This is a genomic window from Thermoanaerobacter sp. RKWS2, from assembly GCF_026240795.1.
Lineage (GTDB): Bacteria > Bacillota > Thermoanaerobacteria > Thermoanaerobacterales > Thermoanaerobacteraceae > Thermoanaerobacter > Thermoanaerobacter ethanolicus.
On the sequence record NZ_CP110888.1, the window covers coordinates 97501 to 1020246 of the forward strand.

The following is a 922746-nucleotide window of genomic DNA, read 5'->3' on the forward strand; positions in this document are numbered from 1 at the left end:
AAGCCACCGAAGCAGCTGCCGAGAAAAGCCGCTATCGAGGTCCAAGGTGCCCGTACTGCAAACCGACACAGGTAGGCGAGGAGAGGATCCACAGGCGAGCGGGAGAACCCTCATTAAGGAACTCGGCAAAATGACTCCGTAACTTCGGGAGAAGGAGTGCCGAAAGGCCGCAGAGAAGAGGCCCAAGCGACTGTTTACCAAAAACACAGGTCTCTGCTAAGTCGGAAGACGAAGTATAGGGGCTGACGCCTGCCCGGTGCTGGAAGGTTAAGGGGAAGTGTGAGAGCACTGAACCGAAGCCCCAGTGAACGGCGGCCGTAACTATAACGGTCCTAAGGTAGCGAAATTCCTTGTCGGGTAAGTTCCGACCCGCACGAAAGGCGTAACGACTTGGGCGCTGTCTTGATGAGGGGCCCGGTGAAATTGTAGTACTCGTGAAGATGCGAGTTACCCGCGATTGGACAGAAAGACCCCGTGGAGCTTTACTGTAGCCTGTCACTGGATTTTGGTAATTCTTGTACAGGATAGGTGGGAGACGGAGAAGGTAGGGCGCCAGCCTTACTGGAGTCGGCGTTGGGATACCACCCTGGGATTACCGGAATTCTAACCTATAGCCGTGGAACCGGCGTAGGGACAATGGCAGGTGGGCAGTTTGACTGGGGCGGTCGCCTCCTAAAGGGTAACGGAGGCGCCCAAAGGTTACCTCAGCGCGGACGGGAATCGCGCGAGAGAGTGCAAAGGCAGAAGGTAGCCTGACTGCGAGAGAGACATCTCGAGCAGGGACGAAAGTCGGGCTTAGTGATCCGGCGGCAGTGAGTGGGAACGCCGTCGCTCAACGGATAAAAGCTACCCCGGGGATAACAGGCTGATCTCCCCCAAGAGTCCACATCGACGGGGAGGTTTGGCACCTCGATGTCGGCTCATCGCATCCTGGGGCTGAAGTAGGTCCCAAGGGTTGGGCTGTTCGCCCATTAAAGCGGTACGCGAGCTGGGTTCAGAACGTCGTGAGACAGTTCGGTCCCTATCCGTCGCGGGCGAAGGAAACTTGAGAGGCACTGCCCCTAGTACGAGAGGACCGGGGTGGACGAACCGATGGTGTACCAGTTGCACCGCCAGGTGCACAGCTGGGTAGCCAAGTTCGGAGGGGATAAACGCTGAAAGCATCTAAGCGTGAAGCCCGCCTCAAGATTAGGTTTCCCACCCGGCACTCAACTATACTTACTGGAGGAAGGCAAGATGTATTATGTGTATGTCCTGACAAATGAAAAAGGAAAGATATATATAGGCTATACGTCTAATATAAAGGAAAGGTATTTAGCGCATCAACGAAAAGAAGTAAAGAGTACAAGAGAAGGAAAATGGAGATTAGTATACTATGAAGCATATAGAGATAAAAAAGATGCGTTAATAAGGGAGAAACATTTAAAAAAGTCAGGACAAGGGCGTAGATGGCTAAAAGAGAGGATAAAGAATAGTCTTTCCACTAGTGAGTAGAGTTGAGTGCCGGGGTAAGACACCTCGAAGACCACGAGGTAGATAGGCCGGGGGTGTAAGAGTGGAAACACTCTTAGCTGACCGGTACTAATCAGTCGAGGACTTGACCGAGAAGGCTTTGTGCAGTTTTGAGGGTCTAGATTTCCGGTGGCGATAGCGGAGGGGAAACACCCGTTCCCATTCCGAACACGGAAGTTAAGCCCTCCAGCGCCGATGGTACTGCTTTCGCGGGAGAGTAGGTCGCTGCCGGTAAAATTTTATAAAGCCCCCTTTATGAAACTCCTGTAAAGGAGTTTATTTTTTTATATATACTTCCCAGACGCCAGTTAACACTTCCTCTATTTTTAAAGTGCAACCTATTTTAGAAAAGTATGTTTCTATATTGTCCAAACTACAGCGATGGTCTACAACTACTTTTAATACATCCCCTTCTTTCATTTCTTCATATTTTTTTCTGGTTTTTAAAAGAGGCAAAGGACAGATTTCCCCCATACACATGATTTCATGAACCATTTGCATCACCTTTAGCAGAAAAATTTTTTACCGCTGTTTTTTATAAAGTCGATGAAATCAGACTTGGATTTTTTGTAAATCTTTTTATTGTATATGATTGAATAAGTGTAATTAAATTCTATGTCTTCAACCTGAACTATGGACAAGGTCTTAGTATATAATTCTTTCTTTATGGCTATATAAGGTAAAATAGACAGACCGTGTCCTGCTGCTACAGAGGACTTTATCGACTCAATAGAGGGAGATTCAATTTCAATTTTTAGTTTTTTGATGTCAATTCCATTGGCTAGAAGTGTTTCTTCAATTACTTTTCTTAGAGCGCACTTTTTGTGTATTATAAAAAAATTATAACGTAATAATTTGTTTTTTAACAAGCTTTTTTCTTCCCAATTACCGCTTGCAACAAAATGCATTTTGAATTCTCCCAAAGGTATACAGGAAATATTTTCATCGACATAACAGCCTTCTATAAACCCAATATCTATTCCTCCTTCTTTGATGTTATAGATTACTTCTGGTGTGAAATTGTGTTCTACATGAACTGTCACATTCTTATACCTTCTCTTAAATTCGTGAAGAGTGCAAGGGAGAGCATATTGGCCAATAGTGGGGCAAGAAGAAATTGTAAGCCTATTTATGCAGTCGTTTTCGCAGCACTCTAAGTCCTTAATCATATTATCGCATAGATTTAATATCCTCTCTGCATACTGATACACCAATTCCCCAGCTGGGGTAGGAATGACTCCTCTGTTACTGCGCTTTAAAAGAGTAACTTTTAAGTCTTTCTCTAACGCTTTTATTTGTTGACTTATAGCAGGTTGTGAGAGATACAATTCTTTTGCTGCGGAAGAAATGCTCTTGTAGTATACGGTTTTATAAAATGCTCTTAAATTTTCAATATTCACAATACCCCCCTGTTTGTTAAAAAGCTATCGCAATACAACGTTTCGTTTCGTTAAGTTTTATTATACTACAAAGTTTGTTATAAGTAAAACTAATATTACATAAGAATTTCAAATGATATGAGAAGAAAATTTTATAGTATAATGAAACTAGAATGTTAAAATGATAACAAAGTGAGGAGGAATGTAAAATGGGTAATGATGTTAAACCTACCTATACTTTAGACGAAAGAGGTGAAGTGTGTCCAGTTCCAGATGTAGACACGAGAAGGAAGCTTAAGGAGATGAAATCAGGGGAAATTCTTGAAGTGCTTATTGACTATGCGCTTTCCAAAGAAAGAATCCCAGCTGGAGTTAAAGAAGTAGGAGGGGAAGTCATCTCTATTGAGGAAATTGGACCCAGTGAGTGGAGAATTCTCATTAAAAAGCTTTGATAAGTTGAGGGGGAGATTTTATGGATCCGAGGTTACAGGGGCTTTTAGTTGGGATTCTTTTTGGAATTGTTTTGCAAAGAGGTAGGATGTGTTTTAACTCTGCTATTAGGGATGTCAAAATGACAAAAGATAATTATCTCATGAAAATGGCTCTGGTTGCAATACTTGTAGAGACGATTGGCTTTCATCTGGCGGCGCAACTGGGTTGGATTAAATTAAATCCAAAACCTTTGATTCCTCTCGCTCAGATCATAGGCGGTTTCTTATTTGGTATGGGCATGGTTCTAGCAGGTGGTTGTGCCAGCGGTGTTACTTATAGGATAGGCGAGGGATATATAACAGCATTTATTGCAGCAGTCTTCTACGGAATCACTGCAGCAGCTGTAAAAGGTGGTCCTCTATCATTTGTAAACAATTGGCTGGGGAAGCCTATCACTACCACTAACAATCCCGGTGGATTGTATGGGGCAAAAGATGGAGCTGTAAATCTAACTATTGCAAATCTGCTTAATATTAATCCATGGATTGTTGCAATCATTTTTGCAGTAATACTTTTGATCATAGTTATTGTGTGGAAAACAACAGAGAGAAAAGTGTCAGGACTTGATTGGATTACAGGTGGCATTGCTCTTGGTCTTGTAGGAACTATAGGATATATTTCACAAAAAACTTATGCTCTTGGAATTACTGGGGGTTGGGTAAATCTTTTTAGAACTACAACTGCAAATATTAATCCAACAGAACCAATTCCGTACAACTGGGAAGGAATGGAAGTATTAGGGATTATAATTGGTGCATTTATAGCGGCTCTTCTTACAAAAGAATTTAGATTAAGAGCTCCAAAAGACCCAAAAACTTTTGTACAAGTTGCAATAGGTGGCGTTCTAATGGGACTTGGTGCAGGAAGTGCAGGAGGATGCAATATAGGGCACATTCTTTCTGGACTTCCCCATCTAGCTATAAGCTCAATTGTTTTTGCGGTATTTGCAGTGCTCGGAAACTGGTTTATGGTGTGGTATCTTTTTGAAAGAAGATAAATTGTGGAAGGGCTTTGCCCTTCCCACGAAATTTTAAGAGGAGGGGATAAATATGCATATAACAATACAGGTAAATGTACCACCTTATACAAATGAGGATATGGATACAGCCATTAATTTAGCGCAAACCCTTGTGAATAGGGGGCATAAAGTTTCAATATTTTTGTTTGCTGATTCTGTTCTTGCAACAAATAAACTGGTAAAGCCCATGAAAATTGATAGGAATATTCCGTTAAAACTTCAAGAACTTTCCGTTAAAGGGATAGAGGTTCACATTTGCGGCCTTTGTGCGCAGTATAGGGGAATTACAGAAGATATGAAAATTGAAGGTGCAGATTTTTCCGGAGTGCCGGAGATGGCAGCACTTATTTACAATTCCGATAGATACATCAATTTACTGCCATAGGAGGTGTAAAGAATGAAAAAAGTTTTATTTGCAGTGTACAATTCGCCTGTTGGGAGCATCTGGATAAATGAGGCTTTCAGAAGTGCTTTTGGCATGTATGGAGAAGACCTTGAACCGGTTGTACTTTTTGTAAACGAAGCAGTTCTTGCAGTTCGTAAACAATGCAAACCAGAAATAATTGGATGTTTACCGCTCTCTATTACATTTAAATATTTGGAGAAATACAATACTCAAGTATATGCAGTAAAAGAAGACCTTGAAAAATATAGCATAAAAGAAAATGAGATTGAACCTCATTGGAATTTAAAGACGATAATAAAAGAAGAACTTCCAGAGTTTGTACATTCTTTCGATAAGGTAGTATTCTTTTAGGAGGGAAAAGATATGGCGTTAATAATTGTTAAGAAAAGTCCAGCTGATAAACTTTCAGAATTTTTGTTGAAACTTGCACTGCCTCAGGATAAAGTTATTTTCATACAGGATGGGGTCATTTTTGCAATTGAAAAAAATCTAAAGGGCCTTGTAAAAGAAGGGGTTGAGCTCTTCGCGCTTAAGGAAGATTTTATTGCAAGAGGATTTGAAGAGAGTGAAAGCCAAATTCCTTTGATAGATTATGAGGGATGGGCTGATCTTATAGAAAGGGATGAGAAAATAATTTCTTAGAGGTATGATTGGCTATCACGCTGGAGGTATGTCAAATGAATGGAGAGATAAAAGTGGCTGAATTCTCAGATGTCAAGGAATATGATTTAGCTGTAATAGGGGCAGGTCCTGGAGGATATGTTGCTGCTATTAAAGCTGCTAAAAAAGGTGCAAAAGTAGCTTTATTTGAAAAAGATAAATTAGGTGGTACCTGTTTAAACAGAGGATGTATACCGACAAAAGCTTATGCAAGAATTGCCGAAGTGTATGACATTTTAAAACGAGCTGGAGAATTTGGATTTGATGTAAAAGTGAACTCTTTTGATTATACTCAAGTTGTAAAGAGAAAAGATGATATTGTAGGGGAGCTTGTTGAAGGCATTAATGCTTTGCTGAAGGCTAATGGAGTAGATGTTTTTAATGCTGAAGCAAAAGTTGACAAAGAAAAGAATGTACTATTTGGAGAAAATAAAATTAAAGCGAAAAACATTATTATTGCAACTGGGTCATCACCTGCTGAACTTCCTATTGAAGGCATTAATTCTAAAAATGTCATGAATAGTGATACTATTCTTGAAATGACCTCTTTACCTCAAAGTTTATGCATTATAGGTGGCGGAGTAATAGGCATGGAATTTGCTTTTATAATGAATCAATTTGGAGTAAAAGTGTCAGTTGTTGAAATGATGCCTAATATTCTTCCTACACTTGATAAAAAGATAAGTTCCTCTATTAAATTCGTTGCACAAAAAAGAGGAATCAAGATATATACTTCTTCAACGGTTGAGAGAATAGATGAAGAAGAAAACGGTGGGAGTATAGTAACAGTTAAAAATGGTGAAAATATAAAGCGCATATACGCAGACAAGGTATTTGTGTCTATAGGGAGGAAGTTAAATACGGATATTGGTCCAATTGTAGAACTATTAGAATTTGAAGGAAAAGCTATTAAAGTTGATGAGCACATGAAGACAAATGTAGAAGGAGCTTATGCAGTAGGTGATGTCACAGGCAAAATGATGCTGGCTCATGTTGCTTCAGCACAAGCAGAAGTTGCGGTAGATAATATTTTTGGCGAATCATCTACTTTAGATTATATGAAAATACCTGCTGCAGTATTTACAGAGCCAGAGATTGGATATTTTGGTTATACCGAAGAAGAAGCGAGAAAGAAATTTAAAGAAATAAAAGTAGGAAGATTTGATTTCAAACACAATGGAAGAGCTAAAACTTATGGAGAAACAGAGGGCTTTGCAAAGATAATTTCAAATGAAAATGGAGAAGTAGTTGGTGCATGGGTAGTAGGTAGTGGAGCTTCTGAACTTATTCACATACTTTCAACGGCTTGTCAAGAAGGTGTGGATGCAGAAGCTTTGAAGAAAGCGGTTTATGCCCATCCTACCCGAAGTGAAACTATTATGGAAGCTGCTAAGGACATCTTTGGGGAGTCTATACACAAAGTGTAATTTTCTTAAATACAACTATTATTAAAAACTAAAGTTTGGTAGTTTTTTAAATGGACAAAATATTTCATGAAATAGGAGGTTTTCCAAAGTGGAAGTTTTGGAAGGATTGTACTATTCGAAAGACCATGTATGGCTCAAAATAGAGGGAGATAAAGCATATATAGGAATAACTGACTATGCACAGGATTCTGTAGGAGATATAGAATACATTGAATTGCCAGAAGTAGGGACGGAATTCACTGCTGGCGATGTACTTGGAGTTCTAGAATCAGCAAAAGCAGCCTCTGACGTTTATATACCAGTGGATGGAAAAGTGGTTGAGGTAAACAACAATATTGTTGATGACCCTTCTCTAGTAAACAGTGATCCTTATGGTAGTTGGCTTGTATTAGTAGAACTTAAAAACAAATCACAACTTGAGGATTTAATGACAGCCGAAAAATATAAGAAATTATTGGAAAAAGGATAAAAGAGAATGCCTGAAAGGGCATTCTCTTTTTGTGTGCTGACTTTATTAATAATTTTAGTAATGCTATAATTATTTAAAGGTTTTTTATCCAGAATGGTATATATAATTCTTTAAAGGTAAGAATATGGCAATGGAGGGATAAAAATGGTGAAAATCCTATGCGGTGTGGACTTAGGGGGGACAAAGATAAGTACAGGGCTTGTAGATGAGAAGGGCAATATCATAAAGAGCATCAAAATACCTACTATGGCAGAAAAAGGGCCAGAAGAAGTAATTAAGCGAATCGAACAAAGTGTTTATGACGTTTTAAAAGAAGCAGGATTAAAAATATCTGATTTAAAAGGAGTTGGGATTGGATCTCCAGGGCCCCTTGATGCCAAAAGGGGGGTAGTTATAAGCCCACCTAATCTTCCAGGTTGGGACAATGTTCCCATTGTGGATATTTTATCTCATAAGCTGGGAGTTGAAGTAAAATTAGAGAATGATGCAAATGCTGCAGCTATTGGAGAACATTTATTTGGCGCAGGAAGAGGTATAGACAATTTTGTTTATATAACTGTAAGTACTGGGATTGGTGGTGGCGTGATAATTCAAGGAAAACTTTATAGCGGAGAAAATTCTAATGCAGCTGAGATTGGGCACCATACTATAAATTTTAATGGGCCTCGATGTAATTGCGGAAATTATGGGTGCTTTGAGGCTTTTGCTTCTGGTACGGCTATTGCGAGATTTGCTCAAGAAGGAATTCAAAATGGGAAAGATACAATGATAAGGGATTTAGCCAAAGATGGAGTAGTAAAATCGGAACATGTATTTGAAGCGGCAAAATTGGGAGATGAGTTTGCGGAAGAATTGGTTGACAATGAAGCTTTTTATCTTGGAGTGGGAATTTCAAATATCATGGCTTTTTATAATCCAAAAAGAATTGCCATAGGTGGTGGCGTATCCACTCAATGGGAGATGCTTTATGATAAAATGATGGAAACAATAAAGAAAAAAGCTTTAAAGCCTAATGCCGAAGTATGTGAAGTAGTAAAAGCAGAGCTTGGAGAAAACGTGGGTGTTTTAGGAGCGGCAGCATTACTTTTATAAGAGGTGAAATATGAATAGGTGTCCTTGGTGTCTTAGTGACGACATTTACATAAAATATCATGATGAAGAATGGGGAGTGCCTGTTCATGAGGATAAAAAACATTTTGAGTTTTTGGTTTTAGAATCGGCACAAGCAGGTCTTAGTTGGATTACTATTTTAAGAAAAAGAGAAAATTACAGAAAGGCCTATGCTGACTTTGACCCTATAAAAGTGTCACAATATGACGAAAAGAAAGTAGAAGAACTCATAAAAAATAGTGGAATTATAAAAAACAGAAAGAAAATAGAGGCTTCAATACACAATGCAAAAAGGTTTATAGAAATACAAAAGGAATTTGGAAGTTTTGATCAATATATTTGGGGTTTTGTAAATTATAAACCTATAATAAATGCGTGGGAAAAAATTGAAGATATACCTTCTAAAACTGAATTATCAGATAAAATCAGCCAAGACCTTAAAAAGAGAGGATTTATTTTTATAGGTTCTACTATTATATATTCCTATATGCAGGCGGTTGGAATAGTAAATGATCATTTAATAAGTTGCTTTAGATATAAGGAGTTAGTTGAGACTTTTAAATAATACAGGCAGGGCTTGGTGCAATTTGCATTGAGACTTGCTTTTTTCTTTTACGAAAAAATATAATGAAATTAGGAAATACAAAAAAGGGTGAATATATTTTTGCACAAAAGGGAATAATTACATTAGAAAATTTTGAAAGATGGTGTTGCATATGGAAAGCATAGCAACGAAAAGGAAATGCTTTATATGCGAACAGGAATCACAAGATGGAATAGAAGTGTTAGGAAAATTTCTTTGTACAAATTGCCAAGAAAAATTGATAAACTTATCTCCTTTTGATGAAGGTTATGATTTTTACAGGCAAAAAATGATAGACATATGGGAAGGCTATATGAAAGACATAAAATATGAAAACCGGATATGAATCCGGTTTTCATATTTTTATGGTATAATCAAAATAACGAAAAATTATGATTATACGGAGGTATTGTATGACAGCTCCATTATATGAAGCACTTATGGATTATGCAAAAAACCAAATTATACCTTTTCACATGCCAGGTCATAAACAAGGAAGGACTTTTCCAGGAGAATATCTTGTTAATTTGGCAAAGATTGATCTAACAGAGGTACCAGGACTTGACAATCTTCACAACCCTGAAGGTCCCATACTTGAGGCACAAAAACTTGCAGCAAAAGCTTTTGGGGCAAGAGAGTCTTTTTTTCTTGTAAATGGGACGACATCCGGCATATATGCAGCGATGTATGCAGTGTTAAATCCTGACGATAAAATACTTATAATGAGAAATTCTCACAAATCTGTGTACAATGGCCTTGTATTGACAGGAACAGTGCCTGTCTATATAAACCCGGAAATTGATTATGAAGACGGTATTCCAATGGGAATTGACATAAACAAATTGGAAGAATATTTAAAAAAAGATGAGGCTATAAAAGCAGTTGTGATGACTTATCCCAATTATTACGGGTTCTGTAGCGATATCACAGGAATTTCTGACATTGTTCATAAATACAATAAAATTTTAATTGTAGATGAAGCCCATGGAGCTCACTTTCCTTTTTCTAATAATTTGCCTCTTTCTTCTATACAGGCAGGAGCAGATATTGTGGTACAGAGTGTACACAAAACCTTGTCTTCTTTTACTCAAAGCTCTATACTTCATTTGAATTCTGATAGAGTAGATACAAATCGACTAAAATATTCTTTAAGCCTTTTTCAATCAACATCTCCTTCTTATATTCTCATGTCCTCCCTTGACATTGCAAGAGATTACATGGAGAAAGAAGGTAAAAATAGATTAGAAAAAGCGATTATTCTTGCTGATTATGCAAGATATGAGATAAACACCATTGAGGGAATAAGATGTTTAGGTAAAGAAATAGTAGGCAAATACGCCATTGTTGACTTTGACAAAACCAAACTTACTATAAGTGTAAAGAACTTAGGTATAAAAGGGCCTGAAGCAGAAAAGTTTTTGAGAGAGAATTTTAATATACAGGTAGAGATGGCCGATACTTTTAATATACTTGCTATGGTTACATTAGCGGATGATAAAGAAAAGGTTGACCTTTTAATAAAGGGGATAAAAGGGCTTGCAAATGTAAAAAAAGATAAAAAAACAGCTGAAGAAGTAGCAGCTTATCCTGATACTCCAGAAATGGTTTTAAAACCTTCTGAAGCAGTAAGGCAAAAGACTAAATTAATATCTTTAGAAGAAGCAGAAGGCCGTGTTTCTGCAGACTTTATTATCCCTTATCCTCCAGGTGTTCCACTTATTTGTCCGGGAGAGCGCATAAAAAAAGATATGGTAAAATATATAAATGTATTATATAATAAAGGTATTAAGATATTAGGTCTTAAAAATAACAGCCTATTGGTGTGTGAAATATGAGAGGAAAATTTATAAGCTTTGAAGGAATAGATGGATGCGGTAAGACTACTCAGATAAAATTTCTGGAGGAGTATCTTTTAAAACAGGGTTATAATATTTTGGTATTAAGGGAGCCTGGAGGCACAAAAGTTGGAGAAAAAGTTAGAGATATTTTATTAGATAAAAATAATTTTATTTCTCCAGTTACAGAAATGCTTTTATACGCTTCTTCTAGGGCTCAGCTAGTGGAGGAGAAAATTTTGCCCGCCCTTGAAAAAGGCCAAATTGTAATTTTAGACCGCTTTGTAGACAGTTCATATGTGTATCAGGGATATGCAAGAGGTTTAGGGATAGAAAAAGTTAAGTTAGTTAATGAAATAGCTACAATGGGGATTTTGCCTGATGTAACAATTTATATAGACATTACTCCTGAAGAAGCAATGAAAAGGCGAGGAAAAAGAGAAGCAGACAGATTAGAAAAAGAAAGTTGGGGGTTTCACAAAAAAGTGAGAGAGGGGTATATTAAATTAGTTAAAGAATTTCCTAAAAGGTTTGTATTTATAGATGGAATGCAAGAGCTTATGAAAGTGCACCAAGACATAATTGATGTAGTAAAAAAATATTTATAAGGAGGGCAATAACATGAAATTAGTGTTAGCTATTGTGCAGGACGAGGATGTAAGAAGACTTATGGATGGCCTGACTGAAGGGGGATTTAGCTTTACGAGAATAGCATCTACTGGTGGATTTTTAAGGTCTGGCAATACAACTTTGATAATAGGTGTAGAAGACGAAAAATTAAATGATGTTATCAGCATAATAGAGAAAAAATGTAAAACTCGCGATAGAATAATTACTTCTCCTACACCTATGGGTGGTGCTACAGACATTTTCCTGCCACAAGCCGTTGAAGTTACAATTGGTGGAGCTACAGTTTTTGTATTAAATGTAGAAAAATTCCTTAGGATTTAGGGTGTTTGACATGAGAATTGAAGAGGTAAAATCTCCAAAGATTTCATCTGATATAAAAAGTGAGTACAATAAGTCTTATAGAGTTTCTAAAAAATTTATTGATACCTTTGACGAAGAATTAGAGCAATTTCATCAAGATAAATTGAATGGGATTTTATCAGAGATAGACAGTGCAGCACAAAAATTAAAAGAAAATTTAACTTTGCAGGACTTAATTAATTACAAAAAACTTGTAAAGAAGTTTTTACAGGAAGCGACAAATGGCATGTTAAAATACACCAAAAAAGAATACGTCGACTTAAGAGGTAGGAAGAAAATTTATTCTCTAGTGGAAAAAGTAAATGACAAACTAGAAAAGCTTACAGAGGAGTTTTTAAAAGATTCCAAGCACTTGGAACTTTTGAAAATGATAGATGATATAAGAGGATTATTAATAGACATATATTCATAGGTGATAGCGTGTATAGGATTTATGGGCATGAAGCCGTATTAAATATTTTTAAAAATGTAATATCTCAAAATAAAATTTCAAATGCTTATTTGTTTGTAGGAGAAGAAGGATTAGGGAAAAGATTTATGGCAGAGTATTTTGCCATGATGATAAATTGCAAAGGGGAAACTGCAAAGCCTTGCTTTAGGTGTAGTTCTTGCCTAAAGATAATGGATAAAAATCATCCAGATGTGTTTTTTATAGAGCCGGAGGAGAATTCTATAAAAGTAGATACTATAAGATATATAACTAATGAAATCAATATAAGACCCTATGAAGCTAACAAAAAGATTTTTATTATAGACCAAGCTGATAAAATGACTGTAGCAGCTCAAAATGCCTTTCTCAAAACTTTAGAAGAACCTCCCTTATATGGCCTTTTTATATTGATTGCACCACAACAAGAAGAGCTTTTGCCTACGATTGTCTCTCGCTGTAATATAATTCGTTTTAATAAGGAAAATAAAAATACGATAAAGAACTATTTAATGTTTGAACACAATATTCCTGAAAAAGAAGCGGAAGTGTTAGCTCATATTGCTGATGGTAATTTTGCTCAAGCTAACAAATTAGCTAATAAGGAATATTTAAATTTTAGAAGAGAGGCAATACAAGAAATAGAAAAAATTCTTGCTACGAAGGGATTTGAAGTGATAGAGGAGTTTGAGTTTTTTGATAAGAATAAAGACAATATAGAAGAAATTTTAAAAATTCTACTTTCCTATATGAGAGATTTGTTAGTTTTTAAGGCTACAAAAGATGCCTCTTTCATAAAAAATATAGATTTTTTAAATAGAATACAGAAAATGGAATCTCGATTGACTATCAATAAGCTTAATAATATAATTAATAGAATAGAGCAGTTTAATTCACAGATTAATTCAAATATAAACTATCAATTAGCAGTAGAGAATCTACTTTTAGATATAGCGGGAGGTTTATAATTTTGGTTACTGTTGTGGGTGTGAGATTTAAAAAAGCAGGGAAGATATACTATTTTGACCCAGGGGATTTGCCAATAAAAGTAGGAGATAAAGTTATAGTTGAAACAATAAGAGGGATAGAATTTGGCGAAGTAGTTGTCGGTATAAAAGAGGTGCCAGAAGAAGAGATTGTGGCTCCTTTAAAAAAAGTAATAAGGATTGCGACACCAGAAGATGTAGAACATTATTATGAAAACAAGAAAAAAGAAGCTGAGGCTTTTGAAATATGTCTTCAGAAGATACAACAGCATGGTTTGGAAATGAATTTAATTGATGTAGAGTACACTTTTGATAACACCAAAGTCATATTTTATTTTACTGCAGAAGGCAGAGTAGACTTTAGAGAATTAGTGAAAGATTTGGCTGCAGTTTTTAGGATGAGAATAGAACTAAGGCAAATAGGAGTAAGGGATGAGGCAAAAATCATAGGAGGTTTAGGACCTTGTGGAAGGCCTCTATGTTGTACCGCCTTTTTAGGGGAATTTGAGCCTGTTTCTATCAAAATGGCTAAAGACCAAAATTTATCTTTAAATCCCACCAAAATATCGGGTATTTGCGGGCGATTGATGTGCTGCTTAAAGTATGAACAGGAGATGTATGAAAAAATTAGAGCAGAGCTTCCTAAGGTTGGCAGCATAATAAGAGTTGGAGATAAAGAAATGAAGATTGCAGAAGTAGATGTGATTAGACGAAAACTCAAAGTAAAAATGAAAAATGTAGAAGGAATAGAGATAATAAAAGAGTACGATCCTGAAGAAGTGGAAGTTATAGAAGAAAGAGAAGAAATTGAAGGAACCTACGAGGATGAACTATTTGAGGAGGACTTAGAAAAAATAGAGGAATAAATTTCCTCTATTTTTATTCTACTTTTCCAAGTATGAAGCTTATTATTAAAATTATAAAAACGAGTGTAGTGATACCCGCATACAAATAATCTTTTTCGTACAAAAAAGTAATTATAGATACGGCCACCCGAAATACAGGCGTTAATATAAGTAATAAAAGTCCTGTAAGGATGATAGCATAAGGCTTTAAAGAGATGAAACCTTTTAAAATTTCACCTGGTGAAGTGGGATAATAACCAATAGGATATCCACTTTTCCCTGTTATTATAAGCATTAAAAGGCCTATAAGAATGACAATTGCGCTGGTGGTAACCCCTATATTTAAAGCCTTGCTTATTATAAGTTCCATAGCCATTATTTTTTCATTTTCTTTATTTTCTTTTTTTAACATTAAATCTTTATTACTTTCTCTTTCCATGGTTTTACACCCCCAAGCCTTTTATAAGCATTTGAATAGAAATATAGGCGAGCACTGGTATAAATATTTTCCTTATAGTAGTATTTTTAAGTTTTTCCATTATTCTTGTTCCCAACATTGCTCCTAATAGAACTCCTAAAGCTACTGGACCGGCTATTTTTGGGTCTATATAACCTCTCATTAAATACACACCTGCACTGGCTGCAGCAGTCACTCCAATCATGAAATTGCTTGTAGCGGTAGAGACCTTCATAGGCAATTTCATAAATAAATCCATTGCCATAACTTTAAAAATACCACTTCCTATTCCTAGAAGTCCTGATAAAACGCCAGCTACATACATTGTTCCAAAACCGCTGTAAACTCCCGCTACTTTGTATTTTACTTCTTTATTTAACACTTTGTCAAAATAGGACCCTTCTAATTTCAATTTTTTAGCTAAAGGGTGAGATACGACATTTTGAGGCAATTCTTCATGCCTTTTTCTAAGCATAGCCAAAGCCGAATACAAAAGCACAATGCCAAAAATTATATAAAGATATTTTGGGCTTATCAATCCTGCAATGTAAGCTCCTGTTATAGCTCCTGTAGTTGTAGCGATTTCCAAAAACATCCCTATTCTCAAATTTGTAATTTTGTCTCTCACATATGCAACTGCTGCCCCACTGGAAGTTGCGATGACTGAAACTATACTTGCACCTATAGCGTATTTGATATCTACACCTAATAACAAAGTAAGAGCTGGAATTACAATTATTCCTCCTCCTAATCCTAAAAGGGCTCCAAAAATTCCTGCTATAAAAGAAAAGGCGAGAATTTCTAGAGAGGTTAAAACCACATTATCATCTCCTTGTTTTTGTTGGGTCAATTGCTACAATAACAATTATAACATACCCTTTAAAAGGAGCCAAATATAAAGGCTACAGTGATTATTTATTATACCTTCCTTTGAAGGAGTAGTAAAATAGGAGGTATTGCGTATATACAGGTAGTGGCTGCTGCTACAATGCCAGCATCGTTGAAGGCAAGAGCAAAAAGCATACCTACGATACTACCAAAAAATCCGTAATACACATATTTATAATTTTTGAAGATGTTTTTAAGTACTCCCGTTGGTCTATAAGATAGTATAAATAGTACTAAAATAGATATTATAAGTACCCATGACCATATAGTGTATCTTATAAGGTTAAGCTCCATTTGAAGCTTTCTTGTAAAAATTTGGAACAAAGAATTTATACCTTCACTTTTTACAATAATAGCTGTTTGGGCCATATGGGTAGTAGTTCCAAAAAACATTGAAGCTATAAACATCAAAAATAGTAATATTACCATAGAGATAAACATTATTAAAAAGGTCTTTTTATTTATTTTTACTCCAAAGAGCATCAAAATTGTGGAACCAAAAGCCATAAAACCAGTTATAAATCCGCCGACTTTTGCTCCAAATTGTGGTAGAACCATTAACCAAAATGCAACAGTAAAAAGGATAAAGCCTAAAATTTTTACGCTCTTGGTTTTATATTTTTCAGTTAATGCCATAGTTCCCATAATTGAAGAACCTATCAAGACTCCCATGTATTCATTTCCTATTCCATAGAACCTAGCTCCGCTTATGACGTCATATCCTAATATAGAGTTTTTCATCAAAGGAGAATTAAGTAACAAATCTATTATTATTGTGATTGTGGTTACCAAACTTATTACCATTAGTCTATCTAAATCATTTTTTACAAAATACATGATTAACCCGTCAATTAATCCAGTTAAAACAACAACAGCCACAATGTTTAAGTAAAGAGATAAGGGGCCTAATAAAGGCAGAATTAAAAATGTCAGAGGAACAGTCATTACTCCTAAAATTATAGGTGTCAAATACTTTAAATATTCTTTTTCAAGAACAATAGGCCTATATAAAGTATTAGCACAATGACTAAAAACAAAACGTAACTTTTCAATACCAATGGTCTAGCATTGTGGACAGAAACTATCATTTTATCTGCGTTGATAAGATAACCAAGGGCGTTTTGGTATTTGATGCTTTCAATTGGATGTCCCAACATTTCTACAGGGGGTTCTATGTTAAAGTATGATAATATTGTTGGTGCTATGTCTAAATTTGTAATAATTCCTTGGCGCTTTGTAGTATTAGAAGTCGCAAAGCCTTGTGAATAAGAAGGACCTGCTATTATTACAGGGGTAATTAAATTGTTAATTTGTATATCTTGATTAGAAGGATAAGGAGTCACGACAATAAATAAATCTTTAGACAAATCCAAATCAGATAATATTTTACCTATAAGTTTATCAGATTCATATAATGCCTTTTCTCTGTAACGCTGAGCCAAGGAAGGGGAAGTATATTTAGAAAATACATCTGCCCTTAAAATATCTCCAGGGTCTATAATAATGAGGCCACCATTTTTACTGTATTCTACAAATTTATTGTAAAGTTTTTCATAATCGGCTTTTACCATGTAAGGACTATTATCATCTTTTACTAATAAATCTTCGCTAATATCTCCCTCAGATATCCCGTTTTTGTCCATGCCAATTAAAGGGGCATATCTTTTATAGGATATTCCAGAGGGAGTCTTTATGTCAGAGTTCCCTAATACGTACACGTTAATTTCATTAAAAGTTCACCTAACAATCCCGGCGTAACAGTATAATTTAAAGTAGAAGCTTGATTTATTAAATCTTGTATTCCTAAGTTAACTATATTACCTTCTTGTGGAAGTTTCCCAGTGTAAAGGTGATATAATTTTTCTGCAGAAGTATAGCCATAAACTTCATCATTGTTAAAACATAAGCTACCCATTTCACCAGCCGAAGCTCGGGTACCTGTTCCTATGGTGAGATAAGAAGAAGGTTCTGAATAACTTCCGGCTGCTCTTGTATTCATAAGTGCTAAGGAACCTATGTCTAATAACTTTTTTATATTTGGAAGATTGTATTTAGCAAGGTCATTAATACTTGTCCTATCTAAAATAAAGAGCACTGCTATTTTATTCTTTGTTGGAGATGCAAAAGAAATTGAAGGGGAAACTGCAAAGAAAATAAACACAAGACATAAAAAAATTGCAAAAAACTTTTTCATAGATTATCCTTCCTTTTCAATTAGTAAATTGACACCCAAACATTATACCATTAAATTATTAAAAATTTATTAACAACAGAAAGGTTAAATCTGTTAATTTGTTAATAACTTTTCAATGCAAATTAAAAAATCCCCTTTTTTATGCTTTAAATTTGTGCATAAAAAGGGGACTGTGATTTAATTTATTCTCTTAAAAGGGGCATAGTCATACAACGAGGGCCGCCTCTTCCTCTTGAAAGTTCCGACCCTTCAATAGGGATTACCTTTATTCCTTCTTTTTCCATTATTTTATTAGATATTTCATTTCTAGAATAGGTTACAATAACTCCCGGAGCGATAGCTAAAGTGTTTGTACTGTCATTCCATTGCTCTCTTGCAGAAGTTATTGCATTTAACCCGCCAGTTGGTATTATATCTATTGTGTAGAGATTTAGCGCATTTTTTAATGCTGTTTGCAAATCTTTTTCCTGATGTATAGAGAAACCTTTTTCCTCTTTTATGATGCTAAATACTCTCAACTCGTTTTTTATTCCTGGATAAAAAACAAATCTGTTTGTGTCAACCATGGTGAAAACTGTATCTAAATGCATATAAGAACGGTTTATAGGGATTTGCACTACCAATATTCTTTCGACAGAGGAACCTTTTTCAAATAAATTATGGGCTAATTGTTCTATTGCCTGAGGAGTTGTTCTTTCACTACATCCTACTGCAATTACTTTTTCGCTTAATACCAGCACATCTCCGCCCTCTATGGAATGAGGATAGCTATCATCATACCACCAAGGAATATTATTTTTTCTAAAAATTTCATGATATTTATAAATGTATTTTAATATTAGAGTTTCTGGTTTTCGCGCTGCTGTTTTCATAGAACTTATCATTAAGCCGCCATCTATCATTGCTCCGGGGTCTCTTGTAAAATAAAGGTTTGGTAAGGGCTTTATATAAAAATAATTATCTTGGTATATGTATTCTGCTAAACCCATCATAGATTTTTTTATCTTTATTTCATTTAGAGCCAAACCTGCAATTGCTATTTCGGCAACCTCGTTTGAAGATTTTTCTTTAAGGAATTCTTTTAAATAGTTATTGATTTTTGGAGAGGTAACTCCATTTACTTGAAGTAATTCCTCAATAAATTTTTCTTTTACATCTTCTTCTTTTAATATTTCTTCTAAGAGATTTTGTAAATACAGTACTTGGACTTCATTTTGCTGCAATACTTTTGCAAAGTTGTCGTGTTCTTCTTGGATCCTTCTAACCCAAGGGATATCGTCGAAAAGAAGCTCGGATAAATTTTGAGGGGTCAATCTTTCCAATTCTTTCCCTGGCCTGTGCAAAATCGTTGTTTTTAATTTATTTATTTCTGAATTTACGCGGGGAGCAGTAACTACTTTTGTCAACTTTTCATCCTCCTAATGTTTAAATTCTTTATATAGTATACTGTGCACTACTTCAATTTTCAATACGTATTTAAAAAGTTAATAAAAACTTTTGGCAATTGTGATAAAATAAATCAAGAATATTATAGAGGTGATAAAATGTTAAGAGATGGGGAAAGATTAGATGAATTAAACTTGAAAGATTTAGTTATAATTCAACACAAGGATAAATTTAAATTCGGAATGGATGCGGTATTGCTTGCTAATTTTGTTACTGCTAAAAAAGGAGATAAAATTGTAGATTTAGGATGTGGGTCTGGCATAATACCTATTTTAATTGCTGCTAAAACTCAAGATACCTTTATTTACGGTGTTGAGATACAAGAAGATATGGCGGATATGGCTACAAGAAGTGTAGTTATTAATAAAATGGAAGAAAGAATAAAAATAATAAAAGGCGATGTAAGAGGATTAGAAAAGATATTAGGATATGAAAAATTTGATATAGTGACTTCAAATCCTCCCTATATGCCAGTAAAAACGGGATTTGATAAAAAACAAAAGTCAGAAAATATCGCGAGATACGAAATATATGGAGGACTTGAGGAATTTATAAAGGCTGCTTCGAAACTTTTAAAATTTGGAGGAAAATTTTTTATGATTCATAGAACAGAAAGATTAGTTGACATTTTGTATTTTTTGAGAAAATACAATTTAGAACCTAAAAAATTGAGATTTGTGCATCCTTATGTAGATAGTAAACCCAATCTTTTGCTAATAGAATCAAAAAAAGGTTCTCAGCCAGGTTTAAACATATTGGCTCCCCTTTATGTGTATGAAAAAAGTGGGGAGTATACAAAAGAAATTATAGAAATATACTCTAAAATGCAATTAGAGGAGGAATAAAGATGGAAAATTATGGGGTATTATATTTATGTCCCACTCCTATTGGTAATTTAGAAGATATAACTTTAAGAGTTTTAAAAACTTTAAAAGAAGTTGATATTATAGCTGCCGAAGATACGAGGCAAACTCTTAAACTTTTAAATCATTTTGACATAAAAAAACCTCTTACCAGTTACCATGAACATAACAAAAGGACAAAAGGGGTAAAACTTATAGAGGAATTAAAAAAAGGGAAGTCAATTGCCTTAGTTACAGATGCAGGTACACCTGCAATCTCAGACCCTGGGGAAGACCTTGTGAAACTTTGCATAGAAGAAGACATAAAAGTTGTGTCATTGCCTGGTCCAACTGCTGCAATTACTGCTTTAGTTGCTTCAGGATTAAATACTTCTTCCTTTGTTTTTGAAGGTTTTTTGCCGACAAAAAATAAAGAAAGAGAAGAAAGGCTAAACCGTATTTCAAAAGAAGAGAGAACTGTCATACTTTATGAGGCACCTCATCGTTTAAAAGAAACTCTCCACGAATTGAAATCTTATGTAGCTGAAAGAAAGATTGTCATAGCAAGAGAACTTACTAAAATTCATGAAGAATTTATAAGAGGGACAATAGATGAGGTTTTAACGAAACTGGGGGATGAAATAAAAGGTGAAATTGTACTAATTATTGAAGGAGCACAAAAACAACAAGTTGAAGAAAAACCAGAGATATTAATTCAAAAATACCTTGCAGAGGGAATGGATAAAAAAGAGGTTATTAAAAAAGTTGCTAAGGAATTGGGAATACCCAAAAGTCAAGTGTATAAACTTACTATAGGAAAAAAGTAAAGAAGTTGGAAATAATAGTTATTATCAATTGAATTTGATTTTCAATATCCCAAATTAAAAATATTTGCATATTTTTCACCAATAAACTATAATATATATCAACAGTGAAATTTCAATTGAGAATATGGAGGATGTTATGAATAAACAAAACGCAGCTTTGCTATCTGTGGTTTCTAACAGTGTATTGATAGCTATAAAATTGTTGGCGGGAATACTAATGCATTCAGTAGGGGTAATTTCTGAAGCCATACATTCTTCAATTGATTTAATTGCTAGTCTAATTGCCTTTTTCTCCATACGAGTAGCAGTAAAACCCGCAGATGAGGACCACCCTTTTGGACACAGCAAATATGAGAACGTTTCTGGCTTTGTGGAAGCTATTTTAATTTTTTTTGCAGCTATACTTATCATATATGAGGCAGTGCGAAGAATAATTACTGGTACTTATGTAGAAAATTTAGGAATGGGCATTATTGTCATGATTTTTGCATCTTTTGTAAATGGAGTAGTATCATATTTTTTGTTTAAAGTATCTAAAGAAGAAAATTCTATTGCCTTAAAAGCAGATGCAATGCACCTTTTAACTGATGTATTTACGTCTTTGGGAGTTACACTAGGACTTGTTGCCATAAAAGTCACTAAATTGGATATTTTGGATCCAATCATAGCTATTTTTGTTGCATTGCTTATTATAAAAGCATCAATTGAGTTGACAAAGGAAGCTTTAAAAGATTTGACAGACACTAGTCTTCCAGAAGAGGAAGTTAAAGAAATAGAGAATATAATAAAATCAAATTCTGAAATTACAAGTTTTCACAAATTGAGAACGAGAAAATCGGGGCCTCGAAGAGAAATAGACGTTCATTTGAGAGTGGACAGAAATTACAACATAGTAGATGCCCATGAATTGTCCCATAAGGTTTCAAAACAAATAACTGATAAATTCCCTGATTCCCATGTGATAATCCATGTAGAACCGGAAAGAAAAAAAGAAGAGGATAAATAATAGGAGGACACACCCTCCTATTATTTATCCTGCTATTAGTCTACAGATTTCTTTAACTCTTCAAGGCAATTTTTACATATATTTTTGCCTTTGTAGTTTATTACATTCTCAGCGTTGCCGCAGAAAATGCAAGCAGGCTCATACTTTTTGAGGACTATTTGTTCCCCATCAACATAGATTTCAAGAGCATCTCTCTCTGCTATGTTAAGTGTCCTCCTGAGCTCGATTGGTATTACTACCCTTCCCAATTCGTCTACTTTTCTTACAATACCTGTGGATTTCAACATTTTTCTCCCCTCCTGAGTTACAAAATTCGACAACTAAACTTCACTTATAATAATACCAAGTTTTGAAAAATAAGTCAACACCTTTTTTGGAATTTTTTAAGGTAAATAACATAAATTTTATTACATAAGAAGAAAAGCATAAACGAAGTTTTTTTGGTAATTTGGGAGGGCTATACCATGATAAATTACATATGGTTTTTTATGATAGCGATAGGAGTTTTAGTAGGAATAATAAATGGCAGAATGGCAGAAGTATCCAAAGCTATAATTGATTCAGCACAGACTGCTGTTGCTATTTCGATAGGGTTAGTTGGTGTAATGTCTTTATGGCTTGGAATAATGAAAATTGCAGATAAGTCAGGCCTTACAGATATTATCGCAAAATTGCTAAAACCTACAATTATAAGGCTTTTTCCTGATGTGCCAAAAGACCACCCAGCTATTTCAGCGATGATAATGAATATATCAGCTAATATGTTGGGATTAGGTAATGCAGCAACACCTTTTGGGATTAAGGCTATGGAATACCTTCAAGAGCTTAATAAAAAAGACAGTGCTTCAAATGCAATGGGCCGTTTTTTAGTGATAAATACAGCTTCAATACAGCTTATACCTGCAGTAATGATTGGAATAAGGGCTTCTTTGGGAGCTAAAAATCCTGCGGATTTTGTGATTGTCAGCGTACTTTCAACTAGCACTGCACTTGTAGCTGGCCTTATTTTGAATAAATACCTTGAAAAAATGCCTATATTTAAGGAGTGAAAATAATGATGAAAATTATATCTGAATGGATTATTCCTATACTTGTTCTTCTTATTCCTTTTTATGGAATCATAAAAAATGTCAAAGTGTATGAAGTGTTCGTCGATGGGGCAAAAGAAGGAATTTCTGTAGTTATAAAAATTTTTCCAGCTCTTGTAGCAATGCTTGTGGCAATAGGTGTATTAAGAGCGTCAGGCGCCCTTGACTTATTGGGGGAATTTTTAATGCCTTTTACAAATAAAATAGGCATGCCACAGGAGCTTGTGCCTCTTGCTTTAATAAGGCCTCTTTCGGGAAGCGGTGCTTTGGGGATTGCGACTGAGATTATAAAAACTCATGGTGCTGATTCTCTAATCGGAAAAATGGCTTCTGCTATGTATGGATCTACTGAGACCACTTTTTATGTTCTTGCTGTTTACTATGGGGCAGTGGGAATAAAAAAGATGAGACATTCTGTTATCTCTGGAATTTTTGCAGATATTATCGCAATACTTTCTTGTGTATTTTATAGCAGATTATTTTTTTAATACTTGTACACTTTTTCACTTTTGTTATACTATATATTGTAATGTTGTTTTTGCCTTTTAAAAGGAAAGGAATGATTTTTTGTGGCAACAATACCAAAATTAATAAGAAAATTAGGAAAAGAAGCATATAATTTGTATATTGTTGGGGGATACATAAGGGACAGGATTTTAAATAGAGAAGCTAAAGATTATGATTTTGTAGTTCAGGAAGATGCAGAGAAAATCGCCAAATTAGCGGCAGAAAAATTAGGGGGTACTTTTGTGCCTTTTATGGAGGAAAAAGGCACATATAGGGTTGTTGTAGGAGATGAAATATTGGATTTTACTAATTTAAGAGGAGAAGACATATACATAGATTTAGCTCATAGAGACTTTACAATGAATGCTATGGCTATAAAACTGACGGATTATTTTGAATTTGAATATATTATTGACCCTTTTGGTGGCATGATGGACATAAAAAACAGGAAAATAAAGCATGTTGGTGTGATGACCTTTAAAGAAGACCCTTTAAGAGCTTTGAGGGCCGTAAGATTTGCTGCGACTTACAAATTTGATATTGATGAGGGTACAAAGGCTAAAATAAGAGAAGAAGCGGCCTTAATAAAACAAGTAGCGCCAGAGAGAATAATGAATGAAATTTTTATAATATTAAAAGAAAAGAATTCTCACAAATATTTAAGAATGATGGAAGATTTAAAACTTATGGAAAATATATTTGAAGAAGTTGCTAAAATGAAAGAAGTAGGAAAGTGCTATTATCACCTTACGAATGCTTGGATACATTCACTAAAAACCGTAGAAGAATACGAAAATATCATAAATTCTATGAGATTTCCCAAAGACGTATATGATATAGTTTCGGAGTATTTAGATAGAAAGCTTTCTTCTGACAACAAAGTAAAGGACATAATAAAACTTGGAGCTCTTTTTCACGATATAGGCAAACCAGAATCCATATACATTGATACTGAAAATAGAGTACATTTTTACAACCACGAGACAAAAGGAGCAGAAATCGTAAAAAAGATAGCATCAAGGATGAAAATGCCCAAAAAAGAGTCTTCTTTGCTAAAGAAGCTTGTCCTTTATCACATGAAGCCTTTAATGTACTATGTAAATGGCGGACCAACGAATAAATCTCTTTTTAGATTTTTTTCCGAACTTAAGGATGATTCAATAGCGATTCTACTTTTATCTCAGGCTGATTTTACTGCTACAAGGCTTAATTTAGGTAAAGAGGAAGAGATACCAAAGTTTACAGATTATATTACCAAGCTTTTAAAAAGATATGTAGAATTTAAAGAAACAGAAAAACCATTACTTTCGCCGCTGGATATAATTATAAATTTTGATGTAAAAGATGGGAAAAAATTAGGACAGATTTTATATGAAATAAGGAAAAATAGATTTTACGGAGAAATTCAAGATAAAGAAGATGCTGTAGAGTTTGTAAAAGAAAGAATGAAAATAGAGAAAATATAATTTAAAAAGAGATGCAAAAATTTTCGCTGCATCTCTTTTTTATAAGAGTTATTTTTTATGTAGTTCAGAGAGAGGGGTTCCTCCTACGCCTATATTGTCTGGATTATTTTCTTTTATAATCACTGAGAATGCATTTATAGGAATATTGAGTACTTGTGAAGCTGCTTTTGTAAGTTCAGAAATAAGTTTTGCTTTTGTTTCCTTACTTAAATTGTCAGGTCCTTCAATTGTTATAAAAGGCATTGCAATCCTTCCTTTCTATATTTTTTTGATGTTCTCGATATTTATTTTAACACTTTTTTGTGTAAGAAACCAAATTATAAGAAAAATTTATGATGACAATTACTAAAAATCAATTATATAATATTGTTAGCATTTTTGGGATAGAGAGGAAAATGAAAAAGCTTTTATTTTTGTATAATTGCTTTTTTCTTTTGGATTTTTTTGACCCTTACCTATTTCGATTAAAACATCAAAAGAATAGTTTTTACTTTTTTTAAAATATTTTACATCTGAAGCGGCTTCTATATCAAAAAGTTGTTCATTTTTTTGAGGTTTGATTTCATAAATGTGATATATTGCGACGAGTGTAATTGTAAAAGCTATACTAATGCAGAAAATATACTAAAAAGGTAGTTGACAATACTTTTTATAAAGGGTATATTAAAGAATAAATAGATATAGTAAAAGGCGATGAAGGAAAGAGTAAAAAGCTTGAACTTTCACAGAGAGTCGGGCGAGGTGCGAACCGATAAAGTTTGGGCTTTTGAAGATGGCTCCGGAGCCGTACTGCCGAAGGCTAGTAGGTTTTACCGGGAACTCCCGTTACAGGGTAGGAGTGTGTTAGCACTCTGTGAGGCATGCGTCGTGAGGCGCATGTGAAGAAGGGTGGTACCGCGACAATCTCGCCCCTTATGTGGAGGCGAGTTTTTTATTTACAAAAAAAGAGGAGGATGGATATGAAAAAGACTTTTTACATTACGACACCTATCTATTATCCCAGTGATAAATTACATATTGGTCATTCATATACTACAGTTGCTGCAGATGCGATGGCAAGGTTTAAAAGGCTTACCGGATATGATGTCAAGTTTTTGACCGGTACTGATGAACATGGGCAAAAAATTCAAAGAATAGCAAGAGAAAAAGGGATGTCTCCTAAAGAATATGTAGACGGGATAGTTGAATGGATAAAAGATTTATGGAAGACAATGGATATAAGTAATGACCAATTTATTCGCACAACCGATAAATATCATGAGGAAATAGTACAAAAAATATTCACGAAATTGTATGAAAAAGGAGATATATACAAAAGCGAATATGAGGGATGGTACTGTACTCCTTGTGAATCTTTCTGGACAGAAAGCCAGCTTGTAGATGGGAAATGCCCAGACTGTGGTAGACCAGTAGAAAGGGTAAAAGAAGAAGGGTATTTTTTTAAATTGTCTAAATATGGGGATAGGCTGTTACAATATTATGATGAACATCCTGATTTTATACAGCCTGAGTCAAGGCGCAATGAGATGATAAACTTTATAAAATCAGGTTTGGAGGATTTGTTTGTCTCAAGGAGTTCGTTTGACTGGGGTATAAAGGTACCTTTTGACCCAAGACATGTGATTTATGTTTGGATAGATGCTTTGTCAAATTACATAACTGCTTTAGGATATTCTACAGACCATGACGACGACTTTAAAAAATACTGGCCAGCAGATGTTCATTTGGTTGGAAAAGAGATAATGAGGTTTCACACAATAATATGGCCAGCAATGCTTATGGCTCTTGACTTGCCCCTTCCTAAAAAAGTGTTTGGACACGGTTGGCTTATACTGGAAGGAGGCAAGATGTCAAAATCTAAAGGCAATGTAGTAGACCCTAAAGAGCTGGTTAGGAAATATGGCGTGGATGCTGTAAGATATTTTCTTTTGAGAGAAGTGCCTTTTGGGGCGGATGGAGTGTTTTCTAATGAAGCTTTGATAAACAGAATAAATTCAGACCTTGCTAATGACCTTGGAAACTTGCTGAGTAGGACTGTTACAATGATTGAAAAATACTTTGAGGGCATTCTGCCAAAGCCTTCACAAAAAGAAGAAGTAGATGATGACCTTATAAATACTGCACAGAATCTACCTAAAACTGTTGAAGAGTACATGGATAAACTTCAGTTTTCCAACGCTTTAATTGAAATATGGAAATTAGTAAGACGAGCTAATAAGTACATTGATGAAACAATGCCTTGGATTTTAGCGAAAGATGAAAGCAAAAAGGAAAGATTGGGTACTGTTTTGTATAATTTAGCGGAAGCTTTGAGATTTATTGCAATACTTATATCTCCTTTTATGCCAAATACCCCGCAAAAAATGTTTGAACAATTAGGAATAGAAAAAGATTTGACGACTTGGGAGAGCTTAAAGTTTGGCTTGTTAAAAGAAGGTACAAAAGTAAAAAGAGGAGAAATTATTTTCCCGAGAATAGATGTAAATAAGGAGCTGAGTGCTATAGAAGAAAAAGCAGAGGAGGAAGAGAAAAAGATAGATTATATCACTATTGAGGATTTTGCAAAAATTCAGCTTAGGGTTGCAGAGATTTTGGAAGCCGAAAAAGTGGAAGGCTCTGACAAGCTTATAAAGATGAAGCTTAAAGTGGGAGAGGAGACAAGGCAAATTGTAGGAGGAATTGCTCGTTATTACACTCCTGAAGAGCTTATAGGAAAGAAAATAATTATTGTATATAATCTGGAGCCAAAGAAACTAAAGGGTATTGAGTCTCAAGGAATGCTTTTAGCAGCATCTACCGAAGGAAAAATGTCCCTTCTTACAGTGGACAGGGATATAGAAAGTGGGGCAAAGATAAGCTAAGGAGTGATAAAATTGTTGGTAGATTCTCACGCTCATCTTGAAGATGAGAAATACGATAGAGATAGAGAAAAAGTTATTGAAGAATGTAAAAAAGACCTCACATTTTTAATAAATGTGGGGTCTAACCTCTTAACTTCTAAACAGTCTATTGAGCTAGCTCATAACTATGACTTTATATATGCTTCTGTTGGAATTCATCCCCATGATGCACAAAGGGAATTTGACAAAGTGGAAGAAATAGAGAGATTAGCTTTACAGGAAAAGGTTGTAGCAATAGGAGAAATAGGGTTAGATTATTATTACGACGACCCTCCCAAAGAGTTTCAAAAAGAGATTTTTATAAAACAAATAAGGCTTGCGAAAAAGCTAAATCTTCCAATAATAATACACGATAGGGATGCTCATGGAGATATACTAGATATATTAAAACAGGAATGGACAAAAGATTTAAGAGGGGTTTTTCACAGTTATTCGGGAAGTGTTGAAATGGCTTTTCAAGTAATTGAAATGAATTTTTACATTTCTTTAGGGGGGCCTGTGACATTTAAAAATGCAAAAAAACCTAAAGAAGTAGCAAAAGCTGTTCCTATTGAAAAACTTTTAATTGAGACAGATAGCCCTTATCTTACTCCTGAGCCTTATAGAGGAAAAAGGAATACACCGGTGTATGTGAAATTTGTAGCGAAAAAAATTGCAGAATTAAGAGAGATGCCTTATGAGGAGGTTTGTAGGATTACTGCTGAAAATGCTATAAAACTTTTTAACATCCCTCTCAAATAAAAGTTTTAAAAAACAAACCTCCTGTTTTGAGGGGAGGTATCAAAAGTCAAAAAAATGCGTATAATATCATTGAGTTTGGTTTCCCCATAAATGAAAAATTGTGTATAAAAATTTGACAAATCAATTTAATTGGATTAAAATTACTTACGACTCCCCTAAATTAAATTTTTAACAGGAGGTTATGGGATGGATACAGACAAGTTTAGAAAGCGACTTGGTGAAATAGTTAAAAAACCAGTTGCTCTTCTAACGTTGGCTGCAGTATTCCTATTGATTGTCGGAGCTATAACATACGCAAGCTTAAAAAAGGAAATAACCCTTCAGGATGAAGATAAAAAAATGGTTGTTACAACATTTAAATCAACAGTTAAGGATTTGTTAGAAGAGAAAGGAATTAAGCTAAGAAAAGAAGATGTAGTAACGCCTTCTTTAGACACTGGTTTAAAAAATGGCATGAAGGTGACTATCAAAAGAGCAGTTCCTATCACTATCTGTGTGGGTGGAAAAGCAAAAGATATTTACACTGCTGCATCTAATGTAAAAGAAGTATTTCAACAAAATAGTATAACTTTAGGACCACAAGACAAAGTAAATATGAGTTTAGATACGCCTGTGTTTAGGTACATGTACATCGACGTTACAAAAGTAACAGAAAAAATTGTTACTCAAGAAGTAGATATACCATATCAAACAGAGACAGTAAAGAATGACAATATGGAAAGAGGACAAGTAAGAGTAGTTCAACAAGGAGAAGTTGGGAAAAAACAAATTGTGATGAAAGTTACTTATGAAAACGGCAAAGAGGTAGCAAAAAATATAATAGAGGAAAAGATAATAAAAAATCCGATAAACCAAATTGTGCATGTTGGAACACTAGGAGTTTTTACTACTTCAAGAGGAGAGACTTTTAGGTATAGGGAAATTAGAACTATGGTTGCTACTGCTTATACTAATAGCGTAACAGATACCGGTAAAAAACCAGGAGATCCCAATTATGGGATAACTGCTACTGGTACGAAAGCTACAAGGGGAGTAATAGCTGTAGATCCAAGGGTTATACCTTTGGGCACACGACTTTACGTAGAAGGATATGGATTTGGAATTGCTGCAGATACAGGTGGAGCTATTAAAGGGGATAAAATTGATGTTTTTTTCCCGACTCTTGAGGAAACAATTAAATGGGGAAGAAGATACGTGAAAGTTTATATTTTAAAATAGACAGGGTTTCCCTGTCTTATTTTTTGAGGTGGAGCTATGAAAGTAAAAGGGGTTAATGTAAAGAAAAAATGGGGACAAAATTTCATATTTGACAAAAATATTTTAGCAAAAATTGTGACTGCTTCGGGAGTTGCTTCTGAAGATTTTGTACTAGAAATTGGAACAGGATTAGGGACTTTGACAGAAGAACTAGCTAAAATGGTTAAAAAGGTAATTTCTTTTGAAATTGACAGAGAGCTTTATGAAGCAACAAAAGAAAAACTTAACATTTATAACAATGTGATTATCATAAATGAAGATATAATGAAGGTGGATTTAAATAAAATAGCTAATGAATATTTTGAAGGGAAGCCTTTTAAAGTAGTTGCTAATCTTCCTTATTACATAACTTCTCCTATAATAATGATGCTTTTAGAGTGTAAATTTGTAAAAGAGATAACTGTGCTAGTGCAAAAAGAAGTTGCTGAAAGAATTTGTGCTCTGCCGGGTACTAAGGACTATGGGATACTTACAGTTTTTATAAATTTTAAAGCAAAGCCTAAGATACTTTTTAATCTACCACCAAGTGTTTTTGTTCCTCCACCTAAGGTAGATTCTTCTCTGGTTAAATTAGAGATACTTGATAAATCTTTAGTTGGGGTAAAAGATGAAAGGTTATTTTCTAACGTGGTAAAAGCTGCTTTTGGACAAAGGAGAAAAGTATTGTCCAATGCTTTAAAAACTTTAGGACTTCCAAAAGAAATTATAGATAAAGCTTTTACTCTTTCAAACTTATCACCTCAAAGGAGAGGAGAAACTCTTAGTATAGAGGAGTTTGCTGCTTTGGCAAATGTTATTTATGATTTGACAAAGCAGTAATAATAATCCCCCTCTTTTCATAATATATATTGCAAAGTTATATTTAAGATAAATGAGGGGGAAGAATAAATGCCAATAAATATATATAAAAGGTTTTATATTGTCTTTAATCAAGAAGACAAGGGATGTTCTATTGAAGGAAAAGAAGTGACAGGTTATTTAAAAGTGGAGTTTAGAGGAAGCAGAGGAAGAATAACAGCGGCTTTGCAAAATCTTAATCCCACGTATTCCTATAATGTGAAATTGCTAAAAGGCGAGGGAGAAGTTACTGTTGTAGATTTTGGAGCAATAAAAGTAGATGATAAAGGACGCGGTGGAGGAGAATGGACTTTTAATGTAGAGAATGTAAAAGATTCGGGAATTAGTTGGGAGGAATTTTCTGTAGCATTTATAGAAGCCCATGATGGCATAAAAACTTTAGTACCTTTGGCATCTGTTATAAACAAGAAAACTACAAACTGGAAGGCTGCTTATAAAAAATATCTGTTAAAGGTAAAACAAGAAGAAACATTAACAGAGAAGAGTGATAAGAATGATAGGGAAATTAAGCAGGAGGAAACTGAAACTGCGATACCCCAAGACTATGAAAGTGCGGAAGATGAAAATATTAAAAATGAATTTACTAAAAAAGATGAAACTTTACAAAATGTTTCGGAAGAGACTCAATTTGAAACCAATTTTTATATTTCTGCCCCTGAAGAAACTCCTAAGCCATTGATGCATTCTTCTGATACTCAACAACAGAAAACTTCTTTTAAGTTTGAGGAGGAAGTAGAGGAAGGATATATAAAATATTTAAGAGAGTATGTTAACAATATAGTGAGTTTTTTGGAGGAAGTTCAGCCTTTTGAAAAAAATTTTGAAGGTTATAGGTGGTGGAAAGTTAAAACGGGTTACAGGGAGAGAAGCTTTGACCATTATCTTGTGGGATTTGTAAATGATGAGAAGGGTGAATTAAAATACATTGTGTATGGAATGCCAGGATTTTTTACTCTTGCAGACCAGCCTTTTGGTGGTATGACAGGGTTTGTAGTTTGGAAGCCAGTTAAAGAAAATTTAAGAGGCGCGAGGGATGAGGGATATTGGATTTTGCATATTGATGCAAAGACAGGACAAATTGCTGTGCCTATAGAACCAACTCCACCGCCTTTGATATAAAAATAAAAGCGTAGTCTCTACGCTTTTATTTTTATACTATTATACTATGAATTCTTTTAAATCTTCTTCTAATTTTTTCAAGCTTTCTTCATCAGTTGTGTGAGGTATTACTGTAAGGACATTTTCTAAATTAAGGCTAAAAAGGCCCATTATTGATTTTGCGTCTATTACATAGCGACCAGAAGTCACGTCTATGTCAAAAGGATATTTTGAAGTTTTTTCTACAAAATTTTTGACACTTTCAATTGTAGTTAATTTTACTTTTATTTCTTTCACGGATAATTCCCCCTTTTATGGATTTAACTTTATCGTATATGATTTGTGGACTTTTATCAATTAGCTTTTTTCACAAAAATTTTATGCTTATTTTAGTAATTGTTTTCAAAAGTAAAATCCCTCCAATGAGGGATTTTACTTAACATCTGAGGCTAAATCAATATCAACAGAAACATTTATATTTTTATCTGTTTTAACACTTATTTGTGTAATTTTACCATCGTAAGTAAAACTTTTTATGTCATATGGATAAGTTATAACTTGTGTCACAATTGCATCGGGAGAAGGGTCTATATATTTTACTTCAACTTCTAATATGGTATCTTTTGACGTTTTTATTATTTGAGCCTTTTGTATATTTACGATATATCCACCTGTTCGCATCATACCGCGAGTTGCGATTACATAATATATTCCATTTTCTTCTACTAGTTTAACAGCAGGCTTATTTTTAATAGCTTCCACAGCTGATGATACTTTTTCAGGAGGATTTTTAACATCTTTAAGTTCTATAGGAATCACTTCCTCACTTTTATTATTTAACACTTCCACAAATATTATATTATTTTTGGAATCTAATATTAATCTTATTTGATAGCCGGCCTTTAGATAATCTATTCCGACATACTCATTTTCGTTGTAAACTGGCACATTTTTTAATACATTAAAAGTCTTTAGTCCACCATTGACTTTTACAGTTATAATATTGTTATCTATAGCATAAACAGTAGCAACGACATCACGGCCATTGAGGTTATTTTGTACCTTTTCGTCAAGCCTTTCCAATAAAACAGCCATTTCTACTCTTCTGACTGGATCGTTTGGCTTGAGCTTTTCTCCATCTCCTTTGATGAGGTTCTTTTCTACAGCTACGTACATATAACCTATAGCATCTTTAGGGATCTTATCCCAGTCTTTGTAGTTCAAAACTTTATTCATATTTTGCTGAGCTTGGTTTTCCAAGCCTAAAGCGCGAACTAAATATTTTACTATTTCGTATCTTTTTGCCTTTTCATTGGGATTAAACTTTTTTAACTCGTCGTAAGTTAATATGCCCTTTTGATATGCAAGTGTAATAAAGCCTTTTTCCCAACTAAGTTTTGGCCCTTTATACTCTTTGGGAAGGTCAGTTATTTTATTAGCTTGTTCTTCATAACCCATCGCCCGTAAAATCATTACTAATGCCTCTAAATGAGTAACAGGCTTTGAAGGGTTAAATTTTTTATCTCCAACTCCTTTTATAAAACCTTTTGCATACATTTTTTCAATTGCTTTTACTGCCCATGTGAATTGTTGAATGTCGTCAAAAGAGTATTTTGGCTGCGGTTTTGCATATACTGTCGTGGAAAACAATAGTAAAAAGATTAAAACTACTGAAATAAAAAAACGCGATTTTTTTAGCATTTAATCTTTCACCTCACTCATTTTTTCATTATATTTTTCGGTATTTTTGTCTTCTTTTTGGGGGTAGTTTTCAATTTCTTTTACATTTTTGTAAGGATTTTTATCAAAGCTTTTATCAAGACTTTTATCAGAATTATTCAATTCTTTATTATCAGAATTGGTTTTTACTTTATTTTCTTCTTTTTGATCAAAAACATTATTGGTGTTGCTTTTTTTGATTCTGTATTTTCTGTGGCTCCGCTATCTTTCTGTGTAGGTTTATTATCAATATTCTCATCTTTTTTAGTTGATTTGTTTTGATTTTTTGCTTCTTCTTTTTTTACATTTTTTATAGTTTGAGTAGGTTCTTCTTTATAAAGGTCTTTTGTATTTATTTTAGCAGGTTTATCAGTGGTAATTTTAACTTTAGGAATACCTTTATCTTTAGAATCTTGAGAGGTAGTATTCATCTTTTTTTCATCCTGTTTTTCTTTTATTTTTGTATAAGCTTGTTTTAGTTCTTTAAAAAATTCGGGACTATTTAATTTATCTTTTGGTATGTTTATTCCTTCATTTTTAGCTTTTTCCCAGAGGATAAGCCTGCCAGGTGATGTTTTTTCTTTTTTAGCCTCTTCTCTTTGTACTTCATTGGATTTCAAAGTTTCTATTTGAATTTTAGCATTTGTTTTTTTTATGTCATTGATGGCTTTTTGTATATCTTCATTTATAACATGTGAATTTTTTATATTAACGGTAGTTATTACTATGGTATCTTCTTCTTTCAAAAAGCCAAGTTTTTGTGATTCTTTTACTGTTTGATTTATAAACGTTGTAATGTCAAGGCCTTTATAAGAGAGATTTTTTAAGATTTTTTTTCCATCTTCATTTAAAGGATTGGCACTTATTATTTTGGCGTTTTTATCTATTAAAACTTCAATACTTGGATTTATATCTATATACACATAGGCGTAAACTTCTGGTGATTTAAAATTAATAATAGTAAATATTAATGCGAGAAGAAGAGAAGCAGCTATTAAAATTTTAGCAGTATGCCTTAAAGCTAAAAAGTTTCCATTAAGTTCGATAGTTTCACCTATATCTACATTTTGCAAATTTTTCAAACACTTAAATTCCCCTTTTTCAGTCATTACATAAGTTTTATTTTTTTCTTTTTGAACTACAACGGCCTTCATATTTTTGACACCTCACTTTCGGGGCTTATGTATTGTTTTAAAAGAGGCAAGTCTTCAGAAATGATTATTACTAGCGCTATTATGTATTTTCTGTGTTTTTCTATAGTCTTGCGGCTTACTTTTAAAATATTTACTAAATCTTTTATAGGAAGATTCTTTTTGCTTTTTAAATATTCCAGTAAGCCCCTATTTTCACAAATTGTATAAGCAATTTTTGTAGCTATTTTTCTTGTGTCTGCGTGCTTGGGAGATTGTTTGACTAAATCATCTAAAGTTATGTTGTAAAGACTTAGCAAGTTTACAAAAGAAATCATTTCTAGTTTTCTATTTTCCGCTTCATAATCAGTGCTTTTTTCTATATATAGTTCTAAAGGAATAGTATTTTGCTGATTTTGCCGTAAAAAATCTATAAGTCGCCTTTTAATAAGCAAACTTGAAAAGCTTAAGAATGAGCCTTTTGTATCATCAAAGCTGTCTATGGCTTCGTTAAAAGCTATAAGTCCTATGCTTAATTCATCACTATTTTTTTCATCTATGTATTTGTTTGTAAATAAAGACAATTGCTTTATGATAAAGGGGGTATATTCCTCAATTAATTTTTCTCTCTCGGAGGGGTCTTTTTTAGCTACGTATACTCTGTCGTTTATATCCAACTTAACCACCCCATTATATTATTCGAATGGGTTAATTTTTTTGAGGGTATTCTATTAATAATGATTATATATTATAATATAAATGTCAACAAAAAAATACCAATGGGAGGTATAGAGTTGCTTACACAAGAACAAGTATTAAACGCTCTAAGAAAGGTTTATGACCCAGAAATAGGAAGAAGTATAGTTGACCTTGATATGGTGAGAAATATTCAAATAGAAGGGGATAAAGTTACAATTGACATAAACCTTACTGTGAAAGGTTGCCCTCTTCAAGATACTATTAAAAAAGATGCTATCGAAGAAGTATCCAAACTTGAAGGAGTTTCAGAAGTAATAGTAAATTTAGGTAGCATGACAGAAGAAGAAAGACAAAATTTAGCAAGAAAGCTTAGCGGTGGCAGAAAACCTATATTTGAAAATACGAGAGTAATAGTAGTAGGTAGTGGAAAAGGTGGAGTAGGCAAGTCCACTGTTGCAGTTAATTTAGCTGTAGCTCTTGCCAGATTAGGCTTTAAAGTAGGGCTTTTGGATGCGGATGTGTTGGGATTTAGTGTTCCAAGGCTTTTGGGGATTGTGGATGAAAGACCTTACGCATTGGATGAGCACACTATTTTGCCATTAGAAAGATTCGGGATAAAAGTGATTTCAATGGGTAATTTTACTGACGAAGATACACCTTTAATATGGAGAGGTCCACTTTTGTCAGGAGTTCTTGATCAGTTTTTCAATGATGTATATTGGGGAGAATTAGATTATTTAGTATTGGATTTACCACCAGGAACAGGAGATATACCTCTTACAGTGATGCAAAAATTGCCTGAGTCAAAATTTGTGCTTGTGACAACTCCACAAGCTTCAGCATCTCACGTAGCGGGAAGAATTGGCTATATGGCTAAAAAAGTTAATTTAGAAGTTATAGGTATTGTGGAAAACATGTCATATTTTGAATGTCCTAACTGCCACCAAAGATATAATATTTTTGGTGAAGGGGAAACAGAAAAATTGGCGCAAGATTTAGGAACGGAAATACTTGTAAAGATTCCAATGACGGTTAAAGTCAGAGAATTAAGCGATGTAGGTATACCACCTGCTCTTGATGATGGACCTGAGGGACTTCCTTATATTGAGCTGGCGGAAAAAGTTGTGGAGAAAGTAAGGCCTATCAAATAAAAAAGCCTCTTTGTAAGGCGCCAGACTGTAGACAAAACTTTTTTATAAAGGAGGCATTTTGCATAGGCTAAGCGACTTGTTACAAAGCGGCAACTAAACTTAGCGAGACCGAGGAACGGAGGCAGGGCCGAAGCCATGGAGGGCGGAGGCTGGCACCTGAGGCAAGGACGCCGAATGTGCCCGGAACCCTGCCGGAGTCCGAGGGGAAGCTTATGTTTAGTCGCTTTGTAACTCTGGAGCGAACAATGCAAAATGCCTCCTTCAAAGAAAATAACTTTGTCTACAGTCTGAAGCCTCTTTGTGAGGGTTTTTTATTTTGCAAGTTCGTCTTCAGGAATTGTATCAGTTAAATTTTCAACATATTTTGAGAGGTTTTGTATAACTTCTTCATAAGGCAAACTTTTCTCAAGACGTATAAATTTTAGCCCTTTTTGCTTTGCCTTTCCATAAGAAAGACTGCAAAAAGCTTCAGGCACAGTTATTACTACATCGGTTTTTTGATCAAGGAGAAAATCTACAATAGCACTTCTTCTTCCTTCTTTTAGAAAGTATCCCGGATTATCGTACTTTTCAGTATTTTCTTTTTGTGTATCAAAAATAATTATATATGGCCCGTCGGGAAGTTTTTCAATATAGCCCTCCTCTGTTATTGTAGCAGCTATTCTCATACAAATTTGCCTCCTTAATTTTTTACGTATTTTCTATAAATTAATTATACTCCTTATAAGAGAGAAAACAAAATTTTTAATATTGTACTTGGTATATATTCTATGATATAATACAGTATATCATAAACGAGGAGTGAGAGTTTTGCTCAAGGGAATAAAATGGCAGATTGTTTTGATAACTTTTGTAGTAGTTTTTGGATTTTTATTTGCCAGCTTTCAATTATATCAAAATAAAATTTTGCCCGATAAGATTTCAAAAGATGTAAGTACAGTTAGATTTGTTAAAATGGTAACAATTTCAACTGATACCAATGGATATACTATAAAAGTTAGATTAGGAGAAGTAGAAAATTTAATGGAAACTTACAAAGAAATAGAAAACAAGGTAAATAAATACCCTGTTAAAATAAATATTTTACTTATTGACAATCCTAATGAAAAGTTAAATAATGTTTATTATAACTCTCAGTTTTCGATTTACGAAGGCATACAAAAAGGCGATTATATGAAGATGTATGATACAATAAAAGAGATTTCAAGTAAAAATAATGTAATATCTTATGTATATATTGATAAGCAAAACATCTATTTAGATTTAAGAGATGGTTCTCATTATTTATATAAAATAATACCGCGTGAGGCTTACAAGGGGGAAAGCTAGATGGTCAAAGAAATTTTACTGGGAATAACTATCGCGTTTGCTATATTTGCAGCTTTTCTTGGTATAAATGTTACTCCTTTACTCTTTCTGGCAGGTGCTTTTTTGCTTTTTAATTATATTATGGAAAATAAAGGGTTAATACCAGGGAGCAAAAATATTATAAAACCCGAATCGGAAATATCCTTTGAAGATATTGGAGGACAAAATACTGCTATTTCTGAGTTAAAAGAAGCCTTGGATTTTGTAATAAATAGGGAGAAAATATCTAAAATGGGTATACGGCCTATCAAGGGCATATTACTGACAGGACCTCCTGGAACTGGTAAAACTTTATTAGCTAAAGCAGCTGCAAAATATACAAATTCGAGTTTTATAGCTACTTCAGGTAGTGAATTTATAGAAATGTATGCAGGAGTAGGTGCTCAAAGAGTTAGAAATCTTTTTGAAACAGCAAAAAATCTTGCTAGAAAAGAAGGCAAAAACAGTGCAATAATATTTATTGATGAAATTGATATATTAGGTGCTAAAAGAGGAACTAATGAAAGCCATCATGAATACGACCAAACCCTTAATCAATTGTTAGTGGAAATGGATGGGATTAAAAGTGATGGAGAAATAAATATTTTACTAATTGCTGCAACAAACAGGCCAGATTTATTAGATCCTGCTCTTTTGCGACCTGGCAGATTTGACAGGCAAGTAGTTGTGGACTTGCCTGATAAAAGTGGAAGGCTGCAGATTTTAAAAATTCATACAAAGAATAAGCCTTTGGGGGAAGATGTTAATCTTGAAGAAATAGCTGAAGATACTTTTGGTTTTTCTGGAGCTCATTTAGAGAGCCTTTGCAATGAGGCAGCAATTCTTGCTATGCGAGATAATTCAGAAGTTATTTTACAAAAGCATTTTAAAGAGGCTGTAGATAAAGTTATATTGGGAGAAAAAAGTGATAGAAAACCTACAGAAGAAGAAATATTTAGAGTTTCTGTTCATGAATCGGGACATGCTATAATAAGCGAAACAGTAAATCCAGGTTCTGTTGCGACTGTGACAATTGTACCAAGAGGTAAAGCACTTGGATTTGTGAGGCAGACAGACAAAGAAGACATGCTCATTTATACAAAAGAACAGTTGGAAAAAGATATAATGGTGGCTTTAGGCGGTACAGTAGCTGAGCTTTTGGTTTTGGGCAATAGAAGTACTGGTTCTGCTAATGACTTTGAACAGGCGGTTGATATTGCAAAGAAGATGGTATACACTGGATTGTCCGATTTAGGGATAGTAAGTAAGGAAGATGTTCCTAAGGAAAAGGTCAATGAGGAAGTAAATAAAATTATTCAGGTCCAAGAAGGAAAAGTAAAAGAAATTTTAGAGGGAAAACTGGAAGTATTAAAAGCGATTGCAGATATTTTAAGAAAAGAAGAAACTATATCAGGAGAGAAACTAAGAGAACTGATAGGTGAAAAGGAAGTTGCTATAGCTTGATTTGTATAAAAGAAGCGTCTGATAAAAGGCGCTTCTTTTATATGATAAAAATAAAACGAATTATAAGAAAAAAATAAGAGTATTATGAATTCTAATAAGTGGAGATTTAAAGGACAGTTAAGAAAGGAAGAAGCCTAATTTGTTAAAATAATAACAGAAAAAATTATCATTATTTCATGATAAATATTATCTATTGTTATTGACTTTATACACATGAAACCGTATAATCATTGTAGAAGGTTTATCAATTAATTAGGATTCTGTATACAATATGTAAGTTGCAGTTAGTTAAATTTTTAAGAGAGGTGTTTTTATGCAGTCAAATTTATTACTGCTAAGCATTATATTTCCTATTATAGCGGGTATTATTGTTCTTTTTTTGAGGCAATCTTCTATTAGAAAGGCTTTTATTGCTGCATCTTTAGGTGTAATCGTTTTACTATCTTTAATTATGTTGGCGACCTTAAAAGTACCTGATATTTTTAATTCCCCGGCTTATTACAATGGTATGGATGTGGCCATCAAGATAGGGGACTTTGCTCTTTTGCTTTATGTTCTTTATATTTCTTTTAAAATTAAAGAATGGAGAGCGACTTTTTTTGCAGTATTACAACTTGTTCCTTTAATATACTTTGAGTTTTTTATGTTAAAGGAACACGAAGTTGCAATGTTTTTAGTAGATGAACTGTCTATTATAATGAACTTGATTATATCAATTGTTGGTTCTCTAATAGCTCTTTATGCCTTTGGATACATGGACCATCATGAAGAAGAGAAACATGTATCACCTACAAGACAGCCGAGATTTTTTGCTATTATACTTATATTCCTAGGGGCAATGAATGGAGTAGTATTTTCTAATAATTTGATGTGGATGTATTTCTTCTGGGAAGTAACTACATTAAGTTCCTTCATGCTGATAAGCCATGACCAAACAGAAGAAGCTATTAGAAATGCAGCAAGAGCTTTATGGATTAACATGATGGGGGGTTTTGCACTTTTACTGGGGATAATATTTATTTACACTAACTACAACACTATATCTTTAGTTGATGTATTAAGCATAAAAGATACTGCGTATATACTTTTGCCAATGTTCTTTATAGCATTTGCAGCTTTTACAAAATCTGCGCAACTGCCCTTCCAGAGTTGGCTTCTTGGGGCAATGGTGGCTCCCACGCCGGTTTCTGCGCTTTTGCACTCCAGTACAATGGTTAAAGCAGGTATATACGTTTTATTGAGATTTTCACCGCTTTTTAGGAGTACATTGTTAAGCGACTTTATAGCGATATACGGTGCGTTTACTTTTCTAGCTACAGCTTTCCTTGCTATAAGTCAAAGCAATGCCAAGAGGATACTGGCATATTCTACTGTATCAAATTTAGGGCTTATGATAGCAAGCATTGGAATTAATACTTCAAGTGCTATTGCTGCAGCTATATTGCTTTTGATATTCCATGCAGTGTCTAAAGCTTTGTTGTTCTTGTGCGTTGGAACGATAGAGCAACATATTGGAAGTAGAGATATTGAAGATATGAAGGGTTTGGTAAATAGGATGCCTGTAACAGCGGCAATAACTTTTATAGGAATTTTAACTCTTATGGCAGCACCCTTTGGAATGCTTGTATCTAAATGGCTTATAATAGAAGTAGCAGCTAATCAAATATGGATCTCTGTCATATTAGCGATAGGAAGTGCTTTGACAGTACTTTATTACACCAGATGGATAGGAAATCTTTTATCGGGAACGTATTTTAGTAAGCGCTCAGAGGAGCATATGAATACCACAATTGGTATTTCTATCTACAGCTTAACAGCAATAGCTATTGTATTAAGTTTTGCAATTTCAACTTTATATAATATGTTAGTAATGCCTCAAATATTGAATATGAAAATGGATGTGGCTCTCAAAGCTGTTAAAGGCTATTTATATACTTCAAACGGAGGATTTACCATTTATCCTATTTTCATAACAATTGGTATAGCGATAGTGTTATCACTAATTTCCATAAGAAAATCTACACGAGTTGCTGTAAAAACTACTCCTTATACAGCAGGACTTACTTATGTAGAAGAGGATGGGTATGATGTAAAAAACTACTATCTCACGACTTTTGCAACTGAAGGGATATTGACAAAATATTTTAATTATATTTCTGTTGCTTTAATTGCTGTGATTCTGGGAGGTGCTATCCTATGATAAAAGAAATTGGGATATTTGTTGTTGCAGTGATTTTAGCTCCTTTAATCGGCGGTTTTTTATCAGGGATTGACAGAAAACTAACAGCATTTATACAAGGAAGATATGGGCCTCCCATCTGGCAGCCTTTTTACGATGTAATAAAACTTTTATACAAGCAAAGACTATTAGTAAATGACTTTCAAGTGTTTTCTGCCTATATGTATCTTTTATCAGCGATTCTTTCTGTGGGGCTTTTTGCTATAAAAGCAGACCTTTTGATGATTTTGTTTATAATGTCTGTAGGACTTGTGTTCTATATAGCGGGAGCTCTTTCAACAAAATCTCCTTACAGCCAAGTTGGGGCTCAAAGAGAGCTTATGCAGATGTTAGCATATGAACCGATGTTGATATTTTTTGCTATAGCAGTCTACAATGTGACCGGAAGCTTTAATTTAGCTCAAATAATGACCCATGGCAAATTGCTTTTAGATTTGCCTTTGATGTTTATACTTTTGGGCTTGGTTTTGACAATCAAGTTAAAGAAATCACCTTTTGACTTATCAGCTTCAGAACACGCTCATCAAGAGTTGGTACGAGGCATTTTGACGGACTATTCAGGTCCTTACCTTGCTTTGATTCATATTGCTGATTGGTATGAGTTGGTTTTGATATTAGCTATGATTGCTATATTATGGTCTCAAAATCTTGTAATAGGTGCTCTTATTGCTTTGGCGACATTCTTTGTGGATATAGTCATAGATAATATAACAGCAAGAATGACAGTAAAATGGATGTTAACTTTTAGCTGGAGTATAAGTATTCTATTTACAATTGTGAATATAGCTTATATATATTTTAGGAGATGATTGGTATGGGTTTAAAAGAATTTGTAGAAAAATCTTTTAAAAAGTCACCGTGGGTTTTGCATTACAACTGCAGTAGTTGTAATGGTTGTGATATTGAAATCTTAGCTTGTATGACTCCTCTCTATGACATGGAGAGGTTTGGAATGGTAAATGTAGGAAATCCAAAACATGCGGATATTTTAGTAGTTACAGGCACTGTGAACCACAAAAATAAAGAGGTCTTGAAAAATATATATGACCAAATGCCTGAACCTAAAGTGGTAGTAGCTGTTGGAGTTTGTGCTGCTACAGGAGGCATTTTCAGAGAGGCTTATAATGTGCTAGGCGGTATTGATAAGGTGATTCCCGTAGATGTCTATGTGCCAGGCTGTCCTGCAAAACCGGAGGCAATAATAGATGGATTGTATAAAGCTGCGGAAATTTTAAAAGAAAAATATGAGAAAATGGGAAAAGCTGAAGAGGTGTTAAAATGATTAACAGTAGAGAAGTAAAAGTTGATGAGATTGAAAAAGAAGCAAAATACTATTATGACAATGGTTATAGATTTGTTACAGAAACATGCCTTGAAGAAGATGGTAAATTCAAAATAATTTATACTTTTGAAAGAGAATATGAATTGGAGAATTTCCACGTATATGTAAATCCTGCAGAAGAAGTGCCTAGCATTTCAAAAATATACTTTGCTGCACTATTAGTAGAAAATGAGATACAAGAGTTGTTTGGCGTCAAGTTTAAAAACTTGGCTATAGATTTTGAAGGATTATTATTTTTAGGAGAATACGCTCCTATATCTCCGCAAGCGAGTATAGAAATTATGAGAAGGGATAAAGGTGATAAGAATGAGTGACAAAAGTACTATACCGTTTGGGCCACAACACCCAGTTTTGCCAGAACCTATACATCTAAAACTTGTTGTTGAAGATGAAAAAGTGGTAGAAGCATATCCTTCTTTTGGATTTGTTCACAGAGGACTTGAAATGTTAGTTCAGAAAAAAGATTTTAATCAAATGGTCTATGTTGTTGATCATATTTGCGGTATTTGCAGTGCAATGCATGGTCAGGCGTACTGCCAAGCAGTAGAAGAATTGATTGGCATTGATGTACCAGAGAGAGCAAAATATTTGAGAGTTGTTTGGGCTGAACTTCACAGAATCCACAGCCATTTACTTTGGTTTGGTCTTTTAGCAGATGCTTTTGGCTTTGAAAATCTCTTTATGTTGTCTTGGAGAATAAGAGAGAAAATTATGGATATACTTGAGGCTACTGCAGGGAACAGGGTTATTATCTCTGTAAACATCGTTGGTGGTGTGAGAAGAGATATAGACACTGAACAAGCAAAATGGCTCTTAAATGAACTTAAGGAAGTTGAAGAAGGGTTAAAGGAATTAGAAAAAATAGTAAAAAACAATTATACAATTAAGCAAAGGACAGTAGGAATTGGTGTACTTTCTAAAGAAGATGCTTATATGTTTGGAGCAGTAGGGCCTACATTACGAGGAAGTGGTGTTCCTATAGATATAAGAACGACAGGATATGCAGCTTATGGAAATTTAGACTTTGAGCCAGTTGTAGAGACTGACGGAGATACCTATGCGAGGACGATTGTTAGAGTTAGAGAGATGTTCCAGTCCATAGACCTTGTGAGACAGGCTCTAAATAAAATGCCAGAAGGTGAAATAAATGTAAAAGTAAAACCAAATCTACCTGCTGGAGAAGTTATAACAAGGGTAGAACAGCCAAGAGGAGAGGTGTTTTATTACATTAAATCTAGTGGAGGCAAGAACTTAGATAGACTTAGAATAAGAACTCCTACCTTTGCGAATTTGGCATCCCTTTTGCACATGCTGCCAGGCAGTACTCTTGCAGATGTGCCAGTGTTAGTGTTAACTATTGACCCTTGTATAAGTTGTACTGAAAGGTAGGTGGTATAGGTGTTAGATATGCTCAAAAATGTTGTCAGCAATCTTACCCACAAACCTGTTACAAGGAAGTATCCTTTTGAAAAGCGAGAGCCCTTTGAAAAAGCAAGAGGACATATAGAGAATGATATAGACAAATGCATTTTATGTGGTATATGCCAAAGAGTTTGTCCTTCCAATTGCATACAGGTTAACAGAAAAGAGGGTACGTGGGCTTTTCAACCCTTTGAGTGCATAATTTGTGGTGTATGTGTTGAAAGTTGTCCTACAAAGTCTTTGACTATGGCAAAAGAATATAGACCTATTTCTAATGAAAAGTATGAAATAGTGCAGAAAAAAGAGGTACAAAACCCTCCTAATAAGGATAAAAAGGAAGGGGCATAAAAGTGCATGAATTATCTGTAACTCAAAGTTTGGTAGACATCTTGCTAGAAGAAGCACAAAAAAGAAATGTAAAAAAAGTTACAAAAGTCACTGTTGTGATAGGAGAGCTTACAGGACTTGAAAGTGAAAGCATACGGTTTTACTTTGATGTACTTTCTGAAAACACAGTGGCAGAGGGAGCTGAATTAGTATTTAAAATGATAAAGGCACAATTTAAATGCAGACAGTGTGGCAATATTTTTGAACGTACAAATTTTACTTTTAATTGCCCTGTATGCGGTGCAACAGGGGTATTAGTGGACAAGGGAAAAGAATTTTATATAGAAAGTATAGAGGTGGAGTAGTATGGAGGAAATTGTAATTATTAGAGATGTTCTCGAGGCAAACAACAATGTTGCCAGTGAGAACAAAGCTATAAAAGATGAGCGAAATATTTTGATGGTGAACATAATAGGTTCACCAGGAGCAGGGAAAACCAGCTTTATCTTAAGAGCAATAGAACATCTCAAAGTACCTTGTGGTGTTATTGAAGGAGATGTCACTTCAGACATTGACGCTAAAAAGATGGCGGAGAAAAAATTCCTGTCGTTCAAATAAATACAGGAGGCTCTTGTCATTTAAATGCTGGCTCAGTAAACAGAGCGCTTCAGAGTTTATCTTTTGACAATGGCATAGTGTTTATTGAGAATGTGGGTAACCTTATATGTCCGTCAGAATTTGAATTAGGCGAAGACTTCAAATTGGCAATGGCTAACGTTCCAGAAGGTGATGATAAACCTTATAAATATCCAGCACTTTTTACTAAAGCGAAAGCTGTAGTTTTGAATAAAATTGACATGCTTCCTTATTTTGAATTTGATAAGAAATTCTTCTATGATGGGATAAGGGCTTTAAATCCGGATGCACCAATTTTTGAAATTTCTGCAAGGACTGGAGAAGGATTTGGTGAGTTTGCAAAATGGTTAGAAGAAGAGTATCAAAAATTCAGGCAAAACAAATAGATATATTTGGTATTGTACAGGGCGTAGGTTTTCGCCCTTTTGTATTTACAACTGCACAAAAATATAATTTAAGGGGTATAGTCTATAATACCTCTTCGGGAGTTTATATAGAAGTGGAGGGGGAAGAGGGGGATATAAATAGTTTTATAAAGGAACTGAAAGATAATCCTCCTCCACTTGCCGTCATAGATGAAATAAAAGTGAAAGATTTAGAAATTAAGAATTATGAGGATTTCAAAATTATATCCAGTCAAGAAAATGATGGATTTGTACCTGTATCTCCTGACATGGGAGTTTGCGAGGACTGCTTGAGAGAAATGAATGACCCAAATGACAGGAGGTACAAATATCCTTTTATAAATTGCACTAATTGTGGCCCTAGATTTTCTATAATAGAGGATATTCCCTATGACAGGCCTAAGACTTCTATGAAGGTATTTCCTATGTGTGAAAAATGTGAAAAAGAGTACAACGACCCTCATGACAGAAGATTTCATGCACAGCCAGTTGCTTGTTTTGACTGTGGACCCAAACTGGAATTTGTAGGAGGAAATTGCGAAGAGGATGAAATAAAGTGTGTTGCTGATGCTCTCAAAAGAGGTAAAATTGTAGCTATTAAGGGAATCGGAGGCTTTCATTTAGCAGTAAATGCCTTAAGTGATGAGGCTGTTTTTACTTTGAGAAGCCGAAAAAAGATATGGAAAGCCTTTTGCTGTTATGATGAAAGACATAAATCAAGTAGAAAAGTATTGTTTTGTAAGTGATGAAGAAAAAAGCTTCTTCTAAGCCAGAGAAGGCCGATTGTGCTTTTGAAGAAAAAAGGAGAAAAACTTGCGAAAGGCGTTGCTGATGGCTTAGATACTTTAGGAGTAATGCTTCCATACGCTCCAATTCATTATCTTTTAATGGATCAAATTGATTTTCCTATTGTGATGACAAGTGGAAATGTTAGTGAAGAGCCTATTTGCAAAGACAATGAAGAGGCTTTAGAAAAATTAAAGGATATAGCTGATGCTTTTCTTTTAAATAATAGAGACATAGTCAATAGAATAGATGATTCAGTTACTTCTTTTAATGGAGGTGCTGAGAGGATTATAAGAAGGGCGAGGGGATATGCTCCTCAGCCAATTTTATTGAAAAAAGATGCCAAAGTAAATGTACTGGCAGTTGGTGGCTTTTACAAAAACACTTTTTGCATGACTCACGGACATTATGCTTTTATAAGCCACCACATTGGAGATTTGGATAATGAACAAGCTTTTGAATATTATAAAGAGCAAATAGAAAGGTATAAGAGGCTTTTTAGAGTAAATCCTGAGGTAATAGCTCATGACATGCATAAAGGTTATCTTTCTACTCAGTACGCCTTGTCATGTGACTTGCCCCGAGTTGAGGTCCAACACCATCATGCCCATATTGTCAGCTGTATGGCTGAGTACAATCTTGAGGAAAAAGTTATAGGAATAGCTTATGATGGGACTGGATATGGCACAGACGGCAACATATGGGGTGCCGAATTTTTGATATGCGATTTAAAGGATTTTTTAAGAGTAGGGCATTTAGAATATAAACCGCTTCCCGGCGGTGAACTGGCAATAAAAAAGATATACAGAACAGCTTTGGGGTTTATTTCAAAGGATATAAATTTTTATAAAGATTTTGTAGAAAAATTTGATTCTAAAGAGATTGATATAATTTTAAAGCAAATTGAGAGAAAGATTAATACACCTTATGTGTCTAGTATGGGAAGGTTTTTTGATGCGGCAGCTTCTTTACTTGGCCTGAGAGACCAAGTACTTTTTGAAGGACAGGGTGCAATGGAATTAGAAAGCTTAATAGTTGAGAATGATGATTTTTATGATTTTGAAGTTTATCGAGATAGGGAATATATAATAAATCCAGAAGTAATATTGCACCAACTCTATGAAGATTATAAAAAGGGAATTGACAGAAAAATAATTGCGACAAAATTTCACAATTCTATTGTAGAGTTTTCACACTATTTGGCATTGGAGTTGAGAAAGGAATTTGGTATAAATAAAGTAGTATTAAGCGGTGGAAGTTTCCAAAACAGGTATTTATTAAAAAAACTACTGGCTAAGCTTACTGCTTCAGGGTTTGAAGCCTTTTCTAATAGTAAAGTTCCCTGCAATGATGGAGGGATTTCCTTAGGTCAGGCTGTTATTGCGAATAAAAAGTTGGAGGGATAAAAATGTGCATTGCAGTTCCATCAAAAGTGATAAAAATTGAAGGTAAAGTTGCAGAGACAGAGTTAGGCGGTGTCATCAGAAAGGTATCAATAGAGATGGTGCCAGAGGTCAAAGTGGGAGATTATGTAATGGTTCATGCAGGTCTTGCTATAAGCATTGTGGATAAAGAAGAAGCGGAGATGGAAAGGGAGCTTTGGGAAGAGCTTATGGAGGTTTTAAATGATGCAGCAGACAGAAATGATTGAAAAGGCAAAAAGAGCAATTGAAGCTTTAAATCCGGGTGGTCCTTTTAATATCATGGAGGTATGTGGTTCCCATACAATGGCTATCTCAAAATTTGGATTAAGACAGCTTTTGCCTAAAAATATAAGGCTTATTTCAGGCCCGGGATGTCCTGTGTGTGTTACTGCTCAGAACGAAATAGACAGTGTAATAGAACTTGCCAATAAAAATGTTGTAATTGCCACTTTTGGAGACCTTATAAGGGTGCCAGGCAATAGGTCTTCACTTCAGGCAGAAAGAGCAGCTGGTAAAGAGGTAAAAGTATTTTATTCTCCTTTAGATGCTTTGAAATACGCTGAAGAAAATCCAAGTAAAGAGGTAGTTTTTATAGGCATTGGCTTTGAAACCACTGTTCCAACAGTTGCTGTGACTATAAAAGAGGCAAGGGAGAAAAATATAAAAAATTACAGTGTATACTGCCTTCATAAGACAATGCCTGAAGCTTTAAGAGCACTTCTTGAAGGGGGTTCAAATGTTCAAGGATTTTTGCTTCCAGGACATGTGAGTGCAATAACGGGCAGTAAAATATATGAATTTTTGCCTAAAGAATTTGGCGTTGGTGGTGTAATTTCTGGCTTTGAAGCAATGGATATTCTGATGAGCATTATAATGCTTCTTAAAAATTATAAAAATCCTGCTATTGAAATTCAGTATAAAAGAGTGGTAAGAAAAGAAGGAAATCTTGAAGCACAAAAAATAATTGAGGAGATTTTTGAACCTTGTGACAGCACTTGGAGAGGTCTTGGAGAGATTAAAGGTTCAGGACTTAAGATAAGAGATAAGTATAAGGACTTTGATGCAGCGTTAAAATTTGATATAAGACCGATTGGAGAAGAAATCGAGATAAAAGGTTGCAGATGTGGCGATGTTTTAAAAGGGAATATATATCCTAATGAATGTCCTCTTTTTGGAAGAGTATGTACTCCAGAAAATCCTGCGGGACCATGTATGGTTTCTTCAGAAGGCTCTTGTGCGGCTTTCTATAAGTACGGTGCTTAATGAAAGGATGATAAAAGGATGGACAAAGTTTTGCTATCCCATGGCGGCGGCGGAACAATGATGGAAAGATTAATTGAAGAAGTTTTTGCCAAAGCCTTTGACAATGAGCATATAAATGCAATGGAAGATGCAGCATTGCTCTTTGGAAACATTGCCATTACTACTGATAGCTTTACAGTAAAACCTATTTTCTTTCCCGGCGGAGACATAGGGCGGCTTGCAGTGTGTGGTACAGTGAATGATGCCTCTATGAGAGGAGCAAAGCCTTTATATTTGACTTCAGCTTTTATAATAGAGGAAGGTTATCCTATAGAGGATTTGAAGAGAATAGTAAAATCTATGGCTGAAGCAGCAGAAGAAGCAGGTGTGAAAATAGTTGCAGGGGATACAAAGGTAGTAGAAAATGGTGGAATTGACGGGGTATTTATAAACACTTCTGGTATAGGTGTAGTGTATGAAAATGTAGATGTGTCAATTAAAAATGCCAGACCTGGAGATGTAGTGTTAATTTCTGGAACAATAGGAGACCACGGGATGGCTATTATGAGTGCGAGAGAGGAATTGCAATTTGACCCTCCTATTTTGTCGGACGTTTCACCTCTTAACAAGTTGATAGAAAAGCTCATGACTTTGGGGAAAGCCGTTAAGGTATTGCGGGACCCTACAAGAGGTGGCGTTGCGGAAGTTCTTTATGAGATATCAAAAATGAGTGGTGTTGGTATTAAAATATACGAAGATAAGTTGCCTGTAAAAGAAAGTGTAAAATCTGCTTGTGATTTGATGGGATTTGACTTTTTGCACTTAGCAAATGAAGGAAAGTTAATTGCGGTTGTTGACAGGAAATATGCGGAGGAAGCTCTAGAAATCATGAAATCAGACAAATATGGAAAAGATGCAGCGATAATAGGTGAAGTGAATGATTCAAAACTTGTCACAATCAATACAGTTTATGGAACTTCGAGAATTATAGATAGACCTATAGGGGAACTGCTTCCTAGGATATGCTAAACTGCTTGTAGGACAGGAGATATAATTTCCTGTCCTATTTTTTAAGTATTCTAAGTATTGAATGTATTATACATATATGTTAAGATAACGTTAATATAGATTGTTTGTCACGGCTAACAATTAATAACTTTTAAAACTTTTATTGAGAAGGGATGGTGGATAGCTTGTTTACAGGAGAGAAGGTAAGACTCAGGGCTTATAGGAAGGAGGACGTGGAACTGGCTTTGAAATATATAAATGACCCGGAAGTAAAAAGATATTTGAAGCCGGGAATTCCATATCCTTTAACGCTAGAGGATGAATACAGATGGTTTGAAAGTTTATCTTCTTCAAAGGACACATATAGTTTTGCAATTGAAACCCTTGAGGATGGAAAGTACATAGGAGGCTGTGGAATAAATGGAGTTGACTGGAAAAATAAAGTGGCAGTTGTGGGAATTTTTATCGGTGACAAGGAATATTGGGGAAAGGGATACGGCACGGATGCAATGAAAGTACTGATAAGATTTATATTTGAACAGATGAACATGAACAGAGTGGAATTATACGTGTATTCCTTTAACACTCGTGCTATAAAATCTTATGAAAAATGTGGATTTGTTAAAGAAGGTGTATTAAGAAAGAGGTTGTTTAGAGATGGCAGATACTATGATGAGTATGTAATGAGCATATTAAAAGAAGAATTTGATGAGAAATATAGTGTAAAATAATTTATAGTAGAGTCAATTGTACAGGAATTTTTGGGGGTTAAGGATGTTTGATAATTTTGATAGGTGGGATTGGTTTGTTGCTGCTCATTCAATTTTTATTGCATTAATCTTTTTAATAATTTTTGTAGTAATCTTATACACTATTATAAGAAGTATCAGTGAGTGGAGATATAATTCATCACAGCCTAGATTAACAGCCATAGCAAAAGTTGTTTCAAAAAGAACAGAGTTTTCTAATCACTTGCACGAAAATACGTACCATGGTTATACGGAGTATTTTGTCACTTTTGAGTTTGAAACAGGTGACAGGCAAGAATTTAAGGTGGATGGAGAAATTTACGGTTATTTGGCAGAAGGAGACAAAGGAAAACTTACTTTTCAAGGAAGAAAATTTTTGGGATTTGAAAGAAATTGAAAATTTATGACGACAAAATTGTAGATAAAGCAATAGAAATGCTAATTCATAAATTTTTTAATAAATTTTTAATTTAAAAAGAGGAATATTTATTTTTTTGTAGAATATTAATTATTGTGTGTGCTAAAGAAAGATTTATGGGTGTAAAAGGTGGCATAAAATGAGTAGAATTTTAGTTTTAGATGATAATAAGGGAATCTGTAATTTAATAGAAGAAATTTTCACGATGGATGGACATGAAGTGAGAACTTACAGTGATATTAGCCATTTTGACAAAGAGATAGAAAAATTTAGACCTGATATAGGCTTGTTTGATTTACACATGGCAAGCGATATGTTAAAAATTATCAGAAAGATTAAAAAAATTTATCCCAATATGAAGAGTATTATAATGTCAGCGGAAGAGCCACAAGAGCCTTTTACGGAATTTCCTTTTATATCTAAACCTTTTGACATAACAGCGCTAAAAAATTTAGTTTATGATAATCTAAGGCAAGAAATGGCTGTGTAAAAAGGTACGTTTGTACCTTTTTTTATAATTTCCTTGAGCTAACTTTAAACAAATGTTATAATAAAAAAGAAAAGTTACATAATATAGGTAGTATTTTGAAAATCAGTTATAATAAAGGAGTTGTTGGCAATGTTAGTGACAGGTATAGAGATATTAGAAAAAGCCCACAAAGAAGGATATGCAGTTGGAGCTTTTAACACCAGTAATTTAGAGATTACCCAAGCCATTGTGGAAGCGGCAGAAGAAACTAAATCACCAGTCATAATACAAGTTAGTGAGGGAGGATTGAAATACGCTGGTATTGAGACGATTTCTGCGATCGTCAGGACAATGGCTGAAAAGGCGTCAGTTCCAATTGCTCTTCACCTTGACCATGGTACAGATTTCAATACAGTCATGAAATGCTTGAGAAATGGTTGGACTTCTGTAATGATGGATGCCTCTAAATTGCCTCTCGAAGAAAATATAAAAGTGACGAAAACTGTGATGCAAATTGCTCACGGAATGGGAGTTTCTGTTGAAGCTGAAATCGGAAAAATCGGTGGTACGGAGGATAATATCACAGTAGATGAAAGAGAAGCGGCCATGACAGATCCAGAAGAAGCTTTAAAATTCGCAAAAGAAACAGGAGTAGATTATTTAGCTATAGCTATCGGGACGGCTCATGGACCTTACAAAGGGGAACCTAAGCTGGACTTTGATAGACTTAAAAAGATAAAAGAAATGCTCAATATTCCTTTAGTTTTACATGGAGCTTCAGGAGTTCCTGAAGAGGCTATAAAAAAAGCTGTAAGCCTTGGCATAAATAAGATAAACATAGATACAGATATAAGACAAGCTTTTGCACGAAGGCTAAGAGATTTGTTAGAAAAAAATAGAGAAGTATACGACCCAAGAAAAATTTTAGGTCCTTGCAAAGATGCGATGAAAGAAGTAATTAAACAAAAGATGATTTTATTTGGAGCAGCAGGAAAAGCATAAGTTAAAGCGGGGTTTCACCCGCTTTTTATATTTTATGTATAAATTTTCTATAAATTGTCAATTATAAATTTTGGGACTGAAAATAACTACTTGACATTCCAAAAAAATATAAATAAAATAGAGTAAGATTATACGTATTCATTTCTTTTAGCATTTTCTTTTTGTGCTTTTTAATAGTATCCTTTGCGAGAAGTGTGTTGTGCAGAAATTCTCATTTTTATCCTCCAGGTAAGTTCCCTCTATACTTTTTTAAAAATGAGGTAATGAGGACTTAGTTTGTTAAAATTCTACTTTTGGGAGGTGTACCTTTGCGTTTTGATATTAATACTTTGGAAAATTTGAGTTTGATGGAACTAAGAGAAATTGCAAAAGAGCTAGGCATTAAAAGTATTACGAAATACAGAAAACAAGAACTGAGAGAAAAAATTTTGGAAAAAGCTAGTCAATTAAATGGAGAAAATTTAATTCAAGAGGATAACAAAAAAGAGGAAGGTTTAAATGAAGGGCAAACAGAAGGATTACAAGAAAGTACGATAGAGAAAAGTACAGATGATACTTCAAATACTAATTCTAACATATCGAAAAATGGTTATGCAAAGTCTATTGTTACTGAAAATAGCGCAAATGGTTTACAAGCTCAATCAACTTCTTCAAAAAGGAACTTGCCAATTGCTAAAGAACTTTCCGATCCGTTGAAAGAACTTATACAGACACAAGGAGATGTAGTGGCAGAAGGCATTCTTGATATTTTGCCAGATGGTTACGGATTTTTAAGAGTGGAAAACTTTGTCCAAGGGCCCAAAGATATATATATTTCTCAATCGCAAATAAGGCGCTTTGGCTTAAAAGTTGGCGACAAAGTAAGAGGTATTACAAGGATTCCTAGAGAAGGGGAAAAATATTCTGCAATTCTTTATGTGGAATCTATAAATGGTGAAGATCCCGAAAATGCCAAAAAAAGGATTCCCTTTGATGAATTAACTCCTATTTTCCCAAATGAAAAATTGAGATTAGAGACTTCACCTACAGAATTTTCCATGAGATTGGTAGATATCATTGCTCCTATAGGTAAAGGGCAAAGGGGTATGATTGTTGCACCGCCAAAAGCAGGAAAAACCACTTTACTTAAGCAAATTGCCAATAGCATTTCACAAAACCATCCAGAAGTTATTCTCATTGTGCTTTTAATTGATGAACGCCCTGAAGAAGTAACTGACATGAAACGTTCTATAAAAGGAGAAGTAGTATATTCTACTTTTGATGAACTCCCAGAACACCATACTAAAGTGGCTGAAATGGTATTAGAGCACGCTAAAAGACTTGTGGAGTATAAAAAGGATGTGGTAATTCTTTTAGATAGTATTACCAGGCTGGCAAGAGCTTATAACCTTATTACACCTCCTTCAGGAAGAACTCTTTCTGGTGGCATTGACCCTTCTGCATTACATCCTCCGAAAAGATTTTTTGGAGCAGCTAGGAATATAGAAGAGGTGGAAGTTTAACTATCCTTGCTACTGCTTTGATTGAAACGGGAAGCCGTATGGATGAAGTTATATTTGAAGAATTTAAAGGAACAGGCAATATGGAACTTCATCTTGACAGAAAATTACAAGAAAGAAGGATATTCCCTGCTATTGATATATACAAATCGGGTACAAGAAAAGAAGAATTGCTGCTTACAAAAGAAGAATTGGAGGCCATGTGGATATTAAGGAAAGCTATGTCAAATTTACCGCCTACAGAGGTTACAGAGATGTTAATTGAAAAATTAATACGAACTAAATCTAATGCGGAGTTTATAAATATGATAAGGGCACAATTATATAAATCTTGATATTGTGTATAACTTGTGTTATAATTTCTCCGTATGAGTTTTGGTTGAAAGAGGTGAAAGCTGTGAAACCGAATATACATCCTACCTATTATCATGATGCGGTTGTAAGGTGTGCATGTGGAAATACTTTTATAACAGGTTCTACAAAGAAAGAAATTAGAGTAGAAATATGTTCCAAATGCCATCCCTTCTTTACAGGCCAGCAGAAGATTGTAGATACAGGTGGAAGAGTCGAGAGATTTAGAAAGAGATTTAATTTAGAAGAAAAATAATTTGGGGGTTAGAGTGGTGAAGACTCTAACCTTTTGTTTTTAATTTGACATTAAGAAAGGTGGTTTTTATGATATACGGTTCTTTGGATCATGGTTTTATAGAGGCTATAGTTGGTCCTATGTTTAGTGGTAAAAGTGAAGAACTCATAAGAAGGATTAAAAGAGCCCAAATTGCCAAACAAAAAGTACAAGTCTTTAAACCGGCTATTGACGATAGATATTCTATTGACAAGGTGGTATCTCACAATGGCACTAATATAAATGCTATTAGTGTAGTAAAGGCTTCTGAAATAATTGAGCTTTTAGAAGAAGACACAGAGGTTATCGCAATTGATGAAATTCAGTTTTTTGACCATTCGATTGTGGATGTTGTAAGAGAAATTGCAGATCTAGGCAAAAGAGTCATTTGTGCTGGCTTAGATATGGACTTTAGGGGGAACCTTTTGGCCCTACTCCTGATATAATGGCAATTGCGGAGTCTGTAGATAAACTGACGGCTATATGTGTGAAATGTGGCAATCCTGCTACTCGCACTCAAAGGCTTATCAATGGGAAACCTGCAAAATACGATGACCCAATCATTTTAGTAGGGGCCCATGAAACCTATGAAGCAAGGTGTCGAAAATGCCATGAAGTTCCTCGTACATAGAAAAGAGGTGTAGAGATGAAGAAAACCGATATAGGTGGTCAAGCAGTAATTGAAGGAGTTATGATGAGAGGACACAATAGCGTAGCGACAGCTGTACGAAAAGGAGATGAAATAATTATAAATAAAGAGTATGTAAAACCCTTGACTAAAAGGAATAAATTTTTTTCATTGCCTTTTATAAGAGGTACTTTTGCTCTTTTTGATTCTCTTATCATAGGTATAAAAAGCCTTACTTATTCTGCAGAACTTTTTGAAGAAGAAGATGAAGAAAATATTTCAAAATTTGATTCATTTTTACAAAAAGTTTTTGGAGATAAGTTAGATGATGCTTTGATGTATTTTTCTGTCGCAATATCTTTAATTTTATCAATTATCATATTTTTTATTGGGCCGACATATGTAGCCGATTATATCAAATTATTTACAAAAAATACTGTAGTTATAAATTTTGTCGAAGGATTGTTAAGAGTTGCTATTTTTATTTTGTATCTTGTATTAATATCACAGATGAAAGATATAAGAAGAATATTCGAATATCATGGGGCAGAGCATAAAGCTATTCATTGCCTTGAGCATGAAGAGGAATTGACAGTGGAAAATGCTCGCAAATATACTACTTTACACCCTCGATGTGGGACAAATTTCCTCTTCATAGTCATGATAGTCTCTATAATAGTTTTTTCTTTTTTAAAATGGCCTACTCTTTATATAAGGATACTTAGTAGAATTCTTTTGCTTCCTGTAGTTGCTGGTATATCTTATGAAATAATAAAATTAGCAGGGCGAAGTGACAATAAAATAATAACGGCTTTTGTATATCCTGGCTTGCTATTACAAAAGCTTACCACAAGGGAGCCTGATGACAGTCAATTAGAAATTGCTATTGCATCACTAAAAAGTGTTTTAGAAGATGAGGGAGGACGTGAATTTGAAAATATATGAGGCAATAAATTTGGGGGCAAAAGAACTTCAAAATATTTGCGAAAATCCTAAACTTGAAGCGGAACTGCTCCTTGCTTACTGTTTGGGGATGGATAGGATAAATCTAATAATTAAAAGAGAAGATGAAGTGGAGGAAGGGGAGTTAGCAAAGTTTTTAGGACTTTTAAATATGAGAAAATCTCACATTCCTTATCAGTACATTGTAAAAAAGCAGCATTTTATGGGATTAGAGTTTTTTGTAGATGAGAACGTGTTAATTCCTAGGCCAGAGACAGAGATTCTTGTAGAAGAAGTGTTAAAAAGGTTGGAAAGAGGAAATGTAATTTTGGATATAGGTACTGGTAGCGGCGCTATAGCTGTAAGCATATCTAAATATTTTGCAGATTGTACTGTGTACGCAGTTGACATCAGCAAAAAAGCTATTGAAGTTGCAAAGTACAATGCTGAAAAGCAAGGAGTTTTAGATAGGATATTCTTTATAGAAAGTGACCTCTTTCGTAATCTTCCGCCAAATTTAAAGTTTGACTTTATTGTGTCAAATCCTCCCTACATTAAAAGAAATGAAATTGAGCTACTGCAGGAAGAAGTAAAAAAAGAGCCTATTGTCGCGTTAGATGGAGGAGAAGACGGACTTTTCTTCTACAAAAAAATTATAAAAGAAGCTCCTTTTTATATGAAATCAGGCGGAAAAATTGGCTTTGAAATAGGATATGGCCAAAAAGAAGAAATAACTAATTTTTTAGAAAAAGATGGATTTAAGGATATTGAAATAATTAAAGATTTGGCGGGTATTGACAGAGTGATAATAGCGAAGTATAAGTTATAGTTTTCACAACAGATAATATGTGGTATAATCAATCTTTGAGGTGAGATAATGATTGATAAATTGCAAGCAATAGAAGATAGATATGTAGAATTAAGTCAAAAAATAAGTGACCCTAATATTATTTCAAATGTAAATGAATGGAGAAAGTATGTAAAAGAGCATGCGGCTATTGAAGATATTGTGTTAAAATACAGAGAATACAAAAAAGTTTTGGAAGATATAGAGGCTACAAAAGAGTTGTTGTCTTCAAATGATGAAGAACTTAAAGAGATGGCAGAGGAAGAACTTTCTCAATTAGAAGAAAAAAAGAAAAATTATTAGAGGAGATAAAAATTCTTTTAATACCAAAAGACCCAAATGATGAGAAAAACGTCATAATGGAGATTAGGGCAGGAGCAGGAGGAGAAGAGGCAGCTCTTTTTGCACATGACCTTTTTAGGATGTATTCCATGTATGCAGAGAAAAAAGGTTGGAAAGTAGAAATAATGAGCTCCAATGAAACAGATATCGGAGGATTTAAAGAAGTAATTTTGAATATTTCTGGAAAAGGGGCTTACAGCAGGTTAAAATACGAAAGTGGTGTTCATAGGGTTCAAAGGGTTCCAACCACTGAAGCCGGGGGAAGGATTCACACTTCTACCGCTACAGTGGCAGTTTTGCCTGAAGTCGAGGAAGTTGATGTAGAGATAAATCCAAATGATATAAAGGTAGATGTATTTAGGTCAGGCGGTCATGGAGGGCAGAGTGTAAATACGACTGATTCCGCAGTCAGAGTTACCCATATTCCAACAGGAATTGTCGTAACTTGCCAAGATGAAAGGTCACAGATTCAAAATAGAGAAAGAGCTCTTAAAATTTTGCGAGCAAAGCTTTATGAAATGGCTCTACAAGAACAACAAAGAGAAATTGCTGAGACACGGAAATCCCAAGTAGGTACTGGGGAAAGGAGCGAGAGGATAAGAACTTACAATTTTCCACAAGGCAGAGTCACTGACCACAGAATAGGTTTAACTTTATATAGATTACAGGAAGTTCTTGATGGGGACTTGGATGAAATTATAGATGCTTTAATTTTAAATGACCAGGCAGAAAAACTTAAGAATATGAATCTAAATTAAAGGAACAGGGAAACCTGTTCTTTTTTATTCCTTAAAAGGATATGAAGTGTGTATTATCAAAAAATATAGGTATAATTTAAATTTTTGTGCTTGACTAAATAATCGTTATAAATTATAATTATAAAAAAACACTTTATTAAGTTAAACTAAGAAATAGCAGTATGTGACAAAATACATACAATTTAACATTGCCCCCCAGCTGTCCTCTATAGAGGACGCTTTATTCGCTCGATGGTCCTCCTACCTTCGAGCGAATTTTTTTGTGCTAAGCATAAGTTCAATAACGATTTAATACATTTGAAGTAGATTTAAAAATTAAGGGGATGTTTTTATGTCTACCTTCAATGCTATGATAATAGGCTCTTTGGTTGGAGTGATTGGCACAGGGCTGGGGGGAGCAGCTACATATTTTTTCAAAAACCCTTCTGCTAGATTTTTTAGTGGAATTATGGGGATTACTGCGGGCTTGATGCTCTCTATTGTAGTTTTTGACCTGTTGCCTCATGCTTTTGATATAGCAGGTCTTGCATTGGGGACAATTGGGATATTAATAGGAGCTATTTTGATTTCTTTTTTTGACATGATAATAGAAAATATGGATATCGCTGGAGGCTTCATAAAAGAAGGTGTATTATTAGGAATTGCAATTGCTTTACATAATTTTCCTGAGGGACTTGCAGTGGGCTCTGGTTTTATGGTATCTCAGTCATTAGGTATTAACATCGCATTGGTTATTGCTTTGCACGATTTTCCTGAGGGTTTAGCAATGGCAACGCCATTTTCTGCAGGCGGCATACCTCCTTATAAAAATGTAATATACACCGTATTAGCTGGGATTCCTACAGGAATAGGGGCTTTAATTGGAGTTTTGACGGGTGGTATATCCCCTTATTTTATTGGACTTAATTTAGGTATAGCAGGAGGGGCTATGTTGTATGTGACCTGTGGTGATATAATTCCTGAAGCCAGAAATATTTATAAAGGAGAAATTTCTATTTTGGGGATGATATTAGGTATTATAGGTGGTATAATAATAACAAAGCATTTGTAAGTTTTAATTCTACAAGGAGTGCCTTAAATGACAAAAATAGTACGCATTAATAAAAATGATCCAGAAATTGAGCTTATTGATTTTGCAGCAAATGTGATAAGAGAAGGGGGACTTGTGGCTTTTCCTACAGAGACAGTTTATGGAATTGGAGCTAATTCTTTTAATGAAGAGGCTGTAAAAAAAATATTTATAGCAAAGGGAAGGCCTCAAGATAACCCTCTTATTGTTCATATCGCAGAACTAGAGCAGATTTATGACCTTGTCGAAGATGTACCTCAAAAAGCTAAAACTCTTATGAAGAAATTTTGGCCAGGCCCTTTAACACTTATTTTTAAAAAATCAGAAAAAGTACCCTATGTTAATACGGCTGGCATGGATACTGTAGCTATAAGGATGCCTTCAAATCCGATTGCTCATCTTTTAATCAAAAGGGCAGAAGTACCTATATCTGCTCCCAGCGCTAATGTTTCAGGTAAGCCTAGTCCTACTGATGCTTCTCACGTTATTGAAGATTTGTATGGAAAAGTAGATGTAATAATAGATGGAGGAAAATGTGATGTTGGCGTAGAATCTACTGTTTTGGATTTGACAGAAAAGGTGCCGGTCATTTTAAGACCGGGAGCAGTTACTTTGGAAATGCTTAAAGAAGTGATAGGAAATGTTGAAGTGGATCCTTCACTTTTAAAAAAGCCAAAGGAAGATTTAAAGCCTAAGTCCCCTGGCATGAAGTACAAGCATTATTCTCCTAACGCGGAGGTCTATATAGTGACAGGAGACCTTGAGAAAGTTGTAAAAAAATTCAAGAATTGACAGAAGAACAATTGAAATATGGTAAAAAAGTTGGTATAATGGCAACGGTACAAACTTCGACACAATATGAAAAAGGAGAAATTATTGTCGTAGGGGATAGAAATAGACCAGAGACGATAGCGAAGAATCTTTTTGCAGTTTTACGACAATTTGACAAAAAGGGAGTAGATGTCATTTTTGCTGAAAGTTTTGAATATGACAAAATTGGACTTGCTATTATGAATAGATTAGAAAAAGCTGCCGGTTATAAAGAAATAAGTGCTGAAGGAGAATTGCCATGAAAGTATTATTTGTGTGCACTGGGAATACCTGTAGAAGCCCTATGGCAGAGGGACTTTTTAATGACAAAGCGAAAGCTTTCGGTAAGGACTTTGAAGCAAAATCTGCTGGAGTATTTGCTCCAGAAGGTTTTCCAGCTTCACAAGAAGCAATAGAAGTATTAAAACAGGATTATAATATAGATATTTCAAACCACAGGTCAAAAAGTTTAAGACGTCAAGATTTAGAAGAGGCTGATTTAATTTTAGCTATGTCGAATTCTCATAAACAGAGCATACTTTCTAAGCACCCAGAATATTCCAATAAAGTTTTTACTATAAAAGAATTTGTAGGGCTAGAGGGAGAGGTTGAGGACCCTTACGGCATGCCTATAGAGGTGTATAGAGAGACAGCTCGAGAGTTAGAGGATTTAATTTCAAAGATCATAACAAAAATTTCACAAGAAAGGAAGGGTAAAATGGTGATTGCATTAGGAGCTGACCATGGTGGCTATGAACTTAAAGAAGCTATAAAAAAGTATTTAGATGAAAAAGGAATAGCCTATAAAGATTTTGGAACTTTTAGTACAGAATCTGTCGATTATCCAGATTATGCCCTCAAAGTAGCAGAGGCTGTTGCATCCCATGAGTGCAGCGAAGGAATTTTAGTCTGTGGGACAGGCATTGGTATGTCAATAGCGGCAAATAAAGTACCAGGAATTAGAGCTGCTCATGCAGAAGATGTTTTTTCAGCAAAAGCCGCTAAGGAACACAACAATGCTAATATTTTGTGCTTGGGAGGACGCATTACAGGACCAGGACTTGCTGTGATGATGGTGGAAGAATGGTTAAATGCAACTTTCCAAGGAGGACGTCATCAGAGAAGGATTGACAAAATAGCGGAAATTGAGAAAAAGTATAGCAAATGATATTAATTTGTGATTAGAAAAGAAATTTTAAACTTACAGGAGGTAAAAAATGTATAAAAATGTATTTGTCATTGACCATCCACTTATTCAACATAAAATAAGCCTTATAAGAGATGAAAATACAGGTTCTAAAGAATTTAGAGAATTAGTAGAAGAAATTGCTATGCTTATGGCATATGAGGTAACAAGGGATTTGCCTCTTGAAGAGATAGAGGTAAAAACTCCAGTGGCAGTGGCAAAGACAAAAGTGATTGCAGGGAAAAAATTAGGAATAATCCCTATATTAAGGGCAGGATTAGGAATGGTGGATGGAATGTTAAAACTCATTCCAGCTGCTAAAGTAGGACATATAGGAATTTACAGGGACCCTGAAACTTTAAAACCTGTAGAATATTACTGTAAACTGCCTTCCGACATAGCAGAAAGAGACCTCATTGTGGTAGACCCTATGCTTGCGACAGGAGGTTCTGCTTGTGCTGCTATACATTTTCTCAAAGAAAGAGGCGCACAAAATATAAAATTGGTGAATTTAATAGCTGCTCCAGAAGGGATTGAGGCAGTTCACAGAGACCATCCAGAGGTTCCAATTTACGTAGCCAGCATAGACCAAGGTTTAAATGAACATGGTTATATTGTACCGGGTTTAGGAGATGCAGGAGATAGGCTTTTCGGCACAAAGTGATAGCGAGGGATGTACAAATGAGACCCTCATGGGATGAATATTTTATGCAAATTGTAGATGTTGTAAAAACTCGCTCTACTTGTCTTAGAAGACAAGTAGGGGCTATTTTGGTGGTGGACAAACACATAATTTCAACAGGATATAATGGTCCTCCTACAGGGCTTGCCCATTGTGAAGAGACAGGCTGTTTGAGGGAGCAATTAGGAATACCGTCGGGAGAAAGGCCAGAACTTTGCAGAGGAGTACATGCAGAGCAAAATGCGATTATACAAGCAGCATTGCATGGAGTAAGTACCAAGGGGGCTACTTTATATGTAAGCGCTAGCCCCTGTGTTATATGCGCTAAAATGCTAATCAATGCAGGAGTTAAGCGGATTGTATATGAAGAGGAGTACCCCGATGAGTTAGCTTTTAAGCTTCTAAAAGAAGCAAATGTTGACTTAGTAAAAATTGAGAGATAAAATAATAGTGGTGTATATTAAATCAAATGAATAAGATAGAGTGAAAAACTCTCAAGGAGTGTTAAAAAATGAAGGTATACCTCCTATCTTTTATTGTGGCATTTATAGTGTCACTTATTGCTACTCCCATAGCGAAAAAATTGGCTTTTGCGATTGGAGCCATTGATATACCTGATGAAGAAAGACGCATCCATACAAAACCTATACCCAGATTAGGTGGATTAGCTATATTTTCTGGTACGATAATAAGCATATTACTCTTTTTGCCCAAAACTTCTGAAACCATTGGTATAGTCTTAGGAGCCACAATAATTGCAGTCTTGGGATTGTTTGACGATAAGTACAGTCTTAGTGCAAAAATTAAACTTTTAGGACAAGTTGTAGCAGCCGTAGTACTAATAATAAGTGGTGTGAGAATAGATTGGCTTTCTAATCCTTTGGGAGATGGAATGATATATCTGAAAAGCTGGGTAGCCATTCCTCTTACGCTTTTTTGGGTAGTAGGGATTACAAATACTATGAATCTCATCGATGGCCTTGATGGACTGGCAGCAGGAATAGCAGTCATATCATCGGGTTCTCTTTTTATAGTCTCTCTTTTAAATGGCAGATTTGCAACCGCTGTTATTTCAATCGCTATTGCTGGTGCTGCTTTAGGTTTTTTGCCTTACAATTTTAATCCTGCAAAAATTTTTATGGGAGATACAGGGTCTATGTTTTTAGGATTTGTGCTGGCAGCTATATCCATACAAGGAGCAGTAAAATCAGCAGCGGCAATCGCCATTGCAGTGCCAATTCTTGCCTTAGGAGTTCCGATATTTGACACAGCCTTTGCAATTATTAGAAGATTAATAAACGGCAAACCAATTATGGAAGCAGATAAAGGACATTTGCACCACAGGCTTTTAGAAAAAGGCCTTACACAAAAACAGGCTGTGCTTATAATGTACGGCGTAAGTCTGTTGCTAGGAATAAGTGCTATATTGATATCTTTCAGTAGCGAATTAAAAGGACTGATAATCCTTTTAATTTCAATTTTGCTTGTAATGTGGGGTGCAGATAAACTTGAGCTTTTAGAAAGGCAAAAAAAGGTACACAAGCTCGTTGATAATTGCAACATATTAAGGAGTGTAAAATTATGACATTAAAAATTATATCTGTTTTTGGGACAAGACCTGAAGCTATTAAAATGGCACCTCTTATTAAAGCTTTGGAAAGAGAAAAAGATTTTGAATCAAAAGTTTGCGTTACAGCCCAGCACCGGGAGATGCTCGATCAGGTGCTGAGGCTTTTTAATATTACTCCGCATTATGATTTGAACATCATGAAAGAAAAACAGACATTATCTGAAATTACTACTTCTGCCCTTATAGGGCTGGAAAGAGTCTTTAATAGCGAAAAGCCGGACCTTGTACTTGTACACGGAGATACTACAACAACTTTTGCTGCTGCATTAGCAGCTTTTTATCACAAAATTAAGGTGGGACATGTAGAAGCAGGGCTGAGGTCTTTTAACAAATGGTTTCCATATCCCGAAGAGATAAACAGAAAGCTTACAGGAGTTTTGACAGATTTACACTTTGCTCCTACAAGCAGGGCAAAATTGAATCTTTTAAAAGAAGGAGTAAGTGAAGAAAGTATTTTTGTTACAGGCAATACTGTCATAGATGCAATGGCATATACTGTAAAGGAAGATTATGTTTTTAGGGATGAACGCCTCAACCAAATTGATTACAATGATAAAAAAGTTATTGTAGTTACAGCTCATAGAAGAGAAAATTGGGGTAAACCTCTTGAAAATATATGCAATGCCCTCAAAAGGATTGCTCAAAATTACAAGGATGTTTATATAGTATATCCTGTCCATAAAAACCCTGTAGTGAGAGAAACTGTATTTAGCATGTTGGGGGAACTTGGCAATGTGCTTCTTTTGGACCCTCTTGATACAGACGAAATGCACAATCTCATGGCAAAATGCCATATGGTGATGACTGATTCGGGGGGCTTACAGGAAGAAGTACCTTCTCTGGGCAAACCCGTGCTTGTTTTGAGAGATGTTACAGAAAGACCGGAGGCTGTTGAAGCAGGGACAGTAAAAGTAATTGGAACAGAACAGGAAGTTGTATACAATGAAGGAACATTGCTTCTTGAAAACAAGGAAGAATATGATAAAATGGCTAATGCGGTAAATCCCTATGGTGATGGTAAAGCCTCTTTGAGAATAATTCAGGCGATAAAATATGCGTTTAACTTGAGTGACACAAAGCCAGAGGAATATAAAAGCGGGGAGTAAACCCCGCTTTTATGAATTTATTTTATTTATTAGCTTCTGCTTTTGTTTGACTTTTAGCGATTAGGTACCACAAAAAACCAATTACTATTGCTCCAATGAATCCACCTATTACGTTGTAATCAGCGACTATCCAGCCCCATTTGCCAAGATAAGCGCCGCCAAGCCATGCTCCTATTAGATGTGCAACTAGTGCTGCCCAGTATGTTCCGTAGATTTTATTTAGCTTTTCGCCGTAAGATTCTCCAGCTTTGGAATTGAACAAAGGATGAAATACAAGACTAGATATAAGTCCTACTACAATAAGTGTTACCCAGAACATATACTACACCTCCTTTTTGAGAGATTTTTCCTTCCACTTATAATTTTACTTTATAAAAATTATAAAACAAATTTGATTTTTGACCTTATTTGACTAAAAAAGTTCACCAGGAAAATTTATCTACACATATCTGACCTTTTCTGACTTATTCTCTTTTTATCTAATTATTTCTAATAGATGTCCGTTTTTCCTATTATGTAAATAATGAAATTTTTTAGATTGATGAATAAATCTTGTTATTTCCGTTAATAATTAAAAATAGAAGGGCGGTAAAAATCGGCGGATCCATTCTCCCCCTTGTGGATTCGCTGATATTTTACCGCCTGTTCTTTTTAAAAAAGTATATGCGGAGGTATGAGGTATGGTTAAAAAGATAACTATAGGAATAATAATTTTTACGGTTTTATTTTCATTGAGTGTCCAAAGACAAGCTTTTCTTTCTTTTGATGATAATGTAGAACTTGTAAAGAGGACTTTCTTAAATACGGGTGCAAAATATGAATATGCAAATATAAACGCATGGGCAAAGATTAACAATGATTTTACATCTTTTTACAAAATAAATGAATATGTCGAAATAGCGATAAAAAACATGAATATCAATAAGCAAAAAACCAAAATATCTCGCATTGAAGAAAACAATTTTAGACAAGTGGAAGTGGAATATACGGAAAACACTAGACATATAAACATAGCAGTTCAAAGTTTAAAAAATGGTTCAAAGAGCGAAACTTATATGTTAATAGACGAATATCTTATTAACGGTTATGACAATGCTTTAAAAGAGAAGGCACTTATAAATAATACTTTTAAAATATTCAAGCTAAAACCTAAGGTAACAGTATGTTTTGTCGGAACTTTTAAAGGTAAGTTGAATAAAGAAAAAAATAGTAGTATAGTTAAATTAGTACTTGACAAATTACATGCACAAAAAGTAGAAGGAATGGAAGATGAAAACATAATAAGTGTTTCTGCTTATTCGAGCAAATTAAAAGAATATATTAAATTAGGAAGTGAAAAAATAAATTTAAACGTAGCAATAAGATATAGTTCTTTTGATGATAAGACTTATTTGTGGGTTGCAACACCTATTATAGCTATAGAATATTAAAAGAGGTGATAAAAACGAAATTTATTGTTGAAAAAAGTCCACCCCTTAAAGGAAGTGTAAAAATAAGTGGAGCTAAAAATTCTGTATTACCTATAATTGCCGCTTCTTTATTATCATCAGGAGAAATAGTGCTAGACGACATACCTACTTTAGAAGATGTTAATGTCATGATAGAGTTAATTAAGCATTTTGGTGCTATATGTGACTTTGAGAATGAGAAATTAAAAGTAAAAGTAGATATTAAAGATATAGAAGCCCCCTATGATTTAGTAAAAAAAATGAGAGCATCGTTTTTGGTGATGGGACCTATACTTGCTAGGCTTGGGCATGCTAAAATTTCTATGCCAGGTGGGTGTGCTATTGGTTCTCGCCCAATAGATTTGCATTTGAAAGGATTTCAAACTTTGGGAGCAGATATTACTATAGGACATGGTTATGTAGAAGCACGAGCTAAAAAATTGACAGGCAAAAAAATTTATTTAGATTTTCCAAGTGTTGGGGCTACAGAAAACATCATGATGGCGGCAGTTTTTGCAGAAGGAGTTACTATAATAGAAAATGCTGCGGAAGAGCCGGAAATTGTTGACCTTGCCAATTTTCTCAACAAGATGGGAGCGAATATTAAGGGTGCTGGTACAGATACAATAAGAATTGAAGGAGTAAAAGAGCTAAAAGGGGCTGAGCATACTGTCATACCAGATAGAATTGAAGCGGGGACCTTTATGGTAGCAGCTGCAATGACTGGAGGAAATGTTCTTATAGAAAATGTCATAGTGGATCACGTCAGGTCTATAATTGCGAAATTAACAGAATGCGGAATTAAGATAACAGAAGAACCTAAAGGACTGCGAGTCAAAGGAATTAAAAATTATAAAGCGGTGGACATAAAAACTCTTCCTTATCCAGGCTTTCCTACAGATATGCAAGCTCAAATGATGGCTATGATGACAGTGGCAAAAGGGACAAGCGTTATAATAGAAACAGTTTTTGAAAATAGATTTATGCATGTGGATGAGCTAAAGCGTATGGGGGCAAATATAAAGATAGAAGGAAGAAGTGCTGTTGTTACAGGAGTAGATCATTTGACAGGTGCAGAAGTTAAAGCAACGGATTTAAGAGCGGGAGCAGCCTTAGTATTGGCTGGACTTATTGCAGAAGGTAAAACTGAAATAAATGATATTTATCATATTGACAGAGGTTATGTAAAAATGGAAGAAAAGTTAAAAAATCTTGGAGCAATAATATATAGGAAATAGAGGCGTCATATTGACGCATTCAGACTGTAGACAAACTTTCGAAAATAGGATATTTTGCAATCGGTGCGACTTGTGACAAAGCGGCAACAAAACTTAACAAGACCAAGGGTGGAGGCAGGGCCGAAGCCAAGGAAGGCGGAGGCGGGCACTAAGACAAGGATGTCGAATGTGCCCGGTACCCTGCCGGAACCCGAAGGTCGAGTTTAGTTTTGTCGCTTTGGAACATCGGAGTGACGATGCAAAATATCCTATTTTAAAAATTTTTGACTTTGTCAACAAACTGGAAGCGTCATATTGGCGTCTTTTTTGTATACAAAAAATTTTTAAGAAATAGAAGGATTTTTTTATATTTTGAAGAATAATATAGTGTAGTATAAATTGTGTATAGTTTTTAAATGTAAATGTTTAATTAAACACAAATAGAGGGGGATGACATAAAAGGACAAAATTTGTTAAATTTTGTTCAAAATCATTTTGAATAGGAGGATTAAAATGGCCAAAGCACAAGGTTCAGAAAAGAGAAAATTGTCTCATGATGCTTACGGTGGAGTGCATGGTAGTGAATATATTCCCTTTATACCGGCAGATAAAGCACTTCCAGAACTTACAGCTGTGGCAGTCATAGTTGGCAGCTTATTTGCTATACTTTTTGCTGCTGCAAATGCCTACTTAGGTTTAAAAGCTGGTATGACAATTAGTGCTGCTATCCCGGCTGCAGTATTAGCAACGGCTTTATTAAAAGGTGTTTTTAAGCGAGATAGCATATTAGAGTCAAACTTGGTGATGGCTATTGCTGCAACAGGTGAAAGCCTGGCGGGTGGCATCATATTTACTCTTCCTGCTATTATTTTGTGGGGATTCGAGGACCAATTTACTTTAATTAGAATTGTTTTTGTCGTTTTAGTAGGTGGACTTTTAGGTGCTTTATTTGTAATTCCTTTAAGAAGATATTTGACAGTTGAAGAACATGGCAAACTTATCTATCCTGAAGGAATGGCTGCTGCTGAAGTACTTGTGACCAGCAATCAGGTGGAACAGGCTTTATGACAGTTTTATCAGGCATGTTAGTAGGTGGAATTTACAAGCTTTTATCTGGTGGCTTTGGAATATGGTCAGAAAACCCTTCTTGGGTTATAAAGAGGTTTGAAAGTACGGAAGTAGGTGTAAATGTACTTGCTTCTTTAATGGGTGTTGGCTTTATTGTTGGTTTGGATGTAGCACTTTACATGTTGGCTGGTAGTGTTCTTGCTTGGTTAGGGTTAATACCTCTTATAAAATTCTTTGGGGCAGGACTTACCACCCCAGTATACCCTGCTACGGACCTTATTAAAGATATGTCTGCGGGTGCCATATGGAGTAAATATATTAGGTATATAGGTGCAGGTGGCGTTTTAGCAGGAGGTTTCATAAGTTTAATAAAAGCTCTTCCTACGATAGTAAAAGCTTTTAGAGAATCAATGGTAGGGTTAGGAATGAAAGGCAAAGATGTTAAAAGGACAGATATTGATGTTTCCTTAACGTGGGTAATATTTGGAGCGGCCTTTGTATTTTTTGTAGCATGGTTAGCACCTTCTCTTGGTGTTACTGCCTTAGGAAGTTTGTTAGCAATATTGTTTGCCTTCTTCTTTGCAGTTGTATCCGCAAGAATTACAGGACTGGTAGGAGTTTCTAACAATCCTGTGTCTGGTATGACAATAGCTACATTGCTCATTGTAACATCTGCTTTGAAACTTATTGGGGTTGTTGGAAACGAAGGGATGGTAATAGCTATTACCATTGGGGGTATAGTATGTGTTGCTACTGCTATAGCTGGAGCAAATGCACAATCTCTGAAGACTACTTTTATTATAGGTGGAACTCCCAAATATGTTGAGATATTTACCTATGTTGGTATAATAGCCGCCTCAGTATTTGCTGGATTAATTTTAATACTTTTAAATAATGCCTACGGTTTCGGCTCAAAAGATATTCCAGCACCTCAAGCTACCATCATGTCAATGGTTGTAAAAGGCATTATGACAGGTGACTTGCCTTGGACCTTTATAATAGCAGGTGTTTTTATGGGGATAATGGCGGAGATGATGCACGTTCCTGTACTGCCATTTGCATTAGGACTTTATTTGCCTTTTGAATTAAGTGCCGCTATTGCAGTTGGTGGTATAATAAGATGGATAGTTGATCAACGTTACAGGAAAAACGAAAAATTGCAAAAAGAAAAAGTGGAAAAAGGTATTCTCATTGCCTCAGGACTTGTTGCTGGAGATGCCTTAATGGGACTTATTATTGCTGCTTTTGTGGCTTTAAAGATAAATATAGATTTTGCTTCTAATTGGATTACAAATACCTCATCGTTTGCACCGTGGTTTTCATTAATAATGTTCTTGTTAGTTGGATTGTTCCTATATTTATACACTTGTAAGAATGATAAAGAAGAGGCTTAAAAAATCAACACTCCCATCTAAAGTGGGAGTGTTGATTGTAAGGGTGGAAGAGATGAAAAGCAAAGGAAAAAAGAGCGACAATTTCTTGCTTTATGTACCTCATCGTAGTGATAAGGTAGAATGGGAAAATAGGAAAGGAAAAGTAGTGTTTATATTTCATCATAACAAATTGATTGAAAAAACAGTGAGGCTTTTTGTTAAAAGGCCAAAGACCACTACTTTAGAGTTAGATGAAATAGGAAGTGCTGTATGGAATTTAATAGATGGTGAGAGGAATGTTTATGAAATAGGGCAAAAACTAAAAGAAAAATTTGGAGATGAAGTTGAGCCTCTTTATGAAAGGTTGATAATGTTTATAAGATATCTTAACAGAAGAGGATGGATATATTTTTCAAGGAGTGGACATTCTAAATAAAAAGATAGTATGTTGTTTGCTTAAAAATTTTTATGATTTCTATTTTTTGTTGAAGGATTTTTAGTATTTTTGTAGAATTAATATATTGAAAAGGTTTTGGCAAAAGATTGATAAAGGGGAGATAGAATATGAAAATTGGTGTTCCCAAAGAGATAAAAACTGCAGAAGCTCGTGTGGCTATTACTCCTGCGGGAGTGGAAGCTTTTATAAAAAATGGACATGAAGTATATATTGAAAAAAGTGCAGGAATGGGAAGTGGCATAACTGATGAAGAATATGCAAAGGCTGGCGCTAAAATACTTTCTACTGCAAAAGAAGTATTTGATGTAGCAGATATGATAATGAAAGTAAAAGAACCGCAGCCAAGCGAATATGACTATTTCAAAGAAGAACAGGTTCTTTTTACTTATCTTCATTTAGCTCCTGATAAACAACAAACAGAAGCTCTATTGAGGAAAAAAGTGGTAGGTATTGCTTATGAGACAGTACAACTAGATAATGGAGCTCTTCCTCTCTTAACTCCCATGAGCGAAGTAGCTGGAAGGATGTCGGTGACAATAGGAGCTTATCTTCTCACCAACATAAATGAAGGAAGAGGAATTGTAATGGGGGGAGTCCCAGGAGTAGAGCCAGCAGAAGTGGTAATAATAGGTGGGGGAACAGTAGGTACAAATGCAGCCAAGGTAGCTGTGGGGATGGGAGCAAGAGTTACAATATTGGATGTAAATCCTGCAAGACTTGCATATCTTGATGACATATTTGGAGGACGAGTTACAACTTTGATGTCAAATAGTTTTAATATTGCTCAGAGTGTGAAAAAAGCTGACTTGTTGATAGGAGCAGTTTTGATACCTGGAGCAAAAGCACCAAAGCTTGTGACAGAAGAAATGGTAAAGACGATGAAGAAAGGTGCAGTAATAGTGGATGTTGCAATAGACCAAGGTGGTTGTATAGAGACCTGTGATAGAACGACTTCTCACAAAGACCCGTACTTTATAAAACATGGAGTAGTACATTATTCTGTGCCTAACATTCCAGGAGCTGTTCCGAGAACCTCTACTTTTGCTTTAACTAACGTAACATTGCCTTATGCTTTAGAAATAGCAAATAAAGGATATAAGAAGGCTCTACTTGAGAATAAAGCTTTATTAAAAGGATTAAATGTTTATAAAGGAATGGTAACATACAAACCTGTTGCAGATGCTCAAGGTTTAGAGTATGTCGATCCTGTTGAAGCTTTAGATAAAGAGTAAGATTTTCTGAATGAAAATATCTACCTCTCACAAAGAAATTTTGTGGGAGGTTTTTTGTTGTTTACTAAAAAATCTCATGTTATAATTTGTGTAAAGTTAAAATGTCAATAGGCGGTGAAAAAATGGCTGGGACTTTATTATATAAAGATTATGATCCTCGCTTGAATAAAAAAAATAATGAGAGAATTTTTGGAGAAGGGCATATTGGAGGGAAAGCTTCGGGACTTTGTTTTGCAGAAGAAGTATTAGAAAAATATAACGATGTTTTTAAGCAAAGTGTAAAAATACCTGAAAGCTTTTTTATAGCTACTGATTATTATCAAATGTTTTTAGATTATAATAATTTGAATGATATAACGGAAGATACTCCTTATGAGGAAGTAGAAATGAGATTTAGAGAAGCTAAATTTCCTCCAGAATATAAAAAAATGCTGACAGAGATTTTAAATAAAATGTATTATCCTTTAGCTGTGAGGTCTTCTTCTTTATTAGAAGATAATGTAAAATATTCTTTCGCTGGCAAGTATTATACCACTTTTATTCCTAACAAAGGTACAGATAGAGAAAGGCTTAAACAATTAGAAAAAGCTATTAAAGAGATTTATGTAAGCGTATATGGCCCAGATGCTGTCGCATATAGGAGAAAACATGCTCCTGATCAAAAAGAATTAATGGGGGTAATTGTGCAACAACTGATAGGCTCACAAAAAGGCATGTACTTTTATCCAGAGGTTTCTGGAGTAGGCTTCTCTCGAAACTACAGACGGTGGACTGACAGAATTAAAATAGAAGATGGAGTTGTGAGATTAGTTTTTGGCTTAGGGACAAAGTGTACAGGTAGAGGATATGCGAGAATTTTTTCTCTAACTAATTTGCGCTTACGACCCGAAGGCAATAATCCTAAAGAAATTGCCAAAAATTCACAAGAAGCTTTTGATGTATTAAATTTAATCACAGGAGAAGTAGATACTTATAACATCAATGAAACACCTCAATTTTTAGCTTATCATGAAAAAATAGGTGATATTGCTCAAATATATTCAAAAAGAGAAAATGCGATTTTTGACATAAATATGCTAAATAGCAGTGATGCCTCTAATAAATATATCTTTACATTTGAAAATTTTTCCAGAAGGCATAAAGGATTTTTTAATATAATTTCTAAACTATTTAAGTATCTCGAAGAAGAGATGGAAATGGCGGTTGATATTGAATTCACTTATGACTTAAAAAAAGGCGAATTTTATCTTCTTCAAACACGACCATTGAGTTCTTACGAAAGTTTCAGAAAAGTCCACATTCCTAAGGATATTGAAAAAAATGTGTCTTGTTGAAAGGGGATAGGATGCTTACAAATGGCATCTTGAAAAACATAAGATATATAGTATACGTAGACCATGAAGTTTATAGCCAATATAAAGATAAACATGAAATTGCGAGAATAATAGGTAGACTCAATAAAAGTATAGGAGACAAATACATTCTTGTAGGTCCGGGAAGATGGGGGTCCTCCAATCCCTATTTAGGGGTACCTGTTATATACAACGAGATATCTAATGCCGCTATGATTGTAGAACTTGGAATAAAAAATGGCGATTTTATGCCGGAACTTTCTTATGGTACACACTTTTTTGCTGATTTAGATGTAGACAATATTTTGTATATGCCAGTTTTTGATGGATATGAAAATAACATTTTTAACGAAGAATGGTTTAAAAAAGGGGCATATATCGACACAGGAGTAAAAATTTTTGAAGGACGGTTCGACGCCTATTTAGATGGAGATAAAATGATAGGATATGTGATAGCACAAGAAAAATAAAAAAGTCGATTTATGTATAAAAAGATATAAAAATAACAAAAAATGAGACTTAAGTCCTATTTAAAGTACCAAAATAATGTAATATAATTTAAACTGTAAGAATGATTCCCCTTTTCCCCATAAAATTTAATATATTCTGCACCCCCAACCCAATATAGGCTGCTTTAAAGCAGCTATTTTTTTGTTTTTGCTAAAGTTTAGCCTTTAAAATGCCGATAAATAAGGTTAGAGGAGTGTTTTGAGAATTGTTTCACATAGAACATTTTACCATTTATTCATAAATCTGAGAGGAGCATGTCGAATGAAGAGATTTTTGTCATTGGTTATTGCTGTAAGCATGATATTGTCACTTTTCCCGGGAAATATGTCGAAAGCATATGGAGCATATTCTCCAAATATAACATCGGTAGCTTCTTTGAGATTAGATGGGACAATGGCATCTCCTGCTAAAGGTCCTGTTGACCAATACACTGACATAAAAATTACAGGAAGCGGTTTTGTTACATACGACACAAATGGCAATGTAGTCTCTTCTGTCAGTGCAGTTTACATTGATTCACCCATAGATTCCAATAAGCTCACAATACTAAGTGCAAATGAAAATACAATTTATGCAAAAGTTCCCCCAGCGTCTAAAATTGGTCTTAGCCCAGATACTCCTTATACTATAATAGTTCAGCGAAGTGATGGACAGAGTGCAGCTATATTTAATGGCTTTACATATATAAATAACCCATATATTTCAAAAGTAGCTCTTGATAACTTTATTACACTTGTCAAAGATTCCAATGGCAATATTATAAGCAGAACTACAAAGTCATATATAAGAATGGAAGGAAGTTATTTAAATGACATAGGATTAGCTCAGATCAACGGAGAAACAGCTTCAGTTGTTTCGCAAAGCGGTTCTGTGCTTATTACGACTATTCCTCAAAACATTAACATAGACCCTACAACTTTATACACTGTAAATGTCACAAATATATACCGTGGGCGTTCTAATACAGTGCAAACGAATATTTATGCTGTAAATCAAGACATAACAGGATTATCTCAGTATACTGTCATTGTAGGAGATACAATTACTATATATGGTCATGGTTTTTCCACTCTTGGTAGCGGATTTAAAGTGTATGTAGGAGCGAATCTTGTAAATTCTTCAGATGTAAATATAGTAAGCGATACTGAAATGACTGTAAAGGTTCCTGCTCCTAAAGATACGACACTTGAGTATCAAAATATTGATATTGTCGCGACTGACGGTTCTACTGCTACTTTAGTTGATGCTTTAAAAATAATACCTACACCTGCTGTAATTACCATAGATAATATTACTCCAAATGCAGGTTCTGTATCAGGAGGAACAAAAGTTATAATTGTAGGACAAAATTTGAGAGAAGATTTAATAGTAAAATTCGGTGGGGTTGTAGCAAAAAGTGTACAAAGCATCACTTTGCCTGGTCTTACAGCAAATCAGCGTGCTATACAAGTTACTACGCCTCCTTACAGTAAGTCCGGTCCTGTGGATGTGAGTTTAGTTGACCCTATTACAGGGTATACTGTAACCAAACAAAATGGATTTTTCTACCTTGCTGTTGAAGATACTATGGTAGTTGTTGATATGAATCCCGACCACGGATATGAAAACGGAAACACAGATGTAACACTATGGGGATTTAATTTTCAAAGAAGCGATGACCCGTCCATTTACACTGCTAATTCTGACAACACAGAGATAACTTATACCAATACAAATTACACTTACAAAGACCCTGCAACAGGAAATTTAGTAGAAGGTTCCAGAGAAAGAAAACTTTATGTCACTTTTGGCGGTAACAAAGCCCAGATAAAAAGCATATTCAATCCTGGAACAGGACAACAAACTTTGAATGTGTTGTCTCCTAGTGTGACACTTAATCCCCCTGGACAAGATATGCCAGTAGATGTGGTTGTTACAGTGGAAACGACTATAAAAGATGCTAATGGAAATGTAGTCATGCGCTACTCTGAACAGAGTTCTCCACCTACAAAATTTACTTACAATCCATTGCCTTCAAATCCCCAAATTTTAAGCATATCACCCAGTTCGGGAAGCCATGCCGGTGGAGATACAGTGATTATTCAGGGATTTGATATAAGGCCAGGTGTAAAAGTGTACTTTGGGGATAAATTAGCTACTGTTAAAGATTTAACAACTGGTGGAGACAATAAGTCAGTGCTTACAGTTATTTCGCCACCATCTACTGCTTTGGGTTATGTAGACGTGAAAGTTGTAAATAAGGATGCGGATGCCAATAGAGGCTTTGCAATTTACTCAAAAGGCTATTATTACTATACTGCTCCTTCTATAAGCAATATTTTTACAAATTTTGGTTCAAAATATGGTGGTAACTTTATTACAATAACAGGTAGTGATTTTTATGTAGGGCAGACAGTCATAGATGGGGTGTATATGCCTAAATATCCTGATGTAAGAATTGGAAATATTCAATTAAAAGTAATTTCTGTTGAAGACAAAGATGGCAATATAATAGATGGAAAAAAACTTAACATTGGTACAAAGATTAAAGCTATAGTACCTGAAACACAAGTGCCTTATACAGTTGGATGGCAAGATATGACAATTCAAAATTACGATGGCATAAGTGGTACTGTAGGCGGAAGTGTGACTTTGCAAAATGCTTTTGAGATAAAAGATACTCAAAAGAATCCGACTATTACCTCCGTTGACCCTAATAAAGGGCCCACAAAAGGTGGCACACCTATCAAAATTTTGGGAAGCAATTTTGAAAAGGGAAGCATAGTTACAATAGATGGAGTGCAGGCAACCGTCACAAAAGTCTTAAGTGGCAATACTGAAATAGATGCGACTACTCCACCGGGGACATTGGGCAAAAAAATAGTTCAAGTTGTAAATCCTTCTGATGGCGGTACAGCGACATTAGTAGATGGATTTGAGTATCTTTTGATTGAGACAAAGCCCCAGATAACTAAAGTTGTTCCTAATTACGGCGGCAAAGGGACGCTTATATACATTTTTGGAAGCGACTTTTCACTGAAAGCTGGGGATAGCGAAGGAGCAAAAGCTTATATAGGAGATACTGTTCTTGAAAATGTGTATGTAATAAATGACACGACAATTACAGGAATAATACCTGACATGAGGTACTCTGGCCTTTACGATATAAAAGTTGTAAATCCTGATACTGCTCAAGCTGTGGCTCCCGAAAAGTTTCATTTCCTTGTACCAGAAAGTAGCCCAATAATAACTTCTGTATATCCGAACTTTGGTACAGTAAAGGGTGGTACTTCTATCTTGATTGAAGGAAGTGATTTTAGAAGGGGTGCAGAAGTATTTATAGGAGGCAACAAAGCCACAAACGTAACTGTAAGTTCTGATGGAAAGACGATAACTGCTACTACTCCTCCAGGAGTTCCAGGTAAAACTTATGTAACTGTTGTAAACTATGATGGTGGCAATTACACTTATGGACTTCATGAGGGGGAAAGCGGGTTTACATATGTTGTGCCCAACAGCCAGCCTGTCATTACAAAGATAGAACCTAATAGCGGCTCTACTTATGGAGGACAAGAAGTGACCATATATGGTCAAGACTTTAGAATTTCTAAAGACGAAAATGGAAATATACTAAAAGATGAAAACGGCAATCCAATAGGCCCCGAAGTATATTTTGGAAATGTCAAAGCGGAGAAGGTCACTTATATTGATTATGGAACTTTAAAAGTTATTACACCTCCTAACGCCTGGAAAAGTCAGAGTAACTGTTGTAAACTATGATGCAGGGCTTGGGTACATTGACAATGGATATACTTATATTCAATCGAAACCTCAGATTAAAGAAGTTATACCTCCAAAGTTTGATAAGGCTGGAGGAACTTATAGTATTATCATAGGAAGTGATTTTGCAGTTCCTGTATATGATAACGACAAATTAGTAGTACCGGGTTCTTCTGTTTATATTGATGGAGCTTTAGTGCAGGATGTAAAAGTTGTAGACAGTACAATGATAAAATTTACTGCTCCTCCAGTGGACAAAGTAGGCATGAAGGAATTAAAGGTGGTAAATCCAGATGGAGGGACTGCTGTATTTAAAATAGAGTATGTATCTCCAAACTCACATCCTTTAATAACTTCTATAACTCCAAATAAAGGCAGTATTAATGGGGGCACTTATGTAACTATCAAGGGACAAGACTTTAGAGAAAAAGTTAAAGTATATTTTGATGCTTATGAAGCGAAAGTAGTTGCGAATACCTCTGATACTATTACTGTAATCACTCCTGCCGCAGACCCGCAGAAAGACTTAGACCGTCTTGTGGATGTGACAGTGTTTAATATTGATGACGGAGGAAGTTATACTTTAAAGGAAGCATTTATGTATATCGCTACAGAGTCCAACCCGAAGATAACTTCTATTACTCCTAATACAGGGTCTACAAAAGGAGGAGAAACAGTAACCATAACAGGTAATGACTTTAGACAAGGAGCAAGGGTGTTTTTTGGAGATGTAGAAGCTTATAATGTAATTGTGAAAAGTTATAACACGATTGTCGTGACAACCCCAGGGCATGCAGAGGGAAAAGTAGATGTAATTGTGAGAAATCCCGATTATGCAAATGCTGTTTTGCCTCAAGGTTTTACCTATGTGCAAACAGTACCGGATAATCCAGTAGGCTTTTGGGCCGAATCAATAGCCGGTAACGACCATACATTATATTTACATTGGTCAGAGGCAAAAGGAGCAAAATACTATGAAATCTATGGTAAGACAGCTAATTCGGCAGATTACAAATTCATCGCTGCAACAGATAAATTGGAGTATTACGTGACAAATCTTTTGCCAAATACTACTTACTCCTTTGCCATGAGAGCTGTAAATGATTTGGGCCCCAGTGATTTTGTATACACTTATGCTACTACTGATACTTCTTCTAACAGCAAATATGACACTTCTGTTACAGGAGTAAAAAATGACACTACTTATGCAACAGCAAACGGCTCGCTGGTCATTACATTAGGAGATGATATTTTAAATACGACTACTTATAAAATTGATTTGACAGGCAACCAATATAAAAATATAAGCAAATGGGTTATAAGCATACCATCTAAATATAAAAATAAGACTTTTACCACTATATGGGTTATAATGCCTGGATTTAATATAAAATTTACCCTTAACAGCCTCTACCTATCAGGAGATTATGACAGAATAACAATAAATAAGCTATCGGATAAGACTTATGACGAAATATCAAGAAATATGCCAAAAGGGTATAAGATATTATCTGACATTTATGACATGAGTTATGAAAAAATTGACGGAAGCAAAACAAGTAATTATGCAGCTTTTTACAATAAAGTAAATGTAAATATAAATGTTGACAAAAATAGGCTTGGCAACAAAAATATAAGCTTTTCAAAGCTCATGTATATAACGGCTTACATGAGTAGTGTACCAGCTACGGGGCTGTCAATAAACAATAATGGTATATCAAATATGATAGTAGATAGCGCATCGAATAATGTATTAGGTGATATATCTTATCCAGGCAGGTTAGCTGTTATTTATTGAGGAGTGAGAAAGTTGAAAAAGATATTTACAATTTTACTTACAATAATTCTATTTGTTTTAAATAGTGTTTATACTTATGCTTCGGACAATCCTGTATATTACGGTACGGACAATGTGCAAAGCATCTATTACAATATGTCCTTCAAAGATATAAAAGATAGTTTTGCTAAAAATTACATAATGAAAATGACTGCTCTTTCAGTTATTAGAGGTGGAGGAAGTCAAAAATTTTATCCTAAAAGCTATTTAAAAAGAGAAGAGGCAATAGCATATATTGTAAGACTAATGGGACTGGAAGAACAAGTACAAAAAACACCTATATCCTCCTCTACTGCAGTAGGGGGAGTAACCCTCCTACTGCTAATTCTAATCAGACTGGGCAAAATAATGCTTCTTCTCAATCAGGTCCCAAAGTAGATTCGTGGGCACAAGGAATAATTGATGTGGCAGCGAAAAATAATCTTTTGAGGAAAGAGGATATGGCTTTGGATTTTACAGCAAATGCAACAAGAGAGGAAGTTGCTTATTGGATAGCAAAAGGATTGAATCTTGCGCCGATTTACGGAAAAGATTTACAAAAAGTTTATGCTTTTTCGGATGCTAAAAGTTTTAATACTGATTATATGCCATATATTGAAGCAGTTTTAAAAAGTGGAATAATGACAGGTTACAATGATAGTAAATTTGGACCTAAAGACAACATAACCAGAGAGCAGATGGCGTCAGTTTTGAGTAGAGCTTTTAACTTAGGGTATAATTTAATGGGCTATTCAATAATAAATGCTACAGTGCAGGATATACTTTACGAAGAGGTTGCTGGGAAAAATAGTATAAAGAAAACTTTTGTTCTTCTCAATAATAAAGGGCAAAATGAGTATATTGTGGTTCAACGAACATATTCTTCAAAAGGAATAGTTCATAATTCAGATTTTTTGACTATTAGCAATGGAGTTCCTTCTTTTTCTGATTCTATTGAAAAAGGGGATAATGTGAATTTTTATATAAGCGGTCAAAATGTGATATTTGCTGAAAAAAACCCTGTATTTCAGAGCACTTTGTACGGAGAGATAAAAGACATATCAGCTTCTAACATAACACTTACGTCTGAATCAGGATTTGAATATGTATTTTCTTATAACCCTAATACAAAAGTCTATATAAATGATTATCCTGCTTCTATAAAAGATTTGCGATATGGCCAAACTGTCACAGTATACCTTAATGGTAACACGGCTTATGCAATAAATGTTGATTATGAAGATTTGGGAAGTGGGAAAATCGATACAGGCTCAAGACAAGTAACAGGAAGCATAATGGCTATAGATAAACAAGATAATGGCATAAATATTAAATTAGACAATGGGCAATTTTATTCTATTGCTTATGATGTGCCTGTTATAAAAAATGGAAATACTGTGTCTTTGTCTTCAATAAAAGAGGGAGACTATGTAAATTTGTATTTTGATGACCCTTATACAAATGCACCCATCAAGGTATTAGTAGAAAATGGATATCACAAAGTCTACTATATCATAAGAGGAAATCTCGGAAGTTTATTGGCTTCCAACAATTCTATTTCAATAAACAATGTGGAAAAGTATTATCAAGGTACATGGCAAAGTGCAAATAATTTTGCTTATTATCCTTTAGATGAAGCTAAAATATATTACAATGGCTTTGAGGTCAGCAAAGAAGACCTTAAAAATTACAAAGGAAATCAAATATATGCTACAGTTGAGAAGCACTTTGGAACAGATTCGATTACGTTTATAAACATAACCCCAAGTTTTACAATGAGTTACAGTGGCATCGCAAGTTTTGATACTCAATCGATGATTCTTACATTAAATGATGGCAGAAAAGTAACTGTAAACGACGGCACAATTATTTTAAAAGATGGAATGAAGATACCCTATACTTCACTTATAGGAAATAAACAAGTATATGTATCTTTTTCCCAGACGGATAGAAGCTTATATGCTAATTTCATCTCAGTAATTGATAGTGTATATCCAGAGTATTACTATGCGAAAGGTTTTATAACCAGTGCAACATCAAATTCTATCACTATTGGTAACTTATATACAAGTTGGTGGTATCAAGCATATGGGTATTATGCTATACAAAACAATCAATGGAATATTGTAGGAGGCACAAAAACTTTCTATGTGGGAGATAAAACTTATATAGTTGACAATAGAGATAAAGATTCAAAAGTTATTCCCTACACAGAGCTTTTGGATGTAAAATATGGAAAATCTAAATACACCTCTGCCCATGTGTATGTGGTATCACAAGGAGACAATGCTATTGCAATAAACATTATGAATTCAACGGGGCAAGAAAGAGTGTCTACTGCTGATGTTGTATCTATTGATGGTACCAAGTTAACTCTAAATAATGTAAATGATTGGAATGAATTAAATGGGGTTTGGAATCTGAATACTTCTCTTGATACAGTAGATGTATCAAAAACGGTAATAATTAAAAATGGACAGGCAGTCAATATAAGTTCTATAAATCCGGGAGATTCACTCTATATTATAAGAAATGGGTCATCTGCTGTTATTGTAACGGTGAAGTAAGAAAAACATTGGGGGAATTGCAATGAAAAAAATTATAGGGTTAGTTATAATATTCACCCTTTTGATTCCTTTTCCTGTTCAGGTTTTTGCCAATGATGCAGGTTTTGAAGGTGGTATTGCCAATGAGCAAGAATACAAAGAAGTTGTATTTATAACGGGACAACCTATTATATTTAGTGGTGTTCTTAAAATTAATCAATCTGTAAGAGGTGATACTACTACAACAACATATAGGTATGACCTTGCTTCCGATTCAGGAGACAAACTCACACGTTCCCTTACTTTTGTTACCCAAGAAACAAAAAAACCTGAATACAACCAAATGATTAGTCAGACTACTCTTAAGACATATACTGAAAACATAAAAATAGGGGGAAATACTTACACTTTAGACAGAAATAATGGATATATATACTCAGGCTCTGAAGTAAAAAGCATAAACCCAGGTGTAACTTACTATGCTGGTAACTATTCAGGCGTAAAATTATATAGGGTCAATGGCAATAAAGGGACTGTAAAAGTGACTATAGATGACAAAACAGTAGGATTTATTCATAAATACGGAAGTGCTGATACACATCAAATAAATTATTTAATCGAAAGCACAATGGGGTCAAATGGAGAAGTAAAAAAATGGGTTGGAGAGGCTCATGTAAATGTATCTTTTACTGATAAATCCAGTATTGAATATGTGGAAAATGACCCTCAATATATAAGTTTTAGGGGTGGATATCTTTTAAGGCGAAATAGCGGTGACATGATGAATTACACTTATAATCTCCCAAAACTAGATGATAACGGCAACGAAATAGGAAGAAACATAGGAAATGGAAGTTTGAAACTTGATGGTGTGTCATTCGAAGATAGATTGGTGGTCCCACAGGCTAAAGACATAAATGGAACATGGGGAAAAGAGGATATTAAAAAATTGATGAGCATGGAAGTATTTCCTAATGACTCAGAATACTTTGGTCCTAAACTTCCCATATTGCGCTCAGACTTTACCGTTGCAGTTGCAAAAGCAATTGGATTAAAACCGTATGAACCGCCCAAGAGTACGCTTTATTCAGCAAGAAACAAAAGCGCTATAGAAATTTCACCTTTTATTGATATATCTACTACTGATCCGAATTATGGATATATAAAAGCAGCCAGTGATGCAGGGCTTATCTCAGGTACTGCTCCAAATCAGTTCAGTCCCTCAAGGTCTCTTACTCGTGCTCAAGCGGCAGTGATATTTATAAGAGCTTTGGGGCTTGAGAACCTCGCTCCTTCAGGAAATTTTGATACCGGTTTTTTAGATGACTACGCTATACCATTGTGGGCAAAAAGGAGTATTTATGTGGCACGGGAGATAGGACTTATATCAGGCGATGAATATGGAAGGTTTAACCCTGATGGCTATGTTACGCGAGAAGAAGCTGCTTCAATGATTTCGAGGATGATAAATTTTATGATGAACGACCTTACTTTTGATTATGTAATGAGGATATTAAATTATCATAATTAAGACAAGGGATAAGTCTATTGTTCAGACTGTAGACAAACTATTTTGTAAGATTGGCATTTTGTAAAGTAATGCAACTCGCGACAAAGCAGTAACTAAACTTAGCAAGTGTGATGACGGAGGCGGGGCTGGAGCCACGGATGGCGGAAGCGGCCACCTGAGACAAGGGAGAAATCCCTTGTTTTTTTGTAGACAGAGGTAGGGGTGACAAGAGGGCTTTTAATTAGATAGAATAAATGCGTATATAAAAGCATATATTTTATTGAGTATGTTAAATTTCGGAGGTAGAAGATGAAATATGCCTTTTATGGAATTTTCTTTATATTTTTTAGTTTAATAATTTTACCTTCTGTAATAGTTTTTGGTTTTAATCCTCACAAAACTTCCTCAACGCCTACGAGTGAGGTCAAGCTTATTGATGGAGGGAAGCTAGTAAAATTAGACAATTTAGATAATACAGATTTGTACCATACCGTGAATGTCTTTATAACAAATCAAAACAAAATCCAGAAAATGGATTTAGAGGAATACGTAAAAGGAGTAGTTGCTGCAGAAATGCCTGCAGAATTTGAAATGGAAGCTTTAAAGGCACAAGCTGTTGCAGCGAGGACTTATGTGCTCTCAAAAGAAATAGCTTTGGGAGGAAAGGGCTGTGATTTACATCTGGGGGCTGATGTGTGCACTGATTCGGAACATTGCCAAGCATGGCAATCTGAGGGGGAGCTGAAGGAAAAATGGGGAAAAAATTTTGATAAATACTATGCAAAAATATCTCAAGCAGTAGAAGATACAAAAGGGCTTGTATTAGTTTACGATGATGCTTTAATTGTGCCAGCTTATCATGCTATAAGCGGAGGGAAAACAGAGAATTCTGAGGACATATGGCAGAGCAAAATTCCCTATTTAAGAAGTGTGGTTTCTCCTGGAGAAGAGGCAGCATCAAAATATAAAACTACTGTTATAGTGTCAAAAGAAGAATTTATAAATAAATTAAAGCAAAAAGAGCCTTCTTTGAAATTGGATAATAGCAATATTTTAAATCAAATAAAAGATGTAGAAAGAACACAAGTTGGGCACGTTAAAACTTTAAAAATAGGGAATATAACTTTTAATGGTAAAGATATAAAAGAAATTTTTAATTTAAATTCTACAAATTTTAGCTTTGAGGCACAAGGAAATAACATTGTAATAACCGTCATAGGTTATGGTCACGGAGTGGGAATGAGTCAATATGGAGCAAATGCAATGGCGAAACAAGGGAAAAAGTTTGACGAAATATTGAAATATTATTATACAGGGATAGAAATAGTAAAAATTGAAAATTTATTGAAAATACAGCACTGATAAAGTGCTGTACAGACTGTAGACAAACTTTCGTAAAGGAGATATTTTGCATAAGGAGCGACTTGTTACAAAGCGGTAACAAAACTTAGCAAGACCGAGGGTGGAGGCAGGGCCGAAGCCATGGATGGCGAAGGCGGGCACCTGAGGCAAGGAGGCCGATTGTGCCCGGTACCCTGCCGGAGCCCGAAGGTCGAGCTTTAGTTTTGTCGCTTTGGAACATCGGAGCGACGATGCAAAATATCTCCTTTGAATATTTTTTAACTTTGTCAACAAACTGTACAGCACTGATAAAGTGCTGTATTTTTTGTATAAATAATTAAGTTGATGGTTAAAATACCATTTGGAGGTGAAAAATATGAGAATAAACAGGGAAAATTTAATAAGATTTTTTGATAGAAAGGGTTTTTACATAGTATTATTTTTATCCGTAGTAGTGATAGCCGCTACATCAGTTTATGTTACTAATAATAATTTAAAAAAATTAGAAGAACTCAGAAAAGCACAGCAAGAAGAAATTAATTCAGCTATTGAAAGTGATTGGGGTTATGAAGAAGAACTAGCGCAAGCTCAGGAAGAAAAAGAACAGCAAAATAATTCTACAGCTGTTATCAGCCAACAACAAGAAAATAACGTATCTGACAAAAAAGAAAATCCTCAACCGGTAACAAAAAATAGTGACGAGGTTAAAAGTTCAGGGAAAAATGATAGTTTAACAAACAGCAAAGTAGCAACTGTTATGGCAAGTACTACATCCACAATAAAAAAAGATAGTAATTTATCTTCTACGATGTTAGTTTTATTGAAGCCTGTAAATGGAGACATAATATTAGAATTTGCTAAAGATAAGCTTGTATTTTCAAAAACCCTTCAAGAATGGACAACTCATAAAGGTGTAGATATTGGATCAAACTTAGGAGAACCTGTATTGTCAGCTATGGATGGAATTGTGACAAAGGTATATAAAGATCCAAAATTAGGGAATACTGTTGTTATAAAAAATGGAAAATGGGAAACACGGTATGCAAATTTAGGCGATGAGATTTTAGCAAAGGAACAAGAAAAAATAGTAAGAGGACAGCAAATAGGGAAAATAGGAGAATCAGCAAAGTTTGAAGTTGGGGAAGGACCCCACTTACATTTTGAACTTTTAGAAAATGGAATACCTGTTGATCCAATAGCATATTTTAAATAAGAACACCTGCTTAAAAAGACTTGGATACTTCCCGTATTCAAGTCTTTTTTGTTTTTATAAATATTCTAATGGCTTTGTTTTGGCATATACATATTAATGAGATTTGAAAAATTTAAAGGGGGTTTTGGGTTTGAAAGATTACATAGAAGAGAGAACACTAGAAATATCAAAATATATAGTAGAACACAAAGCAACTGTAAGAGAAGCTGCGAAGGTTTTTGGAGTTAGCAAAAGCACAGTTCACAAAGATGTGACAGAAAGGCTTCCAGATATAAACTTTGAATTATATAAAGAAGTGAGAGAGATTCTAAGCAAAAATAAAGCGGAAAGGCATATAAGAGGAGGAAAAGCAACTAAAATAAAATATCAAAAAACGAACAATAAATTTTAAGAAAATAAAAGAGGATTTTGTAAATTTGTAGCGAATTAATAAATTGATAATAAATTAAACATTTCGGCATCAATGTCGATAATTTAAGTGGATGCCATTTTTGTCGAAATACATAAGAAAGGTGTGTTTGGATGTTTGCGATCTCTAAGGATATCGGAATTGACCTTGGCACGGCATCTGTCCTGGTCTACATCAAAGGGGAAGGAATTGTTTTAAAAGAACCATCAGTTGTAGCAATTGATAGAAATACTAATAAAATTCTTGCAGTTGGCGAAGAAGCACAAAGAATGGTAGGCAGGACGCCAGGGAATATATTAGCCATGAAGCCTATGAGGGCGGGAGTAATTTCTGACTACGACGTTACAGAGAAAATGCTTAGGTATTTTATAAACAAAGCCTGCGGGGGAAGGTTTTTATTAAGACCCAAAATAATGATTTGTATTCCAAGTGGCGTAACACAGGTAGAAAAAAGAGCTGTCATTGATGCAGCATTACAAGCAGGAGCGCGAAAAGCTTATCTCATCGAAGAACCTATTGCGGCAGCCATAGGAGCAGGATTAGATATATCACAGCCTAGTGGAAATATGATTGTAGATATTGGGGGAGGCACCACTGACATAGCCGTAATTTCTTTGGGGAGTTCAGTGGTGTCTAAAAATATTAAAGTAGCGGGGGACAATTTTGATGAGGCAATTATAAGGCATATGAGAAAAAAACATCATATAATAATAGGAGAAAGAATGGCAGAAGAAATAAAGATAAATATAGGTACTGCCTATTTTGACGGTAAAGAAGAGAAAATGCTAGTAAAAGGGAGAAGTTTAATGTCAGGTTTGCCTCAGAATGTAGAAGTGACTTCCAGTGAAATATGTGAAGCATTAAAAGAGCCTCTTGAAGAAATTGTTGAAGCTGTCCACAGTGTATTAGAAAGAACACCTCCTGAATTAGCGGCGGATATAAGTGACAAAGGGATAGTACTCACGGGGGGCGGAGCATTGCTAAAAGGAATGGACAGGCTTTTAAGGGAAAGGATGAATACACCTGTATATCTTGCAAATGACCCTATAAGTTGTGTGGCTTTAGGTGCAGGGAAAGCATTGGATTCTCTTGAATTATTAGAAAAATCAGAAACTGTAATAGACGTATACAAAATCAATAAGTAAGAAGGTGATTTTATGTTAAGAGGGCTTTACACTGCCTCTTCGGGGATGATTACCCAAACTAAGATAATGGATGTTTTGGCGAATAATCTTGCAAATGTTAATACAGCAGGATATAAAAGAGATGTGGTAGTTACTTCCTCTTTCCCAAATTTTGAAGTAACAAGACATGGTGGCGATAACACACCGCCTAACGGGAAAATTGGAAGAATGGATTACGGCGTGTTAGTTGACACTTTTCATACAAATTTTGAAGAAGGTGTTTTTTCCCAAACAAATGGTAAGTTAGACTTTGCGATAGATGGCAATGGGTTTTTTGTGGTAAATACCCCTAATGGTCAAAGGTATACAAGGGATGGCTCTTTTACTTTATCCAAAGATGGGTATTTAGTCACACAAGAGGGATATATTGTAGAAGGGGAAAATGGGCCTATACAGTTGTCACAAGGAGACATTTCTGTTGATGAGATGGGCAATATTATAAACAATGGTCAATTGGTGGACAGGCTTAGAATTGTGGATTTTGATAATTATGATGGTTTAAGAAAAGAGGGCAATAATTTATTTTTTATAGATAACAGTGCCAATGTACAAGTTATTCCTGCAACAGGGAAAATAAAGCAAGGCTTTTTAGAACAGTCAAATGTGAATTCCGTTAAAGAAATGGTAAATATGATAAGCGTGATGAGAAATTATGAATCAAATCAGAAGGTTGTAATTGCTTTTGATGAGACTCTTGGAAAAGCTGTCAACGAAGTTGGAAAAGTATAAGGAGGATGAAAATTATGATGAGGGCATTGTGGTCTGCAGCAACTGGCATGACTGCTCAGCAACTTAACGTAGATGTTATCGCGAATAATCTTGCGAATGTAAATACTACTGCTTTTAAAAGAGATAGGGCCGAATTTAAAGATTTAATATATCAAACTTTACAAAGAGAAAACGTATATGGTGGACAAGGTAAACCTGTCAATATGCAAGTAGGGCTAGGCGTGAGACCTTCAGCAATTGTAAAAGATTTTACGGAAGGAAGCCTCCAGCAGACAGAGAATCCTTTGGATTTGGCATTGGATGGAGAAGGCTTTTTTGCTGTGTTAGGACCGGATGACAAAGTTTATTACACGAGGGATGGAAGTTTTAAATTAAGTGCTGACGGTAACACTTTAATGCTTGTAACTGCTGACGGCTATCCTGTATTAGATGACAGCGGTAATCCCATAGTTTTTGACAGCACTGAAAAAGATATATCAGTATCGCCAATGGGTGTAATAAGCGTAAAAAATCCTGATGGAACTACTCAAGAAGTAGCTACTTTAGGAATCTATAATTTTGTTAATCCTCAGGGACTTTTAAGTGTGGGTAGTAATCTCTATGAGCCAACAGAAGCGTCAGGACAGCCTGGTACGAGAGATGACTTTCAAGGAAGAATGGGCAAAGTCATGCAAGGATTTTTAGAAACCTCAAATGTCCAAGTTGTAAAGGAAATGGTGGACATGATTGCCGCACAAAGAGCTTATGAGATAAATTCAAAAGCTATACAAGCAGCTGATGAAATGTTGGGAATTGCAAATAATCTGAGAAGATAATTTATTGAAAGGAATGACCTTGCATGAAAATAAATCCTATAAATAACAGTGACATAAATAAATTTCAAATTGATTTGCAAAAAGATGGAAGTGATTTTGAACGAATAATACAACAGGCGATAAAAGACAAAGACAGTAAAAAGCTTAAAGAAGCATGTCAGCAATTAGAGGCAACTTTTATAGGGCTTATGTTAAATGAGATGATAAAGACAATTCCAGAAGACCCATTGACGGGAGATAGCCTAGCAAATGATGTTTTTACTTCTATGTTATATGATAAATATGCTGAAATATTGGCGCAAAATGGTTCTTTTGGACTGGCTGACCAAATATATAATCAACTTTCTAAGAAAGTGTGAAAGGGCGCTTGCCCTTTTTATTTTTCATTTTTTTGTGATATAATCAATGATAAGCCACTGTTTTGTCATATCTTCTAATTCCGCTAAAAAGAGGTGAAACATAGGGTGGAAAATAAAGACATAAGAAAAATTCTTCCTCATAGATATCCTTTTTTATTAGTGGATAGAATAATAGAAATTGAAGAAGGTAAAAAAGCTGTTGGAATAAAAAATGTGACCGCTAATGAACCTTTTTTTCAAGGGCATTTTCCAGACAATCCTATAATGCCAGGAGTTCTTATTGTTGAGGCATTGGCACAAGTAGCCGGGATTGCTGTTATGAATATAGAAGAGTTTAAAGGTAAATTAGGGCTTTTTACAGGTATTGATAAATGTCGCTTCAAAAAAGTGGTAAGGCCTGGTGACCAACTTGTTTTAGAAGTTTTAATAGATTCTATAAAGATGGGGCTCGTAAAAGCTAAAGGTGCTGCAAAAGTTGGAGATGAAGTTGTAGCTACTGCAGAGCTTATGTTTATAATGACTGAAGAAAATTAAGGAGTTGTATGTATGTCGACGGCTAAAAAAACTGTAAAAGCGGCTAGCGTCATAATGATAATAACTCTACTGAGTAAAGTATTTGGATTTTTGAGAGATATGGCTTTAGCTTCCCAATTTGGTACATCTGTTTCCATGGATGCATATAATATGGCGACTGTCATACCTATGATACTTTTTGCAGCAGTAACTGCTTCAATAGCTACTACTGTTGTGCCAATATTTACCGAATATTTACAAAAAGAGGGGAAACAAAAGGCTTTTGATTTTATAAATAACCTTTTAGGTGTGGTATTAATTTCGACTGTAATTTTAACTTTCTTAGGTTTCGTATTTGCACCTTATCTTGTAAAATTTGTAGCGCCAGCTTTTACAGGGGAAAAATTTGAGTTGACAGTAAAACTTACGACTATATTATTACCTACAATGGTGTTAATAGCTGCATCTAATATTTTCACTGGTGCTCTTCAGGCGATGGAACATTTTACTGTTCCTGCTATGATAGGTATACCTTACAATATTATCGTAATAACAGTAGCAATTTTATATGGGAGCAAATTTGGGATTACGATAGTAGCTTATTCTATAATTATTGCTACTTTCATACAAGCATTAATGCAGTTGCCTGTTTTATACAAATTAGGTTACAGAATCAAGTTAAGAGTGAATTTTAAAGATGAAGGAGTAAAAAGAGTCGTTTTATTGGCAATGCCTGTACTTATGGGGACAGGGATACAGACTATAAATGTTTATGTGGATAGAGTGATAGCTTCTTTTTTGCCTGATGGGAGTATTGCAGCATTGAATTATGCCAATAGGCTTAACATGTTTGCATTGGGGATTTTTTCAACAGCAATTGCAACTGTTATATACCCTGTTTTATCGAAACATTCAGTAGCTGACGACAAAGAAGGCTTTCTAAAGAGTTTAAATTTTGCGGTAAGTGGTATTTTATACGTATTAATACCTGTATCAGTTGGTGCAATGGTACTCCGAGTGCCTATAATAAAAGTATTATTCGAGAGAGGAGCTTTTGATGAGAGGTCGACATATCTTACCTCAATCGCCCTTTTTTATTTTGCCATAGGAATGACTGCGTATGGTCTTAGAGATGTTTTAAGTAGAAGTTTTTACTCTATGAAAGATACAAAAACTCCTATGATAAATGGTGCTATGGCTGTATTACTAAATATTGCACTTAATTTAATTTTAGTTAGATATTTAAAATTAGGTGGACTTGCACTTTCTACTTCTATTGCAGCCATATTTACTACTTTTCTTTTATTTACTTCTTTAAAAAGAAAACTTGGGAAAATAGGCGGGAAATACATGTTTATGAGTTTTATAAAGGCAATGTTTGCAGCAATTGTAATGGGGGTGATAGTGCATTTTATGTATAATAATTTAATTGTTAAGATGCCGTCAGATAAAAGAATTTATGAGGTTATAGTCCTGTTTATAACTATATTAGTGGGGGCTATAATTTACTCTACTATTGTATTGGTTACTGATAAGTCTGCTTTTTCTTATCTCAAAAAAGGCATAAAATTTCTAAATTCTAAACTTGTACGAAATTAATTTTGTAAATGAGGTGGTATTATGAAATCAAAAGTATATTTTTACAATCTGAGGGCAAACAAAGCTAGCAGCAGTTTGTCCTCTAAAGTAGCGAGAATTTTTGATGTAGCGGGTTTTAAAAACATTATTGATAAAAATGATTTGGTAGCTATAAAAATTCACTTTGGAGAAAAGGGAAACAACGCCTACATAAACCCTATATATGTAAGAAAAGTGGTTGACAAAATTAAAAGTTATGGGGGAAAGCCTTTTTTAACAGATACAAATACTCTTTACAAAGGCAGTCGTTCAAATGCAGTTGACCATTTGGTGACAGCGATTGAAAATGGTTTCGCATATGCTGTTGTGAACGCACCAATAATAATTGCTGACGGTATTTTAAGCAAAGATTCTGTAGAAGTGAAAATTGATAAAAAGCATTTTGACACTGTAAAGATTGCTTCAAATATTTTCTTTGCAAACTCAATGATTGTGATGTCACACTTTAAAGGTCATGAATTGGCTGGCTTTGGAGGAGCTATCAAAAACTTAGCTATGGGGTGTGCACCTGCAGCAGGAAAACAACAGCAGCATTCAACAGTGCAGCCTGTCGTAGGAAAGGGATGTACCGCATGTCAAATGTGTATCAGGAATTGCCCCGTAAATGCGATATCTTTGGTCAATGGTTCAGCTTATATTGACCCTTCTATATGTATAGGGTGTGGAGAATGCGTGTCCATTTGTCAATATGGCGTGATAAAGCCTCAATGGGGAACTGATATGGATGCTTTTGTAGAGAGAATGACGGAATACGCATATGGCGCTTATTCTACAAAAAAAGGCAAAATTGCGTTTATAAATTTTGTCATGAATGTTACACCACTTTGCGATTGTACGCCTTGGAGCGATGCGCCGATTGTCCCTGACATAGGAATATTGGCTTCCTTTGACCCTGTTGCCATAGATCAGGCAAGCTATGACCTTGTGAATCAGCAATTTGGCCACAAAGGCACAGCTTTAGAAGAAGCGGGATATGGCATGAATCCTGGAGAAGACAAATTTAAAGCTTTGCACCCTGAAACAAAAGGAGAACTACAATTAAAATACGGCGAAGAAATTGGCTTGGGTACAAGAGATTATGAACTTATTGAACTAAAATAGCAGGTTAATCCTGCTATTTTTTTTAAAATTTTTAATGATTTTTGACAACGTTTATAGTATTATATTATTAGAGAAATCAACGGGAGATAAAGGAGAGAAATTTAATGGAAAAGTATTTTGTTATAATTTCCATAATTTCGGTGGTAACACTAATATTGCTTTTATTAGTTCTGATAGCTTTTGTTAAATGGACGGATAGAATTTTTGGAATTGAAAATGAGAAAAAAGGGAAAAATGACAAAGATAAAAAAGAAAAAAATAATTAATATGGCATAAAAAGGAGCTGATACTTTGGAAATAGGTTTTAAAAGGAATGAGGTAAAAGGAGTAGTTTTTTACACAATACCTTCTTTTGAAAGGACGGGGCTTGTCAAACACCTTTTTACTACTCGGATTGGCGGTGTAAGTAAAGGCAAATACGCTTCCTTGAATTTAAGCTTAAAAAGATATGACACTAAAGAGGAAGTCTATGAAAATTTTAAAATAATATGTGATATTGGCGGTTTTTCATATGAAGATATGGTTTTTTCAGACCAGGTTCATAGTGATGTTATAAAAAAGGTGACTTACGAAGATAAAGGCAAAAACTTTGGAGGAAGCGATATTTCTGGTGTAGATGCCCTTATGACTAATGAAAGAGGTATTCCTCTGGTTACATTTTATGCCGACTGCGTGCCTTTGTTTTTCTTAGACCCTGTAAAAAAAGTTATTGCCCTTGCACACGCAGGATGGAGAGGTACAGTGCTTTCCATTGGGCCCAAAACGGTTAATGCCATGGATGAAGAATATGGTTCAAATCCTAAAGATATACTTGTAGGGATAGGCCCTTCTATATACAAATGCTGCTATGAAGTAGGTGATGACGTCGCGAATAAGATTAAAGGTGTTATTGATGAATGGGAAAAAGTTCTTGTGAAAAAGGCGGGGGGCAAATGGATGCTGGATTTACAGCTTACCAACTACATTGAACTTATAAATACTGGCATACCAGATGAAAACATTACAGTAAGCCAAATGTGCACCCATTGCAATAGTGAATTTTATTCCTATAGAAGAGACAAAGGCATGACAGGCAGTATGGCAGCTTTTATGGAACTTAAGTAGTTTTTCTTTTACGATATTTGTTCTAATATATAAGTTAAAGAAATGGTTATTTATGTTTTTTGCATATTGACTATTTCTATATTGGATAATATAATCAAATTGAATAATATGATAATATAGTAAATAAAAATAGTGAAAGAGGTGGTAAGAATGAGAGTAAATGCTACAGAATTCAAAATAAGAGTTGGTAAATATTTAGAATTAGTTGATAAAGAAGAAATTATTATAACGAAAAATGGACGTGAAGTTGCAAAACTTATTCCAGCAAAAAAAGAAGGTACTCCAAATGCAGATTTTTTGTATGGAATTTTATCTGACTATCCTAACAAAAATATATCTGCTGAGCAAATACGGGAAGAAAGAATAAGAAATAAATACAATTAAAGGGGAGGGAAGATTACCCGTTAAATAACAATATGGGTATAATAGGTTAAATGATGAAAGTGTTAATTGATACTAACGTTATTCTTGATGTTTTATTAAAAAGAACTCCCTTTGATGTAGATGCTTATAACATATTAAAATTAGCGGAAGAAAAAAGATAAATGCTTATTTAGCTGCTTTTTCAATTACGGATATATATTATTTCATAAATAAAAACCTTTCTCACAATGAAAGCATAAAAGCATTAGAAGCTTTGTTAAGTATAGTAGAAGTAGTGAGTATAACAAAACATGATATAAAGAAAGCAATGAATTTTAAGGAGTTTAGAGATTTAGAAGATGCTTTACAAATGCAATGCTTGAAAAAATTAAAAGGTGATTTGATTATTACAAGAGATGAGAAATTTCAAAAAGTAACTAACAAAGCAATATCACCAAAAGATTTTTTATCCAATAAGGGCTTAACTTAAAGACTAATTAATACAAATGCTACCATACTTTTTATGCCAGAAGACCTATTAAGGTCTTTTTTATTTTATCCAAAAAGTTTTTATTCAAACTTATGCAATTTACTAAATATTCCGCTACAATTCCTGCCATATTTATGGTATATTTTTTGCATAATCTACATTGAAGGGAGGCTTGTGACCATGATTGATAGAATTTTTGAAATTATACAAAAAGAAGATAGAAGAAATCCTTTAACAGATGAACAAATAGCGGCAATTCTCAATATTAAAAGAGAAGATGTGACACAATTTAGACTAAAAAATAATATTCCTGACTCAAGAGAAAGAAGAAAACCTTACCTTTTAGAAGATGCAAAAAAAATAATTTCAAAGGACCCAAATATTTCAGATAGAAATTTGACAAAAGAGTTAAATAATTTAGGATACAACATTTCTCGCTTTGTGGTAGCACAAATAAAAAAAGAAATTTTAAAAAGCGAAAGTAGTAAAACTCTAGTTAAATCAGAAATTTTCCAAAACACTGAAAAACAGAAGGTTGATAAAGACCATAATTCCAATAAAGATACATTGTCTTTTAAAGATATCATTGGCAGTGAAGGAAGTCTTAGGGTTCAGATAAGCCTTGCAAAAGCTGCTGTTTTATATCCTCCTCATGGGCTTCACACTTTAATAGTTGGGCCTTCAGGATCTGGTAAAAGCCAGCTTGCAGAAGCAATGTATAGTTTCGCCATAGAGTCTGGACGATTTAATAAAAATGCGCCTTTTGTGGTTTTTAACTGTGCTGATTATGCGGACAATCCTCAGCTTCTCATGTCCCAGCTTTTTGGCTATGTTAAAGGGGCTTTTACAGGTGCGGATGCTCCTAAAGCAGGATTGGTAGAAAAAGCTAATAGCGGTATATTGTTTTTAGATGAAGTTCACAGGCTTCCCAGTGAAGGGCAAGAGATACTTTTTTCTATTCTTGATAAAGGAAAATTTAGAAGATTGGGAGAGACAGAAAGCACTCGTGAGGCTCAAATCATGCTAATTGCTGCAACCACAGAAAATCCAGAGTCTTCTTTGTTGCTTACTTTTAGACGAAGAATTCCTGTCTTGATAGAACTACCTTCTTTAGCTGATAGACCTCCGCAAGAAAGGTACGAAATCATATATAACTTTTTCTCCAAAGAGTCTTTTAGGATTAACAAACCAATTATCATAAAAAAAGAGGCAGTAAGAGCGCTTATGCTTTATGACTGTCCCGGTAATATTGGGCAATTAAGAAGCGACATCCAGGTTGCTTGTGCCAGAGCATTTTTGAACTCCATGGGAAGTAAAGATTCTTCATTGACAATAAACCTTTCAGACTTACCAAACCATGTAAAGATGGGAATAATCAGAGTAAGCAAGAGAAGCCCTGAAATTGAAAAGTACTCAAATGAAGATGTTTGGGTACATCCTGACAAGGAAAATAAGTTGTATCCAAAAGAAGACAGATACATGCTTCCGGATGAAATATATCAATTTATAGAAGAAAGGTTTATTGATTTAAAAAATCAAGGTTTTAGCAAAGAAGAGATAGATAAAATTGTGGGGAAAGAAATAGAAGAAGAGTTAAAAAGGTTTGCTATAAATGTCAAATCCAACGTCGCAATTTCAAAAAAGGATTTAAAAGGGATAGTAGGAGAAAAAATTGTGGAGGCGGTTGAAAAAGCCTATGAAATCGCCAAAAAAAGCTTTAACAGGTTGGAGGAAAACTTATTTTATTCACTTGCTATACATTTAAGTGCAACTTATGAAAGAATATTAAGCGGCAAGCCTATAATCAACCCACAATTGGAAAATATTATAAGAGAATACCCGGCGGAATATTCTACTGCTAAAATAATGGCAAAACAAATAAACAAAGAATTAGGCATTGAGTTGCCAGAGGAAGAAATAGGCTTTATTGCAATGTATTTAAAGACGTTTTCAGGCGAAAAAGAGATACAAAAAGGAAGAGTAGGTGTTGTTGTACTTACCCATGGTCATGTTGCAAGTGGCATGGCGGAAGTGGTTAACAAACTTTTAGGTGAATCATGCGGTTGGAATAGATATGGCGTTGGATGAAAGTCCTGAATCTGCTCTTGAAAGGACGATTGAAGTCGTTGAAAAAATAAATGAAGGCAAAGGTTGCATTATTTTAGTTGACATGGGCTCGCTTATCACTTTTGGTGAAATTATAACCAAAAGGACAGGGATACCTACAAGAGTGGTAGGAAGAGTAGATACGGTTATGGTGTTGGAAGCTGTCAGAAGAGCTATTATACCGGATACTAATTTAGATGAAATAGCAGATGCGTTAGACGTAGATAAAACGTATATAGGAAGAGTTGAAGGTATAAAGAGTAAAGATAAGCTTCCAAAAGCAATTGTAACTGTATGTATTACAGGAGAGGGAACAGCATTAAAAATAAAGAAATATATTGAAGATATCTTACCACAACTAAAAGATAATTACAAAATAATACCTGTTGGAATGCTCAGACAAGAAGATATTGAAAAAGAAATTGAAAAAATAAGAGAAGAAAATGAAGTGGTAGCTTTTGTTGGTACAATAAATCCCGGCATAAAAAGTATACCTTTTATATCTGTTGAAGATATTTTACATGGCACAGGGATTGAAAAATTCAAAAAAATTGTCAATTTAGAGAAAGAAAATCCTTTAAAAGAAGTAATACAGGAAGACCTTATTTTTCATGATTTAGATACTTCTATGAAAAGTGATGTTATAGATAAATTGGTGGAGATATTGCAAGATAAAGGCTATGTAGATGAAAGGTTTTTACTAAGTGTATACAAAAGAGAATCAATGGGGGCGACTTTTTTAAAAGGAGGAATCGCGATACCCCACGGTTATCCAGAACATGTCACAAAACCTGCCATCGCAATTGCAAAATTGAAAGAACCTATTTATTGGGAAGGAGAGTTTAAGGCAGATTTGGTGTTTATGATAGCGCTGAAGGAAGATTCAAAGGATTACTTTATGCATTTGTATCAAATTTTAACGGAAGAACAAAGCATCAATGCCATAAGAAAAGCTAAAAGTGCTCAAGAAATAAAAAATATCATTACAAAATAGCACAAAACATGTCAGATAGTTGGCACGGCTCTTGCAATATTTTAATGGTGAACCAGCAAGGAGGTTATATACAATGAAAATTTCAGAGCTTTTTCACAAGGAAATAATTGTTACAAATTTGGAGGCAGAAAATAGAGAGGAAGTATTTAGAGTTTTGTATAAAAAATTGCTCGATAATGGATATGTTAAAGAGAGTTTTTTAGAAGGAATTATTAAAAGAGAAAATACTTTTCCAACAGGATTACTTCTCAATAATTATAATGTAGCGATACCTCATACTGACGCAGAACATGTTTTAAAGCCGGCTATTGCAGTTGCTACTTTGTCAAAACCCGTTATATTCAAAAATATGGCTAATCCACAAGAAGACGTAAACGTAAATATAGTGTTTATGATAGCTTTAAATGAAAGTCATAGTCAAGTTGAAATGTTGCAACAGTTAGTAGAACTTATTCAAAATGAAAGTTTCTTAAATAGTATTCTAAATGCGAAGGGTGGTGATGAGGTAATTGAAACTATAAAAAATTATGTTGTGTTTGGCAAAATTGATTAATTTTTAAAGAAAGAAGGAGGACGAACATGGAGAAAGACAAGAATGGAAGAAAAATTGTTTTAGTGGCTTGTGGCACAGGAATTGCTACTTCAACTGTCGTAGCAGAGAGGGTAAAGAAATTAATAGAAGAAAATGGGCTAAATGCGGAGGTTATCCAATGTAAAATGGCGGAAGTTGCTTCAAAAGAGAATGAAGCTCATCTACTTGTTACAACATCCATATTACCAAAAACTTATTCGATCCCAGTAGTTAATGCAATGGGATATTTGACAGGAATGGGTTCTGAAAATATTGACAAAGAAGTTATAAAATATTTAAAAGAGTAAAGGGGGAAGTAAGGTGGATAATTTGCTTCATGTTGTTCAATATATTTTAAATTTAGGACCAAGTGTAATGTTACCATTAGCATTAACAATAATCGGATTAGCATTTGGGCAAGGATTTAGTAAAGCTTTTAGATCTGGAATTACCATAGGTGTTGGCTTTGTAGGTATAAATCTTGTGATTGGTCTTCTTGTAAATAATTTAGGACCAGCAGCTCAGGCAATGGTGGACAGATTCGGTTTACATTTACAGGTAATAGATGTAGGATGGCCAGCAGCTGCTGCGATAAGTTGGGCTTCTCCGGTAGCAGCTTTTATAATACCTCTGGCATTAATAGTAAATTTAATCATGTTAGTGACACGTACAACAAAGACGATGGATATAGATATTTGGAATTACTGGCATTTTGCTGCAACAGCAGCTTTTGTATATGTAGTAACAGGCGGAAATGTACTTCTTGCTCTTGTAGCAGCAATTCTTCGTGAAATAATAGTTTTAAAAATAGCTGATTGGACAGCACCAATGGTTCAAGGATTTTTTAAATTGGAAGGTATTTCTCTGCCTACAGGTTCTACTGTAGCTTATGCTGTGCTAGGTATACCACTTGGTAAGCTCGTGGGTAAAATACCTGGACTTAAAAATATAAAAGCAGATCCTGATACAATTCAAAAAAGATTTGGTATATTTGGCGAACCAATGATGATGGGTTTAATATTAGGGTTATTATTAGGAATTCTTGCAGGGTATGATTTTGCTAAAATTACACAAATAGGTATGTCAATGGCTGCTGTAATGCTTCTTATGCCAAGAATGGTCAGAATTTTAATGGAAGGCCTTATACCAATTTCCGAGTCTGTAAGGGAATTTCTACAGAAAAGGTTTAAAAATGCAGGTGAGCTGTATATAGGATTAGATGCTGCTGTGGTGGTAGGACATCCTTCAGTAATAGCAACAGCTTTAATCTTGATTCCTATAACAATTTTCTTAGCAGTAATTTTGCCAGGAAATAAAGTATTACCTTTTGGGGATCTCGCTACGATAGTGTTTTATATAGCATTTATAGTTGGTTCTACAAATGGAAATATAGTTCATTCTGTTATTACAGGTATAGTATTAATGGCTTCAGCTTTATATATGGCCACTAATTTGGCACCCCTCCATACAATGATGGCACAACAAGCACACTTTGCTATACCAAAAGGTACATCCTTAATATCGAGTTTAGACGAGGTGGTAATTTGTTAAATTGGCTTATTATCAAGATATTCCAAGTGTCATGGGGATGGGTAATATTAGCTACAGCAATTGTTGCAGGTTTAATATACTATTTTATTACTAGAAATAAAAAAGCAATAGAACAATAATATAAGTTTCAAATTTATTGAAGAAAATATGTTATTATAACATTTTAAATAGCAGTCTAATATTAAAGATACATTCTTGTCAGTAATTAATATCTAAACCATGTTTTTGATGAAGGCTTCAATGAAATTAAAATGTACTTTGAAAAAGGTACCTCCTGATAGAGTGCAGAGAGTAAATTGCAGAATTTATTTCGGCTTAAACCTAAATTACAGGAGGTACCTATACATTTAATTTAAAGAATTAGAATTATCGGATAAAAGTATTGGCCATAAGGATTAATAGAGGGGAGAGATATAGGTATTATGAAAGCAGCAGTATTATATAAAGTAAATGATATTAGATATGCTGATTTTCCTGACCCAATTTGTGGTGAAAATGATGTAATTGTTAAGGTAAAGGCTGCTGGAATTTGTGGTTCGGATCCACCGAGAATATTAAAAAATTGGAGATATAGTTTACCGGCAATACCAGGTCATGAATTTTCAGGTATAATAGCGGAAAAAGGAAAGAATGTAAATAATGTTGGCTTAGGAGATCCAGTTGTGGCTATACCTTTTATACCTTGTTATAAATGTGAAAACTGTTTAAAAGGAAATTATTCTTTGTGTGATAATTACGATATGCTGGGTTCTAAGTCTTATGGTGGATTTGCAGAATATGTTAAAGTACCTTCAACTAATGTGTTAAAAATTGATAGCATAGATTTTGAGAGTGCTGCAATGATAGAACCACTGGCAGTGGCATTACATGGTGTTTTAGGTATCAGACCCATAATAGGTGATACAGTAGCTATAATAGGAGCTGGAACTCTTGGACAGCTTGTAATCCAATGGCTTAAAGTTGGAGGAATTAACGATATTATTGCAGTCGATATTTCGGAAAAGAAACTAAAAGAGGCAGAGAAATTAGGAGCTACTATATGTATTAATGCAAAAGAAAAGGACCCTATTGAGGAAATAATGAAAATAACTGATAACCAAGGTGTAGATATCGCTTTTGAATGTGCCGGTTCGCCGATAACTCAAGAACAATGTTTGTTAATCACGAAGAAAAAAGGTAAAGTAGCGTACCTTGGTATTGCATATTCAGATATTCATTTCTCAGAAAAATCTTTTGAGAATATTTTTAGAAAAGAACTTACAGTAAAGGGGTTTTGGAATTCCTATTCAGCACCTTTTCCGGGACAAGAATGGTATAAAAGTATTCAATATGTAAGAAATAAAAGTATTAAATTGAATGAAATGATTTCGCATAGATTCAAATTAAGTGAAATTAGAGAGGTGTTCGATATGATTGCTCAGAAAAAAGAAGAATATAACAAGATAATAATTATTCCATAAAAATCTGTTTTTCAAGAGAAATGAAGCTTAAATTTTTGAGGAAAGGTGATCTAAATGAAAGCACTTTTAAAAAGGAAAATGGATATGGAAATATGGAGCTAGTAGATATTGATGAACCTATTATAAACAGTGATCAAGTTAAAATAAAAGTTGCTTATTCTGGTATTTGCGGTTCTGACATTCATTCATATAAGGGTGAATATAAGAATATAAGACCACCTATTGTTTTGGGCCATGAATTTTCTGGAGTAGTTGTTGAAGTAGGGAGTAATGTAGAAGGAATTAAAGTTGGTGATAGAGTAACAAGTGAGACGACATTTTATGTTTGTGGAGTATGTGATTATTGCAAAAGTGGGGATTATAATTTGTGCCCTTATAGAAAGGGGATAGGTACCCAAGTAAATGGAAGTTTTGCTGAATATGTTGCTGTTAGAAAAGAAAGTGTACATGTTCTTCCACATAGTATAGATTTACTTTCAGCTTCTCTTACAGAGCCACTTGCTTGTGCTGCACATGCTACATTAGAAAAAACTAATATTGAATTGGGCGATATTGTTCTAATATTTGGACCAGGACCTATTGGCCTATTGACTGCTCAAATAGTCAAAGCAAGAGGTGCATATGTAATTCTTGCTGGACTTACTAAAGACAAGGATAGATTTAAAGTAGCCCTTGAATTGGGTATTGATAAAACTGTTGATATACAGCAGGAAAATTTAGAAGATATAGTTAAAGAATTAACAAATGGTTATGGGGTAGACAAGGTGTTTGAATGTTCTGGTTCAATAAGAGCTGTAAATTCTGGACTCTCGCTATTAAGAAAAAAGGTACGATAATACAAGTTGGGTTATTTGCAAAGTCGTTTAATGAGCTTGACCTTGAAAAGATAATACAAAAAGAAATCTGTTATATTGGTTCTAGGAGTCAAAAACCAAGTTCATGGAAATTAGCTTTATACTTATTAGAAACTGGTAAAGTAAATACTAAGGCAATTATTAGTGATATTTATAGTTTAGATGACTGGGCTAAAGGGTTTGAAAAAGTAATGAATGGCGAAGGTCTCAAAATTGTTTTGAAACCTTAACTGTTTAGGAGGAATGGTAAATGAATACTGTATTATTAAAACAAAAAGCGAAAGAAATCAGAAAAGACATAATAACTATGATAGCAGAAGCAGAGTCCGGCCATCCAGGAGGATCTTTATCCTGTACTGATATTCTTACTATTTTGTATTTTGATAAAATGAACATAGATCCTGAAAATCCAAAATGGGAAGAAAGAGATAGGCTAGTATTATCGAAAGGCCATGCAGCCCCAGCATTGTATGCGGTACTAAGCGAAAGAGGATATTTTCCAAAAGAAGAATTAAAAACGTTAAGACAACTTCATTCGATATTGCAGGGACATCCAGACATGAAATCCACACCAGGAGTTGATATGACGACAGGTTCTCTTGGTCAAGGTTTGTCAGCGGCAAATGGTATGGCGCTTGCAGGTAAACTTGATCACAAGAACTATAGAGTATATGTAATACTAGGTGATGGAGAAATACAAGAAGGACAGATATGGGAAGCTGCAATGACTGCCGCTCACTATAAATTAGACAACTTAACCGCAATATTAGATTACAATGGGTTACAAATTGATGGCAAGAACGAAGATGTAATGAATATAGCACCAGTAAAAGAAAAATTTAAAGCATTTGGATGGAATGTAATTGAAGTAGATGGCCATAACTTTGAAGAACTTGATAGAGCAATAGAAGAAGCAAAAGCCACAAAGGGGAAACCTACAATAATAATAGCAAAAACTATAAAAGGAAAAGGAGTATCATTTATGGAGAACAGGGTTGAATGGCATGGAGTTGCACCTAAAAAAGAAGAAGCAGAAAAAGCACTAGCTGAATTGGAGAGGAGTGAAGCATAATGAACAAAGCAACGAGAGAAGCGTATGGTGAAGCACTAGTAGAACTAAGCAAAAGAAATAACAATGTAGTTGTACTTGACGCAGATTTATCAAAATCAACAAAAACAGCAGAATTTCAGAAGGTATGTCCCGAAAGGTTCTTTAATATAGGAATAGCAGAAGCAGATATGATAGCAACAGCAGCAGGACTTGCTACATGCGGCAAAATACCATTTGTAAGTACATTTGCAATATTTGCGGCAGGAAGGGCATATGAACAAATTAGAAACTCAGTAGCGTACCCAAAACTAAATGTAAAAATTGCAGCTACACACGGGGATAACAGTAGGAGAGGATGGCGCAACACATCAATCAATAGAAGACATTTCTCTGATGAGGTCAATACCCAATATGGTTGTAATAAATCCATCTGACGATGTGGAAACCAAATACGCAATATTACAAGCAGCTGAGTACGAAGGTCCGGTTTATATCAGATTAGGGAGGATGACTGTACCCACAATACACGATGAACATTACAAATTTCAGATTGGAAAAGGCGAAATATTAAAAAGCGGGAATGATGTAACAATAATAGCTACAGGGATAATGGTTGCTATGGCATTAGAAGCAGCGGAAGAATTAAAAAAATATGGAATAGATGCAGAAGTAATCAACATTCATACAATAAAGCCAATAGACAAGGAATTAATAATTAGCTCTGCAAAAAAGACCGGCAAAATTGTGACAGCAGAAGAACACAGCATAATAGGCGGATTAGGGTCGGCAGTATGTGAAGTCTTATCGCAAGAATATCCTACAAAAGTAAAGATGATAGGAATAAATGACAGATTTGGGCAATCAGGAAAACCAAAAGATTTATTAAAAGAATATGGACTAACAACCCAAAACATCATAGAGACCGTAAAATCCTTCAAATAAAATATTAAGAATAGATGGGAGGAGAGAGACATGAAATTTTTTATTGATACTGCAAATGTTAATGAAATTAGGGAAGCAAATGAATTAGGAGTAATAGCAGGGGTTACAACAAATCCATCATTAATAGCAAAGGAAGGAAGAGATTTCATTGAAATTGTTAAAGAAATAACAACAATAGTAGATGGTCCGATTAGTGTTGAAGTAATAAGCACAGAGCATGAAGGAATGATAAAAGAGGCAAAGGAACTTGCGAACATTCATAAAAACATAGTAATCAAGATACCAATGACTGTAGAAGGCCTAAAAGCTGTTAAAGTATTATCAAAAGAAGGCATAAAAACAAATGTGACACTGATATTTTCAGCAACACAGGCATTACTTGCAGCTCGTGCAGGTGCAACATATGTAAGCCCTTTTGTAGGAAGACTGGATGATATAAGCACAGATGGAATGTCACTAATATCCCAGATTGTACAAATATTTAAGAACTATGGAATAAAAACAGAAATAATAGTAGCAAGCGTAAGGAACCCGGTGCACGTACTAGAAGCAGCAAAACTTGGAGCGGACATAGCGACTGTACCATATAAAGTAATAATGCAAATGGTAAAACATCCGTTAACAGATATAGGGATAGAAAAATTTATGAAAGACTGGGAAAGCGCAAAAATGAAAATATGAATAAGGGCACAAATTTGTGCAAAAAGGCTCATATTAGAAAATTTAAGCAAATTATAGACTGAAGGGATGATAATATGAGAATAGCATTAGGATGTGACCATGGAGGATTCGAGCTAAAGGAAGTAATAAAAAAGCATCTTGAAGAGAGGAACATAGAATATATGGACTATGGAACGTATTCTAAAGAATCAGTAGATTATCCTGAATATGCATTAAAAGTGGCGGAAAGCATTATAAATGGAGAAAGTGACTGCGGAATACTGTGCTGTGGAACAGGGATAGGCATATCCATAGCTGCAAACAAAGTTCCGGGTATAAGGGCTGCTGTAGTTGGAGATGTATTTTCGGCAAGATTATGTAAACAACATAATAATGCAAATATAATATGCCTTGGAGGAAGGGTAATAGGACCTGGTCTTGCGACAATGATTGTAGATGAATGGCTTGATGCCGAATTTCAAGGAGGAAGACATCAGAAAAGAATAGATAAGGTGATAAAAATAGAAAAGAAATATAGTAAAAAATAAAACCAGGAGGTACCAAAAATTGAAAATAGCTCCTTCAATATTATCAGCTAATTTTGCGAATTTATTAGAAGACATAAAAAGAGTAGAAAAAGGTGCTGACCTTTTACATATTGACGTAATGGATGGACATTTTGTTCCAAATATAACTATAGGACCAGCTGTTGTAAAATCTTTAAGAAAATTTTCATCTCTTCCTTTTGATGTGCATTTGATGATTGAAAACCCTGATTTGTACATAGAAGATTTTGTGAGTTCTGGTGCAGATAATATAACGGTCCATCAAGAAGCTTGTCTTCACCTCCACAGGACGATACAAAAAATAAAGGGGTATGGAATAAAGGCTGGTGTTTCTCTAAATCCTGCTACTCCTCTAGAGACTATAAGGTATGTTTTGCAAGACGTAGATGTTGTTTTGATAATGACAGTAGATCCAGGTTTTGGAGGACAAAAGTTTGTAGATATTATGCTTAAAAAAATTGAGGATTTACACTTATTGAGAGAAAATTTGGGATTAAAATTTGAAATTGAAGTGGACGGGGGTATTAATTTATCTAATGTAGCGGAGGTTGTAAAGGTAGGGGCTGACATTATAGTCGCTGGTTCTGCAATTTTTGAGTCACAAAATCCAATGGAAACCATAGAGATATTTAAAAAAGCAGGTAAAAGATGAAAGTTTTAATTATTCCGAATGGGGGGTTATAAAGTGGAATTATATTTAGATACTGCTGACATAGATGAGATAAAATCAGCTTTCAATATAGGAATAGTAAAAGGGGTAACAACAAATCCAACAATACTTTTGAAAACAAGAAAATCAAGAGAGAATTCGATAAGAGATATTTTAAAATATAGTAAGGGAATGGTATATGTACAAACAGTTTCTGAAAAATATGAAGATATTATGTCAGAGGTACAAAGTTTATTAGAATTCGATAATAAGAGGATAGGAATAAAAATACCTGTAACGCCAGATGGTATTAAAGCAATAAAAGAGCTTAGCGATAAATCAATAAAAACAATAGCTACTGCGGTATTTACTACAAGTCAGGCAGTTGTTTCAGCTCTTGCAGGAGCTGATTATATTGCTCCATATATAAATAGAATGGAACAGAATGAGATTGATGCAATTAATATAATAAAAGAAATAAGAAATATATACGAAATGAATAATATTGAAACAAAAATTTTAGCCGCAAGCTTTAGAAATATGGAACAAATAATGCGTGTAATAAAAGCGGGCGCACATGCCGTTACTATTTCATATGAACTTTTTGTGAAATGTTTAATAATTATTTGACAGAGAAAAGTATTAATAAGTTTAAGAAAGATTGGGACGAACTTAATGATAAGCTGAAGAATAGTTTTTAAGGGGATGGGCGTTATGGTTAAGTTTGCCGCGTCAATAATTTGTGCTAATCAGTTAGAACTTAAGCAAGAGTTACAAAAATTAGAAAATGCTCATATTGATATGCTTCACTGCGATATAATGGATGGGGTTTTTGTAAATAATCTAGGTATGGGGCCATATGTAATTGAGCAGATTAAAGAATACACAAAAATTCCCCTTGATTTACATTTCGCGACTGTTGATCCTGAAAAATTTATTAAATTATTTCTTTACATTAAGCCAGAATACATTTCATTTCATGCAGAAACTACAGAAGATTATTGTAAAATTATAAATTTAATTAAGGGTTCAGGAATTAAAGCATCAATTGCAATAAGTCCCGAAACTTCAGTCAATGTTATAAAAGATGTATTAAAGGATATAGATATGATTTTGATGATGACAGTTAATCCCGGGTTTGCAGGTCAAGTTTTTAGAAAAGATGTTCTTGGCAAAATCAGACAGGTTAAGGAGATATGTAAAAAAAATAATAATAATAATCCACTAATAGAAGTTGATGGCAACATTAATGAGAAAACAATTCCTGATGTTATAAATGCTGGTGCAGACGTCTTAGTCTTAGGTACTTCTTCGATTTTTAATAACAAGATTAATGATTATTCTCATTATGTTAAAAAAATAAAGGATAGTATCAATCAAATACTGCAAACCCAGGCAGCTGACAAATAGAAGCAGAATTTTATTAAAGGATCAAAAAAAGACAAACTTCCATTTAGTTTGGCTTAAATTCACATGTAGCAAGTATATATTGATTTCTAAGACATCGACTGAATTAAAGTATCCACCTGATTTTATTCTAATTTTTAGATGGGTCTGTTGCAGTAAAATTTTCAAATAGAATAAAAGAAATATTAGAAGATCCGCTACAATTTGTGCTATAATTATGAAAAAATTAGGAAGTGATAAATATGTATACTTATATGAAAGCAATACTTTATTGTCTTCACTGCAAAGAAGAGACAGAACAAACTATAACGTATGAAGATGGTATGATAAAGAGTATAACATGTGAGAAGTGCAGCACTGAAATAGAGATAAATAAAGTAAACCTTAAAAAGAACTATGCAGAGGATTTTATAGAAAGGATATTGACAAAACCACAAAGAATGACAAAAGAATTAGAAGAAGATATTGGCTCCTTCCTATTTTCGCTGCCTGTAAGAATAATTACAAAACCTTATAGGATCTTAGAAGAAGTAAAAGATGATATAAAAAAATCTAAGACAAAAGACCGTGATACCAAGTAAAATTTGTTTTTCCTCCCTTGTTTCCTGTATAATTATTATACATATTAAAAACAAGGGAGGTATTTTATTGACTAAAAATACATATACAATCGTCATTATTTACCTTTTAATGATGCTCATAGGAATAATAGAAAATGTCAAGGGACCCCTTATACTAAGCATTAAAACCTTTTATAGTGTCGACTATACAATGATGGGTTTGTTTTTATCTGTAGGAAGTTTAGGGTTTATTTTGTCAACTTTTTTTGGAGGCTTTTTAGCAGACAAAATAGGTAGAAAATTAGTTCTTTTAAGTGGTTTGCTGCTTATAATACTGGGTATAATTGGAATTTCAATGGCACCCAATTTTGTTTTATTCCTTCTTTTTGCTTTTATTATGAACATGGGGATGGGTTCTGTGGAAATAGGTATAAATGCCGTTGCTGCGGTGGTATTTATAATGAATCAGGCAATAATGATGAACTTGCTTCATTTTTTTTATGGAGTGGGAGCTATTATATCCCCTAATATGACTGTGAAGTTACTTCATTTTAACTTTTCATGGCAGCTGGTGTATTTGACTGTAGCGGCTTTAGCTTTTATACTTATGCTGGCTACTTTGGGTATTAAAATACAAGAGGGACAAAATATAATAAAAGAAAAAATAAATTATGGCGAAATATTAGGAAATAAAAGAATGTGGCTTTTTGCAATTATGTTAGGTTTTTATGTTGCTTCTGAACTTGGTGTAGGGAATTGGGCTGTTACATTTTTAAGGACATGGTACAAAATAGATAACACCATAAGCTCTCTATACCTCTCTATCTTTTTTGCTACTTTTACATTAGGGAGATTATTTGGCGGTTTTATTGTCGAAAAAGTTGGATATCTTAGAAGCCTTTCAACTTTTTCCCTTTGTGCTGCAGTATTTATTGCAATAGGTATGTTGTCAAAAAGCTTAGCCTTTTTAATTTCTATTTCAGGCTTTTTTTATTCAATAATTTTTCCAACCGCTATTGCCACAATTATGAAAAAATTTAAAAAACACGTCAGTGCTATAATTGGTATTACTGTAACCATAGCCTCAACCATAAATATGTTTGCAAATTTTTTAATTGGCAAACTAAACGACCTCTTTGGCGTTTTTGTAGGTTTTTCTGCAATATTGTTATTTATGATTGTAGTAGTTTTTATGTCTTCGATTTTATCTCAAACAATTAAAAAAGAAGTTAGTGAGTAATTACCTCTAAAAATTTTCATTTTTATGTGATATACTTTTAATAAGATTAATTAGTGTGATAATTACAAAAGTTTTAAAGATCTTAAAGGGGAGAGCTTTTTTGACAAACAAAGAGAGGGTTTTTAATTTAATAAAAGAGCTGTCAAAAGATATAAATATTAAAGAAAAGAAGGGATTGACTGCTCAAGAAATTGCAAAAAAGTTGAATTTGAGAAGGAATGTAGCAAGCCATTTATTAAATGAACTTTATAAAGAAGGCAAAATAATAAAAATAAACACAAGGCCTGTCTATTTTTTAGACAAAGAAGTTTATGAAAAGAAGGCAAAAGAATTCAAAGAAACGGCTAAAACCTTTGATTCAACTGTAAAGGTTTCAAACGATGACCCTTTTACAAAGCTTATAGGATATAACGGCAGTCTTAAAACACAAGTGAAATTATGCAAATCTGCTGCTTCTTATCCTCCCAATGGACTACCTATTTTGCTTATTGGAAATACAGGAGTAGGTAAAAGCTTCATTGCTCAACTTATTTACGAATATGCAAAATCGATCAATGCCATAGATGAAAATGCTCCATATGTGATATTTAATTGCGCTGAGTATGCTAACAACCCTGAACTACTTTCCGCAAACCTTTTTGGCTATGTAAAAGGAGCATTTACAGGTGCTGATAAAGACAAACCCGGCCTTTTAGAAGAAGCGGATGGAGGATATTTGTTTTTGGATGAAGTTCACAGATTGTCGCCAGAAGGGCAGGAAAAACTGTTTCTATTTTTGGACAAGGGAATATTTAGAAGACTTGGTGAGACGGGCAACTGGAGAACGGCGAAAGTGAGGTTTATTTTTGCTACAACAGAAGACCCTGAACAAACTCTGACAAAGACTTTTTAAGAAGAATCCCATTAGTTGTAAATATTCCTTCCCTTTATGACAGACCTTTACATGAAAGGTTACAACTTATCTATAACTTTTACAAAAATGAGGCCAAAAATCTGGGAATGGATATTTTAATAAGCAAGCAAGTATTGAATGTTCTCCTTAAGACCAAAATATCCGGCAACATTGGCCAGCTTATGAATGTTATAAAATACAGCTGTGCTCAAGCCTATAACCATGTCATAAGAGAGAAGACTAATATATTGCGAATCCATCTATATGACTTGCCGAGAGAAATGCAGGCTGATTTAGATATAATAAAAAGTAATTTTCACTTTAACGGCATGTTAATTTCTCACAGCAGAAAAGATGAAGATTTAACATGGGATAAAGAAGACGATAAAGAGGTTTATGATATAGTAAACAAGCTATTTGAACTATTTGAGAGATATAGCTGCAAAGAAATAAGTGAGGATACTTTTAAAAAAGACGCTTTAATTTATTTGAATGAATTTACAGATAAAATAATTTTTAAAAATGACAATACTTATATAGATTCGATAGTTTTCAATGCTATCAAAAGTGTAGTGGAAAATGTGTTAAATATAATACAAAATATGTATGGTATTAAATATTATGGTAATTCGGTTTTAGTATTGACGCATTTTATTAATTATTTATTAAGCGATGTAACTTACGAGAAGTATTCTGAGAATATAAAAGTGGTATTAGGAGTTTTGAAAAATGTTTTTCCCAAAGAGTTTATAATAGCTAATAAAATGGTAGAACTTATTGAAGTAAATCTCGATGTAAAATTTAACCAAATAGTTATAATTTATTTTACACTTTATATTAAAAGCTTAAATAAAAGTGACAATACAAATCTCATAAATTCTATAATAATAGCCCATGGTTATTCAACTGCCAGTAGCATAGCTAGTGTCGCCAATAGGCTTTTAGGACAGTTTGTTTTTGAAGCTTTTGATATGCCAATTGAGATGTCAACACAAGAAATTATGCTAAAAGTTCAAGATTATTTAAAGAATATAGATACCTCCAAAGGAATCATTATATTGGTTGATATGGGTTCTTTAGAGGAAATATACAAGTCTTTGACTGACATTGTCGAAGGAGACATAGCAATTATTAATAATATTACTACTCAATTGGCTTTAGACGTTGGGAATAGAATATTGCAAAATCAGCCACTAGAGCAAATTGTAACAGAGGCAATACAGAAAAACAGCAGCAGTTATAGATTCATTAAATCTCAAAAAAATAGAGAAAATGCTATTCTAACAACTTGTGTAACAGGAATCGGCACAGCAGTGAAAATAAAAGACCTTTTAAAAGAATGTTTTACAAATGAAAATATTGAGATTATTCCATATGATTACAGTAGGTTAAAAGGGAATGGAATAAAAGATGAGATATTCAAAAATTACAACGTTAAGTTGATTATTGGGACAGCAGACCCTGGAATAAAAGAGATACCCTATTTGTCTTTGGAAGATTTGATCGCTGGCAAAGGGGATGTGTTGTTAAGTAAAATATTAAAAGGTATTGTCGACGATGAAACTATACAGCAAATCAATCAAACGATAGTCCGGCTTTTCTCCTTGCAAAATGTATTACAGCACTTGACTATATTAAACCCTGATAAAATAATTGCCCAGGTTGAAAAAGCCATATCGGATCTAGAAAGGTTTATCGGAGTTAGATTTTCTAATGATTTAAAAATAAGTTTGTATATACACGTCAGTGTAATGATTGAAAGATTAGTTATGAAAGAACCCATAACATCTTACAGTAATTTGGAGGAATTTGAACAGTGTCATAGACAGTTCATAGATTTTGTTAAATCATCTTTTAGTGTCATAGAAGAAACTTATAAAGTGGATATACCGACGACGGAAATAGGGTTTATATATGACTTGATAGTTACAAAAATAAAAGATTTACCAGTATAAAATAACCTTGCAATAACTTTTAAAATAAACGAAATTATATTTGATTTCTAGGCATTCCTTCGATAGGAATGCTTTTTTGTATATCAATGCTGTTAAAATTAATTACACTCTTTGGCATGCTTTTTGCTAAAGAAATATAGTGAAAACAAATTCAAACTGAAAGGAGGGGAGTTATTGTCAGTTCCTAATATTTTATTAACACGTATAGATAATCGTTTAGTTCATGGGCAAGTAGGAGTTACTTGGGTAAAATCTTTAGGAGCAAATTTGATCGTTGTTGTAGATGATGAAGTAGCTAATGATCCTTTACAGCAGCAGCTGATGAAGATGACAGCAGAAATGGCAGGTGTAGGGATTCGGTTTTTTACCATAGAACACACTATAAATATAATTCATAAAGCTTCTCCATCTCAGAAAATTTTTATAGTATGTAAAACTCCGCAAGTTGTTAGAAAATTAGTAGATGGGGGAGTACCTATAAAAGAAGTGAATGTTGGTAACATGCATTTTTCACCAGGTAAAAAACAGCTAAGTAAAAAAGTATATGTAGATGACAATGATTTAGAAGATTTGCACTACATTATTTCGAAAGGGGTGGAAGTGTATATACAAGATACTCCTGACGATAAAAAAGAATATTTACAATGAGGAGGTTTGATTGAATGCATAGCATTACATTGACGCAAGCTTTGCTTTTAACTTTAATGGCGATAATAGTAGGTGTGGATTTTTGGCTTGAAGCATTTTTCCTTTTTAGACCGATAATTGTTGGAACTTTAACAGGATTGATACTTGGTGACGTACACACAGGCTTAATTGCTGGTGGGTTAACCGAATTGGCATTTGCAGGATTAACACCCGCTGGAGGAACGCAACCACCCAATCCAATTTTAGCAGGATTAATGACAACAGTTATTGCTTTTACAACAGGTGCAGATCCTAAGACAGCAATAGGATTAGCATTACCTTTTAGTTTTCTAATGCAGTATATTATTTTGTTCTATTACTCTAGCTTTTCGTTTTTCATGGCAAAAGCTGATAAGTATGCAGAAGAAGCAAACGTAAAAGGACTTGCCAAAATAAATATTTTAACTACTTCTATTGTTGCGCTAAGCTATGGAATAATCGTCTTTTTAAGTGTATATGTTGCACAGGATTTGATGAAAACAGTTGTGCAATCAATGCCAGCTTGGTTGGCTCATGGATTCCAAATAGCAGGCGGAATATTACCAGCGGTAGGATTTGGTATGTTGCTTAGAGTTATGATGAAAGCAGAATACACGCCATATTTTATAATAGGGTTTTTTGTAGCTTCTTTCCTACCTTTTTCAAATTTATTACCTGTTGCGGTAATAGGCGCAGCTTTAGCACTTTATGAGTATTTCCATACAAAAGATCAGCCTGTTTTAAATAATGTAGTAGCAACGAAGGGAGATGATTATAGTGACGGAATCTAATAAAAAAGTGTTGACAAAAAAAGATATAACAAAACTAGCAATTTTTTCTTCACTTTTACAAGCCAGTTTTAACTATGAAAGAATGCAGGCAGGAGGGTTCACTTTAGCACAATTACCATTTTTAAGAAAGATATATAAAGATGATAAAAAAGGCCTTTCAGAGGCTATGAAGGACAACTTAGAATTTATAAACACTCATCCTAATTTAGTAGGATTTTTAATGGGACTGTTGCTTTCTTTGGAAGAAAATCATGAAGATAGAGGAGTAATTAGAGGATTAAAAGTAGCCTTGTTTGGTCCTTTAGCGGGTATTGGCGATGCTATTTTTTGGTTTACTTTACTTCCGATAATGGTAGGCATTAGTGCTTCTTTTGCTATGCAAGGAAGCTTAATTGGACCAATTTTGTTTTTTGCAGTGTATCTAAGCATCTGGTTATTACGTATTCCTTTAACTCATCTTGGCTATACTTTAGGTGTAAACGCTATAGACCTCATTAAAGAGCAATCAAAAATATTTTCTAAAGCAGCTTCTATACTTGGTGTTACTGTTATTGGAGGATTAATAGCCACATATGTGCATATTGAAGTGTTAACTAAAATCCCAATTAATAAAGAACATGTGATATCACTGCAAACAGAATTTTTTGACAAAATTTTTCCTAATATTTTGCCTTTAGGATATACTCTACTAATGTTTTATCTCTTAAAAAAGAAAAAAGTAAGCCCAGTTATTTTAATATTAATAACATTCGTAATGGCAATATTCTTCTCATATTTAGGGGTTTTGTGATATGCACAGATCTGTAATTATTATTACAGGACATGGGAGTTATGCAACTGGGCTAAAAAGTTCGATCGAGCTTATAGCTGGAGTCAATAATGAATTATATGCAGTAGATTTTAGAGAAAATGATTCGGATTTAAGTTTAAAATACAAGATAAAGAAAATTCTTGAAAAGCATACTGATTTACCAATTTTAATAGTGTGCGATATTGTAGGAGGTACACCGTTTAAAGTAGCTGCCGAATTTGTAGTTTCGGGAGAGAAAAAAATAGAATTGGTGGCGGGCTGTAATTTAAATGCTCTATTAGAAGTTGTTTTGCAAAAGGATAAATTGCCAGTTGATGAGTTGGCTAAGCTTGCTGTGAAAACTACTAAAAATAGTGTATTAAATTTTACGCAGTATAATGAACATTATAAAGATGATGAAGAAACAGAAAAAATGAGAGAGGGTATTTAAGAGAGATTATTTAAGAGAGATTATTATTCTGCACTGGGGGCTTTAAATGCCTGGTGCAGAATAGTTTTTAAAACAGTTTAAATAAGGTTCAATATTTAAAATATATTAAGTGGTTTTATACTGAGTTTGAATAGGTGGTGAACAAAGTGTCATTAGTCAATACAAAAAAGATGCTTGAAGATGCAAAGGAAAACAAATATGCAGTAGGAGCCTTTAACATACACAACCTTGAAACATTAAAAGCGGTTGTAAAAGCTGCATATGAAATGAGGTCACCTTTAATTTTACAGACAACACCGGGTACAATAAAACATGCGGGAGAAGACTATATAGCTGCAATGGCAAAAGTCGCATCAGAAAAATATGACATACCAATAGCACTACATTTAGACCACGGCAATTCCTTTGACCTCGTTGTAAAATGCATAAGAGCAGGTTACACTTCAGTAATGATTGACGGCTCTGCCCTTCCCTACGAAAAAAATATCGAACTGACAAAAAAAGTTGTCGAAGTAGCTCATGCAGCAGGTGTGACTGTAGAAGCAGAGCTTGGGAGTATAGTAGGTGTAGAAGATGATATGTACGTGAAAGAAGATAAAAGTGCATTTACAGATCCCAAAATGGCAGCAGATTTTGTAGAGAAGACAGGAGTTGACTCATTAGCTATAGCAATTGGCACGGCCCATGGGATGTACAAAGGAGAAGTAAAACTTGACTTTGAAAGGTTAAAAGAAATAGCGAACTTAGTAGACATTCCATTGGTACTTCATGGTGCATCAGGAGTTCCTGATGAGTTGGTAAAAAAAGCTATAGCGCTGGGTATATGCAAATTAAACATTGCTACAGAATTAAAAATTCCTTTTGCAAATGCAATAAAAGAAGTATTTAAAAATAACCCAGATGAGAGCGATCCAAGAAAATTCCTTGCACCTGGAGAAAGAGCGATAGAAGAAGTCGTAAAAGAAAAAATAAAACTTTTTGGCTGTGGTGAAAGAGCATGATATTGACAGTCACTTTAAATCCCTCAGTTGACAGAAGTTACAGAGTAGACAATTTTCAAGTGGGCAAAATTTTCAGAGCCCAGGAAGAAAACAGTGTGGCAGGTGGCAAGGGAATCAATGTAACAAAGGTTATAAAAACATTAGGAGAAGAGGTAACAGCAACAGGATTTTTAGGCGGTAAATCGGGAGAATTCATAGAAGAAGAGCTTAACAAAATAGGTGTCAAATGTAGCTTTATCAAAATAGAAGGAGAGACTCGTACCTGTATAGCAATTTTAGATCCTGTATCAAAAACTCAGACGGAAATCTTGGAAAAGGGACCTTATGTGTCTCAGGAGCATGTAGAAAAATTTTTAGACAATTTTAATGAACTATCAAAGAGCTGCAATATCATAACAGCCTCTGGAAGTGCACCTTCTGGTGTTCCTGAAGATATCTATGTAGAACTAATAAATATCTCAAAGCAAAACGGTGCCAAACTAATTTTAGATACGAGCGGTGCATACTTATCAAAAGCCATTAGAGCAAAACCATTTATGATTAAACCTAACAAAGAAGAAGTAGAAAAACTGCTTAATAAAGAATTGGGGGATATTGAAGAAATCAAAAAAGCAGCTTTAGAGCTCAATCAATTAGGAATACCAATTGTGTCAATATCTTTAGGCAGTGAAGGTTCTATTGTTGCATGTGAGGAGGGAGTATTTAGACTTATACCACCTCAAATAAAAGTAGCAAGTCCTGTGGGCTCAGGGGACTCATATGTTGCAGGTATGGCAGTAGGCATAAAAAGAGGATTTGATATTGTTGATGCTGCGATATTAGCAACTGCATGTGGTGCGGTAAATGCCATGTATTACAAGACAGGATATGTGACGATTGAAGACGTAGAATATCTAAAAAATAATGTCAAAGTACAAAAACTTTAAAATAAAAACAGGGGGTATGGACATGTTATTAGGTTACAGCGAAGAACAATTAAAAGAAAGGAAAGGCTATGCTACAGCGAAAGAAATAAATCAGCAGCCGCGATTATGGAGAGAACTTTTTAATATTCTTTTAAATCAAAAAAGAGAAATTGCCGAATTTTTAAACCCAATATTACAATTAAAAGATTTAAAAATCATACTAACTGGTGCAGGAACATCTGCATATGTTGGCTATAGCAGTGAAGGCTATCTAAGGAGAATGCTTGGCTTAGACGTAGAAGCAATTGATACTACAGATATTGTTGCATCACCTCAAAACTTCTTCTTTAAAGACAAACCTACTCTTTTAATTTCCCATGGAAGGTCTGGCGACAGTCCAGAAAGTATGGCTACAATAGAGTTAGCAGAAAAAATTATAAAAGATGTTTACTTTCTAAACATCACCTGCAATAAAGATGGCAAAATGGCAAAAAGCACAATTGACAAGAAAAATTGTTTAAACATATTTATGCCTGAAGAAGCAAATGATGAAGGTTTTGCAATGACAAGTAGTTTCACATGTATGCTTTTAACAGATTTAATGCTGCCACACATAGAACAAATTGAGAGCAAAAAAGACCTCTTTGAAAAATTAGCAAAAGAAGCAGAGAGAATAATAGAAGAAGAGACGAGGATAATAGAAGAAATATCAAAAAATGACTATGACAGATTGATATACTTGGGCAGTGGCAACTTAAAAGGATGTGCTGCAGAAGCTGCATTAAAATCTTTAGAATTATCACGAGGAGAAGTCAATACTAATTTTAACACCCCTTTAGGATTTAGACATGGCCCTAAATCTGTGATAAATGATAAAACACTTTTAGGATTTTTTGTATCAAACAATCCTTATACACAAAAATACGATTTAGACCTCATAAAAGAGATAGCAAACGAAGCAGGACAAAGAAAATTAATGGCTTTTCTGCCGGAAGATTTACAAATAGATGGAATAGATTATATATTCAAATTGGGACAAGATTTTACCAATGTAGAAGAAGCTTTTTTAACGCCTTTGTACATTATTTATGCACAAATGCTAGCTTTTTATAAATCTTTGAATTTAGGAATAACACCTGACAATCCAAACCCTGAAGGAAGAGTAAATAGAGTTGTTAAAGGTGTAATAATTTATGAATATGTTTAATATAAAATTTTATTAAAGCCATGGAGCAACTTATCCATGGCTTTATAACTAAAAGGAATACTATCTCAAGGGAAGTAGAATGATTGACTCGATGACAGTAATTTGTTATAATTTAGACGTTAAAAATTTTTTGTTTTAGGCATTTTATCAGTGAAACCGATTATAAAGACCTCAATGGTTTTTTTCTCTATAGGAAGGTGATTTTTTATAATAAAAATAAAACTGACACCTACTCAAGTACTTGCTTTAGGATTTGCAGCTATTATATTAATTGGAACTTTATTACTAATGTTACCTGTGGCAACTAAAAGTGGAGAAGGGGCAGATTTTTTAACTGCGCTTTTTACGGCTACCTCAGCTACATGTGTTACTGGCCTTACCGTTGTTGACACGAAAACTTATTGGTCTACTTTTGGGCAGATAGTGATAATGCTGCTGATACAAGTTGGCGGTTTAGGTATTATGACCATGTCAACGCTTTTCGCATTGATCCTTGGTAGGAGAATTACCTTTAAAGAGAGATTGGTGATGCAAGAAGCTTTCAATACAAATAGTCTTGGAGGCATTGTGAAATTTGCCAAGTATATACTAATGGTTTCTTTTTTATTTGAAAGCATTGGCGCAATTATATTGACTTTGAGATTTTTACCGCAGATGGGATTAAAAAAAGCAGTGTATTACGGCTTGTTCCATTCTATTTCTGCATTTAATAATGCTGGCTTTGATCTTATGGGTAATTTTAGGAGTCTAACGGGTTATGTTTCTGACTGGGTGGTAAACCTGGTCATAATGGGTTTGATAATATTTGGCGGGTTAGGATTTTACGTTTTGCTTGATATATACGAACATAGACATTTTAACAAATTTACACTGCATTCAAAAATTGTTATAACTATGACATTGTTTTTAATTGCTATCGGCACACTGCTTATATTTTTATTTGAATACAATAATCCAAAAACATTAAAACCATTAGATTTTCCTACAAAGATACTTGCATCATTATTTCAAGCTGTGACACCCAGAACAGCTGGTTTTAATACGTTATCGCTTTCTGACATGACTATAGCGTCTAAATTTTTGACAATAATACTTATGTTTATTGGAGCTTCTCCAGCTGGAACAGGTGGAGGTATCAAGACAACTACTTTTGCGGTTATACTATATACTGTGTTATCAGTTATAAAAGGTGAAGAAGAGACAGTACTTTATAAGCGCACTATTAGCAGAAACATAGTCTATAAAGCTGTAGCTATATCTTTTATAAGCGTTTTTATTATTTTCTCCGTGACTATGGTTTTATCTATTACTGAAACATCCGACTTTTTGACTATATTGTACGAGACAATCTCAGCTTTTGGAACTGTAGGACTATCACTCGGGCTTACCCCTGAATTGACTACAGTTGGCAGAATTATTATAATATTTACAATGTATACTGGCAGAGTTGGTCCTTTAACATTGGCGTTGGCATTGGCAAAAAGGCAGAGAAGGCCTAAACCTATAATAAAATATGCTGAAGAAAAAATTATGGTAGGCTAAAACAGAGGTGAGAATGTGAAACAGTTTATTGTTATCGGATTAGGAAGCTTTGGCATAAGTTTGGCTAAGACTTTATATGAAATGGGCAATGACGTACTGGTTATAGATGAAGATGAAGAATTGGTGCAATCTATGAATGGCTTGGTAACACATGCAGTGCGTGCTGATGCTACTGATGAAAATGTACTTAAGTCTCTAGGTGTGAAAAATTTTGATGTGGCCATAGTCGCTATAGGAAAGAATATGGAATCAAGTATTATGGTAACAATGCTTGTGAAAGAATTGGGGGTAAAATACGTAATAGCAAAAGCTCACAATGAATTACACGCGAGGGTTCTTTACAAGGTTGGAGCAGACAGGGTTGTTATGCCCGAAAAAGATATGGGTATAAGGGTCGCCAGAAATGTTTTTTCAAGCAATTTATTAGATCTTATTGAGTTTTCTAAGGAATACAGCATAGCAGAAATTCTTCCAATTGAAGAGTGGTTTCATAAAACATTAAGGGATATAAACATGAGAGAAAAATATGGATTAAATGTCATAGCGGCAAAAAAGTTGAATGATGAGATTATACTATCACCAGGACCGGACTATGTGGTTGATGAAGGTGATGTATTGGCTGTTTGCGGCAAAAATACAGACATTAAGAAATTCGAGATAAAAATGTAGATTCTAAGAAAGTGAGATGAATAAAGCCATTGGAGATTTATATAACACTCCATGGCTTTATTTTTTACAATAGCTCAATAAATTACCAATTATTTTTTTAAAATTTTTTGGTCAAAAAAGAAGGATTTTTTGAATCAGTGTAGAATATATATAATATAAGTTTGTTGAGTCAATAAACTATTGGAGTGGTTATATAAATGAAAAGAAAATTAAAAAACAGTGTTGGAATATGGGCATTTGGCCCTGCTGCTACAAGATTCGTTCCTGCAGGATACCACAAGGAGCTTTCAAATGAGACAATGGAAGCAAGGACAGAAAGAGTTCTCAAGGGATTAGGGGATTTTATTGACGGATATGAATACCATTACCCAAATGAGATAAATGAGGATAATGTAGACAGTATAAAAGAAATATTAGCCAGCGAAGGAAAGGACATATATTGCATAGCACTTGGTCATCATACAAATCCTAAATATTCTTTAGGTTCTTTAGTAAATCCTTTTCCTGAAATACGCAAGGAAGCTATAAACATTGCTAAAGATGGTATAGACTTAGCGTCTTCAGCTGGTGCCAATTTTATAATTTGGCCTGGTGGTGAAGGATATAATTATCCTTTTCAGGCAGATTATGAAAAGATGTGGAATGACTTCATAGATGCAATTGCCATTCTTACAGAACATGCAAATAAAAAAGGAGTTACTATATTTCTTGAGCATAAAAACAGTGAACCTGCCATGAAAGTGGCTATGAGAAGCATAGGTATGACACTATATGTTATCAATAAAGTTAAAGAAAGGGGAGTAGATACCAGCAATTTAAAAGTCAACATGGATTGGCAACATCTTATCATGAATGGCGAAAATTTAGCCGAATATGCAAGGCTGCTTGCAATGGAAAATAAATTAGGCCATCATCATGCAAACAGTGGATGGGGAACATTTGACGACGATAATATGGTTGGTGCCTTACGATTTATGGAGACATTAGAACTTGCTAAAGAATTACAACTTATTGGTTATGGCAAAAATGGCGAGAGAATAGGTTTTGACCTTTTACCCTATACAGAAGATGCGATAGAAGCTGTTAAAGAAAGTGTGATACACTGGGAATTTATATATGATTTAGCTTCCAAAATAAATACAGAGCGTCTATATGAAGCGAAAAAAACTAAAGATGCTGTAAAAGCTTATAAAGAAGTATATAAAGCACTTGGAGCAAAGTTTTAAATAATTATATTTTCAAAAAGGAGGAAAATGACATGGAATACTTCAAAAATGTACCACAAATAAAATACGAAGGACCAAAGTCAAACAACCCATATGCATTTAAATTTTACAATCCTGATGAAATAATAGATGGAAAACCTTTAAAAGAACACTTGCGTTTTTCAGTAGCGTACTGGCATACATTTACAGCCAATGGGACAGATCCATTTGGAGCACCTACAATGCAAAGACCATGGAATCATCTAAGTGATCCTATGGATATTGCTAAGGCGAGGGTAGAGGCAGCTTTTGAATTTTTTGAAAAGCTTGACGTACCGTTTTTCTGTTTTCATGACAGAGATATAGCTCCAGAAGGGGAGAATTTAAGAGAGACGAACAAAAATTTAGATACAATAGTTGCAATGATTAAAGATTATTTAAAGACGAGCAAAACAAAAGTATTATGGGGTACAGCAAATCTTTTTTCAAATCCGAGATTTGTACATGGAGCAGCAACTTCCTGTAATGCAGATGTATTTGCATATGCAGCAGCCCAAGTAAAAAAAGCACTTGAAATAACAAAAGAACTTGGAGGACAGAACTATGTATTTTGGGGCGGAAGAGAAGGATATGAAACACTACTCAATACAGATATGGAATTGGAACTTGATAACCTCGCAAGATTTTTGCACATGGCAGTAGAATATGCAAAAGAGATAGGATTTGAAGGGCAGCTTTTAATTGAGCCAAAACCAAAGGAACCGACAAAACACCAATATGATTTTGACGCAGCGAACGTATATGCATTTTTGAAGAAATATGACCTTGATAAATACTTCAAATTAAACATAGAAGCAAACCATGCCACACTTGCAGGACATGACTTTCAACATGAATTAAGATATGCAAGAATTAACAATATGTTAGGCTCTATAGATGCAAATATGGGAGATATGCTTTTAGGATGGGATACAGACCAATTTCCGACAGACATACGAATGACAACCCTTGCAATGTATGAAGTCATTAAGATGGGTGGTTTTGACAAAGGTGGGCTTAATTTTGATGCGAAAGTAAGACGTGCTTCATTTGAACCAGAAGACCTATTTTTAGGGCATATTGCAGGAATGGATGCTTTTGCAAAAGGATTTAAAGTAGCGTATAAGCTTGTTAAAGATGGTGTATTTGATAGCTTTATAGAAGAAAGATACAAAAGTTATCGAGAAGGCATAGGAGCAGAGATAGTAAGTGGAAAAGCGAACTTTAAAACTCTTGAAGAATATGCATTAAACAATCCAAAGATTGAGAACAAATCAGGCAAGCAAGAGTTGTTAGAGGCAGTATTAAATCAGTATTTATTTAGTGAATGACGGAGGGCTAAAATATGTATTTTCTTGGGATAGATTTGGGTACATCAGCTGTAAAGATAATTTTAATAGAGGAGAATGGAAATGTCATAGGGAGCATATCCAAAGAATACCCAGCATATTATCCCCAAGCTGGGTGGTCAGAACAAAATCCTGAAGACTGGTGGAATGCCACAAAAGATGGCATACGTGAGTTAATAATTAAAACTGGTGTAAAAAATGATGATATAAAAGGCATAGGTTTAAGTGGTCAAATGCATGGGCTTGTACTTTTAGATGAGAACAACAATGTACTAATGCCTGCTATACTTTGGAATGACCAAAGGACGCAAGAGGAATGTGATTATATTACCCAAACATTAGGCAAAGAAAGATTGACAAAATACACAGGGAACAAAGCATTAACCGGATTTACAGCCCCAAAGATATTATGGGTAAGAAAACATCGCCCTGATGTATATAAAAAGATTCATCATATACTTTTGCCTAAAGATTACATCAGATTTAAATTGACAAATGAATATGCAACAGATGTATCAGATGCATCAGGTACATTGTTATTTGATGTAGAAAATAGAAAATGGTCAAAAGAGATGCTAGATGCATTAGACATACCTTATAATTGGATGCCAAAATGTTATGAATCTACGGAGGTAACTGGATATGTCACAAAAGACGTAGCTGATTTAACAGGATTAAAAGAAGGAACAATAGTTGTAGGCGGAGGAGGAGACCAAGCCAGTGGAGCAGTAGGGACAGGAACAGTAAAAAGTGGCATAGTATCAGTTGCACTTGGCACTTCAGGAGTTGTATTTGCGAGTCAAGATAAATATGTGGTAGATGGAGAAAATAGGTTACACTCTTTCTGTCACGCCAATGGCAAATGGCATGTAATGGGAGTAATGCTTTCAGCAGCTGCTTGTTTAAAGTGGTGGGTGGACAACATAAACAATTTCAATGGTTCTTCTATAACATATGAAAAACTTATAGAAGAAGCAGAGAAAGTAGCACCAGGTAGCGGCGGACTAATATTTTTACCCTATCTAATGGGGGAAAGAACTCCATACAGTGACCCCTACGCAAGAGGAAGTTTTATAGGATTAAACATGACACACAATAGAGGGCATATGACAAGATCAATACTTGAAGGTGTAGCATTTGGGGTTAGAGATTCACTTGAGATAATAAAAGAACTCAATATACCGGTAAATGAAGTCAGAGTAAGCGGTGGCGGTGCAAAAAGTGTGCTGTGGAGACAAATACTTGCAGACATTTTTGGTGTCAGAGTAGACATGGTAAATGCGACTGAAGGACCAGCTTTTGGCGCAGCAATAATGGCGGCTGTAGGATATGAGGTATTTAAAGATGTTGAAGAGGCGTGTAGCAAACTCATCAAAGTGACTGACAGTGTTTACCCAATAGGAGAAAATGTAAGTAAATATAATGAAATATATCAGATTTATAGAGGTTTGTATAAGGCCCTTAAAGATAGGTTTAGGGAAATAGCCAGTATAAATTAATTTCGAAAAATAAACTTGTAAAATTAAAAACACAATATTAAAGGGAAATGTTAAAGGGAGGTGAGATAAAATCAAAAAAATTGTTAAATTAAAAATAATAATAAAATTTTCATAGTACAAATTCAGGAGGGTGAAAAGAATGAGGAAAATCATTGCTTTAATTACAATTGTGATTATGGTGGTTGGGCTGTTATCGGGATGCGGACAAAATAGTCAAACGGGACAATCTGGGTCAGTTCAGTCAAAAGAAAAAGTATTAAAAATTTGGTCTTTTACTAATGAAGCAAAGGTTTTCGCAACAGCTTTTAAAGAGAAACATCCAGATGTGAAAATAGAGTTTACTATGATTCCAATGACAGAGGGGGAATATCAATTAAAACTTAAATCTGCATTACAGTCGGGAGATGTTCCAGATGTTGTTGCTCTGGAAGCAAGCTTTGTGAGAAGTTTTGTGGAAAGTAATTATTTGGCTGACATATCTGATTTACTTCCTGAAGCAAAAAAGTTAGAGACTTATCAATTTACTATAGATATGGGTACGGATCAAAATGGTGTGATAAAAGCTTATTCTTATCAGGCTACTCCTGGCGTTATGTATTATCGTAGAAGTCTTGCAAAATTATACTTTGGAACGGATGATCCTGCAAAGATTCAAGAACTAATGTCTAACATTGACAAATTTGCAGAAGCAGCAAAAATCGTAAAAGAAAAGTCTAATGGCAATACTTACATGGTAGCTTCTACAGCTGACTTTGGAAATTTATTCTTTGCAAATAGGTCACAGCCATGGATAGTAAATAATAAATTGGTTATAGATCCACAAATTGATAAATTATTTGATATTGCCAAATTGTTTAGACAAAACGGATATGAAGCGCAAACGCAACAATGGTCGGAAAGCTGGTTTGCTGGCATGAACGATTCGTTAGTGGATGCAAAAGGTAATCCAAAACAAGTTTTTGCATATTTTCTGCCAACATGGGGATTGTCATACGTATTGCAACCTAATGCTGTAGCAAAACAAAACAAGGAAGGTAAAACAGTAGGGCATGATACTTCAGGCGATTGGGCTCTTATCCCAGGGCCTTTACCATATCAATGGGGAGGCACTTGGTTTGGAGTACCTAAGGACAGCAAGAATATAGAATTAGCAAAGGAATTTATAAAATTTGCTACTTTGAATGAGGAAACATTGAAAAATTGGGCACTAGGTGTTTACACGAATGAATACCTAAAGAAGATAGATCCAAGCGTTGGCAACGATTTAAAACAGCCAGCTGGAGACTTTGTGTCTAGCAAAAAAGTAGTAGAAGAATTAATACCTCAAATGAAAGATGCTCCTGCAAGTAAATTTGTTGGTGGACAAAATCCTTATGAAGTATTTGCAGAAGCAGCAAAACGCATTGATCTTGCTAATACTCTCAAAAATATTCAAGGCACGGATGATGTGATTCAACGTGCATTATGGGATCCGTTGGATGCTTACGCTTCTGGTAAAGTAAGTAAAGAGGAAGCGGTAAAGCAATTTAAAGACAATGTTAAAAATGCTCTTCCCAATGTTCAAGTTAATTGATATATTAGCTAGAGAAAATGCTAACGTTTTGTTGGCATTTTCTCTAGGTTTCTTAGTAAATTTTATAAAAGTGAGGGAATACAAATATGGAAGCTGTTAATTTAAAGTCGAAAAGTAAGATTAATAAAAACTATTATGGTTATATTTTTACTTTACCATTTATAGTTATCTTTTTAGCTTTTAATCTCTATCCACTTCTTTATACTTTCTATTTAAGTTTAACAGATATGACTCTAATGAATTCGTCATATCACTTTGTTGGATTTGCAAATTTTAAACAATTATTTTCTGATAGCTATTTTTTAAAATCGGCAATAAATACTTGGAAAATTTGGCTTATAAATTTTATTCCCCAATTAGGTATTGCTATGCTTTTGGCTATCTGGTTTGTTAATAATAGGTTAAAAATTAAATTTATTGGTTTATGGAGAACAATTTATTACTTGCCAAATATACTTATGCCAGTTGCTGTAGCTGCACTTTTTTATAATTTTTTCTCTCTATATGGACCTGTAAATCAGATAGCAGTTCGTACAGGAATTTTAAAAGAAGCTTTTGACTTTTTTAGAAGTACTACTTGGACCCAGCTTATTGTAGCGTTTATTCAATGGTGGATGTGGTATGGAGTAACAATAATCTTTCTAATGGCAGGGTTATCTTCGATTTCACCTTCATATTACGAATCAGCTCTAGTGGATGGTGCCAATTCATGGCAAATGTTTACTAAAATTACTCTTCCTCTTTTAAAACCGGTTCTAATATATGTACTTGTAACTTCGTTATCAGGTGGAATGCAGATGTTTGATATACCTTATTTATTAACTGACGGTACAGGAGCGCCTGATGGAGCTATAAGAACAATGAGCGTCTTGATGTATATGAAATTTTCAAGTGGCGATGGCTATATTGGAGCTGCTGCATCTGTTGGAGTTATGATTTTTCTTATAACTGCTGCTGCAGCGTTTATTATAATAAGGCTGCTAAAAGAGAAAGAATAAAGATAAAAAAGAAAGGATGGGACTATGAGTTATAAACTTCGAATGAAATTTATAAAAATAGGAGTGTATATCTTTTTAATTATACTTTTCTTACTTGCTATTTTACCTATATGGCTTTTGCTTGTTAATGCTACGCGTTCCACACCTGAAATACAACAAGGAGTTAGTTTGCTGCCAAGTAATAATCTAGTAATAAATTGGAATCATCTTACGGGTATGGGAGTAAACATATGGCGAGGCTTCTTAAACAGCCTTATTATATCTGTTCCTGTCACTTTTTTAACCGTTTATTTTTCAATGATGACGGCTTATGCAATTCATGTATATGATTTTAAATGGAAAAAAATATTATATAATATTGTTGTACTTTTGACAATTGTTCCAACTCAATTAGTGCCAATAATTGGATTTTATAAATATATGGCATCTTTAAAACTATTAAATAGTTATATTCCATTAATTATTCCAGCTATTGCCTCACCTCCAATGGTGTTTTTTGCACTACAATATTTAGAATCTACGATAGTAAAGGATTTAATAGAAGCTGCACGTATCGAAGGAAGTGGAGAACTGGGGATTTTTCATAGAATTATTTTACCTATAGCAAAGCCTGGTGCTTTTACGATGGGAATTTTATCTTTTGTTGCCTCCTGGAATAACTTTTTTACCCCATTTATGTTAATTTCAAAAGTTGAAAAGTACACTCTTCCCATGGTTGTTAAATTATTAAGAGGAGACATGTACAGGACAGAATATGGAGCAATATACCTTGGTCTTGCAATCACGATGATTCCTATTATAATAGTTTATGCTATATTTTCAAAATATATTGTAAGCGGAATTGCAATGGGAGCTATAAAAGAGTAAAAAAATAAAAGCAAAAGGGGGATTTTTAAATGAAGCCATTATATTTAGATTCCACTCAATCAGTAGAAAAAAGAGTAGAAGATTTATTACATCAAATGACTATAGAAGAAAAAGTAGAACAATTAAATAGTATTTGGGTATATGAAATATTAGATGATATGAAATTTTCTTTTGATAAAGCTAAAAAATTGATGTCATATGGAATAGGCCAGATTACCCGCCTTGGTGGAGCAAGTAATTTATCACCACGTGAGACAGTGAGGATAGCAAATCAGATTCAGAAATTTTTAATTGAAAATACAAGACTTGGTATACCCGCTTTGATTCATGAAGAGTCTTGTAGTGGCTATATGGCTAAAGGGGCTACTATTTTCCCTCAAACTATAGGTGTGGCAAGTACTTGGAATCCCAAACTTGTTGAAAAAATGGCTTCTGTGATTAGAGAACAGATGAAAGCTGTTGGAGCTCGGCAGGCTCTTGCACCTTTATTGGATGTTACAAGAGATCCAAGATGGGGAAGAACAGAAGAAACATTTGGGGAAGATCCTTATTTAGTAATGAGCATGGGTGTTTCATATATTCGTGGGCTTCAAGCTGAAAGTTTAAAGGAAGGCATTGTAGCTACAGGAAAACATTTTGTGGGATATGGAAATTCAGAAGGAGGTATGAATTGGGCTCCTGCTCATATTCCAGAAAGGGAGCTTAGAGAAGTTTTTCTTTATCCTTTTGAGGCGGCGGTAAAAGAGGCGAAATTAAGTTCGATTATGCCGGGATACCACGAACTTGATGGGGTACCGTGTCACAAATCAAAAAAATTGTTAAACGATATTTTACGTAAAGATTGGGGTTTCGAGGGAATTATAGTATCTGATTACTTTGCTATAAACCAGCTTTACGAGTACCATCATGTGGCATCAGATAAAAAGGGAGCTGCAAAATTGGCTTTAGAGGCTGGTGTTGATGTGGAATTACCAAGCACTGACTGTTATGGCTTGCCGCTTAGAGAGTTAATTGAAAGTGGTGAGATTGATATAGATTTTGTAAATGAAGCTGTAAAGAGAGTTTTAAAAATAAAATTTGAATTAGGGTTATTTGAGAATCCTTATGTAAACGAAGAAAAGGCTGTTGAGATTTTTGATACAAATGAACAACGAGAACTAGCTTATAAAATAGCGCAGGAGTCTATAGTATTGTTGAAAAATGAAAATAATTTGCTGCCTTTAAAGAAAGATTTGAAATCTATTGCAGTTATTGGCCCCAATGCTGATAGTATTCGCAATATGATTGGTGATTATGCATATCCTTGTCATATTGAATCATTACTTGAAATGAGAGAGACAGACAATGTTTTTAATACACCTTTGCCAGAAAGCTTAGAAGCAAAAGATATTTATGTACCTATTGTAACTGTGCTACAGGGAATTAAGGCAAAAGTTTCTTCTAATACAGAAGTTTTATATGCAAAAGGCTGCGATGTTCTTAACAATAGTAAGGATGGTTTTAAAGAAGCGGTTGAGATTGCAAAACAGGCTGATGTTGCTGTTGTAGTAGTAGGAGATAAATCAGGGCTAACAGATGGATGTACTTCTGGTGAATCAAGAGATCGGGCAGACCTTAATTTGCCGGGTGTACAAAAAGAGCTGATAAAAGCAGTTTATGAAACTGGTACACCAGTAATAGTGGTACTTATAAATGGAAGACCAATGTCTATTTCTTGGATAGCCGAAAAAATTCCAGCAATTATTGAAGCTTGGTTACCTGGTGAAGAGGGGGAAGAGCTATTGCAGATGTGATTTTTGGTGACTATAATCCTGGAGGTAAATTACCAATTTCTATTCCTCGATCTGTAGGGCAGTTACCAGTGTATTATTATCATAAACCTTCTGGAGGACGCACTCATTGGAAAGGAGACTATGTAGAATTAAGCACAAAGCCTTTATATCCATTTGGTTATGGCCTTAGTTATACAAAGTTTTCATACACTAATCTTAACATTTCTAATAAAAAAGTTTCTTTAGAGGACAGAATGGTTGAAATCTCTGTTGATATAAAAAATACAGGTCCGTTAAAGGGAGATGAGGTTGCTCAACTTTATATACATCAAGAAGCTTTAAGTGTTACAAGGCCTGTTAAAGAGCTTAAAGGGTTTAAACGCATTACTTTAGATGCTGGTGAAGAAAAGACAGTTATTTTCAAACTTTCTATTGAACAACTGGGTTTTTATGATGAGAATATGGAGTATGTGGTAGAACCAGGACGTGTAGATGTAATGATAGGGAGCTCTTCTGAAGATATAAGGCTAAGGGATTATTTTGAAATTGTAGGAGAAAAAGAGAAAGTAGCCAAAAAATTTATTACGGAAGTAAGGGTAGAGAATAAATAGAAAGTCAAATAATAGAGATAGGAGTGATAATATTGATAAAATTTCCAAAAGATTTTCTTTGGGGAACTGCTACATCATCATACCAAATTGAAGGAGCTGTAAATGAAGATGGGAGGACCCCTTCCATATGGGACACATTTTCAAAGACAGAAGGAAAAACATATAATGGTCACACAGGAGATGTAGCCTGTGACCATTACCACCGCTATAAAGAAGATGTAGAGATACTAAAAGAAATAGGAGTAAAAGCTTACAGATTTTCAATTGCATGGCCAAGAATTTTCCCTGAGGAAGGGAAATACAATCCAAAAGGGATGGACTTTTACAAGAAGTTAATAGATGAATTACAGAAAAGAGATATAGTACCAGCTGCAACAATTTATCACTGGGATTTACCCCAATGGGCTTATGACAAAGGAGGAGGCTGGCTAAATAAGGAAAGTATAAAATGGTATGTAGAATACGCCACGAAACTATTTGAAGAATTAGGCGATGCGATACCCCTATGGATAACTCATAATGAGCCATGGTGTGCATCAATATTAAGCTATGGGATAGGAGAACATGCGCCAGGGCACAAAAATTACAGAGAAGCACTAATAGCAGCTCATCATATACTACTTTCCCATGGAGAAGCAGTAAAAGCCTTCAGAGAAATGAATATAAAAGGGAGTAAAATTGGTATAACACTAAACTTAACCCCTGCATATCCTGCAAGTGAAAAAGAAGAAGACAAATTAGCAGCCCAATATGCTGACGGATTTTCTAACAGATGGTTTTTAGATCCAATATTCAAAGGCAATTATCCAGAGGATATAATGGAATTATATAGTAAAATAATTGGAGAATTTGACTTTATAAAAGAAGGAGATTTAGAGACTATAAGTGTTCCGATAGATTTTCTTGGAGTCAATTATTATACAAGAAGTATTGTAAAATACAACGAAGATTCCATGCTAAAGGCAGAGAATGTACCGGGTCCAGGTAAGAGGACGGAGATGGGATGGGAGATAAGCCCAGAGTCTTTTTATGACCTTTTAAAGAGATTAGATAGAGAATATACAAAACTGCCTATGTATATCACAGAGAATGGAGCAGCATTTAAAGATGAAGTGACAGAGGATGGACGAGTACACGACGATAAAAGAATAGAATACATAAAAGAGCATTTAAAAGCGGCAGCAAAGTTCATAGAAGAAGGAGGCAATTTAAAAGGATACTTTGTGTGGTCATTAATGGACAATTTTGAATGGGCCCATGGATATTCAAAAAGATTTGGGATAGTTTATGTGGATTATGAGACGCAAAAGAGAATATTAAAAGACAGTGCATTGTGGTACAAAGAGGTAATATTGGATGATGGTATCGAAGATTGAAACTAATCCCTCTGATAAGGGATGGGATAAAGCATTTTTCATAGTAATGTTGAAATGTTCTCTCTTTATATCTAACTTAGCTGTATAATTAAAAGGTAACTACAAAATAAAAAATTATTTCAATTTTCTTTTAAGATTTAATATGTTATAATTCACACTAGAAACAACAATATAAATAGAAGGGTGAACAAATGATAACAGCGGATCAATTATTAGTTAAGCAAATAAATAAATCAATAGTGCTCAATACCATAAGAAAAAAGGGGAATGTTTCAAGAGCGGATATTGCACACATTACAGGTTTAAACAAGTCAACTGTATCTTTCCTTGTTGATGAACTTATAAACGAAGGGTTTGTGAAAGAAGAGGGGCCAGGAGAATCAAAAGGTGGCAGGAAGCCAATCATATTAAGCATAAATAACAAAGCTGGGTGCATAATAGGCATTGATTTAGATGTAAATTATATACTAATTGTCTTGACTGATTTGATGGCAAATGTTATTTGGGAAAAGAAAATAGATATAAAAATTGGCGAGAACCAGCAAACGATTATTGAACGTTTGATAGAATTGATTGATGAAGCAATCTCAAATGCTCCTGAAACAATAAGAGGAATTTTAGGAATTGGGATTGGTGTTCCTGGCATTGTGGATTACAAGAAAGGCAGTATATTATTAGCGCCAAATTTAAAATGGGAAAATGTACCTCTTAAACAAATTATAGAAGATAAATTCAAAATTAAGGTACACATAGATAATGAAGCAAATGTAGGAGCTATAGGAGAAAAGTGGTTTGGAGCAGGGATTAAATATAACAATCTTGTTTATGTGAGTGCTGGAATTGGTATTGGTACAGGAATAATAATTAATGGAGAGTTATACAGAGGCACAGTAGGTCTTGCTGGAGAAATGGGACATATGACAATTGATATTCATGACCATCAGTGTAGGTGTGGCAATACAGGATGTTGGGAAAATTATGCTTCAGAAAAAGCATTGCTTGAATACATAAATACACAATTGCTGATGGGAAAGTCTGATGAGTATATAAACAAAAATAACTTTTATACACTGAGTGCTATTGATATTATCGATTATGCGCGAAAAGGGAGCAAAATAGCGGTAGAAGCTTTAAAAGAAATAGGAAGAAAATTAGGAGTAGGTGTAGTCAATATTATAAATACTTTTAATCCTGAACTTATAATTATTGGAAATACTTTGTCTTTAGCTGATGACTTAATTTTAAATGAAGTTTTAAAAGAAGTAGAGGAAAAAAGTCTTGTTTATAGATATTATAAAGTAAAAATAAAAACTTCCAAACTTCAATTCCATGCGGGGGCAATTGGAGCAGTATCTCTTGTTATTTCTGAATTGTTTGCATATCCTGGACTTTAATTATATGAGGTGTTGACATGGGAAAATTAAAAGCAATTATTATAGGGCCAGGGAATATTTTTAATAAAGCCTATTTGCCTTTCATATTTAATTTAGATGAACTAAATATATTAGGTATTGTTGGAAGAAACAAAGAAAAGCTCCAAAAATATAAAGAAAGATATGGTTGTGATGTTTACACAGAAATAGACGTTGTGATAAAACAAAAGCCAGATTGTGCTTTTGTACATGCATCCACAGATAGCCATTATGAAATAGTAAAAGAACTACTAAAAAGCGGTATTCACGTATATGTTGATAAGCCTATAACTGAAGAGATAGATAAGACAAAAGAACTTATAGATTTGGCTATGGACAAATCTCTTATTTTGAAGGTAGGTTTTAACAGAAGATATGCGCCTATGTATCAAAAAGCCTTAGCTTTGTTTGAAGGCTTAAAACCTGAATTGTGCATTATGGTGAAAAATAGGAATAATGACATCAAAAATAGTGTTAAGTTTACACTTTATGACGATTTCATTCATATAATAGACACTTTATGCTATATAGTTAAAGATGTTGATGACATAGATGTAAATATTTCAAAAGAAAGAGATTCATTAAAATCCATAGAAGTAGTATTAAAATCTAATAGTTCTACAGCGATAGGAGTCATGCATAGAAATGGTGGAAAAGATTATGAAAGGTTAGAGATACACGGGCATGGCAAAAGTGCAGTTGTGGAAGACATGGAAAGTATAAGAATAATGGAAAATGGCAAAATATATGTGCATAATTTTGAAAGCTGGGATACTATATCTTATAGAAGAGGTTTTGAGACTGCTGTAAAAAGCTTTTTAAAGGACGTATTAGAAGGGAATTATGCAAATGACGAATTAAAATGTACGTTAAAATCTCACGAGATTATAGAGGAAATATTAAAAAGGACAGTATAAAATCAGGGCACAAAAAGCCCTGATTTTATAATAATGCTTCTATAATAATGCGGGTGTTTTAATAAGCAAATACATCTTTCAAATCTATTTCTAGATCTTCAAAGATAGAAACTTTAATTTTATTTCCTACAGTATATACATTAGGCCTTCCATATCTGGAATTTTCCTGCAAAATAAACACACTTACAACTTTACTATCTGGCTCTACTATCCAATATTCCTTTACTCCATGCTTTTCGTATAAATTAAACTTTTCTATTTTATCTCTACTTGCAGTTGAAGGTGATGTAATTTCAACAATTAAATCAGGAGCTCCTTTACATCCTTCGTCATCTAGCTTTGACTTATCGCATACTACCACGATATCGGGTTCTACAACAGTTTTTATTTCTTTATCACTTTTCTCATTTCCAGAAGGAAACCTTACTCCAAAAGGTGCACTAAATACTTCACATTGCTTACCTCTAAGATATACAGCGAAGCTTGTAAATATTTCTCTTGATATTCTTTGATGAATTGTCGATGGAGGAGTCATTAAATAAACCTGCCCATTTATTAATTCTATTCTTTGATTATTTGGCCAGTTTAAATAATCCTCATAAGTATAAATATCCTCTCTTTTTGGTAAAGGCATAATTAAACACCCCTTTAAAAATCTTCTTATACTAAGTTTAACATTTTATATTCCTAATATCCAGAGCAAAAATATCTCCCTTTTTATTTGTTGCATTTAATTATACAACTAACCTTTTATGAAACCAAATTACAAAACCATAAAAAATACTTGAAATATTATTTCATAAGTAGTATAATATAAACTAGAAAGGAGTGTAAACATTAACATGCCAGGAGATATAGAGAAAATTAGAGCAGTTATTAATAATTTAAAACCATCAGAAAGAAAAATTGCTGAGTATATAATTGAAAATGCTGATAAGATTTCAGATTTATCTGTAGCTGAACTTGCAAAAAACAGCAATACCAGTGAAGCAAGTGTTGTGAGATTTTGCAAAAGTCTCGGATACAAAGGATATCAAGATTTAAAAATAAAAATTGCTGCAGACTACACATATAAGACAAAAAGTATTCAAGGTTTTGTTAATATAGATGATGATATTAATACCATAATTGTGAAAATATCTAAAAATAATATGGACTCAATAGAAAAAACAATGGATATGTTAGATAGAAACGAAGTAGAAAGAGCTGTTATTGCTATTTTAAATGCCAATAAAATAGACATTTATGGAGTTGGAGCATCTGCTATTGTTGCACAAGATATGTTGCAAAAATTTATGAGGATAAATAAATCTTGTACGGCATACAGTGATTCTCACATGCAACTTGCATCTGCGGCTAATCTTCGCCAAGGAGATGTGGCAATTGGTATTTCGTATTCAGGTCAAACAGCAGATACTGTTGACGCTTTAAGGATAGCTAAAAATTCGGGTGCTACAACAATTTGTATAACAAGGTTTGGTAATTCACCTATAACAGAAGTTTCAGATATAAAACTTTTTGTATATTCTACTGAAGCAATCTTTAGAAGTGGTGCAATGGCATCAAGGATGGCACAACTTAATGTAGTAGATATATTGTTTTCTATAATAGCCTGCAGGAAATACGATGAGGTAATAAAATATTTAGAAAATACAAGTGAAGCGGTCTCATCAAGAAAATACTGAAGGAGAGGTTTGTATGTTTAATATATTTAAAAAAGACTGATAAACTATTAATTAAAGCACCTGTTGATGGAGATGTGGTAGAAATAGTAGATGTTCCAGATGAAGTGTTTGCTCAAAAACTTATAGGAGATGGTGTTGCTGTGATACCTGAAGCCGATATATTTGTTTCTCCTGTTGATGGTATTGTAACAGCTGTTTTCCCTACAAAACATGCAATAGGTATTAGGACAAAAGAAGGAATTGAGGTAATGATTCATGTAGGAATTGATACTGTAAAACTAAATGGTGAAGGATTTGTTACGTTTGTAACTGAAGGTGATAAAGTAAAAGTTGGCGATAAACTATTAAAGGTAGAAAGAACTTTAATAAAATCAAAAGCTAAATCACTCGTTTCCCCTATAGTAGTAACTAATATGGATAGGATAAAAGAATTTAAAAAAATGACAGGTAAAGCGACTGCTGGGCAGACCGTTGTAATTGAGGCGGTTATTTAATTTATTTCAATATGAAACAAATTTTCATAAATACTTCATATTTATGAAACAATACAACATATAAGGAGGTGGGAGGTAAGTATATAGATTCATATGTTTAATTATCATTACCATTTAAATACTAAATTGAAGATAGGGGGATTAAGAATGTCAAGAGAAAAAGAAATAGCTCAAGGAATTATTAAAGAGTTGGGCGGAAAAGAAAATGTCATATCAATCACGAATTGCATGACAAGATTAAGAGTGCTTGTCAAAGATTATGACAAGGTTAACAGGGAAGCTTTGGGGAAAATTGACGGTGTTATTAAAGTCAATGAAGAGGGTGGAGAGTTACAAGTTATTGTAGGACCTGGTCTTGCTAACAAGGTAGAAAGTGAGGCATCAAAAATACTAGGTGGTACTAAAGTTGGAAAAGCAGAAGAAGTTAAAGCAGCAATTAGTGCCAAAAACCAAACACCTTTTAAACTTCTATTGAGAAGGATTGCTAGTATATTTATTCCTTTGATTCCAGGTTTAATTGGTGGTGGTTTAATACTTGGCATTACCAATGTTGCGACAAAATTTAATTGGATTGCAGACAAAAATTTATTGGCTATGTTAAGTTTGTTAGGCAGTACTATTTTTACGTATATGGGTATTATGGTAGGTATGAATACTGCTAAAGAATTTGGAGGTTCTCCTACAATTGGAGGTATTCTTGCTGGTATTATTTATAACCCTGCATTAGCTAATATTACAATTGGAGGGAAAGCTTTAGTCGTAGGTAGAGGCGGAATTATTTCTGTTTTAATTGCAGCAGCATTTGCAAGTTGGCTTGAGAAAAACATTAGGAAAAGAATGCCTAACAGTATAGAATTGCTTGCAACTCCGTTGCTTACAATTTTGATAGCAGGTTTTGCGACTTTGTATGTATTACAACCTTTAGGCGGATATATAGCTGATGGTATTGGCAAAGCAGTAACTGTTGCAATTGCAGGAAAAGCTGGTGTATTTACAGGATTTATACTTGCTGGTACATTTTTACCATTAGTTATGACAGGTTTGCATCAGGGTTTGACACCTATCCATGTGCAATTAATTGAGTCGACAGGAGTTACTATATTACTTCCTATTTTAGCGATGGCGGGAGCAGGTCAAGTTGGAGCTGCATTAGCAGTATATGTGAAGACCAAGAGCAAACAACTTAAAAAAATTATAGAAGGTTCAATACTTGTTGGTATTCTCGGCATTGGAGAACCATTGATTTACGGTGTTACATTACCACTTGGTAGACCTTTTATAGGGGCATGTATAGGAGGTGCTTTTGGAGGAGCCTTTGAGGCCTTTAAAGTAGTTGGTGCAAGAGGATTGGGTATATCCGGTATACCTTTGGCTGCTCTTATTGAGCCAAATAAAATTATTTATTATGTTTTAGGATTATTGATATCGTATACTGCAGGATTTATAGCTACCTACCTGTTAGGATTTGAAGATCCAGTTGATGAAGAAATAGAAAATTCACAACCATTTACTTTTAATGTTTGATACAATTAAAAAGGGGCGCTTTGCCCCTTTTTAGGAGGAGATAATGAGGTGGCTGTTGGTATTTCGGTTTATACTACAGAAGACTTTCCACATCAAAAGAACAAAGAATATATAAAAATGGCAAAAGACAATGGGATAAATATGGTTTTTACGTCGATGCATATGCCTGAGGTTGAATATGATAAAAAATTAAATGAATTTGAAGATTTAATTAAATATATTAAATTACTAGATATGAAATTAACTATTGATATTTCACCTGTAACAATGAATATATTAAATTCCTCAATAACAGATTTAAAACCTTTTTATGATTTGGGAGTAGATTGTTTAAGACTTGATTATGGTTTTACTGAAGAGGAAATAGCTGAAATGACAAACAACAAATACGGAATTAAAATAGAGTTAAATGCCAGCACAATAACAAAAGAAGAAATAGAAAATTTGATAAGGTTAAAGGCTAACATAGGTAATTTGACAACTTGCCACAATTATTATCCTAAACCGTATACAGGTCTTTCCTATAAGTTTTTTAAAGAAAAGACAATGATGATAAAAAATTACGGACTTAAGGTATCGGCATTTATTCCTTCTTTGGAAGGTAGGAGAGGGCCAATATATGAGGGATTGCCGACGCTTGAAATGCATAGAAACATAAAACCTTACACAGCAGCGAGACATTTAATTTATTCTGGGTTGATAGATGACATATATTTTGGGGATGCATATGCATCTATAAATGAAATAAGAGATGTTATCTCAATAAATAAAGATGTGATTGAATTAAATATCAATCTTATTATGGATATAACAGATTATGAGAAAGACATAATTTTTGCTGGTATTCATACAAATAGGTCTGATGCTTCTGAATACATTATAAGATCAGAGGAGTCAAGGGGTTATGCAAAGATAGGGAAAGCAATAAAGCCGTATAATTGCATTGAAAGAAAGAAATACAGTGTTACAATTGATAATTACGGTTTTAAAAGATATTCGGGAGAGCTTAATATTTGTTTGATTGATATGCCTCAAGATGAAAGAGTAAATGTGGTAGGACATATACCTGAAGAAGAACATATATTGGTAGATTTAATTAGACCGGGGACAAAATTTAAATTTAGAAAGGGTTGATACAATGGATTTAGATAAACTTATAACGGAAGGAAGAAACCCTGATACACTTGATATTGATAGATTAAGTACAGAGGATATGTTAAAAAAAATAAATAATGAAGATAAAAAAGTTCCAATAGCTGTTGAAAAAGAAATACCTAATATAGCAAAAGCTGTTGATATTATAGCAGAAAAATTAAAACAAGGAGGAAGGCTTATATACATTGGTGCTGGTACAAGTGGAAGGCTTGGAATTCTCGATGCATCCGAATGTCCACCAACTTTTGGAGTAGATCCAGAAATGGTGCAAGGGATTATTGCAGGTGGAGATGTTGCAATAAGAAGGTCAGTAGAAGATGCGGAGGATAAAGAAGACCTTGGTAAAGAAGATTTAAAGAAAAAGAATTTGTCAGGTAAGGATGTTGTAGTAGGTATTGCAGCTAGTGGCCGAACGCCTTATGTTTTAGGAGCGCTTAGATATGCTAAAGAGGTTGGCGCACATACAATAGGGATATCCTGCAATCCGGATAGTGAGATGAAAAAAATAGTTGATATAATGATAGCGCCTGTTGTAGGGCCAGAAGTAATTATGGGTTCTACCAGAATGAAAGCAGGAACTGCACAAAAATTGGTATTAAATATGCTATCTACAGGTGCTATGATAAAACTTGGTAAAGTTTACAGCAATTTAATGGTGGATGTAAAAGCTACAAATGAAAAATTAATTAACAGAGCAAAACGCATTGTAAAATTAGCAACGGATGCAGATGAAAAAGTAATTGAAAAAATACTTAATGAAACTAATTATAATGTTAAATTAACCATTTTAATGATATTAACAGGACTTAATCAAAATAAAGCAAAAGAATTTTTAGATAGGTCTAATGGTTATATTGCAAAGGCATTAATGCTTAATGAAAATAAGTCTTAAGAATAAATTTGAAGAGAAATTGAATTTATTAGGAAGTTTTATCTAAACTGAAAGGCGGATTAGTTTCCGCCTTTTATAAAAAAATTTTTCGAAATCATATTGACACCGATGAATAAAAATGCTATATTATAAATGTACAAAATATTGTATATTGTCCGGGTGATTGAATGATTAAGGATCTATTAACTAAAAATGGAATTGCCGTTACGATGTTGGCACGAGAAATGCTTTCTTTAAAATGTGGAGATAGAATTGAAACGATAGGAGAATACGCCAAAAAATTTGACCTCGGGCGTGGGACAATACAAACTGCTTTAAAGTATTTAGAAGATAATGAAGCAATTGAATTAGAGCCACGAGGGCATTTAGGTACGTATATAAACAATATTGACTACAAAAAATTATGGGAATATGCGGGACTTACTATTGTTTCAGGGGTAATGCCTCTTCCGTATTCAAAAAGATACGAAGGGTTAGCTACAGGTTTATATAAAGTATTTGAAAAGGGGAAAATACCTTTTAATATGGCATACATGAGAGGAAGCGAAAGAAGGTTAGAGGCATTGTTGAATGGAAAATATGATTTTGCCATAATGTCGATGTTGGCAGCAAAATTGTATATTGAATCTGGTAAAAATTTAAAAATAGTAGTCGATTTTGGACCAAATACGAACGTAAGTACTCATCGTATAATATTTTCAAATAATGCGAAAAATGCGATTGAAGATGGAATGAAGATTGCCATAGATCCAACTTCGCTGGACCAATTTATATTGACTTACTATGAATGTGAGGGAAAGAATGTAGAGTTTATAGAATTACCGTATAATCAAATTATACCTCATATAATGGAAGGAAAAATAGATGCAGCTGTATGGAACTATGATGAAATAGTTGACAGAGGACTGTCTATTAAAAATGAACCGCTTAAAAGCGAAAAATCGAAAAAAATTAGTGAAGATAATACACGTGCTGTTTTAGTAGTTAAAAGAGATAATTGGGGTGTTGATAAAATAATAAATAGAATTGTTGATAAAGAAGAAGTTATAAAGATTCAGGAACAAGTGTTGTTGAATAAAATATTTCCAGAATATTGATTTATAATTATTCATATATTATTTTTGGAAGGAGTCAAAAAATAACTTTATATTATGGTACAAAATACTGTATAATGTTTGGAGGGTCTTAAGTGAAGAATAATATTATAAATAGAATAGATTTGTTAGTACAAGGTAGTGTGATCGATTTTGATACTGGAGAAGCTATCAAAAAAATTGATGAGGAATTAAGAGTAAATTATGAAATTTGTACTGAGGATGAACACTATGAGATGTTTATAACTCATTTAGCAATGTCTATAAAAAGATTAAAAGAAGAAGAAAAATTGGAGTCTACAATAGATGACGAACTTTTTAACGAAGTTAAAAATTGTCCTAATTACTATAGAGCACTTGGTATTTTACAAAATATAGAAGATAGGATAGAAATAAAATTACCCGAATCCGAAAAAAGATTTGTGTTATTACATTTGTGTAATCTTTTAGAAAGGGGTAAAAGTACATGATAAGATTTGTTGTAGGTGGAGCTGTTGATAAGCAAAAAGTTGCTCAAATGATAAAGGAGATAGGAGGTGATAAAGTAAGTGTTGAAATAAAATCAGATATTGAAGCTGCAATGGCTGTGAAAAATGGAAAGGCAGATTACTATGTTGGTGCTTGTGCAACAGGAGGTGGTGGTGCTTTAGCTATGGCAATGGCTATATTAACAGCTCAAAAATGTGTAACTATCTCTATGCCTGGTAAGCCCCCACAGGAAGCCGACGTAAAAAAAGCAGTAGCTGAAGGGAAAGTAGCGTTTGGTTTTACTAATGACCATATTGAAAAAGCTGTACCTTACATTGTAAACGCAATTTTAGAAAAATAGGGATTGGAGGAAGAAAAAATGTTTAAGTATATTTTAGTATTTTTAACTAGTGCATGGGCTGCTATATTAGCAAATAGAGGAATAGCTATTTTTAATGATGCAGTGAGACCGATATTTCCTGAATTTAGGGAAAATAGAATGACGAGATTTGAATTGGCAGCTACAACATTTGGTTTGAGTTTTGGATTAGTTATAGGTTTCGGGATACCGTTTTCAATAATGTCACCAATTATTTTAATACATTCAATATTTTTAGGCACAGACATAATTGGAACATTTTTCCCTGGAAAACCGATTAAAGAGTGGTATAAAGATAAGGAAAGTTTAATAGGTGTAATATTATCAGGATTGATAGGTGGAATATATGGGCTATTTATATTAATGGGTCTTGGTGGTTTTGTAAAACTCATGAAGATGCTACCTGTAAATATATTTGATCCCTTAGGAAATTTAGGGGATCCAGTAATTTATGCTTTTGCTGCATTTCCTGCGTTAGCAATAGCTTTTGAATATGGTTTTAAAAACGGATTACTTTCATTAGCGATAATTACATTAGTACGAGAAATAGCAGCGAAACTTAAATTAGCTTCTCCCGATGGAATAGCATTATTGATAGGAATGTTGATTTTATTGATTTATGCTATTAGGCAAAAATCGGATGAAAATTCTGGTGCCGTTAGTGTTTTGTCTCTTTTTGGAAATCGTGTTCAGAATATAAAAAATAATATAATTTATATAGGTATAATGGGAGCATTATATGGAATGGGTGTTAATTTGTATTTATTAGCAGAAGGACCTCAGTCTTTATTAGCAATGAGCAAAGGGCTTAAAACTGAAGCTCTAGGTATTACTATTTCGAGAGCGTTATCATTTATTCCATTAAAAGGGACAACCTCATTAGCAAGTGGAACATTTGTTACAGATGGTTTTGGTTTTGTTGCAACAGCAGGTTTGTTAGCTCCTAATATGATAATAGCAGCAGTTCTAGGGGCAATAGTAATTATATTAGAAGCATTAAGTCTAGTTGTTTTTGCAAAAATTTTTGATAAATATCCGGGTATTCGTAATGCAGCAGATAATATTAGAGATGCTATGACTAAACTACTTGAAGTAGCGATTATTGTAGGTTCTATGATGGCTGCAAATAAAATGGCACCTGGAATGGGATATTTAGTTGTTGCTGGATTGTATTTGTTAAATGAAACGGCAAAAAGACCGTTAGTAAGGATGGCTGTAGGACCAATAGGAGCGATAATTGTTGGAGTAATAGTGAATTTGCTAGCTATTATTAAATGATTTTGTTTTAAGTTAAGGTTGGTAATAAGATGTCAGCTAAATGACATTTTATTACCAACCATAAGTTAGGAGGATAAAGAATGATTACGTATCCTATTAAACAGATTAGTTTAGAGGAAGCAATCAATTTGCAGTTTAAATTGGTAGACATTATTCAATCAGTTTTTCGGGGACGTGAATTACTTGAAGCTGGTGATTATGGTGTATCATTAGAGCTTGGACGACCTAAAACCACCGCGAAAGTTGAGAGAGTTCTTGCTAAATTTTTTGATGCAGAAGACTCTGCTTTAGTGAGAGGTGCTGGGACGGGGGCTATGAGACTCGTTTTTAATAGCTTATTAAAACCTCTTAATACATTACTTGTGCATGACGCACCCGTATATCCTACAACACAAAATCTTATGGCTATGATGGGCCTTAAGCTTTTAAAAGTAAACATGAATGATTTAGATTCATTTGAGATATTAAAAAATACAAAAGTTAATGCTGTGTTAATACAACATTCAAGACAAAAACCTGATGACAGTTATGAACTTGAAAAAGTAATAAAAGTTATTAAATCTATAACTAATGTTCCTATTATTACTGATGAAAATTATGTAGTTATGAAAACTCCATATATAGGTGTTCAGTTGGGAGCAGATGTTTCAGTATTTTCCATGTTTAAATTGTTGGGCCCGGAAGGAATTGGATGTGTAGTAGGCAAAAAATATATTATAGACGAAATTCGCAAAATAACTTATTCAGGTGGGAGCCAAGTGCAAGGACCTGAGGCAATGGAAACTTTAAGGGCACTTGTATACACACCGGTTTCATTAGCAATACAAGCAATGCAGGTTGATGAAATAGCAAAGAGGCTTAATAATGGAGAAATAAAAGGGGTAAAAAAGGCATATGTAGCAAATGCACAGTCAAGAGTTGTATTAGTAGAATTTGAAGAACCAATTGCGGAAAAAGTATTAAAATACGCTGAAGAGATGGGAGCAGTACCTTATCCTGTAGGTTCTGAATCAAGATATGAAATTGGCGCTATGTTTTACAGGGTTTCAGGAACTTTTATTGAAAATAATCCGGATATGAAAAATTATGTAATTCGCATTAATCCAATGAGGGCAGGTGCTGATACTGTTATTAGAATTTTAAAAGAAGCTGTAAAGAAAAGTCTGGCTTAGGAGATGATGCAATGTTTCTTAATATGGTTATTGAAAGAAATCCACAACTTATTATAGAAGCTGCCAAATTACACAGAAACGGTGTTATTGAACCAAATACTTATGTGTTGGATGTTGATAGTATTTATGAGAATGCAAAATTAATAAATGATACTGCTTTAAAATATAATGTTAATTTATATTATATGACAAAACAGTTTGGAAGAAATCCTATTATTTCAAAAATCATTGAAAAGGCAGGAATTGATAAAGCCGTAGCTGTAGACTTTGATGAGGCAAAGGTGTTGTACGACAACGGCCTTAATATAGGTCATATAGGACATTTAGTGCAAGTTCCAAAAAACAATATTAAGTTATCTTTGCTTATGAAACCAGAGGTTATAACATGTTTTTCATATGAAAAAGCAAAAGAAATATCAGATAGCGCAAAAGAGCTTGGAATTACACAAGATATATTATTAAGAGTAATAGATGAAAATGATGTAATATATCCCGGTCAAGAAGGTGGTATATATCTTGGAAAATTAAAAGAAACAGTTCATCATATATTAAAATTAGAGAATATAAAAATTGCTGGTATTACATCATTTCCATGTTTTCTTTATGACTACGAAAAGAAAGAAATTACACCAACGCACAATGTATATACCCTCTTAAAAGCAAAAGAAATATTGCATGAAATGGATATTGAAATCTGGCAGGTAAATGGGCCCAGTGCTACATGCTGTAGTTCAATACCGCTTTTAAATAAGTATGGTATTACTCATGGAGAGCCGGGGCATGCTTTATTGGGGACGACTCCTTTACATGCATATACAAAACAGCCTGAAAAACCATCAATTGTGTATGTATCTGAGATATCTCATATTAACAATGAAAAAGCTTATTGCTATGGAGGCGGGTTTTACCCGAGGTCGAATGTTAAATATGCGTTAGTATCAAATAATCCTGAAGATATTTTAGATAGAATATTTGATGTTGAAGAATTATCACCGGAATCAATAGACTATTATGGAACTATACTTTTAAACAATAGAAAGGTTAACGTCGGGGACACTGTAATATATTCATTTAGAACACAAATATTTGTAACAAGAGCAAAAATAGCTCTTATTGAAGGGTTATCTTCAGGGAAACCAAAATTAACGTATATATTTGATTCAAAAGGTAATCTTTTAAAGGATTTAAGAAAGAAGGATAATAAATGAGAGCAATAATTCTTGTAATAGATAGTCTTGGGGTTGGTGAAATGGCTGATGTCCCTGAGGTACGTCCGCAAGATATAGGAGCAAATACTTTAAAACATGTTTCTGAATATAATGATAATTACAGATTAAATAATTTAGAATTAATGGGAGCAGGTCTTATAGTTGAGAGTAAGAATATAAAAAAGGTTAGTAATCCCATTGCAAGCTATGGATGTTCAAACTTAGAGCATGAAGGAGCAGATACTTTTCAAGGGCATCAAGAGATTGTTGGTTCAAAGCCTAGAAAAGCTTTGGTACAGCCTTTTAAAGAGTGTATGGACAAAGTAAAAACTGAGTTAGAGAAAGCAGGCTTTGATGTTACTATACCAGATTCTAAACACCCATTTTTATTGGTAAATGGTGTTGTAACAATAGCAGACAATATTGAAGCGGATATAGGTTTAAACTACAATGTTACTGCTCCTTTGGATTATATTTCATTTGAAGAAGAATTGAAAATCGGACAAATAGTAAGAGATAACGTTAAAGTTGGAAGAGTTATTGCATTGGGAGGAAAAGGGATCACAATAAATGATATATTAAATGCGGTAGAAGAAAAATCGGATAATATCGTTGGAATAAACTGTACAAAAGCTGGTGTGTATAATAAAGGTTATATGGTGAGACATCTTGGATATGGAATAGGCCCAAATGTCCAAGTGACAACTATTTTGAAGAAGCATGGTTTTGATGTATCTCTTATTGGAAAGGCGGCAGATGTTATAAACTGTGATGGTGCAGATTATAATCCATGTGTTGATACAGAAACTGTATTAAGTATATTATTGAATAAGTTAGACAACATATCTGATGGTTTAATAATGGCAAATGTACAAGAAACAGACCTTGCAGGCCATTCACAGGACGTAGAGAAATACGCCGAAAAATTGAAACTTGTAGATGATTATCTACCCCAAATTATTGATAAAATGAAGGGGGATGATATTTTATTTATAACTGGTGATCACGGTAATGACCCCACAATAGGGCATAATCATCACACAAGAGAAAAAGCGCTTCTATTGGTTTACGGTAAAAAATTAAGACCGGTAAAGTTAGGGGAAAGAAAGACTTTATCAGATATAGGAGCTACTATAGCAGATTATTTTGGTGTTGAAAAACCGGAAAATGGAGAGAGTTTTTTAAATATGATGAAATGAGGAGATGTTCTATCTCCTTTTTCTATATTATTTATTCCACTTGAAGGGAGAAGTCTATATGAAAATAATAGTTCCAATAAAGCAAGTTCCTGAAACAAATAATGTGAAAATGGACCCTGTAACAGGGACAATGATGAGAGCAATCAAAAAAGCACTTGATCCAAATCTAATACTTAATCCGGGGAAAATTATATAGAGATAACATACGTGATAAATTTAAGAAAACCATAGTTTTTGTGATATAATCAAATATAGAAGATTATATGAAATTACTAAAAGGAGTTGTTTTCAAATGAAAAGTATTCTATTAAAGCATGGTGAGATATATACAGAGAAGGAAATAATATACAATGGAGATATATTAATATCAGAAGGTAAAATTGTAGAGATTGGTAAGGGTTTATATAATGTTGATGCAGAAGTAATTGATTTAAAAGGAAAAAAGGTGGTGCCTGGATTTATTGATATACACATACATGGTGGAGTAGGGCATGACACAATGGAAGGTACTTATGAAGCTTTAAATGCTATTTCAGTTCACCTTGCAAGGCATGGGGTTACATCTTTTTGTGCTACTACCATGACAATGGATATACCCTATATTTTAGATGCTCTTAAAAATATTAATGAGACAATGAAAAAGGGTACAGAAGGTGCGCAAGTTTTAGGTGCATATGTGGAAGGACCCTTTATAAGCAAAGAACACAAAGGGGCACAGGATGAGAGATACATCTTAGAACCAAACATAGACATAATGGACAAGTTTATTGAAGCTTCAAATGGGAATATAAAAGTAATAGCACTGGCGCCAGAGAAGGACAAGAATGGGGAGTTTGTAGAATATGTAACTAAAAAATATAAGAGTATCATTAGGGCATACAAATGCTACTTATGAAGAGATGAAAAATGGAGTTGACCGTGGAGCGACAATAGCAGTTCATACATATAATGGCATGAAAGGGCTTCACCACAGGGAGCCAGGTGCTTTAGGAGAAGTTTTTTTGGATGACAGATTATACAGCGAGTTGATATGCGACTTTATACATTCACATCCTGCGGCAGTAAAAATACTTTTAAAAATAAAAGGGACAGATAGAGTAGTATTAATTTCTGATGCTATGGCAGCTTGTGGTTTAGGAGATGGAGAATACAGTCTTGGAGGGCAAAAAGTTTATGTGAAAAATGGAGAGGCTAGATTAGAAAATGGCACTTTGGCAGGAAGTACTTTGACATTGGATAAAGCTGTAGCAAATATAACGTCTCTTGGAATACCACTTTTTGAAGCTTGCAAGATGGTTTCTTTAAACCCTGCAAAAGTAATTGGCATAGCTGACAGAAAAGGCAGTATAGCTATAGGAAAAGATGCTGATATAACCATTCTAAACAGTGATTTAACTGTAGATATGACAATGGTTAATGGGAAAATTGTGTATAAAGTAGTATAACAAGATAAAAGAAAATAGAAAAAATTAAAAAGAACAAGAATTTATATTAAGTTTATTAATTGTTAGCTTGATGTATATTTTTGTGAGAGGGGGTTTTTTAATGAAATTTGACGAGTTAGATTTTGAGATAATGCGAATTCTGCAGACGGATGGTAGAAAATCATTTAGAGATATAGCAGCTTTACTAAAAAAACCAGAGAGCACTGTAAGATTAAGATATAATCAATTGGTTGCAAATAATATTTTACGTGTTGTTGCTATTCCAGATCCCAAACAAGTTGGGTTTGAGGTAATGGCTATTCTTTGTCTAAAAGTAGATTTAGTTTATTTACAAGAAGTTGCGGAAGCACTTGCAAAAGTAAAAGAAGTGAGATTTATTGCTTATACAGCTGGAAGATACGATTTAATTGTAGAAATATATATGAAATCAAATGATGATTTGATAAAGTTTATGACTGAGGATTTGGCAAAAATGAAAGGAATTAAAGAATGTGACTTATCTATAGAACTTAAACTTTTCAAGGATACATACAATTGGATGAATGAAGTTTAGACAAAGAAGAAAAATATTTTGTCTAAAAGCATGGCGGAAATTTATAGTGCCATGTTTTTATTTTTATTATCTTTTGTTACGAGGAATTTAATTTCTCAAGAAGTTATAAATAAACTAAGGAAAACAAGTAATTTTCTCCAGATTAAAATCAAACATACTGTACGTCAAATGATTAAGAAAATACTTCTTATATTAACTTTCATTAATTTACTGCCAAAAATAAAACATTAAATATTTTTAGATGATTATTGACAGTTATCTATAAATATGCTATATTAGCAATAAATAATAGATATTATTGCTAATATAGCATAAAATCATCAATATCTATTATTTTTTATCAAAAAATTTAATAAAGTAAAATAATAAAGGGGGAAAGTTGGGATGAAAAATGATGTATTAAAAAAGGATAATAGTTTTAAACCGTATGTACCAGCAGATGTTTATTTACCAGAAATTACACCTACTTCTGTAATTTTAGGGATAATACTTGTTATTATTTTTGGAGCAGCAAATGCTTATCTTGGCCTTAAGGTTGGTATGACTGTAAGTGCATCTATTCCAGCTGCTGTAGTGTCTATGTCGATATTAAAAGGAGTCTTAAGAAGAGGTACTATCTTAGAAAACAATATAGTTCAGACATTAGCTTCTGCTGGTGAAGCTGCCGCGGCAGGTGTGGTATTTAGTATACCAGCACTATATTTTCTTGATTATATTCCTTCCATGTTATTAATCTCATTAATAACTTTATTTGGAGGAATTTTAGGCGTAATTGGAATGGTTATCTACAGAAGATACTTAATTGTAGAGCAGCATGGAATCCTACCTTATCCTGAAGGTACGGCTTGCGCAGAAATTCTTATCGCAGGTGATAAGGGCGGCGTATCTGCTAAGATGGTGTTTAAAGGTGGAATAATTGCTGCAATATACAGATTAATACAATCGGGTCTTGGCTTTTTCCCAGATGTTATTGAAACATCAATACCAAAACTTCCTGGAGGAGTTATTGGTGCTAATATTCTTCCCTCTCTTGTAGGTGTAGGTTATTTAATAGGCTATAAAGTTTCAGCAATAATACTAGCTGGTGGTTTGCTAGCTTGGGTAGTTATTATTCCTCTTTTAACTTTTATTGGAGCTAATGTAAATACACCAATTTTCCCTTCGTTAACTCCCATTTCTCAATTGGATGCATGGGGAATGTGGACAGATTACATTCAATATATCGGAGCAGGAGCATTAACTGTTGGAGGACTAGTGGAGTTTTTCAGAGCGCTTCCTGTTGTAAAAGATGCTATTTTAAGTTCTTTTTCTAAAATAAGAACATCTACTTCAAATAATACTTTGCGTACAGAAAGAGATATACCATTTCCTTATATTGTATCGATATTTTTAGCAATAGTTATTTTGATTACTTTAATACCTCAAATGGAAATGAATATATTAGGTGCATTTCTTACAGCAATTTTTGGATTTCTATTTGTATCTATTTCTTCGAGAATAGTTGGGGTTGTTGGAAGTTCATCTAATCCTGTCTCCGGAATGACGATTGCAACCATATTCATTAGTGCTATTATTATGAAATCAATAGGCTATACAGGCATTAAGGGGATGGTTACAACTGTTGTTATTGGTGCTATTGTAACAGTTGCCGCTGCAATTGCTGGTGACACTTCTCAAGATTTAAAAACAGGTTTTATAGTAGGTGCCACTCCAAAGGCCCAGCAGATTATAATGATACCTGGTATTCTTATCTTTGCTGGTATGTCAGGTTTTGTGCTAACTTTGTTAAATAACGCATATCATATTGGAAGTAGTGAATTGCCTTCCCCTGCTACAGCTGTAATTGCAGTGTTAGTTAAAGGAGTATTTTCTGGCAACTTGCCGTGGGGACTATTAATTATTGGTGCAGCTATAGGAGTAATTGTGGAACTAATGGGTATAGCTTCTTTACCATTTGCGATAGGATTATATTTACCAGTACATTTATCAGTTCCAATATTTGTTGGAGGTTTTGTAAGAACGCTTGTAGAAAAATATAGGAACAATGGAATCGAAAGTGGTACATTATATGCATCAGGACTTGTTGCAGGAGATGCTTTGGTAGGTGTTTTACTTGCTTTATTAACCACGGCAGGGGTAGCCGAAAAAATTGCAATAGGAAGTGGAATTTTAAGTAATGGAATAGCATCAATAGTAGGATTGGTTCTCATAGCAATAATTGCTTATACGCTTTATAGCAATTCTAAAGTTGAAGAGAATTGAAAATAAAGGAGGAAATTGTTTATGAGAAGAATTTCAACATTTTCTATTGTCGCGTGATCCTCAAACTGGTGAATTAGGTGTAGCGGTTCAATCAAAATTTTTGGCGGTAGGTTCTGCAGTAGGTTGGGCAAAAGCTGGAGCAGGCGCGATAGCTACACAGGCATTGGCTAATCTTGATTTTGGAGAAATAGGCATCAAACTTCTTGAGAAGGGATATTCTGCACAACAAGTTCTTGATGCATTGCTTGCATTAGATCCAGATAGAGAAGATAGACAGGTAGGTATAGTAGATACAAAAGGAAATGCTGCTGCTTTTACTGGCAAAAGATGCTTTGATTGGGCAGGTCATATTGTGGGAGAAAATTTCTCTTGTCAAGGTAACATATTAGTAAGTGAGGATACTGTAAAAGCCCTTGCTGAGACTTTTGTAAATACGAAAGGGACTCTTGCGCGAAGATTAGTTGCGGCTTTAGCTGCAGCTCAAAATGCAGGAGGAGATAGAAGAGGTAGACAATCGGCATCTTTGCTTATTGTTAAAGAAAAAGGAAGCTATGGAGGATATAATGATAGATATATTGACCTTAGGGTTGATGATGACCCTGATCCAATCGCTAAATTATCTCATTTATTAGATTTGCATGAATTATATTTTAGTAAAACGAAGCCTGAAGAAATGGTAAAAGTAGATGAGAAATTGGCTGCTGAAATACAGGAATCTCTTAAAAAATTAGGCTATTATAAGGGAGAAATAACAGGAAAATATGATGAATATACAAAAGAAGCGTATAAAGATTTTTGTGGATGGGAAAATTTCGAAGAAAGAATTTGTGAAGGTGATGTCGTTGATATAAATGTATTGAATTATTTAAGAAAAAAGTAAAGGAACAGTAAGAAATTAATTTTAGTATTACAAAACTAAAAGGAATCCTTTCTTTTTTGAAATGAAGGGGGATTCCTTTTAGTTTTGATAGGACTACAATATTCTTTCAGCGAAGTGTTTTATTCTTTCAAGTGCTCTTGCTATTTTATCTATAGAATATGCGTATGATACACGAATAAATCCTTCACCGCTTGGGCCAAATGCGTCTCCTGGTACTACAGCTACTTTTTCTTCTTTTAAGAGTTTTTCACAAAATTCCTGTGAAGTCATACCCGTCTTTTTTATTGACGGGAAAATATAGAAAGCTCCTTTTGGCTCAAAGCAGTCAAAACCTATTTCGCGAAATCCGTTTACAATAAATTTCCTTCTCTTATCATATGTTTCTCTCATTTTTACTATGTCTTCTTCACATTGATATATACCCTTTATAGCTGCATATTGTGCTGTTATTGGAGCGCATATAGTTGTGTACTGATGGATTTTATTCATCGCTTCAATGAATCCGTGTTCTGCTGCAATATATCCAAGTCTCCAACCTGTCATGGCAAAAGCTTTAGAAAAACCGTTTATAAGTATTGTCCTTTCTTTCATGCCCGGAAGTGAGGCTATGCTTACGTGCTTTCCTTCATAAGTTAATTCACTGTATATTTCATCAGAAATGACTAGTAAATCATGTTCAATTATTATGTCTATAATTTCTTCTAATTCTTCTTTTTTCATGATAGCACCTGTAGGGTTATTGGGGTAAGGAAGAATTAATACCTTTGTTTTTGGGGTTATTTTTGATTTTAGGTCATCAGGGGTTAGTATAAAATTGTTTTTTTCATCAGTAGGAACAAATACAGGGATGCCTCTTGTCAAAGTTACACATGGTGCGTATGATACGTAACTTGGTTCAGGTACTAAAACCTCGTCACCGTCATTTAAAAGAGCTCTGAGTGCCAAGTCGATAGCTTCACTGGCACCGATAGTTACCATAATTTCTTTTTCTGGGTCATAAGCTAAATTATAATGGGTCTTTAAAAAATAGGATATGGCGATTCTAAGTTCGGGCAAGCCTAAGTTTGAGGTGTATGTTGTGCTACCTCTATCTAGTGCGTCTATGCCTTCTTTTCTTATTTCCCATGGAGTTACAAAATCTGGTTCGCCAACTCCCAGTGATATTATGTCTTTTGAATTTGTCACAAGGTCAAAAAATTTTCTAATTCCGGACGGTGGTATGCTTTTTACTGCATTAGATATATATTTGTCTGTGTTCATGGTGTTACCACCAGTCTTTTGTCATTTTGTCCTTCTTCGTAAAAAACGCCGTCCTTTTTATATCTTTTTAATACAAAATGGGTTGTAGTGCTTAAGACTCCTTCAATAGGTGCAAGTCTTTCAGCTACAAATAATGCTATTTCTTTCATGTTTTTGCCTTCTACTTCCACAGAAAGGTCATAAGTTCCGGAAATTAAGGAAACTGATTTTACTTCTTCGTACTGGCATATTCTGTGGGCTACTCTGTTAAATCCATGTCCTTGCTGGGGTGCTACTCTCACATCTATGAGGGCAGTTATGACTTCCCGGTCAGTCTTTTCCCAATCCACTAAAGTAGTGTATTTTAACAACACTTTTTTGTCCTCAAGATTTTTTATTGTGTTTTTGACTTCTTCTTCACTAAGCCCTGTAATTGTTGCAATTTGTTTTTCTGTAAGACGACTGTTTTCGCACAAAAGGTCAATGATTTCCATAGATTTATCCATATTTCATCCACCCTCCTAAAAAGATATTTTATGCACATTATAATACAAAGATAGGCGTAATTCAATAATTTAATAAATTGAAGTATAAAATTTTAAATAAAAACGTTTGAAATTGAAGTAATACAAGATTGTTGGGTTGACAGATACATGTAAAGAATGTTACAATTTTTATAGGGATATTGATAATTATTTTCAATTATGGAGGCTGCATATAAATGGGAGAAAATACTATTATAAATCTTATAGAATTAAAGGAAAATCATGAAGGAGAGATTGTATTAATAAAAGCAGGAAGAGCAGCTACGCAAAGGTTAAATGAAATGGGACTTGTCCCGGGGACAAAAGTTAAGCTGGTTAGAAAAGGTCCTTTAAGGGGTCCTGTGGAATTGGAGGTCAGGAATTCTCACCTTGTGATTGGATATGGTCTTGCTTCAAAAATATATGTAAAAATCGTCTGACAGAAAGGGCGATATGCGATGAAAAAAGAAATAATTATAGCCTTAGCAGGAAATGCTAATGTGGGTAAAAGTGTCATATTTAATCAATTAACAGGATTGACACAGATAATTGGCAACTGGCCGGGAAAAACAGTCGAAAGGGCAGAAGGTGTACTACGGTTTAAAGGACGAACTATAAAAATTGTTGACCTTCCTGGTATTTATTCACTTTCTGCTTATTCTCAAGAGGAAATTGTTTCCCGTGAGTTTATAGCTTTTGAAAAACCGGATGTTGTAATAAACGTAGTGGATGCCTCTAATCTTGAGAGAAATTTGTTTTTTACAGTGCAACTTTTAGAGCTTCATGTGCCTATGGTTATGGCTTTAAACCAAGTGGATTATGCCATTAAAAAGGGTATAGATATAGATGTGAAGAAGTTAGAAGAGCTTTTAGATATTCCAGTTGTAGAAACTGTTGCTACAAAAGGCAAAGGGCTTCAGGAATTAATAAATAAAGCTTTAGAAGTTGTGGATTCGCATAAAGAAGTGGATGTAAAAAGGTATGATATAAAAGAGGAAAAAATTCTCAAATACAGAAATGAAGTAAGTGAATATGTAATGAAAATTTACAACATCCTTTTGAAACACAATGTAGACCTTATAAATTTGTTTCATCCTCTGTGGATTTCTCTAAAACTGATAGAAGATGATAGCGATATAGTAGAAAAGTTAAAAAAAGAGCCTAATGGAGAAAAAGCTTATGAAGAAATTCAAAAAGAATTAGAAGGTTTAAAAGCGAAGACAGATAGTCCTCTTGCAACTTTAGTTACAGCAGACAGATATGATATTGCTTCTTTTATCGCAAGCCAAACTGTATCAGAGATTCACCATAGAATTACTTGGACTGATTTAATTGACAATGTAACTCTTCATAAAATATGGGGCTATATATCAATGCTCATTATTGTATTTATATCTTTTTATGGAATATTTAAATTTGGAGAGTATTTCTCAGGTGTGCTGGAGGACTTTTTTGACGGTTTTAAGCCTTTAGTGTACAATTTGAATATTCCAAATATGTATAAAGATTTTCTCTGGAATGGGCTTGCTGAAGGGATTATTTCTGCTATAACTATAGTGCTTCCCTATATATTTCCTTTTTATGTGCTTTTATCAATACTTGAAAACACTGGTTATCTTGCAAGAATTGCATTTTTAATGGATGAGGTTATGCACAAAGTTGGGCTTCACGGTAAAGCCCTTATTCCAGTATTGATGGGGTTTGGGTGCAATGTCCCTGCAGTATTAGGCACCAAAATTTTAGAAACGGATAGAGAAATATTTATTGCGTCTTTTATGTCCACTCTTGTGCCTTGTTCTGCAAGAATTGTAATAATTTTGGGAACAATAGGGGTCTTCATGGGGCCACAATACGCACTCGCTGTTTTTGCCTTAGACGTTTTGGTAGTTTATATAGCGGCGTATTTTGCAAATAAAATAGCACCTGGAAAGCCTTATGATTTGATAATGGAACTTCCTGGCTACAGGATGCCTGCTTTAAAGCCTACATTGAAGCAGATATGGTTTAGAATAAAAGACTTTTTGTATGTAGCTCTTCCAATAATTGTAGTTGGCAGCTTGGTTCTGGAAATATTGAAGTACTCTGGCATATTTAAATATGTGACTTATATAATGGATCCTATTGTTGTAAAATGGTTGGGATTGCCGTCAATAGTTGGGATAGTATTGATTTTTGGGATACTCAGAAAAGAATTGACACTTATAATGCTTTTAACACTGTCTGGGACAAGTCACATAACACAGATTTTGACGCCGCGGCAGATGATTGTCTTTGGTGTTGTTACAATGCTTTATATTCCTTGTATTGCTACAATTGCGGCATTAAAAAGGACAATTGGCTGGAGAAAGACATGGTGGGTAGTTTTTGCTAATATTTTTATTGCGATACTAATAGGAGGAATATTAAATCGAATTCTTACTTTTGTATAATTGTGCTATAATGTTAATGGGTGAAAAACAATAGAATTTATAGAAAAAAATAAATTGAAAATAGAGTAGGACACTAGACCTACTCTATTTTTTTTATCAAATCAGATTGGTTTTTAGCAAAAGCTCCTCATTATTAAGAATTTCCTCAGGTTTACCTATAGCTTCTATTCTATGGTCTTCGTTTAGCACTATTATCCTGTCTGAAAGTGTTGCTGCCATGTCAAGGTCGTGAGTTGCAATGACTATCGTGGTGCCTTTTTTGTTTAATTCTTGTAGTTTTCCTAAAAGCCACTTTTTTGACCGTGGATCAAGGCCATTTGTAGGTTCGTCAAGAAGCAAAACTTCAGGATTTATTACCATGACTGACGCTAATGCGACTTTTTTCTTTTCTCCGCCGCTTAATCTGTGAGGGGGTCTATCTTTTAATTTTTCGAGTCCAAAAGAAATAAGAGATTCTTCCACTATTTTTTGGACTTCATTGCCTTTTAAGCTCATTTGAAGTGGTGCAAAGGCTACTTCATCAAAAACAGTAGTGTTAAAAAGTTGTACATCAGAATCCTGAAATACAAAGCCTACTTTTTTTCTAAATTCGTATTCATCAAAAGTTTTTTTATCCCCCAGCAATTTGCCAAATGCCCATATTTCACCTTTGTCCGGATAAATTAAATTGTCCATCAATTTTAAAAGAGTAGATTTTCCACTGCCATTTGCACCTAGAAGAATTAACTTTTCTTCTTTTTTTACTTCAAAACTTATGTCAATTAAAGCAGGAACTGATTTATTGTAAGAGTAATAAACATTTTTTAATTCAAATACTGTGCTCATTTGGACCTCCTTATGGGTGGATATACCACAAGATGGATAAAAAAGTTATATTAAAACCTATCCATATATAATCATAAAAAGTTATTTTAAAAGTAGTTATTGTTTTGTATTCTCTTTTGTAACCCCGCGAAACCATAGCATTGTAAACATCATCACTCAGTTGTTGAGACCTTATCAAAACATTTGCCATAGCAGAAGCGACAAATTTTCTTCCTTCACTACTATCACTTTTCCCGACATTTCTGCTTTTTCTTGCGAGAAACATGTTTATAGCAATTTCTAAAAGCAAAAAGATGTAACGTAAGGCCATTTCAAGTGTAGCAGTAAAAATGTGGGGAAGCTTAAAAACTCTCAATGCTTTTAATATTTCTACCCATTTTGTTGATAGAGCTAATATATACACAAAAGATAAAGATATAAATGACCTCATCATAAAAACAATAGCACTTTCTAATCCCTCTTTTGTTATATAAAAATTTTTTGTGAAATATACTAAAGGCTGTCCTTCTTTTACTACATTAAAAAGTGAAGGTATCAGGACAATACCTGTAAAAAATATTGAGACTGCTGATACCCTCACAACATATGCTTTTAAAGGTATTTTAGAAAAATAAGCCAACAAAAGTGCATAAATAAGAAATATGGCCATAAAAGGTATTGTCTTTCCAAAATTGACTATAATGATTAATATAAAAACAGAGACAAGTTTTATTCTCGTATCAAGAGACTGCATAATACCTTTCTTAGCAGAAATTGTGTCAGAATAAAACATATCTTCAAATGCATTTTGTATACTTAAGATTGTCTTTTCTAAAAAGTTATCCATTTTTCTTCTGGGGTTTTCCCATAATCCTCCCTAATATTGCAAATATCAATACAATAGCTGCAATTCCTACAACTGCTGAAAAAATATAACCTAAAGCTTGTTGAAAGAAATTGGCATCAAATCCTGGTATACTGTAATCGGGTAATATTGCTTTTATAACTTCTGAGAATCGGCTCATTCCCTCTGGTACGTATCCTATCATGTTCTTAATTTCATCTAAGCCCCATTCTCCCCATGCCGAACCAGGAGCTAAAAGCCCGAGAGGAGTGAGAAGTATTATAACTATAGCTGCAATGTAGAATTTTTTCATCTATTATCACCTCTAAGCCTATATGAGAATTTATATAATATATTTTCTTCGTCTACTTTTTGTAAATAATATACTACAAGGCCTGTTATAACAGCTTCTACAATACCAGCTACAGCAAGATGAGCAAACATCATTGCAGGTATTGCTACGTTTAATCCATAGGGAAAGTATAGTGGTGTTCCATTTGCTGTATGAAAAAGCAATGGTTGAAGTCCAAGTTCTATTGCTGTGGCAAGAGCTGCAGCATTTATTCCTACATATCCCCCTATAGCAGATGATATGACTTTATTTAACTTAAGTGACAACATAAGTTTATAAATTCCGTATCCCACAAAAGGAGCTATAAATGCTATGTTAAAGCTATTTGCTCCGAGAGCCAAAATTCCTCCATCTCCAAAAAGCAATGCTTGAATAAATAAGGCTATTGTAAGAGATATACTTGCCGCCCAAGGTCCTAAAGTTATTGCAAGCAGTGTGGCGCCAATTGCGTGGGCAGTTGTACCTCCTGGTATTGGCACGTTAAACATCATTATTGTAAAGGCAAAAGCTGACCCTATTGCCATAGCAGGAACGTCCTTTTTGTCAAAACTTTTGTTGACTTTTTTTGCTGCAACTGTCAACACTGGTACCATAGCAGCACCCATAACGGCGCAGGTTTGAGGACTTAAATATCCTTCTGGTATGTGCATAAAAATTCCCCCTTACAAATTTTCCCCTGTTGTTGTCATTACCAGTTTTCCATGCTTTACTCCTTTTGTGCTTATTATTTCATCTGCAATTTTTGTAATTTCCTTTGCAGTGCCTTTTACTACCATTACTTCGAGGCAATTATGCTTATCCAAGTGTACGTGCATTGTTGAGATTATGTTTTGATAATGTTTGTGTTGCATATCTGTCAGTTTGTCACTTATTTCTCTCACTTCATGATTAAAAACATATGTAATTGTTCCAATGGTCTCTGCATCTTCTGCTTCCCACTGATTTTCCACTATAAAATCTCTTATTAAATCTCTTATGGCTTCGGACCTGTTGTTGTAGTTTTTTTCTTTATAAGCTCGTCAAATTGATAAAGAAGTTTTGATTCCATTGAAACTCCAAAACGTATTATTTCTTCCAGACTTATCACTCCCCTAAAATGGTGTCATCTTCTTAAAAATAATAGCACTATTTTATGGCGGAGTCAATTTAAAAATTAATTTTAGTTTAATTTTCAATTAATATTGCTTTAATGTTGAGGTTATAAAATGAACTTGAAAGTTGATTGTGATAACGATTTAATATATAATAAAATAAATAAAGGGGAGTAGCTCGCCACAATGTGTGGTTTAACCTGTCGTCATCACGAGAAATTTTCTCCGGCAGGTTAGAAACTCCGGACGGAGTTTTGAGCAAGACCTTTATAGTGTTCATCACTATAGAGGTTTTGCTTTTTTATGTATATTTACAAAAGAAGGGAGTATAGATAATGAACGCTTTTATAGAAGGTATATTAAATCTTACACCAGGCCATATTATAATGTTTATCATTGGAGGTATCCTTATATATCTTGCGATAAAAAAAGAATACGAGCCAATGTTACTTTTGCCTATAGGGTTTGGCATAATACTAGCCAATATTCCGCTTTCATCTGCTATAGGTGAAAATGGTTTTCTTACAATTCTATACAACGCTGGAATAAGTACAGAACTTTTTCCTATTCTCATTTTTATTGCAGTTGGTGCAATGGTAGATTTTTCACCACTTCTTAAGCAACCGTTAATGATATTTTTTGGCGCAGCAGCGCAGTTAGGAATATTTTTAACTATAATTTTTGCGCATATGCTGGGCTTTAATTTAAAAGAAGCAGCTGCTATAGGCATAATTGGCGCTGCAGATGGCCCTACATCTATTTATGTAGCTAATTTGTTTGCACCAAAGCTTTTGGGTCCTATATCAGTTGCAGCTTATTCGTATATGGCATTAGTTCCAATAATCCAGCCCTTTGTGATAAAAATGCTTACCAGTGAAGAAGAACGAAAAATTAGAATGGATTTGCGCATGAATGAAGTTTCAAAAACAGCTAAAATACTTTTTCCAATAGCAGTGACATTTGTTGCAGGAATTTTAGTACCAACTAGTGTTCCTCTTGTAGGTTCTTTGATGTTTGGCAACCTCATAAGAGAAAGTGGGGTAGTAGAACGGCTTTCAAAAGCTGCACAAAATGAACTTGCCAATCTTGTGACACTTTTACTTGGGATAACAATAGGTTCTACTATGACTGCCGACAAATTTTTGACACCTACAACTCTTTTGATATTTGGAATGGGACTTATAGCATTTATATTTGATACAGCAGGAGGAGTATTGTTTGCAAAGTTTTTAAATTTGTTTTTAAAAAATAAAGTCAATCCAATGGTAGGAGCTGCTGGAATATCAGCTTTTCCAATGTCGTCTCGTGTGATACAGAAAATGGCCCAAAAAGAAGACCCTACAAATTTTATTTTAATGCAGGCTGTAGGAGCAAATGTTGCAGGTCAGTTAGGTTCTATCATAGCAGGAGGTATTGTAATAGCACTTGTAAGTTCTATTATGTAATTTTAAAGAGGTGAACAAAATGAACTTGTTTAATTTAATTAAAATTGCCACTGTTGGGTTTGGCGTGACTTTTTTGATGTTAGTCATATTTTTTGTGTTGATTAAAGTTTTAGTGAAAATATTTAATGAGTAGATAAGCAATAAAAATTTTGTTCGTGTAAAATTTAAGTAGGGAATGCTGCTGACATTTTGCACAAGAGAAGCGACTTGACAGCCCGGCACTCAACCGAAAATGTTAAAAAGGGAGAATAAGAGAAAGGACCAGCCCGTTCAGTTGAGTGCCGGGAAACTTAGCGAGACCGAAAGACGGAAGCGGGGCCGAAGCCAAGAATGGCGGAGGCGGGACATGAGGCAAGGATGCCACCTGACGTAGGAACCCCGCTGGAGTCTGAGGTCGAGCGTTAGTTTAGCCTGCGATATCACTGGAGCGAACTGTGCAAAATGTCAGCATATTATTCACCTACTAATTTTTTACACACACAAAACTTTTGCTAATTTTTTAATTATATACTCCTTGTGATATAATAAAATTGTAAAGTTGTTACTGCATGGAGGTTTTGGTGATGCCACTTAATGTAGTACTTGTTGAACCTGAAATACCACAAAACACAGGGAATATTGCAAGAACTTGTGTGCTTACAGGCAGCAGGCTTCATCTTGTAAAACCTTTAGGTTTCAGTATAGACGAAAAATACGTAAAAAGAGCTGGCTTAGATTACTGGCCTCTTTTAGACCTTACTGTTTACGATAATCTCGAACAATTTCTTGAACAAAACAAAGGGAAAAAGTTTTATCTTGCTACCACAAAGGCTAAAAAGTATTATCATGAAGTAAAATATGAAGACAATTCTTATATACTTTTTGGGAAAGAAACTGCAGGACTTCCTAAGTGGTTGATTGAAAAATACTACGAAGACTGTATACGGATACCAATGCATGAAGTGATATCTACAAGGTCTCTAAATTTGTCCAACTCTGTAGCTATAGTACTATATGAGGCCTTGAGACAACTGGGTTTTCCTAATATGAAATAAAAAAATTGAGGGATGATTATGAAGAGGAAGATTATCCATGTTGATATGGATGCTTTTTTTGCATCTGTAGAACAACATGATAATCCAGAATACAAAGGAAAACCTGTTATTATAGGCGGCTTGTCGGAACGAGGAGTAGTTTCAACTTGCTCCTATGAGGCAAGAAAGTACGGAATACATTCTGCAATGCCGATGTACATGGCGAGGAAGCTATGTCCACACGGTATTTTTCTTTCTGTAAGGAGAAAAAGATATGAAGAGGTTTCAGCTCAAATTTTTAATATCCTGTACAGTATAACTCCTCTAGTGGAACCTGTTTCTATAGATGAAGCCTATCTTGATGTTACATATATTGACAAAAATCCAGAGATTATTGCCCTGGAAATAAAAAAGAAAGTGAAGGAAACGACAGGACTTACTATTTCTGCAGGAGTTTCCTATAATAAATTTCTTGCAAAACTTGCCTCAGATTGGAATAAACCAGATGGGTTTATGGTCATAACAGAAGATATGATTCCCGACATTTTAAAACCACTTCCCGTTTCCAAAGTTTATGGGATAGGAGAAAAGTCTGAGCAAAAACTTAAAGCTATGGGAATAAATACAATAGATGACCTCTTGAAACTATCACAGGAAAGTCTTATTGAGATTTTTGGGAAATTGGGTTTAGAGATATATAATAGAATTAGGGGCATTGATGAGAGGCCTGTAGAAACTATGAGAGAGATTAAGTCTATAGGAAAGGAAAAAACACTGGAAAAGGATACAAAGGACAAAAAGCTTTTACTTCATTATGTGAAATTATTTTCCGACATAATATCGGAAGAATTAGTTAGAGAGAGACTTTATGCCAGAACGGTTACTGTTAAGATAAAGACACCAGATTTTGCAGTTCACACCAAAAGCAAGACATTAAATAAATATATACGATTAGGTGAGGACATATACGATGTAGCCTACGAAATTATTGAAAGTCTAAAATTAGACCAATATATAAGGCTTATTGGTCTATCTGTTTCTAACTTGAGTGCAGTAAAATATGAGCAATTGTCCTTTTTGGATAAAAGGGTTATTAAATTTATTAAGGCAGAAAATGTAGTTAGAGAAATAAATAAAAAGATGGGGCAGGAAGTAGTGAAAAAAGCAAGTGAACTTTTAAATGAGGAAACGAAGCAACGGAGGGATTAAATTGGAAGCAAAAGAGAGGCATAAGCGCAATGTTGCTAAAGAAATTATAGAATTGGCTTGGCCTTCTATAACAGAACAAATGCTTATAATGACAGTTGGAATGGTGTCAACTATATTTGTAGGTCGAATAAGTGCCAGTGCAATTGCGGCTGTTGGGATGATTAATTCCCTTATTTTTTTCTTTCAAGCAATTTTTTCAGGGCTTGCCACTGGTTCCACAGTAATTGTAGCGAGGCTTATTGGTGAAGAAGACGAAGAAGGGGCTCGCCTTGCAGTTATGCAGTCACTTATTATGAGTATTGCTATTTTTATAGGACTCACTACTTTGGGCTATATTTTTGCAGTACCTATTGTTAAAACCTTCTTTGGAAGTGTATCCACTGATGTTTTTAAATTGGCTTTAATGTACTATAGAATAGTGCTTTTTGGGCTACCTTTTGTGATAATTGATATCATCATAGGCGGGGCTTTAAGAGGTGCAGGGGATACCAAAACCCCAATGTACATAACTGCTACAGTAAATGTGATAAATCTTTTGTTAAATAGCACACTTGTATTTGGAGTGACTTATCACGGTAGATATTTAATACCTCCTTTAGGAGTAAAAGGTTCTGCACTTTCTGCTACAATTTCAAGAATAATAGGAGGTTTTTTGCAATTATATGTTTTATATTTTGGCAAAAGGCGAATTAATCTTGATATAAAAGAAAAGATTCGACTTGACTTTAACATGATGATGAGGATTATACGAGTAGGAATACCAGCTTCTTTAGAGCAGGTAATAATGCAAGGTGGTTTCCTTGTAATGCAAGTTATCGTTTCCACAATGGGGACTATTGCAATTGCTGTATATCAAATAGGTATGAATGCTAATAGTCTTGCTTTTATGCCTATATTTGGATTTTCAATAGCGGCAACCAGTTTAGTGGGACGGAGTCTTGGTGCAAAACATTTTATGTTAGCGGAAATATACGCAAAAGTTTCAAGAAACATTGCTGTTATTGTAATTTCTGTTATAGGTGTTTTTATGTTTATATTTTCAAAGCAGCTTGCAGCGCTTTATACTACTGATCCTATTGTAATAAAAATAGCTTCTGATATTATAAAGATTTTTGCTGTTGTGGAACCTTTGCTTGCTATATTAAATGTCATGGCAGGAGTATTAAGGGCTGCAGGCGATATTCCTTATATTGTTCTCACGGCTTTTATTGGATTATGGCTCTTTAGAGTGACTATTGGATATATTCTTGGTAAAGTGTTTGGTATGGGAGTATATGGAATATGGATTGGTATATGTATCGACTTTGTTGTAAGGTCAGTAATGTATAGCTATAGATTTAAAGCGGGCAGGTGGAAATATATTAAAGTGTAAACTACATAAATTCATCACATATTTTTAATTTTTACATAACATTTTTCTGCTATTTTAATTATAACATCAATTTTTAGAAGAGGTGGATTTATGAAGAGGAAATATTTATATGTGATTGTTGCAGTATTAATCATTGGAATTGTCACTTTTTACTTTGTAAACAGGGCAAAATCATCACAACCCCAGCAGCTTTCGTATGTTACAGTTACTCGCGGTAATATTTCTATGAAAGTCACTGGGACAGGAAACTTAAGTGGTGATGTAAGAGCAATTACGCTAAAAGGCAGTGGAACAGTAAAGAAAGTGTATTTTAAGGTAGGAGACACTGTAAAGAAAGGAGACCTATTATACGAAATTGAAGATGACGATTTAAACAATCAGCTGGAACAAGCAAAAATAAACCTTAACTTAGCTGAGCAGCAATTAAATCAAGACACACAGAACTACAATAGTAGCATTGCAAATTTAAACATAACTTCTCCTTCTGGCGGAATTATAGACAGTATACTTGTAAAAGAAGGACAGAATGTCACACCTGGGACACCTGTTGCAATCATTGCGGATTACTCCCATGTTACTGTAAAAGTTCCTTTCAATGGTGTTCAAATAAAGAATATAAAAGTTGGGCAAAAGGCGGATATTTTTTTATACGACTCATTTACAACTGTAACAGGTACTGTTGAATACGTTTCAGAGCAGCCGGTTCCTAATAATACAGTGCAATACTACTATGTGACAGTAGGACTTGACAATCCGGGGGCATTAAGCGATGGAATGAGGGTACAAGTATCAATACACACAGATAACGGAATAGAAACAGCATTAGAAGATGGCACGTTAACTGCCAAAAACACAGTCAATGTCACAGCGCAAACATCAGGTACGGTAGATAAAATATATATTTCTCAAGGGCAAAGTGTAAAGAAAGGACAGCTTTTAATAAAACTTTCATCAGACAACATAAGCAATCTGCAGATGCAGATAGAAAATGACAAATTAAAAGTTATGGAAGCACAAAACAACTACAATCAGATTTTACAGCAAATCAACGACTTAAAAATTTATTCTCCTATAGATGGGAAGATCATTAGCCAGAACATAAACGAAGGAGATATATTAGGTACTTCTGTAGCGAGCACTAACATAAGCAATACAAATAGCCAATCACAGCAATCGAGTTTTGTGCCCGTTTTAGATATAACGCAATTATCTACTTATGAGAGTCAACCAGAAACTGCGGTAATAGCAAACAACAACAAATACATCATTAACCTTTCAGTGGACGAAACAGACATAAAGCACATAAAAGTAGGGCAACAAGCACAAATTACAACAGATGACTTACCAGACAAAACATTTACAGGTACTGTTTCAGAAGTGTCACAACTTCCAACAATACAAAATGGAGTTTCTTCTTACAACGTAATTATTGAAGTCGATCCAAGCGAAGGATTAATGTTAGGCATGTCAATGAATGTTTCAATAATTGTTGCAGAAAAACAAAATGCTTTAATACTTCCAATACAAGCCGTTCAGACAAACGGAAATAGAAAATACGTAATACTCTATACAGACGATTTAAAAAATCAAAATATCAATAGCACTAACAATAGCACTAATAACGGGAACTTTTTCAGGAACAACATAAGATTTGTGGAAACAGGTATTTACAACGACAACTTTATAGAAATTGTGAGCGGTTTACAGGAGGGAGACAAAGTATTAATTCCAACACTTAATTCCTCAACAAACGCAAATAACCGTAATCCAAGTGCTTTTGGTATAATGGGTGGCTTTAGGCCAGAAGGCAATTTCAACAGGAATATGACTAATCAAGGTGGTAGTTACCAAGGCAGAAGCTTTAATGGGACAGGGCAAAATAACACTTCCACAGGGAGGTAAATGATGGATAACATTTTAATAAAAATAAGGAATTTAACAAAGATTTACAAAATGGGAGAAAATGAAGTAAGAGCGTTAGATGGTATAAACCTTGACATTGAAAAAGGAGAATTTGTATCAATTGTCGGTCAATCAGGTTCAGGTAAAACTACTTTAATGAATATAATAGGGTGCTTAGATGTAAAAACTTCTGGAGAATACTTTTTAAATGGCATAGACACAAGCAAACTTTCTGACAATCAATTAGCAGATTTAAGATGTAGCGAAATAGGGTTTGTTTTTCAAAATTTCAATTTGCTTCAAAAAATGACGGCTTTAGAAAACGTGGAATTGCCTATGATATACAAAGGTGTACCTACGAAAGAAAGGCGGCAAAGAGCAGAGATGCTTTTAGAGATGGTAGGACTTAAGGAAAGGATGCACCATAGACCTAATGAATTATCAGGAGGTCAGCAGCAAAGAGTAGCAATAGCAAGGGCGCTAGCAAACAATCCCCATCTAATATTAGCAGATGAGCCGACGGGAAACTTAGACTCAAAAAGTGGTAGTGAGATAATGAAAATAATAAAAGAGTTAAACGAGAGAGGGAATACAGTAGTACTCATAACTCATGACCCTAATATAGCTGCACAAGCCAAAAGAATAGTAAGAATAAAAGATGGGCGTATTTTAGAAAACGAGGTGGTAACACCGTGAGATATGTAGAAGCTTTGAAAATAGCTATACGCAGTATTTTAAGCAATAAAATGAGGTCTTTTCTCACCATGTTGGGGATTATAATAGGTGTCACAGCTGTTATAGCCTTAGTAAGTATAGGCCAGGGCTCTACAAGAAGTGTTACTTCTCAGATACAGAGTATGGGTTCAAACCTCATAATGGTAAACGTAATGGGGAGAGGGGGAGAAAGCTCTTTAACTTATGACCAAGCCATTGTTTTAAAAGACTCAAACTTTATAGCTGCTATCTCTCCGGTCATATCTACCAGTGTAACGGCTATGTACGGAAATAATTCAGTGGACAACACAACGGTAAATGGAGTAAATGGAGATTATCAATCAATACGCGATATACAAGTAGCAGCTGGCAGATTCATTTTGCCAATGGATGATGAAGGAAGGAACAGGGTAGCAGTTCTTGGCAGCAATGTAGCGAGAGAGCTTTTTGGCTTTACTGATCCTATTGGCAAGACTATAAAATTAAATGGCCAAAACTTCACGGTAGTAGGTATTTTGTCACAAAAAGGTTCTTCAATTGCAGGTTCTGATGATGATTCAATATTTATACCCCTTAAAACAATGTTCTACTTTGCGAAAAATAGAGGCATAAGACAAATATATATAGAAGCTACAAGCCCAGATACCGTGGAACTCGCTAAAAACGAAATAAACAGCAAACTGCTAACTATATTTAAAGGCGATACAAATGCCTTTAGAATAATTGATCAATCACAAATTTTATCTACAGTAAATAGTGTTACTGCTACATTGAGCTTGCTCCTTGGAGGAATTGCAGGAATATCCCTTTTAGTCGGTGGAATAGGGATAATGAACATAATGCTTGTATCTGTTACTGAAAGGACGAGAGAGATAGGGATAAGAAAAGCATTAGGAGCCAAAAAGAAAGATGTATTACTTCAGTTTATAATTGAATCATTAACTTTAAGCGGATTAGGAGGAATAGTGGGAATTATAGTAGGATACGTATTGTCGATGGTACTAGGCTCAGCTATGAATATAAATGCTAAGCCTTCTCTCTCTACAGTATTAATATCCTTTTCCTTCTCAGTAATTGTAGGATTGTTCTTTGGCGTATATCCTGCAAATAAAGCTGCCAATTTAAATCCAATTGAAGCTCTAAGGTACGAGTAAAATACAAAAAAGGACAAATTTCTTAGTTTTACTTAAGAGTTTGTCCTTTTTAATATTGCTTTTTTGTCGATAAAAGTTTACAATGTAGTTAATGATAAAATCGGGAGGAGAGAGTAATTGAAGTGGACTGAATCTTTATCAGTTGAAAATGAACTCATTGACAGCCAACATAAAGAGTTAATAAAAAAAGTAAATGATGTTTTGGAGGCTTGCAACCAGAAAAAAGGTAAAGAAAAGATTGAAGAAGTGATGAAATTTTTAAAAGACTACACAGTTAAACATTTTAACGATGAAGAAGCCCTCATGAAAAAATACCAATATCCTTCCTATGAAGAACATAAAAAAATACATGAGGATTTTGTTAAAAAAGTGGACGAGTTAGACAAAAAAATAAAGAAAGAAGGCATAAACTTATCAATCATAATGCTTGTCAATAAAACGCTGGTGGATTGGCTTATAAATCACATAAGCAAAGTAGATAAAAAGGTGGGCGAACATATAAGAAAAGCAAAGGGGGATTTTTAAAATGAAATGGACAGAGTCTTTGTCTGTAGGAAATGATTATATTGATGAGCAGCACAAAGAGTGGATAAGGAGAATTAATGACCTTTTAGAGTCATACAATCAAAAAAGAGGCAAGGAAAAAGTTGAGGAAGCAATGGAATTTGTAAAAAAGTATACTGTAACACATTTTAGCGCCGAACAAGAGCTGATGAAAAAGTATAAATATCCTGAGTATGAAATACATAAACAAATTCATGACAATTTTATTAAAGAAGTTAATGAACTGGATGAAAAAATAAAAAAGAAGGTCCTACGCTCACTAATTTGATGACTGTTAATAGGACTTTAGTAGATTGGGTGCTAAATCATATAAGCAAAGTAGATAAAAAATTAGGAGAGTACATAAAAAGCCAAATGTAATTGAGCCTGTAAATGCAGGCTACAGACTGTAGACAAACTTTCGAAAATAGGATATTTTGCATAAGGAACGACTTGTGACAAAGCGGCAACAAAACTTAGCAAGACCGAGGGTGAAGGCAGGGCCGTAGCCTTGTGATGGCGGAGGCGGGCACTAAGACAAGGATGTCGAATGTGCCCGGTACCCTGCCGGAGCCCGAAGGTCGAGTTTAGTTTTGTCGCTTTGGAACATCGGAGTGACGATGCAAAATATCCTATTTAAAAATTTTTGACTTTGTCAACAAGCTGGAGCCTGTAAATACAGGCTATTTTTTAATCATAGGTTATGTGGTAAAATATTTTTAAATCTAAAAATTTGAGGGGGTTTTATTGTGAGGCTTGTGAGAATAGATAAACTGATACACGGTTATGGAATAATTGAAGGGGATAAAGTTATTGCATTTGGAAGTGAAGGCTTTTATTCTTACAACTTGGAGGAAGTAAAGCTTTTGCCTCCTTGCCTGCCTACAAAAGCTATATGTGTAGGGTTAAATTATAGGGATCATATAGAGGAAATGGGGGACAAAGAGCCGGAGGAACCGACATTATTCATAAAACCTTCAACAGCAGTTATTGGCCCTGATGATTTTATAGTTATTCCTAAGATGTCAGAGAGGGTTGACTATGAGGGGGAATTGGCTGTTGTAATAGGCAAAAGAGCGAAAAATGTGTCTTTAAAAGATGCGTTAGATTATGTCCTTGGCTATACGATAGCTAACGATGTAACTGCGCGGGATTTGCAGGCAAAAGATGGTCAATGGACAAGAGCGAAGTCTTTTGATACCTTTTTGCCCATAGGCCCTTGGATTGTGACAGACTTAGACCCATCTTCTTTGGACATAATTACATATGTAAATGATGAAGTAAAGCAAAAAAGTAACACCAGACATCTCATATTTGGCGTTCCAAAACTTGTGAGTTTTATATCTCACATAATGACGCTAAACCCTGGCGATGTCATATTGACGGGAACACCCTCTGGCGTTGGCCCTTTAAAACCTGGAGACGTTGTAACTATTGAAATAGAGGGAATAGGTAAATTAACAAATAGAGTAAAATAAAATCAGACTACAAAATGAATGATAAAATATATAACTAAACCAATTAAAGATAGAGGAATTCCTACCAAAGCCCATTCACGACTTTTTATATTCAGCTTTCCAGCTGATATGATATTAGGTATGTTTCCTGGAATCAACATGCCGCCACTTATTAGAAGCCCCATCAATATTGCTTGGATTTGTTCTGTTGTCATAGCAGGGCTTATTTCAGCTGCTGCCAGTGTTGCGTTGTCAAGAACTGCTGAGGTCATGTTTATCCAGTATAAAAGTCGGCTATCAAGATGAATTATATAATTATCAATAATAGGTTTGAATCCTGCACCTAAAAGTTCCAATGCCAGAATAAAAACAAAAATTTTAAATGCTTGAATAAAGATAAATTGAAATCTTTCAATTTTTTTAATTTCTTCTGCTTCTTCCACATAATTTTCTTCTATAATGAGACTACTTTTCTCTAATTTATTAATATAAAGTAAACCCAAAAAGCCCAAAGCCAGTACAGCTGGTATGATGTAAATGCCTAAGGTAGTAAAAAGGTAAAGGAAGCTTTCATTTAATTTTGAGGTTACTATTGTGGCTAAGGGCTCGCCAATTGGTGTTAGTGCAGCACCCATGCCTATTGAAAGAGAGGCAATGACAGTAATCACCACTTTGTCTTTGTGTTTTAAGGGCAACAAGTGAATTATTTCTACTAATATTATTGAGGCTATTATGGCTGTAATTATACTGGCTGTCAAGCCAAGGATAATAATTACTAAAAATACAAATATTTTAAGCGGAATATGAGTTACTACTGTTCCTATAAATTTTTTAAATTTATCTTTAAATATCTCAAATAAAAGTCCTGATAAAAATACGGCTGCTGTTATTAAATACAAAAGATGATTTTTAAATATGTGAGCTATCAGGTCATAAGAAAATACTCCTGATACAAATGCTGCAGCAACTCCCATTGCAAAAAGAAAATATTCGATGTTGTGTTCTATATGCCTATTTACAAGAGGCAAAATTAGGATCATTAATAATATTACTAAGAGTGCAACAATGACCACAATCCATCCTCCTTTTACATTATTATTTGTATTATTTTGTAAAATAAAAGGTGGAAAAACTCACCTTTAAGATGAGCTTCCCACCCAAGAAGCCGAAAGTTCTTGAACAAGTCATAAGACTTGCCAACCGTAAAAACTTTATTTACTTTATTAAAATTATAACATACAGGTATTTATATAAGCAACAGAGATGAAGATATAAATTAATGGAGTACAGTGATTAAAAATATTCCGTATAATACTCCTCCAAACATCAACACAAAAGGATTAACTGACTTTCTAATATTTATCCACATTAAATTTAAAATAGCTGAAGTTAAAGCTAACATGGCACTTAAAAAAGCTATTCCTGTGATGTTCCATGGCGTAAACAGTATACCAATAGTAACTGGTATGGAAGACTGAAACACCATCGCCCCCGTTATATTTCCAAGTGCAAGAGTATCCTTTTTTTGTCCTACCCACACAATAGAATTGAGCTTTTCAGGCAGTTCTGTTGCAATAGGCGTTATGACAATTGAGAGTATTAAAGGTGAAATTCCCATCATGTGAGACAAATCTTTTACATATCCTACAAACAAGTGAGCGCCAAAAATTATTCCTAAAAGAGATAGAATTAATTGACTGGTTATCCAGAGTAAATTAGTTTTTACTCCTAAAAACTTTGAAAAGTATAGAGTTCCTATATTTTCATCCAATTGCTGTTCATCTGAAAAAGTACGTTTTACATAAAAAGCGTATGCTAAAAGTACCAATATAACTGCAGATATTCTAATTTCGTTAACTTGATTAAAGACAGAAGCGAAAATTGCTATTGCGTATACTAAGATAAAATATGTCAAATCTCTTTGAAACACTTTTTTATTTGCATTCATTTTCAACGTTCTTTTTCCAAAAAGGGAATAAATTATGATGGCAGCACCTGTTATCAAAAATCCTAAGGTAGAAAGCATAAAGGGAGCTCCTAAAATAGCACCTGTGGCTATTTGACTTGCCTCTCTTCCTCCATAAAAAAGTATAGCGATAATTGGTATAATTGTTTCAGGAAGTGCGGTGCCTACAGCAGCTAAAATACTTCCCACTACTCCCTGACTTAAGTTTAACTTTTTTCCAAACCATTCTACTGAGTTTGTAAATAAGATACAGGAAAGAAGTATAAAGGCGAGACTAAAAAGCAACATCACTATATCTTGTGTCAACTTCTACAACTCCTTTGTGGGTAGTGTTTTAGGTCATTTACAGTAATGTATTGTACCACAAAACGAGAAAATAATTCAATAGTTTGAGTCTCTTCACCAAACATCAATAATGTGGTAACATTTATATTAGATGTCCTTTCGCTTAAAGGAGTGGACGATATGAGCATAAGATTTATATATGGAAGAGCAGGTACAGGCAAGACTGCCTTTTGCCTTAATGATATAAAGAGAAAATTGAATGATGGAAAATCCCACCCTCTTATACTACTTGTCCCCGAACAATTTACCTTTGAGGCAGAAAAATATCTTTTAAATACAATTGAAAAAGATGAAAAGATAAGGGCACAAGTTTTGAGTTTTAAGACTTTGGCAAATAGGGTATTTACAGAAGTTGGAGGCCTTACCCGTCAGCACATGAAATCCTGCGGGAGGTCAATGCTTATTTATAAAATAATAGAAGACATACAAAAAGACCTTAAGGTTTATTCTAAAGCCTCCAGGCAGCAGGGTTTTATCAAAAAAGTTTCAGAAGTTATAACAGAGCTTAAAAGATTTGAAGTGACTCCTGAAAAGTTATTAGAGATAACTGAAACAATAGATAATTTAGGATTAAGAGAAAAACTAAAAGACATAAGTTTAATATATTCTAAATTTGAAGAGAGTTTACACCAAAATTATATAGACCAAGAGGATGAGTTGACTCTTTTGGCAGAGAAACTGGAATATTCTTCTCAATTTGAAGGAGCGGAATTTTGGATAGACGGCTTTACGGGTTTTACGCCAAAGCAGTACAGGGTAATAGAAAAGCTTTTAAAGAAAGCTTCAAGAGTAAATGTCACCCTCTGTATGGATACATCACACAACTCTTATGAAATTGATACTACAGACCTTTTTTACACTACTAAAAAGACAGAAGACAAACTTTTAGAAATATGCCAAAGAAATAATATATCCTATGAAAAACCAGTAAATTTGAATATAGGGATTCCACAGAGATTTAAAGAAAGTGAAGAACTAAGTTTTATAGAAAAACATCTCTTTTCCTATCCTTACAAAGTATATCTAAAAGAAACAGAGGATATAAGCATATTTAAGGCTGCCAATGTCTATAGCGAGGTTGAAGAAACTGCGAGAGATATCATAAGGCTCGTGAGAGATGAGGGGTTTAGGTATTCTGACATTGTGGTAGCTACTCGCGATTTAAATAGATATCATAAACTCGTAAAAGCTATATTTTCTCAATATGGAATTCCCTATTTTATAGACCTAAAGATAGAAATAAAAAATAATCCTATCATCGTTTTTATAACCTCTCTTTTTGACATTCATTTAAAAAGATGGTCTTATGAGTCTGTTTTTAGATACCTAAAGACAGGTTTTACAGATTTAGAAAAAGAGGACATAAACCTTATTGAGAATTATGTTTTAGCTAACGGTATAAAGGGAGATAAATGGAAAGAGGAAGTTTGGAATTACAGGTTAAATTACAGATTTGATAGACTTTCAATAGAGGAAGATGAAAAAGAGATAATAGAGAGAGTGAATGAAATAAAAAGAAAAATCGCAACTCCCTTACAGGATTTTTATAAAAAATTTTCTAAATCGAAGAATATTAAAGAAGCTTGTGGCACTTTGTATGACTTTTTAGTTGAAATGAAATTGCCTCAAAAGATTGAAAAATTAATTGAAAAATTCAAAGAAGAAAAGGAATATGACACAGCAAATCAATACGCACAGGTTTGGGATATTGTTGTAGATGTTTTAGATCAATTGGTAGAAGTGATGGGGGAGGAAAAAGTTACAGCAGAGCAGTTTGCAAAGATATTAAGCATAGGTTTTGATGAATATCAAATTGGAAGTATTCCTCCTGCACTTGATGAAGTGTTAGTTACCAGTGTCGATAGGATGAAAAGTCACAATGCAAAAGCCCTTTACATAATCGGCGTAAATGATGGTATATTTCCTGCTTCTTTTTTGAGGAAGGAATTTTGACAGATGGGGATAGGGAAATTTTAGCTTCCCACAATGTGGAGTTAGACAGAGATACAAAGACTAAAATATTTGAAGAGCAATTTTTAGTCTACACTGCTCTGACTTCCACAAGTAAATTTTTAAAGATAAGCTATCCCATTGCTGACCATGAAGGGAAAAGCTTAAGACCCTCTATAATAATTTCCCGCTTGAAAAAGATTTTTCCTAAAATAAAGCAGTTTAGCAACGTGGTAGAGATGGATACAGCAGAGGAAAATTTAAATCGCGTATCAACACCTTCACCTACTTTTAATGAAATGGTAAGTGCAGTTAAAAAATGGGATATTACAAATAAAATGCATCCTCTGTGGTTGGATGTGTATAAATGGTATGCTAAAAGTGAATCATGGAAGCCGAAATTGACAAGGGCTTTAGAAGGACTTTATTACACTAATCAGGTTGAAAAAGTACCTGCCCACAAGGTAAAAAAGTTGTATGGGGATGAAATGTATTTTAGCGTATCCAGACTTGAAAAATACGCAGCTTGTCCTTTTGCTTATTTTGTCCAATACGGGCTTAAAGCGAAAGAAAGGAAAATATTTAGTTTCGAGCCTCCTGATTTAGGGACCTTTATGCACAATGTCCTTGACAGATTTTCAAAGGCATTGGAGGAAGAAGGACTTACTTGGCAGGATATTGACAGAGAGTGGTGCGATGAGGCTGTGGCTATTATTGTGGATGACATGATACAAAAAATACCAGGATATATTTTAAACAGCAGTCCCAGATACAAATATCTTGCTGAAAGGTTAAAAAGAGTGCTTTCTAATGCGGTATGGGTGGTATCTGAGCATATAAAGAGAAGTTCTTTTGTGCCTTTAGACCATGAGGTTGCTTTTGGCGATAACCAAAAGTATCCTCCTATAAAGATTGTGCTGTCAAACGGTGAGGAGATAAATCTCATAGGGAGGATAGACAGGGTTGATATATTTGAAAAAGAGGATGAAGCCTATATAAGGATAATAGATTACAAGTCTGGCAACAAAACTTTAGACCTTTCAGATGTGTTTTATGGTTTAGAACTTCAGCTTTTGATATATTTAGATGCTATATTAGAAAGTGCAATAAAGGGAAACACAAATTTAAATCCGGCTGGCATATTCTACTTTAAAATAGATGACCCGATTATAAAGGCAGATAAAGATATATCAGATGAAGAGTTGCAAATGCAAATTTTTAAAAAGTTGAGATTGGAAGGGCTTGTTTTAAATGATGCTCAAATCATAGAAGAGATGGACAAATCAATTGAAGGTACTTCTTATATAATTCCAGCAACAATCAATAAAGACGGGAGTGTAGGCAAAAACACCAAAGGAGCCACAAAAGAGCAGTTTGAATTGTTGAGAAGGCACGTCAAAAAGACCATACAACGTCTCAGCGAACAGATGTTAGAGGGAAACATTTCAATTTCTCCATATAAAAAAGATAAAGAAACTCCTTGTAAATATTGCCCTTACTCTTCTGTCTGCCAATTTGAAACGAATTTTAAAGGGAATGAGTACAGGGTTATAAAGAGTAAAGATGTTGAGGAGATATGGAGTATATTGGAACAGGAAGTGAAGTCAGATGGAAACCAAATGGACTTATGAACAACAGCTGGCTATAAATACAAGGGGCAGTAATCTCTTGGTGGCAGCAGGTGCAGGCTCTGGCAAAACGGCTGTCTTAGTTGAAAGAATCATAAAACTTGTCACGGATGACAAAAATCCTGTAGATATTGATAAACTTTTAGTTGTTACTTTTACAAATGCTGCCGCTTCTGAGATGAGAGAAAGGATAGCAGAAGCGTTGATTTCTAAGTTAGACCAAAATCCGGAAGACAGGCGGCTTAGCAATCAGCTAACATTACTTAACAAAGCTACAATCACCACAATTCACTCCTTCTGCTTGGAAGTAGTGAGAAATAACTTTTTTCTCATAGATTTAGACCCTAACTTTAGAATAGGGGATGATACAGAAACTTTACTTTTAAAATTAGAGGCGGTAGAGGAGCTTTTTGAGGAATTATATCAAAAAGAGGATAATGAAGATTTTTTGACATTGGTTGAAAGTTATGGAGGCACAAAGGACGATAAACCCCTTGTAGATATTCTTTTAAAATTGTACGACTTTGTAAAATCACTTCCCTGGCCTGAAAAATGGCTAAGAGATGTGTTATTAAGCTTTGAAGTTAAAGAGGATTTTCATTTTGAGAATTCACAATGGGCGGCAGTAATATTAGACAGTTTAAAAGTAGAAATGTCAGGGCTTTTAAATGGAATGTATGTGGCAATTGATAAACTTCATGGTGAAAATGGTTTACAAAGTTATCTTGATAATTTTGAAATAGAGGCGGAAAGCTTGGAAAAACTTCTAGATTGTGAAAATTGGGAGGAATTTAGAAAACAGATAAATGCCATAGAGTTTGATAGACTTCCCAGAGCAGGTAAAGAGATAGACCCTAAAGTAAAAGATGAAGTGACAAAAATAAGAAATGAGGTTAAAGCTAAAATTAAGGAGATAAGAAATAAGTTTTTTTCAGATGACATAGAAAAGATTGAAAAAGAAATTAAAGCTTTGTACCCTATCATGAAGGCTTTAGTGGATTTGATTTTACTTTTTGATAAAAAATATACTGATAAAAAAAGGGAAAAAGGTATTATAGACTTTAATGACATTGAACATTTTGCACTGCAAATTTTGACAGAAGTCGATGAAAACGGGAATGTGAAGCCTTCAGAGGCAGCTTTGATGTATAGAGAAAAATTCCAAGAAATTTTTGTGGATGAATATCAAGATTCTAATCTGATACAGGAAGTTATACTAAGCACTATAGCCCGAGAAGACACTCCTAACAGGTTTATGGTAGGGGATGTAAAACAGAGCATATACAGGTTTAGGCAAGCAAATCCGTATATATTTTTTGAAAAGTACAATACCTATTCTACAGAAAAGGAAGATAAAAATAAAAAAATATTGCTTTATAAAAATTTTAGGAGTAGGCCTCAAATTATAGATGCGGTAAATTTCATTTTCAAAAAAATAATGTCTAAGAATGTAGGGGAGATAGATTATACAGAGGAAGAGAAGTTAAATTGTGGAGCAGATTTTGGAACACCTCCTCTTGATGCCATTGTAGGTGGACCTGTGGAAATACATTTGATAGAGAAAAATGATGAAACTCCTGAAGAGGAAGAATTAGAGGCTTATGGGGAAGAAGAGGAAGAGATTATTGACAACATACAAGTAGAAGCAAGGGTGGTAGCTCAAAGGATAAAGGAATTAGTTACACAAAATGAGAAAAATACCTTTATGGTTTATGATAAAAACCTCAAAAATTATAGGCCTGTTGAGTATAGGGATATAGTAATACTTTTGAGGGCTACAGAAAGATGGGCACCTGTATTTTTAGAAGAATTTATAAATGTCGGTATTCCTGCTTTTGCGGACACAGGAACGGGATACTTTGAAACAACGGAGATAAAGACTATAATATCCCTCCTTCAGGTGATAGACAACCCAATGCAAGATATTCCGTTGTTGGCAGTTTTGAGGTCTCCTATTTTTTCCTTTATCCCAGAAGAATTAATTGACATAAGGTTAGAAGAGCCTAATAGAGCTATATATGAAGCACTTAAAAAGGTATCACAAAGGGAGGATGAATTAGGGCAAAAAGCTAAAAGTTTCTTAGAATCATTGAAAAAGTGGCAAGAGAAAGCCATTTATATGCCGGTGGATGAGTTTTTGTGGTATTTATATCAAGACACTGGTTATTATGCCTATGTGGGGGCAATGCCTCAAGGAGTGCAGAGGCAGGCAAACTTGAGGATTTTGTTTGAAAGGGCAAAGCAGTACGAGGAAACAAGTTTTAAAGGGCTGTTTAACTTTATCAATTTTATAAACCGCCTCAAAGTCAGCAGTGGCGATATGGGAAGTGCTAAAATAGTAGGAGAAAATGAAAATGTAGTCAGGATAATGAGTATACACAAAAGTAAAGGTCTTGAATTCCCGGTAGTTATAGTTGCAGGCTTAGGTAAACAGTTTAATTTAAAGGATTTAAGTCAAAGCGTATTGTACCATCATTTATTAGGATTAGGCCCTGAGTTTGTGGACTTCAAAAGAAGAATTTCTTATCCCAGCATTGTGAAAGAGGCAATAAAAAACAAAATAAAGTTAGAAAGCCTTTCTGAAGAGATGAGAGTTTTGTACGTTGCTTTGACAAGGGCAAAAGAAAAGTTAATATTAGTTGGAAGTGTTAAAGACATAAAGGAAAAAGTGAAAAAATGGTGCAATATTGCTATGTTGGAGAGTAAGGTGCCTGAGTATGAAATTTTAAAAGGTAAAAGTTATATAGATTGGATAGGTCCTGCTGTTATAAAGCATGCGGATTTAAAACCTTTAAGGGATTTTGCACAGGTACAATATGTGGCTGTGGAAGAGGATAGCTCACAGTGGCAGGTAAGGATTTGGAATAAAAAAGATGTGATTTTTGATAAAAAACAGGTTGAGGAAGAGACAAACTTATTGCAAAGGCTTGAAAACTTAGATTTAGATAGCCCTAGCAGTGAATTTTATGATGAAGTGACAAGGCGTTTAAATTATGTATATCTTTATGAAAAAGCCTGCCATTTGCCTGCGAAACTTTCTGTTACAGAAATTAAAAGAATTTTAAACGAAGAAGTAATAGATGAGGACACTACTTCAATATTTGAAAAAACAGTCCTTAAAATCCCTGCCTTTTTAGAAAAGAAAAAAGGACTTACTGCAGCCGAAAAAGGTATAGCTATGCACCTTGTCATGCAAAAATTAGATTTAAATGGGGATTTGAGTGTAGAAGGCATAAAGAAGCAAATTAAGAATATGGTGGATAGAGAAATTTTGACAGAAGCACAGTCTAAAGAGATAGACATAAGAAGAATTGAAGAATTTTTTAGAGCTTCTCTTGGAAGGAGAATGTTAAGTTCTCAAAATGTAAAAAGGGAAGTGCCTTTCCATATAAAAATTAAAAGTACAGAAGTTTACAAAGATTTGCCTGAAGAATACGAAAATGAATTTATAGCTGTGCAAGGCATTATTGACTGCTTTTTTGAAGAAGAGGGAGAAATAATCCTTATTGATTACAAGACGGATTATGTGACAGAGGAAATGATGGAGGAAATAAAAGAAAAATATAAAGTGCAGATAGATCTTTATGCAAAGGCTTTAGAAAAGATTACTGGCAAAAGAGTCAAAGAAAAATATATTTACCTCTTCTTTAATGGAATGATTCTGGAATATTAAGGGTGATAAAATGAGGATTTTACATACTTCAGACTGGCATTTGGGAAAAAGCCTTGAAAATTTTTCAAGGATTGAAGAGCAGGAGAAATTTTTAGAGGATTTTGTGCAGATGGTTGAGGAAAATAATGCAGATCTGGTCATAATTGCCGGGGATATATACGATTCTTCAAACCCTCCTGCAAGGGCGGAAATGCTTTTTTACACAACTTTAAAAAAACTTTCCAACGGGGAAAGAGTGATTTTGGTCATAGCAGGAAATCATGACAATCCTGAAAGGCTTTCAGCTGCAAGCCCCCTTGCATATGAACATGGAGTGATACTTTTAGGTACTCCTAAAAGTATTGCTCCTAAAGGAGATTTTGGAAAGTTTAAAATTTTAGATTCGGGAGAAGGTTTTTTAGAAATTGAGATAAAAGGTGAAAAAGCTGTAATTATAGCTCTTCCTTATCCCAGTGAAAAAAGGCTAAATGAAATTTTTACATCAGAATTGGAGGAAGAGAAAAGGCAGAAAAGTTACTCTGAAAGAGTTGGTGAAATTTTTAATGACCTTTCGAAAAAATACAGAAATGACACTATAAACATTGCGGTATCTCATATTTTTGTTGCAGGAGGAGAGGAGTCAGGTTCAGAAAGGCCCATTCAGTTAGGAGGAAGTTTTACAGTAGAAATAAGGCACCTGCCACAAAAGGCGCAGTACATAGCTCTCGGACACCTTCACAAACCTCAGAGAATTTCTTCTACTCTTCCTGCTTATTATTCTGGTTCCCCTCTTCAGTACAGCAAAAGTGAGATGAACCATTCTAAATGTGCTTATTTAGTAGATTTAAAGGTAGGAGAACCTGCACTTGTGAAGGAAATATATTTTAAAAATTACAAGCCTATTGAAGTGTTTAGGTGTAATGGTATAGAGGAAGCTTTAGAGATTTGCAATGAATACAGGGATAAAGATATATGGGCATATTTCGAGATTAAAACTGAGTCTCCACTGCCTTCTTCAAAGATAAAAGAAATGAAGAGCATATTACCGGATATAGTTGAAATAAAGCCAATTTTGCCAGAGGATGAGATGGAAATTGAGGACTATGAAATAGATGATAAAAGTGTAAAGGAACTTTTTGAAGAATTTTATTTAAAGGAAAACAAAGTTCCTCCAACAGAGGAGGTTTTAGAACTTTTTATGAGTATAGTAAAGGAAGAGGATGAGGAAGATGAGACCTCTGAAGCTTAAAATTGCTGGGCTTAATAGTTTTGTAGAAGAACAAATTATTGATTTTGAAGTCCTAACAGAAAAAGGACTTTTTGGCATATTTGGTCCCACAGGAAGTGGAAAATCCACTATTATAGATGCGATTACTCTTTCAATGTACGGGAAAATCCCCAGAAATAGCAAGGATTTTATAAATACTCAATCTACATCTATGTCTTTGACATACCAGTTTGAAATAGGTGTTGATGGGGCAAGAAAAAGGTATATAGTTGAGAGAAATGTAAAAAGGGACGCAAAAAGTGGCGGTTATAAAACTACATTAGCAAGACTGCGGGAAATAGGGGAAAGTGGAGAAAGAGTTTTGGCAGAAAAAGATAGGGAAGTTCAGCAAAAAATAGTGGATTTAATTGGACTTACAGCAGAGGATTTTACTCGTTCTGTAGTGCTGCCACAAGGGAAATTTAGTGAATTTTTAAAGCTAACAGGCAAAGAAAGAAGGGACATGTTAGAGAGGATTTTTGGCTTAGAAAAGTATGGAAGCAAATTACTTGTTAGAATAAGAGATGTAAAGAGAGAAAAAAGTAATTTATTGAATGAGGTAAATGCGAAGTTAAGTCAGCACGAAGGTGTTACTAAAGAAGCATTGGAAGATTTAAAGAAAAAGTTTGAGATTTTAAAAGAAGAAGAAAAAACTTTAAAAGAACAAAAGGATAAATTAGATAAAGAAAGGGAAAAACTTAAAGGGATATGGGAAAAACAGCAGGAGTTAAATCAATTTTTGCATAAGAAAGAAGTCTTAGACCGTAAGTTAAAAGAAATAGAAGATAAAAAGGAAAAGTTAAAAAAAGCGGAAAAGGCATTATCAGTAAAACCGTATATAGACTCTTTAGTGGAGACAGAGAAAAAACTCATTTTAAATCAAAAGGATGTGGAAAAGTATTCTAAAGAGTTGGAGGAGGCTGAAAAATTACTTGAGAAGGTAGAAAAAGAATATGAGGCTTCATTAAAAGAAAAGGAAGAAAAAATTCCTCTCATAATTGAAAAGGAAGAAAGGCTTAAAAGGGCTTTTAAACTGAGAGATGAGATAAAAAAGATTAATAGTGAAAGGGAGAAACTTGTAAAGGAGTATAAAGATTTAAAAAAGCAGATAGATGGGATAGAAAGAGAAATAAAAGCCCTGTCCGATTCTATAGATATAGCAAAAAAAAGCTTAAGTGAGAAGGAAAAAAGAATTAATGAAATTAAAGTTGATTCGAATAAAAGGGAAAAAATTTTTGCTGCTTTTGAGATTCAGAAAGAGTTTGAAAGGGCAGACAAAGAGAAAAAAGAAAAGGAGAAAAGAATTTTAGAATTAAAAGAGCTAATAGGTAAGCAGCAGAAAGATATTGAAAAAATAGACAATTTATTGAAACGAAAAGAAAAAGAAATACAAGAGGTTGACAATAATATAAAAAAACTTGAAATGCAAAAGCCTCCCACAAATGAAGACCTTTTGGACCTGCAAAAAAGTTTAGAAAGAAAAAGAGTAGAAATTTTAGAATTGAAAGAAAAAGAAAAGTTAAAAAATGAGGCGGAAAATAATTTAAAAGAAATTTTAAAAATAAAAGAAGAAATAAATGATGAGATAAAAGAAATTGAAGAGAAATTAAAAAATAAAACTAATAGTTTGGAAGAAGTAAAAAAAGATATAGAGGAATTTGTAAAAAACAACATGGCAGGTGAACTGGCAGAGGGATTAAAAGAAGGTGTTCCCTGTCCTGTCTGTGGTTCGATTCATCATGTAAGATTGGCACAAAAGGTAGAGGAAGACTTAATAAAAGAAAAGCAGGAAATAAAGGCAAACTTAGAAAAGGATATAATGGACTATCAAAGTAAGCTTTTTAAGTTAAAAGGTGAATTATCAGGAATAGAAGTCAAAGAAGAGATGTATAAAAAAGAATATGATAAACTGTGGGATATATTAAAAGACATTAACCTTTTAAAGTTAGAAGAAGAATTAAATAAGATGGAGTCTGATTTTATACAGTGGAAAGAAAAATTAGAAAAATGGAATAAGAGTAAGGAAGAATTAGAGACCTTAATTAAAAAATTAAAGGAGGAAAAAGCAAGTTTAGATTTAGAACATACAAGATTAAAAGAAGGTATAAATAAAGATATTAGCCTTTTGAAAGAGTTTGAGTCTTCTCTTGAGGCTATTAGTATAACTTACAGTGAATTAGAAGGTCAGTTAAGAATATCAAGGGAAGAATTGGGGATTTCAGATTTTAAAGAAAAAGTGGAGGAAATAAATCAAAAAGAGAGGGAAATAGAAGGGCTGAGGAATGAAATAGAGAATTTTAAAAATACGATTGAAGAATTGACAAATAAAAAGGAAACCCTTTCAAACAATCTCAATGCTCTTTCAATAAGGAAAGGACAGATAGAGGAAATAGGTAAGGAAAAAAGTAAAAACCTTCGGGAGAGGCAGCAGGAGTTTGATTCTTTATCAGAAGGTAGAGACATAGAAGAATATTTAAAAGAGATTCAGTATAATAAAGAAAAAATTACAAAAATGGAGAGTGCTTTAAAAGAAACTCTAGAAAAGGCAAGAAAGGATAAACAAAATATAGAGAGTAAAAAGATATCTGCCCTTGAGAGTCGGGACCTTTTAAATAATATGTTTAGGGAACAAAGTGAAAAATTAGAAAATGCTCTATTAGAAAATGGATTTAAGGATAAAAAAGAGGCTTTGGAGTATTTATTAGACAGTGAAAATATTAAAAAAATTGAGGAAGAAATTAAGAATTTTGAAAATGAATATGTATCTGTAAACAAAAGTATAGACAGACTGATGGAGATATTACAAGGGCAGAAAATTAATGAAGAAGAATGGAATCAATTAGAAGAAAGCATTAAAGGGTTGGAACAGGTCTTAAACGAAAAAAGGAAGGAAATAGGCGCTACAGAAAAGGCTATTTCAGATATGCAAGAGAATTTGCAAAAAGTAGAAGAATTTACAAAGCAGAAAAAGGAATTAGAGCGTGTAGTGGATATATTAAATGAATTGGACAATCTTTTTCAGGGAAATAAATTTGTAGATTTTATTGCCGCAAGACAGCTTAAATATATAACCTTTTTTGCATCAAAAAGGCTTAAGGAAATAAGTAGGGGAAGGTATGCCCTTGAGATTGATTCAGACAACAATTTTGTAATGAGAGATGACTTCAATGGCGGAGTAAGAAGGTCTGTAGATACTTTATCTGGCGGTGAAACTTTTTTGACATCCCTTTCTTTAGCTTTGGCTCTTTCTTCTCATATACAATTAAAGGGAAGAGCACCTTTAGAGTTCTTTTTCTTAGATGAAGGTTTTGGAAGTCTTGACGCGGAACTTTTGGATATAGTGATGACCTCTTTAGAAAGGCTTAAGAAAGACAAAATGGTAGTGGGCATAATAAGCCATGTAGAAGAATTAAAAAACAGAGTACCTGTAAAACTAATTGTTACACCACCTGCCGTCTCTGGCGAAGGGAGTAAGGTGAGAATAGAATATACATAGAGAGAAGGGGATACCTTCTCTCTAAAACTGTCTTACAATTTTCTCAATTGCATCGAGAGTTTTTTCAATGTCTTTTTTACTTATGTAATAATGAGTTACAAATCTTACTGCAAAATCATTTCCGCCATTTATTAAAATTCCCTGCTCTTTTAATTTTAGAGCAAATTCTTTGCCAGTCATTCCTGTTTTTGATATGTCGGTCATTACTATATTTGTTTGTACCGTTTCCAGGTCGAGGTTTATTCCCGGTATATTTTTTAATCCTTCTGCTAAAAATCTTGCATTGTCATGGTCTTCCTGTAGCCTTTTTGTCATTTTTTCAAGTGCTACAATGCCAGCAGCTGCAATAAAACCTGCTTGTCTCATTCCACCACCTAACATTTTGCGGTATTTTCTTGCTTTTTCAATGAAATCTTTTGTGCCGACGACTACCGACCCAATAGGGGCGCATAAGCCTTTGGAGAGGCAAAACATTACACTATCTGCATATTTGGCTATTTCTCTTACATCTACTTTAAGATAAGTAGCGGCATTGAATATTCTCGCACCATCTAAATGAACAGGGATATTGTGTTTTTGAGCTATTTCATATATTTCTTTCATAGTTTCAATTGGAGTTACAGTGCCGCCAGCCCTGTTATGAGTATTTTCAAGGCAGATAAGACTTGTGACAGGATAATGTATGTCCTTTGGCCTTATGGCTTTTTCTACATCGGCGGGGTTTAGGACACCTTTGTTACTTTTCAAAGCTTTTGTCTGTACGCCTGCAAGGTATCCCACTCCTCCAACTTCATAAGTTATAATATGGCAGTTTTCTTCTACAATAATTTCTTCTCCTGGATGAGTGTGAGTCATTATTGAGACTTGGTTACCTTGTGTACCGCTTGTTACTAGCATTGCTGCTTCTTTTCCCAACATTTCTGCTGCCATTTCTTCAAGTTTTCTCACTGTAGGGTCTTCGCCGTAGACGTCATCACCTACTTCAGCCTTGTACATGGCTTCCCTCATTTCTTCAGTGGGCACTGTTACAGTGTCACTTCTTAAATCAATATATTGCATTTGTAATCCCCTCTCGCCAATATGATTCATAAAAATTTCTTTTGTTCTCATTATACCATATAATACCTGAAATTTTTAATAATTTATTCTCATTTATAGTATGGTATCAAAATATTTTAAACAAAGAAATTTAGTATAGAAATAAAACGTTTAACATGATAAAATATATGTGTGTGGTAGACATTAAGTTAAAAGGTAGGAGAGTTGATATGAAATACAATTTTGATGAAATAGTAGATAGGAGAAATACAGATTCAATTAAATGGGGAAATTTAAAAGAGACTTTTGGTGAGGAAGACATTTTGCCAATGTGGGTTGCGGATATGGATTTTAAAGCCCCTACTGAAGTTATAGAAGCATTTAAGGAAAGAGTCCAACATGGAGTATTTGGATATACATGGATACAAGATTCTTTTTACGATGCGATTATAAATTGGGTCAAAAGAAGGTTTAATTGGGATATAAAAAAAGAATGGATTTTATTTATTCCTGGAGTGATTCCAGGGCTTAGTATTGGAGTTAGAGAATTGACAAATGAAGGAGAAAAAGTTTTAATACAGCCGCCAGTATATCCACCATTTTATGAAGTTATCAACAATAATAACAGAGTTATAAATAAAAATCCTTTAAAACATAATGGGAAAAAGTTTGTTATGGATTATGAAGATTTGGAAAAAAAAATAGATGAAGAAACAAAATTAATGATACTTTGCAATCCTCATAATCCTGTCGGAAGGGTGTGGACAAAAGAAGAACTTGAAATATTAGGATATATATGTGTCAAAAATGATTTAACAATTATATGCGATGAGATACACAGTGATTTTATTCTAAAAGGTTATAAACATACACCTCTTGCGACAATTTCCAAAGAATTAGAACAAAGGACTATAACTCTTATGGCCCCCAGCAAAACTTTTAATATTCCGGGACTTGCTACAGCATTTGCCATCATTCCAAATCCAGATTTAAGAAATAAATATCAAAAGGCTATTAAAGCCTTGAGAATAGATAATATAACTATTTTTGGAGCTTTGGGATTAGAGACGGCATACAATAAAGGGGAAGAATGGTTGGAAGAGTTGCTAAGATATATTGAATATAATATAGATTTTGCTATAGATTATATCCATAAGAATATACCTGAGGTGGAAGTAGATAGACCAGAAGGCACGTACTTACTTTGGCTTAATTTTAAAAAATTAAATAAAACTTCTGATGAGATATACAAAGCTTTAATAGAAGTAGGTAAAGTAGCATTAAATGATGGAAGGCAATACGGAGAAGAAGGAGATGGATTTTTTAGGCTTAATGCAGGTTGTCCAAGAGCCATATTAGAAGAAGGTTTAAAAAGAATAGAAAAAGCAGTAAAAAGCTTATAAATTTAAGCGGGTCTATTAAAAGACCCGCTTTGTCGAAAAGAAGGGATATTTTATGAGTGACCTTATTTCAAAGGCTTGTGTACAAACCACCAGTCAAAAGCTTCAATTTCTTTTGATTTAATTTTTTCTTTTCTTTCATTTGCAGAAGCTTCATCAGTGGATGGTGGGACTATTACATGGTCTTTAATTAAGTAGTTGTTTGGCCATTTCTCAGGGAGTGCCACCCCGTATTGGTCTGCTGTTTGCAATGCTTTTAATGCTCTTAATATTTCATCTACATTTCTTCCAACTTCTTGTGGATAATACATTATAAGTCTTATTGTTCCTTTGTCGTCTACTATAAATACTGCTCTTACAGTATTGGTGCCTTTGCCTGGATGAATCATTCCTAACTGGTTAGAAACTTTTCCTAAGTCATCAGCAATGACTGGGAAAGGAATAGCTATGTTTGTGTTGTCCTTTATCCATTCTACCCATTTTATGTGTGAGAAAACCTGGTCAACTGATAGACCTATTAATTCAGTGTTTAATTCTTTAAAGTCATTAGCTTTCCTTGCAAATTCTACAAATTCTGTTGTGCAAACTGGTGTAAAGTCTGCTGGGTGGCTGAAAAGCACAAACCATTTTCCCGCATAATCCTCAGGCAGCCTCTTTACTCCTTGAGTTGTCACTACCTCCATAGATGGGAATTTTTCTCCTAACAATTTCATTCTAATTTCCTCCATTTCTTAAACCTCCTTAATTTTTTCATTACATTTTTTGCATATGCCATAAACATTTATGTCAACACTTTTAATTGCAAACCCTTTTAATTCTTCTACATTTATAATTTCCTCTGATACAGGAAAATCATATACGTTGCCACATATCTCACATTTAAAGTGTCCGTGAAAGTAAGTGTTTATATCATATCGCAATTCTTTTTCTTTCAAAGATAAAGCATTTACAACTCCATTTTCCATAAACAATTCTAATGTGTTGTAAACACTGGTTTTTGAAAGGGTTGGTATTTCGCTTATCAAGTATTGATAAATGTCATCAGCTGTTGGGTGTATTCTATTGTTTAAAAGGTATTCTAATACTTTTATCCTTATGGTAGAAGGCTTTATATCATGTCTCTTTAAATAATCTTTTAATTGCTCTATTGTATAAGTCATTTTCATTACTTCTTTCTCACGATTATTTTGCTGCGTAGTAGCATCTTTTGGGAGACATTATCAGATCCTCTTTTTTAAGTTCTTTTATAGCTTTATCTACTTCTTTTTTGTCTAAATTAGCTTTTTGTGCAATATCTCCTGGTCTTAAAGGTTCAGATGACTCTTTCAAAGTTTTTAGTACCAGTTCTTTTACCTCCATTTACCTCACCTCATTTGTATCAAATTTAATTTTGTATTAATTTCAATTTTATTATAATATTAATTTTTAGTTTTGTCAACAGTTTTTTGTTTTATTTTTTCCTTCATGAGGAGAAATTATTTAGAAATGAATTAGTAATCTTCAAAAAAACATTGACAATTTTAAAGGAAAAGTATATTATAGTAATAGAATGCATTCGGTTGCATAAAAGTTCTTGACATTTCTCCCCGATTTGATTAATTTTCAAAATTAATCAAATTCTTTTTAATGTGGGATGCATTCGATTGCATTTACTAAAAAATAGGAGAGGTTTTACAAATGTCCGAAATAAGATATGACCTTATAACTGGTAAAAGGGTGATTATAGCTACAGAGCGAGGTAAAAGACCTCATGATTTCAATGTAAACTATGAGGAAAAGAAAAATAATGCTTGTCCTTTTTGCCCAGGAAACGAAGAGATGACTCCTCCTACTTTAGTTGAAATTAAGGATAAAAAAGGGAACTGGTTAGTTAGAGGATTTGAAAATAAATTTGCAGCAGTGAATACAGATTTAAAGAGTTTTGAGGTACCATCCCTTTATAAAGCGGAATATGGCTATGGTGTAGCGGAAGTGATAGTAGAGTCACCAGAACACGATGTAACTTTTGGAAGTTTATCTTTAGGGCAAATGCAAAAAGTTTTTATGGCAATAATTGAGCGTTATAAAAAAATTGCTCAAGACGATAAAATAAAATACATTCAGGTGTTCAAAAATTTTGGAGCAAGAGGAGGAGCTTCCTTAGAACACGGGCATTGGCAGATTATAGCTACTTCTTTTATTCCAGATGTAGTAGAAAAAGAGGTAACAGGTATACAAGAATATATTAAGAAGAAGGGCAAATGTCCTTATTGTGAAATTGTCAAATGTGAAAAAGAAGAAGGTAAAAGGATAATAGGTGAAAATGAGAATTTCATTGTTATCGCTCCTTATGCATCTCAATATCCTTATGAGTCATGGATAATACCCAAAGAGCATCAAGAGCGATTTGAAGAGTTAAAAGAAGAAAATATTGCAAATTTGACCGAAATTTTGAAGCCTCTTATAGAAAAGTACGAGAGAGAATTTAACTTTCCGCCATATAATATTGTGGTTCATACAGTACCAATTTCTGATATAAGAAATTATCATTGGCATATTGAAATTATTCCAAGGCTTACTGTGGCAGCTGGTTTCGAGTTAGGGACAGGAGTTTATATAAATCCTGTGCCACCAGAATTGGCAGCATCAGTTTTAAGAATAGAATGAAATTCTATTGAAAGAAGTGGTCAAATGTATATTGGTAAAACCTTCAACTTTGAAGAAATACCTACAAAACTGAAAGATATAATTAAAAATATAGATAAAGACAATTTTAAAAAGTTTAGGTGGTTTCAGGAGAAGGCTTATAATATTTTAGATATATTTTTATTTGATTATGCAATATTGTCTAAAAAGGAAGCTGAGATTATAATTGCAGCTATTATAGCTTTTGTGGTGAAAGCTCCAACGAGTAAGAAAGAGATTACTTTGCTTTATTATGTGCCTTTAATTATAACTCCTTATTTTAGGAATAATGATTTAATAGATATTATTGAGAGTCCAAATTTAAAAGCTTTTATATACGATGGAATTGACGATATAAATTATGTTAAGTTTTTAAATAAAGCGTTAAGTGAAGAAACAGTTATAAAATTTGAGTCTGGTGCCCAATTAATTCCTTATAATCTTAAAAAAGACGATATATACAGTTCACGAAGGCTGAGCAATAAGTCCAGTAATAGTTTAACATTTTTACAAAAAGATGAAATAATAAAGACTTATAGAAAATTTGTAAAAGGAGTTAATCCTGACCTTGAAATGACTTTTGAACTTAAAAATGCAGGTTTTGGAAATGTTCAAGATATAAGAGGTTATTTTTTATATGAAGACAGTAGCGGAGATAGGTATACTGTTGCTATAATAGTGGAACACATTAAAAACATGGGAGACATGTGGCAATATACGCAAGAGTATCTGTCTTCTGTAATTTCTACTTTATCCGATTATGAGGAAATTGAAGAAAGTTACGTAGAAGGATACTTGAGCAATTACTTTGAAGAGGTAAGAGAGATAGCAAGGATAATTGCCGATATGCATATTAAATTGTCTTATATTGATAAAGAAGATTTTGCTAAAAGAAATGTGGAAATATCAGATGTTGAAGAAATAGTAAAAAATGTAAAAAATAATTTTACTAAACTCTTAAATTTTGTAAAATTGTCAACTTTTGATGAACAAATAACTTCAATGATAGAAGAGATTGTAAGGCAACAAGAGTTTTTAATGAGCAAATTAGAAGAATTTAAAAATACTGCTGTTTTTGGCAAATATATAAGATGTCATGGAGACCTGCACTTAGAGCAAATTTTAAAGACAGAAGAGGGATATGTGATAATAGATTTTGAAGGGGAACCGATAAAACCAATTGAGGTGAGGCGAAAAAATATCGCCATTAAAAGATGTGGCAGGCATGATACGCTCTTTTAGTTATGCTGCTTATGCTGCTTATTTTAATTATCTTAATGAAAAAAGTAAATTCCGGGATGAAAAAATAGAAAAAGCACTATTATGGTGGGAAAAAGCTGTCACAGAGACCTTTGTGGAAAACTATTTGGAATTGGTGACAAGGGAAGCACCAGACATTATACCAGAAGGTGAAAATTTCGATAAAGCTTTAGCTATTTTTAAATTAGATAAAGCTCTTTTTGAAGGAATTTATGAGGTAAATAATAGACCTTCTTGGTTTAGAATACCTTTAAAAGGTATTTTAGAGTGTATTGAAGATTTGAAATTAGAAAAACACGGATCGGAGGTAAACTATGGATAAGTTAAAAGTTACAATGTTTACAAATGAATACCCTCCTAATATTTACGGTGGAGCTGGTGTTCACGTAGATTATCTTGTTAGGGAACTGTCTAAACTGATGGAAGTAGACGTGAGATGCTTTGGTGACCAAGATTATACGGCTGATAATCTAAAAGTCCGTGGATATAAACAGTGGGATAAGTTAAAGGAAAATTCAGATCCAAGATATCAGAAAGTTTTGGGGCCTTTTTCCATTGATTTGGCAATGGTGAAGGATGAGATAGACTCAGATATTTTACACTGCCATACCTGGTATACTTTCATGGCGGGCTTTTTAGCTAAAAAATTGTATGATAAACCCCTTGTAGTTACAGTTCACAGCCTTGAGCCTTTAAGGCCATGGAAAGAGGAACAGTTAGGTAATGGATATAAATTAAGTTCTTGGATGGAAAGAACAGGGATTGAAGCCGCCGATAGGGTTATAGCAGTATCACAAGGTTCGAAAGAAGATATATTGAAGTATTACAATATTCCAGAAGAAAAAGTTGAAGTTATATATAACGGCATAGATTTGAACCAATACCAGAAAACAGATAGAAATATTGCTCGCCAAAAATATGGAATTGAGGGTAAATACATTCTCTTTGTAGGAAGAATATCAAGGCAAAAGGGCATTACTCATTTAATAGATGCAGTAAAGTATCTACCTAAGGATATAAAGGTTGTACTATGTGCTAGTTCTCCGGATACACAAGAGGTTTTAGAAGAAGTAGAGCAAAAAGTTAAACTTTACGACAATATTATTTGGATAAATAAAATGGTGGAAAAAGAAGAAATTATAGAGTTATACAGCAATGCGGAAGTTTTTGCATGCCCTTCTGTTTATGAGCCTTTTGGCATAATAAACTTAGAAGCAATGGCTTGTAAAACTCCTGTTGTGGCAAGTGCTACAGGAGGAATTAAAGAGGTTGTAGTTCATGAAGAGACAGGATTCCTTGTAGAACCAGGCAATCCTGAAGAATTAGCAAAATATATAAACATACTTTTAAATAACAAAGATTTAGCTATAAAATTTGGAGAAAATGGGAGAAAACGTGTTGAAGAGATGTTTAGTTGGGAAAGCATTGCTAAAAAAACTTATGAGATGTACAAGGATGTAATAGAAAAATATAAAAAATAAATGCGCTAAGGCAGGGGTGACAATTGCCCTGCTTTGTTTATTTGTGCTATAATAAATTTAAAAATAATGGATGGTGTGGCCATGGAAGGACAATCTTTTCTTTATAATGCAATAATAAATTATGGATATATAGCGCTTTTTATAGGGCTTATGATTGAAGGAACGGGAATGCCAGGCCCTGTAGAAATATTATTTTTTGCGGCAGCGTATTTAGTCACAAAAGGGGATATGAACCTTTTTTATGTTATAGTCATCGCTGCTTTAGGAAATGTGACAGGAAATGTGATAGCTTATTTGGTAGGCTATTATAAAGGTAGGCCTGTTGTTGAAAAATACGGTAAATATTTAAAAATAACAGTAAAAGACCTTGAAGCTATGGATAAATGGTTTGCTAAATATGGAGGATTTACGGTTTTATTAGGTAGGCTTGTAGGTCTTCCAAGGACGCCGGCTATTTGGGCTTCAGGTATAACCCGTATGAATTTTACTGTGTATGTGATATTTTCTGCTATTGCTGATTTTATATGGTCTACTTTTTGGGCAGTAGTGTCTTATCTTGCTGCAAAACAATTGATTAACATAAACTTTTTCGGAAAGAGTCAACCGACTTGGGTATATTTTGTTTCTACAGTAGGTTTCATGATATTTTTATATGTAGTTTGGAGGGTAGTCCTTTGGATGAAAGAAAGGTATCTAACGTAACTATTGAGAAGATAACAAGTGTTTCTGACCTTTTAGATATAGAGGATATATGGCATGAATTAGAGAATGTGGCGGAAATTTATCCTTTTAATACTTTTGAATGGGTGTTAAACTGGTGGAAACATTTTGGATATGGTAAAAAAATGTTGGTATTACTGGTTTATGAAGAAAATATGCCCATTGGAATTGCGCCTTTTATGATAACATATTTTGAAAAAGGACTTTTGGCAAGAAGGATAAAGTTTATAGGTTCTAATAACAGTGACTATCTTGATTTTATTGTGAGAAAAGGCTATGAAAACCAATTTTATATAAGTTTGGTAAATTTTTTGGAAAGATATATAGATGCTTTTACAGTTTTGGATTTGGAACATATTCCTGAAAAGAGTGAGTTTTTCCCCTATATAATGGGTAGTAACCTTTATTACGATTATGATGTGCAAGATGTATGTCCTTATGTGGAATTACCTCAAAGCTGGGAAGAATATTTAAATAGTTTAGATGGAAAATTTAGACGAAATCTCAATTATGAAATCAGAAGGTTTTTTAAGGAATATGACGGAAGTTTTTCAATGGTGAAGGATATAGAATCGATAGATAGAGCAATGGATAATTTAATAGTTCTTCATCAAAGGCGATGGAGACAAAGGCACATGCCTGGAGCTTTTTATTCTAAGAGGATAAGGGAGTTCCACAAGGATGTGGCGAAAGACATGTTATCAAAAGGAGAATTGAGTCTTTTTGAATTAAAAGACGGGGGAAAAACAGTTGCTAGTCTTTTAAGTTATCATGTAGGGGGTAAAAGGTATTATTATATAAGCGGTTATGACTTGGATTATAGCAAAAGAAGTGTTGGCACTATAACTTTAGGTCTTGCTATAAAGCAGTCTATTGAAGAAGGAGATAGAATATTTGACTTTTTAAGAGGAGATGAAGAGTACAAAAAAACTGGACTTCTTCAAAAAAGCGAAATATGCGATTTGTGGCGGCAAGGCCCACAATGGCAGGTAAATTTTTCTGCTACTACATAATTGCGGAAAACAAAATTATCAAAAAAATTAAAGACAGGTTTAGTGAATAGAACCTGTCTTTCCTATATTAAGAAGGTAAGAGGGTTTAGGGAGTCACAGGCTTAGCGTAAAAGAATTTAATAGGGTCACTGTATTTAGGCACTACTATTTTATCAGAAGTTTGTATATCTACTTTGATACCATAAAATCTTAAAGTATCTACTATTCCGCCTTTTAAATTAAGGGCTGCTTGTAATGTGTCAGGGTCTCCTATTGCTTTTATTACGTAAGGAGGAGCGTACCTTGTAGAGTTTATGTTTATTGTGGGGCCTACACATCGTATCTCAGACATTGCAATTATTCTTTGGTCATTTATAGCTATTGCTTCAGCACCACCCGCTTTCAATTCATTTACAATATTTAATAAATCTTCATCGTGGACTAAGTACAAATTAGGGTCTTCGCCGTCTCGAGGCTGTAAGTCGCTGTCATTTACCGTTACTATAACTCCTGGGCCTACCATATCTGTAAGTCCTGCTAAAATTTTATATTTTTCAACATCCTGCTGTAGATTTTTTAAAGCGGCATCATCTTTTGATGCAGCATCTTCGTACTCTTTAAATCTTTTAGTGAGTTCTTCTAATTGCTGTTCTAAATTTGCCTTTTCTTCTTGAGCTTTTTTGAGCTGCTGAGTAAGTTCTTCTAATCTTGCATAATTTGTAGCTGAAATAGAGGTAGGAGGTCTATTGCCGCCTTGTACAGTTTTAAATTGCATAGAAATCATGAGACCCATTGCAATAAATACAAGCATCAAGGATAAAGTTTGTAATGTCTTTCCTTTCAATTTCTCCACATCCTTTCTCTATATAAAAAGACGCATTCATCTTGCTTTTGGTTTCAGCTTATATACATTTCTATAAATAACTGTAACACTCTATAAATACTATAACACGGAAAATATTAAAATTTATTAAGAAATTATTAAGTTTTTATTACAAAAAGGTTACAAAAAACTCTGATACTTTTCATATCAGAGTTTCAGGAGAGTCTTCTTTTATTGCGTTTTCTATGGAGTTTTTAAGGGATAATATTTCCTCTAATTCTTTATTGTATTTATCTATTTTAAACATGGTACTTTTGTATATGCGTATATCTTCTTCGTTTTTTTGTATACATTTTTTAAGAGAGTTTTTTACGGTTTCAAAAAGCGCATCATAAGTGATGTAATTATGTATTTCAAGGTCGGAGATTGGAACTGCGATTAATTCCTCACTTTCTATTTTATAGTGATAAAAAATGTTGTCAGGTTTTAAAACTATTTTTTCATCTATGCTTTTATCGTAGATTATTATACCTTCTCCTATTTCAAAGGTTTTTCCGCTATAACTTCTAAGTTTTATATTTTCGACTCCTATGTATTTTTTTATTGCCAAAAGTATACTTTTTATTTCTGATATAGACTTTTCAAGCACTTCTTGCATTTTTTTACTTGCCATTTCTTTATCTTTTTCGCTTTTTATGAGTTCTTCCATCAAAGACTTTATTTCTTGTATATCTCCCATAAAATATCACCTCTTTCTTAATATTCCACAGAGAACTTATTTTAAACGTTGAATACATTAAATTATTAGAGGGAAAAATAGACTTGACTATTTTTTAAAGTTTGGTAGACTTTTATTAACGGAAAATTAATGTTGAAAAGGAGAAGATATTATGAGCAAAATATCTGTAATAGGATCTGGATTTGTCGGTGCTACTACTGCATACACACTGGCTTTGAGTGGTATTGCCAAAACTATTGTATTAATAGATATTAATAAAGACAAAGCGGAAGGTGATGCTCTTGATATAAGCCACGGTGTACCGTTTATTAGTCCAGTTGAAGTGTACGCGGGAGATTATGGTGATGCTGCAGGTTCTGACATAATAATTATTACAGCGGGAGCAGCACAAAAACCGGGGGAAACCAGACTTGACTTAGTGAAGAAAAACACAATGATTTTTAAAGACATAGTGGCAAAACTTATTAAAGTAAATGACACAGCAATATACCTTATAGTTACAAATCCTGTAGATATTCTTACATACGTTACCTATAAAATATCTGGTTTGCCATACGGAAGAGTGCTGGGGTCTGGCACAGTTCTTGACAGTGCGAGATTCAGATATCTTTTAAGCAAACATTGTAACATAGATCCGAGGAATATACACGGATATATAATTGGGGAGCATGGCGATTCTGAGCTTGCAGCTTGGAGCATTACAAACATAGCAGGCATACCAATTGATAATTATTGCAATTTATGTGGAAGAGTATGTGAAAAAGATTTTAGAGAGGAGATTTTTAATAATGTTGTAAGAGCCGCTTATACGATAATAGAAAAAAAGGGTGCGACATATTATGCGGTTGCTCTCGCAGTAAGAAGAATTGTGGAAGCTATTTTCAGAGATGAAAATTCCATTTTGACTGTGTCATCTCCGCTAACCGGCCAATATGGTGTTACAGATGTGGCTTTGAGCCTTCCCTCCGTTGTTGGACGAAATGGAATCGTGAATATACTTGAATTACCACTTTCACAGGAAGAAATTGCTGCTTTTAGAAGGTCAGCCGAAATTATAAAAAGTGTAATACAAGAGCTTGATATATAAGAGGGGAAACCCTCTTTTTTGCATATAAAAAGTCACAGTGTGAAAATATAATAATTAAAACAATGATTTTTTAGGATGTGATGGCTGTGCAAAAGATAACACAACAAGAGATTATACTAAGTTCTTTTGTTGAAGCTCAAAATTTGGAAAAAATATTATTGGACAAAGTGAGAGAATATGGGAAAGAAGTGATGGACAATCAAACAAAAGCATTGCTAAAACAAATTGAAATAATGGTCAAAAACCACAAAGAGGATATAAAGAAAGCAGAAAAAACTATGCATATTGGCTCGCTTTCCAAAAAGAACATGTCTCAAGAGCCTTTAGACATGCTTCAAGATTTACTAAAAAATTTAGTCAATATTCAGGCTTTTTACAACGAAAGTGTCGTAAATATAACTAATCCATATGTAAGGCAATTGTTTACTCAAATGAGGGATGATGTTATGAGATTTATTTCTATTCTTCAAATGGAGATTGAAAGTCTGGAATCGAAACCTTCTATTCCAAATAACACAGTTTTAAATACACCGGAGATGAGTTAACATGAAAGTGGCTATTATTGGCGCTGGTGTTTCAGGGCTGGCTGCGGCGATTACTTTTCAAAGATATGGTATTACACCAGATATTTTCGAAAAAAGTGCAAAATAGGTGAATTATTTAACCATGTTGCGGGGTTATTAAAAGTGATAAATAGGCCTATAAAGGATCCGCTTCATCATCTTAAAAATGTTTATGGAATAGAGGTTAAGCCAATTAACACAATTGACAAAATAGTTATGAAGGGGCCAACTGTAACGGCTTCTGTTACTGGGAGTAATCTTGGGTATATGATTTTAAGAGGGCAGGACGCAAACTCTCTTGAAAATCAATTGTATAATAAGTTAGAAATACCAGTTAATTTCAATATAGAAGCTGATTATAAAAAGTTAAAAAATAATTACGATTATGTCATTATTGCTACGGGAAGTTCGCAAATTCCAAAAGAATTGGGGTGTTGGCAAGAACTGGTGACGACCTGGGTGAGAGTTGCAAATGTATTAGGAAATTTTGATACAAAAACTCTTATAATGTTGATAAATACTTTATACACTAAGAGCGGCTATGTGTATTTGATTCCTTACAATGAAAAAAGAGCTGTTTTAGCTATGGTTATACCTTACATTTCAAAAGAAGAGCTGCAGTATTATTGGGATACCTTTCTAAAGGTAGAGAAAATGAATGTAGATATTGTCAATATGGTGGATTTGCAGCATACTTCGGGTAATTGTTTTCCACATCAATATGAAAACTTGCTTTTTGTTGGGAATGCAGGAGGGGCGATAGAGCCTTTTTTAGGATTTGGAACTTTTAACTCTATTATGAGTGGGGCAATAGCTGCTAAAAGCATAGCAGAGGGAATTGACTTTGAAAAAGAAATTAGTTTTTTGTCAAATGCTAATATAAAAATGTTGGAGTTTAGAAAAGCTTTAGACCTTATGGACAATGATAAATTGGACAAGTTTATAAAAATTCTTACTTTTCCTCCAGTGAAAAAACTTGTTTACAATACTAATTTCAATGCGATAAAATACGGTTCACTTTTTATGGAATATACAGTAAACAAGCTACACAATAAACCTTATGAACAAAGAAAGAAGGTATAAAAATGAGAGTGGCAATAATTGGAGCAGGAGTAGCAGGCCTATGTTGTGCATATACTCTCGAGAAATTAGGTATACCTTGTGACATTTACGAAAGAAAACATACAATTGGAAGTCTGTATTCTTATGGAGAATTGTTATTGCAGATTGTGCATAGACCTTATAAGGATCCTTTTAAGTTTATAGCTAAAGAGTTTGGAATTTTAATTGAGCCTTTGACTGAAGTAAAAAAGATAGTTATCAAATCTCCAAAGAGGAAAGCTTTCATTGAAGGTAAAAAACTTGGATATATTGTAAAAAAGGGGCAAGAGCAAGAAAGTGTAGAAAACCAATTGGCAAAAAAAATAAATGCAAAGATAAATTTTAATACTAATGCGGATTACAAGGAATTAGCCAAATCTTATGATTATGTGGTAGTTGCTACAGGAAATAGTATGATAGCAAAACAACTTACAGAAGTTGAAAATATAGTTTCTTCAAGGATCAAAGGAGGAATTGCTTTAGGAGATTTTGAGCCTCATACTGTGTACTTATGGCTTAACACAATGTACGCGAGGTCAGGGTTTGGATATCTTGTACCTCTTAGTCAAAATAAAGCGTCAATAATTCTTGTGGCTACTTATACGCAAAAAGAAGAGATTGAAAATATGTGGCACACCTTTTTGTATCAAGAAAAACTAAATTATGAGATGATAGAAACTTTTGAGACGGAATTAGACATAAGTATAACAGATAGACACCAAATAGACAATATATATCTAATAGGAAATGCAGGAGGTTTTTTAGATCCTTTTTTAGGATTTGGACTTTTAAACGCTGTAGAAAGTGCGGTTTATTCAGCTGAATCAATAAAACATGGCGAAGATTATGAGAAAAAAGTAAAGAAAATAACAGATAAAGTTGATAAACTTGTAGATTTTAGGAAGATGATGGATAGTATAAAAAATGAAGACTATGATAGAATAGTAAAAGTGATTGGAAATCCTATAGTTAAAAGAGTGATGTACAAAACTAATTTAGATATCATAAAATATTTACATTTTCTTATGAAAATAACAAACAGGACCCAGTAATTAAACTGGGCCTTAAATATTCCACAATTGAAGTCCTGTTGTTTCATCGTAGAATCTTTCCAAATTATTGTCCCCGTAATCTGTTATTACGAATTCTGCAGCAAATATTATTGTCCCTTCCATTAAATGACCGCCAAAAGCGTTTCCGTTTTTATCTGCTAATGTTATGTGGACATGAGCAAAGGGCTTGCCATCTTTTACGGAGATATTTCCTATGGCATTTAGTATTTCCATGTGTTCGTCTTTTGATATGTAGATGTAGTTTTTGCTTTGTGCATCATAGTAGCCAAATACTGCTTTTGATACAGCACCTATTATGCGTATTTCACCAGAACGTATATTTTCACTGGTGATGACTTTATTAATTTCTTCTAAAAGGTCTTTACCGTATGGAAATCTTCCCATGAACCTTCTTTCAATTAATACACTTTTATACCCCATAAAACCACATCCTTCTAATTTTTATTTTGTACACTATAATTATATCACAAAAAACTTGTTTCAGCATGGCATTTGCATAGTACAAAATTTTGACCCATGACCGGTTGTTACAAAAAGTTGTAATATGAACTTAAGAATAGTATAATTAATTATTAAGAAGGAAAGATTGGTAAGGTAAGTTAAGGCATAGAAATTAAAACTTGTAAGGAGAAAGATGTATGAGACCTTATGAAAAAGAAATACAAAGCATAAAAAATCAGATAATTCAAAAATATAAGCCAGAGGATATATACCTTTTTGGTTCATGTGCGAGAGGTATAATAACTAAAAGAAGTGACATAGATATATGTGTGATTATTGCTACGGATAATAAAAGAAAACTCATTCAGCAAATGCTCATAGAACTTGATTACACCGTTGACATAGATATAATAGTTTACACTCCGGAAGAATGGAAAAAGTACAAAAATGACCCTTCAACTTTCGCTTATTTAATTAAATCAAAAGGAGTGAGTTTGCTTGGTTGATTCTAAAAAAATTGAAGACTGGTTTAATATGGCTAAGAAAGATTTTAATGGTGCAAAAATTTTGTATGAACATGGTGGCGATTATTATCTTATATGCTTTCACTGTCAACAAGCTATAGAAAAATATTTAAAGGGTTATTTAATATCAAAAACGGGTGTAATTAATGAAGGACATAGTTTGGTAAAACTTTGTAAAGAAGCACAAAAATATAATGAGAATTTCAAAAATTTTCTTAAGGATTGTGCATTAGTAAACTCATATTACATTGAAACAAGATATCCTGCTGAAGAACCTCTTTATGTGGAGGAAGAAGAGGTTTTGGAATGCATGAGAATAACAGAAGAAATTATGAATTTTATAGATAAATTAGTACAAGAAAAGAACTAAAAAGGCGGTTTTCCCGCCTTTTTTATCATCTAAATAGAGCCACAAAGACAAGGGTTATTGTGCTTATGAGCTTTATGAGAACGTGCAGTGAAGGACCGGCTGTATCTTTAAATGGATCACCTACAGTGTCTCCTACAACTCCAGCTTTATGAGCTTCAGACTTTTTACCACCGTAATTGCCAAGTTCTATAAATTTCTTTGCGTTATCCCACGCACCGCCGCCGTTGTTTAAGAATAAAGCCAGTATTACACCTGAAATAGTACCTATCATTAAGAAAGCTGCTGCGGCTTCCTTACCGAGGATTACACCTACTAATATTGGTGTTACTACTACGATAAGTCCCGGAATCACCATTTCTTTTAAAGCGCCTTTAGTTACAATATCTACTGTTTTAGCATAGTCCGGCTTTGCAGTACCTTCCATTATGCCGGGAATTTCTCTAAATTGCCTTCTTACCTCCAGAATTACATATTGTGCCGCTTTACCAACAGCTCTTATTGCAGTTGAACTAAAGAGATATACAATCATTGCTCCTATAAATGCTCCTATGAAAACTTCGGGTTTTCCTATATCTACAGCAAACCAAGAATCAATGGGTTTACCTAATATCTTTTTGACTTCATCCAGATATGCTGAGAAAAGCAGGAAAGTTGCAAGAGCGGCTGAACCTACTGCGTATCCTTTTGTCAAAGCTTTTGTAGTGTTTCCACAAGCGTCTAACCTGTCTGTCACATGTCTTACTGACTCTGGTGCCCCTGACATTTCAGTAATTCCACCAGCATTGTCAGTAATAGGTCCAAATGTATCCATTGCAAGTATATAGGCGGTTGTTGATAGCATGCCCATTGTTGCAATAGCTGTGCCGTAAAGTCCAGAAGTCCCTATATGAGGAAGTGCTAATTCACCAAGTTTATAAGCTATAAATATTGCTGCAGATATAAATATAACTGGAAGGGCAGTAGATTCCATACCCACAGAAATACCTGTAATTATGTTTGTAGCAGCTCCCGTTGTGGAAGCTTTGGCAATTTCCTGTACAGGACGTTTATTTACAGAAGTATAATAGTCTGTCAAGAATACAAAGATGTAACTTAGTACAACACCTGTTACTACTGCACCATACAGTAACCAATAATTAACTTCACTGCCATCAGGCAAATGTCCAGAAAGCATTATTTTTACTGCAAAGAAAAGAGCAATTAAATTTACAATTGTAGTGACAAAGTAACCTTTATTTAAAGCTATCATTGGGTCTTTTGATTCATCTTTTGCATTGACGAAAAAGATGCCTATGATAGAGGCAATTATACCTATTGCACGAGCTACTAATGGGAAAAGTATTCCTTTCCACCCGAATACAGGATAAAGACCTACTCCTAATATCATAGCGCCAATATTTTCAGCAGCGGTTGATTCAAAGAGGTCAGCTCCTCTTCCTGCACAGTCTCCTACATTATCTCCAACAAGGTCAGCTATAACTGCAGGATTTCTAGGGTCATCTTCTGGAATTCCAGCTTCTACTTTACCCACAAGGTCAGCTCCTACATCGGCAGCTTTGGTATATATACCACCGCCTAGCTGGGCAAATAATGCTACGAAAGAAGCACCAAAACCAAAACCGACGATGAGAGAAGGAGCTTCTTTTATAAGCTCATCTTGTCCAGATAAACCACCATATGCCAAAAATAACGTAGCGACTCCAAAAAGAGACAATGCTGTTACTGCAAGACCTGTTACAGCTCCTCCTTTTAAAGCAATTTGGAGAGCCCTGTTAAGACCAGATTTTGCACCAGCAGCAGCCCTTACATTCGAATTTACCGCCATATACATTCCAATGTAACCCGACAGAGCTGAACAAAAAGCACCTGTAATAAAAGCGAGTCCTACATGCCATGCAAAACTTAACGCAGTACTTGTTCCTTCAGATAGATGTCCATAATAATTAGCTACAATAATTATTACAGCTACAATTAAGGCTAAAAACGCAATTGTTTTATATTGTCTGTTTAAAAAAGCCATAGCTCCTTCTTTTATAGCGTCTGAAATTTGCTGCATTTTTTCATCGCCTTTATCTTGTGCAAAGATAAATTTAATTAAACCAATTATAACGAGGGCTGCAATAATTATAACCCCGTAAATTAGAGCAAGATAGGAACCCAATTTATATCATCCCTTTCTTTATAATTTTGTCACTACTCATTAGTATTTCGACAAACTTTTAAAAATTCCTTCAATTATTTTTGAAATGTTTCTAATTTAAACGATATAAGTGAAATTAAGTGAAAGCACAAGAATCGCAAATAAATAGGACATACTATTGAAAAAATAGACATAATAATTTAAAATATAAGTATAAATAGTATAGCATTATTAATAAAATATAACATACTAATATAAAAAGGAGGAAAATTCTATGTCCAAAATAACTTTAACTGTGATTAAAGCAGATGTTGGTGGCTTTGTAGGGCATACAGACGTACATCCTGAACTTCTTGAAATCGCTAAGAAACATTTAAAAGAAAAAGGGAAAATGCTCATTGACTTTCATGTGACTAGAGTAGGAGATGACATTGAACTTATAATGACTCATAGAGAAGGAATAGATAACGAAGAAGTTCATAAACTTGCATGGGATGCACTTTGGTCTTGTGGTGAGAAAGCTAAAGAACTTAAATTGTACGGTGCAGGACAAGATTTGTTGAAAGATTCATTTTCAGGCAATATAAAGGGGCTAGGACCGGGAGTTGCAGAGATGGAAATTGAAGAAAGAAAAAGTGAGCCTGTCATAATTTTTATGGCTGATAAAACAGAGCCAGGAGCATGGAATTTACCACTTTACAAGATGTTTGCAGATCCTTTTAATACAGTAGGACTTGTAATTGACCCTAATATGCATCAAGGATTTAAATTTGAAGTTTATGATACGATTGGGCATAAAAAAATAATATTTGAAACTCCAGAAGATATTTATGATATGCTGGTCTTTATTGGAGCGACAGGACGATATTGCATACGAAGAGTGTATACAAAAAACAATGAAATTGCAGCAGTGTCTTCTACTCAAAGAATGAATTTTATGGCGGGGAAGTATATAGGAAAGGATGACCCTGTACTTATTGTGAGATGCCAAAATGGTCTTCCAGCAGTAGGCGAAGCGCTGGAACCTTTTGCTAATCCCTATCTTGTTGCTGGTTGGATGAGGGGGTCTCATAATGGACCTATTATACCTGTTTCATTGGAAGATGCTGTGCCTACCAGATTTGATGGGCCTCCAAGAGTATGCGCACTTGGTTTTCAATTAGCAGAGGGTAAGCTTATTGGCCCGCAGGACTTCTTTAAAGATGTTGCTTTTGACAATGCAAGGGAAAAAGCGTTAGAAATAGCCGATTACATAAGAAAGATGGGACCCTTTGAGCCTCACAGGTTGCCTTTAGAGGAATTGGAATACACTACCCTACCTCATGTTGTTGAAAAACTTCAAGGGAGATGGGAGGAATAATGAGGTGCAAATTGCGCCTCATTTTTACATTTTTTCAAGAAAGGATTTTTGAAAAGTTTATCGAATAAATATAATAAATATAAAAGATTGGACAATTTTATGTGACAACTATTTAATAATTTTGAATTGATATGTATTTGTTAGTGCTTTATTATTATTGTAAAGGATACGTAGGGAGGAAATAGTGATTTTTATGAAAACGTTAAATGAGAAGTTTTTTAAGTTAATGGACAAGGTCATTTTAATTTTGGTCATTTTGATAGCAGCATTGAGCATTTTTTTATATAAGCTTCAAAAGGTAGAAGAACCCATTTTTGCAAAAACGCCTCAATATCACTTTTACATGGTAGCCCAAAATTCTGTAGATCCTTTTTGGAAAGAAGTAAAAATTGGTGCCATGGATGCTGCAAAACGTTACAATGTTGCAATTGAATTTAATGCGCCAAAATTTAATAACATCCAAGAGGAACTTCAATATTTGGATATTGCTATACTGTCTAAAGTTGATGGTATAATAACTCATGTTTCAAACAGTAAAGAATTTGTAGACTTGATTGAAGAAGCCTATAAAGAAAGTATACCAGTAATTACAATAGAAAATGACGCGAAAGATAGCAAAAGACAGGCTTTTATAGGTACTAACAGTTTTCAATTAGGAGAAGAAGCAGGAAAACTTATGATTCAAGCTACTAAAGGGAAAGCCAACATTGCTATAATTGTCAGTAATGATTATCAATTGGACACTGTAAATCAAAATTTGAAAATCAATGGTTTTTTAGATGCCATAAAGGATTATCCTCAAATGAAAGTAGTAAAAGTTTACACTTCAAAATTAGGTACTTTAAGCGCAGAAGAGATTACTCAGTCAATTATAAGCAGTAAACAAAACATAAATGCCATTTACACTACAGATTCTGTGGATACCATTGGTACTGCACAAGTAATAGTTGATTTTAACAAGGTGGGAGACATAGCGATTGTAGGGTATGGAGATACAGCGGATATTTTAAGGTATATCGACAAGGGAATAATATACGGTACAGTTATGAGTGACCCTTACAGAATAGGATATGAAAGTGTAAAATCTATGGTGGAAATTAAAGAAAAAAATAATGTTTCTACATTTGTTGATATAGGAGTAAATGTTATTACCAAGGACAATGTCAAAGAATATTTCAAAAGAATACAATCAATAGAATAAGGTGATGGCATGAAAAAAGATATGTGGAGATTTACGGGCATAAGGCGAAAATTGATAGTTTATTACCTCATAATCACTATTTTAATGGGTATCACAAGTTTTTATTCGTATTATAATGCAAAGTCAGTTATAAATCGTTTAAAATCAATTTTTGTGGATTATATATACCTTAACAATTTAAATGCGGATGTAAACATGTTGGAAACAGAAGTGGAGAAGTATTTATCTACCAAATCTTCGGACGCCCTTTTAAATTATTATACCCTCTATAACAAACTTCAAGAACAAGCCTCCGCTATTTTAAATGAAAAAAACTATGACCAGGATGGTTTAATGTTAAAGGATATAGGGAATATGATTGAAAGCCTTTTGAATGAAACTGACGCAGCAATAAATGCTAAAAGAGGCAGGATAAGCAGCGAGTACATTGCACATTTTACGAGGTCCAATAAAATAAGTGAATATATAAAACTTTACATTAATAATCTTCTCAACAGTAAATTGCAAGAGGGCTCTTTAAAATATGCATCTATAACAAAAAACATGGAGTTTATAAGCTATTTGAATGTGTTTTTGATAATAGGTTCTATTCTTTTTAACATATTTCTTGCAATATTTTTTACCTATCGAATTACAAAACCTCTTATAGACCTTTCCCATTTGGCAGTGAGAGTTTCAAAAGGAGATTTTGATGTAAGACCGCTTTCTATAAAGACAAACGATGAGATAAATATACTTGCAGAAGCTTTTAATAAAATGGTAGTAAGCATAAAAAATTATATAGGGGAAATCAAAAATCAGGCAGAAGTAGAGAAAAAATTAAAAGAACAAGAGATGCAAAATCTCAAAATGAGAAATATTTTAAAAGAGGCAGAACTTAAGGCTTTGCAGTCTCAAATAAATCCACATTTTCTCTTTAATACCTTAAATGCAGCTGCACAATTAGCGATGATGGAAGGGGCAGATAAATCTTCGGAGTTTATAGAAAACGTTGCAAACCTATTTAGATATAATCTAAAAAAATTGGATACTACAGTTACTTTGCAAGACGAGATAAACAATGTAAAGACATATATGTACATTTTGAAAACGAGATTTGGCGACAGAGTAGATTTTAAAGTAGATGTAGACGAAGGGGTTTTAGATGTAGAAATGCCTTGTACAATAATTCAGCCTGTAGTTGAAAATGCTTTTATTCACGGATTAGAAGATACAGAAAAAGGAGGTTTTATTAAACTTACGGTAAAGAAGGATAATGATAAAGTTTTAATAGAGGTTATTGACAATGGGATAGGAATGAGTGAAGAAAAAGTAAGGGCAATATTATCAGCAGACAATGAGGATTTATCTAAAAGGCATGTTACGGGTATTGGCATGCACAATATCATAAACAGACTAAGACTTTTTTATAACACTTCTGCTATAGAAGATGTAATTGAGATAGATAGCAAAATAGGAGAAGGAACAAAAGTTACTTTAAAAATTCCTTTAATGAAGGGTGATAAAGAAAATGATTAAATTGTTTATTGCGGACGATGAGCAAATAGTTATAGATTCAATTAAATTTATCATAGAAAAGAATGATGTAAAAGCTGATATAATTGGTTTTGCTAAATCTGGAAGAGAAGCCATTGAAAAAGTGGAAATTTTAAAACCTGATGTAGTTTTTATGGATATAAAGATGCCAGGAATAGATGGAATTGAAGCCATAAAGCAAATTAAAGAAAGGCATAAGGACATAATTTTTGTTATTATTACCGCTTACGAGTATTTTAATTATGCAAAAGAGGCAATAGACCTTGGAGTGCTAGATTATCTATTAAAACCTCTTAATAGAAATAAAGTCGTAGAAACTATAAAGAAAGCTTCAGAAGTAATTGAAAAAAGAAGAGAGGCAATGTTAAAAGAGTTAGAGCTAAAGGAGAAACTCAATAAGATTATTCCTTATTTGGAAGGGCAATTTTTGCATACTATTCTTTTTAGTGGTATAACCTATGAGGACGTGTCCTTTTATGAAGATATATTTGGAATTAAATTGAAACGTGGTTATGCTATGGTAGTAACAGTGGAAGATGTTGACAACAATTTCAAAGATCAAAATCTAAAATTGAGCATAGAAAAACAAAATTTTTATGATTATTTTAAAACAATTGTAAAAAATATTAAAAAATGTTTGATAGGGCCATACTTTATTGACAAGTTATTTGTGTACTTTCCTGTGGAGGAGGGAGATTCATTTGAGATTAAAAATAATTCTATAGAAACAGCGCAGAAAATAATAGAAGCTATAAACCAAAAAGTGAAAATTCCTTACAGGATTGGAATGGGTAGAGTTTACAGTTTCGAGAATATTTTGAAGTCTTATTATGAAGCAGAAATGGCATTAAAAATGGCAAAAAATGAACTGATTGTACATTTTGATGATATTGCAATGCCACAAAATAGATTTAAGCCTTATCCTATTAATAAAGAAAGACTTTTTATTGATAGACTTATGACTGGGGACCTTCAAGGATCTTTCAGTATATTTAATGAAATTTACGAATGGATGGTTTTAGAATACCAAGAGGATGTAGATAAAATAAAGTCCAAACTTATAGAAATAATCGGTGTTATTAAAAGGAATCTTTCCTATTATGCTGAGGAGGAAAACTTTATTGAAAACCGAGAGCTGGAAGAAATTTTAAAAATAAACGATGTTGACAAAATAAAGTTTATATTTATCAATACTCTGAAAAATCTATTCGACAGCATAAAAACTATCAACAAAGAAAAAACGGATACCTTTATGGCCAAAATAACTAGATTTATAGAGGACAATTTCAATAAAGACATTACACTGGATGACGTTGCAAAAGAAGTCAATATGAGTTACCACTATTTTAGTAAATTTTTCAAAGTTCAAACTGGAAAAAATTTTATCGATTACTTGACAAATTTGAGAGTAACTAAAGCCAAAGAACTATTAGAGGATGAAACTGTAAGCATAAAAGAAGTGTGCTACAAGGTTGGCTACAGCGACCCAAATTATTTTAGCAAGATATTTAAAAAAGCTACAGGGATGACGCCTACAGAGTACAGATTGGCTATTTACAAAAAAGGGGTGTAGTTGGTGGAGAGTAAAAATGTAATCAAAGTGATAGTAGCAATTGTCCTGATGATTATTTTTGGTATTTTAGTTTTTTTGACTGTTAAGCATGTAGTAGCGTATAGAGAGGTAAAGAATGTAAACTCTAACTTAGATAAAAAAGGGCACAAAATTAAAATTGGTTTTTCTCTTGGTACCTTAAAAGAAGAAAGATGGATAAAAGATAGAGATATAGTAATGGCAAAATTACGGGAATTAGGGGCAGAGGTTTTAGTGCAAAATGCTAATAATGATGACCAAGACCAATTAAAACAGGTGAGATACCTTTTGGACCAAAAAATTGACGTACTTATCATTGTTCCAAATGACCTTGAAAAAGCCTCTTATGCGGTATCATTGGCACAAAAAGAAGGAGTAAAAGTGATATCCTATGACAGGCTTGTTACAAAATCAAATGTAGACCTTTATATATCCTTTGACAACGTAAAAGTTGGAAAATTGATGGCGGAATATTTAGTGAAAAGAGTGCCAAGAGGAAATTATCTCATAATAAACGGTGCTACGACGGATAACAACACAAAAATGATAAAGGAAGGATATGACAGTGTTCTAAAGCCCAGAATTGAAAGTGGAGACATAAAAATTGTAAAAGAAGACTGGGCACCTAATTGGATGACAGAATATGCTTTTAATTCTACTGATGAACTGCTGCAAAAGGGCGTGAAAATTGATGCCGTAATAGCAGGGGATGATGCTTTAGCGGGAGGAATTATAGAGGCTTTATCAGAGCACAGAATGGCGGGAAAAGTATTGGTTGCAGCTCAGGATGCTGACCTTGCTGCATGTCAAAGGATAGTGGAAGGAACTCAGGCTATGACAGTGTACAAACCAATTGACAAATTGGCAGAAGCCACCGCAAAAATGGCTATGAAACTTGCAAGAGGAGAAAAATTAAACGTTAAAAATACCATATATGACGGGAAATATTACGTCCCTTATTATGTTCTTGAACCAATTGCTGTTGATAAAACTAATATAGATGATACTGTAATAAAAGACGGTTTTCACAATCGCGATGAAGTATACAGAAATGTATCTAAATGATTATTCAGGCTTTAAGCCTGTATTTTTTTGTCTTAAAAAAATACAGATTGATAAGTTAAAAAATTTAAATCGCCAAAAAAGTAAAGGATAACAAAAAAAGTTCCAGAGGCATTTTGAGGGGGGAAGTAGAATTAATTATTAAAATAAAATTTTAGAAAGGAGAGGTAATGTACAATGAGTAACAAGCGTAGACTTGTAGTGGTAGTGATAGCAGTCCTGTTGTTAGTATCTGCTTTTCTTGGTGGTTGTTCTTCTTCCTCAAAACAAACTTCTAATTCGTCTTCTAATTCATCTTCTTCAAACCAGGCTTCTAATAACAAAATAGCTGTTGGTATTGTATTACCAACAAAAGATGAGCCAAGATGGATTCAAGACGAGACTCGCTTCCAGGATGCATTAAAAAATACCCCTTATTCTGCTGAAGTTCTTTTCAGCCAAGGCGATCCTGCTAAAGAGAAAGCCAATGTAGAAACTTTGATAAGTAAAGGTATAAAGGTACTTATCCTATGTCCTCAAGATGCAAATGCAGCAGCAGCTTCTGCAGAGGAGGCTAAAAAAGCAGGTGTAAAGGTTATATCTTATGACAGATTAATACTTAACACAGATGCAGTAGATTATTATGTCACTTTTGATAGTGTACAGGTAGGTAAAGAACAAGGACAATATTTAGTTGATCATGCAACGGGTAAAGGCAATCCTTTATATCTCTATGCTGGTGCTTTATCTGATAACAACTCTTTCTTATTCTTCCAAGGAGCATGGGAAGTTTTACAGCCAAAGATCGCTGATGGCACTTTTATAATTGCAAATTCTGACAAAGCAGTTGCATTAAAAGATAAAAAAGACTTAACTCGTGATGAAATGGCAAGTATTATAGGACAAATTACTACAAATTGGGATTTTAATACTGCTAAAAACCTTGCTCAGGCAAACCTTGCTAAGGCGCCAAAAAATTTAAAGGGTAATGTATTTATACTTGCTCCTAATGACGGTACCGCAAGGTCAATAGCAGATACTTTTAAAGCAGATCCGGACATTAAAAGTTATGTAATTACTGGGCAAGATGCTGAAAAACCATCTATTCAATACATTATTGATGGCAAACAATCTATGACTGTCTTCAAAGATGTTAGGATTCTTGTTAAGGATGCAATAAATGCTGCTTTGACATATTTAGACGGAAAAACACCAGAATCTACAAAAACTTATAATAATGGTGTAAAAGATGTTCCTTCTAAACCATCTCCTGTACAAGTAGTAGATAAGAATAATGTAAAACAAGCCTTAATAGATTCGGGATATTACAAAGAAAGCGATTTTACTTGGCCTAAATAATGTTGGAGGTGTAAAGAATGGGTACCCCGCTTATAGAGCTTGTAAACGTAAGTAAAAGTTTTTCAGGTGTACAAGTATTATTTGGTGTAAATTTTAAAGTTCAACCAGGGGAGATACATTGTTTAGTTGGAGAAAATGGAGCCGGCAAAAGTACTTTAATGAAAATCTTAAGCGGGGTATACCCTTATGGTGAATACGAAGGAGAGATAAGACTTGAGGGATACCCTGTAAGATTTTTTAGCATAAAAGACAGTGAAAAAGCCGGAATTTCCATTATCCATCAAGAACTTTCTTTAGTTCCAGAGATGACAGTATATGAGAATATCTTTTTGGGAAATGAAATTAAAAAGGGAAGTATAGTAGATACTTTTGAGGAAATAGAAAGAGCACGACAACTTTTATTAAAAGTCAAAGGTGAAAATATTAATCCTACTGTAAAAGCTAAGGACCTTAGTGTAAGTATGCAGCAGCTTGTTGAAATAGCGAAAGCACTTTCAAAAAATCCCAAAGTGTTAATTCTGGATGAGCCAACTTCTGCTTTAAGCGAAACTGAAAGTGAAAATCTCCTTATTCTTCTGAAAGAACTTAAAGAACAAGGAGTTACCATTATTCTTATAAGTCATAGATTAAAAGAAGTTTTGAAAGTGGCGGATTCTATAACTGTTTTACGAGATGGGCAAACAGTAGCCTATTTTAATTGCAAAACTGAAGAAATAGATGAAAAAAGATAATAAAGCATATGGTTGGAAGAGAGATTACAAATCTTTATCCAATGCCTATAGCTAAACCTTTAGATGAACCCATAATGGAAACTAAAAATTGGAATGTAGTTGAACCCAATACAGGCCGCCATTTAGTAAAAGATGCAAACATTGTATTAAAAAAGGAGAAATAGTAGGGTTATTTGGATTAGTTGGTGCTGGACGTACAGAATTTGGACTTAGCCTCTTTGGGAATCCATATGGCTACATTATTTCTGGAGATATAATATTAAAAGGCAGAAAAGTAAAGTTTAAAACTCCGGAAGATGCAATTAAGCAGGGAGTGCTTTATTTAACGGAGGATCGAAAAGAGAAAGGGCTGATTTTGATAAACAGCATAAAGGAAAATATAAGTTTGGCGAATTTAAAAGCTTTGAAGAAAGGAATTACAGTTGATGAAGCCAAAGAGATAGAAATAGCCCAAGGTTTTCAGAAAAAACTTAATATAAAAGCTCGTAATGTTGAAGTTAATGTTTCTACTTTGAGCGGAGGGACTCAGCAAAAAGTTTTGGTAGCTAAAGGCCTTTTTGCTGAACCAGATGTCATTATTTTGGATGAACCTACAAGAGGTATAGATGTTGGCGCAAAATATGAAATATACACATTAATAAGAGAATTAGCAAGTGAAGGCAAAGCCATTCTCCTTATATCCTCTGAATTACCGGAAATATTGGGAATGAGTGATAGAATATATATAATGAGCAAAGGTAAAATTACAGGGGAATTGAAATCAGAAGAAGCCAATCAAGAAATCGTAATGGCTTATGCCGTGAGCTAAAGGAGGGTTTAAGATTGAGGGAATTTATTCGCCATTTAAAAGAATTTTTGAAAGATCATGTAAGAGATTATGCTATGTTTATAGCACTTTTTGCAATAATGGCTGTTTTTGCGGCCCTCTCTGGCGGCGATTTTTTATCACCTGTAAATATTAGTAATCTTGTGGACCAGACGGGATATATAGCTGTTCTTGCAATTGGAGAAACTTTAATTATTGTTATACGTCATATTGACCTTTCTGTGGGATTTTTGTCTGGATTTTTAGGAGCAATTGCAGCTATATTGATGCAATTTTATCACTTTTCTGCTTTATCAGCCATTATAATAGTGCTAGGATTAGGAACATTAGCTGGATTACTAAACGGTTCGCTAGTAACCTACTTAAGAATCCCATCTTTTGTTGCTACTTTAGCAGGTTGGTTAGCTTATCGTGGCGCTCTTTTGTTAGCTACAAAAGGATCTGGAACTATTATAATTACCAATAAAACTTTTAATGCTATAGGCAATGGTTTTATTCCAGACTTACCTTTTATAAATAATATTTTACCTAATTATCATAAGCTTACATTGCTAGTAGGTATTGTAGCAGCAGTGTTAATTGTTTATTTTTCTCTTAAGAATAGAGACCAACAAATTAAAAGAGGATTTGATGTACTTCCACTAGACATTTTCCTTATCGAATTGCTTTTTATTGATGCTTTATTGTTATATATAACTTTTATTTTAGCAGCTCATCGAGGGATTTCATGGACCCTTGTAATTATGATAATTACCACAGTTATTTATAGTTTTATTACTAATAGAACCGTTTTGGGAAGACATATTTATGCAGTAGGTGGTAATCCAGAAGCGGCTGCTTTAAGTGGAATTAATGTGAAAAAAATTACCCTTATTGTCTTTGCTTCGATGGGTTTTCTTTCAGGTTTATCAGGAATATTGTTTGCTTCCAGACTTCAATCAGCTACAACTACTGCTGGTACTCTTTTTGAACTTTATGCTATTGCTGGAGCTTATATAGGAGGAGTATCTGCAGCAGGCGGAGTGGGAAAAGTAATCAACTCATTGATTGGAGCATTTGTTATGTCAACTTTGACTAATGGAATGAATCTTCTAGGAGTGGATATTTCGCTTCAATATATAATTCTTGGAATAGTTTTGGCTGCCGCTGTCATATTTGATGTAGCAACTCGCAGCAAGGAAAGATAAAAAAGACGGGTATGTCCCGTCTTTTTTATCCCCCGCTTTTTCAATGGTCCCCCTCTATTTGCTCCACTTTAAAACAGGATTTCTTGCAGCCAGTACCTCATCAACCCTTCTTACAGGCGTGTTGTGTGGAGCTTCTTTTAAAAGTTGCGGATTTTCTTTTGCTTCCTCTGCTATTTTAATCATTGCTTCAATGAAAGCGTCTAATGTTTCTTTACTTTCTGTTTCAGTAGGCTCTACCATTATGGCGCTGTCAACAATTAATGGGAAATATATTGTGGGTGGATGGAAACCGTAATCTATAAGTCTTTTAGCTACATCTAATGTTGTGATATCATTGACTTTTTCTAAAAGACCAGCTAAAACAAATTCATGCATGCATACTTTGTCAATAGCGACTTTGTAGTGATTTTTGAGTTTTTCTTTAAGATAATTAGCATTTAAAACTGCCATTTCGCTGGCTCTCTTAAGTCCTTCAGCTCCCATAGTTAAAATGTAGGAATAAGCCTTTATAAGCACATTGAAGTTGCCATAAAAGCTTCTCACTTTTCCAATAGAAAGCGGCCTATCATAGTTTAAGCTATATATGCCGTCTTTAAATTCTATTACAGGCACTGGCAAAAAGTCGGCAAGCTCTTTTTTGACACCTACAGGTCCAGAACCCGGGCCACCACCGCCATGAGGTGTAGAGAAGGTCTTGTGAAGATTTAGATGTACAACGTCAAATCCCATGTCTCCAGGACGCGTAATTCCCATTATAGCATTTAGATTTGCACCATCGTAGTATAGAAGACCTCCTGCTTCGTGTATTAATCTTGCGATTTCTACTATGTTCTCTTCAAAAAGCCCCAAAGTACTTGGGTTTGTCAGCATAAGTCCTGCTACTTCATCATTTAAAACAGCCTTTAAGGCTTCTAAATCTATAGCCCCTTCTTTGTTGGATTTAATTTCAATTACGTCAAAACCTGCAACTGCTGCACTAGCGGGGTTAGTACCATGAGCAGAGTCTGGCACGATTATTTTTTTACGTTTTTTGTCATTTCTGTGTTCGTGATAGGCCTTAATTATCATGAGTCCTGTCAATTCACCATGGGCACCTGCAGCAGGCTGTAATGAAAATTTGTCCATTCCAGTTATTTCAGAGAGCATGTTTTCTAATTCATACATGAGTTTCAAAGCGCCTTGCACAGTTTCTACTGGTTGATAGGGATGTAGAGCTGTAAAACCGATAAGGGATGCCATGTCTTCATTTATTTTAGGATTGTACTTCATAGTACAAGAACCTAATGGATAAAAACCCGTATCGACGCCGTAGTTTTTATTTGACAAAAGGGTGTAATGTCTTATTATGTCTACTTCACTTATTTCGGGAAGCTCTATTTCTTCTTTTCTCATCATTTGTTGCGGAAGTATGTCTTCTAAAGGTTTTTCTTCTATATCCAACTTAGGGAGAGTGTAGGCTTTTCTTCCTTCCTTTGACAATTCAAATATCAATTTATTGTACTCTTTCATTCTATCACCTCCAACAGAGCTTTTAACTCATCAATTTCTTCTTTTGTCCTTTTTTCTGTAAAGGCTAGTAACATTGTATTTTTGTATTTGTCGTAATCTCTGTGGAGGTTGTATCCGCCTAATATGCCCTTTTCTAAAAGTTTTTTATTAATTAAGTCTACATCTACATCAGTCTTTAATGCAAATTCCATAAAGAAGGGTTTGTTAAAAGCAGGTTTATATTTTCCTGATGCGGTAAGCATTGAAAAAGCGTAATGAGCCTTTTGAGTGCACTGATAAGCCACTTCTTTTATACCTTTTTTGCCCATAGTTGCTAGATACACTGCAGCTGTTAAGGCATTTAATGAGTGGTTTGAGCATATATTCGAAGTGGCTTTTTCCCTTCTTATGTGTTGCTCTCTTGCTTGCAAAGTAAGCACAAAAGCACGTCTACCATCTACGTCTTTTGTCTGGCCTACTATTCTTCCTGGCATTTTCCGCACAAGCTTTTGTGTTGTAGCTAAAAAACCAAGATAAGGGCCACCAAAATTTAATCCATTGCCAAGAGACTGACCGTCTCCTACAGCTATATCTGCGCCAATTTCTCCTGGCGATTTAAGTATGCCGAGAGGTATTGGATGTACGTAAGTTATCAACATTGCTTTATTTTCATGGGTTATTTTCTCAATTTCTTGCAGGTCTTCGATGATTCCCATGAAATTAGGATACTGTACAATTACTGCCGCAGTGTTAGTCCCAATTTCCGCTTTTAATTTTTCTAAATCTGTTACTCCTTCATTATCGTCTATTTCAATTACTTGGATATCTCTAAAATGCATATAAGTCTTTAAAACTTTTCGCGTTTCTGGATTTACGGTTTTTGAAACTATTATAGACTTCCTTTTGGTGTTTTCACAAGCCATAATTGCAGCTTCTGCGCAGGCTGTTGCTCCGTCGTACATTGAAGCGTTTGTGACTTCCATTCCTGTAAGGTTTGTAATCATTGTCTGGTACTCAAAGATAGCTTGTAGTGTTCCTTGGCTTATTTCTGGCTGGTAAGGAGTGTAGGCCGTGTAGAATTCAGAACGAGATATTATGTGCTTTACCACAGAAGGAATGTAATGGTCATATACTCCAGCGCCTAAAAAACTTGTCAGCTCTTCAAGGCTTTTATTTTCTTCAGCGTATTTCTTTATGTGAGCTGTAAGCTCTATTTCTGACATGGGTTTACCTAAATTTAAAGGCCTTTTTAAGCGAACTTCTTGAGGTATGTTTTCAAACAGTTCTTCTATAGAATTTTTTCCTATTGTTTTTAGCATTTCTTTTTCGTCATTGGAGGAGGCAGGAAGGTAAGGAAACATGCTCTCACTCCTCATCTAAAAATTTTTTATATTCTTCAGCTGTCATCAAATTATCAAGCTGTGACTTGTCTTTGAGTTCTACTAATGCCATCCAACTGCCATAGGGGTCATTGTTTACTAAAGAGGGGTCGTCAACGATAGCATTGTTTACTTCAAGTACTTTTCCATCTACAGGTGTGTAAACATCAGATGCAGCTTTTACAGATTCTACGACTCCAAGTACATTGCCAGCCGAGAGTTCTGCACCTACTTCTGGAAGCTCAATGTACACTATGTTTCCTAAGGAATGCTGTGCATAGTCAGTTATTCCTATGTATGCTTTATCTCCTTCTACTTTGACCCATTCGTGGTCTTTTGAGTAATACAAGCCTTCTAAAACTTCCATACCAAAAACCTCCTATTTTTTATAATTTTTCTTGTAAAAGTTTTTGCTTATGATTAAAGCCTTAAGTGGCTTATTTCTTATCACAATTTCAATTTGATTTCCTAATTGGGCATATTTTGAATCAATCAATGCAAGACCTATATTTTTCTTTAGTGTAGGAGAGAAATACCCTGTTGTTACATAGCCGATTTTTTGATTGTGAGCACGCACTTCATAACCATGTCTTGGAATTCCATTGTCTATCATTTCAAATCCCACGATTTTACGCTTAAGCCCTTCTTCTTTTTGCTTTAGTAGAGCATCTTTTCCGATAAAATTGCCCTTGTCAAATTTGACGAAAAACTCAAAACCTGCTTCTAAAGGAGTTATTTCTTCTGAAAGTTCATTTCCGTATAGAGGTAAACCTGCTTCAAATCTCAAAGTATCTCTTGCCCCTAATCCTGCCGGTTTAAGTCCATATTCTTTTCCAACTTCCACTATTTTTTCCCACAATTCTACTGCGTATTTATTAGGAATGTAAATTTCAAAGCCATCTTCACCCGTATATCCTGTTCTTGATACCAGGCATTCAATTCCAGCTATTTTTACATTGTCTTTAAAGCAGAAAAATTTAATTTCTGAAAGATCAGTATCTGTAAGTTTTTGAAGTATTTCTTCTGCTTTTGGGCCTTGTATGGCAAGTTCTGCTACTTCATCTGAAATGTTTTCTATTTCTACCTCATATACGCCTTTATTGTCTTTCATCCATTTGTAATCCTTTTCTATATTAGCCGCATTTACAACCAAGTAGAAGTGTTCATCAGAATATTTGTAGACTAATAAGTCATCTACAACGCCGCCATTGTAATTGCACATAAAAGTATAAAGGACTTGATTGCCTTTTAGTTTTGACAAATCATTTGTTATGAGATTTTGCAAAAAGTTAAAAGCTTCTCTTCCTTTTACAGTTATTTCTCCCATGTGAGAAACATCAAAGAGTCCTGCAGCATTTCTCACTGCTTCGTGTTCAGAGATTATACTTTCAAACTGAACAGGGAGAGCCCATCCTGCAAAGTCAATAATTTTTCCATTATATTTTTTGTAAAGTTCAAAAAGAGGTGTTTTTTTGAGGTTATCCAAACATACCACACCCTTTCATAAAATTTAAAAGAGGAGTTATGATGAGCACAACAAGAGAATATGCCATCACAACTCCTCTGTTTTTTGACCTGAGAGCTTCTACTTATGTATTGCTCCTTCGGTGCTCTTGCGAGACTTTCCAGAGGTCTATCCGATAGCGATACTTTTGCCTGAGAGCTTCTATAAAGGCTTGGCGGGCCTTTATATTTCCCCTTCGGCTATCTTTTTACAAAGATATCTCTCGCTATCTTCATCTAGAACAGTATTAAATTTTTTTAAAATATGCTATACTTTTATTATATTATATTCCCTGTAATAGTCAATAATCAAAACGAGGAGAGGTGGATATGTTATATATTTACAATAGGAACACAAATCCCTATTTTAATTTAGCTGCTGAAGAGTACGTTTTAAAAGAATTCCAAGAAGAATGTTTCATGTTATGGAGAAATGAACCTAGCATTATAGTAGGCAAAAATCAAAACACATTAGCGGAAATAAATTTGGATTATGTGCGACAACATAAAATTCCAGTTGTCAGAAGATTATCGGGTGGAGGAGCGGTTTTTCACGACCTCGGCAATTTAAATTTTACTTTTATAGTAAATGAGGATGTCAGCAGTTTCAGTGATTTTAAAAGATTTACACAGCCAATTATAGATGTGCTTAGAAAACTTTCTGTTAATGCTGAGTTTTCAGGGAGAAATGACATAACAATTGACGGCAAAAAAATTTCAGGAAATGCGCAGTATTATTACAAAAATAGAATATTACACCATGGAACACTTTTGTTTTCTTCCAGCATTACAGATTTGTCAGCAGCACTGAAAGTGCGACCTGTAAAATTTGAAGATAAAGGTGTAAAATCTGTGTCTAAAAGAGTTACAAACATAAGTGAGCATCTAAAAGAGCCTATTACAATAGAACAGTTTATAGACCTCATTATGAATCACATTAGAGAACAAACCGGTGGAAGTGAAATGTATGAATTTACGCAGGAAGACATAAAAAAAATAGAGAAATTGGTTAAAGAAAAATATAGCACATGGGAATGGAATTTTGGAACATCGCCAGATTACAGTTTTAAAAATGAGAAAAAATTTACTGGTGGCACTGTAGAAGTAAATTTAAATGTAGAAAAGGGAATAATAAAAGATATAAAAATTTATGGAGACTTTTTTGGAAAATACGATGTTTCAGAGGTAGAAAACCTTTTAAAAGGAGTAAAGCATTCAGAAGAAGAGATAAGAAAAGTGCTTTCAAATATTGACATGAATGATTATTTTGCCAACATAACTGTTGACAATTTAATAGAAGTGATGTTCTGAGAGGTTAAAAATATTTTTAGGTTGTTGAACTTTTAACGGAAAAGTGGTAAAATATATACAAACGAAATTGTTAAATAATTATCGTTTTTATTTTATCAAATTTAATCCCCTCCCACCAGGGTACAGTTCGCCAAATGAGATATTGTTAGTGGTCAAAATTACTAAGAAAGACGGAAGTGGAGGTATATTGATGGATATAGAAATAAAGATGCCTGCTTTGTCAGATACCATGAAAAGCGGGCGAATTACAAAATGGTATGTTGAAGAAGGGCAATATGTAGAAAAAGGAGCTTGTTTGTGTGATGTAGCAGTAAATAAAATGAGTTTTGAAGTGTACAGTGATTATGAAGGCATTATTTCAAAAATTGTTTGTCCTGCTGGAACTACAGTCGAGCCAGGGAATACTATTGCAATTATTACACAGTCTGAAGAAGTTAAGCCTTCCGAGACGCAAAAAGAAATTAAGTATGAATACAAAGAATATGATTTAGCTGTCATAGGGGCAGGTCCTGGAGGATATGTTGCTGCTATTAAAGCTGCTAAAAAAGGTGCAAAAGTAGCTTTATTTGAAAAAGATAAATTAGGTGGTACCTGTCTAAATAGAGGATGTATACCAACAAAAGCTTATGCAAGAATTGCCGAGGTGTATGACATTTTAAAACGGGCTGGAGAATTTGGATTTGATGTAAAAGTAAACTCTTTTGATTATACTCAAGTTGTAAAGAGAAAAGATGGTATTGTAGGAGAGCTTGTTGAAGGCATTAATGCTTTGCTGAAGGCTAATGGAGTGGACTTGTTTTACGCTGAAGCAAAAGTTGACAAGGAAAAGAATGTACTATTTGGAGAAAACAAAATTAAAGCGAAAAACATTATTATTGCAACTGGGTCATCACCTGCTGAACTTCCTATTGAAGGCATTAATTCTAAAAATGTCATGAATAGCGATACTATTCTTGAAATGACTTCTTTGCCACAAAGTTTATGCATTATAGGTGGCGGAGTAATAGGCATGGAATTTGCTTTTATAATGAATCAATTTGGAGTAAAAGTGTCAGTTGTTGAAATGATGCCTAATATTCTTCCTACACTTGATAAAAAGATAAGTTCCTCTATTAAATTCGTTGCACAAAAAAGAGGAATCAAGATATATACTTCTTCAACGGTTGAGAGAATAGATGAAGAAGAAAACGGAGGGAGTATAGTAACAGTTAAAAATGGTGAAAATATAAAGCGCATATACGCAGACAAGGTATTTGTGTCTATAGGGAGGAAGTTAAATACGGATATTGGTCCAATTGTAGAACTATTAGAATTTGAAGGAAAAGCTATTAAAGTTGATGAGCACATGAAGACAAATGTAGAAGGAGTTTATGCAGTAGGTGATGTCACAGGCAAGATGATGTTAGCTCATGTTGCTTCAGCACAAGGGGAAGTAGCAGTTGACAACATTTTTGGTGAATCATCTACCATAGATTATATGAAAATACCTGCTGCAGTATTTACAGAACCAGAGATTGGATATTTTGGGTATACAGAAGAAGAGGCAAAAAGAAGTTTGGGGAAATAAAAGTAGGGAGATTTGATTTCAAGCACAACGGAAGAGCTAAAACCTATGGAGAAACAGAAGGATTTGCAAAGATAATTTCAAATGAAATTGGAGAAATAGTTGGTGCATGGGTAGTAGGCAGTGGAGCTTCTGAACTTATTCACATACTTTCAACAGCCTGCCAAGAAGGTGTGGATGCGGAAGCTTTGAAGAAAGTGGTTTATGCCCATCCTACCAGGAGCGAAACGATTATGGAAGCTGTTAAGGACATCTTTGGGGAGTCTATACACAAAGTGTAATTTACGTTTTCGAAGCTCTTAAAGAGCTTTCGAAATAAATTAAAATAAAAGGAGGCAGGTTAAAATGGCAAGCGAAGGCATGAAAGAATTAGAGAGAGGTATGGGAAAACTGGGACAAGAGATACCTTCAGTTATGAAAGCTTTCAATGAACTCCATCATGCTGCTACCACTAGTGGGGCTCTTTCTACTAAGGAAAAGGAGCTTATCGCTTTAGGTATTGCTGTAGCTATTCGCTGTTCTCATTGTATCCTTGCCCACGTAAATTCAGCTTTGCAAGCGGGAGCTACGCGTCAAGAGATTATGGAGACATTGGGAGTAGCTGTGCTTATGAGTGGAGGGCCTGGGGTTGCTTATGCTACTGAGGCTCTAAAAATTTTAGAAGAAGCTGGGAAGTAATTAGAATTGAAAATTAATATACTGATGAGGAGGAGTTTGAAATGGCAATTGAAACCTTTAAAGCGGTTTCAAGAAAATTACCAGAAGGTTTAGCAGTTGAAAGCGAGGTAAGAGGCTTTAAAATAATCTTAGATGAGCCTAAAGAATTAGGCGGTACGAATAAAGGAATGAATCCTGTAGAGGCTTTGCTTTGCGCTTTAGGTTCTTGCCAGACGATTGTTGCAGCTGCTTTTGCAAAGGCAAAAGGTATAGACCTACAAGGCTTTTGGGTTGAATTAGAAGGGGATCTTGATGTAGACGGATTCATGGGAAAAGCTGGTGTAAGGCCAGGTTTTCAAGAGATAAGATTTAAAATGCACATAAAGACAGATGCACCGAAAGAAAAAGTAGAAGAGTTTGCAAAGTTTATAGAAAAGACTTGCCCAGTAGGAGATTCTTTAGCAAATCCAGTAAAATTAGTTTTGTCAGATGTGGTCGTTGAATAATAATCAAAAGCACTCCACCTTTTTGCGGTGGAGTGCTTTTGATTATAGAGGATTTTTAAGATTTTTGTAGAACTATAATAATAAAACTATTGTTTTAGGGGGATTAGAGATGAACTTTGAAGACAGAGTGGCAAAAAGAGCAAAGTCCATAGAAATATCTACCATAAGATATTTCTTTAACATGGCTAGAGAGGTACCGGGAGCAATATCCCTTGCTATCGGAGAGCCAGATTTTGTAACGCCTCAGCACATAAGGGAAGCAGCGAAAAAAGCCCTCGATGAAGGTAAAACAGGATATACTGTAAATCCAGGGCTTATTGAACTAAGGCAGGAAATTTCAAATTATCTCAAAAGAAGGTATAACCTTTCTTACAATTCGGAAACTGAAATTTTAGTCACAATTGGTGCTACAGAAGCAATATACGTCGCTTTAAATACTTTGGTAGAGGAAGGAGACGAAGTATTAATTCCAGAGCCTTCATTTGTGGCATACCATCCTTGTACAATACTCGCAGGTGCCAAATCTGTTTTTGTGCCAACATATGAAGAAGATGACTTTGTACTAAGGGCAGATGTTTTAGAAAAATACATTACAGACAAATCAAAAGTATTAATTTTACCATATCCTAACAATCCAACTGGGGCAGTAATGCCAAAAGAGGCGATGGAAAAGATAGCTGAAGTGGTCAAAAAGTATGACCTCATTGTAGTTACTGATGAAATTTATTCTGAGCTAGTATACAGTGGTTTTGAACATGTAAGTTTTGCATTTTTGCCAGACATGTGGGAAAGGACGGTTACTATAAACGGTTTTTCTAAATCCTATGCGATGACAGGTTGGCGTCTCGGATATATAGCGGCACCAGAATATTTTATAAAACATATGACAAAAATACACCAATACGGCGTAACAGCAGCAGCAACGATGTGTCAGTATGCGGGCATAGAGGCTATAAAAAATGGGGACGGAGATATTTTAATGATGAGAGAAGAGTACGACAAAAGAAGAAAGTATTTGCTTCAAAGTGTGAGAGAAATGGGACTCGATTGTTTTGAGCCAAAGGGTGCTTTTTACATATTCCCTTCAATAAAAAAGACAGGCCTTACCTCAATGGAATTTGCTAAGAGACTCCTTTACGAAGCAAAAGTTGCAGTTGTGCCGGGAAATGCTTTTGGAGAAAATGGTGAAGGGTATGTTCGCATGGCTTATGCAACATCTATGGAAAACTTAGAAGAAGCAGTGAAAAGAATGAAAGAATTTATGTCAAAATTTTAAAAATAAACTGCGGAAGGCGAATAGCTTACCTTCCGCAGTTTATTTTTTTGTTATTTTATTTAGTTTATTTTTGCCACATTTATATTGCAAAATGTTAAGCTTTTCATTATCATATAAATAGAATATAATTTAAGCTGAAAGAGGTGATAATTATCACACTCAATGAAAGAAGTAAACAAATTCTTATGAAACTTATTAATTCTAATGAGCCTGTAAAAATCTCTGACCTTGCGAAAATATTCAATGTAAGCAGCAGAACCATAAGGTACGACCTTGATGCAATTGATGAATTTTTAAAGTACAACAGTTTGCCACAATTGATGCGCAAACCGAATGTAGGTGTGAAATTTTCTGAACTATTGGAATACAGAAATAAAGTTTTATCTTTACTTGATAGTCTTTCACCTTACTATTACAATTTATCGCAACAAGAAAGGGTAAATATAATACTCAGTGAACTTATACAACAAAGAGATTATATAACTATAAATGACCTGGCGGATAAACTAATGGTTTCAAGAAGTACAGTTATAAATGACCTAAAAAACGTAAGAAAGTGGCTTATAGAACATGGACTTCAGTTGAAGTCTGCACCGAAATATGGAATCAAAGTTGTGGGGGATGAAAAACAATTACGAAGAGCTGCTATAGAACTTTTAACAGAGGTAATTGATATTGATAAGGCATTGGATATTGTAAAATCTCCGATTTATACTCGTTCTAGTGTAGGAATTGATAAACAAATCACCAAGCTGTTTGAGGATATAGACATGCCTTATATCGAAGAATGTATACAAATAGCAGAAAGAGAACTGGAAACTGTTTTTTCTGATGCTGCATTTTCTGGCCTTGTAATTCACATAGCAATAGCAATTAAAAGGATACAACTTGGGAAAGACATAATTATGCCAAAAGAAGAATTAAAAGCTTTAGAAATTACAAAGGAGTTTGCTGTAGCATCAAATATTGCAAAAATGCTGGAGGACCATTTTAAGGTTTCTATTCCACATGATGAAATTGGATATATTACAGTTCATCTTCTAGGAAGCAATGTAACAAAAACGCGACCTTATGCTAATGAAAATTGGGTTGGTTATCAGCTATTAACAGAAAAAATTATTAGAAATGTCAGCACCAAAATACATCAAGATTTGTCAGGAGATAGACAGCTTTTTGAAGGGCTTTTGGACCATTTGAGACCGACAGTATACCGGTTAAGGCACGGCCTTAAATTAAAAAATCCTATTTTGGATGAGATTAAAGCGAATTATAAAGAATTGTTTGAAATAGTCAAAGAAAGTTTAAAACCTTTGGAAGATTATACAGGCAAAGCATTAAACGACGAAGAAATAGCTTATTTTACAATACATTTTGGTGCTGCAATTGAAAGGTTAAAAGTTACTAAAGCAGCTAAGCCCAATATCCTCGTTGTATGTGGTACAGGAATAGGTACGGCGAAACTTCTTTCTTCGAGATTACAATTAGTTTTTGATGTAAATATAGTAGATACTGTTGCATACCATCAGGTAAAAGATATATTAAAAGAAAAAAATGTAGATTTAATAGTGTCTACTGTTCCAATCCAATATGAAGGGATTAAAACTATTGAAGTAAATCCTCTTCTTACAGAAAAAGACATAGAATTATTAAAAAATCTCGTTATTAAACCTAAAGTACAACATACAGTTATTGACGATTTAATAAAAATAATAGAAAAGCATTGTGTCATAGGCAATCGTAAAAAATTGATGGAAGATTTATCAAAATTTTTAAATACAGCATCATATGAAAATACGAGAGGAGTTGTTCAACCGGTGTTGAAAGACATCTTAACAGAGAATACCATAAAGCTTAATGTCGAAGCAAAAGATTGGGAAGAAGCAATAAGAATAGGAGGTGAGCTACTTGTTAAAAATGGTTTTGCAGAACCAAGTTATATTGATGCAATGATAAATACAGTAAAAGAGATAGGCCCATATATTGTCATTGCACCAGGGATAGCAATGCCCCACGCAAGACCAGAAGCAGGTGCAAAAAAAATAGGCATGAGCTTAATTACACTAAAAAATCCTGTTAACTTTGGAAACAAAGAAAACGATCCAGTAAAAATTGTAGTTTCCCTCTGTGCAATAGACCACTCATCACATCTTAAAGCCCTCTCGGAATTGGTAGAGCTTTTGGGGGATGAAAAATTTGTATTTATTTTAACAAACGCTTCAGGTAAAGAGATGGTTTTGGAGTATATTATGGGAAATAAGAAAGGAGGAGATGATGAATAAACTAAATGGAATAATAAGAATGACATAGCAAACAAAATAATTGAATTTTTCTATTTAGGAGTGGTGAGCTATGAAAATTGTTACTATATGTGGCATGGGATTAGGAACAAGTTTAATGCTAAAAATGAATATTGAGAATATATTAAAAAGTATAGGTAAATCAGCTCAGATTGATAATGTAGATCTTGGCTCAATAAAAGGAATTAATGCTGATTTAGTAATTGCTCCAAAAGATATGGAATCAAGATTGAAGGACGTACCCCTACCTAAAATTTTCATAAATAATCTTATTGATAAATTAGAACTTGAACAAAAATTAAAAGAATATTTTCAGTAACTATAATAATTTAAGAAAAGGGGGATAACATGCAAATTATTAATTTTATAAGTATGGTTTTGTCTCAGCCTGCTGTTATATTAGGACTAGTTGCAGCCTTGGGATTGGTAGCTATGCGCAAATCTTTTAGTGATATAGTAATTGGGACAACTAAAACTATGTTAGGTTTCTTAATTTTAACTGGTGGTGCTGGTATTATTGTAAATGCCTTAATACCATTCAGCACAATGTTTCAAGAAGCATTTCACTTAACCGGTATTGTAGCAGAAGATAATTCACTTGTTGCTGCTGTTTCAAAATTTTTGGGAACAGAAACGGCAATAATAATGGTTTTAGCATTTGTTATAAACTTAATATTAGCAAGATTAACTCCGTACAAGTATGTCTTTTTAACGGGTCATATGATCTGGAGTTTTGCTGGTACAATGGCTATTTTATTTGACCAGATGGGATTTAGTGGTTGGAAATTAATATTACTTGGTTCAATTGTTGAGGGATTGTGTATGGTAATATTTCCTGCCATATCACAACCAACAGTAAAAAAAGTTACAGGTTCAGATGAAGTTGCCTTTGGATTTTGGGGAAGTTCATGGATTACGCTGGCTGGCTGGATTGGTAAACCTTTTGGTAATCCAAAGGACTCTGCAGAAGACATAAAGGTGCCTCAAAGTCTTGATTTCTTCAGGGATATGTCGATCTTTATGTCAATTGTTATGGTTATCATATATATAATTACAGCTATAGTTGCTGGACCATCCGTTGTAGGTAAACTAAGTGGTGCACAGAATTATATAATATATGCAATAATTCAAGCACTTACATTTGTAGCTGGTGTGTTAGTTCTTTTGCAGGGTGTAAGAATGTTTTTAGGAGAAATTATTCCTGCATTTAAAGGAATAAGTGAACACATAGTACCTGGTGCAAAGCCAGCATTGGATGTTCCTATTTTCTATCCATACTCTCCCACTGCCGTAGTTCTAGGGTTTATTGCGGCATTAGTTGGCTCGTTGATAGCGACATTTTTGACAAGATTTATTGCTCCAGTGGTTGTGCTACCAAGTGTTATTGGAATGTTTTTTATGGGAGCTGCTGCGGGGGTATTTGGAAATGTTTTAGGAGGAAAAAAAGCTTCTTTAGTCGCGGGTTTCTTTTTAGGATTTACGTGGCCATTGATGGTTGCTTTTGCATATCCTCTAGTTGATGTGACGAAATATGGTGTACAAGGTCTATGGTTTGCATCGCCAGATGCAATAATTGTTGTTGTGATAATAAGACTAATAGGTAAATTGTTTGGTATATAAGAGCAAAATACTAATTTTTTAAGTATTTCGGTAATATGTCAAGAGGGTGATAAAAAAATTCAAAAAAATTTAATAAAATAACCTAAAAAAGGGCATAGCAAAGCTAACCATCACGCAATAAGCTGATGGAAATTAATGTAAAATATGGTCATGGGATAATATGTTAACTTATACAATCATCTCCTTTCATTATTGGGGATTTATAAAGTTTTTCTTCGCGCAGCAGAGCGAAGACTAACCTTACAGTTTTACGTGCAGTCAATACAAGAGCACGTTTATGCTTGTGAGTTTTGCTTTCTTTAAATTTGCGGGCATAGTATTGTGAGAACTCAGGTAAATACTTCCTGAGCTGGTCAGCTGCTTGAATAAAATAATATCTGAGATACTCATTACCAGTACGCTTGAGATATGTGTCCTCCGCTTTAAAATCAGCAGACTGGTACTCTGACCAATAAAGGCCGGAAAACTTTGCAAGGGCATTATCATTATCAAACCTTGAAATTCCGCCTATCTCAGATATTAAGCCGGCTGCGATGGTTGGGCCAATACCTTTTACTGATGTAAGACAAAGAAATTCATTATTAAATCCTTTTACCTCATTAATAATGGCTTTTTCTACAGCTTTCTTCTGTTTTTCAAGGGACTGTAGATTATCAAAGCAAGACTTGATAACAAAGTTTAAAGAATCATCTACAGTAGCATTAATTCTATAAGACTTGTGAACAGCCTCTTGAAGCAATTTAGCTGTAGCTTCTGGATCATCAAAGCGATCTTTACTCTTGTCAACCAAAAAGCCGGCAAGCTCATCAAGCGGTCGAGCCGCAATATCATCAAGGGTGAAAAACTCATTAAATATTTCAGTAGCAGTTGCTCCAAAATTATTACTAAAGACTTTATTTTGGCACAAACCACTAAACTTAAGGAACAAATTGCTGAGGAAATAATTTTTTTCTCTAACAATACTATTAACAATGTGGAAGCGATGGCGAGTAAGCCTCTGGAGAGCAAGATATCTAAAATCTACAGAACAAGATTTAGGGAGTCTACCGAATCTCAGTTTTTCAGCAATAGCAAAGGCATCAATCCAGTCATTTTTAGGTAAATTGCCGAGAGACTTTTTAAAAGCATTAATAATATTAGCATTAAAAGTAGTAATAGAAGGTTGATAAGGCTTAAGAGCAGAATGATCAGCCAAATAATACTGGAGGTGCCAGCCATAGACTGAAGTAGATTCCAAACCAATAAAGACCTTTTGGATATTGTATTTATTACAACACTCCAAGATACGGGAAACTATAACATCACAACCATGAGGGTTATTTTCTACAGAAAAACGAGAGGAAGCATCATTACCCTCCTGGTCGAGAATATGAACCTTGACATCATTCAGGCTTACATCCATACCAACAAAAAGCTTATTCAAGATTGTTACACCTCCTTTCAAAATTGATAAAGTAAGTATAAGTAAAAGTTAATTTGAGATAACCCTAGCAACCAGATTATGTAGCAACCTCGCAATTAGCTCTTAATATATAAGCCTGAATCCTCTGCTGCCAGGGGCTTATATATGACAAAGCAGATTTCGCGTAAGAAAAGGCAAATCTGGTGTAGGGACCACACTTAAAAGAGCGGTCAAGCCGCATGGAGGACGAAAGCCTGTCCCACATTAACTTTACAGTATAATAATGCTACAAGTTATCTCAAAAGTAAATAATAAGGCCGAAAAAAGATGAGACGGCCGCGCCATGAATCCTGCATATTGCGCAATATTACGGATTCATGGCAATAGATAAGATTTTAGACAAGATGAGAATATTAAAGATTTCCAGTTATAAATGCGCTTTATTAAATTTTTAAGAAGTGAGACAATTTATTGTCTTTAAAATTAATTATACGAGGAGGAAGTTTAAATGGCTCACATTAATACTGTTTTAGGGGAAATTAAAGCAGAAGATTTAGGTTTTACTTACAGCCATGAGCATTTGATTGCACATCCACCGGATTGGAAAAAAGGGAAGATCCAGATCTTGAATTACCAAGCATTGAATGTGCAATAATTGAATTAAAAAAATTTTATTATGCAGGTGGAAGAACGTTAGTTGAAGGCAGTACTATAGATTATGGCAGAGATCCAGAAGCCTTAAAATATATTGCGACTAAAGTTCCGGTAAATATAATTTGTACTACTGGTTTCAATAAAGGAGCATATTATCCTGAATGGGTTAAAGAAATAGCATTTAATGACCTTGTCGATTTATTTGTTGAGGAGGTTGAAAATGGAATAGGTAATACTGGAATTAAGGCTGGACAGATAAAAATAGGTACTTCATATAACGTTATAACCAAATTAGAGGAAAAAGTGATAAGGGCAGCTGCAAAAGCACAAATTATAACAAAAGCTCCTATTTGGTGTCACACTGAAAGTGGCACGATGGGTCTTGAAATATTGGATATTCTTGAGGAAGAAGGAGCAGATATTTCGAAGGTAGCTGTAGGTCATTCTGACAGAAATGCGGATCCAAAGTATCATATAGATATATTAAAAAGAGGTGCATACTTACAATTTGATGGACCAGGCAAAATCAAATATTATCCTGATAGCGTAAGGATAGAACTTATAAAAAATGTTATAAATAATGGCTTTGAAGATAAATTACTAATTTCGGGTGATATGGGAAGAAAATCTTACTTATCTGCATATGGGGGAGGTCCTGGTTTTGAATTTATAATTAAAAAATTCACCAAGCGGATGTTAGAAGAAGGAATAACTAAAGATATAATTAACAAGATATTTATTAAAAATCCAGCAAAATGGCTAACAATAGATGATTAATGAAGAAGGAGTGCGAAATTATATGGCCTACGATTTAGAACAACTTACAAGAATTGAAGTGGAAAAAATATTCAAGACAAACCCCATTGTAATTTTGCCTGTTGGAGCAACAGAACAGCACGGCCCACATTTACCATATGGAACAGATTCATTCTATGCAGAATATGTGGCACGGAAAGTGGCTGATAGGTTAGATGCAGTTGTTTTACCGGTAATTCCTTACGGATATTCATACGTATGGGAAGGGATTCCCGGTGTTATTTCACTAAGTGATGATACGTTTAAAAATATCATATATGATGTAGCAAATAGTTTAAAAAAACATGGATGCAAAATATTGGTTATTATAACAGGACACGAAGCAAATATAAGACCGCTGAAATTTGCTGTTAGAAAACTCCATAATTATATTTATTTTCCCATAATATATTTCCATTATCCTAACTTGGATCAATTTTCAAAAGGGATAATTAAATCACAAAAATGGTATGGAATGATACATGCTTGTGAAATAGAAACATCTGTCATGTTAGCTATTAATGAGAGCCTAGTACGATTAGATAGGGCAATAAAAGAGTATCCGGACATACCAGCAGACTACGGCTATTCTGATGACTATCTTGGAAATATTAGTAAATCCGGGGTATTTGGGGACGCAACATTAGCTACTAAAGAGAAGGGCGAATATTTACTGGATTCAATGGTAGATTTTATAGTAGATAAAATAACGAAAATTATTGATGAAATAGATAGGAAAATTGAATGATTCATTTGCAATAGAAGAGGCTTCATATCCTCTTCTATTGTAATGAAATAACAATCTAGGGGGTAGAAAATTATATGTATAAATATGAAATTTTAAATAAGCTTAATGCGAATGGTATAGTAGCTATAATAAGAAAGATAGATAAAGGCAAACTTGATGGTATATTAAATGCCTTAATTGAAGGTGGTATTAGATGCGTCGAGGTAACGGCAGACACTGATGGGGCTTTTGAGTTTATTAGGAATATGACAGCAAAATATGGAGAGAAGCTTTGCATAGGTGCTGGGACAATATTAGACCCTGAGACATGCAGGATGGCCATAATAGCTGGGGCCCAGTATATTGTAACTCCTACGTTAAATATTGATGTAATCAAGACTGCCAACAGGTATGGTAAACACGCCATACCCGGAGCTATGACGCCGACAGAGATATTGACTGCATATGAAAATGGTGCAGAGATAGTAAAGGTATTCCCTGCTGGCTCATTAGGTCCGTCGTATTTTAAAGAGGTGCTAGGACCATTATCTCATATACCACTGATGGCCACAGGAGGGATAACAATAAATAATGTCTTTGAGTTTAAAAAAGTAGGCATTAAATTGTTTGGCATCGGTTCTGCACTTCTAGATAGGGAAGCCATTAAGGCTAGTGATTTTAATAAAATAAAGGATATAGCAAGAAAATTTGTAATTGCTCTAGCGAATGATATTTCCAGTTGATTGATTAGTTAATGTTAATAGTAAAGATAAAATTGAGTGAGGCCGTTTTCGGCCTCTTTTTATAGTGTAATTGTGGAAATTTCTAGTTCTTGGTGAAGAAGTCGTGATGGTTATCTTTCTGAATACCTGCTATAAAAACTAATTTTTTCTTTTTATCACATTTCATTATTTTCTACCTTTGTGTTATAATTTCTAAAGGACATTTTTATTAATGTATTTTGACGTCTTGGTAAGCTTCCAAGGGATAAAATGATAAAAAACTTTTGGGGGAGAGTGATTTTATGGAAAACTTTGTTTTTTCAAGCCCTACAAAAATTATTTTTGGTAAGGGAACAGAACATCAAGTGGGTGAAGAGGTAAAAAAGTATAGCAACAAAGTGCTGTTCTGTTATGGTGGAGGAAGTATAAAAAAGTCTGGCCTATATGATAAAGTTGTAAATTCTTTAAAAGAAGCTGGAGTTGAGTTTATAGAGCTATCAGGTGTAAAGCCTAATCCAAGGCTTAGCCTTGTGCAGGAAGGAATAAAATTATGCCGAGAAAATAATATCGATTTTATTTTAGCTGTTGGCGGAGGAAGCGTTATTGACACTGCAAAGGCTATTGCAATGGGTGTGCCTTATGAGGGAAATGTGTGGGACTTTTTTGCAGGAAAAGCGCAGCTTGAAGAGGCTTTACCTGTAGGTGTCATCTTAACTATCCCTGCAACAGGAAGTGAGGCAAGCGATGCTACAGTTATTACAAATGAAGACGGATGGTTTAAAAAAGGGTTTCATCATGACTTGATAAGGCCTAAGTTTGCAATTATGAATCCAGAGCTTACATATACATTACCCAATTATCAAACGGCCTGTGGTGTTGCAGATATTATGGCCCACGTCATGGAAAGATATTTTACAAATGTCAAAAATGTTGATTTGACTGATAGGCTTTGTGAAGCTACTTTAAAAACTGTTATAAACAATGTGCGTATTGTGCTAAAAGACCCAGCAAATTACAATGCAAGGGCAGAAATTATGTGGGCGGGTACCATCGCACACAATGATTTATTAAGCACAGGAAGGATAGGAGATTGGGCTTCCCATAGAATTGAACATGAACTAAGCGCTATTTACGATATTGCTCATGGAGCAGGACTTGCAATTATCTTTCCAGCCTGGATGAAATATGTATACAAGCATGATATAAATCGCTTTGTACAATTTGCTGTAAGAGTATGGGATGTGGACCTACCTTATGAAAACCTCGAAGACATAGCATTAGAGGGTATAAGACGAATGACAGAATTTTTTAAAGAGATTGGTCTTCCTGTTACCCTTAAAGAAGCAGGCATTTCTGATGACAGATTTGAAGAGATGGCCAATAAATGTACAGACAATGGCAACAAAAAACTCGGCAATTTCGTAAAGTTAGGAAAGGAAGATGTCATTAATATCTATAAATTAGCAAAGTAGAATTTCTAAAAGTCAGTCATTATTGGCTGACTTTTTTGCTGTGATTTTATATTTTTTTAATAATTAATTAATAATTTGTTACAAATTGGACATAAAAACTGATATAATTTATGATATAATCTATATTGACAAAATGTGACGTGTGAACCGAGTATTTTTAATATGGGGGATCGATATGGAAAATAATGCAAATTTAAAGCGAAGTGAAAGGAGAAAGCATAAAAGAAAAAATGAAAACAACAGTACCATTAGAAATATATTAAAATTTTTAGGATATGCAATATTGATTTTGATTTTTATAGGAGTTGGGGTAATAGGAGGCAAAGTTTGGGCAATAATTAAAAATACTCCACCGATTTCGCAGGAGGCTTTGACAGCACAAAGCCAATCCTCCATTGTATATGCAAAAGACAGCAATGGTCAGTGGCAAAGAGTAGCAATACTTCATGGGGCTGACAATAGGCTGTGGGTTCCTATAGAAAAAATACCCAAAGATTTGCAAAATGCTTTTGTTGCTATAGAAGACCAAAGGTTTTATAAAAATAATTTAGGGATTGACCCCAAAAGAATCATTGGAGCTCTTATTGCAGATATTAAAGCAGGAGGTAAACCCGTTCAGGGTGCAAGTACTATAACGCAACAGCTTGTAAAAAATACCATGATTTCCAATGAAAAAACACTTACCAGAAAAATACAAGAGGCTGTACTTGCGTGGAGATTAGAACAAAAGTATACAAAAGAGCAAATACTTGAAGCATACCTTAATACAATATATCTTGGAGGACCTAATGTAAATGCTTATGGAGTCCAGGCGGCAGCTTTGGCTTACTTTGGCAAAGACGTAAGCCAGTTAGACTTAGCCGAATCTGCTATGATTGCTGGTATTACTAATAATCCGTCTGTATATTCACCTTATGCCAATTTAGAAGCTGCTACACAAAGACAACACCTTGTTTTAAAAAAAATGCTCGAACAAGGGTATATTACTAAAGAGCAGTACGATAAAGCAATAGCAGAGAAATTGGTATTTAAAAAGACGAATTTTACCACATATGACCATAAATATTTTATAGACCAAGTCATAAATGATGTAGCAGATGAATTGTCTAAAAAACTCAATATCTCTCATGACGAAGCAATAAACAAAATATATAATGGCGGACTCAGAATTTATTCGACAATGGATTTGAAAATACAAAGTTATGTTGAAGAGGCTTTCAAAAACCCAGAACTTTTTCCTATGAATTCAAAGATTAAAGACGAAGTTCAGGGTGCAATGGTTGTAATGGATTGGAGAACAGGAGAAGTTAAGGGACTTGTTGGGGGACGTGATACTTCTAATATAGTTAGAGGATTCAATAGGGCAACTCAAGCTTATAGACAACCGGGCTCTTCAATAAAACCTCTTACGGTTTATGGACCGGCTTTAGAAAGCGGGCTCACAGCAGCGACAGTTGTTGATGATGTTCCAACAACTTTTGGCAATTGGACTCCTCACAATTACGAAAGTTCTACTTATAGGGGACTTGTAACGTTGAGAGAAGCTTTGACTCATTCATTAAACATCCCTGCTGTCAAAGTTGTTGATAGGATAGGGGTAGCTACTTCTGCAAATTATGGCAAAAAATTTGGACTTGATATAACCAAGAATGATATGTATTTACCTGCTCTTGCTCTTGGGGGACTTTACAAGGGGGTTACGCCTCTTCAAGAAGCTGCTGCTTATGGAGCAATTGCAAATGGAGGAGTTTATACAACACCTATTACTTTTACTAAAGTCACAGATTCTGAAGGGAATTTGATTTTAGAAAATAAACCGTTAAGACATGTAGTTTTAAGCGAGCAAAATGCTTATATATTAATGAACATGATGCAAGACGTTGTAAAATACGGCACAGGTACTCGTGCGAGGATTCCTAATATGCCTGTTGCTGGTAAAACTGGAACTACTGATAATTACAGTAATGCATGGTTTTCAGGTTTTACTCCTTATTATGTTGCTACTGTGTGGATGGGCTATGATAATAATTCTATTTCATTATACGATACCAGAACAGGTATTAAGGTAGTAGGTGGCAGTTACCCTGCTCAGTTGTGGAAGACAGTGATGCTTCAGATACACAAAGATTTACCATATAAAGATTTTGTAAGACCGCCGGGAATTATTTCTGTCACAGTATGCAAGGATTCAGGGGAACTTCCTACAGATTTGTGTCACTTAGATCCTCGGGGTGACAGAACCTATACTGAAATTTTTGCACAAGGTACCCAACCCACAACTTATTGTACTGTTCACGTAATGGTTAAAATAAATTCTCAAAATGGTAAACTAGCAACGGATTTAACTCCTCCTGATTTGGTAAAAGAAGCTGTGTTTATAGATCCACCGGGTAGAACACCAGCGCAGAATGCAGTTGCACTAGATGGAAAATATGTGGTTCCAAAAGAATACGACGATATTGTTCCGCCACCACAGAATTCTACTGATGGTAATGCTCCAGGGGATAATACTCAACCACCGCCCGCTAATAACGGTGGTACAGAGCAACCTCCTGGAGGAGAAACGACCAATCCGCCTCCTAACAATGGTAATTCTCAAACTACTCCGCCTAGTAATAACTCTCCTTCCACAACAAATCCAACACCATGAGAAAAAAGCATACTTGAAAGCATAGCTTTCAAGTATGCTTTTTTGTGCGCCCGGCATGGGCGATAACTAGGCGGTGAAAGTCCGCTGTGGGCTTGGTAGTGGGAACCACTAGCCGAACCGCAAGGGTGTCCATCGTGAGGTGGAATCTGAAGGAAGCGGCAGGCAAAATCTCGGTCTGATGAATAAAAACCAGATAGGAGGCTGAATTGGGGCGGATGAGTTTGCATTACAAAACGAAGTCCAACACTACCCGAACCCCATACAGTAAATCTGGCAGATAGATGAGATGAAGGTTATCGTTCTTACCCGGGGAGGTCTGAATGATATGCTCAAGTGGAGAATAAATTTTCTTCATGAGTAACCTATATTGTGAGATATAGCTGAACATTCAGAAGTCAGTTCAAGTCATAGTACTGTTTGAACCTACCGAAAGGATAGGTAAGGGAAGGACTTGACGGTAGTAATTAAGCAGATATTAGGATGGACTATTCATGTTTGAAAGCTGTCAACCCTGATAGGGACTGCCTAACAGAAAATAGAGTGGAACTCGAAGATAAAGGTTAGGAGTGCTTAGTGAAATCTACGCCTAATATATGGAGGTAATCTCACTTATTTACTTACCGAACCGCCGTATACCGAACGGTACGTACGGTGGTGTGAGAGGACGGTGGTTAGTCACCGCCTCCTACTCGATTATAAAATGTGCTATTATTAACTTAAGGTACAGTTGGAGGGGTTAAATTTGAAAAAGATTGTTTTATTAATGATGGTTTTAGTGTTATTTTTATCAGGGTGTGACAATTTAAAAACCCCAGGGGAAGCTATAAAACCTCCGAAAAATATTGCAAATGCCGCCTTGCAAGACGGCAATGTGCCTTTGTGGACAATTCAAAGTAATGGAGAAAGATTTTTTGATACGACATTTATATCAGAAGATGAAATCGTTACTTTAGTGTATAAAGATGGCAACATATATTTGAGAAGTTATGACAAAGATAAAATGATTGAAGAAAAACTTTTGGGGACAAAAGCAGATTATAGAATATTAAATACCTCTTTAAATAAATTTGTGGTTAAAAAAGGAGAAACGGAAATAGCACTTTATGATGATAAGTTAACTGAAATTTTAAATTATAATGTGGAGGCTAAAAAGATTGATTATCAAAAGAATGTGTTAGATGCTATGGTGTCTCCTGATGGAGAAGCTGTTGTTATTTCCAATGTATACTATAAGGATAATTATCCAGCTGATGGCGAATTAATATTGTTCAATCAAAATAAAATTGTCAAAAAGATAAATCATGTAATACCGAAGCTTGAAAATTTTAGCGATAATAGCGAAAAATTTTTGTTTATTGATTTAAGCAATAGAAATAACAACAATAATTTGATGAAAGAGAAAGAAAATGACGTTCTTTATCTTTCCTCTAGTGATTTGCTACAATATAACATTTATGTGTATAATAGAAATGGGAAAATGATAAAAAGAATAAAGATGCCGCTCAGCCCATCAAAGGTAGAAGGAACTTCTGGCATGACAAAAATTTCGGCTTTATTATCTGCTGATGGCAATACAATTTTATTTTCCAGTTATTTTGACAAAAAACTTTATATAGAAAAATTAAATGGCGACAAAACAGAGATCCCAACGATAGCAGAGAGGTTTTACACTAATAAAGATGCTACTAAGTTTGTTATAGGCAATTATGGAGTTTCTAAAATTTATGATAGTTGTGGAAAGCTTGTAGACTATATTGTAGTAAATTACGGACTTATAAATGATGTGCGTTTTGAAGGGAATAATACTTATTTTGCTATAAATGGCACTACAATTCCTAACGAAAACTAAAGATTACATAGGGGTCATGGATGAAAGTGGAAATATGATTTGGACTGCCAAAGTCTATGATACTATAGCAATGCTTAAATTTTCTCCAGATGGCAAAAGAATTATGGCACAGTCTTCTAAATCTATATCAGTATATGACTATCACAATGGGAAAATGGACATTATACCTCGCCCTATAAACGGAAAATATCCTGAGTTTGTCTGGAAAAGGTTATTAAATGAAGACATTGAAGGAGAAAATGCTTTTATATTTACAGATGAATTAGAAAATATTTATATAGCTAAAAATACTAATTTGATAAAGGCTACAAAAAATGGCAATCAGTTTTGGATGGTAGGTACAAGTAAACCTATCAAATTTTTGGATTTATCTCGCAATGGAGAGTTAATTGCTTTAGTCATAGAAGATGAAAAAGGCAGTGAAGTGATAGTTTATGATAAGTCAGGCATGGTGATTTCCCACAAATACATAATAAAAGGGCACGAAGTAACTTCCGTTTCTGTATCTCCTGATGGAGAATATTTTTCCTATGCAGTATCAACGCCTGAAAATGAGGAATATGGCTCTTTTATTAATTTTTTTAATGATAAAGGGTATATGATATGGGAGCAAAAAATTAAATCTACTTTTGTTTATGACTTATCTATAAATAAAGATATAGTAACTGCCTCTTTTGACGATGGTAATTCTTCTGGAATTTTAGCGATGGATTTTAGCGGCAAAGTTTTTTATAATAAAGACATGAAAAGCAATGAACCTTTTATAACAGCTTCAGAGGATGGAAAAGCGTTTTTACTCTTAGGTTTTGACGGTAGTATTGGATTTTATAATAGAGAAAAGGCACTTTTAAGTGAAAACTATACAAAAAAAGGAGTTATACAACAAGCTTTAATGTCTAAAGATGGGAAAGCAGCGGTTCTAATATCTTTCAGCAAAGATTATAAAGAATATTATATTACATTTTTTAACAATTTTAATATGACAAAAACTATAACTTCTAGTTGGAAAGTTAAAAAAGCAGTTATGACACCTGATGGAAATTATATAGTAATTTTATCTCAAGAATATGACAATACCATAAACAATGCTAATAAAATAACTATGTACGACAAACAAGGAAATACTTTATATAGTTATTATCATAAAAGCGGTATTTATGATATTGCTATTACGGAGGATGGTTCGAACTTGTACATATATTCCGCAGATGGTTACGTATATAAGTATCGCAATAAATAGTTTTACTGAGAGGGGGCTTTTAATTTGAAGAGCATTGACTATTTAAAGGAATTGACTAAGTTTGAACACAGGGGCTCTGCGACAAAAAATGAAAGGCAAGCCGCGGAGTATATTTTGCAGGAATTGAAGAGGATGGGGTATAAAGCTGAGAAACGGACTTTTAAAACTACAAGAGACAATCTATATATGCTTCCTTTACAAGTGGGTGTTTTGCTGTTTATTTGCGGCTTTTTCTCATTGATGTACGGCGGACCTTTAGAAATAGCAGCATTTTTACTCAGTTTATTTGCGATAAGTCTTTTGTTATTAGAAGTAAGTGGTAAGCCAGTTGAAACAAGTATAATGCCTAGGCATTTATCCCAAAATGTTTTTACAAGTTTTGATGAAAGCCGCAGTAAAAGAATAATTGTATCAGCTCATTATGACACGCAAAAAGGCAGCATAATGTTTCATCCTAAAATTGTCGACAAACTAAGTGCAATTTACAACATTTCATATATAGGATTTGGACTTATTCCAATTGGAATTTTGTTTAATATTTTCAATTTAGTTATAGCTCCTGCAATATTGCGTATTGGACTTATTATTGTTTTTGCAAATATAATTTTTATGGCTATATGTGAAGTAACGGGTAGGTATACACAAGGGGCAAATGACAATGGCACAGGGGTAGCTTTAACTTTAGCATTGGCAAATTACTATATAAACCATAAAGACAAGTTTCCTGATAATGTTGACATGGTATTTTTATTTACTGGCAGTGAAGAGACGGGGGAAAGAGGAATGAAAAATTTCATAAGGGAATACCGTAAAAAACTTTCTAAAGAGACCAAATTCATCATACTTGATAATCTTGGAACTGGTAAAGTTACATACCTTGAGGGGGAAGGAATGATATTTTATAAAAGAGCCGGGAAAATGTTACTTGATATAGCAGAGGAGATGGCAAAAGGTCGTGACGGAAAAGTTCAAAAAATGAAAAATTTGCTCCTTCCTACAGATGCTCTTCCAGCAATGGCTGCTGGATTTGATGCAATAGCGTTTCTTGCAAAAGATGAAAAAGGAAGACTAGGTAACTACCACTGGCATACGGATACTATAGAAAACGTCGATACCCAACTTTTAAGTTATGAAGAAGAGTTTTTTAAAGAGTATTTAGTTAAAGTAGCAGAAAGATTAAATTGACAAAAAATTAACTTGACTATATTTGAAAAATCGAATATAATTTATATGAAAGGGTGAAAAGAAGTGGAAGCTGACGTATATAATAAAGCTGCCGAATACTTTAAAGCATTATCACATCCTACAAGAATAAAAATAATAGAGCTTTTAAGCAAAAAAGAAATGTGCGTATGTCAAATGATGGCAGCACTAAATTTAGACCAATCCCATGTATCAAGGCATTTAATGGTGTTAAGAGCAAATAAAATGGTAAAAACCAGAAGAGAAGGGACTATAATTTATTATTCTTTAACAGATGAAAATATCATAAACATTATCGAGAAAGTGAAAAATATCTTTCTTGTTACAAAATAAATTTTTTTATTTTTTATATTCGAATATTCGAATATAAAAATATATAAGGAGGTTAATATAAATGATAATTGCTTTTTTAAATGCTGGAGAGGAGGTGAAATATGTGGCAAAGAATTGGTATCCTATAATAGATAAGGATAAATGCATTCAGTGCTATCAATGTGTGAACTTTTGTCCACACGACGTTTATACCATCGGTGACGATGGGTATCCGGATGTTGTAAATCCAGACAACTGCGTGGAATTTTGCCGTGGATGCTCAAAAGTTTGTGATAATGAAGCTATAACATATTTTGGAGATAGGAGGTAATTTTTATGAGTAAAAAAGGATTACTTTTATGTGTCTGCCAAGGCACATGTCCATCATTTCAAGAGATGGATACATTTGAAGTTTTGAACACTTTAAGAAGAGAGGGCATTTTTGAATGGGTAGGATTACATCCTCAACTTTGTGCAGATGATGGAGACAGGTATTTAAGGGAATTATTAAGAGGAGCACAAATAGATGAACTTTATGTTGCTGCCTGTGATCCTACAATGCAGAGGAAAATGTACAGAGATGCTTTTGATGATGTAGTCTTTCCTAGAGATAAGCATATTGGAATCGAAATAAGAAACATGAATACACAGCAGGTTATTGAGGAAATAAAGAAAGCTGTACACTTAACGGGAAATTGTTAGTTCCACCTGTGAAAGTTAAATAAAGTAACTATCTGGCCGTATGGCCAATTTTTTTAATAAAAATCTTTGCTTTTTAAAAGAGCAATTTTGCTTTTTGTTTTATGACAAAGATATGTTATAATATGTATGCAAGCAATTACTTGCATACATATTGTGAGGTGTTTTAATGGGCGATTCGGTGAAGGAAAAGATAGTTATGTCTACTTTAAAACTAATTTCTGAAAAAGGATATAAGTCTACAACTACAAGAAATATTGCAGAAGAGGCAGGAGTAAATGAAGTTACAATTTTTAGATGTTTTGGAAGCAAAAAAGATATAGTGCTTTATGCATTAAAAGAGCTGGAATTATTAAAGCCTGTAAATGAAAGAATATTAGACAAATGTACATGGGATTTAAAAGAAGACCTATTCATGTTGGCTCATGAATATCATAAAAATTTTACAGAAGAAAAAGCGAAAATCATGATAGGTTTGAGAAGTCCAGAGATTTTTGAAGAGGTAAAAGAATATCTGATCAGGATTCCAAAAGGCTTTAAAGAAGTTTTGATAAAGTATTTTGAAAAAATGTATGAGAAGGGATTATTAAATACTGATGATTTTGAACTTTTAGCCTTTGCTTTTATATCATTGAATTTCGGTTTTGTTTTAATGAATGCCTCCTATGGTAACAAGCTAATTGGCTTTAGCGATAGAGAATTTGTTAAAAAAAGCATAGAAATTTTTGTAAAAGCAATAGAAAAAAGTGATTGAAGTAGTGTAAAATATGATATATGATGTACTTGGAGGAGAGGAGAGCAAATAATGAAAATAGGTATTCCAAAAGCTTTAATGTATTATTTTTATTATCCATTCTGGAAAACTCTTTTCGAAAGCCTTGGTTTTGAAGTGGTCACCTCTGACGATACTTCAAAAAGTATTTTAGACATAGGGGTAAAAGAAGCAGTTGCGGAAATATGTGTACCTATGAAGGTATATACAGGACATGTTTTAAATTTGCTGGATAAGAGTGTCGATTACATATATATTCCTAGGTTTGTAAGCTTAAGGAAAGGTATATTTATGTGCCCTAAATTTATGGGGTTGCCTGACATGATAAAAGGCCTTTTTGATGGCATTGAGAATAAAATTTTGACTCATAACATAGTGTCAAAAAGTACTGACATATCAGAGTTTCACAATTATACAGTTTTTATCGATAAATTGGGTGTGAGTAGAAAAGATTTAAAAAATGCTTTAAAGAAAGCCCGAGACAAATGGCTTGAGTTTAGAGCTTTGAATAAGCAAGGATATGATATAAATGAGCTTTTGACGAGTGATAAACCAAAAAAATATGATGGCGATATTACAATAGGTCTAATTGGTTATGTATATAATGTTTATGATAGATTTGTCAATATGGACTTGCTTAATGTTTTTCGCAAGCTCAACATAAAAGTTGTGACTTTTGATATGATGGAAGAAAGGATAATACAACGTCAATTGAAAAAATTTAAAAAAAATATGTTTTGGGAATTTACTAATATGCTCTTAGGTACAGCTTATGAGTTTATGGAAAGAGATGACATTGATGGTATTATTCATATTACTGCCTTTGGATGCGGTCCTGATTCAATTCTTGAGCCTTTTTTAACTATAGATTCTGAAAAACACAAAAAACCTTTTATGACTTTAAGAATTGATGAGCAAACTGGCGAAAGCCACGTAATTACACGAGTTGAGGCATTTACGGACCTCATAAGGATTAAAAAATATAAAGCTGAAAAATCTGTGGAAGGCGTGATTTAAGTGAAGATAACATTTCCTTATATGGGTTCTCCTTATATGTATGAAAAACTTTTTACATTATTAGGGCATGAAGTGATAACTCCCCCGAAGCCTTCACAAAAAACTGTAGATTATGGGGTAAAATATAGTCCTGAATTTGCTTGTTTTCCTTTAAAGGTTATTTTAGGAACTTATCTTGAGGCTTTAGAATTAGGAGCGGATACTATAGTGACTTCTGGTGGGAATGGCCCCTGCAGGGCTGGGTATTATGGAGAGGCTCAGAAAAAAATACTTAAAAACATGGGTTACGATGTAGAATTTATAATATTTGATGAGCCGAAAAGAGATTGGAAAACTTTTTTGGAAAATGTAAAAAAGATAAAAGGGAATAATTCATGGCAGCAGGTTATTAAAACTGTAAAAACTGTATATGACATGGCAAAATCGATGGATAAAGTAGAGAAAATCGTAGAGACCAAGAGAGCTTATGAGTGTAATAAGGGAGAGTTTACTAAGGCATGGCATGAAATTACAGAAGAGTATAGAAGAATAGAGTCCTCTGAAGATGTAAAGAAGATTGAAAGAAAGGCAATTGAGAGGTTGAATAGTATAAAAATTTGTGAAGTACCGGAAGAAGAAAAAATAAGGATTGGAATAGTAGGAGAAATATATGTTGTAATGGAGCCTTCAATAAATGGTAATATAGAAGAAGTTTTAAATGCTTATGGTGCAGAAGTGGAAAGGTCTCATTACATTTCCGAATGGATTGACTTTAATCTAATACCTTTGCCTTCTTACAAAGAGAAAGAACATCAAATATTGAAAAAAGGCGAGAAATACATAGAGATAATAATTGGTGGGCATGCGAAACAGTCTGTAGGTGCAATAATTGATTTTATGGAAAGAGGATTTGATGGAGTTGTTCATTTAAAACCCTTTGGATGTTTACCGGAACTTGTTTCTCAAAGTGTGATAGATAAAATAATGAGAGAATATGACTATCCAATTTTGTCACTTTCTGTAGATGAACAAATGGCTATTGCCAATGTATTAACGAGAATAGAAGCTTTTTTAGATGTTATAAAACTAAAAAAACACAGAAAAAGGATAGCGAGGTAGACAAAAGTGGAGAAAATATATATTGGTGTTGATGTAGGGTCAGTAAGTATAAAGGTTGTAGCCATTGATGAAAATAATGAGGTATTATTCAATTCGTACGTAAGAAATGTTGGGCAACCAATTGATACTGTAAAGGATGAACTAGCCAAATTACACAATGAGTTAGCAACTAAAGAAATAGGTGGTGTTGGAGTAACGGGAAGTGGCAGACAGCTTCTTGGATACGTTCTTGGTGCAGATGTAATAAAAAATGAGATTACAGCCCACGCTACTGCTACATTACACTTTCATCCAGATGTTAGTACTATTTTTGAAATTGGCGGACAGGACTCAAAACTTATTATTATAAATGATGGTACGATAGCTGACTTTGCTATGAATACGGTTTGTGCTGCTGGGACAGGGTCATTTCTTGACCATCAGGCACAAAGACTGGGTATAAAGATTGAAGAATTTGGTGAAATTGCACTGACTGCAAAGCGTGATGTGAGAATTGCAGGTAGATGTACAGTTTTTGCTGAATCTGACATGATATCAAAACAACAATACGGCTTTAGTAAAGCTGAAATATTAAAAGGTCTTTCTAAGGCCTTAGTGAGAAATTATATGAACAATCTTGTAAGAGGAAGAAAATTGAAGCCAGTTTTTGTATTCCAAGGCGGTGTTGCGGCAAATATTGCGATAAAAAAAGCGTTTGAAGAAGAAGTAGGACATGAGGTAATTGTGCCAAAGTATTACGATATTATGGGAGCGATAGGTATTGCTATGTTAGCAAAAGATGAAATGAAGCGGACAGGCAATCCTACTAAGTTTAAAGGGTTTGAGGTTTCAGAGGAGAAGTTTGAAACGACGAGTTTTATTTGCAAAGCTTGTCCTAACGAATGTGAAATAATACAAATTAAAGCAAACGGCAAAGTAATAGCGATGACAAGAGATAGATGTGGAAGGTATTCAAATTCTGTCATATAAGCATAAGGAGGCTTAGATATGGCCCATCATCATGATCATGGGGAGATAAGCAAAAATAACTTAGTTATTGCGATGATACTAAATTTTGTGATAACAATAGGCGAAATAATAGGAGGTATATTGTCAGGCAGTTTATCTCTTATATCAGATGCACTTCACAATTTTAGTGATGGAATCTCAATAATTGTAAGTTACATTGCAATAAAAATATCTAAAAAAGAGAACAATGAAAAAATGACATTTGGCTATAAAAGGGCAGAGATACTTGCGGCGCTGTTTAATTCGGTGGTTTTGGTAGTTATATCTTTATATCTTTTTAAAGAAGCATATATAAAATTTTTTAAACCGGAACCGATCGATGGCGTTTTAATGATAGTAGTTGCTATTATAGGACTTGCGGCAAATACGTTATCAGTGTTTTTACTGAAGGAAAATGCTCAAAAAAATTTAAATATAAAATCAACATATATACATCTGCTTTCTGATGCTTTGTCATCGCTTGGGGTAGTTATTGGAGGTATATTTATCTATGCATACAATATTTACTGGATTGATCCGCTGCTAACAGTTTTAATAGGAGCTTATATAATAAAAGAAAGCTTTGAAATAATAGATGAAACGATAGGAATATTGATGCAAAAAACACCCGAGAATATAAATCTTGACATCATAAAAAAGGAAATTGAGAAACTTCCAGACGTAAAAAATATACACCATGTACACGTATGGCAAACTAATGATAAAGATATACATTTTGAGTGTCATGTCAACACAAGAGATGACATTAAATTAAGTCAAGCAAAATTATTAATGGATCAGATTGAAACTATTCTTGATGAAACTTTTGGCATACATCATGTTACTTTGCAGATGGAATATGAATGTTGTGAGAATGTTGGGCTGATAAATAGAAAAGGTTAGTAATATAAAAAGCCTCCGGCTTAGTTCACCAAACAAGGGGAGAATAAAACCTTCTCCCCTTGTTTTTATTATTGTTCTTTCGCTTTTTTGAAGTAATTTTCAAGCAATGCAATTACTATAATTCCCAGTATACCTCCTATGAGTGCTGTTATAAGCTGAGGTGTTGTAAAAGCCTGTACAATTTTTAATGGAACTTTTACATTGAACAGGTGCATTATATATTTTACTGATAAAGCAAGCCATATAAACTTAACTACAGCACCTACTATCATTCCTATTACTTTGTTTTTTTGCGTTGAAAAAAGCATTACATATAACCCATTACCCACCATTATGAAAGGAATCATTAAAGGAAATCCCATTATGCCTACTAAAAATGCAATTACCGGTGTTAAAAGTCCTATTATAATTCCTGACCACATTCCTACAGTTCCAGCTGCGATTAAAAGCATTGCATTAACGATAGAACCTGTTATAAGTTGTGGCATTTTTAAAAACTGAAATATTAAAGTAATAGCTAATAGGATAGCTGTTCTCGTTATAAATTTTGTATTCACACAAATCGCCTCCTTTCCTCTTATTGTCAATTATATTTTATTACTTTAGCAGAAGAATGTCAAATAAATATCAAAGTTGAAAAGAAATTTTTAGCTTTGTTGACTTTCGCACAAAGAAAGGATACAATTTAAATATAAATGTAACAGTTGTTACAATAGAGGTGATTTATGTGAATGAAATAGAATTTAAAGAGGTAAGTTACAGTAGTTTTGGAAAAGAGATATTAAAAAACATTTCTGTAAAGTTTGAAGGTGGAGCAATACATACTATTGTCGGCCCTTCTGGAGCTGGAAAATCGACGCTGATTAAACTGATAAACCGATTGATAGATCCAACCCATGGCAGTATTTTAATAGACGACGTGGATATTAAAACAATAGATGTGATAGACTTAAGAAGAAGAATTGGAATGGTTTTTCAGCAGCCTCATCTTTTTGAAGGAACAGTAAAAGAGAATATTGAGTATGGTCCAATGCTTAAAGGCGAAAAAAATGTAAACGTGGAGTATTATTTGAGCATTGTAGGATTGAATAATGAGTATGCTACAAGAGATGTGAAAAATTTATCAGGAGGGGAACAGCAAAGAGTTTCTATAGCGAGAACTCTTGCAAATAATCCTGAAGCTCTTTTACTTGATGAACCTACTTCAGCTCTTGACCCTACTTCTACAGAAATAGTAGAGAAATTAATATTTAACCTAAAAGAAAAAATGAATTTGACGATTATTTGGATAACTCACAACATGGAACAGGCTAAGCGCATTGGAGATTACACAGCACTGCTTAACAAAGGGCAATTAATAGAATATGCTAAAACTTATGATTTTTTTACAAATCCCCAAAATGAAATTACAAAATTGTTTATACAAGGCAAGTTAAAGGAGGAAGTTAAATGAGTGTATTGTCTTTGACATTGGCGTCAAGTCTTGTGCTAATATCAATTTTTGTTTCTTATTACCAAAAGCTGGGGATTGAAAAGGAAATAGTTATAGGTACTATAAGAGCGGTTGTGCAGCTTACAATAGTAGGATACATTTTACACTACATATTTGCTGCCGATAATGCTTTATTTACCTTGGCAATGGTAAGCTTAATGATAGTAGTTGCTGGAAATAATGCTTCAAAGAGAGGGAAGGGAATACCGAATGTTTTTTATTTTATCACTTTTTCAATTGCCTTAAGTGCCGCGATTACAATTTCTCTGCTTATTTTATTTGGGAATATACATTTTAGCCCCCAGGAAGTTATACCTGTATCAGGGATGATAATAGGAAATTCAATGGTAGCCTCAGGACTTGCTGTTTCAAGACTAAAAGACGAAATAAAAAATAAGTCAGAGGAAATAGAGGCGTATTTGTCACTTGGTGCAACTTCAAGGCAAGCAGCTCAAAAAGTGATAAAGACAGCGATAAAGACAGGGATGATTCCAACAGTTGACAGCATGAAAACTCTAGGCATCGTCCAGCTTCCAGGAATGATGACAGGGCTAATATTGGGTGGAGTAGACCCTATTGATGCAGTTAAGTACCAGATAATGGTTACTTTTATGTTGGCTTCTACAGTAGCGATTTCATGTTTTAGTGTTACTTTTCTCACCTATAGAAACTTTTTTACAAAATATCATCAATTAGTGATTGATTTACAATAATATTGTTTAAAATGATATTGCATTTATCCCTATTTTGTAATAAAATAATGTACAAATCAATTTTTTAAATGCGATGAAGTGGAGCAGTAGGCATTGTAAGCTTTAAGAGAGCCGTTGGTGGGTGCAAAACGGTAGCCTAAGATGCCGAAACTCGCCATGGAGCAGGCATACTGAAGTGTAGTAGGTATGCACGGTTACTGCCGTTACAGGTTTAAGTGGGCTTATGCCAAGAAGAGTGGTACCACGGAAGTGCAAGTCTTTCGTCTCTTAAAGATGAAAGACTTTTTTTAATAAAATCGAGTTTGCTAAAAAATCATAGATAGGAGTGGAGGTTTATGGCTTACTCAGTGGATGTTGATAGAAAATGGCAAAAAAGATGGGAAGAGACAAAACTTTACAAGTTTAATCCTGAAAATGTAGATAAAAAGCTTTATTGCCTTGAGATGTTTTCTTATCCTTCGGGTGCAAAGCTCCACGTAGGGCATTGGTACAATTACGGACCTACTGATTCTTGGGCGAGAATGAAAAGAATGCAAGGCTATGAGGTTTTTCATCCAATGGGATTTGATGCCTTTGGACTTCCTGCAGAAAATTACGCGATAAAAACAGGAATACATCCTTATGATTCCACTATGGAAAACATAAGAACAATGGAAAAGCAGTTAAGAGAAATGGGGGCAACTTTTGATTGGGACTATGAAGTAATAACTTGCTTACCGGAATACTATAAATGGACACAGTGGATTTTCCTTAAGCTTTTTGAGGCAGGCCTTGCCTATAGAAAAAAAGCTCCAGTGAATTGGTGCCCAAGCTGTCAAACTGTTCTTGCAAACGAGCAAGTTATAGATGGAAAATGTGAAAGGTGTGGCACTGAAGTTACAAAGAAAGATTTGACTCAGTGGTTTTTCAAGATAACTGCTTATGCAGAAGAACTCCTTGAAAAACTGGATGAACTTGATTGGCCTGAGAAGACAAAAATAATGCAGAGAAATTGGATTGGAAAGTCGGATGGGGCAGAGATAGAATTTAAAGTTGACGGCAAAGACCTGACATTTAAGGTGTTTACAACAAGAGCTGACACGTTATATGGAGCGACGTATGTAGTTATTGCGCCAGAACATGAGATTGTGGATTTAATCACTACAGATGAATATAAACAAGCTGTTGAAGAGTATAAAGAATACGCGAGAAAACAAAGTGAAATTGAAAGGTTGTCTACTGAAAAGGAAAAGACAGGGGTATTTACAGGAGCATACGCAATTCATCCTCTGACGGGAGAGAAACTCCCTATTTGGATAGCAGACTATGTCCTTGCAACATATGGAACAGGATGTGTCATGGCTGTTCCTGCCCATGATGAAAGAGATTATGAATTTGCAACAAAATACAACCTTCCTATAAAAAGAGTGATAAAAGGAATTGGAGATGTGGAGGACAGTCTACCCTTTGTTGAGTATGGAGTGCTTATAGACAGTGGAGAATTTACAGGTATAAAATCAGAAGAAGCGAGGATAAAAATTGTAGAAAAATTAAAACAAGAAGGTAGAGCAGAGTTTAAAGTAAATTACAGATTGAGGGATTGGCTTGTTTCAAGGCAGAGATACTGGGGTGCTCCAATACCTGTTATTCACTGTGAACGCTGTGGCATAGTCCCTGTCCCAGAAGAAGATTTACCAGTATTACTCCCTTATGATGTGGAATTTGCTCCAACAGGTGAGTCTCCACTTAAAAAGCATGAGGGCTTTATGAATGTAACTTGTCCTAAATGTGGTGGTAAGGCCTTAAGAGACCCCGATACCTTGGACACTTTTGTGGATTCTTCCTGGTACTTTTTAAGATATCCCGACAACAAAAACGACAAAGAGCCTTTCAATAAAGAATGGATAAATAAAATGTTGCCTGTTGACAAGTACGTAGGTGGAGCAGAGCATGCGACAATGCATCTTTTGTACGCAAGGTTTGTTACAAAGGCTTTGAGAGACTTAGGATATCTTGACTTTGATGAGCCGTTTAAATCTTTGGTGCATCAAGGCACAATATTGGGACCTGATGGAAGCAGAATGAGTAAATCTAAAGGAAATGTCATTTCGCCTGACGAATACATTAAAGAATACGGTTCTGATGTATTCAGGCTTTACCTTATGTTTGGATTTGCTTATTCTGAAGGTGGGCCATGGAATGATGATGGTATTAAGGCAATTTCCAGATTTGTCAATAGAGTGGAGAGGTTTATAGATAAATTTATTGAGACAAGAAACAATCCTGGCAAGACCAAAGACGAAATGGGAAAAGATGAAAATGAATTAAACTATGTGAGACATTATGCTATAAAAGGTGTGACAGAAGATGCAGAGAGATTTCAGTTTAATACTGCAATAGCGAGGATAATGGAACTGGTAAATGCCCTTTATAAATACGAGGCAGATGTGGAAGTTAAAAATATCGAATTTTATGAAGATGTGGTGGCAGATTTAATAAGGCTTTTGGCGCCATTTGCTCCTCACTTTTCCGAAGAAATGTGGGAAAAACTTGGATATGAATATTCTGTTTTCAATCAAAAATGGCCAAAGTGGGATGAAAAAGCTCTACAAAGAGATGTTGTAGAAATAGCTGTGCAGGTAAACGGCAAGGTAAGAGGAAGACTTGAAGTTCCTTCAAATGCTACTGACGAAGAAATAGAAAAGCTCGCTCTTTCTGATAAAAATGTAAAAGCATATGTGGATGGAAAAGAGATAAAGAAGGTTATAGTCGTCAAAAACAGGCTTGTAAATATTGTTGTGAAATAAACTAAAGCAGGAGGTATGCTCCTGCTTTTAAATAAATATTTTTAGTGATGGTGAGGGAGTAAATTATGATAGTAGATAGTGATGCTAAAAAGAGTATAAATGGAGTTAAAAGTGCACTACCTATTGTGTTAGGATATTTGCCAATAGGTTTTGCTTATGGACTAGTTGGCGTGAAAAGCGGCTTTACTGTTTCACAAGTGATGGCATTGTCTCTTTTTGTATATGCGGGTTCAGCACAATTTATTGCTATAAGTTTGCTTAGTGCAGGAACAAGTATCGTTACACTGGTGTCTACAATATTTATAGTAAATTTGAGGCACTTTTTATATAGTACATCGCTGTCGCAGTATATGAAACATATATCGAGGAAACATATACCAATATTATCTTTTTTTATTACTGATGAGACATATGCTGTTGCGATTACAGATTTGCAAAATGACTCTAAATACACTGAAGGTTATTTCTACCAACTATTTTTAACCTCTTATACTGCCTGGGTATTTTCTTCATTTTTAGGTGCTGTATCAGCAACTTTGATAGGAGGTTCTATAAACATAGGGCTTGATTTTGCACTTCCCGCAATGTATATTGCATTGCTACTTATGCAAATATCAGGGTATAAAAAAGTTTTTATAAGTATATTTTCGGGTTTGATGTCTATAACTTTGATTTTTATATTACCAGGAAATACAAATGTCATTGTAGCTGCATTAATAGGTGCAGGAATGGGGGTATTGCTTGACAAATGGGTACGAAATTTATAATAAGTGTTATTGGAATGTTTTTAGTGACATATATTCCGCGATTTATGCCTGTTTATGGCTTAACTAAAATAGAACTTCCTCAAGCTGTAAAGTCGTTTCTTGAGTATGTGCCTGTAGCAGTTCTTTCAGCTCTTTTATTTCCAGTAATTTTTATCAAAGATGGAAAATTATTTTTAGATTTGTCAAATATATATTTACTCTCAGCAATACCGACATTTATAGCTGCATATTTTACGAGGAAGCTATTTACACCTGTTGTTGTTGGTATTGTCAGCTATGTGATTTTATCATTTTTTATTAAGTAGATTGGTATGCTTTCTGGATAACAATGTTTTTACTGCTTTTTAAAATAAGCAGTTTTTTTATTTGCGTTTTTGTGATATAATATACTTGCAAATGTTTAATAAACAAATAATTGTTTGGGAGTGTATTGATGTGGCATTGACACAGAGGGAAAAAGAAATATTGAGATTTATAAAGAAAAATCCAATGATTTCTCAAGAAGAATTAGCCCAGCTTATGGGTATTAGCAGGTCAGCTGTTGCAGGGCACATAGCAAACCTCATGAAAAAGGGCTTTATATTAGGAAGAGGCTATGTGGTGAGGGACTTTAAAGGTATTACTGTAATTGGAGGAGCAAATATAGATATAAAAGGTAAACCCTATTCAGAGCTTAAGCAGCATACTTCAAATCCGGGACACATAAACATAGCACCTGGCGGTGTAGGAAGAAATATTGCTCACAACCTTGCACAGCTTAGCTTACCTGTTACACTTTTGAGCGTTGTGGGTAATGATGATGAAGGAAGAAGGCTTCTTGAGGAGACAAGGCAAGCAGGGGTAAATGTTGAACAGATTGTAATTTCAAATACAAGGCGTACAGGTATATATCTTGCCATTCTTAATGCAATTGGTGATATGGATGTGGCTCTTTCGGGAATGGACATTTTAGAAGAGTTAAATATACAATATCTTGAGTCCAAGATGGAAGTTATAAAAAATAGTGAGATTGTAGTTTTTGATACAAATATTCCCAAAGACAGCATCAAATATATTGTGGAACTTTGCTACAATAATAATATTCCTATAGTGGCAGAGCCCGTTTCCATCGACAAAGCAAAAAAATTAATAGGTGTACTTGACAAAATCGATTATGTAACTCCAAATAAAGAAGAACTTGAATCGATATCTGGAGTTAAAATAGCAAATGATGAGGATATGAAAAAAGCAGTTAAATATTTAAGACAAAAAGGAGTCAAAAATGTCATAGTAACTTTAGGAGAAAGAGGGGTATATATTTCTTCAGAAGAAGTTGAAAAATTTATAGAACCATATCAAGCCGAAATTGTTGATGCTACAGGTGCAGGAGATGCTTTGACGGCTGGCTTGGTCTATGGTATTTTTAATGGCTATACTCTGGATGTATCGGCAAAACTTGGTCTTGCTGCGGCATCTCTTACAATATCCTCACCTTATACAGTAAATCCATTTTTAAATGAAAATCAATTAAAAAATATAGTAAAGGAGATTGTAAAATGAATAAGTTTATTGATTTGTCAAAAGAAGTTAAAGAAGCAATGGAAGAAAGGAAGCCTGTTGTTGCACTTGAATCCACTATAATATCTCACGGAATGCCTTATCCGGAAAATATTGAGACGGCTAAAACTTTGGAGAATATTATAAGAGAACATGGAGCTATACCTGGTACAATTGCCATTATAAAAGGAAGAATAAAAATTGGTTTAAGCGAAGAAGAACTCGAATTTATGGGAACTTCAAAAGAAATATTAAAAGCTAGCAGAAGGGATTTACCCGTAGTTTTAGCAAAAGGACTTAGTGCAGCCACTACAGTTTCTGCAACAATGATTTGTGCAAATCTTGCTGGAATAAAAGTGTTTGTTACAGGAGGTATAGGAGGTGTCCACAGAGGTGCCGAACAAACATTTGATATATCAGCTGATTTACAAGAACTTGCAAATACAGACGTAGCAGTTGTATGCGCAGGTGCAAAGGCAATACTTGACCTCCCACGTACTATTGAATACCTTGAAACTTTTGGAGTTCCTGTGGTAGGGTTTAAAACTTGGGAATTTCCAGCTTTTTATACAAGAGAAAGCGGACTTAAAGTTGATTATAAAGTTGATGACGAAATAGAGGCTGCAAAAATTATAAAGACAAAATGGGATTTAGGCCTCAAAGGTGGGATTTTAATTGCAAATCCTATTCCAGAAGAATATGCCTTGGATAAAGCTTATATAGATAAAGCAATAGAAGATGCTCTTTATGAGGCAGAAAAACGCAATATAAAAGGTAAAGAAATAACACCTTTTTTGTTGGATAAAATAAAAGATTTGACACAGGGTGAAAGTTTAAAAGCTAATATTGAACTTGTTAAAAACAATGCCCATGTAGGCGCAAAAATTGCTATTGAATTAAATAAATTGTATAAAGAGGCGTAATCCGCCTCTTATACCTACTTTTTGTCGTTGTCATGTACTTCATCTATTATTTCTTCTCTCATGTTCTGTATACTTGTCAGCCTATTTTTGTTCTTCTGCTTAATCCTTTCTATTTCTTCAGGAGAAAGTTCTTCTGCGTGTAATTTTAGGTAATCTTCTGCTTCTCTATAATTTTCTATAGTATCGTGTATCATTTGTTGTAATTTTTCTACATTGTCTGAGCGGTCATCCGGCTTTGGAGGTTTTGTGTATTTATCATTTTCCTTTGCCATAACATCACCCCAATTTTAAAATTTCTTATATTTATTTTGTTCATAAAAAATATTTATATGTATTGTAGGAAAAGATGTTGTTAAGTGCAGAAAATTGAAGCTATTATTTTAGCGTAAACCCTCTCTTTTCTTACTATCGTGTGGTATAATAATAACAGTAGCCATGAAAGGAAGGAAATATTATGTCACAAAAATACGACATTACCATTAAAGATATTTTTTCTAATATGGCAGACGACATAACGGCTTATTTTTTAGGTCTTACATATACTAAAACAGATGAACTCTATATGCTCTTTTGCCTATAATGGACAGAGAAAGAAGAAAAACAGAAGGAGAGAAATATCTTAAAGAGTGCGTAGAAGCAATAAAAAATATACCCATAGATATAAACAAGAAAAAAGACATAACTTTTAAGGCAGAGATATTATCAGGCTTAGTCTACAGCGGGGAAGTTATAGAGAGAGTTTTTACGGAGGTGATGGAAATGTTGCGGATTGAGGAATCTGAAGCATACAAAATGATATTAGAAAAAGGCGCTAAAGAAAAAAGCCTAAGAATTGCAAAAGAATTATTAAAAGAAGGCATGGATATTAGTAAGATTGCGAAAATCACAGAGCTTTCAATAGAAGAAATTAAAAAACTTATGAACTGAAAGCGCTCATTGGGGCGCTTTTATTTTTATTCATCTTTTTTTAAGGTGGTTGTAAATTTAAGTAGATACTCTAAGTAAAGATAAAAATTAAGTGTTTTAAAGTGTATTATTTTTTTGCCTTTTATGATAAAATGTACTGTAAAGGGGGCGAGGTATATGAAAAGGATTGATAAAGTTTATAATTGTGTAAAAGAATTATGTAGCAAGCAATTTGCTGAAAGAGGAGAAATAATTGGAGTTTCAGCTATGGAAATTGCATATGCTCTTAATATACAAAGAACAAATGCTTCTAGCGATTTAAATGCACTTTATAAAGAAGGAAAAGTTATAAAAGTTGAAGGCAAACCGGTTTTGTATAAGGTTAAAGAACTTGATATGGTTTCTGATGAAAGTGATATGTTAGTGAAAGATGTATTTGACAGCATAATAGGAGCTAATTTAAGTCTTAAAAATGCCGTACAGCAAGCAAAAGCTGCTATAATTTATCCTCCTAATGGCCTTCATACACTTTTGCTTGGGGAGACGGGTACTGGCAAATCCATGTTTGCAGAAGTCATGTATAGTTTCGCAAAAGAAATTGGAAGAATAAAAAGAAACGCTCCTTTTGTGACTTTTAACTGTGCTGACTATGCTAATAATCCGCAACTTTTAATGTCACAACTGTTTGGAGTGAAAAAAGGAGCGTATACAGGTGCCGATAAGGATAGAATGGGCCTTGTTGAGAAAGCGGATGGTGGCATACTTTTTCTTGATGAAGTCCATAGACTTCCACCAGAAGGACAAGAGATGCTTTTTTATCTGATTGATAAAGGACTTTATAGGCGACTTGGAGAATCTGAAACACATCATAAAGCGAATGTTTTAATAATATGCGCTACAACAGAGAACATTGAGTCTACTCTTCTTAGGACTTTTATAAGGCGGATACCAATGGTGATTAAATTGCCGGCTTTAGCAGATAGAACATATGAGGAAAGATTTGAACTTATTAAAAGTTTTTTTAGAGAAGAAGCAGCAATTATTAACACTGATATTATGATCACTTCAAATGCTCTAAAAGCTCTTTTGCTTTATGAGTGTCCTAATAATATAGGTCAACTGAAAAGTGATATAAAACTTTCAATTGCGAAAGCTTATCTTGGATACATGATGAAAAGAGATAAAGGAGTATGCGTGCATACTGAAGATTTACCTGAGTATGTTAGAAGAGGATTGTTTAGGTATAAAGAGTCAAAAGATGAGATTGATAAATTTATGACAGGAGATATAATAAAGTTTTCAGCCGATAATGCTACTCCTGTTATCCAACAGAATAATCAGATATTCAATTTTTATGAGGCGCTAGAAGAAAAAAGGAAAGCTTTGGAGCAAAAAGGACTTAACGAAAGTGATATAAAACTCATCATGAGTATTGATATAGAAACATATTTGAAAAAGTATCTCTTAAATCTGGATAAAAATAATTTGGAGGAATTATATAAAGTAGTAGATAAAAAGATTGTCAATATAGTAAACGATTTTTTGAATTATGCCAGCAAAAAGTTGCACAAGCAATTCGCTGATAAAACTTTATACGGCCTTTCTATGCATGTAGCCAGTTCTGTTGAAAGAATACTAAGCGGCAAAGACATTGTGAACCATCAGCTGGAAAATATAAAAAAGGTGTACGAAAAAGAATTTGAAGTGGCAAATATTTTGAGAGAAAGGCTCCAAAAAGAGTTTAACATAAAAGTACCTGATGATGAAGTGGGTTTTGTTACAATGTTTTTATGTCTTGAGGAGGAAACAACGGAAAAAGATGAAAGGGTAGGCATTATTGTTGCTATGCATGGAGAGACTGCTGCTACTTCCATTGCGGAGGTTTCCAACAGGCTTTTAGGTGAAAATTACGTAATTGGTTACAATATGCCACTTGATCAAAAACCAGAAGTTGCGTTAAATAATTTAACTAATATTGTAAAGAGAGCTGACAAAGGAAGAGGCGTATTACTCCTTGTTGACATGGGCTCACTAGTATTATTTGGTGACATGATATACGAAAGGACAGGAATACCCGTCAAAACAATCGAAATGGTCTCTACTCCGATGGTTTTAGAAGCGGCAAGAAAGGCTTTACTCAATGCATCTTTAGAGGAAGTGTATGATGCGGTCGTCAATTTAAGTCCTTATGTGGGAAAAATCTATAAAGACAGTGTTAAATTTGAAGATTCTCTTAAAAAGAATGTTATTATAACTGCTTGTATAACCGGCGAAGGTACAGCGGTTAAACTTAAATCAATACTTGAAAAAAACCTTGACTTAAAAGAGAAAGATATTGATGTTATTCCTATTGAAGTTGAAAGCAAAAGAGAATTTAGAAGAAAACTACTCAACATCAAAGAAGAAAAAAATATTTTAGCTGTTGTAAGTGCTATAAATCCACAGGATGATTCTATATTGTATATTTCTACATCAGATGTGTTTGATAATGATAAATTATCTGTATTGAAAAATAAAATTGAAGCTCTTTCGCAAATTGAGGTAATTGATAACATGAAAGAGGTTATAAGAGAAAATATAAAGATAGATTCAGAAAAGTATATATCTTCTTTTAAAAGATTTTACGCAGCTTTAATAAGAGAAGGAGTAAATTTAAATGAAGATATTACAATAGGATTAATACTTCATCTTGCCTGTGTAATTGAGCGTATATTACAAGGAAAAGAGTTAATACACATGAAAGATACACAAAAATACGTTAAGAATTATCCAAAAGAGTTTGATATTATAAAAAAAGCTATAAGGATTATCGAAGAAGGATGTAGTGTAAAGATTTCAGACGAAGAATGCGTAAATATGATGAAAATAATCTATTCACTTTAATACACATATGTGTATTGAATACGTTTTTAAATGATACACATTGAAACGGTAGGAATACTAATACATTGAATTTTGGCATTTTGATACGAAAGAAGTTAATTGGCATAGTTTTTGCTAAAAATTATTGATGAAAGATTTATAGGAAAGGAGTGATAGCTGCTTGTATAGGTACGATAAAAATTAATATTTTGGAAGGGGATGGAATATGAAAATATTGTTAGTCTGTGCTGCTGGAATGAGTACAAGTCTTCTTGTAGAAAAAATGAAAAAGGCTATTAAACCAGAACATGGAGAGATAATAATAAATGCACTTCCTACTGATCAATTTGAAGAAAGTGTAAAAGATTATGACGTGGTATTATTAGCTCCACAGGTAAGACATAAAAGAGGTGATTTCGAAAAAATTACAAAAGAATTGGGTATTCCTATGGAGGTAATTAACCCTGCAGATTATGGAATGGTAAGAGGAGAGAAAGTTTTAAACTTAGCATTAAAATTGTATAAAGAAAAACAATAAATCAACTAATAAAGAAAGGAGGAAAAAGAAATTGGCTTTTTTCGAAAGATTAAATTCAACTTTGGAAAAATATTTAATGCCTATAGCAGATGTTTTGGCGAATCAAAGGCATGTTAAGGCTATGCGTGATGGAATTGTTTACAGTATTCCTCTTACAATTGTGGGCGGATTAACTTTGATTGTAGCTAATCCACCAGTGTCGAAAGATGTGGTGGCAACAAACATATTTTTAAAATTTATGGTAGCATGGAGAGATTGGGCATCGGCGAATGCAGATGCAATTCGCTTGCCATATAATATGACTATGGGATTATTGGCTTTATTTGTAGCAATAGGAGTAGCGTATCATCTTGCAAGAAGTTATAAAATGGACCCATTGTCATCATCAATTATTTCAGGTGCGACTTTTCTTATAATTGCTGCGCCTTTAAAAGAGGGTTCTTTGCCAGTAACTTATTTAGATGCTAAGGGATTATTTACGGCAATAATTGTAGGACTTTTAAGCGTAGAAATTACGAGATTTTTAAAATCAAAAGGTGTTACTATCAAGATGCCAGAAGGTGTACCACCTGCCGTTTCCTCATCTTTCGATGCCTTAATACCGCTAATAATCAATGTATTGTTGTTTCACTTTATAAATTTAATTATACTAAGCATTTCTAAAATGATAATACCACAAGCTATTTTAGCTAGTTTAGCACCTGCTTTAAATACTCTCGATTCTCCTTTACTAATTGTGGTGCTTGCACTTGTAGCACAATTATTATGGTTTGTAGGAATACATGGTGCTGCAGTAGTTAAGACAATAAGAGATCCCATTGCGCTTACTTATCTTGCTGCCAATGCAGAAGCATATTTAGCAGGTCAACCTCTACCTCACATTTTTACAGATACTTTTTGGGCTTATTATATGGTTTTAGGTGGTTCGGGGGCTACGTTGGGGCTTACTCTATTGTATTTAAAAAGTAAATCCAAACAATTAAATGCTGTAGGTAAGGTTGCATTACTACCTGCATTATTTAATATAAATGAGCCGGTAATATTTGGTACACCAATGGTTTTAAACCCAATTATGTTTATTCCATTTGTATTTGTTGAGGCTATAAATGGAGTTATAGCTTACTACATAATCAAATGGGGACTTGTAAGGGCAGCTTTTGCGACTGTGCCATGGACTACTCCCGCACCTATAGGAGCATTCTTAGCAACTTTAGATTGGAGAGCTGTTGTGTTGGTGCTTGCCTTACTTGTATTGGATGCTATGTTATATTATCCATTTTTTAAGGCTTATGAAAAGCAATTGATAAAAGAAGAAAGTGAAAAAGAGAATAGTGAAGCAGAACTAAAAGCATGAGCTAGATATAAAAACATCGAAAATAACCCCACTACTACGTGGTAGTAGTGGGGTTGCATAAAGACACATAATGATTTTCAAATTAGTAATTTGGGTATATATAACAAATAACAAGTAACGGGTATATAATTAGGAGGTATTGAAATGGACCTTGAACAAATTGTATTTACTATTATATCCCATGCAGGAAATGCTAAAAGTAATTCTTTTGAGGCATTAAAGCATGCAAAAGAGGGAAATTTTAAAGAGGCTGAAGATTGTCTAAAAAAGGCAGGTGAAGAGCTTTTACAAGCACATCATGTCCAAACAGACATGATACACAAAGAAGCACGAGGTGAGAAACAAGAAGTAACACTTCTTTTAGTACATGCTGAAGACCATCTTATGAATGCAATTCTTGCGAAAGAATTGATAACAGAGATTATTGAACTGTATAAAATTATTTACCAACCAAAGGGGGGCAACTTTTGATGTTTAAAAAAAATTTAAAAATTGCTGTAATTGGAGGGGGTTCTAGTTATACACCCGAACTTATTGAGGGCTTTATCAAGAGGTATAATGAACTACCAGTTAAAGACTTATATTTAGTAGATATAGAAGAAGGCAAAGAAAAACTTGAGATTGTTGGCGGTCTTGCAAAAAGAATGGTAGAAAAAGCTGGTGTAGGTATAAACATTCATTTGACTTTGGATAGGCGTGAAGCCATAAAAGATGCAGACTTTGTTGTTACGCAGTTTAGAGTAGGGGGAATGGATGCGAGAATTAGAGACGAAAAAATTCCTCTGAAGTATGATGTGATAGGGCAAGAAACAACTGGACCCGGTGGTTTTGCAAAAGCGCAGAGGACAATACCTGTTATTTTAGATATATGCAAAGACGTAGAGGAACTTGCTCCAAATGCATGGCTTATTAACTTTACAAATCCTTCAGGAGTGATAACAGAAACAATTTTAAAATATACAAATGTAAAAGCGATCGGATTATGTAATGTACCTATAGGTATGGTATACGGTGTTGCAGAAGTACTTGGTGTTGATCCAAAAAGAGTGTATATAGATTTTGCAGGGCTTAATCATTTAGTATGGGGTATACATATTTACTTAGATGGCGAAGATATAACAGAAAATTTAATAGACAGTTTTGTAGGTGGTAAGTCTTTATCAATGAAAAATATACCTGAGTTGCCGTGGGATCCTGATTTTATAAAATCTCTTGGCATGTATCCTTGTCCATACCACAGATATTATTATTTAACAGATAAAATGCTTGAAAAACAGAAAGAAGAAGCTGCTACAGTAGGCACAAGAGGAGAAGTTGTCAAAAAGTTAGAGCAAGAATTATTTGAATTATATAAAGATCCAAATTTGAATATAAAACCGCCGCAATTAGAAAAAAGGGGAGGAGCTCATTATTCTGATGCTGCTTGCTCCATGATAAGTTCAATATATAATGATAAAAAAGACATACATGTGGTCAATGTGAGAAACAATGGTACAATCGCAGATTTGCCAGATGATGTGGTGATAGAAACAAATGCAATAATAGATAGAAATGGGGCTCATCCGATAAACATTGGACATGTGCCAGCGAAAATAAGGGGTTTAATGCAAACAGTAAAAGCTTATGAAGAACTTACTATAGAAGCAGGGGTAAAGGGAGACTATTACACAGCTTTACAGGCGTTGACAATTCATCCATTAATACCTTCTGCGACTATTGCTAAAAAAATTCTTGATGACATACTTGAGCAAAATAAAGAGTATTTGCAACAGTATAAATAAAAATATTAAATTTGCTGATTTTAAGTAATCTTTTCCGTTAAATTACTTTTTCTTTTTTAAATAATATTTTGATTTATCTTGCGTAAGGAGGAAAACAATTATGGCTAAGGAATACAAATTTCCTGCAGGATTCTGGTGGGGGTCTGCAACGTCAGCAGTACAAATAGAGGGAGCTGCAAATGAAGATGGGAAGGGAATGAATGTATGGGATTATTGGTATAAAAAAGAGCCAAATCGCTTTTTCGATAGAGTAGGTCCTCAAGTAACATCTGATTTTTACCACAGATATAAAGACGATATAAAACTGATGAAAGAACTTGGACATAATTCATTTAGATTTTCTATTTCCTGGTCGCGGTTGATACCGGGTGGTGTTGGCGAAGTCAATAAAAAAGCTGTAGAGTTTTATAACAATGTTATTGATGAGCTTATAAAAAATGGTATAGAACCGTTTGTTACACTATTTCATTTTGACATGCCTATAGAAATGCAAAATATTGGGGGGTTTGAAAATAGAAAAGTAGTAGAATATTTTGCTGAATATGCTAAAACATGTTTTGAATTGTTTGGTGATAGAGTCAAAAGGTGGATTACATTTAATGAACCAATAGTTCCTGTATTGAATGGATATTTATATAATTTGCATTATCCAGATATAGTAGACTTCAAAAGAGCAATACAATTCGCATATGGTACAGCCTTGGCGAGTGCGAGAGCAATAGAGGAATTTAAAAAATTGCAAATAAAAGGAGCTAAAATAGGTATTGTTTTAAACTTAAAGCCTGTCTATTCGAGGAGCAATCATCCGGCAGATTTAAAAGCCGCAGAGATTGCAGATTTGTTCCACAACAGAAGTTTTTTAGATTCATCTATCAGAGGAGAATATTGTAAAGAACTTGTTGAACTTTTAAAATCATACAATCATCTGCCAGAATATTCAGATAGCGAGTTGGAATTAATTAAAAATAACACTGTGGAATATATGGGCGTAAATTATTATCGGCCATTTAGGGTTAAGGCTAAAGAAAATATGCCAAATCCATATGGGGTATTTACACCTGATTGGTTTTATGATGAGTATATTATGCCAGGCAGAAGAATGAATCCTTATAGAGGATGGGAAATATACGAGAAAGGGATATACGACATATTGATAAATTTAAGAGATAATTATGGAAATATAGAATGCTTTATTTCGGAAAATGGAATAGGGGTAGAGGGAGAAGAACGCTTTATAAAAGATGGAATAATCCAGGATGATTATAGAATCGAGTTTATAAAAGAGCATTTGAAATGGCTTCATAAAGCAATTGAAGAGGGATGTAATGTAAAGGGATATCATTTATGGACTTTTATGGATAACTGGTCTTTCTTAAATGCATATAAAAACCGATATGGTCTTGTATCTGTCGATTTAGAAACGCAAAAGAGAACTGTAAAGAAAAGTGGATATTGGTTTAAACAGGTAACTCAAAATAATGGATTCGTTGATTAATTATAATTGGGGTGGCTTACAACTAACATCCTGAATTGCGAGAATTTATTTTGTGTGAATAGTTAGAATATTTAAATTTCAGACTTGAGAAAGTTCGGGATAGCTCAGAGCTTAAACTAGCATTTTTGATAGTAACTATTGTAAAATTCGAATCATATATATGAGAATAGCTCCGCATATATAAAAAATCTTTTACCCAGTTTAAAGATTGGAAAGTTTGTGCAGGTATATCATATTTTTATAAATTGTTCAAACTGAAAACTAATTTCTAACTTATTACAAAACAATGGTATACTAAAGTATACCATTGTCATTTCTAAGAATAGCCATTTAACAATCGGCAGGACAGAAAGAATAAGGTAGAAAGAAAATATATACAGGATAACGCATGCGCTTAAAGTCAGTTTTATAAACAAGTTTAGACATATTTTATTTAAGTTTACAAAACGAATCTTAAGGATAGGAGGGAAAAACAATGAAAAGATTTAAGAAAAACTTTTTATGGGGTGCCGCTACATCTGCATATCAAGTAGAAGGTGCTTGGAATGAAGATGGTAAGGGTTTATCTGTCCAAGATGTTCTAGCACCGCCAAATGACACTATTTGTGACTTTAAAGTAGCTAGCGATCATTATCATCGATGGAAAGAAGACGTAGCTTTGATGGCCGAAATGGGGTTGAAAGCCTATCGTTTTTCTATTAGTTGGAGTCGAATTTTTCCGAATGGTGACGATAAAAAGCCAAATGAAAAAGGATTACAGTTTTATGATCAATTGATCAACGAGCTACTCAAATATAAGATTGAACCAATTGTGACATTGTACCATTTTGATTTACCTTTTGCTCTGCAAGAAAGGGGGTTGGTTGAACAGGGATATGATCGATATTTTTGATCGTTATGCTCGTACTTGTTATGCTGCATATGGGGACAGGGTGAAATATTGGATTACCATAAATGAACAAAATAATTTGATAATGCACGCAATCCGATTCGGAACGCTTAAAAAAGAAGAAGCCAGTTACAAAAATCGTTATGAAATGAACCATATTATGTGTTTGGCCCAGGCAAAAGCGGCCAAGTCATGTAGAGAGATGATTCCAAATGCAAAAGTAGGCCTTGCACTCAGTTATAGGACTGCATATCCAGCTTCCTGTAAACCCGAAGATGTTCTGGCAGCTGAAAATTATCGAGCAATGCGAAACTGGTTATATTTAGATCTGGCCTATAGAGGAGAGTACAATCCTATCGCTTGGGCTTATTTAGAAGCCCATGATGCTACACCGACCATTCTAGAAGGCGATATGGATATATTAAAAAGTGCTAAACCAAATTTTATTGGAATTAATTATTATCGAAGTACTACTTGGACAGCTTGCCACGAAAACGAAAAATTTGTCGAAGGAACGATTAATTTAAAAGGGCGTAAAGGAGAAAGCATATATCAAGCAGATCCTGGTTGGTTTAAAGAAACTCGAAATCCTTACTTAGATGTTACAGATTGGGATTGGGCTGTTGATCCAATAGGTTTCCGTTTGGCGTTGCGGGAAGTATATGACCGTTATCGACTTCCGATTATGATTACGGAAAACGGCTTTGGAGCATATGACTCACTTGTCAATGGCAAGGTGGAAGACGATTATCGGATTGAGTATTTGCGAAAACACATTCATGCTTGTTTACAAGCTGTTAATGATGGTGTCGATTTAATTGGATATTGTGTATGGTCTGCTATAGATCTTGTTAGTGTCAACAATGGAATCAGCAAACGCTATGGCCTTATTTATGTAAACCGAGATGAACATGACCTAAAAGATTTAAAACGAATCCCCAAAAAGAGTTTTTATTGGTACCGTAATGTTATTCAATCAAACGGATCAAATTTGTAAATTAAGGTATTCCCTTCTTTGAGACTTTGGCAGTATTTTTCGACGACTATTATCTTCAACACTGGAGGGAATCCTTCTTTTTTCTTAAATCTTTTTGTATCAACTATTGTAAAGACTATAATCATTAAAATTGGGCGTTTATCTGGACATATTTATTTACGGCTTTGTAAAGTAAACATGAAAAAATAGCTTAATATTTCTTAGGATAGCTTCAAAATTCATCAAAAATCACCAAAAAGTAATCACAAGCAGGCTAAATAAGATGAGCAAATTGATTTACAGATTATTACAGAAGCAAAGAGGGTATAAGAAAGTACACCCTTGTCATTTCCAAGGATGACCAATTAGGAGATAAAGATTAGTTTAATTTTAAGCAACAAGAAGGTACTTTTTCTTCTCTTTTGGAGAAAGACATAATCCAGCAACTTGAGCTGGTGTCAAGTCATTAAGAGAAGAATGGGGCCTTACAAAATTATAGAAAAACACAAACATGTAAATTAAATTATTTGCGGACTCAAAAGAGGCAAAACCCTGTTTAGTATTATACCAGGCTTTAAATTGATGGTGGAAAGATTCTATCAAATTATTGATGATGTCATCCTTAAAGCTTTCAACTCTAATGTGTTTAACACTGTCACCGAACAAAGACTTAACAGGTACTTTGTAAGCACTATAGCGATCAGTTACGATAGCGTAAGGGGTTCCTAGGTTTCTAACAGAATTAAGCAAAACAAGAGCTTGCCTGGAATCTCTGTAAGGGGAGAGGTGAAAGCCCAAGATAAAACGGGCTTCAGAATCTGTGACAAACCAAAGATAATATTTCTTACCAGCGATTTTAACAACAGTTTCATCGACATGCCATTCATCAGAATTAAAATTTAACATAGGAATAAGTTCTAAGGAAATATTATGGAACAAAGGAGCAAACTTTTTACACCAGTTACTAATGGTTGTATGAGAGACTTTTACATTAAAAACAGTTTTCAAAATTAGAGCAATATTTCTGAAAGAATTTTTACCAAGGAAGAACATAGACAAAGCAGATAGAATTATATGTACAGGATAGCGGATACGTTTAAAATTGGTTTTACCAGAAAGTTTAGAGATAGAAGTTGAAGGTATAGCAGTAACTTTGGGGACAAAAAAGGAATGATTGCACTTTTTATCAGAACAACGATAGTTAGAGTAATACTCATAATCATGATGAAGGAAAGAAGACTTACCGCAAACGGGGCAGCGAGGGTACTTGGGAGTTTTTCTAGAAGAAGGCTTATCAGGAGCAAACTGATTGTAGCATTTACGGCAGAGATATTTTTGGTAACCATCTTTAGTTTTGCCATATTTGTAAAACAGAGAAGTATTATTGCATTTTGGACAGGTTAATGGTACAATGTTTTGCATGAGGACTTCATCCTTTCTGGGAGGTATTTGTTGTTTCTGCAAAACATTGTACCAGAAAGGATTGAAGTCCTCAACTTTCATTTAAGTTTACAAATCGTTTATTTACATTAAGGAGGCAGTTTAATGCAAACTTTTTTATCTTCAGTTCAAGGTGTACTTACAATTGTAGTTATATTAGCCCTTGGCTATTATTTATCAAAAATAGGATGGTTTGAAAAAACAACATCAGATTTATTCGCAAAGCTTGTTGTTAATATTTCCTTGCCACTTAATATGATTGTAAACATAATGTCGACTTTCTCAAAAAAGCAATTAGAGCATTCAGGAAGAGGACTTTTAATAGCTTTTTTGTCAATATTGATATCTTACTTAATTGCATATATACTGACTGAAATTTTTAAAGTCAAAAGAGGAAGAAGAGGAGTGTTTGTAGCCATATTTTCACTTTCAAATTCTATATTTGTAGGACTTCCAATGTCCCAAGCCCTCTTTGGAGAAGTTGCAACCCCGTATACTCTATTATATTACATGGCAAATACTACAATTTGGTGGACCTTAGGGGTTTATGGCATTGTCCGTGACACAAATGGTAAAGATCAAAAAATACTAAATTCAGATACAATATTTAATCCTCCTCTTCTTGGTTTTATCATAGGTGTAATTTTTGTTTTTGCTAATATTCAACTTCCAAAATTTATTTTTGACAGTTTCAAAATGATTGGAGGACTTACAACACCTCTTTCAATATTTTACATTGGAATAGTTATTTATGAAATGGGACTTGATAAATTTAAGCTTGATAAAGATGCTTTTATGGTTTTTATTGGAAGGTTTTTAGTAACCCCTGCCCTTGTGTTGATATTAAATTTATTTATACCCCTTCCTCAGCTCATGAGAGATGTCTTTATAATAATGTCAGCAATGCCTGTAATGGTAAATTCAGCAATTATAGCAAGAGTTTATGGCGCAGATTATGAATTTGCAACAAGCATGATTACATATACAACAATCTTTAGTGTCATTATCATGCCATTTTTAATGGTTTTAATAAAGATTGTATAAGATGTAAAGCTATTTTTATGAAGTTTTAGGTTGACAACATTCCATCGAAAAGTCATAAAAAAGACGCATTGACAATTGCAAGACTAAAAAAGAAGGGAAATTTTCAAACTGCATTTTACCCTCAGAACATTGAATGAAGCAAATAAAGAAATTAGTAGCCAAACCGATTTAAAGCAAATAAGGTTAGGGAAACTGCATTATCCTTTATAAGGGCGAGAACTGAAAGACATAATAGATAACCGAGAGCAGAATTAAAAGACTAAAAGTATGCTAATAGAGGAGAACTTTAAATCAAAAGTTGATTTCTTCAATAAACTTAAATGTAGAGCTTATTCCTTTGCGAATATGGCTATGGCTTTTTTTAATATTTCGTTTTCCCCTTCTAGCCTTGCCATTTTCTTTAACATAGCCTTATATTCAGCTACTGTAATCGTTGTGCTTGTTGTCCATATTTATTGGGCTTTGCTTTTTTAACCAGCCTGATATTGTGGGCCATATTCGCTCGAAAGCTCTGACAGACTTTTACCAAAATTATACAACTCTACTATAGTGTTTTTGAATTCTTCACTATATTATCTTTGACCTCTTGGCATTTTGTAGATATTTCCTCTTTTTAATACTTTTATTTTAACTTGTTCGAGTTAAAGTGTCTACAATAATATACTAACACCATGAGTTAATGAAAAAAATATTGGGTAGGGTGAGAATTAAATGGGTGAATACTATTTGGGAGTAGATATAGGAACTACAGGTGTAAGATCAATAGTTTTTGATAGTGAAGGTAAGTTGATAGCTTCTGATTATAAAGAATATCCTATGATTTGTTTAGAGAAAGGGATGGCTGAACTTGATCCAAATATTGTATTTCAATCATTTACAGAAGTAGTTAGAAATTCAATTTTAAAATCTAAAATATCAAATAAAGAAATTAGAGCTATTGGATTAAGTGCACAAATGCATAGTATACTTGCCTTAGATAAAGAAGGCAATAATCTTACAAATGTAATAACATGGGCTGATACAAGAGCAATGGAAGAATCTCAATATATAGCAGAAAATTATGATTTTTATGATTTGTACAGAAAAACTGGTTGTATAGTGAAACATCCAATGTATCCATTAAGTAAAATAATATGGCTTAAAAATAACAGACCTGAAATATATAAAAAAACTTATAAATTTATTACGATTAAAGAGTATATAGTTTACAGATTATCTGATGAATTTTTTATCGATATTGCAGATGCTTCAGCAACAGGTTGTTTGAATATTCACAGTTTAACATGGGATCAAGAAATTTTAGCAGACATATTAAAAGCGAATTCTGATATATTATTTGGAGATATCGTAGATCCTGGATTTATATTACCATCTATCGAAAATAAATTTATAGAAGAACTCGGGATAAGTAAAAATACGTCATTAATAATTGGGGCTAGCGACGGAATAACAGCGCATATAGGTTGCGGATGTTTTGATAATGAAAAAGTATCATGTACTGTTGGAACTAGTGGTGCTTTGCGAGTAATTACAGATAAACCTATTTTAGATAAAGATGCACAGACATGGTGTTATTGCTTTAACAATAGTAAATGGATAATAGGGGGTGCAATAAGTAATGGTGGTATAGTTCTTAAGTATTTAAGAGATCAATTTAGAGAACAATTTGAATATGAACTTTCAAAAACTAAGTATGAAAATATATATAAATTATTTGATGAATATGCAACTCAGATAAATCCGGGTAGTGATGGGCTGATTTTTTTACCATTTTTAGCCGGTGAAAGAGCGCCAGGCTGGAATCCAAAAGCTAGTGCAGCACTATTTGGAATGAAACTTATGCATACTAAAAAGCATATTATAAGGGCTATGATGGAAGGCGTTATGTATAATATGTATTCAGTTTATAAGATAATAGAAAAGATTAATGGTGGTGCTAAAAAAATAATTGCTAATGGAGGATATGTTAATTCAGATGAATGGCTCCAGATTCAGGCAGATATTTTTAATAAGGAGATAGCAGTAATGAAAATTAATGAAGCAACGGCATTGGGTGCAGCATATATAGCAATGTCTTCAGTAGGAGATATAGAACTTTTTAAAGATTATTTACCAGTAATGAATTATAGTAGAATAGTGAAGCCTAACAATGAAAATGTTAATAAATACAATAAGATCTATAAAGTTTATAAGGAATATTACGAATTTGTAGAAAAAAATTTTAATTAAATGGAGGAACAAAGTGAATAAAAAAATAATTTCTAAAATTTACAAATTATAAAAATCTACTATTGCACAACTTTATAGGTTTTGAGAATACGTCCTTTAGTATTTCCTGCGGTGATAACTAAAAAATATTCAATGATATAATTGAACAGTAAAGGACTATTTGCCACAGTATAAGTAAAATCCCGTGCTTTAATCGAAATTATCACAAACCAATGGATTTATTAATTGAAATAACCGGCTTTTCGCCGGTTACAGACTGTTTACAAAATATCGGGAACCCGTTATGATGAGAAGGGTTCTTTGTTTTTTTAACGGTACAAAGCAAAAGAGGAGAGGAGAAGAAAGATGTTATCAAAGAAACAGGATGCCAGACATCAAATAGAATTTGTAAGCATAGATCAGTTAGTTCCAAAAGATCACCTTTTAAGGAAGATAGAAAGAGTCATAGACTTCAGTTTCATATATGATTTAGTAAAAGACAAATATTCCGAAGATCACGGCAGACCAAGCATAGATCCAGTAGTATTAATAAAAATCCTGTTTATTCAGTATCTTTTTGGCATACCATCGATGAGGAGGACAATAGCAGAAATAAAAACAAATGTGGTATATAGATGGTTTTTAGGGTATGGGCTGACAGAAGAAATACCTCATTTTTCAACATTTAGCCAGAACTACATAAGAAGATTCAAAGGGACAGACATATTTGAGAAAATATTTACGAAGATTTTAGAAGAAGCAATAAGGCATGGGCTAGTAAATGCGGAGGAAGTACTCATAGATTCAACCCATGTAAAAGCAAGTGCCAACAAGAAGAAATACACCAAAGAAATAGTAGAACAAGAAGCCAGGACTTATCAAGAAAAACTAGAAGAAGAAATAAACAAAGATAGAGAAGCTCATGGCAAAAAGCCATTAAAGAAAATCAAGAAAATAAAGACGAAAGAAGTGAAAGTAAGCAAAACAGACCCAGATAGCGGAATGTTAAACAAAAACGGAAAAGAAAAATGTTTTGCATATTCTTTTCATACAGCCTGCGATAAAAACGGATTTGTATTAGGAGTAAAAGTAACAGCTGCAAATGTCCACGACAGTGTAATGTTTCAAGAAGTATTAGAAGAAGTTGAAAAGAGAGTAGGAAAACCGAAAGCAATAGCAGTAGACGCAGGATACAAAAATCCGTACATATTAAAGACAATATTTGATAGAGAAATAATACCAGCAGTGCCATACACAAGACCAAAAACAAAAGACGGTTTTATGAAGAAACATGAGTTTGTGTATGATGAATATTATGACTGTTACATATGCCCGCAGAATGAAATACTAACATATGTTACAACCAATAGAGAAGGATATAGAGAATACAAATCAAACCCAGAAAAATGTAAAAACTGTCCTTTAAGAGAAAAGTGTACCCAAAGTAAAGACTACACAAAGAGGATATTCAGGCACATATGGGAAGGATATGTAGAAGAAGCAGAGCATTTAAGGCATACACCTTATTGTAAGGAAGTATATGAAAGAAGGAAAGAGACAATAGAGAGAGTATTTGCTGATATGAAAGAGAAGCATGGTTTGCGATGGACAACATTAAGAGGGAAAGAAAAATTGTCCATGCAAGCGATGCTTGTTTTTGCTGCCATGAATTTAAAGAAAATGGCAACATGGTTATGGAGGAGGGGCAAGAGCCCTTTGGGTACTTTGAATTTTTATCCATTATTTGGAGTTTTAAAGAAAATTTTATCCAGATACATACAGCCCCTGTTTTCGGAAGTAGGAAAACAGGGGCTTAAATTTTGCTTTGTCAACAAACTGAATAACCGGCTTTTCGCCGGTTATTATTTATGTGCGCCCGGCATGGGCGATAACTAGGCGGTGAAAGTCCACTGTGGGCTTGGTAGTGGGAACCACTAGCCAAGAGCAAGGGTGTCCATCGTGAGGTGGAATCTGAAGGAAGCTTAAGGCAAAATCTCGGTCTGATGAACAAGAACCAGATAAGAGGCTGAATTGGGATGGATGAGTTTGCGTAACAAAACGAAGTCCAACACTACCCGAATCCCATACAGTAAATCTGGCAGATATATGAGATGAAAGTTATCGTTCTTACCCGGGGAGGTCTCAAGGATAAGTCATGGAAGTAAAATCTGAAGTGACAACCCATGCAGTGATGTATGGCTGAACCTTGAGAAGTCAGCAGAGGTCATAGTACTTATCTAGACATGAATAGATAAGGAAGGACCGAACGTTAGGAGGTTTTGGAAATCTTATGGACTCGAAAGATATGCAGAGACTGCAGACAACTCAACAAAGAGGCTATCCGTTGAATAGAGAAATGGAATTTCAAAAGACAACGGAAGTGCATAGTATATCATCGGCGTCGGAAGATGGAAGAAACGATGTACAAAGATATACCGGCAAGATGCTTGAAATGATAGTAGAACGAGGGAACATGAAAGCAGCATACAAGCGTTGTTGCAAATAAAGGAAGCCATGGAGTCGATGGGATGGGAGTAGATGAACTTCTACCGTATCTCAAAGAAAACTGGGCAACCATAAAACAACAACTGCTGGAGGGGAAATACAAACCACAACCAGTGCGAAGAGTAGAAATTCCCAAACCAGATGGAGGAGTAAGACTACTAGGAATACCTACAGTACTAGACAGACTAATACAACAAGCAATAGCCCAAATACTAAATAAAGTCTACAACCATACATTTTCTGATAGCAGTTATGGATTCAGACCAGGACGCAGTGCAAAAGACGCAATAAAAGCCGCAGAAGCATACATAAAAGAAGGATACACATGGGTTGTAGATATGGACTTAGAAAAGTTCTTTGACAGAGTAAACCACGACATAATAATGTCCAAACTAGAAAAGCGGATAGGGGACAAAAGAGTACTAAAGTTAATACGAAGATACCTAGAATCAGGAGTAATGATAAACGGAATCAAAATATCAACAGAAGAAGGGACACCCCAAGGAGGGCCATTAAGTCCCCTATTAGCAAACATAATGTTGGACGAACTAGACAAAGAACTTGAGAAACGAGGGCATAAATTCTGCCGATATGCAGATGACTGCAACATATATGTAAAAAGCAGGTCTGCAGGAGACAGAGTAATGAAGAGCATAAAGAAATTCATAGAAAGCAAATTAAAACTAAAAGTCAACGAAGCAAAAAGTGCTGTAGATAGACCATGGAGAAGAAAATTTCTTGGATTTTCATTCTATACAAAAGAAAACGAAGTAAGAATAAGAATCCATGAAAAATCCATCAAAAGGTTTAAGGAAAAAGTAAGAGAAATAACCAATCGGAACAAGGGAATAAGCATGGAAAACAGAATAAAAAGACTAAATCAAATAACAACAGGATGGGTCAACTATTTTGGATTAGCAGACGCGAAAAGCATAATGAAAACCCTTGACGAATGGATAAGGCGAAGACTAAGGGCATGTATATGGAAACAATGGAAGAAGATAAAAACGAAGCATGATAACTTAGTAAAACTAGGAGTAGAAGAACAAAAAGCCTGGGAATACGCCAATACAAGGAAAGGTGACTTAAGAATATCCAATAGCCCAATCCTAAATAAGACTCTTACAAATAAATACTTTGAAAGCATAGGTTATAAGAATTTATCCCAAAGATATCTAATTGTACACAATTCCTAATGAACCGCCGTATACCGAACGGTACGTACGGTGGTGTGAGAGGACGCTGAATAAAATAATTATTCAGCTCCTACTCGATCTTCAATTTTGTCAAAGAAAACGAATGACAAAACTGATTTTCTTTAAATTGCATAAATACATATTGAGGTTTACAATAATTATAGAAGAATGAATTCAAGAAGGAGGTAAAATTTATGCAAAACACTAATGCTCTCATAACTGGCGGCGGAAGTGTAAAAGCGAAGTTGCAAAGGCTTGGTGGCTTCTTGGCTGGCATGGTAATACCTAACATTGGTGCTTTCATAGCATGGGGACTTATTACTGCTTTCTTTATTCCAACAGGGTGGATTCCAAATGAACATTTGGCTAAACTTGTTGGACCTATGATAACGTATCTTTTGCCAATTTTAATTGGTTATACAGGTGGTAAACTTGTATACGATGTAAGAGGTGGAGTAGTAGGAGCCATTGCAACAGCAGGTATTATAATCGGTTCATCTATACCGATGTTTCTTGGTGCTATGCTGATGGGGCCTTTGGGGGGCTATGTCATTAAAAAATTTGACGAGCTTGTAGAAGGAAAAATCCCAGCAGGTTTTGAAATGCTTGTCAACAATTTCTCAGCAGGTATTTTAGGTGGTTTATTAGCAATTTTAGCATTTCTTTTCGTTGAACCAGTGGTAAATGGCATATCAGTAGGATTAGGTGCAGCAGCTCAATGGGTGACAAACAAAGGCTTATTACCTTTAATAGCAATTTTTATAGAACCAGGGAAGATATTGTTTTTAAATAACGCTATTAACCACGGTATATTGGCTCCTCTTGGAGTAGCACAGGTTAAAGAGCTTGGAAAGTCAATATTCTTCTTACTGGAAACTAATCCAGGTCCAGGTTTGGGGGTTTTACTGGCATATTGGCTTTTTGGAAAAGGCGATGCAAAACAATCAGCTCCAGGTGCTATCATAATACACTTCTTTGGCGGAATACATGAAATATATTTTCCCTATGTTTTGATGAATCCATCACTACTCTTGGCAGTTATAGGCGGTGGAATGGCTGCAGATGCGACATTTGTTTTGACAAAAGCGGGTTTGGTAGCTACACCTTCACCTGGTAGTATATTTGCAGAGATAGCTATGGCACCAAAAGGCGGTTTGTTGCCTGTACTTGCAGGTATTACAGTTGGAGCAGTTGTATCTTTCCTTATAGCATCAGTGATTGTTAAGAGAGCTAGTGAAGAGAGTATGTCTGCCGAAAGTATGACCTTTGCACGTTCAGTAGTCAGTGGACTCAAAGCGCAAAGCAAAGGACAAAAAGTTGAAGAAATAAAGCCTAGTGTACAAAAAATAGAAGGTATGCCTAAAATGATTGTTTTTGCTTGCGATGCTGGTATGGGTTCGTCAGCGATGGGAGAAACTATTTTAAAGAAAAAATTAAAAGAAGCAGGATTGGATATTGTAGTTAAGCATTCTGCTGTAAATCAAATACCAAAAGAGGCCGATGTTGTATTTACACAGGAAAACCTTGCAGAAAGAGCTTCTCAAGTTGTGCCAAATGCTAAAATTGTAACGGTCAAAAACTTTTTAGACAATACAGTCTATGATGAATTTGTAAAGAACCTTAAAAAATAAAATAAAAATTTATGGTGAAGGGTATGGAAGATCTAACTGTAAGACAAAAATTTATATTAAAAACTTTGATAGAGAAAGGTCCTTCTAATATAGAGGACCTTTCCAAGCTTATGGATGTAAGTGGAAGAACTATTATGAGAGAAATAGCCTCTATAAACAATAATTTAAAAAAATATAAAGCTGTTATTATAGAGGACAATGGACAAATCATTTTAAAAGGAGAGGAAGAAGCGTTAGATAAAATCCATGCTTCTTTAGGCGCCATTCCTCTCCAATGGCTTTTAACTCCAGAGCAAAGACAAATATTGATGACAATACAATTGTTACTTTCAAAGGAACCCATAAAAGCTGCTTATTTTAGTTATCAATTTAATGTTGTAGAAGGAACTATAAGTCTCTATCTAGACAAAATAGAAGAATGGCTGAAAATGAGAAATTTATCTCTTATCAGAAGAAGAGGTTATGGGATTAAAGTAGAAGGAAGTGAATTAGATAAAAGAAATGCAATTGTGGAGCTGTTTTATAACTATAAACCCATAGAAGAACTTTTAGCTTTTGTCTATAATGATGAAAAAGACAAATATGTATACACATTTTTTAGTACAGTTTTTGACAATGAGTTAGTTCAATTAGTGAAAAGAATTGCACAACAAATTAAGAATGTTATACATGGTCACTTATCCGACTTAAATTACTTTGGGATGTTTGTACATTTACTTGTTTCTATTTACAGAACAAAAATAGACAAGCCAATACAGCTTAACGATGAATTTGTAAAGGACATTTTGCTTTCTAATGAATTTATTTTCATGAAAGATGTAGAAAAAATATTGAAAGAAAATGAAGTATATTTGCCAGATGCTGAATTGGCATATTTGGCTATTCATTTAAGTCCCAAAAAATACGTCTATAAACAAAATAGATTTGAAGAACTTGGCATTTCTTTACAAGATTTATCAAAAGAGGTTGTGGAAGAAGTTTCTCGGCTTTTAAATATAAAGATAAATTGCGACGAACAACTTATTGTAGGACTGTCACAGCATTTTGAACCTGCCCTTTATAGATTGACAATGGGACTTCAGACTACCAATCCATTAGTAGAAGAAATTAAAAATTACTATGGTGATTTGTTTAAAGCAGTAAATAAAGCTTGCAAGTTAATTTTTTCTAAATATAATCTCATGATACCTGAAGAAGAGATTGGATATATTACAATGCATATTGGAGCTGCAATTGAAAGACAGCAAGCTTTATCAAAAAAATTGAGAGTTTTTGTTATATGTCCGAATGGGATTGGCACGGCGAGAATATTATCAGCTAAATTAAAAACTCTTTTTAGAGAAATTGATGCTATTGACATTGGGGCAATATGGGAGTATAAGAAAAAGAGTGATGACTATGACCTAATAATTTCTACAGTAAAGCTTGAAGATTTAAAAGATAATGTAATTGTAGTATCGCCTTTTTTGCCAGAAGAAGATATTAAAAAGGTAGAAGAGTTTATAGAGAAATATGTAGTCAAGAAAGAAAGAGAATTGACAGGGAATTTGCCGATGGTGGAAAGGAGACGAAATTTTGAAATAGCAGATGAAATACTTCGAAATTTGCAATTAAAATACGTGGAAGCAAAAACTATTGCAGATTTAATAAAATTCATAGCAAAAGATTTATATGATTTAATGCTTACTGAAGATGCAAAAGAAATAGAAGAGCTAATCTTTAAAAGGGAAGCCATGGGCAATGTTGTCATACCAAACACCCACATTGCTTTAATTCATACAAGAAGTGACAAAATGGTAATGCCTTTTGTCGGCGTCTATAAACTAAAAACTCCATTAAAGATGAAAAGTGCTGGTTTTTCTTATGAAGAAGTAGACACTTTTCTTGTGATGTTAGCAAGGAAAGCAGAAAGCAGTGAAATATTAGAGATGTTAGGTAAAATAAGTATTTCGCTTATAGAGGATAAAGCTTTTAATGAAATATTGAGGCTTGGCGATATCAAAGATATTAGAAATAGCTTAGTTACAATACTAAATGATACACAGGAGGCTTTGGAAGATGAATAAAGAAATACTAAACGAAAATAATATCGTATTAAATGTACCATCAGAATCTAAAATACAAGCTATTGAAAGAGTAGGGAATTTGCTTTTTAAAAATGGCTATGTCGAAAAAGAATATATAGAAGGTATGAAAAAAAGAGAAGAAGATGTAACAACTTATATAGGTAATGGTATTGCTATTCCTCACGGTGTTTCTGAGTATGTAAAATATATAAAAAAATCTGGAATAGTTATAGCGCAATATCCTAGAGGAGTAGATTTTGGAGATGGAAATATTGCCTATATTGTCATAGGAATTGCAGGCAAGGGAGATGAACATTTAGAGATATTATCAAAAATAGCTCTTACCTGCCAGTATGAAGAAAATGTCGAGAAATTGAAAAAGGCAAGGACAAAACAAGAAATAATAGAAATACTTCAAAAAGGTGATGAATAATATGTTAAAAGCGGTTCATTTTGGAGCAGGGAATATAGGCAGAGGATTTATAGGATATTTGTTGTATAAGTCTGGATATGAAATAACTTTTGTTGATATATCAAAAGAATTAGTAGAAAGCATAAATAATTATAAAAGATATAATGTGATTATTTTAAAAGATAATGTGGAAAAGGAAGAAGTAAAAAACATCAAAGCTATTCATATCGAAGATGAAGAAAATCTATCCAAGGTTATTGTAGATGCAGATATAATTACGACTTCAGTAGGAGCTAATAATCTTAAGAGCATAGGGGAAAAATTAAGAAATTATTTAAAGATAAGAAAAGCTAACATTGATAAACCTTTGAATATAATGGCATGTGAAAATGCACTGTTTGCAACAAATATACTAAAAAATAGTATATTGGAAAAAGGGGATAAAGATTTTATTGATTACGTAAATCAAAAAATTGGTTTTCCTAATACGGCTGTGGACAGGATAGTACCGAATGTAGATATAAAGAAAGAACTGCCAATAGATGTAGCAGTTGAAGATTTTTATGAATGGGATATTGACAAAAAAGCAATTATTGGGGATTTAAATATCAAAGGGGTGGAACTTGTCGCTGACCTTGAACCTTATATAGAGAGAAAATTATTTTTATTAAATGGAGCCCATGCTACCACTGCATATTTAGGATATTTAAAAGGGTATAAATATATACATGAAGCGATTGAAGATGGTTTTATAAGAAATATAGTCTATAAAATGCAAGAGGAAGCTTCTAGCGCGCTTTCTAAGAAACATAATATAAAAATTGATAATTTAAGAGAATATTCAAATAAAGTAATAAAAAGGTTCAAAAACTCCTATTTAAAAGACGAAGTTGTAAGAGTGGGAAGAGAGCCTACAAGGAAATTGTCTGGAAATGACCGGTTAATGATGCCTGCCAAACTTTGTTATGAAATTGGAATTACGCCTGAATTTATACTATATGGTATAGCTGCAGGGTTTTTGTTTGATTATAAGGAAGACCCTCAAGCTTGTAAAATTCAAGATGACATTAAAAATTTCGGCTTAGAAAAAACAATAAGCAAAATTACAGGTTTAGAAGAAAATAGTGGTTTATTGCAGGAAATTGTAAAAAAATATAAAGAATTGAAAGAAGCTTTTGGAAAAAGATGATATAGATTGGATTCTATATTATCTCAGACTGTAGACAAACTTTCGGAAAGGAGATATTTTGCAATCGGTGCGACTTGTGACAAAGCGTTAACAAAACTTAGCAAGACCGAGGGTGGAGGCAGGGCCGAAGCCAAGGAGGGCGGAGGCGGGCACCTGAGACAGGATGTCGAATGTGCCCGGAACCCTGCCGGAACCCGAAGGTCGAGCTTAGTTTTGTCGCTTTGGAACACTGGAGCTACGATGCAAAATATCTCCTTTAAAAAATTTTTGACTTTAGATGATATAGATTGAATTCTATATCATCTTTTTCTAATGTAAGATTATTATAATAAATTTAAAAATGTTTACAATACTAAGTAAACGTATAAAAGAAAAAGCAAATGGGAGTAAAATTGGAAATAAACATGTGATATTGCCCTAAATCGCTGTTGAAGGTCAAAAAAGTCTTTTATATAATTATATTAAGACTTGTCTGACATCTGATGTATGATGTACTTTACACAAAATTAATAATAGTTTAACTTATATTTAACACTCCGCTGGTATACTTAAAATGTCTAAAATTTTTCCTGTAATTTTTATGGAGGTGATCGTTGAAAATCTATTTGTTTTCTAAGAAAAATACGAGTAAAAGGAGGATGTAAATGTTTAGGTCAAGGTCAAGGATACTTGCAATATTTGTTGCAGCAATAATGGTATTTAGTATGTTTTTCTCTGCGGTACCGCAGATAGCCTTTGCTGCAACGTCAAAAACATTTGACTTTATAGAAGTCACCGATTTTCACGGTTATTTACAAAACGATGGTAAATTAAGTGATGGGACAATTTATAAGCAGCAAATAGCAGGTGTTTTGGCAAAACAAATTAAAGACATAAAAGCTCAAAATCCTGACAGAACTGTAATTTTATCTGGCGGAGATATGTTCCAAGGAACGCCGCTTTCCAACGTCTTAAAAGGACAGCCAGTTATTGACATGATGAAAAACATTGGCTTTGACGCAATAACTCTTGGGAATCACGAATATGACTGGGGTATTAATTCAGTAATTGATACGCAAAATGCTACACTTAAAGATTCAGCAATTCCCGTTCTTGCAGCAAATGTGTATGATAAAACAACTGGGAAGCCTGTGAGTTATGTAAAGCCCTATGTAATTATTGAAAGAGATGGAGTAAAAATCGGCATAATTGGCATCGTAGACAATAAAGAATTCCCAAATATAATAATGCCTGCATATATACAAAATGTTGAATTTAAAGATCCTGTTCCAATTGTAAATGACTTAGCGCAGCAGTTAAGACAACAAGGTGTGCAAATTGTTGTTGTACTGGCACATATGGGTGCATATCAAGATAAGTCAGGTAATGCAACAGGCAATCTTATAGACTTTGCAAAACAAGTTAAAGGTGTAGATGCTATATTTGGTGGACATACACATTCAATTGTCACTACAAGAGTAAATGGAATTCCTGTAGGGGTTGCTTACTATTATGGCAGAGGATTCATCGATTTAAAGATAACATTAAATGATGATGGCACAGTTACAACAGGCGATATGCAATACATTGATATTACAGGTTTGTATTCTACACAAAATCCTGTAGTGGATCCTGAAGTACAAGCCATTGTCGATAAAGCTGTTCAAGATGTAGGACCAATATTTAACGAAGTGATAGGTCAAGCTGCAATAGATTTGACAAGGACTCAAAGTGCTGAGCCTTATGGAGATTCTCTCTTAGGCAATTGGGCAGCACAAGTGACAAAGTATGCAGTTGGAGCAGATTTTGGATTTGCCAATAATGGTGGGCTTAGGATAGATATTCCAAAAGGCGATATAACTGTTGGAATGATGTATCAGCTGATGCCTTTTGACAACACAATAGTTACAATGAAAATGACAGGTGCGCAAGTAAAAACTATCCTTGAACAGGCTGTTCAAGATGGAGGAAAAGGCATACAAGTTGCAGGACTTTCCTTTAAATATGATCCAAGTAAACCTACCATGAATAGAGTATTTGACATGAGAAAGTCCGACGGAACTCCAATACTCATGGATAAAACTTATCTTGTTGCGACAAACAACTTTATGGGCACTGGCGGAGATGGCTTTAAAGGTTTTACAGACCCTGATGTTGCAAAAACTTATGTTGATACATATAAGCTTGTAAGAGATGCATTCATAGATGCAGTTAAAGCTCAAAAGACAGTTACTTCGAAAATAGATAATAGAATTGCACCGGCTAAAATGAGCGATGCGACAATAACAGTAGTTGCTACGTCAGATATACATGGCAATATATACCCATGGGACTACAATACTGCAAAATCAGCTAACCAAGGTCTTGCAAAGGTATCTACTTATGTAAAACAGGTAAGAGCGCAATATCCTTATGTGGTATTAGTAGACAATGGAGACACAATACAAGGAACACCACTTTCTTACTATTATGACAAGATAGATACCACTACAGAACATCCATTAGCAAAAGTAATGGGAGCAATGAAATATGACACCTGGACATTGGGCAACCATGAATACAATTATGGGCTTGACGTTTTAAACAGGATTATAAATGATATGAGAAATGAAGGCATACATGTACTTTCAGCAAATACTTACAAAGGTGACGGAACAAACTTTGTTGACCCTTACTATATTAAGACATTTGATACGCCACAAGGACCTGTAAAAGTGGGTATATTAGGCCTTACGACTAAAACTATACCATCATGGGAAGACAAAGACCACTATGCAGGATTACACTTCAATGACCTTGTAGAGGAAGCAAATAAGTGGGTACCCAAATTAAGAGAAGCAGGAGCAGATATAATAGTTGCTACAATTCACTCTGGTGAAGAATCACCGACAGATGTAATACCTGAAAATCAAGTTAAAGCCGTTGCAACTCAAGTAAATGGTATTGATGCAATAGTTGCAGGACATACACATGCTATTATATCACAGCACACATATAAGAACCCGGCAGGCGAAACAGTTATAGTGACAGAACCTGGTAAATGGGGACAATATGTATCACAGATAAACTTTAATATAAGCAAAAATGCTGATGGAAAATGGGTAATAGATAGCAAATGGAGTGCAACTATAAAAATGGATGATTCTGTACAAGCAGATTCAGATATTTTAAACCTTGCACAACCATATCAAGATGCAACACTTAAATATATAGGAACAAAAATCGGTGTTGCAACAGGTGACTTCTTAGGTACTGAACAGACAGTAAAAGAGACAGCTATAATGGACCTCATCAATAAAGTTCAAAAATATTATGCAAAAACTGATCTATCAATTGCTGCACCACTTAGCAGTTCAGCGAAGATATTGAAAGGCGATATAACAATTCAAGACATCATGGGTGTATATGTATATGAAAATTACTTGTATGGAATAAAGATGACTGGGAAACAGTTAAAAGACTGGTTGGAATGGTCAGCAAGGTATTACAAACAAGTCTCCTCGCCAAATGATCCTATAACAAAAGATCCTACTTTGAATATACCTGATTACAATCTTGACCAATTGTACGGTGCAAGCTATGTAATAGATTTAACACAACCTGCAGGACATAGAATTAAGAATCTCAAAGTCAATGGCAAACTTGTAAAAGATGACGATGTATTCACAGTAGCAATAAACAACTACAGATTCAACGGCGGCGGTGGATTTATGCAAGCTGCTGGAATAACAAATCCAGAAATTGTATTTGATTCCGCAAAAGCTTATGGCGACGACGGACAGGTAAGGAATTTGATGATCAGATATATTCAAGAGCATGGTACAATTACACCAACCGTCGAGAATTACTGGTATGTATCAACTACTCCTGTGGCAGAAGAAACACCATCACCAGTAACACAACTAACACCTGCTCCAACTCCGCAACCACAACCTGCACCACAACCTGTATACAACTATGGCATTGTAACTGCATCAGCGCTTAATGTGAGGGCAGGCGCAAGCACTTCAAGCAAAATTATAGGAGTACTTCCTGCCGGAAAAGTTGTGACATTGCTTGAAGAAGTCAACGGCTGGTACAAGATTGACTACAATGGCGAGACAGGATACATCTACGGCAAATACGTTGCTGCAACGCCAAATCCGTCAAATGTAACTGTTTTGAAAGCTGTAAAAGTCACTGCTAAGAGCGGATTAAATGTAAGAGTAGGGAATTCTATAAATGCAAAGAAGATAGGAGCAGTACCATATGGTACAGAACTAAAAGTAGTTGGAGAATATAATGGATGGTATCAGATACAGTATAATGGCGGATTTGGATATGTATACGCAAAATATACAAAATAAGAGGTAAAGAAGAGAAAAGCTGTGGGAAACCGCAGCTTTTCTCTTTTGCAAAAACTGTTGGAGAGAAGAAAATATGTGATAAAATATATAGGTAAGTGGATTATATACAGGAGATTTACAGCGAAAGGATGAAATAAGTTTGAAAATAGGCGATGTAGTTTTAAAAAATAACGTATTTTTATCTCCTATGGCAGGGGTTACAGATAAGCCTTTTAGATTGATTTGCCAAGAAATGGGTTGTGGCCTTGCATACACAGAAATGGTTAGTGCCAAAGGCCTTTATTATGGCAGTGAAAATACAAAAGTGTTGACAGATATTGATGAGGAAGAGAAGGTGGCTCTTCAAATATTTGGTTCTGATCCAGATATTATGGGGGAGATAGCAAGAAGGCTAAATGATAGCAAAGCTTTAATTCTCGATATAAACATGGGATGTCCTACCCCTAAAATAGTTAAAAATGGTGATGGAGCGGCACTTATGCTGAAACCAGAATTAGCAGAAAAAGTAATGGAATCTGTTGTGAAAGCATCAAATAAACCTGTGACAGTTAAAATAAGAAAAGGGTGGGATGATAATCACGTAAATGCTGTGGAAATAGCACAAATTGCTGAAAAGGTTGGCGTTAAAGCAGTAGCAGTACATGGAAGGACGAGAGAACAATTTTATTCTGGAAAAGCTGACTGGAGTATAATAAAAAAAGTCAAAGAAAGTGTAAAAATACCTGTTATAGGTAATGGCGATATATTTACACCAGAAGATGCAAAAAGAATGTTGGAGGAAACGGGATGCGATGCAATTTTAATAGGACGAGGGGCGCAGGGTAATCCCTGGATATTTAAAAGAACTGTACATTTTTTAAATACCGGAGAATTACTTCCCGAGCCGACAATACAAGAAAAAATAGAAGTGATTATCAGGCATTTGGAAATGATGATAGAATACAAAGGTGAACGTACAGGTATTCTTGAAATGAGAAAACATATTGCTTGGTATTTAAAGGGATTATATGGCAGCGCCAAACTCAGGGAAGCAGTATTTAAAATGGAAAAATATGAGCAAATAAAAGAGTTTTTATTAAATATAGCAAAGACCTATGCAGATTGAAGACTAACTTTTTATTGTATTAAAAGTCTCCTGCTTATATCCTTAAGTGCATTTTAAGTATCTAAGTATGCCTAAGGCTTGTTTTGAGCAGAGGGGACACACTAAGATACTTCGAAATGCACTTTGCGCAAAAAAGAGGAAGCTTATTAAAAAACTTGTCTACAGCCTGAGTCCTGCAGCGATTTTAGCAGGACTTTTAAAAGATAAGTGACAAAATGTAAAAGAGATGCTATTATAAATTGAGGAGTATTTTATTTACATTGAGGTGGTAACGTTGTCAATTGAATATATTGTAGCACTTTGCGGTATAGGATTTGCAGCTGCTTTTATTGATTCTATAGCGGGTGGAGGCGGTATAATAAGCCTTCCAGGGCTTTTAGTACTTGGAGTACCTCCAGCTTTTGCGCTTGGAACTAACAAATTTGCTGCTTCTTGTGCTTCTTTTACTAGTTCTTTAACTTTTATAAAGTATAGAGTGTATGATGGAGATTTGTTAAAATACTTAGTATTTGGGACTTTATTAGGTGCAATTCTTGGAGTCAAAACTGTACTTTTGTTAGATAGCTCGCAATTAAGGATAATTATAATTATTCTAATGATGTTTGTTGCAATATATACCTTGTTTGTTAAAAATATAGGCAATGAAAACAAATTTGAAGGCGTTAATAAAAAGACTATTGCAATAGGCCTTATAATTTCTATAATTCTTGGCTTTTATGATGGCTTTTTTGGACCGGGAACAGGTTCATTTTACATTTTTTTATTCTTAACACTTTTGAATTATGATTTTAAAATAAGTGCAGGAAATGGGAAAATACTGAATTTTGTAAGCAATATAACTTCACTAATTATGTTTGCGTTACATGGTAAGATATTGTATTCTATTGCAATTCCCATGGCGTTAGCAATGATACTGGGGGCAAGATTGGGGACAAAGCTGGCTATAAAAAATGGAGCTCGGCTTATAAGGCCTATATTGATTTCTGTCACTTTGTTGTATGCAGTGAAAATGATTTTTGATATAACAAATCATTAAAGTAAGACATGCACAAATAAAAGGGATTAACCACATATATGTATCATGGAGATGATGCATATATGTGGGAGGAAAATAGAACAAAAAAATATAAAGGAATTGACATTATAGAATTCTATCAAAAAGAGGCAATTAAAAGGAAAAACACAATACCCAAAAAAACTTTTTATAATAGATTTTTGAAAATTGGAGACCACATAATGATATCAAAACCCTATGAGGAAAAGTTTGAAGAGAAAAGATATAAAATCAGCCTTTATGAACTGTTAAAAAACGTATATTATGAAGAAGCATTTGGGATAAACATCTCTTCCAAAAGAAAAAAGAAGTCTATCGCAACAATATCTCTTTTGAAAATTTTACTATAGGCGATATTGTTTTAGCCACAAGCCCGGGATTTCACATACAAGGTGCTATTAGACATGCTGCTATATTCGATAGCAGAAGATATCATGGGAGCGTTGATGATGAATGCTTACTCACTGCAGAACCAAATAAAGGAGTAATATACGAGTCTATTCGATTTTATCATGAAAACTTTGGAGAAGCATGGGGACTTTATGTGCCCAATACCACTTTACAACAAAGAATTGCAGTTGTCGATGAAATAGCAAAACATATAGGAGAGAGATATTATTGGAGTGCTCATAAAAGCAACTCAAAAGTTTGGTATTGTTCATTGATTCCTTGGAGAGGATATTATAAAATTACAGGTATTGATATTGACTATAATGACGGATATTGGGTTTTACCTATTGACATTTTTATGAGTGAATATACTGAAGTTTTTGAGTATTCAAGGGGATAGTATGTACTATCCCTCAGTTTGTTGACAAAGTTAAAAAATTTTCAAAGGAGATATTTTGCATCGTCGCTCCGATGTTCCAAAGCGACAAAACTAAAGCTCGACCTTCAGGCTGTTGTAAGATGTCTGATAATTTGAAAACAAAAGAAAATCAAAAGTCATATTGACTTTTGTAAATGTTATATTATATAATAATTCCGTAAACACGTGTTTATAAGATTGTGTTATAAAGATTCTTAATAACATATTGCTTTTAAAAATAATAGCATAATATAGTGTTAAAAAATATGGCACTTCTTTGCATGGTAAGATTTAAAAAAGTACAGGCGTAATACCGAGATATGACTTGAAAAATAGAGAACAGAATAAAATAATTTTTTGTAGCAGGTGAGGGCTTCTTTTGTTGAAATATAAGGAAATTTGTATTATAATTAGAGAAACACGAATTTATAATTATCTCTTAATAAGGAGTAAGGTGCATGAATAGCAAGGATATTGCAAGGATTGCAGGTGTTTCACGTAGTACAGTTTCAAGAGTAATAAATAATTATCCGAATGTTCCGCCTGAGACTAAAGAAAAGGTCTTAAAAGTTATCAGGGAATATAATTATGTTCCTCACGCTTCAGCAAGGATGCTTAGAGGAAAAAGTTCAAAAACTATTGGATTGGTGATAGTTGATTTAAAGAAAAATAGTGATATTCATAAGGTGTATGATAATGTTTACTTTGGGCCTTTTACGACGGCGGTTATTGATTTTGCGAATCAATTAGGCTATAACGTGCTTGTGATAACTGTTTACAAAACAAGAGATTACAAGAAAGTAAGAGAAGTCTTTTATAACAAGACTATAAACGGTGCGATTTTTATTGGAGTAAAAAATGATGATCCAGATATAAAAAATTTAATTGAGGCTGGATTGAAGACTGCTGTAATCGACCAGGAAATTAGGGAAGATGAAGATGACGCTTTTAACAAAAGCATTATAGTGAACATGGATAATGTAAATGGTGCGTATGAAGCGACAAAATATCTAATCAATTTAGGGCATACGGAAATTGCTCATATAACAGGTGATATGGAAAAACTTTCTGGATTTGCAAGATTAGAAGGATATAAAAAAGCATTGAAAGAAGCGGGTATTCCTTTTAAAAGCAGCTTAGTTGTAAAAGGCGATTTTGTTGAAGAAAGTGGTTATAAAGCTGCATATAAATTATTTAAAAAGGCAAAGCCCACAGCGATTTTTGCTTCAAACGACCAGATGGCTATAGGAGCTATGCAGGCTTTAGAAGAGATGGGATATAAAGTGCCTGAAGATGTTTCTATAATCGGATTTGATGATATTACAATATCTCGTTATTTAAAACCTGCTTTGACGACCATGAGTGCATCTTTATTGCAAATGGCGGAATTGGCGGTAGAAAATTTGATTAAGTCTATTGAAGAAGAAATAGCTATTACAGCTAAATTTGTTGTTCCTGTAAAACTTGTAGAAAGAGAATCCTGTAAAAGAATTGAAATGCAAAGAGAAAAAATAAATGATAAATATGCACTAACTATGAAATAAAGGCGTTACGCCTTTATTTATGAATATTTGTGAACACGTGTTAAGTAATAATAAGAAAAATTATTTTAAAGTCTAAAAGTTTATTACTTTTTCGTTTGTGATAATGTTTGCTTTTGGTGATTTAATTAGTTTTACCATTTCACAAAAAATGGTAATCAATGGTGGATTCAAAACAAGATTTAATTTAAGGTACTTAATAAGTTTGTAACTCAAATATAATCTAAAAATAATCTAATATTAACTTAAAAATAAACATTAATTGGTCTTAGTATACGTTTTATTAGGAATAATAAATTCGAGAAACGAAAAATTTCAAGTTTCTATTGACATTACATGACGATTACATTATAATTACAAATAAAGTTATAAAAATGTTTAAAATAAACAGAGTAACTGTGTAATAAAATATTTAACAAAGTAACAAATCTCTATGATAGTATGGTGATAGTAAAATGGGAAAGGTAACTTTACAAGACATAGCTGAAGTAGTAGGTGTGTCAAAAAATACTGTATCTAAGGCTTTAAGAGGTTTGGATGGAGTAAGTGACGAAGTGAGGAAGAAGATTTTAAGTACAGCAACAAAAATGGGTTATCAGATTAAAAATTCTCACAAGATGCTGAATGTTGCTGTATTATGCAGAGAAGATTTTCTTGTTGAGTCAACATTTTGGGCGAATGTATTATTAGGTATTCAAAATGCTGCAAGAAGCAATAATATAGCTTTAAGTGTTACAGCTGTGGATATCGAAGGTGAAGAAAACCTGGATATTCCTTCAACTATAAATAAGGATTTAACGAATGGTATAGTTATAGTTGGAACTTTAAATAATAAATTTATTAAAAAGATCAAGGATTTAGAAATTCCGCTTGTTATAGTCGACCATTATAGTGAAGAAATAAACAGTGACTATATCAATTCGGCGAATGAAAAAGGGATTTATGATGCAATAAATTACTTAATTCAAAATGGGCATAAAAAAATAGGATTTATTGGTAATAACGAATGGTCATATAGTTTTAAAAAACGTTATCAAGCGTATATTATGTATATGGAAGAATTTAAGATACAAATCGACGACAAATTTGTGTGGCTTGATATAAATTTAAAAGGGCCAAATTTTTTAGAAGACATGGATTATTTTAAAAAGAAAATAAATGTAAATGATACTAATTTTCCAACCGCTTGGATATGTGCCAATGATAAAATTGCATTGGCATTTATGAGGTCTTTGTCTGAATTAAATATAAAAGTTCCTGAAGACGTTTCTATGATTGGTTTTGATAATATTGAGATGGGAGCGATTTCTTATCCTCCTTTAACTACTATAAATGTTCCTAAACAACAATTAGGCGTAAAAGCTATTCAACAACTTGTATATCGAATAAATAATCCAGAGAAAATATATGAGGATATTAGGTTAAACACAAATCTAATTGTTCGTGGTTCGGTAAAAAAAATTACGTAAAAAATTTTTAAAGTGAATAATAACGTGTTCATTAAAAACTTTATTTCTTTTGAAAATATTAGAACATAGTTTTTGTAGTGTTAAATAGTGATATGCGTGATATTAGAATGTAAAATATTAAAGAATCCATCAAATAATAAACACGTTTTTATAAATTTAATACAAAACCAATTTTACGATAGCCTAAAACAAGAGGCTGAGAGGCCTTTTGTTTTAAAAAATTCAAAGAAAGGGGGAATATGAGGAGTAAAATAAAATTTTTTAAAATAAAAGGAAACAACAAACCAAAAAGGGGGATTTTTAGGATGAGAAGGCTGTTAAGTCTATTATTAGTGTTAATGCTAATAATGGGCGCGTTAGCAGGCTGTGGACAAAAGAGTCAAGAAACAAGCGATAAATCGAACCAGCAAAATGCAAATACACAGCAAGTTGCACAGGAGACGACATATCAAAGAAATGAAACAGTATATTTTGGAGGCGGATTGTGGGGGCCACCCAGCAACTGGAATCCGCTAACACCATGGAACGCTGTAACGGGTACAGTGGGATTGATTTATGAAACATTATTCAACTATGACCCACTTAAAAACGAATTCATACCATGGTTAGCAGAGAAAGGTGAATGGACCTCTGATAATACTTATCAAATCACTTTAAGAGATGGGCTCACATGGCAAGATGGAAAACCTTTAACATCAGAGGACGTAAAATTTACATTTGAAATAGCAAAGCAATATTCAGAGATTTATTATAGCCCGATGTGGCAATGGTTGCAATCTATAGAGACACCGGACAACAAAACAGTAATATTTAAGTTCTCAACTGTAAACTATCATGAATGGGCATATAACTTGTATCAGATACCAATAATTCCAAAGCACATTTGGGCAGACAAATCTAAGGATGATATATTAAATGGTGCAAACGAGAAGGCCATAGGTTCAGGACCCTATTTATTTGACACTTATAGCAATGATCGTATGGTCTACAAGAGGAATGACAACTGGTGGGGCATAAAAGCAATGAATATGACACCAGCGCCTAAGAGGATAGTTTATTTAATGGTACAGAGTAACAACGTTGCATTGGGAATGTTAATGAAAGGTGAATTAGATTTAAGTAACTTTTTCCTTCCAGGTATACCAACTTTGAAAACTAACTATGGTGTAACGACTTTTTATGACAATCCACCATATATGATTCCAGATAATACTGTGTTTATGTTTATCAATACCACTAAATCTCCATTAAACAATGTTGAATTAAGGCGAGCAATGGCATATGCAATCAATCCTAAGGTAATAGCAGAAAAAGTATATGAAAACCAAGTAGAACCAGCAAATCCATTAGGATTTGTACCGGCTAAGGCTTGGGAAGAATATTATGATAAAAATGTAGTTGATCAATATGGATATACCTATGATCCAGAAAAAGCGAAATCTATTTTGGATGCAGCAGGATTTAAATTAGGAAGTGATGGAGTAAGGACATCACCTGATGGAAAAAAATTTAAGTTAGAGATTAGTGTACCATATGGTTGGACAGATTGGATGGAAGCAGCTAAGATAGTTGCAGATCAATTAAAGGCAGTAGGAATTGATGCGGAAGCTAAATTTCCAGATTATAGTAAATATTATGAGGATTTAACGAAAGGAACATTTGATTTATCATTTAATAACTTTGGCAGCCAAGTCACGTCAACTCCATGGACTTTGTATAATTGGCTATTTAACAAAGTTCAAGAAAACGGTCCTCAGAATAACGGAAACTTTGGACGTTTTGATGTGCCAGGATTACAAGATTTAATAGCAAAATTCAACCAAACGAAGTTAGGAAGTCCAGAAGCTAAGCAAGCAGCTGCACAACTTGAAGAGATTTTCTTAAAGAATATGCCAGCTATACCACTTTGGTACAATGGACTTTGGTTCCAAGCATCAAATGCAGCATGGGAGAATTGGCCAACAGAACATGACCCATATGCGTATCCAGTTACTTGGGGTGGCAGATGGCAGACAGGTGGTACGATGATGTTGATGAAGATAAAACCGAAAGCTTCGCAATAATAAATGGGGGTATATAAATGTTACGTTATCTAATAAAGAAGTTGTACATTTACATTTTGACTTTCTTTTTTGCAGTAACAATTGACTGGTTAATCCCCAGGTTTATGCCTGGGGACCCCATTCTTGTATTAGTTTCAAGATTTTCGGGGTTACCAGAGTCAGCAAAAGTAATGTATGGGTATCTAATCAAAGCTTTTGGCTTAGATCTACCTTTATGGAAGCAATACCTTAACTTTTGGATAGCATTGTTTAAAGGTGATTTAGGAATTAGCATTTATATGTATCCTAAACCGGTTCTAGATGTTATAGCACAAGCTATACCTTACACATTAGTAGTGTTATTGCCATCAATTTTACTAAGTTGGATAGTAGGGAACTATATAGGAGCAGTAGCAGCGAGACACAGAAGCTTAGATTCCAGAATGTTGCCAATTTTTTATATCCTTACATCTATACCATACATGTGGTTAGGAATACTATTAGCATGGGCATTAGGTGTTGTTCTTGGGATTTTCCCTATTGCAGGAGCTTATAGTTTTAGTATGAGACCCAATTGGTCATGGCAATTTGTAGTAGACTTTTTAAGACATTGGATATTACCTTTCTTATCTCTATTTATAGTACAAATTGGTGGTTGGGCAATAGGCATGAGAAATCTAATTATATATGAACTTGAAGCCAATTATTCAAGGTATTTAGAAGCGTTAGGAGCATCAGAAGGGCTTATTAGGAGATATGCTTTTAAAAATGCTATACTTCCACAGATTACAGGTTTAGCCTTGCAATTAGGTACAATCGTAGCGGGATCTATAGCAACAGAAGTAGTATTTTCTTATCCAGGAATGGGATATATGTTATTGCAAGGTATATTAAATCAGGATTATTTTTTGGTACAAGGAGTCTTCTTGTTTATAATCATAGGGGTATTACTTGCGAATTTCTTAGTTGATATACTATACATGATTGTTGATCCAAGAATTAGACTAGGACTTGGAGGAGAAAATGTATGAAAGAGTTTATATATTTTGCGTTTAAAAACACGAAATTTAAGATAGGCTTGACAATATTACTATTTTTTCTGATATTGGCTATAATTGGACCTTATATTTCTCCTTATAAAGACCCATTAGAATATGTAAGCATGAGCAATCTTCCTCCAAGCAGAGAAAACTGGTTAGGGACAACAACCTTTGGGCAAGATGTCTTTACCCAGTTTGTGTACGGACTAAGGTCGACATTTTTTATTGGATTATTTGGAGGAGGACTTGCCACAATAATAGGGCTTTTAATTGGTTTTATAGCAGGATACAAAGGCGGATTATTAGATGACATTTTAATGATGTTGACGAACATATTAATAGTAATACCTACATTAGCTTTACTCATAATCATAGCAGCCTATTTACCCTATAGAGGAATAGGGATACAAAGCGTGATAATAGGTTTGACGGCATGGCCATGGACAGCAAGAGCTGTACGTGCCCAAACTCTTTCGTTAAAATCAAGAGAATTTGTAAATTTAGCCAAAATAACAGCATTGAGACCATTAAAAATAGTTTTAGAAGAAATAGCGCCAAACATGATGTCCTACGTAGTAATGGTATTCATATTGCAGTTTGCAGGAGCAATATTAGCAGCAGTAGGATTGGATTTTATAGGATTGGGACCAACAAGGGGAATTTCATTAGGCTTAATGATGCAGTACTCAGTATTATGGAACGCAATTCAATTGGGAATGTGGTGGTGGTTTGTTCCTCCAGGGTTGGCAATCACAATGATAGTAAGTTCCTTGTATTTTCTCAATATAGGCCTTGATGAGATATTTAACCCAAGGCTGAGGGAGGAGTGACCAATTTGATACAAATAGAAAGATTACGAATTTATTACAAAACATTGCATGGTGATGCCAAAGCATTAGATGATGTAACTTTTACAATAAATGACAAAGAAATATTGGGTATAGCTGGAGAATCAGGCTGTGGCAAATCAACCCTGGGTAATTCATTGATACTTTTAAAGCCGCCAATGAAATATGTATCAGGAGAGGTAAAGATTAACGGAGAAAAATTGCCAATAGACAATAATACTGAAATGAGGAGGTATCGCTATAAAAAAATTTCTCTTATTCCCCAATATGCTATGGATGCTTTAAATCCCACCCGCAAAATAGGGGGGATAATAAGGGACTTAGTGGGACAACACAAAATAAAATATGAGGAAATAGAAAAAAGGCTACATGAGCGTTTAAACATGGTAAAACTTTCAAAAGACGTTCTTAATATGTATCCCTTTGAACTATCAGGTGGGATGAAACAGAGACTAGTATTAGTAATATCAACTTTATTAAATCCAGACCTTTTAATAGCAGACGAAGTCACATCAGCCCTTGATGTATCTTCTCAGAAAGCAGTCTCACTGATGTTTAAAGAGTTTAGAGATAGGGAGATAGTAAACTCAATAATATTTATTACCCATGATATAGCAGTCTTATATCAAATAGCGGATAGGATAGTTATAATGTATGCAGGGAAAGTGGCGGAAATTGGTCCGACAGAAGAAATAATAGCGAATCCTTTGCATCCCTATACAAAAGCTCTGATTAAATCATTGCCTAATGCAGGAATACGTCATACAAAAGAAAAATTAGAGGGTATCCCTGGTCATCCTCCTAATCTCATAAATCCTCCAGCAGGATGCCGATTTAAAGATAGATGCCCATTTGCAGATGAAAGTTGTTTAGAAGAGCCACCACTTAAAGAAATCAATAAAGGCCGCTTTGTGGCTTGTTGGAAGGTGAAAGACTTATGATCAAAGCCAAAAATCTTACAAAGATTTTCAATTCGGGGTTTTTATTTAGCAAAAATACAATAACAGCAGTAGATGATGTAAACTTTGAAATAGGCAAAGGAGAGATTTTAGCTTTAGTAGGTGAAAGTGGCAGTGGAAAGTCTACAATAGGTAAAATGATGTTAAAATTGCTAAAACCAAGTGGTGGCCAAATTTTACTTGAGGATAAGGATATTTGGAACTTATCAAACAATAAAGAGTTTTACTCACGAGTACAAGGAATTTTTCAAGACCCTTTTTCCTCTTTTAACCCAATATTTAAAGTAAATAGAGTATTTAAATTAGTAAGACAATCCTTTAAAAAGAAGTGCCTGCATCAGAATGGAATGATAGAGTAGAAAATGTATTAAAGAAAGTGGGACTGAATGCTGGAGATGTGTTAAACAAGTATATACACCAATTGAGTGGAGGACAGCTTCAAAGATTATTAATAGCAAGAGCGTTACTGATGGATGTAGAGGTATTAGTAGCAGATGAAATTACCAGTATGTTAGATGCTTCAACTCGTGTAGATGTTTTAGAAGCATTGCTTAGTTTAAAAGAAATAGGAGCTGCTATAATGTTTATTACCCATGACCTTTCGCAGGCGTATTATATAAGCGATAAGATAGTGGTTTTATATAGAGGGTCAGTTGTAGAGATGGGCTCAATAGAAAAAGTTTTTTCTAATCCCAGACATCCTTATACACAGATGCTATTAGACTCAATACCACAATTAGATAGAAAATGGGAAACTGACAGAATTGATATTGAAGATTCGGACAAAAAGCAGGCTATATGGAAAGAGGGACTATGTAAGTATATAGATAGATGCCCTATAGCAGATACAAGTTGCTTTAAACCTACACTTAAATTAGTAGAGGAAGACCATTATGTTGCTTGTGTAAAACTTTGATTAAAAATAGAAATTAAATTACAGTAAAAATGGTAAGGCAAGAAAATTTAAAAAAGGTGATTTAATTATGGAAAAACGTATTTCTTTAAATGGAGTATGGCATTTTAGAGAGTCAAATGCTAGCGAGTGGTATGAAGGAGAAGTTCCAGGATGTGTTCAGCTAGATTTAATAAGACTAGGGAAAATAGAAGATCCTTATTATCGAATGAATGAGATAAAATTTCACAAATTAGAAGAAAAAGAATGGGTATACAAAAAAGAATTTGATTTTAATGCAAAAGACAAAAATGAATATGACGCAATAAAATTAGTTTTTGAAGGAATAGATACTTTTGCTGATATATACTTAAATGGGATACATTTAGGAAAAGTACAAAATATGTTTATACCTTATGAATTTGATATTAAAGACATAGTAAAAGATGGAAATAATGTATTGGAAGTGCACTTTGATTCCATAACAAAAACTATAAAAGCTATGGAACAAACAAGTCCTGTGAAACTTGAATGGTCAGGAGAAAGTGGTAGGCCTTATGTAAGGAAAGCTCAATATTCTTATGGTTGGGATTGGGGACCAAGGATAGTTCAAGTTGGTTTATGGAGAGGTGCATACTTGTCTTTAGTAAAATATGCAGAGATTAAAAATCCATATTTCTATACAGAAAAAATTGAGCAAAACAAAGCTTATGTAGTAATAAGTGCAGAGATAGAAGGGTATATAGTGCAAGATTTTGAAGCTGAAATAGAGATAATACATAACGACATTTCATATGGGAAAAAGCGAGTAAAAGTTCAAAAGAACAGAATAAAAACCACAATGCTTATAGAAAATCCTAAATTGTGGTATCCAAATGGAATTGGAGAACAGCCACTTTACGATATAAGAATAAGACTTTTAGCGGGTGAAGAAATAATAGATGAAAAAAGCTTTAGAAGCGGAATAAGAACTGTGAAGTTGGTAAGAGAAAAGGATGAGGAAGGAGAAACTTTTATCTTTGAAATTAATGGAATAAAAGTTTTTGCAAAGGGAGCCAATTGGATACCAGCTGACAACCTATTACCTAGATTAACCAAGGAAGATTATTATGAATATATAAGACTTGCAAAAGATGCAAATATGAACATGTTACGAATATGGGGAGGAGGGATATATGAAGATCCAGCATTTTATGATGCCTGTGATGAAATGGGTATAATGGTATGGCAGGATTTTACGTACGCCTGTGCGGAGTACCCTGACCAATTTGAATGGTTTCAAAAATTAGCAAAAGAAGAAGCCGAGAAAGTCATATTAAGTCTTAGAAATCATCCTTCCATTGTATTGTGGTGTGGGAATAATGAAAACAATTGGGGATTTCATTCATGGTGGGATAATGGAGATCCAAAATATTTGGGCAATTACATTTATAAAGAAATATTACCTAAAGTGTGTGCAAAATTAGATCCGTCAAGGCCTTATTGGGTATCAAGTCCTTATGGAGGAGAAGATCCGAATAGTGAAACTGAAGGCGATAGGCATCAGTGGAATGTGTGGAGTGGATGGGTAGACTATGAAGAGTACACAAAAGATAAGGGCAGATTTCTTAGTGAATTTGGATTCCAATCAATGCCAGATTGGAAAACAGTACTTTCTTACACATCTCCTGAAGATAGGACAATACTGAGTCCAGTTATGATTTCTCACAACAAAATGGTTGAAGGAATGGAAAGATTAGTAAGGTTTATGGTAGGACACTTAGGATTTCCTAAAGACCTTAAAAGCTTTGTTTACTTAAGTCAATTTAACCAAGCAGAGGCTATAAAAACAGGAGTAGAACATTGGAGGTCAAGAAAATTTAAGACAGCAGGGACACTGTACTGGCAGCTTAACGACTGTTGGCCTGTAGCGAGTTGGTCTTCATTAGATTATTACAAGAGGAAAAAAGCATTGTATTACTATTCAAAGAGATTTTATGCAGAAATTTTACCGCATATAAAGGAAGAAGGCGACGGTATAACAATTTATGGAATAAGCGATTTGTTAGAGGATAAAGAGGCAAAAGTAGTTATAAAAGTTTTCAAATTAGATGGTAAGAAAATTGCAGAAAAACAATTAGAGACTAGATTGATAGCAAATGATGTCACAAAAATAGCCCATTACAAATTTGACGAATTAAATATTGGATACAGTGTAAAAGAAATGCCTATAGCAATACCTGGTTGTACACTGCCAGTAGAGCAAAATAAAGAATTACTCGAGAGTGTAGTATACGTAGAAATAATTGCTGATGATAAGACTTATGAAAACTATAAAGTGTTTGATAAGTTCAGGGATTTAGATGTAGTAAAGCCAAAGATTAATTATGAAATAAAAGAAGATAAAATAATCTTGACAACAGATGTTCCAGCTTTTGGAGTGTTCATAGAAACTGAGAATGATATAGATTTATCTGACAATTGTTTAAATATGATGCCAGGGAAAGAATATGAAGTAAGTTTTTCAAATAAGCCAAAAGGGATTAAGGCTTTTGATATTACTCAATTGATAGCAGATATATAAAATAAAGCTACAACAAATATCATCAAAGAATAGGAGTGGTTTCATTGATAAAATTTCCAAAAGACTTTGTTTGGGGTGTAGCTACCTCATCATACCAAATAGAAGGAGCGGTAAATGAAGACGGAAGGACCCCTTCCATATGGGACACATTTTCAAAAACAGAAGGGAAGACCTATAAAGGCCATACAGGAGATGTAGCCTGTGACCATTACCACCGCTATAAAGAAGATGTAGAGATATTAAAAGAAATAGGAGTAAAAGCTTACAGATTTTCAATTGCATGGCCAAGAATTTTCCCTGAGGAAGGGAAATACAATCCAAAAGGGATGGACTTTTACAAGAAGTTAATAGATGAATTACAGAAAAGAGATATAGTACCAGCTGCAACAATTTATCACTGGGATTTACCCCAATGGGCTTATGACAAAGGAGGAGGCTGGCTAAATAGGGAAAGTATAAAATGGTATGTAGAATACGCCACAAAGCTATTTGAAGAATTAGGCGATGCGATACCCCTATGGATAACTCATAATGAGCCATGGTGTTCCTCAATATTAAGCTATGGCATAGGAGAACATGCGCCTGGGCACAAAAACTACAGAGAGGCGCTAATAGCAGCTCATCATATACTACTTTCCCATGGAGAAGCAGTAAAAGCCTTCAGAGAAATGAATATAAAAGGGAGTAAAATTGGTATAACACTAAACTTAACCCCTGCATATCCTGCCAGTGAAAAAGAAGAAGACAAATTAGCAGCCCAATATGCTGACGGATTTTCTAACAGATGGTTTTTAGATCCAATATTCAAAGGCAATTATCCAGAGGATATGGTGGAATTATATAGTAAAATAATTGGAGAATTTGACTTTATAAAAGAAGGAGATTTAGAGACTATAAGTGTTCCGATAGATTTTCTTGGAGTCAATTATTATACAAGAAGTATTGTAAAATATGATGAAGATTCCATGCTAAAGGCAGAGAATGTGCCGGGGCCAGGTAAGAGGACGGAGATGGGATGGGAGATAAGCCCAGAGTCTTTGTATGACCTTTTAAAAAGGCTAGATAGAGAATATACAAAACTGCCTATGTATATCACAGAGAATGGAGCAGCATTTAAAGATGAAGTGACAGAGGATGGACGAGTACACGACGATGAAAGAATAGAATACATTAAAGAGCACTTAAAAGCAGCAGCAAAATTTATAGGAGAAGGAGGTAACTTAAAAGGATATTTCGTATGGTCGCTGATGGACAATTTTGAATGGGCCCATGGATATTCAAAAAGATTTGGGATAGTTTATGTGGATTATGAGACGCAAAAGAGAATATTAAAAGACAGTGCATTGTGGTATAAAGAGGTAATACAGAAAAATTCTATTGAGTAGTAAATGATAAAAAGCAAGAAGAGGCTGTTAAAAATTTGATTGTCAAACAGCCTCTTCTTCTTTATTTACCTCTTCTTTAATGAAACGAGTCCCATTATTAAAAGCGAGACGAGAACTATACTTCCACCGGGGGATAAGTTTAAGTAAAAGGATAGAAATATTCCTGAAAAAACTGATATAAAGGAAAAGAGTATTGCATAAAATATTGTCTGTTTAAAGCTTTTGGCGATTCTTAAACTTGCGGCAGCCGGTATTACCATTAGGGCTGAGACTAAAAGCGCACCTACAATTCTCATGGCGAGGGCAACAGTTAAAGCTACTAGTATTGTAAAGAAGAAATTGATATAGCTTACGGGTATCCCTGAAATTTTTGCGGCTTCTTCATCGAAGGTGATGTACAATAACTCTTTGTACAGCAACATAATTGACGCCACTACAACGATACCGAGAGTTGAAATCAAAAGGACGTCAGTGTTTGTTACAGACACAATACTTCCAAACAGATAATTCATTATGTTGGCTGCGCCGCCACGAGATAAGCTCAAAAGAATTATGGCAATTGCCATTCCTGCAGACATTACTATGGCTATTGATATTTCTGAATACCTGAAATATGCCTTCCTCAGTCTTTCTATTCCAAAAGAAGCTAAAAGTACTACAATTATGGAACCTAATGTAGGATTTATTCCAAGTAAAATACCTGCTGCCACTCCTGCTAAAGCAACGTGAGAAAGGGTGTCTCCTATTTGTGAAAGCCGTCTTAGGACAAGAAAACTACCTGTTAAAGGTGCAATTATTGAAATAATGCTTCCGGCTATAAATGCTCTTCTCATAAATTCATAGGAAAAAATATCAATCATTTTTAACACTCCCATTGTGATGATGTTTTGTTATTTTTACTGGATATCCATATACTTCAGCTAATTCTCCTGCTGTAAGGTCGACGGCTTCACATTTTTCATTTATTTTACCTTCACTCATGCATATTATCCTTGATACTTTATCAGTAATTGCCCAAACGTCATGGGTTACCATTACTATAGTTATACCTTTTTCTTTATTTAATTTTTCAAGGATAGCGTATAAAGCTTTTTCAGACTTCGCATCAATTCCCGTTGTAGGCTCATCCAAAAAAAGTATTTCTGGTTTTACAACTAAAGAGCGAGCTATGAAGACCCTTTGTAGTTGTCCCCCTGATAGCCTTCCTATTAAACTATGCTTATAATCGAACATGTTTACAATTCTTAAAGCTTCATATACTTCTTCCCAATCTTTTTTAGAAAGTCTTTTAAATATTCCTTTCTTTGCGTATAATCCCATTGATACTACTTCTTCTACACTGGCAGGAAAAGAGGCATTAAAGGAATAAGACTTTTGGGGTACATAACTTATAAAAGACCTATTTTTTATATTTTGCAGCTTTACTCCATCGTACAAAACTTCACCAGAAGTGGGAATGAGATTTCCTACCATAATGTTGACTAAAGTGCTTTTTCCGGACCCATTAGGTCCGATGATTGCAACAAATTCTCCTTTATTTATTTTTAAAGAAATATTATTTAATATTTTTTTAGTATCATAAGCAAAGCTGACATTCTTAAGTTCAACCAAGTTCATTTTCACCTACTCCAATCCTTTTTTTAAGTTTTCAAGGTTTTGTTTCATTAAAGAGATGTAATCTTCTTTTTTCTTTATATCTTCTTTAGTAAGCCCTTCGATTGTGCTAAGAGGCAAAACTTGTACTCCTGTCTCTTTTGCTATAGTCTGTATAGGCTTTGGAGAAGTCAAGGGTTCTGTGAAAATGTATTTTATATTTTTACTTTTTATAAGATTTATAATTTCTGTCATTCTAGCAGGGCTTACCTCTGCTTCTTCATCTGAACCTACTAATGCTTCTTGCTTTAAGCCATAGTCTCTTGCTAAATAATCAAAAGCGCGGTGGTATACAATAAAGGTTTTGTGCTTTGTCTGTGAAAGAGTCTCAGTGTACTCTTTATCAAGAGTTTCTAATGTAGTTTTTAAATTTTGATAGTTTTTTTCAAAATAATCTTTATCATTCGGAAAGGTCTTTTGCAAGGCTTCATTTATGTTTTTAGCCATTATCAAGGTCTCTTTAGGAGAAAGCCATATGTGGGGATTTGTCTCGTTGCCTTCGACAATTGGAGTTATGCCTTTTGATACTTCATAAAATGTTACATTTGGAGCATTGGTTTTTATTTTGTCAATCCAAGAGTCCATTCCCAAACCTAAGTAAAGGATAGTTTTTGCCTTTGTCATTTCTGCCACGTCTTTTGTGGCAGGTTCCCAATCGTGGGGTTCGATTCCTGGCGGTATTATAGTTCTTACTGTTATTTTGTCACCACCAATTTTTGATGCAAGGTCATAAATTGGGTAAAAAGATGCATATACTACAGGTTTTGAAGATTCTACTGTTTTTGTGCCACAAGAGGTTATACCTAAAATTAAAGTCATGATAAGCAGTATAGCGATTAATGTTTTTTTCATAAATATTACCTCCTATAGTTAGTTTTTATTGCTCCTGCAATCTTTGCAATAACCAACGATTTCTATTTTGTGGTCTACAATTTCAAAGTCTTTTATCTGGTTTATCCAAAGTTCGAGAGGGCATATGTCTAGTTCAAAGATTTTGCCGCATTTTAAACATCTCATGCTATGACTGTGTATTTCTTTTCGCATTACATACATAATATTATTGCCAATTGTCGTTTCATTTAAAATATTTATATCTTTCAAAAGGCTCAAATTGCGATAAACTGTGTCAATACTTACTTGAGGAAAGACTTCTTTTACTTTTTCATAGATTTGTCTCACAGAAAGATACCCCTGCTGATTTAACATGATATCCAGTATTAATTCCCTTTGAGGAGTTAATTTGTAATTGTGCTCTTTTAATTTTTTTATTGCCTCTTGCTTATGCATTTTAATCACAACCCTTTATTAAATAAGAAATATTTCTTAATTAAGATGATATTACAATTTAGCAAAAAAGTCAATAGGAAATTTGCATAAATTTAAATTAAATGTTAACTTTTACATATACTATTGAAATTTCAGAAAATGTTTTCTATAATAAAAAGATAAGGTAAAATTTATTTGGAAAAAGGTGATAGGATGGAATATGCAAAAATATTAGAAGACATAAGGAATAACATTGAAAAAGTGATAGTAGGGAAAAGAGAAGTAATTGATTTAATGCTTACAGCTTTAATATCTTCAGGGCATATTCTTTTAGAGGATGTGCCAGGAGTTGGTAAAACTACTATTGCCAAAGCATTAGCTAAATCTATTAGTTGTGAGTTTAAGAGGGTGCAATTTACTCCCGATTTACTTCCTAGCGATTTGACAGGGATAAATGTTTACAATCAAAAACTCAATGAATTTGAGTTTAAAAAAGGCCCTTTGTTTACCAATATATTGTTAGCTGATGAGATAAATAGAGCGACACCCAGGACTCAGTCTAGCCTTCTTGAATGTATGGAAGAAAGGCAGGTAACTGTAGACGGTGTCACTTATCTTTTAGACAAACCCTTTTTTGTTATTGCTACGCAAAATCCTATAGAAAGTTACGGCACTTTTCCTCTTCCCGAGGCTCAAATAGATAGGTTTTTGATGAAAATAAAAATGGGATATCCTAAAAGAGAGGAAGAGCAGAGAATAATAGACCTTTTTGATAAAGGTAGTCCCTTAGAGAATATTCAGCCAGTTTGCAGCAAAGGGGATATAATAAAAATGCAAAAAGAGTATACCAATGTGTATGTGGAAAAAGATGTTGCCAATTATATTTTAGATATAATTGAAAGGACAAGAGAAGATAGGGAGATAGAATTGGGAGCAAGCCCAAGGGCTACATTGGCTTTTTATAAATCTTCTCAAGCTTATGCTTATATAAAAGGAAGAGACTTTGTGACACCAGACGATGTAAGGTATATTGCACCATTTGTGCTTTCTCACAGAATTATTTTAAAAGGGGTAGGTAAACTTAAAAATTTAAAGGCGGAAGATGTAGTGAAAAGAATCTTAGAAGAAGTTCCAATCCCTCTTGAAAAATAGAAATTAGGTGGTTTTGAAAATGAATGCTTTGTGGTTTATTCTTGTTGTGGCTTTTGTATTAGCCATGCAAGCTAATCTTTATAAAAAATACATTTTTAAGGATTTGAAAATAGAACGGAAATTTGAAAATCCAGCTATTTTTCCTGGAGAAAAGACAACGCTTAAGGTTACACTTGTAAATAAAAAAATTTTCCCTATTACTTATTTGAAGTTACAGCAAAAGATTCCTGTGGAACTTCAAATGGTAAAATCATCTATGGTGGAAAATAATGATAAAGTTAAGTATTTTCACACTACAGTGCTTTCTATGATGCCTTTTCAGAGGATTACAAGGAAATTTGAAATTGTAGGTATAAAAAGGGGAGTATACAATCTTTTTGACCCCGTTAAAGTTTTTTCTACCGATTTATTTGGCAGTGAGGAATATGAAAGTGAAATATTGGCTCATGCGAGACTGGTGGTTTATCCTAATCTAATAGATTTGAATAGTTCTTTTGTTGTGGCTGATTCTCTTCAAGGAGACGTGTTTGTAAGAAGATGGATAATAGAAGACCCTATTATGATAAGTGGAATCAGAGATTATACTCCTTCTGACAATTATAAAGACATAAATTGGAAAGCCACTGCCAAAAATCAGACATTAAAAGTGAATAAATATGATTATACAGCAGATAAAAAAATAATGATATTGTTTAACATTGATTTTCACAGGTATCTGTTTAAGACTATTGACCTACAAGAGTTTGAAAAGGCAGTGGAAGTAGCAGCTTCTTTATCAGTGGATTTATTAAAAAAAGGCATTCCTGTTGGATTTTCTACAAATGCTATCTGCCTTTTTGAGGGGGATTACAGTATTATAGAGCCTTCTGCAGGAGAATCTCAGATTTCAAAGCTTCTTGAGGTTTTTGCAGGTTTGTCTTTTTTTAAGAGATATGACCTTGAAGAAATTTTAAGGATTATGACAAATCATTTGTCATGGGGCACAGATTTAGTGGTTGTAACGCCTTTTGTAGATGATAAAGTTGCAAATGCTCTTTCTGACATAGGAAATACAAAAATTTCAATTGTTTCAATAAAGCCTAATGAAATTGGTCATTTGCCAACAAATATTAAGTTATTCTTTTATAATGAAGAGGGGAAGCAACTTGAAACTGTGGGATAGAGAAAAGTTTGTGAGGACGTTTTTGACAGTTTTAGACGGCATGATGGTATTTTTAATTTACACCTATTAAATGGGCTTTTTATTAGAGAAAAAGGTATTTCCTTTGGAATAATCCTTTTAGCTTCTTTAATAAGCGGGGTTTTTAACAATGCAGAAATTGAGATGAACGAAAAATCTTATAAACAATTGAATTTAACTATAGGTGTTGTAATTAGCGTTTTATTGAGTACAATAATTAGTGAAAATTATTATCAACTTGTGGCCATATTCATTGTGTTTTTGTATATTTGGTCAAGAGGAGTAAAAAACAGAGGAATATTCGTTAATGAGATGTTAAATGTAGAACAATTTTATAAGCAGTTAATAGGTCTATTTGTCATAAATATTGCGAACTATTTTATGCCTCTTGAGGGGATATTGATAATTCCTAAATATAGCATTATTTATATTCTGTTGAGCATTTTTTTGCTTTTGGAAGTTAAAAATCTTAGATACGCCGATAATAGCTCAAATAAAAGAGTTTCGGCTTTTGAGTGGGCAGCAGTAAGCCTTATAATTTTAACTATGATTTTACTTTCTTCTCCTGCTGTGAGAGGATTTATCTATCATTATTTGTATGAAGGCATTGTAAAAATTTTTGTTTATGGCGCTTCTTATTTAGCTTATGGTTTGTTTTTAATGTTGTCAAGGCTTTTTAGCCTGCTGCATATAGACGAAGAGTATTTTAAAAAGGCGATGGAGGAAGCCTTAAAACAAGATAATAGTAAGGAAAATATGTTTGAGGAGCAGATTCCTCAGGATTATGCTTGGCTTGTCCACATGATAAATGGAATAGCTACTTTATTAGCTGTTGTCATAATAATTGCTTTGATGGTGTATATTGTAAAAGCAATAACAAAGCTACAAAAAGAAAAGCATGAAAGGGATTTTACAGAAGAAAAAGAGATTGATATAAAAATTGGGGATTTGCAAACATATAAAAAATTAAAAGGCATAAGCCAGAAAATAGCTGAAAATGTTCGAGAGCGAGTAAAAATTTATAGGGATTCGAGGGAAAGGGTAAGGTATTATTATAAAAGATTTTTAAAACACTTATACGAAAACAAAATTCTTGTAAAAGGCAACCATTCTAGTGAAGATGTTTATAAAAAAGTGGTGGAAGTTTTTCCTTTTGTGCATTCTGCAATGGAGGAAATTACAGCTCTTTACGAAAAAGTAAGATATGGAAATTATTATCCTCAATATGAGGAAGTAAAGGAATTTGAAATAAAGTTAAGAGAAATTATAAAAAATTTGAAACAAATTTAGATTTACTTTGTTGGAATAAATCGTATATAATAGTACTATAGAAAGTATTTAGAAAATAGTGAGAGGGGAATGGCAGTGAAAAATCCGCTAATTATTACATTGATTGTTTTGGCTGTAATAGCTGTATTAGTATTTGGGACAATTTATGGAACTTATAACCAATTAGTGGCGTTAGATGAAAATGTAAATAGTAAATGGAGTCAGATTGATAATCAGCTTCAAAGAAGGGCTGATTTAATTCCTAATTTAGTAGAGACTGTTAAAGGATATGCAGCACATGAAAAAGAGATTTTTGATAGTGTAAATAAAGCGAGAGAAAAACTTTTAAGTGCCAACACTGTTGCTGAAAAAGCAGCTTCAAATGATGAATTAAATACAGCATTGGGAAGGCTTCTTGCTATTGCAGAAAATTATCCTAATTTAAAAGCTGATGCAAATTTCAGGCAGTTAAGCGATGAACTAGCAGGAACTGAAAACAGAATAGCTGTAGCGAGAATGGATTATAACAATGCTGTTCAAGCTTATAACACCAAGATAAGGTCTTTTCCAACCTCTATCATCGCCAATATGTTTGGGTTTAAGGAAAGAGAATATTTTAAAGCAGATGAAGCAGCAAAGACTGTGCCTAAAGTAGATTTTTCCAAATAAGCATTCCTGCAATAAATTAAAATAGCCTTTGCAAAAATGGTTAATATTTTACTTTATCTCTGTTTTTTGCGGAGGTCCTCTTGTCAAAATGTTGAAGCTGATGGGTGCATTTTAACTGGTGTGGCTGCAGGCTGTGCTTTGCGGTACTACCTTATGCTGTAATTATAAAGGTGTTTTATAAACTCTTCGAACAGATTCGACTTGAACTTATCTTTATGATAAATGATGCTAAACTTCCTTTCAAACCTTATATTTTCAATGTCAACTTTTACGAGCCTACCGCCTCTTATCTCCTTTTTCACGGCCAGCCTGGATATGACCGAAACGCCTATATTAGCTTCGACGGCCTTTTTTATGGCCTCCGTATTGTTAAGAACGTATTTTATTCTGTACCTCACGTTATTTCTCGCCATGGTCTCCTCAAAGATCTCCCTCGTCCCACTTCCCTTTTCTCGCATGATTATATCCTCATTTTCAATCTCTGCGGGGCTGATGCTTTTTTCTCTGCCCACCTGTGGCTTTTTGAGCATACAAGATATAGCTCATCATCTATATAGGGTGTTACAACAATGTCCCTTGAATGGACCGGACCTTCGACAATGCCAAGGTCTATAGAATTGTTAAATATCAGCTTTTCTATCTCTGCCGTGTTGCCAATCGTAAAGTAGACGTCGATACTGAACTTTTTCCTGAACTCGCCGATTATCTCCGGTAGCAGGTAAATTCCCACCGTTGTACTGGTTCCCACTCTCAGCCTTCCCATCCTCATGTTCTTCACATCATCAAGAGTACTCTCTGCTTCCTTGACAAGATTGAGTATCCGCTTTCCGTAACTATACAGGATTTCCCCAGCATACGTGAGACTGAGATTCCTACCTATCCTGTCAAAGAGTCTAACTTGGAGTTCTCCCTCCATCTGCGATATGGCCTGGCTGATAGCAGGTTGGGACATATAAAGTTTTTTGCGGCAGCAGACATGCTCTTTAACTCGCAAACGGTTACGAAAATCTCTATATCCCTGAGGGTCACAACGATCACCTCATATAACCATAAAATTATCATTTTCATAATATCATAATACTTTACTAATGAAAAGATAAAAAACTCGGCATTCTTAAACTTTCTCAAGTCTTGTGTGTTGTTGGCCTTGTATAAATTATTATTATCATTGATATAACTATTTATTATTAGACTAAAATTTTTATGGGTGTTATACTTATATCAAAGTTAATTATTTAACGTTAATTATTTAACATAAAAATTTAAAAAAGAAAATTCTGAACATTCTGTTTGGACTTGAGGTACTGTTCCAGTTATTCAATCTGCCTTTTATATTTGTCGAGTTCTAAGATTGATGGTTTTTGTCAATCTTTTTGTATCTGGATTATAAAGAATATCAAATGATGTATATTGAGGAGGAAGAAGATGAGTTATTGTGTAAACATTAAAAGGATGAATGAAATCTTAAAAGAATTGCAAAAAGAGTATAAGGTATATGCTCCTGTCCGCTTTGAAAAGCGTGGTCGTTATTCAGACACTGATTTGATTCGATATGCAGAAATTAACTCAATTGAGGATGTAGTCTACGATGAGAAATCAGATTTTTCACCAAAAGAAGTGATTTATCCGATTACCCAGGCGCTATTCTACTTTACCGAATATGAATATATGGAAAGCAAGGTAGATGACAAAAAGATTCTGATATTTGTCCGCCCCTGTGATATAAATGGCTTTAGACGACTTGATACTATCTTTCTCAAAAACGGAGGAACAGAAGATATTTACTACAAGCGTTTACGGGAAAAAGTAAAGTTTATTTTAATGGAATGCAAAGAAGGAGGTTGGGATAGTTGTTTCTGCGTCTCAATGGGCTCCAATAAAACCGACGACTACAGTTTAGCAGTTAGATTTGGCGATGATAAGATATTGGTAGAAATAAAAGACGATGAATTTACCAATTTATTTGCCGATGAAAGAGAAGTAGAATTTACCCCTGAATTCGTTACCTCTAACCCGACAAAAGTTAACATCCCTGAAATTGATAGCCATGAATTATTAGAAAAAATTTATGATCTCGATATGTGGAAAAGTTATAATTCAAGATGTATAAGCTGTGGAGCCTGTACCGCTGTGTGCATAACCTGCAGCTGTTTTAACACATTAGACGTAATATACACAGAAAACGGAAAAGTTGGTGAGAGGAGAAGGGTTCAGGCTAGCTGTATGCACGAAGATTTCACGACAATGGCAGGTGGACTGAGTTTCAGGAAAACCGCGGGAGAGCGGATGAGGTTCAGAACTCTGCATAAAATTTATGACTATAAACTTCGTTTCAAAGACGAGTACATGTGTGTAGGATGCGGGCGATGTGATGAAAGATGTCCTGAACTAATATCTTTTCCGGCTACCATTAATCGCCTGTATGATGAAGTGGAAAAACTCAAAAAAGCGGAGACAACAAATAAAGATATAAGGTAAACAGCATCAATTGAGGAGGTAAAGTAAATGAGTGAAAATATAATGCTTCCAGTTCCCCATAAAATAATCGATATTATACACGAAACAGAAAATGAATATACTTTCAGAATAGAAACCAATGCAAAGGTAAAACATGGACAATTCTTTCAGGTGTCTTTACCTAAAATCGGAGAAGGCCCTATATCGGTAAGTTCGATGGGAGATAATTGGGTAGAACTCACCATACGGAAGGTAGGAAAACTTACCAATGAAATATTTAATTTAAAACCCGGTGATAAGATATTTATGCGAGGCCCTTATGGTAATTCATTCCCTGTAGATGATTTTAAGGGTAAGGATCTAGTTGTCATTGCCGGTGGAACTGGGGTTTCTCCTGTTAGAAGCCTTTTAAAGTATTTTTATGAACATCCAGATGAAATACACTCTCTGTATTTCATTGCGGGATTTAAGGACGAAAAGAGTATACTGTTCAAAGAGGATTTAAATAATTTTAGAAGCAGGTTTAACACAATTTATACTCTTGATAAAGATAAGATAGAAGGCTTTGAGGTTGGCCTTGTTACAGAACACATTAAGAAAATACCATTTGACAGCTTTGAAAATTACAATGTAGTAATTGTAGGTCCTCCTGTTATGATGCACTTTGCCGCTTTAGAATGTTTAAAGAACGGTGTAGCAGAAGATAAAATCTGGTTATCTTTTGAAAGGAAAATGTCTTGTGGCGTCGGCAAGTGTGGCCATTGCAAGATAAATGAGACATATGTTTGTCTGGAAGGGCCTGTCTTTAATTATACTAAAGCAAAAAATCTGTTGGATTAATCGGAGGGATAATTATATGAGTTACGATATAGATGTAAAAAAGGTTCGAAGAAATTGTTATCGTCAGTCAAAAGTGCGGGGGGAGTTCATGCTCCAGATACGCGTTCCCGGCGGTGTTATAGATGCTAAATATCTGTCATTTTTTCAGCATATTGCGGAAACTTGGGGAAACGGAGAATTTCACCTGGGAGTCAGACAGACAATTTCAATACCAGGGATCAAATATGAATATATAGATGAGGTTAACAAATATATAAGACCATATATCGAAGAAATTGAAGTAAATTTATGCGGCGTTGATATGGCAGTTGATGACAACGGGTATCCGACCATAGGAGCTCGTAATATAATGGCTTGCATAGGTAATCGTCATTGCATATATGCTAACATTGATACAACCGACCTGGCCAGAAAAATAGAAAAGATTATATTCCCCAGCGATTATCATATAAAATTAAATATATCAGGATGTCCTAACGACTGTGCTAAAGCTCACGTTAGTGATATCGGTATAATTGGTATTACAAAGCCGGAATACGATTATGAGCGCTGTATAGGGTGTAAAAAGTGTGTAGAAGCGTGTGCTCATCATGCAACGCGTGTTTTATCTGTAGAAAAAGGAAAAATCGTGAAAGATACCTGCTGCTGCGTCGGCTGTGGCGAATGCGTCCTAGTGTGTCCAACTGGTGCTTGGACCAGGAACCCTAAAAAATTCTACAGAGTATTGATCGGCGGCAGAACAGGAAAGCAAACACCTCGTATGGGAAAAATCTTTTTAAACTGGGTTACAGAAGATGTGGTTTTAGGTGTACTTAAAAACTGGGAGACATTTTCTGCTTATGTTATGAACAACAAACCTGAATACATCCATGGTGGACACCTTATTGACAGAGTGGGATATAACAAATTTAAAGAAATGATATTAAAAGATGTTAAACTAAACCCAGAAGCTATGGTAGCTGAAAGGGTATTATGGACAGAAACCGAATACAGGTCTAATTTTAATGTAAAACCCGTAACCCAACGTTAAGGTGGCATGGAATAGTGAGGAATCAAGACGTGCATAGGTGCACGAAAAGATCTAGAATAAGGCAGGCGAATAGGATTGATGAAAGAAATTGTAGATTCTCATGTACATGTTTCATTACTTCCATTCGAAGGATGGAAGAGTATGGCGCTGGCCGGAGTAAGGAAAATTATTGGCTGTTCCCTATTTTTTGGGGCAAAACATGCAGAAACACTCTTTGATCATTTCCATCAGATGTTAACTCTTTCTATAAGTAATGCCGCTAAAAATGATATTAAGCTTTACGTGGCCATTGGCATTCACCCCATGGGAATACCGGACGACTGGCCCAGGGTGATCGACGCTCTTCCATCCTACCTTAAAATGAGTGGTGTCATTGGACTTGGTGAGATCGGGCTACATGAGGGAAACAAGCGGGAACAGGAGGTTCTCCATGAGCAATTGAAGATTGCCAAGGAATACAGGGTTCCAGCAATCATTCATACTCCGCCACAGAATAGAGTTGAAATTACCGAAAAAATAATTGAGATTGCTGCTACTGTGGGGATGGAACCCGGAAAAATGATTATAGACCATGCTAATTTAGATATTATTGACTTAATCGAAGACTTTGGGGCCGTTCCCGGGCTTACTATTCGCCAAGAGGGGTTCACTTCTCAACTATTGATGAATCATCTGGAACGCTTCCAACGAGGTGTACTAAATAGCGATTACAGCAATCTAAAACCCAATGATCTGCTGAGCGTACCCAAGACCGTGTGGTACTTAGAATTGAACGGAGCTTCTCCTGAAGTCATTGCTCGAATTGCGAGATACAATGCTGAAGAAGTTTTTGGTATTTAAACGCTCAGCAATATGATTTATTACTAAGTCATAGTATTTAAAAACCAAACTACTTAGTGGTAAATCCATAATAAAGGAGAGAAGAGTATGCCACTCAACAATGACCAAGATGAATTTCTTGATTTAACAATCCTCACCTACCTCAAAAAGCTTGGGCCGGAATATGCGAAACTTTTGGCGAGGCGCCTAGGTTTATCATTAGAAGAAAGCAGAAAGCGACTTCAAAGTTTGGAGGAGAGAGGACTAATCAAGCGAGTGGAAAGAAGAATAGTTAAATATTACCATCGACGACGAAAAAGTGTTAAGCATCGCAATCACACATATTATGAGCTCACTAGGGAAGGGGAACTTTTTCTAAGACAGGCGAGGAAGGAAATTGATATTAATTTTGACATCGAATACCCTAACAGATAAAATGACTTATTTGTGTTTGTTAAAGCTTGTTGGCCCTCAAGCGAAGTGGACTAAAATGCACAATATGATAAAATTTCTCTAGGTTATTGTGAAACCTCAAAAGGCTCTAAAAATAATTGGTTTCACAATAAATTAACCTGAAAGGGTCATATATGGAGGAGGATTTTAAAGTGAAATATGTTGATGTAGAAAAGATTAAAAAAGACTTTCCTATATTGAATGTTAAACCTCATGGTAAAAAGCTTATTTACCTTGACAATGCTGCCACAACTCAAAAGCCAATTGAAGTCATAAAAGCTATGGATAAATATTATGAAGAATTAAACGCCAATGTATACAGAAGCCCACACTATTTAAGTGCTCTTTCCACACAGGCTTATGAAGAGGCAAGAGAAAGAGTAAAAAAATTTATTAACGCAAAAAAAGAAGAATCCATAATATTTACGAGAAATACTACAGAATCAATAAACTTTATAGCATATACGTGGGGAATGAAATATATAAACGAAGGGGACGAAATAATACTGACAATAGCCGAGCACCACAGCAATATGCTTCCATGGCAAATGGTAGTGGAAGCTAAAAAGGCGAGACTCAAATATGTCCACCTTGATGAGAATTTTAGGCTTTCTATGAAAGACTTTAAAGAAAAAATGTCTGACAAAGTAAAATTAGTTGCTGTGCAACACATGTCAAATGTTTTAGGTATAATAAATCCTGTGGAGGAGATTACACATATTGCCCACAAATACGGCGCAAAAGTGTTAATAGATGGAGCACAAAGTGTACCTCATATGCCGATTGATGTACAAAGAATAGGCTGTGACTTTTTTGCTTTTTCTGGTCACAAGATGCTCGGACCTATGGGAATTGGGGTTTTATATATAAAAGAAGATTTGCTTTCTGATGTTCCTCCTTTTTTAAGAGGTGGAGAGATGATAGACGAAGTCTTTGAAGACCGTGCAACTTTTGCTCCCCCACCTCTTAAATTTGAAGCAGGTACTCCCAACGTAAAAGGGGCTTGTGTGCTTGTTTCTGCAATAGATTATATAGAAAAAATTGGGCTTTCCAATATTCATAATCACGAAGGCGAGCTTTTGGAGTATGGCCTTCAGAAAATGAAAGAATTAGACTTTGTAAAATTGTATGGCCCCAACGATGCGAAGGAAAGGGGAGGCTTAATTTCCTTCAATGTAGAAGGTGTCCATCCTCACGACGTTGCTACAATACTAGACGAAGAAGGAATTGCTGTAAGAAGTGGGCACCACTGTTGTCTGCCTTTAATGAGGTACTTAGGTGTTCCTGCAACTGTAAGAGCAAGCTTTTACCTCTACAACGACTTTGACGATATTGACGCACTTGTTGAAGGACTTAAAAAAGTTAGGAAGTGGTTTAAATGAGCGATTTGAATCAGCTTTATTCTGAGGTTATAATGGAACATTACGAAAACTCTCCCCATGAAAAAGAACTTAAAGATGCTACCCACAAAGAAAGAGGTTACAATCCTCTTTGCGGCGACAATATTACTCTTTATTTAAAAATGAATGGTGACATTATAGAAGATGCTTCTTTCACGGGCCATGGGTGTGCCATAAGCCAAGCCTCAACCTCTATGATGATAGACCTTATAAAAGGGAAAGACAAAAAAGAAGCTTTAAGGCTTGTGCAACAATTTATAGACATGATGCACAAAAAAGATGTAAATCTTGATGAATTAGGTGATGCTCAAGTACTGCAGGGAGTATCTGACTTTCCTGCCCGCGTAAAATGTGCTTTACTTGCGTGGAAAACGCTTCAGGAAATTTTGTAAAAAAGAGATAAAAGTTTGATAATGTTCTTTATGACATGAATGCGAATATTTTTAAAATCTGCCTCTTCCTATTTGAGGTCTAACGATTCTCAGGATAATAGTATAACTTTTTTTAAAAAGCCAGCATATTTTATAAATTTGTGTTGATACTTATTATTATCTATGCTAATATACTAGACATGAACAGTAATACATTAAAATAATTTAAATTTAACGAAAAAAATGATATTTTTAAAACTTAATTAAGTTACTCACAAAATATTGAGATAGGGAGAGGCAAAATGAAAAGGAAAATTTTTTTAATTGCAATTGCCTTTTTATTATTATTTTTTAATTCTATAGCTTTTTGTGCTCTTGATGTTCCACCTAAACCTATTCAATTTAAATATGTATATGATTATGCGGGGCTTATGTCTCAAAATGATATAGAAGAGATCGAAAAAGTAGGGAAAGCTTTAGATGATGCAACAAAGGCACAAATAATAGTTGTTACAGTTGACAGCATTGGAGATTACCCAATTGAGGAATATTCTCTTAGCCTTTTTAGAAAATGGGGAATAGGAGACAAGGAGAAAAACAACGGTGTTCTCCTTTTAGTGGTAAAAGACAGACTTTTAAAAGGTCAGGCTGGAAAAGTGAGAATTGATGTAGGTTATGGCTTGGAAGGGGCAATACCGGATTCTGTTGCAGGAAGGATTTTAGACGATTTTGTTTTAACTTCTTGGGCAAAAGGCGAGTACTCTAAAGGCATATACGCTGGTTATATGGCTATAGCCTCAAGGGTTGCAAAAGAGTACAATATAGACCTTCAGGGATTGGATGCTTCCAAATACAGTGTCAATACAAGTAGCAATGATAGTGGTATATCGTGGGAAGATATTGCTGTAGTGATTATACTTATTTTAATATTTATTATCTTTGGAAGAGGAGGAAGAAATATAAGAAGGGACTGGTGGGGTCCAGGAAGCTTTGGCTCAGGAGGATTTGGAGGCTTTAGAGGTGGTGGCTTCGGCGGTGGAGGTTTTGGCGGCGGGGGAGGCTTCGGCGGAGGTTCTGCCGGAGGCGGAGGAGCTAGCCGCTAAACTAGATATCTTAGTTTTTATCAAACTGAGGGAACTTTAGAAACACCCTCAGTTTGTTTTTTAAATTCTCTCAAATACAGGTTTTAACTCAATTACAAGGTTATCAAATATACTAACTTTTACTTTATCCTCTTCAGAATACATTTGAGGCCTTCCATAACGTCCTTCTTCAAGTGTGAATACCATAACCACCTTTTCATCGGGTTCTACAATCCAATATTCTTTTACCCCTGCTTTTTCGTATAAATTAAACTTTTCTATTTTATCTTTTTGACCAGTTGAAGGAGAAACTACTTCTATAATCAATTCTGGAACTCCATAATAACCTGTCTTTTTAAGTCTTGAATTATCACATATAATGATTATATCAGGCTGTACTACATTGATAGTTTCTTCATCTTTTTCATTTGCTTCTGGTATTCGCAAATCGAAAGGAGCAGTAAATACTCTGCAAGATTTATCCTGCAGATAGTTTGCAAATTGCCTTGCTAGTTCTAACAATACTGCTTGATGTTGCCATGTTGGAGCTGCTTGTAGATAGGGAACACCATTAATAATTTCCCATCTTTCTTCTTCAGACCAGGTTAAATAGTCGGCATAAGTATATTTTTTATTTTTTTCGGGCAATGGCATAAAATACCCTCCATCATCTATCATTAACTTATTATTATTTTAATTATATCATAATAAAAACAAGATAAAAGGGAAAAAATGATATATATTTATAGATGCAAGTGATATAATAAGGTTGAATTAGTTAAACTTAGAGGCAAAAGGAGATAAAATATGTCAAAAATAGAATTTATAGCATCTACTCTTTTTGGTGTTGAAGCAATAACTGCAAGAGAGGTAAAAGAGTTAGGGTATAAAGATGTCACTGTAGAGAATGGAAAAGTCACTTTTGTAGGCGATGAGATGGCTTTATGCCGTTCTAATCTTTGGATTAGAACGGCAGAGAGAATATACGTAAAAATAGGGGAATTTACTGCCACAACTTTTGAAGAACTTTTTGAAGGTACAAAGGCTCTTCACTGGGAAGATTGGATACCTGAAGATGGCAGGTTTCCTGTGGAGGGTTATTCAATAAAATCCAAGCTTTTCAGCGTGTCTGACTGTCAGGCAATAGTTAAAAAAGCTGTTGTGGAAAGGCTTAAGAAGAAATACAAAAAAGAATGGTTTGAAGAAAACGGCGCAACTTATAAAATAAAATTTTCATTAATGAAAGACAAGGTAACACTTATGATTGACACGAGTGGTGACGGTTTACACAAAAGAGGCTATAGAGTCATATCCAATGAAGCACCTTTGAGAGAAACTTTGGCTGCCGCTATGATAATGCTGAGCTTTTGGAAACCAGATAGACCTTTGATAGATCCTTTTTGTGGCTCTGGAACGATTCCAATTGAAGCAGCTATGATTGGAATAAATCTCGCACCAGGTTTAAAACGACAATTTGTTTCCGAAAAATGGTGGAGAATATCAAATAAATTATGGAAAGAAGCAAGAGAAGAAGCAGTTGGTGCTATTAAAAAAGATATAACTTTAAACATAAAAGGATATGACATTGACGAAAACGCCATCAAATTGTCAAAAGACAATGCGCGTAAAGCTGGTGTAGAGAAATACATAACTTTTGAAAATATCTCATTAAAAGATTTAAAAACAGATGATAAATATGGTGTTATAATATGCAATCCTCCTTATGGTGAAAGGATGGGGAAATTAAAGGAAGTAGAAAAACTTTATAAAGAGATGGGAAAAGTTTTTAAAAAGCTTGACACATGGTCTTTTTATATACTTACTTCCCATGAAAAATTTGAGAAACTCTTTGGAAGAGAGGCTTCTAAAAAAGAAAGCTTTACAATGGCATGTTAAAAGCTTACTATTATCAGTATTATGGACCAAAACCAGAAAACTAATTTTTATTGAGTTTTTTCTATGTGAGGGTTATAATAAAATATAAGATTATCGATAAAAATTGGTGGTGGAGTTATGGATAATGCAGTGAGGAAGAAAGCAAAAGAATATATAGATAGATTACCAGAAGACAAAGTAAAGGAAATTATTGATTTTATAGAATATTTAAATGAAAAAAACAAAAAAGAAATGGAAAAAGAAGACAAAGAATGGTTAAATGCGGAATTAACAGAACTTCCGGAGTATGACTGGGGAACTGAAGGTCCACCACAGGGTCGTCCCGTCAAATATATAGAAGGAGTAGGGCTAATTATTGAAGGAGGAAGACCTGATGATGAAAAATGATATAAAACCGGGAGACGTCCTCCTTCTTTCTTTTCCTACTCATATTCCAAAAGGGCATGAACAGGAAGGCAAAAGGCCGGTTGTTGTAGTAGCAGTACCAAAAGGACCTATGAGGTATCCGCTTATAATAGTAGTTCCATTAACGACACGAGATGGAGAATGGGCAAATCAAAATCTTAATTTGTACTATAGGATACCGGCAGGAAATGGTGGATTGCCAAAAGATTCAATTGCATTATTAGACCAAATACGTGCTGTAGATGTTGAACGCATTGAATCGTTCATTGGTTCTCTTAGAGGAGATATCCTTGACTCTATTATAAGAAACTTGATACATATTTTTCAAGGCAAATAGATAGCCATGAATAAGGGAATTGACTTAAATGATAAGTAGATGTAAAATATAGGTGTACAAGTGAATACAAAAAATCTTATGGTCTTGAGAAGTTAAAAGGGAAAGCGGTGAAAATCCGCTGCAGCCCCCGCTACTGTGAGCGAGGATGAAGCCCTAATAAGCCACTGCTTGGCACTCAAGAGATGTGCCGGGTGGGAAGGCAGGGTGGAAGATGAATCGCGAGCCAGGAGACCTGCCATAAGATTTCGGAAGTTCGCCTTCGGAGGGAAGGTGGAATGGAATTTTTATGCTTAATTTTGGCAAAAAAGGTCTACCTCCGTGGGGTAGACCTTTTTTTGATACTTGAAAAATTTAAATTAGGAGGGTACTTATGAGAAAATTTAAAGGTTTACTTGCTTTATTGGTAGTCTTTGCTTTAATGTTTTCACTGGCGGCTTGTTCAACAAACAATGCTACAAAGCCACAAGATACATCTCAAACAGCAACTGAAACTGTAAAAACACAGTTTCCTTTAAAAGTTACAGACTTTTTAGGAAGAGAAGTAACTATAGAGAAAGAACCCCAAAGGATAGTTTCTCTTGCACCTTCTACAACAGAGCTTATATATGCTTTAGGAGCAGGAAATAAAGTAGTGGGTGTTACAGACTTTGACAATTATCCACCTGAGGTCAAGGATGTACCCAAAGTGGGGGGTTTAAAGGGCCAAATGTAGAAGCGATTACTGCTCAAAAGCCTGATATAATATTTGCTTCCACTCTTTCCGGTAAAGAGCAAATGGAATCTTTAGAAAAAATGGGTATACCTGTTGTAATGTTGGAGGCAAAAAACATTGACCAGATATACCAGTCTATAAGAATAATAGGCCAAATAACAGGAACTGAGAAAAAAGGCGAAGAGTTAATTAAACAAATGCAAGATAAAATAAAAGAAATAAATGACAAAGTCAAAGAGCTTCCAAAAGTCAGCGTATTTTATCTGGTATCTCTTGACGGAAACTGGACAGCAGGTAAAGGCACATTTATTGATGAGCTTATAAACCTTGCAGGTGGCAAAAACGTTGCAGAGGATGTAAATGGTTGGGCGCAGTACAGCGTAGAAGAATTAGTCAAGAAAAATCCTGATGTGATAATAACTTCTCCTCATGCAGGGGATGTGAAAGACATTAAAAACATGGCAGGATATAAAGATACTAATGCTGTTAAAAATGACAAAGTATTTGTGATAAGCAATGACGACATAATATCAAGAGCTTCTAATAGAATTGTTTTAGGACTTGAAGAAATCGCAAAATTCTTACATCCGGAGGCATTTAAGTAAAGTGGGAGTAAAAAAAGGGATATATTTTGGTACAGCCTTTTCACTGCTTGTCTTTACCATGATTTTATCAATTTCTGCAGGGGCGGTAAAAATACCCCTGCAGGAGATTTTAAATGTTTTTTTGGGCGGTGGCAGTGAAACCTCTAGGACAATAATCCTTAATTTAAGACTTCCAAGAGCTATTGAATCTGCGATTGTAGGTATGGGACTTTCTGTTGTTGGGACATTTTTTCAAGGGCTTTTGAGAAATCCAATGGCAGACCCTTATGTATTGGGTGTATCATCAGGAGCGGCTTTTGGAGCTACTATTGCGATAATATTAGGACTTGGAATATTTGGACTTAGTTTTATGGCATTTATTACTTCTTTAATGACTGTATTTTTCGTATACACTATTTCTAAAACTGGCACAAGAGTATCCATGACCACAATGTTATTGGCAGGTATAGCTATAAGTGCTTTTATGTCTGCAATTATCTCTCTCATGATGCTTTTAAACCATGATGAGTTTTCTCGAATTGTTTTTTGGACTATGGGAGGATTTAGCCTCATAAATTGGAATAGTGTGGTCTTTACTACTCCTATAATAGTAATTGGCTCTTTTGTGATGTATATATTTTCAAGGGATGTAAATGCGATATTGACAGGAGAAGAAGTTGCCGAACATTTAGGTGTCAACACAGAACTAGTCAAGAAAATAATTCTTATTACAGGGTCTTTGGTGACTGCAACTGCTGTGTCAGTTGGTGGAATTATAGGCTTTGTTGGACTTATTGTGCCCCACATATCACGGCTTATTGTAGGACCTGACAATAGAGTTTTGGTACCTTTTAGTGCTATATCAGGAGCGATATTTTTAACTTTTGCAGACTTATTAGCACGAATTATTTTAAAGCCAATGGAAATTCCAATTGGGATAATTACAGCAGCATTTGGAGGACCATTCTTTTTATATCTGTTAATAAAGAGCAAACAAAAAAGTGAAGGAATGTGATGATATGGTTATTTTACAGGTGGATAAATTACATTTTTCTTATGGAGAAAGGGAAGTTTTAAGAGGGATAGATTTCACCATAAATAAAAATATGGTGATAGGGATAATTGGTGCAAATGGAAGTGGCAAGACTACACTTTTAAAGAATATATCAGGGTATTTGACGTCAACTTATGGTAATGTCTTTGTGTTAGGGAAAAATATCAAAGACTTTACTATAAAAGAAAAGGCAAAATATATAGGGTATGTGCCTCAAGATATAGTTTACGACTTTGAATTTAGCTGTTATGACGTAGTAATGATGGGAAGAATTCCTTATCTTAAAAGGTTTCAGTCGGAGAGAAAAGAAGACAGAGATATTGTAAGAGAGTGCATGGAAATTACAAATACATGGCAGTTTAAAGACAAAAGCATAAAAGAGTTAAGCGGCGGTGAGAGGCAAAGAGTGTATATAGCAAGGGCATTAGCACAAAAAGCTCGAATTTTACTCATGGATGAGCCAGTTTCTCAACTTGATATAAAATACCAAGTTGAAATACTGTCTCTTGTAAAAGATTTATCCTTAAAAGGGATACTTGTAATTATTGTGCTTCACGATATTAACCTCGCTTCACAGTTTTGTGATGAGATTTTCATAATGAAAGAAGGCAAAATAATAGCATCTGGGTCTCCCGGAAATGTTTTAACATTGAACAACATAAAATCAGCCTTTTCAATAGATGTGGAAGTGTTTGAAAATCCCATCACCCATACTCCTTACGTCATTCCATCGCTAAATGGAAAGGAGCAACTCAAAGTTGTGTAAAGCTTTAATGATTGCAGGCACCCATTCAGGAGCAGGTAAAACTACTGTAAGCCTTGGAATTATGGGAGTGCTGTCAAAAAGGTATAAAGTTCAGCCTTTTAAAGTAGGTCCAGATTATATAGATGCTGCTTATCACAGAAAACCTCATACGTTGTGCATAAACCGGGAAAAGAAAATGCTTGGGAATGTGGATTTGTGCATAAAAATTGCCTGGCGACGTATGTTCACATAAATTTATACACATATAAAGAGGCTGTCAAGAGGTTTGTTGACAAATGTGTTCAATACCGAAACTCAAATGCTTTTCAGGAGGATTAATATGGTACTTAAATTGATGATACAAGGGACCGCATCGTCTGTTGGCAAAAGCTTGTTGGTTGCCGCTTTTTGCAGAATTTTCAAGCAGGATGGTTACAGAGTAGCCCCTTTTAAGTCTCAAAATATGGCTTTGAATTCCTATATAACCGATGAAGGACTAGAAATAGGAAGAGCACAAGCTATGCAGGCGGAAGCGGCAGGAGTTAAGCCTTCTTATCACATGAATCCAATACTTCTAAAGCCCAGTTCTGATAAAAAAAGCCAAGTTGTTTTAAGAGGCAAAGTTTATAAAAACATGTCTGCAGCCGAATACCACCAATTTAAGCCACAGCTTTTAAAGTTTATTAAAGAGGACTTTGATTTTCTTGCAAGTCAAAATGACATTGTAGTAATAGAAGGCGCTGGAAGCCCTGCAGAAATAAATTTAAGAGATAGAGATGTCGTAAACATGGGTATGGCAGAGATGGTAAATGCACCAGTACTTCTTGTAGGAGATATTGATAAAGGCGGTGTATTTGCTTCAATAGCTGGTACTTTGCTCCTTTTAAAAGAAAATGAGAGAAATCGCATTGAAGGTGTACTTATAAACAAGTTTAGAGGAGACATTGAAATATTAAAGCCGGGTTTGGAGATGTTAGAAAACATTGTACACAAAAAGGTTTTAGGTGTTGTCCCTTATATGGATGTGCACATTGATGAAGAGGATGGGGCGACGGAGAGATTTTATCGTAGGAATACAGAAGGAGATATAGAGATTGCAGTTATAAATCTTCCCCACATATCGAATTTTACGGATTTTGAACCTCTTGCTAAAGTTCCCGGAATAAAGCTTCGCTATGTGAATAAAGGGGAAAGGATTGGAGATTGTGATGTGGTTATAATTCCGGGAACAAAAAACACAATTGGAGATTTGCAAGCATTAAAAGAATATAGGATTGATAAGGAAATTTTTGAAATGAGAAAAAAAGGTAAATTTATAGTCGGCATTTGTGGAGGATACCAAATGCTGGGAAAAGTCATTAAAGACCCGGGAAGAATTGAAAGTACAACTTCAGAAATTGAGGGACTTGGACTTTTGGATATAGAGACTGTAATTGAAAATGAAAAGACAACAACCCAAATTAAGGCGGTTATTCGCAATAATTTACCATCAATATTATCACCTCTTAGAAATATTGCTGTAGAGGGATATGAAATACACATGGGGCAAAGTCGAATTTTGGGAGATTGTCAGCCTTTTTCAATAATAACTCATAGAAATGGAGAAAAAATCGAAGTCTATGACGGTTGTATAAGCGATGATGGAAAAGTGTTTGGAACTTACATACACGGAATTTTTGAAAACAGAGAGCTTGTCAGGGAATTTATAAATATTGTGAGAAAATCAAAAGGACTTTCTCCTATAGAGGAAATTATTGATTACAAAGAATTTAAAGAAAGAGAATATGATAAGCTTGCAGATATTGTGAGAAAAAGTATCGACATGAAAAAAGTCTATGAAATTATGGAGAGGTATAAAGATTAATGGAAGTGGTATTAGCTTACTTATTAGATTTGTTGATAGGAGACCCTGAAGGATATCCTCATCCTGTAAGAATTATAGGGAAAGTGGTATCACATTTAGAGAGTATACTTAGAAAATATGCTAAAAATGGCAGAGCTTTAAGAATAGCAGGTTTTATGCTGTGTGGATTTACAGTAACTTTGGCATTTGCAGCAACATATACACTACTTTATATTGCAGGACTTATACACCCATATTTAAAGTATGCTTTCGACGTTTTAATTATATATACCTGCCTTGCTACAAAAGACCTTGGTAAAGCTGCTGGAAGAGTATACGAAGCGTTGATAAAGGGTGATATAGTTGAAGCAAGAAGAAGATTATCTTATATAGTCAGTAGGGATACAGATAGGCTTGATGTTGAGAATATATCCAGAGGAGCGATAGAAACAGTTGCAGAGAATATATCAGACGGTATAATAGCCCCTATGTTTTACGCGTTTATAGGAGGTGCGCCGCTGGCTATCTTTTATAAGGCAGCAAGCACTCTTGATTCTATGGTAGGCTATAGAAATGAAAAGTACCTCGACTTAGGCTTTGCCTCTGCAAAACTTGACGACATATTAAATTTTATCCCTGCTCGCATAACAGGTTTTTTGATTGTTATGGCTGCTTTTCTCTTAGGCTATGATTATAAAAATAGTTGGAGGATTTTTTTAAGAGATAGGTTGAAACATCAAAGTCCAAACAGTGCTCACGGAGAAGCAGCAGTTGCCGGTGCTTTAAATATACAACTGGGAGGGCTTAATTATTATTTTGGAAAGCCTGAAATTAAACCAACTCTTGGGGATGGAAAAGAAAAAATTACCCCCCAACATATAAAAGACAGCATCAAAATAATGTACATGACTTCATTTTTGGGGCTTGTAGTATTTTATATAGGGAGGAGATTGATGTGAAAGAAAAAGCAAATACATTAAAAAATGTAAAGACTCTTACTCTTGTTGCTATGCTTATAGCCTTAAGTGCAATAGGTGCTCTCATAAAAGTTTTTAACACAGTTGCTTTCGATTCAATGCCAGGATACTTTGCCGCATTATACCTTGGAGGTTGGTATGGAGCCCTTGTGATAAGTTTAGGGCATATGCTTACAGCAATTACTTCTGGATTTCCTTTAGGGCTTACAAATCACATATACATAGCAGTGCAAATGGCATTATACGCCTATTTGTTTAAATTTTTTTATCGAAAATTTAACATCTATATTGCAGTAATCGCTGCTACGATATTAAATGGTCCTGTTGCAACCCTTTTGTTTGTGCCCATATTCGGATGGGGATTTTTTGCGGCATGGGTATTACCACTAACAATTGCGTCATTTGCAAATGTATTTCTTGCAGCATTGGTTTACAAAGCGATATCGAAAAGGAGTAGGGAATAAAAAGTGATTGAGAGATACAGAGATTTAGTGATAATTTATGAAAATGATGTAGCATATGTGATATCTTGTGACAGCCTCGGAGCAATAGGGAATAAAGAGCATGATGTGTTAAAAGTTGATGAAGAGATTGTAGGAAGGACTACTGTAAAAGTGGCTCTTTCGGAAGTGTTGTGTGTAGGAGCAAAACCCTTAGTCATATCAGATACTTTATCCGTTGAAATGAATCCAACAGGGCAAAAAATTTTAAGAGGCATAAAAAGCGAGCTTGAAGAGAACGGACTTTCAGACGTAGTTTTTACAGGAAGTACTGAAGAAAATTTTCCCACATCTATGACAGGTATAGGAATCACTGTAATAGCAAAAGCAAATGTTTGCGATTTAAAGATAAAAAAAGTTAAAGCAGGTATGCATGTTTCTCTTTTAGGATATCCCCGCGTGGGAAGTGAGGTCTTAAGCTCAAAGGATGTGCTTACATTGAAAGACTATATAAAAATTTCCAACTCTAAAGAAATAATAGAAGCAATACCTGTGGGTTCAAAAGGAATAAAATATGAAATTGGCATATTAGAGAAGATATCAGGATTAAAGGTGGAGGCAAATTTTCCACAATATCTTGATGTATTAAAATCAGGAGGGCCATCCACCTGCTGCCTTGTAGTGCACAGTGAGGAAGATACAGTATCTATTAAAGGACTGACAGATAAACCCTTAACATATATCGGTGTGCTGATTTAGCGCAAACGAAAGAAGGTGTTTAAATGAAGCCTTATGAGCATGGTGGAAATGTTTATGATTATGAAGGAGAAATAATTGATTTTAGTTCAAATATAAATCCTCTTGGGGTTCCGGAATGGATTTTTGATATTATCAAAAAAGTTGATTTAACGAAATATCCGGATATAAAATATCGAAAACTTAAAGAGGCTGTTTCACAGTATGTGGGGTATTCGCAAGAAAATATAATTGTTGGGAATGGGGCGACAGAGCTCATACATCTTTTTGTAAGAGCATTTAAGGTGAAAAGACCCCTCATTCCGTCTCCTGCTTTTTTGGAATATGAAAGGGCAGTCCACATAAACGGTGGTGAACCGATATATTTCAGGCTGGAAGAAGACTATGGATTTAAAATAAATCTCGAAAAGCTTCTTTCCCAAATGGAAGAGGCGGATTCTTTAATCATTGGGAATCCTAACAATCCTACAGGACAAGCCATAATTAGAGAGGAAATAGGAATTTTATTAAAGAAAGCTGAGATTTTGAACATGCCTGTCATGATAGATGAAGCTTTTATTGAATTTATGAAAGACTATAAAAATTATGAAGCTTTACCTCTTATAAAAAAGCATGATAAATTGTTTGTTGTAAGAGCGGCAACGAAATTTTTTGGTATGCCGGGGTTGAGGCTGGGATATGGGATTGGGAGCTCTTCTTTAATACAAAAACTGGAAGAGTATAAAGAGCCTTGGACAGTAAATGCTCTTGCAGATGCTGTGGGGAGAGAAATATTTAAAGATGAAGCTTATATAGAAAAAACAAGGGAATATGTAAATAAAGAAATAGAGTATATGCTTTATGCTTTAAGAAAAATTGATTATTTAGTTGCTTTTGATACAAAAGTAAATTTTATATTGTTAAAGTTAAGAACAGGAAGGGTAAATGACCTTAAACAAATACTTTTAAAAAAAGGAATTCTCATAAGAGATGCTTCTAATTTTAGGTATCTTGATAAAAGCTTTTTTAGAGTTGCTATAAAAAGACATGAAGACAATGAAAAATTGATACAGGCTTTGAAAGAAATAGATATAAAAGATTTAGTAGAAGATAAAGAAAGGGTTGTAATATAATGAGCCTTGTTATGATCACAGGTGGTGCAAGGTCTGGCAAAAGTGAATTTGCTGAAAAATTGGCTTTAGAAAAAGGAGGAAACAGTGTCCTTTATATAGCTACTTCTATTCCTTTTGACGAAGAAATGAAGGAAAGAGTCAAAAGGCATAAAGAGAGAAGGCCACCTTTTTGGCAGACAAAAGAAGTCTACAAAAATTTATATGATGTAATATCAAAAAGCAATGCCAAAGTCGCATTGATTGACTGCCTTACAGTTATGATTACAAACCTATTAATGGAAGTTGACTTAACATGGGAAAAAGTAGAGTTGAAGGAGATTGATAACATAGAAAAGCAAATTGCTGACGAAGTAGATAAGATATTAAGTGCTAAGAAGGACTTTAAAGGGGATATAATTCTTGTGACAAATGAAGTGGGAATGGGATTAGTGCCCGAATACAAACTTGGCAGGATATTTAGAGATATAGCAGGCAGGATGAATAAAAAAGTGGCAGATGCTGCAGATGAAGTTTATTTAATGGTTTCAGGAATACCTCTTAAAATAAAGGGATGATTGAAAGGGATGCAACATTTTTATGGAAGAAATTAAAAGATTGGTACTTGCGATGCAATTTATGACACGCCTTCCTATACCAATAAAAATTGATGCTGAAAAAAGTGAGTTTTATAAAATAGCATCTTATTTTCCTGTAGTTGGAATTGTCATAGGGTCTATTCTTTCACTTTTGTACTTTGCGTTAAAAAATTTCTTTTCCCGGGAAATTGTAATGACTTTTATTGTAGCTTTTTCTTATGTTTTAACAGGAGCAATGCATATTGACGGGCTTGCAGATACCTTTGATGGTCTTTTCAGCAATAAAGATAAAGAGAGAATGCTTGAGATAATGAGAGATTCAAGGCTTGGCACAAATGGAGTCTTAGTTTTAGTTTTTATGGTTATTTTAAAGATATTATTTCTCACCAATATACACGAAAATATTACTTTAACAGCACTTTTAATTACCCCAATTATTGGGAGATTGTCAATTGTATTTTCTATGATGATAAGTAAATCTGCAAGAGGTGGAGAAGGCCTTGGAGGACTCATGCTGGGTAAAGTAGGGATAAGGGAATTTGCTATAGCTTTTGTTATTTCAATTGCTACAAGCTATTTTATACTGCCTTTAGCGGTTTTTGTAAAAATACTTACTATATCGCTTTTTGTTACTTATATTGTATCAAAATATATTTCGCTGAGAATAGGTGGTATGACTGGGGATACTTTAGGTGCAGTAAATGAATTGGCAGAGCTTACTGCACTCATTTGCTTTGTAAGTGTGTCATTATAAAAAAGGAGAGATTTTTATGGGAAAAGGATTATTAATAATAGCACATGGAAGTCGTGTTGAAGAGACTAAAGATGTAGTTACTATGGTTGTAGAAAAAATAAAGAGCCTAAAAAATACCAAAGATGTAAAGGTAGGTTTTATGGAATTTAACGAGCTTGATATATAGTTATAACCTACTTTGCAAAGGATGTTGCAAAATGGCTTATTACCCTGTAATGCTTAATATAAAAAACAAAAAATGCCTTGTTGTAGGTGGTGGCAAAGTTGCTCTTAGAAAAATTTTATCTCTTGTTGAAGGAGAAGCTTTAGTTACTGCCATTTCTCCTTCTTTTGATGAAGGAATAATTGAGCTTGCAGCAAAAGAAAAGGTAGAACTTATAAGACGTGAGTATCAACTTTATTTCTATATCTACAAGTGGCAAAAGTCCACTTCTTTCGAGAATGATAAAAGAAAAATTGGAGTCAATTTTCAATGATGACTATGAAAAACTATTACAAAAACTATATCAGAAGAGGATGGAATTAAAGGAAAAAGATTTTGCTGAAGAAGAGAAAATGGCTATTTACAGAGAAATTATTGAAAAAAGCGGGCTGTTAAAATAATTCTACGTTAAGCCTTGAGAAATGGTTTTTATCAAAAGTAAATACTTTTTTGTTTCCTGAATTTATTGCATGGGCAGCTATATACGCATCAATAAAATCAACATTATTTTCTTTATAGCTGTTTAGAGATAGAATTAATGTGTCCCGTTCTTCTGCTTCCACAGCTTCAGAACATATAAAGGTAATAAGCGTATCAGATATTTGATCCTTTGATATCTTGTAGAAAGACTCAAGTGTCCATACTACTTCTGCAATAGTGAGAGGAGATACGAGAAGTTTTAATTCTCCGCTGTCCGCTTTTTTCATAATTTCATACGCTTTTGCATAAAATTCTTCATTGTCCTTTAAAAGGTATCTCAAAATGACATTGGCGTCAATCCATATTTTCTCCATTGTTATTTCTCCTTACTCTTTTATTTACCCAAATTTCTTTTGTATTTTCTGTTTCTTCATCAATGCTTTTGAATTTTACTTGAGATTTTAACGTTCCACCTAATTGTGAAAGCTTTTTCTTTTTTATTAATTTCAACACTATTTCTTTGTTGTCTTGTACTATGAAGATGACGTTATCTCCTATATCAGCGCCAATTGCTTTTCTGATTTCTGCAGGCAATTGAATTTGCCCTTTGCCTGTAATTGTAGACGTAGCATGTATCATTTTTTCACCTCCACATATCTTTTACTTAGATTATAATACATGATTTATTATTTTTCAATGACTTATGATTTATTCATGAAATTTAAACAGAGAATGATAAAAATTTGGGAAGAGATGATTCTGTGAAAACTGTTCTTTCATGGGGATCACTAATACTTGGGCATTCACATCCACAGGTGGTAGAAGCTATTAAAAAGCAGGCACAACTTGGGACCAGTTTTGGAGCCTGCACAGAGTTAGAAGTTAAGATGGCAGAAAAAATAATTGAGGCTGTTCCATCTGTAGAAGTTGTTAGAATGGTGAATTCAGGCACAGAAGCCACTATGAGTGCTATAAGATTGGCAAGGGGATATACGGGCAGAGACATCATTGTAAAATTTGAAGGATGTTATCACGGACATTCTGACAGCTTACTTATAAAAGCAGGCTCAGGGGCACTTACTTTTGGAATGCCTGATTCAAAGGGCGTGACAAAAGAGGTAGCAAAGAACACAATTATAGCGAGATACAATGACATCAAAATGGTAGAAGATATTTTTAAAGTTTATGGTGAAAATATCGCTGGTGTCATTGTAGAACCTGTTGCCGGAAACATGGGTACTGTTTTGCCTGATGAAGAGTTTTTAAAGGGATTGAGAGAGATTACTACAAAGTATAAATCACTTTTAATTTTTGATGAAGTGATGACAGGTTTTAGAGTGTCTTATTCAGGGGCACAAGGACTTTACAACATTATGCCTGATATTACTACGCTTGGTAAAATTATTGGTGGAGGTCTTCCTGTTGGTGCCTATGGAGGAAGAGAAGAGATTATGAGAATGGTTTCTCCTGATGGACCGGTGTATCAAGCAGGGACTTTGTCTGGCAATCCTCTAGCAATGATAGCAGGCTTTGAGACTTTAAAAATATTATCTGAAACTTCCAATATTTATGAAGAGTTAGACAAGAAAGCAGAAAAATTGTGTAAAGGGCTAAAAGAAAGCATGGTTCAAAATGGAATTGATGTTACAATAAATAGAATAGGCAGCATGATGTGCATGTTTTTTAATAAACACGAAGTAAAAGACTATGAGTCTGCGCTAAAATCAAATACTACTTTGTACGCTAAATATTTTAGAGAGATGCTTAAAAGGGGAATATACATGCCGCCTTCGCAATTTGAAACCTTCTTTTTGTCAACTGCTCACACAGATGAAGACATTGAAAAAACGATTGAAACAAGTTTTGAAGTGGCGAAAATTATAAGTTAGCAATTAGAATAAAGGCATCTTCACATTTATTGACAACTATTTGCAAAATGCTCGCTCTCAGACTCTGGCGGGGTTCCGGCCACATTCGACATCCTTGTCTCAGGTGGCCGCTTCCGCCATCCGTGGCTCCAGCCTCGCCTCTGTCATCACACTTGCTAAGTTTAGTTACTGCTTTGTCGCGAGTCGCATTACTTCACAAAATGCCAATCTTGCAAAATAGTTTGTTTACAGTTTTAAGCTGCTGAAAACTCAGCAGCTTAAAACTATTCATTTTTACTTTCTTTTTGTCCTTGAGGGAAAAATTGCTGAAAAATATCTAAAGACATTGGGAAAACTACTATGTTTGACCTGTCATTAGCTATTTCTCTTAAAGTTTGAAGATACCTAAGTTGCAGAGAAACGGGTTGTGAGGCTATGATGCGGGCAGCTTCAGCAAGTTTTGCCGCTGCTTGATATTCTCCATCAGCATTTATAATTTTAGCACGGCGTTCCCTTTCTGCTTCTGCTTGTGCTGCCATGGCCCTTTGCATGCTTTGTGGTAGTTCTACATCCCTTATTTCCACAAGATTCACTTTTACTCCCCATGGCTCTGTTCCCTCATCTATAATCTCGCGAAGCCTCTTGTTTATTTCTTCTCTGTGAGATAATAATTCGTCTAAGTCAGACTGACCTAAAACGCTTCTTAGTGTAGTTTGTGCCAGCTGAGATGTTGCTCTTATGTGGTCTAAAACTTTTATAACAGCGTTGGCAGGGTCTATTACTCTGAAGTATACTACTGCATTTACTTTAACAGTAACGTTGTCTCTTGTAATTGCCTCTTGTGTTGGTACTTCCATTGTTATGACTCTCAAATCTACTTTTTGCATTCTCTCTATTATAGGAATCAAGAAAAATATTCCTGGTCCTCTTACACCTACGTAGCGCCCGAGACGAAAAATTACGCCCCTTTCGTATTCCTGTACTATTCTAATGGATGCGGAAATTAAACTTATAAGGATTATTAATAAGGTGAATAGAAATGCAAAACTCTCAATCATTTTTTTTACTGCCTCCCTCTTTTATTTTTTCAACTTTAACTGTCAAACCCTCTACTGCTGTAATGACCACCTTTTCGCCTTTTGCAATATACTCTTTAGATTCTGCCTGCCACCTTTCTCCTTCTACCAAGACTATGCCATTTGGATTAATATCACTTACTGCAATACCTATTTCACCAATTAGACCTTCTACTCCTGTGACTACTTTTCTCTTTTGAGCTTTTATAACAGCAGCTAAGAGGAAAGAAACAAAAGCTGCCATGAAAAAGGCTGTTGCGAAAACTACTCCTTTGTTTATAGTGAGTCCCATTTGGTTTCCACTAAATAACATTAAAGAGCCAAGTACGAAGGAAGTTATACCGCCCACTGCTAAAATTCCATGGCTTACCACAAAGGCCTCAGATGCCAAAAGCACAAGCCCTAATATGACAAGAAGCATTCCACTTAATTGAGCATTTAATGTTCCAAGTGTGTAGAGGCCTAAAAGTAAGCTTATTCCTCCTGCCACACCGGGAAAGATAGCCCCAGGATGATAAAGCTCCAATACAATGCCCAAGATACCAGCGCTCATGAGAAGATAAGCAATATTTGGATCGCTTATTGCAAAGAGAAATTTTTGAGCTGAAGACATTGGGAAGTATTTGATTGGACCATCAGTTTGCAAAGTTGTAATTGTGCCGTCAAAATTTTTGACTGTAAGGCCGTTTATTTTTTTTAGAAGGTCATTTAAATTAGTAGCTTTAAAATCGACTAAATGGGCATTTAATGCTTCTGTGTCAGTAAAAGATTTGCTTTCAATAACTGCCATTTCAGCATTTTTGGGGTCTCTCCCTCTGTTTTCTGCGATGCTTCTTATCCAGGCAGCAGCGTCATGAGTGAGTTTTTGCCTTTGTACATCTGATAAAGCAGAGTCGTCTTCCATTGACACAGGATGGGCGGCGCCTATTCTACTTCCAGGAGCCATTGCAGCGACATTTGCTGAAAGTGTTATGAAAGTACCAGCAGAGCCCGCCCAAGCTCCTGCGGGGGAGACATATACTACAACAGGAATATGAGAATTTAGTATTTTTGTGACGATTTTTTGAGTAGTAGAATACAAACCGCCAGGTGTAGAAAGTTCTATGACTATACAACTTGCACCATTTTTTTCTGCTTCCTGAAGACCGCTTTCAATGTAATCAGCGACAACTGGTACAATAGGGCCATCAATGGATAGTACATAAACGGGGTTTTGGGGCGGAACTGCTTTTAAAGAAGAAAGTGGCAGTATAACAAAAATTAACAAGATTATAAATAGTAAAATTTTCCTTAAGTTAAACACTTTTTGTTCCCCCTTTAATAACATTTTAACATAACTGAAAAATTTTATATAGTATTTTGTGTGATTGACAGAAATTTTTTTGAAAGATTTACGCCACAGGAAATAGATTTAGCTATTAAGTTGGCGCCAAGATCTGTAATAACTTCTACGCTTATAAATAATACACTTTCGTGGATTTTTATCGTATTAGCTCTTTATGCTATAATCAAATGGGTATTTAGAGGAAAAGCGGATGTAGCACAATTATTTTCAATTACTGGTTATGCCTATACTCCTGTTTTAATATATTTTCTAATATGCTTTATTGCATCCTTTTTTACGGGACAACTTTATGTGAATATGTCTTTAGCTATATTTATCCCTTCGTTAAAAGGAACTACAATATATGGCTTTTTGAGAAGTATTGATCCCTTCATGGTGTGGCAGTTTGTTATAATAGCTATAGGAATAAAAATGTCAAGTGGAATGAAGAAGAGCGATGTTTATTGGGTTACAGTTTTTGCGTTTCTTGTGACGGTGTTTGTGAATATTGATTATTATAAACTGCTGGATTGATATGCAAGAAATGACAGGAGGAAAGCTCGAAATCACTGACAAAAGCCCTATTTTTACGCAGCATGCTAACAAATTTATTCTTAGGGGTGAAGAAACTTAAATGAAAAATAAGAGAAAAGTAGAAGTTATTGATTATCAATCAGATTGGAAGAAAAAATTTGAAGATGAAGCAGAAATATTAAGGGAAATATTGAAAGATATAATCGTTGATATTCACCATATTGGTAGTACAGCTATTCCGAATATAAAAGCTAAACCGATAATTGATATTTTAATTGAGGTTAAAGAAATAGATAAAGTAGACCAATTTAATGACAAGCTAATTCAACAAGGCTATATTCCTTTAGGAGAAAACGGAATCCCAAATCGGAGATTTTTCATAAAAGGGGATGATATTAATCGTACACATCATGTTCATATTTTTCAAACTGGAAATCCCGAAATTGCACGTCATATTCGATTTAGGGATTATCTAATAAATCATCCAGATGAGGCAAAAGCCTATTCTGACTTGAAAGACGAATTAGCCAAAAAGTATCCCTATAATATTGAGGAATATATTAAAGGGAAGGATCACTTTATCAAAGAGATTGATCAAAAGGCAACGAAAGAACGATAGACAAGGAGACGGTTCCCTTGTCTATCCTTTTTATAATATTTCTTCTAATGTCTTTTTAATTTCAATGAGGAAACTTTCTGTATTTACAACAGTTTTATTTGGCAAGTCAGAAAGCATAGCTAAGTCTTTTGTCATTATGCCCTTTTCAATTGTCTGAAGGGATGCTTTTTCAAGTTTATCTGCGAAGTTTACAAGGTCTTCTATTCCGTCAAGTTCTCCTCTCTTTTTCAAAGCACCTGTCCATGCGAAAATTGTAGCAATAGAATTTGTAGAAGTTTCTTCTCCTTTAAGGTATTTATAATAATGCCTTGTAACTGTTCCATGAGCTGCTTCAAATTCGTATCTACCATCAGGAGATACCAGTACAGAAGTCATCATGGCGAGGCTTCCAAATGCTGTTGCTACCATATCTGACATCACATCGCCGTCATAATTTTTGCATGCCCAAATCATTCCGCCTTCAGACCTTACAATTCGAGCTACGGCATCGTCAATAAGGGTATAAAAATATTCAATTCCTGCTTCTTCAAATTTTTCTTTATATTCATTTTCATATATTTCCTGGAATATGTCTTTAAATCTGTGGTCATATATTTTTGATATGGTGTCTTTGGTCGCAAACCACAAATCCTGCTTGGTGTCTAAGGCATAGTTAAAACATGCTCTTGCAAAACTCTTTATTGATTCATCAGTGTTGTGCATGCCGAGGATAACTCCAGGACCTTCAAATTCATGTATTGTCTGCTTTGACACTTCACCACTTTTTGATACGAAAACAAGTTCTGCTTTTCCTTTATTTTCGACTCTGTATTCCACATCTTTATAAATGTCTCCATAGGCATGCCTTGCAATTGTAATGGGCTTTTTCCATGTTTTTACGAGAGGTTTGATACTTTCTACAATAATAGGTGTGCGAAAAACTGTTCCATCAAGTATTGCTCTGATTGTACCATTAGGGCTTTTCCACATTTTTTTAAGATTGTATTCTTCAACTCTCTGGGCATTGGGAGTAATTGTTGCACATTTTACACCAACACCATATTTTTTGATGGCATATGCCGCATCAACTGTGACTTGGTCCTCTGTTTCGTCTCTGTTTTTAATTCCAAGGTCATAATATTCCGTTTTGAGGTCTATATAGGGCTCTAAGAGTATTTCTTTTATTAATTTCCATATGATTCTTGTCATTTCGTCCCCGTCCATTTCAACGAGGGGAACCTTCATTTGAATTTTATCAGCCATTTATTTCTCTCCTTTGTTTAAAATATAACAAAAACTTCGAAAATTTATCAATACAAATTGATAAAGCAGACTGTAGACAAACTTTCGCAAAGGAGATATTTTGCATAAGGAGTGACTTGTTACAAAGCGATAACAAAACTTAGCAAGACCGAGGGTGGAGGCAGGGCCGAAGCCATGGATGGCGGAGGCGGGCACCTTAAGGCATGGATGCCGATTGTGCCCGGTACCCTGCCGGAGCCTGAAGGTCGAGCTTTAGTTTTGTCGCTTTGGAACATCGGAACGACGATGCAAAATTTCTCCTTTGAAAATTTTTTAACTTTGTCAACAAACTGATTTATCAATACAAATTGATAAAGCATAACTTGAATATTATTATATAGGATAAGTCATATTTTCGCAACAGAAAAATTATTTTATCCTTTTCGTTCCAAATTCCACAAATTTAATTTTAAATATTGTATAATATTTTATGGAATTAATAAATTTTTAAAAATGTTTATAGCATTTTGGGGGTATAAAAAATGGACTTTTTATGTCCACAAAAGGAATTACTTTCTTCTTATAAACGATGCAGTAAAATGGGTATCGACACTTCAATAACTGCACCATTAATAATGCTAAAATCAAGCAGGTTTAGAAAATGATGTAATTATACTTTCGATAGACAATAACAAGGAAGGATAAAAGATTTGCTTACTGTTAAAAATTTATACAAAAAATACAATAAAAGCAAGGTTATAGTTTTAAACAATATATCTATGGATATAAATAAAGGGGAAATAGTAGGACTTCTCGGCCCGAATGGAGCAGGGAAAACCACTTTACTCAAAATAATATGTGGTTTAACAATTCCTGATTCAGGTGAAGTTATTATATCTAATATCAAAATTGAGGATAAAACTCGATTAAAAATAATGGAGAAAATAGGCGTAGTACTTGAAGGCAACAGGAATTTATACTGGGCTATTTCGGTCCTTGATAATTACTATTATTTTGGAAGTATAAAGGGGAAAACAATGGGAGAAATAAAGAAAAATATAGAAAAATATGCAGACATTCTAAAAACAAAACAATTGTTAACACGAAAAGTAAGTACACTTTCAATGGGGCAAAAACAAAGGGTAGCGATAACTGCTTCTTTACTTCATGAGCCGGAGCTTTTAATTTTGGATGAACCTTCCAATGGATTAGATATAGAATCACGTATCTTACTTACCAGTGCTATTAAGACTTTGAGAGAGGAGATGAAGATAACAGTATTGATTGCTTCCCATGATACTGACTTTTTAAGAAAAACAGCTGATTCCTCCTTTTGGGGTATATGATGTATGCCATGGGACTTATTTTGGGAGGACTTTCTCTAATAGCAAAAAGAATTAATCAATTGACGCTACTTATACAAATCCTGCTTCTTTTTATAACAGACACATTAACTAAAACATCTCCTTCCAGCGCAATTAGTTGCATTATACCACTTACAGTGGGAAATGATATAGCGAGAAAATCAGTAAGTAATATTGCTATTTCTTACAATGAGTGGTTGATACTTATACTTGTAAGTATGCTGTGGTTTATAGTTGGTTCGGTAGTTTTTGGTATGAGTAGTAGGTATGCTAGAAAAAATGGTTTATTGGGTACATATTAGCTTCCTTGGGACTGTGGAGAAATCGCCATTGTGAGCACGAGTTAATTAATACCTATCTCTAAGGAACAACCTATTTAACAACACACCACTGATAAATCCTCCTATGTGCGCCCACCAGGCTATTCCACCAACCGTTGTACCACCAATGACAGAGTAGACCGTGCCGGAATAGAGCTGGGTCAGGAACCATAGGAAGAGATAGACTACGGCGGGTATCGGGAGGAAGACTGGAACCAGGAAAAAGGTTGGTACCAGGGTGATTATCCTTGCCGACGGGAATAATACGAAGTAAGCACCCATAACGCCTGCAATAGCTCCAGAAGCCCCTACCACCGGCACTGGTGAGATGGGATTAAAAACCAGGTGAAATACACCTGCGATTACCCCACTAAGGATGTAGAAAATGAGGAATCTTATATGACCCATCCTATCTTCAACATTATCTCCGAACAGCCAGAGTATCCACATGTTGCTAATTAGGTGAAATGTGTTACCGTGAAGAAACATACTGGTGATAAAAGGGTATAAGTCGCTGCCGGAAAACGGTACACCGGATATAACCAGTTTTGTAATTTTTGCCGGTATAAGCCCGTATTTGTAAACAAACCCGGCAAAAGTGCTGTATGAAGCACTTGAAAGAGTGAAGAAGATGAGCGAATTTATTATTATGAGCAGGAGCGTAATGAGGGGTGGTCGTCTGCTTGGTATATTATCCCTGATTGGAAACATCTTTAACCCTCCACTTTTTTTATTCTACCTTTGCAGGAAAACCGAGTTCCGTATCAAATCAAAATTATATTAAGATTATAGCACAAGTAATTCTGAAAAAGTAATATCGTAATGATTAAGTAAATTTATTAAGTGCCAGGAAAAGAGGAGGTTAAAACAGTTGAAATTAGTAGTAAAAAATGACATAATTTTGATTGGGTGATGATAAATGTTATTAACTATAAAAAAGGTTAAAGAGCTGTATGATATAAGCAGAATTACATTAATAAACTGGGAAAAGGAAGGCTTAATAACCCCAGTTAGGACACCAAAAGGGAGAAGAAGATACAAAAAAGAAGACATAGAGAAGTTATTAGGCATGCTGGAAGAAAAACCAAAACCTAAAGTGAGTGTCCACAAAGAAACAAGAAGAATATCTTAAGAATCAAATTAGAAGGCTTGAAGAATACGCTAATTCCCAAGGATGGCAGTATGAAGTCATATCCGAAATAGCAAGTGGAGTAAATGAAAATAGAAGAGGCTTATTAAAGCTTTTGAACAAGATAAAAAGAGGAGAAGTTGAAAAAGTTGTAATAGAATATCCTGATAGACTAGCGAGATTTGGCTTTGAATATCTCAAATTTTTCATGGAAAGCTTTGGAGTGGAGCTTATAGTTTTAAATGGGAAAGAAAACGAAGAAGATGCAAATAAAGAACTAGCAGAAGACTTAATAGCAATAGTAACATCTTTCGCAGCAAGAATTTACGGACAACGGGGTGGCAAAAAGCATGATAGTAATACAGGCTAAACTCATTTTTCTAAATCAAGAAGACAAACAAATAGTATTAGACTTAATGAGAAGATGGTCTTCTTGTATGAGATTTGCATATAAGAGACTCTTAGAAGGTTATAATAGAAACACATTAAAAAGAGACCTTCAGGGAACATTTAACTTAAACTCAAGATATGCAGATGATGCAATAATGAAAGCAAGAAGCACATTAGAATCCTCTAAAGAATTAGGGAGTAATCCGAAGAAAGTAATCTTTGGAGGAAGAAAATTATTTAAAAAACTACAAAAACGCCATATAAACGGGAAAGCATATAAAAAATTAAAAATTAGGTGGCATGAGAAAAGAAAAGGGAATCTCTATTCAAGAGGGGATAAAAGCAAAAAAGGAAATCTCAACACAAGAATAGAAGTAAGAAAAAATGGCACTTTTTTAAGGATAAATGTAGGGGAAAGAAAGTACGTATATGCGAAGATACAGGCGGGATGGAAGAAGAATAAAAACAGAGAAGAGATACTTCAGGAAATTGCCAAATCAAACATGCCATACTCTGTAGAATTAAAACTTAAAAATGGCAATATATACGCTTATTTTGCTATTGAAGAAGAATATCCAGAAATAAAAATAACAAAAGAAAAAGGAGCAATAGGGATAGATATAAATGCATATCCAGACAACATATCATGGGCAGAGACAAATGAAAAAGGGAATCTAATAAGCTATGGGAATATGTCAATGCCAGAGCTTGCAAGTGGAAATAAAGACAAAAGAGAATATTTCAGATGGCAGTATGCTCATGAAATAGTAAAAATAGCAAAAGAGAAAGGAAAAGCAATTGTAATTGAAGAATTAGAAATAAAAGACAAAGGCAAAAGAGGGGACTTTTCAGGGAGAAAATCAAGAAGGATAAGACATAATTTTAGCTATAAATCACTTCTTTCAAAAATAAAAACATTAGCAAGAAGAGAAAGGATAGAAGTAATAGAAGTCAATCCTTCTTACACCTCAATAATAGGGATGTTGAAATATGCACCACAGTATATGATAACAAAAGACACAGCAGCAGCCTATGTAATAGCAAGAAGAGGGTTAGGTAAAGAAGAAAAGATACCGAATAACTATATAAACTTTCTCAACACATTGACTGAAAAGGAATTAGAAGAATTAAAAGAGCATATAAAAAACACAGTCAAAAACAGACATTTAAAGAAAAAGCATTTGAGAGAAATAGACAAAGCAATAGAATTTTTACAAAGCCTTGAGAGTGAGTCAGAAAGGGTACTGAAACCTCTGGATGGAACAAGTTTTAGTACCTATGATTTCTGGCAAGTTCTCAAGGTAGCGGTGGTGACTCCATTCTCTCCTGAGAAGGTACCAAGAGACTTCTCTACCCTGAAAGGATTACTAATTCAGGGCAAGTGGGGAGACCCGTGAGGGCGCAAGTTCCTGCTTCTTGGGGCAGGGGCTATGGCTTTCCCAAAAACCGCCTGCTGGGGCTGGGAAAGTCTGAAGGGCGGACTACAAATACCCCAGCTGCCTAAACTGTACATTTTTGTACAGTTTGGGTGACCAGGATACAAATGAGAGTTATTGAGGTTAAGAATTTAACAAAAGTTTATTGCGCTTATGAAGGGAAAAGTCTTGGGAGGATTTTTAAAAGACTATGGAGTAGGGAAGGTGTAAAAGAAGTTAAAGCATTAGATAATGTCAGCTTTTCTATTGATTTGGGTGAAAGTGTAGGGCTAATTGGAGTAAATGGGGCTGGAAAATCCACAATCATAAAAATTTTAACAGGGATTTTAGAGCCTACAGAGGGTGTGGTCAGAGTATTTGGCAATATTCCTTCAAAACATAGAATGAAAAACAATTATAGAATTGGGGCAGTATTTGGACAAAGAACCCAGTTAAGATGGGACCTGCCAGCTTATGAGTCTTACAGCTTGCTGAAGGAAATTTATAATGTAGATGATAAAGTTTTTAAAGAAAGGCTTGATTATTTTTCTGAAGTGCTTGATATAAAAGAAATTATGCATAGACCAGTAAGGACATTGAGTTTAGGTGAAAAGATGAGGGCTGAGTTATGCGCTGCTTTTCTACACGGGCCGGAGATTGTGTTTTTAGATGAGCCTACCATAGGTTTAGATGTTTTTAGCAAAGAGGCCTTACTTCATTTTTTAAAAGAAATCAAGAAAGAGAAGAAAGTTACAATTATTCTCACTACCCACGATTTATCTGACATTGAGGAGGTAAGTGATAGAATAATAATTTTGGATAGAGGTAAGATTCTCCTTGATGCTTCAAAAGATGAAGTTTTAAACACATTAGAAGTTGGAAGCCAAATCATCTTTACACTGAAAAACAAAGAAGCAGTAATACCACAAAGTGTAAAAAGTTTGCTTTTTAGTATATCTAAAAACTTTTTAAAGGTTGACAACGTTTCTAAAGATTTAGTGCCTCAAGTGCTTACAGATGTATTTAGTTACAATACTGTGTTAGGAGTAGAAATAAAATATCCTGACTTTAAAGATATTGTAAAACAAATTTGTCTTCAAAATAAAGATAGGGGCAGGTAAAATGGAGACAATCTCTACAAAGGCAAAATTGGGTTTTAAATTGATAAAAATAGGGTTTGAAAGCCAATACATTTACAGATTAGGTACCTTTTTTAGTTTTTTATCTGGTCTGCTTTACCTAATTATGCAGTATTTTTTGTGGCGGGCTATATATCATTCCGGCGATATAAAACAGTATAGTTTTAATGATATTATTTTTTATATCTTTTTAGCCCAGATTATAAGTTACGTGTTTCCAACGGATGTAAGTAGTAAAATAGCTTTTCATGTTAGAACAGGAGACATCATTCATTTACTTTTAAAACCAGTTAAAATTGAAACACAGCTATTTTATGAATCTCTGGGCAAAAGTGCATATAGGTTATTAATAAATGGGGGATTCATCTTTATAGTTCTGTTGGTTCTTCTTCCTTATAAATTAGAACTGACAGTTTTAAGATTTTTTCAATTTGCACTTATACTTTTACTGTCATATGTTTTTGTGTTCTTTTTTGAACTGCTGATGGGGATTATAGCTTTTTATACCACCAGTACTTGGGGAATACAAAGCTTTAAATATGTCATAGTGGGAATATTTTCAGGAAGATTGATGCCAATATCTCTCTATCCTCCTGTTTTTAGAAAGATAGTTGATTGGCTTCCTTTTAGAATAATTTATTTTACACCCATAGAGTTTATTATGAATAAAGCCAATTATGATTTTTGTAATGTAGTAAAATATCAAACTGTATCAATTGCTTTATTGCTTTTATTGTATGTTCTTGTCTATAGAAATGCCTTAAAGAAAATAAAGGTACAAGGTGGTTAATATATGAAAAATATGCTTTTGAGGTACATAAAGCTTTATATTCACTTTACAAAGATAAATATAAGCTCTTTTATGGAATACGATGCTGATTTTCTTTTTGGAATTGTTGCCTTGATTTTAAAGAACTTGATAAACCTTTTAATAATCTTTTTTATATTTCACTTTATTGACAATATTAAAGGATGGGACTTCAATCAAATTTTATTTTTATACGGTTTTTCAAGTACAAGTTTTGCAATTTGGCACTGCTTTTTTATAAATACTATTTCACTGCCTTTCTATACGAGGACAGGTTTATTAGATAGTTTTTTATTAAAACCGGTTGATGTCATATTTCAGATAATGGCAGACTCTTTTGATGAAGATGGGATAGGAGATTTAATATTTGGCATAATTGTTCTTATAATTGCCATTGTTAGGCTGAAAATAGTGTCAATAAAATTAATCTTTTTGCCTGTATTACTTCTTTCAGGAAGTTTAATATATGCTTCCTTGGGACTAATATCTTCTTCAATTTCTTTTTTTACAATTGGCGAAACAGGTTTATCCAACCTTGTAATGGATTTTTTTGAATTTTCAAAATATCCAATCACAATATACAACGATATCCTCAAAATTGTTTTTACAGTTTTGATTCCAATTGGTTTTACAGCTTTTTATCCCAGTTTGTTTTATATAGCAAATTATAAATATGGTTTGATGCTAGTATTAATAACTCCTGTAGTTTCGATCCTCTTTTTCTTAATTTCATACAAAGTTTGGAACTTGGCTTTAAGGCATTATTCAAGTGCTGGCAATTAAGCAGAAATTTTTCAATTTGACTTTGTCTACAGCCTAAGAGGAGAGTATTCTCCTCGATTTTTTTATAATTACCAATTGTAAAATATTAGGCGAAAAATGCATTTTCATTCCCCAAAATGACACTTTCGTTCTAAATTTCACAAATCTTGCTCTAAATATTGTATAATATTAAAAAACGGTTCAATCTTTTTGGGGGTATAAAAATGAATTTTTTATGTCCACAGGAGGAACTAATTTCTTCATATGAGCGATGTAGGGAAATTGGTATTGACCCTTCAATAACTCTGCCATTAGTGATATTAAATCCAGAAGATTTGCAAAAGAAAATACATAAAAATAAAGAACTCATAGTAGCTTTTCGTATGAGTGTAGAAGAGGATTGGGTAAAAGGTGAGTATTTATTTTTGCTCAGTGATATTGAAGGATATTTGTTGGATGTAAAATGCAGCACAAAAGAGAAAAAGTGTATAAAAGACTCAGGCTTTGAACCGGGAATATTCCTTAGAGAGGAAAGCTGTGGGACAAATGCGATTTCAATGGCAATGCGATTAAAGAGGGTAGTGTATGTAAGACCTCAGGAGCACTACTGTGACATATTCAAAAAATGGCACTGCATTGCTTCACCTATAATAGTAGAAAATGGGGAAATAGTAGGCTATGTGGATATATCAACTATTGATAAAAAGATTGCGGATGAAGTATCAATGGTAATAAAACTGCTAGCTGAGAAAATAGCAACTGAGTATGAAAAGATAGTAAAAGAAAAAGAGCTAAATAAGATAAAGATAAAATTAAATGACAGCCAGACAAAAATACTGGCATTAGAGGCAAAAGGATACAGAGAATCAGATATAGCAAAAGTTCTTGGAATAGGGGTTGTGACTGTGAAATATCACAAGAGAAAAATAGTAGAGAAGCTTGAGGTAAAAAATCTCAAAGAGGCAGTAGTGAAGGCTATTAAATTAGGTTTGATAGATATGGACTAAAATTTAGGGCTATACTTTAGTATAATTATTTTGCTTATTTATGTAAACCTTAACTGGAAATGTAATAAAAACTATACTAAAGTATAGTAGACATTGAGAAAAATGTATATTATAATAACTAGTAGGAAAAGTTTAGTAACGCAAAAGGAATGCAATCGATAATTGATTTTTCTGGGCTTAAAAACAGGTTATTTAACTGAGTGTTTTGAAAGAAACAGAAATGACATCCACCTCATGACAGAAAGAATTAAGAACTAAGTTCCAGTAAAACATGGGAAGGTAAACTACATGAGATATGTGTTAGAGCATTTTGCTATAATATGGAAATATGATAGAAGGCTTATTAAACACATCCATTTAATGGTTAAATAAGTAATAAATTATAATATAAGCTATAAGGTGTTCTTGTTGTGATAAGAAATTTAAAAAAACTAAGATATTAAGAAAAAATAAAAAGATAACAGAGGGAGGGAGGTGACGTGATGGAGTATTTGATTGAACCACTAAATTCTAGGAATTCTAAAGATATTGTAAAACCGGATTCTGTACAAGTGGATCCAGGACCAGTAATGGGGTGTTCAATTTATTACTGCCCCGTGGACTGGATGTATGGTGGTGTAGGTAAAGCGTGTGATTATTATTGTGCATCGTATTGTTATTATAGAGGGTAAATTTAAAAAATAAAGATTAAGATAAAATATTATTGCGGTATCTATACCGCATATTTTTTACAAAAATTAGGTGATTATGATGGTAAATAAATTAGCTAAGTTAACCTTAATGTTTCTTATATTTAACATAAGTTTTGTGTATGGAACACGATTTTTAATTGGAAATATACTGCAGATCATCTTTAAAATTTTTGATATTTACAATCCACCTATTATAGGAATGATCAGTACTTTAACATATAATTATACATCACAATTTTTGTTGTTATTTATAATACTGTATTTATTGAAAAAATTTGATTATATGAAATATGTCAAAATTTCTTTAAAAGCGTTTTTAAAATTGATAGTTTTTACAATATTACTGGTAGGAATTACAAAATGTTTGTTGGATATATTTCATATATACAATTTTACTATTTGGACTGGCATAGAGGAGAAGTCGTTATATTGGGTTAGTTGGGTAGATTATGTAGGGGCAATATTATTTATTTTTTTATTTGTGTTTGTTGCCCTAACGGAAGAATACTTATTTAGAGTTATTATTTATCATAAAGTATCAGAAATAATTAGTCTGAAGAATAAAGTTTTACATGCAATAATTGCTGTTTTATTGACAAATATATTATTTGCGATGGGACATTGGCCTTCTCATGGTTACAAATTATTACCGTATTTATATTTAACTTTATGGGGAATATATTTTAGTTATTTGTATTTGCGGACAAAAAACATATATACAGCCTGTGTAATGCACTTCATATTAAATGCTGGAATTATAGTAACATGGCCTCTTAAGAATCTTTCACTTATTTTAAATGCAGGTGAGATTTTTTATATTATTGTCTCTATATTTTTAATAGAAGCATATAAAATTTTTAAATATTTCAATAGAAACAACAAAACTCTAAATAAATTATCAGAGAGAAATATTGAAACAGGTGAAAACCAGACCTTTTATGAAATTAATAAAAATGAGTTTTGGAAAAGGATGTTTTAAGGGAAAAGTAAGTTTCTAAAGCAATATCAATTTTAATCCGCTATTGATAACAAATTTGGAGGTATATGATTATAAGTAATGATTGAGGGCATAAAAATGTTTTTGAATTTGTTGATTTACCTTCTCAACAGAATTTTTTTATTTTGATAATACTATTTAATTTATTTGGCTTCTGATATAACAACTGTAAAATTGTTAAGCGATTTGGGAGTTACTTCAGTTAAATTTGCACGCTTGAAACCTTGGGATTGGGGGCAACAATTGTCAAACATTATACCAAATAAGGAGGAAATAAAGAAAGTTAACGAAAAAATTTGGAATATAGAAGGAAAATATAAAGGCATTAAAATAATGGGAGATGTACCCAAGTCTATTGAAGACCAAAAGGTTCCAGGTTGCAATATAAACGTCGGTTTTGAAATTCAACCTGATGGGAATGTGCTTCCATGCCGGATTTTCGAGCAAAGAGTAGATGATAAAATAATTCTAGGCAACATAAAATCACAAGATATTTTTGAAATATGGAATAGTGAGAAAGCAAAAAGTATAAGAAGTTATTCCAAGAGATTAAGCAAAAGATTTCTGTGTACTAAATGTGAATTTGCTCGCTTCTGTTCTACAAATTATTGTATTGCTGAAAATTTCATAAAATTTGGTAAATTTATTCCTTCAGAGGAGGATTTAAATAAATGCAAAATTTAAAAAGGAATGAACGATTTTTCTTGACAGTAACATTGTTTTCAAGTTTTTTTACATCTTTAATGGCACCATTTTGGGTAATATATTTTAATAAAATTAATTTAGATTTTTCACAAATTTCACTCCTCATAATAATAAACCACATAGCGGTCACATTATTTGAAATACCTACGGGTGCTTTTGCTGATACATATAGCCGTAAATTTTCTGTTCTTTTATCTTTATTGATTGGCAGTTTAACTTCTATTGGGATATATTTCAACACCTCTTTTACAGTTTTATTATTTTTATATTTCTTATCAGGAGTTGGAGCAACTCTTAATTCTGGAGCCTTTGAATCTTGGTTTGCTGATTCGTTTCTTTTGGGTCAAAAAGAAATGGACCTGACAAAATACTGGGGACGTCTTACAAGTTTTAACTATTTAGGTAGTATGATAGGATTTTTAGGAGGCAGCGTTTTAGTACGTTATAATATCTTTAGAGAAATCTGGCTAATAGAAGGTATAGGGATTTTTTTGGTTTTTATTTACGTATTTTTAGCGGGCAAAGAAGCTAAATTACAGAAAAAAACGGACGAATACAGTTACAGAGAGTATTTCAATAAAATTGCTAAAGGAACTGTGTATCTATTTAAACACAGGATTTTGTTATCCATTACAGTCGGGTCTTTTTTCTTCTTTTTTTCGTCAGGAATCATGTCAATGTTGTGGCAGCCCTATTTCGAAAGGGCAGGCATACCTGTAGAATTGTTTGGTATTATTTTAGCATTAACGATGGTACTTAGTATTTTTGTGCCCCGTTATGCTGACAGGATAGCTGAAAGATTTAAAGGGGCAGCTCGCACACTAATGATTGTCAGTATTACATCTGCATTGTTTATATTTATGATGTATGCGATTCCCAAGTATTCGTTTATACCTTATATTATTTATACAGCAGTATATTCTGCACACACTCCGATTTTTATGTCTTATTTTAATAAGTTAATACCTTCTTCAGAGCGTGCAACGATTATTTCAATATATAGTTTGTTTATTAGTGTTTCTACAATTCTATGTACTTACTCCTTTGGAGTCTTAAGTGACAAAAAGGGTCTTTATGCTGCACTTTTCTTATCTTTAATTACAGCTTTAATTTCCAGTATACCTTTTAAAAGGGCAATAGGATTAGAAAAAGAGCTGTGACTTTGAGTACTTTAGACAATAGGGAAGAACTGGTGGAAGTCTTGAAAAAAGCAGGACTATTGGGTGGTTTAAATATCTGCCAGAGGGCTTTGAGGTAGTTTTTGACATGAGTAGTAGGTACGCCAGAAAAAATGGATTATTGGGTACATATTAATAAAGCGGTACACCGGGTATAAACAGTTTTATGATTTTTACTGCTATAAATCCGTATTTTTAAACAAATGCAGCAAAAGTGTTGTATGAAGCACTTGAAAGAGTAAAGAAGATGAGCGAATTTATTATCATGGTTATGTTGATATATCAACTATTAATAAAAAAATCACAAATGAAGTATCAATGGTAATAAAACTGCTGGCTGAGAAAATAGCAGTTGAATATGAAAAGATATTGAAAGAAAAAGAGATAAAGATAAAATTAAATGACAACCAGATAAAAATACTGGTATTGGAGGCAAAGAAATACAGAGAATTAGACATAGCAGAAGCTCTTGGAATAGGGGTTGTGACTGTGAAATATCACAAGAGAAAGATATTAGAAAAACTTGGAGTAAAAAATATCAAAGAGGCAGTGATAAAAGCAGAAGTTAGGTTTAATAGATGTAGATTAAAATTTGAGACTATACTTTAGTATAGTTCAGTTTGTTGACAAAGCAAAATTTTAGCCCCTGTTTTCTTAGTACCGAAAGCAGGGGCTGTATATATCTGGATAAAATTTTCTTTAAAACTCCAAATAATGGATAAAGTTTTGAAATGTCAAAAGGCCCTTTGCCCTTCCTCCATAACCATAAGGCCATTTTCTTTAAATTCATGGCAGCAAAAACAAGCATCGCTTGCATGGACAATTTTTCCTTCCCTCTTAACGTCGTCTATCGCAAACCATGCTTCTCCTTTAAATCTGCAAATACTATCTCTATTGTCTCTTTCCTTCTCTCATATACTTCTTTACAGTAAGGTGTATGCCTTAGGTGTTCTGCTTCTTCTACATATCCTTCCCATATGTGCCTGAATATCCTCTTTGTGTAGTCTTTACTTTGGGTACACTTTTCTCTTAGAGGACAGTTTTTACATTTTTCTGGGTTTGATTTGTATTCTCTATATCCTTCTCTGTTGGTTGTAACATATGTTAATATTTCATTCTGCGGGCATATGTAACAGTCATAGTATTCATCATAAACAAATTCATGTTTTTTCATGAAACCATCTTTTGTTTTTGGCCTTGTGTATGGTACTGCTGGTATTATTTGTCTATCAAATATTGTCTTTAATATGTACGGATTTTTATAGCCTGCATCTACTGCTATTGCTTTCGGTTTTCTTACTCTCTTTTCAACTTCTTCTAATACTTCTTGAAACATCACACTGTCGTGTATATTTGCTGCTGTTACTTTTACTCCTAATACAAATCCATTTTTATCGCAGGCTGTATGAAAAGAATATGCAAAGATTTTTTATTTTCCGTTTTTGTTTAACATTCCGCTATCTGGGTCTGTTTTGCTTACTTTCACTTCTTTCGTCTTTATCTTCTTGATTTTCTTTAATGGCTTTTTACCATGAGCCTCTCTATCCTTGTTTATTTCTTCTTCTAGTTTTTCTTGATAAATTCTAGCTTCTTGTTCTATTATCTCTTTTGTGTATTTCTTCTTGTTGGCGCTTGCTTTTACATGAGTTGAATCTATGAATACTTCCTCCGCATTTACTAGCCCATGTTTTATTGCTTCCTCTAAAATTTTCGTAAATATTTTTTCAAATATATCCGTCCCCTTGAATCTTCTTATGTAGTTCTGACTAAATGTTGAAAAATGAGGTATTTCTTCTGTCAGCCCATACCCTAAAAACCATCTATACGCTACATTTGTTTTTATTTCTGCTATTGTCCTCCTCATCGATGGTATGCCAAAAAGATATTGAATGAAAAGTATTTTTATGAGTACTACTGGGTCTATGCTTGGTCTGCCGTGATCCTCGGAATATTTGTCTTTTACTAAATCGTATATGAAGCTAAAGTCTATGACTTTTTCTATCTTTCTTAAAAGGTGGTCTTGTGGTACTAATTGATCTATGCTTACAAATTCTATTTGATGTCTTGCATCCTCTTTCTTTGATAACATCTTTCTTCTCCTCTCCTCTTTTGCTTTGTACCGTTAAAAAAACAAACAAGGAACCCTTCTCATCATAACGGGTTCCCGATATTTTGTCAACAGTCTGAAACTATACTTTAGTATAGTTTTTTGCTTATTTATGTAAACATTAACTGGAAATGTAATAAAAACTATACTAAAATATAGTAGACAGAGTATAAATTTGGATATTATAATGGTAGTAGGAAGATTTAATATAAAAGAAAGGGGTATTTTTATGGAAAATATAAATGTTAACAGGGGAGAGAATGAAGTGATGGAAAGTGAAAATAAGAGAGACATAAAAAGAACGTTAAAAACGATCTATTTTCTCATCGCCGAGGGAGGGTTAGTGTGTCTTCTGGCAGTAGGGTTTAATACATTGAAGATGGAATATAATTTTGTGTATGGAATACTGCTTGCGATTTTATCTTTTCCTGTTTTTGCAGGTGTTGTGTATTATCCTCTTAGGAAATACGCCAGTGAAAATTTGCGGTTTATTAACGCTTCCGTTGACGGATTTATTTCTGATTTAATATTGGTACTATCTTTCCTTTTCTTCGTATTGATATTTAAGATTCCACTATTAAAATTGGGTTAAAAATATATAGGAGGCAGTGTGCATGTCTAAAAAATCTGAGATGACAAGATAATGTAATATGAATGGGCGTAGCCCTTGACAGACTTTGTAGCATTTATATATGTAGTGCCATTTTTTATTTTATGGTAGGCTTACGCCCATTTAAGTTATATCCTTTTTACAGTAGCTTTATCAAGAAGATTTACCACATCCTTTATTTTACACAGAGTTGTTCCTTCATTCATAACTGAAGCAGAACTGCTGGCTACCGCCCATTTTAATGCTTCTTCTACCGACTCATCTCTTTTATAAACAAATCCTGCAAGAAAAGAGTCTCCAGCTCCTACTGCGCTTTTTACTTTTACTTCTATTGGATCTATTTTGTATGTTTCTTTATCTACATAAGCAATAGCACCATCTTTTCCAAGGGTTACAAGCACATCATTTATGCCGTATTTTTCACTTATTTCTTTTGCCGCAGAAGGTACACTGCTTATGCTAATTGTAGATGTAATAATTCTTATAATAAATTTAAAAAGCGTTTTGAAAGGGTAATTGTAATTTTAACTTTTTGAAAACATTTTATAGTAAAATAAGTAAATAAAGGTGGATGGTACTAAAATGTCAAGAAGAATAATAAATTATTTTTATAAATGTGGTTATATTTTTCCAGTTATAACCTTTATTATAAATATTTTCGCATATAAGTATCTACCTGAAAGTATACCACTTCAAAGGGATACATTTGGAAATATAAATTATGCTGTATCTAAGTTGGAATTTATATTTTTTATACCTATATTGCAGTTGTTTTCTTATATTGCAATAAAATATCCCCAAGCAAAAGGGAAAAAGAAAATTTTTCATGGGACATGTGATATTGCAGCAGGGGCTATACTTTTATTTTTTGACATTTTTCTATTGTATGTTTTTATACGAAAATAGTAAGCTTTTTGATTATAAATAGTTAGAACTGTAAGAAGGTAATTTGATAGAGATATATGTTAAATTTTGCTATGGCTTGGAAATAAAAGAAGGATTTTAGGGAATTTTGTAGAATTTATAGTGTTGTGTAAAAAATTTCTTGTTTAATAACTTTATTGTCTCACACAAAGTATAAAATTTAAGGTTGCAGAAAATGAAAACGATGAGATAGGGGGTACTTTGAATGTTTTTTGTAATGGTACTTGTTGATGTAATTATAGTATTTTCGTTCTTGTTTATAGCACTGAGAAAGGGGGATATACATATAAAAAACAGGATGTGGGTGTATTTGTTCATTTCTGGTTTTTTATTTCAAATAGTATTTTTATTGAGAAAGCACTGGGAAGTGTATCTTTTAAGTTTAAACACTTCATTGTGGTATGTGCTTACAGTTGTGCAGGCGGATAATGCTTTTTGGGAAGAATTAGCTAAATTATTAGCTGTATTGGTTGTAGTATACTTTCTTGATAAGAATATGATGGTACAATTTAAAGATTTAAAATATTCTACAGCAATTTTTACATATACAGGGCTTGCTTATGGTATAGGCGAAGCGATGTCTTTGATGTTTTTGCTTTATAATCCTCAATATGGTAGAGTTTTCGGAATGCAGTTTCCTGTAGGAACATTTGTCGGTTTTGTTTATGTTTTTGAAAGATTTCTTGCTATTCAAATGCACGGCATTATGGGAGGCATAATAGGAATAGGCTTTAGCAGGTATGTTTTTAATAAAAAATTCGTTAGTCTCTTAATATATTTTGCTGTTGCAATGCTTTATCACATGTTTATTGACAACTTTGCAATGTTTTTTCAATATTATCCTGTTTTGCGTTCTGTTCTTATTTATGCTTATGTAGTATTTTTGCTGTCAAGTACACTGTTAGGCTATGTTTTGCTTTATTTTCTTTATAAAAATGCTATTAAAAGGGAAAGGAGAGTCTAAGTATGTTAAAAAAATTTTTACTGCCAGTTATAATTTTTACATTGTTTGTTCTTGCGGGGTGTTCACAGAATGCAAAGCCTATGGAGATTGACAGGATTCCATGGGGAGATTATCAGAGGCTTACCTATGACATTTTTGAGAATGACAAATTAATTGGCACAGCAGAATTTACAATTGAAAAGTCTCAAAGCACAAATACTTATGAGATATCGTCTATCACAAAGATTGACTCAACGCAACTGAATACTGGTAGTACAGTTAAATCTGATACTTTAATGCCTTTGAATTCTTACTACGATGTAATGTCACCACAAGGGGATATAAAGATAGAGACTACCTACAAGGATAAGTGGAATATTAAGGCTAAAACTCCCAAAGGGGAGCAGAATCTAACTGTTAAACTTCCTAAATATTATTATGATAATGACTCTCTTCTTATGATTATGAGGGCATATCCCTTTAAAGTAGGAGCAGAGTTTACTGTATATGATGCTATAGCTTCAACTGCTCAGGTAGTACCTATTACAAATAAAGTTGTATCTAAAGAGAAAGTGACAGTTCCGTATGGAGAAGCAGAATGCTTTAAAGTTGAATCAAAGGCAGGAACAGCTAAGCAGTATATATGGTATTCAGATGATGAAAATAGGCTTTTGTATCAATATGACAATGGAAAACTTGTGTATAAGCTTAAAAAGGTTGAAAATAACAAATAAAATGTTTTATCATCCTCTTTAATGATGTTTTTGTAATCTGGAATGTTTTTACTCTTTGCCAATTTTATATTTGAAAGGATAGAGTTGAAATAAGGATGGATTTATTTTGGTAGAACTGCACGGATTGACTAAAGTGTTTAAAAACATAAGAGCAGTAGACAATTTAAGTTTTAGAGTAGAAGAAGAAATATACGGGCTTTTAGGAGAAAACGGTGCAGGTAAAACTACGACTCTGAGGATGCTGGTGGCTATGGTAAAACCCCCAAGTGGTACAGCAAAAATAAACGGCAAGGATTTGATAAAAGAGCCAGAGGCTATAAGGTCTATAGTACATGAACCTAAAGTGATGCTTTTTGATGAACCTACCTCAGGACTGGATGTAGGCTCAGTAAGAGAGGTACACGATTTTATAAGATTTTGCAAAGAAGAAGGGAAGACAATTATTTTTTCCAGCCACAGTATGGCAGAAGTAGAAAAGCTCTGCGACAAGATAGGTATAATACACAAAGGAAAACTTATAGAGGAAGGGAGTATTGAAGTTTTAAAGGAAAAATATAAAACGGACAATCTTGAAGAATTATTTATGGAATTTGGTAGGTGAGAAGATTGAAGTTTAAACATGTATATATGGTCTTATTCCAGTACTTTTTATTCCTGTTGTGATGTATATAGTCATCGGAGGTGCAGAAAGCATATCAGATCAAAAGGCCAGTGATGTAAAAATAGCAGTTATAGATGAAGGGAATAATGAAAAACTTGTTAACTATTTAAAGTCAGCAGGGATAAGCATAACGGCTGATTTACAAAATCCAAAAGAAAGTCTTGAAAAAGGAGATATAAAGGCAATTGTCATCATACCCTCTGACTTTGATAAAAGTCTAGATGAAGGTAAGAATGTTGATTTATTAATTCAATTCAAGTTGACAGAGCAAATGTCAAATCTTAAAATGCAGAGAGTATGATAAAAGGCCTTATAAAAGAATATTCTAATAATATTGTAAAAGAAAGGCTTATAACCAAAGGGATAGACCCTAAAATACTTGAGCCAATTGCAGTAAAAACAGAAAACATAGCTTCACAGAGTAAAATGGCAGGGTCTTTTTTAGCATTCATTGGACCTATGTTATTGACTTTATGGACAGCGACAGGAGGTATAGGGGCTGCTGTCGATTTGGCTGCTGGTGAGAAAGAAAGAGGAACATTGGAGCCTTTGCTTACGACTTCTACTTCGCGACTTTCTATAATGGCAGGCAAATACTTGGCTGTAACAGCCATGGTACTACTTAGTGCTGTTGCTTCACTTTTGGGACTTTTTGCATCTTTTGCTTTAAATAAGGATATGGCATCTTTAAATACTGATTTTAAAATGGGGACAACAGCTATAGTTATTATGTTTGTAGCTGCCTTTTTACAGCTTCAATATTTGCTGCTTTAGAACTGTTTCAAGGATATATATTTGGATTTAATGTAAGCGGAAATACCACTGAAAGCTTTTATAAAACTTTTTCAAAAGATAATTTACTTTCAAGCGGGGCTTTTGGACCAGAAGGAGGAATTCTTACAACTCTCGTCGTTTTAGTCACTTTTGCTATCCTGTATTATTATTTTGAACGATATAAGAAGGAAAAAGAGATAGAAGTATAAAAGGAGTGTTAAAAGAGCATGAAGGCAAAAGAACTGGAACTACTGCATCTTGTCTTTAAATATGTAAAGCCTAAAATAAAACTCTTTATTCTATCTTTTACTTTTTTAGTAGCGTTATCGTTGATTTCTCTTTTACCGCCTTATCTTACCAAACTTGCTTTCGATGAAGGGGTAATGAATAGAAATCTAAATTTATTGACCAAATATGTCTTAGTACTTACTGGGGTGTACATATTGAAGAGTTTTTTAAACTACTTAAGTTCGGCACTTTTTACACTTCTCAGTCAGAATACACTCTTTGACATAAAAAAAGATTTAACAAATCGCATTTTGAAACTACCACTAGAGTTTTTCTCAAACAGCGAAAGTGGATACATTGTTTCGAGGTTCAAAGAGGCTGATTCTTTGAGTTCATTGTTTTCTTTACAGAGTTTCAAGTTAATCCTCAGTATTTTTGAATTCATAGGTGCTATGGTGATTATGTTTTCTCTGAACGTGAGATTGACTCTGTTGTTGATTCTAGTAATACCCATTTTCTATTTAGTTTCGAGAACTTTTGAATCAGCCTTTGCCAAAGTTACTAGCGAAACAATGGAGAAAGGAGCTATTTTTCACGGAAAATTCCAACAATCCATAAGTGGAGCAGAAGAGATAAAAAGGATGGCTTTAGAGGAGAAAGAAGCACAGAATATAAATGAAATTAACAAGGAATACGTGAAATCATCTATAAAATACGGCATTTTATTGTCGTTTGGCTCTGAAGCGATCATGCTTCTATCTTCCCTTGTAAGTGTTCTTTTGCTTTATTTGGGAGGACAATTAGTTATTCAAGAAAGTATATCTATAGGGACTTATATGGCTTTTACTGGATATTTTGGAAAACTGTATGCACCTGTGGTCAATTGGAGCTTAAGCATGTATACTTTCAAACCAGCGTTTGTAGCGTTGGAAAGGATTAGAGATTTCTTTATGAAATATTCCGAAGAAGATGAAACGCTTGACAAGATAAAAATAGATAAAATAAATGAAATAGAAATGAAAAAAGTAAGATTCTGCTATCCTGATGGGAAGGAGTACGTTTTAAGAAATTTCAATTTGAAAGCAGAAAGAGGAGATAAAGTGCTTTTGAAAGGACCGAACGGAAGTGGGAAATCAACGGTAATAAGATTACTTTTGGGATTTTATGAAAATTACGAGGGGGAAATCTTGATAAATGGAGTGGAGTTGAACAAGCTATCAAAAAATCCCTGAGGAGTCGAGTTTCAATAGTGTCACAGAAGATTTTCTTATTTAACGATACAATCGAAAACAATATAAAAATAATAAACAATGTCGATGATGAAAAATATGAAATAGTTTTAAGAAAATCGGGATTGAAAGCTTTTGTAGAGAGTTTACCTTTAAAAGATCAAACCTTGGTGGGAGAAAATGGTGTGAAACTCTCGGGCGGTGAGATACATAAACTAGCGATAGCTCGTGCTATGGTGAAATCCGATTCTGATGTCTTCATATTTGATGAAGCATCGGCACATTTGGATAAAGATACAAAAGAATTGATAAAAAAGTTTATAAAAGATGAATTGGATAACAAGATATGTATAATAATGGATCACTCTGATTATTTTGATGATGTGTGTAATAAAATTGTACATTTAATGGCAAATTATTATGATAGGAGTGAAAAGCATGAATAATATCTTAATTTATGAAATGGCTAACAAAGACACATATCTCTATGATAATAAAACTGGTCTTATTCTTAATATTGATAGCACTTTTTAATGGTACTAAATGAAATGTGAAAATGTAATCTGATAAAGATATGTTAAGTTTATGTTAAATTTTACTGTAGATTGGAAATAGAAGAAGGATTTTAGGGAATTTTGTAGAATTTATAGTATTGTGTTCCAGTGATTGTTCTTTATTATGGTTTGAGAGATTATAATTTGCATTTAAAATTTTGCATAAACGGAGGTCGAAGATGGATAGTGTACTTTCTGTAAAAAATCTAAAAAAGTATTATAGCAAGGTAAAGGCAGTTGATGGGATTTCTTTTGAGATTTATCCTGGTGAAGTTGTAGGGCTTATAGGTCCAAATGGTGCAGGGAAAAGCACTACTTTAAAGACTATAATGGGGCTTTTGAGAAAGACGGAAGGAGAAATAAAAGTATGTGGTTATGATTACAAAGATAAAGAAGCGAAATTTAAGCTCGCTTATATACCTGAAACTCCGGATATATACCCTATGCTTACAGTTTGGGAGCACATGAAATTTATTGCTCTTGCCTATAAACTTGAAAATTGGGAAGAAGAGGCTTTAGAATACCTTGAAGCTTATGACCTTATGGATAAAAAGGATGAATTGGGAGCTAATTTATCAAAGGGCATGAGGCAGAAGGTTATGGTAATATGCGGACTTTTACACAAACCAGAGGTTATGCTTTTTGATGAGCCTTTTGTAGGACTTGATCCAAAAGCTATAAGAGAACTTAAAGATACCATAAAAGAGCTTAAAAAAGAAGGGAAGTCTATACTTTTGAGTACACATATGTTAGATTCTGTGCAAAATCTTGGAGACAGGGTGCTTATCTTAAAAACAGGAAAACTCATATATGAGGGCACACTTGAAGAAGTAATGAAAAAGGCAGGACCGGGAGGCTCATTGGAAGATTTGTTTTTGGAGGTAACAAAATGAGTGAGATAAATGCACTTTTTATATTTGAATTGATGAAGATAAAAAATTCAATAAAGGATATTATTAGAAATCCAAACAGAATATTTGTTTATCTTTTTATGTTTTTAGGATATTTTTTGATGCTTATTTCTATTATTCTTGGGAATATGGATAATAAGGCAAAACTTTCTCAAGTAAGTGAGCTCAAGTTATCCTTTTTAGAGGCAGGTTTAGTTATAATAATACTTTTTGAGATAATACTTTCAATATACAGTTCTTTAAAACAGCCTGGAATAATTGTTGAAGATGGAGATATGACTTTTCTTTTTTCATCACCTATAGATGAAAGAAAAATCTTTTTGTGGTATATGGTTAAAGGTATTTTCAAGTATTTTGCTCTTTCGATACTATTTGTGGTGTATCTACCTTTTTTAAGTAATATGATGTCAGTTACTGAATATTCATCAAATTTGGTATATGGATATTTAGGCATATTTACCAATATATTTGCTTTAGTGCCGCTAAATTTTTTAATTTACTCAATTTCAATGAAATTTAATGCAAAAAAATTGATACAGTACATTCTATCTGGTATTTTAATTTTAATTGCAGGTTTTGGATTTTATTTTATATATAAGGCAGGAAGTATATTTGGCATTATTGATTATTTATCTTCTAATGCATGGGACTATGTGCCTATATTGGGGCCTTCAAAGCTACTTATTCTTTCATATTTTACAGGTGAGGGTGCTTATAACTTAGAATTAGTGTTTATACAGTTGTTAACAATAATTAGTATTATTTTGATAGCCTTATATTTTGCAACAGATTATTACGAAGAAGTTATTACTTACAGTGAAAGAGTCAGAGAAATAAGAAATAAAGTTAAAAAAGAAGGCTTTTATAGTTCAGCAGAAGAATCGGCTAAGAAAATAAAAAAGAAAAAAGATGTAGTAATTAATCTACAGCCCAAAGGTCCATGGGCTTATATATGGCTAAAAATGGTTGAAAATAAAAGGAGTTTAGGTTCTATATATTTTAATTACTACAATTTATTTTTACTATTAGCATCAATTGCTTTTGGATATTTTTTGCCCAAGGATGACCCTACTATTATATTTGCAATGTCCTTCTTTTATGCCTATATAACATGGATTTTAAGTTTTGCTTCTACAGTTAGTACAGAATTAAATAAAATGTATATATACATAATTCCGGGAGAGGGAATTGAAAAATTGATAGCTGTTAATCTTATTCCATTACTTAAAGCTTTTATAGCGGCAATACTTATTATTGTTCCGGCATCAATATTTATGAAACCTGGAATTTTAAACACTATTACGGCAATAGTTTTTATTATAAGTTTTTCAACTTTAGACAGTTTTTCTGCTGCATTCATGCAGCTTTTACTTCCTTCAAAACAAGACCTTAAAGTAGCAATGCCTTTATTTAAGATTTTTGGTTTTTTATTTATACTCTTACCAGTAGTAGCAGTAGCGGTTCCCTTAGGTGTTATAACAAAGAATATGGTAATAGGAGTTTTAACAGCGGCTTTAATGATGTTTTTGGAATCGGGAGTGTTTTTACTTTTTGCAAACTTTATATTTGAGAGGTTGGAGCTGAAATAAAGTCCCTTTGTTTTTAACTTTATAATTTATGATGGTATTACAAGGATTTGATAGTGAGATGGGAGTGAGAGCTATGTCAAAAGAAAGAGAATATTATTACATAGGAAAGAGAAGAGGTACTGATATATGGGAAGTTATGCTTAAATATGGTGTACTTTCAGCATCTCATTTTGAAGTTCGATTTCCTGATGATCCAACAATGACACTTTCTGAAGGGAAAGAAGAATTTCTTGAGCTACCTAAAGTTTTTGTGGAGCCATGGAGTGGTATGAAGGGAGCTATTGCTGTAAAAGGGGAGATGACAAAAGAGGCAAGAGAATTATTCTTACAAATTATAGAAACTAGAAGAATAAGGCTTTGGGATTTTATACTTTTTAGAGATGAAAGAAAACTTCTATCAGTTTCAGATTTTGATGACCGCATTGTGACGGAGAATTTTGCTAAAGAATTTATGGAAAAACTCTTTCTTACTTGGTTTGAACCTATTCCAGAACCGGAAATTAAATCAGAGGGAATTTCAAAAGATTTTCTTGAAGAAGTCAGTCAAGCGATTCAAGAAGCCTTATATAAATTGGTACTAGATTTAGAAAATGATAAAAATTGAAGGTGAGGGATAATTTTGGTAGAAGTAGATGGATTGACTAAAGTGTTTAAAAACATAAGGGCAGTAGACAATTTAAGTTTTAGAGTAGAAGAAGGAGAAATATATGGGCTTTTAGGTGAAAATGGTGCTGGTAAAACCACAACTTTAAGAATGCTTGCTACAATGCTTAAGCCTACGAATGGGACAGCCATTATAAATGGAAAAGACTTAATAAAAGAACCAGAAGAGATAAGAAAAGAAGTTGGGATACTTTTTGGAGGAGAAAGCGGTTTATACGACAGGCTTACTGCAAGGGAAAATATACTTTATTTTGCAGAGCTTCATGATATGGATAAAAAGGAGGCAAATAAAAAAATTGATATATTAGCCCGTAAATTTGATATGACTGAATTTATTGATAGACCAGCAGGCAAGCTTTCAAAAGGAATGAAGCAAAAGGTAGCAATTGTGAGGTCAATAATACATGACCCTAAGGTGATGCTTTTTGATGAGCCAACGTCAGGACTCGATGTAGGTTCAGTAAGAGAAGTGCACGACTTTATAAGGTTTTGTAAAGAAGAAGGAAAGACAATTATTTTCTCAAGCCACAGCATGTCAGAGGTAGAAAAACTTTGCGACAAGATAGGCATAATACACAAAGGAAAACTTATAGAGGAAGGGACTATTGCAGATTTAAAGGAGAAATACAAAACAGACAATCTTGAAGAATTATTTATGGAATTGATAGGTGAGAAAATTGAAGTTTAAGCATGTATACATAGTTTTGAAAAAAGAGCTAAAGGACATTTTTAGAGATAAAAAGACATGGATTGTTACAATTTTACTTCCTGCCTTGTTTATTCCTATAATGATGTACATAGTAATAGGTGGAGCAGAAAGCATATCAGAACAAAAAATAAGCGAGACAAAAATAGCAATTATAGATGAAGGAAATAATGCAAAATTTATAAATTATTTAAAATCGACAGGAATAAGTATAGTAACGGGTTTGCAAAATCCCAAAGAAAGTCTTGAAAAAGGCGATATAAGGGCAATTGTAGTTATACCTTCTGATTTTGATAAAAATATAGAAGAAGGCAAGAACGCTGATTTAACAATTCAGGTAGACATGTCAAATATGAAATCTTCAAATGCAGAGAATATGATAAGAGGTCTTATAAAAGAATATGCGAATAATATTGTAAAAGAAAGACTTATAGCTAAAGGCATAGATCCTAAAATATTAGATCCAATTGCAATAAAGACAGAAAATATTGCCTCACAGAGTAAAATGGCAGGGTCTTTTTTAGCATTCATTGTGCCAATGCTTTTGACTTTATGGACGGCAACAGGAGGTATGGGAGCAGCTGTTGATTTGGCGGCAGGTGAGAAAGAAAGAGGTACGTTAGAACCTTTACTTACGACTTCTGCATCAAGGCTTTCTATAATGGCAGGCAAATACTTAGCTGTAACAACCATGGCACTTATAAGTGCTATTGCTTCACTTTTGGGACTTTTTGCTTCCTTTTCTTTAAATAAAGATATGGCATCTTTAAATGCCGATTTTAGGTTGAGTACAACGGCAATAGTTGTCATGTTCGTGGCTGCCTTTTTTACAGCATCAATATTTGCTGCACTGGAGCTTGCTTTAAGTGCATATGCAAAATCTTTTAAAGAAGGGCAGACATATATTTCACCTTTAATGTTTATTGCAATAATTCCGGCATATTTGGTGATGTATAAAATGCCAAATGAAATACCTATATCTTATTTTGCAATACCTGTATTTGGGACTATTTCAATATTTAAAGAATTACTTTATGGAATTATTAATATGACACACATAGGGATATTTGTATTTTCATCAATAGTATATGTGGCTATTAGTATATATATAGCAGCACTAATGTTTAAACAGGAATGGGCACTATTTAGGGTGTAAAAACTTTTATAATTAGCAAATGTAAGTAAAACAAACACTGAGGACGGTTTACTTCATCTGTTTTTTCAGATGAAGCAAACCGTCTTCTATGTTTTAAATTGTAACCGTTTTGTAACCAAAATTTAAGGATTTTTTAATAAATTTTAACATTTAAAGAGGTATAATGGAAGAAAAGGGAGATGCAAGGAGGGTAAAGAGATGAAAGAAAATGAGGTGGAATTAGCTTTTATTGGGTATGTAGCTAGATATGTTAGGTTAGAATCTGTAAAGCTTAAAAAGAAATATCAGGAAGTAAAATATAGGGAACTTTTAATATTGGATACACCAAGAAATAATGAAAAAAGCGAGAGTGAAGAAGGGGCAATTGATAGCATAACATACAGTTATATCTCATTTGAGGATGAGGTAATGGATAAATGTATGCTTTCACAGTATAAAGAATTACTTGAACCAGGGGAATTTGAGGTATTAATGCTAAATGTTGTAGAAGGCGTATCTCAAAAAGAAATTGCATCAATGCTCCACAAAACGCAGTCTTGTATAAGCAAAATGAAGAAAAGGGCTCTTAGAAAATTGGAAGAATTTATAAAGGAAGTTTGAAACTATGGAGGAATGTGAAAGGCTTTTTGAAATTATTTTGAAAGCAAAACAGGGGGATAAAGAGGCTATAGAGGAAATAATAAAGCGCTTTGAGACCTTGATAATGAATAGTGTAAAAGGTGCAGATGAAGAAATAAAAGAAGAGTTAAGGCAGGATTTAATCGAGATTATAATAAGAGCAGTAAAGAATTTTGAGATAAAATGAAAATAAAATTTTGGATCATGGAATATTTTTTAGAAATTTTAGCTTTTATATAGATAGAGGGGGAAATAAAAAAGTGGGAGGTGAAAATGTTTATGAAAAGTATTCCCCGGGAATAAAAGAAGGAGGAGATTAATTATGAGTTTTGGAGGGTAGGGAAATGATTAAAAAACGTAAGATGTTTATAGTGGTATTAGTAGGAGCAATAATCATTATTAGTGTATTTTTTCAAATTTGGGCAAAAGATGTTTTGAGTCCTAATAACAATGAACTAAGAGCAATCAAATCTACTATAGAAGGATTTTATGACACACAATACAGAGCATATCTGCAAATGGAATATATAGACATAACACCCTACTTAGATATGTCCAAAATACAGAATCATAATAAAGTTGTTGCACTAAAGACATTGGTATTTAGAAGGAAGTATATGGATGAGAAAAAATACTGTTATATTGAAAAAAGGCGTTTTCCTTATGAAATTCACTATAAAGATATAGAAATTGATGGGGATAAAGCGAGAGCGGTGATTGATTTAGAGATAAAAGTAAAAGAGGCATACCCGCCGTTTATTTCTTATGGTGAAAATATTTTTGAATTAGAAAAACAGGAAGGAAGATGGAAAATAACCAGACATATTTATAATGAATGGGATTTAAGGGCATATGAGCTTTATACTGATAAAAAATTGTCTGAACCTGACTATGAACAAATAAAAGAACAAATAGACAAAGAATTTAGAATTAAATAACAATTCGTATAAAAATTTGAGTAAACAAAAAATCTACATTTTATGTTTTTTTCACAGTTCTTAAATATAATTTAAAAATCAATTTCGTGTTTTTCAAATTTTTAAAAAATCTGAAAGGAGAAAGTAGTAATGAAAAAGATAATGTTAGTGATATTATGTTTAATTTTAGTAATACCAAATTATGTTGTTTTTGCAAAATCTCTCTCTTCCCAAATTATTGAAGAAGAAAATATTAAAAATACTATTGAATCTTTTTACAACGTACAGTACGACGCATATTTACAAATGCAATATAAAGATATAACTCCTTACCTTGACATGACTAAAATACAAAATCAAAATAAAGTAATAGCACTAAAAAACTTAACAGCAAGAAGAAATTATATTTATCAAAAAGGTTATTGTTATATTGAAAAGACAAGGTTTCCATTAGAGTTCAATTATAAAGGTATTGATATAAAAGATAATCAAGCAAGTGTTATATTAGAAATAAAATTAGATGCACAGAATGCCTATCCGCCTTTTATTTGTGATGGCGAAAATGTATTTAAGTTAACAAAAATGGAAGGTGATTGGAAAATTACAGAACATGATTATAATGAATTAAATTTTTATGAAATTTCAAAAGAAAAATTAATAAAAGAATTTCAACCAAAAGAACTAGCCAAAATGATTGATCGTGAATTTTTTCCTGATTTGAAAGAAAAAGAATATAAAAACTTCAGTGATGTTGAACTAAAAAATAATGCTGGAATTCTTAGTTTACCAGCAGTGAATCATTATTACAACAAATCAAGAGGTGTTGAATATGCAAACAAATATGTATTTAACAGTAATACTAAGTTTTATGTAGCAACTGCTGGGGGCGGAGATTGCACAAATTTTGCCTCCCAAGTTTTATGGTATGGATTTGGTGCAAACGATACTATGGATGACATATTAAATAGAGTGATGATGGTTCCTGGTTCATATGAGGAAGGGTGGTATGCCGGTCCAGGTGGAGGCTCAAAAAATTGGGAGAATGTTGAAGCTTTCTGGACTTATATGACAAGCTTTAAGTCCATTGATACACCTGGACCTCGTGTTATTGTGGTGGATAGTATAAATTCATTAGATAATGGAGGAATAATGCAAATTGATTTTTACAATGACGGTAAATTTGATCATACAGTAATACTTGTTGATAAAGCTACTTTGAAATTTGCTCAACATACATCCAATACCTATCGTTATTATCAAGACTATATAGGTGCAAAAAGATATTTTAATCCATATTATTTTAGAGAAATAGAGTAAGAATTTATAAAAATAATTATGTTTTTTACTACAAACACAGGAAATGGTTATGTTTGTTTGAAGGCAAAAGATTTCTAGAAAATGGAGAACTACAGGTGAGACCACCTGTATTTTTTTAACGTATTATATCAGGTTGTATTGTAACCATTTTGTAACAAAATTTAAGGATTTTTACTAAATTTTAACATTTAAAGAGGTATAATGGAAGAAAGGGGAGAGGCAAGGAGGGAAAAAGAAATGAAAGAAAATGAGGTGGAATTAGTTTTTATTGGGTATTTAGCTAGACATGTTAAGTTTGAATCTGTAAAGCTTAAAAAGAAATATCAAGAAGTAAAATATAGAGGACTTCTAATTTTGGATGCACCAAGAAATAATGAGGAAAGTGAGAGTAAAGAAGAAGTAATTGTCACTAACGGTGTATAATTGACCCAGGAGTAACGAGAAGGAATTGACCCACCCCCTGTCGAAATATCCCTCTGATCTAAAATCAACCAAGAAAGGATCGGAGGGAGATAAAAAATGCTAGGGAGTGGGTCTATTATCATGATACATGAACTCAGGGCAAAAGGCAAGAGTATTCGTGCAATTTCACGAGAAACAGGGCATTCTCGAAACACAATAAGAAAGTATCTCAGAGCAGAGGGAATCCCCGAAAGAAAACCTCGTCCTAAGAGAGGTTCAAAACTTGACCCTTACAAAGATACTATTCATGAGTACATTAACATGGGAATATTTAACTGTGAAGTTATTTACGAAAGAATAAAAGAAGAAGGTTACACTGGAGGAAAGACTATTTTAAGAGACTATGTAAGGCAGTTTAGACCTTCAAAGCATATTCAGGCTGTATGCCGTAATAAAACAAAGCCTGGAGAACAAGCCCAGGTTGACTGGGGTGAATACAATTACATTGATCAGGAAACAGGAGAAGTAAGAAAACTCTATCTCTTTGTCATGGTACTTGGTTATTCAAGAGCAATGTATGTGGAATTCACAAATCGCTGTGATGTTCACACTTTCAATCGCTGCCTTATCCATGGTTTTGAATATTTTGGTGGAGTAACTGACGTTGTACTTACTGACAGAATGAAAACTGTAATCATAGGTACAGATGCAAACAAGAAACCTCTATGGAATGCAGTATTTGAGGACCTTGCAGCAACTTTGGGATTTGTACCCAGAGTTTGCAAAGCTAGGCGTCCACAGACAAAAGGCAAAGTAGAAAGCGGAATAGACTTTGTCAAGGACAATTTTCTGCCCGGGAGAAGATTTTTAGATTATGGTGACTTAAATCGTCAGGCAGTAGAGTGGTGCGATAAGAAAAACAGAAGAGTACATGGTACTACAGGAGAAAGACCAATTGACAGACTAAAGAGGGAAAACTTAAAGCCTTTGCCTTCATTGGATAAATATCAAAAGTTTCTGGAGGAACCAAGGAAGGTACATAAAGATGGTCTTTTGAGTTATGATGGTGTAAGGTATGGAGTACCATGGCAGTACAGCGGGAAAGAGGTAGTTGTAAGAGAGAAAAATGGCAAAATTGAAATTCTCTACGATAGCAAGGTAATAGCAGTACATGACAAACATTATCGTTCAAGAAGTACAGTTTTTCTCAAAGGCCAGTACAAAGGTTTAAAAGCAGCAGAAGGGATGCTTTATCCCAGGCCAAAAGCAATCAAGCTATTTTCACTAGAGGTTGAGAGACGCTCACTTAGTCTTTATGAAAGTCTAGCGGAGGTGACAGGATGTGATAGATCTGGAGAAAGCCAGACTACATCTTGAAGAACTGGGACTTCTGAGTGCAGCTTCTTTACTTGATTCACTCCTTGAAAGAGCGCAGCACAAAAACAGCACATATCTTGACTTATTAAATGAGCTTCTTGAAACAGAGCTTTCAGAAAGGCAGAAGAGAAATATTGAGGTAAGATTCAAACTAGCCCGACTTCCATACCGAAAAACACTAGCAGAATTTGACTTTACATTTCAGCCAAGTATAGATGAGAAGCTGATAAAAGAACTTGCTACGATGGCCCTTGTACACCGTGCGGAGAATGTGATGTTTCTTGGACCTCCTGGAGTGGGTAAGACACATCTAGCTGTAGCACTTGCTGTAGAAGCACTATCGCAGGGAATACCAGTTTACTTTATCACTCTATCAAAACTAATTGAAGACCTTAAAAAAGGTTATGAAGAGAACAGATTAGATAGAAGGATGAGGAACTACATAAGGCCAAGGCTTCTTGTTGTAGATGAAGTAGGGTATTTGCCTTTAGACAACCTTGGAGCAAATCTCTTTTTTCAGCTGATAAGCACACGGTATGAGAGAGGGAGCATAATACTTACAAGCAACAAAGGATTTGGAGAATGGGGTGAACTAATGGGGGATCCGGTTCTTGCAACTGCGGTTTTGGACAGATTGCTGCACCATGCTCATATAATCAACATAAGAGGTAACAGCTATCGTTTAAAGGATAGGTTAAAGACTGGTCTTTATTACGGTAGTCCAAACGGTAAGGCTTAAATTAAAAAAACGCAGGGTGGGTCAATTTAAAACCGTTGAAAATGGGTCAATTTTAAGCCGCTATTGACAGTTATTCAATAGAAGATTTGAAGAGAATAGTAAAATCTATGGCTGAGACAGCAGAAGAAGCAGGTGTGAAAATAGTCGCGGGAGATATAATTTCCTCTCCTATTTTTAAGTATTCTAAGTATTGAATGTATTATACATATATGTTAAGATAACGTTAATATAAATTGTTTGCCACGGCTAATAATTAATAACTTTTAAAATTTTTATTGAGAAAGGATGGTGGATAGGTTGTTTACAGGAGAGAAGGTAAGACTCAGGGCTTATAGGAAAGAGGACGTGGAACTCGCTTTGAAATATATAAATGACCCGGAAGTAAAAAGATATTTGACTCCGGGAATTCCATATCCTTTAACGCTAGAGGATGAATACAAATGGTTTGAAAGTTTATCTTCTTCAAAGGACACATATAGTTTTGCAATTGAAACCCTTGAGGATGGAAAGTACATAGGAGGCTGTGGAATAAATGGAATTGACTGGAAAAATAAAGTGGCGGTTGTGGGAATTTTTATCGGTGACAAGGAATATTGGGGAAAGGGATACGGCACGGATGCAATGAAAGTACTGATAAGATTTATATTTGAACAGATGAACATGAACAGAGTGGAATTATACGTGTATTCCTTTAACACTCGTGCTATAAAATCTTATGAAAAATGTGGATTTGTTAAAGAAGGTGTATTAAGAAAGAGGTTGTTTAGAGATGGCAGATACTATGATGAGTATATAATGAGCATATTAAAAGAGGAATTTGATGAGAAATATGGAAGGAGATAAACAGGAATTTAAAGTAAGCGAGGAAAGTAATTCGTAAATTTTTTTAATAAATTTTTGATTTAAAAGTATTTTAGTAATATGTCAGGAAGGTGATAAAAAATTCAAAAAATTTAATAAAATAACCTAAAAAGGGCTTAGCAAAGCTAACCATCACGCAATAAGCTGATGAAAATTAATGTAAAATACAGTTATAGGATAATATGTTAACTTATACAATCATCTCCTTTCATTATTGGAGATTTATAAAGTTTTTCTTCGCGCAGCAGAGTGAAGACTAATTACGCGCAGTCAATACAAGAGCACGTTTATGCTTGTGAGTTTTGCTTTCTTTAAATTTGCGGGCATAGTATTGTGAGAACTCAGCTAAATACTTCCTGAGTCAGCTGCTTAAATAAATCTGAGATACTAATTACCAGTACGCTTGAGATATATGTCCTCCGCTTTAAAATCAGCAGACTGGTACTCTGACCAATAAAGGCCGGAAAATTTTGCAAGGGTATTATTATTATCAAACCTTGAGATTCCGCCTATCTCAGATATTAAGTTGGCTGCGATGGCTAGTAAGCCTCTGGAAAGCAAGATATCTAAAATCTACAGAACAAGATTTGGAGAGCCTACTGAATCTCAGTTTTTCAGCAATAGCAAAGGCATCAATTCATAACAAAATTACAAAACAAACGCTGGGGACGGTTTCTCTTGTCTGAATGATTTAAAATTTAGGCAAGAGGAACCGTCCCTTGTGTTTTAATTATTTGGGGTGTAAAAAATTTTTTATAATTTGCAAATAGCAGGGTCACCCTGTATTTTTTTGCTTGTATATAGGACGGCAATTTACATTGTAATTATTTTGTAACAAAATTTAAGAATTTTTTAATAAATTTTGGCACTTAAAGAGGTATAATGGAAGAAAAGGGAGAGGTAAGGAGGGGAATTTAGAAAAATGAGCGAAAATAAAGGTGGTAAAAATCTCAAACGTGCGTTATTTTGGGTTTTACTAATGGTTTTTGTTGTGGTAGCATTGATAGGATATGATTATTATAACTACAATAGAAGCCATCCATTTTTATACAATACTAATAAGGCTCCTGACTTGAATTATTCTACACAAAGTAAGAATTTTAAAATTTATACTCTAATTGAGGTAGGGAAGAAATATCAATTTTCTGGCAATGAAACTTCTGAATGGGCTAAAAATGCAAAAGAAGCTCAAGAATCTAATAAATATACCTCTTTACAGTATACAATCATAATAAAAAATATTAGTGATAAAGTTATAAGAGACTTTAAAGCACAAGCATTTGTTGACGAAGGATTGCAGCCTTATATAATGTCTGGGATATTATATTTCGGTACTCTAAATCAGCAGAAGATAGATTTAAATGTGAAAAATAATGAGAAGATGGATTATATGACAGAAATTAGTCGGTTTACCTGGTTGCCAAATATAAATCAAATTGATGTGAAAGATAGGGAAAAAATTTTGGAAGCCATTAAAAAGCCTATAAAACTCATAATTAAGTGGAGGGATGGAGAAGAATATTTACTTTTAGAAAATGCTGAAGTGAAGATATATTGAATTTGGCATGTAAAGTTAATGGATTTTATGAAAATCATTTGCTTCACTAGAAGCATTTACAGAATTGAATAATATGTTTTGGGGTGCACCAAAATAGTTTACAAAGTTAAGGAAAATAGATATGAGTTAGGTGAATTTTAAAAAATTTACTTAAAAACCCGAATGACAAGGAAAGTCAGGAGAGGTTTTTTGAGTTGATAAAGAAAATTGAAAAATAAATTAAAAACAACAGGAGACTCCTTTTTATTTTTTTGGACAAAATGGATATTTTGCCCTTATCTTTGGATTTAGAGTTCAGACAAAAGGAACCGTCCCCTCTGTCTTAAAAATAAATTTCTCTTGTTTTTTGCTCTAAATTTGTATATTATGGTAATAGGTTACTTTCTATTCATCTTTTGCTGTGGTATTTACAAAATATTTGGAGGGATTGCTTTGAAGAAAATATTTGTGAATGAAAGTGGGCAAATGCGTTCAGGCTGGAAAATTGCTATTTTGATAGCAGGAACTTTTGTCATCACATTGTTACTTGCGTTTTTAGCTTTTTTTATAATCGGCTTGATAGGTGGTTATTTAAAGTATACGGCGCAGAAACTTTACCTTTTATTGATGGTGGGAGAAGAGCGATTTTATCTTTTCACTACTATAAGTTTTTTGTCTACAGTAATCATGATAACTTTAATGCTAAAATTTATAGACAAGAAAAGATTTAAAGATATAGGCTTTATTTCTATAAAAGAGGGTTATAGGAACTTAATAGCAGGCTTTTTTATTGGAGCTTTTTCCATTGTAATAATTGTTTTGATACTTTACATAATAGGGGCTGTAACAATCGAAAGAAATAGTAATATAAGTGCTTACTATTTACTTGGTGGCATGTACGCTTTTATTCTTGTGGGTTTGGAAGAAGAGCTCATGAGCAGGGGATATATTATAAATGCATTAAACCAGATGGGGAAGCCATGGCTTTCTGTTTTGATTTCTTCCATTATTTTTTCACTCATGCATATTCTAAATCCTAATATAGTATTCCTTGGGCTTTTAAATATATTTCTCATAGGTGTTTTATTTTCCTACATGTATCTAAAGACAGGGAATCTGTGGATGCCGATTGGATATCACATATCATGGAATTATTTTCAAGGTTACATATTCGGGTTTAATGTGAGTGGCAATGCTATGAGAGGCATTTACAATGCTTTTCCGAAAAACAATTTCCTCTCCGGAGGGGAGTTTGGACTGGAAGGAGGAATAATTACTACTCTTGTTATCTTAATTACTTTTTTAATACTGTATTATTATTTTGAAAGATACAGAAAAGTGCAAGAAGTAGAATTGGGATAAAAAGAAGGGATAGCAGTGAATATTGACGAAAGAGTTTTAGGTATAGACGGTGCTAAAGGCGGATGGGCTGTAGCTACTTGTAAAAATGGGAAGGCTTTTGTGCAATTTTTTAAAAAAATTGAGGATGTATGGCATTCTTACAGGGATAAATTAGAACTTGTTCTCATTGATATTCCCATTGGTCTTCCTCATTCGGAGAAAAGGTATAGAAGCTGTGATGAAGAAGCGAGGAAATTTCTGGGGTATCCTCGCTCTTCCAGTATATTTTCTCCTCCTTGCAGAGAAGTTTTTAAGGCTAGAGATTATAAAGAGGCACTAGCTATAAATAAAAAGATTTTGGGGAAAGGGTTGTCAAAACAAGCCTGGAATATTGTTCCCAAAATAAAGGAAGTGGATGAATTTGTAATTAAAAATCCAGAAGCAGTTAAATTTTTAAAAGAATCTCATCCAGAGGTGGCTTTTAAAGGCTTAAAAGGAGAGGTAGCAAAATTTAGTAAAAGAGATGAGGAAGGGTATAAAGAGAGAATAGAGTTTTTAAGAATACTTTTTAGAAAGTTTGGATGTGAGATAGTTGAAGATAAAATTAAAGGCTTAAGAAGAGACGATATAGTAGATGCTTTGATTTTACTTGCAACAGGGATTTTGGCTATTAAGAAAGAGGGAAATATATGCTCTTTCCATACAAATTTTAAAGAAAAAGACCTTTTGGGGCTGCCAATGGAAATTTTCTTTGTAAAATTTAGCAGGTTAAATGAAATTTTTATAGAATAAATATTATTGTAAAAAAGTGTGAAGAGGGGGAGCAAAATGGCAGGTAATTATAGCGGTTTCTTTATAAAAGGGGAGGATGGAGCAGATATATACCTTCATCTTTGGGTGCCAGAGGAAATTCCCAGGGGTATTATTCAGGTATTTCATGGAATGGCTGAACAGGGGGAAGATACCAAAATTTTGCCCGTTATATGAATGAAAAAGGATTTGTAGTATGTGCCGATGACCATAGAGGTCACGGGAAAACAGCAGGGAGCCTGGATAATGTAGGTTACATAGGAAAAGATGGCTTTAATAAGATAGTAGAAGATGAATATCTGATAATGAAGTTTTTGAAAGAAAAATACGGAAATCTTCCCATTGTTATATTTGGCCATAGTTTTGGATCTTTTGTGGCTCAAGAGTTTATGATAAGGTATGGCAAAGAAGTTAATGGCGTTATATTGAGCGGTTCCTCTGCAGTTAAGGAATTGCCTCTTAGATTTGGTTATGCTTTGGCTTTTATTGAAAAAACACTTTTTGGTGAGAAAAAGAGGAGCAAAGTTTTAGATAAATTAACGTTTGGAAGTTACAATAAAAAAATAAAAGGAGATAATTTGAGCAAATTTGAATGGCTTTCAACAGATAAGGAAGAGGTTAAAAAATATGAAGAAGACCCTTATTGTGGCGGCGTCTTTACAGCGGGATTTTTTTATTATTTCTTTAGAGGGCTTTTAAATATATTTAAGCCTCAGAGGTTAGTTAAAATACCGAAGGATTTACCTTTATTTATTATTTCAGGAGAAGAAGACCCTGTCGGTGAATACGGTAAATTGGTAAGGAGGTTGTATGAGCTGTACAAGAGCATGGGATTAAAACGGGTTGATATGAAGCTTTATCCGGGGAAAAGGCATGAACTTCTCAATGAAGTTGGGAAAGAGGAGGTTTATAAAGATATTCTCACATGGAGTGAAAAGAAAGTATTAAATTATTCTTAATAACACCATGTAAAATGGCATTATGATAACGCTCAATATTGTTGTATATGTAATCATACTTGTGGCAAATTCATAATCTGCTCCGTAAACTCTTGCTATAATTGCTGAATTTACAAGTACAGGCATTGCTGACATTATGACAAATACATCCCTCATAAGCTTTGGCACAGGGATGAATATGTTTAGAAGCAATACAAGGGCAGGAGTTATTAAAAATCTTCCAATGAAAACTAGAATGGCATCTTTGTCAAGTTTAAATTTATCAAAACCCATTTCATGAATGACTATGCCAATGTAGAATATTGATAAAGGAGTAGTGAGATTTCCAATCATTCTAAAGCTTTCAAAGAGAAATTTTGGAAGAGAAATATTTGCAAGCACAAAAATTACTCCTATTATAAAACCTAAAAGGGGAGGATTGAATATTCTCTTTATTGTATCCCAGTTTACAACGTTTCTTTCTTTTCCATTTACATCTCTTATAACACTATATACTCCTAAAGTCCACAATATTGTAGTGTTTGCCATGTAATATAAAAGCGCGTAAGGTGTTGCTATATCTCCAAAAAGAGCTTGAGCCATAGGTAGTCCAACAAAAATAGTATTTGAGAGGGAGAATATCACTACAAAAACACCTTTTCTTCCCTTTTTTATTTTAAAAGTTTCAGCAAATATGTAAGCCACTATATAGGATAGAAGTATAGATAAAAACGGAATTAAAAGTCCTCTTACTGAGTGTTCTAGTTGTTCTTTAGAAAAAGTTGTAGAAATGTTTACAATCATATTAAGAGGTAAAGATACATTAATTACAAGCTTTGCAAAAAGGTCTGATGTTGATTTATCAAACCACCCTATTTTGGATAAATAATAGCCAAGCACCAGTATGAATACAATTATAAGAACTCCCTGGACTGCAGAGAAGAAAGTCTCCATCAAAAAAGCCTCCTTATGAGAGAGTACAGCACTGTGTTTAGATTTATTTATTAAGGATAACATAAAATGATAAAAATTTCAAAGAGGGAAGATATTATATGTAACAACAAAAAGATCAACTGGATGTATAATGTTGTTAAAGAAGTTTTAGGAGGAGTAAGTATGAAAAAAATATTTATTGGCTTGTTAATTTTAACTTTATTTTTTAGTGGGTGCCAGATTAATGTCAAAAATCATGATAATTTAGCAAAGCCCCCCAACCAAAATGTAAGTGAAGATGTTACTCCTAATGATATCCAAAATGAAAAATGGAGATGGAGTTTCAAAGATAATAAGATTTCATCCTTGAAAGACTTGCAATTATATAATAGTGATGATGGGGGAAAAACATGGACACAAATTTATATTCCTGTTGATAAAATTCCTGAGAGTGCTTATAAAGATGCTGAGAATATAGTACCTTACTTTATGGATAATAATGTGTGGATAGCATGGATTGTCCCCCAAACATTACATATACTTAAAACAAAAGATGGAGGTTTACATTGGGATATATTTAAATTTGAAATCGGCAAATATGGAGAAGCTATATCAGTTCTTCAATTTGTTACTCCTGAAGAGGGTTGGATTTTGACCACAATGAATGGTGCAGGAATGCAGATAAATTATTTATTGAAAACCAATGACGGAGGTAAAAGGTGGGAAAATGTGAATATAACAGGCAAAAAGAACTATGATGGGATTTATAGTGCGGCAGATCGTTCAAATATGAAATTTTACAACAAAAATAATGGATGGATTAGTATCTCAAACAACTTAGGTCCTGCTCCACTGCTTTTTAGAACAACAGATGGTGGGAAAAGTTGGTCAAAAATAGAATTATCTGTGCCTGAGATTTATAAGAATTGTTATCTTTCATCTGCAAATGTACCTGTATTTGCTGATAATAAACAGGGGAAATTAATTTTGGAACTTTATGGGCCTAATAAAGATAATAAATTAGAAAAACATATTTTAGTTTATGAAACAATAGATGGGGGTAATACGTGGAGATTAAGAAAGAATTAATAATTTGTAACCAATTTGTAATATCTGATAAACGAAATAATGGTATAATGATGGTAGAAATATTTTGGAAAGGGAAATATTAAAAAGGGGGTAGATGTTATTGAAAAAGAGGTTGGTATTGGTTATTAGTGCTATTCTAATGGTGTCGTTTTTTACCGTAATTGCTTTTGCGAATAGTACAATCAAATTGATTGTCAATGGTAGTGAAATTAAGCCAGATGTGCCACCGCAGATTATCAATGGAAGGACAATGGTGCCAATTAAGTGGGTAGCTGAAGCCGTAGGGGCAGAGGTGAAGTGGGACAAACAAGACAGAATTGTTACGATTTCTTTTAGTGATAAAGTAGAAACGGATTTGATTAGCAATTATTTGCGAACAGCTGAAACTCCTAAGCATTTTGTAGAAAACTTTGCCCATGCCTTGCAAGATCGAAATGGAGCTGTTGCTCGTTTGTTTTTAAGTCCCAAAATTAGGGGGCAAATAAAACCTGAAATAATAGGTCCTTCTACACCTGTAACAAAAATAGAAATTAAAGAAGTTTCTTATAGTAATTATTATTGGGTATATAATGTTAAGGCATATTATGGTCCTTATGATAATAATTCACCAACATTAGCTTTTGAAATAAAGTTGACAGTAGAACCAGAAAGATATCCTGACTGTTCAGTGGTTTCGAGTAGGTATTTTATTACCAAATTGGATTGGATTAATGGTAAGACTGAATTTATACCTAATTAAAGAGAAATATTGTCTGGGTTTAAGAAAGTTTCAGAGAAAAAGTTTTCTTGAATGGGTTATATACCATAAATAGATATAGGGGATTGGGCTTATTGTAGCTAAAGGCTAATAAGATATAACAATCAATATCGTAATTTTAATATTAATTGTTTCTCTTAACTCTTATTGATGATGCTGGAAAGATATAGATGATAAATTTTGAAATTAATGAAAACATATATTTTAAGGAGTGAGTCTGGATGAGAAAACTTCTCATTATTTTAATGGTAATATTATTTTTGAGTGGCTGCTATATTAATATCACAAAAACTGATAAAGACAGCTCAGAAAGCATTATACCTCCTGTGTCTAAAACAAAAGAAAATTTTAGTGAAAAAAAAACAAACAAAATAAATATTAGTGAACTTCCTAAAAGCAAGGAAGAGACTGCGACTATTGAAGGTGTGGATTATAAAGTTTCATATACACTTTTTGATTGTTCTAAATTATCACCTGGTTTTATAACTTATATTCCGGAAAACATGGAAACAAGTATTAATAATTTTGGAGATGGAAGCACAACTGTGCGTATAGAAACTTCAAAAATAATAAATGGACAATTTCTTCATGACTATGACTATATTGAAATAACTTTTTTGCCGAGAAATGTAGATAAATCTTATGCAATTGAAAAAGTAAAAGGTCTTGCAAACAAATATAAGCTTAAAGAAGAGCAAAAGATTTTTAATTGGGCGATATTTCAGAGGAATGGAGTTTATGGAGTTATAGTTTTAGGAGAGCATGAAGGGAGATATTTCTATATTATTATTCATCCTACTCTTGAATCGTCAGACATGTTTAATCCAATAGCTAAAAATGTAATCAAGGAATTTATATGGGTAGATACAGGTACGAGATTATAAAAAATTACTCCCTCACATTTTAATTGTGAGGGAGTTTTAGTTTAGGTATCAGGTAGCAATGCAGACCAAGTTTGAGAACCAACAATTCCATCAGGTGTTAAGTTATGGTCTTTTTGAAACTTTATAACTGCGTTTTTCGTAATATCTCCAAAAATTCCATCTATATCAGTAAGTGTGAGATAACCATTGTAATATAGTGCATCCTGGCAAGTTGCTACATAAACATTTTGACTACCGTATTGAACTATTGGATAATATGGGGAACCTGGATCTCTTGCATCACCATGAACATGACTGCTATAATCTGGTTCAACGAAAGTCCAATAGGATAGAGCAATTTTATACATTTGCTCTAATGTTATATTTCCGTAATAAGGGACCATATCTAATGCTTTTCCTGCCATATGTTGAGAATATTTTGCTACTTGTCCAGGATATTTACTTGCTAAATCTTTATTGTGTTTAACAGAGCAATATGCGGGTGACACGTATAGGAGTTCCTATTGCTTTTCTATAGTTATTCCATTGATTTAGTGTTTTTGTATCTGTAAAAATATAAGTAGTATATAATTTATCAAAATCAGAGCTATAATCTGCCAATTCGTATACTGATAAATTTTCTGTTTTTGGCATTGGTTCTAATCCTTTTAGAGTATATCTTTCCCATTGAGAAGTATTTGTATTAAATATGTTTACTGAGAAAATTGTATTTTTAAGATCGGTACTCATAAGATTCCACCTCCTTCTATTATTTATTTTTTCAAGGACTAATCGGCCGATTTACCCTTCTACCTATTAAAGAGAGTTTTATATGCTAATTTACAACCCATCTAAGAAATCTTCTCCTAAAAATTCTCTCATTTTTTTCAATGCTCTTTTCTTTGTTTTATTTACTGCCTGCTGCGAAATATGGAGCTTTAAAGCTATTTCCTTTTCTTTTTTCCCATATAAAATCGTTTCAATTATTATTTCTTTTTGCAAGGGAGTTAGTTTTTGCAGTGCTTCTTCTATTGCAAGCTTGGTTTCTATATTTTGAGCATTTTCACTATCACTGCTAACACTTTCTTCATCTTCAATGAGAAGTTCTTTTTCCTTAATCTTGTTATATTTTATAGAAAGTCTTATGTATTCATTTTTCATGCCTTTTGCGATGTATGAGATTAATTTTTCATCATTTATATTGAGCATAAAAATCACCCTTTAAGTTTAGTAATTGTTTTCAAAAGCCATAGTAATAGGTCTTCTTCGGCACCATCATATCCAAGTTTTTTCTTGTATTTATTGAGTAGGGGTTTAAATTTATCGATAATTTCTAATAACTTTTTTCATCTTTTTCTTTTGGTTTTGTACTGGGAAGAGATTTATTTTTCAATTTAATCACCTTCACATGAAAAAATTACCTTCTATATATTAAAGAGCTATTTTTAGTATAAAAAACAACCCATGATAAGGAATTTTTTACAAGTAAAGAGTAAATATCTAAAGTAGCTGAATACTTGATACTAACTATTATAGCAAGATTTTCTAAAGAATTTATTAAGGGGAATTAATAAAAATTTAATAATTTGTAACCAATTTGTAATATCAGATGGACGAAATAATGGTATAATGATAATATGAGTAGAAACATTGGATGCTTGGGTGAAAGATTAAAAAGTTTTTAAAACAGTAATTGGGGAGATAAGATGAGAGGAAGATATTTTTTAATTTTTGTACTTGGAATAATAATCGGTGTATTAATATCACAGGGATTTACGAAATATGAAGACAAGGAGGTAATAACTAGAAATACAGAAAACATTGATTTGGCAAATCCAATTTCTCAAAAAGAAATTTTGAAACAATTAAAGGAAAGTACATCTTTTGATATGTCACAAATACCCGTGTATGGATCTGAACTTTGTGGAGGAATATGGAAAGATTATGACGTTGATTCTGCTTCATTTGATGATTGGAAATTACCTAAAGTGTGGCAAAAATATATTTATTCTCAAGATGATAAAACAGACCCTACATCTATTAACAATGATTCCAATGATAATTTTTTATACATAACGCTTCAAGGAGTTGTTTTCTTATATTCTCCACCTGACGGTAGGTATTGGCCGCCTGTGCCTATGTTTGGTGATATACCACCTGGTTCAGTAATAGTTGCACAGCATGTTCCTATAAAACCTGCTGTTGAATCAGGTATAATACCTGTATATCATGGGCAAGCATTTATAAAGGGTTATCCTTTGCCTGAAGAATGGAAAAGAGCATTAAAGTAAATGTAACAATTTTTTATTAAAGAGGGACTGATAAAGTTACAGTCCCTCTTTAATAAATATAATTGTACGAATCTTGCCAACCCGAATTTATTACAATATTAATTAGAGATTGTCCAGGCTGCGTATCTGTTCCACTAAAATAATGACCAGCATCCCATTCAGATGCACCAAGAGCTTCTAAAACAGAATATAGAGCTTGATGTTCATAATATGTCAATTGTTGAGGAGTTGTGAACTCAGGAATATCATTTAATCCATAATGTGTTACGCCTTGAGCTGTTACTGTATTTCCATTATCATTTTTTACTGTTGCTGTTTTTCCTCCCGCTTTATAACCGATGTTATAGAACGTTGAAAGTTTAGTTGGAAAGCCAAAAATGTCTATATGACTGCCATCATTGTAATAATTCATTTGTGTTATATAAGCTTGCACACCGTCGTTTAAGGTACAAAATATAGGAAATGCATTTCCAGTACTACCTCCACAATATCCACTCACACATATTCCACTTGGAGCCCATGTTTGAAATGCAGGATTTTTTATTGGCATTCCCCATTCTTGATACCAATGAGCTAATATTGCAGCAACGGGCAATTGTAAGGAGCGTGAAGCTGTTTGTGCATAACTTAAATAGTTGTTTACAAAAGTTGTATAATTTGGTTTTGGGCTTGTTGGACAAGTAGCCATAAAAATCTACCTCGCTTTTATTATTTTTTCGAAGGACTAATCGGCCGATTTACCCTTCTACCTATTAAAGAGAGTTTTATATGCTAATTTACAACCCATCTAAGAAATCTTCTCCTAAAAATTCTCTCATTTTTTCAATGCTCTTTTCTTTGTTTTATTTACTGCCTGCTGCGAAATATGGAGCTTTAAGGCTATTTTCTAAGCAAATTATTAAGGGGAATTAATAAAGATTTAATAATTTGTAACCAATTTGTAATATCTGACAAACGAAATAATGGTATAATGTTGGTAGAAGAATTTATGGGAGGTTTTGGTGAGGAATGAAAAAAGCTCTTGTAATTTTGATAATTTTAACTTTGTTATTTGGCGGATGCCAAACAAAAAGAGAGGTTAAGGAGAGTAATACATTTCACAAACTAATTCCTAATTTTCAATATTTCCAAATGATAGATAGAAATAATGGATGGGCTATTGGAGAAAATATGGGAGAAAATAAAGTATTTATTACAAATGATGGAGGCACTACATGGGTGACTGCTTTGACTTCTGTCATAGGTGATGTTCGCGGATGGTTTTTTATGGATTCTGATCATGCCTGGATACTTTATTCTAATGGGACTCTTTACAAGACAGAAAATAGAGGTAAAAACTGGGATGCTGATGAAGTGCCTTTTGGTATGGGTAAATTATTTTTTATAAATTCCGGTGGAGAATATCAAGGTTGGGCCCTTAAGGAATATGGGCCTGCGTCTGGGAATGTGCCTGTGGATGTTTATAAATTAATAAACAATAAATGGACTCTCATTCACGAAGGAGAATTGCCTAACAGTACTTCAGCATCTCCTAATCCACTTCCATATGAAGGGGAGAAAAAGAGCTTTGTTTTTTTGCCTGATGTAAAAACGGGTTTTATTACAGTGGAAAGGTGTGAACCAGGAAAATCTAGTTTATACATGACCACTGATGGAAGATATACATGGAATAAAAAAATTATTCCACTGCTTTCAAGATTTGATGAAGAATATATTTCTGTATATTCTCTTAAACTTGTTGATGGTGAAATCATTTGGCCAATATCTGCATTTGATGATGTGAGAGGGGATTTTGAGGAAGTGTTTTTAGTAAGCAAGGATAATGGGAATAGTTGGAAAGAGAAGGCTTCTTTTGTATCCAAGAATTCCCCCAGAGAGGTTTATGTAGTAGATGAAGAAAACTGGTATGTTTTATTTGAAGATGAATTATTTAAAACAAATAACGGAGGAAATACATGGGAAAAGCTAAATATTCCTCAAGGTACATTTCAAATTCAATTTATAGATAATAAAACAGTGTGGGCTTTAGCTTCAACATCGGGTGGGACAAATTTATTTTACAGTGAAAATGGCGGTTATACGTGGGATAAGAAGTTTTAAAATTTCAATTGGTGTATAAGGAGAAAATGAGGAGGATGAGAACAGAATGTATAGAAAAATAAGAGTTATTGTATTAATTGTAATAATTTATTTTATCGCTATTTTGGCTAAAAATCTGTATGAATATAGAGTAAAGACCATTGATGAAGCCATTGGATTTAATCTTGATAATGTTTATAAAGTAGAGATATTAAGAAATGAGCAACCAAAAATAACAGAAGATAAAGAAAAAATTAAAGAATTAACCGAATGGTTAAGAGGATACAAATATAAAATGAGCAGCACGGTAAAAGGAAAAATAGATTTTTCTTATTATGTAATAAATTTTTATTCTCATGTAGAGAACGGCTTTATAGCTTTTGATAAAGATAATAAAAAAATAATTATAGTAAATGGGTATACATACGATGTTTTCGATAACTCTATTGTACAGGATTATTTACAGTCTTTTTGGGAATCTATCAGATAAGGCGAAGTAAAAAATAAAATAAATTAGGAATGGAAGGATTAATATTTGTTTGGAGGTAGGTGCAATGAGGAAAACAAAAACTTTTTTATTAATCGCTTTTGCCATTGTTTTATCATTGAGTATAATTGCCCTTGGATTGTCAGTCTCGAGAGTTAGTGCAGGGGATGGGCCAAATCAATCACAGTTTGATAAAATTATTGAAAAAGTAGGCAGTTTTTTAAAGGGTAATAAAGACAAATTGAAAGTCAATGAAGGGGATGTGATTGCAGAGGCTAACGGTATACCGATATATAAAAACGAATTTGAATTGCGTAAGGGATTGACATTGGCATCGGAAGGACAGGTAAACGATATAAATAATTTTGTTTTAAATAAATTGGTGAGAGAGAAAGTAAAAGAATATCTTGCTATGAAATACAATCTAAAGGTATCTGAAGATGAAATAAATTCATATATTGAAAAAGAGAAACAACAATTCAAAGAATTTCCTGAAGCGGAGGGAAAATTGAAAGAGTTAATTTCTGCAAGTGGTATGAGATATGAGGAATACTGGAACGATTATGAGAGATACAATGTAAAAAGAATGTTGCTTTTTGATAAGCTGTACAATGCGATAATCAATGAAGGAATTAAAAATGGGGAATTGAAGAAAACGGATAAAATGACTATAGAGGTGCAAAATGAGTATAAAAAGTATTTTGACAATATAATAGATCAATATGTAAAACAGGCTAAAATATCGATTGATGAAAAATATAAAGATATGTTTAGAGGCTTCAGAGTAGATTGATTTTGTAGAGGTAGGAGAGGGGAATGAAAAAATTTTTTATAATACTATTGCTCTATAGACGTTGGAAAAAATATATATTATAATAACCGTAAAGAATACTTAAGAGGTTTTACACTAAGATTTAAAAATGTATAAATTTTACAAAATATTAAAAAATATCAATTGATAATAGTAGCAATGAGAAAAAATATAAAACCTTTACCTTTTACTAGAACGCCTTTTAAACCAGATGTCCTTTGGATACGAACACATAACCTTAACTTCTACAAAATATTTTTATCCGACATCAAACTATTATTACTATGATCTTTCAAGTTATGGTTGGCTACCTGTAAGAACGGATATTTTGCATGGATATGTTTCTACTTCATGGGTAACACTTCATAGGGAGACTAGTAGTGAATGGGTGTTGATGTTAAATAATGGATATGTAAATTGATATTAAATTAAAAGAATTGAAAAGTATTACAATAACACAGAGGTATTCTTTTTTATAAAAATAAAAGAAAGGGAGAGTGTTAATGAAAGAAGAAAATGTAGAGTTTAAGATATTTTTTATATTGCTAATATATATTTATTTAATGGTAGGTAACATATTGTTACAAAAGATAATCCGTATTTCAGAAGTTACATACAACCAAATAATACTTGTGTGGGGTAATCTAATTTTTTATTTCGTTTTAGGAATATTATTAACAATTCCTTTCTTTTTAAGTGAAACAAAGAAAGAAGGGAATTGGATGATAAATTATAAATGTCTATTGGCTTTTATTTTACCCTTATTTGCAGTAGTTTTTTTGTATTTTTATCCCATCTTATTGGACCTTTCTTATGTACTAGGACATGTTATTAATGCACTATCTGTGGTAGCAGGATATTCATTGATTTTTATAGTCAGCAAGAAGTAAGAAATAGCTTTAAAAATAAATTGGTACACCAACTGTGAAAATACCCCTCTGAGCTAGATTTACATCTCAGAGGGGGAGAATCAAATAGATGTTTTATAGGAAAATCAATTTAAATTTCTTATTGTTACCTTGTTTATTAGGTACTTTTTAGGTAGCCTACAATTATTTGATTTAAGCGGGGATATTCACCTATATCTTCTTCAGTTTGTACTAAAACTTCGTTATTCATTACTGCGATTACTTTTGCCCCTTTTATGTTTTCATTTAGGCTAACTATTCTGTGTTTTTGTTTCGCTTCATCAATGGAATCTGTATATAGTATTTTTCCATCTTTTATTATGGCAAAACTTGTGGCGTATTCTTCTAATTCAAATATTTCATGAGAAGAAAGTAAAATAGTGCTCTTCTTTTCATTGACGTATTGCTTTATTATTTCTATAAGTTCAAACCTAGCAGCCGGGTCAAGGTGCTGTGTAGGCTCATCCAGTATTATGAGTTTTGCATTTGTTGAAAAAGCTAATATCGCTAATATAAGGGTTTTTTGACCCCTTGAGAATTTTTGCATCTCTTCGTTTAAGTTAAAGCCATATCGGGAGAGAAAGTTTTTAAAAAACATATCATCCCATGATGGATACAGAGTTTTGTACAGTTTGTAATAGTCTCCCAGTTGTAAGTTGTTAAAGACTTTTCTGTGTTCTGTAACAAACGCTATATCTTTTTTTATAGAAGGGTGAAAAGGCTTTTCGAATATGAATATTTCGCCTGAATCCTTTTTTATTGCGTTCATTATGCATTTTAATGTTGTGGTTTTTCCTGCACCGTTTGGACCCACAAGTGCCATTATTTCTCCTTCTTCTACTTTAAAAGTTACATTGGAGAGTATTTGTTTTCCATCAATTTGTTTACTTAGATTCTTTACTTCTAATGTGTACATTAATTTTCACCGCCTTTTATTACATATGACCAAAAGCCTAAGAGACAAATGAGGGACGAGAATATTAAGGACAGAGGTAAATTTCCCTGCCGAGTAAAACTTATCAGGCTGTAAGGATTGAAGGCAAAGCTATTAATATCTGTTGTGCCCATATATCCGAAAAGTGCATCTAAGAAAACTATAAAAGCGCTCCAACCTAATCCATCCATCTCAAAGCCTGAAAAAGTCATTTGAAGTCCAAATATTGCAAGTAAAAGTATTAAACTTCTCAAAATAGGCTCAAATTTATTTATAAAAGGGACTCCTAAAAATATTTCTTCAATAGCAGAGGTTACAATCACAACGAGGCTTAAGAAAATGAGATTGTAAAGGAACAATTCTTTTTTAGAAAAAGGTAGGAAGTATAAAAGTTCTGCATTTTGATGTCTTATATCATACACTATAAAAGTGGCAGATAAAAACAAAAGTGCAATTGTTTTGATTAATATTACTGGTATGAATAGTAGAAAAGTAAGAAAAAGTATTCTTACAGTTTTCTCCTTTAATTCTTTCTGTATATAAATATCCATTTTATTTATCACTTCATTCATTTTTCCAGACCTCCTCAAAAATTAACATAGAAGTATAATAGTCTATACGACTGTTTTTCAATTTTGTGACACATTCTCTTATAATTTTTATTACACCTTCTTCTACATCAATGTCTTTCTTTATAAAATATCCTATGCCTTGCTCTGACTCTATATATCCTTCGTTTTTTAATTTTTCTAAAGCTTTTATAACTGTATTTATATTTACGTCAAATATCACCTGTAAATCTCTGATAGATGGAAGTTGACTGCCTTTTTGAAGGTTACCTAATAAAATTTCTGATTTTATCATGTTTACTATTTGTAAATATGCAGGTACTCCACTGTGTTTATCTATTTTTCTTAGCATTTTGCACCATCACTCTCTGATTAATTTTATAATGCCTGAATTTTTTATGTCGATAGGAGCTTTGCTTTTGTTTATAATTTTTAAAGAACCGCCTGTTGCATCTATATAAAATTCACCAGTTTCATCAGGAGTATTTAAAATTTCAAGTGTTCCATTTAAAGAAGTGGCATTTATATTAAAATTATTAAATTTTGATTTTATATCAATATTTACACCAGTGGCGTCTAATATGATTTTATCAAAATCTAATTCTCCTTTTATGTTACTCCCTGTAGTATTGAGATTTAAGTTTTTACCTTTTAATTTGCCATTCAAGTCAAAACCAACAGTGTTTATATAAATGTTATTTTCTGATACAATATCAGCATTTATTGTAGTTCCAACAGAGTTTATATGAATGTCTTTAATGTTTCCACTACCAATTATCTTGACTGATGTACAATCAATATCAAGGTTTTTTTCAAGTGATGTACCTAATTTTATAACATAAGTAGAATTTTTTATAGGGGAAAATTCTTCTAAATGTAAAACTTTATTATCTCCGGTTTCTATTAATCGAGAAGGATAAGACAAAGTATCGCCTTCAACAAGTTCCAACTCAATTTCTGAGGAGACTTTAATAGATATGCTATCTATGTCTTTTACTGAAATTGATTTATCCGGCAGAAAATTTTCATGAGGGCGTAAGTCAGAAATTTCATTAGAACTATTCGGGATAGTTATTGGAGGAATATTAATATGAATACCTGGAATATCAATTTTTGTACCATTGTCTTTTATAGTTTTTGTCTTAACATTAGTAAAAAATAAACCCATTCCTAAAATTGGTACGGTAATTACCATTATAAATAATACGAGTAAAACAATTGAAAGTGAAGAAGATAGCCCTTTTCTTATAGGGAAGATACTTATTAAAAGTACAAAAGATAAAATAAAAAGCAATACTTTTAAAGAAATCCATGGAGAAAGCCAAGCAATTATAACGCTTATCCCTGATGCTATTACTCTTAAAGTAATGCTCTCTTTAAAAGTTTTTACAATTGTGAGATTAGAAGTTTTGCTTGAGAATAGGAAAATAAAACCGGTTAGTAAAGCTACAAAGGACGCTAAAAATACGATAGTTTCAATTAAATTTTGATTCATAAAATGACCTCCCAAAGTTTTATAGTGTTATATAATTATATAACACTATAAAACTTTTTTGTCAATAAGTTTTAAAAAATTATTAAAACAATTTTTAAGCTAGAAAAAATAAGAAGGAATTTAAAGATCTATGTAGAAATAATAAACTTGTAGAGGTTAATCATTAAAATTTGAAGGTGGTTTAATAAAACTATACGGGAAGGGGTAGAAAATGGATTATAAGGATTTATTAAAAAAGCTTAGTGAAAGCTACGGGGTTTCTGGACATGAGAGAGGAATTTATGACCTCTTAAAAAAGAATTTGAACCAATTTCAGATGAAGTTAAAGAAGACAATTTTGGCAATCTTATTTTTAAAAAGAAGGGCACAAAAGGCAAGTACAAGGTGATGTTAGCAGCTCATTTAGATGAAATAGGCCTTATGGTGAAAGATATTGATGAGAAGGGATTCATAAAATTTACAACAGTAGGAGGGGTTGATCAGAGGACTCTTCCTTCCCAAGAAGTTATAGTTCACGGTAAAAAGGATTTGTTGGGAGTTATAGGAAGTAAGCCACCACATCTTTTGTCTTCTGAGGACATGGAAAAAGCTATAAAGATTGAAGATATGTATGTGGATGTTGGACTTCAAAAGGAGGAGGTAGAAAAGCTTGTAAGTATTGGAGATATAATAACCGTAAAAAGGGAGTTTAAAGAGCTTTTGAATGAGAATGTTTCGGGAAAAGCTTTGGACGATAGAGCAGGGGTTGTGGTGATGGCAGTATGCCTTGAGGAGCTCAAGAAGGTGTACCATTATCACGACGTATATGCTGTAGCCACTCTTCAGGAAGAGGTGGGAGTAAGAGGAGCTACGACTTCTTCTTACAATATTGAACCTGATATAGCTATAGCGATTGATGTGACTCATGCGAAAGCGAGGGGAGTTAGCCGAGACATAGAGGTAGGGAAAGGGCCTGCGATTGGGAAGGGGCCTAATATTCATCCTGCTGTATATAAAGGGCTTGTAGATATAGCTAAAAAATACAATATAAATTATCAGATAGAGCCGCTTCCTGGGCATTCAGGCACTGATGCATGGGCAATCCAGGTGTCAAAAAAAGGAGTTCCTACAGGGCTTGTGTCAATACCTTTGAAGTACATGCATACTTCTGTGGAAACTGCTAATATGAAAGACATAATAGAAAGCGGCAGACTGCTGGCACACTATATTGCCAATCTGCCGCCTGAGGAATTGGAGGGACATTTATGTTATTAAAGGAGTTAACTGAGCTTTTAGGTGCTTCTGGAGATGAAAAAGAGGTAAGAGAGAAAATAAGAGAAATAGTAAAACCTTATGTGGATGAGCTTTATGTAGACAGAATTGGAAATTTAATAGCCTGCAAAAAAGGGAAAAAGGAAAAGCCAAAGGTGATGCTGGCTGCTCACATGGATGAAGTTGCTTTAATGGTGAAGTCTGTAAATGAAGACGGGACATTGAGTTTTTCTCCTGTGGGCGGAGTTGACAACCGTATTCTGGTAGCCAAAGCAGTAAAGGTAGGGGAGAAGAAGATAAACGGGGTAATAGGTGCAAAACCTATACATCTTCAGAAAAAAGGAGAGCAGGAAAAACCTCTTGACTTTGATGAACTCTATATAGACATTGGAGCAGCATCTAAAGAAGAAGCTTTAAAGCACGTTTCACCCGGTGACTATGTCTACTTTGAATCAAATTTTGAACTTTTGGGGGATGGATACGTTAAGGCAAAGGCTTTAGACGATAGGATAGGTTGTAACGTGCTGATAGAAATTCTGAAGAATACATATGAGTATCCTGTTTGTGCAGCTTTTACAGTTCAAGAAGAAGTTGGTTTAAGAGGCGCAGGTGTAGCAGCTTACAATGTAGATCCTGATTTTGCAATAGTGGTAGAAGGCACTGTCGCTGCAGATGTTGTGGATTCAGAACCTCATTTGGTTTCTACAGAACTAGGGAAAGGACTAGCGATTTCACTTATGGATAGAACTACTTTGTATGATAGAAAGATTATCGATAAAATCGTCAAGATAGCAGAAAAGAATAAGATACCCTATCAGTTTAGAAGAATAGCTAGCGGTGGTAATGACGCAGGGAAAATTCACCTTACAAAGGGAGGAATAAAGACGGTAGCTATATCTGTACCTTGCAGGTATATTCATTCCTTCAATTCTGTAGCTAATCTGAATGACTTTGATAATACAGTTAAACTTGTAGACTTAGTGATTAAAAATATTGAGGAGGTATTAGGATGAGTGTAAATGTGGAACTTATAAAAAAGCTAACACAGGCTTTTGGACATTCGGGAAATGAGGAGAAGGTTTTTGAGATTATAAAAGAGGAAGTCAAAGGCTTTTGCGATGAAATTACTCATGACGCAATGGGCAACATGATATGTGTGAAAAAGGGAAAGGGCAAAAAGATAATGGTGGCTGCTCATGCTGATGAAATAGGCATTATGGTTACGCATATTGAAGAGGAAGGCTTCTTGAGGTTTACAACGATAGGTGGCGTTTATGTAGAGCATCTGGTGGGAAGAAGAGTTGTGTTTAAAAATGGTACAGTAGGAGTGATTGGAGTAGAACATTTGGAAGATAAAAAGGATTTTAAACTAGAAAAGCTTTATATAGACATAGGAGCAAAGGATAAAAAAGAAGCTGAAGAGCTTGTCAGAATAGGAGATAGTGGGGCTTTTGTAGGGGAGTTTGTAGAAGCTGGAGATAGGTTAGTCTCCAAAGCTTTTGATGACAGAATAGGTTGTTATGTAGCGATTGAAGCGCTAAAAAACGTGAAGACAGAAAATGAGCTGTATTTTGTCTTCACAGTGCAGGAAGAAGTAGGTTTGAGAGGAGCTACTACAGCCGCTTACAGTATTAATCCTGATTTTGCTATTGCTGTTGATGTTACAGCAACGGGAGATACTCCTAAAGCGAAGAAAATGGCGGTAGCTCTCGGTAAAGGCGCAGCAATAAAGGTGATGGATAGGTCAATAATTGTGAGCCCTTCTGTAAGAGATATGATGATTGAAACTGCGAAAGAGAACAATATTCCGTATCAGTTAGAGATTCTAGAATTTGGGGGTACTGACGCAGGGGCAATTCACCTTTCAAGAGGGGGAGTACCTTCAGGAGTGATTTCTATTCCCACAAGGTATGTCCACAGCGTTTCAGAAATGGTGGATAAAAATGATGTGGAGGCAAGTATTAACCTCCTGATAAAAATACTGGAAAAATAAAGCAAAAGACCCTGCTTCTTACGCGGGGTCTTTTTATGTGCGCCCGGCATGGGCGATAACTAGGCGGTGAAAGTCCGCTGTGGGCTTGGTAGTGGGAACCACTAGCCAAGAGCAAGGGTGTCCATCGTGAGGTGGAATCTGAAGGAAGCTTAAGGCAAAATCTCGGTCTGATGAACAAGAACCAGATAAGAGGCTGAATTGGGATGGATGAGTTTGCGTAACAAAACGAAGTCCAACACTACCCGAATCCCATATAGTAAATCTGGCAGATATATGAGATGAAAGTTATCGTTCTTACCCGGGGAGGTCTCAAGGATAAGTCATGGGAGTAAAATCTGAAGTGACAACCCATGCAGTGATGTATGGCTGAACCTTGAGAAGTCAGCAGAGGTCATAGTACTTATCTAGACATGAATAGATAAGGAAGGACCGAACGTTAGGAGGTTTTGGAAATCTTATGGACTCGAAAGATATGCAGAGACTGCAGACAACTCAACAAAGAGGCTATCCGTTGAATAGAGAAATGGAATTTCAAAAGACAACGGAAGTGCATAGTATATCATCGGCGTCGGAAGATGGAAGAAACGAGGTACAAAGATATACCGGCAAGATGCTTGAAATGATAGTAGAACGAGGGAACATGGAAGCAGCATACAAGCGTTGTTGCAAATAAAGGAAGCCATGGAGTCGATGGGATGGGAGTAGATGAACTTCTACCGTATCTCAAAGAAAACTGGGCAACCATAAAACAACAACTGCTGGAGGGGAAATACAAACCACAACCAGTGCGAAGAGTAGAAATTCCCAAACCTGATGGAGGAAAAAGACTACTAGGAATACCTACAGTACTAGACAGACTAATACAACAAGCAATAGCCCAAATACTAAATAAAGTCTACAACCATACATTTTCTGATAGCAGTTATGGATTCAGACCAGGACGCAGTGCAAAAGACGCAATAAAAGCCGCAGAAGCATACATAAATGAAGGATACACATGGGTTGTAGATATGGACTTAGAAAAGTTCTTTGACAGAGTAAACCACGACATAATAATGTCCAAACTAGAAAAGCGGATAGGAGATAAAAGGGTACTAAAGTTAATACGAAGATACCTAGAATCAGGAGTAATGATAAACGGAATCAAAGTATCAACAGAAGAAGGGACACCCCAAGGAGGGCCATTAAGTCCCCTATTAGCAAACATAATGTTGGACGAACTAGACAAAGAACTTGAGAAACGAGGGCATAAATTCTGCCGATATGCAGATGACTGCAACATATATGTAAAAAGCAGGTCTGCAGGAAACAGAGTAATGAAGAGCATAAAGAAATTCATAGAAAGCAAATTAAAACTAAAAGTCAACGAAGCAAAAAGTGCTGTAGATAGACCATGGAGAAGAAAATTTCTTGGATTTTCATTCTATACAAAAGAAAACGAAGTAAGAATAAGAATCCATGAAAAATCCATCAAAAGGTTTAAGGAAAAAGTAAGAGAAATAACAAATCGGAACAAGGGAATAAGCATGGAAAACAGAATAAAAAGACTAAATCAAATAACGACAGGATGGGTCAACTATTTTGGATTAGCAGACGCGAAAAGCATAATGAAAACCCTTGACGAATGGATAAGGCGAAGACTAAGGGCATGTATATGGAAACAATGGAAGAAGATAAAAACGAAGCATGATAACTTAGTAAAACTAGGAGTAGAAGAACAAAAAGCCTGGGAATACGCCAATACAAGGAAAGGCTACTGGAGAATATCCAATAGCCCAATCCTAAATAAGACTCTTACAAATAAATACTTTGAAAGCATAGGTTATAAGAGTTTATCCCAAAGATATCTAATTGTACACAATTCCTAATGAACCGCCGTATACCGAACGGTACGTACGGTGGTGTGAGAGGACGCTGAATAAAATAATTATTCAGCTCCTACTCGATTTATGGACTTACGCATTTTCACTAGAGGTGCTATTTTTTGAATTTACAAGCCAGTTGACTATAAAAAATACAGCCACTGTGAGTAGAACAAGCCCTCATATTGCCCAGATGAGATTTTTAAGGTTGAATTTAAACATCTTTTCTCCCTGGTTACCCAAACTGTACAAAACTGTACAGTTTAGATAGCTGGGGTATTTGTAGTCCGCCCTTCAGACTTTTCCAGCCCCAGCAGGCGGTATTTGGGAAAGCCATAGCCCCTGCCCCAAGAAGCAGGAACTCACGCCCTTACGGGTCTCCCCACTTGCCCTGAATTAGTAATTCCTTCAGAGGAGAGAAGTCTCTTAGCACCTTCTCAGGAGAAAGTGGAGTTACCACCGCTACCTTGAGAACTTGCCAGAAATCATAGGTACTAAAACTTGTTCCATCCAGAGGTTCTAGCCCCCTTCCTGGCTCACTCTCAAGGCTTTGTATGAGTTTTATTGCTTTGTTTATCTCTTTTAAATGTTTTTTCTTTAAATGTATGTTTTTGACTGTTTTCTTTACATGTTCTTTTAATTCTTCCAGTTCATCTACAGTCAATGCATTGAGAAACTTTATATAATTGCCTGGTATTTTTTCTTCTTTACTCAATCCTCTTCTTGCTATTACATAGGCTGCTGCTATATCTTTTGTTATCATATACTGCGGTGCATATTTTAACATTCCTATTATTGATGTGTAAGAAGGATTGACTTCTATTACTTCTATCCCTTCTCTTTTTGCTAGTGCTTTTATTTTTGAAAGAAGTGATTTATAGCTAAAGCTATGTCTTATCCTTCTTGATTTTCTTCCTGAAAAGTCTCCTCTTTTGCCTTTCTCTTTTATTTCTAAGTCTTCAATTACTATTGCTTTTCCTTTTTCTTTCGCTATTTTTACTATCTTGTGAGCATACTGCCATCTGAAGTATTCTTTTTTGTCTTTATTTCCGCTTGCAAGTTCTGGCATTGGTATTTTATCATAGCTTATTAGATTCCCTTTTTCATCTGTTTCTGCCCATGATATGTTGTCTGGATATGCATTTATATCTATTGCTATAACTCCTTTTTCTTTTGTTATTTTTATTTTTGGATATTCTTCTTCAATAGCAAAATAGGCGTACATACTGCCATTTTTGAGTTTTAATTCTACAGAGTAGGGTATGTTTGATTTGGCAATTTCCTGCAGGAGTTCTTCTCTCCTCTTATTCTTTTTATACCCTGCTTCTATTCTAGCATATACATATTTTCTTTCTCCTACATTTATCCTTAAAAAAGTGCCATTTTCTTTTGCTTCTATCCTTGTATTGAGATTACCTTTTTTGCTTTTATCTCCTCTTGAATAGAGATTCCCTTTTCTTTTTTCTTGCCACCTATTTTTTAATTTTTTATACGCTTTTCCATTTATATGGCGTTTTTGGAGTTTTTTAAATAGCTTTTTCCCACCAAAAATGACCTTCTTTGGGTTATTCCCTAATTCTCTGACAGATTCTAATGCGCTTTCTGCTTTCATTATTGCATCATCTACATACCTTGAGTTTAAGTCAAATGTTCCCTGAAGGTCTCTTTTTAGTGTGTTTCTATCATATCCTTCTAAAAGTCTCTTATATGCAAATCTCATGCAGGAGGACCATCTTCTCATTAAGTCTAATACTATTTGTTTGTCTTGTTGGTTTAGAAAAATGAGTTTAGCCTGTATTACTATCATGCTTTTTACCACCCCTTTGTTGGGGTCATTAATCTTTCTTTTCCCTAGTTTATTACTGTAATTCTGATTATATCATAAAGCTCCTTAACTTTTTATAGTTAATAACGTTCATCATCGCTCAATTGAAATTGTATCATTTTTTATTATGAATTCCAACTGTTTTGACCTCCTCGGGAAGAGGTTAAAATTTATTGTTCTTACTTTCATTGTACAAGATATTTATGATAATATCAACATTTTTTAAACTCAGACAAAGGGGACGGTTCCTTTTGTCTGAATTCTAAATTGTTCAGATGAGAGGAACCGTCCCCTTTGTCTGTGTGGCAGCGTATGTTAGCCAAATACCGGGTTTTGAAGCAATTGTAGATCTTATTAGATATGATAAAGGCCTAGATCTAGCAGTAAGAAATGATTTTATACAGCCTCTTAATATTTCAAAAGAATATGATGGAGTAAAAGTGACGATAGGAGGAATTATCGTTGATGAAAGTCACATTATAATCTTTTATTCCATCAAAAATGAATCTGGAAAATCACTGGAACTAAAGAATATAGAAGCATACAATGAAAAGAATCAACCTTTAGAAGAAATAAGTTTAAGCTGGAGTGGTTTTGATAATAATAATGTAGAAAAAGGAAGTTTTATAGATATTGCTTTTTCGGGAGATAACAATAGCATACCGGAGGTATTAAATTTAAGTATCGAATTTAAAGGCCTAAAATACAATACATTTAACTTTTCTATTCACATAGATAAAAATAAATTTAAGGGATTAAAAGAAGTTTATGCTGTAAATAGAACAATGGAAATAGATGGTCAAAAAATTACTTTTGAAAAAGTCATTATTTATCCTACACGTATTGCTCTTTATATTCATTATGACCCTTTAAACAGCAAAAAAATACTTGGTTATCCGGATATAGGAATTGTGGATGAGAAAGGAGATATATTTGGCCAAATAAGTAATGGGGTATCTGGTACAAGAAAAGATGACAACAATATAATACTTTATTTTCAAAGTAATTATTTTAAAAAACCAAAAGAACTATATGTAGCTTTTTCAAAAGTTAAAGCAATTGATAAGGATAAGGCGGAGGTAATTATAGATTTAAAGAATAAAATGATTTTAAAAAAACCGGATGAAAAGTTGAAGTTAAATGATATAGTGTACAATAAAAATGATATACAGCTTGCATTTACGCTTGAAAAAATAGATAATACAAATAATCTTTATAGTCCTTTTTACAGTGAATTTGAAGATTCATCTATGAAAAAATATCATTTTTTAGGGGAGGAGATTCATGGAGGAAGGGAAGGAAAAGTAGAGGAAGTTTTAATTAGGATACCAAACGTTTCTTATGACAATCCAATTAAACTAAAAATCATTGACTATCCTAATTTTATTGGGGGAAAAGAAGTAAAAGTGAGAGTAAAACAAAGGGAAGTAATTAAGTAAAATTTAGGAAAGCTATAACCTCTGTAGATGGTTATAGCTTCTTTTATAGTTTCTCTCTTAGCCATAAACTGTTCAAAAAAACAGCCATATATCGCCTATCCGTATTGTGTAACTTTACCTGAACATCTTTTTTAATGAGTTTTTTATTGTACTGTTCTTTTTTTGTCTACAGTTTATGAGGAGGATTTTCGTCCTCCTTATTTTTTATGCACTTATTCCAAATACTTTTTGCACTAATGTTCCAAAGAGATATGATAAAACTGCTGCTCCAAGGCCTGTTGCTACCATTTCTAAAACCTTTCCTTTTATAGACAGACTTTCTGAAGCGACAGATACTATAATTCCTACTATAGAAAGTGCTATTGCTGCAAAAATTACTGAAAATGCAAGAGCTACTAAAGAGGATGAAGTGATTATAAAGTAAGGCAAAACGGGGAATACAAGTCCTACAAGGTATGCGATACCAGTATATAGAGCAGATTTTATTTCGTTTTCAGAAATCTCTTCAGTTAAAAGATTTGTCATGGCATCTTCATTGTCACTAAGTTTGTTTACAATTTCTCTCCCGACATCTTCTGGTATACCAGATTCGGATAGTTTATTTAAAAATTCCTCTTTTGCCCTGTCTTTTGAGACTTTAAATAAAAGCTCCATTTTCTTTTTTATACCCTCATTTACTTGTCTTTGAGACCTTACAGAGGTGTATGCACCTATTGCCATAGAAAGAGCACCAGCTACTCCTACTACCAAGCCAGCAGTGCCAACAGTAATGGGACTTTTTGGATAAACAGCTGAAAGTCCTGTTACAGTTCCTAAGATTTCTACAAGACCATCGTTCATTCCAAGTATAAAGTCTCTTATGTTTTCTATGCTGAATTTATCTTTTTGTCTGCTAAACATTTTTTCATGTTCCAGTTCATCTTCTATGATTTTTGATAGAATTAATTTTTCTTCTTCTGTAAGAGAAGCTTCGTTAAAATAGCGATAATAGGATTCGGTACTTGTTGTTTCATTCATCTCAAGTATTGTGACGAATAATTTACTTCCTAATAAAGTTCTCAAAATTTTATAAGTAAAAAGCCTAAATTTACGAGATTTTTCTTCCGGAATTTCTATATTTCTGTCTTTTAAAAATTGATGCCAAAATTTTGCGTGAGCTTTCTCTAGTTTTGCAAGTGCTTCAAAATTACTTTTAGTTTGTGGATTTTTCTCAACTTTCGCAAGGTATGTATAAAGGTCGGCAGCTTCAACTTCTTCTTTGTAAAAACTGATAGCTTGGTCTATAGGATTCATTTACCATACCGTCCTTTCTGAGTGAAATTTTAAATGAGCAAGAATAATAAAAAATAAATGGAATGCTATATTAGTGTATATAATTTTACATATGATATATTTACCAAAGTGACAAACACCCGTATATATTATACCACATTAGAATTAATATTAATGGTTACAGACATTTGCAGTGTGTATCACAAGTTTGTAGGTCGTCGCGCTTTGTGCATAATGTCAGCTATATTATTTTTCCTACTAAAATTTTACACACATGCCTTTTGCAGAGATAAAAAAGGAGGGAATGTTCCCTCCATTTTTTATTCATCTTTTTATTCATCTTTTGCCAATCTTTCGTAGATTTTATACCTCTCTTGAGCTTGCTTCTCAGCTTCTTCAAAGAGCTTTTGTGCTTTTTCAGGGAAAGTCTTCTCAAGAGCTGAGAATCTGATTTCGCCCTGCAAGAAGTCTTTAACAGAGAGTTTTGGCGGCTTAGAATCGAGGATGAATGGATTCTTTCCTTCTTTCTTGAGAAGCGGATTGTATCTATAGAGAACCCAATATCCTGCTTCTACAGCTTTCTTTTCTTCTAATTGGCTGCAGCTCATACCTTGTTTTATGCCATGAGCGATACATGGAGCATAAGCTATGATGAGAGATGGTCCTGGATAGCTTTCAGCTTCGACTAATGCCTTAATTAATTGTGTCTGGCTTGCTCCCATTGCAACTTGTGCTACATATACATATCCGTATGTCATTGCCATTCTTCCTAAGTCTTTCTTGCCAATTGGTTTACCTGCTGCTGCAAATTGTGCTACTGCACCTACTGGTGTTGCCTTTGAAGATTGTCCACCTGTATTTGAATAAACTTCTGTATCGAATACTAAGACGTTTATATCTTCTCCCGAAGCAAGTACATGATCTAATCCGCCATAACCTATATCGTATGCCCAACCGTCGCCACCAAATATCCATTGAGACTTCTTGATGAGGTAATCTTTTCTTTCAAGTACTTCATTAATAAGCTCTTTTACTTTTGCGTCTTCTGCTTTATAGTTTTGAAGTATTGGTAACAATTTTATGGTAGCTTCTTTTGATTTTTTGCCGTCCATCATGTTGTCAAGCCAGAATTGCAATGCTTCTTTTAGCTCTGCTGTGATGTTAAGCTCCAACAGTTCTTTTACTATATCAGCTAATTTTGCTCTTTGTTGTTTTACAGCTAATGCCATGCCAAGACCAAATTCTGCGTTGTCTTCAAAAAGGGAATTTGCCCAAGCTGGTCCTTTTCCTTCATGGTTTGTACAATATGGTGTAGATGGTGCACTTGCTCCCCAAATTGAAGAACAACCTGTAGCATTCGCTATCATCATTCTATCGCCAAAAAGCTGTGTGACAAGTTTAGCGTAAGGTGTTTCACCGCATCCTGCGCAAGCACCTGAGAATTCAAGCAGAGGCTTTTCGAACTGGCTTCCTTTTACTGTTTCTTTGTTCATTGGGTTTTCTTTTGGTGATAAAGTCATTGCGTATTCCCAGTTCTTTGCTTCTTCCATTTGTGTTTCTAAAGGCTTCATTACAAGTGCTTTTTCTTTTGCAGGACACTCATTTACACAAACGCCGCAACCTGTACAGTCAAGGACACTGACTTGAATTCTGTAGTATAGTCCTTCAAAGCCTTTTCCAATAGCCTTTTTAACTTTAAATCCTTCTGGTGCGTTTTTAACTTCCTCTTCTGTGAGCAAGAAGGGCCTTATTGCAGCATGTGGACATACAAAAGCGCATTGGTTACATTGTATACAGTTATCTATTTGCCACTCAGGTACGTCAACAGCAATTCCACGTTTTTCATAAGCTGCAGTACCTGGTGGAAATGTACCATCTTCTCTTCCGAGGAAGGCACTTACAGGAAGTTTGTCTCCTTCCAATCTATTCATTACATCGGCAACATTTTTTACAAAATCAGGTGCTTGTCTTTCTTCTTTTGGCTCATCTTCAGCATCTGCCCAAGAAGCAGGTACTTCTACTTTGACTAAAGAATTTATACCTCTATCTACAGCCTCGTAGTTCATCTGTACTATCTTTTCGCCTTTATGTCCGTATTCTTTTACGATAGCTTCTTTTAAGTGTTTTACTGCCTCTTCAATTGGTATTATGTTTGTGAGTTTGAAGAAAGCAGATTGCATTATCATGTTAATTCTTCCGCCTAAACCTATTTCTTTTGCGATGTCTACAGCGTTGATGATGTAGAAGTTAACGTTATGTTTAGCTAAATATCTTTTAATTGAAGCAGGCAATTTCTTGTCTAATTCTTCAACTTTCCAATTGCAGTTTAGAAGGAAAGTACCGCCATCTTTTAATCCTGCCAATATGTCATAATTGTAAACGTAAGATTGCTTATGACAAGCGATAAAGTCTGCTTTGTTTATCAAATATGTTGACCTTATTGGTTTTTTGCCGAATCTTAAATGAGATACTGTTACACCGCCTGATTTCTTTGAGTCATAAGAGAAATATGCTTGCACGTATAAATCTGTGTTGTCACCTATGATCTTTATAGCGCTCTTATTTGCACCAACTGTACCATCAGAACCAAATCCCCAGAATTTGCAGCTGGTTGTCCCTTCTGGTGTTGTATCGACTTCTTCTCCTACAGGAAGTGATGTAAAGGTCACGTCATCAATTATTCCTATTGTGAAGTGGTCTTTTGGCTCATCAGCTTTGAGGTTGTCAAATACAGCAATGATTTGTGCAGGTGTAGTATCTTTTGAACCAAGACCATAACGACCACCAACAATTACTGGACGCAATTCGCTGTCAAAGAAAGCTGTTTTTACATCTTCATACAAAGGTTCACCAATTGAACCTGGTTCTTTTGTTCTATCGAGTACAGCTATCTTCTTAACAGTCTTTGGTATTACATCTAAGAAATGTTTTATAGAGAAAGGCCTATAAAGATGTACTTTTACGACACCTACTTTTTCTCCTTTTTTCAACAAGTAATCTACTGTTTCTTCAATGGTTTCTGTCACAGAACCCATTGCAATTATTATTCTTTCTGCATCTGGTGCGCCATAATAGTTGAACAGCTTATATTCTCTTCCTGTTAATTTCTTCATTTCATTCATGTAATATTCTACGATTTCAGGTATAGCATTGTAGAATCTATTGGCAGCTTCTCTTCCTTGGAAGAATATATCTGGGTTTTGAGCTGTACCTCTTGTTACAGGATGTTCTGGATTTAGTGCTCTTTGTCTGAATGCTTTTAAAGCATCATAGTCTACAAGTTTTTTGAGGTCTTCATAATCTAAAACTTCGATTTTTTGCACTTCGTGAGATGTTCTAAATCCGTCAAAGAAATGCAAGAAGGGTACTCTTCCTTTAATTGCAGAAAGGTGTGCAACGCTTGCTAAATCCATTACTTCCTGCACACTGCCAGAAGCAAGCATAGCAAAACCTGTCTGACGGCATGCCATAACGTCAGAATGGTCACCGAAAATTGAAAGAGCATGTGTTGCAACGGCACGTGCACTTACATGGAATACTCCAGGTAAAAGCTCCCCTGCAATTTTGTACATGTTAGGAATCATTAAAAGAAGTCCTTGTGATGCAGTAAATGTCGTTGTTAGAGCTCCTGCTGCCAGTGATCCGTGAACAGCCCCTGCAGCACCTGCTTCTGACTGCATTTCAATAACTTTTACCGGCTGACCAAATATGTTCTTCCTTCCATGTGCACTCCACTCATCTACAACTTCTGCCATTGGAGACGATGGAGTTATGGGGTAAATCGCAGCTACTTCCGTAAAAGCATAAGCCACATGGGCAGCAGCTGTGTTACCATCCATGGTCTTCATTACTTTAGCCATTTCTTTACTCCTCTCCTTATTTAAATAATTAAATAAAATGGTCAAAAAATCACCAATCAAAGAAGGATGTACCTGATATAGCACAGTATACAATATTTCATCTTATTATATAACAGGTATTTATAGAGTGTATAACAGACCGTATTAATTTAGATTTTTGCTTTTATTAAAGCTATATAACAGGTACATAATAATTATACCACACCGTCAAAAAAATTAAAACTTTTTTATGATAAATCTATATCAAAAAATAGAACTAGAAAGAGGGCTTTTAATGCCCTCTTTATCTGTGTCCTGGTCTTATTTTTGTCTGAATAGCTTTGCCTTTTGCAGCTTCTTTCCTGTTTTCATAACGTCTATACATTAAAAGTGCGACGATGGAGAAAAATAGTGGACCTACAATCATCCAGATAGTAGAGTTTGTGTCTCCGTTAATTGCCGGTTGGATTATTGTAAAGAAGTTAGCGAAAGCCACTGTTGCTGTAACAATTATTGTTGCTATAAGTGCACTGCTGTCAGTTTTAAATATTGCAAAAGGTTTTTGGATTTGTTTATTTTTCTTAAAGGAGTAGAAAGCACCTGATAAAAATACATAAGGCAATGTCATAGCTACATTTGTCATCAATATGAGTTTTGCGAAAAATTTAGCTGCAGCTTCTCCTCCAAAAGAAACAAGGATAATTATTACAACCGCTATTGCACATTGCACCCACATAGCATTTTTAGGAATATCGCCCTCGATTTTACCCATTTTACCTGGCCATAACTCTGCAGGAGTTCCTTCTATTATTTGTTTTAAAGGTGCATAAGATAAAGTGAAAAAAGCGCCACTCAATGCTAAAAACATTGATAATCCTACATACCTTGCAAACCAAGCACCTATAGTAAGAGATGTAGCTTCATTAAGTCCTAATCCTTGTCCTATTTTGTAACCTAAATTTTGCATTACTACATATGCTACATTTGCCATATTGACATTTTGAGTGCCTAATACTTCTTTCCAGTTAGTAAATGTTCCTACCATAAAAATTCCTATTGAATATCCAATAGAAATAAGCAGTGCAGAAATCAATAATCCTTTTGGAAAGTTCTTTTCTGGCTTTTCTGTCTGGTCTACAAGTCCTCCTACTACTTCCAATCCTCCATATGCAAATATAGCAAAAACTAAAAATGCAAACATGGCGATAGTTGATTGATAAGCAGGATTTGGTGATGTAGTAAATGAATGAGCTGAAATAATTGGTTGAGCAACTTTTCCACCGTTAGCGATTAGGACAAATATACCTCCTAAAAGTAAGACTATATTTAATAAAGCAACTGCAGTTCCACCTACAGAAGATACCTTTGAAATACTTTTTAATCCTTTAGAAGCCACATAAGTTACAGTGATTACCCATATTACCCCCAAAAGTCCTAAAGTTTGAGTTGATTTTAAACCAAAAAGGTTCCACGTAGAAGTAGTGTCTTTTCCGAATAAAGCATTGGAAAGAGGTATCCATATAGAGGAGCTTACGTTTACCATCCATATGATATAAGAAGCATACCACATGAAAGTTCCTATAAAAGCGTACTTTGGGTTTACTGATTTCTCCATCCAAGAATATATGCCACCTTTTTCTTCTTTAAAAGCTGAACCATATTCTGCCATCATAAAGGCATAAGGTATAAAGAAAGTTATACCTGATAGAATATACCATGGGATAGCTCCATATCCCATCAAATAGAAAGAACGAGGAATATTTGTAAAGCCAAATACCGAGGTAAAGATCATTAAAATGAGGGGAATCAAAGCTAATTTTTTTGCATCGTTTACATTTGATGTCATAAAAAAACCTCCATCTTACACGTTTTTTTTAACTACAACATTTTTTTAATATATACAAAAATATTCCAACGCATATTATATAGCTTTTTTTAGATTTTTGTCAATGGTTTCTCTTTTACAGTTTATCCAGATTGTCCTTTGTTAATACATCCTTAAATAACTCATAGAAAAAATAAATATCAAGAAAAATATCGCAAGAAAAAACAGTATTTTTTTTTTTGAAACTTTTTTAAAATTGACATTATAAGAAACAAATGGTATAATTTTTTTGTCAAATTATGTCGAGAAGAAGGGAAAACGGTGGAAGTATACAATTACAGCGAGTATTATCTTATAAAGCATTTAATGACGAGTTTGAAACATTATCATTATATAACTTATTTACACAGTATAAGAGTTGCGAAACTTACTTATTTAGTTTCTAAAAAATTGGGATTACCCAAAGAGGAGCAAATTTATAACTGTAAGGGGGGATTATTACACGATATTGGCAAGGTATTAGTACCTGTCGCCATTCTTGACAAGCCAGGTTCGCTTACAGAGTTAGAATACGAATTTGTGAAGATACATCCGAGTTATGGCGCGGAGATGTTAAAAATTTTTCCTTCTTTGAAGGATTTAATTCCAGGGGTACTTTACCATCATGAAAGGCTAGATGGTTCTGGCTATCCTTTTGGTGTCAGTATTATTCCTTTAAATGCTCAAATAATAGGAATTTGTGATTCTTTTGATGCAATGACTACAAAAAGGCCTTATAATGAAAAGAGGTTAAAAAGTATACACGAGGCAATATTTGAATTAAAAACCCAACCACAAAAATATAATTACAAAATCGTAGAAGCATTAGAAGAAGTGTTGTGGGATAAAAAGGGGGATCAACAACACTTTATTTCTATATAATGGGAGGGTAACAAATGAAAAGCATTAGAACAAAACTTTTGGTGTTTATACTCTTGTTTATTTTAATTCCCCTTGTCATAACAGGATATTTTTCTACAAATATTGCAGAGAGTGTTCTTAAAACCAAGATAAACGATTCTAATCAAGCAGCTTTATCGGTTTTAAATAAGTACATAAATTCTATTAAACAAGACACAGAATCAATGCTTGAAATGTTAGCTGAATCAAATACTATAATGAATTATGATGGGAGCAGCGCTTCAGATGAGGCAGTACTTAAAAAATTAGAAGAAGTCAAAAAATCTATGCCAAATGCAATGAATGTGTATTTTGCGACACCTGATAAAAAGATGATTTTGTACCCACCTCAAAAACTAGAAAATTACGATCCAACAGAAAGGCCGTGGTATAAAGATGCTGAAAAAGCCGGAGGTAATATTGTCTGGACAGATCCTTATGAAGATTTCAATACTAAGGCGCCAGAAATCACTGTTACTAAAGCCATTACGGGTTCGAGTGGTAAGTTAGTAGGCATATTAGGAATTGATATAAGTTTAGAACAACTTTCTAAAAATATATCTAGTGTTAAACTTGGAAAGACAGGGTACATATACCTAGTTACAAAAGATGGTACTGTTATTACTCATCCGGATACTACTAAGTTGTTTACTTCTATAAAAAAATATGACTTTGGGGAAAAATTGTTAAGTCTTAATAATGCTACTATACAGTACAGTTCAAACAATGTGTACAAGTTTGCCAGTGTGAGAAATCTTGACAGCTTTGGGTGGAAAGCAGTAGTTACAATGGAAAATAGCGAATTAACAAAAGATGTGACGAAAATACGAGATTTTGTAATCACTGTAAGTATAATAGTATTACTCATAGGATTTTTAATAGCATACTTCTTTGCAAATTCTATATCCTCAGGAATCAAAAAAGTGGTAACTGCTATGTCTGCAGCAGCTAAAGGGGATATTACGGTTAAAGCTAATGTAAAAGCAAAAGATGAAGTTGGAATATTGGCAAATAGCTTCAACACCATGATTGAAGGAATAAAAAGGCTTGTTTTTGACATAAGAAGCGTATCAGAGTCCGTAAATCACTCAGCGGAAAACATGGCTGTAGCTTCTGAACAAGCAGCACAAGCCACACAAGACGTTGCAAAAGCCATTGAAGAAATCGCACAAGGAGCTTCTAGCCAAGCAAGAGAAGCAGAGGAGAGCGCTAATGCCACTGTATTACTTGGGCAATTGATAGACCAATCCCTTAAAAACGCTGATGAGATAAACCAAGAAGTAGCGAATGTCAGCATGGTATCCAACGAAGGGCTTGTGATTATAGATGACTTAATTAAAAAGACAGAATTGACAGTAGAAGCAAATAACAATGTAAAAGAATCCACAAATTATCTTTTAGAAAAATCTACGGAAATAAGCAAGATTGTAGAGACGATAACAAGCATAGCAGACCAGACAAATCTTTTATCACTAAACGCCGCGATAGAAGCAGCAAGAGCAGGAGAGGCAGGAAGAGGTTTTGCCGTTGTAGCAGACGAAGTGAGGAAATTGGCAGAGCAGTCCTCACAGGCAGCGAGAAATATAGCTAACTTAATATCTGAGATACAAAACACGATTAACGATACTTACAAGACAGTAGAAGACTCAACAAAATCAATAGAAGAGCAAAGCAATGTAGTCAATACCACAAAAGATGTATTTGAAGGAATACTTCATGCAGTGAATTTCATAGTAGAGAAGATTGACAATCTAAACAAATCATTAAAGGAGATAGAGGAACATAAAAACAAGATAGTAGATTCAATACAGAACATAGCGGCTGTATCAGAAGAGTCAGCGGCATCAGCGGAAGAAGTATCCGCAACATCACAAGAACAGTCGGCAATTGTGGAAGAGATGGCATCAACAGCAAATGAACTTAAGAATTATGCAAATACTCTCATTGAGGCGATTAAACAATTTAAAGTTGAGTAAAGGCGGGGTCATTCCCGCTTTTTAAATTTAAAAATGTATAAATATTAGCAGGATTTTTGAAGTGATAAATAGAAATATACTATATCACCAAATTAAAAAATTTATGGGGGGATTTAAATATGTCAAGAGTTATAAGAGCGCCAAGGGGGACCACATTACATTGCAAGAATTGGCAAATAGAGGCGCCTTACAGGACTTTGATGAACAATCTAGATCCGGAGGTAGCAGAGGACCCCGGCGAATTTGATAGTGTATGGAGGAGCAGGAAAAGCTGCAAGAAATTGGGAAGCTTTTGATAAAATAATAGAGAGCTTAGAAAATTTGGAGGAAGATGAGACACTTCTCATACAATCTGGGAAACCTGTAGGAATTTTTAAAACTCATACAATGGCACCAAGAGTGCTCATATCCAATGCAATGTTAGTACCTGCATGGGCTAATTGGGAAAATTTCTGGGACCTTGAGGCAAAAGGGCTTACCATGTATGGGCAAATGACAGCAGGAAGTTGGATATATATAGGAACACAAGGGATTATAGAAGGAACTTTTGAGACTTTTGCAGCTCTTGCTAAAAAACATTTTGATGGAACATTGAAGGGAAAGTTTGTACTTACAGCCGGACTTGGAGGTATGAGCGGAGCGCAGCCTTTAGCAGTTACCATGTTGGATGGCGCATGCCTTGTAGTAGAAGTGGACAGAAATAGAATACAGAGAAGATTAGATACTAAATACCTTGATGTAATGACAGACAATCTTGACGAAGCTTTAGAAATGGTTTTGAAAGCGAAAGAAGAAGGAAAGCCTTTGTCAGTTGGACTTGTCGGAAATGCCGCAGATGTTCATCCTGAGCTTGTAAGGAGAGGAATAATTCCAGACGTTGTAACAGACCAGACATCAGCCCATGACCCATTAAACGGATATGTGCCAAATGGAATGACACTAGAAGAGGCATTTGCTCTTAGAAAATCAAATCCGGAGGAATATATAAAGAGAGCTAAAAAAGCTATGGCAGAGCATGTTTCAGCAATGCTTGAGATGCAAAAAAGAGGAGCAATAGCTTTTGATTACGGCAATAACATAAGGAGAATGGCTTATGATGAAGGGGTAAAAGAGGCTTTTAATATCCAAGGTTATGTTCCTGAGTATATAAGAGATTTATTCTCTGAAGGGAAGGGACCTTTCCGCTGGATTGCATTATCAGGAGACCCTGAGGATATTTACAAGACTGACGAAAAAGTTTTAGAACTTTTCCCTGAAGATAAACTGCTTGAAAGATGGATTAGGTTAGCGAGAGAAAAGATTAAATTCCAAGGATTGCCTGCGAGGATTTGTTGGTTAGGATATGGCCAAAGGGCGGAATTTGGACTTGCAATAAATGAAATGGTGAGAAAAGGCGAACTGAAAGCTCCTATTGTAATAGGTCGTGACCACCATGATACAGGTTCTGTTGCATCCCCTTACAGAGAAACGGAGGCAATGAAAGATGGCAGTGATGCTATCGCAGATTGGCCAATACTTAACGCCTTGTTAAATACTGCTTCAGGAGCTACATGGGTATCAGTACATCACGGCGGTGGAGTTGGAATAGGATATTCAATACACGCAGGAGTAGTGGTGTGTGCCGATGGAACAAAAGAGTCTGACTTGAGAATAGAGCGGGTTTTGACCTCTGACCCTGGTTCTGGTGTTATGAGACATGCAGATGCTGGATATGAAATTGCAATAAGAACTGCGAAAGAAAAAGGAATAAAAATGCCTATGCTAAAATAACGTTGGAAAGGATGAGGAAATAAATGGATCAGATAATTGAATGTGTACCTAATTTTAGTGAAGGAAGAGACCAAGAAAAAATAGCACAGCTTGTCAAAGAAGTTGTGTCGACGGAAGGAGTAAAGCTTTTGGATTACTCTTCCGATAAAGACCACAACAGGACAGTTATAACCTTTTGTGGAGATGCAAAGGGAGTAAAAGAAGCGGCTTTTAAGCTCATTAAAAAAGCTTCAGAGATAATTGATATGAGGTACCATAAAGGGGAGCATCCGAGGATTGGGGCAACAGATGTAGTACCCTTTATACCTGTGAAAAATGCTACAATGGAAGAATGTATCCAAATTGCAAGAGAAGTAGGAGAAAAGGTTGGAAGAGAGCTTAGTATACCTGTGTATTTATATGAAGAAGCTGCTACAACTCCTGAAAGAAAAAATTTAGAGAATATAAGGCGGGGAGAATATGAAGGTTTTTTTGAAAAGATAAAACAGCCGGAATGGAAGCCAGACTTTGGTCCGCAGGAGATGAACCCCAAAAGCGGTGCGACAGTGATTGGCGCAAGAAATTTTCTCATTGCCTACAATGTCAATCTTGCTACAGACAATATTAATATAGCTAACAAAATTGCTAAAGCTATCCGATTTTCAAACGGCGGTTACCGGTATGTAAAGGCGATGGGGGTGGAATTAAAAGAAAGAGGAATTGTGCAGGTGTCGATGAACCTTACTGATTTTAATAAAACACCTATTTACAGAGTTTTTGAAACAATTAAAGCAGAAGCTAGTAGGTATGGGGTAAATGTTATAGGCAGTGAAATAATAGGGCTTGTGCCAGCAAAGGCTTTGTTTGATGTGGCAGATTATTATTTAAGAATAGAGAACTTTTCTGAAAATATGGTTTTAGAAAACAGAATATACGAATGAGGTGTTAAAATGGTGGCAGATTTGTTAATATACAACATTAAGAAAATTTATACACCTCTTGGCAATTGCCCACAATGTGGAAGTGACATGGAAAATATAGAAGAAATTGAAGATGCTTATATTGCAATAAAAGATGGAAAAATTTTAGCGGCAGGAAAATCACCTGCCGCAATTTCTGCAAAAGAAAAAATTGACGCAAAAGGCATGATTGCAATTCCTGGATTTGTAGACCCTCATACTCATCTTATACATTATGGCTCAAGAGAAAATGAAGTGGCACTTAAATTAAAAGGGTATTGTTATGTAGACATATTAAAGCAAGGTGGAGGAATACTTTCTACTGTTAATGCAACCAGAAATGCTTCTGATGACCAATTGATAGAAAAAGCTATGAAAAGCCTTGATATAATGCTATCTCATGGCACTACTACTGTAGAAGTAAAAAGTGGATATGGACTTAGCACAGAAGAAGAGATAAGGCTTTTAAGACTTATGAATAAGCTTAATTCAATCTCTCTTGTGGATATTGTTCCTACTTTTTAGGGGCTCATTCAATACCCACGGAGTTTAAGGAGAATTCTTGGGGATATGTTGATAAAATTATAAATGAAATGATTCCCAAAGTAAAAGAGGAAAATCTTGCAGAGTTTTGTGATGTTTTTTGCGAAGATGGAGCTTTTGACTATGAACAGTCTAAAAAGATATTAGAAGAGGCTAAAAAGTATGGAATGAAACTTAAAATTCACGCTGATGAGTTGACACAAAGTGGTGGAGGAGAATTGGCGGGAATATTAGGTGCTGTAAGCGCAGACCATCTTGAAGAGGTATCTGAAAAAGGAATTGAACTTATGAAAAAAGCAGGTACTGTAGGGGTACTTCTTCCTGGAGTTTCTTATTTTTTAGATAAACCTTATGCCAATGCAAGAAAATTAATTGAAAAAGGTCTTGCTGTGGCTCTTGGTACGGATTACAACCCGGGGACAAGCCCTACAGAAAATTTACAGCTTATAATGTCTTTTGCGTATATAAAAATGAAAATGTCAGCCAAAGAGATTTTAACTGCTGTAACTTTAAATGCAGCTTGTGCTATTGATAGGGGAAATGAAATAGGCACAATAGAAGAAGGAAAAAAGGCAGACATACTCTTAATTGACGTACCAAACCTTGACTATGTGATGTACCACTTTGGAATAAATCATGTAAACACAGTTATAAAGTCAAAAGGAGATAAGGCGGTTGTAATTGGGTTAAGGTAAAAATGCGTATTTTACAACGTGCAGCAGATTTTAAATATGTTTATGATAAATATAATGAGGAAGTTTTAGAAAATTATTAATAAACGTGGTGAAAAGTATGACGTCAAAAAAATCCACAGTATGCGCTGTGGATTTTTTTATACAAATATATCTTTGAAAACCCCCAAATAATATAAAACTCTCAAAAATATTGTAACAATTTTTTTGGCAGTTGTATTACGGAAATTATATATCATTGGTATAATAGGTAGTGGGGGAAAATATATACACAGAGAAGGAGATGATTTTATGCTAATTGATGATTCATTAAAGGAGTATATTGAAAAAGTGGCCTCAAAATCACCAACACCGGGAGGAGGAAGTGTATCGGCGGTATCAGCAAGCCTTGGGATTGCCCTTTCTTCTATGGTTTACAATCTTACAATAGGGCGAAAATTTTATGAGGAATATACTGATGATATTAAAGAAGAGATTCAACAAGGGCTTAGTATATGTAATCGACTTCTTGCAGAATATGTAAAGCTTATTGATGAAGACACTGTAGCTTATGACGAAGTGATGAAAGCCCTTAAAATGCCAAAAGATACTGAAGAAAATAGAAAAATAAGGAACGAAGCGCTTCAAAAAGCTTATATTAACGCTATGAATGTTCCTCTAAAACTTGCGAGATTATGTGGAGAGGCATTTACCCCGACGATGTTGATTGCGGAATACGGGAATCCTAATGCCATATCTGATGCGGCAGTTGGGGCTATTCTACTATATGCAGCTATAGAAGGAGCTGTTTTAAATGTAAAAGTGAATTTGCCTTATATTAAGGATAAAGAACTGGCAGAAAAAGCGCGGATAGAATGCGATGAAATTTTAAATAAATACAAGGAAGTAAGAGATGAAGTTGTAAATAAAGTATTAAATAAAATTTCAGGGTAATAGTAAAATAAAAAATATAATTGTGAAAGATACATAAAGAAAAACGGAGATTTTTAGAGAAATTGTATGCCTTTTAAGTAAAACTGATGAATTTAGGAGTTGTATATGACCTTTGATAAAGTTATAATAAAGTTAGATGTCAGACAAGCTTATATGTTTACCGAGTGCAAAATCGGTAAACGGTAACAAAATTTTTTGTAGGAGGTTATATGATGAAAAGGTGGCGTGTTGTTTTAGCATCCTTGTTAATTGTAGTGTTATCAGTTTCAGTGCTTTTGTCAGGATGCTCTTCAAAGACAAAGCAAGAAAGTACACAACCCCAAACTACGCAAGAATCTAAAAACAAAGATTTTAAAGTAGGTCTTGTAACAGATGTGGGTGGCATCAATGACCACAGCTTTAACCAAATGGCTTATGAAGGCTTGCAAAGAGCTGCTAAAGAATTAGGTGTTACAGTTAACGTAATACAATCAAAGAAAATGGAAGACTATGTACCAAACTTAACAAATTTTGCACAACAAGGGTACAACTTGATAATTGCAGTAGGTTTTATGATGCATGATGCTGTTGAAGAAGTATCACAAAAATTCCCAGACACGAAATTTCTTATAATTGACTCAGAAGTGACAGACAGACCTAATGTTTCATCAGCTATGTTCAAGACAGAGCAAGTCGGTTATCTTGTAGGTGCTATGGCTGGATTAATGGAGAAAGAAAAAGTCGGTAAAGTAAAAGGTACAAACACCATAGGTGTGGTTGGAGGAATGCAAATACCACCAGTTGATAGCTTTATTGCAGGTTATCAACAAGGTGCAAAAGCTGTAAATCCTGACATAAAAATTATTATCAATTATACAAATAATTTCAATGACCCTGCGGCAGGTAAGCAAATGGCTTTGACAGAGATAAGCCAGGGTGCAGAAATCATCTTCCAAGTTGCTGGTGGTACTGGTGACGGAGTAATAAAAGCGGCACAAGAGAAAAACGTATATGCTATTGGTGTTGACGCAGACCAAAGCTATTTAGCTCCTGATCATGTTTTGACATCAGCAGTAAAAAGAGTTGATGTTGCAACATATGATGTTATAAAGGATACTTTAAATGGTAACTTCAAGAGTGGTATTGTATACTTTGATTTGAAAAACGAGGGTGTAGGAATAGGTAAAGTGAATAAAGATGTTCCACAATCTATCATAGATAAAGTTAATCAATTAGCACAGGATATAAAAGACGGTAAGATAACAGTATCTGATAAAGTTTCAAAATAAACTAAAACCATAAAAACCGGGGCTGAATACTGTTCAGCCCCTTTTTGGAGGTAGGAGTATGAGCGCGATATTAGAAGTAAAGAATATTACGAAAGTATTTCCTAAGGTTGTAGCAAATGACAATGTCAACCTTACAGTTGAAAAGGGAGAAATTCACGCTATACTTGGAGAAAACGGTGCTGGCAAATCTACTTTAATGAATATTATATACGGTTTATATAAACCGGATTCAGGTAAGCTTATTTTTGATGGGGAAGAACTCAATCTAAGTGGTCCTCATGAAGCTATTGAAAAGGGTATAGGAATGGTACACCAACACTTTATGCTTATTCCTGTTTTGACAGTTGCAGAAAACATCGTATTAGGTGCAGAGCCTAAAGGCATAACTTACGATAGGAAAAAGCAAATGAACTCATAAGAGAGATTTCACAAAAATATCACTTAGAAATAGATCCTGAAGCAAAAGTAAAAGATTTATCTGTTGGTCTTCAGCAAAGAGTTGAAATTTTAAAGGCTTTCTATAGGAAAGCGAAACTTTTGATTTTAGATGAGCCGACAGCTATGCTTACTCCTCAGGAAACAGAAAAATTATTTGAAATAATGAGAGAACTTGTAAAACAAGGTATGTCAATAATATTTATAAGTCACAAATTAGAAGAAGTATTAGAGATTTCTGATAGAGTTACTGTTATGAGAAGAGGTAAAGCTGTTGGTACTTTAAACACAAAAGAAACGAATGAGCAAGAACTTGCTAATTTAATGGTGGGTAGAGAAGTAGTATTGAGAATAGAAAAGAGCGAATACAAGCCAGGAAATGTTGTTTTAAGTGTTAAAAATTTAAATGTAGTTGATCAACAGAATGTTCCAAAAGTGAAAGATGTAAGTTTTGATATTCGAGAAGGAGAAATTTTTGGACTGGCTGGTATTGATGGAAATGGGCAGTTAGAATTAGTAGAAGCTATAATGGGATTAAGGCCTAAGAAATCAGGTAATATTTTATTTTACGGAAAAGATGTTACAAATTTCCCTACAAGACAACTTTATAGAGAGGGTATATCGTATATTCCACAAGATAGGCAAGCAGATGGACTTGTTTTGGATTTTACAATTGCAGAAAATTTGATTTTGAGGGAATATAAAGATCCCACCTATTCTCGCTATGGTGTAATTCAATATAAAAAAGTATATGAAAATGCCGAGAAAAAAGTCAAAGAATTTGACGTAAGGCCTCCCGAATACATGCTTAAGGCTCGTGGTTTATCAGGAGGAAATCAGCAAAAAGTTATTTTGGCAAGAGAGGTAGGATACAATCCTAAGCTTTTGATTGCAGTTCAGCCTACAAGAGGAATGGATGTTGGCGCCATAGAATATATCCATAAGAGAATACTGGAATTGAGAGATAAAGGTGCTGCTGTATTTCTCGTTTCATTAGAGCTAGAAGAAATAATGTCATTATCAGATAGGATTGGAGTTATATACAATGGACAGCTTATGGATATTTTGGACGGCAAAACTGCAACGAGAGAACAAATAGGAATGCTTATGGCTGGTTCACGATTTGATAAGACGACATTGGAGGCGAGATAATGAAGAATCTTTTAAAAGAACTGTATATTCCTGTTGTAGCTGTGCTTATAGCAATAATAGTTGGTTCTATTATAATGCTTATTACAGGATTTAATCCTATAACAGCTTATATATCTTTATTTATAGGTGCTTTTGGTTCAGTTAATAATATTGCAAATACTCTTGCAGCTGCTGTACCTCTTATATTGACAGGATTGGGTGTAGCTATATCTTTTAAGGCTGGACTATTTAATATAGGTGCAGAAGGACAGTATTGGATAGGTGCAATAGTAGGTGTTTGGATAGGCTATAGTTTTACTGGATTGCCATGGTATATTCATATACCCTTTGCACTTATAGCTGCGATGATAGCAGGAGGACTTTGGGCAGGACTCATTCCAGGACTTGCAAAAGCCTATACTGGTGCTAATGAAGTTATAACTACCATGATGATGAGTTATATTGCTATATATTTTAGCCATTTTTTACTTGAGTTTGGCCCTATGATGGAGAAGGGAGGAACAATTCCTCAATCTCCTGTAATTAAGGAAAGTGCAGTAATACCATTTTTGATTCAAAACACTCAACTTTCTTATGGAATTTTTATTGCTCTTGCTGCTGCAATTTTTGTATATTGGCTTATGTTTAAAACGACATGGGGTTTTGAAATGAGAGCAGTAGGATATAATCAAAGAGCAGCAAGGTACGCAGGAATGAATGTGCCTTTGAATATGGTGCTTTCATTAGGACTAAGTGGCGCCTTTGCAGGACTTGCAGGTGCTGTTCAGATGTTAGGAGTCCAGCATAGGCTTTATGACAGTTTTACTTCTGGATACGGTTATACAGCAATAGTTGTAGCGCTTCTCGCAAACAACAATCCGATAGGAGTTATATTTGCGGCAATTTTGTTTGCGGCTTTAGGTACTGGTTCTCAGTATATGCAGCTTAATGCGCAGGTACCAGGTCAAATGGCAGACGTTATTACAGGGCTTATAGTATTCTTCGTTGCAGCTCATAGAGTAGCAGAAGTTATAAAAGGTATGTTTGCTAAAAAGCAAAAGAAGGAGGCAGAAGCATGAAGGAAATATTTTTAAACCCACAACTTTGGGCAGCTACTTTGGCTATGGCCACACCATTAGCATTACCTGCGCTAGGTGGTACTTTTTCTGAAAGATCTGGCGTCGTAAATATAGCGATGGAAGGTATTATGCTTATTGCAGCATTTTTTGCAGTTGTATTTGCTCATGCGACAGGTAGCGCTTGGTTAGGATTTTTAGGTGCTATAATAGTAGGGCTTATAGTTGCTTTGATTTTTGCGTGGGCGGCTGTAAGCTTAACGGCTAATCAAATAATTTTAGGTATGGCAATTAATATTTTTGCATCGGGCATTACGGCGTACCTTTTAAATACGATGTATGGTTTTACAGGTACTCCTACTGATACTCCTATGCTTCCCACTATAGATATTCCAGGCATTAAGAATATACCATTTTTAGGTCAAGTTTTAAGTGGGCACAGTGTAGTAGTATATTTGATGATAATAATTTTATTCATATCAGATTATTTTCTGTTCCACACAAATTTGGGACTAAGACTTCGAGCAGTTGGTGAAAATCCTGAGGCGGCTGAAACAGCGGGTATTGATGTTATAAAATTAAGGTATCTTGGCGTTGCATTAAGCGGTATTCTTTCTGCGATGGGTGGCGCTTACCTGTCAATAGGTGCGTTAAATAGTTTCAACCCTGATATGACAAGTGGTAGAGGTTATATTGCGTTGGCAGCAATGATTTTTGGTAAATGGACACCTTTTGGGTCTTTTGGTGCTGCACTTCTCTTTGGATTTGCAACAGCTCTCAGCATGCAGCTTCAGAATACGGCATTTTCTAAGAATATAATCATGATGTTGCCCTATATATTGACAATACTTGCACTTGTGGGTGTCGGTGGAAAGAGCGTGCCACCTGCTGCAGATGGAGTACCTTATACACCAAAGAAATAAGGGGATTTTATGTCGATGTTGTTACCTGAGAAAAAACCGCTGTATGAGCTCGCCTTAAGGAAAATGGAAGAATTGATAAAGACAGGGCAGTGGAAGGAAGGGAGCAAGCTCCCTTCTGAATCACAGCTTGCCAAACAATTTGGCATTAGTCGAGCTACTTTAAGGGAAGCAATGAGAATTTTAGAAGATGAAGGACTTATAGTGAAACAGCAAGGGGTAGGAACTTTTGTAAGGAGAAAACCACTTATAAAGAGTGGCTTGGAAGAGTTATTTAGTGTTACCACTTTAATTGAAAGACAAGGAATGGTGCCTGGTACAAAAGATTTTACCGTATACAAACTTCCTGCTACAGAAAATGAGGCAAATCATCTTAGATTAAAGCCAGGAGATATCATATATAAAGTAGAAAGGGTAAGGACAGCTGATGATGTGCCTGTTGTTTACTGTATAGATAGATTGCCTCAAAATATTGTAGGGGAATCTTTTACGGGATTTGAGCAATCTGTGTTTGCTTATCTTGAAAGTGAGCATTCTATAACAATAACTTATGCAGTTTCCAATATAAGAGTCATAAAACATGACCCTGTAGTTGAGAAAAAACTTATGATGGATAAAAATGATTCAATACTTCTTTTAGAGCAAGTCCATTACGATGAAAACAACATGCCAATCCTTTATTCTTCTAACTATTTTAACGCATCTAAATTTGATTTCTATATTATACGCAAAAGGACATTATGAAAGTAGGTGCATAAGATGGAATATAAAGATTATGAGAAGCTTATAGATTTAGCAAAAGAGGCGAGGGAAAGGGCTTATGTGCCTTATTCCCATTTTAAAGTAGGTGCTTGTGTTCTTACTGAAAATGGCAAAACTTATCAAGGCTGCAATATTGAAAATGCTTCTTATGGTCTTACAAATTGTGCAGAAAGAACAGCTCTCTTTAATGCTTATGCAAATGGAGAAAGGAAATTAAAGGCAATTGCTGTTGTTGCTGACACTGAAGGTCCTGTCTCTCCTTGTGGTGCTTGTAGGCAGGTAATGATGGAACTTGGTGGAGAAGACATGGTCGTGATACTCAGCAATATGAAAGGCGATTACGCTGTTGTTACTGTTAAAGACTTATTGCCAGGTGCTTTTACCTCAAAAGATTTAAGGGAATAATGGGGAATAATACGTACACAAGTTCATAGAAGAGGTGGTAAAATGTTCAAAAGAGTCATACTAATAGTTTTAGATAGCGTCGGAGTAGGAGAATTGCCAGACGCATATAAATTTGGAGATGAGGGTTCTAATACTTTAGGTCACGTCACAGAAAAAACAGGTATTGGACTTCCTAATATGGGGAAATTAGGTTTGGGAAATATTATACCTTTAAAAAGCGTTCCTGAAAACCCGAATGCTGTTGGCGGATATGGCAAAATGGCTGAAAAATCAGCAGGCAAAGATACTACAACAGGCCATTGGGAGATAGCAGGACTTATTACTGAAAAGCCTTTCCCTACTTATCCCCATGGTTTTCCTGAGGAAATTATCAAAGAGTTTGAGAAGAGGATTGGGAGAAAAGTTTTGGGAAATAAGCCTGCTTCAGGAACTGAAATAATAAAAGAATTGGGAGAAGAACATGTAAAAACAGGATATCCTATAGTTTATACTTCTGCTGATAGCGTATTTCAAGTAGCAGCCCATGAGGATGTCATACCTCTTGAAGAGCTTTATAGAATTTGTGAAATTGCCAGGGAAATACTAAAAGGAGACCATGCGGTGGGAAGAGTCATTGCAAGGCCTTTTACCGGTACTCCTGGAAATTTTGTGAGAACAGGAAATAGGAGAGATTTTTCGTTAAAGCCTTTTGAGCCTACTATATTAGATATGTTAAAAGAAGCTGGATATGAGGTTTTTGCTATAGGAAAGATTGAGGATATTTTCGCTGGACAGGGAATTACTGAAAAAAACCATACGACAAACAATGACGAGGGCATTACAGCTACTATAAAAGCGATGGATGAAATTAAAAATGGCTTGATTTTTACAAATTTAGTTGATTTTGATATGTTGTATGGCCATAGAAATGATGTTGAAGGATATGCAAAAGCTCTAACACATTTTGATAACAGACTTCCTGAGATAATGGGAAAACTTACAAAGGAAGATTTACTAATTATAACTGCTGACCATGGGTGTGACCCTACTACACCAAGTACTGATCATTCAAGGGAGTATGTACCACTATTAGTTTATAGTCCTTCAATGAAACATGGAGTAAATCTTGGAGTGAGAAGTACTTATTCAGACGTTGCAGCTACAATAGCCGAGATATTTAAAGTTGGACCTACAAAACATGGCACATCTTTCTTGAAGGAATTACCTTTATGAGTGGGGGTATAATTTATGCGAATGTATGACCTTATAATGAAAAAGAGAGATGGTGGAGTTCTTACAAAAGAAGAGATTGATTTTATAATCTCTTCTTACACAAAAGATTATATTCCTGATTATCAGATGAGCGCTTTAGCAATGGCCATATATTTTAGGGGAATGACACCAGAAGAGACTGCCAATCTTACTATGGCTATGGCTTATTCTGGCGATGTGATGGATTTATCAGCGATTAAAGGAATCAAAGTGGATAAACACTCAACCGGTGGTGTAGCTGATACTACCACATTAGTACTTGCTCCTATGGTAGCAGCCTGTGGAGCTCCTGTTGCCAAAATGTCAGGAAGAGGTTTAGGGCATACTGGTGGAACGATAGACAAACTGGAGTCAATACCAGGAATGAGAGTAGAACTCAGCGAAGAAGAGTTTATTGACAACGTAAATAAATACGGTATTGCTGTGATTGGGCAGACTAAAAATCTCACTCCTGCAGATAAAAAGTTATATGCATTAAGGGATGTTACTGCGACAGTAGATTCTATTCCGCTTATAGCGAGCTCTATAATGAGTAAAAAGATTGCTGCAGGAGCGGATGGAATAGTATTAGATGTAAAAGTTGGAAGAGGAGCTTTCATGAAAGACTTAGAAAGTGCCAAAGCCCTTGCTAAGTTGATGGTGGATATAGGAAATTCTGTAGGGAGAAAGACTGTAGCCCACGTTACAAATATGGATTATCCGTTAGGGCTTGCGATAGGAAATGCACTTGAGATAGTAGAAGCTGTTCAAGTATTGAAAGGTCATGGTTCTAAAGATTTATTGGAAGTATGTATGCTACTTGGTTCTGATATGCTTCAAATTGCAGGTGTTGCAAAAGACGACAAAGAGGCGAGGGCAAAACTAAAAGAAGCACTTGATAGCGGAAAAGCCCTACAAAAATTTAAAGAATTTATAAAGGCTCAAGGTGGAGATGAAAGAGTAGTTGACGATTTATCACTTTTACCACAGGCTAAGTATATAAGACCTTGGATTGCCGACAGGGATGTATATATAAAAGACCTGATGGCTTTAGATTTAGGCCTTGTAGCGATGAAGTTAGGAGCGGGAAGAGAGAAAAAGAAGATAAAATAGATTTAGCAGTTGGTATAATGTTAGGTGGAAAAGTTGGAGATATAGTTAGAAAAGGTGAGCCTATTGCTACAATATATGCTAATGATGAGGGTAAAGCTGAATGGGCTTTAAATGAAATTAAAAAGTATATTCTTCTCTCTGATGAGCCTGTGGAAAGGCCAACATTAATATTTGAGTAACAAAAAAGCGGTTCTTTTTAGTGTTTTGTAAGAAGAACCGCTTATTTCTATTAAGTTTTGCTGATTTAAACCGATAAATAAATATGGAATTTTTTATTTTATCTAGAGGGGAGAAGTGCAAATGGGAAAAACTATTCGAGCTCAGGTTGTGCGATCTTTTGTAATTATAGGTATTTTAACAGTTATACTTTCGGTGATTGTGAATTTAGGACTTATAAATACTATTAACAACATTGAAAAATTAAGAAAATATGTGGTAAATCAAGTCATTAACGTGTCAAATGCCCAAGTTCAAATTGCGGTATTAAGTGGCAATATTCAACAAACTTTAAATGACTATATGAATGGCAATGCGACAAATTTTTCCGTTGGAGTTCCAATTAGTTCGATGGAGACCTACATTGCTAATATCCAAAATAGCTTAGATGACTATAAAAATACCAAGAATTACGACTCACTTAATAAAAATTTATTGCTAATTAAAGAAGGTATTCAGAACCTAAAGAAAGCAGTAAATGAATTACCCGAAAAGTATGACTCTGTTAATGATAGCGACAAAGTAGTAACTATTACTTATTATTTGAATCATATACAAAGTGCTTTGAATGATTTTAGTTCTACATATTCCCAGGGCTTTTTACCCTATTTTAATCAAATGATAGAAAATAATAAAAGAAATTTTTACATATCACTAGGAATGAGTATTGTAATACTATTGATAATTTTAATTTATGCAGCGATAATAATAAGAAAATTAAGGAAATATGCGAAACTTATTAATTCTGAAATTATAAATGCAGAAAAGCAATCAGAAGAAGTCATGAATTATGCGGTAAACATAAGAAACAAATCAGAAGAAAATACTATGAACATAACTTCTTCAAAACAAGGTTTAGAGGATTTAGTAAATGGAATTAACATAATTTCGGAAAATATAAATGAAGTTGCTGAGTCTATTACTAAAGTTTCAGAGACTAATGAAAATTTGTCACAAGTCTCCGATAAACTTATGAGAGATATGAATGAAGCAATGATGAAAATCAAAGAAATAGAAGAAAATGCAAACAGGCAAGGAGAAGAAGTTAAATCATTAATTGAGTCTTTACAAGAGAGCTTGGAAAACTCCAAAAATACTTCAAAACAACTAAATGAGCTAGATAAAAGAATGGGTGGTATAAAAGATATTCTTTATTCAATATCAGATATAGCTGAACAGACGAATCTTTTGGCACTTAATGCGGCAATTGAAGCAGCAAGGGCTGGAGAAAATGGAAGAGGATTTGCGGTTGTAGCAGAGGAAATAAGAAAACTTGCAGCGCAATCGACAGAAAGTGTAGAAAGAATAGGAGAAATAATAGAATCTCTTACCCAATTTACAAGAAATACTGTGGATAATGTCATCAAAAACATTGATAATTCTACAAAAGCATCTCAGGAGGTAAATAAAGTATTAGATATATTTGATCAGACAAAAGAAGGGTTTGACAAAGTCGCTGATATTATTAGTGAAATTTCTGTTGCAGCAGAAGAAACAGCCGTAAGTTCTAGTCAAACGCTACAAGCCATGAAAAACGTAATGTCAGCATCACAAAATATATCAGCACAGGTAGAAGAATTACTTGCCTCATCTGAGCAGCTTCTTGCAGAGATAAATGTAGTAGATGAAAATAATTTAAAAAATCTTGAACACATAAAAGAACAAGTTGAATATGCAGAAAATCAAAAAGCTAATATGCAGAAAATTACAAGTATAGTGATGCAGTTGTAATAATTGACATACACTACTTCATGGTATATAATTTAGTTAAACAGCGTGCGACGGGTTACGGCATGAGCTGGTAAGGTAGCTATTACCTTGCCAGCTTTTAATTTTGAGAGAGGAGGATTTTTATGAAAAGGATTTTTGAGCTTACAATGAAAGACATTGAGAGAATGGACAAAAATACACTCATTGAAACAATCAAAACTTCCGAAGGAAGGACGGTAATGGCAGAGACTATTGTAACAGTTCCACCGCTGGTTTATGGAGTATCAAACATGGAGCTTGCAGCGGCTTTTGGCAGTGATATGATTACGTTGAATTTTTTTGATTTTCAAAAACCATTTATTTTTGGTATAGATGATGCAGGAATAAACTTTTCAGCTGGGCCTTCTGAATTACAAAAAATAGTCGAAATAGCCTCCAAAAACGCAGAAGATTTTGACTACATCAAGAGAGTTAAAAAAATTGTTGGAAGGTTTATAGGTGTAAATATAGAGCCTGTTCCTGAAGGAGTAGAATATGTAGAGGGACGAAAATTAAATAAAGAAAATCTTTTAAAAGCTAAAGAATACGGATTTGATTATATCGTTATAACTGGGAATCCCAATACAGGGGTAAGTGTAGGCACGATAATAAAAGGAATAGAATTAGCAAAAGAGATTTTGGGCGAAAATATGATGATCATTGCCGGAAAAATGCACGGTGCTGGTTCAGGAAACATATATGAAGACAAAATTTTGAAAGATTTTGTAAAAGCAGGTGCCGACTGTATTTTGATACCAGCGCCTGGTACTGTTCCAGGAATTGATTTAAATCTTGCAAAAAGACAGATAGATTCAATACATGAAGAAGGGGCATTAGCAATGACTACAATTGGCACCTCACAAGAAGGCTCACAAAAAAGCACAATAGAATTTATCGGGGTTCAATCAAAAATGGCGGGAGCAGACATACAGCATATAGGAGATGCAGGATATGCAGGAGTGGCACTTCCTGAAAACATAATGGCACTTTCTATTGCTATAAGAGGAGTAAGGCATACTTATAGGAGAATGGCATATTCTTTGAATAAGTAATTATGGTTATAAAAAAGGCCTATGATGAAATCATCATAGGCCTTTTTGCACTCTTTTGAATATGTCTTTTAAATTTATAGTGAGGTCATCGAAGATACTCACTTTTATGCTATCATCTTCTGAGTAGGTTTTAACTATTCTGTAACGTCCATCTTCAAGGATAAACACCATAACGACTTTTTGCTCAGGTTCGACTATCCAATATTCCTTTACTCCCGCTTTTTCGTATAGATTAAATTTTTCTACCTTATCTTTTCTTGCAGTAGATGGTGATACAATTTCTACAATTAAGTCAGGAGCTCCTTTACATCCTTCATCATCTAACTTTGATTCGTCACATACGACCACTATATCCGGTTCAACGATAGTCTTTATTTCTTTATCACTTTTTTCATTGCCAGAAGGAAACCTTACACCAAAAGGTGCACTGTATACTCTACAACTTTTATCTTTCAGATATACAGAAAAAGCAGTTAATAGTTCTCTTGAAATTTCTTGGTGAATTCTCGATGGAGGTGTCATCATAAAAGGCTGTCCATTAATTAATTCAATTCTTTCTTCCTCTGGCCACATCAAAAGGTCACCATAAGTATATACCTTATCTTCTTTTGGCAATGGCATTATCAGAAACCTCCAATTTAAATATATTTTTATTATTCCTTAACTTTAATTATAAATTATTTTTCAAATAATTCAATGAAAAACGAGGGTGCGATTTAAAGATATATGTGAAATTATCAATAATTAGTTATTGACAAACTGCAAAATAGATTATATAATATTCGTAAACGAATACTAAATTACGGCGTGTTACTGCAAAAGCAGGCATGAGCCGGTGAAGGTGTTATTACCTTGCCGGCTCTTTTTGTTTAAATGCCTGAAAAATAAAAATAAGGAGGTTTTTATATGAAGTGGTTAGCAAGTGTTCAAAAACTTGGTAAAGCCTTAATGCTTCCAGTTGCTGTGTTACCTGCAGCTGCGTTGCTTTTGAGGCTTGGCGCACCTGATGTTTTCAACATTCCTTTTATTATGCAAGCAGGTGCAGCGGTATTTGACAATTTACCTCTCATCTTTGCTATAGGTATTGCAATAGGTTTTGCTGATGGAGATGGTGTAGCAGCTCTTGCCGCAGCAGTTGGCTATTTTGTACTGACAAAAGGTGCGACAACTATAAACAAAGATATCAACATGGGAGTTTTAGGCGGTATTTTAATGGGTATCATAGCCGGTTATCTGTATAACAAGTATCATGATATTAAACTTCCTGATTTCTTAGGCTTCTTTGGTGGAAAAAGATTTGTGCCTATTGTAACAGCTTTCGCGGCAATTGTGTTAGCTTTTGCAATGGGATATGTATGGCCTCCAATACAGAATGGCATATATGCTGTAGGTGAATGGATAATTGGAGCGGGAGCACTTGGAGTATTTGTATATGGTGTACTCAATAGGCTTTTGATTCCTTTTGGACTTCATCACGTTATAAACAGTCTTGTCTGGTTTGTATTTGGTACTTTTAAAACAGCAGCTGGCAAAGTTGTAACTGGGGATTTAAACAGATTCTTTGCAGGTGACCCAACAGCAGGAACATTTATGGCAGGGTTTTATCCTATTATGATGTTTGGGCTTCCAGCAGCAGCACTGGCTATGTTGGCGGCAGCAAAGCCAAACCAAAGAAAAGCTGTGTCTGGTGTGTTAATAAGTGCAGCTCTTACAGCATTTCTAACAGGTATTACAGAGCCTATTGAATTTTCATTTATGTTCTTGGCGCCAGTACTTTATGTAATACACGCTCTTTTGACAGGTTTATCTCTTGCTATAACTTATGTTCTTGGTATAAAGGATGGCTTTGGCTTTTCAGCTGGTCTCATTGACTATATCTTAAGCTATGGTATAGCTACAAAACCTCTTTTGCTCCTTCTAATAGGTATAATTTATGGTGCAATATACTATGTAATTTTCTACTATATAATAGTGAAATTCAACCTGCCAACTCCTGGCAGATTAGAAGAAGAAGCTGTTGACCAATATGCAGACATGTCAAAATCAGAACTTGGTGATATTGCTGCACAATACGTAGAAGTATTGGGTGGAGCAGAAAACATCCAGTCTTTGGAGGCTTGCATAACAAGGTTGCGCTTGACTGTGAAAGACGATACAATAATAGACGATGATAAACTTAAAAAATTAGGAGCAACAGGTGTTATGAGAATGGGCAAAAATGCATTGCAAGTAATTGTTGGTACAAAAGCTGATTTGATTGCACAAGAAATGAAAAAACACATGAAAAAAGCAGGAGGTAAAATTTAAGGTGAAAATGTTTTAGGCGGCCGTAAACTGGCCGCCATCAAAATTATTTTAAGAAGTTTGAAATATATGGGTATAATAAGATATTATAAAAAATACAGAAAGGGATGGTATACATGTTTAACATATTTAAAAAGAAAAAATACGTAGATATATATTCTCCTATTAATGGCAGATTATTAAAAATTGAAGATGTCCCAGACCCTGTGTTTTCTCAAAAAATGGTAGGAGATGGAGTGGCATTAGAACCTAAAGAAGGTATAGTATATTCACCGGTTAATGGCACTATTATACAATTATTCCCTACAAAACATGCTTTGGGAATAAAAACAGAAGAAGGTTTGGAGGTACTAATTCATATTGGGATGGATACAGTAGAAATGAAAGGAAATGGATTTGAAAGTTTTGTTTCCGAAGGTGAAAAAGTCAAAGTAGGAGATAAGTTGATAAAATTTGATATGGAATTGGTTAAAAAAGAACACCCATTGACATCTCCAATTATTATTACTAATATGGATATAGTGGATAAAATTGTAAAAGAACCTGATGGTGAGGAAGTAAAAGCTGGAAACACAAAGGTTATGAGAGTATACCTCAAGTAAAAAGTGAGGTATTGATTATGTATCGAGTAATAAAAGTTCTTAACAATAACGTGTGTATGGCAAAGGATGATAAAAATGTGGAATGCATAGTTGTGGGAAAAGGTATAGGATTTGGCAAAAGACCGGGTGATATTATTGAAGAAGATAAATTAGAGAAAATATTTTATGTACAAGAGGATGTTAATAAGATTAAATTTTCTGAGTTAATGGAAAAGATAAGAGGAGATGTAATAGGGATTGCAGAAGAAATAATAGCGATGGCAGAAAGAATAAAAAGCAAAAAACTTAATGAGCATATACACATTGCACTTGCTGATCACATTGCCTTTGCGATTGAAAGAATAAATATGGGAATAGAAATAAAAAACCCTTTTAATATAGAAATAAAAGCTTTGTATAAAGATGATTATAATATTGCATTAAAAGCGCTGGAATTGATAAATCAAAGACTTAACATTTCACTTCCTGAGGATGAAGCAGGCTTTATAGCTCTTCACTTGCATGCTGCTTTAGAAAATGCTGGTTTATCAAACACTTTAAAAAATACTAGATTGGTATCTCAATTAGTGTCAACAATTGAAAACCACCTAGGGAAACATATTGACAGGGATTCGATTGATTATCTAAGGCTTGTAACTCACTTGCGTTTTGCTATTGATAGATTAGAAAAAAATTCACCTGTGGTAAATGAACTTTTAGCCTCTATAAAGAAAAAATTCAAAAAAGCTTATAATATAGCAACACAAGTAGCAAAAGTAATAGAAGATACGTTAGGAAAGAAAGTGCCTGAGGAAGAAATAGGATATATTGCAATACACATTCAGCGATTAATCAATACTATTTAACAAACCCGAACTAAAAGTAATTTTAGTTCGGGTTTTGCAATTTTTATAATACAAAATTGCAAAATACTATTGACTTTATAAGGGGTTACATATAAAATATGTTATAAAGAGTTTTTGAAGGGGGAAGTGAAATGACTTTTAAAAAAGGCAAACCGGTCTATATTGTAGACACTACTTTGAGGGACGGAGAGCAAACTGCTGGTGTTGTATTTGCAAATAACGAAAAAGTCAGAATTGCGCAAATGTTAGATGAAATTGGAATAGATCAATTAGAAGTAGGCATTCCCACAATGGGGGGATGAAAAGGAAACAGTTGCAAAAATTGCAAAGCTTGGGTTAAAAGCCAGTATAATGGCATGGAATAGAGCAGTTGTAAAAGACGTTCAGGAATCTTTGGAATGCGGCGTTGATGCTGTTGCAATTTCTGTGTCTACTTCTGATATTCACATTGAGCACAAACTTAAGAAGTCAAGGCAATGGGTTTTGGACAATATGACAGAAGCAGTTAGGTTTGCCAAAAAAGAAGGTGTATATGTTTCTGTCAACGCAGAAGATGCTTCTCGTACGGATATGGATTTTCTTATTGAATTTGCAAAATGCGCAAAACAAGCAGGAGCTGATCGTTTGAGATTTTGCGACACTGTAGGATTTTTAGATCCTTTTAAAACATATGATATGGTCAAGGCAATAAAAGAAGCTGTTGACATTGATATTGAAATGCATACTCATAACGACTTTGGGATGGCTACTGCCAATGCTCTTGCAGGTATGAAAGCAGGGGCAAAGTTTATAGGAGTTACAGTAAACGGCCTTGGCGAAAGAGCCGGAAATGCTGCTTTAGAAGAGGTTGTAATGGCATTAAAGCACGTCTACAAAATAGATTTAGGAATAGATACAACTAGATTTAGGGAAATTTCTGAATACGTTGCTTTGGCCTCAGGAAGACAGTTACCAGCATGGAAAGCTATAGTTGGAACAAATGTCTTTGCCCATGAGTCAGGTATTCATGTAGATGGTGCCCTTAAAAATCCTCACACATATGAAATATTTAATCCTGATGAAGTAGGCCTTGAAAGACAGATTGTGATAGGCAAGCATTCTGGCACTGCGGCTCTTATAAATAAATTTAAAGAATACGGCAGAGTTTTAACAGAAGAAGAAGCAAATCAACTTTTGCCTCATGTCAGAAAATTAGCTATACAGCTTAAGAGGCCGCTTTTTGATAAAGAGCTCATGTACCTTTATGAGGATGTTATCAAAAACAGAGAAAAGGCTATATAAAATTATGTTACAGGAGTGAAGGCAATGAATCTTACACAGAAAATACTATCTTCTCACCTTGTCGAAGGAGAAATGAGAAAAGGTCAAGAAATAGCCATTAAAATTGACCAAACTTTGACTCAAGACTCCACTGGTACCATGGCGTACCTACAATTAGAAGCTCTTGGGATAGACAGAGTAAAAACTGAGCTTTCAGTTGCTTACATTGACCACAATACATTGCAGCAAGGTCCTGAAAACGCAGATGACCACAGATACATCCAGACTGTTGCAGCAAAATACGGCATATATTTTTCAAGGCCGGGAAATGGCATTTGCCATCAAGTGCATCTTGAAAGATTCGGAAGGCCAGGGAAAACTCTTTTAGGTTCTGATAGCCATACGCCAACAGCAGGTGGGTTAGGAATGTTAGCTATAGGTGCAGGAGGCTTAGATGTTGCTTTGGCTATGGCGGGAGAGCCTTACAGGATTATTATGCCTTCCATTGTCAATGTAAGGCTTACTGGGAAACTTAGACCTTGGGTATCGGCAAAGGATGTGATATTGGAGCTTTTAAGAAGACTTACTGTAAAAGGTGGAGTTGGAAAGATTTTTGAATATTCAGGGGATGGGGTAAAAACTCTATCAGTACCCGAAAGAGCTACAATTGCCAGCATGGGGGCGGAATTAGGAGCTACTACTTCAATTTTTCCCTCAGATGAAAGGACTTATGAATTTTTAAAAGCCCAAGGAAGAGAAGATGCATTTGTGCCTTTGGCTGCCGATGAAGATGCAGAATACGATGAGGTCATTGAAATAAATCTTGATGAACTAGAACCTTTAGTAGCACTCCCTCACAGCCCTGATAATGTTGTAAAAGTTAAAAACGCAGGAAGGCCAAAAGTTGACCAAGTTGCTATAGGGTCATGCACAAATTCCTCTTATGCTGATTTAATGAAAGTTGCTTCCATATTGAGAGGCAAGGTTATTCCAGAACATGTAAGCCTTGTAATTGCTCCTGGTTCAAGACAAGTTCTTAACATGCTTGCAAAAAATGGTGCACTTTCAGACCTGATATCGGCAGGTGCAAGAATACTCGAAAGTGCTTGTGGACCTTGTATTGGCATGGGTCAAGCTCCCGCAACAGATGCAATTTCGATTAGAACCTTTAATAGAAACTTTTACGGCAGAAGTGGTACCAAGTCAGCGTCAGTTTATCTCGTAAGCCCTGAAGTTGCTGCTGCTGCAGCTTTGACAGGGTATTTAATAGATCCGAGAGAGTTAGGGGAAGCACCTGAAGTACCTTATGTGGAGAAATTTGAAATTAATGATAATATGATTATAAAACCGCCAGAGGATAGGGAAAAGGTGGAGATAATAAAAGGACCTAATATAAAGCCATTTCCTCTCAATACACCTCTTTCTGATATAGAAAAGAGGGTGCTAATTAAAGTAGGAGATGACATAACTACAGACCATATAATGCCTTCAAATGCTAAATTGTTACCCTTAAGGTCTAATATCCCTGAGCTTGCTAAACACTGTTTCGAAATAATAGATGAAAACTTTTCTAAAAGGGCAATGGAATGGGGCGGTGGCATAATTGTCGGTGGAAGCAACTATGGACAAGGCTCTAGCCGAGAACATGCGGCATTGGCTCCACTTCAACTGGGAGTAAAGGCTGTGATAGCAAAGTCATTTGCGAGAATACACAAAGCAAACCTTATAAATAGTGGAATTCTTCCTCTTACTTTTGTAGATGAAAAAGATTATGAAGACATTGAGGTTGGGGATGTTTTAAAGATAGAAAATGCGGTAGAACAAGTAAAAAGAGGCGGCAGGATAACAGTGAAAAACCAAACAAAAGGTACAACCTTTGAAGTAGATCTTGAGGTTTCAGATAGAAACAGAGAAGTACTCATAGCAGGTGGCATGATAAATTATGTAAAAAGTAAAAAGAAAACAAATTAAGGCACTTACTATAAAGTAGGTGCCTTGGTTTTTTACATATTTACTGATTTATTGTTTTCATCTACAAATATTACTTTAGGCTTATAATTTTTGGCTTCCTCATCCTCCATTATTGCATAAGATATTATGATGATTATATCGCCTACCTGACATAGTCTTGCTGCTGCGCCGTTTATACATATTGTACCTGAGCCTCTTTCGCCTTCTATTGCGTAAGTGTCAAATCGTGCACCGTTGTTGATGTTTAAAACTTGTACTTTTTCATTTGGCAGTATATCAGCAAGTTCCATTAAATTTTTATCAATTGTTATGGAACCCTGGTAATTTAAGTTGGACTCTGTTACAATTGCTCTGTGTATTTTAGATTTCATCATAAACCTTTGCATTATATATTTTCCCCCACAATAGATTATCTATAAGCCTTGTTGTCCCAATAAAGCAAGCTATTGCAATAAGTGCTTTATCTTTTATATAAGTTAAGTCTTCTAATGTATCAGGATGAACGCAGGAGACATATTGCACTTTGCATAAAGGCTCTGAGTTTAAGACTTCATTTACTTTTTTATTATAGTATTAGCATTTCTTTCGCCATTTAGAAGTAATTTTTCAGCTTCTTTTAAAGATTTCGAAAGTATTAAAGCTGCTTTTCTTTCTTCAGGATTTAGATAGACATTTCTTGAACTCATTGCTAAACCATCAACTTCTCTTACAATAGGCGCTTTGATTATTTCTACAGGGAAATTTAAGTCTTCCACCATTTTCTTTATTACTGCAACTTGTTGGGCGTCTTTTTGTCCGAAAACTGCTATGTCTGGGGTGAAAATGTTGAATAATTTTGCTACAACTGTTGTGACGCCTTTAAAATGACCGGGCCTGAAAGCTCCACAAAGTTTATCAGTAATTTTATCTACATTTACTGTTGTGAGAAGTTCAGAAGGATACATTTCCTCTACAGAAGGAGCAAAAACAAGGTCACAGCCTTCTTTTTCAAGAAGTTTTAAATCCCTTTCCAGGTCTCGAGGATATCTATCAAAGTCTTCATTAGGTCCGAATTGAATTGGATTTACAAATATGCTTACAGATACAAAATTTGAATGCTTTTTTGCAATTCTTACGAGGGACAAATGGCCTTCGTGCAAATATCCCATTGTAGGTACAAGTCCAATTTTTTTACCTGACAATTTTTGTTCTTTAATTATATTTCTTACATCACTAATTTTATCTGTTACTATCATTTATTCTCCCTCTTTTCTAAAGTAAGAATGTTCTTCATCTGGAAATAAACCTTGTTGTACTTCTTTAATGTAGGCATTTATGCCCTCTATCATTATTTTTTCAATATCTGCGTATTGTTTTACAAATTTAGGCCTATGACCTTGTGTTATACCTAACATGTCATGGGTGACGAGGATTTGGCCATCGCAGTAAGGACCTGCTCCTATTCCAATAGTTGGAACTGAAATATTTTCTGCAATGTCTTTTGCAAGCTCCATTGGGATACTCTCAAGCACTAGGGCACATATGCCGGCTTGTTCTAATACTTTTGCATCGTTAAAAATTTTTTTGGCTTTTTCTTTTTCTTTGCCTTGGACTTTATATCCTCCCAATTGATGTACTGATTGAGGAGTAAGTCCGAGATGGCCTACCACCGGTATTCCTGCATCTACTATAGTTTTGACTATGGAAGCTATTTCTTCTCCGCCCTCCAACTTTACGGCGTGAGCTCCGCCTTCTGCAATAAGCCTTGCAGCATTTGCCATAGTCTGTTCTTTTGATATGTGATATGACATAAAAGGCATGTCGGCAACTACAAAGGCACGATTTACTGCCCTTGAAACGGCTTTTGTGTGATGTATCATGTCCTCCATTGTGACAGGTATTGTGCTTTGGTATCCTAAAACCACCATTCCAAGGGAATCTCCTACTAAAATCATGTCAATTCCGCAATTATCGAGGATTTTAGCTGTGGGGAAGTCATAAGCAGTTAAAGCTACAATCTTTCTTCCTTCTTTCTTAAATTTCCTTAGTGTGAGAGTTGTTACTTTTTCCTCCATTTAATATACCCTCCAATTCAAAATATTTTTCATTGTTAAAACTTCCTTTTTCATAAGCAATCTCAAGAGTTAATTTACCCAAACTTTTATAAAGCTCTTCAAGACTTGGATCTTTTATATTTTCAAGATGAAGATTTACAGTGTTTACATCCCCTCTTGCTATAGGACCTGTCAAAGCATCAGTTGTGCCTTTTTCTTTTATATTTTTTAAAGTTCCCTCCATTAAAGGGATTAAGGCATCAGGATAATTTTCAAAAGGAAAACCTGATTCTTTTAGAAGAAGCAAACTAAATTTTGAAAGAGCTACAAGGTAATTTGAGGCTACAACACAAGCAGCATGATAAAGGGGTCTTACTATATTGTTTAAAACTATGTATTTACCTGATATTTTATTTACAATTTCTTTTCCAATTTCAACTGCTTTTTCATCCCCTTCTAAAGTGAAATAGGATTTTGGGAGAAGTTCTAAAGCTGATGATACAGAGGGACACGTTTGTATAGGATGCAATACCATGATAAAATTATTTTCATCTTTAAGAGGGTTTAAAACTTCTAAATTTAAAGCTCCACTTAAATGAGCAAAAGTTTTTTCTTTAAGTATTTCCTTGTACTGACTTAAATTATTTACTACTTCTGGTATGCTGTTGTCATTTGTGCTTATTATAATTACATCAGAATTTGTAATGACCTCTTCATAAGAAGAAAAGACACTGGATTGTGTAAATTCAGCCGATTTTTTGGCTGATTCTAAATTCCTGCTTAAAAAACCTGAAATATTAATACCATTTTGGGATAACAAAAAAGCGAGGCTTGTTCCTACAACGCCAGCCCCGACAAATCCAATTTTCAATAGTTTTCCCTCCTTTTAATTAAGACAAAAAACCTTCCACGGATGGGAAGGTAAATCTTCTTTATTTCCCGTCCCGGTCTTGTGATCCTGGCGGGGCATATAAGCCCTATTAAGTTTTTATGAAGTGTGTGGTTCTATGAAGATACCACCACTTTTAAAATAGCACAATGGGGTTTTGTAGTCAATAAAGACAATTACTATTCTAGCTTCCTTGCAAAAATGAGATAACCTGTGTGACCTACCATCAGGTCTTCTGGCCTTAACCTTTGAGGGATTAATTTATATTTTCTAAGCATAATTTCACTGACTTCTGAAATATAAAACCCATTTTTTTCAAGTGCAGCTAAACTTTCAGATACTTGATTTGTAGTGGGAACTAATATTCCTAAGTGTCCTGCAGGTTTTAGTGCTTTTCTTACTTCTTCTAAAACTTCCCATGGTTTTCTAACATCTAAGAAAAATGCGTCCAAATCTCTTTCTTTGATTCCATCATTTATAGATTTATTGTACATTATGACATTGTCAAATTCCAAAAATTCGCTGAGATTTTTTTGTGCAAGCTTATAAAATTCCTCTCTTTGTTCATATGTATATACTCTTCCATAAGGTCCCACAGCGCGAGAGAGGTATACAGTGAAAGCTCCAGAACCTGTTCCTGCTTCACCTACTCTTTTGCCTGGAAAAATGTCAAGGCGCATTGCTATGTAAGCTCCCTCTTTTGGATAGACAATTTGTGTTTGGCGCTTTAAGGAGTGCATTATGTAGTCAAAAGTATCACAATTAAGTACGTAATATTTTACTCCGTGTACTTCAAAACTATTGCCGGGTTTTATTTGGGACAAAAAATCTGTATCAATTTGACCTTTTGGCAGTCCTATTTTAGAGGTAGAGGATAGATCAACTACTTTTTTAAAATTATCTGGCCCTATTATTACTCGTTTTGTAGTGATTTTTGAATCCACATTTTATTCCCCCTTTCTTTTAAAAGGGTTTTTTATGCCTATATTATAACACATTATATTATAAAGTTACAGATTAAAGGATATTTTCAAGAGTTGGTTTTTCATTTTGGGGTATATGTCTTATTAACATTTTAATAGCTTTAAGCTGTGCCATGCTTAAATCTTTGTTTTTTGTTTCTACATAGCTTTTTAATTTTTCCATGTTTATTTCTATTTCGTCAATTTCTCTATGTTCTATCAGTATTGCCCATTTCTTGTCTATATTTTTCCATTCTTTTTCTGCTTTATCTATGTTTTTCTTTGCTTCAGTCCAGTTTTCCTTTTCTATATTTTGTTGAACTATTGTCAGCATTTTATCTAAATTTTCAGAGGTTTTATCAAGGTAGTTAAAAGATACAATATCTAAAAGCAGGACGAAAGCGACAATGGATATCATCAAAGGAACTACATATCGCACATTTAACCTTCCTTTCTGTAAACAGTCAAAACTTTATTGGTATCTAAAGAGGCAAAAAGCACTTCTTTGACATTTTGTATTTTCCACATTTTAAGTTGTGCGTTTAGCCATTCCATGTCAATACCCGCTTTTTGCATATTTTGGTGCATAATTCTTCCATCAATTATTATTGGAAGAGGCAAGCCTTCGTATTGAGGTGTCAAATTTAAATCTTGTGGTGTAACTGGTCTTTTATTGGATTTTGGTATTACGCTTAAACTGCCATTTGTTTCGAGTATTGCGTATTCTACATCAGCTATGTTAGGATATCCCTTGACTCTTAACTCTTCCAAAAGGTCATTTATGTTGTACCTTTCTTTTTGGAGCTGAGATGTAAGGATTTTTCCGTTTTCAACTAAAATTGTAGGAGTACCACAGATTATAGCCCTGGCTCGCAAACTTTTTATTGACAAATAAGATAAAAAAAGCTGAGAGACTAATAAGGTTAAAATAGGTATAATACCTGATACAAGAGGTATCCCTTTGTTTTGCATAGGAATTGCCACTAAATCTGCTATCATGATTGCTACAACTAACTCGTAGGGTTGAAGCTGACCTATTTGCTGCTTTCCTGAGATTCGCATGAATATTACGACGAGAACATATAAAATTATTGTGCGAAAAAACAGTATCAGCATATTTTCACCCTTTCTAAGTTTTCCATATATAGTATTGTTGAAGGGTTTTGAAAATATTCATTTACATTTATTCTAATCTTTAGCAATAAAGTTTGTTAAAAAACTTTTTGTAATGTAAAATTTTCAGTGGTAACGTTTTATAACAATTTATGATATAGTATGTAAATTTACAAACTGTTATAATATAGATGAGGGATAAATAAAAAATAGGGGTTGAAGAATATGTATAAACTTTTTGTCACAGATGCTGATGGGAGCTTATTAAATAGTAATTCTGAAATCTCTGATAAAAATAAAGAAGCAATAAAAGAGGTGATTTCAAGGGGAGTCATTTTTACTATTGCTACTGGACGTATGTTTTCTTCTATACTACCTTATGCTCTTGAGCTTAATATTAATGCTCCAGTGATTTCTTATAATGGTGCTTTAATAAAAGATATTTATACTAAAAAGGTGTACTATTACAATCCTATACAGACAGAAGATGCGATATTTGCGATAAGATTGTTAAAAGAAATTGGATACCATATAAACCTCTATATCGATGATGAGCTATACGTGGAAGAAATAACTGATAGAGTAGAGTGGTACCTTTCTTTTAACAATGTTACTGTAAATGCGGTGGGGAATTTAGAGGAATTTCTTAAAAGGACGGGAGGCGTGACGGCTAAAATCTATGCGATAAATGATATGAAAAATCCTATTTCTATTGATGCAGAAATTTACGACGAAATTTCAAAAAGATTGACCATTTCTACTTCTGGAGGAGGACATTTAGAGATTAATGCAAAAGGAGTAAGCAAGGGAAATGCTTTAAAAACTCTTGCCAATATGTACAGTATAAAAAGAGAGCAGGTAGTGGCGATTGGAGACAATCTAAATGACCTGTCAATGATAGAATATGCAGGATTGGGAGTAGCTATGGGGAACGCTCCTGACATTGTAAAAATAAAAGCGGATTATACAACTTTATCAAATGATGAAGATGGAGTTGCTCATGTAATAGATAAATTTTTCTTAAATAAAAAGACAGTAGCTGTATAGTAACAAGTTTAAACAAAAGGGAATAAAATATATTACCGCGAGGCGGTAATATATTTTTTTATTTTAGGTGATGACCATGGAAGGTATGGTTATAAAATTTATCAGTTTGGTTATTATATTTGTTGGGATTTTATATATGTTATTCTCTTTTTTGCCTCTATTTTGCGAAAAAGAACAAAAAAGAGAGTTAAAAGATGAGTCAGTCAAAAAAATTCATGAAAATGAATGAAAAAAATTGAAAAAATCTATTGACAAAATTCTTTTTAAAAAGTAAAATAACATAAAGCGAAAACGATTAATCCTGGGAGTGATGTGCAATGAGTGCAACGATAAAAGATGTGGCGAGAGAAGCAAAGGTTTCAATTGCTACGGTTTCTAGAGTGTTAAATAACAGTGCTGTTGTTACAGACGAGACGAGACAGAGAGTATTAGAGGCTATAAAAAAGACGGGATATAAGCCTAATGCGTTAGCTCGTAGTTTAAAGATCCAAAAGACTCATACTATAGGGCTTATAGTTCCTGATATTTCTAGTACTTTCTATCCTGAGGTAGTTAGAGGGATAGAGGATATTGCGGCGATGTATAATTATAACATATTTTTGTGTAATACTGACCAAAAAGAGGAAAAGGAAGTCAAATATATAGAAATATTAGGAGAAAAGCAAGTAGACGGGATTATCTTTATGGGGGATATTGTAAGGGATAGTGTTATACAAACGTTTAACGAATTTGGTGTACCAGTGGTGCTGGCAGGTACTCAGGACAAAGATAAGAGATTTCCTAGTGTTATGATTGACAATGAAAAAGCCGCATACGACGCAGTAAAATATTTGATTTCTTTAGGGCATAAGAGAATAGGTATGATTTCAGGGCCTATGCATGACCCTATAGGAGGGCTTCAAAGAATTGAAGGTTACAAAAAAGCTCTCGAAGAACACGGCATAAAATATGACCCTGAATTAGTAGTAGAAGGAGAGTTTAAAACTCGCAAAGCGTATTTAGCTATGCTAAAGCTTTTGGAATACAAGGTAGATGCAGTGTTTGCAGCATCAGATGATATGGCTGCTGCTGCCATAAACGCCATATTTGACTCAAACCTTAAAGTGCCCGAGGATATCCATGTAGTGGGGTTTGATAATACTTACATTTCTACTATTTTTAGACCGACAATTACTACAATACAACAGCCTGCTTATGATATAGGGGCTGTGAGCATGAGGCTTTTAACTAAGCTTTTAGCAAAAGAACCTATTGAAGAAATGCATGTTATTTTGCCTCATCAGTTGATTGTAAGAGAATCTACTGGCTTTGGAGAAGAAAAAATAGCCGTTAAGGCTATTTTTTTTGTAAATTATTATGATATACTGGTGTCAGGGGGAGGTTTAGATGGAAAAATTGTTGATTATAGACGATGAAGAGATGTTTGTAAAAGGTTTAAAACTTTCTTTAGAAGAAGAAGGGTTTGAAGTTGATACTGCCTACGATGGAGAAGAAGGGCTTGATAAGGTTCGTTTAGGGAATTATGACCTTGTAATTTTAGATATTATGCTTCCTAAGTTAGACGGTTTTTCAGTGTGTAGAGAGATAAGGACTTTTTCAAATATTCCCATAATTATGCTTACTGCAAGAGGAGATGATATTGACAAGATTGTAGGGATAGAAATAGGAGCTGATGATTATTTAGCGAAGCCCTTTAATACTAGAGAGCTTATTGCACGAATAAGAGCACTTTTAAGAAGAGCTACAAATCCTTATACTAAGAGGAAAGACGAAATAAGAAGGGGAGAACTTTATATAAATATTCCAGAAAGAGCAGTTTACAAGAGAGGCAAGAGAATTGAGCTTACAAATAAAGAATTTGAAATTTTAGTGTTGTTAGCTTCTAATCCAGGAAAAGTCTATACGAAAGATAAATTGTTAGACTTGATATGGGGATTTGATTTTTACGGTGATACTAATACTGTTACAGTGCATGTGAGAAAACTTAGAGAGAAAATTGAAGATGACCCTGCAAATCCTCAATATATTTTCACCAAATGGGGTGCAGGATACTATATGAAGTAAAGGTGATAAGATGAGTTTAAGGTGGAAAATCTTTTCTTTATATTTGATAATTTTAATAATTTCATTGGCATTAACTGGGTTTTATCTTTACCGTTATATTGAAAAAAGCTATTTAGACAATGTCAGAGTCAATAATTTAATGCAAGCCAATATGGTATCTAATTTTGTATCAAGATTTGTAGGAACCTCTTCTTCTTATCTGATTGAGCCCACTATAATGGAGTATGCAAAACAAATAAATTCAAGGATACTTTTTACTAATATAAATGGAAAAGTATTGGTAGATTCTGCTTCCTCAAAGGAATTTGAAGGAAAAGTAATAAAGGATTACAGCGATATAAACGAGGCTTTAAATGGCAAGGGTTCTACAAGTATTCATGATATAAATGGTGTAGGTTGGGCGATGTATACTGCAGTCCCCGTTATAGCAAAAAACAATGTAGTAGGGGCAATACTTATATCTTCTTCTATAGATAACATAATAGACCTTTTAAACTCTATAAAGTATCGCATGATATATACTTTTACAGGTATTGGATTTTTGGTAAGCCTTTTAAGCCTTTTAGTGGCTTCTTACATTACTAATCCTTTAAAACGATTAACAGAAGCAGCAAATATTTTATCTCAAGGGAAATTGGATTATAAGGTGGACGTAAAAAGTAATGATGAAATAGGAAAATTGGCGAGAGCTTTTAATAAAATGAGTTTAAGCCTTATGCAGATTGATGAAGAGCGCAAAAGATTTGTTTCAGATGCATCTCATGAACTTAAAACTCCTCTTGCGTCAGTAAAGGCTTTGGTTGAATCATTAATAGATAGCAGAAATGAGGATGTACATTTTTATAAAGAAATATTGAGGGATGTGGACAGTGAAATTGATAGGATGACAAGACTAGTTAACGACCTATTAGAGTTGGCAAGAATGGACAAAATTAAATCAGTGAGAGTGAAGAAATGCGAAATTAGTGAAATCATATTGGACGTCATAGAAAGTCTCGCTCCGCTTGCAAAGGCAAAAGAAATAAACCTTGCTTTTCAAGGCAAAAGTAATGTCTTCGCAGAAGTGGATGCGGATAGATTTTACAGAATGGTGTATAATATAGTAGAAAATGGAATAAAATACACCTATAATGGTGGCAATGTCATAGTGGGTTTGGAGGAAGATGAAAATAATATTTATTTAACAATTGCTGACAACGGAATAGGTATAAGTGAAGAAACTCTTCCCAAAATATTTGACAGGTTTACAAGAGGAGATACCGCAAGGTCTAAAAAGAGCGGTGGTTTTGGCTTAGGACTCGCTATTGCTAAAGAGATAATAGACATTCATGAAGGCAAAGTCACAGTGGAAAGTAAAGTGGGAGAAGGAACTGTATTTAAAATTTCCCTGCCCAAAAAGAAAAAGGATTAAGCTTTTTTAATGATTTTTTTATGTTTATTTAATGTTTATGTAACAAAAGTATAGTAAGATTAAACTAGAGGGAGGGAATAAAAGTGAAAAGAATTGCCTTAGTATTGATAGGTTTATTTATTTTGACACTGTCGGGGTGCTTTGCGAAAGTTAATAGCAATGATGAAAATGCCCCTATAAATCCAAAGCCTATGGTACAAGACGTGTCAAAAGAGATTTCTCTTTATTTTTTAAATGATAAAATGAATGGACTTATTTTAGAAAAAAGGCTTATTTCTAAGGATGCTGATGTTTTAAAACAAGTTGTAATTGAAATGATTAAAGGGCCGACAGATGAATACGCAAAACCGGTATTCCCTAGTGGCACAAAGCTAATCTCTATAGAATTACAAGAGGGAACTGCTTTTGTAAATTTATCCAAAGAATTTTTACAAGACAGTGAAGATGAAGAAATAGACAAATTAAGAGTTGCGGCACTCATAAATGCTTTGACCGATATACCTGGAGTTGACAGTGTTCAAATACTGGTAGAAGGAAATAAAATTGATGCGGTAGGGAAATATAAAATAGGTTTAGATCCTTTAAAAAGAATGATATTAATAGGAGATGTATACAATAACCCAGATAGGATAAAGAAATTACAAGAGAGAGCAGATTTAGGAAAAGAAACATGGCGTTTTGACCCTATCCAACTCCTTAGAAAAGAAGGCGGGATAATAGGGATTGGAAGTGAAGATGATTTGACTTTAAAAAGCGAAGATAATGGTGTAGCTTATGTAGAGGCGATACACGATAACAAAATGTACAGCATAACATTGGTTCAGCCTCTTGGTAAAGGGAGTAACTATATTTGGGTTATAGACAATGTCAAAGCCAAGTTTACTCAAATACCTGAAGCAAATCCTCTTAAAGGAGAATCTTTCATATACGGTATAGTGAAGGCTATTGACTATCAAAACAGAATTATAACAATTGAAAGAGAATACCAGGACTCTCAGGACGTAAGAAATCAAGTAGGGCCGGATATAAAGGTATTGCCTGATGCTATTATACATTTTCAGGCGAAAGTAGGTTATGACAGCCAAGGAGGATTTAAGTATGCGGAAAAAGACATAAACTTTGCAGAAATAAAAATAGGTGATGAACTGGGTATAATACTAAATAAAGATAAAGAAGCGAGGGCTATAATAGTTTCGGATAGAAGTAACATATCTTATGAGCCTAACATAAAAGTAATATCTCCTGTAAGAAACAATGTTGTGACAAGCCCATTTAAAGTAATAGGCAAAGCGAGAATATTTGAAGGGAATGTAAATATAAGGCTTGTTGACAGCAATGGAAATGTTTTAAATGAGACTTTTGTACAAGCAAGTAATGCTGCTCCTTCTTGGGGAGATTTTGAAGCTATAATTTCTTATAAACCATTGAAAGAGCCTCAAAACGGTATTCTTCAGGTCTTCTCTTTAAGTCCTAAAGATGGTTCTGTGCAAAACCTCGTTTCTATCCCATTAAAACTTAAGTGAATTTAGTATTTCAAGGCTAATTGAATACTTTTGGCAATTACTTCGGCTATGTCAAATACAAACCCTAATCTTACGGAATTTAAAGGAATTGAGTCATATACATCGACAATGCCTACTATTGAAATATCTCCAACAGGAGGAAGCATTTTCCCCACACCTTTTCCAGGGTACAGTGGGGCTTTTTTTATTGAGATTTTTCCTATACTTTCTTTGTCTCCCAACGAAGCATCTATAGCTATAATTTTACTATTAGGATGCTTCTTTTTTATGTATTTTATATTTTCTTCTAAGTTCATAGCATGAATCGGAGACTTTAATGTGCCGTAAACGAAATAATTTGATGGAATAGTTTTGGAAAGCAAGTCACCCACAATAGGTCCTAATGAGTCGCTTATGAATTTGTCTGTGCCGATACATAAAAAAATTGAATTAGGACTTAAATATGTACTTAAAAAATTTGATATGAAATAAATTGCATTTGAGTCGTCATATTTAAGTCTTAATTCCTCCATATATAAATAGCCTCCTTTAAAATAAGCTGAATTAAAACCTTTATGATAAGTAATAATAAAAATGTGCAATATTAATGAAAGGAATGGTTGTTGATGAAGGGGTTAAAATATTTGGCTTTGATTACTGCAATTGCTCTTTTTACTACTATGTTTATGTTGAAGACAAAGTTTGAAGAACCTATTTATTTTTCTCAACAAGATTTGTGGGATAAAAGTGAAAACCAACTTACAAAAGAAAATGAGACAGTTTGCAAAGAAGAGCAAACTGCCAGTTCAAAAGTAGATAAAGAAGAAAAAGAAATGGCAAAAAGAAATCAAGGAAGTGAAAATGCCAGAAAAGTAAGGATTTTTAAAGAGAAAATGTTAGAGGACCTGCTTAAACAAAAAAACAGAGAAGTTTATGATTTGGAAAATAACAAAAAAACGCAAAAGGAAAATAGTGGGGATGACAACATAATAATTACTCCAGAAAAGATTTTACAAGTGCAAAATGAGATGGAACCTTCACAAAAAATCAAAGTAATGAATATTATCCTTAAATTAGGAACAGATGATATGAACGAAATTATGAAAATGGCTCAGAAGGGTTTGACACAGAAGGATAATGACAAAATAATGGAAATATTAAAAAATAAGCTTTCCTCTGAAGATGTTCAGTACCTTGTAGAAATAGCAAATGAATATTTTGCAAAAAAATAAACCCCTCCTTAAAATTAGAAGGGGTTTTAAATTTCGCTAAATTTATTTATTTATAAGATTTTTAAACTGATAGTTTACTTCTTTGCCGTTTACCATTACAGAAATGAAGCCAAAGTCATTGTATATGTCATTTGTATTGCCTTCTACGTCTGTACCATAAGTTGTGATGTATCTTATTTCATCATTTAAAGTAGTGTAAAACTTGCTTTTGCTGTTATATATAATCCACACATTTTTACCTGTATTTTTGTTAAATTCTTTTAGAGTCTCTTCAAATAAAGTAGCTTCTTTTACGTCTTTAAAACCATCACTTCCCCATACTGGTTTAGGAAGTATGACAAAAAGGTTATCTCCTTTTACGTTGCTGAGCTGTTCTTTAAACCAAGTCCATTGGTTTTTATCAGGACTTAAAAGACTTCCACTGCGATTGTTAAGGGCAATAAATGTTGAATTGTTATAATTATATACCTCATACTTCTCATTGGTGGTAATGTATTTAACCTTCAAATTATTTAAAACTTTTTCATCTACATCTCCTAAAAATATAGCCAGTGGGTATTCTTTGTTTGCAATATCAGCCGCTTTTAAAGATATTTGCAACTTCAAAAGGGTATTGTATTTTGTATCACCAAATACCATAAATTTAAAAGAATTAGAAGTATTTTTCACAGGCACTTCTTTGTTAGCTGGGTCTATTTGTGTAAACTCTGTAACTTTAGGAAGTACTGACGTGTCAAATTCTGAACCTTGCCCTACTTTAACGGGTAAAATGGCTTTTTCTCCCAGTATATTTGCGACAAGTGCACCACTCGCATCGAAATTAGAGGATATAAATACTCCCTTACTATCTATATTGCCAATGTTGTTATAAACATCCCAAGTGATATCTTGCGGTTCTATTAAAGCTCTGTAGCCTTTTATGTTCTTTGCAGTGACTGTTATGGGTACTGCTTTGTTTTTATCAACGACTATATTAGCTGGATTAAATCGTATGTCTACAGGTTTGTCAAGTGAAGTTATCTTGATAGTCCCAATAGCATTTCCTACTCTTGCAGTTATAACACCTTCTCCTACGCTTGTTGGCATAAAAGCATTACCACTAAATACTCCAGTAATTCCACTTACTGAAAACAAAACTTCTTCAGGATTAATTATGACAGGATTGTAATTTTCATCGTATCCTTTAACTGTAATTGTCCTGTGAAGTCCTTTAAACACGTTAGTATCTGATACTTCTAATTTTAAAGCGTATAGATTTCCCTTAGGAGCTGTGTTAAATATTCCTATTCCATTTGCTACTTTTCTTTCATAGCCTTCAGGAGCATAATTTGCAAGTTTAGCGTCAGTATCCCCTATTGGTCTTATTGCCATTTGTGTTGACCCGCCACCGTCTAAGTTTAAAGCATCATATGCACCTAAGGATATCATTAAATTTGCCATTTCTGTTTGTGTCATTCCACGGCTTGAAGTACCGTCAACAGTGGCGATGATCAAATATTTTTTGCCTTGAGTATAGCCTATTGCTGTTCGTGCTGTGTAGCCTTTTATTTCATGAGTGAAAGGCGCAATTTTTCCGTCTTTTACAAGGATTGTGCCGCCACTTACAGCCATTTTGAGATTTTGAAAGGGAGGATTTGTATTTATGTCTTTTTGTATTATATCTCCTGGCTTTAAAGTGAGTAAATTTTCACCTACATAACCTGCACCAGCCAACACATATCCGCCTTGTGGTATTTCGACAGAAGGCTGTCCTTGACGCACTTCTAATACTCTGTCATTTTCATCTACAACGACTTCTACCAATTGAGGTACATTTTCATTTGCTCCCGGAGATGTTGTAAACCAATCCCTTGTGTACATTACTAAATACTCAAAAGTATTGCTTATTTTATTTATTGCGGCAAGAGGAAGTTTCGTGCCGTTTGGAAGAGTAACGGACATACTTTTTGACCAATATTCTATAGAGGGAACTCCATTTGCGTCAATGGAGAAAGTGGCCAGTTTACTCTCATTTGAAGGGTCTGTTATTAACTTTCCATCTTTTACTGTTGCTCCTATTACGAATCCTGTTTTTGTATCGAAGAAATCGCCGTTCACAGCAGCCACAGCACCATAAGAATTTGCCATTTCACGCACTGGCATTCTATCCTTTATGCCAGTAGGATTGAAAATTACTGATACATCAGTATATTTATCAGTTAAGTCCACTTTTAACACGTTAATGTTTATCCATCCTTCAGTCGTAAAATAGGTTATATTTTTATGTACTACTCCTTTACTTAAATTTTGTGCAAATTCTTTTGCCTCAAGGATTGTATATGTATCGGCCTTTACATTTTGCATTGGAAAAGCTAAAAATAGTAGAAGAGAGCTGATGCATAAAGATAAGATTTTTTTAATTCTCAATTATATCCCTCCAGTTGGTTTTTATTGTGTTTTTACAGGTTAATTGTACCATTGCATTATTACAGGTGTATTACAAAAACATAAATATTTGGTTAATATATTATTATTTGCTGAGTAGATAAAGTTAAAACATTAAGCTTATCCTAAGGATAGAGTTAGTTTGAAGAAAAAATTCAAAAAATTCTTTGCTTCTATTTTAAATCAATTGATTTAAAATATGACGTATTCTTAAAAAATTTAAAGATTACAAGCGATAAATCAATAAAACGGCCATTTTTAAGCTTCTATGCCTATTGTGAAATTTCATTTTTTCTATTATAATTTATTTCGTCACTGATGTCGGGATGTGGCGCAGTTGGTAGCGCACGTGCTTTGGGAGCATGGGGTCGGGGGTTCAAGTCCCTCCATCCCGACCATTGTGGTCGTATAGCTCAGCTGGGAGAGCACCTGCCTTACAAGCAGGGGGTCATAGGTTCGAGTCCTATTGCGACCACCATTTTCAAAAAATTAAATATTGTGGAGGGATACCCAAGTGGCCAAAGGGGGCAGACTGTAAATCTGTTGGCTGTCGCCTTCGATGGTTCGAATCCATCTCCCTCCACCATTGAAAAAAAGACCGAGAGGTCTTTTTTTATTTTTCTCCTTCAAATATCTTGACATGGTAAAAAAGTGTAGTATAATATTATTTGAAAGAGAAAATAATTATTTATTAATAAAAATTTGATTAAGGAGGAATCTTTTATGAGAGAAATGACGAGACACAATCTTAGTGAAGCCTATGCAGGAGAGAGCCAAGCTCACATGAGATATCAAATTTTTGCTGATGTAGCTGAAAAAGAAGGCAAACCTAATATTGCAAGACTTTTCAGGGCTATTTCCTATGCTGAATTGGTACATGCCACAAATCATTATAAAACTCTTGGAGAAGTTGGAAATACAGTAGAAAATCTTGAAAAAGCTATAGAAGGGGAAACCTTTGAAGTAGAAGAGATGTATCCTGCTTATAATGCTGTTGCAGAACTTCAAGAGGAATCTGGAGCTAAAAAAAGCATACATTATGCTATTGAGGCTGAAAAAATACATGCAAAATTGTACACTGAAGCAAAAGAAGCAGCATTAAAAGGAGAAGATATAAAGATATCAAAAGTTTACATATGTCCTGTTTGCGGATATACCTCTGTTGATGTATTGCCAGAAAAATGTCCTGTATGTGGAGTTCCTGGAGAAAAATTTGTAGCATTTTAAATATAATTTTTTAAAGAAAAGAGCATGTTTTAGCATGCTCTCAGACTGTAGACAAACTTTCGTAAAGGAGATATTTTGCATAAGGAGCGACTTGTTACAAAGCGGTAACAAAACTTAGCAAGACCGAGGGTGGAGGCAGGGCCAAAGCCATGGATGGCGAAGGCGGGCACCTGAGGCAAGGAGGCCGATTGTGCCCGGTACCCTGCCGGAGCCCGAAGGTCGAGCTTTAGTTTTGTCGCTTTGGAACATCGGAGCGACGATGCAAAATATCTCCTTTGAATATTTTTTAACTTTGTCAACAAACTGAGAGCATGTTTTAGCATGCTCTTTTTTGATGCAAAAATATTTGACATAGTAGATAAAGTGTGCTATAGTAGACATCAGAAAATTTAATAACATGCTCTTATCAAGAGAGGTGGAGGGAAAGAGCCCGATGAAACCCAGCAACCTGTCCTATCGGACAAGGTGCTAATTCTCTCAGAAGCATGCTTCTGAAAGATGAGGGTATGGGCCTCTTCTTTTGGAAGGGGTTTTATTTTGTTTTTAAGGAGGAATAGAAAAAAATGCGTAGACTGTTTACATCTGAATCAGTCACTGAGGGGCATCCTGATAAAATTTGTGATCAGATTTCTGACGCAATATTAGATGAAATTTTGAAAAAAGATCCCTATGCCAGAGTTGCTTGTGAGACTGCTGTAACTACCGGTTTGGTTTTAGTAATGGGTGAAATTACTACAGATTGTTATGTAGACATACCGAAAGTTGTAAGGAAAGTAGTAGAAGAAATTGGCTATACTAGAGCAAAATTCGGCTTTGACGCTGATACTTGTGCGGTTATCACTTCTATTGATGAGCAATCACCGGATATTGCCCTCGGTGTGGACAAGGCATTAGAAGCTAAAAGAGGAGAACTTTCAGATTCGGAAATTGAGGCTATTGGCGCTGGAGACCAGGGTTTAATGTTTGGTTTTGCTTGCGATGAAACAGAAGAATTAATGCCTATGCCTATAATGCTAGCTCACAAGCTTGCAAGAAGACTGGCGGAAGTTAGAAAGAACGGGACATTAAGCTATTTAAGACCAGATGGTAAAACACAAGTAACAGTAGAGTATGAAGATGACAGGCCTGTGAGGGTAGATTCTGTTGTAGTATCAGCTCAACATGCACCTGAGATTGATCACGATACTATTGAAAGAGATATTATTGAACATGTAATAAAACCCATAATTCCCGAAAATATGATAGATAATAAGACTAAAATTTTTGTAAATCCCACAGGAAGGTTTGTAATTGGTGGACCTCAAGGTGATAGCGGACTTACAGGAAGAAAAATTATTGTAGACACCTATGGCGGATATGCAAGGCACGGGGGCGGAGCTTTTTCTGGTAAAGACCCTACAAAAGTTGATAGATCCGCAAGTTATGCTGCAAGATATGTGGCAAAAAATATTGTGGCAGCAGGACTTGCTAAGAAGTGTGAAGTGCAATTAGCTTATGCGATAGGTGTTGCTACACCTCTTGAAATAGGTATTGATACTTTTGGCACAGGTAAAATATCAGATGAAAAGATTTCGGAAATTGTAAAACAAGTTTTTGATTTAAGACCTGCAGCTATAATTAGGGATTTAGATTTAAGAAGACCTATTTATAGACAAGTTGCAGCTTATGGCCACTTTGGAAGACACGACTTAGACCTCCCATGGGAGAAAACAGACAAAGTAGATATATTAAAAAAGTTGGCAGGAATATAAATTTGAAAGCCCGGGTAAACCCGGGCTTATGGCATTTTTTATATATCTTTTTTAATGCCATAGAATTTATGTTTTGTAAACGCTTCGCTACCTTAATTATACCACAAAAATTGAAAAAAGAAATGAATTGGCTTTAATTTGCTTTAAATATAAGGTAAAATTAAATAAAGAAAAGAATTAAAACAGGAGAATCGGCTATGATTGACATAGAGGGTGTAGTTGAAGAAATAATTTTTAGAAATGAACAAAATGGTTATACGGTTTTAGAATTAAGTACCCAAGGTTTAGTAGTCACTGCTGTAGGTTATATGCCTTATGTAAACATTGGGGAAAGAATTAAAATTGAAGGAGAATGGGTAGAACATCCTGATTATGGTGAGCAAATTAGGGTTTTAAATTATGAAACCTTGGCTCCCACCACTTTAGAAGGAATAGAAAAGTTTTTATCTTCTGGCTTAATTCCTGGAATAGGTCCTATTACAGCAAGAAAAATTGTAAAAAAGTTTGGCGTTGATTCTTTAAATATAATTGAAACTGCACCAGAAAGATTAAAAGAAATAAAAGGTCTAAGCGATGAGAAGATAAAAAGAATTTGTGAAGCTTATGAAATGCAAAAGGGCATAAAAGAAGTGATGGTATTTTTGCAGGGGTACGGTATTTCCACTGCAATGGCTATAAAGATTTATAAAGAATACGGAAACAACGCGATTGAAATTATTAAGCAAAACCCTTACAGATTGGCTGACGATATATTTGGAATAGGATTTAAAACTGCAGACAAAATAGCAGAGAACCTAGGAGTTGACCCTCATTCTCTATATCGCATATCTTCTGGTACTCGATATGTTTTGATGCAGTATGCGGCAAATGGTCACACCTATGTGCCGAAAGAATTGTTAAAAAAGAAGCAGCAAGTTTGTTAGAAGTAAGCGAAGAAGAAGTAGAAGATTCTTTTGTGCTTTTAGTACAAAATGAAAAAATACATATTGAAACTTTTGAAGATAATACTGTAGGAATCTACTATATACCTTATTATATAGCTGAATTACACACAGCAGAGAGATTGTTTAACATGACGCTAATGGAAAATGAAGATTTAGGCTTAGATGTCCAAAAAGAAATTAGAAATTTTGAAAAAGAAACAGGTATTTTGTTGGCAGAAAATCAAAAATTGGCTGTAGAAGAAGCTGTTAAAAATTCTGTTGTTGTCATAACGGGAGGTCCAGGCACAGGAAAGACTACGATAATAAATTGTATAATACGTATTTTTGAAAAAGCTGGTAAAAAAGTGGCTCTTGCAGCCCCAACAGGAAGAGCCGCAAAAAGGATAACAGAAGCTACTGGAAAAGAGGCAAAAACTATTCATAGGCTTTTAGAATATACTTATTCGGAAGAAGAAGGGAAGGGATTTAACAAAAATGAAAAAGACCCATTAAAATACGACGTTATAATAGTTGACGAAGCTTCAATGGTAGATATATTGCTTATGAATGCTCTATTAAAAGCCATACCTATAGGAGCAAAGCTGATTTTAGTAGGGGATGCTGACCAACTTCCATCTGTTGGAGCGGGAAATGTCCTAAGAGATATAATAGACAGTGGCATAGTAAAAGTGATACGGTTAAAAGAAATTTTTAGACAACAAAAGCAAAGCTTGATAGTGGTAAATGCTCACAAGATAAATAATGGAGAATATCCCACCTATAACGATAAAAATAGTGATTTCTTTTTTATAAATGCCAACACACAAGAGGATATATTAAAAACCATATTGGAGCTTGTGACAAACAGACTTCCTAAAGCTTATGGATTTCATCCTATTAATGATATTCAAGTACTTACCCCTATGAGAAAAGGGATAATTGGTGTTCACAATTTAAATTTAGAGCTGCAAAAAGCATTAAATCCCCACGACAAAACTAAAGCCGAAAAAATAATGAAGGAGTTTGTCTTCAGGGTGGGGGATAAAGTGATGCAAATAAAAAATAACTACAAGATAAAATGGAAAAAAGGCGAGGAAGAAGGAGAAGGAGTGTTTAATGGAGATATAGGAATAATCCAATCAATAGACGAAGAATTACAGGAATTGACTGTATATTTTGACGATGAAAAATTTGTCACTTATGACTTTTCTGATTTGGATGAACTAAATTTGTCTTATGCTATAACAGTGCACAAAAGCCAAGGCAGTGAATTTCCTGTTGTCATAATGCCAATTACTTATGGGCCTCCTATGCTACTTACAAGAAACCTTTTGTACACCGCCGTTACAAGGGCAAAGAAATTGGTTATTTTGGTGGGTCAAGAAAAATATTTGAAATTTATGATTGACAATAATAGAATCTCAAAAAGATATTCAGGGCTTCTTTCAAGGCTTAAAAAAGCACTTTTGTATGTAAATTAAATTTTGCATTAAATAAAAGGAAATTTAGTGTAAAATGATAATTTTCAATTAATTTTAACAGAAGAGTGCCGATATAGATTATAAGAAAAAATATTGTAAGGGGTAAAAAGATGATTTTTTTAGACCTTTTATTTCCACCAAAAACAACCTGTATTATTTGCAAAACTGCTATAAAAACAGGATATTTATGCGACAAATGCAAAAGCACATTAAAATTTATTGAGGGTAATAGGTGTAATATTTGTGGTAAACCAATAGACTATGAAGGAACATGTCTTGATTGCTTAGAGCATGGCCATGAATTTAAACAAAATATAAGTCCTTTTGAATACGATGGTGTTGTAAAAGACTTAATAGGGCGGTTCAAATATTTCAAAGAAAGAGAATTGGCACCTTTTTTTGCAGAGTATATGGCTGATGCAGTTAAAAAAATGGACTGGCCTATCGATGTCATAGTACCTGTTCCTCTTCACAAAATTAGACTTGACGAAAGAGGTTACAATCAGTCAGAACTTTTGGCTAGAGAACTTTCTTATCGATTGAATATTTTTATGTCTAAAGCTTTAAGAAGAGTGAGAAATACAACAACACAGACTGCTTTGCACAAAGAAGAGAGGATAGAAAACGTAAAGGGTGCTTTTAAAGTGACTTACAAAGATACTATTGTTGGGAAAAATGCGCTACTGGTAGACGACGTGTTGACAACAGGTGCTACTTTGGACGAGTGTGCCAAAGTCTTAAAAGAAAATGGGGCAAAAGATGTATATGTGGTTACTATAGCAACTGGCAAAAATATGTGATGGGGAGTTTGAAGTATCAAAAAGGGGATGAAAGGAAATGGAAATAAGAAATTGTAAAAGGTGCGGAAGGCTTTACACGTATACAGGAATTGATTTATGTCCAGAATGTTATAGACAGGATGAAGAAGATTTTATGAAAGTGCGGGATTATTTAGATGCTCACCCTTCAGCTACCATGCTGGAAATATCTCAAAATACACAGGTTTCTACAAAGAAAATAATGGATTTTTTAAAGGAAGGCAGGCTTATTTTAACCTCTAATAACGTCAATATAGGTCTTAGGTGCGAAAAATGTGGTAAACCAATACTTACAGGTAGGTTTTGTGACGAGTGCAAAACCAAATTAGCTAAGGAATTAATGAAAGGCTATTCGATTCAATCCGATGACAAAGAAGAAGAAAAACAAACAGGAGAGAGGCTGTACGTTTATGAAAACCAAAAAAAGAAAAAATGATTTTTATATTAAACTTTTAAATTATTAAGTCGATATTAGTAGTAGTACGGGGGTGTTAAAAATGAAAATTTATAACAACAATATTGAAAAAATAATGTCAGTTTATCGAGTAGATGCAGTAGAAAAAGTTACCAGCAAGAAAGCGGAGATAAAAGATAAAGTTGAGATATCAGAAGAAGCAATTAAACTTGCACAAAGTTCAAATGAATTTGAAAGGATTAAGAATCAAAAGATTGAAAACATAAAGTCAATGCTTAATGCAGGAACTTACAATGTAAAAGCTGAAGATGTGGCGGATGCTATTCTTAAGGGAATATTGTTGAATAAAAAAATTTAAAAAGGGTGTGCTGGCAATGGCTAATAGCCAAAAGCTTGTAGATGTATTAAGGGGAGAAACAGAAATTTACAAAGTTTTATTAGACTTAGCGATAAAAAAACTGATATTATAATTGCAGGGAAAGTAAAAGAATTAGATGAAATAGTTCAAATAGAGAAGCAACTTATAAAAAAACTTATGGAATTAGAAGAACAAAGAGAGGATATATTGGAGAAGATTGATATAGAAGGCAAAATGACAATAACCGACTTGATAGAATCCATTTCTTCAGAAGAAGCAGAAAACCTAAAAGATATCAAATATAATCTGACTAATATTTTAAAAGAACTTGAAGAAAGAAACAAATTAAATGCTGCTTTAATTGAACAAGCGTTAGAATATATAAACTATTCTATTCAAACAATATCAAGTGCCTTAGAAAGTGATGATGGTGTTTATGGGAATAGTGGCAATATAAAAAGGTACACCAGCCTAATTGACAAAAAGGCATAGGGGGATGAAGATGTCTACTTTTCAAGGATTAGAAATAGCAAAGACAGGATTGTTTGTAAGCCAAAAGGCTTTGGATGTCACTGGACACAATATTGCAAATGCTAATACTCCTGGGTATACTCGTCAAGTAGTAGATATGGCCTCAATTGCACCACCCACTACTTTTGGCATGTATGACCAATGGGGAAAAGCCATAGGAGAAGGCGTAAAAATACAGGATATAAGGCAAATCCGCGACCAATTTTTAGACAACCAATTCAGAAGGGAAAATAAATTTTTGGGTGAATGGGAAACAAAAGCGCAAGTTTTAGCTGCTGTTGAAGATATATTTAACGAACCTTCAGATAGCGGAATAAACACAGTGCTTAATGACTTTTTTAATTCCCTTCAAGAGTTATCCAAGAATCCCGAAAGTTTGACGGTAAGAGCGGAAGTTAGAGAGCGAGCTATTGCCCTTGCTGATGCTTTTAATACTGTATATCAGCATCTTTATGATAAATTAAACGAATTGAATTCCACCATACAAAGTAGAGTTGCAGAAATAAATTCATATGCCGACAGAATAAGCAAATTAAACAATGAAATATATAGATTTGAACTTACCGGACAAACAGCAAATGACTTAAGAGACCAGAGAAATCTTCTTGTTGATCAGCTTTCTAAGTTGGTGAATATTACTACTTACGAAGATTCTAATGGAAATTTCAGAATCGACATAGCTGGACAAGCTTTAGTTGATGGGTCGACTGCTTTTACTATGAGTATGGATAGCACTGGAAATGTCGTATGGGATTTGACGGGAACCTCTGTAAACCCTTCAAGTGGTATATTAAAAGGCTTACTTGATATGAGAGATGGAGATGGCACCAACGGGATAAAGGGAATACCATATTATATAAATGAATGGAATAAGTTAGCATATAACATAGCGAAGGAAATAAATGCTGTCCATGTGTCAGGTTATGGTCTGGATGGGTCTCATGATATTCCCCTTTTTGGTGGTTTTGATACGACTGTGGCATACGATTCAAAAGTTCAATATGCGCAATTAATTAAAGTAAGTTCACAAATATTAGCATCAGATGGACTTCAAAAGATAGCTGCAGCTTCTGATCCTAATGCTTTACCGGGAGATAATACAAATGCTTTACAACTTATTGGACTGAGGGATATACCTATTCAAGGACTGAATGGAGCAACATTTGATGATTTTGCAAGGTCTTTAATATCAAATCTTGGAGTGGATGCCCAGCAGGCCAATATGATGCAACAAAATCAGCAGGTCATGGTAAAACAAATTGATTTAAACAGACAGTCGGTATCTGGTGTATCCTTAGACGAAGAGATGACAAACATGCTAAAGTATCAAAAATCCTATGCTGCTTCTGCAAGAGTGATAACAGTTATGGATGAACTTTTAGATACTCTTATAAATAGGATGGGCATTGTAGGGAGATAATATGTCATCCTGAGACGAAGCCGAAGGATCTCAGACCCAAGAGGAATACCATACAGTATTAGACTAAGGCAGGTGTAAAAAATGAGAATTACAGATAACATGCTTATAACGAATTTTTTAAACAACTACAACAATAACCTTGAACGATTACAAAAAAATCAAAACATGTTATCTACAGGCAAAAGAATATCAAGGCCTTCTGATGACCCTGTTGCAGTAGCTACAAGCCTACGTATTCGAACAGATATGGCAAGAAACGACGCTTATACCAAAAATGCTGATGATGCAAAATCCTGGTTGGACATAACTGATACTGCTTTAAGTCAATTGAATGACCTGTTACAACGCACAAGAGAATTAGCAGTTGAGGGATCTAATGGGACTTTGACACAAACAGATATGCAAAAAATAGCTAACGAGATAGAGCAGTTAAAAGCGCAGATGATACAAGTAGGGAATACTCAATACAATGGAAGGTATATATTTGCAGGTTTTAAAACTACAACCCAGCCTTTTAGTGAGACCAAGAATTCTTATAGTGGTGATAATGGTGTAATAGAGTTTGAAGTAGGTGCTGGGGGAAATAAGATAGCTGTAAATGTGACGGGAGATAAAGTTTTTGATGTATCTGGAGGAACCTCTCAACTTCTTACTGTGATGGATAAACTAAAAAATGCATTAGACTCGGGAGACCACCAGGCTGTAAGTAATTTAATAGCTGATGTAGATAAACAATTAGAAAATGTACTGGCTGTAAGAGCAGAAGTAGGCGCAAAATCAAACAGACTTGACCTTATACAAAATAGGCTCCAAGATGATAATTATAACTTTACGGCTTTACTTTCAAAAAATGAAGATGTAGATTTAGCGCAGGTTATTACAAATCTTCAAATGGATGAAAATGTCTATAGAGCTTCTTTAGCAGCAGGTGCGCGCATTATACAGCCCAGCCTCATAGACTTTTTAAGGTGATAATATGAGCATAGTGATACATCAGACTTTTGGCAGGATAGGTATAAATACTACTCCTGCCCAAATTTCTATAGAAAGCCCAAAAGCAGACCTTGAAATAAAACAAATACCTGCGAAAATGGAAATAGACCAAAAACTTCCTCAAGTATATATAGACCAGTATCAGTGTTTTTATGAATCAGGGCTTAAAAGTATTTTTGACCTTGTCCATGATGAAGCCCAGATGAGCAAACAAATAGCTCTTGAAGCAATAGGTAAAATTGCTGAAGAGGGGCGTTTTCTTGCCTCTATAGAAAACCATCAAAATGCTATTGCAGAGTTAGCTAAAAAAGCGATGGAGCATGAGGTTACATTTACAATTGACCTCATGCCAAAATCAAGACCTAAAATATGGCTTGAGGGATATTTAAACATAAATTGGGAATTAGGCAGTGCAGAAATAAAAGCAATACCACATAAGCCTCAATTATCCGCAATACCAGGCCATATAAACATTTACATGAGACAATATCCTTCAATAAAAATAGAATATGTGGGAAACAATTTTGATAAAACGGTTTAGCTTTTATTGTTTTCCTGTTTTCCGTGTCATTTTGAGACTGAGCGTAAGCAAAGTGGAAGAAATTTATACTTTTTCCCTCATGTCATTCTGAGACTGAGCGTAAACAAATTCGAAGAATCTATACATTTTCTCTTATGTCATTCTGAGACATGCGGAGCATGTCGAAGAATCCCAGACCAGAGAGGAATACCTATAAAACCCGAATATGAAAGTGAGGATTTACTATGCAAATAAATACAAAAAACTTTGGCATCATAGAATACAATCCTGATGATGTCATTTACTTTGAAGAAGGAATACCAGGCTTTGAAGACTTACACAATTTTTTAATAATTACTGACAACAAAGAAAACATGCCTTTTAAATGGCTTCAAGCAATTGATAATATAGATATAGCGTTTGTAGTTATTGACCCTAGAGTTTTTAAACCTAATTATACCTTTGAAATTGATGAAGAATTAATACAAGCTCTTCAAATTGAAGATGTAAACCACCTTCTTATATATGTCATTGTGGTAATCCCCGATGAAATAGAAAAAATGACAGCAAACCTAAAAGCCCCTATAATTATAAATGCTAAAAATAACAAAGGCAAACAAGTTATTCTTGACAATGATGAATACTTAATAAAGCATCCAATATTGGAGGAACTCAAAAATGCTTATTCTAACGTAAAGTAGGTCAGGCCATAATTATAGGGGAAGGCATAGAAATTAAAATATTAGAAATTGTTGATGGCCAAATAAAATTGGGAATTACTGCGCCAAAAAACATATCTGTTTTAAGAAAAGAGCTTGTAGAAATCAAAGACGAGAATTTAAAAGCTGCATCTGTAAACAAAGAAGCTTTGAGTAAAATAGAAAATTTTATTAAAAAACGCTAAAGTAAATGCAAAATATATCGATATATATAGTGAAAACAAAAGATAAAACAGTTGGCCAACTGTGGACCTTAAAAACTTAAAAAGGCAAGGATGCCAAATAAAAAATTCAAGGAGGAAGGTAAAATGATTATCAACCACAACTTAAGTGCTTTAAACGCATGGAGAGCACTTGCAATTAACACTGCAAATACACAAAAGGCATTAGAAAAGCTTTCATCGGGTTACAGAATCAACAGAGCTGGCGATGATGCAGCAGGTCTTGCAATTTCAGAAAAAATGAGAGCACAGATAGCTGGATTAAATCAGGCTCAAAGAAATGCTCAAGATGGTATATCCCTCATTCAGACAGCTGAAGGCGCATTGACTGAAACACATGCAATACTTCAGAGGATGAGAGAGCTTGTAGTACAAGCTGGTAATTTAGGTACAAATCAGACAGAAGATTTACAAGCAATACAAGATGAAATAAATCGTCTAAATGAAGAAATTACAGGTATTAGTGAACGTACTCAATTTAATGGGAAAACATTGCTTAATGGAAATTATACATCTACACCATTGATATTCCAGATAGGGGCTAATCAAAATCAACAAATGAGTTTGACAATTGGTGCAATGGATGCTAGTACTTTAGGAGTAAATACTATATCTGTAACGACTTTTGCAAGTACCTCAGATATTAACGAAGCTTTAAGTGCCATTGACGCTGCTATAAATACGGTTTCTTCACAACGTTCTGCTTTAGGTGCTACACAAAACCGCCTCGAACATACAATTAACAACTTAGGTGTTGCATCAGAAAACCTCACAGCAGCAGAATCACGTATAAGAGATGTAGATATGGCAAAAGAGATGATGGAATTCACAAAAGACAACATACTGAACCAAGCAGCGACAGCAATGCTTGAGAGAATGGCTGCATGAGCCATTTCTCACAGGCGTCCTGAGAAGCAATTCTCAGGAGTATCACCGGGTGAATTGCTGGAAAAGCCTTAGAGCCCTTTATACCACAGCATAGCCGGAAACGGCAAGTGCGATGGTTTGAAAAATAAAGGGATTGGCCAACCAGCAGCCAAGCTCCTGTACCGAAAGGTTGGAGAAGGTTCAACGATCAGGACATACCACCTAAGGGCATAAAGCCTATGGTGATGAAGTCCGTAGGGTTAAAAGATTTAACCCGAAGCGCCCGGCCCCTATCAGATAACTACTGATAGGATGAAGATATGATCTATTCGGTATCCGAAAGGAACCGGCCTGGAAGAGCTCAGGCAAATCAATTACCACAGACAGTATTGCAATTACTAAGATAATTTAAAGGGAGGCGTTGCCTCCCTCAAATCATGTTTTTGGCTTTTAAGTCTCTTATTTTCCATATTATGCCCCAATACGTTCTATTTAACTTATTAGCAATTTCTTTATCTGAGAAACCTCTTTTTAAGGTCAACGATTTTGTCTATATCCTCATTTGTATACGAAAGGAATTTCCGACTATAAAATTACTTAAATTTATTCTTTTGTCGTTTTAGTTTTCTTCAAAGATTCTTTTCTCAATATTCCATTTATAATCCATTCCATAATCTACATTCATATTGTTCTTGAGAAAAGTGTTCTCTATAATAAGCATTTCTGCTTATTGGGGCCTATGACAAATTTCCATCACCTAAAATACTACCAATAATTATATTTAACTGATAATTGGTTGGATGCAAATCTGGAATAGTTGATAAATATTTAGCTTCTTTTGCTTTTAAAAGTAATTCATACTGTTTTTTCATATACTCTTTACTTTTTCTGATATTATATTTTGATGCCACTCTCCTGACTGATTGCTCGGATATACCGAGATACTTTGCTAAAACTTTATTGTCTGTATTAGGATAAAATTTTTGCAAATATTCTAATTTGTCCATAAAATTATCAGCCCTTCAGATTATTTTTGCCTTATTCTAACATACAAAAAATTGAAATCTATTTTTACAATTAACATCAAATAGAATTTTGTCGATATATACATTAAAATGGAATGAGAAGAGGTAGCTAAATGAATCAAAAAGTATTATCAAAGAGTTTTGATAAAAAAGCAAGTTTAGAGTAAAGTTTTAAATTATTCTAGTTGGTCTGACAACAGAATGAATACAAAAAGTAGATACAGGAGGAAATTTAATGAAAAAAGTTTTGATAGGCACTACTGTAAGGCAAAAACCAGAAATTTTAAAAGAGTATTTATTATCACTAAAAAATCTGAAAAAACAGAATTTAAAAGTAGATTATTGTTTTGTTGACGATAATGTTGATCCAGTTTCAAAAAGTTTGTTAAAAGAATTTAAAGATAACGACTCTATTATTTACATTCTTGATTCTAAAAAGGCAGACATAGAGTATATCAAAGATTCCAATACTCATTACTGGAATGAAGAACTAGTTTGGAAAGTTGCCGAAAACAAAAACATGATATTAAATATGGCCAAAGATAAAGGGTATGATTTTGTTTTCTTTGTGGATTCTGATATAGTACTACATCCTAACACGTTAGAACATTTAGTTTCGTTAAATAAAGACATAATAAGTGAAATATTTTGGACTAAATGGAAAAAGAACTTAATTGAATTACCACAAGTATGGCTTTCTGATCAATACAATTTATTTTATAAAAATAGGGAAGAGAATGTTACAAATGAAACTATCAGTAGACAAATTAATGAGTTTCTAAATCTTTTAAAAGTTCCAGGAGTATATAAAGTTGGAGGAGTAGGAGCTTGTGTATTAATAAGTAGAAAAGCAATATTGCAAGGAGTTTCTTATGATAAGATATATAATATTTCATTATGGGGAGAGGATAGACATTTTTCCATAAGAGCAGTAGTATTAGGTTTTGAACTATATGTTGATACACATTTTCCTGCTTTTCATATATATAGAGATGAAGATTTGAAGCGATTAGAGAAGTATAAAAAATATATTAGAAAATATAAAAATCATGTTTTTCTACCTGGTGATAGAATAGCAAAAAAAGGTTATAACAGATTGACATTATCTATGATAGTAAGAAATGAAGCTGATAGGTATTTACCTAATGTATTAAAACAGGCAGCACAATTTATTACAAATGCTGTAATTATTGATGATGCTAGCACTGACAATACAGAAAATGTTTGTAAAGAAGTCTTAAAAAATATTCCGTTAATTTATCACAAAAATAAATATTCAAAATTTTCTAATGAAGTAGAGTTGCGGAAACAATTATGGGAATTAACAATATCTACTAATCCAGATTGGATTTTGTGTATTGATGCAGATGAATTATTTGAGGATAAAATAGTGAAAGAAATAAATAATCTAATTAATCAACCAGTTTATGATGTAATTGCATTCAGAATATATGATTTTTGGAATGATAAACAATATAGAGAAGATAAATATTGGAACGCACATAAAAGATACTGGCCAATGTTAGTTAGATATCAACCCTTTTTTGAATATCGTTGGAAAGAAACACCTCTATACTGTGGGAGATTCCCAGCGAATATTACAGAATTGCCAATAATGAAATCTAATGTAAGGATAAAACATTTTGGATGGGCTCGAGAAGAAGATCGAATAAATAAATACACACGATACTTAGCATTAGATAAAGAATTTAAATATGGGATAAAAGAGCAATATTATTCTATTCTTGATAAAAATCCCAATTTAGTAGATTGGATTGAAGAGGAAAATATAGAAAGTAATCAATCTCTTTCTCTCTGCCTTATTACAAAAGACGAAGAAAAAAATATAGCTCGTTGTATAAACAGTGTTAAAGATATTGTTGATGAAATAGTTGTTGTTGATACTGGTTCGAAAGATAAAACGGTAGAGATTGCGAAAAGTTTCGGGGCAAAGGTTATACATGCAAAATGGGAGGATGACTTTAGCAAAGCCAGAAATGTAGCTATAGAAAATGCTACATCTGATTGGATATTGTTTCTTGATGCAGATGAAGAAATTAGAAAAGAGGATGTATCAAAAATCAGGCCACTTTTAAATGATGATACGGTAGAAGCGTATATTTTTAAATTTATAAATTATGGAGGAACAAATGTAGCAAACGGTTTGACTGAAGTGCATTACAATTTTAGGTTATTTAGAAATAATGGAAAGCTAAAGTATATTTATCCAATCCATGAAAACCTAAGAAACGTAGAAGAAAACAGATTGCCTATTTTTAAAAAAGCAGATGTGACGATACTTCACTATGGGTATCTTTTAGAAACACGGATAGAAAAAAATAAAACAGAGAAATATATTAGGCTTATATCAAAGTACCTTGAAGAACATCCTGATGATAAATTCCAGCACGGTAATCTTGCAGTAGAGTATTATAATGCAAAAGAATACCATAAAGCATTGAAACATTTGCTAATAGCCACAAAAGGAATGAATGTTAATTCTCCTTCTGCTACGCGGTTAATAAGATATTTGATAGCAACCTATACTGCATTAAAAGACTATGACACAGCATTAAAAATTGCTAATGATGCAAAAGCCTTTTATATTGATATACCTGATTTTAAGTTTCTTGAAGGTATGATATACGCAGAGCAAAAGCGTTACGAAAAAGCGATAGAAATTTTTAAAGAATGTGTTGCAATGGGAGAATATAATGGAGATTTTATAACAATGGGAGGAACAGGAAGCTATCGGGCAAAATATATGACTGCTCTTTGCTATGAAAAACTTAATAAGCTCAATGACGCAGTTAGAGAATATATTGAAATATTGAAAGAAAATCCAAATTATCAAGAAGTGTTTATAAAACTTTTTGATGTGTTGATAAAAAATGAACCGCCTGAGGATGTGTACAGATTTTTTGAAAAACATGTGGATACTAAAAATCCTGTAAATAATGCTATATTAGCAAAGTTATATATTAATTTAGGAATGTTTGAAATGGCAAAAAGATATGTTGATAACATAAATATCGATATAGAGGGATTAAACAGCTTAAAGGGAACTGTATATTTAGGACTTAAAGATTATAAAAAAGCAATCGAGTATTTTGACCTGGAGTATGGCAAAGCAAAAGAAGAGGCAACGTATCAAAAAGTGCTGTGTTATATACTTTTAAAAGAAATGGACAAGGCAAAAAATCTATTATGGGAGATATCAGAATCTTCTGACAAGAAATTGTATATGACAATAGTTGGAGAAATGAAAGCAAAATTTGAAGAAGTTAGAGATAGTTATTTCAATTTACTTGATATGCTTATTAAATTCCAAGAATTTGATTTATATAATACAATACTGGGGTTGTATGTAAATAGATTTGGAAGAGAGGACTATGAAAAATATGGACAACTTATGATAAGGTACGGATTAGAGGATTTAGCTATGGAAGCATATATAAGGGCAGCTGATTTAAACAGCCAAAATCCTGAGGTATATAGATATCTTGCTGAAAGAGCATTAGGACAAGATATGTATGATGAAGCTTTATCATTGGCAGCAAATGCTTTTAATATTGATAGAATGGATATAGATAATTATGTATTGATATACAAGATATACAAAACTATAGGAAAGCATGATGAAGCTGAAAAAATTGACAGGATGATAAAAGAGATATACCCAGAGATAAATCTCAAGGACAGGGCATCCTTATAATTATTCCTTAAGAGAGGTCAATCCTCTCTTTTATTTTTTTGAGATAGTGTCAAGATACTGTAGGATTTTTTTAAGACAACCCCTGAAACTTAGTTAATTTCAGCCTTCAACTTATCATGCTTTTTATATAACTTGTGCATATTTTAATGCTCTTAAAACCCTATATATTGGCGTTACTTTCCCTATATTCAAAACCGTAATATTGTTTATTTTTTCATTTGTAGACGTTTTAACTCTCCTTACCGCTTCTTTTATTTGCTTCTTCGTTAATTTGTAACTTCCTGCATTTATATTCTTTTTCTTACCCCATTCTATTTCTCTTAAATCTCCTCCGTGTCAATTCTCAAATTAAATCTCCAAAGATTTTCAAATTATAATGGCATTTTTTAAGTGCATAAAAGTATTTTTTCTCAAATTATTACAGACTGATTAAAAAATTTTTTCACTTTTTAAGAGCATTACCGCCAAAATATGTTAATATCTGTTATTGGCAATTTGAATTAATTGATGTATAATAAAATGAGAGTAGCGAAAGCTACTACTCTCATAAACTGATTTCATTTTGTGCCTGGTATATTACTTCTTCATCTATCTCTCTTAGCCTTTTAGAATACGCATAGAGAAGAGAAGTTGTTACCAGGTTATTTATTATCCTTGGCAGCCCTTTTGTTAGAGAATATATCGCTTCATATGCTGATGGTGTAAATATATCATCCACCACTCCGGCTATTTTCATTCTTGTTTTTATATAATCTTGAATTTCTTCTTTTTTTAGCCCTTGCATCACATACTTTATAGAAATTCTTTGCCTTAGTGCACTGTTTACATTCAAGGCTAGTTTGTTTCTTATGTGTGGTTGTCCTGAAAGTATCAGTATATACGGGTTTTGAGAATCCATATTAAAGTTAAATATTATTCTCAAATCTTCAAGAACATCATTAGAAACCAGTTGTATCTCATCTAATATTATGACAGGAGTTATCTTCTGGCTATAGTAAAGTTCTGTTATCGCTCTTTGTATCTGGTGAAAGAGCGTTACTTTTTTGTATGAGGGGGTTTCGCCTAAAATCATAGCTAATGCTTGATAAAATTCTCTCACCGTGAGTGTAGACAGAGCAAAGTAACATGGTTTAAATGTAGAATGATTGAGGCTTTCAGCATATCTTCTTAATGCGGTAGATTTGCCTGAACCGGCCTCCCCAACGATAAGTCCTATACCCCTTGTTTCTTGCAAATATTTTAGCCTGGCATTTAATTCAGCAATGTCTTCACTTATGTAAAGGTCGTTTACACTTATCTCTTTAGAAAATGGATTAAATTTCATTCCAAAATATTGGGTAAACATTGTAAACACCTCTTTTTTAATCAATGATATCATTAAAGGATATTACTGTGGAATTAGGTTTTGCAGTAAAATCCACAGTATCTTCTTTTTCGCTTACAACTTTTCTGTCTTCGATATATTCTACAGGAATTTTAGCATTCTCATGAAAATTTACCTTATACGCTTCCCCTACTTTTTTGCCTTCATGAAAAAGTAGAAGGGGTGTATTATCCTTAAGCCACTGCGGGTCATATCTGACTTCTAAATGCATACCTTTAAACTTTTCTTCTGTTTCATAAAGGATATTTTCCACTTTAAGTGTAGCATCTTTGTTTACTTTACGATTTACTCTTATAAGAAAATATTCATTCAACATATCTATGTCTTTACACATATTTACCCTTGATATTTGAGACATGAAAAAATCTAAAGGACTCATGCCAATACTGCTGTGTTCTTTTCGGTTGTAATCCTCCTCCAGCCATTTAAAAAACATCATATTGAGTTCATCTATACTCTTTATGGATGTAGGATCTATTGTGCTTAAAAATCTCATTCTCACCGTATGAAAGAATCTTTCTATTTTCCCTTTTGAATGAGGTGAAAAGGGCTCAGCGTGAATAAGAGATGTACCTAGTGAAGCACAGATATACTCCAATTGAGTGCTTCTATATATCTTTCCATTGTCAGTGTAGAGCATTTTGGGTATCCCCCTTCTTAGCACTGCTTCTTTAAATGAGTCTCTTAAAGCTAAAAAATTCTGGGTATAGTAAAAGTGAGCATAGGTACACAGCCTTGAAGCATCATCTATATATGCAATAAGATACGTTTGTCTCTTTGTTTTACCTTCTTTAATATATGGCCCATACATGACATCAGTTTGCCACAGTTCATTGATGTATTCATGGGAAAACCTCTTTGTTTTACCCTCTTTTTCTTTATCTAAAGATTTTACAGGAATGTTTTTCAAAAACCTATAGAATGTCGAAAGGGATACTTTATCCGGTGATATTATTCCCTCTCCTATCAATGTCTCATAAAGAAGTTTGTTTGGCATTTCAGGATGTTCAAGCTTCTTTTGCTTTATTCTCTCTGAAAGTTCAAAGTCTATCTTTCTGTATTTGCCTCTGTCACTTCGATACCCTGGCTTTAACGCTTCTATACCGCCTCTTAAATACTGATATAGCCACCCTCTAAGTGTCTTGGGAGTATATCTTCTCATTCCAATATAAGGTATCTCAATAGGTTTATCAGAAAGAGCATCAAAATATTCTTTCTGATTTTTTACCTGTCCGTTTAACACCGGACTTATCAGTGAAAATCTCTTTAATGCTATAGCTTCTCTCGCTTTTTCATCAAGCATTTGTATGTTCCCCCTTCACTTTTTTGATTTCTTAATCGTAATTTTAGCTCATACCTGGGGGATGTTAAAGGAAAAAGTTATGTTGCTAAGAAAAAATCAAAATTTTTATTTAAATCTTTCGGGTTTAATGCTAAAATTATGTGAGAGAGGCCAGAAATGATTTTTGGCAATAGGCATAAAACCGTTGGGAGAAGAGTGGTACAATGCTTATTATGTCCAAAATCTCTCTGGCCCTCTCTCTTTGTGAGTCAGTCTCAGATAACTTTATGTAAGGGTTTATTTGCCTTAATCCGTATATGATAAAACTTAAATTATTCATTATCCTTTTGGTGTAAAAATATATATGCTGTCTTGAAAATAGTATGGTAGGGAAGTTTCTTTTTAAGTCACTTATGAAAGAACTGACAGTTCTTTCTCTGAGGAGTGTTTCTTTTAAAGACTTTACAATCATATTGAAAGAATACTGAAAATGAGGAATACAGAAATCAGGAAGGTAGGATAGAGTCCTTTTACACACAGGGCATATATATCTTCTTATGGTTATTTTTATACAGTTAAGTCCGTCTAAATAGTAACGGTAATAAAACCCGTGCTTTTTTAGTTTTACTCTACACTTGCAATCGGGATAAGGACATCTATCTGGCGGGGCAGGGAAATTGTAATCTTTACCTTTATGTAAATACTCTTCAATGTTATCAACATGGAAAACTATTTGCATAAGTAACCTCTCCAATTAAAATTAATGCTAAAGGAATATGATAAATTTTTTTCATATTCCTTTAGCATTAATTTTATCACAAGATTATTTAATCTGAGAAATTTTATCGGTTTTAAGCTAAATTAATTTGAGAAATGACACCTCCGTTCTTGCTAAATACTCTTAATTTCGCCATTAACTTTAATCCTTCTCTACTCCACCCTAGTGGATTCCTACTTAATCTAGAAGAAAATACATGACTTATATGCCCTTCTGCACTGCACCCTATTACATCTTTGTCTTTACTGTATATCTCTACTCCTTCCCAATTATTTAGTATGTACTTCTTGGCCTCTTTTACCTTCTCTTTTTCTCTCTCTTCCTCTGCTGCCTTTATTAACTCATCCAATACCTTCTTTACTCCTTCTTTATCCCCTTCATTTATTGCTCTCCATATCTTATCCCTATACTTTGGCTCTTTCGATGTAGCTTTTAATACGTATTTGTTTAAATGATATCTGTCTAGTACAAACCTTGATTTTACTATCCACTCTAATCCCTCTTTTATCCACGGTGCTCCATCTCCTGCTATGTATATCTTCTCTATCTTCTCTTCCTTGTAATTTTCTTCTATGTAATTTGCTATATCTATCCATATGTCTTCAGCTTTCTCTCCTACGTATGCCTTGTAATGCACATTTCTCAGTACATTTCTACCATTTTTCTCTTCTTTACCTTCATGTATGTATATCAATCGCGGTGTTTCATTGCTGCCATCTTGCAAAGGCACATGGTCTTCATCTGCTTCTATGTATAATACCCTTACTTCTTTCTTCTCTTTTATTTCTCTCTCTACCTCTACTTCTCCTATTTCCCTTATTGCGTTTAATACCGTCTGTTTACTTAGCTCCTCTGGACATGCTTTTTTACTGCTTATTTCATATGATTCTTCTATCGCGCTTTCTACTAACTTTATTTTTACACCTTTTTCTATCCTATCGTGCCGCCCTATCTCTAATGCATCATCTACCAAGTATGTATATCTTCCATCCTCTCTGGATTTGTAATATGTCCTCTCATATTCTATATCCCCAAGGATTGTCGTTAATCTCTTTTTATCTTTCCTCTCTACTACCCATTTCTCTTTCCTTCTCTTGTCTTCTTTTATTATCTTATCTAACTCTTCAATAATTGCTTCTATTGCCTCTCTACCTAGTTTGTCCGTCAGTTCCTTTATCCTTGCTGCAAGCTCTGTAATATTCATTCCTTTATTTAATAAATCGTCAAAAATGTCTACCACTTCTCTAGTGAAATTTAGAGCATTTTGTAGTATAATATCCTCAAAGATATTTTTTTTCACAAGAGACACCCCTTTCTGTATTGTTTTGTTTTCCATAATCTATTTTATCACAGGGGTTGTCTCTTGTTTTTTATCACTTAAAAAATCCTACGATAATTTTACACTATGATTTTTTTGAACAAAACTTTTTCACTTTAAAAATTGATGATATAATTATTTTAAGAGACAAGCTTAAAGGGAAGTGATGGTGAAGTGCAAACATTGAATTTGATAGAGATTTCAGACAAATCATCAAGCATTTTAAATAATGCTAAGCCTTTTTTAAAATGGGCAGGCGGAAAAACACAGTTATTAGATGAGTTATATAAGAGGTTGCCATCTTCTTTAATTCAAAGTGGTGAAATAGAGAGATATGTTGAGCCTTTTGTTGGTGGTGGTGCATTTTTCTTCTTTTTAAAAAGAAATTTCAAAATTAAGGAATCGTTTTTAATCGATATAAATAAAGAACTAATAATAGGCTATAAAGTAATTCAAAATAATGTGAATGAATTAATTGATGAGTTAAGTAGCATGGAAGAGAAATATCTAAAATTATCAGAGGAACAAAGGAAAGATTTTTACTATAACATTAGAGATGAGTATAATAGACAAAAGGACAATTTTGATTATGTAAATTACAATTTGGACTGGGTAAAAAGAGCAGCGTACTTGATTTTTTTAAACAAGACGTGTTTTAATGGATTATATCGTTTAAATAAAAAGGGTGAATTCAATGTACCGTTTGGGAAATATAAAAACCCTACTATTTGTGATGTTGACAATTTAATCGAAGTAAGTAAAGCGTTAGAGAATACAGAGGTCATTTGTGCAGATTTTGAAGAAAGCAAAAAGTATATACATAAAAACACTTTAGTTTATCTCGATCCTCCTTATCGCCCTTTAAACAATACTTCGAATTTTACAAGTTATAATGGGGACGGGTTTGATGATGATGACCAGAGGCGGTTAGCTCAGTTTTTTAAAGAAATGGATAAAAGAGGCGCATATCTTATACTTAGCAATTCGGACCCCAAGAATGAAGATGTAGATGACAATTTTTTTGATGAATTGTATGCAGGGTTTATTATTGAAAGGGTAAAAGCAAAAAGATATATTAACAGTAATGGGGATAAACGAGGAGATATAAGTGAATTGATAATAAGGAATTATGAATAGGGGGCTTAAAATGAAGGAATTATATATTGAATTCTTAAATGTAGAAAATGAGGAAAGTGTAATAGAAAAATTTCATGATACACTTGTGGACACAAATAGGAGTTATGACTTTTTTGTTGATTGGGACAAAGTAAGAAAACACGTTGAAGAACATAAAATAGAATTTAATATATTAAATAGTTTAATAGGAAGTAATCGGTTTGATAATGACTTAAGAAAAATTTTATTAAATTATCCTCGAGTGCTTCCTGTTATACCGATTTTATTAGCAATACGAGACCTTAATTTTAAAGTAATTCGCGATTTTACAGATAAAAACTTGGATACTGTGAATTATGACTTTAACACTAGAACTCTTACATCAGAAGATATTGATAATATTATAGAATTTTTTGATAAGACAGGCTTAAAGAGATTTTTTCTGGAAATGGGTACGAAGAGCGTACAAGATTATGTAATAGGTGTGGAAGTAGGCATGGATACCCATGCGAGGAAAAATAGAAGTGGAGATGCGATGGAATTATTATTAAAGCCAATTATTGAAGATATAGCAACAAAGGAAAAAGGATTTGAAAGAGTTTTATTTCAGAAAAATTTCGGATATTTGGAAACTAATTATGGTATAGAGGTTAACTCTTCAATTAAAAACAGAAAAGCTGATTTTATTTTAATCAAAGACAACAAAAAAGTTATCAATATCGAAGTGAATTTTTATTCAGGAACTGGTTCAAAACCTCAAGAAATAGTGGATTCCTACATAGAAAGACAGAATGAACTTAAAAATAATGGATTTGAATTTATTTGGATTACAGACGGAGAGGGATGGAGAGGACAGAAAAATCAAATTCATAAAGGATTTGAGAAAATAGATTATTTGTTAAATCTTCATTTTGTGCGTATTGGTTTATTGGAGGAAATATTATGCAGGATATAGATTTTAAAAAAGAAATAACTACTGTATGGTCGTTTCCTGAAAGGGGAAAATGGAAAACGCATAAGGGAAATTACAGAGGCAATTTTGCACCTCAAATTCCAAGGAATGTTATATTAAGATATTCCCAGGAAGGAGATTTTGTACTCGACCCTATGGTTGGGAGTGGTACAACGCTAATAGAAACTAAAATATTAAATAGGCGAGGTATAGGTTTTGATATCAATCCAGATAGTGTAGAGCTGACTAAAAGAAATTTAGACTTTGATGGAGATTATAAGTATGAGCAGGTTGTAAGGGTAGGGGATGTGAGAAATTTAAAAGAGATTAGTGACATCAGCATTGATTTAATAATAACGCATCCGCCGTATTTAAATATTATAAAGTATTCAAATGGGAGAATAGAAGGGGATTTATCAAATATATCTGATGTTAAAAAATTTTGCGATGAGTTGGAAAAAGGAGTTATCGAACTTTATAGAGTTTTGAAAGAAGACAGATATTGTGCTATTTTAATAGGAGATACAAGAAAAAGCGGGCATTACATACCTCTTTCATATTATGTAATGAGACTTTTCCTTAAGAATGGTTTTGTATTAAAGGAGGACATTATAAAAGTTCAACATAATTGTAAGTCTACACCTTATTGGGAAAGACAGGTAGAGAAATATAACTTTTATATGATTATGCATGAACATTTATTTATATTTAGAAAGCCTAAAAAAGATGAAAATTTAAATAAAATAAAATATAGCACGGGCTTATACTAAATGGCGGGGATTTCCCGCCATTTAGCGTATTTTTATTTACTACACTATAGAAATTTTATAATCTTTTAGCCACATATTTATTTGTACGAGGTAAGCGAAGAGTTGGGCGGAGCCCATAAGCTGTGAAAACCAGGCAGGGTCATAGGCTTTTGCATGTGTTTCTATAAGTTCTACGATTGCTTTTTTATCTACAAGTTGTAATAAAGGCGATGTACTGTCATCAATTATTTGCTTTAGCCATTCTTTAACGATGTTTTTAAATACTGGATTGTGTGTTTTAGGGTAAGGACTCTTTTTTCTTTCAATTACTTCCTCTGGGATGTAACCTTTTAGAGCGTATCTAAGTATTCCTTTTTCCCTTCCGTTGAGATTTTTCATTTCCCACGGTATATTCCATACATATTCTACAAGCCTGTAGTCTAAAAAAGGTACTCTTGCTTCAAAACCTACTGCCATACTCATTCTATCCATTCTATCAAGAAGCATGGGCATAAATCTTGTTATGTTAAGGTAAAACATTTCCCTCATTCGAGCATTATAGGGGTCTTCTCCATTCAGCTTTGGCACTTCATTTAAAGCTTCATTATATCTATCATTTAAGTATTCTATAGGTCTTATATATTTTACAACTTCTGGCAAAAGCAATTTCATGCGTTCATTGACCATTCTTATCCATGGGAAGGTGTGACTTTCAATTGCTTCTTTGTTTCTAAACCAGGGATAACCTCCAAAAACTTCATCAGCACCTTCTCCTGATAGAGCGACTGTGGCTCCTTTTTTTACTTCTTTTAAAAATAGATATAAAGATGAATCTATATCTGCCATACCAGGAAGGTCTCGAGCGTACAAGGCTGGCTTTAGAGCATGTGCAAGTTCTTCGTTATCTATAAATACATAGTTATGGTTTGTGTCAAGTTTATTTGCAACAAATTTTACCCAGTCTGCGTCAGAGTTTGGTTGAAATTCGTTTGGCGTAAAATATTTATCATTACCCACATAATCTACCGAGTATGTTATAAGTTTTTGACCTTTTTGTTTTAATTCTTCATTTGCGAAGAAGGATACAGCAGTTGAATCAAGTCCACCTGATAGCAATGAACATAAAGGCACGTCTGAAACAAGCTGCCTCACTGAAGAATCTTTAAGGAGATACCTTATTTTTTCCCCTGTTTTCTCAAGGTCATCTTCATGGGGAAGACTTTGTAATGACCAGTATTTGCTTATGTTTGCTCCATTTTTAGTGAATATGAGGTAATGCCCGGCTTTTAATTCTTTAACCCCTTTAAAGACACCACATCCGGGAGTCCTTGAAGGTCCCATTACAAATATTTCTGCAAGACCTTGTGAGTCTATCTCTGGTTTTACATGAGGATGTGCTAATATTGCTTTAATCTCTGAACCAAATATCAAAGACCCGTTTTTAATGGTATAAAATAGTGGCTTTATTCCGAGATGGTCCCTGGCAATAAAAAGCCTATTTTGTACTTCATCCCATATTGCAAAAGCAAATATTCCATTAAATTTTTTAACACATAAAGGACCCCATTCTATATAAGATGTCAAAATAATTTCAGTATCTGAACGGGTTTTAAAAGTATATCCCAAGGATATGAGTTCGTTTTTCAATTCATCCATATTGTAGAGTTCTCCATTGTGGATGATGACAAAATTTTTTTCACCGTATTTTTTTATCATTGGTTGACTTCCACCTTCTGGATCTATTACAATTAATCGACGATGACCTAAAGCACAATGTTTTGACAACCATATTCCAGAACCGTCAGGTCCTCTTTTTTAAGGGTGTTTGTCATTTTTTCGATTACTTCATTTTGAAGTGATAAGTCCATATCAAAGTTAACCCATCCCGTTATTCCACACATAAAAATCCTCCTAAAATTTAAATCTATAAGTAAATATATTCTCTTTTTTTGCCATTGATACATGTTATAATTTTCTAATGAACTTTTAATTTCTACATGATATAATAAAAACATAAATGTTTTAGGAGGATGCGGCTTATATGGAGAAAGTGATAAAAGAGCATTATTACGAAGAAAACGACATTGCTGAAAGAATAAAGCTTTTAAAAAAGAAATTAAATGAATGCAATATAGAGCTTCCTAAAGCTTTAGAGCTGAGCCGTGAATTAGACGAATTGATTGTTATGTACATGAAAAGAGAAAAACAAGTAAAACAGATAAAATAAAGTGCTGTTTTACTTGTTTTTCTTTTTGCGTGAAAATTACATAAAAAAATTTAAACTTTTTAAAATATATGTCGATATTTATAATAGCAAAAAGGGAAGTTGTTACAAATGATAAATTTTTATTCCAGGAGGTAATAACGGCATGTTGCAGGGGATAAGTACTGCGGGAACGGGGCAAGTAAATTCGCAGTTTAAAAGAGATAGTGCGTTAGTAGAGGAAATAAAAGCAGTAAAAGATATACTTAGTAAACCTGTGGATGAAGCTAAACTTAATAGTGAGCTTAATAAAGAAAATAGAAAAATAAGCATTAACGATCATACATATTTTGAATTTTCTGTACACAAGCCTACAAACACAATAGTGGTCAAAATTGTTGATAGCGATACAAATGAAGTTATTGACGAGATTCCTCCTGAAAAAATACTTGACCTTGTGGCAGGATTATGGAAAATAGCTGGACTTTTTGTGGATAGAAAAATATAGTTGGGGGTATGAAAAATGGATCCAATAAGTATGAATAGCTACAATGTGAGCAATTTATTGAGAATCAGTGGTCTTGCGACAGGACTCGATACTGATTCTATGGTACAGCAGCTTATGAAGGCTGCAAGTATACCTCTTGATAAATTAGAACAACAAAAGCAATGGTATCAATGGCAGCAAGAGGATTTAAGGGATATAAACACACAGCTTATGTCACTCCGAAATGACATTGTTTTTAAGCTCAAACTACAGGGGACTTTTATGGCAAAAACTGTTACATCGTCAAATCCTTCAGTTGCAACGGCTACAGCAGGTGTAAATGCGGTAAATGGAACTTATACTATATCAGTAACGCAATTAGCTCAAGCTGCGACAACTGCAAGTACAGATAAAATTGGTGCTGCAACTAAAAATTCTGATGGAACATATACGTATAATACACTTAATAATACAGGAAACGATATATATCTTTATTTAAAGGGATTAGACGGTACAAATAAACAAATAGTAATAAAAAATGGCGCAACAATAAATGATGTAGTTACTGCGATAAATGCTCAGACTAATGCGACAGGCGTAATTGCTACATATGATCCGGGTTTAGATAGGCTGTTTTTGGTATCAAATTTTACTGGAGCAAATTCAAAGATTGATTTTAGTGGTACAAATGTTGATGGAGCAAATTTCTTAGCAAACAAGCTAAAAATTAATATTGCGCAATTAAGCAGCAGTGCTGCTTTAGGTCTTGGAGGAAATAGTGGTATTGTAAACAATACTGGAAGCGATATATCACTGCAATTGAATGGTAAAACAATAATCGTAGCAAAGGGTGCAACTGTACAGAACTTCGTAGATGCTATAAATGCTGCTGGAGCAAATGTTACGGCTTCGTATGATTCTACATCAGATAAAGTAATATTAACCGCAAGCGCTGGTTATTCAATAGATTTTACAGGAACAGGGCCTGACGGAATGAATTTGCTTAACAACACGTTAAAACTAACAATATCTTCGATTTCAGCACAAGGACAAGATGCCAAATTTACTTTTAACGGTGTTCAAATGACAAGTTCAACTAACAATGTCACAGTAGCAGGAATAAATATTACCCTTACAGGAACAAGTAATAGCACAACAACCCTTACTGTTTTAACAGATGTTGACAAAATATATAACACAATAAAAAGCTTTATTGACAGTTACAATGATATAATTACAAAGATTAATGCAAAGCTTACAGAAAAAAGATATTACGATTATCCACCTTTGACTTCTGAACAAAAGCAAGCTATGAAAGACAGTGATATAACTTTATGGGAACAAAAAGCTCGTTCTGGGAATTTGGCTAATGACGAAACTCTTATGAGAATATATTATTCTATGAGAAATGTCGTTTCTTCTACAGTTTCCGGTGTAGGCTCTTTAAGTTCAATTGGTATTACTACAGGCCAATGGTATGAAGGTGGGAAGTTATATATTGACGAAACAAAGCTTAGAGATGCTATTGCAACCAATCCTCAATTGGTAATGAATATATTTACAGGTACCTCAACTTCTCAAGGTATTGCACAACAGCTTTACGATACCTTAAACAGTGGCATTGATGCCATAACTCAAAAAGCAGGTAGTACCACACAGCTTTATGATACAAGTTTTATAGGAAACAGAATAAGAGAAATAGATGATAGGATTGCTCAAATGCAAGATTATCTAAATAATCTTGAACAGAGATATTATGCACAATTTACACAGTTAGAGATGTATGTAAGCCAAATGAATTCACAAAGTGCGTGGCTAAGCCAGCAAATTGGTGTTATGACGAAATAAAAGGGGGTGCAGCAATGGTAAATCCGTATCAGCAATATAAAGAGAACGCAATTTTGACTGCCAGTCCTGAAGAGCTTGTTTTAATGCTTTATAATGGTATAGTAAGGTTTATAGAAGAAGCAAAAGGGGCGATAGAAAAAAAGATTACATGGCAGCTAATAACAGCATACAGAGGGCACAAGACATTATTACAGAGCTTATGCTTACCTTGGATATGAATTATGACATATCTAAAAACTTGTACAGCCTCTATGACTATATGTTAAGAAGGTTAATTGATGCCAATGTAAAAAAAGACGTGGCAATTTTAGAAGAAGTAAAAGGGTTTGCAATAGAATTAAGGGATACTTGGAGTGTAGCTCTTAATAAAGTTAGAGAGAAAGTCTACGCGAAGGGTTGATGAGATGCATAATAATGTAGAAAAGCTTACTCAAATTGTACAGGATAAAATTCAAAGATTGAAAGAACTTTATGAGGTTACTGAAAAAATAGGTATTGCCATAGCTTCTAACAATTTAGAAGAATTGAAAAATCTTCTTATTACAAAGCAAAAAATTATAGAAGAAATTGACAAATTAGATGCCGATTTTATCCCTTTGTATAATGTTTTTAAAAAGCAAAATAAAGTGGAAAGTATTTTTGCTTTGGAAGGGAAAGTTACGGAAGAAATAAGTAAATTGAAAGCACTCTTTATAGAAACAAAAGCCCTTTTGGAAAAAATAAAAGAGAAAGACGATAAAAATCTTCAAAATATAACTGCTGTTTTCGAAAAAACAGAAAACAAATTAGAGGAATTGTCAAAAAGTAAAGAGGGGTATATAGAATATCTTAAATACTATACACCTGACAGTTATTTTTTAGATAAAAAACGTTAAAGGAAGTGGGAATTTCCCACTTCCTTTATAGGGGTAAAAAATATTTTGTGCATTTAGATTAATTTTATCCTCTTTCTCAGCAAGAATCAGTTAACATTTTTTATTTGATCAATCTTTAGTATAACCTTTTTTTCTACATCTTATGCATGAAAGTGAATATTTTTGGTTAAAATATTTAATTAGGGATACTGTAAGCTTTTCTCTAGAACCTTTGAAGCTCCAGGGATTCAAAGGTTCTAGAGAAAAAATTTTTTCGGGCTTCGCACCCTAGTTTTTATCTTTTCTAATGGTATTGATTGCCATTCTTTTATTTCTGGTACTATTCTTTCGGTTATTTTGCTTACCATTTCTGCAGATAGTTCTATATTGAGTTTTTACCGTCTTTTAAGTATAGCCATTTCTTGAAATTTGAGTATCTTTTTTTGTTGTATCTTTCGTAGCCGAGTTATTTAATCAGTTTACACAAAATTTTTTACAATCTCCAATTTGGAATATTTTCACTGGACAAATACAAGCTCCATAACGCTTTTTGCTTTCTTCATATATCTTTAAGCTTGCTACTTGTTGAGTTCAAGTTAAATAAATATATTTTCCCAAAATATTATATAATGAAATCCATAAATTAAGAGTTTTTGCGGAAATAATTTTGCAAGTGCTTATTTTAAAAAAGGATTTTACATTTCCACGTAGAATTTTATATATACATCATAAAGTTGTTAAGAATTTTCAACTAAAATACGGCATATTTTTAGTTTAACGTAAAAAAGGTTTTCTGGATTTCGTAAAATCCTCCGAAAAACAACTTCTTAAAAACTGGACAAATAATGTATACGTGGCGACCGTGGAGCGTTTAACCATGATATATGCTTTATTTTGGAACTAAAGGCTACGAATATGTGATGAAAGCAAAAAACTAAGTATGTATTAAATGCTTTATAGATTATGTTAATCAAAGAAAACATCTTTATAACATGGACTCCACATGGATAAAACTTTTAGTGTTAACGAAATATATGGAAAGACGCCTAGATGGGATAAGCCATGTAGGGTTATTTTTTACGTAAAAAGCTACTACAGACAAAAAAACTGACAGAGCTAATCGACTTGTTGCTTTGTCTGCCACTTGCCGAACTCAAGTTTAATATAAACACATAAACAACATGCGAAGAAAGGAGGTTTCAGAATGACTAATAAAGAAAGAGTTTTAAATTATATTAGAGATAAATTGAAAAATATATCTGATAGTGATGTATTAAAAAGCAGAAATTTTGGCATTACTGCAGAGGATTTATCAGAATCTCTTGGAATCTCAAGAGCTAATATTAGTCATATATTAAATGAACTTGTACGAGACAAATTATTAGTAAAATTAGTATCAAGGCCGGTGTATTATTTAACGAGAGAAAAGGCTGAAGAATTAATCGGAGAGTCGATAGGGGAAAGTATTTCTTTGAATGATTTCATAGCATTAATTAAAAAAGCGAATAGAAAAAGTAGTACCGATATATTTGAAAATTTAATAGGGTATAATGGGAGTCTTAAAAAGCAAGTGGAACAGGCAAAAGCAGCTATTCTGTATCCCCCATATGGTTTGCATACGTTAATAATAGGGCCGCCGGGGTCAGGTAAATCTTACTTGGCAGAATTAATGTATGAATTTGGAAAACAAATAGGTAAGTATAGTAATTTTGAAACTCTAAATTGCGCCGACTATTATAACAACCCACAGTTGTTAATGTCATATCTTTTTGGCCATGTAAAAGGGGCATTTACAGGAGCTGATTCTGACAATATTGGATTAGTAGAAAAAGCGAATAATGGCATATTGTTTCTTGATGAGGTACATAGACTACCACCAGAAGGACAAGAAATGCTTTTTTATCTAATTGATAAGGGAATATATCATAGGCTTGGTGATGCAATGATAAGAAAAGCAAAGTTAATGATTATTTTGGCGACAACCGAAAATCCGGAATCGTCACTTCTGAAAACATTTTTAAGAAGAATACCGATCGTAATCAAGATGCCAGCTTGGAACGATAGACCATTTGAAGAAAAAATAGAAATTATTAAAGAACTTTTAAAAAAAGAAGCAAAACAAGTAGCAAAAAAATTTATTATTTCTCCAGAAATAATAACAATTATGGCAAATTGCGATTTTAATGGTAACGTAGGGGAATTAAAGTCAACCATACAATTGCTTTGTGCTAAAGCTTTTTTAAGAAATTACAATACTACAGATTCAGATGGTGAATTAAAAATTGATATTACATTATTACCGGAAAACATGAAAATAAAAATGTATGAAGAAAATACAAAAAATAAAAAATATTATGAAGATCCTTTAATAATATTACCTGATGGGAAAGAAAAGTCGCTTGAAAAATATGATTTGTATGATTTCATTATCGAAAGGTATAAAATATTAGAGCAACAAGGATTTGATAAAAATGACATTAATGAGAGAATTGAGCTGTATATAGATTCGCTTTATAAGCACATAATAAATAAATTCAAATCTCCAAATGTAAAAGAAATTGAAAAATTAGTTGATAAAGAAATTATTGATTTTTCGGCGGAGGTAAAAGATTTTGCTGAAAGAAAATTAAATATAAAATTAAATGATAATTTTTTGTATGCATTTACATTCCACCTTGAGGCATTGATAAAAAGAATTAAAAATGGGCAACCAATAACTAATTTGCGACTAAATGAGATACGTAATAAATATATAAACGAGTTTAAAATATCAGAAGAAATTGTTAAAATGATTCAAGACAAATTTAAAATTAATGTTTCTACAGAGGAAAGTGGTTTTATAACATTGTTTTTAGTTTCCGGTATGAGAGATATAAACGAGAAAAAAGTGTTGCTATAATGGTATTAATGCATGGTGACGGTGTAGCAAAAAATATAGCAAATGTAGTAAATAAGCTATTAAATATAACTAAAGTTGCATATTTTGATATGCCATTAGATATGAATGTTGACGATGCATTAATAAAAATAATGAATATTTCGAAAGAAATTCATCAAGGTAAAGGTATCTTGTATTTAGTTGATATGGGCTCATTAAAAAATATACCAGATAGTATTGAAAAATTTACAGGAATAAGGACAAGAGTTATTGATAACGTAAGCACTCCTATAGTTCTTGAAGCAGCAAGAAAGGCATATTTTTTAGATGAAGATTTAGATGAAATTTATAATTCAATTTGTAATCGTACATTTTCAAATGAAAACAAGAAACGTTGCATAGTTACAATTTGTTCTACTGGAGAAGGTACGGCTGATAAACTAAAAAATTATATTGAATCAAATTACGAATTGGAGAATTTAGCAATTTATTCATTAAGTTTTTTTGATATCACTGAAAGGACAGAGAAATATTACAACATTATTCGGGAAAATGACGTATTATGTCTCATTGGAGCCTTAGATCCTGAGATAAATGGTATTCCTTATGTACCTACTGATAAAATAATAAAAGATAAAAATTATTTGGCAACAAATTTTGGCATTAAATTGAAGCATAATTTTTTGGTTGAAAATGAATACAGAGAAATAAAAGAGACATTAGAAGAATTTCTTACTTATATCAATCCCTCAAAGGTCATAGAGGCATATAAGTTATTTATTAAAGATATAGAAAAATATAATATAGCTTTAAAAAGAGAGAAAAAAATTAAGCTAGGAATACATATGGGGTGCGTTGTTGAAAGACTATTTACAAATAATTTTATTAAACATCATGCCAAAAATGAGGTCATAAATAAAAATAATGGTTTATATCAAATATTAAAAAATGCCCTAACAGTGTTTAATACCATGTTTAATATCAATATTAATGATGATGAAATATGCTTTATTATTGATATCATTAATTATGATGAACTATATGTTTAAAGTGGCCGTGGAGGCCTTTTTTATTTATTTAAGGGTAATAGTGTTTTATAATTTAAACACAAATTTTCTGCCGAAAGAAAAACGTAGATTTTACAGGTATAAATAATGTATGAACACATTTTGGCATAGATTTTGCGATATACATTAAAGTAAAAAAGACAAAAGATGGAGGCTGTAACATGGCACGAAAATTACATGAACTATTAAATGAAAATTTAATTTTTTTTGATGTTGAAGCAACTAATTGGCAGGAGGTACTGAAATATTTAGCAGATAACTTGCTGAGAAAGGGTTATGTAAATGATTCTTTTTACAATGCAGTTGTGGAAAGAGAAAAGAAGTTTCCAACGGGATTGCCAACAGGAAAGATAAATGTTGCTATTCCACATACTGATCCAATTCATGTAATTAAAGATGGTATTGCCGTTGCATTGCTAAAACAACCTGTTCTATTCAGAGAGATGGGTAAATTTGAAGGAGAGGTTGCCTGTGATATTGTATTTATGTTAGCAATTAAGAATCCTGACGGGCAAATAAAAGTATTGCAAAACTTTATGGATATATTTATGGATTCAAATTTACTATTGAAAATTAAAAATGCTAAATCAAAAAAGGAGATAATTGATATTATTTCAAAAAGCAATTGAAAGGAGGTGATAAATTGATGGGACAAAGGAAAAAGATAGTAGTAGCATGTGGGTCTGGTGTTGCTACATCGAAGTCAGTCGCGGAGAGAGTTAAAGAACTTTGTAAGCAAAGAAAAATTGATGTAGAAACACTGGCGGTTGACTTTAGATCGGTAAAATCACACTTAAAAGATGCTGATTTGTTTATCTCTATAGCACCTTATGATCCCACAGACTATGGGGTTCCAGTGGTGAGTGGGATTCCGTTTATGACAGGCATTGGGATGGACAAGGCAATGGATGAGATTGAGAAAATTTTGAAAAATGCCAAATAAAAGGGGGTTTTTAAATGTTAAAAACAATTATACAGTATATACTAGATTTGGGACCAAGTGTTTTTCTGCCGATATTAATGATAATAATAGGTTTAATTGTAAGAATGAAACCTTCAAAAGCAATTTCAGCTGCTTTAACGCTTGGTGTTGCTTTTGCTGGAATGTCAGTAATACTTAATTTTATGTTTGACCAAATTTCACCTGCGGCCCAGGCATTTGTTAAAGCAACAGGGCTGAAATTGAATGCATTGGATCTAGGGTGGACACCTGTAGCTGCAATAGCCTGGTCATGGCCATACGCGTTTTTAATGTTTCCAATTCAAATTATAATTAATTTGATAATGTTGGCTTTTAAATGGACAGACTGTTTGAATATTGATATGTGGAATGTTTGGAATAAGGTTTTAACTGCTGTATTAGTTCAAGGTGTAACAGGGAGTGTTACTTTGGGTTTGGTAGTAGGAGCGATTGAAGTAGTATTAGAATTAAAAAATGCTGATTTATTGCACAATCAAATTTATGAGCTAACCAAAATTCCGGGAATAAGTTTGCCACATGCTTTAGGGTTAACAGCAGTAATATTGGCACCACTAAATCGGTTATTAGACTTTATTCCAGGAATTAATAGGATAAATTTAAATTCAGAAGCCCTAAAAGAAAAATTAGGCATTTTTGGTGAGAATCATATTTTAGGATTTATAATAGGGGTTCTTATTGCAATATTTGCAAGATATGATTTAAAACATACTTTGATATTAGGAGTTTCATCTGCAGCAGCCTTAACATTATTTCCAATGGTAGCAACACTATTTATTACGGCTTTATTACCTATTTCAGATGCTGCAGCAGAATTTATGAAGAAAAGGTTTCCTGGTAGACAATTTTATATAGGCTTGGATTGGCCATTTTTAGCAGGACAACCCAGTTTATGGGTAACAACAATTTTGCTTGTTCCAGTTATACTCTTGATGGCCATAATTTTACCAGGCAATATTGTTCTTCCATTTGGAGGCATACTTAATATATGCTTGGCAGCAACAGCAGTTGTAGTAACCGGGGGAAATTTATTAAGAATGTTAATTCTTGGAATAATAACAACTCCCCTTTATATGTACGTAGCAACATACTTTGCTCCTATGATAACAAATCTTGCAAAACAAGTAAAGACAATTGAAATACCAGCAGGGCAATTAATAACATGGAATGGCATGGAGGCTCCAGAGTTTAGATATGTTTTTTCAGTGGCGGCGAAGATGTTCAAAGGTGATATATTGCCTGGTCTTCCTTTGCTAATAGGCTATGCTTTGCTATACTGGTGGTATTTTAAGTATATGTTAAAAAAGAGAAAGAAGCCGCAGAAAGAATTAGTGCGACTTCCCAAAGTTTATAATTGTGTAGTGTTGTAGCAGGTATATTCCTGCTACAACATTTGTAAAATAGTGTTATGACTTTATTTTAATCATATCACAATTAGAAAAAAATATAAATAAATTTTTTAGGATGTGATTAAGATGATTGCAACTGTTACATTGAACCCTGCAATTGATAAGATAATCGTAGTAGATGAGATTAAAAATTTTAGCAATAACAAAATAAAACAAATAAAACTTGATATAGGTGGTAAAGGAACTCATGTGTCATCTGTGTTGTCAGACCTTGGTCTTAAAAATGTTGCCACAGGAATATTAGGAGGATATACTGGTAGTATTCTTGAATCGCTTTTGGGTAAAAAATATTCAATGCCAATTTATCCACCCACCGAATTATGAAACAAGAACGAGCTATATTATAATTGAGGAAAATAAGAACAATCATTTTATGCTTACAGAGAGAGGTAATAAGGTTGATGAAAGAAGCATAAATGAGTTAGTTGAAATGATTATAAAGCTTTCTTCATCATGTGAATTTATGGTTTTTTCAGGAGGAGTTTCTCCTGGATTTAACATAGATATATATAAAAAATTAATAGAGTTAGCGAATAAAAATGGTTGTAAAACATTCTTAGATGCCAGTGGGGATTATCTTCTAGAGGGAATTAAAGCAAGACCATTTATGATAAAACCTAATATAGATGAAATTTGTGACATTATAGGACATAGACCTGAAAATATAAAAGAAATAGTTTTTCATGCCCAAAAACTCATTAAATCTGGGGTTAAGGTTGTTGCAGTTACACTGGGTAGTGATGGTTCATTAATTGTTTCTGAAAATGAAGCATTTAGAATTTATCCTCCCAAAGTCAAGGCAATTAATACTGTGGGATGTGGAGATGTATTCTTCGGAAGTTCTATATTTAAGTTGTATCATAAAAGTACGTTGAGAGAAGCATTTAAATTTGCCACAGCTGTTAGCGCATCAAAAGCAATGAAATTAATGACATCTGAATTTGATATTAATGAGGCTTTGAGATTATTAGATGATGTATTAATTAAAGATGTTTAATAAGAAGGGGATGAGGAATCAATGAGATTGTCATATATAGAGGAGAGGAAAAAATTTGCCAATTAGTAAAAGATATGTTTGATAGAATGATGACGAATGCAGCAGGTGGTAATGTATCGTTAAGGGTTGATGATAATAAAGTTTTATTGACACCAGCAAAGATGGCGGAAAATGACAGATGCCGACTTGAGCCGGAAGATTTACTGCTTGTAGACCTTGAGATGAATGTATTAGAGGGTACACGATCATTAACAAGGGAAGCTAATATGCATCTAGGGATTTTGAAAGAATTTCCTGATGTTAATGCCTGTATACATGCCCATCCAAGGAATATAATGACATTTGTTGCTTTTGAGTTACCTATGCCGTCAGTTACGGAAGCTACAGCAAAATTTGGCAATATCGAATGTTTACCTTATCATCCTGCAACTACAAAAGAACTTGCTGATGCAGTGGTTGAATATTTTAAAACAAAAAAGAATGTGTTGGAAAAACATGCATGTGCTGTAATGTTGGCAAGACACGGTATTATAATAGCAGGAAAATCTCTTGAAGAGGCATATAACGCACTTGAGAGAATAGAGACGAATGCATATATTGTTTTAAATAGCAAATTGCTCGTTGATAATCCAGTGCTAAAAGTAGCAAAACTTCAAGAAAAATTTCAGCCATCTACATTTGTAGCGGAAAACAAAGTTATCTATGAATAATGAAAATTTAAGATATGATTAAAAATTTAAGTTTGCTTCAGATTGACGGCACCCCCACTTTTTATACACCTAAAAAGTGGGGGTTGAGCATACAGAGACTTTATAAGTTCTCTGTTGTATTCCTCCGGTAGCATCATCAATAGCGCCATATAAAGCTAATTTTCCCATGTTAAGCAGCCATTTAAAGGGGCTGCAATCAATTTGCACTAACATTCCTGCTTGAGGTTTACGTTTTCTCCTTCTCTGTGTTTTATGAGTTTTTCTATGTTTTCTATGACTTTCAATACCAGCTAAGGATAAAATTCTATACACAGTAGGTTGACTAAGCATAATTCCCTCCCTTTCTTCAAGTAGATCTCTAAAGTGAGAAAAATTAGCATCAAAGTACACATTTTGTTTCAAATAGATGACCTTGTTGACAACCTCTGGAGGTGTGGCATTAGCAGGCTTGTGACCTTTATTTTTATGAATCACAAAAAACTCACCTTGTTCACTAACCCCCTTTTTCAATCTAAAGATTTGACGTTCACTTAGGCCTAAAGCCTGCGCAGCTTCCCTTGCTGTTAATTCCTTTCGATTGTTTTTTGAATGATAAATTAATTTTTGTAATTCCCTCTTTGTCATATTAATTTCTTCCCTTCTCCTTAAGAATAATAAGATTTTCTAGAAGAATTTTTAGGTTTTCGAGATTTATAATGAAGAGGGCCATTGATAGCTCTATGGACAGTGTGTGTTGAGATACAAAGTATTTTTGCAGTTTTAGAGATATTACAATTATTTTGCTCATAAACTTTTCTAACGACTTCTCTAGTTTTTTCAGGGGATATTTTTCTAAGCTCATGATATGTTATAGTATTCATAGAAGGCTGACCTGCCATCCTGGTAATTTGTTTATGGTTCTTTATTCTCTTTCTCTGCTTTTTCAAAGTGGTAAATATATTTATACCTATTTGAAGACTTTAAAACATCTTTTATTGTATGGATAGGTAAATGTGTAGTATAATGAAGGCAAGAGACGGAAAATTTTCTCTATGAGAATACAAAATACAAAAAACATTAAAATATAAAATGGCGTGGAAATTTATAGTAATATTATTCCAAAGAAAGGAGGTTTTTAATTGATCATCGGTCTTGATGTAGGAGGAACTAACATAGACGGAGTTGTCGTAGAAAAAGGCAAGATTATAAAAACCATAAAAAAACCTACAAATAGAGATAATTTATTCAACTCCATCTGGACTGCCCTTAAAGAACTGCTTTCAGGATATGATAATACTAAAATAGAAAGGATAAATTTAAGCACCACTGTGTCTACCAACGCCATAGTTGAAAATAAACTTTCTCCTGTAGGAATGATTATTCAACCTGGCCCAGGTTTGCCTTATGATTTTTTAGCCTGTGGTGATGGAAACGTATTTATATCTGGATATATTGATCACAGAGGCGAAATAATTAAAGATTTTAATTTGCTTGAAATAAAAAATGCCATTAAATTATTCAAAGAGAAAAACATTAAAGCTTATGCTGTAGTCACTAAATTTTCTATTAGAAATCCCAGTATTGAAATGAAGATAAAAGAAATTTTGGAAAATGACATACCAAACTCTTTTATTACCATGGGACATACTATATCAGGCAAGTTAAATTTCCCTCGCAGAGTATACACTTCTTATTTAAATTCAGCAGTGCACAGCATTTTTGATGAATTTTTAAGTAACATTAAGAAATCCTTAGAAAAAGAAGGAATAAATGCATCAGTATTTATATTAAAAGCCGACGGCGGTACTATGAATATGTCTACAGCAGAGAAAAAACCAGTAGAAACTATCCTATCCGGTCCTGCTGCCAGCCTTATGGGAATTAATGCCATGCTTCCTACCGATAAAGATGCAATATTACTAGATATTGGAGGTACTACTACCGACATATTTTTCCTTGCTGATGGAGTTCCTTTATTTGAACCGTGGGGAATAAGAATAGGCAAATATAAAACTTTAGTAAGAGCAATTTATAGTGTTTCCATAGGTTTAGGTGGAGATAGTAGTATTTGTGTTAGAAATGGCAGGATAAAAATAGGCCCCCAAAGGGAAGGGGTACCTTATGCTTTTGGTGGTCCCAAACCTACGCCTACAGATGCCATGATAACCTTAGAGTTGATAGATGAAAATGCATTTCGCTTCACTCACGAGAATGTTAAAAAAGCTTATGAAGCAATGACTTTATTGGGAAAAGAGTTAAATTTATCAGCAAAAGATATGGCAAAATTAATTCTCAGCACTATGGGAGATATTATTAAAAATAAAGTAGATGAGCTTTTACATGAAATAAATAGCCGTCCAGTTTATACTGTAAAAGAATTATTGTACGGGAAAAGAATCAAACCTAAGCTGATAAATATAATTGGTGGTCCTTCTAAAGTATTAGCCCCTGTACTTGAAGAAAAGTTTAATTTACCTTGCTATTACCCTAAAAACTATTCTGTAGCCAACGCTATAGGTGCAGCTTTAGCACGACCAACTACCGAAATTACAATGTTTGTTGACACTTCTAAAAAAACACTTTTTGTACCTGAATTAGGATTATATGAAAAAATAAGTGGAAATTATACTCTTGATAAAGCAAAAGAAAAAGCTTTGGAATTAGTCAAAAAATCTGCTCTATCGCTGGGCGCTTCTATTGAGGAAATAGAAGCTGAAATAGTAGAAGAAAGTAGCTTCAATATGGTGAGAGGATTTTATACTATCGGAAAGAACATGCGAATTAAAGCTCAGATAAAACCAGGACTTATCCAATAAATTGAGAGGTGAATGAGAATGATTAAAGCTAAAAATAGATTGGGCGTTGTATTCTTTCCTGCTTTTGACTGGGCTATTAATCCTACTCATCCAGAAAGAGAAGAAAGGCTCCTCTACACTCAAGATCAAATTTTTGAAGAAGGAATTGAAGACATTGAGGGAATTAAATTTTATAATCCAATCATTGCTGAAGAAAAAGATATTAACAGAGTGCATTTTGTAGTGCCAGATGTAAAATCTACAGTTACTCAATCTCACCTCATATCCGCTGGTGGAGCTATTAAAGCCCTTCAAGCAGTGATGGAAAAAGAAGTAGATAAAGCCTTTGCTTTAGTTCGTCCCCCAGGGCACCATGCTCAGAGAGTAGTTTATGGAGACAGAGGTTTTTGTATAATCAATGTGGAAGCAGTAATGCTAGAAAGAATAAGGCAAGAATATGGAAGTTTAAGAGTCGCCATTGTAGATACAGATTGTCACCACGGTGATGGTACTCAAGATATCTATTGGAATGACAAAGATACTTTGTTTATTTCTCTTCATCAAGATGGAAGAACTCTCTACCCTGGAACAGGATTTATAGAGGAATTTGGAGGCCCAGCTGCTTATGGGTACAATATAAATATCCCCTTACCTCCTGGAACAGGAGAAGAAGGTTTTTTATACGTATTAGACAATGTAGTAATACCTATTTTAGATGAATATAAACCTGATATAATACTAAACTCTGCCGGCCAAGACAACCATTATACAGACCCGCTTACCAATATGAACTTTACAGCTCAAGGATATGCAAAATTAAATGAACGACTAAATCCTAATATTGCAGTTCTTGAAGGAGGCTACTCTATTGAAGGGGCTTTGCCCTATGTTAATTTAGGAATAATATTAGCGATGGCAGGTATTGACTACTCTAGAGTGAGTGAACCAGATTATGATAAAGAGAAGTTAAAACAACCAAAAGATATTACAGAATATATTAAAAAATTGTCAGAAATAGTGTATAACCGCTGGAAAAATAAAGATGACTTGCGATTAAAAGAATTTAAAGATGTAAATTATGTAAAAAGACCTAGACGAGTGTATTATGATACAGATGGTATATTAGAAACACAAGTTCAAAATTTTAAAATATGTAACAACTGCTCTGGAGTAAATACAATTGAGTCAAAAAGTGATAGAGGATATCATATATTTGCTATAACTATTCCTAGAGATGCCTGCCCTAATTGTATTGATGAAGGATACAAACTGTATAAAAATGCTTCTTCTCATTATACAAATGTGTATTTACAAGATAGAGTAAATGATGAATATTATTCTAGGTAAAAACATTATAGTTCTTCTCCACTATCAGTGTTAAATTCGAAATAGCTGATACCAATTCCTCTGTTTTTTAGCTCATTTAATACTCCAAGCAAAATGGATGGCATCCATAAATATGAAAGTGTATATCTTTTCTAATGGCAACATAGTGATATTTTTAAAACCTCCTTCTTGGTTTTGTATATATTTTAATTCTTGCCAAGAAAGAGGTTTTTAATCAGTCTTCACAAAATTTTTACAGTCTCTCATTTATATTTTAAATTTGCTTATTATACTCATCAATGTATTTGCAATATTGCTCAAATCTTGTGCGGACTTTGATATTTCTTCTATTGCAGTTTTTTGCTCTTCTGTTGCGGAAGATATTTCTTCGGTTGAAGCGGCAGCTTCTTCTGTTACTGCAGCGATATTTTGTATCGAATCTAACATTTCACTTCTGCTTTGAGAAATTTTCAACATTGATTCATTGAGTTTATTAAGTTCTTCTACGATTCTATTTACTGCCTGCTGAATGCCGTAGAAAGTGTGAACTGTTTTTGCTAAAGATTCATTTTGTTGTTCTATAGAAGCACTTGCTTCTTCTACTACTTTATAAGTATCGTCAATATTTTGTTGTATTTCTTTTATAATAGCTTCGATATTTTTAGCGGCTTCAGAAGACTGATTAGCCAATTTTCTAACTTCATCAGCTACTACGGCAAAACCGCGACCGGCTTCTCCTGCACGGGCTGCTTCAATTGCAGCATTTAATGATAAAAGATTGGTTTGATCGGCTATTGTAGTTATTGTCTCAACGATTTTTCCTATTTCATGAGATTTTTTCTTTAGGTAGGAGGTAGATTCTTTCACTTTGCTGTGCATTTGTTCTGTGACTTTAGTCTTTTCACTTAATTCTTTTATATTTTCTAATCCAGTATTTGCTGCTTTTATTACAGAAGTAGTTTCTTTATTTATATTTTTTGAATTTTCCATTGTTACATCCAAATTTTGACTTAACAAATTGGTAATAGTTGCACCTTTTTCAGCTTCTTTTGCTTGTTCCTGCGCACCTTTTGCAATTTCTTCCATAGCTGCAACTACTTCATTTGTGATTTGCTCAGCTTTATTTGATGCAAAGGATACTTTTTTAGAATATTCGTATACAGAATTTGCGGCAGATAATACGTCGGCTACGAGGCTTTTTATACCATCTATCATAAGGTTAAAGCTTAAAGCCAGCTTGCCTATTTCGTCGTTTGATTTCACTTCTACTTCTTGTGTCATATCCCCATTTGCAGCTTTGCTCATTACTGTCATGACTTTTCCTATTTTTGAAGTAATATTTTTTGAGAAGAAATATGTTATTAATATTCCTATTAAAAGGCTTATTAAACTAAAAATTATTGCGTTGTCTTTGATTTGAGAAGTTTTTTCAGCAAGTTCTGAATAATCCATGGTTATTGCAGCTTTCCAACCAAAATTATTTAAAGTTTTTACAGATGCAAATTTATTTGTTCCATTGTCATTGTACTCAAAACTTCCTTCTTGCATAGAGAGAATCTTTTTGCCGTAATCGTATTTTGTTATGTAGGAAAATAAATTTTTATTATCTTTATCAGCAATTATAATGCCTTCATTAGAAATTAAATACACATTTCCTGTTTTCCCTACTTTTATAGAAGAAATCATGTTAGAAAGAGAATCTAAATTTATGTCAAAAGCCAAAACTCCTACGACATCAGAAGCAGCTGAAGTTAAAGAACTTCTAACGGCTTTTGAAACAGTAACTACTCCTCCATTTGTCCCATCATTGCTGTAAGGGCCAGTCCATATTATTGCATCCGGATTTTCAATAGCTTTTTTATACCATTCCTGGCTGGTAGGGTCATAGTTTGGGTCGAGGGGAAGGTCAGGAGATTGAATTATTTTTTTATCTGGTGTTGCAAAATAAATAAGAGATATTTTAGTACTTTTTGCTTTTAAAATGGTTGTAAATAAATCTTGTAAATTCTTTTTATTAGTTTCAAAATCACCTTGTCCTAAATTTAGAATTTGAGGATTGGTAGAGAGAATAGTAAGCTGAGTTTCAATATCATTTTTGAAAAGGTCTACATAATTATTTATTAGTCCTAATGTATCAGCATTAGAGAGGTTAATAGTATCTTGTAAAGTTTTTATTGATTTGCTTGTAGACATATAACCAGTGAAAGCAAGAGGAACGATTATTACAAAGGCTATGAAGGTCATTAGTTTAGCAAATATGCCGCTGCCACTGTTTGAAAGCTTTAGTCTAACGTTTGCCTTAGGAATTTTGAAAAACGAAATTTTAGAAAACCTTAGTTTTAACTCTTTCTTTTGAATTCCTTTTTGCCTTTTCATTAGTTAAACACCTCCAAAATGGGTGAATTAAGTTATGCAAGCGGTTGTATAAATATATTATACCACTGTTAGATGGATTTTACAATAAAATGTCGGAATTTGTATTTTGAGATCGTAAAAATTTTATTAAAATTTTATTGCTATTTAAGGTTTAAGGTGATATAATACACGTATAATATAATCGAAAGATTATATTGAACCAAAAATTCAAAGTGAGGGGATTATTAGTTATGTATCAAGACAAAGTGTTAGTGTGCAAAGATTGTGGAAAAGAGTTTGTGTGGACAGCAGGAGAACAACAGTTTTATGCGGAGAAAGGCTTTCAAAATGAGCCTGTAAGATGTAAAGCGTGCAGAGAAGCGAAAAAAGAAGAAACCATCAGTACAATGCTAGAAGAGACAAGAAAGCTTTTGGCATGAGCAGATAATCCCCTTACTTTTTCGCAAGAAAAGTAAAGAGGATTATACAAAAGACACCATTTTGGTGTCTTTTTTACACTTCAGAACTTTTTCCACATTGTTAAAAGCGAATTTAAAAGTTATTCACAAACTTATCCACATTATCCACAGATTTTTATTTCACAACATATTTTTTTCTTTCTAAAAAAATTTCCTGTCCTCTTTAAAGAAAAAAATATTGAAATTTTATTCATATGATATTATAATTATGAAAGCAAAAGGTCAGAAAATCTATTTGTAGCAGTTATTTATAATTGACATTTTTTATGAATTTACAAAATTTTTATAAAGAGGAGAGGAGAAGAAAAATGAATAAAAAAACATTATTTGTTTTCTTAACAATGACAATTATTTTGGGTTTAATTTTATCCGCTTGTGGCAACAAACCAGCTAATACTTTGGACAAAATTAAGGAAAAAGGCGTTATCGTAATGGGTACAAGTGCAGATTTTCCACCTTATGAGTTCCATAAAGTAGAAGGAAACAAAGATACAATAGTGGGGTTTGACGTTGATATAGCAAATGCCATAGCGAAAAAATTAGGGGTTAAGCTGGAGATAAAAGATATGGACTTTAAAGGGTTGATTCCAGCTCTTCAAGCTGGGCGCATAGATATGGCGATTGCTGGAATGACTCCAACACCGGAGAGGGCTAAAAGTGTTGATTTTTCAGACCTTTATTATGATAGTAAACAAGTGGTAGTAGTGCGTAATGACAGTCCTATTTCCAAATTTGATGACTTAAAAGGCAAAACTGTTGCAGTGCAAATAGGCACCACCTCTGAAGAAGCTGCTAAAAAGATACCGGATGTAAAATTGAAGCAGCTGAATCGTGTTGGAGACGCTTTTATGGATTTAAAGAATGGCAGATGTGATGCGATAGTATTGGAAAATACTGTAGCAAATGCATATCTCAAAGAATACAAGGACATGAAGATACTTAACATGAAAGAAATCAACACGGTAGAAAATGGTTCTGCTGTTGCAGTAGCTAAAGGAAATAAAGAATTAGTGAATATAATAAACGATGTGATAAAAGAGTTAAAAGCAAGTGGCGAATATGACAAACTTATAGATAAATGGTTTAAGCAATGATGAAATTTGGTGGAGAATTTTAAAAACAGTTCTCCACTAAAATTTTGCTGAAAGGAAGATTTTTATGAGTGTAAATCTTTTGAGCATGCTAAAATACAGTCATTTATTTGTAAGCGGCCTTCTCATGACTTTAAAACTCACCTTTTTAGCAGTGACTATAGGAGTTATATTAGGCCTGATTGTTGCTCTTATTAAAATGTCTTCTATAAAACCTATAAGCTTTATAGGAGCCAGTTATGTTGAAATTATAAGAGGTACTCCTCTTTTGGTACAACTTTTATTGATATATAACGGTCTTATGCAATTTGGAATAGATATACCAGCTTTTACAGCAGGAGTTTCTGCTCTTGCCATAAATAGCGCTGCTTATGTTGCAGAGATTATAAGGGCAGGCATACAAGCTGTAGACCCTGGGCAAAACGAAGCAGCTCGTTCCCTTGGCATGACTCATGCTATGGCGATGAGGTATGTGATAATTCCCCAGGCAATAAAAAATATTTTACCTGCTTTGGGAAATGAATTTATCGTGATGCTCAAAGAATCAGCTATTGTATCAGTAATAGGCTTTGCTGACCTTACAAGGCAAGCAGATATTATACAAAGCATTACTTATAAATATTTCGAACCTTACATCATAATTGCAGCCATATATTTTGTAATGACATTTATCTTTTCAAGACTCCTTGGAATCTTTGAAAGGAGGTTGAGGGCTGGTGATACTCGTTAAAGATGTGCATAAAACTTTTGGCAATTTAGAAGTGTTAAAAGGCGTAAGTTTAAATGTAAATAAAGGAGAAGTTGTTGTAATAATAGGACCAAGCGGTTCAGGGAAAAGTACCCTTTTAAGGTGTATAAACCTTTTGGAAGTGCCTACTAAAGGAGAAATCTATATTGAAGGGATCAAAATAAACGACAAAAAAGTAAACATCAATAAGATAAGGCAAAAAGTAGGGATGGTTTTTCAGCATTTTAATTTGTTTCCACACTTAACGGCTTTAGAGAATGTAACTTTAGCTCCTATTAAAGTGAAAAAGATGGACAAAAAAGCCGCTGAGAATATAGCTTTGGGCTTACTGGAAAAAGTGGGGCTTGTTGAAAAAAAGACGAGTATCCTATTAAGCTATCAGGCGGTCAAAAGCAACGACTTGCAATTGCAAGGGCATTAGCTATGCAGCCAGATGTCATGCTTTTTGACGAGCCCACATCAGCCCTTGACCCTGAAATGGTAAAAGAGGTTTTAAATGTAATGAAAGGATTGGCTAATGAAGGGATGACTATGGTAGTTGTCACTCATGAGATGGGGTTTGCGAGGGAAGTAGGAGATAGAGTCATTTTTATGGACGATGGAATGATAATTGAAGAAGGGACGCCAGAAGATATTTTCTACAATACAAAAAATGAAAGGACAAAAGAATTTATAAGTAAGATTTTATAAAAGCACTCCGAAAAGGAGTGTTTTTTGTTTCCACATATTGCAGGAATATTGTTTTTTATGTAGAATTATATTAAATAGAAGGATAATGAGAGGGGTTTGATACTATGAATATCACAGTAAGCGGTAAAAATGGCATGACAGTTACGGATGGACTAAGGGATGCGGTTATAAAAAATGTGAGCAAGTTAAGCAAATACTTTCCAGAAGATACTGAAGTGAGGACTGTTTTAAGTGTACAGAAAAACAATCACATTGCGGAAATTACAATACCTTTTAAGGGTATTATATTTAGAGCTGAAGAAGTCAGCGATGACATGTATGTGTCAATTGATAGGGTTGTAGACAAAATAGAAAAACAAATACTTAAACACAAGGCAAAGCTTAAAAATAGATTTGGTGCTAATGAGTCAATAAGGTTTGAAATTCCACCTGTTTATGAAGAAGCTAAGGGAGAAGAGGAAGAGGGTTCCTTTGAAATAGTTAAGACAAAGAGGTTCCCCATAAAGCCTATGTCACCTGAGGAAGCAATTCTTCAGATGAACCTTTTGGGACATAACTTCTTTGTATTTACAAATGCCGACACTGACACTATAAATGTCGTATACAAAAGAAAAGATGGGAAATATGGCTTAATAGAGCCAATAGAATAAAACTACATAAGAAGCAAAAAAATTGGGGATAGGCTCTATCCCCAATTTTTTTGTCTAAAAAGAAGGAATTTTAAATTTTGTATAGAATATATTTTTAGTGTGGACAAATTTTAATAGGGTGTGAAGATAATGGGTGAAATAACAAAAGATACAGTAAATTCGATGGAAGGGTATATAAATAAAATTCAAGGAGTACTATCCAGTAGGGTAGTTGTAGAGAATGGTGAAATAACAGAAATTCACGTGTTGGCTGACAGTACAAGGAATGCAAAGCAGATTGCAAGAGATGTGCAATCTGTCATAATGGCGCAGTTTGGAATTGATATAAATCACAAGATTGTCAGTGTAGCGCAAATTGATACTGGAGAAAATCTCCAAGGAGAACAGAGGGTTGTTTTTTCAAGCTATTCATTTATAAATAATGGACTTACCAGTGAAGCAAGAGTTATCCTCACAAGAGGCGATGAGGTTTTTGAAGGATATGCTGAAGGACCTAATACTGCAAGTAATAAATATAAAATAATTGCCAATGCTACTTTAGACTCTATTTCTAAGTTGATTCCCAAAAACCATTTATTTTTATTGGAAGATGTCGATATATTTAATATAGCGAAAAGCAGGATAATAGTTGTAGGGGTTACTCATGTGACAAATAACCAAGAAGAACTCCTTACCGGGTCTTGTCTTATAAAAAAAGATGAAGGGGAAGCTGTGGTAAAAGCCACATTAGACGCCGTCAACAGGCGTGTAATGTCAATTACGTCCCGTTAGTTTTTTAACACCCAAACCGCTTAAAAGTTGCTTAGCGTAGCGTTACCTGAAGCCTAAGGGCAGAAGAGTTATCACAGCAAAGGAGGGTTTCAGGATGAATAAAGCGACACTTATAAAGATATTGCTGGCTTTAATGGCACTTGCATTAGCAGGAGGTGCAAATTATGCATGGGGTTAAGCGGTTTGAGGTGTATTTTTTAAAGTAAAAATAGGAGGTTTATTATGCTTAACAAAAGAGTAAAAATATATATTTCTACAATAACAGTATTGGGTTTGTCTTTTATTATTTATTCTATACTAAACACACCTATAAATAGAATTATAGATATAATTTTATTTGGGTTATTTGCTATTTTAGCTGAATCAATGCCAATATATGTAACAAAAGAAATTACAGTATCTGTTGCATTTGCAGTTGATTTAATGGCTGTACTTATTTTTGGCCCATATGAAGGTGCTTTGATTGCTGCTATAGGTATTGGTTTTCAAATTGGAAAATATATGGATGGTAGAGTAAGACATATATTTAATTTTCCTTATTATAAAACATTATTTAATATTTCTCAATTAGCTTTAAGTGTTGGCATTGCTGGTTTAATATATGAATATACTGGAGGTATTCCAGGTAATTACATATATCCTCAACACCTTTTATCTGCAATATTGGCAGCAATTGTATATTATATTTTAAATACGTCTATTATAGCAATATTATTGTCTCTTTTGATGAATAAATCCTTCATCTACATTCTCACAAAGGACTTTAAATGGGCAGTTCCAAACTTTCTTTTTCTTGCCTTTTTAGGTATAGTTATGTCAGAAGCTTTTGTAAGAATAGGGTATATAAGTTTCATTTTACTCTTCATACCCCTTTTTATGATACGCTATATGTTTAAGCTTTACATGGATTCAAAGCAGTCTTATTACGACACAATAAATGTGCTTGTAAAGGCTCTTGATGCAAAGGATAAATATACAGCGGGTCATTCAAAAAATGTAGAAAAAATTGCGGCTTTACTTTGTAGAGAATTTGGTTTTAGTGAGTCTCACACTGAAATGGTGAGGATTGCATCACTTTTACATGACATAGGAAAGATTGGAGTAAAAGAAGAGGTTTTAAATAAGCCAGGGAAGTTAACTGATGAAGAATTAAGCATAATAAAAGAACATCCCCAAAAAGGCTATGAAATTTTAAGAGATGTTCCGGCTTTAAAGGAGGCCTCTCTATGGGTGAAATACCATCACGAGTGGTACGATGGAAGTGGGTATCCCGATGGCATAAAAGGTGACGAAATACCATTGGAAGCCCAGATACTTTCCCTCGCAGACGTTTTCGATGCTTTAGTTTCAGACAGGCCCTACCGAAAGGCTTTTTCACAAGAGGAAGCTTATAAAATAATTTTAGAACATGAAGGGACGCAGTTTAGCCCTAAAATAATAAACGCCTTTAAAAAAGCTTTTGAAAAGAATAGGGAGGAGTTTAAGCATGATATTTGATTCACTTAGTGCTTCTCTAATTTACGGAACTTTAAGAAGAGGAAAAATCAGCGGAATTGCTGATATTGACATAAAAAAACCCAGCCTTTTTATAGCTGCTTTTGTTTTGGAGTTTGGTATGTTAAACCTTGCTAATAAGTTTCACGTCATTATGGAATACCGGTCTTATATCCACTTCTTTGTTTATCTTTTGCTTTTCATAGGATTGTGGTACAATAGAGATAACAAGTATTTTAGAATAATAAGCATTGGAGTGCTTTTAAATTTTATCGTTATATTTGTCAACGGAGGAAGGATGCCTGTCTCTGTTGATGCTTTAAAGGCAGCGGGACTTAATAATCTCATCCCTGACCTTCAGGCAAATAAAATTGCTACACATCAGGTTTTGACAAGTTCTACACGGTTAAAATTTTTAGCAGATGTCTTAGTGTTGCCGAAACCTTATCCACTGCCCAAAGCCTTTAGCATAGGAGATTTTATAATGGCGACAGGCACATTTTTACTTGTTACAAATGCTATGCTTAAAAAGGTGAAAAATCATGACGGCACAAGAGCGAAGGAACAAAATAGTTGAAATTTTAAAGAATGCTAAAGAGCCTATATCCGGCTCTGACCTTGCTAAAAGGTTTGGAGTGACAAGGCAAATTATTGTGCAAGATATAGCTATTTTAAGGGCTAAAGGGATTAAAATATTATCCACTCCTCAAGGATATGTAATAGACACAGCAAAAGAAAACACTGTAAAAAGAGTTTTTGCTGTCAAACACGGATATGACAGGACAGAGGAGGAGTTAAATTTAATAGTTGACAATGGCGGAAAAGTGTTAGATGTAATTGTAGAGCATCCCTTCTATGGGGAGATAAAAGGGCTTTTAATGCTTTCTTCAAGGTATGATGTAAGTAAATTCATGGAGTTTGTAAAAGAAGGAAAAGCGACCCTTTTGTCTTCTCTGACGGATGGAGTGCATCTTCACACTGTTGAAGGGGAAAATAAAGAGGTACTAGATAGAATACAAAAGGTCTTAAAGGAAAAAGGCTTTTTAATAGAATAAGGACTTAACCACTTTAAAAATTTTTAAAAAGTGGTTATTTTATTATTGACAGGTGTATATACATCTGTGTATACTATAATTGTGAAAAGTAAAAAATGGGGGTTTTAACGTGAAGACAAGAGAAATTACTATTGGAGGGCTTTTAGCAGCACTATCCCTTATTATACCTTTGGCTTTTGGAGGAGTTTTAGGGATAGTTATTCCGCCTTTCTCAGCCACACTGGCATCCCATGTACCTGTAATGCTGGCAATGCTTATAAGTCCTGCAACAGCGGTATTTGTGGGTGTTGTATCTGCAATAGGATTTTTAATAAAATTGGGACCTGTAATAGCAGCAAGAGCAGCGGTTCACGCAGTGTTTGGCTATGTTGGAGCTAAAATGATACAAAGAGGATATTCTTTTCCCGTGGCGTTAGCTGTTACACTTCCAATACATGCTGTTTTAGAAGCAATTGTGGTGATGCCTTTTGGATTTGATTTTTACAAGGCTTTTGTGGTTGTAGGAGTAGGGACAATGATTCACCACACAATAGATTCTGCAATAGCATTGGCACTATTTTACGTATTAAATCCTATTTTGAAGTTTAAAGCTGTGGACATAAAAAATTAACCTTTTAAAAAGGAAACGTCTCATTTTGAGATGTTCTAGCTTGTTGACAAAGTATTATCGTTGTTGGCATTTTGCATCGTTTGCTCCGGTGATATCGCAGACTAAACTAGCGCTCGTCCTCGGGCTCAAGCGGGGTTCCGGGCACATTCGTCATCCTTGACTTATTGCCCGCCTCCGCCTTCCTTGGCTTCGGCCCCGCTTTCGCCTCTCAGCCTCGCTAAGTTTCCCGGCACTCAACTGAACGGCCTGGTCCATTCTCTTATTCTCCTTTTTTAACATTTTCGGTTGAGTGCCGGGCTATCAAGTCGCTACACTTATGCAAAATGCCAACATATCATAAAGAGTTTGTCTACAGTCTCAAACGTCTCATTTTGAGACGTTCTTTTTTGTGAAAATTGTATGAAGAGAGTGTAAAATATTCTTTAAAAAAACTGTTTTTTATTGTCATTGAGATTTCATAGTGATATAATATATAGTTGATTAACAATACCTTAGAAGGTGATAAAAATGTTAGGCTTAGTTGAAAAAATATTTGGCAGCTACAGTGAAAGAGAAGTTAAGAGATTGGAACCAATTGCCGATAAGGTTTTGTCATATGAAGATCAAATGGCAAGACTTACGGATGCAGAGCTTAGGGCGAAAACAGATGAATTTAAAAATAGATTGAAAAATGGTGAAACTCTTGATGATATACTTCCCGAGGCTTTTGCGGTGGTAAGAGAGGCCGCTTGGAGAACTCTTAAAATGAAACATTTTAGGGTGCAGGTGATAGGCGGCATTGTTCTTCACCAAGGACGCATTGCTGAAATGAAAACTGGTGAAGGTAAAACCCTTGTCGCGACATTACCTGCATATCTTAATGCTTTAGAGGGCAAAGGAGTTCACATTGTAACTGTCAATGATTACTTGGCAAAAAGAGACCGCGATTGGATGGGCAAGATATACGAGTTTTTGGGGCTGAGCGTTGGAGTAATACTTCACGATATGGGCCCTGAAGAAAGAAAAAAGCCTATGCTGCTGATATAACCTATGGAACCAACAACGAATTCGGTTTTGATTACTTAAGAGACAACATGGTTATATACAAAGAAGACATGGTGCAAAGAGAACTTAATTATGCTATAGTAGACGAAGTAGACAGTATATTGATAGACGAAGCGAGGACTCCTCTTATCATATCTGGCATAGGCGAAAAATCCACAGACATGTATAAGTTAGCCGACAGATTTGTGAGGACTTTGAGAAAAGATGAAGATTATGTAGTTGATGAAAAAGCAAAGGCTGTAAGTTTGACTGAAAAAGGTGTAGTTAAGGCAGAAAAATTTTTTGGAATTAAAAACCTTGCTGATATTGAAAATATGGAAATTTCTCACCACATTAACCAAGCCTTAAAGGCCCATGCTATAATGAAAAGAGATATAGACTATGTGGTAAAAGATGGTCAAGTCATCATAGTGGACGAATTTACAGGAAGGCTTATGTTTGGGAGAAGGTACAGTGAAGGCCTCCATCAGGCTATTGAGGCAAAGGAAGGGGTTAAGGTAGAAAGAGAAAGCAAAACTTTAGCCACCATAACATTCCAGAATTACTTTAGAATGTATAAAAAATTAGCTGGTATGACAGGTACAGCTCAAACAGAAGAGCAAGAATTTAGGGCTATTTATGGATTAGATGTTGTAGTAATACCGACTAATAAGCCGATGATAAGAATAGACCATCCTGATGTGATATACAAAACAGAAGAAGCCAAGTTTAAAGCTGTTGTTGAGGACATTGTAGAACATCATAAAAAAGGTCAGCCTGTTCTAGTTGGTACAATTTCTATTGAAAAATCTGAAAAATTAAGCGCCATGTTAAAGAAAAGAGGGATACCTCATCAAGTATTAAATGCAAAGTACCATGAAAAAGAAGCAGAGATAATAGCACAGGCAGGAAGAAAAGGAGCAGTTACAATTGCTACAAACATGGCAGGCCGTGGTACTGATATCCTTTTAGGAGGTAATCCTGAATTTATAGCTAAGAAAAAGATGCATGAGGAGGGCTACTCAAAAGAAATTATTAACGAAGCTGCAGGATATGGCCCTGTTTCAGGCGAGGAAGTTAAAAAAGCCCGCGAGAGATATTTTGAGCTTCTTGAAGAGGCGAAAAAAGAGACTGAAAAAGAACACGATGAGGTTGTAAAGCTGGGTGGGCTTTACATTATAGGTACTGAAAGGCACGAAGCTAGGAGAATAGACAATCAGTTGAGAGGACGTGCAGGCCGTCAAGGTGACCCAGGAGAATCAAGATTTTATATATCTTTAGAAGACGACCTTATGAGACTTTTTGGCTCAGAAAGAGTAAAGAACATGATGGACAGTCTGGGAATTGATGATGACCAGCCCATAGAGCATAAGATTTTGACAAAACAAATAGAGCAGGCCCAGAAAAAGGTAGAGGGTATAAACTTTGACACTAGAAAACACGTTTTGCAGTATGACGATGTAATGAACAAACAAAGAGAGATAATATATGCCCAAAGGAGAAAGGTACTTGAAGGTGAAAACTTAAAAGAGTCTATTCTTGAGATGGTAAAAAGTATAATAGAGAGAAATGTTGAGATATATACTGCAGGAAGTAAGTATCCTGAGGAATGGGATATAAAAGGGCTTTTAGACCATCTTTACGACATGTTCCTTGAAAAAGACAGCGTGGTTATTGATGTTGATATAGATAGGCTTGACAAAGAGGTTTTAACTGACATAATATATGAAGAGGCAGTAAGACAGTATGAGAAAAAAGAGGCAGAAATTGGTCCAGAACAAATGAGGGAAATCGAAAGAATAGTTCTTTTAAGAGTTGTAGATACTAAGTGGATGGACCACATAGACGAAATGGACCAATTGCGTCAAGGCATAGGCTTAAGAGCTTATGGACAAGTGGACCCTCTTATTGAGTACAAAAAAATAGCTTTTGATATGTTTGAAGACTTGATACAAAGCATACAAGAGGATACTGTTAAATTCTTGTATCACATTCAAATTAAAGACAATATGATTCAAAGAGAACAGGTGGCGAAACCTATTTCCACTAATGTAGATGCAGAAGAGAAAAAACAGCCAGTTGTTAAAGGCAAAAAAGTTGGCAGAAATGACCCATGTCCTTGTGGCAGTGGTAAAAAATATAAAAAATGTTGTGGTGCCAATATAAAATACTAAAAAGGAGAGATGCGGTTTGTTGCAAGACTACAAAGCAGAAGTTTCAAACATGATTGAAGAAGTAAAAGAAATGGGGGTTTCTCTTTGACATAGAAAGTGTCAAAAGAGAAATAGAAGAAATAGACAAAAAGATGTCTGATCCTGCTTTTTGGAGCGATATAAAAAAGTCACAGGAATTAGCTAAAAAACAAAAAGCCTTAAAAGAACTTTTAGAAGAGTACAATTCTCTTGTGTCAAAATGGGAAGACTTAAGTACACTTATTGAATTGGGTTTAGAAGAAGGGGATGAGTCGATAACTGATGAAGTAGACAAGGAATACAAAGAGCTCAAGAAAAAGTTAGAGGATTTAAAGATAAAAACCCTATTAAATGGCCCCTATGATAAAAACAATGCCATACTTTCTATTCATGCAGGCTCAGGTGGTACAGAGGCTCAAGACTGGGCGGAGATGTTACTTCGCATGTATACAAGATGGGCTAATGACAAAGGTTTTGAAGTAGAAACCCTTGACTATTTGCAAGGAGAAGAAGCAGGAATAAAAAGTGTCACTCTTATGATAAAAGGGCCTTTTGCCTATGGATATCTTAAATCAGAGGCGGGTGTTCACCGCCTTGTGAGGATATCTCCTTTTGATGCGGCAGGTAGAAGGCATACTTCATTTGCACTTGTGGAAGTACTTCCTGAATTAGAAAATGATATTGAAGTGGAAATAAGGCCTGAGGATTTAAAAATTGACACTTATAGGGCTTCGGGTGCGGGAGGACAGTATGTAAATAAGACGGAGTCTGCTGTAAGGATTACTCACCTTCCAACAGGCATAGTGGTTTCCTGTCAAAGTGAAAGGTCTCAGATTCAAAACAGAGAAACTGCCATGAAAATGCTTAAAGCTAAACTTTTGGACCTCATGATGAAAGAGAAGAAAGAAAAAATCGAAGACTTAAAAGGAGAGCACAGAGAGGCGGCATGGGGCAACCAAATAAGGTCGTATGTCTTCCAGCCTTATACCCTTGTTAAAGACCACAGGACAAATTATGAAGAAGGAAATGTCAATGCTGTAATGGATGGAGAAATAGATGGATTTATAAACGCTTATCTAAAGCAAAAATCACAAGGGATATCTTAAAAAGGTATCCCTTTAAATTTATGTGAGAAAGGGGTAAGTTATGGATAGAGTAAAAGAAACGTTAAAAAAAGAATTTAATCTTAAAGACTTTCAAGTGGAAAATACAATAAAGCTTATTGATGAAGGAAATACAATTCCTTTTATTGCAAGGTACAGGAAAGAAGCAACAGGAAGTTTGTCAGATGAGGTTTTAAGAAATTTTTATGACCGACTTACATATTTGAGAAACCTTGAAGAGAAGAAACAGGATACTATAAGGTTAATTGATGAACAGGGAAAACTGACAGAGGAGATAAAAGCAAAAATAGAAAATGCTACAACTTTACAAGAGGTGGAGGACATATACAGGCCTTTTAGGCCAAAAAGAAGGACAAGGGCGACCATTGCGAAAGAAAAAGGCTTGGAACCTCTTGCAAAGGTTATTTCTTCAAATGAGGTAACAGATGGGGATGTAGAGGAATACGCAAAGCCTTATCTTAATGAAAATGTTCCAACAGTTGAAGAAGCATACCAAGGGGCAATGGATATAATTGCAGAGGATATATCTGATGACGCTGATATAAGAAAATACATAAGAAGTTTTACGTGGAATAACGGAATTATAGTGACACAAGCGTTAAAACAAGAAAGGTCTCCCTATGAGATGTATTATGACTATAAAGAAGCTGTAAAGACAATACCGCCTCATAGAATACTGGCGATAAATAGGGCAGAAAGGGAAAAATACATATCTGTAAAAATTGAGATAGATAGTGAAAGGATAATAAATAGGCTTATAGAATCAAAAGTAAATAAAGCTTCAATATTTGCAGAGTATTATAAGAAGGCAATTGAAGATTCCTATAAAAGGCTTATTGCTCCTTCAATAGAGAGGGAAATAAGGAATACTCTTACGGAAAAAGCAGAAGAAAAGGCAATAATAGTTTTTAAAGAAAATCTAAAAAGTCTTTTACTCCAGCCGCCAATAAAAGGACATGTTGTCATGGGATTCGACCCTGCCTATAGGACAGGATGTAAAATTGCTGTTGTAGATGAAACGGGAAAACTTTTGGACACTGCAACAATCTACCCTACTCCTCCTCAAAATGATTTTGAAAATTCTAAAAAGGTTTTAAAAGAGTTAATAGAAAAATACAATGTCACTTTAATCGCTTTGGGAAATGGAACTGCTTCAAGAGAGAGTGAAATGTTTATAGCAGAGCTTATAAAAGAACTTTCAAGAGAGGTAAAATATGTGATAGTGAATGAAGCAGGGGCATCAGTCTATTCTGCTTCTCCAATAGGTACAGAGGAATTTCCTGATATAAACGTAAGTTTAAGAGGAGCTATCTCACTGGCGCGAAGGCTTCAAGACCCATTGGCAGAGCTTGTAAAAATTGATCCAAAGTCCATCGGGGTAGGACAGTATCAACACGATGTAGACCAGAAAAAACTGGGAGATGCTTTAAACGGTGTTGTAGAAGATTGTGTAAACAGCGTAGGAGTTGATTTAAACACTGCATCAGTATCTTTATTAAAATACGTTTCAGGAATAAATGCTGCTATTGCCAAGAATATTGTAGAATATAGAAATCAAATAGGGAAATTCACAAATAGGGAGCAGCTTAAAAATGTAAAAAGATTAGGAGAAGCCACTTTTACACAATGTGCCGGTTTTTTAAGGATTTTAGATGGAGACAATATTTTTGATTCAACAGCAGTTCACCCAGAGAGGTACGAAACTTTAGAAAAACTTTTGAAAAAATTTGGATATAAAAAAGAAAAATTAGATAGAAAAAAGTTAAAAGATTTTGCTAATTCTCTAGAAGAATACGGATTAGAGAGGATTTCAGAGGAATACGATATAGGACTTCCTACTCTTTATGATATAGTTTCAGAGCTTAAAAAACCTGGAAGAGATCCCAGAGAGGATTTGCCTAAGCCAATTTTGAGGTCTGATGTAATGACTATAAATGAGCTAAAACCAGGCATGGAGCTTATGGGAACAGTTAGAAATGTCACTGATTTTGGCTGCTTTGTAGATATAGGGGTTCATACTGATGGGCTTGTCCACATTTCTGAGATGTCTCAAAGCTACATAAAACATCCTCTTGATGTGGTTTCAGTGGGAGACATTGTAAAAGTGAGAGTTTTAAGTGTTGACATTGAGAGAAATAGAATTTCTCTTTCAATGAAATAAAAAAATTTTTTAATTAGTACCCACTAAAAATTTATTTCTTCCTCCGAAATTATATAGTGAAAATAAGGTAAATCAAACAAAGGAGGAAGAAGAGTATGAAGAAAATATTAGCTTTTGTGCTTATGGGGTTACTCGTTTTTTCTTCTGCTTTAACAGTCTATGCAAAGCCAGATAAGGCGAAACATGAGCTAAAAATTAAAACAGAAACTAAATTAGAGGCAAAAGGAGAAACTAAAAATAAGGTAGAAGTCCAAACGCAGACAAAATTAGAAGCTAGCGTGAAAGCTAAGGAATTTAAAGGGAAGGTATTTGTCAACAAAAAAGAGATTAAATTTGACGACGTACCTCCAGTGATAAAAGATGAAAGAACATTAATTCCTGTACGAGCTGTAATGAACGGCTTGGGAGCAAAAGTGGATTGGGATCGAGAGACTAAGACGGTTACTATTACAAAAGGCGATACAACAATTCAACTTGTTTTAGGTGAAACAAAAGTTTTAGTAAACGGTAAAGAATATACTTTAGACGTTCCGGCAATGGAAATAAGTAATAGAACATTTGTGCCAGTTAGATTTATATCTGAGATTTTAGGGGGAAAAGTAAATTACGATAAAGAAACAGGAGATATAGAAATTGAAGAAGAGAATCAAACGGAAATAGAAAATAATTCTGAGGAAAGTACAGTATCTCAGGATGTGTACGCAAATACAAATGAGACAGTCACAAACAGTGTATACGGCACCGATGAAGAAGTAGAGGGAAATGATTAAAAAATACATAGGCAATTGGATGTTGCAAAACCGGCAGTAAAATGCCGGTTTTTTGTATAGACAGTGCTTTTATTGACATGGCTTTGAATGAATACTAAGTAAAGTTAGATTTTTAATGAGATTCTAATGTTTTACAGCTTGATACTGCATGCACATCAATATATAATAAGAGAGAGCTATAAATTTACTGAGGTGCGGGTGGATGAAAATTAACAAAACTAACATAGTAAATTTAATTTTAATCGTCATTTTTGTCATTGCATTAATAGTGGCTATGGTGACTTTTGGGAAGAATTTAACTATACTAATTAACAGCCCCGATAAATTTAGACAGTGGATACACAGCTTTGGAAGACTTGGTATTATTGTATTTATAGGACTTCAAATACTTCAAGTGGTCGTATTTGTCATACCAGGAGAAGTAGTGCAAATTGCAGGGGGATACCTTTTTGGGACTTTTTTAGGCACTTTATATTCTGTCATAGGTATTACTATAGGTTCTCTTATTTGCTTTTTGATAGCCAGAGTTTTAGGTTATAATTTTGTGATAAGTATTGTTTCAGAGGAAAATTTGAAAAAATTTGATTATATTATAAACAATCCTAAAGGAGAAACTATTCTTTTTTTGTTGTTTTTTATACCTGGAATGCCTAAAGATGCCCTTTCCTACATTGCAGGAATTACACCGGTTAAGTTTTACAATTTTTTCATCATTACTCTTTTTGCGAGACTTCCAGGCATATTTTTTTCAGCCTATATAGGGGCAAATTTGGGAAATAAAAATTACTTTATGGCAGGTATCGTTGCAATTATCGCAGTATTATTGTTTTTAATAGGAATTTATAAAAAAGATGTCATAATGGAAAAATTAAAAAAACTTTAAAAAAGTAAGATTTGACGTGGTTGAACAGAAAAGTTTAGTGAATATGTTTTGTAAAGATAATGATTTCATAAAATTGTTTCTTTGTGCTATAATGTTAATATATAATGAATTCAGGGGGAATTATATGTACTTATTAAAAGGTGGAAAAATCCTGACAATGGCCGGCAAAATTTATGAAAAAGGAGACGTGCTCATCGACGACGGGAAAATTGTAGATGTTGGAGAGGATTTGATTGCTCCTTTGGATGCAGAAGTGATTGATGTTCAAGGCTTAACTGTTATGCCGGGCTTAATTGATGCTCATTGCCATCTTGGAATGTGGGAAAACGCTATGGGATTTGAAGGAGCAGATGGAAACGAAGCGACAGACCCTATAACTCCGCAACTTAGAGCGATTGATGGAATAAATCCAATGGATAAGTATTTTGAGGAGGCTTATCAAGCAGGGGTTACGACTGTTGCGACAGGTCCTGGCAGTGCTAATGTTATAGGAGGACAGTTTGCGGTTATAAAAACTTATGGTAAAAGAATAGATGATATGATAGTAAAAGAACCAGCAGCGATAAAAGTCGCTTTTGGTGAAAATCCTAAATCCGTTTACCATGAGCAGCATAAAATGCCTTCAACTAGAATGGCGGTTGCGGCTCTTTTAAGGCAAGAGCTTATAAAAGCTCAGGAGTACATGGAAAAGATGGAGCATGCAGAGGAAGACAAAAAGCCTGAAAGGGACTTAGGTCTTGAAGCATTGGTAAAAGTATTAAAGAGAGAAATTCCACTGAAAGCTCATGCTCATAGAGCAGATGATATTTTTACAGCTTTAAGAATTGCAAAAGAATTTAATGTAGATATAACCATTGACCATTGTACTGATGGCCATTTAATTGTTGATGAATTGGTGAAAGAAAATGCTAAAGTTATTGTGGGACCTTCATTGTCTGAAAGGTCAAAGATTGAGCTTGTAAATCTAAGCTTTAAGACAGCAGGTATTCTTTCAAAAGCAGGACTTACAGTTGCGATAATGACAGACCACCCTGTAATACCTCTCAATTACTTGCCTCTATGTGCTGCTTTAGCTGTAAAAGATGGTATGGATGAAATGGAGGCTTTAAAAGCCATCACCATAAACCCTGCGAAAATTTTAGGAGTTGACGACAGGGTGGGAAGCATTGAAAAAGGGAAAGACGCTGATATTGCAGTCTTTGATGGAGATCCATTGGAAGTGAAGACAAGGACAAAATATGTATTTATTAATGGGAAATTAGTACATAAAGCATAAACTGTCATGGGGCTATTTATTTAGAGGAGTCTGAATAAATAGCCTCATAATTTTTTATAACTTTAAAAAATTTTTTATGCAGTTTGAAATTCTATGATTTATTTTTATTCAGGCCATGTTTTATTTGGGGAATTTTTAAGGCTTTATCTTGGGATATTTGAATAATTATTTAAAACTTTACAAACAAAAGATTTTTTTAAATTATTTTTATACAAAACGTTTACATTAATTTACTGAGTTAAATTGCAAAAGTTATTTTATTGATTTATACTATAGGTGTATAAAGTTGATGGATAGGTAATATAGTAAAAGGGACAGAGGGGGTTATAGAGTTGGAGAAAAACACAAATTGCTTGCGAGTCTATTCTGAGATTGGAAAATTAAATTCTGTCCTCCTTCATAGGCCTGGTAAAGAATTAGAAAGGTTGACCCCTGAGTTTTTAAGTGAGCTTCTTTTTGATGATATTCCCTGGCTTAAAAGGATTCAGGAGGAACACGACAAATTTGCGCAAGCTTTAAAAGAAAACGGAGTGACAGTTTATTATTTAGAAGATTTATTGGAAGAGGTTTTACAGGATACTGGAATAAAAGAGTTTTTTATATATGATTTGGTTTCATATATGAATACTTCTTTAGAAGTTAAGAAAACAATTACAAATTTTTTAAAGGAAAGAACCCCCAAGGAAATAGTGGACTACGCTATTGCAGGACTTTTGAAAAAGAAGTGCATGAGGTGGAGCCTCAATCTTTGGTGGATTATGTCTATAAGGATTCCCCATTTTTTATAAATCCTTTGCCAAACTGCTATTTTATGAGAGACCCTGCTGCGGTCATTGGCAATGGTGTGATGATAAGCAGTATGAAGACAACTGCTCGAAAGAGAGAAGCCATGTTGCTTAAGTATGTTTTTAAGCATTCTAAGACTTTAAAAGTACAGGAGAATCTATTGTGGTATGATTATCGTTCAGAGTATCCTATTGAGGGGGAGACGTGTTAGTTCTCAGCAAAAAAGTAATAGCTATTGGAATAAGTGAAAGAACCTCCCCACAGGCAATTGAAGAAATTTCTCTTACTCTTTTAGAGAGAGGAGAAGAGTTACAAGAGATAATCGCTTTAGAAATTCCAAAAAAACGAACTTTTATGCATCTTGATACAGTTTTTACTATGGTGGATGTGGACAAATTTTTAATATATCCTGGTATAAAAGAAAAATTGAAGGTTTATAGGATTACAAGAGGAGAAAAGGGAACAATTAGAGTGAAGGTAGAAGAAGACTTTACAAAAGTTTTAGAGACTTCATTGGGCCTTGATAAAGTTAATTTAATTGAAAGTGGAGGAGGTGACGAGATAACAGGAGCAAGAGAACAGTGGAATGACAGCACGAATACCTTGGCCATTGCTCCAGGAGTTGTAATGGCATATAACAGAAATGAGATAACCAACACCACCTTAGTAAATCATGGAATAAAAGTTATTGAAATTGAAGGCTCTGAATTAGTGAGGGGACGCGGTGGCCCAAGGTGTATGTCGATGCCTTTAAAGAGAGAAGATATATAAACCTTTTGACTAATAGGGTAAGATAATATAAAATTAATAAAGTAAAATTACTAAAAGGAGGATGACTATGGCATTTAATTTAAAGGGCAGGAGTTTATTAACTTTAAAAGATTACACCCCTCAAGAAATAACATATATTTTAGACATTGCTAAACAAGTAAAAGCAGAGAGAAAAGCAGGGGTTGTACATCAAAGATTTTTAGGTAAGACTATTGCTCTCATTTTTGAAAAGAGGTCCACAAGAACGAGATGCGCTTTTGAAACTGCCTTTGGTGAAGAAGGAGGACATCCAGTATTTTTATCAACAGATGACATTCAGTTGGGAGCTAAAGAATCAATAGAGGATACTGCAAGAGTTTTAGGAAGAATGTTTGATGCAATAGAATTTAGAGGGTTTAAACAAGAAACCGTGGAAATTTTGGCAAAATATGCAGGTGTTCCTGTGTACAATGGTTTAACTGACGAATATCATCCAACTCAAGTTTTGGCTGACCTTATGACAATAGAAGAAGAATTTGGAAATTTAAAAGGAAGAAAGCTTGTATTTGTAGGGGATGGAAGGAATAACATGGCTAATACTTTAGCGGTAGGCTGCGCTAAGATGGGGATGCATTATGTGATTAATTCTCCAAAAGAATTGTGGCCTTCACAGGAGTTCATAGATGAAATCAGGCAAATGGCAGCTGAAAATGGAGGAACTTTTGAACTTACTAGTGTGCCAGGAGAGGGCCTTGAAGGTGCAGATGCTATTTACACCGATGTGTGGGCGTCAATGGGAGAAGAAGCAAAGGCTACAGAGAGGGAAGCTCTTTTGAGACCTTTTCAAGTGAATGAGGAAATGATGAAAAAGACAGGAAGAGAAGATACTATATTTTTGCATTGCTTGCCCGCAGTAAAAGGACAAGAAGTTACTTTTGATGTTATAGAAGGTAAACAATCCAGAGTGTGGGACCAAGCAGAAAATAGAAAACATACAATTAAAGCTGTGATGATTGCTACTCTGCTTTAAAATTGGTTACAGGGGAGGACATTATGAGGGAAAAAGTTGTTATTGCCTTAGGAGGGAACGCTCTGCAGGATGTGAATACGCCTCCTACTGCAGAGGCTCAAATGGAAGTAGTGAAGAGGACAGCGGGGTATTTAGTGGATATAATTGAAAAAGGGTATTCTGTTGTAATTACTCATGGCAATGGTCCTCAGGTGGGGAATATAGTCATACAAAATGAAGTCGCATCAAGAGTTGTCCCTGCAATGCCTTTTGATGTGTGTGGGGCAGAGAGCCAGGGTATGATAGGATATATGATTCAACAGGCATTAGGGGAAGTTTTGAAGGAGAGAAATATCAGAAAAGAAGTAGCAACTATTATAACACAGGTTGTAGTGGATAAAAATGACCCTGCTTTTAAAAAACCTACAAAGCCAATAGGACCTTTTTACACAAAAGAGGAAGCTGAAGTTTTAATAAAAGAAAAAGGTTATGAAATGGTAGAAGACAGTGGAAGAGGATATAGAAGAGTTGTTCCCTCCCCTGACCCAAAAGAAATTGTAGAACTTAATACAATAAAGTTACTTGAAAAAAATGGGGTAATAGTAATAACAGTTGGGGGAGGAGGAATCCCTGTTATTAAGGAAAATGGCAATTTAAAAGGAGTAGCTGCCGTAATAGACAAGGATTTGGCTTCTGAAAAATTGGCAGAAGATATTGATGCAGATGTGCTGTTAATTCTTACAGCTGTTGAAAAGGTAGCAATAAATTACAACAAGCCAAATCAAAAGTTTCTTGACAAAATGACAGTGGAAGAGGCAATAAAATACATGGAAGAAGGCCATTTTGCACCAGGCAGTATGTTTCCAAAAGTTAAAGCAGCAGTGAGGTTTGCAAAGTCAAAAGTAGGAAGGCGAGCTATAATTACTTCTTTAGGCAAAGCATTAGAAGCTTTAGAGGGAAAAGCAGGCACAGTTATAAGCTTATGAAAATAAATTAAAAATTTTTCACAAAAACTATTGACAAAGAGAGATAAAAGTGAGAGAATAAAATTAAAATTGAATAAGATGAAGGTAAATCTTCGGGGCAGGGTGAAATTCCCGACCGGCGGTATAGCCCGCGAGCCGCGCATGCGGTCGATTTGGTGAAATTCCAAAGCCGACAGTGAAAGTCTGGAGGGGAGAAGATTTTCTTTTTGTGCCTATTTTTGCGAAATAAATCACAAAAAATCCTGAAGATTTATCTTCAGGATTTTTTTAGTAAATAAAATTGGAGGGATGAATTGTGGAAAAAACCAAAACACAAGCCATAGTAAAAGTGGGATTTCTTTCTGCTACAGCTTTTATATTGATGTACTTGGAATTTCAGGTACCTCTATTCCCTGGCTTTTTAAAGCTGGATTTTAGTGACGTACCTGCATTAGTTGCTTCTTTTGCTATGGGACCTTTATATGGTGTAATGGTCGAGCTTATTAAAAACATAATCCATGCTACTATAACTCAATCGGGTGGCATTGGAGAAATTGCAAATTTTTCTGTGGGTTCTATATTTGTATACACAGCAGGCATAATATATCAATTCAATAAGACGCGAAAAAATGCCCTTATATCTATGGCAATTGCTACAGTAGTGATGGCTTTTACTGCTTCACTTTTGAATTATTATGTTTTTCTGCCTTTGTACCAAAAAGTTATGGGATGGCCTATGGATGCTATCATTGGTATGAGTAAGGCTGCAAATAAAAACATAGTGGATGTGAGAACCCTTATAGCATATGGTATTTTTCCTTTCAATGTGCTAAAAGGAATTATGCTTTCGTTAATCACTTTATTGATATATAAAAAGCTTTCACCAGTTTTGAAACATTGATTTTTTTGAGAATCCTCAGCGCATGCTGGGGATTATTTTTCTTTTTAATTTGTTAAAAGATAGTATATAATAAAGTTATAACGAGTGGGGTGAGAATTGGTGAAGAAGACTTATATTTGCAAAAATAGAGATGAGACCATTGCTTTAGGAGAAAAATTAGGAAGGCTGTTAAGGAGTGGAGATATAATTCTTTTATATGGTGAGCTGGGGAGTGGCAAAACTGTTTTTACCAAGGGAATTGCAAAGGGGTTAGAAATAAATGAGCCAATTACCAGCCCGACTTTTACTTTAGTCAATGAACATAGAGGCAGGATTCCTCTCTATCATTTTGATTTATATAGGTTAGATGATTACACAGCCCTTTATGACATAGGTTATGAGGAATATTTTTATGACGAAGGAGTTTGTGCAATTGAATGGCCTGAAAGGTTAGGACCTTTACTTCCGAAAGAAAGGTTAGAAGTGATAATTCAAAAAGGAGAAAAAGAAGATGAAAGAGTTATTTTATTTAAAGATTTTGGGAGACGATATGAGGAGCTTTTAAAGGAGATGGGGCAATGAAAATTTTGGCAATAGATTCTTCTTCTAAAACTGCTACTGTTGCATTAGTAGATGAAAAGGGGATAATAGGAGAATACTCTATAAATTATCTAAGGCATTCAGTAATTTTAATGCCTATGATAGATGAACTACTTAAAAAGTGTGAAGTACCGATAAATCAAATAACTCATGTGGCTGTTTCAGAAGGACCGGGCTCTTTTACAGGGCTTAGAATTGGTGCTGCCACTGCAAAAGGTTTGGCTCATGCTCTTAACATACCTATTGTAGGAGTATCTTCTCTTTTAGCTCTTGCATATAATGTCAGTGAATTTGAAGGATTAATATGCCCTGTCATAGATGCTTTAAATGAAAATGTTTATGGAATGCTGATAAGAGGTGGTAATTTTGAAGTTTTAATAGATGCTGGGGTGTATTCTTTAGAGGAAATTACGGAGTTGGTAAGCAATTATTCTGACAAAGTGTTGTTCGTAGGAGAGGGTGTTTATTCCTATAAAGATAAATTACAAGAGATGATAAGGGGTAAAGCTTTATTTGCAAAGGACAAAGATAACATGGCAAGAGCAGCTTCCATAGGAGAGCTTGCTATTCAAAAGATAAAAAAAGGAGAAGTGATTAGTTACTTTGATTTCAAGCCGATGTATATAAGGAAATCGGCTGCTGAAATTCGTTTAAGTGGCGAGGGGAGTTAATTAATGGATGTTATTATAAGGCCTATGAGGAAAGAAGATGTGGAGGAGGTCTTGGAAATTGAAAAGCTAAGTTTTAGCACTCCTTGGTCTAAAGAAGCTTTTATAAGTGAAGTTACAAAGAACAGCTGTGCTAAGTATATAGTGGCGGAAGTTGACAACAAAATTGTGGGTTATGGAGGATTTTGGGTGGTTGTAGATGAAGGTCATATAACCAATATAGCAGTTCATCCGGAATACAGATCTAAAGGAATTGGAAGTAAAATTATGGAAGGTTTAATTGACCTTGCTAAGAAAAATGGAATAACTGCCATGACATTAGAGGTGAGAGAATCAAATATAACAGCGCAACATTTGTATGCAAAATATGGCTTTAGACAATTAGGTAGAAGAAAAGGCTATTATCAAGATAATAATGAGGATGCAATTATAATGTGGAAATACGACTTGTGATGGTGGTGGAATAATGGAGAAAGATATAATTATTTTAGGAATAGAATCTTCCTGCGATGAAACAGCTGCAGGAGTTGTAAAAAACGGCAAAGAAGTATTGTCGAACGTAATATATTCTCAAATAGAGATTCACAAAAAATATGGTGGGGTAGTGCCAGAAATAGCTTCAAGAAAGCATATTGAAGTAATATCTTTCGTAGTGGCAGAAGCATTAGAAAAAGCCCAGCTAAGTCTTGATGAAATAGATGTAATTGCGGCTACATATGGACCAGGATTAGTTGGTGCTCTTTTAGTCGGTTTGTCATATGGTAAAGCTTTAGCGTATGCAAAAAATAAGCCTTTTGTAGGAGTAAATCATATAGAAGCCCACATAGCTGCAAATTACTTAGGGGGTGATTTTGCTCCTCCTTTTATTTGTCTTGTGGCTTCCGGTGGACATAGCCACATTGTTTTTGTAAAAAATTATGGAGAGTACGAAGTAATGGGACAGACAATGGACGATGCAGCAGGAGAAGCCTTTGACAAAGTAGCAAGAGCTTTGGGCTTGGGATATCCTGGAGGGCCTGCTATTGAAAGGGCTGCAAAGCTGGGGAATATGGAAGCTATTGAGTTTCCCAAATCTTTTATGGAGGAAGGAAATTTTGATTTTAGTTTTAGTGGGCTTAAAACAGCAGTTTTAAACTATTTAAACAGGCAAAAGCAAAAAGGAGAAGAGGTGAATATTTATGATGTGGCGGCTAGTTTTCAAAGAAATGTGGTGGAGGTCTTGGTAAAAAAATTAATTGATGCAGCAAAGAGGAAAAATATTGGCAAAATTTCTATAGCAGGAGGGGTAGCTTCTAATAGTTTTTTGAGGGAAAAATTAGGAGAAGAAGCGAAGAAAATTGGAATAAGAGTCCATTATCCTGATAAAATTTATTGTACAGACAATGGGGCAATGATAGCTGCTGCCGCCTATTATGACTTTATAAAAGGGAAAACATCTGGCTTGGATTTAAATGCCATTCCTTACTTAAAGATTGGGGAAAGAATTTGACTGTTGAAAATGTGGAAATCTGTCGAAGTTTATGATGTACTGCCTTTTAAGGTCTGTGGATAACTTTGTGGATATTGTGCTTAAATATATTTCATTGTATTTACTGTAATAAAATAGAATGAAAATATATTAAAAATAAATCAAAATTTTAAAGCTTAGGGGGGTTATTATGAGAAATATTTTGCTTTTCACAAAATTAAATGACAATTACATAAAAGAAATTAAAGAGCAAATGGAGGGATATGACGTTCTTTACGTTCAAAATGAGGAAGAGGCTGAAAAGTATGTAAAAGATACAGAGATTATCATAAGCTTTGACTTTGAATTTTATTCCAATATTGTGGACAAGGCTTCAAACCTTAAATGGATTCATCTTTTGAGTGCGGGAGCAGATACTCTTCCCTTTGAAAAACTCAAAGAAATGAAGGTATTAGTTACTAATTCTAGAGATGTCCACAAATATCAAATTTCACAACAGGTTATAGGTTATATGCTTATGTTTGAAAGAAGCTTAAATACCTTTTTAAGAAATCAGATAAAAAAAGTATGGGATAGATTTGTTAGGGTTTCAGAGCTTACAGGTAAGACGGCTTTGATAATAGGAGTAGGAAGCATAGGAGAGGAAATTGCAAGACTTTTAAAAGAATTTGGCATGAAGGTCTATGGTATAAGAAATTCGGGCAAACCTTCTTTGTATGTGGAAAAAATGTATACCTCTATTGAAGATTGTGATATATTGCCACTTGCCGATTATGTAATATCTATACTTCCTTTGACTAAAGATACTTATCACTTGATAGGAGAAAATGTGTTTAATAAAATGAAAAATGATAGCTATTTTATAAATGTGGGAAGAGGCAAAGTAGTAGATGAATCTGCTCTTATAAATGCCCTCAAGAATAAAGCTATAAAGGGAGCTGCATTGGATGTGTTTGAAGAAGAGCCTTTAAGTGAGGACAGCCCTTTGTGGGATATGGAAAATGTGATAATCACTCCTCATATGGCAGGGGTCACGCCTTTATACATGAAAAGAGCGATGGAAATTTTAAGAGAAAATTTGATAGCTTATAAAGAAGGAAGACCTTTGAGAAATATTGTAAATTTAGATAAAGGATACTAAAGCGGGTTTTTACCCGCTTAAATTTTCCCATTCTTCATACATTTGTTCTAATTTGCTTTTAAGGGCGTTGTATTCTTTTTGTATTTCTACAATTTCTCCTGTTTTATAAATTTTAGCATCACACATTTTTTCTTCCAAATATTTTATTCTTTCTTCAGCTTGATAAATTGAATTTTCAAGGTTTTTCAGATACTCTTTTTGCTGCTTTAACTTAAGTTTAGCTAATCTTTCTTTATACCTTTCGTTTTTTATCTGTGTTTTTGTTTTTTTAATTGTTTCTTCTTCTTCGTTAAGCTGGTTTTTCTTTTCTATATAATAGCTGTAATTACCTAAGTATACTTCTACACCTTGAGGTGTCAAAATCATCACTTTTGTAGCAATTTTGTCTATAAAATATCTGTCATGGGAGACAAATAATAAAGTTCCAGTATAATCTAACAAAGCTTCTTCTAATACTTCTTTTGCTTTTAAATCTAAATGGTTAGTTGGTTCATCCATAAGTAGAAAATTCGCTTTTGAAAGGATGAGCTTTAGCAATGAAAGCCTTGCCTTTTCACCACCACTTAGTGTAGAGATAGTTTTAAAGACATCTTCTTCTCTAAAAAGAAAAGAAGCTAATAATGTCCTCACTTCTGTTTGAGTAAGATATGGATTTTCATCCCATATTTCATCAATGACTGTTTTTTCAGCATTTAAACTTTTAAATTCTTGTTCGTAATAACCTGTTATTACGTTTGTGCCAAATTTAATTTCCCCTTCAAAATTGTCAATTTCCCCCACTAATATTTTTAAAAGAGAGCTTTTTCCTATTCCGTTTGGCCCTAAAAGGGCAATTTTTTCCCCTTTTTTTATTTCAAAAGATACATTGGAGAAAATTTGTCTGTCAAAGCGTAAAGACAAATTTTTGACTGTCAATACATCATTTCCGCTTTCTAAATCGAAATCAAAACGCAAGTTGATAGATTTATTATTTATCACTGGCTTTTCTATTATTTCCATTTTTTCTAATAGTTTTTGCTTGCTTTCTGCCATTTTTACTGACTTTTCTGTTCTACGGTTTTTTTGAATCTGTATAATTGATTTAATTCTTTTTATTTCTTTTTGCTGTTCTTCATAAGCTTTTAACTTTGCTTCCATTTCCAATTTTTTTCTTTTTAAATATTCTGTGTAATTGCCTTCGTAAACACTTAAATGAGTATTTTCAATTTCAAATATTCGAGTGACAATTTTATCCAAGAAATACCTATCATGGGATATAATTAAAATTGTACCATTATAAAATTTTAAATATTGCTCTAGCCATTCTATTGAGTTTATGTCTAAGTGATTGGTAGGTTCGTCTAATAATAGGACATCTGGACTTAAAAGTAAAGTTTTTGCCAGCATAAGACGGGTTTTTTGACCGCCGCTTAAAGTTGATACAGGTGTATCAAATTGGGACACGTCAAATCCTAATCCATTTAAAACCCCTCTTATTTTACTTTCTACAGAATAACCATCTAATTCATTGTACTTGTCTGTTAAAAAGGAATATTCCAAAAAAAGTTTATCAAGTAGATGTGAATCTTTTGTTTGTGAGATTTTTTCCTCTAGAGATTTAATTTGCTTTTCTAATTGGAATATTTCATCAAAAACTGTTTTTACTTCTTCATATATACTTTTTTCAGATTCAATTACAGTATTTTGTTGTAGATATCCGATTTTATTTGCAGAAATTGAAATTGTTCCACTGTCAACTTCAGTAAAACCGGCTAAAAGGTTAAAAAGAGTGGATTTTCCAGCACCATTTTCGCCTATTACTCCTATTTTGTCTCCTTCGTTGACTATAAAAGAAATATTTTGTAGAATTATATCGATACCGTAACTTTTTGTCACGTTGCTTACTGTTATTATTGCCATAAATATAACCTCCTGTTCATATTAAATATATCAAAAAAATTTATTTTGTAAAAGTGTAGTAAACTATAACTTTTTTTAATATGTGTCGATAAAAATTAATGAGTGTATTTCTAAATGGAAGGTGATGGACTTGGATATAGCTACAATAGTGGGTATAGTGCTTGGAATAGGTTCTTTGATTTATGGATTTACATTAGAAGGCGGTACTGTTGCTTCTTTAATAGGGGTTTCTGCTGCTATAATAGTTTTTGGGGGTACTATAGGGGCTACTATAACTTCTTATTCTATGGATGAAATTAAAAAAGTGCCGGGACTTTTAGTGAGAGCTTTTAAAAATGAAAAGGATAATTACCTTGAGATAATAAAGTATTTTACTTATTTGGCCCAAAAAGCAAGAAGCGAAGGACTTTTAAGCCTCGAATCAGAGATTGACTCTGAAGAAATAAAAAAATTTGACCCTATTTTAAAGGAAAGTTTAGAATTAGTTGTTGATGGTTCTGATATGGAACTTATTAGAACGACAATGGAGAATAAAATATATATAGAGGATATGGAAGCAAAAAAGGAAGCAGGTATTTTTGAATCTGCGGGTGGTTATGCACCCACAATGGGTATCATAGGAACAGTTATGGGACTCGTTCACGTGTTAAGTAATTTAAGTGAACCAGACAAATTAGGTCCTTCTATAGCGGTAGCATTTATAGCTACACTGTATGGTGTCAGTTCTGCAAACTTGTTGTGGCTTCCTATTGCTCAAAAATTAAAAAATAGAGCTCATATTAAAAGGACAGAAAGAGAATTGATATTAGAAGGAAGTCTTTCACTGCAAGCTGGTGAAAATCCAAAGATTTTAGAGAGAAAGTTAATGACATTTATTACACAAGCGCAGCGCAAAAATATACCTCAGAAAGGTAGTGTTGAATTAAATGAAGAGGTTGGAAGATGAATCAAAGCCAAATCACGAAAGATGGCTGCTTACTTATTCTGATATGATTACTTTACTTTTAATATTTTTTATAGTGATGTATACTATAAGTAATATCAATGCTACCAAATTTGCTCAAATTGCCAGTTCTTTAAGCAAAACTTTTACTGGAACTGATTACGTGATAGGCCAATATAGTGGGAGCAGTTTTGTTCAGGGTAATAGTGGAGACAAAAATAGTTTGGGAGAAATTGAAAAGCAATTGAAGGGTTTTATAAAAGAAAACAATCTTCAAGGCATGGTAACAAGTTATATAGATGAAAGAGGACTTGTAATAAGTATGCAGGATTCTCTTCTTTTTGATTTAGGTTCTGCTGATGTACATCCGGAAGAGAAAGATGTTTTAATAAAAATAGGTAATATGTTAAAAACTCTTCCAAACCATATTAGAGTGGAAGGATTTACAGATGACCTCCCTATACACAACAGTAAGTTTGACTCAAACTGGGAACTGTCTGTTATAAGAGCAACTAATGTGGTAAAAATATTGGTAAATGAAGTAGGAATAGAACCCCAGAGAATTTCAGCAGTAGGATATGGGGAATACAGGCCTGTTGTTCCAAATGACTCAGAAGAACATAGAAGACTCAATAGAAGAGTAGACATTGTCATTATGAATACAGAATATAATAAATGGGAGCCTAAAAGCCAGTAAAATTAAAAAAATTTTAGTGCTATTACAGAAATTTTTTAGAATTCCTCATATTCTACTATGTTTTTGTTACGTTGACAAAAAATTTACAATATTATATAATTCAATTACATAGTAGAATGAGGTGAGGACAGTGAGCAAAAAGACTATAGTATCAATGGCTGTAATAAGAAGGCTCCCAAGATATCATAGATATCTTGAAGAACTTCTTAAAAACGATGTAAAGCGTATTTCTTCTAGAGAATTAAGCGAAAAGATGGGAGTTACTGCTTCTCAAATTAGACAAGATTTAAATAATTTTGGCGGTTTTGGACAGCAGGGATATGGCTATAATGTAGAAGAGCTTTATAATAATTTGACTAAGATTTTAGGCCTTGATAAAACTTATAATACTATCATCATAGGAGCAGGAAATCTTGGTCAAGCGATTGCCAATTATACTAGCTTTGAAAAATCTGGCTTTAATTTAAAGGGGATTTTTGATATTAATCCTCGTTTATTTGGGCTTAAAATTAGAGATGTTGAAGTGATGGACGTAGAAACAGTAGAAGATTTTATAGCCCGTAATAAAATCGACATAGGTATTTTATGTATTCCCAAAGATAATGCTCAATATACTGCTGACAGACTGGTGAGAGCGGGAATTAAGGCGATTTGGAATTTCTCGCCAATAGATTTAAAGGTACCTGATGATGTAATTTTAGAAAATGTTCATTTAAGTGATAGTTTATTTACTGTATCATATAGATTAAATGAAGAAGAGCTCTTTAAAAAGTTAAAAGGAGAAACTGCTAAAATAGATGGGTAGTGTAAATTTTCTATCCATCTATTTTAATTTTGGCATGAATTTTGCTTTTAAATTTTAATGATAAAACAAGAAGGAGGGTTTTTTATGGAATTTAAAAATATTAAGCTAGAACTAAATGAAGGCGTTTCCCTCATTGCTATTGACAGACCTAAATCTTTGAATGCGTTGAATTTAGAAACTCTTAAAGAAATAGACCAGGCTTTAGAAGAAGTTAAGGAAAATGAGGAGGTGAAAGTAGTAATAATAACAGGAGCAGGAGAAAAAGCTTTTGTAGCAGGTGCGGATATTTCTGAGATGAAGGACATGAATCCACTTAAAGCAAAAGAATTTGCTGAGTTTGGCCAAAAAGTGTTTAGAAAGATTGAACTTATGAAAAAGCCTGTTATTGCTGCTGTTAATGGTTACGCTCTTGGAGGAGGTTGTGAACTGGCAATGGCTTGTGACATAAGGATTGCAAGTCACAATGCAAAATTTGGGCAGCCAGAGGTGGGACTTGGTATTATACCGGGATTTGGAGGCACACAAAGACTACCTCGAATTGTAGGAGTGTCAAAAGCGAAGGAGCTTATTTACACAGGGGACATGATAGATGCTGAAGAAGCTTTAAGAATAGGACTTGTTTCAAAAGTAGTAGAGCAAGAAAAACTATTGGAAGAAGCTTATAACATTGCGAAAAAGATAATGTCAAAGGGGATGATTGCTGTAAGGCTTGCAAAAGAAGCTATAAATATAGGGATTAATGCAGATATTGAAACAGGTATGAGTTATGAAGCAAAGGCTTTTGCTGTTTGTTTTGCTACAGAGGACCAAAAAGAAGGTATGGCAGCTTTTTTAGAAAAAAGAGCTCCTAAATTTGTGGATAAGTGATACGTGGTGATAAAGGGTGATAACCCTTTATCTGTAATCTTAAGTGTTAAAAAAATATCAAAAAAAGGAGGAATTTTAATGGATTTTTCATTGACGAAAGAACAACAGATGGTAAGGAAAATAGTAAGAGAATTTGCTGAAAAAGAGATTGCACCTAAAGCAAAGGAAATTGATTTAACGGGTGAATTTCCTTGGGATAATGTCAAAAAAATGGCGAAAGCTGATATGATGGGAATTCCATATCCAAAGGAATATGGAGGAGCAGGAGGAGATTATATAAGTTATATTATAGCAGTGGAAGAGATATCTCGCGCTTGTGCGGCGACAGGCGTAATATTGTCTGCTCATACATCATTGGCATGTTTTCCTATTTTCCAGTGGGGAACAAAAGAGCAAAAAGAGAAATACTTAATACCATTGGCAAAAGGAGAAAAGTTAGGGGCTTTTGCGCTTACAGAGCCTAATGCTGGAACTGATGCAGCAGCTCAGCAAACGACAGCAGTATTAGAAGGAGATCATTACATTTTAAACGGCTCTAAGATTTTTATAACCAACGGCGGAAAGGCAGATGTATATATAGTTTTTGCTATGACCGATAAATCTAAAGGTACTAAAGGAATAAGTGCTTTTATTGTAGAAAAAGATTTTCCCGGTTTTTATATAGGAAAAGTAGAAGAAAAAATGGGCATAAGAGGCTCGAGGGCAGCAGAATTGGTATTTGAAGACTGTGTAGTGCCTAAAGAAAACCTACTTGGCAAAGAAGGAGAGGGGTTTAAGATAGCAATGGTGACTTTGGACGGCGGAAGAATAGGTATTGGCGCTCAAGCCTTAGGAATAGCTCAGGCAGCGTTAGACGAGGTCACAAAATATGTAAAAGAGAGGCAACAATTTGGAAGGCCTATAGGGAAATTTCAGGGCTTACAGTGGTATATTGCCGAAATGGCTACAAAAGTAAGTGCAGCTAGACATCTTGTTTACTACGCTGCATGGAGAAAGCAAAACAATTTAAGTTATACGATGGAAGCTGCTATGGCAAAGCTTTTTGCTTCTGAGACAGCCATGGAAGTTACTACAAAGGCAGTACAAATTTTTGGTGGGTACGGCTATACAAAAGATTATCCAGTTGAGAGATTAATGAGAGACGCAAAGATAACAGAAATATATGAAGGTACTTCAGAAGTTCAAAAGATGGTCATAGCCTCGAATTTATTAAAGATGTAAGGAGGAATTGCCATGAATATACTTGTGTTTATAAAACAAGTGCCTGACACTAACGAAGTCAAGATAGATCCAGTTACAAAAACCCTTATAAGAGAAGGGGTTCCCAGCATAATAAATCCAGATGATAAAAATGCTTTAGAAGAAGCTATAAGAATTAAAGAAGAATATGGAGCAAAAGTTATTGTCATAACAATGGGACCTCCACAGGCTGAAACTGCGTTAAGAGAGGCACTGGCTATGGGTGCCGATGAGGCATATCTTTTAACTGATAGAGTATTTGCGGGTGCTGATACTTATGCAACTGCCAAAACTTTGTCAAAGATGGCTAAAAAATTTGACTATGACATAATATTCTGTGGTAGACAAGCTATAGATGGGGATACTGCGCAGGTAGGCCCCCAATTGGCTGAACAGCTTAATATTCCTCAAGTGACATATGTTAAAGAAGTAGAAATTGAAGGTGATACACTTATCGTAAAAAGAGCACTTGAAGACGGATATGAAGTCATAAAAGTCAAAATGCCTGTGCTTTTAACAGCGATTAAAGAGCTTAATACTCCAAGGTATCCTTCTATAAAGGGAATATTTGAAGCGTATATAGAAAAAGAAGTTAAAATTGTGACTGCTGCAGATTTAGGAGTAGATCCTCAAGAAGTTGGACTTAAAGGGTCTCCTACAAAAGTTATTTCCACAACTACTCCAGAGACACAAAGGGCAGGAGAAATTTTTACAGGCAATGTAAAGGAATGTGTGCAAAACCTTGTCCAAAGATTAGTTGAAAAGCATGTTATATGAAGGAGGCTGGAAAAAATGAATGAATACAAAGATATATGGGTGTTCGCCGAGCAAAGAGAGCAAAGATTAATGAATGTATCTTTAGAGATATTAGGAGAAGCGAGAAAACTTGCTGATAAAAAAGGTGTAAAAGCTTGTGCAGTGTTAGTTGGATATGGTGTGAAAGGGCTGGCAGATGAATTAATCAAATATGGTGCTGATGTAGTGTATGTAATAGATAATCCCCTTCTTAAAAACTATACGACAGAAGGCTATGCAAAAGTCATTGCAGACCTTGTAAATGAGTTAAAGCCAGAAGTGATTTTGTATGGAGCCACATATATAGGAAGAGACCTTGCACCAAGAATTGCTTCACGATTGCACACTGGCCTTACAGCAGACTGTACGGGACTTGATATAGATGAAAATGGATTGCTTTTACAAATACGTCCTGCTTTTGGAGGCAATCTCATTGCCACAATAATATGTCCAGAAAGAAGGCCTCAGATGGCGACTGTGAGGCCTGGAGTTATGAAAAAAGCTCCAAAAGACGGAAAGCGCAAAGGAGAAATCATAGAAATACAGGCAAATATTAAAGAGGGTGACATAAGGACCCAAATATTTGATATAATAAAAGAAGCGAAGAGTAAAGTAAATATAGAAGAGGCAGATATTATTGTTTCTGGAGGAAGGGGGTAGGAGGAGCAGAAGGGTTTAAGCTAATTCAGCAATTAGCTGATGCTTTAGGAGGAGTGGTAGGAGCTTCTCGTGCTGCAGTTGATGCAGGATGGATTTCCTCTGACCACCAAGTGGGGCAGACAGGTAAAACCGTAAGGCCAAAGCTTTATGTAGCTTGCGGCATAAGTGGGGCGATACAGCATATTGCAGGCATGGGAAATGCAAAAACGATAATTGCCATAAATAAAAATCCTGATGCACCTATTTTTAAAGTAGCTGATTATGGAATAGTTGGAGATTTATTTAAAGTAATACCGGCATTGATAGAGGAAATAAAGAGGATTAAAAATAACGAGCTGGCATGAATTTTGCATATATAAAAAAGAGGGCGGCTGACCTTTTGGCAGCTGACCCTCTTATAAATAAATTTAGAAGGGGTGTTTTAAAATGCAAAAAATATTTGTAGTCGGTGCAGGTACAATGGGTTCGGGAATAGCCCAGGTATTTGCAGAAAATGGTTTCGATGTCATAATAAGAGATGTAGACATCAAGTTTGTAGAAAGAGGTTTAGGAGTAATTGAAAACAATCTCAAAAAAAGTGTTGAAAAAGGCAAAATTACAGAAGAAGAGAAAAATAAAGTTTTAGGAAGAATAAAAGGCACTGTTGACATTAATGAGGCGAAAGATGTTGACTTTGTTATTGAAGCAGCTATAGAAAACATGGAGATTAAAAAACAAATTTTTAAAGAGCTTGATAACGTATGCAAAGAAGGTACAATACTTGCAACAAACACTTCTTCTCTTTCAATAACAGAAATAGCAAGTAGCACAGCAAGGCCTGAAAAAGTTATCGGAATGCACTTTTTTAACCCTGTGCCTGTCATGAAATTAGTAGAAGTGATAAAAGGCATGAAGACATCTAGTGAGACTTTTAATACAGTAAAAGAGCTGGCGCAAAAGCTTGGTAAAACTCCTGTTGAAGTCAATGAAGCTCCTGGTTTTGTGGTAAACAGGATTTTAATTCCCATGATAAATGAAGCTATAGGAGTTTTAGCTGATGGAGTAGCTTCTGCATCTGACATAGATGAAGCGATGAAATTAGGAGCAAACCATCCCATAGGACCTCTTGCTCTTTCTGACCTTATAGGCAATGACGTAGTTCTTGCAATAATGGATACACTTTATTCAGAATTTAATGATTCAAAATACAGACCCCATCCGCTTTTGAGAAAAATGGTTAGAGCAGGACTTTTGGGAAGAAAAACAGGGAAAGGATTTTTTGAATATAAATAACGAATATAATCTAAAAAGGAAAGAATTGATATGAAAACAGCAATTTATCCAGGAAGTTTTGATCCAGTTACATATGGCCATATAGATATTATAAAAAGAGGAGCACTTTTATTTGACAAATTAATTGTCGCTGTACTTTTAAATCCAATCAAAAAGCCTTTATTTTCAATAGAAGAAAGAATTGAACTTTTAAAAGTTACAACAAAAAATATTCCTAATGTCCAAATAGATTACTTTGATGGCTTATTAGTAGATTATGCAAAAAAAGTAAAAGCTGATGTTATAATAAGAGGTTTAAGGATGATTTCTGACTTTGAGTATGAATTTCAAATGGCTTTAATTAATAAAAAATTAGATCCTTCAATTGAGACAGTTTTTTTAATGACAAATGAGCAATACAGTTATTTTAGTTCTAGTGCAGTAAAAGAAATTGCTCAGTTCAGAGGGGGTTTTTCTAAATTTGTGCCTGAAATAGTAGCTCAGAAGTTAAAGGAAAAGTTAAAGCTGTAAGGAGGATTGATTTGTATGAGAGAAGCAGTAATTGTAAGTGGTGCGAGAACTGCGATAGGAAAATTTGGAGGTAGTTTGGCCGGTATTCCGGTTGTAGACTTAGGAGCAATTGTCGTAAAAGAGGCTTTAAAAAGGGCAAACATTGCTCCTGAACAAGTGGATGAAGTGCTTATGGGAAATGTAATACAAGCAGGACTAGGACAAAATCCCGCAAGGCAGTCGGCAGTGAAAGCAGGTATACCTGTGGAAGCAACTGCTGTAACGATAAATATGGTTTGTGGCTCAGGACTTAGAACTGTGACAATGGCAGCACAGGCTATTATGACAGGAGATGCAGAAATAGTTGTTGCTGGTGGAATGGAAAATATGTCAAGAGCGCCATATCTTTTAAATGAAGCTCGATTTGGCTATAGAATGAACGATGGTAAAATAGTGGATTCTATGGTATACGACGGTTTAACCGATGTGTTTAATCAATATCTTATGGGTATAACAGCTGAAAATGTTGCTGAAAGATATGAAATTACAAGGGAAGAGCAAGACGAATTTGCGCTAAGAAGCCAAAAGCTTGCAGAAGCTGCGATTACATCAGGAAGGTTTAACGATGAAATTGTACCTGTTTTAATTCCTCAGAAAAAAGGCGATCCCATAGAATTTAAAACAGATGAACATTATAGACCTGGTACAACATTAGAGGCTCTTTCTAAATTAAAACCTGCTTTTAAACCGAATGGAACAGTTACAGCAGGAAATGCATCTGGCATAAACGATGGAGCAGCTGCTGTGGTTGTTATGTCAAAAGACAAAGCAAAAGAGTTAGGAATTACTCCCCTTGCTACAATTAAGTCTTACGCTTATGCAGGGGTTGACCCAAGCGTTATGGGATTAGGTCCTATTTATTCTACAAGGAAGGCTCTTGATAAAGCAGGCTTAAAAATTGAAGACATTGACCTCATAGAAGCTAATGAAGCTTTTGCAGCCCAAGCGTTAGCAGTTGCAAAAGAACTTAAATTTAACATGAATAAAGTAAATGTCAACGGTGGTGCAATAGCTTTAGGCCATCCTATTGGTGCAAGCGGAGCTAGGATTTTAGTGACACTGCTTTATGAAATGAAGAAGAGAGGTTCCCATCTTGGGCTTGCGACACTTTGCATAGGTGGTGGTATGGGCATATCAATGATTATAGAAATGTAAAGTAAATAGAGAAAATAATGGCCCTCGGTTTATGCCGGGGGTTATTGACTTTTAATAACGATTACATATATAATAAATATCAAAGGATGTCCTAAAATGATACATCCCTTCTTTTTAATATTAAGGGGAGAGAAAAGATGGGCAAGAATGTTGGCAAGTCGTTTTTGTTTAGTGAAAAAATGGAATTTTTATTTGAAAGTGTTTTTGACAAACTGCCAATTGCTTTTGATATACTTGATGCAGAAGGTAATATAAGAATGATGAATAAAACGTTTTTAGATTTTTTAGGCTTGGAAAAAGAAAAAGTTATTAACAGATACGTATTGGACGTTGATCGAAACTCGCGATTTCCTCTTGTTTTGAAAACAGGACAGAACGAGATTGCCTATAGACATAAGTTTGCCAATGGAAAAGAAGCTATTGTGCATAGAATTGCGATAAAAGATGGCGACGAGGTTATTGGCGGTTTTGGAATGATTTTGTTTGAGGATTTAAATGAACTTAGAAAACTCATAGAAAAAAACAGGCTTTTAGAGACTGAACTTAATCACTATAAAAAAACATTAAGAAAAATTCGTGGTGCCAGGTATTCATGGGAGAATATTGTTGGAAAAAGTGATGCAATAATTGAGTGTAAGAAAAAAGCTATAAAAATGGCTAGTATGGATTCCAATATTCTTATATATGGAGAAAGTGGGGTAGGGAAAGAACTTTTTGCTCAGGCAATCCACAATTCAAGTAGCAGAAGAGATTATCCCTTTGTAACTGTAAATTGTGCTGCTATACCAGAGCAGTTAATGGAATCAGAGCTATTTGGTTATGAAGAAGGCGCTTTTACAGGAGCTCAAAAAGGCGGTAAAATAGGTAAGTTCGAGCTTGCAAATCATGGTACTATCTTTTTAGATGAAATAGGTGATATGCCGTATACAATGCAAGCAAAACTTTTAAGAGTGCTTCAAGAAGGAGAAATCGAAAGAGTAGGTGGCAAAGAACCTATTAGAGTTGATGTACGCGTAATATCAGCGACAAACAAAGACCTTACAAAACTTATTAAAGAAGGCAAATTTAGGAGTGATTTGTTTTACAGAATAAATGTATTAATGCTTAATGTTCCACCATTGCGTGAAAGAAAAGGAGATATTCCACTTTTGATAGATCATTTTTTGTACCTTTTGGCTCAGAATTCTGGAATATACAAAAAAATTTCTAAGGAAGTGTATGATATTTTGGAGAAATATGATTGGCCAGGTAACATAAGGGAACTTAGAAATGCAGTTGAGCGAATGGTTGTCAATTCGGAAGGTGATACAATTAGGAAAACAGACATTCCTCTTTATATTCTAAACAAAGAGATACCCATAAGGAAGAAAGGGTCGGGACTTCAGCAAATGCTTGAAGAATTTGAAGAGAAGATAATCCTTGAGACTTTAAAAGAGTGTAACTATAATAAATCACAAGCAGCAGAAATATTAAAAATACCAAGGTCAAGACTTTATCGGAAGCTAAAAAAGTTTAATATTCTCGAAGATAATGAAGTAAAATGATACTGTGTAGCGAAAAGCTACAAATTTTGAAAACGCAGGAGACATATCTCTTGCGTTTTTTTGTATTATTGTGAGACATTTATCAATAAAAAATTGTATTTTGTAATGTCTTTAAAAGCAACAAGAGAATTTTTAATTTAAAGGGTGGACATTTAAAAAATCCACATTTGACTGCTTATTTTCTAAAAATTTTTAAGCAAAATTAAAAGTTGGCACTTTTTTTGCTTTTACTATTTAGAGAAAAACAACTGAAAGGAGTAGCATTATGGGGAAAACGATTAATGAATTAAAAATTGGTGACAAAGACTATTTTGAGAAAACAATTACAGAAACAGATGTATATTTATATGCTGGGATTACAGGTGATTTTAATCCTGCCCATATTAATCAGGTAGCATCTGAAAAAACGATGTTTAAGGGAAGGATAGCTCACGGAATGTTGACAGCGGGGTTAATTTCTGCTGTTTTGGGTACTAAGTTACCAGGACCGGGAACTATTTATCTTGGTCAAGAATTGAAGTTTACAAAACCTGTAAGGATTGGCGATACAATCAAAGCTGAGGTAGAAGTAGTAGAAATCATCCCTGAAAAAAATCGAGTTAAATTAAAAACAATATGTACAAATCAAAATAACGAAGTTGTACTGGAGGGCATGGCGACAGTACTTGCACCAAAGGAGTAAGCAGAAATTATTGGAATGGGAGGTTAGTACATGTTATTGCAACAATTAATAAGCGGTTTTGCTACAGGTGGATTATATGCATTAGCAGCATTAGGTCTCGTATTGATATACAAAACTTCTGATGTAGTAAATTTCGCACAGGGCGAAATGGCGATGTTTTCTACTTTTATTGCATATACAACTATGACATCCTATGGTATGTCTTATTGGGAAGCTTTTATATTGGCACTTTTGTTTGCGTCAGTTTTAGGATTTATCGTAGAAAGATTTTTCATAAGACCTATACAAAATGCTCCAGTTTTAAGTCTTTTAATTGTGACATTAGGTCTTATGATGATTGTAAATGGTATAGCAGGATGGGCATTTGGTTTTGAGACTCATAGTTTTCCAGCAATTGTCGGGGGGAATTAAAAATTTTTGGTGCAGTGATATCAAAGTCAAATCTTTTGACATTAGTTATTACAGTATTTATAATGGGAATTTTGTTTTATATGTTGAAATATACTCTTGCTGGAATTGCTATAAGGGCTACATCAGAAAATCCAACTATTGCAAGGTTAATGGGTATTGCTGTTAATCATGTTTATTCTATTACTTGGGTTGTAAGTTCTATACTTGGTGCAATTGCAGGTATGTTCATAGCCCCAACTACATTTCTTGATGTAAATATGATGTCTTCTGTGTTGCTAAAGGCATTTACTGCTGCAGTTTTAGGAGGATTTACAACTTTTGTGGGGCCTGTAGTAGGAGGGTTAATACTTGGAGTGTTAGAAAACATTGCAAGTGGCTATATTTCTGCGCAACTGAGTTCGACATTTGCGTTTGCTCTTATAGTTATAATGCTATGGATTAAGCCTACGGGACTTGTTGGCCAAAAAGTGGGAAAGAAGGTGTAAAAATGAATGCAAAAAAATACATCTCATGGATAGTTCTAATTTTAATTGCTACATTAATTCCACCTATATTAAATTTACCGGGTAGCCTTCAGTATCTTTTAGATTTGTCGCTTATATATGCAATTGTCGCAATAGGCCTTAATCTTCTAATGGGTTATGCAGGACAGATATCCTTGGGACATGGTGCTTTTTTGGCTGTTGGTGCTTATACTTCAGCATATTTAACACTTACACTTCATGTGCCATTTTTTATAGCACTTATATTATCAGGTTTAATAACAGGTATTGTGGGGATTCTTTTAGGACTTCCTGCACTGAAGTTGGAAGGGAATTATTTAGCGATAGCTACTCTTGGATTTGGTGTAGCTGTAACACAAATTTTTGCTATATGGACAAGTTTTACTGGTGGTTTTTCAGGTATAAAACCATTGAAACCTGAATTATTTGGTTTTAAGTTTAATTCGTATCTAAGTTATTACTATATTATCTTAATTTTAACTATTGTTCTTGTAATATTGACTTGGAATATTATAAGGACAAAAGTGGGCAGAAGCCTAATGGCTATGAGAGACAGTGAAATTGCTGCAAAGGCAATGGGAATAAATGTTTCGTATTATAAAACATTAGCTTTTGGATTAAGCGCATTTTATACAGGAATTGCAGGAAGCCTTTATGCTCACCTGCTTGGTTTTATGACTCCTTATGATTATGCATTCAGCATAGGGATGTCTCTTAATTTTCTTGCAATGATTGTTATAGGCGGGATAGGAACAATAAGTGGGTCCATAATTGGGGCAATAATTATGACGTGGCTTCCACAGATTACCTCCAATTTACCCATAAAAAGTTTATCGCAAATTATTACAGGTGCAATTATAATAGCCGTCGTAATCTTTTATCCAAACGGTATAGCATATGCGGGAGCTAGACTAAAAGATAAATTTGAGAAATTATTTGCGAAGCACCAAGAAAAAATCGTAGTTAAGATAGAGAAGTGAGGGATAATGCATGGAACATTTAATAGTTGACAATTTAACTATGGAATTTGGAGGTTTGAAAGCTGTTGATTCTCTCAGTTTTAGTGTTAAAAAGGGTGAAATCTATGGTCTTATAGGTCCTAATGGTGCTGGGAAAACAACTGTTTTTAATTGCGTATCAAGGTTTTACAATCCTACCTCCGGCAGAATTATTTTTGAGGGTAAGGAAATTACAAAGCTTAAACCTCATGAAATAATAAGAGCAGGGATATCTAGAACTTTTCAAAATGTAGAACTCTTTAAGCATATGACTGTATTAGAAAATTTGCTTGTTGGTCAAGTTGCATTTACAAGAGAGAACATATTATCCGCTGCTTTTATGCTCTCTTCTGTAAGAAAAGAAGAGAGAAGAATTAGGGAGGAAGCTATGGAAATACTTAAAATTCTCAATATAGAAGACAAAGCACATGAATATGCATCGGCACAACCTTATGGAATACAAAAGCTAGTAGAAATAGGAAGAGCACTTGTATCTCAACCACGACTAATCATGTTAGATGAACCTGCTGCAGGTATGAATCACAGTGAAACAGATGAATTAGCTGAATTAATATTAAAATTGCGAGATGAGCTTGGTATTACAATACTTTTAGTAGAACATGACATGTCTCTTGTCATGAATATATGTGAGAATATTTGTGTAATGAATTTTGGCAAAAAAATATGCGAAGGTATACCAGAAAAAGTAAAATCTGATCCTGCTGTCATCGAAGCATATCTGGGGGGTGAAGAGATTGCTTAGCCTTATTGATATAGAATCTTCCTACGGATACGTTAAAGTGCTAAAAGGCATAACAATTGAAATAAAAGAAGGAGATATTGTTGCAATTTTAGGTGCCAATGGTGCAGGAAAAACCACAATACTTAGAACTATATCAGGGCTTTTAAAACCTGACCGTGGGAAAATAGAGTTTATGGGAGAAAGAATAGATGGCAAACCTCCCGAATTAATTGTATCTAAGGGTATTGTACAATCTCCTGAAGGAAGAGAAATTTTCCCTGGTTTATCCGTTTTAGAAAATTTAAAAATAGGTGCTTATACCAGAAAGGACAAAAATAATATTTCAAAAGACCTTGATAGGATTTATCATTATTTTCCACGGCTTAGAGAAAGACAAAATCAAATTGCTGGTACTTTAAGTGGTGGAGAGCAACAAATGCTCGCAATAGCAAGGGCATTGATGGCAAAGCCAAAATTGTTAATGCTTGATGAACCTTCATTAGGACTTGCACCACGTGTAGTTAAGGAAATATTTGAAATTATTAAAGAAATTAATCAAGAAGGGGTAACAGTACTTTTAGTGGAGCAAAATGCCAGACAGGCATTAGCAATAGCTAATTATGCTTATATTTTGCAAACTGGATTAGTAGTAATGGAAGGAAAAGCAGAAGATTTAAAAAATAATGAGGAGGTGAAAGCAACTTATCTTGGAGGTAAAAGCCCAGGGTCGAATGTAAATTAAAAATAATAAGAGGAGGATAATTATGGGGAAAAAGTTTATTAAAAAATTGTTTGTAATAGCATTTGCTTTAATATTTACATTAGGGATTATTTTAACAGGTTGTGGAAACAAAAATAATGAACAGCCAAGTACCCCGGCTTCACAAAAAGAACAAACAAAAAAAGAACTGGCTCAAGGAGTGACAGATACAACAGTAAAAGTAGGTACAACACTGGCGTTGACAGGACCAGTAGCAGTAATTGGCACACCAATGCTCCATGGTATGCAAGCTTATTTTAATTACATTAACGACCAGGGAGGAGTAAATGGCAGGAAAATAGAACTGATATACAAAGATGATCAATTTAACCCTGCTGTAACAGTACAAAAAACTCAGGAATTAGTTGAACAAGATAAAGTATTTGCTCTTGTAGGTACGCTTGGGACTCCAGGATTGCTTGCATCAATGGATTATATCGTTCAAAAAGGAATTCCTGATGTATACCAGGGCTCAGGGTCAAGCAAGTTTGCAATTCCCTTCAAGAAAAATTATTTTCCTGTACAGCCTAATTATACTACAGAAGGACATGTGCTAGCACAATATGCGGTTGATAATTTAAATGCGAAAAACATTGTAATAATTTATCAAAACGATGAACAAGGTACAGAAGGCCTAAATGCTATAAAAGAACAACTTGAAAAGCTGGGGAAATCTGACCTTTTGAAAGCTGTTGTTCCTTTTAACACAACTGATGTAGATTTTAGCACACCGGTATTAAAGGCAAAAGAAGCTAATGGAGATGTTGTAATACTTCTTGGTACCGCGAAACCTCTTGCAGGTATTGCTGTCAAGGCAAAAGAAATTGGGTATAAGCCGCAATTTCTTGCCTCCTATGTGGTTTCTGACCTTACAATGTTTAAACTTGCAAAGGATGCATGGAATGGTGCAATAGTTGCAGGGTGGGCTTACCCAATATATGGTAAAACTGAGAATGAACCTAAAGTTAAATTATTCCTTGATACAATAAAAAAATATTTTCCTAATGAAACACCTTCAGGATATCATGTTGCAGGATGGATTGCTGCTCAAACTTTTGTTGAAGGATTAAAAAGAGCTGGCGATAATCTTACTTGGGATGGTTTTATAAAAGCCATGGAGACATTTAAAGATTGGAATGACGGCCTTGCTTATAAACTTACCTATACAGAGACAGACCATAGTCCGCAAAGGGCAATGTACTTTATGAAGGCTATATACAAAAACGAAAATGAATATACTTATGAGATAATTACCGATTACATTGAACCTAAGTGATACTTTTTAATATTTTAGAAAGGGCTTTTTAAAAAGCCCTTTCTAAAAACCTCATGATAGGAGGCTACCAAATGGCAAAAGTCAGAGTTAATAATATTGAATTATATTATGAAATACACGGAAATGGTCAACCTCTTGTACTAATAGAAGGCCTTGGTTGTTCGAAATGGATGTGGTTTAAACAGATAAATGAGTTAAAAAAGCATTTTAAGGTTATTGTTTTTGACTTAAGGGGTGTTGGTGATTCTGATAAACCTGATAGGGAATATTCTATTAAGCTGTTTGCTGATGATACAGCGGCTCTGGTAACAGAACTTGGGTTTAAAAAAGTTCACGTACTTGGGGTTTCTATGGGTGGTTATATAGCACAAGAACTTGCTTTGGAATATCCTGCTCTTGTTGATAGGTTGATACTATGTTCTACTCATTATGGAGGACCAAATATTGTGCCAATACCATTGTCCACTCTTAGCATTATGTTGAATGGAGCAGGTGCAGGCAATGCACTGGAAAATTTGCGAATTGCTATGTCTTTAAGTTTTAGCGATGAATATCTTTCTACTCATAAAGATGAATTTGAACAAATTGTGAAATGGAAATTTGAAAAGCCGCAACCATTTTACGCTTATAAAAGACAATTTTACGCTGGATTAGCATTTGATGAAGAATCAAGAGTTCATTTGATTAAAGCTCCTACTTTAATAATGGCAGGTAAAGACGATAAAATCGTACCTTATGAAAATGCTCTTTTATTGCATTCAAAAATTGAGGACTCAGAAGTTGAATTTTTTGATAATGCAGGACACATGTTTTTTATAGAAAAAGCAGAGGAAGTGAATCAAAAAATTGTAGAGTTTTTAACAAAACCTATAGGAGGAGATGAAAAATGGAAAGAAAGGATATTAACGTAGGAATTGTTGGAACAGGACTTTACATTCCTGAGACATATATGACAGCTGAAGATATAGCAAAAGAAACAGGTATACCTGAAGAAATTATAAAAACCAAATTTGGGATTATAAGAAAGCCTATACCGGGTCCGGAAGACCATACTTGTCATATGGGAATACAAGCGGCGAAAGATTGTTTGAGAAGAACTGGTGTTGATCCAAAAGAAATAGACCTCATTATATATATAGGCGAAGAACACAAAGAATATCTACTTTGGACATCTGGTATCAAATTACAATACGAAATAGGAGCAGAAAATGCGTGGGCTTTTGATATGGCGTTAAGGTGCGGTACAGCAGTTGCAGCTTTGAAGATAGCGAAAGATATGATGGTTGCAGATGATAATATTAATACCGTTATGATTGCTGGTGGATACAGAAACGTTGACTTTATTGATTATAAGAATCCGCGTATCCTTCATGTATGACCTTGCTGCAGGAGGAGGAGCAATTCTCCTTAAGAAAAATTATAATAGGAACATTGTACTTGAGGCATCAATTATAACAGATGGTTCCTTTTCTGAAGATGTTGCTGTTGTCGGTGGAGGGACAAAATATCCTGTAAGCCATGAAATGATTGATAAAGGACTATATAAATTAGATGTTTTGAATATGGAACATATGAAAAAAGGCCTTGAAGAAAAATCGATGCCTAATTTTTTAGGTGTGATTAAAGAATCTCTAAGGAAAAGCGGATATACACCTTCCGATATTGGCTATCTTGCGATACTTCACATGAAAAGGTCTGCTCATGAATTTATTTTAAATGAACTAGGCTTATCTCCTGACAAATCGATTTACTTAGAAAACTATGGGCATATGGGTCAGATCGACCAGATACTTTCAACACAACTTGCACTAGAAGAAGGAAAAATAAAAGATGGTGATGTAGTAGTATGGGTAAGTGCAGGGATAGGTTATGTATGGGATGCAATTACAATAAAGTGGGGACCTATAGAATAAGTTTTATGGCATAAATTTTATGACAGGAGGTTTTAAACATGGATTATAAAGAACTATACAAAAAGAAGTTAGTTTCTGTTGAAGAAATTTTATCAAAGATTAACAGTGGAGATGAAATTGTTTCTGCTATGGCTGCTTCAGAGCCTCAAGGCATTTTAAGTAAACTCCATACTATAAAAGATAGAGTTGAAGATGTAACGGTTGTTGTATGTCTTCCAATGAAAGATTATGAATTTTTTATGAATCCATCAATGAAAGGGCATTTTCTTACTGAATCATGGTTTTATACTGCAGGATTAAGGGAAGCACATAAATATGGAACAGTATCTTTTATACCCAATCATCTTCATTTAGCTTCAACAAAAAGATTACACTATAGAAAACCCAGGTTTTTCCTAGGCACAGCAACTCCAATGGATAAACATGGATATTTATCATTATCTTTAGGTATTACTTATGAAAAAGATATTCTTGAGAACGCTGATTATGTTGTTTTAGAGGTAAATGAAAACCTCCCAAGGACATATGGTGATACACAAATCCACATAAGCCAGGTGGACTTCATTGTTGAAAATCATGCTCCTGTTCCTGAAATTCCTATTGTAGAACCAAACGAAAAAGACAAAATAATAGGGAATTATATAGCTGAGTTAGTAGAGGACGGCTCAACGATTCAATTGGGAATAGGTGGAATACCTAATGCTGTGGCAAAAGCACTTTTAAATAAAAAAGACCTTGGCATTCACACAGAGATGTTTACAGAAGGAATGGTAGATTTATTTGAAGCTGGGGTAATCACCAATAAGAAAAAGACCTTATGGAAAGGAAAATCTATAGCTACATTTGCACTTGGTACTAAGAAACTGTATGATTTTATAGATGATAATATGGGAATAGAATTTCAAAGAGGCGCAGTTGTCAATGACCCATATGTAATAGGCCAAAATTATAAAATGGTATCTATAAATACTGCACTGCAAGTAGATTTAACAGGTCAAGTTTGTTCAGAATCTCTGGGTATAAGGCAATTCAGTGGGACGGGGGGACAAGCAGACACGGCAGTAGGGGCACAAATTTCAAAAGGAGGAAAATCAATAATAGCACTGTACTCATCAGTAAAAAACGATGCTATATCTACAATAGTTCCTGTGCTGACAGAGGTGCTGCAGTGACTCTTTCAAGAAATGATGTAGACTATATTGTTACAGAGTATGGCATTGCAGAAATGAGAGGACGGTCAATAAGAGATAGAGTCAGAAATTTAATAAACATTGCTCATCCTAAATTTAGAGATGAACTTAAAGAGAAGGCTAAAGAGCTTATGATATGGTAATATTTGAATGTTAAAGATAAAATGACGATGAAGAAAGGAGGAACAATTTATGAAGAAGCTAAGAGTATTTCCTTTATTGGTAATAATGTCGTTGTTATTATTTCAAGGACATTATAAAGCAACATCATATTTTGACCCAACACCAATAAAAACCTTTATAGACTCCAAATACTGGGCTAAAGTGGAACTTTTAAGGGATAGCAATCCTAACATAGGACAAGAAAAATTCATAACAGATAATCAACAGAAGGATTCAGAAATCATCAAAGAATTTAACAACAATCCTCAACCAAATTCGCAATATTTTTTGCTCCATTATGCACCGGGTTGGGATACAGGCACAAAGCCATATCCTGTAATTCTTGTTCACGGTGCTGGTTCTGATGCAAACTTTTTTGCAGATCCTAAAAGGGATGGTTCGATTACTGGTTTGATGCAATATCTTTCGCAAAGAGGTTATAAAGTCTTTGCTGTTACATTTGCGCATCCTCATGGGGACAATTACGTTCAAAGAGAGATTCTTGCTGATGTGATTCAGAAGGTTAAGGCTGTAACAGGAGCAAGTAAAGTTGATATTATAGCACATAGTAAAGGCAATATGTCTGCGAGAATGTACGTGTCAAATGTCAAAAAATCATGGGGAGTTGATTTTGGAAAAGATTTGAGAAGATATATCCAGCTGGGAGCTCCAAATGGTGGAATTGACTTTACTTTTAGGAATCCAAATATGGCATGGGGTATAATGACAACTGGAGGATTTGGACCTGTTCCTTATACTTATATGTTGATTTATGGATTATGGTATAATACCACCTATCACAGTATATATACAGAAGGTGGTGCCTATCCAGGACAACTTCAGATGTTAGCAAGATGGGATAGTGTATATCCTCTAAATACAACGCAGCAAGATTGGTATACAACTTATTATGGAGGATGGGGATTTGCTAGTTATTCCTATGGGATAGATTATGCAATTGAAGAAAGTGGAAATCTTATTAATACATTACAGGATTCCCCTGTAGATCCTTCTGTAGAAATAGCTGTGTTGGCTGGAGATTATAATTATATAAATGGTGTTCCGTGGGAGACCACAGGGCCCAGTGATGGATTAGTATTTGTAAAAAGTGCTACTGATACATCGGCAATGACAAAATCAGGGGCAAAACTTTTAGCGAAAGACGTATACCATTTAAATCACCTTGAGCTGGCATATGATAAATCAGCTATGGATTGGATAGATGCACAATTGTCAAAATGAGAAAAGGAATTGCTTTTAGCAAAAGTAAATTATATTTCAAGCAGTTTATTTCCTCGGAAACAAATTAAAATATTATATTACGTTGTAGATGCTAAAAATAAAGGGGGTTAAAATTTATGTGTAGAGTAATATATAAAAAAGTTGCTTTACCAAATGGAGAGGAAATTGGTTACAGAGAAAGAGAAGGAGGAAAAGACGCAATAATTTTTGTTCATGGTAATTTAGTTTCATCAAAATATTGGGGAAAATTTATGCAAAGATTTCCTGAAAATTTTAAACTTTATGCAGTGGATTTGAGGGGAGCAGGAATCTCTTCATATAACAAGCCTATTGAAACAATGAGAGATTTTTCTGAAGATATATGGCTTTTTTCACAAGAAATGAATATCAAAGAGTTTATTCTTGTAGGGTGGTCGATGGGCGGAGTAATTTCTATGCAACTAGCGGCTGACCACCCTGATGCAGTAAAAAAATTGATCCTTGTAAGTTCACCATCTTGCAAAGGTATACCATTTACAAAAAAAGATGAAGAAGGTAAAATGATACCGGGTGAATATTGGAAAACAAAAGAAGAAGTGTTTAATGATAAGGTACAAGTTTTACCGCTAGTGTATGCGTTGAGGTCGGGGAATAGGGAAATAATGAAAAATATTTGGGATTCTGCTGTGTTTAACTATAAAAAACCTGAAGAAAGTTATTATAAAGAGCTCATAGAAGACATTTTTACAGTAAGAAATTATCCTGATTGTGCATGGGCAACGCAGATTTTTAATATATCTTACCTTCATAATGGTGTGGTCATGGGTACAGGGGAAGTAGACAATCTAAAGATGCCTGTATTGTTATTATGGGGAGAACATGATGTAATTGTAAAAAAAGAGTATAGCGAAGAAACAGCAAAAGAAATCGGGGAGAATGCCCATGTTGTAGTTATTGAAAATGCGGCTCATAGTGTGTTTATTGATAATGAACAACAAACATTAAAGGTTATGCTAGACTTTATTGAGAAATAGGGGAGGAGATGAATATATGAGAAGGGCGCGAATCATAGGAGTGGGAAGTTATCACCCAAAGAATTTGATAACAAATGAAGAACTGTCAAAAAGAATAGGTGAGCCAATAAGCATAAATTTTGAAAATAAGGTTGGAATACTTCAAAGGTATATAACTGGTCCGGATGAAAGCACTGCAGATCTTGCTTATGAAGCAGCTATCAGGGCCTTAGAAATGGCAGATATATCAGCAAAGGATATCGATTTGATAATTTTATCAACGGATACTCCCGAGTATATTACTCCTCCAACTTCTGCAATTGTACAAGGAAGGCTTGGAGCAATAAATGCTGGCTTTTTTGATATAAATGCTTCTTGCGCTGGATTTGCAGGCTCTCTTGCAGTTGCATCAAAAATGATTATGGCAGATGATTCATTAAATAAAGTCTTAGTTATTGGTGCATATAACATGAGCAAATTTATTGACTATAATACACCCGGACTTTCAGCCATATTTGCGGATGGTGGTGGAGCGGTTGTACTTACTTCAATAGAAGAAAATGCTGGGTTTTTAGCATCCAAATTCATAGGAGATGGTACCCAGTATGATTTTCTAGGTATATATGATGGTGGTGCAAAAAATCCGTTTAGAAAAGACAATCCTAAAGACCAGCTTTTGACATCTTTCAAGCCTCTTCCTCCAGATAGAAACCTTAAAATGTGGCCTCCTCTTGTAAAGGAAGTTGTGGAAAGAGCGGGTTATAAAGTTGAAGATATTGATCATATTTTCTTTACTCAGATAAATAAGTCAGTAATATTAGAGGTTATGGATACATTAGGGCTTGACCGGTCAAAAGCAACTACTATTATGGAAAAGTACGGCTATACTGGTTCGGCATGTCTTCCTATGGCTTTAGATGATGCAGTAAAAAATAATAGGATAAAGAGAGGAGACCTAATTGTTTTTGTAGGTTCAGGAGTAGGATTTTCTATGGCTGCATCAGCTTTTATATATTAAGCAGTGCATATCTTGGTGAATAATATGGGGTGATGAAATGACCCTTATTGATGCGTTTAAAAAAATAGCACCTTTTATTAATATAATGGCAACAGAGGATCTAGGTATATCAATATGTGATGTTAATGAATGCGTATTATATTTACCTGGTAAAAAAATTAATCATAACATAAAGGTAGGAGATCCTTTAAAAGAGGGTACCGCTATATATGAAGCAATAAAAAGTGGAAAACGTATTGTTAGAAGAGTAGGAAGCGAAGTGTATGGTTTTCCATATATTGCTATAGCATTTCCGCTGATAGAAAACGGTGTAATAACAGGAGGAGTAAGTATATTTCAATCGACAGCAAAACAGGATGAGATAGCAAATATAACTGAAAAAGTGTTTTCTTCATTGCAGCAGATTCACTCTATGATACAAGAGATATTTTCAATTTCAAAAAATGTATCTGAAATAAGCGATGAAGCCTCAAAGCTTGCAGAATATGCAAAAAATAATGCTCAATCTACTGACGAGCTTATAGACTTTATTAAACATATCTCTTCAGAAACAAATTTATTGGGCTTAAATGCGGCAATAGAAGCTGCGAGAGTTGGTGAGAGTGGCAAAGGGTTTACAATAGTTGCAAATGAAATAAGGAAATTATCCATGTCAACCAAAGACTCTGTAGAATCTATAAACAATGTACTTATAAAACTTAAAGAAATAAGTTACAAAATTGATAAAAATATGAAAGAAATAAAGAATACAAATATGAATCTATATAAACTTATAGAAAATGCGAATAGTGAACTTGAAGAAATAAACAAAATGTTTGAGGAACTTTACAATAAAACGCGACTTTATTAAATAAGACAATAATGAATGAATACTTGGAAGCAAAAATATTGTAGCTTAAGTTCCTGCGGTTTTTGCTTCCAAGTATGATTTTAGATTAAGCTTTCATCATTTAAAAGGGGAGATTTAATATTATGTATAAAATTTTAGTAATAAACCCTGGTTCAACATCAACTAAACTTGCAGTTTATGAAGGTGAAAATGAGGTATTCAATGATACAATAAGACATTCAAGCAAAGAGTTAAGTAAATACAACAATATTATTGAACAACTGGATTTTAGGGTAGACTGTATACTTAATACGCTTTTAGTTAACAATTTTTTATTATCTGAATTTGATGCTGTAGTCGGCAGGGGAGGTCAAAACAGTTGGAATTAGTAGTAAAAAATGATATAATTTTAATTGGGTGATGATGAATGTTATTAACTATAAAAAAGGTTAAAGAGCTGTATGATATAAGCAGAATTACATTAATAAACTGGGAAAAGGAAGGATTAATATCTCCAATTAGAACACCAAAAGGAAGAAGAAGGTACAAGAAAGAAGATATAGAGAAGTTGTTAGGCATGCTGGAAGAAAAACCGAAACCTAAAGTAGTTTTATATGCAAGAGTGTCCACAAAGAAACAAGAAGAATATCTTAAGAATCAAATTAGAAGGCTTGAAGAATACGCTAATTCCCAAGGATGGCAGTATGAAGTCATATCCGAAATAGCAAGTGGAGCAAATGAAAACAGGAGAGGCTTATTAAAGCTTTTGAACAAGATAAAAAGAGGAGAAGTTGAAAAAGTTGTAATAGAATATCCTGATAGACTAGCGAGATTTGGCTTTGAATATCTCAAATTTTTCATGGAAAGCTTTGGAGTAGAACTAACAATTTTAAATGATAAAGAAAATGAAGAATACGCAAATAAAGAGTTGGCAGAAGACTTAATAGCAATAGTCACCTCATTTGCAGCAAGAATTTATGGACAAAAGAGGTGGTAAAAAACATGATAGTAATACAGGCTAAACTCATTTTTCTAAATCAAGAAGACAAACAAATAGTATTAGACTTAATGAGAAGATGGTCATCATGCATGAGATTTGCATATAAAAGGTTTCTAGAAGGCTATGATAGAAACACACTAAAAAGAAACCTTCAGGGGATGTTTGACTTAAACTCAAGGTATGTAGATGATGCAATAATGAAAGCAAAAAGCACACTGGAATCTGCTAGAGAATTAGGCAAAAATCCAAAGAAAGTCATTTTTGGAGGAAGAGACTTGTTTGGAAAACTTCAAAAGCGCCATATAAATGGGAAAGAATATCAAAAGCTAAAAACAAAGTGGCAAGAAAGAAGAAAAGGAAATCTCTATTCAAGAGGAGATAAAAGCAAAAAAGGAAATCTCAACACAAGAATAGAAATAAAAGAAAATGGCACTTTCTTAAGGATAAATGTAGGGGAAAGAAAATACTTATACGCCAGAATAGAAGCAGGCTACAAAAAGAATAAGAGCAGAGGAGAACTTCTACAGGAAATTGCCCAATCAAACATACCCTACTCTGTAGAATTAAAACTTAAAAACGGCAGTATATACGCCTATTTTGCTATTGAAGAAGAATATCCAAAAATAAAAATAACAAAAGGAAAAGGAGTCATAGGAATAGATTTAAATGCATATCCAGACATATCATGGGCAGAGACAGATGAAAAAGGTAATCTAATAAGCTATGGCAGTATACCAATGCCAGAGCTTGCAAGTGGCAGCAAGGACAAAAAAGAATATTTCAGATGGCAATATGCTCATGAGATAGTAAATATAGCAAAAGAAAAGGGAAAAGCAATTGTAATTGAGGGATTAGACATAAAAAACAAAGGTAAAAAAGGAGACTTTTCAGGGAGAAAATCAAGAAGGATAAGACATAGCTTTAGCTATAAATCACTTCTTTCAAAAATAAAAGCACTAGCAAAAAGAGAAGGGATAGAAGTAATAGGAGTCAATCCTTCTTACACCTCAATAATAGGGATGTTAAAATATGCACCGCAGTATATGATAACAAAAGATATAGCAGCAGCCTATGTAATAGCAAGAAGAGGGTTGGGACTGCAAGAAAAGATACCAGACAATTATATAAAGTTTCTCAACGCATTGACTGTAGAAGAATTAGAAGAATTAAAAGAGTACGTAAAGAAAACCATCAGAAACAAGCATTTAAGAGAGAAATATATAAAGGAGATAAAGAAAGCAATAGAATTTTTACAAAGCCTTGAGAGTGAGCCAGGGAGGGTGCTAGAACCTCTGGATGGAACAAGTTTTAGTGCCTATGATTTCTGGCGAGTTCTCAAGGTAGCGGTGGTAACACCACTCTCTCCTGAGAAGGTACCAAGAGACTTCTCTACCCTGAAGGAATTACTAATTCAGGGCAAGTGGGGAGACCCGTAATGGCGTGAGTTCCTGCTTCTTGGGGCAGGGGCTATGACTTTCCCAAATACCGCCTGCTGGGGCTGGGAAAGTCTGAAGGGCGGATTACAAATACCCCAGCTGCCTAAACTGTCAGTTTTGTACAGTTTGGGTAACCAGGAATGACAGCTCTTCTTGGTACAAATGATGTCAGAGAAGTATTAAAAAGAATAAATAACGGAGATAAATATGCTAAACTGGTATTTGAAGCAATGGCATATAGAGTTGCAAAAGAGATTGGTAGTATGGCAGCTGTTCTTAAAGGACACGTAGATGCAATAGGAATTACTGGAGGTATTGCATATAGTGAGGAATTTGTAACACTTATAAAAGACAGAATAAATTTTATAGCACCTATTTATGTATATCCGGGAGAAGAGGAAATGCTAGCTTTAGCTCAAGGGGCTTTGAGAGTTTTAAACGGTGAAGAAAAGGCAAAAGAATATGTATAAAATGAAAACTGATAAGAGGCTTATGTTGGTCCTCTTGTCAGTTTTTTAATTTTAATTGACATCATAATTAATAAAAATTACAATTATATTTGAGATTATGTAAAGTAGAAAGGCGAGAAAAATGGATAAGTTGACGATTTGGGAAGTATTTTTGTTTTCAGTGCCAGAGGCAGCAGTTATAATAAGTATTGCTTTTGGTTTAGGGGGAGTAAAGTTTAAGCCAAAAGAGATTTTGTATATAAGCTTACTTACTGGAATCATATTGTACTTTATAAGGCCATTGGTCAGTAGTTATATTGTAAATGTTATACTTTATATCGGGGTATTAATGATTTTGTTTTTGGTATTTAAAGTTATGGACTTTTTTAAGGGTATGATGAGCGTTATTTTATCCGTCTCCATTTATTTAATAATAGAATATCTAAATGTTACGGCAATTCAATTTTTATTTGATATAGATCCTGTAATTTTATTGAAGGACTATGTCTTACGATTTGAGTGTTTTTTACCCCAATTATTAATAGCAATTTTGGTTTCTTTTGCTATACGCAAATATAAACTTTATCTATTTACAGAGTAATGTATTGGGAGATGAATTTATATGTTAAGAATAGTCATTGCAGAAGACGATATAAATTTTAAAAAAGAACTCATAAAAATTCTTTTAACAATGGAAGGTGTAAGTGTTGAATATTCTACGGGAGACGGAAATGACGCATTAGAAGCATTAATTAAAATTAAACCGGACGTTGCCATTTTAGATATAGGATTACCAGGAATATCGGGCATTGAGGTGGCGAAAAAGATTAGAGAATACATGCCTTTTTTGGAAATAATTTTTATTACTTCTTTTGAGGAATACATAAAAGATGCTGTAAAGCTTTATGCTTCTGATTATATTGAGAAACCCCTTGATGAGAAGAGGCTGAGAGAAACTTTATATAGGATAAAGAAAAAACTTTTGGAAGTAGAAAATGTTATCCCTTTTAAGACGGAAGATGGAGTAAAGCTTATCAATCCAAAGGAAATTTATTGTGTTCAAGCCAGTAAAAAAAGGAGCATAGTTTATACCCAAAAAGAAAAATTTATATGTGATTACTCTTTAAAAGAAATAGAGGAATTGTTAGATGGTAGCATGTTTTTTAGAACAAATCGGTCTTTTTTAGTGAACCTCTTTAAAGTTGAGCTGTTGAAAGATAACAATAGGACTTCCTTTGAGATACGTTTTAAAGGTTCAAATTATAAGGCTTATCTCTCTAAAGAATTGTATGAAGAATTTAGGAGGAGAGTAAAAGCTATTTACAAATCATAGTTAGATTGGAAGAGGTTTTATGTTTAAGGATAGTTACAAAAATGCGATGATGATTTATGTAGTGCAAATGGTATTGATAGTAATACTAGTAAACAACAATTTTATGAAAAGTCTTGATGTATTTCAGCCAAAAAATCAAGAGTTGTTTAGGATTTTCATAGGAATTTTAATTTTTATATTGAATGGGTTTTCTATTTTTGTGTTAAGAGAGCTGTATGCTAAAAATAAAGAAGAACGTCAATTTTTGATAAATAGTATTAGATTTAAATACATAGAAGAGCAAAATCGCATCTATAGGCAAAATCACCATGATATTAAAAATCACTTGATAATTATTTCTGAATTAGTCAAGGAAAAAAGATATAGTGAACTGGAGAATTATTTGTCTTCATATATGGAAGAAATTGATAAAAATTTAGTGACGATAAACACAGGTGTAAATGAAATTGATATATTGCTTTATTCGAAAATAAGTAATGCTAAGAGTAAAGATATTGAAGTGGATTTTAAATGTGATACACAAATCCAGTGCAGCAAAAAACACGTGCTTAATTTAGTTTCGGTTTTAGGAAATTTAATAGACAATGCAATAGAGGCTTGTGATGAAATGGAAAAAGATAAATACATAATTATAGAGATGAAAGAAGACCCAATAGATTACATATTTCACATAAAGAATAGATATAATTTTCAAACAAATGTAAAACCATCCATCTTTTTTGAAGAAGGGTTTTCTACAAAAGAGGGTAGAGGCAGAGGAGAAGGATTGTATATTGTCAGAAATATAGTAGAAAAGTATAGCGGTGAAATAGAAGTACAAACCGATGGAGGTTATTTTGACGTTATTGTAGAAATTCCCAAATTTTCTTTGGAGGGTGATTAAAATTAATATCGAAAAGTTAGCTGAGAGGTTAACACAAAGACTGTTTAAAACGCAAAATTTAACGGATATTGAAATGGCAAAAATACAATATGGTATAAGCTTAATTTTAGGGGTAATAATTGAATTTACTTTAGTTTATGCTATTTCTTTAATATTGGGGTTTGGCTTTTACACTGTAGTAATAATGCTTTCTGCTCTTTTTTTGAGAATAAATACAGGAGGAGCTCATTGTTCAACCTATAATAGATGTGTAACTTTTACGGCAGTTTATTTCATACCTTTTGCTGCTTTAGCAAAATTTGTAGATATACATTTTCCTTTAGAATTTAAAGTTTTTACAAGCCTATTGTTATATTTTATAGTTTTAGCGATAGTGAAGGATAATAAATTTTACAGGGTTATAATTCTGAGTTTAGTTGGTATAAATATTTTTTTATTTTTCGCCAATTCAATAGTCTATATTAAAATATTGTTTTTAGTATCTATAGGTTTTACACTACAAGCTGTTATGAGGACTACATTAGGAGAAACTATAGTAAAAATTGCAGATACGTTGTTTAAAAAAGCAGGGATATAAAAAAATTTTTTTATTTTTTTCAGCCTTTTTATGTAAATCTAAGCAAAGAATATATTTTTATACAAAAAATTAGTGGTTTTTAAAGGAATAAATTGTATTTATTACATAAAAAAATGGGATTTTGTGTAAATATTTGGATATATTTAGGCAAAAAATGCATTTTCGTTCCCTAAAATGACACTTTCGTTCCGAAATCCACACAAAGCTTTTTAAATGTTGTATAATTAAATAAAGATGAGTGGGAGGTGAAGTGAATGAAAAAAATTAACCCACTATCACTATTAGGAACGCTGCTTACATTTATAGGCACATTGGGACTTGTAACTTCTGCTTGCATCGGCTGGTTTTATAAGCCGCAAGTTCCTGATGTTTTGTTGAAAAAGTAATACATCTCAAAGATCTTTTCTACCCTTCCCTCGTGGGTTTCAACATTTTCCTGAGTTTTTACATAGATTTAAATTGATTTTGTGCCGAGTTTTCGGCACTTTTTATTTTAGTATTTTAAAAAATTATTGGTACGATTTTTGCTTAAATAATAGAATTGATGAAAGATATTTAAGGGGATAGTCTTGACTTTAAAATAGTAAGAAAGTTATAATAAGCTTTGTAGGGGTATAGGATAGGGGGGTATATATTGCTAATTTTTTCGATAACATGTTGAAGCAATACTATTTTTTTTGTGATTGAAAAATTTATATAAAACCGTATAATTAATATTGTAAAACAATTCAAAAGATTATTGGTTGATTTTTATATTGCATTTTTAGGGGGTTACTCTGTTGAAGGTTTATTCTTTAGTTGGAGAAAGTGGGACGGGGAAAAGCCATCATGCTTCTTTTATTGCTGGCAAGTATGGCATTAGGTATATCATTGATGATGGAATTTTAATAAAAGGTCATAACATTATTGCTGGGGTTTCTGCTAAAAAAGAGGCTACAAAAATTGGAGCGATAAAAAGAGCATTATTTACTGATCCTACGCATGTAGAGGAAGTAAAAAAAGCTATTGAAGAAGCGAAACCGGATAAAATCCTTATAATAGGCACTTCTGATAAAATGGTGGATGCTATAGCTGAAAAGTTAGGGCTTCCGCCAGTGAGTGTAAGGATATATATTGAAGATGTAGTCCCACCTAAACAGATTGAAATAGCCCGTGAAAAACGCTTGTTAGAAGGAAAACATGTTATCCCTGTTCCAACTTTCGAAGTTAAAAAGCAGTTCTCAGGCTATTTTTTAGACCCTCTCAGGATTTTTAGGAGGAATAACAAAGGGTATTTTGAAAAAACCATTGTAAGGCCTAATTATAGTTATTTAGGTAAATATACCATTTCTGAAAGTGTTATAAATTCAATAGTGGCTCATGAACTTATTTTATTTAATGAAGTTTACAAAGTTAATAAAGTTTTGACAGAAAAAAGGCCTGAAGGTATAATTTTAAAAGTAGACGTTACAATGAGGTATGGGTACAAAATTATCCCTGTATTAAAAGAAGCTATGAAAAATATAAAAAAACAATTGGAGTATATGACGGCCATAAATGTCCTGCAAATGGACATTTATGTAAAAAATTTGTATATAGAAAAAACAAATATTAGAGAAAAGGGTGTGTGATATGTACAAAATCGTGAGAAAAGAGGTATTAAATCCTGTAGTCAAACTCATGGATATTGAAGCGCCAAGAGTTGCAAAGAGTGCAAAGCCTGGCCAGTTTGTCATTATTAGAATTTATGATAAAGGGGAAAGAATTCCTCTTACTATTGCAGATTATGACCCGGAAAAGGGAACAGTTACAATTGTATTTCAAGAGGTTGGTAAATCGACGAAGCTATTGGGTACTCTCAATGAAGGAGATTATATTTTAGATTTTGTGGGGCCTTTGGGTAATACGATGGAAGTTCCCAAAGATGCAAAAAATATTAGGTGTTGGCGGTGGTGTAGGTATACCTGCTCTTTATCCAAAATTAAAAATGTTACATCAAGAAGGTTATAAAGTAGAGGCAATTTTAGGTGGACGAAGTGAGGAATATGTAATTTTCAAAAAAGAAATGGAAGCTGTGTGTGATAAAGTACATTATGCTACAGATGACGGTACTCTTGGCAAAAAAGGATTTGTCACGGATATTTTAAAAGAGGTTTTAGAAAATGACAAAGAAGTAGATTATGTGATTACTGTAGGACCTGTTATAATGATGAAGAATGTTTGCAAAATGACTAAAGAATACAATATACCAACTATAGTAAGTATGAACCCATTGATGGTAGATGGGACAGGTATGTGTGGCGCTTGTAGGATTGAAGTTGGAGGAGAGACAAAGTTTGTATGTATGGATGGGCCGATTTTTGATGGACACCTTGTGAATTTTGATTTGGCAATGACAAGGCTCAATATGTTTAAAAAGCAAGAAAAAGTGTCATTAGAATTGTATGAACAACATCATGGAGGTGATCACCATGGCCGTTAAAGATAGAGTGCCTATGAAAGAACAGGATCCAAAAGAGAGAAGGAAAAATTTTAATGAAGTAGCGTTAGGATATACTGAAGAGGAGGCAATTGCTGAAGCTTCAAGGTGTATACAATGTCCTAAACCTACTTGTGTGGCCGGGTGTCCCGTCCATGTGAGAATACCAGAGTTTATAAAAGCAATTACGAAAAGAGAATTTGAAGAGGCTTATAAAATAATAAAGAGTACAAATAGTTTACCTGCCGTCTGTGGCAGAGTATGTCCGCAGGAAGAACAGTGTGAAAAGAATTGCGTATTAAATAAAATTGGCAAACCTATTGCTATTGGAAGATTAGAGAGATTTGTAGCTGATTATGCCCTTCAAAATAATATTGAAGAAGAAGTAAAGCCTGAGAAGAAAAATAAAAAAGTGGCTATAATAGGTGGAGGACCTGCAGGACTTACTTGTGCAGGAGACCTTCTAAAAATGGGCTATGATGTTACAATTTTTGAGGCTTTGCATGCTTTGGGTGGAGTTTTGACCTATGGGATTCCCGAATTTAGATTACCCAAGAGAATTGTGGAAGCAGAAATAGAAAGATTAAAGAAATTAGGTGCAAAAGTTGAGACTAACGTGGTTGTGGGAAGGACAGTTACGATTGACCAATTAATGGAGGAAGAAGGCTTTGAAGCAGTATTTGTTGGCACAGGTGCTGGACTTCCTAAGTTAATGGATATTCCGGGCAAGAATTTGAATGGTGTTTATTCTGCCAATGAATTTTTGACAAGAATAAATCTTATGAAAGCATATAAATTTCCTGAATATGATACTCCTATTGTAGTAGGTAAGAGAGTAGCTGTAATAGGTGGAGGAAATGTTGCAATGGATGCTGCACGTTCTGCTCTAAGGCTTGATGGTGTGGAAGAAGTAACTGTAGTATACAGGCGTTCAAAAGAGGAGATGCCAGCAAGGGCGGAGGAGATAGAGCATGCTATTGAAGAAGGTATAAAATTTGAGTTTTTAGCTAACCCAATAAGGATAAATGGGACAGAAGATGGATGGGTAAAAAGTATGGATGTAATAAGAATGGAATTAGGTGAGCCTGATAGCTCAGGAAGAAGGAGACCTATTGAAATACCTGGCTCTGAGTTTACAATAGAAGTAGATACAGTGATTATGGCTTTAGGAACAAGCCCTAATAATTTGATTCCTTCCACTACAAAAGATATCGAGATTCAAAAATGGGGCGGCATAATTGCCGATGAAACCGGTAAAACCTCAAAACCGGGTGTGTTTGCTGGTGGCGATGCGGTGACTGGTGCTGCAACTGTAATACTTGCAATGGGTGCAGGCAAACAAGCAGCTAAAGCTATAGATGAATATTTGAGAAATAAAAAATAAAGACAAAAATTATGACTTGTATTAATAAAAAAGCCGGTTTCGGCTTTTTTTTGTACAGAAAAAATTATATAATAATAATTAACAGGATAGAGAAATATGATAGTTAGTAAGTAAATAAACTCAATGTGGGTGAGGAAGATGAAATATAGTGTGGAAGAAAAGGGGACAAAGGTAATTGTAAGGGGGATTGAAGATTTTAACCTTAAAGAGACTTTTGAGTGTGGGCAGTGTTTTAGATGGAATGAGGAAGAGGATGGAAGCTATACAGGAGTTGCTTACGATAGAGTGATAAACGTGAAATTGGAAGGAGACGTGTTGATAATTGACAATACAGATTTAAATGACTTTTATGACATTTGGTTTGACTATTTTGATTTAGGAAGAGATTACAAGCAAATAAAAGAAAATCTTTCAAAGGATCCTATATTAAAAGAAGCAATTCAATATGGGCAAGGTATAAGGATTTTGCGCCAAGATACTTGGGAAACTCTTATTTCATTTATAATCTCTCAAAATAACAGAATACCACAGATAAAGAAAGTAATAGAAAATCTTGCTAGTTCTTTTGGAAATCCAATTGAGTATAAAGGCAGAGTATATTATACTTTTCCCAAAGCAGAAGAATTAGTTATGTTTGATGTTGAGACGATTGCCCAAACAAAATGTGGCTTTAGAGCGAAATATATACTTGATGCTGCTTCCAAAGTTTTTTCCGGAGAAATAGACCTGTTAAAGTTGTTTGAATACAGTACTAATGAGATAAGAGATATTCTTATGAGTATAAATGGGGTAGGTCCAAAAGTTGCAGATTGTGTTATTTTGTATTCTATAGGCAGATACGATACTTTTCCTACAGATGTATGGATAAAAAGAATTGTTGAGTATCTGTATTTAAAAAGAGAAGGGACCCCTTTGGAGATTCAACTGTTTGCAATAGATAAATTTGGAGATTTGTCTGGATTTGCTCAACAGTATTTATTTTACTATGGCAGGGAGATGGGGAAAAAAATCTTTAACGAAAGGAAGAAATAAATGTTAGGAACTGTTGTAAATTCAATTGCAATAATTGTGGGTGGTACTATTGGCACTCTTCTTAAAGTAGGAATTCCGGAAAGGTTTAAAAATATAGTCATGCAGGGTGTCGCCTTAAGTGTGATGATAATAGGGATTTCCAGTGGCCTTCAGTTTAATAATTTGATGGTAGCAATTGTAAGTCTTGTGATAGGCGGTGTTATAGGAGAGGCTTTAGACATTGAAGGGTATCTTAATAAGTTAGGGGATGTGTTGCAAAAAAATTGAGTAAAGATAACAGTTCTACAATAAGTAAAGGATTTGTAACAGCTAGTTTAGTTTATTGCATCGGTGCAATGGCGATTGTTGGTTCTTTGAAAGATGGACTTTCAGGAGACCATAGTATATTATTTGCTAAATCTGTGCTAGATGGCATTTCCTCAATAATTTTTGCTTCTACTTTTGGAATAGGTGTTGTTTTTTCAGCTATTTCGGTATTTTTGTATCAAGGTTCTATTTCATTAGGTGCATCTTTTTTGCAAGGGCTTTTGACAAAACCAGTGATTGACGACATGACAGCTGTAGGAGGAGTATTGATATTTGCGATTTCTTTGAATATGTTGGAGATTAAGAATATAAAAGTGGGGAATTTGTTGCCAGCTATTTTTATACCTATTTTTTATCAGATTTTACTAAACATGATAAAAGGATTTTAGGCGGTGTGAATATGAAGCCAATGAAAAGCATTGATGTGGCAAGAATTGCAATAAAAATGGCTATGTGTACAAGGGAAGAGGAAGAAATACTAAAAAACAAATATTGGCAACAAGGAGTAAAAGTTGCAGCTGTTGACTATGGTGGAGAATACGTAAATTCTATATCTAAAATTATTGAAAGAGCGGTAGTAGCGGCTAAAAGAGAAGGAATTATAGAAGACACACACGCTGCAGAAGGAGCTGTAGCAGGAGCTGCGCATGAAGCTGCTATACAAGTCATGAACAAAGCTATGGGACTTAATGTAGGTGGAAAAATAGGCATTGCCTATGCTGATGAGCATCTTTGTGTTTGTGTGTTTTTTGCTGTAGGGATGCTAAACTTAAATGAAGTGGCAATTGGACTAGGACATAGGTCATTAAAATGAGGGGGCTAGCCCCTCATGCTTTTTTTAAAGCTTCTTCTATATTTATCATTCCACTTCCTTGTGTCCATAATCCTGCATCGTCAATTTTTACTGCTGTCGATTTTAAAATATTTTTTATTTGTACATTAGTCAAATTAGGATTTTTTTCAAGGAGTAGTGCTGCTGCACCTGCTACGATTGGAGTTGCCATAGAAGTTCCTGTAGCGCTTCTGTAGGCCTTATTTATCATTATTTCATCTGCTCCAAAAGGTACATTTCCTGAAGCAGTTGAGATTATTTTTACTCCTGGAGCTACTACGTCTGGTTTGTATAGATAAGGTGAGCCTCTTCCAGAAAATTGAGCTATTTCATCATCGCTTATATCAGAAGTTCTTTTGTCATCCACTGCTCCCACTGTTATTGCATTTTTACTGGTACCCGGAGAAGTTATTGTATTGTAATTAGGTCCGGAATTTCCTGCTGCTACTGTTACTACTAAGCCATTTTTCCATAAAGTATCAACTCCCCTTACTAAAGGATCAAGGAAAGTAGGGAGAGAGGGCGTTTCTCCTATTGATAGGGAAACTATTCGTATATTGTATTTGTCTTTATTGTCTAAAACCCATTGCATCCCCGCTAATATGTCAGAGGACAAGCCTCTACCATAAGCATCTAATACTTTTACTGCTACTATATTAGCTTCAGGGGCTACTCCTTTGTATTTTCCATTAGAAGTGTATCCATTTCCTGCTGCATCTCCAGCTACGTGAGTGCCGTGGCCGTTGTCGTCATAAGGCTGTTTTTTTCCGTTTACTACATCGTGAAATACCACTATGCGATTTTTTGGTTTGGTAAAATCAGGATGAGGATATATTCCTGTATCTAAAAAGGCAATTGTTACTCCTTTTCCTGTATAGCCTAAATCGTTGACTTTTCGAGAGGCAATTTCTTGTGTAGCGATGTTAAGCTGAAGCTTCACAGTTGAATCTTCTGCTATGAAATGAACTCCTTTTAGTGCTGCAAAATTTTTTAATTTGTCACAGGGCAAATTCACTGACCAAGCTTTTATAATCGGCAGTTCAAATTTTATGCTGCCACCTAATTTTTCAACTCTTTTTTTTAAGACCTCATAAGGAAGGTGGGAATATAAAATCACTGGAACACATTCGCTTCTCAAGTACATAGCTTTATATAAAAGTCTTTTGTCAATTTTGTTTGTTACATAAATTTCTTTTGCGATTTTTGAAAAAGCAAATATAGGAATTAAATTCATTAGCTTACCTCCTTTCATGCTATTAACACAATATGTGAAATATAAAAATTTGTTAGTGGAAATTTAAAAAGTGTCACCATATGAAGTTATGTCATATTATGTAGTAGGTCTGAAAAGACCTCCATATAAAAAGGTTGAAGCTTGAAAGGAGGAAAATATTTATGCCAGTAGATAAAAGCGGAGCAGGATTTGGGTGGTTTTGGATTATAATCATAATACTTTTAATCCTCTTGTTTGTTCCAGGTTTCATTGTTGAAGAACCAAAGGCTTGATTAGGTGTTAAAAATTGCTTAAAGGGGGATCAATATGGCAGGAACAAGTTCAGTTTTTGGCGAAAGCAATTTGTTGTTTTTCTTCTTGATACTTGTATTAGCGCTTGGTGGAGGCTGGCTTAATGTAACATGGTCTTTAGAGACATTGCTGTTCTTCTTCATACTCCTTGTAATAATAATGGATGGCGGATTAGGCTGGTTTTTCAATGAACTCAAGTAATTTTAAAGGGCTCTATCCTGCGATAGAGCCCTGTTTACGTGCGCCCGGCATGGGCGATAACTAGGCGGTGAAAGTCCGCTGTGGGCTTGGTAGTGGGAACCACTAGCCAAGAGCAAGGGTGTCCATCGTGAGGTGGAATCTGAAGGAAGCTTAAGGCAAAATCTCGGTCTGATGAACAAGAACCAGATAAGAGGCTGAATTGGGATGGATGAGTTTGCGTAACAAAACGAAGTCCAACACTACCCGAATCCCATACAGTAAATCTGGCAGATATATGAGATGAAAGTTATCGTTCTTACCCGGGGAGGTCTCAAGGATAAGTCATGGAAGTAAAATCTGAAATGACAACCCATGCAGTGATGTATGGCTGAACCTTGAGAAGTCAGCAGAGGTCATAGTACTTATCTAGACATGAATAGATAAGGAAGGACCGAACGTTAGGAGGTTTTGGAAATCTTATGGACTCGAAAGATATGCAGAGACTGCAGACAACTCAACAAAGAGGCTATCCGTTGAATAGAGAAATGGAATTTCAAAAGACAACGGAAGTGCATAGTATATCATCGGCGTCGGAAGATGGAAGAAACGAGGTACAAAGATATACCGGCAAGATGCTTGAAATGATAGTAGAACGAGGGAACATGGAAGCAGCATACAAGCGTTGTTGCAAATAAAGGAAGCCATGGAGTCGATGGGATGGGAGTAGATGAACTTCTACCGTATCTCAAAGAAAACTGGGCAACCATAAAACAACAACTGCTGGAGGGGAAATACAAACCACAACCAGTGCGAAGAGTAGAAATTCCCAAACCAGATGGAGGAGTAAGACTACTAGGAATACCTACAGTACTAGACAGACTAATACAGAAGAAGGGACACCCCAAGGAGGGCCATTAAGTCCCCTATTAGCAAACATAATGTTGGACGAACTAGGCAAAGAACTTGAGAAACGAGGGCATAAATTCTGCCGATATGCAGATGACTGCAACATATATGTAAGAAGCAGGTCTGCAGGAAACAGAGTAATGAAGAGCATAAAGAAATTCATAGAAAGCAAATTAAAACTAAAAGTCAACGAAGCAAAAAGTGCTGTAGATAGACCATGGAGAAGAAAATTTCTTGGATTTTCATTCTATACAAAAGAAAACGAAGTAAGAATAAGAATCCATGAAAAATCCATCAAAAGGTTTAAGGGAAAAGTAAGAGAAATAACCAATCGGAACAAGGGAATAAGCATGGAAAACAGAATAAAAAGACTAAATCAAATAACAACAGGATGGGTCAACTATTTTGGATTAGCAGACGCGAAAAGCATAATGAAAACCCTTGACGAATGGATAAGGCGAAGACTAAGGGCATGTATATGGAAACAATGGAAGAAGATAAAAACGAAGCATGATAACTTAGTAAAACTAGGAGTAGAAGAACAAAAAGCCTGGGAATACGCCAATACAAGGAAAGGCTACTGGAGAATATCCAATAGCCCAATCCTAAATAAGACTCTTACAAATAAATACTTTGAAAGCATAGGTTATAAGAGTTTATCCCAAAGATATCTAATTGTACACAATTCCTAATGAACCGCCGTATACCGAACGGTACGTACGGTGGTGTGAGAGGACGCTGAATAAAATAATTATTCAGCTCCTACTCGATTTAAAAAATTTGAAGCGTGTGGAGTGATAATATATGTCTTTTTCTGGAGATACTCTGTTGTTCTTTTTTGTAATTTTAACTTTGCTGTTGGATGTAAGATTTGAGCTTGAAAGTCTACTATTTTTCTTTTTAATACTTGTAATTTTGCAGGAAGAAAAACCGCGAAAAAAGCAAAGCGATTTTTGTGGTCATTAACAGGCATTAATTTTGGTAACACAAATTCTTAAAATTACGTATTATATATTAGCTAAATATGAAAAGCTTTATTTTACTACCATTTACCTGTTTGAAGGGAGGTCAAAACAGTTAAAATTGGTAGTAAAAAATGATATAATTTTAATTAGATGATGATGGATGTTATTAACTATAAAAAAGGTTAAAGAGCTGTATGATATAAGCAGAATTACATTAATAAACTGGGAAAAGGAAGGATTAATAACCCCAGTTAGAACACCAAAAGGAAGAAGAAGGTACAAAAAAGAAGATATAGAGAAGTTATTAGGTATGCTGGAAGAAAAACCAAAACCTAAAGTAGTTTTGTATGCAAGAGTGTCCACAAAGAAACAAGAAGAATATCTTAAGAATCAAATTAGAAGGCTTGAAGAATACGCTAATTCCCAAGGATGGCAGTATGAAGTCATATCCGAAATAGCAAGTGGCGTAAATGAAAATAGAAGAGGCTTATTAAAGCTTTTGAACAAGATAAAAAGAGGAGAAGTTGAAAAAGTTGTAATAGAATATCCTGATAGACTAGCGAGATTTGGCTTTGAATATCTCAAATTTTTCATGGAAAGCTTTGGGGTGGAGCTTATAGTTTTAGACGGGAAAGAAGACGAGGAAGATGCAAAGAAAGAACTAGCAGAGGACTTAATAGCAATAGTAACATCTTTTGCAGCAAGAATTTACGGACAAAGGAGCAAAGAGCATGATAGTAATACAGGCTAAACTCATTTTTTTAAATCAACAGGACAAACAAATAGTATTAGACTTAATGAGAAGATGGTCACCCTGCATGAGATTTGCATATAAAAGGTTTCTAGAAGGCTATGATAGAAACACACTAAAAAGAGACCTTCAGGGAACATTTGACTTAAACTCAAGGTATGTAGATGATGCAATAATGAAAGCAGAAAGCGCATTAGAATCTGTCAGAGAATTAGGGAATAACCCAAAGAAGGTCATTTTTGGTGGGAAAAAGCTATTTAAAAAACTCCAAAAACGCCATATAAATGGAAAAGCGTATAAAAAATTAAAAAATAGGTGGCAAGAAAAAAGAAAAGGGAATCTCTATTCAAGAGGAGATAAAAGCAAAAAAGGTAATCTCAATACAAGGATAGAAGCAAAAGAAAATGGCACTTTTTTAAGGATAAATGTAGGAGAAAGAAAATATGCATATGCGAAAATACAAGCAGGCTACAAAAAGAATAAGAGAAGAGAAGAACTTCTGCAGGAAATTAGAGAATCAAACATACCCTACTCTGTAGAATTAAAACTCAAAAATGGCAATATATACGCCTATTTTGCTATTGAAGAAGAATATCCAGAAATAAAAATAACAAAAGAAAAAGGAGCAATAGGGATAGATATAAATGCATATCCAGACAACATATCATGGGTAGAAGTAGATGAAAAAGGGAATCTAATAAGCTATGGGAATATGCCAATGCCAGAGCTTGCAAGTGGCAGTAAAGACAAAAGAGAATATTTCAGATGGCAATATGCTCATGAAATAGTAAAGATAGCAAAAAAGAAAAATAAAGCAATAGTAATTGAAGACTTAGAAATAAAAGACAAAGGCAAAAGAGGAGACTTTTCAGGGAGAAAATCAAGAAGAATAAGACATAGCTTTAGCTATAAATCACTTCTTTCAAAAATAAAAGCACTAGCAAAAAGAGAAGGGATAGAAGTAATAGAAGTCAATCCTTCTTACACCTCAATAATAGGGATGTTAAAATATGCACCGCAGTATATGATAACAAAAGATATAGCAGCAGCCTATGTAATAGCAAGAAGAGGGTTGGGACTGCAAGAAAAGATACCAGACAATTATATAAAGTTTCTCAACGCATTGACTGTAGAAGAATTAGAAGAATTAAAAGAGTACGTAAAGAAAACCATCAGAAACAAGCATTTAAGAGAGAAATATATAAAGGAGATAAACAAAGCAATAGAATTTTTACAAAGTCTTGAGAGTGAGCCAGGAAGGGTGCTAGAACCTCTGGATGGAACAAGTTTTAGTACCTATGATTTCTGGCGAGTTCTCAAGGTAGCGGTGGTAACGCCACTCTCCCCTGAGAGGGTATTAAGAGATGTCTCTGCCCTGAAGGGTGTATTACATTCGGGGCAAGTGGGGAGACCCGTAAGGACGTGAGTTCCTGCTTCTTGGGGCAGGGGCTATGGCTTTCCCAAATACCGCCTGCTGGGGCTGGGAAAGCCTGAAAGGCGGACTACAAATACCCCAGCTATCTAAACTGTACATTTTTGTACAGTTTGGGTAACCAGGTAGTATTTATGCCAGAAGAAAAAGGAGCAGGTTTTGTTGCAGGATGGTTTTGGATTTTCATAATAATAATTTTAATACTTCTATTTGTTCCAGGAATAATTATTTGGGAAAAAAATTAGACAAAAAATAGGGGTGGTCTATAATAATAGACTAGCCCCTTACATATATTTAGTAAGAGATTAAAAATAGGGGGAATTTGTTTTGCAAAAGGAGTTTTTATTAAAAATACTTGCTGTAGAACTTTTGATAGTAGCATTTGTGAGATTTCAGGTAATGGGTATAGAAAAGGAAAGAGAAAAAGAAGAAGTTACAGAAGAAGATAAAGATGAATTATCTTCACCGCAGGAAAATAAAAAAACTTCAATAGATGTGTACGAAGTGATAACAAAGGGAAAAGATTTTGTAGGTAGCATAAAGCCTTATCTAAACAAGAGAGACCAATATTATGTAGATATTTTCTCTAAAATAGCCGAAATAATTGAAATACAAAAAAAATTGATGAGCCTTTCAGAAGAAGAAATTGAAGTGGCAGAAAAAGTAGAAGTAGATAAAATAGGAATTTTGAAAGCGATAAAACCCTACATAACGGAAGATAAAAAAATTGTGATAGATAAGTTTTTAAAATTTCATGAAGCGTTGAAGAATTTGCAAGAAAAAATGGAGAAATATTCAAAAGAAGAAGATAAAGACAATATTTTCGACAAAATAATTGATATTTATGAGGCCCTAAGACCTATAATTCCTGAAGAAAAGTTAGAAGAAACTGATAAGCTGGCAAAGAATATAAAATTGTTGGAAGTATTAAACAAAGCAGAGGGGATTATGAACAGCATGAAAGAAGAGAAAAAACAATTACAATCTTCTACTAGGAGTATGGAGGAAGAAGAGCAAAAAGCAGAAGAAAATAAAGAGGAAATAGAAAGAATAGAAGATAAAGGGGAAATATCGAAAATAGAGGAAGGAGATAAAATTTTAGATACCAATAAAAAAGAAACAGAGGAACAATTAGAGAAAGAAGAAAACAATTCATTACCTCAAGGATTATCTGACCAGCAGGTAGCAATTATAGACAATCTAAAATCTATGTTGACAAAGGAACAGCAGCAGTATATGTATAATATGATTAATTATCTTAAACAACAAGGATTAGTTAAATCTGAAGGTAAAGGGGAATAAATATTTTCCCTGTATTTTTTTATTTTTAAATACAAAATACAGAAACATAGTCTAAATCGATAAATAATGGCATAAAATCATAATATTTGGGCAAAATCATAAATAATCAGATTATATGGCCTAAAATAGGCTATAATAAGGTTTGATATGTTTTACCACTTAAATTAATATAGAGATTGGGATTAGCACTCACATAAGTTGAGTGCTAACAAATGAAGGAGGAGGGATAAAGAGTATGAGATTAAAACCGCTCGGAGACAGAGTTGTGGTCAAAGTAATCCAGGCAGAAGAAGTTACAAAAGGTGGAGTCATTCTACCTGGTACAGCAAAAGAAAAACCACAACAAGGTGAAGTAGTTGCAGTAGGAACAGGGGAATACATAGACGGCAAAAAGGTAGAATTAGAAGTTAAAGTCGGTGATAGAGTAATCTTCTCCAAGTATGCTGGGACAGAAGTTAAATTAGATGGTGAAGAATATTTACTTTTAAGAGAAAGCGATATTCTAGCAATTATCGAATAAGGAGGTAGTTAAAAATGGCAAAACAAATCAAATATGGTGAAGAAGCTCGTAGAGCATTAGAAAGAGGAGTTAATGCAGTTGCGGATACTGTAAAAGTTACACTAGGACCAAGAGGTCGTAATGTGGTACTTGACAAAAAGTATGGTTCCCCAACAGTAACAAATGACGGTGTTACAATTGCGAGAGAAATTGAATTAGAAGACCCATTTGAAAATCAAGGGGCTCAGCTTTTGAAAGAAGCAGCTACAAAAACTAATGATATTGCTGGTGACGGTACAACAACTGCAACACTTTTAGCACAAGCAATGGTTCGTGAAGGGCTTAAAAACCTCGCTGCAGGAGCTAACCCAATGCTTTTAAGAAGAGGCATTGCAAAAGCTGTTGATGCTGCAGTTGAGGGATTAAAGAGGATATCTAAACCTATAGATAATAAAGAGTCAATTGCTCACGTTGCCTCTATATCAGCAGCTGATGAAGAGATAGGAAAGCTCATTGCAGAAGCAATGGACAAAGTAGGAAAAGATGGAGTTATAACTGTTGAAGAATCAAAAACATTAGGTACAACTCTTGAAGTTGTTGAAGGAATGCAATTTGACAGAGGATATATCTCCCCTTATATGGTGACAGATGCTGAAAAAATGGAGGCAGTATTAGAAGAGCCTGTTATTCTTATAACAGATAAAAAAATCTCAAATATTCAAGATTTGTTACCACTCTTAGAACAAATAGTACAGCAGGGCAAGAAGCTTCTCATTATTGCTGATGACGTAGAAGGAGAAGCATTGGCAACATTAATTGTTAACAAATTAAGAGGTACATTTACATGTGTAGCTGTAAAAGCTCCTGGTTTTGGTGACAGAAGAAAAGAAATGTTACAAGATATAGCAATACTCACAGGCGGTCAAGTAATTTCCGAAGAATTAGGTTATGACTTGAAAGATGTAAGATTAGATATGCTTGGCCGTGCAAGACAAGTAAAAGTTACGAAAGAATATACAACAATTGTAGGTGGCGCAGGTGATCCATCAGAAATTAAGAAGAGAGTAAATCAAATAAAAGCTCAGATTGAAGAAACGACATCAGACTATGACAGAGAGAAATTACAAGAAAGACTTGCAAAATTGGCTGGTGGTGTAGCTGTAATTCAAGCTGGTGCTGCAACTGAGACAGAACTCAAAGAAAAGAAACACAGAATTGAAGACGCATTAGCAGCTACAAAAGCAGCAGTAGAAGAGGGTATAGTACCTGGTGGCGGTATTGCCCTTCTCAATGTAATAGAAGATGTACAAAAAGTAGTTGACTCCTTAGAGGGTGATTTCAAGACGGGTGCTAAGATAGTATTAAGAGCATTAGAAGAGCCTGTAAGACAAATTGCAACAAATGCTGGTGTTGACGGTTCTGTAATAGTAGAAAAAATAAAAGCTGCTAAAGATCCAAACTTCGGATATGATGCTTACAAGGAAGAATTCACAGACATGTTCAAAGCAGGTATTGTGGACCCAACAAAAGTTACAAGGACAGCTTTACAAAATGCTGCGTCAATTGCTTCAATGATACTCACAACAGAGGCAATAGTAGTAGACATACCAGAGAAGAATACAGGAATGCCAAATCCCGGAGCAGGAATGGATATGATGTAATCAAAAAAGGCTGAGTTGAGGCTCAGCCTTTTTTAAGCTTTTTAAACTTGACACTTTTGCGATTGTCTGATAAAATACTTTTGTAATAATATTAAGCGCCCGTAGCTCAGCAGGATAGAGCAGCAGTTTCCTAAACTGCGTGCCGGAGGTTCGAGTCCTCTCGGGCGCACCATTACCATAGAAATTAGTAATATCAAGGATTCTAACTATCTTATAGTTAGAATCCTTTTTTATGTGCGCCCGGCATGGGCGATAACTAGGCGGTGAAAGTCCGCTGTGGGCTTGGTAGTGGGAACCACTAGCCAAGAGCAAGGGTGTCCATCGTGAGGTGGAATCTGAAGGAAGCTTAAGGCAAAATCTCGGTCTGATGAACAAGAACCAGATAAGAGGCTGAATTGGGATGGATGAGTTTGCGTAACAAAACGAAGTCCAACACTACCCGAATCCCATACAGTAAATCTGGCAGATATATGAGATGAAAGTTATCGTTCTTACCCGGGGAGGTCTCAAGGATAAGTCATGGAAGTAAAATCTGAAGTGACAACCCATGCAGTGATGTATGGCTGAACCTTGAGAAGTCAGCAGAGGTCATAGTACTTATCTAGACATGAATAGATAAGGAAGGACCGAACGTTAGGAGGTTTTGGAAATCTTATGGACTCGAAAGATATGCAGAGACTGCAGACAACTCAACAAAGAGGCTATCCGTTGAATAGAGAAATGGAATTTCAAAAGACAACGGAAGTGCATAGTATATCATCGGCGTCGGAAGATGGAAGAAACGAGGTACAAAGATATACCGGCAAGATGCTTGAAATGATAGTAGAACGAGGGAACATGGAAGCAGCATACAAGCGTTGTTGCAAATAAAGGAAGCCATGGAGTCGATGGGATGGGAGTAGATGAACTTCTACCGTATCTCAAAGAAAACTGGGCAACCATAAAACAACAACTGCTGGAGGGGAAATACAAACCACAACCAGTGCGAAGAGTAGAAATTCCCAAACCTGATGGAGGAAAAAGACTACTAGGAATACCTACAGTACTAGACAGACTAATACAACAAGCAATAGCCCAAATACTAAATAAAGTCTACAACCATACATTTTCTGATAGCAGTTATGGATTCAGACCAGGACGCAGTGCAAAAGACGCAATAAAAGCCGCAGAAGCATACATAAATGAAGGATACACATGGGTTGTAGGTATGGACTTAGAAAAGTTCTTTGACAGAGTAAACCACGACATAATAATGTCCAAACTAGAAAAGCGGATAGGAGATAAAAGGGTACTAAAGTTAATACGAAGATACCTAGAATCAGAAGTAATGATAAACGGAATCAAAGTATCAACAGAAGAAGGGACACCCCAAGGAGGGCCATTAAGTCCCCTATTAGCAAACATAATGTTGGACGAACTAGACAAAGAACTTGAAAGGAGAGGGCATAAATTCTGCCGATATGCAGATGACTGCAACATATATGTAAAAAGCAGGTCTGCAGGAAACAGAGTAATGAAGAGCATAAAGAAATTCATAGAAAGCAAATTAAAACTAAAAGTCAACGAAGCAAAAAGTGCTGTAGATAGACCATGGAGAAGAAAATTTCTTGGATTTTCATTCTACACAAAAGAAAACGAAGTAAGAATAAGAATCCATGAAAAATCCATCAAAAGGTTTAAGGAAAAAGTAAGAGAAATAACCAATCGGAACAAGGGAATAAGCATGGAAAACAGAATAAAAAGACTAAATCAAATAACAACAGGATGGGTCAACTATTTTGGATTAGCAGACGCGAAAAGCATAATGAAAACCCTTGACGAATGGATAAGGCGAAGACTAAGGGCATGTATATGGAAACAATGGAAGAAGATAAAAACGAAGCATGATAACTTAGTAAAACTAGGAGTAGAAGAACAAAAAGCCTGGGAATACGCCAATACAAGGAAAGGCTACTGGAGAATATCCAATAGCCCAATCCTAAATAAGACTCTTACAAATAAATACTTTGAAAGCATAGGTTATAAGAGTTTATCCCAAAGATATCTAATTGTACACAATTCCTAATGAACCGCCGTATACCGAACGGTACGTACGGTGGTGTGAGAGGACGCTGAATAAAATAATTATTCAGCTCCTACTCGATGTGCGCCCGGCATGGGCGATAACTAGGCGGTGAAAGTCCGCTGTGGGCTTGGTAGTGGGAACCACTAGCCAAGAGCAAGGGTGTCCATCGTGAGGTGGAATCTGAAGGAAGCTTAAGGCAAAATCTCGGTCTGATGAACAAGAACCAGATAAGAGGCTGAATTGGGATGGATGAGTTTGCGTAACAAAACGAAGTCCAACACTACCCGAATCCCATACAGTAAATCTGGCAGATATATGAGATGAAAGTTATCGTTCTTACCCGGGGAGGTCTCAAGGATAAGTCATGGAAGTAAAATCTGAAGTGACAACCCATGCAGTGATGTATGGCTGAACCTTGAGAAGTCAGCAGAGGTCATAGTACTTATCTAGACATGAATAGATAAGGAAGGACCGAACGTTAGGAGGTTTTGGAAATCTTATGGACTCGAAAGATATGCAGAGACTGCAGACAACTCAACAAAGAGGCTATCCGTTGAATAGAGAAATGGAATTTCAAAAGACAACGGAAGTGCATAGTATATCATCGGCGTCGGAAGATGGAAGAAACGAGGTACAAAGATATACCGGCAAGATGCTTGAAATGATAGTAGAACGAGGGAACATGGAAGCAGCATACAAGCGCGTTGTTGCAAATAAAGGAAGCCATGGAGTCGATGGGATGGGAGTAGATGAACTTCTACCGTATCTCAAAGAAAACTGGGCAACCATAAAACAACAACTGCTGGAGGGGAAATACAAACCACAACCAGTGCGAAGAGTAGAAATTCCCAAACCTGATGGAGGAAAAAGACTACTAGGAATACCTACAGTACTAGACAGACTAATACAACAAGCAATAGCCCAAATACTAAATAAAGTCTACAACCATACATTTTCTGATAGCAGTTATGGATTCAGACCAGGACGCAGTGCAAAAGACGCAATAAAAGCCGCAGAAGCATACATAAATGAAGGATACACATGGGTTGTAGATATGGACTTAGAAAAGTTCTTTGACAGAGTAAACCACGACATAATAATGTCCAAACTAGAAAAGCGGATAGGAGATAAAAGGGTACTAAAGTTAATACGAAGATACCTAGAATCAGAAGTAATGATAAACGGAATCAAAGTATCAACAGAAGAAGGGACACCCCAAGGAGGGCCATTAAGTCCCCTATTAGCAAACATAATGTTGGACGAACTAGACAAAGAACTTGAGAAACGAGGGCATAAATTCTGCCGATATGCAGATGACTGCAACATATATGTAAAAAGCAGGTCTGCAGGAGACAGAGTAATGAAGAGCATAAAGAAATTCATAGAAAGCAAATTAAAACTAAAAGTCAACGAAGCAAAAAGTGCTGTAGATAGACCATGGAGAAGAAAATTTCTTGGATTTTCATTCTATACAAAAGAAAACGAAGTAAGAATAAGAATCCATGAAAAATCCATCAAAAGGTTTAAGGAAAAAGTAAGAGAAATAACCAATCGGAACAAGGGAATAAGCATGGAAAACAGAATAAAAAGACTAAATCAAATAACAACAGGATGGGTCAACTATTTTGGATTAGCAGACGCGAAAAGCATAATGAAAACCCTTGACGAATGGATAAGGCGAAGACTAAGGGCATGTATATGGAAACAATGGAAGAAGATAAAAACGAAGCATGATAACTTAGTAAAACTAGGAGTAGAAGAACAAAAAGCCTGGGAATACGCCAATACAAGGAAAGGCTACTGGAGAATATCCAATAGCCCAATCCTAAATAAGACTCTTACAAATAAATACTTTGAAAGCATAGGTTATAAGAGTTTATCCCAAAGATATCTAATTGTACACAATTCCTAATGAACCGCCGTATACCGAACGGTACGTACGGTGGTGTGAGAGGACGCTGAATAAAATAATTATTCAGCTCCTACTCGATTTTATATGAAAAGTTAGTTTTTTGCTGTTTTTGTGCTGTTGACAGAGACATGTAAATTTGATATATTGAATAATAAATTATTTAGACAAATTAATAACTTTTTAAGAAAGTCCATATAATCCTGTGGATATGGCACGGGAGTTTCTACAAAGCAGCCGTAAACTGCTTTACTATGGGCGGAATTTGCCATTTGTTTTGGCCTGAGGAAATTCTGCCCTCAGGCCTTTAATTTATTCAAGTGTATAAACTGTAAAGTTTTGAAGTAATCTAATTATTTAGCAAAGATTTTATTTGCTAAGTGTGTTATAATAATACTAAAAGGGAGATGTAATCTATGGAGGAAAAGTTTGTTAAAGAAGGATTAACTTTTGATGATGTTCTTTTAATTCCTGCAAAATCTGAAGTCCTTCCTAAGGATGTAGATTTAAAAACAAAACTTACCAAGAAAATCACTTTAAATATTCCCTTAATGAGTGCAGGTATGGATACGGTTACAGAATCCAAACTTGCTATAGCTATAGCAAGGGAAGGCGGCATAGGAGTAATTCACAAAAACATGCCTATTGAAAGACAAGCATTAGAGGTTGACAAAGTTAAAAGGTCAGAGCATGGGGTAATAACAGATCCTTTCTATCTTTCTCCTGATCATACCATAAGAGATGCTGCAGAACTCATGGCAAGGTATAGAATATCGGGAGTACCTATCACTGTGGATTCAAAACTTGTAGGAATAATAACTAATCGTGATATAAGATTTGAAGATGATTTGGATAAACCTATAAGAGAAGTTATGACAAAAGACAATTTAGTAACTGCTCCTCCTGGAACCACTTTAGAGGAAGCAAGACAGATACTAAAAAAACATAAAATAGAAAAATTGCCTTTAGTGGATGAAAACAACGTTTTAAAAGGACTCATAACTATAAAGGACATAGAAAAGGCAATAGAATTTCCCAATGCTGCAAAAGATGGCAAGGGAAGACTTTTAGTGGCTGCTGCTGTCGGTGTTGGAAAAGACATGATGGACAGAGTTAAAGCATTAGTAGAAGCGGGAGTAGATGCTATCGTAATAGATACAGCTCACGGCCATTCTAAGGGAGTTTTAGAGGCTGTCTCTAAGATAAAAGAGAAATACCCAGATTTACAACTAATAGCAGGAAATGTAGCTACGGCTGAGGCTACAAGAGATTTAATTGAAAGAGGGGCTGACTGCGTAAAAGTTGGCATTGGACCAGGGTCAATTTGCACTACGAGAGTGATCGCTGGAGTAGGAGTTCCCCAAATTACTGCTATTTATGATTGTGCTCAAGAAGCGGACAAGTATGGAATACCTATAATAGCAGATGGGGGAATAAAGTATTCAGGAGACATTGTAAAAGCCATTGCAGCAGGGGCTTCTGTGGTTATGCTGGGGAGTCTTTTTGCTGGAACGGAGGAAAGCCCTGGGGAAATTGAAATATATCAAGGTAGGAGTTATAAGGTATATAGAGGTATGGGTTCCTTAGGAGCAATGAAAGAGGGAAGTTCCGATAGGTATTTCCAAGAAGATGTTACTAAATTTGTACCAGAAGGAGTAGAAGGAAGGGTGCCCTATAAAGGGCCTTTAAAAGAAACAGTTTATCAATTGGTTGGCGGTTTGAGAGCAGGAATGGGATATTGTGGTGTTCACAATATTGAAGAATTGAGGACTAAAACAAAATTTGTGAAAATAACACAGGCGGGATTAACTGAAAGTCATCCTCATGATATAATTATTACAAAAGAAGCTCCTAATTATAATTTGAGATAAAAGAGGAGGATTTTAATGGGGATTAAACGTGAAGTAGTGCTTATTTTAGATTTTGGAGGGCAGTATACCCAATTAATTGCCAGAAGAATAAGAGAAGCAAATGTCTTTTGTGAAATTGTTCCTTACAATATTTCTCCAGAGGAAATACGAAAAAAAGAGCCAAAGGGAATTGTGCTTTCTGGAGGGCCAGCCAGTGTCTACGTACAAAATGCTCCTAAGTGTGATAAAGAAATTTTTGAATTGGGCTATCCTGTATTAGGGATATGTTATGGCGCACAGCTTATGACAGAGCTTTTAGGTGGAAAAGTGGCTCCTGCCCCTGTAAAGGAATATGGCAAGACAGAAATTGTCTTAAATAATACTATTCCTTTGTTTAAAGGCATAGAAAGAGACACTATTGTTTGGATGAGCCATACTGATCAAATAGAACTTCCTCCTCCAGATTTTAAGGTAGTAGCTTCTACTGACAATTGCCCTATCGCAGCGATTGCGAATGTAGAAAAGAAGTTGTATGCGGTTCAATTCCATCCTGAAGTTTCACACACTCATAGAGGAACAGAGATTATAAGAAATTTCCTCTTTGAAGTATGTGATTGCGCGGCAGATTGGACAATGGATTCTTTGATTGAGCAGACAGTAAAGGAAATAAAAGCGAAAGTGGGAAAACACAAAGCTGTATGTGCTCTGTCTGGTGGTGTAGATTCTTCAGTTGCTGCTGTTTTAGTAGACAGAGCCATTCACGACCAATTGGTGTGCATTTTTGTTGATACAGGGCTTTTAAGGAAAAATGAAGGAGATATGGTTATTGAAACCTTTAGAAAAAATTATGACATGAACATAATCCGGGTAGATGCAAGGGATAGATTTTTGTCCCGCCTTAAAGGAGTTACGGATCCAGAAGAAAAGAGAAAAATTATTGGTAATGTTTTTATAGAAGTTTTTAAAGAAGAGGCCTTAAAGATAGGAGATGTGAAATTTTTGGTGCAAGGTACTTTGTATCCTGATGTAATAGAAAGTGGCAATGGCGTGTCTTCTACTATTAAAAGTCACCACAATGTTGGAGGTTTGCCTGAAGATATAGGTTTTGAACTTATTGAACCTTTGAGGATGCTTTTTAAAGATGAAGTAAGGCAAGTAGGAAAAGAATTAGGAATCCCTGAGGAGATATTATATAGGCAGCCTTTCCCTGGACCAGGCCTTGCAGTCAGAATTCTTGGAGAAGTTACAGAAGAAAAGTTAGAAATTTTGAGACAAGCTGACAGCATAGTCTTAAGGGAAATGAAAAAGTTTGGCTGGTACAATAAAGTATGGCAATCTTTTGCGATTTTGCCTGGCATAAAAAGTGTTGGAGTTATGGGGGATGAAAGGACTTACGCCTATGCGATAATTTTGAGGGTAGTAGATAGCTACGACGGGATGACGGCGGATTGGACAAAGCTTCCTTATGAAATTTTGGAGAGCATATCTACAAGCATTACTAATGAAGTGCCAGGAGTAAACAGAGTGCTTTACGATATTACTTCGAAACCACCAGCTACCATAGAGTGGGAATAAAAATCCGAACATTAATTTAATTTTTTATAAAAAAATTCACAAATGAGGTTGACTAATATCAAAAAAGTTGATAAGATATAAGTGGGACAATTGAATAAAAATCACTCATATAATCTCGAGAATATGGCTCGAGAGTCTCTACCGAACAACCGTAAATTGTTCGACTATGAGTGAAAGTGTACCTAGGGTTCCAGCCTATTTATAGGTGTTCGGACCGAGCGGTACAGGTATATGTTTATATACCACACCTTAGGGACAAAAGCCCGGGAGGATAGGTTTCACTCTATGTTTTGCTAAAGAAATCTATTCTTCCCGGGTTTGTTTGTTTTAAAGTTACAAAAAAATGTAAAATACTTAGATAGGAGGATTATAATGGAAAAAGTGAGTAAATTGCAGCCGAAGACATCTTTTTACGCATTAGCAAATAGGATTTGGAAACTTGAAAATTACAAGACAAATGTAAAAACAGAAATATTAGCAGGTATTACAACCTTTATAACAATGGCCTACATTATGTTTGTGAATCCCATTATACTAAAAGAAACAGGAATGGATCCAGGAGCCGTTTTTGTAGCTACTTGTCTTTCAGCGGCCATTGGAACTCTCATGATGGCTTTTTACGCTAATTATCCTTTTGCACAAGCTCCAGGTATGGGACTTAACGCTTTCTTTACTTATACTGTCGTTTTAACAATGGGATACAGTTGGCAAGAGGCTTTAGCTGCAGTTTTTTTCTCAGGAATTATATTTATTTTGATTACTTTGTCTGGAATACGGGAAATGATTGTTGATGCTATACCTATGTCTTTAAAATATGCAGTAAGTGGAGGAATAGGTTTATTTATAGCTTTTATTGGACTTAAAAATGCTGGTATAATCGTGGCAAATCAAGCAACTTACATTGGATTTGGCGATTTGACTAATCCTGGGACACTTCTTGCCATTGCGGGACTTTTTATAACAGCGATATTGATGTCAAGAAACGTAAAAGGTTCAATACTTCTTGGCATATTGATAACTACAGTATTGGGACTTTTTACTGGAATAGCGAAATTACCCTCTGATTTTAGTATAATTAAAATGCCACCAAGTCTTGCACCCACATTTCTCAAATTGGATATAAAAGGGCTTTTGGGAATTGGCAAGGATATAGGTTTTCTCTCACTTTTCACCAGTATGTTATATGTAGTTTTATCTTTTACTTTTGTAGATTTATTCGATACTATTGGTACTTTTATAGGAACAGGTTCAAAAGCTGGAATGTTAGATGAAAACGGCAAAATGCCTAATATGAAAAAAGGACTTATGTCAGATGCTATTGCCACCACGATAGGCTCTCTTTTAGGAACTTCTACTGTTACTACTTATGTTGAAAGTGCTGCAGGTATTGCAGAAGGCGGAAGAACAGGTCTTACTGCTTTTGTGACAGGTATTTTGTTTTTAGTGGCACTGTTTTTCTCACCAATAGCTTTGCTGGTGCCTACGCAAGCTACTGCTCCTGCCCTTATTATTGTTGGTGTATTAATGATGGGCTCCATTAAAAACATAAATTTTGAAGATTTTACAGAAGCTATGCCTGCTTTCCTTGCTATAATTGCTATGCCTTTCACCTTTAGCATTGCTAATGGTATTGCTGCAGGGCTTATTGCGTATCCTATTGTAAAAATTGCAGCAGGAAGAGCAAAAGAAATTCATCCTATTGTGTACATTCTTGCGTTTTTATTCATATTACGTTTTGCTACACTTGCTGGTTAAAAATAAGACCCCAATTAGTACTTACTAATTGGGGTCTTAAAAGATAAAAGTAAAGTATAGGAGGTATATAAAAAATGACGCCTAAAGTTGCAATAGTAGTTGGCAGCAAATCTGATTTGCCTGTGGTTGAAAGATGCACAAAAATTCTTGAAGAATTTGAAATTTCCTATGATGTTAAAGTGCTGTCTGCCCATAGAACTCCCTTTGAGACACAAGAGTTTGCTGTAAATGCAGATAAATATTATGATATAATCATTGCAGGTGCTGGAAAAGCTGCTCATCTGCCTGGTGTTATTGCTTCTTATACACTCTTGCCTGTTATTGGCCTTCCAATAAAGTCTTCTATTTTAGATGGTCTTGACTCCCTTTTATCAATTGTTCAAATGCCCAAAGGTGTGCCTGTTGCAACAGTAGCCATAGATGGAGCAGAAAATGCAGCACTTTTAGCTTGTCATATTCTCTCTTTGAAATATACTTATTTAAAGAAGACCTTAGCTGATTATAGGGAGAAAATGGCTGAAGAAGTGTTAAACAATTAAGAGATTGGAGGAGATAAATATGGAAAAAAGAGAATTGCTTTATGAAGGAAAAGCTAAAAAAGTTTATAAGACAGATGAAGAGAATTTTTATATCATCGAATACAAAGATGATGCAACTGCTTTTAATGGTTTAAAGAAAGGCACAATTGCCGAAAAAGGTATAGTAAATAACAAAGTTTCTGCAATTTTATTTGCATTATTAGAAAAAAATAATGTACCCACCCATTATGTGAAAAAACTTAGTGACAGGGAAATGTTGGTTAAAAAGGTTGAGATTTTCCCTTTAGAAGTTATCGTGAGAAATTACGCAGCAGGAAGTATTTGTAAAAGATTAGGTCTTGAAGAAGGACTAAAGTTTAAAACGCCTGTATTAGAATTCTCATATAAAAATGACGAATTAGGAGACCCAATGATTAATGAATATCACATACAAGCTCTCGAATTAGCCACCAAAGAAGAGGTTGAAATTATGACAGGAATGACGTTTAAAGTCAACAAAATTTTGTCAGAATATTTTTTATCTAAAGACATTATCTTGGTAGATTTTAAATTAGAATTTGGTAAAAGTAATGAAGGAATATTATTAGCTGATGAAATTTCTCCTGATACTTGCAGATTTTGGGACAAAAACACTATGGAAAAACTTGATAAAGATAGATTTAGAAAGGATTTGGGCAAAGTAGAAGAAGCATATTTAGAAATTTTAAAAAGACTTGGAGGTATGTAAAGTGCTAATTGCAAAAGTCTATATAACTTTAAAAAAAGGAATACTTGACCCTCAAGGAAAAGCAGTAAAGGGAGCTTTGCACTCATTAGGATACGAAGAAGTAAAAGAGGTGCGAGTTGGGAAATATATAGAATTAACTTTTGAGGATGGCGATTTATCCCTCCTAAATGACAAAGTAGATGAGATGTGCAAAAAGATACTGACAAACCCAATTATTGAAGATTACACCTTTGAAATTGTGGAGGGATAAAGATGAAATTTGCTGTTATAGTTTTTCCAGGGTCCAATTGCGATGTGGACTGCTATTATGCTGTTAAAGATGGGCTTGTTGAAGAAGTAGAATATGTGTGGCATCAAGAAAAAAATTTGAGTAAGTACGATGTTATAATGTTACCAGGAGGATTTTCTTATGGTGATTATTTGAGGGCAGGAGCTATTGCTAGGTTTTCGCCTGTCATGGAGGCTGTCAGGGAAGAAGCAGAAAAAGGAAAATTTATTATAGGCATATGCAACGGATTTCAGATACTTACAGAAGCAGGGCTTTTGCCGGGAGCTTTGAGAAAAAATGAAGGGCTGAAATTTATCTGCAAGACTGTCAGTATAATAGTTGAAAATGACAAAACTCCTTTTACTACAAGGCTTAAAAAAGGGCAGGAGATTTTACTTCCAGTTGCTCATGGAGAAGGCAATTATTATGTAGATGACGAAACTTTAAAAGAATTAAAAGAAAACAATCAAATTGTTTTTAGGTATAAAGAAAATATCAACGGCTCTGTTGAGAGAATAGCCGGAGTTATAAATAAAAAGGGAAATGTTTTAGGGATGATGCCCCATCCAGAGAGAGCTTATACCCCCTTGCTGGGTAATACTGACGGGCTTTATATCTTAGGGTCAATAGTAGATAATTTTGTAAAAGGTGGGGTTTAAGGATGGATAAAATATGGAGAGAATTAGGACTTACTGATGAGGAGTATGAGAAGATTATTTCGATATTAGGCAGAGAGCCTAATATAACTGAATTAGGCATGTATAGTGTTATGTGGTCTGAACATTGTGCCTATAAAAATTCTAAACCTCTTTTAAAATATCTACCTACAAAAGGTGAAAGAGTAATACAAGGACCGGGAGAAAATGCAGGAATATTGGATATTGGAGATAATATGGCAGTTGTGATGAAGATAGAAAGCCATAACCACCCTTCTGCAATTGAACCCTATCAAGGAGCAGCTACAGGTGTTGGGGGAATAATAAGAGATATATTCACAATGGGAGCAAGGCCAATTGCTCTTTTGGATTCTTTGAGATTTGGAATTCCTGAGGATAAAAGGACTAAATATCTCATCGAAAACGTGGTAGCCGGTATAGGAGATTATGGAAATTGCATAGGAATTCCTACAGTGGGTGGTGATACCTATTTTGAAGAAAGTTACAAAGGGAATCCTTTAGTAAATGCGATGTGCGTAGGAATAGTGGAAAAAGAAAAGATAAAAAAAGGGATAGCAAAAGGGATAGGTAATCCTGTTATGATAGTAGGTGCTACTACGGGGAGAGACGGCATTGGAGGTGCAAGTTTTGCTTCTCAGGAATTAAGCGAGGAATCAGAAGAAAAAAGACCTTCTGTTCAGGTTGGCGATCCATTTATGGAAAAACTGCTTTTAGAGGCTTGCTTAGAACTTTTTGAAACAGATGCCGTAGTTGCTATACAAGATATGGGAGCAGCAGGTCTTACTTCTTCTTCTTGCGAGATGGCTTCCCGCGGTGGAGTTGGAATGGAAATTGACCTTGATAAAGTGCCTTTGAGAGAAAAGGGAATGACACCCTATGAAATAATGCTTTCTGAATCTCAGGAGAGGATGTTGGTTGTAGTAGAGAAAGGCAAAGAAGAAGAGGTACAAAAGGTGTTTAAAAAATGGGGGCTGAATGCTGCCACAATAGGGAAAATCACTGATGATGGAATGATAAGAGTGATTAAAGAGGGAAAAATAGTTGCAAAAGTTCCAGCCAAGTCTTTAGCAGAAGATGCCCCACAATATATTAGAGAAGAAGAAGTGCCTAAATGGCAAGAAGAGGTCAAGAAATTGGATATAAATGAAGTAAAACCTCCAGAAGATATGAATAAAGCTCTAAAAGATGTAATTTCTTCTTTAAATATTGCAAGTAAAGAATGGCTATACAGCCAATATGATTACATGGTGAGGACAGACACAGTAATAACTCCAGGAATGGATGCGGCTGTTGTGAGGATAAAAGGTACAAGAAAAGCTGTTGCATTGACAACGGATTGCAATGGTAGATATTGTTATTTAGATCCCTATATAGGTTCTCAGATTGCTGTAGCGGAGGCAGCTCGAAATCTTTGTATGGTTGGTGCTAAGCCTATAGGGGTTACGGATTGTTTGAATTTTGGCAATCCAGAAAAGAAAGAAATATATTGGCAGTTAAAAAATTCTATATTTGGAATAGCTAAAGCCTGCGAAACTTTTCATATACCTGTGGTAAGCGGAAATGTCAGTCTTTACAATGAAAATGAGGGAGAGGCCGTTTATCCTACTCCTGTGATAGGAATGGCAGGCCTTATAGAGGATGTATCAAAAATTTGTACAATGGACTTTAAAAAAGAAAGAGATGTAATTATAATTTTAGGTGAGAATAAAGGAGAGATTGGAGGAAGCGAGTATCTAAAAGTTTGTTTTGGAATGGTAAAAGGGCAACCACCTCAAATAAACTTGGAAGAGGAAAAAAGATTGCAAAAATTGGTGCTAAAACTTATTGATAAAGGCTTAATTAAGTCGTCTCATGACATATCAGAGGGCGGTTTTGCGGTTGCCTTGGTTGAAAGTGCAATTGCAGGCAAAAAAGGTGCAAAAATTTCACTACAAACTTCTCTGAGAGCAGATATAGAGTTGTTCTCTGAATCTCAATCGAGAGCATTAATTACTGTAAGTCCTGAAAAAATAGATGAAGTTTTAAAAATAGCTTATGAGCACCAAGTTCCAGCGAAAAAAGTAGGGGTTGTAGAGGATAAAGATATTGTAATTGATGTAAATGGTAAAAGAATAATAGACCTTCCTTTAGAAGTTTTAGAGGAAAGCTGGAGAGGGAGAATAAAATGGGAAATGGAGAGAAGTTAAAAGAGGAATGTGGTGTTTTTGGTGCTTTTAGTTTGTCTACTTCAGTAACTTCGTATATCTATTATGGTTTACAAGCTTTGCAGCACAGAGGGCAGGAAAGTTCAGGTATAGCTATTTATGATGGCGAAAAAATAAATTGTATTAAGGGGTTGGGACTTGTCAGCGAGGTCTTTAATAAGGAAAATTTAAAGACATTAGAGGGAAAAATGGGGATAGGCCATGTAAGGTATTCTACTACAGGCAGCAATGACATTATAAATGCTCAACCCCTCGTTGCTAATTTTAAGAATGAATATATGGCTCTTGCCCATAATGGCAATTTGATAAACGCAGAAGAGCTAAGAGGCCAATTGGAGGAGGACGGCAGAATATTTCAAACTACAACTGATAGTGAAATAATTCTTCATTTAATTGCAAAGAATTTCCAAAGGGGCTTAATAGAAGCCCTTTTGGAAACAATAAAACAAATAAAAGGTTCATACGCTTTGGTGATTTTAACAGACAATAAATTAATAGGGATAAGAGATGTAAACAGTATAAGGCCTCTTTGTATAGGTAAAAAAGATGACACTTATTTCTTATCTTCTGAATCTTGTGCCTTTGACGTAATAGGAGCAGAGTTAATACGAGATGTGGAAGCAGGTGAAATAGTTATAATTGATGAAAAAGGTATAGATTCTGTTAAGTTAGAAGTAGAAGAAAAAAGAAGCCTTGTGTTTTTGAATACATCTATTTTGCTAGACCTGACAGTGTCATAGATGGAAAAAGTGTTTATTTTACACGATTGGAGATGGGGAAAAGATTAGCTGAAGAAGCACCTGTAGATGCAGACTTGGTAGTACCAGTTCCAGATTCAGGCATTGCCGCTGCAAGAGGTTACTCTCTCAAAACAGGTATACCAATGGGTGAAGGACTTATAAAAAATAAATACATTGGAAGGACTTTTATTGCTCCCGACCAAAGGGATAGAGAGACAGGGGTGAGGATAAAGTTAAATGTTTTAAAAGAATTAATACAAGGCAAAAGGATAGTTTTAATAGATGATTCAATTGTTAGAGGTACTACTATGAAGAGATTGGTGAGTTTATTAAAAAGTGGGGGAGCAAAAGAGGTTCATGTGAGGATAAGTTCACCTCCTGTTAAATATTCCTGCTACTTTGGAATTGATACTCCGACAAAAAAAGAATTGATAGCGACGAGGATGTCAGTTGAAGAGATATGCAAATTAATAGGAGCTGACAGCCTACAGTTTTTAAGTATTGAAGGGCTTATAAAAAGTGTAGGACTTAAATCTATTTGCACAGGTTGCTTTGATGGCAACTATCCTATGTATGTTCTAAAAGAAGGAAGCAAGTATCTTTTTGAGAAAAAATAAAAAGTAGGTGTATGATTATGAATTATAAGGATGCTGGGGTAAATATAGATGAAGGCAATAAACTGGTGGAAATGATAAAACCTATTGCAAAAAAGACTTTGACAGACAATGTTTTGGAAGGCATTGGGGGATTTGCAGCTCTTTTTGAGATAAAAAATTACAAAAACCCTGTAATCGTGTCAAGCACTGATGGAGTTGGGACAAAACTTAAAATAGCCTTTATGATGGACAAACACGATACTGTAGGAATAGACCTTGTAGCTATGTGTGTAAATGACATTATTGTAACTGGTGCTAAGCCTTTGTTTTTTCTTGACTATTTTGCTACTGGAAAGTTAAAAAGTGAAGTGGCAGTAGAAGTAATCAAAGGAATAGCAGAGGGTTGTAAAATAGCCGGTTGTGCTTTGATAGGAGGAGAAACAGCAGAACTTCCAGGTTTTTATAAAGAAGGAGAGTACGATTTAGCAGGCTTTTGTGTAGGAATTGCAGAAAAAGAAGAGCTGATTGATACAAAATCAATAAAAGAAGGAGATGCCATAATTGGGCTTGCCTCTTCTGGAATTCACAGCAATGGCTATTCTTTAGTGAGGAAAGTGTTTTTTGAGAAAAACAATTTTTCAGTAAAAGACTTTATACCAGAGCTTGGGATGGATTTAGGAGATGCACTCCTTACTCCTACAAAAATATATGTCAAGTCAATAGAGGCTTTAAAAGGGTTAAAAATTAAAGGGATGGCTCATATTACCGGGGGAGGTTTTATTGATAATATTCCAAGAATACTAAGAAAAAGTATAGATGCAAAAATAAATAAAGGAAGTTGGGAAATTCCAGCTATTTTTGAATTAATTCAAAGATTGGGAGATATTGAAGAAAGAGAACTGTATCGTACTTTTAATATGGGGATTGGCATGGTAGTTATAGTAGACCCATCTGATGTAGATAAGGCTTTAGAAAAATTAAATGGCATGGGTGAAAAAGCTTATGTAATAGGGGAGATAGTAGAAGGCGAAGGCGGTGTAATTTTATGAACCTTGTGGTGATGGCATCAGGTAACGGGACTGATTTGCAGTCAATAATTGATGCCATTGAAGCAGGATATATCAATGCCAGGATAATTGCTGTCATTAGCGATAAAAAAGGAGCTTATGCTCTTGAAAGGGCAAAAAAACACGGAATTGCTACTTACTGCCTTCCCAAAAAAGAATTGAAAGAAAATTTTCAAAGAGAGTTATTAAAGCTTCTTGAAAAATTGAATCCGGATGGAATAATTCTTGCAGGTTTTTTGACAATTCTCAGTGGAGAAATTGTAGAAAGATTTGAAAACAAGATAATAAATATACATCCCTCACTTATTCCTGCCTTTTGTGGCAAAGGATTTTATGGAATGAAGGTACATCAGGCGGTCTATGAATACGGAGTAAAATACACCGGCTGTACCGTTCACTTTGTGGACAGTGGTGCTGATACTGGACCTATTATTTTTCAAGAAGTTGTGAAAATCGATGAAGAGGATACGCCAGAGACCATTGCTAAAAAAGTGCTGGAAGTAGAACACAAAGTTTTACCTTATGCAGTTAAGCTTTTTACAGAAGGGAAGTTAAAAGTCGAAGGTAGAAAAGTGAAAATATTAAAGTTTTAAAAGGGATTATAAAACTGTAAAAAGGAGGCAATTCTATGGCCAAAAAAGCGTTAATAAGCGTTTCAAAAAAGAAGGCATAGTGGAATTTGCCAAAAAGCTTAATGAATTAGGATATGAAATAATATCAACAGGAGGGACTTATAATCTTCTTAAAGAAAATAGAGTAAATGTAGTAAAGGTATCAGACATAACAGGTTTCCCTGAAATTATGGATGGTAGAGTAAAGACGCTTCATCCTAAAATTCATGGAGGGCTTCTTGCAATAAGAGACAATGAAGAGCACATTAAAGCTTTAAAAGAACATGGCATTGAGCCAATAGATATAGTTGTCATAAATTTATATCCTTTTAAAGAGACAATCCTAAAAGAAAATGTGACTTTAGAAGAAGCGATAGAAAATATAGACATTGGCGGTCCTTCAATGATAAGGGCTGCAGCTAAAAACTACAAATATGTGACTATTCTTGTAGATCCAAAGGATTATGATGCAGTCATTGAAGAAATAAAACAATATGGCAATACAAAAGAAGAGACGAGATTTTATCTGGCAGCAAAAGCTTTTGGACATACAGCCCTTTACGATTCTTTGATATACAACTATTTGATACAAAAAAATAACATAGAGTTTCCCGAAGTTGTGGCCTTTGCCTATGAAAAAGCTCAAGACATGAGATATGGTGAAAATCCTCATCAAAAGGCGGCTTTTTACAAAAATCCTATTAAAGCCTATGGTATTGCAGAATGTGAGCAGTTGCACGGCAAAGAGCTCTCTTTTAACAATATAAACGATGCAAATGCGGCAATAGAGCTCTTAAGAGAGTTTAAAGAGCCTGCAGCAGTTGCCGTAAAGCACACAAATCCTTGTGGAGTAGCTATTGCAGATAATATATACAATGCTTACTTAAAAGCATATGAGAGTGACCCTGTTTCTATTTTTGGGGGAATTGTAGCATTAAATAGAACTGTAGATGTTAAAACAGCTGAAGAACTTATAAAAATATTCTTAGAAATAGTAATTGCTCCAGACTTTGAAGAAGAGTCCTTAGAGATTTTAAAGAAAAAGAAAAACTTAAGGATATTGAGATTAAAAGAAGGATATGAAAAAGAATATGATTTAAAGAAAGTAGAAGGCGGACTTTTAGTACAAGAAAAGGATGAAATAGATTTAGATGAGAATAATTTGAAAGTAGTTACTAAAAAAGCACCTACTCAAAAAGAGATGGAAGATTTAAGGTTTGCCTGGAAGGTAGTAAAGCACGTAAAATCCAATGCGATTGTTTTAGCAAAAGATGGAGCTACAGTAGGTATTGGCGTGGGACAAGTCAACAGGATATGGCCGACAGAACAAGCAATCAAACAAGCAGGCGAAAAAGCAAAGGGAAGTGTCCTTGCATCAGATGCCTTTTTCCCATTTCCAGATGTTGTGGAAGCGGCTGTAAAAGGCGGTATAACTGCCATAATCCAACCAGGCGGCTCACAAAACGATGCTTTATCAATTGAAGCTGCAGACAAAGGCGGTATATCAATGATATTCACTGGCATAAGGCATTTTAAACATTGAGGAGGAATTTGTATGAAGGTTTTAGTCATAGGGGGCGGAGGAAGAGAACATGCAATTGTTCACAAACTTTCACAAAGTTCTAAAGTGGATAAAATCTACTGTGCTCCCGGAAATGCTGGCATAGGTCTTTTGGCAGAATGTGTTGATATAAAAATTGGAGATATTGAAAAGCTTAAAGAATTTGCCATAAAAAATAACATTGATTTAACAGTTGTAGGGCCAGAGATGCCACTGGTACAAGGTATTGTGGATGAATTTGAGAAAGCAGGGCTTAAAATCTTTGGGCCTAATAAAAGTGCTGCGGCTATTGAGGGAAGCAAATATTTTGCTAAACAGCTTCTTTCTAAATACAATATTCCTACTGGAAGGTTTAAAGCCTTTGACAAATATCAGGAGGCTTTGAAGTTTTTAAAAGAGACATGGTATCCTGCTGTGATGAAAGCAGATGGACTGGCACAAGGTAAAGGAGTGTTTATTGTAAAAGACTTTATAGAAGCAAAAGAAGCTCTAGACTTAATGATGAAAAAAAGGATATTTGGTGCATCAGGAGATATCATAATAATAGAAGAGATGCTTTTTGGAAAAGAAGCGTCAGTATTCGCATTTACAGATGGAGAAAATATTTTACCTATGGTTTCTGCTATGGATTATAAAAAGATCTATGAAGGAGACAAAGGTCCTAACACTGGAGGTATGGGAAGCATTGCACCAAATCCTTATCTTGAGGAAGAAACTTTAAAAGAAGTGATGGAAAGCATTTTAAAACCAATGGTAAAGGCACTTCAAAAAGAAGGCATTGTATATAAAGGAGTGTTATACGCAGGTTTAATGCTTACAAAAGAAGGACCTAAGGTTTTAGAATTTAATGCAAGATTTGGAGACCCTGAAACACAAGTTGTACTGCCTCTTTTAAAAACAGACCTTATTGATATAATGGAAGCTACCATAGAAGGAAAACTTGATAAAATACAAATTGAATGGGAAGACAAAAAGGCTGTATGTGCCGTTGCGGTATCAAACGGTTACCCAGGGGAATATCAGACTGGTTTTGAGATAACAGGGTTAGAAAAAGTAAAAGAAGCATTTGTATATCATGCAGGGACGGTATTAAAAGATGGTAAAATTGTCACATCAGGAGGAAGAGTGCTTGCTGTTACCTCAATAGGGGATTCATATGAAGAAGCGAGAGAAAAAGTTTATAGAGAAATTAAAAAAATAAGCTTTAAAGGGATGTACTATAGAAAAGATATTGCTTTGGTAAGCCAGGTGTAAACCTGGCGTTTTTAATCAGTTTAAAGTTATGGTATAATATCTACTAACATATGCCTTAATTTTTTAAAAATGGGGGAGAAATTATGCCCAAAGACCATGTAAAACTTTTTGATATTATATCTCCAATTTATGGGTGGTTTTTTAATTCTCAAGTGGAATATTATAGGAAAGTTTTAGCTATTTTGAAAGAACATATTGATTTAGGAAATTACATAAAATTTTTAGATGTCGGATGTGGTACAGGTGCATTGTGTTATGTATTAAGGGAAGCTGGCTTTGAGGTTTCTGGGGTGGAAGTTTCCGCAGGTATGTTAGCACAAGCGATGAAAAGGCTGAAAAACACGGATATTAAGGCATATAAGATAAATCCAGGTGAAGGGTTTCCCTTCGAAGATAATTTTTTTGATGTGATTACAGCTTCTTATGTGGCTCATGGTATTAAAAAGAATGAGCGGGAAATATTATATAAAGAGATGTCAAGGGTCGCAAAGCATTATGTAATTCTTCATGACTACAATCAAAACAGAGACTTTTTTACTTCATTTGTGGAATGGTTGGAAGGTGGAGATTATTTTAATTTTGTAAAAGAAGTTAAAAAAGAACTAAAAGAAAACTTTAAAGAAGTAAAAATGGTAGATGTCAGTTCAAAAGCTTCTTTATACATCTTACAACCTAATAAATAAATTATGATATAATAAATACCATGGTGTGAATAATTAATTGGCTTAAATTTTTATTAGGGTGTGGTGAAATGGACTCAAGACCAATAGGTGTTTTTGACTCTGGAGTAGGAGGACTTACAGTACTAAAAAGACTTGTTGAGGTTTTACCAGGAGAAGACTATATTTACTTTGGTGATACAAAAAGAGTTCCCTATGGCGATAGAAGTGAAGAAGAGATAAAAAAATTTGCAAAACAGATTTTAAATTTTATGAGAGAGCAAAAAGTAAAAGCTGTAGTAATAGCTTGTAATACTACTTGTGCAGTTATAAATAAAAGCGAATATGATGTAGTTCTTTTTGATGTTTTAAAAGCAGGGGCAGAGAGCGCTGCCCTATACACTATAAATAAAAAAATAGGTGTTATTGCAACTACAAGAACTGTTGAAAGCAAAAGCTATGAAAAGAATATAAAAATTATTGATAAAAATATTGAAGTTTACCAAAAGGCATGTCCTGAGTTTGTCCCACTTATTGAAAAAGGGCTATATAATTCGCCAATAGCCTATGAAACTGCTAGCAAGTGTTTAAAAGAATTGAAAGAAAAAGATATAGATACTCTTGTTTTAGGTTGTACCCATTATCCTTTAATGGCTTCAGTTATAGAAGAGATAATGGGAGAAAATGTAAAAATAGTAGACCCTGCAATTAAATTAGCCTATGATGTGAAAGATTATTTATTAAAGAAAGATTTATTAAATCCTCAAATCAGGGGTAAGGCAGAATTTTTTGTAAGTGGAGATAAAGATAATTTTATCAAAACGGCAGAAATGCTATTAGGCGAGAAAATTGAGAATGTTTTGCATGTAGACATAGAAAAATATTAAAAAACAGGTGGGATTTAGGATGGATATTCTCAAAGAGGCTGAAAAAGTAGAAAAAGAAGTAATAGAATTAAGGCGAAAAATACACATGTACCCTGAATTAGGTTTTGAAGAAACAAAAACTTCTGAAATTGTTTATGATTATTTAAAAAATTTAGGGATTGAAGTAAAGAGAATTGCTAAAACTGGCGTTGTGGGGACCCTTAAAGGCAATGGAAGCAAGACGATAGCTATAAGAGCAGATATGGACGCTCTTCCAATTCAAGAAGAAAATGATGTAGAATATGCATCGCAGATTCCAGGAAGAATGCATGCTTGTGGGCATGATGTTCATACAGCTATACTTCTTGGTACTGCTAAACTTTTGGCAAATATGAGAGATAAGTTAAAGGGAAATGTTAAGTTTATATTTCAACCAGCGGAAGAAACAACGGGGGAGCTCTTCCGATGATTGAAGAAGGAGTTTTAGAAAATCCTAAAGTTGATGCTATAATAGGACTACATGTAGACCCAGAACTTCAAGTGGGGCAAATAGGGATAACCTATGGAAAAGCCTATGCTTCATCAGATATGTTTGACATAATTGTAAAAGGCAAAAGCAGTCATGGGGCTGAGCCTCATAAATCGGTGGATGCCATAGTGATTGCTGCTAATATTGTAAATATGCTCCAAACTGTTGTTAGCAGAAAAGCTAATCCATTAAGTCCTATAGTGCTAACTATTGGGACTATTGAAGGAGGATATGCACGAAATATAATAGCGAACAAAGTGAGGATGTCTGGAATTATAAGAATGATGGAAGAAGAAAAAAGAGACGAGATAGTTGAGATGGTGGAGAAGATTTGCGATAACACAGCAAAAGCTATGGGAGGAGAAGTAGAATTTAAAAGAACGAGAGGGTATCCTTGCCTTGTAAATCACAAAGGTATGACAGACCTCATAAAAGAAACTGCTTTTCCTTTGCTAGGGGAAGGCAATGTAATAGAAGTGGCACCAACAATGGGAGTAGAAGATTTCGCTTATTTCTTGCAAAAAGTCCCTGGCAGTTTTTATAAATTAGGGTGTGGCAATAAAGAAAAAGGAATAGATAAACCTATACATAACAACCAATTTAATATCGATGAGGAGTGTATTAAAATTGGCCTTGCTGTACACGTCTCTACAGTTTTAAAATATTTAAACTCAAATGGTTAAAAAATTTTTTGAAGGATTAAAAAATATTTGGAAAAAATGACGGGGATTTATTTATAAATATTCTTTTAAAACTTACGAAAAAGGTTTACTGCAGTTTTATTTATTTGCAGTGATTAATAATTTTACAAAACTGCAGGAAAAATTTCATGTAAAAAAATATTTAAATCAAATCTTGACATTTTTCATCAAATGATGCATAATATTTGTCGGAAGAGAGGTAATGTGAATTTATCACCTCTGCCAATAGGTGAGAGGAAGCCTTAGGAATGTGTAAATCTTAACCCCCTCAATTTTATGTACTTAAAAATTTCTCCCCCTAATCCCCCTTTACTGCCGGCATACTGCCGGTTTTTTTCATATATAAAAAGCACTGCGAATAAACTATTGTGAGGTGTTGTTTATGCACAATAGGTCTTTTATTCGCGGTGCTTTTATATTAACTATTGCCAATATTATAGACAGAGGCATTGGATTTATCTTTAGAATAATTTTATCAAATATGTTAGGCACGGAAGGTACGGGTATTTATCAATTAGTTCTTCCTATATATTTTGTTTCAATAACTTTTTTAACCTCTGGTACGATGGCTGTCACTTCTCGCTTTATTTCAGAAGAAAGAGCAAAAGGAAACAAAAAAAATATGTTTAAAATTTTAAAAATTACTTTTTTGATAGTATTGATAATTGCTTTTATCATTACTTCGTTGCTATTTTTTAATGCTAAGTACGTAGCTGAAAAGTTACTTCACGAACCAAGAGCACTTTTATCAATTCTCATTTTTGCACCGGTGCTTATCATTGTTGCTTCTTCATCAGTGTTTAAGGGATTTTTTCAAGGAGTTATAAATATGATACCTGCTTCAGTTTCAGAAATTGTTGAACAAATAGTACGGGTATCAACAACTTTATATTTAATACAGCTTTTTACAGGAGCTACACTTGAATATTTAGTAGCGATAGCTATATTTGGCATATCTGTAGGTGAAATTGTCAGTTTTCTTATGTACATACTTTTTTACAAAAGGGAAGTAAAAATTATAAACAAAGAAATACCTTATGATGGAAAAGAATGGGATGCTTTTTCTATAGCAAAAACGTTAGTTATTACTTCCATACCTATAACTTTTTCAAAATTAATTGTAAATGTGTTGGATTTAGCGGAATCTTTAATAATTCCTTCAAGACTTGTTGTCTCAGGTCTCACTCACAGTGAAGCGATGTCTGAATTTGGCAAAATGTTGGGTATGGCAGTACCTCTTGCTTACATGCCAGCAGTTATAACTTCAAGTCTTTCCACTACTGTACTTCCTGCAGTTTCTGAAGCAGCTGCTCTAAAAAAGTGGGATACAGTAAGACTTAGGATTAACCAAGCAATTGGCTATACTACTTTAGTAGCTTTTCCTGCTATAATTTTATTTTTAGCTCTTCCTGAGCAAATTTCTCAGCTTTTGTATCCTTCTTCCCCAGGAGTAGGGGCTTTTGTGAGAGCGATTTCCATGGGAAGTATATTCGCATTTTTAGAAGCGGTGGTGGCTAGCATTCTCCATGGATTAGGAAAGCAAAATGTGGTTTTAAAAAATTCTATTATATGGTTGGGAGTCTGTATTATAGGTATGTATTACTTAACCGCCATGCCACAACTTAGACTTTTTGGATATATATACAGCTTTATATTTGCCGATGCTCTTATTTTAATGCTAAATATGTTTGAGCTCATAAAAATGACAGGATTAAGAATAGACAATTTAAATTGGTTTATAAAACCGATAACAGCATCAACAATTATGGGAATAATTGTTATAATTATCCACAGTAAATTGTTGACAATTAATGTTAATATGTGGATAAATATTTTTTTATCAATTTTTACAGGAATTCCTGCCTATTTACTGCTTTGCTCTGCGCTGAAACTACCTTATATTGAGGATTTAAGAAAAATAATTTTGTTGAAAAATTAACAATTATAGTATATAATAAAAATAAAACTAAGCCCAAGGGGATTTTCCTGAGGGCGAGGGAGGAGATAAAGTATGATAAAAGAAAAAGCGGATTTTATTGATGATGAAAAGATAAGACAGGATTTGGAAAAGGCTAAAAAAGCGACAAGTAAAGATGCATTAGAAATTATAGAGAAAGCTAAAAAACTAAAAGGCATTACTCCTGAAGAAGCAGCGGTACTTTTAAATGTAGAAGATGAGGATTTGCTCAATGAGATGTTTAAAGTAGCAAGGTATATAAAAGAAGAAATATATGGAAATAGGATTGTAATATTTGCTCCCCTTTATGTAAGTAACTACTGTGTAAACAACTGTAGATATTGTGGTTACAGACATTCTAATGAGCAGGAAAGAAAAAAGCTTACAATGGAAGAAGTGAGAAGAGAAGTTGAGATTTTGGAAGAGATGGGACATAAGAGATTAGCAGTTGAAGCTGGAGAAGACCCTGTAAATTGCCCTATAGATTATATTATCGATGTAATAAAGACGATATACGATACAAAACTTAAAAACGGAAGTATTAGAAGAGTAAATGTCAATTTAGCGGCGACTACTGTAGAAAATTACAAAAAACTTAAAAAAGTAGGAATAGGGACTTATATTTTATTCCAAGAAACTTACCATAGGCCCACTTATGAATACATGCATCCACAGGGACCAAAATACGATTACGACTATCATTTGACTGCTATGGACAGGGCTATGGAGGCAGGTATTGACGACGTAGGATTAGGGGTTTTGTATGGGCTTTATGATTACAAATACGAAACTGTTGCAATGCTTTATCATGCGAACCATTTAGAGGAGAAATTTGGAGTTGGGCCACATACTATTTCAGTACCGCGACTTAGACCAGCTCTTAACACTTCCATAGATAAATTTCCATATATTGTATCAGATAAAGACTTTAAAAAATTAGTAGCAGTCATAAGAATGGCAGTGCCCTATACTGGAATGATTTTGTCTACAAGAGAAAAGCCTAAATTTAGAGAAGAAGTAATAAGCATTGGCATTTCTCAGATTAGTGCCGGTTCTTGTACAGGAGTAGGTGGATATCATGAAGAGATATCCAAAAAAGGTGGTTCAAAGCCACAATTTGAGGTAGAAGATAAAAGAAGCCCTAATGAAATTTTAAGGACTTTGTGTGAACAAGGGTATCTTCCAAGTTATTGTACTGCTTGCTACAGAATGGGACGTACAGGAGACAGGTTTATGACCTTTGCGAAATCAGGGCAAATACACAACTTCTGCCTACCAAATGCGATACTAACCTTCAAAGAGTTTTTGATTGATTACGGGGATGAAAAAACTAAGGAAATTGGAGAAAAAGCAATAGCGGTAAATTTAGAGAAAATTCCATCAATAACTGTAAGGGAAGAGACAAAGAGAAGACTAAAAAGAATAGAAAATGGAGAAAGAGATCTTTTCTTTTAAACTTAAAACCTCGTGAAAAGGAGGCTTTAGCTTGTTGACAAAATATTATCGTTGTTGGCATTTTGCATAGTTTGCTCCGGTGATATCGCAGACTAAACTAGCGCTCGGCCTCGGGCTCAAGCGGGGTTCCGGGCACATTCGTCATCCTTGACTTAGTGCTCGCCTCCGCCATCACAAGGCTACGGCCCCGCTTTCGCCTCTCAGCCTCGCTAAGTTTCCCGGCACTCAACTGAACGGGCTGGTCTTTTCTCTTATTCTCCTTTTTTAACATTTTCGGTTGAGTGCCGGGCTATCAAGTCGCTACACTTATGCAAAATGCCAACATGTTATATAAAAGGTTTGTCTACAGTTTGAGACCTCGCTTTCACGAGGTCTTATTTTATATATTTTTACAATTAAAAATATGACACAATGCTAATGTCAGATGATTTACATCTTTTCCTTGTTAATTTAGCGATTAGGTGTATAATATAGACGTAAAAAGAGATACTATTATTAAATTAATGTCACAGAAAAGTGATGATGTAAAATGAATAAGCTAAGTGGGCGCCAGCTGCAAATTTTAAGAAAAATACTGTCCTCTTCAAATACAAGAATGGAAGACATTATGAAAGAATTTGATGTAAGCAAAAGGACAGTATACAGAGAAATTGCTTCTATAAATGAATTTGTTAAAAATTACAACTCAAAAATTGTAAATAAAACTGATGGGTTGGTTATAGAAGGCAATGTTGCTGATATTGAGAAGCTAAAGCTGGATATAGTAGGATATCGTTCAGAGTTTGAAACAGAAGAGAGAAGAAAAATGATATTGTCAGAGCTTTTGCAGCTAAATGAGCCTGTTAAATTAGAGTATTTCAGCAAAAAATTTGGCGTTACCACTTCTACAATAAGTTATGACCTTAAAGAGTTGGAAAAGTGGATTGAAAAACAGGGATTAACTTTAATAACAAAGCCGGGTTATGGCGTTTATATATCGGGAAGCGAAAACTCTTTTAGAAAAGCTATAGCTAACTTTTTGTATGAGAATTTTGATACTGCAGATTTGATTGATTTCTTAAAAACAGGATATCTCGCAAAAAACAATATTGAAAAAAACATAGATTTGAGGCTTTTAAACTTAATTGACTACGATACTGTCTTGAAAATAGAAAAGGCAATTTTAAAATTAAAATCGCAAATTGACTATGAAATTGTAGAAAGTTCCTATTTAGGCCTTGTCGTTCACCTTGCCTTGGCTATAAAAAGGCTTCAAAATGGTGAAACTATTGAAATGGGTGAAGACAATTTACAGGAACTTAAAAAAACTAATGAATACAAATTTGCTAAAAAGTTAGCTAAATATTTACAAGAAGAATTGGATATACCTATACCTGAAGATGAGATTGGCTATGTGACAATACACCTTATAGGTGCAAAGTACAGGTCAACTACTCAAAATTACAATGACAAAGACATAGAGATTATTGCCCGGGACATGATAAAGGAAGCAGAAAAAATTTTTGATGTCAGTTTTTCAGAAGATGAGTTTTTGGAAGATGGCTTAAAGAGTCATTTAGTTCCGGCGGTGTACAGATTGGAGATGGGACTTGATATAAGAAACCCTTTGTTGGAGGATATAAAAACAAAATATCCTTTGCTCTTTGAAAAAAGTAATAGAGTTTGCGATGTTTTGCGAAAAAAATTAAACATGGATATTCCAGAAGATGAAGTTGGATATATTGCTATGCATTTTGGTGCAGCTTTAGAGAGGAAAAAAGAGGCTGCAAAAAGGTACAACATAATGGTGGTATGTGCTAGTGGTATTGGAACATCAAGGATGCTGATGTCAAAACTTCAGATGTTTCCACAAATAAACATAGTGGATGTTACCTCCAGCATAAAACTAAAAGATTTAAAAGTAAGAGATGATATAGACTTAATTGTTTCTACAATACCTCTTGACATAAAAGACAAAAAAGTCGTTGTAGTAAATCCCTTGCTTTTAAAGGAAGATGTAGAAAAGCTAAAGAAGGCATTAAATACAGACTTTATTATGGAATATGGAATAAAAAAAGAAGAAGAAGGCAATTTTAAAAAAGAGGCTTTACACATAGCCAATTATGGTAAGAGAATTTTGGAGCTATGCGACACCATAACTTACATGACTGCAAAAGGTGAAAATTCTTCTCAAATAATAGAATATATTCTTAAGAATTTGATAGATGAAAATTTAATTAATGAAAATCAAAAGGAGCAAATAAAAGGAAGACTTTTAAAAAGAGAAAGCTTAGGTAAAATAGTATTACCAAACAAAGGATTTGTTATATACCATTGCACAATTGAAAATATAGATTTTCCATTAGTAGTTGTAGGAAAAGTTATAGAGGAAGTAAAAATGAAAAATCTTGTAGGAGATTATGAAAAGATAAGGACAGCTTTTTTAATGGTAGCACCAGAAGGTGATAGAGAAGGAATTGAAGTTTTGGGAGATTTAAGTATGTCTTTAATTGAAAGAGAAGATTTAGTGAATACTCTTAACGAAGCACAGTCCCAAAAGGAGGTCAAAGAAAAAATAAAAGAAGTGTTATTGAAAAAATTTTATGAAGAAATAAAAAGGATAATTACTTAGGAGATGATCAAAAATGTTTAGCATATCGAGAGTTCAAAGAAAAATATTTTATTTGCTTTTGGGGGTAGTATGGTTTTCTACAGGATTTTATGCCATGTTTCATGATAGCTTCCTTAATGGCTTAAAAATAATGGCTTTTGGAAGTGCCTTTATGTTAATAGTGTTTGCAATACAGACTTATGTCATAAAAATGATACAACTTTATGATAGCAACCTACAAAAACAACATAAAAAACTTAAAAAGAAAAAAATGAAATAATCTTTGAAAGGAGGTGTTAAAAATGGCAATAAGAGGAGTAATACTCTGCAGCTGGGGAGCAACTTCCAGTGCTCTTGCTAAAAAGGTAACAGATGAAGCTAAAAAGCAAGGATTGGATGTTGTAGTAGATGCCGGCGGTACAGGAGAGTTTAAAAAGAAGGCAGAGGAATACGATGTAGCATTATTAGAACCACAAGTAAGACATCTCAAAAAAGAAATTGAATCAATCGCTTCTAAATACAATATCCCTGTTGATATAGTCGATATGCAGGCCTTTGCTATGATGGATGGCAAAAAAATATTAAATCAAATAATTGAGCTTGCTAAAAAAAGTGGAAAAGAAGTTTAAGGAGGGAATAAAATGAACGATAGGCTTTCAAACAATTGGTTTATGAAGTGGATGGAAGAATCTTTAATGCCAGTTCTTGCTCGTATAGCACAAAATGTGTATTTGCAGTCAATTAGAGACGCATTTTCAAGCTTTGCTTTGCCTGTGATTTTGACTGGTGCCCTTTTCTTAATTATAGCAAATCCACCAGAGGGAATTAATTGGGCACCTATACATGCATGGGCAAAAGCAGTAAAACCTATTGCAGCTCAAATCATGATACCTTTCCAACTTACTTTTGGGATAATGGCTATGATGGTAGCCTTTGGTACAGCTTATAGCCTTGCTACACGATGGGACCTCGACGAGACGATGACAGGAATTATTTCAATGTTGGCATTTTTTATAACAAGCTTTCCTGCAACAGATGTGACAAAAGTTACTTTTGGAGATGTACTAAATTACCTCGGCGGTCAAGGCTTGTTTGTAGCAATAATAATAGGCATAATTACAGCAATAGTTGTGAGATTCTTTAACAAAAGTGGTTTGGTAATAAAAATGCCTGAAGGTGTACCACCTTATGTGGTAAGAAGCTTCTTAGCATTAGTTCCTATGTTTGTAATGATAGTGTCAGCGTGGATTGTAGAATGGATTGTATGGGCAAACTTCCATATAACATTGCCACAATTGGTGCTTGACTTATTTAAGCCCCTTGTTGCTGCATCAAATAGTTATCCTGCAGCTTTAGCTGAAATAATACTCATGATGCTTTTGTGGTCATTAGGAATTCACGGTATGAATGTTGTTTCCTCAATTGCTTATCCTTTCTGGATGGCTCAATTGGCTGCAAATGCAGAGGCTGCAGCAAAAGGACTGCCTTTACCAGGTATTGTAACTGAACCTTTCTTCCATGTGTTTACCCACTTAGGCGGTTCAGGTACTACATGGCCTTTGACAATAATGTTTTTACTCTCTGCTTCTGCACAACTTAGAACAATTGGAAGAGCTGAGCTTATACCTGCAATATTTAATATAAACGAACCATTGATTTTTGGTGCTCCTATTGTGTTAAATCCAATACTAATTATTCCGTTTATATTAGCTCCAGCAGCTGTTGTAACAATAAATTACTTTGCCTTTGCTGTAAACTTAGTACCCAGACCTTTAATACAATTGCCTTTTACAGTTCCAGTTTTTATAAGCGGATTTTTATCTTCCGGTGGCCATTGGCAAGGAGCTTTATTGCAGCTGGTAAATTTAATTGTAACAGCGATTATATATTATCCCTTCTTTAAAATGTATGAAGCTCAACTTTTAAAGAACGAAAAAGAAGTAAAAGACCAAGAATAATTTGTGATGGGAGTGAAACTAATGGACTTAGAACAAATAATATACAACTTAGTATTGCATGGAGGAAATGCAAGAGCGGAAGCTTATGAAGCATTGGATGCAGCCGAAAGAGGAGATTTTGAAGAAGCTGAGAAGCATCTTGAAAAAGCAGATGAAGAGTTTTATGAAGGGCATAAATACCAAAATATGCTGACACAAGGAGAGCAAAGTGAAGCTCCTAATTTCCTAGTAATTCATGCTCAAGACCAGCTTATGACAGCCCTTGCTGAAAAAAACTTAATAAAAAGAATGATTGAACTCTATAAGAGAGTCAATCAATTAGAAAAAAGACAAAAATAAGCAGCTACTTACTACCCGGAAATCCGGGTAGTATTTTTTATAATTATACCATCATTTTTCATTTTTGTCATCTACTCTTGCTATTCTAAACAATCCTTTTACTTTGCCTTCTTAAGGGGTGGCAAAGCAAAGCCATGAAATTCACTATCTGATATTGGAAATACAGCCCTTTTGTCTACAATATCACTTACATCTTAATTTTGTATACGTTATAAAAAATTACTTTAAAGTATTGAAATTTGTCTGTGTATTAAGTACAATATATTTGTAAACAATTAAATTATTTTTGAAAGAGGGATTGGTTATGTACGAATCCAAAATTAAGGATGAACTGGTAGACCAGTTATTTGAGGCCATTTTAAAACTTAAAAACATAGAGGAATGTTACAGGTTTTTTGAAGATATTGCTACAATAAATGAAATAAAGGCATTAGCGCAGAGATTGGAAGTTGCAAAAATGCTTCGCCAAAAGAAGACTTACATAGAAATTGCAGAAAAGACAGGAGCAAGTACTGCTACCATAAGCAGAGTAAATAGGGCATTGAATTATGGAGCAAATGGATATAAAATTATATTAGATAGATTAGAAACAGAATCCCGGGATTAAAACCGGGCTTTTTTAAGACTAAATTGGAGTGAAAAAAATGAACAACATATTAGGTAACCTCAACGACAAACAAAGAGAAGCAGTTATGACTACAGAAGGACCTCTTTTGATATTAGCGGGAGCTGGAAGCGGCAAGACTCGCGTCCTAACTCATAGAATTGCTTATCTTATAAAAGAGAAAAAAGTATCCCCTTCTAACATACTGGCTATCACTTTTACAAATAAAGCGGCAGAAGAAATGAAAACAAGAGTAGAAGATTTATTAGGTTATATAGGTGACCTCTGGGTATCTACTTTCCATTCTGCCTGTGTGAGAATTTTAAGGCGAGATATTGACAAAATAGGCTATGACAGAAATTTCGTCATATTTGATACTACTGACCAAAAGGCTTTAATACAGGAATGCCTTAAAGAGCTAAATTTAAGTGAAAAACAGTATCCTGTGAAAACTGTCTTAAATGCTATTTCTTCTGCAAAGGATAAAATGGTAACTCCAGAAGAGTATATTTATGTTTTTGGAAATGAGTATAGAAGTAAGAAAATAAGTGAAATATACAAATTATATCAAAAAAAGTTAAAGAAAAACAATGCCCTTGATTTTGATGACATAATTATAAAAACTATTGAACTTTTTAAGGAAAGTCCCGAAGTTTTAGACTTTTACCAGAGAAAATTTAAATACATAATGGTAGATGAATATCAAGACACAAATATGCCTCAATACCATTTTGTGAATATGTTAGCCCAGAAATACAGAAACTTATGTGTGGTTGGCGATGATGACCAAAGCATATATGGCTGGAGAGGGGCAGATGTAAAAAACATATTAAACTTTGAGAAGGATTATCCTGAGGCTAAAGTTATAAAATTAGAGCAAAACTATCGTTCTACCAAAACAATATTGGAAGCAGCCAATTATGTCATAGATAATAATATAAGAAGGAAGAAAAAGACTTTATGGACAAATAATGAAGAAGGAGAAAGGATAATTCTCTGTGAATTAGAGAATGAGAGGGAAGAGGCGGAATTTGTGATACAGGAAATAATCAACTTAAAAGAAAGAGAAAATAGAAGTTTTAGGGATTTTGCTATTTTATACAGGACAAATGCCCAGTCCCGTGCTTTTGAGGAAGCCTTAATGAGGGTGCGAATTCCTTACAAAGTGGTCGGAGCTTTAAGGTTTTACGACAGAAAAGAAATAAAAGACATAATTGCCTATTTGCGTATACTTGTAAATCCTTATGATGACATATCTTTTAAAAGGATAATAAACGTTCCTAAAAGAGGTATTGGAGCTGCAACCATTGAAGCATTAGAGGCTACAGCTTTGGAGAAAGACACCAGTCTTTTTTTTGCAATAGATGATGCAAAAGTAAGCCAAAGGGCTAAAAATAGCCTTTTAGAATTTAAGGAGTTTATTTTAGAATTAATTGATAAAAAAGATACAATGACTGTCAGTGAAGTAATAAATTACATTTTAGAAGAGACTGGATATATAGAGGAGTTAGAAAAAGAAGAATCAGAGCAAGCAGAGGGAAGAATAGAAAACCTAAATGAGTTTTTAAATGCGGCTTATGAATTTGAAGAGTCTTCAGAGGACAAATCTTTAGAAGCATTTTTGTCCGGCATAACATTGGTTTCTGATATTGACTTGGCTGGAGAGATTGGAGAAAGCGTTGTTCTCATGACTTTACATTCTGCAAAAGGATTAGAGTTTCCTATAGTCTTTATGGTAGGTATGGAAGAAGGGGTATTTCCTTCTTTTAAGTCATTTACAGATGAATATGAATTAGAAGAGGAAAGACGGCTTTGTTATGTTGGCATTACGAGGTCTAAAGAAAAACTATATATGACCTTTGCAAGAAGGAGAAATTTATACGGCAAATCTCAGTACAGCTCCTATTCTCGCTTTATAAGCGAAATACCTGAGAGGTTTTTAGTAAGATACCATGAGTTATCAAAGCCAAGGGAAGAATATAGGCCTGTATCTAGCTATGTAGAAAGGAAAACTTATGAAAAGGCTCAATATAATTTAGGAGATAAAGTAGAGCATAAAATATGGGGAATAGGTACTGTAGTAAAAGTAGAAGGAGAAGAGATTACAGTTGCCTTTCCAAATGTGGGCATAAAAAAGTTAGACTTAAAGTTTGCTCCTATTAAAGCTATTTCTTAAGTTGTGGAGGTTGGATTATGGAGCCAAAAGAAAGGATAAAGGAATTGAGAGAAAAAATAAATTATCACAATTACAGATATTACGTTTTGGACCAACCAGAGATTTCAGACTATGAGTACGACATGCTGATGAGAGAACTTATAGAATTAGAAGAAAAATATCCAGAGCTTAAAACTCCAGACTCTCCATCCCAAAGAGTAGGTGGGGAGCCTTTAAAAGAATTTGAGCCTTTTACCCATGTAGTTCCAATGTTAAGTTTGGCTAATGCTTTTTCTGAGGGAGAACTTAGAGACTTTGACAGAAGAGTAAGAGAGGCAGTGGGAGATGTAGAGTACGTAGTAGAATTAAAAATTGACGGTTTATCTGTGGAACTAATTTATGAAAATGGCATATTTACTGTAGGTTCTACAAGAGGAGACGGGATCGTAGGAGAAAATGTCACACAAAATTTAAAGACTATAAAGTCAATTCCTTTAAGGCTTAAGGATGATGTGAGCCTTGTTGTAAGAGGAGAGGTCTTCATGCCCCGCACTTCTTTTGAAAAATTAAATGAGGAGAGAGAAAAATTAGGGGAAAGCCTTTTTGCAAATCCCAGAAATGCTGCAGCAGGTTCTTTAAGGCAATTAGATCCTAAAGTGACGGCGAAAAGAGATTTAGACATTTTTATTTTTAACCTTCAGAAGATTGAGGGTAGAAAATTTAAAACTCACATAGAGACATTAGAATTTTTGAAAGAACAAGGATTTAAAGTAATACCAATTCATAAAAAATGTAGCAATATAGATGAAGTAATAAAAGAAATAGAAGAGATAAGAAACTTACGAGATAAGCTGCCTTACGACATTGATGGAGCAGTTGTAAAAGTAAATGAACTTGAAAAGAGAGAAATTTTAGGACAGACTGCAAAAGACCCCAGATGGGCTATTGCTTTTAAATATCCTGCAGAGAGGAAAAAGACAAAAGTCTTGGATATAATAGTTCAAGTAGGAAGGACTGGAGCTCTTACTCCTACAGCTATATTAGAGCCTGTAACTATTTCAGGTTCAGTTGTGAGCCGAGCTACACTTCATAATGAAGATTACATAAAAGAGAAAGACATAAGGATAGGAGATACGGTAATAGTTCAAAAAGCGGGAGAAATCATTCCTGAAGTAGTAGAAGTGGTAAAAGAAGAGAGGACTGGACAAGAAAGAGAGTTTGTAATGCCAGATAGATGCCCTGAATGCGGTGCTTTAGCTGTGAGGCTTCCGGGGGAGGCTATAAGGCGTTGCACAGGTCTAAATTGTCCTGCACAGCTTCTAAGAGGCATTATCCACTTTGCTTCAAAAGATGCAATGGATATAGAAGGATTGGGGCCAGCTATAATAAATCAGCTTTTGTCAAAAGGTCTAATTCACAACATAGCAGATTTGTATTATCTTAAATACGAAGATTTAATACAATTAGAAAGAATGGGGGACAAATCTGTTAAAAATTTATTAAATGCTATTGAAGAAAGCAAAACAAGAGATTTAGATAGATTGCTCTTTGGCTTGGGTATAAACTTAATAGGCAGTAAAGCTGCCCAAGTGATTGCTGAGCATTTTAAGACAATGGACAATATCATGAAGGCAAAATTTGAAGACTTTACACAGTTGCCTGACATAGGACCTAAGATGGCAAGAAGCATAGTTTCCTTTTTTGCAGAAAAACAAAATGTAGAGATAATTGAAAAACTTAAAAAGGCTGGAGTAAACATGAAAAAACTTTCAAAAGGAAAAGTAAGCAACATATTTGAAGGGAAAACTTTTGTTTTGACAGGAGCGTTGGAAAGTTACACGAGAGAAGAAGCTACCAGAATGATTGAAGAAAGAGGTGGAAAAGTTACAAATTCAGTAAGTAAAAAAACAGACTATGTATTAGTAGGTAAAGATCCTGGTTCTAAACTTAAAAAAGCCCAAGAATTAGGAATAAAGATAATTGATGAAAAACAATTTGAAGAAATGCTAAAAGGTGAAAATATTTAAAAACTCTATCCTTCAAAAAATATGTTTTTGTGGTAAACTATAATAGGTGAATAATAAAGGAAAGGTGTGGTAACATGGCTATTAGCAGGAGCGAAGTTGAGCATGTGGCTAAACTGGCCCGTCTCAAATTTTCGCAAGAGGAAATAGAAGAGTTTACAGTGCAACTGAGCAAAATTATCGACTATGTAAACAAATTAAACGAATTGGACACTGAAAATGTAGAGCCTACAGCTCATATAGTGCCAATCCATAATGTATTTAGAGAAGACGAAGTAAAGCCTTCAATGGACAGAGACAAAATATTGATGAATGCACCTTATAAAGAGAACGGCTGTTTTAAAGTGCCAAAGATTATAGAATGAGGAGGTACATAAATGGAATTATATAGTTTGACAATTCACGAACTTAGAGAACTTCTCAAAAAGAGAGAAGTCAGCGCTTTGGAAGTGACAAAATCCTATCTTGAAAGAATAAAAGAAGTAGAACCTAAAATAGATGCTCTTGTCACAATTACAGAGGATTTTGCCTTGCAAAAAGCAAAAGAGGCAGATGAGAAAATCAAAAAGGGAGAGGACACGGCCCTTACAGGCATTCCTGTCATAATAAAGGACAACATTTCTACTGAGGGAATAAAAACCACTTGTTCTTCTAAGATGCTAGAAAACTATATTCCTCCCTATAATGCTACAGTAGTGGAAAAATTACTAGAAGAAGGAGTGATAATTTTAGGAAAATCCAATTTAGACGAATTTGCAATGGGGTCTTCTACAGAAAATTCCGCTTTTAAAACTACAAAAAATCCTTGGGACTTATCCCGTGTTCCAGGAGGGTCTTCTGGTGGTTCTGCAGCAGCTATAGCGGCAGACGAGGCGGCTTTTGCTTTGGGTTCAGATACAGGTGGTTCTATAAGACAACCAGCTTCTTTATGCGGTGTAGTAGGGATGAAACCTACTTATGGATTGGTGTCAAGATATGGCCTTGTAGCTTTTGCCTCTTCACTTGACCAGATTGGACCCTTTACAAAAGATGTTACAGACTGTGCTATTGTATTAAATACAATTATAGGGCATGACCCAAAAGACTCTACTTCTTTAAAAATAGACAAGCCTGATTACACTTCTTATCTCAAAGAAGATATTAAAGGTTTGAGGATAGGAGTGGCTAAAGAATTTTTTGGCGAGGGAATAGAAGAAGGGGTAAAAGAAACTGTACAAGAATCCATAAAAGTTTTACAGGATTTAGGAGCAGAAATCATAGATATATCTATTCCTTATGTAGAATATGCTCTTCCAGCTTATTATATAATCGCTTCGGCAGAGGCTAGTTCCAACCTTGCAAGGTATGATGGCATAAGATACGGCCATATTGCAGAAAAATATGAAGATTTGATTGACATGTACATGGTTACGAGAAGCGAAGGATTTGGCAAAGAAGTAAAAAGAAGGATAATGCTAGGGACTTATGCTTTAAGCTCTGGCTATTATGATGCTTATTACAAAAAAGCATTAAAGGTCAGAACTCTCATTAAAAATGACTTTGAAAAAGCTTTTGAAAAATGCGATGTAATAATAGGTCCAACAAGTCCTACTGTAGCTTTTAAAATTGGAGAAAGGGCAAACGACCCGTTAGCCATGTATTTAGCGGATATATACACTGTATCGGTTAACATAGCGGGGCTCCCTGGCATATCCATACCTTGTGGTCTTTCAGATGGCTTACCTGTTGGACTTCAGATAATTGGCAGACATTTTGACGAAGGGAAAATATTAAATGTCGCTTATGCCTTTGAACAAGCTAACAAATTTAATGCTAAACCACAGGCCATAGGAGGTGCAAGATAATGAAGTACGAAGCAGTGATTGGCTTAGAGGTCCATGCCGAACTTTTGACAGAGAGCAAAATCTTTTGTAGCTGTACTACCAAATTTGGCGGTGAACCTAATACCCACGTATGTCCGGTATGTCTTGGACTTCCCGGCACTTTACCAATTTTAAATAAAAAAGTTGTAGAATATGCTGTAAGAGCGGGACTTGCTTTAAACTGCACAATTGCAAACTTCAGCAAGATGGACAGAAAAAACTACTTTTATCCTGACTTACCCAAAGCTTATCAGATTTCTCAATATGACCTTCCCTTGTGCAGCAACGGGTATGTAGAAATTGAAGTAGATGGGCAGACAAAGAAAATAGGAATAAAGAGGATACACATTGAAGAAGATGCTGGAAAGTTGCTACATGAAAATACAGATGGTTCTTTAGTAGATTACAACCGTGCAGGAGTGCCTCTCATTGAAATAGTTTCTGAACCAGATATGTCTACACCTGAAGAAGCTTATCAATACTTAACAAAATTAAAGAGCATTTTAGAGTATACCGAAGTTTCTGACTGCAAAATGCAGGAAGGTTCTTTAAGAGTTGATACAAATGTGTCTGTGAGGCCTGTGGGAAGTACTGAATTAGGGACAAAAATAGAGCTTAAAAATTTAAACTCTTTTAAAGCCGTTCAAAAGGCGTTGGAATATGAAATAAAAAGACAGATAAAAGTCTTAGAAGAAGGCGGAACAATAGTACAAGAGACAAGAAGATGGAATGAATCAAAAGGAATTACTGAGCCTATGAGGACAAAAGAGGAAGCTCATGACTACAGGTATTTCCCTGAACCAGATTTAGTTCCAATAATTGTAACAGATGAGTGGAAAGAAGAGATTAGAAAGTCTTTGCCTGAAATGCCACACCACAAGAGAGAAAGATTTATTGCTGAGTACGGTTTGCCTGAATATGATGCTAAAATTATAACTTCTTCAAAGAAAATGGCCGACTTTTTTGAAAAGTGCGTTCTCGAATATGATTCTCCAAAGACTGTAAGCAATTGGCTTATGGGAGAATTTTCTCGCCTCATGAATGAGACAGGAAAAGAAATAGACGAAGTACCAGTAACACCGCAAATGTTAGTAAAGTTGCTTAAATTAATTGATAACGGTGTGATAAGCGGATCCATTGCTAAAACTGTTTTTGAAGAGATGTTTGGTACAGGGAAAGAGCCAGAGGTAATAGTAGAAGAAAAAGGATTGAAACAGATAGCTAATGAGAATGAATTAAGAGAAATTATCAAAAAAGTCATAGCAGAAAATCCTAAATCAGTAGAGGATTACAAAAACGGCAAAGAAAAAGCAATGGGCTTTTTAGTAGGGCAAGTTATGAAGGCGACAAAAGGAAAAGCAAATCCTCAGCTTACTAATCAAATCTTAAAAGAAGAATTGTCGAAATAAGTAGCCTACACAAAGTGTAGGCTATTTTTTATGTGCGCCCGGCATGGGCGATAACTAGGCGGTGAAAGTCCGCTGTGGGCTTGGTAGTGGGAACCACTAGCCAAGAGCAAGGGTGTCCATCGTGAGGTGGAATCTGAAGGAAGCTTAAGGCAAAATCTCGGTCTGATGAACAAGAACCAGATAAGAGGCTGAATTGGGATGGATGAGTTTGCGTAACAAAACGAAGTCCAACACTACCCGAATCCCATACAGTAAATCTGGCAGATATATGAGATGAAAGTTATCGTTCTTACCCGGGGAGGTCTCAAGGATAAGTCATGGAAGTAAAATCTGAAGTGACAACCCATGCAGTGATGTATGGCTGAACCTTGAGAAGTCAGCAGAGGTCATAGTACTTATCTAGACATGAATAGATAAGGAAGGACCGAACGTTAGGAGGTTTTGGAAATCTTATGGACTCGAAAGATATGCAGAGACTGCAGACAACTCAACAAAGAGGCTATCCGTTGAATAGAGAAATGGAATTTCAAAAGACAACGGAAGTGCATAGTATATCATCGGCGTCGGAAGATGGAAGAAACGAGGTACAAAGATATACCGGCAAGATGCTTGAAATGATAGTAGAACGAGGGAACATGGAAGCAGCATACAAGCGCGTTGTTGCAAATAAAGGAAGCCATGGAGTCGATGGGATGGAAGTAGATGAACTTCTACCGTATCTCAAAGAAAACTGGGCAACCATAAAACAACAACTGCTGGAGGGGAAATACAAACCACAACCAGTGCGAAGAGTAGAAATTCCCAAACCTGATGGAGGAAAAAGACTACTAGGAATACCTACAGTACTAGACAGACTAATACAACAAGCAATAGCCCAAATACTAAATAAAGTCTACAACCATACATTTTCTGATAGCAGTTATGGATTCAGACCAGGACGCAGTGCAAAAGACGCAATAAAAGCCGCAGAAGCATACATAAATGAAGGATACACGTGGGTTGTAGATATGGACTTAGAAAAGTTCTTTGACAGAGTAAACCACGACATAATAATGTCCAAACTAGAAAAGCGGATAGGAGATAAAAGGGTACTAAAGTTAATACGAAGATACCTAGAATCAGGAGTAATGATAAACGGAATCAAAGTATCAACAGAAGAAGGGACACCCCAAGGAGGGCCATTAAGTCCCCTATTAGCAAACATAATGTTGGACGAACTAGACAAAGAACTTGAGAAACGAGGGCATAAATTCTGCCGATATGCAGATGACTGCAACATATATGTAAAAAGCAGGTCTGCAGGAAACAGAGTAATGAAGAGCATAAAGAAATTCATAGAAAGCAAATTAAAACTAAAAGTCAACGAAGCAAAAAGTGCTGTAGATAGACCATGGAGAAGAAAATTTCTTGGATTTTCATTCTACACAAGAGAAAACGAAGTAAGAATAAGAATCCATGAAAAATCCATCAAAAGGTTTAAGGGAAAAGTAAGAGAAATAACCAATCGGAACAAGGGAATAAGCATGGAAAACAGAATAAAAAGACTAAATCAAATAACAACAGGATGGGTCAACTATTTTGGATTAGCAGACGCGAAAAGCATAATGAAAACCCTTGACGAATGGATAAGGCGAAGACTAAGGGCATGTATATGGAAACAATGGAAGAAGATAAAAACGAAGCATGATAACTTAGTAAAACTAGGAGTAGAAGAACAAAAAGCCTGGGAATACGCCAATACAAGGAAAGGCTACTGGAGAATATCCAATAGCCCAATCCTAAATAAGACTCTTACAAATAAATACTTTGAAAGCATAGGTTATAAGAGTTTATCCCAAAGATATCTAATTGTACACAATTCCTAATGAACCGCCGTATACCGAACGGTACGTACGGTGGTGTGAGAGGACGCTGAATAAAATAATTATTCAGCTCCTACTCGATTTTATTCGCAATAAAATGACAATTACAAGTAAATTTGATTTATTCAATAATTTTCACTGAATTCGTAAAATAATATTGTATATGTAAACATTAGATGATATAATTATGTAAAGCTGTTTTTTCTCGAGATTGCTGAAATATTGCTTATTTGCTGGATTTGTCCGTATTTTATTTTTACTAAACAAATTGATTAATTGTTGAAGGGGTTAAATTTTTTTGTTAATTAGTGAATAGTCAAATAATATTTTATTCTTTTGGATTTGCAATTAGAATAATAAAAAATTCATAAAATTTTAGGAGGAATTTTGTAGATTTTATCTAATATATATAATTGTAGACAAGAAAAATAATTTTAATTTTACTGATAATTTTTATAAGGGCTAAGGGGGAGGTGAGGCATGAAATTGTAATAGAAGGTAAGAGAGATGAAATTTTAAAAAAATGTTAATAAGAGGGGGTTTTTGATGAGAAAAAGAATTTTAGTATTAGCATTAGCTGTTTTATTTATTTTATCTTCGGTGCTTTTTGTAGGATGTTCAAAACAATCAACGTCTCCAACTGATAAATCTTCTGAATCTCAACCTGCAGATGAACAAGTATTGAATATTAACTTAGGGGAAGAACCACCAAACCTTGACCCACAACTGGCGACAGATACTGTGTCTTTTGATATTTTGAATGCTACATTAGAAGGTCTAGTTAGACTAAATAAAGATGGCAGAGTGGAAAAAGGTTCTGGACTTGCTTTGGATTGGGAGATTTCAGATGATGGATTGAGATATGTTTTCCATCTAAGAGATGCTAAATGGAGTGATGGCACTCCTATAACTGCTCATGACTTTGAATACGTGGAAGAGAGCCCTTGCTCCAGAAACAGCTTCACAGTACGCATATATGCTTTACTACATTAAAAATGCTGAGGCATATAATAGTGGCAAAGCAAAAGCTGAAGATGTGGGAGTAAAAGCCCTTGATGATAAAACATTGGAAGTCATCCTTGAAAAACCAGCTCCTCAATTTTTAGGGTTAACATCTTTTATCACATATTTGCCAGCACAAAAAGCTGCTGTTGAAAAATATGGAGACAAATATGGTTCCTCACCAGATACAATGGTTTATTCCGGGCCATTCATAGTAAAAGAATGGAACCATGAACAAAACATTGTTCTTGAAAAAAATCCAAATTACTGGGATAAAGACAATGTAAAGCTGGAAAGAATAAATATGGATATGTTAAAAGATGAAAATGCCATTGTTCAAAAATACGAAGCAGGAGAATATGATAGTATAGGTGTACCAGGACAATATATTGACAAATACAAAGACGATCCAAATTTCCATCAAATGGCAACGGCTACAACGTGGTATTTACAATTCAATAATAAGAGCAAAATATTCTCAAATGTTAACATGAGAAAAGCTTTCACATATGCAGTAGATAGAAAAGCTTTTGTGGATAACATCCTCAAGAATGGTTCAATACCTGCTCTTTCATTTGTTCCACCAGGAATACCTGGTGAAAAAGAAGAGTTTAGAAAAGAAGGCGGAGATTTCTTTAAAGACAATGATGTAGCTAAGGCAAAAGAGCTTCTTGCAAAAGGAATGCAAGAATTGGGAATCGACAAGCTTCCAAAGATAAAATTTGTAGGTGGAGATAGTGACGCTGCTAAAAAGCATACACAGGCATTGCAGGAATTCTGGAACAAAAACTTGGGTGTAAGTGTTGATATTGTAAATGTCGCGTTTAAAGTGAGACTTGATATGATGGACAAAGGAGATTATGACATAGTATACGCTGGTTGGGCGGCTGACTACAATGATCCAATGACGTTTATGGACCTTTGGGTAACAGGTGGTGGAAACAACACAGCCTTCTACAGCAATCCGAAGTACGATGAACTCATAAAAAAGGCTAACTCTACAAATGACAATGCAGTTAGAATGCAAGCAATGCATGAAGCAGAAAAAATATTGATGGAAGACATGCCAATTGGTCCGCTTTACTTTGCAGGAAGAGCTTATCTGCAAAGACCATATGTAAAGGATTGGGTAAGATTCCCAGTTGGTGTTGACAACGAATGGAAATGGACATATATTGAGGGAAAGAATAAATAAAGGAAAATACAATTGACAAAAAAGGCATAAAGACCAGGTCTTGAAGGGCCTGGTCTTTACAATTTAACGGTAAATTTAAATATTAAGAATAAACATACTTATAATACAATTAAACAAAAAGTTTAAAATATACAAATAATTTGCTTGATTTAAAAAAGATTAAGGTGGATAATAATTAAGGCAGGAGGGGATGAATTTAATTATATAAAACTTTAATGTAATAAAATTGAATAAAAATCGTAATTTTGTTTACGCATTTAAATTTTGATATAATGTTTACAAAAAAATTTTAAACATTAAACAAAATTGAAGGATTTTTTAAATTTTTGTCTAATTATATAAATATATAAAGAAAAGCTTTTCTCGAGTGTTTAAATTTGTATATTGATTATCATCGCCAAATGATATAAAATGTATATATCATTTATAAGCAATATACAATTTTCAAATGCCCACTTCACTAAGGAGGTGAAGTAAAGAGAGATAAAAAGCGCTTTTTATATTTTGGGGGGGTCAAGTTGTTTTAAATTTTATTTTACAGAAAATAGGAGGAGATGTAAATGTTGAAACACAAAAGAATTATAGTAACATTGCTTTCTCTAGTATTAGTCTTAAGCGCACTATTGGCAGGTTGCAGTGGTCAAAGTAAAACTGCTACGAGTACAACTTCTACAAATACTCAGAGTGAACAAGTTTTGAATTTAAATTTAGGTGATGAACCACCAACTCTGGACCCTCAAAAAGCTACAGATGAAGTTTCTATTACAATTTTAAATGACGTGCTAGAAGGACTTGTAAGATACAACAAAGACGGAAAGATTGAGAAAGGTTCAGGCCTTGCAAAAGATTGGACAATATCAGAGGATGGGCTTACCTATACCTTCTATTTAAGAGATGCTAAATGGAGTGACGGCAATCCTATAACAGCTTATGACTTTGAATATGCGTGGAAAAGAGCTCTTGACCCTAATACAGGTTCTCAATATGCTTATCAGTTGTATTATATTAAGGGGGCAGAAGAATATAACTCTGGCAAAGGCAGTGCTGACCAAGTAGGGGTTAAGGCTTTAGATGATAAGACTTTGCAAGTTACTTTAAAAGCACCAGCACCTCAATTTTTAGGATTGACTTCTTTTGTAACTTATATGCCTCTTGAAAAAGCAATATATGAAAAATATGGAGATAAAGTTGGCTCTGATCCCAACACTATGGTATACAGTGGCCCATTTATAGTAAAAGAATGGAACCATGAACAAAACATTGTCCTTGAAAAAAACCCATATTATTGGGATAAAGATAATGTAAAACTTCAAACAATTAATTTCAGTATGATAAAGGACAATAACTCTCTGGTGCAAAACTATGATACGGGAGCTCTTGATTCTATCTTTATTCCTGGAGACTATATAGATAAATATAAAGATTCACCTGAATATCACAACTATGCACTTGCGACTGTTTGGTATTTGCAATTCAATAATAAAGATAAAATATTTAAAAATGCTAATATAAGAAAGGCATTTACTCTTTCAATAAATAGAGAGCTTTTTGTAAAAGAAGTTGCTAAAAATGGTTCTATACCAGCAGAAGCCATTGTTCCGCCTGGAATTCCTGGTTACAACGGAGATTTTAGGAGTGAAGCTGGACCAGGATATTTCAAAGACAATGATGTGGCACAAGCAAAAGAATACTTGCAAAAAGGCTTACAAGAGCTTGGCCTTAGCAAACTCCCTAACATTAAGTTCTTAACGGGTGATACAGATACTGCTAAAAAATACGCTGTAGCTTTACAACAAATGTGGAATCAAGCTCTTGGAGTGCAAGTTGAGATTCAAAGCGTAGCATTTAAAGTAAGACTTGACATGATGGACAAAGGAGATTATCAAATAGTTCTTGCTGGTTGGGGGGCTGACTACAACGATCCAATGACCTTCCTCGATATGTGGGAGACAAACAATGGTAATAACACAGCTTTCTACAGCAATCCAAATTACGATAAACTCATAGAAGAAGCAAAAGTAAATGGTGACTTAAAAGCAAGAAATGAAGAAATGATTCAAGCAGAAAAAATCTTAATGGAAGATATGCCAATTGGTCCATTGTGGTTCCAAGCAAGGGCATATGTGGTAAAACCGTATGTAAAGAATCTTTACTTCCCAACATTTGGCCCTGATTGGGAGATGAAATGGACTTACATTGAGGGAAAATAAATAAAAATTAAAGAAAGAATGATTTAGAATAAATGCGAATATATATGGCATAGGCCATATATATTCGCTGTATATTTACATCAAACGCCATTGGAGGTGTAAAAATTTGCTAAGATATACTTTAGAACGAACAATATATATGATTATAACTTTGTGGGTCATTGTCACTTTAACATTTTTCTTAATGCACATGATTCCTGGGGATCCTTTTACAAGCGAAAAAAGAGTCCCAGAGCAGATAAGGCAAAACATGCTGGCTAAGTATCACTTGGATAAACCTTTAATTGTCCAATATGGATATTACCTAAAAAATTTGTTACATGGCGATTTAGGCATTTCATTAAAATATTTGAACAGAACGGTAAATGAAATTATAGCAAACGGTTTTCCAGCCTCTTTTCAAATAGGAATGCAATCGATAATCCTAGGAGTATTTTTGGGATTGATTCTTGGAATTGTGGCGGCATTAAACAGAAATGGCTTTTGGGATTATGTTTCAATGATTTTGGCTATTATAGGAAGGTCTGTCCCTAATTTTATTATTGCTACATTGTTGCAGTATTGGATAGCTTCAAAATTAAGATGGCTTCCTGTGTCAGGATGGGGAACTTTTGCTCATACTATACTTCCTTCAATAGCGCTTTCTTTTGCTTCATTGTCAATAATTTCTCGTTTAATGAGGGCAAGTATGCTTGATGTAATTGGACAGGACTATATAAAGACTGCTAAATCAAAAGGGCTTTCTTCTTTTGAGATTATTTGGAGGCATATGATAAGAAATGCCATTTTGCCAGTAATAACGGTATTGGGACCATTGATTGCAGGAATCGTTACAGGTACTTTTGTCGTTGAAAGAATATTTGGCATACCAGGTCTTGGTAAATATTTTGTGCAGAGTATATATAACAACGACTATACTATGATATTGGGAACGACTATTTTCTACAGTGCTATCCTTGTATTCCTAGTATTCCTTGTAGATATAACATACGGTTTAATTGATCCAAGAATAAGACTTGCTAAGGGAGGTAAATAACGGTGGTTGAAATTACAAGAGAGAAATTTGAAAGAGTAGGGCCCAATATTGAAGAAAGCCAAGCGATTGTACGTCCCAGTATGACTTATTGGCAAGATGCATGGAGAAGGCTTAAAATGAATAAAGTTGCAATGGCATCTTTGGTGTTTCTTATCTTATTGGGCATAATGGCGATTATAGGTCCTTATATGCTACCTTACAAATATTCTGACCAAAACCTTATGATGACAAACAAACCACCATCTGCTGAGCATTGGTTTGGTACGGATTATCTTGGCAGGGACTTATTTGTGAGGACGTGGATGGGAGCGAGAATATCCCTTACTATAGGTATTGCAGCGGCTTTACTGGATGGCATCATTGGTGTAATTTACGGGGGAATTTCAGGATACTTTGGAGGACAAGTTGACAATGTTATGATGCGTATTGTGGATATTTTGTATGGAATACCCTATCTCATATTAGTTATCTTGCTTATGCTTGTTATGGGACCTGGCATTGTTACTATAATTACTGCAATGGTTATAACAGGTTGGGTTGGAATGGCAAGGCTTGTAAGAGGACAGGTTTTGCAATTAAAAGAGCAGGAATTTGTGTTAGCAGCAAAGACTTTAGGTGCTTCTCCTGCAAGAATAATTTTAAAACACTTAATCCCAAACACTTTAGGTCCAATAATAGTTTCTATAACTTTTGACGTTCCTGCGGCAATTTTTACAGAAGCATTCTTAAGTTATATAGGCCTTGGCGTGCAGCCTCCTTTAGCAAGTTGGGGAACTTTAGCTAATGATGCTACCAATGTTCTTTTGATGTACCCATATCAGTTGTTCTTCCCGGCATTTTTCATAAGTATGACAATGCTCTCTTTCAACTTATTAGGTGATGGTTTAAGAGATGCTTTGGACCCAAGGTTGCGCAAATAAGGAGGAATTGACATGGAAAAAAAGGAAGTATTGTTAGAAGTAAAAGATCTGGAATACTCTTTTGACACATATGCCGGGGAGGTTAAAGCAGTAAGAGGCGTAAGCTTTGAAGTGTATAAAGGAGAAGCGTTAGCGATTGTTGGAGAATCTGGCTGTGGTAAGTCTGTTACAATGCATGCTGTAATGAAACTAAACCCTGAACCTCCAGGAAGATTAAAAGGTGGAAAAATTATATTTGACGGAAAAGATATAACTAACTATACGGATAAAGAGATGCAATCAATAAGAGGTTCAAAAATTGGTATGATATTCCAAGATCCTATGACTTCTTTAAACCCTACAATGACAATAGGGAATCAAATTGCTGAAGTAATTTTAAAACATGAAGATGTGACTAGATCAGAGGCTATGAAAAGGGCTAAAGAAATGTTAGATATTGTCGGCATCCCTAATGCTGAAAAGAGAATTCATCAATATCCTCATGAATTTTCGGGCGGCATGAGACAGAGGGCGATGATTGCTATTGCCCTTGCTTGTAGACCTAAATTATTAATTGCAGACGAACCTACTACAGCCTTAGACGTTACAATACAAGCCCAGATTTTAGATTTGATGAAGGATTTGCAAAAACAGTTTAATACTTCAATAATTATCATTACTCATGACCTTGGAGTTGTTGCTGATATAGCTGATAGAGTTGTGGTAATGTATGCAGGAAAAATTGTAGAAAGAGGAACTTTAGATGAGATATTCTATCATCCCCAGCATCCTTATACGTGGGGATTGTTGAGGTCTGTTCCACGATTAGATGCCAAAAACAAGGAAAGACTTGTACCTATAATTGGTACGCCACCTGATTTATTTGCACCACCTGTTGGTTGCCCTTTTGCAGCAAGATGTGACTACGCTATGAAAATATGCTATGAAGCTCCGCCAGAGGTGACTAGAGAATCAGAGACTCATCAAGTTGCTTGTTGGCTTAAGCACCCCTATGCTCCCAAAGTTACCAATCCGTTCGAAATGGGGGTAGCAGCAGATGAGTGATAACAAGGTTTTATTAGAAGTTAAAAATTTAAAAAAATATTTTCAAGTTAGTGGCGGTATTTTAAAAGCTGTAGATGATGTAAGCTTTACCATTAAAAAAGGAGAAACGTTAGGTTTGGTGGGAGAGTCGGGGTGTGGTAAATCTACTACAGGTCGTACGATAATAGGATTATATGAGCCAACGGCAGGAGAAATAATATTCGATGGAGAAAAAGTTAACCATCTAACTTACGAAGGAAGAAAGAAATTTGCCCGAAGAGCGCAAATGATTTTCCAAGACCCCTATGCCTCTTTAAATCCCCGTATGACGGTTGGGGATATCATTGGTGAAGGAATTGACATTCATGGGTTATATACTGGAAAAGAAAGAATGGAAAGAATATATCAACTTTTAGAGATGGTAGGGCTAAATAGAGAACACGCTAATAGATTTCCTCACGAATTTTCAGGTGGTCAGAGACAAAGAATTGGTATAGCGAGGGCAATGGCTATAGAGCCAGAATTTATTATAGCTGACGAGCCTATATCTGCTTTAGACGTTTCTATACAAGCTCAGATTGTAAATCTTTTGATGAATTTGCAACAAGAAAAAGGCCTTACCTACTTATTTATTGCTTATGACTTGAGTATGGTAAGGCATATAAGTGATAAGGTTGCTGTAATGTATTTAGGAATGATTGTGGAAATGACTAGTAGCGCCGAGCTTTACTCTAATCCCCTCCATCCTTATACTCAGGCACTTTTGTCAGCTGTACCTATACCTGACCCTAAAGTAGAGAGAAAAAGAGAAAGGATAATACTTGAAGGTGATGTGCCAAGCCCAATAAATCCACCATCTGGTTGTAGATTTAGAACGAGATGCAAATATGCGATGGATATTTGTAAAGAACAAACTCCATCCCTTAAAGAAGTAGGTAGCAGCCATTTTGTTGCTTGCCATCTTTTCAATAAATAAAAAGGCACTCGCAGTGGGTGCCTTTTTTACATAAATTTTAAAAAAGAAGGGGTAAAATGAGTAAAAGGTTTTTAGCAGCTTTATTAATTATAATAGTTTCAATTGCTATAATTTTTTATCATTTTTATGAATATCTAAAGATTTTTGCAAGCAATCCTTCTGATATGTGGAGCAGAGATTTAGCTATTGGTGAAAAAACTTAAATATGCCTTCTCATCTTTTTTGGGATGGCAATATTAAATACTTGGAAAAACTACCCGTTTCTATCCAGGATAAAAACAATCCCTTGGGAGTATTTAATATATATGGCTCAGAAGCCCATTTACCTTCTTTAGGTAAGCGGTGTACGTAGCTTAGATTTACAAAATGCTTTAAGTTTTTCAGTTTTTTCTCTTTCTGCTGCTTTGCTTTTGGGATTTATTATGATATTTTCAGTTTCATTACCAGCTTATGAGTGGTTTTTATTTGTCATGTTTTTTGGACCCAAGAAATTCAAAAATAAGTCGATTAATTCCTTTTACATAGGAATGTCTTTATATGGTGTTGGGAAATATTTATTATATCCACCTCAGCCTATAAAAATGAGTATGATTGAAGCTTCTTTCCCGTATAACTTAAAACTCATACCTATATTGACAGTGCTTTTGTCATTTGTTTTTGTCAAAATGTATTTTGGAGAGAAGAAATTTAATTCTAATTTTGCAGCTTTTACTTTCCTTGTAATTGTTGATGCTTTATTTACAATTTATTCTATGCGCCTTTTTTAATAAAATAGGATTTTTTAGCAGCTATGTTGCTGCTATTTTTTTACTGGAACATAATAAGCACAATTTATTTTCATGTTTTCACTATTTAAATTGTCTTTATTGTAATTATCATCAACAAAACTATTGTTCTTTATCATTTGTGAGAGGTCAGATAAAGTGCATTTTCCTTCTTTTTGATAAATACAATCGGCTGTGCAATTTATATTAGTCACAGGTACCACCTCCCTTTTTTATTTTTCCTAAAACTCAAAAAACTAATCCATTTAACCGATACAATATATGTAATTACTAATAAAGTTAAGAAATTGTAATGAGTTTGTAATCATTTTGTAATATTAATGTATTATGATATATTTAAAGTCGAATTTTTTCACAAAAAGGGGGCTTTTAGTGAAAAAAATAGCATTATTTGTTGCAATGGTTGTAGCAATTTTAGCCTCATATAGTATGGCTTTTGCATATAAGAACACTATTTTAGTAGATGGAAAGCCTTTTTATTACAATGTTCCAGATATCACAATTAAAGTAGCTGGCCAAAATTTCGACACTGGAAATACCCCGCCTTTGATTTTAAAAGACAGTACATTAATTCCTGTGAGAGTAATCTCGGAAAAAGGATTCGGAGCTAAAGTAGAGTGGGATGACAAAACTAAATCTGTTACTATAACAAAAGATAAAACTGTTAGACTGACTATTGGAAGTGACGTTGCCTTAGTTGATGGTAAAGAAGTTAAGTTAGTAGCTCCTGCGCGAATAATAGGAATTGGCAACGAAGGATATACATATATTCCTTTTAGGTTTTTGTTTGAAACTTTTGGCTACAAAGTAGAATGGGACCAAAAAAATTACCAAATAAATGCCGCCTCTCCACCTAAAATTGCAAATATAACTAGCTTTACTACAAGTTATAATAACGGCGTATTTTCCGTAAATATCACAGCGGATAGTCCCATAAAGTATAGTCAAGGAGTTATAGAAGATCCAGGGAATATTAGAATTTATGTGGACATAGAAAATGCCATATGGGACAAAGGAAGAATAGATATACCAATTAATAAGAAAAGTCTTGTAAATGCAGTAATTGCACAGAACCAAACACAACCTGTCCCTAAAGTGCGGGCAGTGATATATTTAACAGATGTAGTCCCTTATAATATTACCAAATCGCAGGATAGTACCAATTTAACTATTTCATTTGATGTTGGTACAAGCTATGTAACAGGAATAAGTTTTGCAAAAGAAGGTGATTATGATAAAGTTATAATCAATTGCGATGCAGAGCAGTTTAATACTCAAAAAGTTGGAGATAATAAGATAGTTGTTGACATATCAGATGCTATTCTTAAAATGCCAGATGGAAGTAAAGCTGGTCAGATACCAGTGCAAGGAAATGTTATAACGGCTATAAGGTATTCACAGTATAACAACGATACAGTGAGAGTGGTGGCAGATACTACTGGGAAAGCGGATTATTCTGTAAAAATACTCGATAAAAACATTATAATGTTGGTCTTGAAGTCTCAGCCGAATGAAATGCCTCTTATTTACATAGATCCTGGCCATGGTGGAAGTGACCCTGGTGCGATAGGAGTAGGTGGTTTAAGAGAATCTGATGTAGTTTTAGGGATTGCTCTTAAGCTAAATAGCCTTCTCACAAAAGGTGGATTTAGAACTACGATGTCTAGAGATTCTGATGTATTTATAGACCTTGTTACTAGGTCACAAGAAGCGAACAATGCGGGAGCTGACGTATTTATAAGTATACACACCAATGCTTTTGGGACTCCAACTCCTAAAGGCACAGAAATATGGTATTATCCAAATGGATACAAGGGAGACACAAGAGACAACAAGACTTTTGCTCAAATCATCCATGACAACTTAATGAAAGAGATAAACACTGTAGACAGAGGGCTTAAAGAAGGGCCTAATTTGTCAGTGTTAAACAAAACAAAAATGCCGGCAATACTTATCGAAACAGCTTTTATAACCAATCCTGATGATGCAGCTTTGCTTCAGGACGATGCCTTCCAATGGAAAGTAGCTCAAGGAATATATAATGGCATTGTAGAATATTTTAAAAAATTAAAAGAGGGATCTATCTCTGCAACTGTTTCTAATTCTGTATATGATACAAATAATACAAATAGCAATCCATAATTTATCTGGTTTTTAAACCAGATTTTTTTGTCTTTATGTTCTTGTAAAATATTAATAAAGGTTTTAAAATAATATTGAGCGATAAAAACAATAAAGCAGAATAAATTAACTTTAAACTATTTTTATTAAATGAAAGGGTTGAAGAAATGAACAGGATTGATGGAAGAGAATTTAATGAACTGAGACCTATAAAAATTACGAGAAATTTTAATAAGTTTGCTGAAGGTTCAGTGCTAATTGAGATGGGAAACACAAAAGTCATTTGCACTGCATCCATTGAGGATAAGGTACCTCCATTTCAAAAAGGTACAGGTAAGGGTTGGATAACCAGTGAGTATGGTATGTTGCCAAGAGCAACTGAAACAAGGAATCCAAGAGAAGTAACTAAAGGAAGACCTAGTGGAAGGACTATGGAAATACAGCGGCTTATAGGCCGTTCTTTAAGGTCTGTAGTGGATTTGGATGTGTTAGGAGAAAAGACTATATGGATAGATTGCGATGTTATACAAGCAGATGGGGGTACAAGAACAGCTTCTATTACAGGCTCATTTATAGCATTGGCAGATGCACTTAACAAATTGGTAGAAAAAGGTGACATCCCTAAGATTCCTTTGAAAGGTTTTGTTGCGGCTGTAAGTGTAGGAATTGTGGAGGGAAATGAGCTTTTAGATTTATCCTTTCAAGAAGATTCGAATGCATTAGTAGATATGAATGTAGTTATGACAGACAAAGGAGAAATTGTAGAAATACAGGGAACAGGTGAAGGTGGACCATTTACAAAGCAGAATTTGACAGACCTTTTAAGCCTTGCAGAATATGGGATTGAACAGATTATCAAAATTCAAAAAGAAGTTCTTTCAGATATTGTAGATAAAATAGGAGTTGATTCAGTTGAAAATAATAATAGCAACCCACAATCCTCACAAAACTGAAGAAATAAAAAATTTTTTTAAAGGCTATCCTGTTGAAATTTATTCTATGGCAGACTTGGGTATAAAAGAAGACATAGAAGAGACAGGAAATACGATTGAAGAAAATGCTCTTATCAAGGCTCGCTTTTTAAAAGAAAAGGTTGATGGAATTGTTATAGCTGACGATACAGGATTGTTTGTGGAGCATTTAAATGGACAACCTGGAGTATATTCAGCAAGATTTGCTGGTGAAAATGCTACCTATGAAGATAACAACAAAAAATTATTAAAACTATTAGAGGGCGTTCCTTACGAAAAAGAAAAGCTTATTTTAAGACAGTAATAGCAGTGGTAGAAAGGGAAAAAGAAACTTTATTAGAAGGTAAATTAGAAGGGCACATTTTAGATCATCCTCGAGGCAAAAATGGTTTTGGATATGACCCAGTTTTTTATGTCGATAATTTAGAAAAGAGTTTGGCAGAACTTACTATGGAAGAAAAAATAAGATAAGTCATAGAGCTGATGCTCTTATGAAGTTAAAAAATTATATTTTAAAACGTCTGGAGGAAAAATAAATGGTTTTAGCAGTTATTAGCGACACACATGGTATATTTGCGCTGGTTAGAAAAAAATTGCGGGAGCTTAAAGGAATAGATTATCTTATTCATTTAGGAGATAATGCTTCAGATGCTATTCAATTATCTCAAGAGTTTGGGATTCCATTAGAGTATGTTAAAGGGAATTGTGATTTCCCTACAAAAGATGAATTGGAGAAAGTAATTGAAACAGAAGGCCAAAAAATCTTGTTAACTCATGGACACAGATATTATGTTAAATACGAGTATCAAACGATTTTAGATAGAGGAAGAGAATTGGGAGTAAATGCTGTATTTTTTGGGCATACTCATATCCCTATGATTTCAAAACATGAAGATATTTTACTTTTAAATCCAGGCAGTCCTTCTTTGCCAAGAGAAGGTGCAAAAAAAACTATAGCATTAGTGACAATTGATAAGACTGGTATATTCCCAAGATTAGTGAATTTAGAAGAAGTCTCAGTGCTAAAAGAAGCATAGAAAACGTAAGAGTGGGGAATTACCCCTCTTATGTTTTCTATACAATTTAATCCAGAAAAAATTTTTAAAACGAGGTGTTGACAAAGATAAAGGCATCTGATATAATCTAAAAATGTCAGACGGATTAAGAAACAAGCGAGGAAAATTCTTCTGAAATCTCAAGTAAGTTAACACATGCGGGTGTAGCTCAATGGTAGAGCCCCAGCCTTCCAAGCTGGTTACGTGGGTTCGATTCCCATCACCCGCTCCAATATGCGCCTGTAGCTCAGTTGGATAGAGCAACGGCCTTCTAAGCCGTGTGTCGGGAGTTCGAATCTCTCCAGGCGCACCATTTATTGTGCGGTGGATATAGTTCAGTTGGTTAGAGCGCCAGATTGTGGCTCTGGAGGTCGTGGGTTCAAGTCCCACTATCCACCCCATGCTGGGATGTAGCCAAGTGGTAAGGCACCAGACTTTGACTCTGGCATTCGTAGGTTCGAATCCTGCCATCCCAGCCAATTATGTGACCCATTAGCTCAGGAGGTAGAGCACCTGCCTTTTAAGCAGGGTGTCCCGCGTTCGAGTCGCGGATGGGTCACCAGTTTTAAAGAGAAAAGTGAGGGCCTGAATTTGTGCGGGAGTGGCGGAATTGGCAGACGCGCTAGATTCAGGTTCTAGTGCCTAAAGCGGCATATGGGTTCAAGTCCCTTCTCCCGCACCATATAGATGCGGACATAGCTCAGTTGGTAGAGCATCACCTTGCCAAGGTGAGGGTCGCGAGTTCGAGTCTCGTTGTCCGCTCCATTTTAATTATGTATGCGCCCTTAGCTCAGTTGGATAGAGTGACAGGCTTCGAACCTGGAGGTCGTGGGTTCAAATCCTACAGGGCGCACCAGAGAAGAAAAAGCCAAATATATAACAACGGTTCTACGTGCGCCATTAGCTCAGTTGGTAGAGCAGCTGACTCTTAATCAGCGGGTCCGGGGTTCGAGTCCCTGATGGCGCACCAGTATTTATGCGAAGTTTAAGGGTATCGATAAAATGTCGATACCTTTTTTGTATGCGAAGTTAAGGATTTTCTCCTTATGTTGGGGTCCACTAATTTTTTCTGCTATTCTTCCGGCTTAGAACTTTTCCTTGTCTAAAACTGTGGATACAGAGCTTACTATAATGCTTATGATGCTCAGAAACCTCAAAAAGAGCTTATACTTCATAGCGATTTGAGGTCACAATATACAAGTACTAAATTTGAAGAATACCTCTTATCTAAAGGTAACATAAAGGGGGCATTTAGAAAATACCTACCCCAGCTCTTGACAAAGGACCCAATTAGGTGAAATTGGTTAAACAATTTTCTGATTTTTTTTTTTAAAATTTTTAAGAAGGAATTATGCTTTTTTTGTCGAATATAGTACTTTAACAGATAATAATGTAAAAAACAAAACAGTTAACTATTTATATTGTATATCTTTGCTTTTGTAAGTAAGTTATAACTTGAAAACAACTAAAAAAATTTATATTGTCTTTTTCTCAAAAAAAACGAAAATAATCATCCAAATTACATTAGATGATAAATCCCGGCCCGATGACCAAGAACAGCATATAAGGCTGACTTAAAGCAGACGAGTTTGTCAAACAAAACAAAGTCCAATATTGTTTGACCCCCATGCAATTTGTTTTTAAATATTTATCAAGATAATAAGGGCGAGAAGAGTTCTTGCATTTATGTATATCACATTCCCTACGAGCTTTGATTTTTCGAGTTTTACCACAATAAGGACAACGGAAGATGGCAATTTTAGAATAATAAGTTTTGGAGTTAATAGATAATAGTCGCTTGTAGCTTACAAGGAGGTAGAAGATATCTTTGAATATGAAGTATCCATTAATATCCATTGGGGTGCCTAACACGCGGGGTGTTTTTATGAAAATAGAATTAAGTGATATTTTGAAGAAAATGGGGGTTATTGTAGAAATTTCGGATGATGAAATGATTGTAACCTTAAAAAAACCCTTTTTTCTTCCTGGGGTGATGTAGATATTCATGAATTTTTAAATATACTGGAAAGCGATCTTCGTAAGAACGGAATTATAGTAAGTGTAGATAAAAGTGCGTTAATTAACGTATATACCCAAAATAAAAAAGAAGCAGTAATAGCAAGAGGAATACCATATAAAAGTGGCAGGGATGGTTATCTGGAATTTATTATAAAAACCGATAAACCGAGAATTCTTTATACCGAAACACTCTCTGAAGAAGATATATTTAAGATGGCAAGTATACCCTTTGCAAGAAAAGGTGATGTTATCGGGAAACTACATAAACCCATAAAAGGTGAAAATGGAATTAGCGTAAGAGGTAGAATTATAAATGCACCGCCTGTAAGAGATGTTGAAGTAAAAATTTTAAGTAATTCCATAGTTTTTAAAGAAGATGAAGATAAGATAGTTGCGATAGCTGACATAAGACCGGTTGTACATAAAAAAGACGAAAATGATAAAGTTGTATATTTATTTAATTCTATTCCCATGTTAATTTACGAAGGAAGTATCACGAAGAATTCAAGGTCTGTAACATTCGATGGTGACATTATAATAAACGGAAATGTCGAAAAAGGTAATCAAATAATTGCTTCAGGAAATGTTCAGATACTTGGTTCAGTTTACGAATCAGTAGTTCAGGGAGGGCAAAATATTATTATCTATGGCGGAATTGTTGATAGCCAGTTACATGCCGGTTTTTTACCAGGAAACATTTTTGATAAAATAGAACTTCACGCCGTAAATCTTATTGTTGAGAAATTATCGGCAATTTTTGTCCATATTAAAGAACTACCAACGGTTATGAATAATTCCAGACATTTAAGCGAGAAAATCAAATTAATCGAAACCTTAAAAGAAGAGTTAAAAACATCATCAAGAGAAATAAGTATGATTCGTAGTTCAAATGTACTTCAAAATCTTCTGGAGTATTTAAAAAGTCTCGTTAAAACGCTCAACAACATTTTGGATTACGATATTATTGGTCTTATAAAACATTTGAATTCATTAAAAGAAATTTATGAAAAAATCCTCTTCATATCAAGGATTTTAGCCGAGGAACATGAAAACAAGGGGCGTATACTTGCAAAATGGGTTCATGACAGCAAAATTTATGCTATGAAGGACGTAATTATAACCTCAGAAGCAGGTTGTTATAACACAAAAATTTCTACAAATGGTTCAGTTTCCATTAATGGTAAGGTTAAAATGAGCACGATCGAATTTGACAAAAATATCTTTGTAAAAGAAGCCGGATCGCACGGCGTCGGCAGTTACGTATTATTAAAGGGAAGTAAAAATTCAATAGTAAAAATCCTTTACGGCTATGAGGGAGTCGAATTATACTTTGATAAAATAGGCTACAAATTAAAAAATGGTGAAAAAATAAAATTATATTTAGACAAAGATGAAAAAGTCGTTGAAGACATTATTTAAAGAATAGTTGTCCAGAAAGGAGAAATTAATGGCGAATGGAGAAGTTACCTAGTCAGAAGGAAAATAAGAGTTTTATTGAAGAATCAAAGAAATCAATTGCTTATCTTCAGAAGAGAGAAGAATTTTTAAGCAGAATTTTTGAAAACGAGCAGATGCTTATAGTAGTCTGGGCATTGGATGGTAGAGTAGTTTGGTTCAACAGATATACCCAGGCTGTAATTGGTATAGCGGTCGAAGAACAAACAGAGAGGATAGATGTAAGTTCAATAATTCCCAGGGACACGATAAGTCGTATAAAAGAAAATTTGGACGACATTGGATATAAAGGTATTCATTACAAATGTGAAAATCCGATGGTTTTGAAGGATGGCAGACAAATTTATATTATGTGGCATAACAGTATTATTTGGGATGATGAAGGAAACAGGTATGTTGTTTCAACTGGTATAGACATTACAGACCTAAAGAATGCTGAAAGGAGACTTGAAGAAGCAAATAATAACCTTGTTGCTTTAAACGAGGAATTGATGGCTCAACAGGAAGAGCTCTCTGCAATGAATGAAGAACTTATGGCCCGGGAAGAAGAGTTGAGGCAGAACTTAATTGAAATACAAAGGCAGCAGGAAGAATTGAAAAGAAGTGAAGAACGCTACAGATTGGTAGTTGAAGGAGCAAGCGATGGACTATGGGACTGGGATTTGATAACGGATACGGCATACATATCCGAGAGGTGGAAGGATATCATTGGCTTTGATAAAGAAGTAATAAGCAACTACCGTGAAACATGGACTAAATTCATCCATCCCAGAGATGTTAAAACCGTCATTAATAATCTACGTAATCATCTTGAGAAAAAGACACCATTTTATTTATGCGAATACAGGATCAAAACAAAAGACGGTAGATATATTTGGATTCTAAGCAGGGGAAAGGCATTGTGGGATGAAGATGGCAGAGCCATAAGAATGGCAGGGTCACACACGGATATTACTGAGCGGAAACAGATGGAAAGCAAGTTAAAATACATGGCATTCTATGATCCTTTAACTGGCCTCCCTCGCCGGGAGATTTTTATGGATAGGCTCAAAATTGCCATGGCAGATGCAAAAAGGAATGGGAAGAAACTTGCAGTGTTTTTTGTCGACCTTGATAATTTCAAAACAATCAACGACTCCCTGGGACATCATATAGGTGACAGGCTATTGAAAAAGATTGCCAAGAAACTGAAGGCGTGTCTGCGTGAATCAGATACGGTATCCAGAGTGGGCGGTGATGAGTTTGTTATTTTGTTACCTGACATAATTAATATGGACGATACGAATAAGGTTGCAAACAGAATATTGGAACTTTTCAACCAACCGATAAAGTTCAATAATCATGAATTGCATGTCACTATTAGCATAGGTATTGCCATATATCCTGACCATGGAAAAAATGAAAGAGTTATAGTCAAAAATGCAGATATAGCAATGTACAGGGCTAAAAGAGATGGAAAAAATGGTTTTCAATATTTTGACAGCATTACGAGAAAAGAAGTCGAAGTTGCCAGCACAATAAGAAGAGATTTAAGGTTGGCTTTGGAAAAAGGTCAGTTCTTTTTGTGCTATCAGCCTCTTGTTGATATAAGGACTGGTAAAGTGACGAGTATGGAGGCACTGTTGAGGTGGCAGCATCCTAAAAAAGGACTGATCAGTCCCATTCATTTTATTCCGATTGCTGAAGAGACACGACAAATAATATCTATAGGTGAATGGGTGTTAAGGGCAGCCTGCAGGCAAATGAAAGAATGGCTTAATATGGGGTATTCTGGCTTTAATGTTTCGGTGAATGTTTCAGTGCATCAGCTGCAGCAGCCTGATTTTGCAAAAGTTGTGTTTGATATACTAAACGAGATTGAACTTGAACCGAGATATTTGGAACTGGAGATTACTGAAACCATCCTTATAGAAGCAATGGAAACGGTGGTTAGAAACCTTTATCGCTTGAAAGAGGTAGGGGTCAAAATAATAATAGATGATTTCGGAACGGAAAATAGTTCTTTCAAATACCTCCAAAAATTTACGGTTGATGGTTTGAAAATTGACAGGTCATTTGTGAGCGAGATAAAGGTAGAGGTAAATAAGGCTATTGTCGATGCGATTATTTTCTTGGGGCACAGGATGAAACTCGGCGTAACTGCCGAAGGTGTGGAAACAAAAGAACAGCTTGATTGTCTTATAGAGAGCGGGTGCGACAAAGTTCAAGGTTATTATTTCAGCAAACCGTTGCCTCCGGACGAGGCCATTCGAATGGTTCAGAAAGAATCCAATTACTTCATCTTTAATGCTTGGAGAAATAGAATATAAATGGACATATTACAAGTCAAGAGAAAATGGGATGGAGTAGAAAAGGATTAAAGCTGATGGCAAAATTAAGAGTGTTTAGTAAAATTTTTAAGGCAATAAAATATGAAAATATAATATAAAAAACCAATAGAAACAAGCACACGGTGAAAGCCATGATTTAGGATATTTCAGGAGTTGTTTATAAAAATTATCCTACAGTATCTTGACACTATCTTTGATAAAAAAGTACTTGAAATCAAAATAAAAATGTGCTATTATAAAATCAACATGAAAATTTAATAGTGTGTGAATGAAACAAAGGCGTTTCATCCTGTATTTTAGAGGTGGCGCCTTTGTTTTGTTTTTAATATTTGTATTTTAATTAATTATCAATTTATTATGTTAATTTATAAAAATTTAAGAGGAGGAAATTACTATGGCACAAAACACTCTAAGCGACATTTTTGGTTTAAATGTTTTTAACGATTCTGTCATGAGAGAACGCCTTCCAAAGGCAACATACAAAGCTTTAAGAAAAACAATCGATGAGGGAATTCCATTAGAACCAGCAGTTGCTGAAGTTGTAGCAAATGCAATGAAAGATTGGGCAATTGAGAAAGGAGCAACTCATTTTACTCATTGGTTCCAGCCATTAACTGGAATTACTGCTGAAAAGCGGGATTCTTTCATTTCTCCTACTCAAGATGGTAGGGTAATAACTGAATTTTCTGGAAAAGAATTAATTAAAGGCGAGCCTGATGCTTCTTCGTTTCCATCAGGTGGTTTAAGGGCTACCTTTGAAGCAAGAGGATATACAGCATGGGATTGTACATCGCCCGCTTTTATAAAAGATAATACGCTATATATCCCCACCGCTTTCTGTTCGTATACAGGCGAAGCGCTAGATTTAAAAATACCCTTACTGCGTTCTATGGAAGCTTTATCAAAACAAGCTCTTCGAGTATTAAGATTATTTGGTAATACTACAGCAAAAAAGGTTATTACAACCGTAGGACCTGAACAGGAATATTTCTTAATTGACAAAAAGATGTATGATAAGCGTAAAGATCTTATACTTACAGGAAGAACTCTATTTGGTGCTAAATCACCAAAAGGTCAAGAAATGGAAGATCATTATTTTGCTTCTATCAAAGAAAGAATATCAGCATTTATGAAAGATCTAGATGAAGAATTGTGGAAATTAGGAATTCCTGCTAAAACTAAGCATAATGAAGTTGCTCCTGCTCAGCATGAACTCGCTACAGTATACAATACAGCTAATATTGCATCAGATCATAATCAATTAACAATGGAGCTAATGAAAAAAATTGCTTTAAGACATGGACTTGTATGCCTTTTGCATGAAAAACCTTTTGCAGGAGTCAATGGTTCCGGTAAACACATTAATTGGTCAATGAGCACCGATGATGGTCAAAATCTCTTAGATCCGGGACATACACCCCACGAAAATGCACAATTTTTAGTATTCCTGTGTGCTGTAATCAAAGCTATCGATGAATACGCTGATTTGGTCAGAGTAGCTGCTGCAACACCAGGAAATGACCATCGTCTTGGTGCTAATGAGGCACCGCCCGCAATTGTATCAGTCTTCCTTGGCGAACAGCTTACGGATATTCTTGAACAAATCGAAAATGGTGGTGCAACAACTTCAAAACAAGGAGGAGTACTAAAAGTAGGTGTATCAACTCTTCCTGCACTACCAAAGGATTCAACAGATAGAAACAGAACATCTCCATTCGCATTTACAGGAAATAAATTTGAATTTAGAATGGTTGGTTCTTCTTCATCAATTGCAACTGCTAATTTTATATTAAACACCATTGTTGCTGAAAGTCTATCCCAGATTGCGGATAGGTTGGAAAAGGCCACAAATTTTGATGAAGAAGTGCAACTGTTGCTTAAGGAAATTGTAAAGAAGCACAAAAGAATTATATTTAATGGGAATGGTTATTCAGAAGAATGGGTAAAAGAGGCAGAAAAAAGAGGACTTCCAAATATTCGATCAACAGTTGAAGCTATTCCTGCTTTAATTAAAGAGAAGAATGTCAAACTCATGGAAAAACACGGTGTTTTAAGCAAAGTTGAACTTGAATCACGATATGAGATTTCTCTTGAAAATTATATAAAAACAATTAATATTGAAGCTTTAACAATGTTAGACATAGCAAAACGACAAATACTCCCAGCTGTAATAACTTTTGCTACAAAAATTGCAGAATCAATAAATTCTGTAAAAGCAACAGGTCTAAATGCTGATATAAGTGCACAAACTGAATTATTAGAAGAAGTTTCTACACTAATGAGTGAATTTAAGAAAAACATCTCTGAACTTGAAAATGCAGTTAATGAAGCTTCAAATATGAATGGTGATTCTTATAGCAAGGCTTGCTATTACAGAGATGTAGTATTTGCAAAAATGGGCATTTTAAGAGAAATCGGCGATAAACTCGAAACCATCGTAGATGCAGAATTGTGGCCATTACCAACATATGCCGACATGTTATTTAATATTTAGCTTTTTATAGTGATTATTAATATTTTAAAGTACAAATGATAAAACGAAAAAAGCAATTGTAATTAAAATAAACAAGTAAATAGAAAAAAAGGCAAAGGCGCCTTTAGAAAAAGGTTGTCTTTGCCTTTTTTAATCATTAACCCTTAAATTTCTATCAAACTATAACAAATATTATTCCCTAAAAAACCTTTTTAAAACATGTAGATCGTTTTATCACATCAAATCAATTCAAATTTGAAAAGAGGGGTGCAAGTAGGTGTACTTAATGGTTTATAAGTCTTCTTAAAACTTAATTCAATTATGAGGAGGTTTATAAAAATGGATAAGGTAAAGAAAATATTTTTAAGCTTTATGATTTTAATTTTTGTAGTAACGAGTGGAATTTGCACTGCAAAAGCAGCAGACCAAATAACACCAGAAAAAGTTGCAACAGCTATTGACAATGTTTGGGTACTTGTATCAGCTTTCTTGGTGTTCTTCATGCAAGCAGGGTTTGCAATGGTTGAAGCGGGGTTCACAAGAGCAAAGAATGCAAGCAACATTGTTATGAAAAACCTAATGGACTTTGCAATTGGTTCAGTTATGTTCTGGTTGGTAGGATTTGCAATAATGTTCGGAAAAGATGCAGGTGGCTTTATAGGAACCTCAGGGTTTTTCTTCAGTAATTCATTTGAACATTTAGAGCTTTCAATTCCTTTGATGTCCTTTTTAATTTTCCAGACAGTATTTGCAGCAACAGCCGCAACAATTGTATCTGGTGCTATGGCTGAAAGAACAAAATTTGTTGCTTACTGCATTTATAGTGCTGTAATTTCACTCATTATCTATCCAGTTGTAGGACACTGGGCATGGGGAGGAGGATGGTTGAGCAAATTAGGATTTATCGACTTTGCAGGGTCTACTGTTGTTCACTCTGTTGGCGGTTGGGCAGCGTTGATTGGTGCAAAAATGCTTGGACCAAGAATAGGGAAATACACAAAAGACGGAAAGGTCAATGCGATTCCAGGGCATAGCATAACATTGGCAGCGCTTGGTACCTTCATTTTATGGTTTGGATGGTTTGGATTCAACCCAGGTTCAACACTTTCAGGTATGAGTGACAAAATTGGCGATATTGCTGTCAATACCAATTTAGCAGCTGCAATGGGTGCAACCCTCGCGATGATTTATACATGGCTAAAGTACAAAAAACCCGATGTTAGCATGACACTGAATGGTGCTTTAGCTGGGCTTGTTGCAATCACAGCAGGATGTGCGTCGGTGAGTACATGGGGGGCTGCAATAATAGGGGGCCTGGCAGGAATTTTAGTAGTTGTTTCTGTTGAGTTTATTGATAAAAAGCTCAAAATAGACGATCCTGTTGGTGCAATTTCTGTGCATGGTGTTTGTGGTGCGTTTGGAACATTGATGGTTGGGCTTTTTGCAACAGAAGGAGGACTGTTCTATGGTGGTGGAATAAAGCAATTTTTGGTCCAACTTGCCGGAGTTGCTTCAACGTTTGTATGGACTACTGTGACAGCGTTTATTCTCTTTGCGATAATCAAACTCACAGTCGGTTTGAGAGTTTCCGAAGGGGAAGAGGTAGAAGGTCTGGACGTTGCAGAACATGGTGCTACAGCTTATGGTGACTTTGTAACGAAGTCTGAGGCAGTAAACTAAATTTGGTGGTTTTATGATAAATTTTATTTAAAAAGGGTGAGGGTCAATGAAAAAGATTGAGTGTATTATCAGACCTGAAAAGCTTGAAGAGGTAAAGGATGCTTTAAATCAACTTGGGATAAAGGGCATGACAGTGTCCCAAGTAATGGGCTGCGGTCTTCAAAAGGGAAAGACAGAATATTACAGAGGTGTTGCGATTAATATCAACCTTTTACCTAAGATAAAGCTTGAGCTGATTGTAAAGGATTCTGAGGTTGATAGAATTGTGGATACAATCATCGAAGCTGCCCGCTCAGGTAATATAGGCGATGGTAAGATATTTATATACAATGTTGAAGATGCCGTCAGAATCAGAACTGGCGAAAAAGGTGAAAGCGCAATTTAAAGTTTGGGGGAGCCATACTTACAATTTGGCAATAGGAGGCATTCAAAATACCTCCAAATGAAAGATAGTCTGCCTTGCCTCTTGCACCCCTCTAAAAATGTATATTTATGTAAAGTTATGCAAACTCTTAAAATCTGTACTTGATCAAATATTACTAGCTCAAGCTACTTAAAAATCGAAGCTGAAACATATGAAAGAACGGAAGAAAGGCAAAACTATCGTAATGGCTACTATTTAAGAAACAGGCTCTTTTATTGGCATTAATGAAGATGGTGGTTAACGAAGTATCTACACGAAAAGCTGAAGAAATCACTTATGAACTCTATGATACTGAATTTTCAAAATCTACAATTTCTGAACTTTGTAAAAGTCTTGACCCTATTGTTTAGCAAAGGAGATGAGATAATGCAAGTTTTAATTATCCAACATGTAAGTCAGGAAGGACCAGGTCTTATAGCTGAAATTTTTTCGAAAAAACGATGGAAGTTAGATATTTGTATAATGGATCAACCAGGAACTATTTTACCTAAAAAAGTGGCTAATTATAAAGCTGTGATAATATTGGGAGGTCCAATGGGAGCATACGAAGAAGAAAAGTACCCATATCTTTATCAAGTACAAGAACTTATACGCGATGCGATAGAAAGACGAATACCAGTATTAGGAATATATTTGGGAGGGCAGCTTATTGCCAGGGCGTTGGGAGCAACAGTTAAACCTAACCCGGTAAAAGAAATTGGGTGGTATAAAATACATTTGACAGAAGCAGGGGGAAAGGCCTTTCTTTTTCAGGATTTGCCAGAAGAGTTTTGGGCTTTTCAATGGCATGGAGATACTTTTGAACTGCCTGAAGGGGCTGTTCTCCTTGCAGAAGGTGAAACTTGTACTAACCAGGCTTTTGCTTATCAGGATTGTGCCTGGGCTTTACAATTTCACCCAGAAGTTACACCTATAATCGTTAGTTATTGGACTGAGATTTATCAAGAAGAACTTATAGAGTTTGCTGGACCAGGAGCAGTGGCTCAACTTAAAGAGGAGACAAAAAGGCTGTGGGAAAAGAATCAGGAAGTTTTTTCCCGTTTTTGGGCGAATTTTTGCCGACTTTTGGATGTTTAGGGAGAAGAACGAGAACAATAGAAAGAGCATTGCAGATATAAAAAAGCACCCCCACTTTTTATGCGTAGAAAGTGGGGGTGTTGTCATTCTACATATAAGTTACCTATGATGTTAAAGTATCTAACTGTTTTTTTTTTTGCCCACTACGTTTAAGTGAAGAATTAACCTAAAAATAATTTATGAATTTTTCATATTAACGTATTGCAAAATTAATAAAATATATTATAATTAACATAACACTCGTAATTTAGGAGTGATAAGCATTTTGCCACAATTTGAGGACAATTTTAAACAGTAAACATTTTCGCTTGATGCAACTTTCAAAAAAAATATTGCATATAAAAATTTTTTAAGGGGGTTATAAAATGTTGAAGGAAGGTTATGTAAGAATACCTTCGGGATGTGCTATAAGTGGCATAATTGATCGCACTGGTCGTCTATTTTCGGGGCAATCTATAGCAGATTCCATCGCGACAATGCATGATAGATCAAATGGTCTTGGAGGTGGTTTTGCTGCATATGGCATTTATCCAGATTTTAAAGATTACTTTGCATTTCATATGTTTTATGATGATTTGATAGCTAAACAGGAAACAGAGAATATTTTAAAAGCAAATTATATAGTCGCTTTAGAAGAAAAAATACCCACACGAAAAACGGCACATATTAAAAATGCACCATTAATTTACAGATATTTTGCTATACCAAGGCCAGAGAAATTGAAATTATCAGAACTGGATGAAAATGAATTTACAATTAAATTTGTATTTAATATAAACAGTAACATACCAGGCGCATATGTTTTTTCTAGCGGGAAAAATATGGGAGTATTTAAAGCAGTAGGTTACCCAGAAGATGTTGCAAATTTTTATAAATTGGAATCTTACAAAGGATATATGTGGTTGGCTCACGGTAGATTTCCAACGAATACACCAGGATGGTGGGGTGGTGCACATCCTTTTAATCTGTTAAATATCTCTGTTGTTCACAATGGCGAGCTTTCTTCGTACGATACTAATCGTAAATATTTAGAAGAGTTTGGATATATTTGCACCTTGCAAACTGATACAGAAGTTGCGGCATACATTTTCGATCTTCTATTAAGAAGACATGGTTTACCAATAGAACTTGCATGCAAAGTAGTTGCATCGCCTTTGTGGAAGCAGGTTGAAAGGATGTCACCAAAAGAAAAAATTTTATACACTAACCTGAAAATAATTTATGGGAGAGCACTCCTAAATGGTCCATTTTCAATGATAATAGCATATGAAGATGGCTTTGTGGCAATAAACGATAGGATTAAACTAAGGCCACTTACTGCTGCAAAAAAGGGCGATATGATATATGTAGCCAGCGAAGAGTCAGCAATAAGGCAAGTATGCAAAAATCCTGAAAGCGTATGGATTCCTAGAGGTGGAGAACCTGTTATAGCTGAGCTCATACGTGACAACGAAAAAGAAATGTATTCTACAAAGGAGGTTACTGCATGAGTTTAAGCTACCTTACTCCAGAATTTAAAGTACTCAGAGATTACGATAAATGCATTAACTGTAAGGTTTGTATGAGACAGTGTTCATTTGAAGTTCACAGTTATGATGAACATCTAGATAAAATGATTTCAAATGATATGAATTGCGTAAATTGTCAAAGATGTGTCGTATTGTGTCCAACACAAGCTCTTACAATTATTAAACATCCTCAAACATTTAAAGAACATGCCAATTGGACTTACGATGCTATAAGAGATATATACAGACAGGCAGAAACAGGTGGAGTTCTTCTGTCATCCATGGGAAATGATAGGCCGTATCCTGTATATTGGGATAAAATGGTTATAAATGCAAGCCAAGTTACAAACCCCTCTATAGACCCACTAAGAGAACCTATGGAATTAAGGGTATATATAGGTAGGAAGCCTGACAAGATAGAAATAGACGAAAACCTTAATGTTAAAACAAAAATGCCTCCACAACTCAAACTTGAGACACCAATAATGTTTTCAGCAATGTCTTATGGTTCAATAAGTTACAATGCTCACGCAGCTTTGGCAAGAGCTGCTGAAGAGCTTGGGATACTTTATAATACTGGTGAAGGGGGGCTTCATAAGGACTTCCGGAAATATGGCAAAAACACAATTGTACAGGTAGCATCAGGACGTTTTGGTGTTGATAGAGAATACCTTAATACTGCGGCGGCTATTGAAATAAAAATTGGTCAGGGTGCAAAGCCTGGGATAGGTGGTCATCTACCCGGTGAAAAGGTGAGTGAGGACATCTCGGCAACAAGGATGATACCACCTGGAAGTGATGCTATATCTCCTGCACCGCATCACGATATCTATTCAATTGAAGACCTTGCGCAATTAATATATTCATTGAAGGAAGCTACCGATTATCAAAAACCTGTTGGTGTTAAAATTGCAGCAGTCAATAATGTGGCGGCAATAGCTTCGGGAATAGCAAGAGCTGGAGCAGATTATATAGCAATAGACGGATTTAGAGGCGGTACAGGGGCTGCTCCAAAGAGAATAAGGGATAACGTAGGAATTCCAATTGAATTTGCAATAGCTGCTGTAGATGCAAGACTCCGTTCTGAAGGTATAAGACATACAATATCTTTAGTTGCAGCTGGTAGTATTAGAAACAGTGCAGACATAGTCAAAGCAATAGCTCTTGGCGCAGATGCCGTTTACATTGCAACAGCTGCTTTGATTGCTTTGGGATGTCATATGTGCCAAAAATGCCATACTGGAAAGTGCAATTGGGGAATTGCTACACAAGATCCTAACCTTGTTAAAAGATTAAACCCAGAAATCGGATATAAACGTCTTGTTAACCTTGTTCAAGCATGGAGTCATGAAATAAAAGAAATGCTTGGTGGAATGGGTATAAATGATATTGAAAGTCTTAAAGGCAATAGGTTAATGCTTCGTGGCATAGGAATGACGCAAAAGGAACTTGATATACTTGGCATTCTTGCTGCCGGCGAATAGGAGGTATATTTGTGAAAAAGATTTATGTGAAAGAAGAAGTGTGTGTTGGATGTAGATTATGTGAAGTATACTGTATTACATCTCATTCAAAGTATAAAGATGTTTTAAAAGCATTTAAGTTGGAAACCCAGAGGCCGACACCACGAATTGTCATAGAAGAAAATAAACCTGTATCTTTTTCACTCCAGTGTCGGCATTGCGATGACGCTCCATGTGTTAAATCATGTATTACAGGAGCGATGCAAAAGGATCCGTTAACTGGTGTTGTAATTTGTGATACAGATAAATGTGTTGGATGCTGGACTTGCGTGCTTGTGTGTGAGTTTGGTGCAATTATAAGAGATGTAAATAATAAGGTTGCATCAAAATGTGACTTATGTGCTGAAGCGGGAGAGCCGGCTTGTGTCAAGAATTGTCCTAATGAGGCACTTGTCTATAGGGAAGGAGGCATTTCTGCATGAAAATAGTAATAATTGGTAATTCTGTTGCGATGGTAGGTGCAGTAGAGGCAATAAGAAAATATGATACAAGTTCTGAAATAGTTGTTATTTCGGATGAAACATATCACGTGTATTCAAGGCCCCTTATATCTTATTATCTTGGGAATTTAGTGTCTGAGGATAAAATGATATATAGAGAGAAAGATTTTTATCGCAAAAATAAAGTAGAAACTATATTTGGTATTAAAGTTGTTTCTATTGATGAAAGAAAAAAGAAGTGTATCTTGAAAACGGGGATAGCATAAGTTTTGACAAACTTCTCATTGCAACGGGCGGGAAACCTATAATACCTCCAGTAGAAGGATTAAACAAAAAAAATGTTCATACTTTTATTAAAATGGACGATGCTAAAAAATTAAAGGAAGCTGCCAAGCCGGGTTCAAAAGCTGTAATTGTAGGGGGTGGTCTCATCGGTTTCAAAGCAGCAGAAGGTCTTCACCATTTAGGGGTAGATGTAACAATAGTTGAACTTGCCGATAGAATTTTAAGTACAATTCTTGATACAGAAGGAGCATCTTTGGTATCTCAAAGTCTTCAGAATGACGGCATAAAAATAATTACGGGAACAACAGTGGATAAAATCATAGGAGATGAATATGTTAAAGGGGTTTTGCTCAAAAATGGGCAGGAATTAGAAGCCGACAATCTTATTATCGCGATAGGCGTTGTGCCAAACGTTGATGTTGTAAAAAACACATCAATTTCTATAAACCGTGGTATTTTAGTAGATAACACTATGAAAACAAGCGTTGAAGATGTGTATGCAGCAGGAGATGTAGCCGAAGGTTATGATATGCTTGTTGAGTCAAATAGGGTTGTGCCAATATGGCCAAATGCATACATGCAAGGGGAAATTGCAGGGCTCAACATGATTGGCATAAATAAAAGTTTTAAAGGGATTTTCCCTATGAACTCAATAGGTTATAAAAATACAAATATGATAACAGCTGGTATAACAAATCCACAGCAGGAGGAATTTGAGATTATCTCTAAAATTGATCATAACAGGAGGTCTTATAAAAAATTTGTGGTAAAAGAAAATAGGTTAGTAGGATTTATATTAATTAATGATATTGATAGGGCTGGATTATTTACTGGGTTTATAAAAAATGAAACGGATATAACTCCATTTAAGAAATATCTTTTAAATGATGATTTTGGATTTATATATTTGCCAAAAGAATTAAGAAAGGCAAAAATGCTTGACCTGGAGGTGGTACGATGAAAACCATAAATGCGTCAGGAATTTATTATAGAGACCTTAATGAAATAATTAAAGAGTTAGTTCGTTCAGGTGAAGACATAATTAATTTAAAAAATGTCAATGGTCAGCGATATATAGGAGATAATTTATCTGGGACTACAAAAATAAATATCGAAGGTACACCTGGCAATGACATGGCGGCTTTTATGGACGGCCTTACAATAGAAGTTTTTGGTAATGGACAGGATGCAATAGGAAATACAATGAACGATGGGAATATTATTATACATGGACATGCAGGTGATGTCGTTGGTTACGGAATGAGGGGTGGATCTATCTATATAAAAGATAGTGTTGGTTATAGAGTTGGCATACACATGAAAGAATACAAAGATAAAGTTCCCGTAATAGTTATTGGAGGAAGTGCAGGAGATTTCTTTGGTGAATATATGGCAGGTGGATGTATGATTGTGCTAAACTTGAAAAATGATGAAAATATAGTTGGAGAATATTGTGGTACAGGTATGCATGGAGGAGTTATATATTTGAGAGGAGATGTAGAAGACTATAAACTTGGAAAAGAAGTTATTAAAGAAAAGATAGATGACAAAGATTACGCGTTTATCCAAAAGTATGTTGAAAATTTTTGTCAATATTTTGATTATGATTTTCAAAAGATTATGAATCATTCTTTTGTCAAATTGCATCCGATAGGCAAAAGACCCTATGGAAATATGTATGCATAAAAGACGGGGAAGACCCCGTCCCTTACTTTTTTGACATGACATTTTTCCTATAGCCATAATCTTTTGCAATTGGTCTGCCTATGCTATTTATTTTACCAGTAATACAGCTAAAGCAATGGGCGGGAGTGTCATTTATACAGATTTTGCCTGGATATAATGCGTACAATTTTCTGTATTCCCCTTCTGTAACATTTGGCATTACAACATTTGCTCCACTACGAAGTGCTATCAACCTTCCATTAACATTTAGGGTTTCCATTGCTGTAGTTGCCGGAATATTAATATCAGGCATCAAAAGCCTTGTTATGGCCATAACTTTTAAACTGAGTTCAAATGTGCCTCCCTTTTCATTTTTTAATGGTGTATCGGGATTCGGGATAAATGGACCAACCCCTATCATATCAGCATCAATTTCTTTAAAAAATAGAATGTCATCTGCAATGGATTCTATAGTTTGTCCAGGAAGTCCTATGAGACATCCAGTTCCAACTTCGTAACCTAATTCTTTTAAATCTTTAAGACACCTTTTTCTATTTTCATGACTCATATTAGGATCGAGTTTTTCATAAAGTTCTTTATCCGTTGTTTCTATTCTTAACAAATATCTATCTGCTCCAGCTTCTTTATATGCCTTATATTCTTCTCTTGTTTTTTCGCCTATACTTAGAGTTATTGCAATATCGAGTTGTTTTATGGATTTTATGATTTTAGTCATCCTTTCAACATTGAAAAAATCATCTTCGCCAGACTGCAATACTACAGTTCTATATCCTAAATTGCGGGCATTTTTGGCAAAATTAATTATCTGTTCTGGCTTTAATCTATAACGTTTTATATTTTTGTTATCTCTTCTTAGACCACAATATAAGCAATTTTGCTTACATATATTAGAAAATTCAATAAGTCCTCTTAAATGCACTTCATCTCCCACATATTTTTTCTTACTCTATCCGCGGCTTTAAATAATTCATCGTTATATTGATCGTCCTTTAAAAGCTCAACTATTTCATTCTTTGAGAGAGTGTGTGTTTCTTCAGCTTTTTTTATTAGTTCTAACAAAAAGTTCACCTACCTCAATAAATTTAAACTTCAAATTGGCAAATAAAATTATTAAAAAGATAGCAAAGTTTTTTGTGGCTAAATAAAAATGAGTAATTTTTTAAAATATGCGTGAAAGTACCGTATTTCTCTAATATTAGTTGTTAAAGCTAAAAACATTGATAGAAGGAGAAACCTTTACGATATGAGTTTAACATTTAATGCTCTAAAAGAAAAGATGTTTTTAAAATATATTTGTTATCGTCAATATATCCATTCACATTACTTTAATGTTGTGATATGGTGTTATTATATTATTGTAGACACTTTAACTCGAACAGGTTAAAATAAAAATATAAAGAGAGAAAGTGTCACAAAATGCCAAGAGGTCAAAGAAAATATAGTGAAGAGTTCAAAAACACTATAGTAGAGTTGAAGCTTGGTATAATAGAAAAAGACTACATAGCAGTATAGGGTATATGACTCCGCAACAATTTGAGGATTTGATTAAAAAATCTGCATAAAAATTTCGAGTTTTTGTGTCTACCATATTGACATAAATCCACTGGTACAGCTACTGTAATTGTAGACTAGCAAACGTGAGACAAAAATATGTTAAAAGTCAGGGAAGTTTGATAATTTCAAGCCCCTGACTTTTAATATTATTAGTATACGCCGATTATTAACATTCATTTAGCAGTAAAGGATGTCCTTATGATAATGCATGTATAGAATCCTTTCATACTTCTTTAAAGAAAGAATAAGTAAATATAGTTACTTACTATACTATAAGGATTTATAAATGGGGCAATAAAGGTAATAGATAAGAATAGATATTATAACTTGGGGTTGACCATTTTCTAAGATAGTGCTATAATTGTATACAGAGATTGTTATAAATTTAACAATAGGAGGTAATTAAAGTGTGGGAAACAAAAATAAATCCAAATAAGGTTTTTGAACTTCGCTGCAAAAACACGACTTATTTTGGAATAGGTAGTATAAAAAAGATAAAAGATATTCTAGAAGTTCTTAAAAACAAAGGTATCAACAATGTCATTCTTGTAACCGGTAAAGGTTCCTATAAAGCCAGTGGGGCCTGGGATGTGGTAAAACCGGCTCTTGAGACACTTGGATTCAAATATTCACTTTATGACAAGGTTGGACCCAATCCTACTGTTGACATGATCGATGAGGCGGCCAAAATCGGCCGGGAAACTGGGGCAAAAGCTGTTATCGGCATTGGCGGTGGCAGCCCTATAGATACCGCGAAAAGTGTGGCTGTACTGCTGGAATACACTGATAAAAATGCAAGAGAACTTTATGAACAGAAATTCATACCTGAAAAAGCTGCTCCTATTATAGCTATAAACCTTACTCATGGTACTGGTACCGAAGTAGACAGATTTGCGGTGGCTACAATCCCAGAAAAAAATTATAAGCCTGCAATTGCTTATGATTGCCTGTATCCTATGTATGCCATAGATGACCCTTCCCTTATGACAAAGCTTGACAAAAGACAGACAATAGCGGTTACTATAGATGCTTTAAACCACGTTACCGAAGCTGCTACCACTCTTGTAGCGTCACCTTACAGCGTCCTAATGGCAAAAGAAACAGTGAGGTTGATAGTTCGTTACCTACCCGCTGCTGTAAATGACCCTGAAAACCTTGTGGCCAGATACTATTTGCTTTACGCTTCTGCTTTAGCTGGTATTTCTTTTGACAATGGCCTTTTGCACCTTACCCATGCGCTAGAGCATCCTCTGAGTGCAGTAAAACCCGAGATAGCTCATGGTCTTGGACTTGGTGCTATACTGCCTGCAGTGGTAAAGGCTATTTATCCATCTGTTGCAGAAGTTCTGGCTGAAGTATATAGTCCTATAGTGCCTGGGCTAAAAGGTCTGCCTGCTGAAGCAGAATATGTAGCTAAAAAGGTTGAAGAATGGCTCTTTAATGTAGGATGCACCCAAAAACTTTCGGACTTTGGATTCACAAAAGAGGATGTTCCGACTCTGGTAAAGCTTGCTAAAACTACGCCTTCTCTGGACGGATTGCTTTCTAATGCACCAGTGGAAGCAACTGAAGCTGTTATTGCCAAGATTTATGAAGAATCTTTCTAAAATTTAATTTAAAAATTTCACAGCAAGCAGATAGACAATAGGCAATGAACAAGAACAGTATAGTTATTATTTTAACCATGTTGAAGGCAAAGAAATTTTAATCTTTGCAGACAGCGAAGGACAAACAATAGCACAACAAGTTCAAATAGGATATCTTTTTGATAAATAAGAAATGAAGACTGAGAAATTGAGGAGAGCCCTTAGCTTACAAAAATGAGCTAAGGGCAGTAATTTTATGTTTTTTTGTTAACACTTAAATTTTATCAGAAAAAGGGGAACTTATAACTTAACTCATTAAATATTGATATCATTTTCAAAATAATTGTTGAATTCTTTTGCGTTTGTGGTATAATTAGTTTAAGCAATTTACTTAAAACTAAATATGACAAGTGCTAGGGGAGCCAAAAAGTGGCTGAGAGGGGATTCGTTCCCGACCCTTTGAACCTGTCAGGGTAATGCCTGCGTAGGGAAGCATGCTTTTTAAAACATTTGTAAAAATGCTCACCTCACAGGTGGGCTTATTTTATTATTTGGAGGTGTTTTTATGAAATTAGCCCTTACTATTGCCGGCTCTGACTCTGGGGGAGGAGCAGGTATACAGGCAGATTTAAAGACTTTTTCAGCCCATAGAGTATACGGCATGAGTGTCATTACTTCAATAACAGCGCAAAATACAATGGGGGTTTTGGGAATTGAGGATATAAGTCCTGATATGGTGTATTTGCAGATGAAGGCAATTTTTGAGGATTTATACCCAGATGCAGTGAAGATAGGTATGGTATCTAATGAAAGCATAATTAAAATGGTTGCAAAAGGGTTAAAAGATTACAATGTAAAAAATATTGTGTTGGACCCTGTTATGATTTCAAAAAGTGGAAGCTATTTATTGAAGCCGGAAGCAGTGGAGGCTTTGAAAGAGGAACTGATTCCTTTAAGCCTTGTAGTTACGCCAAATCTTATGGAGGCAGGAGAGCTAATTGGAAGGGAAATCAAAAGTGTGTATGACATGAAAGAGGCAGCTAAAAGAATTTTAGATTTTGGTGCAAAAACAGTGGTGGTAAAAGGTGGACATCTTACAGGAGATGCTTTAGATGTATTTTTCGATGGAAAAGAGTTTTATGAAATTACATCAGAGAGAATCGATACTAAAAACACGCATGGTACAGGCTGCACATTTTCCTCAGCTATAGCTGCCAATATCGCTTTAGGCTATGATTTAGTTGAGTCAATAAAAAGAGCGAAGTCATACATTACAGGGGCTATAAAACATTCGTTGGCCATAGGGCATGGAGTAGGTCCCACTAACCATTTTTGGAATATAGAAATAAGGAAGGTGTGAGATATGGACTTAACCCTTTATGCTATAACGGATAGGTCTTACATAAAGGATATGGATATTGCTGACGCAGTAGAATTAGCAATAAAAGGCGGTGCAACAGTAATTCAACTGAGAGAAAAAGACATATCAAGTAGGGAATTTTATGAAATTGCTCTCAAAGTTAAAGAAGTGACAAAAAGAAATAGAATCCCTCTCATTATTAACGACAGAGTGGATATAGCTTTGGCAGTAGATGCAGATGGAGTTCACGTTGGACAGGAGGATTTGCCGGCAGATGTTGTAAGAAAAGTAATAGGTCATGATAAAATAGTAGGGGTATCAGCGAGGACAGTGGAAGAAGCTTTAAAAGCACAAAGAGATGGAGCGGATTATTTAGGAGTGGGAGCGGTGTTTAAGACTCCTACAAAGCCGGAGGCGGAAGCTATTGGAATAGAAGGGCTGAAAAAGATAAAAGAGGCAGTCACTATTCCCGTAGTTGCAATAGGAGGTATAACAAAAGATAATGCTTATGAAGTCATGTTAAAGTCGGGAGTAGACGGGATATCTTCAGTTTCAGCTGTATTTTATGGGGATATAGAAAACAATACAAGAAAACTTTTGGAGGTTATAGCAAAAGCGATAAACGATAGGAGGAATTTGAAATGAAAAAAGAATTGTTGAAAATTTTAAGAGAGAAAAAACCTTTAGTTCACCATATTACAAATATAGTTACTGTCAATGATTGTGCTAATATAACACTGGCTATAGGAGCATTGCCAGTCATGGCACATGCCTTGGAAGAAGTAGAAGAAATGGTAAGTGCAGCAGATGCTTTAGTTTTAAATATAGGCACTCTTACAAATGAACAAGTAGAAGCGATGATAAAGGCAGGAAAGGCTGCAAATAGACTTAAAGTACCAGTTATATTAGACCCTGTTGGAGCGGGAGCTACGAAGCTTAGGACACAAAGCTCAAAAAAGATATTAGAAGAGGTAAAAATTTCTGTGATAAAAGGGAATAGTGCTGAGATTTCAATACTTGCAGGCAAAGGTGGGAAGATACGCGGTGTAGAATCTCAAAGCGGAGCAGATGATATTTCTGAAGCTGCAAAAGATTTAGCAAAGCGTACAACGTTGTAGTAGCAGTGTCAGGTGTTACTGACATAATTACTGATGGAAAAAGAATTGCGTATGTAAAAAATGGGCATCCTATGATGGGCACTGTTACTGGCACAGGTTGTATGCTTACCTCTGTAGTAGCGAGCTTCTGCGGAGTATGTGAAGATTATTTTGCAGCTACAGTAGAAGCTTTTGTAGCTTTTGGAGTAGCAGGTGAAAGAGCCGCTCAAAGCAGCAATGTCAAAGGGCCCGGCAGTTTTAAAGTGACATTTTTTGATGAGATATATAATCTCACGCCGGAGATAATAGAAAAAGATAAGAAGGTGGAGTATGAATAAAATACATCGTATGGTTTTTATGGCACTTATTATTGCTATAGGCACTTTTACCTCTCAATATGTATGGTTTAGTGTAGGTGTTGCCAAAGTTACACCTGTTCAACATGCTATTAATGTTATTTCAGCAGTTTTTTTGGGACCTTGGGGAGCGTTAGAAGTAGCTTTTATTATAGGACTATTGAGGAACATCCTTGGTGTTGGATCGCTTTTGGCATTTCCAGGAGGAATGGTTGGTGCATTTATTGCTGGATATCTTTATAGATTTACACATAGATTTTATTTTGCCTCGGTAGGAGAAGTTATAGGGACAGGCATTATAGGGGCATTGCTTTCTTATCCTATAGCTAAGTATATACTGGGAAGTTCAGGCGCGGCTTTTATGTTTGTCATTCCATTTTCGCTTTCCAGTACAATAGGCTCGGTTATAGGATATGTAGTGGTATTGGTTTTAGTAAAATATAAGAAATTTATCTCATAAACTTACTTTAGAAAGGCGGGTGTGAATCATGAAAATTAAAAATTTTACCCTTTTTCTAATATGGGCAGGTGCAGCAATCTCAATTGCTGAAATCTATACAGGTTCGCTATTTGCACCTCTAGGTTTAACTAAAGGCTTGTTGGCTATTTTAATAGGCCATATCATTGGTACATTATTTTTCTCGCTTGGGGGGCTTATGTCATACATCCTTAAGTTGCCAGCAATAAAATCAACAAAAGTTGTTTTGGGCAATAAAGGTACAATTTTTTTAGGAGCACTAAACATTCTACAATTGATTGGATGGACAGCAGTCATGATTATACAATCAGCAAAAGCTTTTAATGGTGCCATTGGTATGTCTGTTGGTGTAGGAATACTTTTTGTAGGCACATCTGTTTTATTATGGTCACTATTTTTTGAAAGTGAAGTATACTGGGTAAATAACATTGCAGTAATATTGTTGTTTATATTGACTATTGGTGTTGTAGTATTTTTAAAGGGCGGGAAAATTTTAACACCAACAGGTAATATAAGTTTTGTAGATGCAATCGAACTTGCCGTTGCTATGCCTGTATCATGGCTGCCTTTAGTAGGAGATTATACGAACAACAGTGAAAATAGAAAATCTAGCTTTATATATACATTTTTAGGTTATTTTATTGCAAGCTGTTTTATGTATTTTATAGGTCTTTTTGTTTCATTGAAAACGGAAGGAAAAGATATAATTTCATATTTTGCATCAATAAAAACTGGGTTTGTACCATTGCTAATAATACTTTTATCAACAGTGACGACTACTTTTATGGATGTATACTCTGCTGCGATATCTACAATGGCAGTTATTAAAACAAGGCTCAGTAAAAAAGAGCTATTAATAATTTATTCGCTGATAGGTATCATAGCAGCATATTTATTCCCAATTGATAAATATCAAAACTTTTTATATGCTATCGGTAGTGTATTTATTCCAGTATACACAGTAGTTTTTGTAGGCTTCTTTATATTAAAATATGAAGAAAGTGGGTACCTTAATATTCCTGCAGTTGTATCATCTATCATTGGAATTATTACGTATAATTACATGGTATATAACGGTACTTCATTATTAAAATGGTATCTAACTCCCACCATAACAACAATATTTTTGACTGCTGTAATTTATACTGTAACACAAACTTTTTTTAAAAGAAAAGAGAAAATTTTATGATTGATGAAATTGTAAAACTTTTGAACTCGTAAAAGGGAAAGTGCCACTTATACATGTCATCACAAATTATGTTGTGATGAATGATAATGCAAACGCACTTTTGAGTTTTGGAGCATCACCTGCAATGGCAATGTTGCAAGAAGAGGCATATGATTTTACCGCGATTTCAAATGCCATGTACATAAATATAAAATACCTGCTATCCTTAACCAGGGAAGATGTGCAGCTATAAAAAGGAAAATTGATTTTGCAAATCATTGTTAAAATTTAGAATTATAAGCATTAACATGCTAATTTTGAAGCTTTGAAGGTGTATCATTATATTTAATGGCAGGTAGATAACTTTTGAATGGAAGCAAAGTAAAGTAGCTACCATAGGTAGTATTTTAAATAACAGCTGATGAAAATATGGAACTTTATTGCTTTAATACACTCCATATCAACAATTTACAGGAGGAATTCCTATTGAAGCTATTAAAAAATGTATAAAAATGAAAACCAAAATACACCAACCTAATATTTTTAATTTAAATCTATGTGCTCTCCCGTATCTAAATAAATTACCCATTCACATACATTAGTAGCATGATCAGCAATTCTTTCAAGATAACGAGCTACAAACAAAAGCTGACTTGCCTGGTCGATGTTTCTTGGGTCTTCCATCATATAAGTTAATGGTTCCCTAAATACTTGTTTGTAAAGAGCATCTACTATATCATCTTTTTCACCAATCGTCCTTGCAAGGCCTAAATCCTGGCGAACGTAAGAATCCAATGACATTTTTACCATTTCTCTTACGATTTCAGCCATTCTAGGAATATCTATCAATGGTTTTATATATTTTTGATGAGCAATCCTCAAAGTAGTTTTTGCTATATCTACTGCATAGTCTGCCATTCTTTCTAAGTCTGTAACAATTTTGAGCCCTGTCAAAACTATTCTCAAATCCCTTGCGATTGGCTGCTGGGTTACAATAATCTTTGCGCATTTATTGTCAATTTCTACTTCCATTTTGTCTATTCTGTCGTCATCATCTATGACCTTTTGAGCCAATTCTGTATCATGGTTCACTAAAGAAGTAATGGCATTCGCTATCATTTCTTCTACAAGGCTACCCATTTTTAATACGTCATAATGAAGTCCCTCTAATTCTTTTTCAAAATGAGTGCGATTCATTCTTTCACCTCCTTTAATCGAATTTTCCAGTGATGTAGTCTTCTATCCTCTAGTCTTGCCACAACCAGATGGCCTTATAAGAACTAAAATGCCATTTTCTTACGTAGATAAAATAATGATTAATTATAAAAGCATAAAATATTAAAAAATGAAACAAAGGCATATTCATACAAATGAAACGCCTTTGTTTCATTTAAAAAGGGGTACCATCAGTGATAGTACATGCCTTCTCTGACCTCCTTTACCCCCCGAGATAAGCTTCTTTTACCTGCGGGTTTTCCGCCAGTTGCCGGGCGGGGCCAGATAAGACAATTTTTCCTGTTTCTAATACATAGCCTTTATGAGCAATAGAAAGAGCCATATGTGCATTTTGTTCCACTAAAAGAATAGTAGTTCCTTGCTCGTTTAGTTCTTTAATGATCGCAAAAATCTCTTTAACCAACAGGGGAGCTAAGCCCATTGAAGGTTCATCTAAAAGTATAAGCCTAGGTGCTGACATTAATGCTCGTCCCATCGCTAACATTTGTTGTTCTCCGCCAGATAAAGAGCCGGCCAGTTGTCCCTTTCTTTCCGCAAGCCGCGGAAACCGTTCAAAAACCCTGATAAGCCTGCGTTTAAATTCTGCTTTATCTTTTAAAAGATAAGCACCTAACTCCAAGTTTTCCAATACTGACATGTTAGCAAAAACCCGTCGGCCCTCAGGCACCTGGCTTATACCCATTTTTACAATGTCATGAGCAGTTTTACCAGTAATGTCCTTACCTTCAAAAATTATTTTTCCTGATTTAGGCTTGACCAATCCGCAAATTGTATTTAAAGTAGTGCTTTTCCCCGCACCATTTGCCCCGATTAAGGTTACTATTTCTCCTTCGTTTACGGTAAGCGATATTCCTTTTAAAGCATGAATGGCTCCGTAAAACACATTTAACTCTTCAATTCTTAATACTTCCTTCTCGCTCATAGTTACGCCCCCTCTCCTAAATATGCTTCAATAACCCGAGGGTTGTTTTTAATTTCTTCAGGCGTCCCGTGAGCAATATTAGCTCCATAGTCCAAAACATAAATCTGCTCGCAAATGTTCATTACTAAATGCATATCGTGCTCAATGAGTAAAATAGTCACGTTAAATTTGCTCCGGATAAAGCCAATTAATTCCATTAACTCAGTCGTTTCTCGAGGATTCATGCCTGCTGCTGGTTCGTCTAAAAGTAATAAGGAAGGGTGAGTAGCCAACGCCCGGGCAATTTCTAATCGACGCTGTTCTCCGTAAGGTAAGTTTTTGGCCTTTTCTTCTGCCTTATGAGCTAAGTTCATGATTTTTAATAGCTCGTAAGCTTCATCCCGCATTTCTTTTTCTCCTTGGTAAAACTTCCCAAGACGGAATATAGCATGTATCATATTATATGGAACATGTAAGTGCCTGGCAATTAAAACATTCTCTAAGACTGAAAGTTCGCCAAACAAACGAATGTTTTGGAAAGTACGGGTTATGCCTTTAGCAGCAATTTGGTAAGGCTTTAACCCTACAATGCTTTCGCCTTTAAAAATTATATCACCAGTGGTTGGAAGGTAAATCCCCGTTAAAAGGTTAAAAACCGTCGTTTTACCTGCACCGTTTGGTCCGATTAACCCAACTAAATCTCCTTCATTTAAGGTAAGATTTAAATCCTGAACTGCTTTTAATCCTCCAAAGCTAATCCCCAGGCTATGCGTCTGCAGAATGGCTGCCATGACTAACACCTCTCTTTCTCTGCAAAAGCTTAAAGGATAACTCATGGGTTCCAAGAAGTCCCTGGGGTCTAAATAACATTACCAAGATTAAGATTATGGCATAAATTATGAGCCGCAGTTCTGCTAAACTCTGTAAAAATGTAGAAATTAATGTCAATACAATTGCCGCTACTACTGAACCGGTGAGGCTTCCCTGACCTCCCAAAACTACCATCACAAGTATATCAAAGGATTTTAAAAAGTTAAAAGCATTTGGTTCAATAAAGGTAATATAATGAGCAAGGAGTGCTCCGCCAATTCCAGCAAAAAATGAACCCATAGTGAAAGCTATAACTTTATATTTTGTAGTATTTATTCCCATGGCTTCCGCCGCAATTTCATTTTCTCGAACTGAAACACACGCCCGACCATGGCTGGATTGAACAAAGTTTTTGATAACTAAAACTGTAACAAGCATGCACCCAAAAGCCCACAGCCAATTAGTCTTCTGAGGTATCCCCATTAAACCGTAAGCTCCACCTAAATAATCAATATTTGTTATTACCCCCCGGATTATTTCAGCTAGTCCTAAAGTAGCAATAGCCAAGTAATCGCCTCTTAAACGCAAGGTAGGTATGCCAATTATAATACCGCCAATACCCGCCACTATTGCTCCAACTAACAAGGATACAATAAAAGGGACATTAAAATTTAAAGACATAATAGCCGAAGCATAAGCACCTAATGCCATAAATCCCGCGTGGCCAATAGAAAATTGTCCTGTAAAACCAACCACTAGATTTAAACTTACGGCAAGAATAATATTAATTGCGATAGTAATTAAGTTTAACATCACAAAAGGACTAATGATTTCTGCCGAGTACAAAACCTGAACTCCTACCATAAGCACTACTAGCAACAACGTTACTGCAAGATTTTCCTTTGCAAACCAATTTTTTAGCATTTCCTTTTCACCTACACTTTCTCCCGAACGTTTTTCCCAAATAAGCCAGAAGGCTTAACTAATAGGATAATAATCAAAATCACAAAAGCTACAGGATCCCGATATAAAGAACTGCCGTACCCACTTACTAAGGACTCAGTAATCCCTAAAATAAAGCCTCCGGCCATTGCTCCAGGTATAATTCCTATTCCTCCTAAAACCGCTGAAACAAAGGCTTTTAAACCAAACATAATTCCCATTAAGGGAAATACTTTATTGTAATATATCCCTACCAGTACCCCTGCTGCTGCAGCTAAAGCTGAACCAAGAGCAAAAGTGATGGATATTGTCGTATCCACATTTATTCCCATTAAACGAGCAGCTTGCATGTCATAAGAAACTGCCCGCATTGCTTTTCCAATTTTCGTATTATGAACTATATACTGCAGTAAAATCATTAAGATAATAGTGACCACAATAATTAAAATTTCCTGATTTGATATAGTAACCTTTCCGCCAAGCAATGTATACGAAGCATGCTTAAAAATTTCCGGAAATGCTCGAGGCTGCGGTCCCAGAAAAAACATCGTGGTATATTCCAAAAAAGGGAAACACCTATTGCAGTAATTAAAATTACAATTTTAGGCGAGTTTCTTAAAGGACGATATGCCAATCTTTCGATAATAATGCCTAAAATAGCACACACAATCATGGAAAAAATTAACGCTGGAACAAAAGACATTTTTAAAACCAAGGTCGCATATAGTCCTGCAAAGGCACCAAGCATGTAAACATCACCGTGGGCAAAATTAATGAGTTTTATAATACCATAAACCATGGTGTATCCTAAAGCAATTAAAGCGTAAATACTTCCCACTGATATTCCATTTATTAACTGCTGGATAAATTCATTCATCTTATCCACTCCTACCTTAATTAAATTCATTTTCTTAAGGGGAGGAATATTCCCCCTTTAATCTTTTAAGGATTTACATAAGCCTTATAGATTTGCTTACCGTCTTTGTATTCCAAAATCACTAAGCCTTTAACAGCATTGTGATTTTCATCTATGGAGATTTTGGCAGTAACTCCTTCTACATCCTTGGTGGTCATTAAAGCTTCTTTGATCTTTTCAGGTGTAGCTTCACCAGCCCGTTTAATGGCATCAACTAAAACAAGTACCGTATCATAACCTACTGCAGCCATTGCATCCGGTTCGCTGCCGTACTTTTCTTTATACTTTTTAACAAAGTCCTGAACTTTTGGATCAGGCATTAAAGACGAATAGTGATTGGTAATAAAGGTGTTATTAAGCGCAGCAGCACCTGCAATTTCAACAAGCTTTGGCGAATCCCAGCCATCACCACCGCCCATAGGAACATTAATACCAAGCTCCCGTGCTTGCTTTACAATTTGACCCACTTGCTCGTAATAGCCAGGTACATAAATAAATTCAGGCTTTAAATTTTTAATCTTGGTTAATACCGAGCGAAAATCCTGATCTTGAGTAGTGTAGTTTTCATCAGCTAAGATTTCGCCACCGCCAGCTTTGAAAGCTTCTACAAAAAACTTAGCCAAACCCACCGAGTAAGGAGCTGTATTATCTTTTAAAACAGCAACTTTTTTAAGCTTTAATTCATTTAAAACGAACTTCGCCATTGCCGTTCCCTGAAAAGGATCTATAAAGCAAGTCCGGAAAATATACTCCCTTACTTTGCCTGTTTTAGGATCTACTGTAACATCAGGGTTAGTTGCCGAGGGCGAGATCACAGGAACTTTATTAGTTTCGGCAATATTAACATAAGAGAGGGTATTACCAGAAGTCGCCGAACCAATAATGGCAACTACTTTATCTTGCGTAATTAACCGGGTTGCGACCGAAGCGGCTTCTGTATTATCGGATTTATTGTCATACTTGACTATTTCGATCTTTTTCCCAAGAACTCCACCAGCATTATTAATTTCATCTACCGCTAACATAATTCCATTCAAGCCTGATTGACCCAATGTGGCAACATTTCCCGACAGCTCTAAGTTTGCTCCAATTTTTATAACATCGCTATTTTCCGACTTACTTCCGCATGCCGAAGCAAATAAAAGTAAAAACGATAATAAACCTGCTGCTACTCCTCTAACAATGCCTTTACGCACGGCTTACCATCCTCCTTTAAAATTTCATGTTTTTTAAAAATAATCTTCCATTTTTGCTATAAGCACATAACCTTTCCTGCTACACCCCTTTCCTTTTCAAAAGGGTGCAAATCCACTGCAAATTATGCTGGCTATTATAATCATTTTAAAAACATATCTACGATTTTCACATTTTTCTTTATTTTTCTTAAAATATTTAGTATACATTAGGTACATCCTATTAGTAACCATTTTCACCTCCTTGTGCTCCTTTTTCAAATTTGAATTAATTTGTGGTATAATAAAGATGGTCTGCATATTTTAAAAAGGTTTTTTAGGGGATAATATTTGGCATAAAGTTTGATGGAAATTTAAATTTGATGGCTGATAATTAAAAAGGCAAAGGCACCTTTTTTCTAAAGGCGCCTTTGCCTCCTTTTCTATTCACTTCCTGCATTAATTATACTTGCTTTTCTTTGTTTTGTCAATATGCAAAGGAAAAAAGAATGAGTACGAATATTTTAGGTGAGACAAATAACTTTTTAGCTATAAAAATCTCAAGCAATTCAAAAAGCTTTCTTTCATATTTCAATAATAGCTTTAAAATTCCTTATTTATCAAGGCTTAGAAGCGCTCTTGACATATTAAAAAAACTTTGATAAAATGGCCTTGCGTGGACTTTTAATCAGCTGGTGATGGTTAGAGTCCTTAATGGCGCACCATTTTAATATGCGGGCATGGCGGAACTGGCAGACGCGCCAGACTTAGGATCTGGTGGGGTTACCCGTGGGGGTTCAAGTCCCTTTGCCCGCACCAATAAAAATTTAAGGGAGAAAAATATATATTTGACAGGAAAATAATGCAGTAGGCATTATTTTTTTTGCATAAAATTATGACAACTTGAGTTTGATTCACCGTTTTTTTATGTTATAATATTATAAGTTTAGAAGACTTTATACGAAAGAAAGAGAATAGGAGGATTTACTTAATGGGTGCGAGTCTTAAAAAATTAGAGAAAAGTATTGCGACGATTGAACTTACAATACCAAGTGAAAAGTTTGAAGAGGGTTTAAATTTTGCTTTTAAAAAGAATGCTTCAAAATTTAATGTACCGGGTTTTAGAAGAGGGAAAGCGCCAAGAGCTATTGTAGAAAGATATTATGGTGAAGGTGTCCTTTACGAAGATGCTGTAGAGTATGTTTTTGACGAAGCGTACAAGGAAGCTCTTAAAACGTTTGATTTAGAGCCAGTAGATTATCCGGATATTAACATTTTACAAATCGGCAAAGGAAAAGACTTGATTTTAGAAGCAACTGTACCTGTCATGCCTGAGGTAGAGTTAGGTGAATATAAAGGCATAGAAATTGAAAAAATAGAGTATGATGTGTACGATGGGGATGTAGAATACGAATTAGAAAAATTAAGGCAGCAAAATGCGAGAATTATACCTATTGAAGGAAGAGCAGCAGAAAGTGGAGATATTGCTGTAATAGACTTTGAAGGCTTTATAGATGGCAAGCCTTTTGAAGGCGGCAAGGCGGAAAATTATGAATTAGAATTAGGTAGCAATACTTTTATTCCCGGGTTTGAAGACCAAATAATAGGCCATAATGTAAATGACACTTTTGATGTAAGTGTAACTTTCCCTGAAGATTATAGGGTAGAAGAATTAAGAGGCAAATCGGCTGTTTTTAAAGTCACTCTTAAGGCTTTAAATAAAAAGGAATTGCCTGAATTGGATGATGAGTTTGCGAAAGATGTAAGTGAGTTTGAGACATTAGAAGAGTTAAAAGCCGACATAAGAAAGAAATTAGAAGAGAAAAATAGATTAGATGCAGAAAATGAGATGAAAGAAAAAGCAGTAATGAAAGTTGTGGAAAATGCAAAAGTTGATATACCAGATGTTATGGTGGAAAGGCAAATAGATATTTCTTTGAGGGATTTAGATTATAATTTGAGATATCAAGGTTTGGATTTAAATAGCTATTTATCAATTACAGGGAAGACCTTAGAAAATTTAAGAAAAGAGATGTGGGATGGAGCTTTAAATAGAGTGAAAACTCAACTTGTCATAGACAAAATTGCCAAAGTGGAAAATATTCAAGTTACAGAGGAAGAATTAGAAAACAGATTAAAGGAAATGGCAGAGAGTTACAGAATAAATCTGGAAGAATTCAAGAAAAGCTTGACTGAAAGCCAGATAAACGGCATAAAAGAAGATATAGCGTATTATAAGACGATTGACTTTATTTTTAGTGAGTGTAAAATAATAAGTAAAGAGGAGTGATTATTATGAGTCTTGTACCTATTGTTGTAGAGCAGACAAATAGAGGCGAACGTTCTTACGATATATTTTCTCGCCTTTTGAAAGACAGAATTGTATTTTTAGGAGAAGAAATAAATGATACTACAGCAAGTTTAGTTATTGCTCAGCTTTTGTTCTTGGAAGCTGAGGACCCCGACAAAGACATTTGGCTTTATATAAACAGTCCAGGCGGTTCAATAACTGCAGGATTTGCAATTTACGATACCATGCAGTATATAAAGCCAGATGTAGTGACTTTGTGCGTTGGAATGGCTGCGTCTATGGCTGCATTTTTACTAGCAGCAGGTGCAAAAGGGAAGAGGTTTGCACTTCCTAACAGTGAAATAATGATTCATCAACCTTTAGGAGGAATGCAAGGCCAAGCTACAGACATAAAAATTCATGCAGAAAGGATTTTAAAATTAAGAGATAAGCTGGATAAAATATTAGCAGAAAATACGGGGCAACCTATTGAAAAGATAAAAGCTGATACTGAAAGAGACTTTTTCATGGACGCGGAGGAGGCAAAAGCTTACGGCATTATCGACGAAGTGCTTATCAGGAACAAAAAGTGATGCCCCAGAAGAGGTGAAATTATGGCTAAATACGATAATCAAAAGCAATTAAAGTGTTCTTTTTGCGGAAAGACACAGGACCAGGTAAAGAGACTAGTTGCAGGGCCTGGTGTGTATATTTGTGATGAATGCATTGAACTTTGCCAAGAAATCATAAATGAAGAATTTGAAGAAGATATGGATATGGGAATTGGAGAACTTCCGAAGCCAAAGGAAATAAAAGAATTTCTTGACCAATATGTAATTGGACAAGAAAAAGCTAAAAAAGCTTTAGCTGTTGCTGTTTACAATCACTACAAGAGAATTAACAGCAGGATAAAGCCAGACGATGTAGAACTTCAAAAGAGCAATATTTTACTTTTAGGTCCCACAGGTTCTGGGAAAACCTTATTGGCTCAGACACTGGCAAAACTTCTAAATGTTCCTTTTGCAATAGCTGATGCAACTTCTCTAACTGAGGCTGGATATGTCGGTGAAGACGTAGAGAATATACTTTTAAAACTCATACAAGCAGCAGATTATGACATAGAAAAAGCTGAAAAAGGTATAATTTACATTGACGAAATAGATAAAATAGCGAGAAAGTCAGAAAATCCCTCTATTACTCGTGACGTCTCAGGAGAAGGCGTACAACAGGCTTTGTTAAAAATTTTAGAAGGGACCATTGCAAATGTGCCGCCACAAGGTGGAAGAAAACATCCTCATCAAGAGTTTATACAAATTGACACAACTAATATATTGTTTATATGTGGTGGCGCTTTTGAAGGCATAGAAAAAATAATAGAATCCCGAATAGGGAAAAAGAGCTTAGGATTTGGCGCAGAAGTACAGAGCAGAAAAGAAAAAGACTTAAGCGAAATTTTAAGTCATATAATGCCACAGGACCTTCTTAAATTCGGTATGATACCCGAGTTTATAGGAAGGGTGCCAATAGTAGTTACATTAGACCCATTGAGTAAGGATGACTTAGTAAGGATTTTGACAGAGCCCAAAAATGCGCTGACAAAACAATACGAAAAATTGTTTGAATTAGATGGTGTAAAGCTTGAATTTGATAAGAAAGCTTTAGGGCTCATTGCAGATATGGCTTTGGAGAGAAAGACCGGCGCAAGAGGACTGAGGGCAATCTTAGAGGAAATTATGTTGGATGTGATGTACGAAATACCATCCAGTGACAACATAGAAAAGTGTATAATTACAGAGGAGACGGTACTAAAGAAGGCTCCGCCAACATTGGTTTACTCAGATGCTCAAAAAGCCAAAAAGAAAATAAAAAAGACGGAGTCTGTTTCGTAAAAAAATAAAATTTTTACATCAATCCCCCTTCTCCTTCACATACTAAAATAGTGAATGGGAAGGGGGCTTGGATTATATTGCATAAAAGAGGTGAAGATATGACAGAAAAAAAGTATATATTGCCAATGATTCCTTTAAGAGGATTAACTATTTTTCCATACATGGTGCTTCATTTTGATATAGGAAGAGAAAAGTCAATTAGGGCTTTGGAAGAAGCTTTTATGAAAAATCAGTTGATATTTGTTACAACGCAAAAAGAAGCTGAGATAGAAGACCCTTCTATTGACGACGTCTACAAAGTTGGCACTATTACAAAAGTCAAACAAATGTTAAAACTGCCAGGAGAACTTATAAGAGTTTTGGTAGAAGGGATAAGTCGTGCTGAAATTCAGCAAGTGACAAGAGATGATGAATTTTTTGAGGTAGAAGTTATAGAAAAAGAAGAGCAAAAAGAAATTGAAAAGACACCAGAGCTTGAAGCTTTAATGAGAAGTGTTATTTCTGCTTTTGAAGAATATGTAAATATGACTTCGAGACTGCCTATAGATAGTTTATACAGTGTTATAAGCATAGAAGAGCCTGGAAGACTTGCAGATATGATTGCGGCTCACATATCTTTAAATACAAATCAAAGTCAGCAGCTTTTGGAGTGTTTTGATGTAAATAAAAGGTTAGAAACTCTTTTAGGGTTTTTAATGAAGGAATTAGAAATACTAAACATTGAAAGAGAGATAAATGCCAAAGTTAGAAGTCAAATTGACAAATTACAGAAGGAATATTATTTAAGAGAACAGTTAAAAGCTATAAAAGCTGAATTAGGAGAGACAGATGAGATTGACCAAGAGATTGAGGAGTATGAAAAGAAAATAAATGAAAAAGATTTACCCGAAGAGGTTAGAAAAAAGGCGAAAGAAGAATTAAAACGCCTTTCTAAAATGGCGCCTGGTTCTGCAGAAGCTTCTGTAGTGCGAACTTATTTGGATTGGATTTTGGATTTGCCATGGAATTACGAAACAGAAGATATTTTAGATTTAAAAAGAGCACAAAAAATATTGGATGAGGACCATTACGGCTTAAAGAAAGTAAAAGAGAGGATAATAGAGTTTTTAGCAGTTAGAAGTTTTTACAACAAAATTAAAAGTCCTATTTTATGCCTTGTAGGTCCTCCAGGTGTTGGTAAGACTTCATTAGGCAGGTCTATAGCGCGGGCTATGAACAGAAAATTTGTCAGATTATCCCTTGGTGGAGTGAGAGATGAAGCAGAAATAAGGGGACATAGGCGTACCTACGTCGGAGCTATACCAGGAGGTATTATAAATTCCATAAAAATAGCCGGTTCAAAAAATCCTGTGTTTTTACTGGATGAAATAGATAAAATGAGCTCAGATTTTAGAGGAGACCCTGCTTCTGCAATGCTTGAAGTTCTTGACCCAGAACAAAACTCCACTTTTAGAGACCATTATCTTGATTTACCTTTTGACCTTTCAAAGGTATTGTTTATAACAACGGCTAATACGGTAGATACCATACCGGCACCTCTTTTAGATAGAATGGAAGTTATATATGTTTCTGGATATACTGAAGAAGAAAAACTTCACATTGCAAAAGATTATTTAATACCTAAGATTTTAAAAGAACATGGGGTGCCAGATAACAAAATAATAATCCAAGAATCTGCTATTTACGGAATAATTTCAGAATATACTCGCGAAGCAGGAGTAAGAGGCTTAGAAAAGAATTTATCTCAAATTGTGAGGAAAGCTATAAAGAAGATAGTTGAAGAAAACGCACAAGTAGTAAAAGTGGGAAAAAGAAATCTACAGTCTTATTTAGGCAAGCCTATTTACCGCCCTGATAAAGCAAATCAAAAAGACGAAGTAGGGATAGTTTTTGGACTTGCATGGACAAGGGTAGGAGGAGAAATTTTAACTGTAGAAGCTTCTATAATGCCAGGAAGTGGCAAGCTCAATCTCACAGGGCAATTAGGGGATGTGATGAAGGAATCTGCACAAGCTGGTTTTAGCTATATAAGGGCGAATGCCGAGAAACTGAATATAGATAAAGATTTTTACAAAAATGTCGATATACATATACATGTGCCTGAAGGCGCAATTCCAAAAGATGGTCCTTCAGCGGGAATAACTATGGTTACTGCTATGGTGTCTGCACTTAAAAAAGTTCCTGTAAAAAAAGATGTAGCTATGACAGGAGAAATAACTTTAACCGGCAAAGTTTTACCTATAGGAGGAGTAAAGGAAAAAGTTTTAGCAGCTCACAGAGCAGGGATACGCAAGGTTATACTTCCTTTGGAAAATAAAAGAGATTTGGATGAAATTCCTCAAAGCGTAAAGAAAAAATTAGAATTTAAATTTGTTGAAAAAATTGATGAAGTTCTTGACTATGCCTTGTCTAAGGAGGGCATTTATGAAAATTAAAACTGTAGAGCTGGTTCGTACTGCCTTTAATGAAGAGCAGTATCCTAAAGACAATTTTCCTCAGATAGTAATCGTAGGAAGGTCAAACGTGGGCAAATCCACTTTGATAAATACTGTATTAAACAGAAAAAATCTCGCAAAGACAAGTTCTAAACCTGGAAAAACTAGGGGCATAAATTTTTATTTGATAAATAATGGCTTTTATTTAGTAGACTTGCCGGGATATGGATATGCAAAAGTTTCAAAAGAAATGAAGAAACAGTGGGCACATAACATAGAGACTTTTCTAAATACTTCTAAGAATCTGCGGCATGCTTTGCTTTTAATAGATATACGTCGAACTCCTACAGAAGACGATTTTTTAATGGTAAATTGGTTTAGACATAAAGAGTTACCTTTTACAGTGGTATTAACAAAAGCTGATAAGGTCAATAAATCAGAGATAGTAAATGCAGTAGAAGGCATTTGTAAAACTTTTAACATTGATAGCGAAAGAATTATAGTTTTTTCTTCTTTAAAGAAAATGGGAGTATCCCAAGTATTATCAATTTTTGAGGAGTGGACAAAAAAATAAATTTTTAATTTTGTAAAAAAGCACGAGAAAATCGTTAAATTTTTGATTATTTTTGATGAAATAAAAAATTTAGCAGCATTAAAATTGTTGTGTTAGAACATTATAAGGGGTATAATTTTTATTAACTATTGATAAAAATTTTTGCGTTTATATGTGCGGAGGGAGAAAATAATGAAAGGGGTATTAGAAAGTAAAATAAACGAAGAAATGATAAAACTCACAAAAGAAGCAATTGGAAGAGGTGCAGAGGCAGCAAAAACCCGAATTTGCGAGGATATGATTATTGTAAGGCTTATTAAATCTTTGAGCCATGAGGAGATGCAAATTATATCTACTGAAGAGGGTAAAAAGTTGGTAAAACAATTAAGGGAATTATTGGATGAAATATTAAAACCCAAGTTTAAGGAGATGATAATGCGCCTTACAGGTTGTAATGTTATAGGTATCTATAAGGATATGAATCCTCAAAAAGGAGAATACGTCTATCTATTTGTGTTAGACAAAAATCTAGAAGAAGAGTTGCGAAGCAGGTAAAAATCAAATGAATTGTTAGCTTTTAGCAACACAGTAAATATACTAAATTGAAAATCTTTTGTAATAAGTATATAATCATACATGTTGGGGGTATAGAAGAGGAGGTGAGGTTATTGGAGATAGGATCTTCAGTGGTATTTACCATACCGCTATTTGGAGGTATTCCTATTACAGAAACAATAGTAGTAGAATGGATTATAATGGCTGTACTAATTTTGGGTGCTGCTGTTGTTACTAAGGGATGGAAATTAGTTCCTGAGGTGCACAAAATGTTGTAGAGCTTATGGTGGAGGGATTTAATAAATTTGTGGAAGGTGCTTTAGGAGAGCATTGGAGAGATTATGCTCCTTATTTAGGAACTGTAGCAGCTTTTTTGATTTTAGCCAACACTATAAGCATTTTTGGCTTAACACCTCCTACTAAAGATATTAGTACAACTTCAGCCCTTGCCATTATGTCGATTACTACTGTTATTATAGCTTCCATAAGAGCAAGAGGGCTTAAAGGGTACGTAAAGCACTTTTTTAAGTCTCCTATAAACCTTTTTATCAATGTTTTGGATTTATTTACAAGACCTTTGTCGCTGGCAGCTCGACTTTTTGGCAACATATTTGCAGCAGTTACGATAATGGAACTTATTGAAAGGGCTGTGCCAATAGTAGTTCCTGCAGTATTTAGTTTATATTTTGACCTTTTTGATGGATTATTACAGATGTTGGTATTTGTGTTTTTGACCATGTTATATATTGAAGAAGCTATAGAATAATGTATAATAAAAATAATGAAATGATTAAAAAATTTTAATAAAAATAAAAAAGAAAAGGAGAGGATTTAAATGGATTTATTAGCTATAGGAGCAGCTATTGCTGCATTAACAGGGATAGGTGCAGGTATTGGTATAGGTATTGCGACAGGAAAAGCAGTTGAAGCTGTGTCAAGGCAGCCGGAAGCAGGTGGAAGGATTATGCAGCTTCTTTTGTTAGGTGGTGCTCTTGCAGAAGCAACAGCTATATATGGGTTGCTTGTGGCGATTATGTTAATAATATTCAAGCCATAATTTAAAAAAGTCCTTCAATAAATTTCCTAATGAAAGAAGGGAATAAGTTGACTCTTTTCAATGTTTGGACGTTCATTATTACAATAATTAACCTATTGGTACTCTACTATATCTTAAAAAGGCTTTTATTTAAACCCGTAACTAAATTTCTAGAAGATAGGGAAAATAAAATTAAATCCTCTTTAGAAGAGGCCGACAAGGAAAGACAAGAGGCCTACAGTTTAAAAGCTAAGTACGAAGAAATACTAAAAAATGCTGATAATGAAGGAAAAGCTATTATTGAGAAGGCACAAAAGGCAGCAGAAGACAAAGCAAACAAAATTATAGAAAATGCCAATAAAGAGGCAGAAAATATAATAGAAAAGGCAAAAGAAGAGGCAATGTTAGAGAAAATCAAAGCTATGCATGATTTAAGGACAGAGATATCGCAATTAGTCATAGATGCCGCTTCCCGTGTGCTGGAGAAAAAGCTACCTGTTGCTGACGAAGACCTCATCAATGAGGTTATCGAGGAGGCGGGGGCATCATGGCACAAATAATTGCGAAGAGATACGCTTATGCCTTTTTTGATGTTGCGAAGCAGCAAAATAAAGTGAAAGAGTATTATGAGGAGTTAAATAAAGCAATTGAAATTCTTCAAGTGGATAAAGTAAAGCGGATTTTTAAGAATAAAAGTATTGATAAAACAAAGAAAATAGAATTTGTGGAGCAGATTTTAAAGGATACCGATAAAGAAGTTATCAATTTTATCAAAATAATAATATCAAAACATAGAGAAGATCTAATTGAAGACATTGGAAAGGAGTTTAAAAAGCTATACAAAGAGTATTTTAATATTACAGATGTAAAAGTCGTTTCTGCATATCCACTAAAAGAAGAAGTATTGCAAAAGCTTCAAGAAAAATTAGAGAAAAAGTTAGAAAAACACATCAATATCGAACCAATAGTAGATAAAAGCATATTAGGCGGTTTAAAACTTATTATTGGGAATACAATAATCGATGGTTCAGTCAAAGCAAGACTTACTGCACTTCTGAAAAATATGCAACAAGCTGTGTAAAATGAATTTAAGAAGGTGAAAGAGTATGAGCATAAGACCTGAAGAAATAAGCTCAGTTATAGAAGAAAAAATAAAAAATTTCGATTTTAACCTTGAAACTCAGGAAATTGGACACGTCATCCAATCAGGTGATGGAATAGCGAGGATTTATGGCCTTGACAATGCTATTTACGGAGAAATGGTGGAGTTTGAAAGTGGAGTCGTTGGAATGGTCTTAAATCTTGAAGAAGATACCGTAGGTGTTGTTGTCCTTGGAGACCCCGAGAAAGTTAAAGAAGGGGATATAGTAAAAAGAACAGGCAGAATCATGGAAGTGCCTGTAGGAAAAGAAATGTTAGGAAGAGTAGTAAATCCTTTAGGGGAGCCCATTGATGGTAAAGGACCAATAAACTATGAAGCAAAACGCCCCATTGAATATCCCGCTCCACCAATAGTAAGAAGGAAATCTGTGGATACACCTTTACAGACAGGTATTTTAGCTATAGATTCTATGATCCCTATAGGAAGAGGGCAGAGAGAATTAATAATTGGAGATAGGCAAACAGGTAAAACTGCTATTGCTATAGATACTATAATAAATCAAAAAGACAAAGGAGTATATTGTATATATGTAGCTATAGGACAAAAGGCTTCAACTGTTGCAGGAATTGTAAACATGTTAGAAAAGTATGGGGCTATGGAATATACAACAGTTGTCGCATCAACTGCCAGTGATTCAGCTGCACTTCAGTATATTGCTCCGTATGCAGGTTGCGCTATGGGAGAACATTTTATGTATCAAGGCAAAGATGTACTTGTAGTTTATGATGACCTTTCAAAGCATGCTATTGCTTATAGAACTATATCTTTGCTTTTGAGAAGACCACCTGGAAGAGAAGCATACCCTGGTGATGTATTTTACCTTCATTCAAGACTTCTTGAACGTTCTGCAAGGCTTGCAGATGAATACGGGGGAGGTTCGTTGACGGCACTCCCAATTGTTGAGACATTGGCGGGAGATATATCTGCATACATTCCTACAAATGTAATTTCAATCACAGATGGACAAATATACCTTGAGTCAGAGCTTTTCTATTCAGGAATAAGACCAGCTATAAATGTGGGTCTATCTGTATCCCGTGTTGGCGGTGCCGCACAAATAAAGGCCATGAAAAAAGTAGCTGGCCGATTAAGATTGGAACTTTCCCAGTATAGAGAGCTACAAGTTTTTGCTAGATTTGGTTCGGATTTGGATAAAGCAACACTTGAAGTTTTAAGACAAGGAGAAAGGATTGTTGAAATTACCAAACAGCCTCAATATCAACCTATGCCTGTTGAAGACCAAGTAATAGCTATATACACAGTAATGAACAGATATGTTGCTGATATTGAAGTAGAGCAGGTGAGACCTTTTGTAAAAGGGCTCTTAGAATTTTTGGATTCAAATTATCCGGAAATAAAACAATCTATAAGAGAGACAAAAGATTTAACTTCCGAGGCAGAAGAAAAATTAAAAGCTGCAATTGTAGAGTATAAGGAAAAGTACGCCGCAAAGGGTGATAATTAATGGGAAAGCGAGATATAGCGTTGCGGATTAAAAGTGTAAGAGAAACTCGCAAAATTACAAGAGCGATGTATTTAATATCGGCTTCAAAATTTCAAAAAGCAAAGGTCATGTTAGACAATGTGAGACCTTATTATCATAAAATTCAAGTAGCTATGAAAGATATATTACTTCACACTGGAGAAGTTACTTCACGATATCTTGAGAAAAAAGATGATAAAAGTGAGAAGAAAAAATCTTTAATAGTTGTAACTGGTGACAAAGGCCTTTGCGGCGCTTACAATCACAATGTTATAAAAAAAGCTGAAGAACTTATCGGCAAAGAAAATGTAAATTTAATGGTGATAGGAGAGGTTGGAAGACGTTATTTTATCAAAAAAGGTTATAATGTAGATATTGAATTTTTATATACCGCTCAAAATCCAACTACAGCCATAGCAGGAGAAATTAGCGATGTCATATTAAATGCTTACAATAGAGGGCTGACAGATGAAATATCTATTGTTTATACTGAAATGCAAGGACTTGTACAAAAGGTAAGGGTTTTAAGACTTTTACCTTTAGACATTGACAACTTTATGGCGTTAGCCAATGAAGGAGAAGAAGCTGAAAAGAATGAAGTAGTAATTGACAGTGACATGATATACGAGCCTTCTGCTTCAGAAGTTTTTGATGTGCTTGTTCCTGAGTATCTCAAAGGTCTCATATACAGCATACTTGTTCAAGCTTTTGCTTCAGAGCATTTTGCAAGGATGATTGCAATGGATGGAGCAACGTCAAATGCCGATAAAATGATAAACAGACTTACGTTAGAGTATAATAAACTCAGGCAGGCTTCTATTACTCAGGAAATATCAGAAATAGTCGCAGGGGCATCTGTATAAAAGGAGATGATAAATTGAAGAAGGGGTATATTACACAGGTCATTGGTCCTGTTGTTGATATAAGATTTGAAGGGGAACTTCCTCCTATAAACAACGCCATAAAAATACCTATGGAAGACAGAGAATTAGTTGTTGAAGTATCTCAGCATATAGGAGACAATGTAGTAAGATGTGTTGCAATGGCTTCAACAGATGGCTTAAAAAGAGGTATGGAATGTATAGATACAGGCAGCCCTATAATGGTTCCTGTTGGAAAAGGGACTTTAGGCAGAATGTTTAATGTATTGGGGCAGCCTATAGATGAGTTAGGAGAAGTCAAAGATGTGAAGTACATGTCAATTCACAGAAAAGCACCGCCTTTTGAAGAACAAAGCCCTGCTACTGAAATTTTGGAGACGGGTATTAAAGTAATAGACTTACTTACTCCTTATCCAAAAGGCGGTAAAATAGGGCTCTTTGGTGGTGCAGGTGTTGGCAAAACTGTCTTAATAATGGAGCTAATACGCAACGTTGCCATAGAGCATGGTGGTTACTCAATTTTCACCGGTGTTGGTGAAAGGTCTCGTGAAGGAAACGAATTGTGGCATGAAATGCAAGAATCAGGGGTTATAGACAAAACTGCTTTTGTATTTGGACAAATGAATGAGCCGCCGGGAGCCAGAATGAGAGTAGGTCTTGCAGGGCTTACAATGGCAGAATATTTTAGAGATGAAGAGCACCAAGACGTTCTTTTATTCATAGACAATATATTCAGGTTTGTCCAAGCTGGTTCAGAAGTTTCAGCTCTTTTAGGAAGAATGCCCTCTGCCGTTGGATATCAACCTACATTGGCTACAGACTTAGGCCTTTTACAAGAAAGGATTACTTCTACAAAGAAAGGGTCTATTACCTCAGTTCAGGCTGTTTACGTACCTGCTGATGACTTAACTGACCCAGCACCAGCTACAACTTTTACCCACTTAGATGCTACAACAGTTTTGTCAAGAAGTATTGCAGAAATGGGAATTTATCCTGCAGTAGATCCTTTAGATTCTACTTCACGTATATTGGAACCTCATATAGTAGGAGAAGAACACTATTATGTTGCGAGAAAAGTGCAAGAGATTTTGCAGAGGTATAAAGAACTGCAGGATATAATTGCTATATTGGGTATGGAAGAGCTTACAGAGGAAGATAAACTCATAGTTTACAGAGCAAGAAAGATACAGAGGTTTTTATCACAGCCTTTCTTTGTAGCAGAAACTTTTACTGGAACACCTGGCAAATATGTGCCGCTGAAAGAGACGATAAGAGGATTTAAGAAAATTGTAGAGGGAGAAATGGACGATATCCCAGAGGCTGCTTTCTACATGGTAGGAAATATAGACGAAGTCTACGAGAAAGCTGAAAAAATGAAATGAGGTGAAAAGAATGGATAAAAATTTTCACCTCGAGGTTTTAACTCCTCATAGAAAATTTTACGAAGGGGATGTGGAAGAAATAATAGTGACCATAACCACAGGTCAAATAGGTATTTTAAAAGGCCACATCCCCATGACAGCAGCCGTAGGTACAGGTACTTTACAGATAAAAAAAGACGGACAGTGGAGAGAGGCATTTATTTCCGGCGGCTTTATGGAAGTCAAAAGAGACAGTGTGACAATCTTGTCTAGTGCAGTAGAATGGCCCGAAGAAATTGATATAGCTCGTGCTCAAGCAGCCAAAGAAAGAGCAGAAGAAAAACTTAGGCAAAAAAGAAGCAAACAGGAACATCTTTTGGCAGAAGCAGCCTTAAAGAGGGCTTTGATGAGATTGCAAATTGCTAGCAAATATCAAAAAATGTAAAAATAAAACTTCCTACTGATGATTTTTAAAAGCAGTAGGAAGGTTTTTATTATTTACTCACTTCCTTTTCAGGCAGTTCGGAAAGCACTATACCTGCAAACATAAAAATTCCGCCTATTATTGCTCTAAAAGACATCACTTCTCCGGCAATTAAAAAAGCAGCTATTGCAGCGAAAACTGGCTCCAGTGCGAATATCAAAGCTGTATGAGTGGCAGTAGTGTAGGCTTGCATCGTGTTTTGGGCAACATATGCAAAAGCAGTTGCGAATACCCCTGTTATTATTATAGCTGACCATACATCAAGAGAAGTGGGTATAAAAGGCTTTTCAAATATTAAACTCACAATTCCGCTTAAAACAGCAACTACTCCAATTTGAATAGTAGCGAGTAAATAAGTATCTAAAGTAGAAGCGTATTTTGCTATCAAAACAATCTGCATTCCAAAAGCAAAGGCACACAAAAGTGTCAAAAAGTCACCTATGTTAATAGATAAGTCAATATTTGTAGTGAGCAGTATAAGTCCTATAAAAGCGAGTACAATTCCTAAAATTGCAGGTTTTGAAGGCTTTCTTTTAAGAAGTACTGCTTCTAAAATTGGCACTAACACTACGCTAAACCCTGTTATAAATCCTGATTTAGATGCTGTAGTGTATTTAAGTCCCATTGTCTGAAAGGCATAACCTAAAAAAGCATTGTCCCAATTACTGAAGCAACAGCCAATGTTTTTTTGTCAATGGTTTTTAACTTTTTATAGAAGATTATTGCGAGAAGCGAAAAAGCCAATAAAAAGCGTATAAAAAGAAAATTGTATACCGGGAGTGTCTGTATAGCGTTTTTGACTATTATAAATGTAGACCCCCACACCATGGTTACTACGGTGAGCACAATATCGCTTTTTAATTGTTTGGACAACTTAAATTCCTGGTTACCCAAACTGTACAAAACTGGACAGTTCAGATAGCTGGGGTATTTATAGTCCGCCCTTCAGACTTTCCCAGCCCCAGCAGGCGGTATTTGGGAAAGCCATAGCCCCTGCCCCAAGAAGCAGGAACTCACGCCCTTACGGGTCTCTCCACTTGCCCTGAATTAGTAATTCCTTCAGGGTAGAGAAGTCTCTTGGCACCTTCTCAGGGGAGAGTGGCGTTACCACCGCTACCTTAAGAACTCGCCAGAAATCACAGGCACTAAAACTTGTTCCATCCAGAGGTCTTAGCACCCTTCCTGGCTCACTCTCAAGGCTTTGCAAAAATTTTATTGCTTTCTTTATCTCCTTCATATGTTTCTTTCTTAAATGCTTGTTTCTAACTGTTTTCTTTACATGTTCTTTTAATTCTTCTAATTCATCTACAGTCAATGCGTTGAGAAACTTTATATAATTATCTGGTATCTTTTCTTGCACTCCCAACCCTCTTCTTGCTATTACATAGGCTGCTGCTATATCTTTTGTTATCATATGCTGCGGTGCATATTTCAACATCCCTATTATTGAGGTGTAAGAAGTATTGACTTCTATTACTTCTATCCTTTCTCTTCTTGCTAGTGTTTTTATTTTTGAAAGAAGTGATTTATAGCTAAAGCTATGTCTTATTCTCCTTGATTTTCTCCCTGAAAAGTCTCCTCTTTTGCCTTTTTCTTTTATTTCTAAGTCTTCAATTACTATTGCTTTATTTTTCTTTTTTGCTATCTTTACTATTTCATGAGCATATTGCCATCTGAAATATTCTCTTTTGTCTTTACTGCCACTTGCAAGCTCTGGCATTGGCATATTCCCATAGCTTATTAGATTCCCTTTTTCATCTACTTCTACCCATGATATGTTGTCTGGATATGCATTTATATCTATCCCTATTGCTCCTTTTTCTTTTGTTATTTTTATTTCTGGATATTCTTCTTCAATAGCAAAATAGGCGTATATGCTGCCGTTTTTAAGTTTTAATTCTACAGAGTAGGGTATGTTTGATTCTCTAATTTCCTGCAGAAGTTCTTCTCTTATCTTATTCTTTTTGTAGCCTGCTTGTATTTTCGCATATACATATTTTCTTTCTCCTACATTTATCCTTAAGAAAGTACCATTTTCTTTTACTTCTATTCTTGTGTTGAGATTTCCTTTTTTGCTTTTATCTCCTCTTGAATAGAGATTTCCTTTTCTTCTTTCTTGCCACTTTGTTTTTAGCTTTTGATATTCTTTCCCATTTATATGGCGCTTTTGAAGTTTTTCAAATAAGTCTCTTCCTCCAAAAATGACTTTCTTTGGATTATTCCCTAATTCTTTAGAGGATTCTAATGTGCTTCTTGCTATCATTATTGCATCATCTACGTATCTTGAGTTTAAGTCAAATGTTCCCTGAAGGTCTCTTTTTAGTGTGTTTCTATCATATCCTTCTAAAAGTCTCTTATATGCAAATCTCATGCAGGAGGACCATCTTCTCATTAAGTCTAATACTATTTGTTTGTCTTGTTGGTTTAGAAAAATGAGTTTAGCCTGTATTACTATCATGCTTTTTGCCACCCCGTTGTCCGTAAATTCTTGCTGCGAAAGATGTTACTATTGCTATTAAGTCTTCTGCTAGTTCTTTATTTGCATCTTCTTCGTTTTCTTTTCCATTTAAAACTATAAGCTCCACCCCAAAGCTTTCCATGAAAAATTTGAGATATTCAAAGCCAATCTGCTTATATCATACAGCTCTTTAACCTTTTTTATAGTTAATAACATTCATCATCACCCAATTAAAATTATATCATTTTTTACTACTAATTCCAACTGTTTTGACCTCCTCAGAAGTTACTTAAAAATTATAGTTTAAAATTGTGAACAATTGGCATACGCCTTCCTGTTCCAAAGGCTTTGGTGGTGACTTTGAGTCCGGGTGCTGCTTGTTTTCTCTTGTACTCTACTCTGTTGACTTTATTTATAACATCTTTTACTAATTTTTCATCATATCCTTTTTCTACTATTTCCTTTGTTGACTTGTTTTCTTCTATATACATTTTTAAGATTTCATCCAAAATCTTATAAGGAGGTAGTGAGTCTTCATCTTTTTGATTGGGTCTTAATTCTGCAGAAGGGGCTTTTTCAATTATAGAAGTCGGAATTATTTCTTTTTCTCTGTTTATATATCTTGCTAGTTCATATACCATTGTCTTAGGTACATCTGCTATCACAGCAAGGCTTCCGCTCATATCTCCGTAAAGAGTGCAATATCCCATTGCTAATTCTGATTTGTTTCCGGTAGTTAAAACAATGTGCCCTTCTCTATTTGATATAAACATTAAATAATTACCTCTTATTCTTGCTTGTATGTTTTCTTCTGCCAGGTCACCTATAACGTTGTTATCCCCATTAAAAACGGATAAATAACTTTTGAACACAGGCTCTATTGGGATTACTCTAAATTCAATTTCCAGATTATCAGCCAGTATTCTTGCATCGCTTTTACTTCCTTCAGAGGAATATCTTGAAGGCATTGAAACCGCAAGAACATTTTCTTTTCCTAAAGCTTCTACTGCTATGGCACAAACTACTGCAGAATCTATTCCGCCGCTTAAGCCTACTACTGCTTTTTTAAAACCTGATTTTTTGCAATAATCTCTTACACCAAGGACAAGAGCGTTGTATAACCAAGATATATCCTCTTTTATTTCGGGCAGTTTCCTAAGATTTTTCAGTTCATCAATATCGAAAACTTTAATATCTTCCTCAAAAGCTTTAAGTTGTACTACTCTTTTGCCTTCTTCATTTACTACAAAGCTAGCACCGTCAAATATCAATTCATCATTTGCACCAACTTGATTTACATAAACAAAAGGTATTGCGTACTTTTTTATCTTTTTCTCTATCATTTCTACTCTCATATTTTGCTTACCCAAGTAGTAAGGAGATGCTGAAATATTTATAAAAATATCAGGTTTTAGCTTAAATTGTTCTTCTAAAACATCAACAGAATAATCTACACTTGGCTCAAAAACATAATCTTTCCATATGTCTTCACATATATTAACTCCTAATTTTATCCCTTTAAAAGAAGCTACCTTTCTTATTTGTGCTGGTTTGAAATACCTTTTTTCATCAAATACGTCATAGTTGGGAAGTAAAGTCTTATCAAAAACCTCGACTATTTTACCGTCATAAATAAAAAAAGCAGAATTATAAAGATTGCCTTCTGTGTCTTGCCTTACAGTACCAAGTATTACTCCGATTTGATAAGTAGCGGGCAAGACTATTTCATTTATATATTTTTCATTGGCCTCTAAAAAATCTTGCATAAACAAAAAGTCTTTAGGAGGATAACCTACAGTAGCTAGTTCAGGGAACACCACAAGGTCAGCTTTTTGGTATTTTGCTGTATTTATAAACTCTACTATCTTTTTAAAGTTTCCTTTTATATCTCCCACAACTGGATTTATTTGAGCCAATGCGATTTTCATTAGTTTTCACCCCGCATTTATAATACTACAATACATATTTTAGCACATAAAAAGACAAAAAACACTGTTTTCTATCTCCACCTTATCAGCTTTTTTTCAAGATACACTATAAAAATGTACATCAAGGCAGAAAGTATTGAAAGTATCAAAACACTTGTCATTACTAAATCTAGCTTAAAAATTTGACCGCCGTAGACAATCAAATATCCCAAACCTGCTTTAGAAACTAAAAATTCTCCTGTAATTACTCCTACCCAGGAAAGGCCGATGTTTATTTTTATGGCGGAAATAATCGTTGGGACACTGGCGGGAAGAATACATTTTGTAAGTATTTGCATTTTTGTGGCACCAAAGGTCTTTAAAAGTTTTATTTTTTCTTCGTCTACTTCTTTAAAACCCGTTTGTAAGCTGATTATAGTTACTATCAATGAAATAGCAAGAGCCATTGTAATTATTGGAGCTTCTCCATTTCCCATCCAAACGATAAATATAGGACCCAATGCAATTTTAGGGAGGCTATTAAGTACAACCAAATAAGGTTCTGCTACTTTTGACAAAAAGTCTGACCACCACAGAAGTATAGCGATTATCATGCCAATTATTGTGCCAAGAGTAAAGCCTATTATCGTTTCACTCAAAGTAACCCATATGTGCATAAAAAGAGAACCATTCTGACTTAAGGCTATCATAGTTTTTAACATTCTTGAAGGCTGGCTGACCAAAAAAGGGTCTACAATTTTATACCTTGCCACAATTTCCCATGTAGCGAAAAAAAGGATTAATAATGCAAATTGAGTGACTCGTATCAATACATTTTTTCTCTTTACTTTTTTTAAAAATTCCCTGTGCTCTTTTGAAATATAGGGGGTTGCTGCTTCATACATGGACATCCAACTCCTTCCAAATTGAATTAAAATATTCTCTAAACTCAGGAGCTTTTCTGCAGCCTATGGGAGTTCGATCTTCACAAGTTAGGACAATGTCATAAATCTTTTTTAGATGGGCAGGCCTATTTGATAGAACCACAATTCTGTCACACATAGAAATTGCCTCTGAGATATCGTGAGTTACTATGACCGCAGTTTTTTGCTCATATTTAAGAATTTTATACACTTCATCGGATATAGCAAGTCTTGTTTGGTAGTCTAAAGCAGAAAAGGCCTCATCTAGTAAAAGTATGTCTGGTTTTAAAGCCAATGTCCTTATGAGAGCGGCTCTTTGTCGCATTCCACCTGACAATTGATTAGGATAATGGTTTTTAAACTCGCCGAGGCCGTATTTTACAAGCAAACCTTCTACGTATTTTTTAGACTCTTCTGTTAGACTTTTTTGTATTTCAAGTCCAAGTAGCGCATTTTGCCATATATTTCGCCATTCAAAGAGGTGATCTTTTTGAAGCATATAGCCTATTTTTCCGTTTACTTCTACACTTCCGTAAGAAGGCTTTAAAAGACCAGAAATAATAGAAAGAAGAGTAGATTTGCCACAACCAGAAGGGCCTATAATCCCTACAAATTCTCCTTCGTACACATCAAAAGAAATATTTTTTAAAGCTTCAGTTTCACCCTCTAAGGTGTGATAATTAAAGGATACATCTTTGAGGCTTACCATTATTTTATTCATAAAAGCACTCCCTTCTATGTGAAAAGTCAGTTAATAAAAGGGGAATTGTGCTCAATATGGGAGGGACATATTGAGCACAATTTAAAACTTTACTTTTTGATCATTTTTTCAGCTTTTTCAGCGAAAGTGTTGTTGATTAGATGATGTGAGTCCACCTTTTCTTTTATTACACCTGCATCTAAAAGTATATTTTGTAGAAAATCAAAGTCATCAACTTTCATTTTTAGAGTAGTGCCCCAGGTGTTTTGATTTTTGTACCTTTCAATTGCTGTCGCCATAAGGTCTACATCAGCATCTGGGAAGAAAGGCTTAATTGCTTCCGCTACTTCTTTAGGAGAATGAGATTCCACCCACAGCATTCCTTTATACACTGCATTTACAAAACGCTGTATTATATCGGGATGTTTTTCAATATAGCTTTTTCTTGCATTAAAAGTCGTATAAGGAACTTCATGACTGGAAGCGCCAACTGATGCTACAATGTATCCACCTTTTTGTTTTTCAACTAGGGAAGCTGTAGGTTCGAATAACGCCACGTAATCAGCATCGGAAGACATAAAAGCTCCCGCTGCAGCTGTAAATTGAAGATTGGTGATAAGGGTTAAATCTGTTTTTGGATTTATGCCGTGTTCTTTTAAAATGTATTCCAGTGTCATTTGAGGCATCCCGCCAGGCCTTCCACCTATTACCTTTTTACCTCTTAAATTTTCCCATTTAAAGTCCGGTTCAGGCTTTTTCCCCAAAAGGAAAGACCCATCTTTTCTTGTGAGCTGCCCAAAGTTTACAAGATAATCATCTCTACCTTCTTTAAGTACGTATACAGTAGTTTCAGGCCCTTGAAGTCCTATGTCTGCTGTGCCTGATAAAACGGCCGTTGCAGCTTTATCTGACCCTTGAGCAGTTGTAATGACGAGTTCCAGCCCCTGTTCTTTGAAAAAGCCTTGGCTTACAGCTACGTAATAGGGAGCGTAAAAAATAGAATGGACTGTTTCTACAAAATTAATTTTTGTAAGTTTTTGACTTTTATTTATACACCCTGCAAATAAAGAAACTGTAAGGGCTAATACTAACAGGAATACAATTAAGTATTTAAGCCTCATACCCATCCTCCTTTTTCTATTTTCACTTTATTATATTCTTGCAATTAAAATGTGTGATTGAGGCAAATTGTGCCTTTTTGCGATTTTAAATTTGTAATTGATAGTTTGATAAAAAGAAGGAAAAGTGAAATTTTTGTCGAATATGTATATACTGTGGTCTTAATGGATTAAAATGCTACAAGAAAAGGGGATTGAAAATGGCACAAAAAGTAGCTGTAAAAAAGGGCAAGACATTAAAAAAACAAACGAAAAAAACCTACAGAAGTTTTGCAAGCTTAGACACAATATTTTATATATTGCTTTTAGTTCTCGTATTTTATCCACCTTTTTTTAGAGGCATGTACTTTGAAAAAGAAATGTTTCCCACGATTGCATTGACTTCTGCGGTATTTATTATATGGGCTATTTTTAAAATTGTGCAAAAAGAACCCATAATAAGTACTACCTTAGACTATGCTGCTTTATCTCTTGTAGTGGCGTATATAATCTCTAGTTTTTTTGCTGTAAATATAAGGGCGAGCATAGGGGAAGTTTTGAGATATTTTGATTATTTGTTCATGTATTTTATGGTTAGTAGAACCGTAAAAGATAACAAAAAAATTTTTATGCTGTTAAATGTGCTAGTTTTAAGCTCTTTTGTAGTAGCGGTTGTGGGGCTGGGATCTTCAGTTAATCTCATCCATTACAACGGTTCATGGGTAGGAGGCAGGATAAACTCTACTTTTCAGTACCCTAATACAACAGCTTCATTTTTGATGGCTTTTTTCCTTGTCAATTTAGCTTTAATTTCTTATACTGATAATAAATATTTAAAGGCAATATACGGCGTAACCGCTTATACACAGTTTTACGCCTATGTATTTACCTTATCTCGCGGAGCATGGCTTATGCTTCCTTTCCTTGGCATTATCCTCATGTTTTTGATGCCAAGAGGCAAAAGAATAGAACCTTTTATGTATTTTGTAGGGGTTTTAATTGCTTCAGCACTGCCTATAGTAAAATTTAATTCAGCAGTTGCCAGCGGTGTAGCTCTCAATTTAATCAAATGGTATTTGATTGGGGTTTTTGCTTCACTAATTGTTACATACGCAATAAGCTTTTTTGTAAGTGTTGTCAATAAAATAAATGTGAAAGTGGGAATAGCTATTGCTGCTGCAATTGGAATCTTTGTGTTAGCAGCAGGATACATAGTTTTTACGACACAAGTTCCTTTGACTTTAAAACATGATGTAGAGGAGCCTGACAGTATAAAAAGTGTTACGAGATTTGTGAGTGCAGAACCTGACAGAGTTTATGTATTAAAATACGATGTTGTAGCCAAAAATTCCTCAAATAAGGATTGGGCTTACGGCATAATAATAAACAGCAGAAATGAAAATGACCAGGCGACTAAAATTGCAGAATTCTACGACAAAGACAATTTCATAGGAGAAAAAACAATAGAATTTTCTACTTTAAAAGACACAAAAAGGCTTGCCATAACATTTGTAAATAATTTCCGAAACACGTCAGTTACTTTTACAAAGGCGCAAATATATCCTAAAAATGCTCCTTATGAAGTACAAAACATAATGTTAAAATATAAATACTTGCCGGAGGATATTGCATCCCGCGTGCAAGATATAGACTTTACCAGCCGCAGTAGTTCACAGAGGATGCAATTTTATAAAGATGGATTTAAAATTTTCAAAGATTATCCTATATTTGGAGCAGGTGGCGGCGCATGGGCATCACTATATTTTAAATACCAATCTTATCTGTATTGGACTACACAAACCCATAACTATTTCATGCAAGTGCTTTTAGATGCGGGTATTATTGGAGCCATCGCTATAATGTTTTTGCTTTTGTCACTATTTAGGGGTATGTACAGAGTGTATAAGGGATATTTGGAGGAAAAAGACAGAATATTAATTTCTGCTGTTATAACAGCAATAGTAAGTCTTTACGCTCATGCTGCAATGGATTTTGACCTGTCGCTTTCTGCAGTATCTATTGCACTTTGGGCGTTAATTGGTGTAATAAATTCTTTGGACATACTAAAAGTTAAAGTAAAAAACAAAAAAATTTACTTAAACTATTTAGCGATAGTTGTAGCCTTTGTTGTAATGTTTATGTCTACTTCTATGTCAGTAGCGTTAAGTTATGCCGTAAAAGGGGATAACTTTTTGAGACAACAAAATCTTATTTTGGCGGAACAAAATTATGAAAAAGCAGTATCCTATGACCCGTGGAACGCAAAATACAGAATGACATACGGGCAAATTCTCACCGCCCTTGGTGACCAGTTAAAGGATGCTGTAAAGCTTCAAAAAGCGATGTTTGAGGAAGAAAAAGCCGTGCAATTAGAGCCTTTTAATTCTCAACTTAATGCCCAACTGGGAGCTTTCTATCTTGCTCATGGACAAATTGACCTTGGCCTTAAATATGTATTAAAAGCAGTGGAAGTACAACCATTGAGGCCAGAAAATTACCAGCAATTAGCTGATGCTTATAACAAAGTTGGTATGTATTATTTAAACAATGGAGATAAAGAAAAGGCAAAAGAATTTTTGCAAAAAGCGGTAGATGTACAAAAAATGTTTGACAAAGCAAATTCCAAATCATTAGAGCCAAAGCCTATGACTGAAATGACCAAACAGATAATAGAAGAATCCCAAAAGACGCTTCAAGAGATACATTAAAAGTGTATCTCTCTTTTTTATCTTGATTTACCATAAAAGGAATGGTATGATGAAGCTAGTAAATGGTTTTTATATGGGGGCCATGAAATGACAAATGAAGAATTTATGAATTTTATTGTTGACAAATTTAATAGTTTTGAAAAAGGTTTGACAACTTTGAAAAAAGATTGGATGGATTTGAAGAAAGATTTGATGAAGCTATTACAAAAATAAAGATGAAGTTAGAGAAAACACTAGATTAGCATGATAAAAAGATTACCGAATTAAACCAAAAATCACAGGAAGTAAAGTTGGATAGACAGCTTTTAAAGAGAGCAGTAGTAAATTTGTAGACATCGAGATACACTATAAAGTGTGTCTTTTTTTGTAAAGTGTAGCAGTAAATCCTGAGCCGAAGTGAAACGAAGCCTTAAGCCGAAGTGAATGGTCTCCGAAGAATCTTTGTCTTCTGTCATTCTGAGGTGAAGCCGAAGAATCTCATGCATAAAGGAATACAAAAAATGCAAAAAAGTATTAAAAAAGAAAGGTAGGAGGGTGTAGAGATGAAGAAAATACCCTATGGGATGTCCAATTTCAGAGCGATGAGAGAAGAAGGATACCTGTATGTAGACAAAACGATGTATATAGAGAAGATAGAGAACTTAAATAGCAAATACCTGTTTTTCATAAGGCCGAGGAGGTTTGGGAAAAGTCTTTTTCTTTCCACATTGGAGAACTACTATGACATAAACAATGAGAAAGATTTTGAGAAACTGTTTGGTGACTTATATATAGGGAAGAACCCAACAAAGCTAAAGAACAGTTATATGGTATTAGAGCTTGACTTTTCGGGATTAGATACAGGCGATAGAGAAAGATTAGAAAAATCCTTTAAACAAAACCTAATTGATTCAATAAGCAGCTTTTTAAATAAATACCACAGCATATTTAAAGAGATAAACGAAATAAAAGAGCATATCAAAGAGAAGCCGGATATAAAATCAATAATAAACCAGCTAATTGAGGAAGTAGAGAAAGTAGGTAAAAAGATTTATCTAATAATAGACGAATATGACCATTTTGCCAATGACATAATAGCGATGGGGGACAGTGAATTTTATAGAGAGATAGTGAGGGCATCAGGTTTTGTAAGAGACTTTTATGAGACATTGAAGATAGGGACAAAAAGCGTAATAGACAGGATATTCATAACAGGGATATCCCCGATAATGCTGGATGACTTAACGAGTGGATTTAACATAGCATTAAATGTCACAATGGATTTAAATTTAAATGAGATGCTGGGATTTACAGAAGAAGAAGTGGTGAAGATACTAGAAGAAGTAGGGATAGAAGAAAAAGAAAGAGAAAAATCACTAGAAGAATTAAAAGAATTATACGATGGTTATTTATTTAGTGCAGAAGCGGAGAAAAGGATATACAATCCCGACATGGTATTGTATTATCTTGACAGCATAGTAAGATACAAAAAACCGCCTAGAAATTTAATAGACGACAATGTAAAGACAGACTATGGCAGGCTAAACAGGCTTACAATGAATGAAGAGAACAAGGCATTGCTAGAGAGGATCATAAAAGAGGAAGGGATAGTAGCGGAGATAGTAACAAAATTTTCATTTGACAGGATGTACGACGAAGAATACTTTATATCGTTGTTATTCTATATGGGGTTACTAACGATAGAGAGGCAAGAAAAAACGAGATTATTTTTAAAAATACCCAATTACGTAATCAAGACAATAATGTGGGAATATATAGAAACGAATTTAAAGAAAGAATACAAAATTAATCTTGACCTAAATGAGTTAAGGAAGACCATAGAAGAGATGGCGTATGAAGGGAGAATAAAACCATATATAGAGTATATAAGCCAGAACGTGCTAAAGGTGCTTTCGAACAGGGACATAATAAACTTTGATGAAAAATATATCAAAGTGATATTAATTACGTATCTTGTAAACAGTAAAGCCTATAGGCCAATAAGTGAGAGGGAGACAGAAGGAGGGTATATAGACATATACTTGGAGAGGGACATAAGGATACCAGATATAAAATACGAGTGGTTGATAGAGCTAAAGTATGTAAAGAAGAGTGAGAAAGACAAGGTAGACAAGATAAAAGAAGAAGGAATAAAGCAGCTTAAGAGGTATAGAGAAAGTAAAGGGCTAAAAGAGAGAAAAGATGTAAAGCAGGCGCTAATCATATTCATAGGCAAGGACGAATACCAAGTAATTGAAGTGTAAAAAAGAAAAGAAAGAGGTGGTAAAGATGAAGAAAATACCCTATGGGATGTCCAATTTCAGAGCGATGAGAGAAGAAGGATACCTGTATGTAGACAAAACGATGTATATAGAGAAGATAGAGAACTTAAATAGCAAATACCTGTTTTTCATAAGGCCGAGGAGGTTTGGGAAAAGTCTCTTTCTTTCCACATTAGAGAACTACTATGACATAAACAATGAGAAAGACTTTGAGAAACTATTTGGCGACTTATATATAGGGAAGAATCCAACAAAGCTAAAGAACAGTTATATGATACTCAAACTGAATTTTTCAGGCCTAAACACAGAAAACAAAGACCAACTAAAAGAGTCCTTTTTGTTAAGTGTGAAAAATTCAATAAATGCTTTATTAGGCAGATACGAGGGTATATTAGAAAATACGGAAGAAATAAGGAAGAAAATTGACCAAATAACTGATATAAATGCAGTTATAATGACGATAATAAATGAAGTAAAAAAAGTAGGTAAAAAGATATACCTAATAATAGACGAATATGACCATTTTGCCAATGACATAATAGCGATGGGTGAGAGTGAATTTTACAGAGAGATAGTGAGGGCATCAGGTTTTGTAAGAGACTTTTATGAGACATTGAAGATAGGGGCAGAGAGTGTAATAGACAGGATATTCATAACAGGGATATCCCCGATAATGCTGGATGACTTAACGAGTGGATTTAACATAGCATTAAATGTCACAATGGATTTAAATTTAAATGAGATGTTGGGATTTACAGAAGAAGAAGTGGTGAAGATACTAGAAGAAGTAGGGATAGAGGAAAAAGAAAAATCATTAGAAGAATTAAAAGAATTATACGATGGTTATTTATTTAGTGCAGAAGCGGAGAAAAGGATATACAATCCCGACATGGTATTGTATTATCTTGACAGCATAGTAAGATACAAAAAACCGCCTAGAAATTTAATAGACGACAATGTAAAGACAGACTATGGCAGGCTAAACAGGCTTACAATGAATGAAGAGAACAAGGCATTGCTAGAGAGGATCATAAAAGAGGAAGGGATAGTAGCGGAGATAGTAACAAAATTTTCATTTGACAGGATGTACGACGAAGAATACTTTATATCGTTGTTATTCTATATGGGGTTACTAACGATAGAGAGGCAAGAAAAAACGAGATTATTTTTAAAAATACCCAATTACGTAATCAAGACAATAATGTGGGAATATATAGAAACGAATTTAAAGAAAGAATACAAAATTAATCTTGACCTAAATGAGTTAAGGAAGACCATAGAAGAGATGGCGTATGAAGGGAGAATAAAACCATATATAGAGTATATAAGCCAGAACGTGCTAAAGGTGCTTTCGAACAGGGACATAATAAACTTTGATGAAAAATATATCAAAGTGATATTAATTACGTATCTTGTAAACAGTAAAGCCTATAGGCCAATAAGTGAGAGGGAGACAGAAGGAGGGTATATAGACATATACTTGGAGAGGGACATAAGGATACCAGATATAAAATACGAGTGGTTGATAGAGCTAAAGTATGTAAAGAAGAGTGAGAAAGACAAGGTAGACAAGATAAAAGAAGAAGGAATAAAGCAGCTTAAGAGGTATAGAGAAAGTAAAGGGCTAAAAGAGAGAAAAGATGTAAAGCAGGCGCTAATCATATTCATAGGCAAGGACGAATACCAAGTAATTGAAGTGTAAAAAAGAAAAGAAAGAGGTGGTAAAGATGAAGAAAATACCCTATGGGATGTCCAATTTCAGAGCGATGAGAGAAGAAGGATACCTGTATGTAGACAAAACGATGTATATAGAGAAGATAGAGAACTTAAATAGCAAATACCTGTTTTTCATAAGGCCGAGGAGGTTTGGGAAAAGTCTCTTTCTTTCCACATTAGAGAACTACTATGACATAAACAATGAGAAAGACTTTGAGAAACTATTTGGCGACTTATATATAGGGAAGAACCCAACAAAGCTAAAGAACAGTTATATGATACTCAAACTGAATTTTTCAGGATTAGATACAGGCAATAGAGACAGGTTAGAAATATCATTCAAACAAAATCTAATTGATTCAATAAATGGCTTTTTAAATGACTATCAAAGTATATTTAAAGACATAGAGGAAATAAAACAACATATAAAAGAGAAACCAGATATAAAATCGATAGTAAATCAGCTAATAAATGAAGTAAAAAAAGTAGGTAAAAAGGTATACCTAATAATAGACGAATATGATCATTTTGCCAATGACATAATAGCGATGGGGGACAGTGAATTTTATAGAGAGATAGTGAGGGCATCAGGTTTTGTAAGAGATTTTTATGAGACATTGAAGATAGGGACAGAGAGTGTAATAGACAGGATATTCATAACAGGGATATCCCCGATAATGCTGGATGACTTAACGAGTGGATTTAACATAGCATTAAATGTCACAATGGATTTAAGCTTAAATGAGATGCTAGGATTTACAGAAGAAGAAGTAGTGAAGATACTAGAAGAAGTAGGGATAGAGGAAAAAGAGAATTTAATAAATAACTTAAGGGAATTATACGATGGCTATAAATTCAACAAAAATGCCAGGACAAGGGTATACAATCCAGACATGGTACTATACTTTTTAGCACAATACAAGAACACAGGAGGATATCCAGAGTATCTAATAGACGACAATGTAAAGACAGACTATGGTAGGCTAAACAGGCTTACAATGAATGAAGAGAACAAGGCATTGCTAGAGAGGATCATAAAAGAGGAAGGGATAGTAGCGGAGATAGTAACAAAATTTTCATTTGACAGGATGTACGACGAAGAATACTTTATATCGTTGTTATTCTATATGGGGTTACTAACGATAGAGAGGCAAGAAAAAACGAGATTATTTTTAAAAATACCCAATTACGTAATCAAGACAATAATGTGGGAATATATAGAAACGAATTTAAAGAAAGAATACAAAATTAATCTTGACCTAAATGAGTTAAGGAAGACCATAGAAGAGATGGCGTATGAAGGGAGAATAAAACCGTATATAGAGTATATAAGCCAGAACGTGCTAAAGGTGCTTTCGAACAGGGACATAATAAACTTTGATGAAAAATATATCAAAGTGATATTAATTACATATCTTGTAAACAGTAAAGCCTATAGGCCAATAAGTGAGAGGGAGACAGAAGGAGGGTATATAGACATATACTTGGAGAGGGACATAAGGATACCAGATATAAAATACGAGTGGTTGATAGAGCTAAAGTATGTAAAGAAGAGTGAGAAAGACAAGATAGACAAGATAAAAGAAGAAGGAATAAAGCAGCTTAAGAGGTATAGAGAAAGTAAAGGGCTAAAAGAGAGAAAAGATGTAAAGCAGGCGCTAATCATATTCATAGGCAAGGACGAATACCAAGTAATTGAAGTGTAAAAAAGAAAAGAAAGAGGTGGTAAAGATGAAGAAAATACCCTATGGGATGTCCAATTTCAGAGCAATGAGAGAAGAAGGATACCTGTATGTAGACAAAACGATGTATATAGAGAAGATAGAGAACTTAAATAGCAAATACCTGTTTTTCATAAGGCCGAGGAGGTTTGGGAAGAGTCTATTTCTTTCTACATTAGAGAACTATTATGACATAAACAATGAGAAAGACTTTGAGAAACTATTTGGCGACTTATATATAGGGAAGAACCCAACAAAGCTAAAGAACAGTTATATGATACTCAAACTGAATTTTTCAGGCCTAAACACAGAAAACAAAGACCAACTAAAAGAGTCCTTTTTGTTAAGTGTGAAAAATTCAATAAATGCTTTATTAGGCAGATACGAGGGTATATTAGAAAATACGGAAGAAATAAGGAAGAAAATTGACCAAATAACTGATATAAATGCAGTTATAATGACGATAATAAATGAAGTAAAAAAAGTAGGTAAAAAGATATACCTAATAATAGACGAATATGACCATTTTGCCAATGACATAATAGCGATGGGTGAGAGTGAATTTTACAGAGAGATAGTGAGGGCATCAGGTTTTGTAAGAGACTTTTATGAGACATTGAAGATAGGGACAGAGAGTGTAATAGACAGGATATTCATAACAGGGATATCCCCGATAATGCTGGATGACTTAACGAGTGGATTTAACATAGCATTAAATGTCACAATGGATTTAAGCTTAAATGAGATGCTGGGATTTACAGAAGAAGAAGTAGTGAAGATACTAGAAGAAGTAGGGATAGAGGAAAAAGAGAATTTAATAAATAACTTAAGGGAATTATACGATGGCTATAAATTCAACAAAAATGCCAAGACAAGGGTATACAATCCAGACATGGTACTATACTTTTTAGCACAATACAAAAACACAGGAGGATATCCAGAGTATCTAATAGATGACAATGTAAAGACAGACTATGGTAGGTTAAACAGACTTACGATGAATGAAGAGAACAGGGCATTATTAGAGAGAATCATAAAAGAGGAAGGGATAGTAGCGGAGATAGTAACAAAATTTTCATTTGACAGAATGTACGACGAAGAATACTTTGTATCACTGTTATTCTATATGGGATTACTCACGATAAAAGATAGTGTATACAACGTAACAAAACTTACCATACCAAACTACATAATAAAGACAATATTTTGGGAATATTTTGAGAAAAAATTAAAAGAAGAGAATAACATAAAATACGAGACAGAAGAGATAGCGAAAGCCACATGGGAGATGGCATTTCAAGGAGATATTAAACCTTTTGTAGAATTTATTAGCACGAACATATTAAATAGATTATCAAATAGAGACATAGTAAAATTTGATGAAAAATACATAAAAGTAATACTGTTTTCTTACTTAACCATAAGCAATGTTTACAGGCCAATAAGTGAGAGGGAGACAGAAGGAGGGTATATAGACATATACTTGGAGAGGGACATAAGGATACCGGATGTAAAATACGAGTGGTTAATAGAGCTAAAATACATAAAGAAAAGTGAGAAAGACAAAGTAGACAAGATAAAAGAAGAAGGTATAAAGCAGCTTAAGAGGTATAGAGAAAGCAGAGGGCTAAAAGAGAGAAAAGATGTAAAAGAAGCACTGCTTATATTCATAGGAAAAGATGAGTACCAAGTAATTGAAGTGTAGATCAAAACGTATGTTCCAATTTCTTATTAAAATTTCATATGATGGCGTGGCTTTTTTTGAAAAATATAGTAAAGAAAAATAATAAATGGTTTTAAATGTATTAAAATTTTTAATAAAAGGTATTTGTATTATCTTGTGAATTATGTTACAATATTTACAAAGTGATGTAAATATGAAAGGAAAAGATGTTTTGGAATTATTAAAAATATCGAGACCTACATTAACCAAAGAAGAAAAGTTCAAAGAATAAAAAAGCACACTGTGTTGCGAATCCGTCTTGTGTCACAAAGAAAATAGAAATTCCGGAGGAAATACTTATAAGCCTTAGAAAAAGTGAAGATGAGTTTATAGCTGAGCTGAAAAGAACAGCAGCAGTGAGATACTATAGGGAAAGAAAGCTTTCTCTGGGGCAGTGCGCAGCACTTGCTGAAATGAGTGAGGAAGAATTTATAAAATACCTTGCAAGCTTTGACACAAGTATTTTTTCCTTTGATGATAAGGAAGAACTTTTGGAGGACATTAAAAATGCCTAAAGCCGTTGCTAATTCAACGCCAATCATAGTTCTTTCCAATATAAACAAAATTGAAATTTTAAAAAAGCTTTATGAAGTTGTTTACGTACCTTATGGTGTTTTTGAAGAAGTAAGTGACTGTCACTGGGACGTTAGGAGTATTAATAAAAGCAAAAGAGAAAGGCCTTTTAAAAGAAATAAAGCCTTTACTGGATGAGATAATACAGAAAAAGTTTTTATTGATAAAAAATTGTATGATGAAGTTTTAGAAATTTGTAAAGAAAAGTAATGCATCGTCAGATGTTTTATTTTACAAAAATTTGAAATGAAAGCAGATCTTCCTGTGGCATTTTTATAATTTATATCTAAGATGATAAAATGCTAGAACCGAAAAAAGTTGTTCGGGAAAGAGGGAGTTTTATCTCTACAACAGTTAAAGTTTTCCATTACTATATAGGTTTAAATTTTGGGATAAACCAGCTTTCATCTCCCCACTGAATTGGTGGGGATTCCCGCGGGTTTATCCTAAAATTTTGCTAAAAATTTATAAAAAATTTCCTTAAAAAAGAAGGAAAATAGTATTTTATGTCGAATATATATTAATTGGATTGGTTATCCATTTTTTTTGACATGATCCGATAGGACTTATGAGGCTGTTTCGGCGCCCATAAGTTCTATTGGTGGTAATATAGATACAGAAAGCGGAGGCGGTGCTTTTTAAGCACTTGCGCCCGCACGGCGAAGCATTGGCTTTTTTAATCTTTAAAATGATATAATAATAGGTGAAGTATAATGGGGAATGGTGAAAATAAAAAAACTTTAAACAATCAACATGATAAAGGCTATAATACCTACTTTCTCATAAAAAAGTATTCATACAGCTTTTAAGAAGTTTTGTCAAAAAGTTTGGGTAAATGAAATAGATGAATCCAGTGTAATGCGCATAAACAAATCTTTTATATTGCAGGATTTTAAAAATAAAGAAGCTGATCTGATTTATCGAGCGAAATTGAAAGATAAAGATGTTTTCTTTTACATATTGATGGAATTGCAATCAAAAGTCGATTTTCAAATGCCTTACAGATTGATTCTATATATAATTGAAGTTTGGAGAGAAATCCTTAGAGATATACCGTTGAAAGAACAAAAAAGAAAAGATTTTAAATTACCGGCTATTATTCCAATTGTATTGTATAATGGAATCAATAAATGGACTGCTTCTTTAAGCTTTAAGGAAACGATAGACTCATACCAATTGTTTGGCGAAAATATAATAGATTTCAAGTATATTCTAATTGACGTAAACAGATATAATGAAGAAGAACTTTTACAGCTGTCAAATTTGATAAGCAGTATATTTCTATTGGATAGAAAAATAGACAAGGAAGAGTTGACAGAAAAATTGGGGAAATTAGCAGATGTTTTAAAGGACATATCGGAAGAAGAATTCATAATACTTAGAAATTGGCTTTTCTCAGTTGTATCGAGATTTTTACCAGAGGATAAAGAAAAAGAGATAAAAGAAATTTTAGTACAAAGTGAGGGGGTGGAAGAGATGATTTCAAATTTAGAACGAAGCTTAAGAGAAGAGTTTAGGAAAACGAGAAGAGAAGGATTAAAAGAAGGACTTAAAAAAGGGAAGTTGGAAGGCTTAAAAATAGGAAAAATGGAAGGGAGAATGGAAGGCAAAATAGAAGGAATACGCATGGTAGTGTTTGAGCAACTCAAGGAAAAATTCACAGATATTCCAGCAGAATATTTGGAAGGTATTGCAAAATTGGATGATAAAACTTTACTTCAGTTAGCAAAAGATATTTTAAAGATAGAGAAATTAGAAGAGTTGAAGAAATATATATAAATTGAGATGAGTTTGAATTATTTTCTCTTACCTAAGGGAGAGAAAGCGAGAAAGAGAAACTAATTATACGAAATCATAATTTAGTATAATTGGGTGGATGGGGGAGTTTTTTATTTTTATGTTTTAATTACTTAAAGTGAAATAATAGCTAATAAACTTATACAAATAAGATGACAATTAAGTCCCAAAGAGAGACTCAAAAAATAAAATAATGTTTTAATTTTTCTACCGTAGATCAATTGGATTCTTTTAATTGGGTAAATGCAGAATGGTTGGATACATATGAGTTTGTAAAAGAAAGGAGTTTTATTTTATAAAATGAATAATTTAGTATCAGTTATTGTTCCTGCTTATAATGCCGAAAAATACATAGGTGAAGCTATAAAATCTGTGCTTAGTCAAACATATCCTTATTTTGAACTAATTATCGTAGATGATGCTTCGACTGATAGCTCTGTGGAGGTAGTTCGTTCATTTAATGATGATCGAATCCGACTAATTCAGCATGATAAGAATCGTGGTCCAGGGGCTGCTCGCAATACTGCTATAGAAGCTGCTAAAGGAGAGTGGATGGCAATTTTAGATGCTGATGATCAATGGTTGCCGGAAAGACTTGAGAAGTTGATGAAAATTGCTCTAAAAGCAGGAGAAGAATACTTCATTGCTGATGATTTATTATTGGTTTTTGATACTCCTTCTGGGCTTAAAGTATGGGGGAGTTCCTGGAAAATATATTACAAATTTAACTGCAAAGGAGAATTTAAAGATATAGATTTAGAAAAATTTGCACAACTTAGTTTTCCGGGGATAAAGCCTTTAATTCCATTAAAAAAGATAAAAAACTTGAATATATGGTTTCCAGAAGATATTTATTTTGGAGAAGATTTATATTTTTGGATACAACTACTTAAAAATGGGCTTAAGCTCCGGTTAGTATGTGAGAGCCTTTATCTTTATAGAATAACTCCGGGTTCCTTGACTGCCAATCCAAATAGACTAGAACATCTTATAAAGATGAATGAAAGACTTCTCTTGGAAGAAAATTTTTCGGACAGAGAGCGAATTATATTTGAAAAACAGTTAGAAAAGATTAACAAAGAAAAAGAATACAATACTTTTGCTACTTTATTGAAACAGAAAAAGTTTAAAGAAGCATTATCTTTAGGAATAAAAAAACCAAACTTATTTGGCAAATTATTATGGCGATTACCCAAATCGTTACGTTATCGAACAGCTTTGTGGCTGAATAGGGGGAAAGATAGATGAGGAGCTTAATGGAAAACTACAACAACAAATTAATATCATTATTTCTTCCTTCTCTACGTGGTGGTGGAGCAGAACGGGTTATGTTAAATTTGGCAAGAGGATTTGCAGAGAAGGGCTATAAGGTAGATTTAGTTCTCGCTAAGGCAGAAGGACCATATCTTTCACAAGTTCCGGATAATGTACGAGTGATTGACCTTAAGAGCCCGCGAGTTTTATACAGTCTACCTGGATTTATTCGATATTTGCGTCAAGAAAGGCCTCACGCTCTATTATCAGCATTAGATCATGCTAATATTATAGCCTTGTGGGCAAAAAAATTATCGCGTGTGCCAACCCGAGTAGTAGTAAGTGTACATAGTACCATCAGTAAAGCTAGTGCCAATCCTAGAATTTTACGGGAAAAGCTCACTCCACTGTTTATACGTATCTTTTATCCTTGGGCAGATGCAGTTGTTGCTGTTTCAAGAGGGGTAGCTGATGACCTTATACGGCTTACCAATTTACCTCGTGAAAAAGTCCATGTAATATACAACCCAGTAATAACTCCTGAACTTTTTACTAAAGCTGATGAACCTTTAGATCATCCTTGGTTTGAATCAGGTGAGTCTCCTGTGGTAATAAGTGTAGGCAGATTAACTCCTGCAAAAGACTATCCTGCACTTATTAAAGCTTTTGCTTTAGTGCGCAAAGGAATGCCAGTACGTCTTATGATTTTGGGGGAAGGAGAAGAAAGACTCAAACTTGAAGCTTTAATTAGAGAGCTTGGATTAGAAAGGGATGTTGATTTACCTGGATTTGTAGATAACCCTTATAAATATATGAAACGTGCGGCTGTATTTGTTTTGTCATCTCAATGGGAAGGATTACCTACAGTACTTATTGAAGCTTTGGCTTTAGGTATACCTGTAGTTTCAACAGATTGTCCTAGTGGGCCAAGAGAGATTTTAAATAACGGTGAATATGGACGATTGGTGGCACTGGGGAATGAAAAAGAACTTGCTCAGAATATAAAAGCAACTATTTATGAAGGAAAGAAGAAAATCGTAACTGATAGCTATAAACTATTTCAACTAGACACAGTACTTCACCAATATGAGGAGGTATTATTTTTTAAATGAAAAGTATTTTATTAGTAAGCTTTACGATAATAATTTCTTTGATTATAGGTATTTTAATAGTTTTGTTATCAAATTTGGATGGAGGAATAATTTTATTAATAACTTTCTTGATTTTTAGTTTTTCTGGTTTGACTATATGGCTGAGATATCGTAATCACGGAGCAAATGATCCTCTTTTACTTTTTACAACAGTATTTCTCTTGTATAACGGTGTTCTTTCTTTACAGGTAGCTTGGGAATTTGCTAATGGCAGAGAACCACTGCTATTATATCCCGTGACTTTTTCTTACAATACATTTTTAGAAGCCTCGATTACAAGCTGTCTGGCATCGGCAGGACTTTTAGTGGGTACTGTATTGATAATGTTATTTTCAAGTAAGAAAAGCCTCGCTTCTAGGACTTATATAACCGAAATATCTTCTTCATTTTTTAAAATCGGTTTATTTGCTTTTTTGTTTGGTTTGTTACTCTTTTTCCTTGATTTTCAAAGGATAGGCGGGTTTGTATATGCATTATCTTTAGCACGTGGCGTGAGAGGAATGCTTCTTTCAAGTTTAAGAGGGAATTTGCCATATGCGCCTTTTGTTTTTGTAGGTTTAGCTATGGTTTGGGCTGATTATTCCTATCGAAGAATAGGTAAATTTTGGCCATATCTTTTATTAGGTATTTGGATTCTGCTTATGCTGTTACAAGGAGACCGGAGATTTTTGACTTATGGAATTTTAATCAGCTTTTTCACATATACAGCGATACGCTATCCTAAATTGCAGATTAAAGGCAAATACATCATTTTACTTGCAGTACTGTTATTGACTTTTTTCTTCTTTGCCCAGATTCGTTGGATGTTTCCTTTGATACTTGCTGGAAAAATGAGTTTAGGAGAAACTTTTAAATGGATACAAAATAACTTTTCTTTAGATTGGTTTATACCTGGAAAAAATGAGTTTGCTGGTCCTTATTTTACCTTGCTTTACAGTCTTCAATATTCCTGGCCTAAAGAAGCTCCATTATTAGGAACAACTTATTTGCAAGCTATTCCCAATTTATTGCCAAGGAGTTTATATCCAGGAGAAAAGCCATTGGGAATTTCTCAAATTTTTGCTATCTTTATTCATCAAGAATATATGCCAACTAGAGAATCTATTATTGGTTGGGGATATAGTCCTGTTGCAGAAGCTTATAATAACTTTGGTTTTTTAGGACCATTTATTGTTTTTTTCATTTTTACCATTTGTTGGGAATTAATTAGTCGCTTGAGATTTAAGGACAAAAAAGGTTTAATAATTTATTCTTTGCTTATTCCGCAGGTACTAAATCTCAATAGAATAGACTTTATGTGGGTTTTTCAAGAAGGGATGTATTTTGTTGTTGTTGGGTTATTGTTACTAGTTTTACGCTCAATTATGTCAAGTATTAGGTTATCAACAAAATATTTCGGTTATAAATCTCACAATAACATAATAAAACAAAGTAAGGTGTTCAGATATGCAAAAAACTAAAGTTACTTTTCTTATTACAGGCCTTAATTACGGCGGTGCAGAGACACAGCTTGTGCATTTAGCTGTTCGCCTTAAAAAGCGAGGCTGGGATGTGCAAGTAATTTCTATGATTTCTCCCGTCGCTTATGTAGAAGAACTTAAAAGAGAAGGAATACCTGTTTATTCTTTAAGAATGCGACGAGGTGTGCCGGATATAAGAGGACTATTTCGATTGGTAAAGATTTTGCGACGTGAAAGACCTCAAATTCTTCACTGCCATATGGTTCATGCTAATCTCTTAGGAAGGATTTCCAGAATTTTTTTAAAACTCCTATACTTATTTGTACAGCTCATAATATCATTGAAGGAGGGAGAAAAAGAGAAATTGCATATCGTCTTACTGATTGGTTATGTGATTTAACTACACAAGTTAGCCGTGCAGGATTGGAAAGGTATGTACAAATAGGGGCGGTACCTTGCCATAAAGTAATACATATACCTAATGGGATTGATACTGAAATATTTAAACCTGATTTAGAAGCACGAACTCGTTTAAGAAAGGAATTAGGGATTGAAGACAAATTTGTATGGTTGGCTGTGGGGAGATTTGAGGAAGCCAAAGATTACCCAAATATGTTAAATGCTTTTGCTAAGGTAGTTTTAGAGAGAAATGATTCTGTACTTCTAATTGCAGGACAGGGTTCGTTAATGGGAAAAGCCAAGCATTTAGTAGACGACTTGAATATTACAACTCATGTTTATTTTTTAGGAGTGCGTAAAGATATTCCTGCTCTAATGAATGCTGCTGATGCATATGTTATGTCTTCTTCTTGGGAAGGTATGCCCCTTGTGCTTTTAGAAGCTTCTTCTGTAGGTTTGCCTATAGTAACTACAGATGTTGGAGGGAATAGAGAGGTTGTTATAGATGGAAAATCTGGCTTTCTTGTTCCTCCTAAAAATTCAGAAGCTTTAGCTCAGGCTATGTTGAAAATGATGGATTTACCTGAAAAATTAAGAAAATCAATGGGGCAAGCAGGACGCAAATATATTAAAGAAAATTACAGTTTAGAACATGTAGTTGATATGTGGGAAGAATTATACATAGAATTCACGAAAAATAAAGGGGTAAATAAGTAAAAACAAGCTTGAGATGAAGGAAGTTCAAAATACTAAGAAATTAGAATAGTGGTGATATTTCATGAAAAAAATCTTATTTATTGCAACTGTTAAATCTCATATTTTAAATTTTCACATTCCTTTTATACGATATTTTCAAAATAAAGGATATGAAGTTCACACAGCTACAAAATTAGGGAATAGGCAGGGTGAGCTAAAAAATTTAAATGTTATATGTCACAATATTGATTTTTCACGTTCTCCTTATTCTTTGAGTAATATAAGAGCACTAAATCAATTAATAAAAGTAATGAGAGAGAATAAATTCTCATTAGTACATGTACATACTCCTGTTGGGGCTTTTTAGGAAGATTGGCAGCGAAAATTACAAATACAAAACCTGTACTTTATACAGCCCATGGATTTCATTTTTATAAAGGAGCTCCTTTAAAAAACTGGCTTATATATTACACAATGGAGAAGATAGCTGCTCATTGGACAGATGGACTTATAACTATGAATGAAGAGGATTTCGATATTGCGAAAAAATTTAAACTGAGAAGAAAAGATGTAGTGTTTTATGTACATGGCGTTGGTATAGATATTGAAAGATATTCTAGAAATGATGAAGAAAGAAGAAAAAAGTTGAGGGGAAAATTAGGGTTTTCAGAAGACGATATTTTGATATTGACTGTAGCAGAAATAAATACTAATAAAAATCATATGCAGATAATTGACGCTATAAAGACTTTTAAAAATTACAGTAATATTTACTACCTTATTGTAGGTACAGGTGAAAAGGAAAAAGAATTAAAAAATTATGTTTTAATCAGCAATCTAGGAAACAGAATAAAATTTTTAGGATATAGAGAAGACATTCCAGAGATTTTAAATATTATTGATATTTTTGCATTAACATCTTTACGGGAAGGTCTTCCAAGAGCTATAATGGAAGCAATGACAGCAGGTAAACCTATTATTGCTACAAATGTAAGAGGAAATAGAGATTTAGTTGTGGATGGTGTTAATGGGTACTTGGTTCCTGTAAATGATGTAGAAGCAACAGCTAAAGCAATTACAAAATTAGCCTCAAATAAAAATTTAAGATTAAGAATGGGAGAAGAGGGTAGAAAAATTATACAAGATTATGCTATTGAAAAAGTTTTAAAAGAAATGGATGAGATATATAGCCTGTATTTGTAACTAATAAGAATTTTTTTGAGGTGAGGAAAATGAATAATTTTGCCGAAGACTTGACGTATTGGTATTTTCGCTTAAATGGATTTTTCTTATTACAAAATTATGTATTGCATAACATTGGAGAAGGAGAAGAAAGAGGAACAGCAGATAGTGATTTACTGGCAATTAGGTTTCCTTATGTTTACGAAGAGATTGGAGGACAAAGTAACGACTGGGATAGAGAAAAATTTTCAGAATGGGGATTTGATATTGAAAAAGTTAATTTGGCTTTGATTGTAGAAGTAAAATCAGGAGAAAATGTGAAGAGAAGTGAAATAGAAAAATCTTTTTCTTCTAAAAGACTTAAAACTGCACTTTATCGTTTTGGAATTTTCCCTCGAGATGATGTTCAGCGTATTCATGAAAATTTGGTAGAACAAAAGTATGTAAAGGAATCTTCTTGGATTATAGCTAAAGTATTAGTTACGGAGAAAACAAGGGAAATTAAAAAGACCTGGCTTGATCTAAGTCTTGATGAGATAGACAAATTTATCCATAAACGGATTAGATCTTATTTGCATGATAAATATGCAGATCGTACGTATTTCACGAGTATTCTCATTCAATATATTGCTTGGAAGAATAAGAATAGGATTTTAAATGATTGGTGAGATAGCTTTACCACCACTTCCGCTAAGGAAGGAGGGAAGTTTTATGGCAAGAAAATTTTCTGATAGGACAATGGCTATTTGTGGAAAGATTTTATCTGAACTTTTTTCAGACGCAGAATTGCAAAATTTTTTTCTAGGTTTGGTCTACTTGATATTTATCGTCGTTTACCCCAAGGTACAGGGAAGTTAAAACGAATTCAAGAAGTTATTGCTTACCTTAATCAACTTAATATCACTGAAAACAAAGACAAGATTTGGGATGATATTGTTATAGAAACGGTTAAAACAATTAAGCAAATAGAAGAGAGAGCACCGGGTTCGAGTCTGGTAATGGAGAACATAAGGAAATTAGAAGAGTGTTTAGCACTAGATGGGTATCAAATTGAAAATGGAAAGATAATTAAGGATTTGCCTGCATCCACAGAAACTACACACATACGAGATAGACTTGAACAAAAATTAGTTGATTTAGGTTGGTTTGTCCCTTTACAACATTTCCAAGATGCTCGAGAAAATTACGCTGAAGAGCGGTGGGCGGCGGCTAATGCGTCTATTCGTTCTTTTCTCCAGGCGATATTTGATAATATAGCAGAGTATATGCCGAATTTTCCTAAAGAAGGGTTAGTTCCTGGAGGAGAGAGACGCCAATTTCTAGAAACAATAGGGTTTTTAACTAAGGAAGAGGCAGAGTTAGTGCGTGCTCTTTTTAAAATTCTTGGCACCAAAGGTTCTCACCCCGGCCTTTCGGACGAAAGTGATTGTTCCTCAAGGATTTTGATGTCTATTGGAATTGCTTGGCGATTCCTCTCGCGATTTTTAGAAAAAGGGGGACGTTATTCTTGAGGTTAATTATAAAAAGATTAATTGACATTTTTGTATCTCTTTTTCTATTAATTGTTTTGTCACCTCTGCTAATTATTATATCCTTAATTATTTTTATTACGATGGGGCCTCCTGTTATATTCAAACAGACAAGACCGGGGTTTAAAGGAAAGCCTTTTACAATATATAAGTTTAGGACAATGAGTAATAAAAAAGATAAATATGGCAATCTTTTACCAGATGAGAAACGCCTAACTAAAATAGGTAGATTTCTTAGAAGTACAAGTCTTGACGAATTACCGGAATTATTTAATGTTTTAAAAGGAGATATGAGCTTAGTGGGGCCAAGACCCTTACTTATGGAATATTTGAATTATTATACAGAAGAACAAATGAGACGTCATGATGTAAAGCCAGGTATAACTGGTTGGGCACAAGTAAATGGACGCAATAATCTTTCTTGGGAAGAGAAATTTAAGCTTGATGTATGGTATGTAGATAATTGGAGTTTATGGCTGGATTTTAAAATATTATTTTTAACACTTATAAAAGTGATAAAGAGGGAGGGCATTTCTGCTGAAGGTTATGCTACAATGCCCAAATTTACAGGGAGTAAAGATTAAGAAGTGAAAGGATAGTGAAATATGTTAAAAGATCTATTTATTATTGGAGCAGGTGGTGTTGGTAAAGAGGTTGCTTGGATTGTAGAAGAAATAAATAGTGTAAGTCCTACTTGGAATACTGTTGGCTTTATTGACGATAATAAGGATTTTCATGGTAGAACTATAAACGGGGTAAAAGTGCTAGGAGGAATTGAGTATTTATTAAGTCTTAAGAGGAAGATTTATACTGTATGTGCAATTGCAGATTATAAATCTAGAAAAAGAATTGTTACAAAACTAGAACATTATGACCATATAGAATTTGTAAACATAATTCATTCATCTGTTTATATCTCAAAAACAAATCATCTTGGTAAGGGGGTAATAATATATCCAGGTTGCATATTAACCACGAATATAAAAATAGGGGACCATGTTATAATAAGTCCCAAATGTGGCATTGGACACGAAACTTTTATTGATGATTTTGTAACTTTGCTTTGGGATGTAAATATTGCAGGAAATGTAGTGATAAATGAAGGATGTTTAATTGGTTCAGGTGCTACAATAATACAAAACAAACAAGTTGGGAAAGGTGCAATTATAGGTGCAGGGGCAGTCGTTGTTGATGATATACCGCCTTATTGTACAGCAGTGGGAGTTCCAGCAAAGCCAATAAAATTTCATGAGGAGGCAAAATAAATGAAAGTTCCTTTGTCAAAACCGGATATTACCCAGAAAGAAATTGATGCAGTCGTAGAGGTTTTGAAGTCAGATATTTTAAGTATTGGACCCAAGATAGAAGAATTTGAAAGAAAGATAGCTGATTACGTAGGGAAAAAATATGCGATTGCAGTAAATAGTGGGACAAGCGCTTTGCATTTAATAGTAAGGTCCTTAGGGATAAAAGATGGAGATGAAGTTATAACTACACCTTTTACTTTTATAGCCTCTGTAAACTGTTTTTTATTTGAAAGGGCAAAGCCTGTTTTTGTGGATATAGATCCAGACACACTGAACATGGATATTAACAAAATAGAAGAAAAAATAACAGAAAAAACCAAAGCAATTTTAACAGTAGATGTTTTTGGGCAACCAATGGACATGGAGAAGGTAAATGAGATAGCTAAAAAATATGGACTTAAAGTTATTGAAGATTCTTGCGAGGCGTTAGGTTCAGAATACAAAGGTATTAAAGCGGGAACATTGTGTGATGCAGGTGCTTTTGCTTTTTATCCCAATAAACAGATTACAACTGCTGAAGGTGGGGTAATTGTTACAGATAATGAAAAAATTGCACAGCTAAGTAAAAGCATGAGAAGTCAGGGAAGGCCTATCACGGGATTATGGTTAGAACATGAGAGGTTGGGCTTTAATTACCGTCTTAGTGAATTACATGCTGCTCTTGGAATAGTTCAGTTAGAAAGGATAGAAGAGATAATTAAGAGGCGTTCAGAAATAGCTGAGAAATATAATGAACGGTTGAAAGATGTCAAGGGAGTTAAAATACCATACATTGCTCCTGAAGTAAATAAGATGAGTTGGTTTGTCTATGTGATAAGGGTAGATGAAAACATAGACAGAGATAAGGTTATGCAGTATTTAATTGACAATGGTATAGGTTGTAGACCTTATTTTACGCCAGTACATTTACAATCTTACATAAAAGAATTAACTGGCCATAAAGAAGGAGATTTTCCTATAACAGAGAAAGTGGCAAGATCTACAATAGCTTTACCTTTTTTCAATAAAATAACGGATGAACAAATTGATTATGTAGTCGATAAGTTAAAAGAGGCGATAAAGATATATAGTAGGTAAATGGGAGAGATTTATATGTGGAAAAACAAGAGAAAAATTTTATTATTGCTTATTGACATTATCCTGTTGAATATAGCATATTTTCTAGCTTTTTATTTGCGTTTTGACTATAATATTCCTCACCAATATTTCCTCTTATACAAAAAAACCTTTTACATAGTAGTTACAGTGACTGTCGTAACATTTATCTTTTTCAAACAATACAATAAAATTTGGAGATATGCAAGTTTACATGATATTATGGATTTGATTATTTTTAATACCATTGGCAGCGCTATGGCTGCTTTTGTTTTACTGTTTCTACAAATACATTTGCCACGTTCTATTTATCCTTTATACTGGTTTTTGAGTGCATTGCTAATAGGTGGAAGTCGTATTGCTTATAGAAGTTATATGGAAAATAACAGTAAAGTCAAAGTAAAAAATGTAAAATACAAAAAAGTGCTAATAGTAGGTGCTGGAGATGCTGGGCGTATACTTGTAAGGGAGATAAAAAATCATCCAGAAACAGGCCTTAAGCCTGTAGCAATAGTAGATGATGATGTGTCTAAATTACACAGAAGTATTGATGATGTGCCTGTTGTGGGGAAAATTGATGATATTCAGGAAGTTATTACGGAGAAGGAAATTGATGAAGTTATTTTTGCTATCCCTTCTGCGCCTAGAACTGTTTTGAAAAAAGTTATTGATAAATGTAGTGAAATGCGCATAAAAGTTAAAACATTACCTGCAATCTATGAACTGGTGGATGGAACAATATCAATAAGTAGTATAAGAGATGTTGATATAAATGATTTGTTAGGCAGAGAACCTGTCAAAGTTGATTTAGAGGAAATAAGTAGTTACATAAAAGGTAAAAAGGTTATGGTTACAGGGGGAGGAGGGTCCATTGGGTCTGAACTTTGTAGACAAGTAGCCAGGTTTTCACCTTCTCGACTCATTATATTAGACATATACGAAAACAATATGTATGAAGTGGAACAGGAATTAAAAAGAAAATACCCTGAACTTGATGTAATTTGCTTAGTCGCAAATATTAGAGAAGAAAAGAAGATAAATAAAATTTTTAGTGAATATACTCCTGATATTGTTTTTCACGCAGCTGCTCATAAACATGTTCCATTAATGGAGGTAAGTCCTCATGAAGCTATTAAAAACAATGTATACGGCACATTAAATCTTGTAAAAGTTTCTGACTTATATAATGTCAATCGCTTTGTAATGATTTCGACAGACAAAGCTGTTAATCCCACGAGTGTGATGGGAGCTTCTAAGCGCATATGTGAGATGATAATCCAGGAATATGATAAAAGAAGTAAAACTGAGTTTGTTGCAGTACGATTTGGAAATGTGTTAGGAAGCAATGGAAGTGTTATACCTCTTTTTAAAAAGCAGATTGCAGAAGGTGGACCTGTAACAGTTACCCATGAAGAAGTTAAAAGATACTTTATGACAATACCAGAAGCAGTTCAGTTGGTTATACAAGCAGGGGCTATGGCAAAGGGTGGCGAAATATTTGTACTTGATATGGGTGAGCCGGTTAAAATTATAGATTTAGCAAGAACGTTAATTCAATTATCAGGTTTTGAACCTGATGTGGATATACCTATTAAGATTATTGGTTTAAGACCAGGAGAGAAATTATTTGAGGAATTATTAATAAGTGATGATAAATACGTGTCGACGAAGCATGAAAAAATTTTTATTGAAAAACCTGTTTCTGTAGATTATGGGAATTTAATTTTAACATTAGAAAAATATAAAGATAAGATAGATGATATGGATGAGGATGAAATAAGAGAGTTTATAAAGTCCCTTGTACCAGAGTATAATCCTGATTATCAGCGGTCCTTAATGGAAGAAGTTGCTGTTACTGAAATAGAATAGTTTTTGAATTTTAATAAGTGAGGAGATATATGCGATGAAAGTTTTAGTCACAGGCGGTGCAGGTTTTATAGGTTCAAACATAGTAGATTTGCTGATTGAAAATGGACATGAAGTCGTAATAGTGGATAATCTTTCAACAGGAAAAGAAGAATTTATAAATAAAAAGGCCATTTTTTATAAAAAAGACATCACAGATGATGACTTATATGAAATATTTGAAAAAGAAAAACCTGATTATGTTATACATCAGTCAGCTCAAATAGATGTTCAGAAATCAATTGATAATCCTGTATTTGATGCAAAAGTAAATATACTTGGAACAGTAAATTTACTGAAGTGCTGCAGAAAAAGTGGTGTTAAAAAAGTTATATACGCTTCATCAGCAGCAGTGTATGGAAATCCTGAGTATCTTCCTATTGATGAAGTACATAAAATAAATCCCATATCTTACTATGGCATATCAAAGCACACACCAGAGCATTATTTTGAAGTATACAGGCAATTGTATGGCTTAAAGTATACGATTTTGCGCTATGCAAATGTATATGGGATAAGACAGGACCCAAAAGGAGAAGGTGGAGTAATATCTATTTTTATAGATAAGATGCTTAAAGGGGAAAGACCTATTATTTTCGGAGATGGAAAGCAAACACGTGATTTTGTTTATGTAAAAGATGTGGCTAAAGCCAATCTTTTGGCACTGGAGAGGGGAGATAATGAGGTTGTAAATATAAGCACGAATAAACCTACAAGTATAAATGAGCTTGTTGAAATGATGAATAAAATCATGAATACCTCTTTAGAGCCTATTTATACAGAACCTCGAAAAGGAGATATAGTGCATAGTTATCTTGATAATAAAAAAGCATTAGATGTGTTTGGATGGAAACCGGAGTATAGTTTGGAAGAGGGGTTAAAAGAGACAATTGAGTATTATAAAGGTGAGATATGTAGAGGATGAGGTGGCAGCGGAGAAAGAGAAGTGAAAATGCCGTAATATTTATATTTATAAGAATTTATAAAAAGATGATAGAAATAAAATTATTAAACTTCAGGCGACGATTATGTTGTATTTAAGTTGTGAATAAAGAGGGGGAATTTTTTATCGCTCATATTTTATGGTTCACTCTCTTCTTATGGCAAATTATACAAAAATTCTTTCATTATTAATCCCCCCTAGAGGTGATTGTATATCAAAAAAATTTTTTGTCAAGACATTAAAAAATAAGATAAAAACACCAACTATAGTAATAAAAGTAATTTAGAAGAAAGAAATACTTATGCATTTTTGAATAAAGATAAAGAAACTGCTTGTTGTATAGGTTTTCAACAAGAGTTAAAGTTGTTATTTGAAAGTGACAAGTTATAGGATATAATGATATTAAGATAAAAGCAAGAAAAAATGTTTTCAGAAAGATTACTTGTTTAATAAGAAATTCTTAGGGGTGAAAAATAAGGTTATTATGAAGCCAAAATATTTTAGAGACCCAGTTCATAATTTTATCGTAATAACGAGAGATTATATTCTAGAATTAATAGATACTGAAGAGTTTCAAAGATTACGGCAGATTAAACAACTTGGTACTTCTGAAATTACATATTACGGGGCGAATCACAACAGGTTTTCTCATTCAATAGGCACTATGTATTTAATGGAAAAAGCTTTATCCCAATTGAAAAGTATTGGAGTTAGTATAGATGAAGAAACCGAAATGACTGCTTTAACGGCAGCTCTATTGCATGATATAGGACATGGTCCTTTTTCTCATATTTTTGAAAAGGTAATTGGTTCAGATCATGAAAAATGGACAATTAATATCATTCTTGGTGATACAGAAATAAATCAAGTTTTGCAGGATAAAGATAAAAGTTTGCCACAAAAAATTGCAAGTGTTATTAGCAAGGAATATGAACGTAAATATATTGTTTATTTGCTATCAAGTCAGTTAGACGTGGATAGGATGGATTATTTGTTAAGAGATAGTTATTACGTAGGTGTAAAATATGGATTATTTGATCCTGACATGATTTTCAAATCGATGCAGATTCATGGAGAATCTATAGCAATAGATTATAAAGGATTATACGCAGTTGAGCAATATATTCACGCAAGATATTACATGTACTGGCAAGTGTACTACCACAAAACGACAAGAGGGTACGAACTATTATTAGAAAATATTCTAAAGAGAGCAAAATATTTATATGAGCAAAATAGATTGGATAAAGGAATAGACACTTTAATTCCTGTATTTAGAAAAGGAAATGAAATGGACATAAAAGATTATATAAAGTTAAATGACAATATAATTTTGTATGCAATTTCATTATGGCGTGAATCGGAAGACAAAGTGCTACGAGACCTATGTAATAGATATTTAAGAAGAGATCTATATAAAGCGTATGAACTCAAAGAAGACAATATTCATCATATAGGAAAAATAGAAAATAAACTAAAAGAGAAATTGATACAATATGGATTTGAGGAAGAAAATGTAGAGTACTATTTTGGAATAGATAGGCCTAGTAATGTTACATATGACTATTACGTAGAAGGAGAAGAAGGAGAAAAACCGGTGATTTTAATACATAAAGAGGGGAAATATAACTCAATTACAAGATTTTCAGATTCAATAAAAAGTTTAGCGGGTATTAAAAAGTATAGATATTGCCTATATTTTACGAGAGCTAATTATGAAGGAGAAGATATAACTGATGAGCTTATTAAAATTATTAAGGAGGGAGAGGGAGGGAAATGAGTAGCTTTCTGAAAAATTATGCAAATCTTATTGAACTTTTACGAATTTCAGGAAAGATCGAGGGACGAAAAAAATTACAGAAGATGGTTTATATTTTGAAAAATTTAGGAGCGGATTTTAAAGAAGATTTTTATTTCCATTACTATGGCCCATATTCGGACGTTTTGACAATAGAACTTGAAGAGCTTAAATCGATTAATGTGATAAAAGAAGATGTTAAAGAGCATGATAGTTATTTCCCTACTTACACTTATGAATTAAGTATTGATGACATAGGTGTAAAAGGTGACCTAGAAAACTATAAAGAAGTGATATATAGATTAAATAGTGAAAATTCTAGATTCCTGGAATTAGTGGCTACAATTATGTATTTTAAAGAAGAGAAAAAATATGAAAAAGAAGATATCATTAGAAAAATAAAAATAGTTAAATCGGATAAAAATTACACTGACGAGGAAATTAAAAGGGCGTTTGATTTTTTAGAAACTATAACTAAAGATTAGTTATTAGATTTAGATGAAGGGATTTTAAACACATAAATAAAAAAGACTTTAATCGAATTGATAAAGAAAACAATTTTGAAAAAGAAGAATTTCATTAAGCGATGAGATAATTAAAATTTTAAAGAAGACACCTGAAGAATGGAGAGATGAAGTAATTATCGAGTGGTTGGAACACGAAAGACGTCATACATAAATATTTTGAGGTGTATTATTGGGACGGTGTACTGAGGGGTAAATTTCTTCTTTCAGTTGGTAATAAGTGCATGGAGGTGTTAATTACGCAGGGTGGCTGATTTCATTCAGCTATTGACATATTTAAAGGGAACGTCAAATAAGGCTATGAATATTCCCTGAAAAATTTCGGGAGGGGCAATTAAATGAAAAAAGACAAGTCTCCGACAGTAGGCTATTTATTGGCCTTTTTCTTGGGGGGTTTTGGAGCGCATCTTTTTTATTATCAAAAATATCTAAAGGCTGTGATATATCTCTTGATTGTCATATTTTCCGCAGGCAAATTGCTCCCTTTGACTATGGTATTGGGTTGGATAGATATGTTTTTTATTAAGAAATGGCAGAAGGAGTATTCAGAAAGGGAAGAAAAGGTTTCAAAGAGGCTTCCCGAAACACCAACTCAGCTTCCTTTTACGAAGGAAATTACTCAAGTCAAAAAACTTGAACCTTCTCCAGAAAAAGTTTTACTTCAAAAAGGAAAAGAGAAATTTTACAAGGAAGAAGATATCATACTGCCAGAATATGCTCATCTTGAAACTCCTCTCTACATAAGAAAAGAAATTGAGGAACTAAAAAATTCTGTCAAAGCCAAAAAGTCGAGCTCGCCTGCTATAGAAATTACCTTTTCCACTCGCGATACAGAGTTTATGAAAGATTCAATTAAATACGCTGATATGAAACTCAACAAGGCGGATTTTGTGCCATTGAAGGTGTATTGGACTACTTTTAGAGATTTGGACGAAAGGCAGAAGAGGTGGTATTTCTACTGGAGGTATCAGGCACTAAACGGCAATTATTTGGACACAGATTTGAGCTACGTAATCTTATTTGTTTATGAACTCTTGAACTATACATTCAATCAAAATGCTGCGTTCAACGTTAGTATGATGGTCCGCTTACGGGAGGCGTACAAGGATAGACTTCCTGATCTGGACAGATATATTGTGCCCTGGATAAGGGATATGTTGGTAGAACTGAATGAAATTGAATTGGCTTATAAATGGGGATTAGGGACAGAACCGTATTCTGGGCTCAATTTTTATCAGATTTTCAAAGAATATCAAGATGATATTAGCAAAATACCTATGGAAGAATGGCGAAAGGTTCTATATGGATATTCAGAAACCACCTTTTTTAAAACCAATGCCAAAAAAGTATATGCTGTTTTTGAACAAGCTTTAAAATTATTTCAAAGGATAAATATAGAAGAGGGATTAGATCTGGAGAAAGCCTGGTTTAGACCAGAAGAAAAAATAGAGACCTACCACTTTTTTGGTAGTGCAGTAATAGGTCGAAACGTTCCAAGCCGTATTATAAAGTACTTACAATATGTGCCTACAGATTATTTCTACAATGAAGTTACAGCTTTATTCCGGCTTTCAGAGAATGTTGCTCGATTGCTCGCTGGAGTTACCAGACAGATTCAAGTAAACGAAGAATTGTTGCCTCCTGGGTTTAAAGAGGCTTTATTAGAGGAAATAAAGAGATTGGACCTGACAAAGGATGTAGGCCTCAAAAGCCGTTTTTCTCCAGATAAAGGAGTAAAGAGTCGTTTTACTCAAGTAGCATCGGCAGAAGAGGAAGAGGTAAAACATGTTATACCTCCGAGACCAGTGCAAACCACAGGGATAAACGGCGAGGAAATTGAACCTGAACTGGACTTGCCTGAAATAGACATTCCCGAAAATAGGTCTCGAATCCGCTTGTCTGACGAAGAAGTTGATGTGGAAGGGTTTATTTCTTCCTTAACAGAAGAGGAATCTAAATTTATCAGCACGTTTTCTAATGGAAAGAAAAGTATAAATGAAGCAGAGGAACAGTTGAGAGATCAAGGTGTTCCTGTAACGATTTTTGTCGAGCAGATAAATGCTAAAGCGGAGGAATATTTAGAAGATGTTTTTATTGAGCTCATAGGAGAAGAGTATGTGATAAACGAAGAGCTGGTAACTGTATGGGAAGAAGTGGAGAGGAGAAATCGGCATGAAAATTAAAAGGAGAGATTCAGCAGATATTTTAAGCGCATTGGCAGGCGGGGTGGTTCCTAAAAGAGGTCTCCAGTATATAATGGTGGGCCGGGAAGCGGAAATGAAACAAATAAGAGAAGAGTTAAGAGACATAAAAGAAAATGGAAACTCTATGATCAAGTTTTTTATCGGCGCCTATGGAACTGGAAAAAGTTTCATGCAAAATTTTGTTAGGCAAGCAGGTTTAGAAGAAGGATTTGTAGTTACCAATGCGGATTTTACTCCTTATAGAAGATTGTATGGAAGCAATAATCAAGCTCTGGCCTTGTACAATGAATTGATAAAAAATCTATCAACCAAGTCCGCACCCCAAGGGAACGCCTGCCAATTATTTTAGATCAGTGGATAATGGGTTTGCAAAAGAAAGTAATGGAAGACCTAGATTATGAAGATAAAGCTGCTTTGGAGGACAGTGTATTTGTTCAAGCAGTAGAGAAAGAAATTGTTAAAGCTGTTTCTCATTTAGATGAGTTAACGGGTGGTTACGATTTTGCAAAAGTTTTAAGTATTTACTATAAAAGTTTTGTAAAACAAGATAAGGAAAAACAGCGTCAAGTTTTGAGGTGGCTCAGAGGAGAATATTTGACCAAAACCGATGCAATGCGGGACTTAGGAATTAGAGAGATTATTGATGATAGCAATTATTATGCTTACTTAAAAGTGCTGTGTAAATTTGTGAGGCAAGCAGGGGATTCAGGCTTGATTATCAATTTAGATGAAGCAGTCAATCTATATAAGATTACTCATAGAGAAGCCAGGGAAAAAAATTATGACTATATCCTAATGATCTACAATGACATTTTGCAAGGTTCAGTTGAGGGTTTGTATATAACGTTTAGCGGTACCCCTGAGTTTTTAGAGGATGAGCGTCGTGGGCTTTACAGCTACCAGGCATTGAAGCGACGTTTGAAGCCAGCGGTGGAAAAGGAAGAATATCAAGATTTAAGGCAGGCAGTAATGAAATTAACTCCCCTTACGCCTGAAGAAACTTTGATCTTATTGATGAATATACGGGATATCCACGCAGCCCATTATGGTTATGAAATAAATGTGACGGACGAAGAAATTCGAAAGTATCTACTGTGGACATACAAACGACCAGGTGCTGAAAAGCACATTATTTTAGGAGATGTGATCAGGCAGTTTATCAGTTTTTTGAATATTAAAATGGAACATCCTGCTCTGAATTTTGAAGAATTGTATATAGAAGAAGAGACTAGAGAAAGCAACTCCTCGGAGAAAGTTATCGATATCCATGAACGTTTTAAAAGGACTCGGCTTTCATAACCTGGGGGTAAATAGATATGAGCCAAATATTTTATAAGCTATCAGATAAAGTGCAAAAGAAAATATGGGACATGGGATGGAGGTATTTTACCCCTATCCAAGAAAAAGCAATCCCTGTGATTATCGATACAGAAAAAGATGTGGTTTTGTCGTCGGGTACAGCTTCTGGAAAAACTGAGGCTGCATTTTTGCCCATCATCAGCAAAATCGAAAAGACAGCTCCTAGCGTTTTGAAGGTTCTTTACGTTTCTCCTCTAAAGGCTTTGATTAATAATCAATTTGAGCGACTTCAAAAATTATGTGAAGAGATGAATATTCCTGTGCATAGGTGGCATGGTGATGTGAGCCAACACAGTAAGAAAAAATTAATTGATAATCCTGCTGGCATATTACAGATTACTCTCGAATCCATTGAAAGCTTGTTCATAAACAGAACCCGCTCTTTGAAGCAATTATTTCAGGACCTCGAATTTATTGTAATTGACGAACTCCACGCTTTTATTGATACAGAAAGAGGAGTTCAGCTCCGATCTCTCTTATCTCGTATTGAGCAATACACCAAAAAGCCAGCCAGGATTATCGGGTTGTCAGCAACAATCGATAATTTTTCTCTGATTAAAAAGTGGGTTAATTGCAACAATCCAGATAATGTGGAAATCATTGAAGTAAAGGGATTTGAGAGGGACATCTATTACAGTTTAATGCATTTTGAAAAAACTAAAACAGGAAATTATCCTCTGGAATTATACGAAGATATTCTAGAACTGACCCGGAACTATACTTCTTTGATTTTTTTAATAGTCGGGCAGCAGTAGAAGAGGCTACAGTAATTTTAAATCGTTTAGCTCAAAGGGAGGGGTTAGGGGAGAGGTATTATGCCCATCATTCTTCAATAGCTAAGGCAGAACGGGAATTTGTGGAGAAGCTGATGGCAGAGTCCACTGAGATTAAAAGCGTTATAGCTACAAGCTCCTTAGAACTAGGGATCGATATAGGGGAAATTGATCTGGTAATACAGGTGGATAGTACATTTACGGTTTCTTCTTTAAAGCAGAGATTGGGCAGATCAGGAAGAAAGCAAGGGGAAGGTCAATATTTACAGATGTATACCACAGACAAATATGGATTGCTGCAATCTATTGCAGTGATGGATCTCTTGTTGCAAGGTTGGACTGAACCCAGCAAAGGCTATCCGTACCCATATGATATTTTATTTCATCAAATTATTTCTATATGTCACCAGCTGAACGGTATCCCTCTTGAGGAACTTGTTTCATTGATAAGTGAAAACGCTGCCTTTCATGAATTGCCGGAATCAGATATCCGTATATTAATTGAGCACATGATTGAGAAGGAATATTTAGAAATATTGGCCGATACACAGGAATTAATTGTAGGACTAGAGGGGGAACGATTGCTAAGACAGAAAGATTTTTACTCCGTCTTCATGACCCCAGAGGTCTATGAAGTTTTTTACGGAACTAAAAATATAGGAGAAATCGAAAAAACTTTTCTTTTAAACGAAGGAGACAATATCATTCTTGCTGGGCGGTTGTGGAAAATAGAAGAAATAGATTTTCATAAAAATAAAGTATATGTAAAAAAAGCGGTGGATGGAAAGCCTCCTAGATATTCAGGTGGACCAGGACCATTGCACCCCCGTATTCCTGAACGCATGCACGAAATATTGTGTTCAGACTGTAAGTTTGATTTTATTGATGAGAGGGCCCAGACTGTTTTAGAAGAATTAAGGACACCTTATAGATATTTCAATGTTAAGCCAGACGAAAGGATTATCTGGAAAACGAAAGAGGGCTTACTATTTGAAACCTTTACTGGCACAAATATTTTTAGAACTTTGATATGGATGTTGCGCTATTATGGAGTTGACGTGGTGAAAACAGACGGAATCGGACGCATGGAGATTCCCGTTAATGATGAATTGATTGATATTTTACAGGATATTAAGAGAAGGAAGTGGTCTTTAGAAAGTTTATTGCCCTATACTAAAGAACAGGAATTTTTTATCTCTAAGTATAGCCCTTTCCTCCCTCCCAAATTGCAAATAAAAATGCACGGGGCTCATAATGTGGATATCGAAGGGGTATTGAATTTTTTAAATAAATTCCGTATTAGGATAATAAGTTTGGAATAAATGACAGTTTGAAAAGAATTTCTTTGTTTTGTAAAACTTTTTTCTGTACAGAGTGCCCAGTAGGAGAAGAATGTTTGGCGTTTCGGCTAAAAAACATTTTGGAAAGCTGGCCGGCTGGGTTCAGAGAGCTTCTTATGTTTTAGATAAAATTTACTGCCGAAAGAAAAGATGTGCAGAATACGGGATAAGGGAAATTTGCTGTGAAAAGGAGTAATGGGGTGAAATTATGAGAATTCTCCATACGGCAGACCTTCATTTAAAGGGATATGAAGACGAAAGATGGGAAGCTTTAGAAGAATTAATAGAAGTGGGGAGAAAAGAGAAAATCAATCTCTTGGTGATAAGTGGTGACCTTTTTGATACCGAGGTAGAGGTAGAAAAATTAAGGCCCCATTTGAGAAGTATTTTTTCTGACAATGATTTTAAAATTCTTATAATCCCTGGAAATCACGATAAAGGAGCTTACACTAAAGGTATGTATTGGGGCGAAGACGTGACGGTTTTGACCCATCTCTATGAACCTTTTGAATTAGAAACAGTCAGAGTGTGGGGTATGCCTTTTGAAAATATAGAAGGTAGAGAAATGGTGCAAAAAATTCGAACCTTGGAAGACAGGCTGATTCCAGACAAGACCAATATTTTACTTTATCATGGAGAATTGGTGGCTAGCTACTTTGCCCGGGAGGATTTTGGTGAAGAAGGAGAAGGCAGGTATATGCCGGTGAAACTTTCTTATTTTGAAGGTTTAAACCTACAGTATATACTGGGGGGACATTTTCATTCTCGTTATAACGTGTGGGAAGTAGAAAAAGGCAAGTATTTTGTTTATCCTGGCTCTCCAGTTTCTATAACTAAAAAGGAAACAGGTCAGCGCAAGGCAAATATTTTTGAAATAGGAGAGCCTCCCCAGGAATACCTTCTCGATACTCTACACTTTGAGGAAGTTACTTTAAAACTAGACCCTTTTGATCCTCGTCATCCTTTAGACATATTAGAGAACTACCTCAAAAATCTCCACCCCAAAGCCCAAGTACTTTTAACCGTATCTGGGTACCTTCATGGGGAAAAGTTGGGGATAGGGGAGGAAGAATTAGTGGAAAAGGTGAGAAAATTAGCTTCAGGAAAAATTGCAGGGGAAAACTACCAATTTAGAGATATAAGCAGAATATGGGAAGACGACCTTTTTAAAAAGTTTTTAGAAACCCTAGAGAAGGAGGGCGTTGAAGAAGAGGAAAAAAAGCATTTGTCTGACTTAGTCCTCCAAGCCATAATGGAGGTGAGAAGGTGAGAATAAAAGAATTTTTAATTACTCGCTATGGCCCTCTAGGTTACAAAACTAAATTTGTGCTGGGGAATTTTACTCTGTTTGTAGGGAAAAATGAGAGCGGAAAAACCTTGACCATAGAGGCACTTATAAAACTTTTATTGGGAAAAAACGTGAAAGACTTTGAAAATATAGATAGAGTAGAGGAAAATCCAGAGGGGTATGTAGTTTTGGAGACAGAGCAAGGAATGGAGGTCAAGCTCCCCGACAAGGGTACTCTGATCCAAGTGACAGGATTGAGTCCCACAGATTGCCGCAATATTTTCATAATAAGAAATAGCGACCTTTCCCTTGATAAAGAGGGGGCTTTTTATACTGAGGTGACTGACAAGTTGATGGGCCTCCGATCAGAAGAAATCAATAAAATAAAAGAGAAATTGAGGGAGATAGGCAGGATAACTCCTACTGGTATTTTTCGCAATGTAGGGGAGGAAAAATTAAAAGAGAGAATAGAGAAAGGACAAAGGCTTATAGAAGATATAGATAAATTACATAAAAAGATAAAAGAAGAAGGGCTTGAAGATTCTGAGCTGGAATATGTAAAGATAGCCGAAGAAATTGAAAAGCTAAAAAGTGAATTAGAGGAACTGGAAGAGGCCCGAAAAAGGGAAATATACGAAAAAGCCGAAAATGCTCTAAAAGAAATAAATGAGTACTCAAAAAGGCTTAAAGTCCTCGAGAGGTTCAACGAAGCTGAATGGCAAAAATGGAGAGACCATGAAAGGGATATAGAGCAATATCACAGGGAAAAGGAGGGGGCTTTAGAGGAACTACAAAAAACAGAAGAAGAGCTTCAAAAACATGAGAACAGATACGCAGTGCTAAAAGAGGAATTTGAGATTTTGGAGGGGAGAAAGAAAAAGCTAGAGGAGAATATTAAGCCAGAGCTGATAAATTACGAAAAACAGAAGACAGAGTTTCGAGCGTGGGAAACCAAAAACAGCTTTTGGCAACCTCTGGCTTACGCTTCTTCAATTCTTTTAGCCTTTTCTCTCTTGGGGTTATTTTTTAAATATTCCTCCTGGATGATCTTTTTGACACTTGTATTTTTGTTATCTGCCGTAGTTTCTTGGGCTTATAGCTTTCAATTTTGGCGCAAAAAGGGGCATCTAGAAAGTTTATTTGAAAAGATCCGACTGGCTCTGGCAGAGCTGGAGTTGGAGGGAGAGACCCTAGAAAAAGCTTTGGCTCATATCCAAAGATTTGAAGAGACATATCTTCAAAAAAACAAGGATAAAGAAGATGTGGAAAGACAAAAAGAGAGATTAGAGAATAAAATTGAGCAATTAAGGGGAAGAATAGAAAATCTAGAGGAAAAGATTAGAAGTGTACAAAATGTCATTGCTAGGATAAAAGAAAATTCAGGAGAGGAGACCCTAGAGGGTTATAAGAAAAAAATAGAAGAGAAGAAGGATTTAGAAACAAAAATAAAGGGAGCGGAACGGGAGTTAAGAAGCCTTTTAGGAGGAGAAGCTATTTCCTACTGGGAACAAGCCATAGAAGAGCTATCGTCTTACAAGGATAAGGCTCTGGGAAGAAAATATGACGAAAAAGAGGTAGACCATTTAAGGAGAAAACGGCAACAGTTAGAAGAAAAATTAGAAACCCTAGAAAAGCAGAGGGAAGATATAAAGAGAGTGATGACGGAGATAGAGAAAAGGGCTGGAGAAATTTTGCGTTCAGAAAAATATTTGTACTGTCATACCCTGGCCGATTTAGAAAAAATCAAGGAAGAGTTGCAAAAATTTATACAAGAAAATGAAACCCGGAAAAACAGGGTTTTAACTGCCATTAAAATTTGGGAAAAAATAGATAGGGAAGAAAAGGGAAAGGTAGCCACCTTATTTGGTGAAGATAGCTTGGTATCTAAATATTTTGCTGTAGCCACTGAACATCGCTACAGAGGAGTAGTTTACCACCAAGAAAGAGGTACGGTAGAGGTGGTGCGAGAGGATGGAGCCCGACTTTCTCCCGAAAAATTGTCAGGCGGAGCCTATGACCAATTGTACTTCGCTATAAGACTGGCCCTAGGCAAAAAGCTTTTGGCTTCTTCTGGAGGTTTCTTTATCTTGGACGACCCTTTTATAAAAGCTGATCCCTACAGATTAAGGAAACAACTTCAAATGGTGAAAGAAATGGTCTATGAGGAGGGATGGCAGATAATTTACTTCACGGCCAAGGGGGAGGTTGAAGAAGCCCTTAGGGAAGAGAAAGAAAAAGGAGAAATCACTTACTTTAAAATAGAGGACTTCTCACATGAGGAAGAATAAAGTTCCAAAGCTCAATAAGTTTTAAAAGACGTCGATTAATAAAGGAATAAATCTTCTTTTCCTCAAAAACTTTTAGTTTCAATTTTAGGGCCTATTTATACGGAGCCTCGGAAAGGAGATATAATGCATAGTTATCTTGATAATGAAAAGGCATTGAAAGTGCTTGGATGGAAATCGGAGTATAGCTTAGCAGAAGGATTGAGAGAGACGATTGAGTGTTATAGGGTGAGATATGTATAGGATGAGGTTGCTGTGATGAAAGAGAAGTGAAAAGATGATGCAAATGATAACAGGCGTTATTATGGCGGGCGGCAAAGGCGAAAGATTTTGGAATATTAAAGACAGCGATAAAAAAAGCAAAACCAGGAGATAATCTTGTGACAATAGGTATAAAGCCCATACGTCCTGAGACGGGATATGGTTACATAAAATTCAAGAAAGTAACGAGAGAAATAATAAATAAAAATACTGTGCATAAAGTGGAAAGATTTGTAGAAAAACCTGATTATGATGTAGCAGTGAGATATGTAGAAAGCGGAGATTATCTTTGGAATAGTGGCATGTTTGTATGGAAGACATCCTCAATATTAAGAGCTATAGAAAAATACATGCCTGAGTTACATAAAGCATTGGAGAATATAAGGGAAAATCTTGATTCAGGGGATATAGAAAGAGTATTATATGAAGAATATTCAAAGCTTGAAAGTATGTCAATAGATTACGGCGTAATGGAAAAAGCCAAAAATGTCTATGTCGTGCCAGGAGATTTTGGTTGGGATGATGTAGGAAGCTGGACGTCTATAGAGAGATTATACGAAAAAGATGAAAATGGTAATGTAATAAGAGGCAATGTAATAGCTGTGGATACAAAGAAATGTATCATAACGGGTGGTGAAAAACTCATTGCAACCTTAGGGATAGAAGATGTGATTATAGTTGACACTGATGATGCTCTTTTAATCTGTTCAAAGGATAAGGTGCAGAATGTGAAGGAGATATTGAAAGAGTTGAAAGAGAGAAAGAGGGAATATTTGTGAGGAGTTAAAGTAATTTTAGTAAACAGGGTTATTTCTGTTTTTATTTTTGTCGAGATATGTCGAAATTTTCATAATATTTGTGTTGTTTTTTGGGAAATAAAATGATAAAATGAAAATGCAGAAAATTTATTTTTGCTTTTTCTGTGAATATTGTTTTGTTAATTTCAGTTTGTAGGAGTAAGAGTAAAATCGAGATTCAATTTGAAAAGATAATATTTGAGAGGAGGGTTATCTATAAAATGGCTAAAAAATCAAATATCTTGCAAAAAGTAATAGAAGACATAACAAAAGAAGAGAAAAATAAAATTAATCTTTTTGTGGAATATATAATGACTTTATATGACGATAATTATGGATTGAATGGCAATACAAATTATCTAGCGAATAAATATGATGATATTCTTAAATTTTATGAAGAAAGGATCGGGAATGAAAATGAGGATTAAGCAGGTTAAAATTAATGGTATTAGAGGTTTTTACTATTTAGAAGATAGTCCTCATATTATAGAATTGGACGGAAAGCATCTTTTTTTATATGGAGAAAATGGAACAGGAAAGTCTAGCTTTCTGGATGCAATTGAGTGGTGTTTGACTGGAGAAGTGGAAGAATCGAAAACAAGGAGGGTAGATAAACGTGAATTTCTTATAAATAAATTTTGTGATAAAAAAGATGCTCCTTTTGTTGAAATTATATATGTTCATAATGGTCAAGAGGAAAGTTTTTGTAGAAAAGTAAATAGCAAAACTAAATTTGTATTTGAAGATTTAGCGGGTGACCATTTCATAGATACCAAACGTATAGAAAATTTTGTTATTGATACAAAGCAATCTTTATGGGATCGATTTTCAACCCTATTAGGATTTGAGGACCTGATTGAGTTTGATAGGCGTTTACGAAAATTAAAAAATACTGCCGAAAAGAAATATCAGGAAATTACAGAAAAACTCAGACAGCAAGAAAAGGAATTAGAAGGATTAGAAAATAGAATGGCAGAGCTTAGGGGAAAATTCAAGGATAGTGTAGAGGAAGATTTGGAAATCAAGCTAAATGAGGAGGAAAATCGGAGTAGGAGTGAAAGGTTTAAAAAACTTCAGGAATTTATTATTAATCTTGATGGAATTATTAAGGAATTAGAAGAAAAGATGAATTTAGATGAAAAAACTAAAAGAATATAAAAGCAAACTCGCAAATGCTCAAGAAATGATAACAGAAGTAGAGATTTCCGAGGTTGTGAATACGGCTTATGAATATTTTAAAAAAACTGAGGAAGTAACTACCTGCCCTGTATGTGGTCAACCTATTGAATATTATGATGTGTTAAGAAGACTTGAAAATTTAAAAGAAAATTTAAGTAAAATAATTAATTTGAAGAGTGAAATTCGAAAAATAAACAATAGCATCGAGCAAAAACAGCAATCCCTTTTAGAAACTGCGGAGAAAGTAAAGAATTTATATTTCCATCTCTATAAAAAAGAATTAAACATTGAAATTAGCAAGGAAGAATTTGACAGGAATTTAATTTCGGATTTAGAGACCATAAAAGAAGATGCAAGAAGGGAAAGTGATGCTATAAATGAAATATTGAGATTGAGTCAAGAATGGGGCCGATATAAAGAAATTAAGCAAAATAGCGAAAAGTCAAAAATTTCTAAAGAGACTTTAGAAACGAGAATGAAAGTGGTCAAAAAAATCTATGATGATATATGTGACTTTTATGAAATTTATAGAAGGAAATATGCTGAAAGAATTGCCAAGGAATTAGAAAACATCAGTAAGAATGAGGTAACTTTAATTTACAACAAAATTAACCAGTCAGAAAATGAGGTAGTAGACACTTTTATTATAGAACCAGATATTGGTAATATTGAAGAACCAAAGATTAGTTTTCGTGCGGTTATAAAAGGAACTCAAAAAGTGGTAGATGCTCTTAGTATTTTGAGTACAGGACATTTAAGATGTCTTGGATTTGCATTGTTGGTAGCAAGGATAAAGTCAAATCCTAATAGTTTAAATTTTATTGCAATTGATGACCCTATTTATTCTATTGATCATGAGCATAGATATAATTTAATTACCTATTTAAGGGAATTAGGCAGTCAATACCAGCTTATTATTACAACGTCTGACAGAGTGTTTTATGATATTATAAAGCATCAATTTAATGGGAATAGTTTTAAACCGTACAATACTTCTTTTGGGAGCATTAGTAACTGCCAAAATACAGAGGTTGTTTTAAGTATAGATATTAAGCCTTGTTATAGAAGTTATATTGAAAAAGCTGAAGAATATTCATACATAAATGAAATACGTGCAGCTTCTTTGTATGCAAGATTAGCTTTAGAAACTGTATTATTTTCGTTGGCGGAAAAAGTAAATCTTAAGATTCCTTACAAGAGAATTCATAAAATAACTATTAAGGATTTAATGGGGGCAAAATTAAAAGAGGAGCTAAAAAATTATTTTCAAGACAGAAGTAATGAAATAGAGATGGAATTTCAAAAACTATCTCATCATAGGTATTTCAAGTCACTATTAAACGGATTTCCTCTAGACGAAGAAGTTCATTATCCTCACGAAGAACGAAGTAGCTATACAGTAAAAGAAGTGAAAGAGGTTATTGAGACTATAAAAAATTTCGCACAATTTGTAGAGAGTTTGGCTTAAAATTAAAAGATTTATTCGGTACTTTACAATTTTTCTAAAATTTTTATTCATGAGAGTACATTTGGAAATTAATTCAAAGCAAGATTGTAGAAATTTCTTAGAAGGAGAGACAATGATGCAGTTGAATATGTGGGGTAAACCTTTTATTAAAAAAGGGGGAGAATAATGTTTGCGCGTTTTATAGAGCAGGATAAAGAAATAAAAGAACTTTTTTATCAAAAAATCAAAGAAAAAGAGGAAAGAGAGAAACAAAAGCATTTGGACAAGATTAGTGAAGGATTCCTTGGTTGGCTTTTAGAACCTATTGCAGATGTTGCTTATACGTGGAGGCGTATTTCCGAAAAAGAACAGGGAAGTAGTGGTGAAAATTCAGTAGGATGGGCATTGCATTTGTGGCTTCCAAGTAGTGCAGTTGTTATAAATGACCTTGTTTTAGAAGTAGAGCCTGACGAGTTTATACAAATTGACCATCTTGTGTTAAATACGAACGGAATTTTTGTATTAGAGACAAAGTCATGGGACGGGGCTTTTTTAGGGACAAAAGATAAATGGCGTATGAAACAAGGTAATAAGTGGGTTGAAGTTCAAAGCCCTACCAAACAAAATGAGAGGCATGTTAAATTGTTTAAAAAATGGTTAGAAGAAAATTTGCCTGATTTACATGAAAGAATTAAAGATCATATACATCCAATTGTAATATTTAAACGGGCTAAATGGGTAAAAGCCAAAGATTGCAGCATGCCCGTTGTTATTGGAGGAATGGAAGCTGTTGGAGAAATTAGAAAAATAAAAGGAGAAAATATATCTGAAGAGGATATTAATTTGATTATTGAAGCTGTAAAAAATGCTAAACCGTTAGATCATGATGAATGGAAGAAGAAGCATAGTAAAGAAAAAGAAAGAAATAGAGAAAGATACCAAGTTACAACAGGTAAAACTTCAAATGGTAAAATGTATGTAAGGATTTTGGGTACAAAGGAAGATGCTCAAAAAGTTGCAGAGGAGTATAAAAACCAAAATTATACAATAAGCGAAATAAGGCAGGATAAAAAAGACAAAAATGTGTGGTTTTTTTATTATTCTTAAAGCTTGAAAAATAGTAAAGATGTTAGATGAAGCTAAGTAGTTAAATGTTTATTATTAAAGAATTGTCAAATCTGTCAATAGCGGATTAGAATTGACCCATTTTCAACGGTTTTAAATTGACCTACCCTGCGTTTTTTTAATTTAAGCCTTACCGTTTGGACTACCGTAATAAAGACCAGTCTTTAACCTATCCTTTAAACGATAGCTGTTACCTCTTATGTTGATTATATGAGCATGGTGCAGCAATCTGTCCAATAGTGCAGTTGCAAGAACTGGATCCCCCATTAGTTCACCCTATTCTTCAAATCCTTTGCTGCTTGTAAGTATAAAGAGGCAAAGGCTTTAAGTTTTCCCTCTTTAGTCTGTAAATCTGTCAATTGGTAGAGTTAAGGTTTGAACTGATCTTAGGATGGGTTTCCTTCAGGGGGTTCCCTCTGCTCCGAGATACTTTCTTATTGTGTTTCGAGAATGCCCTGTTTCTTGTGAAATTGCACGAATACTCTTGCCTTTTACTCTGAGTTCATGTATCATGAGGATAGACCCGCTCCCTAGAATTTTTATCTCCCTCCGATAAGTGAGAGTTATTGCTGTTGTTACTTTTTGCTTTATTTGGAAAAGGCCATAACATTGACTAACCAAAATAGTGAAATTATTCAAGGGTTAAAAATCTTGCAGATTTTGAAAGGAATAGATGACATATGAATATTTATGATAAGATTAATGCTGTAATTAATTGTGACGATTTATTAACTTGGGGAGAACTACTAATTGATTTTGCAGAGTCGGCTCTGAAGGAAAAAAATAGGGCGAAAATTGTAAAATTTTTCTATCAACAATTGCAATATTTTGGGCTTTTGGATTATGTATTTGATAGTATAATTAACAAAAACGACTCGCAATATCTTATATATGAAGGTATAGATGCAGTTAGGAAATATGTTGCATTGACAATACCAAAACAAGATACTCCTGTTAAAACATTGAAATCTATAAAGACATATGGAAATCAGATATTATCAGACTTTAAAAAACCAGTCGGTAAAAGAATAACTAAAGAAAAGATTGAAGAAATAATGCATTATTTGGATGAAAAATTTAGTTTTTCAAAAAAAGTGTTTGCTGATAGAAAGCCCATGTTTATTTTGCTAAATTATAGTCATAGAAAATATAATAGTGAATGCTTGGTGATGCCCTATGGTAAGGAAATTATTCAACACTTTTTCCTTTACAATATGAAATCTAATTTAGAAGATACACCCGCACCGGAAGCTGTATTTTTTCATGAATTAGGACATGCACTTCATGCTAGATATACCGAAAATGTTAAAGTTGTGCCTGAAGAAATAATACTTTTTTTAAAAGAGCTTTGTATGCCAAAGATTGATTTATTAGAACCAGAACAACAAAGAGAGGTGTTTGCTGATATATTAAGTATTGGAATGATGTATGACAGTCCATTTTCTGAATATGACCCATTTGTAAAAATACGTGAAGACGACAAGAAAGTATTTAGAATGCTCGTAGAAAAAATACTTGATTCAATATAATACCTAACTAAAATGAATTGACAAAAATTAGATTAAATTAATTAATTGAATAGTTAATGAGGCAGGGAGGAAAGTCTTCTGTACCAAGCAGAAAAGCTATTGAGAACTTTGCAATAGATTTATTTACAGAGGAATAGGGTTGTCATACAACATGAGGGGAGTGTTTAATGTAGTATGGATGAAAACTACAATGTCAAATACGAAATAAAAAAGGATTGGTGGTTAATTGGCATTATCATATTAATATGGATTTTTACATTTGCCATTTTTGGACGTTTACCGGCTAAAATTCCAATACATTGGAACATTTCGGGTCAAGTAGACAGTTTTGGCCCAAAACATGATATATTTATTTTGCCTTCTATCATTACAATAATATATTTTGTAATGTTATATGTACCTATTATTGACCCTAAAAGAGCCAATTATGGCAAATTTGCTGGAGCTTATAGAATGATAAGAGCAGTTGTAGTAATTATTTTGTCAGCAGTGTATTTTGCTTCTGCATATTCTGCATTAGGTTATAGAATTGATGTAAATAGAATGGGCAATCTTATTATTCCTTTTATGTTGATTGGTTTTGGGAGTGTTATGGGTAAACTTCGCCATAATTATTTTGTAGGTATAAGAACTCCCTGGACGTTAGCAGATGAAGAGGTATGGAATAATACACATCAGCTAGCTGGAAAACTATGGCTCATTGCAGGTATTATTGGCTTATTTGCTTCCTTTTTTGGAGGCATATGGGTGACTGTTTTTATGTTTGTGCTGCTAATTACTGCTGTTATAGTACCGGTTGTACATTCTTATATAATTTTTAAAAACAAAGGAAAGTAGAGGATGGATGAGATTGCATTAAAGTTTTTTATGATATGGTTATAAGGGTAAGGGGACACAGGGACTTGTCTGAGAAAATTGAGATAAATAGAATTTTTATGTAGATTGGTGTGATAGGCTATGTTAATACAATGTACAAAAAAGTTGTTGGATGTGATAGAGAGAAAACCCGTTGCGTATGAAGAAGAAAATTTGTTATTTTCTTGGCATGCGAATTTGATCACCTTAAATCGAAGAAAGACTGTAGTCCTTGTAAATGATAAAAACAGGTATGTGGTTGTTTTATATGGACTTAAAGCAAAGGATTTTGAAAGGTTTGATGAAATTATTTTAAATGCTATTCGTCTGACGTTATTAGATGAATGTATTGATGAAGATATTGTAGATGAGTATTTAAGACAGTCTGGAGAAATTGTATATGGGAAAACGAAAAATAGTAGTTATGTAGGGAAATTAAATACAGCTTGTAATATAGTACCCTATTATGGAGAATTGCTTTTGGACAATACAATTTATCAAACCTTTGTGAGCAAAATAGCGAGTCGCTATTGGGTAGGCAAACAGGAGGGAGGACATTATATATCTCCAGGCAAAGAAATGCTTAAAGATTTAGAAATTTTTGCAGGCAGACCCATTTTTAAATGCAAGGCAGTAGAACTAAAAGTGACACTTCAGATGGAGAATCATAATATTTGGCGCAGGCTTATCGTTCCTTTAAATACTACATTTACACAGTTTCACAAAGTACTTCAGGCTGCTTTTGGCTGGCTGGATTATCATCTTCACGAATTTTTTGTTTATGGGGATGAGAGATGGGATATTTTGCATATTGATATCAACTATTTTATTAATCATCCTGCTTATAATAAAGCAGGATACAAACCAGTTGTAAATTTGGTTAGCGATGAGGAAGCCTTTGATTATCCAAGGAAAGATGGTATAGAGAGGAAATTAGAAAAGGGGATAAGACTATCAGAGTATATTCCAAAATACAAAAGGCTGCAATATGTCTATGATTTTGGAGATGATTGGCGACATTATATTGAAGTAGAAAGAGTGATAGAGGATTATGATAAGAATTATGCTATTTGTGTTGATGGAGAAGGAAACGCCCCGCCTGAAGATGTAGGCGGTGAATATGGCTATGATAAATTTTTGGAAATAATTTCTGATAAAAATAATCCAGAGTATGAGAGTACACTGGTTTGGGGTGAGTATCAAGGATATAAGGATTTTAATATTGACGAAGTAAACAAAAATATTAGATTTGTGTATGATTCTTTTTACTATGAAAGGTTTAATGTTATTACCGACTCTATGATAGTAATGGACTATCAAAGCTCTATAAAAAAGTGTGCAAAAAAGAATTACTTCAATAGTTGAACACATCTTTTAAGTCTATTACAAGGTCTTCAAAAATAGAGACTTTAATTTTATCTTCTTCAGTGTATATGTTTGGTCTGCCGTATCTGCCATTTTCCTGAAGCAAAAATACCGTTACCAATTTTATTTCTGGTTCTACTATCCAGTATTCCTTTACTCCATGTTTTTCGTATAAGTTAAATTTTTCTACTTTATCTCTCCTTGCAGTGGAAGGAGATGTGATTCCAACAATCAGATCAGGAGCTCCTTTGCACCCTTCATCATCTAATTTTGATTTATCGCATACTACTATAATGTCAGGTTCTACAACAGTCGTTATTTCTTTATCGCTTTTTTCATTACCTGATGGTAACCTTACTCCAAGACGTGCAAAATAAACCTCACATTTTTTATCTTTCAGGTAATTAGAAAATTGATAGACTATTGCTCCAGAAATTTCTTGATGTATTCTTGGTGGAAGGGTGTGTAAATAAACTTGCCCGTCAATTATTTCTATTCTCTGTTCATCTGGCCAGTTTAAATAATCCTCATATGTATAAACTTTTTTCTTTCTGGCAAAGACATAATTGACACTCCTTGTAATTTTTTAAGCAACTCAGTTTTTTGTTTTAATAGATAGATTTTTTTGATTTTATTATATTATACGCCTGTTCTATAAGCAATAAAATATATTTTGTTTTCTGGTCTATAAAGAACAATACTTTAAAATAGGGGTACTGATTTTGTCGAAATATAACGAAATTTTCTTAACATTTTGATTGGATTTTAGTTTATAAAGTGGTAAAATTAAATTAAAATAAGAAGATTTTGATAGGTTATGTTTTTAAGTGAGGGAGAGAGGATGGGGGTAAAAGATTGTAATTATTTGGAGGAATGTGATAGATATTTTGAAGATGTACTCAGCTTGTCAAAAAATAGGGGAGTTTTAGGTTATATTGAACTAGATGTAGATGAGATTGAACATATGGCCGGGCTAATTTCTAAAGAATTGGTAAAACCTGATTTTAATATTTCTGAGTCACTTACTATATCGGTTTTTCTTGTATGGATAGGTATTTTATACTATCAGGAAGGAAATTTTTGGATGCCAGTGTATAAAATATTACGATTGCCTTCACAACAACCATTGTGGCAAAGACGATTGGGAGAAATTTTTTTAAAAACAGTTAAGAAATATGGACTGATAGAATTTAAAGATGAACTACGTTATATTATGCCAATTTTAGCCCATGGGTGTGTTCCTAATTTTTATCTTAATGACTACTTTTTAAATGTCATTTTTAGAATGTATAAAGAGAGGCAGGAGTTAGAATTATCCATAGCTTTGGATGAGGTAAAACACATAGTATCTACCTGGAGGAAAGAATATCAATTGTATGCGGCAAGAGAAAATAAGTTGAGAGAATTAGATAAAAAAGAGAAAGAGTTGCAAGTTGCCTTTGAAGTATTAAGAAATAAAGATAAATTGATAGAACTTAGGGAATTGCTAAAAGATCTTAAAAGAAGCCCAGAGCTAAAAGTGCTTTTATCTAAGCCGAAGGACTGGCTGGAGGAAGCAAGGGAGGAGAGGGAAAAATTAAATACACAATTAAATGAGATTCGCAACCTCTTGGAGAAAAAAGAAATTTTCGAAAAAGAATATAAAGAAATAGAAGATCGAATAAAAGAACTTGCTTATTCTTTTTTAAGTTATTGGAATAATGATTTAGCAGAAGTTATATTAGAGCTTCCTATTGACGAGATTGAAAACAATTTAACAACCTACTGGAATTTTAAAAGAAGGTATAGAGGTTTATTTGGAGTATTAATGAGACTTTTTATGCCAGATAAATATTATAGGATGTTAAATTGTGGGAGCAGGTTGAAGGATGAGTTAAAAAAATTGCCATTGAAAGAGAATTTACTGGAAAATTATTCTTCTGAGACAATAAGGCACATAAGAGAATTACAGGAATTATTACATAGACTCCCATGCCGCAAATGCAGCACCAGCAGAGGATGAAAATGTCCTTTTTTGATGATATAATCAGTACAGCGGCTGGTGAAGAAAGGTCGTTCTTACCTTGGTGCTTTGAGCCCGACTCATAGACAGACTCCAACGACCAGGTGCACCACAGATTGTTGCTCCCTTTACGGGAAGCACGCAGGATAGAATAACCCCTTATGGTTGTTGCACCAGCTCTTCAATTTTACAGTCGCTATCGTTCAAATTTTAAAAAAGGAGTTGGTTCTTTCATGGATTTAGTTTATTCTCATGTTTGCGGATTAGATGTCCATAAAAAGAATGTCGTAGCTTGTATAATAACACCAGAAGGTAAAGAAATCCGCACTTTTTCAACTATGACCGATGACCTTATTGCATTAAAAGAATTTATTAAAGCTAAAGGTTGTTCTGTTGTTGCTATGGAAAGTACCGGCTCTTATTGGAAACCTATTTACAATCTACTTGAGCTTGAGAGCATTAAAATCCTACTCGTCAATGCTAAGCATATTAAAAATGTCCCTGGTAGAAAAACCGATGTAAAAGATGCTGAGTGGATAGCAAGTCTCTTACAACATGGCCTTTTGCAAGGCAGCTTTGTGCCAGATCGTGAACAAAGAGAACTTCGCGAGCTTGTACGCTATAGAAAAAGCCTCATTGAAGAAAAATCAAGAGAACTTAATCGCATACAAAAGGTTTTAGAAGGAGCTAATATCAAACTGTCTTCGGTAGTCTCTGATATCAACGGGGCATCCAGTCGTTCTATACTTGAGGCTATTATAAATGGTGAAGAAAATCCCGAAACCCTGGCTGAGCTTTCTCAAGGCAAGCTAAAAAATAAAATGGATGAACTAAAACGCGCTTTAAAAGGCTTGATCAATCATCACCAAAGGATGCTTCTGGAAATACAGCTTAGACATATTGATTACCTTGATGAAGAAATAGCAAAATTAGACGAAGAAATTAAAAATCGAATGCTCCCTTTTGAAAAAGACCTGGCACTGCTGGATACAATCCCTGGAGTCGGAAGAAGAACTGCAGAACAAATAATAGCCGAAATCGGCACGAATATGGAACAGTTCCCCTCTGCTGCCCATTTGTGTTCTTGGGCAGGGTTGTGTCCAGGTCATAATGAAAGTGCTGGTAAACAAAAGTCTGCAAGAACTCGAAAAGGTAACCAAAAATTGCGAAGCTCTCTTATTGAAGCTGCCAGAGCTGCCTCAAGGGCAAAAGATACTTATCTCTCAAGTCAGTACCACCGCATCGCTGCTCGAAGAGGAGCAAACCGTGCAGCAGTTGCAGTGGCACATAGCATTTTAATTATAGTTTATCATATTCTCAAGCAAAAGCAACCATATATTGAATTAGGTCCTACTTATTATGAAGAGAAAAAGCGTAATATGATTATTCGTCAATCTTTAAAAAAGCTAGAGTCTTTAGGCCTTAAGGTCACGGTCGAATCTGCAGTGTCTTAACTTTTAATTTAACTTTATTAACCATTTATTTATCCCATATTTTTACATCGGTATGGGTTTAGTTTTTTGTTGCCTTTTTGAGAGACACTATTTTCAGGATAGATACAAAGATTTAATAAAAGAGGCTGGGGAAGAGGCTGCGGTAACTACCTATCTAGATGTTTCTAAGGGAGTTTTGGAAGATGTGGAGAGAAGGTTAACTGAAATTGAGAAGGAGATCAATTTATATGAACAGAATTTGAAAATAGTAGGAAAAGGTGATGTGGAGGAAGGATTAAAAGTATTAGAAGAACAAAGAGCATTGCGCTTAGAAATAAAAAAAGTTAAAAAGGACGTTACAAGCAAATATTCTTTAGAAACTTTATGGAATAATTTTGAATTAATTTGGAAGTATTCAGATAAGGAAGAAGTAAAAAATCTGCTTAGTGAAGTGCAGAACAAAAAGAAAAAATATGCCGATGTTCTTGAAGAATTGAGTAATCCTCTGTATTTTTTGAATGAATCTACCCGCCTTTTTATATTCCAAGGAGGGGAGGTTGCTGAAGATTTTATTTTTCAATCTTTAATATTTCTAGAGATGTTATACCGTGGAGAGGAAAAAGATGTTCTTTTGCCTAAAAGGATTAAAAATGAAATGAAAAAATGGTGGGAAGAAGAAGGAAAGGAAAAGTTGACTGTATAACGAGAAAAAAACAGGAGAGCAAAGGATGAGAATGATTTAATTTTGCGTAAACCTCTTATAAAACTTGATACTGTTGAAAGAGTTATAAAAGTGGAACTGCCAAAACAAGTATTGAGCAGTGGGTACCCTTTAGTATTCAGAATTAAAGAAGCTGATATAGAAGTTAAGGATATAAAAGTAGCGATTAAAAAGTTGGGTAATGAATATCATACGGAAGCAATCTCAGAAGTTTTGGAAAAGCCAAGAGAATTTTATCATTTTGAGCTTAGACAGGAAGATAAAGTAGTCGAATGGAATATAACGGGAATTTGTCTTAATAAGTGTTTGCTTTTTTCAGTTGAAAAGAAGTTGCTAGAAAGTTCATATCTTCCGGAAGAGGGAGTTTACATAGTTACCCATTATGGAAGCAAGGTCAGTCCTTCTTTAGCAGTAAGAGAAAGGGGAAGGCTAATAGGTGAATGGTCTGATTATGAATATATTTATGTTGATTTGAGCGATATTGAGATGTTTTCCGTAGAAGTAGAAGGGAAGGAGTTTGTTTTTAAAAAGCCATCTGGTTTACGGCCTCAGTTAATTGGTGGAGATATACTCGAAGGAGTAAATGTGCTGGGTAAATTTGTTTATAATGGGAAATTACCGCACTTGGTTTTACCACTGAATTCAGTAGGAGATATAGAGTTTTATGGTATAAAAGTAGAAGTTTCAGAAAAGAGCATTTTTAAGCCTTTAAAGGAAATTAGTAACGTTATAAAAGGAGAGAATATTGCAATTATTCCTTTAGATCTGCTTGCTTCAGAACTTTACGGGATGTATAAAGTGGCATTAGTTTATAAACAGGATATTATCTGGAGTAAAGAATTTGCACTTGTGCCAGATTTACAATTAGAGTTTGATAGGTATTTGTATCCGCCTGTTGAGAAATGGGAAAGAAGGTTTGGGGAAATTATATTAACCTCAAAATACGAATTTGAGGTTAGAGGAAATAAAGTTACCGAGAGTAATTTTCGTAAAAATATTATAAAATTTGATGCAAAATATGACAGTATTGAAATTGAGTTGACATATTTTTTAGAAGAAAGAGAGTTTGATATCAAACTTACAATAGCTATTCCCAAAATTTACTGGCGACTCAGGGATCAAGGAGATTGGCTGAGCGAGATAGAAGAGATTTGGTATGAAGATATAGGAGAACTGGAGGTTAAATTGCCTTACTTTTTACAGGGGATAGGAGCTAAACTTGTATTATCTTCAACTGGGACAGCTATTATGCCCAAAAAAGCAAAAGATACTATCATATTTAGTTTGAAACAGCTGAGTGATATTATCTATGATATCAGAGAAAAAGGTAAAAAAACAGTTTGGGATTTGATTTTATTCTTTGAGAATCACGATATACCATCATTTTTGTTGACAAGAATAAGAGTTCACTGGGAAGTCGTAAATGTTAGAATAAACCAAAAAAGAGAAAATGATAAAAGAAGGGTATTTGTTCAATGGGAAGATTTGGGTAAAGTCTCTGGTAGGATTGTAAGATTATGGTATCTGGGCGATGAAGTGACAGGGAGAATTGAGAGGAAGGTTTCTGATGGTGAAAATGAAGTAGAATTTATTGAGGATTTAGAAAGATTGCCGTTAGGGAAATATAGATTGGAATTTAATATTGAAGATCCATGGTTTGATAAAGAAATTTCTTTGCCAAAAGAGAGGGAGAGAAATTGCATTGATATTATGATTGGAGATAAAGAAGAGATTATTGAAGTACTGCAACAAAAAGGATTGGATATCATTGGGTTTGAAGTGGATGGTGATAAAGTATTGCTTGAAAGAAATTACTGGATACAGGATATTAAGGTATATACAAATTTTGTAGAAGGGATAGAATTTGAAGGTCATGTATGCACTTTTGATAACGATGGTGAAATCATTGAGCTGGAGTATAATCCTTGCAAATTTTACTTCGGAATGAATCCGGATTATTTTAATAAATTGCCTTATTTGATAGATAAAGACAATGATGGTTTTACATATTGCAGAAGATGCAAGGTTATTTTTTCTGAAACTGAGGGGCATAGAGAATGTGGCAAAGAAGTTATACTGCCAGAGTATATACTTGTTCGAATAAGGAGATGGAAAAATGACGAGGTTAGATCCGATTAAGACTACAAATGCTGTTGTTAATAGATATTTGGACTATCTTGCTACTACTTTTTCTTTTAATGATGATAACTTAAAGGAACAGTTTAAAAAAGAGCTTGAAGAATTTGAAGGATTCGTAAAAGGCCCAATTTTGGAAGCTACACCGCCTTTTGAAAGTGGTAAATCTATAAATAGTTTGATAGAAGAAGGTATTTTATCTCGGGAATTTTATAGGCTTTCTACTGGTGAGTTACCTTTAGAGCGTAATTTATATGTGCATCAGGAAATTGCAATTAGAAAACTTGTCAGTGACAAGAGAAATTTGATTATTGCGACAGGTACAGGTAGTGGAAAGACAGAGTCGTTTTTGATTCCTATTTTAAATTATTTGTTCAGGCAAAAAGAAGAAGGGAAGTTAACTCCTGGTGTGAGAGCTTTGCTGTTGTATCCGATGAATGCTCTGGCGAATGATCAGCTTAAAAGGTTGCGGGGATTATTGAAGAATTATCCTTATATTACTTTTGGCAGTTATACGGGTGAAACGGAGTATGAAGAGAAGAAGGCTGTAGAAAGGTTTAAGAAGATGAATCCGGGCGATGAACCGCTGCCAAATGAGATACTGTCAAGAGAAAGAATGCATAAGTTTCCTCCTCATATTCTTCTTACAAATTATGCTATGCTTGAGTATTTATTGCTGCGTCCAGAAGATAATGTATTTTTTGACGGAGAATATGCTAGAGATTGGAAGTTTATTGTTATTGATGAAATACATATTTATACGGGTGCGAAGGGCATTGAGCTTGCTATTTTATTAAGAAGGTTGAAGGATAAGATAGTAAAAAGTAAAAAAGGGATTTTACAATGTATAGGTACGAGTGCTACTTTGGTTGGAAATACTGATAAAGATTTTAAAAAGGTTACGGAATTTGCTCAGAGACTTTTTGATGAAAAATTTGAGTGGGTTGAAGATGACCCTTTACGTCAGGATGTAGTAATAGGTAAAAAGAGAGGTTTGGTAATTTCGAAAAAAAGCTGGGGTAAACCTAAAGGTATTCTATATCAAAAGTGGGCCGATATTATTGATGGAGAAGAAAAAGATAAGATTTCTTTGTTAGTGAAAGAAGGGAAAAATTTAGGTATACCAAAAGAAATTTTAGAAAATGCATTAAATAATTGTGATAGCAAATGGGAAAAATTTCTGTATTTGATTCTTCAAAAAGATGAAAGACTCATAACTTTGCAAAATATGCTGGAAAATGGGTCGTGCTATTTATCGCAAGCTTCAGATGAATTGTTTGGGGAGGAAGAAAATAGAGAACAATATTTGTCTGCGCTAGTGCATTTAGCTAATAATGCTCGAATGGGAGTTAATGAGCAACCTTTACTACCTGCTAGGTATCATTTGTTTATAAGAGCTTTAGAAGGAGGATTTACTTCTTTATTTCCTAATAAGCGTATTTTTTTAAAAAGAAGAGAATGGATATCAGGGAATAAAGGGGAGCGTTATAAGGTTTTTGAGATTGCTACATGTTCTCGCTGTAATTCTATATATTTGGTCGGGGAAATAAAAGAAAAAGATGGAAAGAAATTTTTATATCAACCTGGCAGCCGTTATTACGAGAACGAAGCAAATTTGGAGTATTTTTTACTAATTGAAGACAAGGTTTTGGTACCAGATAATGAAGATGAAATTGTTTTAGCAGGAGGAGAAAACGAATTTATATTCAAAGAGGAAGAATGGGTTCTTTGCGGTAAATGTGGTGCTATTAAACCTGTTAATGAATTGGGAGACCTTTGCGGTTGTGGTGATGAGTATAAGATTAGGCTAATAAGAAGTTCCACTAAAAATGGCATGCTCCACAAGTGCCCTGCCTGTGGGGCTATTAATACTACGGGAACCGTTGCCAGACGTTTTCTTTTAGGGCATGAAGCTGCAACGAGTGTTTTAGCGACAGCTTTGTATCAACACATCCCTGATAGAAAGGAAGAAAAAGTAGAAGAGGAAGATGACGAATGGAGCACAGCCGATAATAATGAGAATTTTTCTGTAACAAATAACCGGCGAATGCTTATTTTTTCTGATAGCCGGCAGGATGCCGCTTTTTTTGCTACTTATTTACAATCCTCATATAACCAAATTTTACAGAGACGTTTGATTATAATGACTCTGGAAAGATATAAAGAGAAAGTAATTAAGAATGAATGGCGTGTAGAGGATCTGGTAGAATATGTTAAGAAAATGCTAAAAGAATTAAATCTTTTTCCTGAACTGAGTTTACAGCAGTTGGAAGAGGAAGCATGGAAGTGGGTATTGTATGAGTTTTTAGGAAGAGGCGGAGAAACAAATTTAGAGTCTTTAGGGCTTTTAGGGTTTGAACCTATATTACCTGAAAATTGGCACCCTCCAAAAGCATTAACTGAAGGGTACATAAATTTAACAGAAAGAGAAGCCACAGAACTTATTATGGTTTTGTTAGATACTATGAGAAAGAATGGTGCTGTGCTATTTCCTGATAGTGTAAGCCTGCAGGATGAATTTTTTAAGCCTTTAAATAGAGAGTTTTATTTTAAGAAGGAAGCAAAAGAGCCTAATAAATATAGTTGGGTTCCAGCTTCCAGTGGGAGAACCAATTCACGCTTGGATTTTATGATGCGACTTGCTGCTGCTAAAGGACAGGAAGTAGATGTAGAAAAGATAAAAGATTTTTTGGCAAGGATTTGGGAGAAATTGTTGATTTCAGACAAATCGCCTTTTAGAAGATATTTTTCCGGGAGTCCGCAAGAAGGATATCGTTTAAATTTGAGATACTGGAGAGTGGTTCCGGCTGTTATTGATAAATCTGTAAAGTGGTATAAATGCAGTAAGTGTAATAGGCTTTCCCTTCACAATGTGGGAGGAGTTTGTCCCAATTATCGATGTGATGGACATTTAGAGGAGTGCAATCCTGATGATGAGTTGAAAGACCATCATTACAGAAAGCTTTATCTTGATATTTTACCTTTGACATTAAAAAGTAGTGAGCACACTGCTCAGCTTACTACTGAAGAAGCAGGAAATATTCAAAAGAAATTTTATGAAGGTGAAATAAATGTTTTGAGCTGTTCTACTACTTTTGAATTAGGAGTAGATGTTGGTGAACTGGAAACAGTATTTATGCGGAATGTTCCCCCAACTCCTGCTAATTATATTCAAAGGGCGGGGCGGGCTGGCAGAAGGACAAGTTCAACTGCTTTTGTGCTTACTTTTGCACAGAGGCGTTCCCACGATTTTACGCATTTTGTTAATCCTTTAAATATTGTGAATGGGAAAATACAAACTCCGCATATTGAAATAACAAATGAGAAAATTGTAAAAAGACATGTTTATGCAGTAGCTTTGGCGTTATTCTGGAGGAATAACCAAGACTATTTTGGGAAAGTTAAAGAATTTTTCAAAAATGATACTTCAGCTTCTGAAGTTATAAAAAATTTCCTTAGCAAGCGACCGAAGGAATTAAAAGAAAGTCTTATGAGAATTGTGCCGCTAAATATGCACAAAGATATTGGGATTGAAGATTGGAGCTGGGTGGAAGGATTGGTGGGGAAAGATGGGGTTTTAAAAAAAGCAGAAAGGTGGCTTAAAAAGGATATAGAAGAGTTGGAAATGATAGAAAAACAATATAGTTATGAGAAAAAGTACAGTAAAGCGGATTTTGTAAGGCGAGTAATTAATACTTTAGAAGGACGCTATATAATAGATTTTCTTTCTCAATCTAATGTTATACCGAAGTATGGCTTTCCTGTCGATGTAGTAGAGTTAGAAGTACATCATCACGGGGAAGAAGCTAAGGGACTAGAGCTTACTAGAGACTTAAAAATAGCTTTGTCTGAGTATGCTCCTGAAAGCCAAGTAGTAGCAGGAGGCAAATTGTGGACAAGCCAGTATATTAAGAAATTGCCTGATAGAGAACCTATAAAGTATAATTATGCGATTTGTGATTATTGTGGACACTATTATAGTGATATAGCAGATAAAGAGACAAAAATTGATTTTTGTCCTTCATGTGGTAATAAAATTCGACGCAGTGGTACATTTATTACGCCTGAATTTGGATTTGTTGCTGGTCCTCCTCAAAAGCCAGGTTTAATAAGGCCAGAAAAAACTTATACTACGTAAATATTTTGCACAGGAAGAAAAAGTCGAAAAAATATTGTCAATAAATTTGAATGGGATAACTGTAGAAATGGAAGCTGGGAATGGTAAATTGGCTGTTGTAAATAATGGGAAAGGAGCTGGGTTTGCTGTTTGTGAAAGTTGTGGATACGCAAAAGTTTATGATGGAAAGCCTATAGGCGAGCATAAGACAAGAATGGGTAAAGTATGTAAAGGAACTTTTTCACGTTATTCTTTGGGATATGAATTTTCAACGGATATACTTTCCCTAAAATTTATAGGGTATAGTGATGAGAGAGAAGGATTCTGGGAATCATTGCTTTATGGATTGATAGAGGGAGCATGCAAAGCTCTGGAGATTGATAGGCAGGATGTTGATGGTACGTTATATTCTTATGCGGGGGATCCAAGAAGACCTGCTATAGTATTGTTTGATGACGTACCCGGTGGAGCAGGACAGGTTAAAAGAATTGCGGAAGAAGAAAATTTCATAAAAGTCCTTAAAAAAACGCTAGAAGTAGTTTCAAGTTGTGAATGCGGAGGTAAAGAAGGAGATGCAAGCTGCTATGGTTGTTTAAGAAATTATACTAATCAATACTGTCATGATATATTAAAGAGAAGATATGTAATGGAGTTTGTTTCTAAACTTTTGGAAGACTTGATGTAAGAGAGTTATAACGTGAAAGATGAGAATAAAATATGTGAAAAGGTCTTGAGAATTAGATAGTGTCAATAGCGGATTAAAGTTGACCCATTTTCAGTGGTTTTAAATTGACCCACCCTGTTTTTTTTTAATTTAGGCTTACAGTTTTAACATAATAAAGACTAGTCTTTAACCTATCCTTTAAACGGTAATTGTTACTTCTTATGTTAATTATATAGGCATGGTACGGCAATCTATCCAAAAACGCAGTTGCAAGAATTGGCTTCCCACCTTAATTTACCATATTCCTCAAATACTCTATTGCTTGTAAGTATTATGCTTCTTCTCTCATACTGTGCGTTTATCAGCTAAAAAAAGATTTACTCCAAGGTTGTCTAAAGGCAAATACCCTACTTCATCTACGACAAGAAGCCTTAGCCTTATGTACTTCCTCATCTTTCTATCAGAAATTTTTGATACTTATCCAACGCAGGCAAAGGCTTTAGGTTTTCTCTCTTCACTTTCGTTAATGCAGTGGAAATTTTTTAATACCCATTGCTAGTTTTTTGAGAAATAAAATGGTAAAATGAGGGTAGAGTGAAAAATTATTATTCAAAACTTATGATTTATGAGATATAATGATATTAAGAAGGAGCAAAATGTCATGGATGATAAAAATGTAAAGGAAGCTATTCACAATCAGCATGACAAAGGGTATAAATTTTTGTTATCCAGTAAGCGAGTGTTTATAGAGTTATTAAGAAGTTTTGTAAAGCAGGAATGGGTAAATGATATAGACGAGGCAAATGTAGTTAAAGTAGATAAGTCATTTGTATTACAAGACTTTGCAGATAAAGAAGCTGATTTGGTTTATAGAGTAAAATTAAAAGATAAAGAGGTTATATTTTATATATTGATGGAGTTACAATCAACAGTTGACTATCAAATGCCCTACAGATTACTTTTATATATGGTAGAGATATGGAGAAGCATACTAAAAGATACACCAAGAAAAGAATCAAGAAGGAAAGATTTTAAATTACCAGTTATAGTGCCGATAGTATTATACAACGGAGACCATAAATGGACAGCAAAAACAAGCTACAAAGAAACACTAAATTCCTATGAAACCTTTGGAGAATATGCAGTAGATTTCAAATATATACTAATAGATGTAAATAGGTATACAAAAGAAGAATTATTAAAGTTAGAAAACTTAATAGCTTCTGTATTTTTATTAGAACAAAAAGTAGAATTTGAAGAAATAATGAAAAGGCTTAAGGAATTATCAGAGATATTAAATAACTTGGATAAAGATGAAATATTATTATTTAAAGCATGGTTTAAAAAGATATTACTAGCTAGATTGCCGGAAGAAGAGCGAGAAAATATAGAGAGAATAATAGATGAAAACAAGGAGGTGGAAGAGATGATATCAAATCTTGAAAAGACCATATTGCAAGAGATGAAAGAGCGTGAGAAAAGGGGTATTAAAAAAGGGATAAAAAAAGGAATAGAAAAAGGAATAGAAAAAGGAATAGAAAAAGGCATGGAGAAGGGAATAGGAGTAACTGTTATTAAGTTATTAGAGAAGAAATTTGGGAATGTTCCTGAAGAATATGTAAAGAAAATAGATGGTGCAAACAGGGAAACGTTGATGGATATTGTTGACAATATATTTGATATAGATAAGATAGAGGATTTAGATAAGTTTTTGAAATAAGGGCACTATGAAAGGTAGTGCCTTTATTTTTTATGGAAATATAAAGGATTTTCAATAAATTTATAGAATAGATAATATAACATACATTAATGTAGTTTTAGGGGGATCTTAGGATGAAGATTGAAGATTTAAAAGGAAAATTTTTTATGGACAATTATATGGACATTGCTATTGAGGAATATTTAAAGTTCAAAGAAACTGTGGATTACGATGAAAAGTATAAAAGAGAAGTTTTAAGCGAAATAAATGATTATTTAAAAGACAAGCGTATTGCTGGGGAGAATGTTATAGAAATAATTAAGTATTTTCAAAGTAAAAATCCACAAAAGGGTGGTTTTGTTCATTGGTCGAATTTAGATGATTTATATAAATATGCAGAAGAAAAACCTTCAGAAGTAGCTGAATTGTTTAACTATCTATATGATGATTCGGCAGATTTAGAAGATAGAATACGAAGATTTGTGAATACTGGGGAAAGATATAATACTACTATTAAATTTGATACTTCTCTTTTTGGATATTTATTAGCAGGTTTTAGTTTAGAGAAGTATCCCTTGTATAGGGATCAGGCATTTAGAGAGTTTTTAAATTCTTTTGGAATTAATGAGTCTTTAACTGAAGATGTAGCAGATAAGTATTCTACCTATTATGAAGTTTGTAATATTTTGCTCGATTATTTTAAAGAGAAAAATTATATAAAAAATCCAGATATGTTGGATGCACAGGATTTCATTTATTGTCTTACCAACTACAAGGAACTGTATGTAAAAGTAAGTGTAAAGTATCTCTATGAACATGCAAAGGTATTGTATTCTTTTAGTAAGGATATAAATGCTTTTTTGGAATATTTAAAGGAATTAGATAGAGAATATTTACAAGTTTTATATGAAAGATACAAAGGTGATGAAAAAGTCAATGAAATTAGATTTAGAGTGTGTGAGATGATTTTAAATGGTGATTATGTGGATGAGAAAAATTTGGAGAGCATAAAGAATGAAGTTGCAAATAAACATGAAAAAGATATTTTAAAATCATGGAATGATTTTAAGATTTTGTTTCCATTATATTATGAAAAGTATAAGGAAAAAGTGAATATAGAAATTAGAAAAATTTACAATAGTATTAAATCGATATTTCCTAATTTTAAATTTAAAGAAAATAAATATATTAGTGATTTTTATGGACCACAGAATTTTGGAGGGAGTAGATGTTGGTTTGCAATATATCCCGAAAAGAAAAAAACACATAAAGAAGCTGCTCAGTTATTTTTTACAATTGGGGGAGATGAAACGGAAAAGTATTCTAATATTTCGTATGGTTTATATATAGGTGATAATATTAATAAAATTCTTGAAGAGAAAGGCACCAAAGAACACGATGATATAGAAACCATTGATAACCCTAATGATTTTACATATAAGAAAATGGTGAAGAAGTTTATTGAAGTTTTTGATAGGTTTAAAAAGATAAATGGTATAAATAGAGAGGACATTATTAAGGTGTCTCATGGGGAAAAGGATAAAAGCGGCGAGGAGGAGAAAGATGGCTTTCTTCATGAAATTGATTTTGAAAGAGAAATTAAAATAAATAATTTATTTTTTGAGGATGCAGAGGTTTTATCAAAGCAAATATCTACTGCTTTAAAATCAGGTAAACACATAATATTGGTAGGTCCTCCTGGAACAGGCAAGTCCAAACTAGCTAAAGAAATATGTAAAAGTTACGGAGTAGAATACGAAATGGTGACTGCCATGTCCGATTGGTCTACTTATGATACTATTGGTGGTTATAAACCTGATAGGGATGGAACTTTGTATTTTGATGAAGGCGTATTTTTACGGCTTTTTAAAAATAAGAAAAATAACAATTCCAATATCAAGTGGCTAATTATAGATGAAATAAACAGAGCTGATATTGACAAAGCTTTTGGTGTATTATTTTCTGCCTTAACAGGGGACAGGGTGACACTGAGTTTTAAGTCAAAATCTGGAGAGAATATAGTCATACGTCCGGAGGAAGATGATGAAGAAGAGGTAGAGATACAAGAACATGGGTATGTAATTCCTAAAGATTTTCGCATTATTGGGACTATGAACACTTACGACAAAACTTCTTTATATGAAATGAGCTATGCCTTTATGAGGCGATTTGCTTTTATTCCTGTTGGTGTGCCAAAAAACATTGATAAGGACCTTGTTGCGAAATATCTTAATATATGGGGGATAGAGGATAAAAGCATCAATAATGTGGATTTAAAAGAGGGACTGGCGGAGGTTTGGAATATTATTAACGAATACAGAAGAGTTGGACCTGCTATTATTGAAGACATTGCCAGATATGTTAGCGTTGAAGGGGATTACACTTCTGCTGTTATACTTTATGTCCTGCCGCAGTTCGAAGGCGTTATGGAAAATGATATTAAAAAATTTGCAGAGGAATTGTATAAAAGCAGTATAGGAGATTTTTCTAGACAAAAGGATAGATTGGATGGATTCATAAAAGACTTTTTTGGAATAAAAATGTGATTTTTAGGGGATTTGACTATGAAGACAAGTAAAGAAGTGCTTTTAGAATCTATCAAAGAGGATTTATTGGTATATTTAAAGTCTGGCAAATTATCTCCGCTACCTTTTTTGAATGAGTTAAATTTAAACATAAATAAGGTTGAAGATTTGTTGAAAATACATTTTTTATTAATGGATGAGGTTAAGGATTATATATTAAATCTTCCAATGATGATTAGGGAATTGAAGGTTTCAACTAATCTTACAAAGGAGATAAGTTATAATAAAATTAGAGGCAGCATAGATTGGAAAGAGACTATAAGACAGAGATTGAATACAAATTATAAAGATAAAACTCTTTTTTCTTATAATGAAAGGAATAAGCTTTATAATACCAAAGAAAATGTAGTCTTAAAAAAGTTTATAGAAGTTTTGTATGACATCGTTATAGGCCTTAATATGGATAGATTTACAGGTTATGATTGGTACGTAGAGGGAGAAAAAATAAATAAAATTGTAAAAGAGATATATGAAAAAAATGTTTATATGAGCAGGATAAATATTGAAGGTATAAATGTCACGGATAGGATGATTGAAGATGTTGCAAAAAACAGGAGTAAACTCTATAGTGATGCAGCTAAGCTTTTAAGAAAGTACAGACAAATTATAAATTTTATTGATTATGAAGAGATTAAAAAACTTTTTGAGAAAACTTTTATAGAAATTGCTGATGAAAATACTTTGTTTGAATTATATTGGGTTGTAAGAATTTTAAGAGATAACGCTTGTAATGAAAAAATGTATATCGTTGATGGCACGAATAATAAAATAGCGAGTTGGGAAGACGGAAATTTACTATACAATATTTATCACAACAGTACTGGTTCTGATAATCTAATATTTAAGATAGGATTTGAGGAAGTAGAAAATATTGAAAATGAATATTTTAGAAGGATGATGGCAGTAGTTAAAAAGACTCACGAGATAGCAGATAAACTTTTTGAAGATAAAGGTACTTTGGGCAATATCTTTTGGAGCGGCAGGCCGGATATAATAATAGAAATTATTGATAAAAACACAGGAAGAATAGTAAAAGTTATTTTAGGAGAAGTAAAGTATACAACAGATAGAGAATATATGATACAGGGTTTAAAGGAGCTTTTGGAGTATGTTTATTATATAAAGGAAAAGTCAATAAAAGGCATGTACGTTTTTGACAATCCACAAAGTGGCATAGAAGTGGAGGGTATTTTGTTTGTAGATAATATTGATTTTAAGCCGTTGCACAATGAGATTGTAAAGGTGTATGGGACGGATACTAAAGAGATTTTGCTATAACTTATCAGTAAGATTTGTAGGCTATTAAGTTACAACAGGTAAAACTTCAAATGGTAAAATGTATGTTAGAATTGTCGGTGCAAAAGAAGATGCCCAAAAAAAGGGCCGTGGTGATTAAGCTTGTTTATTTGCTTTTTGCGGTTTGCGTCCTGCAAAGAATTCTATTACAGCAAGAATTAGAACGATAACTCCCCAAACAGTCATGTCATGTTTAATAGAGAAAAAAGAGACAAATTTATCGAAATATATTGGAATTTTATTTATATTTATGTTGTTTTTTGGAGAATAAAATGGTAAAATTATAAATATAATAGTAAAATTGTTTTATTTTTTAGAAAAGAGGAGGGAAAAATGGAAAAGAAAACGATATTGCCAAGTGATAAAATTGAAGAGGAAATAAGAGAAAAAGTAGAAATTTGGGAGACAATACCAGCCAGAGAAGCTGAAGATTATTATTACAAAGAGATATTCCCATTGGTAATAGAAAAGTTTCAGTTAGATAATAATACTAATTTTCATGGAAGATATGAAAACCTGATTTTGTCATTAGGTTTTTCTTTTGAACCTCTCGTATTAACTATACATACTATAAAACCTAAAAGAGTATTATTTCTCTATACCAAAGACTCTATAGGAAATTTAGACAAAGTGGTAAAGTTAACTGGCTTATTGCCTTCTCAGTACATAGCAGAAGAAATTGTAAAAGATAGTCCTATTGAAATTTATAAGATTTTAAAAGAAGTTTATATAGATAAATGGGGTAAACCCGATAAAACTGCTATTGATTTTACAGGTGGTACTAAAGCTATGTCTGCAGGGATGGCGATGGCAGGTGCGTATTTAAAAATAGATTTAGTATATGTTGCCAGTGAATATAATAATAAAATGCGTAAACCAAATCCAGGGACAGAGAAATTGAAAATTGTGGAAGATCCATACCAAATTTTTGGAGATTTAGAAAAAGATAAAGCTATAGCACTTTTTAACAAGGGCGACTTTATTTCTGCACATAAAATTTTTTCTGAATTAGAAGAAAGAGTAGCTTATAGAGACTATACTTTCTACAAAATGCTAGCAGAAATCTATTCATTTTGGGATAGGATTGCCTTTAATGAAGCTATTGATGGATTTGAAAAGCTATTCAAAATATTAAAAAGTTGGAAGCCAATTGACAAAAATGCAATCGCTTATAAATACGAAGAAATATTGTACAAGCAACATAACCTTATTAAACCATTAAAGGATATTAACTTACAAGATAAAGGCAAAGAAAAGGATTATGTCACAGACAAGTATATCTATACACCGCTTATTTTTTCAATTTATACCAATGCTTTAAGACGGCACTATGAGGGAAAACATGATGTTGCAATTCTTTTATTATACCGTGTCTTGGAACTAATTGCTCAAGTTAGACTTGCAAGTTATGGTTTTTATGTTTATTTTCCTGATTATTCCAAATTACCTCTTAGCGAAGAAAAATTGTTAGAGAGAATGAATGAAAATATCAAACGGTTTCCAAATTTTAAAGAATATAAGGAATTGCCTCGCAATAATGTAGCTTTATTTGATGCTTATGTTTTAATTAAATCTATTGATGATGAGTTGTTAAAAGATATAAATATTGGGATTATATATAGTAAAGTTCAGTTGAGAAATAAATCCATATTTTCACATGGTTTTAGTATTTTATCAAAGAAAGATTTTGATGATTTTCATGAAATAATAAAAAAGATTTTTATTCGTTTTTGTGAAATGGAAGGTTTGGAATTTGAAAAAGTGTGCAAAGATTACGAGTTTATCTTATTAGAATAAATTAAATTAACAGGAAAGGGTGGATATATATGTTTAAAAAAGCTAAACCATTTTTTATCTACACTGAAACTCCTACACATGTAGGCAGTGGCTCGGAATTGGGATATGTTGACCTTCCAATTCAGAGAGAGAAACACTCTAATTTTCCTAAAATTGAATCGTCGGGATTAAAGGGAGCTTTAAGAAGTGTTTTTGAAAGGGATGAATCTTTAAAAGAGAATGTGAAGTACATATTTGGGCCAGATGAAGGAGATCTTCATGCAGGTGCTATAGGTTTTTTAGATGCGAGAATTTTGCTGTTTCCCGTAAAGTCTGCGAAAGGAATTTTTGGATGGATTACTTGCCCTTATGTTCTTGGAAGGTTTAAAGAAGACATGAGTTTGTGCAATGAAAGTTGGATAAAAGAATTAGATGATATAGATATGATAGGGCCCAATTCTATAGTGGAGGATTCAAATCTTATACTTAACAAAGAGGACAAAGCAGTCATATTAGAAGAATATTCTTTTAAAGTAAAATCAAATGCTAAATTGCAGCAATTTTCTGATTGGCTGGCTGATGTTGTTTTTCCAAAAAATCAAAATGGACAAAACGATTTATACAGAGCTTTTAGGGAAAAGATGAAAAAAGATATAATGGTAATTTCAGATGATGATTTTAGAGATTTTACAGAGATGTCTACAGAAGTTATAACCAGAACAAGAATTGATCCTGATAAAGGGACAGTACAGAACGGAGCTCTTTTTAATGAAGAGTATGTTCCTGAAAATACGGTATTTTATTCGTTGGCATTGGCTTCAATACTCTTTATAGATGAAGCAGAAAAAGAGAAAATAAAAAAGAAAAGTCGAAAGCGGATGAAGATTTTGTGTTGGATTATTTCTTTGGAGGGATAAAAAAACATGAAATTGTTCAAATCGGTGGCAATGCTACGATAGGTAAAGGCATTGTGAGAATTGGGGCTATAGGGAAGGATGGTAAAAATGAGTGATAGAGAATCCATAAAGACAACGGCAAATGATAGAGCAAAATTTGCATATGAGTGTGTGAAAAAAGTATGTGAGAATCAAGATGAAGAATTTCGCAAAAATTATAAGTCGTATTCAAAAAAATTAATGGCTATGATAAAGATAAATGGGTTTGGGGCTACATTAGCATTTATGAAAGGATCTTTTCAAAAAAAGGGGGTAAGGCATACAAAGAGCTTTATAACAATATTGATACTTGGCTAAAGTTACGAAGTTGTCCTGTTAGCAGCTTCTATAATAATGCGGAAGGAAGAGATATGGTAGAAAAAGTTCTGTCTCTTGAAAGTGATTCTTATAGAGTTATTACGAAAGAAGTTATGGAATTTATAAACTGGATAAGACGGTTCGCTGAAGGGATGATAATGGATGATTGAGAGCGATAAATTGAGAGTGCCTGCTGATACGCGTTCTTGTGTTAAAAATTTTAAAGGTGACATTGATAATTTTAATTTACTGCTAAACAAATATGTAGAATTTGATAAAAGTGATGATGTAGTAAAAGGGAGTCTACCTGAAAGTAAAAAAGAAGAATTTGATAAAAGTATACAATTTGTGATGAAACAAAGGTACATATTAGAAAAATATAAATCTTGTGGGTATGAAGTAGTCAGCTATGAGTTTAAGCCTTATGATAAAATTGTTATTGGCTTAGGGCAGGAATCTGTAAGGGAAGTTTCACTAACTCTTCACTGGATATATGGCATTCCATTTATTCCTGGACAAGCTATAAAAGGAGTAGTGTCTAATTGGATTAGTTCTTTGGAAGATATAAAAAATGATAATAATTTTATTAAGATTTTTGGTACAGAAGATGAAAATGGGAAGGTGGTCTTCTTAGACTCATATCCTAAAAATGGAAAATTTTCGATAAAGCGAGATATAATGAATCCTCATTATCCTGAATATTATTTACAATCTAAAGCACCATCTGACTGGCAAAATCCCAATCCTGTTTTCTTTTTAACGGTAGAAAGAGTAATTTTCAATATCAATCTGGTTTATTTAGAAAGTGGAATTAGAGATTTAAAAATAAAGGATAAAACTTTAGAAGAATGGATGATTAAAGCTTTTAGTTGGAATGGTATCGGAGCAAAAACTTCAATTGGTTATGGCAAAGGAGAATTAATTTTAATTGGGGGAAGTAAGTGATATGTATAGCGTTGAGTTTGTTCTTAAAATAGTGACGCCTCTTTATATGTTTGGGGCAAATCAGCAATTTCCAGAGTTAAGGACGTCAGAATTTAAAGGCATGATTCGGTTTTGGTGGAGAGCATTAAAGTGCAGTAATAATATTCCTATATTAAAAGATGAGGAGGAAAAAATATTTGGTGGAACTTCAGAGAAAAGTGGCAAAAGCAAAGTAGGTGTTATTATAAAAGAGGCACAAGCCAAAAGTAACATTGGCGAAAATTTACAGAGAGATAATAATTTTAACTGGTATTTTAACAAACAAGAAAGGATATTAAAAGGCAGAAATAGAGGTATTGGTTATTTACTATATTCTGTAATAAATAAAAAATATTTTAAACCATCTGGCACTTTTAAGCTTATTCTATACAGTAAAAAAGATGAAAACGCTTTAAAAAATGCTGTAGCTGCTTTTTGGTGTGCTATTAATTTAGGTAATTTTGGTAGCAGAGCAAGAAGAGGTGCAGGCTCTATATCTGTTGTCAACATAAAAGGTGAAACCTATGGACTCGAATTTATTCCAACAGGGAGAAATAGTGAAGAATTGGCACAGTGGCTTATTCTAAATGTTAATAAAGCAGCTAAGATAATCAATCCTGTTGACCATAACTGTGCTTATAGTAATATTATTTCTTCATCTTTTATTCTATCAAAGCAAAGTTTTAGTAAATGGAGTGATGCACTGTCAGATATTGGAGCAATATATATGGATTTTAGAAAAGATGTAAGAAGTAATATCCAAAGCGGAATTTTTGGACTTCCTATAGTTCATTCAAATAAAAGCAAAGTGATTGGAGAGTTTTTTGATAAGCAGAATCAGCAAAAAGAAATTGAAAGGCGTACCTCGCCATTATTATTCAAGATATTAGAATGTGACGGTAAATATTATTGGCTGATTTTAAGATTTGGAGGAAATTATTTGCCTAATACTGCAGAGTTAATTTTAATGATAAAAGAAAAGAAAGAAAAAGGAGCATCTGTGGAAAAAGTATTGCGTAGAGAAAAGCCATCTTGGAATTTGTTGGATGATTTTTGGAGAGAAGTATTAAGAGATAACGTTGGTGAACGGTTTTTTAATTAGGGTAGGAGGGGATTAGCCAATGAGTAAGAAAGAAGAGTTATTTGGAAATAAATTAAAAGCATATTTTCACGATTCTCCAGACAAGCCTTTTATTTTGTTAACAGGTGAAAGTCATGAACAAAGAGCGCAAGAAATATCTGAGAAGATGGGTATTCCTTATGACAAAACTATTGCTTCAGATATTTTAGCTTCTTCTATGGAAAGGTATTATGTACCTAAAGATGCCAGTAAAAATAAAAATTTGCAAGTTATCTTTGAAGAATATCCTGAATTTGTTCATCCTCTTGCGGCTAATCGATTCAATAATTTTGCTGTAAAAAAAGAAATATTTAAAAAAGCTGTAGATGATGCGGTAGAGGAATTATCGAAAATGAACTTTAAAGATAATTATGAGAAATTTGTTTATTTATGGCGTTATTTAGAGGAAATTTTAAAGAAACATACGCCAGCAGAATATAAGAAATTTTGGGATTTGGCTCCTGCTGATACTCGATTCCCCAATCACACGATATTTGAACATTTAAAATTGGCTTCTGCAGTGAATGCGTATTTTTATAATAATATAAGTTTAAATAAGATGACGTTATTTCTCTTTACTATAGGTCCAGTGCAAGAATATATTGGCCAAGCTAGAAAAACACAAGATTTATATTGGGGAAGTTATATTTTATCTTATTTAACATGGATAGCCATAGAGAAAGTTATAGAAATCTATGGACCTGATTGTATAATATTTCCTGAACTCAAAAAACAGCCTTTATGTGATTTTTGGATAGCAAAATTTTTTGACAATAATCCGATTATAAATCAAAACCTTAAAACACCTACTATTCCTAACAGATTTTTTGCAATTTTGCCTACAAAAAACGTAGAGGAAATTAGAGCGTTAGAACTTAAAAAGATAGTACAAGATGAGTTTGCAAAGATTGGTGAGTATATTTTTACTCATATTGTGAAAGGTAATGATGAGCAAAAGAAAAATTTTTTAAATCAATTGTCGACTTTTCCTGATGTGTATTGGGTTGCTTTGCCTTTAGAGAGTGGGGATGGAAATAAAGCTGATTGGGAAATCCAGCTGGATAAGATAAAGGATTATTTTAGCAGTGATGATATTGAAGAGATGAAGGAGTTATTAAATTTTATTAAGGGTCAAGGTGAATATGAGCCTAATATTGGTAATATTTATGGTTTGCTTTATTCTTTTATGGAGAAAATGTTTGGAGCGAGAAAAGGGGTAAGGAACTTTTCTCAGTATGAAGAAGAAGGGCGTAAATGTTCTGTATGTGGCGAATACAATGTTTTTATCTATAGGTCCACAAGAGAAGAGGAGGAAAATATAAAAAAAGGGAAAGAGAGTTATAAAATTAAACTTCTTAAAAAGCAAAATGCAATAATCAAGGTAAGTGAGGATAAAAGTATTCCTTATAAGTACTTAGCGCAAGGGGAAGGATTATGCAGTAAGTGCTTTACAAAAAGAGCTGCAGAAATATATTTTAAGGAAGTGTTTGGAGATAAAAATACAGAAGAAAGTTTTCCTTCTACTGCAGAAATAGCATTGATGGATATAATTAATAACGCGGATAATAAGTTGAAAACAACTATAAAAGAATACGAAGAAGCATTTAAAAACTGGTGCGGTGATAACTTTGATTACGAATTGTTATATGAAGAAAATCTCAATGAAAATTATTTTGAAACTTATGGTTTTAATATAAAAAAATTACAGGAACTTAAAAAATTGCTACAAAATATTGATGATAGGATAAAGAATTTAAAGCTAAATAAAAAGAAATATTATGCCGTTATAAAGCTGGATGGAGATGACATGGGGAAGTGGCTGGCAGGAGAATTAGCACCCTATATGTTAGAAATGTACCACAGTAAGTTACAAGGCTTTTTACCAGAAAATTTCAAGAAAAACATTAAAGATAAAAAACGACTAATGACACCAGCTATTCACTCTTTAATTAGTGAAGCACTTAGAAATTATTCTTTAAAGTATGTGAAGGAAATAATTGAAGGAGAAGAAGCAGGAAAAGTAATATACTCTGGTGGAGATGATGTGTTTGCAATAGTAAATCTTAATTATTTATTGGATGTTATGGTAAAACTCAGAGCAGCTTTTAGCGGGCATTTAATTGTTAATGAGAAGTTGATTCCAGATTTTACAATAGATGCAGGATTTATAGAAAGAAAAGATGAAATTGACTTGATGATGGGCAACAGACCAACTGCGTCAATGGGAGTAGTTATAGCACATTATAAAGAAGATTTGAAAGACGTTATAGCCTCTGTAAATGAGGTAGAAGAAGAATATGCTAAAAAAGTTGAAGGCAAAGATGCTTTTGCAATAAAACTTATTTTGCGTTCTGGTGAAAATTACATTGCAATGGCTAAGTGGAATTATGTGGGTATAAACAATAGAGAAGGTATAATAGGTCTATTAAAAGATATAAATTCCTTTTTTAAAGAAGGTAAGATAAGCATTTCTTTTGTGGGGAAATTAAAAGCAGCGTTAGAAAAAATAGATATAGATTCTCTTCCACAGGGTGTTTTTACTAGTGAACTCAAAAGAAGTATTAAGCGTTCATTAAATACTGAATTAAGCAAAGAAGAAAAAGAAAAAGTTGAAAGGGAATTCTTCTCTTTATTGGGATCTCTATATAAAGAGGTAAAATATGAAAATTTTATTGGATTCTTGACAATTTTGGCTTTTTTGAATCGAGGAGGTGAGTAATAAATTATGCTTTTTGAGGTAACGCCTTTGGATAATGTATATTTTGGAAAGGGATATCCTTTTACTGCTGGATTTGAAAGTGTTGGTAGAGGTGTGTTTCCTCCGGCGCCTTCGGTTTTTTATGGCGCTTTTGCAACTTATTATCTTTCATTGACGGGTAAAAGTTCACAAAATTTAGATTTTATTCAAAAAAATTTAAAAATAAAAGGGGTATATTATAAAAGTGGAGAATCGTGGTATACATTAGTGCCAATGGATTTAGTAAAAAATAAAGAAGAAAATGAAGGCAATAAACTTGAACTTTTAAAACTAAGTGAACTTCTTATTGAATTTGATTTGAGTGATGAACAAATAAATTTGCTATATTCTATAAACAAAGCTGAAAATGTTAAAGGACTAATTGATGATGTAACAATGAGGAATTATTTAAAAGGGATAAAAGAAAATATGTTTTTTACATATTTTACTGATTTTGTTTTGAATGAAAGTAAAATAGGGATAAAAATAGATTATGACAAACGTTCCAATAAAAAAGGATACTTGTATAAAATAAATTATGTAAGAATGGCTAAAGATACAAAAAATTCATTAAGTTTTGTTGTGGATATAGAATGTGATGGCTTTTCTTTTCCTGAAAGTGGTTTATTAAAATTAGGGGGAGAGGGTAAAGTTGCAAAAATAAGGCGGCTTACTGATATTCCTGAGTTTTTAAAAGAAGATTTTAAAGAGAAAATAAAAGAGATTATTACAAAGACGAGAAAATTTAAAGTGGTTTTAGTTACTCCTTCTGTGTTTCAAAGCGGATGGAAGCCAGACTTTTCTAAATGGAATATAAAAGTAAAACTGATTGCGGCTGCTATAGGGAAGCCAATTAGTATTGGTGGATGGGATATGAGAGAAAAAAGTCTAAAGTTATGTCAAAGGCAGTTCCTGCTGGCAGTGTGTACTATTATGAACTATTAGATGGTTCGATTGATGAACTGTTAGAGAAAATATGTGAATATGGGGTTTCTGACGTAAGAGGTAATGAAGGATTTGGAAGGTGTTTAATAGGAGGGGTATGATTGATTAAGTTGATTACAACTGTTGGTACGTCTCTTTTTGAGAATTATAGAAAAGAAAAAAGGATATAGAAGGATATTATTTTTCTATAAAGGATGTAAATTACGGGGAATATGACGAGTATTCTGAATCTGTAGCTAAAATTAGAAATACCATTTTGAATTATTATGGTTACTATAATAAAGATAAAAAAGTACCAGACCACATTTCAGCTGAGATAAAAAGTATAAAAAAGATAAAAAAATACTTAAAGGACCGAGATATAGAAGTATATTTAGTTGCTACAGATACAGTAGTTTCATGCGAAGCTGCTAATATTATAAGGCTTTTTTTAGAAAAAGATGAATTTAAGGTAAATTTCACTCCAGCTATAGATGTTATTAAAGGTTTGCAAATAAAAGATAAAGAAGTATTTGTAAATCAAGGACTTACTAATTTAATAAGAAGGATTGAGAATATTTCAGGGGGTTGTTATGAAAATGTAGCCTTTAATATATCAGGAGGTTACAAAGCTACTATTCCCTATATGACCTTGATGGCCCAGATAAATGGCTGTTATATGTATTATATTTTTGAAGATACTGAAGAACTAATAGTTATACCTCCTGGACCAATAACTACTGATGATGAGCTATTTGAAAAATATTATAAAGAGTTTGTTGAGATAGAGGGTCATGTGGATAATTATGCTAAATGGAAAGAAAGCCGTTATGAGTTTGTGAGTAAAGCTATGTCATGTATTGAAGTTTGTAATAATATAGCCGGCTTATCGCCTTTTGGCGAGATTTTATGGAAAAATTATAAAAATAGATACAGTGTATTTTTCGCGACAGATGAGGTTATAGGGAAAATTAAAAATAATTATACATTAGCAAAAAAAGTGGTTAAATTTTTGAGTGAAGATAATATAAGGGAAGGGAAAACAGAGATTAAAGGTTCAAAAATTAAGCATAAATTATATGATGACGGGAATAACGACTATAGGATTGTTTACGTTCAAAAGGACAATCAATTTTACATATATGCAATTTTTGATTATGAACCTGACGAAATAAAATTTCCAAATAATCCCAAACAGAGTAACAATGTAGAAGACTATAATTTTAGATTGTATAGAATTAACAAACGATCATTAGAGGTTGAATTATTAGAATAATTGGTAGTAGTAGAAATGTCGTCGATCCCTAATAGTGCAAAAATATATGGGGATAGACGACATTTCTATTTTGTGGATTTTCACATAGTGTAAAATTATCGTAGGATTTTTAGATGATAAAAAAACAAGAGACAACCCCTGTGATAAAATAGATTGTGGAAAACCAAAAAAACATGAAAGGGGTGTCTCTTGTGAAAAAAATTAAGTTTGAAGATATTATACTACAAAATGCATGTAATTACATCAATAATGTGATAGAAATTTTTAAAAAGTTATTAGAAGAAGGGATGGATATAACAGAACTTTCATTAAAAGTTAGAGAAATGGTAGACAAATTAGGTATAGAAACAATGGTAGCAATTATAGAAGAATTAGATAAGATAATAAAAGAAGACAAGAGAAGGAAAGAGAAATGGGTAGTAGAAAGGGAAGATGAAAAGACTTTAATAACGACAGTAGGAGAAATAAAATATAAAAGGACATATTACAAATCAAAAGAAGATGGGAGATACACCTACTTAACAGATGACGCATTAGGGATAGGTAGGCATGAGAGGATAGAAGAAGGAGTAAAAGTAAAGATAGTAGAAAAAGCGACAGAAGAATCCTATGAAAAAAGCAGTAAAGAAGCAAGCCCAGTAGAATTAAGTAGACAGACAGTATTAAATGCAATAAGAGAGATAGGAGAAGTAGAAATAAAAAAAGAAGTAGAAGAAAAGAAAGAAATAAAAGTATTATACATAGAAGCAGATGAAGACCACGTATCCTTACAAGACGGGGGAAAAGAAATGCCACGACTTGTATACATACATGAAGGCAAAGAGACAAAGAACGGTAGGTCTGAGCTAAAGAATGTCCATTACAAAGCATATGTAGGACAAAAGCCAGAAGACATATGGATAGACGTAGCAAATTACATAAATGACAATTACAAAGAAGAAAAAATAGAGAAGATATACATAGCAGGTGATGGAGCAAGATGGATAAAAGAAGGGATAGAGTGGATACCAAAATCAAGATTTGTATTAGACAGGTATCATTTAAACAAATACATACTCATGGCAACATCGAAAGAGCCAAGATATAGAGATAGGATATGGAGAGCAATAAATGAAGGGAATGAAAAAGAATTAAAAGAAGCATTTAATGAACTATCAAAAATAGCACAAACAGAGCAAGAGAAGAAGAAAATAAGGGAAGTAAAGAAATACATATTAAACAACTGGGAAGGGATAAAAATATACAAAGAAGATGAGGATGCAATAGGGTGCAGTGCAGAAGGGCATATAAGCCATGTATTTTCAGACAGGTTAAGCAGGAACCCATTAGGATGGAGTAGAGAAGGATTAAAGCTAATGGCGAAATTAAGAGTATTTAAGAAAAATGGAGGCAATTTAAGAGAAGTAGAATGGCGTAAAAAGCGCAAAAACAACAATGAAGGTTATAAATTAACAAAGAAGCAAATAAAAGAGGCAGTAAAGAGAGCTAAAACGTATACAAAAGAACAAATAAACAATATTACAGTATTAAACATGGGCAAAGTAACACCAATATATAGAATTTTAAAAGCAATAAAATATGAAAGAGTGATATAAAAAACACATAATAATGGAAACCTTGATTTAAGCAATTTCAGGGGTTGTCTTTAAAAAAATATCCTACAGTATCTTGACACTATCGATTTTCACGAAATTATTGATTTTCAGGGAAATTATGATATAATAAAGTCAAGATACTTGACAGGGATTTAAAAATAGAAAAAAGAGGATGGTCTTTTTATATAGCGTACAATGAGTTTTTAGCCTACCTATAAGGGATTGAAACGCTGAAAGACATTTTAAAGTAGCAGGGCAAGGGAGGTTTTTAGCCTACCTATAAGGGATTGAAACATATGCAAAGCATGAGCTGAAGCTGCGATATTATATGTTTTTAGCCTACCTATAAGGGATTGAAACCGGATTTGTCTGTATTTGCCCCTGTTATGGTGTCTGGTTTTTAGCCTACCTATAAGGGATTGAAACATTTATAAGCATATGCCAGTAGTGCAGTTTGCTTTTGTTTTTAGCCTACCTATAAGGGATTGAAACTGATATATTTTTGTGTCGCTTTCAAATAAGTCATACGTTTTTAGCCTACCTATCCTGAAAATAGTGTCTCTCAAAAAGGCAACAAAAAACTAAACCCATACCGATGTAAAAATATGGGATAAATAAATGGTTAATAAAGTTAAATTAAAAGTTAAGACACTGCAGATTCGACCGTGACCTTAAGGCCTAAAGACTCTAGCTTTTTTAAAGATTGACGAATAATCATATTACGCTTTTTCTCTTCATAATAAGTAGGACCTAATTCAATATATGGTTGCTTTTGCTTGAGAATATGATAAACTATAATTAAAATGCTATGTGCCACTGCAACTGCTGCACGGTTTGCTCCTCTTCGAGCAGCGATGCGGTGGTACTGACTTGAGAGATAAGTATCTTTTGCCCTTGAGGCAGCTCTGGCAGCTTCAATAAGAGAGCTTCGCAATTTTTGGTTACCTTTTCGAGTTCTTGCAGACTTTTGTTTACCAGCACTTTCATTATGACCTGGACACAACCCTGCCCAAGAACACAAATGGGCAGCAGAGGGGAACTGTTCCATATTCGTGCCGATTTCGGCTATTATTTGTTCTGCAGTTCTTCTTCCGACTCCAGGGATTGTATCCAGCAGTGCCAGGTCTTTTTCAAAAGGGAGCATTCGATTTTTAATTTCTTCGTCTAATTTTGCTATTTCTTCATCAAGGTAATCAATATGTCTAAGCTGTATTTCCAGAAGCATCCTTTGGTGATGATTGATCAAGCCTTTTAAAGCGCGTTTTAGTTCATCCATTTTATTTTTTAGCTTGCCTTGAGAAAGCTCAGCCAGGGTTTCGGGATTTTCTTCACCATTTATAATAGCCTCAAGTATAGAACGACTGGATGCCCCGTTGATATCAGAGACTACCGAAGACAGTTTGATATTAGCTCCTTCTAAAACCTTTTGTATGCGATTAAGTTCTCTTGATTTTTCTTCAATGAGGCTTTTTCTATAGCGTACAAGCTCGCGAAGTTCTCTTTGTTCACGATCTGGCACAAAGCTGCCTTGCAAAAGGCCATGTTGTAAGAGACTTGCTATCCACTCAGCATCTTTTACATCGGTTTTTCTACCAGGGACATTTTTAATATGCTTAGCATTGACGAGTAGGATTTTAATGCTCTCAAGCTCAAGTAGATTGTAAATAGGTTTCCAATAAGAGCCGGTACTTTCCATAGCAACAACAGAACAACCTTTAGCTTTAATAAATTCTTTTAATGCAATAAGGTCATCGGTCATAGTTGAAAAAGTGCGGATTTCTTTACCTTCTGGTGTTATTATACAAGCTACGACATTCTTTTTATGGACATCTAATCCGCAAACATGAGAATAAACTAAATCCATGAAAGAACCAACTCCTTTTTTAAAATTTGAACGATAGCGACTGTAAAATTGAAGAGCTGGTGCAACAACCATAAGGGGTTATTCTATCCTGCGTGCTTCCCGTAAAGGGAGCAACAATCTGTGGTGCACCTGGTCGTTGGAGTCTGTCTATGAGTCGGGCTCAAAGCACCAAGGTAAGAACGACCTTTCTTCACCAGCCGCTGTACTGATTATATCATCAAAAAAGGACATTTTCATCCTCTGCTGGTGCTGCATTTGCGGCATGGGAGTCTATAAGGAATTGAAACCTATATACAGATAGACGTTTGGAGCAAAGGCAACTATGTTTTTAGCCTACCTATAAGGGATTGAAACATTAATTTGTGCTCCTGTGTCAACACGAATCCTTCTGTTGTTTTTAGCCTACCTATAAGGGATTGAAACCAGGAAAAAAAGGAGGATATTGGACAGCAAGAATAAGTTTTTAGCCTACCTATAAGGGATTGAAACAATTAAAACGAAAAGGTTTTATCCATATAGTACCTTTTTTGGTAACAGATTTATATTAGAGCTTGAAGGAAGAGTTAATGGTGGTAGGCTTTGCAACAGTTTTTATTAATCTTATAATTTTTTACTGACATACATAAAAACGTACGTTATAATTAATTTAAAAGGAGTGATTTTTATGAAAACAATACCGGTAACAACGGTAAGACAAAATATATACAAAATTTTAGAACAAATAATTGTAAGTAATGAACCTATACAGATAACTTCTAAAAAAGGAAATGCAGTCTTAATTTCCGAAGAAGATTGGAATGCTATTCAAGAAACGCTATATTTGTTGTCAGTACCAAATTTAAGAGAAAGCATCATAGAGTCAGATAAAATTCCCTTGGAAGAGTGGAAGGATGAAAAGGACTTAGGATGGGATATAAATTAAAATTTTCTAAATACGCTCTAAAAGATGCAAAAAAATTAGAAGCGTGTGGACTTGACAAAAAAGCAAAAGAAATTTTAAAAATATTAAAAGAAAATCCGTATCAAAATCCTCCTCCATACGAAAAATTAAAAGGTGATCTCCAAGGGAAACTTTCAAGAAGAATAAATATTCAGCACAGAATAATTTATGAAATTTTAGAGGATGAACACATTATAAAGATGTATAGGATGTGGACACATTACGAATAGGAATGAATGCTGAGGAATTGGTAAGAAATGAATAATGCTATAAAATAGAGAATTTAGATAATTTCTACGGCAGGCTGGATATAATAATAGAAATTATTGATAAAAACACAGGAAGAATAGTAAAAGTTTTTTAAAAATTTTGTTTTACGGCTCAAACTTGTTAAAATAGAGTTAAATAAAAGAGAATGAGGGGAGAGAAAATGGGGGCTCTTGTCCTTCTTGTAGGGCTTCCAGGTGCAGGCAAGTCAACTTTTGCGGCAGAGCTCAAGAAAAAGCGGTACATGCAACAGAATATAACTTTGGTATCCAGTGCGTTAAAATAAGTCAGAACTTGTTGAAATTTTCTTAATATTTACATCAGCGATATTATATATTACCTTGAAAATAAGTAAGAGCAGATAAAATCCTGCTCCCTATCTAAAGTTTACAAATTCTTCTATGAAATAATCAATCGCATTTAATCGGCTCTTTATATGCAAACCAATTTTAGTCCTTTCACACAAATCAACCAATAAATGAAATAAATACTCATCTCTTACAAATATTTTCTTTGGTTTACCCATATTTAAAATATATGGAATTACCATATCAAAAACATATTGTACTTCATTATCTTCTGGAGAAAGAATATGTTGATCTATTATCATCCCTGATTTAGAATCAGCAAGAATACAAATTCTCCCTGCAATTGGTCTATCATATTCTTTATCTCTAATTATGGTATTCAAGTACGCTATATCAACTTCTATTTCGGCAGAAGTAGTTGTTTGCTTTGCCATTCTTGATAAAAGAAGCTCATCTTTTAATATAGGGATTAAATATTTTCTTTGGGGTAACAAAAGGGGAGCTGCTAAAGTAACCCATTGATTTTTTTGCTCATCGTATTTATGAACTAAAGTTTCTCCCTCTTCGAAGTTAACTACAATATCTTCTTCAATGTAATTTTTTAGTGCTTGTAATAAATGTCTCATTATTGCTGTCTGTTTTAATACTTCTTCTTTATTCAAAATATAAGGAGCATATCCTTTCTTGAAAGATCTAAAATAGATCCAGTTATTCCTACCTCTAAACTTCAATCCCAGGTCTTTTACAATTTGCAATTCTTCTTTAAACAACTCTTCTCTATCCCCAAAATAGCATATAATTACATTATCTTCTTGAAATCGCTGAATTTGCTGTGGTGGCATATCAGTAGTCTCAATAATTTTGTAAAAATTATCCAAAGCATCAAACCCAAAATAAAAACCTATACCGTAAAATTCTCCTCCTCTTCCCATTACACTACAATATACTGGTTCTTCATTTTCTGGCAAAATTAGTGTTATTATATCTACATCCCAAAAATATTTCCAAGGATTTAATTCCTTTATTTTAACAGTTACCTCATACAATTCTTTCCACTCTTCTAATGTCGCTTTTTCTTTCATTACTATTTACACCCTTCCTTATAAAATTTTCTTATGTCTTTTACATTGTAAGGCTCTTCAACCTCTTAATTCTCTCTTCAATCGGTGGATGAGTTGCAAATAACTTTTCCGCTCTTCCAAAAGGATTTGATATAAACAAATGAGCTGTTGCGTCAGAGGTAACTCTCATAGGTCTAGTATAACTACCTATTTTTTCAAGAGCTGATGCAAGACCATAGGGATCTCTTACAATATATGCACCAGTTGCATCTGCCAAATATTCTCTTTGTCTTGAAATTGCAGACCTTATAATTAATACAATAAGAGGAGCAATAATAGAAAAAATAAGCCCAATAATGAGGAGAATTATAGCTCCATTGTCATTTTTATCTCTTCTTCTGCTTTCTCCCATTCCCCACCACATACTTCTTAGCATTACATCCCTGAGTAAAATTATAAGTCCTGCAACAACTGCAACAACCGTCATTAAAAGTATATCTCTATTTCTGATGTGAGATATTTCATGAGCTATTACTCCTTGGAGCTCTTCTCTATTCATCATTTGAAGTAGACCGGTTGTGACACAAACAGAAGCATGCTTTGGGTCTTTGCCCGTAGCAAAAGCATTAGGTTGGGATTCTTCCATTATATAAACATTGGGCTTTGGTATACCTGCTGCGAGAGCGACTTCTTCCACAATATTATGAAGAACATAATACTCCTCTGGATTTGCCGGAATGGCTCCCACCGACGCGAGAGCTATTTTATCTGACTGTTCATACGCTATCCAATTATACAGCACAATGAAAATTGCTAAAAGAACTATTCCTGTAAGTCCCCAGTTGAAATACCATACAAAAAAATAACCTATAGCAAAAAGTATAAGAGAAAATGTAACTATAAATAGATAAGTTTTCCTTACATTTTCTGCTTGAAGTTCATATAGAGTTTTTCTAGACATTACACTCACACCCTCGTTAATCAAAACTGAACATTAATAGGCCCTCTTTCACCTTCATCAACAGGATAATATTCCTTGGGTGTTAATCTCATCATATTTGCAACAATAGAAGCAGGAATTCTCTGTTGTGCTGCATTGTACTGCATGACTATATCATTATAAAACTGTCTTGCAAAAGCAATTTTATTTTCTGTATTAGTTAATTCTTCTTGGAGTTTTAAAAAATTCTCATTTGCCTTTAATTCTGGATAATTTTCTGCAACAGCAAAAATTGTCTTAAGAGCTTGTGTAATCTGATTATTAGTATCTCCTACTTCTTTTACTGATTGAGCTCCCATTGCCTTAGCCCTTAATTCTCCTAAATTTTCAAAAATCTCTTTTTCATGAGCAGCATATCCTTTTACTGTATTCACAAGGTTAGGTATAAGGTCATATCTTCTCTTTAACTGTACATCTATTTGCGCCCAAGCATTTTCTACTCTGTTTTTCAAATTAATAAAACTATTGTAAGTCACAATAAACCACAAAACTATAACTGCTACGATACCTAAAATTATCCATATCATTTGATTTCCTCCTTCATATTCATTATAAATTTCTGACCTACCATATTTGCTCCTTTAATTTTCTTACACTAAGTTTGACATTTTAATAGCTTTTATATTCTGTGTTTTCTTAAATCTTTCTTAGTTTCATTATATTATACATCTATTATACATGCAACAGAATATAACTTTTGGTATCAGGTGTTCCAAAATGAGTTTAGATTATTTTTGTCATGGTATGTCGAAATTTTCTTAATATTTGTGTTGGATTTTGCTTTATAAAATGATAAAATTAAAATTAAGGTGTAGAAAGGTAGGGTGATATTATATGAAAATTGGTGTTATAAGTGATACTCATGGAGATTATAAATCATGGGAAAAGGCATGGGATTTTTTAAAGGATTTGGATATTATTTTACATGCAGGGGATGTTTTATATCATGGACCCCGTAATCCAATTCCTGAAGGATATGACCCGAAAAAACTTGCTGATGCTGTAAATGCCTCTCCCGTTCCAATTTTGATTGCAGAAGGGAATTGTGATGCTTATGTTGACCAAATGATGCTTGATGTACCTATACAAACACCGTATGTCTTTGCTTTCATTGAGGGGAAAAGATTTATGATTCAACATGGCCATAATATTTCTGATGAAGATATACATAAGTTGGTTAAGAAGTATAAATTAGATTATTTTATAATTGGGCACACGCATATTCCTTTAATAAAAAAGATTGAAAATTGTGTGGTGATTAATCCGGGTTCTACATCTCTCAGCAAACGGGAAGATAAGATTAATTCGGTAGGATTTATTGAAGTTGAAAGTGGAAGTGTTCATATAATTGATTTGGAAAGCGGAAAAGATATTTTGTTTTTAGAATGATATGTAAGTGCTATAATGATTTCAATATAGTTACATTTATTATCTTATAATTAATCGAAGTTTGTGAATGACATAAGATGAAAAAAGTTGATTATATTGTAACCAGATATAACATAGGATTTAGTGAAAAACGGTTAGAAAAATTTTTGCTGTATGTTATAATAAAAGCAAAAAGTTAAGAGGTGTTTTAAATGAGGTATATCAATATTGGTAATGGGGAAATAAAGGCCTCGGCAATTGCATTGGGTTGTATGAGGATTGCTGATAAGCCTGTAAAGGAAGTGGCGGAACTTATAAATACGGCTCTGGAGGAAGGCATAAATTTTTTTGACCATGCTGATATATATGGCGGTGGCAAATCTGAAGAAGTTTTTGCTGAAGCCATAGAAATGAAGCCAAGTATCAGAGAGAAAATAATTATTCAAACTAAATGTGGTATAAGACATGGATATTATGACTTTTCAAAGGAGCATATTTTAAAATCTGTCGATGGAAGCTTAAAAAGGCTCAAAACTGACTACATAGATGTTCTGTTATTACACCGTCCTGATACTTTGATGGAACCAGAAGAGGTTGCAGAGGCTTTTTCAATACTTCACAGCAGTGGCAAGGTTAGAAATTTCGGTGTAAGTAATTTTAATCCGATGCAGATAGAACTGCTTAGTAAGTATTTAAACCAAAAGCTTATCATAAACCAATTGCAGTTTAGTATTATGCATACAGGTATGATAGATTCTGGTTTTAATGTGAATATGAAAGTAGATCAGTCTATAGATAGAGATGGCAGTGTTTTGGAGTATTGCAGGTTAAAGAATATTACGATACAGGCGTGGTCACCGTTCCAATATGGATTTTTTGAAGGCACTTTTTTAGGTAACGAAAAATTTAAAGAACTTAATGACAAAATTGACGAAATTGCTGCTAAAAAGGGTGTGCCAAGTATTGCTATACCTATTGCATGGATTTTAAGACATCCAGCAAAGATACAACCTATTGTTGGTACGACAAATCCTGCTCGATTGAAAGATATATGCAAAGCATCAGAGATTGAACTTACAAGAGAGGAATGGTATGAGTTATATAGGGCTGCAGGGAATAAATTACCATAAAGTGAGTATTATTTTTGTGATAAAGAAAATAAAGTTTACAAAGAGGTACTAAGCAATTAGTACCTTTTTTATAATGAATCTGGTTAGATGTTTTAGAGTATTTTTTGTTTCTCCTCGGGTATCCCAGACTATTGTGAATACTTAAATGTGAATTAAAGTGTGATATAATGAAATTAAAAAGGAAATGGCAGGACAATTGAGAAAGATTGTAACATAGATGATATGTTTCTATTCGTTAATTGTAGGGAAATAATGAGAAGAAGGGAGTGAATCCCTAATGGGGTAGAAGTTATACAGGGGTATACAGTTCTAAAAGATGGGATTAATCGATGGCGAATTCCTAAGTTTGGGAAAATGAGAGTGGATGCTGTTATTTATGTGAATGATGCGTTAAAAGAGTTTTTGCATGAGGATCAGTCTTTGAGGCAGCTTACAAATGCGGCTAGTCTTCCCGGAGTTGTGGAACCTGTTATAGGTATGCCGGATATCCATGAGGGGTTTGGGCTTCCTATAGGAGGAGTTATGGCAATAGAGGAGAAAGGGGTCATTTCAGCTGGAGCAGTAGGGTATGATATTAATTGTGGTGTAAGGCTTTTAAGAACTAGCCTTGAAGCAGCGTATTTTAATAAAGAGCTTTTATATAAGCTTATAGAACGGATCGAGTATTATGTTCCTACAGGCATAGGGAAAAAGGGAAAACACAAGGGTATTACACGGGTAATTTTTGATGATGTAGTGCACAGAGGGGTAGAAGCGGTTATTAAAGCTGGTTTTGGAAAAAAATCAGATCTGGAGTATATTGAAGAAAATGGTGGGCTTTCAGGTGCTGATCTTTCTGCGGTATCGAAGGAAGCACAGGAAAGAGGAGAGGAACAACTTGGCACTTTAGGTGGAGGCAATCACTTCATAGAGATTCAACGAGTTGATTCTATTTTGGATGAAAAATTGGCAAGACAATTTGGGCTTTTTAAAGGGCAAATTGTCGTTATGATTCACACGGGAAGCCGCGGATTTGGGCATCAGATTGCTACAGATTACACCAAAATCCTTTGGGAAGCGGCGAAAAAATACGGAATTGAGGTTCCTGAAAAGGGACTTGCTGCGGCTCCTATTGATTCGAAAGAGGGCAAAGCGTATTATAAAGCGATGGCGGCAGCGGTTAATTTTGCTTTTTCAAATAGACAGATAATTATGTTTGATGTAATGAAAGCTTTTGAAGATATTTTAAAAAATCTTCTGAATCTATGGGATTTCAGTTAGTGTACGATGTTGCTCACAATATTGCTAAATGGGAAATACACGGGGGAAGAAGACTTCTTGTCCACAGAAAAGGAGCCACAAGGGCTTTACCAGCAGGACATCCTCAAAATCCTTCTTTTTACAAAGAATCTGGGCATCCTGCTCTTATTCCTGGCAGTATGGGTACAGGTTCTTATGTGGTGGTTGGCACAGAAAAAGCGGCAGAGACCTTTTATTCTGTGAATCACGGAGCAGGACGAAGGCTTTCACGAAATAAGGCTAAAAAAATCAGTAAAGAGGAATTTGAAAAGGCTATGGGGGATGTAATATACAATGTTCGGTCTTATAAAGATATCGCTGATGAGTCACCACTTGCTTACAAAGACGTAGAAGAGGTTGTGTCTGTTCTTGAGAAAAGAGAAATTACTATACCTGTTGCTCGATTTGTGCCTCTTGCAGTTGTAAAAGGTGCAGATTAAAATTTTAAGATGAGGTGAACAAATGATTACAAAAGTCAAAAATTTATTTAAAGGTAAACATCGCCCTAAACTTATGGCTTTAGATTTTATCAAATACATAGGTCCTGGGTTACTGGTTACTGTTGGCTTTATTGACCCGGGAAATTGGGCTTCTAATGTTGCTGCAGGGTCGTCTTACGGTTATAAGCTTTTATGGATGGTGACTTTATCTACTATCATGCTCATTATACTTCAACATAATGCTGCACATCTGGGTATAGTTACAGGTTATTGCATGTCTGAAGCTGCAACTAAGTTTTTAAAGCCTTTTACTTCGAGATTACTTCTTATTTCAGCTGTCTTTGCGGCGATTTTGACGGCGATGGCAGAAATTTTAGGTGCCGCGATAGCTCTTCAAATGCTTTTTAAGATACCTATAAAGATAGGAAGTTTGATTACTGTTGTTTTTGTTTCATGGATGCTTTATACAAATTCCTATAAAAAGTTGGAAAAGTGGATTATAGGTTTTGTATCTCTTATTGGCATTTCTTTTATATTTGAGCTTTCGCTAGTTGATGTGAAATGGGCAGAAGCAGCTGTAAGCTGGGTGAAACCAGAATTTCCAGGAGGTTCTATGCCTATAATTATGAGTGTACTTGGTGCTGTTGTTATGCCACACAATTTGTTTTTGCACTCGGAGATAATACAAAGCAGGCAGTGGAATTTAGAAGATGAGAAAGTCATAGTGAAACAGCTTAATTATGAGTATTTTGACACTATCTTTTCTATGATAATAGGTTGGGGAATAAACAGTGCTATGATTATTGTTGCAGCATCGGCTTTTTTTACCAATAATGTAACTGTAACTGAGCTTAATCAGGCACAGCAGATGTTAAAACCTCTTTTGGGAAATGCATCAGCAGTGGTTTTTGCTTTGGCTCTTCTTTTTGCAGGAATTTCTTCATCTATAACAGCAGGTATGGCAGGTGGAAGTATTTTTGCGGGGATATATGGAGAACCATATGATATACACGATGCACATACAAAAGTTGGCGTAGGAATTACATATATTTTTGCAGTACTAATAATATTCTTTGTAAAAAGCCCCTTTCAAGGACTGGTTTATTCGCAGATGTTTTTGAGTGTACAGCTTCCAATTACAATCTTTTTGCTCATTTATTTGACTTCTTCAAAGAAGATAATGGGAAAGTTTGCAAATACATTGCTTTATAAGGTATTGTTGTGGACTATAGGAATAATAGTGACGGTTTTAAATGTGATGCTTCTCATAAGTTTTGTTGGATGATTGATATAGTAACAAAAAATAATAAAGTGTTTTAAACATATTAAAGTTTTTAATAAAATATATTTACTTTGCTTCGTAAGTTATGCTATAATATTTATGGGTGATATAAATATGAAAGCAAAAGAGGTTCTGGAATTATTAAAAATATCAAGGCCAACACTAACCAAATATGTAAAAGAAGGAAAAATAAGAGTAACAGTTATGCCAAATGGATTTTATGATTATAATGAAGAAGACGTATACAAAATTTTTATGAAAGGCGTTGAAAGAAAAACATATATTTATGCAAGGGTTTCAACCCCAAAACAAAAAAAGGATTTAGAAAATCAAATTGAATTATTAAAACAGTTTTGTTTTAATAATGGTTATAAAATACATGGAGTATTTTCTGATATAGCAAGTGGAATTAGCTTTGAAAAGAGAAATGAATTTTTTAAAATGCTTGATGATGTTCTTGCAGGTAAAGTAGAGAGGGTTATTATAGCTTACAAAGACAGGTTAAGCAGAGCAGGATTTGAATTGTTTAAACATTTATTTAGAAAGTTTAATACTGAAATAGTTGTTGTATCAGAAGTTGGAAATGAGAAGCTTGATTCTCAGGAAATAATTGAAGAAATTATAAGTTTGTTGCACTGTTACAGTATAAAATTCTACAGCAAAAGAAAAATTCAAAAAATAAGAAAGCTTTTAGAAAGTGAGGTGTTTGAAGATAATAGTCAAGAGAGTAGAACAGATACAGATAAATAAAAATCATGAATTATGGCCTTATTGTGATAAAATATGCTTTGCAGCAAAAAACTTATACAATTATGCCAACTACATTAAAAGACAGGAATTTATAAACAACCACAAATGGATAAGATACAGGGACCTTAATAAGATGTTAAAAGAACACGAAACATACAAAAACTTACCAGCACAAATAGCACAACAAACCTTAAGACTTCTCGATAGAAACTGGAAAGCGTTTTTTAGAGCAATGAAAGAATGGAGAAAAGATAAAAGCAAGTTTAATGGCAGACCTAATTTACCAAAATACAAAAAGAAAAATGGAAGAAGCGTTGCTATATTCACAAATCAACAGTGTAAAATTAAAGATGAGCATTTAACTTTCCCAAAAACAGATTTAAAGTTAAAAACAAGAATAACAGGCAAATTAAGAGAAGTCAGAATAATTCCAAAAGGAAGTGTTTATGTTGTTGAAATAGTTTATGAAAAGGAAATAGCTGAAATACAAAGGCCGCCAAAAAGGATAGCAGGAATAGATTTAGGGCTTTAATAACTTTGTAACTTTGATAAATAACATAGGCATAAAGCCTATTGTTATTAATGGCAAAGTTATTAAGTCAATAAATCAGTATTACAACAAGAAAAAGGCAGAGTTAATGAATTATGTAGGAGAAAAAGGTATCAGCAATAGGATTGAAAAACTAACTCTAAAAAGGAATAACAAAATAAAGGACCTTATGCACAAAATAAGCAGATTTATAGTAAACTTTTGTAAACAATATAACATAGATACACTTGTGGTTGGATACAACTCGAGATGGAAGCAGGAAATAGGATTAGGAAAAATAAACAATCAAAATTTCGTGAGTATTCCTTACTATCAATTCATAAACATGCTCAAATACAAATGTGAAGAAGAAAGGATAAACCTCATACTGGTAGAAGAGAGTTATACCAGTGGTTGTAGTTTTTTAGATAGAGAAGAAGTCAGCAAAGAAAACTATGACCTAAGCCGCAGGATAAAAAGAGGATTATTTAGGAGCAATAAAGGTGTTTTAATAAATGCGGATGTAAACAGCGCATACAACATTATCAAAAAAGTATTCCCCCAAGCATTTGCAGAGGGGATAGAGGGTGTGGGGTTACACCCGGTTAGGCTGAATGTAGCCTAATAAAGAATAGTATTAATAAAATTTTGAATAATTTTTAATACTTTAAACACTATTCATAACCTGAATCCTATAAAATGGTAGAATATATGTAAAGAATTTTGTGTGGTGAGGAAGATGAGTATCACTGATGAAGAGAAAAAGAAAATACGTGAAAATTGGCGGTTAAAGAGTGAAAAAGAGAAAGAAATGCTAGAAATACGAAAAAAGGATGCATTAGATAAAGCGTATAAGATTGCTAAATTTTTGAAAGAAAAATATAATGTGAGTAAAGTTGTCTTGTATGGATCACTGGCAAGGGGATTTGATTTTTGGGAATTTTCGGATATTGATATTTTTGTAGATGATTGGGATGATGATAAGTTTAATTACTGGACAATGTTTGTTGAGATAGAGAATATTGCAAGGCCTTATAAAGTGAGTATAGTTACACAACGAGATGCTACGGAGGCTTTGTTAAAGGAAATAGAGAAAGAGGGGAGGGAAATAGGGTAGTGGATGTGGGTAAGGTAAAAGTTATTTCAGCAAGACTCAAAATGGAACTTGAGAATATACAAAAATTGTATGATACTTTAAAGACGAAAGATATGTTTGACAAAAAAACTTTGAAACAAAAACTGACTGATGATTTTGTGTTAAGAGCTATTGGCTCTATTTTCCATGATTTTTATACTGCTGTTGAAAATATGTTTAAAATTGTTGCAAAAAATATAGATGGTTTTATGCCATCTGGGGCTGAATGGCATTTAGAATTACTTGAGCAAATGTCTATGCCGATAGAAGGGGAAAGACCAGCTTTTATAAATACAGATACTAAATTATTGCTTAATGAATTTAGGGGATTTAGACATATTTTTAGAAATATTTATGGATTTAATCTTATGCCCGAACGAATAGCAAGATTGTTAGAGATTTTTCCAGAAGCTGTGGATAATCTAAAAAAAGATGTTGGGAAATTTATCAATGAGATGGAATCTATTATAAAAGAGGAGTGAGATTTATGCCAATTGTAAATTTAATTACAAAAGAAAAGATTGCATCAGAAAAGAAAGAAATTTTAAAGAAAGAATTTGCCGATGTGATGTATGAAGTTGCAGGAAAAAGTGAAAATTGGCTTATGGTAAGATTTACTGAAGAAGAGGATATATTTTTCCATGGACAACCTCTTAAAGAGGTGGCATTGTCGAGATAAAGCTTGTTGGCAAACTTCAAAAGGGACAAAAGGAAGAAATATCAAAAAGGATTTGTGATGTTTTAAATAAGGTTTTGGGCTATAGAAAAGACAGTATTTATATGGTTATCCAAGAAATAGAAGGACAGAATTGGGGTTATAATGGAAGCACTTTTTAAGAGGGTATTAATATTATGGTCAATGGTAAGGGGCCTGCGATCCTTCGGCTGCGCTTCAGGATGATATCTCTGCCTATGTCATTCTGAGGAGTTTAAAGCACGAAGAAGAATCCCAGACAGAAATGGAATGCTTAAAAGTGAAAATGATGAGAAGATTTTTTAAATCCTTATTATTCCACTAATCGTGAGAAATAATAAGGATTTTTGTTTCAAAAGGTCAAAAAATAAATTGAAATGATGGAGTATTAAGTTTACAATATATATGAAATATAGATGCAAGGTGAAGTGTTATGGAAGATAAACTTGATTTGAATGTGATAAAACCGATTGAAGAGGTAAAGTATTTGTCTGCGGAAAATGCTTCGCGATATCGCCTCATCATGAGGTATTTTTATGAACAGTACCAGAAATTTAAATATTGGCTGTATAAAGAGGATGTATATGAATATGTAAGTCAATTTGACGTGTTTGCCGACTATACAATGGAAAAATGTGAGCAGGATTTAAAAGCACTTACTGAATGGAAAAACCTTATTGCGACACAAGATACCAGTAAAGCTTCTACGATTGACGAATTTAAAAACAAAAAATTCAGATATCAATTAAGTCCATATTCTATTGAGATAGAAAGAATGACCATAAGGCTGGAAAGCATCGTTGGTTATGGTGGGTCACTACAGCCGTCTTTATTTGAAAGAATTTACCGGAATTTAATAAAGATAAATGAAATGGCGAAAAAAGAGGATTTACAGGAAATAAACAGATGGTGGGAAGACCTCAATACCGACTTTGAAAATATATATCACAATGCGACAGATTACATTGCAAGTCTTCAAAGTTCTAACGCTGATGAACTTATGAAGTCAGAGCAGTTTATCATTTACAAAGACAAACTTATAGAATATTTAAGAGATTTTATAAAAGACCTTCAGAGATTTTCTGTTGCCATAGAGAGCTTTTTGAAAAAGGTGAGTCCGGAGATTGTCAATTCCGTTGTAGATAAGTTATGCCAATATGAAATGAGTATCCCAAGAATTGACAGGGTTTTAAATGAAGAGGAAGTAAAAGAAGATTTGATGGATAAGTGGAATAACATATCTTTTTGGTTTACAGGTCATAACTTTGAAGACAGCGAGGCAGTAAGGCTTCTTAATATATCAAACGAAATAATCAGAAAAATAACAATGTATGCGGCGAGAATAGCAGAAAACAGAATGAAAGCTGCCAGCAGAAAGAATGAATATATTGCTCTTTCTAAAATGTTTGCAAAAGCAGGTAGTATTAAAGAAGCACACCTTTTGTCTGCGGCGGTTTTCGGTTGCTTTTACACAATGCACATAAAAGGTGATTTTGAAAGAAAGACAGAAAGTGTAAACCAGAGCGTATGGGAAGAACCGCCCTTTAAAGTGATTATAAAGCCAAAAACAAGGAGCTACAGTAATTATGTTAAGACAAATGCGATTATTGATAGAAGTGCTGACAAGACGGAGATGCTGATGGACTATCTCAATCAGAAAAATATAGAAGATGAAATAATAGCAAGTTGCATTGTTGGCAATAGAATAAGGATAAAGGATTTACCTGTTGTAAAACCTTTTGTGAGGGCAACGATACTTAAATGGATAGGAAAAGCGATAGCAAGAAATGGCTTTACAGGAAAAACAGAAGATGGAAGAACATACAGGCTTCATATGCCAAAGAATGGTGAAAGGGCAATACTAAAATGCACGGATGGTAATCTTGATATGCCTGATATTGTAATTGAGTTTGTTGATTGAAGGTGAAAAAAATGGAAGAACTTCAGATGCTTCTTGAAAATTTTTGGATACTGAGAGAGGATAGAGAAAATTTCAACAAAATAAGAGATGCTGAGAATAAAATAAAACCTTTTGTTGAAGAGAAGTTAGGATATAGATTGATTATAAACCCATATATTATTAAGTTAGAAAAAGTGCCGTCAGATGTTGAAGAGTGGATGGGGATAGATGCATTTCAAATGCCTATGGATTATGCATTTTTGTGTTTGCTCTTAGCTTTTTTGGAGGATAAAGGACCGGAAGACCAGTTTGTGCTGTCTAATATAACGGAATACATAGAGGCGCAGTATGAGGGACCTGATAAAGTAGATTGGACGCTTTTTCAGCACAGAAAGTCACTTGTGCGGGTGCTCAATTTTGCTGTAGATATTGGCATAATTAAAATAGATGATGGTGACCACGAGAGATTTTCAGAAAGTGAAGATACTGAGGTTCTTTACGAAAACACAGGTATTTCAAGGTATTTTTTGAGGTCTTTTAACAGAGAAATTACTGAAGACATGAAGATTGAGGATTTTTTGCAGGAGGATTTAAATCTTTCAAACCCCAAAGATGCGGTTATACAGAGAAGACACAGGGTGTACCGAAAACTTATTCTTTCACCTGCTGTGTATAGTGAAGGACCTGATGACCAAGACTTCATGTATATAAAAAATTACAGAAACACCATAGCGAAAGATTTAGAGGAGTATCTTGATGCAAAACTTCACCTCCACAAAACTTCTGCTTTTGTTCTCTTTAATGACAACAAATATTTAAAGTCCTATTTTCCCGACAAAAACAAAAACATATCTGATATAATGCTGCAGGTAAATAAAGTTATAAGACAAATGATTGAAGATGGAAAACTCGCCTATAATCCTGATGATACTATAGATATAACTGAAGCAGAATTTATAAATATTATTTTGAAAGTAAAGGAAAGATTTAGTGATGGTTGGTATAAATCTTACAGGGAGATGAGTGAAAAGCAGCTTATAGAAGAGGTCATTGAAAACATGGAAAGCTTTAAGATGATAAAAAGAGTTGAGGAATTGCATTCTATTAAAATATTGCCTATGGCGGCAAAGTTAATTGGGGAATATCCTCCAGATTTTGAAAAAGGAGAAGATGCAGATGAGTGAAAAATTAGCCGAAAGATGGATGATTAACAGGATTGGGCTTCTTAATTTTTGGTATTATGATGATGAAATATTTGAGTTTGCAGACGGAAGGCTTCTTTTAAGAGGTGCTAATGGTTCTGGAAAGTCAGTGACAATGCAGAGTTTCATACCTTTAGTATTAGATGGCAACAAAAGTCCTGAAAGACTTGATCCCTTTGGCTCAAAGGCGAGGAAGCTTGAGGACTATCTTCTTGGGGAAGAAGAGGTAAGTGGGCTTGATGAAAGAACTGGCTATCTTTTCATGGAATTTAAAAAAGAAAAAAGACAGCTACATTACAATAGGCATTGGACTAAAGGCGAAAAGGCATCAAAATATGGACTTTTGGGGCTTTGTAATACTTGACGGCAGGCGTATAGGTATCGACTTCTTTTTATACAAAATGGAAATAGGCGATGACGGCAAAAGAGTAAAAGTCCCACTTACCAAAAAGGAACTTAAAAATAGAATAGGTGAAGGCGGAGAAGTAGTTGAAAGCCAAAAAGAGTACATGGAAATGGTCAATAAATACATTTTTGGCTTTAGTTCTATTGAGGAATACGACGAGCTCATAAAACTGCTGATACAGCTTAGAAGTCCAAAGCTTTCCAAAGACTTCAGGCCTACTGTGATATATGAAATTATGAAGGCTTCACTGCCTTCACTCACAGATGATGATTTGAGGCCTCTTTCAGAAACCATAGAAAACATGGACCAGATTAAGATGCACCTTGATGTTCTTTACAGGAATATGGCTGCAGTAAAAAAGCTTAAAAACGAGTACGACAACTACAACAAATACATTCTTTATGAAAAGGCTGGGGATTTAGTAAAGGCATACAGCGATTTATACGCATCAAAAAAAGAATACGATAATTTAACTAAAGATATTGAAAATTACAGAAGTACAATAGCAAACTTAGGAAATGACATCATTTCTCTTGAAAGTGAAAGAGAAGCCTTAAAGAAAAAGGAAGAACAGCTTTCAAGTGGTGATGCTAAAAGAACCCAAAAAGAATTATTAGAAGAAGAGGATCGATATAAGCAGTATTTGGAGGATAAGTCTAAAAAAGAAGAAGAACTCCGTAATAAACAAGATAAATATTATGGTTTAGAAAGAAAGATAAAAAACATTGAGGAACAAAAATACAAACTGGAGAAAGAACTACAGGATAGATTAGAGGATATATCTTCAATTGCACAGGATATAGATTTCATGGAACATGAGTTTTCTGTAAGTGAACTTAAAAAAGTGTATGGAAAAGAATTTGATTTTACTTATTGGAAAAATGAATTAAAAAAGCATAAAGATAAAATAAAGCGTGCAATGAGTGCATTGAGAGAAGAAATAGAAGCAAATAAAAGGTATGATGCCGCACTTAAAGAACAGGAAAGGCTTAAAAAAGAAAGAGAAGACAAGGCTAAAAAGCTTAATGAGGCAGAAAGGCTTTTTGACGAACAAAAAAGAGAATATGTTGAAAGAGTTTATAGTTGGTCACAGGGCAATGCAGAGCTTAAGCTTTTAAGTAGCCAATTGGAAGGCTTAAGCCGTGTCATACTGGCGTATGGAGAGGATAAAGGATTTGACGATATTTTGGCTTTTGTGAGAAAACCCTATGAGGAAATACTAAATGGAATTCAGCAAGAAATTTTAAGATTAGAAAATCAAAGAGAGGTAAAAGAAAATCAGCTTCATGAGAAAGAAAAGTTATTGGAGGAATGGAAAAACAAAAAAGACCCTGAGCCTGAAAGAGATGAACAAGTCATAAACAACAGAAAAAGGCTTAAAGAAGCTGGAATTCCTTACATTCCTCTTTACATGGCGATTGATTTTAAAGAGGATGTGGATGAAGAGACAAGAGGAAATATAGAAGCTGCGATAGAAGACATGGGGCTTTTGGACGCTCTTATCGTGCCAAAAGAATATTTTGAAAAAGCTCTTCAAATGGACAGCAATATGGCGGATAAATATGTTATGCCTGGAAGCTTTAATATGATGTTAAATGTATCTCAGTATTTTAGAGTAGTTGACAATGAAGAAGGAGTCTCACCAGAAGATATTTCAGATGCTTTAAGCAATATATTTGTATCAGAAGAAGGCGGGACAACTTATATCGATTCAAATGGCGCATATGGAATAGGAGTAATAAAAGGGAAAGCACGGGATAAAGTTAAATCAAAGTACATCGGAAGTGAGTCTAGAAAGCGCTACAGAGAAGAACTTATTAAATCTATACAAGAAGAAATACAGGCTATAAAAGCTGAAATATCTGCAATCGATGAGGAAATAAATGCAAAAAAATTAAGGATACAGAGGCTGGATTACGAATATTCGGCATTTCCCGGGAAAGAAGATATTGAAGAAGCATATAGATATTTAAAAACGGCAAAGGCTGATTACGAATACACCTCTCATAAACTGGATGAACAGCTTTTCACAGTTAAAAACTGTTTTGAGGACCTTCAGAAAAAGAAAGCTGTTGTAAGAGAATTGACATCTGGCATAAACATACATCCAGATATTGATACCTATTCTTCTGCCTATGAATATGCGGAAGAATACGCTTCAGGGCTTAATGAAGTAGAAATACTATACAATAAATATGTTTTGCAAATTTCAAACGAAGAAATGTTATTGCAGCAAAAACAAGATTTAGAATACGATATTGATAACTTAAAGTACGAAATAGACGTACTGGAAAACAAAATACAGAGTTCTGATAAGAAAATTGAGATGCTAAAAGAGACATTAAAAGAACTTGGACTTGAAGAAATTGAAAAAGAACTGGAGATTTGCCTAAAAAGGCTGGAGGAAATACCTAAAGAGATTACAAATAAATCAGCCGAAAAAGCAAAACTTGAGGAGAGGCTACAGAGAAGCTTAAAAGACCTTTTAAACATTGAAGAAGAGATTAATCTTAAAGAGAAAATTTACAATATTGTTGAAGAGGGTTTAAAAAAGGAATTAGCACTTGGTTTTGTCAAGCAAGACGTTGAAATGGAGGATATGTTAAAATTAAGCAAAAGCATTCTTTCTGAATACAAAGGCTTTTTTGACAAAGCGGGCTTTGACAGAGAAAAGTTTACAGAGAGACTTCAAAATGTGTATTTTGAAACTCGCAACGAACTTTTGGAATATGGACTTTCAATTGGCAATATCTTTGATGAAGCTTATGAGGGAGACAATGAAAGAATAAAAGAGGCAAAGAATAAGCAGAGAAGGCTCAATATTACGGCAAATATAAATGGTAAAATTGTGTCTTTATATACGCTTTATTCTAATATTGAAGAAGATATAATGGCGAATGAAAGCCTTTTAAGAGAGACTGATAAGATTCTTTTTGAAGAGATTATAATGCACAATGTGGGAATTAAGATAAGAGCAAAGATTTTTAAAGCAGAAGAATGGGTAAAGAAAATGAATAAACTCATGTCTGAAAGGGATACTTCCAGCGGACTTAAATTCTCTATTGAGTGGAGAAGCATTCCTGCTTCTAATGAAGAAGAACTTGACACAAAAGAGCTTGTGGATATTTTAAAATCTGATGCTGATATGCTGAAAAAGGAAGTCTTCGATAAAGTTGTAAATCATTTTAGGTCAAAAGTAGAAAGAGCCAGGAGGGCAATGGAGGAAAAAACAATACAGAAACTTTTCACAAGATTATGAAAGAAATATTAGATTACAGGGATTGGTTTGAGTTTAAGCTTTACTACAGAAAAGAAGGGGAAAGCCGCAAGGAGCTTACTGATAATGCCTTTAATAAGCTAAGCGGCGGAGAAAAAGCGATGGCCATGTATATACCTTTGTTTTCCGCGGTTTATTCAAGATATGAGGGAGCATCGCCGACTGCACCTCGCATAATATCTCTAGATGAAGCATTTGCAGGAGTTGATGACACAAACATAAGGGATATGTTTAAACTGATTGAAGATCTGAGGTTTAATTATATAATGAATTCGCAGGTTTTGTGGGGAGATTATGACACTGTTCCCAAGCTTTCAATTTATGAACTTGTAAGGCCAAAAAATGCAAAGGCTGTATTGGTCATGAAGTATTTGTGGGATGGAAAAGTAAAGCACCTTATACTTCCTGAGAAAGAGGAGGTTGCTGCTCTTGAGGTGGGTGCTATAAATGAATAAAGAAGAACTTAAATATTTTAAAGAAAAAAGGGATACAAGAGGATTTTTGAAGGTATACGGGAAAAGTACAGAAGTTTAGGACGGCTTGGAGGCGTTGTAAAGCTTGATAATCTTACGGAAGATGAAAAAGAAGTACTTACAAACCATTTTAAAAAAGACTATAGGACAAAAAAATCTGCATCCATTGATGTAGCAAAGTTTGAAGAGTCGCTAAAAAATACGCGATTTGAGGAGTATACGCTAAAAGACATACTGGAATACTATTTTGGCGAAAAACTCACCAGCAAAAAAGAGGATATGGAAATATTGGCAAAAGAAAGAGAAGAGTTCTTTAAAGAGCTCTTCTCTAAATACCAGGAATGTAAGTGCATTGATTGGCTAAAAAGTTTGTATGAAGGAACCGCTGTAGGGGTAAGGGCAGTAAATCAGAGGTATTTAAATGATAAGGACGGATTAAAAAAAGATATAATGTACGTATGCGATGCCATAAACAATTTGCCTGTTTATAAAGGAGAAAAGAAAAGACTGCCGGTGTTTTCTTCCCAGATTGCACGTAATCCTCACTATTTTGATTCAAATACAGAAGCTGGAAGTATGTTTATAAACGCTTTATGCACTTTAATGGGGCTTAATGAAGTAAAAGGAAGTGAAGAAATATCAGAACTTTATTACAACGTTGGCATTTTGATAGATGAAATATCCAATTATGTTACACTCTCAGGACTTTTGGCATATGAGGGCGATACGGAAAATCAAGTATTTAAGGCTGCTTATGAAAGCAATCAAGTCTTGCAAGTTCCTCTTTTAAATTTGAGCAAAATTGAGAGAGTCATAAGCCCTTCTAAGAAAGTGTATGTTGTAGAGAATCCTTCAGTTTTTACATCTTTAATAGATGCCACAAGCAAAGTATTTCCTCTTGTATGCACATATGGCCAGCCAAAACTTTCTTCTCTCCTGCTTTTAGATATGCTTTATAAAGAAGGGACAGAGATATATTACTCAGGAGATTTTGATCCAGAGGGTTTGACAATAGCAGATAGATTATACAAAAGGTATAGAGACAAGTTTCATTTTTTAAGGTACGATGTAGAAGATTATTTAAAATCTCTTTCAAATGAAGTCATAAATAATGTAAGGCTTAGTAAGCTAAATAAGATTGAATCACCTTTACTATTTGATGTGGTAAAAGAGATGAAAATAATAAAAAAAGCAGGGTATCAGGAACTTATAATAGATGATATTATAAATGATATAAAATTGATTGAAGATGGTAAGGGGGAGTGGTAAAATTAAGGTAATGAGTATGCCTTCTTAAAGAGGTGTCTTTAGTGGTTCAGAGAGATTTAAAAGAAGTGGAAGAAATATTTAAGAGAAATTTGCAATATTTAAAGGGTAAATATGATATAAAGTTGATATATGTTTTTGGCTCATATAGTAAAGGCACTAATGCAAAAAATAGTGATCTTGATATTGCTGTACTTTTAGGGAATGGATATGATCCTATGGACAAACTTGCTTTAATTGGCGATTTGGTTTCAATATTTAAACGAGATGATATAGATTTGGTAATATTAAATTCTGCAAATCCAGTGCTTAAGCATCAAGTAATAAAGCACGGCAAACTTATTTTTGAAGAAAATGAAGATGTAAAGGTGGAATTTGAGGTTAAAACTCTAAGAGAATATATGGACATGGAATATTTTAGAAAAGTGCAGATGGATGTTATTAAAGAATGGGTAAAAAGTGTTGTAGGTGATAATAGTGACTAAAAGTATAATAGAAACAATAAATTCTAAAATAAAAGAGTTACAAAAAAATTTAATATTGTTAAAAAAAGTATCGCAAGAAGTAAATAAAGAAAATATAAAAGAGGATATGCTCAAATATTGGGGAATAGAAAGAGGAATTCAAATATCTATAGAATGTGTTATTGATATAGCCAATATAATTATTTCTTCTCTTGGTTTGGAAAAACCCGATACCTATAGAGAAACGGTTTTATTATTAGGTAAATCAAACATTTTACCAGAAAATTTTGCCAAAAATATTTCTAATATGATTTCTTTTAGAAATATACTTGTACATGATTACATGAAAATTGATGAGAAGGTGATTGTTGACATATTAAAGAACCATTTGGATGATTTTGTTAAATATATATATTATATAAATAAATGGATCGAAGAAAATTATTATTCCTAAATATGAAAGGAGACGTTATTGTGAAAATAAGTTTTTTGGGAGCTGCTAAAGAAGTTACAGGCTCATGCTATTTAGTTGAGACAGAAAAGACTAAGTTTCTTGTTGACTGCGGAATGTTTCAAGGGGGAGAAGTTGAAGACGAGCTAAACTATCAAGAATTTATTTTTGATGTAAATGATATCGATTTTGTGCTTTTAACTCATGCTCACATAGACCACAGCGGAAGAATTCCTCTTTTGTACAAGAGGGGATACAGAAAAAGGATTTACGCTACAAAAGCTACCGTGGATTTATGCAGGTATATGCTTCCAGACAGTGGGCATATACAAGAGATGGAAAGTGAATGGAAAAACAGAAAAAGGAAAAGGGCAGATAAGCCTTTAAGGGAACCTCTTTATACTGCTGATGAGGCGAAAGATTCTTTAAGCATTTTCTATGGAATAGATTATGGAGAAATAATTGAACCAGCGCAAGATGTAAAAGTGCGGTTTAATGATGCAGGACATATGCTTGGTTCATCTATAATCGAAGTTTGGGTAAATGAAAAAGGTAAAGAAACTAAAATTGTATTTTCAGGGGATTTGGGGAATAAAAAAATTCCTCTTTTAAAAGAAGTTACACCGATTAAGAGTGCGGATTATGTTTTGTGTGAGTCCACATATGGCAATAGGCTTCATGAAGATATTGGAGATAGGGCAAAAAAACTCATGGAGATTATCATAAAAACCGTAAAGAGAGGCGGAAATGTCATAATACCTTCTTTTGCTGTCGGAAGGACTCAAGAACTTTTATATGAATTACATAAAAACAGAGAATTGTACAAAGACGAAATAGAGTTTTTAAACAACGTACCTGTTTATGTAGATAGTCCACTTGCAACTTCTATAACAGATGTTTTTACTAAACATCATGAATATTTGGACAGTGAAGCTCAAGAATACATTAAAAGAGGAGATTTACCCCTCGACTTTCCTAATTTGCACTTTACCCACAGTGTAGAAGAATCAAAAGCACTAAATGAAATTAAAACACCTGTCATAATCATATCAGCCAGTGGGATGTGTGAAGCTGGGCGAATTAAACACCATTTAAAACACAATTTGTGGAGGCCAGAATGCACGGTTTTGTTTGTGGGGTATCAGGCAAAAGGGACCTTAGGACGTAAACTTTTGGAAGGAGAAAAAAATGTCAAAATATTTGGTGAGGATATCAGCGTAAAAGCTGAAATAGAATATATTGAAAGTTTTTCTGGGCATGCAGACCAAAAGGGTATATTAGATTGGCTTTCTCAATTTACGGATAAGCCAAGGAAAATATTCATTGTACACGGGGAAAATGAAGCACAGGAAGAACTAGCTGATAAGATTGAAAATCAACTTGGCATAGAGACTTTGATACCCTCGCGATATGATACATATAATTTTGAAGAAGATAAACTTTTCACTGCAGAAGTTGAAGATAAAGTTAAGCTGAGTGTTGAACTTACTAACAAGGTCGAAGAAATGAAATTAAGAAGTGACAAAGCATTGAATAAACTTCAAGAGTTAATATACAGTAAAGATATAACAAAAGATTTAAGTCCTATTGTAAGTGAATTAAACAATATAAATGAAAGTTTAATGAAATTGTATAGAGAACTTTTAGATTAGAATGCGTTATGCATTCTTTTTTTGTATCTATAATGTTCCGATTGACTTGTTATTATTTAATAGATACAATTGATATTAAGATACATACAAATACCGATACAATTGTAAGGAGGAGTAGAACAATGAATGAAAGGTATGAACTAAATAAAAATTTAGCCCAAATGCTAAAAGGTGGTGTCATCATGGATGTGACAACACCAGAACAGGCAATTATTGCGGAAAAAGCAGGTGCTGTTGCTGTCATGGCACTTGAAAGGGTTCCAGCTGATATTAGGGCAAGAGGCGGAGTTGCAAGAATGTCAGACCCTAAAATAATAAAGGAGATAAAGGCAGCAGTATCAATCCCTGTTATGGCAAAAGTTAGAATTGGGCATTTTGTGGAAGCACAGATTTTAGAGGCACTCGGGATAGATTTTATTGATGAAAGCGAAGTTTTAACCCCTGCAGATGAGATGTACCATATAAACAAATGGGATTTTAAAGTGCCGTTTGTATGCGGTGCGAGAAACCTCGGAGAGGCTTTAAGGCGCATAGGAGAAGGAGCTTCAATGATAAGGACAAAAGGAGAGGCAGGGACTGGAAATGTAGTAGAGGCTGTAAGGCATATGAGGACGATAAATGCCGAAATAAAAAGGCTTACAACTTTAAGGGAAGACGAACTTATGGCTGCTGCAAAAGAACTTCAGGCGCCCTATGACCTTGTAAAATATGTTGCACAACACGGAAGACTTCCAGTTGTGAATTTCGCAGCGGGAGGTATTGCCACACCGGCAGACGCGGCACTTATGATGCAACTGGGTGCAGATGGAATTTTTGTGGGTTCAGGAATATTTAAATCGCAAAACCCTGAGAAAATGGCAGCTGCTATAGTAAAAGCCACAACATATTTTGATAGGCCGGAAATAATTGCGGAAGTTTCAGAAGGGCTAGGAGAAGCGATGGCCAGCATAGATATAAGGCAACTGGAAGAAAAAGATTTATATGCAACAAGGGGATGGTAATTTGCGCGTAGGAGTTTTGGGAGTTCAAGGCTCTGTTAAGGAACATATGGATAAATTAAAGCTTATAAAAGGAATTGAAGCGGTAGAGGCAAAGGACAGGGACACTATCTTAACTCTCGATGCCCTCATTATTCCAGGTGGCGAAAGCACTGCAATAGGAAAAATACTTGTAGATTTTGGGCTTAAAGATGCCATTTTAAAGTTAAACGAGAGGAAAGTTCCTATATGGGGCACTTGTGCAGGCATGATACTTATGGCTAAACATATAGTTAATGATGAGAGGATACACCTTGGAATAATGGATATTACTGTTAGACGAAATGCTTACGGAAGTCAGATTGACAGTTTCAAGACGCGGCTTATGATACCAGCGGTATCTGAAGATGAGATAGAAGCGGTGTTTATAAGAGCGCCGTATATAGAGAGTGTAGGGGATGGTGTTAGGATACTTGCAAAATATGAAGGTAAAATTGTTGCGGCACAGCAGGACAATTTACTTGCTACAGCATTTCATCCAGAACTTACAGATGATTTGAGCTTTTACAAATACTTTTTAGGGCTTTAACTTGTTAAAGCCCTTTTTTACAAAAATTTTTGATATTGTATTGTCAAAAATTTTTTGGGTGTGATATAATATATTGTAGATGATAAGCTTTACATTAATTTTGAAAACTTAATAGCTTTTAATAGCATAAATAGAGGAGCGGGCAAGCAGGTACCCACAAGGTGTTAAGGAGAAGAACCTCCAATACTTGTGGCGAAGGTTTGTCTGCCGAAAGGGTATACTTGTTCTTAAGTATATCCTTGGGGGTGAGAACAAAACTCATCACTGTCATGGGTGAGGGCCCATGGAGCGCTATTTATGCAGTGAAAAGATTTTCATTGCATAAATAGCGCTTTTCTTTGCCAAAAAGGCTATTTAGGCACTGAAAATCTTTCAGTGCTTTTATTTTTACAAAGAAAAAGTAAAGGGGGGATTGGTTTGAAGGCAATAATAAGAGTGCGGATGAGTATGCACGATGCCCACTATGGTGGAAATCTTGTTGATGGGGCAAGAATTTTAAACCTTTTTGGGGATGTTGCAACAGAACTTTTGATACGGCATGATGGAGATGAAGGACTTTTTAGAGCCTATGACAATGTTGAATTTCTCGCACCAGTGTATGCAGGAGATTTTATAGAAGCTACAGGTGAAATAGTAGAAGTGGGCAATACTTCGAGGAAAATGGTGTTTGAAGCCAAAAAGGTGATAGCAGCAAGGCCTGACATTAGCGATTCGGCGGCAGAAGTTTTAGATAAACCAATCGTTGTATGTAGAGCCAGCGGTACATGCGTAGTTCCAAAGGATAAGCAAAGGTATAAGAAATAAAGATGGGGGGATAGGCAGTGGAAAAATTGATAATAACTGCTGCCATATGTGGAGCAGAAGTCACAAAAAAACACAATCCAAATGTACCATATACAGTAGAAGAAATTGCAAGAGAAGCGGAATCAGCGTACAACGCAGGGGCAAGCATTATTCATTTGCACGTCCGTTATGATGATGGAACACCTACACAAGACAAAGAGAGATTTAGAGAGTGTATCGAAGCCATAAAGGCGAGATGTCCAGATGTGATAATTCAGCCCTCAACTGGTGGAGCTGTTGGTATGACCAGTGAAGAAAGGCTTCAACCTATTTATTTACAGCCAGAAATGGCATCTTTAGATTGTGGTACTTTAAATTTTGGTGGAGATGAAATATTTGCAAATACTGAAAATATGATAATTGAGTTTGCACTTAAAATGAATGAGTTGTCAATAAAGCCTGAACTTGAGGTATTTGACAAAGGTATGATTGATACAGCAATAAGGCTTCACAAAAAAGGATACATAAAAGCGCCGATGCATTTCAATTTTGTGATGGGAGTAAACGGTGGAATATCGGGCGAAATGAGAGACTTCCTGTTTTTAAAAGAAAGTATTCCAGAAGGCAGCACTTTTACTGCAACTGGGATAGGAAGATATGAATTTCCAGTTGCCACAATGGCTATACTGACTGGTGGGCATGTAAGAGTTGGTTTTGAAGATAACGTGTACATTTCTAAAGGAGTCATTGCTAAATCCAATGGAGAATTAGTAGAAAAAGTTGTAAGGATTGCAAGAGAATTAGGAAAGGAAATTGCAACCCCTGATGAGGCAAGAAAGATATTGGGATTAGGGGTAAAATACATGGAGGTTTAATTTTAAAGGAAGGTAGGAGGAGTTATATATGATGGGATGTAAATATGGAACACATCGCGTAATTGAACCAAAAGGGGTTTTGCCACAAGCGGCATACAAGATTTCCAACGATATGGATACAATTTATGATAATGAAATTTTAATAGATGTGATGGCGTTGAATATAGATTCTGCAAGTTTTACACAGCTTAAAGAAGAAGCTGGCGGAGATGTGGAAAAAATCAAGGCAAAAATTTTTCAAATTGTAAATGAAAGGGGAAAAATGCAAAACCCCGTTACAGGCTCTGGGGGAATGCTTATAGGCCGTGTTGAAAAAATAGGAGATGCACTACTCGGCAAGAGGGACTTAAAAATAGGGGATAAGATAGCGACATTAGTTTCTCTTACACTTACTCCTCTTAGAATAGATGAGATTTTATCCGTCAAACTCGATATAGACAGAGTTGAAATAAAGGGCAAAGCTATACTTTTTGAAAGCGGAATTTATGCTAAACTTCCTGATGACATGGAAGAAACATTAGCTTTGGCTGCTTTAGATGTAGCAGGAGCGCCTGCTCAAACTGCAAAACTTGTAAAACCAGGTCAGAGTGTTTTAGTGCTTGGAGCTAATGGGAAGTCAGGAATGCTTTGCTGTTATGAGGCTAAAAAAAGAGTAGGACCGACTGGCAAAGTTATAGGAGTTGTGAGAAGAGAAGAAGCAAAGAAAAAATTAGAGGAATTAGACATTTGCCATAAGATTATAATCGCTGATGCGCAAAAACCAGTGGAGGTTCTAAATAAAACTCTAGAAGCAAACGGAGGGAAAGAAGTAGATATTGCTATAAACTGTGTAAATATCCCAAACACAGAGATGTCCACTATTTTGCCTGTAAGAGATGAAGGAATTGCCTATTTCTTCTCAATGGCGACAAATTTCACAAAAGCAGCTTTAGGTGCAGAAGGTGTAGGAAAAGATATCACGATGATAATAGGAAATGGCTATACAAAAGATCATGCAGAAATCACTCTGCAAGAATTGAGAGAGAATGAAAAGCTGAGGAAAGTTTTTGAAGAAATGTATGCTAAGTGAGGCAGAGGTAAATTAAATGGGGGGATTTTTAAAAATGAGAGTTAATAGGAGATATGAGCTTTTCGGCCATGTGTCGGACGAAGAGTGGAACGATTGGAAGTGGCAAATTAGAAACCGAATAGAGACAGTGGAAGAACTTAAAAAATATTTGCCTTTGACACAAGAGGAAGAAGAAGCGATTTCTAAGACTTTGCAGACTTTGAGAATGGCTATAACGCCATATTACCTTTCTTTAATAGATCCAAACGATCCAAATGACCCTATAAGAAAGAGAGCGGTTCCTACTATAAATGAACTTTACAGGGCTTCCGAAGATTTGGTAGATCCACTTAGTGAAGATGTAGATTCACCAGTGCCGGGGCTTACTCACAGATATCCTGATAGGGTGCTGCTTCTTATAACAGACCAATGCTCTATGTATTGCAGACATTGCACGAGGAGAAGATTTGCAGGACAAACTGATGCGCCACTTCCAATGGATAAAATAGAGAGGGCCATCGAGTACATTGCTAAAACTCCGCAAATACGAGATGTACTTATTTCGGGGGAGATCCACTTACTCTTTCAGATGATAGGTTAGAGAGGATTATAAAAAGGCTAAGAGAGATACCTCATGTAGAGATAATAAGAATAGGTTCCTCAACTCCTGTTGTGCTTCCACAAAGAATAACGCCCGAACTTGTTAATATGCTCAAAAAATATCATCCAATATGGTTAAATACTCATTTTAATCATCCTCACGAAATAACAGAGGATTCTAGGAGGGCCTGCGAAATGCTGGCAGATGCGGGAATTCCTCTTGGAAACCAGACGGTTCTTCTAAGGGGAGTAAATGATTGCGTACATGTCATGAAAAAACTTGTTCATGAATTGGTGAAAATAAGGGTAAGGCCCTATTATATTTACCAATGTGATTTGTCATTAGGGCTTTCCCACTTTAGGACTCCTGTTTCAAAGGGAATTGAAATTATTGAGGCTTTGAGAGGTCATACATCAGGATTTTGCGTTCCTACCTTTGTGGTAGATGCACCAGGCGGAGGAGGGAAAATTCCAGTAGGCCCCAATTATGTAATATCTCAAAGCCATGACAAAGTAGTTCTTAGAAATTATGAAGGAGTTATCACCACATATATAGAGCCACAAAATTATATGCCAGGTCCTTGTGTATGCGATGAGGAAAGACCAGAAGAAATAACTGGTGTTGCGGGTCTTCTCCAGCAAGACAAAATTGCTACAATAGAGCCTCAAGAATTAGAAAGGAAAAAGAGAAGGAGATTAGATGAGTAAAATACTTGAATTGCTGAAGGACTATCGTACTATTTCTATAATAGGTATGGCGAAAAATGTAGGGAAAACCACTGTGCTAAATTATATTTTGAGTAAGGCCAGGGGTAAATATACCCTTGGTCTTACCTCAATAGGAAGAGATGGAGAAGAGTATGACCAAGTAGCTTTTTTCCCCAAACCTCGAATTTACATAGCTAAAGGTAGCTATATAGCGACAGCGAAAGAGGCTTTGCTAAACAGCGATATTACTAAAGAAATAGTTGCAACTACAGGATTTGATACTCCAATGGGAGAAATAGTAATTGCTAAAGCATTAAGCGATGGTTATGTAGATTTAGCAGGACCATCTATAAATAGTGAAATGGCAAAAGTATGTAACCTTCTTTTGAAATTGGGTTGTGATAAAGCTATTATAGATGGAGCCTTAAGTAGAAAAACTCAGGCTTCTCCTTCTGTATCTGAAGCTACAATACTGGCTACAGGAGCAGCTTTGTCCTATGATATGGAGGAGACGATTAGAAAAACAGCTTTTACTGTGAAACTTTTGTCTATAGAGGCAGAAAAAGATAAAGAAATTTTAAAATTGGCGCAAAATATTTTAGATAACTCTCGTTTGGGTTTTATATACAAAGACAAGCGTTATAAAACGATAGAACTACCTACAGCTATAGATTCTTCTAAAGAGATTGTTGTAAATTTAGAAGGGGCCACTCATGTAATTATAAAGGGAGTGGTCTCTGATAAATTAATTGAAGATGTGATGAGAGGTACAGATAAGTATAAAGGAGTAGTGTTTCTTGCAGAAGACTCTACAAAGCTTTTTTTACAAGAAGAAACATTTTTAAAGTTTCAAAAGGGTGGTGGCATTTTAAAAGTACTAAAACCAGCAAATTTAGTTTGCGTTACTATAAATCCTGTCTCCTCTTTAAATTATCAGTATGACAAAAAGGAGTTTTTAGAGAGATTAAAAAAAGAAATCTCTATCCCTGTATTTGATGTAATGGGTGGTGATTAATATTAAATTTTTGACAGAAAAAGAAAGAGAGCAAATAGGCTTTAACTATATAATGGCTAAATTGCAGGTTATAACTCCTTATGGGAAAGAAGAGATGAAAAATGTAAAACCTTTTAAAAGAGAGGAAAAAGAAAAAGTTATAAAAGAGTATGACTATATTGAATTAATGAGAGGGAGTTTAGAAAAGGACAAAGAGTTGTTTTATAAAATTTTAAAAATACTTTTTAAGATAAAAGATATAAGAAATAGTGTAAAAAAGTGTAAAACTGGCGAAATTTTAGATGAAGTGGAGCTATACGAAATAAAAATATTTTGCCTTTTGAGTGAAGAACTGCGCACTTTTATAGAAAGATTAAAGATTGACATAGAAGATATAAAGCTAAAATCAGTAAAACCTATTTTAGATTTACTTGACCCTCAAAAAAAGAGGATTGCTACTTTTCACATTTATGATGAATATTCACAAAGGCTTAAAGAAATAAGAGAGAAAAAAAGGGAAATTGAAAGACAAATATTTTTAGAGACAGAAAAAGAAAAAATCGAAAAGTTAAAGGAAAAAAGATTAGAGATAGTGGTTTTAGAGCAACATGAAGAGTTAGAAGTTAAAAAGAGGATTTCTAAAGAGTTGTTTAGCTACATCAGTATATTAGAAGCTAATATAAAAGCTATAGGTCGTTTTGATTTTTTGATGGCAAAAACTAAATTGTCAATGGAATATGGAGGAATAAAACCCAAGATAAATGAAGACTTAGAGATTAACTTTACGAATGTAATAAATCCTCAGGTTTCAGACATTTTAAAGGCTCAAGGCAAAAAATTTACTCCAATAAGTTTAAAGATAAAAAATGGAACTACTGTTATAACAGGTGCCAACATGGGAGGAAAAACTGTAGCATTAAAAACTATCACTCTTAATCTTTTATTAGGCATAATGGGGTTTTTTGTATTTGCTGAGGAAGCTTCCTTTCCTATTGTAGATTTTATACATTTTGTTTCTGAGGATTTACAGTCTGTATCAAGAGGATTAAGTAGTTTTGGAGCGGAAGTTATTAAATTAAAAGAAATAATAGAGGATGTAAAAAAAGGGAGTGGGTTTATTGCATTGGATGAGATAGCGAGGGGAACAAATCCAGAAGAGGGATTGTACATTGTAAAAGCTATTTCAAAGTATTTGAATAGTTTTCCTTCTATAACCGTATTAGCCACCCATTATGACGGTGTGGTAGAGGAAAATATGATTCATTATCAAGTAGTGGGGCTGAAAAATGTTGACTTTGAAATGCTAAAACAAAAAATTAGCATGAATAGAAGCAATTCGATAGAAATTCTTCAAGAATATATGGATTACAATTTGGAAAGGGTAGATTCTTTCTATGAAGTTCCAAAAGATGCTTTGAACATTTGTAGAATATTGGGCTTAGAAGAAGAAGTTATAGAACTTGCAGAAAAGTACTATGAGAAGGAGGAGTGATATATGAAAAGCAAGCTCAATTTAAATTGGGATATAGTCAATAAGGCGAGAGAGTGCGCAAGAAATATTGCAGAAGATACACAAAAATTTATTGATGCCCATACTACTGTTGCAATTGAAAGAACAGTATGTAGGCTTTTAGGAATAGATGGAGTAGATGAGATGGGAGTTCCTCTTCCTAATGTTGTGGTTGACAACATAAAAAATGGAGGGGGACTTTCACTTGGGGTAGCTTTCTTTATAGGTAATGCTATGCTTTATACAGGACTTACTCCTCAACAGATAGCTAAAAAAGTGGGTAGAAATGAGCTTGACCTTACTAAAATGCCGATGGCAGATTTGTTTGATATAAAATTAGCTGTTCAAGAGGTTGCGGTAAAAACTGTTGAAAAGATAAAAGAAAATAGAAGGAAAAGAGAAGAACTTTTGAAAAAATACGGTGAGAAAGAAGGTCCACTTTTCTATTTGATTGTGGCAACGGGTAATATCTATGAAGATATTGTGCAGGCACAGGCTGCTGCAAGGCAGGGAGCAGACGTAATTGCGGTAATTAGGACTACAGGACAAAGCCTTTTAGATTATGTACCTTATGGAGCAACTACTGAAGGATTTGGAGGTACTTACGCTACACAAGAGAATTTCCGCCTTATGAGAAAAGCCCTTGATGAAGTTTCTGAAGAGGTAGGGAGGTATATAAGGCTTTGCAATTATTGTTCTGGCCTTTGTATGCCCGAAATTGCGGCTATGGGGGCTTTAGAGAGATTAGATGTTATGCTAAACGATGCATTGTATGGGATTCTTTTTAGAGATATAAATATGAAGAGAACTCTTGTAGACCAATATTTTTCAAGAATTATAAATGGTTTTGCAGGAATTATTATAAACACTGGAGAAGACAATTATTTGACAACTTCTGATGCTTATGAAGAGGCTCACACAGTTTTAGCTTCCCAGCTTATAAATGAGCAATTTGCTCTTTTAGCAGGAATTCCTGAAGAGCAGATAGGATTGGGGCACGCTTTTGAAATGAATCCTGACCTTAAAAATGGATTTTTATACGAACTTGCGCAAGCGCAAATGGCAAGAGAGATATTCCCTAAAGCTCCTTTAAAATACATGCCACCTACAAAGTACATGACAGGGAATATTTTTAAAGGGCATGTGCAAGACGCTTTATTTAATATTGTGACTATAATGACAAAGCAAAAGATTCACCTTTTGGGTATGCTTACAGAAGCTATACACACGCCTTTTATGTCTGATAGGGCTTTGTCTATTGAGAGTGCAAAGTATATACTCAACAATATGGCAGATATAGCAGATGAGATATACTTTAAAGAAGGTGGAATAATCCAACAGAGGGCTAATGAAGTTCTTATTAAGGCTTATGAGCTATTGAGGGAAATTGAAAAGGAAGGACTCTTTAGAACATTAGAGCAAGGTAAGTTTGCAGGAATTAAAAGGTCAATGAATGGAGGAAGAGGTTTAGAGGGAGTTGTAGAGAAAGACCCAAACTATTTTAATCCTTTCATAGACCTTATGCTAAGAGGTGATAGACAATGAGCAGTGGGCTTTACTCTACAGAGCGGAAAGATTACGATAAAACCCTTGATTTGACCAAAGTTAAACCCTATGGAGATACGATAAATGATGGAAAAGTTCAATTAAGCTTTACTTTACCTGTACCAGATGGAGAAAAAGCAGTGGAGGCGGCTAAGCAACTAGCAAAGAAGATGGGACTGGAAAATCCAATGGTGGTATATCATACACCTTTGGACAAAGATTTTACCTTCTTCATAATATACGGAAGCCTTATTCACACTGTAGACTATACTTCTATACATGTAGAGACTATAGATATCAAAACTATGACAATGGAAGAAGTCAATGAATACATCAAAGAGCACATAAAGAGGAAAATTGTGGTAGTTGGTGCCACAACAGGAACAGATGCCCACACCGTCGGACTGGATGCCATTATGAATATGAAGGGATATGCAGGTCATTATGGGCTTGAGAGGTATGAGATGATAGAAGCCCATAATCTTGGGAGCCAAGTTCCCAACGAGGAATTTGTTAAAAAGGCGATAGAACTCAAAGCAGACGCGCTTTTGATTTCTCAAACAGTTACACAAAAGGACATTCACATAAAAAATTTGACTCATCTTGTAGAGCTTCTTGAAGCAGAGGGAATAAGAGATAAGGTGTTATTAATATGTGGCGGCCCTAGAATAACTCATGAACTTGCAAAGGAATTGGGGTATGATGCAGGTTTTGGACCAGGTAAATATGCTGATGATGTGGCGACGTTTATAGTAACTGAAATGGTCAAAAGAGGAATAAAAGGTTTAAGAGATATACAAAAGTAGGAGGCTGTTTTTTGCAGCCTCCCTTATTTTTGTGTATTTAGCACGCTATGGTATCTGCCATAAGCAAAATATATTATCAAGCCTACTAACATCCATATTCCAAACCTTGCCCATGTAACCCAAGGTAGACTTGCCATAAGGTATAAGCTGAAAGCCATTGTAAGAGGTGCTACTACCCAAACAAAAGGAACTCTGAATTTCCTTTCAACATTAGGCATTTTAACTCTTAAGACTAATATTCCTATTGATACAATTACAAATACAGACAGAGTACCTATATTGCAAAGCTCAATAATTATATCAAGTGGCAAAAATCCAGCAATAATAGCTGCTACTACACTTGTAATTATAGTGTTGATATGAGGTGTTCTATATTTGGGATGAACATGGGAGAAAACTTCTGGTAAAAGTCCATCTCTTGCCATAACCATAAATATTCTTATTTGACCGTAAAGAGTTACAAGGAGTGTAGATATCATACCTACGGCAGCACCAGTAGCTACTAATGCAGAACCCCAGTTAATTCCAATGCTCATTAATGCACCTGGGAGAGCATTATCCGGAATAATCTGTTTATAAGGTAACATACCTACTAAAACGACGGCAACTGAAATATAAAGTGCTAATATTACAATCATTGCCATTACAAGTCCTAACGGTACATTTCGAGTTGGATCTTTTGTTTCTTCCGCTGCGGTAGATACGGCATCAAACCCTATATATGCAAAGAATATAATAGCTGCAGCAGACATTATGCCTTTCCAACCGTAAGGTGCAAAAGGTGTTAAATTTGACAATTTTACATGGCTAAAGCCTAAGAACAGGAACAAAAGGATTACCCCTATTTTTAAGAGCACTATAATGTTGTTTGTCATTGCACTTTCTCTGACACCAATGTACAAAATCCAAGCGACAAATGCTGTTACTAAAATTGCTGGCAAATCCATTATTCCTCCCGAAATAGGAGGTTTTGTTATAATTTCTGGCAAAGTTATGCCAAAAGACTTTAAAAGTCCTACAAAAGTACCAGACCATCCAGAAGCTACTGCGCTGGCTGAGACTAAATATTCCAAAAGTAAGTCCCAACCTATTATCCAAGCGATAATCTCACCAAAGGCAACATAAGAATAAGTGTAAGTACTTCCAGCAACAGGGAACATTGTAACTAATTCGGCGAATATAAGGGCAGCTAAAGCAGCAGTTATACCGCCTATAACATAAGAAATTATAACGGCTGGACCAGCTCTTAATGCGCCTTCCCCAGTTGCCACAAAGACACCTGTACCTACGACAGAACCTATTGCCAAAGCGGCAAGGTCAATAGCGGTGAGTTTTTGTTTAAACCTGTCCGTTCAGCTGCTTCCAGCAGCTGGTCTGCTGATTTTTTTCTAAATAAGTCCATCTAAAATCCTCCTAATCCGAAATTTAAAATCACACGCTTAAATATTTTATCAAAAATTTTGCCTCATGTCTCCCTATCTTAGTGAATGTTTTAATGTTATAAAGCTTTAAAAATTTACAACAATAATTTTTTAATATAACTTAAACTTATGCTTTCACCTTGATGGATTTACTACTCCTGCAGGATTGCCACTAAATTCTTTACTTGTAAAAGCGTCAACAATAAAAATTTGCATAAAAAGTTCCCCTTTAAACGTTAATTTGTTTCGAATAATTATAATATAGCACAATAGCTGAGTTTTTCAAATTTCTATTCGTATACTCATTTATATAAGATTTGGAAATTATATGTTGAATTTTGTAAAAATAATTGCTAAAATTATAAAATGGGGTGTAGAAAAATGAAAAAATGGTATGTTATTTTTACTCGAAGTGGATATGAAAACAAAGTTAGAGATATTATTGAGAGTTGCTTTAAACAAGAGGAAGTGAAATTGCTTATTCCGAAAAGAAAAATTATAGAGAGAGAAAAAGGACAACCAGTGGAAAGAATTAGACTTTTGTTTCCTGGATATGTTTTTGTAAATGCCGAGATGAGCGATGATTTATATTATAAAATGTCTGATGTTTTAAAAAGAGGTATTTTTCTGAAAGAAGGGAAAAGGCCTGGTTTTGTAAAAGAAGAAGAGATGAAAATAATTTTGTCTCTTACTAAAAATTCTGATTTAATAGATTTGTCAAAAGGTATAATGGAAGGAGAAAGAGTAAAGATAATTGAAGGACCATTGAAAGGGTATGAGGGGCTTATTAAGAAAATAGACAAAAGGAAAAAGAGAGCAAAAGTTATGCTTAGTATAGCGGGGGAACTGAAAAGTGTAGATTTAGCTATTGAAGTAATTGAAAATGTATCTGAGCAGCACAGGAGTTTGGTTTACGCTTGTTGATATATTTGCGGAAAGTCAAGAAACAATTTTGTGAAGATTGTGTATTGAGGATTTTCAGTATTATCTATATAATTAAATTGTATGACATAAAAAGGAGGTTGAGACAAATGAAGTTGAAGGAAAACATGTTTAGGATGTATGATATTAGAGGGGTGTGGGGTGAAGATTTAACTGCTGAGACCGCAGAAATAATAGGAAAGGCTTTTGGTACATATGTGAGACAAAAAGGAATTAAGGATGTGCTGGTAGGCAGAGATAATAGATTATCATCAAGGCCTATACGAGATGCTTTGATTAAAGGACTTACTTCTACAGGCTGTGATGTATTAGATGTAGGGGTTTTGACAACTCCAGCTTTTTACTATTCTAATGTCCTGTACAATTATCAAGCAGGGATGATGATTACTGCAAGCCACAATCCGCCACAATTTAATGGTTTCAAAGTTATGGTAGGACCTTCTACTATTTATGGGGATGAACTTAAAAAACTATACTATATAGCAGAAAAAGGCGAATTTGAAAAAGGTACAGGGAATGTGAAGTATGCTTATCCTATTAATTCGTATATTAACATGATAAAAGAAAAGGTTAAATTAGGCGACAGAAAGCTTAAAGTTGTTGTCGATTGTGGGAATGGCACAGGTTCATATTTTTATCCTGATGTTATATATAACTTAGGTTGTGAAGTATATCCTCTCTATTGTGAATCTGATCCTACATTTCCAAACCATTTCCCAGATCCAGTAAAAGAAGAAAATTTAAAAGATTTAATTGAAGAAGTAAAAAGAGTGAAGGCTGATTTGGGTATAGCTTTTGATGGTGACGGCGATAGAATTGGCGTTGTGGATGATAAGGGGAATATAATTTGGGGAGATATGTTGATGATTCTTTATTGGAGAGAAATAATGAAAAAACATCCCGGTGCCGATGTCATTGTAGAAGTGAAATGTTCTCAGGCATTAGTAGAAGAAATTGAGAGATTGGGAGGCAAACCTATCTTTTTCAAAACTGGCCATTCCCTTATAAAAGCAAAAATGAAAGAATTAGGTGCTGTATTTACAGGAGAAATGTCTGGTCATATGTTTTTTGCAGATGAGTACTATGGATTTGATGATGCGGCATATGCTGCTGCAAGGCTTTTACGAATACTTTCTAATACAGATAAATCTTTGTCTGAGCTTTTAGCTGATGTTCCTAAATATCCTGCAACACCTGAAATAAGGCTAGAATGTGACGATGAGAAGAAATTTGATGTGGTAAAAGGTGTAACTGAGTACTTTAAAGAAAAAGGATACGACATTATAGATGTTGATGGCGCAAGAGTGTTGTTTGACGAAGGATGGGGACTGGTTAGAGCTTCTAACACAGGACCAGAGCTTATTGTGAGATGTGAGGCAAAGACAAAAGAAAAACTAGAAGAGATTAAAAAAGAGCTTTCAGAAGCTTTAGCTAAATTTGGCGTAGTGTCATTCTGAGCCGAAGCGCAGCGAAGGGTCTGTGAAGAATCCATTAATAATAGATTATCATTCTGGTATAAAAGGAATGTTATATAGAGGAGGAAAAAATGGTGAAGATAAAAAAGGCGATAATTCCGGCTGCAGGCCTTGGTACAAGGTTTTTACCTGCTACCAAGGCCCAGCCTAAAGAAATGCTTCCAATTGTGGACAAGCCCACTATTCAGTACATAGTTGAAGAAGCGATACAGTCGGGGATAGAGGACATTCTTATAATAACTGGCAGAAATAAAAGAGCAATAGAAGACCATTTTGATAAATCTGTGGAGTTGGAGCTGGAGTTAAAAAAGAAAAAGAAGGAAAGCCTTTTACACCTTGTAGAAGATATTAGCAATATGGTAAACATTCACTATATAAGGCAAAAGGAACCAAAAGGTTTAGGACATGCTATATACTGTGCGAGAGCATTTGTGGGCAATGAACCCTTTGCTGTTCTTTTAGGGGATGACATAGTAGATGCGGAAGTCCCTGTTTTAAAGCAGATGATAGAACAATACGAAAGGTACAACTGTTCTATTATTGGGGTACAAGAAGTGCCGTATGAGGATGTAGATAAATATGGTATTGTTGATTCTACACCTATTGAGGACAGATTGTATAAGGTGAATAATCTCGTAGAAAAGCCTAAAAAAGAAGAAGCTCCATCAAATATAGCTATTCTGGGAAGATATATAATAACGCCAAGAATATTTGAAATATTAGAAAACACGCCACCAGGAACAGGCGGGGAGATACAGCTTACAGATGCTTTAAAAACTCTTTTAAATTATGAAGCAATTTACGCCTATAATTTTATTGGCAAGAGATATGATGTGGGAGATAAATTAGGTTACCTTATGGCAACTGTTGAGTATGCTCTGAAAAGAGAGGACTTAAGGGAACCTTTTAAGAGGTATTTATTAGAGGTTGCGAGAAGCTTAGATCCTGTGATGGATGAAGCTGCAGTTACAATTACACAATAAGTTTAAAGCGAAAGGAGAATAAAATTGGAGGAAGAAATTTCATTAAGAGAACTTATTGAGGTAATTTTAAAATATAAAAAAACAATCATTATTGTAACTCTTGCTGCAACTTTAGTAGCAGCAGTGCTTAGTTTTTTTATAATAAAACCTACCTATGAAGCTACTACAACTTTGTCTGTTACTGATGTAACACCTGCAACAGGTTTTTTTGGTTCGAATACCACGGTTATTCTTCCGGGAAAGGATTCAGATCTGCCGGCAGTACAAAGTGACAGCATAGAAAAAGATTTATCTTTGTTGTTGTCTTCACTTTTGAAATATCCTGATATGTCAGTGGAGGCATTTAAAGAAGAGGTTACTAATCCTATTGTTCTTATGAATACTGTAAAACAATTAGGATTAGATCCTCAAAAGTACACAGTAGAAAATTTAAAAAAGCAAATTTCGGTTTCTGTGATTAACAATACAAATCTTATAACAGTTAGTGTAAAGGAAAATGATCCAAAGCTTGCGGCAAAAATTGCAGATACAATAGCCCAAAATTTTCGGACTTATATCATTGAGAGGAATAACAGGCAGACAGATAAATTAATCGAAACTTTGAACAAACTTATAACTCTCCAAAATGATAAAATAAAAGAGGCAACAGCGGAACTTAATAAAGTTCAAACAAATTCTCAAGACAAGCTTTTAATTGAGCAGAAACAAAAACAGTTGGATTTACTAAAAAATACAAGAGATATAATGTTAGAAAAATATAATATGCTGGAATTGGTTAAAGAATCAGACCTTGGCAATCAGAGCATTCTTATAACTAGTAAAGCTTTAGTCCCAGATAAACCAATAGCACCTAAAAAGTCATTGAATATAATTATAGCATTTATATTGGGTCTTATGGTCAGTATTTTTATAGTATTCTTTATAGAATATTGGAAGAATAGTGATCCTAAAAAAACTGTTAATATTCCACAAAAGTAGAATTGTGAAAAAAGAATAATATTTTTTCTCCCGCCAAAAATATATTTAAAATAGAAAGAAAGGCGGGATTTTTTTGATTAGAAAAGAGATTTCGGCTTTTAAAGTTGCTGCAACTTATATAGGAACAGTAGTAGGAGCGGGATTTGCTTCGGGACAAGAAATATTGCAATTTTTTGTATACCATGGAATTAACGGAATTATGGGGCTTTTAATTGCTATCTTTATGTTTGTGTTTTATGGGTATGTAATTTTGCGATTAGGTAACAGGCTTAATGCCTCCTCCTATAAAAAGGTCATCATGAAGGCTGGGGGACCTTTATTTGGAAGGGTGATAGATTTAGTAGTTACATTTTTTTTGTTTGGAGCACTATCTGCAATGATAGCAGGTTGTGGGGCAATTTTTGAAGAGCAATTTGGGCTTTCTTCTGCTTTTGGTGGTGTAGTAATGGCAGTATTATCGGTTGTAACAGTATTAACAGGAATTGGAGGAGTTATTTCTGCCATTTCTTTTGTCGTACCTTTGCTCTTGCTTGCCGTAATTATTGTGAGTATTTTTTCCCTTTTTTATGTACCAGACATTACGGTTATAACAACTGCTGACTTTCCTTTTAAAGCTGCAGTAAAAAATTTTGCATTGTCGGGAATACTTTATGCTTCCTATAATCTTTTGATGGCAGTTGCCATTCTTGCTCCTCTTGGACAGAAAACCAACGACAGGTCAAAACTAAGATGGGGAGCTATATTAGGAGGAATGGGATTAGGATTAGGAGCATTTTTGATATTTTTTACAATTCTTATAAATATGCCTACTGCTTCTTTATATGAGATACCCATGCTTTATGTTGCTGGTAAAATTTCACCGGTTTTGAAATTTGTATACAGTTTTATTTTGATTGCAGAAATATATACTACGGCTGTTGGAAATCTATATGGGTTTGCGGCAAGGTTTACAGAAGTTGGGTCAGTGAAATATAAGATTTTTACTGTTGCCTCGGGGGGAATGGCCCTTATAGCTAGTGGGTTTGGTTTTGCAAAACTTGTTCATTATTTATATCCTATCGCTGGTTATGGAGGCATTATTATGCTTATTGGCCTTACATATAGAATAATAAATCACAAATAATTTCAATTTTTGAGGTATAGTGTCAATTCTCAAATTAAATCTCCAAAGATTTTCAAATTATAATGGCATTTTTTAAGTGCATAAAAGTATTTTTTCTCAAATTATCACAGCCTGATTAAAAATTTTTTTCACTTTTTAAGAGCATTACCGCTAAAATATGTTAATATCTGTTATTGGCAATTTGGGTTAATTGATGTATAATAAAAAATGAGAGTAGCGAAAGCTACTACTCTCACAAACTGATTTCATTTTGTGCCTGGTATATTACTTCTTCATCTATTTCTCTTAGCCTTTTAGAATACGCATAGAGAAGAGAAGCTGTTACCAGGTTATTTATTATCCTTGGGAGCCCTTTTGTTAGAGAATATATTGCTTCATATGCTGATGGTGTAAATATATCATTCACCACTCCGGCTATTTTCATTCTTGTTTTTATATAATCTTGAATTTCTTCTTTTTTTAGCCCTTGCATCACATACTTTATAGAAATTCTTTGCCTTAGTGCACTGTTTACATTCAAGGCTAGTTTGTTTCTTATGTGTGGTTGTCCTGAAAGTATCAATATATACGGGTTTTGAGAATCCATATTAAAGTTAAATATTATTCTCAAATCTTCAAGAACATCGTTAGAAACCAGTTGTATTTCATCTAATATTATGACAGGAGTTATCTTCTGGCTATAGTAAAGTTCTGTTATCGCTCTTTGTATCTGGTGAAAGAGCGTTACTTTTTTGTATGAGGGTGTTTCGCCTAAAATCATAGCCAATGCTTGATAGAATTCTCTCACTGTGAGTGTAGATAGAGCAAAGTAACATGGTTTAAATGTAGAACGGTTGAGGCTTTCAGCATATCTTCTTAATGCGGTAGATTTGCCTGAACCGGCCTCCCCAACGATAAGTCCTATACCCCTTGTTTCTTGTAAATATTTTAGCCTGGCATTTAATTCAGCAATGTCTTCACTTATGTAAAGGTCGTTTACACTTATCTCTTTAGAAAATGGATTAAATTTCATTCCAAAATATTGGGTAAACATTGTAAACACCTCTTTTTTAATCAATGATATCGTTAAAGGATATCACTGTGTGTTTAATAAAATCAACTAACTCTTCATTTCTGCTTACAGCATTTTTGTTTTGGGTGTATCCTATGGGAATTTTAGCATTATCATGAAAATTTACCTTATACGCTTCCCCCACTTTTTTGCCTTCATGAAAAAGTAGAAGAGGTGTATTATCCTTAAGCCACTGCGGGTCATATCTGACTTCTAAGCGCATACCTTTAAACTTTTCTTCTGTTTCATAAAGTATATTTTCCACTTTAAGTGTAGCATCTTTGTTTACTTTACGATTTACTCTTATGAGAAAACATTCATTCAACATATCTATGTCTTTACACATATTTACCCTTGATATTTGAGACATGAAAAAATCTAAAGGACTCATGCCAATACTGCTGTGTTCTTTTCGGTTGTAATCATCCTCCAGCCATTTAAAAAACATCATATTGAGCTCATCTATACTCTTTATGGATGTAGGATCTATTGTGCTTAAAAATCTCATTCTCACCGTATGAAAGAATCTTTCTATTTTTCCTTTTGAATGAGGTGAAAAGGGCTCAGCATGAATAAGAGATGTACCTAGTGAGGCACATATATATTCAAATTGACTGCTTCTATATATCTTTCCATTGTCAGTGTAGAGCATTTTGGGTATTCCCCTTCTTAGCACTGCTTCTTTAAATGAGTCTCTTAAAGCTAAAAAATTCTGGGTATAGTAAAAGTGAGCATAGGTACACAGCCTGGAAGCATCATCTATATATGCAATAAGGTACGTTTGTCTCTTTGTTTTACCTTCTTTAATATATGGCCCATACATGACATCAGTTTGCCACAGTTCATTGATGTATTCATGGGAAAACCTCTTTGTTTTACCCTCTTTTTCTTTATCTAAAGATTTTACAGGAATGTTTTTCAAAAACCTATAGAATGTCGAAAGGGATACTTTATCCGGTGATATTATTCCTTCTCCTATCAATGTCTCATAAAGAAGTTTGTTTGGCATTTCAGGATGTTCAAGCTTCTTTTGCTTTATTCTCTCTGAAAGTTCAAAGTCTATCTTTCTGTATTTGCCTCTGTCACTTCGATAACCCGGCTTTAACGCTTCTATACCGCCTCTTAAATACTGATATAGCCACCCTCTAAGTGTCTTGGGAGTATATCTTCTCATTCCAAGATAAGGTATCTCAATAGGTTTATCGGAAAGAGCATCAAAATATTCTTTCTGATTTTTTACCTGTCCGTTTAACACCGGACTTATCAGTGAAAATCTCTTTAATGCTATAGCTTCTCTCGCTTTTTCATCAAGCATTTATATGTTCCCCCTTCACTTTTTTGATTTCTTAATCGTAATTTTAGCTCATACCTGGGGGACATTAAAGGAAAAAGTTATGTTGCTAAGAAAAAATCAAAATTTTTATTTAAATCTTTCAGGTTTAATGCTAGAATTATGTGAGAGAGGCCAGAAATGATTTTTGGCAATGAGCATAAAACCGTTGGGAGAAGAGTGGTACAATGCTTATTATGTCCAAAATCTCTCTGGCCCTCTCTCTTTGTGAGTCAGTCTCAGATAACTTTATGTAAGGGTTTATTTGCCTTAATCCGTATATGATAAAACTTAAATTATTCATTATCCTTTTGGTGTAAAAATATATATGCTGTCTTGAAAATAGTATGGTAGGGAAGTTTCTTTTTAAGTCACTTATGAAAGAACTGAGAGTTTTTTCTCTGAGAAGTGTCTCTTTTAAAGACTTTACAATCATATTGAAAGAATACTGAAAATGAGGAATACAGAAATCAGGAAGGTAGGAAAGAGTCCTTTTGCACACAGGGCATATATATCTTCTTATGGCTATTTTTACACAGTTGGATCCGTCTAAATAGTAACGGTAATAAAACCCGTGCTTTTTTAATTTTACTTTACACTTGCAATCGGGATGAGGACATCTATCTGGCGGGGCAGGGAAATTGTAATCTTTACCTTTATGTAAATATTCTTCAATGTTATCAACATGGAAAACTATTTGCATAAGTAACCTCTCCAATTAAAATTAATGCTAAAGGAATCTGAAAAAATTTATCAAATTCCTTTAGCATTAATTTTATCACAAGATTATTTAATCTGAGAAATTTTTTCGATTTTAAGCTAAATTAATTTGAGAAATGACAGTATAGCTAATTTTTTATCTATAGAATGTCGAAAAATGTAGATGAGTATGTTAAAATATTTAATAGGACTAATGTTGGACGGAGGTGTAATATTGGGGAACAAATATTTGTACGATAAAAAAACTGTATGCCCAGTATGTAAAAAAGAGTTTACATATACCAAAGTAAGATCTTCGCAATTGAAGGTGGAAGAAAGAGAAAGAGATTTTTATACTAAATATAAAGATGGCATTAATCCTTTCTTTTATGAAGTTATTGTGTGCCCAAATTGTGGATATGCTGCTTTGGAATCTGAATTTGACAGAATAACTAATGACAAAAAGGAAAAAATCTTATCACTGGTAACGGCTAAGTGGGTTAAAAGAGAATTTTCTGGTGAAAGAACACCTCAAAAAGCGTTAGAAGCCTATTTATTGGCTTTATATTGTTCCCAGATAAAAGAAGATAAGCCTATAGTTTTTGCGAAGACTTGTCTTAGAATTGCTTGGATATATAGGATTTTAAATGATAAGGTAAATGAAGAAAAATATTTGAAATATGCATTGGATTCTTATATAAAAGCCTATAGTGGTTCGGATATATATGAAGAAGAAGTACTACTCATATATATGATAGCAGAACTTAATAGAATGTTAGGCAACAGGGAAGAGGCATTAAAATGGTATAATAAAGTGATAAATCATCCTGATAGGTCTCGATATAATTTAATAGTCAATCTTGCAAGAGATGGATGGCAAAGTTTAAAAGAATGAGGGCATGTTTTTTAGAATGCTCTCATATTTTATTTAGAGAGCAAAAAGTTTAAGAAAGGGGATTGGGATGTCTTACGGTAAGAAGCAAATGCAACAAACAATTTACTACTTTGATAAAACTGACTTTACCGGCTTAAATAGTCAAGAAGCGCAAAAAAGGTTATTGAAATATGGGCCGAATATATTGGAGGAAGGGCACAAAGTTAGTCCTTTGCAAATATTTTTAAATCAGTTTCAAGATTTTATGGTGATGGTTTTATTGGCAGCAACTTTAATTTCTGCTTTGATGGGAGAATTAGCGGATGCTTTGACAATAACGATAATCGTCATTTTAAATGCTGTATTAGGATTTATCCAAGAATGTAGAACAGAGCAGTCTTTGGAAGCTTTAAAAAAACTTGCAGCGCCTATTGCAAAAGTTTTGAGGGATGGAGAACAAAAAGAGATAGAGGCTTCTCAGATTGTAATAGATGATATTATTATTTTGGAGGCGGGAGATAAAGTTCCAGCAGATGCTGTTTTGATAGAAAGTCATAATTTAGAAGTGGATGAATCGATTTTGACTGGTGAGTCAGTCCCTGTCCACAAGGAAGCTGTAAACAATGTAAAAAGAGCGGTAGTAACTGATAGTAATGTAGTTTATATGGGTACTATTGTTACGAAAGGAAGAGGGAAAGCTATTGTAACTGCTACAGGTATGCAAACAGAAATGGGGAAAATTGCAGGAATGATTAAAGATATTGAAGGAGATGAAACGCCATTACAAAAAAGACTCAATAAACTTGGAAAAGTATTAGTAGCAGGAGCTCTTGCTATATGCGGTATTGTAATAGTATTAGGAATAATAAGAGGAGAGTCTTTGTATTATATGTTTTTATCAGGTGTAAGCCTTGCAGTTGCTGCTATTCCTGAGGGACTTCCTGCTGTTGTTACAGTTTCTTTGGCTATTGGGGTACAAAGGATGCTTAAAAGAAATGCATTAATAAGAAAATTACCTGCTGTTGAAACATTAGGATGCACTAATGTAATATGTACGGATAAGACAGGTACTTTGACAGAGAACAAAATGACTGTGACAAAAGTGTTTTGTGATGAAGAAGTTTTTGAAGTAAAAGGTGATAAAAGTAAAAAATTTACTACAATGAGAAATAAAGAGAGAAGCGCTTTTAGAAAGATGTTGGAGATAGGGGCATTGTGCAATAATGCAAAGATTAAGAGGGAAAAGATAAAAATTGGCAGAGAAACTTTAGAAGAAGAAAAATACATAGGAGACCCTACTGAAGCCGCTATACTTTCTTTTTCAATGAAATCAGGACTTTCTCTTGAGTTGGTAGAAAATATTAAAAGAATGGAGGAAATTCCTTTTGATTCAGATAGAAAAAGGATGTCTGTTATTGTGGAGATAAATGGTGAAAAATATGCGTATGTAAAAGGTGCTCCAGATGTAATATTGGACCTTTGTACATATAAATATACAGAAGGCAGAGAAGTGCCCCTTACTGTTTTTGATAAAAAAAGAATATTAGATATCAATGAAAGTTTTGGCAGGGAAGCTTTGAGAGTATTGGCCTTTGCTTACAAAAAGCTTCCTCCTAAATTTCCAATGGTTGCAGAATTTATAGAAAAAGATTTGGTTTTTGTAGGATTGGAAGGGATGATAGACCCTCCTCGAGGGGAAGTATATGGTGCAGTTTTAAAATGTAAGATGGCAGGAATAAAACCGGTTATGATAACAGGTGACCACAAGATTACTGCAACTGCTATAGCAAAAGAATTAAAAATATTAGGGGAAAATGATAAAGTGATTACAGGGCAGGATTTAGATAACATGGAAGATAAGGACCTTGAGAAAGTTTGTACAAATATTAGTGTTTATGCAAGGGTAACCCCAAAACATAAGCTCAGAATTGTCAGGGTCCTTAAAAACAAAGGTTTTACAGTAGCAATGACAGGGGATGGGGTAAATGATGCCCCTGCTTTGAAAGAGGCAGATATAGGTATTGCTATGGGAAAAGGAGGAACAGAAGTTGCAAAAGAGGCTTCCTCTATGATTTTATTAGATGATAATTTTGCCACTATTGTGGCAGCTGTTGAAGAAGGAAGAATAATTTATGACAATATACGAAAGTTTATACGATTTTTGCTTTCTTGTAATCTTGGAGAAGTTTTGACTATGTTTTTTGCAGCTTTAATGGCCTTAAAATTGCCTCTTGCTCCAATTCAAATATTAATGGTCAATCTTGTTACTGATGGGTTGCCGGCTTTAGCTCTGGGGATGGATCCTCCTGAAAAAGATATAATGATGATGAGACCGAGAAATGCTAAAGAAAGTGTATTTTCAAGAGGGTTGGGTATAAGAATCATTATAGTGGGATTTTTAATGGCATTGAGTACTCTTGGAGCATATGTATTTGCATTAAGTTATGGGACATTGGAAAGAGCTAGAACTATAGCTTTTGCTACATTAGTGATGGTAGAGCTGATACACGCCTTTGAATGTAGGTCAGAAAGAAATTTAATTTTTGAGATAGGGATTTTTACTAGTCCTTACTTGGTGTTAGCAGTTTTGACATCATTTTTGCTTTTCTTAGCTACAATATATATTCCACCTTTAAGTGTTGTGTTTAAGACAACAGTGCTTACTGGCTATGATTGGCTGGTCGTGGTGTTTTTCTCTTCAATAGAATTTGTATTTAACAATCTTTATACTGCTTATATAGTACCATTAACTAAGGCGAAGTGAAGTCACTTCGCCTTAGTTTGTAGTACTTTTAGAGAATATCGAAGTTCTAAATAATTTACTAATCTTGCTATTAGCTCTTTTTTGTCTTTTTCTAACCAATTCCATTTATGTCTGTAATCAGCCACTACTGATTTTATAAAGTCATTGGGAATCTTGGAAGAAAATTTTTTGTAAACAAACAATCTTGAAACTTTCCCATCTCCTTTTTCTAAAGTAACAGGATTTATTCCGTAACTTACTTTTTCTTTTTGTACCAATGCGTACCAGTTATAGTCATCAATTCTTCCGTAGATGATTCCAAACTGGTTATTTTTACTTTCTACTGTTATTTTGGGCATAAGGTATACCTCCAATAGTTTTCTCTATTAGAGTTTATGCCCTGTCCACAAAAATATTCATGCTAATTCAGGAAACCACAGTGCTATTTCTCTTTTTGCAGATTCAATACTATCTGAACCGTGAATAATGTTAAAAGTAGTACTAGAAGCAAAATCACCTCTTATCGTTCCAGGAAGGGCCTCTTCCACTTTAGTAGCACCGTTTAATAATCTAACTATTTTTACGGCGTTTTCTCCTTCTAGTACCATTGCAAAGACAGGACCTGAGGACATGTACTGTATTAAAGGTTTGTAGTAAGGCTTGCCTTTGTGTTCCTCGTAGTGCTTTTCTAAAAGCTCAATTGTTGGAGTTATTACTTTTGCCGCTTTAAGCCTTAAACCTTTGTTTTCATATCTTTTTAATATTTCTCCTATAAGCCCTTTCTTGACACCGTCGGGTTTTACTATAGCAAGAGTGGTTTCCATTTAAATCAATCCTTTCCTTGTATTAATTTAACATTATTTCTCACCAGAGAAGTAAAAGCGCATATCAATGAGAAAATCCCTGCAGTTATATAAGCTTCTTTAATCGCAATCATAAAGGCTGCATTAGAAGAAAATTTTAGAGCTTGATAAACTTTTAACCTGTTGGTAAATATCGCACTTCCTACTGCGATGCCCATTACCATTCCTACATTTCTCATTGTTGCAAGGAAGGCGGAGGCTACCCCTAATCTGTTTTTTGGTGCACTTCCCATTACTGCACTGTTATTTGGCGTTTGGAAGATAGCATTTCCTATTCCAAAAAGAGCAAGGCGAGCCATAATGGCAAACATAGTAGATTTTTCCGTTAAAGTTGCCATGAGAAAAAAGGCTGTTGCAGAAATTAGTGCGCCAATAGTTGATAAAATTTGAGCGCCGTATCTATCAGCTAAAATACCGCTTAAAGGTGCTACGACGAACATGACGAGAGGGAAAGAAGTCATGATTATACCTGCTTTTTCAGTAGTAAATCCTAGATGCTGAAGGAGGAAAGGGGTTAAAAAAGTCATCGTGTTTTGAGCCATAAAGTTTAGCAGGGTGCTTATGTTTCCAAAAGTGAAAGACCTTATTTTCAAAAGGGAAAAGTCAAACATAGGAAACTCTACTTTGTTTTCTACGTTGATAAAAATTATCAAAGATGCAATTGATGTAACTAATGCGACTATGCTTGTAAGAGACGACCAACCCCATGTTCCACCTTCTGAAATAAAAAGCAAAAGGCTTGCAAGAAAAGCAAAGAAAGAAATAGAGCCATAAGGATCGAATTTTTCAGCTACTCCTTTGTTGTCAGGGACCACAATATGAGCCCATATGTAACCTATTATACCGATAGGTACGTTTATGTAAAATATAGAACGCCAGCCTAAGTATTTCAAAAGAAGTCCACCTAATGTAGGACCTATCGCGAGACCGATTGATATAGACATAGCGTTGATGCCAAGAGCTCTACCTCTTTCGTTTGGAGGAAACACAGATGTAATTATGGCGGAAGACATTGACATAAGCATGGCGGCTCCTACTGCTTGAAAAGCTCTCATAATTATCAACATATATATGTTTACAGAAAGACTTAAAATCGCAGAAGAAATTGAAAAAGTCAAAAGGCCGTACTGATACAATTTTTTGTAGCCTAACATGTCACCAAGTCTTCCAAAAGTCATCATTAAGCTACTTACAACTAAGAGATATGTCATGGAGACCCAGCTTACTGTTGTTATGTTAGTGTGAAAAATTTTTGTGAATTCTGGCATCGCTATGTTGACAACACTTCCATCAATTGGTCCCATAATACTGCCTATGACGACTGCAGAAAGAATTACCCATTTGCTGTAATGTTTTTGTGTCATTTATATCCCTCCGATATCATAGATTATACCACAAACTTTGGAAAAAGATAAATGTTGAAAAAAAAGCATTGTACAATATAATTATAAAGGAATTTAAATAAAGAAACGGATGTGAACAAATGATAGATGCAAAAAGACTCATAATTGTAGCTTTCTTTACGATGGTTATAAATTTGATTGATACACTTTCTTATTCCATAAGACCTTCTGGTGTAAGGACTCGAAAGCTTGCTGTTGCTCTTTCGCTTTTTAACATTATGGCTGTGATATCAAGACTATCAAATATGATTCAAGCACCTTTTCTTGGCAGTATTGTAGATATGGCGATAAAAATGGACAAGGTTCATCTCCTTCAAAATGATATGAGAATTGTACTTTTTTCAGCTACATTAGGGGCATTGATAGGAGCACCCCTGATGCCCACTTTTGTATCGATTTTTACTGTTGCCATAAATGGAATGGAAGGAGCTGGAACAGTCCCTAAGCTTATTCTTAAGGGGTTTAGATGGAGTAATTTAAAAAAGATAAAGAAAAAGATTGTTCTGCCAAGGCTGTCTATGTTAAAAGGTATCTGGAAGGCTAACATACCAAAAACTTTTTTGATATATAACGTTATTATTACTTCTATCTACACCACAGGTGTTATATCTTCACTTTACGCCGGAGCTATTATTCCTGAGTATAGAATTACAGCCAGTCAGCTTTCTGGTATTGTAAATGGATTTGCGACTGTATTGTTTACCGTTGTAGTTGACCCTGTGGCGGCTCTTATAACTGACCAGGCCTTAAGCGGTAAAAGGACCCAACATGATGTGGACAGTATGGTAGTGCTTCTTGTGTTTGGGAAAATTTTGGGTACGTTGCTGGCTCAGCTTATATTTATACCAGCTGCAGATTTGATACTGTTTGTTACAAAATTGATAGTTTAACAAAAAAATAAAAAAATTTTAATACACTTTTTAAGAAAATGGTGTATAATAAAAATTAAAATAAGATTTAATTGCGCTAAGCAATTTGCAGTTAAAGGAGATGGGGCCATTGTATTTCATTAGCCCAACGAAGGGAAAAATGGATATTGATAAAATGTTCGAAGACATCATGGAATTTGTTGAGGGAGACCGGCAATCTAATTACAAATTAATGGTAGGCACAGACTCTCAACCAGGTAAATCTGTATGTTTTGTTACTGCTGTAATCATATACCGAGAAGGAAAAGGTGCCAGGTACTATTATAGAAAATTTTATAATAAAAAGGTACTGTCTTTAAAACAACGGATTTTTATGGAGGCTACTTACAGCATTGAAATAGCGAATCAGCTTTTTGAAAAGATCAATCAGACTGATAAAAAAGATATAAATATACAGATTCATTTAGACGTAGGGGAAAATGGTAAAACAAGAGATATTATAAAAGAAGTGGTTAGCATGGTGTTAGGATGTGGATTTGAAGCACAAGTTAAGCCTGCATCTTATGGGGCTAGCAAAGTAGCTGATAAGCACACTAAAAGTATGGCTAATATTGGATAAGACCTCTTAAAAAGAAGAGGTCTTTTTTATTTAAAAATATTATTGAATAATATTTTTAAAAAGGATATAATGTTTTTAGAAAATAATTATTGTTAAAATATTTATGGGAGATGAGCTTATGAAATACGTTTTGATAGGCAATGGCATTGCTGCTCTTAGTGCTTGTGAAAATATACGGAAAAATGACAAAGGAGGTAAAATAACCATTATATCAAAAGAACCTTATCCAACTTATTACAGATTGAAATTATCACAACTTTTAGGTAAGGATTTGAATTTTAAGTCTTTGTTGGTCAAGGAAGAAAATTGGTACACAGATAATGATATAGAACTTATGCTAAACACAAGTGTTAGAAAAGTTGACACAAAAAATAAAAAATTGATACTCTCAAATGATGAAATAATAAGCTATGACAGGCTCATAATTGCGACAGGAAGTTCAAGTTTTATTCCTAATGTCTTGGGGAGAGAGAAAAAAGGAGTTTTTGCAATAAGAAGTCTTGAGGATGTAAAAGACTTAAACGAGTTTATCAAAGATAAGAAAAAAGGCGTTGTAATTGGTGGAGGACTTCTAGGATTGGAAGCTGCCTGGACATTAAGACAAAATGGCTATGAAATTACAGTGGTAGAATTTTTCCCAAGACTTTTGCCAAGACAAGCAGATGAAGAAGGATCAATAATTTTGAAAGATATTATAGAGTCAAATGGGATAAATCTCCTTCTTGGAGCTGAAGTAACAGAAATTACAGGGCAAACTGTAAATGGAATAATATTAAAAGATGGAACAAAAATGGATGCGGATTTTGTAATTTTTTCTTCTGGTGTAAAGCCAAATATTGATATAGTAAAAGAAACTGAAATTAAGGTAAATAAAGGGATAATCGTAGATGAGTATATGAGAACAAATATAGAAGATGTTTATGCAGCAGGAGATGTTGCTGAGTTTAATGGCAAAATATATGGTTTATGGACAGTGGCAATGGCTCAAGGCAAGAATGTAGGTTTAAATGTTTCTGGCAATAAAACTGCCTATAAAGAAGTTGCACCTTCAAGCACACTTAAAATAACAGGTATTGACGTGTTTTCAGCAGGTGATATATCGGGCGAAGAAAATATATCAAAAAGCTATATAGGAAATAATGTATATTACAAACTTTACTTTAAAGATGGTATTATTGTTGGTGCAATATTGATTGGAGATATTGGGAAAAGTACAAAGTTAAAAAATGCTATTGAATCAAAGCAAGACTTTTCAAATATTTTAAATAAAGGATTTGGAGCAAAAGATATAATTGAAGCTATATAAAAAAGGCATGAATTCTATGCCTTAATCGATTTTTCATTTAGTTTAAAAATGTTAAATACATAAGGTGCACCAAGAGAAAGCCACAGTCCGCAAATTGCATACCTTATAGCGTTAAAAATATTTCCAGAAGGCAACACAAATTTTAATCCCTCTTTAAGTACAAAAAATACAATTATGCCAATTAGTAACTTCAAAATTTGCTTTTGAAGAGGAGCATGGACAGTAAAATCAAATTTTTCTTTGTCTATAAAATAACCTATTAAAGTACCAGAAATTAAACCCATGTATTCATAAATATCCTTGTGAGGAAAAATTAATATCAAAAGCGCAGGGATTAAAATTGACAAAATAACTTTAAAAGATATACTTATGTCAAAAGTGCTTTCTTTTATAATACTATCAATAAGTTCACTTAAAATTATAATTAAAATAGCTATTAATATTCCTCCAGCAATATCCATTGGCCAATGGACTCCTAAGTACATTCTGGAGAAAGAGACTAGTAACACAATAGCAGTTCCCACATACCACAGCCATTTTTTTTGATAGTGTACCATTAAAGTCCCCCAAAGGGTTGTAGAACCTTGTGCATGGCCACTTGGGAAAGAATACCCTCCTGCCGATTGTGTAAAAATAGACCTTATGCCTGGATATCCTATAGGTCTTGCTATTTTTGTTATCTCTTTTAAAACAGTGTTTACATAGATAGAGCTTATCAATATAAGTCCCAATTTTAGACCAAATCTTTTATCTACACACCAGTAAAAAATGGGGATAAAAATAAAATAAAAACCTGAGCTTCCCAACATGGTTACAGCTATAAAAAAATAATCTAAAAAAGGATTTGAAATTGTTTGAATAGCTTTTAATATTTCTGCTTGCATTTTATCACCTCGATATATAATTCACCAAAAAAATTTATTTTCCTTCATGGTTAAAAAATTTAACAAAAATTTAAAGAAAAAAATAAAAAGTGTGGTAAAATTTATATAAGCATAATTTTGAATTTAAAAAATTGGGAGGTTATAGAAGTGAATTTTTTAGAGAGATTATATGGGATATTTTTTCAGCCAGTAGGAACTATAAAAGAAATTGTAAGAGAAAAACCAATTTGGCAAGCTGTTGTTGTCATTATAGTTACAGGACTACTGACTGTGACAAGCAATTATAGGTTTACAATGGTTGGTACAGATTTTTTTACTTCCAGCTCAGGTATGCCTGATGTTGGGAGGTTAAGAGCTTTATTTGTTCCGATGGCTGTATTTGGGAGTATATTTATAGCTCCTTTGACTTACTTTGTTTATGCAGCAGTGTATCACTTTTTAGCGGAAATTTTAGAAGGTAAAATGTATGCTAAAGTGGAAGATAATGTATCTTTTGATCAAATTGAAGAGAATAATGCTGAAATTGAACAAAAGGCAAGCGGAGAGAAAGTAGAGGTAGTAATAGGTACAGCAAAGGGATTGTATTCTGCAATAGGGTTTGCAAAACTTCCCATGATTTTTATGGTTGTTGTAAACTTATTTGTCCGTTTGTTAAATTCAAGAGCTGGCTTAATACTTACGTATTTATTTTTAGCGATATTTACGGTATGGGTAATTGTTTTAGAAATTATAGCTATAAAAGAAAATTATAAAATGAGTACGGGGAATGCAGTGCTTGTATATTTTCTTCCTTACATAGTTTTGGTCGTTTTATTTATAATAATGATAATGTTTGCAGGTGCAACCTTTATAAGCATATTTTCAGAGGTTTTAAAAAATGTTCCTATGCAATAGAGAATAAAGTTAAAGACTTTGTAAAAGAGGAGGCTTTCTCCTCTTTTTTATTTCTATATTGTTTATTTGTCGAAAATTATTTTCTGTTTTTAAGCAGGATTTTTGAAATTTGTAAAGAATATATATTTATAGATAGGTGGTGTTGAGAATGGGAGAAAATGGAAAAGTTTTAATTAAAGATTTAGAGAAAAAAGACAAAAAAATATTTTCCTTATGGTTGCAAGACATTAATGTGGTCAAATTTTTAATTGATTTGTTTAAAATATCTCGAGAGAAAGATAATGTTTTAAATATACCTTTTGGGAAGAATAGGAAAATGTTTGTGTTGGAAACAAAAGAAGGCGTGAAATTAGGCTTTTGTGTGTTATACGATATTGACTGGCAACAAAAAAGGAGCAGCATGTATATTTATATTGAGAAGAAGGAAAATGTAGAATTAGAAACTGCTCAAGAAATAATTAATTCGTTGCTGAGAAGGACGGCTTTAAAGTATAATTTAAGAGATATTGAAGTCCACACAAAAAATGACGTTTTTGCTAAATGTTTTACCAACATAGAAGACTTTAAAAAAGAAGAAGATGGATATAGTTTCCGAATAGCTTTGGATGAGATGAAGTTCCCAGCAAATATGGCCCGATAAGGGCCTTTTACTTTTGATTTTTTTGTATTATAATTTTATTAAACTTGACAGGCAGGGAGTGTTTACATGAATATACCAAACCTTCTCACTTTTATTAGGTTTTTGCTTATACCTCTTTTTGTTTATACTTTTTTTTATGTGCCTGAAGGAAACATTTATGCTGCACTGATTTTTATATTATCAGGTATTACGGATATTTTGGATGGTTATATAGCGAGGCACTATAACCAAGTGACAAAAATGGGTACTTTACTTGATCCTCTTGCGGACAAGTTGATGATACTTACCGTTTTGACCAGTTTATGGATAAAAGATTTAATTCCTTTTTTTATTATTGCTATTTTAATGATAAAAGAATTTTCAATGATAATAGGAGCCGCAATACTTTACAAAAAACAAAAAATTGCTATACCCGCAAACAATTACGGCAAAACTGCTACTTTTTTCTTTTATATAGCTATAATTTTTTCAATTTTTGAATGGCCTTATAGTTTTACATTGATGATCATAGCTTTAGCTTTAGCAATTTTAGCATTTTTTATTTATGCTTTTGAATTTTATAAAAGAGCGAGGAGAAATTAAACTTTTTACAAGGACAAGACGATATAAGAAATAGTATATCAATCTGGGGGGGAGATATATTGAAAAAAGCTATAAATTTAAAAAAAATGAGGAATATCAATGAAGTATTGAATCTTAAAAAGCAGGTAAAACTTTCGAGTATACAAACAAAATTAAGTTTAATGATTATTGGCATTGTAATTTCTTCTTTGGCTTTAAGCGGGTACATATCTTATAGGTTTTCTGCGCAAGAAATTACTAATTCGACATTATCTAATATGAGCAATAGTGTTAGCTCAGTTAATCAAGAATTAAATCTTTATTTGGATAATACTGCAAGTAAACTCAGCTATTTTGCAAAGAGCGATTCTAATTTGTTAATTAAAGGAAATACAGAGGAAGAGACTACAGATAAAATAAACAGTGTCCTTATAAATTTAAAAAATATGACTCCTAATGCCTCTTTGATTTATTATGGGACATCTGATAAAAAAATTTATACTTTTCCACATGTTGATTTAAGTTCTGATTTTGACCCTACTACTAGACCGTGGTATACAGGGGCTGTGAAGGCTAATGGAAATCCTTTTTGGACAGATGCTTATAAAGATGAAGCAACTGGAAATTATGTAATTTCAGTATCTCAGTCCGTGTTGAATCCTCTTACTAATGAAGTGGTTGGCGTTGTAGGAATGGACTTAAATTTATATGGTATAGGAAATCTCCTAAAGGATGTCAAAATAGGACAGAATGGCATGGTCCTTTTAGTCGATAAAAATGGAATAGTTTTTTTGGATTCTACTAAAAAAATGATAGGAAGTAATTTCTATAAACAATCTTTTGCAAATTATGTTTTCAAAGAACAAAAAGGAGAAATACAAACACGCTTCAACAATGAAGACAGTGTTGTAATTTTTGATACTAATCCGACTACAGGATGGAAAGTCGTGGGAATTGTAAATAAATCTGATTATCTTTCTGGAGTGTCAAAAATTAATAATATTTTTATAGCAATTATAATCATATTTTCACTCATTTCGCTAGTTATCGCTTATCTATTTGCTAGAAACTTTACAAGACCAGTCTACAAAATGTTAACAGCCATGAATAAATTAAAAGAAGGAGATTTAACTTCCTTTATTGATGCAAGAAGAAAAGACGAATTTGGAGTGTTAGAAAGGGAATATAATGATACAGTACAAAAATTAAGGGCTATTGCAACAAAAGTTAAAGAGTCGAGTGTTTCTTTAATAGAAGCATCAACTCGTTTTAGAGAGATAAGCGACGAAACAGCACAATCAGTTCAAGATATTGCAAATGCCGTAGATGATATAGCAAAAGGGGCTAATGATCAAGCACAAGAAATATCGGTAAGCGTACAAAAGATATCGGAATTTGGAAATGATATAGATGAAATTTTGAAAATTACCGAAGAAATGAAGAGATATTCAGATAAAGCAGAAGATGTCAAAGCTGATGGTTTGAAAAAGTTAGAGGCTTTAAAACAAAGTTCAGAGGAGACAAATAAGGCAACATTTTATGTTTTTGAAACTATTAACAAAATCAAGGAAAATTCTCATAAGATAAGTGCTATAACAGCAGTGATAGAAGAAATTGCGGATAAGACAAACCTTTTATCATTAAACGCTGCAATTGAAGCAGCCCGTGCCGGAGAAGCTGGACGTGGTTTTGCTGTTGTAGCCGAAGAAGTAAAAAAATTGGCTCAGCAATCTGCAGAATCTACCAATCAAATAAAAGACATAATAGAAAAGATGCAACAAGCAATTGATATGGCTACAAATGCTATGCAGTCGGCGGACAAAAGCATTGAAAAACAAAATCAAGCTGTAAAAGATACGCAAAATGCTTTTATGGAGTTTGAAGCTTTTATAAGTGGAATTACAAAAATGATAGACAATATAAATTCCTTGATGAATGCCATGGAAGAAAAGAAAAATGAAATTGTCATATCGATGGAAGGTATTTCTGCAATTTCAGAAGAGACAGCGGCTTCTACTGAAGAAGTAAGTGCTTCTACAGAAGAGCAGCTTTCAGCTGTAGAAAACCTAACAGATTCAGCTAAGAATTTAGAAGAGGTAGCAGTAAAATTAGATGAGGCTGTGAAGATTTTTAAAATTTAGATAGATTAAAAAGCGCTTAAAGGCCTTTACTTTTAAGCGCTTTGACATTTTGTTTATTTTAATATATGTGATAAAATAGTTATACACAGTATAGATGGGTATACCATAGGGGGTGTTAATATAGAAATTAAAGAGAAGCTAAGGAAATTGCAAGAATATTTGTCAAGGTTAGATAACGCATTAATTGCTTTTTCTGGAGGTGTAGATAGCACTTTTTTGGCAAAAGTAAGTTACGATGTTTTAGGGAATAGAGTATTAGCTGTTACTGCCACTTCTCCGATGCATCCTAAAAGTGAATTAAAAGAAGCTGTAGAGCTTGCTAAAAAAATAGGACTCCCCCACTTGGTTGTGGAGTTTAATGATATTCTTGAAATAGAAGAATTTAAAAAAATCCTTTAAATAGGTGCTATATATGTAAATCCAATTTATTTTCAAGGTTTAAAGCTATTGCAGAAGAAAAGGGCTTCAAATATATCCTAGAAGGCACAAATGCAGATGATGTGTCTGATTTTAGACCAGGAAGAAGGGCGTTAAAAGAATTAGAAATTTTAAGCCCTTTGTTAGAATGTGGCATAAAAAAAGAAGAGATAAGAATTTTATCCAAAGAGATGGGGCTTCCTACATGGGGTAAGCCTTCTTATGCATGTCTTGCTTCAAGGATTCCTTACGGAGAAAAGATAACTTATGATAAGCTTTCTATGGTAGAAAAGGCAGAAGAGGATTTGAAAGACTTAGGTTTTTCAGGATTTAGAGTGAGATACCATGGAGATGTTGCAAGGATTGAACTTCCAAAGGAGCAGATGGAGACAATTTTTGAAGAAGGTATAAGGGAAGAAGTTGTAAAAAGGATTAAAGATGCTGGATTTAAGTATGTAGCACTGGATTTAGAAGGATACAGAACTGGCAGCTTAAATGAACCTCATGTGAAGGTGGTAAAAAATGTATAATGAGAAAATATTGCAAATTTTAATGGAGTTCAAACAAAACAAGTTATCAACAGATGAAGCGCTAGAAGCTTTAAAGAAACTTCCTTATGAAGATTTGGGATTCGCTAAAATTGATTATCACAGAGAGATAAGAAAGGGATTTCCTGAAGTGATTTTTTGTCAAGGAAAGACTCCCCAGCAGGTTAGAGAAATTGCTTTTAATATGTATAAAAATGGGAGTGATGTTTTAGGGACAAGAGCCTCACAACAACATTTTGAAGCAGTGAAAGAGGCAGTAGAAAAAGCAGTCTATTATGAGGAAGCTCGTATAATTTCTATAAGAAATACGCCAATAAATAAGACAAAAGGCATAATTGGAGTAGTGGCTGCTGGAACTTCTGATTTGCCTGTTGCTGAAGAAGCGGCTATTACTGCAGAACTTATGGGAAACACTGTGAAGAGATTTTATGATGTTGGAGTTGCAGGATTACATAGGCTTTTAGATAAATTAGATGAAATCAGACAATGCCGTGTATTGATTGCAGTTGCTGGTATGGAAGGAGCACTTCCTACTGTTTTAGGAGGATTGGTTAGCTCTCCTATAATTGCAGTACCTACAAGCGTAGGATATGGTGCTAACTTTCACGGTTTGTCCGCTCTTTTGACTATGCTTAATTCCTGTGCCAGTGGCGTAAGTGTTGTAAATATTGATAACGGTTTTGGTGCGGCTTATTCTGCCAGTTTAATAAATAGGATAGGGGAGAAATTATAATGAAAGTCTTATATTTTGACTGTTTTGCTGGAATTTCTGGAGATATGACTATTGCTTCATTATTATCTCATGTAGATGTGGAAGAGTTTAAAAAGAAGGTAAAGAAGATAGCTTTGGACAATTTTGATATAGAGATAGGTGAAACGCAAAAGAACAGTATAAGTGCTAGGACTTTTAAGGTATTGTATGAGGAAGAGCATCATCACCATCATAGGCATATGAAAGATGTGAGAGAAATCATCGAGAAGAGTGATTTGGAAGAAGAAGTCAAGAAAATGAGTATTGAGATGTTTGAGAAATTAGCAGAAGCAGAGGCAAAAGTGCATGGTAAATCTCCCGAAGAAGTGCATTTTCATGAAGTGGGGGCAGTAGATTCTATAGTAGATATAATAGGTACGGCGATACTTATAGACATGATAAAGCCAGATAAGATTGTTTCTTCTCCTTTGCCAGTAAGTTCAGGCTTTATAAAAACTCAACATGGACTTATGCCTGTTCCTGCTCCTGCTACAGCTGAACTTTTAAAAGGAATACCTGTGTATAAAAGTGATATAGAAGGCGAAATTGTGACGCCAACTGGTGCTGCTATTGTAAAAACTTTAGTAAATGAATTTGGTGGTATACCAGATATGACTATAAATTCTATAGGATATGGAGCTGGTACCAAAGATTTGGAAATACCAAATGTTTTGAGGACATATGTGGGAGAGGAAGAGGTAAAAAAAACCTGAGTCATTGATGATTTTAGAGACTAATATAGATGATATGAATCCAGAGTTTTATCAGTATCTATTTGAAAAACTTTTTGAAAACGGGGCATTGGATGTGTTTTTGATTCCTATTATCATGAAAAAGCAAAGGCCGGGTACGCTCATTACTGTAATTTGTGAGAAAGAAAATGCTGATAAATTAAAGGAGATAATTTTTAAAGAAACTTCTACTTTTGGCATAAGGTATTATGAAGTTTTAAGACATAAACTGGATAGGGATTTTTCAATTGTGGAAACTCCTTACGGAAAAGTAAGGGTTAAAAAGGGCTATTTAAATGGAAAACTTATTAAAGCGTATCCTGAGTATGAAGATGTTAAAGCCATTGCTGAAAAGACTGGGAATTCAATTAGCGATATTTACAGGAATGTGATAAGACACATTGATTTGCTATTTTTTTAAAGATTGAAAGCGGGGTTAACCCGCTTTTAATGTGAAATAAAAAGTGGTTCCTACTCCTTCTTGACTTTCTATACCATATTTACTGCCGTGTAATGTCAATATTTCTTTCACTATTGCAAGTCCAAGCCCTGTGCCTGATTTGTTTCCTTTATAATATCTGTCAAAGATGTGCTCTAAATCTTTTTGAGGGATGCCGCATCCCGTATCTGATACTTTAATTAAAATTTCTTTATCTTGAGGCTCTGCAGTTATAGTAAGAATTCCGCCATTTTCCATACTCGCCATAGCATTGCTTATTATATTTATAATTACCCGTTTTATCATTTCCCTATCCGCTATTACCTTAAGTTTAAGATTATTAAGCTTTACTTCTATATTTTTTTCCAAAATTTGAATTTCAAATATGTCTAAAGTTTCAAATATAAGTTTTTCTAAATCTATAGGTTCCTCTTTTATTTCTACCATTCCTGATTGGAGCTTAGAAAGCTGTAACACGTCGTCTACTAATTTAGACATTCTCTCTGTTTCTTTAATCACTGTATTTAAATATTTTTCTCTTTTTTCTTTATCGTCTCCATAGTAGTCTAAAAGCATTTCAGAATATCCACGTATAAGGCCAAGAGGTGTTTTTAAATCATGGCTTATATTTGCAATCAAATCTTTTCTGAATTTGTCTGTAATAGACAATTGTTTTACCATAGTGTTCATAGATTTTGCAAGGTCTCCTAATTCATCTTCTTCTTTGTAATTTATCTTAACATTTAAATTTCCAGAAGCAATTTGGTGAGCAGCGTTTTTTAGTATTTGTATAGGGCGAGTAAATTTTTTTGACATATAGACGGATATAGATAATATTGCAATTAGTGTGATGACAAAAATCCACCAAAAAACTTGTTTAAAAAGATTGACAGAATCGTTTATTGCAGCAATAGGTATGCTCATGATAAGAGTAGCTGGTTTTCCATTGTACAAAAAAGGTCTTATAATTGATAGATATTCAATATGCAAAAAAGGGTGTTCGTATTCTACCACCTTTACAGTATTTGTAGGATGTAAAAATGCTTCAGGGATTCCCAAACCTCTACCGTATCCTCTGTTATTTCCTGCAATTATTATGTTGTTTTCTGTCATTGCGATGACTCGGGCACTAGATTTGTCAATAAGTTCACTTATAAGCATTTCATCGTTGTTATTTATTGCTTCTACAATTTTTTCACTGTAATTTTTAAGCTGGTTTATTTTATAATAAGAGTATATCTTATTAATAAAAACTACTTGAGTAAGCCAAAACAGTGATAAAATTATAAGGCCTATGATAAGGTAAGAGATAAAAAGCTTTTTTCTTATTCCTTTCAAATTTATTCACCATCCAATTTGTAACCTATTCCCCAAACTGTTTTTATGAGTTTGCGCTTTTCTCCTAATTTTTCTCTCAACTGTTTTATATGGGTGTCTACGGTTCTTAAATCTCCATAAAAATCATATCCCCATACTTCATTAAGGCACTTTTCGCGGGATACAACTTTTCCTTTATTATCTATTAAGAGTTTTAAAAGGTCAAATTCTTTTGGCGTAAGGTCAATTTTTTCTCCATCAACCGTGACTTCTCTAGAACTTACATTTATAGAAATTCCTTCATATTCTGTTTTCCCATCTTCTTCTGAAGCTCCATAAGTTCTTGACAAAATTGCTTTAACGCGAGCGATTACTTCTTTAGGGCTAAAAGGTTTTACAACGTAATCATCTGCTCCTAATTCAAACCCTAAAAGTTTATCATACTCTTCTCCTCTTGCTGTTATCATCATTACAGGCACTTTTGACTTTTCTCTAATTGTTTTTAAAAGGCTCCAACCACTTATATCTGGAAGCATTATATCTAAAAGGATTATGCTTATATCTTTATTATTATTAAAATATTCAAGCCCTATTTTGCCATTTTCAGCTACCAATACTTCATATCCATTATTTTCTAAATAAGTTTTTAAAATATCTCTCATTCCTTCTTCGTCTTCAATTACTAAAACTTTTTGCATAAAAAACACCTCCCATCTTTAGTTTAATTATTTTTTAATCAGTTTACAATATTTAAAATTAAACTTCACACTTTCCTCACAAATTATATAAAATTACTTCAAACTATTTGGGTATCATAAAGAATGAAAAGGAAAAATTTAAAAGGAGGTATCCATATATGAAGAGAAACAAATGGTTAATAGTTTTAGCAGTTGTATTGGCTTTAGCAATTCCTTTGACAGTTTTTGCAGCAAATACTGATTCACCACTGACAAACAGCATAAAAGGCTTTTTTGGAATTGACACATCAAAGCTTACACCAGAGCAAAAGCAAATAATTACAGATTACAACAAAAAAATAGCCGACATTGAAAAAGAGTTTATAAACAAACTCTTATCAGAAGGGCTTATAACTCAACAACAAGCAGATAATATAATTAAAAACATTGATAGCAAAGTTTCTAAAGCAAATCAAGACAATGTTCCCTTCTTCATTGGTGGCGGAAGAGGATTTGACAAAGGATATTTTGGAATAGGCCCAATTGATACTTCAAAACTTACAGAACAACAAAAAGCAGCTTTTACAGAAATATACAAACAAATGGCGTCACTTCAGAAGGATATAGTAAACAAATTGGTATCTGAAGGATTATTGACTCAAGACCAAGCAAACAAAATCACAAGTGCGATAGATAATGCAATAGCTAATGCTGATAAAAAAGGCTATGCTATGTTTGGTGGCAACGATGGATTAGGGTTTATTTTGAGAGGTGTTGATCCATCTAAATTGACAGACCAGCAAAAGGATGAGTTAATCAATTATTACAAACAAATGGCACAATTGCAAAAACAATTAGTTGATAAATTTGTAAGCTTTGGAGTTATTACTCAGGACCAAGGAAATACGATTAAAAATAGAATTGATAGAATGGTAAAAAATATGGAACAAAACGGATTGCCTCAAGGATTTTTCAAACATTTTGAAGGAAAAAGAGGAGATTTTAAAGGTAAATGGCAAAATGAAAATAATCAACAGAATAGTGTTCCACAAAGCTACAATAATTCGATTTGATGAATTTAATATTTGATTGTTAGAAGAGGTGGTGGGAAGCCATCTCTTTTTTATATTGTCAAAACTTTATAGATTGCCAATACTCATATTAATTTAAACGAATTTTCACACATCCTTCACAAATCCAATATAGTTACCTCAAACTAAAAGGTTATTATATAAGTGTAACAAATAAAAAACAAAAAACAAAAATCAAAAAAGGAGTGTGGTTTTAAATGAATTTCAAAAAGGTAGTAGCAGTAGTACTTACAGGAGGTATGCTTTTAAGTGGAATAGCTGCTTATGCAGCCACAACTGGCAATACAGCTAGTTCTTCAACTCCACCTCAATATTCTACGACAGCACCAAGATACGGAATGAGTAGAAATGCAGATTTTCTTGCAAAACTGACTGGTAAGACAGCAGATGAAATTTTAAGTGAACTTCAATCAGGGAAAACAATAGTTCAGATTGCAGAAGAAAATGGCATAACACTTGACAATCTGAAAAAAGCTTTAATTGAGCAAAAAGAAGGGTTTATAGACCAATTAGTTAAAGATGGTAAAATAACTCAGGATAGGGCTGACACAATCAAAAAAACCATTGAAGACAAGATAAATTCATGGGATGGAACCTGTCAATATGGTAAAGGTTCAGGTGTAGGTTTAGGTCTTGGACTTGGAAAAAATAGCAATGGCAATACAGGTGTAGGCTTGGGAGCAGGTTTTGGTGCTAAAGGAGCGCATAAAGGAGCAGGCTATAGAGGAAACTTTGGACCAACTGTTCAGCAGTAATGAAAAAAGGCAAGGGTTCAACCTTGCCTTTTTTCATTAGATTTTATAACAGGTTTTAATTTTAAAGTGAGATAGGAAGCGATAAATGCTTTGATTAAGTCGCCAGGTATAAAAGGAAGTGCCCCGGCTAAAATGGCTTTTTTAAATGGTATTCCTGTAACAAAAGAGAGCTGAGTTACTCCTAAAATATAAACAAAAATTATTGCAAATAAAAGATAGCTTATAAAAATATTAATAAAATTTGCTTTTTTATTTTTTAAAGTCAAAGAAATTAAAAAAGCTGCAAAGGGCCAACTTAAAATATATCCTCCTGTAGGTCCTACTAAAACATTTAAACCTCCTGTAAGTCCAGAAAAGACAGGTATTCCAATTGCACCTAAAAGGTCAAAAATAAAAAGGCTCAAAAATGCTAATGTAGGATTTAAAAGCCCTCCAGCTAACATTACTGCAAAAGTTTGTCCTGTGATAGGTACTGGAGAAAAAGGTAAGGGGATTTTTACAAAACCCATTATAAAAGTAATAGCAGCAAAAAGAGAAGCTAAAATCATGTCTTTAGTTTTTATCATATTTTTCCTCCTCATTGTATTATTACAACAATTATTATATTTTTTTTAAAAAGAATTGTCAACTATTTTTAAATAATGGTTAACAATTATTTAAAAAAGTAACCCTCTTAAATTTTTAAGAGGGCCAGTAGAATTTTAACTATCTCCATCATCAAATTTTAAATCTGCAATATCATAAGTGAATTCCGCTAAACGAACATTTATGAAAATTGGTATATCAGTTCGCATTGCCAAAGCTATCGCATCACTGGGTCTTGAGTCTAATTTTATAACTCTATCCCCTTGTTTTATATAAAGCTCTGCATAATAAGTGTCATCTTTTAAATCAGTAATTACAACTTTTTCAGGTTTTCCTCCAAGTTGTTCAATAACAGATTTTAAAAGGTCGGGGGTTAAAGGGCGAGGCGGTGTAATTCCTTGAAGAGGGATAGCTATGTTTTGAGCTTCCAGTGGACCTATAACTATAGGTAAAACTTTCTTTTCCTCTTCATCTGTCAATAGGACGGAGAAATTTCCTTCTACGTCCATCGTAATTGCCTTAACATGAAATTTTAACATTTTTTACACCTCGATTTAAAACATCTTCTTATTATCATTATATCATACTTATGCAAATTTAATCTGATTGTTTGCTTTAAAACAACTTAACTGTTGACAATTGGTGAGATTTTATATATATTATATATCAAATGGAATATGAGGCTATGAAAGAGAGGAGTAAGTGTATACTGGCTAAAGAGAGGGATATCCCATGGGCTGAAAGGATTCCCGCCAAAGGTACACTGAAGGTAGCTCTGGAGCCTGTAAACCGAAGTTGAGTAGGTTTAAACGGGTATGCCCGTTATAGCTTGAGTGATAAATAAAGGTGGTACCGCGAAATGCCCTTTCGCCCTTTGTGGGTGAAAGGGTTTTAAAATTTTACGGAGGGAGTGTAAGGCATGAAAGAGATAGCTAAAACCTACAATCCAAAGGAATTTGAAGATAGAATTTATGCTTTTTGGATGGAAAAAGGATATTTTACTCCTAAAATAGACCCTGAAAAACAGCCATTTACCATTGTTATACCGCCTCCAAACATAACAGGGCAATTGCATATGGGACATGCACTTGATAATACTTTGCAGGACATATTGATAAGATGGAAAAGAATGCAGGGTTATGCAGCTTTGTGGATACCTGGCTCAGACCACGCCAGCATTGCGACGGAGGTAAAAGTTTTAGACACGATAAGAGAAGAAACGGGGCTTACAAAGAAAGAAATAGGAAGAGAAGAGTTTTTGAAAAGGGCATGGGCCTGGAAGGACAAATACGAAAACCGTATTTTAAGCCAATTAAAAAAGTTGGGTTCTTCTTGTGATTGGACAAGGACACGCTTTACTATGGATGAAGTATGTTCAAAGGCGGTAAGAGAAGTTTTTGTTTCACTCTATGAAAAAGGGCTCATATACAGAGGTGACAGGATAATAAATTGGTGCCCAGACTGCAACACTGCTTTATCTGATGCGGAAGTGGAACATAAAGAGCAAAAAGGGCATTTGTGGTACATCAAATACCCCATAAAAGGTGAAGATGGATATGTAGTTATAGCTACTACAAGGCCTGAGACGATGCTGGGGGATGTAGCAGTTGCTGTAAATCCTGATGATGAAAGGTATAAGGATGTGGTAGGTAAGACTTTGATACTGCCACTTGTAGGAAGGGAGATACCTGTAATTGCTGACAGCTATGTTGACCCTTCATTTGGAACAGGTGCTGTTAAAGTTACACCTGCTCACGATCCAAATGACTTTGAGATGGGGACAAGACACAATCTTCCATTTATTAATATAATGAATGAGAATGCGACGATTAATGAAAACGGAGGAAAATATAAAGGTCTTGATAGATATGAGGCGAGAGAAAGAATAGTTGAAGACCTCAAAAATCTCGGACTACTTCTAAAAGTTGAAGACCACGTTCACAATGTGGGACATTGTTACAGGTGCGATACGGTAGTTGAACCTCTACTTTCCAAGCAGTGGTTTGTAAAGATGGAGCCTTTAGCGAAACCTGCTTTAGAAGTTGTAAAAGAAGGAAAAATTAAGTTTGTGCCAGAACGGTTTGAAAAAATATACATTAATTGGTTAGAAAACATAAAGGATTGGTGTATTTCAAGGCAATTATGGTGGGGACACAGAATTCCTGCCTGGTATTGTGATGACTGTGGTCATATAACTGTATCGCGTAAAGACCCGGAAAAATGTGAAGCTTGTGGAAGTACCAACATACATCAAGACGAAGATGTATTAGATACTTGGTTTAGTTCTGCACTTTGGCCTTTCTCTACTATGGGTTGGCCAGAAGAAACAGAAGATTTAAGATATTTCTATCCGACAGATGTACTTGTTACGGGATATGACATAATTTTCTTCTGGGTTGCAAGAATGATTTTTATGAGTTTGGAATTTATGAAAGAAGTACCATTTAAGCATGTTTTGATACATGGTTTAGTCAGGGATGCTCAAGGTAGAAAAATGAGCAAATCTCTTGGCAATGGAATAGACCCGTTAGAGGTTATTGAAAAGTATGGAGCAGACACTTTAAGGTTTACATTAGTCATAGGAAATGCTCCAGGAAACGATATGAGGTTTAGTCAAGATAAAGTTGAACTCAGCAGAAACTTTGCAAATAAATTGTGGAACGCTTCAAGATATGTGTTGCTGAATTTAACTGATAATGATACTAATCTTTATACAGAGGGGTTAACTATTGCTGATAAGTGGATTTTGACAAGGTATAACAATATAGTAAAAGAAGTGACAGAGAATTTAGAAAAATTTGAGTTAGGAATAGCTGCGACAAAACTTTATGACTTTGTGTGGAGCGAATTTTGCGATTGGTATATAGAACTTAGCAAACCTGTGCTATACAGTGATAACCTTGAAGCTAAAAAGGTTACAAAGTCTGTTTTAAGATATGTGCTTGATAATACTTTGAGGCTTTTGCACCCCTTTATGCCTTTTATAACTGAAGAAATATGGCATAATTTACCTCATGAGGGCGAGAGCATAATGATTGCTGAATGGCCGAAATACAAAGAAGAACTGGATTTCACTGAAGAAGCGAAAAATGCTGAGATTATAATGGAAGCTATTAGGACCATTAGAAATTTAAGAGCAGAAGCAAATGTTTCCCCTTCTAAAAAAGCAAAAGTTATTGTGACTGTTGAAAATGAAAATTATGTAAAGATGTTTGAAGTGGGTACAAATTATATAATGAAACTTGCAGGTGCTAGCGAAGTTGTAATTGAAACAGATAAAAGTAAAATTCCTCATAAAGCTTTGAGTGGAGCAATAGAAGGAGGATTGGTGGTACTTCCACTTGAAGATTTAATAGACTTAGAAGAAGAGATAAAGAGGCTTAATGAAGAAAGACAAAAAGTGATAAGCGAAATTGAAAGAGCACAAGGGCTTTTAAATAATGAAAATTTCGTCAAAAAAGCGCCAGAAAAAGTAGTCAGTGCGGAAAGAGAGAAATTAGAAAAATATACTACGATGCTTAAAAACATAGAGGAAAGACTTAAGTTATTAAAGAGTTAGCCTCTAGGGGGATTTGTATGTTATCTTTGTTTAAAAGGCCCAAAAAAGAGTCTCAACTGGTTATAAGAGAGGCCAAGATAAAAGATGCGAGGGGGATAATAAAGCTTTTAAACAGTGTTGGAAGAGAAAAATTGTATATGGTGTCAGAGACATTTAATTGGTCTGAGGAGGAAGAAAAACAGCTTATTAAAAATTTAGACCGCAACAAAGATTTGATCCTAGTGGCAGACTACGGTGGTGAAATCGTAGGCTGCCTTACTCTCTTTCGTTATTATGGAGGAAGGTCTCCTAAAGTACAACATGTAGGAGAAATAGGTATAAGTATAGACGCTCGATTTAGGAATATAGGAATCGGAACAAAGTTGTTTACGGAAGCTATTAATTGGGCAAAAAGCAAAGGCTATGAAAAACTTTGCCTCAGTGTTTTTAGTACCAATGAAGTAGCAATACACCTTTATAAGAAATTTGGTTTTGAAGAAGAGGGTAGAAGAAAAAAACAGTTTAAAATTGGCGATGAATACGTAGATGAGGTTTTGATGGGATTGTTTTTGTAAAATCCGTTTATATGGGAGATGGGCTTAAATGAACTATGAAGAAGCAATTAGCTACATACATGGTACATACAAATTTGGCATAAAGTTGGGATTAGAAAATATAAGAAGATTATTAAATTATATGGGGAATCCTCAAAAAAACCTTAAAATTATCCACGTTGCTGGTACAAATGGAAAAGGCTCTACATCAGCTTTTATAAGCAACATTTTGCAGCAGGCTGGATATAAAGTAGCTTTATATACTTCTCCCTACCTCGAAGAATTTGAAGAGAGAATGAGAATAAATGGAGAAAATATTTCTAAGGAAAAGTTGATTTATTATGTTGAATATATAAAGCCTATAATATCTCGTATGGTGGAGGAAGGATACAATCATCCTACGGAATTTGAAGTGGTAACTGCAATTGCTTTTAAATATTTTTATGATGAAAAAGTGGATTTTGTAGTTTTAGAGGTAGGACTTGGAGGTAGATTTGACGCAACAAATGCTATTGATTTTTCATTAGTTTCTGTTATAACCACTATTGATTATGACCATACAGACAGATTGGGACATACTTTAGGAGAGATTGCATATGAAAAGGCAGGCATTATCAAGCGAAATGGAGTGGTGGTAAGTTTTTATCAACAGCCAGAAGCATTGAAAGTCATCATAGAAGCATGTGAGGTAAGAAATGCTTATTTGACTGTACTTGAAAAAAGGAACGTAATTATAAAAGAACAAAACCCTGATTTTCAGATTTTTGACTACAAAAAATACAAGGACTTAAAAATTACTTTATTGGGAGAACATCAGATTTACAATGCTGCTTTGGCGATTGAGAGCGTAGAAAAATTAAAAATGTATGGATACGAAATCACAGAAAAAGATATAAGGGAAGGGCTTTACAGGGCAAAATGGCCTGGAAGATTGGAAGTAATGAGAAAAAAACCCTACGTAGTAATAGACGGTGCTCACAATCCTCAAGGAATGACTGTTTTGAAAGAGTCTCTAAAATTATTTAAATATGATAAATTGATTTTAGTAATTGGAATGCTTAAAGACAAAGATACACAGAAGATGCTGGATATAATTGTGCCAGAGGCAAATATGATAATAACAACCACCCCAATAAGTGAAAGAGCTTATAAAGCAAGTGAACTTGCAGAGCGGATAGAAAAAGAAAAAGTGATTGCGATTGAAAATATTGAAGAAGCGGTAAAATACGCCCTGGATATAGCTAAGGAAGAGGATATGGTACTTTTTTGTGGTTCATTGTACATGATTGGTTATGTGAGGTCTATGCTTAAAAAGGTAATAATTAAGACATAGTTTTAATATAATGTAAGGTGTAAAGGCCGTAATGAGAAGGTGGTTGTTATGGAAATGACAGGGACTGCGTTGTTACGGGAGATAGATAAAGCACTAAAGGCGATGAAAGAAGCAGAAAGAAATTTAGAAATGCTGGAAAATGACAACTACCTTAAGATAAAGTTAGCAAGGCTAAAGTACGATTTTGCAAGACAAGAATATTTGAGACTCTTAAGGATTGCTAAAGAACAAAAAATCAAATATAACATGAATGAATTGATGGAAAAAATAATAGACGTATGATAAAAGCGGTCTTTCGACCGCCTGATTTATTGTTCAGGTATTTTAATTTCTTCTTGGAAATCGCACTTAAAATCTTTATAGGTCACACAAAAACTGTTGCAATTATGGATACATGTAATTGCATTACATTTCTTCAACGTTCTAATTGGTGCATTTACTGGTTTTGAAGAGCGCATAAATTCTAACTCCAAATAAGTCATATCAATCGCCCTTTCCAATTTGATAGTTTTATTATACACTTAATTCATTTATCTGTCAATTGCAATTATAAAATTTAGAAATTCATTTTAGAGCCAAATTTCTCAGAAAGTTTGCTACTAATAAGGGTTTTTTGAAAAAAATAATTAAATAGTTTTGAGTTTGGGTAGGGCTATAACTTTATTTTGTTTATTGAAAAAAGGAAAGGAGTATGATAAAATGAATAATGTGTCGGGGCATGGCGCAGCGGTAGCGCGCGGTTCGGGACCGTGAGGTCGCAGGTTCAAATCCTGTTGCCCCGACCATTCTTACAGCCATGCGGGTTTTAAGACTTATCAACAGGCTAAAAGAACAAGTGGTTGCATGTATGATACAGGGCCACCTCGGTGGTAAATTTTTAAAAATATTGAAAGACGCTCACAATTTAAGTGAGCGATTTTTTATGGAGTTATTGGTTTCTCAAATATATCCTCCTGCATATTATGGAATTATGCTAATATGTGGGGGGATGTGTTTTGTACATTTACATTGCCAATATGGGAGAAGATGTTATAGAGCGAGTTAATTTGGAGACAAATCATAGAGATTTTGCAAAGATTAAATCATATAACAATAAACATCTGCCCTTAAATGTCTATTCTAAATATTTATGTGGTCCTCATCGATTAATTTTAGATAAACAGAGACAGAAACTGTATTCTTTAAATGCTTATGATAATTCAATTAGTATAATAAACCTAGAAGATTTTACTTCAGAAATTTCTCTGTATGTAGGTAATTATCCTAATAATGGCATTATGCATGGAGATTATATATTAGTGGTTAATGGAGACTCAGACTCTATAAGTATTTTTGATATTGAAGAGAAAAAAGTGATAGGGCAAGTTAAAGTAGGAAGTTTCCCCCAGGACATAATTTACAATGAAAAGTATGATTTGATTTTTGTGAGCAATATGAATTCTGATGAAATTTTATTAATCGACCCTTATAGTTATAGGATTGTAGATTTTATTGGAACAGGGGCAAGACCTATAGGGATGACTTTCTCTGAAGATTGGGACTGTTTGTATGTAATAAACAGTTATTTTGAAACGGGGATAAATGGGAAAATTTCTGTGATAAACCTGCAAAGTTTGAAAGTAACTGGGGAAATAGGAGTAGGAAAAGTTCCTACAATGGTACGGAAAAAGGAAAACTTTTTGTATGTGCTTAATTCTTGCTCTAATACGCTGTGCAAAATAGATTTATTTACAAAACAGAAAAAAGAAGTTTATTGTGGATATGCACCTGGGTATTTATGTATTTTAGATAAATATGCTTATGTTTCTTCTGCGGAAGAAAACAAAGTGAATATAATTGACATTGATGAAATGAGGGTAGTAAAGTTTATTGAAACAAGAAAAGAGCCCCAAGGCCTTGTTATTGACCTGTGAGGACTTTTATTATGTATGCATATACGTCTTGAGATTTTTGTTTCCAATTATCGCAGATAAGTTTTGCCTGCTCGCTGTTTACTACATTTATATTTAGCTCAATCAAAACTATATCATTTTCTACGACTTTGCAATTAGCTATATATTGGTTTTCGTCTTTTTTGTAATAAGTGGCTATATATTGAGATTCCTGTTTTATTTTTTCTTTGTTTAAAAGGATGTATTCGTCTATTTTTTGCCGTGTTTCAAAGGGGATTCTTGTGAAAAATAGTTTTAAAATGTTTATACCTTCTTCAGTAATAAAATATTTTTCTTCTTCTAATTTTATAAAACCAGTTTCTATTAACTCGTCAAGGTACTGTCTTAAATAGAAATAGTTCATAAGTTTGTTATCTAAGATAATTTTGCTTATTTGCTCGTCTGTAATAGGCATATTTATTCTGTTTAAGATGTATAGTATAATTAACTTGTTTTCTGCTAATTCTTGTATTTCGTAAGCCAAGTTACCACCTCGCATTATTACTATATGTGGTATGTTTAAGTTAATTCTATCACAAAATATACAATAATAAAAGAGAGTATACGAAATACTCTCTTTTTCTCTTTCTATCTTTGCATATATTCTGATTCACTTCCTGCAGCACCTTGTGGGCCACCCTGTGCAGGAGTAGAACCATATATACTGATGCCCCTTGCCATGGCAGATTCAGCAAAATGAACCATTCGTCTTAACATTTGTCCTCCTACTTTGCCGCAATCTCGGCTACTTATATATCCCCAATAATCTTCAGAACCTTGTCTAACTGGAAGACCAAGTTCTGATGCGATTTCGTATTTCATATTATCAAGGGCTTTGTGAGCCTCTGGTACCATTTTTGGACGATCGTTCCAACTACCTCTTGCCATTTAAATCCCTCCTTACTCTTTCTCATACTTAATTTGTGTAGGTGGATAAAAAATATACTTTGAAAAATTTTAAAAAAATATATTTTATTGTGTTAAAATATTTATGTGCATAAATTTTACTAAAAGGGTTGATAAAGATGGAAAAACAAAAAATTTTAGAGCAAAAAATCAAAGAGTGGGGAGCGTCTTTAGTGGGTTTTTCAAATCTTACAGGTATCCTTCCCGATACTCTTTCAGATATTCCGTATGCCATTACAGTTGTAATAAAATTAGCAGATAGAATAGTGGATGAAATAACAGATAAGCCGACTCACACTTATTATCACCATTACCGTTCTGTAAATACGCTAATTGACCAGATAACCTTAAAGACGGTTCTTCTTCTTGAAGAATGGGGCTATAAAGCATTAGCTGTTCCTGCGTCGCAATCAATTGCTGATTTGGGAGAATATAGAGGACTTTTTCCACATAAAACTGCTGCTACAAGAGCAGGGCTTGGTTGGATAGGGAAAAATGGGCTTCTTGTGACTGAAAAATATGGTCCCAGGGTAAGGTTGGGGACTGTTCTTACTAACATGCTTTTTGAAACAGGAACCCCTATTACTGAAAGTAAATGTGGCAGCTGTAAATTATGTGTAGATGCCTGTCCTGCTATAGCACTTTATGGTACTTTATGGAAAGAAGGGATGTCGAGAGAAGAAATAGTTGATGCGAGAGCCTGTAGCGAATATATGAATAAAAATTTTAAACACATTGGAAGAGGCTATGTATGTGGTATTTGTATGGAAGTGTGTCCTTACGGAAAGAAAAAATCTGTTGACAGGTGAAAAGGTTTTTGATAAAATGAAATTGAACAACCAAAACGTTTTGGAAAAGGTGGATAGTAAATGGCGGTTACAATAAAGGATATAGCGAAATATGCGGGTGTATCTGTTACAACGGTTTCGAGAGCTTTAAACGGATATCCGGATGTAAGCGAAGAAACCCGTGAAAGAATTAAAAAAATAGCGGAACAACTTAATTATACTCCAAATTCTCTTGCAAGAGGGCTTGTTACAAATAAGACTCATACAGTTGGCTTGGTTGTTTCTGAATTAATAAAACCTGGGGCGTACCATCCTTTCTTCCTCGAAGTGCTTGCAGGTATAAAAGCAGGATTAAAGAAAGATAAATACGACCTTATACTTTTTACTGTAGACCCGGAAAGCCAAGATGCCACTTCCTATGAGAAGCTTTGCAATGACAGAAAAGTGGAAGGGGCTATTGTAGAAGGCTTAAGATTGAGTGATCCTTACATTAAAGAAATAAAGAAAACACAAATTCCCACTGTTTTGATTGATATACCAATACTGACTGATAAAGTGGGATATGTAAGTTCGGATAATGTTCAGGCAGCTTTTGAAGCTACAAGCTATCTTATAAAGTTAGGACATAGAAATATTGGATTTATAAATGGGCATGGTGATGCGGCTGTAAGTTTTGAAAGGTTAGAAGGTTATAAAAAAGCTCTTGAAAAAAATAATATACCTTACAAAGAGGAATATGTAGTTTTTGATGATTTTACTCAAGAAGGTGGATATAATTCTTTTAAGACGTTGGTTTTTGAACATCCGGAAATAACTGCTGTATTTCATGCTTCTGATTTGATGGCAATAGGGTCTTTCAAAGCAGCAAAAGACTTAGGAATGAAAGTGCCTGATGACATCTCTATTGTAGGTTTTGACGATATTGAACTTGCATCCCTTATTACTCCTGGACTTACTACTATAAGACAAGATACTTTTAAGATGGGATATAATGCAGCAAAACATCTTTTATCTATTATAAAAGGGGAAAAGCCTCAGCATATATTAATACCTCATAAGCTTGTAATTAGAGATTCAGCTAGAAAGATATAATTTTTTTTAAAAAGTATCCAAAACGTTTCGGATAGAATTTTTGGTAAGGATGGAGGTATATAAGTGGTAAAGCACATGTTTTTAGAGGATGTAAACAATTTAATAAGTGATGACAAATGGCTTATTTTCCAAAATGAGTATAATACAGAGGTAAATCCTCGATATGAGACCCTTTTTACACTTACAAATGGTTACATGGGCGTAAGAGGTACTTTTGAGGAAGGAAGCGAGGGAGAAAGGTCGGGAAATTTTATTGCAGGAATTTTTGACAAGTCAGATGCGCAGGTTAGAGAAATAGTAAATGCTCAAAATTGGTTGAGAATAAAGTTGTATGTTGAAGGTGAAGAATTAAGTTTGGATAAATGCCAGTTGATAGAATTTAAAAGAATTCTTGATATGAAAAAAGGTATTCTATTTAGGAGTATGTTGATAAAAGACAGCAAAGATAGAATTACTCGAATTGAGGGATACAGGTTTATAAGCCGTAGCGACCTTCATCGTTCTGCAATTAAGCTATTTGTAACACCTGTAAATTACAGTGGTGTTGTAGGTATAGAGAGCATTATTGATGGGACTGTTTTAAATTCAGCAGATAGCCCAAAGTATAGAGTAAAGCATTTGAAAGTGGCTAACAATAGTAGTCTAAGTAAAAATGGAGTTTATCTTGAAACAGCAACTGTTGACGATGATACCCGCATTGCCACAGGCAGTGCTGTGAGGATATATAATTATGAAGATAAAGAGAAAAATAACATAGCTAAATTTAGAAAATTTTTGCCTTTGGGTGAAATGAGTGTTGAGTACTTTGAGTTTGATAGCACAGAGAACAAAACAGTAGTAATTGACAAATTTGTAATAACTTATACCTCCAGAGACGTAAGAAAAGACCTGTTAAAGACGACGGTGGAAAAAGAACTCTTTGCTTTTGCTGGAGAAGGTATTGACAAAGAGTTGCAGAGACATATTGAGGTATATGAAGAACTATGGTCTGTTGCAGATATAAATATTGAAGGGGATGAAGAAGCAGATAAAGCTTTGCGTTTTAATATTTTTCATCTCATGAGTTCTGTCAATGAAAATGACCCCCTGGTAAGTATTGCTGCGAAAGCTCTTCATGGTGAGGGATACAAAGGCCATGTATTTTGGGATACAGAAATATTTATGCTTCCCTTTTTCATATATGTGTATCCGCAGGCAGCTAGAACACTTTTGATGTACAGGTACAATATGCTTGATGCAGCAAGAAAAAATGCGACTTTAAATGGATATAAAGGAGCACAATATCCTTGGGAATCTGCAGACACAGGAGAGGAAGAGACACCTAAATGGGGATTTGATTACAAAGGAAACCCTGTAAGGATATGGACAGGAGATTTAGAGCATCATATAACTGCTGATATAGCTTTTGCAGTGTGGGAGTTTTTTAGAGCGACAGAGGATATTGAGTTTATGTTGAATTATGGTGCAGAAGTCATTTTTGAGACTGCAAGGTTTTGGGTATCTAGATGTGAATATGTAAAAGAATTAGACAGGTATGAAATAAACAATGTCATAGGTCCTGACGAATTTCATGAACATGTTGATAATAATGCTTATACTAATTACCTTGCAAAATGGAATATTAAAAAGGGACTTGAACTAATCAATATGTTAAAAGAAAAATACCCTGAACATTATTACGCTATATCAAACAAGATATGTTTGACAAATGAGGAAATAGAAAAGTGGAAAAAAGTTGAAGAAAAAATATATATACCTTATGACAAAGACAAAAAGCTGATAGAACAATTTGAAGGTTATTTTGACAAAAAAGATTATGTTATTGATAAATTTGATGAAAACAATATGCCTATATGGCCTGAAGGTGTTGATATAACGAGATTGGGTGATACACAGCTTATTAAACAGGCTGACGTTGTTATGTTGATGCTTTTGTTAGGTGAGGAATTTGACGAAGAGACCAAAAGAATCAATTACGAATATTATGAAAAGCGGACTATGCACAAGTCTTCTTTAGGTCCAAGTATGTATGCCATTATGGGGTTAAAAGTAGGGGACCACAAAAACGCATACCAGTCTTTTATGAGAAGTGCCAATGTGGACCTTGTGGACAATCAGGGGAACACTAAAGAAGGTTTGCATGCTGCATCAGCTGGTGGTACATGGCAAGTAGCTGTTTTTGGATTTGGCGGAATGGAAATTGACAAAGAAGGGATATTAAATATAAATCCGTGGCTGCCAGAAAAATGGGACAAACTTTCCTATAAAGTATTCTGGAAAGGTAATTTAATTGAGGTAATTGTTACAAAAGAGGATGTGTCAGTAAAAAAATTAGAAGGAAAAGGAAATATAAAAGTAAAGGTAAAAGGGAAAGAGATTACGTTACAATAGTCAAAAAGGTACAGGCAGGTGGTAACCTGCTATACCTTAAAATAAATTGATTAAGTTTTAAGGGGGGATAAGTGAAGTTAAAGTAAAATTTTAAGTCCTCAATCAGATATTTTACTATAAAATTATGAAAGGGGAAAGTGGTAATGAGTAAAAAACTTTTAAGCATCTTTGTTTTGACGATCTTTGTATTAGCTACTGTTTTAGCTGGTTGTTCATCCAGTAAAAATAATACCTCCAGTGCCAATGAGACAAATACACAAAAACAAGAGACGGTGAAACCAGTTACTATAAAATTAGGCATGTGGTCTTCATCTCCAGCAGAAAAGAAGATAGTGGATGACCAAATAGCTAAGTTTAAAGAAAAATATCCAAATATAGATGTGCAAATTGAGACAATTGTGGGAGATTACATGCAAAAATTACAAACAGAACTGGCGTCAAATACAGCACCAGACATATTCTATCTTGACAGCATGCCTGCACCACAGCTTATGTCTTCAGGAGTTTTAGAGCCATTAGATGATTATATTAAGAAATACAATGTGGATGTAAATGATTTCGAACCTGCTTTGCTTTCCGCTTTTCAGTGGGAAGGAAAAACTTATGGTTTGCCAAAGGATTTCAATACTCTAGCTTTGTTTTACAACAAAGACATGTTTAAAGCGGCTGGAATAAATGAGCCTCCAAAAACATGGGAGGAATTAAGAGATGTAGCTAAAAAGTTGACAAAAGACGGTGTCAAAGGTTTGGTTTTATCAGCAGACCTTGCAAGATTTGATGCTTTTATAAATCAAAATGGCGGTTCAGTATATCAAGATGGAAAAGTTACTTTAAATCTTCCTCAAAATGCACAGGCACTTGATTTTTATGTAGGTCTCATTACAAAAGACAAAGTTGCTGACACACCACAAAACATGGGAGAAGGCTGGAATGGAGATGCTTTTGCTGCTAAAAAAGCTGCAATGGCAATAGAAGGTGGCTGGATGATACCATTCCTCAAAGAAAAAGCTCCTGATTTAAACTATGGTATAGCAGAGCTTCCAGCAGGAAAGCAAAAATCTACAATGGCTTTCACTGTTGCATATGTGATGAATAAAAACAGCCAACACAAAGATGAAGCATTTAAGCTTATTGAATTTTTAACCGGTAAAGAAGGACAGCAATTTGTAGTAGATTCAGGTCTTGCACTTCCATCGAGAAAGTCTATGCAAGAAGGATTTAAGGAGAAATATCCTGAAAGAGCTGCCTTTGTAGATGGTGCTTCCTATGCAGTACCATGGCAGTTTGGCTTGTATGGTACAAAGGTAGTAGATGCGGCTAATAAAGCCTGTGAAGCATTAATAATGAAGCAAATAAGTAGTGCTCAACAAGCTCTTGACAATGCACAAAAGGAAGTTGGACAATAATTTAAACAAGCAGCACCTTACTAAATAAGGTGCTGCAATTATGATTTTTTAAGGTTGAAGGGAAGGATGTATTTATGGAAGCTAAAATGACTATGAAAAAGAGGTATTTATACGAAGCTTTGTCAGGGTATGCTTTTGTGTTACCTTTTATTGCTTCAATATCTATTTTTTTGATAGGACCATTAATTTATGCTTTTATTATAAGTTTTAAAGAATTTTCTTTTTTAAATCCTGAAGCAAGCCGATGGGTTGGATTTGCAAATTATATAAAGTTATTTAGCGACCCGACATTTAAAAGGGCTCTTTTAAATACAACACTTTATTCTTTAGGAGTAGTGCCAACACAGCTAATTATTGCCTTAATACTAGCATTAATTGTAAATTCGAATATTAAAGGTAAAACATTTTTTAGAGTTGCCTATTATATACCAACTGTTACATCCACAGTTGCAGTTTCTGTAATATTTTTATATCTATTTAAAGCAGATGGTTTAGTTAATGTTTTGTTAGCTAAATTTGGCATACAAGGGCCTGCTTGGTTTAATGATGTAAGGTTTGCGCTTCCTTCTATCATGATGATGGCGATATGGTCTTCTGTAGGTAATTACATGGTGATTTTTCTTGCTGGATTACAGGATATACCATCAGAATTGTACGAGGCGGCGGAAGTTGATGGAGCTAATAAATTTCAAAGGTTTTTCAAAATTACCCTTCCAATGTTGAGGCCAATAGTGTTTTTTAATCTAGTAATGTCATTAATTGGTACTTTTCAGGTTTTTGACCAAGCCTATGTAGTATCGCAAGGGACTGGTGGGCCTCTTGATGCTACAATGACAGTCGTGCTGGATATATATAGGACAGGCTTTAGAGATTTTAACATGGGTTACGCTTCAGCTATGGCTTTTGCATTATTTGTAATAATCTTGATATTGACTCTTATACAGCGAAAGCTTTTCAAAGAAGAAACCTATTAGGAGGTGGCAATAGATGAAAAAGGTGTTGCGGCTTTTATTTTATATCGTTGTAGTAGGATATGCAGTAATTACACTTGGTCCTTTTATATGGTCTATAATAACATCTCTAAAACCCACCAGTGAATTAAATACTTTTGCTGTAAATATAAAACATTTAACTTTAGATAACTATAAAATGATAATTACAAAATTTCCTTTTTTAAGGTGGTTTATAAATAGTGCTATAGTTGCAGCTATAGTGACGTTTGGCAATATCCTGTTTAATTCTATGGCAGGGTATGCACTTGCAAGAATAAATTTTCCTGGAAGAAATTTATTGTTTATGGTTGTGCTTGCTCTCATGATGGTACCAGGACAGGTAGTGATGGTGCCAACTTATATCCTTCTCAGCAAATTAGGCTGGGTGAACACTTACATGGGCCTTACAATTCCATTTTTGACTAGTAATTTTGGAATATTTTTAATGAGGCAATTTTTCTTATCTCTTCCCAAAGAGTTAGAAGAAGCAGCTACAATTGACGGTTTGTCACGATTTGGGATTTTCTTTAAAATAGTTTTGCCTTTGTCTAAACCTGCTCTTGCAACTCAATTCATTTTTATGTTTACTGGCAATTGGAATAGTTTCTTGTGGCCTAGCCTCTTGACGTCTAGTGATGATATGTATACACTACCGGTAGGACTTAATTCCTTTTACGGCCAATACTATCAATTTTGGAATCAGGTAATGGCAGGAGCTATACTTTTGACGTTACCTACTATATTGATATTCTTAATATTCCAGAGATATTTTGTAAAAGGAATATCTACGACGGGCTTAAAATAAGCTTAACTGAGGAGGAATAAAATGGCAAGGTATCAAGGAGTGATTTTTGATTTAGATGGTGTTATTACAGATACTGCAAGGTATCACTATTTAGCATGGAAAAAACTTGCTGATGAGTTAGGGATATATTTTGATGAAGTTATCAACGAGAGGTTAAAAGGTGTAAGCCGCCTACAGTCTTTAGAGATAATTTTAGAGAAAAGTGATAAAAAATATTCTCAAGAAGAAAAAGAATATTATGCAAATAAAAAGAATGAGTACTATAAAGAGATGATAAAAAAGATCACGCCTGAGGATTTATTGCCGGGAGTGGAGAGATTTATTGAGGAACTTAAAAAAAGAGGCATTAAAACAGCAATTGCATCTGTTAGCAAAAATGCTTTTACTGTTGTTGAAAATTTAAAAATAAAAGATAAATTTGACTATATAGTAGATGCAAACGAAATAAAACATGGAAAGCCTGACCCTGAGATATTTTTAAATGCAGCAGAGCATCTCGGGATTCCTCCGGAGAAGTGTATTGGAATAGAAGATTCTGCTGCAGGCATCACTGCAATAAAAAAAGCAGGGATGTATGCAGTAGGAGTGGGCAATCCTGAAACGGTGAAAGAAGCAGACTTAATTTTAAAGGATTTAAGTGAAACGGATAAAATATTAGAATTGCTGTAGTGTAGAAATATTCCCCTGTATTTGGGGAATAATTTTTATAAAAAACTCTTGCGTTTTAAAAAGAATCGTAATATAATATAACTGTAAGCGGTTACAGTAAATTAAGAAAAGGGTGTCAAAATGGCGACAATAGACGATGTGGCAAAATTAGCAGGTGTTTCTATTGCAACTGTTTCGAGAGTTTTTAATAATAGCCCTTTAGTAAGTGAAAAAGCAAGGCAAAAAGTTTTAAAAGCTGCAGAAGAGCTGGGATACAAACCCAGTATGCCAGCCAGAAGCCTGGCGATGAAGAAGACAAACACTATAGGGCTAATTGTGCCTGATATATCAAACCCTTACTATGCAGAAGTAGTAAGAGGTATTGAAGATGTCTGCAATATTTATAAATACAATATTACTTTGTGCAATGCAGACAATAAAAGAGAAAAAGAATTTCAATATATAGAAATGCTAAAAAATCGGTGGGTTGATGGAATAATATTTCACTGTGACTATTTTTCTGAAGAGCATTATGAAGTCTTTAAAAATGACAATATAAAGGTGGTACTTGCAGGAAGAACAACAAAGTTTGATGTGCCTTATGTAGGGATTGATAATTTTAAAGCGGCTTATGATGCAGCGAATTATTTGATATCATTAGGCCACAAGAGGATTGGAATTATTCATGGCCCTCTTGATGACATGAAAGAGACAATAGATAGCGTAGACAGGCTAAAAGGGTATAAGCAAGCTCTTATTGATAATGGCTTACCAATTTACGATGAATTTATTAAAGAAGCAAATTTTAAGTATAAAGGCGGATATAATGCGGCGATGGAAATGCTAAAAGGCGAAATGAGACCTACTGCTATTTTTGCGATAAGTGATATTATGGCAATGGGAGCAATAAATGCGGTGTTTGACAGCGGGCTTTCCTGTCCTGAAGATGTATCAGTAATGGGTTTTGATAATATTGACTTGTCAGAAGCAACAAGGCCTTCTCTCACTACTGTATCACAGCCTATGTATGAAATAGGGGCTGTTGCAGCTAGAATGCTTATAAAAATGTTAAATGGGGAAGAAATTGATGATTATCAAATAGTTTTAAAACACAAAATTGTGGTAAGAAATTCTTGTATATCTCCAAAAGACTAAATTTTGTTTTATTTTTTAAATTGTAAGCGCTTACAGTTTTAAAGCATGAAAAGCGCAGTGAAGATTTTAAGCTTAGGAAAGGAGAATATGGCATGGCTTATGTAAACTTCGTAAAGAAATACAAACTTGAAATTGCCATGGTTTTACCATTACTATTATATATTTTGGGTTTTACTGTATACCCTATTATTCAAACTATTACTTTAAGTTTTCAAGACCAGTATACTAAAGCATTCACATTGGCAAATTATAAAGAGATTATAGGAAAAACAGAATTTAAAAATGCTTTTTTCAATACCATAGCTCTTACATTTATAAGCCTCACTTTGGAAATGACTGCAGGCCTCGTCATTGCGCTTATTTTAAAAAGGAATTTTAGAGGAAAAGGGCTTTTGAGGTCTTTGATGTTGGTTCCTATGGGAGTTCCTACACTTGTATCAGGTGTCGCTATGACATATATTTTCGGATTAAATGGTTATTTTAATGAATTTTTGGAAAAATTACACTTAATTAAGCTTCCTGTAGATTGGGCGAGCGGTGGTTTTAAGACATTGCTTATGGTTTCTGTAGCTGATATGTGGAAAGTTACCCCACTGGTCATACTATTGCTTTTGGCTGGTCTTGAAAGTATACCAGATGAAGTTTATGAAGCTTCCAATATTGACGGGGCAACTGCGTGGCAAACTTTTAAATATGTGACATTGCCACTTTTAAAGCCCTCTATAACGATGGCCTTGATATTAAGAGCGATAGATGCTTTTAGAATATTTGAACTTGTACTTGTTCTTGCAGGCCGTGCTACTCCTGTTATTTCTACTTTTGCGTATGATGAGTATAATAATTATGCAAATGCTTATACATCTGCGGCAGCATCTACAATATTGCTCCTAATAATAGCAGTATTTATAGTGAGCTACTTAAAAATAGCTGGTACTAAGGAGGAACAATGATGAGAAAAATAGATATTAGTGAAAAGATTTCAAATACAGCGTATATTCCAATAGCTATAATAGCGGCAATATTGATGATTATACCAGTATATATACTTTTTATAACTTCTTTTGCAGTGCCAAGTGATATATTAAAGCCTCATCCAGACTTTTTCATCACTCACTTTACTTTGGACCATTGGAAAGACGTATTTCTTTCAGGAAATATATGGCCTCCTTTTAAGAAAAGTTTTGTAGTGGCAACAATGACTACTATCATCGCAATTATAATAGCTGCTCCAGCGACTTATGTTATAGCGAGGATGCCATCGAAAGTAAAATACGCAGTAGTATTATTACTGTTTTTTACAAGGATGTTTCCTGATGTAGGTATTGCTCTTCCGATAGCGGTACAATTCATAAAATTAAATTTAATGGACACTTATTTAGGGTTAGTTATGGCACACCTTATTGTAAATTTACCTTTTGCAGCATGGATATTGGTTGGAACTTTTGAGACAATACCAAAGGACTTAGAAGAAGCTGCATTGGTTGATGGAACAAGTAAATTGACGGCATTGATGAGGATTATAATGCCAATTGCACTTCCTGGTATAGCTGTTACTGCTATATTTGTGTGGCTGAATTCCTGGAATGAATTTACTTATGCTCTTTACTTGACTATTTCAGACAGGACTTTGCCTCTTCAAACTTACTATTATGTTCAAAGAGGAGGAATTTTTGATTCTGCCACATATGCGGCAATACTCACAATCCCTGTAATGCTTGTGACATTCTTCTTACAAAAGTACATGAAGAGTGGTTATCTTGCAGGGGCTGTTAAAGGTTAGCATATACGTATCCGAATTTTTCGGATACTGTATATATAAAAAAATTAAATTTTAAGGAGGTTTTCTGAAGTTATGAGGAAGTTTTATGCTAAGGTAATAGCAGTATTAGTGATTCTCTCCCTTTTGGGTACCCTTATCGCAGGATGCGGAAGTAAAAATGTGTCAGATGCGAGGAAAAAAGTCTTGAAAGTTTCAATGGGACTTGGAGAAGCAGAATGGAAAGTGATGAAGGAAGATATTTTCCCACCATTTGAGCAAAAGTATGGTGTAAAAATTGAGCCTCTTCAAATTGAAGCAGGAGACCTTATTAAAAAGTTAGATGCTATGCACAAAGCAAATGCGATGGATATAGATATTATAACTCAAGATAACATGCAACTTGCTCCGCTTGTGGCAAAAGGGCTTGTGGAAGATTTGTCTCAGTATAGAGACATGATACCAAAGGAAGTAATACCAAGTCTTGTGCCAGTAGGAGAGTTTGATGGAAAGTTGTACTTTATGCCGTATAGACCAAATGTAGAAATAGCTTTCTACAACGAAGATAAATTCAACGAATACGGTTTAAAACTTCCTACAAATTGGGATGAGCTTTTGCAGGTTGCAAAGACTTTTAAAGAAAAAGAGGGCATAGGCAGAGTTATAATTAAAGAAAATTTAGGGCCTGACAGCACAGTTCAAATGTTTGACCTTATAAGGTCTGCTGGTGGTGACCCAACAGTATTGAATGATGAAGGTTCAATAAAAGCATTTACATTCTTGAAAGAATTACAGCCATACCTCTCTCCTGACTCAAAGAAAGCTGACTGGAATACACCTGTAGAATATCTCGCAAAAGATAGTGTATATTTGGTTGAAAATTGGCCTTACACTGCAAACGTTCTTGTAGAGCAGTATGGCAAAAAGAACATTTTGGCATATCACGGCTGGGCAGGTCCGGTTAAAGAGTCCCACGTTTTAGGAGGAGAAGTTATAGGAATACCAACTGGTGCACCTAATAAAGAGATGGCTATAAAGTTTATGGAATACCTTATGAGCAAAGAAGTTCAAGAGAAGCTTGTCACTAAATTAGGATGGCCATCCATGAGAAGCGATGCTTATGGAAAGGTTGAAGAATGGCAAAAACCATATTTTGAAGCTATAAATGAAGCGTTAAAACACGCAGAACCAAGGCCAAACCTTGTATACTGGGCTGATGTAGATAAGGCTATAAATGGAGCGTTAAGAGAGATAATCTTTGAAGACAAACCTATTAAACCTACTCTTGATAAATACCACAACATGATAGAAGAAGCTAAGAAAGCTGCAGAAAGCAAGTAAATGTTTTAAATTGGTTTTAGTCGGAAACGACTTTGTTTCCGACTAAAATTTTGAATAAAGTAAGAGTGGAGGATGGATATGGCCAACAAAACGAAGAAACCAATTTACCCTTTTGAAGATTGGGTTATAAGAGAGACGCAGTTTAGTATAGACACTAAATACAGAAATGAAACTATTTTTGCTTTAGCAAATGGATATATTGGAATGAGAGGAACTTTTGAAGAAGGATATTCAGGGCCTAAAAATACCTCTTTTAATGGGACGTATATCAATGGATTTTATGAAATACACGATATAGTTTACCCTGAAGGGGGATATGGTTTTGCAAAAATAGGGCAGACGATGTTAAATGTGGCTGATAGTAAAATAATAAAATTATATGTAGATGGGGAAAAGTTTGATTTGTTACAAGGGAAAATCCTCTTTTATGAGAGAGTACTTGACATGAAGAAAGGTTTTGTAGAAAGAAAAGTAAAATGGGAATCCCCTACAGGAAAAATTTTAGAGGTAAAAATAAAGAGAATTGTATCATTAAATAGGCAACATTTAGCGGCAATTTCTTTTACTGTGGAACCTGTAAATTTTACCGGAAAAATTAGATTTGTTTCCGCTATTGACGGAAATGTTTCAAATATAAATGATAGTGAAGATGTAAGAGTAGGGTCAAATTTAAAAGGAAAGGTTTTAAAGACTATAGATAAAAGTGTAGAGGGTTTAAAAGGGTGGATTGTTCAAAAGACGCAAAAGAGTAATTTCTCCTATGTTTGCGCGATAGACAATGTATTAGTGGGAGATAGTAAATATGAAGTTTCAAATAGTTTAGAAGAAGATGGAGTAAAAGTAATTGTAGATCTAGAGGCTGAAAAAGGCACCTCATACACATTGAATAAATTTATTTCCTATTACACTTCAAAGGATTTTGATGAAAATAAATTAGTTGTTCTTGCTTTAGAAGAAATAGAAAAAGCCAAAAATGACGGCTTTGAAACGATAGAAAAAGAGCAGGAAGAATTTTTGAATTCTTTTTGGAAAGATGCTGATGTAATCATAGAAGGAGATAAAGCTCTGCAGCAAGGCATACGCTTTAATGAATTTCATCTACTTCAATCTGTCGGAAGAGATGGAAAGACAAATATTGCAGCAAAAGGGCTGACTGGAGAAGGTTATGAAGGCCATTATTTTTGGGATTCTGATATCTATATAATGCCTTTCTTTCTTTATACAAAGCCTGAAATTGCAAAAGCTTTGGTAATGTACAGGTATAATCTTTTGGATGCAGCAAGATCCAGGGCAAAGGAATTAGGTCACAAAGGAGCTTTGTATCCTTGGAGAACGATAGATGGTCCTGAATGTTCTGCTTACTTTCCAGCTGGTACGGCACAGTATCACATAAATGCTGATATAGTTTATGCTTTGAAAAGATATGTAGAAGCGACGAATGACGTGGATTTTCTTTATGACTATGGCTGTGAAATAGTGTTTGAGACAGCAAGGTTTTGGGAAGATTTAGGGGCGTATATTCCTCTTAAAGACAATAAATTTTGCATAAACTGTGTAACTGGTCCAGATGAGTACACTGCATTGGTTGATAATAACGCCTATACTAATTACATGGCAAAGATGAATTTGGAATACGCTTATGATATTGCAAATAAAATGAAAAAAGAAGTGCCTGAGAAATACCAAAAAATTGCTTCTAAGTTAAATCTAAAAGATCAAGAAATTAATGCGTGGAAAAAAGCTGCTGACAATATGTACCTTCCTTATTCAAAAGAACTTGATATTATACCACAGGATGACAGCTTTTTGTATAAAGAAAGGATAACAGTGGATGAAATACCACAAGATCAATTTCCACTTTTGTTGCACTGGCATTACCTAAATATTTACAGATATCAAATATGTAAACAGCCTGATGTGTTGCTTTTGATGTTTTTACAGAGAGAAAAATTTACTAAAGATGAACTTAAAAAGAATTACGATTATTATGAACCTATTACCACTCACGACTCCTCCTTGTCGCCAGCTATATTTAGCATACTAGCCAATGAAATAGGATATACTGACAAAGCTTATAAATACTTTATGATGACTGCAAGAATGGATTTGGACGACTACAATGACAATGTTAAGGACGGAATTCATGCTGCTTCTATGGCGGGAACATGGAGCGCAGTTGTGAATGGTTTTGGTGGAATGAGGGTTTATACAAATGAACTGCATTTTGAGCCGAGATTGCCAAAAGAATGGAATTTGCTCTCTTTTAATGTGAGATACAAAGGTAGAAAAATAAATGTCAAATTAACCAAAGAAAGTGTTGTGTTTGCACTATTAGAAGGAGAGCCTATAGAAATCTACTGCTTTGACGAAAAAATTTTACTTGAAAAAGGAGAAAATAAAGTAGAAAGTCGCAAAAATTAAAGAAGTATGGAGCCAATCGGCACCATACTTCTTTAATTTTTATATATCGTTATTTGAAAGGGTGAGTGAACCGCCGCCCGTACTTAAATCAAAGTAATAATTTCCACTGCCTCTATATGAATATACTTTGATATAATAGGTTCCCGTTTGTGTCGGAATATATGTTATTGTTTCCTGCCTTTGTGTTCCAGTTGAACTTTTAACAAGAGTACCGGTGGGGTCATAGAGGTATATATCGAAATCAGGGTTATAGTTTGCCCAATCAGGTATTATGAAAGTTATTGCAATAGGATATGATGTGTCTGTCACGTTAAATGTCCAAATGTCACTGTAACGAGACCCAGGGAGTGAATCTTTAGCATAATAGTGGTTTGGCACAGATATATTAGTTCCTGTGAAATTTCCAGCTGTTTTAATTGCTTCATATGCATCCAATCTTCCTACACCATAGTCAATGTTTTTGCTTGGAGGACCCCAACTTTTTGCAGTAGTCATTATTATATTTTTTACATCAAGTGGTGCAAGGCTTATATTTGCATTGAGCATAAGGGCTACTGTACCTGCTACAAAAGGTGTTGCCATGCTTGTGCCACTGTATGTCACATAACCATTTATAGAGTTTGCTTTTGCGGCAGTTATATTGTATCCGGGTGCTGCAATGTCAGGTTTTATCCTTCCGTCAGCTGTGGGACCACGGCTGGAGAAGCTTGCAAGGTTGAATCCAAGTTCTCCTACATCCGCCATTGCTGCAACGGTTATGGCTTTTTCTGCTGCACCAGGTGATCCTATGGTGTACCTTGCAGGGCCTGAATTTCCAGCTGCAACTACTACTACAATTCCGCTATCTACGGCGCTGTTTACTGCTAATGAGGTAGAGTCAGTTCCATCAGAACTTGTAGAAGTTCCAAGGCTTAAATTTATGACTTTAATTCCATATACGTCTTTGTTTTGAACAGCCCAGTCAATCCCTGCAGTTACAGTGCTCATACTTCCGCTTCCATTTGAATCGAGTACTTTTATTCCTACCAAAGCTGCACCAGGAGCAACACCTGTATAAAGGCTGTTCCCTGTCCCAGTGCCTGCCGCAATGCTTGCTACATGAGTTCCATGTCCATTATCATCGTAAGGGGTAGTTTTACCGTTTACAAAATCTTGCCATCCTATTATTTTGCCACCAGCAAGGTCAACATGGGATCCATCAATACCTGTATCAATAACTGCTATTACTATATCATTCTTGGAGTAAGAGGAAGGATTACCATCTTTGTCTCCAGTTACGCCAAAGTCACTTCTCGCTTTTGTAACGCCAAACCATTTTGTTGCAGTATCTAATGTCGCATATACAGGCTCGTCATACTCAATTTGCTTTACTATATCTAATTTTGACAAAGCGTTTATTTGTCCTTTAGTTAAAGTAGCAGCAACTCCTGGAATAATTTTGTATTTATGCTTTATATTAAACTTTCCAATGGATTTAGAAATATTTAATAGTTCGTTATCATCTATGTTTTTGTTGAAGGTTATTATGACAGGGAATTCCGCACTGTCAGGCTTATCAGTAAGCTTTGCTTCCAAGTTATCAAAGATTTTGTTTTTATTAGAATCTTGCATCAAAACTTTTTGAATTTGAGGCGAGTAATTTTTTGTTGGAGAGTCGCCAGATAAGTTTGTTAAGTTGGGCTGAGCTTGGACTAATACTCCACTTAGCGACATTAAAGCTACAATTAACACAAAAGCCAGTAAAGCTTTTAATGTTTGTCGGCTCTTCATTTTTTCTTACCTCCTTAAAAATTTAATATTTTTTAAAATTTAAGTCAGCCCTTCTAGTCGCTAAGTGAAACTGTTTCTTTCTTCTATTCATCATCTCCTTTCTGTAAGATTTATTTTCTATAATAAAACTCAAGCAATTTTTATGCCAATTTACTGTATATAGACAAAATTAATAAAAGTTTTTAATGTGTATAATTTTTTATACACATTTTTGATACACAAAAGAATGCATAAAACACATACATTTAGAAATTAGTATAAATTTAACGAATTATGTAGAAAAAATCTTTTTTAAAAATAGAAGGAAAATTCATATTTATGTCGAAATAGTAATATAGGAAAATTAGATAAATTTTTGTTGAAAAAGGCAAACTCGTCGAAAGGCGGGGACGCAAAGCTACGGGTCTAATGCAACAGTTTTGCTATGATAGCCGGGCTACCAACATTTATATATAACCTCCTGCCTTTTGGTAGGAGGTTTATTAATTAAGGAAGTGGTGTTTTATATGACTAATAAGGAAAAAATTTATAATATTATTGTAGAAAAAAGTAAAGAATTTGATATTCAAAATTTTTTGATAAGTAGAAAAGGTGGAATCACTACAGAAGAAGTAGCACAATTGCTAAAAATGGCTCGACCAAATGTGTCTTTTATTTTAAATCATCTTGTAAGAGAAGGGAAAATAGTTAAAATTATTTCAAAACCTGTGTATTATATTGAAAAAAATAGATTAGCTTATTTTTTAGGGAATAAGGTTAAGGAAGAAATGCTTCTAAAAGACTTAATTGATTTTTTAAACTTAAGGAAAGAAAAAGAATGTGCTTTTGAAAATATAATAGGACATGATGGCAGCCTCAAAGGACAAATAGAACAGGCCAAAGCAGCTGTATTATATCCTCCTTATGGACTCCACACTCTTATCATAGGACCGCCTGGCTCTGGTAAATCTTTTTTCGCAGAGATGATGTACAAATTCAGTCTTCAAAATGGTAGGGTAGGACCTCTTGAAGTATTAAACTGTGCGGATTACTATAACAATCCTCAACTTCTTATGTCTCATTTGTTTGGACATGTTAAAGGAGCCTATACTGGAGCTGATGTAGATAAGATAGGTTTAGTCGAAAAAGCCGATAAAGGGATATTATTCCTTGACGAGGTTCACAGATTACCTCCAGAAGGCCAAGAAATGTTATTTTATCTTATTGACAAAGGAGTATATCGGAGATTAGGAGATACTGTTGAAAGAACGGCTAACTTAATGATTGTAGCAGCTACTACAGAAAAACCTGATTCTTTTCTTTTAAAAACTTTTATGAGACGAATACCAGTTATCATCCAACTGCCATCTTTTGAGGGAAGGCCTCTAAATGAGAAAATTGAGATAATTGTTTACCTTTTTAAAGAAGAAGCCAAACGGCTAAACTTAAATATTATTGTACATCCAGAGTTAATTTCTTTACTTTTGTCTTTGCAGTATGAGGGAAATATTGGAGAATTAAAATCTATCATTCAATTGCTTTGTTCTAAAGCTTTTTTAATGAATTACGAAACGAAGAGAAATTTTTTAAAAATTGATCTTACTCTGTTGCCCTCCGTTTATTTTAATGTAGGGAAAAGTAAAACGATAAATTTTGATAAATTTTTAATCATTTCCTCTGAAATTGAAAGGGAAATAGACAAATATGATTTTTATGAGTTTATTGCTATGAAGTATAATGAGTTAAAAGAAAAAGGAATAGTAGAAATATTTGAAATTATGTTGGGTGATAATTTTGGGAAAAATGGGAATCATCCATAGATTAGTATATCTAAGAATATATCACTATAATATATCATTCTGGAGATATTTTTAATTAACGGAGAATTATCGGGAAATACAAAGGATGACAATATTGATGCGAGAGTTTATAATTGTAATCGAATTAACTCCTGCTATTGCGCAACAATAGAAAGGAGGAAACTCATGATGAAGAATAAAATTTTGAAAATTGCTGTAGTATATTTAATGATATTTATAATGCTATTTGGAGGAATTACTTCGGCGTATGCTTACGACAAAATCCACGTTGTTTCAAAAGGTGAATCATTGTATTTAATAGCGAAATGGTATGGTAGTGATGTAAATAACATAAAACAGGCAAATGGGAATTGGAGCGATTTGATATATCCTGGTGAAAAATTAGTGGTGCCAGTAGATGAAAATAGTGCTTATTACAATTATCTTGTTGACAGATATTTAATCGCAAAAATGATTTATGCTGAAGCTCGTGGAGAAAGCTTTGAGGGTCAGGTCGCTGTAGGTGCGGTGATTTTGAATAGAGTAAAAAGCGGTATTTTCCCAAATACTGTAGCAGGAGTTATATATCAGCCAGATGCTTTTGAGTCTGTAACGAATGGTGAATTTTTCAATCATGAACCTGACCTTACAGCTTTTAAAGCAGCAGATGCAGCTTTAGCCGGATGGGACCCAACAGGAGGAGCCCTATACTTCTTCAATCCAGCTACTTCAACTTCTTGGTGGATATGGACAAGGACAATTACAAATGTGATAGGACACCACTGGTTTGCAATATAGGAAGGCAGAAGCCTTCCTATATTGCATATATTTTACATTATAAAATTTTACTTTTGTAAAAGAATAAGAATAGCATTAAAAATAGGAGCTGATTATATGGTACATATATTTGTAGGAGGAAGTTCAGAAAAAAGTTCTATTATAAAATTTTTATCCTACTGTGTACATTCTAAAGAAATAGTGATAGAAGAGTTAAAGAATTATAAAGAGAGAGCAGATATTTTAATTATCTCTGATATTCTATGTGATGAGGATTTTCACAAGTTAAAAAATTATATTTATAATTTTCCGAGCGGTATTATAATAACAAATGCAGATGATGAGCTATCAAATAAACTCTTTGCACAGGGAATAAATTCTACCCTTATAACATGCGGTTTAAATCCAAAATCTTCCATTACTGCTTCTTCAATATCTTATGAAGATGAAGGTTATGAATTTAATTATTGCGTACAAAGGACTTTTTTTAATTTAAAGGGCAAATTGATAGAGCCAATGGAAATACCTGTTGAAATAAAAGTTCCTGGACAGTATAATATATATAACTCATTATTTGTAATAACTGTATTATTAATTTTAGGATATGAAATTAAAGATATACAAAATGTGGTTAAAACCTTTGAAAATAGTGGGCGGTGATAAATTTTTTGAAGATAATTTTAACGATTACTTTTGCCACCTGTCATAAATGCTTTCCAATTTTAATATATATTTTTAGAAGGACACATAAGGGGAAGGGGAGAGTGAACACATGGCAGGCAACTTTTTGGAGAACAACGTAGTTGTAGTTGTAGGAAAAATTTTTACTGATTTAGAGTACAGTCATGAACTATATGGCGAAGAATTTTTTAATTTTATTTTGGAAGTGCCAAGATTGAGTGAAACAAAGGATTATCTTCCGGTTACTATTTCTAACCGCCTGTTTGAAGGTATGAATTTACAGGTAGGCAGAAGGGTAAAGGTTGAAGGGCAATTGAGGTCTTATAATAGGAAATCTCCAGAAGAAGGGAAAAATAAATTAATTTTGACCATATTTGCCCGGGACATAATGACGATACCTGAGGAGGAAGTAGTAAAAAATCCAAATGAAATTTTTTTAGACGGCTTTATTTGTAAAAAACCTGTTTATAGAACTACTCCTTTTGGGAGAGAGATAACTGATTTATTAATTGCGGTAAATAGGCCTTATAACAAATCTGATTACATACCTGTCATAGCGTGGGGAAGAAATGCAAGGTTTTCTGAAAAGTTAGAAATAGGAGATCGTATACGTTTATGGGGAAGAGTACAGAGCAGGGAATACCAAAAAAACTGGGCGATGAAGTGGTTACAAAGGTCGCTTATGAGGTTTCTATTACGAGAATGGAAGTGGTTGAAAAAGAATTACAAAAGAGTTAGAATGGAAATAACAGAGGACACAAGGGGGAATGAGTTTTGGAGAGAGGACTTATACAAGTTTATACTGGAGATGGCAAAGGAAAGACGACGGCTTCTATTGGACTTGGCATAAGAGCGGTGGGAAGAGGCTTTAAAGTTTATATGGTACAATTTCTGAAAGGCACGGATACAGGGGAGTTGCATACACTTAAGAATATTGAAAATTTCAAGGTTTTTAGGTTTCAATCAACAGAAAAGTTTTTTGGAGTTTAAATGAAGAGGAAAAGAAGATTCTTGCTGAGGATATGAAGAAAGCCTATGAATTTGTTGTAGATGTCCTCCAAAACAAAAAGTGCGATATTTTAATTTTAGATGAAATAATGGCGGCAATACATAGTAAAATGTACACAGTGGAAGATGTGTTAAAGTTAATAGATATGAAACCGACGGAGATGGAATTGGTTTTGACAGGAAGGAGTGCTCCTCAGGAGATAATTGAAAAAGCGGATTTGGTTACAGAGATGAAAGCGATTAAACATCCTTTTGAAAAAGGAATACCAGCGAGATACGGAATAGAATATTAAAACACCCGACAAAATCGGGTGTTTTATTTAACCTCGCAAGTCTTCCATGAGTTTTGTTTTTTCACGGGTTTTGTCGTCTACTATTTTTACAATCTTTGCTGGAACTCCTGCAACTACTGTGTTAGGTGGTACATCTTCTGTCACAACTGATCCTGCTGCTACAACAGCTCCATGACCTACTCTTACTCCTTCTAATATAACTGCGTTTGCCCCGACAAGTACGTTATCTTCAAGCACAACTGGTACACTGCTGGGGGTTCTAATACCCCGGCTATAACAGCTCCAGCTCCTACATGGACGTTTTTGCCTATAATTCCTCTGGCGCCTATTACTGCGTTCATGTCTATCATAGAATTTTCACCAATTTCTGCACCTATGTTTATTACTGCCCCCATCATTATCACAGCGTTTTTGCCTATTTTTACTCGATCTCTAATTATTGCACCTGGTTCTATTCTCGCGTCAAGATGCTTAATATCCAGCAAAGGAATTGCAGAATTTCTGCGGTCGTACTCTAAGCGATAATGTTTTATTTTATCTTTATTTGCTTCAATCAATTTTTCAACGACATCTAGTTCTCCAAAGACGATTTTAAAGTTGTCACAGCCATATACTTCTAATTCTTCGGTTTCTTCAATTTCTATATTCCCTTGTATGTAAGCTCTAACAGGTGTGGTTTTTTTCGCTTCTTTGATATATTTTGCAATTTCATAAGGGTTTGTCAAGTTATCATTTGTGCTCAAAATTATCATCCTTTCTTCACAAGGTCTTCCATTGTATATAAGCCAGGTTTTTGATTTATTATGAATTTTGCAGCTTGTAGGGCACCATAACCAAAAATTTCACGGGATTGGGCAGAGTGACTTATGGTGATTACTTCATCGTGACCTGCAAAAATTACTTGATGTTCACCCACAATTGTGCCGCCCCTTACTGCGTGTATTCCTAACTCGTTTGGCTTTCTCTGTTCAGTTTTAGTATGGCGTCCATACACGTATTCCTTTTTGTCATTTAGCACTTGGTTTATGCTATCTGCAATCATTAACGCAGTGCCACTTGGAGCGTCTTTTTTCATATTGTGATGCTTTTCTATTATTTCTATGTCAAAATCCTGCTGTAAGATTTTTGCAGCTTCTTTTACAAGGTTTATAAGTATGTTTACTCCAAGGGACATATTGGCAGATTTAAAAATCGGTATTTCTTTTGATGCTTCTTCTATGACCTTTAATTCTTCTTCACTAAGTCCAGTCGTGGCAATGACTACAGGAAGCTTCTTTTGTAGAGCGGCTTTCACTAAATTAGGTACAGCTTCATGGTATGAAAAGTCAATTACTACATCTGCTTCTTCTTTTACATCTTTTAAGTCGCTGTAAACAGGAAAGTCAAGAGGAGAGATATTTTTATCTACTCCTGCTACTATTTTAAAATCATGACTTTCTGCTGCTAACTTTGCTACGACTTTTCCCATTTTTCCGTTACAGCCATGAATTATTATTCTAATCATTAATTTGCCTCCTTCAATAAACCGTACTTTGAGAGAACAGATTTCAGATATTCTAAGTTTTTATCGCTCATTTCAACCAGTGGGAGACGCAAAGGTCCTACATTAAATCCCATTAAGTTCATAGCAGTCTTTACCGGAATAGGGTTTGTTTCTATAAAAAGGGCTTTATTTAGAGGATTAAGTTCTAACTGCATGTCTCTTGCCCTTTCAATATCTCCATTTAAATAAGCGGTTGTCATTTCATGTATTTTTGCCGGGATTATATTTGCCGTGACGGATATTACTCCTAAGCCACCTAAAGACATTATTGGTATTACTTGGTCGTCATTTCCTGAGTATATTTCAAAAGATTTACCCATAATGCGGGCAATTTCAGCTACCTGTACGATGTCACCACTGGCTTCTTTTACTCCAACTACGTTGTCTACATGTTTACTCAATTCAAGATAAGTTTCTGGCAGCATGTTGAGAGATGTCCTGCTGGGGACATTATAGATAATAATAGGTATGTCTACGTGTCTTGCTATTTCAGTAAAGTGAGCCACTAATCCCTTTTGTGTTGTTTTGTTGTAATAGGGTGTTATAACTAAAAGAGCATCAGCACCTGCAGATTGAGCATATTCACTCATTTCAACAGCATGGGCAGTGTTGTTAGAACCGGTTCCTGCAATTACTGGTATTCTTCCGGCGACTTTCTCTACTGTAAATTTAATTGCCGCTTGTTGCTCTTCTTGTGTCATTGTAGAGGCTTCACCAGTGGTACCACATATGATGATAGCATCAGTTCCTTCTTTGATATGCCATTCAATAAGCTCGCCAAGTTTTTCAAAATTTACGCCCTCTTCGTTAAATGGAGTAACAATAGCGACACCTGACCCTTTAAAAACAGGCATAATTATTCTCCTTTCACATATTTTTAATTAAAAGTTCTGCTATTTGAACGGCATTTGTTGCCGCTCCTTTTCTTATGTTGTCGGCTACAATCCACATGTTAAGACCGCTGTAAACTGTCTCATCTCTTCTTATTCTACCTACAAAAACTTCATCTTTTCCTGTAGCATAAGTTGCAAGAGGATAAATATTATTTTGAGGATCGTCTTGTACAACAACTCCCGGGGCATGTTTTAAGACTTCTATTAGTTCTTCCATTTCATAAGGCCTTGCAAATTCTACATTGACAGATTCGCTGTGAGAGTTTGCAACAGGGACTCTTACTGTTGTTGGAGATACCTTTATTGAACTATCTCCCATGATCTTCTTGGTTTCGTTTATCATCTTTAATTCTTCCTTTGTGTATCCGTTTGGTGCGAAAGAATCAATGTGAGGAATACAGTTGTTTGCAATAGGATGAGGGAATACTTGGCATGGTTCTCCTCTTAAACTTCTTTCAAGGTCATCTACACCTTTTTTACCTGCTCCAGACACTGCTTGATAGGTAGATACCACTATTCTTTTTATTTTATATTTGTCGTGAAGAGGCTTTAAAGGAACTACCATTTGAATGGTAGAGCAATTGGGATTTGCTATTATTCCTTTGTGCCATGAAATGTCTTGAGGATTTACTTCAGGGACAACCAAAGGTACATTTTCATCCATTCTCCAAGCGCTGGAATTGTCAATTACGACTACGCCATGAGAAGCAGCTATTGGAGCGAATTGTTTGCTTATAGTTGCACCAGCAGAAAAAAGAGCGATTTGAATGTCTCTTTTAAAACTTTCTTCAGTAAGTTCTTCTACAATGTATTCATTACCTCTAAATGTGATTTTTTGACATGCAGATTTTGACGAAGCAAATAAATAAAGTTTGTCAACTGGGAAATTTCTATCTTCCATTACTTTAAGAAAAGTCCTACCTACCATTCCGGTAGCTCCTACAATTGCTACATTAACTCCCATTATTATCCTCCTCTAAAGTTCTAAAATTATGACAATATTTCAATTATACTGCATTAAAGCAGGTTTATTTAATTTAAAATATATCATTATTATTATATGAAGTCAATAAAATAAGGATTACAGATGAACAAAAAGCCTAAAAAGTAATTTTTTACTTTTTAGGCTTTGCAGTTTTTTCAAGAGATTTTATATCTTGTAAAAGTACTTCTGCCTTTATTTTAGTTAAAACTTTATTTTGAGATTTTATTGCTTTTTGTAATTCAGTAATTCCTGCCTCAAATTTGTCAGCTGAATTTTTTGCTTCTTTAGGAAGTTTTGGCTTAAAAGTTTGCCACACAGAATTTATATCTATCAAATCTTTTGAAATTTCTTCCCACTTTTGCACTTCACTTTTAAAAGCGATATCTTGAGCGTAAAATTTTAATCGTTTTATGTCAGTAGTTGCCTCTGTTTGAAAAAGGTCTTCTAAATCAGGAATATATTTATACACATTATTTGCATATATCAAAACATCAATTTTTGATTTTTTATTTGCTATAATAGTAAGGTCATTTATAGCGGCACTCATACTATTTATTAGATTTAATTTTGCTCCTTCTTTAGTAACTAAAGGAGTTAATGAGTTCCAATCTGTATGAATATCTTTTATTGCTTTGTTAATTTCTTCCCAAGATTTATCTTCAGGAGTTTTCTTTGGTGATTTTTTATCCTCTTCCTTTTTATCTTTTTTTTCTTTATCACTTTGTTTTTCCTGATCACTTTGTGGTTTTTCCTTTATTTTCTGTGCTTCTTTTATTATTTTTTCTATATTTTTTTCTATTTTAGATAGTTCTTTTGGTACTTCTGCTTTTTGACTTGTTTGAGGCTTTTTTTGAGGTTTATTTTGTTGTTTATTTTTACAGCCTGATAAGTTGAATAAAAGTAAGAAAATAAAGATGGCACATACTATTTTAGAGTATTTTCTCATACTATCACCTCAAAAATAGTATGTCCATCATAAATCTTAGTATGCTACTTATGCTTCTTTTTCTATTAATTGGTCTTTGTACTGCAACATATATAAGTTATAATACAGACCTTTCTTTTGCAAAAGCTCGTTGTGAGTACCCATTTCTCTTATGCGTCCCTTGTGAAGTACAATTATTTTATCTGCATGCTGTATTGTAGATAGTCTATGGGCTATTACAAGGGTAGTACGGCCTTTTGTTAGTTTTTTTAATGCATCTTGTATAAGCCTTTCTGTTTCTGTATCAATATTCGCTGTTGCTTCATCTAATACTAATATTTTTGGATTAAAAGCTAAAGCTCTTGCAAAGGCTAAAAGCTGTCTCTGACCGGCTGACAAAGTAGAGCCTCTTTCGGTTACTTTTGACTCATAGCCTTCTGGAAGTTTTTTTATAAAGTGATGAGCATTTACATATTTTGCTACCATGTAAATATCGTTGTCTGTTATGTTTTTGTTGTTTAGTCTTATGTTTGATTTAATATCTCCCGTAAAAAGAAAGACATCTTGTAATACAACACCTATATGTTTTCTTAAATCTTGTTGCCTTACTTTTCTTATGTCAATTCCGTCAATTAAAATTTCTCCTTTTTGTATGTCATAAAATCGACTTAAAAGGCTTATTATAGAGCTTTTTCCTGCACCAGTTGCCCCTACAAAAGCTACTGTCTCGCCAGGATTGACCACAAAACTTACATCTTTTAATACCCACTCTTTTCCGTTGTAAGAAAACCAAACATTTTTAAATTCTATTTTTCCTTGGATGTCTTCTAAAGGAATAGGTTTTTCAGGGTCCTTTATTTGTTCTTTTGTATCTAAAAGTATAAAAATTCTTTCTGCTGAAGCCATTGCCGATTGAAGTATGTCATATTTTTCTGATATATCAAAAATTGGCTGAAACAGTTGTTGCAGATAATTTACAAAAGCGTAAAGTACGCCAAATTCAATTTTGTGAGATATTATGTCTTTCCCACCATACCAGATTAAAAGAGCCAAAGTTAAAGAATATATTACATCCATAGAAGGACGGAATATTGCAAAAATTGTAAGCTGCCTCATGTTAGCGTCATAATAATCTTTATTTATTTTTTCAAATTCTTTGCTTTTTTTATGCTCTGTTACAAAAAGTTGTACAATTTTCATCCCACTTATATGTTCTGAAAGAAAGGCGTTTATTCTTGCAAGGCGAATTCTTACAAGTCTATAGGCTTGTGAAGCTAATTTTCTGTATATGTACATTCCTCCAATAATTAACGGAGTAGTAGAGAGGCTGATTAATGCAAGTTTTACATTATAACTTACCATGGCAATGATTATTCCTAATATTATAAAGATGTCATTAAAAAGGTTTGCTATAACACTTGTGTACAATTCATTTAAAGTGTCAGTGTCGTTTGTAACACGGGTCACCAACCTTCCTACAGGGTTTTTATCAAAAAATGATAATGATAAACTCTGTAGATGTTCAAATATCTGTTGCCTTAAGTTAAAAATTATTTTTTGACCTGTGTATTGAATCAAATAAATCTGTCCATAATTTATGATAAAGGCTACGGTTATGATTATTAAATACAAAATCCCTATATGTGTAACGCCATTTATTGCTTCTACTTTAGGAATGTTAGGATTATTTATATAGTTATCAATAGCTTTTTGGACGAGGTATGGTCGTAAAAGGTTTGATGCTGTTACTAAAAGTATACCTACAGCTGCTATAAAAATGTACAACCAGTAAGGTTTAGCGTATGTCAAAAGCCTTTTCATTATTTTAATGTCAAAAGGTTTGGTCATTACTTCTTCTTGTTGGTATTCCATTTTATCACCGCCTTAAACCTCTTTTAATATTGCATCTTCTAATTGCTGTTTTTCATATATGCTGTTATAAAGACCTTTTAGCTTAATAAGCTCTTCATGGGTTCCCCTTTCAACTATTTCTCCATTATCTAATACTATAATTTCATCAGCGTTTTTTATAGTAGAGATTCTGTGAGAGACGATTATAGTTGTTCTATCTTTCATATATTCGCGTAAATTGTTTAGTATGGTTTCTTCTGTGTTTGTATCTACAGCAGAGAGACTATCATCTAAAATAAGGATTTTTGGTTCTTTTATTAAAGCCCTTGCGATAGCTATCCTTTGCTTTTGACCGCCTGAGAGAGTTACTCCTCTTTCGCCTACAATTGTTTGATATTGCTGTGGAAAGTCCATTATATCTTTATGTACATCTGCCATTGAAGCAAATTCTTGTATTTTTTCTAGAGGTTCTTCATTGACAAAGGCTATATTATTGGCTATAGTATCTGAAAATATAAAGTTGTCCTGAGGTACAAAACCCATGTTTTGTCTTAGAACTTTTAAAGGTATTTCGTTGATGTCATGCCCATCAATAAATATGGTATCTTGCGGTACTTTATAAAGTCTTGCAAGTAAATTTACAAGAGTGCTTTTACCACTGCCGGTTTTACCTATTATAGCCAGAGTTTTTCCCTTTGGAAGACTTATGTTTATATTTTTTAAAACAGGAGGTAGGCCTTTTTTATAAGAAAATGAGAGATTTTTTATTTCTATATTTCCTTCAATTAGTGTAATATTTGGATCTGCATAGTTATCGGTTATTTCTGGTACTTCACTGAAAATTTTATTAAGCCTTTCCATAGAAGCAGAACCTCTTTGAAAAATATTTATCACCCAGCCAAAAGCCATCATAGGCCAGATGAGCATTCCAAGGTAACTGGTAAATGCTACAAAATCACCCAAAGTGATTATCCCTTTTATTACTTGTATTCCACCGTAAAGCAAAGCTATTGTAAAACTTAATGCTGCTAAAAATTGAACAGTAGGGTCAAATAATCCCCAGATTTTAATCATGTTCATATTTGTTTTAAAATTTCTTAAATTTTCCTGTCTGAAGTTTTCTATTTCTTCTTTTTCTTGAACAAAGGCTTTAATAACTCTGATACCGGATATGCTTTCTTGAACTTTATCTGTTAAAGAGGAAAAAGCTTCTTGAACTTTTAAAAATCTTGAGTGAATGAGTTTGCCAAAGCGAGTGACTACCAATGCGATAATAGGTAAAGGCAGAAGTGCTAATATAGTCAATTTTGGATCGATAGTAAAAATCATTATGATTATTATGGATATGCCTAAAAATAATGCATCTACAGACATTACAATTCCAGGTCCTACTGCCATTCTGACGGCGTTTATGTCATTGGTGGCATGAGCCATTAAATCACCTGTTTTGTGTTCATTGTAATATTGTGGCGAAAGTTCAAGAAACTTAGCAAAAAGTTGTTCCCTTAGTTCTTTTTCCAAAAGCCTTGACATCCCCATTATTTTCATACGCCAAATAAATCTAAAAGCAAATACCAAAATAGCTATACCTATTATCCAAAACGAATACGTTAATAGTACTTTTGGAGTTAAATCTTTACTTTTAAATAAATCAGTTACTGAACCTAGTAAATGGGGAACTATCATTTGAAGCAAGTCTACTGCTAATAAAAAAATTATACCTATTATGTAATCCCACTTGTGCTTTTTTATAAATGGAATAACTGTTGTAAAACTTTTCATAAAATCCCCCTGAAACTACAGACAGGCATAATTATTTTTGAATATAATATAATTATAACGTAAACATTTAAAATTTCAAAAAAGGAAGGAGGTGTTAAAATGTGGAATTATAAACTCAAAAAAATATCTGTTTTGTCAGTTTTTAAATTTACTTTGATTTACGGGATTGTGATAGGCCTAATTCTGGGACTCATTGGTGGTTTATTTGGTGGACTTTTTGCAAACAGCTTTGGAGCTTTTGGTGCAGGAATAATTGGTGGCCTCATTGGCGGAATAGTTTATGGCATAATTTTTTCTATAGTTAGTGCTTTTGGAGCATGGCTTTTCAACGTAGTTTCTGGCTGGATTGATGGCATTGACATACTAGTAGAGAAAAAATAGCAAAAAATTATTAAAACTATATTGCACTGTGAAAAAAATGTGATATAATATTTCTTAGTTAAAATTTAATAATAATTTATAGGGAAGGCAAGGGCGTCTTCAAATGGGTATTGGCACCCTATTTGAGTGCGCCCTTAATTTATTAGAGGAGGAAGATTATGGGTAAAAAATATAGCAAAGAGGATGTTTTAAAACTGGCAAATGAGTATGGAGTGGAATATGTACATCTTCAATTCAGTGACATCTTTGGAGTCATGAAAAATGTTTCTATCCCAGTAGAAGAACTAAATAAAGCTCTCAACAATGAAATTATGTTTGACGGATCTTCAATTGACGGATTTGTGAGAATTGAAGAATCAGACATGTATTTAAGGCCGGATCCTGATACGTTTGTGATCTTCCCATGGAGGACAAACTCTGGCGTAGAGGCAAGACTCATATGTGATATTTACAATTACGATGGAACTCCCTTTGAAGGAGACCCTCGCTATGTTTTAAAAAGAAATTTAGAAGAGGCGAAGAAATTAGGTTATCAATTTAATGTAGGGCCTGAATGCGAGTTTTATCTCTTTTTGACGGATGAAAAGGGTAATCTTACGACAATAACTCAAGACGATGCAAGTTATTTTGACATGGCACCTGTGGACTTAGGAGAAAGCGCAAGAAAAGAAATGGTATCCACTCTTAAGCAACTAGGGTTTCAAATTGAAGCATCTCATCATGAAGTAGGACCAGGACAACATGAGATAGATTTCAAATATGACGATGCATTAACTACTGCTGACAATGTGATGACTTTTAAAATGGTGGTAAGAATAATTGCTCAAAAACATGGGTTACACGCCACCTTTATGCCAAAACCAGTTTTTGGCATTGCAGGTTCTGGAATGCATATGAACATGTCACTTACAAAAGATGGTAAAAATGCTTTTTATGACCCTTCTGACCCTATAGGGCTAAGTAAAGTATGTTATAACTATATAGGAGGAATTATAAAACATGCAAAAGCTATGACAGCTATTACTAACCCTATTGTTAATTCTTATAAACGCCTAGTTTCAGGCTATGAAGCTCCTGTAAATATTGCTTGGTCTGCAAGAAACAGAAGTCCTTTAATACGAATTCCTGCCAAAAGAGGAGAATCTACAAGAATAGAGCTTAGAAGTCCTGATCCAACCAGCAATCCTTATCTTGCTTTGGCTGTTGCATTGGCAGCAGGATTAGATGGTATAAAGAATAATATAACACCGCCACCACCTGTAAATGCAAATATATACCATATGAATAAAGAAGAATTAGAAAACTTAGGAATTGAAAGACTGCCAGGCTCTTTAGAAGAAGCTTTAAACGAGTTAGAAAAGGATGAAGTTATAAAAGAAGCATTAGGCGATCATGTGTATACAAAATTCTTGGAGGCTAAAAGAGCAGAATGGGATGAGTACAAAATATACGTTACTCAGTGGGAATTAGATCAATATCTTTCTAAATTCTAAGCTAAATTAGAGGTGTCTCGATGAGCCAATGGCGAATTGTTTTAGCAGACAGTAGCGATTTGTCTCGGCAGTTCATAAAGAATGTGTTATTAGCGAATGGACACTTGGTTTATGAAGCGAGAGATGGCGGAGGTGCTATAAGGCTTTGTCGCGCTCTCGCTCCTGATTTAGTTATAGCGGATTTGAATCTTGCCAATATAAATGGTTTTGAAGTTGGACGCATTATAAATGAAGATGATATAGCACCTGTAATTTTGATGACTTCTACTCTTCAAAGAGATTTTCTTGAGGAAATAAGAAAATATTCTGTATTTTCTTATTTATTAAAACCAGTAGACAGAGGGGTACTTTTGTCGACAGTTGAATTTGTCATAGAAAATTACAAAAAGTTTAGGAGCATGAAAGAAGAAATTCAAAAATTAAAGCATGAACTTGAAGCGAGAAAAAAGATTGAAAAAGCAAAAGGGTATATTATGAAAGCTAAAGGATTGAGTGAAGAGGAAGCTTATAAAATTATGAGAAAGATGAGCATGGATATGTCAATTCCAATGGAAATAATAGCTGAAATGATATTGCAAGAATATAAAGAATAAGAGGCGTGAGACCGCCTCTTTTATTCTTCAAACATGCTTTTTTACTATTTTTTTATCTTTTATCATGAATACTCCTTTTGCAATAACAGAATGAATATTTAAATTGCTATCTAATACTACTATATCCCCGTCTGATTTTTCCTTGATACACCCCTTGTTTGGATATAAATTCAACACTTTTGCTACATTTTCTGTTATTATTTTAATTGCTTGTTCTATTGGCAGTATCCCTTCCACTATAACTTCTCTTAAATCGCGGTATAGAGTTTGTGCACTTCCCACCATAACCTTTACCAATCGCTTATTTTCATCAAATACTGGAATGCTACCGTTACTGTCAGAACTCATAGTTACCTTTTCTATTGGCAATTTATTTTCTATAATTTTTTTAATTGCTTCTTTAGGGGTTAAAGCAGTTTTTGTGTGGGCGTCCGGCTTTATATCAGAAGTAAGGTCAATTACGCCACCCATTTCTATAAATTTCAATCCTTGTTCAAATAAATGTCCTATTCTGTTTATATGAGTAGGAACAAATTGCGTAATAGGTATTTCAGTATTTTCCACTATTTCAAATAACGGGGACAATCCTCTTATTCCATCTCCAACGTGTAAGTGAACTATTCCAGGTTTACCACCCAAAAGTCCTCCAACTCTTGCTTCTGCAGCAAGTTTTGTTAAATCTTCAGTAGTTGGTTGTGCAGACCTGTGATCTGAAATGGCAATTTCTCCAGTACCTATTACTTTGTCGATTAAAACTAAATCAGACCTTACACTTCCTGTTAAAGTGCGGGTGGGAAGTTCATAAGCACCGGTATATATGTAGGTAGTTATGCCTTCTTGCTCTAAAGCCCTCGCTTTTGCAAGAAGAGAAGCCATGCTTCTGGTTATTCCATCTGCTCCCAAGAGGCCTACAACTGTAGTTATTCCACCTTTTGTGATATCAGATAGAGTTATTTCAGGTGTCCTTGTGACTGGTCCTCCTTCTCCACCGCCTCCTGCGATGTGGACGTGTTGGTCAATGAATCCGGGAACTATGATAAAGCCTTGCAAATCTACAATTTCTACATTTCCAAATTCCTTCATAGGTTTTATTTCATCAGCAATTCTTACTATTTTTCCATTGCAGATTAAAATATCTTTTCTACCTAAAGGCTGAGGAGAGTAAACTTCTCCACCTTTTAAAAGTAAAAACATGATCTCACCTCATTTGGTTTCTTTATAATATTTCTTCTCCCATATCCATTATAATACATTTTAAAATTAAAAAGAATTTTTGTCATGATAATGATATAATAATTGTAGCGATACAATTTTGCGAGGGATGGATATGAATAAAATAACAATTGATAAAAGTAAAAATGTACCTTTGTATATTCAGTTGTACAGCCAAATAAAAAGATTTATAGAGAATGGCAGCCTGCCAGGCGGTTATAAACTCCCCACTATAAGAAGCCTTGCAAAGGAGTTGGGAGTAAACAATATTACAGTGATAAACGCTTATAAGCTTTTAGAACAAAATGGATATGTATATACTAAGGTAGGAAGTGGTACTTATGTATGTGAAGATATAAAAAAAGAGGAGGACCTTGATGAAACCTTTAAATTAACAGACCAAGGAGAAATTCCCTTAAGGAAAGGAATTATAAATTTTGCTTCTTCATCTCTTAATCCAGAGCTTTTTCCAGTGGAGGATTTTGGAGATTTAATCAATAGAGTATTGAGAAGAGATGGAGGATATGCATTTGAGTATCAAGACACAAGAGGATATAAACCATTAAGAGAATCTATAAAAGAATTTGTAAAGAAAGATGAAATATTTACTTATGTTGAAAATATACAGGTAATTTCTGGGGGACAGCAAGGTATAGATGTAGTATCGAAAGCGCTAATAAATTTTGAAGATAGTATAATTGTTGAAAGACCCACCTATTCGTGGGCTTTAGCCTCTTTTGAATCGAGAGGAGCAGAGATTTTAGAAGTAGATTTGCAAAAAGATGGCATAAATTTAGAGGAATTAGAGGATAAGTTAAAGAAGTTTAAGCCTAAGTTCATATATACTATACCTAATTTTCACAATCCGACCGGCATTGTCTATAGTGAGGATAAAAAAGAAACTGATAGAGCTAGCGGAAAAATACGAGACTTATGTATTAGAAGATGATTTTGCCAGTGATTTAAGTTTTACAGAAGAAAAGATATTGCCACTTAAGGCCTATGATAAATATGACAGAGTCATTTATATAAGAAGTTTCTCAAAGATATACATGCCTGGCTTGAGGTTAGGGTTTATAATTGCTCCTGAAAGGTTAGTAAGTAGTTTTTTAAAAGCAAAATATGTGACAGATTTATCTACTTCAGGTTTAATGCAAAGAGCCTTTGATTTATATCTTAGAGAAAATATTTGGAAAAGCCATATTGGGGAAATAAAACAAGTGATGAAAAAAAGATTTGAAAAGATGGGTAAAGGGCTTCAAACATTAAAAAATTATGTAGAGTTTGAATATCCTAAAGGGGGTTTTTACTACTGGTTAAGGCTTAAAAACAATATTTCTGCTAAAAATTTGTATTCTAAATGTTTAGAGAGAAATTTACTTATAGTTCCAGGGGATATGTTTTTTGCAATAAAAAAAGAAAACAATTTTATAAGATTAAGTTTTGCCTCTTGTGAGCTGGAGGAGATAGAAAAAGGGATAAATATACTGAAAGAGGTTTTAGAAGGAGAATCTAATGAAAACGGCATATATCTTCCTATAATATAAAAAAGGCCGTAAGATGGCCTTTTTATTTTGTTTGTTCATCTTTTTTGTTAAAATCTGAAGGAGAAGACTTTGTCATTTTAGACTTTCCTTCAAAAATAGCTCCCTCTTCAATTATCAAATTTTGAACTTCTATATCTCCATAAAGTTTTCCAGTAGAAGTAAGTTGTAGCTGGCCTTTGGCAAATATATTTCCCTTTACTTCACCTGAAACGATTATATTATCTGTTGTTATATTCGCTTCTATTTTTGCTGACTCACCTATTACAACATTTCCTTTTGTTTCTATTTGACCTGTAAAATTACCGTCTATCCTTAGAGTGCCTTCTGATTTAATTGTGCCTTCAAAAGTTGAATTTTTTCCTATGACGGTGTCAATTTTGTCTGGATTAACTTCTACAATCTGTTCTCTTTTTTGAAACATATCAATTCCCCTTTGCAAGATATTTCATTGGATCTACAGGATTGCCATTTACTCTAATCTCAAAGTGAACATGAGGTCCAGTGCTTCTTCCGGTATTCCCTGATTTTGCTATTATATCGCCTCTTTTTACAGTTTGACCTACTTTGACAAGAATCTGAGAATTATGTCCATATACTGACTGAATCCCATAACCATGGTCTATGATTACCACATTACCATATCCTGATAACCATCCTGCATATGTAACTACACCTTTTCCAGCGGCTTTTACTGGAGTTCCTACAGGTACCGATATGTCAATTCCAGGGTGAAATTCACTTCCATATCCAAAAGGAGACTTTCTCGTTCCAAAAGAGGAGGTTGTTGTACCATATACTGGATAAACACTGGGTATTGAATTCAGATAATCAAGTCGAGCTGTTACTTTTGAAATAAGGTCTTGTAAATTTTGTGTTTTTTGATCTATTTCCGAAATAAGTTCAGCGGTTGTTTCATTGTCATAAGATATGTTGCTTTCACCTCTAATATCTCTTGATACATTGCCACGGCTTGGAGTGGAAGTGGATAATCCTACCATACGCCTTACCTTTTCTTCTAATTCATCTAAGCCTTTAATTTTTTCATTGACCAATTGAGCATTTTTGTCTAAAGTAGCTATTTTTTTGTCTTGTTCTTCTTTAAGGGAGGTTAGTTGCGCGATTTTTTTATCTTTTTCTGCTATTACAGTGTATAGGTAAGCAGTTGTTTTGCCAAAATAGACTAAAGAAATTGTAGCAGCCATAATTATTGAAAAAGCCACTATTACTACGGTTTTTATAAGGGGAATAGAAATTTTAAAGCTTTTGATTTGTTGATTTGAATCAGGAATAATCATAATATTGAGGTATTTTTCTTTTTTCTTTTTCATTTATACCCCCACCCTAAAAAAATGGACAACTATACTTATTCTATATAAAGGTGTCAAAATCCTGCTAGAAAATCAAATTTTAAATTTTTATAATATTATGATAAATTATTTTAATTTACTTTTGTGATATAATCAAAATGTAATTTATAGAAGTGGAGAAATTGAGGTGGAGTATGAAAAAAGGAATTATTTTAGGAATTGTGTTGGGAATAATAGCAATAGTGCTTAACATTATAGTAAATGGTTTTTTTACTTCTTTCGTATATTATAGCAATTATCTTTTTTTAATAGGAGTTGGTATAGGATTATTAGGGGGCGTATTGTATATTTCTTATTGGATCAATGATTTAAGACTTGTCAAAAAAATTTATTATAAAGAAGAGTTACCAGAACGGCGAGATGAGATAAAATTTATAAAAATATGGGGAAGCTATCTTATTATTGCCATGTTAGTAATGTGGTTTTTGTCTTTCATAGTTGTCTTAGTCGGAGAAGCAATTAGAGGTATAAAATAATTGGTATAGAGAATACTACTATTTGAAAATACTACTATTTAATAAGAGCTACAGGAGGTGTTGGTGTGGGGAAAAGAGTAGCGGTAGAAAGTCAGCTTTCCAATATTAAAGAGTATTTAAAGCAAAAAGGATATGAAGTTGTAGAATTAAAAGAAACTCTTTCAGAAAAAAACAATTTAAATGCCTATGATGCCATAGTTATAACAGGGCAAAGTAGAAATATGCTAGGCATAGATGATATTTCGACAAAAGTTCCGGTGATAGATGCAACGGGAATGAGTCCTTTTGATGTAGAAGAAAGTATAAAAAGATTATAATTACAGGTGGTGAATTTTGTGGTAAGTACTGAACAATTGAAAGCTGTAGGAAGAAGCTGTGAGGATTTTGAGTTAGATCCATCTCGCTATGGAAATAATTTGAGTATGTCTGTGTCTTTGCAAGAAAGAAGCTGCGAAATATGTCAACATTGGGATGTGAATAGAAAAATTTGCAGAATAGGAGTTTTTGATGAAGTTTTATCAAGCCTTGATCAGACTTAAATCTTGAAATGTCAAAAGGATTTTTTTAAACTTTGTAGAATATAATATACTTATAAGACTAATTTAAGGATTTAAGTGTGGGATTGAAATGAGAGGGAAAATTTTACAATTTAATAATAAAACGCGAGAGGAAAAGCTCTCGCGTTTTTTGTTTTATTGCGATAAAGAATTAACGTAAAAAGGAGGGGGATTATGGGAAAGGTCATAATAGATGGCAATAATCTTACAATAGAAGATGTAGTGCACGTAGCAAGAGATGGGTATAGAGTAGAACTTAGCAATATTGCTGAAGAGAGAGTACTTTATTCTAGAAAAATAGTAGAAAAATATGTAAATGATGAAAAAGTAGTTTATGGAATCACGACGGGTTTTGGGAAATTTAGCGATGTCGTAATATCTAAAGAAGACACAGAAATTTTGCAAAAGAATTTGATTATGAGCCATTCTTGTGGAGTAGGAGAACCATTACCGGAAGAAGTAGTAAGAGCAATTATGCTTTTGAGGGCAAATGCCCTTGCGAAAGGTTTTTCAGGTGTAAGGCTTGAAACTTTAAACACGTTGATTGAAATGTTAAATAAAGGAGTAACTCCTGTTATACCTGAAAAAGGATCTTTAGGAGCAAGCGGAGACCTTGCACCTTTAGCTCACATGGTTCTTGTGATGATAGGGAAAGGTGAAGCTTTATACAAAGGTGAGAGAATGACTGGAGAAAAAGCAATGAAAGAGGCAGGGATTAGTCCAGTTGTTTTGAGTTCAAAAGAAGGTTTGGCTTTGATAAATGGCACTCAAGTTATGTCAGCAATAGGATGCTTAAATGTATATGATGCTAAAAGACTTATAAAATCTGCTGATGCTGTATCTTCTATTACTTTAGAAGCTTTAAGAGGAATAATTGATGCTTTTGATGATAGAGTCCAAATGGTGAGGCCTCATAGAGGTCAGATGATCACTGCTAAAAATATAAGAAAAATGTGTGAAGGAAGTACTCTAATAACGAGACAGGGAGAAATACGGGTTCAGGATGCTTATACCCTAAGGTGTATTCCACAAGTCCATGGAGCTATAAGAGATGCTATTGAATATGCGGAAGAAGTTCTTACAAGAGAGATAAATTCTGCAACAGATAATCCTTTAATTTTCCCTGAAGATGGCGAGGTGATATCTGGGGGCAATTTTCACGGAGAGCCTATTGCATTAGCAATGGATTTTTTAGGTATTGCAGTTTCTGAAATTGCTAATATTTCTGAAAGAAGGATTGAAAGGCTTGTAAATTATCAGTTAAACGACCTTCCTCCTTTTTTGACTGAAAAAGGGGGCTAAATTCTGGTATGATGATAGCTCAATACACAGCAGCTTCTTTAGTGTCAGAAAATAAGGTTTTGGCGCATCCAGCTTCTGTTGATTCTATACCATCTTCTGCAAATCAAGAAGACCATGTGAGTATGGGCACTATTGCTGCGAGAAAGGCAAGGGAAATAATAGAAAACGCTACAAGGGTTATAGCAATAGAACTTATGGCAGCTTTGCAGGCAATGGAGTTTAGGAAAGGTTTTAAAAAAGGGAAGGGCTCTCAAATAATATATGATTTAGTAAGAGAATACGTTAAGCCGTTGGAAGAAGATAGGGAGCTTTATATTGACATAAATGCCTGTTTTAATATTATAAAATCAGGTAAAGTATTGAAGGTCCTTGAAAAAGAAGGTATAATATTAGAATAAAGGTGATTTTGTGAATAGGATAAAACAATATTTTAAAGCTAAAAGAGCTAAAATTTATGAAAAAGATTATCAATTTTTACTTGGATTCCTAAATGAAAAGGAATTAGAATATTTTAATAAATTGCCTGTTTATGAAAAAAGGCATTCATTAGATGTGTGCTATTATCTTATTAATAAATACGGAACAGAAGACCAAGACCTTTTAAAAGCGGCTCTTTTTCATGATATTGGAAAGATAAAAGCGAAAATTACTCCTGAAAGAAAAGCCATGGCGGTGATTTTAAAGAAAATTCCTTTTTGGCTAAGTTTCTTGAAAAACATATATATTTTTTTAAAGTCTATTATAATCATGCAGAATATGGTGCAGAAATTTGTAAGGGAATTGGGTTAAATGAGAGAATAGTAGGCATTGTAAGGCATCACCATGACAAAAATCTTATGGATGAGGATGTTATAAAACTTCAAGAAGCAGATAAAAAAATTAAAGATAGAGAGTTTTCTCTATCTCAGTTTGTTGACAAAGTTAAAAAATATTCAAAAGAGATATTTTGCATCGTCGCTCCGATGTTCCAAAGCGACAAAACTAAAGCTCGATCTTCGGACTCCGGCAGGGTACCTCCGTCAGGTGGCATCCATGCCTTAAGGTGCCCGCCTCCGCCATCCATGGCTTCGGCCCTGCCTCCACCCTCGGCCTTGCTAAGTTTCCCGGCACTCAAGTAAGTAAGCTTGTTTTTTCTATTTTTGCTTTATCAAACTCTCTTACTTGAGTGCCGGGTCGCTTTGTAACAAGTCGCTCCTTATGCAAAATATCTCCTTTACGAAAGTTTGTCAACAGTCTGAGATAGAGAGTTTTCTCTATCTTTAATCATTTATATGTATAAATCTATAAATCACTCTCTTATCCCATCCTAAGTCAAAAGGGACATGGTATCTATCGGAAGTATGAGTATTTACAACGGGTATCCCTATAGAATCAAAACCTGTAACTACGCCAAAGTGTACTATTTCTCCCTTTTCTTCATAGCATATAAGGTCTCCTTTTTCAATTTCTCTTATGGCACCTTTTGGGTGCTGTTCAGTAGGCTTTACCATATCTAAATAGTATCCTTTTGCAATTAATTTTCCTTTTCCTGTATAAATGAGATAGTTAAAAAGAGCGGGTGCTTGTGCCCAAGCGGTGGAAGAGTCTTTGCCGTTGAAGTTCCATACATAGTCCATTGGAAGGCCTCCTCCTTCATGTAATACTTGAGAGACGAAATTGGTGCAGTCTCCTCCTACCCCGTTATAATCCCTATATTTTGGATTGTACTCGTAGTTATTGCCGCTTCCCCAAGCAGCTCCTGCGTATTTGTCAGCATAAGCTACTGCTCCTTCTCTGTCGTATTTACCCTTCTTTTTAGGCTTTGCTTCTTCTCCAGTTTCTGGCTTTGAAGTAGTAGGTGCAATTTCAGGCATTATGCCTTCAGCAGGAGCAGCATCTATATAGGCGGAATCTTCGTCAAGAGGGTCATAGTACCAATCTCTTCTTATAAGCCATTTTCCATCAACTTTTACAAGCTGTACAGAATGTCGTATACCTAATCCCATGTAATTTATTACATCACTTTTTATGTTGTAAGCGTATCCCATTTTCATAGTTTCCACAAGGTAAACCCATACGGAATTTTCGCCAGCTTTTACACTTTTTATCCTGTAAAAAGATTCTGCTTCTGTAAATTTAAGATTTCTTTTTCTGACCATCCTTTAACGTATTCAACTCGCCTCCTTTCATGGTCCAATGCCCATTTGCCATAAGTGGAAGATTTGTCATAAAAGCCTTCTATCTCTTTTAAGTCACCGCTTAAAAGCACACTTCCTCTTTTTTTAAAAAATTCATCCAGTACAGTTTTTATCTCTTCTTTGTTGTTTGCAACTGTCTCTATGGTTTTATTGAAAAAGGAAATAGAAAAGTAAGTTAAAAAAATGAGTGCTAGTAAAAGGAGAATTGGTTTGTAATATTTTTTGGTGTCCAATTGCTCTCCTCCCTGCCAATGTAATTCAAAATAATAATATGAAGGTTAAAAGTTTTTTAACACTATCTTTTTATTAATTTTATTGGCAAATTTTAAACAATTTTATGTTATAATAAAAAAGTGAGAAAATGGAGGTGTAAAACTTGATAGAATTAAAAGGTGTTTCAAAATCTTATAACAAAGGTAAAATAAAAGCTGTTGACAACATTGACCTTGTTGTAAATCCTGGTGAAATATTTGGATTTTTAGGTCCTAATGGGGCGGGCAAAACTACCACGATAAAAATGATAGTAGGCCTTTTGTCCCATGATACAGGAGAAATTAAAGTAGACGGAATTGATATCGACAAAAATCCTATAGAGGTCAAAAAGCGCATAGGATATGTTCCAGATAGCCCTGATATTTATGACAAACTGACAGGCATAGAATATCTCAATTTTATTGCAGACGTATACGGGGTATCTGAAAAAGAAAGGAAAGAAAGGATTGAATATTTTGTTGAAGCTTTTGAGCTAAAGAATGCTATTGGAGACCTAATACAGACCTATTCCCACGGAATGAAGCAAAAAATTCTCCTTACAGCCGCACTTATTCACAATCCTTCTGTTTGGATTTTGGATGAACCAATGGTAGGATTAGACCCGAAATCAGCATTTTTACTCAAAGAGTTGATGTCAAAGCATACAAAAGCAGGTTTTACTGTATTTTTCTCAACTCATATATTGGAAGTTGCTGAGAAGCTCTGTGATAAAATAGCAATAATAAACAAAGGCAAAATAATATCTTATGGTACTATGGAAGAGATAAAGAGCCAACATGAATGGGAATCTTTAGAAAAAATATTCTTGGAGTTGACAGAAAAATGAGGGAGTTTTTATCGCTTTTAAGAACACAAATGAAAGTTTATTATGGCATTTCCGCAATGAAATACAAATATTTTGTAAGAAAGAAAGATTTATGGGAAATAGTGCTTGCTACATTTGGAATAGCTGTTGGCGGTGGAACATTGCTTTTTATGTACATAATGTATTTAAACAGCATGTATGCAGCAAGCATGTTAATTAACCAGCCTCAGCTTATGCCTGTGACAGTCCTTCTTTTAGCTCAGCTCTTGACATTGGTATTCGGCTTTTTTTGGACTATTTCTGTGTTTTATTTTTCTGATGATATAAATATTTTGCTTCCTCTTCCTATACAGCCTTATAAAATAGTTTTGTCAAAATATAGCATAATTTTATTGAATGAATATGTTACATTGGCATTTTTAATGCTACCAGCAATCTTTATATATGGCATTGGCACGCAGGCAGGAATTTTATACTATCTCGTTTCATTTATTGTATTTATATTTACACCTATTATACCTCTTTCTATTGCGGCAATTGCTTCTGTTTTAATTATGAGATTTGTAAATTTGAAAAGGAAAAAGGACTTGTATACAGTTATAGTGAGTATATTAGCGCTAATTTTCTTCTTTACAATACAATTTTTTATCAATCGGATTCCTCAAAATGGAGAACAACAGGCAATAGAAAATTTTATTTTGCAAAATGCTAACCTTGCAAAGATGATATCTAGAAGTTTCCCTCCTGCTTTATGGGGAGCAGTTTCTATGACGGATTATAATACTTTGTCAGGGGTTTTAAATCTTTTGATGTTTATCGCTGTATCAATAATATTTACAGCCGTTTTGGCTGTTTCTGCTCAAAAAATGTACTTAAAAGCTGTAATTTCAGGGCAAGAGGTTGAAGCAAAAAGAAAAGAAGTTTCATTGAAAAAAGAAATAGTGAGATCCAGCCTATTGAAGGCATTACTGTTAAGGGAATGGAAGCTTTTTATAAGAGTTCCTGTATATGCTATGAATGTGTTGCCTGTGGCTATAATAATTCCCTTTGTGTTTCTTGTTTCTTTTGTGGGGAATCCACAAATTGGGCTTGAAATGGCTATAAAATACACCTCAGCTCCTGACGGCTGGTTTTGGGTTTCGATGATAGGGCTTTTCTTTTCTCTTTTTGTAGCAGGAAGTAACAGCCTTTCCTCTACTTCCTTCTCTAGGGAAGGAAAAATGTTTTACATATCAAAATTGATGCCTGCAGACCCTGCAATACAGTTAAAAGCAAAATGGATTTTTGGTATAATTATTACAATAGTGATTGTACTTCCTACATATGTAATGGGCTGGTATCTTTTTAAAATACACCTTTTAAGTATGGTAATACTGATTGTTTTAATGCTTATAGGCATTTCCGCAGTAAATATACTAAGCCTTTTGATAGACGCCATGAAGCCTTCCTTTGAATGGGAGAATCCTCAAAAGGCTATGAAGGGGAATTTAAATGTGCTTTTGAGTCTTATACTGACTACTATTTTGATAGGGTGCATTGTTGGAATTGTGTTGTTACTAAAGAAATTATATGTTTCTGAAATAATAATAACTTTAATAATAGGGATTTTGCTCATTTTATTAAACTTAGGTGTTTATTTATTGGCAAAAAGTGCTGTAAAAAAGCTGTACAAAGGAGAATGAAGGAGGAAAAAAATGAGTAAAAAAGCGTTAATAGGATTAATTTTTATAGTCTTGATAATTAGTACTGTTATTGCTTCCATTTTTCTTACAATGCCCCAAGAGAATAAAAGTGTGCCATCGGTTTCAAACACAATAGGTGTTATAACAATTGAAGGAGTTATAGGGGAGACAAACATATTGGGGATTCCACAAGTCACAGGGGATCCAGTCGAGCAGATAAGAAAAGCTCAAGAGGATAGTACTGTAAAGGCAGTTGTTGTCAAGGTAAATAGTCCAGGAGGTTCTGCAGCAAAATCTGTAGAAATATACACAGAGCTTAAAAGGTTAAAAGAAACAGGGAAAAAAGTGATAATTTCAATGGGGGATGCGGCTGCGTCAGGAGGATACATGGCAGCTTGTGGCGGAGACATAATAGTGGCAAATCCTGCCACAATAACAGGAAGTATTGGAGTTATAATGCAGTATACAAATTATGAAGGGCTTTACGATAAGTTGGGATTAAAAGAGATAACAATAAAGAGCGGTCCTTATAAAGATATGGGTTCTCCTACCAGAGATTTAACTCCGGAAGAAAAGGAAATATTACAAGGAGTCATAGATGATACTTATGAGCAGTTTGTAGAGATTGTATCTGAAGGGAGAAAGATGCCTATAGACAACGTAAAAGAATTAGCAGATGGCAGGATATTCACAGGAAGGCAGGCACTTAAAGTTGGTCTTGTAGATAAATTAGGGGATTTTTACGATGCGGTTGACATTGCAGCCAAAGAGGCTGGCATACAGGGCAAACCTGTGTTAAAATATTACACAACTCCAAACCCTTTGAGTATACTTTTTGGAAGCGGGGCAAAGAGCAATTTAGAAGGTACGGGACTTGAGATATTAAGGCTTTTGTTTATTGATAAATGGAGTTTAAATTACAAGTAAAGATGAGTTTGTTATGTGAGGGTAAAGTTTATGTTTTATGAAATAGATGGTGTCTTTTATGACAAAGAAAAATTAAGTGAGTTTGTGAAAGAATACGATGTATCTTTAATCTTGATATTTGGTTCTTATGCAAGAGGAAAGGCAAATGAATTGAGTGACTTAGATATTGGAATAAAATTTACTAAAAAGATAGATATGAATTTGTATAATTCAATATTAAAAGAGCTTATAGAAATTTTTAAAAGAGATGACATTGATGTTGTTATTTTAAATTATGCAGATCCTCTTTTGCGCTTTGAAATCATAAACAATTGCAAGGTTTTATATGAGGCTTATTCTGGAGCTTATTTGGATTTTTATTTATATTCTGTAAAAAGCTATGATGATATGAGGAAATTAAAAAAGTTAGAAGAAAATTATTTAAAAAAGGGGATAAAAAATGAATTACAAAGATGTCATCCGCCGCAAATTAATAAGTCTTTCTAATTATGTGAAACAACTTTTACCAATAACGGAATATACTTATGAGGAATATATAAGCAATTATTTTATCTATTACACTGGAGAAAGGCTTATACAGCTCATAATAGAAACTTGTATGGATATAAACTCCTTAATTGCAGAATATAAAGGCTTTAAACCTCCTAAAAGTTATTATGAATCCTTCATAATGCTTGGTGATAATCAGATTTTGCCTAAAGAAGTTGCAGGAGAGCTAGCTTCTTTTACTGGCATGAGAAATAGAATTGTTCACCAATATGAAGATGTAAACCACAAGATAATTTTTGACAATTATAAAAATCTTATAGAGTTAGTTGACAAATATATTGATATTGTGACTGATTTTATAGAAAAAATTGAAGAATGAATTTTTTATAGGAAATTGCATATAAGAGGGGGTTACAAAAAATGATACATTATATTTATCTTGATGGTATAAATGCACTTAAAGAGTTAAATTGGGAGGCATTTTTAAATAATTATCTTGAAAAGAATCGATTAGTTATAAAGGAATATTGCAATAATTTCTTTTTCACAAAAGAGGTGCCATGGGAAAGATGCATTGAAGAGTATAAAAAGCATTGGTTTGAAGAAAGTAAAAATAGGGAAGATTTGTTTTCTAAGTTTAATGAAGAAAAAATACGCTTTAATGTATCTAAGGGGATAGATAAAATTAAAGAAGTTTTTCCAGAAGCTGAAGATATAGATGTGTATGTGCTTATAGGACTTTACAGTAGCAATGCTTTTCAATATTTTCTTGAAGGTCGACCTGCTGTAGGTTTAGCAGTAGAGGCTCATGGGACGACTTTTTTTGGTATACCTATGCCTTATGAAGATATACCTTTATGGCTTTCTCATGAAATAGGCCATGCACTTCACTATAAAAATCCTTCACATCCTTTGGCAAAATGGCTTTACCAAAATGGTCTGAAATTAGATAAAGCAGTGGAGGAACTTCCGCTTTTTGAATTTTTAATTGATGAAGGCTTGGCAGTTATGACTACAAGATGGGTTTTTCCTGAAGAGCCTTTGCATAAAGTATTAGGATATACAGAGGATGTTTACCACTGGTGTGTGAATAATGAAAAAGAACTTTTGAGTAGGTTAAGAAATATTTGGGATAAACCTCCAGGTAAAGAAGAGTATTTTAGATATTTTAGTGGATATGATGAGAGTATTCCTCCACGCACAGGATATTATATTGGAATGCGCCTTATAGAAAGTTTTATTGAAAGGCACCCTGAAATAGATAAAAGTGAGCTTTTTACAATTCCGGCAGAGGAAATAGTATCACCGTCGGTGTATAATTTTGTATGACTTTTTAAAGGAAAATAATATTGCAGATAAGTTTCAACAAATTGATGGCAGTTATTATCTTTTTACAATTTATTGATGGGTTTATTTGTGGCTGTTGCTGCTCCTCTACTGGGATATTTGACGGATAGAACAGGCATATATTATACATATCTGATAATGTCGCTAAGTTTTTTATGTCTGATAGCCGTTATTTCTCTTTTAAAGGCGAAAAAAATTAAAAAAAGGGATATTAACACTTTTGAATGAGTTAATAATTTCCGAAATGAATAGAGGGCGGTTTTTGCCTCAGACATAAACCTCCCTCTATATAAGTTTTATTTAAAAAGAATGCATTTCTATCCAAGAGGTCACCCTTTTATTTACTTCCTCCCATTTTATATTGTTCATAAAGGCCTCTATATAGCTTCTTTTATCAGTTCCGTAGTCTATAAAATAGGCATGTTCATAAGTGTCAAGAACTAAAAGAGGAATTATCCTTAATACTATTCCTTGATTGTGAAGGTCTTGAAGGTAATTGTGAAGTTTTAAATCTATAGGGTCAAAACAAAGGACAGTCCAACCGCGGGAAGCCATTCCACAGGCTATGAAGTCCTGTCTCCAGTTTTCAAAAGAGCCAAAGTCAAGTGTAATCATTGAAGCTATTATGCCATCTGGGATGCCACCTGGTCCTCCTAAGTTTTCAAAATATAACTCGTGAAGTTTTACTCCATCTAAATTGTAAGTCTCTTCTAATTTAAGTTCTCTGTATTCACTATAACTGGCATTTGCTTTTGAACGATCGACTGTTTTTAATTTTTCACGTATTTCGTTTGTCTTTTCTACATATCCATTGTATAACTTGTAGTGTTCTTCAAGAGTCCTTTGAGATATTCCTCTTAAAACTAAATTATATTTTTTTGCTACAAACTTATCCATATTATTCCTCCTCTTGCATATCTAATTTTAGCATATGAAAAGATATATAATTAGTGCATATAAAAATTTACACAGAGGGTCTGTGCAAAATGCCATTGTAAGCTATCGACTAACTTTTGACACGCACAGACAGAGGAACCGTCCCCATGTCTTACAAAGTTTTGATATAAAGGTCCTGTAGAGAGTAATTACCCTATACAGGGCCATAATTTTTCAGATGATAAATGAAGTTAGTAATTCATTAAAATTTTCATTAATTTTTAATTGAAAATTTGTTATACTACTGGTATAATTTAATTGAGCAAAGAATAAAATAGGAAGGAAGGATGTACATTGATAAAAGTGGGTGATGCAGTTATGAGCAAAAGAAAGTTTTTAAATCTTAAAGATTTGGCTTCGTATATGATTTCCGTGAGTGATTTAGGGAGAGGAAAAGCATCAAAAATTATAGAGAAGGTTGCTAAAAAAAGGAACATTATATAGTTGTTAAAAATAACAAACCTCAAGCAGTAATTATACCTATCGAAGAATATGATGAACTTATAGAAGCACAGGAAGACCTTGAACTTTTACAGCTTGCAATCGAAAGGACAAAAAATTTAAAAGAAGGAGAAACTATACCTTTTGAGGAGATTCTTAAAGTAGATGGATTGACAAAAGAAGAATTAAAAAAGTACATCGATATGGTGGAGATTGAATAATATGTGGGAAGTGGCATTTATACCAGAAGCAAAAAAAGATTTGGATAAGCTGGATAAAAGTATTAGAACTATTGTATACGCGGGCATTGAAAAAGTAAGGTCTAATCCTCTCCCTCAAAGTGAAGGTGGTTATGGAAAACCTTTGGGTAATAAACAAGGAAATAATTTGACAGGCTTTTTTAAGATCAAGTACAAGGATATAGGAATAAGAGTAGTGTATACACTCGTTAGAGATAAAAAACTCATGAATGTAGTAGCGGTTTCTCCAAGAGATGATGATTATTGTTACTCAGTAGCAGAGAAGAGAAGAAGAAAATACGGGAATGATTTATTTACCAAAGGATTCGAAAAGTTAGAAAGTGAATAAAAAACATATGCCAATGGGGCATTTTAACACAAGATTTAGTGTTTTTTATTAAGGACAGTGAAAGGATTCATTTTGAATATGGTATAATGGTGGTAAAGGGTAGTTCAGGAGGGATAGAAATGGATTTAAAAGAGATTTCAAAGCAGGCAGAGGAGGTCATAGAGGAGTTACTTGACATAACGAATTTAAAGCCGGGGAGTCTTTTTGTCTTGGGTGGAAGTACAAGTGAAATATTGGGCAAGAAAGTGGGAACTACAGGAAGTCTTGATGTGGCAAAAGCAGTGGTGGACCCAATTTTAGAGGCTCTACATAAGCGAGGGTTATACCTTGCAGTACAGGGTTGTGAGCACATAAACAGGGCGCTTTTGGTGGAGGAAGAAGCACAAGAGAAGTACGGGCTTGAAGTGGTAAATGTCATTCCTCATGAACATGCAGGAGGGTCAATACAGACTTATGCTTATCAGCAGTTTAAGAATCCTGTAATGGTGGAAAATTTGAAAGGGTTGGGACATGCAGGGCTTGATATAGGGCTTGTACTGATTGGAATGCACTTAAGGCCTGTGGTTGTTCCTGTGAGATTAAGCCGAAATAAAATAGGGGAAGCTACAATTGTTGCTGCAAGGACTAGGCCTAAGATGGTAGGAGGAGAAAGGGCAAGATATAAAAAATTATAAAAGGGCACGGAAGACCGTGCCTTAAGTTATTTATTCAATTGAAGGTATCTTACTATTACAGCAGCAGCCTGGGCTCTTGTTAAAGGCTGTTGTGGTTCAAAGTATCCATCTGAACCATTCATTATTTTAAGACCTGATATTATAGCTATATATCCTATCATGTCTTGAGGTATTTTATCTTTGTCTTTAAAGTTTATTGTAAATATATCTGGAATATCAGCTATATAACCCACACCTAAACTTTTTACAAGCATCTTTGCTGCTTGTTGTCTTGTGACCATAGAATCAGGGCTTTTCTCTTTTTCTGTTATGATGTTTTTATTTATTGCTATGGCATAGTAAGTGTCATAATCATCTGAGGATTTTGGCATCGGGTCATAATAAGGAGGTTGTATTGCTCTAATGAGCATTTTTACAAAATCTTTTTGGAGTATGTCTTTATCTGGATAGAATTTGTCTTCTTTTACATCAATTATTCCGTATTGCACTAAGAGTTTTATATCCTTTTCTGCCCAGTTGCCTTCTATGTCTGTAAAAACAACCTCTGATTTTTTAACTACAAGTTTTCCACTGTAATCTACAATTTGGCCAGTTTTCGCATTTATATAGTTGTAGAAGTTTGATTGATACGCAAGTCGTATTGTTGGTGGTTTATCTGGAGATTTATAGTCATAGTCTGGAATGTACGTTAATGTAAATTCAGAGTTGTCAAACATTATCTTGTAGGCTTCCTCAAGGCTTATTATATTTTCCGGAGAAGGCAATTTTACAGAAGTCCAATGTATGGAATATGAGACTATTTCCCCTGTATAGGGACTTACATTGACGTTTATATTGTTGAAGGGACACAAAATTCCATTTGCTACTTCTACATATCTGAAGGGATATGCTGGCATTTCAATCATTTTGGAGCTTTCGGGAATATTTGTTTCTTGATATGCTGTTTTGCTGAACTTTTCAGGTACTATTTTTTTAAGGTAGTCTTCAGCAATTTTTCTCATCTGTTCTTTGGTGTAGGAAAGTTCTTTTCCTTGCACATTATCTATGTCGGGACCTCCTCTGGAAAAGGAAGTTAGTTCACCTGTAACTGCATCAACAGAAGCGCTTACATAGTAGTATTTATTGTCTTTAGTTAAAGCCCAATTAAGATACCATATAGGATTTGATTTTGCAGGAGGATAATCATAGCCGCTATATAAGTTTACGCTGCTTAACTTGTAATCGCTTATTGAAAAAGGAAGGCTGTTTTTAACTACTTCAATAGCTTTGTCTTTTGATATGTATTTTTCTGATGCTTCGACTGCTTTTTGCTCTTCTGGAGAGAGTTTTTGTCTAGATTCTCTTCCTACTTCGCTGCCTCCACCTCCGCCATCATACATTGGCACATAATAGTATTCATTTGTTTTTATTTCTCCTGTAATAGCATCAATTGGCGCATTTTGGTATATGCCATAGACTAATATTGCTTGAGGTTCATTGCCGTATACTTGGTTGTAGACTAAGTTGTATTGAAGTTTTAAACCTATTTTTTCTTTAAAGATTTTTATTGCTTCTTCCTTAGATATTGCAGCTTTTGGGTCAGGGAAGGAATAATCTTCCCAATTTAATGAGTAAGAGGTTACTTTTAAAGTATTTTTATTTACTGTGACGTATAAGGCGTTATACGGGAAAGGTATACCGTTTACTACTCTTTCAAAGGTGAAATTATAGTCATTAGAATAGTATTCATTGTAACCATAGTTATTATTGTTAATTTGTTCTTTTGTTTCTTTGAATTTTTCAGGAGCTACTTTTTGTAAGAATTCAATTGCCACTTTTTTTGCTTCATCCTGCGTGTATTTTGGGATTCTCGGCTGTTCTTGTGCAATGGGGCTCCAACTGTAATAGTTTGTAATTTCACCTGTATCGGCATCTATTGTGACGCTTATGTTGCCTTTTGAAGAAGAATTCCAATTGAGATTCCATGACTTTTTATTGCCGTATTCATAGTAGTTAGAGTTAAAGTCGTAGCCGCTATCACTTATGCCGAGTTTTTGTTTTGCTATTTCAATGGCCTGTTTTAAACTTATCTTTGTATCAGCTTGTGCCTGTGCCATGTTTGATGGTATCATAAGTGTAAACAGGAAGGCAAGGGCAATTGCGATGGAAATAAATTTTTTCATAAAAGAAACCTCCTCCTTTAGTTTTTTCATTTTATTAGACGTAAAAAAGATAAAAAAGTTCCCATAAAGATAAAAAAGTTATCTTCCTCTTAAAATATTCCATATATTAGGGTCTTCTTGGTCCAATCTCCATACTGCTATACCGGATAGTTTGTAGCTGTCCACTAAAGATAATTTTGCAGAAAAGCTTTTTGAATCTTCAAACCAGACTGTATGAACTTTGCCATCTAATACGTAAGTGTAAGTGGATTCTTGAGCTGTTTCGTCATACAGTATATTTATTCCTAAATTTTTAGCTAGAGTTATCGCTTGTTGATATGTGAGAGTTCTGGGATAATTTACTCCCTGTGTCCAGTCATATCCATAAACGGCCATTCCTAGCCATATCTTTTGAGGAGGTATAACTGTTGTAGCGTAATTTAACACATTTGCTACAAAGCCTATTGAAGCGATGGGGCCAGGTTGTGAAAAATGTTCATCATAGGCTAAAATATATACTTCGTCGGCATATTGTGCGATAAAGGAATATTGAAAAGCGCCAGAAAATGGATGCCTTGGATTGTCAGCCAGTTCTGCTGGGACAGAAATTGTGACAATTTTTCCTATGGCTTTTAAAGAAGTGTATAAGTCTCTTATAAAAATGTTTAAATTTTCTCTGTCTTCGGGCGGTACAAATTCAAAGTCTATATTGATACCAGGGTAATTGTTAATTACTGCAACATCTCTGATACTTGCAATAAGAGTGTTTCTTAAAGAGGAAGTCGACAATAAATCGTGTATTAGTTGTGACTTTTTAGGGTCTGAATAGTTGTGGATTATGGCATAAATAGGTAAATTGTTGTCGGAGGCAATTTTTTTGACGTCAGTAGAAGACATGTCAGCGAGAGTTCCATCTTCTTTTACTCCATACCAAAAAGGGATGAGGGTTGTTATATCCTTTGCATGGGCCTTCAAATCATCGATAGCACCGGGAGCTATATCAAAATACCATTTGTTATCCATTATTACACCTCCAAAGTTATTTTTTATAAAAATTTTTTTATTTTGACTTTATACTTTCATAATATGTATAATGTTTTATAGAGTGAAATAAAGGAGGCAACGGTAAAAATGAAAAAAAGAACGGGAATTTTAGCTAGTGCACTTTCTCTTATATTTGTGGGGATTTTGTTACTTTTACCGAACTTTAATGTATATGTGCCTTATTTTGTTTATAAAATGGTATGGCCTGCCTTTTTTATTTTGCTAGGTTTAGAGTTGATATTTAGCAATAAACTCTATGGAGAAGAAAATAGTAGCATTAATTTAGGGGTCATATTATTGGCAATTTTGATTTTAATTTTTACAAGCAAACTTTTTTATTTAGATCCTTTAAGTATCATCAATTTTTGACAGGTAAAGTAGTAAGGAAAGAAAAAATTTATCTGCAAAGCTGTAGAGATAGTATATATAATAAATTAGATTGGAGGTCAAAATATGGGTAGAAAATTGTACAGGTCTAGGGAACAAAAAATGTTAGGAGGAGTTTGCGGGGGAATAGCGGAGTACTTTGATGTTGACGTGACTTTAGTAAGGCTTATTTGCCTTTTGGCTATATTTAGTGGTTTTGGATTGATTCCATATATCATTGCGTGGATAATAATACCAGAAAATCCTTATCAATTAAAGGGAAAAATTATAGATGAAGAGCCTAAAACCGGAGAGCAACAAGATAACGCAGTAGAAACAGAAGATAAAACTAACAAAGCAAATGAAGTTTTAGGTTGGGTTTTAGTGATTTTGGGAGTATTGCTTTTATTAAATAGATTATTACCTTGGTTGAGTTTTAAAATTATTTGGCCGGTTTTGCTGATTATAATTGGTTTAGGGATTTTATTTAAAAAAACATAGGGAGCATGTGCTCCCTAATCTTTTTGCTGATCGTGGTTGCTATTTGCTATATTATTTTTTTCATAATTTAAAAGCTCTGATACAGTTACAAAACTATAACCTTCAGATTTTAGTTTTTCTATTATCTGAGGAAGTGCAGCTAAAGTATTAGTTTTTCCTTCATGCATGAGAATTACTGAACCGTTTTTTGTGTGACTTATCACCCGATTGACTACATTTTCTACTGCTGGGCTTCGCCAATCATCTGGGTCTACATTCCATAAAACAACGTGAAGTCCCAATGCATCTGATATTTCTAAAAGAGTTTTGTTAAAAGCTCCATAAGGAGGTCTAAAAAGTATAGGTTTTACTCCTGTAGATTCAACGACGATTTTTTGCGTTTTGTAAAGTTCCTCTACCATTTGCTCTGGTTTCATTTTCGACATATTAAAGTGGCTGTAGGAATGTAGTCCAATTTCATTGCCATTTTCATAAATATATTTTAGAAGTTCAGGATGTTTTTGAGCATTTTTACCAATGACAAAAAATGTAGCTTTTACCTCCATGCTTTTTAAGATATCAACATATTTCTCTGTATATTCTGGTATCGGTCCGTCATCAAAGGTAAGAGCAACTACTTTACCTGCACTTTTGTTGTAACCAAAAACCCTTTTATTAAAAGGGATAGGAGGTCCAAAGAGTTTTTCTATCTCAGATTTATTGAGCAATTTGAATATGAAAGTACTTATGCCATAATCTTTATCTAAATTATCAATTTGAGGAGAAATATTTTCCTCAGGTGACACATTTGTAGTATCACTTACTTTAGTGTCTTTTGTAGTATTAGGGTTTACAGAATTTTGGTTTGAAGAAGTTTGTTTAGAATTATTTTTTTCCTGATTTTTGGTAGTATTAGGTTGTTGTTGCAGTGGGGAGGAACTTTTTTCTTCGTCAGATGGTGTGTCCCAAATTTTTGTGGTAGAATTTACTTGTACATATCTATCCTCAAACATATATTTATAGGCAAAAGCTGCTGAACCAATGAGGACTGACAGTAAAAACACTATTATAAGTGTATAAATTATACTTCTATTTTTTTTGCGCCGTCTTCTTGGGGCCATATAATCATCTCCTCGTTGCTTCAATTATACTCTTTAAACTGTTAGCAGTTATTAATAATTAATTAATTTTATGTTACAAATTTGTAATATTTAGAGGAATTAATTTTACTCTTGAGGTTTATTTTTAATTATTTTTGGTTTCCATATATGTAGACGTAGCAGGAATGACAAAGTTTCAAAAGATATGACAAATTATTAGTACTTTTACCATACGTCAAAAAGATTAAGTTTTTTAGTTATATAATATAAAAAGAAGATTATTAGGAGTATTATAATTCCTCCGACAAATCCAACTGATTGTTTTGGTATTAACAATGAGGAAGACAATACTATCCCTATCAGCATTATTGTAAACCATTCTTTTTTGAAGATGATGTATTTCCCATGACAGGTTTGTATTTTATAAATGTGTAGAGTATTATTATCCAGTTGAAAAATTGTACAAACCCTGTAGCGCTTGTTATATATTCGTAGACGTCCTTTGGTAGTATGTAAGAAAGAATAACTGCTATGAAAAGCCCAAAACTACTTAAGGCAAGAGCATATATGGGTACATCTCTTTTTGTTTTTTTTGTTAGAAAAGTAGGAGCAAACCTGCTTTGTCCCAAAGAGTAGAGGACTTGTGTTACGGCATACATTGCGCCATTCATTGTAGTTAAAGCTGCCGTAAGTATTACAAAATTCATTATTGAAGCTATAAAGGGAATTTTGGTAAAGGACAAAAGTTTTATAAAAGGGCTTTCGTTAATGGAGATGGTGTCCCATGGTATTATCATTAGTAATAGGGTTATTGAGGAAATGTATAATATTGTAAGAAATAAGACTATATATTTACGAGCTATTGGAGTATATTTTTGAGGATTTTTCGTTTTTACTGCTGACATTGCTACAACTTCTACACCGCCAAAGGGGATTAGTGACATGAGCATTGCACCTAAAAATCCTTTTATACCGTGAGGTGCAAATCCCCCATGAACATAGAGATTTTTAATTCCCATAGTAGGAGTCTTTGCAAAAAAGCCCATTAGTGTAAGGATCCCTACTATGACTATAATAAATAAAGCCCCTATTTTTATAGTAGAAAACCAGGATTCAATTTCTCCAAAGTTTTTCGTTCCCGTTAAATTGATAGTTATAACTAAAGCGGAATATATAAGAGAAAAAATCCATAAGGGTACTTTAGGAAACCAATATTTTGTAAATATAGCTGATGCAGTTACTTCACTGGACATGATGAAAACTCCTGCTGTCCAGTACACCCAGCCGCTCAAAAAACCTCCAATATCTCCCAAAGCTTCTTCTGCGTATACTCTAAAAGTTCCTTCTACCGGTTTATAAGTAATCATTTGTGACAGTGCATAAAAAACTTGTGACATGATAAAAGCTGATACAACGTAATTAAGTATAATAATAGGGCCGGCAGTATGAATTGCAATGCCACTGGCTAAGAAAAATCCTGCCCCCAAAATTCCTCCAACGCCGATAAGTACTAATTCGTTGACAGATAGTTCACCTTTTTCCATATTTACACCTCCACAAATTGTTAGTATTATTATTGGCAAATTAGTGTTAGCTTATTATTGCAAATTTAACTATTCTATAGTAAAATTCGATATTATAAATTGAAGGAGGTGCTGCATGAAATACAAAACTTTCACAAAAAAAGAAAGGGTGCTCTTATATCTTTTGATATTATTGATTTATACAGTGCTTTTAGTGAGCTTTTTTAATGCTTTTATTGATGTAAACGAAAAAAGGATTCATGTATTTGATACTTTGCTTGAGTGGTTTTTATATGTTTTTTTAGTGATGGTATTTTCAGGATTTTTGCTATCTTTGGCTAATTCTTTTCACGAGTTAAATGAAGACCGGTTGATATTGAGATTTGGAATTTTAGGATTTATGCATATAAGATATAGTGATATATCTGCGATTTCAGAGTATAACGAAAAAGACATTCCTTTTGGGGGAATGCGTATTTTGAAAAATACTTGTTATATGGCTTTTGCTAAAAGAAGTCTTGTTAAGATAGAATTAAAAAAGAAAGTTCGAGTATATTATTTATTCTTTTTCAAAAGATGGGTAGATACTGCTATTTTTTCTGTGGATAAAAGAGAGGAATTTATAAAAGAGTTAAATAAGAAAGCAGGGAAAATGCCTTAATAAGCAATTTCCCTGCTTTAAATTACTTTCCATCCATTGATTGCAAGATATTTTATACCTAAAATACTTTTAAGTTCAATTGTTAGATTTTCTAATTCCCTTTCATATATTATTTTGTCTACGTATACGTTAATTCTGTCAACTCCTACAATATAGTATTTTTCTTGATTTTTTGGAATACCAATAAATATTTCTGGGGTGAGGTTAGGCTCTATACAGCAATTTTGGATGTCATGATATTTAATGTATATATTGCCGCCTTTTTTGAGTATATATTCTTTTGCAGCTTTAGTGATTTTCAAATAAAACACCCCGTTTCAAAATCTACTTTAATTAAATACACTTGCTTTAATTGCCTCTTTTGTGAGTTTTCCTTTTTTGAGCCATCCATACCATTTTACTACAGAATCTATTATAATGATGATTGCTAGTAGTATTATTGTAATTGAAAGCACCACAAGTAACATGTTACCTTTTGGAAGGTAATTGGTGACTATATTTAAGTATGCAGCGTATAATGTAGTTGTAGCCATAAATATGAAGGGAATCAATGTTATCCACATGTATTGAGGTTTTCCTTTTTTAATGATGACAGTTGTTCCTAAGGCTAAAGCTATTGCTGCAAGTAATTGGTTGGAAGTTCCAAATAAAGGCCATATTGTTGAAATATTTCCAGTATATACTAGGTAACCCCATGCGAAAGATATTAAAAAGCTTGTAAAAATTATCCCTGGCCACCAATTTCTATCTCCTAAAGGTTTGTATATTGCTTCACCTGCTTCTTGTAACAAATATCTTCCTATACGAGTGCCTGCGTCTATTGTAGTTAGAATGAATAATGCTTCAAATAGTATTACAAAATGATAGAGATATGCACTGAGATGCTCTAAAAAAGGAATTTTGGAGAAGATAAAGGTCATACCTACACCAAGAGTTACTGCACCACCTGGCCTTCCTGCTACATTTTCACCGACTAACTGAGATAAAACTGGTAAGTCTACGACTTTCATGCCCAACTTTTGGAAGACTTCAGGAGATACATTTATAGCAAAGTAATCAGCAGGGATTAAACTTGTTGCAGCTATTAACGCCATCATTGCAACAAAACCTTCTGCTAACATTGCTCCATAAGCTATAGGCAGTATATCTTTTTCGTTTTTTATCATTTTAGGCGTTGTTCCAGATGACACAAGAGAATGAAAACCAGATATGGCTCCGCAGGCTATTGTTATAAACACATAAGGCCATACTTTTCCAGGGATTATAGGACCTCCTCCTGCGACAAATTGTGTTACAGCAGGCATTCTTATTTCAGGATTTACGATTATAACTCCTATTGCAAGAAGAAGCATTACACCTAATTTCATATAAGTGCTCAAATAATCCCTGGGCACTAACAAAAGCCACACGGGTAATACTGCCGCAATGAAACCATAACTAGCCAATATTACAGTCATTTCTTTTTGGCTAAATGTTAAATAACGAGCTAAAGCTGTGTGTTCAATATAAGGTCCTGCCACAACGGACAATATCAAAAGAGTCACACCTATTATTGTTGCTCCTTTTACATCGTCAGGTCTAATCCATTTCATGTATATTCCCATAAAGATTGCTATAGGAATTGTGGCAGCAACTGTAAATGTTCCCCATGGGCTGTTGTATAAGGCATTTACTACAACAAGTGAAAGACCTGCCAGTGTAATTATAATTATTAAAAGGACGGCTATAGCAGTTGCTACTCCTGATACTTTACCTACTTCTTTTCTGGTAATGTCTATTATAGAAGATCCATCATGCCTTACAGAAGCGAAAAGTATTACCATGTCGTGAACTGCTCCTGCTAGTACTGCGCCAATTAAAATCCACAAAGCTCCTGGCAGATAGCCAAATTGTGCAGCAAGTACCGGTCCTACAAGAGGTCCTGCACCGGCTATTGCAGCAAAATGATGTCCAAAAAGGACCCATTTGTTAGTTGGAACGTAGTCATAGCCATTTTCCAGTCTATAAGCAGGTGTTGTCTTGTTTTCATCAAATGCCAGAACTTTGGCAGCGATGAAGGCGCCATAGAACCGGTATGCTAAAGCGTATACACTTGCTGCTATGATAACTAAAACTAGACCGTTCATTGAATATAACCCCTCCTGTAATAAATTTCGATTATAAGTTTAACACAGATTTTAAACGATTTCAGTAAATTTGAAATGAAAAGAAGAAATTAAACTATGAAAAGAAATATATATAGATAAAAAGAAATGACAGGGTTAATTATCCCTGTCAAGACCCAGCAAAAGTTTTAGTTCTTTTATTTGAGATTTGCCTACAGGTATTTGGGTTTTTTTGTTGTCATCCATTACCACCCAGTAAGTGCCTTTGAACCAAGGCAATATTTCTATTATTTTATTTAAGTTAACAATGTAACTTTTTTGAACCCTAAAAAAGGCATTTTCTTTAAGCTTTTCTTCAAGGCTTTTTATCGTTCCTTTGTATATAAAATTGTCACTTTTAGTTTTTACCATAACATCTCCTTCATAGGCTTCTGCAAAAATTATTTCATCTAAATCGATAAGTTTTATTCTTCCATTTTTTTCAACAGCTAATTTTTCTATTTTTTTGTTTTCGAATTCTAAGGAGGGATTATATTGTCGTTTCCATTCCATATCTTTATAAAAGGTTCTTATTTTTTCTAATGTCTTATATAGCCTATGCTGACTTATTGGTTTTAAAAGATAATCAAGGGCTCCTATTTCAAAAGCTTCTATTGCGTGCATATCATAAGCGGTTACAAAAACCACATAAGGCAGTTTCCCGACAGAAGATATATGTTTTGCTACATCGGAACCGTTTATTTTTGGAATGTTTATGTCGAGAAATACTACTTCAGGCTTTAACTCTTCTATCAATTTTAGCGCTGAAAGACCGTTGTCAGCCTCTCCTACAATTTCTATGTCTTCATACTCACTAAGAAGATATTTGAGTTCATCTCTTGCAGGTGGTTCGTCGTCAATAATTAACGCTTTCAATTTCTTCATATACATCATCCCTTTTTAAGTAAGATTTGGGTATTTTAAAAGAAACTTTTGTACCAATCTTTTCTTCGCTTTTAACTACTAGAGAACATTCTTTACAAAATATAGTAGTAAGCCTTTCATTTACATTATAAAGACCAATTCCTGCTCCATTGCCAAAACCTTTTCTCAAAAGATTTTGTTGGTCTTCTTGTTTTATTCCTATTCCATCGTCTTCTACACAAAAGCTAATGTAGTCTACTTTGTCTTTTATTTTTATTTTGATAGTTCCACCATCACCTTTCGGGAGGATACCGTGTTTTACGGCATTTTCAACTATTGGCTGAAGGGTAAAAGAAGGCATGTAATAGGACAGTACACTTTCATCAATGTCTTGTTCTATGTTTAGTTTATCTCCAAAACGAGCTTTTTCTATATATAAGTAAGCATTGATATTATTTAACTCTTGCTCAATAGTGACATACTTTCCTACATTTTTTAAATTGTGTCTAAAATATTCACTTAAATTTATTAAAAGTGCTCGCGCTTCATCAGGTTTTGTTCTTATAAAAGATATGACAGTATTTAAAGCATTAAACAAAAAGTGAGGATTAATTTGAGCTTGTAAAGCGTTAAGTTTTGCTTCAGTAGCTAATTTTCTCTGATATTCTGCATCAGCAATTTCTAATTGATAAGATATTAAATGTCCTAACCCTTTTGCAAGCTCAATTTCTGTATTTGAGATGACATTATTTCTCGATTTATTTCCTCCTTTGTAGAGTTTTAATGTTCCTACCACTTTATCGTACTTAAAAAGAGGCACAATTACAGCAGAGGATAAAGGACAATCCTCATGGGAACATCCGATTTCTTCTTTTGATTTGGCTATGCGGATTTTTCTAGTTTTTAAAACTTCTTTTGTCGCTTTTGTGAGTACTGGTGTACCAGGTTTATGGTGGTCTGAAGCGATACCTACGTGGGCTAAAATTTTCTTTTTGTCAGTTAATGTAACAGCCGATACATTTGTGGAATTATATATTATTTCTGCTGTTTTTTGTGCCGATTCTTCATTTAATCCTTTTCTTAAGTATGGCAGAGTTTTGGATGCAATTTCAAGGGCGATTTTTGCTTGCATGGCAGAGATTTGTTCTTTTTCATCGAAGACCGATTTAATTATTATCATAAATATAGCTATACCTGTTGCATTGACTATCATCATAGGTAATCCTATAATATCTACCAATTCTAAAGCTTGGGAAAAAGGCTTGGCAGTTGTTAAAATGATTAACATTTGTACAGCTTCACCTATAAATCCTGCTACAAATGCCAATTCCCAAGGGACATGTTCCCCTTTATAATATTTTCTTATAAGTCCACCAGAAAATCCTTCTAAAATAGTAGATACGCCACAAGACATTGCTGTAAAACCACCTAAGAAAAATCTGTGAACTCCTGCTATTAAACCTGCACCTAAACCTACTAAAGGGCCTCCTATTAAGCCTGCTACCATTGGACCTACCACTCTTGAGTTTGCAATAGCGTCTTTTATAGGTACACCGACGTAAGTTCCTGCAATACCTATTACCCCAAAGATGACCATGGTCAAAAGAAGGTCTTTTTTTGTAACGCGACTGTTATAGATTATTTTTTTGAAAAATTCTGCCTTAGAAAGCACAAAAGCTAGAAGAGCTATTATGCTAAACCTTTCTGCAAGTATTATCAGAAGCTCATACATATTTGTTCACTCCATTATCAAAAATTTTCTAAATTAGAAGGATAAAGTAATCAGCATGTCGTATTATTAATATATATCTTAATTATATTTATTCTACAGAAATAACTTTTTTCCTGCAACACATATTTTCCATATATTGCATCTTAATATTTGGGAACAAGTTTTATTTTTTTACGTCTAAATTGAATAAAAGGGAGGTTAGAAGGTGGGACAGGAGGAGTTGTTGGAGAGGGCAAAAGCTGGAGATGTGGAGGCTTTTGAAATTCTCGCAAGTGAGCATCAAAAATACATCTACAATGTGATATTAAGGATTATTTTTGACAGAGAAGAAGCATTAGACCTTACGCAGGAGACGTTGCTTAAAGCGTATTTAAATATAAAAAAATTTAAAGGGAATAGTAGTTTCAGAACATGGCTTTATAGAATTGCTGTAAACAGTGCTATGGATTATTTAAGAAAAAGAAATGTGGAAAGAAGTAATTTTAGAGAGATAGAGGAATTTGAAAATGGAGTAAAAGATTTTGAAACTCCTGAAGAGGTGGTAGATAAAAAATTAACTGCAGAAATTGTAATGAAAGAAATAAACAAACTTCCTATAGACTATAAAGTGGTTTTGATTTTAAGAGATATAGAAGGTTTAAACTATGAAGAAATATCCAAGATAATGAATTTGAATTTAGGCACTGTAAAGTCTCGCTTGTGGCGAGCAAGGAATCTGCTTAAAGAGAGAATAAAGTCTTTGCCAGAATTTTTATCATTAGACGAAAGGAGGCAAGTATGATGGATTGCAAAAAGGCACTTCAACTTATACCCCGATATATAGATGGTGAATTGGATGTAGCACAAAAGGAAGAATTAGAAAAGCACATAGAAAGCTGTGAAAGTTGCAGAAAAGAATATCAACTGGAGAAAAATATAATAGAAAGTTTAAAAAATATGCCTCCTTTAGAACTACCTGAAGATTTCAATAAAAAAATACACGAAAAATTGGTTTACCAGAAAAATATTTTAGAGAAGAAAAAAGAAAGGCTAAAAAAGACGTTAACAGTAGCAGTTATTGCAGCTTCTTTCATACTTATGACAGTATTTATAGCAAATATATTTTCTAATAAATCCTTACGAATTGAATCTAATGCTCCTTTAGATAATATTAAAACAGCTCAAAGTGCTGACTTATCTAAAAAGGAAGGAGCTAATAATGAGGCTAAAATATTCTCACTCACTGGTCAAAGAGGATTGCCAGCAGGAACTTCAAGGAAAATTACAAAAAATGCAACCGTCTCCTTAGAAGTAGAAGATGTCAATGTATGTTATGATAAAGTGTTTAAATTGGTAAAAGAAGCAGAAGGTTTTATTGAAAGTTCTGATGAAACAGTATTTACCGATAATACCAAAAGAATAAATCTTGTTTTGAAGGTGCGGGAAGATAAATTTGAAAGTGTGATTTCTCAGATTAAAGAATTTGGTAAAGTAACAGCTTTAAGAATAGATAGTAAAGACGTTACAGAGCAGTATTATGATTTAAAAGCAAGGCTAAAAAACTTAGAAATAGAGGAACAAAAACTTCAAGACATTATGAATAAGGCTTCTACAGTCAAGGAAATGCTTGAAGTAGAATCCGAAATAAACAGGATAAGAAGCGAAATAGAATCAATGAAAGAACAGTTAAAAGTATGGGAAAATCTTACGAGTCTAGGAACCATAAATCTTTCAATAAAAGAGATTTCCAAGGTTGAGAAACCTACGACTCTAGTTTCTTTTAAGGGAATCGGTAGAGATATAAAACAAGCTTTTGTAAATAATGTAAATTTTTTAATATTTTTAATAAAGAAGTTGATAATAATATTGGTGATAATTTTGCCTTATAGTGTACTGGCTTTAATCGGTTATAAAGTGTATATCTATTTCAAAAAGAGAAGATGACAATTTACATCTTCTTTTTTTGCGGTATATTTAAATACAAGAAATAAAAATGGGAGTGATTTAATGTCTAAATTTTTAGTAATTGACGGGAGTAGCCTCATGTACAGAGCCTATTATGCATTGCCAATGCTTACTACAAGTGAAGGATTACATACAAATGCCTTATATGGCTTTACTATGATGCTTATAAAACTTATTGAAGAGGAAAAACCTGATTACATAGCTATAGCTTTTGACAAAAAAGCTCCTACTTTTAGACACAAAGAGTATCAAGACTACAAAGCTACAAGACAAGCAATGCCTGAGGAACTCGCAGAACAAGTAGACCTTTTAAAAGAAATTATAGATGGCTTTAATATAAAGACTTTAGAATTAGAAGGTTACGAAGCCGATGACATCATAGGTACTATTTCAAAGTTGGCAGAGGAAAAAGGAATGGAAGTGCTTGTAGTTACAGGAGATAGGGACGCGCTTCAATTAGTTTCAGATAAAGTGAAAGTTAAGATTTCTAAAAAGGGTATAACTCAGATGGAAGAGTTTGACGAAAAGGCTGTTTTAGAAAGATATGAAATAACTCCTTATCAATTTATTGATTTAAAAGGGCTAATGGGGGATAAATCTGATAATATCCCAGGGATACCTAATATAGGAGAAAAAACAGCGATTAAACTTTTAAAAGAATTTGGCAGTGTTGAAAATTTGCTTCAAAATCTTTCTCAACTCAAAGGTAAGATAAAGGAAAATATAGAAAATAATAAAGAATTAGCTGTAATGAGTAAAAGACTTTCAACTATAAAAAGAGACATTCCTATTGAGATAGATTTTGAGGAATATAGAGTAAAAGACTTTAATGAGGAGAAGCTTTTGGAGATTTTTAATAAATTAGAATTCTTTAGTTTGATTGATAGCATAAAGAAAAAAGATAATGTAGAGATTGTAAATAATCATAAAGTTCAAAAATGGCCAAAAATAGATATAAGAAAATTAATAACTTTATTGCAAGACAGCAGAAATATTGCTTTTTATCCTTTAATTTATGAAGGGGAAATAAAGAAAATAGCTTTTTCTTTTGGAAGCAATACTGTTTATATTGACATTTTTCAAATAGAAGACTTAAAAGAGATTTTTGAAAAAGAAGAGTTTGAATTTACAACCCACGAAATAAAAGATTTTTTAGTCAAGCTTTCTTATAAAGGAATAGAGTGTAAAAGCAAGTACATAGATACTGCTATAATGGCTTATCTTTTAAATCCTTCTGAGTCTAACTATGATTTGGACCGTGTGCTGAAAAAATATTTAAAGGTGGATGTTCCATCTTATGAAGAGGTATTTGGCAAAGGTAGGGATAAAAAGAAGCTTGAAGAAATAAGAGAAGATGTACTTGCTGATTACATTTGCAGTAGATGTGTGCATCTATTTGATTTAAGAGAAAAGTTGATGAATTTTATTGAAGAAATGGATATGAAAAAACTTTTATTGGAAATAGAAATGCCTCTTGTAGAAGTTTTAAAATCAATGGAAGTAAGTGGTTTTACATTAGATAAAGAAGTCCTAAAAGAGCTTTCACAAAAAATAGATGATAGAATAGCAGAAATACTAGATAAAATTTATAAAGAGGCAGGGTATCAATTTAATGTAAATTCCCCTAAGCAATTAAGTGAATTTTTGTTTGAAAAATTAAATTTACCAGTAATAAAGAAAACAAAAACAGGATATTCTACAGATTCTGAAGTTTTAGAGCAATTAGTTCCTTATAATGATGTTGTCAGTGATATAATAGAGTATAGGCAACTTACAAAACTTAAATCTACTTATATAGACGGATTTTTGCCTCTCATGGATGAAAACAATAGAGTACATTCTAATTTTAAGCAAATGGTCACTGCTACAGGCAGAATAAGCAGTACCGAGCCGAATCTACAAAATATACCTATAAGAGAAGAGTTTGGTAGACAAATTAGAAGAGCTTTTATTCCGCGGACTAAAGATGGGTATATTGTCTCGGCTGATTATTCTCAGATTGAACTAAGGGTTTTAGCACATGTTTCGGGGGATGAGAAGCTAATAGAATCTTTTATGAATAACGAAGATATACATTTAAGAACAGCTGCTGAAGTTTTTAAAGTCCCAATGGAAAAAGTTACACCTGAAATGAGAAGAGCGGCAAAAGCCGTAAACTTTGGTATAATATATGGCATTAGCGATTATGGGCTTTCTCGAGACCTTAAAATATCAAGAAAAGAGGCAAAAGAGTATATAAATAATTATTTTGAAAGATACAAAGGAGTAAAAGAATATATTGAAAAAATAGTGCGATTTGCAAAAGAAAATGGCTATGTGACTACAATAATGAACAGAAGAAGGTATATTCCTGAGATAAACTCAAGAAATTTTACTCAAAGGTCGCAGGCTGAGAGGTTAGCAATGAATGCTCCAATACAGGGAAGTGCGGCTGATATAATAAAAATGGCAATGGTTAAAGTTTATGAAGATTTTAAAAAATTGCAGTTAAAGTCTCAACTTATATTGCAAGTGCACGATGAGCTTGTAGTAGATACGTATAAAGATGAAGTAGATATTGTAAAGAAAATATTGAAAGAAAATATGGAAAACGTGATAAAACTAAAAGTCCCTCTTGTTGTTGAAATTGGTATAGGGCCCAATTGGTTTTTAGCCAAGTGAGGTGTACAAAAATGCAAGTAATTGGACTTACTGGCGGTATTGCATCAGGAAAAAGCACTGTTTCTAAGCTTTTAAAGAAGATGGGTGCTGTGATTATTGATGCAGATATTGTATCGAGAGAAATAATGGTAAAAGGAACAGAAGCATATAATAAAATTGTAGAATATTTTGGAAAAGAAATTTTAAAGGAAGACGGAGAAATTGACAGAAAAAAAATGGGTAATATTGTGTTTGCTGACAGAAGGAAGCTTAAAAAATTAAATGAAATTACTCATCCTATAATAATAGAGCGGATAAAAGAAAAAATAGAAGAAGAAAGAAAAAAATCAGCAAAAGGCTATTGTATTAGATGCAGCTCTTTTAATTGAAATGAAACTTTATAAAATGGTAGATGAGGTTTGGCTAGTAGTAGTAGATTCAAAAACTCAAATAAAGAGGGTTATGGAAAGGGATAAACTTTCTTATAAAGATGCAATAAACCGAATAAAAAGTCAAATGCCTTTGGATGAAAAGATGAAGTACGCAGATTTTATAATAAACAATAGCAAAGATTTTAAAGCCATGGAAAAACAAGTTACACTATTTTGGGGAAGATTTGCAACATAAATCATAATATCGGAGGAGTTACTTTGAGGAAAAAAGTTGCGGTAATATTTTTGATATTAGTAGGTCTTTTGTTTACTTACGAGTTAAATACTCATTATTTTTTAAAAAAATTTATCCTCTTAAATACCACAATTATGTAGTTTATTACGCAAAAGAGTATGGCGTAGACCCCTATCTTATTTTTGCTGTAATAAAAGTAGAAAGTAATTTTAAAAGTGATGCAATTTCTAGCAAAAATGCTATAGGATTAATGCAAATTTTACCAGATACTGGAAGATGGATTGCCAACAAAGTAGGGATAAAAAACTACAGCGATGATATGCTTTTTGAGCCTAAATACAATATTCAGATGGGGACATGGTATTTGACTTATCTTCTTAAAACTTTTAATGGAAATATACAGTTAGCTGTAGCAGCTTATAACGGAGGTAGTGGAAATGTAGATGCATGGCTTAAAGACAAGAGATTTTCCAAAGATGGGAAACAGCTACATGCTGTTCCTTATCCTGAGACAAATAGATATATAAAAAAGGTGTTAGCAGTTTATCAGATGTATAAGTTCATATATGAAACTAAAAATTGATATAAAGATTAGTATATACAAAAAAAGCTGAAAAATTGGTATAATAGTATCGTTAAAAAAGAAAATAAAAAGGGAGGACACAAATGAAACTATTAAAGCATTTAAAAGACTTAAATGAAGTAAAAATTGAAAAGGATAGGGAGTTTTTCTCAGCTACTCATGAAGAAATAAAAAATGCATGGACTACAGATGTGTATTTTTTAAGAACCCAGGATATTTTGTCATATCTTGGTGTACAAGATAAAATAGTCACAGCGGAGATATTTCCAAGAAAAAAGGAGTTTTTGCAGGGTTACCAGAAGTAATGAGTTTACTTAAAGACAAAAATGTGGAAGTATGGTCTTTGGAAGAAGGGGACACTTTTGAAGCTAAAGATACAGTAATGAGGATAAAAGGGCCTTATAGTGAGTTTGGAATTTATGAGACGGCAATATTAGGAATTCTTGCAAGTTCTTCCGGTTGGGCAACAGCAGCAAGGGAGCTTAAAGAAGTTGCCAAAGACAAACCAATATTATGTTTTGGTGCAAGGCATGTACATCCAGCTGTGGCACCTGTGATGGAAAGGGCGGCTTTAGTAGGAGGGGCAGATGATGCCAGCTGTATTTTAGGTGCAAAATTAATGGGGAAAGACCCTAAAGGGACAGTACCTCATGCTGCTTTTTTGCTTGCAGGAGATACATTAGAAGTGGTGAAAGCTTACAGAGATATAACTCCCCTTGATGAAAAGATAACCATTTTAGTTGATACTTTTAAAGACGAAGTAGAAGAGGCTTTGAGGGTTGCTGAATTTTTAGGGGATAGATTATACGGAGTAAGACTTGATACTCCATCAGAAAGAGGTGGAGTTACACCTAGTTTAGTGTATGAACTAAGGCAAAGATTAAATCAAAAAGGATTTACAAATGTAAAAATTATAGTTTCTGGAGGTTTAAACCCAGAACGGGTAGCAGAACTTTCTGAAAGTGGAGCAGATGCTTTTGGAGTAGGAAGTTACATATCTGATGCTCAACCTATTGATATGACAATGGATATAAAAGAAGTGGAAGGAGTACCTATTGCTAAAAGAGGGAGAATTCCTGGAATTATCGAAAATAAAAAATTGAAAAAGATAAAATAGTTTTCGGAGATGATAGTTAATGAGAAAATTTATTATATTATCTTTCATTTTGATGTTTATTTTTACAGGATGCAAAACTACTCCGCAAAATATGGTAAATTTACCTCAAGCATCTGAGGACAAAACTAAGATTGAAGAAGAAAAGCCAGTAGAGGGTGGCACTTTAAGAGTAAATATTACTTCTTTTGATACATTAAATCCTTTTTTGAATGACAATGAGAGAGTAAGGCAAATGTTAAATTTGTCATTGGAAGGATTAGTTACCTTGGATAAAACTTTAAAACCTATTCCTCAATTAGCAGAAAACTGGCAGATAAATGGACTTAATATAAAATTTTATTTAAAAAAGAATGTTAAATGGCAGGATGGAGTAAGTTTTACAGCTAATGATGTAAAATTTACTTTTGATTCTTTTAAAAATAAGGATGTAAAAAGTCCTTATAGGGATATTCTCATTAACTATCTCTCCTCTTATAAGACAAATGGTGATTATGAATTTGAAGTTGTTTTAAATAAACCTGTTGCAAATCCAATAGCTTTGTTTACTTTTCCTATTCTAGCTGAGCACCAATATAAAGGTAAGGAAGATATTTTAAATAAAGATATTGTACCTATTGGTACAGGGCCATATAAGATATCTTCTTACAGCGTTGGCAGAGAAATTATTTTTGAAAGAAATCCTTATTATAGAGGCGACAAACCTTATATAGATAGTATAGTGTTTAAAATTGTGCCTGATGAAAATGCTATGATAACATCTTTTCAAAGCAAAGAAGCAGATTTTACTTTTTTAAGTGACATAGATTGGGATAAATACAAAGAGATTTCAAACGTAAATATTTATAAATACGTTATGCAAGACTATGTATTTATGACCCCTAATTATCAAAAGCCAGCTTTGAAAGATTCAAATGTTAGGAAAGCGATGTGTTATGGAATAGATGTTGACAAAATTTTGAGAGATGTATATTTCAGTCATGGGTTAAAGTCATGTATTCCCGTTCGCCCTGATTCGTGGCTTTATAGCAATAAAATAGTATCTCATAATTACGATATAAAAGAGGCAAATAAAATATTAGAGGAAAGTGGTTGGAATTTAGTTAAAGGGATAAGGAGCAATGGAACTTATCAGCTCAAATTTGATTTGCTGGTAAATGCAAATAATCCATATTTGATTAAAGTTGCTCAAATTATAAAGAATAATTTAAAAGATGTAGGAATTGAAATAAACATTGTACCAAAAGATTGGGGCAATTTACTAAGTTCTGTATATTCGGGTAAATTTGATTTGGTGTTAATGGAGTGGAATTTAAGTTATAATCAAGATATGTCTACAATGTTTATGACAAAAGGCAAAGACAATTTTATGGGTTATAGTAATTCTAAAGTTGATGAAATATATAGTAGAATTTTTTATGATTCAGAAGAGAATTCTTTAAAAACAGATTATCAGGCTTTGGAACAAGTTTTTTAGAGGAACAACCCATAATTGGCCTTTTCTATATTGAAGGAGCAGTTATGGCATATGACAATGTAAAAGTTGTGGACCCTACTGGATTTAATGTTTTTAACAATATAGAAAAATGGTATATCAAAAAATAGGTATTGACACTGACCTAAAAAGATTATATAATTCATAGTGTGACGAAATTAAATAAAGCGTGCGGTGGTGGCGGAACTGGCAGACGCGTACGTTTGGGTGTATGACTATTCAGTGATGGATATTTTAATTGAAATGATTAATAGGTTTGCCACCTTGACAAACGAGTTAAGTGAGCAGTATAATAAAAACGCAGGCGGGCGTGCTGGAATTGGCAGACAGGCATGTTTGAGGGGCATGTGAGAGATGATCTCGTGTGGGTTCAAGTCCCACCGCCCGCACCATAAATAAAAGAGAAAAGAGGCGTTAAGCCTTTTATTTTTTTGTCACACAAATTATTAATTTTTTATAAAATATATTAAAAAAAGATTAAAAAATTTAAGAAAATGTAATGTAAACATTGACTTTGACTGTAGGATATGATAAGATAAGACAAAAGGACAAAATATGCAATCTTGCCGAATCCGAAAGGTACGGAGGAACCGCTTTTTGGGGTTAATCTGTAGCTTTAAGCTGCAGTAGGGATACCTTCTGTCCCGCACCCGACAGCTAACTCCGGAGGCAATAAAGGAAGGAGATTTGCAGTGGATCAGCGGATAGGAAAGATGATTTTTGGAATTTCTGTGTTTGGTGCGACGCTGATTGGTAGCTCTTTTTTGAACCCAGCGTTTGCGGAAGGATTGGGAGTTGGAAAGATTACAGGCAATTATGTAAATGTGCGGACTCAAGGAAGCTTATCAGGAAGTGTCATTGCCCGCTTAAATTGGAATGACACAGTGACTGTGTTAGATAAGGAAAACGGGTGGTACAAGATAAAGCTTTCTGATGGAAGAGAAGGATGGGTTTTTGGTGAATATTTATCCGTAAGAAATTCTTCTAATGTCTCAAGAGGAGATTCGGAAAAAGCAGCAAGTGTTGGTATAGTGACAGGTAGTTACGTTAATGTGAGAAGTGAAGCGGGTTTATCTGGCAGCGTTGTAGCACAGCTTAACAAGAATACTACAGTGAATGTGTTGGGTAAACAAAATGGGTGGTATAAAATAAAGCTTTCGGACGGAAGAGAAGGATGGATTTACGGAGAATACTTAGCAGTGAGGAGTTCTTCAAGTATCTCAAGGGGTGAAGTAGATAGGAGTTTGATAGATAAGTTAATAGATTTTGCCAAGTCTTTTGTGGGGACTCCTTATGTCTATGGAGGTTCAACTCCAAAAGGATTTGATTGTTCCGGCTTTGTTCAATATGTTTTCAAGAATGTAGGTATTAATTTACCAAGAACGGCAAATGAGCAAGCTACTGCAGGAGAATATGTAAGTTATAACAATCTTCAACCAGGAGATTTGGTATTTTTTAAAACTTTAGGAAGCAGTGTGATAAATCATTCAGGAATATATATAGGTAATGGTGAGTTTATACAAAGCTCTTCAGGTAGAGGGAAGGTCATAATAAGTCCTTTAAACGAAGGGTATTATAAAGAACATTATGTTACAGCAAGAAGAATTATAAAATGACCTATGATAAAAAGAGTGCTCTAGAGAGTGCTCTTTTTTATATTGACTATTTTTATTCCTTGAGATATTATATAATACTGTATACGCGATATAGCCTATTTTATGGAAGGAGATACCTTATGAAATTTGTAAGAGAAGATGTAAGAAATATAGCCATTATTGCCCATGTTGATCATGGAAAAACTACTTTGGTTGATGCTATGCTTAAACAAAGCGGTATTTTTAGGGCAAATGAAAAAGTTGAGGAAAGGATCTTGGATTTTAACGATTTAGAAAGAGAAAGAGGTATAACAATTCTTGCTAAAAATACTGCTGTTAGATATAAAGATGTGAAAATAAATATAGTGGATACCCCCGGACATGCAGATTTTAGCGGTGAAGTAGAGCGAGTATTAAAAATGGTAGATGGGGTACTTTTGTTGGTAGATTCTTTTGAAGGACCTATGCCACAGACCCGTTTTGTATTAAGTAAAGCATTGGAACTGGATCTAAAACCTATAGTTGTCATAAATAAAATTGATAGGCCTGATGCAAGGCCTCAGGAGGTTATTGACGAAGTTTTAGATCTATTTATTGAATTAGGAGCAAATGATGACCAAATTGATTTCCCTGTTGTCTACACCTCTGCAAAAGAAGGTATAGCAAAATTAAGTTTAGAAGAAGAGTCTCATGACTTGAGACCTCTTTTTGATACGATTTTAGACTATATTCCTGCACCAATAGGAGATATTGAAGCACCATTACAACTTATAGTGACTACTTTAGATTATGATGATTACATTGGGAGAATTGCCATTGGAAAAGTAGTTAGAGGAAAAATAATTTCAGGGGAAGAAGCGGCTATATGTAAAAGAGATGGGTCAATACAAAAAGTTCACATAAATAATCTATATCAGTTTGAAGGACTAAAAAGAGTGCAAGTAGAAGAAGCAAGCTTGGGAGATATTGTGGCGGTTTCTGGCATAAGCGATATTGAGATTGGAGAGACCATTGCAGATAGAGATAACCCCGAGGCGGTAGACTTTGTTCGCATAGAAGAGCCAACAGTTTCTATGACTTTTAGTGTAAATACCAGTCCTTTTGCTGGAACTGAGGGTAAATACGTTACTTCAAGACATTTAAGAGAAAGGCTTTTTAAAGAGCTAGAGACAAACGTCGCATTGCGAGTTGAAGAAACAGATTCGACTGATTCTTTTAAGGTGTCTGGAAGAGGAGAGCTGCATCTTTCTATTTTAATTGAGACTATGAGACGGGAAGGGTATGAATTACAGGTTTCTAAGCCTACAGTGATTTTTAAAGAAATAAATGGAGTAAAAATGGAACCTATTGAACTTTTGACAATAGATATTCCTGAAGAATATATGGGAGTTGTAATGGAAAAATTAGGACCGAGAAAAGCTGAATTGATGGATATGCACACATTAAAGCCAGGAACTATAAGGCTTAAGTTTAAAATACCTACACGAGGCTTAATAGGGTATCGGTCTGAATTTTTAACAGATACAAAAGGAAATGGCATAATGACCTCTGTCTTTTATGATTATGCACCTTACAAAGGAGACATTCCTTCTCGTACGAGAGGCGCTCTTGTAGCTTTTGAGACGGGGGTTGCGACAACTTATGGCCTTTACAATGCTCAAGAGAGAGGGACACTTTTTATAGAGCCAGGTACAAAAGTGTATGAAGGGATGGTTGTGGGAGTTAATTCAAGAAGTGGAGATATTGATGTCAATGTATGTAAGAAAAAACATGTGACAAATTTAAGGTCTGCAACGGCGGATGAGGCTTTGAGGCTATCTCCTGTAAAAAAGATGTCCTTAGAAGAAGCATTAGAGTTTATAGATAATGATGAATTAGTGGAAGTTACTCCTCAAAGCATTAGAATACGAAAAAAGATTTTGGATTCACAACAAAGATATAAAAATGCAAAATATAACAAATAGGGGAGCCTTTTTGGCTCCTTTATTATTTATTATATAAGTCATTTAAAATTTTGTTTATATAATTTATAGTTTCTTGGTAAGGGGGAATACCTTGATATTTTTCTACTGATTGAGGACCAGCATTATATGCAGCTAATGCTAATCTTATGTCATGGTAAGTGTCTAACAAATTTTTTAGGTATCTTACTCCTCCATCTATATTTTGAGAAGGGTCAAAAGGATTGGATACATTTAATTCCTTTGCAGTTGAAGGCATAAGCTGCATAAGTCCCATCGCTCCTGCAGAAGAAACTGCGAATGGATTAAAATTAGACTCTGCTTTGATGACCGCTCTGATGAGATTTGCATCTACATTATATTTTTGACTGGCCCGTTGTATTAAATCTTCAATTTGTTGTAAATTTGTATTTTTTGATGGCGCATTATTACTCACATTTCCTGAATTGTATTGTTGATTTTCTATAGCATTGTTTAAAACTTCAGCAAAAGGTTTATCAGTGTTAAATATTTTTATATTAGCAGGGAGTCTGCTTTGAATTTCGCGAAATTTATTTTCAATTATTTGATTTACAATATTTGTCAATTCAATCCCTCCTATAATATATAATTCGACAAAATTCTTCTAAAACCTCTTTTAAAAGTGCAAATTAGTAAAAAAGTCCTATTAAAATTTTTAAAGGATTTTTTAAAGGAGTATAGTATAATATAAGTAAAGGTTTATGGTAAGGGTTGATAAAGAGATGAAAAACGAAAGAATGCTGGAAGTTTTAATTGTTGTATTAATAATTCCTCTAGTTTCTCTTTTAGCAGGTTATTTTATTTCAAAAGATATTGTAGAGCCTAACATTTCAAAAACAAATGACAGTGATAATTTTAAAGAGATGGTTGTTAAAGGAATTGACTTATTTGAAGTTGTTTTAGGTAGCTATTCAGATTTTGATACTGCAAAGTATCAGGATGATTTAATGAAGATGAAGGGAGTTTATTCCTTTGTTAGTAAAGATTCTGACAAATATTTGTTAATAGGTGGAATATTTTTAGATAGAGAACAAGCTGCTTTATTTTCTTCTTCCTTAAAGTCTCAAGGCATTTCCAGTGAAGTATATGTAAAAAGAGGGCCTTCTATAAAAATTGCATATGACAAGAAATTAACATCAGAAATGGATGTTTTTATGAACAAATTACAAGATTTTCAACAAATTTTTGATTATATGTCGGCTCTTTCTTATAAGGCTTTTAATGACAAATTAGAAAAACAAGAATTAGAGCAATTAAAGAGAAAAGTAGATAGTTTTAAAAATAGTAAGGAGGATTTTGGAAAAGAAGAAGTGACAATACTAATACAAAAGACGATAAAAATTGTCGATAAAGTAACAAATGATATTAAAAAAATTGAAATATCAGCTGCTTTAGAAGATGGGAATACCTTTAGTTTATTGCAAGAAAGTTTATGGCAATCTTGCGAAGAATATAATACCTTTTTAAAGACAATTGTTACGCAAAACCAATAATGAGGTGTTAAGGTATGAAATTAAAAGAGGTAAAAGAAATTTTAAATGCAGAAGTTATGGTAGGGGAAGAAAAATTAGAAGAAGAAGTGTTTACTGCCTGTGGAGCAGACTTGATGAGTGATGTTTTGGCCTCAAAGGACGAAAAGGCTGTGCTTTTGACAGGGCTTACTAATGTGCAGGTTATAAGAACTGCAGAAGTAGTGGGAGATATTAAATGTATAGTGTTTGTAAGAGGTAAGACTCCGGGAGAGGACATATTGGAACTTGCTAAAAAAGCAGGACTTGTGATAATGAAAACAAGACATCCTCTTTATATTGCCTGTGGCCTTTTGTATTCTAATGGCCTTACTTGTAGAAGTGGTGAATGAAATGGTACTTTATAGTTTAGATTTTGATGTTAAAGCGAGAGATTTTGATTCTGCAGGAGAGGTTTCCAGCAATTTGAGAGCAGTGTTAAAACAGCTTTCCTTAAATCCAGATGTTGTAAGGAGAAGTTGCATAGCTTGTTATGAAGCAGAGATGAATATAATAATTCATTCTTATGGAGGTCACATGAAAATAGAAATTTTTGGCGATAAAATACGCATAACTGCAGAAGACACAGGTCCTGGAATAGAAGACATTGAACTTGCCATGAAAGAAGGATATTCTACTGCTCCTGAAGAGATAAGGGAAATGGGATTTGGAGCCGGCATGGGGCTTCCTAATATGAAGGAAAATTCGGATTTCATGGAGATAAAAAGCAGTAAAGAGGGAACAACTGTGGTGATGGAAATTTTATTTAAGTAGGTGATAAAATGTCATATTTTCACTCTGTGACATTAGATAAGGATAGATGTAGAGGGTGTACTAATTGCATAAAAAGATGTCCTACAGAGGCAATAAGGGTAAGAGATGGGAAAGCAAGGATTATAAATGAAAGGTGCATAGATTGTGGTGAATGTATACGTGTGTGCCCATATCATGCTAAATTGGCGGTAACTGATAGTTTGGATATGATGAAAAATTTTAAGTACAAGATTGCACTTCCTGCTCCTTCTTTATATGGACAATTTAGGGATTTAACTATTAATCAAATATTGAGTGCTTTACTGGATATAGGATTTGATGAGGTTTTTGAAGTAGCATATGCTGCTGAAATTGTTTCTAAGTTTACGCGGGAAGCATTGGCAAAAGGGAATTTAAAAAAGCCAGTTATATCTTCTGCTTGTCCTGCTGTTGTGCGACTTGTACAAATCAAATTTCCTTCTTTGATTGATAATTTATTGGATATATGTTCTCCTATGGATACTGCGGCAATATTAGCGAAAAAGGAGGCAATTAAAAAGACGGGACTAAAGGAAGAGGAAATAGGAGTTTTTTTCATTTCCCCTTGTGCTGCAAAAGTGACAAGTGGGAAAAATCCTATTGGTATAGAAAAATCCAAAATTGATGGGGTTTTTTCTATGAAAGAAATATATGGCCTAATCATTGAAAAAGCTAAGACTACTGTTGTCAGAGATTTAAGCAAAGCTTCTATGATAGGTGTTGGATGGGCAAACTCTGGTGGAGAAGCATTTGGTACCTTTACAGAAAATAGTATTTATGTAGACGGGATACACAATGTTGTAGATGTTCTAGAAGAGATTGAATTAGGAAAATTGAACGATTTAGACTTTTTTGAAGGGCTTGCATGTATCGGTGGGTGTATTGGTGGACCTTTGACTGTTGAAAATAATTTTGTGGCCAAAAACAGAATAAGAAAACTGACGGAAAAACTTCCCAAAAGAGAAGAGCCTATGTTTGATGAGAAAGATATTGATTTTGAAGAGGTGAAATGGAAAAAGAAAATAGAAAAAAGTGAAGTTATGAAGTTGGACAAAGACATTTCTAAGGCGCTCGAAATGATGAAACAAATAGACACACAATACAAAGCCTTACCAGGACTTGACTGTGGTTCTTGTGGTTCACCTACTTGTAGGGCATTGGCAGAAGATATAGTGAAAGGTTATGCTACGGAATATGATTGCATTTTTATATTAAAAGACAAAATAAAAAATTTGTCTCAAGAATTAAATGAACTTGCAGGTAAAATTCCTCCAGTTTTAAGTGAGGGAAAGGAGTGAAATGTTATGAGGATAAAAGTAGCTGATCTTGTCAATAGAGGATTTAAATTAGTTGCAGGGGGCAACGGAATTGACAAAGAAATTGAGGGGGTGTATATATGCGACCTTTTAAGTTGGGTTATGGCCCATGCAAAAGCAAAGAGCGCCTGGATAACAATTCAAACTCATGTAAATATCGTAGCAGTAGCTTTGTTGGCCGAAATAAGTTGTATAATAATTCCTGAAGATGCGAAATTAGATGAAGAAGCTAAGAAAAAGGCTGATGAAGAAGGCATCCCTATATTAAGTTTTACAGGGACTTCTTATGAAGCGGCAATAACTTTGTACGAGATGATGAAATGATGCTTTATTATGATTTGCACATTCATACGGCTTTATCCCCTTGCGCTTCTGATGATATGACTCCTAACAATATTGTCAATATGGCTTCTATAAAAGGACTTGATGTAATAGCTATAACAGACCACAACAGCGCAAAAAATGTGAAAGCTGTGTATAATCTTGGATTAAAAAAAGGCTTGATAGTAGTGCCTGGTATAGAGGTACAGACAAGAGAAGAGGTTCACATACTTTGTTATTTTTATTCAGTAGATGAATGCGCAAAATTTAGCGAAATTATTAACGAAAATTTGATAAAAATTAAAAATGAAAAAACAATCTTTGGGAATCAATTTGTAATGGATGAAGAAGATAATGTTATAGAAGAAATAGATTACTCATTGTTAATTTCGTCAAATTTGAGCATTAATGAAATTTTTGAATACATGGAGGGCAAGGGGGTAGCAGTCCCTGCCCATGTAGATCGGCCTTCCTATAGCATTGTATCAAATCTTGGATTTATTCCTAATATTAAAAACTTAACAACAATTGAGATATCAAAAGGTATTGCGACAGAAAACTTTTTACACTCATATCCTGAATATGGAAAATATAAAATTATAAGGTCTTCGGATGCTCATTATTTAGGAGATATTTCTGAAAGAGAAGAATTCCTACCATGCGAGTTTGGATTAAAAAGCATTGTAGATTGGCTTTATGGCTAATATTTTTTGTAATCCTACTAAATTAGTTGGGATTATCAGAAAATAAAAATTTTTTTATAAAAACTTGTTAAAAATTTAATAAAGTTATGATATAATATTAACAAATAGTGAACAAAAAGTTTACAAAAGATATGGGATATGAAATTTTTAATTCACAAGGAGGGAAATAAATGGAGACCTTATACCAAAAATTCGGTAAAGAGAAAGTAGAGAGGTTTAAAAAGGCTTTAGAGGAATTAAAAAATATCCCTGGCTCTTTGATTGCAATTATGAATGAGGCTCAAGAAATTTTTGGATATCTTCCTATTGAAGTTCAACTTTATATTTCAAAAGAAATGAATGTGCCTTTGACAGAAATATTCGGAATAGCTACTTTTTATTCAAGGTTTACCTTAAAGCCTTCGGGTAAATACAAGATCAATTTGTGTATGGGAACAGCTTGTTATGTAAGAGGAGCTGCAATGGTATTGGGAAAAATAAAAGAGAAATTGGGAATTCAAGTAGGCGAAACAACTCCAGACGGGAAATTTTCTTTAGAACCTACTAGGTGTCTTGGAGCTTGCGGATTGGCTCCTGTTATGATGATAAATGGTGAAGTTTTTGGAAGATTAACTCCTGATGATGTGGATGAAATATTAAGTAAATTTGAGTAAGAGTTTGATTGTTATGAAAGAATTAGCTCTTTATATATTAGATTTGTCACAAAATAGCATAAGAGCAGGAGCAAAAAATATTTATATTGAAATAAATATAGATACTTCAAAAGATATGCTTAAAGTATCTATAGAAGATGATGGATGTGGAATGAATGAAAAATTTCTAAAAAAAGTCACAGACCCTTTTATAACCACAAGAAAGGAAAGAAAAGTAGGACTTGGAATTCCGCTCTTTAAGGAGCTTGCCCAGCTGTGTGAAGGAAACTTTGAGATTTTTTCTGAAGAAGGGAAAGGAACCAAAATAATAGGTACTTTTAAGCTTTCAAGTATAGACCTTGTTCCAATAGGAGATATGGCTTCAACAATTGTATCTTTGATATTATCTGCACCAGAGGTCGACATTGTGTATAAATACAGCAAAGATGGCTATGAGTTTTTGTTTGATACTAAAGAACTCAGAAAAGTGCTAAAAGAAGTCAGTTTAAATGATATTAAGGTATTAAATTGGATAAAGGAATATGTAAAAGAGAATATGAAAGGTGATATGGAGGTGTAATAATGAAATCTATAGAAGAATTAGAAAAAATCAGGAAAGAGACATTGGAAAAAATCAATTTGAGAAAAGATAGGTCAGGCATAAGGATTGCCGTTGGAATGGCTACTTGTGGTATTGCGGCAGGAGCAAGGCCTGTCATGATGGCGATATTAGATGAGCTCAGTAAAAGGAATGTGACTGATGTAATTGTCACAGAGACTGGTTGTATAGGTATGTGTAAACTAGAACCTATTGTAGATGTTTATGTTCCAGGACAAGAAAAAGTAACCTACGTAAAGGTTGATGAGAAAAAGGCAAGACAAATAGTTGTTGAACATGTTATAAATGGTCATCCAATCAGAGAATGGACTATTGAAAATTACGAATAGAGGAGGGGAAATAGCATGCTTTATAGGTCCCACGTAATGGTATGTGGTGGTACCGGATGTACATCTTCAGATTCTGATAAAGTAGCAGAGCGTTTTACAGAGGAAATAAAAAAGGCTGGTCTAGATAAAGAAGTATTAGTTGTTAGGACGGGATGCTTTGGTCTTTGCGAATTGGGACCAGTTGTTGTAGTGTATCCTGAAGGAGTTTTTTATAGCAGAGTTAAACCTGACTATGTTCCTGAAATTGTAGAGGAGCACTTGCTAAAAGGAAGACCTGTTAAGAAATATCTCTATGGAGAAAGCGTAACGGAAAAAGCTATAAAGCCATTGGAAGAGACTCCTTTCTTTAGAAAGCAAAAGAGAATTGCTCTTAGAAATTGTGGTATTATCAACCCTGAAGATATAAGAGAAGCAATTGCTTTTGATGGATATAGGGCTTTAGCAAAGGTTCTTACTCAAATGACTCCAAAAGAGGTTATCGAAGAAGTCAAAAAATCCGGATTAAGAGGTAGAGGTGGCGGTGGATTCCCAACAGGTGTAAAATGGGAATTTGCTTACAACCAGAAAGAAACTCCTAAATATGTAGTCTGCAACGCCGATGAAGGTGACCCTGGTGCTTTTATGGATAGAAGCATATTGGAAGGAGACCCTCATAGTGTTTTAGAGGCTATGGCAATAGCAGGATATGCAATTGGAGCAAACCATGGATATATTTATGTAAGGGCAGAATATCCTTTGGCAGTAAAAAGGCTTAAAATTGCTATTGAGCAGGCTAGAGAATATGGTCTTTTAGGAAAAAACATATTTGGGACAGGTTTTGATTTTGACATTGAGATAAGATTAGGAGCAGGTGCTTTTGTCTGTGGAGAAGAGACTGCACTTTTAAATTCAGTAATGGGAAGAAGAGGAGAACCAAGACCAAGACCGCCATTCCCTGCTGTAAAAGGTGTGTGGGATAAACCAACGATTATAAATAACGTAGAGACATTTGCTAATATTCCACCGATTATCTTAAATGGTGCTGAATGGTTTTCAAGCATTGGTACAGAAAAATCGAAGGGAACAAAAGTTTTTGCCTTAACTGGTAAAGTAAACAACACAGGTCTTATTGAAGTTCCAATGGGAACTACTTTAAGAGAAATTATATACGAAATAGGTGGAGGAATACCCAATGGGAAAAAATTTAAAGCTGCTCAAACAGGAGGACCTTCCGGCGGATGTATTCCTGCAGAGCATTTAGATACACCAATCGATTATGATTCTTTAATAAATGTAGGTTCTATGATGGGTTCAGGTGGGCTTGTTGTAATGGACGAATACACCTGTATGGTTAATGTTGCGAAATTCTTCCTTGAGTTTACAGTTGATGAGTCTTGCGGGAAATGTGCGCCTTGTAGGATTGGTACAAGAAGGATGCTGGAGATTTTAGAAAAGATAACTTCTGGTAAAGGTGAGGAAGGAGACATTGAAAAATTAGAAGAACTTGCTAAAACTATTAAAGCTACAGCTTTATGTGGACTTGGACAGACAGCGCCAAACCCAGTTTTATCTACAATTAGATATTTCAGGGATGAATACGAGGCCCATATAAAGGAAAAAAGATGCCCAGCTGGTGTATGTCAAGCATTGTTGAGATTCTATATAGATCCAGATAAATGTAAAGCTTGTGGAATTTGCGCTAAGAATTGTCCTGTCAATGCGATTTCCGGAAAACCAAAGGTACCTTATGTAATTGACCAAGACAAATGTATCAAGTGTGGTACCTGTATTGAAAAATGTCCATTTGGCGCAATATACAAAAAATAATTGAGGAAGGAGTGTAAAAGATGGACAAAGTTCGTGTTACGATAGACGGCATCACTGTAGAAGTTCCCTCCCATTACACGGTATTGGAAGCAGCAAAAGAAGCAGGCATAGATATTCCTACACTGTGTTACCTCAAGGAAATTAACCAAATTGGCGCTTGTCGTATATGTGTAGTTGAAATAGAAGGAGTTAGAAATTTACAAACCTCCTGCACTTATCCGGTATTTGATGGTATGAAAGTGTATACAAATACACCTAAAGTTAGAGAAGCGCGGAAATTAAATCTTGAGCTTATACTTTCAAATCATGATAGAAGTTGTTTGACTTGTATTAGAAATACTAACTGTGAGCTTCAATCATTGTCTAAAAAATTAGGAGTAGATGAAATAAGGTTTGAAGGAGAAAATATAAAGTATTCTATAGATGATGCTTCTCCTTCTGTTGTAAGGGACCCAAATAAGTGTGTGCTTTGTAGAAGATGCGTGGCAGTATGCTCACAAGTTCAAAATGTATTTGCTATTGGAATGGTAAATAGAGGATTTAAAACAATGGTAGCACCTTCTTTTGGCAGAAGTTTAAAAGATTCTCCTTGCATAAGTTGTGGCCAGTGTATCCAAGTGTGTCCTGTAGGAGCTATATATGAAAAAGACCATACAAGAAGAGTTTACGAGGCTTTAGCAGATGAGAAAAAATATGTGGTAGCTCAAACAGCCCCAGCTGTAAGAGTAGCATTAGGTGAAGAGTTTGGTATGCCTATAGGAAGTATTGTTACAGGAAAAATGGTAGCAGCTTTGAGAAGAATGGGTTTTGATGCGGTATTTGATACGGATTTTGCAGCAGATTTGACTATAATGGAGGAAGGTTCGGAACTTCTTGAAAGGCTTAAAAATGGCGGAAAACTTCCTATGATAACTTCCTGCAGCCCTGGTTGGATAGCTTTTTGTGAAAAATATTATCCAGAATTTATAGACAATCTTTCAACTTGTAAGTCTCCTCACATGATGATGGGGGCATTGGTAAAGAGTTATTATGCAGAAAAGAAAGGGCTTAATCCTGAGGATATATATGTAGTATCTATTATGCCATGTACAGCTAAAAAATTGGAGATTGAAAGACCAGAAATGCAGCATAATGGCATAAAAGACGTGGACGCTGTTCTTACGACAAGAGAATTAGCGAGAATGATAAAAGAAATGGGCATTGACTTTGTAAATCTTAAAGATGAAGAATACGACGAACCTCTTGGAATGTCTACTGGTGCAGGAGTGATATTCGGAGCTACAGGTGGAGTTATGGAGGCAGCCTTAAGAACAGTTGCAGATATTGTAGAAAGGAAAGACTTAGACAAATTTGATTATGAAGAAGTTAGAGGTTTAGAAGGTGTAAGAGAGGCTACTATAAGAATAGATGGTATGGACATAAAAGTTGCCATAGCAAATGGAACAGGAAATGCGAAAAAACTTCTTGACAAAGTAAAAGCTGGCGAGGTAGAGTATCACTTCATAGAGGTAATGGGCTGCCCAGGAGGATGTATAATGGGAGGCGGTCAGCCGATCCACAATCCCAATGAAATGGAAAAAGTAAAAGAATTAAGAGCGAAGGCTATTTACGAAGCAGATAAAAACTTGCCTATCAGAAAATCTCACAAAAATCCTGCAATACAAAAACTTTATGAAGAATTTTTGGGCAGTCCTTTAAGCGAAAAGTCTCATCACTTGCTCCACACTCATTATTCCAAGAAGGAATTGTATCCTTTGGTAAAATAAATTTAATTAATAGTAAAGCTTCCAATACTTTATTGGGAGCTTTACCATTTTTTTATTTTAAAGTTAGTTATAGAAATGTATATAATTTGTGATATAATAAAAAAGAATGGTAGTTTATGAGGACAATACAACTTAAGGAGTGAAAGAAATTGAGAAGAGGCAAAAGTCCTTGGACATTGGTATTTTTAATTGTCGTAGGACTAATTTTAGGAGGTTTTTTAGGGGACCTATTGGCACATTTTTTTAAAGAATTAGCTTATCAACAAATAATAGGTATGAGCAATCCTCTTACTTTGGATCTGAATTTTATTAAATTTTCCTTTCTATTATCTGTTAAGATAAACATAGGGACTGTAGTAGGATTAATTCTTGCAATATACGCTTATTACAAAATGTAGGTGATAAAATGAAAATTGTCCTCGCTTCTAAATCGCCAAGAAGAAGAGAGTTACTTTCAAATTTAGGACTCGACTTTGAAGTGATCGAAAGTAATGTAGAGGAGTTTTCAAATGAAAAGCATCCTTCAAGATATGTTATGGATTTATCTTTTAATAAAGCCATGTTGGTTGCTAAAAAATTAAAGGAAGAAGCTATAGTAATTGGTGCTGATACTATTGTAGTAATTGGAGATAAAGTTTTAGGAAAACCAAAGGATAGAGATGAAGCCTATATTATGCTTAAAAGCTTACAAGGAAGAGTTCATACAGTATATACAGGAATTACTATTGTTAGGACTGAAGATTTTAAATATGTAAGTGATTTTGAAGAGACAAAAGTTTGGATTAAAAAATTACAAGATGAGGAAATATTTAATTATATAGATACTGGCGAATGTTATGATAAAGCGGGAGCATATGCTATACAAGGATTTGGTGCTCTTATTGTTGAAAAGATTGTAGGAGATTATTTTAATGTGGTAGGTCTTCCAATTTCAAAACTTTTTGATATTTTAAAAAGAGAGTTTGATGTGAGGTTACTTTGAAAGGGTGAAAAGTATTGGGCAAGGATGCGAAAATCATGATAAAAGACTTGCCTTATGAGGAAAGACCCAGAGAAAGACTTATAAAACATGGAGCTCAAGTATTGTCAAATGCCGAATTGATAGCTATAATAATAGGGACAGGAAGTAAAAGAGAAAGTGCGATTACTTTAGCGCAAAGGCTTATAATGGAAGATAGAGGGCTTAAATTCATTGTAGATTCAAGCGTAGAAAAGCTTGCCAGCATAAAAGGAATTGGTGTAGCTAAGGCAGTAAAGCTAAAAGCTGCAGTAGAATTAGGACGCAGAATGATGTTATCTACGGGAAGTGATAGTTTCACAATAACATCGCCAGAAGATGTCATAAATTTGATGATGGATGAAATGAGGTATTTGACGAAAGAGCATTTTAAAGTGATAATGCTTAATGTAAAGAATAAAGTTATTGCAATAGAGACTATATCTATAGGTAGTTTAAATACTTCCATTGTGCATCCAAGAGAAGTATTTAAGGCTGCAATTGAAAGGTCATCTTCCTCTATAATTTTAGTTCACAATCACCCCAGTGGAGACCCTACTCCTAGCAGAGAAGATATAGAAGTGACAAAAAGGCTGGTAGAAGGGGGAAATATACTGGGTATAAAAGTTTTAGATCATGTTATAATTGGGGATGGGAGAGGTATAAGTCTTAAAGAAAAGGGGTATTATGAGTTTGAATAAAATAGGAAGGAGTATACACAGATGAGAGGATTTTCCAGAGATATTGGAATTGATTTAGGTACTGCCACAACTTTGGTATATGTACAAGGTAAGGGAATTGTTTTAAGAGAGCCATCCGTTGTGGCGATGAGGACAGATTCGAAGACAATTCTTGCAGTTGGAGAAGAAGCAAAAAAGATGGTAGGTAGAACTCCTGGAAACATAATCGCTATAAGGCCTATGAGAGATGGTGTAATAGCTGATTTTGATATAACTAAGGCTATGTTGGATCACTTTATAAGTAAAGTTAATCCAAGAAAAGGATTATTTAGGCCTAGAGTTATAGTTGGTATACCTTCAGGGGTTACGGAAGTAGAGAAAAGAGCAGTTATTGAAGCAGCTTTACAAGCAGGGGCGAAAGAAGCTCATACAGTAGAAGAGCCTATGGCTGCAGCAATTGGTGCAGGCCTTCCTGTTGAAGAACCAACTGGCAGTATGGTTGTAGACATAGGCGGTGGTACTACAGATGTGGCTGTAATTTCTCTTGGAGGAATTGTTACCAGCAAGTCTTTGAGAGTTGGCGGAGATGAAATGGATGAAGCCATAATCAATTATATAAAGAGAGAATATAACCTCATGATAGGAGAAAGGACTGCAGAAGAGATAAAGATACAAATTGGTTCAGCTTTTCCAAAGGATAAAGAAGAAACTATGGATATAAGGGGAAGGGATTTAGTGTCTGGGCTTCCAAAAACTTTAAAGATTACTTCAACTGAGATTTTGGAAGCTTTAAAAGATCCAATATCTAGTATAATTGAAGCTATAAAGATGACTCTTGAAAAGACTCCACCAGAGCTTGCAGCAGACATCATGGACAGAGGAATTATGTTAACAGGCGGTGGTGCTCTTTTGAGCGGCATAGACAAGCTCATAAGAGAGGAAACAGGAATGCCTGTACAAATAGCTGATCAGCCAACGGATTGTGTGGCACTTGGAGCAGGGAAAATTTTAGAGGAAAGTTCCCTCTTTAGGAGAGTTTTAAGTCCGGCAAGTAGAGCTTGAGAGGTGTTATTGGCGTGCCACGCTTTTTTAGAAATAATAAGCAATTTATTTTGTTTTTTTTGATAGCCGTGGCGCTTATTGCCGCCATGGCTTATACTTATGATACCGAAAGGTATGTTACTAAAGTGGAATCTATAGTTGGAACTGTTTTTACTCCCATTCAAAAAGTTTTCTATCAAATGGGAGAGGGGATTTCTAATTTGTTTTCTTCAATTAGTGAGATAGGTACTTTAAGGGCAACAAATGAAAAACTTCAAAAAGAAGTAGAAAAACTGAGAAAAGAAAATATTCAGTTACAGGAATTAATGAACGAAAATAAAAGGCTTAAAGAAGCTTTAAATTTTAAAACAGAAAATGTTGAACTAGATTTAAAACTTGCTACTATAACAGGAAAGAATTCAGGAAATTGGTTTAATACTTTTACTATTGATAAAGGCAAAAATGAGGGTATACAACCTGGCATGGCAGTTTTAGACGAGAGAGGCAATATGGTGGGACAGATTACTGAAGTAGGAGACAATTGGGCGAAGGTATTAGCCATTATAGATAGAGATAGTTCTGTAAGCGCTGTAGATGTACGAACTCGTGATAATGGTGTGGTAAGAGGAGATTCAAACGGTGGACTTATCATGATATATCTTCCCTTAGATGCCGAATTGATAGAAGGTGATGTAGTAACTACTTCTGGTATGAGTAGATTCCCAAAAGGTTTGATAATAGGAAAAGTATCAAAAGTTACTCGAGACCCAGGTTCTTTGCTAAAACAAGCCGTCATAAAACCAGCCGCTGATTTTGAAAGATTGGAGTATGTTTTTGTAGTTACTAATACAACAAATACAGGGAAGTAGAGTATTATGAGAAAAGTATACAAATATCTATTGATTGTTTTGTTAATTGTTTTACAAACAACTTTATTCAGATTTATAGATATCTTTGGCGTCAAACCAGATGCAGCTTTTATTGTAGTACTAAGTTTTTCGCTTTTAAATGGCTCTTGGGAAGCAATTTATTTAAGTCTTTTTGCCGGGCTTATTCAAGACATTCTTTTTAATAATGCTCTAGGGGTTACTACTTTTTCTTTGCTCATTGTCAGCTACATTACAGGGCTTTTAAGCAAAAGTGTTTTTAAAGAAAGTTCTTTTGTGGCTTTTGTGTTTGTCTTTTTAGGAACCCTTCTTTATAACCTTATAACGATGTTTTCAATGGTTTTGATGAAGTATGAGTTTAATTTCTTATCAGATTTTATGAATGTTGCGATGATACAGGCGGTTTATAATTCTGTAATTACTGCTTTTGCCTATAGATATTTAGTTTCCTTTAACAGATATGTTAATGAAAATAAAGTAAATTTTTTTAGGAAAGGCAAATTTTGAAGGTGATATCCTTGAATGAGAGCCTTAAAAAAAGTTTTATACTTTTGGAGCTATTATCCTTGCCATTCTTGTCGTTTTAGTTTCCCGCTTAATTTATTTACAACTGATAAAAGGCGACTATTATAGAGAAATATCAATGCGGCAAGCAATTAGACTTATACCTATTGATGCTCCTCGTGGGGAAATTGTTGATAGATATGGAGTAAAGTTAGCCACAAATAGACCAAGCTTTTCTGTAGATATTATAAAAGGAGAAGTAGTTGATAGTCACCTTAACGAGACTATATTAAAATTAATGGATATTTTGACAAAGAATAATGTAAAATATAAAGATGATTTGCCTATCTATTTAGATGAAAATGGAAATCCTTATTTCAATTTTAAAAATTCAGATGAAGTATCAGTAAAAGAAGAAACTTTAAAAACTCGAGAAAAAGCCTGGAAAAAAGCTAATAACATAAATGAAAATGCTACTGCTAAAGAGGCATGGGATATTTTGATAAAAAAATTTAAAATACCTAAGGATATGGATCCAATAGAAGCGAGAAAAATAATGGTTGTGCGTCAATTAATGGAAGAACAAGGCTATAATCAATATCAGCCAGTAGAAATAGCTGTGGATGTCGATCAAAAAACAGTTGCCGAGATTGAGGAAAAACATTTAGAATTGCCAGGAATTATGATAAATGTAAAACCTGTTAGATATTATCCTTATGAAACACTATTATCCCAAACTTTAGGATATATTGGTCGAATTACTCAAGAAGATTTAAAAAACTTGGATATGAGTAAATACAAGCTTACAGATTTGGTTGGGCATTCTGGACTTGAAGCATTGTATGAAAAGTATTTAAGAGGAAAAGATGGTGGACAACAAGTAGTAGTAGATAATTATGGAAGATTAATAAAGAATTTAGGGACAGAACCTCCTGTACCAGGTGATACTATATTTTTAACCATTGACAAAAATATTCAAGAGGCGGCAGAACAATCTCTTATCACAACTATGCAAAATATAAGAGAGGGGAAATATGGCGAGTCTTTTCCTGCTAATATTGGAGCAGCAGTGGTTGTAGATGTAAACACAGGAAAAGTTTTAGCATTAGCCAGTATCCCTGGTTATGATCCAAACATTTTTGCTACTGGCAATCCCCCTAAAGATGTAGTAAATGAACTTTTTAAATCAAGAGATGCTACAGCTGATCCAAGTCCTATTTTCAATTATGCAACTCAAGGAGCAGTACCTCCAGGATCTACCTTCAAGATGGCTGTTGCATTCGCAGCTTTAGACACTGGTGTCACAACAGTTGATGAAAAATATTTAGACCCAGGAATATATCCTTATACAGGACAGCGTAACTGGCTATGGCCACGGACACAAGGTTGGGTGAATGTTTCTGATGCAATTAAATATTCTACTGATACCTATTTTTATGAAATGGGAAGAAGAATGGGAATAGATAAAATAGTCGAATATGCCAAGAAATTTGGTTTAGACCAAAAAACAGGAATAGAGCTGTATGAAGCAAAAGGTGTTATTGCAAGTCCACAATATAAAAGAGAATATTATCTTGGGTTGATAAAATCAATGGTGAAAACAGATACAAATCCAGATGGAGTTATAACGGAAGAACAGTATCAAAAAATTGTAGAAATCATTGATAAAGGGAATTTGAGTGACTATAATACCTTTTTACAATTAGAAAAGATGGGTATAAAAGATACAAAGCTTCAAAGAAAGTTATGGGAAATGATGTATTATGCAAAACATTGGAGCTTGACAGATACTTGTAGTGCAGCAATAGGACAAGGAGATAATCAGTTTACTCCTTTAGAAATTGCTAGTTATGTGTCTACATTAATAAATGGAGGAATTAGATATAAACTTCATTTAGTTGATAAAATTGTGTCCCCAGATGGAAAAATTGTTGAGGAAACAAAGCCAGAAGTTTTAGATAGAATTCATATTCCCAAGAAATACCTCGATGCTATAAAGTTAGGTATGAAAGGAGTAACTGAAAGAGGAGGTACTGCAAGCGGTGCTTTTCGCAATTTTCCTATTCCTGTAGGGGGCAAGACAGGTACTGCAGAAGTAGTTGGAAGGGCTAATTATGCTTGGTTTGTTGGCTTTGCTCCTTATGATGATCCTCAAATAGTTGTAGTTGCGGTTATATACCAAGGAGGACATGGTTCTTACGCAGGTTATGTAGCGAGGGATATTTTTGATGCTTATTTTGGATTGAGTAAGAATAATACAGGTGAAACCTTCAATGTGATAAATTTGCCTATAAGATGATTTGTGGGTGAGGATATTTTATCCTCTTTTTTTCTTTAACAAGAAGGAAAATTACGATTTGTGGAGAATATAGATAATAACGAGTGTTTTACGGAGGTAGATTATGATAAAAGAAGCAATAAAAATTCAAGGGACAAAAGAAGGGCTGGTAATTGTATTAGAAGAGGATGTAGATATTGAAATACTAAAAGAGAAAATAGTGAATAGAATTGAGAAATCTCTTAAATTTTTTGAGGGTGCAACTCTTACTGTGAGAGTAAAAAGTTTAAACGTCAAAGAAGAGAAATTACAAGAATTAAAAGACTTTATTTTTGATAAATACGGCATTGAGGTGCGGGTAAAAAATTTTCAAGAAAAACATATAAAAAATGTGACAGATGACGAAATATTTAATGGGTTAGAAGAGGGGATAACAAAATTTCATAAAGGTACTGTTAGGTCAGGACAGGTTGTGAAATACCATGGTAATCTTGTAATAATTGGGGATGTGAATCCTGGAGGATTAGTACAAGCTGCCGGTAATATAGTTGTTATGGGGACGTTGAGGGGAATAGCTCATGCGGGATTTACTGGCAATAAGGAGGCTGTAATTGTAGCTTCTTCCTTAAGAGCAATGCAGCTTAGAATAGCTAATGTTATCTCCAGGGCTCCAGATAAAGATGATGCCAGTGATTATCCCGAAATTGCAGTTGTTAAAAAAGGTAAAATTATTGTAAAACCTCTTTACCATCTCAATGATTTATGGTAAAATATTCTAAAAAATAATATTAATGGAATGGAGTGGTACGATGAGCGAAGCAATAGTTATAACTTCTGGAAAAGGTGGAGTTGGGAAAACTACTTCTACTGCAAATATTGGTACATACCTTGCTATGAAAGGTTATAAAGTTGCTTTAGTCGATACTGATATAGGTTTAAGAAATCTTGATGTAGTGATGGGATTGGAAAATAGAATTGTGTATGATATTGTTGATGTAGTAGAGGGGCAGTGCAGATTAAAGCAAGCTTTGATAAAGGACAAAAGGTTTGATGGGCTATATCTTTTACCTGCCGCTCAAACAAGAGATAAATCTGCTGTTACTCCAGAGCAAATGCAAAAATTAATAGGAGATTTGAAAGAGGAATTTGACTATATATTAGTAGATTGTCCTGCAGGTATTGAACAAGGATTTAGAAATGCAATTGCAGGTGCTGATAGAGCAATTGTCATAACTACTCCAGAAGTTTCAGCGGTTAGAGATGCTGATAGGATTATAGGACTTTTAGAGGCTGCGGAACTTCACAATCCTAAGTTAGTTATAAACAGGATTAAGATGGATATGGTCAAAAGAGGAGATATGATGGATATTGAAGATATTATAGATATTTTAGCTATTGACCTTTTAGGTGTCATTCCTGATGATGAAAATATAATTATTTCTTCCAATAAAGGTGAACCGATTGTTATGGATGAGAGGTCATTAGCAGGACAAGCCTATAGAAATTTGGTGGAAAGACTTTTAGGGAATAATGTGCCTTTAATTAACCTTGATATAGGAAATGGATTTATGGATAGACTCAAAAAGCTTTTTAAGCTGGCTTAGCGCTTTTAGGAGGTGTGATTTGTGGATTTATTTAAATCTTTTGGAGGAAAAAACAACAGTAAAGATATAGCAAAAGAAAGGTTACAACTTTTATTGGTCCATGATAGGGCGGACGTTTCTCCTAAATTTTTGGAAATGATAAAAGAAGACATATTAAACGTTATTTCTAATTACGTGGATATTGATGAAGCAGGACTAAATGTAGAAATTACAAAAGAAAAAAGAAGTGATAATACCTATATGCCTGCTCTTCATGCGAATATTCCTATAAAGAAAATGAAACAGGTGATAAGATAACTGGCCGTAGGCCAGTTTTTTTATATAGTGAAAATCTCTTTTATATGGTATAATACAAGTTGGATTGCTGAAAAAGAGGGGATTAAAGTGTTTGATAAAAAACTTTTAAAAAACTTTGACTGGGGACTTTTGATTGTTGTGCTTTTAATCTCTATATATAGCGTTATTGTAGTGACAAGTGCTTCTCATGCAATTCAGACGGGTTCCTACAAAAAAGTTATTGTTCAGTCTGCGGCAATTTTAATAGGACTTATTTCTATCGCTCTAATATGTCTTTTTGATTATAATATTCTTGCTAAGTTTTCTACTTTTATATATATTCTCAACCTTTTTGGTCTTGTACTAGTTTTAGCAACAGGAAAGGTAAGTAACGGTGCACAAAGCTGGATAAGTTTAGGACCTGTGGATCTTCAGCCTTCCGAATTTTCTAAGTTGGCATTAGTGCTAACTTTGGCGAATATGTTTAGCAAGGCGGAAGAAATAAAGACCTTTAAAGAACTTTTGTGGCCAATGGTTTATGTAGGGATTCCTTTTGTTGCGGTGATGTTGCAGCCGGATTTAGGGACAGGGCTTGTATTTATTGCAATTTTTTTAGCGATAGTATATATCTCGGGGATAAGAACAAAGGTATTGACACAGCTTTTTGCCTTAGGAATTGCCCTGCTGCCTATTGGATACAAACTATTAAAACCTTACCAGAGAAATAGACTTTTATCCTTTTTAAATCCGGAACTGGACCCAATGGGAACAGGTTATCATGTGATTCAGTCTAAAATTGCTATCGGTTCAGGAATGTTTTGGGGGAAGGGGCTTTTTCACGGCAGCCAAACTCAGCTCTATTATCTTCCCGAAGCATGGACAGACTTTATTTTTTCTGTTGTAGGGGAAGAATTAGGGTTTATAGGGGCATCTATACTGATAGTTCTCTATGCCATTATGCTGTATAAAGCTTGGAAGATTGCTTATAATGCTAAGGATAAATATGGAATGCTCGTGGCCGTAGGAATTATTGCTATGTTTACATTTCATATCTTTGAAAATATAGGGATGACTATTGGGATAATGCCAATCACAGGTATTCCTCTTCCATTTATGAGCTATGGGGGAAGTGCAATGGTAGCAGACATGATGGCAATAGGGCTTTTAGAAAATATAAGCATGAGAAGGCAAAAGATAAACTTTTAGGGGGAATTTCTATGAATATAGCTTTGATAGCCCATGACCAAAAAAAGAACTTATGGTGAATTTCGCAATTGCCTATAAGCATATCTTTGAAAAATGCAATATATACGCAACAGGCCATACAGGACAACTTATCAAGGAGGCGACAGGTCTAAATGTAAATTGCCTTTTACCCGGCCCTCTTGGTGGAGACCAACAGATTGGTGCAATGATTGCTGAAAATAAGATTGATATGGTGATTTTTTTAAGAGACCCACTTACGGCTCAACCCCATGAACCAGATATTTTGGCTTTGCTTAGAGTTTGTGATGTGCATTCTATTCCATTGGCGACTAATATTGCTACTGCAGAAGTTTTATTGAAGGGAATGGAGCAAGGACTTTTAGAGTGGAGAGAAATAGCAGATAAATAAAATAATTTATCATAATAATGCCTCCTTCAAAATAAAATGTAACATAGAAGGAGGCATATATCATGAAATACCAACGAATTCCTTATTATTCTCCCAAAAAATTTAGCACTTACAAAAAGTATGCAGAGCTATTTGAAAATCAATTAATTATTTCATTAGTTTTATTAGGAATGATTTTGCTTTTTAAAGCAGTTGACGTGCCTATAGCTAACTCTTTTATAAATGCTACTAAAAGTGCGCTAAGTTATGATATGAATTACGAAAACACAAAGAAAGGGTTAAAATTAGTTCAAAGTAAGATTCCTTGGCTTAAAGAAAGTGTGATAAAAGTTTTTTCTCCCACTGAAGAAAAAACTTCAGAAAATAAAACTTCTTCTGATGTTTCTCAGGCTTCTATCAAAATGATTGCACCTGTTACTGGAAAGGTAACCTCTGGCTTTGGAATGAGGGTTGATCCTATTACAAACCAATTGACAAATCACACTGGTATTGATATAGATGCTCCTATTGGAACAGAAGTGAAGGCAGCATTAGATGGGGTAGTAATGTTAGTGGAGGAGCAAAACCAGGATTTTGGAAAAGTCATAGTTTTAAGGCATGCTAATGATGTAAGGACCGTCTATGCTCATTTATCAGAAATTTTAGTGAAAGAAAAAGACCAAGTAAAACAAGGGGATATAATTGGGAAGACAGGCGATACTGGGAAAGTCACTGCTCCTCACTTGCATTTTGAAGTTTGGGAAAATGGCAAGCCAGTAGACCCCTTGACAAAGGTTGTTATAGGGGATGCTGCCAGTGAAGGCGCAAAATGAAATTTAGAGGGATTGAAGTAAAAATACATTTTTCTACTTTTGCATTTGCATTACTTTTAATTGCAACGGGATTTATAAAAGAATTAATTGCTATTTTTGCTACAGTTTTCGTTCACGAATGTGGACACATTTATATTGCCAAGAAACTAAAAGTAGAGGTGCTACAAGTCAATATCTATCCTTTTGGAGGAATTGCTCTTTTGGACAGCATAGTGTTTATAAGACCAGACTTAGAAGTGTTAGTTGCACTGGCAGGACCTATGTCCAATATTTTTTTTGCTTTTTTTGGAGAATTCATTTCACAAGTTTTACAAATAGACATGGATTATTTTATAAAAGCTAGTATTGCAATGGCTTTTTTTAATCTACTGCCAGGGCTTCCTTTGGATGGAGGACGGGTTTTAAAAAGTGTTTTGTCATATTTTATTAGCCTAAGAAGTGCTATTGCGACTGCTGTTTTTTCTTCCTATGCTATTTCTCTCGTTATGTTATATCTTCTTCTAAAAGGCATATTCAATTGGAAGCTAAATGTTGTTTATGCTTTTTTATCGGTGTTATTAGTAGTCGCGGCAAATAAAGAGAAAAAGGCATCAGCTTTTTTGCAAATGAGAGATCTTTTTAGGAAAAAAGCAGAGTTCTACAAAAAAGGATTGATGGGGGTACATCATATAGCAGTATTAGAAAAGGAGACAATTGCAAATGTTATAAAAAGTTTTATACCTGCTAAATACCATGTTATAATAATATTAGACGACAAATTTAGGGAAAAATATAGAATAACCGAGACTCAGCTTTTTGAATATGCGGTAGAACATGGATTGTATTTACCAATTGGTGAGATTATAAAATGACTATGGAGGAAGGAAGATGAATAACTTAAAGGATAAAATAGATGCTTTGCTTATGAAAGTAAGCAAACCTACAAGATACACAGGAGGAGAATTAAATTCTTCTATAAAAAATCCGGAGGAAGTCAAAGTAAGGTTTGCTTTTGCTTTTCCGGATGTATATGAAGTGGGAATGTCTCATTTGGGGCTTAGAATTTTATACCATCTTTTAAACAAAAGAGAAGACGTATATTGTGAAAGGGTTTTTGCGCCATGGTTGGATATGGAAAAACTCATGAGGGAAAATGACATTCCTCTTTTTAGTTTAGAGACAAAAACCCCATTAGATAAATTTGACTTTATAGGTTTTACTCTCCAGTATGAGTTAAGTTATACAAATGTAATAAATATGCTTAACTTAGCGGGTATTCCTATCCTATCAAGAGATAGGAAAGGGTTACCTTTTGTCATTGCTGGTGGACCCTGTGCTTATAACCCTGCTCCTTTATCTGACGTTATTGACTTTTTTGTAATGGGAGAAGGAGAAGAGGTCATAAATGAAATTATTGACGCTTATATAGATTGGAAGAAAAGAGGAGGAGAAAGAGAAGAATTTTTACAAATTGTTTCTCAAATCAAAGGAGTATATGTTCCTAAGTACTATATGGAAGTATACAATCAAGATGGAACAATAAAAGAGATAAGGCCTATTAAAAAAGGAGTGCCTGAAAAGGTAAAGAAAAGAATAGTTAAAGATTTTGAAAATGTGTATCATCCTGAGGAGCAAATTGTTCCTTTTATGGACATAGTTCACGATAGAATAATGTTAGAAATTTTTAGAGGATGTACTCGTGGTTGTAGATTTTGTCAAGCTGGCATGATATATAGGCCAGTGAGGGAAAAATCAAAGGAAAAAATTTTAGATTTAGCGGACAAGCTTATAAAATCTACAGGGTATGAGGAAATATCTTTAACTTCTTTAAGTACTTGTGATTATTCTCAAATTGAAGACTTAGTCAAAAAACTGATTGATAAATATATGGATAAAGGAGTTGGAGTTTCTATACCCTCTACACGAGTAGACGCTGTATCTATAAATTTGTTAAAAGAAATACAAAAAGTTAGAAAAACAGGTCTTACTTTAGCACCAGAAGCTGGTACACAAAGACTTAGAGACGTAATTAATAAAGGGATTACAGAGGAAGATATTTTAGAGGCGACAAAAGAGGCTTTTTCTGCAGGATGGACAAATGTCAAACTTTATTTTATGATTGGTCTTCCTACAGAGATGATGGAGGATGTAGAGGGAATAGTGGATTTGGCTTATAAAATAGTGGATAATTACAAAGAAGTAAAAGGGAATGTGAAGAATTTAAAAGTCACTATAAGCACTTCTACTTTTGTGCCTAAACCTTTTACACCTTTTCAGTGGACAGCTCAAGACAGCATTAAAGATATAATGGAAAAGCAAGACTTGCTAAAAAAGAAACTTAAGAGTAAAGTGTTAAAGTACAATTGGCACAATCCTTATATGAGTTTTTTAGAGGCTGTTATTTCAAGAGGAGATAGAAAAGTAGGAAAAGCTATAATAAAAGCCTGGGAAAAAGGATGCAAATTTGACGGATGGGAAGAATATCTTAATTATGACAAATGGGAAGAGGCTTTTAAGGAGGTAGGTGTAAATCCTCACTTTTATGCCAATAGAGAAAGAAGTTTAGAAGAAGTATTTCCATGGGATGTAATAGACGTTGGGGTGGATAAAAGATATTTGATTAGAGAATATAAAAAATCTCAAGAAGGAAGAATTACACCTGACTGCAGGCTCTATTGTACAGGTTGTGGAGTAAAGGACTTTGATGAGGGGGTAGTATGTTTTGAAGCGTCTAAGAAATAAATATACAAAAGATGAAAGAGTCAAATTTATTTCCCATTTAGACCTTTTGCGAGTATTTCAAAGGGCTTTGAGAAGAGCCGATATAAAAGTGGCTTTTTCACAAGGATTTAATCCCCATCCCAAAATTTCTTTTGGGCCTGCACTTGTGGTGGGAGCAACGACAGAAGGAGATTATATGGATATAGATGTGGAAGAAGATATTTCTCCTGAAGAATTCAGAAAAAAGATGAACAAAGTGTTACCACCTGGTATTGAAATTGTGGAAAGTTATGAGGTAGAATTAAATGATGCGCTTTCTACAAAAATAAAAGGAGCAGAGTATATTTTGCAAGTCAATGTTAAAAAAAGTATTAAAGATATTCAAAATAAAATAGAAGAATTTATGAAAAGAGATATAATTGAGATAGAAAAAGAGAGTAAAAGTGGCAGAAAAATGGTAAATATAAGACCTTATGTTTTGGAATTAAAGGTAATTGAAGAGGCAGAAGATTATTTTAAATTTTATATAAAATTAAAATTAGGAGAGGGAGCTCCTAATCCATTGCATTTATTAAAAGCTTTGAATGATTACATTGGAGACTTGTTTGATATGGACTTTTATAAACTTCACAGAAAAAATATGATTTTAGAATAAGTACGGGGTGAAAATTTTGAAAAGACTTATATTGGACATTGATGAAAATTTGAGTCAAATTGCTTTATTAGAAAATGGGAAGCTAAAGGAGTACCATCCAGAGAAAAGAGATGGAAAAAATATTTTGGGAAATATTTATAAAGGTAAGATTCAAAATGTTTTAAAAGGTATGCAGGCGGCCTTTGTAGATATTGGAATTGGTAAGAACGCTTTTTTATTTTCTGACGATGTGCTTTTTCAACAAGAAAATTTACCCAAAAGCATTACACAAGTTTTAAAACCAGGCCAACCAATAATGGTTCAAGTATCAAAAGAAGCAGTAGGCATGAAAAATCCCAGAGTGACCGCTAATATTTCTTTGCCGGGGAAATATGTCGTTTTAATGCCTAATGTCGACTACGTCGGAATTTCCCATAGGATTGAGGAAGAAGGGGAAAGGAAAAGGCTTCAGGAAATTGTGAAAGAATTAAAACCTGATGGTATGGGGATAATTGTCAGAACAGCTGCATTAGAGGCGACAGAACAGCAAATGCGGGAGGATTTAGACGAATTAATTCGCTTGTATGAGAAAATACAAAAAGATTTTCAAAATGCTCCCCTTCCTTCTTTGATATACAAAGAAGAGGATTTTGCAATTAAGTATTTGAGGGATTTGCTTTCTGATGAGGTAGATGAAATTGTGGTAAACGACAAAGAAGAGTATGAGAACATAAAAAGATATTTAAAAAATGTAGGAAAGGAAAATATTTCAGTTACTTATGAAGAAGGAGACTTAATGGGGATTTATGGAGCAGATTTTCAAGTTGAGAAATTGTTAGAAAAAAAGGTATGGTTAAAAAGTGGAGGTTTTGTAATAATAGACCAAACAGAAGCTCTTACTGTAATTGATGTAAACACAGGAAAGTACGTAGGAAAATCTTCTTTAGAGGAGACAATATACAAGACCAATCTTGAAGCAGCAGAAGAAATTGCCCTGCAGCTTAAGTTAAGAGATATTGGTGGAATAATTATTATTGACTTTATAGACATGAAAAATGAAAATTTTAGAAAGGATTTGCTGGAGTTTTTCAAAAAAGAACTCCAAAAAGACAGGACAAAATGCAGTGTATTAGGGTATACTCAATTAGGGCTTGTTGAGATGACAAGAAAAAGAGTGAGGTCGCAAGTAGGCTCATACCTTAAAGAAAAATGCCCTATATGTGAAGGGGAAGGGATGGTTTATTCAACTGAGTACATCTACAAAAGATTAAGGAATAATATAGAGAGAGTGTTGCGACATATAAAAGTGCGAAAAATCTACATAAAAGGGAATGATAAAGTTGTTAAAATCGTGGCAGAAAAGGAAATTGTAAAATTTTACAAAGAGAAATTTAATGTAGATCTCGAAGTTGTTGTTGACAATAACAAAAAATATGGCCATTTTGAGATAGAATTTGAATAAAGAATCAATATGAAAAAGCTGCCCAAGGAAATTTTTGGGCAGCTTTATATCTACTTTTCTTTTTCATATTTTGCCACAATTCTCGTGGCTATTCCACCTCTTTCTTGAAACTCACCTATTACTTCCATAAATTTTGGCTGTAGAAGTTCAACTAAGTCATCTAAAATTCTATTTATAGCATGTTCTTGCAGTATACCTACATTTCTATAGGAGGTGAGATAATACTTTAAAGATTTAAGTTCTACTAATTTTTTAGAAGGTATATATCTTATAGTAAGTTTTGCATTGTCAGGTAATCCTGTCCAAGGGCAAACAGAAGAAAATTCATTAGTGATATATTCCACAATAGTATTTTTTTCAGGGTATTCATATTCAATCGATTCTAAAACTTCTTTGTCAATCTTTTCATAACCGTAAGTGTCAAATCTTCTCTCTTTATATTTATCTGTCAAATTTCACAACTCCTTTCTTTTCAATTGTAAAAAGCAAAAAATATCCCGTTACCAAAAGTACAGTTTCAGCCAATCCTACGCTTAAGAAAGTTGGAATAAATGGTATATTGGCAGAGATATTTAAAGTGATTCCAACAGATGCTGCAATCCAAAGAGCTACGAATACAACACCTACCAATTTGTGAGTAGCTCTTCCAATGTAGTATCCAATTGTACAACCGATTAAGTTTGAAAGAGGCATAAAAATTAGCTCCATTGTGCCAGCAAATGGGCTAAACAAATTTGCAAAAAAATTTCCTATCATCATGGAAATGGCATATTTTTTATTGAATACTACAATGGATTTTGTAATTTCCCCTACGCGAAACTGAAGGGGTAAAAATGAAATAGAAGAAAATATAACTGTGAGTACAAAATAAATTGCCGCGACCAGAGCAATTTCTGCTAGATCTTTTATTCTTTTTTGGACACAAAATTACCTCCTTTGTTTTGTTAACTGGGGTTACTGCGACCCAGGTGAGCATTTTGCTCACTGTAATCAATTTTAACACAACTACTGGAGTAGTTTCAACATAAAAACTTTTTCTATCAATTAAATGATAAAAGTAAACAATGATGTTTTTGTCATTATCGAAAAATTTATAATTTTTATTGACAATAATAATTTGTATAATTTATCATAAAGGTAGAAAGGTGTTAATGAGTGTTACTGAAGATGGGGGAGGTGAATTTTGTGAAGGGGCAATATTATACAATATTAGCTTTGATATTCGCAATTATAGTAGCGATTTTTGCTATTTCTAATGCTGGACCTGTGGATATAAGTTTTTTGTATTGGCATTATTCAATTTCTCAAGCTTTAGTAATTTTATTGTCAGCAGCTATTGGAGCTATAATTGTGGGGACAATAGGTTTGTTTGGACAAATTCGCTATAGCGTAACGATAAGAGGACTTAACAATAGGATAAAAGAATTGGAAAAAGAAAAGGAAGAATTGAATCAAAAGGTTATAGAATTGCAAAACTATAAATTAGCGGAAGAAAAAACGAAGGAACAAAGCGATGGCAAGGAAGAGGAGGAAGAAAAAGGAACACAAACTCTTTAGTCGATTTTTAATTGACAAGTGATATTTTATTATGTTAAAATATCACTTGCGGCCGCTCGGGACGGGTTTTTAAATTTTTACCTTGTTTCCCGGCGAGACTGGATGGAGGAGGTGCAAAGATGTACGCAATAATCGAAACTGGCGGAAAACAGTATATGGTTCGTGAAGGAGATGTTCTTGCAGTAGAAAAATTAAATTATCCAGAAGGAGAAGTTATTTCTTTTGACAAAGTTTTGGCTGTGTCAAAAGAGGACGGTAATGTAGAGTTTGGCAAACCCTATTTAGAAAATGTTAAGGTTAATGCCAAGGTTTTAGAGCATGGGAAAGGACCAAAAATAAGAGTTTTTAAGTATAAGCCAAAGAAAAATTATAGAAGAAGACAAGGACATCGTCAACCTTACACAAAAGTACAGATTGAAAAAATAATTCAGTAAGCCATGATTAGAGTAGAAATATTGAGAGATCCAAAAGGGGATATTTATAAATTTAATATAAAAGGACATGCAGGTTTCGATGAGTACGGAAAGGACATCATATGTGCAGCTGTTTCTGCTATATCTCAGACAGCGGTGCTGGGAATAGAGGCGTTAAAAACTGTTAAAATAAAGAAAAAAATAGAAAGTGGCGATTTGCAGATTGACATTATTGATAAAGGTTTGGCAGAAGATGATATACGATTAAAAGCTATTCTGGAGACTATGGTTTTAGGCCTTAAAGATATTGAAGCGGATTATCCTGAATATGTAAGGGTTATGGATAGGAGGTGCAAAAAATGAAACTCCAACTTTTTGCTCATAAAAAGGGTGTTGGAAGTTCCAGAAACGGTCGTGATAGTGAATCTAAGCGTTTGGGAGTAAAAAGGGCAGATGGCCAATTTGTATTAGCTGGTAATATCCTTGTAAGACAAAGAGGAACTAAAATACATCCAGGTGTAAATGTAGGAAAAGGAAAAGACGATACACTTTTTGCATTAATTGATGGATATGTTACTTTTGAAAGAAAAGGCCGCGACAAAAAACAAGTAAGTGTTTATCCAGAAAGGAAAGTTGCGCAGAATTAAATCCTGGTTTATACCAGGATTTTTTCATAAATAATAATAGAAAGTGGTGGAAAAATGGTGTCAGATGTGGAGTTATTGGTAGACTACATCAAACGAAGCAGACATGAACTTTTAAATGATTTACAAGTGGTATTAGGGTATGCTCAACTGGGGAAATTAGATAAAGTGATTGAATCTCTTCACATTGCAATTGACCACCTTAATAGAGAAAGAGATATTTTTAATTCCGAGAATGCAGAAGAGATTATAAAAAATATCTTAGAGGGGTAAAAAATTTTGAAAAGTATATACTATAAAGGAAGGCAGGTGAAAGAATGTTTATAGACACGGCAAGGATATACATAAAAGCTGGAGACGGTGGAAATGGAATTATATCTTTTAGAAGGGAAAAATACGTTGCTTATGGTGGGCCGGACGGTGGCGACGGAGGAAAAGGTGGAGATGTAATATTTGTAGCAGATCCTAATTTGTCTACTTTGTTAGATTTTAAATACAGAAAAAAGTACATTGCGCAAAACGGAGAAAATGGTAGAGGTAAAAATCAATATGGCAAAAACGGAGAAGATTTGTACATAAAAGTTCCTGTAGGAACCTTGATAATTAACGATGAAACAGGAGAAATCATAGCTGACCTTGTAAAACCTAATCAAAAGGCTATTGTTTTACGGGGAGGTAAGGGAGGAAGAGGGAATACTAAATTTGCTACTTCTACTTTGAAGACTCCTCGTTTTGCTGAAAGCGGTGAAAAAGGCAAAGAAATGTGGGTACGATTGGAGTTGAAGCTTCTTGCTGATGTGGGATTAATAGGATTCCCAAATGCAGGTAAATCTACTCTTTTAGCCAGTTGCACAAGAGCAAAGCCTAAAATTGCCAATTATCCTTTTACTACCCTGACACCCAATTTAGGAGTTGTAGAGTATAAAGGGAAATCTTTTGTAATGGCAGATATTCCAGGTTTAATTGAAGGAGCTCACAGAGGCGAAGGATTAGGTCATGACTTTTTGAGGCACATTGAAAGGACAAAAATGTTGATACACGTTGTGGATGTATCTGGAAATGAGGGACGAGACCCTATAGAAGATTTTGAGAAGATAAATGAAGAGCTTAAACTCTACAGTGAAAGATTACTTACTTTGCCTCAAATTGTTGCTGCAAATAAAATTGATTTACAAAGTGGTAGAGAAAATTACCCTGATTTTGAAAAAGAAATTAAAAAAAGAGGTTATGATGTATATCCTATATCTGCTTTGACAAAAGAGGGTATTGACAAACTTTTGGACAAGACTATAGAAATTCTTTCTTCTATTCCGGTTGAGGAGATAAAGGAAGTATCAGAAGTTATTGTTTATACACCTCCTGAAGAGGAAGAAACTCTCAATATAGAAGTAAAAGATAATACCTATTATCTTAGCGGTACAAAAATTGACAAACTTTTAAAAAGAGTAAATTTACAAGATGAGCATTCTTTAAGGTACTTTGAAATGCTTCTTAGAAAGAGCGGGGTAATAGATGCTCTTAAGGAAAAGGGATTTAAAAGTGGCGATACAATAAATGTGAGAGATTTTGAATTTGAATACTATGAATAAAAGTGGAATTTGATTCCACTTTTATTATTACTTTAATGAGGGCTCATGGTAAGCTTGTGCAATTTACCTCTTTTGATGTATAATGTATAATATAAAAGAAATATAAATTGGGGGATAGTAACTTGGAAAGGGAGCTTAGACTTGGGATAATGGGAGGCACTTTTGACCCTATTCATTATGGTCATTTAGTTACTGCTGAAGCGGTAAGGTCTGAATTTAAATTGGACAAAGTGATTTTTGTTCCAGCAGGTAACCCGCCTCATAAAGTAAAGCGAAAGGTGACAGATAAAAAACATCGTTATTTAATGACTATACTTGCTACAATAACTAATCCTTTTTTTGAGGTATCGACGATTGAAATTGACAGAGAAGGGTATACTTATACTATTGATACTATCAAAGAGTTTAAAAAAATTTATGGGGAAAGTACGCAACTTTATTTTATAACAGGAGCAGATGCTGTTTTAGAAATTTTGACTTGGAAAAGCGCGGATGAGCTTCTGAAAATGTGTAATTTTGTTGCTGCAACTAGGCCAGGAGTTGAAGGTAGTAAAATAGATGAAGAATTAAAAAAAATTAGAAAACTTTATGGAAATGTCATTTACAAAGTGACTGTTCCCTCTTTGGCTATCTCCTCAACTGATATAAGGGAAAGAGTAGCAGGGGGACGACCTATAAAGTATTTGTTGCCGGAGTCTGTTGAAAGATATATTCAAAAATACGGTTTATACAAAGAGGATGACGAAAATGGGGTATGACATAGAATTTTTTAAAAAGAGATTAAAAGAGTTATTAGATGAAAAAAGATTTAAACACTCTATTGGAGTAATGGAAACCGCAATGCATCTTGCAATAAAATATGGAGCTGATGTCGAAAAGGCACAAGTAGCAGGATTATTGCATGATTGCGCTAAAAGCTATTCTGATGATGACCTTTTAAAACTTGCTAAAAAATATAGAATTGAGCTAGATGAGATTTTAATTCATGCGCCTTTTCTTTTACACGGTCCTATAGGTGCACATTTGGTAGAAGAAATTTTTGGAATAAAAGATCAAGAAATAAAAAGGGCAATTGCTCTTCATACTACTGGTGATGTCAATATGAGCCTTTTGGATGAAGTAGTATTTCTTGCGGATTATATAGAGCCTAATAGAGATTTTAAAGGAGTAGAGGAATTAAGGCGATTAGCTGAGGAAAATTTAGACCTTGCTTTGTTAAAGTCTTTTGATAGAACAATTTGTTATGTTTTAGAGAGGGGACTACTTCTTTATGAGAAAACAGTAAAAGCTCGAAATCATATTCTTTTGAAACTTGGGAGTGGAGGTAAATGAAAAAATTTATAAAGATTGTATCAATGTTATTGTTGCTGAGTTTATTATCTGTAGGAGTAGGAGGATATATCTATTTAAAGTCTTTGAACCCCTTAGATGTTTCTTTGATGAATAAAAATAGTGAAAACAAAAATTCAGAGGCAATTCAGAAAATAAATATATTGGTTTTGGGAGTTGATGAAACATCGCCAACAGATCCAAGGCGTTCTGATACTATGATATTATTATCTTATAATCCTAAAACTAACAAAGCTTATATTTTATCTATTCCCAGAGATACAATGATTAAACTTGACAAATATGGGACACAAAAGATAAATGCTGCCTATCCCATAGGTGGACCTCAACTGGCGATGGATATGGTGTCACAGCTTATTGGAGAGCCTGTTGATTATTATGTAAAGATTGGATATGAAGGTTTTAAACAATTAGTAGACGATTTAGGCGGAGTAGAGATGAACGTACCGATGGACATGAATTATGATGACAATGCAGGGAATCTTCATATTCATTTAAAAAAAGGTGTTCAACTTTTGGATGGAGAGAAGGCTTTACAGTTGGTGAGATTTAGACATGGGTATGCAGAACAGGATTTAGAAAGGGTCAAAGTCCAAAGGGAATTTTTATTAGCGATGTTTCAAAAAGCTAAAGACCCTAGTACTTTGTTAAAAATTCATCGTATATTAAAAACCATAAATCAATACGTAGAAACAAACATACCACCTACTACTATGTTAAAGTATGCAGATTATCTTTTAAAACTTGACAAAGACAATATAAAAACAGCTACTGTGCCTGGTACTCCTCAGTACATTGATGGGGTTGCTTATTATATCACAGATCCACAAAAAGTATTACAATTTATGGATAATTTAAATGATGAAAGAGATGATACTGCTATCGCAGCTAATAAAAAAGACATAAAAATAGAAGTTTTAAATGGCGGTGGTATACCAGGAGCTGCTACAAAGACTGCTGATTTGTTAAAACAACAAGGGTATGATGTAGTGAAGATAGGAAATGTAATAGGTACCACTTACAACACTACTCAGATAATCAATAGGACTGATGATAAAAAAATAGTAGAGGATCTGAAGAAAATTTTAAAAAATGCTATTGTAGTGGAAGATACGAATGGAGACAGTAATGTTGATATAACTATAATTTTAGGGAAAAACATATAAAATGGAGGGTGATTTAGTGATAGACGGAAAAGATAAGGTGTCTAAAATTTATAAAGTTTTAGAAGACAAAAAAGCTTATGATATAAAGATCTTGTATATAGGAGATTTAACGATTGTCGCAGATTATTTTGTTATTGCCACTGGCAGTTCGGATACTCACGTCAAAGCATTGACAGACGAAATTGAAAAAAAACTTATGGAAGACGGCGTTTTTGTTGATCATATTGAGGGTTACAATTGGGGCAAGTGGATTTTGATGGATTATGGAGATGTAATAGTTCACATATTTCAACAACCCGAAAGGGAATTTTATAATTTAGAAAGATTGTGGGCAGATGCAAAGGAAATAGTGCTTGACAACCGCATTTAAGGTATGTATAATAACGTTAATAAATTTTTAATGCTGTTATCTCTTGTGTCATTTTTTACTCTCTACCGCATATATTTAATATTGTATGATTAGGGGGATTCAAAGCCAATGGGAACACATCCTATCTTAAAAAGCATGATCCCAGTACTAGAAGGTATAGCTAATACATTTGGCAAAAATTGCGAAGTGGCATTACATGACTTTTCTTCCCCACAAAATCCTATCATTGCGATCATAAATCCCCATGTTACGGGAAGAGAAGTGGGGGCTCCATTGCCTGAGGCTATATTAAAAGTATTGAAATCAGATAATATTGAGAATTTAATAAATTATAAAAACAAGAGCAATGATGGAAAAATTTTGAAGTCGTCCGCGATTTTTATAAAAGATGAAAATGGCAAGCCCATTGGGTGCCTTACAATCAATATCGATATTTCAGAATTTATTATGGTGAAAAATACCTTATCAGAATTCTGTGAAGTAGCTGATACTACAGAAGAAAATAGAGAAAGTTATACGGGCAGTGTAAGTGATGTTTTGGAAAGTATTGTGAATACTACATTAGAGAATTATGGTAAACCTGTAAATTTTATGACAAAAGAAGAAAAGGTTCAGATAGTGAAAATGTTAGATGCAAAAGGGACTTTCTTAATAAGGGGCGCTGTGGATTACGTAGCAAGAATACTCTGTGTTTCCAGATATACTATATATAATTATTTGGATGAAATAAGGGTAGGAGAGGATTTTGGTAAATATTAGTCTGTTTTCCTTTACAAATATTTGATTTTATGATATAATAAAAATAAATTGAAAATTAAATAAAATGCTAAACGCTGAATTCGTAAAGAAGCGGGGGAACCACTTTCTGGGGTGAATCCATCTTTTAAAAGATGGTAGGGTTATCTTTCGACCCGAACCCGTCAGCTAACCTCGTAAGCGTTGAAAGAGGAGGATGATAGCATTGGTGTCTTTTTGGGTTTTTACAGACACCGAAGGTTAAAGCTATAGATTTCCCTCTATAGCTTTTTCATTTCTTTAAAAGGGGGTAGTAAAAATGAAACAACTCTCTTTTGCAGTAATTGGAGCTGGGAATGGGGGTCAAGCGATAGCGGGGCATCTCGCTTTAAAAGGCTATAAAGTTAATTTGTACAATAGAACCTATCAAAAATTACTTCCTATTATAGAAAAAGGTGGAATTGAATTAGAAGGAGAAGTAGAAGGGTTTGGCAAGTTAAATGTGATAACTGATGACATGGAGAAAGCTATTAAAGATGTTGATATAGTTTTAGTTGTAGTTCCTGCTTCTGCCCATTATAAAATTGCCGAAGACATGCTGCCATATCTTAGGGATGGTCAAATAATTGTATTAAACCCTGGGAGAACTGGTGGTGCTTTAGAGTTTCATAATGTTACAAGAAAAAGAGAAGATTTAGATGTAGTTATTGCAGAAACAGATACTTTTATATACGCCTGCAGGTCTTCCATGGGAAGAGCTAAAATATACAAAATAAAAGAAGTAGTGTCTGTTGCTGCAATACCTAAAGAAAAAACAGAAATAGTGGTGGAAACACTTAATACTGCATTTTCTCAGTTTATTCCGGCGCAAAATGTTCTTGAAACGAGTCTTAACAATTTTGGAGCTGTTTTTCATCCCACCCCTACTCTTTTGAATGCAGCGAGAATAGAAACTACTAAAGGGAATTTTGAATATTATCGGGAAGGCATTTCTCCTTCTGTTGCAAAGATATTGGAAAAAATAGATAATGAGAGAATGATGGTGGCAAAAGCTCTGGGCGTAAATACTATTTCCGCTAAAAGATGGCTAAAAGAAAGTTATAATGCGGAAGGAGAAAATCTATATGAGGCAATTCAAAATACAAAAGCTTATGTTGGTTTATTAGCTCCTCAAACATTAGATTGTCGTTATATATTTGAAGATGTTCCTATGAGTTTAGTGCCTATGTCTTCTATAGGGAAAGAAATAGGCATTAAGACCCCCACTATTGATGCTGTTATACATCTTGCTTCAGTTATGCACGGAAAAGATTATTGGAAAGTTGGAAGAACGGCTGAAAAGCTTGGCATACAAGGTATGACAGTTGAAGAAATTATAGAATTGGTTGAAGGGAAAAGAAAGGAGGTAACGATAGCATGAAAAAGTTAATTGTAGCGGCAGCGATAGGTAATTGCGTCCATGTAGCAGGTGTGTATAACTTTTTGAGATTTGCAGAACACCAAGGTTATGAGACTGTATTTTTAGGTCCTGCAGTTCCTATTAAAAAATTGATTGAAGCTGTTAAAGAACATAAGCCGGAGATTGTAGGAGTAAGCTTTAGACTAACTCCTTCAGCTCTTGAAAAACTTTTAGAAGAACTCAAGAGGGAAATAGAAGTAAATAATTTGCAACATATAAAATGGGTATTTGGAGGGACAGAGCCTACTGCAGAAGTAGCTCGTAAATCAGGAATATTTGCAGCAGTTTTTGATGGTAAAAATGGCGATGAAGCTACAATTAATTTCTTAAGAGGAGGAAGTTCAAACCATAGACAAAGAGTTTTTGCTGATACATTAATTGGAAGAATAGAAGATAAATATCCTTATCCTATAATAAGGCATCACTTTGGGCTTCCTTCATTGGAGGACACTATAGAAGGAGTTAAGAAGATAGCAGAAGCAGAAGTTTTAGATGTAATTTCTATAGCACCAGACCAAAATGCTCAAGAGCACTTCTTTGATAAGAAATATGACAAATCTTTGGACGGAGCAGGCGGTGTTCCTATAAGAAAGAAAGAAGACTTAATAAGAATATATGAGGCTTCAAAAAGAGGTAACTATCCTCTTCTCAGATGTTACAGTGGTACAAATGATGTTTTCAAGATGGCAGAGATGCTTCTAGAGACTATCCATAACGCTTGGGCAGCGATTCCCCTTTGCTGGTATAATGTATTGGACGGCAGAGGACCAAGGGATGTAAATACTTCCATAAGAGAAAATCAGCAGCTTATGAAATGGCACGCTGAAAAAGGAGTACCTGTAGAAGTAAACGAAGCACATCATTGGAGTTTGAGAGATGCTCACGACGTAATTGGAGTAACAATGGCTTATCTTGCAGCATATAATGCCAAAAAGATGGGAGTAAGAGACTATGTAGCTCAGTTTATGTTTAATGTACCTGCTTCTATTTCACCAAAAATGGATTTGGCAAAGATGTTAGCTAAGATAGAATTGATAGAAGAATTACAAGATGAAAATTTCAGAGTTATAAGGCAGGCAAGGGCTGGGCTTGCAAGTTTCCCTTCCGACCTTTTAGAAGCTAAAGGACAATTGGCTTCCAGTGCCTATCTCTCCATGGCTATAAAGCCTCATATCTATCATGTGGTAGGCTACTGTGAAGCTCATCATGCTGCAACTCCGGAAGATATAATTGAAAGCGTTAAAATAGTAAAAGCCGTGATAAAAAACTCTATGTTTGGAATGCCTGATTTGACTCAGGATAAAGAAGTAATTCAAAGAAAAGAACAGTTAAAGAAAGAGACAAGGATTTTATTGGAAGCGATAAAGAGTTTAGCGCCTCACAGTCCTGATCCACTTTCTGATCCAGACGTATTAGCATTGGCGATAAAGATTGGTCTATTAGATGCACCACATCTCAAGGGTAACAAGTATGCAAAAGGAGAATTGCAGACCAAAGTAATAGATGGTGCATGTTATGCTTATGACTATGAGAAGCATAGAATAATACCTGAACAAGAAAGGGTAGAAAAGATTTTACGTGAATATGAAAGATTAGTTATAACAGTATAAAATTTAGGAACGTAAGATCTATTCTTACGTTCCTTATTCAATTTTCTTTAAATATATATGAAGGGGAGGAATGATAATCAAATGTGTGGATTGGCAGGAATTATAGGAACTGGTGATAAGAGCAAAGTACAAAGGATGCTTGATAAAATACGACATCGTGGCCCGGATGAGTCAGGTATTTTTGCAGACGAAAATATTACATTAGGCCATAATAGGTTGACGATAATTGACCTTTATCATGGACGCCAACCTATAAAAAACGAAGATGGCAGGTATTGGCTTATTTATAATGGAGAAATTTACAATTACCAATTATTGCGTAAAGAGTTAAAAAACCATATTTTTTCCACAGATACTGATAGCGAAGTAATAATTCATTTGTATGAAGAACTAGGTAAAAATTGTGTTAACTATATTGATGGAATGTTTGCTTTAGTTATTTATGACTCTAAAAAAAGACCATATTTATTGCTCGCGATCCGTTAGGAATAAAGCCATTGTATTATGGTAAAACAAAAGAAGGTTATTTTGCCTTTGCTTCGGAGATTAAAGCACTTCAGGAAGTAACTGATGATATAAATGAATTTCCTAATGGATATATTTATACAACTGAAAACGGATTTGAGAGATATTATTCAATTCCACAGGATCCGATGTATTTTGCAGATGTTGATAATATTATTAATGGATTAAGGCTTAGATTAGAGGATTCGGTAAGAAAAAGGTTGATTGCTGATGTGCCTGTTGGAGTATTTTTAAGTGGCGGATTGGATAGCAGCCTTATAGCAGCAATAGCAGTAAAATACAAAAATCCCCTTCACTCATTTGCAGTAGGTGTCGAAGGAAGTAATGACTTAAAGAATGCAAGAGTTGTTGCTGATTATGTAGGTACGATTCACCATGAATTTATTTATACAGAGGAGGACATAAAAAAAGTTTTACCCAAAGTTATATATCATCTTGAATCCTGTGATCCAGCCTTAGTCAGAAGTGCTGTTGCAACATATTTTGTATCAAAACTTGCAAGCAATTACGTAAAAGTTATTCTTTCGGGAGAAGGTGCTGATGAGTTGTTTAGCGGATACCATTACCTCAAAAATTATACAAATCCTTGGAAATTACAATCCGAATTAAAATATATAACTCGAAATTTGCATAATACAAATCTTCAAAGAGTTGACAGAATGACAATGGCACATTCCATTGAGGGACGTGTACCGTTTTTAGATATAGAAGTGTTACGGTACGCATTTAAAATAACACCGTCATTTAAAATTAACGGCCGAGAAAAAACCGAAAAGTGGATACTTAGAAAGCTTGCAGAAAATTATTTACCAGAATCAATTGTATGGAGAAGAAAAGAAAAATTTGCAATAGGAACTGGTACATCTGAAATATTAAATAAAATAGCCGAATCAGAAATTAGTGATGCAGAGTATATAAAAAATAGATTCCTACCTAACGGTTTTGAAATAAAGTCTAAAGAAGAGTTGTATTATTTTAAAATTTTAAAAAGATTTTTTAATGTTGATTCTTTTATAAAGGACATGGGAAGAAGTAGAAGTCTCAATGACAACCAAATATATGCATAAAAAGAGGGCATTCTGCCCTTTTTTTAAATCAATATTTTGAGAAAATATATTTCTTTCTATTTCTAATTTTCCGTCTTCTCCAAAGGATAAAAGCTATTCCTAAAATTGTTGTTCCAGTAATGAATCTTACAGGGTTAGTATACATTGTATTTTTTACCCCAGAAGATTGTACATCCATATAATAATTTCCCCAAAAGTTTTTATAAACAGATTCGGTTGCAATAAGAGGATTTGTGCCTATTTCCTTTTCATTTAAAGTGTATTTAATGTATCCTAATGTATCTCCTTTATTTATTGGCGCTTTTATGTTTTTATTTAGTATTATTTGAGTTTCTATAGAATTTTCTTGCCCTTTAGGGACTTCATAGTAAAAGTCTTCTTTTGCAATAAGAGGAAGTTTAAAGTGAGATTTTCCCAAGTCGATATAAGTTACTACCTCACCTTTTTCTGTTTTTTTCACTAAAGTAAAGTTTTGAAATCCGTAGTCTAAAAGCTTTATAGTATCTGTCCAGATATTTGTTCCTTGGTCTCCCATTATGACGGATATAAGTCTGTGGCCGTCTCTTGTTGCAGAAGCTACTAAAACTTGACCTGCTGCAACCGTGTATCCTGTTTTTACTCCATCGGCGCCTTCATAGTGAAAACTTGAAGGTTTAATTAAGCGGTTGCTTAACCATAGGTCTCTTACTTTATCAAACTTATTAGTAGGGGGAATTTGATAATGTATTGTAGTTACTATTTTTCTAAATTCAGGATTTTGCATTGCATACCTTGCTATTAATGCCATATCATAAGGGGTCGAATAATGATTTTCATCAGGAAGACCATTTGGATTTACAAAATGGCTATCATAAGCTCCAATTTCTTTAGCTTTTTCATTCATCATTTTAGCAAAGTTTTCTATGCTTCCACCAATGTGTTCAGCAATTGCTATTGCTGCATCATTGGCAGATTCTAACAAAAGCGCATAAAGTAATTGCTCTAACGTAAGTTGTTCACCAGGAGAAAGAAATATGGAATTTCCATCTATTTTTGTAACATTATCGCTTGCAGTTACAATATCGTTTAAGTTTCCCTTTTCTATAGCAATAATTGCAGTAAGAATTTTAGTTGTGCTTGCGGGGTACATTCTTTTGTGCATAATTTTGTCATACAATACTTGACCTGTTGTAAAATCCATTAAAACTGCAGTTGGGCCTACGATTTCGGGCGGTGGCGGTACGTTAGCGTATATAGGAGTTATTTGAGCTACTAAAATAAAGAGTGTAAGTAAACAAGCTATTATCTTTTTCATTGCCATGCCTCCAATTTATGCTCATACCTAAAGTATACCAAAAAAATGTGAAAAATAAAAAGGAATTTTTTAATTCATGTAGAAATAAATAAAGGAAGCTGTAAAAAGAGGTGTTAGTATGCCTTATTTTTCAAAAAAACAGCAATATGCTATAGTTGCTATATTATGCTTTATATTGGCATTTTCAGGATATGTAATTTACAAAAATTATAAATTAAAAAATGAATTTGTCGTCAATGCAAGCAATGAGAGTGTGCCAGTGGAAAGAATTGTAGAGAGTGAAGAGAACAAAGAAAAGCCTTTGGAAATAAAAGTATATGTAACAGGATTAGTAAAAAATCCAGGAGTCTACACTATGAAAGAAGGAGAAAGGATTATAGATGCTATAAATAAAGCAGGAGGACCTTTGCAAGAAGCAGACCTCACAAATATAAATCTCGCGCAAAAAGTTAAGGATGAACAAATGATAAGAGTTCCAAAAAAGGGTGAAACAAATAATATTTCTCCTACTAGTACAAGACAAAAAAGCGAAAAAATAAATATAAATACTGCGACTAAAGAAGAATTGCAAACTTTGCCAGGAATAGGACCTGTGACGGCTGAAAGGATAATTGAATTTAGAGAAAGTAAAGGCTCTTTTAAAAAAATTGAAGACATAATGAATGTTCCTAGAATAGGTCCTAAAATGTTTGAACAGATAAAAGACAAGATTATTGTGGACTAGCTGATGTTAAATAGTTCCATGTAGAACAAAAAATGCTATATTAAATGAGGGGTTTTATGAAAAAGTTGATAGCTATTATAATTGGGAGTATATTTTTATTTAATTTTATACTAGTACCAGCGCAAAGTGATACTTCTTCGGATTTTGATAAGGCGAAGGAGGAGGAACAAAAACTTGTATTAGAGCTATTAAATCTTGAGGTAGAAAGGCTTAAAACTCAAAAGTCTTTGGAAGATTTAGCAATAGAGATTGAAAATTTAACTGTAGCTATTCAGGAAAAATCTAAAGAAATACAAATGGTAGATAAAGACATAGAAAAGGAAAAAGAGATAGTAAAGGCTTGGTTTAGGTTTTTGTATATGGATGGAACAAATGCTATATTATCACTTCTACTTATGTCACAAAATTCCAGTGAATTATTGCATAGGCTTATTTACATAGACATTGTAACCAATTATTTTTACAATAAACTAGAAAATTTAAATAAGCTTGTAAAATATAAAAGAGAAGAGGAAAATAGATTAACATCTCAAAGATTGCAGCTTATAGAAAAACAAAAAGAACAAATAGAATTGCTAAAAAAAATAGATGAGTTAAGGTTAGCTAAAAGCCAAATGTTAGAAGAAATAAAAAAGAAAATTGCAGATTATCAAAAGATATTTGCAATGGCTGATAATTTGGGCAAAATGTTTCCTTCTTTAGATTATTTATTAAGCCACCTTTCTCAATTTTCATGGGATACTTTGGAGTATAAGGATTTGAGTTTTTCCTTTTTTAACTTATCAGCTTCTTTTACTGATGTTGATGTAACAAAGATGATACGCTCTTATAGTGATAAGTTAGAAGATCTAACAGTATCTTTTAGTAAAGAAGGTTTTGAAATAAAAGATGATGATTCATACACTTTAAAAGGCAATTTTGCAATAGAAGATAACAAAATTAAATTGTTAATAAATTCTCTAAATATAGGGGATATAAAAATTGGTGGCCAGTTGCTTCAAAAAATTCTTTATGGCTATGACACGACTATAAACATTAAAATTCCTGTTGAAGGATTTAAATTAAAAAAGGTGGAGGCAGAAGAAGGCTATGTAAAGTTTACTTTAGAAAAATAGTTTTTTATAAAACTTCTTTTTAGAATGGGCAATTCTGGCACAAGCCGCGGCGATTATTGCAGCTACTAAGTCATCAATAAAAGTATTACACTTTTTTCTTTATTTTCATTAAGTTTTCCTATTATGCCGGGTTTTATTTTATCAAGATATCCAAAATTAGTAAGACCTATAGAACCATAAACATTTGTAATGCTTAAGGCTAAAATTTCGTCAATGCCGTATAAGGGTTCATCTCTTTTTAAAATGGACAAAAGAGGTTCTTCTAGTAGGTCTTTTTCTGCTAATTTGTCTAAAGCGATTCCTGTCAAGATTGCATTTTGAACTTCTCTTTTCTCAAGTACATGATGTAAATTTTCTATGCACTCCTCTATTGTTAAATCATCATAATACTTTTTTTGCAAGTCTAATACTAATACTGCCATATCTTCTAAAGTAACTCCTCTTTCTTCTAAAAGGTTTATAGCAATATCTTTCATTTTAACAGCTCCTTTTTTTAAGTTTATAGTATGATTATACCACAAATTTTTGCTGAAATACTTCTTTGTTGAAAAAACACTTCAATTAAAGTATAATCAAAATAGTTTAAACTTATGAAGAGGTGAGAAGATGAGTGAAGTAAGAGTAAGATTTGCTCCAAGTCCTACAGGGAGTTTACATATAGGTGGTGCCAGGACTGCCCTCTTTAATTGGCTTTTTGCAAGGCACAATGGAGGAAAATTTATTTTAAGGGTGGACGACACTGACCTACAAAGGTCTACAGAAGAATCTATGAAAGGAATACTTGATGGACTTAGATGGTTAGGTATTGATTGGGATGAGGGACCTATTTACCAATCGCAAAGGTTAGAAGAATATAGAAAATTTGCAAATAAATTATTAGAGGAAAGAAAGGCTTACTACTGTTTTTGCACAAAAGAAGA

Annotated in this window: 762 protein-coding genes, 16 tRNA genes, 2 rRNA genes, 128 pseudogenes, 1 CRISPR repeat array, 11 riboswitches and 4 other annotated features (2 of these 924 cut by a window edge); of the genes and pseudogenes, 753 read left to right on the forward strand and 155 right to left on the reverse strand. The window is 34.2% G+C overall.

The features are described 5' to 3' along the window. Together OEI98_RS00480 and rrf are read left to right on the forward strand one after the other, a co-directional pair. Nucleotides 1–1605: ribosomal RNA gene (locus OEI98_RS00480) — 23S ribosomal RNA — on the forward strand (it extends 1659 nt beyond the left edge of the window). A gap of 32 nt (nt 1606–1637) precedes the next feature. After that, nucleotides 1638–1746 (forward strand): 5S ribosomal RNA (gene rrf, locus OEI98_RS00485). Between the two features lie 42 nt (nt 1747–1788). Here rrf and OEI98_RS00490 read toward each other — a convergent pair. Beyond that, a complete protein-coding gene (locus OEI98_RS00490) occupies nt 1789–2007 on the reverse strand; it encodes a sulfurtransferase TusA family protein (RefSeq protein ID WP_003871399.1) in 219 nt (72 codons plus the stop codon). 11 nt (nt 2008–2018) lie between these two features. Further along, on the reverse strand, nt 2019–2912 hold the full coding sequence (locus OEI98_RS00495; protein ID WP_003871398.1) for a LysR substrate-binding domain-containing protein: 894 nt from the start codon (nt 2910–2912) through the stop codon (nt 2019–2021). 188 nt (nt 2913–3100) lie between these two features. On the opposite strand from OEI98_RS00495, the gene OEI98_RS00500 reads away from it, so the two are divergent. The 16 genes from OEI98_RS00500 to OEI98_RS00575 all read left to right on the forward strand — a co-directional run bounded on the left by OEI98_RS00500 (nt 3101) and on the right by OEI98_RS00575 (nt 14160). Continuing rightward, nucleotides 3101–3343 carry a sulfurtransferase TusA family protein gene (locus tag OEI98_RS00500; RefSeq protein ID WP_003871397.1) on the forward strand — a complete coding sequence of 81 codons (243 nt, stop codon included), beginning with the start codon at nt 3101–3103 and terminating at the stop codon, nt 3341–3343. 20 nt (nt 3344–3363) lie between these two features. Continuing rightward, nucleotides 3364–4380, forward strand: coding sequence for a YeeE/YedE family protein (locus OEI98_RS00505; protein ID WP_003871396.1), 1017 nt, complete (start codon nt 3364–3366; stop codon nt 4378–4380). 52 nt (nt 4381–4432) lie between these two features. Further along, nucleotides 4433–4786, forward strand: coding sequence for a DsrE/DsrF/TusD sulfur relay family protein (locus OEI98_RS00510; RefSeq protein WP_003871395.1), 354 nt, complete (start codon nt 4433–4435; stop codon nt 4784–4786). A 12-nt stretch (nt 4787–4798) separates the two neighbouring features. Then, nucleotides 4799–5158 (forward strand): DsrE family protein, encoded by a 360-nt coding sequence (locus tag OEI98_RS00515; protein WP_003871394.1) that lies wholly within the window; start codon nt 4799–4801, stop codon nt 5156–5158. A gap of 12 nt (nt 5159–5170) precedes the next feature. Then, the gene (gene tusB / locus OEI98_RS00520; RefSeq protein WP_003871393.1) at nt 5171–5449 is read left to right on the forward strand and encodes a sulfurtransferase complex subunit TusB; all 279 of its coding nucleotides are present in this window, start codon (nt 5171–5173) and stop codon (nt 5447–5449) included. Nucleotides 5450–5484: 35 nt separating this feature from the next. Further along, entirely contained in the window at nt 5485–6894 is a 1410-nt protein-coding gene (gene lpdA, locus OEI98_RS00525; RefSeq protein ID WP_003871392.1) for a dihydrolipoyl dehydrogenase, read from the forward strand. A gap of 88 nt (nt 6895–6982) precedes the next feature. Continuing rightward, on the forward strand, nt 6983–7363 hold the full coding sequence (gcvH, locus tag OEI98_RS00530) for a glycine cleavage system protein GcvH (RefSeq protein ID WP_003871391.1): 381 nt from the start codon (nt 6983–6985) through the stop codon (nt 7361–7363). A 144-nt stretch (nt 7364–7507) separates the two neighbouring features. Beyond that, on the forward strand, nt 7508–8455 hold the full coding sequence (locus OEI98_RS00535) for an ROK family protein (RefSeq protein WP_003871547.1): 948 nt from the start codon (nt 7508–7510) through the stop codon (nt 8453–8455). A gap of 10 nt (nt 8456–8465) precedes the next feature. Continuing rightward, nucleotides 8466–9038: a DNA-3-methyladenine glycosylase I gene (locus OEI98_RS00540; RefSeq protein ID WP_003871546.1), complete on the forward strand. Its 573-nt coding sequence runs from the start codon at nt 8466–8468 to the stop codon at nt 9036–9038. 139 nt (nt 9039–9177) lie between these two features. Further along, complete coding sequence (locus tag OEI98_RS00545) at nt 9178–9402, forward strand: sigma factor G inhibitor Gin (protein ID WP_003871545.1); 225 nt, start codon at nt 9178–9180, stop codon at nt 9400–9402. 67 nt (nt 9403–9469) lie between these two features. Continuing rightward, nucleotides 9470–10891 (forward strand): aminotransferase class I/II-fold pyridoxal phosphate-dependent enzyme, encoded by a 1422-nt coding sequence (locus OEI98_RS00550; RefSeq protein ID WP_003868907.1) that lies wholly within the window; start codon nt 9470–9472, stop codon nt 10889–10891. Then, nucleotides 10888–11499: a dTMP kinase gene (gene tmk, locus OEI98_RS00555; protein WP_003868908.1), complete on the forward strand. Its 612-nt coding sequence runs from the start codon at nt 10888–10890 to the stop codon at nt 11497–11499. Before OEI98_RS00550 ends, tmk begins: the two co-directional genes overlap by 4 nt. A 13-nt stretch (nt 11500–11512) precedes the next feature. Continuing rightward, nucleotides 11513–11842 (forward strand): cyclic-di-AMP receptor, encoded by a 330-nt coding sequence (locus tag OEI98_RS00560; RefSeq protein ID WP_003868909.1) that lies wholly within the window; start codon nt 11513–11515, stop codon nt 11840–11842. Between the two features lie 10 nt (nt 11843–11852). Next, nucleotides 11853–12293: a YaaR family protein gene (locus OEI98_RS00565; protein WP_003868910.1), complete on the forward strand. Its 441-nt coding sequence runs from the start codon at nt 11853–11855 to the stop codon at nt 12291–12293. An 8-nt stretch (nt 12294–12301) separates the two neighbouring features. Further along, nucleotides 12302–13276, forward strand: coding sequence for a DNA polymerase III subunit delta' (gene holB, locus OEI98_RS00570; protein WP_003868911.1), 975 nt, complete (start codon nt 12302–12304; stop codon nt 13274–13276). Nucleotides 13277–13278: 2 nt separating this feature from the next. Next, complete coding sequence (locus OEI98_RS00575) at nt 13279–14160, forward strand: PSP1 domain-containing protein (RefSeq protein ID WP_003868912.1); 882 nt, start codon at nt 13279–13281, stop codon at nt 14158–14160. A gap of 13 nt (nt 14161–14173) precedes the next feature. Here OEI98_RS00575 and OEI98_RS00580 read toward each other — a convergent pair whose 3' ends face one another. The 4 genes and pseudogenes from OEI98_RS00580 to arcA (OEI98_RS00595) all read right to left on the reverse strand — a co-directional run bounded on the left by OEI98_RS00580 (nt 14174) and on the right by arcA (OEI98_RS00595) (nt 19084). Next, a complete protein-coding gene (locus OEI98_RS00580; protein ID WP_003868913.1) occupies nt 14174–14578 on the reverse strand; it encodes a DUF1634 domain-containing protein in 405 nt (134 codons plus the stop codon). A gap of 4 nt (nt 14579–14582) precedes the next feature. Beyond that, on the reverse strand, nt 14583–15416 hold the full coding sequence (locus OEI98_RS00585; protein ID WP_003868914.1) for a sulfite exporter TauE/SafE family protein: 834 nt from the start codon (nt 15414–15416) through the stop codon (nt 14583–14585). Nucleotides 15417–15514: 98 nt separating this feature from the next. Further along, a pseudogene (locus tag OEI98_RS00590) lies at nt 15515–17678 on the reverse strand (hypothetical protein). 182 nt (nt 17679–17860) lie between these two features. Beyond that, the gene (gene arcA, locus OEI98_RS00595) at nt 17861–19084 is read right to left on the reverse strand and encodes an arginine deiminase (RefSeq protein ID WP_003868916.1); all 1224 of its coding nucleotides are present in this window, start codon (nt 19082–19084) and stop codon (nt 17861–17863) included. Between the two features lie 138 nt (nt 19085–19222). On the opposite strand from arcA (OEI98_RS00595), the gene OEI98_RS00600 reads away from it, so the two are divergent. From OEI98_RS00600 to OEI98_RS00610, 3 genes are all read left to right on the forward strand, one after another. Further along, a complete protein-coding gene (locus tag OEI98_RS00600; protein WP_019907180.1) occupies nt 19223–19969 on the forward strand; it encodes a tRNA1(Val) (adenine(37)-N6)-methyltransferase in 747 nt (248 codons plus the stop codon). 2 nt (nt 19970–19971) lie between these two features. Beyond that, the gene (rsmI, locus tag OEI98_RS00605; protein ID WP_004402247.1) at nt 19972–20793 is read left to right on the forward strand and encodes a 16S rRNA (cytidine(1402)-2'-O)-methyltransferase; all 822 of its coding nucleotides are present in this window, start codon (nt 19972–19974) and stop codon (nt 20791–20793) included. Between the two features lie 136 nt (nt 20794–20929). Further along, nucleotides 20930–21799, forward strand: coding sequence for a cation diffusion facilitator family transporter (locus OEI98_RS00610; RefSeq protein WP_019907181.1), 870 nt, complete (start codon nt 20930–20932; stop codon nt 21797–21799). Between the two features lie 35 nt (nt 21800–21834). On the opposite strand, the gene OEI98_RS00615 is transcribed toward OEI98_RS00610, so the two are convergent. Then, nucleotides 21835–22086, reverse strand: a complete 252-nt coding sequence (locus OEI98_RS00615) for an AbrB/MazE/SpoVT family DNA-binding domain-containing protein (protein ID WP_003867347.1) — start codon at nt 22084–22086, stop codon at nt 21835–21837. 177 nt (nt 22087–22263) lie between these two features. Here OEI98_RS00615 and OEI98_RS00620 point away from each other — a divergent pair, with 177 nt between their 5' ends. The 3 genes from OEI98_RS00620 (at nt 22264) to OEI98_RS00630 (ending at nt 24860) form a co-directional block, all read left to right on the forward strand. Further along, nucleotides 22264–22848: a nucleoside recognition domain-containing protein gene (locus OEI98_RS00620; protein WP_004402243.1), complete on the forward strand. Its 585-nt coding sequence runs from the start codon at nt 22264–22266 to the stop codon at nt 22846–22848. Nucleotides 22849–22853: 5 nt separating this feature from the next. After that, entirely contained in the window at nt 22854–23375 is a 522-nt protein-coding gene (locus OEI98_RS00625) for a spore maturation protein (RefSeq protein WP_004402241.1), read from the forward strand. An 81-nt stretch (nt 23376–23456) separates the two neighbouring features. After that, a complete protein-coding gene (locus OEI98_RS00630; RefSeq protein WP_004402240.1) occupies nt 23457–24860 on the forward strand; it encodes a CCA tRNA nucleotidyltransferase in 1404 nt (467 codons plus the stop codon). Nucleotides 24861–24908: 48 nt separating this feature from the next. On the opposite strand, the gene dmpI is transcribed toward OEI98_RS00630, so the two are convergent. Next, the gene (dmpI, locus tag OEI98_RS00635; RefSeq protein WP_003868924.1) at nt 24909–25103 is read right to left on the reverse strand and encodes a 4-oxalocrotonate tautomerase DmpI; all 195 of its coding nucleotides are present in this window, start codon (nt 25101–25103) and stop codon (nt 24909–24911) included. Between the two features lie 441 nt (nt 25104–25544). Further along, nucleotides 25545–25776, forward strand: a binding site (T-box leader). Between the two features lie 43 nt (nt 25777–25819). Here dmpI and metG point away from each other — a divergent pair. The 5 genes from metG (at nt 25820) to OEI98_RS00660 (ending at nt 31735) form a co-directional block, all read left to right on the forward strand. Beyond that, nucleotides 25820–27721 carry a methionine--tRNA ligase gene (gene metG, locus OEI98_RS00640; protein ID WP_003868925.1) on the forward strand — a complete coding sequence of 634 codons (1902 nt, stop codon included), beginning with the start codon at nt 25820–25822 and terminating at the stop codon, nt 27719–27721. A gap of 12 nt (nt 27722–27733) precedes the next feature. Beyond that, nucleotides 27734–28501 carry a TatD family hydrolase gene (locus OEI98_RS00645; protein WP_003868926.1) on the forward strand — a complete coding sequence of 256 codons (768 nt, stop codon included), beginning with the start codon at nt 27734–27736 and terminating at the stop codon, nt 28499–28501. 186 nt (nt 28502–28687) lie between these two features. Next, entirely contained in the window at nt 28688–29719 is a 1032-nt protein-coding gene (locus OEI98_RS00650; protein ID WP_074666069.1) for a ubiquitin-like domain-containing protein, read from the forward strand. 36 nt (nt 29720–29755) lie between these two features. Beyond that, complete coding sequence (gene rsmA, locus OEI98_RS00655) at nt 29756–30577, forward strand: 16S rRNA (adenine(1518)-N(6)/adenine(1519)-N(6))-dimethyltransferase RsmA (RefSeq protein ID WP_004402238.1); 822 nt, start codon at nt 29756–29758, stop codon at nt 30575–30577. 69 nt (nt 30578–30646) lie between these two features. Further along, the gene (locus OEI98_RS00660; RefSeq protein ID WP_004402237.1) at nt 30647–31735 is read left to right on the forward strand and encodes a hypothetical protein; all 1089 of its coding nucleotides are present in this window, start codon (nt 30647–30649) and stop codon (nt 31733–31735) included. Between the two features lie 39 nt (nt 31736–31774). Here OEI98_RS00660 and OEI98_RS00665 read toward each other — a convergent pair whose 3' ends face one another. From OEI98_RS00665 to sigI, 4 genes and pseudogenes are all read right to left on the reverse strand, one after another. Then, nucleotides 31775–32011 (reverse strand): HPr family phosphocarrier protein, encoded by a 237-nt coding sequence (locus OEI98_RS00665; protein WP_003867338.1) that lies wholly within the window; start codon nt 32009–32011, stop codon nt 31775–31777. A 135-nt stretch (nt 32012–32146) separates the two neighbouring features. Further along, nucleotides 32147–33415 (reverse strand): S-layer homology domain-containing protein, encoded by a 1269-nt coding sequence (locus OEI98_RS00670; protein ID WP_266038925.1) that lies wholly within the window; start codon nt 33413–33415, stop codon nt 32147–32149. Next, a pseudogene (locus OEI98_RS00680) lies at nt 33416–34587 on the reverse strand (anti-sigma factor domain-containing protein). Further along, on the reverse strand, nt 34584–35240 hold the full coding sequence (sigI, locus tag OEI98_RS00685) for an RNA polymerase sigma factor SigI (protein ID WP_004402234.1): 657 nt from the start codon (nt 35238–35240) through the stop codon (nt 34584–34586). The pseudogene OEI98_RS00680 and the gene sigI overlap by 4 nt, the downstream one beginning before the upstream one ends. A gap of 60 nt (nt 35241–35300) precedes the next feature. Between sigI and OEI98_RS00690 the strand changes: the two genes are divergently transcribed. Further along, a complete protein-coding gene (locus tag OEI98_RS00690) occupies nt 35301–36413 on the forward strand; it encodes an Mrp/NBP35 family ATP-binding protein (protein ID WP_014062047.1) in 1113 nt (370 codons plus the stop codon). Nucleotides 36414–36724: 311 nt separating this feature from the next. Here OEI98_RS00690 and OEI98_RS00695 read toward each other — a convergent pair whose 3' ends face one another. Then, nucleotides 36725–37081, reverse strand: a complete 357-nt coding sequence (locus tag OEI98_RS00695) for a hypothetical protein (protein ID WP_004402232.1) — start codon at nt 37079–37081, stop codon at nt 36725–36727. 142 nt (nt 37082–37223) lie between these two features. Between OEI98_RS00695 and OEI98_RS00700 the strand changes: the two genes are divergently transcribed. The 31 genes and pseudogenes from OEI98_RS00700 to wecB all read left to right on the forward strand — a co-directional run bounded on the left by OEI98_RS00700 (nt 37224) and on the right by wecB (nt 64816). Further along, a complete protein-coding gene (locus tag OEI98_RS00700) occupies nt 37224–37742 on the forward strand; it encodes a hypothetical protein (protein WP_323053750.1) in 519 nt (172 codons plus the stop codon). Next, on the forward strand, nt 37743–39224 hold the full coding sequence (locus OEI98_RS00705) for an AAA family ATPase (protein WP_266038932.1): 1482 nt from the start codon (nt 37743–37745) through the stop codon (nt 39222–39224). Between the two features lie 313 nt (nt 39225–39537). After that, the gene (locus OEI98_RS00710; protein WP_004399991.1) at nt 39538–41424 is read left to right on the forward strand and encodes an NADH-quinone oxidoreductase subunit L; all 1887 of its coding nucleotides are present in this window, start codon (nt 39538–39540) and stop codon (nt 41422–41424) included. Further along, nucleotides 41421–42272 carry a respiratory chain complex I subunit 1 family protein gene (locus tag OEI98_RS00715; RefSeq protein WP_004399990.1) on the forward strand — a complete coding sequence of 284 codons (852 nt, stop codon included), beginning with the start codon at nt 41421–41423 and terminating at the stop codon, nt 42270–42272. The genes OEI98_RS00710 and OEI98_RS00715 overlap by 4 nt, the downstream gene beginning before the upstream one ends. 5 nt (nt 42273–42277) lie before the next feature. Beyond that, the gene (locus OEI98_RS00720) at nt 42278–42745 is read left to right on the forward strand and encodes an NADH-quinone oxidoreductase subunit B family protein (RefSeq protein ID WP_004399989.1); all 468 of its coding nucleotides are present in this window, start codon (nt 42278–42280) and stop codon (nt 42743–42745) included. Continuing rightward, nucleotides 42742–43119: an NADH-quinone oxidoreductase subunit C gene (locus OEI98_RS00725; RefSeq protein WP_004399988.1), complete on the forward strand. Its 378-nt coding sequence runs from the start codon at nt 42742–42744 to the stop codon at nt 43117–43119. The genes OEI98_RS00720 and OEI98_RS00725 overlap by 4 nt, the downstream gene beginning before the upstream one ends. After that, nucleotides 43112–44194, forward strand: coding sequence for a nickel-dependent hydrogenase large subunit (locus tag OEI98_RS00730; RefSeq protein WP_019907186.1), 1083 nt, complete (start codon nt 43112–43114; stop codon nt 44192–44194). Before OEI98_RS00725 ends, OEI98_RS00730 begins: the two co-directional genes overlap by 8 nt. Nucleotides 44195–44203: 9 nt before the next feature. Beyond that, on the forward strand, nt 44204–44575 hold the full coding sequence (locus OEI98_RS00735; protein WP_004399986.1) for a 4Fe-4S dicluster domain-containing protein: 372 nt from the start codon (nt 44204–44206) through the stop codon (nt 44573–44575). A 2-nt stretch (nt 44576–44577) separates the two neighbouring features. Further along, the gene (gene hypA / locus OEI98_RS00740) at nt 44578–44919 is read left to right on the forward strand and encodes a hydrogenase maturation nickel metallochaperone HypA (protein ID WP_004399985.1); all 342 of its coding nucleotides are present in this window, start codon (nt 44578–44580) and stop codon (nt 44917–44919) included. A gap of 1 nt (nt 44920) precedes the next feature. After that, nucleotides 44921–45576, forward strand: a pseudogene (gene hypB, locus OEI98_RS00745) (hydrogenase nickel incorporation protein HypB). Beyond that, nucleotides 45534–47786: pseudogene (gene hypF, locus OEI98_RS00750) on the forward strand (carbamoyltransferase HypF). Before hypB ends, hypF begins: the two co-directional pseudogenes overlap by 43 nt. A gap of 2 nt (nt 47787–47788) precedes the next feature. Beyond that, on the forward strand, nt 47789–48031 hold the full coding sequence (locus OEI98_RS00755) for a HypC/HybG/HupF family hydrogenase formation chaperone (RefSeq protein WP_004399982.1): 243 nt from the start codon (nt 47789–47791) through the stop codon (nt 48029–48031). Further along, nucleotides 48006–49067 (forward strand): hydrogenase formation protein HypD, encoded by a 1062-nt coding sequence (gene hypD / locus OEI98_RS00760; protein WP_014062058.1) that lies wholly within the window; start codon nt 48006–48008, stop codon nt 49065–49067. The genes OEI98_RS00755 and hypD overlap by 26 nt, the downstream gene beginning before the upstream one ends. 18 nt (nt 49068–49085) lie before the next feature. After that, entirely contained in the window at nt 49086–50075 is a 990-nt protein-coding gene (gene hypE / locus OEI98_RS00765; protein WP_004399980.1) for a hydrogenase expression/formation protein HypE, read from the forward strand. A 164-nt stretch (nt 50076–50239) separates the two neighbouring features. Then, the gene (locus tag OEI98_RS00770; RefSeq protein ID WP_004399979.1) at nt 50240–50785 is read left to right on the forward strand and encodes a GNAT family N-acetyltransferase; all 546 of its coding nucleotides are present in this window, start codon (nt 50240–50242) and stop codon (nt 50783–50785) included. Nucleotides 50786–50828: 43 nt separating this feature from the next. Next, entirely contained in the window at nt 50829–51200 is a 372-nt protein-coding gene (locus tag OEI98_RS00775; RefSeq protein ID WP_004399978.1) for a DUF2500 domain-containing protein, read from the forward strand. Between the two features lie 160 nt (nt 51201–51360). Then, nucleotides 51361–51711, forward strand: a complete 351-nt coding sequence (locus OEI98_RS00780; RefSeq protein ID WP_003868949.1) for a response regulator — start codon at nt 51361–51363, stop codon at nt 51709–51711. Nucleotides 51712–51840: 129 nt separating this feature from the next. Beyond that, nucleotides 51841–52692, forward strand: coding sequence for a class II fructose-1,6-bisphosphate aldolase (locus tag OEI98_RS00785; protein WP_074666491.1), 852 nt, complete (start codon nt 51841–51843; stop codon nt 52690–52692). Between the two features lie 308 nt (nt 52693–53000). After that, nucleotides 53001–54526, forward strand: a pseudogene (gene rho / locus OEI98_RS00790) (transcription termination factor Rho). 62 nt (nt 54527–54588) lie between these two features. Continuing rightward, nucleotides 54589–54798: a 50S ribosomal protein L31 gene (rpmE, locus tag OEI98_RS00795; RefSeq protein ID WP_003867319.1), complete on the forward strand. Its 210-nt coding sequence runs from the start codon at nt 54589–54591 to the stop codon at nt 54796–54798. A gap of 71 nt (nt 54799–54869) precedes the next feature. Next, nucleotides 54870–55447, forward strand: a pseudogene (locus OEI98_RS00800) (thymidine kinase). 15 nt (nt 55448–55462) lie between these two features. Beyond that, on the forward strand, nt 55463–56389 hold the full coding sequence (locus OEI98_RS00805; protein WP_074666497.1) for a DUF1385 domain-containing protein: 927 nt from the start codon (nt 55463–55465) through the stop codon (nt 56387–56389). Further along, nucleotides 56376–57215 carry a peptide chain release factor N(5)-glutamine methyltransferase gene (prmC, locus tag OEI98_RS00810; protein ID WP_074592612.1) on the forward strand — a complete coding sequence of 280 codons (840 nt, stop codon included), beginning with the start codon at nt 56376–56378 and terminating at the stop codon, nt 57213–57215. Before OEI98_RS00805 ends, prmC begins: the two co-directional genes overlap by 14 nt. Before the next feature lie 48 nt (nt 57216–57263). After that, nucleotides 57264–58333, forward strand: a pseudogene (gene prfA, locus OEI98_RS00815) (peptide chain release factor 1). A gap of 331 nt (nt 58334–58664) precedes the next feature. Further along, nucleotides 58665–59384: a ZIP family metal transporter gene (locus OEI98_RS00820; RefSeq protein WP_004399974.1), complete on the forward strand. Its 720-nt coding sequence runs from the start codon at nt 58665–58667 to the stop codon at nt 59382–59384. A gap of 27 nt (nt 59385–59411) precedes the next feature. Next, a pseudogene (locus tag OEI98_RS00825) lies at nt 59412–60475 on the forward strand (L-threonylcarbamoyladenylate synthase). Continuing rightward, nucleotides 60472–61380, forward strand: a complete 909-nt coding sequence (rpiB, locus tag OEI98_RS15210) for a ribose 5-phosphate isomerase B (protein WP_019907191.1) — start codon at nt 60472–60474, stop codon at nt 61378–61380. The pseudogene OEI98_RS00825 and the gene rpiB (OEI98_RS15210) overlap by 4 nt, the downstream one beginning before the upstream one ends. Nucleotides 61381–61429: 49 nt before the next feature. Then, the gene (upp, locus tag OEI98_RS00840; protein ID WP_003867307.1) at nt 61430–62062 is read left to right on the forward strand and encodes a uracil phosphoribosyltransferase; all 633 of its coding nucleotides are present in this window, start codon (nt 61430–61432) and stop codon (nt 62060–62062) included. 17 nt (nt 62063–62079) lie between these two features. Then, a complete protein-coding gene (locus tag OEI98_RS00845) occupies nt 62080–62523 on the forward strand; it encodes a deoxycytidylate deaminase (protein WP_003868961.1) in 444 nt (147 codons plus the stop codon). A 68-nt stretch (nt 62524–62591) separates the two neighbouring features. Beyond that, nucleotides 62592–63665 carry a glycosyltransferase family 4 protein gene (locus tag OEI98_RS00850; RefSeq protein WP_266038949.1) on the forward strand — a complete coding sequence of 358 codons (1074 nt, stop codon included), beginning with the start codon at nt 62592–62594 and terminating at the stop codon, nt 63663–63665. Then, the gene (wecB, locus tag OEI98_RS00855; protein ID WP_004399972.1) at nt 63662–64816 is read left to right on the forward strand and encodes a non-hydrolyzing UDP-N-acetylglucosamine 2-epimerase; all 1155 of its coding nucleotides are present in this window, start codon (nt 63662–63664) and stop codon (nt 64814–64816) included. Before OEI98_RS00850 ends, wecB begins: the two co-directional genes overlap by 4 nt. A gap of 22 nt (nt 64817–64838) precedes the next feature. Here wecB and OEI98_RS00860 read toward each other — a convergent pair whose 3' ends face one another. Next, on the reverse strand, nt 64839–65135 hold the full coding sequence (locus OEI98_RS00860) for a hypothetical protein (protein WP_004399971.1): 297 nt from the start codon (nt 65133–65135) through the stop codon (nt 64839–64841). 361 nt (nt 65136–65496) lie between these two features. On the opposite strand from OEI98_RS00860, the gene OEI98_RS00865 reads away from it, so the two are divergent. From OEI98_RS00865 to OEI98_RS01170, 59 genes and pseudogenes are all read left to right on the forward strand, one after another. Continuing rightward, nucleotides 65497–66246: a YwmB family TATA-box binding protein gene (locus OEI98_RS00865; protein ID WP_004399968.1), complete on the forward strand. Its 750-nt coding sequence runs from the start codon at nt 65497–65499 to the stop codon at nt 66244–66246. A gap of 5 nt (nt 66247–66251) precedes the next feature. Then, nucleotides 66252–67502, forward strand: coding sequence for a UDP-N-acetylglucosamine 1-carboxyvinyltransferase (gene murA / locus OEI98_RS00870; protein WP_019907193.1), 1251 nt, complete (start codon nt 66252–66254; stop codon nt 67500–67502). Between the two features lie 492 nt (nt 67503–67994). Further along, nucleotides 67995–69943, forward strand: a pseudogene (locus OEI98_RS00875) (OPT family oligopeptide transporter). Nucleotides 69944–69995: 52 nt separating this feature from the next. Further along, complete coding sequence (locus tag OEI98_RS00880) at nt 69996–70358, forward strand: PqqD family protein (protein WP_003868968.1); 363 nt, start codon at nt 69996–69998, stop codon at nt 70356–70358. Between the two features lie 128 nt (nt 70359–70486). Continuing rightward, nucleotides 70487–71611, forward strand: coding sequence for an alanine dehydrogenase (ald, locus tag OEI98_RS00885; RefSeq protein WP_003868969.1), 1125 nt, complete (start codon nt 70487–70489; stop codon nt 71609–71611). 122 nt (nt 71612–71733) lie between these two features. After that, nucleotides 71734–73433: pseudogene (locus OEI98_RS00890) on the forward strand (PEP/pyruvate-binding domain-containing protein). 301 nt (nt 73434–73734) lie between these two features. Then, nucleotides 73735–79030 (forward strand): annotated as a pseudogene (locus OEI98_RS00900) (IPT/TIG domain-containing protein). Nucleotides 79031–79042: 12 nt separating this feature from the next. Continuing rightward, nucleotides 79043–79447 (forward strand): S-layer homology domain-containing protein, encoded by a 405-nt coding sequence (locus OEI98_RS00910; RefSeq protein WP_266038963.1) that lies wholly within the window; start codon nt 79043–79045, stop codon nt 79445–79447. 47 nt (nt 79448–79494) lie between these two features. Further along, nucleotides 79495–81615 carry an S-layer homology domain-containing protein gene (locus tag OEI98_RS00915; protein ID WP_266038965.1) on the forward strand — a complete coding sequence of 707 codons (2121 nt, stop codon included), beginning with the start codon at nt 79495–79497 and terminating at the stop codon, nt 81613–81615. A 22-nt stretch (nt 81616–81637) separates the two neighbouring features. Then, a complete protein-coding gene (locus tag OEI98_RS00920) occupies nt 81638–83125 on the forward strand; it encodes an S-layer homology domain-containing protein (RefSeq protein ID WP_006569921.1) in 1488 nt (495 codons plus the stop codon). Between the two features lie 288 nt (nt 83126–83413). After that, nucleotides 83414–84466, forward strand: a complete 1053-nt coding sequence (gene spoIID, locus OEI98_RS00925; RefSeq protein WP_266038968.1) for a stage II sporulation protein D — start codon at nt 83414–83416, stop codon at nt 84464–84466. A gap of 355 nt (nt 84467–84821) precedes the next feature. Further along, nucleotides 84822–85658, forward strand: coding sequence for a M23 family metallopeptidase (locus OEI98_RS00930; protein ID WP_266038970.1), 837 nt, complete (start codon nt 84822–84824; stop codon nt 85656–85658). Nucleotides 85659–85788: 130 nt separating this feature from the next. Next, nucleotides 85789–86049: a sporulation transcriptional regulator SpoIIID gene (gene spoIIID / locus OEI98_RS00935; protein ID WP_003868976.1), complete on the forward strand. Its 261-nt coding sequence runs from the start codon at nt 85789–85791 to the stop codon at nt 86047–86049. 131 nt (nt 86050–86180) lie between these two features. Then, on the forward strand, nt 86181–87212 hold the full coding sequence (locus OEI98_RS00940; protein WP_003868977.1) for a rod shape-determining protein: 1032 nt from the start codon (nt 86181–86183) through the stop codon (nt 87210–87212). A gap of 12 nt (nt 87213–87224) precedes the next feature. Further along, nucleotides 87225–87980, forward strand: a complete 756-nt coding sequence (gene flgF / locus OEI98_RS00945) for a flagellar basal-body rod protein FlgF (RefSeq protein WP_266038974.1) — start codon at nt 87225–87227, stop codon at nt 87978–87980. Between the two features lie 14 nt (nt 87981–87994). Beyond that, complete coding sequence (flgG, locus tag OEI98_RS00950) at nt 87995–88795, forward strand: flagellar basal-body rod protein FlgG (protein WP_266038976.1); 801 nt, start codon at nt 87995–87997, stop codon at nt 88793–88795. A gap of 23 nt (nt 88796–88818) precedes the next feature. After that, nucleotides 88819–89154: a rod-binding protein gene (locus OEI98_RS00955; RefSeq protein WP_266038977.1), complete on the forward strand. Its 336-nt coding sequence runs from the start codon at nt 88819–88821 to the stop codon at nt 89152–89154. Nucleotides 89155–89259: 105 nt separating this feature from the next. Continuing rightward, nucleotides 89260–89688, forward strand: coding sequence for a 3-hydroxyacyl-ACP dehydratase FabZ (gene fabZ / locus OEI98_RS00960; RefSeq protein ID WP_003868981.1), 429 nt, complete (start codon nt 89260–89262; stop codon nt 89686–89688). 12 nt (nt 89689–89700) lie between these two features. Next, the gene (gene murJ, locus OEI98_RS00965; protein WP_266038978.1) at nt 89701–91266 is read left to right on the forward strand and encodes a murein biosynthesis integral membrane protein MurJ; all 1566 of its coding nucleotides are present in this window, start codon (nt 89701–89703) and stop codon (nt 91264–91266) included. 21 nt (nt 91267–91287) lie between these two features. Continuing rightward, the gene (locus OEI98_RS00970) at nt 91288–92406 is read left to right on the forward strand and encodes a DUF362 domain-containing protein (protein ID WP_003868985.1); all 1119 of its coding nucleotides are present in this window, start codon (nt 91288–91290) and stop codon (nt 92404–92406) included. 104 nt (nt 92407–92510) lie between these two features. After that, nucleotides 92511–92672, forward strand: a complete 162-nt coding sequence (locus tag OEI98_RS00975) for a hypothetical protein (protein WP_003868986.1) — start codon at nt 92511–92513, stop codon at nt 92670–92672. A 25-nt stretch (nt 92673–92697) separates the two neighbouring features. Continuing rightward, nucleotides 92698–93510, forward strand: coding sequence for a peptidoglycan editing factor PgeF (gene pgeF, locus OEI98_RS00980; RefSeq protein ID WP_266038979.1), 813 nt, complete (start codon nt 92698–92700; stop codon nt 93508–93510). A 150-nt stretch (nt 93511–93660) separates the two neighbouring features. After that, the gene (locus OEI98_RS00985; protein WP_266038980.1) at nt 93661–93894 is read left to right on the forward strand and encodes a type II toxin-antitoxin system Phd/YefM family antitoxin; all 234 of its coding nucleotides are present in this window, start codon (nt 93661–93663) and stop codon (nt 93892–93894) included. A gap of 53 nt (nt 93895–93947) precedes the next feature. Continuing rightward, nucleotides 93948–94363 (forward strand): annotated as a pseudogene (locus tag OEI98_RS00990) (type II toxin-antitoxin system VapC family toxin). Nucleotides 94364–94543: 180 nt separating this feature from the next. Next, nucleotides 94544–97463 (forward strand): annotated as a pseudogene (locus tag OEI98_RS00995) (sigma 54-interacting transcriptional regulator). Nucleotides 97464–97536: 73 nt separating this feature from the next. Then, nucleotides 97537–98016 carry a PTS sugar transporter subunit IIA gene (locus OEI98_RS01000; RefSeq protein ID WP_006569933.1) on the forward strand — a complete coding sequence of 160 codons (480 nt, stop codon included), beginning with the start codon at nt 97537–97539 and terminating at the stop codon, nt 98014–98016. Nucleotides 98017–98042: 26 nt separating this feature from the next. Next, entirely contained in the window at nt 98043–98342 is a 300-nt protein-coding gene (locus OEI98_RS01005) for a PTS sugar transporter subunit IIB (protein WP_006569934.1), read from the forward strand. Between the two features lie 13 nt (nt 98343–98355). Next, nucleotides 98356–99704 (forward strand): annotated as a pseudogene (locus tag OEI98_RS01010) (PTS galactitol transporter subunit IIC). A 303-nt stretch (nt 99705–100007) separates the two neighbouring features. Beyond that, nucleotides 100008–101045: a galactitol-1-phosphate 5-dehydrogenase gene (locus tag OEI98_RS01020; RefSeq protein WP_266038985.1), complete on the forward strand. Its 1038-nt coding sequence runs from the start codon at nt 100008–100010 to the stop codon at nt 101043–101045. A gap of 20 nt (nt 101046–101065) precedes the next feature. After that, a pseudogene (locus OEI98_RS01025) lies at nt 101066–102129 on the forward strand (zinc-binding dehydrogenase). 20 nt (nt 102130–102149) lie between these two features. Beyond that, entirely contained in the window at nt 102150–102971 is an 822-nt protein-coding gene (locus OEI98_RS01030) for a transketolase (RefSeq protein ID WP_266038989.1), read from the forward strand. Beyond that, nucleotides 102971–103892 (forward strand): annotated as a pseudogene (locus OEI98_RS01035) (transketolase family protein). Before OEI98_RS01030 ends, OEI98_RS01035 begins: the two are co-directional and overlap by 1 nt. A gap of 30 nt (nt 103893–103922) precedes the next feature. Beyond that, on the forward strand, nt 103923–104573 hold the full coding sequence (gene fsa, locus OEI98_RS01040) for a fructose-6-phosphate aldolase (RefSeq protein WP_266038991.1): 651 nt from the start codon (nt 103923–103925) through the stop codon (nt 104571–104573). Nucleotides 104574–104647: 74 nt separating this feature from the next. Next, the gene (gene rpiB, locus OEI98_RS01045) at nt 104648–105100 is read left to right on the forward strand and encodes a ribose 5-phosphate isomerase B (RefSeq protein ID WP_266038994.1); all 453 of its coding nucleotides are present in this window, start codon (nt 104648–104650) and stop codon (nt 105098–105100) included. 19 nt (nt 105101–105119) lie between these two features. After that, nucleotides 105120–105770, forward strand: coding sequence for a ribulose-phosphate 3-epimerase (gene rpe, locus OEI98_RS01050; protein ID WP_266038996.1), 651 nt, complete (start codon nt 105120–105122; stop codon nt 105768–105770). Nucleotides 105771–105803: 33 nt separating this feature from the next. Beyond that, nucleotides 105804–106397 (forward strand): transaldolase family protein, encoded by a 594-nt coding sequence (locus OEI98_RS01055; RefSeq protein ID WP_266038998.1) that lies wholly within the window; start codon nt 105804–105806, stop codon nt 106395–106397. An 84-nt stretch (nt 106398–106481) separates the two neighbouring features. Beyond that, nucleotides 106482–107177: a ribulose-phosphate 3-epimerase gene (gene rpe / locus OEI98_RS01060; RefSeq protein ID WP_266039000.1), complete on the forward strand. Its 696-nt coding sequence runs from the start codon at nt 106482–106484 to the stop codon at nt 107175–107177. A 239-nt stretch (nt 107178–107416) separates the two neighbouring features. Then, complete coding sequence (locus OEI98_RS01065; RefSeq protein ID WP_266039002.1) at nt 107417–107755, forward strand: bh protein; 339 nt, start codon at nt 107417–107419, stop codon at nt 107753–107755. 67 nt (nt 107756–107822) lie between these two features. Next, the gene (locus tag OEI98_RS01070; protein ID WP_266039004.1) at nt 107823–108974 is read left to right on the forward strand and encodes an MFS transporter; all 1152 of its coding nucleotides are present in this window, start codon (nt 107823–107825) and stop codon (nt 108972–108974) included. Between the two features lie 100 nt (nt 108975–109074). Beyond that, a pseudogene (locus tag OEI98_RS01075) lies at nt 109075–111821 on the forward strand (sigma 54-interacting transcriptional regulator). A gap of 174 nt (nt 111822–111995) precedes the next feature. Beyond that, entirely contained in the window at nt 111996–112469 is a 474-nt protein-coding gene (agaB, locus tag OEI98_RS01080) for a PTS galactosamine transporter subunit IIB (protein ID WP_266039006.1), read from the forward strand. 14 nt (nt 112470–112483) lie between these two features. Further along, the gene (gene agaC / locus OEI98_RS01085) at nt 112484–113278 is read left to right on the forward strand and encodes a PTS galactosamine transporter subunit IIC (protein ID WP_266039007.1); all 795 of its coding nucleotides are present in this window, start codon (nt 112484–112486) and stop codon (nt 113276–113278) included. Beyond that, nucleotides 113256–114068 carry a PTS galactosamine transporter subunit IID gene (gene agaD, locus OEI98_RS01090; protein WP_416237342.1) on the forward strand — a complete coding sequence of 271 codons (813 nt, stop codon included), beginning with the start codon at nt 113256–113258 and terminating at the stop codon, nt 114066–114068. Before agaC ends, agaD begins: the two co-directional genes overlap by 23 nt. A 1-nt stretch (nt 114069) precedes the next feature. Then, nucleotides 114070–114519: a PTS sugar transporter subunit IIA gene (locus OEI98_RS01095; RefSeq protein WP_266039011.1), complete on the forward strand. Its 450-nt coding sequence runs from the start codon at nt 114070–114072 to the stop codon at nt 114517–114519. 146 nt (nt 114520–114665) lie between these two features. Then, nucleotides 114666–115520, forward strand: a complete 855-nt coding sequence (fba, locus tag OEI98_RS01100; RefSeq protein WP_266039013.1) for a class II fructose-1,6-bisphosphate aldolase — start codon at nt 114666–114668, stop codon at nt 115518–115520. Further along, nucleotides 115517–116446, forward strand: coding sequence for a 1-phosphofructokinase (gene pfkB, locus OEI98_RS01105; protein WP_266039015.1), 930 nt, complete (start codon nt 115517–115519; stop codon nt 116444–116446). The genes fba and pfkB overlap by 4 nt, the downstream gene beginning before the upstream one ends. A gap of 22 nt (nt 116447–116468) precedes the next feature. Continuing rightward, nucleotides 116469–117632, forward strand: coding sequence for an SIS domain-containing protein (locus tag OEI98_RS01110; RefSeq protein WP_266039017.1), 1164 nt, complete (start codon nt 116469–116471; stop codon nt 117630–117632). A 207-nt stretch (nt 117633–117839) separates the two neighbouring features. Then, a complete protein-coding gene (locus OEI98_RS01115) occupies nt 117840–119174 on the forward strand; it encodes a TrkH family potassium uptake protein (protein ID WP_266040522.1) in 1335 nt (444 codons plus the stop codon). A gap of 15 nt (nt 119175–119189) precedes the next feature. Further along, nucleotides 119190–119843: a potassium channel family protein gene (locus OEI98_RS01120; RefSeq protein ID WP_003869011.1), complete on the forward strand. Its 654-nt coding sequence runs from the start codon at nt 119190–119192 to the stop codon at nt 119841–119843. A gap of 197 nt (nt 119844–120040) precedes the next feature. Next, nucleotides 120041–121069, forward strand: a complete 1029-nt coding sequence (locus OEI98_RS01125) for a TIM barrel protein (RefSeq protein WP_266039020.1) — start codon at nt 120041–120043, stop codon at nt 121067–121069. A 32-nt stretch (nt 121070–121101) separates the two neighbouring features. Beyond that, the gene (gene xylA, locus OEI98_RS01130) at nt 121102–122418 is read left to right on the forward strand and encodes a xylose isomerase (RefSeq protein WP_266039022.1); all 1317 of its coding nucleotides are present in this window, start codon (nt 121102–121104) and stop codon (nt 122416–122418) included. 14 nt (nt 122419–122432) lie between these two features. Continuing rightward, entirely contained in the window at nt 122433–123935 is a 1503-nt protein-coding gene (gene xylB / locus OEI98_RS01135; protein WP_266039024.1) for a xylulokinase, read from the forward strand. Nucleotides 123936–124074: 139 nt separating this feature from the next. After that, a complete protein-coding gene (locus tag OEI98_RS01140) occupies nt 124075–125508 on the forward strand; it encodes an ABC transporter substrate-binding protein (RefSeq protein ID WP_266039026.1) in 1434 nt (477 codons plus the stop codon). Between the two features lie 86 nt (nt 125509–125594). Then, the gene (locus OEI98_RS01145) at nt 125595–126506 is read left to right on the forward strand and encodes a carbohydrate ABC transporter permease (RefSeq protein WP_266039028.1); all 912 of its coding nucleotides are present in this window, start codon (nt 125595–125597) and stop codon (nt 126504–126506) included. Nucleotides 126507–126530: 24 nt separating this feature from the next. Further along, nucleotides 126531–127373, forward strand: a complete 843-nt coding sequence (locus tag OEI98_RS01150) for a carbohydrate ABC transporter permease (protein ID WP_266039030.1) — start codon at nt 126531–126533, stop codon at nt 127371–127373. 29 nt (nt 127374–127402) lie between these two features. Next, nucleotides 127403–129756: pseudogene (locus OEI98_RS01155) on the forward strand (glycoside hydrolase family 3 N-terminal domain-containing protein). Between the two features lie 32 nt (nt 129757–129788). Beyond that, on the forward strand, nt 129789–131132 hold the full coding sequence (locus tag OEI98_RS01160; protein WP_266039031.1) for a GH1 family beta-glucosidase: 1344 nt from the start codon (nt 129789–129791) through the stop codon (nt 131130–131132). Nucleotides 131133–131323: 191 nt separating this feature from the next. Next, entirely contained in the window at nt 131324–132526 is a 1203-nt protein-coding gene (locus OEI98_RS01165) for an ROK family transcriptional regulator (protein WP_074666737.1), read from the forward strand. Nucleotides 132527–132543: 17 nt separating this feature from the next. Continuing rightward, complete coding sequence (locus OEI98_RS01170; RefSeq protein ID WP_266039033.1) at nt 132544–133461, forward strand: Gfo/Idh/MocA family protein; 918 nt, start codon at nt 132544–132546, stop codon at nt 133459–133461. Between the two features lie 58 nt (nt 133462–133519). Here the strand turns inward: OEI98_RS01170 and OEI98_RS01175 are convergent, their stop codons facing one another. Then, entirely contained in the window at nt 133520–134095 is a 576-nt protein-coding gene (locus OEI98_RS01175; RefSeq protein ID WP_266039035.1) for a Uma2 family endonuclease, read from the reverse strand. Between the two features lie 208 nt (nt 134096–134303). Between OEI98_RS01175 and OEI98_RS01180 the strand changes: the two genes are divergently transcribed. The 17 genes and pseudogenes from OEI98_RS01180 (at nt 134304) to OEI98_RS01260 (ending at nt 151149) form a co-directional block, all read left to right on the forward strand. Further along, nucleotides 134304–135146, forward strand: coding sequence for a MurR/RpiR family transcriptional regulator (locus OEI98_RS01180; RefSeq protein ID WP_004400353.1), 843 nt, complete (start codon nt 134304–134306; stop codon nt 135144–135146). Nucleotides 135147–135220: 74 nt separating this feature from the next. Then, nucleotides 135221–135640: a PTS sugar transporter subunit IIA gene (locus OEI98_RS01185; RefSeq protein WP_006569336.1), complete on the forward strand. Its 420-nt coding sequence runs from the start codon at nt 135221–135223 to the stop codon at nt 135638–135640. A 147-nt stretch (nt 135641–135787) separates the two neighbouring features. Beyond that, nucleotides 135788–137164: a PTS transporter subunit EIIC gene (locus OEI98_RS01190; RefSeq protein WP_266039041.1), complete on the forward strand. Its 1377-nt coding sequence runs from the start codon at nt 135788–135790 to the stop codon at nt 137162–137164. 48 nt (nt 137165–137212) lie between these two features. Then, complete coding sequence (locus OEI98_RS01195; protein WP_266039044.1) at nt 137213–138298, forward strand: DUF871 domain-containing protein; 1086 nt, start codon at nt 137213–137215, stop codon at nt 138296–138298. Nucleotides 138299–138302: 4 nt separating this feature from the next. Beyond that, on the forward strand, nt 138303–139211 hold the full coding sequence (gene murQ / locus OEI98_RS01200) for an N-acetylmuramic acid 6-phosphate etherase (RefSeq protein ID WP_004400344.1): 909 nt from the start codon (nt 138303–138305) through the stop codon (nt 139209–139211). Nucleotides 139212–139378: 167 nt separating this feature from the next. Then, nucleotides 139379–140308: a GntR family transcriptional regulator YhfZ gene (gene yhfZ / locus OEI98_RS01205; protein WP_004400342.1), complete on the forward strand. Its 930-nt coding sequence runs from the start codon at nt 139379–139381 to the stop codon at nt 140306–140308. A gap of 92 nt (nt 140309–140400) precedes the next feature. Beyond that, nucleotides 140401–140775 (forward strand): PRD domain-containing protein, encoded by a 375-nt coding sequence (locus OEI98_RS01210; RefSeq protein ID WP_004400341.1) that lies wholly within the window; start codon nt 140401–140403, stop codon nt 140773–140775. Further along, nucleotides 140772–141134: a DUF2620 family protein gene (locus OEI98_RS01215; RefSeq protein WP_004400340.1), complete on the forward strand. Its 363-nt coding sequence runs from the start codon at nt 140772–140774 to the stop codon at nt 141132–141134. The genes OEI98_RS01210 and OEI98_RS01215 overlap by 4 nt, the downstream gene beginning before the upstream one ends. A gap of 18 nt (nt 141135–141152) precedes the next feature. Further along, a complete protein-coding gene (locus tag OEI98_RS01220) occupies nt 141153–142430 on the forward strand; it encodes a YhfT family protein (protein ID WP_266039050.1) in 1278 nt (425 codons plus the stop codon). Nucleotides 142431–142510: 80 nt separating this feature from the next. After that, nucleotides 142511–143602 (forward strand): aminotransferase class V-fold PLP-dependent enzyme, encoded by a 1092-nt coding sequence (locus OEI98_RS01225; RefSeq protein WP_266039052.1) that lies wholly within the window; start codon nt 142511–142513, stop codon nt 143600–143602. Nucleotides 143603–143613: 11 nt separating this feature from the next. Next, nucleotides 143614–144810 (forward strand): YhfX family PLP-dependent enzyme, encoded by a 1197-nt coding sequence (locus OEI98_RS01230; protein ID WP_266039054.1) that lies wholly within the window; start codon nt 143614–143616, stop codon nt 144808–144810. Further along, nucleotides 144807–146009: a phosphopentomutase gene (locus tag OEI98_RS01235; protein ID WP_266039056.1), complete on the forward strand. Its 1203-nt coding sequence runs from the start codon at nt 144807–144809 to the stop codon at nt 146007–146009. Before OEI98_RS01230 ends, OEI98_RS01235 begins: the two co-directional genes overlap by 4 nt. A 58-nt stretch (nt 146010–146067) precedes the next feature. Beyond that, nucleotides 146068–146190, forward strand: a pseudogene (locus tag OEI98_RS01240) (FAD-linked oxidase C-terminal domain-containing protein); the annotation flags it as partial. A gap of 111 nt (nt 146191–146301) precedes the next feature. After that, nucleotides 146302–147454, forward strand: a pseudogene (gene nagA, locus OEI98_RS01245) (N-acetylglucosamine-6-phosphate deacetylase). A gap of 100 nt (nt 147455–147554) precedes the next feature. After that, on the forward strand, nt 147555–148007 hold the full coding sequence (locus OEI98_RS01250) for an Lrp/AsnC family transcriptional regulator (protein WP_003869047.1): 453 nt from the start codon (nt 147555–147557) through the stop codon (nt 148005–148007). 384 nt (nt 148008–148391) lie between these two features. After that, nucleotides 148392–150269, forward strand: a complete 1878-nt coding sequence (locus tag OEI98_RS01255; RefSeq protein WP_003869048.1) for an OPT family oligopeptide transporter — start codon at nt 148392–148394, stop codon at nt 150267–150269. 21 nt (nt 150270–150290) lie between these two features. Continuing rightward, nucleotides 150291–151149 (forward strand): annotated as a pseudogene (locus OEI98_RS01260) (DUF1028 domain-containing protein). A 93-nt stretch (nt 151150–151242) separates the two neighbouring features. Here OEI98_RS01260 and OEI98_RS01265 read toward each other — a convergent pair. Further along, nucleotides 151243–152409, reverse strand: coding sequence for an aminotransferase class I/II-fold pyridoxal phosphate-dependent enzyme (locus tag OEI98_RS01265; protein ID WP_266039062.1), 1167 nt, complete (start codon nt 152407–152409; stop codon nt 151243–151245). Then, nucleotides 152406–152894, reverse strand: a complete 489-nt coding sequence (locus tag OEI98_RS01270) for an Lrp/AsnC family transcriptional regulator (protein ID WP_266039064.1) — start codon at nt 152892–152894, stop codon at nt 152406–152408. The genes OEI98_RS01265 and OEI98_RS01270 overlap by 4 nt, the downstream gene beginning before the upstream one ends. A 215-nt stretch (nt 152895–153109) precedes the next feature. Here OEI98_RS01270 and OEI98_RS01275 point away from each other — a divergent pair, with 215 nt between their 5' ends. Both OEI98_RS01275 and feoB read left to right on the forward strand, forming a co-directional pair. Further along, the gene (locus OEI98_RS01275) at nt 153110–153352 is read left to right on the forward strand and encodes a FeoA family protein (protein ID WP_003869052.1); all 243 of its coding nucleotides are present in this window, start codon (nt 153110–153112) and stop codon (nt 153350–153352) included. 18 nt (nt 153353–153370) lie between these two features. Next, nucleotides 153371–155341, forward strand: a complete 1971-nt coding sequence (gene feoB, locus OEI98_RS01280; protein ID WP_004400309.1) for a ferrous iron transport protein B — start codon at nt 153371–153373, stop codon at nt 155339–155341. 96 nt (nt 155342–155437) lie between these two features. Here the strand turns inward: feoB and OEI98_RS01285 are convergent, their stop codons facing one another. The 5 genes and pseudogenes from OEI98_RS01285 to nikR form a co-directional block, all read right to left on the reverse strand. Further along, entirely contained in the window at nt 155438–156166 is a 729-nt protein-coding gene (locus OEI98_RS01285; protein WP_266039067.1) for an energy-coupling factor ABC transporter ATP-binding protein, read from the reverse strand. Nucleotides 156167–156176: 10 nt separating this feature from the next. Beyond that, nucleotides 156177–156992 (reverse strand): cobalt ECF transporter T component CbiQ, encoded by an 816-nt coding sequence (cbiQ, locus tag OEI98_RS01290; RefSeq protein ID WP_004400307.1) that lies wholly within the window; start codon nt 156990–156992, stop codon nt 156177–156179. Further along, nucleotides 156985–157302 carry a PDGLE domain-containing protein gene (locus tag OEI98_RS01295; protein ID WP_004400306.1) on the reverse strand — a complete coding sequence of 106 codons (318 nt, stop codon included), beginning with the start codon at nt 157300–157302 and terminating at the stop codon, nt 156985–156987. Before OEI98_RS01295 ends, cbiQ begins: the two co-directional genes overlap by 8 nt. Next, on the reverse strand, nt 157299–157991 hold the full coding sequence (gene cbiM, locus OEI98_RS01300) for a cobalt transporter CbiM (protein ID WP_004400305.1): 693 nt from the start codon (nt 157989–157991) through the stop codon (nt 157299–157301). The genes OEI98_RS01295 and cbiM overlap by 4 nt, the downstream gene beginning before the upstream one ends. A 12-nt stretch (nt 157992–158003) precedes the next feature. Next, a pseudogene (nikR, locus tag OEI98_RS01305) lies at nt 158004–158419 on the reverse strand (nickel-responsive transcriptional regulator NikR). A 348-nt stretch (nt 158420–158767) separates the two neighbouring features. On the opposite strand from nikR, the gene OEI98_RS01310 reads away from it, so the two are divergent. From OEI98_RS01310 to OEI98_RS01360, 11 genes and pseudogenes are all read left to right on the forward strand, one after another. Then, complete coding sequence (locus tag OEI98_RS01310; RefSeq protein ID WP_014062124.1) at nt 158768–159877, forward strand: sodium ion-translocating decarboxylase subunit beta; 1110 nt, start codon at nt 158768–158770, stop codon at nt 159875–159877. A gap of 19 nt (nt 159878–159896) precedes the next feature. Next, the gene (locus OEI98_RS01315) at nt 159897–160010 is read left to right on the forward strand and encodes an OadG-related small transporter subunit (protein ID WP_003869070.1); all 114 of its coding nucleotides are present in this window, start codon (nt 159897–159899) and stop codon (nt 160008–160010) included. A 430-nt stretch (nt 160011–160440) separates the two neighbouring features. Further along, complete coding sequence (trmL, locus tag OEI98_RS01320) at nt 160441–160911, forward strand: tRNA (uridine(34)/cytosine(34)/5-carboxymethylaminomethyluridine(34)-2'-O)-methyltransferase TrmL (protein ID WP_003869071.1); 471 nt, start codon at nt 160441–160443, stop codon at nt 160909–160911. Nucleotides 160912–160929: 18 nt separating this feature from the next. Continuing rightward, nucleotides 160930–162099, forward strand: coding sequence for a DNA polymerase IV (locus tag OEI98_RS01325; RefSeq protein WP_266039071.1), 1170 nt, complete (start codon nt 160930–160932; stop codon nt 162097–162099). A gap of 1 nt (nt 162100) precedes the next feature. Then, on the forward strand, nt 162101–163471 hold the full coding sequence (locus tag OEI98_RS01330; protein WP_003869073.1) for an MATE family efflux transporter: 1371 nt from the start codon (nt 162101–162103) through the stop codon (nt 163469–163471). 90 nt (nt 163472–163561) lie between these two features. Next, a complete protein-coding gene (locus OEI98_RS01335) occupies nt 163562–165373 on the forward strand; it encodes an efflux RND transporter periplasmic adaptor subunit (protein ID WP_266039072.1) in 1812 nt (603 codons plus the stop codon). Between the two features lie 3 nt (nt 165374–165376). Beyond that, the gene (locus OEI98_RS01340; RefSeq protein ID WP_003869075.1) at nt 165377–166069 is read left to right on the forward strand and encodes an ABC transporter ATP-binding protein; all 693 of its coding nucleotides are present in this window, start codon (nt 165377–165379) and stop codon (nt 166067–166069) included. Then, nucleotides 166066–167241: an ABC transporter permease gene (locus OEI98_RS01345; protein ID WP_266039073.1), complete on the forward strand. Its 1176-nt coding sequence runs from the start codon at nt 166066–166068 to the stop codon at nt 167239–167241. Before OEI98_RS01340 ends, OEI98_RS01345 begins: the two co-directional genes overlap by 4 nt. Before the next feature lie 117 nt (nt 167242–167358). Then, nucleotides 167359–167766 carry a bacteriohemerythrin gene (locus tag OEI98_RS01350; protein WP_266039075.1) on the forward strand — a complete coding sequence of 136 codons (408 nt, stop codon included), beginning with the start codon at nt 167359–167361 and terminating at the stop codon, nt 167764–167766. A gap of 1 nt (nt 167767) precedes the next feature. Beyond that, nucleotides 167768–168165 (forward strand): annotated as a pseudogene (locus tag OEI98_RS01355) (bacteriohemerythrin). Between the two features lie 368 nt (nt 168166–168533). Continuing rightward, a complete protein-coding gene (locus OEI98_RS01360) occupies nt 168534–169262 on the forward strand; it encodes a fumarylacetoacetate hydrolase family protein (protein WP_266039077.1) in 729 nt (242 codons plus the stop codon). A gap of 2 nt (nt 169263–169264) precedes the next feature. Here the strand turns inward: OEI98_RS01360 and OEI98_RS01365 are convergent, their stop codons facing one another. Continuing rightward, nucleotides 169265–170314, reverse strand: a complete 1050-nt coding sequence (locus OEI98_RS01365; RefSeq protein WP_266039079.1) for a DUF1646 family protein — start codon at nt 170312–170314, stop codon at nt 169265–169267. Between the two features lie 74 nt (nt 170315–170388). Then, nucleotides 170389–170443, reverse strand: a sequence feature (sodium ion sensor (DUF1646 type); this cis-regulatory element may regulate processes involved in with the transportation of sodium ions). A 74-nt stretch (nt 170444–170517) separates the two neighbouring features. Next, the gene (locus OEI98_RS01370; protein ID WP_266039081.1) at nt 170518–171513 is read right to left on the reverse strand and encodes a sodium:calcium antiporter; all 996 of its coding nucleotides are present in this window, start codon (nt 171511–171513) and stop codon (nt 170518–170520) included. A gap of 159 nt (nt 171514–171672) precedes the next feature. Here OEI98_RS01370 and addB point away from each other — a divergent pair. The 4 genes and pseudogenes from addB to OEI98_RS01390 all read left to right on the forward strand — a co-directional run bounded on the left by addB (nt 171673) and on the right by OEI98_RS01390 (nt 183545). Further along, nucleotides 171673–175133: pseudogene (gene addB, locus OEI98_RS01375) on the forward strand (helicase-exonuclease AddAB subunit AddB). Further along, nucleotides 175111–178803, forward strand: coding sequence for a helicase-exonuclease AddAB subunit AddA (addA, locus tag OEI98_RS01380; RefSeq protein WP_266039083.1), 3693 nt, complete (start codon nt 175111–175113; stop codon nt 178801–178803). Before addB ends, addA begins: the two are co-directional and overlap by 23 nt. 10 nt (nt 178804–178813) lie before the next feature. Next, nucleotides 178814–180031, forward strand: a complete 1218-nt coding sequence (locus tag OEI98_RS01385) for an exonuclease SbcCD subunit D (RefSeq protein ID WP_266039085.1) — start codon at nt 178814–178816, stop codon at nt 180029–180031. After that, entirely contained in the window at nt 180012–183545 is a 3534-nt protein-coding gene (locus OEI98_RS01390) for an AAA family ATPase (RefSeq protein WP_266039087.1), read from the forward strand. Before OEI98_RS01385 ends, OEI98_RS01390 begins: the two co-directional genes overlap by 20 nt. Before the next feature lie 21 nt (nt 183546–183566). Here OEI98_RS01390 and ltaE read toward each other — a convergent pair whose 3' ends face one another. Next, nucleotides 183567–184604: a low-specificity L-threonine aldolase gene (ltaE, locus tag OEI98_RS01395; protein WP_266039089.1), complete on the reverse strand. Its 1038-nt coding sequence runs from the start codon at nt 184602–184604 to the stop codon at nt 183567–183569. Between the two features lie 209 nt (nt 184605–184813). Here ltaE and OEI98_RS01400 point away from each other — a divergent pair, with 209 nt between their 5' ends. Continuing rightward, nucleotides 184814–185986 carry a MalY/PatB family protein gene (locus tag OEI98_RS01400; RefSeq protein ID WP_006569297.1) on the forward strand — a complete coding sequence of 391 codons (1173 nt, stop codon included), beginning with the start codon at nt 184814–184816 and terminating at the stop codon, nt 185984–185986. A 62-nt stretch (nt 185987–186048) separates the two neighbouring features. On the opposite strand, the gene OEI98_RS01405 is transcribed toward OEI98_RS01400, so the two are convergent. Genes OEI98_RS01405 through OEI98_RS01415 form a run of 3 tightly spaced genes read right to left on the reverse strand, consistent with a single transcriptional unit; the run spans nt 186049 to nt 187342 of the window. Then, nucleotides 186049–186711 carry a peroxiredoxin gene (locus OEI98_RS01405; protein ID WP_003867082.1) on the reverse strand — a complete coding sequence of 221 codons (663 nt, stop codon included), beginning with the start codon at nt 186709–186711 and terminating at the stop codon, nt 186049–186051. 3 nt (nt 186712–186714) lie between these two features. Beyond that, entirely contained in the window at nt 186715–187149 is a 435-nt protein-coding gene (locus OEI98_RS01410; RefSeq protein ID WP_323053754.1) for a Fur family transcriptional regulator, read from the reverse strand. A gap of 16 nt (nt 187150–187165) precedes the next feature. After that, nucleotides 187166–187342, reverse strand: a complete 177-nt coding sequence (locus OEI98_RS01415; RefSeq protein ID WP_003867080.1) for a MarR family transcriptional regulator — start codon at nt 187340–187342, stop codon at nt 187166–187168. Between the two features lie 318 nt (nt 187343–187660). Here OEI98_RS01415 and galT point away from each other — a divergent pair, with 318 nt between their 5' ends. From galT to OEI98_RS01445, 5 genes and pseudogenes are all read left to right on the forward strand, one after another. Then, nucleotides 187661–188629, forward strand: a complete 969-nt coding sequence (gene galT, locus OEI98_RS01420; protein WP_266039099.1) for a galactose-1-phosphate uridylyltransferase — start codon at nt 187661–187663, stop codon at nt 188627–188629. Nucleotides 188630–188653: 24 nt separating this feature from the next. Next, nucleotides 188654–190229 (forward strand): annotated as a pseudogene (locus OEI98_RS01425) (hypothetical protein). Then, on the forward strand, nt 190222–191388 hold the full coding sequence (gene glgA, locus OEI98_RS01435; protein WP_266039103.1) for a glycogen synthase: 1167 nt from the start codon (nt 190222–190224) through the stop codon (nt 191386–191388). Before OEI98_RS01425 ends, glgA begins: the two are co-directional and overlap by 8 nt. 81 nt (nt 191389–191469) lie before the next feature. Continuing rightward, the gene (locus OEI98_RS01440; RefSeq protein ID WP_266039104.1) at nt 191470–192090 is read left to right on the forward strand and encodes a DedA family protein; all 621 of its coding nucleotides are present in this window, start codon (nt 191470–191472) and stop codon (nt 192088–192090) included. Then, nucleotides 192063–193171: pseudogene (locus OEI98_RS01445) on the forward strand (GNAT family N-acetyltransferase). Before OEI98_RS01440 ends, OEI98_RS01445 begins: the two are co-directional and overlap by 28 nt. Before the next feature lie 35 nt (nt 193172–193206). On the opposite strand, the gene OEI98_RS01450 reads toward OEI98_RS01445, so the two are convergent. Together OEI98_RS01450 and OEI98_RS01455 are read right to left on the reverse strand one after the other, a co-directional pair. Then, on the reverse strand, nt 193207–193953 hold the full coding sequence (locus tag OEI98_RS01450) for a DUF881 domain-containing protein (protein ID WP_003869094.1): 747 nt from the start codon (nt 193951–193953) through the stop codon (nt 193207–193209). 172 nt (nt 193954–194125) lie between these two features. Beyond that, nucleotides 194126–194662 carry a hypothetical protein gene (locus OEI98_RS01455; protein ID WP_004400263.1) on the reverse strand — a complete coding sequence of 179 codons (537 nt, stop codon included), beginning with the start codon at nt 194660–194662 and terminating at the stop codon, nt 194126–194128. Nucleotides 194663–194813: 151 nt separating this feature from the next. Between OEI98_RS01455 and OEI98_RS01460 the strand changes: the two genes are divergently transcribed. The 4 genes and pseudogenes from OEI98_RS01460 to OEI98_RS01475 all read left to right on the forward strand — a co-directional run bounded on the left by OEI98_RS01460 (nt 194814) and on the right by OEI98_RS01475 (nt 198465). Further along, nucleotides 194814–195749 carry an L-lactate dehydrogenase gene (locus tag OEI98_RS01460; RefSeq protein WP_006569290.1) on the forward strand — a complete coding sequence of 312 codons (936 nt, stop codon included), beginning with the start codon at nt 194814–194816 and terminating at the stop codon, nt 195747–195749. Between the two features lie 86 nt (nt 195750–195835). Further along, nucleotides 195836–196294, forward strand: coding sequence for a hypothetical protein (locus OEI98_RS01465; RefSeq protein ID WP_019907263.1), 459 nt, complete (start codon nt 195836–195838; stop codon nt 196292–196294). A gap of 1 nt (nt 196295) precedes the next feature. Further along, a pseudogene (locus tag OEI98_RS01470) lies at nt 196296–197395 on the forward strand (NAD(P)/FAD-dependent oxidoreductase). 2 nt (nt 197396–197397) lie between these two features. Further along, nucleotides 197398–198465 carry an NAD(P)/FAD-dependent oxidoreductase gene (locus OEI98_RS01475; RefSeq protein WP_004400260.1) on the forward strand — a complete coding sequence of 356 codons (1068 nt, stop codon included), beginning with the start codon at nt 197398–197400 and terminating at the stop codon, nt 198463–198465. A 12-nt stretch (nt 198466–198477) separates the two neighbouring features. Here OEI98_RS01475 and OEI98_RS01480 read toward each other — a convergent pair whose 3' ends face one another. Beyond that, the gene (locus tag OEI98_RS01480) at nt 198478–198906 is read right to left on the reverse strand and encodes a PPC domain-containing DNA-binding protein (protein ID WP_004400259.1); all 429 of its coding nucleotides are present in this window, start codon (nt 198904–198906) and stop codon (nt 198478–198480) included. Between the two features lie 218 nt (nt 198907–199124). Between OEI98_RS01480 and OEI98_RS01485 the strand changes: the two genes are divergently transcribed. Further along, a complete protein-coding gene (locus OEI98_RS01485; RefSeq protein WP_006569288.1) occupies nt 199125–199433 on the forward strand; it encodes a nucleotidyltransferase domain-containing protein in 309 nt (102 codons plus the stop codon). Continuing rightward, entirely contained in the window at nt 199426–199821 is a 396-nt protein-coding gene (locus OEI98_RS01490; protein ID WP_006569287.1) for a HEPN domain-containing protein, read from the forward strand. Before OEI98_RS01485 ends, OEI98_RS01490 begins: the two co-directional genes overlap by 8 nt. Nucleotides 199822–199846: 25 nt before the next feature. Here OEI98_RS01490 and OEI98_RS01495 read toward each other — a convergent pair whose 3' ends face one another. Beyond that, nucleotides 199847–201982 carry a sodium-translocating pyrophosphatase gene (locus tag OEI98_RS01495; RefSeq protein WP_003870801.1) on the reverse strand — a complete coding sequence of 712 codons (2136 nt, stop codon included), beginning with the start codon at nt 201980–201982 and terminating at the stop codon, nt 199847–199849. 253 nt (nt 201983–202235) lie between these two features. Between OEI98_RS01495 and fbp the strand changes: the two genes are divergently transcribed. From fbp to OEI98_RS01535, 8 genes and pseudogenes are all read left to right on the forward strand, one after another. After that, nucleotides 202236–203321, forward strand: coding sequence for a fructose-1,6-bisphosphate aldolase/phosphatase (gene fbp / locus OEI98_RS01500; RefSeq protein WP_266039116.1), 1086 nt, complete (start codon nt 202236–202238; stop codon nt 203319–203321). A gap of 193 nt (nt 203322–203514) precedes the next feature. Continuing rightward, entirely contained in the window at nt 203515–204522 is a 1008-nt protein-coding gene (locus OEI98_RS01505) for a substrate-binding domain-containing protein (RefSeq protein ID WP_266039118.1), read from the forward strand. A 9-nt stretch (nt 204523–204531) separates the two neighbouring features. Continuing rightward, the gene (locus tag OEI98_RS01510; protein ID WP_003870804.1) at nt 204532–206040 is read left to right on the forward strand and encodes a sensor histidine kinase; all 1509 of its coding nucleotides are present in this window, start codon (nt 204532–204534) and stop codon (nt 206038–206040) included. Then, complete coding sequence (locus OEI98_RS01515) at nt 206033–207631, forward strand: response regulator transcription factor (RefSeq protein ID WP_266039121.1); 1599 nt, start codon at nt 206033–206035, stop codon at nt 207629–207631. The genes OEI98_RS01510 and OEI98_RS01515 overlap by 8 nt, the downstream gene beginning before the upstream one ends. Before the next feature lie 3 nt (nt 207632–207634). Next, nucleotides 207635–208714 (forward strand): sugar ABC transporter substrate-binding protein, encoded by a 1080-nt coding sequence (locus tag OEI98_RS01520; protein ID WP_266039123.1) that lies wholly within the window; start codon nt 207635–207637, stop codon nt 208712–208714. A gap of 333 nt (nt 208715–209047) precedes the next feature. Beyond that, nucleotides 209048–210049 carry a sugar ABC transporter substrate-binding protein gene (locus tag OEI98_RS01525; protein ID WP_416237345.1) on the forward strand — a complete coding sequence of 334 codons (1002 nt, stop codon included), beginning with the start codon at nt 209048–209050 and terminating at the stop codon, nt 210047–210049. 17 nt (nt 210050–210066) lie between these two features. Then, a pseudogene (locus tag OEI98_RS15215) lies at nt 210067–211588 on the forward strand (sugar ABC transporter ATP-binding protein). 14 nt (nt 211589–211602) lie between these two features. Then, nucleotides 211603–212793 carry a sugar ABC transporter permease gene (locus OEI98_RS01535; RefSeq protein ID WP_266039127.1) on the forward strand — a complete coding sequence of 397 codons (1191 nt, stop codon included), beginning with the start codon at nt 211603–211605 and terminating at the stop codon, nt 212791–212793. Between the two features lie 54 nt (nt 212794–212847). Here the strand turns inward: OEI98_RS01535 and gcvPB are convergent, their stop codons facing one another. From gcvPB to gcvT, 4 genes are read right to left on the reverse strand one after another with little or no spacing between them, the layout of a single operon-like run. Beyond that, the gene (gene gcvPB, locus OEI98_RS01540; protein ID WP_266039129.1) at nt 212848–214302 is read right to left on the reverse strand and encodes an aminomethyl-transferring glycine dehydrogenase subunit GcvPB; all 1455 of its coding nucleotides are present in this window, start codon (nt 214300–214302) and stop codon (nt 212848–212850) included. After that, nucleotides 214299–215642 (reverse strand): aminomethyl-transferring glycine dehydrogenase subunit GcvPA, encoded by a 1344-nt coding sequence (gene gcvPA, locus OEI98_RS01545; protein WP_266039131.1) that lies wholly within the window; start codon nt 215640–215642, stop codon nt 214299–214301. Before gcvPA ends, gcvPB begins: the two co-directional genes overlap by 4 nt. 4 nt (nt 215643–215646) lie before the next feature. Beyond that, a complete protein-coding gene (gene gcvH, locus OEI98_RS01550; RefSeq protein WP_266039133.1) occupies nt 215647–216027 on the reverse strand; it encodes a glycine cleavage system protein GcvH in 381 nt (126 codons plus the stop codon). Nucleotides 216028–216039: 12 nt separating this feature from the next. Next, nucleotides 216040–217146 carry a glycine cleavage system aminomethyltransferase GcvT gene (gcvT, locus tag OEI98_RS01555; protein ID WP_266039135.1) on the reverse strand — a complete coding sequence of 369 codons (1107 nt, stop codon included), beginning with the start codon at nt 217144–217146 and terminating at the stop codon, nt 216040–216042. Between the two features lie 148 nt (nt 217147–217294). Then, nucleotides 217295–217400, reverse strand: a riboswitch (glycine riboswitch). A 93-nt stretch (nt 217401–217493) separates the two neighbouring features. On the opposite strand from gcvT, the gene OEI98_RS01560 reads away from it, so the two are divergent. From OEI98_RS01560 to OEI98_RS01595, 8 genes and pseudogenes are all read left to right on the forward strand, one after another. Beyond that, nucleotides 217494–218474: a lipoate--protein ligase gene (locus OEI98_RS01560; RefSeq protein ID WP_266039137.1), complete on the forward strand. Its 981-nt coding sequence runs from the start codon at nt 217494–217496 to the stop codon at nt 218472–218474. Between the two features lie 190 nt (nt 218475–218664). Further along, a pseudogene (lpdA, locus tag OEI98_RS01565) lies at nt 218665–220319 on the forward strand (dihydrolipoyl dehydrogenase). Nucleotides 220320–220383: 64 nt separating this feature from the next. After that, nucleotides 220384–220716, forward strand: a complete 333-nt coding sequence (locus tag OEI98_RS01570) for a carboxymuconolactone decarboxylase family protein (RefSeq protein WP_004400225.1) — start codon at nt 220384–220386, stop codon at nt 220714–220716. 41 nt (nt 220717–220757) lie between these two features. Then, complete coding sequence (locus OEI98_RS01575) at nt 220758–221201, forward strand: OsmC family protein (RefSeq protein WP_003870816.1); 444 nt, start codon at nt 220758–220760, stop codon at nt 221199–221201. Between the two features lie 109 nt (nt 221202–221310). Further along, the gene (locus OEI98_RS01580; RefSeq protein ID WP_266039140.1) at nt 221311–222477 is read left to right on the forward strand and encodes a pyridoxal phosphate-dependent aminotransferase; all 1167 of its coding nucleotides are present in this window, start codon (nt 221311–221313) and stop codon (nt 222475–222477) included. Between the two features lie 134 nt (nt 222478–222611). Then, nucleotides 222612–224756: a BglG family transcription antiterminator gene (locus OEI98_RS01585; protein WP_266040525.1), complete on the forward strand. Its 2145-nt coding sequence runs from the start codon at nt 222612–222614 to the stop codon at nt 224754–224756. Between the two features lie 70 nt (nt 224757–224826). Continuing rightward, nucleotides 224827–225093 carry a PTS sugar transporter subunit IIB gene (locus tag OEI98_RS01590; RefSeq protein WP_266039141.1) on the forward strand — a complete coding sequence of 89 codons (267 nt, stop codon included), beginning with the start codon at nt 224827–224829 and terminating at the stop codon, nt 225091–225093. A 35-nt stretch (nt 225094–225128) separates the two neighbouring features. Further along, on the forward strand, nt 225129–226394 hold the full coding sequence (locus OEI98_RS01595) for a PTS ascorbate transporter subunit IIC (RefSeq protein ID WP_416237346.1): 1266 nt from the start codon (nt 225129–225131) through the stop codon (nt 226392–226394). Between the two features lie 163 nt (nt 226395–226557). On the opposite strand, the gene OEI98_RS01600 is transcribed toward OEI98_RS01595, so the two are convergent. Next, nucleotides 226558–227796 carry an IS110 family transposase gene (locus OEI98_RS01600; RefSeq protein WP_201035670.1) on the reverse strand — a complete coding sequence of 413 codons (1239 nt, stop codon included), beginning with the start codon at nt 227794–227796 and terminating at the stop codon, nt 226558–226560. A gap of 508 nt (nt 227797–228304) precedes the next feature. Between OEI98_RS01600 and OEI98_RS01610 the strand changes: the two are divergent. The 16 genes and pseudogenes from OEI98_RS01610 (at nt 228305) to OEI98_RS01685 (ending at nt 244896) form a co-directional block, all read left to right on the forward strand. After that, a pseudogene (locus OEI98_RS01610) lies at nt 228305–229227 on the forward strand (phosphotriesterase). Beyond that, the gene (locus tag OEI98_RS01615; RefSeq protein WP_266039149.1) at nt 229220–229993 is read left to right on the forward strand and encodes a creatininase family protein; all 774 of its coding nucleotides are present in this window, start codon (nt 229220–229222) and stop codon (nt 229991–229993) included. The pseudogene OEI98_RS01610 and the gene OEI98_RS01615 overlap by 8 nt, the downstream one beginning before the upstream one ends. Before the next feature lie 74 nt (nt 229994–230067). Further along, a complete protein-coding gene (locus OEI98_RS01620) occupies nt 230068–230715 on the forward strand; it encodes a bifunctional 4-hydroxy-2-oxoglutarate aldolase/2-dehydro-3-deoxy-phosphogluconate aldolase (protein ID WP_266039151.1) in 648 nt (215 codons plus the stop codon). A 281-nt stretch (nt 230716–230996) separates the two neighbouring features. Continuing rightward, the gene (locus OEI98_RS01625) at nt 230997–232166 is read left to right on the forward strand and encodes an iron-containing alcohol dehydrogenase (protein WP_266039153.1); all 1170 of its coding nucleotides are present in this window, start codon (nt 230997–230999) and stop codon (nt 232164–232166) included. 175 nt (nt 232167–232341) lie between these two features. Continuing rightward, nucleotides 232342–234816 carry a transglycosylase domain-containing protein gene (locus OEI98_RS01630; protein ID WP_266039155.1) on the forward strand — a complete coding sequence of 825 codons (2475 nt, stop codon included), beginning with the start codon at nt 232342–232344 and terminating at the stop codon, nt 234814–234816. A 742-nt stretch (nt 234817–235558) separates the two neighbouring features. Then, entirely contained in the window at nt 235559–236665 is a 1107-nt protein-coding gene (locus tag OEI98_RS01635; protein WP_266039157.1) for a hypothetical protein, read from the forward strand. Between the two features lie 16 nt (nt 236666–236681). Next, entirely contained in the window at nt 236682–237905 is a 1224-nt protein-coding gene (locus tag OEI98_RS01640) for a WD40 repeat domain-containing protein (RefSeq protein WP_266039159.1), read from the forward strand. A 24-nt stretch (nt 237906–237929) separates the two neighbouring features. Then, nucleotides 237930–239090, forward strand: coding sequence for a M28 family metallopeptidase (locus OEI98_RS01645; protein ID WP_266039161.1), 1161 nt, complete (start codon nt 237930–237932; stop codon nt 239088–239090). 63 nt (nt 239091–239153) lie between these two features. Beyond that, nucleotides 239154–239441: an ArsR/SmtB family transcription factor gene (locus tag OEI98_RS01650; protein ID WP_266039163.1), complete on the forward strand. Its 288-nt coding sequence runs from the start codon at nt 239154–239156 to the stop codon at nt 239439–239441. A 61-nt stretch (nt 239442–239502) separates the two neighbouring features. Beyond that, nucleotides 239503–239751 carry a 4Fe-4S dicluster domain-containing protein gene (locus OEI98_RS01655; RefSeq protein WP_006569260.1) on the forward strand — a complete coding sequence of 83 codons (249 nt, stop codon included), beginning with the start codon at nt 239503–239505 and terminating at the stop codon, nt 239749–239751. A 5-nt stretch (nt 239752–239756) separates the two neighbouring features. Further along, the gene (locus tag OEI98_RS01660) at nt 239757–240122 is read left to right on the forward strand and encodes a heterodisulfide reductase subunit A-like protein (protein WP_266039166.1); all 366 of its coding nucleotides are present in this window, start codon (nt 239757–239759) and stop codon (nt 240120–240122) included. Nucleotides 240123–240288: 166 nt separating this feature from the next. After that, entirely contained in the window at nt 240289–240873 is a 585-nt protein-coding gene (locus OEI98_RS01665) for a TetR/AcrR family transcriptional regulator (RefSeq protein WP_003869910.1), read from the forward strand. 51 nt (nt 240874–240924) lie between these two features. Further along, nucleotides 240925–241908, forward strand: a complete 984-nt coding sequence (locus tag OEI98_RS01670) for an acyl-CoA dehydratase activase-related protein (RefSeq protein WP_029688440.1) — start codon at nt 240925–240927, stop codon at nt 241906–241908. Next, on the forward strand, nt 241909–243006 hold the full coding sequence (locus OEI98_RS01675; RefSeq protein ID WP_266039171.1) for an acyl-CoA dehydratase activase-related protein: 1098 nt from the start codon (nt 241909–241911) through the stop codon (nt 243004–243006). 6 nt (nt 243007–243012) lie between these two features. Further along, entirely contained in the window at nt 243013–243975 is a 963-nt protein-coding gene (locus OEI98_RS01680; protein ID WP_266039172.1) for an acyl-CoA dehydratase activase, read from the forward strand. A gap of 18 nt (nt 243976–243993) precedes the next feature. Further along, nucleotides 243994–244896 (forward strand): cation diffusion facilitator family transporter, encoded by a 903-nt coding sequence (locus tag OEI98_RS01685; RefSeq protein ID WP_266039174.1) that lies wholly within the window; start codon nt 243994–243996, stop codon nt 244894–244896. Between the two features lie 68 nt (nt 244897–244964). Here OEI98_RS01685 and OEI98_RS01690 read toward each other — a convergent pair whose 3' ends face one another. Beyond that, nucleotides 244965–245453, reverse strand: coding sequence for an ECF transporter S component (locus OEI98_RS01690; RefSeq protein WP_266039176.1), 489 nt, complete (start codon nt 245451–245453; stop codon nt 244965–244967). 170 nt (nt 245454–245623) lie between these two features. Here OEI98_RS01690 and OEI98_RS01695 point away from each other — a divergent pair, with 170 nt between their 5' ends. The 7 genes from OEI98_RS01695 (at nt 245624) to OEI98_RS01725 (ending at nt 253113) form a co-directional block, all read left to right on the forward strand. Beyond that, nucleotides 245624–246349 (forward strand): phosphate ABC transporter ATP-binding protein, encoded by a 726-nt coding sequence (locus OEI98_RS01695; protein WP_014062201.1) that lies wholly within the window; start codon nt 245624–245626, stop codon nt 246347–246349. After that, entirely contained in the window at nt 246346–247101 is a 756-nt protein-coding gene (locus OEI98_RS01700; RefSeq protein ID WP_266039179.1) for an ABC transporter permease, read from the forward strand. The genes OEI98_RS01695 and OEI98_RS01700 overlap by 4 nt, the downstream gene beginning before the upstream one ends. 64 nt (nt 247102–247165) lie before the next feature. Beyond that, nucleotides 247166–247372 (forward strand) — a binding site (T-box leader). A gap of 64 nt (nt 247373–247436) precedes the next feature. After that, nucleotides 247437–249887: a leucine--tRNA ligase gene (leuS, locus tag OEI98_RS01705; protein ID WP_266039181.1), complete on the forward strand. Its 2451-nt coding sequence runs from the start codon at nt 247437–247439 to the stop codon at nt 249885–249887. Between the two features lie 65 nt (nt 249888–249952). Further along, nucleotides 249953–250654 carry an AzlC family ABC transporter permease gene (locus tag OEI98_RS01710; protein WP_266039183.1) on the forward strand — a complete coding sequence of 234 codons (702 nt, stop codon included), beginning with the start codon at nt 249953–249955 and terminating at the stop codon, nt 250652–250654. Next, the gene (locus OEI98_RS01715) at nt 250636–250959 is read left to right on the forward strand and encodes an AzlD domain-containing protein (RefSeq protein WP_012994436.1); all 324 of its coding nucleotides are present in this window, start codon (nt 250636–250638) and stop codon (nt 250957–250959) included. The genes OEI98_RS01710 and OEI98_RS01715 overlap by 19 nt, the downstream gene beginning before the upstream one ends. Before the next feature lie 130 nt (nt 250960–251089). Beyond that, on the forward strand, nt 251090–252193 hold the full coding sequence (locus tag OEI98_RS01720) for a PfkB family carbohydrate kinase (RefSeq protein WP_266039184.1): 1104 nt from the start codon (nt 251090–251092) through the stop codon (nt 252191–252193). Continuing rightward, entirely contained in the window at nt 252190–253113 is a 924-nt protein-coding gene (locus tag OEI98_RS01725) for a pseudouridine-5'-phosphate glycosidase (RefSeq protein ID WP_266039187.1), read from the forward strand. Before OEI98_RS01720 ends, OEI98_RS01725 begins: the two co-directional genes overlap by 4 nt. A gap of 14 nt (nt 253114–253127) precedes the next feature. On the opposite strand, the gene tlp is transcribed toward OEI98_RS01725, so the two are convergent. Further along, nucleotides 253128–253385: a small acid-soluble spore protein Tlp gene (tlp, locus tag OEI98_RS01730; protein ID WP_009051883.1), complete on the reverse strand. Its 258-nt coding sequence runs from the start codon at nt 253383–253385 to the stop codon at nt 253128–253130. Between the two features lie 182 nt (nt 253386–253567). On the opposite strand from tlp, the gene OEI98_RS15220 reads away from it, so the two are divergent. From OEI98_RS15220 to OEI98_RS01770, 9 genes and pseudogenes are all read left to right on the forward strand, one after another. Further along, nucleotides 253568–253693: a hypothetical protein gene (locus OEI98_RS15220; RefSeq protein WP_416237343.1), complete on the forward strand. Its 126-nt coding sequence runs from the start codon at nt 253568–253570 to the stop codon at nt 253691–253693. Further along, nucleotides 253672–254040 (forward strand): annotated as a pseudogene (locus OEI98_RS01735) (DUF4351 domain-containing protein); the annotation flags it as partial. The gene OEI98_RS15220 and the pseudogene OEI98_RS01735, both read left to right, overlap by 22 nt. Before the next feature lie 156 nt (nt 254041–254196). Then, nucleotides 254197–256902: a sigma 54-interacting transcriptional regulator gene (locus OEI98_RS01740; RefSeq protein ID WP_266039195.1), complete on the forward strand. Its 2706-nt coding sequence runs from the start codon at nt 254197–254199 to the stop codon at nt 256900–256902. Between the two features lie 205 nt (nt 256903–257107). Further along, nucleotides 257108–257419 (forward strand): PTS sugar transporter subunit IIB, encoded by a 312-nt coding sequence (locus OEI98_RS01745; RefSeq protein ID WP_004399745.1) that lies wholly within the window; start codon nt 257108–257110, stop codon nt 257417–257419. Nucleotides 257420–257450: 31 nt separating this feature from the next. Further along, nucleotides 257451–258773, forward strand: coding sequence for a PTS sugar transporter subunit IIC (locus OEI98_RS01750; protein WP_266039198.1), 1323 nt, complete (start codon nt 257451–257453; stop codon nt 258771–258773). 144 nt (nt 258774–258917) lie between these two features. Further along, entirely contained in the window at nt 258918–259244 is a 327-nt protein-coding gene (locus OEI98_RS01755) for a PTS lactose/cellobiose transporter subunit IIA (RefSeq protein WP_266039201.1), read from the forward strand. Next, a complete protein-coding gene (locus tag OEI98_RS01760) occupies nt 259244–260554 on the forward strand; it encodes a 6-phospho-beta-glucosidase (RefSeq protein ID WP_266040531.1) in 1311 nt (436 codons plus the stop codon). Before OEI98_RS01755 ends, OEI98_RS01760 begins: the two co-directional genes overlap by 1 nt. Before the next feature lie 100 nt (nt 260555–260654). Then, the gene (locus OEI98_RS01765) at nt 260655–262049 is read left to right on the forward strand and encodes a glycoside hydrolase family 1 protein (protein WP_266039202.1); all 1395 of its coding nucleotides are present in this window, start codon (nt 260655–260657) and stop codon (nt 262047–262049) included. Between the two features lie 475 nt (nt 262050–262524). Beyond that, a pseudogene (locus tag OEI98_RS01770) lies at nt 262525–263935 on the forward strand (glycoside hydrolase family 1 protein). A 369-nt stretch (nt 263936–264304) separates the two neighbouring features. Here the strand turns inward: OEI98_RS01770 and OEI98_RS01775 are convergent. Beyond that, complete coding sequence (locus tag OEI98_RS01775; RefSeq protein WP_266039204.1) at nt 264305–265336, reverse strand: IS6 family transposase; 1032 nt, start codon at nt 265334–265336, stop codon at nt 264305–264307. Between the two features lie 123 nt (nt 265337–265459). Here OEI98_RS01775 and OEI98_RS01780 point away from each other — a divergent pair, with 123 nt between their 5' ends. The 21 genes and pseudogenes from OEI98_RS01780 to OEI98_RS01890 all read left to right on the forward strand — a co-directional run bounded on the left by OEI98_RS01780 (nt 265460) and on the right by OEI98_RS01890 (nt 297636). Next, nucleotides 265460–266398 (forward strand): AEC family transporter, encoded by a 939-nt coding sequence (locus OEI98_RS01780; protein ID WP_266039206.1) that lies wholly within the window; start codon nt 265460–265462, stop codon nt 266396–266398. A gap of 711 nt (nt 266399–267109) precedes the next feature. Next, on the forward strand, nt 267110–268627 hold the full coding sequence (locus OEI98_RS01785; protein ID WP_266039207.1) for a gluconokinase: 1518 nt from the start codon (nt 267110–267112) through the stop codon (nt 268625–268627). 345 nt (nt 268628–268972) lie between these two features. Beyond that, nucleotides 268973–270502 (forward strand): IS1182 family transposase, encoded by a 1530-nt coding sequence (locus OEI98_RS01790; RefSeq protein ID WP_266039209.1) that lies wholly within the window; start codon nt 268973–268975, stop codon nt 270500–270502. Between the two features lie 394 nt (nt 270503–270896). Further along, nucleotides 270897–272307: pseudogene (gene ltrA / locus OEI98_RS01795) on the forward strand (group II intron reverse transcriptase/maturase). Nucleotides 272308–272501: 194 nt separating this feature from the next. Then, the gene (locus OEI98_RS01800) at nt 272502–273938 is read left to right on the forward strand and encodes a PTS mannitol transporter subunit IICB (protein ID WP_266039212.1); all 1437 of its coding nucleotides are present in this window, start codon (nt 272502–272504) and stop codon (nt 273936–273938) included. 11 nt (nt 273939–273949) lie between these two features. Further along, nucleotides 273950–276004, forward strand: a complete 2055-nt coding sequence (locus tag OEI98_RS01805; RefSeq protein ID WP_266039214.1) for a BglG family transcription antiterminator — start codon at nt 273950–273952, stop codon at nt 276002–276004. After that, nucleotides 275997–276437, forward strand: a complete 441-nt coding sequence (locus tag OEI98_RS01810) for a PTS sugar transporter subunit IIA (RefSeq protein ID WP_266039216.1) — start codon at nt 275997–275999, stop codon at nt 276435–276437. Before OEI98_RS01805 ends, OEI98_RS01810 begins: the two co-directional genes overlap by 8 nt. Nucleotide 276438: 1 nt before the next feature. Further along, nucleotides 276439–277605 carry a mannitol-1-phosphate 5-dehydrogenase gene (locus OEI98_RS01815; RefSeq protein ID WP_266039217.1) on the forward strand — a complete coding sequence of 389 codons (1167 nt, stop codon included), beginning with the start codon at nt 276439–276441 and terminating at the stop codon, nt 277603–277605. A gap of 644 nt (nt 277606–278249) precedes the next feature. After that, nucleotides 278250–281930 carry a 5'-nucleotidase C-terminal domain-containing protein gene (locus OEI98_RS01820; protein ID WP_266039218.1) on the forward strand — a complete coding sequence of 1227 codons (3681 nt, stop codon included), beginning with the start codon at nt 278250–278252 and terminating at the stop codon, nt 281928–281930. A gap of 139 nt (nt 281931–282069) precedes the next feature. Continuing rightward, a complete protein-coding gene (gene dusB / locus OEI98_RS01825) occupies nt 282070–283035 on the forward strand; it encodes a tRNA dihydrouridine synthase DusB (RefSeq protein WP_004399761.1) in 966 nt (321 codons plus the stop codon). A 274-nt stretch (nt 283036–283309) separates the two neighbouring features. Continuing rightward, a complete protein-coding gene (locus OEI98_RS01830; RefSeq protein WP_003869880.1) occupies nt 283310–284071 on the forward strand; it encodes a TSUP family transporter in 762 nt (253 codons plus the stop codon). Between the two features lie 38 nt (nt 284072–284109). Beyond that, nucleotides 284110–284879, forward strand: a pseudogene (locus OEI98_RS14935) (hypothetical protein). A gap of 476 nt (nt 284880–285355) precedes the next feature. Beyond that, nucleotides 285356–286441: a LacI family DNA-binding transcriptional regulator gene (locus OEI98_RS01845; RefSeq protein WP_004399772.1), complete on the forward strand. Its 1086-nt coding sequence runs from the start codon at nt 285356–285358 to the stop codon at nt 286439–286441. A gap of 452 nt (nt 286442–286893) precedes the next feature. Then, nucleotides 286894–287907, forward strand: a complete 1014-nt coding sequence (locus tag OEI98_RS01850; protein ID WP_019907304.1) for a LacI family DNA-binding transcriptional regulator — start codon at nt 286894–286896, stop codon at nt 287905–287907. Between the two features lie 305 nt (nt 287908–288212). After that, entirely contained in the window at nt 288213–289970 is a 1758-nt protein-coding gene (locus tag OEI98_RS01855; protein WP_029688468.1) for an ABC transporter substrate-binding protein, read from the forward strand. A 17-nt stretch (nt 289971–289987) separates the two neighbouring features. Then, nucleotides 289988–290980 (forward strand): ABC transporter permease, encoded by a 993-nt coding sequence (locus tag OEI98_RS01860; RefSeq protein WP_004399774.1) that lies wholly within the window; start codon nt 289988–289990, stop codon nt 290978–290980. Continuing rightward, entirely contained in the window at nt 290977–291819 is an 843-nt protein-coding gene (locus OEI98_RS01865) for an ABC transporter permease (RefSeq protein WP_019907306.1), read from the forward strand. The genes OEI98_RS01860 and OEI98_RS01865 overlap by 4 nt, the downstream gene beginning before the upstream one ends. Nucleotides 291820–291824: 5 nt before the next feature. Next, entirely contained in the window at nt 291825–292778 is a 954-nt protein-coding gene (locus OEI98_RS01870) for an ABC transporter ATP-binding protein (protein WP_019907307.1), read from the forward strand. Then, nucleotides 292775–293712 (forward strand): annotated as a pseudogene (locus tag OEI98_RS14940) (ABC transporter ATP-binding protein). The gene OEI98_RS01870 and the pseudogene OEI98_RS14940 overlap by 4 nt, the downstream one beginning before the upstream one ends. A gap of 67 nt (nt 293713–293779) precedes the next feature. Continuing rightward, nucleotides 293780–296251 (forward strand): beta-mannosidase, encoded by a 2472-nt coding sequence (locus OEI98_RS01885; protein ID WP_266039241.1) that lies wholly within the window; start codon nt 293780–293782, stop codon nt 296249–296251. Between the two features lie 44 nt (nt 296252–296295). After that, nucleotides 296296–297636: a GH1 family beta-glucosidase gene (locus OEI98_RS01890; RefSeq protein ID WP_266039244.1), complete on the forward strand. Its 1341-nt coding sequence runs from the start codon at nt 296296–296298 to the stop codon at nt 297634–297636. 65 nt (nt 297637–297701) lie between these two features. On the opposite strand, the gene OEI98_RS01895 is transcribed toward OEI98_RS01890, so the two are convergent. Genes OEI98_RS01895 through OEI98_RS01910 form a run of 4 tightly spaced genes read right to left on the reverse strand, consistent with a single transcriptional unit; the run spans nt 297702 to nt 300576 of the window. Beyond that, complete coding sequence (locus OEI98_RS01895) at nt 297702–298496, reverse strand: metal ABC transporter permease (protein ID WP_004399780.1); 795 nt, start codon at nt 298494–298496, stop codon at nt 297702–297704. Next, nucleotides 298489–299253, reverse strand: a complete 765-nt coding sequence (locus OEI98_RS01900; RefSeq protein ID WP_004399781.1) for a metal ABC transporter ATP-binding protein — start codon at nt 299251–299253, stop codon at nt 298489–298491. Before OEI98_RS01900 ends, OEI98_RS01895 begins: the two co-directional genes overlap by 8 nt. Nucleotides 299254–299259: 6 nt before the next feature. Further along, nucleotides 299260–300141 carry a metal ABC transporter substrate-binding protein gene (locus OEI98_RS01905; RefSeq protein WP_004399782.1) on the reverse strand — a complete coding sequence of 294 codons (882 nt, stop codon included), beginning with the start codon at nt 300139–300141 and terminating at the stop codon, nt 299260–299262. A gap of 18 nt (nt 300142–300159) precedes the next feature. Next, on the reverse strand, nt 300160–300576 hold the full coding sequence (locus OEI98_RS01910) for a Fur family transcriptional regulator (protein ID WP_266039249.1): 417 nt from the start codon (nt 300574–300576) through the stop codon (nt 300160–300162). 192 nt (nt 300577–300768) lie between these two features. Here OEI98_RS01910 and OEI98_RS01915 point away from each other — a divergent pair, with 192 nt between their 5' ends. The 4 genes and pseudogenes from OEI98_RS01915 to OEI98_RS01930 all read left to right on the forward strand — a co-directional run bounded on the left by OEI98_RS01915 (nt 300769) and on the right by OEI98_RS01930 (nt 304825). Beyond that, nucleotides 300769–301707 (forward strand): AAA family ATPase, encoded by a 939-nt coding sequence (locus OEI98_RS01915; protein ID WP_266039251.1) that lies wholly within the window; start codon nt 300769–300771, stop codon nt 301705–301707. A gap of 19 nt (nt 301708–301726) precedes the next feature. Then, the gene (locus OEI98_RS01920; protein ID WP_266039252.1) at nt 301727–302869 is read left to right on the forward strand and encodes a DUF58 domain-containing protein; all 1143 of its coding nucleotides are present in this window, start codon (nt 301727–301729) and stop codon (nt 302867–302869) included. Continuing rightward, nucleotides 302853–304177 (forward strand): annotated as a pseudogene (locus OEI98_RS01925) (hypothetical protein). The gene OEI98_RS01920 and the pseudogene OEI98_RS01925 overlap by 17 nt, the downstream one beginning before the upstream one ends. Before the next feature lie 75 nt (nt 304178–304252). Beyond that, the gene (locus tag OEI98_RS01930) at nt 304253–304825 is read left to right on the forward strand and encodes a LemA family protein (RefSeq protein WP_003867171.1); all 573 of its coding nucleotides are present in this window, start codon (nt 304253–304255) and stop codon (nt 304823–304825) included. A 146-nt stretch (nt 304826–304971) separates the two neighbouring features. Here the strand turns inward: OEI98_RS01930 and OEI98_RS01935 are convergent. Further along, a pseudogene (locus OEI98_RS01935) lies at nt 304972–305777 on the reverse strand (LysR substrate-binding domain-containing protein). 473 nt (nt 305778–306250) lie between these two features. On the opposite strand from OEI98_RS01935, the gene asrA reads away from it, so the two are divergent. The 8 genes from asrA (at nt 306251) to OEI98_RS01975 (ending at nt 313298) form a co-directional block, all read left to right on the forward strand. Then, nucleotides 306251–307303 (forward strand): anaerobic sulfite reductase subunit AsrA, encoded by a 1053-nt coding sequence (gene asrA, locus OEI98_RS01940; protein ID WP_004399787.1) that lies wholly within the window; start codon nt 306251–306253, stop codon nt 307301–307303. Between the two features lie 27 nt (nt 307304–307330). Then, a complete protein-coding gene (asrB, locus tag OEI98_RS01945; RefSeq protein WP_003869858.1) occupies nt 307331–308122 on the forward strand; it encodes an anaerobic sulfite reductase subunit AsrB in 792 nt (263 codons plus the stop codon). A gap of 16 nt (nt 308123–308138) precedes the next feature. Then, on the forward strand, nt 308139–309152 hold the full coding sequence (gene asrC, locus OEI98_RS01950) for a sulfite reductase subunit C (protein ID WP_004399788.1): 1014 nt from the start codon (nt 308139–308141) through the stop codon (nt 309150–309152). Between the two features lie 78 nt (nt 309153–309230). After that, a complete protein-coding gene (locus tag OEI98_RS01955; protein ID WP_004399789.1) occupies nt 309231–309992 on the forward strand; it encodes a TatD family hydrolase in 762 nt (253 codons plus the stop codon). An 87-nt stretch (nt 309993–310079) separates the two neighbouring features. Then, on the forward strand, nt 310080–310406 hold the full coding sequence (locus OEI98_RS01960) for a DUF2250 domain-containing protein (protein WP_003867166.1): 327 nt from the start codon (nt 310080–310082) through the stop codon (nt 310404–310406). 170 nt (nt 310407–310576) lie between these two features. Continuing rightward, nucleotides 310577–311806, forward strand: coding sequence for a cysteine desulfurase (locus tag OEI98_RS01965; RefSeq protein ID WP_028991577.1), 1230 nt, complete (start codon nt 310577–310579; stop codon nt 311804–311806). Then, nucleotides 311803–312216, forward strand: a complete 414-nt coding sequence (sufU, locus tag OEI98_RS01970; protein WP_003869854.1) for a Fe-S cluster assembly sulfur transfer protein SufU — start codon at nt 311803–311805, stop codon at nt 312214–312216. The genes OEI98_RS01965 and sufU overlap by 4 nt, the downstream gene beginning before the upstream one ends. A 281-nt stretch (nt 312217–312497) precedes the next feature. Beyond that, nucleotides 312498–313298 (forward strand): TPM domain-containing protein, encoded by an 801-nt coding sequence (locus OEI98_RS01975; RefSeq protein ID WP_266039268.1) that lies wholly within the window; start codon nt 312498–312500, stop codon nt 313296–313298. Nucleotides 313299–313358: 60 nt separating this feature from the next. Here the strand turns inward: OEI98_RS01975 and OEI98_RS01980 are convergent, their stop codons facing one another. After that, nucleotides 313359–313931, reverse strand: coding sequence for a Uma2 family endonuclease (locus OEI98_RS01980; protein ID WP_266039270.1), 573 nt, complete (start codon nt 313929–313931; stop codon nt 313359–313361). Between the two features lie 153 nt (nt 313932–314084). On the opposite strand from OEI98_RS01980, the pseudogene OEI98_RS01985 reads away from it, so the two are divergent. The 18 genes and pseudogenes from OEI98_RS01985 to OEI98_RS02065 all read left to right on the forward strand — a co-directional run bounded on the left by OEI98_RS01985 (nt 314085) and on the right by OEI98_RS02065 (nt 326070). Further along, nucleotides 314085–315217 (forward strand): annotated as a pseudogene (locus OEI98_RS01985) (THUMP domain-containing class I SAM-dependent RNA methyltransferase). Between the two features lie 73 nt (nt 315218–315290). Beyond that, nucleotides 315291–315560 carry a DUF2281 domain-containing protein gene (locus tag OEI98_RS01990; protein WP_003871621.1) on the forward strand — a complete coding sequence of 90 codons (270 nt, stop codon included), beginning with the start codon at nt 315291–315293 and terminating at the stop codon, nt 315558–315560. Next, nucleotides 315547–315915, forward strand: a complete 369-nt coding sequence (locus OEI98_RS01995; RefSeq protein WP_004399794.1) for a type II toxin-antitoxin system PemK/MazF family toxin — start codon at nt 315547–315549, stop codon at nt 315913–315915. The genes OEI98_RS01990 and OEI98_RS01995 overlap by 14 nt, the downstream gene beginning before the upstream one ends. A 62-nt stretch (nt 315916–315977) precedes the next feature. Further along, a riboswitch (cobalamin riboswitch) is annotated at nt 315978–316170 on the forward strand. Nucleotides 316171–316285: 115 nt separating this feature from the next. Continuing rightward, a pseudogene (locus OEI98_RS02000) lies at nt 316286–317232 on the forward strand (ABC transporter substrate-binding protein). Between the two features lies 1 nt (nt 317233). Next, the gene (locus OEI98_RS02005) at nt 317234–318226 is read left to right on the forward strand and encodes a FecCD family ABC transporter permease (RefSeq protein ID WP_074592497.1); all 993 of its coding nucleotides are present in this window, start codon (nt 317234–317236) and stop codon (nt 318224–318226) included. A gap of 4 nt (nt 318227–318230) precedes the next feature. Beyond that, nucleotides 318231–319031 carry an ABC transporter ATP-binding protein gene (locus tag OEI98_RS02010; protein WP_004399797.1) on the forward strand — a complete coding sequence of 267 codons (801 nt, stop codon included), beginning with the start codon at nt 318231–318233 and terminating at the stop codon, nt 319029–319031. Next, nucleotides 319003–319170: pseudogene (locus tag OEI98_RS15225) on the forward strand (hypothetical protein); the annotation flags it as partial. The gene OEI98_RS02010 and the pseudogene OEI98_RS15225, both read left to right, overlap by 29 nt. Next, nucleotides 319164–319349, forward strand: a pseudogene (locus tag OEI98_RS14950) (cobyrinic acid a,c-diamide synthase); the annotation flags it as partial. The pseudogenes OEI98_RS15225 and OEI98_RS14950, both read left to right, overlap by 7 nt. Before the next feature lies 1 nt (nt 319350). After that, entirely contained in the window at nt 319351–320874 is a 1524-nt protein-coding gene (locus OEI98_RS02020) for a cobyric acid synthase (RefSeq protein WP_266039278.1), read from the forward strand. Then, a complete protein-coding gene (gene cbiB / locus OEI98_RS02025) occupies nt 320874–321812 on the forward strand; it encodes an adenosylcobinamide-phosphate synthase CbiB (protein WP_019907317.1) in 939 nt (312 codons plus the stop codon). Before OEI98_RS02020 ends, cbiB begins: the two co-directional genes overlap by 1 nt. After that, entirely contained in the window at nt 321809–322294 is a 486-nt protein-coding gene (locus OEI98_RS02030) for an ECF transporter S component (RefSeq protein ID WP_004399800.1), read from the forward strand. The genes cbiB and OEI98_RS02030 overlap by 4 nt, the downstream gene beginning before the upstream one ends. Before the next feature lie 3 nt (nt 322295–322297). After that, on the forward strand, nt 322298–323029 hold the full coding sequence (locus OEI98_RS02035; RefSeq protein ID WP_266039281.1) for an AIR synthase related protein: 732 nt from the start codon (nt 322298–322300) through the stop codon (nt 323027–323029). A gap of 23 nt (nt 323030–323052) precedes the next feature. Beyond that, entirely contained in the window at nt 323053–324138 is a 1086-nt protein-coding gene (cobD, locus tag OEI98_RS02040) for a threonine-phosphate decarboxylase CobD (RefSeq protein ID WP_266039283.1), read from the forward strand. Beyond that, nucleotides 324138–324692 carry a bifunctional adenosylcobinamide kinase/adenosylcobinamide-phosphate guanylyltransferase gene (gene cobU, locus OEI98_RS02045; protein WP_003867152.1) on the forward strand — a complete coding sequence of 185 codons (555 nt, stop codon included), beginning with the start codon at nt 324138–324140 and terminating at the stop codon, nt 324690–324692. The genes cobD and cobU overlap by 1 nt, the downstream gene beginning before the upstream one ends. Before the next feature lie 22 nt (nt 324693–324714). Further along, complete coding sequence (cobS, locus tag OEI98_RS02050) at nt 324715–325467, forward strand: adenosylcobinamide-GDP ribazoletransferase (protein ID WP_004399803.1); 753 nt, start codon at nt 324715–324717, stop codon at nt 325465–325467. A gap of 16 nt (nt 325468–325483) precedes the next feature. Beyond that, nucleotides 325484–325630, forward strand: a pseudogene (locus OEI98_RS02055) (sirohydrochlorin chelatase); the annotation flags it as partial. A gap of 34 nt (nt 325631–325664) precedes the next feature. Then, entirely contained in the window at nt 325665–325943 is a 279-nt protein-coding gene (locus OEI98_RS02060) for a precorrin-2 dehydrogenase/sirohydrochlorin ferrochelatase family protein (protein WP_266039287.1), read from the forward strand. Further along, a complete protein-coding gene (locus tag OEI98_RS02065) occupies nt 325852–326070 on the forward strand; it encodes a hypothetical protein (RefSeq protein WP_266039288.1) in 219 nt (72 codons plus the stop codon). Before OEI98_RS02060 ends, OEI98_RS02065 begins: the two co-directional genes overlap by 92 nt. On the opposite strand, the gene OEI98_RS02070 is transcribed toward OEI98_RS02065, so the two are convergent. Further along, entirely contained in the window at nt 326062–326463 is a 402-nt protein-coding gene (locus OEI98_RS02070; RefSeq protein ID WP_004399805.1) for a PIN domain-containing protein, read from the reverse strand. The genes OEI98_RS02065 and OEI98_RS02070 overlap by 9 nt on opposite strands. Continuing rightward, nucleotides 326444–326728: an AbrB/MazE/SpoVT family DNA-binding domain-containing protein gene (locus OEI98_RS02075; protein WP_003867142.1), complete on the reverse strand. Its 285-nt coding sequence runs from the start codon at nt 326726–326728 to the stop codon at nt 326444–326446. The genes OEI98_RS02070 and OEI98_RS02075 overlap by 20 nt, the downstream gene beginning before the upstream one ends. Nucleotides 326729–326832: 104 nt before the next feature. Between OEI98_RS02075 and hemL the strand changes: the two genes are divergently transcribed. Next, nucleotides 326833–327978 (forward strand): glutamate-1-semialdehyde 2,1-aminomutase, encoded by a 1146-nt coding sequence (hemL, locus tag OEI98_RS02080; RefSeq protein WP_266039293.1) that lies wholly within the window; start codon nt 326833–326835, stop codon nt 327976–327978. 263 nt (nt 327979–328241) lie between these two features. Here the strand turns inward: hemL and OEI98_RS02085 are convergent, their stop codons facing one another. Both OEI98_RS02085 and OEI98_RS02090 read right to left on the reverse strand, forming a co-directional pair. Continuing rightward, nucleotides 328242–329015, reverse strand: coding sequence for a slipin family protein (locus OEI98_RS02085; RefSeq protein ID WP_003870856.1), 774 nt, complete (start codon nt 329013–329015; stop codon nt 328242–328244). Next, nucleotides 329008–330336 (reverse strand): NfeD family protein, encoded by a 1329-nt coding sequence (locus OEI98_RS02090; protein WP_019907328.1) that lies wholly within the window; start codon nt 330334–330336, stop codon nt 329008–329010. Before OEI98_RS02090 ends, OEI98_RS02085 begins: the two co-directional genes overlap by 8 nt. Nucleotides 330337–330396: 60 nt before the next feature. On the opposite strand from OEI98_RS02090, the gene OEI98_RS02095 reads away from it, so the two are divergent. Together OEI98_RS02095 and OEI98_RS02100 are read left to right on the forward strand one after the other, a co-directional pair. Further along, nucleotides 330397–330891, forward strand: a complete 495-nt coding sequence (locus OEI98_RS02095) for a YIP1 family protein (protein ID WP_019907329.1) — start codon at nt 330397–330399, stop codon at nt 330889–330891. Between the two features lie 100 nt (nt 330892–330991). Then, nucleotides 330992–331510 carry a GrpB family protein gene (locus tag OEI98_RS02100; RefSeq protein WP_004399809.1) on the forward strand — a complete coding sequence of 173 codons (519 nt, stop codon included), beginning with the start codon at nt 330992–330994 and terminating at the stop codon, nt 331508–331510. A 30-nt stretch (nt 331511–331540) separates the two neighbouring features. On the opposite strand, the gene OEI98_RS02105 is transcribed toward OEI98_RS02100, so the two are convergent. Continuing rightward, on the reverse strand, nt 331541–332752 hold the full coding sequence (locus OEI98_RS02105) for an NADP-dependent isocitrate dehydrogenase (protein WP_266039300.1): 1212 nt from the start codon (nt 332750–332752) through the stop codon (nt 331541–331543). A gap of 689 nt (nt 332753–333441) precedes the next feature. Between OEI98_RS02105 and OEI98_RS02110 the strand changes: the two genes are divergently transcribed. Together OEI98_RS02110 and OEI98_RS02115 are read left to right on the forward strand one after the other, a co-directional pair. After that, a complete protein-coding gene (locus tag OEI98_RS02110; protein WP_266039302.1) occupies nt 333442–334077 on the forward strand; it encodes an ABC transporter ATP-binding protein in 636 nt (211 codons plus the stop codon). Next, entirely contained in the window at nt 334074–334397 is a 324-nt protein-coding gene (locus OEI98_RS02115; RefSeq protein ID WP_003870850.1) for a hypothetical protein, read from the forward strand. The genes OEI98_RS02110 and OEI98_RS02115 overlap by 4 nt, the downstream gene beginning before the upstream one ends. Before the next feature lie 45 nt (nt 334398–334442). Here OEI98_RS02115 and OEI98_RS02120 read toward each other — a convergent pair whose 3' ends face one another. Beyond that, a complete protein-coding gene (locus tag OEI98_RS02120) occupies nt 334443–335126 on the reverse strand; it encodes a rhomboid family intramembrane serine protease (RefSeq protein ID WP_074665131.1) in 684 nt (227 codons plus the stop codon). 208 nt (nt 335127–335334) lie between these two features. Between OEI98_RS02120 and OEI98_RS02125 the strand changes: the two are divergent. From OEI98_RS02125 to OEI98_RS02175, 11 genes and pseudogenes are all read left to right on the forward strand, one after another. After that, nucleotides 335335–335914 (forward strand): annotated as a pseudogene (locus OEI98_RS02125) (IS607 family transposase). Continuing rightward, the gene (locus OEI98_RS02130; RefSeq protein ID WP_266039308.1) at nt 335895–337331 is read left to right on the forward strand and encodes an IS200/IS605 family accessory protein TnpB-related protein; all 1437 of its coding nucleotides are present in this window, start codon (nt 335895–335897) and stop codon (nt 337329–337331) included. Before OEI98_RS02125 ends, OEI98_RS02130 begins: the two are co-directional and overlap by 20 nt. Nucleotides 337332–337477: 146 nt before the next feature. Further along, complete coding sequence (locus tag OEI98_RS02135) at nt 337478–338470, forward strand: ABC transporter ATP-binding protein (protein WP_074666171.1); 993 nt, start codon at nt 337478–337480, stop codon at nt 338468–338470. 1 nt (nt 338471) lies between these two features. After that, nucleotides 338472–339278 (forward strand): ABC transporter permease, encoded by an 807-nt coding sequence (locus tag OEI98_RS02140; RefSeq protein WP_003867126.1) that lies wholly within the window; start codon nt 338472–338474, stop codon nt 339276–339278. 3 nt (nt 339279–339281) lie between these two features. Further along, nucleotides 339282–340079: an ABC transporter permease gene (locus OEI98_RS02145; protein ID WP_266039313.1), complete on the forward strand. Its 798-nt coding sequence runs from the start codon at nt 339282–339284 to the stop codon at nt 340077–340079. Nucleotides 340080–340282: 203 nt separating this feature from the next. Then, nucleotides 340283–341065, forward strand: a complete 783-nt coding sequence (locus tag OEI98_RS02150; protein WP_266039314.1) for a LuxR family transcriptional regulator — start codon at nt 340283–340285, stop codon at nt 341063–341065. A gap of 482 nt (nt 341066–341547) precedes the next feature. Beyond that, complete coding sequence (locus tag OEI98_RS02155; RefSeq protein ID WP_266039315.1) at nt 341548–341736, forward strand: hypothetical protein; 189 nt, start codon at nt 341548–341550, stop codon at nt 341734–341736. 76 nt (nt 341737–341812) lie between these two features. Continuing rightward, complete coding sequence (locus OEI98_RS02160) at nt 341813–342736, forward strand: CPBP family intramembrane glutamic endopeptidase (protein WP_266039317.1); 924 nt, start codon at nt 341813–341815, stop codon at nt 342734–342736. Between the two features lie 261 nt (nt 342737–342997). Next, nucleotides 342998–343438, forward strand: a complete 441-nt coding sequence (locus OEI98_RS02165) for a radical SAM/SPASM domain-containing protein (RefSeq protein WP_266039319.1) — start codon at nt 342998–343000, stop codon at nt 343436–343438. After that, nucleotides 343426–344619: an MFS transporter gene (locus OEI98_RS02170; RefSeq protein WP_266039321.1), complete on the forward strand. Its 1194-nt coding sequence runs from the start codon at nt 343426–343428 to the stop codon at nt 344617–344619. The genes OEI98_RS02165 and OEI98_RS02170 overlap by 13 nt, the downstream gene beginning before the upstream one ends. 285 nt (nt 344620–344904) lie before the next feature. Beyond that, nucleotides 344905–345226 (forward strand): annotated as a pseudogene (locus OEI98_RS02175) (helix-turn-helix transcriptional regulator); the annotation flags it as partial. Nucleotides 345227–345235: 9 nt separating this feature from the next. On the opposite strand, the pseudogene OEI98_RS02180 reads toward OEI98_RS02175, so the two are convergent. Further along, nucleotides 345236–346726 (reverse strand): annotated as a pseudogene (locus OEI98_RS02180) (IS1182-like element ISTte1 family transposase). Between the two features lie 247 nt (nt 346727–346973). Here OEI98_RS02180 and OEI98_RS02185 point away from each other — a divergent pair. Further along, a complete protein-coding gene (locus tag OEI98_RS02185; protein WP_266039323.1) occupies nt 346974–347336 on the forward strand; it encodes a hypothetical protein in 363 nt (120 codons plus the stop codon). Nucleotides 347337–347482: 146 nt separating this feature from the next. On the opposite strand, the gene OEI98_RS02190 is transcribed toward OEI98_RS02185, so the two are convergent. After that, nucleotides 347483–347842: a PfkB family carbohydrate kinase gene (locus OEI98_RS02190; RefSeq protein ID WP_323053804.1), complete on the reverse strand. Its 360-nt coding sequence runs from the start codon at nt 347840–347842 to the stop codon at nt 347483–347485. Nucleotides 347843–347936: 94 nt separating this feature from the next. Here OEI98_RS02190 and OEI98_RS02195 point away from each other — a divergent pair, with 94 nt between their 5' ends. Beyond that, nucleotides 347937–348260, forward strand: coding sequence for a DUF1648 domain-containing protein (locus OEI98_RS02195; RefSeq protein WP_266039325.1), 324 nt, complete (start codon nt 347937–347939; stop codon nt 348258–348260). A gap of 787 nt (nt 348261–349047) precedes the next feature. Here OEI98_RS02195 and OEI98_RS15230 read toward each other — a convergent pair. Next, the gene (locus OEI98_RS15230; RefSeq protein ID WP_416237347.1) at nt 349048–349152 is read right to left on the reverse strand and encodes a 50S ribosomal protein L33; all 105 of its coding nucleotides are present in this window, start codon (nt 349150–349152) and stop codon (nt 349048–349050) included. Between the two features lie 92 nt (nt 349153–349244). On the opposite strand from OEI98_RS15230, the gene OEI98_RS02205 reads away from it, so the two are divergent. From OEI98_RS02205 to OEI98_RS02290, 18 genes and pseudogenes are all read left to right on the forward strand, one after another. Then, on the forward strand, nt 349245–349955 hold the full coding sequence (locus OEI98_RS02205; protein WP_266039329.1) for a DUF3108 domain-containing protein: 711 nt from the start codon (nt 349245–349247) through the stop codon (nt 349953–349955). Between the two features lie 106 nt (nt 349956–350061). After that, a complete protein-coding gene (locus tag OEI98_RS02210; RefSeq protein WP_266039331.1) occupies nt 350062–350556 on the forward strand; it encodes an ABC transporter ATP-binding protein in 495 nt (164 codons plus the stop codon). Nucleotides 350557–350617: 61 nt separating this feature from the next. Further along, a complete protein-coding gene (locus OEI98_RS02215; RefSeq protein ID WP_266040535.1) occupies nt 350618–350917 on the forward strand; it encodes an ABC transporter permease in 300 nt (99 codons plus the stop codon). After that, a complete protein-coding gene (locus tag OEI98_RS02220) occupies nt 350914–351390 on the forward strand; it encodes an ABC transporter permease subunit (RefSeq protein ID WP_266039333.1) in 477 nt (158 codons plus the stop codon). Before OEI98_RS02215 ends, OEI98_RS02220 begins: the two co-directional genes overlap by 4 nt. A gap of 227 nt (nt 351391–351617) precedes the next feature. Then, nucleotides 351618–353293: pseudogene (locus OEI98_RS02225) on the forward strand (ABC transporter ATP-binding protein). Between the two features lie 287 nt (nt 353294–353580). Next, nucleotides 353581–354294 (forward strand): ABC transporter ATP-binding protein, encoded by a 714-nt coding sequence (locus OEI98_RS02230; RefSeq protein WP_266039335.1) that lies wholly within the window; start codon nt 353581–353583, stop codon nt 354292–354294. Then, complete coding sequence (locus OEI98_RS02235) at nt 354291–355901, forward strand: putative ABC exporter domain-containing protein (protein ID WP_266039337.1); 1611 nt, start codon at nt 354291–354293, stop codon at nt 355899–355901. Before OEI98_RS02230 ends, OEI98_RS02235 begins: the two co-directional genes overlap by 4 nt. Before the next feature lie 73 nt (nt 355902–355974). Next, entirely contained in the window at nt 355975–356505 is a 531-nt protein-coding gene (locus tag OEI98_RS02240; RefSeq protein WP_323053805.1) for a hypothetical protein, read from the forward strand. 15 nt (nt 356506–356520) lie between these two features. Further along, entirely contained in the window at nt 356521–357252 is a 732-nt protein-coding gene (locus OEI98_RS02245; protein ID WP_266039341.1) for an ATP-binding cassette domain-containing protein, read from the forward strand. After that, entirely contained in the window at nt 357233–358426 is a 1194-nt protein-coding gene (locus OEI98_RS02250) for an ABC transporter permease (RefSeq protein WP_266039343.1), read from the forward strand. The genes OEI98_RS02245 and OEI98_RS02250 overlap by 20 nt, the downstream gene beginning before the upstream one ends. A gap of 198 nt (nt 358427–358624) precedes the next feature. Continuing rightward, nucleotides 358625–359026 carry an RNA polymerase sigma factor gene (locus OEI98_RS02255; protein WP_266039345.1) on the forward strand — a complete coding sequence of 134 codons (402 nt, stop codon included), beginning with the start codon at nt 358625–358627 and terminating at the stop codon, nt 359024–359026. A gap of 4 nt (nt 359027–359030) precedes the next feature. After that, entirely contained in the window at nt 359031–359231 is a 201-nt protein-coding gene (locus tag OEI98_RS02260) for a helix-turn-helix domain-containing protein (protein ID WP_043884069.1), read from the forward strand. A gap of 157 nt (nt 359232–359388) precedes the next feature. Continuing rightward, complete coding sequence (locus tag OEI98_RS02265; protein ID WP_266039350.1) at nt 359389–359982, forward strand: hypothetical protein; 594 nt, start codon at nt 359389–359391, stop codon at nt 359980–359982. A 129-nt stretch (nt 359983–360111) separates the two neighbouring features. Then, nucleotides 360112–361278, forward strand: coding sequence for an amidase domain-containing protein (locus OEI98_RS02270; protein WP_266039352.1), 1167 nt, complete (start codon nt 360112–360114; stop codon nt 361276–361278). Nucleotides 361279–361515: 237 nt separating this feature from the next. Then, nucleotides 361516–361701, forward strand: a complete 186-nt coding sequence (locus OEI98_RS02275) for a hypothetical protein (protein WP_266039369.1) — start codon at nt 361516–361518, stop codon at nt 361699–361701. Nucleotides 361702–361797: 96 nt separating this feature from the next. Then, complete coding sequence (istA, locus tag OEI98_RS02280) at nt 361798–363057, forward strand: IS21 family transposase (protein ID WP_266039371.1); 1260 nt, start codon at nt 361798–361800, stop codon at nt 363055–363057. Next, complete coding sequence (istB, locus tag OEI98_RS02285) at nt 363023–363796, forward strand: IS21-like element helper ATPase IstB (RefSeq protein ID WP_266039373.1); 774 nt, start codon at nt 363023–363025, stop codon at nt 363794–363796. Before istA ends, istB begins: the two co-directional genes overlap by 35 nt. A gap of 297 nt (nt 363797–364093) precedes the next feature. Beyond that, nucleotides 364094–364639 carry a GNAT family N-acetyltransferase gene (locus OEI98_RS02290; RefSeq protein WP_416237344.1) on the forward strand — a complete coding sequence of 182 codons (546 nt, stop codon included), beginning with the start codon at nt 364094–364096 and terminating at the stop codon, nt 364637–364639. Between the two features lie 203 nt (nt 364640–364842). Here OEI98_RS02290 and OEI98_RS14960 read toward each other — a convergent pair. Further along, a pseudogene (locus tag OEI98_RS14960) lies at nt 364843–365194 on the reverse strand (transposase); the annotation flags it as partial. A gap of 385 nt (nt 365195–365579) precedes the next feature. On the opposite strand from OEI98_RS14960, the gene OEI98_RS02300 reads away from it, so the two are divergent. From OEI98_RS02300 to OEI98_RS02320, 4 genes and pseudogenes are all read left to right on the forward strand, one after another. Continuing rightward, nucleotides 365580–366215, forward strand: a complete 636-nt coding sequence (locus OEI98_RS02300; RefSeq protein WP_266039377.1) for a hypothetical protein — start codon at nt 365580–365582, stop codon at nt 366213–366215. Between the two features lie 432 nt (nt 366216–366647). Then, nucleotides 366648–367556, forward strand: coding sequence for a CPBP family intramembrane glutamic endopeptidase (locus tag OEI98_RS02305; protein WP_266039379.1), 909 nt, complete (start codon nt 366648–366650; stop codon nt 367554–367556). Between the two features lie 15 nt (nt 367557–367571). Then, nucleotides 367572–368327 (forward strand): DUF429 domain-containing protein, encoded by a 756-nt coding sequence (locus OEI98_RS02310; RefSeq protein ID WP_266039381.1) that lies wholly within the window; start codon nt 367572–367574, stop codon nt 368325–368327. Nucleotides 368328–368363: 36 nt separating this feature from the next. Beyond that, nucleotides 368364–369304 (forward strand): annotated as a pseudogene (locus OEI98_RS02320) (lysophospholipase). On the opposite strand, the gene OEI98_RS02325 reads toward OEI98_RS02320, so the two are convergent. After that, on the reverse strand, nt 369290–370237 hold the full coding sequence (locus tag OEI98_RS02325; protein WP_004402040.1) for an AEC family transporter: 948 nt from the start codon (nt 370235–370237) through the stop codon (nt 369290–369292). The pseudogene OEI98_RS02320 and the gene OEI98_RS02325 sit on opposite strands and share 15 nt — an antisense overlap. A 66-nt stretch (nt 370238–370303) precedes the next feature. On the opposite strand from OEI98_RS02325, the gene OEI98_RS02330 reads away from it, so the two are divergent. The 3 genes from OEI98_RS02330 (at nt 370304) to OEI98_RS02340 (ending at nt 372946) form a co-directional block, all read left to right on the forward strand. Then, nucleotides 370304–371305, forward strand: coding sequence for a WD40/YVTN/BNR-like repeat-containing protein (locus OEI98_RS02330; RefSeq protein ID WP_266039386.1), 1002 nt, complete (start codon nt 370304–370306; stop codon nt 371303–371305). Nucleotides 371306–371399: 94 nt separating this feature from the next. After that, nucleotides 371400–372044, forward strand: coding sequence for a copper amine oxidase N-terminal domain-containing protein (locus tag OEI98_RS02335; RefSeq protein WP_033426650.1), 645 nt, complete (start codon nt 371400–371402; stop codon nt 372042–372044). A 239-nt stretch (nt 372045–372283) separates the two neighbouring features. Further along, on the forward strand, nt 372284–372946 hold the full coding sequence (locus OEI98_RS02340) for a hypothetical protein (protein ID WP_004402036.1): 663 nt from the start codon (nt 372284–372286) through the stop codon (nt 372944–372946). Between the two features lie 41 nt (nt 372947–372987). On the opposite strand, the gene OEI98_RS02345 is transcribed toward OEI98_RS02340, so the two are convergent. The 3 genes from OEI98_RS02345 to OEI98_RS02355 all read right to left on the reverse strand — a co-directional run bounded on the left by OEI98_RS02345 (nt 372988) and on the right by OEI98_RS02355 (nt 374134). Next, entirely contained in the window at nt 372988–373350 is a 363-nt protein-coding gene (locus OEI98_RS02345; RefSeq protein ID WP_323053761.1) for a peptidoglycan-binding domain-containing protein, read from the reverse strand. A gap of 58 nt (nt 373351–373408) precedes the next feature. Next, a complete protein-coding gene (locus OEI98_RS02350) occupies nt 373409–373675 on the reverse strand; it encodes a hypothetical protein (protein ID WP_266039390.1) in 267 nt (88 codons plus the stop codon). A 90-nt stretch (nt 373676–373765) separates the two neighbouring features. After that, nucleotides 373766–374134 (reverse strand): sigma-70 family RNA polymerase sigma factor, encoded by a 369-nt coding sequence (locus tag OEI98_RS02355; RefSeq protein WP_004402034.1) that lies wholly within the window; start codon nt 374132–374134, stop codon nt 373766–373768. Nucleotides 374135–374631: 497 nt separating this feature from the next. Here OEI98_RS02355 and OEI98_RS02360 point away from each other — a divergent pair, with 497 nt between their 5' ends. Next, nucleotides 374632–375216: a hypothetical protein gene (locus OEI98_RS02360; RefSeq protein ID WP_266039391.1), complete on the forward strand. Its 585-nt coding sequence runs from the start codon at nt 374632–374634 to the stop codon at nt 375214–375216. Nucleotides 375217–375265: 49 nt separating this feature from the next. On the opposite strand, the gene OEI98_RS02365 is transcribed toward OEI98_RS02360, so the two are convergent. Then, nucleotides 375266–375904 (reverse strand): hypothetical protein, encoded by a 639-nt coding sequence (locus OEI98_RS02365; RefSeq protein WP_266039392.1) that lies wholly within the window; start codon nt 375902–375904, stop codon nt 375266–375268. 320 nt (nt 375905–376224) lie between these two features. Here OEI98_RS02365 and OEI98_RS02370 point away from each other — a divergent pair, with 320 nt between their 5' ends. From OEI98_RS02370 to OEI98_RS02390, 5 genes are all read left to right on the forward strand, one after another. Then, a complete protein-coding gene (locus tag OEI98_RS02370; RefSeq protein WP_266039394.1) occupies nt 376225–377316 on the forward strand; it encodes a WD40/YVTN/BNR-like repeat-containing protein in 1092 nt (363 codons plus the stop codon). A 46-nt stretch (nt 377317–377362) separates the two neighbouring features. Continuing rightward, the gene (locus OEI98_RS02375; protein ID WP_003871101.1) at nt 377363–377785 is read left to right on the forward strand and encodes a hypothetical protein; all 423 of its coding nucleotides are present in this window, start codon (nt 377363–377365) and stop codon (nt 377783–377785) included. A gap of 64 nt (nt 377786–377849) precedes the next feature. Next, on the forward strand, nt 377850–378575 hold the full coding sequence (locus OEI98_RS02380; protein WP_004402029.1) for a hypothetical protein: 726 nt from the start codon (nt 377850–377852) through the stop codon (nt 378573–378575). A gap of 229 nt (nt 378576–378804) precedes the next feature. Continuing rightward, a complete protein-coding gene (locus OEI98_RS02385) occupies nt 378805–379014 on the forward strand; it encodes a hypothetical protein (protein WP_143597670.1) in 210 nt (69 codons plus the stop codon). Nucleotides 379015–379096: 82 nt separating this feature from the next. Continuing rightward, nucleotides 379097–379483: a hypothetical protein gene (locus OEI98_RS02390; protein ID WP_003867550.1), complete on the forward strand. Its 387-nt coding sequence runs from the start codon at nt 379097–379099 to the stop codon at nt 379481–379483. Between the two features lie 136 nt (nt 379484–379619). Here OEI98_RS02390 and OEI98_RS02395 read toward each other — a convergent pair whose 3' ends face one another. The 4 genes from OEI98_RS02395 to OEI98_RS02410 are packed head-to-tail and all read right to left on the reverse strand — an operon-like array spanning nt 379620 to nt 382499. Then, nucleotides 379620–380417: an ABC transporter ATP-binding protein gene (locus OEI98_RS02395; RefSeq protein WP_004402028.1), complete on the reverse strand. Its 798-nt coding sequence runs from the start codon at nt 380415–380417 to the stop codon at nt 379620–379622. Next, complete coding sequence (locus tag OEI98_RS02400) at nt 380417–381007, reverse strand: hypothetical protein (RefSeq protein WP_004402026.1); 591 nt, start codon at nt 381005–381007, stop codon at nt 380417–380419. Before OEI98_RS02400 ends, OEI98_RS02395 begins: the two co-directional genes overlap by 1 nt. Beyond that, a complete protein-coding gene (locus tag OEI98_RS02405) occupies nt 381000–381356 on the reverse strand; it encodes a GntR family transcriptional regulator (RefSeq protein ID WP_004402023.1) in 357 nt (118 codons plus the stop codon). Before OEI98_RS02405 ends, OEI98_RS02400 begins: the two co-directional genes overlap by 8 nt. Nucleotides 381357–381365: 9 nt before the next feature. After that, nucleotides 381366–382499 (reverse strand): hypothetical protein, encoded by a 1134-nt coding sequence (locus tag OEI98_RS02410; RefSeq protein WP_004402021.1) that lies wholly within the window; start codon nt 382497–382499, stop codon nt 381366–381368. A 211-nt stretch (nt 382500–382710) separates the two neighbouring features. Between OEI98_RS02410 and OEI98_RS02415 the strand changes: the two are divergent. From OEI98_RS02415 to ltrA (OEI98_RS02430), 4 genes and pseudogenes are all read left to right on the forward strand, one after another. Beyond that, nucleotides 382711–383753 (forward strand): annotated as a pseudogene (locus OEI98_RS02415) (M42 family metallopeptidase). Then, nucleotides 383744–384763 (forward strand): M42 family metallopeptidase, encoded by a 1020-nt coding sequence (locus OEI98_RS02420; protein WP_004402019.1) that lies wholly within the window; start codon nt 383744–383746, stop codon nt 384761–384763. Before OEI98_RS02415 ends, OEI98_RS02420 begins: the two are co-directional and overlap by 10 nt. Continuing rightward, nucleotides 384760–385743: a M42 family metallopeptidase gene (locus OEI98_RS02425; protein WP_003871442.1), complete on the forward strand. Its 984-nt coding sequence runs from the start codon at nt 384760–384762 to the stop codon at nt 385741–385743. Before OEI98_RS02420 ends, OEI98_RS02425 begins: the two co-directional genes overlap by 4 nt. A gap of 457 nt (nt 385744–386200) precedes the next feature. Beyond that, a pseudogene (gene ltrA / locus OEI98_RS02430) lies at nt 386201–387611 on the forward strand (group II intron reverse transcriptase/maturase). 364 nt (nt 387612–387975) lie between these two features. Here the strand turns inward: ltrA (OEI98_RS02430) and OEI98_RS02435 are convergent. Next, the gene (locus OEI98_RS02435; protein WP_019907370.1) at nt 387976–389412 is read right to left on the reverse strand and encodes an IS200/IS605 family accessory protein TnpB-related protein; all 1437 of its coding nucleotides are present in this window, start codon (nt 389410–389412) and stop codon (nt 387976–387978) included. Between the two features lie 320 nt (nt 389413–389732). Between OEI98_RS02435 and OEI98_RS02440 the strand changes: the two genes are divergently transcribed. Continuing rightward, a complete protein-coding gene (locus OEI98_RS02440) occupies nt 389733–390869 on the forward strand; it encodes a DUF4179 domain-containing protein (protein ID WP_266039403.1) in 1137 nt (378 codons plus the stop codon). 204 nt (nt 390870–391073) lie between these two features. Here OEI98_RS02440 and OEI98_RS02445 read toward each other — a convergent pair whose 3' ends face one another. The 3 genes from OEI98_RS02445 to yjeM form a co-directional block, all read right to left on the reverse strand. Further along, a complete protein-coding gene (locus OEI98_RS02445; protein ID WP_019907372.1) occupies nt 391074–392162 on the reverse strand; it encodes a VIT1/CCC1 transporter family protein in 1089 nt (362 codons plus the stop codon). A gap of 311 nt (nt 392163–392473) precedes the next feature. Continuing rightward, nucleotides 392474–396001 carry a pyruvate:ferredoxin (flavodoxin) oxidoreductase gene (gene nifJ, locus OEI98_RS02450; protein ID WP_004402016.1) on the reverse strand — a complete coding sequence of 1176 codons (3528 nt, stop codon included), beginning with the start codon at nt 395999–396001 and terminating at the stop codon, nt 392474–392476. A 283-nt stretch (nt 396002–396284) separates the two neighbouring features. Beyond that, nucleotides 396285–397826 (reverse strand): glutamate/gamma-aminobutyrate family transporter YjeM, encoded by a 1542-nt coding sequence (gene yjeM / locus OEI98_RS02455; RefSeq protein ID WP_004402010.1) that lies wholly within the window; start codon nt 397824–397826, stop codon nt 396285–396287. Nucleotides 397827–398126: 300 nt separating this feature from the next. On the opposite strand from yjeM, the gene OEI98_RS02460 reads away from it, so the two are divergent. The 16 genes and pseudogenes from OEI98_RS02460 (at nt 398127) to OEI98_RS02550 (ending at nt 416953) form a co-directional block, all read left to right on the forward strand. After that, entirely contained in the window at nt 398127–398726 is a 600-nt protein-coding gene (locus OEI98_RS02460; protein WP_003869234.1) for an HD-GYP domain-containing protein, read from the forward strand. 14 nt (nt 398727–398740) lie between these two features. Further along, entirely contained in the window at nt 398741–400720 is a 1980-nt protein-coding gene (locus tag OEI98_RS02465) for a methyl-accepting chemotaxis protein (protein ID WP_004402008.1), read from the forward strand. Nucleotides 400721–400839: 119 nt separating this feature from the next. Next, nucleotides 400840–402490 (forward strand): annotated as a pseudogene (gene hutU / locus OEI98_RS02475) (urocanate hydratase). Between the two features lie 23 nt (nt 402491–402513). Continuing rightward, nucleotides 402514–403410 carry a glutamate formimidoyltransferase gene (ftcD, locus tag OEI98_RS02480; RefSeq protein WP_003869237.1) on the forward strand — a complete coding sequence of 299 codons (897 nt, stop codon included), beginning with the start codon at nt 402514–402516 and terminating at the stop codon, nt 403408–403410. 9 nt (nt 403411–403419) lie between these two features. Further along, nucleotides 403420–404666: pseudogene (hutI, locus tag OEI98_RS15235) on the forward strand (imidazolonepropionase). Nucleotides 404667–404954: 288 nt separating this feature from the next. After that, nucleotides 404955–405596: a cyclodeaminase/cyclohydrolase family protein gene (locus OEI98_RS02495; RefSeq protein WP_006569147.1), complete on the forward strand. Its 642-nt coding sequence runs from the start codon at nt 404955–404957 to the stop codon at nt 405594–405596. Nucleotides 405597–405808: 212 nt separating this feature from the next. Next, complete coding sequence (locus OEI98_RS02500; protein ID WP_004402538.1) at nt 405809–406864, forward strand: BMP family lipoprotein; 1056 nt, start codon at nt 405809–405811, stop codon at nt 406862–406864. A 58-nt stretch (nt 406865–406922) separates the two neighbouring features. After that, nucleotides 406923–408451: pseudogene (locus OEI98_RS02505) on the forward strand (ABC transporter ATP-binding protein). Beyond that, nucleotides 408451–409509 carry an ABC transporter permease gene (locus tag OEI98_RS02510; protein ID WP_003869242.1) on the forward strand — a complete coding sequence of 353 codons (1059 nt, stop codon included), beginning with the start codon at nt 408451–408453 and terminating at the stop codon, nt 409507–409509. Before OEI98_RS02505 ends, OEI98_RS02510 begins: the two are co-directional and overlap by 1 nt. Further along, the gene (locus OEI98_RS02515) at nt 409506–410429 is read left to right on the forward strand and encodes an ABC transporter permease (protein WP_003869243.1); all 924 of its coding nucleotides are present in this window, start codon (nt 409506–409508) and stop codon (nt 410427–410429) included. The genes OEI98_RS02510 and OEI98_RS02515 overlap by 4 nt, the downstream gene beginning before the upstream one ends. Nucleotides 410430–410444: 15 nt before the next feature. Beyond that, on the forward strand, nt 410445–411170 hold the full coding sequence (locus OEI98_RS02520) for a GntR family transcriptional regulator (RefSeq protein WP_004402532.1): 726 nt from the start codon (nt 410445–410447) through the stop codon (nt 411168–411170). 15 nt (nt 411171–411185) lie between these two features. Continuing rightward, on the forward strand, nt 411186–411593 hold the full coding sequence (locus OEI98_RS02525) for a cytidine deaminase (protein WP_003869245.1): 408 nt from the start codon (nt 411186–411188) through the stop codon (nt 411591–411593). Nucleotides 411594–411635: 42 nt separating this feature from the next. Next, on the forward strand, nt 411636–412805 hold the full coding sequence (locus OEI98_RS02530) for a phosphopentomutase (protein ID WP_004402531.1): 1170 nt from the start codon (nt 411636–411638) through the stop codon (nt 412803–412805). 15 nt (nt 412806–412820) lie between these two features. Continuing rightward, nucleotides 412821–414115: pseudogene (locus tag OEI98_RS02535) on the forward strand (pyrimidine-nucleoside phosphorylase). A gap of 121 nt (nt 414116–414236) precedes the next feature. Then, nucleotides 414237–415883: a methyl-accepting chemotaxis protein gene (locus OEI98_RS02545; RefSeq protein ID WP_019907375.1), complete on the forward strand. Its 1647-nt coding sequence runs from the start codon at nt 414237–414239 to the stop codon at nt 415881–415883. A 122-nt stretch (nt 415884–416005) separates the two neighbouring features. Beyond that, nucleotides 416006–416953, forward strand: coding sequence for a hypothetical protein (locus OEI98_RS02550; RefSeq protein ID WP_003869249.1), 948 nt, complete (start codon nt 416006–416008; stop codon nt 416951–416953). Nucleotides 416954–416986: 33 nt separating this feature from the next. Here the strand turns inward: OEI98_RS02550 and OEI98_RS02555 are convergent, their stop codons facing one another. Next, on the reverse strand, nt 416987–417574 hold the full coding sequence (locus OEI98_RS02555; protein ID WP_004402528.1) for a Uma2 family endonuclease: 588 nt from the start codon (nt 417572–417574) through the stop codon (nt 416987–416989). Between the two features lie 285 nt (nt 417575–417859). On the opposite strand from OEI98_RS02555, the gene nagE reads away from it, so the two are divergent. The 5 genes and pseudogenes from nagE to OEI98_RS02580 all read left to right on the forward strand — a co-directional run bounded on the left by nagE (nt 417860) and on the right by OEI98_RS02580 (nt 423935). Beyond that, entirely contained in the window at nt 417860–419260 is a 1401-nt protein-coding gene (gene nagE / locus OEI98_RS02560) for an N-acetylglucosamine-specific PTS transporter subunit IIBC (RefSeq protein WP_004402526.1), read from the forward strand. 113 nt (nt 419261–419373) lie between these two features. Next, nucleotides 419374–419859, forward strand: coding sequence for a PTS sugar transporter subunit IIA (locus tag OEI98_RS02565; protein ID WP_003869252.1), 486 nt, complete (start codon nt 419374–419376; stop codon nt 419857–419859). A gap of 17 nt (nt 419860–419876) precedes the next feature. After that, nucleotides 419877–420704, forward strand: a complete 828-nt coding sequence (gene glcT / locus OEI98_RS02570) for a glucose PTS transporter transcription antiterminator GlcT (protein WP_004402524.1) — start codon at nt 419877–419879, stop codon at nt 420702–420704. A 131-nt stretch (nt 420705–420835) separates the two neighbouring features. After that, a pseudogene (gene nifV / locus OEI98_RS02575) lies at nt 420836–421985 on the forward strand (homocitrate synthase). Between the two features lie 24 nt (nt 421986–422009). Further along, entirely contained in the window at nt 422010–423935 is a 1926-nt protein-coding gene (locus tag OEI98_RS02580; RefSeq protein WP_266039426.1) for an aconitate hydratase, read from the forward strand. Between the two features lie 32 nt (nt 423936–423967). On the opposite strand, the gene panD is transcribed toward OEI98_RS02580, so the two are convergent. The 7 genes and pseudogenes from panD to OEI98_RS02615 form a co-directional block, all read right to left on the reverse strand. Continuing rightward, on the reverse strand, nt 423968–424321 hold the full coding sequence (gene panD, locus OEI98_RS02585; protein WP_266039427.1) for an aspartate 1-decarboxylase: 354 nt from the start codon (nt 424319–424321) through the stop codon (nt 423968–423970). Further along, nucleotides 424296–425170, reverse strand: a pseudogene (gene panC / locus OEI98_RS02590) (pantoate--beta-alanine ligase). Before panC ends, panD begins: the two are co-directional and overlap by 26 nt. After that, nucleotides 425171–425989, reverse strand: a complete 819-nt coding sequence (panB, locus tag OEI98_RS02595) for a 3-methyl-2-oxobutanoate hydroxymethyltransferase (protein WP_266039428.1) — start codon at nt 425987–425989, stop codon at nt 425171–425173. Next, on the reverse strand, nt 425949–426839 hold the full coding sequence (locus OEI98_RS02600) for a Rossmann-like and DUF2520 domain-containing protein (protein ID WP_266039429.1): 891 nt from the start codon (nt 426837–426839) through the stop codon (nt 425949–425951). The genes panB and OEI98_RS02600 overlap by 41 nt, the downstream gene beginning before the upstream one ends. 197 nt (nt 426840–427036) lie before the next feature. Then, nucleotides 427037–427801 carry a tRNA (adenine-N1)-methyltransferase gene (locus OEI98_RS02605; protein WP_004402502.1) on the reverse strand — a complete coding sequence of 255 codons (765 nt, stop codon included), beginning with the start codon at nt 427799–427801 and terminating at the stop codon, nt 427037–427039. A 73-nt stretch (nt 427802–427874) separates the two neighbouring features. After that, nucleotides 427875–428258 (reverse strand): DUF4363 family protein, encoded by a 384-nt coding sequence (locus OEI98_RS02610; protein WP_003869261.1) that lies wholly within the window; start codon nt 428256–428258, stop codon nt 427875–427877. A 2-nt stretch (nt 428259–428260) separates the two neighbouring features. After that, the gene (locus OEI98_RS02615; protein WP_003869262.1) at nt 428261–428935 is read right to left on the reverse strand and encodes a YetF domain-containing protein; all 675 of its coding nucleotides are present in this window, start codon (nt 428933–428935) and stop codon (nt 428261–428263) included. A gap of 222 nt (nt 428936–429157) precedes the next feature. Between OEI98_RS02615 and OEI98_RS02620 the strand changes: the two genes are divergently transcribed. The 5 genes and pseudogenes from OEI98_RS02620 to OEI98_RS02640 all read left to right on the forward strand — a co-directional run bounded on the left by OEI98_RS02620 (nt 429158) and on the right by OEI98_RS02640 (nt 434977). Further along, nucleotides 429158–429979, forward strand: coding sequence for a Cof-type HAD-IIB family hydrolase (locus OEI98_RS02620; protein WP_004402492.1), 822 nt, complete (start codon nt 429158–429160; stop codon nt 429977–429979). A 317-nt stretch (nt 429980–430296) separates the two neighbouring features. After that, nucleotides 430297–431301, forward strand: a pseudogene (locus OEI98_RS02625) (LacI family DNA-binding transcriptional regulator); the annotation flags it as partial. A 64-nt stretch (nt 431302–431365) separates the two neighbouring features. After that, on the forward strand, nt 431366–432043 hold the full coding sequence (locus OEI98_RS02630) for a response regulator transcription factor (protein WP_006569135.1): 678 nt from the start codon (nt 431366–431368) through the stop codon (nt 432041–432043). 10 nt (nt 432044–432053) lie between these two features. Then, a complete protein-coding gene (locus tag OEI98_RS02635) occupies nt 432054–433454 on the forward strand; it encodes a sensor histidine kinase (protein ID WP_003869267.1) in 1401 nt (466 codons plus the stop codon). 83 nt (nt 433455–433537) lie between these two features. Further along, nucleotides 433538–434977, forward strand: a complete 1440-nt coding sequence (locus OEI98_RS02640) for a Gmad2 immunoglobulin-like domain-containing protein (RefSeq protein ID WP_003869268.1) — start codon at nt 433538–433540, stop codon at nt 434975–434977. Between the two features lie 2 nt (nt 434978–434979). Here OEI98_RS02640 and yyaC read toward each other — a convergent pair whose 3' ends face one another. Further along, nucleotides 434980–435489, reverse strand: coding sequence for a spore protease YyaC (gene yyaC, locus OEI98_RS02645; protein WP_006569132.1), 510 nt, complete (start codon nt 435487–435489; stop codon nt 434980–434982). Between the two features lie 93 nt (nt 435490–435582). Between yyaC and OEI98_RS02650 the strand changes: the two genes are divergently transcribed. Beyond that, nucleotides 435583–436188 carry a hypothetical protein gene (locus OEI98_RS02650; RefSeq protein ID WP_266039432.1) on the forward strand — a complete coding sequence of 202 codons (606 nt, stop codon included), beginning with the start codon at nt 435583–435585 and terminating at the stop codon, nt 436186–436188. A gap of 42 nt (nt 436189–436230) precedes the next feature. Here OEI98_RS02650 and OEI98_RS02655 read toward each other — a convergent pair whose 3' ends face one another. Beyond that, entirely contained in the window at nt 436231–438594 is a 2364-nt protein-coding gene (locus OEI98_RS02655) for a phosphodiester glycosidase family protein (RefSeq protein ID WP_266039433.1), read from the reverse strand. Nucleotides 438595–438934: 340 nt separating this feature from the next. Here OEI98_RS02655 and OEI98_RS02660 point away from each other — a divergent pair. The 16 genes and pseudogenes from OEI98_RS02660 to hag all read left to right on the forward strand — a co-directional run bounded on the left by OEI98_RS02660 (nt 438935) and on the right by hag (nt 450877). Further along, nucleotides 438935–439010: transfer RNA gene (locus OEI98_RS02660), tRNA-Pro, on the forward strand. Between the two features lie 4 nt (nt 439011–439014). Further along, nucleotides 439015–439090, forward strand: a tRNA-Val gene (locus tag OEI98_RS02665). 22 nt (nt 439091–439112) lie between these two features. Next, nucleotides 439113–439198, forward strand: a tRNA-Tyr gene (locus OEI98_RS02670). Nucleotides 439199–439335: 137 nt separating this feature from the next. Then, entirely contained in the window at nt 439336–439839 is a 504-nt protein-coding gene (locus tag OEI98_RS02675) for a rubrerythrin family protein (RefSeq protein WP_003866895.1), read from the forward strand. A gap of 400 nt (nt 439840–440239) precedes the next feature. After that, nucleotides 440240–440344, forward strand: a riboswitch (SAM riboswitch). 58 nt (nt 440345–440402) lie between these two features. Continuing rightward, nucleotides 440403–441590, forward strand: coding sequence for a methionine adenosyltransferase (metK, locus tag OEI98_RS02680; RefSeq protein WP_266039437.1), 1188 nt, complete (start codon nt 440403–440405; stop codon nt 441588–441590). Between the two features lie 197 nt (nt 441591–441787). Further along, nucleotides 441788–443994, forward strand: a pseudogene (locus OEI98_RS02685) (ATP-dependent RecD-like DNA helicase). Nucleotides 443995–444104: 110 nt separating this feature from the next. Continuing rightward, nucleotides 444105–444794: a ComF family protein gene (locus OEI98_RS02690; RefSeq protein ID WP_004400876.1), complete on the forward strand. Its 690-nt coding sequence runs from the start codon at nt 444105–444107 to the stop codon at nt 444792–444794. Nucleotides 444795–444831: 37 nt separating this feature from the next. After that, on the forward strand, nt 444832–445248 hold the full coding sequence (locus OEI98_RS02695; RefSeq protein WP_004400874.1) for a TIGR03826 family flagellar region protein: 417 nt from the start codon (nt 444832–444834) through the stop codon (nt 445246–445248). Nucleotides 445249–445309: 61 nt separating this feature from the next. Then, on the forward strand, nt 445310–445585 hold the full coding sequence (locus tag OEI98_RS02700; protein ID WP_004400870.1) for a flagellar biosynthesis anti-sigma factor FlgM: 276 nt from the start codon (nt 445310–445312) through the stop codon (nt 445583–445585). Nucleotides 445586–445601: 16 nt separating this feature from the next. Then, a pseudogene (locus OEI98_RS02705) lies at nt 445602–446077 on the forward strand (flagellar protein FlgN). Nucleotides 446078–446087: 10 nt separating this feature from the next. Continuing rightward, nucleotides 446088–447536, forward strand: a complete 1449-nt coding sequence (flgK, locus tag OEI98_RS02710; RefSeq protein ID WP_266039443.1) for a flagellar hook-associated protein FlgK — start codon at nt 446088–446090, stop codon at nt 447534–447536. An 81-nt stretch (nt 447537–447617) separates the two neighbouring features. Further along, a complete protein-coding gene (flgL, locus tag OEI98_RS02715) occupies nt 447618–448508 on the forward strand; it encodes a flagellar hook-associated protein FlgL (protein WP_019907383.1) in 891 nt (296 codons plus the stop codon). 4 nt (nt 448509–448512) lie between these two features. After that, the gene (locus OEI98_RS02720; protein WP_004400865.1) at nt 448513–449070 is read left to right on the forward strand and encodes a DUF6470 family protein; all 558 of its coding nucleotides are present in this window, start codon (nt 448513–448515) and stop codon (nt 449068–449070) included. A gap of 224 nt (nt 449071–449294) precedes the next feature. After that, on the forward strand, nt 449295–449750 hold the full coding sequence (gene fliW, locus OEI98_RS02725) for a flagellar assembly protein FliW (protein WP_266039446.1): 456 nt from the start codon (nt 449295–449297) through the stop codon (nt 449748–449750). Between the two features lie 8 nt (nt 449751–449758). Then, nucleotides 449759–449953 carry a carbon storage regulator gene (locus tag OEI98_RS02730; protein WP_266040548.1) on the forward strand — a complete coding sequence of 65 codons (195 nt, stop codon included), beginning with the start codon at nt 449759–449761 and terminating at the stop codon, nt 449951–449953. 123 nt (nt 449954–450076) lie between these two features. Beyond that, complete coding sequence (gene hag / locus OEI98_RS02735) at nt 450077–450877, forward strand: flagellin Hag (RefSeq protein ID WP_266039448.1); 801 nt, start codon at nt 450077–450079, stop codon at nt 450875–450877. A gap of 716 nt (nt 450878–451593) precedes the next feature. On the opposite strand, the gene OEI98_RS02740 is transcribed toward hag, so the two are convergent. Further along, complete coding sequence (locus tag OEI98_RS02740; protein WP_266039450.1) at nt 451594–451863, reverse strand: hypothetical protein; 270 nt, start codon at nt 451861–451863, stop codon at nt 451594–451596. Nucleotides 451864–452116: 253 nt separating this feature from the next. Between OEI98_RS02740 and OEI98_RS02745 the strand changes: the two genes are divergently transcribed. Further along, on the forward strand, nt 452117–455596 hold the full coding sequence (locus OEI98_RS02745) for a glycosyltransferase (protein ID WP_266039452.1): 3480 nt from the start codon (nt 452117–452119) through the stop codon (nt 455594–455596). Nucleotides 455597–455719: 123 nt separating this feature from the next. Here the strand turns inward: OEI98_RS02745 and OEI98_RS02750 are convergent. The 5 genes and pseudogenes from OEI98_RS02750 to OEI98_RS02770 all read right to left on the reverse strand — a co-directional run. Then, nucleotides 455720–455932 (reverse strand): annotated as a pseudogene (locus OEI98_RS02750) (ISLre2 family transposase); the annotation flags it as partial. 208 nt (nt 455933–456140) lie between these two features. After that, on the reverse strand, nt 456141–456941 hold the full coding sequence (locus OEI98_RS02755) for an ExeA family protein (protein ID WP_266039454.1): 801 nt from the start codon (nt 456939–456941) through the stop codon (nt 456141–456143). Nucleotides 456942–456957: 16 nt separating this feature from the next. Then, nucleotides 456958–458283, reverse strand: a complete 1326-nt coding sequence (locus OEI98_RS02760) for a DDE-type integrase/transposase/recombinase (RefSeq protein ID WP_266039456.1) — start codon at nt 458281–458283, stop codon at nt 456958–456960. 136 nt (nt 458284–458419) lie between these two features. Next, nucleotides 458420–459001, reverse strand: a complete 582-nt coding sequence (locus tag OEI98_RS02765; protein WP_074592986.1) for a DUF6431 domain-containing protein — start codon at nt 458999–459001, stop codon at nt 458420–458422. A 124-nt stretch (nt 459002–459125) separates the two neighbouring features. Continuing rightward, nucleotides 459126–460340 (reverse strand): annotated as a pseudogene (locus OEI98_RS02770) (ISLre2 family transposase); the annotation flags it as partial. Nucleotides 460341–460532: 192 nt separating this feature from the next. Here OEI98_RS02770 and OEI98_RS02775 point away from each other — a divergent pair. Genes OEI98_RS02775 through OEI98_RS02785 form a run of 3 tightly spaced genes read left to right on the forward strand, consistent with a single transcriptional unit; the run spans nt 460533 to nt 463196 of the window. Further along, entirely contained in the window at nt 460533–461495 is a 963-nt protein-coding gene (locus OEI98_RS02775) for a DNA adenine methylase (protein ID WP_266039458.1), read from the forward strand. A gap of 10 nt (nt 461496–461505) precedes the next feature. Then, a complete protein-coding gene (locus OEI98_RS02780; protein WP_004400855.1) occupies nt 461506–462429 on the forward strand; it encodes a type II restriction endonuclease in 924 nt (307 codons plus the stop codon). Next, nucleotides 462417–463196 carry a TRM11 family SAM-dependent methyltransferase gene (locus OEI98_RS02785; protein ID WP_003866878.1) on the forward strand — a complete coding sequence of 260 codons (780 nt, stop codon included), beginning with the start codon at nt 462417–462419 and terminating at the stop codon, nt 463194–463196. Before OEI98_RS02780 ends, OEI98_RS02785 begins: the two co-directional genes overlap by 13 nt. Nucleotides 463197–463235: 39 nt before the next feature. On the opposite strand, the pseudogene asnB (OEI98_RS02790) reads toward OEI98_RS02785, so the two are convergent. Then, nucleotides 463236–465076 (reverse strand): annotated as a pseudogene (asnB, locus tag OEI98_RS02790) (asparagine synthase (glutamine-hydrolyzing)). A 140-nt stretch (nt 465077–465216) separates the two neighbouring features. Between asnB (OEI98_RS02790) and OEI98_RS02795 the strand changes: the two are divergent. The 14 genes and pseudogenes from OEI98_RS02795 (at nt 465217) to OEI98_RS02860 (ending at nt 476607) form a co-directional block, all read left to right on the forward strand. After that, nucleotides 465217–465402 carry a Spo0E family sporulation regulatory protein-aspartic acid phosphatase gene (locus OEI98_RS02795; RefSeq protein ID WP_266039465.1) on the forward strand — a complete coding sequence of 62 codons (186 nt, stop codon included), beginning with the start codon at nt 465217–465219 and terminating at the stop codon, nt 465400–465402. A 142-nt stretch (nt 465403–465544) separates the two neighbouring features. Beyond that, nucleotides 465545–465886 carry a flagellar protein FlaG gene (locus OEI98_RS02800; protein ID WP_003869289.1) on the forward strand — a complete coding sequence of 114 codons (342 nt, stop codon included), beginning with the start codon at nt 465545–465547 and terminating at the stop codon, nt 465884–465886. A gap of 15 nt (nt 465887–465901) precedes the next feature. After that, on the forward strand, nt 465902–467713 hold the full coding sequence (gene fliD, locus OEI98_RS02805; RefSeq protein ID WP_266039469.1) for a flagellar filament capping protein FliD: 1812 nt from the start codon (nt 465902–465904) through the stop codon (nt 467711–467713). Between the two features lie 14 nt (nt 467714–467727). Beyond that, nucleotides 467728–468113: pseudogene (fliS, locus tag OEI98_RS02810) on the forward strand (flagellar export chaperone FliS). A 4-nt stretch (nt 468114–468117) separates the two neighbouring features. Continuing rightward, complete coding sequence (gene flgN / locus OEI98_RS02815) at nt 468118–468588, forward strand: flagellar export chaperone FlgN (RefSeq protein WP_266039471.1); 471 nt, start codon at nt 468118–468120, stop codon at nt 468586–468588. A gap of 766 nt (nt 468589–469354) precedes the next feature. Further along, nucleotides 469355–469728: pseudogene (locus OEI98_RS02820) on the forward strand (IS1380 family transposase); the annotation flags it as partial. A gap of 43 nt (nt 469729–469771) precedes the next feature. Then, nucleotides 469772–471466: a sigma-54-dependent transcriptional regulator gene (locus tag OEI98_RS02825; protein ID WP_266039473.1), complete on the forward strand. Its 1695-nt coding sequence runs from the start codon at nt 469772–469774 to the stop codon at nt 471464–471466. Continuing rightward, complete coding sequence (locus tag OEI98_RS02830) at nt 471466–472494, forward strand: PRD domain-containing protein (protein ID WP_266039475.1); 1029 nt, start codon at nt 471466–471468, stop codon at nt 472492–472494. The genes OEI98_RS02825 and OEI98_RS02830 overlap by 1 nt, the downstream gene beginning before the upstream one ends. 179 nt (nt 472495–472673) lie before the next feature. Further along, entirely contained in the window at nt 472674–473141 is a 468-nt protein-coding gene (locus OEI98_RS02835; protein ID WP_266039477.1) for a PTS sugar transporter subunit IIA, read from the forward strand. Beyond that, the gene (locus tag OEI98_RS02840) at nt 473138–473455 is read left to right on the forward strand and encodes a PTS sugar transporter subunit IIB (protein ID WP_266039478.1); all 318 of its coding nucleotides are present in this window, start codon (nt 473138–473140) and stop codon (nt 473453–473455) included. Before OEI98_RS02835 ends, OEI98_RS02840 begins: the two co-directional genes overlap by 4 nt. A 14-nt stretch (nt 473456–473469) precedes the next feature. Next, entirely contained in the window at nt 473470–474861 is a 1392-nt protein-coding gene (locus OEI98_RS02845; protein WP_266039480.1) for a PTS galactitol transporter subunit IIC, read from the forward strand. 105 nt (nt 474862–474966) lie between these two features. After that, nucleotides 474967–475224 (forward strand): hypothetical protein, encoded by a 258-nt coding sequence (locus OEI98_RS02850; protein WP_266039484.1) that lies wholly within the window; start codon nt 474967–474969, stop codon nt 475222–475224. Beyond that, nucleotides 475166–475897 carry a 1-phosphofructokinase family hexose kinase gene (locus OEI98_RS02855; RefSeq protein WP_266039486.1) on the forward strand — a complete coding sequence of 244 codons (732 nt, stop codon included), beginning with the start codon at nt 475166–475168 and terminating at the stop codon, nt 475895–475897. The genes OEI98_RS02850 and OEI98_RS02855 overlap by 59 nt, the downstream gene beginning before the upstream one ends. 53 nt (nt 475898–475950) lie before the next feature. Beyond that, nucleotides 475951–476607 (forward strand): class II aldolase/adducin family protein, encoded by a 657-nt coding sequence (locus OEI98_RS02860; protein WP_266040550.1) that lies wholly within the window; start codon nt 475951–475953, stop codon nt 476605–476607. A 69-nt stretch (nt 476608–476676) separates the two neighbouring features. Here the strand turns inward: OEI98_RS02860 and OEI98_RS02865 are convergent, their stop codons facing one another. Further along, complete coding sequence (locus OEI98_RS02865; protein WP_050749454.1) at nt 476677–477231, reverse strand: helix-turn-helix domain-containing protein; 555 nt, start codon at nt 477229–477231, stop codon at nt 476677–476679. Nucleotides 477232–477266: 35 nt separating this feature from the next. Next, nucleotides 477267–477467: pseudogene (locus OEI98_RS02870) on the reverse strand (IS481 family transposase); the annotation flags it as partial. Between the two features lie 258 nt (nt 477468–477725). Between OEI98_RS02870 and OEI98_RS02875 the strand changes: the two are divergent. Both OEI98_RS02875 and OEI98_RS02880 read left to right on the forward strand, forming a co-directional pair. Then, entirely contained in the window at nt 477726–479402 is a 1677-nt protein-coding gene (locus OEI98_RS02875) for a hydantoinase/oxoprolinase family protein (RefSeq protein ID WP_266039492.1), read from the forward strand. Between the two features lie 18 nt (nt 479403–479420). Then, nucleotides 479421–480728 (forward strand): histone deacetylase, encoded by a 1308-nt coding sequence (locus OEI98_RS02880; RefSeq protein WP_012994631.1) that lies wholly within the window; start codon nt 479421–479423, stop codon nt 480726–480728. A gap of 246 nt (nt 480729–480974) precedes the next feature. Here OEI98_RS02880 and OEI98_RS02885 read toward each other — a convergent pair whose 3' ends face one another. Continuing rightward, nucleotides 480975–483083: a methyl-accepting chemotaxis protein gene (locus OEI98_RS02885; protein WP_266039495.1), complete on the reverse strand. Its 2109-nt coding sequence runs from the start codon at nt 483081–483083 to the stop codon at nt 480975–480977. Nucleotides 483084–483313: 230 nt separating this feature from the next. Between OEI98_RS02885 and OEI98_RS02890 the strand changes: the two are divergent. The 25 genes and pseudogenes from OEI98_RS02890 (at nt 483314) to OEI98_RS03020 (ending at nt 508346) form a co-directional block, all read left to right on the forward strand. After that, nucleotides 483314–483510: pseudogene (locus OEI98_RS02890) on the forward strand (zinc-ribbon domain-containing protein). A gap of 339 nt (nt 483511–483849) precedes the next feature. Then, nucleotides 483850–484635 (forward strand): basic amino acid ABC transporter substrate-binding protein, encoded by a 786-nt coding sequence (locus tag OEI98_RS02895; RefSeq protein WP_003869297.1) that lies wholly within the window; start codon nt 483850–483852, stop codon nt 484633–484635. Between the two features lie 64 nt (nt 484636–484699). Then, nucleotides 484700–485362 carry an amino acid ABC transporter permease gene (locus tag OEI98_RS02900; RefSeq protein WP_266039499.1) on the forward strand — a complete coding sequence of 221 codons (663 nt, stop codon included), beginning with the start codon at nt 484700–484702 and terminating at the stop codon, nt 485360–485362. After that, nucleotides 485349–486070 (forward strand): annotated as a pseudogene (locus OEI98_RS02905) (amino acid ABC transporter ATP-binding protein). The gene OEI98_RS02900 and the pseudogene OEI98_RS02905 overlap by 14 nt, the downstream one beginning before the upstream one ends. 104 nt (nt 486071–486174) lie before the next feature. Beyond that, nucleotides 486175–486720, forward strand: a complete 546-nt coding sequence (gene hpf / locus OEI98_RS02910; protein ID WP_003869300.1) for a ribosome hibernation-promoting factor, HPF/YfiA family — start codon at nt 486175–486177, stop codon at nt 486718–486720. A 129-nt stretch (nt 486721–486849) separates the two neighbouring features. Beyond that, a complete protein-coding gene (locus OEI98_RS02915) occupies nt 486850–487491 on the forward strand; it encodes a hypothetical protein (protein WP_019907397.1) in 642 nt (213 codons plus the stop codon). A 222-nt stretch (nt 487492–487713) separates the two neighbouring features. Next, nucleotides 487714–488988 carry an HD-GYP domain-containing protein gene (locus OEI98_RS02920; RefSeq protein WP_266039503.1) on the forward strand — a complete coding sequence of 425 codons (1275 nt, stop codon included), beginning with the start codon at nt 487714–487716 and terminating at the stop codon, nt 488986–488988. Further along, entirely contained in the window at nt 488978–489562 is a 585-nt protein-coding gene (locus tag OEI98_RS02925) for a DUF5317 domain-containing protein (RefSeq protein WP_266039505.1), read from the forward strand. The genes OEI98_RS02920 and OEI98_RS02925 overlap by 11 nt, the downstream gene beginning before the upstream one ends. After that, entirely contained in the window at nt 489528–490040 is a 513-nt protein-coding gene (locus OEI98_RS02930; RefSeq protein WP_074665586.1) for a transcription repressor NadR, read from the forward strand. Before OEI98_RS02925 ends, OEI98_RS02930 begins: the two co-directional genes overlap by 35 nt. Before the next feature lie 109 nt (nt 490041–490149). Then, nucleotides 490150–490650, forward strand: a complete 501-nt coding sequence (locus OEI98_RS02935; RefSeq protein ID WP_266039508.1) for an ECF transporter S component — start codon at nt 490150–490152, stop codon at nt 490648–490650. Nucleotides 490651–491157: 507 nt separating this feature from the next. Then, a pseudogene (secA, locus tag OEI98_RS02940) lies at nt 491158–493847 on the forward strand (preprotein translocase subunit SecA). A gap of 16 nt (nt 493848–493863) precedes the next feature. After that, nucleotides 493864–494971 (forward strand): peptide chain release factor 2 gene (prfB, locus tag OEI98_RS02945; protein WP_004400826.1). Its coding sequence is split into 2 segments (ribosomal slippage): nt 493864–493932 and nt 493934–494971, totalling 1107 coding nucleotides; the frame shifts between segments, so codons are not numbered across the junction. 40 nt (nt 494972–495011) lie between these two features. Continuing rightward, on the forward strand, nt 495012–497150 hold the full coding sequence (locus OEI98_RS02950; RefSeq protein ID WP_266039511.1) for a Tex family protein: 2139 nt from the start codon (nt 495012–495014) through the stop codon (nt 497148–497150). A gap of 95 nt (nt 497151–497245) precedes the next feature. Next, the gene (locus tag OEI98_RS02955; RefSeq protein WP_029688676.1) at nt 497246–497920 is read left to right on the forward strand and encodes a copper amine oxidase N-terminal domain-containing protein; all 675 of its coding nucleotides are present in this window, start codon (nt 497246–497248) and stop codon (nt 497918–497920) included. Between the two features lie 202 nt (nt 497921–498122). Further along, complete coding sequence (locus tag OEI98_RS02960; RefSeq protein ID WP_266039517.1) at nt 498123–498803, forward strand: TVP38/TMEM64 family protein; 681 nt, start codon at nt 498123–498125, stop codon at nt 498801–498803. Between the two features lie 124 nt (nt 498804–498927). Continuing rightward, complete coding sequence (locus OEI98_RS02965) at nt 498928–500079, forward strand: amidohydrolase (protein ID WP_074592476.1); 1152 nt, start codon at nt 498928–498930, stop codon at nt 500077–500079. Between the two features lie 332 nt (nt 500080–500411). Further along, nucleotides 500412–501636, forward strand: a pseudogene (gene arcA / locus OEI98_RS14965) (arginine deiminase). A gap of 67 nt (nt 501637–501703) precedes the next feature. Then, nucleotides 501704–502645, forward strand: coding sequence for an ornithine carbamoyltransferase (gene argF / locus OEI98_RS02985; RefSeq protein WP_003866851.1), 942 nt, complete (start codon nt 501704–501706; stop codon nt 502643–502645). Between the two features lie 23 nt (nt 502646–502668). Then, nucleotides 502669–503610: a carbamate kinase gene (gene arcC / locus OEI98_RS02990; protein ID WP_266039527.1), complete on the forward strand. Its 942-nt coding sequence runs from the start codon at nt 502669–502671 to the stop codon at nt 503608–503610. Nucleotides 503611–503694: 84 nt separating this feature from the next. Further along, nucleotides 503695–503813: riboswitch (FMN riboswitch) on the forward strand. A gap of 92 nt (nt 503814–503905) precedes the next feature. Beyond that, entirely contained in the window at nt 503906–504490 is a 585-nt protein-coding gene (locus tag OEI98_RS02995) for an ECF transporter S component (protein ID WP_003869315.1), read from the forward strand. 99 nt (nt 504491–504589) lie between these two features. Then, nucleotides 504590–505051, forward strand: a complete 462-nt coding sequence (gene tsaE, locus OEI98_RS03000) for a tRNA (adenosine(37)-N6)-threonylcarbamoyltransferase complex ATPase subunit type 1 TsaE (protein ID WP_003866848.1) — start codon at nt 504590–504592, stop codon at nt 505049–505051. Further along, nucleotides 505048–505740: a tRNA (adenosine(37)-N6)-threonylcarbamoyltransferase complex dimerization subunit type 1 TsaB gene (gene tsaB, locus OEI98_RS03005; RefSeq protein ID WP_003866847.1), complete on the forward strand. Its 693-nt coding sequence runs from the start codon at nt 505048–505050 to the stop codon at nt 505738–505740. Before tsaE ends, tsaB begins: the two co-directional genes overlap by 4 nt. Before the next feature lie 3 nt (nt 505741–505743). Then, nucleotides 505744–506190 carry a ribosomal protein S18-alanine N-acetyltransferase gene (gene rimI / locus OEI98_RS03010; RefSeq protein ID WP_003866846.1) on the forward strand — a complete coding sequence of 149 codons (447 nt, stop codon included), beginning with the start codon at nt 505744–505746 and terminating at the stop codon, nt 506188–506190. 13 nt (nt 506191–506203) lie between these two features. Then, nucleotides 506204–507226 carry a tRNA (adenosine(37)-N6)-threonylcarbamoyltransferase complex transferase subunit TsaD gene (gene tsaD / locus OEI98_RS03015; protein ID WP_003866845.1) on the forward strand — a complete coding sequence of 341 codons (1023 nt, stop codon included), beginning with the start codon at nt 506204–506206 and terminating at the stop codon, nt 507224–507226. Nucleotides 507227–507395: 169 nt separating this feature from the next. Continuing rightward, complete coding sequence (locus tag OEI98_RS03020) at nt 507396–508346, forward strand: D-2-hydroxyacid dehydrogenase (RefSeq protein ID WP_004400811.1); 951 nt, start codon at nt 507396–507398, stop codon at nt 508344–508346. A gap of 9 nt (nt 508347–508355) precedes the next feature. On the opposite strand, the gene abc-f is transcribed toward OEI98_RS03020, so the two are convergent. Then, nucleotides 508356–510245 carry a ribosomal protection-like ABC-F family protein gene (gene abc-f, locus OEI98_RS03025; RefSeq protein WP_004400803.1) on the reverse strand — a complete coding sequence of 630 codons (1890 nt, stop codon included), beginning with the start codon at nt 510243–510245 and terminating at the stop codon, nt 508356–508358. 124 nt (nt 510246–510369) lie between these two features. On the opposite strand from abc-f, the gene OEI98_RS03030 reads away from it, so the two are divergent. From OEI98_RS03030 to OEI98_RS03230, 40 genes and pseudogenes are all read left to right on the forward strand, one after another. Next, the gene (locus OEI98_RS03030; protein ID WP_004400802.1) at nt 510370–511191 is read left to right on the forward strand and encodes a flagellar motor protein; all 822 of its coding nucleotides are present in this window, start codon (nt 510370–510372) and stop codon (nt 511189–511191) included. Further along, nucleotides 511172–511885 carry an OmpA/MotB family protein gene (locus OEI98_RS03035; protein WP_019907407.1) on the forward strand — a complete coding sequence of 238 codons (714 nt, stop codon included), beginning with the start codon at nt 511172–511174 and terminating at the stop codon, nt 511883–511885. The genes OEI98_RS03030 and OEI98_RS03035 overlap by 20 nt, the downstream gene beginning before the upstream one ends. A gap of 130 nt (nt 511886–512015) precedes the next feature. Continuing rightward, complete coding sequence (locus tag OEI98_RS03040) at nt 512016–512690, forward strand: redox-sensing transcriptional repressor Rex (RefSeq protein ID WP_003869324.1); 675 nt, start codon at nt 512016–512018, stop codon at nt 512688–512690. 84 nt (nt 512691–512774) lie between these two features. Then, on the forward strand, nt 512775–513557 hold the full coding sequence (locus tag OEI98_RS03045) for a short-chain-enoyl-CoA hydratase (RefSeq protein ID WP_004400800.1): 783 nt from the start codon (nt 512775–512777) through the stop codon (nt 513555–513557). Nucleotides 513558–513635: 78 nt separating this feature from the next. After that, complete coding sequence (locus OEI98_RS03050; protein WP_004400799.1) at nt 513636–514778, forward strand: acyl-CoA dehydrogenase; 1143 nt, start codon at nt 513636–513638, stop codon at nt 514776–514778. Nucleotides 514779–514790: 12 nt separating this feature from the next. Beyond that, the gene (locus tag OEI98_RS03055) at nt 514791–515573 is read left to right on the forward strand and encodes an electron transfer flavoprotein subunit beta/FixA family protein (protein ID WP_019907409.1); all 783 of its coding nucleotides are present in this window, start codon (nt 514791–514793) and stop codon (nt 515571–515573) included. A gap of 15 nt (nt 515574–515588) precedes the next feature. Further along, nucleotides 515589–516595, forward strand: a pseudogene (locus OEI98_RS03060) (electron transfer flavoprotein subunit alpha/FixB family protein). Nucleotides 516596–516677: 82 nt separating this feature from the next. Then, nucleotides 516678–517523 (forward strand): 3-hydroxybutyryl-CoA dehydrogenase, encoded by an 846-nt coding sequence (locus OEI98_RS03065; RefSeq protein ID WP_004400784.1) that lies wholly within the window; start codon nt 516678–516680, stop codon nt 517521–517523. A 30-nt stretch (nt 517524–517553) separates the two neighbouring features. Then, the gene (gene coaD / locus OEI98_RS03070; RefSeq protein WP_004400777.1) at nt 517554–518033 is read left to right on the forward strand and encodes a pantetheine-phosphate adenylyltransferase; all 480 of its coding nucleotides are present in this window, start codon (nt 517554–517556) and stop codon (nt 518031–518033) included. Between the two features lie 15 nt (nt 518034–518048). Next, nucleotides 518049–519227: an acetyl-CoA C-acetyltransferase gene (locus tag OEI98_RS03075; protein ID WP_019907410.1), complete on the forward strand. Its 1179-nt coding sequence runs from the start codon at nt 518049–518051 to the stop codon at nt 519225–519227. 137 nt (nt 519228–519364) lie between these two features. Continuing rightward, nucleotides 519365–520771 (forward strand): sigma-54 interaction domain-containing protein, encoded by a 1407-nt coding sequence (locus tag OEI98_RS03080; protein ID WP_019907411.1) that lies wholly within the window; start codon nt 519365–519367, stop codon nt 520769–520771. 265 nt (nt 520772–521036) lie between these two features. Further along, nucleotides 521037–521453 carry a MaoC family dehydratase gene (locus OEI98_RS03085; RefSeq protein WP_003869334.1) on the forward strand — a complete coding sequence of 139 codons (417 nt, stop codon included), beginning with the start codon at nt 521037–521039 and terminating at the stop codon, nt 521451–521453. Between the two features lie 30 nt (nt 521454–521483). Then, nucleotides 521484–521864 carry a branched-chain amino acid ABC transporter permease gene (locus OEI98_RS03090; RefSeq protein WP_266039547.1) on the forward strand — a complete coding sequence of 127 codons (381 nt, stop codon included), beginning with the start codon at nt 521484–521486 and terminating at the stop codon, nt 521862–521864. Between the two features lie 35 nt (nt 521865–521899). Next, nucleotides 521900–522349, forward strand: a complete 450-nt coding sequence (locus OEI98_RS03095; RefSeq protein WP_266039549.1) for a branched-chain amino acid ABC transporter permease — start codon at nt 521900–521902, stop codon at nt 522347–522349. Nucleotides 522350–522351: 2 nt separating this feature from the next. After that, on the forward strand, nt 522352–523347 hold the full coding sequence (locus tag OEI98_RS03100; RefSeq protein WP_004400765.1) for a branched-chain amino acid ABC transporter permease: 996 nt from the start codon (nt 522352–522354) through the stop codon (nt 523345–523347). A gap of 10 nt (nt 523348–523357) precedes the next feature. Continuing rightward, a complete protein-coding gene (locus OEI98_RS03105) occupies nt 523358–524128 on the forward strand; it encodes an ABC transporter ATP-binding protein (protein ID WP_004400762.1) in 771 nt (256 codons plus the stop codon). Beyond that, complete coding sequence (locus OEI98_RS03110; RefSeq protein ID WP_003869338.1) at nt 524121–524849, forward strand: ABC transporter ATP-binding protein; 729 nt, start codon at nt 524121–524123, stop codon at nt 524847–524849. Before OEI98_RS03105 ends, OEI98_RS03110 begins: the two co-directional genes overlap by 8 nt. Nucleotides 524850–524871: 22 nt before the next feature. Beyond that, nucleotides 524872–526143 carry an ABC transporter substrate-binding protein gene (locus OEI98_RS03115; RefSeq protein WP_004400758.1) on the forward strand — a complete coding sequence of 424 codons (1272 nt, stop codon included), beginning with the start codon at nt 524872–524874 and terminating at the stop codon, nt 526141–526143. Nucleotides 526144–526214: 71 nt separating this feature from the next. Continuing rightward, nucleotides 526215–527054 carry an alpha/beta fold hydrolase gene (locus tag OEI98_RS03120; RefSeq protein WP_004400757.1) on the forward strand — a complete coding sequence of 280 codons (840 nt, stop codon included), beginning with the start codon at nt 526215–526217 and terminating at the stop codon, nt 527052–527054. Beyond that, a pseudogene (locus tag OEI98_RS15240) lies at nt 527030–528056 on the forward strand (3-oxoacyl-ACP synthase). The gene OEI98_RS03120 and the pseudogene OEI98_RS15240 overlap by 25 nt, the downstream one beginning before the upstream one ends. A 38-nt stretch (nt 528057–528094) precedes the next feature. Continuing rightward, nucleotides 528095–529389, forward strand: a pseudogene (locus OEI98_RS03135) (acetyl-CoA hydrolase/transferase family protein). A gap of 49 nt (nt 529390–529438) precedes the next feature. Then, nucleotides 529439–530650 (forward strand): esterase/lipase family protein, encoded by a 1212-nt coding sequence (locus tag OEI98_RS03140; protein ID WP_028986088.1) that lies wholly within the window; start codon nt 529439–529441, stop codon nt 530648–530650. A gap of 116 nt (nt 530651–530766) precedes the next feature. Then, the gene (locus OEI98_RS03145) at nt 530767–531663 is read left to right on the forward strand and encodes an alpha/beta fold hydrolase (RefSeq protein ID WP_004400753.1); all 897 of its coding nucleotides are present in this window, start codon (nt 530767–530769) and stop codon (nt 531661–531663) included. A 16-nt stretch (nt 531664–531679) separates the two neighbouring features. Then, nucleotides 531680–532660: a 3-oxoacyl-ACP synthase III family protein gene (locus OEI98_RS03150; RefSeq protein WP_004400752.1), complete on the forward strand. Its 981-nt coding sequence runs from the start codon at nt 531680–531682 to the stop codon at nt 532658–532660. A 37-nt stretch (nt 532661–532697) separates the two neighbouring features. Then, a complete protein-coding gene (locus tag OEI98_RS03155) occupies nt 532698–533510 on the forward strand; it encodes a methyl-accepting chemotaxis protein (RefSeq protein ID WP_004400751.1) in 813 nt (270 codons plus the stop codon). 122 nt (nt 533511–533632) lie between these two features. Continuing rightward, entirely contained in the window at nt 533633–533878 is a 246-nt protein-coding gene (locus OEI98_RS03160) for a butyrate kinase (RefSeq protein WP_004400750.1), read from the forward strand. A 38-nt stretch (nt 533879–533916) separates the two neighbouring features. After that, nucleotides 533917–534511, forward strand: a pseudogene (locus OEI98_RS03165) (IS607 family transposase). Then, complete coding sequence (locus tag OEI98_RS03170) at nt 534492–535925, forward strand: IS200/IS605 family accessory protein TnpB-related protein (RefSeq protein ID WP_019907415.1); 1434 nt, start codon at nt 534492–534494, stop codon at nt 535923–535925. Before OEI98_RS03165 ends, OEI98_RS03170 begins: the two are co-directional and overlap by 20 nt. 137 nt (nt 535926–536062) lie before the next feature. Then, a pseudogene (locus OEI98_RS03175) lies at nt 536063–536395 on the forward strand (butyrate kinase); the annotation flags it as partial. A gap of 121 nt (nt 536396–536516) precedes the next feature. After that, entirely contained in the window at nt 536517–536975 is a 459-nt protein-coding gene (locus OEI98_RS03180; RefSeq protein ID WP_004400744.1) for a hypothetical protein, read from the forward strand. 21 nt (nt 536976–536996) lie between these two features. Beyond that, nucleotides 536997–537707: a LytR/AlgR family response regulator transcription factor gene (locus OEI98_RS03185; protein WP_019907417.1), complete on the forward strand. Its 711-nt coding sequence runs from the start codon at nt 536997–536999 to the stop codon at nt 537705–537707. A gap of 19 nt (nt 537708–537726) precedes the next feature. Beyond that, entirely contained in the window at nt 537727–538590 is an 864-nt protein-coding gene (locus OEI98_RS03190) for a sensor histidine kinase (RefSeq protein ID WP_003866834.1), read from the forward strand. Further along, complete coding sequence (locus OEI98_RS03195) at nt 538583–539167, forward strand: accessory gene regulator B family protein (RefSeq protein ID WP_003869350.1); 585 nt, start codon at nt 538583–538585, stop codon at nt 539165–539167. The genes OEI98_RS03190 and OEI98_RS03195 overlap by 8 nt, the downstream gene beginning before the upstream one ends. A gap of 254 nt (nt 539168–539421) precedes the next feature. Continuing rightward, entirely contained in the window at nt 539422–539553 is a 132-nt protein-coding gene (locus OEI98_RS03200) for a cyclic lactone autoinducer peptide (protein ID WP_003866832.1), read from the forward strand. 393 nt (nt 539554–539946) lie between these two features. Beyond that, nucleotides 539947–540777 (forward strand): Asp23/Gls24 family envelope stress response protein, encoded by an 831-nt coding sequence (locus OEI98_RS03205; RefSeq protein ID WP_019907418.1) that lies wholly within the window; start codon nt 539947–539949, stop codon nt 540775–540777. Nucleotide 540778: 1 nt separating this feature from the next. Then, nucleotides 540779–541628, forward strand: a pseudogene (locus OEI98_RS03210) (sulfide/dihydroorotate dehydrogenase-like FAD/NAD-binding protein). Further along, nucleotides 541618–543009 (forward strand): NADPH-dependent glutamate synthase, encoded by a 1392-nt coding sequence (gltA, locus tag OEI98_RS03215; RefSeq protein WP_003869352.1) that lies wholly within the window; start codon nt 541618–541620, stop codon nt 543007–543009. The pseudogene OEI98_RS03210 and the gene gltA overlap by 11 nt, the downstream one beginning before the upstream one ends. A gap of 138 nt (nt 543010–543147) precedes the next feature. After that, entirely contained in the window at nt 543148–544041 is an 894-nt protein-coding gene (locus tag OEI98_RS03220) for a DNA-3-methyladenine glycosylase family protein (RefSeq protein ID WP_003869353.1), read from the forward strand. Beyond that, nucleotides 544042–544736, forward strand: a pseudogene (locus OEI98_RS03225) (DUF554 domain-containing protein). Nucleotides 544737–544747: 11 nt separating this feature from the next. Continuing rightward, nucleotides 544748–545161 carry a HutP family protein gene (locus OEI98_RS03230; RefSeq protein ID WP_004400730.1) on the forward strand — a complete coding sequence of 138 codons (414 nt, stop codon included), beginning with the start codon at nt 544748–544750 and terminating at the stop codon, nt 545159–545161. A 13-nt stretch (nt 545162–545174) separates the two neighbouring features. Here the strand turns inward: OEI98_RS03230 and OEI98_RS03235 are convergent, their stop codons facing one another. Then, entirely contained in the window at nt 545175–546413 is a 1239-nt protein-coding gene (locus OEI98_RS03235; RefSeq protein WP_004400729.1) for a S8 family peptidase, read from the reverse strand. A gap of 306 nt (nt 546414–546719) precedes the next feature. On the opposite strand from OEI98_RS03235, the gene OEI98_RS03240 reads away from it, so the two are divergent. The 52 genes and pseudogenes from OEI98_RS03240 to OEI98_RS03480 all read left to right on the forward strand — a co-directional run bounded on the left by OEI98_RS03240 (nt 546720) and on the right by OEI98_RS03480 (nt 603897). Further along, on the forward strand, nt 546720–546905 hold the full coding sequence (locus tag OEI98_RS03240) for a hypothetical protein (RefSeq protein WP_003869358.1): 186 nt from the start codon (nt 546720–546722) through the stop codon (nt 546903–546905). Between the two features lie 458 nt (nt 546906–547363). Further along, the gene (locus OEI98_RS14975; RefSeq protein WP_323053770.1) at nt 547364–547579 is read left to right on the forward strand and encodes an RNA-directed DNA polymerase; all 216 of its coding nucleotides are present in this window, start codon (nt 547364–547366) and stop codon (nt 547577–547579) included. A 22-nt stretch (nt 547580–547601) separates the two neighbouring features. Next, nucleotides 547602–547802, forward strand: coding sequence for a maturase (locus tag OEI98_RS14980; RefSeq protein WP_323053771.1), 201 nt, complete (start codon nt 547602–547604; stop codon nt 547800–547802). Next, a pseudogene (locus OEI98_RS14985) lies at nt 547760–547975 on the forward strand (reverse transcriptase domain-containing protein); the annotation flags it as partial. The gene OEI98_RS14980 and the pseudogene OEI98_RS14985, both read left to right, overlap by 43 nt. 165 nt (nt 547976–548140) lie before the next feature. Continuing rightward, nucleotides 548141–548482 (forward strand): group II intron maturase-specific domain-containing protein, encoded by a 342-nt coding sequence (locus OEI98_RS14990; protein WP_003869424.1) that lies wholly within the window; start codon nt 548141–548143, stop codon nt 548480–548482. A gap of 112 nt (nt 548483–548594) precedes the next feature. Next, nucleotides 548595–548788 (forward strand): annotated as a pseudogene (locus OEI98_RS14995) (hypothetical protein). Between the two features lie 127 nt (nt 548789–548915). Beyond that, a complete protein-coding gene (locus tag OEI98_RS03255) occupies nt 548916–549506 on the forward strand; it encodes an IS607 family transposase (RefSeq protein ID WP_266039572.1) in 591 nt (196 codons plus the stop codon). Next, a pseudogene (locus OEI98_RS03260) lies at nt 549487–550924 on the forward strand (IS200/IS605 family accessory protein TnpB-related protein). The gene OEI98_RS03255 and the pseudogene OEI98_RS03260 overlap by 20 nt, the downstream one beginning before the upstream one ends. Before the next feature lie 341 nt (nt 550925–551265). Further along, nucleotides 551266–552240 (forward strand): hypothetical protein, encoded by a 975-nt coding sequence (locus OEI98_RS03265; protein ID WP_004406495.1) that lies wholly within the window; start codon nt 551266–551268, stop codon nt 552238–552240. A gap of 235 nt (nt 552241–552475) precedes the next feature. Continuing rightward, the gene (gene groES / locus OEI98_RS03270) at nt 552476–552760 is read left to right on the forward strand and encodes a co-chaperone GroES (RefSeq protein WP_003870514.1); all 285 of its coding nucleotides are present in this window, start codon (nt 552476–552478) and stop codon (nt 552758–552760) included. Nucleotides 552761–552774: 14 nt separating this feature from the next. After that, on the forward strand, nt 552775–554400 hold the full coding sequence (gene groL / locus OEI98_RS03275; RefSeq protein ID WP_003870513.1) for a chaperonin GroEL: 1626 nt from the start codon (nt 552775–552777) through the stop codon (nt 554398–554400). Between the two features lie 95 nt (nt 554401–554495). Beyond that, nucleotides 554496–554572: transfer RNA gene (locus OEI98_RS03280), tRNA-Arg, on the forward strand. A 482-nt stretch (nt 554573–555054) separates the two neighbouring features. After that, nucleotides 555055–556465 (forward strand): annotated as a pseudogene (gene ltrA, locus OEI98_RS03285) (group II intron reverse transcriptase/maturase). Between the two features lie 499 nt (nt 556466–556964). Continuing rightward, on the forward strand, nt 556965–558377 hold the full coding sequence (ltrA, locus tag OEI98_RS03290; RefSeq protein WP_266039575.1) for a group II intron reverse transcriptase/maturase: 1413 nt from the start codon (nt 556965–556967) through the stop codon (nt 558375–558377). A gap of 170 nt (nt 558378–558547) precedes the next feature. Next, nucleotides 558548–558649: riboswitch (purine riboswitch) on the forward strand. Nucleotides 558650–558790: 141 nt separating this feature from the next. Next, entirely contained in the window at nt 558791–560245 is a 1455-nt protein-coding gene (guaB, locus tag OEI98_RS03295) for an IMP dehydrogenase (protein WP_004402439.1), read from the forward strand. Between the two features lie 15 nt (nt 560246–560260). Further along, nucleotides 560261–561799, forward strand: coding sequence for a glutamine-hydrolyzing GMP synthase (gene guaA, locus OEI98_RS03300; protein ID WP_006570039.1), 1539 nt, complete (start codon nt 560261–560263; stop codon nt 561797–561799). Nucleotides 561800–561884: 85 nt separating this feature from the next. After that, a riboswitch (purine riboswitch) is annotated at nt 561885–561986 on the forward strand. A 185-nt stretch (nt 561987–562171) separates the two neighbouring features. Then, on the forward strand, nt 562172–563554 hold the full coding sequence (locus OEI98_RS03305) for an NCS2 family permease (protein ID WP_003870509.1): 1383 nt from the start codon (nt 562172–562174) through the stop codon (nt 563552–563554). A gap of 74 nt (nt 563555–563628) precedes the next feature. Next, a complete protein-coding gene (gene purE, locus OEI98_RS03310; RefSeq protein ID WP_003870508.1) occupies nt 563629–564093 on the forward strand; it encodes a 5-(carboxyamino)imidazole ribonucleotide mutase in 465 nt (154 codons plus the stop codon). A 19-nt stretch (nt 564094–564112) separates the two neighbouring features. Further along, on the forward strand, nt 564113–564820 hold the full coding sequence (gene purC / locus OEI98_RS03315) for a phosphoribosylaminoimidazolesuccinocarboxamide synthase (RefSeq protein WP_004402436.1): 708 nt from the start codon (nt 564113–564115) through the stop codon (nt 564818–564820). A 1-nt stretch (nt 564821) separates the two neighbouring features. Further along, nucleotides 564822–565070: a phosphoribosylformylglycinamidine synthase subunit PurS gene (gene purS / locus OEI98_RS03320; protein ID WP_266039582.1), complete on the forward strand. Its 249-nt coding sequence runs from the start codon at nt 564822–564824 to the stop codon at nt 565068–565070. 2 nt (nt 565071–565072) lie between these two features. Next, nucleotides 565073–565747 (forward strand): phosphoribosylformylglycinamidine synthase subunit PurQ, encoded by a 675-nt coding sequence (gene purQ / locus OEI98_RS03325; RefSeq protein WP_266039584.1) that lies wholly within the window; start codon nt 565073–565075, stop codon nt 565745–565747. A 2-nt stretch (nt 565748–565749) separates the two neighbouring features. Continuing rightward, on the forward strand, nt 565750–567951 hold the full coding sequence (gene purL / locus OEI98_RS03330; protein WP_266039586.1) for a phosphoribosylformylglycinamidine synthase subunit PurL: 2202 nt from the start codon (nt 565750–565752) through the stop codon (nt 567949–567951). Further along, nucleotides 567930–569326: pseudogene (purF, locus tag OEI98_RS03335) on the forward strand (amidophosphoribosyltransferase). Before purL ends, purF begins: the two are co-directional and overlap by 22 nt. A 17-nt stretch (nt 569327–569343) precedes the next feature. After that, nucleotides 569344–570354, forward strand: coding sequence for a phosphoribosylformylglycinamidine cyclo-ligase (gene purM / locus OEI98_RS03340; RefSeq protein ID WP_004402430.1), 1011 nt, complete (start codon nt 569344–569346; stop codon nt 570352–570354). Then, on the forward strand, nt 570351–570965 hold the full coding sequence (gene purN / locus OEI98_RS03345) for a phosphoribosylglycinamide formyltransferase (protein ID WP_004402429.1): 615 nt from the start codon (nt 570351–570353) through the stop codon (nt 570963–570965). The genes purM and purN overlap by 4 nt, the downstream gene beginning before the upstream one ends. A gap of 35 nt (nt 570966–571000) precedes the next feature. After that, nucleotides 571001–572526: pseudogene (purH, locus tag OEI98_RS03350) on the forward strand (bifunctional phosphoribosylaminoimidazolecarboxamide formyltransferase/IMP cyclohydrolase). A gap of 12 nt (nt 572527–572538) precedes the next feature. Beyond that, on the forward strand, nt 572539–573798 hold the full coding sequence (gene purD / locus OEI98_RS03355) for a phosphoribosylamine--glycine ligase (RefSeq protein ID WP_266039588.1): 1260 nt from the start codon (nt 572539–572541) through the stop codon (nt 573796–573798). A gap of 83 nt (nt 573799–573881) precedes the next feature. Beyond that, entirely contained in the window at nt 573882–574481 is a 600-nt protein-coding gene (locus OEI98_RS03360) for a class I SAM-dependent methyltransferase (RefSeq protein ID WP_004402426.1), read from the forward strand. A gap of 68 nt (nt 574482–574549) precedes the next feature. Next, nucleotides 574550–575344 (forward strand): glutamate racemase, encoded by a 795-nt coding sequence (murI, locus tag OEI98_RS03365; RefSeq protein WP_004402425.1) that lies wholly within the window; start codon nt 574550–574552, stop codon nt 575342–575344. 19 nt (nt 575345–575363) lie between these two features. Then, nucleotides 575364–576535: pseudogene (locus OEI98_RS03370) on the forward strand (M20 metallopeptidase family protein). Between the two features lie 400 nt (nt 576536–576935). Next, nucleotides 576936–578492: a stage V sporulation protein B gene (gene spoVB, locus OEI98_RS03375; RefSeq protein ID WP_266039592.1), complete on the forward strand. Its 1557-nt coding sequence runs from the start codon at nt 576936–576938 to the stop codon at nt 578490–578492. Between the two features lie 72 nt (nt 578493–578564). Beyond that, nucleotides 578565–579965, forward strand: a complete 1401-nt coding sequence (gene hydG, locus OEI98_RS03380) for a [FeFe] hydrogenase H-cluster radical SAM maturase HydG (RefSeq protein ID WP_074592575.1) — start codon at nt 578565–578567, stop codon at nt 579963–579965. 529 nt (nt 579966–580494) lie between these two features. Continuing rightward, on the forward strand, nt 580495–582576 hold the full coding sequence (locus OEI98_RS03385; RefSeq protein WP_074592576.1) for a BglG family transcription antiterminator: 2082 nt from the start codon (nt 580495–580497) through the stop codon (nt 582574–582576). A 13-nt stretch (nt 582577–582589) separates the two neighbouring features. After that, complete coding sequence (locus tag OEI98_RS03390) at nt 582590–582835, forward strand: hypothetical protein (protein WP_003870492.1); 246 nt, start codon at nt 582590–582592, stop codon at nt 582833–582835. 22 nt (nt 582836–582857) lie between these two features. Further along, a complete protein-coding gene (locus tag OEI98_RS03395; RefSeq protein WP_003870491.1) occupies nt 582858–583184 on the forward strand; it encodes a PTS sugar transporter subunit IIB in 327 nt (108 codons plus the stop codon). A gap of 12 nt (nt 583185–583196) precedes the next feature. Beyond that, on the forward strand, nt 583197–584513 hold the full coding sequence (locus OEI98_RS03400) for a PTS sugar transporter subunit IIC (RefSeq protein WP_014062450.1): 1317 nt from the start codon (nt 583197–583199) through the stop codon (nt 584511–584513). A 21-nt stretch (nt 584514–584534) separates the two neighbouring features. Next, nucleotides 584535–584852, forward strand: coding sequence for a PTS lactose/cellobiose transporter subunit IIA (locus tag OEI98_RS03405; RefSeq protein WP_003870489.1), 318 nt, complete (start codon nt 584535–584537; stop codon nt 584850–584852). Nucleotides 584853–585156: 304 nt separating this feature from the next. After that, complete coding sequence (locus OEI98_RS03410) at nt 585157–585459, forward strand: YerC/YecD family TrpR-related protein (protein ID WP_003868774.1); 303 nt, start codon at nt 585157–585159, stop codon at nt 585457–585459. 37 nt (nt 585460–585496) lie between these two features. Next, on the forward strand, nt 585497–587632 hold the full coding sequence (gene pcrA, locus OEI98_RS03415; RefSeq protein WP_019907431.1) for a DNA helicase PcrA: 2136 nt from the start codon (nt 585497–585499) through the stop codon (nt 587630–587632). A 17-nt stretch (nt 587633–587649) separates the two neighbouring features. Then, the gene (gene ligA, locus OEI98_RS03420) at nt 587650–589638 is read left to right on the forward strand and encodes an NAD-dependent DNA ligase LigA (protein WP_004402418.1); all 1989 of its coding nucleotides are present in this window, start codon (nt 587650–587652) and stop codon (nt 589636–589638) included. A 74-nt stretch (nt 589639–589712) separates the two neighbouring features. Beyond that, complete coding sequence (gene gatC / locus OEI98_RS03425; RefSeq protein WP_003868770.1) at nt 589713–590000, forward strand: Asp-tRNA(Asn)/Glu-tRNA(Gln) amidotransferase subunit GatC; 288 nt, start codon at nt 589713–589715, stop codon at nt 589998–590000. Between the two features lie 12 nt (nt 590001–590012). Continuing rightward, nucleotides 590013–591479 carry an Asp-tRNA(Asn)/Glu-tRNA(Gln) amidotransferase subunit GatA gene (gene gatA, locus OEI98_RS03430; protein WP_004402417.1) on the forward strand — a complete coding sequence of 489 codons (1467 nt, stop codon included), beginning with the start codon at nt 590013–590015 and terminating at the stop codon, nt 591477–591479. Continuing rightward, complete coding sequence (gatB, locus tag OEI98_RS03435) at nt 591479–592906, forward strand: Asp-tRNA(Asn)/Glu-tRNA(Gln) amidotransferase subunit GatB (RefSeq protein WP_004402416.1); 1428 nt, start codon at nt 591479–591481, stop codon at nt 592904–592906. Before gatA ends, gatB begins: the two co-directional genes overlap by 1 nt. A gap of 452 nt (nt 592907–593358) precedes the next feature. Further along, the gene (ltrA, locus tag OEI98_RS03440; protein WP_266039612.1) at nt 593359–594771 is read left to right on the forward strand and encodes a group II intron reverse transcriptase/maturase; all 1413 of its coding nucleotides are present in this window, start codon (nt 593359–593361) and stop codon (nt 594769–594771) included. Nucleotides 594772–595314: 543 nt separating this feature from the next. Continuing rightward, nucleotides 595315–596965: pseudogene (locus tag OEI98_RS03445) on the forward strand (peptide ABC transporter substrate-binding protein). Nucleotides 596966–597525: 560 nt separating this feature from the next. Continuing rightward, on the forward strand, nt 597526–599175 hold the full coding sequence (locus tag OEI98_RS03450; protein WP_004405402.1) for a peptide ABC transporter substrate-binding protein: 1650 nt from the start codon (nt 597526–597528) through the stop codon (nt 599173–599175). Nucleotides 599176–599281: 106 nt separating this feature from the next. After that, the gene (locus tag OEI98_RS03455; RefSeq protein WP_004405400.1) at nt 599282–600211 is read left to right on the forward strand and encodes an ABC transporter permease; all 930 of its coding nucleotides are present in this window, start codon (nt 599282–599284) and stop codon (nt 600209–600211) included. Between the two features lie 2 nt (nt 600212–600213). Then, nucleotides 600214–601131 (forward strand): ABC transporter permease, encoded by a 918-nt coding sequence (locus tag OEI98_RS03460; RefSeq protein ID WP_004405398.1) that lies wholly within the window; start codon nt 600214–600216, stop codon nt 601129–601131. A 12-nt stretch (nt 601132–601143) separates the two neighbouring features. After that, nucleotides 601144–602175, forward strand: a complete 1032-nt coding sequence (locus OEI98_RS03465) for an ABC transporter ATP-binding protein (RefSeq protein ID WP_004405396.1) — start codon at nt 601144–601146, stop codon at nt 602173–602175. Next, nucleotides 602168–603130 carry an ABC transporter ATP-binding protein gene (locus tag OEI98_RS03470; protein ID WP_266039618.1) on the forward strand — a complete coding sequence of 321 codons (963 nt, stop codon included), beginning with the start codon at nt 602168–602170 and terminating at the stop codon, nt 603128–603130. The genes OEI98_RS03465 and OEI98_RS03470 overlap by 8 nt, the downstream gene beginning before the upstream one ends. Nucleotides 603131–603186: 56 nt before the next feature. Further along, on the forward strand, nt 603187–603333 hold the full coding sequence (locus OEI98_RS03475) for a hypothetical protein (RefSeq protein WP_187293631.1): 147 nt from the start codon (nt 603187–603189) through the stop codon (nt 603331–603333). Nucleotides 603334–603552: 219 nt separating this feature from the next. Further along, the gene (locus OEI98_RS03480) at nt 603553–603897 is read left to right on the forward strand and encodes a hypothetical protein (RefSeq protein WP_074592620.1); all 345 of its coding nucleotides are present in this window, start codon (nt 603553–603555) and stop codon (nt 603895–603897) included. Nucleotides 603898–603929: 32 nt separating this feature from the next. Here the strand turns inward: OEI98_RS03480 and OEI98_RS03485 are convergent, their stop codons facing one another. Continuing rightward, entirely contained in the window at nt 603930–604109 is a 180-nt protein-coding gene (locus OEI98_RS03485; RefSeq protein WP_014062460.1) for a hypothetical protein, read from the reverse strand. A gap of 178 nt (nt 604110–604287) precedes the next feature. Here OEI98_RS03485 and OEI98_RS03490 point away from each other — a divergent pair, with 178 nt between their 5' ends. The 25 genes and pseudogenes from OEI98_RS03490 (at nt 604288) to OEI98_RS03610 (ending at nt 624962) form a co-directional block, all read left to right on the forward strand. After that, nucleotides 604288–606057 carry an N-acetylmuramoyl-L-alanine amidase gene (locus OEI98_RS03490; RefSeq protein ID WP_004405390.1) on the forward strand — a complete coding sequence of 590 codons (1770 nt, stop codon included), beginning with the start codon at nt 604288–604290 and terminating at the stop codon, nt 606055–606057. A gap of 146 nt (nt 606058–606203) precedes the next feature. Further along, nucleotides 606204–606989 carry a ribonuclease PH gene (gene rph / locus OEI98_RS03495; RefSeq protein ID WP_003870475.1) on the forward strand — a complete coding sequence of 262 codons (786 nt, stop codon included), beginning with the start codon at nt 606204–606206 and terminating at the stop codon, nt 606987–606989. Next, nucleotides 606949–607478, forward strand: a pseudogene (rdgB, locus tag OEI98_RS03500) (RdgB/HAM1 family non-canonical purine NTP pyrophosphatase). The gene rph and the pseudogene rdgB overlap by 41 nt, the downstream one beginning before the upstream one ends. A gap of 65 nt (nt 607479–607543) precedes the next feature. Beyond that, nucleotides 607544–608044 (forward strand): metallophosphoesterase, encoded by a 501-nt coding sequence (locus OEI98_RS03505; RefSeq protein WP_003870473.1) that lies wholly within the window; start codon nt 607544–607546, stop codon nt 608042–608044. Nucleotides 608045–608220: 176 nt separating this feature from the next. Beyond that, a tRNA-Gly gene (locus OEI98_RS03510) sits at nt 608221–608294 on the forward strand. A gap of 4 nt (nt 608295–608298) precedes the next feature. Continuing rightward, nucleotides 608299–608375 (forward strand) — tRNA-Arg (locus OEI98_RS03515). Between the two features lie 11 nt (nt 608376–608386). Next, nucleotides 608387–608463: transfer RNA gene (locus tag OEI98_RS03520), tRNA-His, on the forward strand. Nucleotides 608464–608466: 3 nt separating this feature from the next. Then, nucleotides 608467–608541: transfer RNA gene (locus tag OEI98_RS03525), tRNA-Gln, on the forward strand. 7 nt (nt 608542–608548) lie between these two features. Further along, nucleotides 608549–608624: transfer RNA gene (locus OEI98_RS03530), tRNA-Lys, on the forward strand. A gap of 33 nt (nt 608625–608657) precedes the next feature. Next, nucleotides 608658–608744: transfer RNA gene (locus tag OEI98_RS03535), tRNA-Leu, on the forward strand. Between the two features lie 7 nt (nt 608745–608751). Next, a tRNA-Gly gene (locus OEI98_RS03540) sits at nt 608752–608827 on the forward strand. A 14-nt stretch (nt 608828–608841) separates the two neighbouring features. Continuing rightward, nucleotides 608842–608918 (forward strand) — tRNA-Arg (locus OEI98_RS03545). Nucleotides 608919–608956: 38 nt separating this feature from the next. Beyond that, nucleotides 608957–609032: transfer RNA gene (locus OEI98_RS03550), tRNA-Lys, on the forward strand. A 1052-nt stretch (nt 609033–610084) separates the two neighbouring features. Further along, a complete protein-coding gene (locus tag OEI98_RS03555; RefSeq protein ID WP_266040552.1) occupies nt 610085–611500 on the forward strand; it encodes a FapA family protein in 1416 nt (471 codons plus the stop codon). 35 nt (nt 611501–611535) lie between these two features. Beyond that, complete coding sequence (locus OEI98_RS03560; RefSeq protein ID WP_004397471.1) at nt 611536–613845, forward strand: bifunctional diguanylate cyclase/phosphodiesterase; 2310 nt, start codon at nt 611536–611538, stop codon at nt 613843–613845. A gap of 415 nt (nt 613846–614260) precedes the next feature. Continuing rightward, complete coding sequence (locus OEI98_RS03565) at nt 614261–616360, forward strand: glutamine synthetase III (RefSeq protein ID WP_004397469.1); 2100 nt, start codon at nt 614261–614263, stop codon at nt 616358–616360. A 318-nt stretch (nt 616361–616678) separates the two neighbouring features. Beyond that, a complete protein-coding gene (locus OEI98_RS03570) occupies nt 616679–618019 on the forward strand; it encodes an ammonium transporter (protein WP_004397468.1) in 1341 nt (446 codons plus the stop codon). A 46-nt stretch (nt 618020–618065) separates the two neighbouring features. After that, nucleotides 618066–618404, forward strand: a complete 339-nt coding sequence (locus OEI98_RS03575; protein WP_004397466.1) for a P-II family nitrogen regulator — start codon at nt 618066–618068, stop codon at nt 618402–618404. 115 nt (nt 618405–618519) lie between these two features. Continuing rightward, a pseudogene (locus OEI98_RS03580) lies at nt 618520–618790 on the forward strand (transposase); the annotation flags it as partial. A gap of 19 nt (nt 618791–618809) precedes the next feature. Further along, entirely contained in the window at nt 618810–619520 is a 711-nt protein-coding gene (locus OEI98_RS03585; RefSeq protein ID WP_266039632.1) for a type 1 glutamine amidotransferase, read from the forward strand. A gap of 365 nt (nt 619521–619885) precedes the next feature. After that, on the forward strand, nt 619886–621010 hold the full coding sequence (locus OEI98_RS03590; RefSeq protein ID WP_003870571.1) for a class II glutamine amidotransferase: 1125 nt from the start codon (nt 619886–619888) through the stop codon (nt 621008–621010). Beyond that, nucleotides 621007–622512 (forward strand): glutamate synthase-related protein, encoded by a 1506-nt coding sequence (locus OEI98_RS03595; protein WP_004397460.1) that lies wholly within the window; start codon nt 621007–621009, stop codon nt 622510–622512. Before OEI98_RS03590 ends, OEI98_RS03595 begins: the two co-directional genes overlap by 4 nt. A gap of 11 nt (nt 622513–622523) precedes the next feature. After that, entirely contained in the window at nt 622524–622973 is a 450-nt protein-coding gene (locus tag OEI98_RS03600; RefSeq protein ID WP_004397458.1) for a 4Fe-4S dicluster domain-containing protein, read from the forward strand. After that, nucleotides 622970–624237 (forward strand): annotated as a pseudogene (locus tag OEI98_RS03605) (NAD(P)/FAD-dependent oxidoreductase). The gene OEI98_RS03600 and the pseudogene OEI98_RS03605 overlap by 4 nt, the downstream one beginning before the upstream one ends. Further along, on the forward strand, nt 624234–624962 hold the full coding sequence (locus OEI98_RS03610; RefSeq protein ID WP_003870575.1) for a hypothetical protein: 729 nt from the start codon (nt 624234–624236) through the stop codon (nt 624960–624962). Before OEI98_RS03605 ends, OEI98_RS03610 begins: the two are co-directional and overlap by 4 nt. A 22-nt stretch (nt 624963–624984) precedes the next feature. Here the strand turns inward: OEI98_RS03610 and hydE are convergent. Beyond that, a pseudogene (gene hydE, locus OEI98_RS03615) lies at nt 624985–626021 on the reverse strand ([FeFe] hydrogenase H-cluster radical SAM maturase HydE). Between the two features lie 446 nt (nt 626022–626467). Between hydE and OEI98_RS15245 the strand changes: the two are divergent. From OEI98_RS15245 to OEI98_RS03650, 8 genes and pseudogenes are all read left to right on the forward strand, one after another. After that, a pseudogene (locus OEI98_RS15245) lies at nt 626468–626524 on the forward strand (hypothetical protein); the annotation flags it as partial. Between the two features lie 399 nt (nt 626525–626923). Further along, complete coding sequence (locus OEI98_RS03620) at nt 626924–628123, forward strand: iron-containing alcohol dehydrogenase (RefSeq protein WP_004397452.1); 1200 nt, start codon at nt 626924–626926, stop codon at nt 628121–628123. Nucleotides 628124–628507: 384 nt separating this feature from the next. Continuing rightward, a riboswitch (TPP riboswitch) is annotated at nt 628508–628610 on the forward strand. Nucleotides 628611–628667: 57 nt separating this feature from the next. Next, on the forward strand, nt 628668–629462 hold the full coding sequence (gene thiD / locus OEI98_RS03625) for a bifunctional hydroxymethylpyrimidine kinase/phosphomethylpyrimidine kinase (protein WP_004397442.1): 795 nt from the start codon (nt 628668–628670) through the stop codon (nt 629460–629462). A 3-nt stretch (nt 629463–629465) separates the two neighbouring features. Continuing rightward, entirely contained in the window at nt 629466–630107 is a 642-nt protein-coding gene (gene thiE, locus OEI98_RS03630) for a thiamine phosphate synthase (protein WP_003870578.1), read from the forward strand. Next, nucleotides 630104–630897: pseudogene (gene thiM / locus OEI98_RS03635) on the forward strand (hydroxyethylthiazole kinase). Before thiE ends, thiM begins: the two are co-directional and overlap by 4 nt. Next, nucleotides 630890–631375 carry an energy coupling factor transporter S component ThiW gene (thiW, locus tag OEI98_RS03640; protein WP_266039640.1) on the forward strand — a complete coding sequence of 162 codons (486 nt, stop codon included), beginning with the start codon at nt 630890–630892 and terminating at the stop codon, nt 631373–631375. Before thiM ends, thiW begins: the two are co-directional and overlap by 8 nt. Nucleotides 631376–631403: 28 nt before the next feature. Then, a complete protein-coding gene (gene cytX, locus OEI98_RS03645; RefSeq protein WP_266039642.1) occupies nt 631404–632582 on the forward strand; it encodes a putative hydroxymethylpyrimidine transporter CytX in 1179 nt (392 codons plus the stop codon). Between the two features lie 40 nt (nt 632583–632622). Further along, a pseudogene (locus tag OEI98_RS03650) lies at nt 632623–632772 on the forward strand (hydroxyethylthiazole kinase); the annotation flags it as partial. A 332-nt stretch (nt 632773–633104) separates the two neighbouring features. On the opposite strand, the gene phoU reads toward OEI98_RS03650, so the two are convergent. From phoU to OEI98_RS03680, 6 genes and pseudogenes are all read right to left on the reverse strand, one after another. After that, nucleotides 633105–633758 carry a phosphate signaling complex protein PhoU gene (phoU, locus tag OEI98_RS03655; protein ID WP_266039646.1) on the reverse strand — a complete coding sequence of 218 codons (654 nt, stop codon included), beginning with the start codon at nt 633756–633758 and terminating at the stop codon, nt 633105–633107. A gap of 241 nt (nt 633759–633999) precedes the next feature. Next, the gene (locus OEI98_RS03660; protein ID WP_074592386.1) at nt 634000–634719 is read right to left on the reverse strand and encodes an ABC transporter ATP-binding protein; all 720 of its coding nucleotides are present in this window, start codon (nt 634717–634719) and stop codon (nt 634000–634002) included. A gap of 2 nt (nt 634720–634721) precedes the next feature. Beyond that, nucleotides 634722–635489, reverse strand: a complete 768-nt coding sequence (locus tag OEI98_RS03665) for an ABC transporter ATP-binding protein (protein ID WP_004397427.1) — start codon at nt 635487–635489, stop codon at nt 634722–634724. Continuing rightward, a complete protein-coding gene (locus tag OEI98_RS03670) occupies nt 635464–636432 on the reverse strand; it encodes a branched-chain amino acid ABC transporter permease (protein WP_266039649.1) in 969 nt (322 codons plus the stop codon). The genes OEI98_RS03665 and OEI98_RS03670 overlap by 26 nt, the downstream gene beginning before the upstream one ends. A gap of 11 nt (nt 636433–636443) precedes the next feature. Next, nucleotides 636444–637327: pseudogene (locus OEI98_RS03675) on the reverse strand (branched-chain amino acid ABC transporter permease). A 65-nt stretch (nt 637328–637392) separates the two neighbouring features. Then, the gene (locus OEI98_RS03680) at nt 637393–638562 is read right to left on the reverse strand and encodes an ABC transporter substrate-binding protein (RefSeq protein ID WP_004397422.1); all 1170 of its coding nucleotides are present in this window, start codon (nt 638560–638562) and stop codon (nt 637393–637395) included. A gap of 710 nt (nt 638563–639272) precedes the next feature. On the opposite strand from OEI98_RS03680, the gene OEI98_RS03685 reads away from it, so the two are divergent. The 15 genes and pseudogenes from OEI98_RS03685 (at nt 639273) to OEI98_RS03760 (ending at nt 652628) form a co-directional block, all read left to right on the forward strand. After that, nucleotides 639273–639357 (forward strand) — tRNA-Leu (locus OEI98_RS03685). Nucleotides 639358–639529: 172 nt separating this feature from the next. Continuing rightward, nucleotides 639530–640828 (forward strand): trigger factor, encoded by a 1299-nt coding sequence (gene tig / locus OEI98_RS03690; protein WP_004397417.1) that lies wholly within the window; start codon nt 639530–639532, stop codon nt 640826–640828. 5 nt (nt 640829–640833) lie between these two features. Further along, on the forward strand, nt 640834–641421 hold the full coding sequence (clpP, locus tag OEI98_RS03695; protein ID WP_003870583.1) for an ATP-dependent Clp endopeptidase proteolytic subunit ClpP: 588 nt from the start codon (nt 640834–640836) through the stop codon (nt 641419–641421). A 21-nt stretch (nt 641422–641442) separates the two neighbouring features. Then, nucleotides 641443–642717 carry an ATP-dependent Clp protease ATP-binding subunit ClpX gene (gene clpX, locus OEI98_RS03700; RefSeq protein WP_003870584.1) on the forward strand — a complete coding sequence of 425 codons (1275 nt, stop codon included), beginning with the start codon at nt 641443–641445 and terminating at the stop codon, nt 642715–642717. 98 nt (nt 642718–642815) lie between these two features. Further along, nucleotides 642816–645152 (forward strand): endopeptidase La, encoded by a 2337-nt coding sequence (gene lon / locus OEI98_RS03705; RefSeq protein ID WP_004397409.1) that lies wholly within the window; start codon nt 642816–642818, stop codon nt 645150–645152. Continuing rightward, the gene (gene yihA / locus OEI98_RS03710) at nt 645142–645726 is read left to right on the forward strand and encodes a ribosome biogenesis GTP-binding protein YihA/YsxC (RefSeq protein WP_003870586.1); all 585 of its coding nucleotides are present in this window, start codon (nt 645142–645144) and stop codon (nt 645724–645726) included. The genes lon and yihA overlap by 11 nt, the downstream gene beginning before the upstream one ends. Before the next feature lie 171 nt (nt 645727–645897). Next, on the forward strand, nt 645898–646260 hold the full coding sequence (locus OEI98_RS03715; protein ID WP_004397406.1) for a DUF2294 domain-containing protein: 363 nt from the start codon (nt 645898–645900) through the stop codon (nt 646258–646260). Nucleotides 646261–646373: 113 nt separating this feature from the next. After that, nucleotides 646374–647026, forward strand: a pseudogene (locus OEI98_RS03725) (F0F1 ATP synthase subunit A). A 69-nt stretch (nt 647027–647095) separates the two neighbouring features. Next, nucleotides 647096–647317 carry an ATP synthase F0 subunit C gene (atpE, locus tag OEI98_RS03730; protein ID WP_266039661.1) on the forward strand — a complete coding sequence of 74 codons (222 nt, stop codon included), beginning with the start codon at nt 647096–647098 and terminating at the stop codon, nt 647315–647317. A gap of 29 nt (nt 647318–647346) precedes the next feature. Beyond that, nucleotides 647347–647856 (forward strand): F0F1 ATP synthase subunit B, encoded by a 510-nt coding sequence (atpF, locus tag OEI98_RS03735; RefSeq protein WP_266039663.1) that lies wholly within the window; start codon nt 647347–647349, stop codon nt 647854–647856. Continuing rightward, complete coding sequence (gene atpH, locus OEI98_RS03740) at nt 647844–648377, forward strand: ATP synthase F1 subunit delta (RefSeq protein WP_003870591.1); 534 nt, start codon at nt 647844–647846, stop codon at nt 648375–648377. The genes atpF and atpH overlap by 13 nt, the downstream gene beginning before the upstream one ends. A 25-nt stretch (nt 648378–648402) precedes the next feature. Next, the gene (gene atpA / locus OEI98_RS03745; protein ID WP_006570095.1) at nt 648403–649923 is read left to right on the forward strand and encodes a F0F1 ATP synthase subunit alpha; all 1521 of its coding nucleotides are present in this window, start codon (nt 648403–648405) and stop codon (nt 649921–649923) included. After that, on the forward strand, nt 649923–650804 hold the full coding sequence (gene atpG / locus OEI98_RS03750; protein ID WP_006570096.1) for an ATP synthase F1 subunit gamma: 882 nt from the start codon (nt 649923–649925) through the stop codon (nt 650802–650804). The genes atpA and atpG overlap by 1 nt, the downstream gene beginning before the upstream one ends. A 14-nt stretch (nt 650805–650818) precedes the next feature. Beyond that, a complete protein-coding gene (gene atpD, locus OEI98_RS03755) occupies nt 650819–652204 on the forward strand; it encodes a F0F1 ATP synthase subunit beta (protein ID WP_266039668.1) in 1386 nt (461 codons plus the stop codon). Nucleotides 652205–652214: 10 nt separating this feature from the next. Continuing rightward, complete coding sequence (locus OEI98_RS03760) at nt 652215–652628, forward strand: F0F1 ATP synthase subunit epsilon (RefSeq protein ID WP_004397392.1); 414 nt, start codon at nt 652215–652217, stop codon at nt 652626–652628. Between the two features lie 49 nt (nt 652629–652677). Here the strand turns inward: OEI98_RS03760 and OEI98_RS03765 are convergent. The 7 genes and pseudogenes from OEI98_RS03765 to OEI98_RS03795 form a co-directional block, all read right to left on the reverse strand. Further along, nucleotides 652678–653540, reverse strand: a pseudogene (locus OEI98_RS03765) (DMT family transporter). Between the two features lie 148 nt (nt 653541–653688). Next, nucleotides 653689–655125: an IS200/IS605 family accessory protein TnpB-related protein gene (locus OEI98_RS03770; protein WP_266039671.1), complete on the reverse strand. Its 1437-nt coding sequence runs from the start codon at nt 655123–655125 to the stop codon at nt 653689–653691. Beyond that, a pseudogene (locus OEI98_RS03775) lies at nt 655106–655297 on the reverse strand (IS607 family transposase); the annotation flags it as partial. The pseudogene OEI98_RS03775 and the gene OEI98_RS03770, both read right to left, overlap by 20 nt. Before the next feature lie 124 nt (nt 655298–655421). Next, a complete protein-coding gene (locus tag OEI98_RS03780; protein ID WP_266039673.1) occupies nt 655422–657053 on the reverse strand; it encodes an NAD+ synthase in 1632 nt (543 codons plus the stop codon). Between the two features lie 71 nt (nt 657054–657124). Beyond that, complete coding sequence (locus tag OEI98_RS03785; RefSeq protein ID WP_266039675.1) at nt 657125–657937, reverse strand: ABC transporter permease; 813 nt, start codon at nt 657935–657937, stop codon at nt 657125–657127. After that, the gene (locus tag OEI98_RS03790) at nt 657930–658676 is read right to left on the reverse strand and encodes an ABC transporter ATP-binding protein (RefSeq protein WP_049684719.1); all 747 of its coding nucleotides are present in this window, start codon (nt 658674–658676) and stop codon (nt 657930–657932) included. The genes OEI98_RS03785 and OEI98_RS03790 overlap by 8 nt, the downstream gene beginning before the upstream one ends. Before the next feature lie 89 nt (nt 658677–658765). After that, nucleotides 658766–659776: an ABC transporter substrate-binding protein gene (locus OEI98_RS03795; RefSeq protein ID WP_266039679.1), complete on the reverse strand. Its 1011-nt coding sequence runs from the start codon at nt 659774–659776 to the stop codon at nt 658766–658768. Nucleotides 659777–659973: 197 nt separating this feature from the next. Here OEI98_RS03795 and OEI98_RS03800 point away from each other — a divergent pair, with 197 nt between their 5' ends. From OEI98_RS03800 to OEI98_RS03980, 36 genes and pseudogenes are all read left to right on the forward strand, one after another. After that, complete coding sequence (locus tag OEI98_RS03800; RefSeq protein ID WP_074592404.1) at nt 659974–662460, forward strand: O-antigen ligase family protein; 2487 nt, start codon at nt 659974–659976, stop codon at nt 662458–662460. An 87-nt stretch (nt 662461–662547) separates the two neighbouring features. Next, nucleotides 662548–662673 (forward strand): hypothetical protein, encoded by a 126-nt coding sequence (locus OEI98_RS03805; protein WP_266039683.1) that lies wholly within the window; start codon nt 662548–662550, stop codon nt 662671–662673. Nucleotides 662674–663002: 329 nt separating this feature from the next. After that, entirely contained in the window at nt 663003–664703 is a 1701-nt protein-coding gene (locus OEI98_RS03810; RefSeq protein WP_266039685.1) for an ATP-binding protein, read from the forward strand. A gap of 25 nt (nt 664704–664728) precedes the next feature. Continuing rightward, nucleotides 664729–666423 carry an AAA family ATPase gene (locus OEI98_RS03815; RefSeq protein WP_266039687.1) on the forward strand — a complete coding sequence of 565 codons (1695 nt, stop codon included), beginning with the start codon at nt 664729–664731 and terminating at the stop codon, nt 666421–666423. A gap of 25 nt (nt 666424–666448) precedes the next feature. Next, nucleotides 666449–668143 carry an AAA family ATPase gene (locus OEI98_RS03820; RefSeq protein ID WP_266039689.1) on the forward strand — a complete coding sequence of 565 codons (1695 nt, stop codon included), beginning with the start codon at nt 666449–666451 and terminating at the stop codon, nt 668141–668143. Between the two features lie 25 nt (nt 668144–668168). Beyond that, entirely contained in the window at nt 668169–669863 is a 1695-nt protein-coding gene (locus OEI98_RS03825) for an ATP-binding protein (protein ID WP_004397363.1), read from the forward strand. Between the two features lie 356 nt (nt 669864–670219). Further along, entirely contained in the window at nt 670220–670396 is a 177-nt protein-coding gene (locus OEI98_RS03830; protein ID WP_231368338.1) for a UPF0175 family protein, read from the forward strand. 113 nt (nt 670397–670509) lie between these two features. After that, on the forward strand, nt 670510–670644 hold the full coding sequence (locus OEI98_RS03835) for a DUF3368 domain-containing protein (RefSeq protein ID WP_228378935.1): 135 nt from the start codon (nt 670510–670512) through the stop codon (nt 670642–670644). Between the two features lie 523 nt (nt 670645–671167). Continuing rightward, nucleotides 671168–672233, forward strand: a pseudogene (locus OEI98_RS03840) (Rpn family recombination-promoting nuclease/putative transposase). 318 nt (nt 672234–672551) lie between these two features. Beyond that, complete coding sequence (locus OEI98_RS03845; RefSeq protein WP_266039692.1) at nt 672552–673499, forward strand: glycosyltransferase; 948 nt, start codon at nt 672552–672554, stop codon at nt 673497–673499. Continuing rightward, entirely contained in the window at nt 673496–674617 is a 1122-nt protein-coding gene (locus OEI98_RS03850) for a glycosyltransferase (RefSeq protein WP_266039694.1), read from the forward strand. Before OEI98_RS03845 ends, OEI98_RS03850 begins: the two co-directional genes overlap by 4 nt. Further along, entirely contained in the window at nt 674614–676116 is a 1503-nt protein-coding gene (locus OEI98_RS03855; protein ID WP_266039696.1) for an oligosaccharide repeat unit polymerase, read from the forward strand. Before OEI98_RS03850 ends, OEI98_RS03855 begins: the two co-directional genes overlap by 4 nt. Next, on the forward strand, nt 676103–676516 hold the full coding sequence (locus OEI98_RS03860; RefSeq protein WP_266039698.1) for a glycosyltransferase: 414 nt from the start codon (nt 676103–676105) through the stop codon (nt 676514–676516). The genes OEI98_RS03855 and OEI98_RS03860 overlap by 14 nt, the downstream gene beginning before the upstream one ends. Before the next feature lie 23 nt (nt 676517–676539). Next, on the forward strand, nt 676540–677232 hold the full coding sequence (locus OEI98_RS03865; RefSeq protein ID WP_266039701.1) for a glycosyltransferase: 693 nt from the start codon (nt 676540–676542) through the stop codon (nt 677230–677232). A 61-nt stretch (nt 677233–677293) separates the two neighbouring features. After that, nucleotides 677294–677664: pseudogene (locus tag OEI98_RS03870) on the forward strand (glycosyltransferase); the annotation flags it as partial. A 63-nt stretch (nt 677665–677727) separates the two neighbouring features. Further along, nucleotides 677728–678414: a glycosyltransferase gene (locus tag OEI98_RS03875; RefSeq protein WP_266040554.1), complete on the forward strand. Its 687-nt coding sequence runs from the start codon at nt 677728–677730 to the stop codon at nt 678412–678414. 50 nt (nt 678415–678464) lie between these two features. Further along, nucleotides 678465–679061, forward strand: a complete 597-nt coding sequence (locus tag OEI98_RS03880) for a hypothetical protein (RefSeq protein ID WP_266039703.1) — start codon at nt 678465–678467, stop codon at nt 679059–679061. A 43-nt stretch (nt 679062–679104) separates the two neighbouring features. After that, on the forward strand, nt 679105–679251 hold the full coding sequence (locus OEI98_RS03885; protein ID WP_266039705.1) for a hypothetical protein: 147 nt from the start codon (nt 679105–679107) through the stop codon (nt 679249–679251). A gap of 140 nt (nt 679252–679391) precedes the next feature. Beyond that, nucleotides 679392–679904: a hypothetical protein gene (locus OEI98_RS03890; RefSeq protein ID WP_266039707.1), complete on the forward strand. Its 513-nt coding sequence runs from the start codon at nt 679392–679394 to the stop codon at nt 679902–679904. Next, the gene (locus OEI98_RS03895; RefSeq protein ID WP_266039709.1) at nt 679901–680506 is read left to right on the forward strand and encodes a sugar transferase; all 606 of its coding nucleotides are present in this window, start codon (nt 679901–679903) and stop codon (nt 680504–680506) included. Before OEI98_RS03890 ends, OEI98_RS03895 begins: the two co-directional genes overlap by 4 nt. A 21-nt stretch (nt 680507–680527) precedes the next feature. Next, nucleotides 680528–681187, forward strand: a complete 660-nt coding sequence (locus OEI98_RS03900) for an acetyltransferase (RefSeq protein WP_266039711.1) — start codon at nt 680528–680530, stop codon at nt 681185–681187. Further along, entirely contained in the window at nt 681188–682306 is a 1119-nt protein-coding gene (locus OEI98_RS03905) for a DegT/DnrJ/EryC1/StrS family aminotransferase (RefSeq protein WP_266039713.1), read from the forward strand. 15 nt (nt 682307–682321) lie between these two features. After that, on the forward strand, nt 682322–684193 hold the full coding sequence (locus OEI98_RS03910) for a polysaccharide biosynthesis protein (protein WP_266039715.1): 1872 nt from the start codon (nt 682322–682324) through the stop codon (nt 684191–684193). 34 nt (nt 684194–684227) lie between these two features. Next, nucleotides 684228–685154, forward strand: coding sequence for an SDR family oxidoreductase (locus OEI98_RS03915; RefSeq protein ID WP_266039718.1), 927 nt, complete (start codon nt 684228–684230; stop codon nt 685152–685154). Nucleotides 685155–685656: 502 nt separating this feature from the next. Next, on the forward strand, nt 685657–686952 hold the full coding sequence (locus OEI98_RS03920; RefSeq protein ID WP_266039720.1) for an HD domain-containing protein: 1296 nt from the start codon (nt 685657–685659) through the stop codon (nt 686950–686952). Next, nucleotides 686949–687455, forward strand: coding sequence for a YwgA family protein (locus OEI98_RS03925; RefSeq protein ID WP_009610118.1), 507 nt, complete (start codon nt 686949–686951; stop codon nt 687453–687455). Before OEI98_RS03920 ends, OEI98_RS03925 begins: the two co-directional genes overlap by 4 nt. 377 nt (nt 687456–687832) lie before the next feature. Continuing rightward, nucleotides 687833–689677 carry a TerB N-terminal domain-containing protein gene (locus OEI98_RS03930; RefSeq protein ID WP_266039724.1) on the forward strand — a complete coding sequence of 615 codons (1845 nt, stop codon included), beginning with the start codon at nt 687833–687835 and terminating at the stop codon, nt 689675–689677. Beyond that, a pseudogene (locus OEI98_RS03935) lies at nt 689667–690997 on the forward strand (ATP-binding protein). Before OEI98_RS03930 ends, OEI98_RS03935 begins: the two are co-directional and overlap by 11 nt. Nucleotides 690998–691014: 17 nt before the next feature. After that, nucleotides 691015–693152 (forward strand): annotated as a pseudogene (locus OEI98_RS15250) (DEAD/DEAH box helicase). A 226-nt stretch (nt 693153–693378) separates the two neighbouring features. Then, nucleotides 693379–694440, forward strand: a complete 1062-nt coding sequence (locus tag OEI98_RS03950) for a metallophosphoesterase family protein (RefSeq protein WP_266039726.1) — start codon at nt 693379–693381, stop codon at nt 694438–694440. Beyond that, nucleotides 694437–696746, forward strand: coding sequence for an ATP-binding protein (locus OEI98_RS03955; protein WP_266039727.1), 2310 nt, complete (start codon nt 694437–694439; stop codon nt 696744–696746). Before OEI98_RS03950 ends, OEI98_RS03955 begins: the two co-directional genes overlap by 4 nt. A gap of 332 nt (nt 696747–697078) precedes the next feature. Beyond that, nucleotides 697079–697783: pseudogene (locus OEI98_RS03960) on the forward strand (mannose-1-phosphate guanylyltransferase); the annotation flags it as partial. 239 nt (nt 697784–698022) lie between these two features. Further along, nucleotides 698023–698229: a hypothetical protein gene (locus tag OEI98_RS03965; protein ID WP_022588855.1), complete on the forward strand. Its 207-nt coding sequence runs from the start codon at nt 698023–698025 to the stop codon at nt 698227–698229. Then, nucleotides 698195–698959 carry an AAA family ATPase gene (locus OEI98_RS03970; protein WP_266039732.1) on the forward strand — a complete coding sequence of 255 codons (765 nt, stop codon included), beginning with the start codon at nt 698195–698197 and terminating at the stop codon, nt 698957–698959. The genes OEI98_RS03965 and OEI98_RS03970 overlap by 35 nt, the downstream gene beginning before the upstream one ends. Further along, nucleotides 698937–700448 carry a hypothetical protein gene (locus OEI98_RS03975; protein WP_074665833.1) on the forward strand — a complete coding sequence of 504 codons (1512 nt, stop codon included), beginning with the start codon at nt 698937–698939 and terminating at the stop codon, nt 700446–700448. Before OEI98_RS03970 ends, OEI98_RS03975 begins: the two co-directional genes overlap by 23 nt. Before the next feature lie 165 nt (nt 700449–700613). Next, nucleotides 700614–701534 (forward strand): nuclease-related domain-containing protein, encoded by a 921-nt coding sequence (locus OEI98_RS03980; RefSeq protein WP_266039734.1) that lies wholly within the window; start codon nt 700614–700616, stop codon nt 701532–701534. A 141-nt stretch (nt 701535–701675) separates the two neighbouring features. Here the strand turns inward: OEI98_RS03980 and OEI98_RS03985 are convergent. Further along, nucleotides 701676–701861 (reverse strand): annotated as a pseudogene (locus OEI98_RS03985) (ATP-binding protein); the annotation flags it as partial. A 96-nt stretch (nt 701862–701957) separates the two neighbouring features. Beyond that, nucleotides 701958–702089: pseudogene (locus OEI98_RS03990) on the reverse strand (IS21 family transposase); the annotation flags it as partial. 143 nt (nt 702090–702232) lie between these two features. Here OEI98_RS03990 and OEI98_RS03995 point away from each other — a divergent pair. From OEI98_RS03995 to OEI98_RS04005, 3 genes are all read left to right on the forward strand, one after another. Continuing rightward, entirely contained in the window at nt 702233–703081 is an 849-nt protein-coding gene (locus tag OEI98_RS03995) for a hypothetical protein (RefSeq protein WP_074666095.1), read from the forward strand. Between the two features lie 174 nt (nt 703082–703255). Further along, nucleotides 703256–703918: an SdpI family protein gene (locus OEI98_RS04000; RefSeq protein WP_074666098.1), complete on the forward strand. Its 663-nt coding sequence runs from the start codon at nt 703256–703258 to the stop codon at nt 703916–703918. 120 nt (nt 703919–704038) lie between these two features. Continuing rightward, complete coding sequence (locus OEI98_RS04005) at nt 704039–705301, forward strand: plasmid pRiA4b ORF-3 family protein (RefSeq protein WP_266039739.1); 1263 nt, start codon at nt 704039–704041, stop codon at nt 705299–705301. On the opposite strand, the gene OEI98_RS04010 is transcribed toward OEI98_RS04005, so the two are convergent. Next, nucleotides 705291–705884, reverse strand: coding sequence for a Uma2 family endonuclease (locus OEI98_RS04010; protein ID WP_266040558.1), 594 nt, complete (start codon nt 705882–705884; stop codon nt 705291–705293). The two genes, OEI98_RS04005 and OEI98_RS04010, sit on opposite strands and share 11 nt — an antisense overlap. Nucleotides 705885–706142: 258 nt before the next feature. On the opposite strand from OEI98_RS04010, the gene OEI98_RS04015 reads away from it, so the two are divergent. The 5 genes and pseudogenes from OEI98_RS04015 to OEI98_RS04035 all read left to right on the forward strand — a co-directional run bounded on the left by OEI98_RS04015 (nt 706143) and on the right by OEI98_RS04035 (nt 716395). Continuing rightward, nucleotides 706143–707303, forward strand: coding sequence for a hypothetical protein (locus OEI98_RS04015; protein WP_266039741.1), 1161 nt, complete (start codon nt 706143–706145; stop codon nt 707301–707303). A 233-nt stretch (nt 707304–707536) separates the two neighbouring features. Then, a complete protein-coding gene (locus tag OEI98_RS04020; RefSeq protein WP_003869923.1) occupies nt 707537–708757 on the forward strand; it encodes an IS110 family transposase in 1221 nt (406 codons plus the stop codon). A 52-nt stretch (nt 708758–708809) separates the two neighbouring features. After that, on the forward strand, nt 708810–709439 hold the full coding sequence (locus OEI98_RS04025) for a hypothetical protein (RefSeq protein ID WP_266039743.1): 630 nt from the start codon (nt 708810–708812) through the stop codon (nt 709437–709439). 42 nt (nt 709440–709481) lie between these two features. Next, nucleotides 709482–711596 (forward strand): hypothetical protein, encoded by a 2115-nt coding sequence (locus tag OEI98_RS04030; protein WP_266039745.1) that lies wholly within the window; start codon nt 709482–709484, stop codon nt 711594–711596. Then, nucleotides 711574–716395, forward strand: a pseudogene (locus OEI98_RS04035) (DEAD/DEAH box helicase). Before OEI98_RS04030 ends, OEI98_RS04035 begins: the two are co-directional and overlap by 23 nt. Nucleotides 716396–716519: 124 nt before the next feature. On the opposite strand, the gene OEI98_RS15255 reads toward OEI98_RS04035, so the two are convergent. Together OEI98_RS15255 and OEI98_RS15005 are read right to left on the reverse strand one after the other, a co-directional pair. After that, nucleotides 716520–716633 carry a hypothetical protein gene (locus tag OEI98_RS15255; RefSeq protein WP_353784566.1) on the reverse strand — a complete coding sequence of 38 codons (114 nt, stop codon included), beginning with the start codon at nt 716631–716633 and terminating at the stop codon, nt 716520–716522. An 86-nt stretch (nt 716634–716719) separates the two neighbouring features. Continuing rightward, nucleotides 716720–716827, reverse strand: a complete 108-nt coding sequence (locus OEI98_RS15005) for a hypothetical protein (protein WP_269207971.1) — start codon at nt 716825–716827, stop codon at nt 716720–716722. Nucleotides 716828–717035: 208 nt separating this feature from the next. Here OEI98_RS15005 and OEI98_RS04050 point away from each other — a divergent pair, with 208 nt between their 5' ends. From OEI98_RS04050 to OEI98_RS04120, 14 genes and pseudogenes are all read left to right on the forward strand, one after another. Next, entirely contained in the window at nt 717036–718094 is a 1059-nt protein-coding gene (locus tag OEI98_RS04050; RefSeq protein WP_266039751.1) for an Rpn family recombination-promoting nuclease/putative transposase, read from the forward strand. 113 nt (nt 718095–718207) lie between these two features. Then, nucleotides 718208–720619 carry an AAA family ATPase gene (locus OEI98_RS04055; protein WP_266039753.1) on the forward strand — a complete coding sequence of 804 codons (2412 nt, stop codon included), beginning with the start codon at nt 718208–718210 and terminating at the stop codon, nt 720617–720619. 18 nt (nt 720620–720637) lie between these two features. Then, on the forward strand, nt 720638–721936 hold the full coding sequence (locus OEI98_RS04060; protein ID WP_003867775.1) for a hypothetical protein: 1299 nt from the start codon (nt 720638–720640) through the stop codon (nt 721934–721936). 351 nt (nt 721937–722287) lie between these two features. Next, nucleotides 722288–723751 (forward strand): TIGR02710 family CRISPR-associated CARF protein, encoded by a 1464-nt coding sequence (locus tag OEI98_RS04065; protein WP_266039757.1) that lies wholly within the window; start codon nt 722288–722290, stop codon nt 723749–723751. Between the two features lie 29 nt (nt 723752–723780). Next, nucleotides 723781–724647: a type III-B CRISPR module RAMP protein Cmr4 gene (gene cmr4, locus OEI98_RS04070; RefSeq protein WP_266039759.1), complete on the forward strand. Its 867-nt coding sequence runs from the start codon at nt 723781–723783 to the stop codon at nt 724645–724647. After that, on the forward strand, nt 724620–724742 hold the full coding sequence (locus tag OEI98_RS04075) for a hypothetical protein (RefSeq protein WP_266039761.1): 123 nt from the start codon (nt 724620–724622) through the stop codon (nt 724740–724742). The genes cmr4 and OEI98_RS04075 overlap by 28 nt, the downstream gene beginning before the upstream one ends. Next, on the forward strand, nt 724735–724983 hold the full coding sequence (cmr5, locus tag OEI98_RS15260; RefSeq protein ID WP_266039763.1) for a type III-B CRISPR module-associated protein Cmr5: 249 nt from the start codon (nt 724735–724737) through the stop codon (nt 724981–724983). Before OEI98_RS04075 ends, cmr5 begins: the two co-directional genes overlap by 8 nt. Continuing rightward, on the forward strand, nt 724968–725153 hold the full coding sequence (locus OEI98_RS15265; RefSeq protein WP_266040561.1) for a type III-B CRISPR module-associated protein Cmr5: 186 nt from the start codon (nt 724968–724970) through the stop codon (nt 725151–725153). Before cmr5 ends, OEI98_RS15265 begins: the two co-directional genes overlap by 16 nt. Continuing rightward, nucleotides 725146–725928 (forward strand): type III-B CRISPR module RAMP protein Cmr6, encoded by a 783-nt coding sequence (gene cmr6, locus OEI98_RS04090; RefSeq protein WP_266039765.1) that lies wholly within the window; start codon nt 725146–725148, stop codon nt 725926–725928. The genes OEI98_RS15265 and cmr6 overlap by 8 nt, the downstream gene beginning before the upstream one ends. A gap of 1 nt (nt 725929) precedes the next feature. Continuing rightward, a complete protein-coding gene (cmr1, locus tag OEI98_RS04095; RefSeq protein WP_266039766.1) occupies nt 725930–727048 on the forward strand; it encodes a type III-B CRISPR module RAMP protein Cmr1 in 1119 nt (372 codons plus the stop codon). Nucleotides 727049–727067: 19 nt separating this feature from the next. Next, nucleotides 727068–729785 carry a type III-B CRISPR-associated protein Cas10/Cmr2 gene (cas10, locus tag OEI98_RS04100; protein WP_266039767.1) on the forward strand — a complete coding sequence of 906 codons (2718 nt, stop codon included), beginning with the start codon at nt 727068–727070 and terminating at the stop codon, nt 729783–729785. Between the two features lie 6 nt (nt 729786–729791). Next, nucleotides 729792–730849, forward strand: a pseudogene (cmr3, locus tag OEI98_RS04105) (type III-B CRISPR module-associated protein Cmr3). Between the two features lie 155 nt (nt 730850–731004). Further along, on the forward strand, nt 731005–732003 hold the full coding sequence (locus tag OEI98_RS04115; RefSeq protein WP_266039772.1) for a putative CRISPR-associated protein: 999 nt from the start codon (nt 731005–731007) through the stop codon (nt 732001–732003). A gap of 173 nt (nt 732004–732176) precedes the next feature. Further along, nucleotides 732177–733598, forward strand: a complete 1422-nt coding sequence (locus tag OEI98_RS04120; RefSeq protein ID WP_003869387.1) for an ISLre2-like element ISTet1 family transposase — start codon at nt 732177–732179, stop codon at nt 733596–733598. A 199-nt stretch (nt 733599–733797) separates the two neighbouring features. Then, a CRISPR array of direct repeats spans nt 733798–734090; the repeat unit is 30 nt; unit sequence GTTTTTAGCCTACCTATAAGGGATTGAAAC. Between the two features lie 151 nt (nt 734091–734241). On the opposite strand, the gene OEI98_RS04125 is transcribed toward OEI98_RS04120, so the two are convergent. Further along, entirely contained in the window at nt 734242–735462 is a 1221-nt protein-coding gene (locus OEI98_RS04125; protein ID WP_003869923.1) for an IS110 family transposase, read from the reverse strand. 664 nt (nt 735463–736126) lie between these two features. On the opposite strand from OEI98_RS04125, the gene OEI98_RS04130 reads away from it, so the two are divergent. The 3 genes from OEI98_RS04130 (at nt 736127) to OEI98_RS04140 (ending at nt 736955) form a co-directional block, all read left to right on the forward strand. Then, complete coding sequence (locus OEI98_RS04130; RefSeq protein ID WP_266039774.1) at nt 736127–736384, forward strand: type II toxin-antitoxin system Phd/YefM family antitoxin; 258 nt, start codon at nt 736127–736129, stop codon at nt 736382–736384. Beyond that, complete coding sequence (locus OEI98_RS04135) at nt 736369–736632, forward strand: Txe/YoeB family addiction module toxin (RefSeq protein WP_266039776.1); 264 nt, start codon at nt 736369–736371, stop codon at nt 736630–736632. Before OEI98_RS04130 ends, OEI98_RS04135 begins: the two co-directional genes overlap by 16 nt. Before the next feature lie 200 nt (nt 736633–736832). Further along, complete coding sequence (locus tag OEI98_RS04140) at nt 736833–736955, forward strand: hypothetical protein (protein ID WP_003867771.1); 123 nt, start codon at nt 736833–736835, stop codon at nt 736953–736955. A 90-nt stretch (nt 736956–737045) separates the two neighbouring features. Here OEI98_RS04140 and OEI98_RS04145 read toward each other — a convergent pair whose 3' ends face one another. From OEI98_RS04145 to OEI98_RS04155, 3 genes are read right to left on the reverse strand one after another with little or no spacing between them, the layout of a single operon-like run. Further along, a complete protein-coding gene (locus OEI98_RS04145) occupies nt 737046–738059 on the reverse strand; it encodes a DUF6930 domain-containing protein (protein ID WP_266039778.1) in 1014 nt (337 codons plus the stop codon). A 40-nt stretch (nt 738060–738099) separates the two neighbouring features. Then, nucleotides 738100–738999 carry a zinc metalloprotease HtpX gene (gene htpX, locus OEI98_RS04150; RefSeq protein ID WP_019907485.1) on the reverse strand — a complete coding sequence of 300 codons (900 nt, stop codon included), beginning with the start codon at nt 738997–738999 and terminating at the stop codon, nt 738100–738102. 20 nt (nt 739000–739019) lie between these two features. Further along, complete coding sequence (locus OEI98_RS04155) at nt 739020–739565, reverse strand: LemA family protein (RefSeq protein WP_003871013.1); 546 nt, start codon at nt 739563–739565, stop codon at nt 739020–739022. A 307-nt stretch (nt 739566–739872) separates the two neighbouring features. Here OEI98_RS04155 and yfcE point away from each other — a divergent pair, with 307 nt between their 5' ends. The 26 genes and pseudogenes from yfcE (at nt 739873) to OEI98_RS04295 (ending at nt 769170) form a co-directional block, all read left to right on the forward strand. Then, on the forward strand, nt 739873–740427 hold the full coding sequence (yfcE, locus tag OEI98_RS04160; protein WP_266039783.1) for a phosphodiesterase: 555 nt from the start codon (nt 739873–739875) through the stop codon (nt 740425–740427). A 191-nt stretch (nt 740428–740618) separates the two neighbouring features. Beyond that, on the forward strand, nt 740619–741536 hold the full coding sequence (locus OEI98_RS04165; protein ID WP_019907487.1) for an aldo/keto reductase: 918 nt from the start codon (nt 740619–740621) through the stop codon (nt 741534–741536). 354 nt (nt 741537–741890) lie between these two features. Continuing rightward, nucleotides 741891–743254: pseudogene (locus OEI98_RS04170) on the forward strand (RtcB family protein). A 22-nt stretch (nt 743255–743276) separates the two neighbouring features. Beyond that, entirely contained in the window at nt 743277–744539 is a 1263-nt protein-coding gene (locus tag OEI98_RS04175; RefSeq protein ID WP_074666111.1) for an Nramp family divalent metal transporter, read from the forward strand. 111 nt (nt 744540–744650) lie between these two features. Next, entirely contained in the window at nt 744651–745286 is a 636-nt protein-coding gene (locus OEI98_RS04180; protein WP_039931265.1) for an IS607 family transposase, read from the forward strand. Further along, nucleotides 745243–746440 (forward strand): annotated as a pseudogene (locus OEI98_RS04185) (RNA-guided endonuclease InsQ/TnpB family protein). Before OEI98_RS04180 ends, OEI98_RS04185 begins: the two are co-directional and overlap by 44 nt. 114 nt (nt 746441–746554) lie before the next feature. Beyond that, nucleotides 746555–746932, forward strand: a complete 378-nt coding sequence (locus OEI98_RS04190; protein WP_004397258.1) for a nucleotidyltransferase family protein — start codon at nt 746555–746557, stop codon at nt 746930–746932. Next, on the forward strand, nt 746932–747432 hold the full coding sequence (locus tag OEI98_RS04195; RefSeq protein ID WP_004397256.1) for a hypothetical protein: 501 nt from the start codon (nt 746932–746934) through the stop codon (nt 747430–747432). The genes OEI98_RS04190 and OEI98_RS04195 overlap by 1 nt, the downstream gene beginning before the upstream one ends. A gap of 5 nt (nt 747433–747437) precedes the next feature. Then, a pseudogene (locus OEI98_RS15015) lies at nt 747438–747787 on the forward strand (phenylpyruvate tautomerase MIF-related protein). A 290-nt stretch (nt 747788–748077) separates the two neighbouring features. Next, nucleotides 748078–749565 carry a TIGR02677 family protein gene (locus OEI98_RS04210; RefSeq protein ID WP_266039792.1) on the forward strand — a complete coding sequence of 496 codons (1488 nt, stop codon included), beginning with the start codon at nt 748078–748080 and terminating at the stop codon, nt 749563–749565. An 11-nt stretch (nt 749566–749576) separates the two neighbouring features. Next, a complete protein-coding gene (locus OEI98_RS04215) occupies nt 749577–750728 on the forward strand; it encodes a TIGR02678 family protein (protein WP_266039794.1) in 1152 nt (383 codons plus the stop codon). Then, nucleotides 750721–754884 (forward strand): annotated as a pseudogene (locus tag OEI98_RS04220) (TIGR02680 family protein). Before OEI98_RS04215 ends, OEI98_RS04220 begins: the two are co-directional and overlap by 8 nt. A 54-nt stretch (nt 754885–754938) precedes the next feature. After that, complete coding sequence (locus OEI98_RS04225; protein ID WP_266040567.1) at nt 754939–756171, forward strand: TIGR02679 family protein; 1233 nt, start codon at nt 754939–754941, stop codon at nt 756169–756171. A 41-nt stretch (nt 756172–756212) separates the two neighbouring features. After that, complete coding sequence (mntA, locus tag OEI98_RS04230) at nt 756213–756653, forward strand: type VII toxin-antitoxin system MntA family adenylyltransferase antitoxin (protein ID WP_266039796.1); 441 nt, start codon at nt 756213–756215, stop codon at nt 756651–756653. Further along, nucleotides 756646–757086, forward strand: a complete 441-nt coding sequence (gene hepT / locus OEI98_RS04235) for a type VII toxin-antitoxin system HepT family RNase toxin (protein WP_416237348.1) — start codon at nt 756646–756648, stop codon at nt 757084–757086. The genes mntA (OEI98_RS04230) and hepT (OEI98_RS04235) overlap by 8 nt, the downstream gene beginning before the upstream one ends. 20 nt (nt 757087–757106) lie before the next feature. Next, on the forward strand, nt 757107–758735 hold the full coding sequence (locus tag OEI98_RS04240; RefSeq protein ID WP_266039800.1) for an MBL fold metallo-hydrolase RNA specificity domain-containing protein: 1629 nt from the start codon (nt 757107–757109) through the stop codon (nt 758733–758735). Nucleotides 758736–758857: 122 nt separating this feature from the next. Then, nucleotides 758858–759736, forward strand: a complete 879-nt coding sequence (gene pdxS, locus OEI98_RS04245) for a pyridoxal 5'-phosphate synthase lyase subunit PdxS (protein ID WP_004397232.1) — start codon at nt 758858–758860, stop codon at nt 759734–759736. Between the two features lies 1 nt (nt 759737). Further along, complete coding sequence (gene pdxT / locus OEI98_RS04250; RefSeq protein WP_266039803.1) at nt 759738–760301, forward strand: pyridoxal 5'-phosphate synthase glutaminase subunit PdxT; 564 nt, start codon at nt 759738–759740, stop codon at nt 760299–760301. 123 nt (nt 760302–760424) lie between these two features. Continuing rightward, a riboswitch (Lysine riboswitch) is annotated at nt 760425–760603 on the forward strand. Nucleotides 760604–760718: 115 nt separating this feature from the next. Beyond that, on the forward strand, nt 760719–761105 hold the full coding sequence (locus OEI98_RS04255; protein WP_003871036.1) for a hotdog domain-containing protein: 387 nt from the start codon (nt 760719–760721) through the stop codon (nt 761103–761105). Between the two features lie 17 nt (nt 761106–761122). Next, the gene (locus tag OEI98_RS04260; protein WP_266039804.1) at nt 761123–761959 is read left to right on the forward strand and encodes a 3-keto-5-aminohexanoate cleavage protein; all 837 of its coding nucleotides are present in this window, start codon (nt 761123–761125) and stop codon (nt 761957–761959) included. 28 nt (nt 761960–761987) lie between these two features. Next, complete coding sequence (locus tag OEI98_RS04265; protein WP_006570167.1) at nt 761988–763028, forward strand: hypothetical protein; 1041 nt, start codon at nt 761988–761990, stop codon at nt 763026–763028. A gap of 16 nt (nt 763029–763044) precedes the next feature. Further along, nucleotides 763045–764315 (forward strand): annotated as a pseudogene (gene ablA, locus OEI98_RS15270) (lysine 2,3-aminomutase). Next, nucleotides 764308–765330 carry a hypothetical protein gene (locus OEI98_RS04280; protein WP_266039807.1) on the forward strand — a complete coding sequence of 341 codons (1023 nt, stop codon included), beginning with the start codon at nt 764308–764310 and terminating at the stop codon, nt 765328–765330. Before ablA ends, OEI98_RS04280 begins: the two are co-directional and overlap by 8 nt. Next, the gene (locus tag OEI98_RS04285; protein ID WP_004397220.1) at nt 765320–766801 is read left to right on the forward strand and encodes a MutS-related protein; all 1482 of its coding nucleotides are present in this window, start codon (nt 765320–765322) and stop codon (nt 766799–766801) included. The genes OEI98_RS04280 and OEI98_RS04285 overlap by 11 nt, the downstream gene beginning before the upstream one ends. A gap of 3 nt (nt 766802–766804) precedes the next feature. After that, the gene (locus OEI98_RS04290) at nt 766805–768364 is read left to right on the forward strand and encodes a lysine 5,6-aminomutase subunit alpha (RefSeq protein ID WP_266039810.1); all 1560 of its coding nucleotides are present in this window, start codon (nt 766805–766807) and stop codon (nt 768362–768364) included. Then, nucleotides 768361–769170 (forward strand): OAM dimerization domain-containing protein, encoded by an 810-nt coding sequence (locus OEI98_RS04295; protein ID WP_004397215.1) that lies wholly within the window; start codon nt 768361–768363, stop codon nt 769168–769170. The genes OEI98_RS04290 and OEI98_RS04295 overlap by 4 nt, the downstream gene beginning before the upstream one ends. Nucleotides 769171–769193: 23 nt before the next feature. On the opposite strand, the pseudogene OEI98_RS04300 reads toward OEI98_RS04295, so the two are convergent. Continuing rightward, nucleotides 769194–770572: pseudogene (locus OEI98_RS04300) on the reverse strand (amino acid permease). Nucleotides 770573–770972: 400 nt separating this feature from the next. Here OEI98_RS04300 and loaP point away from each other — a divergent pair. The 5 genes from loaP (at nt 770973) to OEI98_RS04325 (ending at nt 776092) form a co-directional block, all read left to right on the forward strand. Continuing rightward, a complete protein-coding gene (gene loaP / locus OEI98_RS04305; RefSeq protein ID WP_004397209.1) occupies nt 770973–771515 on the forward strand; it encodes an antiterminator LoaP in 543 nt (180 codons plus the stop codon). Nucleotides 771516–771622: 107 nt separating this feature from the next. Next, entirely contained in the window at nt 771623–772990 is a 1368-nt protein-coding gene (gene glmM / locus OEI98_RS04310) for a phosphoglucosamine mutase (protein WP_266039817.1), read from the forward strand. Nucleotides 772991–773082: 92 nt separating this feature from the next. Next, nucleotides 773083–773991 carry a UTP--glucose-1-phosphate uridylyltransferase GalU gene (galU, locus tag OEI98_RS04315; protein WP_074592851.1) on the forward strand — a complete coding sequence of 303 codons (909 nt, stop codon included), beginning with the start codon at nt 773083–773085 and terminating at the stop codon, nt 773989–773991. A gap of 24 nt (nt 773992–774015) precedes the next feature. After that, the gene (locus OEI98_RS04320; RefSeq protein ID WP_004397200.1) at nt 774016–774969 is read left to right on the forward strand and encodes a YveK family protein; all 954 of its coding nucleotides are present in this window, start codon (nt 774016–774018) and stop codon (nt 774967–774969) included. A gap of 73 nt (nt 774970–775042) precedes the next feature. Continuing rightward, nucleotides 775043–776092 carry a hypothetical protein gene (locus tag OEI98_RS04325; RefSeq protein ID WP_004397197.1) on the forward strand — a complete coding sequence of 350 codons (1050 nt, stop codon included), beginning with the start codon at nt 775043–775045 and terminating at the stop codon, nt 776090–776092. A 232-nt stretch (nt 776093–776324) separates the two neighbouring features. Here the strand turns inward: OEI98_RS04325 and OEI98_RS04330 are convergent, their stop codons facing one another. The 3 genes from OEI98_RS04330 to OEI98_RS04340 all read right to left on the reverse strand — a co-directional run bounded on the left by OEI98_RS04330 (nt 776325) and on the right by OEI98_RS04340 (nt 779176). Further along, nucleotides 776325–777125 carry an ExeA family protein gene (locus tag OEI98_RS04330; protein ID WP_003871651.1) on the reverse strand — a complete coding sequence of 267 codons (801 nt, stop codon included), beginning with the start codon at nt 777123–777125 and terminating at the stop codon, nt 776325–776327. 16 nt (nt 777126–777141) lie between these two features. Continuing rightward, complete coding sequence (locus OEI98_RS04335) at nt 777142–778458, reverse strand: DDE-type integrase/transposase/recombinase (RefSeq protein WP_266036855.1); 1317 nt, start codon at nt 778456–778458, stop codon at nt 777142–777144. Between the two features lie 136 nt (nt 778459–778594). Next, on the reverse strand, nt 778595–779176 hold the full coding sequence (locus OEI98_RS04340) for a DUF6431 domain-containing protein (RefSeq protein WP_266036853.1): 582 nt from the start codon (nt 779174–779176) through the stop codon (nt 778595–778597). 180 nt (nt 779177–779356) lie between these two features. Here OEI98_RS04340 and OEI98_RS04345 point away from each other — a divergent pair, with 180 nt between their 5' ends. Both OEI98_RS04345 and OEI98_RS04350 read left to right on the forward strand, forming a co-directional pair. Next, nucleotides 779357–780067 (forward strand): DUF2225 domain-containing protein, encoded by a 711-nt coding sequence (locus OEI98_RS04345; RefSeq protein ID WP_003871050.1) that lies wholly within the window; start codon nt 779357–779359, stop codon nt 780065–780067. Between the two features lie 67 nt (nt 780068–780134). Further along, on the forward strand, nt 780135–782810 hold the full coding sequence (locus tag OEI98_RS04350) for a calcium-translocating P-type ATPase, SERCA-type (RefSeq protein ID WP_074592848.1): 2676 nt from the start codon (nt 780135–780137) through the stop codon (nt 782808–782810). A gap of 2 nt (nt 782811–782812) precedes the next feature. Here the strand turns inward: OEI98_RS04350 and OEI98_RS04355 are convergent, their stop codons facing one another. Genes OEI98_RS04355 through OEI98_RS04365 form a run of 3 tightly spaced genes read right to left on the reverse strand, consistent with a single transcriptional unit; the run spans nt 782813 to nt 785016 of the window. Further along, entirely contained in the window at nt 782813–783148 is a 336-nt protein-coding gene (locus OEI98_RS04355) for a hypothetical protein (protein ID WP_004397193.1), read from the reverse strand. A 57-nt stretch (nt 783149–783205) separates the two neighbouring features. Beyond that, nucleotides 783206–783613, reverse strand: coding sequence for a nucleoside-diphosphate kinase (gene ndk / locus OEI98_RS04360; RefSeq protein WP_004397192.1), 408 nt, complete (start codon nt 783611–783613; stop codon nt 783206–783208). A 5-nt stretch (nt 783614–783618) separates the two neighbouring features. Then, nucleotides 783619–785016 carry an MFS transporter gene (locus OEI98_RS04365; RefSeq protein ID WP_004397176.1) on the reverse strand — a complete coding sequence of 466 codons (1398 nt, stop codon included), beginning with the start codon at nt 785014–785016 and terminating at the stop codon, nt 783619–783621. 119 nt (nt 785017–785135) lie between these two features. Here OEI98_RS04365 and OEI98_RS04370 point away from each other — a divergent pair, with 119 nt between their 5' ends. From OEI98_RS04370 to OEI98_RS04380, 3 genes are all read left to right on the forward strand, one after another. Continuing rightward, nucleotides 785136–785945, forward strand: a complete 810-nt coding sequence (locus tag OEI98_RS04370; protein WP_004397163.1) for a lipid II flippase Amj family protein — start codon at nt 785136–785138, stop codon at nt 785943–785945. Between the two features lie 109 nt (nt 785946–786054). Next, nucleotides 786055–786543, forward strand: a complete 489-nt coding sequence (locus OEI98_RS04375; protein WP_004397161.1) for a ribonuclease H-like YkuK family protein — start codon at nt 786055–786057, stop codon at nt 786541–786543. A 118-nt stretch (nt 786544–786661) separates the two neighbouring features. Then, on the forward strand, nt 786662–787849 hold the full coding sequence (locus OEI98_RS04380) for an NAD(P)/FAD-dependent oxidoreductase (protein ID WP_004397158.1): 1188 nt from the start codon (nt 786662–786664) through the stop codon (nt 787847–787849). A gap of 14 nt (nt 787850–787863) precedes the next feature. Here the strand turns inward: OEI98_RS04380 and OEI98_RS04385 are convergent, their stop codons facing one another. Further along, entirely contained in the window at nt 787864–788733 is an 870-nt protein-coding gene (locus OEI98_RS04385) for a phosphatase PAP2 family protein (RefSeq protein WP_266039828.1), read from the reverse strand. 147 nt (nt 788734–788880) lie between these two features. Here OEI98_RS04385 and OEI98_RS04390 point away from each other — a divergent pair, with 147 nt between their 5' ends. The 8 genes and pseudogenes from OEI98_RS04390 to larC (OEI98_RS04425) all read left to right on the forward strand — a co-directional run bounded on the left by OEI98_RS04390 (nt 788881) and on the right by larC (OEI98_RS04425) (nt 795837). Next, nucleotides 788881–789627, forward strand: coding sequence for a YIP1 family protein (locus OEI98_RS04390; protein ID WP_266039830.1), 747 nt, complete (start codon nt 788881–788883; stop codon nt 789625–789627). Nucleotides 789628–789775: 148 nt separating this feature from the next. Then, nucleotides 789776–790267, forward strand: coding sequence for a hypothetical protein (locus tag OEI98_RS04395; RefSeq protein WP_003870899.1), 492 nt, complete (start codon nt 789776–789778; stop codon nt 790265–790267). A gap of 66 nt (nt 790268–790333) precedes the next feature. Further along, nucleotides 790334–790849: a CDP-diacylglycerol--glycerol-3-phosphate 3-phosphatidyltransferase gene (gene pgsA, locus OEI98_RS04400; protein WP_003870898.1), complete on the forward strand. Its 516-nt coding sequence runs from the start codon at nt 790334–790336 to the stop codon at nt 790847–790849. A gap of 59 nt (nt 790850–790908) precedes the next feature. Beyond that, a complete protein-coding gene (locus tag OEI98_RS04405; protein ID WP_266039837.1) occupies nt 790909–792969 on the forward strand; it encodes a methyl-accepting chemotaxis protein in 2061 nt (686 codons plus the stop codon). 147 nt (nt 792970–793116) lie between these two features. Continuing rightward, a pseudogene (gene larE / locus OEI98_RS04410) lies at nt 793117–793916 on the forward strand (ATP-dependent sacrificial sulfur transferase LarE). Beyond that, complete coding sequence (gene larB / locus OEI98_RS04415; protein WP_266039839.1) at nt 793909–794667, forward strand: nickel pincer cofactor biosynthesis protein LarB; 759 nt, start codon at nt 793909–793911, stop codon at nt 794665–794667. Before larE ends, larB begins: the two are co-directional and overlap by 8 nt. Beyond that, nucleotides 794667–795398 (forward strand): nickel pincer cofactor biosynthesis protein LarC, encoded by a 732-nt coding sequence (gene larC, locus OEI98_RS04420; protein WP_019907513.1) that lies wholly within the window; start codon nt 794667–794669, stop codon nt 795396–795398. The genes larB and larC (OEI98_RS04420) overlap by 1 nt, the downstream gene beginning before the upstream one ends. A 7-nt stretch (nt 795399–795405) precedes the next feature. Then, nucleotides 795406–795837: a LarC family nickel insertion protein gene (gene larC, locus OEI98_RS04425; protein ID WP_003870893.1), complete on the forward strand. Its 432-nt coding sequence runs from the start codon at nt 795406–795408 to the stop codon at nt 795835–795837. A gap of 15 nt (nt 795838–795852) precedes the next feature. On the opposite strand, the gene OEI98_RS04430 is transcribed toward larC (OEI98_RS04425), so the two are convergent. Together OEI98_RS04430 and OEI98_RS04435 are read right to left on the reverse strand one after the other, a co-directional pair. Continuing rightward, nucleotides 795853–797193 carry a sensor histidine kinase gene (locus OEI98_RS04430; protein WP_004397142.1) on the reverse strand — a complete coding sequence of 447 codons (1341 nt, stop codon included), beginning with the start codon at nt 797191–797193 and terminating at the stop codon, nt 795853–795855. Between the two features lie 2 nt (nt 797194–797195). Continuing rightward, entirely contained in the window at nt 797196–797870 is a 675-nt protein-coding gene (locus tag OEI98_RS04435; protein ID WP_003867722.1) for a response regulator transcription factor, read from the reverse strand. A gap of 158 nt (nt 797871–798028) precedes the next feature. Between OEI98_RS04435 and OEI98_RS04440 the strand changes: the two genes are divergently transcribed. Next, the gene (locus OEI98_RS04440; protein WP_266039846.1) at nt 798029–798922 is read left to right on the forward strand and encodes a YckD family protein; all 894 of its coding nucleotides are present in this window, start codon (nt 798029–798031) and stop codon (nt 798920–798922) included. A gap of 215 nt (nt 798923–799137) precedes the next feature. Beyond that, the gene (locus OEI98_RS04445; protein ID WP_003870890.1) at nt 799138–799695 is read left to right on the forward strand and encodes a DUF2680 domain-containing protein; all 558 of its coding nucleotides are present in this window, start codon (nt 799138–799140) and stop codon (nt 799693–799695) included. A gap of 17 nt (nt 799696–799712) precedes the next feature. Here OEI98_RS04445 and OEI98_RS04450 read toward each other — a convergent pair whose 3' ends face one another. Together OEI98_RS04450 and OEI98_RS04455 are read right to left on the reverse strand one after the other, a co-directional pair. Then, nucleotides 799713–800261 (reverse strand): biotin transporter BioY, encoded by a 549-nt coding sequence (locus OEI98_RS04450; protein ID WP_004397134.1) that lies wholly within the window; start codon nt 800259–800261, stop codon nt 799713–799715. Nucleotides 800262–800396: 135 nt separating this feature from the next. Continuing rightward, nucleotides 800397–800819 carry a bifunctional nuclease family protein gene (locus OEI98_RS04455; protein WP_004397133.1) on the reverse strand — a complete coding sequence of 141 codons (423 nt, stop codon included), beginning with the start codon at nt 800817–800819 and terminating at the stop codon, nt 800397–800399. A 137-nt stretch (nt 800820–800956) separates the two neighbouring features. After that, nucleotides 800957–801158 (forward strand) — a binding site (T-box leader). Nucleotides 801159–801199: 41 nt separating this feature from the next. Between OEI98_RS04455 and OEI98_RS04460 the strand changes: the two genes are divergently transcribed. From OEI98_RS04460 to OEI98_RS04485, 6 genes are all read left to right on the forward strand, one after another. Continuing rightward, on the forward strand, nt 801200–803839 hold the full coding sequence (locus tag OEI98_RS04460) for a valine--tRNA ligase (protein WP_004397132.1): 2640 nt from the start codon (nt 801200–801202) through the stop codon (nt 803837–803839). A gap of 17 nt (nt 803840–803856) precedes the next feature. Continuing rightward, nucleotides 803857–804393 (forward strand): GNAT family N-acetyltransferase, encoded by a 537-nt coding sequence (locus tag OEI98_RS04465; RefSeq protein WP_004397131.1) that lies wholly within the window; start codon nt 803857–803859, stop codon nt 804391–804393. A gap of 28 nt (nt 804394–804421) precedes the next feature. Next, nucleotides 804422–805705 (forward strand): bifunctional folylpolyglutamate synthase/dihydrofolate synthase, encoded by a 1284-nt coding sequence (locus OEI98_RS04470; RefSeq protein WP_266039852.1) that lies wholly within the window; start codon nt 804422–804424, stop codon nt 805703–805705. 48 nt (nt 805706–805753) lie between these two features. Beyond that, the gene (locus tag OEI98_RS04475; protein ID WP_003870333.1) at nt 805754–805987 is read left to right on the forward strand and encodes a hypothetical protein; all 234 of its coding nucleotides are present in this window, start codon (nt 805754–805756) and stop codon (nt 805985–805987) included. Between the two features lie 430 nt (nt 805988–806417). Continuing rightward, a tRNA-Pro gene (locus tag OEI98_RS04480) sits at nt 806418–806490 on the forward strand. Between the two features lie 210 nt (nt 806491–806700). Further along, nucleotides 806701–807618 (forward strand): YncE family protein, encoded by a 918-nt coding sequence (locus OEI98_RS04485; protein WP_266039854.1) that lies wholly within the window; start codon nt 806701–806703, stop codon nt 807616–807618. Here the strand turns inward: OEI98_RS04485 and OEI98_RS04490 are convergent. After that, a complete protein-coding gene (locus tag OEI98_RS04490) occupies nt 807605–808120 on the reverse strand; it encodes a DUF4364 family protein (protein WP_003867000.1) in 516 nt (171 codons plus the stop codon). The two genes, OEI98_RS04485 and OEI98_RS04490, sit on opposite strands and share 14 nt — an antisense overlap. A gap of 104 nt (nt 808121–808224) precedes the next feature. After that, nucleotides 808225–808524: an alpha/beta-type small acid-soluble spore protein gene (locus OEI98_RS04495; RefSeq protein WP_004397121.1), complete on the reverse strand. Its 300-nt coding sequence runs from the start codon at nt 808522–808524 to the stop codon at nt 808225–808227. Nucleotides 808525–808661: 137 nt separating this feature from the next. On the opposite strand from OEI98_RS04495, the gene OEI98_RS04500 reads away from it, so the two are divergent. The 12 genes from OEI98_RS04500 (at nt 808662) to OEI98_RS04555 (ending at nt 823337) form a co-directional block, all read left to right on the forward strand. Continuing rightward, nucleotides 808662–809351, forward strand: coding sequence for a 4Fe-4S double cluster binding domain-containing protein (locus OEI98_RS04500; protein ID WP_266039858.1), 690 nt, complete (start codon nt 808662–808664; stop codon nt 809349–809351). Between the two features lie 60 nt (nt 809352–809411). Beyond that, nucleotides 809412–810422 carry a LacI family DNA-binding transcriptional regulator gene (locus OEI98_RS04505; RefSeq protein WP_004397117.1) on the forward strand — a complete coding sequence of 337 codons (1011 nt, stop codon included), beginning with the start codon at nt 809412–809414 and terminating at the stop codon, nt 810420–810422. 63 nt (nt 810423–810485) lie between these two features. Continuing rightward, the gene (locus OEI98_RS04510) at nt 810486–812813 is read left to right on the forward strand and encodes a glycoside hydrolase family 65 protein (protein WP_074592168.1); all 2328 of its coding nucleotides are present in this window, start codon (nt 810486–810488) and stop codon (nt 812811–812813) included. Nucleotides 812814–812956: 143 nt separating this feature from the next. Beyond that, nucleotides 812957–814219, forward strand: coding sequence for an ABC transporter substrate-binding protein (locus tag OEI98_RS04515; protein ID WP_019907516.1), 1263 nt, complete (start codon nt 812957–812959; stop codon nt 814217–814219). Nucleotides 814220–814293: 74 nt separating this feature from the next. After that, a complete protein-coding gene (locus OEI98_RS04520) occupies nt 814294–815193 on the forward strand; it encodes a carbohydrate ABC transporter permease (RefSeq protein WP_004397111.1) in 900 nt (299 codons plus the stop codon). Nucleotides 815194–815206: 13 nt separating this feature from the next. After that, nucleotides 815207–816016, forward strand: coding sequence for a carbohydrate ABC transporter permease (locus tag OEI98_RS04525; RefSeq protein WP_003870324.1), 810 nt, complete (start codon nt 815207–815209; stop codon nt 816014–816016). Between the two features lie 21 nt (nt 816017–816037). After that, a complete protein-coding gene (gene pgmB / locus OEI98_RS04530; RefSeq protein ID WP_004397109.1) occupies nt 816038–816685 on the forward strand; it encodes a beta-phosphoglucomutase in 648 nt (215 codons plus the stop codon). A 120-nt stretch (nt 816686–816805) separates the two neighbouring features. After that, on the forward strand, nt 816806–817819 hold the full coding sequence (locus OEI98_RS04535) for a LacI family DNA-binding transcriptional regulator (RefSeq protein WP_004397108.1): 1014 nt from the start codon (nt 816806–816808) through the stop codon (nt 817817–817819). 92 nt (nt 817820–817911) lie between these two features. Next, the gene (locus OEI98_RS04540) at nt 817912–818769 is read left to right on the forward strand and encodes a carbohydrate ABC transporter permease (RefSeq protein WP_004397107.1); all 858 of its coding nucleotides are present in this window, start codon (nt 817912–817914) and stop codon (nt 818767–818769) included. Continuing rightward, complete coding sequence (locus OEI98_RS04545) at nt 818769–819599, forward strand: carbohydrate ABC transporter permease (protein WP_266040572.1); 831 nt, start codon at nt 818769–818771, stop codon at nt 819597–819599. The genes OEI98_RS04540 and OEI98_RS04545 overlap by 1 nt, the downstream gene beginning before the upstream one ends. A 72-nt stretch (nt 819600–819671) precedes the next feature. Beyond that, nucleotides 819672–820916 carry an ABC transporter substrate-binding protein gene (locus tag OEI98_RS04550; protein ID WP_004397104.1) on the forward strand — a complete coding sequence of 415 codons (1245 nt, stop codon included), beginning with the start codon at nt 819672–819674 and terminating at the stop codon, nt 820914–820916. A 78-nt stretch (nt 820917–820994) separates the two neighbouring features. Continuing rightward, complete coding sequence (locus OEI98_RS04555) at nt 820995–823337, forward strand: glycoside hydrolase family 65 protein (protein ID WP_004397102.1); 2343 nt, start codon at nt 820995–820997, stop codon at nt 823335–823337. A 39-nt stretch (nt 823338–823376) separates the two neighbouring features. On the opposite strand, the gene OEI98_RS04560 is transcribed toward OEI98_RS04555, so the two are convergent. Further along, on the reverse strand, nt 823377–825107 hold the full coding sequence (locus tag OEI98_RS04560) for a S8 family serine peptidase (protein WP_004397100.1): 1731 nt from the start codon (nt 825105–825107) through the stop codon (nt 823377–823379). Between the two features lie 356 nt (nt 825108–825463). Then, nucleotides 825464–825551, forward strand: a riboswitch (cyclic di-GMP riboswitch). A 62-nt stretch (nt 825552–825613) separates the two neighbouring features. Here OEI98_RS04560 and OEI98_RS04565 point away from each other — a divergent pair. The 5 genes and pseudogenes from OEI98_RS04565 (at nt 825614) to OEI98_RS15020 (ending at nt 829644) form a co-directional block, all read left to right on the forward strand. Beyond that, nucleotides 825614–826906: a sigma 54-interacting transcriptional regulator gene (locus tag OEI98_RS04565; protein WP_180367008.1), complete on the forward strand. Its 1293-nt coding sequence runs from the start codon at nt 825614–825616 to the stop codon at nt 826904–826906. A 168-nt stretch (nt 826907–827074) separates the two neighbouring features. Then, the gene (locus OEI98_RS04570; protein ID WP_006570210.1) at nt 827075–827683 is read left to right on the forward strand and encodes a cell wall hydrolase; all 609 of its coding nucleotides are present in this window, start codon (nt 827075–827077) and stop codon (nt 827681–827683) included. Nucleotides 827684–827779: 96 nt separating this feature from the next. Continuing rightward, on the forward strand, nt 827780–828322 hold the full coding sequence (locus OEI98_RS04575) for a Mur ligase family protein (RefSeq protein WP_004397096.1): 543 nt from the start codon (nt 827780–827782) through the stop codon (nt 828320–828322). Nucleotides 828323–828434: 112 nt separating this feature from the next. Continuing rightward, a pseudogene (locus tag OEI98_RS04580) lies at nt 828435–829081 on the forward strand (single-stranded DNA-binding protein). A gap of 36 nt (nt 829082–829117) precedes the next feature. Beyond that, nucleotides 829118–829644, forward strand: a pseudogene (locus OEI98_RS15020) (cob(I)yrinic acid a,c-diamide adenosyltransferase). 27 nt (nt 829645–829671) lie between these two features. Here OEI98_RS15020 and dapD read toward each other — a convergent pair. The 7 genes and pseudogenes from dapD to OEI98_RS04625 form a co-directional block, all read right to left on the reverse strand. Next, a pseudogene (gene dapD, locus OEI98_RS04595) lies at nt 829672–830396 on the reverse strand (2,3,4,5-tetrahydropyridine-2,6-dicarboxylate N-acetyltransferase). Continuing rightward, nucleotides 830393–831148, reverse strand: coding sequence for a 4-hydroxy-tetrahydrodipicolinate reductase (gene dapB / locus OEI98_RS04600; protein ID WP_004397093.1), 756 nt, complete (start codon nt 831146–831148; stop codon nt 830393–830395). Before dapB ends, dapD begins: the two are co-directional and overlap by 4 nt. Then, nucleotides 831148–832041 carry a 4-hydroxy-tetrahydrodipicolinate synthase gene (gene dapA, locus OEI98_RS04605; protein ID WP_004397092.1) on the reverse strand — a complete coding sequence of 298 codons (894 nt, stop codon included), beginning with the start codon at nt 832039–832041 and terminating at the stop codon, nt 831148–831150. Before dapA ends, dapB begins: the two co-directional genes overlap by 1 nt. A gap of 13 nt (nt 832042–832054) precedes the next feature. Further along, nucleotides 832055–833044, reverse strand: a complete 990-nt coding sequence (locus tag OEI98_RS04610) for an aspartate-semialdehyde dehydrogenase (protein WP_004397091.1) — start codon at nt 833042–833044, stop codon at nt 832055–832057. A gap of 151 nt (nt 833045–833195) precedes the next feature. Further along, a complete protein-coding gene (locus OEI98_RS04615) occupies nt 833196–834011 on the reverse strand; it encodes a hypothetical protein (protein WP_019907521.1) in 816 nt (271 codons plus the stop codon). Nucleotides 834012–834059: 48 nt separating this feature from the next. Beyond that, a complete protein-coding gene (locus OEI98_RS04620) occupies nt 834060–835862 on the reverse strand; it encodes an ABC transporter ATP-binding protein (RefSeq protein ID WP_019907522.1) in 1803 nt (600 codons plus the stop codon). 12 nt (nt 835863–835874) lie between these two features. Beyond that, nucleotides 835875–837623 carry an ABC transporter ATP-binding protein gene (locus OEI98_RS04625; protein ID WP_014062620.1) on the reverse strand — a complete coding sequence of 583 codons (1749 nt, stop codon included), beginning with the start codon at nt 837621–837623 and terminating at the stop codon, nt 835875–835877. 99 nt (nt 837624–837722) lie between these two features. Here OEI98_RS04625 and OEI98_RS04630 point away from each other — a divergent pair, with 99 nt between their 5' ends. The 3 genes from OEI98_RS04630 (at nt 837723) to OEI98_RS04640 (ending at nt 840090) form a co-directional block, all read left to right on the forward strand. Further along, nucleotides 837723–838004 (forward strand): hypothetical protein, encoded by a 282-nt coding sequence (locus OEI98_RS04630; RefSeq protein ID WP_003870304.1) that lies wholly within the window; start codon nt 837723–837725, stop codon nt 838002–838004. Between the two features lie 158 nt (nt 838005–838162). Further along, entirely contained in the window at nt 838163–839497 is a 1335-nt protein-coding gene (glnA, locus tag OEI98_RS04635; RefSeq protein WP_003870303.1) for a type I glutamate--ammonia ligase, read from the forward strand. A 20-nt stretch (nt 839498–839517) separates the two neighbouring features. Beyond that, nucleotides 839518–840090, forward strand: a complete 573-nt coding sequence (locus OEI98_RS04640) for an ANTAR domain-containing response regulator (RefSeq protein ID WP_019907523.1) — start codon at nt 839518–839520, stop codon at nt 840088–840090. A 27-nt stretch (nt 840091–840117) separates the two neighbouring features. Here OEI98_RS04640 and iadA read toward each other — a convergent pair whose 3' ends face one another. After that, nucleotides 840118–841284, reverse strand: a complete 1167-nt coding sequence (iadA, locus tag OEI98_RS04645) for a beta-aspartyl-peptidase (RefSeq protein ID WP_266039886.1) — start codon at nt 841282–841284, stop codon at nt 840118–840120. Between the two features lie 133 nt (nt 841285–841417). Between iadA and OEI98_RS15025 the strand changes: the two are divergent. Next, nucleotides 841418–842849: pseudogene (locus OEI98_RS15025) on the forward strand (PLP-dependent aminotransferase family protein). 22 nt (nt 842850–842871) lie between these two features. Here OEI98_RS15025 and OEI98_RS04660 read toward each other — a convergent pair. Together OEI98_RS04660 and OEI98_RS04665 are read right to left on the reverse strand one after the other, a co-directional pair. Beyond that, nucleotides 842872–843270 carry a bactofilin family protein gene (locus OEI98_RS04660; RefSeq protein WP_003870299.1) on the reverse strand — a complete coding sequence of 133 codons (399 nt, stop codon included), beginning with the start codon at nt 843268–843270 and terminating at the stop codon, nt 842872–842874. Between the two features lies 1 nt (nt 843271). Next, nucleotides 843272–844177, reverse strand: a complete 906-nt coding sequence (locus OEI98_RS04665) for a M23 family metallopeptidase (protein WP_074592266.1) — start codon at nt 844175–844177, stop codon at nt 843272–843274. A 173-nt stretch (nt 844178–844350) separates the two neighbouring features. Here OEI98_RS04665 and OEI98_RS04670 point away from each other — a divergent pair, with 173 nt between their 5' ends. The 5 genes and pseudogenes from OEI98_RS04670 to OEI98_RS04690 form a co-directional block, all read left to right on the forward strand. Next, complete coding sequence (locus tag OEI98_RS04670) at nt 844351–844692, forward strand: hypothetical protein (RefSeq protein WP_003870297.1); 342 nt, start codon at nt 844351–844353, stop codon at nt 844690–844692. Nucleotides 844693–844757: 65 nt separating this feature from the next. Beyond that, nucleotides 844758–845009, forward strand: coding sequence for a YkuS family protein (locus OEI98_RS04675; RefSeq protein WP_003870296.1), 252 nt, complete (start codon nt 844758–844760; stop codon nt 845007–845009). An 18-nt stretch (nt 845010–845027) separates the two neighbouring features. After that, nucleotides 845028–845231: a hypothetical protein gene (locus OEI98_RS04680; protein WP_003870295.1), complete on the forward strand. Its 204-nt coding sequence runs from the start codon at nt 845028–845030 to the stop codon at nt 845229–845231. 192 nt (nt 845232–845423) lie between these two features. Then, nucleotides 845424–846949: pseudogene (hutH, locus tag OEI98_RS04685) on the forward strand (histidine ammonia-lyase). 10 nt (nt 846950–846959) lie between these two features. Beyond that, nucleotides 846960–847429: pseudogene (locus tag OEI98_RS04690) on the forward strand (HDIG domain-containing metalloprotein); the annotation flags it as partial. Between the two features lie 381 nt (nt 847430–847810). Here the strand turns inward: OEI98_RS04690 and OEI98_RS04700 are convergent. After that, a pseudogene (locus OEI98_RS04700) lies at nt 847811–848961 on the reverse strand (amidase domain-containing protein). Between the two features lie 143 nt (nt 848962–849104). On the opposite strand from OEI98_RS04700, the gene OEI98_RS04705 reads away from it, so the two are divergent. Genes OEI98_RS04705 through OEI98_RS04730 form a run of 6 tightly spaced genes read left to right on the forward strand, consistent with a single transcriptional unit; the run spans nt 849105 to nt 854233 of the window. Beyond that, nucleotides 849105–849827: an ABC transporter ATP-binding protein gene (locus OEI98_RS04705; RefSeq protein ID WP_004397057.1), complete on the forward strand. Its 723-nt coding sequence runs from the start codon at nt 849105–849107 to the stop codon at nt 849825–849827. Then, nucleotides 849824–851488, forward strand: coding sequence for a putative ABC transporter permease subunit (locus tag OEI98_RS04710; protein WP_228378929.1), 1665 nt, complete (start codon nt 849824–849826; stop codon nt 851486–851488). Before OEI98_RS04705 ends, OEI98_RS04710 begins: the two co-directional genes overlap by 4 nt. 12 nt (nt 851489–851500) lie before the next feature. Continuing rightward, nucleotides 851501–852415, forward strand: coding sequence for a signal peptide peptidase SppA (sppA, locus tag OEI98_RS04715; RefSeq protein WP_266039906.1), 915 nt, complete (start codon nt 851501–851503; stop codon nt 852413–852415). A 30-nt stretch (nt 852416–852445) separates the two neighbouring features. After that, a complete protein-coding gene (mntA, locus tag OEI98_RS04720) occupies nt 852446–852901 on the forward strand; it encodes a type VII toxin-antitoxin system MntA family adenylyltransferase antitoxin (RefSeq protein ID WP_003870288.1) in 456 nt (151 codons plus the stop codon). After that, nucleotides 852855–853283, forward strand: coding sequence for a type VII toxin-antitoxin system HepT family RNase toxin (gene hepT / locus OEI98_RS04725; RefSeq protein ID WP_004397048.1), 429 nt, complete (start codon nt 852855–852857; stop codon nt 853281–853283). The genes mntA (OEI98_RS04720) and hepT (OEI98_RS04725) overlap by 47 nt, the downstream gene beginning before the upstream one ends. A gap of 41 nt (nt 853284–853324) precedes the next feature. Continuing rightward, nucleotides 853325–854233, forward strand: coding sequence for a DUF2268 domain-containing putative Zn-dependent protease (locus tag OEI98_RS04730; RefSeq protein WP_004397047.1), 909 nt, complete (start codon nt 853325–853327; stop codon nt 854231–854233). A gap of 318 nt (nt 854234–854551) precedes the next feature. Here OEI98_RS04730 and OEI98_RS04735 read toward each other — a convergent pair whose 3' ends face one another. Next, on the reverse strand, nt 854552–855148 hold the full coding sequence (locus OEI98_RS04735; protein WP_004397046.1) for a superoxide dismutase: 597 nt from the start codon (nt 855146–855148) through the stop codon (nt 854552–854554). A gap of 333 nt (nt 855149–855481) precedes the next feature. Between OEI98_RS04735 and OEI98_RS15275 the strand changes: the two are divergent. The 3 genes and pseudogenes from OEI98_RS15275 to OEI98_RS04755 all read left to right on the forward strand — a co-directional run bounded on the left by OEI98_RS15275 (nt 855482) and on the right by OEI98_RS04755 (nt 856890). After that, a pseudogene (locus OEI98_RS15275) lies at nt 855482–855849 on the forward strand (type II toxin-antitoxin system Phd/YefM family antitoxin). Nucleotide 855850: 1 nt separating this feature from the next. Next, nucleotides 855851–856216 (forward strand): type II toxin-antitoxin system RelE family toxin, encoded by a 366-nt coding sequence (locus OEI98_RS04750; protein ID WP_004397044.1) that lies wholly within the window; start codon nt 855851–855853, stop codon nt 856214–856216. A 119-nt stretch (nt 856217–856335) separates the two neighbouring features. Continuing rightward, a complete protein-coding gene (locus OEI98_RS04755) occupies nt 856336–856890 on the forward strand; it encodes a TIGR01440 family protein (RefSeq protein WP_004397043.1) in 555 nt (184 codons plus the stop codon). Between the two features lie 26 nt (nt 856891–856916). On the opposite strand, the gene OEI98_RS04760 is transcribed toward OEI98_RS04755, so the two are convergent. After that, nucleotides 856917–859052, reverse strand: a complete 2136-nt coding sequence (locus tag OEI98_RS04760) for an S-layer homology domain-containing protein (protein WP_004401703.1) — start codon at nt 859050–859052, stop codon at nt 856917–856919. Between the two features lie 78 nt (nt 859053–859130). Next, a complete protein-coding gene (locus OEI98_RS04765; RefSeq protein WP_039931450.1) occupies nt 859131–860054 on the reverse strand; it encodes a glycosyl hydrolase family 18 protein in 924 nt (307 codons plus the stop codon). Nucleotides 860055–860162: 108 nt separating this feature from the next. Between OEI98_RS04765 and OEI98_RS04770 the strand changes: the two genes are divergently transcribed. Continuing rightward, nucleotides 860163–860444 carry a LiaF transmembrane domain-containing protein gene (locus OEI98_RS04770; protein ID WP_003871713.1) on the forward strand — a complete coding sequence of 94 codons (282 nt, stop codon included), beginning with the start codon at nt 860163–860165 and terminating at the stop codon, nt 860442–860444. An 84-nt stretch (nt 860445–860528) separates the two neighbouring features. Beyond that, on the forward strand, nt 860529–860942 hold the full coding sequence (locus OEI98_RS04775) for a PspC domain-containing protein (protein ID WP_004401700.1): 414 nt from the start codon (nt 860529–860531) through the stop codon (nt 860940–860942). 14 nt (nt 860943–860956) lie between these two features. Here OEI98_RS04775 and OEI98_RS04780 read toward each other — a convergent pair whose 3' ends face one another. Together OEI98_RS04780 and OEI98_RS04785 are read right to left on the reverse strand one after the other, a co-directional pair. Then, complete coding sequence (locus tag OEI98_RS04780) at nt 860957–862042, reverse strand: polysaccharide deacetylase family protein (protein ID WP_004401699.1); 1086 nt, start codon at nt 862040–862042, stop codon at nt 860957–860959. Between the two features lie 204 nt (nt 862043–862246). Next, nucleotides 862247–863565, reverse strand: a pseudogene (locus tag OEI98_RS04785) (amino acid permease). Between the two features lie 115 nt (nt 863566–863680). Between OEI98_RS04785 and OEI98_RS04790 the strand changes: the two are divergent. Further along, a complete protein-coding gene (locus OEI98_RS04790; RefSeq protein ID WP_004401696.1) occupies nt 863681–864205 on the forward strand; it encodes a hypothetical protein in 525 nt (174 codons plus the stop codon). Between the two features lie 17 nt (nt 864206–864222). On the opposite strand, the gene OEI98_RS04795 is transcribed toward OEI98_RS04790, so the two are convergent. The 4 genes from OEI98_RS04795 to OEI98_RS04810 form a co-directional block, all read right to left on the reverse strand. Beyond that, nucleotides 864223–864516, reverse strand: coding sequence for a CC/Se motif family (seleno)protein (locus OEI98_RS04795; RefSeq protein ID WP_004401694.1), 294 nt, complete (start codon nt 864514–864516; stop codon nt 864223–864225). 18 nt (nt 864517–864534) lie between these two features. Continuing rightward, nucleotides 864535–866331 carry a carbon starvation protein A gene (locus OEI98_RS04800; RefSeq protein ID WP_074592272.1) on the reverse strand — a complete coding sequence of 599 codons (1797 nt, stop codon included), beginning with the start codon at nt 866329–866331 and terminating at the stop codon, nt 864535–864537. Nucleotides 866332–866466: 135 nt separating this feature from the next. Then, complete coding sequence (locus tag OEI98_RS04805) at nt 866467–867234, reverse strand: LytR/AlgR family response regulator transcription factor (protein ID WP_004401692.1); 768 nt, start codon at nt 867232–867234, stop codon at nt 866467–866469. Then, nucleotides 867206–868945 (reverse strand): sensor histidine kinase, encoded by a 1740-nt coding sequence (locus OEI98_RS04810; protein ID WP_004401691.1) that lies wholly within the window; start codon nt 868943–868945, stop codon nt 867206–867208. Before OEI98_RS04810 ends, OEI98_RS04805 begins: the two co-directional genes overlap by 29 nt. A gap of 205 nt (nt 868946–869150) precedes the next feature. Here OEI98_RS04810 and OEI98_RS04815 point away from each other — a divergent pair, with 205 nt between their 5' ends. The 10 genes and pseudogenes from OEI98_RS04815 to typA all read left to right on the forward strand — a co-directional run bounded on the left by OEI98_RS04815 (nt 869151) and on the right by typA (nt 880907). Next, on the forward strand, nt 869151–869726 hold the full coding sequence (locus OEI98_RS04815; protein WP_004401690.1) for a sigma-70 family RNA polymerase sigma factor: 576 nt from the start codon (nt 869151–869153) through the stop codon (nt 869724–869726). Continuing rightward, nucleotides 869723–870868 (forward strand): DUF4349 domain-containing protein, encoded by a 1146-nt coding sequence (locus tag OEI98_RS04820; protein WP_004401689.1) that lies wholly within the window; start codon nt 869723–869725, stop codon nt 870866–870868. Before OEI98_RS04815 ends, OEI98_RS04820 begins: the two co-directional genes overlap by 4 nt. Nucleotides 870869–870931: 63 nt before the next feature. After that, nucleotides 870932–873550 (forward strand): DNA polymerase I, encoded by a 2619-nt coding sequence (polA, locus tag OEI98_RS04825; RefSeq protein WP_004401688.1) that lies wholly within the window; start codon nt 870932–870934, stop codon nt 873548–873550. A gap of 11 nt (nt 873551–873561) precedes the next feature. Beyond that, nucleotides 873562–874156: pseudogene (gene coaE, locus OEI98_RS04830) on the forward strand (dephospho-CoA kinase). 23 nt (nt 874157–874179) lie between these two features. Then, nucleotides 874180–874739, forward strand: a pseudogene (locus OEI98_RS04835) (lytic transglycosylase domain-containing protein). Nucleotides 874740–874822: 83 nt separating this feature from the next. Beyond that, nucleotides 874823–875856 (forward strand): annotated as a pseudogene (locus OEI98_RS04840) (nicotinate phosphoribosyltransferase). 19 nt (nt 875857–875875) lie between these two features. Beyond that, nucleotides 875876–877458, forward strand: a pseudogene (locus tag OEI98_RS04845) (ABC transporter substrate-binding protein). A 194-nt stretch (nt 877459–877652) separates the two neighbouring features. Next, a tRNA-Leu gene (locus OEI98_RS04850) sits at nt 877653–877740 on the forward strand. A 162-nt stretch (nt 877741–877902) separates the two neighbouring features. Further along, nucleotides 877903–878035, forward strand: a riboswitch (cyclic di-AMP (ydaO/yuaA leader). A gap of 5 nt (nt 878036–878040) precedes the next feature. Beyond that, nucleotides 878041–878964, forward strand: coding sequence for a C40 family peptidase (locus OEI98_RS04855; protein WP_003871526.1), 924 nt, complete (start codon nt 878041–878043; stop codon nt 878962–878964). A gap of 119 nt (nt 878965–879083) precedes the next feature. Beyond that, nucleotides 879084–880907, forward strand: a complete 1824-nt coding sequence (gene typA, locus OEI98_RS04860; protein ID WP_003871527.1) for a translational GTPase TypA — start codon at nt 879084–879086, stop codon at nt 880905–880907. Between the two features lie 22 nt (nt 880908–880929). Here the strand turns inward: typA and OEI98_RS04865 are convergent, their stop codons facing one another. Next, a complete protein-coding gene (locus OEI98_RS04865) occupies nt 880930–881490 on the reverse strand; it encodes a lytic transglycosylase domain-containing protein (protein ID WP_004401676.1) in 561 nt (186 codons plus the stop codon). Nucleotides 881491–881626: 136 nt separating this feature from the next. Between OEI98_RS04865 and OEI98_RS04870 the strand changes: the two genes are divergently transcribed. The 28 genes and pseudogenes from OEI98_RS04870 to OEI98_RS05005 all read left to right on the forward strand — a co-directional run bounded on the left by OEI98_RS04870 (nt 881627) and on the right by OEI98_RS05005 (nt 906208). Further along, on the forward strand, nt 881627–882418 hold the full coding sequence (locus tag OEI98_RS04870) for a hypothetical protein (protein WP_039931448.1): 792 nt from the start codon (nt 881627–881629) through the stop codon (nt 882416–882418). Nucleotides 882419–882432: 14 nt separating this feature from the next. Beyond that, nucleotides 882433–882786, forward strand: coding sequence for a DRTGG domain-containing protein (locus tag OEI98_RS04875; protein ID WP_003871508.1), 354 nt, complete (start codon nt 882433–882435; stop codon nt 882784–882786). Then, the gene (locus OEI98_RS04880) at nt 882758–883207 is read left to right on the forward strand and encodes an ATP-binding protein (protein WP_003871509.1); all 450 of its coding nucleotides are present in this window, start codon (nt 882758–882760) and stop codon (nt 883205–883207) included. Before OEI98_RS04875 ends, OEI98_RS04880 begins: the two co-directional genes overlap by 29 nt. Before the next feature lie 8 nt (nt 883208–883215). Continuing rightward, nucleotides 883216–884523 (forward strand): [Fe-Fe] hydrogenase large subunit C-terminal domain-containing protein, encoded by a 1308-nt coding sequence (locus tag OEI98_RS04885; protein WP_004401673.1) that lies wholly within the window; start codon nt 883216–883218, stop codon nt 884521–884523. Nucleotides 884524–884529: 6 nt separating this feature from the next. Further along, nucleotides 884530–884865, forward strand: coding sequence for a DRTGG domain-containing protein (locus OEI98_RS04890; RefSeq protein WP_003870985.1), 336 nt, complete (start codon nt 884530–884532; stop codon nt 884863–884865). Then, the gene (locus tag OEI98_RS04895) at nt 884862–885566 is read left to right on the forward strand and encodes a PHP domain-containing protein (RefSeq protein ID WP_004401672.1); all 705 of its coding nucleotides are present in this window, start codon (nt 884862–884864) and stop codon (nt 885564–885566) included. Before OEI98_RS04890 ends, OEI98_RS04895 begins: the two co-directional genes overlap by 4 nt. A gap of 170 nt (nt 885567–885736) precedes the next feature. Then, nucleotides 885737–886219 carry a complex I 24 kDa subunit family protein gene (locus tag OEI98_RS04900; RefSeq protein ID WP_003870983.1) on the forward strand — a complete coding sequence of 161 codons (483 nt, stop codon included), beginning with the start codon at nt 885737–885739 and terminating at the stop codon, nt 886217–886219. Between the two features lie 13 nt (nt 886220–886232). Then, nucleotides 886233–886778 (forward strand): ATP-binding protein, encoded by a 546-nt coding sequence (locus OEI98_RS04905; RefSeq protein ID WP_004401671.1) that lies wholly within the window; start codon nt 886233–886235, stop codon nt 886776–886778. A gap of 2 nt (nt 886779–886780) precedes the next feature. Then, complete coding sequence (locus OEI98_RS04910; RefSeq protein WP_003870981.1) at nt 886781–887146, forward strand: (2Fe-2S) ferredoxin domain-containing protein; 366 nt, start codon at nt 886781–886783, stop codon at nt 887144–887146. A 15-nt stretch (nt 887147–887161) separates the two neighbouring features. Beyond that, nucleotides 887162–888952: an NADH-quinone oxidoreductase subunit NuoF gene (gene nuoF / locus OEI98_RS04915; protein WP_266039932.1), complete on the forward strand. Its 1791-nt coding sequence runs from the start codon at nt 887162–887164 to the stop codon at nt 888950–888952. 20 nt (nt 888953–888972) lie between these two features. Next, entirely contained in the window at nt 888973–890718 is a 1746-nt protein-coding gene (locus OEI98_RS04920; RefSeq protein WP_266039933.1) for an NADH-dependent [FeFe] hydrogenase, group A6, read from the forward strand. 149 nt (nt 890719–890867) lie between these two features. Next, on the forward strand, nt 890868–891116 hold the full coding sequence (locus tag OEI98_RS04925; protein WP_003870978.1) for a DUF4321 domain-containing protein: 249 nt from the start codon (nt 890868–890870) through the stop codon (nt 891114–891116). Nucleotides 891117–891124: 8 nt separating this feature from the next. Further along, nucleotides 891125–891700 (forward strand): nucleoside triphosphate pyrophosphatase, encoded by a 576-nt coding sequence (locus OEI98_RS04930; RefSeq protein WP_266039934.1) that lies wholly within the window; start codon nt 891125–891127, stop codon nt 891698–891700. A 35-nt stretch (nt 891701–891735) separates the two neighbouring features. After that, nucleotides 891736–892416: a RadC family protein gene (radC, locus tag OEI98_RS04935; protein WP_003870976.1), complete on the forward strand. Its 681-nt coding sequence runs from the start codon at nt 891736–891738 to the stop codon at nt 892414–892416. 21 nt (nt 892417–892437) lie between these two features. Continuing rightward, on the forward strand, nt 892438–893457 hold the full coding sequence (locus OEI98_RS04940) for a rod shape-determining protein (RefSeq protein WP_003870975.1): 1020 nt from the start codon (nt 892438–892440) through the stop codon (nt 893455–893457). Nucleotides 893458–893471: 14 nt separating this feature from the next. After that, on the forward strand, nt 893472–894305 hold the full coding sequence (gene mreC / locus OEI98_RS04945; RefSeq protein WP_003870974.1) for a rod shape-determining protein MreC: 834 nt from the start codon (nt 893472–893474) through the stop codon (nt 894303–894305). 6 nt (nt 894306–894311) lie between these two features. Next, nucleotides 894312–894830: a rod shape-determining protein MreD gene (gene mreD, locus OEI98_RS04950; RefSeq protein WP_266039938.1), complete on the forward strand. Its 519-nt coding sequence runs from the start codon at nt 894312–894314 to the stop codon at nt 894828–894830. Next, nucleotides 894827–897126: pseudogene (locus OEI98_RS04955) on the forward strand (penicillin-binding protein 2). Before mreD ends, OEI98_RS04955 begins: the two are co-directional and overlap by 4 nt. A gap of 103 nt (nt 897127–897229) precedes the next feature. Then, nucleotides 897230–897874: a septum site-determining protein MinC gene (gene minC, locus OEI98_RS04960; RefSeq protein ID WP_003870971.1), complete on the forward strand. Its 645-nt coding sequence runs from the start codon at nt 897230–897232 to the stop codon at nt 897872–897874. A gap of 40 nt (nt 897875–897914) precedes the next feature. Next, nucleotides 897915–898709: a septum site-determining protein MinD gene (gene minD / locus OEI98_RS04965; protein WP_003870970.1), complete on the forward strand. Its 795-nt coding sequence runs from the start codon at nt 897915–897917 to the stop codon at nt 898707–898709. A 21-nt stretch (nt 898710–898730) separates the two neighbouring features. Beyond that, nucleotides 898731–899006, forward strand: a complete 276-nt coding sequence (minE, locus tag OEI98_RS04970; protein WP_003870969.1) for a cell division topological specificity factor MinE — start codon at nt 898731–898733, stop codon at nt 899004–899006. 87 nt (nt 899007–899093) lie between these two features. Then, a complete protein-coding gene (rodA, locus tag OEI98_RS04975; RefSeq protein WP_266039945.1) occupies nt 899094–900191 on the forward strand; it encodes a rod shape-determining protein RodA in 1098 nt (365 codons plus the stop codon). A gap of 11 nt (nt 900192–900202) precedes the next feature. Beyond that, nucleotides 900203–900600: pseudogene (gene mgsA, locus OEI98_RS04980) on the forward strand (methylglyoxal synthase). 62 nt (nt 900601–900662) lie between these two features. Further along, on the forward strand, nt 900663–901412 hold the full coding sequence (locus OEI98_RS04985) for a M23 family metallopeptidase (protein ID WP_003870966.1): 750 nt from the start codon (nt 900663–900665) through the stop codon (nt 901410–901412). Beyond that, nucleotides 901409–902263 carry a M50 family metallopeptidase gene (locus OEI98_RS04990; protein WP_004401658.1) on the forward strand — a complete coding sequence of 285 codons (855 nt, stop codon included), beginning with the start codon at nt 901409–901411 and terminating at the stop codon, nt 902261–902263. Before OEI98_RS04985 ends, OEI98_RS04990 begins: the two co-directional genes overlap by 4 nt. 16 nt (nt 902264–902279) lie before the next feature. Further along, the gene (locus OEI98_RS04995) at nt 902280–904133 is read left to right on the forward strand and encodes a TIGR03960 family B12-binding radical SAM protein (protein ID WP_266039948.1); all 1854 of its coding nucleotides are present in this window, start codon (nt 902280–902282) and stop codon (nt 904131–904133) included. Further along, the gene (locus OEI98_RS05000) at nt 904114–904767 is read left to right on the forward strand and encodes a TIGR03936 family radical SAM-associated protein (protein ID WP_003870963.1); all 654 of its coding nucleotides are present in this window, start codon (nt 904114–904116) and stop codon (nt 904765–904767) included. Before OEI98_RS04995 ends, OEI98_RS05000 begins: the two co-directional genes overlap by 20 nt. 7 nt (nt 904768–904774) lie before the next feature. After that, nucleotides 904775–906208 (forward strand): Rne/Rng family ribonuclease, encoded by a 1434-nt coding sequence (locus OEI98_RS05005; RefSeq protein ID WP_266039951.1) that lies wholly within the window; start codon nt 904775–904777, stop codon nt 906206–906208. Between the two features lie 50 nt (nt 906209–906258). Here OEI98_RS05005 and queF read toward each other — a convergent pair whose 3' ends face one another. Further along, nucleotides 906259–906660, reverse strand: coding sequence for a preQ(1) synthase (gene queF, locus OEI98_RS05010; RefSeq protein WP_003871514.1), 402 nt, complete (start codon nt 906658–906660; stop codon nt 906259–906261). Further along, nucleotides 906650–907117 (reverse strand): QueT transporter family protein, encoded by a 468-nt coding sequence (locus tag OEI98_RS05015; RefSeq protein ID WP_323053806.1) that lies wholly within the window; start codon nt 907115–907117, stop codon nt 906650–906652. Before OEI98_RS05015 ends, queF begins: the two co-directional genes overlap by 11 nt. A gap of 276 nt (nt 907118–907393) precedes the next feature. On the opposite strand from OEI98_RS05015, the gene OEI98_RS05020 reads away from it, so the two are divergent. The 14 genes and pseudogenes from OEI98_RS05020 to asnB (OEI98_RS15030) all read left to right on the forward strand — a co-directional run bounded on the left by OEI98_RS05020 (nt 907394) and on the right by asnB (OEI98_RS15030) (nt 918693). Beyond that, entirely contained in the window at nt 907394–907765 is a 372-nt protein-coding gene (locus OEI98_RS05020) for a LapA family protein (RefSeq protein ID WP_003871516.1), read from the forward strand. A gap of 119 nt (nt 907766–907884) precedes the next feature. Continuing rightward, nucleotides 907885–908199: a 50S ribosomal protein L21 gene (gene rplU, locus OEI98_RS05025; RefSeq protein WP_003871517.1), complete on the forward strand. Its 315-nt coding sequence runs from the start codon at nt 907885–907887 to the stop codon at nt 908197–908199. A gap of 3 nt (nt 908200–908202) precedes the next feature. Next, complete coding sequence (locus OEI98_RS05030; RefSeq protein WP_003871518.1) at nt 908203–908541, forward strand: ribosomal-processing cysteine protease Prp; 339 nt, start codon at nt 908203–908205, stop codon at nt 908539–908541. Further along, the gene (gene rpmA, locus OEI98_RS05035; RefSeq protein WP_003868116.1) at nt 908538–908825 is read left to right on the forward strand and encodes a 50S ribosomal protein L27; all 288 of its coding nucleotides are present in this window, start codon (nt 908538–908540) and stop codon (nt 908823–908825) included. The genes OEI98_RS05030 and rpmA overlap by 4 nt, the downstream gene beginning before the upstream one ends. 54 nt (nt 908826–908879) lie before the next feature. Continuing rightward, nucleotides 908880–909095, forward strand: a complete 216-nt coding sequence (locus OEI98_RS05040) for a Spo0B domain-containing protein (protein ID WP_028986104.1) — start codon at nt 908880–908882, stop codon at nt 909093–909095. 44 nt (nt 909096–909139) lie between these two features. After that, the gene (obgE, locus tag OEI98_RS05045) at nt 909140–910411 is read left to right on the forward strand and encodes a GTPase ObgE (RefSeq protein ID WP_003871562.1); all 1272 of its coding nucleotides are present in this window, start codon (nt 909140–909142) and stop codon (nt 910409–910411) included. Between the two features lie 122 nt (nt 910412–910533). Beyond that, the gene (gene nadD, locus OEI98_RS05050; RefSeq protein WP_003869551.1) at nt 910534–911169 is read left to right on the forward strand and encodes a nicotinate-nucleotide adenylyltransferase; all 636 of its coding nucleotides are present in this window, start codon (nt 910534–910536) and stop codon (nt 911167–911169) included. Next, nucleotides 911159–911743, forward strand: coding sequence for a bis(5'-nucleosyl)-tetraphosphatase (symmetrical) YqeK (gene yqeK / locus OEI98_RS05055; RefSeq protein WP_019907566.1), 585 nt, complete (start codon nt 911159–911161; stop codon nt 911741–911743). The genes nadD and yqeK overlap by 11 nt, the downstream gene beginning before the upstream one ends. Further along, the gene (locus OEI98_RS05060; protein WP_004405279.1) at nt 911740–912927 is read left to right on the forward strand and encodes an LCP family protein; all 1188 of its coding nucleotides are present in this window, start codon (nt 911740–911742) and stop codon (nt 912925–912927) included. Before yqeK ends, OEI98_RS05060 begins: the two co-directional genes overlap by 4 nt. 16 nt (nt 912928–912943) lie before the next feature. Next, complete coding sequence (gene rsfS, locus OEI98_RS05065) at nt 912944–913297, forward strand: ribosome silencing factor (RefSeq protein WP_003869548.1); 354 nt, start codon at nt 912944–912946, stop codon at nt 913295–913297. A gap of 108 nt (nt 913298–913405) precedes the next feature. After that, entirely contained in the window at nt 913406–914056 is a 651-nt protein-coding gene (locus OEI98_RS05070; protein WP_266039966.1) for a helix-turn-helix transcriptional regulator, read from the forward strand. A 62-nt stretch (nt 914057–914118) separates the two neighbouring features. After that, nucleotides 914119–914250: riboswitch (cyclic di-AMP (ydaO/yuaA leader) on the forward strand. A gap of 101 nt (nt 914251–914351) precedes the next feature. Beyond that, nucleotides 914352–915452, forward strand: a complete 1101-nt coding sequence (locus tag OEI98_RS05075; RefSeq protein WP_003869546.1) for an NAD/NADP-dependent octopine/nopaline dehydrogenase family protein — start codon at nt 914352–914354, stop codon at nt 915450–915452. Beyond that, nucleotides 915449–917101: a cobalamin-dependent protein gene (locus tag OEI98_RS05080; RefSeq protein WP_266039968.1), complete on the forward strand. Its 1653-nt coding sequence runs from the start codon at nt 915449–915451 to the stop codon at nt 917099–917101. Before OEI98_RS05075 ends, OEI98_RS05080 begins: the two co-directional genes overlap by 4 nt. An 81-nt stretch (nt 917102–917182) precedes the next feature. Then, a pseudogene (gene asnB, locus OEI98_RS15030) lies at nt 917183–918693 on the forward strand (asparagine synthase B). 28 nt (nt 918694–918721) lie between these two features. On the opposite strand, the gene OEI98_RS05095 reads toward asnB (OEI98_RS15030), so the two are convergent. Beyond that, complete coding sequence (locus tag OEI98_RS05095; protein ID WP_266039970.1) at nt 918722–919987, reverse strand: D-alanyl-D-alanine carboxypeptidase family protein; 1266 nt, start codon at nt 919985–919987, stop codon at nt 918722–918724. Nucleotides 919988–920105: 118 nt separating this feature from the next. On the opposite strand from OEI98_RS05095, the gene OEI98_RS05100 reads away from it, so the two are divergent. Further along, on the forward strand, nt 920106–920711 hold the full coding sequence (locus OEI98_RS05100) for a helix-hairpin-helix domain-containing protein (RefSeq protein ID WP_266039972.1): 606 nt from the start codon (nt 920106–920108) through the stop codon (nt 920709–920711). A 56-nt stretch (nt 920712–920767) separates the two neighbouring features. Continuing rightward, the gene (locus OEI98_RS05105) at nt 920768–921826 is read left to right on the forward strand and encodes a coiled-coil domain-containing protein (protein WP_266039974.1); all 1059 of its coding nucleotides are present in this window, start codon (nt 920768–920770) and stop codon (nt 921824–921826) included. Here OEI98_RS05105 and OEI98_RS05110 read toward each other — a convergent pair. Continuing rightward, nucleotides 921815–922302: pseudogene (locus OEI98_RS05110) on the reverse strand (phosphatidylglycerophosphatase A). The gene OEI98_RS05105 and the pseudogene OEI98_RS05110 sit on opposite strands and share 12 nt — an antisense overlap. Before the next feature lie 130 nt (nt 922303–922432). Between OEI98_RS05110 and gltX the strand changes: the two are divergent. Further along, nucleotides 922433–922746, forward strand: partial view of a glutamate--tRNA ligase gene (gltX, locus tag OEI98_RS05115; protein WP_266039978.1) — the start only. The gene runs 1126 nt beyond the window's last position; 314 of the gene's 1440 nt are visible here — the first part of the coding sequence; the start codon lies at nt 922433–922435; its stop codon lies beyond the right edge, outside the window.

What these genes read in the sequence shown, in the direction of transcription:
- OEI98_RS03140 (WP_028986088.1), top strand. Translation starts at nt 529,439, where the DNA reads ATGAAGAAGCTAAGAGTATTTCCTTTATTGGTAATAATGTCGTTGTTA.
- typA (WP_003871527.1), top strand. Translation starts at nt 879,084, where the DNA reads ATGAAATTTGTAAGAGAAGATGTAAGAAATATAGCCATTATTGCCCAT.
- OEI98_RS03145 (WP_004400753.1), top strand. Translation starts at nt 530,767, where the DNA reads ATGTGTAGAGTAATATATAAAAAAGTTGCTTTACCAAATGGAGAGGAA.
- OEI98_RS01030 (WP_266038989.1), top strand. Translation starts at nt 102,150, where the DNA reads ATGAATACTGTATTATTAAAACAAAAAGCGAAAGAAATCAGAAAAGAC.
- OEI98_RS04295 (WP_004397215.1), top strand. Translation starts at nt 768,361, where the DNA reads ATGAGCAGTGGGCTTTACTCTACAGAGCGGAAAGATTACGATAAAACC.
- cmr5 (WP_266039763.1), top strand. Translation starts at nt 724,735, where the DNA reads ATGAGTGATAGAGAATCCATAAAGACAACGGCAAATGATAGAGCAAAA.
- OEI98_RS02355 (WP_004402034.1), bottom strand. Translation starts at nt 374,134, where the DNA reads ATGCTCAATATAAATGATGAAAAATTAATCTCATACATCGCAAAAGGC.
- OEI98_RS04820 (WP_004401689.1), top strand. Translation starts at nt 869,723, where the DNA reads ATGATGGATTGCAAAAAGGCACTTCAACTTATACCCCGATATATAGAT.
- OEI98_RS00550 (WP_003868907.1), top strand. Translation starts at nt 9,470, where the DNA reads ATGACAGCTCCATTATATGAAGCACTTATGGATTATGCAAAAAACCAA.
- OEI98_RS04345 (WP_003871050.1), top strand. Translation starts at nt 779,357, where the DNA reads ATGAGTATGTTAAAATATTTAATAGGACTAATGTTGGACGGAGGTGTA.
- OEI98_RS04495 (WP_004397121.1), bottom strand. Translation starts at nt 808,524, where the DNA reads ATGGCAAGAGGTAGTTGGAACGATCGTCCAAAAATGGTACCAGAGGCT.
- OEI98_RS01715 (WP_012994436.1), top strand. Translation starts at nt 250,636, where the DNA reads ATGGGTACGAAATTTATAATAAGTGTTATTGGAATGTTTTTAGTGACA.
- OEI98_RS01975 (WP_266039268.1), top strand. Translation starts at nt 312,498, where the DNA reads ATGAAAAGGAAAATTTTTTTAATTGCAATTGCCTTTTTATTATTATTT.
- rpiB (WP_266038994.1), top strand. Translation starts at nt 104,648, where the DNA reads ATGAGAATAGCATTAGGATGTGACCATGGAGGATTCGAGCTAAAGGAA.
- OEI98_RS02690 (WP_004400876.1), top strand. Translation starts at nt 444,105, where the DNA reads ATGATTTTTTTAGACCTTTTATTTCCACCAAAAACAACCTGTATTATT.
- OEI98_RS03105 (WP_004400762.1), top strand. Translation starts at nt 523,358, where the DNA reads ATGGAACATTTAATAGTTGACAATTTAACTATGGAATTTGGAGGTTTG.
- OEI98_RS02830 (WP_266039475.1), top strand. Translation starts at nt 471,466, where the DNA reads ATGGTATTAATGCATGGTGACGGTGTAGCAAAAAATATAGCAAATGTA.
- OEI98_RS00490 (WP_003871399.1), bottom strand. Translation starts at nt 2,007, where the DNA reads ATGGTTCATGAAATCATGTGTATGGGGGAAATCTGTCCTTTGCCTCTT.
- OEI98_RS04750 (WP_004397044.1), top strand. Translation starts at nt 855,851, where the DNA reads ATGTGGGAAGTGGCATTTATACCAGAAGCAAAAAAAGATTTGGATAAG.
- OEI98_RS03970 (WP_266039732.1), top strand. Translation starts at nt 698,195, where the DNA reads ATGAAGAAAGGATCGGGAATGAAAATGAGGATTAAGCAGGTTAAAATT.
- OEI98_RS04790 (WP_004401696.1), top strand. Translation starts at nt 863,681, where the DNA reads ATGAAATACAAAACTTTCACAAAAAAAGAAAGGGTGCTCTTATATCTT.
- tlp (WP_009051883.1), bottom strand. Translation starts at nt 253,385, where the DNA reads ATGGCAAAGGAAAATGATAAATACACAAAACCTCCAAAGCCGGATGAC.
- OEI98_RS03910 (WP_266039715.1), top strand. Translation starts at nt 682,322, where the DNA reads ATGTGGAAAAACAAGAGAAAAATTTTATTATTGCTTATTGACATTATC.
- OEI98_RS03670 (WP_266039649.1), bottom strand. Translation starts at nt 636,432, where the DNA reads ATGCTAAAAAATTGGTTTGCAAAGGAAAATCTTGCAGTAACGTTGTTG.
- OEI98_RS03925 (WP_009610118.1), top strand. Translation starts at nt 686,949, where the DNA reads ATGAGTAGCTTTCTGAAAAATTATGCAAATCTTATTGAACTTTTACGA.
- rpmA (WP_003868116.1), top strand. Translation starts at nt 908,538, where the DNA reads ATGAAACTCCAACTTTTTGCTCATAAAAAGGGTGTTGGAAGTTCCAGA.
- OEI98_RS04515 (WP_019907516.1), top strand. Translation starts at nt 812,957, where the DNA reads ATGAGTAAAAAACTTTTAAGCATCTTTGTTTTGACGATCTTTGTATTA.
- pfkB (WP_266039015.1), top strand. Translation starts at nt 115,517, where the DNA reads ATGATATTGACAGTCACTTTAAATCCCTCAGTTGACAGAAGTTACAGA.
- OEI98_RS00850 (WP_266038949.1), top strand. Translation starts at nt 62,592, where the DNA reads ATGAAGGTATACCTCCTATCTTTTATTGTGGCATTTATAGTGTCACTT.
- OEI98_RS00545 (WP_003871545.1), top strand. Translation starts at nt 9,178, where the DNA reads ATGGTGTTGCATATGGAAAGCATAGCAACGAAAAGGAAATGCTTTATA.
- OEI98_RS05030 (WP_003871518.1), top strand. Translation starts at nt 908,203, where the DNA reads ATGATTAGAGTAGAAATATTGAGAGATCCAAAAGGGGATATTTATAAA.
- OEI98_RS03975 (WP_074665833.1), top strand. Translation starts at nt 698,937, where the DNA reads ATGAAAAAACTAAAAGAATATAAAAGCAAACTCGCAAATGCTCAAGAA.
- ftcD (WP_003869237.1), top strand. Translation starts at nt 402,514, where the DNA reads ATGGATCAGATAATTGAATGTGTACCTAATTTTAGTGAAGGAAGAGAC.
- OEI98_RS01145 (WP_266039028.1), top strand. Translation starts at nt 125,595, where the DNA reads ATGGAAGCTGTTAATTTAAAGTCGAAAAGTAAGATTAATAAAAACTAT.
- OEI98_RS02020 (WP_266039278.1), top strand. Translation starts at nt 319,351, where the DNA reads ATGGTACTTAAATTGATGATACAAGGGACCGCATCGTCTGTTGGCAAA.
- OEI98_RS03660 (WP_074592386.1), bottom strand. Translation starts at nt 634,719, where the DNA reads ATGAGCGAGAAGGAAGTATTAAGAATTGAAGAGTTAAATGTGTTTTAC.
- OEI98_RS02580 (WP_266039426.1), top strand. Translation starts at nt 422,010, where the DNA reads ATGAATCTTACACAGAAAATACTATCTTCTCACCTTGTCGAAGGAGAA.
- OEI98_RS01995 (WP_004399794.1), top strand. Translation starts at nt 315,547, where the DNA reads ATGATGAAAAATGATATAAAACCGGGAGACGTCCTCCTTCTTTCTTTT.
- OEI98_RS03815 (WP_266039687.1), top strand. Translation starts at nt 664,729, where the DNA reads ATGAAGAAAATACCCTATGGGATGTCCAATTTCAGAGCGATGAGAGAA.
- groES (WP_003870514.1), top strand. Translation starts at nt 552,476, where the DNA reads ATGAGATTAAAACCGCTCGGAGACAGAGTTGTGGTCAAAGTAATCCAG.
- ltaE (WP_266039089.1), bottom strand. Translation starts at nt 184,604, where the DNA reads ATGCAATATATTGATTTAAGAAGTGACACTGTAACAGTGCCCACTGAA.
- rpe (WP_266039000.1), top strand. Translation starts at nt 106,482, where the DNA reads ATGGTTAAGTTTGCCGCGTCAATAATTTGTGCTAATCAGTTAGAACTT.
- OEI98_RS05040 (WP_028986104.1), top strand. Translation starts at nt 908,880, where the DNA reads ATGGTGTCAGATGTGGAGTTATTGGTAGACTACATCAAACGAAGCAGA.
- phoU (WP_266039646.1), bottom strand. Translation starts at nt 633,758, where the DNA reads ATGAATCGCACTCATTTTGAAAAAGAATTAGAGGGACTTCATTATGAC.
- OEI98_RS04460 (WP_004397132.1), top strand. Translation starts at nt 801,200, where the DNA reads ATGAAAGAGATAGCTAAAACCTACAATCCAAAGGAATTTGAAGATAGA.
- OEI98_RS02060 (WP_266039287.1), top strand. Translation starts at nt 325,665, where the DNA reads ATGGCTTATTACCCTGTAATGCTTAATATAAAAAACAAAAAATGCCTT.
- OEI98_RS04155 (WP_003871013.1), bottom strand. Translation starts at nt 739,565, where the DNA reads ATGATATGGATAATTTTAGGTATCGTAGCAGTTATAGTTTTGTGGTTT.
- fsa (WP_266038991.1), top strand. Translation starts at nt 103,923, where the DNA reads ATGAAATTTTTTATTGATACTGCAAATGTTAATGAAATTAGGGAAGCA.
- ltrA (WP_266039575.1), top strand. Translation starts at nt 556,965, where the DNA reads ATGGACTCGAAAGATATGCAGAGACTGCAGACAACTCAACAAAGAGGC.
- OEI98_RS00560 (WP_003868909.1), top strand. Translation starts at nt 11,513, where the DNA reads ATGAAATTAGTGTTAGCTATTGTGCAGGACGAGGATGTAAGAAGACTT.
- OEI98_RS02345 (WP_323053761.1), bottom strand. Translation starts at nt 373,350, where the DNA reads ATGGCAGGAAAAGCATTAGATATGGTCCCTTATTACGGAAATATAACA.
- OEI98_RS01325 (WP_266039071.1), top strand. Translation starts at nt 160,930, where the DNA reads ATGAAGAGGAAGATTATCCATGTTGATATGGATGCTTTTTTTGCATCT.
- OEI98_RS03920 (WP_266039720.1), top strand. Translation starts at nt 685,657, where the DNA reads ATGAAGCCAAAATATTTTAGAGACCCAGTTCATAATTTTATCGTAATA.
- hypE (WP_004399980.1), top strand. Translation starts at nt 49,086, where the DNA reads ATGGACAAAGTTTTGCTATCCCATGGCGGCGGCGGAACAATGATGGAA.
- OEI98_RS01700 (WP_266039179.1), top strand. Translation starts at nt 246,346, where the DNA reads ATGAGTGTATTGTCTTTGACATTGGCGTCAAGTCTTGTGCTAATATCA.
- OEI98_RS03410 (WP_003868774.1), top strand. Translation starts at nt 585,157, where the DNA reads ATGTACGAATCCAAAATTAAGGATGAACTGGTAGACCAGTTATTTGAG.
- OEI98_RS02350 (WP_266039390.1), bottom strand. Translation starts at nt 373,675, where the DNA reads ATGAGTACCGATCTTAAAAATACAATTTTCTCAGTAAACATATTTAAT.
- OEI98_RS05070 (WP_266039966.1), top strand. Translation starts at nt 913,406, where the DNA reads ATGGGAACACATCCTATCTTAAAAAGCATGATCCCAGTACTAGAAGGT.
- OEI98_RS01580 (WP_266039140.1), top strand. Translation starts at nt 221,311, where the DNA reads ATGAACTTTGAAGACAGAGTGGCAAAAAGAGCAAAGTCCATAGAAATA.
- OEI98_RS01850 (WP_019907304.1), top strand. Translation starts at nt 286,894, where the DNA reads ATGGGAAAGGTAACTTTACAAGACATAGCTGAAGTAGTAGGTGTGTCA.
- cytX (WP_266039642.1), top strand. Translation starts at nt 631,404, where the DNA reads ATGAAAATTAAAAATTTTACCCTTTTTCTAATATGGGCAGGTGCAGCA.
- purM (WP_004402430.1), top strand. Translation starts at nt 569,344, where the DNA reads ATGAATTATAAGGATGCTGGGGTAAATATAGATGAAGGCAATAAACTG.
- abc-f (WP_004400803.1), bottom strand. Translation starts at nt 510,245, where the DNA reads ATGGCAATAATAACAGTAAGCAACGTGACAAAAAGTTACGGTATCGAT.
- OEI98_RS01110 (WP_266039017.1), top strand. Translation starts at nt 116,469, where the DNA reads ATGTTATTAGGTTACAGCGAAGAACAATTAAAAGAAAGGAAAGGCTAT.
- OEI98_RS02800 (WP_003869289.1), top strand. Translation starts at nt 465,545, where the DNA reads ATGTTGCAGGGGATAAGTACTGCGGGAACGGGGCAAGTAAATTCGCAG.
- gcvPB (WP_266039129.1), bottom strand. Translation starts at nt 214,302, where the DNA reads ATGAAAGAGTACAATAAATTGATATTTGAATTGTCAAAGGAAGGAAGA.
- OEI98_RS03180 (WP_004400744.1), top strand. Translation starts at nt 536,517, where the DNA reads ATGGATAAGTTGACGATTTGGGAAGTATTTTTGTTTTCAGTGCCAGAG.
- OEI98_RS02155 (WP_266039315.1), top strand. Translation starts at nt 341,548, where the DNA reads ATGGAGTATTTGATTGAACCACTAAATTCTAGGAATTCTAAAGATATT.
- OEI98_RS03905 (WP_266039713.1), top strand. Translation starts at nt 681,188, where the DNA reads ATGAAAGTTCCTTTGTCAAAACCGGATATTACCCAGAAAGAAATTGAT.
- OEI98_RS02795 (WP_266039465.1), top strand. Translation starts at nt 465,217, where the DNA reads ATGGAGAAAGTGATAAAAGAGCATTATTACGAAGAAAACGACATTGCT.
- hypD (WP_014062058.1), top strand. Translation starts at nt 48,006, where the DNA reads ATGATGCAGCAGACAGAAATGATTGAAAAGGCAAAAAGAGCAATTGAA.
- clpP (WP_003870583.1), top strand. Translation starts at nt 640,834, where the DNA reads ATGAGTCTTGTACCTATTGTTGTAGAGCAGACAAATAGAGGCGAACGT.
- cas10 (WP_266039767.1), top strand. Translation starts at nt 727,068, where the DNA reads ATGAGTAAGAAAGAAGAGTTATTTGGAAATAAATTAAAAGCATATTTT.
- OEI98_RS01000 (WP_006569933.1), top strand. Translation starts at nt 97,537, where the DNA reads ATGAAAATTTCAGAGCTTTTTCACAAGGAAATAATTGTTACAAATTTG.
- rpiB (WP_019907191.1), top strand. Translation starts at nt 60,472, where the DNA reads ATGAAAGTATTATTTGTGTGCACTGGGAATACCTGTAGAAGCCCTATG.
- OEI98_RS01665 (WP_003869910.1), top strand. Translation starts at nt 240,289, where the DNA reads ATGGGCGATTCGGTGAAGGAAAAGATAGTTATGTCTACTTTAAAACTA.
- asrB (WP_003869858.1), top strand. Translation starts at nt 307,331, where the DNA reads ATGAGTGAAAATATAATGCTTCCAGTTCCCCATAAAATAATCGATATT.
- OEI98_RS01250 (WP_003869047.1), top strand. Translation starts at nt 147,555, where the DNA reads ATGAAATTTGACGAGTTAGATTTTGAGATAATGCGAATTCTGCAGACG.
- OEI98_RS04615 (WP_019907521.1), bottom strand. Translation starts at nt 834,011, where the DNA reads ATGAGAAAATACTCTAAAATAGTATGTGCCATCTTTATTTTCTTACTT.
- OEI98_RS02120 (WP_074665131.1), bottom strand. Translation starts at nt 335,126, where the DNA reads ATGTTTCCAATCAGGGATAATATACCAAGCAGACGACCACCCCTCATT.
- OEI98_RS01460 (WP_006569290.1), top strand. Translation starts at nt 194,814, where the DNA reads ATGAGCAAAATATCTGTAATAGGATCTGGATTTGTCGGTGCTACTACT.
- murQ (WP_004400344.1), top strand. Translation starts at nt 138,303, where the DNA reads ATGGATTTAGATAAACTTATAACGGAAGGAAGAAACCCTGATACACTT.
- OEI98_RS04000 (WP_074666098.1), top strand. Translation starts at nt 703,256, where the DNA reads ATGGATGAAAACTACAATGTCAAATACGAAATAAAAAAGGATTGGTGG.
- OEI98_RS01910 (WP_266039249.1), bottom strand. Translation starts at nt 300,576, where the DNA reads ATGCATAAGCAAGAGGCAATAAAAAAATTAAAAGAGCACAATTACAAA.
- OEI98_RS01785 (WP_266039207.1), top strand. Translation starts at nt 267,110, where the DNA reads ATGGGTGAATACTATTTGGGAGTAGATATAGGAACTACAGGTGTAAGA.
- OEI98_RS01725 (WP_266039187.1), top strand. Translation starts at nt 252,190, where the DNA reads ATGAATAAGTTTATTGATTTGTCAAAAGAAGTTAAAGAAGCAATGGAA.
- OEI98_RS00755 (WP_004399982.1), top strand. Translation starts at nt 47,789, where the DNA reads ATGTGCATTGCAGTTCCATCAAAAGTGATAAAAATTGAAGGTAAAGTT.
- OEI98_RS03850 (WP_266039694.1), top strand. Translation starts at nt 673,496, where the DNA reads ATGAGGAGCTTAATGGAAAACTACAACAACAAATTAATATCATTATTT.
- OEI98_RS01790 (WP_266039209.1), top strand. Translation starts at nt 268,973, where the DNA reads ATGTTATCAAAGAAACAGGATGCCAGACATCAAATAGAATTTGTAAGC.
- flgG (WP_266038976.1), top strand. Translation starts at nt 87,995, where the DNA reads ATGATGAGGGCATTGTGGTCTGCAGCAACTGGCATGACTGCTCAGCAA.
- atpE (WP_266039661.1), top strand. Translation starts at nt 647,096, where the DNA reads ATGGATTTATTAGCTATAGGAGCAGCTATTGCTGCATTAACAGGGATA.
- OEI98_RS01575 (WP_003870816.1), top strand. Translation starts at nt 220,758, where the DNA reads ATGGCAATTGAAACCTTTAAAGCGGTTTCAAGAAAATTACCAGAAGGT.
- OEI98_RS01920 (WP_266039252.1), top strand. Translation starts at nt 301,727, where the DNA reads ATGAATGCTTTGTGGTTTATTCTTGTTGTGGCTTTTGTATTAGCCATG.
- OEI98_RS01005 (WP_006569934.1), top strand. Translation starts at nt 98,043, where the DNA reads ATGGAGAAAGACAAGAATGGAAGAAAAATTGTTTTAGTGGCTTGTGGC.
- OEI98_RS04735 (WP_004397046.1), bottom strand. Translation starts at nt 855,148, where the DNA reads ATGGATAAGTTTGTAGCAAAAAAATATAATTTAGTTTTAAGAGGAATA.
- OEI98_RS01895 (WP_004399780.1), bottom strand. Translation starts at nt 298,496, where the DNA reads ATGATTGATATTTTTTCCTATGAATTTATGAGAAGAGCATTTATAGCC.
- OEI98_RS02150 (WP_266039314.1), top strand. Translation starts at nt 340,283, where the DNA reads ATGAATTTTTTATGTCCACAGGAGGAACTAATTTCTTCATATGAGCGA.
- OEI98_RS04165 (WP_019907487.1), top strand. Translation starts at nt 740,619, where the DNA reads ATGAGGTATATCAATATTGGTAATGGGGAAATAAAGGCCTCGGCAATT.
- guaA (WP_006570039.1), top strand. Translation starts at nt 560,261, where the DNA reads ATGGGGATTAAACGTGAAGTAGTGCTTATTTTAGATTTTGGAGGGCAG.
- OEI98_RS02410 (WP_004402021.1), bottom strand. Translation starts at nt 382,499, where the DNA reads ATGAATCAAAATTTAATTGAAACTATCGTATTTTTAGCGTCCTTTGTA.
- dapB (WP_004397093.1), bottom strand. Translation starts at nt 831,148, where the DNA reads ATGATTAGAATAATAATTCATGGCTGTAACGGAAAAATGGGAAAAGTC.
- gatC (WP_003868770.1), top strand. Translation starts at nt 589,713, where the DNA reads ATGGCTATTAGCAGGAGCGAAGTTGAGCATGTGGCTAAACTGGCCCGT.
- flgN (WP_266039471.1), top strand. Translation starts at nt 468,118, where the DNA reads ATGCATAATAATGTAGAAAAGCTTACTCAAATTGTACAGGATAAAATT.
- OEI98_RS02630 (WP_006569135.1), top strand. Translation starts at nt 431,366, where the DNA reads ATGGAAAAATTGTTGATTATAGACGATGAAGAGATGTTTGTAAAAGGT.
- OEI98_RS04555 (WP_004397102.1), top strand. Translation starts at nt 820,995, where the DNA reads ATGGCCAACAAAACGAAGAAACCAATTTACCCTTTTGAAGATTGGGTT.
- OEI98_RS03200 (WP_003866832.1), top strand. Translation starts at nt 539,422, where the DNA reads ATGAAAAAAATTAACCCACTATCACTATTAGGAACGCTGCTTACATTT.
- ndk (WP_004397192.1), bottom strand. Translation starts at nt 783,613, where the DNA reads ATGGAAACCACTCTTGCTATAGTAAAACCCGACGGTGTCAAGAAAGGG.
- dapA (WP_004397092.1), bottom strand. Translation starts at nt 832,041, where the DNA reads ATGCCTGTTTTTAAAGGGTCAGGTGTCGCTATTGTTACTCCATTTAAC.
- OEI98_RS02185 (WP_266039323.1), top strand. Translation starts at nt 346,974, where the DNA reads ATGGAAAATATAAATGTTAACAGGGGAGAGAATGAAGTGATGGAAAGT.
- OEI98_RS03950 (WP_266039726.1), top strand. Translation starts at nt 693,379, where the DNA reads ATGAGAATTCTCCATACGGCAGACCTTCATTTAAAGGGATATGAAGAC.
- OEI98_RS04050 (WP_266039751.1), top strand. Translation starts at nt 717,036, where the DNA reads ATGGATGATAAAAATGTAAAGGAAGCTATTCACAATCAGCATGACAAA.
- OEI98_RS03045 (WP_004400800.1), top strand. Translation starts at nt 512,775, where the DNA reads ATGGAATTTAAAAATATTAAGCTAGAACTAAATGAAGGCGTTTCCCTC.
- OEI98_RS04355 (WP_004397193.1), bottom strand. Translation starts at nt 783,148, where the DNA reads ATGCCCAAAATAACAGTAGAAAGTAAAAATAACCAGTTTGGAATCATC.
- OEI98_RS00970 (WP_003868985.1), top strand. Translation starts at nt 91,288, where the DNA reads ATGAAATCAAAAGTATATTTTTACAATCTGAGGGCAAACAAAGCTAGC.
- OEI98_RS01685 (WP_266039174.1), top strand. Translation starts at nt 243,994, where the DNA reads ATGGCCCATCATCATGATCATGGGGAGATAAGCAAAAATAACTTAGTT.
- OEI98_RS05100 (WP_266039972.1), top strand. Translation starts at nt 920,106, where the DNA reads ATGCCTTATTTTTCAAAAAAACAGCAATATGCTATAGTTGCTATATTA.
- OEI98_RS04905 (WP_004401671.1), top strand. Translation starts at nt 886,233, where the DNA reads ATGAAAGAATTAGCTCTTTATATATTAGATTTGTCACAAAATAGCATA.
- OEI98_RS00620 (WP_004402243.1), top strand. Translation starts at nt 22,264, where the DNA reads ATGATAAATTACATATGGTTTTTTATGATAGCGATAGGAGTTTTAGTA.
- OEI98_RS00650 (WP_074666069.1), top strand. Translation starts at nt 28,688, where the DNA reads ATGGATACAGACAAGTTTAGAAAGCGACTTGGTGAAATAGTTAAAAAA.
- OEI98_RS04640 (WP_019907523.1), top strand. Translation starts at nt 839,518, where the DNA reads ATGAGCCAATGGCGAATTGTTTTAGCAGACAGTAGCGATTTGTCTCGG.
- murI (WP_004402425.1), top strand. Translation starts at nt 574,550, where the DNA reads ATGGACTCAAGACCAATAGGTGTTTTTGACTCTGGAGTAGGAGGACTT.
- OEI98_RS01335 (WP_266039072.1), top strand. Translation starts at nt 163,562, where the DNA reads ATGAAGAGGAAATATTTATATGTGATTGTTGCAGTATTAATCATTGGA.
- OEI98_RS04890 (WP_003870985.1), top strand. Translation starts at nt 884,530, where the DNA reads ATGAGGATAAAAGTAGCTGATCTTGTCAATAGAGGATTTAAATTAGTT.
- OEI98_RS01765 (WP_266039202.1), top strand. Translation starts at nt 260,655, where the DNA reads ATGGCTAAGGAATACAAATTTCCTGCAGGATTCTGGTGGGGGTCTGCA.
- OEI98_RS02765 (WP_074592986.1), bottom strand. Translation starts at nt 459,001, where the DNA reads ATGCAAATAGTTTTCCATGTTGATAACATTGAAGAGTATTTACATAAA.
- OEI98_RS01740 (WP_266039195.1), top strand. Translation starts at nt 254,197, where the DNA reads ATGAAAAGGATTGATAAAGTTTATAATTGTGTAAAAGAATTATGTAGC.
- OEI98_RS00705 (WP_266038932.1), top strand. Translation starts at nt 37,743, where the DNA reads ATGGTCAAAGAAATTTTACTGGGAATAACTATCGCGTTTGCTATATTT.
- spoVB (WP_266039592.1), top strand. Translation starts at nt 576,936, where the DNA reads ATGCACAATAGGTCTTTTATTCGCGGTGCTTTTATATTAACTATTGCC.
- OEI98_RS01660 (WP_266039166.1), top strand. Translation starts at nt 239,757, where the DNA reads ATGAGTAAAAAAGGATTACTTTTATGTGTCTGCCAAGGCACATGTCCA.
- OEI98_RS04450 (WP_004397134.1), bottom strand. Translation starts at nt 800,261, where the DNA reads ATGATAAAAACTAAAGACATGATTTTAGCTTCTCTTTTTGCTGCTATT.
- polA (WP_004401688.1), top strand. Translation starts at nt 870,932, where the DNA reads ATGTCTAAATTTTTAGTAATTGACGGGAGTAGCCTCATGTACAGAGCC.
- flgK (WP_266039443.1), top strand. Translation starts at nt 446,088, where the DNA reads ATGTCTACTTTTCAAGGATTAGAAATAGCAAAGACAGGATTGTTTGTA.
- gcvPA (WP_266039131.1), bottom strand. Translation starts at nt 215,642, where the DNA reads ATGTTTCCTTACCTTCCTGCCTCCTCCAATGACGAAAAAGAAATGCTA.
- OEI98_RS04330 (WP_003871651.1), bottom strand. Translation starts at nt 777,125, where the DNA reads ATGTTTACCCAATATTTTGGAATGAAATTTAATCCATTTTCTAAAGAG.
- ald (WP_003868969.1), top strand. Translation starts at nt 70,487, where the DNA reads ATGAAAATTGGTGTTCCCAAAGAGATAAAAACTGCAGAAGCTCGTGTG.
- OEI98_RS03805 (WP_266039683.1), top strand. Translation starts at nt 662,548, where the DNA reads ATGACAAATGAAGAATTTATGAATTTTATTGTTGACAAATTTAATAGT.
- OEI98_RS00600 (WP_019907180.1), top strand. Translation starts at nt 19,223, where the DNA reads ATGTTAAGAGATGGGGAAAGATTAGATGAATTAAACTTGAAAGATTTA.
- OEI98_RS03795 (WP_266039679.1), bottom strand. Translation starts at nt 659,776, where the DNA reads ATGAGGCTTAAATACTTAATTGTATTCCTGTTAGTATTAGCCCTTACA.
- glmM (WP_266039817.1), top strand. Translation starts at nt 771,623, where the DNA reads ATGAAGTTGAAGGAAAACATGTTTAGGATGTATGATATTAGAGGGGTG.
- OEI98_RS02240 (WP_323053805.1), top strand. Translation starts at nt 355,975, where the DNA reads ATGTCAAAAGAAAGAGAATATTATTACATAGGAAAGAGAAGAGGTACT.
- OEI98_RS02255 (WP_266039345.1), top strand. Translation starts at nt 358,625, where the DNA reads ATGAAAGAAAATGAGGTGGAATTAGCTTTTATTGGGTATGTAGCTAGA.
- OEI98_RS02105 (WP_266039300.1), bottom strand. Translation starts at nt 332,752, where the DNA reads ATGGCTGATAAAATTCAAATGAAGGTTCCCCTCGTTGAAATGGACGGG.
- OEI98_RS03385 (WP_074592576.1), top strand. Translation starts at nt 580,495, where the DNA reads ATGAATAAGCTAAGTGGGCGCCAGCTGCAAATTTTAAGAAAAATACTG.
- OEI98_RS00690 (WP_014062047.1), top strand. Translation starts at nt 35,301, where the DNA reads ATGATTATATATTATAATATAAATGTCAACAAAAAAATACCAATGGGA.
- atpH (WP_003870591.1), top strand. Translation starts at nt 647,844, where the DNA reads ATGGCACAAATAATTGCGAAGAGATACGCTTATGCCTTTTTTGATGTT.
- hag (WP_266039448.1), top strand. Translation starts at nt 450,077, where the DNA reads ATGATTATCAACCACAACTTAAGTGCTTTAAACGCATGGAGAGCACTT.
- atpF (WP_266039663.1), top strand. Translation starts at nt 647,347, where the DNA reads ATGAAAGAAGGGAATAAGTTGACTCTTTTCAATGTTTGGACGTTCATT.
- OEI98_RS03160 (WP_004400750.1), top strand. Translation starts at nt 533,633, where the DNA reads ATGTATAAAATTTTAGTAATAAACCCTGGTTCAACATCAACTAAACTT.
- OEI98_RS00695 (WP_004402232.1), bottom strand. Translation starts at nt 37,081, where the DNA reads ATGAGAATAGCTGCTACAATAACAGAGGAGGGCTATATTGAAAAACTT.
- OEI98_RS01215 (WP_004400340.1), top strand. Translation starts at nt 140,772, where the DNA reads ATGATAAGATTTGTTGTAGGTGGAGCTGTTGATAAGCAAAAAGTTGCT.
- OEI98_RS03780 (WP_266039673.1), bottom strand. Translation starts at nt 657,053, where the DNA reads ATGAAAATCGCATTGGCTCAAATAAATCCAGTTGTGGGAGATATAAAA.
- OEI98_RS04770 (WP_003871713.1), top strand. Translation starts at nt 860,163, where the DNA reads ATGAAAAAAAGAACGGGAATTTTAGCTAGTGCACTTTCTCTTATATTT.
- OEI98_RS04985 (WP_003870966.1), top strand. Translation starts at nt 900,663, where the DNA reads ATGAAATACCAACGAATTCCTTATTATTCTCCCAAAAAATTTAGCACT.
- OEI98_RS04120 (WP_003869387.1), top strand. Translation starts at nt 732,177, where the DNA reads ATGAAAGGGGTGTCTCTTGTGAAAAAAATTAAGTTTGAAGATATTATA.
- OEI98_RS04610 (WP_004397091.1), bottom strand. Translation starts at nt 833,044, where the DNA reads ATGGGAGTTAATGTAGCAATTGTAGGAGCTACCGGAATGGTAGGTAGG.
- OEI98_RS02160 (WP_266039317.1), top strand. Translation starts at nt 341,813, where the DNA reads ATGATGGTAAATAAATTAGCTAAGTTAACCTTAATGTTTCTTATATTT.
- OEI98_RS05105 (WP_266039974.1), top strand. Translation starts at nt 920,768, where the DNA reads ATGAAAAAGTTGATAGCTATTATAATTGGGAGTATATTTTTATTTAAT.
- OEI98_RS04340 (WP_266036853.1), bottom strand. Translation starts at nt 779,176, where the DNA reads ATGCAAATAGTTTTCCATGTTGATAACATTGAAGAATATTTACATAAA.
- OEI98_RS03020 (WP_004400811.1), top strand. Translation starts at nt 507,396, where the DNA reads ATGAGAAATATTTTGCTTTTCACAAAATTAAATGACAATTACATAAAA.
- OEI98_RS02555 (WP_004402528.1), bottom strand. Translation starts at nt 417,574, where the DNA reads ATGCCATTGCCAAAAGAAGATAAGGTATATACTTATGGTGACCTTTTG.
- OEI98_RS02275 (WP_266039369.1), top strand. Translation starts at nt 361,516, where the DNA reads ATGAAAGAAAATGAGGTGGAATTAGTTTTTATTGGGTATTTAGCTAGA.
- OEI98_RS01845 (WP_004399772.1), top strand. Translation starts at nt 285,356, where the DNA reads ATGAATAGCAAGGATATTGCAAGGATTGCAGGTGTTTCACGTAGTACA.
- OEI98_RS01515 (WP_266039121.1), top strand. Translation starts at nt 206,033, where the DNA reads ATGATTAAATTGTTTATTGCGGACGATGAGCAAATAGTTATAGATTCA.
- OEI98_RS00930 (WP_266038970.1), top strand. Translation starts at nt 84,822, where the DNA reads ATGAGAATAAACAGGGAAAATTTAATAAGATTTTTTGATAGAAAGGGT.
- flgF (WP_266038974.1), top strand. Translation starts at nt 87,225, where the DNA reads ATGTTAAGAGGGCTTTACACTGCCTCTTCGGGGATGATTACCCAAACT.
- OEI98_RS04190 (WP_004397258.1), top strand. Translation starts at nt 746,555, where the DNA reads ATGAGTATCACTGATGAAGAGAAAAAGAAAATACGTGAAAATTGGCGG.
- wecB (WP_004399972.1), top strand. Translation starts at nt 63,662, where the DNA reads ATGACATTAAAAATTATATCTGTTTTTGGGACAAGACCTGAAGCTATT.
- nuoF (WP_266039932.1), top strand. Translation starts at nt 887,162, where the DNA reads ATGCTTTATAGGTCCCACGTAATGGTATGTGGTGGTACCGGATGTACA.
- cobU (WP_003867152.1), top strand. Translation starts at nt 324,138, where the DNA reads ATGAGCCTTGTTATGATCACAGGTGGTGCAAGGTCTGGCAAAAGTGAA.
- addA (WP_266039083.1), top strand. Translation starts at nt 175,111, where the DNA reads ATGGAAACCAAATGGACTTATGAACAACAGCTGGCTATAAATACAAGG.
- OEI98_RS02135 (WP_074666171.1), top strand. Translation starts at nt 337,478, where the DNA reads ATGAGAGTTATTGAGGTTAAGAATTTAACAAAAGTTTATTGCGCTTAT.
- glnA (WP_003870303.1), top strand. Translation starts at nt 838,163, where the DNA reads ATGGGTAAAAAATATAGCAAAGAGGATGTTTTAAAACTGGCAAATGAG.
- OEI98_RS02895 (WP_003869297.1), top strand. Translation starts at nt 483,850, where the DNA reads ATGAATAAAAAAACATTATTTGTTTTCTTAACAATGACAATTATTTTG.
- OEI98_RS02145 (WP_266039313.1), top strand. Translation starts at nt 339,282, where the DNA reads ATGAAAAATATGCTTTTGAGGTACATAAAGCTTTATATTCACTTTACA.
- metK (WP_266039437.1), top strand. Translation starts at nt 440,403, where the DNA reads ATGCGTAGACTGTTTACATCTGAATCAGTCACTGAGGGGCATCCTGAT.
- OEI98_RS00710 (WP_004399991.1), top strand. Translation starts at nt 39,538, where the DNA reads ATGCAGTCAAATTTATTACTGCTAAGCATTATATTTCCTATTATAGCG.
- OEI98_RS00955 (WP_266038977.1), top strand. Translation starts at nt 88,819, where the DNA reads ATGAAAATAAATCCTATAAATAACAGTGACATAAATAAATTTCAAATT.
- OEI98_RS04625 (WP_014062620.1), bottom strand. Translation starts at nt 837,623, where the DNA reads ATGAAAAGTTTTACAACAGTTATTCCATTTATAAAAAAGCACAAGTGG.
- OEI98_RS00540 (WP_003871546.1), top strand. Translation starts at nt 8,466, where the DNA reads ATGAATAGGTGTCCTTGGTGTCTTAGTGACGACATTTACATAAAATAT.
- OEI98_RS04175 (WP_074666111.1), top strand. Translation starts at nt 743,277, where the DNA reads ATGATTACAAAAGTCAAAAATTTATTTAAAGGTAAACATCGCCCTAAA.
- OEI98_RS03930 (WP_266039724.1), top strand. Translation starts at nt 687,833, where the DNA reads ATGAAAAAAGACAAGTCTCCGACAGTAGGCTATTTATTGGCCTTTTTC.
- OEI98_RS01175 (WP_266039035.1), bottom strand. Translation starts at nt 134,095, where the DNA reads ATGCCTTTACCAAAAAGAGAGGATATTTATACTTATGAGGATTATTTA.
- hydG (WP_074592575.1), top strand. Translation starts at nt 578,565, where the DNA reads ATGATAAAAGAAAAAGCGGATTTTATTGATGATGAAAAGATAAGACAG.
- OEI98_RS01630 (WP_266039155.1), top strand. Translation starts at nt 232,342, where the DNA reads ATGGAAAATAATGCAAATTTAAAGCGAAGTGAAAGGAGAAAGCATAAA.
- OEI98_RS04470 (WP_266039852.1), top strand. Translation starts at nt 804,422, where the DNA reads ATGAACTATGAAGAAGCAATTAGCTACATACATGGTACATACAAATTT.
- OEI98_RS00500 (WP_003871397.1), top strand. Translation starts at nt 3,101, where the DNA reads ATGGGTAATGATGTTAAACCTACCTATACTTTAGACGAAAGAGGTGAA.
- guaB (WP_004402439.1), top strand. Translation starts at nt 558,791, where the DNA reads ATGGAGGAAAAGTTTGTTAAAGAAGGATTAACTTTTGATGATGTTCTT.
- OEI98_RS02760 (WP_266039456.1), bottom strand. Translation starts at nt 458,283, where the DNA reads ATGCTTGATGAAAAAGCGAGAGAAGCTATAGCATTAAAGAGATTTTCA.
- OEI98_RS04455 (WP_004397133.1), bottom strand. Translation starts at nt 800,819, where the DNA reads ATGTTAAAATTTCATGTTAAGGCAATTACGATGGACGTAGAAGGAAAT.
- OEI98_RS04365 (WP_004397176.1), bottom strand. Translation starts at nt 785,016, where the DNA reads ATGACACAAAAACATTACAGCAAATGGGTAATTCTTTCTGCAGTCGTC.
- feoB (WP_004400309.1), top strand. Translation starts at nt 153,371, where the DNA reads ATGAAAAAAGAAATAATTATAGCCTTAGCAGGAAATGCTAATGTGGGT.
- OEI98_RS04445 (WP_003870890.1), top strand. Translation starts at nt 799,138, where the DNA reads ATGAATTTCAAAAAGGTAGTAGCAGTAGTACTTACAGGAGGTATGCTT.
- OEI98_RS01020 (WP_266038985.1), top strand. Translation starts at nt 100,008, where the DNA reads ATGAAAGCAGCAGTATTATATAAAGTAAATGATATTAGATATGCTGAT.
- xylA (WP_266039022.1), top strand. Translation starts at nt 121,102, where the DNA reads ATGGAATACTTCAAAAATGTACCACAAATAAAATACGAAGGACCAAAG.
- OEI98_RS15220 (WP_416237343.1), top strand. Translation starts at nt 253,568, where the DNA reads ATGTCACAAAAATACGACATTACCATTAAAGATATTTTTTCTAATATG.
- dmpI (WP_003868924.1), bottom strand. Translation starts at nt 25,103, where the DNA reads ATGCCTTTTATAACAATTGAAGGACCTGACAATTTAAGTAAGGAAACA.
- OEI98_RS04060 (WP_003867775.1), top strand. Translation starts at nt 720,638, where the DNA reads ATGAAGACAAGTAAAGAAGTGCTTTTAGAATCTATCAAAGAGGATTTA.
- OEI98_RS01235 (WP_266039056.1), top strand. Translation starts at nt 144,807, where the DNA reads ATGAGAGCAATAATTCTTGTAATAGATAGTCTTGGGGTTGGTGAAATG.
- OEI98_RS04630 (WP_003870304.1), top strand. Translation starts at nt 837,723, where the DNA reads ATGTGGAATTATAAACTCAAAAAAATATCTGTTTTGTCAGTTTTTAAA.
- OEI98_RS00510 (WP_003871395.1), top strand. Translation starts at nt 4,433, where the DNA reads ATGCATATAACAATACAGGTAAATGTACCACCTTATACAAATGAGGAT.
- rph (WP_003870475.1), top strand. Translation starts at nt 606,204, where the DNA reads ATGAACAGGATTGATGGAAGAGAATTTAATGAACTGAGACCTATAAAA.
- OEI98_RS02620 (WP_004402492.1), top strand. Translation starts at nt 429,158, where the DNA reads ATGTATAAACTTTTTGTCACAGATGCTGATGGGAGCTTATTAAATAGT.
- OEI98_RS02115 (WP_003870850.1), top strand. Translation starts at nt 334,074, where the DNA reads ATGATGTATGCCATGGGACTTATTTTGGGAGGACTTTCTCTAATAGCA.
- lon (WP_004397409.1), top strand. Translation starts at nt 642,816, where the DNA reads ATGACAGAAAAAAAGTATATATTGCCAATGATTCCTTTAAGAGGATTA.
- OEI98_RS01400 (WP_006569297.1), top strand. Translation starts at nt 184,814, where the DNA reads ATGAAATACAATTTTGATGAAATAGTAGATAGGAGAAATACAGATTCA.
- OEI98_RS03585 (WP_266039632.1), top strand. Translation starts at nt 618,810, where the DNA reads ATGCAAGTTTTAATTATCCAACATGTAAGTCAGGAAGGACCAGGTCTT.
- OEI98_RS03980 (WP_266039734.1), top strand. Translation starts at nt 700,614, where the DNA reads ATGTTTGCGCGTTTTATAGAGCAGGATAAAGAAATAAAAGAACTTTTT.
- ltrA (WP_266039612.1), top strand. Translation starts at nt 593,359, where the DNA reads ATGGACTCGAAAGATATGCAGAGACTGCAGACAACTCAACAAAGAGGC.
- OEI98_RS03075 (WP_019907410.1), top strand. Translation starts at nt 518,049, where the DNA reads ATGAGAGAAGCAGTAATTGTAAGTGGTGCGAGAACTGCGATAGGAAAA.
- thiD (WP_004397442.1), top strand. Translation starts at nt 628,668, where the DNA reads ATGAAATTAGCCCTTACTATTGCCGGCTCTGACTCTGGGGGAGGAGCA.
- OEI98_RS01410 (WP_323053754.1), bottom strand. Translation starts at nt 187,149, where the DNA reads ATGAAAATGACTTATACAATAGAGCAATTAAAAGATTATTTAAAGAGA.
- OEI98_RS01900 (WP_004399781.1), bottom strand. Translation starts at nt 299,253, where the DNA reads ATGAACTTGGTTGAACTTAAGAATGTCAGCTTTGCTTATGATACTAAA.
- OEI98_RS04730 (WP_004397047.1), top strand. Translation starts at nt 853,325, where the DNA reads ATGATACATTATATTTATCTTGATGGTATAAATGCACTTAAAGAGTTA.
- OEI98_RS02100 (WP_004399809.1), top strand. Translation starts at nt 330,992, where the DNA reads ATGAAAAATAAGAGAAAAGTAGAAGTTATTGATTATCAATCAGATTGG.
- OEI98_RS03565 (WP_004397469.1), top strand. Translation starts at nt 614,261, where the DNA reads ATGGCACAAAACACTCTAAGCGACATTTTTGGTTTAAATGTTTTTAAC.
- OEI98_RS03085 (WP_003869334.1), top strand. Translation starts at nt 521,037, where the DNA reads ATGGGGAAAACGATTAATGAATTAAAAATTGGTGACAAAGACTATTTT.
- OEI98_RS02195 (WP_266039325.1), top strand. Translation starts at nt 347,937, where the DNA reads ATGTCAAGAAGAATAATAAATTATTTTTATAAATGTGGTTATATTTTT.
- OEI98_RS02635 (WP_003869267.1), top strand. Translation starts at nt 432,054, where the DNA reads ATGAGTTTAAGGTGGAAAATCTTTTCTTTATATTTGATAATTTTAATA.
- cobD (WP_266039283.1), top strand. Translation starts at nt 323,053, where the DNA reads ATGAAGCCTTATGAGCATGGTGGAAATGTTTATGATTATGAAGGAGAA.
- OEI98_RS03860 (WP_266039698.1), top strand. Translation starts at nt 676,103, where the DNA reads ATGCAAAAAACTAAAGTTACTTTTCTTATTACAGGCCTTAATTACGGC.
- OEI98_RS01475 (WP_004400260.1), top strand. Translation starts at nt 197,398, where the DNA reads ATGAGAGTGGCAATAATTGGAGCAGGAGTAGCAGGCCTATGTTGTGCA.
- OEI98_RS01225 (WP_266039052.1), top strand. Translation starts at nt 142,511, where the DNA reads ATGATTACGTATCCTATTAAACAGATTAGTTTAGAGGAAGCAATCAAT.
- OEI98_RS04265 (WP_006570167.1), top strand. Translation starts at nt 761,988, where the DNA reads ATGATGGGATGTAAATATGGAACACATCGCGTAATTGAACCAAAAGGG.
- OEI98_RS04280 (WP_266039807.1), top strand. Translation starts at nt 764,308, where the DNA reads ATGAGTAAAATACTTGAATTGCTGAAGGACTATCGTACTATTTCTATA.
- OEI98_RS02170 (WP_266039321.1), top strand. Translation starts at nt 343,426, where the DNA reads ATGCAAAATTTAAAAAGGAATGAACGATTTTTCTTGACAGTAACATTG.
- OEI98_RS02435 (WP_019907370.1), bottom strand. Translation starts at nt 389,412, where the DNA reads ATGATAGTAATACAGGCTAAACTCATTTTTCTAAACCAACAAGACAAA.
- minC (WP_003870971.1), top strand. Translation starts at nt 897,230, where the DNA reads ATGATAAAAGAAGCAATAAAAATTCAAGGGACAAAAGAAGGGCTGGTA.
- OEI98_RS03055 (WP_019907409.1), top strand. Translation starts at nt 514,791, where the DNA reads ATGAATATACTTGTGTTTATAAAACAAGTGCCTGACACTAACGAAGTC.
- lpdA (WP_003871392.1), top strand. Translation starts at nt 5,485, where the DNA reads ATGAATGGAGAGATAAAAGTGGCTGAATTCTCAGATGTCAAGGAATAT.
- OEI98_RS03405 (WP_003870489.1), top strand. Translation starts at nt 584,535, where the DNA reads ATGGACTTAGAACAAATAATATACAACTTAGTATTGCATGGAGGAAAT.
- OEI98_RS00725 (WP_004399988.1), top strand. Translation starts at nt 42,742, where the DNA reads ATGATTAACAGTAGAGAAGTAAAAGTTGATGAGATTGAAAAAGAAGCA.
- OEI98_RS04775 (WP_004401700.1), top strand. Translation starts at nt 860,529, where the DNA reads ATGGGTAGAAAATTGTACAGGTCTAGGGAACAAAAAATGTTAGGAGGA.
- OEI98_RS00860 (WP_004399971.1), bottom strand. Translation starts at nt 65,135, where the DNA reads ATGTTCTGGGTAACACTTATTGTAGTAGGACTTATATCTAGTCTTGTA.
- OEI98_RS01885 (WP_266039241.1), top strand. Translation starts at nt 293,780, where the DNA reads ATGGAAAAACGTATTTCTTTAAATGGAGTATGGCATTTTAGAGAGTCA.
- OEI98_RS04540 (WP_004397107.1), top strand. Translation starts at nt 817,912, where the DNA reads ATGGCTTATGTAAACTTCGTAAAGAAATACAAACTTGAAATTGCCATG.
- OEI98_RS14990 (WP_003869424.1), top strand. Translation starts at nt 548,141, where the DNA reads ATGGAAAACAGAATAAAAAGACTAAATCAAATAACAACAGGATGGGTC.
- OEI98_RS02955 (WP_029688676.1), top strand. Translation starts at nt 497,246, where the DNA reads ATGAAGAAAATATTAGCTTTTGTGCTTATGGGGTTACTCGTTTTTTCT.
- gltA (WP_003869352.1), top strand. Translation starts at nt 541,618, where the DNA reads ATGGCCGTTAAAGATAGAGTGCCTATGAAAGAACAGGATCCAAAAGAG.
- trmL (WP_003869071.1), top strand. Translation starts at nt 160,441, where the DNA reads ATGCCACTTAATGTAGTACTTGTTGAACCTGAAATACCACAAAACACA.
- OEI98_RS03255 (WP_266039572.1), top strand. Translation starts at nt 548,916, where the DNA reads ATGTTATTAACTATAAAAAAGGTTAAAGAGCTGTATGATATAAGCAGA.
- OEI98_RS01755 (WP_266039201.1), top strand. Translation starts at nt 258,918, where the DNA reads ATGGACCTTGAACAAATTGTATTTACTATTATATCCCATGCAGGAAAT.
- cbiB (WP_019907317.1), top strand. Translation starts at nt 320,874, where the DNA reads ATGGAAGTGGTATTAGCTTACTTATTAGATTTGTTGATAGGAGACCCT.
- OEI98_RS03845 (WP_266039692.1), top strand. Translation starts at nt 672,552, where the DNA reads ATGAATAATTTAGTATCAGTTATTGTTCCTGCTTATAATGCCGAAAAA.
- OEI98_RS00660 (WP_004402237.1), top strand. Translation starts at nt 30,647, where the DNA reads ATGCCAATAAATATATATAAAAGGTTTTATATTGTCTTTAATCAAGAA.
- OEI98_RS04475 (WP_003870333.1), top strand. Translation starts at nt 805,754, where the DNA reads ATGGAAATGACAGGGACTGCGTTGTTACGGGAGATAGATAAAGCACTA.
- larB (WP_266039839.1), top strand. Translation starts at nt 793,909, where the DNA reads ATGTATAATGAGAAAATATTGCAAATTTTAATGGAGTTCAAACAAAAC.
- OEI98_RS03820 (WP_266039689.1), top strand. Translation starts at nt 666,449, where the DNA reads ATGAAGAAAATACCCTATGGGATGTCCAATTTCAGAGCGATGAGAGAA.
- OEI98_RS04990 (WP_004401658.1), top strand. Translation starts at nt 901,409, where the DNA reads ATGAAATTTAGAGGGATTGAAGTAAAAATACATTTTTCTACTTTTGCA.
- OEI98_RS04575 (WP_004397096.1), top strand. Translation starts at nt 827,780, where the DNA reads ATGGTACATATATTTGTAGGAGGAAGTTCAGAAAAAAGTTCTATTATA.
- tmk (WP_003868908.1), top strand. Translation starts at nt 10,888, where the DNA reads ATGAGAGGAAAATTTATAAGCTTTGAAGGAATAGATGGATGCGGTAAG.
- OEI98_RS03170 (WP_019907415.1), top strand. Translation starts at nt 534,492, where the DNA reads ATGATAGTAATACAGGCTAAACTCATTTTTCTAAATCAAGAAGACAAA.
- OEI98_RS02405 (WP_004402023.1), bottom strand. Translation starts at nt 381,356, where the DNA reads ATGCTAAGAAAAATAGATAAACACAGTGGAGTACCTGCATATTTACAA.
- OEI98_RS04620 (WP_019907522.1), bottom strand. Translation starts at nt 835,862, where the DNA reads ATGGAATACCAACAAGAAGAAGTAATGACCAAACCTTTTGACATTAAA.
- OEI98_RS03915 (WP_266039718.1), top strand. Translation starts at nt 684,228, where the DNA reads ATGAAAGTTTTAGTCACAGGCGGTGCAGGTTTTATAGGTTCAAACATA.
- OEI98_RS02695 (WP_004400874.1), top strand. Translation starts at nt 444,832, where the DNA reads ATGGAAATAAGAAATTGTAAAAGGTGCGGAAGGCTTTACACGTATACA.
- OEI98_RS01390 (WP_266039087.1), top strand. Translation starts at nt 180,012, where the DNA reads ATGAGACCTCTGAAGCTTAAAATTGCTGGGCTTAATAGTTTTGTAGAA.
- OEI98_RS03560 (WP_004397471.1), top strand. Translation starts at nt 611,536, where the DNA reads ATGGAGAAGTTACCTAGTCAGAAGGAAAATAAGAGTTTTATTGAAGAA.
- panD (WP_266039427.1), bottom strand. Translation starts at nt 424,321, where the DNA reads ATGCAAAGGTTTATGATGAAATCTAAAATACACAGAGCAATTGTAACA.
- OEI98_RS03220 (WP_003869353.1), top strand. Translation starts at nt 543,148, where the DNA reads ATGAAATATAGTGTGGAAGAAAAGGGGACAAAGGTAATTGTAAGGGGG.
- OEI98_RS02615 (WP_003869262.1), bottom strand. Translation starts at nt 428,935, where the DNA reads ATGCTGATACTGTTTTTTCGCACAATAATTTTATATGTTCTCGTCGTA.
- OEI98_RS03400 (WP_014062450.1), top strand. Translation starts at nt 583,197, where the DNA reads ATGAACGATAGGCTTTCAAACAATTGGTTTATGAAGTGGATGGAAGAA.
- OEI98_RS00535 (WP_003871547.1), top strand. Translation starts at nt 7,508, where the DNA reads ATGGTGAAAATCCTATGCGGTGTGGACTTAGGGGGGACAAAGATAAGT.
- OEI98_RS04765 (WP_039931450.1), bottom strand. Translation starts at nt 860,054, where the DNA reads ATGGATAACAAATGGTATTTTGATATAGCTCCCGGTGCTATCGATGAT.
- thiW (WP_266039640.1), top strand. Translation starts at nt 630,890, where the DNA reads ATGAATAAAATACATCGTATGGTTTTTATGGCACTTATTATTGCTATA.
- pgmB (WP_004397109.1), top strand. Translation starts at nt 816,038, where the DNA reads ATGGCAAGGTATCAAGGAGTGATTTTTGATTTAGATGGTGTTATTACA.
- nifJ (WP_004402016.1), bottom strand. Translation starts at nt 396,001, where the DNA reads ATGGCTAAAGTAATGAAGACCATGGATGGTAACACAGCTGCTGCCCAT.
- cmr1 (WP_266039766.1), top strand. Translation starts at nt 725,930, where the DNA reads ATGTATAGCGTTGAGTTTGTTCTTAAAATAGTGACGCCTCTTTATATG.
- atpG (WP_006570096.1), top strand. Translation starts at nt 649,923, where the DNA reads ATGGGAAAGCGAGATATAGCGTTGCGGATTAAAAGTGTAAGAGAAACT.
- OEI98_RS04545 (WP_266040572.1), top strand. Translation starts at nt 818,769, where the DNA reads ATGAGAAAAATAGATATTAGTGAAAAGATTTCAAATACAGCGTATATT.
- OEI98_RS01775 (WP_266039204.1), bottom strand. Translation starts at nt 265,336, where the DNA reads ATGCAAAACATTGTACCATTAACCTGTCCAAAATGCAATAATACTTCT.
- radC (WP_003870976.1), top strand. Translation starts at nt 891,736, where the DNA reads ATGATAAAAGACTTGCCTTATGAGGAAAGACCCAGAGAAAGACTTATA.
- rsmI (WP_004402247.1), top strand. Translation starts at nt 19,972, where the DNA reads ATGGAAAATTATGGGGTATTATATTTATGTCCCACTCCTATTGGTAAT.
- OEI98_RS00720 (WP_004399989.1), top strand. Translation starts at nt 42,278, where the DNA reads ATGGGTTTAAAAGAATTTGTAGAAAAATCTTTTAAAAAGTCACCGTGG.
- OEI98_RS04500 (WP_266039858.1), top strand. Translation starts at nt 808,662, where the DNA reads ATGGAAAAACAAAAAATTTTAGAGCAAAAAATCAAAGAGTGGGGAGCG.
- gcvH (WP_266039133.1), bottom strand. Translation starts at nt 216,027, where the DNA reads ATGGAAGTTTTAGAAGGCTTGTATTACTCAAAAGACCACGAATGGGTC.
- OEI98_RS01230 (WP_266039054.1), top strand. Translation starts at nt 143,614, where the DNA reads ATGTTTCTTAATATGGTTATTGAAAGAAATCCACAACTTATTATAGAA.
- loaP (WP_004397209.1), top strand. Translation starts at nt 770,973, where the DNA reads ATGAAAAAATGGTATGTTATTTTTACTCGAAGTGGATATGAAAACAAA.
- thiE (WP_003870578.1), top strand. Translation starts at nt 629,466, where the DNA reads ATGGACTTAACCCTTTATGCTATAACGGATAGGTCTTACATAAAGGAT.
- htpX (WP_019907485.1), bottom strand. Translation starts at nt 738,999, where the DNA reads ATGTCTAGAAAAACTCTATATGAACTTCAAGCAGAAAATGTAAGGAAA.
- glcT (WP_004402524.1), top strand. Translation starts at nt 419,877, where the DNA reads ATGTATCGAGTAATAAAAGTTCTTAACAATAACGTGTGTATGGCAAAG.
- OEI98_RS03305 (WP_003870509.1), top strand. Translation starts at nt 562,172, where the DNA reads ATGGAAAAAGTGAGTAAATTGCAGCCGAAGACATCTTTTTACGCATTA.
- OEI98_RS02835 (WP_266039477.1), top strand. Translation starts at nt 472,674, where the DNA reads ATGGCACGAAAATTACATGAACTATTAAATGAAAATTTAATTTTTTTT.
- argF (WP_003866851.1), top strand. Translation starts at nt 501,704, where the DNA reads ATGGCATTTAATTTAAAGGGCAGGAGTTTATTAACTTTAAAAGATTAC.
- OEI98_RS04660 (WP_003870299.1), bottom strand. Translation starts at nt 843,270, where the DNA reads ATGTTTCAAAAAAGAGAACAGATTGTAGAAGTTAATCCAGACAAAATT.
- OEI98_RS01275 (WP_003869052.1), top strand. Translation starts at nt 153,110, where the DNA reads ATGGGAGAAAATACTATTATAAATCTTATAGAATTAAAGGAAAATCAT.
- OEI98_RS03120 (WP_004400757.1), top strand. Translation starts at nt 526,215, where the DNA reads ATGGCAAAAGTCAGAGTTAATAATATTGAATTATATTATGAAATACAC.
- OEI98_RS03575 (WP_004397466.1), top strand. Translation starts at nt 618,066, where the DNA reads ATGAAAAAGATTGAGTGTATTATCAGACCTGAAAAGCTTGAAGAGGTA.
- OEI98_RS01570 (WP_004400225.1), top strand. Translation starts at nt 220,384, where the DNA reads ATGGCAAGCGAAGGCATGAAAGAATTAGAGAGAGGTATGGGAAAACTG.
- xylB (WP_266039024.1), top strand. Translation starts at nt 122,433, where the DNA reads ATGTATTTTCTTGGGATAGATTTGGGTACATCAGCTGTAAAGATAATT.
- OEI98_RS02340 (WP_004402036.1), top strand. Translation starts at nt 372,284, where the DNA reads ATGAGAAAACTTCTCATTATTTTAATGGTAATATTATTTTTGAGTGGC.
- OEI98_RS03480 (WP_074592620.1), top strand. Translation starts at nt 603,553, where the DNA reads ATGATATTTTCAGTTTCATTACCAGCTTATGAGTGGTTTTTATTTGTC.
- OEI98_RS02370 (WP_266039394.1), top strand. Translation starts at nt 376,225, where the DNA reads ATGAAAAAAGCTCTTGTAATTTTGATAATTTTAACTTTGTTATTTGGC.
- OEI98_RS01510 (WP_003870804.1), top strand. Translation starts at nt 204,532, where the DNA reads ATGAAAAAAGATATGTGGAGATTTACGGGCATAAGGCGAAAATTGATA.
- OEI98_RS02780 (WP_004400855.1), top strand. Translation starts at nt 461,506, where the DNA reads ATGAAGGAATTATATATTGAATTCTTAAATGTAGAAAATGAGGAAAGT.
- OEI98_RS04885 (WP_004401673.1), top strand. Translation starts at nt 883,216, where the DNA reads ATGTCATATTTTCACTCTGTGACATTAGATAAGGATAGATGTAGAGGG.
- OEI98_RS02745 (WP_266039452.1), top strand. Translation starts at nt 452,117, where the DNA reads ATGAAAAAAGTTTTGATAGGCACTACTGTAAGGCAAAAACCAGAAATT.
- purD (WP_266039588.1), top strand. Translation starts at nt 572,539, where the DNA reads ATGAAGGTTTTAGTCATAGGGGGCGGAGGAAGAGAACATGCAATTGTT.
- OEI98_RS01415 (WP_003867080.1), bottom strand. Translation starts at nt 187,342, where the DNA reads ATGGAGGTAAAAGAACTGGTACTAAAAACTTTGAAAGAGTCATCTGAA.
- OEI98_RS01625 (WP_266039153.1), top strand. Translation starts at nt 230,997, where the DNA reads ATGGAAAACTTTGTTTTTTCAAGCCCTACAAAAATTATTTTTGGTAAG.
- OEI98_RS03900 (WP_266039711.1), top strand. Translation starts at nt 680,528, where the DNA reads ATGTTAAAAGATCTATTTATTATTGGAGCAGGTGGTGTTGGTAAAGAG.
- OEI98_RS00715 (WP_004399990.1), top strand. Translation starts at nt 41,421, where the DNA reads ATGATAAAAGAAATTGGGATATTTGTTGTTGCAGTGATTTTAGCTCCT.
- OEI98_RS03230 (WP_004400730.1), top strand. Translation starts at nt 544,748, where the DNA reads ATGAAGCCAATGAAAAGCATTGATGTGGCAAGAATTGCAATAAAAATG.
- OEI98_RS04805 (WP_004401692.1), bottom strand. Translation starts at nt 867,234, where the DNA reads ATGAAGAAATTGAAAGCGTTAATTATTGACGACGAACCACCTGCAAGA.
- OEI98_RS04180 (WP_039931265.1), top strand. Translation starts at nt 744,651, where the DNA reads ATGAAAGCAAAAGAGGTTCTGGAATTATTAAAAATATCAAGGCCAACA.
- OEI98_RS04005 (WP_266039739.1), top strand. Translation starts at nt 704,039, where the DNA reads ATGTTAATACAATGTACAAAAAAGTTGTTGGATGTGATAGAGAGAAAA.
- OEI98_RS00775 (WP_004399978.1), top strand. Translation starts at nt 50,829, where the DNA reads ATGTTTGATAATTTTGATAGGTGGGATTGGTTTGTTGCTGCTCATTCA.
- OEI98_RS01600 (WP_201035670.1), bottom strand. Translation starts at nt 227,796, where the DNA reads ATGGATGTAAGCCTGAATGATGTCAAGGTTCATATTCTCGACCAGGAG.
- asrA (WP_004399787.1), top strand. Translation starts at nt 306,251, where the DNA reads ATGAGTTATTGTGTAAACATTAAAAGGATGAATGAAATCTTAAAAGAA.
- OEI98_RS03610 (WP_003870575.1), top strand. Translation starts at nt 624,234, where the DNA reads ATGAAAACCATAAATGCGTCAGGAATTTATTATAGAGACCTTAATGAA.
- OEI98_RS04550 (WP_004397104.1), top strand. Translation starts at nt 819,672, where the DNA reads ATGAGGAAGTTTTATGCTAAGGTAATAGCAGTATTAGTGATTCTCTCC.
- OEI98_RS01590 (WP_266039141.1), top strand. Translation starts at nt 224,827, where the DNA reads ATGAAAATTGTTACTATATGTGGCATGGGATTAGGAACAAGTTTAATG.
- OEI98_RS03590 (WP_003870571.1), top strand. Translation starts at nt 619,886, where the DNA reads ATGTTGAAGGAAGGTTATGTAAGAATACCTTCGGGATGTGCTATAAGT.
- OEI98_RS04910 (WP_003870981.1), top strand. Translation starts at nt 886,781, where the DNA reads ATGAAATCTATAGAAGAATTAGAAAAAATCAGGAAAGAGACATTGGAA.
- yqeK (WP_019907566.1), top strand. Translation starts at nt 911,159, where the DNA reads ATGGGGTATGACATAGAATTTTTTAAAAAGAGATTAAAAGAGTTATTA.
- OEI98_RS02965 (WP_074592476.1), top strand. Translation starts at nt 498,928, where the DNA reads ATGTACTTATTAAAAGGTGGAAAAATCCTGACAATGGCCGGCAAAATT.
- OEI98_RS04385 (WP_266039828.1), bottom strand. Translation starts at nt 788,733, where the DNA reads ATGCAAGCAGAAATATTAAAAGCTATTCAAACAATTTCAAATCCTTTT.
- OEI98_RS03030 (WP_004400802.1), top strand. Translation starts at nt 510,370, where the DNA reads ATGGACTTGGATATAGCTACAATAGTGGGTATAGTGCTTGGAATAGGT.
- OEI98_RS01310 (WP_014062124.1), top strand. Translation starts at nt 158,768, where the DNA reads ATGAACGCTTTTATAGAAGGTATATTAAATCTTACACCAGGCCATATT.
- OEI98_RS04800 (WP_074592272.1), bottom strand. Translation starts at nt 866,331, where the DNA reads ATGAACGGTCTAGTTTTAGTTATCATAGCAGCAAGTGTATACGCTTTA.
- OEI98_RS03190 (WP_003866834.1), top strand. Translation starts at nt 537,727, where the DNA reads ATGTTTAAGGATAGTTACAAAAATGCGATGATGATTTATGTAGTGCAA.
- OEI98_RS02325 (WP_004402040.1), bottom strand. Translation starts at nt 370,237, where the DNA reads ATGGAGACTTTCTTCTCTGCAGTCCAGGGAGTTCTTATAATTGTATTC.
- OEI98_RS00880 (WP_003868968.1), top strand. Translation starts at nt 69,996, where the DNA reads ATGAAAAGCAAAGGAAAAAAGAGCGACAATTTCTTGCTTTATGTACCT.
- OEI98_RS01265 (WP_266039062.1), bottom strand. Translation starts at nt 152,409, where the DNA reads ATGAACACAGACAAATATATATCTAATGCAGTAAAAAGCATACCACCG.
- purL (WP_266039586.1), top strand. Translation starts at nt 565,750, where the DNA reads ATGGATAAAATATGGAGAGAATTAGGACTTACTGATGAGGAGTATGAG.
- OEI98_RS03810 (WP_266039685.1), top strand. Translation starts at nt 663,003, where the DNA reads ATGAAGAAAATACCCTATGGGATGTCCAATTTCAGAGCGATGAGAGAA.
- OEI98_RS03760 (WP_004397392.1), top strand. Translation starts at nt 652,215, where the DNA reads ATGGATAAAAATTTTCACCTCGAGGTTTTAACTCCTCATAGAAAATTT.
- OEI98_RS01165 (WP_074666737.1), top strand. Translation starts at nt 131,324, where the DNA reads ATGATAACAGCGGATCAATTATTAGTTAAGCAAATAAATAAATCAATA.
- OEI98_RS04870 (WP_039931448.1), top strand. Translation starts at nt 881,627, where the DNA reads ATGGTAAGGGTTGATAAAGAGATGAAAAACGAAAGAATGCTGGAAGTT.
- OEI98_RS04525 (WP_003870324.1), top strand. Translation starts at nt 815,207, where the DNA reads ATGAAAAAGGTGTTGCGGCTTTTATTTTATATCGTTGTAGTAGGATAT.
- OEI98_RS01255 (WP_003869048.1), top strand. Translation starts at nt 148,392, where the DNA reads ATGAAAAATGATGTATTAAAAAAGGATAATAGTTTTAAACCGTATGTA.
- OEI98_RS03080 (WP_019907411.1), top strand. Translation starts at nt 519,365, where the DNA reads ATGGGCAAGAATGTTGGCAAGTCGTTTTTGTTTAGTGAAAAAATGGAA.
- OEI98_RS03875 (WP_266040554.1), top strand. Translation starts at nt 677,728, where the DNA reads ATGAATGAAGAGGATTTCGATATTGCGAAAAAATTTAAACTGAGAAGA.
- OEI98_RS04335 (WP_266036855.1), bottom strand. Translation starts at nt 778,458, where the DNA reads ATGCTTGATGAAAAAGCGAGAGAAGCTATAGCATTAAAGAGATTTTCA.
- OEI98_RS03450 (WP_004405402.1), top strand. Translation starts at nt 597,526, where the DNA reads ATGTTGAAACACAAAAGAATTATAGTAACATTGCTTTCTCTAGTATTA.
- OEI98_RS03090 (WP_266039547.1), top strand. Translation starts at nt 521,484, where the DNA reads ATGTTATTGCAACAATTAATAAGCGGTTTTGCTACAGGTGGATTATAT.
- OEI98_RS04895 (WP_004401672.1), top strand. Translation starts at nt 884,862, where the DNA reads ATGATGCTTTATTATGATTTGCACATTCATACGGCTTTATCCCCTTGC.
- OEI98_RS02525 (WP_003869245.1), top strand. Translation starts at nt 411,186, where the DNA reads ATGGAATATAAAGATTATGAGAAGCTTATAGATTTAGCAAAAGAGGCG.
- OEI98_RS01405 (WP_003867082.1), bottom strand. Translation starts at nt 186,711, where the DNA reads ATGGAGGAAATTAGAATGAAATTGTTAGGAGAAAAATTCCCATCTATG.
- OEI98_RS01990 (WP_003871621.1), top strand. Translation starts at nt 315,291, where the DNA reads ATGGATAATGCAGTGAGGAAGAAAGCAAAAGAATATATAGATAGATTA.
- cmr4 (WP_266039759.1), top strand. Translation starts at nt 723,781, where the DNA reads ATGTTTAAAAAAGCTAAACCATTTTTTATCTACACTGAAACTCCTACA.
- OEI98_RS01095 (WP_266039011.1), top strand. Translation starts at nt 114,070, where the DNA reads ATGCACAGATCTGTAATTATTATTACAGGACATGGGAGTTATGCAACT.
- tsaD (WP_003866845.1), top strand. Translation starts at nt 506,204, where the DNA reads ATGGAGAAAGATATAATTATTTTAGGAATAGAATCTTCCTGCGATGAA.
- spoIID (WP_266038968.1), top strand. Translation starts at nt 83,414, where the DNA reads ATGAAATATGCCTTTTATGGAATTTTCTTTATATTTTTTAGTTTAATA.
- OEI98_RS02085 (WP_003870856.1), bottom strand. Translation starts at nt 329,015, where the DNA reads ATGATTGAGAGTTTTGCATTTCTATTCACCTTATTAATAATCCTTATA.
- cmr6 (WP_266039765.1), top strand. Translation starts at nt 725,146, where the DNA reads ATGATTGAGAGCGATAAATTGAGAGTGCCTGCTGATACGCGTTCTTGT.
- OEI98_RS02215 (WP_266040535.1), top strand. Translation starts at nt 350,618, where the DNA reads ATGTATATAGTCATCGGAGGTGCAGAAAGCATATCAGATCAAAAGGCC.
- OEI98_RS03240 (WP_003869358.1), top strand. Translation starts at nt 546,720, where the DNA reads ATGGCAGGAACAAGTTCAGTTTTTGGCGAAAGCAATTTGTTGTTTTTC.
- OEI98_RS04535 (WP_004397108.1), top strand. Translation starts at nt 816,806, where the DNA reads ATGGCGACAATAGACGATGTGGCAAAATTAGCAGGTGTTTCTATTGCA.
- panB (WP_266039428.1), bottom strand. Translation starts at nt 425,989, where the DNA reads ATGGAGGAAAAAGTAACAACTCTCACACTAAGGAAATTTAAGAAAGAA.
- OEI98_RS02395 (WP_004402028.1), bottom strand. Translation starts at nt 380,417, where the DNA reads ATGTACACATTAGAAGTAAAGAATCTAAGTAAACAAATTGATGGAAAA.
- OEI98_RS04145 (WP_266039778.1), bottom strand. Translation starts at nt 738,059, where the DNA reads ATGAAAGAAAAAGCGACATTAGAAGAGTGGAAAGAATTGTATGAGGTA.
- OEI98_RS05095 (WP_266039970.1), bottom strand. Translation starts at nt 919,987, where the DNA reads ATGAAAAAGATAATAGCTTGTTTACTTACACTCTTTATTTTAGTAGCT.
- tusB (WP_003871393.1), top strand. Translation starts at nt 5,171, where the DNA reads ATGGCGTTAATAATTGTTAAGAAAAGTCCAGCTGATAAACTTTCAGAA.
- OEI98_RS02230 (WP_266039335.1), top strand. Translation starts at nt 353,581, where the DNA reads ATGGATAGTGTACTTTCTGTAAAAAATCTAAAAAAGTATTATAGCAAG.
- OEI98_RS03715 (WP_004397406.1), top strand. Translation starts at nt 645,898, where the DNA reads ATGAAAGGGGTATTAGAAAGTAAAATAAACGAAGAAATGATAAAACTC.
- galT (WP_266039099.1), top strand. Translation starts at nt 187,661, where the DNA reads ATGTCCGAAATAAGATATGACCTTATAACTGGTAAAAGGGTGATTATA.
- OEI98_RS02265 (WP_266039350.1), top strand. Translation starts at nt 359,389, where the DNA reads ATGATTAAAAAACGTAAGATGTTTATAGTGGTATTAGTAGGAGCAATA.
- iadA (WP_266039886.1), bottom strand. Translation starts at nt 841,284, where the DNA reads ATGTTTTTACTTTTAAAAGGTGGAGAAGTTTACTCTCCTCAGCCTTTA.
- OEI98_RS02520 (WP_004402532.1), top strand. Translation starts at nt 410,445, where the DNA reads ATGTTGTTACCTGAGAAAAAACCGCTGTATGAGCTCGCCTTAAGGAAA.
- rplU (WP_003871517.1), top strand. Translation starts at nt 907,885, where the DNA reads ATGTACGCAATAATCGAAACTGGCGGAAAACAGTATATGGTTCGTGAA.
- OEI98_RS04880 (WP_003871509.1), top strand. Translation starts at nt 882,758, where the DNA reads ATGGCCTTACTTGTAGAAGTGGTGAATGAAATGGTACTTTATAGTTTA.
- OEI98_RS04135 (WP_266039776.1), top strand. Translation starts at nt 736,369, where the DNA reads ATGGGATATAAATTAAAATTTTCTAAATACGCTCTAAAAGATGCAAAA.
- OEI98_RS04780 (WP_004401699.1), bottom strand. Translation starts at nt 862,042, where the DNA reads ATGGCCCCAAGAAGACGGCGCAAAAAAAATAGAAGTATAATTTATACA.
- murJ (WP_266038978.1), top strand. Translation starts at nt 89,701, where the DNA reads ATGTCGACGGCTAAAAAAACTGTAAAAGCGGCTAGCGTCATAATGATA.
- OEI98_RS00805 (WP_074666497.1), top strand. Translation starts at nt 55,463, where the DNA reads ATGAAGAAAACCGATATAGGTGGTCAAGCAGTAATTGAAGGAGTTATG.
- OEI98_RS04930 (WP_266039934.1), top strand. Translation starts at nt 891,125, where the DNA reads ATGAAAATTGTCCTCGCTTCTAAATCGCCAAGAAGAAGAGAGTTACTT.
- fbp (WP_266039116.1), top strand. Translation starts at nt 202,236, where the DNA reads ATGTCCAAAATAACTTTAACTGTGATTAAAGCAGATGTTGGTGGCTTT.
- OEI98_RS04670 (WP_003870297.1), top strand. Translation starts at nt 844,351, where the DNA reads ATGAAAAAAGGAATTATTTTAGGAATTGTGTTGGGAATAATAGCAATA.
- OEI98_RS02650 (WP_266039432.1), top strand. Translation starts at nt 435,583, where the DNA reads ATGAAGGGGTTAAAATATTTGGCTTTGATTACTGCAATTGCTCTTTTT.
- OEI98_RS00565 (WP_003868910.1), top strand. Translation starts at nt 11,853, where the DNA reads ATGAGAATTGAAGAGGTAAAATCTCCAAAGATTTCATCTGATATAAAA.
- mntA (WP_003870288.1), top strand. Translation starts at nt 852,446, where the DNA reads ATGTTTTATGAAATAGATGGTGTCTTTTATGACAAAGAAAAATTAAGT.
- hepT (WP_004397048.1), top strand. Translation starts at nt 852,855, where the DNA reads ATGAATTACAAAGATGTCATCCGCCGCAAATTAATAAGTCTTTCTAAT.
- OEI98_RS01385 (WP_266039085.1), top strand. Translation starts at nt 178,814, where the DNA reads ATGAGGATTTTACATACTTCAGACTGGCATTTGGGAAAAAGCCTTGAA.
- sufU (WP_003869854.1), top strand. Translation starts at nt 311,803, where the DNA reads ATGAGCGATTTGAATCAGCTTTATTCTGAGGTTATAATGGAACATTAC.
- agaC (WP_266039007.1), top strand. Translation starts at nt 112,484, where the DNA reads ATGCATAGCATTACATTGACGCAAGCTTTGCTTTTAACTTTAATGGCG.
- OEI98_RS02465 (WP_004402008.1), top strand. Translation starts at nt 398,741, where the DNA reads ATGAAAAGCATTAGAACAAAACTTTTGGTGTTTATACTCTTGTTTATT.
- OEI98_RS02545 (WP_019907375.1), top strand. Translation starts at nt 414,237, where the DNA reads ATGGGAAAAACTATTCGAGCTCAGGTTGTGCGATCTTTTGTAATTATA.
- OEI98_RS01140 (WP_266039026.1), top strand. Translation starts at nt 124,075, where the DNA reads ATGAGGAAAATCATTGCTTTAATTACAATTGTGATTATGGTGGTTGGG.
- OEI98_RS04290 (WP_266039810.1), top strand. Translation starts at nt 766,805, where the DNA reads ATGAAAAGCAAGCTCAATTTAAATTGGGATATAGTCAATAAGGCGAGA.
- OEI98_RS01960 (WP_003867166.1), top strand. Translation starts at nt 310,080, where the DNA reads ATGCCACTCAACAATGACCAAGATGAATTTCTTGATTTAACAATCCTC.
- OEI98_RS01670 (WP_029688440.1), top strand. Translation starts at nt 240,925, where the DNA reads ATGAAAATAGGTATTCCAAAAGCTTTAATGTATTATTTTTATTATCCA.
- OEI98_RS01860 (WP_004399774.1), top strand. Translation starts at nt 289,988, where the DNA reads ATGTTACGTTATCTAATAAAGAAGTTGTACATTTACATTTTGACTTTC.
- hpf (WP_003869300.1), top strand. Translation starts at nt 486,175, where the DNA reads ATGAATATCACAGTAAGCGGTAAAAATGGCATGACAGTTACGGATGGA.
- tig (WP_004397417.1), top strand. Translation starts at nt 639,530, where the DNA reads ATGGGTGCGAGTCTTAAAAAATTAGAGAAAAGTATTGCGACGATTGAA.
- OEI98_RS02850 (WP_266039484.1), top strand. Translation starts at nt 474,967, where the DNA reads ATGATTGCAACTGTTACATTGAACCCTGCAATTGATAAGATAATCGTA.
- OEI98_RS02885 (WP_266039495.1), bottom strand. Translation starts at nt 483,083, where the DNA reads ATGAAAAGGCAAAAAGGAATTCAAAAGAAAGAGTTAAAACTAAGGTTT.
- OEI98_RS00625 (WP_004402241.1), top strand. Translation starts at nt 22,854, where the DNA reads ATGATGAAAATTATATCTGAATGGATTATTCCTATACTTGTTCTTCTT.
- OEI98_RS03665 (WP_004397427.1), bottom strand. Translation starts at nt 635,489, where the DNA reads ATGGCAGCCATTCTGCAGACGCATAGCCTGGGGATTAGCTTTGGAGGA.
- OEI98_RS04505 (WP_004397117.1), top strand. Translation starts at nt 809,412, where the DNA reads ATGGCGGTTACAATAAAGGATATAGCGAAATATGCGGGTGTATCTGTT.
- OEI98_RS04380 (WP_004397158.1), top strand. Translation starts at nt 786,662, where the DNA reads ATGAAATACGTTTTGATAGGCAATGGCATTGCTGCTCTTAGTGCTTGT.
- OEI98_RS03465 (WP_004405396.1), top strand. Translation starts at nt 601,144, where the DNA reads ATGGAAAAAAAGGAAGTATTGTTAGAAGTAAAAGATCTGGAATACTCT.
- OEI98_RS02825 (WP_266039473.1), top strand. Translation starts at nt 469,772, where the DNA reads ATGACTAATAAAGAAAGAGTTTTAAATTATATTAGAGATAAATTGAAA.
- OEI98_RS03395 (WP_003870491.1), top strand. Translation starts at nt 582,858, where the DNA reads ATGGCAATAAGAGGAGTAATACTCTGCAGCTGGGGAGCAACTTCCAGT.
- OEI98_RS01480 (WP_004400259.1), bottom strand. Translation starts at nt 198,906, where the DNA reads ATGGGGTATAAAAGTGTATTAATTGAAAGAAGGTTCATGGGAAGATTT.
- OEI98_RS05060 (WP_004405279.1), top strand. Translation starts at nt 911,740, where the DNA reads ATGAAAAAATTTATAAAGATTGTATCAATGTTATTGTTGCTGAGTTTA.
- OEI98_RS03185 (WP_019907417.1), top strand. Translation starts at nt 536,997, where the DNA reads ATGTTAAGAATAGTCATTGCAGAAGACGATATAAATTTTAAAAAAGAA.
- OEI98_RS02920 (WP_266039503.1), top strand. Translation starts at nt 487,714, where the DNA reads ATGCTTAACAAAAGAGTAAAAATATATATTTCTACAATAACAGTATTG.
- OEI98_RS02785 (WP_003866878.1), top strand. Translation starts at nt 462,417, where the DNA reads ATGCAGGATATAGATTTTAAAAAAGAAATAACTACTGTATGGTCGTTT.
- OEI98_RS04755 (WP_004397043.1), top strand. Translation starts at nt 856,336, where the DNA reads ATGGATTTAAAAGAGATTTCAAAGCAGGCAGAGGAGGTCATAGAGGAG.
- OEI98_RS01270 (WP_266039064.1), bottom strand. Translation starts at nt 152,894, where the DNA reads ATGGATAAATCTATGGAAATCATTGACCTTTTGTGCGAAAACAGTCGT.
- OEI98_RS01820 (WP_266039218.1), top strand. Translation starts at nt 278,250, where the DNA reads ATGTTTAGGTCAAGGTCAAGGATACTTGCAATATTTGTTGCAGCAATA.
- OEI98_RS01615 (WP_266039149.1), top strand. Translation starts at nt 229,220, where the DNA reads ATGATTAATGAAGAAGGAGTGCGAAATTATATGGCCTACGATTTAGAA.
- cbiM (WP_004400305.1), bottom strand. Translation starts at nt 157,991, where the DNA reads ATGCACATACCAGAAGGATATTTAAGTCCTCAAACCTGCGCCGTTATG.
- OEI98_RS00515 (WP_003871394.1), top strand. Translation starts at nt 4,799, where the DNA reads ATGAAAAAAGTTTTATTTGCAGTGTACAATTCGCCTGTTGGGAGCATC.
- OEI98_RS03100 (WP_004400765.1), top strand. Translation starts at nt 522,352, where the DNA reads ATGAATGCAAAAAAATACATCTCATGGATAGTTCTAATTTTAATTGCT.
- OEI98_RS02070 (WP_004399805.1), bottom strand. Translation starts at nt 326,463, where the DNA reads ATGGAGAAAATATGGATTGACGCCAATGTCATTTTGAGATACCTTTTA.
- metG (WP_003868925.1), top strand. Translation starts at nt 25,820, where the DNA reads ATGAAAAAGACTTTTTACATTACGACACCTATCTATTATCCCAGTGAT.
- OEI98_RS04940 (WP_003870975.1), top strand. Translation starts at nt 892,438, where the DNA reads ATGAGAGGATTTTCCAGAGATATTGGAATTGATTTAGGTACTGCCACA.
- OEI98_RS01170 (WP_266039033.1), top strand. Translation starts at nt 132,544, where the DNA reads ATGGGAAAATTAAAAGCAATTATTATAGGGCCAGGGAATATTTTTAAT.
- yjeM (WP_004402010.1), bottom strand. Translation starts at nt 397,826, where the DNA reads ATGACATCAAATGTAAACGATGCAAAAAAATTAGCTTTGATTCCCCTC.
- OEI98_RS02550 (WP_003869249.1), top strand. Translation starts at nt 416,006, where the DNA reads ATGAAAAGGATTTTTGAGCTTACAATGAAAGACATTGAGAGAATGGAC.
- OEI98_RS02220 (WP_266039333.1), top strand. Translation starts at nt 350,914, where the DNA reads ATGATAAAAGGCCTTATAAAAGAATATTCTAATAATATTGTAAAAGAA.
- OEI98_RS15005 (WP_269207971.1), bottom strand. Translation starts at nt 716,827, where the DNA reads ATGAGGAAGTACATAAGGCTAAGGCTTCTTGTCGTAGATGAAGTAGGG.
- OEI98_RS01125 (WP_266039020.1), top strand. Translation starts at nt 120,041, where the DNA reads ATGAAAAGAAAATTAAAAAACAGTGTTGGAATATGGGCATTTGGCCCT.
- OEI98_RS01455 (WP_004400263.1), bottom strand. Translation starts at nt 194,662, where the DNA reads ATGGGAGATATACAAGAAATAAAGTCTTTGATGGAAGAACTCATAAAA.
- OEI98_RS04900 (WP_003870983.1), top strand. Translation starts at nt 885,737, where the DNA reads ATGGAGACCTTATACCAAAAATTCGGTAAAGAGAAAGTAGAGAGGTTT.
- OEI98_RS03150 (WP_004400752.1), top strand. Translation starts at nt 531,680, where the DNA reads ATGAGAAGGGCGCGAATCATAGGAGTGGGAAGTTATCACCCAAAGAAT.
- OEI98_RS00505 (WP_003871396.1), top strand. Translation starts at nt 3,364, where the DNA reads ATGGATCCGAGGTTACAGGGGCTTTTAGTTGGGATTCTTTTTGGAATT.
- OEI98_RS03155 (WP_004400751.1), top strand. Translation starts at nt 532,698, where the DNA reads ATGACCCTTATTGATGCGTTTAAAAAAATAGCACCTTTTATTAATATA.
- OEI98_RS03115 (WP_004400758.1), top strand. Translation starts at nt 524,872, where the DNA reads ATGGGGAAAAAGTTTATTAAAAAATTGTTTGTAATAGCATTTGCTTTA.
- OEI98_RS04130 (WP_266039774.1), top strand. Translation starts at nt 736,127, where the DNA reads ATGAAAACAATACCGGTAACAACGGTAAGACAAAATATATACAAAATT.
- OEI98_RS02205 (WP_266039329.1), top strand. Translation starts at nt 349,245, where the DNA reads ATGTTAAAAAAATTTTTACTGCCAGTTATAATTTTTACATTGTTTGTT.
- OEI98_RS02130 (WP_266039308.1), top strand. Translation starts at nt 335,895, where the DNA reads ATGATAGTAATACAGGCTAAACTCATTTTTCTAAATCAAGAAGACAAA.
- OEI98_RS00730 (WP_019907186.1), top strand. Translation starts at nt 43,112, where the DNA reads ATGAGTGACAAAAGTACTATACCGTTTGGGCCACAACACCCAGTTTTG.
- OEI98_RS00920 (WP_006569921.1), top strand. Translation starts at nt 81,638, where the DNA reads ATGAAAAAAATTATAGGGTTAGTTATAATATTCACCCTTTTGATTCCT.
- OEI98_RS00940 (WP_003868977.1), top strand. Translation starts at nt 86,181, where the DNA reads ATGTTTGCGATCTCTAAGGATATCGGAATTGACCTTGGCACGGCATCT.
- OEI98_RS03790 (WP_049684719.1), bottom strand. Translation starts at nt 658,676, where the DNA reads ATGAATAAAATAATGGTAAGCCTCAAAGATGTATCCTTTAATTATCAC.
- OEI98_RS01340 (WP_003869075.1), top strand. Translation starts at nt 165,377, where the DNA reads ATGGATAACATTTTAATAAAAATAAGGAATTTAACAAAGATTTACAAA.
- OEI98_RS02700 (WP_004400870.1), top strand. Translation starts at nt 445,310, where the DNA reads ATGAAAATTTATAACAACAATATTGAAAAAATAATGTCAGTTTATCGA.
- ligA (WP_004402418.1), top strand. Translation starts at nt 587,650, where the DNA reads ATGGAGCCAAAAGAAAGGATAAAGGAATTGAGAGAAAAAATAAATTAT.
- OEI98_RS02720 (WP_004400865.1), top strand. Translation starts at nt 448,513, where the DNA reads ATGAGCATAGTGATACATCAGACTTTTGGCAGGATAGGTATAAATACT.
- OEI98_RS03965 (WP_022588855.1), top strand. Translation starts at nt 698,023, where the DNA reads ATGGCTAAAAAATCAAATATCTTGCAAAAAGTAATAGAAGACATAACA.
- OEI98_RS03035 (WP_019907407.1), top strand. Translation starts at nt 511,172, where the DNA reads ATGAAGAGGTTGGAAGATGAATCAAAGCCAAATCACGAAAGATGGCTG.
- purQ (WP_266039584.1), top strand. Translation starts at nt 565,073, where the DNA reads ATGAAATTTGCTGTTATAGTTTTTCCAGGGTCCAATTGCGATGTGGAC.
- OEI98_RS01780 (WP_266039206.1), top strand. Translation starts at nt 265,460, where the DNA reads ATGCAAACTTTTTTATCTTCAGTTCAAGGTGTACTTACAATTGTAGTT.
- clpX (WP_003870584.1), top strand. Translation starts at nt 641,443, where the DNA reads ATGGCTAAATACGATAATCAAAAGCAATTAAAGTGTTCTTTTTGCGGA.
- OEI98_RS03475 (WP_187293631.1), top strand. Translation starts at nt 603,187, where the DNA reads ATGAGTAAAAGGTTTTTAGCAGCTTTATTAATTATAATAGTTTCAATT.
- OEI98_RS02360 (WP_266039391.1), top strand. Translation starts at nt 374,632, where the DNA reads ATGAGAGGAAGATATTTTTTAATTTTTGTACTTGGAATAATAATCGGT.
- OEI98_RS02675 (WP_003866895.1), top strand. Translation starts at nt 439,336, where the DNA reads ATGAGAGAAATGACGAGACACAATCTTAGTGAAGCCTATGCAGGAGAG.
- OEI98_RS00780 (WP_003868949.1), top strand. Translation starts at nt 51,361, where the DNA reads ATGAGTAGAATTTTAGTTTTAGATGATAATAAGGGAATCTGTAATTTA.
- OEI98_RS03885 (WP_266039705.1), top strand. Translation starts at nt 679,105, where the DNA reads ATGGCAAGAAAATTTTCTGATAGGACAATGGCTATTTGTGGAAAGATT.
- obgE (WP_003871562.1), top strand. Translation starts at nt 909,140, where the DNA reads ATGTTTATAGACACGGCAAGGATATACATAAAAGCTGGAGACGGTGGA.
- OEI98_RS01285 (WP_266039067.1), bottom strand. Translation starts at nt 156,166, where the DNA reads ATGAGCACAGTATTTGAATTAAAAAATGTTTATTACTCTTACAATAAA.
- OEI98_RS04465 (WP_004397131.1), top strand. Translation starts at nt 803,857, where the DNA reads ATGTTATCTTTGTTTAAAAGGCCCAAAAAAGAGTCTCAACTGGTTATA.
- OEI98_RS04055 (WP_266039753.1), top strand. Translation starts at nt 718,208, where the DNA reads ATGAAGATTGAAGATTTAAAAGGAAAATTTTTTATGGACAATTATATG.
- OEI98_RS04395 (WP_003870899.1), top strand. Translation starts at nt 789,776, where the DNA reads ATGGGAGAAAATGGAAAAGTTTTAATTAAAGATTTAGAGAAAAAAGAC.
- larC (WP_003870893.1), top strand. Translation starts at nt 795,406, where the DNA reads ATGATTTTAGAGACTAATATAGATGATATGAATCCAGAGTTTTATCAG.
- gatB (WP_004402416.1), top strand. Translation starts at nt 591,479, where the DNA reads ATGAAGTACGAAGCAGTGATTGGCTTAGAGGTCCATGCCGAACTTTTG.
- OEI98_RS00580 (WP_003868913.1), bottom strand. Translation starts at nt 14,578, where the DNA reads ATGGAAAGAGAAAGTAATAAAGATTTAATGTTAAAAAAAGAAAATAAA.
- OEI98_RS01505 (WP_266039118.1), top strand. Translation starts at nt 203,515, where the DNA reads ATGAAAACGTTAAATGAGAAGTTTTTTAAGTTAATGGACAAGGTCATT.
- OEI98_RS01315 (WP_003869070.1), top strand. Translation starts at nt 159,897, where the DNA reads ATGAACTTGTTTAATTTAATTAAAATTGCCACTGTTGGGTTTGGCGTG.
- OEI98_RS04995 (WP_266039948.1), top strand. Translation starts at nt 902,280, where the DNA reads ATGAATAACTTAAAGGATAAAATAGATGCTTTGCTTATGAAAGTAAGC.
- OEI98_RS03800 (WP_074592404.1), top strand. Translation starts at nt 659,974, where the DNA reads ATGGCACAAAAAGTAGCTGTAAAAAAGGGCAAGACATTAAAAAAACAA.
- OEI98_RS01805 (WP_266039214.1), top strand. Translation starts at nt 273,950, where the DNA reads ATGGTGAAGGGTATGGAAGATCTAACTGTAAGACAAAAATTTATATTA.
- pgsA (WP_003870898.1), top strand. Translation starts at nt 790,334, where the DNA reads ATGAATATACCAAACCTTCTCACTTTTATTAGGTTTTTGCTTATACCT.
- pcrA (WP_019907431.1), top strand. Translation starts at nt 585,497, where the DNA reads ATGAACAACATATTAGGTAACCTCAACGACAAACAAAGAGAAGCAGTT.
- OEI98_RS14980 (WP_323053771.1), top strand. Translation starts at nt 547,602, where the DNA reads ATGGGAGTAGATGAACTTCTACCGTATCTCAAAGAAAACTGGGCAACC.
- arcC (WP_266039527.1), top strand. Translation starts at nt 502,669, where the DNA reads ATGAGGGAAAAAGTTGTTATTGCCTTAGGAGGGAACGCTCTGCAGGAT.
- OEI98_RS05075 (WP_003869546.1), top strand. Translation starts at nt 914,352, where the DNA reads ATGAAACAACTCTCTTTTGCAGTAATTGGAGCTGGGAATGGGGGTCAA.
- OEI98_RS03570 (WP_004397468.1), top strand. Translation starts at nt 616,679, where the DNA reads ATGGATAAGGTAAAGAAAATATTTTTAAGCTTTATGATTTTAATTTTT.
- OEI98_RS02960 (WP_266039517.1), top strand. Translation starts at nt 498,123, where the DNA reads ATGAAAATTAACAAAACTAACATAGTAAATTTAATTTTAATCGTCATT.
- groL (WP_003870513.1), top strand. Translation starts at nt 552,775, where the DNA reads ATGGCAAAACAAATCAAATATGGTGAAGAAGCTCGTAGAGCATTAGAA.
- OEI98_RS04350 (WP_074592848.1), top strand. Translation starts at nt 780,135, where the DNA reads ATGTCTTACGGTAAGAAGCAAATGCAACAAACAATTTACTACTTTGAT.
- cbiQ (WP_004400307.1), bottom strand. Translation starts at nt 156,992, where the DNA reads ATGGATAACTTTTTAGAAAAGACAATCTTAAGTATACAAAATGCATTT.
- OEI98_RS02375 (WP_003871101.1), top strand. Translation starts at nt 377,363, where the DNA reads ATGTATAGAAAAATAAGAGTTATTGTATTAATTGTAATAATTTATTTT.
- OEI98_RS01915 (WP_266039251.1), top strand. Translation starts at nt 300,769, where the DNA reads ATGGAATATGCAAAAATATTAGAAGACATAAGGAATAACATTGAAAAA.
- OEI98_RS00615 (WP_003867347.1), bottom strand. Translation starts at nt 22,086, where the DNA reads ATGTTGAAATCCACAGGTATTGTAAGAAAAGTAGACGAATTGGGAAGG.
- OEI98_RS03235 (WP_004400729.1), bottom strand. Translation starts at nt 546,413, where the DNA reads ATGAATTTAATTCCTATATTTGCTTTTTCAAAAATCGCAAAAGAAATT.
- OEI98_RS02425 (WP_003871442.1), top strand. Translation starts at nt 384,760, where the DNA reads ATGAGTGTAAATGTGGAACTTATAAAAAAGCTAACACAGGCTTTTGGA.
- OEI98_RS04710 (WP_228378929.1), top strand. Translation starts at nt 849,824, where the DNA reads ATGAGGGAGTTTTTATCGCTTTTAAGAACACAAATGAAAGTTTATTAT.
- gatA (WP_004402417.1), top strand. Translation starts at nt 590,013, where the DNA reads ATGGAATTATATAGTTTGACAATTCACGAACTTAGAGAACTTCTCAAA.
- OEI98_RS05080 (WP_266039968.1), top strand. Translation starts at nt 915,449, where the DNA reads ATGAAAAAGTTAATTGTAGCGGCAGCGATAGGTAATTGCGTCCATGTA.
- tsaB (WP_003866847.1), top strand. Translation starts at nt 505,048, where the DNA reads ATGAAAATTTTGGCAATAGATTCTTCTTCTAAAACTGCTACTGTTGCA.
- asrC (WP_004399788.1), top strand. Translation starts at nt 308,139, where the DNA reads ATGAGTTACGATATAGATGTAAAAAAGGTTCGAAGAAATTGTTATCGT.
- OEI98_RS03470 (WP_266039618.1), top strand. Translation starts at nt 602,168, where the DNA reads ATGAGTGATAACAAGGTTTTATTAGAAGTTAAAAATTTAAAAAAATAT.
- OEI98_RS03595 (WP_004397460.1), top strand. Translation starts at nt 621,007, where the DNA reads ATGAGTTTAAGCTACCTTACTCCAGAATTTAAAGTACTCAGAGATTAC.
- coaD (WP_004400777.1), top strand. Translation starts at nt 517,554, where the DNA reads ATGAAAACAGCAATTTATCCAGGAAGTTTTGATCCAGTTACATATGGC.
- yhfZ (WP_004400342.1), top strand. Translation starts at nt 139,379, where the DNA reads ATGATTAAGGATCTATTAACTAAAAATGGAATTGCCGTTACGATGTTG.
- agaD (WP_416237342.1), top strand. Translation starts at nt 113,256, where the DNA reads ATGATTATAGTGACGGAATCTAATAAAAAAGTGTTGACAAAAAAAGAT.
- OEI98_RS04560 (WP_004397100.1), bottom strand. Translation starts at nt 825,107, where the DNA reads ATGAAGAGCCGACAAACATTAAAAGCTTTACTGGCTTTTGTGTTAATT.
- OEI98_RS02010 (WP_004399797.1), top strand. Translation starts at nt 318,231, where the DNA reads ATGGTTATTTTACAGGTGGATAAATTACATTTTTCTTATGGAGAAAGG.
- OEI98_RS02950 (WP_266039511.1), top strand. Translation starts at nt 495,012, where the DNA reads ATGGATAGAGTAAAAGAAACGTTAAAAAAAGAATTTAATCTTAAAGAC.
- mreD (WP_266039938.1), top strand. Translation starts at nt 894,312, where the DNA reads ATGAGAAAAGTATACAAATATCTATTGATTGTTTTGTTAATTGTTTTA.
- purC (WP_004402436.1), top strand. Translation starts at nt 564,113, where the DNA reads ATGGAAAAAAGAGAATTGCTTTATGAAGGAAAAGCTAAAAAAGTTTAT.
- OEI98_RS00985 (WP_266038980.1), top strand. Translation starts at nt 93,661, where the DNA reads ATGAGAGTAAATGCTACAGAATTCAAAATAAGAGTTGGTAAATATTTA.
- minD (WP_003870970.1), top strand. Translation starts at nt 897,915, where the DNA reads ATGAGCGAAGCAATAGTTATAACTTCTGGAAAAGGTGGAGTTGGGAAA.
- OEI98_RS02880 (WP_012994631.1), top strand. Translation starts at nt 479,421, where the DNA reads ATGATTAAAGCTAAAAATAGATTGGGCGTTGTATTCTTTCCTGCTTTT.
- OEI98_RS04665 (WP_074592266.1), bottom strand. Translation starts at nt 844,177, where the DNA reads ATGAAAAAGAAAAAAGAAAAATACCTCAATATTATGATTATTCCTGAT.
- OEI98_RS04015 (WP_266039741.1), top strand. Translation starts at nt 706,143, where the DNA reads ATGGGGGTAAAAGATTGTAATTATTTGGAGGAATGTGATAGATATTTT.
- OEI98_RS01150 (WP_266039030.1), top strand. Translation starts at nt 126,531, where the DNA reads ATGAGTTATAAACTTCGAATGAAATTTATAAAAATAGGAGTGTATATC.
- OEI98_RS01485 (WP_006569288.1), top strand. Translation starts at nt 199,125, where the DNA reads ATGAGACCTTATGAAAAAGAAATACAAAGCATAAAAAATCAGATAATT.
- OEI98_RS01190 (WP_266039041.1), top strand. Translation starts at nt 135,788, where the DNA reads ATGTCAAGAGAAAAAGAAATAGCTCAAGGAATTATTAAAGAGTTGGGC.
- purE (WP_003870508.1), top strand. Translation starts at nt 563,629, where the DNA reads ATGACGCCTAAAGTTGCAATAGTAGTTGGCAGCAAATCTGATTTGCCT.
- OEI98_RS02900 (WP_266039499.1), top strand. Translation starts at nt 484,700, where the DNA reads ATGAGTGTAAATCTTTTGAGCATGCTAAAATACAGTCATTTATTTGTA.
- OEI98_RS04215 (WP_266039794.1), top strand. Translation starts at nt 749,577, where the DNA reads ATGGAAGAACTTCAGATGCTTCTTGAAAATTTTTGGATACTGAGAGAG.
- fliW (WP_266039446.1), top strand. Translation starts at nt 449,295, where the DNA reads ATGCAAATAAATACAAAAAACTTTGGCATCATAGAATACAATCCTGAT.
- OEI98_RS04810 (WP_004401691.1), bottom strand. Translation starts at nt 868,945, where the DNA reads ATGTATGAGCTTCTGATAATACTTGCAGAAAGGTTTAGCATAATAGCT.
- OEI98_RS02365 (WP_266039392.1), bottom strand. Translation starts at nt 375,904, where the DNA reads ATGGCTACTTGTCCAACAAGCCCAAAACCAAATTATACAACTTTTGTA.
- larC (WP_019907513.1), top strand. Translation starts at nt 794,667, where the DNA reads ATGAAAGTCTTATATTTTGACTGTTTTGCTGGAATTTCTGGAGATATG.
- OEI98_RS00610 (WP_019907181.1), top strand. Translation starts at nt 20,930, where the DNA reads ATGAATAAACAAAACGCAGCTTTGCTATCTGTGGTTTCTAACAGTGTA.
- OEI98_RS02755 (WP_266039454.1), bottom strand. Translation starts at nt 456,941, where the DNA reads ATGTTTACCCAATATTTTGGAATGAAATTTAATCCATTTTCTAAAGAG.
- OEI98_RS04020 (WP_003869923.1), top strand. Translation starts at nt 707,537, where the DNA reads ATGGATTTAGTTTATTCTCATGTTTGCGGATTAGATGTCCATAAAAAG.
- OEI98_RS03890 (WP_266039707.1), top strand. Translation starts at nt 679,392, where the DNA reads ATGGAGAACATAAGGAAATTAGAAGAGTGTTTAGCACTAGATGGGTAT.
- OEI98_RS02300 (WP_266039377.1), top strand. Translation starts at nt 365,580, where the DNA reads ATGAGCGAAAATAAAGGTGGTAAAAATCTCAAACGTGCGTTATTTTGG.
- OEI98_RS00975 (WP_003868986.1), top strand. Translation starts at nt 92,511, where the DNA reads ATGGAAAAGTATTTTGTTATAATTTCCATAATTTCGGTGGTAACACTA.
- OEI98_RS00785 (WP_074666491.1), top strand. Translation starts at nt 51,841, where the DNA reads ATGTTAGTGACAGGTATAGAGATATTAGAAAAAGCCCACAAAGAAGGA.
- pdxS (WP_004397232.1), top strand. Translation starts at nt 758,858, where the DNA reads ATGAATGAAAGGTATGAACTAAATAAAAATTTAGCCCAAATGCTAAAA.
- OEI98_RS04025 (WP_266039743.1), top strand. Translation starts at nt 708,810, where the DNA reads ATGGGTTTAGTTTTTTGTTGCCTTTTTGAGAGACACTATTTTCAGGAT.
- rimI (WP_003866846.1), top strand. Translation starts at nt 505,744, where the DNA reads ATGGATGTTATTATAAGGCCTATGAGGAAAGAAGATGTGGAGGAGGTC.
- OEI98_RS02140 (WP_003867126.1), top strand. Translation starts at nt 338,472, where the DNA reads ATGGAGACAATCTCTACAAAGGCAAAATTGGGTTTTAAATTGATAAAA.
- fliD (WP_266039469.1), top strand. Translation starts at nt 465,902, where the DNA reads ATGGATCCAATAAGTATGAATAGCTACAATGTGAGCAATTTATTGAGA.
- OEI98_RS04875 (WP_003871508.1), top strand. Translation starts at nt 882,433, where the DNA reads ATGAAATTAAAAGAGGTAAAAGAAATTTTAAATGCAGAAGTTATGGTA.
- OEI98_RS02930 (WP_074665586.1), top strand. Translation starts at nt 489,528, where the DNA reads ATGACGGCACAAGAGCGAAGGAACAAAATAGTTGAAATTTTAAAGAAT.
- OEI98_RS01800 (WP_266039212.1), top strand. Translation starts at nt 272,502, where the DNA reads ATGCAAAACACTAATGCTCTCATAACTGGCGGCGGAAGTGTAAAAGCG.
- OEI98_RS04065 (WP_266039757.1), top strand. Translation starts at nt 722,288, where the DNA reads ATGGAAAAGAAAACGATATTGCCAAGTGATAAAATTGAAGAGGAAATA.
- OEI98_RS01760 (WP_266040531.1), top strand. Translation starts at nt 259,244, where the DNA reads ATGTTTAAAAAAAATTTAAAAATTGCTGTAATTGGAGGGGGTTCTAGT.
- OEI98_RS04210 (WP_266039792.1), top strand. Translation starts at nt 748,078, where the DNA reads ATGGAAGATAAACTTGATTTGAATGTGATAAAACCGATTGAAGAGGTA.
- OEI98_RS03995 (WP_074666095.1), top strand. Translation starts at nt 702,233, where the DNA reads ATGAATATTTATGATAAGATTAATGCTGTAATTAATTGTGACGATTTA.
- OEI98_RS02515 (WP_003869243.1), top strand. Translation starts at nt 409,506, where the DNA reads ATGAAGGAAATATTTTTAAACCCACAACTTTGGGCAGCTACTTTGGCT.
- OEI98_RS04565 (WP_180367008.1), top strand. Translation starts at nt 825,614, where the DNA reads ATGACTAATAAGGAAAAAATTTATAATATTATTGTAGAAAAAAGTAAA.
- OEI98_RS04760 (WP_004401703.1), bottom strand. Translation starts at nt 859,052, where the DNA reads ATGAAAAAATTTATTTCCATCGCAATTGCCCTTGCCTTCCTGTTTACA.
- OEI98_RS01560 (WP_266039137.1), top strand. Translation starts at nt 217,494, where the DNA reads ATGTTATATATTTACAATAGGAACACAAATCCCTATTTTAATTTAGCT.
- OEI98_RS02075 (WP_003867142.1), bottom strand. Translation starts at nt 326,728, where the DNA reads ATGATACATGCTACGTCTACAATTACAGGCAAAGGGCAAATTCAATTG.
- OEI98_RS14975 (WP_323053770.1), top strand. Translation starts at nt 547,364, where the DNA reads ATGGACTCGAAAGATATGCAGAGACTGCAGACAACTCAACAAAGAGGC.
- nagE (WP_004402526.1), top strand. Translation starts at nt 417,860, where the DNA reads ATGAAGTGGTTAGCAAGTGTTCAAAAACTTGGTAAAGCCTTAATGCTT.
- OEI98_RS01065 (WP_266039002.1), top strand. Translation starts at nt 107,417, where the DNA reads ATGTATACTTATATGAAAGCAATACTTTATTGTCTTCACTGCAAAGAA.
- OEI98_RS00865 (WP_004399968.1), top strand. Translation starts at nt 65,497, where the DNA reads ATGGTTAAAAAGATAACTATAGGAATAATAATTTTTACGGTTTTATTT.
- cobS (WP_004399803.1), top strand. Translation starts at nt 324,715, where the DNA reads ATGGAAGAAATTAAAAGATTGGTACTTGCGATGCAATTTATGACACGC.
- yfcE (WP_266039783.1), top strand. Translation starts at nt 739,873, where the DNA reads ATGAAAATTGGTGTTATAAGTGATACTCATGGAGATTATAAATCATGG.
- OEI98_RS02495 (WP_006569147.1), top strand. Translation starts at nt 404,955, where the DNA reads ATGCTAATTGATGATTCATTAAAGGAGTATATTGAAAAAGTGGCCTCA.
- OEI98_RS04570 (WP_006570210.1), top strand. Translation starts at nt 827,075, where the DNA reads ATGAAGAATAAAATTTTGAAAATTGCTGTAGTATATTTAATGATATTT.
- OEI98_RS01295 (WP_004400306.1), bottom strand. Translation starts at nt 157,302, where the DNA reads ATGAAAAAATTCTACATTGCAGCTATAGTTATAATACTTCTCACTCCT.
- OEI98_RS02380 (WP_004402029.1), top strand. Translation starts at nt 377,850, where the DNA reads ATGAGGAAAACAAAAACTTTTTTATTAATCGCTTTTGCCATTGTTTTA.
- upp (WP_003867307.1), top strand. Translation starts at nt 61,430, where the DNA reads ATGTATAAAAATGTATTTGTCATTGACCATCCACTTATTCAACATAAA.
- OEI98_RS03785 (WP_266039675.1), bottom strand. Translation starts at nt 657,937, where the DNA reads ATGTATGAAGCAGCAACCCCCTATATTTCAAAAGAGCACAGGGAATTT.
- OEI98_RS02845 (WP_266039480.1), top strand. Translation starts at nt 473,470, where the DNA reads ATGTTAAAAACAATTATACAGTATATACTAGATTTGGGACCAAGTGTT.
- OEI98_RS01440 (WP_266039104.1), top strand. Translation starts at nt 191,470, where the DNA reads ATGGAAGGACAATCTTTTCTTTATAATGCAATAATAAATTATGGATAT.
- OEI98_RS01980 (WP_266039270.1), bottom strand. Translation starts at nt 313,931, where the DNA reads ATGCCATTGCCCGAAAAAAATAAAAAATATACTTATGCCGACTATTTA.
- OEI98_RS02385 (WP_143597670.1), top strand. Translation starts at nt 378,805, where the DNA reads ATGTCCTTTGGATACGAACACATAACCTTAACTTCTACAAAATATTTT.
- OEI98_RS04920 (WP_266039933.1), top strand. Translation starts at nt 888,973, where the DNA reads ATGGACAAAGTTCGTGTTACGATAGACGGCATCACTGTAGAAGTTCCC.
- OEI98_RS01855 (WP_029688468.1), top strand. Translation starts at nt 288,213, where the DNA reads ATGAGAAGGCTGTTAAGTCTATTATTAGTGTTAATGCTAATAATGGGC.
- OEI98_RS00820 (WP_004399974.1), top strand. Translation starts at nt 58,665, where the DNA reads ATGTCTACCTTCAATGCTATGATAATAGGCTCTTTGGTTGGAGTGATT.
- OEI98_RS03505 (WP_003870473.1), top strand. Translation starts at nt 607,544, where the DNA reads ATGGTTTTAGCAGTTATTAGCGACACACATGGTATATTTGCGCTGGTT.
- OEI98_RS04435 (WP_003867722.1), bottom strand. Translation starts at nt 797,870, where the DNA reads ATGCAAAAAGTTTTAGTAATTGAAGACGAAGAAGGAATGAGAGATATT.
- OEI98_RS00845 (WP_003868961.1), top strand. Translation starts at nt 62,080, where the DNA reads ATGAGACCCTCATGGGATGAATATTTTATGCAAATTGTAGATGTTGTA.
- purN (WP_004402429.1), top strand. Translation starts at nt 570,351, where the DNA reads ATGAACCTTGTGGTGATGGCATCAGGTAACGGGACTGATTTGCAGTCA.
- OEI98_RS00670 (WP_266038925.1), bottom strand. Translation starts at nt 33,415, where the DNA reads ATGCTAAAAAAATCGCGTTTTTTTATTTCAGTAGTTTTAATCTTTTTA.
- OEI98_RS01620 (WP_266039151.1), top strand. Translation starts at nt 230,068, where the DNA reads ATGTATAAATATGAAATTTTAAATAAGCTTAATGCGAATGGTATAGTA.
- OEI98_RS02565 (WP_003869252.1), top strand. Translation starts at nt 419,374, where the DNA reads ATGTTTAACATATTTAAAAAGAAAAAATACGTAGATATATATTCTCCT.
- yyaC (WP_006569132.1), bottom strand. Translation starts at nt 435,489, where the DNA reads ATGGAGGAATTAAGACTTAAATATGACGACTCAAATGCAATTTATTTC.
- leuS (WP_266039181.1), top strand. Translation starts at nt 247,437, where the DNA reads ATGGCTTACTCAGTGGATGTTGATAGAAAATGGCAAAAAAGATGGGAA.
- OEI98_RS01640 (WP_266039159.1), top strand. Translation starts at nt 236,682, where the DNA reads ATGGATGAAAGTGGAAATATGATTTGGACTGCCAAAGTCTATGATACT.
- OEI98_RS02400 (WP_004402026.1), bottom strand. Translation starts at nt 381,007, where the DNA reads ATGAATGAAGTGATAAATAAAATGGATATTTATATACAGAAAGAATTA.
- OEI98_RS02420 (WP_004402019.1), top strand. Translation starts at nt 383,744, where the DNA reads ATGTTATTAAAGGAGTTAACTGAGCTTTTAGGTGCTTCTGGAGATGAA.
- istA (WP_266039371.1), top strand. Translation starts at nt 361,798, where the DNA reads ATGCTAGGGAGTGGGTCTATTATCATGATACATGAACTCAGGGCAAAA.
- OEI98_RS02235 (WP_266039337.1), top strand. Translation starts at nt 354,291, where the DNA reads ATGAGTGAGATAAATGCACTTTTTATATTTGAATTGATGAAGATAAAA.
- sppA (WP_266039906.1), top strand. Translation starts at nt 851,501, where the DNA reads ATGAGTAAAAAAGCGTTAATAGGATTAATTTTTATAGTCTTGATAATT.
- flgL (WP_019907383.1), top strand. Translation starts at nt 447,618, where the DNA reads ATGAGAATTACAGATAACATGCTTATAACGAATTTTTTAAACAACTAC.
- OEI98_RS04125 (WP_003869923.1), bottom strand. Translation starts at nt 735,462, where the DNA reads ATGGATTTAGTTTATTCTCATGTTTGCGGATTAGATGTCCATAAAAAG.
- yihA (WP_003870586.1), top strand. Translation starts at nt 645,142, where the DNA reads ATGAAAATTAAAACTGTAGAGCTGGTTCGTACTGCCTTTAATGAAGAG.
- OEI98_RS01655 (WP_006569260.1), top strand. Translation starts at nt 239,503, where the DNA reads ATGATAATTGCTTTTTTAAATGCTGGAGAGGAGGTGAAATATGTGGCA.
- OEI98_RS02390 (WP_003867550.1), top strand. Translation starts at nt 379,097, where the DNA reads ATGAAAGAAGAAAATGTAGAGTTTAAGATATTTTTTATATTGCTAATA.
- OEI98_RS02500 (WP_004402538.1), top strand. Translation starts at nt 405,809, where the DNA reads ATGAAAAGGTGGCGTGTTGTTTTAGCATCCTTGTTAATTGTAGTGTTA.
- OEI98_RS01710 (WP_266039183.1), top strand. Translation starts at nt 249,953, where the DNA reads ATGATAGTAGATAGTGATGCTAAAAAGAGTATAAATGGAGTTAAAAGT.
- OEI98_RS04520 (WP_004397111.1), top strand. Translation starts at nt 814,294, where the DNA reads ATGGAAGCTAAAATGACTATGAAAAAGAGGTATTTATACGAAGCTTTG.
- OEI98_RS01180 (WP_004400353.1), top strand. Translation starts at nt 134,304, where the DNA reads ATGCCAGGAGATATAGAGAAAATTAGAGCAGTTATTAATAATTTAAAA.
- OEI98_RS03065 (WP_004400784.1), top strand. Translation starts at nt 516,678, where the DNA reads ATGCAAAAAATATTTGTAGTCGGTGCAGGTACAATGGGTTCGGGAATA.
- OEI98_RS03050 (WP_004400799.1), top strand. Translation starts at nt 513,636, where the DNA reads ATGGATTTTTCATTGACGAAAGAACAACAGATGGTAAGGAAAATAGTA.
- OEI98_RS01815 (WP_266039217.1), top strand. Translation starts at nt 276,439, where the DNA reads ATGTTAAAAGCGGTTCATTTTGGAGCAGGGAATATAGGCAGAGGATTT.
- OEI98_RS02915 (WP_019907397.1), top strand. Translation starts at nt 486,850, where the DNA reads ATGGGTGAAATAACAAAAGATACAGTAAATTCGATGGAAGGGTATATA.
- OEI98_RS01810 (WP_266039216.1), top strand. Translation starts at nt 275,997, where the DNA reads ATGAATAAAGAAATACTAAACGAAAATAATATCGTATTAAATGTACCA.
- OEI98_RS02925 (WP_266039505.1), top strand. Translation starts at nt 488,978, where the DNA reads ATGATATTTGATTCACTTAGTGCTTCTCTAATTTACGGAACTTTAAGA.
- OEI98_RS01745 (WP_004399745.1), top strand. Translation starts at nt 257,108, where the DNA reads ATGAAAATATTGTTAGTCTGTGCTGCTGGAATGAGTACAAGTCTTCTT.
- OEI98_RS02270 (WP_266039352.1), top strand. Translation starts at nt 360,112, where the DNA reads ATGAAAAAGATAATGTTAGTGATATTATGTTTAATTTTAGTAATACCA.
- OEI98_RS03825 (WP_004397363.1), top strand. Translation starts at nt 668,169, where the DNA reads ATGAAGAAAATACCCTATGGGATGTCCAATTTCAGAGCAATGAGAGAA.
- OEI98_RS02510 (WP_003869242.1), top strand. Translation starts at nt 408,451, where the DNA reads ATGAAGAATCTTTTAAAAGAACTGTATATTCCTGTTGTAGCTGTGCTT.
- OEI98_RS02530 (WP_004402531.1), top strand. Translation starts at nt 411,636, where the DNA reads ATGTTCAAAAGAGTCATACTAATAGTTTTAGATAGCGTCGGAGTAGGA.
- glgA (WP_266039103.1), top strand. Translation starts at nt 190,222, where the DNA reads ATGGATAAGTTAAAAGTTACAATGTTTACAAATGAATACCCTCCTAAT.
- OEI98_RS03855 (WP_266039696.1), top strand. Translation starts at nt 674,614, where the DNA reads ATGAAAAGTATTTTATTAGTAAGCTTTACGATAATAATTTCTTTGATT.
- OEI98_RS02335 (WP_033426650.1), top strand. Translation starts at nt 371,400, where the DNA reads ATGTTATTGAAAAAGAGGTTGGTATTGGTTATTAGTGCTATTCTAATG.
- OEI98_RS01905 (WP_004399782.1), bottom strand. Translation starts at nt 300,141, where the DNA reads ATGAAAAAAACATTAATCGCTATACTGCTTATCATGACTTTAATTTTA.
- OEI98_RS01865 (WP_019907306.1), top strand. Translation starts at nt 290,977, where the DNA reads ATGAAAGAGTTTATATATTTTGCGTTTAAAAACACGAAATTTAAGATA.
- rsmA (WP_004402238.1), top strand. Translation starts at nt 29,756, where the DNA reads ATGAAAGTAAAAGGGGTTAATGTAAAGAAAAAATGGGGACAAAATTTC.
- OEI98_RS03770 (WP_266039671.1), bottom strand. Translation starts at nt 655,125, where the DNA reads ATGATAGTAATACAGGCTAAACTCATTTTTCTAAACCAACAAGACAAA.
- OEI98_RS02445 (WP_019907372.1), bottom strand. Translation starts at nt 392,162, where the DNA reads ATGAATCCTATAGACCAAGCTATCAGTTTTTACAAAGAAGAAGTTGAA.
- OEI98_RS03360 (WP_004402426.1), top strand. Translation starts at nt 573,882, where the DNA reads ATGCCCAAAGACCATGTAAAACTTTTTGATATTATATCTCCAATTTAT.
- OEI98_RS03390 (WP_003870492.1), top strand. Translation starts at nt 582,590, where the DNA reads ATGTTTAGCATATCGAGAGTTCAAAGAAAAATATTTTATTTGCTTTTG.
- OEI98_RS02330 (WP_266039386.1), top strand. Translation starts at nt 370,304, where the DNA reads ATGATAAAAATTTCAAAGAGGGAAGATATTATATGTAACAACAAAAAG.
- OEI98_RS04140 (WP_003867771.1), top strand. Translation starts at nt 736,833, where the DNA reads ATGGGGGCTCTTGTCCTTCTTGTAGGGCTTCCAGGTGCAGGCAAGTCA.
- atpA (WP_006570095.1), top strand. Translation starts at nt 648,403, where the DNA reads ATGAGCATAAGACCTGAAGAAATAAGCTCAGTTATAGAAGAAAAAATA.
- OEI98_RS01955 (WP_004399789.1), top strand. Translation starts at nt 309,231, where the DNA reads ATGAAAGAAATTGTAGATTCTCATGTACATGTTTCATTACTTCCATTC.
- OEI98_RS02865 (WP_050749454.1), bottom strand. Translation starts at nt 477,231, where the DNA reads ATGACAAAGAGGGAATTACAAAAATTAATTTATCATTCAAAAAACAAT.
- OEI98_RS01220 (WP_266039050.1), top strand. Translation starts at nt 141,153, where the DNA reads ATGTTTAAGTATATTTTAGTATTTTTAACTAGTGCATGGGCTGCTATA.
- OEI98_RS04440 (WP_266039846.1), top strand. Translation starts at nt 798,029, where the DNA reads ATGAAGAGAAACAAATGGTTAATAGTTTTAGCAGTTGTATTGGCTTTA.
- OEI98_RS02260 (WP_043884069.1), top strand. Translation starts at nt 359,031, where the DNA reads ATGGAGGAATGTGAAAGGCTTTTTGAAATTATTTTGAAAGCAAAACAG.
- OEI98_RS02740 (WP_266039450.1), bottom strand. Translation starts at nt 451,863, where the DNA reads ATGGACAAATTAGAATATTTGCAAAAATTTTATCCTAATACAGACAAT.
- OEI98_RS04370 (WP_004397163.1), top strand. Translation starts at nt 785,136, where the DNA reads ATGATAGATGCAAAAAGACTCATAATTGTAGCTTTCTTTACGATGGTT.